This is a genomic window from Paenibacillus canaveralius, from assembly GCF_047238265.1.
In the GTDB taxonomy this organism is placed as follows: Bacteria; Bacillota; Bacilli; order Paenibacillales; family NBRC-103111; genus Paenibacillus_F.
This window is the reverse complement of record NZ_JBDFMM010000001.1, coordinates 546030-1468775: the sequence shown is the minus strand read 5'-3', so window position 1 is coordinate 1468775 and position 922746 is coordinate 546030. Positions and strand designations below refer to the sequence as shown.

General features: G+C 53.5%; 819 protein-coding genes, 19 tRNA genes, 3 rRNA genes, 25 pseudogenes, 5 riboswitches and 3 other annotated features (1 of these 874 cut by a window edge). Of the genes and pseudogenes, 194 read left to right on the top strand and 672 right to left on the bottom strand.

The features are described from left to right. Positions 1-194 precede the first annotated feature (194 nt). Positions 195-986, bottom strand: coding sequence for a phosphotransferase enzyme family protein (locus ABC395_RS06755; RefSeq protein WP_413001742.1), 792 nt, complete (start codon positions 984-986; stop codon positions 195-197). A 54-nt stretch (positions 987-1040) separates the two neighbouring features. Continuing rightward, positions 1041-1600 (bottom strand): annotated as a pseudogene (locus tag ABC395_RS06750) (AAA family ATPase). Positions 1601-1803: 203 nt separating this feature from the next. Here ABC395_RS06750 and ABC395_RS06745 point away from each other — a divergent pair. Continuing rightward, positions 1804-2487 (top strand): SIMPL domain-containing protein, encoded by a 684-nt coding sequence (locus ABC395_RS06745; protein WP_413001740.1) that lies wholly within the window; start codon positions 1804-1806, stop codon positions 2485-2487. Between the two features lie 445 nt (positions 2488-2932). Here ABC395_RS06745 and ABC395_RS06740 read toward each other — a convergent pair whose 3' ends face one another. The 4 genes from ABC395_RS06740 to ABC395_RS06725 form a co-directional block, all read right to left on the bottom strand. Then, complete coding sequence (locus tag ABC395_RS06740; protein ID WP_413001738.1) at positions 2933-3844, bottom strand: TauD/TfdA dioxygenase family protein; 912 nt, start codon at positions 3842-3844, stop codon at positions 2933-2935. 84 nt (positions 3845-3928) lie between these two features. Then, entirely contained in the window at positions 3929-4795 is an 867-nt protein-coding gene (locus tag ABC395_RS06735) for an ABC transporter permease (RefSeq protein ID WP_413001736.1), read from the bottom strand. A gap of 19 nt (positions 4796-4814) precedes the next feature. Next, the gene (locus ABC395_RS06730; RefSeq protein WP_413001734.1) at positions 4815-5831 is read right to left on the bottom strand and encodes an aliphatic sulfonate ABC transporter substrate-binding protein; all 1017 of its coding nucleotides are present in this window, start codon (positions 5829-5831) and stop codon (positions 4815-4817) included. A gap of 349 nt (positions 5832-6180) precedes the next feature. Then, on the bottom strand, positions 6181-6774 hold the full coding sequence (locus ABC395_RS06725; protein WP_413001732.1) for a TetR/AcrR family transcriptional regulator: 594 nt from the start codon (positions 6772-6774) through the stop codon (positions 6181-6183). A gap of 191 nt (positions 6775-6965) precedes the next feature. Here ABC395_RS06725 and ABC395_RS06720 point away from each other — a divergent pair, with 191 nt between their 5' ends. Continuing rightward, complete coding sequence (locus ABC395_RS06720) at positions 6966-8234, top strand: ATP-binding protein (RefSeq protein ID WP_413001730.1); 1269 nt, start codon at positions 6966-6968, stop codon at positions 8232-8234. A 151-nt stretch (positions 8235-8385) separates the two neighbouring features. On the opposite strand, the gene ABC395_RS06715 is transcribed toward ABC395_RS06720, so the two are convergent. The 29 genes from ABC395_RS06715 to ABC395_RS06575 form a co-directional block, all read right to left on the bottom strand. Further along, a complete protein-coding gene (locus ABC395_RS06715) occupies positions 8386-9339 on the bottom strand; it encodes an aminopeptidase (RefSeq protein WP_413001729.1) in 954 nt (317 codons plus the stop codon). Between the two features lie 100 nt (positions 9340-9439). After that, on the bottom strand, positions 9440-10111 hold the full coding sequence (locus ABC395_RS06710; RefSeq protein ID WP_413001727.1) for an AroM family protein: 672 nt from the start codon (positions 10109-10111) through the stop codon (positions 9440-9442). A gap of 280 nt (positions 10112-10391) precedes the next feature. Next, positions 10392-10595, bottom strand: coding sequence for a hypothetical protein (locus tag ABC395_RS06705; RefSeq protein ID WP_413001725.1), 204 nt, complete (start codon positions 10593-10595; stop codon positions 10392-10394). Between the two features lie 56 nt (positions 10596-10651). Beyond that, positions 10652-11584 carry a DUF1177 domain-containing protein gene (locus ABC395_RS06700; protein WP_413001723.1) on the bottom strand — a complete coding sequence of 311 codons (933 nt, stop codon included), beginning with the start codon at positions 11582-11584 and terminating at the stop codon, positions 10652-10654. Between the two features lie 53 nt (positions 11585-11637). Next, positions 11638-12699, bottom strand: coding sequence for an S-methyl thiohydantoin desulfurase family protein (locus ABC395_RS06695; protein ID WP_413001721.1), 1062 nt, complete (start codon positions 12697-12699; stop codon positions 11638-11640). A 10-nt stretch (positions 12700-12709) separates the two neighbouring features. Further along, complete coding sequence (locus tag ABC395_RS06690; RefSeq protein ID WP_413001719.1) at positions 12710-14323, bottom strand: OPT/YSL family transporter; 1614 nt, start codon at positions 14321-14323, stop codon at positions 12710-12712. 288 nt (positions 14324-14611) lie between these two features. Continuing rightward, positions 14612-15535: a DMT family transporter gene (locus ABC395_RS06685; protein ID WP_413001718.1), complete on the bottom strand. Its 924-nt coding sequence runs from the start codon at positions 15533-15535 to the stop codon at positions 14612-14614. A gap of 9 nt (positions 15536-15544) precedes the next feature. Further along, a complete protein-coding gene (locus ABC395_RS06680) occupies positions 15545-16204 on the bottom strand; it encodes an aspartate/glutamate racemase family protein (protein ID WP_413001716.1) in 660 nt (219 codons plus the stop codon). 160 nt (positions 16205-16364) lie between these two features. Further along, on the bottom strand, positions 16365-17915 hold the full coding sequence (locus tag ABC395_RS06675) for a PucR family transcriptional regulator (RefSeq protein ID WP_413001714.1): 1551 nt from the start codon (positions 17913-17915) through the stop codon (positions 16365-16367). A 1053-nt stretch (positions 17916-18968) separates the two neighbouring features. Then, positions 18969-19421 (bottom strand): hypothetical protein, encoded by a 453-nt coding sequence (locus tag ABC395_RS06670; RefSeq protein WP_413001713.1) that lies wholly within the window; start codon positions 19419-19421, stop codon positions 18969-18971. Between the two features lie 48 nt (positions 19422-19469). Next, complete coding sequence (locus ABC395_RS06665; protein WP_413001711.1) at positions 19470-20150, bottom strand: hypothetical protein; 681 nt, start codon at positions 20148-20150, stop codon at positions 19470-19472. Beyond that, positions 20147-20416 (bottom strand): magnesium and cobalt transport protein CorA, encoded by a 270-nt coding sequence (locus ABC395_RS06660; protein ID WP_413001710.1) that lies wholly within the window; start codon positions 20414-20416, stop codon positions 20147-20149. The genes ABC395_RS06665 and ABC395_RS06660 overlap by 4 nt, the downstream gene beginning before the upstream one ends. Before the next feature lie 29 nt (positions 20417-20445). Beyond that, on the bottom strand, positions 20446-20787 hold the full coding sequence (locus ABC395_RS06655) for a hypothetical protein (protein WP_413001708.1): 342 nt from the start codon (positions 20785-20787) through the stop codon (positions 20446-20448). 26 nt (positions 20788-20813) lie between these two features. Continuing rightward, positions 20814-21176: a hypothetical protein gene (locus ABC395_RS06650; RefSeq protein ID WP_413001706.1), complete on the bottom strand. Its 363-nt coding sequence runs from the start codon at positions 21174-21176 to the stop codon at positions 20814-20816. A 445-nt stretch (positions 21177-21621) separates the two neighbouring features. Beyond that, the gene (locus ABC395_RS06645; protein ID WP_413006694.1) at positions 21622-21972 is read right to left on the bottom strand and encodes an Imm8 family immunity protein; all 351 of its coding nucleotides are present in this window, start codon (positions 21970-21972) and stop codon (positions 21622-21624) included. Positions 21973-22026: 54 nt separating this feature from the next. After that, positions 22027-27759, bottom strand: a complete 5733-nt coding sequence (locus ABC395_RS06640) for a polymorphic toxin-type HINT domain-containing protein (RefSeq protein WP_413001705.1) — start codon at positions 27757-27759, stop codon at positions 22027-22029. A gap of 65 nt (positions 27760-27824) precedes the next feature. Beyond that, entirely contained in the window at positions 27825-28580 is a 756-nt protein-coding gene (locus ABC395_RS06635) for a GBS Bsp-like repeat-containing protein (protein WP_413001703.1), read from the bottom strand. A gap of 426 nt (positions 28581-29006) precedes the next feature. Further along, positions 29007-30002 (bottom strand): LamG domain-containing protein, encoded by a 996-nt coding sequence (locus ABC395_RS06630; protein WP_413001701.1) that lies wholly within the window; start codon positions 30000-30002, stop codon positions 29007-29009. A 37-nt stretch (positions 30003-30039) separates the two neighbouring features. Further along, on the bottom strand, positions 30040-31278 hold the full coding sequence (locus tag ABC395_RS06625; RefSeq protein ID WP_413001699.1) for a LamG-like jellyroll fold domain-containing protein: 1239 nt from the start codon (positions 31276-31278) through the stop codon (positions 30040-30042). Positions 31279-31869: 591 nt separating this feature from the next. After that, entirely contained in the window at positions 31870-34182 is a 2313-nt protein-coding gene (locus ABC395_RS06620; protein WP_413001697.1) for a M4 family metallopeptidase, read from the bottom strand. A gap of 370 nt (positions 34183-34552) precedes the next feature. Then, the gene (locus tag ABC395_RS06615) at positions 34553-34819 is read right to left on the bottom strand and encodes a hypothetical protein (RefSeq protein ID WP_413001695.1); all 267 of its coding nucleotides are present in this window, start codon (positions 34817-34819) and stop codon (positions 34553-34555) included. A gap of 59 nt (positions 34820-34878) precedes the next feature. Further along, positions 34879-34983, bottom strand: coding sequence for a hypothetical protein (locus tag ABC395_RS06610; protein ID WP_413001693.1), 105 nt, complete (start codon positions 34981-34983; stop codon positions 34879-34881). Positions 34984-35274: 291 nt separating this feature from the next. Further along, positions 35275-35946, bottom strand: a complete 672-nt coding sequence (locus ABC395_RS06605; RefSeq protein WP_413001691.1) for a P-loop NTPase family protein — start codon at positions 35944-35946, stop codon at positions 35275-35277. 30 nt (positions 35947-35976) lie between these two features. Further along, positions 35977-36516: a hypothetical protein gene (locus ABC395_RS06600; RefSeq protein ID WP_413001689.1), complete on the bottom strand. Its 540-nt coding sequence runs from the start codon at positions 36514-36516 to the stop codon at positions 35977-35979. An 82-nt stretch (positions 36517-36598) separates the two neighbouring features. Beyond that, positions 36599-36889 (bottom strand): immunity 53 family protein, encoded by a 291-nt coding sequence (locus ABC395_RS06595; RefSeq protein WP_413001687.1) that lies wholly within the window; start codon positions 36887-36889, stop codon positions 36599-36601. Between the two features lie 92 nt (positions 36890-36981). Continuing rightward, a complete protein-coding gene (locus tag ABC395_RS06590) occupies positions 36982-37290 on the bottom strand; it encodes a hypothetical protein (RefSeq protein ID WP_413001686.1) in 309 nt (102 codons plus the stop codon). Positions 37291-37464: 174 nt separating this feature from the next. Beyond that, the gene (locus tag ABC395_RS06585; protein WP_413001684.1) at positions 37465-37725 is read right to left on the bottom strand and encodes a hypothetical protein; all 261 of its coding nucleotides are present in this window, start codon (positions 37723-37725) and stop codon (positions 37465-37467) included. A gap of 145 nt (positions 37726-37870) precedes the next feature. After that, the gene (locus ABC395_RS06580; RefSeq protein WP_413001683.1) at positions 37871-38098 is read right to left on the bottom strand and encodes a DUF6199 family natural product biosynthesis protein; all 228 of its coding nucleotides are present in this window, start codon (positions 38096-38098) and stop codon (positions 37871-37873) included. Between the two features lie 151 nt (positions 38099-38249). After that, positions 38250-39488, bottom strand: a complete 1239-nt coding sequence (locus tag ABC395_RS06575; RefSeq protein WP_413001682.1) for a YbfB/YjiJ family MFS transporter — start codon at positions 39486-39488, stop codon at positions 38250-38252. Between the two features lie 116 nt (positions 39489-39604). Here ABC395_RS06575 and ABC395_RS06570 point away from each other — a divergent pair, with 116 nt between their 5' ends. Then, a complete protein-coding gene (locus tag ABC395_RS06570; RefSeq protein ID WP_413001680.1) occupies positions 39605-40483 on the top strand; it encodes a LysR family transcriptional regulator in 879 nt (292 codons plus the stop codon). A 205-nt stretch (positions 40484-40688) separates the two neighbouring features. Here ABC395_RS06570 and ABC395_RS06565 read toward each other — a convergent pair whose 3' ends face one another. The 4 genes from ABC395_RS06565 to ABC395_RS06550 form a co-directional block, all read right to left on the bottom strand. Then, positions 40689-41774, bottom strand: a complete 1086-nt coding sequence (locus ABC395_RS06565; RefSeq protein WP_413001678.1) for a polysaccharide deacetylase family protein — start codon at positions 41772-41774, stop codon at positions 40689-40691. A gap of 150 nt (positions 41775-41924) precedes the next feature. Then, positions 41925-42299 (bottom strand): hypothetical protein, encoded by a 375-nt coding sequence (locus ABC395_RS06560; protein ID WP_413001676.1) that lies wholly within the window; start codon positions 42297-42299, stop codon positions 41925-41927. A gap of 157 nt (positions 42300-42456) precedes the next feature. After that, a complete protein-coding gene (locus ABC395_RS06555; protein ID WP_413001674.1) occupies positions 42457-43167 on the bottom strand; it encodes a hypothetical protein in 711 nt (236 codons plus the stop codon). 499 nt (positions 43168-43666) lie between these two features. Further along, positions 43667-44032, bottom strand: a complete 366-nt coding sequence (locus tag ABC395_RS06550) for a hypothetical protein (protein ID WP_413001672.1) — start codon at positions 44030-44032, stop codon at positions 43667-43669. Between the two features lie 1363 nt (positions 44033-45395). Between ABC395_RS06550 and ABC395_RS06545 the strand changes: the two genes are divergently transcribed. After that, complete coding sequence (locus ABC395_RS06545) at positions 45396-46217, top strand: SDR family NAD(P)-dependent oxidoreductase (protein ID WP_413001670.1); 822 nt, start codon at positions 45396-45398, stop codon at positions 46215-46217. A gap of 46 nt (positions 46218-46263) precedes the next feature. Here the strand turns inward: ABC395_RS06545 and ABC395_RS06540 are convergent, their stop codons facing one another. Further along, complete coding sequence (locus tag ABC395_RS06540; protein WP_413001668.1) at positions 46264-46854, bottom strand: GNAT family N-acetyltransferase; 591 nt, start codon at positions 46852-46854, stop codon at positions 46264-46266. A 131-nt stretch (positions 46855-46985) separates the two neighbouring features. Between ABC395_RS06540 and ABC395_RS06535 the strand changes: the two genes are divergently transcribed. Further along, a complete protein-coding gene (locus ABC395_RS06535; protein WP_413001666.1) occupies positions 46986-48164 on the top strand; it encodes a DUF4272 domain-containing protein in 1179 nt (392 codons plus the stop codon). A 313-nt stretch (positions 48165-48477) separates the two neighbouring features. Here the strand turns inward: ABC395_RS06535 and ABC395_RS06530 are convergent, their stop codons facing one another. The 6 genes from ABC395_RS06530 to ABC395_RS06505 form a co-directional block, all read right to left on the bottom strand. Beyond that, a complete protein-coding gene (locus ABC395_RS06530; RefSeq protein WP_413001665.1) occupies positions 48478-49074 on the bottom strand; it encodes a DinB family protein in 597 nt (198 codons plus the stop codon). 65 nt (positions 49075-49139) lie between these two features. Beyond that, the gene (locus ABC395_RS06525; RefSeq protein ID WP_413001663.1) at positions 49140-50090 is read right to left on the bottom strand and encodes a helix-turn-helix transcriptional regulator; all 951 of its coding nucleotides are present in this window, start codon (positions 50088-50090) and stop codon (positions 49140-49142) included. 581 nt (positions 50091-50671) lie between these two features. Then, entirely contained in the window at positions 50672-51904 is a 1233-nt protein-coding gene (gene lepB, locus ABC395_RS06520) for a signal peptidase I (protein WP_413001661.1), read from the bottom strand. After that, the gene (locus tag ABC395_RS06515) at positions 51870-52457 is read right to left on the bottom strand and encodes an RNA polymerase sigma factor (protein WP_413001660.1); all 588 of its coding nucleotides are present in this window, start codon (positions 52455-52457) and stop codon (positions 51870-51872) included. The genes lepB and ABC395_RS06515 overlap by 35 nt, the downstream gene beginning before the upstream one ends. A gap of 92 nt (positions 52458-52549) precedes the next feature. Then, positions 52550-53617 (bottom strand): type I glyceraldehyde-3-phosphate dehydrogenase, encoded by a 1068-nt coding sequence (gap, locus tag ABC395_RS06510; RefSeq protein WP_413001658.1) that lies wholly within the window; start codon positions 53615-53617, stop codon positions 52550-52552. Positions 53618-53964: 347 nt separating this feature from the next. Further along, a complete protein-coding gene (locus ABC395_RS06505) occupies positions 53965-60042 on the bottom strand; it encodes a cadherin-like beta sandwich domain-containing protein (protein ID WP_413001656.1) in 6078 nt (2025 codons plus the stop codon). Positions 60043-60315: 273 nt separating this feature from the next. Here ABC395_RS06505 and ABC395_RS06500 point away from each other — a divergent pair, with 273 nt between their 5' ends. Genes ABC395_RS06500 through ABC395_RS06485 form a run of 4 tightly spaced genes read left to right on the top strand, consistent with a single transcriptional unit; the run spans position 60316 to position 62391 of the window. After that, positions 60316-60804 (top strand): GNAT family N-acetyltransferase, encoded by a 489-nt coding sequence (locus tag ABC395_RS06500; protein ID WP_413001655.1) that lies wholly within the window; start codon positions 60316-60318, stop codon positions 60802-60804. After that, complete coding sequence (locus ABC395_RS06495; protein WP_413001653.1) at positions 60797-61297, top strand: phage tail protein; 501 nt, start codon at positions 60797-60799, stop codon at positions 61295-61297. The genes ABC395_RS06500 and ABC395_RS06495 overlap by 8 nt, the downstream gene beginning before the upstream one ends. Before the next feature lie 32 nt (positions 61298-61329). Next, positions 61330-61830, top strand: coding sequence for a phage tail protein (locus ABC395_RS06490; protein WP_413001651.1), 501 nt, complete (start codon positions 61330-61332; stop codon positions 61828-61830). A gap of 18 nt (positions 61831-61848) precedes the next feature. After that, positions 61849-62391: a phage tail protein gene (locus ABC395_RS06485; protein ID WP_413001649.1), complete on the top strand. Its 543-nt coding sequence runs from the start codon at positions 61849-61851 to the stop codon at positions 62389-62391. Positions 62392-62834: 443 nt separating this feature from the next. Here the strand turns inward: ABC395_RS06485 and ABC395_RS06480 are convergent, their stop codons facing one another. The 8 genes from ABC395_RS06480 to ABC395_RS06450 all read right to left on the bottom strand — a co-directional run bounded on the left by ABC395_RS06480 (position 62835) and on the right by ABC395_RS06450 (position 68642). After that, complete coding sequence (locus ABC395_RS06480; protein ID WP_413001648.1) at positions 62835-63206, bottom strand: hypothetical protein; 372 nt, start codon at positions 63204-63206, stop codon at positions 62835-62837. A 7-nt stretch (positions 63207-63213) separates the two neighbouring features. Continuing rightward, positions 63214-63672 (bottom strand): hypothetical protein, encoded by a 459-nt coding sequence (locus tag ABC395_RS06475; RefSeq protein WP_413001647.1) that lies wholly within the window; start codon positions 63670-63672, stop codon positions 63214-63216. Between the two features lie 179 nt (positions 63673-63851). Further along, a complete protein-coding gene (locus ABC395_RS27420; protein ID WP_487247442.1) occupies positions 63852-64076 on the bottom strand; it encodes a DUF6199 family natural product biosynthesis protein in 225 nt (74 codons plus the stop codon). Positions 64077-64144: 68 nt separating this feature from the next. Next, positions 64145-64801 (bottom strand): hypothetical protein, encoded by a 657-nt coding sequence (locus tag ABC395_RS06470; RefSeq protein WP_413001645.1) that lies wholly within the window; start codon positions 64799-64801, stop codon positions 64145-64147. 81 nt (positions 64802-64882) lie between these two features. Continuing rightward, complete coding sequence (locus tag ABC395_RS06465) at positions 64883-65398, bottom strand: DUF2247 family protein (RefSeq protein ID WP_413001643.1); 516 nt, start codon at positions 65396-65398, stop codon at positions 64883-64885. A gap of 1179 nt (positions 65399-66577) precedes the next feature. Then, positions 66578-67276, bottom strand: a complete 699-nt coding sequence (locus ABC395_RS06460; protein WP_413001641.1) for a hypothetical protein — start codon at positions 67274-67276, stop codon at positions 66578-66580. Positions 67277-67610: 334 nt separating this feature from the next. Then, on the bottom strand, positions 67611-68150 hold the full coding sequence (locus ABC395_RS06455; protein WP_413001639.1) for a hypothetical protein: 540 nt from the start codon (positions 68148-68150) through the stop codon (positions 67611-67613). 6 nt (positions 68151-68156) lie between these two features. Next, on the bottom strand, positions 68157-68642 hold the full coding sequence (locus ABC395_RS06450) for a polymorphic toxin-type HINT domain-containing protein (RefSeq protein WP_413001637.1): 486 nt from the start codon (positions 68640-68642) through the stop codon (positions 68157-68159). Positions 68643-69219: 577 nt separating this feature from the next. Here ABC395_RS06450 and ABC395_RS06445 point away from each other — a divergent pair. After that, positions 69220-69621: a hypothetical protein gene (locus tag ABC395_RS06445; protein ID WP_413001636.1), complete on the top strand. Its 402-nt coding sequence runs from the start codon at positions 69220-69222 to the stop codon at positions 69619-69621. Between the two features lie 83 nt (positions 69622-69704). Here ABC395_RS06445 and ABC395_RS06440 read toward each other — a convergent pair whose 3' ends face one another. The 8 genes from ABC395_RS06440 to ABC395_RS06405 form a co-directional block, all read right to left on the bottom strand. Continuing rightward, positions 69705-70211 carry a hypothetical protein gene (locus tag ABC395_RS06440; protein ID WP_413001634.1) on the bottom strand — a complete coding sequence of 169 codons (507 nt, stop codon included), beginning with the start codon at positions 70209-70211 and terminating at the stop codon, positions 69705-69707. Positions 70212-70228: 17 nt separating this feature from the next. Beyond that, positions 70229-75409, bottom strand: coding sequence for an RHS repeat-associated core domain-containing protein (locus ABC395_RS06435; protein WP_413001633.1), 5181 nt, complete (start codon positions 75407-75409; stop codon positions 70229-70231). 53 nt (positions 75410-75462) lie between these two features. Next, positions 75463-77916 (bottom strand): hypothetical protein, encoded by a 2454-nt coding sequence (locus ABC395_RS06430; RefSeq protein WP_413001632.1) that lies wholly within the window; start codon positions 77914-77916, stop codon positions 75463-75465. A 253-nt stretch (positions 77917-78169) separates the two neighbouring features. Further along, on the bottom strand, positions 78170-78373 hold the full coding sequence (locus ABC395_RS06425) for a hypothetical protein (protein ID WP_413001630.1): 204 nt from the start codon (positions 78371-78373) through the stop codon (positions 78170-78172). 187 nt (positions 78374-78560) lie between these two features. Next, positions 78561-79472 (bottom strand): UTP--glucose-1-phosphate uridylyltransferase GalU, encoded by a 912-nt coding sequence (galU, locus tag ABC395_RS06420; RefSeq protein ID WP_413001628.1) that lies wholly within the window; start codon positions 79470-79472, stop codon positions 78561-78563. Continuing rightward, the gene (locus ABC395_RS06415; protein ID WP_413001627.1) at positions 79469-79969 is read right to left on the bottom strand and encodes a GtrA family protein; all 501 of its coding nucleotides are present in this window, start codon (positions 79967-79969) and stop codon (positions 79469-79471) included. Before ABC395_RS06415 ends, galU (ABC395_RS06420) begins: the two co-directional genes overlap by 4 nt. Continuing rightward, a complete protein-coding gene (locus tag ABC395_RS06410; RefSeq protein ID WP_413001625.1) occupies positions 79962-80942 on the bottom strand; it encodes a glycosyltransferase family 2 protein in 981 nt (326 codons plus the stop codon). Before ABC395_RS06410 ends, ABC395_RS06415 begins: the two co-directional genes overlap by 8 nt. Further along, on the bottom strand, positions 80939-83359 hold the full coding sequence (locus tag ABC395_RS06405; protein ID WP_413001623.1) for a glycosyltransferase family 39 protein: 2421 nt from the start codon (positions 83357-83359) through the stop codon (positions 80939-80941). Before ABC395_RS06405 ends, ABC395_RS06410 begins: the two co-directional genes overlap by 4 nt. 339 nt (positions 83360-83698) lie before the next feature. Here ABC395_RS06405 and ABC395_RS06400 point away from each other — a divergent pair, with 339 nt between their 5' ends. From ABC395_RS06400 to cydS, 6 genes are all read left to right on the top strand, one after another. Then, the gene (locus ABC395_RS06400) at positions 83699-84385 is read left to right on the top strand and encodes a response regulator transcription factor (protein WP_413001621.1); all 687 of its coding nucleotides are present in this window, start codon (positions 83699-83701) and stop codon (positions 84383-84385) included. Next, the gene (locus ABC395_RS06395; RefSeq protein WP_413001619.1) at positions 84382-85917 is read left to right on the top strand and encodes a sensor histidine kinase; all 1536 of its coding nucleotides are present in this window, start codon (positions 84382-84384) and stop codon (positions 85915-85917) included. Before ABC395_RS06400 ends, ABC395_RS06395 begins: the two co-directional genes overlap by 4 nt. 28 nt (positions 85918-85945) lie before the next feature. Then, positions 85946-86797: a hypothetical protein gene (locus ABC395_RS06390; protein WP_413001617.1), complete on the top strand. Its 852-nt coding sequence runs from the start codon at positions 85946-85948 to the stop codon at positions 86795-86797. A gap of 651 nt (positions 86798-87448) precedes the next feature. Continuing rightward, positions 87449-88804 (top strand): cytochrome ubiquinol oxidase subunit I, encoded by a 1356-nt coding sequence (locus ABC395_RS06385; RefSeq protein ID WP_413001616.1) that lies wholly within the window; start codon positions 87449-87451, stop codon positions 88802-88804. Next, the gene (locus ABC395_RS06380; protein WP_413001614.1) at positions 88801-89826 is read left to right on the top strand and encodes a cytochrome d ubiquinol oxidase subunit II; all 1026 of its coding nucleotides are present in this window, start codon (positions 88801-88803) and stop codon (positions 89824-89826) included. The genes ABC395_RS06385 and ABC395_RS06380 overlap by 4 nt, the downstream gene beginning before the upstream one ends. Before the next feature lie 7 nt (positions 89827-89833). Further along, the gene (gene cydS, locus ABC395_RS06375) at positions 89834-89968 is read left to right on the top strand and encodes a cytochrome bd oxidase small subunit CydS family protein (protein ID WP_413001612.1); all 135 of its coding nucleotides are present in this window, start codon (positions 89834-89836) and stop codon (positions 89966-89968) included. Positions 89969-90518: 550 nt separating this feature from the next. Here cydS and ABC395_RS06370 read toward each other — a convergent pair. Continuing rightward, entirely contained in the window at positions 90519-91613 is a 1095-nt protein-coding gene (locus ABC395_RS06370) for a Gfo/Idh/MocA family protein (RefSeq protein WP_413001610.1), read from the bottom strand. A 207-nt stretch (positions 91614-91820) separates the two neighbouring features. On the opposite strand from ABC395_RS06370, the gene ABC395_RS06365 reads away from it, so the two are divergent. Then, positions 91821-92690: a helix-turn-helix domain-containing protein gene (locus ABC395_RS06365; RefSeq protein ID WP_413001608.1), complete on the top strand. Its 870-nt coding sequence runs from the start codon at positions 91821-91823 to the stop codon at positions 92688-92690. Positions 92691-93148: 458 nt separating this feature from the next. On the opposite strand, the gene ABC395_RS06360 is transcribed toward ABC395_RS06365, so the two are convergent. The 3 genes from ABC395_RS06360 to ABC395_RS06350 form a co-directional block, all read right to left on the bottom strand. Further along, positions 93149-93868 carry a response regulator transcription factor gene (locus ABC395_RS06360; RefSeq protein ID WP_103997704.1) on the bottom strand — a complete coding sequence of 240 codons (720 nt, stop codon included), beginning with the start codon at positions 93866-93868 and terminating at the stop codon, positions 93149-93151. Between the two features lie 127 nt (positions 93869-93995). Continuing rightward, a complete protein-coding gene (gene pnpS / locus ABC395_RS06355; protein ID WP_413001606.1) occupies positions 93996-95795 on the bottom strand; it encodes a two-component system histidine kinase PnpS in 1800 nt (599 codons plus the stop codon). Between the two features lie 447 nt (positions 95796-96242). Next, on the bottom strand, positions 96243-97826 hold the full coding sequence (locus ABC395_RS06350) for a fumarate hydratase (protein WP_413001604.1): 1584 nt from the start codon (positions 97824-97826) through the stop codon (positions 96243-96245). A gap of 151 nt (positions 97827-97977) precedes the next feature. Here ABC395_RS06350 and ABC395_RS06345 point away from each other — a divergent pair, with 151 nt between their 5' ends. Next, entirely contained in the window at positions 97978-99159 is a 1182-nt protein-coding gene (locus ABC395_RS06345; protein WP_413001602.1) for a polysaccharide deacetylase family protein, read from the top strand. Position 99160: 1 nt separating this feature from the next. Continuing rightward, on the top strand, positions 99161-99742 hold the full coding sequence (gene yfbR, locus ABC395_RS06340; RefSeq protein ID WP_103997708.1) for a 5'-deoxynucleotidase: 582 nt from the start codon (positions 99161-99163) through the stop codon (positions 99740-99742). 94 nt (positions 99743-99836) lie between these two features. On the opposite strand, the gene ABC395_RS06335 is transcribed toward yfbR, so the two are convergent. The 4 genes from ABC395_RS06335 to citZ all read right to left on the bottom strand — a co-directional run bounded on the left by ABC395_RS06335 (position 99837) and on the right by citZ (position 104027). Next, complete coding sequence (locus ABC395_RS06335; protein WP_413001600.1) at positions 99837-100250, bottom strand: hypothetical protein; 414 nt, start codon at positions 100248-100250, stop codon at positions 99837-99839. Between the two features lie 112 nt (positions 100251-100362). Next, a complete protein-coding gene (gene mdh, locus ABC395_RS06330; protein ID WP_413001599.1) occupies positions 100363-101307 on the bottom strand; it encodes a malate dehydrogenase in 945 nt (314 codons plus the stop codon). 159 nt (positions 101308-101466) lie between these two features. Next, positions 101467-102765 (bottom strand): NADP-dependent isocitrate dehydrogenase, encoded by a 1299-nt coding sequence (gene icd, locus ABC395_RS06325; RefSeq protein WP_042231152.1) that lies wholly within the window; start codon positions 102763-102765, stop codon positions 101467-101469. A gap of 149 nt (positions 102766-102914) precedes the next feature. Continuing rightward, positions 102915-104027: a citrate synthase gene (gene citZ, locus ABC395_RS06320; protein ID WP_413001596.1), complete on the bottom strand. Its 1113-nt coding sequence runs from the start codon at positions 104025-104027 to the stop codon at positions 102915-102917. Between the two features lie 275 nt (positions 104028-104302). On the opposite strand from citZ, the gene ABC395_RS06315 reads away from it, so the two are divergent. Then, on the top strand, positions 104303-105838 hold the full coding sequence (locus tag ABC395_RS06315) for a Ppx/GppA phosphatase family protein (RefSeq protein ID WP_413001594.1): 1536 nt from the start codon (positions 104303-104305) through the stop codon (positions 105836-105838). On the opposite strand, the pseudogene ppk1 reads toward ABC395_RS06315, so the two are convergent. Further along, positions 105798-107904, bottom strand: a pseudogene (gene ppk1 / locus ABC395_RS06310) (polyphosphate kinase 1). The gene ABC395_RS06315 and the pseudogene ppk1 overlap by 41 nt on opposite strands. Positions 107905-108344: 440 nt before the next feature. On the opposite strand from ppk1, the gene ytvI (ABC395_RS06305) reads away from it, so the two are divergent. Next, positions 108345-109478, top strand: coding sequence for a sporulation integral membrane protein YtvI (gene ytvI, locus ABC395_RS06305; protein WP_413001593.1), 1134 nt, complete (start codon positions 108345-108347; stop codon positions 109476-109478). A gap of 78 nt (positions 109479-109556) precedes the next feature. Here ytvI (ABC395_RS06305) and ABC395_RS06300 read toward each other — a convergent pair whose 3' ends face one another. From ABC395_RS06300 to hisC, 10 genes are all read right to left on the bottom strand, one after another. After that, positions 109557-109952: an FxsA family protein gene (locus ABC395_RS06300; RefSeq protein WP_413001591.1), complete on the bottom strand. Its 396-nt coding sequence runs from the start codon at positions 109950-109952 to the stop codon at positions 109557-109559. A 3-nt stretch (positions 109953-109955) separates the two neighbouring features. Further along, complete coding sequence (locus ABC395_RS06295) at positions 109956-110387, bottom strand: acyl-CoA thioesterase (protein ID WP_413001589.1); 432 nt, start codon at positions 110385-110387, stop codon at positions 109956-109958. Between the two features lie 113 nt (positions 110388-110500). After that, positions 110501-112261, bottom strand: coding sequence for a pyruvate kinase (gene pyk / locus ABC395_RS06290; protein ID WP_413001588.1), 1761 nt, complete (start codon positions 112259-112261; stop codon positions 110501-110503). Further along, complete coding sequence (gene accA, locus ABC395_RS06285) at positions 112254-113228, bottom strand: acetyl-CoA carboxylase carboxyl transferase subunit alpha (RefSeq protein WP_413001586.1); 975 nt, start codon at positions 113226-113228, stop codon at positions 112254-112256. The genes pyk and accA overlap by 8 nt, the downstream gene beginning before the upstream one ends. After that, complete coding sequence (gene accD / locus ABC395_RS06280) at positions 113218-114081, bottom strand: acetyl-CoA carboxylase, carboxyltransferase subunit beta (RefSeq protein ID WP_103997719.1); 864 nt, start codon at positions 114079-114081, stop codon at positions 113218-113220. The genes accA and accD overlap by 11 nt, the downstream gene beginning before the upstream one ends. An 83-nt stretch (positions 114082-114164) precedes the next feature. Beyond that, positions 114165-114353, bottom strand: a complete 189-nt coding sequence (locus ABC395_RS06275) for a hypothetical protein (protein WP_009676703.1) — start codon at positions 114351-114353, stop codon at positions 114165-114167. Between the two features lie 816 nt (positions 114354-115169). Next, entirely contained in the window at positions 115170-115388 is a 219-nt protein-coding gene (locus ABC395_RS06270) for a hypothetical protein (protein WP_413001583.1), read from the bottom strand. Between the two features lie 502 nt (positions 115389-115890). Next, positions 115891-119397 carry a DNA polymerase III subunit alpha gene (locus tag ABC395_RS06265; protein ID WP_413001581.1) on the bottom strand — a complete coding sequence of 1169 codons (3507 nt, stop codon included), beginning with the start codon at positions 119395-119397 and terminating at the stop codon, positions 115891-115893. A 390-nt stretch (positions 119398-119787) separates the two neighbouring features. Further along, entirely contained in the window at positions 119788-120987 is a 1200-nt protein-coding gene (locus tag ABC395_RS06260) for a pyridoxal phosphate-dependent aminotransferase (RefSeq protein ID WP_413001579.1), read from the bottom strand. A gap of 49 nt (positions 120988-121036) precedes the next feature. Beyond that, positions 121037-122131, bottom strand: coding sequence for a histidinol-phosphate transaminase (hisC, locus tag ABC395_RS06255; RefSeq protein ID WP_413001577.1), 1095 nt, complete (start codon positions 122129-122131; stop codon positions 121037-121039). Positions 122132-122356: 225 nt separating this feature from the next. On the opposite strand from hisC, the gene ABC395_RS06250 reads away from it, so the two are divergent. Together ABC395_RS06250 and ABC395_RS06245 are read left to right on the top strand one after the other, a co-directional pair. Continuing rightward, positions 122357-122689, top strand: coding sequence for a YtrH family sporulation protein (locus tag ABC395_RS06250; RefSeq protein WP_413001575.1), 333 nt, complete (start codon positions 122357-122359; stop codon positions 122687-122689). Continuing rightward, positions 122686-123237 carry a sporulation membrane protein YtrI gene (locus tag ABC395_RS06245; protein WP_413001573.1) on the top strand — a complete coding sequence of 184 codons (552 nt, stop codon included), beginning with the start codon at positions 122686-122688 and terminating at the stop codon, positions 123235-123237. Before ABC395_RS06250 ends, ABC395_RS06245 begins: the two co-directional genes overlap by 4 nt. 40 nt (positions 123238-123277) lie before the next feature. Here ABC395_RS06245 and ABC395_RS06240 read toward each other — a convergent pair whose 3' ends face one another. The 3 genes from ABC395_RS06240 to ABC395_RS06230 are packed head-to-tail and all read right to left on the bottom strand — an operon-like array spanning position 123278 to position 127188. Next, the gene (locus ABC395_RS06240) at positions 123278-124216 is read right to left on the bottom strand and encodes a polyprenyl synthetase family protein (protein WP_413001571.1); all 939 of its coding nucleotides are present in this window, start codon (positions 124214-124216) and stop codon (positions 123278-123280) included. Between the two features lie 24 nt (positions 124217-124240). Continuing rightward, a complete protein-coding gene (locus ABC395_RS06235; protein ID WP_103997728.1) occupies positions 124241-124864 on the bottom strand; it encodes a response regulator in 624 nt (207 codons plus the stop codon). Further along, a complete protein-coding gene (locus ABC395_RS06230) occupies positions 124861-127188 on the bottom strand; it encodes a sensor histidine kinase (protein WP_413001569.1) in 2328 nt (775 codons plus the stop codon). The genes ABC395_RS06235 and ABC395_RS06230 overlap by 4 nt, the downstream gene beginning before the upstream one ends. A gap of 602 nt (positions 127189-127790) precedes the next feature. On the opposite strand from ABC395_RS06230, the gene ABC395_RS06225 reads away from it, so the two are divergent. Continuing rightward, complete coding sequence (locus ABC395_RS06225) at positions 127791-127934, top strand: hypothetical protein (protein WP_009674608.1); 144 nt, start codon at positions 127791-127793, stop codon at positions 127932-127934. Positions 127935-128099: 165 nt separating this feature from the next. Beyond that, positions 128100-128396, top strand: a complete 297-nt coding sequence (locus ABC395_RS06220) for a YtpI family protein (protein ID WP_413001567.1) — start codon at positions 128100-128102, stop codon at positions 128394-128396. Here the strand turns inward: ABC395_RS06220 and ABC395_RS06215 are convergent, their stop codons facing one another. From ABC395_RS06215 to ABC395_RS06205, 3 genes are all read right to left on the bottom strand, one after another. Next, positions 128397-129734, bottom strand: coding sequence for a DRTGG domain-containing protein (locus tag ABC395_RS06215; protein WP_413001565.1), 1338 nt, complete (start codon positions 129732-129734; stop codon positions 128397-128399). Positions 129735-130161: 427 nt separating this feature from the next. Beyond that, a complete protein-coding gene (locus ABC395_RS06210) occupies positions 130162-130437 on the bottom strand; it encodes a hypothetical protein (protein ID WP_413001563.1) in 276 nt (91 codons plus the stop codon). A 130-nt stretch (positions 130438-130567) separates the two neighbouring features. Next, positions 130568-130735: a hypothetical protein gene (locus ABC395_RS06205; protein ID WP_413001561.1), complete on the bottom strand. Its 168-nt coding sequence runs from the start codon at positions 130733-130735 to the stop codon at positions 130568-130570. A 129-nt stretch (positions 130736-130864) separates the two neighbouring features. Here ABC395_RS06205 and ABC395_RS06200 point away from each other — a divergent pair, with 129 nt between their 5' ends. Further along, a complete protein-coding gene (locus ABC395_RS06200; RefSeq protein ID WP_413001559.1) occupies positions 130865-132724 on the top strand; it encodes an ABC transporter substrate-binding protein in 1860 nt (619 codons plus the stop codon). Positions 132725-133233: 509 nt separating this feature from the next. On the opposite strand, the gene ABC395_RS06195 is transcribed toward ABC395_RS06200, so the two are convergent. The 6 genes from ABC395_RS06195 to ABC395_RS06170 form a co-directional block, all read right to left on the bottom strand. Then, positions 133234-134229 carry an acrylyl-CoA reductase family protein gene (locus ABC395_RS06195; protein ID WP_413001557.1) on the bottom strand — a complete coding sequence of 332 codons (996 nt, stop codon included), beginning with the start codon at positions 134227-134229 and terminating at the stop codon, positions 133234-133236. A gap of 109 nt (positions 134230-134338) precedes the next feature. Further along, positions 134339-135175: a PRD domain-containing protein gene (locus ABC395_RS06190; protein WP_413001555.1), complete on the bottom strand. Its 837-nt coding sequence runs from the start codon at positions 135173-135175 to the stop codon at positions 134339-134341. Between the two features lie 16 nt (positions 135176-135191). Continuing rightward, positions 135192-136625 carry a PTS transporter subunit EIIC gene (locus tag ABC395_RS06185; protein WP_413001553.1) on the bottom strand — a complete coding sequence of 478 codons (1434 nt, stop codon included), beginning with the start codon at positions 136623-136625 and terminating at the stop codon, positions 135192-135194. 44 nt (positions 136626-136669) lie between these two features. Then, positions 136670-137515 carry a carbohydrate ABC transporter permease gene (locus ABC395_RS06180; RefSeq protein WP_413001551.1) on the bottom strand — a complete coding sequence of 282 codons (846 nt, stop codon included), beginning with the start codon at positions 137513-137515 and terminating at the stop codon, positions 136670-136672. Positions 137516-137528: 13 nt separating this feature from the next. Continuing rightward, positions 137529-138482 (bottom strand): carbohydrate ABC transporter permease, encoded by a 954-nt coding sequence (locus ABC395_RS06175; RefSeq protein WP_413001549.1) that lies wholly within the window; start codon positions 138480-138482, stop codon positions 137529-137531. A gap of 234 nt (positions 138483-138716) precedes the next feature. After that, on the bottom strand, positions 138717-139925 hold the full coding sequence (locus tag ABC395_RS06170; RefSeq protein ID WP_413001547.1) for an ABC transporter substrate-binding protein: 1209 nt from the start codon (positions 139923-139925) through the stop codon (positions 138717-138719). Positions 139926-140451: 526 nt separating this feature from the next. On the opposite strand from ABC395_RS06170, the gene ABC395_RS06165 reads away from it, so the two are divergent. From ABC395_RS06165 to ABC395_RS06150, 4 genes are read left to right on the top strand one after another with little or no spacing between them, the layout of a single operon-like run. Then, positions 140452-141837, top strand: a complete 1386-nt coding sequence (locus tag ABC395_RS06165; RefSeq protein ID WP_413001545.1) for a YheC/YheD family endospore coat-associated protein — start codon at positions 140452-140454, stop codon at positions 141835-141837. A gap of 21 nt (positions 141838-141858) precedes the next feature. Next, positions 141859-143004: a YheC/YheD family endospore coat-associated protein gene (locus tag ABC395_RS06160; protein WP_413001543.1), complete on the top strand. Its 1146-nt coding sequence runs from the start codon at positions 141859-141861 to the stop codon at positions 143002-143004. A gap of 4 nt (positions 143005-143008) precedes the next feature. Continuing rightward, positions 143009-144376 carry a YheC/YheD family endospore coat-associated protein gene (locus tag ABC395_RS06155; RefSeq protein ID WP_413001542.1) on the top strand — a complete coding sequence of 456 codons (1368 nt, stop codon included), beginning with the start codon at positions 143009-143011 and terminating at the stop codon, positions 144374-144376. Then, positions 144376-145500, top strand: a complete 1125-nt coding sequence (locus tag ABC395_RS06150; RefSeq protein ID WP_413001540.1) for a YheC/YheD family endospore coat-associated protein — start codon at positions 144376-144378, stop codon at positions 145498-145500. The genes ABC395_RS06155 and ABC395_RS06150 overlap by 1 nt, the downstream gene beginning before the upstream one ends. 25 nt (positions 145501-145525) lie before the next feature. Here the strand turns inward: ABC395_RS06150 and ABC395_RS06145 are convergent, their stop codons facing one another. Genes ABC395_RS06145 through ABC395_RS06130 form a run of 4 tightly spaced genes read right to left on the bottom strand, consistent with a single transcriptional unit; the run spans position 145526 to position 148291 of the window. After that, positions 145526-146785: an ArnT family glycosyltransferase gene (locus tag ABC395_RS06145; RefSeq protein ID WP_413001538.1), complete on the bottom strand. Its 1260-nt coding sequence runs from the start codon at positions 146783-146785 to the stop codon at positions 145526-145528. Between the two features lie 38 nt (positions 146786-146823). Continuing rightward, a complete protein-coding gene (locus ABC395_RS06140) occupies positions 146824-147195 on the bottom strand; it encodes an EamA family transporter (RefSeq protein ID WP_413001536.1) in 372 nt (123 codons plus the stop codon). After that, positions 147192-147581 carry a DUF2304 domain-containing protein gene (locus ABC395_RS06135; RefSeq protein WP_413001534.1) on the bottom strand — a complete coding sequence of 130 codons (390 nt, stop codon included), beginning with the start codon at positions 147579-147581 and terminating at the stop codon, positions 147192-147194. The genes ABC395_RS06140 and ABC395_RS06135 overlap by 4 nt, the downstream gene beginning before the upstream one ends. A gap of 14 nt (positions 147582-147595) precedes the next feature. Then, positions 147596-148291: a glycosyltransferase family 2 protein gene (locus ABC395_RS06130; RefSeq protein WP_413001532.1), complete on the bottom strand. Its 696-nt coding sequence runs from the start codon at positions 148289-148291 to the stop codon at positions 147596-147598. Between the two features lie 260 nt (positions 148292-148551). Between ABC395_RS06130 and ABC395_RS06125 the strand changes: the two genes are divergently transcribed. Then, entirely contained in the window at positions 148552-149088 is a 537-nt protein-coding gene (locus ABC395_RS06125) for an NfeD family membrane protein (RefSeq protein ID WP_413001531.1), read from the top strand. A 21-nt stretch (positions 149089-149109) separates the two neighbouring features. Further along, a complete protein-coding gene (floT, locus tag ABC395_RS06120; protein WP_413001529.1) occupies positions 149110-150666 on the top strand; it encodes a flotillin lipid rafts scaffold protein FloT in 1557 nt (518 codons plus the stop codon). Positions 150667-150854: 188 nt separating this feature from the next. Here floT and ABC395_RS06115 read toward each other — a convergent pair whose 3' ends face one another. Together ABC395_RS06115 and ABC395_RS06110 are read right to left on the bottom strand one after the other, a co-directional pair. Beyond that, on the bottom strand, positions 150855-152120 hold the full coding sequence (locus tag ABC395_RS06115; protein ID WP_413001528.1) for an ArnT family glycosyltransferase: 1266 nt from the start codon (positions 152118-152120) through the stop codon (positions 150855-150857). A 322-nt stretch (positions 152121-152442) separates the two neighbouring features. Then, positions 152443-153123: an HAD family hydrolase gene (locus ABC395_RS06110; protein WP_413001527.1), complete on the bottom strand. Its 681-nt coding sequence runs from the start codon at positions 153121-153123 to the stop codon at positions 152443-152445. Between the two features lie 217 nt (positions 153124-153340). Here ABC395_RS06110 and ABC395_RS06105 point away from each other — a divergent pair, with 217 nt between their 5' ends. From ABC395_RS06105 to nagA, 3 genes are read left to right on the top strand one after another with little or no spacing between them, the layout of a single operon-like run. Beyond that, complete coding sequence (locus ABC395_RS06105; protein ID WP_413001525.1) at positions 153341-154198, top strand: MurR/RpiR family transcriptional regulator; 858 nt, start codon at positions 153341-153343, stop codon at positions 154196-154198. 3 nt (positions 154199-154201) lie between these two features. Continuing rightward, positions 154202-154930, top strand: a complete 729-nt coding sequence (gene nagB, locus ABC395_RS06100; RefSeq protein ID WP_413001523.1) for a glucosamine-6-phosphate deaminase — start codon at positions 154202-154204, stop codon at positions 154928-154930. Next, a complete protein-coding gene (gene nagA, locus ABC395_RS06095; protein ID WP_413001521.1) occupies positions 154927-156123 on the top strand; it encodes an N-acetylglucosamine-6-phosphate deacetylase in 1197 nt (398 codons plus the stop codon). The genes nagB and nagA overlap by 4 nt, the downstream gene beginning before the upstream one ends. Positions 156124-156201: 78 nt before the next feature. On the opposite strand, the gene ABC395_RS06090 is transcribed toward nagA, so the two are convergent. The 8 genes from ABC395_RS06090 to ABC395_RS06055 all read right to left on the bottom strand — a co-directional run bounded on the left by ABC395_RS06090 (position 156202) and on the right by ABC395_RS06055 (position 164232). Next, complete coding sequence (locus ABC395_RS06090; protein WP_413001519.1) at positions 156202-157338, bottom strand: ROK family transcriptional regulator; 1137 nt, start codon at positions 157336-157338, stop codon at positions 156202-156204. A gap of 140 nt (positions 157339-157478) precedes the next feature. Then, positions 157479-158687, bottom strand: a complete 1209-nt coding sequence (locus ABC395_RS06085) for an MFS transporter (protein ID WP_413001517.1) — start codon at positions 158685-158687, stop codon at positions 157479-157481. Between the two features lie 241 nt (positions 158688-158928). Beyond that, positions 158929-160035 (bottom strand): Gfo/Idh/MocA family protein, encoded by a 1107-nt coding sequence (locus ABC395_RS06080; protein WP_413001515.1) that lies wholly within the window; start codon positions 160033-160035, stop codon positions 158929-158931. A 1-nt stretch (position 160036) separates the two neighbouring features. Continuing rightward, complete coding sequence (locus ABC395_RS06075) at positions 160037-160855, bottom strand: sugar phosphate isomerase/epimerase family protein (protein WP_413001513.1); 819 nt, start codon at positions 160853-160855, stop codon at positions 160037-160039. A 522-nt stretch (positions 160856-161377) separates the two neighbouring features. Beyond that, positions 161378-161707 (bottom strand): hypothetical protein, encoded by a 330-nt coding sequence (locus tag ABC395_RS06070; RefSeq protein WP_413001511.1) that lies wholly within the window; start codon positions 161705-161707, stop codon positions 161378-161380. Positions 161708-161732: 25 nt separating this feature from the next. Continuing rightward, positions 161733-162434 carry a pirin family protein gene (locus ABC395_RS06065; protein ID WP_413001509.1) on the bottom strand — a complete coding sequence of 234 codons (702 nt, stop codon included), beginning with the start codon at positions 162432-162434 and terminating at the stop codon, positions 161733-161735. Between the two features lie 413 nt (positions 162435-162847). Then, positions 162848-163249 (bottom strand): phage holin family protein, encoded by a 402-nt coding sequence (locus ABC395_RS06060; RefSeq protein WP_413001507.1) that lies wholly within the window; start codon positions 163247-163249, stop codon positions 162848-162850. A gap of 128 nt (positions 163250-163377) precedes the next feature. Further along, positions 163378-164232 carry a C40 family peptidase gene (locus ABC395_RS06055; RefSeq protein ID WP_413001505.1) on the bottom strand — a complete coding sequence of 285 codons (855 nt, stop codon included), beginning with the start codon at positions 164230-164232 and terminating at the stop codon, positions 163378-163380. A 2-nt stretch (positions 164233-164234) separates the two neighbouring features. Further along, positions 164235-164375, bottom strand: a riboswitch (cyclic di-AMP (ydaO/yuaA leader). 146 nt (positions 164376-164521) lie between these two features. Here ABC395_RS06055 and ABC395_RS06050 point away from each other — a divergent pair. Then, positions 164522-165562, top strand: a complete 1041-nt coding sequence (locus ABC395_RS06050) for a polysaccharide deacetylase family protein (protein ID WP_413001504.1) — start codon at positions 164522-164524, stop codon at positions 165560-165562. 47 nt (positions 165563-165609) lie between these two features. On the opposite strand, the gene ABC395_RS06045 is transcribed toward ABC395_RS06050, so the two are convergent. The 5 genes from ABC395_RS06045 to ABC395_RS06025 form a co-directional block, all read right to left on the bottom strand. Continuing rightward, on the bottom strand, positions 165610-166563 hold the full coding sequence (locus ABC395_RS06045) for a 3D domain-containing protein (protein ID WP_413001502.1): 954 nt from the start codon (positions 166561-166563) through the stop codon (positions 165610-165612). Between the two features lie 11 nt (positions 166564-166574). Continuing rightward, positions 166575-166765: riboswitch (cyclic di-AMP (ydaO/yuaA leader) on the bottom strand. Between the two features lie 263 nt (positions 166766-167028). Continuing rightward, positions 167029-167250, bottom strand: a complete 222-nt coding sequence (locus tag ABC395_RS06040) for a hypothetical protein (protein WP_103997767.1) — start codon at positions 167248-167250, stop codon at positions 167029-167031. A 377-nt stretch (positions 167251-167627) separates the two neighbouring features. Continuing rightward, on the bottom strand, positions 167628-168197 hold the full coding sequence (locus ABC395_RS06035; RefSeq protein ID WP_413001501.1) for a manganese catalase family protein: 570 nt from the start codon (positions 168195-168197) through the stop codon (positions 167628-167630). 77 nt (positions 168198-168274) lie between these two features. Continuing rightward, the gene (locus ABC395_RS06030; RefSeq protein WP_413001499.1) at positions 168275-168541 is read right to left on the bottom strand and encodes a spore coat protein CotJB; all 267 of its coding nucleotides are present in this window, start codon (positions 168539-168541) and stop codon (positions 168275-168277) included. 36 nt (positions 168542-168577) lie between these two features. Beyond that, complete coding sequence (locus tag ABC395_RS06025) at positions 168578-168763, bottom strand: spore coat associated protein CotJA (protein WP_181024524.1); 186 nt, start codon at positions 168761-168763, stop codon at positions 168578-168580. 229 nt (positions 168764-168992) lie between these two features. On the opposite strand from ABC395_RS06025, the gene ABC395_RS06020 reads away from it, so the two are divergent. Beyond that, positions 168993-171578 carry a glycoside hydrolase family 84 protein gene (locus tag ABC395_RS06020; RefSeq protein WP_413001497.1) on the top strand — a complete coding sequence of 862 codons (2586 nt, stop codon included), beginning with the start codon at positions 168993-168995 and terminating at the stop codon, positions 171576-171578. A gap of 453 nt (positions 171579-172031) precedes the next feature. On the opposite strand, the gene ytvI (ABC395_RS06015) is transcribed toward ABC395_RS06020, so the two are convergent. The 7 genes from ytvI (ABC395_RS06015) to ABC395_RS05985 all read right to left on the bottom strand — a co-directional run bounded on the left by ytvI (ABC395_RS06015) (position 172032) and on the right by ABC395_RS05985 (position 181896). Continuing rightward, complete coding sequence (ytvI, locus tag ABC395_RS06015) at positions 172032-173078, bottom strand: sporulation integral membrane protein YtvI (RefSeq protein ID WP_413001496.1); 1047 nt, start codon at positions 173076-173078, stop codon at positions 172032-172034. 17 nt (positions 173079-173095) lie between these two features. Further along, the gene (locus ABC395_RS06010) at positions 173096-174409 is read right to left on the bottom strand and encodes a hemolysin family protein (RefSeq protein ID WP_413006693.1); all 1314 of its coding nucleotides are present in this window, start codon (positions 174407-174409) and stop codon (positions 173096-173098) included. Positions 174410-174472: 63 nt separating this feature from the next. Continuing rightward, the gene (yfkAB, locus tag ABC395_RS06005) at positions 174473-175603 is read right to left on the bottom strand and encodes a radical SAM/CxCxxxxC motif protein YfkAB (RefSeq protein WP_413001494.1); all 1131 of its coding nucleotides are present in this window, start codon (positions 175601-175603) and stop codon (positions 174473-174475) included. Positions 175604-175726: 123 nt separating this feature from the next. Next, on the bottom strand, positions 175727-177997 hold the full coding sequence (locus ABC395_RS06000; RefSeq protein ID WP_413001492.1) for an MMPL family transporter: 2271 nt from the start codon (positions 177995-177997) through the stop codon (positions 175727-175729). Positions 177998-178220: 223 nt separating this feature from the next. Next, a complete protein-coding gene (locus ABC395_RS05995; protein ID WP_413001490.1) occupies positions 178221-179309 on the bottom strand; it encodes an HD-GYP domain-containing protein in 1089 nt (362 codons plus the stop codon). 190 nt (positions 179310-179499) lie between these two features. Further along, positions 179500-180330, bottom strand: a complete 831-nt coding sequence (locus tag ABC395_RS05990) for an undecaprenyl-diphosphate phosphatase (RefSeq protein WP_413001488.1) — start codon at positions 180328-180330, stop codon at positions 179500-179502. 114 nt (positions 180331-180444) lie between these two features. Beyond that, entirely contained in the window at positions 180445-181896 is a 1452-nt protein-coding gene (locus ABC395_RS05985; RefSeq protein ID WP_413001487.1) for a bifunctional metallophosphatase/5'-nucleotidase, read from the bottom strand. Positions 181897-182052: 156 nt separating this feature from the next. On the opposite strand from ABC395_RS05985, the gene ABC395_RS05980 reads away from it, so the two are divergent. The 4 genes from ABC395_RS05980 to ABC395_RS05965 all read left to right on the top strand — a co-directional run bounded on the left by ABC395_RS05980 (position 182053) and on the right by ABC395_RS05965 (position 186701). Then, positions 182053-182820, top strand: a complete 768-nt coding sequence (locus tag ABC395_RS05980; protein WP_413001485.1) for a molybdenum cofactor biosynthesis protein — start codon at positions 182053-182055, stop codon at positions 182818-182820. An 803-nt stretch (positions 182821-183623) separates the two neighbouring features. Next, the gene (locus tag ABC395_RS05975; protein ID WP_413006692.1) at positions 183624-184652 is read left to right on the top strand and encodes a ThiF family adenylyltransferase; all 1029 of its coding nucleotides are present in this window, start codon (positions 183624-183626) and stop codon (positions 184650-184652) included. A 361-nt stretch (positions 184653-185013) separates the two neighbouring features. Beyond that, positions 185014-186072 (top strand): HD-GYP domain-containing protein, encoded by a 1059-nt coding sequence (locus tag ABC395_RS05970; RefSeq protein ID WP_413001484.1) that lies wholly within the window; start codon positions 185014-185016, stop codon positions 186070-186072. A 197-nt stretch (positions 186073-186269) separates the two neighbouring features. Further along, positions 186270-186701, top strand: a complete 432-nt coding sequence (locus ABC395_RS05965) for a DUF4190 domain-containing protein (protein ID WP_413001482.1) — start codon at positions 186270-186272, stop codon at positions 186699-186701. A 167-nt stretch (positions 186702-186868) separates the two neighbouring features. Here ABC395_RS05965 and ABC395_RS05960 read toward each other — a convergent pair whose 3' ends face one another. The 8 genes and pseudogenes from ABC395_RS05960 to ABC395_RS05925 all read right to left on the bottom strand — a co-directional run bounded on the left by ABC395_RS05960 (position 186869) and on the right by ABC395_RS05925 (position 194260). Beyond that, complete coding sequence (locus tag ABC395_RS05960) at positions 186869-187204, bottom strand: DUF2512 family protein (RefSeq protein ID WP_413001481.1); 336 nt, start codon at positions 187202-187204, stop codon at positions 186869-186871. A 192-nt stretch (positions 187205-187396) separates the two neighbouring features. After that, a complete protein-coding gene (gene sufB / locus ABC395_RS05955; protein ID WP_103994796.1) occupies positions 187397-188794 on the bottom strand; it encodes a Fe-S cluster assembly protein SufB in 1398 nt (465 codons plus the stop codon). A 27-nt stretch (positions 188795-188821) separates the two neighbouring features. Then, positions 188822-189250, bottom strand: coding sequence for a Fe-S cluster assembly sulfur transfer protein SufU (gene sufU / locus ABC395_RS05950; protein ID WP_413001479.1), 429 nt, complete (start codon positions 189248-189250; stop codon positions 188822-188824). Further along, positions 189237-190463 carry a cysteine desulfurase gene (locus ABC395_RS05945; RefSeq protein WP_413006691.1) on the bottom strand — a complete coding sequence of 409 codons (1227 nt, stop codon included), beginning with the start codon at positions 190461-190463 and terminating at the stop codon, positions 189237-189239. The genes sufU and ABC395_RS05945 overlap by 14 nt, the downstream gene beginning before the upstream one ends. A gap of 93 nt (positions 190464-190556) precedes the next feature. Then, positions 190557-191756 (bottom strand): annotated as a pseudogene (gene sufD / locus ABC395_RS05940) (Fe-S cluster assembly protein SufD); the annotation flags it as partial. 32 nt (positions 191757-191788) lie between these two features. Continuing rightward, entirely contained in the window at positions 191789-192625 is an 837-nt protein-coding gene (gene sufC, locus ABC395_RS05935; RefSeq protein ID WP_009671509.1) for a Fe-S cluster assembly ATPase SufC, read from the bottom strand. Between the two features lie 346 nt (positions 192626-192971). Next, positions 192972-193565, bottom strand: a complete 594-nt coding sequence (locus ABC395_RS05930) for a DUF1802 family protein (RefSeq protein WP_413001477.1) — start codon at positions 193563-193565, stop codon at positions 192972-192974. 245 nt (positions 193566-193810) lie between these two features. Further along, positions 193811-194260, bottom strand: coding sequence for a Dps family protein (locus ABC395_RS05925; protein WP_413001475.1), 450 nt, complete (start codon positions 194258-194260; stop codon positions 193811-193813). Between the two features lie 200 nt (positions 194261-194460). Between ABC395_RS05925 and mtnK the strand changes: the two genes are divergently transcribed. Together mtnK and mtnA are read left to right on the top strand one after the other, a co-directional pair. Then, positions 194461-195687, top strand: a complete 1227-nt coding sequence (mtnK, locus tag ABC395_RS05920) for an S-methyl-5-thioribose kinase (protein WP_413001474.1) — start codon at positions 194461-194463, stop codon at positions 195685-195687. Next, entirely contained in the window at positions 195687-196808 is a 1122-nt protein-coding gene (mtnA, locus tag ABC395_RS05915; RefSeq protein WP_413001472.1) for an S-methyl-5-thioribose-1-phosphate isomerase, read from the top strand. Before mtnK ends, mtnA begins: the two co-directional genes overlap by 1 nt. A gap of 173 nt (positions 196809-196981) precedes the next feature. On the opposite strand, the gene ABC395_RS05910 is transcribed toward mtnA, so the two are convergent. Next, positions 196982-197671 carry a TetR/AcrR family transcriptional regulator gene (locus tag ABC395_RS05910; protein ID WP_413006690.1) on the bottom strand — a complete coding sequence of 230 codons (690 nt, stop codon included), beginning with the start codon at positions 197669-197671 and terminating at the stop codon, positions 196982-196984. A gap of 179 nt (positions 197672-197850) precedes the next feature. Between ABC395_RS05910 and ABC395_RS05905 the strand changes: the two genes are divergently transcribed. Continuing rightward, positions 197851-199551, top strand: coding sequence for an MFS transporter (locus tag ABC395_RS05905; RefSeq protein ID WP_413001470.1), 1701 nt, complete (start codon positions 197851-197853; stop codon positions 199549-199551). A gap of 164 nt (positions 199552-199715) precedes the next feature. On the opposite strand, the gene ABC395_RS05900 is transcribed toward ABC395_RS05905, so the two are convergent. Further along, complete coding sequence (locus tag ABC395_RS05900; RefSeq protein ID WP_413001469.1) at positions 199716-200675, bottom strand: aldo/keto reductase family protein; 960 nt, start codon at positions 200673-200675, stop codon at positions 199716-199718. A gap of 196 nt (positions 200676-200871) precedes the next feature. Between ABC395_RS05900 and ABC395_RS05895 the strand changes: the two are divergent. Next, positions 200872-201141: pseudogene (locus tag ABC395_RS05895) on the top strand (winged helix-turn-helix transcriptional regulator); the annotation flags it as partial. A 123-nt stretch (positions 201142-201264) separates the two neighbouring features. Here ABC395_RS05895 and ABC395_RS05890 read toward each other — a convergent pair. From ABC395_RS05890 to ABC395_RS05855, 8 genes are all read right to left on the bottom strand, one after another. Further along, positions 201265-201597 (bottom strand): YolD-like family protein, encoded by a 333-nt coding sequence (locus ABC395_RS05890; protein WP_413001467.1) that lies wholly within the window; start codon positions 201595-201597, stop codon positions 201265-201267. A gap of 13 nt (positions 201598-201610) precedes the next feature. Then, the gene (locus tag ABC395_RS05885) at positions 201611-201865 is read right to left on the bottom strand and encodes a helix-turn-helix domain-containing protein (RefSeq protein WP_413001465.1); all 255 of its coding nucleotides are present in this window, start codon (positions 201863-201865) and stop codon (positions 201611-201613) included. A gap of 94 nt (positions 201866-201959) precedes the next feature. Next, complete coding sequence (locus ABC395_RS05880) at positions 201960-202709, bottom strand: N-acetylmuramoyl-L-alanine amidase (protein ID WP_413001463.1); 750 nt, start codon at positions 202707-202709, stop codon at positions 201960-201962. Then, positions 202710-203312, bottom strand: a complete 603-nt coding sequence (locus ABC395_RS05875; protein ID WP_413001461.1) for a hypothetical protein — start codon at positions 203310-203312, stop codon at positions 202710-202712. A 21-nt stretch (positions 203313-203333) separates the two neighbouring features. Continuing rightward, on the bottom strand, positions 203334-203513 hold the full coding sequence (locus tag ABC395_RS05870; protein WP_413001459.1) for a hypothetical protein: 180 nt from the start codon (positions 203511-203513) through the stop codon (positions 203334-203336). Positions 203514-203562: 49 nt separating this feature from the next. Continuing rightward, positions 203563-207528: an LPD38 domain-containing protein gene (locus ABC395_RS05865; protein WP_413001457.1), complete on the bottom strand. Its 3966-nt coding sequence runs from the start codon at positions 207526-207528 to the stop codon at positions 203563-203565. 5 nt (positions 207529-207533) lie between these two features. Further along, entirely contained in the window at positions 207534-207893 is a 360-nt protein-coding gene (locus tag ABC395_RS05860; RefSeq protein ID WP_413001455.1) for a glucosaminidase domain-containing protein, read from the bottom strand. A 77-nt stretch (positions 207894-207970) separates the two neighbouring features. Beyond that, positions 207971-209248 carry a hypothetical protein gene (locus tag ABC395_RS05855; RefSeq protein WP_413001453.1) on the bottom strand — a complete coding sequence of 426 codons (1278 nt, stop codon included), beginning with the start codon at positions 209246-209248 and terminating at the stop codon, positions 207971-207973. A 43-nt stretch (positions 209249-209291) separates the two neighbouring features. Here ABC395_RS05855 and ABC395_RS05850 point away from each other — a divergent pair, with 43 nt between their 5' ends. Together ABC395_RS05850 and ABC395_RS05845 are read left to right on the top strand one after the other, a co-directional pair. Further along, positions 209292-209480: a hypothetical protein gene (locus tag ABC395_RS05850; protein ID WP_413001452.1), complete on the top strand. Its 189-nt coding sequence runs from the start codon at positions 209292-209294 to the stop codon at positions 209478-209480. 104 nt (positions 209481-209584) lie between these two features. Beyond that, entirely contained in the window at positions 209585-209674 is a 90-nt protein-coding gene (locus ABC395_RS05845; protein ID WP_413001450.1) for a putative holin-like toxin, read from the top strand. Positions 209675-210015: 341 nt separating this feature from the next. Here the strand turns inward: ABC395_RS05845 and ABC395_RS05840 are convergent, their stop codons facing one another. The 4 genes from ABC395_RS05840 to ABC395_RS05825 form a co-directional block, all read right to left on the bottom strand. Next, entirely contained in the window at positions 210016-210156 is a 141-nt protein-coding gene (locus ABC395_RS05840; RefSeq protein WP_413001448.1) for a hypothetical protein, read from the bottom strand. Between the two features lie 69 nt (positions 210157-210225). Further along, a complete protein-coding gene (locus ABC395_RS05835) occupies positions 210226-211035 on the bottom strand; it encodes a hypothetical protein (RefSeq protein WP_413001447.1) in 810 nt (269 codons plus the stop codon). Continuing rightward, positions 211032-211307, bottom strand: coding sequence for a hypothetical protein (locus ABC395_RS05830; protein ID WP_413001445.1), 276 nt, complete (start codon positions 211305-211307; stop codon positions 211032-211034). Before ABC395_RS05830 ends, ABC395_RS05835 begins: the two co-directional genes overlap by 4 nt. A gap of 190 nt (positions 211308-211497) precedes the next feature. Further along, positions 211498-211692: a helix-turn-helix domain-containing protein gene (locus ABC395_RS05825; protein WP_413001443.1), complete on the bottom strand. Its 195-nt coding sequence runs from the start codon at positions 211690-211692 to the stop codon at positions 211498-211500. A gap of 97 nt (positions 211693-211789) precedes the next feature. Between ABC395_RS05825 and ABC395_RS05820 the strand changes: the two genes are divergently transcribed. Then, entirely contained in the window at positions 211790-212155 is a 366-nt protein-coding gene (locus tag ABC395_RS05820) for a helix-turn-helix domain-containing protein (RefSeq protein ID WP_413001441.1), read from the top strand. A gap of 85 nt (positions 212156-212240) precedes the next feature. Here ABC395_RS05820 and ABC395_RS05815 read toward each other — a convergent pair whose 3' ends face one another. The 43 genes from ABC395_RS05815 to ABC395_RS05605 form a co-directional block, all read right to left on the bottom strand. Beyond that, the gene (locus ABC395_RS05815) at positions 212241-212795 is read right to left on the bottom strand and encodes a stalk domain-containing protein (protein WP_413001439.1); all 555 of its coding nucleotides are present in this window, start codon (positions 212793-212795) and stop codon (positions 212241-212243) included. A 53-nt stretch (positions 212796-212848) separates the two neighbouring features. Continuing rightward, positions 212849-213493, bottom strand: coding sequence for a hypothetical protein (locus ABC395_RS05810; protein ID WP_413001437.1), 645 nt, complete (start codon positions 213491-213493; stop codon positions 212849-212851). Positions 213494-213503: 10 nt separating this feature from the next. Further along, positions 213504-214916 (bottom strand): hypothetical protein, encoded by a 1413-nt coding sequence (locus tag ABC395_RS05805; protein ID WP_413001435.1) that lies wholly within the window; start codon positions 214914-214916, stop codon positions 213504-213506. Positions 214917-214924: 8 nt separating this feature from the next. Then, positions 214925-216334, bottom strand: a complete 1410-nt coding sequence (locus ABC395_RS05800; protein WP_413001433.1) for a glycosyl hydrolase family 28-related protein — start codon at positions 216332-216334, stop codon at positions 214925-214927. Then, complete coding sequence (locus ABC395_RS05795; protein ID WP_413001431.1) at positions 216334-216915, bottom strand: phage adaptor protein; 582 nt, start codon at positions 216913-216915, stop codon at positions 216334-216336. The genes ABC395_RS05800 and ABC395_RS05795 overlap by 1 nt, the downstream gene beginning before the upstream one ends. A gap of 54 nt (positions 216916-216969) precedes the next feature. Further along, a complete protein-coding gene (locus ABC395_RS05790; protein ID WP_413001430.1) occupies positions 216970-217275 on the bottom strand; it encodes a hypothetical protein in 306 nt (101 codons plus the stop codon). A 17-nt stretch (positions 217276-217292) separates the two neighbouring features. Then, entirely contained in the window at positions 217293-217760 is a 468-nt protein-coding gene (locus tag ABC395_RS05785) for a N4-gp56 family major capsid protein (RefSeq protein ID WP_413006689.1), read from the bottom strand. Between the two features lie 22 nt (positions 217761-217782). Next, positions 217783-218256, bottom strand: a complete 474-nt coding sequence (locus tag ABC395_RS05780) for a N4-gp56 family major capsid protein (RefSeq protein ID WP_413001428.1) — start codon at positions 218254-218256, stop codon at positions 217783-217785. Positions 218257-218276: 20 nt separating this feature from the next. After that, positions 218277-219065 (bottom strand): hypothetical protein, encoded by a 789-nt coding sequence (locus ABC395_RS05775; protein WP_413001427.1) that lies wholly within the window; start codon positions 219063-219065, stop codon positions 218277-218279. Positions 219066-219143: 78 nt separating this feature from the next. Beyond that, positions 219144-219722, bottom strand: coding sequence for a hypothetical protein (locus ABC395_RS05770; RefSeq protein WP_413001425.1), 579 nt, complete (start codon positions 219720-219722; stop codon positions 219144-219146). Further along, on the bottom strand, positions 219697-220896 hold the full coding sequence (locus tag ABC395_RS05765) for a hypothetical protein (protein WP_413001424.1): 1200 nt from the start codon (positions 220894-220896) through the stop codon (positions 219697-219699). Before ABC395_RS05765 ends, ABC395_RS05770 begins: the two co-directional genes overlap by 26 nt. A gap of 6 nt (positions 220897-220902) precedes the next feature. Beyond that, complete coding sequence (locus ABC395_RS05760) at positions 220903-221151, bottom strand: hypothetical protein (protein ID WP_413001422.1); 249 nt, start codon at positions 221149-221151, stop codon at positions 220903-220905. Further along, positions 221145-222452, bottom strand: a complete 1308-nt coding sequence (locus ABC395_RS05755) for a PBSX family phage terminase large subunit (protein WP_413001420.1) — start codon at positions 222450-222452, stop codon at positions 221145-221147. The genes ABC395_RS05760 and ABC395_RS05755 overlap by 7 nt, the downstream gene beginning before the upstream one ends. Next, positions 222449-222814, bottom strand: a complete 366-nt coding sequence (locus ABC395_RS05750; protein WP_413001419.1) for a terminase small subunit — start codon at positions 222812-222814, stop codon at positions 222449-222451. Before ABC395_RS05750 ends, ABC395_RS05755 begins: the two co-directional genes overlap by 4 nt. A gap of 178 nt (positions 222815-222992) precedes the next feature. After that, entirely contained in the window at positions 222993-223271 is a 279-nt protein-coding gene (locus tag ABC395_RS05745) for a hypothetical protein (protein WP_413001417.1), read from the bottom strand. A gap of 423 nt (positions 223272-223694) precedes the next feature. Further along, complete coding sequence (locus tag ABC395_RS05740; protein WP_413001416.1) at positions 223695-224138, bottom strand: sigma factor-like helix-turn-helix DNA-binding protein; 444 nt, start codon at positions 224136-224138, stop codon at positions 223695-223697. Positions 224139-224625: 487 nt separating this feature from the next. Continuing rightward, positions 224626-225465 (bottom strand): hypothetical protein, encoded by an 840-nt coding sequence (locus ABC395_RS05735; RefSeq protein ID WP_413001414.1) that lies wholly within the window; start codon positions 225463-225465, stop codon positions 224626-224628. Between the two features lie 120 nt (positions 225466-225585). After that, the gene (locus ABC395_RS05730) at positions 225586-225759 is read right to left on the bottom strand and encodes a hypothetical protein (RefSeq protein WP_413001413.1); all 174 of its coding nucleotides are present in this window, start codon (positions 225757-225759) and stop codon (positions 225586-225588) included. A 4-nt stretch (positions 225760-225763) separates the two neighbouring features. Next, positions 225764-226102 (bottom strand): DUF1064 domain-containing protein, encoded by a 339-nt coding sequence (locus ABC395_RS05725; protein ID WP_413001411.1) that lies wholly within the window; start codon positions 226100-226102, stop codon positions 225764-225766. Beyond that, positions 226099-226227, bottom strand: a complete 129-nt coding sequence (locus tag ABC395_RS05720) for a hypothetical protein (RefSeq protein WP_413001410.1) — start codon at positions 226225-226227, stop codon at positions 226099-226101. The genes ABC395_RS05725 and ABC395_RS05720 overlap by 4 nt, the downstream gene beginning before the upstream one ends. Then, the gene (locus ABC395_RS05715; RefSeq protein WP_413001408.1) at positions 226224-226676 is read right to left on the bottom strand and encodes a YopX family protein; all 453 of its coding nucleotides are present in this window, start codon (positions 226674-226676) and stop codon (positions 226224-226226) included. Before ABC395_RS05715 ends, ABC395_RS05720 begins: the two co-directional genes overlap by 4 nt. A gap of 49 nt (positions 226677-226725) precedes the next feature. After that, on the bottom strand, positions 226726-226887 hold the full coding sequence (locus ABC395_RS05710) for a hypothetical protein (RefSeq protein ID WP_413001406.1): 162 nt from the start codon (positions 226885-226887) through the stop codon (positions 226726-226728). Positions 226888-226909: 22 nt separating this feature from the next. Further along, the gene (locus tag ABC395_RS05705) at positions 226910-227236 is read right to left on the bottom strand and encodes a hypothetical protein (RefSeq protein ID WP_413001405.1); all 327 of its coding nucleotides are present in this window, start codon (positions 227234-227236) and stop codon (positions 226910-226912) included. Between the two features lie 26 nt (positions 227237-227262). After that, positions 227263-227385, bottom strand: coding sequence for a hypothetical protein (locus tag ABC395_RS05700; RefSeq protein WP_413006688.1), 123 nt, complete (start codon positions 227383-227385; stop codon positions 227263-227265). A 41-nt stretch (positions 227386-227426) separates the two neighbouring features. After that, entirely contained in the window at positions 227427-228341 is a 915-nt protein-coding gene (locus ABC395_RS05695) for a hypothetical protein (RefSeq protein WP_413001404.1), read from the bottom strand. A gap of 71 nt (positions 228342-228412) precedes the next feature. Further along, positions 228413-228592, bottom strand: a complete 180-nt coding sequence (locus ABC395_RS05690; RefSeq protein ID WP_413001402.1) for a hypothetical protein — start codon at positions 228590-228592, stop codon at positions 228413-228415. A 35-nt stretch (positions 228593-228627) separates the two neighbouring features. After that, positions 228628-228861: a hypothetical protein gene (locus tag ABC395_RS05685; protein WP_413001400.1), complete on the bottom strand. Its 234-nt coding sequence runs from the start codon at positions 228859-228861 to the stop codon at positions 228628-228630. Positions 228862-228864: 3 nt separating this feature from the next. After that, positions 228865-229146, bottom strand: coding sequence for a hypothetical protein (locus ABC395_RS05680; protein WP_413001398.1), 282 nt, complete (start codon positions 229144-229146; stop codon positions 228865-228867). 23 nt (positions 229147-229169) lie between these two features. After that, positions 229170-229373: a hypothetical protein gene (locus ABC395_RS05675; protein WP_413001396.1), complete on the bottom strand. Its 204-nt coding sequence runs from the start codon at positions 229371-229373 to the stop codon at positions 229170-229172. Continuing rightward, positions 229370-229768, bottom strand: a complete 399-nt coding sequence (locus ABC395_RS05670) for a LexA family protein (protein WP_413001395.1) — start codon at positions 229766-229768, stop codon at positions 229370-229372. The genes ABC395_RS05675 and ABC395_RS05670 overlap by 4 nt, the downstream gene beginning before the upstream one ends. Before the next feature lie 13 nt (positions 229769-229781). Then, positions 229782-230735 (bottom strand): DnaD domain-containing protein, encoded by a 954-nt coding sequence (locus ABC395_RS05665; RefSeq protein ID WP_413001394.1) that lies wholly within the window; start codon positions 230733-230735, stop codon positions 229782-229784. A gap of 11 nt (positions 230736-230746) precedes the next feature. Further along, positions 230747-230905 carry a hypothetical protein gene (locus ABC395_RS05660; protein WP_387540496.1) on the bottom strand — a complete coding sequence of 53 codons (159 nt, stop codon included), beginning with the start codon at positions 230903-230905 and terminating at the stop codon, positions 230747-230749. Positions 230906-231318: 413 nt separating this feature from the next. Continuing rightward, positions 231319-231705, bottom strand: a complete 387-nt coding sequence (locus ABC395_RS05655) for a single-stranded DNA-binding protein (RefSeq protein WP_413001393.1) — start codon at positions 231703-231705, stop codon at positions 231319-231321. Positions 231706-231709: 4 nt separating this feature from the next. Further along, positions 231710-232336: an ERF family protein gene (locus ABC395_RS05650; protein ID WP_413001391.1), complete on the bottom strand. Its 627-nt coding sequence runs from the start codon at positions 232334-232336 to the stop codon at positions 231710-231712. Between the two features lie 175 nt (positions 232337-232511). Then, a complete protein-coding gene (locus tag ABC395_RS05645) occupies positions 232512-232790 on the bottom strand; it encodes a hypothetical protein (RefSeq protein WP_413001390.1) in 279 nt (92 codons plus the stop codon). Positions 232791-233103: 313 nt separating this feature from the next. Continuing rightward, positions 233104-233376: a hypothetical protein gene (locus ABC395_RS05640; protein WP_413001388.1), complete on the bottom strand. Its 273-nt coding sequence runs from the start codon at positions 233374-233376 to the stop codon at positions 233104-233106. Positions 233377-233580: 204 nt separating this feature from the next. Continuing rightward, positions 233581-233715: a hypothetical protein gene (locus ABC395_RS05635; protein ID WP_413001386.1), complete on the bottom strand. Its 135-nt coding sequence runs from the start codon at positions 233713-233715 to the stop codon at positions 233581-233583. 12 nt (positions 233716-233727) lie between these two features. After that, positions 233728-233871 carry a hypothetical protein gene (locus ABC395_RS05630; protein WP_413001385.1) on the bottom strand — a complete coding sequence of 48 codons (144 nt, stop codon included), beginning with the start codon at positions 233869-233871 and terminating at the stop codon, positions 233728-233730. 12 nt (positions 233872-233883) lie between these two features. Further along, positions 233884-234204 carry a hypothetical protein gene (locus ABC395_RS05625; protein WP_413001383.1) on the bottom strand — a complete coding sequence of 107 codons (321 nt, stop codon included), beginning with the start codon at positions 234202-234204 and terminating at the stop codon, positions 233884-233886. Positions 234205-234214: 10 nt separating this feature from the next. Continuing rightward, the gene (locus ABC395_RS05620) at positions 234215-234661 is read right to left on the bottom strand and encodes an ORF6C domain-containing protein (protein WP_413001382.1); all 447 of its coding nucleotides are present in this window, start codon (positions 234659-234661) and stop codon (positions 234215-234217) included. Next, positions 234654-235571, bottom strand: coding sequence for a DUF3102 domain-containing protein (locus tag ABC395_RS05615; RefSeq protein ID WP_413001380.1), 918 nt, complete (start codon positions 235569-235571; stop codon positions 234654-234656). Before ABC395_RS05615 ends, ABC395_RS05620 begins: the two co-directional genes overlap by 8 nt. Further along, entirely contained in the window at positions 235568-235798 is a 231-nt protein-coding gene (locus ABC395_RS05610; RefSeq protein WP_413001378.1) for a hypothetical protein, read from the bottom strand. The genes ABC395_RS05615 and ABC395_RS05610 overlap by 4 nt, the downstream gene beginning before the upstream one ends. Before the next feature lie 26 nt (positions 235799-235824). Further along, positions 235825-236010, bottom strand: a complete 186-nt coding sequence (locus ABC395_RS05605; RefSeq protein WP_413001377.1) for a helix-turn-helix transcriptional regulator — start codon at positions 236008-236010, stop codon at positions 235825-235827. 167 nt (positions 236011-236177) lie between these two features. Between ABC395_RS05605 and ABC395_RS05600 the strand changes: the two genes are divergently transcribed. Together ABC395_RS05600 and ABC395_RS05595 are read left to right on the top strand one after the other, a co-directional pair. Next, on the top strand, positions 236178-236603 hold the full coding sequence (locus tag ABC395_RS05600; protein ID WP_413001376.1) for a helix-turn-helix domain-containing protein: 426 nt from the start codon (positions 236178-236180) through the stop codon (positions 236601-236603). Between the two features lie 312 nt (positions 236604-236915). Then, positions 236916-237062, top strand: coding sequence for a transcriptional regulator (locus ABC395_RS05595; RefSeq protein WP_413006687.1), 147 nt, complete (start codon positions 236916-236918; stop codon positions 237060-237062). A gap of 460 nt (positions 237063-237522) precedes the next feature. Here ABC395_RS05595 and ABC395_RS05590 read toward each other — a convergent pair whose 3' ends face one another. Both ABC395_RS05590 and ABC395_RS05585 read right to left on the bottom strand, forming a co-directional pair. After that, complete coding sequence (locus tag ABC395_RS05590; RefSeq protein WP_413001374.1) at positions 237523-238749, bottom strand: ComF family protein; 1227 nt, start codon at positions 238747-238749, stop codon at positions 237523-237525. A gap of 21 nt (positions 238750-238770) precedes the next feature. Next, on the bottom strand, positions 238771-239976 hold the full coding sequence (locus tag ABC395_RS05585; protein ID WP_413001373.1) for a DNA-processing protein DprA: 1206 nt from the start codon (positions 239974-239976) through the stop codon (positions 238771-238773). A gap of 225 nt (positions 239977-240201) precedes the next feature. Between ABC395_RS05585 and ABC395_RS05580 the strand changes: the two genes are divergently transcribed. The 3 genes and pseudogenes from ABC395_RS05580 to ABC395_RS05570 all read left to right on the top strand — a co-directional run bounded on the left by ABC395_RS05580 (position 240202) and on the right by ABC395_RS05570 (position 242378). Next, positions 240202-241689 carry a recombinase family protein gene (locus ABC395_RS05580; protein WP_413001371.1) on the top strand — a complete coding sequence of 496 codons (1488 nt, stop codon included), beginning with the start codon at positions 240202-240204 and terminating at the stop codon, positions 241687-241689. 15 nt (positions 241690-241704) lie between these two features. Further along, positions 241705-241827, top strand: a pseudogene (locus tag ABC395_RS05575) (winged helix-turn-helix transcriptional regulator); the annotation flags it as partial. An 80-nt stretch (positions 241828-241907) separates the two neighbouring features. After that, entirely contained in the window at positions 241908-242378 is a 471-nt protein-coding gene (locus tag ABC395_RS05570; protein ID WP_413001369.1) for an ester cyclase, read from the top strand. 441 nt (positions 242379-242819) lie between these two features. Here the strand turns inward: ABC395_RS05570 and ABC395_RS05565 are convergent, their stop codons facing one another. Next, complete coding sequence (locus ABC395_RS05565) at positions 242820-243815, bottom strand: Gfo/Idh/MocA family protein (RefSeq protein ID WP_413001368.1); 996 nt, start codon at positions 243813-243815, stop codon at positions 242820-242822. 273 nt (positions 243816-244088) lie between these two features. On the opposite strand from ABC395_RS05565, the gene ABC395_RS05560 reads away from it, so the two are divergent. Then, positions 244089-244709 carry a pyridoxamine 5'-phosphate oxidase family protein gene (locus ABC395_RS05560; RefSeq protein WP_413001366.1) on the top strand — a complete coding sequence of 207 codons (621 nt, stop codon included), beginning with the start codon at positions 244089-244091 and terminating at the stop codon, positions 244707-244709. Positions 244710-245420: 711 nt separating this feature from the next. On the opposite strand, the pseudogene ptsP reads toward ABC395_RS05560, so the two are convergent. The 15 genes and pseudogenes from ptsP to ABC395_RS05485 all read right to left on the bottom strand — a co-directional run bounded on the left by ptsP (position 245421) and on the right by ABC395_RS05485 (position 259271). Next, a pseudogene (gene ptsP / locus ABC395_RS05555) lies at positions 245421-247179 on the bottom strand (phosphoenolpyruvate--protein phosphotransferase). Continuing rightward, complete coding sequence (locus ABC395_RS05550; protein WP_103994782.1) at positions 247179-247448, bottom strand: HPr family phosphocarrier protein; 270 nt, start codon at positions 247446-247448, stop codon at positions 247179-247181. The pseudogene ptsP and the gene ABC395_RS05550 overlap by 1 nt, the downstream one beginning before the upstream one ends. A gap of 255 nt (positions 247449-247703) precedes the next feature. Next, complete coding sequence (locus ABC395_RS05545) at positions 247704-248438, bottom strand: SIS domain-containing protein (RefSeq protein ID WP_103994834.1); 735 nt, start codon at positions 248436-248438, stop codon at positions 247704-247706. A gap of 19 nt (positions 248439-248457) precedes the next feature. Continuing rightward, the gene (locus tag ABC395_RS05540; RefSeq protein WP_413001364.1) at positions 248458-249216 is read right to left on the bottom strand and encodes a creatininase family protein; all 759 of its coding nucleotides are present in this window, start codon (positions 249214-249216) and stop codon (positions 248458-248460) included. A 13-nt stretch (positions 249217-249229) separates the two neighbouring features. Continuing rightward, positions 249230-250222 carry a phosphotriesterase family protein gene (locus ABC395_RS05535; RefSeq protein WP_413001362.1) on the bottom strand — a complete coding sequence of 331 codons (993 nt, stop codon included), beginning with the start codon at positions 250220-250222 and terminating at the stop codon, positions 249230-249232. 112 nt (positions 250223-250334) lie between these two features. Beyond that, entirely contained in the window at positions 250335-251630 is a 1296-nt protein-coding gene (ulaA, locus tag ABC395_RS05530; RefSeq protein WP_103994779.1) for a PTS ascorbate transporter subunit IIC, read from the bottom strand. A 20-nt stretch (positions 251631-251650) separates the two neighbouring features. After that, positions 251651-251914, bottom strand: a complete 264-nt coding sequence (locus ABC395_RS05525) for a PTS sugar transporter subunit IIB (protein ID WP_076321610.1) — start codon at positions 251912-251914, stop codon at positions 251651-251653. Then, entirely contained in the window at positions 251911-252354 is a 444-nt protein-coding gene (locus tag ABC395_RS05520; protein WP_103994778.1) for a PTS sugar transporter subunit IIA, read from the bottom strand. Before ABC395_RS05520 ends, ABC395_RS05525 begins: the two co-directional genes overlap by 4 nt. Positions 252355-252380: 26 nt before the next feature. Further along, positions 252381-254501 (bottom strand): BglG family transcription antiterminator, encoded by a 2121-nt coding sequence (locus ABC395_RS05515; protein ID WP_413006686.1) that lies wholly within the window; start codon positions 254499-254501, stop codon positions 252381-252383. A gap of 593 nt (positions 254502-255094) precedes the next feature. Next, on the bottom strand, positions 255095-255952 hold the full coding sequence (locus ABC395_RS05510; RefSeq protein ID WP_413001359.1) for an SDR family oxidoreductase: 858 nt from the start codon (positions 255950-255952) through the stop codon (positions 255095-255097). Positions 255953-256026: 74 nt separating this feature from the next. Then, positions 256027-256824: an inositol monophosphatase family protein gene (locus ABC395_RS05505; protein ID WP_413001357.1), complete on the bottom strand. Its 798-nt coding sequence runs from the start codon at positions 256822-256824 to the stop codon at positions 256027-256029. 75 nt (positions 256825-256899) lie between these two features. Then, positions 256900-257436: a GNAT family N-acetyltransferase gene (locus ABC395_RS05500; protein WP_413001356.1), complete on the bottom strand. Its 537-nt coding sequence runs from the start codon at positions 257434-257436 to the stop codon at positions 256900-256902. 6 nt (positions 257437-257442) lie between these two features. Then, positions 257443-257760 (bottom strand): hypothetical protein, encoded by a 318-nt coding sequence (locus ABC395_RS05495; protein WP_413001354.1) that lies wholly within the window; start codon positions 257758-257760, stop codon positions 257443-257445. Between the two features lie 417 nt (positions 257761-258177). Then, positions 258178-258483 (bottom strand): hypothetical protein, encoded by a 306-nt coding sequence (locus ABC395_RS05490; protein WP_413001352.1) that lies wholly within the window; start codon positions 258481-258483, stop codon positions 258178-258180. 299 nt (positions 258484-258782) lie between these two features. After that, positions 258783-259271 carry a DinB family protein gene (locus ABC395_RS05485; RefSeq protein ID WP_413001350.1) on the bottom strand — a complete coding sequence of 163 codons (489 nt, stop codon included), beginning with the start codon at positions 259269-259271 and terminating at the stop codon, positions 258783-258785. 246 nt (positions 259272-259517) lie between these two features. On the opposite strand from ABC395_RS05485, the gene ABC395_RS05480 reads away from it, so the two are divergent. Next, a complete protein-coding gene (locus ABC395_RS05480) occupies positions 259518-260495 on the top strand; it encodes an aldo/keto reductase (protein ID WP_413001348.1) in 978 nt (325 codons plus the stop codon). A 151-nt stretch (positions 260496-260646) separates the two neighbouring features. Here the strand turns inward: ABC395_RS05480 and ABC395_RS05475 are convergent, their stop codons facing one another. Further along, positions 260647-260877 carry a hypothetical protein gene (locus tag ABC395_RS05475; RefSeq protein WP_413001346.1) on the bottom strand — a complete coding sequence of 77 codons (231 nt, stop codon included), beginning with the start codon at positions 260875-260877 and terminating at the stop codon, positions 260647-260649. Positions 260878-261214: 337 nt separating this feature from the next. Between ABC395_RS05475 and ABC395_RS05470 the strand changes: the two genes are divergently transcribed. Continuing rightward, positions 261215-262885 carry a fibronectin type III domain-containing protein gene (locus ABC395_RS05470; RefSeq protein WP_413001345.1) on the top strand — a complete coding sequence of 557 codons (1671 nt, stop codon included), beginning with the start codon at positions 261215-261217 and terminating at the stop codon, positions 262883-262885. Between the two features lie 197 nt (positions 262886-263082). Here the strand turns inward: ABC395_RS05470 and ABC395_RS05465 are convergent, their stop codons facing one another. The 4 genes from ABC395_RS05465 to ABC395_RS05450 form a co-directional block, all read right to left on the bottom strand. Continuing rightward, positions 263083-263262 carry a hypothetical protein gene (locus tag ABC395_RS05465; RefSeq protein ID WP_413001343.1) on the bottom strand — a complete coding sequence of 60 codons (180 nt, stop codon included), beginning with the start codon at positions 263260-263262 and terminating at the stop codon, positions 263083-263085. 12 nt (positions 263263-263274) lie between these two features. Continuing rightward, positions 263275-263499 (bottom strand): Spo0E family sporulation regulatory protein-aspartic acid phosphatase, encoded by a 225-nt coding sequence (locus ABC395_RS05460; protein ID WP_413001341.1) that lies wholly within the window; start codon positions 263497-263499, stop codon positions 263275-263277. 336 nt (positions 263500-263835) lie between these two features. Continuing rightward, complete coding sequence (locus tag ABC395_RS05455; RefSeq protein ID WP_413006685.1) at positions 263836-265137, bottom strand: transcriptional regulator; 1302 nt, start codon at positions 265135-265137, stop codon at positions 263836-263838. Positions 265138-265513: 376 nt separating this feature from the next. Continuing rightward, positions 265514-265816 carry a YunC family protein gene (locus tag ABC395_RS05450; RefSeq protein ID WP_413001339.1) on the bottom strand — a complete coding sequence of 101 codons (303 nt, stop codon included), beginning with the start codon at positions 265814-265816 and terminating at the stop codon, positions 265514-265516. A 138-nt stretch (positions 265817-265954) separates the two neighbouring features. Between ABC395_RS05450 and ABC395_RS05445 the strand changes: the two genes are divergently transcribed. After that, positions 265955-266488, top strand: a complete 534-nt coding sequence (locus tag ABC395_RS05445; RefSeq protein WP_413001337.1) for a hypothetical protein — start codon at positions 265955-265957, stop codon at positions 266486-266488. A 399-nt stretch (positions 266489-266887) separates the two neighbouring features. On the opposite strand, the gene ABC395_RS05440 is transcribed toward ABC395_RS05445, so the two are convergent. The 24 genes and pseudogenes from ABC395_RS05440 to ABC395_RS05325 all read right to left on the bottom strand — a co-directional run bounded on the left by ABC395_RS05440 (position 266888) and on the right by ABC395_RS05325 (position 288853). Then, on the bottom strand, positions 266888-268786 hold the full coding sequence (locus ABC395_RS05440; protein WP_413001335.1) for a putative bifunctional diguanylate cyclase/phosphodiesterase: 1899 nt from the start codon (positions 268784-268786) through the stop codon (positions 266888-266890). Further along, positions 268783-270273 (bottom strand): PAS domain S-box protein, encoded by a 1491-nt coding sequence (locus ABC395_RS05435; protein WP_413001334.1) that lies wholly within the window; start codon positions 270271-270273, stop codon positions 268783-268785. Before ABC395_RS05435 ends, ABC395_RS05440 begins: the two co-directional genes overlap by 4 nt. Before the next feature lie 214 nt (positions 270274-270487). Continuing rightward, a complete protein-coding gene (locus tag ABC395_RS05430; protein ID WP_413001332.1) occupies positions 270488-270859 on the bottom strand; it encodes a DUF423 domain-containing protein in 372 nt (123 codons plus the stop codon). A gap of 118 nt (positions 270860-270977) precedes the next feature. Next, complete coding sequence (locus ABC395_RS05425; RefSeq protein ID WP_413001330.1) at positions 270978-271283, bottom strand: hypothetical protein; 306 nt, start codon at positions 271281-271283, stop codon at positions 270978-270980. 152 nt (positions 271284-271435) lie between these two features. After that, positions 271436-272947, bottom strand: a complete 1512-nt coding sequence (locus ABC395_RS05420) for a DHA2 family efflux MFS transporter permease subunit (RefSeq protein WP_413001329.1) — start codon at positions 272945-272947, stop codon at positions 271436-271438. Further along, the gene (locus ABC395_RS05415; protein ID WP_413001327.1) at positions 272922-273392 is read right to left on the bottom strand and encodes a MarR family winged helix-turn-helix transcriptional regulator; all 471 of its coding nucleotides are present in this window, start codon (positions 273390-273392) and stop codon (positions 272922-272924) included. Before ABC395_RS05415 ends, ABC395_RS05420 begins: the two co-directional genes overlap by 26 nt. A gap of 278 nt (positions 273393-273670) precedes the next feature. Continuing rightward, positions 273671-274426 (bottom strand): 2-dehydro-3-deoxy-D-gluconate 5-dehydrogenase KduD, encoded by a 756-nt coding sequence (gene kduD, locus ABC395_RS05410; RefSeq protein WP_413001326.1) that lies wholly within the window; start codon positions 274424-274426, stop codon positions 273671-273673. 29 nt (positions 274427-274455) lie between these two features. Beyond that, a complete protein-coding gene (locus ABC395_RS05405) occupies positions 274456-275205 on the bottom strand; it encodes a DeoR/GlpR family DNA-binding transcription regulator (protein WP_103994743.1) in 750 nt (249 codons plus the stop codon). A 38-nt stretch (positions 275206-275243) separates the two neighbouring features. Then, positions 275244-276074: a 5-dehydro-4-deoxy-D-glucuronate isomerase gene (gene kduI, locus ABC395_RS05400; RefSeq protein ID WP_413001324.1), complete on the bottom strand. Its 831-nt coding sequence runs from the start codon at positions 276072-276074 to the stop codon at positions 275244-275246. Positions 276075-276485: 411 nt separating this feature from the next. Continuing rightward, entirely contained in the window at positions 276486-276950 is a 465-nt protein-coding gene (locus ABC395_RS05395) for a phage tail protein (protein WP_413001323.1), read from the bottom strand. An 86-nt stretch (positions 276951-277036) separates the two neighbouring features. Beyond that, the gene (locus tag ABC395_RS05390; protein WP_413001321.1) at positions 277037-277504 is read right to left on the bottom strand and encodes a DoxX family protein; all 468 of its coding nucleotides are present in this window, start codon (positions 277502-277504) and stop codon (positions 277037-277039) included. Positions 277505-277773: 269 nt separating this feature from the next. Then, positions 277774-278238 carry a hypothetical protein gene (locus ABC395_RS05385; RefSeq protein WP_413001319.1) on the bottom strand — a complete coding sequence of 155 codons (465 nt, stop codon included), beginning with the start codon at positions 278236-278238 and terminating at the stop codon, positions 277774-277776. Further along, positions 278174-279190: a hypothetical protein gene (locus tag ABC395_RS05380; protein WP_413001317.1), complete on the bottom strand. Its 1017-nt coding sequence runs from the start codon at positions 279188-279190 to the stop codon at positions 278174-278176. Before ABC395_RS05380 ends, ABC395_RS05385 begins: the two co-directional genes overlap by 65 nt. A 101-nt stretch (positions 279191-279291) precedes the next feature. After that, a complete protein-coding gene (locus ABC395_RS05375; protein WP_413001316.1) occupies positions 279292-279666 on the bottom strand; it encodes a YybH family protein in 375 nt (124 codons plus the stop codon). Between the two features lie 28 nt (positions 279667-279694). Continuing rightward, the gene (locus ABC395_RS05370) at positions 279695-280360 is read right to left on the bottom strand and encodes an HAD family hydrolase (protein WP_413001314.1); all 666 of its coding nucleotides are present in this window, start codon (positions 280358-280360) and stop codon (positions 279695-279697) included. Positions 280361-280397: 37 nt separating this feature from the next. Beyond that, complete coding sequence (locus ABC395_RS05365; protein ID WP_413001312.1) at positions 280398-280817, bottom strand: hypothetical protein; 420 nt, start codon at positions 280815-280817, stop codon at positions 280398-280400. Positions 280818-280849: 32 nt separating this feature from the next. Further along, positions 280850-281029 (bottom strand): DUF6199 family natural product biosynthesis protein, encoded by a 180-nt coding sequence (locus tag ABC395_RS05360; RefSeq protein WP_487247441.1) that lies wholly within the window; start codon positions 281027-281029, stop codon positions 280850-280852. A 121-nt stretch (positions 281030-281150) separates the two neighbouring features. Next, a complete protein-coding gene (locus tag ABC395_RS05355; RefSeq protein WP_413001310.1) occupies positions 281151-283052 on the bottom strand; it encodes a lamin tail domain-containing protein in 1902 nt (633 codons plus the stop codon). Positions 283053-283267: 215 nt separating this feature from the next. Further along, entirely contained in the window at positions 283268-283870 is a 603-nt protein-coding gene (locus ABC395_RS05350) for a glycerol-3-phosphate responsive antiterminator (protein WP_016423882.1), read from the bottom strand. Between the two features lie 145 nt (positions 283871-284015). After that, the gene (locus ABC395_RS05345; RefSeq protein ID WP_413001308.1) at positions 284016-284807 is read right to left on the bottom strand and encodes an HAD-IIA family hydrolase; all 792 of its coding nucleotides are present in this window, start codon (positions 284805-284807) and stop codon (positions 284016-284018) included. 55 nt (positions 284808-284862) lie between these two features. Beyond that, positions 284863-285651: an MBL fold metallo-hydrolase gene (locus ABC395_RS05340; protein WP_413001307.1), complete on the bottom strand. Its 789-nt coding sequence runs from the start codon at positions 285649-285651 to the stop codon at positions 284863-284865. 13 nt (positions 285652-285664) lie between these two features. After that, positions 285665-286477: a carbohydrate ABC transporter permease gene (locus tag ABC395_RS05335; protein WP_103994727.1), complete on the bottom strand. Its 813-nt coding sequence runs from the start codon at positions 286475-286477 to the stop codon at positions 285665-285667. Positions 286478-286498: 21 nt separating this feature from the next. Beyond that, positions 286499-287395, bottom strand: a complete 897-nt coding sequence (locus ABC395_RS05330; protein ID WP_413001305.1) for a carbohydrate ABC transporter permease — start codon at positions 287393-287395, stop codon at positions 286499-286501. A gap of 152 nt (positions 287396-287547) precedes the next feature. Beyond that, positions 287548-288853: pseudogene (locus ABC395_RS05325) on the bottom strand (ABC transporter substrate-binding protein). A 388-nt stretch (positions 288854-289241) separates the two neighbouring features. On the opposite strand from ABC395_RS05325, the gene bluB reads away from it, so the two are divergent. Beyond that, positions 289242-289889, top strand: coding sequence for a 5,6-dimethylbenzimidazole synthase (gene bluB / locus ABC395_RS05320; RefSeq protein WP_413001303.1), 648 nt, complete (start codon positions 289242-289244; stop codon positions 289887-289889). Positions 289890-289992: 103 nt separating this feature from the next. On the opposite strand, the gene ABC395_RS05315 is transcribed toward bluB, so the two are convergent. The 15 genes from ABC395_RS05315 to ABC395_RS05245 all read right to left on the bottom strand — a co-directional run bounded on the left by ABC395_RS05315 (position 289993) and on the right by ABC395_RS05245 (position 308483). Beyond that, complete coding sequence (locus tag ABC395_RS05315) at positions 289993-290790, bottom strand: NUDIX hydrolase N-terminal domain-containing protein (RefSeq protein ID WP_413001301.1); 798 nt, start codon at positions 290788-290790, stop codon at positions 289993-289995. A 14-nt stretch (positions 290791-290804) separates the two neighbouring features. After that, positions 290805-291806, bottom strand: a complete 1002-nt coding sequence (locus tag ABC395_RS05310) for an MBL fold metallo-hydrolase (protein ID WP_413001299.1) — start codon at positions 291804-291806, stop codon at positions 290805-290807. Between the two features lie 40 nt (positions 291807-291846). Beyond that, positions 291847-293292, bottom strand: coding sequence for a CoA-acylating methylmalonate-semialdehyde dehydrogenase (locus ABC395_RS05305; protein ID WP_413001297.1), 1446 nt, complete (start codon positions 293290-293292; stop codon positions 291847-291849). A 9-nt stretch (positions 293293-293301) separates the two neighbouring features. Next, a complete protein-coding gene (locus ABC395_RS05300) occupies positions 293302-295245 on the bottom strand; it encodes a hypothetical protein (RefSeq protein WP_413001296.1) in 1944 nt (647 codons plus the stop codon). Between the two features lie 27 nt (positions 295246-295272). Beyond that, positions 295273-296274, bottom strand: coding sequence for a cysteine peptidase family C39 domain-containing protein (locus ABC395_RS05295; RefSeq protein ID WP_413001294.1), 1002 nt, complete (start codon positions 296272-296274; stop codon positions 295273-295275). 30 nt (positions 296275-296304) lie between these two features. Continuing rightward, positions 296305-297318: a hypothetical protein gene (locus tag ABC395_RS05290; protein WP_413001292.1), complete on the bottom strand. Its 1014-nt coding sequence runs from the start codon at positions 297316-297318 to the stop codon at positions 296305-296307. Positions 297319-297384: 66 nt separating this feature from the next. Continuing rightward, on the bottom strand, positions 297385-298629 hold the full coding sequence (locus tag ABC395_RS05285) for an LL-diaminopimelate aminotransferase (RefSeq protein WP_413001291.1): 1245 nt from the start codon (positions 298627-298629) through the stop codon (positions 297385-297387). A gap of 70 nt (positions 298630-298699) precedes the next feature. Then, entirely contained in the window at positions 298700-301588 is a 2889-nt protein-coding gene (locus tag ABC395_RS05280; RefSeq protein ID WP_413001289.1) for an AMP-binding protein, read from the bottom strand. A 1-nt stretch (position 301589) separates the two neighbouring features. Further along, a complete protein-coding gene (locus tag ABC395_RS05275) occupies positions 301590-302309 on the bottom strand; it encodes a class II aldolase/adducin family protein (protein WP_413001288.1) in 720 nt (239 codons plus the stop codon). A gap of 43 nt (positions 302310-302352) precedes the next feature. After that, on the bottom strand, positions 302353-302610 hold the full coding sequence (locus ABC395_RS05270) for an acyl carrier protein (RefSeq protein WP_009677174.1): 258 nt from the start codon (positions 302608-302610) through the stop codon (positions 302353-302355). Between the two features lie 30 nt (positions 302611-302640). Beyond that, complete coding sequence (locus ABC395_RS05265; protein WP_413001286.1) at positions 302641-303915, bottom strand: cation:proton antiporter; 1275 nt, start codon at positions 303913-303915, stop codon at positions 302641-302643. A 19-nt stretch (positions 303916-303934) separates the two neighbouring features. After that, positions 303935-305632, bottom strand: coding sequence for an NAD(P)/FAD-dependent oxidoreductase (locus ABC395_RS05260; protein ID WP_413001284.1), 1698 nt, complete (start codon positions 305630-305632; stop codon positions 303935-303937). 42 nt (positions 305633-305674) lie between these two features. Then, a complete protein-coding gene (locus ABC395_RS05255; RefSeq protein ID WP_413001282.1) occupies positions 305675-305926 on the bottom strand; it encodes an acyl carrier protein in 252 nt (83 codons plus the stop codon). Between the two features lie 15 nt (positions 305927-305941). Continuing rightward, entirely contained in the window at positions 305942-306901 is a 960-nt protein-coding gene (locus ABC395_RS05250) for a hypothetical protein (protein WP_413001280.1), read from the bottom strand. Between the two features lie 256 nt (positions 306902-307157). Beyond that, positions 307158-308483 carry an MFS transporter gene (locus ABC395_RS05245; protein ID WP_413001278.1) on the bottom strand — a complete coding sequence of 442 codons (1326 nt, stop codon included), beginning with the start codon at positions 308481-308483 and terminating at the stop codon, positions 307158-307160. 142 nt (positions 308484-308625) lie between these two features. On the opposite strand from ABC395_RS05245, the gene ABC395_RS05240 reads away from it, so the two are divergent. The 3 genes and pseudogenes from ABC395_RS05240 to ABC395_RS05230 all read left to right on the top strand — a co-directional run bounded on the left by ABC395_RS05240 (position 308626) and on the right by ABC395_RS05230 (position 311227). Beyond that, complete coding sequence (locus ABC395_RS05240; protein ID WP_413001276.1) at positions 308626-310089, top strand: aminotransferase-like domain-containing protein; 1464 nt, start codon at positions 308626-308628, stop codon at positions 310087-310089. A gap of 99 nt (positions 310090-310188) precedes the next feature. Beyond that, positions 310189-310764, top strand: a pseudogene (locus tag ABC395_RS05235) (metallophosphoesterase family protein); the annotation flags it as partial. Positions 310765-310822: 58 nt separating this feature from the next. Beyond that, positions 310823-311227, top strand: coding sequence for a metallophosphoesterase family protein (locus ABC395_RS05230; RefSeq protein WP_413001274.1), 405 nt, complete (start codon positions 310823-310825; stop codon positions 311225-311227). 580 nt (positions 311228-311807) lie between these two features. On the opposite strand, the gene ABC395_RS05225 is transcribed toward ABC395_RS05230, so the two are convergent. After that, positions 311808-312716, bottom strand: coding sequence for an aldo/keto reductase (locus ABC395_RS05225; protein WP_413001272.1), 909 nt, complete (start codon positions 312714-312716; stop codon positions 311808-311810). A 123-nt stretch (positions 312717-312839) separates the two neighbouring features. Beyond that, positions 312840-313133 carry a Dabb family protein gene (locus ABC395_RS05220; protein WP_413001271.1) on the bottom strand — a complete coding sequence of 98 codons (294 nt, stop codon included), beginning with the start codon at positions 313131-313133 and terminating at the stop codon, positions 312840-312842. Positions 313134-313332: 199 nt separating this feature from the next. Between ABC395_RS05220 and yhbH the strand changes: the two genes are divergently transcribed. From yhbH to ABC395_RS05205, 3 genes are all read left to right on the top strand, one after another. Next, on the top strand, positions 313333-314493 hold the full coding sequence (gene yhbH / locus ABC395_RS05215; protein WP_413001269.1) for a sporulation protein YhbH: 1161 nt from the start codon (positions 313333-313335) through the stop codon (positions 314491-314493). Beyond that, positions 314490-315920: a SpoVR family protein gene (locus tag ABC395_RS05210; protein WP_413001267.1), complete on the top strand. Its 1431-nt coding sequence runs from the start codon at positions 314490-314492 to the stop codon at positions 315918-315920. The genes yhbH and ABC395_RS05210 overlap by 4 nt, the downstream gene beginning before the upstream one ends. Before the next feature lie 211 nt (positions 315921-316131). Continuing rightward, entirely contained in the window at positions 316132-316761 is a 630-nt protein-coding gene (locus ABC395_RS05205; protein WP_413001264.1) for a hypothetical protein, read from the top strand. Positions 316762-316957: 196 nt separating this feature from the next. Here the strand turns inward: ABC395_RS05205 and ABC395_RS05200 are convergent, their stop codons facing one another. The 6 genes and pseudogenes from ABC395_RS05200 to ABC395_RS05175 form a co-directional block, all read right to left on the bottom strand. Then, complete coding sequence (locus ABC395_RS05200) at positions 316958-317779, bottom strand: alkaline phosphatase family protein (protein WP_413001262.1); 822 nt, start codon at positions 317777-317779, stop codon at positions 316958-316960. Positions 317780-317837: 58 nt separating this feature from the next. Further along, entirely contained in the window at positions 317838-318899 is a 1062-nt protein-coding gene (locus ABC395_RS05195; RefSeq protein ID WP_413001260.1) for a glycoside hydrolase family 18 protein, read from the bottom strand. A 15-nt stretch (positions 318900-318914) separates the two neighbouring features. Further along, positions 318915-321380 carry a transglutaminase domain-containing protein gene (locus ABC395_RS05190; protein WP_413001258.1) on the bottom strand — a complete coding sequence of 822 codons (2466 nt, stop codon included), beginning with the start codon at positions 321378-321380 and terminating at the stop codon, positions 318915-318917. 542 nt (positions 321381-321922) lie between these two features. Then, positions 321923-322945 (bottom strand): carbohydrate-binding family 9-like protein, encoded by a 1023-nt coding sequence (locus ABC395_RS05185; protein WP_413001256.1) that lies wholly within the window; start codon positions 322943-322945, stop codon positions 321923-321925. Between the two features lie 37 nt (positions 322946-322982). Further along, positions 322983-323174 carry a hypothetical protein gene (locus ABC395_RS05180; RefSeq protein WP_413006808.1) on the bottom strand — a complete coding sequence of 64 codons (192 nt, stop codon included), beginning with the start codon at positions 323172-323174 and terminating at the stop codon, positions 322983-322985. A gap of 171 nt (positions 323175-323345) precedes the next feature. Then, positions 323346-324240: pseudogene (locus ABC395_RS05175) on the bottom strand (alpha-L-fucosidase); the annotation flags it as partial. A gap of 313 nt (positions 324241-324553) precedes the next feature. Here ABC395_RS05175 and ABC395_RS05170 point away from each other — a divergent pair. After that, positions 324554-326809 (top strand): helix-turn-helix domain-containing protein, encoded by a 2256-nt coding sequence (locus ABC395_RS05170; protein ID WP_413001254.1) that lies wholly within the window; start codon positions 324554-324556, stop codon positions 326807-326809. A 606-nt stretch (positions 326810-327415) separates the two neighbouring features. Here ABC395_RS05170 and ABC395_RS05165 read toward each other — a convergent pair. The 3 genes and pseudogenes from ABC395_RS05165 to ABC395_RS05155 form a co-directional block, all read right to left on the bottom strand. Continuing rightward, a complete protein-coding gene (locus ABC395_RS05165) occupies positions 327416-329026 on the bottom strand; it encodes an extracellular solute-binding protein (protein ID WP_413001252.1) in 1611 nt (536 codons plus the stop codon). A 42-nt stretch (positions 329027-329068) separates the two neighbouring features. Then, a pseudogene (locus tag ABC395_RS05160) lies at positions 329069-329978 on the bottom strand (carbohydrate ABC transporter permease). A 19-nt stretch (positions 329979-329997) separates the two neighbouring features. Beyond that, positions 329998-330966, bottom strand: coding sequence for an ABC transporter permease (locus ABC395_RS05155; RefSeq protein ID WP_413001250.1), 969 nt, complete (start codon positions 330964-330966; stop codon positions 329998-330000). A 344-nt stretch (positions 330967-331310) separates the two neighbouring features. Here ABC395_RS05155 and ABC395_RS05150 point away from each other — a divergent pair, with 344 nt between their 5' ends. Beyond that, a complete protein-coding gene (locus ABC395_RS05150) occupies positions 331311-332600 on the top strand; it encodes an alpha-L-fucosidase (RefSeq protein ID WP_413001249.1) in 1290 nt (429 codons plus the stop codon). Positions 332601-333188: 588 nt separating this feature from the next. On the opposite strand, the gene ABC395_RS05145 is transcribed toward ABC395_RS05150, so the two are convergent. The 6 genes from ABC395_RS05145 to ABC395_RS05120 form a co-directional block, all read right to left on the bottom strand. Then, the gene (locus tag ABC395_RS05145; protein ID WP_413001247.1) at positions 333189-333812 is read right to left on the bottom strand and encodes an HAD-IA family hydrolase; all 624 of its coding nucleotides are present in this window, start codon (positions 333810-333812) and stop codon (positions 333189-333191) included. A 197-nt stretch (positions 333813-334009) separates the two neighbouring features. Further along, positions 334010-335284, bottom strand: a complete 1275-nt coding sequence (locus ABC395_RS05140; protein ID WP_413001245.1) for a Gfo/Idh/MocA family protein — start codon at positions 335282-335284, stop codon at positions 334010-334012. A 13-nt stretch (positions 335285-335297) separates the two neighbouring features. Beyond that, the gene (locus ABC395_RS05135; protein ID WP_413001243.1) at positions 335298-336911 is read right to left on the bottom strand and encodes an extracellular solute-binding protein; all 1614 of its coding nucleotides are present in this window, start codon (positions 336909-336911) and stop codon (positions 335298-335300) included. Positions 336912-336993: 82 nt separating this feature from the next. Beyond that, positions 336994-337875: a carbohydrate ABC transporter permease gene (locus ABC395_RS05130; protein WP_413001241.1), complete on the bottom strand. Its 882-nt coding sequence runs from the start codon at positions 337873-337875 to the stop codon at positions 336994-336996. A 15-nt stretch (positions 337876-337890) separates the two neighbouring features. Next, positions 337891-338862 (bottom strand): ABC transporter permease, encoded by a 972-nt coding sequence (locus ABC395_RS05125; protein WP_413001239.1) that lies wholly within the window; start codon positions 338860-338862, stop codon positions 337891-337893. 352 nt (positions 338863-339214) lie between these two features. Then, entirely contained in the window at positions 339215-340243 is a 1029-nt protein-coding gene (locus tag ABC395_RS05120; RefSeq protein WP_413001238.1) for a LacI family DNA-binding transcriptional regulator, read from the bottom strand. Positions 340244-340448: 205 nt separating this feature from the next. Here ABC395_RS05120 and ABC395_RS05115 point away from each other — a divergent pair, with 205 nt between their 5' ends. From ABC395_RS05115 to ABC395_RS05100, 4 genes and pseudogenes are all read left to right on the top strand, one after another. After that, positions 340449-341003 (top strand): helix-turn-helix domain-containing protein, encoded by a 555-nt coding sequence (locus ABC395_RS05115; protein ID WP_103994828.1) that lies wholly within the window; start codon positions 340449-340451, stop codon positions 341001-341003. Between the two features lie 226 nt (positions 341004-341229). Continuing rightward, positions 341230-342277 (top strand): annotated as a pseudogene (gene tdh, locus ABC395_RS05110) (L-threonine 3-dehydrogenase). A gap of 18 nt (positions 342278-342295) precedes the next feature. Further along, complete coding sequence (locus tag ABC395_RS05105) at positions 342296-343474, top strand: glycine C-acetyltransferase (protein ID WP_413001236.1); 1179 nt, start codon at positions 342296-342298, stop codon at positions 343472-343474. A 202-nt stretch (positions 343475-343676) separates the two neighbouring features. After that, complete coding sequence (locus ABC395_RS05100) at positions 343677-344243, top strand: PH domain-containing protein (RefSeq protein WP_413001234.1); 567 nt, start codon at positions 343677-343679, stop codon at positions 344241-344243. Between the two features lie 159 nt (positions 344244-344402). Here the strand turns inward: ABC395_RS05100 and ABC395_RS05095 are convergent, their stop codons facing one another. The 4 genes from ABC395_RS05095 to ABC395_RS05080 form a co-directional block, all read right to left on the bottom strand. After that, the gene (locus ABC395_RS05095; protein ID WP_413001233.1) at positions 344403-345353 is read right to left on the bottom strand and encodes a helix-turn-helix transcriptional regulator; all 951 of its coding nucleotides are present in this window, start codon (positions 345351-345353) and stop codon (positions 344403-344405) included. A gap of 31 nt (positions 345354-345384) precedes the next feature. Further along, the gene (locus ABC395_RS05090; protein ID WP_413001231.1) at positions 345385-345849 is read right to left on the bottom strand and encodes a hypothetical protein; all 465 of its coding nucleotides are present in this window, start codon (positions 345847-345849) and stop codon (positions 345385-345387) included. Positions 345850-346338: 489 nt separating this feature from the next. Further along, positions 346339-346539 (bottom strand): copper ion binding protein, encoded by a 201-nt coding sequence (locus ABC395_RS05085; RefSeq protein ID WP_042229261.1) that lies wholly within the window; start codon positions 346537-346539, stop codon positions 346339-346341. A gap of 40 nt (positions 346540-346579) precedes the next feature. Then, positions 346580-346972, bottom strand: a complete 393-nt coding sequence (locus tag ABC395_RS05080; RefSeq protein WP_413001229.1) for a metal-sensitive transcriptional regulator — start codon at positions 346970-346972, stop codon at positions 346580-346582. Positions 346973-347264: 292 nt separating this feature from the next. On the opposite strand from ABC395_RS05080, the gene ABC395_RS05075 reads away from it, so the two are divergent. After that, the gene (locus ABC395_RS05075; protein ID WP_413001227.1) at positions 347265-348377 is read left to right on the top strand and encodes a cation diffusion facilitator family transporter; all 1113 of its coding nucleotides are present in this window, start codon (positions 347265-347267) and stop codon (positions 348375-348377) included. A gap of 321 nt (positions 348378-348698) precedes the next feature. On the opposite strand, the gene ABC395_RS05070 is transcribed toward ABC395_RS05075, so the two are convergent. Then, the gene (locus ABC395_RS05070; RefSeq protein ID WP_413001225.1) at positions 348699-348824 is read right to left on the bottom strand and encodes a DUF6254 family protein; all 126 of its coding nucleotides are present in this window, start codon (positions 348822-348824) and stop codon (positions 348699-348701) included. Between the two features lie 298 nt (positions 348825-349122). On the opposite strand from ABC395_RS05070, the gene ABC395_RS05065 reads away from it, so the two are divergent. Beyond that, positions 349123-349914 (top strand): MerR family transcriptional regulator, encoded by a 792-nt coding sequence (locus ABC395_RS05065; RefSeq protein ID WP_413001223.1) that lies wholly within the window; start codon positions 349123-349125, stop codon positions 349912-349914. A gap of 86 nt (positions 349915-350000) precedes the next feature. Then, positions 350001-351089, top strand: a complete 1089-nt coding sequence (locus tag ABC395_RS05060; protein ID WP_413001222.1) for a glycine-rich domain-containing protein — start codon at positions 350001-350003, stop codon at positions 351087-351089. Between the two features lie 135 nt (positions 351090-351224). Here the strand turns inward: ABC395_RS05060 and ABC395_RS05055 are convergent, their stop codons facing one another. The 3 genes from ABC395_RS05055 to ABC395_RS05045 form a co-directional block, all read right to left on the bottom strand. Continuing rightward, positions 351225-351923, bottom strand: coding sequence for a lysoplasmalogenase family protein (locus ABC395_RS05055; RefSeq protein ID WP_413001221.1), 699 nt, complete (start codon positions 351921-351923; stop codon positions 351225-351227). Positions 351924-352179: 256 nt separating this feature from the next. Then, entirely contained in the window at positions 352180-353523 is a 1344-nt protein-coding gene (locus tag ABC395_RS05050) for an MATE family efflux transporter (RefSeq protein WP_413001219.1), read from the bottom strand. A gap of 3 nt (positions 353524-353526) precedes the next feature. After that, positions 353527-354342 (bottom strand): DUF817 domain-containing protein, encoded by an 816-nt coding sequence (locus ABC395_RS05045; RefSeq protein WP_413001218.1) that lies wholly within the window; start codon positions 354340-354342, stop codon positions 353527-353529. Positions 354343-354558: 216 nt separating this feature from the next. On the opposite strand from ABC395_RS05045, the gene ABC395_RS05040 reads away from it, so the two are divergent. Further along, on the top strand, positions 354559-355626 hold the full coding sequence (locus ABC395_RS05040) for a LacI family DNA-binding transcriptional regulator (protein WP_413001216.1): 1068 nt from the start codon (positions 354559-354561) through the stop codon (positions 355624-355626). A gap of 34 nt (positions 355627-355660) precedes the next feature. On the opposite strand, the gene ABC395_RS05035 is transcribed toward ABC395_RS05040, so the two are convergent. From ABC395_RS05035 to ABC395_RS05015, 5 genes are all read right to left on the bottom strand, one after another. Continuing rightward, the gene (locus tag ABC395_RS05035; protein WP_413001214.1) at positions 355661-356437 is read right to left on the bottom strand and encodes a class I SAM-dependent methyltransferase; all 777 of its coding nucleotides are present in this window, start codon (positions 356435-356437) and stop codon (positions 355661-355663) included. 165 nt (positions 356438-356602) lie between these two features. Continuing rightward, positions 356603-356869 (bottom strand): hypothetical protein, encoded by a 267-nt coding sequence (locus ABC395_RS05030; protein WP_413001212.1) that lies wholly within the window; start codon positions 356867-356869, stop codon positions 356603-356605. A 181-nt stretch (positions 356870-357050) separates the two neighbouring features. Further along, complete coding sequence (locus tag ABC395_RS05025) at positions 357051-357386, bottom strand: hypothetical protein (RefSeq protein ID WP_413001210.1); 336 nt, start codon at positions 357384-357386, stop codon at positions 357051-357053. Positions 357387-357569: 183 nt separating this feature from the next. Beyond that, positions 357570-358958: an MATE family efflux transporter gene (locus ABC395_RS05020; RefSeq protein WP_413001208.1), complete on the bottom strand. Its 1389-nt coding sequence runs from the start codon at positions 358956-358958 to the stop codon at positions 357570-357572. 208 nt (positions 358959-359166) lie between these two features. Continuing rightward, positions 359167-361062: a PrkA family serine protein kinase gene (locus tag ABC395_RS05015; RefSeq protein ID WP_413001207.1), complete on the bottom strand. Its 1896-nt coding sequence runs from the start codon at positions 361060-361062 to the stop codon at positions 359167-359169. 256 nt (positions 361063-361318) lie between these two features. Between ABC395_RS05015 and ABC395_RS05010 the strand changes: the two genes are divergently transcribed. Then, positions 361319-362470: a DUF2161 family putative PD-(D/E)XK-type phosphodiesterase gene (locus ABC395_RS05010; protein WP_413001205.1), complete on the top strand. Its 1152-nt coding sequence runs from the start codon at positions 361319-361321 to the stop codon at positions 362468-362470. Positions 362471-362524: 54 nt separating this feature from the next. On the opposite strand, the gene ABC395_RS05005 is transcribed toward ABC395_RS05010, so the two are convergent. From ABC395_RS05005 to ABC395_RS04985, 5 genes are all read right to left on the bottom strand, one after another. After that, entirely contained in the window at positions 362525-362758 is a 234-nt protein-coding gene (locus tag ABC395_RS05005; RefSeq protein ID WP_413001203.1) for a hypothetical protein, read from the bottom strand. Between the two features lie 241 nt (positions 362759-362999). After that, positions 363000-363158, bottom strand: a complete 159-nt coding sequence (locus ABC395_RS05000; RefSeq protein ID WP_413001202.1) for a hypothetical protein — start codon at positions 363156-363158, stop codon at positions 363000-363002. Positions 363159-363367: 209 nt separating this feature from the next. Continuing rightward, positions 363368-364012 (bottom strand): hypothetical protein, encoded by a 645-nt coding sequence (locus tag ABC395_RS04995; protein WP_413001201.1) that lies wholly within the window; start codon positions 364010-364012, stop codon positions 363368-363370. A gap of 305 nt (positions 364013-364317) precedes the next feature. Then, on the bottom strand, positions 364318-365313 hold the full coding sequence (locus tag ABC395_RS04990) for an NAD(P)/FAD-dependent oxidoreductase (RefSeq protein ID WP_413001199.1): 996 nt from the start codon (positions 365311-365313) through the stop codon (positions 364318-364320). 184 nt (positions 365314-365497) lie between these two features. Continuing rightward, positions 365498-366079: a TetR/AcrR family transcriptional regulator gene (locus tag ABC395_RS04985; protein ID WP_413001197.1), complete on the bottom strand. Its 582-nt coding sequence runs from the start codon at positions 366077-366079 to the stop codon at positions 365498-365500. A 274-nt stretch (positions 366080-366353) separates the two neighbouring features. Between ABC395_RS04985 and ABC395_RS04980 the strand changes: the two genes are divergently transcribed. Further along, on the top strand, positions 366354-367838 hold the full coding sequence (locus ABC395_RS04980; RefSeq protein ID WP_413001195.1) for an MFS transporter: 1485 nt from the start codon (positions 366354-366356) through the stop codon (positions 367836-367838). A gap of 531 nt (positions 367839-368369) precedes the next feature. Here ABC395_RS04980 and ABC395_RS04975 read toward each other — a convergent pair. From ABC395_RS04975 to ABC395_RS04965, 3 genes are all read right to left on the bottom strand, one after another. Continuing rightward, complete coding sequence (locus tag ABC395_RS04975) at positions 368370-369671, bottom strand: ABC transporter substrate-binding protein (RefSeq protein ID WP_413001194.1); 1302 nt, start codon at positions 369669-369671, stop codon at positions 368370-368372. A gap of 135 nt (positions 369672-369806) precedes the next feature. Next, positions 369807-370643, bottom strand: coding sequence for a carbohydrate ABC transporter permease (locus ABC395_RS04970; RefSeq protein WP_413001192.1), 837 nt, complete (start codon positions 370641-370643; stop codon positions 369807-369809). Beyond that, on the bottom strand, positions 370644-371522 hold the full coding sequence (locus tag ABC395_RS04965) for a carbohydrate ABC transporter permease (protein WP_413001190.1): 879 nt from the start codon (positions 371520-371522) through the stop codon (positions 370644-370646). Between the two features lie 120 nt (positions 371523-371642). Here ABC395_RS04965 and ABC395_RS04960 point away from each other — a divergent pair, with 120 nt between their 5' ends. From ABC395_RS04960 to ABC395_RS04950, 3 genes are all read left to right on the top strand, one after another. Beyond that, positions 371643-373445 (top strand): cache domain-containing sensor histidine kinase, encoded by a 1803-nt coding sequence (locus ABC395_RS04960; protein WP_413001188.1) that lies wholly within the window; start codon positions 371643-371645, stop codon positions 373443-373445. Next, positions 373442-375073 carry a response regulator gene (locus tag ABC395_RS04955; protein ID WP_413001186.1) on the top strand — a complete coding sequence of 544 codons (1632 nt, stop codon included), beginning with the start codon at positions 373442-373444 and terminating at the stop codon, positions 375071-375073. The genes ABC395_RS04960 and ABC395_RS04955 overlap by 4 nt, the downstream gene beginning before the upstream one ends. Positions 375074-375433: 360 nt before the next feature. Beyond that, a complete protein-coding gene (locus tag ABC395_RS04950; RefSeq protein WP_413001184.1) occupies positions 375434-376462 on the top strand; it encodes a serine hydrolase domain-containing protein in 1029 nt (342 codons plus the stop codon). A 71-nt stretch (positions 376463-376533) separates the two neighbouring features. On the opposite strand, the gene ABC395_RS04945 is transcribed toward ABC395_RS04950, so the two are convergent. Next, positions 376534-376950 carry a DUF2500 domain-containing protein gene (locus tag ABC395_RS04945; RefSeq protein WP_413001183.1) on the bottom strand — a complete coding sequence of 139 codons (417 nt, stop codon included), beginning with the start codon at positions 376948-376950 and terminating at the stop codon, positions 376534-376536. A 174-nt stretch (positions 376951-377124) separates the two neighbouring features. Continuing rightward, positions 377125-377382 carry an AbrB/MazE/SpoVT family DNA-binding domain-containing protein gene (locus tag ABC395_RS04940; protein ID WP_170318711.1) on the bottom strand — a complete coding sequence of 86 codons (258 nt, stop codon included), beginning with the start codon at positions 377380-377382 and terminating at the stop codon, positions 377125-377127. 623 nt (positions 377383-378005) lie between these two features. Between ABC395_RS04940 and ABC395_RS04935 the strand changes: the two genes are divergently transcribed. Beyond that, a complete protein-coding gene (locus tag ABC395_RS04935) occupies positions 378006-379361 on the top strand; it encodes an ArsB/NhaD family transporter (protein ID WP_413001181.1) in 1356 nt (451 codons plus the stop codon). 151 nt (positions 379362-379512) lie between these two features. On the opposite strand, the gene trmL is transcribed toward ABC395_RS04935, so the two are convergent. After that, positions 379513-379977, bottom strand: coding sequence for a tRNA (uridine(34)/cytosine(34)/5-carboxymethylaminomethyluridine(34)-2'-O)-methyltransferase TrmL (trmL, locus tag ABC395_RS04930; protein WP_413001179.1), 465 nt, complete (start codon positions 379975-379977; stop codon positions 379513-379515). Positions 379978-380117: 140 nt separating this feature from the next. Here trmL and ABC395_RS04925 point away from each other — a divergent pair, with 140 nt between their 5' ends. Further along, positions 380118-380831, top strand: coding sequence for a response regulator transcription factor (locus ABC395_RS04925; protein WP_413001178.1), 714 nt, complete (start codon positions 380118-380120; stop codon positions 380829-380831). Positions 380832-381043: 212 nt separating this feature from the next. On the opposite strand, the gene serC is transcribed toward ABC395_RS04925, so the two are convergent. Then, positions 381044-382132: a 3-phosphoserine/phosphohydroxythreonine transaminase gene (serC, locus tag ABC395_RS04920; RefSeq protein WP_413001176.1), complete on the bottom strand. Its 1089-nt coding sequence runs from the start codon at positions 382130-382132 to the stop codon at positions 381044-381046. Positions 382133-382271: 139 nt separating this feature from the next. Between serC and thpR the strand changes: the two genes are divergently transcribed. The 12 genes from thpR to ABC395_RS04860 all read left to right on the top strand — a co-directional run bounded on the left by thpR (position 382272) and on the right by ABC395_RS04860 (position 394789). Then, complete coding sequence (gene thpR, locus ABC395_RS04915; RefSeq protein ID WP_413001174.1) at positions 382272-382844, top strand: RNA 2',3'-cyclic phosphodiesterase; 573 nt, start codon at positions 382272-382274, stop codon at positions 382842-382844. Continuing rightward, positions 382841-383167, top strand: coding sequence for a hypothetical protein (locus ABC395_RS04910; protein WP_413001172.1), 327 nt, complete (start codon positions 382841-382843; stop codon positions 383165-383167). The genes thpR and ABC395_RS04910 overlap by 4 nt, the downstream gene beginning before the upstream one ends. Before the next feature lie 121 nt (positions 383168-383288). Next, positions 383289-384386, top strand: coding sequence for a nitric oxide synthase oxygenase (locus ABC395_RS04905; RefSeq protein ID WP_413001170.1), 1098 nt, complete (start codon positions 383289-383291; stop codon positions 384384-384386). Positions 384387-385176: 790 nt separating this feature from the next. Further along, the gene (locus ABC395_RS04900; protein WP_413001168.1) at positions 385177-385977 is read left to right on the top strand and encodes a hypothetical protein; all 801 of its coding nucleotides are present in this window, start codon (positions 385177-385179) and stop codon (positions 385975-385977) included. Positions 385978-386279: 302 nt separating this feature from the next. Beyond that, positions 386280-387941 (top strand): spore germination protein, encoded by a 1662-nt coding sequence (locus tag ABC395_RS04895; RefSeq protein ID WP_413001166.1) that lies wholly within the window; start codon positions 386280-386282, stop codon positions 387939-387941. Beyond that, positions 387934-389040: a GerAB/ArcD/ProY family transporter gene (locus tag ABC395_RS04890; RefSeq protein ID WP_413001164.1), complete on the top strand. Its 1107-nt coding sequence runs from the start codon at positions 387934-387936 to the stop codon at positions 389038-389040. The genes ABC395_RS04895 and ABC395_RS04890 overlap by 8 nt, the downstream gene beginning before the upstream one ends. Next, positions 389021-390250, top strand: a complete 1230-nt coding sequence (locus tag ABC395_RS04885; protein ID WP_413001162.1) for a Ger(x)C family spore germination protein — start codon at positions 389021-389023, stop codon at positions 390248-390250. Before ABC395_RS04890 ends, ABC395_RS04885 begins: the two co-directional genes overlap by 20 nt. 12 nt (positions 390251-390262) lie before the next feature. Next, the gene (locus tag ABC395_RS04880; protein ID WP_413006683.1) at positions 390263-390466 is read left to right on the top strand and encodes a CLC_0170 family protein; all 204 of its coding nucleotides are present in this window, start codon (positions 390263-390265) and stop codon (positions 390464-390466) included. Between the two features lie 83 nt (positions 390467-390549). Beyond that, positions 390550-391893 carry a YheC/YheD family endospore coat-associated protein gene (locus tag ABC395_RS04875; protein ID WP_413001160.1) on the top strand — a complete coding sequence of 448 codons (1344 nt, stop codon included), beginning with the start codon at positions 390550-390552 and terminating at the stop codon, positions 391891-391893. A gap of 220 nt (positions 391894-392113) precedes the next feature. Further along, positions 392114-392638 (top strand): C40 family peptidase, encoded by a 525-nt coding sequence (locus tag ABC395_RS04870; RefSeq protein WP_413001158.1) that lies wholly within the window; start codon positions 392114-392116, stop codon positions 392636-392638. Positions 392639-392664: 26 nt separating this feature from the next. After that, a complete protein-coding gene (locus ABC395_RS04865; protein ID WP_413001156.1) occupies positions 392665-393417 on the top strand; it encodes a C40 family peptidase in 753 nt (250 codons plus the stop codon). A gap of 277 nt (positions 393418-393694) precedes the next feature. Next, positions 393695-394789 (top strand): YheC/YheD family endospore coat-associated protein, encoded by a 1095-nt coding sequence (locus tag ABC395_RS04860; RefSeq protein ID WP_413001154.1) that lies wholly within the window; start codon positions 393695-393697, stop codon positions 394787-394789. 145 nt (positions 394790-394934) lie between these two features. On the opposite strand, the gene ABC395_RS04855 is transcribed toward ABC395_RS04860, so the two are convergent. Continuing rightward, positions 394935-395741 (bottom strand): YheC/YheD family protein, encoded by an 807-nt coding sequence (locus ABC395_RS04855; protein ID WP_413001152.1) that lies wholly within the window; start codon positions 395739-395741, stop codon positions 394935-394937. A 226-nt stretch (positions 395742-395967) separates the two neighbouring features. On the opposite strand from ABC395_RS04855, the gene ABC395_RS04850 reads away from it, so the two are divergent. Further along, a complete protein-coding gene (locus ABC395_RS04850) occupies positions 395968-396069 on the top strand; it encodes a hypothetical protein (protein ID WP_016423864.1) in 102 nt (33 codons plus the stop codon). A gap of 193 nt (positions 396070-396262) precedes the next feature. On the opposite strand, the gene ABC395_RS04845 is transcribed toward ABC395_RS04850, so the two are convergent. The 14 genes from ABC395_RS04845 to ABC395_RS04780 form a co-directional block, all read right to left on the bottom strand. Beyond that, complete coding sequence (locus ABC395_RS04845; protein WP_413001150.1) at positions 396263-397492, bottom strand: DUF1501 domain-containing protein; 1230 nt, start codon at positions 397490-397492, stop codon at positions 396263-396265. A 16-nt stretch (positions 397493-397508) separates the two neighbouring features. Then, positions 397509-398819 carry a DUF1800 domain-containing protein gene (locus ABC395_RS04840; protein ID WP_413001148.1) on the bottom strand — a complete coding sequence of 437 codons (1311 nt, stop codon included), beginning with the start codon at positions 398817-398819 and terminating at the stop codon, positions 397509-397511. A gap of 165 nt (positions 398820-398984) precedes the next feature. Beyond that, entirely contained in the window at positions 398985-400409 is a 1425-nt protein-coding gene (gene glnA, locus ABC395_RS04835) for a type I glutamate--ammonia ligase (RefSeq protein WP_413001146.1), read from the bottom strand. Between the two features lie 234 nt (positions 400410-400643). Then, complete coding sequence (gene aroF / locus ABC395_RS04830; RefSeq protein WP_413001144.1) at positions 400644-401687, bottom strand: 3-deoxy-7-phosphoheptulonate synthase; 1044 nt, start codon at positions 401685-401687, stop codon at positions 400644-400646. A gap of 272 nt (positions 401688-401959) precedes the next feature. After that, positions 401960-402511: a DUF2062 domain-containing protein gene (locus ABC395_RS04825; protein ID WP_413001142.1), complete on the bottom strand. Its 552-nt coding sequence runs from the start codon at positions 402509-402511 to the stop codon at positions 401960-401962. A gap of 32 nt (positions 402512-402543) precedes the next feature. Beyond that, the gene (locus ABC395_RS04820) at positions 402544-403500 is read right to left on the bottom strand and encodes a 4-hydroxy-3-methylbut-2-enyl diphosphate reductase (protein ID WP_413001140.1); all 957 of its coding nucleotides are present in this window, start codon (positions 403498-403500) and stop codon (positions 402544-402546) included. Positions 403501-403545: 45 nt separating this feature from the next. Beyond that, positions 403546-405066 carry a sensor histidine kinase gene (locus tag ABC395_RS04815; protein ID WP_413001138.1) on the bottom strand — a complete coding sequence of 507 codons (1521 nt, stop codon included), beginning with the start codon at positions 405064-405066 and terminating at the stop codon, positions 403546-403548. Next, positions 405067-405756 carry a response regulator transcription factor gene (locus tag ABC395_RS04810; RefSeq protein WP_413001136.1) on the bottom strand — a complete coding sequence of 230 codons (690 nt, stop codon included), beginning with the start codon at positions 405754-405756 and terminating at the stop codon, positions 405067-405069. A gap of 199 nt (positions 405757-405955) precedes the next feature. Next, complete coding sequence (locus ABC395_RS04805; RefSeq protein ID WP_413001134.1) at positions 405956-407560, bottom strand: S1C family serine protease; 1605 nt, start codon at positions 407558-407560, stop codon at positions 405956-405958. 226 nt (positions 407561-407786) lie between these two features. After that, entirely contained in the window at positions 407787-408200 is a 414-nt protein-coding gene (locus tag ABC395_RS04800; RefSeq protein ID WP_103994626.1) for a YugN family protein, read from the bottom strand. 119 nt (positions 408201-408319) lie between these two features. Beyond that, positions 408320-408982, bottom strand: a complete 663-nt coding sequence (locus ABC395_RS04795; RefSeq protein WP_413001132.1) for a response regulator — start codon at positions 408980-408982, stop codon at positions 408320-408322. Next, positions 408979-410016 carry a HAMP domain-containing sensor histidine kinase gene (locus ABC395_RS04790; RefSeq protein ID WP_413001130.1) on the bottom strand — a complete coding sequence of 346 codons (1038 nt, stop codon included), beginning with the start codon at positions 410014-410016 and terminating at the stop codon, positions 408979-408981. Before ABC395_RS04790 ends, ABC395_RS04795 begins: the two co-directional genes overlap by 4 nt. Positions 410017-410028: 12 nt before the next feature. Then, positions 410029-411072, bottom strand: a complete 1044-nt coding sequence (gene liaF, locus ABC395_RS04785) for a cell wall-active antibiotics response protein LiaF (RefSeq protein ID WP_413001128.1) — start codon at positions 411070-411072, stop codon at positions 410029-410031. Positions 411073-411231: 159 nt separating this feature from the next. Continuing rightward, positions 411232-411933, bottom strand: a complete 702-nt coding sequence (locus ABC395_RS04780) for a 3D domain-containing protein (RefSeq protein WP_413001126.1) — start codon at positions 411931-411933, stop codon at positions 411232-411234. Between the two features lie 214 nt (positions 411934-412147). Here ABC395_RS04780 and ABC395_RS04775 point away from each other — a divergent pair, with 214 nt between their 5' ends. After that, a complete protein-coding gene (locus tag ABC395_RS04775) occupies positions 412148-413644 on the top strand; it encodes a mechanosensitive ion channel (RefSeq protein ID WP_413001124.1) in 1497 nt (498 codons plus the stop codon). A gap of 284 nt (positions 413645-413928) precedes the next feature. Here ABC395_RS04775 and ABC395_RS04770 read toward each other — a convergent pair whose 3' ends face one another. The 4 genes from ABC395_RS04770 to ytxC all read right to left on the bottom strand — a co-directional run bounded on the left by ABC395_RS04770 (position 413929) and on the right by ytxC (position 420656). Further along, positions 413929-415674 carry a methyl-accepting chemotaxis protein gene (locus ABC395_RS04770; RefSeq protein WP_413001122.1) on the bottom strand — a complete coding sequence of 582 codons (1746 nt, stop codon included), beginning with the start codon at positions 415672-415674 and terminating at the stop codon, positions 413929-413931. A gap of 616 nt (positions 415675-416290) precedes the next feature. Then, positions 416291-417151 (bottom strand): VOC family protein, encoded by an 861-nt coding sequence (locus ABC395_RS04765; protein WP_413001120.1) that lies wholly within the window; start codon positions 417149-417151, stop codon positions 416291-416293. A gap of 232 nt (positions 417152-417383) precedes the next feature. Further along, the gene (thrS, locus tag ABC395_RS04760) at positions 417384-419318 is read right to left on the bottom strand and encodes a threonine--tRNA ligase (protein WP_413001118.1); all 1935 of its coding nucleotides are present in this window, start codon (positions 419316-419318) and stop codon (positions 417384-417386) included. A 363-nt stretch (positions 419319-419681) separates the two neighbouring features. After that, positions 419682-420656 (bottom strand): sporulation protein YtxC, encoded by a 975-nt coding sequence (gene ytxC, locus ABC395_RS04755; protein ID WP_413001117.1) that lies wholly within the window; start codon positions 420654-420656, stop codon positions 419682-419684. 346 nt (positions 420657-421002) lie between these two features. Here ytxC and ABC395_RS04750 point away from each other — a divergent pair, with 346 nt between their 5' ends. Continuing rightward, positions 421003-421704 carry a response regulator transcription factor gene (locus ABC395_RS04750; protein ID WP_413001115.1) on the top strand — a complete coding sequence of 234 codons (702 nt, stop codon included), beginning with the start codon at positions 421003-421005 and terminating at the stop codon, positions 421702-421704. Then, positions 421694-423553, top strand: coding sequence for a sensor histidine kinase (locus ABC395_RS04745; protein WP_413001113.1), 1860 nt, complete (start codon positions 421694-421696; stop codon positions 423551-423553). The genes ABC395_RS04750 and ABC395_RS04745 overlap by 11 nt, the downstream gene beginning before the upstream one ends. Positions 423554-423892: 339 nt before the next feature. Here ABC395_RS04745 and mqnC read toward each other — a convergent pair whose 3' ends face one another. The 4 genes and pseudogenes from mqnC to metA form a co-directional block, all read right to left on the bottom strand. Next, positions 423893-425026: a cyclic dehypoxanthinyl futalosine synthase gene (gene mqnC / locus ABC395_RS04740; RefSeq protein ID WP_413001111.1), complete on the bottom strand. Its 1134-nt coding sequence runs from the start codon at positions 425024-425026 to the stop codon at positions 423893-423895. A 410-nt stretch (positions 425027-425436) separates the two neighbouring features. Beyond that, entirely contained in the window at positions 425437-426594 is a 1158-nt protein-coding gene (locus tag ABC395_RS04735; protein WP_413001109.1) for a trans-sulfuration enzyme family protein, read from the bottom strand. After that, positions 426591-427760 (bottom strand): aminotransferase class I/II-fold pyridoxal phosphate-dependent enzyme, encoded by a 1170-nt coding sequence (locus ABC395_RS04730; protein ID WP_413001107.1) that lies wholly within the window; start codon positions 427758-427760, stop codon positions 426591-426593. The genes ABC395_RS04735 and ABC395_RS04730 overlap by 4 nt, the downstream gene beginning before the upstream one ends. 38 nt (positions 427761-427798) lie before the next feature. Continuing rightward, positions 427799-428744, bottom strand: a pseudogene (metA, locus tag ABC395_RS04725) (homoserine O-acetyltransferase MetA). Between the two features lie 85 nt (positions 428745-428829). Beyond that, positions 428830-428959: riboswitch (SAM riboswitch) on the bottom strand. A 512-nt stretch (positions 428960-429471) separates the two neighbouring features. Between metA and corA the strand changes: the two are divergent. Beyond that, positions 429472-430410: a magnesium/cobalt transporter CorA gene (gene corA / locus ABC395_RS04720; RefSeq protein ID WP_103994610.1), complete on the top strand. Its 939-nt coding sequence runs from the start codon at positions 429472-429474 to the stop codon at positions 430408-430410. A 94-nt stretch (positions 430411-430504) separates the two neighbouring features. On the opposite strand, the gene ABC395_RS04715 is transcribed toward corA, so the two are convergent. The 4 genes from ABC395_RS04715 to ABC395_RS04700 all read right to left on the bottom strand — a co-directional run bounded on the left by ABC395_RS04715 (position 430505) and on the right by ABC395_RS04700 (position 434784). After that, on the bottom strand, positions 430505-432508 hold the full coding sequence (locus ABC395_RS04715; RefSeq protein ID WP_413001105.1) for a peptidoglycan D,D-transpeptidase FtsI family protein: 2004 nt from the start codon (positions 432506-432508) through the stop codon (positions 430505-430507). 207 nt (positions 432509-432715) lie between these two features. Further along, entirely contained in the window at positions 432716-432931 is a 216-nt protein-coding gene (locus tag ABC395_RS04710; protein WP_413001103.1) for a hypothetical protein, read from the bottom strand. Continuing rightward, the gene (locus tag ABC395_RS04705) at positions 432868-433743 is read right to left on the bottom strand and encodes an HRDC domain-containing protein (protein ID WP_413001101.1); all 876 of its coding nucleotides are present in this window, start codon (positions 433741-433743) and stop codon (positions 432868-432870) included. Before ABC395_RS04705 ends, ABC395_RS04710 begins: the two co-directional genes overlap by 64 nt. A 141-nt stretch (positions 433744-433884) precedes the next feature. Further along, positions 433885-434784, bottom strand: a complete 900-nt coding sequence (locus ABC395_RS04700; protein ID WP_413001100.1) for a protein phosphatase 2C domain-containing protein — start codon at positions 434782-434784, stop codon at positions 433885-433887. Between the two features lie 601 nt (positions 434785-435385). Between ABC395_RS04700 and ABC395_RS04695 the strand changes: the two genes are divergently transcribed. After that, the gene (locus tag ABC395_RS04695) at positions 435386-435679 is read left to right on the top strand and encodes a DUF3055 domain-containing protein (protein WP_103994606.1); all 294 of its coding nucleotides are present in this window, start codon (positions 435386-435388) and stop codon (positions 435677-435679) included. A 71-nt stretch (positions 435680-435750) separates the two neighbouring features. Next, complete coding sequence (locus ABC395_RS04690) at positions 435751-436014, top strand: hypothetical protein (RefSeq protein WP_042229375.1); 264 nt, start codon at positions 435751-435753, stop codon at positions 436012-436014. A 147-nt stretch (positions 436015-436161) separates the two neighbouring features. On the opposite strand, the gene ABC395_RS04685 is transcribed toward ABC395_RS04690, so the two are convergent. The 36 genes from ABC395_RS04685 to ABC395_RS04510 all read right to left on the bottom strand — a co-directional run bounded on the left by ABC395_RS04685 (position 436162) and on the right by ABC395_RS04510 (position 478921). Then, complete coding sequence (locus tag ABC395_RS04685; protein WP_413001097.1) at positions 436162-437658, bottom strand: RCC1 domain-containing protein; 1497 nt, start codon at positions 437656-437658, stop codon at positions 436162-436164. A 144-nt stretch (positions 437659-437802) separates the two neighbouring features. After that, on the bottom strand, positions 437803-441876 hold the full coding sequence (locus ABC395_RS04680) for an alpha/beta fold hydrolase (RefSeq protein WP_413001095.1): 4074 nt from the start codon (positions 441874-441876) through the stop codon (positions 437803-437805). A gap of 159 nt (positions 441877-442035) precedes the next feature. Beyond that, positions 442036-442425: a DUF350 domain-containing protein gene (locus tag ABC395_RS04675; RefSeq protein ID WP_413001094.1), complete on the bottom strand. Its 390-nt coding sequence runs from the start codon at positions 442423-442425 to the stop codon at positions 442036-442038. Then, entirely contained in the window at positions 442422-443093 is a 672-nt protein-coding gene (locus ABC395_RS04670) for a signal peptide protein (protein WP_413001092.1), read from the bottom strand. Before ABC395_RS04670 ends, ABC395_RS04675 begins: the two co-directional genes overlap by 4 nt. After that, positions 443090-444295, bottom strand: a complete 1206-nt coding sequence (locus tag ABC395_RS04665) for a glutathionylspermidine synthase family protein (protein ID WP_413001090.1) — start codon at positions 444293-444295, stop codon at positions 443090-443092. Before ABC395_RS04665 ends, ABC395_RS04670 begins: the two co-directional genes overlap by 4 nt. Further along, positions 444295-445221, bottom strand: a complete 927-nt coding sequence (locus tag ABC395_RS04660) for a hypothetical protein (protein ID WP_413001089.1) — start codon at positions 445219-445221, stop codon at positions 444295-444297. Before ABC395_RS04660 ends, ABC395_RS04665 begins: the two co-directional genes overlap by 1 nt. A gap of 25 nt (positions 445222-445246) precedes the next feature. Then, the gene (locus tag ABC395_RS04655) at positions 445247-445465 is read right to left on the bottom strand and encodes a hypothetical protein (protein WP_413001087.1); all 219 of its coding nucleotides are present in this window, start codon (positions 445463-445465) and stop codon (positions 445247-445249) included. Positions 445466-445698: 233 nt separating this feature from the next. Then, on the bottom strand, positions 445699-446604 hold the full coding sequence (locus ABC395_RS04650; protein ID WP_413001086.1) for a 5'-3' exonuclease: 906 nt from the start codon (positions 446602-446604) through the stop codon (positions 445699-445701). A gap of 97 nt (positions 446605-446701) precedes the next feature. Next, positions 446702-449974: a glycosyltransferase family 39 protein gene (locus ABC395_RS04645; RefSeq protein WP_413001084.1), complete on the bottom strand. Its 3273-nt coding sequence runs from the start codon at positions 449972-449974 to the stop codon at positions 446702-446704. 233 nt (positions 449975-450207) lie between these two features. Beyond that, positions 450208-451380: a DNA sulfur modification protein DndB gene (locus ABC395_RS04640; protein ID WP_413001083.1), complete on the bottom strand. Its 1173-nt coding sequence runs from the start codon at positions 451378-451380 to the stop codon at positions 450208-450210. Beyond that, positions 451380-452516, bottom strand: a complete 1137-nt coding sequence (locus ABC395_RS04635) for a DNA sulfur modification protein DndB (RefSeq protein WP_413001081.1) — start codon at positions 452514-452516, stop codon at positions 451380-451382. The genes ABC395_RS04640 and ABC395_RS04635 overlap by 1 nt, the downstream gene beginning before the upstream one ends. Before the next feature lie 108 nt (positions 452517-452624). Beyond that, positions 452625-453806 (bottom strand): aminotransferase class I/II-fold pyridoxal phosphate-dependent enzyme, encoded by a 1182-nt coding sequence (locus ABC395_RS04630; RefSeq protein ID WP_413001080.1) that lies wholly within the window; start codon positions 453804-453806, stop codon positions 452625-452627. A gap of 30 nt (positions 453807-453836) precedes the next feature. Then, complete coding sequence (locus ABC395_RS04625) at positions 453837-454910, bottom strand: site-2 protease family protein (protein ID WP_413001078.1); 1074 nt, start codon at positions 454908-454910, stop codon at positions 453837-453839. 48 nt (positions 454911-454958) lie between these two features. Beyond that, a complete protein-coding gene (locus ABC395_RS04620; RefSeq protein WP_413001076.1) occupies positions 454959-455315 on the bottom strand; it encodes an arsenate reductase family protein in 357 nt (118 codons plus the stop codon). A gap of 420 nt (positions 455316-455735) precedes the next feature. Further along, positions 455736-456890 (bottom strand): RluA family pseudouridine synthase, encoded by a 1155-nt coding sequence (locus ABC395_RS04615; protein WP_413001074.1) that lies wholly within the window; start codon positions 456888-456890, stop codon positions 455736-455738. Further along, positions 456887-457456 (bottom strand): cob(I)yrinic acid a,c-diamide adenosyltransferase, encoded by a 570-nt coding sequence (locus ABC395_RS04610; RefSeq protein WP_103994592.1) that lies wholly within the window; start codon positions 457454-457456, stop codon positions 456887-456889. The genes ABC395_RS04615 and ABC395_RS04610 overlap by 4 nt, the downstream gene beginning before the upstream one ends. 182 nt (positions 457457-457638) lie before the next feature. Continuing rightward, positions 457639-459321, bottom strand: a complete 1683-nt coding sequence (locus ABC395_RS04605) for a cobyric acid synthase (RefSeq protein ID WP_413001071.1) — start codon at positions 459319-459321, stop codon at positions 457639-457641. Then, positions 459318-460433 carry a threonine-phosphate decarboxylase CobD gene (gene cobD / locus ABC395_RS04600; protein WP_413001069.1) on the bottom strand — a complete coding sequence of 372 codons (1116 nt, stop codon included), beginning with the start codon at positions 460431-460433 and terminating at the stop codon, positions 459318-459320. The genes ABC395_RS04605 and cobD overlap by 4 nt, the downstream gene beginning before the upstream one ends. A gap of 179 nt (positions 460434-460612) precedes the next feature. After that, on the bottom strand, positions 460613-461470 hold the full coding sequence (gene cobS, locus ABC395_RS04595; RefSeq protein WP_413001068.1) for an adenosylcobinamide-GDP ribazoletransferase: 858 nt from the start codon (positions 461468-461470) through the stop codon (positions 460613-460615). Next, on the bottom strand, positions 461446-462537 hold the full coding sequence (gene cbiB / locus ABC395_RS04590; RefSeq protein ID WP_413001066.1) for an adenosylcobinamide-phosphate synthase CbiB: 1092 nt from the start codon (positions 462535-462537) through the stop codon (positions 461446-461448). The genes cobS and cbiB overlap by 25 nt, the downstream gene beginning before the upstream one ends. A 9-nt stretch (positions 462538-462546) precedes the next feature. Then, positions 462547-463140, bottom strand: coding sequence for a bifunctional adenosylcobinamide kinase/adenosylcobinamide-phosphate guanylyltransferase (gene cobU, locus ABC395_RS04585; RefSeq protein ID WP_413001065.1), 594 nt, complete (start codon positions 463138-463140; stop codon positions 462547-462549). Continuing rightward, entirely contained in the window at positions 463140-464189 is a 1050-nt protein-coding gene (gene cobT / locus ABC395_RS04580) for a nicotinate-nucleotide--dimethylbenzimidazole phosphoribosyltransferase (RefSeq protein WP_413001064.1), read from the bottom strand. Before cobT ends, cobU begins: the two co-directional genes overlap by 1 nt. A 213-nt stretch (positions 464190-464402) precedes the next feature. Continuing rightward, positions 464403-465188 (bottom strand): heme ABC transporter ATP-binding protein, encoded by a 786-nt coding sequence (locus tag ABC395_RS04575; RefSeq protein ID WP_413001062.1) that lies wholly within the window; start codon positions 465186-465188, stop codon positions 464403-464405. Next, positions 465188-466225: a FecCD family ABC transporter permease gene (locus ABC395_RS04570; protein WP_413001061.1), complete on the bottom strand. Its 1038-nt coding sequence runs from the start codon at positions 466223-466225 to the stop codon at positions 465188-465190. Before ABC395_RS04570 ends, ABC395_RS04575 begins: the two co-directional genes overlap by 1 nt. 1 nt (position 466226) lies before the next feature. Next, positions 466227-467234, bottom strand: coding sequence for an ABC transporter substrate-binding protein (locus tag ABC395_RS04565; protein WP_413001060.1), 1008 nt, complete (start codon positions 467232-467234; stop codon positions 466227-466229). Positions 467235-467413: 179 nt separating this feature from the next. Beyond that, a riboswitch (cobalamin riboswitch) is annotated at positions 467414-467619 on the bottom strand. A gap of 131 nt (positions 467620-467750) precedes the next feature. Beyond that, positions 467751-468323 (bottom strand): hypothetical protein, encoded by a 573-nt coding sequence (locus ABC395_RS04560; protein WP_413001058.1) that lies wholly within the window; start codon positions 468321-468323, stop codon positions 467751-467753. 54 nt (positions 468324-468377) lie between these two features. Further along, complete coding sequence (locus ABC395_RS04555; RefSeq protein WP_413001056.1) at positions 468378-468638, bottom strand: aspartyl-phosphate phosphatase Spo0E family protein; 261 nt, start codon at positions 468636-468638, stop codon at positions 468378-468380. A gap of 70 nt (positions 468639-468708) precedes the next feature. Further along, entirely contained in the window at positions 468709-469905 is a 1197-nt protein-coding gene (locus ABC395_RS04550) for an aminotransferase class I/II-fold pyridoxal phosphate-dependent enzyme (RefSeq protein WP_413001055.1), read from the bottom strand. Between the two features lie 12 nt (positions 469906-469917). Next, a complete protein-coding gene (locus tag ABC395_RS04545) occupies positions 469918-470409 on the bottom strand; it encodes an Lrp/AsnC family transcriptional regulator (protein ID WP_413001053.1) in 492 nt (163 codons plus the stop codon). Between the two features lie 373 nt (positions 470410-470782). Continuing rightward, positions 470783-470992 (bottom strand): GNAT family N-acetyltransferase, encoded by a 210-nt coding sequence (locus ABC395_RS04540; RefSeq protein ID WP_413001051.1) that lies wholly within the window; start codon positions 470990-470992, stop codon positions 470783-470785. 842 nt (positions 470993-471834) lie between these two features. Further along, the gene (cysK, locus tag ABC395_RS04535; RefSeq protein ID WP_413001050.1) at positions 471835-472761 is read right to left on the bottom strand and encodes a cysteine synthase A; all 927 of its coding nucleotides are present in this window, start codon (positions 472759-472761) and stop codon (positions 471835-471837) included. 94 nt (positions 472762-472855) lie between these two features. Continuing rightward, on the bottom strand, positions 472856-474190 hold the full coding sequence (locus ABC395_RS04530; RefSeq protein ID WP_413001048.1) for an MFS transporter: 1335 nt from the start codon (positions 474188-474190) through the stop codon (positions 472856-472858). Positions 474191-474573: 383 nt separating this feature from the next. After that, entirely contained in the window at positions 474574-475092 is a 519-nt protein-coding gene (locus ABC395_RS04525) for a hypothetical protein (RefSeq protein ID WP_413001047.1), read from the bottom strand. A gap of 158 nt (positions 475093-475250) precedes the next feature. Beyond that, positions 475251-475670, bottom strand: a complete 420-nt coding sequence (locus tag ABC395_RS04520) for a DUF350 domain-containing protein (RefSeq protein WP_009676216.1) — start codon at positions 475668-475670, stop codon at positions 475251-475253. 95 nt (positions 475671-475765) lie between these two features. Next, positions 475766-476440 carry a PspA/IM30 family protein gene (locus ABC395_RS04515; protein WP_326055073.1) on the bottom strand — a complete coding sequence of 225 codons (675 nt, stop codon included), beginning with the start codon at positions 476438-476440 and terminating at the stop codon, positions 475766-475768. A 120-nt stretch (positions 476441-476560) separates the two neighbouring features. Next, on the bottom strand, positions 476561-478921 hold the full coding sequence (locus tag ABC395_RS04510) for an endonuclease MutS2 (RefSeq protein ID WP_413001045.1): 2361 nt from the start codon (positions 478919-478921) through the stop codon (positions 476561-476563). Between the two features lie 272 nt (positions 478922-479193). On the opposite strand from ABC395_RS04510, the gene ABC395_RS04505 reads away from it, so the two are divergent. Both ABC395_RS04505 and ABC395_RS04500 read left to right on the top strand, forming a co-directional pair. Further along, the gene (locus ABC395_RS04505) at positions 479194-479559 is read left to right on the top strand and encodes a phage holin family protein (RefSeq protein WP_413001043.1); all 366 of its coding nucleotides are present in this window, start codon (positions 479194-479196) and stop codon (positions 479557-479559) included. A gap of 208 nt (positions 479560-479767) precedes the next feature. Then, complete coding sequence (locus tag ABC395_RS04500) at positions 479768-480136, top strand: cupredoxin domain-containing protein (RefSeq protein WP_413001041.1); 369 nt, start codon at positions 479768-479770, stop codon at positions 480134-480136. Positions 480137-480372: 236 nt separating this feature from the next. Here the strand turns inward: ABC395_RS04500 and ABC395_RS04495 are convergent, their stop codons facing one another. From ABC395_RS04495 to ABC395_RS04460, 8 genes are all read right to left on the bottom strand, one after another. Beyond that, the gene (locus ABC395_RS04495; protein ID WP_413001040.1) at positions 480373-480948 is read right to left on the bottom strand and encodes a hypothetical protein; all 576 of its coding nucleotides are present in this window, start codon (positions 480946-480948) and stop codon (positions 480373-480375) included. A gap of 215 nt (positions 480949-481163) precedes the next feature. Next, positions 481164-481712, bottom strand: coding sequence for a CvpA family protein (locus ABC395_RS04490; protein WP_413001038.1), 549 nt, complete (start codon positions 481710-481712; stop codon positions 481164-481166). Continuing rightward, complete coding sequence (locus tag ABC395_RS04485; RefSeq protein ID WP_413001037.1) at positions 481712-486967, bottom strand: hypothetical protein; 5256 nt, start codon at positions 486965-486967, stop codon at positions 481712-481714. The genes ABC395_RS04490 and ABC395_RS04485 overlap by 1 nt, the downstream gene beginning before the upstream one ends. 178 nt (positions 486968-487145) lie before the next feature. Continuing rightward, positions 487146-489596, bottom strand: a complete 2451-nt coding sequence (pheT, locus tag ABC395_RS04480) for a phenylalanine--tRNA ligase subunit beta (protein ID WP_413001035.1) — start codon at positions 489594-489596, stop codon at positions 487146-487148. A gap of 24 nt (positions 489597-489620) precedes the next feature. Further along, complete coding sequence (gene pheS, locus ABC395_RS04475) at positions 489621-490655, bottom strand: phenylalanine--tRNA ligase subunit alpha (RefSeq protein ID WP_413001033.1); 1035 nt, start codon at positions 490653-490655, stop codon at positions 489621-489623. A 507-nt stretch (positions 490656-491162) separates the two neighbouring features. Next, on the bottom strand, positions 491163-491477 hold the full coding sequence (locus ABC395_RS04470; protein ID WP_103994569.1) for a DMT family transporter: 315 nt from the start codon (positions 491475-491477) through the stop codon (positions 491163-491165). Next, the gene (locus ABC395_RS04465; RefSeq protein WP_413001030.1) at positions 491477-491830 is read right to left on the bottom strand and encodes a DMT family transporter; all 354 of its coding nucleotides are present in this window, start codon (positions 491828-491830) and stop codon (positions 491477-491479) included. Before ABC395_RS04465 ends, ABC395_RS04470 begins: the two co-directional genes overlap by 1 nt. Before the next feature lie 43 nt (positions 491831-491873). After that, on the bottom strand, positions 491874-492443 hold the full coding sequence (locus tag ABC395_RS04460; protein ID WP_413001028.1) for a TetR/AcrR family transcriptional regulator: 570 nt from the start codon (positions 492441-492443) through the stop codon (positions 491874-491876). Positions 492444-492610: 167 nt separating this feature from the next. On the opposite strand from ABC395_RS04460, the gene ABC395_RS04455 reads away from it, so the two are divergent. Then, entirely contained in the window at positions 492611-493552 is a 942-nt protein-coding gene (locus ABC395_RS04455) for an aldo/keto reductase (protein ID WP_413001027.1), read from the top strand. A gap of 174 nt (positions 493553-493726) precedes the next feature. Further along, positions 493727-494269 carry a DUF4352 domain-containing protein gene (locus ABC395_RS04450; RefSeq protein WP_413001025.1) on the top strand — a complete coding sequence of 181 codons (543 nt, stop codon included), beginning with the start codon at positions 493727-493729 and terminating at the stop codon, positions 494267-494269. Between the two features lie 236 nt (positions 494270-494505). Here ABC395_RS04450 and ABC395_RS04445 read toward each other — a convergent pair whose 3' ends face one another. From ABC395_RS04445 to ABC395_RS04425, 5 genes are all read right to left on the bottom strand, one after another. Next, the gene (locus tag ABC395_RS04445; RefSeq protein WP_413001024.1) at positions 494506-496464 is read right to left on the bottom strand and encodes an FAD-dependent oxidoreductase; all 1959 of its coding nucleotides are present in this window, start codon (positions 496462-496464) and stop codon (positions 494506-494508) included. A gap of 100 nt (positions 496465-496564) precedes the next feature. Further along, positions 496565-497788, bottom strand: coding sequence for an ArnT family glycosyltransferase (locus tag ABC395_RS04440; protein ID WP_413001023.1), 1224 nt, complete (start codon positions 497786-497788; stop codon positions 496565-496567). 190 nt (positions 497789-497978) lie between these two features. Beyond that, positions 497979-499070 (bottom strand): sensor histidine kinase, encoded by a 1092-nt coding sequence (locus ABC395_RS04435; RefSeq protein WP_413001021.1) that lies wholly within the window; start codon positions 499068-499070, stop codon positions 497979-497981. Between the two features lie 36 nt (positions 499071-499106). Continuing rightward, positions 499107-499799, bottom strand: coding sequence for a response regulator transcription factor (locus tag ABC395_RS04430; protein WP_103994562.1), 693 nt, complete (start codon positions 499797-499799; stop codon positions 499107-499109). A 190-nt stretch (positions 499800-499989) separates the two neighbouring features. Further along, entirely contained in the window at positions 499990-500970 is a 981-nt protein-coding gene (locus tag ABC395_RS04425) for an ABC transporter substrate-binding protein (protein ID WP_413001019.1), read from the bottom strand. A 377-nt stretch (positions 500971-501347) separates the two neighbouring features. Here ABC395_RS04425 and ABC395_RS04420 point away from each other — a divergent pair, with 377 nt between their 5' ends. Further along, on the top strand, positions 501348-502136 hold the full coding sequence (locus ABC395_RS04420) for a lipid II flippase Amj family protein (protein WP_413006682.1): 789 nt from the start codon (positions 501348-501350) through the stop codon (positions 502134-502136). A gap of 198 nt (positions 502137-502334) precedes the next feature. Beyond that, complete coding sequence (locus ABC395_RS04415) at positions 502335-503528, top strand: DUF418 domain-containing protein (RefSeq protein WP_413001018.1); 1194 nt, start codon at positions 502335-502337, stop codon at positions 503526-503528. A 116-nt stretch (positions 503529-503644) separates the two neighbouring features. Here ABC395_RS04415 and ABC395_RS04410 read toward each other — a convergent pair whose 3' ends face one another. The 10 genes from ABC395_RS04410 to ABC395_RS04365 form a co-directional block, all read right to left on the bottom strand. After that, on the bottom strand, positions 503645-505309 hold the full coding sequence (locus ABC395_RS04410) for a copper resistance CopC/CopD family protein (protein WP_413001016.1): 1665 nt from the start codon (positions 505307-505309) through the stop codon (positions 503645-503647). Between the two features lie 48 nt (positions 505310-505357). Then, the gene (locus ABC395_RS04405) at positions 505358-505663 is read right to left on the bottom strand and encodes a DUF2203 domain-containing protein (protein ID WP_413001015.1); all 306 of its coding nucleotides are present in this window, start codon (positions 505661-505663) and stop codon (positions 505358-505360) included. Further along, positions 505647-505769 carry a DUF2203 family protein gene (locus tag ABC395_RS04400; RefSeq protein WP_413001014.1) on the bottom strand — a complete coding sequence of 41 codons (123 nt, stop codon included), beginning with the start codon at positions 505767-505769 and terminating at the stop codon, positions 505647-505649. The genes ABC395_RS04405 and ABC395_RS04400 overlap by 17 nt, the downstream gene beginning before the upstream one ends. A 451-nt stretch (positions 505770-506220) precedes the next feature. Next, on the bottom strand, positions 506221-507954 hold the full coding sequence (locus ABC395_RS04395) for a diguanylate cyclase (protein ID WP_413001012.1): 1734 nt from the start codon (positions 507952-507954) through the stop codon (positions 506221-506223). 38 nt (positions 507955-507992) lie between these two features. After that, positions 507993-508370 carry a response regulator transcription factor gene (locus ABC395_RS04390; RefSeq protein WP_103994554.1) on the bottom strand — a complete coding sequence of 126 codons (378 nt, stop codon included), beginning with the start codon at positions 508368-508370 and terminating at the stop codon, positions 507993-507995. 199 nt (positions 508371-508569) lie between these two features. After that, positions 508570-508866, bottom strand: coding sequence for a CD3324 family protein (locus ABC395_RS04385; RefSeq protein ID WP_103994553.1), 297 nt, complete (start codon positions 508864-508866; stop codon positions 508570-508572). Positions 508867-509643: 777 nt separating this feature from the next. Further along, the gene (locus ABC395_RS04380; protein WP_413001010.1) at positions 509644-510411 is read right to left on the bottom strand and encodes a LamB/YcsF family protein; all 768 of its coding nucleotides are present in this window, start codon (positions 510409-510411) and stop codon (positions 509644-509646) included. A gap of 3 nt (positions 510412-510414) precedes the next feature. Beyond that, positions 510415-511434 carry a 5-oxoprolinase subunit C family protein gene (locus ABC395_RS04375; protein ID WP_413001008.1) on the bottom strand — a complete coding sequence of 340 codons (1020 nt, stop codon included), beginning with the start codon at positions 511432-511434 and terminating at the stop codon, positions 510415-510417. After that, positions 511431-512252: a 5-oxoprolinase subunit PxpB gene (pxpB, locus tag ABC395_RS04370; RefSeq protein WP_413001007.1), complete on the bottom strand. Its 822-nt coding sequence runs from the start codon at positions 512250-512252 to the stop codon at positions 511431-511433. The genes ABC395_RS04375 and pxpB overlap by 4 nt, the downstream gene beginning before the upstream one ends. Before the next feature lie 217 nt (positions 512253-512469). Beyond that, entirely contained in the window at positions 512470-513051 is a 582-nt protein-coding gene (locus ABC395_RS04365; RefSeq protein WP_103994819.1) for a type II toxin-antitoxin system PemK/MazF family toxin, read from the bottom strand. A gap of 246 nt (positions 513052-513297) precedes the next feature. On the opposite strand from ABC395_RS04365, the gene ABC395_RS04360 reads away from it, so the two are divergent. After that, entirely contained in the window at positions 513298-513891 is a 594-nt protein-coding gene (locus tag ABC395_RS04360; RefSeq protein ID WP_413001005.1) for a TVP38/TMEM64 family protein, read from the top strand. A 266-nt stretch (positions 513892-514157) separates the two neighbouring features. On the opposite strand, the gene ABC395_RS04355 is transcribed toward ABC395_RS04360, so the two are convergent. Next, a complete protein-coding gene (locus ABC395_RS04355) occupies positions 514158-515498 on the bottom strand; it encodes a helix-turn-helix domain-containing protein (RefSeq protein ID WP_413001003.1) in 1341 nt (446 codons plus the stop codon). 229 nt (positions 515499-515727) lie between these two features. Here ABC395_RS04355 and ABC395_RS04350 point away from each other — a divergent pair, with 229 nt between their 5' ends. From ABC395_RS04350 to ABC395_RS04335, 4 genes and pseudogenes are all read left to right on the top strand, one after another. Next, the gene (locus tag ABC395_RS04350; RefSeq protein ID WP_413001001.1) at positions 515728-515973 is read left to right on the top strand and encodes a hypothetical protein; all 246 of its coding nucleotides are present in this window, start codon (positions 515728-515730) and stop codon (positions 515971-515973) included. Positions 515974-516198: 225 nt separating this feature from the next. After that, a pseudogene (locus ABC395_RS04345) lies at positions 516199-517036 on the top strand (sensor histidine kinase). Then, positions 516999-517667, top strand: coding sequence for a response regulator (locus ABC395_RS04340; protein ID WP_413000999.1), 669 nt, complete (start codon positions 516999-517001; stop codon positions 517665-517667). The pseudogene ABC395_RS04345 and the gene ABC395_RS04340 overlap by 38 nt, the downstream one beginning before the upstream one ends. Positions 517668-517761: 94 nt before the next feature. After that, positions 517762-518403 (top strand): YcnI family copper-binding membrane protein, encoded by a 642-nt coding sequence (locus ABC395_RS04335; RefSeq protein WP_413000997.1) that lies wholly within the window; start codon positions 517762-517764, stop codon positions 518401-518403. 369 nt (positions 518404-518772) lie between these two features. Here ABC395_RS04335 and ABC395_RS04330 read toward each other — a convergent pair whose 3' ends face one another. From ABC395_RS04330 to ABC395_RS04320, 3 genes are all read right to left on the bottom strand, one after another. After that, positions 518773-519681: a Gfo/Idh/MocA family protein gene (locus ABC395_RS04330; protein ID WP_413000995.1), complete on the bottom strand. Its 909-nt coding sequence runs from the start codon at positions 519679-519681 to the stop codon at positions 518773-518775. Between the two features lie 112 nt (positions 519682-519793). Further along, positions 519794-520189 (bottom strand) — a sequence feature (23S ribosomal RNA rRNA prediction is too short). A gap of 548 nt (positions 520190-520737) precedes the next feature. Beyond that, positions 520738-521532 (bottom strand): thymidylate synthase, encoded by a 795-nt coding sequence (thyA, locus tag ABC395_RS04325; RefSeq protein ID WP_413000993.1) that lies wholly within the window; start codon positions 521530-521532, stop codon positions 520738-520740. Between the two features lie 217 nt (positions 521533-521749). Continuing rightward, a complete protein-coding gene (locus tag ABC395_RS04320) occupies positions 521750-522607 on the bottom strand; it encodes a sugar phosphate isomerase/epimerase family protein (RefSeq protein ID WP_413000992.1) in 858 nt (285 codons plus the stop codon). A gap of 297 nt (positions 522608-522904) precedes the next feature. On the opposite strand from ABC395_RS04320, the gene ABC395_RS04315 reads away from it, so the two are divergent. Then, a complete protein-coding gene (locus tag ABC395_RS04315; protein ID WP_413000990.1) occupies positions 522905-523120 on the top strand; it encodes a hypothetical protein in 216 nt (71 codons plus the stop codon). Between the two features lie 9 nt (positions 523121-523129). Next, complete coding sequence (locus tag ABC395_RS04310; protein ID WP_413000988.1) at positions 523130-523378, top strand: hypothetical protein; 249 nt, start codon at positions 523130-523132, stop codon at positions 523376-523378. 130 nt (positions 523379-523508) lie between these two features. Here the strand turns inward: ABC395_RS04310 and ABC395_RS04305 are convergent, their stop codons facing one another. After that, entirely contained in the window at positions 523509-524582 is a 1074-nt protein-coding gene (locus tag ABC395_RS04305) for a hypothetical protein (protein ID WP_413000986.1), read from the bottom strand. An 813-nt stretch (positions 524583-525395) separates the two neighbouring features. On the opposite strand from ABC395_RS04305, the gene ABC395_RS04300 reads away from it, so the two are divergent. After that, a complete protein-coding gene (locus tag ABC395_RS04300; protein WP_413000984.1) occupies positions 525396-526244 on the top strand; it encodes a M15 family metallopeptidase in 849 nt (282 codons plus the stop codon). 241 nt (positions 526245-526485) lie between these two features. Here the strand turns inward: ABC395_RS04300 and ABC395_RS04295 are convergent, their stop codons facing one another. From ABC395_RS04295 to ABC395_RS04255, 9 genes and pseudogenes are all read right to left on the bottom strand, one after another. Then, the gene (locus ABC395_RS04295; protein WP_413000982.1) at positions 526486-527238 is read right to left on the bottom strand and encodes a LutC/YkgG family protein; all 753 of its coding nucleotides are present in this window, start codon (positions 527236-527238) and stop codon (positions 526486-526488) included. Then, on the bottom strand, positions 527231-528754 hold the full coding sequence (locus ABC395_RS04290) for a LutB/LldF family L-lactate oxidation iron-sulfur protein (RefSeq protein ID WP_413000980.1): 1524 nt from the start codon (positions 528752-528754) through the stop codon (positions 527231-527233). The genes ABC395_RS04295 and ABC395_RS04290 overlap by 8 nt, the downstream gene beginning before the upstream one ends. Next, positions 528741-529485 (bottom strand): annotated as a pseudogene (locus ABC395_RS04285) ((Fe-S)-binding protein). Before ABC395_RS04285 ends, ABC395_RS04290 begins: the two are co-directional and overlap by 14 nt. A gap of 129 nt (positions 529486-529614) precedes the next feature. Further along, a complete protein-coding gene (locus ABC395_RS04280) occupies positions 529615-530376 on the bottom strand; it encodes a DeoR/GlpR family DNA-binding transcription regulator (protein ID WP_413000979.1) in 762 nt (253 codons plus the stop codon). A gap of 612 nt (positions 530377-530988) precedes the next feature. Further along, positions 530989-533058, bottom strand: a complete 2070-nt coding sequence (locus tag ABC395_RS04275) for a bifunctional aldolase/short-chain dehydrogenase (protein ID WP_413000978.1) — start codon at positions 533056-533058, stop codon at positions 530989-530991. A 632-nt stretch (positions 533059-533690) separates the two neighbouring features. Next, positions 533691-534545 carry an RnfABCDGE type electron transport complex subunit D gene (locus tag ABC395_RS04270; protein WP_413000977.1) on the bottom strand — a complete coding sequence of 285 codons (855 nt, stop codon included), beginning with the start codon at positions 534543-534545 and terminating at the stop codon, positions 533691-533693. A gap of 12 nt (positions 534546-534557) precedes the next feature. Next, the gene (locus ABC395_RS04265) at positions 534558-535454 is read right to left on the bottom strand and encodes a YqaJ viral recombinase family nuclease (RefSeq protein WP_413000975.1); all 897 of its coding nucleotides are present in this window, start codon (positions 535452-535454) and stop codon (positions 534558-534560) included. Positions 535455-535565: 111 nt separating this feature from the next. Then, the gene (locus tag ABC395_RS04260) at positions 535566-536504 is read right to left on the bottom strand and encodes a DUF1702 family protein (protein WP_413000973.1); all 939 of its coding nucleotides are present in this window, start codon (positions 536502-536504) and stop codon (positions 535566-535568) included. Between the two features lie 93 nt (positions 536505-536597). After that, a complete protein-coding gene (locus ABC395_RS04255) occupies positions 536598-537245 on the bottom strand; it encodes a helix-turn-helix transcriptional regulator (protein WP_413000971.1) in 648 nt (215 codons plus the stop codon). A gap of 379 nt (positions 537246-537624) precedes the next feature. Between ABC395_RS04255 and lexA the strand changes: the two genes are divergently transcribed. Continuing rightward, on the top strand, positions 537625-538458 hold the full coding sequence (gene lexA, locus ABC395_RS04250) for a transcriptional repressor LexA (protein WP_413000969.1): 834 nt from the start codon (positions 537625-537627) through the stop codon (positions 538456-538458). A 107-nt stretch (positions 538459-538565) separates the two neighbouring features. Then, on the top strand, positions 538566-538766 hold the full coding sequence (locus ABC395_RS04245) for a hypothetical protein (RefSeq protein WP_413000967.1): 201 nt from the start codon (positions 538566-538568) through the stop codon (positions 538764-538766). Between the two features lie 131 nt (positions 538767-538897). On the opposite strand, the gene ABC395_RS04240 is transcribed toward ABC395_RS04245, so the two are convergent. From ABC395_RS04240 to ABC395_RS04060, 37 genes are all read right to left on the bottom strand, one after another. Next, positions 538898-539683 (bottom strand): RnfABCDGE type electron transport complex subunit D, encoded by a 786-nt coding sequence (locus ABC395_RS04240; RefSeq protein ID WP_413000965.1) that lies wholly within the window; start codon positions 539681-539683, stop codon positions 538898-538900. Continuing rightward, a complete protein-coding gene (locus tag ABC395_RS04235; protein WP_413000964.1) occupies positions 539684-541414 on the bottom strand; it encodes a CRTAC1 family protein in 1731 nt (576 codons plus the stop codon). It abuts the gene before it with no gap. 40 nt (positions 541415-541454) lie between these two features. Then, complete coding sequence (locus ABC395_RS04230) at positions 541455-541718, bottom strand: acyl carrier protein (RefSeq protein WP_413000962.1); 264 nt, start codon at positions 541716-541718, stop codon at positions 541455-541457. 14 nt (positions 541719-541732) lie between these two features. Continuing rightward, positions 541733-542482 (bottom strand): SDR family oxidoreductase, encoded by a 750-nt coding sequence (locus tag ABC395_RS04225; RefSeq protein ID WP_413000960.1) that lies wholly within the window; start codon positions 542480-542482, stop codon positions 541733-541735. Positions 542483-542490: 8 nt separating this feature from the next. Then, a complete protein-coding gene (locus ABC395_RS04220) occupies positions 542491-543759 on the bottom strand; it encodes a beta-ketoacyl synthase N-terminal-like domain-containing protein (RefSeq protein ID WP_413000958.1) in 1269 nt (422 codons plus the stop codon). A 36-nt stretch (positions 543760-543795) separates the two neighbouring features. Beyond that, on the bottom strand, positions 543796-544623 hold the full coding sequence (locus tag ABC395_RS04215) for a beta-ketoacyl synthase N-terminal-like domain-containing protein (RefSeq protein WP_413000956.1): 828 nt from the start codon (positions 544621-544623) through the stop codon (positions 543796-543798). A 13-nt stretch (positions 544624-544636) separates the two neighbouring features. Next, a complete protein-coding gene (locus ABC395_RS04210) occupies positions 544637-545884 on the bottom strand; it encodes a beta-ketoacyl-[acyl-carrier-protein] synthase family protein (protein WP_413000954.1) in 1248 nt (415 codons plus the stop codon). Next, a complete protein-coding gene (locus ABC395_RS04205; protein WP_413000953.1) occupies positions 545881-546732 on the bottom strand; it encodes a hypothetical protein in 852 nt (283 codons plus the stop codon). Before ABC395_RS04205 ends, ABC395_RS04210 begins: the two co-directional genes overlap by 4 nt. A gap of 45 nt (positions 546733-546777) precedes the next feature. Next, entirely contained in the window at positions 546778-547467 is a 690-nt protein-coding gene (locus ABC395_RS04200) for a helix-turn-helix transcriptional regulator (protein WP_413000951.1), read from the bottom strand. Positions 547468-547470: 3 nt separating this feature from the next. Then, positions 547471-548562, bottom strand: a complete 1092-nt coding sequence (locus ABC395_RS04195) for a class I SAM-dependent methyltransferase (protein WP_413000949.1) — start codon at positions 548560-548562, stop codon at positions 547471-547473. A gap of 17 nt (positions 548563-548579) precedes the next feature. Beyond that, complete coding sequence (locus ABC395_RS04190) at positions 548580-548942, bottom strand: cupin domain-containing protein (protein ID WP_009677210.1); 363 nt, start codon at positions 548940-548942, stop codon at positions 548580-548582. A 17-nt stretch (positions 548943-548959) separates the two neighbouring features. Continuing rightward, positions 548960-549712: a class I SAM-dependent methyltransferase gene (locus ABC395_RS04185; RefSeq protein WP_413000946.1), complete on the bottom strand. Its 753-nt coding sequence runs from the start codon at positions 549710-549712 to the stop codon at positions 548960-548962. Between the two features lie 5 nt (positions 549713-549717). Continuing rightward, positions 549718-551043, bottom strand: a complete 1326-nt coding sequence (locus ABC395_RS04180) for an aminotransferase family protein (RefSeq protein WP_413000945.1) — start codon at positions 551041-551043, stop codon at positions 549718-549720. A gap of 4 nt (positions 551044-551047) precedes the next feature. Continuing rightward, the gene (locus ABC395_RS04175; protein ID WP_413000943.1) at positions 551048-552487 is read right to left on the bottom strand and encodes a class I adenylate-forming enzyme family protein; all 1440 of its coding nucleotides are present in this window, start codon (positions 552485-552487) and stop codon (positions 551048-551050) included. Positions 552488-552503: 16 nt separating this feature from the next. Further along, positions 552504-553295 carry a phytanoyl-CoA dioxygenase family protein gene (locus ABC395_RS04170; protein WP_413000941.1) on the bottom strand — a complete coding sequence of 264 codons (792 nt, stop codon included), beginning with the start codon at positions 553293-553295 and terminating at the stop codon, positions 552504-552506. A 96-nt stretch (positions 553296-553391) separates the two neighbouring features. Continuing rightward, on the bottom strand, positions 553392-553625 hold the full coding sequence (locus tag ABC395_RS04165; RefSeq protein ID WP_413000940.1) for a phosphopantetheine-binding protein: 234 nt from the start codon (positions 553623-553625) through the stop codon (positions 553392-553394). A gap of 12 nt (positions 553626-553637) precedes the next feature. Next, positions 553638-554798, bottom strand: a complete 1161-nt coding sequence (locus tag ABC395_RS04160; RefSeq protein ID WP_413000938.1) for a glycosyltransferase — start codon at positions 554796-554798, stop codon at positions 553638-553640. A 15-nt stretch (positions 554799-554813) separates the two neighbouring features. Further along, the gene (locus tag ABC395_RS04155) at positions 554814-555911 is read right to left on the bottom strand and encodes an aminopeptidase (protein WP_413000936.1); all 1098 of its coding nucleotides are present in this window, start codon (positions 555909-555911) and stop codon (positions 554814-554816) included. Continuing rightward, positions 555908-556888: a hypothetical protein gene (locus ABC395_RS04150; RefSeq protein WP_413000934.1), complete on the bottom strand. Its 981-nt coding sequence runs from the start codon at positions 556886-556888 to the stop codon at positions 555908-555910. The genes ABC395_RS04155 and ABC395_RS04150 overlap by 4 nt, the downstream gene beginning before the upstream one ends. Further along, a complete protein-coding gene (locus ABC395_RS04145; RefSeq protein ID WP_413000933.1) occupies positions 556888-557754 on the bottom strand; it encodes an alpha/beta hydrolase in 867 nt (288 codons plus the stop codon). The genes ABC395_RS04150 and ABC395_RS04145 overlap by 1 nt, the downstream gene beginning before the upstream one ends. Further along, positions 557703-558563 (bottom strand): alpha/beta hydrolase, encoded by an 861-nt coding sequence (locus tag ABC395_RS04140; RefSeq protein WP_413000931.1) that lies wholly within the window; start codon positions 558561-558563, stop codon positions 557703-557705. The genes ABC395_RS04145 and ABC395_RS04140 overlap by 52 nt, the downstream gene beginning before the upstream one ends. Beyond that, complete coding sequence (locus ABC395_RS04135; RefSeq protein ID WP_413000929.1) at positions 558560-558970, bottom strand: 3-hydroxyacyl-ACP dehydratase FabZ family protein; 411 nt, start codon at positions 558968-558970, stop codon at positions 558560-558562. The genes ABC395_RS04140 and ABC395_RS04135 overlap by 4 nt, the downstream gene beginning before the upstream one ends. Positions 558971-558987: 17 nt before the next feature. Further along, positions 558988-559428, bottom strand: a complete 441-nt coding sequence (locus ABC395_RS04130) for a 3-hydroxyacyl-ACP dehydratase FabZ family protein (RefSeq protein WP_413000927.1) — start codon at positions 559426-559428, stop codon at positions 558988-558990. Then, positions 559425-559664, bottom strand: a complete 240-nt coding sequence (locus tag ABC395_RS04125) for an acyl carrier protein (RefSeq protein ID WP_413000926.1) — start codon at positions 559662-559664, stop codon at positions 559425-559427. Before ABC395_RS04125 ends, ABC395_RS04130 begins: the two co-directional genes overlap by 4 nt. A gap of 85 nt (positions 559665-559749) precedes the next feature. Beyond that, a complete protein-coding gene (locus tag ABC395_RS04120; RefSeq protein ID WP_413000925.1) occupies positions 559750-560598 on the bottom strand; it encodes a phytanoyl-CoA dioxygenase family protein in 849 nt (282 codons plus the stop codon). Between the two features lie 14 nt (positions 560599-560612). Further along, positions 560613-561410: a phytanoyl-CoA dioxygenase family protein gene (locus ABC395_RS04115; RefSeq protein WP_413000923.1), complete on the bottom strand. Its 798-nt coding sequence runs from the start codon at positions 561408-561410 to the stop codon at positions 560613-560615. Further along, the gene (locus ABC395_RS04110) at positions 561407-562231 is read right to left on the bottom strand and encodes a phytanoyl-CoA dioxygenase family protein (RefSeq protein ID WP_413000921.1); all 825 of its coding nucleotides are present in this window, start codon (positions 562229-562231) and stop codon (positions 561407-561409) included. The genes ABC395_RS04115 and ABC395_RS04110 overlap by 4 nt, the downstream gene beginning before the upstream one ends. Position 562232: 1 nt before the next feature. Further along, entirely contained in the window at positions 562233-563084 is an 852-nt protein-coding gene (locus ABC395_RS04105) for a phytanoyl-CoA dioxygenase family protein (protein WP_413000920.1), read from the bottom strand. Between the two features lie 25 nt (positions 563085-563109). Continuing rightward, positions 563110-564165: a PDZ domain-containing protein gene (locus ABC395_RS04100; protein WP_413000918.1), complete on the bottom strand. Its 1056-nt coding sequence runs from the start codon at positions 564163-564165 to the stop codon at positions 563110-563112. Positions 564166-564169: 4 nt separating this feature from the next. Beyond that, on the bottom strand, positions 564170-565336 hold the full coding sequence (locus tag ABC395_RS04095; RefSeq protein WP_413000917.1) for an NAD(P)/FAD-dependent oxidoreductase: 1167 nt from the start codon (positions 565334-565336) through the stop codon (positions 564170-564172). A 78-nt stretch (positions 565337-565414) separates the two neighbouring features. Next, positions 565415-565948 carry a hypothetical protein gene (locus ABC395_RS04090; RefSeq protein WP_103994496.1) on the bottom strand — a complete coding sequence of 178 codons (534 nt, stop codon included), beginning with the start codon at positions 565946-565948 and terminating at the stop codon, positions 565415-565417. Positions 565949-566076: 128 nt separating this feature from the next. After that, entirely contained in the window at positions 566077-566328 is a 252-nt protein-coding gene (locus tag ABC395_RS04085; protein ID WP_103994495.1) for an acyl carrier protein, read from the bottom strand. Positions 566329-566353: 25 nt separating this feature from the next. Next, complete coding sequence (locus ABC395_RS04080) at positions 566354-567376, bottom strand: hypothetical protein (protein WP_413000916.1); 1023 nt, start codon at positions 567374-567376, stop codon at positions 566354-566356. 2 nt (positions 567377-567378) lie between these two features. Beyond that, positions 567379-568683, bottom strand: a complete 1305-nt coding sequence (locus tag ABC395_RS04075) for a class-II aminoacyl-tRNA synthetase family protein (RefSeq protein WP_413000915.1) — start codon at positions 568681-568683, stop codon at positions 567379-567381. A gap of 8 nt (positions 568684-568691) precedes the next feature. After that, positions 568692-569528: a phytanoyl-CoA dioxygenase family protein gene (locus ABC395_RS04070; RefSeq protein ID WP_413000914.1), complete on the bottom strand. Its 837-nt coding sequence runs from the start codon at positions 569526-569528 to the stop codon at positions 568692-568694. Positions 569529-569531: 3 nt separating this feature from the next. Then, positions 569532-570323 (bottom strand): phytanoyl-CoA dioxygenase family protein, encoded by a 792-nt coding sequence (locus ABC395_RS04065; protein ID WP_413000912.1) that lies wholly within the window; start codon positions 570321-570323, stop codon positions 569532-569534. Between the two features lie 28 nt (positions 570324-570351). Next, positions 570352-572328 carry a carbamoyltransferase C-terminal domain-containing protein gene (locus tag ABC395_RS04060; RefSeq protein WP_413000910.1) on the bottom strand — a complete coding sequence of 659 codons (1977 nt, stop codon included), beginning with the start codon at positions 572326-572328 and terminating at the stop codon, positions 570352-570354. Positions 572329-572504: 176 nt separating this feature from the next. On the opposite strand from ABC395_RS04060, the gene ABC395_RS04055 reads away from it, so the two are divergent. Then, on the top strand, positions 572505-573311 hold the full coding sequence (locus ABC395_RS04055; RefSeq protein WP_413000908.1) for a phytanoyl-CoA dioxygenase family protein: 807 nt from the start codon (positions 572505-572507) through the stop codon (positions 573309-573311). A 302-nt stretch (positions 573312-573613) separates the two neighbouring features. Here the strand turns inward: ABC395_RS04055 and ABC395_RS04050 are convergent, their stop codons facing one another. From ABC395_RS04050 to ABC395_RS03900, 31 genes are all read right to left on the bottom strand, one after another. After that, complete coding sequence (locus tag ABC395_RS04050) at positions 573614-574549, bottom strand: NAD-dependent epimerase/dehydratase family protein (protein WP_413000906.1); 936 nt, start codon at positions 574547-574549, stop codon at positions 573614-573616. Beyond that, entirely contained in the window at positions 574546-575649 is a 1104-nt protein-coding gene (locus ABC395_RS04045) for a hypothetical protein (protein ID WP_413000905.1), read from the bottom strand. The genes ABC395_RS04050 and ABC395_RS04045 overlap by 4 nt, the downstream gene beginning before the upstream one ends. Beyond that, positions 575646-577400 (bottom strand): carbamoyltransferase C-terminal domain-containing protein, encoded by a 1755-nt coding sequence (locus ABC395_RS04040; protein WP_413000904.1) that lies wholly within the window; start codon positions 577398-577400, stop codon positions 575646-575648. The genes ABC395_RS04045 and ABC395_RS04040 overlap by 4 nt, the downstream gene beginning before the upstream one ends. A gap of 24 nt (positions 577401-577424) precedes the next feature. Continuing rightward, the gene (locus tag ABC395_RS04035) at positions 577425-579362 is read right to left on the bottom strand and encodes a carbamoyltransferase C-terminal domain-containing protein (protein WP_413000902.1); all 1938 of its coding nucleotides are present in this window, start codon (positions 579360-579362) and stop codon (positions 577425-577427) included. A gap of 1 nt (position 579363) precedes the next feature. Then, complete coding sequence (locus tag ABC395_RS04030) at positions 579364-580050, bottom strand: D-sedoheptulose-7-phosphate isomerase (protein ID WP_413000901.1); 687 nt, start codon at positions 580048-580050, stop codon at positions 579364-579366. Beyond that, positions 579992-581713: a carbamoyltransferase family protein gene (locus tag ABC395_RS04025; protein WP_413000899.1), complete on the bottom strand. Its 1722-nt coding sequence runs from the start codon at positions 581711-581713 to the stop codon at positions 579992-579994. The genes ABC395_RS04030 and ABC395_RS04025 overlap by 59 nt, the downstream gene beginning before the upstream one ends. Further along, a complete protein-coding gene (locus ABC395_RS04020) occupies positions 581710-582195 on the bottom strand; it encodes an adenylyltransferase/cytidyltransferase family protein (protein WP_413000897.1) in 486 nt (161 codons plus the stop codon). Before ABC395_RS04020 ends, ABC395_RS04025 begins: the two co-directional genes overlap by 4 nt. Positions 582196-582210: 15 nt before the next feature. Next, positions 582211-582651 carry a hypothetical protein gene (locus ABC395_RS04015; protein ID WP_413000895.1) on the bottom strand — a complete coding sequence of 147 codons (441 nt, stop codon included), beginning with the start codon at positions 582649-582651 and terminating at the stop codon, positions 582211-582213. After that, positions 582648-584141, bottom strand: coding sequence for a glycosyltransferase family 9 protein (locus ABC395_RS04010; protein WP_413000894.1), 1494 nt, complete (start codon positions 584139-584141; stop codon positions 582648-582650). The genes ABC395_RS04015 and ABC395_RS04010 overlap by 4 nt, the downstream gene beginning before the upstream one ends. Positions 584142-584153: 12 nt before the next feature. Beyond that, positions 584154-585155, bottom strand: a complete 1002-nt coding sequence (locus ABC395_RS04005) for a bifunctional heptose 7-phosphate kinase/heptose 1-phosphate adenyltransferase (RefSeq protein WP_413000892.1) — start codon at positions 585153-585155, stop codon at positions 584154-584156. Between the two features lie 110 nt (positions 585156-585265). Continuing rightward, positions 585266-587035, bottom strand: a complete 1770-nt coding sequence (locus ABC395_RS04000) for an ATP-binding cassette domain-containing protein (protein ID WP_413000891.1) — start codon at positions 587033-587035, stop codon at positions 585266-585268. Beyond that, a complete protein-coding gene (locus tag ABC395_RS03995; protein ID WP_413000889.1) occupies positions 587032-588801 on the bottom strand; it encodes an ABC transporter ATP-binding protein in 1770 nt (589 codons plus the stop codon). The genes ABC395_RS04000 and ABC395_RS03995 overlap by 4 nt, the downstream gene beginning before the upstream one ends. Before the next feature lie 41 nt (positions 588802-588842). Then, positions 588843-590570, bottom strand: coding sequence for an ABC transporter ATP-binding protein (locus ABC395_RS03990; protein ID WP_413000887.1), 1728 nt, complete (start codon positions 590568-590570; stop codon positions 588843-588845). 14 nt (positions 590571-590584) lie between these two features. Then, positions 590585-592333 (bottom strand): ABC transporter ATP-binding protein, encoded by a 1749-nt coding sequence (locus ABC395_RS03985; RefSeq protein ID WP_413000885.1) that lies wholly within the window; start codon positions 592331-592333, stop codon positions 590585-590587. A 6-nt stretch (positions 592334-592339) separates the two neighbouring features. After that, positions 592340-593185: a sugar phosphate isomerase/epimerase family protein gene (locus ABC395_RS03980; RefSeq protein WP_413000884.1), complete on the bottom strand. Its 846-nt coding sequence runs from the start codon at positions 593183-593185 to the stop codon at positions 592340-592342. A 196-nt stretch (positions 593186-593381) separates the two neighbouring features. After that, entirely contained in the window at positions 593382-593759 is a 378-nt protein-coding gene (locus tag ABC395_RS03975) for a VOC family protein (protein ID WP_413000882.1), read from the bottom strand. A 174-nt stretch (positions 593760-593933) separates the two neighbouring features. Next, positions 593934-594311 carry a holo-ACP synthase gene (acpS, locus tag ABC395_RS03970; RefSeq protein ID WP_413000880.1) on the bottom strand — a complete coding sequence of 126 codons (378 nt, stop codon included), beginning with the start codon at positions 594309-594311 and terminating at the stop codon, positions 593934-593936. Continuing rightward, positions 594308-595516: a glycosyltransferase gene (locus ABC395_RS03965; protein WP_413000879.1), complete on the bottom strand. Its 1209-nt coding sequence runs from the start codon at positions 595514-595516 to the stop codon at positions 594308-594310. Before ABC395_RS03965 ends, acpS begins: the two co-directional genes overlap by 4 nt. Beyond that, positions 595513-596256: a glycosyltransferase family 2 protein gene (locus tag ABC395_RS03960; protein WP_413000877.1), complete on the bottom strand. Its 744-nt coding sequence runs from the start codon at positions 596254-596256 to the stop codon at positions 595513-595515. The genes ABC395_RS03965 and ABC395_RS03960 overlap by 4 nt, the downstream gene beginning before the upstream one ends. Continuing rightward, entirely contained in the window at positions 596253-596600 is a 348-nt protein-coding gene (locus ABC395_RS03955; RefSeq protein WP_413000876.1) for a 5' nucleotidase, NT5C type, read from the bottom strand. The genes ABC395_RS03960 and ABC395_RS03955 overlap by 4 nt, the downstream gene beginning before the upstream one ends. A gap of 75 nt (positions 596601-596675) precedes the next feature. Continuing rightward, positions 596676-597710, bottom strand: a complete 1035-nt coding sequence (locus ABC395_RS03950) for a BtrH N-terminal domain-containing protein (protein WP_413000874.1) — start codon at positions 597708-597710, stop codon at positions 596676-596678. 217 nt (positions 597711-597927) lie between these two features. Then, positions 597928-598200: a hypothetical protein gene (locus ABC395_RS03945; protein ID WP_413000873.1), complete on the bottom strand. Its 273-nt coding sequence runs from the start codon at positions 598198-598200 to the stop codon at positions 597928-597930. A 100-nt stretch (positions 598201-598300) separates the two neighbouring features. Continuing rightward, positions 598301-598873, bottom strand: coding sequence for a hypothetical protein (locus ABC395_RS03940; protein WP_413000871.1), 573 nt, complete (start codon positions 598871-598873; stop codon positions 598301-598303). Positions 598874-598955: 82 nt separating this feature from the next. Beyond that, entirely contained in the window at positions 598956-599231 is a 276-nt protein-coding gene (locus tag ABC395_RS03935; RefSeq protein WP_413000869.1) for a hypothetical protein, read from the bottom strand. Positions 599232-599412: 181 nt separating this feature from the next. Beyond that, positions 599413-599691: a hypothetical protein gene (locus ABC395_RS03930; protein ID WP_413000867.1), complete on the bottom strand. Its 279-nt coding sequence runs from the start codon at positions 599689-599691 to the stop codon at positions 599413-599415. A gap of 184 nt (positions 599692-599875) precedes the next feature. Further along, positions 599876-600145, bottom strand: a complete 270-nt coding sequence (locus ABC395_RS03925; protein ID WP_413000865.1) for a hypothetical protein — start codon at positions 600143-600145, stop codon at positions 599876-599878. An 80-nt stretch (positions 600146-600225) separates the two neighbouring features. Further along, the gene (locus ABC395_RS03920; RefSeq protein ID WP_413000864.1) at positions 600226-601167 is read right to left on the bottom strand and encodes a protein kinase family protein; all 942 of its coding nucleotides are present in this window, start codon (positions 601165-601167) and stop codon (positions 600226-600228) included. Positions 601168-601187: 20 nt separating this feature from the next. Further along, positions 601188-601859: a helix-turn-helix transcriptional regulator gene (locus tag ABC395_RS03915; protein ID WP_413000862.1), complete on the bottom strand. Its 672-nt coding sequence runs from the start codon at positions 601857-601859 to the stop codon at positions 601188-601190. 332 nt (positions 601860-602191) lie between these two features. Next, positions 602192-602485, bottom strand: coding sequence for a hypothetical protein (locus ABC395_RS03910; RefSeq protein ID WP_413000860.1), 294 nt, complete (start codon positions 602483-602485; stop codon positions 602192-602194). A 29-nt stretch (positions 602486-602514) separates the two neighbouring features. After that, positions 602515-604101: a M2 family metallopeptidase gene (locus tag ABC395_RS03905; RefSeq protein WP_413000859.1), complete on the bottom strand. Its 1587-nt coding sequence runs from the start codon at positions 604099-604101 to the stop codon at positions 602515-602517. A 26-nt stretch (positions 604102-604127) separates the two neighbouring features. Then, entirely contained in the window at positions 604128-605027 is a 900-nt protein-coding gene (locus tag ABC395_RS03900; RefSeq protein WP_413000857.1) for a glycosyltransferase family 2 protein, read from the bottom strand. A gap of 183 nt (positions 605028-605210) precedes the next feature. Here ABC395_RS03900 and ABC395_RS03895 point away from each other — a divergent pair, with 183 nt between their 5' ends. After that, positions 605211-606083: an SRPBCC domain-containing protein gene (locus tag ABC395_RS03895; protein WP_413000856.1), complete on the top strand. Its 873-nt coding sequence runs from the start codon at positions 605211-605213 to the stop codon at positions 606081-606083. Between the two features lie 192 nt (positions 606084-606275). Beyond that, on the top strand, positions 606276-608534 hold the full coding sequence (locus ABC395_RS03890; protein WP_413000854.1) for an AraC family transcriptional regulator: 2259 nt from the start codon (positions 606276-606278) through the stop codon (positions 608532-608534). A gap of 336 nt (positions 608535-608870) precedes the next feature. Here ABC395_RS03890 and ABC395_RS03885 read toward each other — a convergent pair whose 3' ends face one another. Both ABC395_RS03885 and ABC395_RS03880 read right to left on the bottom strand, forming a co-directional pair. Beyond that, on the bottom strand, positions 608871-609242 hold the full coding sequence (locus ABC395_RS03885; RefSeq protein ID WP_413000853.1) for a hypothetical protein: 372 nt from the start codon (positions 609240-609242) through the stop codon (positions 608871-608873). A gap of 178 nt (positions 609243-609420) precedes the next feature. After that, a complete protein-coding gene (locus ABC395_RS03880) occupies positions 609421-610014 on the bottom strand; it encodes a GbsR/MarR family transcriptional regulator (RefSeq protein ID WP_413000851.1) in 594 nt (197 codons plus the stop codon). Positions 610015-610267: 253 nt separating this feature from the next. Here ABC395_RS03880 and ABC395_RS03875 point away from each other — a divergent pair, with 253 nt between their 5' ends. From ABC395_RS03875 to ABC395_RS03855, 5 genes are all read left to right on the top strand, one after another. Then, positions 610268-611467, top strand: coding sequence for a quaternary amine ABC transporter ATP-binding protein (locus ABC395_RS03875; protein ID WP_413000850.1), 1200 nt, complete (start codon positions 610268-610270; stop codon positions 611465-611467). Further along, positions 611464-612300, top strand: coding sequence for an ABC transporter permease (locus tag ABC395_RS03870; protein WP_413000849.1), 837 nt, complete (start codon positions 611464-611466; stop codon positions 612298-612300). Before ABC395_RS03875 ends, ABC395_RS03870 begins: the two co-directional genes overlap by 4 nt. A 38-nt stretch (positions 612301-612338) precedes the next feature. Then, positions 612339-613184, top strand: a complete 846-nt coding sequence (locus ABC395_RS03865) for a glycine betaine ABC transporter substrate-binding protein (RefSeq protein ID WP_258042402.1) — start codon at positions 612339-612341, stop codon at positions 613182-613184. A gap of 27 nt (positions 613185-613211) precedes the next feature. After that, positions 613212-613646, top strand: a complete 435-nt coding sequence (locus tag ABC395_RS03860) for a TIR domain-containing protein (protein ID WP_413000847.1) — start codon at positions 613212-613214, stop codon at positions 613644-613646. Between the two features lie 374 nt (positions 613647-614020). Next, complete coding sequence (locus ABC395_RS03855; RefSeq protein WP_413000845.1) at positions 614021-614614, top strand: YdeI/OmpD-associated family protein; 594 nt, start codon at positions 614021-614023, stop codon at positions 614612-614614. A 129-nt stretch (positions 614615-614743) separates the two neighbouring features. Here ABC395_RS03855 and ABC395_RS03850 read toward each other — a convergent pair whose 3' ends face one another. From ABC395_RS03850 to ABC395_RS03820, 7 genes and pseudogenes are all read right to left on the bottom strand, one after another. Next, positions 614744-617641, bottom strand: coding sequence for a GAP1-N2 domain-containing protein (locus ABC395_RS03850; RefSeq protein WP_413000843.1), 2898 nt, complete (start codon positions 617639-617641; stop codon positions 614744-614746). After that, complete coding sequence (locus ABC395_RS03845) at positions 617641-618903, bottom strand: TRAFAC clade GTPase domain-containing protein (RefSeq protein WP_413000842.1); 1263 nt, start codon at positions 618901-618903, stop codon at positions 617641-617643. The genes ABC395_RS03850 and ABC395_RS03845 overlap by 1 nt, the downstream gene beginning before the upstream one ends. A gap of 12 nt (positions 618904-618915) precedes the next feature. Beyond that, a complete protein-coding gene (locus tag ABC395_RS03840; protein WP_413000840.1) occupies positions 618916-619551 on the bottom strand; it encodes a hypothetical protein in 636 nt (211 codons plus the stop codon). 192 nt (positions 619552-619743) lie between these two features. Continuing rightward, a complete protein-coding gene (locus ABC395_RS03835; protein WP_413000838.1) occupies positions 619744-621027 on the bottom strand; it encodes a vWA domain-containing protein in 1284 nt (427 codons plus the stop codon). A gap of 78 nt (positions 621028-621105) precedes the next feature. After that, positions 621106-623661 carry a hypothetical protein gene (locus ABC395_RS03830; RefSeq protein WP_413000836.1) on the bottom strand — a complete coding sequence of 852 codons (2556 nt, stop codon included), beginning with the start codon at positions 623659-623661 and terminating at the stop codon, positions 621106-621108. Positions 623662-624124: 463 nt separating this feature from the next. Then, positions 624125-627515 (bottom strand): annotated as a pseudogene (locus ABC395_RS03825) (tubulin-like doman-containing protein). Positions 627516-627577: 62 nt separating this feature from the next. Next, the gene (locus ABC395_RS03820) at positions 627578-629332 is read right to left on the bottom strand and encodes a vWA domain-containing protein (protein WP_413000834.1); all 1755 of its coding nucleotides are present in this window, start codon (positions 629330-629332) and stop codon (positions 627578-627580) included. Between the two features lie 213 nt (positions 629333-629545). On the opposite strand from ABC395_RS03820, the gene ABC395_RS03815 reads away from it, so the two are divergent. Genes ABC395_RS03815 through ABC395_RS03805 form a run of 3 tightly spaced genes read left to right on the top strand, consistent with a single transcriptional unit; the run spans position 629546 to position 632414 of the window. Further along, the gene (locus ABC395_RS03815) at positions 629546-629692 is read left to right on the top strand and encodes a hypothetical protein (RefSeq protein WP_413000833.1); all 147 of its coding nucleotides are present in this window, start codon (positions 629546-629548) and stop codon (positions 629690-629692) included. Further along, the gene (locus tag ABC395_RS03810) at positions 629689-630627 is read left to right on the top strand and encodes a hypothetical protein (RefSeq protein ID WP_413000831.1); all 939 of its coding nucleotides are present in this window, start codon (positions 629689-629691) and stop codon (positions 630625-630627) included. Before ABC395_RS03815 ends, ABC395_RS03810 begins: the two co-directional genes overlap by 4 nt. Beyond that, positions 630624-632414 carry a hypothetical protein gene (locus ABC395_RS03805; RefSeq protein ID WP_413000829.1) on the top strand — a complete coding sequence of 597 codons (1791 nt, stop codon included), beginning with the start codon at positions 630624-630626 and terminating at the stop codon, positions 632412-632414. The genes ABC395_RS03810 and ABC395_RS03805 overlap by 4 nt, the downstream gene beginning before the upstream one ends. Before the next feature lie 168 nt (positions 632415-632582). On the opposite strand, the gene ABC395_RS03800 is transcribed toward ABC395_RS03805, so the two are convergent. The 35 genes and pseudogenes from ABC395_RS03800 to ABC395_RS03630 form a co-directional block, all read right to left on the bottom strand. After that, on the bottom strand, positions 632583-632945 hold the full coding sequence (locus ABC395_RS03800) for a hypothetical protein (protein WP_413000827.1): 363 nt from the start codon (positions 632943-632945) through the stop codon (positions 632583-632585). A 1-nt stretch (position 632946) separates the two neighbouring features. Next, positions 632947-633561 carry an S-layer homology domain-containing protein gene (locus ABC395_RS03795; RefSeq protein ID WP_413006681.1) on the bottom strand — a complete coding sequence of 205 codons (615 nt, stop codon included), beginning with the start codon at positions 633559-633561 and terminating at the stop codon, positions 632947-632949. Positions 633562-633767: 206 nt separating this feature from the next. Then, positions 633768-635027, bottom strand: coding sequence for an ArnT family glycosyltransferase (locus tag ABC395_RS03790; RefSeq protein ID WP_413000825.1), 1260 nt, complete (start codon positions 635025-635027; stop codon positions 633768-633770). Positions 635028-635114: 87 nt separating this feature from the next. Continuing rightward, positions 635115-635810: an ABC transporter permease gene (locus ABC395_RS03785; protein WP_413000823.1), complete on the bottom strand. Its 696-nt coding sequence runs from the start codon at positions 635808-635810 to the stop codon at positions 635115-635117. Next, positions 635803-636726 (bottom strand): ATP-binding cassette domain-containing protein, encoded by a 924-nt coding sequence (locus ABC395_RS03780; protein WP_413000821.1) that lies wholly within the window; start codon positions 636724-636726, stop codon positions 635803-635805. The genes ABC395_RS03785 and ABC395_RS03780 overlap by 8 nt, the downstream gene beginning before the upstream one ends. Positions 636727-636815: 89 nt before the next feature. Then, the gene (locus tag ABC395_RS03775) at positions 636816-637772 is read right to left on the bottom strand and encodes a sensor histidine kinase (protein ID WP_413000819.1); all 957 of its coding nucleotides are present in this window, start codon (positions 637770-637772) and stop codon (positions 636816-636818) included. Next, a complete protein-coding gene (locus tag ABC395_RS03770) occupies positions 637769-638479 on the bottom strand; it encodes a response regulator transcription factor (RefSeq protein WP_413000817.1) in 711 nt (236 codons plus the stop codon). The genes ABC395_RS03775 and ABC395_RS03770 overlap by 4 nt, the downstream gene beginning before the upstream one ends. A 410-nt stretch (positions 638480-638889) precedes the next feature. After that, positions 638890-644993 (bottom strand): annotated as a pseudogene (locus ABC395_RS03765) (phosphodiester glycosidase family protein). 428 nt (positions 644994-645421) lie between these two features. Beyond that, positions 645422-646753: an erythromycin esterase family protein gene (locus ABC395_RS03760; protein ID WP_413000815.1), complete on the bottom strand. Its 1332-nt coding sequence runs from the start codon at positions 646751-646753 to the stop codon at positions 645422-645424. A gap of 375 nt (positions 646754-647128) precedes the next feature. Next, the gene (locus ABC395_RS03755) at positions 647129-649966 is read right to left on the bottom strand and encodes a beta-galactosidase (protein ID WP_413000813.1); all 2838 of its coding nucleotides are present in this window, start codon (positions 649964-649966) and stop codon (positions 647129-647131) included. Between the two features lie 121 nt (positions 649967-650087). Next, positions 650088-652616 carry an alginate lyase family protein gene (locus tag ABC395_RS03750; protein ID WP_413000811.1) on the bottom strand — a complete coding sequence of 843 codons (2529 nt, stop codon included), beginning with the start codon at positions 652614-652616 and terminating at the stop codon, positions 650088-650090. Beyond that, positions 652613-653755: a glycoside hydrolase family 88 protein gene (locus tag ABC395_RS03745; RefSeq protein ID WP_413000810.1), complete on the bottom strand. Its 1143-nt coding sequence runs from the start codon at positions 653753-653755 to the stop codon at positions 652613-652615. The genes ABC395_RS03750 and ABC395_RS03745 overlap by 4 nt, the downstream gene beginning before the upstream one ends. A 359-nt stretch (positions 653756-654114) precedes the next feature. Then, positions 654115-655707, bottom strand: a complete 1593-nt coding sequence (locus ABC395_RS03740) for a response regulator transcription factor (protein ID WP_413000808.1) — start codon at positions 655705-655707, stop codon at positions 654115-654117. Continuing rightward, positions 655700-657439, bottom strand: a complete 1740-nt coding sequence (locus ABC395_RS03735) for a sensor histidine kinase (RefSeq protein ID WP_413000807.1) — start codon at positions 657437-657439, stop codon at positions 655700-655702. Before ABC395_RS03735 ends, ABC395_RS03740 begins: the two co-directional genes overlap by 8 nt. Before the next feature lie 135 nt (positions 657440-657574). Then, on the bottom strand, positions 657575-658909 hold the full coding sequence (locus tag ABC395_RS03730; protein ID WP_413000806.1) for an ABC transporter substrate-binding protein: 1335 nt from the start codon (positions 658907-658909) through the stop codon (positions 657575-657577). Positions 658910-659048: 139 nt separating this feature from the next. After that, positions 659049-659885, bottom strand: a complete 837-nt coding sequence (locus tag ABC395_RS03725; RefSeq protein WP_103994431.1) for a carbohydrate ABC transporter permease — start codon at positions 659883-659885, stop codon at positions 659049-659051. Positions 659886-659897: 12 nt separating this feature from the next. Further along, positions 659898-660845 (bottom strand): carbohydrate ABC transporter permease, encoded by a 948-nt coding sequence (locus tag ABC395_RS03720; protein WP_009672143.1) that lies wholly within the window; start codon positions 660843-660845, stop codon positions 659898-659900. Positions 660846-661318: 473 nt separating this feature from the next. Next, positions 661319-662305 (bottom strand): Gfo/Idh/MocA family protein, encoded by a 987-nt coding sequence (locus ABC395_RS03715; protein WP_413000803.1) that lies wholly within the window; start codon positions 662303-662305, stop codon positions 661319-661321. A 275-nt stretch (positions 662306-662580) separates the two neighbouring features. Next, positions 662581-663345, bottom strand: a complete 765-nt coding sequence (locus tag ABC395_RS03710; protein ID WP_413000801.1) for an ABC transporter permease — start codon at positions 663343-663345, stop codon at positions 662581-662583. Further along, positions 663345-664091: an ABC transporter ATP-binding protein gene (locus tag ABC395_RS03705; RefSeq protein ID WP_413000799.1), complete on the bottom strand. Its 747-nt coding sequence runs from the start codon at positions 664089-664091 to the stop codon at positions 663345-663347. Before ABC395_RS03705 ends, ABC395_RS03710 begins: the two co-directional genes overlap by 1 nt. 468 nt (positions 664092-664559) lie before the next feature. Further along, positions 664560-665171, bottom strand: coding sequence for a flavin reductase family protein (locus ABC395_RS03700; protein WP_413000797.1), 612 nt, complete (start codon positions 665169-665171; stop codon positions 664560-664562). Between the two features lie 171 nt (positions 665172-665342). Then, positions 665343-665954, bottom strand: coding sequence for an alpha/beta hydrolase (locus tag ABC395_RS03695; RefSeq protein ID WP_413006680.1), 612 nt, complete (start codon positions 665952-665954; stop codon positions 665343-665345). Between the two features lie 2 nt (positions 665955-665956). Beyond that, complete coding sequence (locus ABC395_RS03690) at positions 665957-666907, bottom strand: ring-cleaving dioxygenase (RefSeq protein WP_413000795.1); 951 nt, start codon at positions 666905-666907, stop codon at positions 665957-665959. 64 nt (positions 666908-666971) lie between these two features. Continuing rightward, the gene (locus ABC395_RS03685) at positions 666972-667598 is read right to left on the bottom strand and encodes a nitroreductase family protein (RefSeq protein WP_413000793.1); all 627 of its coding nucleotides are present in this window, start codon (positions 667596-667598) and stop codon (positions 666972-666974) included. Positions 667599-667727: 129 nt separating this feature from the next. Next, positions 667728-668459, bottom strand: a complete 732-nt coding sequence (locus ABC395_RS03680) for a pirin family protein (protein ID WP_413000792.1) — start codon at positions 668457-668459, stop codon at positions 667728-667730. A gap of 82 nt (positions 668460-668541) precedes the next feature. Further along, positions 668542-669006 (bottom strand): MarR family winged helix-turn-helix transcriptional regulator, encoded by a 465-nt coding sequence (locus ABC395_RS03675; RefSeq protein ID WP_413000790.1) that lies wholly within the window; start codon positions 669004-669006, stop codon positions 668542-668544. Between the two features lie 140 nt (positions 669007-669146). Next, a complete protein-coding gene (locus tag ABC395_RS03670; protein ID WP_413000788.1) occupies positions 669147-669506 on the bottom strand; it encodes a hypothetical protein in 360 nt (119 codons plus the stop codon). Positions 669507-669749: 243 nt separating this feature from the next. Then, positions 669750-670016, bottom strand: coding sequence for an excalibur calcium-binding domain-containing protein (locus tag ABC395_RS03665; protein WP_413000786.1), 267 nt, complete (start codon positions 670014-670016; stop codon positions 669750-669752). A 108-nt stretch (positions 670017-670124) separates the two neighbouring features. Beyond that, on the bottom strand, positions 670125-670679 hold the full coding sequence (locus tag ABC395_RS03660) for a VanZ family protein (protein ID WP_413000785.1): 555 nt from the start codon (positions 670677-670679) through the stop codon (positions 670125-670127). Positions 670680-670695: 16 nt separating this feature from the next. After that, a complete protein-coding gene (locus ABC395_RS03655; protein ID WP_413000783.1) occupies positions 670696-671193 on the bottom strand; it encodes a DUF3221 domain-containing protein in 498 nt (165 codons plus the stop codon). A gap of 145 nt (positions 671194-671338) precedes the next feature. Beyond that, on the bottom strand, positions 671339-672685 hold the full coding sequence (locus ABC395_RS03650) for a family 8 glycosyl hydrolase (RefSeq protein WP_413000781.1): 1347 nt from the start codon (positions 672683-672685) through the stop codon (positions 671339-671341). 331 nt (positions 672686-673016) lie between these two features. Beyond that, a complete protein-coding gene (locus tag ABC395_RS03645; protein ID WP_413000779.1) occupies positions 673017-673253 on the bottom strand; it encodes a hypothetical protein in 237 nt (78 codons plus the stop codon). A 200-nt stretch (positions 673254-673453) separates the two neighbouring features. Further along, positions 673454-673666 (bottom strand): helix-turn-helix domain-containing protein, encoded by a 213-nt coding sequence (locus ABC395_RS03640; RefSeq protein WP_413000778.1) that lies wholly within the window; start codon positions 673664-673666, stop codon positions 673454-673456. 171 nt (positions 673667-673837) lie between these two features. Next, complete coding sequence (locus tag ABC395_RS03635) at positions 673838-675595, bottom strand: (Fe-S)-binding protein (RefSeq protein WP_413000776.1); 1758 nt, start codon at positions 675593-675595, stop codon at positions 673838-673840. Next, the gene (locus tag ABC395_RS03630; protein ID WP_413000774.1) at positions 675588-677003 is read right to left on the bottom strand and encodes an FAD-linked oxidase C-terminal domain-containing protein; all 1416 of its coding nucleotides are present in this window, start codon (positions 677001-677003) and stop codon (positions 675588-675590) included. The genes ABC395_RS03635 and ABC395_RS03630 overlap by 8 nt, the downstream gene beginning before the upstream one ends. Before the next feature lie 202 nt (positions 677004-677205). Between ABC395_RS03630 and ABC395_RS03625 the strand changes: the two genes are divergently transcribed. Both ABC395_RS03625 and ABC395_RS03620 read left to right on the top strand, forming a co-directional pair. Beyond that, a complete protein-coding gene (locus tag ABC395_RS03625) occupies positions 677206-677937 on the top strand; it encodes a FadR/GntR family transcriptional regulator (protein ID WP_413000772.1) in 732 nt (243 codons plus the stop codon). A 294-nt stretch (positions 677938-678231) separates the two neighbouring features. After that, positions 678232-679327: pseudogene (locus ABC395_RS03620) on the top strand (tetratricopeptide repeat-containing glycosyltransferase family 2 protein). Between the two features lie 213 nt (positions 679328-679540). Here ABC395_RS03620 and ABC395_RS03615 read toward each other — a convergent pair. The 4 genes from ABC395_RS03615 to ABC395_RS03600 all read right to left on the bottom strand — a co-directional run bounded on the left by ABC395_RS03615 (position 679541) and on the right by ABC395_RS03600 (position 683034). Continuing rightward, positions 679541-680989, bottom strand: a complete 1449-nt coding sequence (locus ABC395_RS03615; protein WP_413000771.1) for an amidase family protein — start codon at positions 680987-680989, stop codon at positions 679541-679543. A gap of 178 nt (positions 680990-681167) precedes the next feature. Beyond that, positions 681168-682022, bottom strand: coding sequence for a glycosyltransferase family protein (locus ABC395_RS03610; RefSeq protein WP_413000769.1), 855 nt, complete (start codon positions 682020-682022; stop codon positions 681168-681170). After that, a complete protein-coding gene (locus ABC395_RS03605; protein WP_413000767.1) occupies positions 681982-682677 on the bottom strand; it encodes a glycosyltransferase in 696 nt (231 codons plus the stop codon). Before ABC395_RS03605 ends, ABC395_RS03610 begins: the two co-directional genes overlap by 41 nt. A gap of 135 nt (positions 682678-682812) precedes the next feature. Next, positions 682813-683034, bottom strand: a complete 222-nt coding sequence (locus ABC395_RS03600) for a bacteriocin-type signal sequence (RefSeq protein ID WP_413000766.1) — start codon at positions 683032-683034, stop codon at positions 682813-682815. Between the two features lie 178 nt (positions 683035-683212). Here ABC395_RS03600 and ABC395_RS03595 point away from each other — a divergent pair, with 178 nt between their 5' ends. From ABC395_RS03595 to chrA, 4 genes are all read left to right on the top strand, one after another. Beyond that, positions 683213-685405, top strand: a complete 2193-nt coding sequence (locus ABC395_RS03595) for a peptidase domain-containing ABC transporter (RefSeq protein WP_413000764.1) — start codon at positions 683213-683215, stop codon at positions 685403-685405. Between the two features lie 225 nt (positions 685406-685630). Beyond that, positions 685631-686113 (top strand): chromate efflux transcriptional regulator ChrS, encoded by a 483-nt coding sequence (gene chrS / locus ABC395_RS03590; RefSeq protein ID WP_413000762.1) that lies wholly within the window; start codon positions 685631-685633, stop codon positions 686111-686113. Between the two features lies 1 nt (position 686114). Continuing rightward, positions 686115-686738 (top strand): chromate efflux transporter ChrB, encoded by a 624-nt coding sequence (gene chrB / locus ABC395_RS03585; RefSeq protein ID WP_413000760.1) that lies wholly within the window; start codon positions 686115-686117, stop codon positions 686736-686738. Further along, positions 686738-687283, top strand: coding sequence for a chromate efflux transporter ChrA (gene chrA / locus ABC395_RS03580; protein ID WP_374755396.1), 546 nt, complete (start codon positions 686738-686740; stop codon positions 687281-687283). The genes chrB and chrA overlap by 1 nt, the downstream gene beginning before the upstream one ends. A 228-nt stretch (positions 687284-687511) precedes the next feature. Here the strand turns inward: chrA and ABC395_RS03575 are convergent, their stop codons facing one another. The 4 genes from ABC395_RS03575 to rpoD all read right to left on the bottom strand — a co-directional run bounded on the left by ABC395_RS03575 (position 687512) and on the right by rpoD (position 691134). Continuing rightward, positions 687512-688303: an NAD-dependent epimerase/dehydratase family protein gene (locus tag ABC395_RS03575; RefSeq protein WP_413000758.1), complete on the bottom strand. Its 792-nt coding sequence runs from the start codon at positions 688301-688303 to the stop codon at positions 687512-687514. A gap of 257 nt (positions 688304-688560) precedes the next feature. Further along, positions 688561-689751, bottom strand: a complete 1191-nt coding sequence (locus tag ABC395_RS03570) for a DHH family phosphoesterase (protein ID WP_413000756.1) — start codon at positions 689749-689751, stop codon at positions 688561-688563. Positions 689752-689961: 210 nt separating this feature from the next. Continuing rightward, positions 689962-690201, bottom strand: a complete 240-nt coding sequence (locus ABC395_RS03565; protein ID WP_413000755.1) for a hypothetical protein — start codon at positions 690199-690201, stop codon at positions 689962-689964. 21 nt (positions 690202-690222) lie between these two features. After that, positions 690223-691134, bottom strand: coding sequence for an RNA polymerase sigma factor RpoD (gene rpoD / locus ABC395_RS03560; RefSeq protein ID WP_196809670.1), 912 nt, complete (start codon positions 691132-691134; stop codon positions 690223-690225). 402 nt (positions 691135-691536) lie between these two features. Here rpoD and ABC395_RS03555 point away from each other — a divergent pair, with 402 nt between their 5' ends. Next, positions 691537-693039, top strand: a complete 1503-nt coding sequence (locus ABC395_RS03555; RefSeq protein WP_413000753.1) for a sensor domain-containing diguanylate cyclase — start codon at positions 691537-691539, stop codon at positions 693037-693039. Positions 693040-693227: 188 nt separating this feature from the next. Here ABC395_RS03555 and ABC395_RS03550 read toward each other — a convergent pair whose 3' ends face one another. The 3 genes from ABC395_RS03550 to ABC395_RS03540 all read right to left on the bottom strand — a co-directional run bounded on the left by ABC395_RS03550 (position 693228) and on the right by ABC395_RS03540 (position 697643). Continuing rightward, entirely contained in the window at positions 693228-695813 is a 2586-nt protein-coding gene (locus ABC395_RS03550) for an Ig-like domain-containing protein (protein ID WP_413006679.1), read from the bottom strand. A 399-nt stretch (positions 695814-696212) separates the two neighbouring features. Then, on the bottom strand, positions 696213-697247 hold the full coding sequence (locus ABC395_RS03545; RefSeq protein ID WP_413000751.1) for an S-layer homology domain-containing protein: 1035 nt from the start codon (positions 697245-697247) through the stop codon (positions 696213-696215). Positions 697248-697427: 180 nt separating this feature from the next. Continuing rightward, positions 697428-697643 carry a hypothetical protein gene (locus tag ABC395_RS03540; RefSeq protein WP_413000749.1) on the bottom strand — a complete coding sequence of 72 codons (216 nt, stop codon included), beginning with the start codon at positions 697641-697643 and terminating at the stop codon, positions 697428-697430. A gap of 327 nt (positions 697644-697970) precedes the next feature. Here ABC395_RS03540 and ABC395_RS03535 point away from each other — a divergent pair, with 327 nt between their 5' ends. After that, on the top strand, positions 697971-698570 hold the full coding sequence (locus ABC395_RS03535; protein ID WP_413000747.1) for a general stress protein: 600 nt from the start codon (positions 697971-697973) through the stop codon (positions 698568-698570). A gap of 141 nt (positions 698571-698711) precedes the next feature. Here ABC395_RS03535 and ABC395_RS03530 read toward each other — a convergent pair whose 3' ends face one another. The 5 genes from ABC395_RS03530 to ABC395_RS03510 all read right to left on the bottom strand — a co-directional run bounded on the left by ABC395_RS03530 (position 698712) and on the right by ABC395_RS03510 (position 705262). Beyond that, complete coding sequence (locus ABC395_RS03530; protein WP_413000745.1) at positions 698712-700409, bottom strand: leucyl aminopeptidase; 1698 nt, start codon at positions 700407-700409, stop codon at positions 698712-698714. Between the two features lie 168 nt (positions 700410-700577). Then, positions 700578-701936: an ATP-binding protein gene (locus ABC395_RS03525; protein ID WP_413000743.1), complete on the bottom strand. Its 1359-nt coding sequence runs from the start codon at positions 701934-701936 to the stop codon at positions 700578-700580. 354 nt (positions 701937-702290) lie between these two features. Then, complete coding sequence (locus ABC395_RS03520) at positions 702291-703601, bottom strand: anti-sigma factor domain-containing protein (protein ID WP_413000741.1); 1311 nt, start codon at positions 703599-703601, stop codon at positions 702291-702293. Next, positions 703594-704415: an RNA polymerase sigma factor SigI gene (sigI, locus tag ABC395_RS03515; RefSeq protein ID WP_413000739.1), complete on the bottom strand. Its 822-nt coding sequence runs from the start codon at positions 704413-704415 to the stop codon at positions 703594-703596. Before sigI ends, ABC395_RS03520 begins: the two co-directional genes overlap by 8 nt. Before the next feature lie 421 nt (positions 704416-704836). Then, positions 704837-705262: a hypothetical protein gene (locus ABC395_RS03510; RefSeq protein WP_413000737.1), complete on the bottom strand. Its 426-nt coding sequence runs from the start codon at positions 705260-705262 to the stop codon at positions 704837-704839. Between the two features lie 321 nt (positions 705263-705583). Here ABC395_RS03510 and ABC395_RS03505 point away from each other — a divergent pair, with 321 nt between their 5' ends. The 4 genes from ABC395_RS03505 (at position 705584) to ABC395_RS03490 (ending at position 712003) form a co-directional block, all read left to right on the top strand. Beyond that, a complete protein-coding gene (locus ABC395_RS03505) occupies positions 705584-705799 on the top strand; it encodes a hypothetical protein (protein ID WP_413000735.1) in 216 nt (71 codons plus the stop codon). Positions 705800-706045: 246 nt separating this feature from the next. Continuing rightward, entirely contained in the window at positions 706046-706498 is a 453-nt protein-coding gene (locus ABC395_RS03500) for a DUF4912 domain-containing protein (protein ID WP_413000733.1), read from the top strand. A gap of 2 nt (positions 706499-706500) precedes the next feature. Beyond that, complete coding sequence (locus ABC395_RS03495) at positions 706501-709965, top strand: 1,4-alpha-glucan branching protein domain-containing protein (RefSeq protein WP_413006678.1); 3465 nt, start codon at positions 706501-706503, stop codon at positions 709963-709965. A gap of 73 nt (positions 709966-710038) precedes the next feature. After that, positions 710039-712003, top strand: coding sequence for a glycoside hydrolase family 15 protein (locus ABC395_RS03490; RefSeq protein WP_413000732.1), 1965 nt, complete (start codon positions 710039-710041; stop codon positions 712001-712003). Positions 712004-712077: 74 nt separating this feature from the next. Here the strand turns inward: ABC395_RS03490 and gcvH are convergent, their stop codons facing one another. The 13 genes and pseudogenes from gcvH to ABC395_RS03425 all read right to left on the bottom strand — a co-directional run bounded on the left by gcvH (position 712078) and on the right by ABC395_RS03425 (position 726106). After that, positions 712078-712464, bottom strand: coding sequence for a glycine cleavage system protein GcvH (gene gcvH / locus ABC395_RS03485; protein WP_413000730.1), 387 nt, complete (start codon positions 712462-712464; stop codon positions 712078-712080). Positions 712465-712720: 256 nt separating this feature from the next. Continuing rightward, positions 712721-713269, bottom strand: a complete 549-nt coding sequence (locus ABC395_RS03480) for a peroxiredoxin (protein WP_413000728.1) — start codon at positions 713267-713269, stop codon at positions 712721-712723. Between the two features lie 304 nt (positions 713270-713573). Further along, on the bottom strand, positions 713574-714653 hold the full coding sequence (gene leuB / locus ABC395_RS03475; protein WP_413000726.1) for a 3-isopropylmalate dehydrogenase: 1080 nt from the start codon (positions 714651-714653) through the stop codon (positions 713574-713576). 313 nt (positions 714654-714966) lie between these two features. Next, the gene (locus tag ABC395_RS03470; RefSeq protein WP_413000724.1) at positions 714967-716172 is read right to left on the bottom strand and encodes an aminotransferase-like domain-containing protein; all 1206 of its coding nucleotides are present in this window, start codon (positions 716170-716172) and stop codon (positions 714967-714969) included. Positions 716173-716239: 67 nt separating this feature from the next. Then, the gene (locus ABC395_RS03465) at positions 716240-717787 is read right to left on the bottom strand and encodes a 2-isopropylmalate synthase (RefSeq protein ID WP_413000722.1); all 1548 of its coding nucleotides are present in this window, start codon (positions 717785-717787) and stop codon (positions 716240-716242) included. A gap of 49 nt (positions 717788-717836) precedes the next feature. Then, positions 717837-718829 (bottom strand): ketol-acid reductoisomerase, encoded by a 993-nt coding sequence (gene ilvC, locus ABC395_RS03460; protein ID WP_413000720.1) that lies wholly within the window; start codon positions 718827-718829, stop codon positions 717837-717839. Between the two features lie 222 nt (positions 718830-719051). Beyond that, a complete protein-coding gene (gene ilvN / locus ABC395_RS03455; protein WP_009672217.1) occupies positions 719052-719540 on the bottom strand; it encodes an acetolactate synthase small subunit in 489 nt (162 codons plus the stop codon). 1 nt (position 719541) lies between these two features. Further along, on the bottom strand, positions 719542-721284 hold the full coding sequence (gene ilvB / locus ABC395_RS03450) for a biosynthetic-type acetolactate synthase large subunit (RefSeq protein WP_413000717.1): 1743 nt from the start codon (positions 721282-721284) through the stop codon (positions 719542-719544). Between the two features lie 566 nt (positions 721285-721850). Then, entirely contained in the window at positions 721851-722210 is a 360-nt protein-coding gene (gene rplT, locus ABC395_RS03445) for a 50S ribosomal protein L20 (RefSeq protein WP_103994365.1), read from the bottom strand. A 44-nt stretch (positions 722211-722254) separates the two neighbouring features. Beyond that, on the bottom strand, positions 722255-722455 hold the full coding sequence (gene rpmI / locus ABC395_RS03440; RefSeq protein ID WP_009672104.1) for a 50S ribosomal protein L35: 201 nt from the start codon (positions 722453-722455) through the stop codon (positions 722255-722257). Positions 722456-722515: 60 nt separating this feature from the next. Next, a complete protein-coding gene (gene infC / locus ABC395_RS03435; protein ID WP_103994364.1) occupies positions 722516-723016 on the bottom strand; it encodes a translation initiation factor IF-3 in 501 nt (166 codons plus the stop codon). Between the two features lie 274 nt (positions 723017-723290). Further along, a complete protein-coding gene (locus ABC395_RS03430) occupies positions 723291-724520 on the bottom strand; it encodes a glycosyltransferase family 2 protein (protein WP_413000715.1) in 1230 nt (409 codons plus the stop codon). A 412-nt stretch (positions 724521-724932) separates the two neighbouring features. Continuing rightward, positions 724933-726106, bottom strand: a pseudogene (locus tag ABC395_RS03425) (glycosyltransferase family 4 protein). A gap of 347 nt (positions 726107-726453) precedes the next feature. On the opposite strand from ABC395_RS03425, the gene ABC395_RS03420 reads away from it, so the two are divergent. Together ABC395_RS03420 and ABC395_RS03415 are read left to right on the top strand one after the other, a co-directional pair. Continuing rightward, positions 726454-726981 (top strand): phosphatase PAP2 family protein, encoded by a 528-nt coding sequence (locus tag ABC395_RS03420; protein ID WP_413000714.1) that lies wholly within the window; start codon positions 726454-726456, stop codon positions 726979-726981. A 55-nt stretch (positions 726982-727036) separates the two neighbouring features. After that, complete coding sequence (locus ABC395_RS03415) at positions 727037-728173, top strand: MGDG synthase family glycosyltransferase (RefSeq protein WP_413000712.1); 1137 nt, start codon at positions 727037-727039, stop codon at positions 728171-728173. Here the strand turns inward: ABC395_RS03415 and trmB are convergent. The 3 genes from trmB to ABC395_RS03400 all read right to left on the bottom strand — a co-directional run bounded on the left by trmB (position 728170) and on the right by ABC395_RS03400 (position 729915). Then, entirely contained in the window at positions 728170-728901 is a 732-nt protein-coding gene (gene trmB / locus ABC395_RS03410) for a tRNA (guanosine(46)-N7)-methyltransferase TrmB (RefSeq protein WP_413000710.1), read from the bottom strand. The genes ABC395_RS03415 and trmB overlap by 4 nt on opposite strands. Before the next feature lie 161 nt (positions 728902-729062). Beyond that, positions 729063-729248, bottom strand: coding sequence for a hypothetical protein (locus tag ABC395_RS03405; protein WP_413000708.1), 186 nt, complete (start codon positions 729246-729248; stop codon positions 729063-729065). Between the two features lie 106 nt (positions 729249-729354). Beyond that, positions 729355-729915, bottom strand: a complete 561-nt coding sequence (locus ABC395_RS03400) for a WGxxGxxG family protein (protein WP_413000706.1) — start codon at positions 729913-729915, stop codon at positions 729355-729357. Positions 729916-730074: 159 nt separating this feature from the next. Between ABC395_RS03400 and mnmL the strand changes: the two genes are divergently transcribed. Genes mnmL through ABC395_RS03385 form a run of 3 tightly spaced genes read left to right on the top strand, consistent with a single transcriptional unit; the run spans position 730075 to position 732623 of the window. After that, positions 730075-731043, top strand: coding sequence for a tRNA modification radical SAM protein MnmL/YtqA (gene mnmL, locus ABC395_RS03395; protein WP_413000704.1), 969 nt, complete (start codon positions 730075-730077; stop codon positions 731041-731043). Positions 731044-731055: 12 nt separating this feature from the next. Further along, positions 731056-731661 (top strand): tRNA 5-(aminomethyl)-2-thiouridylate-methyltransferase MnmM, encoded by a 606-nt coding sequence (gene mnmM, locus ABC395_RS03390; protein ID WP_413000702.1) that lies wholly within the window; start codon positions 731056-731058, stop codon positions 731659-731661. Further along, positions 731658-732623, top strand: a complete 966-nt coding sequence (locus tag ABC395_RS03385) for a type I phosphomannose isomerase catalytic subunit (protein ID WP_413000700.1) — start codon at positions 731658-731660, stop codon at positions 732621-732623. Before mnmM ends, ABC395_RS03385 begins: the two co-directional genes overlap by 4 nt. A 168-nt stretch (positions 732624-732791) precedes the next feature. Here the strand turns inward: ABC395_RS03385 and ABC395_RS03380 are convergent, their stop codons facing one another. After that, complete coding sequence (locus tag ABC395_RS03380) at positions 732792-733601, bottom strand: Cof-type HAD-IIB family hydrolase (RefSeq protein ID WP_413000699.1); 810 nt, start codon at positions 733599-733601, stop codon at positions 732792-732794. 235 nt (positions 733602-733836) lie between these two features. Between ABC395_RS03380 and ABC395_RS03375 the strand changes: the two are divergent. Then, positions 733837-734815: pseudogene (locus ABC395_RS03375) on the top strand (LacI family DNA-binding transcriptional regulator). Between the two features lie 320 nt (positions 734816-735135). On the opposite strand, the gene ABC395_RS03370 reads toward ABC395_RS03375, so the two are convergent. Both ABC395_RS03370 and ABC395_RS03365 read right to left on the bottom strand, forming a co-directional pair. Continuing rightward, positions 735136-736917 carry a B12-binding domain-containing radical SAM protein gene (locus ABC395_RS03370; protein ID WP_413000697.1) on the bottom strand — a complete coding sequence of 594 codons (1782 nt, stop codon included), beginning with the start codon at positions 736915-736917 and terminating at the stop codon, positions 735136-735138. Between the two features lie 103 nt (positions 736918-737020). Further along, entirely contained in the window at positions 737021-737281 is a 261-nt protein-coding gene (locus ABC395_RS03365) for a hypothetical protein (protein WP_413000696.1), read from the bottom strand. Between the two features lie 219 nt (positions 737282-737500). Here ABC395_RS03365 and ABC395_RS03360 point away from each other — a divergent pair, with 219 nt between their 5' ends. Continuing rightward, the gene (locus tag ABC395_RS03360; protein WP_413000694.1) at positions 737501-738205 is read left to right on the top strand and encodes a stalk domain-containing protein; all 705 of its coding nucleotides are present in this window, start codon (positions 737501-737503) and stop codon (positions 738203-738205) included. Between the two features lie 99 nt (positions 738206-738304). Here ABC395_RS03360 and ABC395_RS03355 read toward each other — a convergent pair whose 3' ends face one another. Further along, the gene (locus tag ABC395_RS03355) at positions 738305-739405 is read right to left on the bottom strand and encodes an ABC transporter permease (RefSeq protein ID WP_413000692.1); all 1101 of its coding nucleotides are present in this window, start codon (positions 739403-739405) and stop codon (positions 738305-738307) included. Beyond that, a complete protein-coding gene (locus tag ABC395_RS03350) occupies positions 739402-740373 on the bottom strand; it encodes an ABC transporter ATP-binding protein (RefSeq protein ID WP_413000690.1) in 972 nt (323 codons plus the stop codon). Before ABC395_RS03350 ends, ABC395_RS03355 begins: the two co-directional genes overlap by 4 nt. Positions 740374-740578: 205 nt before the next feature. Between ABC395_RS03350 and ABC395_RS03345 the strand changes: the two genes are divergently transcribed. From ABC395_RS03345 to ABC395_RS03320, 6 genes and pseudogenes are all read left to right on the top strand, one after another. Then, positions 740579-741532, top strand: coding sequence for an RluA family pseudouridine synthase (locus tag ABC395_RS03345; protein ID WP_413000688.1), 954 nt, complete (start codon positions 740579-740581; stop codon positions 741530-741532). 11 nt (positions 741533-741543) lie between these two features. Next, entirely contained in the window at positions 741544-741744 is a 201-nt protein-coding gene (locus ABC395_RS03340) for a YwbE family protein (RefSeq protein ID WP_103994345.1), read from the top strand. A 66-nt stretch (positions 741745-741810) separates the two neighbouring features. Next, complete coding sequence (locus ABC395_RS03335) at positions 741811-742044, top strand: hypothetical protein (protein ID WP_413000686.1); 234 nt, start codon at positions 741811-741813, stop codon at positions 742042-742044. A 118-nt stretch (positions 742045-742162) separates the two neighbouring features. After that, positions 742163-742483 carry a YnfA family protein gene (locus tag ABC395_RS03330; protein ID WP_413000684.1) on the top strand — a complete coding sequence of 107 codons (321 nt, stop codon included), beginning with the start codon at positions 742163-742165 and terminating at the stop codon, positions 742481-742483. Between the two features lie 28 nt (positions 742484-742511). Then, positions 742512-742907, top strand: coding sequence for a DnaJ family domain-containing protein (locus ABC395_RS03325; RefSeq protein ID WP_413000683.1), 396 nt, complete (start codon positions 742512-742514; stop codon positions 742905-742907). Positions 742908-742930: 23 nt separating this feature from the next. Beyond that, positions 742931-743283: pseudogene (locus tag ABC395_RS03320) on the top strand (cupin domain-containing protein). 607 nt (positions 743284-743890) lie between these two features. On the opposite strand, the gene ABC395_RS03315 reads toward ABC395_RS03320, so the two are convergent. Continuing rightward, on the bottom strand, positions 743891-744736 hold the full coding sequence (locus ABC395_RS03315; protein WP_413000681.1) for an SDR family oxidoreductase: 846 nt from the start codon (positions 744734-744736) through the stop codon (positions 743891-743893). A 251-nt stretch (positions 744737-744987) separates the two neighbouring features. Next, a riboswitch (PreQ1 riboswitch) is annotated at positions 744988-745031 on the top strand. A gap of 192 nt (positions 745032-745223) precedes the next feature. Here ABC395_RS03315 and queC point away from each other — a divergent pair. The 5 genes from queC to ABC395_RS03290 all read left to right on the top strand — a co-directional run bounded on the left by queC (position 745224) and on the right by ABC395_RS03290 (position 750506). Continuing rightward, positions 745224-745889, top strand: a complete 666-nt coding sequence (queC, locus tag ABC395_RS03310) for a 7-cyano-7-deazaguanine synthase QueC (RefSeq protein WP_413000679.1) — start codon at positions 745224-745226, stop codon at positions 745887-745889. Beyond that, the gene (queD, locus tag ABC395_RS03305) at positions 745886-746374 is read left to right on the top strand and encodes a 6-carboxytetrahydropterin synthase QueD (protein WP_413000678.1); all 489 of its coding nucleotides are present in this window, start codon (positions 745886-745888) and stop codon (positions 746372-746374) included. The genes queC and queD overlap by 4 nt, the downstream gene beginning before the upstream one ends. Continuing rightward, on the top strand, positions 746371-747198 hold the full coding sequence (gene queE / locus ABC395_RS03300; protein ID WP_413000676.1) for a 7-carboxy-7-deazaguanine synthase QueE: 828 nt from the start codon (positions 746371-746373) through the stop codon (positions 747196-747198). Before queD ends, queE begins: the two co-directional genes overlap by 4 nt. Positions 747199-747478: 280 nt before the next feature. Next, on the top strand, positions 747479-747973 hold the full coding sequence (queF, locus tag ABC395_RS03295; RefSeq protein WP_413000674.1) for a preQ(1) synthase: 495 nt from the start codon (positions 747479-747481) through the stop codon (positions 747971-747973). Between the two features lie 340 nt (positions 747974-748313). Continuing rightward, the gene (locus ABC395_RS03290; protein ID WP_413006677.1) at positions 748314-750506 is read left to right on the top strand and encodes a hybrid sensor histidine kinase/response regulator; all 2193 of its coding nucleotides are present in this window, start codon (positions 748314-748316) and stop codon (positions 750504-750506) included. A gap of 302 nt (positions 750507-750808) precedes the next feature. Here ABC395_RS03290 and ABC395_RS03285 read toward each other — a convergent pair whose 3' ends face one another. Further along, entirely contained in the window at positions 750809-752308 is a 1500-nt protein-coding gene (locus tag ABC395_RS03285) for a catalase (protein WP_413000672.1), read from the bottom strand. A gap of 258 nt (positions 752309-752566) precedes the next feature. Between ABC395_RS03285 and ABC395_RS03280 the strand changes: the two genes are divergently transcribed. Next, entirely contained in the window at positions 752567-753583 is a 1017-nt protein-coding gene (locus ABC395_RS03280; RefSeq protein ID WP_413000670.1) for a glycosyltransferase family 2 protein, read from the top strand. A gap of 385 nt (positions 753584-753968) precedes the next feature. Beyond that, a complete protein-coding gene (locus ABC395_RS03275) occupies positions 753969-754259 on the top strand; it encodes an alpha/beta-type small acid-soluble spore protein (protein WP_413000669.1) in 291 nt (96 codons plus the stop codon). 92 nt (positions 754260-754351) lie between these two features. Here ABC395_RS03275 and ABC395_RS03270 read toward each other — a convergent pair whose 3' ends face one another. From ABC395_RS03270 to ABC395_RS03260, 3 genes are all read right to left on the bottom strand, one after another. After that, the gene (locus ABC395_RS03270) at positions 754352-755056 is read right to left on the bottom strand and encodes a hypothetical protein (protein ID WP_413000667.1); all 705 of its coding nucleotides are present in this window, start codon (positions 755054-755056) and stop codon (positions 754352-754354) included. A gap of 153 nt (positions 755057-755209) precedes the next feature. Next, positions 755210-755503, bottom strand: a complete 294-nt coding sequence (locus ABC395_RS03265) for a hypothetical protein (protein WP_413000665.1) — start codon at positions 755501-755503, stop codon at positions 755210-755212. Between the two features lie 238 nt (positions 755504-755741). Then, the gene (locus ABC395_RS03260; protein WP_103994328.1) at positions 755742-755966 is read right to left on the bottom strand and encodes a DUF1128 domain-containing protein; all 225 of its coding nucleotides are present in this window, start codon (positions 755964-755966) and stop codon (positions 755742-755744) included. Between the two features lie 204 nt (positions 755967-756170). Between ABC395_RS03260 and ABC395_RS03255 the strand changes: the two genes are divergently transcribed. Then, entirely contained in the window at positions 756171-756572 is a 402-nt protein-coding gene (locus ABC395_RS03255; RefSeq protein ID WP_413000663.1) for a secondary thiamine-phosphate synthase enzyme YjbQ, read from the top strand. Here ABC395_RS03255 and ABC395_RS03250 read toward each other — a convergent pair. The 3 genes and pseudogenes from ABC395_RS03250 to ABC395_RS03240 form a co-directional block, all read right to left on the bottom strand. Continuing rightward, positions 756553-757194: a TetR/AcrR family transcriptional regulator gene (locus ABC395_RS03250; RefSeq protein ID WP_413000661.1), complete on the bottom strand. Its 642-nt coding sequence runs from the start codon at positions 757192-757194 to the stop codon at positions 756553-756555. The two genes, ABC395_RS03255 and ABC395_RS03250, sit on opposite strands and share 20 nt — an antisense overlap. 34 nt (positions 757195-757228) lie before the next feature. After that, positions 757229-757867, bottom strand: coding sequence for a YigZ family protein (locus tag ABC395_RS03245; protein WP_413000660.1), 639 nt, complete (start codon positions 757865-757867; stop codon positions 757229-757231). Between the two features lie 196 nt (positions 757868-758063). Then, positions 758064-759420, bottom strand: a pseudogene (locus ABC395_RS03240) (glucose-6-phosphate isomerase). Between the two features lie 357 nt (positions 759421-759777). Between ABC395_RS03240 and ABC395_RS03235 the strand changes: the two are divergent. Further along, the gene (locus ABC395_RS03235) at positions 759778-760677 is read left to right on the top strand and encodes an NAD(P)-dependent oxidoreductase (RefSeq protein WP_413000658.1); all 900 of its coding nucleotides are present in this window, start codon (positions 759778-759780) and stop codon (positions 760675-760677) included. Positions 760678-761367: 690 nt separating this feature from the next. Here the strand turns inward: ABC395_RS03235 and ppnP are convergent. Both ppnP and tkt read right to left on the bottom strand, forming a co-directional pair. After that, a complete protein-coding gene (ppnP, locus tag ABC395_RS03230) occupies positions 761368-761685 on the bottom strand; it encodes a pyrimidine/purine nucleoside phosphorylase (RefSeq protein WP_413000657.1) in 318 nt (105 codons plus the stop codon). A gap of 79 nt (positions 761686-761764) precedes the next feature. Continuing rightward, positions 761765-763786 carry a transketolase gene (gene tkt / locus ABC395_RS03225; protein WP_413000656.1) on the bottom strand — a complete coding sequence of 674 codons (2022 nt, stop codon included), beginning with the start codon at positions 763784-763786 and terminating at the stop codon, positions 761765-761767. Positions 763787-763937: 151 nt separating this feature from the next. Here tkt and ABC395_RS03220 point away from each other — a divergent pair, with 151 nt between their 5' ends. Then, positions 763938-764399, top strand: coding sequence for a hypothetical protein (locus tag ABC395_RS03220; RefSeq protein ID WP_413000655.1), 462 nt, complete (start codon positions 763938-763940; stop codon positions 764397-764399). Between the two features lie 120 nt (positions 764400-764519). Here the strand turns inward: ABC395_RS03220 and purU are convergent, their stop codons facing one another. Both purU and ABC395_RS03210 read right to left on the bottom strand, forming a co-directional pair. After that, on the bottom strand, positions 764520-765407 hold the full coding sequence (purU, locus tag ABC395_RS03215; RefSeq protein ID WP_413000653.1) for a formyltetrahydrofolate deformylase: 888 nt from the start codon (positions 765405-765407) through the stop codon (positions 764520-764522). Positions 765408-765488: 81 nt separating this feature from the next. Then, complete coding sequence (locus tag ABC395_RS03210) at positions 765489-766616, bottom strand: deoxyribonuclease IV (RefSeq protein ID WP_413000652.1); 1128 nt, start codon at positions 766614-766616, stop codon at positions 765489-765491. 166 nt (positions 766617-766782) lie between these two features. Here ABC395_RS03210 and ABC395_RS03205 point away from each other — a divergent pair, with 166 nt between their 5' ends. Beyond that, complete coding sequence (locus ABC395_RS03205; RefSeq protein WP_042229966.1) at positions 766783-767196, top strand: DUF2621 domain-containing protein; 414 nt, start codon at positions 766783-766785, stop codon at positions 767194-767196. Between the two features lie 18 nt (positions 767197-767214). Here the strand turns inward: ABC395_RS03205 and ABC395_RS03200 are convergent, their stop codons facing one another. From ABC395_RS03200 to ABC395_RS03100, 21 genes and pseudogenes are all read right to left on the bottom strand, one after another. After that, complete coding sequence (locus ABC395_RS03200; RefSeq protein ID WP_413000651.1) at positions 767215-767442, bottom strand: hypothetical protein; 228 nt, start codon at positions 767440-767442, stop codon at positions 767215-767217. Positions 767443-767531: 89 nt separating this feature from the next. Next, the gene (locus tag ABC395_RS03195) at positions 767532-767750 is read right to left on the bottom strand and encodes a hypothetical protein (RefSeq protein WP_103994317.1); all 219 of its coding nucleotides are present in this window, start codon (positions 767748-767750) and stop codon (positions 767532-767534) included. Between the two features lie 692 nt (positions 767751-768442). Further along, complete coding sequence (locus ABC395_RS03190; protein WP_413000649.1) at positions 768443-768601, bottom strand: hypothetical protein; 159 nt, start codon at positions 768599-768601, stop codon at positions 768443-768445. Positions 768602-768622: 21 nt separating this feature from the next. Continuing rightward, complete coding sequence (locus ABC395_RS03185) at positions 768623-769771, bottom strand: DegT/DnrJ/EryC1/StrS family aminotransferase (protein ID WP_413000648.1); 1149 nt, start codon at positions 769769-769771, stop codon at positions 768623-768625. Between the two features lie 3 nt (positions 769772-769774). Next, positions 769775-770443, bottom strand: coding sequence for an acetyltransferase (locus tag ABC395_RS03180; protein WP_413000646.1), 669 nt, complete (start codon positions 770441-770443; stop codon positions 769775-769777). Beyond that, a complete protein-coding gene (locus tag ABC395_RS03175) occupies positions 770440-771057 on the bottom strand; it encodes a sugar transferase (RefSeq protein WP_413000644.1) in 618 nt (205 codons plus the stop codon). Before ABC395_RS03175 ends, ABC395_RS03180 begins: the two co-directional genes overlap by 4 nt. Positions 771058-771087: 30 nt before the next feature. Then, entirely contained in the window at positions 771088-772425 is a 1338-nt protein-coding gene (gene tuaD, locus ABC395_RS03170) for a UDP-glucose 6-dehydrogenase TuaD (RefSeq protein WP_413000642.1), read from the bottom strand. Between the two features lie 8 nt (positions 772426-772433). Further along, the gene (gene galU / locus ABC395_RS03165; RefSeq protein WP_413000640.1) at positions 772434-773327 is read right to left on the bottom strand and encodes a UTP--glucose-1-phosphate uridylyltransferase GalU; all 894 of its coding nucleotides are present in this window, start codon (positions 773325-773327) and stop codon (positions 772434-772436) included. Between the two features lie 26 nt (positions 773328-773353). Further along, positions 773354-774289, bottom strand: a complete 936-nt coding sequence (locus ABC395_RS03160; protein ID WP_413000638.1) for an NAD-dependent epimerase/dehydratase family protein — start codon at positions 774287-774289, stop codon at positions 773354-773356. Further along, positions 774286-775416 carry a glycosyltransferase family 4 protein gene (locus ABC395_RS03155; RefSeq protein WP_413000637.1) on the bottom strand — a complete coding sequence of 377 codons (1131 nt, stop codon included), beginning with the start codon at positions 775414-775416 and terminating at the stop codon, positions 774286-774288. The genes ABC395_RS03160 and ABC395_RS03155 overlap by 4 nt, the downstream gene beginning before the upstream one ends. A gap of 1 nt (position 775417) precedes the next feature. After that, positions 775418-776443: an NAD-dependent epimerase gene (locus ABC395_RS03150; protein ID WP_413000636.1), complete on the bottom strand. Its 1026-nt coding sequence runs from the start codon at positions 776441-776443 to the stop codon at positions 775418-775420. Positions 776444-776446: 3 nt separating this feature from the next. After that, the gene (locus ABC395_RS03145; RefSeq protein WP_413000635.1) at positions 776447-777637 is read right to left on the bottom strand and encodes a glycosyltransferase family 4 protein; all 1191 of its coding nucleotides are present in this window, start codon (positions 777635-777637) and stop codon (positions 776447-776449) included. After that, positions 777634-778947: a hypothetical protein gene (locus ABC395_RS03140; protein ID WP_413000633.1), complete on the bottom strand. Its 1314-nt coding sequence runs from the start codon at positions 778945-778947 to the stop codon at positions 777634-777636. Before ABC395_RS03140 ends, ABC395_RS03145 begins: the two co-directional genes overlap by 4 nt. A 24-nt stretch (positions 778948-778971) precedes the next feature. Next, a complete protein-coding gene (locus ABC395_RS03135; RefSeq protein WP_413000631.1) occupies positions 778972-780144 on the bottom strand; it encodes a glycosyltransferase family protein in 1173 nt (390 codons plus the stop codon). Positions 780145-780161: 17 nt separating this feature from the next. Then, complete coding sequence (locus ABC395_RS03130) at positions 780162-781451, bottom strand: oligosaccharide flippase family protein (RefSeq protein ID WP_413000629.1); 1290 nt, start codon at positions 781449-781451, stop codon at positions 780162-780164. Positions 781452-781474: 23 nt separating this feature from the next. Then, positions 781475-783344, bottom strand: a pseudogene (locus ABC395_RS03125) (polysaccharide biosynthesis protein). Between the two features lie 348 nt (positions 783345-783692). Continuing rightward, positions 783693-784379 carry a CpsD/CapB family tyrosine-protein kinase gene (locus tag ABC395_RS03120; protein WP_413000627.1) on the bottom strand — a complete coding sequence of 229 codons (687 nt, stop codon included), beginning with the start codon at positions 784377-784379 and terminating at the stop codon, positions 783693-783695. Continuing rightward, positions 784360-785118, bottom strand: a complete 759-nt coding sequence (locus ABC395_RS03115) for a YveK family protein (RefSeq protein ID WP_413000625.1) — start codon at positions 785116-785118, stop codon at positions 784360-784362. Before ABC395_RS03115 ends, ABC395_RS03120 begins: the two co-directional genes overlap by 20 nt. Positions 785119-785251: 133 nt before the next feature. Beyond that, entirely contained in the window at positions 785252-785569 is a 318-nt protein-coding gene (locus tag ABC395_RS03110) for a PqqD family protein (protein ID WP_413000623.1), read from the bottom strand. 12 nt (positions 785570-785581) lie between these two features. Beyond that, entirely contained in the window at positions 785582-786706 is a 1125-nt protein-coding gene (locus ABC395_RS03105) for a nucleotidyltransferase family protein (protein WP_413000621.1), read from the bottom strand. A 265-nt stretch (positions 786707-786971) separates the two neighbouring features. Beyond that, the gene (locus ABC395_RS03100) at positions 786972-787763 is read right to left on the bottom strand and encodes a tyrosine-protein phosphatase (RefSeq protein ID WP_413000619.1); all 792 of its coding nucleotides are present in this window, start codon (positions 787761-787763) and stop codon (positions 786972-786974) included. Positions 787764-788261: 498 nt separating this feature from the next. Here ABC395_RS03100 and ABC395_RS03095 point away from each other — a divergent pair, with 498 nt between their 5' ends. Next, positions 788262-788636, top strand: a complete 375-nt coding sequence (locus ABC395_RS03095; RefSeq protein WP_103994296.1) for a helix-turn-helix domain-containing protein — start codon at positions 788262-788264, stop codon at positions 788634-788636. A gap of 369 nt (positions 788637-789005) precedes the next feature. Here ABC395_RS03095 and ABC395_RS03090 read toward each other — a convergent pair whose 3' ends face one another. From ABC395_RS03090 to ABC395_RS03080, 3 genes are all read right to left on the bottom strand, one after another. Beyond that, positions 789006-789524, bottom strand: coding sequence for a tyrosine-type recombinase/integrase (locus ABC395_RS03090; RefSeq protein WP_413000617.1), 519 nt, complete (start codon positions 789522-789524; stop codon positions 789006-789008). A gap of 198 nt (positions 789525-789722) precedes the next feature. Beyond that, positions 789723-790490 carry an LCP family protein gene (locus tag ABC395_RS03085; protein WP_413000615.1) on the bottom strand — a complete coding sequence of 256 codons (768 nt, stop codon included), beginning with the start codon at positions 790488-790490 and terminating at the stop codon, positions 789723-789725. Between the two features lie 467 nt (positions 790491-790957). Then, complete coding sequence (locus tag ABC395_RS03080; RefSeq protein WP_413000613.1) at positions 790958-791566, bottom strand: pentapeptide repeat-containing protein; 609 nt, start codon at positions 791564-791566, stop codon at positions 790958-790960. Positions 791567-791793: 227 nt separating this feature from the next. On the opposite strand from ABC395_RS03080, the gene ABC395_RS03075 reads away from it, so the two are divergent. Beyond that, positions 791794-792723 carry an ABC transporter ATP-binding protein gene (locus ABC395_RS03075; RefSeq protein WP_413000611.1) on the top strand — a complete coding sequence of 310 codons (930 nt, stop codon included), beginning with the start codon at positions 791794-791796 and terminating at the stop codon, positions 792721-792723. Then, positions 792707-793645, top strand: coding sequence for an ABC transporter permease (locus tag ABC395_RS03070; protein WP_413000609.1), 939 nt, complete (start codon positions 792707-792709; stop codon positions 793643-793645). The genes ABC395_RS03075 and ABC395_RS03070 overlap by 17 nt, the downstream gene beginning before the upstream one ends. A 455-nt stretch (positions 793646-794100) precedes the next feature. Here ABC395_RS03070 and ABC395_RS03065 read toward each other — a convergent pair whose 3' ends face one another. From ABC395_RS03065 to ABC395_RS02885, 37 genes are all read right to left on the bottom strand, one after another. Next, positions 794101-794736 (bottom strand): serine/threonine-protein kinase, encoded by a 636-nt coding sequence (locus ABC395_RS03065; RefSeq protein WP_413000608.1) that lies wholly within the window; start codon positions 794734-794736, stop codon positions 794101-794103. A 133-nt stretch (positions 794737-794869) separates the two neighbouring features. Next, on the bottom strand, positions 794870-796168 hold the full coding sequence (locus tag ABC395_RS03060; protein ID WP_413000606.1) for an MFS transporter: 1299 nt from the start codon (positions 796166-796168) through the stop codon (positions 794870-794872). A 185-nt stretch (positions 796169-796353) separates the two neighbouring features. Then, a complete protein-coding gene (locus ABC395_RS03055; protein ID WP_413000605.1) occupies positions 796354-796806 on the bottom strand; it encodes a GtrA family protein in 453 nt (150 codons plus the stop codon). Between the two features lie 3 nt (positions 796807-796809). Continuing rightward, positions 796810-797577, bottom strand: a complete 768-nt coding sequence (locus ABC395_RS03050) for an alpha/beta fold hydrolase (RefSeq protein ID WP_413000604.1) — start codon at positions 797575-797577, stop codon at positions 796810-796812. Positions 797578-797737: 160 nt separating this feature from the next. Further along, the gene (locus ABC395_RS03045) at positions 797738-798229 is read right to left on the bottom strand and encodes a hypothetical protein (RefSeq protein ID WP_413000602.1); all 492 of its coding nucleotides are present in this window, start codon (positions 798227-798229) and stop codon (positions 797738-797740) included. A 497-nt stretch (positions 798230-798726) separates the two neighbouring features. Then, the gene (locus ABC395_RS03040) at positions 798727-798891 is read right to left on the bottom strand and encodes a hypothetical protein (protein WP_413000600.1); all 165 of its coding nucleotides are present in this window, start codon (positions 798889-798891) and stop codon (positions 798727-798729) included. A gap of 11 nt (positions 798892-798902) precedes the next feature. After that, complete coding sequence (locus tag ABC395_RS03035) at positions 798903-799637, bottom strand: geobacillin-26 family protein (protein WP_413000598.1); 735 nt, start codon at positions 799635-799637, stop codon at positions 798903-798905. A gap of 375 nt (positions 799638-800012) precedes the next feature. Further along, positions 800013-800083, bottom strand: a tRNA-Gly gene (locus tag ABC395_RS03030). A gap of 9 nt (positions 800084-800092) precedes the next feature. Further along, a tRNA-Gly gene (locus ABC395_RS03025) sits at positions 800093-800167 on the bottom strand. A gap of 360 nt (positions 800168-800527) precedes the next feature. Next, a complete protein-coding gene (locus tag ABC395_RS03020; RefSeq protein WP_413000596.1) occupies positions 800528-801199 on the bottom strand; it encodes a bifunctional 2-keto-4-hydroxyglutarate aldolase/2-keto-3-deoxy-6-phosphogluconate aldolase in 672 nt (223 codons plus the stop codon). A 123-nt stretch (positions 801200-801322) separates the two neighbouring features. Next, positions 801323-802297, bottom strand: a complete 975-nt coding sequence (locus ABC395_RS03015) for a sugar kinase (protein WP_413000594.1) — start codon at positions 802295-802297, stop codon at positions 801323-801325. Between the two features lie 375 nt (positions 802298-802672). Beyond that, positions 802673-802756 (bottom strand) — tRNA-Leu (locus ABC395_RS03010). 12 nt (positions 802757-802768) lie between these two features. Next, positions 802769-802853, bottom strand: a tRNA-Leu gene (locus ABC395_RS03005). A gap of 17 nt (positions 802854-802870) precedes the next feature. After that, positions 802871-802943 (bottom strand) — tRNA-Lys (locus ABC395_RS03000). A gap of 8 nt (positions 802944-802951) precedes the next feature. Further along, positions 802952-803037 (bottom strand) — tRNA-Tyr (locus tag ABC395_RS02995). 7 nt (positions 803038-803044) lie between these two features. Then, positions 803045-803120, bottom strand: a tRNA-Thr gene (locus ABC395_RS02990). Between the two features lie 17 nt (positions 803121-803137). Next, positions 803138-803213: transfer RNA gene (locus tag ABC395_RS02985), tRNA-Phe, on the bottom strand. Positions 803214-803276: 63 nt separating this feature from the next. After that, positions 803277-803353: transfer RNA gene (locus ABC395_RS02980), tRNA-Asp, on the bottom strand. A 56-nt stretch (positions 803354-803409) separates the two neighbouring features. Continuing rightward, positions 803410-803485: transfer RNA gene (locus ABC395_RS02975), tRNA-Val, on the bottom strand. A gap of 22 nt (positions 803486-803507) precedes the next feature. Beyond that, positions 803508-803579, bottom strand: a tRNA-Glu gene (locus ABC395_RS02970). A 509-nt stretch (positions 803580-804088) separates the two neighbouring features. Next, on the bottom strand, positions 804089-807484 hold the full coding sequence (locus ABC395_RS02965; RefSeq protein ID WP_413000592.1) for a glycoside hydrolase family 2 TIM barrel-domain containing protein: 3396 nt from the start codon (positions 807482-807484) through the stop codon (positions 804089-804091). Between the two features lie 2 nt (positions 807485-807486). Then, the gene (locus ABC395_RS02960; protein WP_413000590.1) at positions 807487-809205 is read right to left on the bottom strand and encodes an MFS transporter; all 1719 of its coding nucleotides are present in this window, start codon (positions 809203-809205) and stop codon (positions 807487-807489) included. A gap of 117 nt (positions 809206-809322) precedes the next feature. Beyond that, positions 809323-810132, bottom strand: coding sequence for a carbohydrate ABC transporter permease (locus tag ABC395_RS02955; RefSeq protein ID WP_413000588.1), 810 nt, complete (start codon positions 810130-810132; stop codon positions 809323-809325). A gap of 21 nt (positions 810133-810153) precedes the next feature. Then, a complete protein-coding gene (locus tag ABC395_RS02950; RefSeq protein WP_103998160.1) occupies positions 810154-811116 on the bottom strand; it encodes a carbohydrate ABC transporter permease in 963 nt (320 codons plus the stop codon). A gap of 26 nt (positions 811117-811142) precedes the next feature. Continuing rightward, positions 811143-812408 carry an ABC transporter substrate-binding protein gene (locus tag ABC395_RS02945; RefSeq protein ID WP_413000586.1) on the bottom strand — a complete coding sequence of 422 codons (1266 nt, stop codon included), beginning with the start codon at positions 812406-812408 and terminating at the stop codon, positions 811143-811145. A gap of 246 nt (positions 812409-812654) precedes the next feature. After that, the gene (locus tag ABC395_RS02940) at positions 812655-814193 is read right to left on the bottom strand and encodes a response regulator transcription factor (protein WP_413000585.1); all 1539 of its coding nucleotides are present in this window, start codon (positions 814191-814193) and stop codon (positions 812655-812657) included. After that, on the bottom strand, positions 814190-815893 hold the full coding sequence (locus tag ABC395_RS02935; protein ID WP_413000583.1) for a cache domain-containing sensor histidine kinase: 1704 nt from the start codon (positions 815891-815893) through the stop codon (positions 814190-814192). The genes ABC395_RS02940 and ABC395_RS02935 overlap by 4 nt, the downstream gene beginning before the upstream one ends. A 170-nt stretch (positions 815894-816063) precedes the next feature. Further along, positions 816064-817638, bottom strand: coding sequence for an aminomethyl-transferring glycine dehydrogenase subunit GcvPB (gene gcvPB, locus ABC395_RS02930; protein ID WP_413000581.1), 1575 nt, complete (start codon positions 817636-817638; stop codon positions 816064-816066). A gap of 653 nt (positions 817639-818291) precedes the next feature. Then, entirely contained in the window at positions 818292-819689 is a 1398-nt protein-coding gene (gene gcvPA, locus ABC395_RS02925) for an aminomethyl-transferring glycine dehydrogenase subunit GcvPA (RefSeq protein WP_413000579.1), read from the bottom strand. A 409-nt stretch (positions 819690-820098) separates the two neighbouring features. After that, positions 820099-820878 carry an SDR family NAD(P)-dependent oxidoreductase gene (locus ABC395_RS02920; protein WP_413000578.1) on the bottom strand — a complete coding sequence of 260 codons (780 nt, stop codon included), beginning with the start codon at positions 820876-820878 and terminating at the stop codon, positions 820099-820101. Between the two features lie 365 nt (positions 820879-821243). Then, positions 821244-822983, bottom strand: a complete 1740-nt coding sequence (locus ABC395_RS02915) for an amylo-alpha-1,6-glucosidase (protein ID WP_413000576.1) — start codon at positions 822981-822983, stop codon at positions 821244-821246. 538 nt (positions 822984-823521) lie between these two features. Next, positions 823522-823597: transfer RNA gene (locus ABC395_RS02910), tRNA-Asn, on the bottom strand. Positions 823598-823603: 6 nt separating this feature from the next. Next, positions 823604-823679, bottom strand: a tRNA-Ala gene (locus ABC395_RS02905). A gap of 78 nt (positions 823680-823757) precedes the next feature. Further along, positions 823758-823834 (bottom strand) — tRNA-Ile (locus tag ABC395_RS02900). 72 nt (positions 823835-823906) lie between these two features. Continuing rightward, positions 823907-824023: ribosomal RNA gene (rrf, locus tag ABC395_RS02895) — 5S ribosomal RNA — on the bottom strand. Between the two features lie 175 nt (positions 824024-824198). Further along, positions 824199-827115: ribosomal RNA gene (locus tag ABC395_RS02890) — 23S ribosomal RNA — on the bottom strand. A 256-nt stretch (positions 827116-827371) separates the two neighbouring features. Then, positions 827372-828925, bottom strand: a 16S ribosomal RNA gene (locus tag ABC395_RS02885). Together the 16S, 23S and 5S rRNA genes with 3 tRNA genes alongside form the textbook arrangement of a ribosomal RNA operon. Positions 828926-829600: 675 nt before the next feature. Between ABC395_RS02885 and ABC395_RS02880 the strand changes: the two genes are divergently transcribed. From ABC395_RS02880 to ABC395_RS02860, 5 genes are all read left to right on the top strand, one after another. Further along, positions 829601-830122: a DUF2179 domain-containing protein gene (locus tag ABC395_RS02880; protein WP_413000574.1), complete on the top strand. Its 522-nt coding sequence runs from the start codon at positions 829601-829603 to the stop codon at positions 830120-830122. A 97-nt stretch (positions 830123-830219) separates the two neighbouring features. Continuing rightward, the gene (locus ABC395_RS02875) at positions 830220-831443 is read left to right on the top strand and encodes an ABC transporter ATP-binding protein (RefSeq protein ID WP_413000572.1); all 1224 of its coding nucleotides are present in this window, start codon (positions 830220-830222) and stop codon (positions 831441-831443) included. Further along, positions 831444-832112, top strand: a complete 669-nt coding sequence (locus ABC395_RS02870; RefSeq protein ID WP_413000571.1) for an ABC transporter permease — start codon at positions 831444-831446, stop codon at positions 832110-832112. It abuts the gene before it with no gap. Between the two features lie 90 nt (positions 832113-832202). Continuing rightward, positions 832203-833102: a glycine betaine ABC transporter substrate-binding protein gene (locus tag ABC395_RS02865; protein WP_413000569.1), complete on the top strand. Its 900-nt coding sequence runs from the start codon at positions 832203-832205 to the stop codon at positions 833100-833102. Positions 833103-833134: 32 nt separating this feature from the next. Beyond that, positions 833135-833764, top strand: a complete 630-nt coding sequence (locus ABC395_RS02860) for an ABC transporter permease (protein ID WP_009675182.1) — start codon at positions 833135-833137, stop codon at positions 833762-833764. A 288-nt stretch (positions 833765-834052) separates the two neighbouring features. Here ABC395_RS02860 and ABC395_RS02855 read toward each other — a convergent pair whose 3' ends face one another. From ABC395_RS02855 to ABC395_RS02820, 8 genes are all read right to left on the bottom strand, one after another. Further along, positions 834053-834472 carry a pyridoxamine 5'-phosphate oxidase family protein gene (locus ABC395_RS02855; RefSeq protein WP_413000567.1) on the bottom strand — a complete coding sequence of 140 codons (420 nt, stop codon included), beginning with the start codon at positions 834470-834472 and terminating at the stop codon, positions 834053-834055. 103 nt (positions 834473-834575) lie between these two features. Continuing rightward, on the bottom strand, positions 834576-836186 hold the full coding sequence (locus tag ABC395_RS02850; RefSeq protein WP_413000565.1) for an esterase/lipase family protein: 1611 nt from the start codon (positions 836184-836186) through the stop codon (positions 834576-834578). 424 nt (positions 836187-836610) lie between these two features. Next, positions 836611-836692, bottom strand: a tRNA-Leu gene (locus ABC395_RS02845). 17 nt (positions 836693-836709) lie between these two features. Then, positions 836710-836782, bottom strand: a tRNA-Lys gene (locus ABC395_RS02840). A gap of 3 nt (positions 836783-836785) precedes the next feature. Then, positions 836786-836860 (bottom strand) — tRNA-Glu (locus ABC395_RS02835). A 194-nt stretch (positions 836861-837054) separates the two neighbouring features. After that, positions 837055-837145 (bottom strand) — tRNA-Ser (locus tag ABC395_RS02830). Between the two features lie 5 nt (positions 837146-837150). Further along, positions 837151-837226: transfer RNA gene (locus ABC395_RS02825), tRNA-Asn, on the bottom strand. Positions 837227-837244: 18 nt separating this feature from the next. Next, entirely contained in the window at positions 837245-837718 is a 474-nt protein-coding gene (locus tag ABC395_RS02820) for a SprT family protein (RefSeq protein WP_413000563.1), read from the bottom strand. 142 nt (positions 837719-837860) lie between these two features. Between ABC395_RS02820 and ABC395_RS02815 the strand changes: the two genes are divergently transcribed. Both ABC395_RS02815 and cmpA read left to right on the top strand, forming a co-directional pair. Then, on the top strand, positions 837861-838226 hold the full coding sequence (locus ABC395_RS02815) for a hydrolase/acyltransferase (protein WP_413000561.1): 366 nt from the start codon (positions 837861-837863) through the stop codon (positions 838224-838226). 96 nt (positions 838227-838322) lie between these two features. Continuing rightward, entirely contained in the window at positions 838323-838469 is a 147-nt protein-coding gene (gene cmpA, locus ABC395_RS02810) for a cortex morphogenetic protein CmpA (RefSeq protein WP_085981306.1), read from the top strand. A 48-nt stretch (positions 838470-838517) separates the two neighbouring features. Here the strand turns inward: cmpA and nagZ are convergent, their stop codons facing one another. The 7 genes from nagZ to ABC395_RS02775 all read right to left on the bottom strand — a co-directional run bounded on the left by nagZ (position 838518) and on the right by ABC395_RS02775 (position 847314). Beyond that, complete coding sequence (nagZ, locus tag ABC395_RS02805) at positions 838518-839777, bottom strand: beta-N-acetylhexosaminidase (protein WP_413000559.1); 1260 nt, start codon at positions 839775-839777, stop codon at positions 838518-838520. A 201-nt stretch (positions 839778-839978) separates the two neighbouring features. Further along, a complete protein-coding gene (locus ABC395_RS02800) occupies positions 839979-842210 on the bottom strand; it encodes a Tex family protein (RefSeq protein WP_413000557.1) in 2232 nt (743 codons plus the stop codon). Between the two features lie 179 nt (positions 842211-842389). Next, positions 842390-842740: a type II toxin-antitoxin system PemK/MazF family toxin gene (locus ABC395_RS02795; RefSeq protein ID WP_009675190.1), complete on the bottom strand. Its 351-nt coding sequence runs from the start codon at positions 842738-842740 to the stop codon at positions 842390-842392. A 4-nt stretch (positions 842741-842744) separates the two neighbouring features. Then, complete coding sequence (locus ABC395_RS02790; protein WP_036740450.1) at positions 842745-843026, bottom strand: CopG family ribbon-helix-helix protein; 282 nt, start codon at positions 843024-843026, stop codon at positions 842745-842747. A 215-nt stretch (positions 843027-843241) separates the two neighbouring features. Next, positions 843242-844441, bottom strand: coding sequence for an alanine racemase (alr, locus tag ABC395_RS02785; RefSeq protein WP_413000555.1), 1200 nt, complete (start codon positions 844439-844441; stop codon positions 843242-843244). Positions 844442-844623: 182 nt separating this feature from the next. Further along, positions 844624-846054 carry a DUF4367 domain-containing protein gene (locus tag ABC395_RS02780; protein WP_413000554.1) on the bottom strand — a complete coding sequence of 477 codons (1431 nt, stop codon included), beginning with the start codon at positions 846052-846054 and terminating at the stop codon, positions 844624-844626. A gap of 255 nt (positions 846055-846309) precedes the next feature. Continuing rightward, positions 846310-847314 carry a serine hydrolase domain-containing protein gene (locus tag ABC395_RS02775; RefSeq protein ID WP_413000553.1) on the bottom strand — a complete coding sequence of 335 codons (1005 nt, stop codon included), beginning with the start codon at positions 847312-847314 and terminating at the stop codon, positions 846310-846312. Between the two features lie 256 nt (positions 847315-847570). Between ABC395_RS02775 and ABC395_RS02770 the strand changes: the two genes are divergently transcribed. After that, on the top strand, positions 847571-848032 hold the full coding sequence (locus ABC395_RS02770) for a MarR family winged helix-turn-helix transcriptional regulator (protein WP_413000551.1): 462 nt from the start codon (positions 847571-847573) through the stop codon (positions 848030-848032). 54 nt (positions 848033-848086) lie between these two features. On the opposite strand, the gene ABC395_RS02765 is transcribed toward ABC395_RS02770, so the two are convergent. After that, positions 848087-848707: a TetR/AcrR family transcriptional regulator gene (locus ABC395_RS02765; RefSeq protein ID WP_413000549.1), complete on the bottom strand. Its 621-nt coding sequence runs from the start codon at positions 848705-848707 to the stop codon at positions 848087-848089. A gap of 230 nt (positions 848708-848937) precedes the next feature. Between ABC395_RS02765 and ABC395_RS02760 the strand changes: the two genes are divergently transcribed. Continuing rightward, positions 848938-849687 carry a glucose 1-dehydrogenase gene (locus ABC395_RS02760; protein ID WP_413000548.1) on the top strand — a complete coding sequence of 250 codons (750 nt, stop codon included), beginning with the start codon at positions 848938-848940 and terminating at the stop codon, positions 849685-849687. Positions 849688-849869: 182 nt separating this feature from the next. Here ABC395_RS02760 and ABC395_RS02755 read toward each other — a convergent pair whose 3' ends face one another. From ABC395_RS02755 to ABC395_RS02685, 15 genes are all read right to left on the bottom strand, one after another. Continuing rightward, complete coding sequence (locus tag ABC395_RS02755) at positions 849870-849998, bottom strand: hypothetical protein (RefSeq protein ID WP_009675220.1); 129 nt, start codon at positions 849996-849998, stop codon at positions 849870-849872. A gap of 62 nt (positions 849999-850060) precedes the next feature. Continuing rightward, the gene (locus ABC395_RS02750; protein ID WP_413000546.1) at positions 850061-851476 is read right to left on the bottom strand and encodes an undecaprenyl-phosphate glucose phosphotransferase; all 1416 of its coding nucleotides are present in this window, start codon (positions 851474-851476) and stop codon (positions 850061-850063) included. Between the two features lie 138 nt (positions 851477-851614). Further along, positions 851615-852511 carry a glycosyltransferase family 2 protein gene (locus ABC395_RS02745; RefSeq protein ID WP_413000544.1) on the bottom strand — a complete coding sequence of 299 codons (897 nt, stop codon included), beginning with the start codon at positions 852509-852511 and terminating at the stop codon, positions 851615-851617. A 107-nt stretch (positions 852512-852618) separates the two neighbouring features. Then, positions 852619-853551, bottom strand: coding sequence for a glycosyltransferase family 2 protein (locus tag ABC395_RS02740; protein ID WP_413000542.1), 933 nt, complete (start codon positions 853549-853551; stop codon positions 852619-852621). Continuing rightward, positions 853541-854392: a dTDP-4-dehydrorhamnose reductase gene (rfbD, locus tag ABC395_RS02735; RefSeq protein ID WP_413000540.1), complete on the bottom strand. Its 852-nt coding sequence runs from the start codon at positions 854390-854392 to the stop codon at positions 853541-853543. Before rfbD ends, ABC395_RS02740 begins: the two co-directional genes overlap by 11 nt. 17 nt (positions 854393-854409) lie before the next feature. After that, positions 854410-855414 carry a dTDP-glucose 4,6-dehydratase gene (rfbB, locus tag ABC395_RS02730; protein WP_413000539.1) on the bottom strand — a complete coding sequence of 335 codons (1005 nt, stop codon included), beginning with the start codon at positions 855412-855414 and terminating at the stop codon, positions 854410-854412. Further along, entirely contained in the window at positions 855411-855974 is a 564-nt protein-coding gene (gene rfbC, locus ABC395_RS02725; protein WP_413000537.1) for a dTDP-4-dehydrorhamnose 3,5-epimerase, read from the bottom strand. The genes rfbB and rfbC overlap by 4 nt, the downstream gene beginning before the upstream one ends. A gap of 16 nt (positions 855975-855990) precedes the next feature. After that, positions 855991-856734 carry a sugar phosphate nucleotidyltransferase gene (locus ABC395_RS02720; protein ID WP_413000536.1) on the bottom strand — a complete coding sequence of 248 codons (744 nt, stop codon included), beginning with the start codon at positions 856732-856734 and terminating at the stop codon, positions 855991-855993. A gap of 6 nt (positions 856735-856740) precedes the next feature. After that, entirely contained in the window at positions 856741-857880 is a 1140-nt protein-coding gene (locus ABC395_RS02715) for a DegT/DnrJ/EryC1/StrS family aminotransferase (RefSeq protein WP_413000535.1), read from the bottom strand. Further along, the gene (locus ABC395_RS02710) at positions 857867-858565 is read right to left on the bottom strand and encodes an LbetaH domain-containing protein (RefSeq protein ID WP_413000533.1); all 699 of its coding nucleotides are present in this window, start codon (positions 858563-858565) and stop codon (positions 857867-857869) included. The genes ABC395_RS02715 and ABC395_RS02710 overlap by 14 nt, the downstream gene beginning before the upstream one ends. Positions 858566-858585: 20 nt before the next feature. Next, complete coding sequence (locus ABC395_RS02705; RefSeq protein WP_413000531.1) at positions 858586-859707, bottom strand: glycosyltransferase; 1122 nt, start codon at positions 859705-859707, stop codon at positions 858586-858588. Positions 859708-859727: 20 nt separating this feature from the next. Continuing rightward, entirely contained in the window at positions 859728-860651 is a 924-nt protein-coding gene (locus ABC395_RS02700; protein WP_413000530.1) for a glycosyltransferase, read from the bottom strand. A gap of 9 nt (positions 860652-860660) precedes the next feature. Beyond that, positions 860661-862265 carry a class I SAM-dependent methyltransferase gene (locus tag ABC395_RS02695; protein WP_413000529.1) on the bottom strand — a complete coding sequence of 535 codons (1605 nt, stop codon included), beginning with the start codon at positions 862263-862265 and terminating at the stop codon, positions 860661-860663. 2 nt (positions 862266-862267) lie between these two features. Beyond that, complete coding sequence (locus tag ABC395_RS02690; protein ID WP_413000527.1) at positions 862268-863590, bottom strand: ABC transporter ATP-binding protein; 1323 nt, start codon at positions 863588-863590, stop codon at positions 862268-862270. Positions 863591-863605: 15 nt separating this feature from the next. After that, on the bottom strand, positions 863606-864397 hold the full coding sequence (locus tag ABC395_RS02685) for an ABC transporter permease (protein ID WP_413000525.1): 792 nt from the start codon (positions 864395-864397) through the stop codon (positions 863606-863608). Positions 864398-864778: 381 nt separating this feature from the next. On the opposite strand from ABC395_RS02685, the gene ABC395_RS02680 reads away from it, so the two are divergent. The 4 genes from ABC395_RS02680 to ABC395_RS02665 all read left to right on the top strand — a co-directional run bounded on the left by ABC395_RS02680 (position 864779) and on the right by ABC395_RS02665 (position 868933). Then, positions 864779-865333, top strand: coding sequence for a hypothetical protein (locus tag ABC395_RS02680; protein WP_413000524.1), 555 nt, complete (start codon positions 864779-864781; stop codon positions 865331-865333). Beyond that, the gene (locus ABC395_RS02675) at positions 865254-866717 is read left to right on the top strand and encodes an O-antigen ligase family protein (RefSeq protein ID WP_413000522.1); all 1464 of its coding nucleotides are present in this window, start codon (positions 865254-865256) and stop codon (positions 866715-866717) included. Before ABC395_RS02680 ends, ABC395_RS02675 begins: the two co-directional genes overlap by 80 nt. A gap of 40 nt (positions 866718-866757) precedes the next feature. Then, the gene (locus ABC395_RS02670) at positions 866758-866982 is read left to right on the top strand and encodes a hypothetical protein (RefSeq protein ID WP_413000521.1); all 225 of its coding nucleotides are present in this window, start codon (positions 866758-866760) and stop codon (positions 866980-866982) included. Between the two features lie 259 nt (positions 866983-867241). Continuing rightward, positions 867242-868933: an S-layer homology domain-containing protein gene (locus tag ABC395_RS02665; protein ID WP_413000519.1), complete on the top strand. Its 1692-nt coding sequence runs from the start codon at positions 867242-867244 to the stop codon at positions 868931-868933. A gap of 52 nt (positions 868934-868985) precedes the next feature. Here the strand turns inward: ABC395_RS02665 and ABC395_RS02660 are convergent. The 7 genes and pseudogenes from ABC395_RS02660 to ABC395_RS02630 form a co-directional block, all read right to left on the bottom strand. Next, positions 868986-869109, bottom strand: a pseudogene (locus ABC395_RS02660) (DUF4352 domain-containing protein); the annotation flags it as partial. A gap of 61 nt (positions 869110-869170) precedes the next feature. Beyond that, entirely contained in the window at positions 869171-869302 is a 132-nt protein-coding gene (locus ABC395_RS02655) for a hypothetical protein (RefSeq protein WP_413000517.1), read from the bottom strand. Between the two features lie 386 nt (positions 869303-869688). Then, the gene (locus tag ABC395_RS02650) at positions 869689-870882 is read right to left on the bottom strand and encodes a metal-dependent hydrolase family protein (protein ID WP_413000515.1); all 1194 of its coding nucleotides are present in this window, start codon (positions 870880-870882) and stop codon (positions 869689-869691) included. A gap of 1 nt (position 870883) precedes the next feature. After that, on the bottom strand, positions 870884-872365 hold the full coding sequence (locus ABC395_RS02645) for a sodium:solute symporter family protein (RefSeq protein ID WP_413000513.1): 1482 nt from the start codon (positions 872363-872365) through the stop codon (positions 870884-870886). Beyond that, positions 872362-872574 carry a DUF3311 domain-containing protein gene (locus tag ABC395_RS02640; protein WP_413000511.1) on the bottom strand — a complete coding sequence of 71 codons (213 nt, stop codon included), beginning with the start codon at positions 872572-872574 and terminating at the stop codon, positions 872362-872364. The genes ABC395_RS02645 and ABC395_RS02640 overlap by 4 nt, the downstream gene beginning before the upstream one ends. A 38-nt stretch (positions 872575-872612) precedes the next feature. After that, positions 872613-873854, bottom strand: a complete 1242-nt coding sequence (locus ABC395_RS02635; RefSeq protein WP_413000509.1) for a metal-dependent hydrolase family protein — start codon at positions 873852-873854, stop codon at positions 872613-872615. Between the two features lie 132 nt (positions 873855-873986). Continuing rightward, the gene (locus ABC395_RS02630; RefSeq protein WP_413000508.1) at positions 873987-875120 is read right to left on the bottom strand and encodes an aminotransferase class V-fold PLP-dependent enzyme; all 1134 of its coding nucleotides are present in this window, start codon (positions 875118-875120) and stop codon (positions 873987-873989) included. 41 nt (positions 875121-875161) lie between these two features. On the opposite strand from ABC395_RS02630, the gene ABC395_RS02625 reads away from it, so the two are divergent. Continuing rightward, positions 875162-875860 (top strand): Crp/Fnr family transcriptional regulator, encoded by a 699-nt coding sequence (locus ABC395_RS02625; protein ID WP_413000506.1) that lies wholly within the window; start codon positions 875162-875164, stop codon positions 875858-875860. Positions 875861-876063: 203 nt separating this feature from the next. Here the strand turns inward: ABC395_RS02625 and ABC395_RS02620 are convergent, their stop codons facing one another. The 10 genes and pseudogenes from ABC395_RS02620 to ABC395_RS02575 form a co-directional block, all read right to left on the bottom strand. After that, the gene (locus ABC395_RS02620; protein WP_413000504.1) at positions 876064-876960 is read right to left on the bottom strand and encodes a hypothetical protein; all 897 of its coding nucleotides are present in this window, start codon (positions 876958-876960) and stop codon (positions 876064-876066) included. A 90-nt stretch (positions 876961-877050) separates the two neighbouring features. Then, the gene (locus ABC395_RS02615; protein ID WP_413000502.1) at positions 877051-877659 is read right to left on the bottom strand and encodes a suppressor of fused domain protein; all 609 of its coding nucleotides are present in this window, start codon (positions 877657-877659) and stop codon (positions 877051-877053) included. Positions 877660-878034: 375 nt separating this feature from the next. Continuing rightward, positions 878035-879663, bottom strand: coding sequence for a chaperonin GroEL (gene groL, locus ABC395_RS02610; protein WP_103997446.1), 1629 nt, complete (start codon positions 879661-879663; stop codon positions 878035-878037). A 152-nt stretch (positions 879664-879815) separates the two neighbouring features. Next, positions 879816-880097, bottom strand: a complete 282-nt coding sequence (gene groES, locus ABC395_RS02605) for a co-chaperone GroES (protein WP_009675186.1) — start codon at positions 880095-880097, stop codon at positions 879816-879818. 411 nt (positions 880098-880508) lie between these two features. Further along, positions 880509-881264 (bottom strand): twin-arginine translocase subunit TatC, encoded by a 756-nt coding sequence (tatC, locus tag ABC395_RS02600; RefSeq protein ID WP_413000500.1) that lies wholly within the window; start codon positions 881262-881264, stop codon positions 880509-880511. A gap of 43 nt (positions 881265-881307) precedes the next feature. Beyond that, positions 881308-881610, bottom strand: coding sequence for a twin-arginine translocase TatA/TatE family subunit (locus ABC395_RS02595; protein ID WP_413000498.1), 303 nt, complete (start codon positions 881608-881610; stop codon positions 881308-881310). A 30-nt stretch (positions 881611-881640) separates the two neighbouring features. Then, positions 881641-882825 (bottom strand): molybdopterin-binding protein, encoded by a 1185-nt coding sequence (locus ABC395_RS02590; protein WP_413006676.1) that lies wholly within the window; start codon positions 882823-882825, stop codon positions 881641-881643. After that, entirely contained in the window at positions 882815-883315 is a 501-nt protein-coding gene (mog, locus tag ABC395_RS02585) for a molybdopterin adenylyltransferase (protein ID WP_009675197.1), read from the bottom strand. Before mog ends, ABC395_RS02590 begins: the two co-directional genes overlap by 11 nt. 36 nt (positions 883316-883351) lie before the next feature. After that, positions 883352-883846, bottom strand: coding sequence for a cyclic pyranopterin monophosphate synthase MoaC (moaC, locus tag ABC395_RS02580; protein WP_413006675.1), 495 nt, complete (start codon positions 883844-883846; stop codon positions 883352-883354). A gap of 114 nt (positions 883847-883960) precedes the next feature. Then, positions 883961-884653: pseudogene (locus ABC395_RS02575) on the bottom strand (5-formyltetrahydrofolate cyclo-ligase); the annotation flags it as partial. Positions 884654-884985: 332 nt separating this feature from the next. Between ABC395_RS02575 and ABC395_RS02570 the strand changes: the two are divergent. After that, positions 884986-886941, top strand: a complete 1956-nt coding sequence (locus ABC395_RS02570) for an ABC-F family ATP-binding cassette domain-containing protein (RefSeq protein ID WP_413000496.1) — start codon at positions 884986-884988, stop codon at positions 886939-886941. Between the two features lie 332 nt (positions 886942-887273). On the opposite strand, the gene ABC395_RS02565 is transcribed toward ABC395_RS02570, so the two are convergent. From ABC395_RS02565 to ABC395_RS02555, 3 genes are all read right to left on the bottom strand, one after another. Beyond that, positions 887274-889025, bottom strand: coding sequence for a methyl-accepting chemotaxis protein (locus tag ABC395_RS02565; protein ID WP_413000494.1), 1752 nt, complete (start codon positions 889023-889025; stop codon positions 887274-887276). Between the two features lie 46 nt (positions 889026-889071). Then, a complete protein-coding gene (locus tag ABC395_RS02560; protein WP_413000492.1) occupies positions 889072-890823 on the bottom strand; it encodes an alpha-glycosidase in 1752 nt (583 codons plus the stop codon). A gap of 305 nt (positions 890824-891128) precedes the next feature. Next, positions 891129-892679, bottom strand: coding sequence for a 2-isopropylmalate synthase (locus ABC395_RS02555; RefSeq protein WP_413000490.1), 1551 nt, complete (start codon positions 892677-892679; stop codon positions 891129-891131). A 112-nt stretch (positions 892680-892791) separates the two neighbouring features. After that, positions 892792-893078 (bottom strand) — a binding site (T-box leader). Positions 893079-893316: 238 nt separating this feature from the next. Continuing rightward, positions 893317-893666: a binding site (T-box leader), on the bottom strand. Between the two features lie 341 nt (positions 893667-894007). Here ABC395_RS02555 and ABC395_RS02550 point away from each other — a divergent pair. After that, on the top strand, positions 894008-894964 hold the full coding sequence (locus ABC395_RS02550; protein ID WP_413000488.1) for a macrolide 2'-phosphotransferase: 957 nt from the start codon (positions 894008-894010) through the stop codon (positions 894962-894964). A gap of 179 nt (positions 894965-895143) precedes the next feature. Here the strand turns inward: ABC395_RS02550 and tsaD are convergent, their stop codons facing one another. From tsaD to ABC395_RS02520, 6 genes are all read right to left on the bottom strand, one after another. After that, entirely contained in the window at positions 895144-896175 is a 1032-nt protein-coding gene (gene tsaD / locus ABC395_RS02545; protein ID WP_413000486.1) for a tRNA (adenosine(37)-N6)-threonylcarbamoyltransferase complex transferase subunit TsaD, read from the bottom strand. A gap of 50 nt (positions 896176-896225) precedes the next feature. Continuing rightward, a complete protein-coding gene (gene rimI, locus ABC395_RS02540; protein ID WP_258042570.1) occupies positions 896226-896669 on the bottom strand; it encodes a ribosomal protein S18-alanine N-acetyltransferase in 444 nt (147 codons plus the stop codon). Positions 896670-896739: 70 nt separating this feature from the next. After that, positions 896740-897738: a tRNA (adenosine(37)-N6)-threonylcarbamoyltransferase complex dimerization subunit type 1 TsaB gene (gene tsaB, locus ABC395_RS02535; RefSeq protein WP_413000484.1), complete on the bottom strand. Its 999-nt coding sequence runs from the start codon at positions 897736-897738 to the stop codon at positions 896740-896742. Then, entirely contained in the window at positions 897735-898208 is a 474-nt protein-coding gene (gene tsaE / locus ABC395_RS02530; RefSeq protein ID WP_413000482.1) for a tRNA (adenosine(37)-N6)-threonylcarbamoyltransferase complex ATPase subunit type 1 TsaE, read from the bottom strand. The genes tsaB and tsaE overlap by 4 nt, the downstream gene beginning before the upstream one ends. A 15-nt stretch (positions 898209-898223) precedes the next feature. Then, a complete protein-coding gene (gene thiL, locus ABC395_RS02525; protein WP_413000480.1) occupies positions 898224-899255 on the bottom strand; it encodes a thiamine-phosphate kinase in 1032 nt (343 codons plus the stop codon). A gap of 164 nt (positions 899256-899419) precedes the next feature. Then, entirely contained in the window at positions 899420-899617 is a 198-nt protein-coding gene (locus tag ABC395_RS02520) for a hypothetical protein (RefSeq protein ID WP_413000478.1), read from the bottom strand. Between the two features lie 201 nt (positions 899618-899818). Here ABC395_RS02520 and ku point away from each other — a divergent pair, with 201 nt between their 5' ends. Continuing rightward, positions 899819-900682 (top strand): non-homologous end joining protein Ku, encoded by an 864-nt coding sequence (gene ku, locus ABC395_RS02515; protein ID WP_413000476.1) that lies wholly within the window; start codon positions 899819-899821, stop codon positions 900680-900682. 231 nt (positions 900683-900913) lie between these two features. Here the strand turns inward: ku and ABC395_RS02510 are convergent, their stop codons facing one another. Then, entirely contained in the window at positions 900914-901864 is a 951-nt protein-coding gene (locus ABC395_RS02510; protein ID WP_413000474.1) for an ATP-dependent DNA ligase, read from the bottom strand. Between the two features lie 324 nt (positions 901865-902188). Here ABC395_RS02510 and ABC395_RS02505 point away from each other — a divergent pair, with 324 nt between their 5' ends. The 4 genes from ABC395_RS02505 to ABC395_RS02490 all read left to right on the top strand — a co-directional run bounded on the left by ABC395_RS02505 (position 902189) and on the right by ABC395_RS02490 (position 907606). Beyond that, complete coding sequence (locus tag ABC395_RS02505) at positions 902189-903295, top strand: uracil/xanthine transporter (protein ID WP_413000472.1); 1107 nt, start codon at positions 902189-902191, stop codon at positions 903293-903295. Positions 903296-903576: 281 nt separating this feature from the next. Continuing rightward, complete coding sequence (gene ggt, locus ABC395_RS02500) at positions 903577-905208, top strand: gamma-glutamyltransferase (RefSeq protein ID WP_413000471.1); 1632 nt, start codon at positions 903577-903579, stop codon at positions 905206-905208. A 94-nt stretch (positions 905209-905302) separates the two neighbouring features. Next, complete coding sequence (locus ABC395_RS02495; protein ID WP_413006674.1) at positions 905303-906472, top strand: oxalate decarboxylase family bicupin; 1170 nt, start codon at positions 905303-905305, stop codon at positions 906470-906472. 240 nt (positions 906473-906712) lie between these two features. Next, entirely contained in the window at positions 906713-907606 is an 894-nt protein-coding gene (locus ABC395_RS02490) for a DNA polymerase domain-containing protein (RefSeq protein WP_413000469.1), read from the top strand. A 162-nt stretch (positions 907607-907768) separates the two neighbouring features. Here ABC395_RS02490 and cls read toward each other — a convergent pair whose 3' ends face one another. Then, on the bottom strand, positions 907769-909199 hold the full coding sequence (gene cls / locus ABC395_RS02485; protein ID WP_413000467.1) for a cardiolipin synthase: 1431 nt from the start codon (positions 909197-909199) through the stop codon (positions 907769-907771). 199 nt (positions 909200-909398) lie between these two features. Between cls and ABC395_RS02480 the strand changes: the two genes are divergently transcribed. Further along, positions 909399-910145 carry an HAD family hydrolase gene (locus ABC395_RS02480; protein ID WP_413000465.1) on the top strand — a complete coding sequence of 249 codons (747 nt, stop codon included), beginning with the start codon at positions 909399-909401 and terminating at the stop codon, positions 910143-910145. A 39-nt stretch (positions 910146-910184) separates the two neighbouring features. Here ABC395_RS02480 and ABC395_RS02475 read toward each other — a convergent pair whose 3' ends face one another. The 3 genes and pseudogenes from ABC395_RS02475 to ABC395_RS02465 all read right to left on the bottom strand — a co-directional run bounded on the left by ABC395_RS02475 (position 910185) and on the right by ABC395_RS02465 (position 917316). Beyond that, the gene (locus ABC395_RS02475; protein ID WP_103997417.1) at positions 910185-911669 is read right to left on the bottom strand and encodes a glutamate synthase subunit beta; all 1485 of its coding nucleotides are present in this window, start codon (positions 911667-911669) and stop codon (positions 910185-910187) included. Positions 911670-911712: 43 nt separating this feature from the next. Next, positions 911713-916303 (bottom strand): annotated as a pseudogene (gene gltB / locus ABC395_RS02470) (glutamate synthase large subunit). Positions 916304-916686: 383 nt separating this feature from the next. Continuing rightward, positions 916687-917316 carry a YdcF family protein gene (locus ABC395_RS02465; RefSeq protein WP_413000463.1) on the bottom strand — a complete coding sequence of 210 codons (630 nt, stop codon included), beginning with the start codon at positions 917314-917316 and terminating at the stop codon, positions 916687-916689. 252 nt (positions 917317-917568) lie between these two features. Between ABC395_RS02465 and ABC395_RS02460 the strand changes: the two genes are divergently transcribed. From ABC395_RS02460 to ABC395_RS02435, 6 genes are all read left to right on the top strand, one after another. Continuing rightward, the gene (locus ABC395_RS02460; protein ID WP_413000461.1) at positions 917569-918147 is read left to right on the top strand and encodes a thymidine kinase; all 579 of its coding nucleotides are present in this window, start codon (positions 917569-917571) and stop codon (positions 918145-918147) included. A gap of 106 nt (positions 918148-918253) precedes the next feature. After that, positions 918254-919354 (top strand): MGDG synthase family glycosyltransferase, encoded by a 1101-nt coding sequence (locus ABC395_RS02455; RefSeq protein ID WP_413000459.1) that lies wholly within the window; start codon positions 918254-918256, stop codon positions 919352-919354. A gap of 249 nt (positions 919355-919603) precedes the next feature. Further along, the gene (locus ABC395_RS02450; protein ID WP_413000456.1) at positions 919604-920587 is read left to right on the top strand and encodes a peptidoglycan DD-metalloendopeptidase family protein; all 984 of its coding nucleotides are present in this window, start codon (positions 919604-919606) and stop codon (positions 920585-920587) included. Between the two features lies 1 nt (position 920588). Next, positions 920589-921029 carry a bactofilin family protein gene (locus ABC395_RS02445; RefSeq protein WP_413000454.1) on the top strand — a complete coding sequence of 147 codons (441 nt, stop codon included), beginning with the start codon at positions 920589-920591 and terminating at the stop codon, positions 921027-921029. Between the two features lie 106 nt (positions 921030-921135). After that, on the top strand, positions 921136-922014 hold the full coding sequence (locus ABC395_RS02440) for a DUF2935 domain-containing protein (RefSeq protein ID WP_413000452.1): 879 nt from the start codon (positions 921136-921138) through the stop codon (positions 922012-922014). An 83-nt stretch (positions 922015-922097) separates the two neighbouring features. After that, positions 922098-922746, top strand: the 5' end (the start) of a protein-coding gene (locus ABC395_RS02435; protein ID WP_413000450.1) for a hydroxysqualene dehydroxylase. It continues 701 nt past the right edge of the window; the window shows 649 of its 1350 coding nt (coding positions 1-649); the start codon lies at positions 922098-922100; its stop codon lies beyond the right edge, outside the window.

The window sequence follows — 922746 nt, the reverse complement described above, 5'->3', positions numbered from 1 at the left end:
AGCCAGAGAGGTCACTAGAAGCGACTTCTCCGGCTGTCCGGTCGATACTCGACAATTCAAAGCGGAATACTAAGTTTTTAATAATGTACCACTAAAGCGAGACGTTATCAACCATTTTTTGCAGGCGCAAAAAGAAAAACCGCTGACGGTTGTCAGCGGCCGGGCCTTAAAGCTCTTTTAAACGTAAAAATGATTTAAGTCCAGTCCTTCTTATGTTCAGAGATGAATTCAATGTCTTTCCGATAATGTTCAAGATGACCGGCATCTATCATTTTTTGAAAAGCAGGGTCACCTTCTCCCGCTCTTCTTAGTATCGTTTTACATAACCCTTCCAATCGCAGCAGGACCATGTCTATATAAGTTTCCGCAAAACTTTCCCCGTAAGAATCAAAAAACAACTTCACTCTGTTTTTAATGCGGGAAGCATCCATGACTCCATCATAATAAACGACTTCTCCCGTTTCAGTCAGATACAATCGGCTTAACGGCACGCAAGTGTAAAGCGTATAAGCTATGTCCCAAAGCCGAGGACCCGGTCCGGCCGCATCAAAATCAATAATCCCAATCGGTCTTTCCTGCTGAAAAATCATGTTGTATACGGCAAAATCGTTATGGCATATTACTTCGAGCGGTTGTGGAGTACCGTCTAACGGCTGCCAGCCGTCATCAACTGAAAAGCCGCTTGCGGCATCATGATAGAGACGAAGCATTTTCGCGATTTCCTGTAAGACATCATCCGAGCGCATATATTTTTTTAACGGATAATTACCGGCCTCCCCTTCGATAAAGGTTAAAATTTCTCTTCCTTTTTCATCGATACCGAGGTATTTAGGGGCATAATCGTAGCCTTTACCGGCAAGATGGTTTAGCAGCGCATGAATTTTTCGGCTGTTCGGCTTTAATTCTCTTCTGACCGTATGGCCTGACCGGTATACTTTCGAGACGTTGCCGCCTGCTAACAATTGTTCATTGGAATGATTGGACATGTAGGCACCTCCTATTTTTATTAAAAGAGTACAGGCGGCAGAGCCGGACGTTTCCTAATCCCGGATATCCGGAGCCCGGACTATTCCTTCCTCCCATACGCGTTCCAGAATCGCATCCACGGTTTCTTCCGGCGTCATACCGGTCGAATCCAGCCACAGGCCGACCCGCGGAGTTTCCGCCTGCAGCACGCCGTTCAGCGCGGATACGGTCCATATGCCGTATCCTTTCTTGGACCGGGCCGCTTCTCTGCGCGCGACTTCCTCCTCGCCGGGGCACAGCACGATCACGTACAGGGGCCGGTCTTCGAGCAGCGCGAGGAAGTCGTTCAGCACCCGGCCTACGACGACATCCTGCATGATGACGGTAAAACCCGCGGAATAGTAGGTATCCGCGGCTTGAGCCGTCAGCCTGTACCGCAGCAGAAGCTGCTCCAATTGGTACGCTTCCGCTTCCGGACGGACTTCTTTGCGTCGTTGACGATCATTTTGCGGAAATGATCTCCCCGGAGATGGACCGATTTCTCGAAACGCTCCGCCAGCAGCTGCGCGACCGTCGATTTGCCGCTTGCCATAATACCCGTCACCAAAAACATGGCATGAATATCCCGAATCATGTTGATTTCCTCCTCTTGCCGACGATTTCTTATGTTCCCATTGTAGCCAATCGCCGGCAAAGTCTCGTAAGGAGAGTTTCGTTATAGTCAAACCTGCCGCCGGTCCGCGGACCGGCGTTTCGGTATCCGCTTCCTGCATGCGGAAGCCCCGGGTTCCATACACTAAGATATACCACCTCTTGCATCGAGAAAGGAGACCGGCTATGTACGGTTTTGCACCCCCGCCGCCGCTTCCTCCATCGCCCGGATACCGGGCAGGCAAACCCGCTTCCCCCGCTTCCATTGAAGTGACAGGCGACGGAATCGTCTCGGTCGTACCCGACCGGGCCGTGATCGTGCTGGGAGCCGTTACGGAGGGAGAATCCCTCGCCCCTTTGCAGGCCGAGAACGCCCGGATCATTTCGGCCGTGATCGACTCTCTGCTGCAGCTCGGAATTCCCCGGGACAGCATCCAGACGGACGAATTCCGCATCGATCCCCAGTACGACTTCCAGGACGGCAAACAAATTTTCCGCGGCTACCGGGTCACTCATCTGCTGAAAATTACGACGGAACGGGTCGGAGAAACCGGGACGATCGTCGATACCGCCGTCTCCAAAGGGGCCAACTCCGTTTTGGGAATTTCTTTCCGGACGTCCCAGCCGCAGAAATACGGCAAGGAAGCGCTGGCCCTCGCCGTCCGGAACGCACGGGAGAAGGCGCTGACGATAGCGGCGTCTCTCGGGGTCACCCTGGCGGCGGTTCCGGAGTCCGTCCAGGAGCTCAGCCGCCCGAACGAGCCCGTGCCGTACAAGGCCACCATGCTGGCTGCCAGTCCGGCCACGCCGATTCAGCCGGGTGAGCTGCAGGTGTATGCGGCCGTGAGCGTCCGGTACACCTTCAGCTAGGCCCGGCCGGGCGCACCGAAAAGAGCGTATCCCCTATGCCGGGGATACGCTCTTTTATGGATTGGGGCCGGGCCTCGGAAGGTGCGTGACCGGCCCCGTGCAGTGCCGGAACGCATACACGGGTGCGCGGGCACGGCGCTTGTCTACAGCGTCACGGCGGGGTCCGCTCTGAAATGACGGGCCGAGTCGGGCATATGCCAAGATGCGCGTTGTGGCCGCTCCGTCCCGGCCCCGGCTGCGCTTTCTACCGGCCTTCGCTTGACTGTGCGCTTCCTACGGGCCCCCTCTTGACTTTGCCCCTCTACGGCACTGCCCCCTTTCGGTTCCCGCTTGGCTTTACTCGTCTACGGCTGCTCTCTGCCTTGGCACCGCCTGCGCTCCATTCGGCGTTCCGGCCCCCGCCCGGGCCGGAACTGCGCAGGGCCCGGCGGCCGGCACGACCCGCTTACGACGCGCTCGCCGCAGCCGCGGGCTCCGAGACGATGCGCGTCACGCTCTTGCGGCCGTCCACGCCGACCGGAACTTCGCCGGTAATCGTGACCCGGCGGACGACCCGGTGCTGATCGCCGTAGTCGTTCACGGCGTAATGCTGCGTGGCGCGGTTGTCCCAGACCGCCACGTCGCCTTCGGCCCAGCGCCAGCGCACGGTATTTTCCAGGCTTGTGATATGTTCCTGGAACAAGGCGATAATCTTCTGGGAATCGGCGACGGAGAAGCCTTGAATTTTTTTGGCGAAGCCGCCCAAAACAAGTGTCTTCTCACCAGTCTCCGGGTGAACGCGGACGAGCGGATGCTCCGTTTCGTATACCGTCGAGGCAAAACTCTCCCGGTATTTGCGCGCCGCTTCGCTGCCCAGGGCGTTCACCGTTCTGACCGTGGACGCATAATCGAATTCATTGGTGTGCAGCACCCGCAGCTTGTCGGCCAGCTCGCGAAGCTCCGCGGGAAGCTGCTCGTAAGCGGCTGCCGTATTCGCCCACACCGTATCCCCGCCCGCTTCGGGGATAACAATCCCGCGGAGAATGGATGCGGCCGGATAAGCGTCGACAAACGTCACATCCGTGTGCCATACGTTGGCGCGTCCCCCGTGAGTCGAATCCAGCTCCAGCACGTAATCCGTGCCGTCCTTGGGTTTGATCGTCGGATGAGCGATCGGGGTGCCGAGCAGCTTTGTAAACTCTTCTTGTCCGGCATTGTCCAAATGATTCTGACCCCGGAAGAAAATAACCTTATGCTTGAGCAATTTTTCGCGGATAAAACCTACCGTACTTTCGTCAAGACTGCCGGACAATGAAATTCCTTCAATAATAGCACCAATGTTTCCTGAAACCGGGATGACCTTCACTTGTTCACTCATTTCTTCTTCCTCCTTTAAAATAGTTGATTTGATGTATCGTCAGCGGCAAACCCCGGCCGGCAGTCAGGCTGCCCTTGCCCGGGACTATCCCTTGTAATTGTCGCGCCACTTCAGCAGCCGTTCTTCAAGCAGCCGCACGACGGAATCCACAAGCTTGCCGACAACAGCGAAAATAAGAATGCCCACAAACACGGCGGTCGTTCTGGAAAACTGTCTGGCATCCTGAATCATATATCCGATGCCTTCGCTGGATCCCATCAGCTCCGCTACGACGAGTCCCAGCCAGGCCACGCCCAGCGACAGCCTGAGTCCAAGCAGAACATTCGGCAGCGCCGAGGGGAGCACCAGCTTCGTAATTTGCCGGATGCGGTTGAACTCAAGCACCTTGGCGACGTCGAACAGTTTGGAATCCACGTTCCGGACTCCCAGGAATGTATTGACATACAGTGGGAAGAAAGCTCCCAGCGCGATCAGCAAAATTTTGGACAGCTCGTCGAACCCGAACCAGAGTATAAAAAGCGGCGTAATCGCAAGATGAGGAACGGTGCGGAGCATTTGTAAAGTAGGATCGAGCATGTACTCCGCTCTTTTTCTTAATCCGACCAGCATACCGGTCAGAAGACCGAGCGAACCGCCGAGCAAAAAACCGTAGGCGGCCCGCTGCACGCTCACCTTCAAATGGTGGAACAGCTCGCCCGACTGAAGCATCCCCGCAAACTCCTCCGCGATGCTGAGGGGCGAAGGAAATAACGTCGGAGAAACCAGCCTCAGTCCGCTTGCCGTCTGCCACAGGACAAGCGCCGCCAGCGGGAGCACGAGCCCGAGCAGGGCGATTTTCAGTCTGCTTCCGCGTCTGGCGGATGCCCTGCCGGCTGCGGCTTGTCTCCCTTCCCTCTCATCCAGGCCCTTCGCGGCCGGAGAAGACGGGTTTAATTGTCCCAAAGCTGACACGGTCTTCGCCTCCTTCTCCTTATTTAGCCGGTTTCACGGCTTCAATGGCTTTGCTGTCCGTGTTTCGCGTCACGTCGATTTTCTTCTTGATAAAGCCCGCTTCCAGAAGGATATCCGCCGAAGCCTGCTGGATGCCGAAGATTTCTTTTGTAATCGGGACATTCGAATAGTCGGTATTTTGGACCACCAGTTCGATCGTCGCACGGTCCGCCTTCTTGGCGTTCGCTATGTACTCCACGACCTCTTCCCGGTGTTCCTTCTGAAACTCGATCGCCTTCTGGAACCCTTTCAGGAAAGCTTCCGCCGCTTCCGGGTGTTCTTTGATAAAATCGGTCCGGCCGATCGTCAACACCGGCGCCTTGATGTTCAAGGCTTCCCCGCTCGTCAGGACGCGGGCGCCGTTTTTGGCGATCTGGATGCTCGTATACGGGTCCAGGCCGACCCAGGCATCCACCGCCCCCGATTCGAAAGCGGCGACAGACTCTTCCGCCTGAAGCTGGATAAGCTGGAAGTCGGATTCTTTCAGCCCCGCCTGCTTAATCGCTTTGATGAAAAAAACATGAAGCGTGGTTCCCTTGGCGATGGCGATCTTTTTTCCTTTCAGATCCGCAAGGCTTTTGGCCGTGCTGTTCGCCGGGACGATCACGATGTTAAGTCCCTTTACCCCTTCGGAGAGCAGAGACAGCGTCGTGACCGGCAGGTTGTTTGCCTGAGCGGATATGGCCGCCCCGTCGCCTAGCCAGGAGAAATCGACGCGCCCCGCGGCCAGCGCTTCCAGAAGAGTCGGACCGCTGGGAAACTCGGACCATTTGACGTCCCCGCCGACTTTCGCGAATTCCTCCTCGAACCAGCCTTTCTCCTTCGCCAGGAGAAGAAGACCTCCGCCCCCGTTGTTCGCGAGATTAACGGTATATTTGCCCTTGGGCGCATCCGTATCGGAGCCCGTTGTCGCGGCCCGTCCGGCACCGCATCCCGTAAGTCCGGCCAAGCTTATGACGAGTGCCGCAGCCGCTAACGATACTTGAAGTTTGTTCATCCGCCGTGCCCCTTTACACACAAATTTTGAGTATAAAAAAAGACACCCGACAGCGCGCGTTAAGCGGGCCGTGCAAGGTGCCACCAGTGGACCGGTAGGATACCAGAGTTATGGATTCACTCCAAAAACAATTAAACCTAATATTCAGATGAAAATAGTCGGTTTTAAAAGTGTACTAACTGACTAGTCAGTCAGTGCTTGTTGGAATGATTCTATCAGCCCCTTTTTGGGAAGTCAATACTTTTTTAACAAAAGTTGAAAACAAAGCGGCAATCCGTTTCTCCGAACGCCTCGTTCCCCTGCTGCTCCGTAAAGCGGAGCTGGACGAGTCGCTCACCCATCAGCCGGCTTATTTGCAAAGCAACCCGACCACCTGCTCCTCATCCGGACTCGCTACCGCGTCCAATCCCCGGCGACGGGCCCCGCTGACTCCGTTAAGCAGAGCGAAATAAAGCACCGCCAAATCTTCGGGTTTTCCTTCCCGGAACGCTCCCTCTTCTTGTCCCTGCTTCACGATCGCGATAATCGGCTGAAGGTTCTCGACCGCCCTGCGCGGTATTTCCCGCTTCTCCTCCGGAGAGATGCTCGCTATCGTCTCCGCATGCAGAACGACATGCATGCCGTTCAAAGCATTTTCGTCCTCCCCGATTTTACGGGCATGCCAAAGAAGCTTGTCGCGCGCGCTTCCTTCCCGGCGGCGGGCCTCCTCGCAGACCCGGCCGTATCTTTCTTGAAGCATCTTGACCAGGCTGACGAACAGCTCTTCTTTGGAGGAATAATAGTTGTACACGTGGCCGTGGGAAATGCCCGCCGCTTCCGCAATATCCGATATTTTGGCTGCCGCAAGGCCCTTTTTCGCGAAAATTCCGATAGACGCATGAAGGATCTGCGACCTGCGCTCTTCTCTCTGCTGCGTCACTTTTTCCGGGTTGTTCACAGACATAACGGGTCCCCTTTCTCTGCTACCGTGGATTATAACACATTTAAGTAATCAGAAAACTAGGGTTTCTGCAGTCACAAAAATCTTTTGCAGCCGCTCTCCGTCCATTCATTTTGAGCCCCAGGAATTTGCTCTTTCATGCCGAATAGTGTAGGGGTCCGATGAATATAACCACGTCCGGAGGGTGAGCGATATTGGCACTGATCAAAGATCTTTTACTTCAGCTCTTCTTTGCCCTTATGCCTTTCGTACTGTACAGCTTTTATTACCGGGACAAAGACACCAATTACTCCAGAAAGTTTATTCTGATTACCTCCATGATCTGCCTGTTTCTTTCCATGACATTCGCCTCCAGCGTCGAAAAAGGCATCCAGTTCGATGTACGTTACGTCATTCTTTTTTTCTCGCTTGTGTTCGGCGGGTTTCGGATCGGCCTACTGATTTTGCTGGAGTTTATTCTGTACCGGCTTTATTTGGGCGGGCCGGGGATCTATTCGGCTATGGTCCTTCTGCTCGTTACATTCCCTTTGTCGGTCTTGCTGTGCAAGGCTTACCACAGGACCAGGGAGAAATATCTCGTGGCCCTTATGGCCGGACTCTGTTATTCTTTCTTTCCTCTTCTCTTTCTGTATATCGACCGGCCCGATTATATTCTGACTCATCTGACTTACCATATTCTGATCATACCCGTTCACAATTCGGTCGGAGTGCTGCTCCTGTTTTACCTGTTTGAGAAATCCGCCACGGATAAGGACCTGTACCTGAAGTACCTGCAAAGTGAGAAAATCGAGGCCGTCGGCCAGGTCGCCGCTTCCCTGGTGCATGAAGTGCGCAATCCGCTCACAACCGTGCTCGGTTTTTTGAAATTGATCCGTCAAGATCAAGCCATGCCCGCGGAAAAACTTCACCGCTTTATCGACACCTGCATCGAGGAAGTGAAGCGGACGGAGGCGATTCTGTCCGAATATTTGTCCATGTCCAAGCCTTTAACGCAAAAGCGTGAAGAAATCGATCTCACCCGCGAGATTGAAGCTGTCGTCGAGGTTATGACTCCGTATGCCACGATGAATAATGTTTCGCTGGCCCTGCATGTTCCCTCCGAACCTGTGCGGATAACCGCCAACGGCGCCGAAATGAAACAGCTTCTGGTCAATTTCGTAAAAAATGCCGTCGAGGCCTGTTCATCCGTACAAAAAGGAAACGTCTCGCTGCGGATGCATACGGATGGCCCGCTCGTGAAGGTGCATATCCGGGACAACGGGATCGGAATGAATAAAGAGCAGCTGAGGCGCCTCGGCTCCATCTATTATTCCACCAAAAACACGGGCACCGGCCTGGGCCTCACCTATTCCTACCAGCTGATCCGTTCCATGAACGGCACGATCTCGGTATTCAGCCAGCCGCATGGGGGAACGGAATTCACGCTCTCGCTGCCCCTTGCCGCCATAACTTCACATGGATAAAAAAACGCCGGTCCCGCCACGCTCTTGCAGAGCATGAACAGGACCGGCGTTTTTTGTTGCAGCGCGATCTCAATTGCGCTTGGAGAGGCTTCATTCCCTCATTTCGTCACAGCGGCGTTTCGAATCGCGGTTGAAGAAACTCCACCCGCAATTACTCCTGAAAAGCCAGCTTTCCTTTCTCCATCAGCAGCTTGTCGTCCAGATACACGGTCGGCTCCTTAACCAGACCGTCAATATGGACGCCGGCGGCGATCGTGCCTCCGAACGTATTGTTGCTGCCGAACGCGACGTGTATCGTGCCGTATACCTTCTCGTCTTCCAGAATGACGCCGGTGATTCTCGCTTTATCGTTCGTACCGACTCCGAATTCGCAGAGAAGTCTGCCGTCTTTGTCGCCGAGCATGCGGAGGAGCTGCGGACCGGCTTCGCCTTCGGCCCGGACGATCCGGCCCTTCTCGATCGTGAGCAGCAGGGGTTCGCTCAGCTTGCCGATTCCGGCAATGGACCCGTCGATCAGGATTTGCCCTTCCGCCGTTCCTTCCAGCGGGGCGATATACGCTTCCCCCGAGGGAAGATTCCCTGACTCGCCGGGATTCAGATACAGGCCGGTGCTCGGCACGCCGTTTCTTCCCTCTACGGGAAAGGTCAGCGTATAACCCTCCTTCTCGATGCGCACCTCACGGGCTCCGGTCAAGAGCTTCGTCACCCGTTCCGTCAGCCGCTTAACTTCGGCATAATCGGCCGAGATAGCGCCGTGGAGGAACATATCCTCCGTAATGCCCGGCATCGTGGCCAGCCTTGCTCCGGCGGCAGCCGCATTTTTGCGGGCCTGCGTATGCGTGAGAGACTGCTTGGTGATGCACACGACCACATTCGAGGTGATCATGGCGGCGGCGACCGCGGCGGGAGGCTCTTCACCGGGTCTGTGCCGGTCTTTCATGACCATAAGCACAGCTTCCGCGCCAAGCGCTTTTCCCGCTTCGTAAAGCGGCTCCGCCAGATGCCTCTTATCTTCGTCCGAGACGACAAGGAATGTTTGCCGTGCCTGCAGTCCCAGACAGCTTTGCAGCACGTGCTTGCCGACTTCGATGAGCGATTCGTTCATAATCTTCATCCTTTCTGATTCTGGAATAGAGCGGAGAGGGGCTGACGTCCGATTGCATCCCCGCATCAGCCGGCCCCAGCCGTCTCCAACATGATTTCTTCTATATCATTTCCGATACAAGCTTGCCCATCAGGGCGTTGGACAGGATGACCGGCTTGCCCGATGCCTCCGCCATAAGCTGCCGCGCTTCCTCCGTATACCCCATACAATCGAGCACGATGATATCGCTCTTCTCTTTCAGCTCAACGGCAGCCTGCCGGAACTCAGCTTCATCGGGTTTGTACGGCGACGCGACGGCGAAAACCGGACTCAAGCCGTAAGGCTCGTATTTCCGTGCGAGTGTCGCGCACTGCTCCGCCAGCGGAACGAGCACGCCGATCCTGCGGCCCCCGGCCATCGCCTTGACGGCGGGAGGGATCAGACGGTCGGGCTCGATCAGGTACGACCGTTCGGTCCGGAGTCCGGGGAATACGCCTGTGCACAGCAGCAAAATGTGCCGGATTCCGGCCTCTTCGAACTCGCTAATCCGCTTCTGCAGCAGAGGCTGCAGCTTCTCGCGCGACATCACGACGGATTCTCCGGACGTCAAACGCGAAGTCAGAACGTACTGCCCTTCTTCGGGGCAAAGCTCCCTCTCGATGTCCGCTTTGCTAAGCCCGTCCAAGGCGCCGCCTTGAACAAGTTCGGCGCGCCCTTCCAGGCAGCGCTCCACAATCGGCGCCACATCGGTCCGCGGCGCTTGGCCGATCGTAATCATTCCCAATTTCTCCATGCCCTCCACCCCCATCTGAGATCCGCCGAAGCGGCTGAAAAAAAAGGACAGGGGGAACTCCCCTGTCTATTCCGCTGCTCAGCCGGTAGAGCAGCGGACTTAAATACTCGTACCGGCGGTTCGCTTCCGGCCCTGGTCACCATTGGACCCGGCCGGAAGCCGAGTGACTCCCCCGCCGGTTTACTGCCGACCAAGGCACGGCGTACGGCCGCTAGTTTACTACCCGGCCAAGGCATGGAGTACGGCCGCCGGTTCGGACAGCGGACGCCTGCTTAGTCCTTCAGCCTGCGGTAAAGCTGCGTCCGCTGCGGCGGGCCGCAGCCGTCTGCAGACTATGCGACATAAGGAAAGCGGAGCGGAATCCGATCCGTTCCCGGGCGCCATGCCGTACGCGCGCGGGCTTGCTCCGATTCAGACTGCTTCCTCCGGCACGGCGGACCGCAGCCGTCTGCACACTGTGCCGGAGCAAGGGAAGGCAAGGCATATCGTTCCGCTTACGAGCGCCAATCTGAACGCGGAACGGACTTGCTCATTCTCCGCTTACTTGCCGGCGGTCTGCAAAATCTTCATGGACCCGTACAGCTTCGTGATCAGCTCGAATTCTTCCGGGTCGTAGAAAGCGCACGTTCCGGCCGTCGTTTCTTTGGCCGTTTCAATGGCGAAGCGCGCCGCCGCCGCGATGTCCGTCTCGTGGCTCGCGCCCGTTCCGCAGCCCGGAACGACGGACTGCGCCGTCACGGCGACACCGACGACAGGAGCATCCGTCGCTACGGCCGGCTGCAGGATGGAGTTGATGTGATACAGGTCGTTGCCGTACGGCGTAATGTCCTGCATCGTAACCGGGAACGTCACCGCATGCCGGCCGGTCGTCATCTCCATAATGCGGAGCAGATCGTCGCTGACGCGGAGGATGTATCCTTCCTTAACGGTCGGCGAAATCGCGATGCCTTTGTGATTGATCACACGGTTGCCCTTCGTCGTGTCGATGGACAGAATCGCGTCCATTTCGGGCACGACTTCCTCCCGGTTCATCGTCAGGATATCGACCGGCGAATCCATAAAATCAACCGGTTCATGCGGGCGGGTCGGCGCGTCCGGGCAGATGTGAGTCGTGACGATCACATCGCCTTTCAAGGCGTCGCCCTTCGTCTGCATATCCGCCAGCTTCAATGCGGCTGCGACCGCCGCAACCGCTCCGTCGGCATCGGAGACGAGGCCGATGCGGCCGGGGCGCGCCCCGATGCCGCCGAGACGGCCGATGATGCCGAAAGTCGGCACGCTGCCGCCTTTGCTTTTGCCGTCCGTGCCGGGGATGACGATTTTAACGAAATCCGTGCTTCCTTTTTCTCCGCTGACCTTTGAAACGGTCACCGATACGCCGGGATAAGCGTCGAACAATTCTTTTACTTTCGCTCCGCTTGCATACAGGGTGTCGAGTGTATCGAGAACGATCATCGTTTGTTTAAGGGTCATGTTAACTTCCTCCGTATGAATTCACTTTGATGTCGGAATGAATGAGTCCGGATTTAATCCAGGTAAGAAAGAACCGGCTTCTTGATAATATCTTCCACCGCCTGCAGCAGCTTGCGGTTTCTCATCGTCGTGCTGAGCAGCAGCTTCTCGGCGGGCACCGCTATGACGGCAATTTGCTGTCCTTTCGCGATAGCGGCCGATACGACCGGCTTCGCTGTTTTGGCATCCAGCGTCATGATCAGATCCGGGAAGGTGGCAAAGCGCTCCCCGTCTTTCTCCAGCGTCATGTACTCGTTCCAGAACGTCATCTCGTACGCGTCGTCGATCCGGACCGTTCCGGCATCGAAGCCGCCGGACGTTTCGAGCGAAAAGTCCGTCACCGTTCCGGACGCCGCGACTTTGCCTCCGAGCCGGGCGACCACGGCCTCGATGGCGGCCTCCCCCTTCGCGGAAAGCAGCGCCCGGCCGACTTCGATCGCCTGCGTGATGGCTCCGGCCGCGCCGTTGGCTCTCGCGTAAGCCGCCGTCACCGGGTTCCGCGCCACGGCCACGAGGCCGCCCGCTTCGATGGAAGCCTTGCGGATCATCGTCGACGCCTTGTCCAGCGATCCGGAGATGCTCAGCTCGATGTAGCGCTCTCCCCGGCCGCCTGCCGCCGCCTGATGGGACACGTAGTCCGCCACCTCGGACAAGTTCATCGAGCCCATGGAACCGGTCGGGTGGGCCCGGCCGTTGCAGGCGAAATCGACGAGCGGCACGCCGGTGATGGCCGACTGGAACCAGCCGTTGACCGTCGTTCCGGCCCCGTTCTCGTTCGTGTGGAGCCCCTGGATGGGCCGCCCGATTTTGGCCGCGAGCATCTCAAGCGCCTTCGCATAGTGAACGGGCTTCACGAACTGTTCTTTGGCCGCGGGAGCGCCGACCATGGAGACGGTGACCAGCAGGTCGTCGTCCCCGATTTCGTCGAGAGAGATCAGCTCGGGCTCGCCGACTTCCAGCGCCAGGCGTCCGAGCTTCAGCCCCTCTTCGATCCAGCCGCCGCCACCGCCGCCCAGAACGGCGCCGCCGTATACGGCCTGCTCTACCATTTCTTCGTTCAGCTTAAGTCTCGTCATGGGAGTCACCTCATTTTTTCAGTTTGAATACGGAGCTAAAGAAGCTGTACAGGGCATCCCCCGCGATAAATCCGGCGGCGAGAATGCTCATCGGTGTTTCGGCTTCCTTCTTGAAAATCTTCAGCACGACGATCCGGATCAGAATACCGGCGAGAACCGCCCAGCACGCATTCGGCGAAACGATCAGAAGCCCCGTGGCGAAAAGCACGCCGATCTGACGGGAAGGGCCCCCGATCAACTGGACAATCGCGCCCGGAATCGCCCAAAGCAGCAGTTGGCGGGCAATATCGGCCGAAGCTCCGGCCTCGATCGTGGACACGTACACTTTGTCGATCGGCGGAACGAGATTTTGCGCAAAATAGCCTTTGTACGACAGCAGCACGGTCAGCAGCGCAACGCCGAACGCGATCATCGCCGTGATGTACTGCTGCTTTCTCCCGTGAAGCTCCAGCTCGGGATCTTTGCCGTTGCCCCGGAGAATGTACCCGGCTTTCAGATCGTAGCCCATATCCGCGAACGCCGGGCCCGTCGCCGCGCTGAAGCCGGCCAGAAGCGCGAGCGCTACCGGCGGAAACCCGATCAGCATGCCGAACAGCAGCGTAATAAAAGCGACGGCAAACGCCGGGAACCAGCCGGAATGCATCGCGGCGATCCCTACGATAATCTCGTGCACAAAGGCGGCGAAAGCGGCGAAAATGATGAAGCCGATCAGCATGCCGAGCGACATTTTCGTAAGAATGCCGCCGATGACGGCGATAAGCAGCGCGATGACCAGATAAGCGAGAAAGCCGAGGCTGAGGGCGCGGCGGGCTTCTTTATCCGTCCGGGTAAGCCTGCTGTCCGTGACTTCTTCCTCACGTCCCGCTTCGGAGTCCGCCGGTTTCGGGCGCTTGAAAATAAGCATCCCCGCCTGGATGAGCGCGACGATACCCGCGCCGATCATGACGCCGTGGGCGATGTACAGCTGATTGACGTCGATATCGAACCACGGCACGGAGTACTGCCGGATCATCAAACCGATGCCGAACATGGTCAAGGCCCAGATGTTCCCGATAAACGCGACGCCGAAAGCGGACATCGAGATTTTAAAATACGAGCCGATGAGCCCGATCACGGTACCGACGCCGAGCAGCAGCGCACGCTTGCCGCCTTTGTCCCCCGCCAGGATCGATTCCGCGGTCGCCACGCCGGGCGCCCAGGTTCCTTTTGCCGGGAAGAGTTTGGAGTCGTAAAGCTTGTACAGCAGCGTGGCGTCGACGAACATCGCCAATGCGGCTCCGATCAGCATCGGTACGATCAGTTCCGTCGCCCCCATCGCAAACGGTATCCCGATCGGGATGAGCAGGCTGTTCGCCGCTCCGAACGTGGCCGAGGAAATGGACGTCTGAACCAGGTTCTGACGGTGGATCGATTTGTATTTACGGAAAATCATCACCGGAATCCGTGCGATCAGCATCGCGACGAGCGCGCCGATAATCGCGGTATTCGGGGTTACCCCCAGCGTCGTAACCAGCTGCATCCCGATAATGGCCCCGATTACACTTGTAATAATGTTCAAAATCAGTGCGAACGGCTCGAAAATACTCGGGTGCTTCTTTTCTTCCTGTACCTCTTTCTCTTCCATGGACAATCCCCCTAATCACTTGATGTAGTACCGTTTTCCCGTCTTTTGTTTCCTTCAGGAAACTGTTTTTCTGTCGCGGGAATGAAGCCGAAGGCAGAGATGCGGAACTTTTTATACATGTAGTATGTGCAAAGATGGAATATTCCGACAAACGAAAGTGCAGGGCGTTACAATCGCCTTGTAATAAACATTCCATTCCATCTCGCCCATACCGCTTTAAAGCTTTACTAGAATATAGCCCGTAGGTATGACAAAACCGGCTCGCAGGCGCTTTCCTTCCGAAAGGAGTTACTTTCGGGCCGTATCCGGCAAAACCTCCGGTAACGCCCGTTTCTTTTTCAAGGAAACTATACGCAGTTGAACCGTCCCGAGGAGAACCCCGGTAAAAACAAGCGCAGCTCCGAAAAGCTGCGGAGCCGTAACGGCGCGGCCGAAAAGGAGAAATTCAAGCAGCATCGTCATCAGCGGCTGCAAATTCAGCACGATGGCCGCTTTCGCCGCGCCGAGCGTCTGCATTCCTTTGTTCCACAAGACGCCCGTAAGCCCCTGCGCCACGATTACCGTTACGATAAGGAGCGCCCACATCCCCGCCGGATGTATCCAGGCGGCCTCCCCGGCCGCCAGAACGAACGGATCGAAGACCACCGCGCTGAGCGCGAAGCTGTAAACCGTCACGATAAAAGGCGACAGCCGCCTCGTCAAAATGCGGACAAAAATCAGGTTGCACGAAAAGGTAAACGTCGCGCCCGCCATAATCCAGTCCCCCGCATTAAACTGCAGGCCCCGGACATTCAAGGCGAAAGCCAGTCCCGAAATGGCTATCAGACTGCCCGCCACCATGCGCCAGGTTACCCGTTCTTTCAGGAAAAGAGCGGCCAGGCCGGCCGTAAACAACGGCGACAATGTAAAAATAAGCGAAGCGTTCGTGGCCGTCGTGAGCTGGAGGCCCCGGAACAGCAAGATCTGGTTCGCAATGAGGCCGATTCCGGCCGAGCAGCAGAGCCAGAGCGCGTCTTTTCCCGTTATTTTCACAAAAGAACGCGTTCCCCACGCCCACAGCAGGAAAGTGCCGGACACGATCGTCAGGCTGAGCGCCGAGAGGAACAAGGGAGGAAACTCCCGCAGCAGCACTTGGCGGACCATGTAGTTCAGCGCCCAGACGAAAACGCAGAAGATCAGAAGCAGATACGACCGGGCCGATGTCCAAGTCACAAGCTTGTCTTAATCCGGCTCGCGGACATTGCCGAGCTGCTTGTAGTAATGGGAGGCGAACAAGCCTTCCGCTTCGACGGCGTCAACCACCGGAACATGCAGTTCGCTCCGGAGGACGGCGGCCAGGCCGATGGTCGAGAAGCCCGTGCAGGCGAACACGATGACCTTCGTCCCCGCATCCAGCAAGGAGCGGGCGGCTTCAACCGCTTTCTCGCGTCCGGCCGGCGTCAACAGATCCGTCGTGTTGGTGACGCCTTCGGGCCGCGCGTAGCGGACGAGCTTGCCGCCGAGCAAATCGCGGATGACCGCGGGCGCTTCCTCCGTGATGCCCAGCACGCCGACGGGCCGGCCCATGGACAATGCCGCGTACGCCGCGGCGCTTCCCGCTCCGATGACCGGCACCGAGACGCTTTCGCGCAGAGACTCGATCGCCGGGTCCGCCGCGCAGGAGATAACGAGCACCGTGCAGCCTTCCCGCTCCATCCGCTTGCCGAGCTCGACAATTTTCGGAACGGCGACGGCTTCCGTCTTTTCGTCATAAATGCCGAGGGGCTGATCCGGAATGCATGCGCTCACAACCGGCAGTCCGTACGTCTGCTTCAGTATGTTTCCGTGTTCTTCAAGAACCTCCGTATCTTCCGTCGTTAATACGCGGATTACTCCGATCATGGCTCCCATCCTTCCTCGTATTCGTTTGCTTTTGTAAACTTCGTGTGGCTTGTTAATGTTGGATTGGTAATATTGTATTCGTTTCCAAAGGGGCGGACCATGTTCCCGGCTGCCAAAAATAACGAAGGCCCTTTGTGCTCGGAGCACAAAAGGCCGATTTTCATTCCAAATTTTTCAATAAATAAAACGACGTGCACAAATAATACATCAGCCGTTTCGACGTATCTTCCATGTCTATGTCAGCTATGTCTTTGATACGGTCCAGCCGGTATTTCACGGAGTTCCTGTGAATGTACAGCTTGTTCGCCGCTTCGATCAGACTGCCCCCGGCCGCCAGGTAGGCATGGAAGGTGGGCACAAGATCAGTCCCGTTGTCCCGGTCATACTTGGAGAGCTTGCCGATCTTCTTCTCCGTGAACGCATCGAAGCCCACATAGGCCGACGATTCCAGCAGCAGATCGAACATTTCGATCTCGTCGTAGCGGAACGTGCGGCGTTCCTTGTCCAGCCGGGAACCGATGGTCATCGCTTTTCTGGCCATCACGTAGCTGCGGTACACTTCCCAGAGCGGAGTTTTGCCGCCGAAGCCGGTCCGTATCTGGCTGTGGGCGTCCAGCAGCGGAGCCAGAACATCGGCCCAACCGGCCGTTCGGCCCGGGACCGGCTGCTTCTGCTTTGTGCCTGGCTCCGCCGCCCCGGGAGAAGCGAGCAGAAGGACGAGCCGGTCCCCCTGCCGGATCAGATGGGACTTCACCTTGCGGGCGGCCGACTCGCTTTCCGTCAGCTCGCCCAGGGCGGCCGGCAGGGAGGCGTGCTCCTCGAACAGATGCGGCTCGCCTTCGACGATGCAGACTTCCCAGCACCAGTCCGGCTGGAGGCCAAGCTGCCTCCCCTTGTTCTCCGCATCCTGCCTGGACAGGGGAAGGCCCATCAGCAGCTCCTCGAAGAAGCTGCCCTGCAGCCGCTGCTCCGTGTCGTAGGCGATCTTGCGGCGCATCAGCTCCAGCGAGAACACAAGCCGCGCATGCTCGATGCAGACCAGCTCCAGCTCGTCGAGCTGCTCTTTCCCGATGATGAGGCGGCCGGCGAACTGCTTGTCCACCGACACGTCCCAGCTCTTCGTCCGGCCGGCGGGCGGATCCCCCGCATCAGCCGGCGACGAAACGATGACCCGGCCGTGCTTGTGGATCACCCAGATGGGCGCCTGGACCAGCTCGGCCACGCTGTCCGCCACCACCTGGATGCCTTTGTTATGCAGCACAAGACCGGTCAGCGTCTTGTTCACTTCCTCGGATCTGCGCAGCAGGGCCGCCTGCGTATTCAGAATCTGCTCCATCACCGTATGCGTAATATCGATATACGGAATTCCCGGCGGAATCTGGATCACCGGAATCCGGTACCGGTTGCTCAGCTCCACCATTTCGGCGGGAATGCCGCCCATGAACCGCTCCGGCTTGATCGCAAGCGCCGCGGCATCCGCTCTTCTCAGCTCTTCCATCAGCTCCAGCACCAGGCCCGGATCGTTGCGCATGGAGTAGCCCGTAGTCAGAATGAGCTCGCCTTCGCGCAGCCAGCCCTTGATGTCCGGGACCTCCATGATGTCGATATAGCGCACGACGCGGTCCAGCCCTTCTTCTCCGCTGATCAGCGACGCGTCTTTCAATATCGGAAGCTGGAGCAGCTCCCGGACCGTCATCCCTTTGAGATTCATCGTGTTCACCCGATTTCAGACAGTTTGTGCGTTTCTTGGTGCGTGGGGCAGGTAAAAAACTTCTGCGTCTATTGTATCATTTCTTTGTTTTTTTGCGGGAGGAGTAGCGGGAAAGGGAAAAGAAGGATGCCTATTGGTAGGCTCCTTCTTTTTGGGGGAGTGGCTTGGGTTTAATTTGGACCAGAAAAGGGGCGATGATTGCAATCACCTTATCCTGTTGTAATATTTTTTTTGAAACTAATCATAAAATTCCCTCGATATTTAATTCTGCCTTTATCATGTTCTTGCAATGCATTAAAAGTTTGCCGGTCCAATACTCGCAACTCAATAATTTTATCCTCACATAAGATTACAATGTTATAGATATGGACCATCTTCCCATTCATCCCTGCAAACTTTTCGGACTTCTTCTCCAAAATCTTGCAGTCGCAATAGTGAGCAGGATTCTTTTTAATCCAATAATGAATCAGTTGAATAACTACACCAATGAAGAGAAGTAATAATAAAACATTAAGCAAAGTTTGATTCATGTTGATTTACCAATAAGAGCTTTTTCAAATGCGTTACGCTTTCTCATTTTGTCCGACTCTCCTACTTAAATCGAATACAATCACGCTCTTCCCTTTATTATAGGAGGTAAAAGTTCAGAATGGCTGTTTTTCATGATCAAACCATCCCGAAGGATGCCTTTTAGGACGCTTCTTTTTGGGGGAGTGGCTTGGGTTTTATTGGAACCAGAAAAGGGGCGATGATTGCAATCAGCCAGTACCAGATCATATAGGTTGTGGTTAGAGGGAGCTTACCTATTTGAATAAAGTCTCCGCTCTTAACGTAAACAATCAGATTCGCAAATACGGGTGCTAAACTTACGAAGAAAAAGATACATTTACTGAACAAACCGACTTCAACTTTATCCATACAGTGAGCGCAGGTTACTTTCTTATTCCTATGTAAAGCTGCGAAGATTTTACTCCATTTCAGATAACCGTTACAACTCCTACATCGCTTTCTCATGAAATTTTGTACTCCCTTAGTTGAGTTATAGAAACCAGCTTATTCCCCGCTATCCATTGGTGGTCGAAGCTTGCAGGAGCTCTGGATCATAACCAAATCATCCAAAATCGTTATTTCATGCAAAGCCGATTCATGCTGTAAAGAGGAACTTTCGGCATCTCCACGAAAATGACTCACTTCCTCATGCTCAGGCAAACATACAAAAACAGCACGGCGAACTGACAACGAGTCGTTCAGCATTTCCTCTATTTCCATGAGAGACAGCCGGAGAAAACCTTCCTCTTCGAATTTTTGGTTCATCGTAAGCGAAACCCTCTGTGGCGGTTCGACTTTCCCGCTTGGGTGATAATCGCCCAAATAAAGAGGAACCAGCTCCAGATCACCTATCAGCCAGGATACATTCGGCTGTAATTCTGTATAAAATTGCAGCACTCCCAATATTTCATCGCTGTTATTATTGGGATCTTTTGATTCATAAGTAAACGAATGCATGAGCGTCCTCCGGCGAACAATATTTTTCTTTTCCTCTTATCGGCTCATCTAAAGATCACTGTTTTCGATTTCTTTTTCTATGGATAATCTACGTTCATATTCCGCGAACCAATCAGACCTGTGCGCTTTAATCAAAGAGAGGGCTTCATGTAAAGCGGCCCCTTTCAAGAGCAGCAACTGATCGTAATTAATTTCCGTTTTTCTTAACCAGATATATGCTAACGATTCGCCACAGCTTGAGGCAACCATTTCACCTATACCGTCTTGATTAGATACCCTCAGCAGCACATCAATCGTCTCTTCATCTTCAAAATGTTCCCCCAGATCTATCGCCGCGTCATCTTTTTCAGCTTCGGTTGAATAAGGATCCAGTAAAGTGTCGATTTGCGCTTTTTTCAAAATAAAAGATTCTTGCCCCCGAGGGACAAAAGTCCATTTAATAGGCTCTTTATTAGCATTTTCATGAATCGGTTTGGGTTTTAAAGTAGGATCGTTTTTCCTAGACCACCATCGAGAATCATGTCCATAATAAATAATATAGGCCCAGTCATCGGGAGCTTCATGATACCGGATATCGTCTTCATCCAAAAAATCCATATCCGACCATTGAAGATTTACCCGGCAGACAGCTTCGTTTTCATCTATCGTAAACTCTCTCATCATGAACTCTACGATTTCATAACATAGGGCATAAGATTCTTCGTTTGTTTTAAAAGAAAAATGAATCATCCAACATTCCCCTCTACTACAAGCTCTACATCCTCCGTCGTAAAGTAAACCCCCGGGTATTTTTGGTGATCTTCTTCAAATGGAGAGAACCTCGCCGCTACTTCAGCTATTTCTTTAAAAAGAACTCGTTCCGTATCAGTTAATTCCTCGTCAAGATCATGATTGTATGTTAAATGAAATTCATCGCAGAATACTTCGGCCTCTATTTCTTTATCCTTGTAAAGTCTTAGCAGCCAATACAGGCGCTCTTTGGGTGTCCGTTCCATGTGAGATCCCCCATTTTTCCTTACGTCACTTAACTCAAATCAATCGTAGTCCAACCGCCCGAGACAATTTCGCTTTTCCATCGAGATAACTCGGTTTGCAGATCCTTTTTGTCTGCGGAAATAGTAAACTCTATTCTAGTAAAGGGTTTTGTAAAAAACTCAATATAAGGAGGGTTAGCCGTAAAATCTCTTTGTCCGATGCGGGTATCCGTTTTTCGGATTTCGGCTGCCATCTCTTCCGTCAAATTCTCGGTTCTCTTCCGGTATTGGATCCAGTTTTCATGACATTGTTTAAAATCTATTCTATTGCTTTTATCATTTTCGTCTTTGTAGACAAGTCCATCAACTGATAGGTTTTCAATGATTTTCATGCGCTGCCTCCTATAGACTTTTATAATCATTCTGTTTGTTTATCCGCTACGGCCAAGATACTAATAACAATAGCAAATACCAGAAAGATCATGCTCATAACCAACGGTTCCGTTATTTCAAACTTATTTTCACCATAAAGAAGAAGAGCATCCACGATAAAAACAGTTAAAGTAAATAAAAAGAAAACAAGGAAACGCCCCGGCTTTGATGGCATTGGTTCCGAGCGAACGTACTTTACGATGCCCCAAATCATATACGCACCGAAAATGTAAAGTATATGATCAAACAGAAGGTTCTCATTAACCAATCTTCGATAGATGAGAATAAAAATAATTAAGACAGCAAGAACACCCGCATATTTTAAAAAGGTCAAAAATCTAATTTGCATAATCAATTCTCCATACGATGTTTGATTGTCCTTTTTTCCATCCCAATGAAATCCCAAATCACACCTTCCATTCTATTAACATTGGAACCTGAGTTAAATCTCTGCACAAAATTTCAAATACAAGTTCTTCTTTATTTAATTCTTTGGTTGTTAAAGGCTTGTTTACGAGCATTTTCAGATCAAAAATAGGACCACGCCCTTTTTTAATATTCAATAAAATAAGCTTGTATATTTACCTATTGTCTACTTTATTACTAACATATCCAATGATCTTCGCAAAATGAAGTGCTTTTTCTGTAATATAATTCAATATTTCTTACCGTTAAAGAGCCACGTGTCTACAAAGCAAAAAGCAGCATCTGATGGGCCAAGGTAGCGGTTCATGTTCGAAAGTAAGTAGGGTAGAAAAGAAAGACCATGAAAGATATCTTCATGGTCTTAAAAATCACTTTTTCTTATTTAGTCTTTCCATAGCTTCTTCAAGTGTTTCGTATTGGATATTGTCATATTCCCAATCTAGATGACGATTGATAGCTTTTGCAACCTCATCCCAAGTTGGACGAATGCAGTCTTTCAAAATTGTTTTAATTTCCTTTTCTACTAAACTCAAGTTGAAATCTTTTACAATAAAAATTGCCCTTCCATCCATAATTTTATCTTCATTTAGAATAGAGAGCATCCTTTTCGGGGTCATTATTCTAAAATAGAAATAATCGACTCCGTCTACATCGCTAGGACCAATATCTGCAATGGCAGGAACAACAAAGTCATCATCAGATTGCGGTTCACTGCTTATTAAAATCCTTTTCAGTCTGGGGTATAACCAAATCCAATTCCTCCTTAAATTGTTCTACTCAACTTCAACATGAAAATTAGTCTGGACCTTTCCATTTTTGTCCAAAGTCTCGAAATTTGCCTCATAAGATCCTTTTGATTTTTGTCCCGTCCTTACTCTTTTCAAACCATCTTTGCTAACGTACCACATTCCCCCATCAATTTTTTGGATTTTTGCTCCTTTACCAACAAAATCAATGGCTGAATCGTATATCAAATCGGCTGAAACTTTTGCTCCTTGTAAACCATCAATCTTTTTTGAGTTTCTAGCCATATCTGCTAATTCAGAAGCTGAGCCACAGAACTTATTGATGTTGTGAACCCAAATACCTAAGTCACTCACAAAATAAGTATGAAAGTCTGCAACAGTAAAATTGTACACCTTAACCATTTCATCATGCTTAACAATCTTGACGTTGTCAATTGTCAAAGTACTTCCGTTGCTCTGCTGCAGTTTATCCTTCACCTGCAGGTCTGCCGCTAGCACCCAACCTTTACCTTCAACCCAGAACGGATGATTGTCTGTCGTTTCAATAACTTGATTTCCTACAGTCAGTTCATAAATGATTTCTTTTTTATTTCGATATAAATGCGTGACTTCCTTGTAATCTATCTTGCCAGTCTCTTCATCCTTCGAGAGAACCTTATCTCCGACTTCAATGTCTTCGATATTTTTCTCCCCTTCGTCTGTAAGCACTTTGGTTCCAGCACTAAAGCAATTACACATAAACTTTAAGTTTCGTGCCATTCCTCTAGTAGCAAAAGATGCTATAACCTCAACAGTAATGTTTCTTTTGTAAGCATCCCAGATTCCTAATAACTCCTCGCCGGCCCATACGGCATTATCAAGATTATTCAATTCTTTGTATGGACTTTGCATAGATGCTACATCAAATAAATATTTAAATTGGTTATTATTTTGATCCCTTATTATATCTCTGTATATTGTTCCTAAACTACTTCTTAACGCCCAATACCTTGCGCCGCCATTGTCACTCCTAGCTTCAACAATGAGGCTTTGCATTCTTTCATTGGACATATTGAAGTCAAAATTAAAAATTTTAAAATGCCCACTCGGATCTCTATACTTTAGCGGATTATTCTCTACATACGTATACAAATTCAAACTCAGCGGATTATCGAGCTGTCCTTCATACGTATCCTCGTTAATAAACCGTCCCATGCTCGGATCGTACCAGCGGGCGCGGAGGTACTGTAGTTCCACACTTTCATCCCAGTACTCCCCGCTATACAAGAATGGATTGTCTACCCCTTTGAGTACTGTTGTTGGATTGCCCCATAAGTCATAAGCGTACTGATTGATTACATTACCATTTGCATCCCTCAGCTCCACAACATCTCCATGTCCGTTATGGACATAGTACGCTTTACTGCCATTTGCATCAACACGTGCTACCAATTGATTACCACGCAGATAACTGGCTTTATGAGCGGCCACCCCATTTGTGACTGTACCTTCGGCAATCATCTGATCGCCGTCATAATAGTAACGGGTCGTGATTCCGTTCTCTGTCCGTTCTATAAGCAGGTTATCCCCATTGTACTTGTAATTTACATGACTTGATTCATCCAGCTGTACGGCATTCAGCCTGTTCCGATTGTCATACGTGTAGCTGGTATCTACGGGATTTATAGGCTTGTCGCTTTGCAAGGTAAGTCTATTGCCCCGATTATCATAGCTGTAATTTTCGTTGTAGTCCGACGAAGTAGCAATCCGGTTTAAAGCATCATACGAAAAGGATTGGGTAGCTCCATTCTCCACTTTACTTGTTTGGTTAGCATGAAGGTCATAGCCATAAGAGAAGGACTGAACCGCTGCTCCTGATTTAGCTTGAGTTAGCGCAGTCAGGTTTACACCTTCATAGGTAAATGCAGCATGGACTCCGTTCTTCGCTTGAGTTGCAGCCAGCAATCCATTCTTCTTGTATTGATAAGTAACATCCCACTCGGCCGGTTCCGTACCGACTGCGGTTATCTGGTTCTGTGCATCATATTCATAATTTGTGACGACACCGAACGGGTCTGTCATCTTCGTGCGTTTTCCTTGCTGGTCATATGCATATTGCAGTGTTCGTTGATCCGGATATTTGACCTGCGTCAACCAACCTGTTGAAGGTTCGTAGGTATACCCCGTTGTACCGATTCCATCCTGCATAGACAAGCGGCGGCCTGCAGCATCATAACTGAAGGATATTTTTTCATCCGTTGTCTCACTTGCCGTGAGCAAATTGACTGCATTGTACGTGAAGGTATGAATATTTCCCTTTCTATCGATACTTTTCGTTAAATTGCTGTTTGTATCATAGAAGTAAGTTTCAATCTGACCCAGTGGATCTGTTTCTTGAATAACTCTTCCCATCTGATCGTAGCTCTTCAACTTTTTATTATGATCGGGATACTCAATTTGGATCAAATTGCTCGCTTTACTATACGTGTAGCGTGTCGTATTGGCTTCCGCATCCGTTACAGATGCCAGCCTGCCCATAGCATCATAACTGTACTGTGTGGTTTGTACATCCCCTGAATTACTTCCTGCCCCATCACTCTTTGTGAGTACTTTGCCTGCAGCGTCATAAGTAAACTTGACAGAACCGATCAAAGCTCCGGTGGCACTAGAAATATCCCGTTGAGTGGCCCGTCCAAGCAAATCATAGTTCTCTTCGGTTCTATTGTTCTCGCCATCTTTGCTTATCACCTTACGGTTAATATCGTCATAAGAGACGGTCGCTTTAGCCTGTTCCACTCCAGGATATGTGGTCGCAATAAGCCGATCCCATTTGTCATACTCATAAGACGTACGGTTACCAGCCCCATCCTGGCTCCAAGTCTGACGGCCATACACATCGTAGCCAAACTCTTGTGAGGCTTTTCCGCTAATGCCGGACTTGATTTTCCATCCGAGCGGATTCCATTTCGTAATCTGTGTGACTCCTGTTGGATCTACGGTGGTGACTTCATTTGCTGCATCGTTATAGGTATACGTATATGTACTTGAATCAGGCTGGATAACCTTGGTGGCTCGGCCTAATAGATCATATTCGTACTTAGTCATAAGGCCTTTGCCGTCTGTAAACTTCGTCATAGCACCAGTTGACGGGTTATACTCAAACCGCTGAGTCACCGTCATGTTTTGTTTGGCTGCATCCGTAACTTGTACGGATTGTTCAGTCGGAAACGCAGAGTGGTATTGAGTGCCGTACCCATTGTTCACAACAATATCCTGCGCGTCGTCTTTAATGGTAATGCTTATCGGATTCCCGTGAGCATCATACGTATAACTTGATTGGGCTTTCAGGGCTCCTGCCGAATTATTCTCCTTCACCCGTACTTCCTTAATTCCATTCGTCCCAGGGTAACGCTCCAGTTCCATGTAGCTGTTTAGCCCATTAGTAGCCGGTGCTGTTACACTGCTGAGCAAATGAGTGGTTGCATCATACTGATACGTGCTCACCGTGTTGGCAGGATCAGTCTCTGTTAACACATTGCCGTATTCATCATACGTACGCTGGCTCACTTGTTCCGTCGAGCTGGAAGAACCCTGCACCGTCTTCGTGGTGGTTTTCGTTGGGGACGGCCAACGGTTTGTCCGGTTATATTCCATTTCCGCCGTGGTTTGGATCACCCCATCGTCTTGCTTGATCCGGGTGTTGTAAAAGACTTCCGGTGTATTATCGTCGATATATACTTTGTCGTAATTGTAGGTCGTTTGAGTTCTACCATTGTTGATGGTAGTGGCGAAGGATGTATTCGCCTTTTGAACCGATCCCCCATCACCTTGATAGGTGTAATCGATATGATTAGATTTGCTTACACTGGCATCGGTGTATGTGATAACATCTTCGCGCGATTTTACGCGGTAAATCGTTTCCGTAGCAGTGGTGCCTAAACTGCGGTTATAGGAATCATAACTAAAATCAGTCCGCGCGTTTGTCGGATGGAACACCTGTTTCAACAGAGCTACGTAATTATCTTTTTTCTTGTGACCGACAAGATCAAACGGGGCCGAAGCTACCTCGTACACATATTGCGTCTTACGGCCAGCAGGATCAGTTACTTGAGAAAGCAGCTCTTTATTTCCTTGCGGATCTTTTGTTTTAGCATATTTTACTATGCGATCTCCTTGACTAAGAGTTACTTCCGAACTTGTATATTGAATTGTAATTTCATTTTGTAACGCGTCTTTAATTTTGGTTAAAACTGTTCCATAAAGTGAAACGTAAGAATATTCGAATTGAATGTTGTTTTGATATGAATCTGATATTTGCAGCAGCCTGCCGTCTGAACTGAAGTACTGCTTTTGACCATTCACATTAGTAAGAACATAGGAGGAAGTTGTACCGTTTACGGTGACTGTACCATCATAGGTTAACTTCAGATCTTTCCAAGGGTAGCCTTTTAGTTGGAGTCCGTCTAACTCATACGTCGAACCTCCGAATAAAGTAATGTATTTTTTGCTATCACTCTTAGTCTCAATATAGGGAATATCCCAACTCCACCCCTTACCGATCGGGAATCTTTTCTCTTGACTCATCTCGCTGACTTTATTGCCGTAGGCTCTTTTAAAATCTGCACAATTCCCATAACCATCAATATAATAGCAAACCGGCTTCCTACTATTCGGATATTCTTCTACCTTTCCTGTAGTGTAAGCTTTAGCCATAAGAGGGGTACCGCTAAGATATAGATCCTCTTTTATCATGAATAGCGAAGCCTCCGGGTTCGCTGGATCAAATTTGTACGTACGTTCAAGTTCTTCACGGAATTCATTATTAAAATCTTCTATAGGTGTTCGGTTCAGAGGATATTCCCAGTAGGTATATTGGCCGTTAAATTGTACAAAGGAATGGTACAACCATGAAAAATAGTACGGCTCAAAGTAAAAATCAGACGCATTTCCATATTTATCTATAGGTTCACCAGAATATTTATAAAAGAGTTTTGAAGTCAGTTTTGGATAATATATCACCTCAAAAACGTTATCATGGATAACTTCTTTATTGTAATAGATTGCATCCGAACTATTGTAGTTACGGTTGAGAGCAAAAGACATCCCATTGCGACCCGGCAACGACATATCTGTCGATTGCAGTTGTAGAGTGCCATTAATAGTAGATACGTTATCGTTAATCGATCCCGCATAAGGAGCACGGTCAGCATTCATGTTCAAACGCTTTACAGCTAATTCATCATAACTCTGAGGAAATTTGTCCGAAGAAAGAGCCCGGGAACTCCGCAAACCGTATGTAGAATCTATTACAGTCGGCACATCAGGAGGATTTAGCAATGACGGATGTACAAATGTTGTCTTTCCACTATCCTCGACAAACTCTCCATACGTTTGAGAGGTCACGGTTGGAACCTGGTTTGTCTTGTCATCTTCCTTCTCTTTGAAGCGCTCAACCGAATAATCCATCTGTTCCAGTTTTTCTTCAACTTTCGGATTGAGTTGCTTGAGAATCTCTCCCAAAGATCGGCCAGCATCTTGTTGCTGCAAAGCTGTATGAACTTCAAGAAGGGTGTATCCCTTTGTTAATTCAGCTAGAATTTGTGTCTCTGGTATGTCATACGCTTTACTTAGGGATTCCACCGTAAGTAAATCCTGATTAGAGTTAGAGTTTATAGTGAAAGTAGGTAGTTGCTCCGTTTTCGTAGCATTTATAACATTTAAGGGAGCCAATATTTGAATAAGCAGACAACCCAATACCAAATAATTCACTTTCTTTTTCATTTAAAAACTTCACCATTCCTTATAATAGTTAAATTGCAAACATTTCGAGAAGAGCTCTAAGAAGTTTACTTATATTCCTTCCAAGTAAACTGTTTTCGTATCAAATTACCATTGGCATCATAGATATATTTGATATAGGACACCATTCCAGTTACCTCTGTTACTCCCCCGCCAACGAATTTCTGCTCATCTTTATCGTTGTACTTATAAATATGAGTAATATATTTCCCCGCCTCACTATTGTGCTTCACAAACGGTATTACAACTTTCCATTTCCCTTCCCCCATAGGTATACCTTTATGCCAAATTATGTCGTCTTGATCGTCTGATTCTGTCCATGTAGGAAACGTAACTTTCGACGCAAACACATTGGATACATATATTTCGTAGTATCCTTTTGAGATATCTAGAGTTGTTGGATATTCAATAACGGGTTCAGGATCTTCAGCTATAGTTACTACCTTTTCAACTAATATTTTTTCTTTTCCTGTAGAGTCTGTTAAGTATATATGGGTTACATAGCTCCCGGTTTCATTATTGTGATCGGATAGCGGGATTTTAACTCTCCAATTGTTACCTTCCATCTTCTCGCCTTCATACCATATTAAATCATCATGTCCATCTTCAAGCGTCCAAGTTGGAAACCGCACTCTCGTTGCATTAGAATTCAATACTTTAATTTCATAACTTCCATTGAACAAATAAGCGCTGCTTGGTGCTTCAACGATATTTTTTGCTTGAGCAGAAGTATTACTAGGCATAACCATCAATAAAAGAATAGCCCCGCAGATCGTACTCAATATTTTAAATATTTTGGTCACTTGTCCCTCTCCTCATCCTAATACCATTTTTTTAATAAGCTTTGAATTTTAAGCCGTTATCGTTTTAGCGTTTGTTAAGTTTGAAAGTTTGTCCGTATGATCTTCAATCACTCAGATCTTTAAAGTTGAATCTTAGAACCTCCAATTCAGAATTAATTTTTACGTTTTTTTCCAATAAAAATCACTACTTTCGCTTTATTATCAGATACTAGGTTATTATAGACGATTAGTTCCTTAAAATATTTAGATATTTGTGTCGTAATTTGTCACTTAATGACATAATCAATAAAGATAATTTAATAATTCAATAAAGTTCATCTTAGTTAGGTTCCCATATAAAAGGCACTCCAAAAGGAATGCCTCTTAACTTCACTCGTTTAAGTACTACTCTCCTAGTTCAACTGGAACTAACATCACTTGTTCCGCTCACTCCGCAAGTCTCCAATTTCCAACCAATCCTGATTCATCATTCATTAGAGCCCTGTACATATTGCTTTGAATCTCTGAACTTGTTATGGCTCGATTCCATACGTGTACATCCGCTAACTTACCTTTGAATTTATAGTTAGCTTTATCCACTCCAAAGCCTGATACGTATGCAGTAGGGGTAACTGTCACACTAGCTGTCGTAACATTCTGCACCTGCGAAATACTTTGTTTCACTCCGTTGATATACAATTCACTATTGGTTGCATCAGGCACACCATTATAAAAGACTGCGGCTACATGCACCCACTTGTTCTTTAATTCTGCTGACGGTATTCCATATATGTCTGCATTTCCCGTATTAAAACCAAAGTAACCGTTATTGAACCATAAATCATAACTTCCGTTCCAGCCGAATGGCATTACATTTTCAGTTCCGTCCCAATTCATCCAAAACTCTACGGTGTTCTTCGCTCCGCTTGCTGTATTCACCGCAACATTGGTATATTCCAATTGTTTTGTTCCGTCAAAGCTTGATGCTTTTAAGGTTGGGTCAGACACTCTCCAATTCCCAACTAATCCCGGTTCATTTACATTTAACGTTCTATACATATTGCTTTGGATCTGCGAACCCGTTAAGGCCCGATTCCATACATGTACGTCCGCTATTTTTCCTTTGAACTTATAGTTTTTATCCACTCCATAACCTGACACGTATAACGTCGGAGTCGCTGTCACACTGGAAGAAGTTATACTTTGGACCTGCGAAATGTTCTGTTTCACTCCGTTGATATACAGCTCACTATTGGTTGCATCCGGCACACCATTATAAAAAACTGCGGCTACATGTACCCACTTGTTTTTTAATCCTGCCGAAGAGATTCCGTATAGATCTGCATTTCCGGTATTAAATCCAAAATGACCGTTATCAAACCATAAATCATAACCGCCGTTCCAACTGAATGGCATTACATTTTCAGTTCCATCCCAGTTCATCCAGAATTCTACGGTATTCTTCGCTCCATCTGCTGTGTTAACAGCAACGTTTGTATATTCGAGACTGCCTTGTTCCATCGAAGCTTAAAGATGTTAAAGCCGGATCTGTCAGCTTCCAATTTCCGACTAATCCCGGTTCATTTCCATTTGGTACTCCATACATATTTTTCTGAATCTCCGAACCTGTTAGAGCCCGGTTCCACATGTGTACATCGGCTATTCTGCCAGTGAATTTATATTTACTCTTATCCGCTCCGGAACCTGACACGTAAACCGTCGGGGTCGCCGTCACGTTAGAAGCCGTTATACCTTGTACCTGTGAAATATTTTGTTTCACTCCATTTATGTACAATTCGGAGTTTGCCGCATTCGGCACACCATTATAAAAAATTGCGGCTACATGTACCCACTTGTTTTTTAATTGTGCTGACGGTATCCCGTATATATCTGCGTTTCCGGTATTAAAACCAAAGTATCCATTATCAAACCACAAATTATAACCGCCATTCCAGCCAAACGGCATCACATTTTCAGTTCCGTCCCAGTTCATCCAGAATTCTATGGTATTCTTGCCTCCGCTATCTGTATTGACCGAAACATCCGTAAATTCCAATTGTTTTGTCCCATCAAAAGATAGTGACTCCCCTTTAAACTCTGAATTCGGTATCTCTGCCGAATCTTTTTGAACCTGGAACCATCCAGTCGATTTATTGCTCCATTGTTCTCCGTCTGTTACCCTTACTTCAACCCGATACTTTTGCCCGGCTTCCAAGTCTTTATCGAGCTTCCAAAATCCGCTGCTTGTTCTTCCGTAGTAATCAGCAACTGGTTTTGAAGAATGAAGAGAATATACTTTTACATGGAAGGCATCAAAAACATTTTTATCGTCTGTCTGCGTCCAAGTGATTGTTGGTCTCGTTGAATATACCAGAGCCGGCGCTGCTTCTTCCCCATTGGGGTTATTTAAAGTTATTTGAGGAGATTCCGAATTGGCCAAAGGAGTAAACGTCTTCTTCAATAGATTTCCGGATAAATCATATTGATAATTAACCGTTCTCCCTGACGGCAATATATTAGACTCTAACCTCCCGCTTTTATCATATACATATCCATAATCAGTTGATGTCCCAGCCGTTTCTGCGCTAACTTGTCCTCCAATAAACATAGTGAATAACAAAAAACAAATCCAAACCCTTGAAGACCGTTGCAAAACTCTTTTTAAATCATCAATATCGAATCTTAATCTTGATTTGTTTCTACTGCATACGTAAGCCATATAATGACTCCTTTTCTGTTTTTATGACCAATAAAATTCAATATAACCCATGAATGTTCTTTTACTCATTAGCATTAAATATCGAAATAAGTCGAAATTAATAAAAATTTAATAAATATTATAAATAATAACTTATCTAGCAGATTAGAAACTGGAATTCCATTGTTACATGTTTATACACATACAAAACAGAAAAACTTAGACCTCATCCAGGTCCAATATGTACCCTAATTTATAAAGTCTTCTTTGCAAAACAAAGAGGCGGTGTCGCGCTCCCGCCTTGACTAGTCTGACAGCTACTGCTGAATTATTAAGATGGGATTTTAGCTAGTTCGTTGTCTGTAGCGTTTATACAATAAAAATCTAAATAACGGGACCAGAAAGGAGCACACAAAAAAGGCGACCACTTCCCCGGTTATATTCCGAGAAGAGGCCGCCTCTTAACAAATTGTATTTTTTTATGGTGCGTGAAGAATCTAGACCAAGCTAAATTCCTTTTAACCTCAACGAACAATTTTCTTAAGCCCGACTACGCGATGCGCGTTATTCAAACTTAGGAAGATAACGTATCCTAGTTCACAGAAAACCGTCTTAACTAACTACCGCCCACAGAGCCGGAACGAGAGCAGGTTCCCAGCCTGGCATAGCCGTGTGAGCCTGGAGAGCTCTGTAAGTTTTTCCTTGATAGGTGACGAGATCGTTCACCTGGTAGTTGGTGTACGCGGCCCAGGCTGCAGCGCCGGAGCCTGTATCCGTCGTAACGGTCACCGCGTTGCTGGCCGGCGATACGTTGCCTGCGGCATCTCTCGCTTTGACGGTGAAGGTGTAGGACGTTCCGCCCTGCAGACCGCTGACAGTCGCGCTCGTGCCTGTTACTTGCGCGGCAAGCGTCGAGCCGTTGTACACATCATAGCCGGCTACGCCCGTGTTGTCTGTGGATGCGCTCCACGACAAGGTTACGCTGCTGGCCGTTTTGCCTCCCGCTACCAGGTTGCCCGGAGCCGTAGGCGGCTGCGTGTCCGTCGGGTCGGTCGACGAGCTGGTCGTTACCGACACCGCGCTGCTCGCAGGAGATACGTTGCCGGCCGCGTCCTTCGCTTTCACCGTGAAGGTGTAAGCCGTAGCCGGGGTCAGACCGCTGACAGTCGCGCTTGTGCCGGTGACGGATGCTGCCAGTACGGAGCCTCTGTACACGTCATAGCCGGTCACGCCCACATTATCCGTCGAAGCGCTCCAGGACAAGGTTACGCTGTTCGAAGTCTTGCCTGTGGAAACCAGATTCCCCGGTGCCGAAGGCGCTTGGGTATCTTGAGCAGGCGGCAGACTTCCGATACCGACCGCGGCATAGGCCGCTTTTACCGAATAAACTTGTGACGAGCTGGCACCGAAAAGATCGGTGGCCGAGCTAATGGCCGCTTCACGCATGGCCGCAAAATTGGATGTGCTCGTCAAGTAGTAAGTAAGCGCTTTATACACAATCTTGGCTGCGTCGCTGCGGCCGATACCGGGAACGCTGACGCCGCGGTGCGTGCCGCCCTGGGCCAGCAGGTAGAACGCTTTGTTGGGAATACCGCTGTTTGTATGCACGCCGCCGTTATCTTCAGACCCCCGGTAAATGTTGCTGTAATGGTCCGGCTGGTTGAACGCGGTCGGATTTTCCATCGAACGCAGCGCATCGCCCGGCGTGTATGGCGTATAGATATCATCCCCGATCAGCCAGTTCTTTCCTTGAATGGTGTTGCCGAAAACGTCCGAAATCGACTCGTTAAGCGCTCCGGACTCTCCTTGATAAATAAGCCCGGCCGTTTTCTCGGTAATCCCGTGGGTCAGCTCGTGGCCGATGACGTCGAGATCGCCGGAGAAAGCACGGAATTGTGAACCGTCGCCGTCACCGTATGCGATTTGTGTTCCGTTCCAGAAGGCGTTGTTATAACGGCTGCCGTAGTGTACCGTCGACCGGATGGCCATGCCTCTGCCGTCCAGGCTGTCGCGGTTGAAATTATTTTTAAAATAATCATAAACGATTCCCGCATAAGCATGCGCATCGACAGCCGCCGGATCCGTCCAGACGTTGTCCGTATCCCTCATCAGCGTGCCCGGAAGCGATTGGCTATTACCGGCCGTATAAGTAACGATACCTCCGCCGCGCGTCGTATCCTGCATCACGTATTGGGTGCCGCTTTGTGTCGTTGTAAACGTTTTCGTATCCCCGAGCACGCCTACGCCCGTACCCGTCGCATGATCCAGCATGGCGTACTGGTTAACGATTTTGCCCGTTGCCGCATCAATAAAATACGTTTCGCGCTGCGGAGAAGGCTCGAGCACGTTTACTTCCGTGACGTACACCAGCACATTCTGCCCTTTGACCGGGTAGAAGTTCAGCTCCGCCTGCTGCTCCCGCTGCTGGGCGCCCAGCTTGCCGATCCGCTTCTCCATATCCCGGTTCGCGATCTCGATCGCTTTCGCCGCACTGATCTTCGGCTTGACAGCGGTGAGAGACTGCTGCGCGTTATCGGCAACCGTACTGCCCAGGTAGGCCGAAACATTGCCCTGCTTGTCAAAATGCAGCGTCTGATCCGTGCCGAACACCGGGATTCCCTGGATGTACTGCTTCAAGCGCACGTGCTGGGTTCCTGTCTCGGCGTCCGTCTCCTGCTCCGTAATCCGGATGCTCTGCTCCGCATCTCCCGTCAGATTCAAAATCCCTTTCTTGGCGTTCAGGTAGCCCCACACCTTCGCTTCCAGCGACGCTCCCTGCGGCGCAACCCACTTCTCCCCGATAAAACGCGGAGCGGCCAAATCAGACAGAGAACCTGACGCGGAATTACCGGAGGCTGCACCTACCGGAATTGCGGATAATGCCATCATCGTGCTCAATACGATTACAGTTAATTTCTTTTTCACTAATTATTCATCTCCCATCATTTTTTTACTTGCAAGGTTCTTCAACCCTTGATATGATAACGCTTACAAAACACCCCCTTTCAAAATCTCTCACTAGCTTTAAGCTCTATGTTAGTTAAACCGGATGCACACATGAAATAGCGCAAAAAAACAGCCTCTTCAAATCGTTAGTTAATCTCGGCTGTAATTTCATTGGTAAATATGTAATTATTATGTTATTTTCACAATTTCATCATACTATCGGTTTTGCGAGTTGTCAATTGACCGCAGGTTAATTTTTGTGAAAAAAATTTTGAAGTGAAGGGGAATATTTTGAAAAGAGAGCCGCTCTTCGAGGCTGTAGAACCTGTCGGTTCTAGTGAATCTGCGGTTAGTTGGCCTGCAAACATGCATCCATGATCTTTTTCGCGACTTCGAGTGTATGATCGCTTTGTGTATAGTAACCCTCAAATGTTTTGCAAAATACCTCGTTTATTTTATCTTTTAATGCAAGGAGGTTCAGGTCCGTTTTCTGTTCGTTAATAAATTCTTTAATAGTTTTGATTTCTAACGAGTATTCATCATCCAGTAAGGGTTCAATCTCAATGGGGTTCGATTCATTAATGATCTCTCGGATTTTGTAAAAGTTTGCGGACAATACTTTTCCTCCTTGGAAGTTGGGAGATTGGGGGGAGTATTTTTTTCGATGAGTGACGTCTATTTGTTGTACATATCAAGCCTGCCTCTATCGAGATGCGGTAAAGAAGATTCGCTCATCGCACCAAATTCCAAAAAATTATTCCGGGCTTGTGTAAGAGTCATGTGATTCGGTGAACTATATGAAGTGTGATCTGTAGTCCCGTCATCACATCTCTCTGAGGCTCGTCAAAATGGAGGATTTCCGACCGTAGTGTTTCCGGCAGTTTATGGAATTCGGGATCTTTCTGGTCTATTCTCCACCAGTTTATTAAGATGTTCATTCTTGCATCCTTAGACAAAACCTTAAGGGTCGATTTTACCAATATGTTTATGGCTTCATCCCGGTTCATATGTTGGCACCCGCTTAACTATGTAAGATCGTTTAAATCTTTTTGCGCTAGATCGATTAGTTGTTCAATTAAGTTTCTCCTCTTCAAGATAAATATCAACACAATAATCGGCGAGTTGATTTAATGCCTCTCTCTTAGCGGTAGGGATTATGATGATAGCCCCCTGATCTTTTGATATTCTAACACTTGCTGCAATACGACTTCTCAAAGAATGAATCCACGCTGTATTCAACCAGGGAAAACAAAAGATGGTTTTGCCATGCGCGAGTCCAATGGCTATGGACGCGTTCCACCTTTCGTTGCTGATATGTTCTAATTTTCGATCTAAACGGGAGGACGACAATTCAAACCATTCCACCAGCTCGTTCAGGGTGAACGCGTTGTTTTGTTTTAAACCCTCTTCAATTTGCTGCCGAACTGTCCTGCCTCCAAATAGGTTTCTTGAACTAACACCTTCACCAACATAACACCCATATCCAGCTAGTACGGACGAGTCTGCCGCAAGAACGTTATTCAGGAATAAGGTCCCGCCCTGTTCTTTTTCCCTTCCCGTTAAATAATAGGATAGCACCCAGCCTCCCGAACCGCATTCGCCGATAATTCCATATACATGCCCGCTTCTAAATTCATAGGAAAATTTTTCACAACAATCCCGCATCTGTCCATAATTCGCCAACCTAGGATCGCCCAAAACCGTTAAATCTTTTACTCGAACCGTGTCTATGGGTTGTACCATTTGGTTTAGAGCCTGCCTCCTTGTGGTTTTTCATTTTTTAATTTTAGAAAGTAAAGCAAGTAGACTCTCTGTACTTTGACTCTTTAAAAAGAGCTTATTAATTTCTAAAAGTTCTTCAATAAAATCATTCGCTCTTTGAATAACTATACTTTTGAACTCCTCCTTGGGTATTGAAATATCCTTCCATTCGGGATAAGACGCATTAGAGAATGGCTCTAAAATAATAAACTCACTAGGAGAGGAATTTGAGTTCATTATACTTACAGATATGTAGTCTCCTTTAGGGATAAATTCAATCCAAGTATCAAATGTTTCAATATCTTTAAGCGCTATATACTTAGAAGTATCCAAGTACAAACATACCTTCATTAAATTGTGGAACCAAATGGATAGAAGATCGAAACCTTCTTCACCCTGTCCCAGATCTCTATTATGATAATATCCGTATTCATTGTTGTTTAATACTAATTGGAAAAATCCTTCTATCTCTCCTTCCTTATCAATTTGTTCTAAGCTCAAACCTCCCCAATAGTCAACATCAGTAATCATACGATAGTTAATCTCAAACATATAAAACCTCTTTCTCCACCACAAGTTTAAAAGATTTAATCTAAATAATCCTCCAATATCGTTGTAAATTCACTTTAAAAATTTAATCCTTACTTGCCCAGCGATAAAAAATCTTTAAAATCTCCTCAAGATTTCCTGGACCTCCAGCGCCCGCAAAACTACCTTCTTCTATTTTACAGTGAACCCAATCGTCATCCGTTCGTTCAATCTGCACCATTTCTACCTGTTTGCTCTCCAATTCTGTCTCACTTAGATTTATGGAAACATACCATCCGGGATTATCCAGGGTAGTTATTCGAATACCACTTGTATGTTCCCAATCTCCATTACAGTGTGATGTATACCACTCTTGTAACCATCTCAAAATCTCCATCTGTCTACACTCCTATATTTACTCCATATCCCAAGGTACTGCTTCTGTCTCCCCGTTTTTCGCGTCCCCCTACCTCTTCCATCAAGAAATTTTCACAACAAATCTTTATTTAATTCCTTCAGCCATTCTGATAACTGAATAACATTGGCTTCTAATTCACTGTAGGTAAAACATTCTTTTCTTAGGACCGGTTCATCCCAGTTTAAATCCCGCACAATAAAAATCAAAAAACTTTGAGTTCCCAAATACCAACCTACATCTAATGCATAGTTATTCGGATATATCACAAAAAACATATCTTCCTGTAGATCGTCATTATCGCTATCCAATAGAGTATTGCCATCGATCTTATACTCGTTATATTCAACTGATCCAGGGTAAAAATTTATGTTTTCAAACATGAATTCACCTCATACTGCTTTGAAAATGGGTTCGCATAATTTTTTTTGCTTCCCGATCCAATTTGCACCCGAAGCAGTAAAAAAATCCTTATAAAGCATCATCCGATTGCGTTTCACTACTTATTAAAATCCTTTTTTAGCTGAGGTATGACCAAATTAAGTTTCTACCTTAGCCTATTTAAATTTAACACTTGCATCCATTATTTTCTTTGCAATATTTATTGATTCATTACTCTTTGTAAAAAAACGTTCGAATTCATTTATGAATATCTCGTTTATCTTGTCTTTTAAAGCTGGAATTTTTAGCTCATTTTGTTGTTCGTTTATAAACTTACTAATTAACTTAATTTCAAACGAGTATTCGTCATCGACTAAGGGTTCAATCTCAATTGGATTCCACTCATTAATTATTTCTTGAATATAGTGTTCGTCCACAACTTTTCCTCCATTCCTCCATAAGAGCTGTATGCATTCTGTAACTTGCAGCCTAGCTTGTTCTTGGTATAACAGGAACTGATGTTCAGTTTGTTGCAATCACGATAATAGCTCTTTCTTCAGGAAAACATAAAGTTTCCTCCTCTCAAAATCCCAATTGATTAGAAAAAAGCATATAAAGTATATAAGCACAAAATACTATGGATATAACGCCGGATATTCTAAGATTAATCAGGTATAGGTTAAGTGGTTTTTCTTCTCTTTTGGTACTGCCTTTGGTGTATTTAAAAGAAAATGCGGGATTAATAATAGTGATAATGCCCCAAATTATTACCGGAAGAACGAATAGTGCAAATAATAGTTTGTCACCCATCTCAACCTCCTAATCGGCAATATTGGTGGCAATATTTTAATAACGCAATACTGCCCCCTTGGAATACCCTTCCTATAATCCAAATATAAAACATTGTCCAACCCGATTCCATCTTAATCGTAAGGTGACAACTATTCCTCCCTAATTATTTTTAGCCGCTGATAGGCAGATCACGGTTCTCCAGCTTCCGCTGCTGTTTTCCATACAAACAGGCCGACGCAGCGGCAATCGCCATAAAAATCGCGCTGGATGCCACGCCGAATTGCAGGCCGTATCGTTCGACTACCACGCCCCCAACAATGGGACCGATAATTTGTCCGGAAGCAAAAAAGGCAGTGGCTATGCTAAGACATGCCGCATAAGCGTGGTGAGGGACGTGACGACGAAGAAGCGCGGTTGTCATCAGCGGCGGAGTAATAAAGGAAACCAGCCCAATCACGGTAGCTCCGAGTACGGTAAATACCATATGATTGGTGGTTACCCCGCATACACCGATCGTCCCCAAAGCTAACCCAAGCGCAAGCGTATACCCGCTCGGCCATCGGTCAATGGCTTTGCCTCCGATCCATCCGTTAAACAGACCCGCAAACCCGATCCCGGACCATATCAACCCGGCATAGAGAGAGGGAACACCTTTGCTCACCAGGTAGGGGATCAAATATGTAAAATAGATGATGTATCCCCAGCCGAAGAAAAAATAAGAAGCGATTAGGAACAAGAGTTTCTTCGGATTCAGCAGGAGCCGATATACATGTTCGCTTTCTTTGTCCCGTGGCTTCGATTCGGTCTGCAAGGGTATTTCTTCGGCTCTCCTTTTTCTGGTGACGTACTCAAAGCCGAACGCCGCGATTACCCCGAATACACCCATGAACCCCCAAGCATACCGCCACCCTTGCAAGTGTGAAGGGTCTATGGTGAAGGGTGCGAATAAACCGGTCACTAGTATGCCGGCAGATCCGCCCAGCCATATCAGACCCGATGCCACTCCTCGTTCCGCCGGTCGAACGGCATCCATTGCGATGGACAGGACTAACACTGTAGCCAGCGCCGACAACAAACCAATTGCGAACCGCCAAAACCCAAGCTGTATGAAATGTTCACTAAATGCCGAGCCGATCATAGTCAAGCCGAGCAATAAGCACGTCATCCGGTTCATGACATGTTTGCGGTCCGGAAACCGTGAGATCAGGGGAGAAAGACACAAGGTCCCGGCCAAATAACCGATAAAATTAACGGTGCCGAGCATACCCAACTGTCCGTAGCTCCCCCCGATCACCCTCTGTATCCCGGGCAAAAACATGCCGTAGGAAAGCCGGGAAAAACCGAGTATGACGACAAACAAAAGCGATGCCCATAAAGTAATCCAATTCCATGCGGATTTTGTACCCATAAGCCCATCTTCCCCCAAAATAATAAGTTGACCCTATTGTAAAATCCCGGTAATGTTTTGTAAAATTGAATAATATGAATAAATAATTCGACTAACTCAAAACAAAGGTGATAACAATGGATCTTCGAGCTTTAAAAACCTTCGAGGCTTGCGTGCGTCATGGGCACTTTTTGAAAGCCGCCGAGGAACTCCAATATGCTCCCTCTACGGTAACCCTTCAAATTCAGCGTCTCGAAGCGGATTTGGGTGTTTCTTTATTCGTGCGGGACGGAAAACGCGTGATCGTGACCGAAGCCGGCCGCTGGCTCCAACATGAGGCCTCGGTTTTACTGAAGTCGATCGGAGCCATGAGGCAGACTGTCTCGGATATTGCCGCGGGAGATAACGGTACGGTGCGTTTTGCCGCTATCGAGCCCGTTGCGAGCCAGCAGCTCGCGGGCGTTATAGCTCATTTTTGCAAGACTCGGCCGAAAGTGGAATTAACCATGGAAGTAGGCGGCAGCAGATCGATTGCGGAGAGGGTTCGGGCCGGCGAACTGGAATTCGGTGTTTGCTCGGCTCCGCTTTCGAAGCTGATGCTGGAGTTTGAGCCGCTGATCGAGGAAAGATTAGGGGTCCTATTAAACATAAATCACCCGTTAGCCGATCGGGATAGTATTACGTCGAGTGACCTGGCGGGGTTAACCGTTTTAGTCAAAGAACCGACTTGTATCTACCGGGAGCTCTGGGAAACGGCGATTGATCCGGCCGGGCAAAACCAGTTCTCTTGTATGGAGGTTGGCAGTTTCTTTGTCATTCAGCAAATGGTTAAAGCGGAGTTCGGCATCGGGATCGTTCCGATATACAGCGGTCTGGAACAGGAAGGCTCCTTGGTCATAAGACCTTTAGCCGATTTGAATCCTGTCATTACGATAGGCATCGCTTATAAAGATAAAAACTTCCTGGGCAAGGCGGCATTACTGCTAATGGAGGCGATTAGGGCATCCGTCAATTAATTCGGACAGCCGGATATAAACGTTTACCCATCCATTTAGCTAAAAGCGACCTGCCGGGAATGAGATAAGGTTCTTGTCAGAACGGGGAAAGCGTTACGTTCGTGTCATCTGGCTTTAGTTTTTAAAACAATTTTATCCAACTAAACAAATTCCGAGAACAAAAAAGCCGCGATTTCCGCGGACTTTTAACAAGATAGTATGATTATCACCCGGCTTGCAAAACAATCTCCGCTTCGAAGCCCAATTGTTCACACAACTTGTGAATACGGCGCATGTCCATTGCGCTGGTAATCCACTCGCAGCCCAAAGCTGCTGCCTCGTGAGCCGCCCATTGCAGGATATAGACCAAGGCATCCGCATGGGCTTCCTTCGCGGCGAAATCCTCCAGCAACAGCGTGCCGCCACGGACCGAAGCATGCACGTAGGCCCAGTGCTGGTCGGCAAAGCTGCGGGCGACAAAACGCGTTTCGCCATCAGACCGGACCCGCATGGAGAGCGCTTCCAGCCATTTACCATAGGCACCGGGCCCTGTCGGGGCTTTCGGGTTCCCCCATTCAAGGGAATCGGCGGCCAGCTTCCGCAATTCATCTTCCCCGGCTATGCTCTTCCACTGCTCACTAAGGAAAGAACCTTGTAGAGTCGGTTTGAAGCGGACTTGCCAGCTGCGTTCGCCAGCCTGGATGCCGTCAGCATGAAGCAGTTCGGATACGGTTACCATGGCAAGACCTTTGGCGTCAGCTTGCTGTACAAGCGATTTAACGGCCTGCGGCGTCTCTTTCGCGATTTCATTCGCATGAAACATAAAAATGATCCCATTAGCCAGCTTAGGTATCAGCCGCTCCACAAGCTGCGCGCTTGGCGGTCCCGACCAGTCGACCGTATCCTCTCCCTCGACGACCAGGTAGTTCCACTCCCGGAGCCATTCCAGATTCTCCTCCCGATAAGAAGCATACGGAAAACGCAAGTAAGCTGGAACGGGCCTCCCCGTTGCTTCTTGATAAGCAAGCTCTGCCAGTTTCAGCTCTTCGAAGAATACCGTTTTCGTCAAATCCGCCATTCTGCGGTGATGATACGTATGCGTTGTGAGCTCATGGCCCCTGGCCAGCATTTCTCTTGCTTTCGCCGGGTACCGGTCGAACCATTCCCCCGTCAAGAAAAACGTCCCGCACGCGCCTCCCTGCTCCAAGGCTTCCAGCCATGCGTCAATAGGAATCCGCATCGGGCCGTCATCGAACGTAAAAGCACAATGTGCAACCGCCGGATTGCCGCGACTAATTACCAAGTTTGTCATCCTGAATCTCCCTTCTGTGATATCCTTCCTCCCTGACACCACTTGATCTTATTGTAAAATCCCAGGATTATTTTGTAAAATTGAATAATTCGAATGAATGATTCGATTTGCTTAAACAAAGGTGAAAAGAATTAAAGATATAGCTTAAAATTATTTCAATTGGGATTGGAATATCCATTTTTCCTCAAACCCACCTTCAAGTGAAGCCGGGTTCTTTCCGTGAATATTATTTAGAACGTTTATCCCTCTATACCAGGCTAGAAGTTCGGAATCAACATTGTTTTTATAGATGATTCGGTAAATAACATTACTCCTGTTAAAATCATTTTTAAATGCACTAGTTTCTGGCTCTACACGCTCAATCTTTAATACAATACCGCCCTTTTTAGAAATAACCGCCTTTATTTCTTCTTCATGCTGCTTTTCTAAAGCATTTAAACCAATAACTAATACCACCGCAACTATGCCTAAAAGGGATACGATAATAATTGCCATCCACCTGGTTAATTTACTTTTAAAGATCATAAAACAAGGTCCTCCATCTTTGTGTTGAAACCACCATCTACCCCGACTCCTTATTTTATAACAGCACAATGAATCAACTAATTCTTATTCTATTAATCACTTATATCTGTCGTTATTTACTGAGCACAAATGTGTTGACCCACGATCATCATAAGGTCTAGTCGGAGAGCGACCTTTCAAAATTCACGATATCGTCCTTACTATTCACCTTATCAAGTGAATTAAATTCGAAAGATTTTCCAGACGGTGAATTTTTATTTTCTTCTTTAAAACTGAATAAAATTCGTTCAAACGTGTGCCCTTCCGCTTGGATAAATTGGACAATTTTATAAATCCTATCATATTCAGTTTCCGCGAGCTCTTTTTTAAAAGAGCGGTCTATTTGTATATAAATAATGGAATCTTTAAACTCCTGTTTAACGTCTTGATATCCCGGTACCTCTCCATATGGAATTGTCGTGTACTTCTCTTCTGCAGATCTGGTATTGCCTAATTTAATTCTGGCTGTTCCCTGCTGGGAATATATCTGTTTCACAAATGATTCCAGTTCTTTGTCAGCCTCGGTACTCCATGATGCTCTCAAGTAATCATCCCATAAACCTTGATCATTCCACGACCGGGATATTTGAAAAGAAAGTTCTTGATTGTTTTCGGGATGAGCAAAGGCCCAGTAAATTCCATTCTCAAAACTGAACTTAATATTTTCGATCAAGATGTTTTGCGAAAATCTTTGCTGAATGTAACCCTGTAATTCTTTTTTGAATTTGTACCTTTCTATTGGTGAACCCTCGGTGACATAATAAACCGGGCTGCATAAAACAAAAGTGACCAGGACCCCTAGGAGAGCAATCTTTTTATTTCTTCTCACTTCGATCCCCTTTTCAATTTCTGTTTTTTGTCCTTAAAAAAACCTCTGGTCAGCAACAAACCATCATAGCCGACGTCTTTTTCCATTGCTAGACCTTGAGAGTATTCGTTACTAAATTCTTTATGTCCATACATTATAATTATAAATGGGAAATTTTTAAAAGAAATATGGGCAGGAGTACATACTATAAATAAAAAATAAAATTACTTGCTTGAATGGTTCTTCCATACTTATAACGTATCTCCTTCATACGCTTTCCACCTTTCATAACCACTAATAATTTTTGTGAGTTCGGTTTGTATTTTGGATTTTGTAGTCATCCAGCACATGTGATATCGCTGTTCATAATTTTTTTGAAGAAAGCGGCCGTAACGCAAAAAGCAAAGGAGTTAAAAGCACTTAACTCCTTTGCTCTATAAAAAAATCTTCTTCATAAGGTCAGCCACGACTAAGAATCATTTATTTTTACTCTTAAAACAATGGTCATTAATAACAAAGATTATTTATATTTATAATTATTTGCAATAAATTCATAGCATCCGTAATCCTCGAAAAAAATACAATAATGGTTGTAGTCAAAATCCTTTAACCCTCGATAATTATTTTTTACTACCTGAAGCCAGTCAGAATTTTTTACTACACATATTTTATCATAAGCTGCTATTGCTTCGGCTGGAGTACATTCTAACGAACAACATTTGTACCCGATTGTATTTAAAAATATGATTTCTGCTTTTTTATATTCTCCCGATTCTGATTCATAATCAAATTCAAGCTTGACGTTGTTGTTCTCCCTTAGAATTTGTGGTGGACATAAAAACTCTTGAGAAGGGTAATCAATTTCACATAATTTTTTTAGTTCCATATAGTTATCTTCCTTTCATTGTAGATTGCTAGCTTTACTACCATTTCCAGTAGTTCTGATAACGTCTATGCCTGCATTACCCAACCCATTTTTACTTAATCTTTCATTATAAGGATTTTAAAAAATCATTTCCTGAGCAAACCCGGATACTGCAGCGGGCCTCTCATTACCATTAAAAGTTTTAATGTACGTACTAATTATATATTGATTACTACCACCGTATATACCGTGGAGTCATCCTTGTACCCATGTCTTAAATAATTCGGCATTCAAGCCTTCAAGCTTTCTGAGCATTTGAAATCCTCCCTGCTTGATATAAATATCCATTAGTTTACCACCTCCATTAAGTTCTTGATGCGTACGTTAGTGCTTAATGTCAAATGCTCACTCACTGGGCTTGGGAATTAGCTGAAGTTTGAATTAAGATACCCACAAACGAAAAATCTTCGCTTGTGGGTATCCTTTATAAATTGTGCGGTTGGTCTGAAAGCAATCTGTGAATACCCCGACCTATTCCTAAACAACTTATTAATCCTTTTAGATTTATTCGGCAATGGTTGGAAAGATAAGAAAAGCCTTGAATGAAGGAGGGTCATGGATTTTTGTCTATAGTCTCTTCCTTAATTGTGCAGCAGGATTCCAATTTTCTGGGGATTTCCTACCTTCCGAAAACCACATACAGCCATTTCCTATCCAATCCTCTCTCCACTTTCGATAGGAAGCCTCATTATTGCAAAAACTATCATCATCAAATCCATATTGAAATCCGCAGCAAGGACATATTTCGTCAGAGGGCACACCTTTATGGTCATAAGGTGCTTCATATAAGTTCTGATAGTTGCACACTAAACAAGTATGTTCCATAAATTCCTCCAATCAAATTACGTTCAGTCTGCATGGATCTCCTCTACTTTTCCAATTTGTACTGATACAACAAGCTTACGCCCTTGAATACATAAATTCGCGCACATTCGGGACACCGCCATACGTCATATTTGGGCTCGACATCATAGATATCTGCGCCCTCGTGCACTTTCTCTTGTATGGAATCCCATTCGTAATCCGTAAAAACAATCAATTGGATGTCGTTAGGACATCTCGAATTGGATAAACCTTTACCGCAATCGCATCTAAATACAGCCATATGCTTCTCCCCTTTTCTAAAACGTCTGCTCTCCTCAGCTTCAAGTTTCTTCCACCCAGTATAGCATCCCTGTCACAAAACCGTTTCCTTTCGTACATATTTCTGCTAATATTCCCCTCTTAAGTTGTGAGCGTTCTCATGGAATAATGTAGGTAACAGCATGATGACCGATCCGCTTCCGAACTGTCCTTGTTCACATTTCACGGGAGGTGTTGGCTTATGCACAATCCGCTTAAAACAGCCATCGTAACGGGAGGGGCTTCCGGAATCGGGCGCGCCCTGTGCAAGCAGTTAGCCGCGAAAAACGTGTTCGTGGTCATTACCGACATTCATATCGCACAAGGAGAAGCCCTGGCGAAAGAAATCGCCGGTGAGGGAGGTCAGGCACGGTTTGTTCCGCTGGATGTAACGGATGCTTCCCAGGTCCAGAGCGTTATCCAGGCAACGGCCGATGAGTTCGGACGGCTGGATTATTTATTCAACAACGCGGGAATTTCGATGTACGGGGAATTCCAGGATATGAGTCTGGAGGACTGGAATAAAATTGTGGCGGTCAATTTCTGGGGGGTCCTTTACGGCACTCATGTGGCGTATCCCATTATGCGAAAGCAGGGCTTCGGTCATATCGTCAATACGGCATCGGCCGCCGGCCTCGGTCCGACTCCGATGGTGTCTGCCTACACCGCTACCAAGCACGCGGTTGTCGGCTTTTCGACCTCGCTGCACTACGAAGCGGAGCTGTACGGCATTAAGGTCACGGCACTCTGCCCCGGACATGTCAATACGGCCATTTACGAGAACGGCTATGCCATTAATCTCGACAAAGAACAGATCAACGCATCGGTAAAGCAGCGCAAAATGATGAGTCCGGACCAATTCGCCTCGCTGGCGTTAAAAGGAATCGGGAAGAACAAAGTTCTCATCTGCCCGGTCCCGCTCCGCATCACGACGAAAGTGCTTTTCCACCTCTTCCCCGCCATGGAAAGAAAGCTGATGCGACTGGTTTGCAGAGTGATGAGAGAAGCAAAGCCGGCGAACTAAACGAATCGAAAAGCTTTTCCATCTAACCCCGGGTTAATGGAAGAAGCTACAGCCCGTGAAGCTCCCGGTACTCGTGTTCGAGGATCGCCATCAGAATCGAATCGTGGTACTTATGATTATAATAGAGGGCTTCTTTTTGCACGCCTTCTTTTTTGAAGCCGATCTTCTCGTATACGTGCAGGGCACGCTCGTTAAAGGCAAATACGTTCAGTTCGATCCGGTGCAGGTTCACGATTCCGAATCCGTAATCCAGCATAAGGTTGAGCGCTTCCGTACCGCAGCCTTTGCCCTGATTTTTGCTGCTGTCGATGGAGATGCGGATATTGGCGCTCCGGTTGTAGCTGTCGATATCCTGCAGGGCGATGTCCCCGATTACCTCGTCGGTTTCAGTCAAGGCGATCAGCAGCAGAATGCTGGACGTGTCCTGCGCTTTTCCCTCGATATATCGCTCGATTTGGCTTCTTGTAAAATGTTTCTGCGTACCGGTCCATTTACGGGTCTGCGGCTGAAACAGCTGCTGAAAATACGTCTCCGTATCCCCGGTATCGATAGGACGCAAATAGACTTTTTTCCCTTCCAAAAAACGCACGGGGACCGGAGTTCCCGCTTTGTCCGGACAGTCGCTTTTCTCATTCATAACGTTTCTATCCTCCATGGGCATAAATCCTTTCTGTCTCTTCAGGTTACTGTTAGAATACCACATTTTACAACTTTACCGTTTTTTCGGTATGATGATGGTGGTTAAGACATGAGGAGAGGAAGTGCAGCATGAATCAGTGTACGCTTTATATCTCGATAAAAGGGTACGAAAAAATAACGGAGGCCATCCGCACCGCCTTCGGGGACAAGCAGGTTCAAACATCGCCGGACGGCGGCCAGATTACGGTTGTGGATAAAAAGCTCTTCGGCAAAACGACCGTCACGTTTTCCCTGATGACGCTGGAGAGCAATCCGGATGAATTCCAGCCGATGATCCGGGGGATGTACGGCTTTTTCAGCCAGATCGAGACGCCGCACGAGCATATTCAAGACAAAGTGCTCCGGCAGATCACCGGACTTAACGCGGCTGTCGGAATTGTCTCTTCGAAGGAGATCGACACGGACACGATGAACCGGATTTTGGATGCGGCGTCTCGCGTGCATGCCGTTCTGTTCCTGCCGACCGGCCAACTGCTGGACCCGGAGGGCAAGGTGATTTTAAGCGCCCAGGGAGAATCCGAAGTAGAAGACTTTACCGTTACCGTCAGCACGGATCTGATCGACGCTCATATCCAGTCGTCGCCGTCCGCCGAAGCGCGGAAAGAACGGAATATGCTTCTGCTGAAGGAACAGGGCGTTCCCGTTATCGAGCATTTACCTGTCATCGACGGCGATGAATTCGCCGTTATCCGGACGAAGGAAGAGATTGCCGCCCGCGCTGCCGCTCTGTGCATGATCGCCATGTACGGCGCGGATGTTGCCGAAGGTTCAGACATTAAAGAAGCGAAAGAATATATCGAGGACGTTATCGAGCTGTACGGCGTCTCTCCTTTTTTAACGGAAAAAGAACGGGCTTTCCTCGAAAGCGGCACGCCCGATCCGACGGATGCCATCCAGTTCGCCTGGATGTACGAATGCTACTGGGTTCTGCTCTGGTCTCTCGGATATGTCGAAGAACTCGGCTATCCCGGCTCCGTCTGCGATGTTCAGGAGGCAGTGGACGCTTTGCGGCTGGCCGGGGATTTCGACACGTTTTACGAGCAGGCCAACGTCCGCCCGAAAGAAGACATTCTCGAGGAAGCGGACCGGATTTACCGCTATGACTGGGCCTGCGTGGATGCCCGGATCAACGGACGCCCCGCTCCTGCCGGACTGGACGGCGGTGTCGTTGTGGAAAGGCATCGCGCCCTGAACTGGCTGGTCCGTTATATGGATGCGGAGTGGGATGACGTAAGCATGGATACATAAGCAGGGTATGAAGCCCTGCCCTACATAGTTGATCCATCACGCCGTCCTATGCAAAAAGGAGCAGCTCATTTATGAGCCTGCTCCTTTTTGGGCTGCCTGTGCTGCCGGCAGACGCTTTGGGTTTAATCGTCCTTCGGTCACCTTCGGTTTTTTGTATGGGCATGCGGCCGTCGTTTATGCGGCCCCGGGTTCCGCACTATTAGCATCGGTTATCTGGAGGATTTGGATTATCTCGCGCTGCATTCGATCAGCAAACTGCCGTTACATTTTATTAACCGGTTGAAGAAGCTGAAGCACCTTCAGTTGGCGGATATCAGGCTCCCGAAGCTTCCTTGGTCTCCTGCAGGAAAGCGTCCAAGCGCTCCTTCTGGAGAAGGTGATGGCGGTAATGCATCTCCACCAGCGCAAACCATTCCACCGCGTTCAATCCGCCGAAGCCGGGGTGCGCCACTGTATTGGCGGCCGGAATATCGGCCAGCACCGGCTGGATGACACGCATGGCGCGGATGACCTCGCGAAGGCCGTCGGCGAGCTGCTCTTTGCTTTCCGGCTGAAGCGGCGTGTATTCTTTGGACGGCGGTACTTGAATCCGGATCGGCGGGTAACTGCCCCGGGCGTAAGCTTCAACGCCTCTCTCCGTTTTCTCGGCCGCCTCTTCTGTAACGGACGATGTCCGGCAGGCTTCCATATTCGGCAGATGCCGGTATAAAGCCGAATTGATCAAATGCACATACATTTGTCCCAGCGACCATTGATCTTCTTCGGGTTTACGGGTCAGCTCTTCCAGACTGTAATTGTCCAGTTCCTGAATATAGGTCTCGGCCAGTTGCTCGAAGCGGTTTAGTGTGTCGAGCGTGTTGATGTTCCGGCTCGGGTTTTGACTCTCGTTCTGGTTCTGATTCGTTTGCATGGGTCATTCTCTCCTTTAAAGTGAAGTTGTACCCAGTATAAAAGAGCACTGCTGACAACAGTATGTCAGTAGCGTTTTGCCATGTCCCGAATTTCTTCACGCAGCCGGATGCGCAGCGATTCGGGCGCCAGCACTTCAACACCCGCCCCCCAGCTCAATACCCAATGGAGGACTTCCTCCGGCGTTCTTACCTTAAGTTTGACGAACAGACCCTGTTCCACATGTTGCGTTTCTTCTATATAAAAGTAGTTCATTTCCCGGACCCGGTTTGCAAGCTCCTTGCGAAAAAGCAGACGGACCTCCCCGTGCCGGTCATCCGCCGGCTTGTACGACCGGAGGTCGAACTCTTCCGGCTTCACGAAAGTAGTCTCCAGGAGCGCAAGCCCGCTGATCCGGGACAGGCGGAAATGCCGGATTTCCTGCCGCAGTCTACAGAAGGCGATCAGCATCCACGAGCCGTTCACGTAGACCAGCCCGTAAGGATCGGCTTCGCGTACCGTGAGCCGCTCCCCTCCCGGCAGTGCCGCATCCTTCGCCGCGTATGCGAAGCGCACCGTGCGCTCCTGCAGCACCGCGCCGCGCAGCAGTGCCAGCGCCGCCGCCCCGTTCCCGGCGGCGCCGTTTCCCAAGCCCGCGAGGAGCTTCATGCTCTCGCGGTGTTTCTGTGACTCCCGGCGCACCCGCTCCGGGAGCACGGCCTCAAGCTTCGCCCGCGCGGCATCCGCCTGGGCACGGGAAGCCTCGTCGAACTGCTGCTCGACAAATTCGATGCCGAACAGCAGGGTGACGGCTTCTTCCGCCGTGAAGCTGACCGGCGGCAGGAAGTAGCCTTCGACGAGCGAGTACCCTTGTCCCGGTGCCCCGATGACCGGGACTCCCGCTTCGCAGAGCGCCTGCATGTCGCGGTAGATCGTGCGCACGCTCGTCTCGAAGGCTGCGGCGAGATCTTCCGCGCGCTGCGTGCCCTTGCGCTGAAGCCGCAAAATGATGGCCAGCAGGCGGTCGGTCTTGTTCATGGCGTGAAGCCCTCCTTGTCGCCAACTTCTTGGATAGTTACTCCTATCGTAACCCCGGCGGCGGGAGTGTGCCAGTTTTTCTTGCGGCCGATGCAAAGAAAGAAAAAAAGGAGCCGGGGCTTCTTGCGCCTCCGTCTCCTTCTAGTATTTGCTGCCCGTACTTAAGAATAACAAGTCTAGTTCGCAAGAATGATAGCGGCAGACCGTTTAAACATGCCGTTTACCGTTTGCGGTTTCACCATCTTTAAAGCTCATGCTCAAATGTTCTCTCATCCAACATGGACTGTCTATCAGCTAAACAGTTGTTTAGCTTTTTAGCTTAATAGCTGTTCCACCGTATGGGTGAGTAAAGCTCCGAAGAAAATCACAATCGCTCCTCCGATAAAGAATGTCTTGGCGGAGAGCCCACGGTAAATCATGCCAAGCATGTAATGGCCCAGACCGGGAATGAAGGATGCTAGGATCCCCCCCTGTCTCCACTACTTTCTGCGGGGCAACGATTTCAGAACCCCCGCTTAACCCAGTCAGCGCCACTCCTTTCTGCTCCTTCCCGCGTTTCCTTCACTTGCCCTTGTTATCCGCTACTCCGCGTTTACAAACATACTTGCGAAAAATTTCCCGCCCAAATAAAAATCAAGGCGCCATTGTCCGCTTTCGTCCAATTTAATCCCTGTGGGCTGGGTTGCATCCGCCCCGTTGACCGGACCGTAGGTCGGTCCCCACTTATATTCCCATACGATGCTGTCGTCTTCACTGACCAGCACCGGTTTTTTAACGCCGTCACTCGTATGAATGCCTTCGATCCGCAATTTTTTCCCTTCGAACTCTTCCCTCGACCCCCAGAAATGCCAGACGATTTTGCTAAAATGCGAGGTAAGAATTTGACCTTTCACGATGCCGATCTTACCCGGAATTCCGGTAAACCACAAATTTCCGGAGGCGAAGATCTGGCTCGGACTTCGGGCTCCCGCTTCGTCGTATCCGAGCACTTTTCCCTGAATATTCCCCTGCGCCAAGGCCCCGAACTCCCGGCTGTCATGGCTCTGCGCCCAGAAATCTCCCAGAACGAAGAGAGCTCCCGCGGGCACCTCCATCTCCGCCATACTCGTATTGAAATAGGCTTCGGTGTCTTTCACACAGTCCGGAGGACAGGCATCCTTTCTGCCCGATACTTTCATGTTCTTGAAATATGCGGCTTCGTCCAGCCCGAAACTCTTCGCTTGACCATAGAACGTATCCAGCTTCTTCCCGTTTACGTAAACCCGGCCTTTCTCAATCTTAATCTTCTCCCCGGGCAGCCCGATCACACGGGCCGTTTGAGAATCCGATCCGCTGATGTCGGGATTGGGCGTAAACCCCGAAATGGAGGGAAGCCGGTAATACAGCACATCTCCCCGGCGAAATTGCTCTGCCGTTCTGATTTTGGGATCTACGACTAATCTCCCGAACCCTCCGCTGTAGTATTCCATTTTCTGACCGGCCATGCTCATCGAATAATCATCTACCAGCATCAAGCCTTCTTTCGCTTCTACACGCTGTGGATACAGAGGGGTCGTTACATCCCGGATCGTTCCATTCGTATTTTCCGAGAGAGGGCCCATGAACAGAACGGCACAGAAAATGATCAAGGTCGTCAAAGCCGTTCCCGCCATATAGAGGCGGCGCCTATTTACGGGCTTGCGTACTCCCCGGCCGCTCCCGCTCTCCCACACCCTCCGTTCCACGGCATCCATCGACTCCGCTTCGAACATCGGCTTGTTAAACGGCCTGCCCGAAAGCTCAAACCGATCCGTCTCGATTTCCGTTCTCTTCATACCGGAACCCTCCTTTCGCTAGCTGCGCCGCTTTCCGGCGCGCCCTGTGGATGCGGGACTTCACCGTTCCTTCCGAAATTTCCAGGGCGGCCGCTATTTCCGTCACCGACATCCCGTGCATGGATTGCAGCACCAGCACCTCCCTGTAGTGGGCGGGAAACTCCAGCACGATTTTCCAAGCCTCGTCGGCCACATGGCGTTCCAGAAATTCGCTTTCGGCAGACGGGCTTTCTCCCCGGACATAATCGGCCAGGATCACCCGCCGGAAAAAAGCTTTTCTCCGGTACGAATACGCGGTATTCCGGGTGATTTTCAGCAGCCAGGTCTTCACGCTGCATTCGCCCCGGAAGGAAACGACACTGCGGAACGCTTTTACAAACACATCCTGCGCGATATCGTCGGCAAGATCCCTTTTTTTCGTCAAAAAATACGCATAGTTCCATACGTCTTCCCCGTGCTGTTCCATCAAAGCTCTTAAACCCGACGGATGAAGTTCGGACACGTACTTCAAATAATCGTCGTCCACGCGCTCCCCCCTTTCTTTTCTGAACAAACAGACTCCCTGCAAAAGAAAAAGTTCCCGGTTTTGGGAACTTAGGTCATTTTATTTTCTGTTTTTTAGTATACCATACAGAGCCAGTGCAGTTAGGCTAGCATGCCGCTAACCTCCGCATCACGGGACGGCAGAGCATTGGTCTTCTCCTGCATAAGCCCCGCCAATTCCACGACACGACAGGCATAAGCCCATTCGTTGTCGTACCACGCCAGCACTTTGATCTGATCGCCCATCGCCATCAGGGAGAGACCGTCCACGACGGCCGAGTTCGGGCAGCCCACATAATCGACGGACACGAGCGGCTCATCGGAGTAAGCGACATACGGGGACATGGAGCCTTCAGCCGCTTTGCGGAAAGCGGCCTTTACGTCTTCCAGAGAAGCCGTACGGGACACCTTCACAGTTAAATCCACCAGTGAAACGTCCTGGGTCGGCACGCGGAGCGAAACGCCTTGAACATGCGCCGCCAAGTGGGGCAGAACATCTGTAAGCGCTTTACCGACGCCCGTCGTTGTAGGAACGATCGATTCCGTGCACGCCCGCGCTCTGCGCAGATCGTTGTGCGGATTGTCCAGGTGCTTCTGATCCGACGTATAGGAGTGCACCGTGCTCATCCATCCGCTCTGTACGCCGAACGCCTGATCCAGAATATGAAGAACGGGAGCTACGCAGTTCGTCGTGCAGGAAGCGGCGGATACGAGGGTATGCCGCGCGGGATCATAGAGGTGATCGTTGACGCCCATCACCACGGTAAAATCCATCTGCTTGCCGGGCGCGGTAATGAGAACACGGGAGGCTCCGGCTGCCAGATGCCGCTGCGAACCTGTACGGTCGTTGAATTTACCGGTAGCGTCAATGACGAGATCGATTCCCATCTGCCCCCACATAATGTTCTCCGGCTCCCTTTCGTACGTCAGCCGGATAGACTGCCCGTTAATAACGAGGCACCCGTCGGCAATGGTGACATCCGCGTTCCATCTTCCGTGGACCGAATCGTATTTTAAAAGGTGAGCCAGCGTCTCCGCCGGATAAATGGTATTGATCGCCTTGAGCGGAGAAGTCTGCCCTTTATCCGAAAACATTTTCCGGACGACAAGACGTCCGATTCTTCCCATTCCGCTGATCCCGATTCCTCTAATTCCTGCAGCCTGTGACAAACTAACTCCTCCTCTTAAGGTGAAATATAAAATACTTCGTTTTGTCGGTTAATTAGTACATCACAATTATAATTTATGACGTCATAAAAGACAATAGTATGTTTGAATTGTTTATATATGAGTATTATACATTGGTCAATTACTATTTCATTCCTTCACACGGATAAAAAAAGAGAAGTGCTCTTGAGAGCACTTCTTTTTAAATCAGGAAAGTTTTATTCCCGCCGGCCTAGTCGGCTCGGACAGGAGTATGCGTGACCGCTTCTTCAGCGGGGGCCTTCCGGCTTCCTTCCCGCTTTTTGTGGCTGTCTTCCAGCTGTTTTCATCCGTTCTGTCTTCCGGGCTGTCTATTTCCAGACTTCCCGGCCGTTCATTTGCTTGTATGCATGGTCAACGGAAGCTTCCGTCACGTCCTTATATCCCCAGAAGCTTGCGGGAACATCGGACCATGCCTGCGGAATGCCAGCAGGAACGCTTTCCGCCTGACGGCCGAGCAGTTTGTTGAAAATAACGACCGCCTGCGCTCGGGTCAGCGCCTGGTCCGGTCTGAAAGTACCGTCCTCGAATCCGGTGAGAAGTCCGGCTTTCTCGGCTTTGCGGATATTTTCGGCGGCCCAGTGGCCTTGCAGATCAGTGAAGGCGGATGCCCCCTGCACGCCCGGAAGCTGTCTCAGCTTCACGAGAATCGTGGCCATTTCGGCGCGCGTCAGGATGCGTTCCGGATTAAACTTGCCGTCCGGGTATCCGTCCATGAGCTTGCCTCCGAACACGGCCGCCACATACCGGGAAGCCCAGTGAGAAGCCGGAACATCGGCAAACGGATTTTGTGCGGCGGCGGAAGTTTCATTTGCGAAAAGTCTGGCCAGGATGGCCGCCAGCTCCGCCCGCGAAATTCCCTTGTTCGGACGGAACGTTCCGTCCGGGTAGCCTTCCATGTAAGGCTTGTGTTCGTGGTACGTCCCCGCAGGTTTCAGAGCGATATCGAGTTTTAACGAAGTATAATCTTTCGCAACGATTCCGCTGCCCCGGTCGCTTCTGCTGTCGTAGGTCTCGTACCCGTCTTTTTCCGCGATCAGATAGTAGGCCCCGTCCGGATACACAAGCCAGCCGTAACGGCCGTCTCCGGAAGTGGTTTGGGCATTCTTGTTCTGTCCCGGCAGCATTTTCGCAAGCTCCGGCAAAGGAACCGGCGTTCCCGCGATTCTTCCGGCGGAACGATTTTTTTCCGTATCGGCCCAGTACAAGTTCACTTTGACTCCGGCAAGAGCCGTACCTGTGACCGAATCGCGGATCGTTCCGAACGGGTTGATTTCAGGTGTCCGGAACACGGCCGTGTCGGAACTTACGGTGAGCGTTCCTGCCGTGCCGGCGAGCTTTTCCCCGTTCGGAGCAATGATGGAAAGAACCATCTTATAAGATCCGGCGGAAAGCGAGTACAGCGTAAATTGTCCCGAAGTATTGATGCTCACGTTTTGCTTGAACAGAGTAGCGCCTTCAGTGCTGTAAATGTCCGCAAGCAGCGTCACGTTATCGCCTATGAGCTTGGTGACGGATTGGTTAAGCACCTCCCCGGAAGAGGAAACGACCTCGATACGTCCGTTTATCGTCTGCTCGGGTGTACCTCCGCCACCGCCACCGCCGCCGCTGCTTTCGCGTGTAAACGTAACGGTGTATGTTTTGGCGGTTCCGTTCTGTGCGGTAACGACGATCGTTACCGGATTGGCTCCTACGCTGAGCGTAATCTGACGGCCGCTTCCGGCCGGAACGACCGTTCCGTTCACCGATACGGAAGCTGTAGAATCCGCAGCCGTCGGTGTTACCGTGACTTCCGCCACGGCATTTTTCACGGCAGCCGCGTACGCCGTCACTGCCGGTGCGAAGACCGGAGTCAGCGTTCCCGCGCTTACGCTTAATCCGCTGAGGTCCGCGTTGCCGGACGGAGGAACGGCCCGGTTTACAAGGATCACGTAGCTGTTTTTAGTTCCGTCTTGCGCCGTTACCTCAACGGTAATGGTGTTGGTTCCCGCTGTGAGCGGAACGATTTCAGAGCTTCCTGCTGTCACGACGTGTCCGTTCACCGATACGGATGCCGTGCTGTCGGCCGCCACCGGTGTTACCGTAACTTCGGATATATCGTGGGTAACATCCGCGGTATAGCTGGTCTGGGTTCCGGCAAAAATCGGACTAAGCGTGCCGGAGCTGATCGTCAGCCCGCTTAGCAGCGCATTGCTGGAAGGAGGCGCCGCCCGGTTGATCGTGACCGTGTAGGTCTTCGTTGTTCCGTCATGTGCGGTCACCAAAATCGTTACCGGATTGGCTCCCGTGTTCAACGTGATATTTACGGTCTGCCCGCTTGAAGCGGGATTTCCGCCGATAGTCATCGTCGCGGTAAGGTCCGCAAGCTGTGCGGTAAGATCCAGGTCATACACGTCCGATGCCACGGTAGCCGTGTACAATTTCGTTCCGGCGGCGAAGGCAGGCGTCAGCGTCCCCTTGCTCAGCGTCAGAGCGCTGAGATCCGCATTGCTTGAAGCCGCGCGGTTTACTGTCACGGTGTACGTTTTAACCGTGTTGTCCGCCGCTTTGACGACAATCGTGACCGGGTTTGCGCCCACATTCAGCGTAATCGCTTTAGGGGTTCCGCTGGCGACGGCATCCCCGTTCACGGTCAATGAAGCGGTCCCATCCGCAGTCACGGCCGTAATGTCGATTCCCGCCGAAGCGTTCGGTACAGCCGCCGTGTAGGTAAGCTCTGCCGGATCAAAAACCGGCGTCAACGTTCCCTCACTAAGCGAAAGACCGCTTAAGTCCGCGTTACCGGATGCGGCACGGGTGATCGTCACCGTATAGGTTTTGACGGTCCCGTCCTGCGCCGTCACTTGGACTTTCACCGTATTGGAACCTACGTTCAACGTTACGGCAGAAGCGGTTCCGCTCGTTACCGGTGTTCCGTTTACCTCGATGGAAGCCGTGCTGTCCGCCGCCGCAGGTGTGACGTCAAGCGTGTTCACCGCGTTGGCCACATTTGCCGTGTAGGCCGTGGTGCCCGCCGCAAAAAGGGGATTGAGCGTACCGGAGCTGATCGTCAGCAAGCTTAAATCCGCATTGCCCGACAGCGGAGCGGCACGCTTCACCGTCACCGTGTACGTTTCGCTTGTCGTTCCGTCCTGCGCCGTTACTTTAACGGTGACGGTGTTGTCGCCGACGTTAAGTGTCACCGGAGCCGCCGTGCCGCTTGGCACCGATTGACCGTTCACGGTCAAGGCTGCCGTGCCGTCCGCGAGTACCGGCGTTACATCAATGCTCGATACGCCGGCTGCCACTTCCGCCGTATAGCTTGTAGTGCCTGAAGCGAAAACCGGAGTTAACGTGCCCGCACTCAGCGTCAAGTTGTTCAAAAGCGCATTGCTGGAAGGCGCGCGTGTAATCGTCAGCGTATACGTTTTGGGCGTACCGTCTTGCGCGGTGACGAGCAGCGTAACCGTATTCGCCCCCACGTTCAAGGAGACGGGAACCGGAGTGCCGCTTGTTACTGCCGCGCCGTTGACTTCGAGCGTCGCCGTGCTGTCCGCCACCGTCGGCGTTACGTCTAAACCGAAAACGCTGTTCGGAACGTTCACCGTATAAATCGTAGTCCCCGCTGCAAAAACGGGGCTTAAACCTGCGCCTCCGCTTAGCGAGATTCCGCTCAGATCGGCGTTATTGGAGCCCGCCGCCCTGGTTACCGTGACCGTATAAGTCTTCGTCGTTCCATTCTCTGCCGTAACGAGAACCGTAACCGTATTACTTCCCACGTTCAGCGATACGGAAGATGCGCTTCCGCTCGCAGCGGCATTCCCGTTGACTTTAACGGAAGCATGGCTATCCGCCACTGTAGGCGTTACGTCAAGAGCAGTGACTCCATAAGCCACGCTGGACGTGTACGTAACCGTACCGGATGCAAATCCGGGATTTAAGGCGGCTCCGCTCAAGACCAGGTTACTTAAATCGGCATTGCCGGATAACGGTACCGCCCGGGTAACCGTGACCGTGTACGTCTTCTGTGTCGTCCCATCCTGTGCCGTCACGAGAACAGTGATGGTGTTGGCGCCCACATTCAGCGGTACGGATGACGGACTGCCGCTGGCCACCGTGCTGCCGTTCACCTTGAGAGTCGCCGTGCCGTCCGCCACTGTCGGCGTTACGTCGATGTTTGCTACGTTGTCCGCCACACCGGCCGTGTAGCTCGTGGTGCCTGACGCGAAGTTGGGGCTAAGCGTTCCCGCGCTTAACGTTAAGTTGTTCAAGTTGGCATTAGTAGATGCCGCACGTGTTACCGTGATCGTGTAGCTCTTCTGTGTCGTCCCATCCTGCGCCGTTACCAGCACGGTAACGGTGTTGGCGCCCACATTCAGCGATACGGGAGCCGGGCTGCCGCTGGCTACCGTGCCGCCGTTCACTTTGACCGTCGCCGTACTGTCCGCAACGGTCGGCGTTACGTCAACGCTTGTCACGTTGTGGGCCACATCGGCCGTGTAGCTCGTTGTACCGGATGCGAAGGACGGGCTGAGCGTTCCCGCGCTTAACGTTAAATTGCTCAAATTCGCATTAGCGGATGCCGCTCTCGTTACGGTGACCGTGTAGCTCTTCTGTGTCGTTCCATCCTGCGCCGTTACCAGCACGGTAACGATGTTTGAGCCCACATTCAGCGATACGGGAGCCGGACTGCCGCTGGCTACCGTGCCGCCGTTCACTTTGACCGTCGCCGTACTGTCCGAAACGGTCGGCGTTACGTCGATGCTCGTCACGTTGTTGGCCACACCTGCCGTGTAGCTCGTCGTGCCGGATGCGAAGGACGGGCTGAGCGTTCCCGCGCTCAACGTTAAGCCGTTCAAATTCGCATTGGCGGACAGAGGTGCCGCTCTCGTTATCGTTATCGTGTAGGTTCTCTGTGTGGTCCCATCCTGCGCCGTTACGAGTACGGTAACGGTGTTCGAGCCCACATTCAGCGATACGGATGACGGGCTGCCGCTGGCAACCGTGCCGCCGTTCACTTTAACCGTCGCCGTACCGTCTGCAACGGTCGGCGTTACGTCAACGCTCGTCACATTGTTAGCCACACCGGCCGTGTAGCTCGTCGTACCCGTGGCAAAAGGTGGATTGAGGGGTCCCGTACTCAGCGTCAAATTACTCAAGTCCGCGTTGCTCGAAGCTGCTGCACGGGTAACTGACACGGTATAGGTTTTCTTCGTCGTGCCGTCCTGTGCGGTGACTTCGACAGTGACCGTATTCGCGCCCACATTCAGCGAAACAGACGACGGGCTGCCGCTGGCAACCGTGCTGCCGTTCACTTTAACCGTCGCCGTACCGTCGGCAAGAGTCGGAGTCACATTAATACTTGCCGTGCCGTATGACACATCGGCCGTATAGCCGGTTGTCCCGGATGAAAATCCAGGGTTGAGCGTTCCGGCACTTAACGCTAAATTGCTCAGGTTGGCGTTTGTAGATAATGTGTTATACTGCGTCAGCAAAATGCCGGCTTCTCCAACGGTGACAAACCTTCCGTTAGCGAAACCCACATGATTCAAATACCCGCCGATCCCCGTTTTCTCCGTACTCCATGTAATGCCGTCGGGAGAGGAGGCTATCACTCCGGGGCCTGTATCGCCTACGGCCACAAACTTGTTCGCGCCATATGCAATACCGTATACGTTCATACCGGCCACAGAGATCGTTCTGGGCGTCCAGGTGATTCCGTCGGAGGAAGTAAGCACCCTCTGATTTAACCCGCCGGCAACGAATTGGCCGGCTCCGTAATGAACGCCCATCAAGTCTTCCGGGCTGCCCGAACGCGTGGTCCAGGTGATTCCGTCGGAAGAAGTTCGTATCGTGCCGGCACCGCCAACCGCAGCGAATAAGCCGCCTCCATACGTAACGCTGTAAAAATTGGCCGCAGTTCCCGAAGCCCTAGGGGTCCAAGTGATACCGTCCGGAGAACTTAGTATCACTCCGCTATACCCCGCGATCACCCATACGGCGCCGTTATAGGCAGCCGCACTTAGATTGGCGGATGCTCCCGTCGAGCGGACTGTCCAGGTTACGGCGTCGGGCGAGGTCGCGATTTTACCGCTCGCTCCCGTAATAATCCACTGGCTTCCGGCATAGGTTACCCCTACCGCAGACGAAAGAGCAATGGTTGTTTTGCTCCAGTTCAGCCCATCGGACGAGGTCATAATCGTACCCAAGTTACCGACGGCCACCCATTTTCCGTTTCCGTAAGCAACCTGGTTCAGATCCGTTCCCGCATTGTTAGGAACATTATCCCATGTACCTGCCGCCTCCGCTCTCCCCCAGTTCCCCGCACCGCCTGTACCGGCAACAAGCAGGAATACCAGGGCTATCCGCAGAAAGCGGCCCCAAAATCCCGTTTTACCCAGCTCCCTCATGTGAACCTCCCATTTCGATTTATAATGGTATGACTGAATCTATGTCGTCTAGCTGTTTAAATGCAAAATTAATTTCCATCCCCCCATAAGACCACCGGAATACAAGCCTTTATTTTGCGACTTAATTACATTTTAATTGAAAAGGAAGAAAAACTCACCAAAAAAATAAAGACAAACAGCCTATTGCATGTCACAAAATGTATATATTTTGTAGAATCCTTGTGTTATTCTGAAATGGAAAATAGTTCTTACTCCTTAAGAGGGAGGTCACCCGTGTTAAAAAAATTGTCCGAGCCGGAAGACCAGCCGTTTCTGTTCGAGCTTTATTGCAGCTCCAGGATGGCGGAAGTGCGGGCTTGGGGCTGGGACGAAACTACCCTGCGTTCTTTTCTTCACATGCAGTTCAACGCCCAGACCGGCTCTTATCGGCAGCAGTATCCCGAAGCGGAGTCGTACATCGTCTGCCAGGACGGTCAACGGGCCGGAAGAATTCTGATCCACAGGACGCCCCGCTGCATAAGAATTGTGGATATTACCCTCCTCCCGCACTTCCAGAATCAAGGACTCGGTACAAAGCTGCTTGGAATCTTTATGGAAGAATCCCGCGAAAAAAACCTCCCGCTCCGGCTTTCCGTACTCAGAACCGGCAGAGCGCTGGCCCTGTATGGACGTCTGGGCTTTCAAATCACGGGAGAAAGCGACATGTACCTGGCTATGGAATGGAATCACGAAACTTGTAAAGAGGTGACCGCTCATGAGTGAATCTTATTTAGGCGAAATACGGATGTTCGGAGGCAATTATCCGCCGCAAGGATGGGCGCTGTGCAACGGCCAGATTTTGAGCATTGCGGAGAACGAAGCTCTTTTTGCTCTGCTTGGCACGACCTATGGAGGAGACGGCCAAACCACTTTCGGGCTGCCCGATTTGCAGGGCCGCATCCCGGTTCATCCGGCTCAGGGGTACATCCGGGGATCGAAGAGCGGCACGGAAACCGTGACGCTAACCCAGCCACAGCTGCCTCAACACAACCATATTTCTTATGCGACTTCAACCCCCGCTACGGCAAACTCTCCGGCCAATAACACTTGGGCAACCGCCGTCACCCAGAACTATGCGACTACCGGCACGACAACACCCATGAGTTCGCAGGCCATTTCCGCCGTCGGCGGCAATCAGCCGCACAACAATGTGATGCCATCGGCTGTCATTACATTCATCATCTCTCTTTACGGGGTTTTCCCGCCGCAACCTTAAACCACAGTTGATCATATAAGGAGGAACTAACTATGTCCGAACCATTTGTGGGGGAAATCCGGTTGTTTGCCAACAACTATGCTCCGCGCGGCTGGGCTTTTTGCGAGGGACAAACCTTGCCCATTAACACAAACCAGGCTCTTTACGCTCTGATTGGCAACGTTTACGGAGGCGACGGAAGAACAAACTTTAAGCTTCCCGATCTTCGCGGCCGTGTCCCGATTCACGTAGGCCCCACCAATCCTTTGGGCCAGTCCGCGGGTGAGGCGGCTCATACGCTTACTGTCAATGAGATACCTGCTCATACACATCAAGTGTCCGCATCGGGGAATCCAGGTTCCGCCACGACTCCGGCGTCGAACGTTTGGGCAGATGAATCGGCCCTGTACGAGCCGCTATCGACTCCTGCCGTTGCAATGAACGCAGGCACTATATCCATCGCCGGAGGAAGTCAGCCGCACAGCAACATGCAGCCGTATCTGGTCGCTAATTACGCCATCGCCCTGGTCGGCATTTTTCCTACGAGGAACTAAAGAGAGGAGCACTATTTTATGGCTGACGCTTACCTAGGAGAAATCCGCATATTTGCAGGTAATTTTGCACCATACGGCTGGGCGCTTTGCAACGGGCAGCTCATGTCGATTTCCCAAAACACCGCTCTTTTCGCTATTTTGGGTGTCCAATACGGCGGAGACGGCAAAACCACATTCGCCCTGCCGAATTTAATAGGCAAAGCTCCCATGCACCAAGGCTCCGGGCAGGGACTAACTCCGCGAGTTATCGGTCAGTCGTTCGGCTCGCCTGCCGTAACTCTGCTTACGACGGAAATCCCTGCGCATAATCACACTCCCCAATCGGTAAATGCCATTGGCAGCGATACAAACCCGACTAACAATTTCTGGGCGCAATCTCCGGCAGAAGGCCGTCCCGGCCGGGAAAAACAGCGGAATCTTTACGATCCAACTCCCACCGTACAAATGAGTCCTGTCAACCTTTCCGTTACCGGCGGCAGCCAGCCGCATAACAACATGCAGCCTTACCTTGCAATGAATTTTATTATTTGTTTATCCGGGGAATTTCCGCCCAAACAGTAAGCGGGTGTTAAAAAAGCCTGTCCGTCCTCTAAAAGGGCGGAAGGCTTTTTTTGTTGTGTAAGTATGTTCACAGACAGGATTATAAAACGAATGCTCAAGCTGTAATACATGGGTGAGTCCGAATGCTTCGCATGGCCGCATTACTCAAAACTCTGAATTTTTATCTTGATATCGCCATATCGACAATGATCAATAGAACTCCAAGCGGAAAGGTCACGTAGCCGCCTTGTTTAATTTGCTTCAAACTTTTAATACCTAGAGGCCTTAATCTGTATAAGGCGCCCGGAAAAAAAATTTGGATCGCCCCGATAACGGCCGAGATTGTACCTAAAACGGACAGTGGTCCCATTCGTCCACCCGCATCTTTCTTTTAAAATAGGTTCATATCACAAAACCTTCGATAAGCATCTTTGTAAAAATCATCCGGAAATTCATTAAGCCTCTTATTCTCTTTCATTTCCCTTTTCTAAGGCAAGACCCGATACTCTCAAATACTCTTCGTAGGCTTCTTGAATCTTTTTGCGGCATATGTCTTCCCATGCGTTTTTAAGTTCCGTGACTCTAGAATCATCCGCGTCTACCGGAATCATGTCACCGCCAAATCCAATCCATGCATCCGAATCGGGGACCTCCCCGTACTCGTGCGCATACGCGATTTCATGAGGAGCGTAAGTAAAGGTATGGTGCTTGCACTGATACTCAAGACAGTGATAGCCCGGCTTTCCGTAGCCGTACTTGCAGAACGGAGGTTTTTCAATCATTCCCTCATCGGCGTAATTGGGCAAGCAGTACAATTCCAGTAACAAATGTTTCAATATCGAATCACTCCGTTATTTCTAAATTATGCGGCTCATGCCTTTTAATTCTTTTAAATAACGACACTAATAATGGAATCTCTTCTTGATCTATCCTAATATCCGGATCTCCGCCGTGAGTTAGAGAAATTACGAGAATAATCGACTGTTCAAAGACATTTATTAATATAAACCCCTGTCTTTTGAGTGACGGCCCATTTACTTTTATCAAATCGACCTCGTACCTTTCTCCATGGGAGATCCCGCTTAGAATGATGTCATTTGCTTTCTCTAATGCTTTCGACACTCTTTCGTATTCTTCAAAAGTTACTTCTATTTCCGCATCCATTCCATGATCATGAGTCTGAGAAATATAGAGTGACACACAACCCGTCTCGTTTATCGATAATGTTATCACTCCACAATCTTCTTCACGAACGGAATGAATGGTTAAGGAGCCTGCTTCTTTGAACGATTTCTTGGCCACTGAACACCTCTGTCCTGGTTAGTCCGGTTATTTTCTTCCTTTTCCAACCACATCTTTGCACAATTCTTTGATGATCTCAAGGTCCTCAATTTGTTCTTTTGTTAAGCTTAGCCCCTGCTTCAACTCCTTTATCAAGGACTAAAATGAATGAATGTTTTCGTTTCTCATTCGTTATGCCGCTACCCCAATCCTCCTGTCAAAACTGAATATAAGAGATAAATTCCTATAAGAATTGAGACTATACCAGATATTTTCGTGTTAGTCAGAAGGTATCGACTAGGTTTTACATTTCGAAATAAATTACCGAGCGTATACTTTAATGCAAGCTCTGGTCTGATCATGCTTAGTACACCCCAGACTATAATTGGTAGGATAAAAATCGAAAAGATGATTCTATCACTCATTTTTTTATCCCTCCCTTAGGGATTCTTTTAAATATCAGGATATTACGCTATTTCATCCTTTATTGCGTTCAGTATAAGTTTTTGGACAGTTTAGACGCCTTATTATATAACATAGTTTTTATTTTCTTGTTTTTGTCTCCTTTATCAGGGAGTTTAAAGATTGATAGTGCCCCGCATTCAATTAATGATTGATCTAATGCTTTTTCAATAATTTTATATTTTTCATATTCGGCTAGTTTTAATAGTACGTTTTCATTCAATTTTATACCTTTTTCAAGATTTACTCTTACTCTATAAGAATAAATCTCCTTCTCAATAATTTTACTATCAAAACAGCTTTGTATTGGTTCAAATTGATTCAATTTTATTCGATCCTCTTTCAACGCCTTTACTATAAGACTTTCAAGTGCTAAAAAACGTGTTTTCGTGTAATCATTAATAATTTGTTGTACCAAGCTGTCCTCCAATACTTCATTCTCTTTCTCTTCAATTTTTATGACATAATATTTGTACGCGATATGTTCTTTAGCTTCATTTGTTGTTCTCAAATCATCCAATACTTGGTATATGCCAGAAATAGCCTCATTTGATAAGTCCCCATATATTCCAATAGCCTCTATAGCTGATAAATTCGAAAATATGTCTTGAATCTTTTGAAAATCTCTTTTTTCGAACGCACCTGTAAACAAACCATTAATTGTGTTTACCGTCTTCTGGTAGCCCAATAATTTTTCCTCCAATGGCTATTACTATCAAGATATGTTCTGTTTCCTATTGTGCAAGCTTTAATTGTTCACTGAACTTGATTAATTTATTTTCACATTCGAGTATTTGGCACTTTGTTCTTTTAAATATTGTTCCCACTTTTTATACATGCGTTCTCTATTTAATGGTAGTGATGGACCAACTGGTTCAGTGGTCGGCATATAACGAATAAATCCAGTAATCCTTTCCGGATAATCAAAATCCCCGTAGATACCTTCAACTATTTCAAAAGGATCCGAGTAGGATTCCTTATGTTCATAGACCCAATTTAATAATACATAAAGAAATTTATCATACTGCTCTTTCTTATTTTTATTAGGCCTCTCATTTTTCAATCTTTCGATATACGGATAGGTTAAATCGCCCCTATTTAAGCAAGCTATATCAATAACAATTTGAGCTGGTTCCTGCGCCGAGTTAAGAAGATGAATCGCGTAATCAATAAGTGATTCTTCAGCCATAAAACCCTGTTCAATGGCAAAAATAAGATCCTGCCAATCTATACGTATCAATTTTGAAACATAGTCATAAGAAAATAGGATATTAAAAGTATTCATACACTGACCCCTTTAAGCCTGGTTGGCCCATATAGTCGAGATTTTTGCTCAGCCCACCTTTAACTTTTCCAGTGTTGGCTGACGAATTGATGTGCAATTAGAAAACCTTGAGGGACCAGTTTCTGGCGCTGCATGCTCAATTTTAGTACAATACCACCCTTTTTAGAAATAACCGCCTTAATTTCTTCTTCACGTTGCTTTTTTTGTGTATTTAGAGACTAATACTATCGCAACTACTCCTAAAGGAATCAGAATATAAGACCTATCCAAAACATTAAATATGTTAACCATCCCATAAGGGTTATGTTCTTTTGAACGTAGCCCGCCGATTCATTTGGCATTGGAGTGTAAGAAAAACCTTGAGGATTGAAACCTCAAAGCCAGACACGACTGAATTAATTTTATAAGTGTTCTTCAAAAGAATATGATTCGAGAACTTGTTCAAACAGAGGTAGTAACTTTGACAAATACCAATTCACATCAGTCAATTTTAATATTTCGAGAAGAATCAATAGTTTTCGTATTGATATTAAGACTTACGGTAATGTTACCACTCTCTTTTAGTAAAAAGAGTCCACCAATATTAGTCTTCTTCCAAGTCATTGCTGCTCCAATTAATTCACTTCGATGAACCTTTTCCGACAATATAGCAAATAACTCTTCTATGTGATAAACATATACTAAGAGTTGCTGAAACTGAAATAGCAATCACCCTTTCTCATATTAATCTACCCATTCCTTGCATCCTATCCCTTTTGGTGAGCCGATCTTTGCCTTCCACCATCTCTTACACGTACTTCCATCAAAATCTCGACCACCCATTGAGAAGCTTCCATTTCCGCTCATACGTTCCGTCAAGTAATCCTCATACTGTTTCCCAATCATCGTTCATTTGATACGCAAGTTGCGATAAAGACCAATCAAGAAACAGTTCCTTTAGTTCAAAAACTGCTGTACAGCCAATGCTGGCTGTCGATGCTCTTGACATCCACGCATCTGATTATTCGGTTAAGTGAACATTCAAGCGTTTAAGTAAGTACAGGCATATTAGAGGAATATCGTACGGGGCTGATGAAGATTAAGTTCTTTTGGGTCGTGCCAACCGATTCATTCGGCACTGGGTGGGGATAAAAGAAAGACCTTAAGAGACATCCTCTTAAGGTCAAAACACCAATATAATTAGCTTAAATGAATTAATTTTTCAAATACAGGCCTGTACTCCTCACTTTTAAAACTTCGGAAGTCATCCACCTCGGAGTAACGAAAATATATCCCAATAGGATCACATTCTTTAAAAAAGTGAGCACTACTAATGATTTCTAACAACTTTGTCTTATCGTTAATACAAGAGTTGTTAAAAAATACCTTATCTAAAGGTAGAGTAACTCCCCCAGTAGATATATCTTTTAACCCAACTACACTACTCTCAATGCCTAACATTCCATAAATCGGATTTAGACTCTCGAATAAAGTCAGCGCAAGTCGTTCAAGAAAATCGCATTTTCTTTTTTTCTGTGAACAATCAATTTCTTCTTCTATAAGTTCTGAATAATTTAATGATAACGAAACTTCATACGATTCTTCATCCAAAAACATAATATTCAATCTAGCAGGTATCTCTTTTAAAAAGATCATATCTACGGATGAAAGTACGTTAACACTGACTAAATCGTATGAGAACCCTGCTGTAAAATCCTCCACCCCTTCCCAAACCTCATTAAAACTCACGGTGCTAGGTGATGTTTTTAGATAACATGTTTCATCAAAATCTACTGAAAAGGACATTAAGTTAGTTATTAGTTTCTTGATTTTTTCTAAATCATACGGACTTTTTAAGCATGAACTTATTATTACATATTCTCCGCTCCCTAAATCCATAGCGCACCTCAATTAAGACCAAATTTTACCATTTGTTGGTTATTCAATTTTACAACTGTTGCAACTTGACCGGCATTAGGACCAACCTTATAAAGATAAACTGCCATATTATATCCATTTGAATCAATACTATAATAACCCTTTACTGCATCCTTACCAAGCATGTTATCAAATGACTTTCTTGAATTGGAAAGCAACCCACTTACATAATTTCCAAATTGCTGAGCTACTTGCTTATTCCAATTACTAGTCCATCCAAAGTCTTTGCCGTGCTTATGGGGATAGGGGTAAAAGAAAGACCTTGAAGGCGTTTCCCCTCAAGGTCTATAAATATCTATTGGCTTACTTTATCGAGCATTGACTCTAATTGAACTATTCTTTGGCTTAAAATTATGAAAGGGTTTATTTGGGCTAAGTCTGAAATAAATTTCTTCGTATTATTGATTACCTCTTCGATAAACTCCTCCCTTTTGACTTTAATGTCTCTCCATTCGGGATAAACTCGATTACTTAAAGGCTTGGTAATAACATACTCACTAATGAAGCTATCCGACTGAATCACGCTCACAAGCAAGTCATTATCAGCAGAAATAAATTCAAGCCATGTATTGTAAGATTCTGTGTCCTTTATCGCTACATACTTCATATCATCTATTAGCAGACATACTTCTAATAAATTTGATAACCAAGTTGAAATAATGTCAAAACCCTCTTCCCCCTCTGCCAGTTCCCTGTCATGGTAATAACCATACTCAACTGAATGTAGGTTTAACTGAAAGAAGCTCTCAATCCCCCCTTCCTTTTCAATTTGTTCTAGATTCATGGTTTTCCAGTAACTCTCATCAATAATAATACGGTATTTTATCTCAAACAAATTTGACTACCTCCCGAAATAAGCCGGAGTTAACTTATGTTGACCAAATGCTGTATCGAACTTTCCCTTAGCGAAGTAAATCCGAATGGTTTCACCCTTGTAAGAATAATTGTAATAACCGTCTTGGAACCCTTTAACAAGTGCTTCATTTACTCCATTTTGAACACCAGTTATAATGTCTTTTTTTGACCATTTCGGGTTAAAGAACGAATTTTTATTTAACTTGGCTTTCAATGCAGCATCAGATAGGTAGTTTACTTGGTTAGAAAAATTATCTGCAAGATGCTTTCCGATGTGTTTAATATCATTGCTACTAAGAGTAAACCCATCATCACCAATGTTATGAACCCAAATACCCAGGTCACTTACAAAGTAAGTATGAAAATCAGCAACAGTAAAGTTGTATACCTTAACTTTCTCATCGTGTTTAACAAACTTAATGTTATGGATCTTCAAGGTATTCCCGTTACTCTGCTGTAACTCCCCCCACATGCCTCACAACCAGAAAGTCTACGACTTTCCCCGCAGCTTTCATTGTTTTTAATACAGTTTTATCCGCCGCGTCTGTTACAGGATTTGTATCTACTTTGAAAAGAGAACCTAATTTCTTTCCCGGTTTCCGAATCAATATGTTGAGACCGAATCGACTCAAACTGATCCGTTACAGTAAAATAGATTTTGTTGGATAGACAATTGCTCCGATTTTTTTAGTTCTTTGTTGAATATTGGCTCCGGGATTTAAGGAAATATCTTTTTTTAGTCCTGGATACGAGCAGCAGGAATATCCTTGTTTTTAAATCACATAGAAATAATGGCTCGATTAAATGTCCCTTCTCAATCCATTCCTACAAAAATATGACGCTCTGGGTAATAAATCTGCTTATTCATTCCTAAAGAACTTCTCGCCACAATAAAGTTGATTAAAGTCTATTTGTTAATAATAATTGCAGATACTAACTATGTTTTTCTAATACAAAAAATATTGTATTAACAAGGACCTATCAGCTAAAATATTACCTGTACACGTAATATTTTCCGCCTATACTATTTTAAAACGAGGTTAGCTCTCATGAAATTAAAATACAAATCCATTGGCTTAGGTATATTACTATATCTTATTAATATAAATGTTTTTCCATTACTAATAGCATACTTAACAGTAGCGCTTTTTCAGATAGATGATCATATTCTAAGAAACACAGAGAATATCGTAGAATATATAGTTTGGTATCTATCCGTAACTCTTTCTAGTTATATTAGTGCCTACTTTTCTAGATCCAGTACTTTAACAAATACATTTGTTATAGGTTTATTTATTCTTATATATAGCATTGTTGGAACTATTGCTGATCTTTCTGTATCCAGTAATTACGAATCACTTGTTAATATATTGAGTGATTTTTTGGTAATTCCTTTTGCTTTATTAGGTGGTAAGTTAGGTTTAATACAAAACAGAAAAAATATCAGGTAATTTTTTATTATATGAGTTTTCTACTAGTATTGTTCTACATAATAAGAACAGTAAACCAATATGGTTTACTGTTCTTTATTATGTTATCCTTTATCCTCAAACCTTTCTAAATAAGCGTAATTAAAGTTATCTTTACTTATGTGGGTTCCAATTGAACCATAATTATTTGTCAAATGTGTTAATAACTCATTATAGTTTTTTCCTTCTATTACAAAATCAGTAGATTGTGTATACTCAGATGTATAAATAGGGAATCCAAAAACGGGAGACAAACTAAAACACAACTGCCGCAGCCATAACCGCATGGGTTCACATTCTATAAATTCTTTCCACCGAGTATTATGAGATACCTCAATTAGTTGTAAACCAAAAGTTATATCAATATCACATGGGCCTATCATTGTTACGCAACCAAATACATTCATTTCATTATTAACTTCATCTTCTTCGCACATCCACTTCCAATCCTTGCAACAAGTTAGCTCTCTTAAACTATAGAACTCGTTTGATGTTTTTATCGTTTCTGGCAAACTAAAAAAATCATTAGTATTTTTTTTATTTTCAAAGATAGCTGTAAAGTTATCTCCCATCCTAACCCTCCTGTATCTTAAATTGCATTACCTACATCACCAACATTTAACTTATATATACCTTTGACTGTCCAAATTTGAAGCTCAGTATTGTCCCATAGAGAACCGTTTCTTTGCAAGTCTTTTATTGGATGAAAAAACATCCTAAAAATATCTAAAGCATTATAATTATTATACTTCCGTATATCAAGTATAGCTGTCTCAGCAGATTGTTTACGTATAGCATCTGTAATTCGTTTTCTACCAGTCTCCCATTTTAATTCTTCTGAAGTTAAAGTCTTAAGTTCAGTTTTGATACCATCCACTAAAAAGTCGGGAGTTTTAATACCGCTCTCTCCTAAATCGTTTCTTCTTACAAGATGAACAACATTTTTTCCCATCAAGCTTAGTGAACCTGCAACACTTACTTCTTCAGGACCAGGTTCGGCTTTATCCTCATAAGTAATGCTGCCAGTACCTTTTCCCCTTGTTGCATCCTCCCAAGTAATATGTTCAATTCCGAAGGCACCTAGAAACTCTTGATCGGTTATCTCATATTCCCACCATGCTTCAACTAATTCTGTCGTACCCCAATCTCTAAATTCCATTAGAAAGGTAGCAAAAGAAAAATCCACTCCCTTTTTCTTGTGCCCACTAGGATCTCTATACTTCAATGGATTATTGCCTACATACGTATACAAATTCAAACTCAGAGTATTATTCAGCTCTCCTTCATACGTATCCTCGTTAATAAACCGGCCCATATTCGGATCGTACCAGCGGGCACGAAGATACTGGAGCTTGGTCGTGTTGTCCCAGAATTCGCCCGAGTACCGGAACGGATTCGGCACCGTCTCGTTCTCGGTTACCGGGTTGCCCCAGATATCGTAGCTGTACGCGTTCAGCAGTTTCCCATCGCTGTCATACAGCCCCACCACATCTCCGTGTCCGTTCAGCGTGTAATACTGAAGCTTGCCTCCGCCGCTCAGCGATTTGCGTGCCTGGATCGCTCCCGTAGAGCTGTATACATACTGATACTGCGGCTTTACCTGTCCGCCTTCCACACTGCTTTCCCGGATCAACAGCCCCGCATCGTCATAATAATAGCGCGTGGTCGTTCCCTTCTCCGAGCGCTCATACAGCAGGCCATCTCCGTTATACCGGTAGGTCGTGACCGTCCCGTCGGCCCCCGTTACTTTTTTCAGCCGGTCCCGCTCGTCGTATTCATAAACGCCTCCGCTGTCCTGGGGCACCCGGTCGCTGGACAAAGAAGCGCGGTTGCCGCGATCGTCATAGCCGTACAGTTCATTAAACTGGCTGGATGTGGCGATCCGGTTCTGCTTGTCATACGTAAACGTAAAGCTCGCTCCCGGCTCTGTCTTCTGGGTAATGTTCCGGTTCACATCGTACGTATACCCGTAGGTTCCCGCGGTTGCGCCTTTGTTCGTTTGATTCAACCCGGTCATGTTTAATCCGTCATACGTGTAAACGCTCCGCAGCCCGGTTCCACTGCCCGTTTCCTCGACAAATCCGTTCTTTTTGTACTGGTATTGAAGCGTACCCAGCGTCGCGTCCGTTCCTGACACGCGGTCCTTGATGGTGATCCCGGTCACCCGGTTGCGTTCATTATACGCGTACCCAATCTCTCCGATCGTCTCGGTCCGCTGACCTTGGATATCATACGCGTAATCGACCGTGTAGCCATCGGGGTATTGCATGGAAACCAGCTCTCCCGTCGGTCCGTACCGGTACACTGTCGTTCCCGTGTTGTCCGCCATGGAGGCCCGTCTTCCCATCAAATCATACGTGTACGCGATGCTTTCCTCTGGGGTGCTGTCTTTCACCAGCCGGTTCAGGTTGTTGTATTCATAGTGATGGGCGATTCCTTTGCGGTCGACTTTCTTGATCAGGTTGCTGTTTAGATCGTACGTGTACGTTTCCTGCTCGCCCTGGGGCCGGATTTTTTGAATAAGGCGTCCCATCTCGTCGTATTTCTTGCGCTGCACGTTTCCATCCGCATACTGCAGCTCGGTCAAGTTCCCCGCCAAGCTATACGTATACCGGGTCGTTTTGCCGTCCGGGTCCGTTACTGAAAGCAGCCGGCCCAAGCTGTCGTAGCCATATCCCGTGCGGTTTCCTTTGCCGTCGATCTTTTCGGTGGCATGTCCGGCCAGGTCGTATGTGACCGTTCCGAGGCTCTGGCTGACGCCCGCTTTCAGCTCCTCCGTTTGAATGACTCGTCCGAGGCTGTCATAGCGTTCCCGCAGCGTATTGCCTTCCTCATCGATCGCCGTTTTGGTCCGGCCGATAGAGTCGTAACTTGTTTTCGCACTGCTTCCGTCCGCATACGTCGTCTGACTCAGCCGGCTCCAGTTGTCGTACGCATAGTTCGTCGGATTTTGCTTCGCGTCCTTGCTCCATACCAGGCGTCCGTAGGTGTCATACCCGTAGGTGGCAAATCCCGTGCCCACGGTTTCCCGTACTTTCTCGCCCAGCGGGTTATACTCGCCGACAAGAGTCCGGCCGGTGGCATCGGTCATCGTCACTTTGTTGCCGGCATCATCATAAGCGATGCTCGTTTCACTTCCATCCGCGTTCGTCTCTTTAATCACACGGCCCAATTTGTCGTACTGATAGCTCGTCGCGTATCCTTTGGCGTCCGTATGCTTGATTAACGCGCCGGTGTCTTTGCGGTATTCGGCCTGTTGCGTCACGGTGGAGACTTGTCCGGCCGCATCGGTTACGTTCACCGACTGCCGGGTCACAAATGCACTACCGTACTTCGGATCATATTCCTGGGTAATTGTGCTGGAGCGGTCCGTGTCTTTCATCGTCAGCTGGGTGACATTGCCGTAGCTGTCATACCCGTAGTTGACCTGCTGTTTTAAAGCGCCCCCCGACCCGTTGTCTTTGACCGTCAGCTGGGTGACACTGCCTTGCGCATTACGCTGGAGCTCCGTATAGCTCGACAAGCCAGCGTTTACCGGCTGGGTCGCGGTTACCAGCAAATGAGAGACGGGATCGTACGTGTTGGTGGTCGTGACCTGCATCGGATTGGTTTCGGTAAGCACATTGCCGTACTCATCGTAAGTTCTTTTGGTGGTCAGTGTCGATCCGCTTCCCGAAGCGTTTGAGACGGTGGTGCTGATTTCGTTTGGCACCGGTAGTTTCCGTGTTTCGTCGAAAACCTGCTTTGTGACCTCCTTCTCCGCTCCCGCCTGAGTGCTGACTTCCGTCGCATAGTACGCCGACGGTGTTTTTTCATCGATATACTGCTTCTTGTACGAATATACCGTCCGGGTCAGCCCGTTGTCCGCGGTCGTCTGAAACGTCGTCGAGGTGCCGTACGAAGTATCGCCGCCGCTGAAGCTAATCTTGTTTTTGCGCTCTTGGGTTCCGTTCACGTAATAAATGGCGTCTTCCCGTGTTTGAACGCGGTAAAACTCTTCGGATTCCCCCTGCTTTCCGAGGACGCGGGACATTTTCGTGTAGCCGTACTCCGTTTTGGCGCCCGTAGGGTGTTCGATGCCTTTAAGCAGCGCATAATAGTTATTTTCCGGCTCTGAGTAATTGGGCAGCAGGTTGAAACTGCCCGCAGCCACGTCGTAGGAATAGCGGCTTGTCCGGCCCGCTTCGTCCGTCGCCGCCGTTAACAGCTCCTTCGCCGAATTCGGCGCCTGCTGCTTCTGGTAGCGAATGGTTTTATCCCCCGTCGTGACGAGCACTTCCGTAGACGTATAGGACAGATTCGCTTCGTTGCCGATCGCGTCGATCACCTTGGTAAGGACTTCGCCGTAAGGGGACACGTTTGTGTAATAGAGCTGTGTGGTGTTGCCGTAGGCATCAACCGAGGCAATCAGCTTGCCGTCGGAGGCGAAGTACTGCTTCAGCCCGCCGGTGGATGTTAGCACCCGGGAAGAGCGTTTGCCATTTACGACTACATTGGAATCCGAAGCCAGCGTCAAATCTTTCCACGGATAGCCGATCAGCTTGCTGTCCGAACCGATTTCATACGAACTGCCGCCCTGCAGGCGCAGATAAGTCGTATTACGCTTGGTTTCGATGGCCGGAATATCCCAGCTCCAGCCTTTGCCGAGCGGCGATTGCGGAAGATTGTCTCGCGCCGCGTTTCGCACCGTCTGCCCCACTACACTGGCGTTGCGAAGAAAGACCTCGCCCGTTGGGAAAAATTTTCCCATAAAATTCACTTTGACCCCGGTTTGATAGGTAATCAAGGAAAACAGATGGGTCTGAAACGGCTGTTCCGTCTGCGGGTCCCGGTACTTGTATGTTCCGGTTTCCAGCTTCTTTTTCTCCAGTTCCATTACACCCTGCGCGTAGCTGGGATAAAAGCGGTAGTACCACTCATAGTCATCCGGATAGCTTTGACCCACATTGCGGACAACCCGGTTGCCGACGTAGTTAAAATCGAACTGATCGATCATGTAAAAATCGCCGCCGGTCACGATTGTGTTTCCATAGGGATGGAAGAACACATTGACGCGAAACTTCGGTAGAAAGGTCATGTTATAGACCGGCAGCACATCCACATCTTTATCAAAATACTGGGACTGCGAGCTGTCATACTGCCGGGTGAGGGCAAACCCGTGACCATTGCGTCCTGGAAGCACCAGGTCGGTGGAGCGGAGCGATAAATCGCCGGTCACGTTGGAGACGGATTCCTGGTTGCTGGAAATACTGAACGGAGCTTGGTCCGTCTTGACTTCGAGCCGTTTTAACACCGCCTCGTCATAGGTCGAAGGCCGCTCGCTGAGCGCACGCAGCCCTTGCTGAGTCGGCCCGTAGGTTTCCTCGGTCACCGTAGGGAAATAAGTATCGCCGGTCACCGTATCGGTTCCATACACATCGGAGGACACAGTGGACTGGTATTTGACCGTTTCGTCGACCATGCGGGCCAGTTCGTCCTGCTTGGCTTGGACGGCCGGATTAAGCTGCCGGACGATCTCGTCGTAAGTGGCCCCGGTCCGTTTGGCCTGATCAAGCGCCCGGTAGATTTCCGGGAGCGTGTACCCTTTGTTGAGTTCCGTCTGAATCCATTCGCCAGTGACACCATACTGCCGGCTAAGCCACTCCGAATTCAGGATGACCGCTTCGGCTTCCGTCCCTTCGTTTCTCGCTTGCTGCGCATAAATGGCGGGTGAGGGACTTAGAGTCAGTAGTAAGGAAAGTAAAAGGATGTAAACCGTAATTTTTTTCAAAAAAAATTCCTCCCGTAAAGTATTACGCAATGCAAAATGAAATCATTTTCTACTCACTGGTAAACCTTTTTTACTAAATTCCCATTGCCATCATATTGATAGTCGATAACTTGACCTCCGGGCTTTCTAATGTAATCTAATTTCCCGTTTGCATCATAAACGTAGACGAGAGGCAGTGAAATATTCAAAACGAAAGGGGGGCTGGAGTTTGAAATATTTCCGGCATTATCCTTGGCTTTGACTGAAAAAGTATTGGATTCGGATAAGGTTAGCAAATCAAGCACTTGATAGTTTAGCGTGGAGCGTCCCATTAATTTGGTTCCGTTGTATAACTCATATTCTTTTACACCATTGAAATCAAAGGATGATTCCCAAGTGAGAGTCACGGTTTTGCTGTTTTTATCGGTTGCTTTAAGATTAGCCGGAGCCGTCGGGGATGTTTTATCGATAAAAACTTGAATGGAAGAGACAGCACTTGATTTGCCGATTTTATTCACGGAACGGGCTTCTATCCTTGTCACGTGTTCTGTGGAAATAGTTAGAGCCGACAAGTAGTTAGTCCACTGTCCATTGTCAATTTTATATTGCAAAACTTCATCCTTATTAGCGGTTGACAGAGATACACTTACATTTTGATTCGTCCAAGCGGTTTCACTTGACACGATGACAGGTGCCGAAGAGATAGGGATGTTATAATTTAGCGCACTACTCATAGCGGAAAAATTTCCAGCTGCATCGCGCGCTTGGATTGTAAATGAATTATTTTCGTTCAAATCAATAAGATTGACAAAAGCGTAATTACTTAGTCCACTTTGTATCATAATACCGTTTAAATATAAGGCATAACTGACTTTGGAGTTTAGTTCAGTTGATTCGTCCCACTTTAGAGTAATCCTACTATCAGTCTTTTCAGTTATTTTTATATTTACGGGAATAGAAGGGGCCGTCTTATCAATACGAACTAAAGAAGTTGAAATTGGACTAACATATCCATTCATATCTGTAGATTGTGCTTCTATCAAATAACTTCCTTCATTTGTGAAGTTTAAGGGAGAATAATATGTCTGCCAATTTCCTGCTATGTCTGTAGCTTTATCAGTTAATCTATATTTTTTTTCTTTAGCAGCAGAGGGATAAGAAATACTTACGCTGACAGGTTGGTTGGTCCAATTCTCATTGGATGAATTAATAACCGGGATATCCTGTACTCCATACGTAACGCTTGCGGCAAAGGAAGATACAAAACCTGTAATTTCCTTGTTATCTTTAAAATAATCCGATATTACCGCATATGTCGCATTTATTGACCATGCTCCTGGTTTTATTCTTCTAATTGTATCTCCGCTTATTTTCACTGTATGATCACCGTTGTATGTAAAGCCGCTAAAAACATTTAATTTCCCCGATTCTCCAAATCCATAGTTAATCATACCTCCTTCTGCTTTCGGCCAATCCATCCAATAACCGGGCTGCCTGACCATGTAAGAACTGCGTGAAGTAAAGGATGCCTCGATCACTTGCAACGAACTAATGTTAGGCATATTTACTGATAGTCCTATGGTTGGCCCCGTCGCGGTTGCTTGCTTCGTCTCCGTAGTCGGATCAATCACCAACGGATACACCAGACCTTTGTCATCCAGTATAATCTCTATAACCTGGCCATCTTTTGCAGGTACAAGAGTAACTTTTACACGATCATAACGAAGTTCCTCACTAGAGCTGTCTCTTACCCACATGCGGGGAATCGAGAATTTAGTTTCGTCCTTGCTGTCTACAAAATCGATAGAACCGTCTTCATTGAGCTTACTTTGTACATTGCCTGTGTTAAGGTGAAAACTGAATTTCTTAGGAGCGTTTTCATCCTTTAAGGACAGAAACATTTTTAAATCAGCCGCATTGACTGTGTAAATCAGATCCGTACCCGTCCAAGCGTCGGGATAAGTGATGGTATTGTCACTTAATGAAGCGTTCACATTAACCGTATTCATGGGCTGGTAAGTCACAAAAGCGCCGTCATATGAAAACTTAATGGGCTGCTGTGCCTTTTTATTGAACTTAACTTGGAAGTTGTTATCCTTGACGCCAAAGTCATAACCTTTATCCGCCGTATCCGCTTGTATTGTTGTCTTTATTTCTTTCCAGGCGTTGTTTTCCTTATAATGCAAAGGTTGATTGGCCGTCACGGTAGTTCGGGTACTATCCGTGTTAAGATAAGTTTTACTCGTTAGAGTACGCTCTTTATCCAGCTCTTTTACCCGTTTCTTGTCGGACTTTTCTTTTTTGACGAATTCCTGCACGACTGCTTGTTCTTCCAATATTTCATTCATCATTTTTTGATTCGGCTTAAATTTTTCTATTTTCTTGTTAGGCCCTTCTGTCGATAATTGCTTCTCTGCGAGACTTTCATTGGAGGCAGCAGCATGAACGCTATTGAATAGTGCAAAACCAAATAAGAACGGTAGCAGCAGGAAAATTACTAATCTTTTGGTAAACCGTGTTTTTCGCATCTTTACTCTCCTTTTATTTTTATTAAGTTGATTAGTGAACTCCTCCCCCTATTTTTTGGACACATAATCCAATAAATCCTTATTGTTACAACCAGTATTATCATTCTTTTTTCCGACATCTTTCAATAAGAAAAAAGCACGTATTTTGTTGGTTTATGTTGAATCGGATTCGTTTTGTCTAAATTTAAACGAAAACAAAAAAAGACCGGCTGTCCCGAAGGTTTCCCTTCCGGATTTCCGCTCTCTTGTCCGTTCACACCGCTTTCGGTTTGGACAGCGTCGTTCCGCTGCCCTCGTGCTTCCTCCTTCTGCCCCGTTTTTCCGCGTAATACGTTACGGTGACGAATACGCCCATCCTAGCCGAGTACACGGCGATGAATCCAAGCGGATTCGGGCTCCCGCCTCCTCTACCTTCGCCGGTAAGATCCGTCCAGTCACCTGAATGACCCACTGCCAATGCAGGCCCACGTGGACGCCGACCAGAACCATCACCAGGTAAGAGATATCGAGCGCTAATTTAATATACGTTATCTTTTTCATGATCTCTAACTCCCTTACCCGGTACTTTTCTAAACTATTTCATTGCCGTCTATCTCTATTGATTGTCGTCAAATAATCGTTAAACGTCGCCCTGCCGGCTCTTCCTACGCCCTCCGCCGCTCCCGCTGGAGCTTCCATGCCTCGGCTTCCTGCTGGTATACGAGATTTTTCAGATAAGGCAAAAGCTGCGAGGCCAGCTCCTCCCGCTGTAGTCCGATTTCCAGCACGGCCTTGAGATAGCCGAGCTTATCCCCGATGTCGTAGCGGTTTCCGCTCAGCTCCAGGGCAAGCAGCTCCTCCCGTTTCGCGATTTCGTGCAGCGCGTCTGTCAGTTGGTATTCGCCGCCGGCTCCTTTTTCGATATGTTCCAGTATGGGGAAAATAGTCGGCTCCAGAATATACCGGCCCATAACGGCCACATTGGAAGGGGCGCTGCCGAGAGACGGCTTCTCCACCAGTCCCGCGACGCGGTGAATCAGGTTCCTTCCTCCGGAAGAGTCGATGATGCCGTACTTGTCCACCTCGGAATCCGGTACGGGCTTGACCCCGATCACCTGCCGCCCCGTTTCCTTGTGCAGGTGAATCATCTGCCGGAGCGCGGGCGGATCGGAGACCATGATGTCGTCCCCGAGCAGGACGGCGAAAGGCTCATCGCCGATAAACTGCTTCGCGCAAAGAATGGCGTGCCCGAGTCCGAGCGGCTCCTTTTGCCGGATAAAATGAATCTTGGCCATGTCGCTGATCGCCTGCACTTCCTTCAGCAGCTTCAGCTTGCCTTTCTCGCTTAACGTCTGCTCAAGTTCAACCGAGCGGTCGAAGTGATCCTCGATAGATTTCTTATTCCGCCCGGTAACGATAATAATGCTTTCGATGCCCGATTGGACCGCTTCTTCCACGATATATTGTATGGCCGGTTTATCGACAATAGGCAGCATCTCCTTGGGCTGCGCTTTGGTAGCGGGCAGAAAACGCGTACCGAGCCCCGCTGCCGGAATGACGGCTTTTTTGATCGTCATGACTTTTCACTCCCCGTATAAGTTGAAGTTGGTAAGCGGAAAACCCAGTACCGGCTCCCCGCGTAATTGATCCACGAGCTGGCGAATGTTGCGGCCAGTTTGCCGGTGACGAGCGGCCAGCCCAGCCCGCTGTATGCCCACTGGAGCAGAACCGCCGATACGGCAAGCGAAATCAGATTGATCAGGAAAAATTTTGCGATCTCCCGGGCACTTCCTCCCTTTCGGCTGCGGAAAGTCCAGCTCCGGTTGAGCACATAGCTGTTCAGCACTCCGAGCAGGTATGCGATAATCTGTGCCGTCAAATAGGGGACGCCCGCTGCCGTCAAGAGCAGGAAGGCCGCGAAATCGACACCGGTGTTCAGCAGGCCGACCAGCCCGAATTTCATAAGCGGGAGGAGACGGTTACTTCGGCTGCCCAGCCGGCCCGCGCTGCTCGGACCGCTTTTCCCCAGGTTACTCAAGCTAATCGGATTCCCCAGATTCCTCCTGTTACTCATAACCGGCCAGTCTCTTAGGCATCGGCCCTTCATCCTTCTGAAGACCGTAACATTCCCGCACGATATACAGCGGTCTGCCTTTCGTCTCATCATAGATGCGGCCGATATATTCGCCCAGAATGCCCAGCATAAGCAGCACAAATCCGTTAAAAATGAGCATGATGCCGACGACCGACGGCCAGCCCTTCAAAGTCGCGTCCGTAAATAAAGCGAGGTATACGACATAGAGAAGGTAGACAAATCCCGTACCTGAAAGCAGAACCCCGAGATATCCGGCCAGCTTCAACGGCTTGTAAGAGAAAGACGTAATGCCGTCCAGGCTGAGCTTAATCATCCTTTTGAGCGGATACTTGGTCTCACCCGCCAGGCGTTCGTCCCGCTCATATTCGATCGCCGTCTGACGGAACCCTACCCAACTGACCAGCCCGCGGACAAAGCGGTTGTTTTCGGGAAGCTTCTTCATCTCGTCGCAAACTTTGCGGTCCATGAGCCGGAAATCTCCCGTATCCACGGGTATATGAATGTCCGTCGACGCCCGGAGCACGCGGTAGAACAGACTGGCTGACCATTTTTTGAATAAGGTTTCCCCGCTCCGCTTCACCCGTTTCGCATAGATGACTTCATAGCCTTCTTTCCATTTCCCGATCATTTGCAAAATAAGCTCCGGCGGGTCCTGCAAATCGGCGTCGATAATGATAACCGCTTCCCCGGAGGCGTAATCCATCCCGGCCGTAATCGCGATCTGGTGGCCGAAATTGCGGGAGAAATCGATAAGCTTCACTGTTTCGTCCCAGGTGCCGTATTCCTTGATGATTTCAGCGCTCCGGTCTCTGCTCCCGTCATTGATAAAAATCAGCTCGTACGTTTCGGAGGTTTCACTCATCACGACTTTCAGGCGCCTATACGTTTCCTGAATGACCGCTTCCTCGTTATACATCGGAATGATTATGGAATACTTCACCTTCTGCGTCATGACGCGTCCCCTCCGTCTTCTATCGTCACTTCATACAGAGCCATGCTTCCCATGCGGCCTCCGCCTATCCCGGCTGCCGCTTCGAATCCGGTTTGAGTCTGACCCGACCCGGTTTGCCATTCGGCGGACGAAATTTTCTTACCATGCTGAGCGAGCCACTGGGTAAGCTCCGCATTGCCTCCGCGGCCTCCTCCGCCTTCGGAGATGAGGAAATATTTTAATTGCCCGCTTTTCACCATGTCTTCCAGTTCGGCGGTCGTATAGACCGGGTCATTGCCCGAGAATCCTCCGAGCGTGATCACTTTTTCCCCTTTGTCGATGATGTAAGGTGCCGCTGTATTGTAATCGGATGTCGCGAATAAATACGTCGTGCCGCCGATGTGAGCTTTCATGTAAGCGAGCAGCGCTTCGTCCACGCTTCTGCCGCCCATGCCGCCCATTGCGCTGGGAGTTCCCCGGTCTCCGGTAGTCCGGACCGTTTCTCTGTCTGTGCCGGTGCCGGTACCGTCCGCCGAGGCGTCAGGGTCATTTCCGCTTCCGCTTCCGTTTCCGGTTCCGGCTTCCAAAGCCCCGCCGGCATCCGAAGTGCCCTGTCCCGCGCCGTCTCCGTTCTGCGGACCGGTGTCCGCTCCGAAACGGCCGCCGTCGCCGGGCATCATGCCGCCGCCCGGTCCCTGGCCCATCGGGCCGCGGTCATTGCCGCCCGACGGACCCGCTTGCGGGATCATGCTGTTGAGTCCGTAAGTAATCGGAGTCGCCGCCCAATACGCCGGACCGATGAGCAGGACGAGAAGTCCCGCGACGGCTGCCGCGTAGGAGAAGCGCGTTGTCTTGAATCTCAGCGCGATAAGCAGGATGGCCGCCGCCCCTCCGGCAATTCCGACGCCATAGGTCCAGCCGCTGCCGATGGTTTCGTTGTAAGGCGCCATAATGAAGACTTGAAAAGCTGCCGTCACCGCCACGGCCGCCGGAAGCAGCCAGGAAAGCCAGCCCGATCTGCCGCGGTATGCGCTCCACAGCTCGGACCAGCCCGCGCCTGCCAGCGCGGCGACCGGAGGCGCCAGCATGATCAGATAATAGTGGTGGAAGAAGCCCGCCACACTGAAGAAAGCCATACCCGGAAGAAGCCAGGCGAGCCAGAACAGGCTCTCTTTGTGCTTCCGGGTGAAGCGGTTCCGGCGCAGGCCGGCGAGCAGGGCAACGGATGCCAGGGCCGCGAACGGGATCATCCAGCTCGCCTGGCCGGACAGCGCCGACTGGAACAGGCGCAGCGGGCCCTTCTCACCCGTGCCGAACATGCCGCCGCTGCCCCCGCCCGTGCCTCCGCCGCCGAATCCCGGCGGCTGGCCTTGGCCGTCTGCGCCCGGTGCGCCAGGCGTTCCGCTGCCGTCGGCTCCGGGCGGCGCAGCCGCACTGCCACCGTTGGCGCCGCTGTCGTCCGGCAGAGCGCCGTTGTCTCCGCCGCCGCTCCCAGCGGCACTCCGGCCGCCGGATGTTTCCGCGCTGCCGGCGCCCGTACCGGCCGCTCCCGGAGCCGTGCCCGCGGCATCGCCGGTCTGGCCGTCCGCCGCGCGGCGCTCGCCGCCGGGCATTCCGCCGCGGTCGCCCCCGCCGGGACCGCCGCCCTGATTGCCCGTCAAGCGCGAAACGCCGTTATAACCGAAAGCCAGCTCCAGGACGGAATTAGTTTCGCTGCTGCCGATGTAAGGCCGCTCGCTTGCCGGAATGGAATCGACGATAACCGCCCAAGAGACGGAGATGAGAAGCATAAGAGCAAGTGCGCCGGACAGTACGCCGGCTTTCTTTTTCCAGGTGCTTTTAAACGCGAATAAATAGAAGAGAACAAAAGCAGGCACAATCATATACGCCTGAAGCATTTTCATGTTAAAACCGAGCCCGATAAGCGCAAACGCGCCGAGCAGATTGGGGACGCTGTTTCGTTTAACGGCTCTGAACAAAAACCAGGTGCCGAGAAGAAGGGTAAAAACAAGCATACTATCGATGTTGTTGGTCCGGCTAACCGCCACCGCAACCGGTGTGCATGCCATAACGAGGGCCGCTATTCTGGCCGCCGCCGTTCCGAAGGAAGGTTTAACGAGCAGGTAGATCAGCAGGATCGATCCGACGCCCGCAAGAGCCTGGGGCAGAATGACGCTCCAGCCGTGAAGGCCGAACAGGTAAGCGCTCGCCGTTTGAATCCAGAACGTTACCGGCGGTTTGTCGACGGTTACGGAACCCGCGGAATCGAGGGAACCGAAGAAAAAATTGTGGAAGTTCTGCAGCATGCTCGCTACGGCGGTCGTGTAATACGTGTTAGCGTACGAATCGAGCCAGATGTTATAGGTGTTCAGAAAGACGCCGAGCAGCAAAATAAAAACCAGCGGAAGATCGACCCGGAATCGTTTGGTGCTTATCATGGTTTTCCACTCCTTAATTGTCTATTGGTACATTGAAATTTACATCCCCGGGCAAAACCGTTACCATCGAGAAAGAAATAAAGGCGCCGCCGTTGTCCGCCCGCTCCGATGATCGGCCAAAAGTCTCTTTTACGACGCTTCCGCCTCGTCACCGGGTATGCTTGTATTGTGCAGGCCGTGCCTGAACCCTTCTTGAAGGCCGGCTGAATGTTTGCTGAAAGCCCGGGCGGGCGTACCATCATTAAGCGGAGGCTCAGGCTTCATTCAGATTCCATTCAGTTTCTTGACGGATAATCCGTGTATAGATATTAGAAAGAAGACCCCGAGAGGTGATCCCGCATGAAAAATGTAAAAGATATCCGCATCCTGCTCGTCGATGACGAGCCGCACATTCTGCAGTTTCTCGAATTCGGCCTTGTGAATGAAGGCTTTGCTATTAAAACGGCTCCGGACGGCATGAGCGCCGTTAACCTGGTCCGGGAATTTCAGCCCCATGTCGTTATCCTTGACGTCATGATGCCCGGCATGGACGGCTTCGAGGTTTGCCGCCTTCTGAAGAAGAACGGCAGCAATATCGCCGTCATCATGCTCACCGCCAAAGACGAGGTCGAAGACCGCGTCAAGGGACTGACCATCGGCGCGGACGACTATCTCGTGAAGCCGTTCAGCTTTGAAGAGCTGCTTGCCCGGATCGAAGCCAGGCTGCGCAACCAGTTTCCCGGCGTTTTCCGGGAAATCGCCATCGGCCCTTTCCGGATCGACGACCCGAGAAAGGAAATTGTTTTCGGAGAGAGCGCCCTCGAACTTTCGCCGACCGAGTATGAGCTGCTCAAATTTCTCGTCGTCAACCATGGCATTGTGCTCAGCAAAACGAAGATTCTGGAAAAGGTATGGGGCTATGACTTCGGCGGGGAAGAAAACATCGTGGAAGTGTATATCCGCTCACTGAGGGACAAGCTGGGAGACAAGGAGCACCGGTTGATCCGTACGCTCCGGGGCGCCGGCTACCGGCTGGACTGGTCATGAAACGCGGCCGCCCTCTAACCCGCGCCGCCCGCCTGCTGGCCCCCCGCTCCCTGCAGTTCCAGCTGCTGTCGCGGTCGCTCTATATTCTGGCCGCGCTGCTGATTCTGGTCGGAGCCCTTCAATCGGTATGGATGAAAAATTTCCTGTACCGCAACCGGGCCGAAACGATGTCCATTCAGCTCAGCGGATTTCCCCGCGACCTGTTCGACCACTCTTCCCCGCTTCCCGACAAGCGCGGTAAAAGCAAAGAGGAGGAAGAGATCCAGCCCGGTGGGGAGCGTCCGCGCGGTCCGGTGCTGTTCCTTCCCGACACATCGCTCGCGCTTATCGCTCCCGACGGAGCCTTTACGGATTTGACGAAGGAAAACGGGATGATCTCTCCGCAGCTTCCAGCAGAGGAGTACACCGCCATCCGTAAGGAGATGGCTCCACGGCGGCCCGCTTCGTATAAAATCGTGAGGGATGCCCAAGGAACCGAGCAGCTCGTCGTTTTCCGGCCGGCGGAACGGTCCGGCAGCTTCGGCGGCCTCATCCAGATGGGGACGGGCACGGCCCAGCTGCAGGCCGTCGTGATTCAGCAGCTCTGGATTTACGGGGCACTCGTCGTGCTTGCCCTCGCGGGCGGCCTCGCGCTGAACATTCCCGTGATGCGCCGTACGCTCCAGCCGCTGAACAAAATGGTCGAGGCCGTCGAACAGACCGACGCCGGCAACCTGAACGAACGATTTCCCGAGACGCAGGGTCAACTCGAGATCGACTCCCTCGCGAAATCGTTCAACGGCATGCTCCAGCGCCTGGAGACTTCTTTCATCGCGGAGCGCGATGCGAAAGAACAGATGCGGCGCTTCATCGCCGACGCCTCCCACGAGCTGCGCACACCGCTGACTTCGATCCACGGTTTTCTCGAGGTGCTGCTCCGCGGGGCGGCGGACAACCCGAAGCAGCTCTATGCCGCTTTGACGAGCATGCACGGCGAATCGACCCGCATCAAAAAGCTGGTCGAGGATCTGCTTACGCTGGCCAAGCTCGACCGGGCTCCCCAGCTTGGGCTGACGGACACGCGGCTGGACCGGCTTCTTCTGGAGATGGAACCCCATCTCCGGATGCTGGCGGGCACCCGGACGGTTCATATCGACCTGACGGCAGGCGTTCGGGGCACCTTCGATCCCGACAAAATGAAACAGGTGGTCCTGAACCTGTTTCATAACGCGGTCCAGCATACCGATCCGGAGACCGGCGTCATCACGGTCATTTTATCCGCCGACAAGGACGGGATCTCGCTGAAGGTGAAAGATAACGGTCCGGGAATTCCCGAAGAGCACGCGGCTCATGTATTTGAGCGCTTTTACCGCAGCGACTCCTCCAGAACCCGCAAGCACGGCGGAGCCGGACTCGGGCTGTCGATCACGAAATCGATCGTCGAAGCCCACGGCGGTGCGATCTCCGTCCGGAGCCGGGAAGGCGCCGGCTCGACGTTCATTCTCGCCTTCCCCGAAACCGGTGAAAACAACGGCGCAAACATGGTAAAATAAACGGGACAAACAGAAAGGCGGAGAAGCGATGGTATACGCGTTTACGATTCAGCCCGGCATTTACCACGCCTTCGAAGACGAGGCGGAGCAGATTGAACAGTGCAGGGAATGGGGCCTGCTGTCCGGTAAGGCAACCAAGACCAAGGCCTTTTTTTATAAGGGAAACGGCTTGAACGTTCCCTGCACCATCGTCGGATACACCGACAAGATGACGGCTGTCATCGAATTTGACAACAAGCAGCAGCACTGCATCCATCCTTCCTACCTGAAGGAAATGCAGGCGGCGAATTACGGGCAGCGGCAGTGGTCCGCAGGCGAAGCCCCTCCCGAAGCCGGTGCTCCGGAAGGAAGCGGGCCGTCCGGGAGCGTAGAGCCCCCAGCCGAAACTGCGGCGGACGTGGCCTTCGGGACTCCGGCAGATGCCGTGCAGGAAGCCCGGCCGGCCGCAGACGAGGCACCGGCGCCAGGGACGGAGTCCGTATCGGGGCAGACCGAACCGGCCGAGCCGGACAAACCCGCTAGTGCAACCGCGGCCGCCGATGCGCCTAAAGCGAAGGCGAAGAAAGAAAAAGCGCCTAAGCTTCAGCTTCCCGAAGGAAAAGTGAAGATGACCGCCACGGTACAGGATTTCACGACGGTTCCCAATCATTTTTCCGATAACGACGATGAGGTTATCATTTACGAGAATGTGGCCATTGCGGAACCGGAAACGGAAATCGGCACCGCCTGGTCCAGCCACAGCGCAACGCTGAAAAAGCTGGAGCTCGAAGTCGGTGATACGATCACGTTCGAGGCCAAAATCGTGGCCAAGAAGCTGACCCGTTATCCCGTGCCGTACAAAATCAACAATCCCGCTAAAATCCAGAAAGAGCAGGATTAGCGGACCACCCGATTGTTATGGGTGAGGTTACCGTTACGGTTTTCGGTTTTCGGTTTTCGGTTTTCGGTTTTCGGTTTTCGGTTTTCGGTTTTCGGTTTTCGGTTTTCGGTCACGGCCTGTTCCGAGTTTCGGTTTGTTCCTCCAGATTCAAATGGCGGGTTGGCCCACATCTCTAACACTTTGTTCGGAGTTCCAACAGCCTTGCAAGATGAACCGGGCAGTTTCCTGTTCCCGGGTTTCCGCCTCTAACGACTCTTGTAACCGAAGGCCGCATAAAGATCCATGTACACAAAAAAGCTCCGTCCGGAAGCACCATTCGTGCTTCCGGGCGGAGCTTCTTTTATAAGATGCCCGTCAACATTTCGTCAACCTTTCTTCACCGTTTACTCACAGGTATTGTGAAAATAATCACAGCTAAATATGTAAGATAAACATATAAGGTTTTAGGTTAAGTAATCTAGGGTCTCGTTTTATATTTAATTCCCGGGGCGGTGAAAGCATGAATCCGTTTAAACGGCAGGAGAAACGGCTGATGATCCTTATGTTCGTCGTAGCCGCCGTTATGCTGCTCTCCTTTCTGCGCAGATTGCTTGCATAACCTTGCCTTACGTTTAGCGAGAACAAGAATATCCCAGGGGGAGTTGGTGCATCGTGTTTCATTATGATCCTGTGCTGTACAGCCGTATACTCACCGAAGTGACACTCGCGTTTCACATTATTTTCGCGACTATCGGTGTCGGTGTTCCGGTGATGATCGCTCTGGCCGAATGGACGGGCATCCGCAAGAACGACCGGTACTACACACTGCTGGCCCGCCGCTGGGCGCGCGGCTTCGTCATCACGGTCGCCATCGGCGTTGTGACCGGAACGGCCATCGGCCTCCAGCTCAGCCTGCTTTGGCCGAGCTTTATGGAAATCGCCGGCCAGGCCATCGCGCTGCCGTTGTTTATGGAGACGTTCGCTTTCTTCGTCGAAGCGATTTTCCTCGGCATTTATTTGTATACCTGGGACCGGTTCAAACCGAAACGGCATCTCATGCTGCTCATCCCGGTTGCAATCGGCTCTTCCGCTTCGGCTTTTTTCATTACGACCGTCAATGCGTTTATGAACACGCCGCAGGGCTTTACGCTTGAAAACGGCAAAATCACGAACGTGGACCCCATCGCGGCCATGTTCAATCCGGCGACGCCCACGAAAGTCTCCCACGTCCTCGCTTCGGCTTACATGACATGCGCGTTCATTCTCGCGGCCATAGCGGCCTTCTCGCTGCTGCGTCGCAAAGGAGACCGGCTTTACGCCAAGAAGGCGCTCAAGCTCACGATAACCGCAGGTCTTGTGTTCGCGCTGGCAACGGCCGCGATCGGCGACCTCTCGGGGAAATTCCTGGCGGCGTATCAGCCCGAAAAACTGGCGGCCGCCGAATGGCATTTCGAGACACAGACCAAAGCTCCTCTTGTATACGGCGGTATATTAACGGAAGACAAGGAAATCAAATACGGGCTGAAAATCCCGTTCGCCCTGAGCATTCTCGCCGGCAGCAATCCCGATTTTGAAGTCAAAGGGCTGGATCAGATTCCCGACGAGCTGGAGCCTCCGCTCTACGTTCATTACTTCTTCGACGGCATGGTTACCATCGGCATGTTCACCATCGTGATCGCGGCTCTCTACCTGTGGCTCAGCCGCAGCAAACGCGCCTCGAAGCCCGCTCCGCGCTGGCTGCTCCGGGTGATCGTCGCCTGCGGACCGCTCTCCATGATCGGCATCTGGCTCGGCTGGTTCTACGCCGAAGTAGGCCGGCAGCCGTGGATTCTCCGCGGCTATATGAAAGTGGCCGAAGCCGCCACAACGTCGGCCCACGTCGACACGATGCTGCTCCTGTTCTGTCTGCTCTATCTCGTCTTGGGGCTTACCGCGATTAAAGTGCTGTCCAAGCTGTTCAAAAACAACGACGTTGCGGATGAATTGATCGCATTCGGCGTTTTCGAGAAAAGGGGGCCGCTGGAATGAATCTGGAGCTGCTCGGCATCACCGTTCTGTGGGTGTTTCTGTTCGGGTACCTGATCGTGGCTTCCATCGATTTCGGAGCCGGTTTTTTCAGCTACTATTCCGTCATTACAGGCAGTAAAAATATTACGCACCGCATCATCGAGCGCTATCTTTCTCCCGTTTGGGAAGTTACCAACGTATTTCTTATTTTCTTCTATATCGGCCTGGTCGGATTTTTCCCCGAAACAGCCCGTTATTATGGCACGGCGCTGCTCGTCCCCGGCTCTTTGGCGCTGATTCTTCTCGCTTTGCGGGGTTCCTACTACGCATTCAGCACGTACGGGTCCAAAGACAACCAGTGGTACATGCTCATCTACGGAGCTACCGGGCTGCTGATTCCCGCCGCGTTATCGACCGTGCTGGCCATTTCGGAAGGCGGCCTGATCGTGGAGACGGACGGCGCCATCACACTGGACTGGAGCGCTCTCCTGGGCAGCGTCTACACCTGGTCGGTCGTGCTGCTCGCTATCGTCAGCGTGCTGTACATCTCCGCCATGTTCCTCGCCTACTATGCGCATAAAGCGAAGGACAAGGCCGCTTTTGAAATCGTACGCGGGTATGCGCTTTTCTGGAGCGCTCCGACCATTCTGGCCAGCGTGCTCGTCTTTTTCGCGATCTCCCGGCACAATCCCGAACATTTCACCAAAATGCTCGATCTCGCCTGGATGTTCGTCATCTCGTTTCTCTGCTTTCTGATAGCCGTCTACGCCGTCTGGAAAAAAAGACATCTGGGACTCGGCTTCACCTTCGTCCTGCTTCAGTTCGCGTTTGCCTTTTTCGGGTACGGGGCCTCCCATCTGCCTTACATTCTGTATCCGTACATTACGATTCATGAAAATTTCACCAATCCCGCCATGGGCACGGCGCTTATTGTCGCTTTTATCGCCGGTCTGCTGATCCTCATACCTTCGCTTGTTCTGCTTATGAGACTGTTCCTGTTCGATGCCAGCTATGTTCAAGGAAACCGGGATAAGAAAGGATGAAGCCACCTTGGAACACTTTATGATCATGTATGCTCCTCCGATTGTCGTTGCGATCTCGCTGCTCTTCCTGTTTTTATGGGCGCCCCGCACCAAAGATGTCACGGACGAGCCGGAAAGTGAGCAAGGGCGGCGGATGCGCTGAACCTCCCTGTCTAACCCGTATCGATCCGCCGTTCCCTTCTTTATAATCAGCCAAAAAATAATCAGCAAAAAAGGTGATTCCCGCAGAGAATCGCCTTTTTTATTTTACCTGCCGCTTACATGGTGATAATTTGCAGAAAACGATCATAAACTAGTATGTAAGAATACATGACCGAAGGAGGTGCCGCCCCATGTATTACGAAGAAGATCGCGAACCGTTCGAAGACGATGCCGTAGACGACGAGAAGGAAGAATAGGCATTTCTTGTGCCGCCCTGCGAATGTATCGCCCCGTTTCTTCTTTCCACGCTCCCCCGTTTGATGGTGCAACATCGCACTTCTGTACCGATACCCGCGTGTCCCCAAATCATTTAGTCTGACGGGAATCATTCTCCCGCGGATGACTCGACAATCCCTTCTTCCCGCATTCTTCCACACGGCAAAAAAGCCCGTTCTCCGCAAACGGAAACGAGCTTATTTTTGTTAATTGTTTAACGAAAAAATCCGCCCCGTAACCGAGGCGGACTTTTTATGGTAAGCGGACTTTGCCTGCTATTCTTTGTCTCCGTTCAGGTAAACCGCTTTGCCGGTTTTCGCGGATTCGTAGATCGCTTCAAGAATCTCCGACACGACAAGCGCCTGTTCCGGTGTAACTACCGGCTCTGTATCGTTCTGGATCGCGTCGATCCACATACGCATTTCAAGATCGGGAGCATTCTCGGACGCGCCTTCGTAGAAAGCGACGCCGCCGCTCGAAAGCTCGATATTCTGCGTGTACAGGCGGCTGTTTTTCTCGCCGTTGATGCGCAGGCCGTCCTTCATGTCGGCTCCACCCTCGGTGCCGCTCAGCGTACATTTCGCTTCGTCGACTTCCAGGGTGTTCAGCGCCCAGCTGGATTCGAGCATAATCGTCGCGCCGTTCTCCATCGTGACCATGCCGAAAGCGGAATCTTCCACCGTGAACTTCGCCGGGTCCCAAGGTCCCCATGCGTTCGCTGCGTTAGCCCGGTGAGAGAGTTTATGGTACGAAGTACCGAGCACAACCTTCGGCTTGTAGTTGTCCATCATCCATAGCGTAAGGTCGAGCGCGTGAGTTCCGATATCGATAAGCGGGCCTCCGCCCTGCTTTTCTTCATCCAGAAATACGCCCCAAGTCGGAACCGCACGGCGGCGGATAGCGTGGGCTTTGGCGAAGTAAACTTCCCCGAGCTCGCCGTCTTCGCAGAGCTTTTTCAAATATTGGGAATCGGAACGGAAACGGTTGTTATAACCGATCGTCAGCTTCTTGCCGGTCCGTTTGGCGGCATCCACCATGCGGCGGGCGTCCACGGACGTTTTAGCCATCGGCTTTTCACACATTACGTGCTTGCCCGCTTCCAGTGAATCGATGGTAATGTCCGCGTGTGAATCGTTCGGTGTGCAGACATGAACTATATCAAGGGAGGAATCTTTTAGCAGTTCACGGTAATCCTGGTAAACGCAAGCATCGCCGGCACCGTATTGTTCTTTGGCTTTTTCCGCCCGCTCGATGACAATATCGCAGAATGCGACAAGCTCAACGTTAGGCAGCTTCGCCAGACTCGGCAGATGTTTGCCGTTTGCAATCCCTCCGCATCCGATAATTCCGATCCGGTACTTTTGTGACATTGCAGTTCCTCCTTCAAATGGGTCAACATGGGTATGTAAAATAGCAATCAGACAGGTTGGCGGCAAAATGTACGCGCGTTCTAAAATTTAGCGGCTTCCCCTGCCTGCTCGATCGTACTACAATAAAGTATAGAAGATACCTCGCCAAAATAAAATCACAGATCTGGCGATACTTATATGCGATTTTGTCATTCGGGGGCAGTGCTGGTGGAAATCTATAATGAACAGATAAATTATGAAAACCCTTTTTTGTCCATGCGTGTCTTTCAGGCCCGCCGTGACGATGAGCGGATGAGTCCGTGGCATTACCACAAGGAAGTCGAAATGCTCGCCATTGTCGAAGGGGAACTCGACGTTTACCTTGAAAATGAAAGAGTAAGCCTGAAAGCCGGGGACGTCGTCCTCATCGGTTCCTCGGAGCTCCACCGGGACCGTTCGTCGGCAGACTCCACTCTCGTCTACTATGTGTTCCAGTTTGACCTGGAGCATTATTTCGACGAAAGCGGGATAGCGTATTTGCGCTATTTTTCGGAGACCCAGTCGGCGCTCAGCAAGCTGAATTACATTTTCCGGGAGAACACCGCTATCCGCGACGAAGTATTTGCCTGCATCCGCAACATTTATACCGAATATGCGGGCAAAAGAGTCGGGTATGAGATTGCCATCTCCATCCTCGTGAAACAGATCGTGCTGTCTTTGCTCCGCAGCGACGAGAAACGCCTGCTCGATTACGGCAACAGTGCCGATCTGATCCGCCTGAAGCCGGTTTTCGAGTACATCGACCGGAATATCGACGGCAAAGTTTACGTGGATGAAGCGAGCAAGGCTGCCAACATTTCCTACTACTATTTTGTGAAATATTTCAAAAAAGTACTCGGCATTTCTTTCCTCGATTACGTGAATTTCAAAAAAATCAAAAAAGCCGAAAAAATTCTTCTGACTCAGGACATAAGCGTGGCCCAGGTCGGCGAACAAATCGGCATGCCGAATATGGCTCATTTCTACAAAACATTCAAAAAGATCAATCACTGCTCGCCCCATGAGTTCCGCAAAAAAATGCTGGAGTGGAACCGATAAGGCGGATTGTTTTTTTGCCGTGAGAGTCTTACGTACTGCTTCACGGGCGGTTGCCTGGCTGCCGCTTCTCGGCTGCGTACGCGGCAGCGGCCCTGCTCACCGGGCCCGGGTGGGTGTGCGCCTGGCTGCCGCTTCTCGGCTGCGTACGCCAGGCGGGCACGCACTCCCGGGCGGCAGCGGCCCTGCTATCCATGCCCGGGCGAGGGCGCGCCTGGCTGCCGCTTCTCGGCCGCGTTCGCCAGGCGGGCACGCACCCATCCCCGCCGCGCCCGTCCCGCCGCAGACAAACCGAATAAAAGGCAGGTCCCTTTGCGGACCTGCCTTTTATTCCTGCTGCGCCGCCACGCGGAAAAGCCCCGGCCACAGCACAGGGCTTTCCGCATAGGGCGCGCCATCGCATCGCGCCACTCGCGCGGCGCGGTCTCAAGACCGGCGGCACGGAGCCTCGCCGGTCAGGTCTACACCTTGCGGCCCTGGTGGGCGACGAGCTTGTACCCTACGCCACGGATGGATTCGATCTGAACCGACTGCTGGTTCATCTCCAGCTTTTTGCGCAGCGAGCTTACGTGAACATCCACCGTCCGCTGGCCTCCGATATAATCGAAGCCCCAGACGATGTTCATCAGGTCATCCCGCGTAATCACGACTCCCGGCCGCTGCACGAGATACAGCAGCACCTCGAACTCTTTCGGGCGCAGCGGGATCGATTCTTCCCCGAGATATACTTCGTACTTCTCCGGGAAGATTTGCAGATCGCCGACCGCGATCACCTTGTCGGTCGACTTCTTGCCGTCGCCGCCGGGCTCGTCCGCCTGCGTGCGGCGCAAAACCGCCGCCACCCGCGCCAGCAGCTCCGCGACGCCGAACGGCTTCGTAATGTAGTCGTCCGCGCCGTGCTTTAGCCCCTGCACGACTTCTTCCTCCGCATTACGGGCCGTCAAAATCACCACGGGCGTCGCATTGCCTTTCTGCCTCAGCTTGGACAGCACCTCGAATCCGTTCAGCCCCGGAAGCATAATGTCCAGAATGATCAGATCGTACGGCTGCTGCATCGCGGCCTGAAGGCCGTCTCCCCCGTGATCGACGACCTTCGTTTCGTAGCCTTCCTGCGTCAAATTATAAGAGAGCAGCCTCGCTAACGTAGGCTCGTCTTCAATTACCAGAATTTTTTGTGACATCGTGTCCCCCACGCTTGAACGTCTTATACTACTATCTTAAGTTTATCATAGCAGTGGAATGTAAATCGAATGTAAATAAAATATTAACGCCGCGTAAACTTGTCCAAAAACCGAAACTCCGCCGCCGTTACGGGTGAATGACCGGAAGCTCGATAATAAATTCCGTTCCGTAGCCGACCTCGCTCTCGACCCGGATCGTTCCGTGATGCATCTCAACCAGATGCTTCACAATCGACAGCCCGAGTCCGGTTCCGCCTGAACTTCGGGAACGCGCTTTGTCCACCCGGTAAAATCTTTCGAAAATCCGCGGAAGGTCCTTTTTCGGAATCCCGATCCCCGTATCTTTGATGGAAATCCGGATCCGCTCATCCTCACCTTCGGAGCCCGATCCCACGAGTTCTGCCGCGACCGATACCCGGCCGCCTTCCGGCGTGTAGTTGATCCCGTTCGCCATCAGATTAATTAGAATCTGCCTCAGCCGGTCCTCATCCGCTTCCAGAAACAGCGCTTCATCCACATTCATGCTGAGCGCGATTTTCTTCTTCTCCGCCTCCGCTTCCATCATATGAAGTGATTTTTGAATGATGCTCTGGAGATGAGTCGGTGACAACTGCAGCGGAATACGCTTGGATTCGATTTTGGACAGCTCCAGAATATCGCCGACCAGACGGTTCAGCCGCTCGCTCTCATCGAAAATAATTTGCAGGAACGACCTTGCCGTTTCCTTGTCGTCCAGCGCTCCCGCCAGCAAGGTCTCGGAAAATCCCTTGACGGCGGCAATCGGCGTTTTCAGCTCATGGGACACGTTCGCCACAAACTCGCTGCGCATCCGCTCCAGCCGCCGCATCGCCGTAATATCATGCAGGACGACGAGCACACCCGACCATTCGCCGTCTGCCTGCGAGATCGGACTCAGATTGATTTCCAGAATCCGTTCCGACGGATAGTAGAAAATAATTTCCTCACGGATATGCTCGTTCGTCTCGATGCATTCCTGAATGAGCCGCGTCAGCTCGAACTGCTGCTTCGCTTCATCGTATTTTTTTCCGTACAATTCATTGGAAGAAAAACCGAGAATATCCTCGGCCGAACGGTTAACGAGCACGATCCGCTGATCGCGGTCAACCATCAGAATCCCGCTTCCCATATTCTCCAGGACACCTTTGAGACGGCCCTCATTCTCGAGAATGCGGTTCATCTGCATATGCAGACTGTCTGCCATCCGGTTGATGGCCTGTCCGAGCTGGCCTACTTCATCCAGGCTTTTCGTTTCCACACGCGCTTTATAATTGCGGTTTGTAATCTGTTTCGCCACATTCGTTATATTCTCGATCGGCCGGGTCAGCCCGCTGGCAATCCGATAGCTGGTCGCACCCGCGATAAGGAACAGGATGCCCAGACCTATAAGCAGGAAAAGCCATAAATGGCGGATCGTGTTCTCCACCTGCTCGAGACTCATGGCCATACGAAGATAGCCGGATTTCTCCCCGCCCGCCGTCTGCACCGGAATCGCCGCATAGAGCATATTGCGCTTCAGCGTGTCGCTGTACCGGATCGCGTATCCGACGCCGTCCCGTTTTGCCTGCTGAATCTCGCTCCGGCCCGCATGGTTGTCCATCTCTTCGGGATTTTCGTCCGAATCTCCCATCACCTTGCCGTCTTCCCTTACATAAGTCACCCGCGCATCCGTAAACTCCTTCAGCCGCTTCGTCTGCGACGTATAATACGGCACAAGAAAAGCCGAATCACCGGCCTTGTTCCAGTCGCCGGTCATTTCGATCACGCGGAGCTCGCGCACCAGATTGGACTCCAATTCCTTGATATGTGAATCCTCCAGCAGCTTCGCCATAAAAACACCGGCGATCAGCATGGATATACCGATCATCAGCATGAGGATCAGCGTCAAACGGGCTCTGAATTTGAGCATAAGTTTACCTTCACTCCAAACATGAGGTCATCTTGACGGGTTTCTTCAGAAGATCAATCCTTAGTGTACGCTTCCCCGGCACGTAAAAAAAGTAAAGATTATGTAAAGGTGTATGCGGGAAACTCGTTAAAAAAGCATGTAAAAAAACCGGAGGCTTTCCGCCTCCGGCCCGGCGGGCATAAGGCTTCCACCCGCGATATAAGTCCGTTTATGATTTTCTAAAAACCGTTTGAACAAATCGCTCTATCCCGGATACAACCGGCACACAAGCCCTGTTTTCACGAGTGACATGCCTTTATTGACCCTCTATCATGAACGACCTGTCTTAGTGCCCGAGTCTGCCCGAGTCCATCCGTATACCGGGGAACGGCCCGCCCTTCTACGGAATGGCCAGCCTAATCGCCTGTCCAGGCGAACAACCGCCCTATCGCCCGGCCCTAAGTAAACTTAGGCGAAAACGGGCTCCTTGAACTGTTCCAGCTTCTGCAGCGAATTTTTCTCTACGTCCGCATGGAGACTATTTCCGTGAGAATCCATCGTTACGATGGCCGCGAAGCCTTCGGTCTGCAGGTGCCACATGGCTTCCGGAATCCCGAATTCAATAAAGTCCACGCCTTCGACTTTCTTGAAGCATCTCGCATAGTACTGCGCGGCCCCGCCGATCGCATTCAAATAAACACCGCCGTGCTCCTGCAGGGCAGCCAGCGTTTTGGGACCCATACCGCCTTTGCCGATGACGGCGCGGATGCCGAATTTTTTAATAATATCGCCTTGGTAAGGCTCCTCGCGGATACTCGTGGTAGGGCCTGCCGCTCTCACTTTCCAGTTGCCCTCTTGATCTTTACTCATAACCGGACCACAGTGGTAAATGGCCGCACCGTTCAGGTCGACCGGCGAGTCATGATCCATCAAATATTTATGAAGCGCGTCGCGTCCGGTATGCATCGTTCCGTTGATGATAACCACGTCGCCCACTTTCAGCTGGCGGATCTGTTCTTCGCTGATCGGTGTTTGCAGAACGATCTCACGACGCTCGTCAGATTCGTCTGCATCGGGTGCCGCAGCTACGGCTCCAGGCTGCGAAGCTTCTGCCGCATCCACCGCCTGAGCCGCCTCGTTCATCGGCTCGTCGGAACCACGCTCATATACCCAATCCTCGATTTCACCGGTTTGGGCGTTCAGGACAACCCCTTGGCGGCGGTAGGCCCAGCAGTTATACGCGACCGAAACGAAAAAGCTTGCGGGAAGACGGTTCATCACGCCGACCTTGCAGCCGAGAAGCGTAACCTGGCCCCCGAAGCCCATCGTGCCGATCCCCAGCTTATTGGCGTTCTCCAGCACGTAGTCTTCCAGCTTGCGGAGATCTTCGATCGGATTCACATCGTCCAGGGAACGGAACAGCTGATGCTTGGCCAGCTCGTAGCCGGTCGTGCGGTCGCCGCCGATGCCGACTCCGATTACACCCGCGCTGCACCCCTGGCCCTGCGCTTGATAGACCGAATGCATCACGCATTTGCGGATTCCGTCCAGATCGCGTCCCGCTTTACCCAAGCCGGGAATTTCCGCCGGGAGGCTGTACTGGATGTTTTTGTTCTCGCAGCCGCCGCCCTTCAGAATGAGCTTTACTTCGATATCGTCGCGTTCCCACTGTTCAAAATGAATAACCGGGGTTCCGGGGCCCAGATTGTCGCCCGTATTGGCGCCTGTCAGAGAATCGACCGAATTGGTACGCAATTTGCTGTCTTTCGTCGCTTGGGCGACGGCTTCACGAATTTGCCGCTTCATCGTGATTTGGTCAGCTCCGACCGGACAGTGTATAATAAACGTAGGCATTCCCGTATCCTGGCAAATCGGAGATACGTTCGCTTCCGCCATTTCGATGTTTTGGGCAATGGTGCTTAACGAAAGCGCCGCACGAGTGCCCGCATCCTCCCGGGATTGGGCATTGCGGATCGCCCGGCGGACGTCTGCCGGAAGGTTTGTGGACGTTTCCACAATCAAATCGTAAACACTTTGTAGAAAATGCTGCATGGTGTTATTCTCCTCTCCTCTTGTCACTGCAAAACAACCGTAAGACCGTGATTTCTGTGGTAGTCATCGTTATTCTTACTATGCTTTAATTATAACACACCGTTGACGCCGCTTGTTACCACGGAAATATGATACAAGGAGCATGGCATTCATGTACAAAAGACTTCTGAGCGCGCTGCTGCTCGCCGTCTTCGGGCTTAGCGCGCTGCTCATACCGACCGGTGCGGACCGGTACAAATTATGGTACAGAGATCAGGTGGCCGTCCTGATGTACCACCACATCCACGATCAGGACACCAGCACCAGCACCATTACAAGCAAGCTGTTCCGCGATCAGATGAACTTTTTGCTTGCCAAAGGCTATCATTTTATTTCGCTGCAGGAATTCAAACAATATCTGGCGGGCGCGAGCGTCCCGGACAATGCCGTTCTCGTCACTTTCGACGATGGTTACGAGAGCGTGTATTCGCACGCCTATCCCGTACTGAAGGAGCTTAAAATTCCCGCCGTCAACTTCATCATTACCGAGACGCTGGCCGATCCCAAAGCGACCATGATTCCTTCGATGTCCAAGGAAGAACTGATCCGGATGTCGCACGAGACGAATTTTATCGAAAATCAGTGCCACACCAACGCTTCCCACCGCAAGCTGGATAGCGGAGAAGCCGCCCTCGTCGGACGCGAAACGGTGAACGGCGATCCGGAAACGGACGAGCAGTACCGCAGCCGGATTTATAACGATGCCGCCGCCTGTGCGTCTAACCTGTCTCCGCTGCAAGAGCTTCCCGTCGATACGGTTGCCTACCCATACGGCATTATTGCCGACGAAGGCGCGGAGATGTACGGCAAAGCCGGTTTCCGCTACGGCTTTACGATCATCCCGCAGATGGCTACACGTGACGCCGACCGGATGCACATTCCGCGGATCAATGCGGGAAGCCCGTGGATTACGCCGGAACGGCTGCATACCACGCTCAAACGGCGGGCGGTCGCCCGGCCGCAGATGTCCGATACCGTGCGTCTGTCCGATGCCGTCGACCGTCTCGGAGGTACCGTTACCGACGACGGGCAGTCGGTGACGATCCGCTCGGACGACCGCCTCTTATCGGGTACGGTGGGCAGCCGCCGGTTCAAATCCGCCGACTCGGCCGTCGATCTGTCCGAACCCGTGCGCCGCGAGCACGGCGAGCTGATCATCGGCCTGTCCGATCTCCAGCGGCTGCTCGGGCGCGAAGTGACTTACAACCGGTCCACCGGCCAAATTTACTGGCGGCAGGTACCCCGGATCCTGGCGGCCCAGGACAGTAAGAGCCAACAGGGAGGAACGCCGTAAGATGGAACATCACTTTTTCGCCTACTTATACCGGATGCGCTACATAGAAAGATGGAGCCTGATGCGGAGCACCGTGCGGGAGAACGTGGCCGAACATTCCTTCCACGTCTCGCTTCTCACCCACGTGCTCTGCACCATCGGCAACGAAGTGTTCGGCCGAAGCTGGCCGACCGACCGCGTCGTATCCATGGCTTTGTTCCATGATGCGACGGAAGTCATCACTGGCGATATCCCTACGCCGGTGAAGCATCACAACCCGCACATTCTGCGGAATTTCCGCGAGCTGGAGCAGCTGGCGGCCGACAAGCTCGTCCAGATGATCCCGGACGAGCTCCGGCATGCTTACGAGCCGCTTATACTCGGCCCGGCCGATCCCGAGCTTGCGCGGATTGTCAAAGCCGCGGATCTGCTTGACGCCTACCTCAAATGCACCGCCGAGCTTTCGGCGGGCAATCGGGAGTTCGGCACCGCCAAGAAGCAGATCGAGCAGTCCATCACGGAGCTGAACATGCCGGAAGTGGAATACTTCCTGACGCGTCTCGCTCCGAGCCTGGAGAAAACCCTAGACGAGCTGTCCGATTAAGATCCGGAAAGCTCGTTTTTGTTTGCCCGGCGCCGGGGGATACGGCGGCCTGCTGGCGGAGCCATGGCTTACCGCCGCTTAACTGACCTCCGCCTCACAATATCTGCGGAAACTTCTTAAGCACCAGAAGCAGCACAAAAGCCAGCCCAGCGGCCGCGCTGTACCAGAAAGCCCCTCGCATCGCTTCGGTCCGCCCGCTGATGACGCGGCGGAGGGCTACTCCGAGCATGCCGCCGGCGGCTCCGACCACAGTGAACAGCGTGATGACCGCCGTTATCCAAGCGGCCGAGTAGGTTCCTAGGCTGAGCAGGTAACCGCCCGTTGCAAGCTGGGCCAGTAAAACCCACTGGCCGATCCGGTTCAGATGCCGGATCAGCTTGAGCTGCCCCAGCCGGGCATCCTCGGGCTGCTTAAGGCTGCTCTGCAGCAGAAGCGGAAGCAGCAAATAGAAGCCCAGCGTGATAGCACCCGTTACGTGCAAAAACAACAGGGTTTGCATGAAAAGCATAATAAGTCCCATCCTTCCGGAATTCAGCCGGTTAAAAATCCGGGCAGAAGAAAAGAGCCGGAGCGGCTCTTTTCTCATCTGTCGGGCTCTATATGCGGTAACCGGGCGTCCGTTAAGCGCCCGTTACGACTTTAATGACATTGCGAACGGAGTCCGCCGATTTATCCAGCGCCGCCTTCTCTTCGCTTGTAAGCTCCAGCTCGAACACTTTCTCGATGCCGCCCGCGCCCAGCAGGGTCGGTACGCCCATGAACAAGTTGTCGTAGCCGTATTCGCCTTGGAGGAGAGCGATAGCCGGAATGATGCGTTTTTTGTCCTTCAAAATAGCTTCGGCCATCTGAACCAGGGAAGCGGCCGGAGCGTAGTATGCGCTGCCGTTGCCGAGAAGGTTCACGATTTCGCCGCCGCCTGTGCGTGTACGCTGAACGATCGCCTCGATGCGCTCGGAAGGGATCAGCTTCTCGATCGGAATACCGCCTACGTTGGAGTAACGGACGAGCGGAACCATATCGTCGCCGTGGCCGCCAAGCACGAAGCCGCGAACGTCTTCTACGGATACGTTCAGTTCTTGCGCGATAAACGTGCAGTAGCGGGCCGTATCCAGCACGCCGGATTGGCCGATGACGCGGTTTTTCTCAAAGCCGAGTGCTTCGTAAGCCACGTATGTCATGGCGTCAACCGGGTTGCTCAAGATGATAACGATGGAATCCGGGCAGTGTGTTTTTACGTTTTCGCACACGGATCTTACGATTCCCGCATTGGTATTCACGAGGTCGTCACGGCTCATTCCCGGTTTGCGGGCGATGCCTGCCGTAATGATGACAATATCGGAGCCCGCGGCGTCTTCGTAAGAAGAAGTGCCTACGATGTTGCTGTCAAACCCTTGGACCGGGCTCGCCTCCATCATGTCCAGCGCTTTACCTTTTGTCGGATTCTCCAGCTGCGGAATATCAACGAGGACAACGTCGCCCAATTCTTTTTGAGCCAGCATCAACGCCGTTGTCGCTCCTGTGAAACCTGCACCTACAACCGTAATTTTATTGCGACGGATAGCCATTTTTAGTTACCTCCTGGTTATTGTTGCACGCTTCGGACAAGCGGGCATGTTTTTAGGAAAATGTAAAAACAGCCTTACCTGCTGCTCCGCGATAAGCGGAAAGGGAATAAGAAGGAATAGCCGGGCAAGCCCGGCCGGTCCTTCTTATTCGTAAAACGATTAGCCCATGTGCTTGATGATTTCGTCGCCGAACTCGGAGCACTTGATTTTAGTCGCGCCGTCCATCAGACGTGCGAAGTCGTAAGTAACGGTTTTAGCGTCGATTGCGGACTCGATGCCTTTATAGATCAGATCAGCCGCTTCCTGCCAGCCCAGGTGCTCAAGCATCATAACGCCGGACAGAATTACGGAACCCGGGTTAACGACGTCAAGACCGGCATACTTCGGAGCCGTACCGTGAGTAGCTTCGAAAATAGCGTGACCTGTCATGTAGTTAATGTTCGCTCCCGGTGCGATACCGATACCGCCTACTTGTGCCGCCAGAGCGTCGGACAGGTAGTCGCCGTTCAGGTTCAGGGTTGCGATAACTTCAAAGTCGGTCGGACGAGTCAGGACTTGCTGCAAGGCGATGTCGGCAATCGCGTCTTTCACGACGATTTTGCCGGCTTCTTCGGCTTCTTTTTGAGCCTGGTTAGCAGCGTCGGTGCCTTTCTCTTCTTTGATTCTGTCGTATTCCGTCCATGTGAATACTTTATCGCCGAACTCTTTCTCGGCAAGGGCATAACCCCAGTTTTTGAAAGCACCTTCGGTGAATTTCATGATGTTGCCTTTGTGAACGAGGGTAACGCTCTTACGGCCGTGTTTAATTGCATATTCGATAGCCGCGCGGATCAGACGCTCGGAACCTTCTTTGGAAACCGGCTTGATGCCGATACCGGAAGTTTCCGGGAAACGGATTTTGTTCGCGCCCATTTCGTTTTGAAGGAACTCGATTACTTTCTTCACTTCAGGGGAACCTTCTTGATACTCGATACCTGCATAGATATCTTCCGTGTTCTCGCGGAAAATAACCATGTCAACGAGCTCAGGGTGTTTTACCGGGGAAGGCACACCGTTGAAGTAGCGTACAGGACGCAGGCAAGTGTACAGATCCAGTTCTTGACGAAGAGCTACGTTCAGGGAGCGGATACCGCCGCCTACCGGTGTAGTCAGAGGTCCTTTGATGGCTACGATATACTCGCGAATAGCTTCGAGCGTATCGTTCGGCAGCCAGCTGTTGTAGGTGTTGAATGCTTTTTCGCCGGCGAATACTTCGTACCAAGCGATTTTCTTCTCGCCTTTGTAGGCTTTCTCTACAGCCGCGTCAAGAACGCGCTGGGAAGCCGCCCAGATGTCGGGACCGGTTCCGTCACCTTCGATGAACGGGATGATCGGGTTGTTCGGTACGTTCAGCTTACCGTTTTCAATCGTAATCGCTTGTCCTTCGGTAGGCAGTGCATAATTTTCAAATTTCGGCATGTTAAAATCCTCCTAATCGATTATAAGATCATAGTCGCGCACCCGGTTTAAAACGCGGGCGCACGCAAAGAGAAAGCCGGATTGTTCGGGCGGGGGACGGCTCAGCCGTTGCTCCCGTTGCCGCCCGTCTTCATTGCCGGCCTGCTTAATTAACGTTCTTCGATCGGAATGTACTTCTGATTCGTAGGACCTGTGTACTCGGCACGAGGACGGATCAGACGGTTGTTGTCGTATTGCTCCAAGATATGAGCGGTCCAGCCGGATGTACGGCTGATGGCGAAAATCGGCGTGAACAGGTCACGAGGGATTTTCAGGGACGTGTAAACGGAAGCCGAATAGAAATCAACGTTCGGCTTCAAACCTTTGAGGCTCGTTACCAGCTCGTCGATCTGAATGGACATTTGGTACCACTTGCCAAGGCCCGTCGATTCCGTCAGCTGCTGGGACATCTTCTGCAGATGCTTCGCGCGCGGATCGCCGTTCTTGTATACACGGTGTCCGAAGCCCATGATCTTCTCTTTGTTCTCAAGCATCTTGTTGATGTAAGGAACAACGTTATCCACTTCGCCGATATCCTCGAGCATCGCCATAACGGCTTCGTTCGCGCCGCCGTGCAGAGGCCCTTTGAGGGTACCGATAGCGGAAGTGATGCCGGAGTAAATGTCCGTCAGCGTCGCCACGGTTACGCGTGCCGCGAAGGTGGAAGCGTTGAGCTCATGATCGGCATGAAGCACGAGCGCTTTATCCAAAGCGGTGATAGCGGTTTCATCCGGCTCTTCTCCGGTAAGCATATAGAGGAAGTTCGCAGCCAGGGACGGGTATCCTTTGGAAGCGAGAGGCTCTTTGCCCTCACGGATGCGGGCGAAAGCCGCGATAATCGTCGGAATTTGAGCTTGAAGCTTGATCGCCTTGCGAACGTTGGATTCGCGGCTCATGTCGTTAGCTTCTTTATCATACAAAGCAAGAGCGGATACAGCCGTACGGAGCGCTGCCATCGCGTTTGTATCGGAAGGATACAATTTAATTTGTTCAAGAACCTGATCCGGAATGGAAGAACTCGCATTTAAATCGCTGCGGAGCTGGTCCAACTCGGCCTGGTTGGGCAATTTGCCGAACCAGAGCAGGTAAATGACTTCTTCAAAGGAGGCATTCTCAGCCAAATCATCGATATCTAATCCGCGATAAGTTAACACACCGTCCACGATGGAACTGATCGACGATGTTGTCGCAACAATACCTTCCAAGCCTTTGGTAGCTGTCATGGAAACCTCTCCTTATTTCACTGGATTGACAAAAACTGCGGTAGCTTTCTTACTAATAATAAAGGATTTTGACCATTATGTGAAACAAAAGCCCATAAAACTTCATTATCAGTACAATAAATAAACTTTCTTGCACGTTTCGCGTACATTCGCCCGGTTTGTGGTCTATACTCGGTATTGGTACAATAGGAACCAGAGCAGTAAGCAAAATCGGCCATTCATTCATCATACCATATTTTTCACAAACTTTCCCGTTTATAGGAGCCCGAACGCATATGAACAGCAGCCGCTACGCTATTATCGACATCGGATCGAACTCGGTCCGTCTGGTCATTTACGAGGTAACGCCCCAGGGCGCCTACCGGATTTTGCATGAAACGAAAGAAACGGCACGCCTGGCCGAGCGCATAGGCGATGACGGGGCGATGACGCACGAAGGCATCTTGTCCGTCGTGCCGCTGCTGCGCCGTTTCAAACGGATCTGCGCCGCCTACTCCGTCGATTCGGTGAAAGCCGCCGCGACGGCCGCCATCCGCAACGCCGCCAACGCCGATGACATCGCGCGGGAGCTTGCGGAGCGTTCCGGCATCGTCATCGACATCCTCTCCGGCGAAGAAGAAGCGCGCCTCGGATTTCAAGGCGTAGTCAGCACGCTCGACGTCCGGGACGGCTTCATCGTGGACATCGGAGGCGGGAGCACCGAGATCACCCTTTTCCTCGACCGGAAGCGGGTAAACAGCGTCTCTTTCCCGTTCGGAGCCGTGACGGCCGCCCGCGAGTACACCCCGGGCGGATTGGTCCGTCCGGAACGGATCGAGGCGCTTAAGGCGCTCGTCCGTGATACGGTCGATCTCCACCCCTGGATCCGGGAACACGCGGGCCTTCCCCTGGTCAGCCTGGGCGGAGCCGGACGGGCGCTGGCGAAGCTCAATCAGAAGCGCGTCGATTACCCGCTCCCTGTGATGCATAACTACGAGCTGGAGGAAGGCGATCTCCAGAGCTACATGGACCTGCTTCCGTCCCTTCCCGTGGAGAAGCGCAAAAAACTCGACGGCCTGTCCAAAGGCCGCGCCGATATTATTGTTGCCGGAGTCGTCCTCCTTCACTCCGTATTCCGGCAGACATCCGCTTCGCGTATTATCGTGAGCAGCGCGGGACTGCGCGACGGCCTGTTCTTCGAAACGGCCCTGCCCGGAAGACTGCCCGTCACCGATGTGCTCGAATTCAGCGTGGAGAACATGCTGAAGCTGCACACGCCTTTGCCGCACGATCATCTCCGCCGGGCGGCCGCGCACGCCGAGGCTCTCTATGACGCGCTGGCGGAGAACGAGCCCGGGCTGCAGCCCCGCCACCGCTCGCTTCTTCACGCCGCAGCGCTGCTGCAGCGGATCGGCTACACGGTTAGCAGCTACCAGCACTGGCGCCATACGTTCCACCTCATCTCGGAATCCCGCATCGACGGGCTTACCCACCGGGAGCTCGTGCTGTGCGCCCTGATCGCCACGTTCAAAAATAAAAACAGGACCCGTCAGCAGGCGCTTCCTTACGCAAGCGTGCTGGACAGGTCCGATGAAGACATTGCGGCCAAGCTCGGCTCTCTTCTCCGTCTGGCCACCTCCCTCGATTACGGGGAGAACGGAAACATCGCCGAATTGGACGTGCGTTCCGTTCCGGGCGAGCTGCATCTGCATCTGCTCTGCAAAGAGCAGGACCCGTCCGAAATCGGAACGATCGAAGAAACCGCCGAGGAAACCGGCAAATACTGGTCATTTACCGCGTATATTCACGCTTCCGTACTTTCCACCGGCTGATCGTCATGGCATCGAACTGGCTTCTCACCTTCGGCCCGTTTTCGGCCGCCCGGATATAGTTTCCTCCGGGCTGCAGGAAGCGGGCTTTTACATTGTCTCGCAGACACAATTCAAGCAGATTGATCACACTTTGCTGCAGACTCCTCATTTCTGACGGGGCACATCAGTTCAATCCGCCGCGTCAGGTTGCGGGTCATCCAGTCGGCGCTCGACAAATAGACGTCGGGATTGCCTCCGTTTTCGAACCAGTACAGTCTCGAATGCTCCAGAAAACGGTCAACGATACTCCTCACGGTGATATTTTCGCTCAGATCGGCCACGCCGGGACGCAGGACGCAGACTCCTCTCACGATGAGATCGATCTTCACGCCAGCCTGCGAAGCTTCATACAGCGCATCCACCACTTCCTGGTTCGAGAGCGAGTTCATCTTGGCCACGATACGGGCCGGCTTGCCCGCAAGCGCGTGGCGTCCTTCCCGCTCGATAAGCTCGATAAGACGGGTCTTCATGTCTGCGGGAGCGACGATAAACGCCTGCCAGTCATGAGGCGACGAATAGCCGGTCATTTCGTTGAACAAGGCCGAGGCGTCCTCCCCGATCACCTGATGGCTTGTGAACAAGCCCACATCCGTATACAGCTTGGCCGTGTTGTCATTGTAATTGCCGGTGCCGACATGAACATATCTGCGGAGACTATCCTGCTCCTGCCGGACGACCAGCGTGATTTTCGCGTGAGTTTTGAGGCCGACCAGACCGTACACGACGTGGCACCCCGCCTTTTCCAGCTTTCTGGCCCAGGCGATATTCCGCTCTTCGTCGAACCGGGCTTTAAGCTCGACGACGACCGTCACCTGCTTGCCCGATTCGGCCGCTCTGGCCAGCGCTCCGATCAGCGGAGAATTGCCGCTGACGCGGTACAAGGTCATTTTGATGGCAAGCACATAAGGATCGTCGGACGCCTGCAAAATAAAATCAGCCACCGTATCGAAGCATTCGTACGGATGATAAAGCAGCACATCCCTCTCCCGGATGACTTCGAAAAAGTCGTCCGTATGCTCAAACTCTTCCGCGTAAACCTGCTCCAATGCGGGATAGTACAAATGAGCGCGCCCGCCGACCATCTGAGGCAGCTTGATCAGATAGGTCAAATCGATCGGGCCGTCGATCTCGAAACAGCCTTCTCCGATTTCAAATTCATCCCGCAGCAGCTCCAGGGCGTAAGGGTGGATCCCTTTCTCCACCTCCAGCCGGACAGGAGCTCCCCATCTGCGCTGCTTGAGCTCTTTCTCGATCTCTTCCAGAAGATCCTCCGCGCCTTCCTCGTTCAGAGTCAGGTCCGCATTGCGTGTAAGCCGGAAGCCGTTGACGGCGATCGGTTTATATCCGCTGAAGAGAGACTCGATATGATGCTTGATCAGCTCCTCCATCCGGATAAATTCCAGCTTCTTGCTGTTGGTACGCACAGGTACCCGGACAAGCCTGCCCAGATTATGCGGAACTCTCACAATCGCGAAATAAGTACGGAGGTCGGTCGGCACGCAGCTTTCGAGAACGACGGCCAAATAGTTGGACTGCGTATGCACCAGCGGAAAAGGCCGGCTCTGATCCACAGCCATCGGCGTCAGCACGGGAAACACGATTTCATGAAAATAGGTGTCCATTTCCTTCTGCTGCGTGCTGTTCAGCTCGTCGTAGGAAGGAAAAAAAATTCCCTCGCGGGCCAGCTGGCGGGTCAAATCGCGAAAAGCTTTATACTGGTCGGCTACCATGCGGTTCGCTCTCTTAAGCAGGCGTTTGAGCAGACCGGACGGCGTATAGCCGGTAAAATCTTTTTTATGATAGCCGGCCTTCATCTGATCGAGAATTCCCGCTACCCTCACACTCATAAATTCATCCAGATTGCTGGACACGATGGACAAAAATTTGGCTCTTTCCAGCAGCGGAGCCGTCGGGTCCTGCGCTTCTTCCAGTACGCGGCGGTTAAACTCGATCCAGCTCAAATCACGGTTTACATACTTATAGCAATCGTTGCTTTTAGCGCCTTCCGGCTTGTGATTGTTTTCCACGGAACCCCAGCTCCCATTTTTTCTGCAATTCTATATCTCTATTGTACAAGGGTTATTCAGGGGGCATGTTTGCGCTGTATTTTTGCTTTGTTAATTTTGTGTAAAAGTTTCGCGGAATGTTTTCCCCGTATTAAATCTTCCCGTTTCGGCGGTCAGGCAAGGATTTGAGCCGGCAGCGGCGAAAAGAACGAGCTAGAGCCTTTACGGTCTTTTCCCGGCCAATAAGACGACAAGAAAGGAGCCGCCCTTATGGAGCAAGCGCACGGTACATCCGCAGCCGCCAGATTCAGCAGAGCCTGATTGCGGGTATTGTTTCTCAGAACTTAAGACAGGCACGGCCTATAAACGGTGGAGTTCGGAGAAACACTAGACATGCTCCCCGTGATCCGGGATTCAACCCGTGCTGTGATAACTCATTTCGAGTGAGAAAGAGGAAGCCTATGAGAGTGTTCAATCCGTACCTGCTGCACAAAATTTTCCGGGGGGCCCTCGTCCTGCTGTTCCTTGTAGCGGGCTGGCTGCTGCTGCGGTACGTATCCCCGCTGATTTATCCCTTCATTATCGGATGGCTGCTGGCCTATGTATTGAATCCGATCGTCAACATGCTGCAGCGGAAAGCCAGAATGCCGCGCTGGCTGTCTGCCACGGTGGTAATCCTTCTGCTGATCGCCATCACGGTTACGGCCATGACCCTGCTGGTGACCAAAGTAATTGTGGAACTGGGTACGCTGGCCGAAAATTTACAAAGTATGATCAACGGCTGGAAAGACCAGGCGACCGGATTTTTGAATTCGGCCTGGTTTCAGGGGATTGTGGGGCAGCTTAACGATTTCATGCGCTCCAATAATCTCGATCTCAGCAGCAACCTCAGCTCCGTTACGGGAACGGTTGCCGATTTCAGCTCCAACGCCTTGAAATATATCGTCAACTCGCTGATTCATATCATCCAGTCCCTGCCGAACATCGCGACCGTATCCATCATTGTTCTGATGGCGACCTTCTTTATCAGCAAAGACTGGTACCGTCTCGTCATGCGCTACACCGTGCTGGTACCGGAAACCGTCCGCAAAGCGACCCGGCTCATCTCCAGCGATTTGCAGAAGGCGCTGTTCGGCTTTATGCGCGCCCAGCTTATTCTCATTTCCCTGACGACGGTCGCCGTCATTATCGGGCTGCTCATCCTGCAAGTGGACTTCGCCATTACCATCGGCCTTCTGATCGGCTTATGCGATCTCATGCCTTATCTCGGCACCGGCGCCGTTCTCGTTCCGTGGATCATTTACTGCTTTTTCAAAGGCAACCTTTTCCTCGGAATCGGCTTGTCCGTCCTCTACGGCCTGATCGTCGTAGTGCGGCAGATTATGGAGCCCAAAGTGCTTGCCTCAAGTGTGGGACTGGATCCGCTCGCCGCCTTGATCGCCCTGTTCGTAGGGCTCAAACTGTTCGGCGTTGTAGGACTTATCCTCGGCCCCGTGCTCATGGTAGTCCTGACGGCGGTATATAAAGCAAACGTCTTCCACGACATTGCCCGTTACATAAAAAATGGCCCGGCCGCGAACACGGAGGTTCGCTGACCGGGCTTTTCTCCGACCTGCTTCACCGGAAACGAGGGAACCGCACAAGCTGCCGTTTCGCCGTTTCCGTTTTTTATTTTACCTGCGATTAATGAACATAAACCGCCCGTTCCTCATCAGCTTCTGCAGCAGAACCAGAATTCCCATCTTAAACAGGGAACGTGTAAAAGGGACTACCAGCAGCAAACCCGCCAGATCGGTAAGGAATCCCGGCACGATCAGCAGCAGGCCTCCGACAAAGACGCAGACGCTGTCCAGCACGGAATTCGTCGGGTTGTGACCCATAGCCAGCTGATTGCGGGCATAGGGCAGAAAGCGGGACGCTTCCTTCCTCACGAGAAGAGCTCCCGCGGCACCCGTCAGCAGAATCAGCCCGAACGTCATCCAGCCCCCTATCAAATGAGCCATCCCGATAATACAAGCGATCTCAAGGACCGGTACGATAATAAAGACAGCAAGCGCAATACGCAACACCGGCTATCCCTCCCTTTGCAGCCATTCGTATAATTCAGGCGCTTCCTTATCTATACGTACAGGCCTCCAGGAAGGATTCACCCAGGCGTGTCTCGTCATGCCCGTAACAAGAAGTTCTTCTCCCCGCCGCACTTCGTATTCAAACTCCAGCTTCACCGTCGTGTAGCTTGTGACGCGGGCAAGAATCGTAATTTCGTCATCATAACGGGCCGGGCGCACATACTTCAGTTCTGCACCGACGACCGGCAGCAGCAGCCCCAGTTCCTCCACCCGCTTGTACGGAAAACCTCTGTCCCGGATATATTCCGTGCGTGCGATTTCCAGCCAGGTCAAATAATTGGCATGGTATACGACTCCCATCTGGTCGGTTTCCTGATACCTGACCCGGATGCCGTACGGAAACCACTCGCGCTCCTTCGTAACTTCGTTCGGCAAGGTCCTTCCTCCTGTCTTTTGGTTGTCCTGTTGGGGAGACTCTTTATCCTAAGGTTTGAAAAAAAGAGTGAACCCGCTGTCAGGCGGACTCACTCCTTACTTATCCGAGTCGGTTACAGGACGCGTGCACGTCCCGAGTATACGATCCCCACTTCAGGGAACAGTGTGATTTCCATGTCGTCCTTGATCAGGTCAAGGGCACGTTCAACACCGACGATAACCGGGATGCCCAGGCTGAGAGCTACCACCGCGGCGTGGGAAGTAATCCCGCCCACGTCCGTGATCAGGCCCGCCGCACGCTCGATAGCCGGCATATAGTCCTTGTCGGTCGTGTTGGTGACCAGGATGGCGCCGTCCTTCATTTTGCTGACGGCTTCCTCGGCTGTTTCCGCCGTTACGACGATGCCTTTCGCGTGCTGGGTACCGATACCGGTTCCTTTGGCGATCATTTCGCCGACCTGGTGAACCTTCATCAGGTTCGTTGTACCGGAGCTGCCGATCGGCACGCCGGCCGTGATCACGACGATATCGCCGAGATCCACATAGCCTTCGCGGATGCTTCCATCGACCGCTTGTTCAAACAGCTCGTCCGTCGTCTGTGCATCTCCGTGAAGAAGTACGGGCTGTACGCCCCATACGAGGTTCAGACGGCGCATCACCTGCGGGTTGCGTGTTACGGCAACGATCGGCGCTTTCGGACGGTACTTGGATACCATTCTGGCGGTATATCCGCTTTCCGTAGCGGTTACGATCGCTTTGGCATCAAGCTCCAGAGCGGCATTGGCGACGGATTGGGAAATGGATTCCGTTACCGTCGTTTGCAGCGCGTGCGCTTGACGCAGGAAAATTTCGCGGTATTCCAGAGCCGCTTCCGCACGCTGTGCGATGCGGGACATGGTTTCTACCGCTTCAACCGGATATTTCCCGGCAGCCGTTTCGCCGGACAGCATGACCGCGTCGGAGCCGTCGAACACGGCATTCGCCACGTCACTCGCTTCGGCACGGGTCGGGCGCGGGTTGCGCTGCATGGAGTCAAGCATCATCGTAGCGGTAATAACCGGTTTGCCGACCAGGTTACACTTCTTGATCATTTGCTTCTGTACTACCGGCACGTCTTCCGGCGGAATTTCTACGCCAAGGTCGCCGCGGGCAACCATCAGGCCGTCGGAAACTTCCAGAATTTCATCGAGGTTGTCCACGCCTTCCTGGTTCTCGATCTTCGAGATGATCTGGATGTGCGAAGCGTTGTGGCGCTCAAGCAGCTCGCGGATTTCAAGCACGTCGCTTGCTTTACGGACGAAAGAAGCGGCGATGAAATCGATGCCCTGCTCGATACCGAATATAATATCGTTAGCGTCTTTTTCCGTAATACCCGGCAGCGAGATGCTGACGCCCGGAACGTTCACGCCTTTTTTGCTCTTAATCGGACCGCTGTTCACGATGCGGCATTTGATATCCGTTCCTTGAACGGCTTCAACCGTCAGACCGATCAGACCGTCGTCGATCAGAATCGTGTCGCCGGGCTTAACGTCTTCCGCCAGACCTTCGTAGGTTACGGACACGCGTTCACGATCTCCGAGAATTTCTTCGGTCGTCAGGGTAATCATCTCGCCCGCCGCCAATTCGATCGGCTCTTCTTTCAGCTTGCCGAGACGGATCTCGGGGCCCTTCGTATCCAGCAAAATGGATACGTTGCGGCCTCCGAGCTCTTCGCAGGCAGCGCGGAGATTTTTAATCCGGCCGCCGTGCTCTTCAAAATCGCCGTGAGAGAAGTTCAGTCTCATCACGTTCATTCCTGCCGTTACGAGCTTCTTGAGGTTTTCTTTGGACTCGCTTGCCGGTCCGATGGTACATACAATTTTTGTCTTACGCATGGTTACCCTCCTGAGTAAATGTATATCTGCCGATTTGTCTGAATTTGAGGTATCTGTCTTCTTTAAGCTCCTCTTCCGACATCGCTAACAGCGGCTGCATGTGCTCCAGAACGGCCGCCTTAATATTCGCCGACTGGAGCTCCAGATCACGGTGGGCGCCACCCTGTGGCTCAGAGACGATGCCGTCGATAACGCCCAGTTCCGCAATATCCTTGGCGGTGATTTTCATCGCTTCCGCGGCGTGCAGCGATTTGGATGCATCATTGTACAAAATGGAAGCCGCTCCTTCGGGACTGATGACCGAGTAGATGGCATTCTCGAGCATAATCACACGATTGCCGACGCCAAGCGCGAGCGCTCCGCCGCTGCCTCCTTCGCCGATCACGACGCAGATCACAGGCACGCGAAGACCGGCCATGATAAGCAGATTGCGCGCAATCGCTTCCCCTTGGCCCCTCTCTTCGGCGGCGTTGCCCGGAAATGCCCCTTTCGTATCGATGAACGTGATGACGGGACGGCCGAACTTGTCCGCCTGCTTCATGAGACGAAGCGCTTTACGGAAGCCTTCCGGATGCGGGCAGCCGAAATTGCGGGCGATATTGTCCTTCGTGTCCTTGCCCTTCTGGTGACCCACGACCGTAACGGGAAGCCCGTCCAGCTTGGCGACGCCGCCGATAATGGCCAGGTCGTCCCCGTACAGGCGGTCACCGTGAAGCTCCACGAAGTCCGTAAAGATTCTCTCTATGTAATCGATAGTCGTCGGGCGCTGCGGATGCCGGGCCAGCTGCATTTTCTCCGATGCGGACATCGTGGAATACAACTCCTGCTGCAGCTCGGCATACCGTTCCTCCAGACGACGGATTTCATCCGTAAAATCGATTTTTTTCTCTTCACCGAAACGCTTCAGTTCGTCAATTTTGCTGCGAAGCTCAGTCAGTGGCTGCTCAAATGACAATTCACCCGCCATAATTCGCATCCCCTTTCACGTGCATATCAAGCAGTTTGATCAGCGTCGTCCGCATGTCTTTGCGTGCCACAACCTTGTCCACCTGTCCGCGCAAAAGGTTGAATTCCGCGGTTTGGAAGTTGTCGGGCAGTTTCTGCTTGATCGTCTGCTCGATGACACGGCGGCCGGTAAAGCCGAACGATGCTGCCGGTTCCGCGATAATAATATCGCCGAGCATGGCAAAGCTTGCCGAAACCCCTCCGAAAGTCGGATCGGTAATGACGGAAACGAACAAGCCGCCTTTTTCGTCCAGCTTCTGGATAGCCGCGCTTGTTTTAGCCATTTGCATGAGACTGAGAATGCTCTCCTGCATACGGGCGCCGCCCGAAGTCGAGAACAGAATGAGCGGATACTTCTTCTGGATGGCGCTCTCGATGGCACGCGTCAGCTTCTCGCCTACAACGGAGCCCAGGGAGCCGCCCATAAAGTCAAAGCTCATCGCGCCAAAGACGACCGGATATCCCCCGATCGTGCCTTCACCGGTAACGATCGCATCCTTCAGACCGGTCTTGTCCTTCGCTTTGGTAATCTTATTCTCGTAATCCGGAAACCCGAGCGGATCTTCCGAAATCATATTCTCATCATACTCAAACAGACGCCCTTCATCGAGGGTCATCGTCATACGTTCCATCGCATTTAATTTGTAATGATAATTGCAGGACGTACAGACTTTTAAGTTTTTCTCAAGCTCTTTACTGTATTGAATAGTTCCGCAGCGCGGACATTTATTCATCAGCCCTTCGGGTATGTCGCGTTTCGCTTTCTCGGAAGGGATAGTTGCATATTTGCGTTTTTGAAAAAGATCCTTTAGCACATTTGCACCTCTCTGGCTTACAATTTCCGCTCCAGCCATCTGCTGCGGAGGTTTCATAAAACACGCCTTCGCAACCGCTGCGGTCAGCGATGTAAAATGGTGTTGAGTACTTCTTGAACCTCTTCCACTTCACCCTCGGGAACCACGATTTCAAATTGGTTCTTGGTCATGGAGATTGCTCGAATTTGGACCAGAAACCCCTCCTCCGACAGGCGTTGCTTTATACGCTCCGCAATTTTGGCGGTGGGGGCAATATAAATCACGGTCCACATGGGGATATACCTCCTCAACAGTACCCGGGTAAAATGGATAGCGCCAAAACGAAAATGACGCAGCAGCGTATCTCTAGCCTTCACTTTCCGTTCTCTCAAGTCTATACAATGGAATAATGATAACACAACCTCTAATTTTACCGCAAGGAAGGGTTGTCTTCCCATGAGGCGCCCGCTGCATCGGCATCTGAGATTACAGTTGGAAAAAGAAGGATAAAAATGCGCTCCTCCGCTGTTCACAGCCCGGATACCAAAGGGTTTTCTCCTTCAAAAAACGTTCCCGGCATAGGCCCGACAAAAAAAACTTCCCGGCCCTCGGGCCGGTGAAGTTTTTGTTAATCATCATGCGGACGCTGCCCCTGCGGACCCGGCCATTCGCCAAACGGGACACGCCCGTTTGAGGGCTTGCCTCGGAAGAGGAAAAAGAGCTAGGCAGGCTCCTTTATATCCCGGGTTTCGCGGCTCCGCAAAATTCCTCGAAATACGTCGGAAAGGGTATATTCCGACGGGTGATTCTGGCGGAGGCCGCCGCAGTCAGCCGGCCGGCCGAAAGATCGCCGAGAAACACGTGAATTTCCCGTTCATGATAGATGAGTTCGCGGATAATGCGTATTACTGCTTCCGGATAACGGAAACTCTTCAGCCCCGATCATACCATAAACATGCACATTTCCCAAAGCCGGCGTCCCGTCCATTCCGTACAGGGGCTCGCCCGCTTCCAAATGCTTTGCGGCGGTTCGGGAAAAAGCTTGCGTTCCCCGGATCATCCAGCGCCATGCCGGTTATCCGGGTGTATTGCATACGGAAAAAGGAGGATTACTTCACCTTTACACAATCTTTTCCCATCAACTGTTCGATCGAACGGAACAACTCCGGGGAAGGCTTGACGCGGTACTGGCCGCTCAGAGCCAGCAGCCGCTGGGTGCGCTCGTAGAACAGCGCGACCTCCAGCGGTCCCGCGTGAAGCTGCAGCAGTTCCTGCAGCTTCACGAGGTTATGCGGCTCTTCCAGGTGAGCCGCGATCTTGACGTACACCCGCTGCCGGGACGCCCCGGCGGGTGTGCCCTGCGCGGCGGAGCGCCGTGCCTCATCCGCGGATCGGTCGGCGGATGAGCGCTGCGGGACCGCGCTGCCGCGGTCCGCGGCACGGCCGGGCGAGCCGGCAAGGTCGGCGCCTGCGCCGTCGGGACGCGGGCCGCCTCGCGGTTCAGCGCCGCCGCCCGCTGCCGGGCCCCCGCCGGGCCGTACGCCGCCGGCGCCAAGGCCGCGGTCTTCGGCGGCATAGCCACCGGCTCCGCGGCGCGTCTCGCGCACGACGCTGGAGCCGCGTGCTGAGCCTGCGCCGGATGCCGTCGCGGCTCCCGCCGGGCCCGCTTGGCCGCCGCCGTCTCCGGCAGGACGCGGGCCGCCTTGGCCGGCTTTCGCGACGCTGCCCGCTCCTCCGGCGGAACGCTCGCCTGTGCCGGCATTCACGCCGCCGCCCGCTGCCGGGCCCCCGCCGGGACGCTCACCTGCGCCCGACTGAGCGCCGCGGGCGTTACCGGCGGCAGAGCCACGCTCTCCCGGGCGTCCCCCCTGCGGCGATGCTCCGGCTCCCCGTGGCGCACCGCCGCCGGAGGCGGACTGGCCGCCCGGGCGCAGCGGACGGCGCTGCCAGCGGCGGACAGCCGGATCGTCCGGTGCGGCCACGGCCTCCGCCAACAGTTTCGGCGGGTCTTCGTCCTGCAGACTGAAGCTTGGCTTTGACAAGGACGACGCTGCCTTTCTGTACGAGCGGAGCGTGTTTTTTCCACGCTTCGGGGAATAAAACGACTTCAACCCGCGCAATCCGGTCTTCCAGATCCACAAAAGCCATAGGCTGGCCTTTTTTCGTGACAATCGTTTTGCTGGAAACAACCATACCCGCCACAATCACTTCACTGTTATCGGCGTAATCCTGTAAATAATGGAGCGGGTCCGCTTCCAGCTCACGGAGAAGCGCTTCATGATCATCAAGCGGATGGCCCGATATATAAAGCCCGAGCAGTTCACGTTCATACTCAAGCTGCTGCGTACGGGAAAGCCGGGCCACTTCCGGAACCTCCACTTCCCAATTCGGTTCTTCAACGAAGCCGAACAAGTGAAGCTGCAGGTCATCCCGTTCTTTCCGCCATTTCACCGCCGCCTCAACCGTGTCGTCCAGCATGGCGACAAACTGCGCACGGTGGCCGGGAAAGCCGTCAAGCGCCCCTCCCTGAATGAGCGATTCGATCACGCGTTTGTTGCAGACGCGCAGATCCACTCTCCGGCAGAAGTCGAGCAGGCTCTCGAAAGGTTTCTCCCGCCGTTCCTTGAGGATCGCTTCGATGGCGTTGGTGCCGACATTTTTGATCGCCGCCAGGCCGAAGCGGATGGCTCCCTTACTGCCGGCAGGAACTCCGGAACTGCCGGCGGCGGATTCTCCGGACTCCTCGCCCGCCGCATATTCTCCCCCGGCATGAGCGTGTCCCGCCGTCTCTGCGGGCTGTCCGGCCGCGCCTCCGTGATCCGTGTCCGGTTGTCCTTCTGCATCCTCCGCAGCCTGCAGGGATACTTTGGGAGCGACTGGCGTAAAATTTACGCCGCTCTCGTTCACATCCGGCGGCAGCACTTCAAGCTTCATCCGTCTGCATTCGTCGACATACTCGGCCGTTTTCCGGTGATTACCGACGACGGCCGTCAGCATGGAAGCCATAAAATGCCGCGGATAATGTGCCTTCAAGTACGCTGTCTGGAAAGCCAGCACGCCATAAGCGGTTGCATGCGCACGCGGGAACCCGTAATCCGCGAACCGGACGATCATGTCGTAGACGCCGTTCGCCTCTTCCTCCTTATAGCCTAACCGGGCGCTGCCTTCCACGAAGTGTGCGCGCTGCTCGTCCAACACTTCGCGCTTCTTCTTGGAAACGGCACGCCGGAGCAGGTCCGCTTCGCCGAGCGAAAATCCCGCCATGACCGAAGCGATCTGCATGATCTGCTCCTGATAGACGATAATGCCGTACGTATCCTTAAGGATCGGCACCAGCGCTTCATGCGGAATCTGCGGCTGCGTCAGCCCGTGCTTGCATTCGATATACCGGGGGATAAACTCCATCGGACCCGGACGGTACAAGGCGTTCACGGAAATGATATCTTCAAATCCCGACGGCTTCAAATCCCGAAGCACCTTGCGTATTCCCGGAGACTCCAGTTGGAAAATACCGGTTGTCTCCCCTTTCCCGAGAAGTTCGTAAGTCAAAGGATCATTATCCATGTCCAGCTTCGCCAGATCCAGCCGGATGTCTTCCTGCTCCTCAATGGATTTTAGGGTCCGTTCGATGATGGATAAAGTCCTTAGACCGAGAAAATCCATCTTAAGCAGGCCTATGGCTTCGAGATGCTCCATCGAATATTGGGTCAGCGGAGTCTGTCCGTTCCCTTCCTGCAAAGGGACATAGTGAGTCAGCGGCTCGCGCGAAATGACAACCCCAGCGGCATGTGTCGAAGCGTGTCGCGGCATTCCTTCGACACGTTTCGCCATGTTCAGCAGTTCCGCGGTTTTAGGGTGCTTCGCGGCCAGATCTTTCAGATCCGGATTCACCTTCAAGGCCGCTTCCAGCGTCATGCCGAGCTGTCCGGGAATCATCTTCGCGGCGCGGTCCACTTCGTTGTACGGAACGTTCAGCACCCGGCCGACGTCCCGTACTGCCGCCTTGGCGGCCATCGTACCGAAGGTGATAATCTGGGCGACGTGCTCCTGCCCGTATTTCGCGACGACGTAATCGATAACCTCGTCCCGCCGCTCGTCGTTAAAGTCGATATCGATATCCGGCATCGTGATCCGCTCGGGATTCAGAAAACGTTCGAAGAGCAGTTTATACCGGATAGGGTCCACATCGGTAATCCGGAGCACGTACGCAACGAGACTTCCTGCGGAAGACCCCCTTCCGGGTCCCGTCATAATACCATGCTCGTGCGAGAAGCGGATGAAGTCCCAGACAATAAGAAAATAATCCGAAAAGCCCATGCTTTCGATGACGCCGAGCTCGTACGAAAGCCGTGCGTCCAGCGTCTGCCGGTATTCCCCCTGCGGATCGTTCCAGCCCGGCTGGTTTTCATAGCGGCGCGCCAGCCCTTCGGTGCACAGCTCCTTGAGGTATTCGCCGGCGGAGAGCCCCTCTGGGATCGGTTTGAATTTCGGCAGGATAGACTGATCGAAATTCAAAACCAGTTCGCATTTCTCCGCCACAAGCTGCGTATTGTCGAGCGCCTCGGGCACGTGCGCGAACAGTTTACGCATTTCGTCCTCGCTTTTCAGATAAAGCTGGCTTGTCTCGAACTTGAGTCGCTGGGGATCGTCCACCGTCTTGCCGGTTCCGATACACAGCAGCACGTCCTGCACCGCATGGTCCTGTTCCCTGACGTAATGTACATCATTAGTGGCGACAAGCGGGATGCCCGTTTCGCGGCTCAGCTCGATCATGCCCTGCATGACTTTTTTCTGCTCGATGGACCCGTGATCCTGAATTTCAAGATAAAAATCTTCGCCAAAAATAGAGCGGTACCTCTCGGCGGCCGCTTTGGCCTGCTCTTTGCGGTCGTGAAGCAGATGCTGGGACACTTCGCCGCCCAGGCACGCACTCAGACAAACAAGCCCTTCCGAATAACGGGCGAGATGGTCGTGATCAATGCGCGGTTTATAGTGGAACCCTTCCAGGTGGCCGACCGAGCACAGCTTCATCAGGTTCTGGTAGCCCTGCATATTTTTGGCCAGCAGAATAAGATGATAGATCGGCTGGTCCTGCCGTGTGCCTTTGGTCCGGATCGTCCCTTCCGTAAAATAAGCTTCGCAGCCCAAAATAGGCTTGATGCCCTTGGCCCGGCATGCCTTATAAAACGGTACCGCTCCGTACATGACGCCATGATCCGTCAGCGCAAGTGACTTCATGCCCAGCTGCGAGGCGGTCTCCACGAGGTCCTGGATGCGGGCGGCGCCGTCAAGCAGGCTGTATTCACTGTGAACATGCAGATGTATAAACGAATTCATGGCCATTACTCCTCCGAAACTTCCTTTCTTCTATTCTATCACAATTTTCAAAAAGGCGAAAATGCGTTCGCCCCGGAAAAATTTTCCCTCCAGCCGGTTTTGTCTATAAAAAAAGCCGTCTGCACCCGTAGGGACAGACGGCTTCTAATCGCCGCTGCTGCCATGTAGCCGCAGCGGCTTATTTTTGTTTGAGGCAGGCCGCACGGCAATCCGTACCGGAATGCATGAATACGCATCGCCGGCCGTCTTTCACACATAGCCGTAGGCTCCGGGCGTTCGGGGGCTTGGCGTTCAACCACAGTGATCAACCGGCAACCGGCACAAATCTCTAATTCGCAAAAAGCCTTTACTTCCCCGCTTTCTATGCGCTGTGTCCGTCTGCTTGGTTGGCTACCGGTAAGAATCCAGAAGCGCCTTGAACACTTTGCCGGAACGCTCGATCTGCTTGACCGGCACGCTGTAGGACAGCCGGAAATGACCGCCGCGCCCGAAGCCGCTTCCCGGCACGATCAGAAGGCGATGCTCCTGTACCGCTTTCAGGCAGAACTCGACGTCGTCGGCAATCGGCGTCTTCGGGAAAATGAAGAAGCCTCCCTGCGGCACGGTGAATTCATAGCCCGCCTCCTGCAAGACGCCGACCATAAGATCGCGGCGTTTGCGGTATTCCTGCTGCTCGACGGCGAGTGTATCCATGCGCGTAATGACACGCTGCATCATAACCGGCGCGTTGACGAATCCGAGCGTCCGGTTGCTGAAAACGAAGGCCTGTGCAAGCAGCTGCGCATCGTCCGCCGAAGCGTCCACCGCGACATAACCGAGCCGCTCTCCGGCGATGCCGAGGTCTTTACTGAACGAGCTGACGAGAATCGTGCGCCCGTATGCGGCAAACGGATTCGGCGGAACCGCGTCGTACACCAGCTGGCTGTACGGGTCGTCGTACACCATGTAGATCAGACCGCCGTGTTTTTTCTCGCCCTCTGCGAGTACTTTTCCCAGTTCGTTTAAATTGTCCTGCGTAAGAAGCGTACCGGTCGGATTGCCCGGTGTGTTGATAATGATCGCGCGCGTTCTCTCCGTGATCGCCTGGGCGACACGCTGCGTATCGACGCTGAAATCGTCTGCGAGCGGAACATGAACCGCGACGCCGCCGTGATTGTCGGCATAGTAGTCATATTCCACGAAGTAAGGCGTCAGCAGAATCACTTCATCGCCGGGATTCAGGATGCTTTTCAGGACCACGTTCAGTCCTCCGCCCGCACCGACCGTCATGACGATATGTTCGGGCTTGACACTGCCTCCGTAACGGCCGTTGAGATAGTCCGCCACTTTCTGTCTTGCCGAGGGCAGCCCCTGATTCGGAATGTACTGATGCTTGCCCAGCTCGCCGCTGTTCACCGTATCGGCGAGTGCTTTCAGGAAAGTCTCGGGCGGCTCGACCACCGGATTTCCGAGGGAGAAATCATACACTTCGTCGGCTCCGTAAATGTCGATCAGCCGCTTCCCTTCGTCGAAGAGCTTGCGGATCCAGGAGCCTTTTTCAAGCTGGCCTGCGAGTTTTTCGGAAATTGCGCCTTTCGCTGGAGATGTCATAGCGTTGCTCCTTTAGTACATTTTTTATTTTTGTAAACAAAAACGGGGTTTAATCTCCCGATGAAACCGTCTCGTTCTCCGGCCGGCTAACCAGTTCTTCAAGAAGCGTCAGCAGCTTCCGGTTCTCTTCTTCCGTTCCTATGCTGATCCGGATTTTGTCCTCCAGCAGCGGGGAATCGAAATGCCGGATGTACACGTGCCGCTCCGCAAGCCACCCGGTAATCCCCCGTGCGGATAGTCCTTGGCCCGCCGGAGGCGTGCAGAGCAGGAAGTTCGTCTCCGATTCGGGAACGGTAAACCCGAGGCTGCGAAGACTGCCGCCCAAGCTGCTTCTGGAGGCCCGGATACGGCGGACGGTTTCGTCGAAATAGGCCCGGTCCCTCAGCGCGGCGGCCGCGATCGTTTGCGTGAGCATGCTCACGTTGTAGGAATCTTTGCATTTATCGAGCGCCTCGATCAAAGCCTCGTCCGCAAACGCATAGCCGAAGCGGATGCCGCAAAGCGAATACGATTTCGATAACGTGCGCAGAACGAGCAGGTTCGGGCAGCGGCCGATAAGCCTCAAGGCGCTCGCATCTCCGTCGGCAAAGTCGATATAGGCTTCGTCGACGATCAGTAGCCCTTCGTACCGGTCCGCAAGTTCCTCGATCGCCTCCACAGACACCAGTAATCCCGTAGGGGCATTGGGATTTACGAGAATGATAGCCTGGGAAGGCACGGCGAGCAGAGCTTCCGTGTCGATGCTGAAGTCCTCCCGGGTCGGTACGAATTCGCAGTGTACCCGGTGTATATCCGCCGCGGTCCGGTAGAGCGAATAGGTCGGATAAGGCAGGGCGATGGTGCTTCCCTCTTCCAGAAACGCTTTGAACAGAAGGGAGATGATCTCATCGGAACCGTTGCCGCAAAATACCTGGCCGCGGTTCACACCGTAGATGTCCGCCAGCACCTCCCTTACGGGCTCGGCCGTAGCGTTGGGATAACGCCTCAGCAAGGCGTAATCAAAACCCGCAAGCGCCAACCTCACATCCGGTGAAGGCGGGTAAGGATTTTCGTTGGAATTAAGCTTGACGACCTGCTGCTCCGCTTCCGGCTGAAAACCGGGTATGTAGGGGGCCATGCTGCGAATATGGGCTTTGGCGTACAAGAAATCCGCCTCCTCTGCTCTTATAAATCTCCGGTGAAAATTCTTTTTAATCAGTATAACGCAAATTTCTGAAGATTCTAGCAAAAAATAGAGACCGGCCCGTTCTGCAAGAATCGCGGACTTTCTCTCTTTTCTCTATCATAAACGCTCGCGGAGCTTCATAGACTATACCAAAGGGACCCAACAAAACCGCACAGTAGTCCAATAAAGAAAGAAGGGAATCAGGTGACGGCCTTTGTCACTTCCGCGATACTCAATTTCTTCGTAGCGTTCGGCGTCGTCATGGGAGGCAGCATGCTTGCGGGAATCGGCTCGGTTCTGTCGCTTCAGCCCCCGACTTACAAGATGCTGCTTATCGCCGAGAATATTAAAATTTGGGCGATGGTCGCCGCAATCGGAGGCACGATCGATCCCATCCGGATGATCCAGGACAACTTCCAGGACGGGCAGTTCTCCCCCGCCTTCAAACAAATTCTGCTGATTATCAGCGCCTATATCGGGGCGCATATGGGCACATCGCTCATCCAGTTGATCTGCAAGGGGGGCGGGCAGTCTTGAAAATCCCCAGCTTCGACCGTTATCCCCGCTTCCTTGCGGGTGTCGGACTCTTTTTGGCGGGGGGAATTGTCGGCAGCGCCGTATTTCTAAGCCTGTACCATCATACCTACAACGTGCTCGTAATTGAAAACTGGAATCTGAAAAAAGAAAACAACGGGCTTCAGCTGGATATCGAATCTCTGAATAAATTTAAAAACAAACAAGGACTGATCACGCGTGTGACCGTCCATTTGTACAATGATATTCAGCATCCGCTGGAAAGCCATGTTCAGAAAGCGCTGGAAGACCGGGTCAAGAGGGATCTGAAAATCGTCGAGGGACAGAAGCTGGGGGTAATACGGGATTCGCCCCAATTGTACGAGCGCCTCATCGCGAATAAAACGTATTATGGCGTAATCGATAAAGATTACATCGTCAACGTCAAAGCGATGGCGCTCGTACAGTCGGAGCTTACCGTGTGGATTACGGCGGACGAGCCCAAGAAACAGGCTCTCCCCGATAAAGGGACGATCGTGCCGGACCATGACGCTTTTAACGGTTCTTACTAGCCTTTCCTATTAAATAAGCGGCAAAGGCTGAATAGGGGCGTTACAGCTCGAAACGGGCCAGCGCGATTTCCCGGAAAGCTTCCTTGTTCGCGGAAGCGGCCGGAATTTCGGCAAACAACTCGTCCGCATGGTGCAGATACAAGTTCTGAATCGTACGCGTGTATTCGATACAGCCCGAGTCCACGACATACTGGACGCATTGCGGCTTATGCTTTAAAAATTGGGGCTGGTCGATTTCACCCTTGTAATACTGCTGGATGACCGGGAATTCCGTATCTTCCTCGTCCAGAAGGAACAGGACCGGGATGGTTTTCTTTTTCTGCACGAGATCGTTCTTGTAATCGAAACGGAGCAGGTCGCTCAAATCGTTGTCGAGCTGGGCCATCAGTCCCATATAAACGGCCAGGCGGTTCAGCTTGCCGACGGTATCCTCATCGGCGTTCGCGTCCGTGCAGGCGTAACCCATATACAGAGCCAGTTGAACCAGCGTGCCGGACTTGCGCTGTACCATTCCGACATAGTCCTCTTCCGTCTGCACGGCATTCGTCACGTCCAAATGCTGGCCGTTAATCGCCTCCGTAATAAATTCGCATACTTTGGCGGGATCGGGCAGAGGAGCGACCGGATATTGGCGGCGCAAAGCCCCCAGTTCGGAGACGGAAGCCGTCACGAGTCCCGTGTATACGTTCAGCGCCTGCTCCTGGGGCACGGTCATCCACGGCTTCTCCGTATTGTCCTGATCCTGGATATCGTCCATAATATCCAGCGCGAGCAGCATAAGCTCGGTCAATGCGGCGGTCCGGTGAATGGCCGGATTGCTTCCGCCCAGCAGATCGTGAACGCTCCAGGTGAGCTCTCCCCAGATGGAATGCTCTTCTTTCTTGTCCGCTACGCTTTTTAACAGCAGTTCTTTCAAGGAAGGTACGGTAAAATACGATTCAATAAGATCCTGAATATCGCTCCAAACTTCAGCCTTCATGCTGCACCGCCTTTTCGGGATTGGTCAACGCTTGATTTGTAAAAATTTCTCGATAGCCTGAGCCCGGGATTTCACCCCGAACTTGTCGTAGATTTTGCGCACGTAGTTGTCCACCGAGCGTTTGCTCATATGAATCTCATCGGCAATCTGCTCATTGGTGGCGCCTTTGACGATCTGGTTCATGATGTTGATTTCCTCGTCGGTCAGGCTCGACAAATCATCGTCCGGATGGCTGAGCCTCATCTGGTGCAGCAGGGAGATCGGAATGACGGACTGGCCCTCTTTCAGCGCCCGCATCATGTTGCGGATCTGGTCTTCGCTCGAATCTTTGGACATAATGCCGCAAACGCCGAGCTCAAGAAGGTTGTTCAGAATCGGCATATAATCGATGCCCGTGAAAATCACGATCTGAACGTCCTTGTTCAATTCCTTCATTTTGACGGCGACTTCCATGCCCGTTAAATCGGGAAGGTGAAAATCGAGAAAGATGATGGACGGATTCAGCTTCACCATCATTTCCACGCCCATTTCCCCGGTCGTCGCGACGCCGACCACTTGAATATTCTCCTCCTGCTCCAGAATAAACTTCGTGCCGTATGCCATGGCGGGGTGGTCATCAACTATTAGGATATGTTGTATTTTATTCATGTCGGTATGCCTTCCTTTATAGGGATCTGAATTCTCACTTCAACGCCTTTACCCGTCATGGACTCCATCGTAAACTGCCCGTTTAAATGCAGGACCCGGCCTTTCATCTGCTCCAGGCCCATACCGGAACGGCCGACTGTCTTGCCCGACGACGAATTGGGTTTAAAGCCGATTCCATCGTCCTCGTAGTGAATGCTAACCTCGCTTCCGCTTGCGACAAGCCGGATGAAAAGCCTGCTGGCCTGCGAATGTTTTTTCGCATTTGTAATCAATTCCTGAATGACGCGGAAAATATGGCGTTTCGCCTCATAATCGAGATTCTCCATCGCCGTCGTCTTTCCTTCCGTCACGAACTGAATTTCGTAATCGCCGAGACTCGATTCGGTATCCACGAGGTTCTGCAGGGCACGGACCAGCCCGATATTTTTAAGCAGATAAGGATTCAGCTCGAAGCAGCACTGCCGCAAATTCATATTGATCAGTTCCAGGTGGTTCAAAATATCTTTGAGCTGCCGGTGGTCGTCGGGATTAAGCAGCTGCTTCTGAAGATTTTTCAATTTCCGTTGGACGAAGAAAATGTCCTGCATGGTCGTATCGTGCAAATCGGTCGCGATCCGTGTCCGCTCCTTCTCCTGCAGGTCGAACATGGTCTTGCGGAACCAGACGTATTCCTCGCTGCCTTCCTGGTTGGGAAGCTCCGAAGCCAGTTCCAGAAGTTTCATGTTCAGCTTGCGGATCAGATACAGGTTCTCCAGGCTGACCGACAGGTACGAAATAATAAGACTGAGCCACTGGGTTTCTTCCCGGTTCATAAACGTATTGGTCTTCTTTTTGGCCATGACCAGATAGCTCACGTATTCCTCGTGCCCTTTGATCAGCGTTCGCGTATATTCGGAATCGAACCAGTCGCCGGTAAGGAACCGCCTTTTCACATCCTGCTCGTCGATATTCCCCTCACTGATGATTTCGAGAGTTCCGGACGCATACTGAATAACGATGGCCCCTCCGTAGACTTGCAAAATATCCACGATATCCACCAGCACGATATCTCTGAGCTCGCGAAAATTCGTAATGCTGCCGAGGGCGCCGGCGATTTTTTTGAGTGCCTGCTGGAGGTAATATTTCCTGGGAAACATAATCTTCTCCAGCCGGGTCGCGAAATATTCCAGAGAGTAGGTGACGAACGTCAGCACGACCATCGTGGTCGTAAAACTGATCACCATATGCTTCAGTGTCGCGTCTTTCTGGAAAATAAAATAATTGACGGCTACGAGCACGGCGCTAGGCAGTACGGAAATCACAGCCGTATAGAAAACCCGCCGCAAAATGATGTCCAGGTCGTAAAGCTGCTTGGACATAATGAGATAGCCGAAGGTGACGGGGAAGAAAAGAATGAACCAGCCGCTGTAATAAGAAAATGCCAGTTCCGTCTGGAACAAAATCCTCGGGATAAAGTTCAGGAACGCCAGCGGGCAGAAAGACAGCCCTAAGCAAAATATAATCGTTTTAATAATGGTAAATAAATAATCGTTGGATTTTCGATATTTCTTGTATAAATGGCCCAGAAGATAAATATTCATAATAAAGCCGGCTATGAAGAAACTCATCGTCCCGTAATAAATGATTTTGTAGAACTTGAAGTTCGCCTCCGGGAAAAACATGCTGAGCTGCAGCAGAGAAGAAAATCCGATGGCGGCATAGACGTATTTCATGTAACGCGTCGAGAAAGTGAAATTGGATCGTTCCCGGAAAAACATAATCAGAAACTGCAGGAACAGAAAAGGCAGGCACGCTACCAGACTCGTCGTCATTCCCTTGGCCAGAATATCAGTCCGGGTCGAAGCGCCCAGACACATAAAGATCAGCCCGATATTCAGAAATACGGCGGACAGCATAAGGGCCGACCGGGATTTGGAAAGCCGGCTGTAAATCAGAAACGCGAAAACAAAAGCAATGATCTCGCCCAGAAGGGACAAAATATCGACTGTCATGGACGTGGCATGATCTCTCGTCGTAAAGGTCAGTTCTTTGTCTCCGCGAAGCACGGTAATGACGTCCGCCTGCTCGATACTGTAATATTTTTTGACCGTCAGATGCTCCTCAGGCCTTTTTCCGTCTACGCTTACGATCTTGTCGTCCGGCTTGAAGCCGATCTTGGAACCGATGCTGACCCGCTCCAGCTGGGTGATGACCCATTCCTGCTTGGGGTTCTGATCCACGATAATACCCAGATACGGATACCGGTAAGCTACCCTTAAACACCAGAATTGAAGGAAGATGATGCCTATAAAAAACAATATCATCCATTTTTTTTTGGAATTCATAAAATCCACCTTTTCGAGTGCAAGTTTTTAAGGTAATATAGGAAATAAGTTTTATATTAATTTCAAAGTGAGGTGTCTGTCATGCAAACGGCAGTACTATGGTCCCGTGAACTGAAGCAAGCTGTTAAAGAAGCTGTAAGTTCCAAAGCGGCTCCCGTATCCTCCGCATCTTTGTCTAAACTTGAAGTAGAATCACTGCAAAAAGCGGTTTCCAGCGAGAAACCGGAAGTTAGATATATGATGTGGTAAACCTATCCACATCATAGCAAAAAACAAAAAGATTGCATATCAGCCCACTGCTGATATGCAATCTTTTTTTATGGTTCATCTGCACTAGACTGCACAACTGCGCAAACCCGTTTGCGCAGTTGTTCACGGAAGAACATAGAGCCGTCATAGCAGAATTTATTTAAAGACATAAGTTCCTATATGCGTCTTTAAATCAGGCTATATTTCTTCCATTATTATCCTTCTTTAGTTGCGCATCAGTGAAAATAATTTTGCATCCTTGCGAAACAAAATTGCGCTGATAATGTAAGGTTTTAAAGATAATATAAAAGTATACATTTTTATCCATAGACCAGAACTTAGGAGTGTTATTTATGACCCAGTACCAATTCGATAACTTTTTTGAAGATCTTCTCAAAGATACGCTGATCGAAAAGTTCGAAACTGTGGAAGTACCACGGCTGCAGCTGGAATCCTCCTGGGAGAAACTGCAGCAGAAATTAGAGATAAGCAACTGACCCGTTCTGCGCCCTCAGGCTAAATTAAACCTTGTATTCGACAGAAAGAATCGAACTCCTTCTTTACCCATGACAGCCGGTTGCCCCAGAGGCCCCGGCTTCGTTGCTTTTTCCGGGGAAAATCGGTACAGTTAAAACAAAACATCTGTAGGGGGCTTTCCGTACATGTTAGAAACGGTTCAAATCGTACTATCCGCGCTTATTTTCATTACCCTGCTGTTCTCGGTCGTCTTCAGCTTCCGCTCCCGCCGGAAAACCGATCCCAAACAAAGAGGCACCAACGCCGCGCTGATGAATATCTGCATGGGGCTGATGCTTATTCTTATTGCCGTGACGCAGCTGTTCTTCCTCTCGGATACGCCGGTGCGCCGTATTTTCGGGACCGTCTGCCTGCTGCTCGGGCTGTTTAACCTTTTTGCGGGAATCCGCAATTATTCGTACTTCTCCCGCATGTCCCGCTGATTAGACGCCGTCGATAAACTGGGCCGTCAGCATCGCCCGGCATACCAGCGTGCCCGCATGGTAGATCTGCACGTCGATTTTGCCGAATTTACGGCTCACTTCCAGAATGTTGGGCCGGATCTGGATCTCGCTTTCGATCTGCACGGGTTTGATAAAGTACGTCGACATGTTATCCATCACAAGGTCCCCCTTCTTGACGGTCTGTACGACGCGGTACGCCGCTTCCGTCATGAGAGTAGTCAGGACCCCTTCCGAAACCGTCCCCAGATGATTCGTCATCTGGGGCGTTATCGTTCCGCGGAATACCACGTTCCCTTGTTCGTCCCGGAACTCCTCGAATCTCCCCCAGATAAGATCCTCGAACGTCTCCCCGTTCTGCGGCTGCTTCTGGATATACTGCATCGCCTTGAGCACATCGTTGCGGTTGATCACGCCGAGCATTTTGCGGTTTCCGTCCACCACCGGCAGCAGCTCGATCCCTTCCCACACCATCATATGGGCGGCGGAAGCGACGGAAGTCTGCGGACTGGCCGTCAGCGGATTACGCGTCATCAGGCGGTCGACAGTCTGGCCGGCATCGGCGCCCAGCATATCTTTCGGGGCCACAAGCCCGATAACGCGGTTCCACTCATCCGTGACGGGAAACCGGCTGTGGCCCGTCTCTTCGACCAGCGCGCGCCATTCCTTGACCGTGCTGTTCGCTTTCAAAGCGAAGACATGCGGATTCGTCGTCAAAATATCCTCGACAAGAAGAATTTTTTTCTTGATGAGACGGTCATAGATGGCACGGTTAATCATCGAAGCCACCGTGAAGGAATCGTAACTGCTCGATATGATGGGAAGCTCCAGCTTATCCGCCAGCTTCGTCATCTCCGGACTCGTGTGGAAGCCGCCCGTTATGAGGACCCCGGACCCCTGCTCCAGAGCCAGTCTGTGCACTTCCTCACGGTTGCCCACGATAAGCAGCGAACCCGCCTCCACGTAGCGCATCATCGCGTCGAGTTCCATCGCTCCGATCACGAATTTGTGCAGCGTCTTCTCCAGTCCGTTCATTCCGCCGAGCACTTCGCCGTCCACGATGTTCACGACTTCTTCGAAGGTCAGCTTATCGATATTGCGGCGTTCCCGCTTGCCGACCCTGACCGTGCCGACCCGTTCCTTCGTGGATACGAGGCCCTGGTTCTCCGCTTCTTTGATCGCCCGGTAGGCGGTGCCTTCGCTCACTTCAAGCTGATCCGCGATTTTGCGGACGCTGATCTTGCTTCCGATCTTCAAGCTCTCGATATAGCGGAGAATCTGTTCGTGCTTCGTTAACGATTCTGTTCCCGTTTCATCCAACTGTACTACCCCCGTCCGATTCGCTGTATTAGTCTGTTAAGTTTATTATAGACGAAGAAAAACCAAACGAAAAGCGCGGAAGGCGCTGGCCGTCTGGTTTTTCTTCCTATATTTCGGCATGTTCGCGAGGACCTGTGTCGTTCGCGATGCCGATGGCGCTCACGATGCGTGCGCGGTGTCCCAGGTTCCTGCGTCACCCGTGATGTGTGGTGTACTTGCACGGTGGCCGCGATATCCAGGGAGACTCGGGACGTGCAGCGCACTTGCGACGTTCGCGATATCCCGGGTGCTCGCGATGTGCGGCCCACTTGCGACGTTCACGATATCCCAGGTGCTCAAGATATATGCAACACTTGCGACATTCGCGGCGCCCTCGCGTCTTGCGGTGGCTGTGGGCCCCTGCATCTGCCGTGCTCCTCCGGATGGTTTACTTGCGCAGGCCCAGCATTTTCTTGCCCTGCAGCCGCTGCTCCATCCGCCAGCGTTTCACCCGCTTGATGCGGACGATTTCCTGCCGGGTCTCCTCGTCGACACCGAGCAGCTCGTGCAAATGCGCCGCGATGATCAGCAGGGCGAAACAGATCCAAAGCGCGCCGAACACCGTCGGCAGGGTAAAGCCTCCCCCAATATCAAGCTGCGGTACGGAATACAGCAGCATACCAAGCGCGAGGCTCATAAAAATCACGTTCTTGAAACCTTTCACGGCTGTTCACGCTCCCCCTGAAGTGACGGCATTCAGACATCCCGCCTTATAACCGCTGCCCGCGGGCAGCTTCGGGACATGCCGCCTGTACTACATCCTATGACAGGCTCAGGGTCTTTATGATTACGTTTTATACGGCGGATTTGGCGGTTGTACTGGCGTTCTTCGTTCCGTGTTTGCTGCCGATGAGCTTCGAGCAGAGAAAACGTCCGAATTTGGTATAGTCCCGGAGTCTGCGATCCAGGTCCCGGTTGTGCTGTTCCATTTCTTTTTCCAGATAATACGGTTGTGGATACATGCGTCAAACCCCTTTCTTTGTGTTAAGCGGCCGGCTACCTTTGATTATAGATGGAATAAGGGGAACAAAAAGAGTATAATTACCTTTAATATTTTCCCCTTTTTTACAGCTAAAAGGAGACCGGACTTTATGCAGCTTTACGATTATTATCTGCAGCTGCGCCTCAGCCAGCCGCAAGCGAACGAAGGCGAGCCCGTTCCGATCACGCTGGATCTGCTGGCCGGCCATTGGTTCTGCACCGTACGGAACGTGAAGCTGCTGCTTAAGAAGATGGCTCAACTGGACTGGATCCTGTGGCAGCCGGGCTGCGGACGCGGCCGTTCTTCGCTGCTTACTTTCGTGATTCCGGCTCCGGAGCTTATTTCCCGGACGGCGATGGACTTGACCCGGAAAGGCGACTTCAAAGCCGCCGTCGAGCTTATCCACACCTATGGGCGCACCTATGCCCTTAAGGACAGTTTCCTCGAATGGATGTCCGGGTATTTCGGCTTCAACTCCGCAGCCTCCGGGGGAGCCGGCGTGGATACCCTGCGCCTCCCCTTGTTCCGGCCCCCGGTTTCGCTTGATCCCGCTCACGCCATCTATGCCGTAGACTGTCATCTCATTAGTCATGTGTTCTCTACGCTGCTGGAACTCGATCCCGCGACGGGAAATCTTCTGCCCCAGCTTTCCTATTACTGGGAGAGCAATGCGGACGGAACGGAGTGGACTTTTTATCTGCGCAAAAAAGTTTTCTTCCATCATGGCCGGGAAATGGATGCGGAGGACGTGAAGTATTCACTGGAGCGGCTTGTCGATTCCGCTACGGACTCAAGCTGGTCGTGGCTAATGCGGGACGTGGTGTTCCTGCTTCCCGTAACCCCGCACATACTGCGGATCGGACTTAAGCGGCCGAACCATCTGCTGCCCTTCTTCCTGACGTTCCCGGCGGCTTCCATCGTGCCGGAAGATATCGCCCGGGATAATCCTTCCCTCTTTGGACGCTCCCCTATAGGTACGGGACCTTTCCGGATGGAGTTTTATGACAAATACATCTGCCGGCTTCATGCCTTTGACGGGTATTACGGCATTCGTCCGCATCTGGATGTGATCGAGATGTGGATTTTGCCCGAACATCTTGCCGCTTACTGCCCTAAAGGGGAGGATAAGCTCATCATTTCCCACGGGGATGTACCCATGCCCGAGGACGAATATGAACAGCAGGGCTTTCAAACCAAAGAGGAGCATGTATTCGACGGAAGCACCGTGCTCACATTCAACACCAGACGGGGCCCATGCCGGAGCCTGCCGCTCCGTCAGGCTGTCGACCGGCTGATCGACCGGAAGGCCATGGTCCGGGAGCTCGGAAATAACCGGGTCGCCCCCTCGCGGGGCATCACACGGGACTTTCTGCTTCGTCACGGTTCCCGCCGTCATGAACATTTTGACCGGGATGCAAGTAGTCACGGGTCTTCTTTGACCGCGGACGAGCTGATCCGGGCTTCGGGTTACGCCGGCGAGACACTGCGGCTGGTCGCGTACGCCCAGCATGGCGAAGACGCCCGATGGATAGCCGGGAAACTCGCGGAAGCCGGCCTTAACGTGGAAGTGGAGACGATGCAGCCCGCCGCTTTTACCGACCGGGAGTATGTTCATCAGGCCGATCTCTGCTTGTTCATGCCCCTTTCCGACTCTCCGCTCGGTTTTCTGGGGCATCTTATTCAAACGTCCAGCTTTATTTACAGGCATATGAGCTCCGAGCTGCAAAGCCGCATACAGAGCGCAGTGGGACAGATTCAGCGCGAAGCTTCCTTAGAACGGCAGGCGGAGGAACTCCTGAATATTGAGGAAATGCTTCTGGCAGACACGGCCTTGCTTTTTTTATTGAAAAAAACGTTCCGGGTCGCGGTTCATTCCTCGATCGGAGGCGTCCGCATAGACCGTCAGGGCTGGGTCGATTACCGCCATCTTTTCGTAAGAGAGCGATCCGCTTCGGAAACACTTGATTGATGGAGAGCAATGTTCCGCTGACGGAAGACGCAGAAAGTCCATGACGAAAGGCAACAAAAAAGACGCCCGGCTCTAAAAGAGCGGCGGCGCCTACAATGAAAGTGAGTTTCACGTTAAGGAACTAGTCATTACGTTTGGGGAACGGAGCTTATAAGCGCACCGGACAGAGCGGGGCGGTATCGTACTGGACAAAAAGCCGTCAGCCGCGGGTATCCGCGTTTGACGGCTTTTAATGGTGCCGGCCGGACGCGATGCTTATCAAGCGCGGCCGATTCGCGGAGCGTCTAGGCGTGCGTCTGCCGGCTAATTTTATGCAAGCAGGCTGCGCCATGCGAAAATTGGCGGGACGCACGAGCCGAGCCGTGCCGACGCGGCGTTCCGGAGCGGGAGAAGCGATGTACGGCGGTTCGTGCACCGGGAAGCAGCCCCGGCCGGCGGACCAAATGCCTTCGCCGGATAGGCGCCGCGTTTAGCTGTGCGGCCGAGAAAGCACCGCCGGCCCCCAGGCGCTACAAGCGCACGACGACGCGGCCGCGCATGCGGCCCGCCAGGATGTCCTCCAGCGCCGCAGGCACCTCCTCCAGCGTGATCTCCCGCTGGATCATGTCCCCCAGGCTGCGCGGTTTGAGATCGCCCGCAAGCCGCTCCCACAGCTTCCTGCGCAAACCTTCCGGGCAGTAGACGGAGTCTATGCCCAGAAGGTTCACGCCGCGCAGGATGAACGGGTACACGGTGGCGGGGAACGTCCCGCCTCCGGTGAGCCCGCTGAGGGCGACGGAGCCGCCGTACCTTACCGTGCCGAGCACGAACGGAAGCGACGCGCCGCCCACAGGGTCTACCGCCGCGCTCCACTGCTCGCGGCGGAGCGGCTTGCCGTCTTCTGCCGCAAGCGCCTCGCGCGGCAGCACTTCGCTTGCTCCGAGTCCGCGCAGGTACGCGTGCTCGGAGCTTTTGCCTGTGCTGGCGGCTACCTCGTAACCGAGACCCGCCAGCATGGAAACGGCGGTGCTGCCCACACCGCCGGTTGCTCCCGTGACAAGCACGGGACCTTGGCCCGGGCGCAGGCCGTTGTCTTCCAGCCGCTGGATGGAAAGAGCGGCCGTGAAGCCGGCTGTGCCGAGTGCCATAACGTCCCTCATCGTCAGGCCGTCCGGTACGGGCACCGCCCAATCCGCCGGAACCCGGGCCAATTCGCTGTATCCGCCGAAATGGCCGGTACCGAGCGCGTAGCCGGTGACGAGAATTTCGTCCCCTTCCTTGTACCGCGGATCGGCCGACGAGACGACGGTACCGGCCAAGTCGATGCCGAGTACCATCGGATAAGAACGGACGGTCTTGCTCTCCGGCGTGGAGGCAAGCCCGTCCTTAAAGTTGACGCCGGAGTAGGCAACCTTTACCAGCAGCTCACCTTCGGGCAGCTCCTCCGTCGTCATTTCACGTATCCCCAGCGAAAAGCCCTGCCCGGTCTTATCGACCCGCAAAGCACGGAATGTGGAATCTGTCATGATACATCCCTCCTCATTCCGATCTTATCACGATTGCTGCCGTCGAGAAAATGCGGGGTGCCGCTTCCGGCCGGAGCCCGCCGCTTTCCCTACGGCAGCAGAGAACCGTTTAGTCCATCCCCGAGCGCTGCATCTGCCGTTCAAGGTGAAGAGCCAGAAATCCGATCTCGTCCATCGGGATCGGTTTTTGCAGATTCGCTTTGAGCAGCTCCGCCAAAAGGACCGCTTTTTGAAACGCCAGGGGATATTCCTCGCAAATTTTACCCAGCAGGGGATTCCGTATCGTTTTTTGTTCCGTAATCCGGTCGATAAGCGCTTTTAAGTGAGAAATAAAACGGACGGTTGAGAAGGAATTATCGAAATCCAGGCCGAACTCCTTCGCTCTCTCGATTACCTGGGCTACCAGTCTGACCACCGCAAGCGCCGTGCCTTTTTCCATCTTGGTCCGGGCGGTATGGAAATGCATCGCCAGAAACGCGATTTCATCGTCCGGCAGCTTTACATCCAGATGCTGATTCAGAAAATCGATCGCCTTGCTGGCTATCCGGTATTCTTCTTCATACAAATGCTTGATCTCGTAAGCGAACGGATTGAGAATATGAACCCCCCGCTTGCAGCGTTCCACGGCAAAGTTAATATGATCGACGAGCGCGGCGTGGATCGTTTCGGAAAATTCCCCTTCCAGATGCCCCTGCGCGTAAGCGATCACTTCTTCCGTAATCCCGATAATTTTGACGTCGACGGCGTGAAGAATATGCTCGTAATGCTCCAGAACTTCCGAAGTATGCAGAAGAAATTCCTGCGAAATGTCGGCGTCCTGTATAATCATGCCCGGGACCTTTTTGAATCCGATTCCTTTGCCGAACGCAATTGAATTTTTGCCGGTCGAAAGCTTCGTCATGACTACATTATGGGAAAGCACGTGAATGATTTTTCTTTGAATCATAAAGGTTCTCCTCCATCTATGCAGCTAAGCGTTTGGCAATGGATTCCTTAATCAGTTCCGAGTCCGTACCGAAAATAACGTGCACGTGTCCCTTTCCCATGTTCATAATTCCGAATGCACCCAGTTCCTTCAATTTTTCTTCTTCCACTTGCTCGGCCTCTTTAAGCCACAGCCTCAGCCGGGTAATGCAGGAATCCACTTTGACGATATTGTCGATGCCGCCTACGCTGTTCACGATTGCCGTAATCCGTTCTTCCCCCGGAGGCGGAGCCGAAGATACGATCGCCGAAGCCAAACCGGGAAATTCTTCTTCCCTGCCGGGGGTTTTCAGTTTAAAGGCTTTAATCAGAAACAGGAACAACGCGTAATAGACGACAAAATAGATCGCTCCGATGATCAGAAACATAAAAGGAAATTCCTTTAATTTCCAATTCAACAATAAATCGATAATTCCTCCTGAAAAACTGAAACCGAGCTTAATATTAAACAGATGCATGAGCAGCATCGCCAGACCGTTCAGTACCGCATGGACTCCGTAAAGGAGCGGTGCGGCGAACATAAATGAAAATTCAAGCGGTTCCGTCACCCCGGTGAGCATCGAGGTGAGGGCGGCGCTGTAGAGCAGGGCCGCCACTTTCTTCCGCTTCTCCGGTAGCGCGCATTTGATCATGGCCAAGGCGGCCGCCGGCAGACCGAACATCATTGTCGGAAAAAAGCCGCTCATAAACATGCCCGCGCTCGGATCGCCCGCGTTGTAGCGGGTCATATCGCCATGAACATAGGTTCCGGGGGCCGTCATGAATTCCCCCACCTGAAACCACACGATACTGTTCAGAATATGATGAAGACCCGTAACGAGGAGAAGCCGGTTCAGAAAGCCGTACATGAATACGCCGATTCCCCCCGCATCTACGATCCAAAGCCCCGCCTCCCGGATTACTTCCTGAACCGGAGGCCAGATCAGTCCCATAATTCCGCCCATCACGACCATAACGAGCGAGGTAATGATCGGCACAAAGCGCCGGCCTCCGAAAAACATGAGATAATCCGGCAGCTTGATGTTATGAAACCGGTTGAACAGCATCACGGTGATAAGGCCCGTCATCATTCCTCCGAGCACGCCCATATCCAGATGGGCTCCGGGCGTCGTCTGCTCCACGGGTACGCTTTCAAAAGTCGCAAGCGCTCTCATAAAAACGACGTATCCCACTGTAGCCGCGAGCGCCGCGACTCCTTGACCGGACGTCATGCCGATCGCGATGCCGATCGCAAACAGCAGGGGAAGGTTATCCACAATGGCTTGGCCGCCGGCGCTGAATATTTTCGAGATGAAGATCAGAAACGGATCCTGGAAAGTAAAAGCGCCGAGCCGCTGCAAAATTGCGGCGGCCGGCAGGACGGCAATCGGTATCATCAGAGACCGGCCGATTTTTTGAAGCGTATGCAGCATGTTTGCTCACCTTTTTTCATGTTGCGGAGAAAAGCGGCGGGCCGTTATTTGACCGCACCCGCTGTAATTCCGCTGGCAATTTGGCGCTGAAAAATGAGATAGAAAATCATGACCGGCACCATGGAAATGAGAAGCGCCGCAAACAGCGGACCCCATTCCGTCCGGTACTGCATCTCCCCCTGCATAACGGCAATGCCCACAGGAAGAGTGTATTTGGAAGGTTCACTATTGAGTACGACACCGAGAATGTATTCATTCCACGTGTTCAGCACGTTGATAATGCTGACGGAAATGAGTCCCGGCTTGGCGAGAGGCATCATAATGCGGAAGAAAATGCCGTAGTAAGAGGCGCCGTCCATCATGGCCGCTTCCTCGATTTCGGACGGCAGCGTTTTGAAGAATCCGACCAGGACGAACACGCTGAACGGAATGGTAGAAACTGTGTATACGATGATAAGCCCAAGAAGGGAATTGGTCAATCCCATATCGCTCATCAGGAAGAACAGGGGAATCATCCCGAGGAACATAGGAATCATCATCGAAGCGATATACACGTAATAGAGGACGCCGCTTCCCTTGAAGGCAAACCGGGCCAGAATGTACGCCGTCATCGCAGAAAGCACGAGACCGGCCAAGACACTGACAACCGTAACGATGATCGAGTTCATAAAATAACCGCCGAACTGGTATTTATCCCAAACGTAACTGAAGTTGGAAAACAACAGCGGAAATTGGGGAAGATCCCACGGTTTGCCCTGGAAAAACTGCTGGTTATCCTTCAGGGAACCGAGGACGGTCCAGACGAGCGGGTAAAGCACCATGATCGCCCACACGATTAAAAGCAGGTTGACGACTATGCGCCAAAACGGGTTTTTCAATCCATCACTCATGCATATAACCCCTCTACGAAATTTCTAACGGTTCTCTTTTCATAATCCGCTGCAAGGCAACCGTCGTTACCAGAGAAACAATGAGCGTTAATACGCCTATTGCGGCCGCATAGCTCAGGTGATACTGCCTGAAGCCCTGCTGGTACAAGTAGGAGCCCAGTACCTGGGTCGCATTGTCCGGCCCGCCCTCTGTCATAATCGAGACGATGATAAAGGAGCCGTTGAGCGTAGTCATTACGATCCAGATGACGGAAGTTTGAATCTGCTCCCATGTCAGCGGAAGCGTAATGTGCCAGAACTGCTGCCACTGAGTGGCGCCGTCAAGCCCTGCGGCTTCGTACAGCGAGTCCGGGATGCTCAAAATTCCCGCGATGAGAAGAAGGGTACAGAAACCGACGCCGGCCCAAATCGATGGCGGAAGGAGCGCCCACATCGCCGTTGCCGCGTCTCCCAGCCAAGGGAATATGAACTCCTCCTTTTTGATCGCGCCGATCAGGGAGTTCAAAAAGCCCAGATTCGGGTTGTATACGTAGCGCCACAGCACGCCGACGACTACGACGGAGATTACGTTCGGAAGGAAGAAGATCGCCCGGTAAAACCCGGAACCCTTGATTTTGAGACGGGTAAGCGAGACTGCAAAAAACAGGGCGAGCACCATAAAGCCGATCACTTTGCCCGCAACCAGGAAATAATCGTTAAGCAGGGCCTTCGGAATAATGGGGTCTTTGAACATCTCTTTGAAATTGTCCAGCCCGATAAAATTGTAATCCATGGATCCGCCGGACCAGTCGAACAAGCTGAGATAGATGCCTTTCAGCATCGGGTATACGGTGAATACGAGATAGAGCAGCAGAGTCGGAAGGATAAAAGAAGCGATAAAGATATTGCGTCTTACCTTGGAGCGTCCGCTCTTCGGCTTTTTCGCCACGATGGCTCCGGCCGGATTAGTGACAGGTGTTCCTTTCATGCGTGAACCTCCGCTTTCCTGGGAACGACAATAAGGGAATTCGCATTCCCTTATTATCACTCCGGAGATATGGGTGCTTATTTTTTCAATTTGGCGCGCTGCTTGGCTGCTTCGTCTTCCATACGTTTCGCCCACTCTTCTTTGGTGATCGTGCCTTGAGTCAGAGCCAGCGTGGAATCGTTACGCACTTTTTTGAGGTCTTCCGGAATAACCGGCTCCGGAGCTACCACGGTTTCAGGGGAGACTGTAGGATTTGATGGCCGTTTTTGCCAGGCTGCTTGCGGACGTGTTGTCGAGGTTCGTTTTCACGTTAAGCAGAGCGCCTGTCGCTTCCGCCCATTTACCCGCTTGTTTTTCGGTAAAGATGAACTGGATGAACGCTTTTGCCGCTTCCGGGTTTTTCGCTTTTTTGGCGATACCCATCGTGGCCGTAGTCGGAATCGCTACGTTTTTGCCGCCTTTTTCCTGGGTAACGGACGGAATGAATCCGAATTCGAAGCCTTGCGGAACGTCTTTCTTCATTTCGTTTTCTACCCAGAGTCCGTTCGGGATAAAGGCCGCTTTATGCTGCAGGAACTGTGTTTGGGAATCCGTATGGTTCAAAGCGACGGAGCCCTTGTCGATGAAGCCCTTATCACGCATTTGAATGATTTTATCAAGCGCTTTCATAACCGGTTCGCTTTTGAATACGCCTTCTTCCATGTTATTGATTTTCTTGATGATGGACGTATCGTAATTGTTGGCCGCAACGGTTGCGGAATCCAGGAATGCGCCGTTAATGTAGTACGGGTACACGCCGGTGTGAATGTAGACGCTCATCTTGCCGGAAGCTTTGATCTTGTCGCCTACAGCCAGGAAGCTTTCCCAGTCCTTCGGCTCTTCCCAGTTGTTTTTCTTGAATTCGGCGCGGTCCCAGAACGTTCCCCAAGAACCGAATACGAGCGGAACATCGTAGTATTTGCCTGCTTCGTACTCTTCCGGCTTGGAAATGAACAGGTCCATAATGTTTTTGCCGTCCGTGTTCTTGGCGGTTTTCAGCCAGTCAGTGATGTCCATAAGCTGGCCGTCCTGGTACATCGTTCTCGCGTTGGCGCCTGCTCCGTCGATATAAACCACGTCCGGCGGATTGCCTTGAATCCAGCGGGGTTTCATCTGATCGTTGATTTTGGCTCCCGCAGACTGCTTGATTTTAAGATCCGGGTTAGCCTTCTGGAACTCGTCGATGGCTGCTTTCCACCAGGTGTCTCCGTATCCGCCGACAAAATACTGGATCTCGAACTCGCCGGTCAGTTTCTTGCCGCTCGCATCTCCCGAACTCGCGTTCGAGGACGCGCCCGGTGAAGCCGGCGGTGTAGTCGTTGTGCTCGTCTTGCTGCATCCTGCCGCGATTGCGGATACCATCATCAAAGAAAGTCCCATGTTGAGCCATTTGTTTCTTTTCATGTGTACAAACACTCCTTAAAGGTTCTTTTGTAATCGGTTACAAACTGAAGCGGTCCCCCTGATGCTTTGTCGATCAACGCCTTCTTACCGGGAGTTTCTCACCTCCTTAGCGGCCCCGAGAGAACAAAAAAAGGACATAGTCAAAGAAGCAAAATCACTTCTTTAACTAATGCCCTTTCGGTAACATGTTAAAGTTGGGTATGTAGTTGTCGGGGTGAAGCTAATTTGAAATTACTTACATCTTACAAGGACTTTAGTCTCCCGTCAATCCTTTTGTTTACACTTTGTCCATATTTGTCATCCTGTGCCGATTCTCCTTCTTGACGCCGGCAGGGACGCTTCGCTCCTCCTTGTAAAGCTTTTTCGCTGAGGACATCCCCTAACACTTCCTGCCCAAGTCATCCGAAAGCAGCCCGAAACCTGACATTCGCCCTTGCACCAAGGGATATATGTCCTCATATGATGGAGTAATTCTTTAGTTTCAGCCGCCGGTACCGCCGGTACCGCGAAGCGAAGGAGCTTTTCAATGACCCGCATCGTCCATGTCCGCAGCCTTGATCCCGCCCTCTACGAAGACGAGCGGACCGTACTGCTGAGCGCGGGGATGATCCGGGCGTGCCGGTTGGCCGCGGACATCGCCATCAAGTTCCGCTTCGGTTCCGCGGCCTGCGAAGGGCTGGTCCGGACGGCTGCGGCGCCGGCCGCAAGTCCCCACGAAGAGCTTGGCCTGCATCCGGAGCTGGCGCGCCGGCTCGGCATCCGCGGCGGATGCAGGCTCTCGCTCGTGTATCAGCCTTCCGCCGCCACGCTTTACGCGGGTCCGCTCGTCGGTGTTCTGCTCAGCCGGTTATACCCGTCACAGGAAATGCCGTTCGGTTCCATGACGGCTTTTTGCCGGGAGCTGAGCAAAGCGGGCGAAGAAGCCGGGGTCAGCCTGTTCTTTTTCTCTCCCGAAGAAATGCACACCTTTCCCGATCTGGGGGGTCTGTATTTCGACGAAGAATGGCGAAAAGGAATATTTCCCGTCCCGCACGTCATATACAACCGGCTGACTTCACGAAAATACGAAAACAAACCCGAAGTCCAGCATTTTCTCAAAGCCGTTCAACTGCGTCACCAGACGCGCATTTTCAACGATAAATACCTGGATAAGAACGCCGTATTCTCCGCTCTGGGCGGTGAAGCCGCTCTTCGGGACTGTCTGCCGGAGTCTCACCCGTTCTCCAACTATCACATGCTGAGGGCCATGTCAGGCCGGCATCCCGTCCTTTTTATAAAACCGGCCTCCGGCAGTCTCGGCAAAGGAATTTTCCGGCTGCACGTCCAGGAGGACGGCAGCTGCGAAGTCCGGTTCTCCGCACTCAGCGGAACCGTTACGCTCCGTTATCCCGATCTTTTCGAAGCCTACTCCCATATGGCGGGGAAAATCCGGACACAAGCTTATCAAATCCAGGAAGGTCTGGATCTGCTGACGATCGGCGGCCGCCCCGTCGATTTCCGCGCCCTCGTACAAAGAGGCGGCGATGGAGAATGGGTGCTGAGCTCCATCGTGGCCCGGATCGCGGCCGAGCAGCACTTCGTCTCCAACCTTGCGAGAGGCGGAACGATGACGGCCGTCCAGGAAGCGCTGGCAGGATCTTCTTTAGCCTCACGCAAAGGGAGCATCCAGCGTACGTTAAAAAGTACGGCGCTGACAATCGCTCAAGCTATCGGCAGCAACGTCAAGGGAACCTTCGGGGAACTCGGCGTGGACCTCGCTCTGGACGCGGCCGGCCGTGTAAAACTGCTGGAAGTGAACTCAAAACCTTCCCGCGAGGAATTCACTCTTCCCTCCGCGGCCGACGAAGCGCTTGTGCGGCCCTCCGTCAGGCGTCTCCTTGAATATGCCGTTTATTTGGCCGGCTTTATGTAAACCAGGAAGGCGGTGGGTCGTGTGGATCATACAGCGAATCGGTGTCTCGGCGTTCTTACCTCACCGGGCAGGGAAGCGCCCGCCGGAGATTCCGAGCCCTTTTTCCGGAGGCTGAGCCTGCATGGGGCGGCCGAAGGAATCGAGGTCATCGTGTTCCCTCCGGACGGAATCTCTTTCGAGTACGAGACGGTGGACGGCTTCCTGTACAATCCGGCGGAATCCGCCTGGAGAGAAGGCACCTTCCCTCTTCCCGCCGTCCTTTACGACCGCTGCTTTTGCTCGAGTGCCGCGGAGCAGCGGCTTTACCGCCGGCAGCTGAACCGGCTTCACGGGCTGCCCGGCATCCGGTTTCTGGGCGGAGGTCTCCGCGGCAAATGGGACGTCCAGCGCCTGCTGGCCGCCGATCCGGCTCTCGCCCCGCATTTGCCGCTAACCCGCCGCCTGACTGTGATGCACCGGCTTGAACAGTGGCTGGAGCTGTATGAGGCCGCTTTTCTAAAGCCCGAAGGGGGCATGCACGGCAAAGGGGCGCTGCATGTTTACCGAAGTCCCGGCTCGGATTTTCCCTGGAGCGTACGCGGCCGCGACCGGGCGAACCGTCCGGTGCGGCATGATTTCGGCACGGCGCGGGAGATGCTGAGCTGGGTCCGCGGTTTCATAGGGAAGCGCCGCTACTTGCTCCAGCAGTATTTGCCGCTGACTGCAGCGGACGGTACGGCTTACGATATCCGTTCTCTTATGCAAAAAGACGGACGCGGCCTGTGGAAGCTGACCGGGATGGTTGTTCGCTCAGGCGGTCCGGGGAGCGTCACGTCGAACCTCCACGGCGGCGGCACCGCCCGCGAGGCCGAAGCTTTTCTGAAGGAACAGTTTCCAGCCCGGGCGTCCGGCAGGCTGATGAAGACTCTGTCCGTTTTATCCCATCGAATTGCGCTTATTCTGGAATCGTCGCATGGGCGTCTGGCCGAGCTGGGCATCGATTTCGGCGTTTGCCGGGATGGACGCATCCACATTCTGGAGGTTAATTCCAAGCCCGGCAGAGCAGCCTTCCAGAGCATTGACGGCGGGGAAACCGCCCGCTCAGCCGCCTCTAATCCGGTCCGGTACGCCGCCTATTTGCTGAGAACGCAGCGGGAACCGGCAGGGGCAACAAGTTTAGGAGGGTAACCCAATGAGTTTGACGACGTGCACGGTTCACGTAAATTCCAAACAGGAAAAAAGCATTTTGGTATCCGGTGAACTGGCCAAAGCGCTGCGCTTGTCGAAAAGCAAGTCGCTGCAGCTCCAGGTCGGCTCCAAATCCGTTACACTGCCGGCGCGGTATATCAAAAAAAGCGGACTCCACCTTTATCTGCCCCAGTCCGTCATTACTTCCGTGAAACTTCCGCGGATCGGTCCGTGTTTGGCAGCTAGCGGAAGCGGCAAAGATATCCGGCTGGGTCCCGTTATCGGGATACTGACGAATGTGGCCAGCTCCGCTTCCGGTCCTTTCGGAACGCGAACCCCGTTTATCCGCTCGCTGATGCAGCCGGGGGAACGCAAATCGTTCCACATCGCCTTTTCGCCCAAAGATGTGAACTGGCAGCAGGGAACCGTAAACGGCTATATGCTTCAGCCTCAAGGAGGATGGGTCCGTAAAACCGTTCCGCTTCCGGATGTGGTTTACAACCGGCTTCCGAGCCGCAAGGCGGAGAAATTAATCTCCATGGAGGACTTCAAGCAGCGCTTCGTGAAACGGAATATCCCCCTGTTCAACTGGGCTTTCTTTGACAAATGGGATGTGTACCGGCTGCTTGAAGACGATCCGGCTTTTAAATACGTGCCGGAATCGGTTCTGGGCCCTTCCGCGGAGCAGTTGAAGGACCTTCTCACCCGCCACAAATTTATTTATCTCAAACCGACGGCCGGAAGCCTCGGCATCGGTATTTACCGCATTACGTATTCGACGGACCGCGGATATTTCGTGCGCTACCGCCGCAACGGCAAAAATGTGCTGCTGCGCTTCAACAAATACGAAGGTCTCGTGAAAATGCTCGGCATCAACCGCGGAAAGCTGACCAGCTATGTGACCCAGCAGGGAATCCGGCTGATCGAGATCGACGGCTGCCCCATCGACTTCCGCTTCCATCTGACCAAGAACGGCAGCAACCAATGGGTCGTCGCCGCCATCGGCGCCAAGAAAGCGGGCAAAGGAAGCGTCACGACCCATCTGCGCAACGGCGGCCAGTTAATGACGGCGGAGCAGGCGCTGAGGCAGGTGTACGGCAGCAGAAGCGATGCCGTTTTATCCCGGATGAAAGAGACGTCCATCGAGCTTGCTGAAGCGATCGAAAAAAATTACAATCACCGTCTCGGCGAGCTCGGCTTTGACCTCGGTATCGATCAGAACGAAAAGACGTGGATGTTCGAAGCTAACGCGAAGCCCGGACGTTCCATCTTCAAGCACCCCGGTTTGAAAGCCCAGGATAAAGCCTCCCTTAACTATATCTATGAGCACTGCGTCTTTTTAAGCCGCTTTCGTGCGAGGAGGGATAGTTAGTGGACGGTAGCGCCCATAAAAAGCAGCAGCCTTTGTGCATCGGAATTTTGACAACACCGGATTCAAAGCGCCGATTTTCGGGAAATCGCGAAAACTTTATTGATTTGATCAAAGCCGGCTACGAACAGGGTGCTCTCGTTTATGTCGTCACTACATCCGATTTGAAACTGAGCGGCAAACAGGTTCAGTCTTACTGCTACCAGCTGGCTACGAAGAAATGGAACAAACAGCTGATGCCTCTTCCCGACGTCATTTATAACCGGATTCCGACTCGCCGGCTCGAAATTCAAAGCGACGTGCAGCGGACCATCCAAGCCTGCATCCGAAGCAAACAGGTGCACTTGTTCAACCCGTTTTTTTTCGACAAATGGACGCTCTTCGAATGGCTCGATCAGTCTCCCGAAACCCGCAAATACGTGCCCGTAACGAAGCAGCTGAACAATCAGTCCGTTCTGGAGACGATGCTCAAACGGTTCCCTTTCATCTACCTCAAACCCGTGGAAGGAAAGGCCGGCAAGGGAATCATGCGCCTGGAGCGGATCACGAAAAAAAGCGGAGTCCAGACCTACAAGCTGACCATGCAAGAAAATATGAACTCCCACTATGAACTCTTTACGAACTTGACCGATGTGTGGAACCGTATTGCGGAGAACAAAAAGGACGAAAGCTACATCATCCAGCAGGGAATCCGGCTGTCCAGCTTTAACAAACGTCCCTTCGATCTGCGCGCGCTTCTTCAGAAAACGTCGAAAGGCACGTGGAGCGTAACCGGAATCGGAGCGAGAGTGGCCGGCAGGCGGAGTATTACGACCCATGTGCCGCGGGGAGGCTCCATCGACGATCCGGCACGTCTGCTGGAAAAATCGTTTGGCCCGACCAAAGCCAAAGGTATTCTCCAGCGTACCCGGAGCGCCGCTCTCCTAATGGCGAGCAGCGTGGAACAAACTTCGAAGCAGAAGCTCGGGGAGATGTCGATGGATCTGGGCGTCGATCTCGACGGACGCATCTGGTTTTTCGAAGCGAATTCCAAACCGATGAAATTCGACGAACCCCACATCCGCAAAAAATCGCTGGCCCGCATTATCGGCTACAGCCTGCATCTGGCTAACAAAAAGAGCAAATGAACCTATAAAAAAACCATCCCCCGATTTACGGAAGGGATGGTTTTTGATGTTTGCGGTTGCCGCCCGTTCCCGCTTTCCCCCTGGAATTCCAAGCCTGGAGAATCGCATATCCGGCAAAAAGAGCCATAAACGGCATGAGCGGAGCCGAATACCGCGAATGCGCCAAATAAATCATATGCAGCAGGGACATATAGGCGAACATTACCGTCAGCAAGTAAGTCAGCCGCTTCTTTCTCGCCAGCCAGATTCCACGGATTCCGAACCCGAGGATCGTATAGTGAATCCCTACGGGCAGAATGAGGCTCACCCAATTCGCGGCGTTCCAATAATAAACGTCCCCCCAGAACGTCGCGAACTTCCCGATCGTATACCACTGGAGGTAGTACAGCGGCTGCTCCGAAAAACCCGTCCGGATCCGTTCCTTGGCCCACTGCGTATCGAACGCGTCGTTGACCCACAGATCGCTTGACGCGTGCCACGTCCGCTGTTCGGCCAAGGGCGGAGGCCCGTAGGGGAACGTGCCGAGAAGCAGCGGGTTGCCGCTCGATTTCGTCAACGGAATAAACTGCCCTCCGGATACTTCATAATTGCGGACCCACCACGGCATGAGGCAGAGGACAAATACCACGGCCGAAACCGTCAGGCAAACGGCCAGCCTTTTCCACGGGATCGTGCGCCAGTAAATGAGCAGCAGCAGAAAAAATCCCGGCCAAAGCGCGATCGTAGGCCTGACGTAAACCGCAAACGCCCACATCAGTCCGAACCAGACGGCATTCCCCGCGTTCGGCTTGTCCATCGCTCTCAAGGCGCCGTGCACCAGAAGCATCAAAGCAAGCACAAACAGGGCTTCCGTCAAAATATAAAAAGAGATGTTCCACATCGGCGGATAAGCGGCCGTCAACACGACGGCGATAAGCGCGGTTTTCTCGTCAAAAAGCCGCCTTCCGATGTTGAACAAAAGAATCATCGAAAAAGAAACCATCACGACCTGAACCGCCCGGATCGTCTGCTCCAGCACGTGCCCGGTTCCGATTCCGCTCATAAACAGGGCGATAAATGCCGGAAGCGCGGGAGTGATAAATACCGTCGGCTTTGCCGGGTCATTGTAGGTAAACATTCCTGTTTCCAGCCAGATCCGTGCGGTTTCCAGATAAGACTGGTCGTCCGATCCCAAGTTGTAGGAGGAACCGTATGTGAATACCACCACCAGCTTCAGCAGTGTCGTGAGCAGCACAACGATCCAGAGCCAGCCCCGGACCGGTAAAGATCGAAGCCTGTGCGGCATGATACATTCCTCGCCTTCCCCAAAAAAATAAAAGCGCGTTACGAATAACGCGCCGATAGACCGATCATTCCCACGCCGATCAGAATCACGACACAACCGGCGATTTTAAGGACCGACAATTGTTCGTTGAACATATAATACGCGCCGATGACGGTAATCAGATACGCAATGCTCTGCATCGGGTAGGCGATGCTTATATCCACTTTGTTCAAGATAAACAGCCACAATACTGTCGCAAGCCCGTAAATGAAAAGCCCCCCCAGAATAAACGGGGAAAACATAAGATGAATGATGCTCTGCAAGCTTTCGAAAGGGTCCGCTTTGCGCGAGAGCCCATATTTCCACAAAAATTGACCGCTTACGAGCATAAGCGTGTTCAGTAAAATCAGTCCGATATGTAACGGATTCATGGCGCTTCCTGTCTCCCCGCTCCTGTGTAGCTATCTTGGTTTCGGCTTTGTTCCTTAAGCCGCATGACTTCATTCTCCAGATACGCGTGCTCCTGAGCAAGCGTCTTGATCTGCTCCTGCTGCTTGGACAGCAGGATCGTCTGGTGGACGAGCAGGCTCAGCGTAACGACGATCACGATCAGGAAGATCAGCGACGGCATATACGACACGCCGATCCAGAGAGCGAAACGGTTGAGCAGCGGGATACAAATGCCCGTGACAAGTCCCGCCAGCGCGATCATAATCCAGGTGAACGCATGGCGGTCCCTTAACTTGTGCTTGCTGGTGTAAAAAAGAATCTGAAACAAGAAAATGACCGTAATTCCGATCGTAATAGCCTGAATCAAAATAAGTGCCCTCCCTAGAAGCTTCTCCGGATGATCGAAAACATGGTTACTTTCAGCATGTAATACACCGACCGGACGGGATTAATGGACGAAACACCGCCCTGCCGTTTTTTCATCTCCACGCTGATTTCTTTGATCCGGTATTTGCTGCGGGCCATGGAGACAAGAATTTCCACTTCCGGATAATCAACCGGATAATAGGTCGCAAACTCTCCGATGATCTTGCTGTTGACGATCCGGTATCCCGAAGTCGGATCGAAGATCCGGTTTCCCGTAAGAAGGCGGATCAGCATGTAGAAATAATAGATGCCTATCCGTCTGGGCAGGCTGCTTTTGTAGGAACTCTTCTCGACAAAGCGGGAACCGATCACCATATCGGCGCCGGACTCCCGGATTTCCCTCACCAGCTTATCGATGTCCCGGGCGTCATGCTGGCCGTCCGCATCGAGCTGGATCGCATATTTATAGCCGTGTCTCGCGGCATAGCGATAGCCGGTCTGCATGGCTCCGCCGATTCCGAGATTGACGGGCAGTCGCACTCCGTTATAGCCCCGCTCGCGGATAATCGCGGCCGTGCGGTCTTTGGAGCCGTCATCCACGATCAGATAATCGTACTCAACGTGTTTCCGCAAATGATCGACGGTCTGTTCGATGGCGTCTTCTTCATTATAAGCCGGAATAATAATGAGTACATCACTTTGTCTGGACATTACTTCGTCCTTCCTCCCTCATTGCTTTTCAATCACCTTGTCCGGTTGCTAACTCACATTTATGCAGTCGGTTAAATTGAAATCACATCGTTTAGAAATCCCGTTCAAAATCAGCCTTATTCAGTATAAAGGATATCCCTCCCGCTGGAAAGGACAACTCCCGAATCATTAACCCCGTTCATTCCGTGCCGAAACCCTTCCCCGCCTTGCCCGTATAGTATCCCATACCGATATCCAGTATTTGATAAGGGAGGGACCACATGGAAGTCTGGTATTGGGGCCTTTTTACAGCAGGCATTCTTTTCGCCCTGGCTACCCTCATTTTCGGCGAAATTCTCGGCCATCTCTCGGGTATGCTTGACTCCGCTTACGGACATCATCTGCCATTCCTGCAGCCGGCTGTGCTCGTCGGGGGAATCACCACCTTCGGCGGAGCCGGAATTCTGCTCTCCAGGTATACGGAACTGACTGACTGGCAGAGCGGAGGGCTCTCACTGCTGATCGCCGCCCTATTATCCGTCCTCGTGTATCTCGTTTACGTGAAGCCGATGGAGAACAGCGAAAACTCGGTCGCTTTCTCGCTTCAGGAGTTGGTCGGCAAAATCGGTGAAGTCACCGTGCCCGTGCCCGCTTCGGGATTCGGCGAAGTCATGGTGCGGACCGGCGGAGGAGTGACCAACCAGATCGCGGAAAGCTTCGACGGACGGAGCATTCCATGCCACCTTCGTGTTGTTGTCGTGGAGGTAAAGAACAGCGTGCTGCTCGTCTCCCCGCTGGATTCCGATCCCCTTAACTAACCAAGCAAAGGAGTTTTGCCCATGTTAAACCCAGATGTACTTCTCATCCCCGGTATCGTAGTCGGCGTTATTCTCATTCTCGGTATCGCCTTCTGGGCCCGCTACAAAACGGTCAGCCCCGATGAGGCCATGATCGTTACAGGCTCTTTCCTGGGAAACAAAAACGTCAGCATCGACGATTCCGGACGTAAAATGAAAATCGTGCGCGGCGGCGGCGCGTTTATCCTGCCGATTTTCCAGCAGTCCCAGTTCCTTTCCCTGCTTTCCCACAAGCTGGACGTCATGACGCCGGAAGTGTACACGGAACAAGGGGTTCCGGTTATGACCGATGCCGTTGCCATCATTAAAATCGGCGGCTCCGTCGAAGATGTGGCGACCGCGGCCGAGCAATTTCTCGGCAAGCCGACCGAAGCGCTGAAAAGCGAAGCCCAGGAAGTTCTCGAAGGACACCTGAGGGCCATTCTCGGCTCCATGACCGTCGAGGAAGTGTACCGCAACCGGGACCGGTTTGCCCAGGAAGTTCAAGGCGTCGCGGCGCGTGACCTCAAAAAAATGGGCCTGCAGATCGTCTCCTTCACGATCAAAGACGTCCGCGACAAGCACGGCTACCTCGATGCGCTCGGCAAACCGAGAATCGCGGCCGTGAAGCGCGATGCGGATATCGCCGAAGCGGAGGCCGTGCGGGACGCCCGTATCCAGAAGGCGAAAGCCGAGGAAGAAGGGCAGAAAGCCGAGCTTCTGCGGGATACGAACATCGCCGAGGCCAGCAAAGAGAAGGAATTGAAGGTCGCGGCCTTCAAGAAAGACCAGGATATGGCCAAAGCCGAAGCCGACCAGGCTTATCACATCCAGGAAGCGCGCTCCAAGCAAAGCGTAGTCGAGGAGCAGATGCGCGTGGAACTCGTCCGGAAAGAGCGCGAAATCGACCTCGAATCCAAAGAAATTTTGCGCCGCGAGAAACAGTATGACGCCGAGGTGAAGAAGAAAGCCGACGCGGACCGGTATTCGGTCGTGCAGGCCGCCGAAGCCGAGAAGTCGCGCAAAATGCTTGAAGCGGAAGCGCTCCAGTTCCGCATCGAAGCGGAAGCCAAGGCGATGGCCGAGCAGAAGCGGCTTGACGGTCTGGCTCTTGCCGATGCCGAGCGGGCCCGCGGTACGGCCGAAGCCGATGTCATCCGGCTGCGCGGTCTCGCCGAGGCCGAGGCGAAGCAGCGGCTCGCCGAAGCGTTCGAGAAGTTCGGCGAAGCGGCCGTGCTGGACATCATCGTCAAGATGCTTCCGGAACTGGCCGGCAAGGTAGCCGAGCCGATCAAAGGCATCGACAAGCTGACGGTTGTCGATACGGGCCACGGCGAAGGCGCCGCACGCATCAGCAACTACGTTACCTCGCTGATGGCCACTGCGCCGGAGATGCTCAAGAACGTCTCCGGAATCGACGTCGAGGGGCTTATCAAAGGCTTGACGAACAGAGGCGCCAAGCCTGCAGCGAAGCCGGCTCCCCTTACCGCGGAGCTGGAACCCGCATCGGCGGCCGGTGCCATCGCCGCCGCCAAGGAAGACGAACCCGGGACCGCCTGATTGCCTCAATCGGTTGACCGGCCGCAAGCAATCCGGAGGGAGGAACACGGCTCCCTCCCAGGGAAAGAAAAAGCACTCCAAGCGGGTGCTTTTTCTTTTTTCAGGCAGACGATGCGTGCGGTAATGTCCCTGAGACCGCACACCGGCCTTTTTTTCGCAAGACGAAGCAGGGCCTGAAGCGGCAAGGTTTAGACGGCCTTGCTTCCTTGGGATTCCGGACGGATTTCTGTCCGGGCCCCGCTTTCCATACCGTTACGGCTGCGGACCAGCCCCGCCGCGTAGGTAACCGCCTGAACCAGCAGCGCGGAGATAATCAGCATAAGAAACGGCATCATACCGATCGTATACCTCGCCTCTGGAATAAACAGAAGCTGCGTCCCCAGCAGAATTAGAAATACGGTAATCAGGTACCGGTAGCTTTTATGGAAAAAGAAGGCGATCAGGGATCCCCCCATTCCCGCATAAACGAGAAGCTTGTGAAACCTTGGAATCCAGGGTGCATACCAGGCAGGCACCGAGGTGCCGTAATCTCCTATGTACAGCTTGTTCAGAAACATTTCTTTCATTTTGCCCACCGTAAACCAGCGAATCCAGAGGGCCGGGTCGGTCTGCAGTCCTTCTTTTATACGTTTAACCGCCTCTCCCTGCTGGTTGCTGAAATCGACTTTGCTCCAGTCCAGCGTTCCCCGGTAATAAGGATCGGTTCCGCCAAGCAGCGGATTTCCCGCTCCCCCTTTGGAAATGAAGATCAATTCGTGAAAGGTAATCGCATTGCGTATCCACCAGGGAAGCATCCCCAGCGCAAAAGCAAGGACCCCGAAGCCGATTTCTTTAAAGTAAGGTTTTTTGTGCTGGATCCACAGAAAGATATAAGGAACCGGCGCGACTACCAGCGTATTCGGCCGGATCAGAACGGCCAAGGCAAGCAGAAGACCGGCAATGAGATGATCCTTGACCCGGTTTTCCTGCACAATTTTGACCTGGTAATAAATAAGCGCCATAAACGAGGTGAGAAAAATGACCTCCGTCAAGATCAGGGAATTGATCACAATGAAGGTTCCGTAAATCGATGCGAAAAAGGCCGCGATCAGCCCGGTCGTCCGGTTGAAAAGCCTCATCCCGATCCGGTAGATATACCAGATGGCGCCGAGCGATATAAAAACCTGGAGCACCCGAACAACCATAAACGTACGCTCTATATCCGCGTATCCGAATACGGCCAGTACCGCCGCCAGAAATACCGGAAAACCCGGGGTTACTAACGTATTCGATTTGGCCTCGTTATAGCCGTATATCCCTTTTTCAAGCATTTGTATCGCCATGGTCGTATAGTTCTTCTGATCGTGTTCCACAGGCTCGTATTGTTCTCCCAGCACATAGACAAGCCGCAGGACAAGCGCTAAAGCCAGGATGAGCACGATCAGCATTTTTTTCCACAACCGGGATGCAGCCACGCTCTTCTCTCCCTTCTTTTCCCTTATTCTTCCTGCCCCTTTAACGCGGATGAGATTCAAAAGGTTTCATTTCTTAAGTAATCATAAGAATTGCGCTTAAAGCGCCGCTGCGCTCCCCGCCGTACAAGCATACCCGGGAAACGTCAACGGCCATGCGGCATCCCGTCAATTGTACGTAAAAAATCATAGCGTGCCGGCGCACGGTCTACCCTATATATACCGATTAAATTCCGCCTAGAAACAAAAATCCCCGGCGGGTGGTTGAAAACTTGTCCCGCCGGGGATTTCCTTTATTCGATTGCGTATCAAGTACTGCGTACGATCAGTTTTCCTCTCCGGGAAGAAGGCCCAGCAGCTCCGGAAAAGCCGTTATCCGGACATCGGCTTCGTCGAGTTCGTGCTCGGTACGGAACCCCGCATAATCGCAGCCGATCACCTTAAGCCCGTTCCGGTGTCCCGCTTCCACATCGGAAGAACGGTCACCGACCATCCAGGCGCTTTGTAAACCGTGCTGCTCCAGGAGCAGTTTCACAAGATCCACTTTAGACTTCGTTGCGTATTCGCCCGCGCTGTACAGCCCCGTAAAGAGAGGCGCCAGCCCCTTCATCCGAATCACTTCGCGGACATAATCCTCCAGACCGTTGCTCGCGACGAATAGGCGGATTCCGCGCGCATGAAGCGCCTGCAGCGTCTCCTCGACGCCGTCGTATAGCATGCCTTCTCCCTGAAGAAGCCGGTCCATCTGCTCGCCGAGCAGAAGCTTGTCCGCACGGCTGCGAACCGCGGCCGGGACATCGGGCAGAACCCGTTCCCAGATCTCTTCAAGAAGCATGCCGAGTCCTCCGAGTATACGTTCGTCCGGCGGCGTCGGACCTTCGTAGACTCCTTCCCGGCGAAGAGCGTCGAAAGCCGCGTGATAGGCCGGCAGAAGAAGCGTTTCCGTTTTGAAGAGCGTTCCATCCAAATCAAAAAGCATCGCTTGCGGTATACGGGACTGATTCATAGCTGGACTCCACATCCTAATGGTTTTCTTTTAAGAATGGCAAACCGTACCCGGCTTGTCAACTTGGCCCGCGGAATATTTTACCTTGGCCCGTCCGCTTTTCCGAAGGACTTCCTATTGATGTTAAGGACGAAATATTTTAGAATGAATATGAAAATGTTTTTCTTGTTAAACTACTATTTCGCTAAAATTTTTTTCAAAAAAGGTGCGGATTCTTATGTCCAGCATTCTTCGGGCCATTGAAGAACGGAAGCACGGGCTGAACCGCCAGGAACAGGTTCTCGCCATTTATATTCTCGAGCATTCCAGTCAAGTGGTGCGCATGGGAATTACGGAATTGGCGGAACAGTCGAAGACGAGTCCCGCTACGATTTCCCGCTTTTGCAAGACGTTTCATTTCCAGGGATACACCGATTTCAAATTCCAGCTCGGCGCGGAGCTCGCTACACAGCCAGCCGGCCAGTCCTATCAGGACATCGTCGCCGGTAATCCGCTGGAGAAAATCGTATCCGCCATGGAAGCCAATCATACGCGCTCCATCGCGGATACGACGCGTCTGCTGGATCTTAAGCAGGTACAGGCCGCGGTCGACGCGCTCCAAAGCGCCAGGCAGATCGATCTCTACGGCGTCGCCACTTCCGGAGTCGTAGCACTCGATTTTCACCAGAAGCTGGTGCGGATCGGAAGGTATGCGACCGCATGGTCGGATCCCCATATGCAGATTACGTCCGCTTCCAACCTGCAGCCGGATGACGTTGCCTTCGCGATTTCCTATTCCGGCGATACGCCTGAAACGATTCAGGCTCTGCTTTGCGCCAAGGAACGGGGAGCCACGACGATCAGCCTTACCAAATACGGCTCCAACCCCCTGGCGGATCTTTCGGACATCAAGCTGTTCGCCTCTACGCTGGAGGAAGGCATGCGCCGCGGAGACATGGCGTCCCGGATCGCACAGCTTCATGTGATAGACATTTTGTTTACGAGCCTGGTCAGCGACCGGTTCGACGAGCATGTCACCCGTTTGGAACGGACCTATCAGATGGTCCGCAAATACCGAAGCAAAGGGAGAGAGTAAACGATGATTATTCACAAGTTTGACAATCAGCAGGAATTAAACGAGGCGGGCGCAGGGATTATTACCGCGCTTGTACAGACGAAACCCGACGCGGTTCTCGGTCTGGCAACGGGAAGCACGCCGATCGGCATTTACGAAGAAATCGTAAAGGCGTACAACAAAGGGCGCGTGAGCTTTAAAAACGTGCGCACGTACAATCTTGACGAGTATGTGGGACTTCCTGACGGACATGCCGAAAGCTACCGCACTTACATGAACGAGCACCTGTTCCGTCATATTGATGTGCAATCGGAGAGCACCCGCATTCCGGACGGCAACGCGGCCGACCTTCAGGAAGAATGCGTACGCTATAATCGCGAGCTGGAGGAGATCAAGCAAGTCGATCTGCAAATTCTCGGTCTCGGCCATAACGGTCACATCGGCTTCAACGAGCCGGCGGACGAGCTTCACAGCGGCACTCACCTTGTCGAGCTCGACCACAAAACGCGTGAAGCCAACGCGCGCTTCTTCCCTTCCATTAATGACGTTCCGACACATGCCCTGACAATGGGCGTAGGAACGATTCTTAAAGCAAAAACGATTCTTCTCGTCGTCCGCGGCGCCGATAAAGCGGATATCGTACACCGTGCCCTGACCGGACCGATTACGACCCAATGTCCGGCAAGCCTGCTGCAGACGCATCCGCATCTGATCGTTCTTCTCGATTCCGAAGCAGGGAGGAACTTCGTATGAGTACCTCCGCTTCCGCGCAGGAGCGCATTTTAATCGTTAACGCCAAGATCGTGACGGAAAATACGATCGTCGAAAACGGCGCGCTGCTTGCCGTGGACGGCCGCATCGAACGCATTTACAAGGCTCACGAACTCGGGGAGCTTGATTTGACCGGAGCCGTGGATGCGCAGGGCAGCTGGCTGCTGCCGGGTTTTATCGACGTTCACGTGCACGGGGGCTTCGGCGCCGACTTCATGGACGCTTCCGCCGATTCTCTGGAGACGATCACCCGTTTCCACAGCACCAAAGGCACCACGGCCATGCTGGCTACGTCCGTTACGGCGTCCCGCGAAGCGCTGGATGCGGTTATCACCGCGACAGACGCTTACATCCGCGGCGGAATGCCGTATGCCCAACTGATCGGGGTGCATCTGGAAGGCCCGTTCATCTCTCCGAAATGGAGCGGTGCCCAGAATCCCGAATTCATCTCCCTGCCGACATCCGAATGGCTTGAAGACTGGCATGCCCGCTTCCCCGGCCTGGTCAAAATGATGACTCTCGCGCCGGAACGGGAAGGCGCGATGGAGGTCATCCAGTGGCTCAGTGATCATGGAATCGTCGCGGCCGCAGGGCATACGGATGCCGACTACGAGACGATCGAACGCGCGGTCGAACACGGGTTAAGTCATGCCGTTCATACGTTTAACGCCATGACTCCCCTGCATCACCGGAATCCCGGCACGGTCGGCGCGGTACTTACCGATCCGCGGATTCATGCCGAAATCATCGCCGACGGCGTACATGTGCATCCGGCCGGCGTCCAGCTTCTGACGCAGACGAAGAAGCAGCACAACCTGATCATGATCACCGATGCGATTTCCGCCGCGGGTCTGGAAGACGGCGATTATAAGCTGGGCGGACTCGACGTGATCATGAAGGACGGAATCTGCCGCCTGAAAGAAGGTGGAAGTCTCGCCGGAAGCACGCTGACCATGATCGACGCCTTCAAATTCATGGTCAACAAGATCGGCGTCAGCGTGCAGCAGGCCAGCGAATACGCCAGCGGCAACCCCGCACGGCAGATGGGCGTTGCGGACCGGATGGGGTCCCTCGCACGCGGCAAGCAGGCGGACTTCCTGCTCGTCAGCCCATCGCTGGATCTCGAACGCGCCTGGGTGCTCGGACGCGAGCTTTCCCTCGTGACGGAAGCCTAGACCTTCCGTCCTCAAACGCAAAAAACCTCGTGCCAGAACGTTTCCGTTCTGCACGAGGTTTTTTTATGCCCGTCGCGGTCAGCTCATGGTCCGCGATTTGAACATCCGGTGGAGGCCGATCGTAGCGGCGCCGATCGAGGCGCCGTACTCCTTCCACCGGGGCGAATGGACCGGCGTCGGCACGATCGCCTGTTCGCGGCTTTGGATGCGCTCCGCAAGCCGCGCGAAGAACGGCTCGCTCTCGCCTATCCAGCCGCCCAGAATAAGCTGCTCGGGACTGAGCAGCTGCAGGACATGCCCGCAGTAAGAGGCAATCGTCTCGATGATCTCCTCCAGCTCTCCCGCGAAGGGCTCCGCTCCCTGCATGCCCAGGTCCACGAAACGGCGGACGACGAGCGGTTCTTCTTCTTTCACATCGCCGAAAGTGTCTGGATACGTCTCCAGCAGACGCTTCGACAGATTCGCCGTGCTGAACCGGCTGAATTCGCGGATACGTCCCGCACGGTCATGGCGGCCGCGGTAGATCTGGTTGTTCAGCACAAGGCCCGCTCCGATTCCGTAATCGATGAGAATGTAGACGATCGTCTGGAGTCCTTTGGCCGTTCCGTTAAAACGCTCCGCGAAGCCCGCGGCATCCAGATCGTTCACCAGATGCATCGGGATGTTGAACTCCTCGTAAAGCTGCGTTCTCAGCGGAAAGTTTTCCAGGCCCAGCACGGTCGAATTGACGACGTTCTCGCGCTTCTCGTCAATCCGTCCCGGAATCGATACGCCCATCCACCGGATGGTGGAAAGCGGCGTCTCCTGCTCCTCCAGGAAGGCCCGGATGAGCTGGGGAAGCTCGCTGCGCATCGCTATCGGCCCGAAGAGGGGCTGTGCGGGCTGCAGAGGCTGCGAAGCTAGCAAATTGCCCCGCAGGTCGAGCAGAACGCAGCGGGCCGGGGCGTTGGACAGGTCTACGCCAAGCACGCAGCCGCCGGCCGCGTTGATGTCCAGAAGCGTCATGCGCCTGCCGACACCCGAGCCGGCCGTGCCCGTTTCGCGCACCAGCCCTTCCCGGATCGCTTCTTCCATCAGAACGGAAACCGTCGTGGGGCTTAGTCTTGTTTTCCGGGCCAAATCCACTCTCGAAATCGGACCCTGCTCGTAAATATTGTTCAGCAGCAGAGATTTGTTAATCTCCCGCAGCATTTGTTGATTTCCAATCTGATTCATATTCCTCTACTCCCTGCAAGCCTTATTTCATCCACTATCATTGTGCCACGGGCATCAGATTTCCCGCAATGCCGGAGCCTTGCCGTTCCTCTTCAAGAATGCCGGTCAGGCTCGCTCATGTCAAAATGCTTCCGGATCTGTCAAACGCCTGCAGCCGAATCTTTTCCACGCTCAGCCGCCGTTTGCCGCATTCCGCGCCAGATCAGCAGAAATCCCACCATTCCGACCAAGGAAACCCCTGCTCCGATGCCGTACATTTTGGCGGCTCCGAGCGTATCGTACATCCAGCCTCCCGCGAATCCCGCGAAAATACCGGATACCCCGCCCCACGTAAGAGCGAATGCCGCTTGGCCGGACGCCCGCATCCGGGCCGGAATCAAATGACCCGTCAGATTTGTTCCGATGTAATAGTAACCTCCATACGTGATGCAGTGCAGAAGCTGAATAAAGATCAGCTGCATGGGGCTGTCCACCAGCATCATAAGCAGCCAGCGGATGCTGAACAGCAGGCTGACGAGAGCCAGACAAACAAACATCGTTCTGGAGTCCCGCTTCAGATAGCGGTCCAGCAGAAGAAACACGGGCGCTTCGAACACGGAAGAAAGAAAAGCGGCCCAGCCGATCCACGTCGCGGATCCCCCCATATCCGTGAGGTAAATGGACACGAAGGTCGAGTTAATGGAATTCGGGACCGAAATCAGGACACCCAGCAATAGCAGCATCACAAACGGGCGGCTGCCCAGAAGCTGCTTGAATCCCCCTCCCGGCAGCGCATCGGCCGCCGCAGCGGGTTTGGGCTGGGGAATACTGAACACGAACAAAAGCGAGATCATCAGAATACCGCTGTACAGCCACCAAAGCTGTTCTATGCCAACCGCAGTCAGTACGGGTCCCGCCGCAACGGCGGCTATAGCCCAGCCGAGCGAACCCCAAAGACGGAACGTGCCGAACTTGTAAGGAGTATTTTCAATTGTGCTGAGAATGAGGCTGTTGCTCTGGGAAAAGGTAGGACTTTGAAAGAAAAAGTAAAGCAGCAGAACGAGGTAAAGCCAGGTGAACGAATGCAGATGAAAAACAGGCTGAACCACGATAAGGTTGCAAATGACCAAAATAATCAAGGTACGCCGCACATTCTGCATCCGGTCGCTCCAATAGCCCCAGAACGGGTTGGCCAGAATGGAGACGAAAGGTCCTCCGGCCATGAGCATGCCGATCTGAAAACGGGTTAAGCCGTGTTCCAGAAACAGGAGCGGCACATAGGTGAACAACAGCGAAAAAGCGCCGTACAAAAAAAGAATATACAGCTTAAACATCGTAAATGAGCGCCGTTCGGCGGCTCCGGTTGTCATGATGGGCTAACTCCTTTGCGATTCGGCTCAAGGCGAGCAGGCTGGCCTCCGCCGGGCGGCAGATAACGGCGATACGCAGGAAGCTCGGCTGCTTTCCTATCGCTACCGCCGTATCCCCTCCCCCGCCAGTATCGGCTTTCCGTGCGCGGAAGCGGCGTCCGCCGGTTTTCCGCCGGCGCCGTTCTATTGCGACCGGCCGGGCCGTTATGTACCCGGCCGGAAAGTATGCTTCCCGCTTCGCTTAAGCTTTCAGCCCTTTCTCCACTTCCTCTGCGGAAACTTCGCGGCCCAGGGCGTCGGAGAGATACATGCCTTCGCTGATCAGCATGGTCTGCAAAGCGATTTCCGCCGTCGGAAGCAGGTTGACTCTGCCCTGAAGAGCGGCGATCCAGTGATGCTGGGAAGAGTCGTAGGCTTCTTCGTCGGCGCGCAGGCGGCGCCAGCGCAAATCCGCCGCATCCAGGTCGATTGTCGTGTCCATATCCATGTCGCATCTTGTCGAGTAATGGGTCAGCTTATTGCCGTCCGGCCCGCCAACCGGCAGACGCAACCCTCCTTTGGACCCCAGAACGGAGCTTCCTTCGAACGGATTCATATGCACGGCCCAGGATTCGATGATATCCATCGTGATGCCTTTCTCGAAACGCACCAGCCCGATCGCCAGCTCTTCCACGTCGAAACCGCTGGATTCTCGGCGGCCCGGGTCCATGTCTGTCTCCTGGTAAAGCTTCCCGGAAATCCGCTCGACTTTAGGCAAATCCAGCAGGTACAGCATCTGCGAGATGTGATACACGCCCATATCGAAAAGCGCGCCGCCCGCAGCGGTCTCTTTACGCGTGAAAGCCGGAGTGCCGTAGCCGTCCACGAAGGGGCGGTTCCGTCTGCGGTAGCCGGTGGAGCGCGCGTGGAACACACGGCCCAGCTCGCCGCCTTCGATCAGCGCTTTCGCCGCTTTGGTTTCCTTGCGGTACAAAGTACCAAGCTGGATGTGCAGCAGTTTTCCGAACTCGCGGGAAGCGTCTACCATCGCTTTGCCGTCCGCGTAAGTGCCCGCGATCGGTTTCTCACAGTACACGTGCTTGCCCGCCTTCATCGCGGCGATCGAAATTGGGGCATGGAAGTTGTTATGCAGGCAGACATCCACCGCATCCAAGTCATCACGCTTCAGCAGTTCGTTGTAGTCCGTGTATACGTCGGGAATACCATAGATCTCCGCCACACGGCGCGCTTCCGCCTCGTTCACGTCACAGACGGCGACGATTTCCGCGTCGGAAATTAATTTATATTGATCGAGATGAATTTTGCCGATTTGTCCGACTCCGATAATGCCGATCCGAATTGGGTTCATGTTAAGCCTGTTCCTCCCCGTTGTTGTCGTCTTCGCTCATAAGCAGCAGGTGCTTGACCGTGGTCAGAAGCCATTCGACTTCCAGATAAGGCTGTTTGTGAGCGTGATGTTCAACGCCCCAGTAGCCGTCGTAACCGCTCTTTTTGAGCATGCGGATAGTTTCAACCGCATCGTCCGCCTCGGCCGTCTTAGGGTCGAAATGGGTGTGTACGGTCCACGGGGCCACAATAGCGTCCCCCTGCTCCCGGTCTTGATCCCAGCGGTGCATATGAAGCAGAAACCCGTAGGAAGGGTGATTGACGGCTTCTGCTAGGCGTTTCATTTCACCCGGCACGAGAGACGGACCCATATGGTTCTCGGGACCTATCGTGAATCCGTTTTCCTGCGCGATTTGACAATATTCGCGGTAGCGTCCCGCCACATAATCCAGCTCCTCCTCGGAGAAAACCGATTGACCCCGGCCGCCCGTATCGATCCGGACAGTTTTCGCGCCCAGCAGGATGGAGGCGTCCAGATATTCCAGCGCATTTTTGTGAAGCGCTTCCCTTTTATCGGCATCGGGGTCCCACAAATGAGCTCCGTCAATGGCAATATTCACGAGCGTCATTTCTTTCTCATCCATCGCCTGGCGGATTTTCTTTAAATAGTCCCGTTCCGGCAGCTTAAGCAGCGGATGCGAGCGGTCCGCAAATTGTCCGTTCCATAAGTCGACTGTGGCAAGCCCGTAACGGTACCGTACCGTTTCCAGATAGCCGAATACATCCATCGTTCCGTTCAGAAAAGCCTGATTGAAAGAAAATCCGCCTACTGATACTTTCATGAGTAAGTCCTCCTGAGTATTAATTATTCCAGCGGAAAAACTAATTAAACAAACAAAAAAGTGAATTTGTATTCACTTTGATTTAAATGTTAAACCGTCTCTTTTACGATGTCAACCATAAAGTAAAGGATTGCCCGGCGTTTTTTTTCTGCGGGGATAAAACTCAGGTCTGTTTAAAGCTTCTTCCTCGGGCTGCGGAACCCAAGCCAGAATATGGGCGCTTCGAAAAAAACGGAGAGCCTGCTGCGAGTAACAATAAGCTTTGACCTTATCGCCGGATATGGCTAGCGGCCGAATGTCGCGTTGGCTGATCGCTCCCTTCCGGTCCATATAAATAATTTCTATTTTCCTTCCCAGGTATCGCTCCAACGTGGACATTAACGGCCAGCCTCCTTCTGAGTAATCGTACATTTCCGAACAGAAATAAGAACGTTTGTTCTTATTATAATTCCCGCAAAGCTAAATTGCAATCACCCTTCTTTTGCCAATCCCGAAAAATTTACAGCAAAAAACCGGACGTCCTCAGACGTGCCGGTTGCTGTAAGACTTTCGCGTATCCACGGTAATATGAAGAACCCTGCCGTTGGCCTCGTATTCGATCTCCGGAGTTGTTTGCCCGTAATACCACCACTTTTGGCGCTCTTCCCCTTCGCCTTCCTCCAGGTAAAAGAGGTTAAGCTCCTCCCGGAAATCCGCGATTTCACGTGCCGCGTCCAGACCGACTCCGCTAATCTCAAAACGCCAGCCTCCCGGTACTTCGGACAGATGCAGAAATCCGTCAAGTTCCTTCGTATCCAGCAGCATCCTGCTGCCAACTGCGTGTTTCACGTATAAACGGTGAGCTTCACTCATCGGTATTCCCCCTCTTTGCCGCGTATCAAGACAGATCAATCAGCATAAAGCGCGCGCCTGCCGCGCTGCTGATCGTGAGCGACGGAGTTTCCGTAATCCGTGCCGAATCTCTTTTACCCAAAATCGTCCCGCTGTTAAGCGCAGCCTCACCGTCCAGGACCATAATGAAAATCCGTCTGCCCTCCGGTTGTTCGAACGTGACCGTTTTCCCTTCGTCCAATTCGGATAAGTAGATACTCATATCTTGATGAATGCCGGCGACACCGGGACCCGCCTTCGATTTGGAAACCACCGGCAGCAGGTTATTTCTCAGCGCTTCCACCCGGAACTCGGTCGTTTCATAGGAGGGTTCCAGACCCCGCTCTTCAGGATCGAACCACATCTGCAAAAGCGTCACATCGTCTTGTCCCGGATTCATTTCCGAATGAATAATGCCGGTACCCGCGGTCATCCGCTGAACGCCTCCGTAGGTCGTGACGGCCCGGTGGCCGGAGCTGTCTTCATGCTGAAGCCGCCCTTCCAGAACGATAGTCACAATTTCCATCTCACGGTGAGGATGCGCCCCGAATCCCCGTCCGCCCTGCACCGTGTCGTCATTAAGCACTCTCATGGGACCGAAACGGGTATTGTCCGGATCATAATAATCCGCGAACGAAAAGCTGAAGTGGCTGACCAGCCAGCCGTGATCCGTGGAATAACGGGATGATGCGGGATAAACTTTTATCATGATCAACACAACCTTTCAAAATGGCAGCTGAACCCGGCTTCAAGATTTCCGAGCCTTCGGAATATTTCTTTTGGGATTCCGGTTCGGAAATTCCTATTTCGCCCGATTGCAAAACCCTGATCTTATTCTTGCATGCACTTTTATATTCAATCTTGTATCCTATCTTCTGCTCTATATGTATCATATACGAATAACTTACTAAGTTCAAGTTACTATACATTTCGTAAAAATTACAAATGTTTCATTTTGTCATCAATTTGTTACCCTTCTTTCTTCACGAACGCATACAATGGGAATTAGGACCAAGTCATAAAAAAACTCCCGCCTGAGCGAGAGCCTTGTCCGATTAAATGGTATAAAATAAACGGAAACTTTTTCTAATGGAAGAGTTTCACAGCTCCGTAGAGCGGGTATTAATTCTTATCTTGCTTCGAATTTTTCAGTTGGGCGATAACTTCCTTGATTTTATCGGGAAGGGGAAGACCGAGCCGGCCATAATTTTCCGTAATGGAAATTAACTCATTGACTAGATAGAAATAAATAGCGGCGTTCATCACTACGCTGCCGCCAATGAGCATGTCCATCCGGTGACCCAACAAAATGATGAGCAGCATAAGCCCTTTCTTGGCGAGGCCCCAGAAGCCGATATTGCTGTTCAACCCGGACTTTTCTTTCAAAGAGGCCGCAACGCCGGTTACATAATCGATTGCTACAGCCACGAGGAAGAAACCCAGCAATTCAGACCACCCTCCAAACGCATAGGTAAGGAATGAGGCGCCGAAAGCCGCCAAGCTGCCTAGAATCGTTTGGTTCATCTTAATCCCTCCTTTCTCTACCATTCTATGAAACCGGCAGTAGAAAGGAACGACACTTGGCTAGTGCTTACGAAAAAATAAAAACCGCCCGGTGGCACCCGGACGGCATAAAATTTACATTTGTATGATTACATGACGCGTTTGGCTCCAACATAACGAGAGCCCCAGTAAGCACTGCCCAAGCTGTCCACTTTCACTCCATCATCTGTCGCGGAAATGAATTTGTCAGCCCCTACGTAAATACCCACATGCTGCATTTTGGAATTGCTTGCGAAGAATACAAGATCGCCCGGCTGCGGGTTAGCTACTTTAACCCCTGCGCTGGCATACATACTTGCAGAAGATCTAGGCAGGTCTACCCCGTTCTTATCGTACACATATTGCACAAATCCGGAGCAGTCAAATCCAGATGGCGTAGTACCGCCATACACGTAACGAACGCCTTTATATTTGTTGGCCGTGGCTACAATCGTATTTTCCTTCTGTGATTTCTGAGGCACGGTTGCATACCAAGCCGGGGAATGATACTGTCCGTCGGCATCGAAAATTGCAATCGTATTCACATTATCCCATTGTACGCGGATAGCCAGTGAATCTGCCAGAAATCTCATCGGAACATAGACCGTATTGTTCAAAAACTGTGCTTTGCTTGGCAAGTCGATCTTCTTGCCGTCCACGAGAGCCTGATTCTCCCCCGTAGTAAACGTAATCTTGTGGCCGTTCCCGGTCACCGAGATACTCATTTGAGCCCCGGCACGTTCCCATCCGATTTCTGTTCCCAATTTCTCTGCAACTGGACGTAGCGGAATCATCAGGTTATTGCTGGAATCGATAAAAGGTGCGGTACCTTCGGTATTCACCAGTTGATCGTTGACCTGCACTTTAGCGGAACGAGCGGCATTGGCATGAGCATCAGAAGCCGCGAATAAACCGGCCGTCAGTACGGCGCATGAAACGACAACGCTTTGTACCCAAATCTTCAAAACGATTTTCCTCCTTGGGCCTCCGAGGTTAGTTGACGGGTTCGGGAAAGAGGTTCCCTAGCTTGCAAAATGACAGGCATTCACCCCAGAAATAAGTCCCCCGTACAGGTGCTTTGATTCACCGGATTCGGCTTTTGTATAAATTGTGTCAAAGACACTCCTAGAAAGGTTAACATAATTTACATAATCGGACAACCCTTTTTGTTGTGTCTATTTTGTAACAAATCCCGGATAAAATTCCTCCCTCTAAACAAAACTATTCAAAACGCCATTAGAGGAGGGGTTCCCCATGAAACGTGCAGCCTTGGCTGCCTCAGCCGCCATTTTGCTGGCCTTCGTCTCCGCATGCTCTCCGGCAAAGGTGCCGGGCGAGGGCTCCGTCTCTTCACGGCTGGACGAGAACCGTTTTATCCCGCACTCTCTAAGCGAAGAACCGGCGGCGTCATCTGTACCCGCGCCTGCTAAAAAACCGTCCGTTAAAACTCCGGCGATAAAGGAAAAAAAATCTGCCGCTCCACAGGCATTACCTGCGGTGCCGCTCCTTTTACCTTCTTTACCGGCTAAAAAAGTTAAAAAAACAGCCGCTCCCACACCGGAGCCGAAAAAGAAAGACGTCCCCGTCCAAAAACATCATCAGACGGGTACTCTCCGGAAATCGGAGCAGCGCAAGCTGAGTTTAGCCGAGATTCATCATAAATACCCGACGGTTTTCCGGATGAGAGGAACTTCCCAAGGAAAAAAAATCGCGCTCACGTTCGATGACGGGCCCGATCTCAAATACACGCCGCAAGTGCTGGATATTTTGAAAAAGAATCAAGTAAAAGCTACTTTCTTTGTAATCGGGAGCCGTGCTCGGGCACACCCCGAGATGATCGGCCGGATGGTACGGGAAGGACATGTTGTGGGAAACCACTCGTACAGTCATCCTTTTATGCCCAAACTGACCGCCTCGGAGTTTTCTTCGCAAATTATGCGCACCCAAGACATTATCAAACAGTTGGCCGGCTATACGCCGCGGCTGGTGCGGCCTCCTTACGGAGCCATCAATGAAGAGCAGGTTCGCTGGATGTCTGACCACCGCCTGCTGGTAATAAACTGGGACGTGGATTCCCTGGACTGGAAGGGATTGTCGGGCAAGCAGGTGTATCATAACATCGTGGATAATGCCCGGGCCGGTTCGATCATTCTGCAGCACAGCGCGGGAGGAAACGACAAGCACGATCTCAGCGGTACGGTTTCGGCCCTCCCCGATCTGATCCGTTCCTTGAAATCGAGCGGCTATAAACTGGTCACGGTTCCGGATCTGATGGGAATATCGAAAGATCTTTAACGCGCAAAAAGACGGGAGCATCCGCTCCCGCCTTCTTTTCGGCTCTGTTATTTAAGAATGTATACTTTCACACTTTGGTAGCCAAAGTTATTTACTTTCTCTTTGGAACCCGGAACAAAAATATCGATCCGGCTGCCTTTGATCGCGCCGCCGATATCCGTCGCTTTGGCGATCATCCCCTTGGCCGGAAGACCCGGGAAAGCGTAACCCGTCACATAGACGGTGGAGCCCAGAGGAATCACTTTCGGATCAACCGCGATCGTACCGACGGTCAGTTTGTTGCCGTAGTAATCGATTCCGGCATATCCGCCGTTCTCGCTCGGGTCCGCGGAATAAGCGGATGCCTTGATGTTCAGCACTTTTTTGTATTGTACCTGCTTGCCCGCAGCCGTTGTCAGCGTCTGGCCTGATTTTGCGGCAGCCGATGCGGCTTTGGCGGCCGGCTTCTTAACGGCTTTCTTCTCTGTAGATTTCTTTGGCTCGGAAGCCTGCGGCTTGCCGTTCTTTTGGAGTGCCTCCGAAGGTTTTATGGCGTCCGTCCGGCTTGGCACGGCTGATGCAAGCTGAGCTTGCGGCGGTTTTTTTACCGTCGCATTTAAAGCTTTTAGCTGTTCGGGGGCGGCTTCACCCGCAATTTTGAGCTCGCTTCCTGCCGGCAGATTCAGCGGATCCGCCTCAGGATTCAACGATAAAAGATCAAGAACGTCCATACTCATTTGGGAAGCGAAATTCCACATGGAATTCGGTTCGGATAATACTAGAATTTGATTTTCCGGTGTCAGGAAGGGTTGGGGAAGTTCCGAATCGGCTGCTTGTCCGCCGGTATCGGTAAGACCGACTGCAAGTTCCTGATAAGATTTGGCCAGTTTCCAATACAACAGGCCGTCGTTTTTAGCCGCTTCCGTTTCAGCCGCCTGGGACTGGAATGCGGAAGAGACCGCCACCACTGCACCCAGCAGCAGAGTAGCGCAAGTTTTTTTCCAATGATGCTTTAAAGCCATAGTTGATGTACGCTCCTTCTCGGTATTGCCTACGAGGTTAGTTGTCGGGTTCGGACTGAGAAGTCGCCCACGCTGCTGCCAGCGATTCACCCCTATCGGACGCCGCGTCATACAAGTACGGTTCCGAAATGAATCATCCCCCGCACCTCATCCCCCTCCTGGAAAATCCGGGAAAAGGAAGAAGTTTCGGCTCTCTACACAAGCTATCACATACATCTTTAGAAACAAACACACACAAATTGGCAAAAAACACATTTTTCATTTTTTTAATCCGCCGATTAATCCGGAGCAATAAGCTGTTCCAACAAGCCTATCGATACCTTTCTTGCCTTTAACACTTGCAATAACGCAGAGCGCAAAATTAACGCCTTACTCATCATACCCTTATGTAATTCTCATCAGTTTCTCAGAAAAGACGCCGTTTATTCACCTTTCCGGCAGGTAATTCATCCCACCAGAGGAAATTTATTTGGCGATTCGTTTGTTCTCTCTCGGTTTTTCTTCTATTTTTATGACTGCTTTGCTTTGTGCCGATTCCACAGTCGGACTCCTTTTCCCTTCGTAAATATCATCGAAAGGACGAAACGGCACGTTATCGGACCGGTCGAATTCTTTCGGTTTTCGCAGTCCTAATGATGCCGCTAATAGAACTAGCATGCCGATCAGCAGACTTAAAGTGATCCCCATAATAGCAGCCTCCTCATACTTCCAAAATCTAGGTTTGATTCCTAATTACTAAATAACTTATTCCAGTTTATCATACTTATAGGTAAAATGTGGTATTTTATTCCGGAAAACAGACGAATTTTTTACGATTTTTCGTAGGTGCGACATAATTCTTGCCTATTTTCTTCTTCTAATAACCGGCTCTGAGACAGTATCATCGTTTAAAAAGATCGGTTTATATGTCACTTATATATAAGTAAGACACCTTCAGCAGGGGAAATGTTCCGGTAAATTTAGTAATCTTATTCAATTTTTCCATATCACTCGAAAATCCGCGTACCAAACTCCCGTAAAATTCCTGAAAAAAGACGGGTTTCCCCGTCTTTTTGCCCGGTCCGCTAGAAAATTTTCTGGGCGGCCCTTTCGTCTTTAAGTATTTCCACCGCTTCGCGGAATCGCATCGAGTGGACGACTTCCCGTTCGCGCAGAAATTTCAGGCCATCCTGAAGATCGACGTCATCCGTCAGATCAATGAGCCACTGATAGGTGGCGCGGGCCTTTTCTTCCGCCGCGATATCTTCATACAGGTCGGCGATCGGATCGCCCTTCGCTTGAATGTAAGACGCCGTCCACGGCACACCCGACGCGTTTTGGTAATACAAAGCGGAATCGTGATTGACGTAATACTCGCCCAATCCCGCCGCTTTAAGCTGTTCGGGAGTCGCATCTTTCGTCAGCTTGTAGATCATCGTGGCAATCATTTCAAGGTGAGCGAATTCTTCGGTCCCGATATCATTCAGTACCCCGATCACTTTGCCCGGAATGGTGTAACGCTGGTTCAAGTAGCGCAGCGCGGCAGACAGCTCCCCGTCCGCACCCCCGTACTGCTCCATCAGAAGTTTGGCCATGTGCGGATCGCATTTGCTTACACGAACCGGATACTGCAGTTTTTTCTCGTAAATCCACATTGGAATCCCTCATCTCCTTGAGCACATCCGTGCTAAATCTTCCGGCCAGGCCATACCTGCAGTTCCCTCCGCACACGTTACACCTGCCACGGCCAGGGAGCTTCGGCCCATTCCCAGGTTTGCTGCGGCAGGGCATTTTGCCCGTACTGAAGAAGCGGTCCATACAGACGCTCGTATTCCAGCGCGATTTGTTTCCGTTTTTGGGAAAATTCATTGAACTGCTGCAAAGCGTTCCTATCTTCGGGATGGGTATCCAAGTACAAGGTCAGTTCGACCAGTACGAAATCGGCCGCTTGCAGATCGTGCAGAAGCCGGTAATAATTGTCATCCAGCTGTTTTTGCATAGTGTTCGCTCCCCTCTTTTTCGCTTTCCGGCCGGCTTAGCACTTGGGTTCGTAGTTGCTGTAAAGCTCCGGCCAAAGGGTACCGAGCTTCAAAGCTTCATAAGGACTGAACTGCGGCAGGCACATAGGCTGGAACTGGATAAACAGGTTCGGCGGTGTTACGTACGTTTTGACAAGTTTCGGCGGACAGGGATCAAACGGCCCCACGAAGGGGTGGTACATGCGGACTTCAGGATACAATGCGCTTCCTCCTTGTAACCGGTAATGGTGTCGCTCTGCAATACCATATGGCATTCGCCCAGTCGGGGTATGGGCGGGCGCCCAGATTCATGAAATAAAAGCGGAATAATCCGCAAGGTTGTCATCTCTACCGTCTCTATGAATATCTTATGATAGAAAGAGAGACGATCCGGGGAAAGCTTTTTCCCTTTCAAAAAAGGAGTGAGATGGCATGACACATCATCCGAAAACTCCCCTTCCGTCCCCGCCCCCTCAGCAGATGGAATACAGCGGGTATACGGTTCCGTTGTATTCCGCCGCCGGAATCCTGGCGGGCGCGGATACGTCCCCCGAAGCTCTGCTGGAACTGCGGAGTCTTCTTACCCGCTCCGGCGTCAAGCGCGTCGTTCCCTGCAAAGACTGGCATTCCGCCGCCAAAATGCCTTTGGCCGTCTATATCGGCAAGCTGCCGGCCGATCCCGCCGTGCAACGGGAATTCCGCAGCCGTCGCAGCGGCGATCCACTCGGAATTCCCGAGGAGGGCTACACCCTTGCGGCACGCCGCGGCAAACGCGGCGGCAGCATGATCGTGCTGGCGGGCGCGGATCATACGGGCACGCTTTATGCCGTCCGTACGCTCAAGCAGCTCATCCGTAAAGGCCCGATGATGGCCGCGGTGCCGGCCGTCACGATCCGGGACTTCCCCGCGTACCCCGTCAGGGGCGTTGTGGAAGGCTTCTACGGCGGCCCGTGGTCCCCCGACGACCGGGTAAATCTTATCGCCTTCCTTGGCGATCATAAAATGAACACGTACCTGTACGCTCCGAAAGATGATCCGTACCTTCGCGACCGCTGGCGGGAGCCGTACCCCGAAGAAGAGCTGCGCCATATCCGCAGGTATGTGGACGCTGCCGAAAAAGCCGGCGTCCGCTTCGTTTACGCGCTCTCGCCCGGGCTCGACATCTGTTTCTCATCGAACGAGGAATTTCAAAAGCTGACTGCCAAAGCCAGCCAGATGTGGACGCTCGGAGTCCGCCATTTTTCTCTGCTGATGGACGATATTTTCCAGAATCCCAACTGTGCGGACGATGTGCGGAAGTTCGGCGGGGACGAAAGCCCCGCTGCCGCTGCGCAGGCTTATCTGCTGAACCGCTTCAACCGCGAGTTCGTGGGGGCGCATCCCGGAGCTTCGAGGCTCATTACCGCGCCGACGGAATATTACCAGGACGGCAGCAGCCCTTACCGGAAACGCTTCGCCGAATTGGTAGACCCCGGCATACTCGTCTGCTGGACGGGAATCGGGATCGCTCCGGCCGTTGTCACTTCCGAAGAATCCGAACGGATCCGCGCGGTGTTCAACCATGACATGCTCTTGTGGGATAACTATCCGGTGACGGATTATGTCCGTGAAAAGCTTTTTCTCGGACCTCTGGAGGGCCGGGCCGCCGATTTGCACAAGCACGGCCAGTTCGGTTATTTATCCAATCCGATGGAGCATCTGCAGGCCTCTTTGCTTGCTTTGTTTACTTCAGCCGAATATGCCTGGAAGCCCGAAGCTTATCAGCCCTGGGAATCCTGGGAAAGATCGCTTAAGGAATTCGGAGGACCTCTTTATAAGGAACTGCGGATTTTTGCGGAAAATCATCTGTCCTCCGCCGTTCATACCGGCGAATCTCCGAAGCTCACAGCTCTTCTTGCGGATTTCTGGGAAAATTTCGAGAAAGGCGTACCGGAGAAAGCCGCCGCACGTTTGGCCGCATATTTCGGCTCTATGCGCAGGGCAGCGGTACGTTTGAGTCAATTGCCCAATCCCGATTTCGTAAGGGAAACGTCGGACTGGCTGAAAAAGACCGGCTTTTACGGAAAAGCCGGAGAATCCGCCGTCTCCCTGCTGCTGGCGATGATGCGGGGCAGCGATGAAGAAGCCGACGCCCGGTACTCCGCCTACGCCGCCGTCCTCACGCAGGATACCGTCGACATCGAGGTCGCGGAGCCGAGAACAGGCTCGCGCCGTATCGACGGCGAGAATCGCGAGCGGGGTGAATCCGAGCTTATCCGGTATACAGCGGAATTTGGGGCAACAACCGGGACGAACGAGTGGGGTTACGAGGTGACGGTCGTGAACGGACGCATCGTCCGGGAAGGCGGCAACAACTCGGTCATCCCCGCCGACGGCTATGTACTCAGCCTTCACTCGGGCCAAGACAGAGAATGGCTGAAAAACATGACGATAGTAGGCGCGAAAGCGGACATCCGAGACGGGAGCGTAACCATCTCGGTCGACAAGGGAATCTACCCGGTCCCCAACAAAAAAGTTTCGGCCGACGGAGTCATGGAGCCGTTCCTGCAGCGGGTCTCGGCGGCCTACGAGATGTATGTCCGGTGGCGTGAGAACCGCGGGTTCACCGATCCGATCAGCACACTTCCCGCCTGGGAGGGCAACGTGCCCGCGAACATGACCGACGGCAGAGCGGACACGTATTTCTGGAGCGGCAGAGCTCCGCAATCCGGAGATTACGTGGGCGTGAATCTGGGGCAGACGGCGGAGGTACGACAGATCCGCATCAGTCTGGGCCACCCGGACCCCGCCGCTCCGCAGGCAGGCGACCTCATCCGCAGCGCTTCTCTGGAAGCTTCGCTGAATGGCCTCAGCTGGACGAAACTGGCGGAGTTCTCTGAGCAGCGGGAGATTGAATACATTCCCGCAGCCCCCTTACGCGCTCACTTTATCCGGCTGAAAAGCAGGGCGCCACAGACCGAGTGGGTCATGGTCCGCGAGTTCTCGGTCACGGCGGACCGTGACCAGGCGGCGAACTGATCAAGGGCGAAATGCGGGCGTGGACTCCCTTGCAGGTTTAACGAGACTCAGTAGTTTTAAGGGGAGTTTGTGTTCTGTCTTGTCCTGTCGTGGTTTGTGGGGGTTTGATTCGTGGTTTGTGGGGGTTTGATTCGTGGTTTGTGTTTGTTCGTGGTTTGTGTTTGATTCGTAGTTTGTGGGGATCGATTCGTGGTTTGTTTGGATCGATTTGTCGTTGACGGCGCATTCTGGCGGATTCACGATCCGTATGCGGTCGATTCGTGTTTGATCCGTGGCTCCTCCGTCCTTTCATCAAAGCTTCACCAAAAATACCTTAGACAAGTTAGACGGTTCGTTGTGCGGATTATTTGGCGGCTGCTTGATTTCAAAGCGGTCCCGCATCTTATAAAAAGCCTGTCATCCCGGAACATAAGCTCTCCGGGCGACAGGCTCTTTTTACATGGAACAAACCTTCTAATCCAGGTTAATCTTGAACTGCAGAAGTCCGACCTGCCGCATTGTTTGAAAAAGAATGACAAGCAGCGGCCCCAAAAACATGCCGGCCACGCCCATCAGCTCGAATCCGATGTATAAGGAAATCATGGCCGCAAGCGCGCTGATTCCGACTGAATTGCTTAAAATTTTCGGTTCGATAACCCGGCGGGCCAGCGTAATTACGATAAACAACAGCATGATCTGCATAGCCATGCCCGGGTCGCCCAGCAGCATCCTGTAAACCGCCCACGGAAGAAAAACAAGTCCCGTTCCGATTACCGGCACGAATTCCATAAACATGACGAGCAGGGCAATCGCAAGCGGATAGTCGGTGCGGATAAACAAAAGGCCGATCAGGGTCAGCACATAGGTAAGCATCGACATCATAACTTGGGCGTACATAAATCCGAATAACGCCTGACGAAGGGACAGGATCAAGCTTTCGACTTTTTCACGGGAACGGTCATCGAACATATTCAGGAAGGATTGCTTCAATGCGGGCAGCGAGTAGGAGAATAAATAGAGGGAGAATAAGTAGACGATGAACAAAATAAGAAGGTTTGGGATAGCCGCGGCCGCTCCCAGAAACGAATCGGACAAAAGCAGGATAAAACGCTCCAACGCCTGGGCGGCGGAAGCCAGTCCGTTTTGCAGCCAGACTTGCATTTGAGAGTTATCGCCGGGGAAAAGGGATTCATACATGAATCTCGCCCTTGCCGCCGCATCCTCCACATAAATGCCGGTTTCCTCCAGATAAACGGGGATTTTGCCCCAAAAGTTCATGAATTCCGTCACGACTTTGACGCCGATCATGGAGAATAGTCCCAGGGTAAGCAGCGTAAACAGCGTGCTGACAAGAGAAACGGCCGCCAACCTGCGCAGTTTAAGCAGCCGCATTCCCATAGTCACCACAGGCTCCAGCAGCATCGCGGTCACGATCGCCAGCAGAAACGGCATTCCCACTGTGAACAAACCGTACAGCAGCAGAAGCCCGAAAGCCAGTATAAGCAGGGTTTTCCACGACACGTGAAAGAATTCCCCCTTTATTCCTCCAGTCCGGCTGCAGGATCTTTAGGCGTTTCGCTTTCGTTCTTCGTGATGTTGACGCGGGTGATCCGAAGCCGGTCCACCTCCGCGACTTCAAACGTATGTCCGCCGAAGACGACTTTCCTTCCCTTGATCGGGGACCCTTCAAGCGTCTTGAACACCCAGCCGCCGATCGTATCGACTTCCTCATCCTCGATTTCGAGATGAAGCAGCACGTTCAAATCTTCGATCAGGGTACGTCCTTCGACGGACGTCATGTTGCCTTTGACTTCGATGCTCGGTCTCTCATCCTCGTCGAATTCGTCATGAAGCTCGCCGACGATTTCTTCCATGATGTCTTCGAGCGCCAGCATCCCCGCCGTACCGCCATACTCGTCCACGACGATGGCAAGCTGGGAATGCTTCTTTTGCATAAGCTTAAGCACCTGGCTGATCTCCATGGATTCCGGCACGCTGAGAATCGGCCGCACGAACTGCTGCAGCTCGACCCCCGCCGTGGCGTCCGCCGTCAGCAGATCGGTAATGTGGACAAAGCCGATAATCTGGTCCTTGTCCCCCAGAGCCACAGGGTAGCGCGTATGCTTCGTCTCGTAAATGTGCTGCAAAATTTCGTCGTAAGGCTGGTCGATAAACAAGCAGTCCATGTCCGTGCGGGGCAGCATCACCTCGCGGGCAATACGGTCGGAGAATTCGAAAATATTATCGAACAGGAGCATTTCGTCGCGGTCGATGTGTCCGCTTCTGGCGCTCTGATTCATCAATATGCGGATTTCTTCCTCCGTATGCGCGGCATCGTGCTCATTGGCCGGCTGAACGCCGAACATTTTAAGAAGCAGGCGTGCCGCTCCGTTGAGAACCCAGATTGCGGGAAGAAAAATTTTATAGAAATACATCAGCGGGGCCGAAGTCCACAAAGAAACCGCATCGGGTTTCTGGATCGCCAGTGATTTGGGCGCAAGTTCCCCCAGCACGATGTGAAGAAACGTCACAATGGAGAAGGACAAGACCAGCGAGATCGTTCCGGAAAGGAACGTCGAATGCCAGTTAAGCGCATGGAAAAGCGGTTCGATAATGAGTTCCGCGATCGCGCTCTCCCCGACCCAGCCGAGTCCGAGGGACGCAAGCGTAATCCCGAGCTGGGTAGCGGACAAGTAAGCGTCCAGTTTCTTGGTGACGGTAAAAGCGAATTTCGCTTTCTTGTTCCCTTCATTCACGAGCTGCTGAAGTTTCGATTGACGCACTTTCACGAGCGCGAACTCGGCGGCGACGAAGAACCCGTTGAGCAGTACCAGTAATAAGACCAGTGCCATGTTCAGAAAAATTTTATCCCATTCAAAACTCCCCAATGGTTCTCAGTCTCCTTTGCTGCTAAATTACGTCAGAATGGCCTGACGCCGTGTGAAATCCTCGCCGGAGTAATAAGAATTCGCCACCAGCAGGTTGGGACCGCAGCAGGAAACGGCCGGACAATGGCAATCGACCGTGCGGCTCAGCGGATGGTTCAGCCACCGCTCGAATACGGTCTCCAGCTTATCCTCGCGCAGATTGCCCAAAGCCGGGACGTCGGCAAAATCGGTTACGTAAACGTCGCCCGTAAACATGTTGACGTTGAGACGGTTGCGCCCGTCGGGATCGTTGCGGACCGTCAGATTCGGTTCGCCGCGCAGCCTGCTCAGCAGTTTCCGGTCTTCCTCCGCGCCGTTGCAGGCGTAGAAAGGAAGCGTTCCGAGCAGCATCCACATCTCCGGATTGCGCCCGTCCAGCAGGCGGTGAATCGTGTCTCTCAGCTGATCAAGGGTGAGAATCGGCAGATTGGATGCAAAAGAACTCGGATACATGGGATGAACCTCATGCCTTTGGCATCCGATTTCTTCAATGATTTTATGTATAGGAACAATTTTTTCGCTTGTACGGGTGTTTAGCATGGATTCCGCCGAAATAAACATCCCGCCCTTGCTGAGTGCTACGGAATTATCCAACATGCGGTCGTACATTTTGGAAGCGGCTTTCATTCCGACAGGCCGTCCCGAACGGACAAAACCTACCTCGTGAAAATCTTCCGCGCACGTGTAATTAAATGAAATGTGCATCACATCCAAATAAGGAGCGATCCACTCATACCTTTCCAGCTCCATCGTGAGATTGGAGTTGATCTGCGAGCGGACTCCTCTCTCGCGTGCGTATCGCAGCAGAGGGACAATATATTCCTTTACGGTTTTCTCGGAGAACATGGGCTCTCCGCCCGTAATGCTGATCGTTTCCAGGTGCCGGGTTTCTTCCAGCCTGCGGAGCGCATGATTCAGGGCAAGCTTCGGCCCTTCTTTCATGACAAGCGTATCGCCCACCGCACAATGCTCGCAGCGCATGTTGCACAGATTCGAGAGCGTGAATTCCACACTGGTTAACGTGTGACGGCCATACTGCTGGAGCGAACGTATCGGATCCCACGGGTCGTAGGAGGGCGAAAGTTTCGTTAAAGCCTGGACAGCTGTTCGTTCATTCATTTCTTCTTCACATCCGGTACCAAAATTGGGGTGATTTCCGAATCCCCCTGGAATATACGCCGCTTTACGCAAACGTATGCCCTCTATTGTACCCGATGCCGGTGAAAAATGAAATAAACTCCGTTACAGTACAGGGCCGTCTTCCTTCCTCGGCCCGTGGGGACGCAGCCAGTCCGGCGCCCACCAGTTCAGCCTGCCGAACAGCTTCATCAAGGCCGGTACGAGCAGTACGCGGACGACGGTCGCATCGATGAGGACGGCAAGCGCAAGGCCGAGGCCCAGCGCCTTCATTATCTCGATATCGGTAAAAATAAACGTGCCGACCACGACGATAAGGATAAAAGCCGCGCTCGTGATGAGCGAGCCGGTTTTCATCAGCCCCTCGGCCGTACTGCGCTCGTTGTCCCCCGTGCGGTCGTATTCTTCCGCTATCCGCGAAATGAGAAACACCTCATAGTCCATCGAAATGCCGAAGACGACGCAGAAAATAACGATCGGCACCGTGGCGCTCACATAACCGGTCGAGGTCACCCTCATCAGATCGGCCAGAAAACCGTGCTGGAAAACAAGCACGACCGCACCGATACTCGCCCCCAAGCTTAATACGTTCATCAGGACCGCTTTAAGCGGGAGAAGCAGCGAGCGGAACGCCAGCAGCAGGACGATAAACGTCACTCCCAAGACAAACATAATTACCACCGGCAGCTTGTCTTGAATCCGGTCCAGCATATCCAGACGGTACGCCGGACCGCCCGTCATATGGACGTCCAGCTGCCGCCGGTCGAGCCCGCGGAGACTCCGCACCAGAGCGTCGGTCGCCCGGTCGTCGGGATCGCTTTCCGGGACGACGCGGATCAGCGTGCTGTCGCGTGCGTCCCCTTTCTTCCCCGTACCCGGAGAAGAAAGGGAAGGCTCGCTCAGCAGCGCGGCCGCCTGCCCGTCGCTGAGGCCCGGGAAGCCGTCCAGCACGCTGCGCACGGCCCTGACTCCGGGAGCCGCCTTCAGCGAGGCGGTGTATTCCCGCAGGCGGCAGGCGGCGGCCGCATCCCACTTGCCCCCGGGAGCCGTGACCAGGACCTGCAGCGGGCTTAGCTCCCGCGGGTCGAAAGCGAGGGCGGCCAGGTCGCCGGCTTGCCGTGCGCCGTACTGCGGCGGCAGGACATCTCCGCTCGGCGTGCTGAGCTGTATGCCGCGTATGGGCAGCATCATGGCCGCCAGCGCTCCCGTCAGCACGAGGGCCAGAACGACCGGGTGGCGCATGACGAAGTAAGCCGTCCTCTCCCAGAAGCGCCGTGTCGTTCCTCGCTCCGGCCAGGCTTTCGGCAGGACGCGTAAGGAATTCACGTGTCCGCCCAGCATTCCCAGCAGCGCCGGCAGAAGAGTGTTGGCGGCCAGAACGGAGATCGTTACGACGAGCATCCCTCCGAGACAGAGCGAGCGGAAGAAAGACAGATCCACGAACAGCATGCCGCACAGCCCGATGAGTACGGCGATTCCGGAGAAGAAGATGCTCCGCCCCGCCATCCCGCAGGTCACCGCAACGGCATCCGGAACCTCCCTGCCGGCCTTCAGCTCTTCCCGGAACCGGCTGACCATGAACAAGGCATAGTCAATTCCGACCGCTAACCCGAGCATGGTTACCATGTTCGGCAGAAAATTGGACAAGGCGGCATGGCGGGCGATAAAGTACGTGATCCCAAGCGTCGCGGTCAGGCTGGCTAGTCCGACGATCAGCGGCAGTAAAGCCGCGGGCAGCGTGCCGAAAATGATCAGGAGCACAATCAGCGCGATCGGCAGCCCGATCATCTCCGCTTTGGCGATATCGTTCTTGCTTGCTTTCTGCATATCGGCAAGCAGCGCCGGCGCCCCGCCCATATACACTTTCGTCCCCGCAGGCGGAATCAAACGAGCCTGAATTTCGCCGTATTTTTCCAGCACCTTCTCCACTTCAAGCTTAAGCGCTACGTTCACCGCCTGGATCTCGGCCGACCGGGCCGATTCTTTTCTAGGGCTTTCGACAAACGCCCATGAATCCACATAGGGCAGAGACTTTAAAGGCTCCAGCGATTCGGCAATAGACGCTTTCGCTTTGTCCGTCGTCAAATCTTTGCCGTCACCGTCATACACGAGCTGCAGGGACGAAGGCGGAACCCCCAGCTTCTCCCGCATCAGGTGAAACCCGGTATCGGATTCACTGCCTTTCGGCGTAAATCCGTCGTCCTTCAAAAGCGCCGGCACTTGCCCCGCCAAAATCGCGGCTCCCGCAAACAAAACGACCCATATCGTCAACACCCGTTTGCGGTACCGGTACATGGCGCAGCCCCACTTTATGAAAAATCCCGTCTTTTCGCCAGGCTTCAATCCATTTTCGTTCCTATCGTTCATTCCGCTCATCCCAATTCCTCCCGGCCCCTCTTGCACCTCACCTGAATCCTCCCGTCTAAGCGGGATTTCCGTAATCGCTTCCTTTAGTATGGTTCGGGGATTTCCATTTTATATGTGCCGTGTCGGAAGAAATGCAAAAAAAGCCAAACGGGACCCTCCGTCGGCTTTCGGCTTATTACGGGTTATTTCAGAAACAATCGTGCCCTATACCGTACTCACTTGACGCCACGGCTTACAGGGGATGAACTTCCGTGATCATGATCGTCAGTTTTTTGGATAAATCGATCTCATAGGGGGCGGATATCAATTCACGCGCTTCGTTCTTGACCACACGGACTACGGGCCGTTGGGGAGCCGAAGCGTTGAGATCGACCACTACGGCGATTTCGCCGGTATTGAGCGCAACGGTGACGCCGAGGGGATATATGGCCACCTTATCCCGGAACAGATTCAGCATCTCCGTATCGTAGAGGGTCCCGGCTCCGCCCATAATGACTTCCAGCGCCTCGTGGGGAAGCATCGCCTTGCGGTAAACTCTTTGAGTCGTCATCGCGTCATAGGAATCGACCATCGCGATCCATTTGGCGTAAGGATGAATCTCTTCGTCTTTGATTCCTCTGGGATACCCGCTGCCGTTGATCCGTTCATGATGCTGAAACGCGCAGTGGGCGGAAAGTAGAGGGATGTTCGCTTCGTTCTTGAGCATTTGATAGCCGTATACCGTATGTCTCTCCATTTCGGACCATTCCGGTTCGGACAGCTTGGAGGGCTTCGAGAGAATTTCTTCCGAGATTTGCGTTTTGCCGATATCGTGAAGTAGAGCCCCGAGGCCCAGCGTCATCAACTCATCCCTTTCGTATCCATGGCTCAGACCGAGCATGGTGGTATACAGACAGACGTTAAGCGAGTGCTGATATAAGTAGTGGTCTTTAATCTGAATATCGCCCAGCATAATCATGGCGTCTTTATGACGGGATAAATCATCGATCACGTGGTCCATCTGCTGTCTGAACGACTTGCCGAAATGCTGGTAATTAGCCAGTGTTCTCCGTCCCGGTTCGTTCATCAGCTTGCGGAAGGTGGTGCGGATTTCCGTGAACAGCCTGCGCTTGGTCTCCTCCGAGACCAGATCGTCCGGAACGATATCATCCGTCAGCGCATCCTGGATATATAAATAGTCTATTCCGTATTTTTCCAACCGCCCCAGCAGCGATTGTGTTAATTCGACATTTTCCGCAAGCAGTACCGCTCCCTGCTCATTGTAAATATGTCTGCCCAGTCTCATGCCCGGTTGGCATTGGCTGATGGGTAAAAGCCGCATATTCTCCAAACCCCGCGATCTGTATATTCCTCTCTTTATACCCTTACTGTATAAGATATTTTTGGAAAGAGCAATACAAAAACCGCGTTTTTTCGACGCGGTTCTCGAAGGTTCTTTTTCATGTTCCATCCATTTTTGTAAAAACTATCTCTCCTGTTGTCCATAGGGACGCGCTAAAACCCGGAAAAACTTAAACGGCCCACAGATAAACGATAAAAATAGCGGCCAGTATAAAGCGGTAATAAGAGAAATAAGTCAGTTTCATGCGCTGTACGAAACGGATAAAAGTCACAATCGCAAGCAGGGCGACGACAAAGGAAACGATAAAGCCGACTGCGAAAAACAGGATGTCGTCCGACGTGAAGTTCTTGTAGCTCTTGAGCAGGGAATATCCGCTGGCGGCAAACATGATCGGAACCGCCATAATGAACGTAAAATCGGCACCCGCTTTGCGGGTCACACCGTGCAGCATGCCGCCGGCCATCGTCGCACCGGAGCGTGAGAATCCCGGGATCAGAACGGACAAGCACTGGTAAAGGCCGATGATAAAAGCCTGACGGTACGAAATACCGTCCATGTCTTCTACGACCGGTCCTCTTGTCCGGTCCATTTTCTTCTCGGCGACGATCATCAGAATACCGCCCAGGATCAGGGACACGACAACGGTTTTTGGGGAAAACAGATACGTTTCGATCAAATCGTCGAACAGAAAAGCGATTCCCATCGCCGGGACGATCCCCAGCAGAATGTGAAGGACATTTAACCGGGATGCTCCCGCTTTAACCGCTACCGGCTCCCGGTTGATTCCGAGAATACGCAGGATTCGTTTCCAATACACGATCACGACGGCAAGAATGGCGCCGAGCTGGATCACGATCGTGAACGTCTTCATGAGCGGTTCTTCGTCGCTGATTCCCAGCAGAGACTGCGTCAGAATCATGTGTCCGGTTGAAGAAACCGGCAGAAACTCGGTCAATCCTTCGACAATCCCGATAATCACGGCAATCCACAAACTGTACATGGTCTCTCTCCTAATAATAACAGCTGGGGACCTGTGCCGGGCATGGACAGATCCCCGCAACTATACATTTTACCCGGATCATAGGGTCAAGACAAGTTACCCCCCGGGCATCGTTCAAATGCCTGCAGGCTCCCAGCGGGGCTTCAAAGCCTCTTGGAAACGCTCGGGATGCTGAAGCTCTTCGCCCAGAATATCCCTCAGCAGCTCGGGAAGCAGGTACTCCACATCCGTTCCTTCGCGCAGGGATAAGTAGCCGACTCCGAACGTAAACATGTCGATCATGCCGACCGTATACGTCCGGTCTTTCTCCAGCACCGTTCCGTTGACAAGCACCTCGCGGATTTTGTGCAGCGGCTTCTCCTCGGGATCGTAGCGGACGCTCAATCCGTCCAGACACAGGATGCCGAGCACTTCTCCGCGGAAGCCGAAGCCCCGGATCGGCTTGCTCTGGAACTCCGGCAGGAGGGACTCCTCCAGCGCCTGAAGCAGGCGGGCGCCTGTCAGCTTGACCCGGCAAGGATTGATGGGGCCGGGGCAGATAGCCAACAGGCGGCCCAGCGTGACAGGCCCTCTCGCAAGTCCGCGCAGCAGTTGTCCGGCGTTGACGAGTCCGATCTCCGCTTTCATCCACCGGCGCAAACCCGAGGCGAGCAGGTTCCCGAGCTGTGACTCGCCGTACCAGTCAAGCTCCAGCGGGTCCGCCAGCTCCGTTACCGGAATATCCAAGGCGCGCTGCCCCAGCTCCGCGTTGCGGGCGATAATGTCCGTGATACCGGCGTCATCATCCCAGGCGGACACAGCGTGAACCCGGCCTGCAAGGCGCTCGATACGCCGTTCCCGCACGTTGTAGACGATCTCCACCTCACCCGCATACTGCCCGTATTTGCCTGCGGCGCAGACGAGCGTATCCCGGATGTGCAGCGGTTTTTCCAGCAGATGGTGGGTATGGGAGCCGAGGATGACGTCGATGCCTTCGACCTCCGCCGCCATCCGTTCATCGTAGCGGAGTCCCAGGTGGGACAGGACGACCACGATGTTGACCTGCGGCCGCAGCTTTTCCACCCAGTAGGCCGCAGCTTGAACGGGCTCTAGGACATCCCAGCCGAGCAGCTCGTAATAGTCCGTAAAAGCCGCCGTCAAGCCGATTAACCCTACGGTGATATCTCCTTTGCGTACGATATGATACGGAACCATCCAGGCCGGTACTTTCCCCGTCTCCGCATCAAGAATGTTGCTTCCGATGACGGGAAATTCCGCCTTCGTTTCAAAAAGGCTCCGAAGCGCATCCGGAGCATAGGTCAAGCCTTCGTTATTTCCCGGCACCATCGCCTCATAGCCCGTTGCGTTCATGATTTCGATATTGGCGGCACCGCCCGTCCCTTCGGTTTCGAGCCTCATCCGGTCCAGATGATCGCCGATATCCAGCGTCAGGATCTCATCCCCTTCATGGCGGCGTCTAAGCTCTTTGAAGCAGGTCGCGATTTTGGGCATTTGTTCGAAATGACTGTGCAGGTCATTCGTATGAAGGATCACTAACGTCTGATGCTTCTGCTGCTTTTCGGGCATGATTTCACCTCCGCTGTAAAGCCTGTCTCTATTACGTATGCGATACTTTGCTTCATTATGTAAGAAGCCCGGCTGCCCGGACAGCCTCATTATATCCTTTTCGTTTTAGGATATGATATGCTAGTTGAAAACGCAACTATCAGGAGAGTAGCCCCCATGACGTTTCATATCCGACTTTTTGCGGGCTTGGCCGACGAGCTTGGCCGCCCTTCCATTGATATAACACTGACCCTGGACCCCGGTGAAAAATCCGTAACCGTTCAGGATCTCTTGGACGAAATGGGCAGACAATTCCCCGGCGCCCGTTCTCTTCTCGCCCACTGCTTTCTGGCCAAAAATCACGCTTACGCCGCTCCCGGTGAGCTTGTAGCCGAGACTGACGAACTGGCTCTTATTCCTCCCGTATCGGGAGGAAGCGGCGAAGAGCCGCAGCAGGAAGACGAAGTTCCGGAAGTCTCCCGCTACGTACTTACGCGGAATCCGATTGAGCCCGCAGAGGTCCTACGTAAGGTTACCCATTCCGACTGCGGAGCGACACTCGCGTTTATCGGTACTACCCGCGAACATACTCACGGAGTGCGTACCGTTCTGCTTGAGTATGAAGCGTACGAGCCGATGGCCGTCTCCGTGATGGAATCCATCGGCGCCGAGATGCAAATCCGCTGGCCCGGATGCCGCTGCGCGATGACGCACAGGCTGGGTCCCGTCGGAATCGGCGAAAGCAGTCTGGTCATCGCCGTCTCCACGCCGCACCGCGCGGACTGTTACGAGGCCAGCCGATACGCCATTGAACGGGTGAAGCAGATTCTGCCCGTCTGGAAAAAGGAAATCGGCGAAGACGGCTCCGAATGGAAAGGCTACGTTTCGCCGTCGGGGACGCGGGAGTGGAATCCGCTCCTCCTTCCGGATGACGGGGAGCGGTAAGCATACAGCGGCGGGAAATCATTCATCAACCGCAGCCGGTCCGAAATTGTTACGAGATTCCTAAGCTCCAAGGCCAGGAACGAGGCCGTTTGGACCTGATACGAGTTCTAGGGCGAAGGGCGGCACGGCGCCGCCGAAATCGTGAGGCCGAAAAGCCGGTTTTCGGGGCTTCGTGATTCCGGAACATCAGGTTCCCGAGGTTCGGATCTTCTTGATCCGGGGCTTCGGGTTTAGGCCTTCGGATCTTCTTGCTTTAAGGGCTTTGGTTCCGGGGTCTCGGGCCTCATGCTTGAGATCTTCGGGTTTCAAGCTCCCCGATTCCCCCAAGTTTAGGAGCCGCCATATTTCCGGCATACCTTCTGCGAGAACGATTTAACCTGTTACATGCAGGTTTTCGTATGTACCTAACTAGCCCGATAACCGTTAAAAATGCGGCGAATTATTTTACTAACCGCAAGTTACTCTACAAAAACAAGCCCGGAAGGAGCAATCCAATGAGCAGCCTTCACCCATATCCGCCGGCGGACGAGTTCCCGTCCGCAGCTGCATCCCCTTCCTCCGGAACGGGAGCAGCTCCGGCCGCGGAGCCGTCGGCGGTGCCCGATGCGGCGGCGCGGTCCGGCGCTTCACAAGCGGGAGCGGCGCCGTCCTCCGGCGAAGCGCCCGTACAGGAACCGGCCGTGCGGCAGTCCGCAGCCGCCCAAGCGGCGCAGGTCACGGACGAGTCCGCCGCGCAGTCTGCCGCCGGTCAGGCGCCGCAGACAAGCACAGCCGCCGGCGTGCAAATCGCCGGCGAAGCCGAAGTGTCGGCCCGCTATTCCCGGCACGTGCTTTTCAAGCCCGTCGGCGAGAACGGCCAGCGGGCGCTGGGCCGCGCGCGGGTCGCCATCGTCGGCCTCGGCGCGCTCGGCACCGTCCTGGCGAACCACATGGTTCGCGCCGGTGTCGGCTTCGTGCGCCTGATCGACCGCGACTTCGTCGAAGAGAGCAATCTGCAGAGGCAGATGCTCTATGACGAAGAAGACGCCCGCCAGGCGCAGCCCAAAGCTTCAGCCGCCGCCGCGAAGCTGCGGCTGGTGAATTCCCTCGTCGGCATCGAGGCCCATGTCGCCGACTTGAATCCCTTGAATGCCGAAGAACTGCTGACCGGCGTTGATCTCATTCTGGACGGAACGGATAACTTTTCCGTCCGGTTCCTGATCAACGATGTCAGCGTCAAGCACGGCATTCCCTGGCTGTACGGCGGCGCCGTCGCTTCACGCGGCGTTTCGCTCGCTATTGTGCCCGGCGAGACGCCTTGTCTGCGCTGCCTGTTCGGCTCCGCGCCGGCGCACGGCACTGCCGACACGTGCGACACCGCCGGCGTCATCGGCCCGATCATTCATATGGTCGCCTCCTATCAGGCAACCGAGGCGATGAAAATCCTGATCGGGGATACACGGCACCTCAACCGCCGGATGCAGCAGTGGGATCTGTGGTACAACCACTATACGTCCGTGGATGTCGCGGGAGCGCGCAAGGCGGACTGCCCCGCCTGCGCCCGTCATACGTTCGAGTATCTCGATGCGGATATCGAAGGGGAAACGATCCAGACGTTGTGCGGAAGAGATTCCGTACAAATTCATCCCGTCCAGCCTGCCGAATTATCTCTGGAGCAGTGGGAACGGCGTCTTGCCCCTCTCGGTCACGTAAGCCGCAACAAATTTTTGCTCCGCTTCCGTCCTTCGGATGAGATTACCATCGTCCTGTTTCCCGACGGCCGCGTGCTGGTACAAGGCGTTTCCGACCCAACTGCCGCCAAAACTTTATACAGCCGGTACATCGGCATGTAATCCGCATTTGATACCGCTGCGGGCCTTATCCTGGATAAGGTCCGTTTTTTGTTCCCTTTCCGGGATTTCGCTTCTGAATTTCATTGAAACGAATACCCGTGACCGGATACGTAACTAGTCGCTTTTTATGGAAACTATCTTCTTTTCTAAGTTTTTTGGACATAAATTCTTCTTTTATCTGCCTGATTTGCCTATCTTTCAGCAGCTTGACCGGACCTTTATTTTCTTTATAAATAATTGATCAAATCTGACACCGTTATTCCGGAAAATGGAAAATGTTTCATTGCAACCCGGTTTCTCCTCCTGCTAAGATTAAGGTGGTTGAGAAAAAAATGGAAATGGGAAAAGGTGAATGAATTCAATGAGAATTCATATAACAGACTTGCAAGTGGGTGACCGTCTGACCCGCGATACGTTCAATTCTATCGGATTGAACATTTTATCGGCTGATACGAAAGTGGACGAGTTCGATATTTTGAAACTGAACAAACACCGGATCGAATACGTGGACATCGAGGAGCGTCCTCAGCCCGGCAGCGAAGCTCATTTGCAGACCGCTGTATCCTCGGAGCTTTTGCATCAGGAGGAATCTTTCCACTCCGCTATCGGCGGGATCAAAGACTTATTTGAAAGCGCGGTACGGACCGGCAAGCTATCCGACTCCACCGTCGAGCAGTATTACAGTCCCCTCATCTCCAGTGTGCGGGAAGAAAAAGACGTCGTGAACCTGCTGCTCTGCCTGGACAGCCGCGACGACTATACATACCAGCACAGCGTACAGGTCGGCCTTATTTCTTATTTTATTGCGAGCTGGCTGGGAAAAACGGAAGAGGAAGCCAAGGAAATCGGCAAAGCCGGCTATCTTCACGATATCGGAAAATGCCGGATCAGTTTTGATGTGCTGCAAAAACCGGGCAAGCTTACGGAAGAAGAGTATGCCGAGATGAGAAAGCATACCGTTTACGGCTATGAGATTATCCGCAATTCCATTCATGACGACCTGGCGGCGCTCGTCGCCCTGCAGCATCATGAACGGCTTAACGGTTCCGGATACCCGCTGGGCAAAACTTCTGAATCGATTCATCCCGCCGCCAAAATCGTTGCCGTAGCCGACGTATACAGCGCCATGATCAATAACCGGTCATACCAGACCAAACGGGACCTGCTGTACGTCCTGAAAGAGCTTCACAAAATGAGCTTCGGTGAGCTTGATCCCCAGGCGGTTCATGTTTTTATCGCCAACATGGTCCCGAATTTTATCGGCAAGAAAGCCACCTTATCGAACGGTCTGTCCGGCACTATCGTCATGACTTTTCCGAACGATTATTTCCGCCCCTTAATCCAGATTGACGATGCCATAGATACGTTCGTCGATCTTACACAGCGGACCGATCTGGAGATTCAATCGATCACGGTCTAGTAAGCGCTTTATTTCTATTCTGTAAAAAGCAACAGCCGCCTCTCCTTTGGGATTGTGCGGCTGTTTTGTGCTACAATGGCCGTATCGGCACACACGATCCGCCTATCCGTGGTTCGGCGATTCATCTTAACCGGGTACGTCAAATCCGCCGGTGGTAAATACCGCACCCCAACCTTCCTCAAGGAGGCGCATAAATCTTGAACGACGACAAAGACAAAGAACAGCCATTTGTAACGATAAATCATCCGCCTGATCCCAAGTGGGAAGGCACATCCGCCAGCACCGGCAATGAAAAGAGCGAACCCTTGCGGGATCCCGGGCTCTCCTCATCGTTTTCTTCCGTTTACACTCCGCCTCCCGTAAAACAGAGAAAGACTTCGGCTGTCCTTGCGATGCTTTGCGGCATTTTGGCGCTCCTTTTTAACCTGCTGGTCGTGACGCTTCCCCTGGGCATTATTCTCGGGATTACCGCCTTCTGCTCCGGCCTTGTCGCCAGACGCTCTCACCGGCGTTCCGCCGGGCTTGTTCTCTCCCTTTTCTCGTTTCTGATCGCCATGGTTTGGCTTGCCAGCGCCTTGGTCCCGCTTGCGGTCGATCCCACGATAAGAGCCGGCCTGCGGCTGCCTTAACCGGTGGTCGGGGCTTTTGGGCTTGACCTGCTTAGCGGGGAAAGGACATGCCGGTCCGGCTGCAAGCTTCATCTGCCGAAAATTAAAAGACCGAGCCTCGGGGATCGTGAACAAAACCTGGTCGGATTTTAAATTACATCGCCGATCTTTCCAGGGCTGCATTTCTCCTACCTGGCCGGCAGTTCCCGTAACATCCGGTGATACATAGCCTCGATCACGCCAAGCACAAGCACAATGGTCAACAGCTCGCCTGTGGAAAGCGACCAGTCCGCAGTATAAGCCGCCAGCCGTAAAAAAACAAAAGCCAGTGCGGCGTCACAAATCGTCGCAATCGTGTTATTGGAAACCCTCAAAATCAGCTGATCCCCGATTACAAAAGCCACGAGCGACAACAAAACCGCCGTAATAAGCGCCGACGTAAAACTCGCTTCCGTAAAAGTCAACAGCAAAGGTACGACAATAATCCCGTTCAGGATCAGTTTAATAATCAATTTGCTCGTCACTTGATTTCCTCCTTGAGGTACTTAGGTTGTTTCGGTATTGCCGCAGCTCACCCAACATTTTTCTTCGGCCTAAGATTCGGAACAAACACCGGGAAGCAGCATTAGGTTGTAACCGTATTTGTTTTTTTATGCAAAAAAAACGTGCCCGAATAAATTAAATTCGGACACGTCTGTTTGTTTAGGTGACAAGGATTAACCGATGGAACCTTCCATCTCGAACTTGATGAGACGGTTCATTTCGACCGCGTACTCCATCGGAAGTTCTTTCGTGAACGGCTCGATAAAGCCCATTACGATCATCTGCGTCGCTTCGCCTTCCGAAAGACCGCGGCTCATCAGGTAGAAGAGCTGATCTTCGGATACTTTCGAAACGGTCGCTTCGTGCTCCAGCGTGATGTTGTCGTTCATGATTTCGTTGTACGGAATCGTGTCGGACGTGGATTGTTTATCCATAATCAGCGTGTCGCACTTGATGTTGGATTTCGCGCCTCCGGAGTTGCGGCCGAAAGAAGCGAGTCCGCGGTAGGTTACTTTACCGCCATGCTTGGAGATCGACTTCGAAATGATCGTCGAAGTGGTGTCCGGAGCAAGGTGGATCATTTTGGCACCGGCATCCTGATGCTGGCCTTTACCCGCAACGGCAATGGACAGAACGGAGCCTTTGGCGCCGCGGCCTTTAAGCACGACGGCCGGATATTTCATCGTCAGCTTGGAGCCGATGTTGCCATCCACCCATTCCATGTTCGCGCCTTCTTCGGCGACGGCACGCTTGGTAACGAGGTTGTAGATGTTCGGCGCCCAGTTCTGGATGGTCGTGTAACGGGCACGGGAGTTTTTGCGGCATACGATTTCAACGACCGCGCTGTGAAGCGAGTTCGTGCTGTATACCGGAGCGGTACAGCCTTCTACATAGTGAACGAAGCTGTCTTCGTCCGTAATGATCAGGGTACGCTCGAACTGCCCCATATTTTCCGAGTTGATACGGAAATACGCTTGAAGCGGAACTTCGCATTTTACGCCTTTCGGTACGTAAATGAAGCTTCCGCCGGACCATACGGCGCTGTTCAACGCGGCAAACTTATTGTCGGTCGGAGGAATAACGGTTCCGAAATATTCGCGGAACAGTTCCGGGTATTCACGCAGCGCGCTGTCGGTGTCCATGAAGATCACGCCTTGATCTTCAAGTTCTTTCTGCATGCTGTGGTAAACGACCTCGGACTCGTACTGAGCCGATACGCCGGCAAGGAACTTCTGCTCCGCTTCCGGAATACCGAGCTTGTCGAACGTTTCCTTAATCTCGGTCGGAACCTCTTCCCATGTCTTGCCCTGCTTCTCGGACGGCTTGACATAATACTGGATGTCGTTGAAATCAAGATCATCCAGGTTACCGCCCCAACGCGGCATCGGCATGCTGAAAAATTGTTCCAGCGATTTCAGACGGAACTCGAGCATCCACTCGGGCTCGCCTTTCATTCTGGAAATTTCGGTGACGATCTCGGCGTTCAGGCCTTTTCCCGATTGGAAAATAGACTTGTGCTCGTCCCGAAAGCCGTATTTGTACTCTTCCATTTCTGGCATTTGCTTAGCCATCGTACCAACCTCCTTTAATTGTTGTTCTTACGGCTGCTTCGTCTGTTCAATCCCTTTGCGGAGCGCGTTCCATGCGAGTGTGGCGCATTTGATACGGGCCGGGAATTTATTCACACCGGACAAAGCCTCTATATCTTCATATTCGAATTCAACGTCTTCGCCCTTCATCAGCTTGGAGAAATTCTCTGCCATCTCGAGCGCTTCTTCGAGCGTTTTGCCTTTGACGGCATCCGTCATCATCGAAGCGGAGGACATCGAAATGGAGCATCCCTCGCCGACATACTTGGCGGCTTTGACCTTTCCGTCTTCCACCTGCATCTGCAAAGTGATCCGGTCCCCGCATGTCGGGTTATTCAAGTTGATTGAAACCGCTTCGCTGTCGTCGAACGACCCGCGGTTTCTAGGTGTTTTATAATGATCCATGATGACTCTGCGGTATAAATCATCCAATTGCATGACCGAAATACTCCTTTGTTTTTAGTAAGCCCTGGACGAGTCGGTCGATGTCATCTTCTGTATTGTATAAATAAAAGCTGGCGCGCGCCGTAGCCGATTGTTCCAGCCAGCGCATCAGCGGCTGGCAGCAGTGATGACCGGCACGGATGGCGATGCCTTCGGCATCCAGCACTGTGGCCACGTCGTGCGGATGAACGTCACCCAGGTTAAAGGTGACAAGCCCGACGCGGTTGTTTCTCGGACCGTAAACATTCAGACCTTCAATCTCAAGCATACGCTCCATCGCATAGGCAGTCAACCCGGCATCGTGGTCGGCGATGGCGTCTAGGCCGATCTCCTCCAGGAAGTCGATAGCAGCTCCGAGACCGATGGCACCGGCGATGATCGGCGTTCCCCCCTCGAATTTCCAGGGAAGCTCCTTCCACGTGGAATCGTACAGATCCACATGGTCGATCATTTCGCCGCCGAATTCGATCGGCTCCATCGCTTCAAGCAACTCCTTCTTCCCATACAATACCCCGATTCCGGTAGGTCCACACATTTTGTGGCCGGAGAAGGCGAAGAAGTCGCAATCCAGATCCTGCACATCCACTTTCAGGTGAGGAGCGCTCTGTGCGCCGTCCACCATCATCTTCGCGCCGTGGCGGTGAGCGATCTCGGCGATGGCTTTCACCGGGTTCAAGACACCCAGAACGTTGGAAAGATGAACGACCGAAACGAATTTCGTGCGGTCCGTAATCGTTTTCTCCACATCTTCAATGGCGATGGAGCCGTCCGGTTGAAGCGGGATATATTTGAGCGTGGCGCCGGTCGCTTTCGCGACCTGCTGCCATGGAATGAGATTGCTGTGGTGTTCCATCGGGGTGATGACGATTTCGTCGCCTTCCCCGCAGATGGAGCGGGCATACGAGCTGGCAACCAGGTTGATCGCCGTCGTCGTGCCGCGGGTGAAAATGATTTCCTGCTCGGAGCGGGCGTTGATAAAACGGACAACCTTCGCACGCGCTCCTTCGTAAGCGTCTGTGGCACGGGACCCCAGGGTGTGGACGCCTCGGTGTACGTTCGAATTGTCCCATTCGTAATACTTTTTCAGGGCCTCGATGACTTGGACCGGCTTCTGGGAAGTCGCGGAGCTATCCAGATAAACGAGCGGATGCCCGTTCACTTCCTGATTCAAAATGGGAAACAGTTCGCGTATCTCCGAAGGTTTCATTGCCCCAGCTTCCTCTCTACCATAGTTTGCAGTCTGCTCTTCCAGCTTGGCGATCGGAATCTCCGATACGACCGGAGCCAGGAAGCCGTAAATCAGGAGACGAGTGGCTTCCTCACGGGAAATCCCGCGGGACATCATGTAGTAAACCTGGTCCTGGTTTACTTGACCCACACTCGCCGCATGGCCGGCTTTAACGTCATCTTCGTCGATCAGAAGGATCGGATTGGCGTCGCCGCGGGCTTTCGGGCTGAGCATGAGCACACGCTCCGTCTGCTGACCGTTGGCGCCCGTCGCGCCTTTCTCGATCTTCGTGATTCCGTTAATGATGGCGGTAGCCTGGTCTCTCATAACCGCACGCGTAATCATGTCGCTGTTGGAGCTCAGACCGAAGTGAACCGCGCGAGTCGTCAGGTTCAGCTTCTGATCGTTCGTTCCCACGCAGATCACTTTCGCATCCGAGTAAGAGCCGTTGCCCTTCAGGATCGAAGTCGTGTCGGACATGGAATTGCCCTGGTTCATCTCACCGACGATCCAGTTCACGCGTCCGTCGTTCTCTACGACGGCACGGCGGTAAGTCAAATCCGTAACGCCTTCCGTAAGGTTGTGAACGGAAGCAAAGTGAACGTTCGCGCCCGGTTTTACAAATACTTCGGTTACCCCGTTTTGTACGAGCGAAGCACCGGTACCGATCGAAGTAAAGTTCTCCACGTACGTGACGGAGCTGTTCGTATCCGCTACGATCAGGATGTGCGGCGAGAAGCTCGCTGCCGAATCATCGGACAGGAACAAGGCCTGCAGCGGGATTTCCACGTTGACGTTCTTCGGAACGTAAACGAATACGCCGCCGCTCCACGTTGCCGCATGCACGGCCGTCAGCAGGTTTTCGCCCGCTTCGACCGCTTTGCCGAGGTAAGGGCGGACCAGATCGGCGTGCTCGCGTACCGCGGTTTCCAGATCCGTAAAGATCACGCCGAGGGAAGCAAGTTCTTCGGACAGAGCGCGGTATACGGCTCCGGAGTTCCGCTGAACGATAATATTCGTATCTCCGACGAGTGTTTTAACCTGCTCCGGCAGCTCGCTGACGGAAGCGAGGGCTTGAGGCTCGCGGTACGTGCCGAAAGAGCTCAGGTCCCAGCGGTCCAATCTCGTTTTTTCCAATTTAGGCAGTTCCAAAGATCCCGCCAGATTTGCCGCCTGCACGCGCAGATCGGTCAACCACTCCGGCTCCTGTCTGGCTTTCGACGCTTGGGCGACGGCTTGGGAATCAACGGGAAGAATGGTTTGTGTCGTCATATCTATTTCCTCCTAATATATAGCCCAGGCCATTAGTTATATTTCGGTGCGGTTGTGTTCATAGGAACTTGGAATTCTTGCTCGTCGTCATTGCCGACCGTCTCGTCGACGATGCCCAGCTCTTCTTTGATCCAGTCGTAGCCGTCTTTCTCCAGACGCTGTGCCAGCTCAGGGCCGCCGGATTTAACGATTCTGCCCTGCATCATCACGTGGACGAAGTCAGGCGTTACATAATCCAGCAGGCGCTGGTAGTGGGTGATGATCAGGAAGCCGCGGTCTTCGCTGCGCATCGCGTTAACGCCTGTCGCGACGATGCGAAGGGCGTCGATATCGAGACCGGAGTCGATTTCGTCAAGAATGACGATGCGCGGATCGAGCATCAGCATTTGCAGAATTTCATTCCGCTTCTTCTCGCCGCCGGAGAAACCTTCATTGAGGTAACGGTGCATAAATTCCGGGTTCATTTCGAGTTCCTTCATTTTGCTTTCCATCTGGCGGATAAACTTGATCAGGGAAATTTCGCTGCCTTCTTCACGGCGCGCGTTGATCGCGCTGCGGAGGAAGTCGGCATTCGTTACGCCGGCGATTTCGCTCGGGTACTGCATCGCCAGGAACAGGCCTGCGCGTGCTCTCTCGTCGACGGCCATTTCCAGCACATCTTCGCCGTCCAGGCTGATGGAGCCTTCGGTTACTTCATATTTAGGGTGGCCCATGATCGTGGAAGCCAGCGTACTTTTACCGGTACCGTTAGGTCCCATGATGGCGTGGATTTCTCCGCCTTTAACTTCAAGGCTTAAGCCTTTCAGGATCTCTTTGCCTTCGATTTGTGCCTTAAGACCCTCTATTGTGAATACGGGTGCGTTTGCCATAGTGATTTAACCCTCCAACTTTTCAATGAATTTCACTTTATAATCATTCTAATATGATTATCAATGATTCTCAATAGCTTCATCATAGTCTATGCCGCCAGCTTAAATCAAGAAAGGGCATTTTCCCCCGTCTATCGTGTTTAAACGCCGTCATATGAGCTTTTTCATTGCACGGCGAATAAAACTATGTAATTCTTTCCAGAATGCCCGGCCTGCCGCAAAAGAATTCCGGTTGAACAATGCTTGTTCACTCGTGTTCCGACTTCTTCGTCTGCTGCGACGCCGCCAGCCTGCCTAACCCGCGTCAGCGGGCGGCCGGCCGGCGGTATGACACAGGGCCCCTGGATCAGGACCCGCTGACCGGCGCTCCGTCCGTCAGTGCTTTCTCGATCTTGTCCACAGCCGCCTGAAAAGCTTCGTCGCCAATCACCGGAGTCCTGCCCGCGGATTCCAGTTCTCCGTGGAGCTCGATCCAGGATCTGCAGCCTTCATAGGAAGGATCGACGTTCAGGATCACCGGCTTGTCCAGCTTATACACCCGGAGAAGCATGACATGAAGAGGCTGCTTGCGCTTCCACTTCAGCCTTTCCTCCGCAAAGGTCTCGGTCCAGATATGAAAAGGCTGCAGCCTCTCCAGCGTCTCCGCGTCGCTGACTTCAATGTCGCGGACCAGTTCGGCCCAGGAAGAAATCTTCACCTGCCTGTCGTCCGGATTCCAGCCGTCCAGCGTCTCTTGAAGCCTCGGCTGAGCGGAATCTTTAATGAGATGCGGCTTCTGGTGCTCGTAGGTCGGATACAGGTAAAAGGCATCGGAAACGACCCGGAAATCTCTCGTTTCTTCGCGGATGCCGCCTTTGCGCATGATGAGAATCTGCTCGCCCTGCTCCAGAGCCTGTACGGCCGAAGCCCATTCTTTCAACGCCATTTGGGAATGTGTCACCGTTTACACCTCTCTTGCCCGTTATTCGGCTCACTCCCTCTTATTATAGTGGGCGCTTTCCCAAAAAGCCAAACCCGTCCCGCAAAAATTGCGGAAAATCGGCGGTAAATTTTTCGTGAAGGCAGCCAAAAAACCGGCGGACCTCCTGAGAGGCCGCCGGTCGGCATCCGTAACCGGGGGTTATTCCCGCACCGCAGGGTCCGCCGCCGGTTTGGGGCTGCAACTCAAATTAACCGCGGGCGCCGTCAGCCGTTCAGGAAAGAACCAAGCATCCAGCGGTGCTTCTCCAGGGACTGGGTAATGCCCAGCAGCATATCGGACGTCCCTTCGTCTCCCGCTTCCTCGGCTTCTTTCATGCCCGTTTTGCATTCGTTTATGACGGTTTCGAAATCGGCCAGCAGGGCGCGGACCATCGCATCCGGCTTCTCGCTCCCAGCGGCTTCCGCGATATCGCTCAATTCCAGGCACTCTTTGAGTGTGGCGACGGGCTTGCCGCCGACGGCAAGCAGACGCTCCGCCAGCTCGTCGACGTAGCCTGCCGCTTCGTTGTACAATTCTTCAAACTTCACGTGAAGGGTGAAGAATTGATCTCCTTTTACATACCAATGATAATTGTGGAGCTTGACGTAAAGCACGGTCCAGTTGGCTACCTGCTTGTTCAGTACTTTGTGGGCGGAACGGATCGCAATCGACATGACGTACCTCCTGATGTGGGATATCTTCCGGTAGTGTAGGCCGAACGGAGCCGTTTTATGTAAGCCGTGTCCAGGGACCGGAGCCCTAAAAATTGTGTTTCATGCAGGGATATTTTCCTTTATACTAGTATTTAAGTCGGAATTAACGGACAACCCGGTACAAGCCGCCACTTATTAATCTTTCTCAGGAGGAACGCACAATGACTACGACGTACCACGCGCTGACGGAAGCGGAAGCGATTGCATATGCCAAAGGACTGCCGAACATTTTCGCGCCCGACGCGGTGCTGACAAGCCGTGAAATCGGGGACGGCAATCTTAATCTTGTTTTTCACATCTCGGATGAAAAGTCCGGACGCAGCCTGATTCTGAAGCAGGCGCTGCCTTACGCGAAAGTCGTAGGAGAATCGTGGCCGCTTACGCTGGACCGCGCACGGATCGAAAGCGAAGCCCTCCAGCTTCAAGGCTCCCTGTGCCCGGATCTCGTTCCTCACGTTTTCGCGTATGAGAAAGAGCTTGCGCTGACTGTGATGGAAGACTTGAGCGATCATGTCATCATGCGCAAGGGCTTGATCGAGAAAAACAAATACCCGCTCTTCGCGAAGCATATCGGCCGCTTTATGGCCCGCACGCTGTTCTTCTCGTCGGATCTCGGAATGAACCAGCAGGAGAAGAAGCTGCAGGTCGGCCGGTTCATCAATCCCGAGCTGTGCAAAATCACGGAGGATCTTATTTTCGACGATCCCTACCGCGATTCGGAAAACAACAGCATCGAAGATCATCTGAAAGATGCCGTGCAGGCGATCTGGCAGGACCGCGAGCTTCATCTGGAAGTCGCCATTCTGCGCAATACGTTCCTTACGCGGGCCGAAGCCCTGCTTCACGGCGATCTCCATACGGGCAGTATTTTTATCAAAGAAGATTCCACGAAAGTCATCGATCCCGAATTCGCCTATTACGGTCCGATGGGTTTCGATATCGGTGCCGTGCTCGCTAATCTGCTGCTCAATTACGCGGGCCAGGAAGGCTGGAGCGCGGATGAAGCCGAGCGGTCGGAATACCGGGAGTACCTGCTGGAAACCGTCAAAGAAGTGTGGACGGTATTCGAGCGTGAATTCCGTGCCCTGTGGGACAACGAAACGGTCGATCCGATGTCCGAAACGCCCGCCTATCAGGACTGGTACCTGAACCGCGTTCTTCAGGAAACCGTCGGCTTCGCCGGCTGCAAAATGGTCCGCCGTATTTACGGCCTCTCGCACGTAGCGGACATCGACACAATCGAAGACGCCGCGGCGCGCGAACGGGCGCAAAGGCTCGCGCTGGCGATCGGCACGGCCCTGATTAAACGGGGCCGCCAGACAAGCTCCATCGATGAACTGATTGCGGCCGCCCGCGAGGCAACCGCCGTGAAGGAGGGTATCCGCTAATGACTGCACACGGAAACGACGTACAAAACGACGTACAAAGCGAAGGCCAGCGCGGCTGGGTCCAGTCCGTCCGTTGGAATGGAGAGCGGCTTGATCTGCTGGATCAGCGGCTGCTTCCCGAAGAAATCGTCTACCTGCCGCTGGAAACGCCCCACGAGGTGTGGGAAGCCATCCGCCACCTGAAGGTCCGCGGAGCGCCAGCGATCGGCATCGCCGCGGCTTACGGGGTCTTCCTCGGCATCCGCGACGCCGAAGAAGACGAGGCGATCTCGCGCGAAGCGAACCGGCGCCGGCTGGCGGGCGAAGTCGCCAAGCAGGCGGACTATCTCGCCACCTCGCGTCCGACCGCCGTCAATCTGTTCTGGGCGCTCGACCGTCTCAAGCGGCTTACGCAGAAGCTTGTCGAGATGGACATTTCCCACGGCGAAATGAAGCAGGCGGTTCTCACCGAGGCCATCCTGATCCAGGCCGAGGATGAAGAAACGAACCGCCGCATCGGCGAATTCGCCCTGGAGCTGTTCGAGGACGGAATGGGTGTCCTCACCCACTGCAACGCCGGCGGACTCGCGACGGCGAAGTACGGCACCGCGCTGGCGCCGTTCTACCTCGCGCAGGAGAAGGGAGTCGCGCTGAAGGTGTACGCCGACGAGACGCGTCCCGTCCTGCAGGGCGCGCGCCTGACGGCATTCGAACTTCAGCAGGCGGGCGTCGACGTGACGCTGATCTGCGACAACATGGCCGGCGCCGTCATGAAGAAGGACTGGGTGCAGGCCGTCATCGTCGGCACCGACCGCGTGGCCGCCAACGGCGACGTGGCCAACAAGATCGGCACGTACAGCGTGGCCGTGCTGGCCAAAGCGCACGGCATCCCGTTCTACGTGGCGTGCCCGATGTCCACGATAGACCTCAGCACGCCGACAGGGGAAGATATTCCGATCGAGGAGCGCGGGGAGGAAGAAATTACGCAGGGCTTCGGCAAGCGTACCGCCCCGCAGGGCGTCAAGGTGTACAATCCCGCTTTCGACGTGACGCCGAATGAATACGTGACGGCGATCATTACGGAGAAAGGGATTGTCCGCGCGCCTTTTGCGGAGAATCTCGCCAAGTTGTTCGAGGAATAATCCGCCGGTAATCTGCGCAAATAAAATGCCAACAACAAAGCCAGCCCCTCCATTTACGGGCTGGCTTTTTTTGTGCTGCGTATCGCATGGCATTTTGCTTACGGCGAGCAAGTTCAGGTTATTTCGTTGTTCATGCGTTTATATTGAGTGTGATTAGGGTGATAAGCCGCTTTTCAAGACCGGGACCTTGGACTTCTTTCCCGCGACACTTTCTCGGCTTCGAGCGCCTTCCGGATAATGTCCGGCATGTCCGGCAGCTCCTTCCAGATATCTAGCGAATCTTTCTCCGCTCCGAGCAGTTTTTCCAAAATTTCACCGATGGCTTGAAGTTTCGTCACTACTTCTTCCACCGTCCAGGCGAAAATACCGGGGTCATAGAGGAAAAACAGGCCGACCATAAAAAACTCGACCACTTCCCGGGGGTGGCTCGTATGGAAGCTCCCCTCCCGGATGCCCTGCTCGATAATAGCCGTAATGTAGGGCGTGTAAGCCTTGACGGACTCCACCAGCATTTTTTGATGAAGAAGCGCGTTGCTCTCATGGTGCATATAATCCAGATTGTCCAGATTTTCTCCCCGCTTCACGAAATCTTCCTTCAAGATCTTGACAATCTTCTCCCGGCCGGACAACCCGGGGTCTTCCGCAATCGATGAAACAAGCCCCATATGGTCGTCCAGCATACGCCGGATCATCGCATCGGCCAGCTCATCCTTCGACTTGAAATAATAATAAAAGGTCCCCTGGGCGACCCCGACCTGTTTAACGATATCGCTAACCGCCGTCCGTTCGTATCCTTTTATACGGAACAGCGAATCCGCAGCGGACAAAAGCTCCTGTTTGCGTTCTTCCGGACTTTTCGTCACACGTGCCAACTTTTCCACCGCCTTTATGCCTGCCTGTCCGATTTCCCGTTCAAAACTTAAATGCGGAAGGAGGTTCTTACTTTTAAATTTAACTATTGACTGTCAGTCAGTCAATGTTATATAGTCTTTTTATCGACTGATTGACAGTCAGTCAATTATATCTTTGGAGGATTCCACTCATGCAAAAAACACGCAAGATCCCCGCTATCATTACCCTTCTGCTCGGTTTTTTTATGGCGATTCTGGACACGAGCATCGTCAACGTGGCGCTTCCCCGGATGAGTGAATTTTACGCCGCGGACACCGCAAGCATTTCCTGGGTCGTGAACGGCTACAGCCTCTCGTTCGCCGTTTTTCTGCTCGCCGCTTCCCGCCTCGCCGACCAGTTCGGCCGTAAAAAAGCGTTTATGGCCGGCTTGTTCCTCTTCACTTTAAGCTCCCTGCTGTGCGGTCTTGCGGGCTCGATCACGTCCCTCATTCTATTCCGTGTCATTCAGGGAATCGGCGCGGCATTGATTACCCCTCTTGTCGCCCCCCTGATGCTGGCGCTGTTCCCTCCCGAAAAGAAAGCCGTCATGATGGGCATTACCGGCGCTTTGGCCGGCCTTGCGGCCGCAAGCGGACCCGCCCTGGGCGGCGTGCTCTCGTACCAGCTCGACTGGCAGTGGATTTTCTACATCAATATCCCGTTCGGCGTTCTGGCCCTCGTTCTTGCCGCTTCTTCCCTGGCGGAATCTTACGATCCGACGGCCACGCGAAAACTCGACTGGGGCGGCATGCTGACGGTATCGGCCTCCTCTCTGGCCTTGACCCTCGCTTTTATGCAGGCGAACGATAAAGGCTGGGACTCCCCCTATATCTTGTCGCTCTTCGCGGCGGCTCTCGTCTCGCTTCTTCTCTTCCTGCTGATCGAATCCCGCGTAAAAGAACCGATGCTTCCGCTGTCTCTTTTCAAAATCAAACGGTTTCCGTCCGGCAATCTCGGACTGTTCCTGCTTGGAATCGGCATGACCGGCCCGACCTTCATCCTCGCGTTTTTCCTTACGCAGGTGATCGGCATGACAGAACTGCGCGCGGGACTCATTATAAGCGTCCTGGCCGTCGCGTCCATGATCTGCTCCGTGCTTGCCGCCAAAGGCGCCGCCAAGCTGGGCCCGCGGATATTCTCGGTCACCGGAATGATCCTGATGGCCCTCGGAACTTACCTGCTGGCGGGGCTCACGGCGGAATCCTCGACGATGGATTACATCTGGCGCCTGGTGATCGCGGGAATGGGAACCGGCATGGCGATCGCGAACTTGACGGCAACCACCGTCCTGCTTCCCCCGCCGGATAAAACGACCATCGCCATGGGCATCGGCACCATGGCCAGAACGATCGGAAGCGCGCTCGGCATCGCCGTTCTCGTCGCTCTGTTGTCCCATTCCATGCAAACCGAGATGGCTTCCGCCCAAACAGAGCTTACGGAGCGGATTGCAGGCAGCTCGCTGTCCGCGGAGAGCAAAGCGGTACTTGCTGAAGCTGTGCAGCGGAAAGCCGTAAGCCGCGGGGCTGCTGCCGGAGGCGCTACAGGAGCGATGGAGGGGCTGCTTGACCAGTGGGACCGCAAGGAGCGGGAACAGCTTCAAGCCGCGTCCCCCGATGCGGCCGGGCGGGTGAAGGAAGCTTTCGCCAAAGACAAAGCGGAGCTGCAGGTTCTTCTTCCCCGGCTTCAGGCGGTGGTGAACACCCGCACGACGGCCGCGTTCGGCCTCGTGTTTAAAATCAGCTGCCTGGCTCTGCTTCTCGGTGCCGTCTGCGCCTTCGTTAACGGACGAAAGGCCGAGGAACCCGCACGGGAAGCGGAGCGGACGGAAAACGCCGTCCGTTCCCCGCAGTAGGCGGAAATGCACGGCACAAAAACACCGGTTCCAAGGAAACCGGTGTTTTTGCTCGCTTGTCCGATGTGTGGACCTGCCGGACACATAGGCACTGCTTCAGGGAAGGGATAACGGATGCGGGATGAAGGAATGCGGGGATGCGAGATGCCTCCGTCCCTCACCTGTTACTTCCCGGCTGCCGCGTTCCCCGAGAGAACGGCCTCGATCCGCTCCAGCACGTCCGCCGCCAGCTTCACGCCATTGGCCTTTACGTTCTGCTCCACCTGCTCCGGACGGCTTGCGCCTACGAGGGCGCTCGCTACGTTCGGCTGGCGCAAAATCCAGGCGAGGGCCAGCTGTCCCACGGTAAGCTCCAGCTCCGAGGCGATGCCCTCAAGCTGCTTCACCTTCGCGATGTTCTCCGCCGTGACGGCCCCGCGCATCGTCTCCACTTTGGCGGCGCGGCTGTCGGCCGGGATGTCGTCCGCCGACTTGTATTTGCCGGTCAGGAGTCCCTGCGCCAGCGGCGAGAATACGACCTGACCGATTCCTTTTTCCTCGCCCAGCGGGATGATGTCTTTCTCGATATAGCGGTTGAACATGTTGTAAACCGGCTGGTTGACGACGATTTTATCCAGCAGGTATCTCTCGGCCAGACCGAGCGCATCCGCCATTTGAGCGGCTGTCCATTCGCTTACCCCTATGTACAGCACTTTCCCCTGGGTAACGAGATCGTCAAGCGCCCGGAGCGTTTCCTCCAAAGGCGTCTCCGGATCGTACCGGTGGCAGTAATAAATGTCGACGTAGTCGGTTCCGAGTCTTTTCAGACTGGCATGCGCCTGCTCCATAATATGCTTGCGGGAAAGGCCCCTGTCATTCGGTCCTTCGCCCATCGGCCAGAAAGCTTTCGTCGCCAGCACATACGACTCGCGCGGATATTCCTTCAAAGTGTCGCCGACCACCTTCTCGGCTTCCCCCTGCTTGTAAACGTTTGCGGTATCAAAAAAGTTAACGCCCAAATCGTAAGCTTTACGGATCGATTGAACCGCATTGTCACGTTCGACGTAGCCTCCATAAGTAAGCCAGCTTCCGAGGCTAATCTCACTGACCTTCAAGCCCGACCGTCCGAGTCTGCGATAGTGCATGTTCCATAAACCTCCCCAATCTGTTTTCACGAAGCGGACAAGCCGCCTCCCATTGCCATCATAAAATACTTTCTATATGATGAACAGTAGTGATCTTTTTTTGATCATACCCATAAAAATGTTGCTGCTACACTTTTGTTTAGCAGGGTTACGGCCCCTTGCGGCCGACTCATTTTCGAAAGGGGGAAGCGCCTTCATGACAGCTCAATCCGATAAAATACCGGCGGAATCTGCGGCAAGCAGTCATATTCCGAAGGAGCCCGGCATTATTGAATGCTCCATAGAAAAGACGCTTGATGTCATCGGCGGAAAATGGGCGTTTCTTGTGATCCGGGAGCTTTTCGACGGGACGAGACGCTTCGGGGAGCTTCAGCGCAGCATCGCTTCAATCAGCCCTACCGCGCTGACGAATATTTTGCGCCATCTGGAGAAGCAGGGCGTGCTGGAACGGAAACTGTATAATACCAAATGCACTTCATTTTGATATACGAAAATAAATATTAGACTCATTCGGGATAGTGTGGTAAATTAAATATATCCGAAAGCATCGGCAAACAAAAAGGCCAAGGGAAAGCATCCCTGGCCTTTTTTATGTATATACACTTACGATGTCATCCCATTTGATCCAATCCCAATCGTCGTCATAGTCAAGTCTGACGCGGCGCAGTTGCATATCGAACTTGGTGACTTTCCCGCGCAGCTCCTTGTCCTCGAATGGTTCAAATATCACCAACGTAATTTCTTTACCTGCAGACCGCGCATCGACAATCTCCAGGAGCATCATTTCCCACGCCTGTTCATCCAAGATCGGCTTAGTACGTCTGTTTAGGTCCCTGAGTTGCCGCTGTATCGCCTCTTTATGCTCCGGTAAGATCATCCGGCTGGATTCGTACAGGCCATTACCTTCAAGCTTCTTTCCCATGCTGTCTGCCTCCTTAGTCCATATAAGGGCTTATGTACGTTTTCTTCTCTTCCTTTTTCTCTCTAGGCCATCCTTCAATAATCTTAACTTCCGATAGTTTATTCCCAATGATATAGCCCTGTTCTCGCAAGGTGTTCAGAGCCTGCTTGATATTTTCCTGGTTGTACCCAGATTTAGTCTCCAATTCGGACAAATCGGGCATACAGTGATGGATATTCGAAAAATTGTAAAGGATGCGCAGTACCTTCCGTTCGGTATCACTTAGCACATCATATTCCTCCTCATAAAAGAACGTATGTTCTTATTATAATCGGATTTAGGACAGAGTAAACAAAAAAATCCCCGCCATTTATAGGCAGGGACTAATTTATTTCGCTATTCGGTTCATGAGAGTAAACATCAACCAGGGTAAATCCTTCTGAATCTCTCCGGACTGCAGACTCCTTCTTCCACATTTCCGCATCGCTCAGAATGCCCTTGGCGGCCAATTCGTCCATCGCCTTCAGTGCCATATCCATCTTCCACGATTCCAATTTCGTCGCCTCCTGTTTTTGATTTGGCTGTAATCCGTAATGCTTAACGATCGCATTAACAATTGCACCGGCACACGTCTTGCGGTATGAATCTTGCTTCAGCAGCTCGGCTTCCGCGTGATTGGACATAAAGCCACACTCGACCAGGATGGACGTCATATACGTCTCCCGCAGGACGTGCAGGTCGCCAAGCTTTACGCCGCGGTCACGAAGCCCGGTCGCCATGACCATCTGCTGCTGCACGACTTCGGCAATTGCGCGAGAATCCTTTGGGTTGGAGGTGTAGATAAACGTCTCAATTCCACTTGCATCACTCCAGCCGGATCCACCGGCAGAGTTTGCGTGGATGGAGACAAACAGGTCGGCGCCCCATCTATTAGCTTGGTCTGTACGCTCTTTTAACGGCACGTCGCGGGCGTCTGAGTGCGTAAATTGCACTTCCACACCTTTATATTCCCGGAGCATCGGAGCCGCGTAATTAGCCACAGCGCGGTTAAAGAAGTACTCTCTGAGGGTGCCGTCGGGCGTACGTTTACCGGGCGTATTCTCGCCATGTCCGGCGTCTAAAACAATCTTCATCTATCTCACCTCTCTATCGATCGGTTTCATATCACTCAATATTTTATCAACCATCACATACCGGCGCGCGGCTTCTTCAGACTGTACTTCATTCCCGTTCTCAAGCAAACTGTAATATTCGCTAATTTCATCGTGGACGTTCTTCACTCGCTTATAAATCTCGTTATGCGTCATGGCTGCCACATCGTCGTGTGTGATGTGTGAGGCTTCTTGGATGACATCTCCTTCAGCTTGAATATCTGCAGCCTTCTTTTTCTCGTTAGCAACATCCTTGACTGCCTTAGCCGTGATGTACGTGGCAACCAGACCGGTCAGCAGGAACACTTCTTCTTCATTAATAGGTATGCCGAGGTATTCGGAAAATCCAAGTATGAGGCACGAAATGACTACCGTTACAAACTTCGTACTATTGAAGGTGATCTTCTCACCATTCTTGATTTTTTGAATATCAACGACCACCTGAGCAACAAGGAAGTTGCCAACGATTACGATGGCCGCAACAAGCTTATCGGTCGATACCTGCCAACCAAAATTTTTATTGATGAAGACGGCTATTAACGAAGCGATTACCGTCACAAACTTCGGATCCACCCATTTATTCATTAATTACACTCCTTCCCGGGGCTACACCGCCGGTGATGATGGTAAGGATTTCTTTAAGCTCGTCGCTTCCACACAACATTTCTCGATATCTCCATGTTCGTACAGTAGCTTCTCCGCCACTTGCCGGCCATGCAGCGTCTGGATGATCCGGTACGTTTCTTCGTCTACTGCAAGCTCCATCGGCTCCATCTCGATTGACAATGGTAATCCACTCCTTTGCATGCAAAAAGACCGATCGTTTGACCGGTCCTCATCTATTTTCCATTGGTACGCCTGCTTTTCTGAGTTTCGAATTTACATCAAGGTAAATATTATTGATCTGCTCTTGGATCGTGCGAAGCTTCTGGGCCTTGGATTCAGCCGAAAGAGTCTTATCCCCGTTGATGTCTCGCTTCTGATTGTTTAGGTCGGTCAGGAGCTTAGATGGTGACCCTTTCGCTTGCGAGGACACGAGCTTATAAGCTTCTTCCGTATACCATGATGGCAACGCGGCCCCAACGTCTTTATTATCCTTGTTGGCGTTTGTGAGCTTATCCTTTGCGCCGAAGTAGTCATTCGACAGATTGTTGGTGAACACTGGGTCCACGATAAAGTTTTTAAGCAACGTGTTCCGTGGCGTGCCAGCACCCATATCGGAGGTAAGTGGAAGCAGCAACCGTGCTGGATCACCGCCATATGCGCGAATGAGGTAATCGACTTTCAAAGGCGCCATGCCCAATTTCTCTCCGATGAACTTAGCCGGCCAAGTCGTCTTTTCGTCATATTGATACTGCGGCGATCTATCTTCCAGACGCTTCGGCACGATCGGCGCACCGGTAAAGCTCTGATTAGAAATTAAAGCACTGAAAGGTGCGGTTGATAAGGAATTTGCAAATCCACCTAAGCTCTTTTCGATCCCTCCCCCTTGCGTAACGCCTTGCATTACTCCGTTTAACAACGGTGGCAATATTGCATTTGAAATGGCATCCGATGTTCCCTTAAAAGCTTGTGAATCGTTATCTCTAAATTTACTTAAGAGGTCTACCATTAAGGCCCCTAGCCATAGGTATTCCTGTGCCATAGGAACTTTAGAAAAAGTACCATCAGCATTCTTATTTACAATTACATTTCGGTATAATTCTCTGGCCGGGATGTTTTGATAATCCGGATCATCATGGTATTTCGTGTATTCAAGAAATTTAGGAAGAAGAATGACACCACCCACCATGGCTGTAGTTTTTACAGGGTTATCTTTAAACGCCTTAGCTAAACGATAGACCCCTTGGACCGCGGCATTTTGATACGGGATAAATTTTTCAATCGTTTGGCTTTGAGAACCACGACGACTAAAATTAGTCGTAATTTCGCGCGATTCTTGTAATGCATTACGTATGGTTTCAGGTGATCGAACTCCCCCTTGACTACGCAAAGACCCTTTATATGCCGCCATACGGTTTGCATTTTCCGTAATATCTGCTACTCCCTCAAGAACTTTAAAAGGCATTAATGCTGTCTTTCCGGCTGCACGAGTGATTCCTTTAGGCGACAAGATCGCGTTTCGATCAAGGCTTCCCACTCTTTTGTTTAACTGACGATCTCCTTTTAGAGCTGCTGAATATTCGCCTCCCACTCTTCGAAAATCTTGAGCTAGAGCACGAATGTTTTCAAGACCCGGTGTTCCTTTAGGAGTCCTGTCAGCAACCGAGCTAATCATTGCATGCATAAGATCCCATACATGCCAGACAGGGGCTTTTGACTGAATTAAGGCTTGTCCTACATCAGTAGTAAGACCTTTGACTGCAAACATTGGTGCTAGAGCCCCTGTTGCGCCGCGCTTGGTAGCATTACTAAATTTACCGAAGATATCTAAAATCAAATTAGATTGCTCGTATCCTAGACCAACCAATGCTTTGAAAGCCTCCGGATCATGAATCTTGATCTTTACAGGATTTCCGTCCACCATTGCTTGAACAATGTTCTCTGTTCCACCCTTCTGTGCTGCTTTCTTAAATAGCACATCAAAATCCCCATTTAACTTTTCGAGCAAGCCTTCCACGCCATCAGACTTAATAACGTCATTAATTTCTTTGAGTGACTTTTGAGTAGCCTCAGTTGTTTCAGGAACAATTTCAGCGAGTGCCCGCATTTCCTCGGGATTGGTGCGAATCTTATCAACCACTCCTTGCATGACGCGGTTCCGCATAGCTGCGTTAACCCACGCGCCTGTGGCTTCTATTATAGATCGCCGGGGGTCTACTATATTCCGTACAGAACCAGTTGGGCTAATCTGTTTAATTGGTGCTTTTTGCCCGCTAAACGCAGGCTTTGCACCCATAGTAAATGCGCTTGAAAACTTCTCTGAGCGAGTAAATTCCCTTCGCATAGGAGTGTAATTTGGGTTTTGCTCGCGGAGATAATTAAATGCTTCCCGAGAGATGAGGCCCTCATCTACACCGTATGTCTTGAGCATGTTCTCATTAAATTTGTCCCATGCCATTCCGTTATTGGCAAAGTCCGGGTTGCGTTTTTCAAGCTCTGCAAGGCGTTGTTGTGCCTTTTCAGGAGTCATCCCTAGACTATCTGCATATACCCTTTCGCCGCGTTCCATACGCGTTTTAGCGTGTCTGAGAACAAGGTAATCCAGGAAATCTTTTGTTTTACCTCGTGCCACGCGATCAAAAATTTCTTTTAGGCCATCCCCCAACACTTCACCCTGAGGGTTAACAAATTTGTCGTGTACTATCGTATTTGCAATGTTATTAGCGCGACTCGCGTCAATGGATTTATCATAAACGTCTTGGCTAATCTTTTTCAGGGGCCGCAAGTAATCAACAAAGTTATGTACTGCAGCCCTACCTGTATCTTTTAACTTTGCGGCGATTCCTTCGATGTCATTCCGAATTGGCTTGCTCACGATCTGACCGGCCGTTGTCAGTGGGTCCTTGCTGATCTGCTTAGTACTGCCGAAAGGCGTGATACCAAGCCCTTGCTGGCCGAAGAGATCCGTAAACATATCTTGCTTGGCAGGCTGGGCCTCAGGCACATCATCCATTAACTTAAGTGGTGTTAATTCGCCTTGTGACTTAGTGGACTCACCTAATTCCTCGGCTTCTATACGTTTAGAGAAGTCGGAGAACGATGGCAGTTCTTTCTTTTCCTTGATAGGGTTGTTGAACCAATCGTCTATGGTTGGAGTTGGACGTTCTGACGTAACCGCGGCCGGTCTGGGCTCTGGTAGTGCTAACATTGGTTGTTGAGAAGGAGATGGACTTATCCGTCTGCCAAGAGCTTTGATTCCTGCCCCAAGACCACCAAGTACGGCGCCGCCAGCAGCCCCATATGCGCCTGCATAGGCCATTCTTTCCGGTATATCGCTAAACTCTCCACCAGTCATTAATGTACGCGGCGCTTCGTACGCAGCTGCTCCTAGAGCCTCCTGAGCCATTAAACGAGGCACACCTGTTAATGTCGGTATTCGGGTCGAAACCGGAGTCTTATTTAAAAAATAATTTCCTAGGTCAGTCGTTTTGTTGACCGCATATCCCAATCTCGGGCCACTGAAAAAAAGTGCTGGCACGTTTTGCTCAAGCTGAGCAGGGTTAACAGCGAAACCACCTATGACTCCAGCTATTTGCGAAGCAATATCCCCCACTTTACTGCCTGTAGATTGAGCGGGATATGGCATAGGCGCCCCCATTGTTGCGGAAGCGCCTTGGTTAAAGTTTTGCACCACTTTACCCGGGACTGTGTCATAAAGGAAACTATCTCCTACCTTCCCTAAAACATCGACCGTATTGTGCTTTATAGCCTTTAAAATAGAATTCTCAGGGTCCAGTTCAGCTCGTCTAGCTTCATTGACGTATTTAGGATTCGGCACGATGTCCTTAACAAGCTCTCGGGCTTTAAATACCGAGTTTCGACCGGCTTCCGCCGCCTGAGCTTGCGATAGTTCTTTCAATCCAAGTTGATCCGCGATTAACCCTGCACCACTTACTACATCTTGAAGCTTAGACACGGAATCTTTAACCGCACCAACCGATTTACTCATTACTGTCGGTGGGTTCATTTGGTTATAAACTTGCTTGTACATTTCCAGGAAGGAACCTTCTTGCTTCTTCTGGGGCAAGACGCCCGTCTCTTGATAGTCGTCTACAATCTTGGCGTAATCCTTAAGCGATTTTTTACCCTTACCTTGTGATTGATTACGAGAAAAGTAATCGCGCAACGACTGCGACATTCAATTCACCTCCTGAGTGCGTTATAGTATTTCGTGACTCCGTTTACCCAATTCTTATTTAACGAGGTGGGGTCGTTTGCTGCGCCGATTGGGGCGTATTTCTTTTGAATAGCTTCGATAGAGGTAAGTCCCTTGTCAAAATAGTTCCTTTTAAGGTTGGAAACCATCGCGTCAATTCCTGCCTCTATGCTATCGAAGCTCATAAGACCATCTTTGCTCATCATCCCGCCTACGTTGTTTTTACTTTTTACTGCATTGCTTGTTCCATTTCCCGTTTCGTGCATAATAATTGCAGCCACTAATGTAGGGTCCACACCCCGTTTACTGCTTGATTTTTCTATGGCGCCACCATAATTTTTTAGCACACCGCCGAGCTGCGTGTTTAATTTCTGGGCGTTCGCACTGGACCCTCTAAGGGACTGCCCGGATCCCGAAGAGGTTATCAGTTTGGGTCCAGCCCAAGAGATGAAGCAATCAAAATTTTGTCCTCAATTGAGGCGTCAGCTTGATCAATAAGCTCTAGAAGCTTCTTCTGCTTAGCAGAATCTTTAGGAGCTATCTTCTTACCTTTTGCATCTACATCCATAAATGAAGATCCTTCGGCAATGCTCTTTAACTGACTAGCACTAACTGTGGGTTTATGAGTAGTTCCTTGGTCCATTTGGAAACCAAGCCTTGATTTATCGAGCGCCAGACTGCCCTGTTTATAATCATAATCTTGTTGTTGACCAAGTTTTTGCATATCAGAAGTAATACCAAACTGTCTTATAGTTTCAGCTAATCTTTCCCTCTCAAGTGTAGGCAAGTTATTAAAGTAACCCGTCAGTCCAGATTCGGTAACGGCTTTATTCAAGTCCTGAGTTTGTCCTTGCAGCGTTCTAGGCCCCTTATCTTGGAACCCATAATTTAACCAATCATCAACCGGCGTGCCCATGTATCCCGTACGATCGGCCCAATTGAACATCATATCCATGTTCTTAACCCTAGTGTCCATGGTGTTGTTGCCGTTAAACTTGCCTGTCAATGGAGCTTGAGATATTTCGTTTTGAAGTTCTTGCTGACCCAGATTGTTATAAGTCGAGAGTACACTAGCCAAAGCACTTTTATAGTCGTTATCTCGGTTATAGTTTTCTTTGTTGATATCAAAGTTCCACTTGTTATCCGTCTGGTATCGGTTATACGCTTGATCAATCATCTGCGGCAGGAGTTGCGTATCTACGCGCTCCATTTGCTTATTCGCTATCTGGTGGGCGAGCGTTTCTGACAGCGAGGAATTTCCCTGACCGCTGCCGCGAAGCTTCGCCATCGTATTGTTTTGTTCAGTCCCGATGTTTGCCCGGGCTTGTCTTAATGCATTCTGGTAATAGGGGTCGGTGTTCTGATCATAAACAAACGGCTTAGGCGCCTCAACTTGCGCCGGTCTCTGACTTGCTGATTCAGCCCACTTTTGCAGGAAGCTGTCCCTTTTAGTCGTAAACTCGTCCCTCTTTAAAACACTGTCCGGCTGAGAGGCGTAACCGCCGGTTGCCGTGTTTACCTGGTTGGCCCAATTTTTAGCCGATGTAGCACCTGCTGTATCTCCCAGAGAGTTCTTGGCGTTGAAAACCTCCATGGCTCGCTGAAATTCAGTTTTACCGGCGTTTTTATCTTGGGAATAGTTGACCAACCTCTGCTCCCATGGAACATCGTCATCTACAGGTTTGCGGTACGTATAGGCCATGTCCATCCTCCTCATTTGATGGTAAAATATAGGCGGTGATGATATGGATCTGTTCAAATTAATTCAATACATATATTTTCTTGGCGTTGGTTTACTTGTCTCAGGCGTCTACCTTATTGTGTTGTACATCATACTCGGAGAGACTGAACGCGCTATGAAGGAGGCAAGTTTAACAGCCATTCAACTGGTGGCGACTATCTTTTTGCGCGATCGGTTTAATTTGAAGCCATAAGAAAAAGAGCCCGGCATATGCTGGACTCTATCATTTATGGTATAATCTTCCTTGTACAACAGAACGGTTGATAGGCGGTCGGCTAACCTCTCGGAAGGGAGGTGATGCCTGTGGAGGTCAAAGATGCGATCACTCTGATGTTCCTTTTCGGAATGTTCATTCTGAAGCTGCTTACCTACCTCAAAGAGAAATAGACCGCCTGTGAGAAGGTTACGGTCTATTTCTTTGACTTAGTTCACTTTTCCGCAGCCGACCGCTCTTCAATGCGGCTGTTGTACAACCTAGGGGGACCAAAGATGTTAGCGCATCTAAGGTCTCCCTTCTTACTTTCCACCGCAAATAGGTTAGCCGCCTATAGTGGGTTTTCTCTGCGCATTGCTTGAGGAACTCGCTGCTGTTCAACCTCTTGTTGCCGACGGGCTAGCACCCCGTCTTACTTTAATTTTCACCTGTTGACTTTATTTTATCACATGTAAATTATTTTTTACAATATCTAGAATGGATTGCATAATAAAAGCCCACCATATGGTGAATTTCATTGCATTTTCGAAGTGTCAAAATCTTTAATGAAATCAACGGTTTGCTGATATAAGATCTGCGTTTTATTTTCGATTCGTTCTATTTTTTCCTCGATTCGATTAAGCAACACAATAATCTGTTCAAGCTTTTCTTCCACCTAACAACACCTCCTTTCAATGTAAAAAGGGACGAGTCACAAGGACCATCCCTTTCACTTATCCCATCACTATGCTTGTTTCTGGCTGACTAACTCAATGAGCTTCTTTCTTCCAGCTTCGTTGTATCTGAAACTCGGTACTTGCTTGTCTGAGCTGCGTGACTTATCCAAGACAGTAATTCCATACTCGGCTGTCTTGAGATTGTGCTCATTGGCTAGGCGACCAATCTTGTTGCTCGATAGTCCAAGCTCATTACCAATCTCCGTAGCCGTGTAAGTCTTGTCCACTTCTGGTGGAGGCAACATCACTCGATCAGTGAGCACGTTTGCCGCAAAGCTATAGAGCTGCACCAAAGATTCTTGAGACACTCCGAGCATAGACACCTTCTCAGCTATCTTGAGTGCTGTGTTGCTTTGTCTGACTTTAGCATTCAGGAGTTTGACTTCGATATTCTTGCGCTTAAGTTCGAGGTCGTTATTCTTTGGCCGGGTTCCCCCTTCTACCTCAAGAAGATAGTCGCGAATTTTCTGGGCTACTGCACTATCACGAAGTAGCATACCAATCCTCAGTAATGCTCTCCGAGGAATGATAGTAAAGGATACAGTATTTTTTCCAGTTACACCCAGGTCCTTCAAGGACCTCAGTTCATCTCCTGCCAGAACCCTTAGTCCATCACTCTCAAGTTCCAACCTGTGATCTTTAATGCAAGACTTTAACGCTTCTTTTTTCACTTCGAAATACTCTAAAGCCATATCAATACTAGAATGAAGATCATCCGGCAACATTATCAATTTTTTTACCTTTTCCAAGACCTCTACACGATCGGCAACCGTTTCCCTCAGAACCTTGCTTTCAATCAGCGCATCACTTTTCTTCATGCTACGAATCCTCCTCTAAATAATTTTTGAACATTCAATCCATCATTGAGACCTTTCCTATACGCCAAGTCTTCACTAAGTAAGCACAAGTGACTCATTAACACTTCAAGATCAAGAACAAAGTCTTGCAGGTCGTTCGGGAGTTTACTCACTAAATGGACTAACTTGTCGTTAAACTCATCTAAGTATTCTCCGATGATTGGGTGATGAATGTTCTCGTTAGAGACTTCTTCGATACGTAGCATGATGCTCTCTTCGGGTATATGACTCACTCAAATCTTCCTCCTCAAGATGAAGGAAGGTAAGTGTTCTTGACTACTAGTCATCACTAGAAGTAAAGATGTAAAGAAGTAAACACTTTTATTTACATCAACATCTGGTTATAATAGTCGTGAAGGAACACTTACTTCCTTTTTAGATGAACACCTTCTGTCCGCCAAGACATGGGAAGGTGTTTTCGTTTTAAGATGCATGTAATAATTCATCAATAGTTCCACATCCATACGTATTAGCTATTTTTCTTAGAAGCTTCAAGCTAGGTGTCTTCCTGCCGATTTCTAGTGATCTTAAGTAATCAATAGAAATCCCTAACTTGATGGCAGTTTCCATTTGAGACCATCCTTTTTCTTTTCTGAGTTGTTTTAATTTTTCGTTCATGCTACACCTCCTCCTCGAACAATAATGTACTATCTGTACATGTTCAAATTGTACATGTACAGATAGTACATGTCAACATATAACTGGAGTTGATTCAATGTCTATCGGAAGTCGTATAAAAGAACAAAGAATAAAATTGAGACTCAACCAAACTGATTTCGCAAAAAAGATTGATATTTCTTTAGATTACCTAAGGAGTCTCGAAACAAATAGACGTACCCCTAGTATCGATCTGTTAATTAAATTAAGCGAAGAGTGTGATTGTTCAGTAGATTATATATTAGGCCTGGATCAACCCGCCTCATGGGAAAAAATCACCTTGGCTGGAGGATATGAAATTGCCAATGAACTTTCAAGAACTGCCACAACAGACTTACAACGGTTAAAAGCAGCCAAATTATTGAAGGATTTAGATCGCATTCGCGACGAGCTCATTCAAACTTATGGCCCTGAGGCAGAATAACTATAAACTTATAAAGTAGTCGTAAACTTTACGGTCAGTGCATTGCATTAATAGAGCCCCCACCACCTGGTGAGAGCTCTTTTTGTTATTGAAGTAGGTTTTCGAGTCTGGAGAGTTCTTCTTTGAAATTCTCCAGAGCTTTTTTATACTTATCAAGTTCAACAGTTCCTACGGATGGATTCTCAGAAATGTAAATCTCTTCTCTTTTAATAGCCCTTTCCATTAATCCAATATCCATCTTCTTTTCATTTATCTGACGTTCGATTGTTTCTCTGTCCAAGGTTGGTTGAACAGGCTCTTGCGGTGCCGTGGTAGGTTGTGGCGTTTGAGAAGGCACAGGTTTTACCTCCTTGTCGTTATTAGGTACAGTGACTGACTGATCTACTATATCAATGGTGCTTGTTTTTTCATTCCAAACGGCTTCTTTACCAACAAGACGAGCCGTTTCCTTAACGGGTAGGTAAGATGATCCTTCATAAATAAGGACCGGATTCTTTAAATTGGCATCTTTCCCGTCAACCTTAACCGGAAAATCCGGCCTTAGGTATGCAGTCACCTGATTTATAACGTCGTCAGCGAATGCAGTAGCAGATATAGTAAGCCCAACACCCAGAATAAAACCCAATAGAACTTTTTTCATGTCCATCCTCCAGCCATATGTTTTGTGTACATTCTACCATATGGTGGAAGCAATTAGGTAGATGGAGGAGGGTAATACGGTCGAGATTCTAAAGCAGAAATTCTTGCCGACAAAGAGTCGAGTTCGTTCTGCAATGTCCTACCATTGCTACTCATCAGTTTACTCCAGTTAGCCACTCTAACATATCCGGTGGATGCTGTTAAATATAAATCACCCAATGATGATCCAATTTGAATATCACCAGATTCAGCGTTAATAAGAAATCTATTCTGATATATACCCATAGATACCCTGCTGCCCGGATATGACCACTCTAGTGACGGACTCTGATAAAAAGCTGGATCAATTTTCATAAAGTTGTTTGCAGTAGTAGAAGCCTTAAGCAACGTGCCTGCCGAACTGAACTCGATCCTCGGGAATGTATTCTCCGAAGTCGCAATGTACGACCCAATAATTGTACTACCAACCATCTTAATCGCCTCGATCAGTCCCGCGGTAATGTGCCCCAGGTCTGCAGATATTGCGGATAGTTTATTTACATCGATCCGTTCGGCTTGAATTGACTTCACCCGAATGTTCTCGTTGCCTAACATACCGTCCATCAGGTAATTCAGTTCCTTAATCACGCGGCCAACGATTTGTCCAAGCTGCTCCACCGTCATTCCTTGTTCAACGCGGGGAAGGTTTAAATCTGCCACAGTATCCCTCCTATCTCAATGGTAAATAATCCTCTTCTCTTGCAATTTCATGGATCGTGACCGGTCCTGTACACTCGATCTTAAGCCGTATGTATCGCGCATTTACGGCCACATTTGACCGGATGTAGATCGGTCGGCTGCTGATGACTGTCGTCGCTGGAATGGACTGTACGATCGTCCAATCATCGTCACCTGTCACTTGCTTGCTCATGTACACGTTCATTGAGCTTCCCGCGGGTATAGTTGCCGTTATCCAGGCTTTCAGCCATCGGATCGTCTGAGACATTGACTGAGCAGTAAACGCCTTAGAAACCCATACAGAGGTCACAGGAGAGTTACCGTCTGTCGCTCCACCAAGTTTCCATATACGTCCATTGTTATCGCCGAAATACAGGTCATTGCCTACACTGGCAAAACAATTGGGCTGAATGTCCTTCCATGTATACCATGTTCCCTTTGATGGGTCATACTCCAAGATGACATTGGGAAGTAAGCTGTTTCCGATCGGCAAGGACACATAAAGCTTCTGACCATTCGTCCCAACTGAACACTTGTCCCGCGTTTCTGGATTTATATTATCCACGTACCACTGTACTGGTATGGAGAACTGCTTACTCGGCACAGCGCCACCCATGTACTCGTAGATGCCATTTCGGTCCAGAATGTACATGATGCCTCCAATGGTGACCACGCAACGGTTATTGATGGCGCCAATGTCGTATGTGACCGGCTGCACGCGGAACGTGGAGACCATCGCGCCAAACATCTCGTGCATGCTGGATTGTTTAAAGATCGTCACGTGACCGATACCTGCCTTTACAGCGGTGATTGTTTCGCCGTCCGGTGTATCAATGCCAATGAAGTAGGAATCCTCGTCGTCCCCGTTGAACGTCTGCCACTTATCCGCGCTTCCTCCGGCCGTAGCATGCAGCGTATTGTTTACCGCGGCCCATAAACGATCGTAATACTGCTCGATCAAATTTAAGCCAGCCACCGGGTTTCCGATACTGGTTACTGTGGATCCGTTATAGGCTCGTACACCATCTTTACCGTTTGTTCCGACGAGGTTAATATCTGAGAGATTTGCTTTAACGTTGGTAAATGACCAAGTGGCCGATGTGTCTAACCCAGATGTGAGCTTAGTCCACGCACCATCTCGATATCTCCACCAAGTTCCATCCCCGAATACCGCATGGAGTTCTTTGTCCTTCCATACCCCAAGGCCGAGAACCCTTGAACTGCTAGGACTGTGCAAATCTGAAAACCCCGGACGCACCGACAAGGCCGGATATGCTGCCGAGGTAAAATTTTTCGTCTCCGTGGCGAATGCCGGAGCAATCGAGAGAGCGTCCAACCGGCTCTCCCCTTTAAATTCACGTTGAATAATGGCCGGCTTATTACGTACAGGAGGTAATGGTCTCATATGTCACCTCAAGGCTGGGTCAATTGAGGTACCGCCTCAACCGCATCCATAAACATATTTCCGGCGAAAAAGCGATTTGAGCTGGACATTGGCAACCCATCAAAGTAGATATAGGTTCTCGATGCGTCGGCCGTATAACCGTTAAAGCGTTTAAAGCCGCAACCAATCACATTCAACATTTGTTGTCCGCCATTCGCTGCAAAATGCGCCCAAATATTATGCGATACAAAGTTTGTGGAGCTGATTCGACTAAAAGAGCAGCCTTGTATGAGATAAGTACAAGAATTCAATGGGTTAATAGCTGACGTACTTGTAAAAATAAATACATCAGCAATTCCTTTGTTTTGCTCAAAGTAGACGCCGGTAAGAATGCAGCCGACCCCACCTTGGTAACCAGAGTCTTCAAAGCGTAGTCCGTGGTTGACACCGGTTGTCCCAGTGATTCCGTTGGCTTCAATGGATCCACCACTAAAATTGACTGTAGTCGGGCCAATAAACCAACCGCCATATTCGGCGTTTGAGCCAATGTGGCAGCTTGCAAATGATATGTTGTTGGGATACGTGCTAACGGGGTAAAATGCCGGATTCTGTCGCGCAAAGATGCCCTTCTGGTTGAATCGTAAGCTCACATTCTCAAAACGGGAATGCTCGATGTCATCACAATAGATGCCATAATCAAAGCCCGATATCCGGATGTCTTGCGAGTGCAGGAAAGCTGTATTTTGCGAATACATACCTGTTGTGCCTGCCACGTTGTTTCCCACCAAAAAGAATCCCGAAACATTCTGGTAGGAATGGTGACCTTCGCCGCTTGTTCCTCCCTTGATGTGGAATGCTGGGCCAGACAACCCAAGAAATACAATTCGAGTTTGTGCCGATCCCTCGCCTTTGATATTTGGCCGGCGCCTGTCATTCGAGTCCACCAAGGACGTTTGGTCAAACAGAATAGTTTTCGTGATTTTATAAACCCCTCCCGGAAAGTACACCGATCCGCTATGAGCATAAGCTGCATTCACGCAATTTTGGATAGCCGTACTGTCATCGGCGATCCCGTCACCTACAGCGCCGAAGTCCCTAACGTTGAAGAATAGTTCGTTACGCCGGAGATAGTCTTTTGAGTAATCGCCCAGTTGCTGAATGACACCGGTGTAACCTCCAATGAATGAGGCATTGTCACCGATAAAGGAAACTTTGTCAGCGTTAACGAGGGAGGTGACGTAATACTGTCCATGCGGGAAAAAGATTGCTTTCCTGTCTTCTGCGATCGCTTTGTTTATAAGCGCTTGAAGCTTCTGAGTTACGTCTTTTCCCGGATAGATTCCCTCAGTTGCCACGTTATACATAACAGCGTCCCAGACCTTACGGTTTACTGCTGCATTTACATACTGTTCCGCCTTTAACTCACTTACCTGGGCCATTACAACAACCCCCCATACACCATTTCAATTATTGGATAGTCCGGAACACGTTTGGCTTGATTGAATTCTTGTAAGAGCCCATTGTATTTGGCTGTAAAAGCGTTAGCGAAGTCGATATCACGCATGCCCTCCGCAATCTCCACACAAGCTCCATAGATCAAGAGTTTGTGAAAGTCCTTGTCAAAGTCAGGAGATAGCGCTAGGTTGTCCGTAGTGAGCTGTGTTGGCTCGATGTAATGAAACACCATAAGTCCTCCGGCTTGGTCCTTATCGGGCACAGGGTAAAGTTCAATGGCGTTATCCGCCGTGAACGTGTAGAAGCATCCCGAACCAATTCCCTTGCCGTCAAGGTACGGATATTCCACGCCATTGACCACCACGTCTACTACCTTTGAAGTGCTGTATTCTAGCGGATAAAACGGAAGGTCGGCGATAATATCGAACGCGGTTACCGATGTTTGCGTGTAATACGTCCGGTACAACCGGTTCTGGATGTCATTCACTTTGCGGATTACGCTGTCTTGAGTGAGCGCATGCGGATAAAGTTCCATGATTTCGCTTAAAATCTCTTGCAGTGTCATACCACCACCTCCGAATTTTAAAATGAAAAAAGGTGAACCGAAGTTCACCCTTGTTTACATGATTTTGATTTCTGTTTGCGTGCTTTGTTGAATACGTTTGTTTACTTGTTTCGTATTTTCGTGACTTTCTCTCCAAATATCATAAATGACATCTGGCACTTCAAACTTTTTACCCCGAGGAATCGCATAGATAATTCCATTCCATCCTACAGGGACGACGTCATCAGGATTGTTTGGATCTTCGGGTATTTCAATACTTACCTTCGGTCTTTCATCCAGGAGTTGTTTAAGTGTTTTTTCTTCCCTTGCAATCTGTGCCTCAAGATTTTTTTCATTGTTTTCTTCATTTTTAGTCGCCATTATAACCACTCCTTAAATTATACTGTAGCTCCAGATTCGTATCTAATAATGCACAACTCATTTAATCGAACGGTGTCAAACGCACACTTCCATGCCACCGTGTTAAATTGGTTCAGCGGATCTGCTGCCCCCGCGGAACCCGCTGTATGAACAATAATTTCCGGTTTTGAAGATCCCTCGATGTCAGGAATACCGTAAGCACCTTCTCCGATAAATAACGTACCATATACGTCAGCGCCTGAGGCACCCAATCCTGCAAATTTAACTCCATTATCTACCTCAATAAAGTAAATACCATACAGTTTACCAATCACACCATCCGCGAAATTCTTGGTGTTATTTTCATTGTTAGCTTTAATCCATTCAGGTGTTTGCATCAGATCCATCGCGACATCGGTGTGAATAAATGCAATCCACCCTTTTCCGCCGCCTGGCAAAGAAACTGGCTTAACTTTGCTCCGTTTGAACCCTCTGCGAACACGCAGGATATCTAGTGCATTAATTTTATCAGTCTGCAGTCAACAAGTTTCTGGTCGCTTTAGTATTTGCATAAACGACATTTGTTCCAGCTGCAACATTATCACGCACCAAGGTATCCATAGATTCACCTGCATGTTCACCAAAAAGTTCAGATGTTTCAGTCATCATAGGATCAAGTCCTACGGTGTTAATCCAATCTGAAATTTTGGCCCATGCCCCATACTGTTTCACTGTAGATAAGATTTTAGTAATTACAAGGTCGATTCCATCAGGTGTTACACCCTCTGTGATCTGTGTGGTAGATACAGCAAGAGAGTTTAAACGTCTCCAGCTTGTAGTCGCCCCTTTGTGCTTCGGAATATTCTGCTTCTTACCATATTTCATATAGACCAGGTCTGGAAGCAGACGCTCAAGCATCGCGTCCTGATAAAATTCCGCTTGCTCCGCTGTCAGGGCGTTAACCCCTGCTGTTGCGTTATAACCTTGTACGTTAGTTGCCATTTAATATCTCTCCTTAGTGGTCATAGATCAACGGCCTCGCCACGCTTCACTCGTTCCCTCAGTTTCCGTTTTTCATCACGAGACATGTTGGAGTATCCAAACTTCTCTTCCGAGCCTTCCTGGCCGAGTGCGCCGGTGGACGATGCGTTGTTTTGTTGGATGTTTTTGATCGTTTCCTGCTGCGCTTGCTTGGTTGCAGCAGCGATGCGTTGCTCGTACGTAGCGAGCTTATAGGCTTGTTCAAGCGACTTTACTTCGCCGTTAATCACCATCTGGAATATTTCATTCTCATGTTGTTCGAAATCAGAGTACTTCGACTTTAAATGGTTCGTCTCAGCCTCAATTTGCCGCATAGCTTCTTGCTGACGGAGTTGTTGCAATTCCTTCTCATAGTTCTGGAGCTTCTCGTTTACTGGCGCTAGGTGCTGACGATAAAGCTCTTCATCCATGCCCAATTTTTGAGCACCTTCACGAATGACGCGCTCCTGTTCGGCCTGTTCCATTGCTGCGGAGAATTCCTCGAAGTCATCAAACCCATGAAACTTCATCAGCCTCTCGGCCATCTGAGCCTGTGTTTCATACTGCTGAACGCGTTCCTGTATCTTGTCGTAGTTGAGACCCTTCTGAATCCAACTCGGCGCCTCATCATCCGGCACGAAGCGTTCTTCCTTGTTGTACTTGACCGTGTAACCTTTCGGCTGTTCCTGCATGGTGGCAGTATCGGGAGCCGAAGTTTCCGGCGTAGTATCAACGTTCATTTCTGGTGCTGCTGTTTCAACTGCTTCGCTATGGTTGGCGAATTCTTCCATGGTAAATCCCCTTTCGCGCTATGGTAGGCGCTGTTTTTGCATGAAAATAGGCCACTGGATTCTCACCAATGGCCCGATCTATGTTAACCCTGCACCCATAGGGACAGGAGCTTGTATTGGAGGTGCTTGTTGGAGCTGAGCAAGCATCTGCTGCTGTTGCTCTGGAGGCAGGGCATCAAACGCTGCTCTATCCTCTGGTGTGAGGCTGGCGAGTGCTTGTTCCTGCATCATCTGCGCTTCCATCTCGCGTTGTTCGATCCGTTTTAACAACCGGTCCTTAAATGGGATTACATTGCCTGGTGCAAAATCTAAGTAGTCCGTCAGCGTGATGTGCCCTCCATCAAATAACTTATCAAGCGATGCCATCATCAACTCTTCCGAGTAACTTGAGCTTGGACCAATATCAATTTTGAGGTTTAATTCAACATCTCGGTAATTTGAGCCAGTAAAGTCCATTGGAACCGGATTCCCATCGTCGTCTTCAACAGTCACACGGCGCTCCATATTGTACTTAACCTTCCAAAACTCTTCCCATATACGTCCAACGTCCTCCATCGCTCGATAAAATCGCTTTTTAATGCTTTCGATAGGGACGCCGGCGGCTTTCTGCAGGAGCATGATAGCTGAGGCGTTAAGTCTGACCTCTTGATACATCACCTGTAGCTGCATCCTGTGCGGATGAGAGCGTTTTGGTGTAGTCGATAAACGAATCAACCAGATTCATTGCCATCGTGTTGGTACTTGCTGGCGCAAGGTACTTTACTCCATCACCAGTTCCCGGAGGCGACTTGTCTTCAATCATTTCCCCAGGAGTGTTGGTCACCTTGTTTGGATCAATCGCGTTCGTCTTATAGATCAGTTTCGGCCAGCCGGTTAGCTGTGTGCTCAAAATTTGCATCGCCATCATGACGTTAATTGCCTTTTGGTTCGGAATGAGCCCCTCTGTATCACCAATACCATAGGCCGATTTGCGCCGACGTTCCCATTGCATCCAGGCGATCGGATAAAGCTTCATTCCAGTCGACGTTTTACGCTTGATAGGCACTCCGCAACTGTATTTCGCGAAGTAAATCAGTCCGTTTTCACGCCAATACTTGGTTAATACCGTCACCTTATTGCTGGAAGTTAACTCAACCTGCGCCCTGTCGTACCCTTCACTACGCGTCTCGTTGTCTGACTTGATTAATTCAATGAGGTGAGGAGGTATTTCGTTGGCTTTAGCTTCTTTCCTGACTGTGTCAACCATTTCACGGCTACTGATAAGAATGTACGGCTGCTTCTGGATGTTCCGTTTCTGTGGGTTACCAAGGAATACGTTAATGGGATCAAGGACCTCACCCTCCATATCTCCAACATAAGGTGATATGCTTCCGCCTTGCTTATCAGTGTTCCAAAAATAATGCCATATACCGGTGCCAACGTTCGACGCAACCTCAAGAGCCTCTTCGTTCAGCTCATCTTGCTTGATGTTCTCCCAAGTCGTATCACTGTATCTCGTAAAGCTGTCAGCGGCTTTCTCAGCCACTTCCGCTTTCATCCGGTCTTCTGGGGTATCAAACTCCAACGACATCTCCTGAGCCCGGTAAAGCATCCTCACGTTCTCATTCATTACAGAAGAGACCTTATGGTTTTCGATATACTTGATAATGTTAAACACCGGTCGAGGCAAGTTCTGCGTCCTCTTGGTAGGCGCCGGCCACTGATCGCTAGCCTTGAAACGTTCATACTCCGGCCACTTAGTCGCAAATCCCATTCGGGTATGATACTGCTTGCCCTCGCTGTACTCTTGCTCCACCTTACTGCCTTCTGCTAACAGATCGTCACCCTTCACGGCTCGTCACCTCCTCTCTTCTTTGGGTCCATTCAGCCATTCGTCCATGACTTCTGGTGTCATCTCAACAGGCGTTTGCTTGGACTCAAACGGCTTTGGCACCTCGACCTTTACCGGCTCCATCGTCGGCTCCTTGCCTTCCTTGACCTCAACCTGCCAGCGGAGACCTAACTGAACAGCTTTGAGTACAAAAAATCCCATCACCAATGCGGTAACGGGAATGCAGATGCTTACTATAACCAACGCTACTACCATGTCATATACTCTCCTCCACTTGGTTCTTCTGTCCGGAATGGGAATGGTACCTCCGGCGCCTTCCTCGCTTTCATGCGCTCCATGAAGTCCCACATATCGTCTTCCATCGCATAACGTACTGAGTCGATGGAGTGGTTGTTTTTGTCCGGGAACTTGGCTTTAAAATTGCCATGTACATCCTTATCAAGCTCATATGTGAGGAATTCACGCGCAGTCTCTGGGCATCGCTTGTCATCGATGATGATCGCCTCCAGACTCTGCAAGAACTTAATGCCGAACTCAACCGAATCCGGTCCTTTTTTGACTGGATGCACAAATAAGCCGTACTGCATTAACTCGTTGATGCTCTTAGGCTCAGCCGAGTCTGCTTTTACGACTTCGTTACGTTTATTCTCGCTTGCTATATGGAGGTAAGCAGCGTAGTTGGACATTGCCGTCTTAAACAACTCATGGAAGATATAAAGTCGCTTATGCTTGCGATCGTAGTTCATGACCGTGTACGATAACGGGTCGATCGCGTATCCAAAGTCTAAGCCGCGGCGAAGGTTGTAGAAGTCTTCAATCTCTTCGTCACTGATACGCCTGATCTGAACGTTATCAAACACCTCTCCACCTGTACCGGTTACCTCGCCTAAATATTCATGCTTGTAGGACTGTAATTTGGTCTCTTTAAGGTGTTCTGCCTCGACAATGAACTGTTCCCCTAACCATTCTCGCGGAACCGTTAAATAGGTGCTGTGGTGCGTCCTACGATCATCACGAGTCATCTTCACTTCAGTATTAACCCAGTTATTCGCGCTCTTCGGTGGGTTGTAGGAGTAAAACACGGTGAACTTCGGTCCGCCCCTCATAAGGGACTGGTTAATCATCCGAACCTCTTCCATCCCGGTAAACTCGTCTACTTCCTCGTACCAAATGAACTTCGTGTATCCACGGCTGAACTTCATGGACTTGATCTTCTTGGGCTTGTCCGCACCTCTGAACCTTATCTCTTGTCCTGTCGGTTTATAGGTGATAACTAGCTTAGCCTCTGGGATATGCCAATAGTCTTCCACTCCAAGGGCTTCAATTGCCCATGTAAGTTGCTCAAATACGGATTCTTTCAGTGTATCCTTGACCTTCCGCAGCACAACTGCATTCGCGTTCGGGTCGGACATGATACCAAGTATGATTTCTATCGCGACAAAGGATGATTTGGTACTTCCCCGTCCTCCGCCTAACCAGTAATGCGTATGACCTCCATCCTTGATATCTTTATGGACTTCATGAAAGGAAGGCGCAATCACCTCTGATAGTCTCATTTGATATCATCTACGATCGTAACGCCCAGGCTTCCACTATGCTCGATTCGTTCTTTAAACATGCCCAAATGTTTAGCCACACTATCAAGGGCTCCACGGGCCGTATTAGGCTCAGTCTGCTTCGTATTGAGTATTATGTCCTTGTACTGTTGCAGAACCCATTCTACGGTCATTTGAGACTTCTCAGCGTGTTTCTGCTGCCTCTTTGCTATCTCATCGGCTATCTGAGGTTTCCTGAGGTTTTCATACCCCGTCTCTGATGCAGTATTTGCACTGTATCCCGCCCTAATCGCCGCCTGAGTGGCATTGAGGTCAATGAGGTATTCATTGATAAATTTCTTCTGCTTATCCGTCAATGCCATCTTCATCCCTCCCATCATCGTTATAATAATCCTCCGTGTACCATATCGCCTTTAGCCCATACATACAGGCCAGGGCTATCATACAGAGTGGATCTAAAAAGTCATATGCGGGATTTGAGAGTAATTGATCCATTGTTGCCCACATATGACCACCTCGGTTAAATAAAAAAGCCACTCATTAGAGTGACAGTTTTTTAAAATCCTCTTTTATTTTCCAACACATTTCCATCATCTGATAATCAATATAGTCATATGGATTTACCATATCTTCGATAGGTTCCAATAGCTTATAGATCGAGTAGCCTCCATGTTCCATGTTGGTATAAATGGTTATCCGAACTTTTAATACTTTATCACCCATTACATCCTCGCGAGACAACCTAATATCACGATGACTTTCTCCTTGTTGTTTAGGTAAGTATTCGTCTAACTTATCCAATAGCTCAAAAATGTCCACGACTTCCCCTCCTTTGTTCCGATCGTATCACGAATCGAAAAAGAGCGCTATCTACGTCCGGCTCCCGGAGTGGATGCGCCCTATCGTGGGTACGTTGGCATGCCTTTTAACTTTCCCATGGTATAACTATAGCAGGTTCTTCCGGTAATTTGGCGGTAAAAAAACGGTAAATTTCCGGTCATTATCTATATCAGTTCTATTAACTCACCCAGATTACCATGCAGCGTCTTTAGAAGAACGCGTTTCCGTTCTTTAACTTTATCCGTTTCTTTCCTAGACTTCCACGACAGAACGTCGAGTTCCTTCATCACAGATAAGCAGTTTTGAGCTGCTTCTTCTAAGGGTCTTGCCATAACTAATCACCCTTTACCTATATGATTTTATTCTAATTATATAAAAATCCTTTTAATACGAATAGCCCTATTATTTAAATCCTACAACCTCATCAAGATTTATGATCTCCGGCGTATCCACAAATCTTAGGGCAACGGTCAGTTTATTTAAGGCGCGCTTATGGATATTCCTCACCGTTTTTTCACACGGACCTTTTTTCTCAGCAATTAAAGCCAACGTCAGTGTGTTTCGTTCCATGTACTTGAGCTCGATTACATTACGTTCTTCATCATCGAGTACATCCCTCACAGCTCCATCAATCAGTGTCACCGCCAGCTTATAGCGTTGATAGTCCATCAGACTACTCAGAATCGTTCCTCTGCCTCCAAATCCTGCCGGAGGTCTGCTTCCATACCCACCACCTAATGGCATGCCTGTGGTGTCGTCTGATTGGTGAGAGGCTACTCCGTTAGATATAGCGTATCGGTAGCTACGGTAGTTCTTAAGAAGCTCGGTTACTTTGTTCTGGTCCATGCCCTTACCCCCTTGTAAAAGATAGCCTCGCTATGTTATATAACGAGGCTTTGTATTCGGCCCCCGCTTACGCTGGGTTATTCGGTCGATTCGATGGCCTTCGGCCGTTTTACTTTTGTATCAGTTTAAACTCGAATCGTCCCTCCGGTCTCAATACACTGACCAACTTAGCACCCAACATCATCTTCCAAGATATGTATTGGATGCCCCTGGCCACGTCCTCTACGCGGTCATATTGCTCGTATTCGCAGATGACTTCGATGTTTATGCCGTTGTCTGTGATCTTCACGCTACGTGCCCTTTTACAAGGCCGTGCTCGGCGGCGAATTGTTGGAGCCTTTCTTCAAGTTCCGCTCTTGTAAACGGAGTGTCTTCTGTCTGTACTTCTCGGTGTTGCTCTCCATCAGCCACTTCAAATTGTACGGTTGGTAACGCGGGGACTTGAAAAGTTACCTCCTTGTCTGGAGCACCGGTATCGCCCAATGTACTATTCGCATGAGCAAGTTGGGCCTCTTCGCGAAATCGCTGCACCTCTTGTTGATCTTCGATGACGTTGTACTTCCCTTGCTCTAGGTAGTCTGAATTCAATCTCTTCGTCCGAATCAATCAGTTTCGCCTTGAACCGGGATTGTTTGATGTCCAGCGGCTGCATATCATAAATTTTCGGCCGTTCTGCCTTAATCTTCATCAGTGCTTCTTTGTACTGCCGTTGCTGCTCTTCCGTGTCGATTACCTTATACGCATTTTGAGCGCCTACAGCCATTTCCTTGCGCAGATCATCTACATGTCCATTCAACCGTTCAATCTCTTTCTTGGCCTCTTCTAGCGCCATAGAAGCGTTGTCACGTTTGGCCTGCATGTCCGCGAGTTCCAGTTTAGCGGAGTTGAGCTGTTCCAATGTGAGTTTGTGCTCATTCTGCAGGGAGTCGAACTGCCTTTGCAGTTGAAGTTCACGTTCTTCGCTTGCGCGGAGCTTTTCCGCATGTGCTTTCTGCAGCTCGCCAATCTCTTCGCTAAAGCGTGCAGCCTGGTCGGCATATCGACGCTGTACTTCAATTCGGAGAATTTGGTAATGCGGCTCGCTTAGGCACATGTCACGCATACTCATGCCGTCTGCTTTAATCGTATCGAGCAGGTAGGAGATTTCTTCTTCTGCTGTTTCAACACGTTGCTCATGCTCTGCCTTCTGAATCTGGTCCATCAGTTCATTTTCACGTTGCTCCAACGCGTGAATCTTCCCCGTATCCGCCAATGCCCCGCGTTGCCGTTCGCTCGCCAAGTCCGATTGTACCTTTTCCAGTTCCGCCTGCAGGCTCGTTTTATCCATGTTACGCCTCCGTTATCAATAATTGATCATATGATCATATTTATAGGTATATTATACCACATAATTAGTCCGAAAACACAACATAAAGCATGTTTTTCTTCAATTTACTCCAAATTACTACTACATATTGTGTTTGACTTTTCCTGGTGAGCATTTCACCTTTGGTTCCGGCTTTTCTTCCTCGGTCTCAACATATCCTGGCGGCCTTTTGGTGTTATAGTAGACATCTTTTCCGGTCTTTTCGTCCTTTCCGATGTACATCGTCACATTTTCTTTTCTCCACTTGATCGACATAGGCTCACCCCACTTTGATTTCTTTTATCGTTAGGTTCATGTACACTCGCTCAAACCATTTGCGCTTGATGCCGTATACCTCTGTCCGTTTTCCCTTCACATCGATGATCTCTTCCGTGCCGTCTTTCCAGGTAACGCGGAAGTCGGCTACGTAGGTAATGGGCCGGTATTTCTTGCCGTTCTTTTTAAAGCCCTCCTGTAACACAAACACTGGCTGTAATTCGATCGATATGATATTACCCCTCTCTTTCTCGCTCTTGAGAAGAAGGTAGTAGTGCGCCTCTGCCTTACTGTCGAACCTTATGCCGTCTACCATTGTGGGTTTAGCTCTGTATTTGCTCATTTACCTTCCTCCTTTTGCTCAGCCGGCTTCTGCTCTTCTTTCTTCTCCTTTGGTTCTTGCTCAAGCTGCCTAACCAGCGCGGCTAGTCCTGGTAAGCTTCCGTGTGCATATGATCCTTTGCTCATTCTGCTGCACTCTCCTTTTGCTCCAGTAAGTGAGGGTGTTCGTGTATGTTGCCGATGACTTCGGCCTGATCGATTTCTTCCCAAAATTCTTCAAGACCGATGGCCTCGCGATTTGTCACATCGAATTTTGCTTCCTCGTCGTACCAATCAATTACACCTACACTTAGCGTCTCTTCCCAGTCGTAGCCGCTTTCTGAAGACCTATCATAAGCATCCGGGTACCGCACTATATCCCCCTCGTAAATCTCTTGCCCCTCGGGATATTCTTCGGTCCTCTTCGAATCCCGCAGGCCGGTGTACTGGCCTACTGTTTCGGGATTAACATCATAACGCGGAAAATTTGCCAGGCTATCTACAATACAATGCCGAGTTGCGCCTTTAACATAATATCCGTACACCCACTCGCCGTTATCTATTCGCTTGCCCCGGAACTTAATCGGTCTGCTCATATCTGTTTATTCCTCCTATATGGGGAGGGATTTCCTCCCCTAGTTGACTTTAGTTTTCTTCTGACCACCAGAAGTCTTCTCCAATCATTTCCCATACCCATTCTTTAAACTTTTCCTTTATTTTCTCTTCACTTGTACCATCCTCGAACTCGACCTCCTGCTGCACCGTGTTCCCGGGTCCGCGATACCAGTTAAAAACGATTTTCCGCATGTTTATTCCTCCCCTAGTTGATTTAATCCTGATCGGTACTTTTAACGGCTTCTTGCAGGCTGGCCCACGGCTCCATTAAAAAGTTCCGTCTTTCCATTTCCGCGATTGAGAGCGCATCGTGTACGACTGCCTCCAAATCCAAAATCCGTTCATCTAGCCGTTCAATTTCTGCGAAAAGTTCGTCGATGACAGAGTCATAGCTTATGACAACATCTTTAATCCCATAGACAATGCGATAAAGTTTTTCCGATGATCCACCGACAAGTGCGCCTTTAACATTGTTCAGAAACAATTCGAGCTGCGGCTTCGACTGTATATGCAAATCTTTCAGTTCTTCAATTCGGTTCATCTAGAACCCTCCCATGTATTTCTGTGTTAAAGCCGTCTTCCTAGCGCCTGAAGCTCCGCGCCTACTTTGCAATTTTTATTACAATGTCCATCCTGTAAAGCAAATCTACCTGGATATTTCTTTGCCATATCTCGACGAGTAGGACACATTTTGCACCCGTATAGCAGCGTATCAATCCGATATAAAATGCTCACTCTCGACATGTCGATATATTCCCCTTGTCCATACGATTAATCAGGTTGTGCATTTGCCACTTCGCACGTTTTATCTTAGCCTCGCGCGTTGTGCCCTTTATGTGAGACGGTTGACCATTCTGGGCCAGCATGATCCATGTCGAGCTGTCGCAGCTACGCAGATTACATTTGCCTACGATCTTCGGTGAACTCGACCCGAGCAAATGAAAATCAATATCCGGGTACTTTATGCAAAGCAATTGCACCCAATCAGCAACCTTTTGTTTATCAGATATTGGCACAGTGCCACCAAGTGCAATGTATGTTTCCCCGCGCTCGATATAGCGAACTAGATGGCTTTCATCTTCGCCATAATGATAAACCGGAACAGGATTTAACCCTTTTTGCTTCATGATTACGTAGTAGAGATAGGAAAATTCGCTATCTCCAATTACATCCAAGGAAATGTAATAGTCGATATATGTGCTGTTATCTTGGATATAAGCCATATAATCCAATAACGCTATGTTTTTACCTTGAGTAAAAGCTGAATATGCTCCCGAATCGAGTATTATTTTTGGCTTATACCCGATGCGATCTACAAAGTCTTTTAATGGCTTGTTTTTGAAATAGTGATATGATACCAGTACTTGGGGTGGCCGAACATCTGATATAACCTCGTACTCTGCCGAGCTTTTACCGGTTACGACGAAGTAGAAATCAAAAGTGCGTGCTTTACCATCACATCGTATATGATCCGCAATTTTCGAATATAGAGTTCCATATTTCGGGTTCTTCCGAAGTTGAAGGTGAGCATTTTCCGTTGTTCCAAGGCTTTTGATGGTCCGCTGTTTAACTTTATTTCCATCCCTAAATGACTCAACAATCGACCAGTACAATCGTCCCTGGACCAAGGTTTTTTTAAGGTACATTTACCACTACACCGCCCTCTTTTTTACCACTACAATCTTTCGCCTTCTTAACCCTCCCATGTATTTCTGTGTTAGTTTGTTGAGCTAGCCAAAAGAGTCTTGGTAAACTGCAAAACTTCTTTTTTTCGATGCTTTCGCCTATGAATCGTAAACCAGCCCTTTTCATAAGATATTTCTGGAGGTTCCTTTTCATTTGCCTTACGATAGGCTTCCCGCCATTCGTTTTTTATTGTTTCGATTTCATTGTTCACCACGTACACCGTCCTTTAGATGCCCTATAGGGGGATTAATCTGTGACTTCACCTTTAGCCATCAGTGTCAAGCTTGCAAGTGATAACGTACCCACATGATCTGTTAAGGGCCCGCACGTGAATTTAATAACCACTCCATCATTTCTTTTTCTTCCCGTTGATAAGTCGACCATCTCGACATAAGTTTCAAGCACCTTCCAAGCCCTATAACGACCTTCTTCTTTACCGTTGTGGTAGGTCTTGCCTACCTCTATTTCATGTGGTGACATTGTTTATCCCTCCATGTGGGTATCGTCAATTTCAAGCGCCGGCGGCCGTGGGCAGTAATAATCCGTAAGTACCGATTTACCGCCGCGCGGGACGGCGACGATATAACGGGTGTAAACAGTCCAGTAGGTATCAAATTTACGCTGTGACGGCTTCATTTCTCTGGGCAGGTAGCTCATCGCGTTTTCGTTCGGCTTAATCACCGCGTGCACCGTGCCGCGCTTTTCCTTTGTTACTCCGTAGGACTGGCTGGTCCACTTTACCTTATCTCCGACTTTAAAGTTCATCTATATTCCCTCCATGTGGGTGTTTAGGCTCCTTTGTGCCTTGTGTTTTGATTAATCGTCCGTCTCAACGGAAGCCCTAAATTATCCGTCTCAGGCTTTAAATTACGGTAACGCTCCAATTCCTCATCCGAGAGCTCATAAGACGTTACAGGACCGTTTACGGGCGTTAAACGCGATGTCTTGGATATAGGGTCGTTGGCAAAGCGTCCAGGGTATCCTTTCTTCATGCCAGCTCCTCCTTGCTGTTAAATCCGTTTTCAATTGCCCATTGGTTAAGTGTAAATTTCGGGATTTTAAATTGCTTTGCCAGTTTTGATCTGGGCGTTGTTTTATACTTCTTTTCAAGCTCTCGATGTAAATCCGGACTAATCGTCCCCTCTCTTAACTTTAGAGGCTCCCCGCAGACGCCCATATTTGCCTTGTAGACGGCTTTTGTATGGTCATTGACTGTGAAGGTTTGTCCGTCGTCATGACGCCTTATAAGGCCCTTTATTTCAAGCTTGGCGAGTGATTGTGATACACCACTGGATGAAAGTTTGTGCTTCGACTTAATTTCCGCTCGGGTCATGCCATCTTGGATAGTGCGATATACGATCATTTGACGTTCGCTAAGTTTGATCATGGGATTCTTCTCCTTATCCGTTTACTGGTTTAGGGGTATTGAACATTTCATCAAGCTTCCGTGCCTTTTTGAGCATTTCCTCGAGCTCGGCCTCTGTGACTTTGGAAGCCGGCGGTTTAGCCGCTGTACTGGGCACAGCTCGTATTTGAGGCTTGCCTCTATTGGTAAGGGTATAATTCCGGTTTTGTGGCGCGCTTTGCTGTTTTGGCTTCTCGAGCTTCCAGGGCTCGTCCACGCCTGATGTTTTCCAAGTTTCTAAAATCCTGCTTACGTACGGGAGACTTCTTTTGCTGTGGTAAGACGCTTCCTTCAAGGCTTCTGAAGTCCATCTTTCTCCGTAGGTGTCTATAAAGTCTCCGAGTCTTTCGGCATTCACTGGGCTTAGCATTCCAAATCCTTCATTTTCATAAATTCCGAAAACGTTCGTCTCGTTAGTAGTAGTAGATGTTTTATATTCTTTTTTCTCTTTATTACTTTCTTTACTTTCTTCTTTTGTGGTTGGCTGCTGGTTGCTTGCTGGTTGGCTGCTGGTTGATCGCTGGTTGATGACATGGTTATCATGCTGGTTGACATGAGCCTCAACCTCTTGGTATTGCTGGGGATTCTGCTGGTTAACTTGCTGGTTGCTCTGCTGGTTGAAATTTCGGTAGTTTTCAAAAACTTTAACCCGATAAAGTGAAAATCGTGGCAGCTTTTCTACGAGCTCGATCATTTCTTCCTTTTGGAGCTTCCGGAGAAGCGTCCGAAGACGCTGCTCACTGATGCCCAAACGGTCGCTCCAACTAATCCGCCCAAAGACAAATTCAGCGTATCCAATAGTAATTAGTTGCCCGTCAATCAATTCTTGCGATGGTTGTTTTGAGTACCGGGCACGAAAAATCATTTCAAGCCAGACTTTAAGATATTCGGCGTCCTTGTAGATCCAATGGTCCATTATATTTCGAGGTATGCCGATCCACCCTTCCACCGAACTACCTCCTAACCGGCCATAAGCCGTTGTAACTCTGCTTCACATTCTTGTTTCTTCTTCGTCCAGGCGCGCCGGCTGTTGTCGTCGTACGACCGTACAATCTGTGTGGAGTACATCATGATAAGTGCCTTCAACAGGTGTTCCCTGCTTACATCTGCGATAGCCATTTGGCGACCCTCCCAGGGATGTAGTGACGTACGTACCATACCAGTGCATCAGCGTTCTTTTTCATTGTTCATCAGCCTTTCGCGGTATCTTGCTGCCCATTCTCTTCCCGCCTTGGTGTAATCCACTTTCCAGTGACACGTGCCGGTGTTTACGCTTGGCCCGCATAACAGAGCGATGTCATTCGCGGTTGTTTCATCTAGCTTCCAACGCCGGACCAGATGTGCCCTCTGTAAGCCCCATACTTGGCTTCTATGGGCTCCGCACCACTCACAACAGTAATTCGCTCGTTCCTTTACTTCCCGGTCCACAGAAGGGCTTATATCGCCCCTCTGCTTCGCGGTCTTCTTGATGCGCTTACGGCTAACCTGCTGCTCTTTCGTATATGGCCTATATGCAAACATGGCTTGTCCTCCTAAAATGGAAGGTCATTTTCGCTTAAGTCCGTTTGCGGCTTGTAATCCGGTTCCTGTCGTTCAAGATTCTGACCGCCGCTGGCCGACTCGAGGAACCGGACGTTATCCGCGATTACCTCAGTCACGTAGATTTTGCGGCCTTCGCCGTTGTCATAGTTCCGTATCTGCAGACGCCCCTCAACCGCGGTAAGCCGTCCTTTGCGGAGATAGTTGGCGCACGATTCAGCAAGCTGCCGCCATGTCACAATCTGAATAAAGTCAACTTCTCCTTTTGGGTATTGCCGATCTACTGCCAGTGTGAAAGTTGAAGTCGCTATGCCCTGAGGCGTGTACCTTAGTTCAGGATCCTTGGTGAGTCTTCCGATCAGAATAATGCGATTTAACATTGTATTAGGCCCCTTTCTTGGTCCGTTCCATCAATATTTCAGTGAGGACTTTTTCCGTTTCTGCCCCATTATTTCTCAGGAATTCCTCTAATCCATCTAGACTGCCGTTATGAATGATCTTGTATTTCGCTTTTATAGTCGGAGTAGCATTTACACCTGCCGAATCTTTCGGCGCCTCTGGAGGCTTCGTAGGCGGTTTAGGTGTCTGTTTTTCTCTGTGGTCTAGCTCCGCGCTGCTGATCTTGTCCGGATCTTCGCCGGTCGGGATAGCAAAAGTCCGAAGCAATAGATACTTGTAGCTGTATGTCATGGCCTTGCCTACGCCCTTGTCCTGGGTGTCAGCGCCGGTTCCGGATGATACGATGAATTCGAACTCACCGGTGTCAATGTCGATGATCTTGTATTTCACGTCAACGGTCGTTAAGCTGCCGTCTTTCTTGTGGTCCTGCTCGCAGGGAATGATAATAAGTCCATGATTTACAAGGGCTTCACGCACGGTTGACGTGACTTTTTCTTCCGATATGGCCTTATAGTTCGTGTTACCAAATGAGACCTTATCGTCTTTCTGGAGGTATCCAACATCTTGCATCACGGCGTGAATTTTCTTATAAAGCGACGCTTTGTTGTTCATGCTTGTCCTCCTTTTGTGGTACAATGACGAAAGAATAGATTTTCACGGGTCGCCAATTCTGTTGCAGCAGAAGGGCGCCTTTTTTATATGCGTTAATCAGTAGATTCCGGTTCTGCATCTTGTTGTGGGGCCTTTGACTCGCTAACCAGCGGTACATTTCCATCGACTGAGCCCCCTATTTAATTTCCTCTTGCTTCGGCATCTTCGGCCTACGACCATACTCAATAATTACCGCAAAGCCTTCTTCGTCGGAATCACTCGGCACCAACTGAACTTTCTTAACCTCTCGTACTTCATGTGATGTGGAACTAGTCTTAGTAGTTTCGTGGTACACATTCACATTCAATGGCATATCAAGTAATTTTTGAATAAGTTCTCGCACTTTCAAGATTCTTCGCTCCTCATGTTCCTTTTTGGTGTAATGCTCGATTATGTCTTCAATGGTTTGAAACATGCTGACTCCTTATGTCTTTTTAGTGCAATCCTTGTTAAAGCAGAACCAGTAACCGATAAGTCCGTTTTTCTTGTCTGTTCCTTTAAATGCCATAGGCTCATTACAAAATCCGCAATTCACCATCCTTCAACCTCCTATTCCGTCTGTAATGCTATCGAAAAGCCGACCATAACAATTCCCATCAAGAAGATTAAAAAGCCAGTTAAGTACTCTTTCCTCGCGGCCAACCCCTTAATTAAGAGAGCCAGTCCCACAATGGACATGGATAATCCAAACCACATAAACGCCAGTGTGAGGAATCCGGTCCAACTGATCATCCCACCGCACCTTGCTCTATCTCCCTGTTATGACGCCAGTTCCATTCACGCACTTTCTCCTGGTGTTCCAGCTCATTCGAGAAATCTCGCCATCCCAGCACCTTCTGGATTGTCCCAACGTGGAACAGCGCGACCCGCGGGATGCCAGCGAAGCTTGTGAAGATTTCGATGTTATTCCCCTCTAACTCCCGGTACGCAGTTACCTCTTCGGGTCCGTGATCCTCAACAACGATGTACTCGTTACCGTCATGCCGGACTGTCTTAGCCATGGTTAATCACCTCCACTCCTTCGTCCTCCGCACATTCCAGGCACCGCAGTTCGCCGTTGATCTTAAATCGGGCCCGACATCCGCAATCACACTTTGGAACCTCAATGTACGTATTCAAAGTCCGGTTGTAGTACGGAAGTACCATAGGATTTTCGATAATTTGACTCATTGTTTTCGCTCCTTTGTGATATATTGGGATGGAATTTACTTATTAACTGCTTGTTTTTGCGATTCTTGAGCAAGCTTGTCCATGTATTTGTTCTTACATATCTGCCCGACTGCGGCAAAGGTTTTACGAATTACATATGGGTCAGTTGGTTTGTGGAAGATAACCTGCATGCGGATGGCCTCCTATGCACCTTTTTTGATTGCTTCCTGTTCAGCTCGTTTCGCGGCTTCCCGGCGCTCAATCTCAGGCGTCACGCGGGCTATAAACTCATGGAGCTGATCCCACGCCTTAGCGCTCATTCCGGGGTTGTGTGGTTGCTTTTGCATGGTTTGGCCTCCTTATTTGATACGAATAAGTCCAGGATGATTAGGGTCGACCTCAGGTCTTAAGGTGAGGTAAGCTTCCTCTATTACGGTCATTATCAGGGCGTATAGGGTTCGGTCGAGTTCCGCGGCGTCCGTGATTACTTGAGCAGCTATTGGTGCAATGTACTCACCTGCGAAGTGACAATCTGCTTCGCGCCATCTCAGGAACATCTCTCGGATGTCTTTGGCATAGAGGGCTCCACTGCCGCCGGCTTCATGCGCATACTCTCTGAATGGGATTTCTTGGCCTTCGGAGATGATTTTTATTGGTTTAAGCTTTTTTATCTGGGGCATGTTATCACCATTAAATGTATTTTTCTGGCTTATATGCTTTTACAAATTCCAAGGCTTCTTGAAAGTCGATTCTGCGAACATAAATGTATTTGTGCACATTAAATTTCTGCTTTAGCTTTTTCCAGATGAGATTTCTGTTTTTGCCGACCAATTTTAGAAAATCATCTCCGGGTTCAAATCTTTCCTTTGTTAATTGGACAGATTTTTTCCCTACTGCTGACTGTAGATCCGCACATTCAGAGTTGGACAAAGTTACGCTGTCTCTCACTTCTTGGACCAGGATGTTCATTTCTACAAAACGTTCATTGACTTCCGTTTTCATATCGAAAACATTGTCATGGAGCATTTTCATATGCTCAAGGACTGCTTCCATCGCGGCATCCTGTTGCTTGGATTTTTCGAGGGCCTTTTCCAAGAAAGAAAATACTTGTTTTTGCTCAACCAATTGTTTACTCATTTATAATTCCTCCTAATTTTCGCCCGTTTAAGGCAGCTTTGATTTGGGAAACATATGATTCAAGCATTTCAACACTTTGACTTAACTGCTTCTTTTCAAGGTCATTGGAATGAGCAATCGCACCCTGCATGAAGGTTCCAATTGCGGCCTTCTCTAAAAACTGCTTGATATGAATTCTTAAATGGATAGTTGTTAGGTCAGCTTCGTGCATCAACTTTTTTCTTTGGAGAGCAGCCTGCTCCTCATCGAAGTCAACGGTTTCTCTAAGCTCATATTCTTTGAGCTTTTGAGCAGCCTCCTGATAGCCAGCTTGAAGGTTTTTAATTTTAAACCGTGATTCCTCAATTTCTTTTTTCAGTTCTTCCGGGATAATCTCGACAGTCAACTTTTCGACTCGCGGTGGAGCGTTTAGGGCATTAGAAGCTTGCGTCTTCCAGTATTCTGCTGCTGTCTTGGTGGATTCTAAAAGCTCTTCCGTTTCTTTGGCACGGCGCTCTGCCTCTACCAGTGATTTTTTAACTTCTCGAAGTTCTCGCGTTGTCATTTCATCTACAGTTTTTGATTCACCAGTAGAAGGAATTGTATGTGTCTGTTTGATAAATTCAGTTCGATCAATATTGGGCGGCAATGAAAGTACCTGCTGAATTTTCGTCCATTCAAGATCGTCGAAATCGGAAATCGATTTCCGATTTTGATCATGAAATTTCATAAACTCTCTAGCATATCGATCAGTAAATTCAAAATTTTGGACTACCCATTCAGCAAATTTTCCATGAGGCAGCAGTTCTTTGGCCTCATTAAGACGCTTGCCGATTTCCCAGGCATGTTTTGCAATTGATTCTTTCAGTGATCTCTCGTAAACCTTTATCTCGGCGGTTAGTGTTTCAATGCTACAGATTGATTTGTTCAACCATAAACACCATCCTTAACTGATAACATCAACTCAACTGCTTGTTGTGGAGATATCCCAAACATCGGAGCTACGTGATTCGCGATTTGCTTAATATTTGCCGATGGACCCAATGTCCTGATTCCAATTTCAAAAATAGACCGACCAGCAATCTTTTTTAAGGAATGAATTTCATCTGTAATTACTTCAAGATTGTCAGAAAGCTTGTCATCTTTAATTTGGAACACCACCCTTGTACTATTAATAGAACAAGCTATGCACAAAAAACATCGTTTACTGGTTTTTTAAAGTAAGCCGAAATCTTTAGCATCAGAATAGCGGATGGAGTTTTTCCTTCAAGCAGACGGTATATAGTTGTCCTTGAAACGTTCAACTCCTTTGCCAACATTGAAACCGTCACATTTCTTGATTCCATCAGAAACTGAAGATTGTTTTTCACTTCGTTCTTCTCCTTTCGTTTGTCCTATTTGTTGTACAAGTGAATCGTACTACATGTAGGAATAAACTGTCAACTATGTAGAACAAGAAAATTAGAGATTTTTTTTGTTTTCATGTATTACACTTGTGTTTGATGTGTAGAACATTTAATTAGGTGGTGAGTATCTTTTGTCTAACATACATGAATTTCTAACGGAGTTGCGCAAAAATAGAGGACTGACACTTAGAGAAGTGTCAAAAAAGAGCGGCTTGAGCCATTCTTATATATCTTCATTAGAAAAAGGTGTGCACCCAAGGACAAAAGCACCTATAAACCCTTCTCCTGATAGTTTGAAGCGATTAGCTGCAGCTTATAATTTTCCCTACAAAGAGTTAATGGATGCCGCTGGTTATTGGGATGCCAAAGAAAGTACCGATTCAATTAAAATTGAAAAAGAGAGCGAATATTCGCTCTCTGAAAATAAAATTAATCACATCATTAGAGATGTAGAGGAAGAGTACAAAGTCAATTTATCAGATGATCCAGTTGTGCAGGAGACGATAAGAACAATAATCGAGTCTCTAGCAAAAAAAATGAGTCAGGATAAAAAATAAACCTCTTCTATGTATTTTTCTATGGACTTAAGAAATTCAGCAGGCGTTACGTTCAAACCTTTCGTTTTAATAATAAACGCAGCTAATTCTTCCAACTTTTCGTCCACAATACCAGTCCCTTCATCTTAGTTGCGTCCTCGATTGGTAAAATAATTCTACCATCACTACGTCATTTTGGGAACGTTTGTTCTGTTTTTGGGTAAAAAAATTATTGGGAGGCTGCCATGCCCTACGAACCGGGCCGGTTCTTGCTCCCCGATATTTTATCTTCCAAGGGAATCGAACAACAACAATTAGCAGCTTAGAGTCGGAATTTCTCCTCAAAGAATATCTGACTACTGCAACAATCGTTTTGTTATGAGGTTAGCGGCCGCGAAAACGATTGCTTCTGAGCTAAAAGTTGAGATCGATGACCTATATGAATGGAAACGCACTGATAAATATCGAGGAAAAAGGTGAGAGTAGATTTCTCTACTCCCCCGGCCCAGCTTTACTACTCATTAATGCGTAGTCGTAGGATACACCCATCATACACCAGAAAATAACATCTGTTCCAGAGACAAAAAAATCCATTTACATAAATTTTACAAATATCCTATCCGGAAGACAGCACAAATAACTTAGGGGCCTACTCAAGTTTGAGGACACCCCCTGATGTAAGTTGAACTTACTCCATCTCACCTATATAATCCATAATACAAAGTATAAAAAAAGACCCTACATGTGATGAGGGTCTTTTACGTTTAGTTCAATTTCTTTAAAAATTTCATGATCCGGTCTTTAAAAGCTGCAAACAACCCGAGTCCAATCGCTAATAGAACTGGGTATAAACTCGGCAAGTAGTCAGCAAGCGTTAGATTACTGGGTAACAATTGAATTTCTATCAATCCTCACTCCTCCTTTCTAAAGGTCTTATTATCTAGAACCAATCTTCTTCCTCCTCTTCTTCAACATCAGTTACAAGTTGGTTAAGTTCATTTTTTTTTCTGCAGCCTTGTTTGAAATGATATGTTGGTTTTTTGCATTTTGCGAAATTTATACACCCCCAGAAAGGGACATCATTGTCTTTTCTTATGAATATTTTCATTGAACCTCCACAATTATTCTGACACAGAAATTGAGGACGTTCTGTAAAATCTCCAGGAAATTGATTTACTGCAAGGACGAGTATACTTACCTCTTTAGCCCCGGCATTTAGAAGTGTCTGGGCACACTCGAAAAGAGTTGAACCGGTCGTTAACAAGTCGTCAAATAAAAAAATATGCTTATCTTTTACGTCAGATGTCGCTCTAAATTTCCCTTTGACGTTTTCTGTCCTGTTGTGTCCTTTTTTTTGTGTTTTTTGCTTTGGATAATTTTCAATACATGAAAAGGCCGATGTTAAATTTTCAACTTCTGCCTCTTGACAAACCGAACTAACAAGAGTGGAGAACCGATTGTTCTCCCCTGGTTGTGGAGGCACAGCTACTAAAGCATCAGGTTTTAAATCTTTGATAAATGGGAAAATTATTTTTGCGAAAATCGCAACTTGCTTGGGATCTGTCTTGCTTTTCAAGATTCTCTGGGTAAGTATGTGTGAGGGGCTCTTATGATGTTGGGGAGAGAAGTATCTGCCGAGTGCGTAAACATTTAGTCCTTCTGAGTTCTGAGAATTAATTATCATCCTACTAGTGGATTCATGAGGAAAGAGGCTATTAATCTCAGCAAAAAAACCAGTGTTATTCTTGTCTATAATATCCTCTAGTTCACTTGGATATCTAATTATGAAGTCGGGCAAAAAACCAATTTGCTGTTGAGTTAAAATTTGTGATTGGATTAGTATGGTTCCAATTGGCTCATATAAAACATTTTTTAACGTAAAAAAGCTCTGCGATACAAAAGCGACTTCGTAGGGTTGAACTTGTAATTCTTGAAGTGCAGGAATAATATTTTTTTCATACACTCCATGGTGAAATCGTTTCTTCACCATAACAATGGATTCTGGGTTAACTTCCAATTCAAGGTCAATTATTAGCTCTTCTCTGTTGACCAAAAAACAACATGGAATTTTATATGAGATAGCTTTACACATCTCGAGCATGTCTGTATCATTATTGTCTCCTAAATCAATGATCAAAGCCTTCAAATCATTGACCTCAACGAACATAAAATCGACCCACTTCTTTTTTTAAATAGAATCAAACAAAATCTGTTGTTCTGACCTATCTTCAGTCTTTATTGCTATCTTCGACTCAATGATATTTGATTTTTCGAGGTTCTGGATTAGTTCATCAATTTTCGAAAACTTTTCTGCACCTGCCCTTAGGATATATTTTTTGGGCCATTTCAATTTTTCGTTATCTAGGGCACTTTGCGGTATAAAGACAATACGTTCTTGTTTTAAAGCATAATCAGCTTGTTTCAATGCTCCACTAGTTTCTCCAGCCTCAATAATTGCTGTTGCTAATGAAATTCCACTCATGACAGCATTGCGCATTGGGAAATGCCATCTTTGAACGGGTGCAGATGGAGGGAACTGTGAAATCACCAATCCTCTTTCTGAAATCTCCTGTTGAAGCTTTTCATTCTCTTTGGGATAAGCTTTAGTTATTGGGGTTCCTATTACAGCTATAGTTGGTTTGTTCGCATCTAAAGCGCTTCTATGCGCCGCTGTATCAATCCCCATTGCTAAACCTGAAGAAACAACTATTTTATGCTGTCCTAATAGCTTTGCAAGTCTAGCAGCTCGTTTTTTTCCATCTTCTGAAGGATGTCGAGTCCCCACCACTGCAACAGCGGAGTAATTTGTTAAATTGGGATTTCCTCTCATAAAAAGATACGGAGGCGCTTCTTGTGTTAATTCCAATAACTTAGGGTATAAACCAGTTCCTCTTTTTACAATAAGATCATCTTCTGAAAGTCGCTCAAAGCTTCTTTGCACAGCCACAAAAGCAGATTTCAGCTCAGCACTTGGAATCATTAAACACTTTGATATATCATCTAAATTATTTAACAGAGATTCATTCATATCTATACTACTACATAATCTTGCAAATTGTGGTTCTGTTTTTTTATCAGAGTAATTAAAAAAGGTTTGAATCGTAAAATAATTGAGCGCTTCTTGTAGTACCGTATCATTTGGTGTCATAATCATTTTAGTCTCACTTTTTATTGATATTCCGATACTGTTAGCTTCATTTTTTCTTTCATCTAAGTCTGATTTTAAAAACAAAGATGCTCCTCTAGTTGCTTTGATTGGTTGTAATTTACCTGAATGTACGAGTTGATTAAGCCTTTGTGTTGAAACCTCTAGGTAAGATGCAGCTTCACTTGAGAATAACAACTCATTAGATAGAAATTCCTTTAATTCATCTACAGTTCCGAACGTTCTCATCGGAATCACTCCGTTTTGTTATTGTATATTTATACTAACATAAGGGTTGATAACCATCAATAGTTATATCCGAAACTAAAAAAAATATTCAAAATTTCTTGTTTTGTCTCAAATTGTCCCTCTTTTGTTTATAAAAATCCCCTCTTTACGAGGGGATTTTTCATCTGCACAAATAAGAACACTCTTTTGCTATAATAACCCTACGACCACCAGGGAGGACATGCCATGAGAGTAGTTTTATACATCCGTGTATCGACTGATGATCAAGCGCGCGACGGTTTTTCCATCGAGGCTCAGAAAAGGAAGCTAATTTCCTACTGCGACTCCCAAGATTGGACTGTAACAGACGTTTACATTGATGAAGGGTTCTCGGCCAAGGATCTAAACAGGCCTGAAATGAAACGCATGTTAGAGGATTTAGAGGACAATAAGTTCGATATGGTATTGGTTTATAAGTTGGATCGCCTTACTCGCTCTACGGCCGACTGTGATAAGCTGCTTAAGCTGTTTGAATCTCACAAGGTCATGTTCCAGTCCAGCACGGAATCTTTCGAGACACGTACTGCAACCGGCCGTTTGTTTATTCGCCTAATTTCCGACCTAGCTCAATGGGAGCGTGAAAACATTGCAGAACGCGTGCGTTTTGGTATGGAACAAATGGTAACAGAGGGCAGAAGGCCAGGAGGAAGATATCCATATGGATATACAAAAGAAGGCGTTCTGATTCCAGAAGAAGCCGCGGTAATACGTAGAATACGCGACATGTACATGAAAGATAATTTAAGCTTAAAGAAAATCGCTGTTACCCTCGTCCAAGAGGGTGTAACTCGACGTGGGTATGATTGGACAAAATCCTCGGTCTCATTGACATTGGAAAACATATATTATGCCGGTATTATTCGATTCGGCAGTAAGATGGCAAATGGAAAATACGTCAACCGTAAAAAGGAACTACGCACTGAAATTTTAGATTCCGTAGGTTCACATGAACCGGTTTGGACTTTAGATGAATTTAATGAACATTTAGAAATATTACGCGCTCGTTCAAATAGTGGATATAGCCGACTAGGAGATTATTGGTTTACTGGTCTACTGAAATGCGGTAAATGTGGATCGGGTATGTTCGGACGACTAACTAATGAAAGAATTCGTAAGGATGGAAGTAGAGCTAGAGTAGTCTATTATATGTGTAGAAGAAAATGGGCAAACAAATCATGCACAATGCCTATAATTAGACAAAAACATGTCGAACATTTGTTATTTGAATTTATTGAGAGCATTATAATTGACCCGAACATCACAGAAGAAAAAATGAAAAAAGTTAAATCTGAAAGAAAAAACAAAGAAAAAGAAATACAAAAGCATAAAAGAAACATTGAAGAAACTCAAGAACGCATGAAAAAATGGCAGTATATGTTTGTTAATGATCTTATTAGTGCAGATGACCTTCGTGAACGTCTAAATGAAGAACGGGTAAAAGAATCAGAATTAAAATCAGAACTCGAAAAAATAAATGTTAACAACCAGGAAACCGACTATATCATATCCCAATTAAAAGAAATGAAGGAATTATGGCCATTATTTGATGACAAAGAAAAAGCTGAAATCTCCAAAATTATATTTAAGGAGATCACTCTTTACACTGACTTAGAAAATGTTAAGGGAGTAAAAAACAAATTCTTCGAGGCGTCACTATCGGCAAAATATCGTTAAAATGAACCACATTTGGTATTATACGCTAAAGCTTTTGCGACCGTGCCCGTAACCGTGGAATATACCCTGACGCCGAAAGGCCGGGATTTACACAAAATTTTAAAAGAAATGAAACTTTGGGCGGCAAAATGGACCTGACTGACGCAGGAAGGAATTGTTCGTTCGAGGGCGGCGGATATAACAAGCCGATACATAGACAAGAGAGCGGGGAAAAAATCATGACAGCTTTAAAACCCGAAGAAGTGGTAAAACGTTTTTTCGATGAAGTGCGGTCGGGAAAAAATCTGGCGGCCGCTCCCGAGCTGATGGCCGGAAAAGTATTTGCCCACCAAGTCCAGTCGGAGCAGGAAGTCACGGTAGAACGCACGCCCGGGGTTTATGCGGAGCACGTGCGGGAAATGCTCGATGCCTACGGCCCTTTCACTCTGGAAGTACAGGAGCTCCTGGGCTCCGGCGACCGGGTGTATGTACGCTGGAAGCAGACGGGAACGCACATCGGCGAAGTCGACGGCTATGCGCCGACCGGCCTGCCCGTTATCGAGCTGGCAAGCGCGGTGTACCGGGTCGAGAGCGGCAAAATCGCCGAGTACTGGATCCAGATCGACCGGGCCGGGATTGAGCGTCAGCTGAAGCGAAATGCGGCGGACGGTGCGGCGGTGACAGCCAAGGCGGACGGTGCGGCGGACTAGCGGGCCGGTGCAGGCAATCACCGGGCCGGAGAAACCAGGAGCGGCCTTGATAACGGTGCTTTCTGTTGGCGGACGAGCATAGGTATGCGGTACGTGGTATGCGGTATGAAATGTAAGGTGCGAGATATGAGGTACGCTTTCACATATGACAGCTGAATCTCACGGAAAGCGAAACAAAAAAGAAGCCGGCTAACCGGCTTCTTTTTTGTTTTTTTCCAGCATGATGTCTGAAGAAAATGACTAGGCAACGGGAAAGGCACGGAAAATGCCCGCGAGTTCTGCCGCAGGCACGGGCTCGTTCTGCCCAACGCCCGTCGCATGCTTCGCTCTAGTTATAGCGCCACAGGCAGTTCCCGGCATGGCGGCCGGCCTCTCCGGGCCGTTTCCGAAGCGGGCATGACGCCGCATGACGCCGGCCCTCATTCCCCCTCAACTTACAGCTTACAGCTTAACGGCACAGCCGCTCGCCGCCGAAGCGTTGGACGCTTCCATCAGGCGGGTGAGGTCCGCTGCAAGCAGCAGATTTTCCTCCGCCCGGGTACCGGACTCGATATGCGCCACCCACTGCTCGAAAGCGGAAGGCTCTGCCTGCGGAAGATCCGTGACCGTCCGCCACTCCTCCCCTTCCTGTGACCGTGTACGAAGCAGAAGCTTGTCGTCATGCTGGGAATACAGCAGCGTGCCCTGCGTGCCGTGAATCTCGATCACGAACGGGGAATGGCTGTTCACAAAGCCCGCTTCCACGATGCCCAGCGCGCCGTCCGGATAACGCAGTACGCTTACCGCGTTATCTTCAGCGGAGCGTCCCGTGACGCTGCCGTAATTCGCCGTCAGGCTTTCCGGCATGCCGAGGAACAAGCGGGTCAGGTACATCAAATGGCAGCCGAGATCGATCATCGCGCCGCCCTGCGCAGCGGATTGATCGAAGAATCGCTCGGGAAGCCAGCCGCCCCCTTCTTCACGGCTCAATCCGCCGTTATGGGACAGTCTTACGCGGACCAGCGTCGGTTTTCCGAGGACTCCCTGTCCGAGAATGTTCTGAATCGCCAGCGTATACGGGGCGTTCAATCTCGGCAGCGAAACCGTCATAACCACGCCCGCTTCGCGCACCGCGTCCATAATCTCGCCGCATTCCCGCTTCGTGGCGGCGACGACTTTTTCCGTGAAAATATGTTTACCGGCCTTGGCCGCCGCCACCATAACGTCCCGGTGAAGCCGGGTCGGGGTCGTCACGATAATGCCGTCGATTTCATCATCGGCAAGCAGTTCATCCAGGTTTTCGTAGAACGTAATTCCACGGGTATCCGCTTCTTTGCGGCCTCTGGCCGTGTCTTCATCCCAGATCGCGGTCACTTGTGTGCCGGGATGCTCATTGGCGTCTTTCTCGTAATCCAGGGCATGAACGTGCCAGAAACTGAGCAGAGCGACTTTTAACATAGGAAAACGACCTCCATTTTGTCTGGTTGGTGTGAGCATGCCGGAAGGGCGAAACCTTTTGCCGGCGAATGCCTTTTGTACGGAAGTGCTTGTGGATGTTAACTGGTTTAGAAAATATGTACATGTTGAACGCGCGTACATCGATCTGCAAAAAACATGACCGGCTGCAACTGGTCCACTAAAAATAGCGTAAAGTGGCTCTTCAGAAAAGTCAACCGTCCCGCTAAGATGGGAAAAACGGCCGCAACCAGGCAAATTACAGGGGTGGAGACTTTGAGAAGAAAAGAATTCGGTATAGAAGACTGGCAGGAAGTCGAGCAGTTTATGAGCGAAATGACATTCGGAATTCTGGGGACGACGGGTGAAGATGGGTACCCGAATTTAAAAGCTCTTAATTTTGTATATGCGGACGGCGCGATTTATGCCCACGGCAGCAAAGTCGGGGAAAAAATTTCGGACCTGGGCCGAAATCCTCTCGTCACTTTCGCCATAGCGAAGGAATACGCGCTCATTCCATCGTATTTTACGGAGCCCGTGTACGCCTGTCCGGCGACAGCCTTTTTCAAGTCCGTCGTGATAAAAGGCAAAGCGGTCCTCGTGGAAGATTTGGAGGAAAAAGCGAAAGCGCTCGGCGTCTTTATGGAAAAGCTTCAGCCTGAGGGAGGTTACGAGCCCTTCTCCCTGGAAAATCAGGGCTACGTCAGCCAAATCCGCGGCGTCGCCGTAATCCGGATCGACGTGGACGACGTGTCCGCCAAATTCAAGTTTGGCCAGAACATGAAGGGCGCCAAGCGCAAGGCCGTTGTGAGCGGGCTCGAAAACCGTGGAAATGAGCTGGACGAGGAAACCGTCCGTCTGATGAAGCTGTATTGTCCGGCGCATAGGGAGGGCTGACAGGCGGCCTGGACGCGCAGCGGGTTACTTGTCGGCGGACCGGCTCCATGTGACGCCTGACGCACACAGACGGGCTGTAAGCGCGGAGGTGCAAGCATGTGTCGCATGGCGACAGGCTTCCCCGTTCGTTTATTGAACAGCCATGTTGGAAAGGACGCGCAGCGGGTTACTGTTATCGGCGATCGGCTCCGTGTGACGCCTGACGCACACAGAGGGGCTGCAAGCGCGGTATCGCAAGGTGACGGCTTGCCTGTTCGTTTATTGAACAGCCGTGTTGGAAAGGACGCTCAGCGAGTTACTGTTATCGGCGGACCGCCTACTTTTGACAGGGGCCGCACGCGCGGAGGTGCAAACATGTGTCGCATGGCGACAGGCTTCCCGCTTATCGGACGACGCTCTACGGGTTTACCCCTGTCCGCGACCGGCTCCATGCGAAGCCTGACGCAGGAGGCTTCCCCTTGCTGGATGGCAAAACCGAAAAACCCGGTTCCGCTCTATACGGAACCGGGTTGTTTTGTTTGCCGATCTCTGTCGGGGAGTGCCTGCGTCCGAATCTTGATCGGAGGCTTCATTCGAAACCTCCGGAGCGAAAATGCCGCCTCACAGGGACGCGGGCGGGCAGCCGCTCCGCTTCAACCGCTATGCGCGCCATCGGCTTCACAACCTTCGCATCAGCATCCATTTCAGGTCACTCGACTCCGTCAGCGGGATTTAAAACGCTTTAGCCGCACGGAACTCTTCAAGCGCCTGACGGACCGCCTGAGGCGTATCCAGAAGCAGCACCCGTTCCGCGAGCTCGCGGCACTCCTGACGGTCCAGCCCGGCGAGCACTTCTTTCAGCGGGCTGAGACGGCCCGCTTCCATGCTCCACTCGTCCAGTCCAAGTCCGAGCAGAAGCGGCGCGGCCAGCGGATCGCCCGCCATACCGCCGCACATGCCGGTCCATTTGCCGTTGGTGTGCGAAGCTTCGATCACGGTGCGGATAAGCTGGAGGACGGCCGGATGGAAATAGTCGTACAAGTACGCCACGTGTTCGTTCATGCGGTCCACGGCCAGCGTGTACTGGACCAGATCGTTCGTCCCGATGCTGAAGAAGTCCACTTCCCGGGCGAACTGGCCCGCCATCACGGCCGTGGAAGGAATCTCGACCATGATCCCGACTTCCATGTTTTCGTCGAACGGGATGCCTTCCCCTCTCAGCTCCGCCTGCGCTTGCGCCAGGATTTTTTTGGCCTGCCGCCATTCCTGCAGGCCGGAAATCATCGGGAACATCACCTTCAGCTTGCCCGATGCGCTGGCCCGCAAAACCGCCCGCAGTCTGCGTAAGCAGCAGCTCCTTGCGGCTCAGACCGATCCGTATCGCCCGGTAGCCGAGGAAGGGGTTCACTTCCTTCGGCAGCTGTAGATACGGAAGCTCCTTATCTCCGCCGATGTCCATCGTGCGGATGATTACGGGGCGGCCCTCCATCAGCCGGGCCGCTTCCGCGTAAGCACGGACCTGTTCTTCCTCCCCCGGCATAGACGGGGAATTCATGAACAGGAACTCCGTGCGGTACAGCCCCACGCCGTCCGCTCCCTGTTCGGCGGCGGCCCCGGCTTCCGCGGCGGTCCCGATGTTCGCCGCGAGTTCCACGCGCGTGCCGTCCGCGGTTACCGCGGGACGGGCCGCGTACGCCTCGAGCGATTTGCGGCGCTCGAGATCCTGCCCCATGCGGATCCGGTACCGATCCGCTTCGGCTTCGTCCGGCCGGGCGATACACAGCCCGGCGGCTCCGTCGACGACGAGAGTATCCCCGTCGTCAATGCCGTCCACGGCATCGCCCGCGCCGACGATGGCGGCGATGCCCAGCGACCGCGCCAGAATGGCGGTGTGGGACGTTGCCCCGCCCGTGCGGGTGATAAAGCCGACAACCTTGGACGGATCGAGCTGCACCGTGTCGGACGGCGTAAGATCGTCGGCCACGAGAATCACCTCACCGGTGATTCCCCCAAGCCCGGCTCTCTCTTCCGGCGACAGGCAGGCCAAGAGACGGTTTCCGATATCGCGGATATCGGCGGCACGCTCTTTCATGTAGTCGTTGGTCATCCCCTCGAACCAGGAAGCGACCTGGCTTACGATTTCGGATACGGCCTGCGGAGCCGGTTCCAGCTTTTCCCGGATACGGGCTTCCATCTTCGGATAGAAGGCCGGATCGTCCAGCAGCTTCCGCTGGCCTGCCAAAATACCGGCCTGCTCTTCTCCGACGGTTTCTTTCGCCTTCTCCGTCAACTGTTCCAGCTCGCCCGCGCAGCGGGCTTTCGCGTCTCTAAGCGCGGCAATCTCGGCCTCCACAGCCGCCCCGTCGTCTGCGATAGGCTTCCATTCGGCAGCAGCTCCGCCTGCGCTCTCCTGAGCCGGACGGTAAACGAATGCCGGAGCGATACGGATTCCTTCCGAAACGCCGATTCCCTGAATATGCAGCCCCTTCATCAGGCTTCACCGAACTTGCTTTCGACAAGCTTGGTCAGCGCTTCAACGACTTCTTTCTCACCGTCGCCGCTGGCTTCGATCGTCACGACTGCCCCTTTTTCAATGCCGAGCGTCATCAGCTCCAGCATGCTTTTGCAATCCGCCGTGCGTCCTTCTCCGGTCTTCAGGTGTACCTCTGCTCCAAACTGTCCCGCCGTTTCAGCAAAAAGCTGAGCCGGACGGACATGAAAGCCCTGCTCGTTACCAATCGTTACTGTTTGTGCGAACATGTCGTTCCTCCTCACCCGTTGTACCGCCGGATCAAGACCGCAAAATAAGGATAGGGTTGTATGGTTTCTCCCGACAGCTATCCGGTTCTGTTTTGCAAGGCGTCCTTCGGCGTTTTTTCCGGTTCATGTTTAGATAATGGTAAAATCCCGCTCTCTGGTCTGCTTCTATCTCTCTGTAACTCCACACGTTTACCGACTCTTGGCCGGATACAACCTTCTGGTTTGGTTTACGGTTGTTTTTTTCATGAAGCAAGGTTACGCCAGCAGGGCGATCCGTTCTTTGTACTTCTGGATCAGCGCTTGATTGTGCGCGTCGGAACCGTCGATGTTGCCGCTCAGGAACACCGGCGGGTTAAAGCCGTTTTCGATCATGATTTCAATGGATTCGGCAAAAACGGCGTTCAGGATCGCGGCTCCGATCACGGTCGAACTCGGCGTGAAAGGCACCTGCATACCCGGATGGTTCAGCACGGCGTCTCCTTTGACCGAGAAGTTGTCGATCACGAGATCCACCGCATCGGCCAGATGCTTGCCGCTGGTATGCCGCGACGGCTGGCTCATGGAATATTCCAGGGAAGTGATTCCGACGGTAACGCCGCCCTTCTCCTTCGCCATCAGAGCGACATCGACGGGAACCGGATTGCGGCCCGAAGTGGACAGGACAAACACGACTTCGCCCGGACGGATATCCTGCTCCTTCATGAAATCGACCGCCAGATCGTTCTGTCTCTCCAGCTCCGAAGAGCGTACGGCACCCTCGTGCAGCATCAGTTTCTCGACGAAGATCGGACGAATCGGGACAAGCCCTCCGGCCCGGTAAAAAACTTCCTCCGTCAAAATATGCGAATGGCCGCAGCCGAACAAATGAATAATGCCGCCATCCTGAATGCAGGCCGCCACTTTCTCGGCCGCTTCGCGGATCGGGCCGGCCTGCTCGGTCCGGACTTTGTTCAACAGCTCGCCGATCACATCAAAATACGTATTCATCATCATAGCTCTCACCCCGTTGTCAGTCTGTTGAATCCTGGTGCTCCCCGTCTTGCAAGGCCCGTTTGACCCGCAATAGCATCTCGGCCATCACGTCCAGGCTCCGTTCGATAATCTTCTCGCCCTTCTCCCGGGTAGCCAGCGTGGCGTCCCCAAGCACGGCGGAGGATGTGATTTCCTCCCACGGCGTCGGCGTGCAATCCGCTTCCGCGCTTATGTGCGGGGCGCCGTCTATGGCTTTGCTCATGTCCACATATTCGCCGGCGAGATAGAGCATGTAAGACGTCTCGATTTCGTCGGCATGCATATAGGTGCCGTGGGCCGCAGAGGATTCCCGCACCTGGGCCGTAATTTCTTTCGTGCCCGGGTAGAAGAAGTAGAACACTTTCAGCTCCGGTACCCGCTCGTATAAAATCCGTGCGGCTTCTTTAAGCGCCACCGCATTTCCCAGATGCCCGTTGACCATGGCGAAAATACGGAAGCCCTGCTGGTACAGGCTCTCTCCGATATCGGCCAGCAGCCGGATCAGCGCCTCGTTGGAGACGTTGATGCTGCCCGGGAAATTGCGCAGGCTCCATACCTGGCCGTAAGGCAGGACCGGAAGCACGAAGCTGTCCGTCCGGGCCGCCAGTTTGTCCGCCAGCCGTTCGGCAAGCAGATTATCGGTACCGAGCGGCAGGTGGGGGCCGTGTGCTTCGACGGCTCCGATTGGCAGGATCGCCGCCCGGAATTGTCGGATTTTATCCTGCACCTCGTACGAGTTTTCGTGCTCGAATTTCATCGTGCGCGCCTCCTTACTTTTTGAATGAGAAGCAGTTGGCCGGGTTCTTCACGAAAAATTTCTCGATCAGCTTCTGCCCGTCGAACCCGTTGCGGTTCGCTTCGTCGACAAAGCGCGGCACCCACTTCGCGATAATGTACTCCAGTCCGAGACCTTGATCGTAATGCTTGTAGTAGGTTTTGCGGGCGGTATCTCCGCTGATCAGAATCTGATCCTCGTAGCCCTTGCTCACGAGATTGAGAATGAGCGCGATCCGCGTGCTTTCGGGAGCGTACTTGATTTTGCCGATGCCGTCAAAGCTCATGTAAGCGCCGGTTGCCGCGATCTGCTCGTGGTAGTAAGGGTCCGGATTGCGGTCCATATGGCCCAGGCTGAGATACGACAGGTTCACGCCCTCGCTTTTCAGAAGCTCGATCTGCTCCAGCGCCATGGTGCCCACTTCCGTATGGGAGTGCACGGGTGCTTTCGTCTCGTGATGCGCACGCGCTACCGCGCGGAGCGTTTTCTCTTCGAGGGGCGTGATGCGGTTGTAGCCCGTCCCAAATTTAACCTGACCGGCTTTGAACGGAGTTCCTTCAAGGCCCTCTTCCACTTCGCGGATAACGAAATCGGCCAGTTCGTTGATGCTTTTCGCTTCGATCCATTGGGTATACGTTTCGTAATCGCCGGTGAGCGGCTTCAGCTCTTCCTTGATTTTGGCGTCCCACAGAAAGCTTTTGTTAAAACCGGCCGTGCCCACGATCTTAATGCCCGTTTCGAGAGCGATTTCCTGAACCGCCTGAACGTCCCGGCCGTAGTCGACCGCCGTCGCGTCCACGATCGCCTGTCCTCCGTGCTTTTTGAAATCCAGAACGTCCAGCTTGGACTTCTCTTTGTCATCCAGCAGCAGATCGTCCTCTCCCCGTTCCTGCCAGAAGGCCGGACGGCATACAATATGTTCGTGGGAATACGTAAAGCCCAGATCCTCTTTGGCAATGTCTCCATGTAAGGTACGGATATAGCTCATGACGTGTCTCCTCCACTCTTTTTTCTGAAAAGGAAGACGGCGGAGCTTAGCGCTGTCACCGTCTTGTTGCCGCGGGCTTGGGCCCGCCACTGTTTTAGTTAAAACGCTTTAGTTAAAAGAACAATTTGGCCAGGAAGTTCAAAATCGGACCGATGATGAACATATCGGAATCCGCCGCCCACATAGCCGTATCCGGCACCGTGGAGCTGATGAAGAAGCGGACCATGAGGAATTGTCCCCAGGCTACGATCGTGGAAGTGATGAATCCGCCGATCACGGCCCCGCGGACACCGCCCGTCGAGTTCCCGAACACGCCGGCCGTAGCCCCGTGGAAGAACAGAACGATCATCGTCGGAACGAAGATGTAGGAAACGGTGTTACCGAGCACGAGCAGCCAGATAATGGCGCCCGCGAAGGCTCCCAGGAAGCCGAGTACGACCGCGTTCGGCGCGTACGGATACACAACCGGCGCGTCCAGTGCAGGCTTGGCTCCGGGTACGAGTTTTGTAGCGATCCCGTTGAAGGCCGGAACCAGTTCGCCGACAAACATCCGGACCCCCATCAGAACGATGGCGATACCGCCCGCGAACGTAAACGATTGGATGATGGAATAAATGATAAAGTTCTGGTCGCCCGATTTCGCCATCAGTTCGGCGGCCGCAGGCGTTCCTTTCGTCGAAAGGATAACGGCTCCGATCAGGAACAGAATCCCCATGCTGAGTGCGGTAATGACGTTGGAATCCCGCAGGAACTCAAAGCCTTTCGGCACTTTGATTTTCTCGGAATCGTTGTTTTTGTTGCCGAACAATTTACCGAACAGGGCTGCCAGCAGGGCAACCGAAGCGGACGTGTGACCGAGGGCGATGTTATCGTTGCCCGTTATTTTGCGCAGGAACGGCTGAACGAGAGCCGGCTGGAAGGTCCAGTACAGACCGAGCACGACGGCAACCATCAGCACGAGCTTCCAGATCGCGATACCGCCTGCGGCATGCACGATAACACCCGCGAAAATCGTTGAAGTCCAGAACATCATGTGTCCGGTCAGGTAAATAAATTTGAACCGGGTAAAACGGGCCAGCGCCACGTTGATCAGGAAGCCGACGAGCATCGCCAGCGTGACGGCGCTTCCGTACTTGCCGTTAAACGCGTCCTGCCCCATAAACGTACCGAGCGAGCCGGCCTCCAGTCCGAAGACCTCTTTCCACATCGGCTCGAATACGTTCAGCGCTTTGACGATAACGTCGGAACCGGCGCCGATGACGAGGAAACCGATAATCGCTTTAAAGGTACCGCTGACGAGCTGGCTCGTCGATTTCTTCTGGAGCAGAAGGCCAACCAGAACGATGAACCCGAGCAGAATGGCCGGTGTTCCGAAAATATTGGTCGCGATCCAAAAAAGCACGTCCATAAAGACCCCTCCTTAATGGGTTACAGCACTTCTTCCAGTTTTTGTTTGATTTCGTTGTTGTCAAAATAGTTATTGACGATTACGATTTTGGCGGCATGGCCTTGAAGGCTCTGCGCCAGCTCATTGCTTGTGATGATGTAATCAGCCGCCGTACCGGATGCCGTGGATACGTCGGTGTGTTCCACATCGGCGTTAACGCCCATGCCGCTCAGCACGTTCTCCACGTTCATTCTCAAAATCAGGCTGGTTCCTTGTCCAAGACCGCATACGCATAAAATTTTCATTGTTCGTTCCCCCTAATAAGTTGTTGGATAGTATCTACATCGGCTGCCTGCTTGAACGCTTCCACATTGTCCGGGTTGCTCAGCAAAATCGTCAGCTTGCGCAGCATGGCGATATGCTCGGAGCTTGTGGACCCGCCCAGTGCGAATACGAGCTGAACGGGATCGTTGGCCGCGTGGCCGAATACGACCGGTTTCTTCAGCCGGAGCAGCGAGACGGACGCTTCTTTCACGCCGTCTTCCGCACGGGCGTGCGGCAGAGCGATATGCGGCGCCAGTACGAAGTACGGGCCTTTGTCCCGGTAGGAATCCACCATGGCTTCGGCATAGCGCGCTTCCGCGGCTCCCGCGTCGGCCAGGAGTCCTCCCGCCAGGCGGATCGCTTCTTCCGCCGTCTCGGCTTCGACATCAAGTGCAATCAAGGACGGTTCTAAAAATTTCATCTCTCATCTCTCCCAAATCCGGTAGTCTAACTGCGGGGACCTTCTTCTATCTGCTGCAATATCTGTTCTTTGGTCCCGGCGTCCTTCAGCCGGGTCAGGCTGTCTTGTTCTCTGAGCAGGAGCGTCAGCTCCGACAATGCTTTGAGATGCGATTCTCCGTCGATCGCCGCCAGCACCAGGATCACCTGAACCTGATGGCGGGCTTCTTCGGAGAAGGCTACGGGCTTCGCAAGCCGCAGCAGGCTGATTCCCAGCCGCTTCACTCCGTCCTGCGGCTTGCCGTGCGCGATGGCGATGCCCGGCGCCACGACGATGTAGGGGCCGAGCGCCTCCACCTTGGCGATCATCGCCCCGATGTAAGCTTCTTCGATGCGCCCGTCCTCGAGAAGAGGCAGGGCCGCCTCGCGGATGGCGGAGCACCAGTCCGCGGCTTCCTCCTCCACCCGGATCATCGGTCCGGTGAGCAGGTCGGCCAGCGACGGCTTGCGGGCTTCGCTCAGCCACGTTTTCCCTACGGACATGTAGCGGTTCAATTCCTCCGCAAGCCCCGTTTCATCCGTCACCTTCGCGTATTTGCGGACAATATCGAGCAGGGCTTGAACCGAGCTGGCCTGGGCACGCGACTTGCGGCCGACGACCGTGTTGATCTGGTTCAGCAGATGCTCCTTGTCCTTGTCGCTGAGGATCGGATTCACGACGAACACGGGGACGCCGCTGTCCGGGAGAGGAACCGTCGAGAAAATAAAATCGACGCTCTCCTCTTCAAACGTTTCGTAATCCCGCAGCGAGAGAACCGCCGAAATGTCCACCGCCGAAAATAAATGTTCGAGCTGGGATTTCAGCATTCGCGAAGCGGAAATGCCGTTGACGCAGACGATGGCGGCCCGGCGCCTCTCTACCGGCTGCGTGTTTTCCCTGCGCAGCCAGCCGCCGAAGTGCATGGCGAGGTAGCCGATCTCGTTATCGTCCAGCTTTCGTCCGACAAGCTGTTCGAACGGTGCCGCGGAACGCCGCGTCAGCTCGAACACTTCCCCGTACTTGGAACGGATGTTGCCGAGGAGCGGGTTATCGAGCTCCAGCCCGTACAGGATCCGGTAATACGCCGGCTTCAGGTGGACGAGCAGATTCTCTTCCATCGCTTCTCTGTTCGGCAGAAACACGCAGGCGTGACGCTGGAAGGCGTCGGTCATTCCCCTGGCCGCTTCGCGGAGCTTGTCGTTCACTTCCTCAGAGCCGGTCAGCTGTTCCATGCGGTTAACGCGCGCGCCGAGCAGGTGCATCGTAAAATACGCGATTTCCTCCTCGGGTATGGCGGTGTCGAACAAACCGCCGAGACCTTCCGCTATGCGGGCCGCCGCCTCATACTCCGGCATGCGCCCCAGCACGCTGCGCTCGTCTTCGTCGATCGCAATGAGCTGCTTGTTCTGAATCCGGCGTGTATAGAGCAGGAAGCGGGTGGTCAGGTTAAACACCATCTCGTCCGTCAGTTCCACGCCGAGTGTGCGTTCGCTGTCGGCGATGAGCCGGTAAACCCGTTTCAGGTGATCCGGCTTCATCGGCGGGAACAAGTCCAGCACCCGGTCAAGACTGCCGGGGTCTTCACTCCGGCTGAGCGCCTGCTCCCAGCCCACGCTTCCGAAAATCTGACCGAAGTAGTACGTGAGCGCCTTCCGCTTGTCGCTCTCTTCCCCCTGTACCCGGTAGCCGTGCTTTCGGTCGTAAGCGACCTTAAGCTTCAGGGACTCCAGTTCGGGCCGGATGATGTTTAAGTCCTTCAGCACGGTTCCCCGGCTGACTTGCAGAAGATCGGTCAAGTGATGGACAAAAAGCGATCCGTCCGCCGGGGACAGAAGATGAACGGCCAGCCAGGCCAGCCTCTCCCGCGGAGACAAGTAGTACTGCTGGACCGGAAGCTGTCCGGCCATCTGCGGAATGCCCTTGCGGCTTTCATCCGGCAAATAGTAACCGGCTGCCCGGACATATTCGACCGGCGGAAGATGAATCGTTTTCAGCCAGTCGTTGATTTTTTCCATATCGTAATAAACGGTTCGTCTGGAGATGCCGAGCTTCTGCATCAGTTCTTCCAGAGATACATAATCGGCTGCCTGCTGCAGCAGCGTCATTATCCGGGTACTGCGTTCGTCCAGAATACGGCATCAACTCCTTTGCCGTTTAGTGTGGTTCTTTGTTCGATTTGATTATACCCAGGGACAAGAAACGAAAGACAGTTCAATTCGTGGAGGCTCTTTTGTGCAAAAATGAATTCTACCGGAATAACCTCCCGAAAACGGATTCCCCCTCCGGCTTCCGGCCACGCAAAAAAACGGCTCCGGAAGCATCCGCTCCTGGCCGCTTTATGGAGCCGGTTCGATTACACCGGCCTATGTCCTGCACGAACATGTACTCAACTCTACTGTCATGTACCGCGGTACGATTATGTATTCTCCATTTACCGTCATGTACGACCGGCAGTGTCATGTGCACTATTTGCATTCTGCTTACATATTACTTATATCTTGCTACATCTTGCTTATGTCTTACTTATATCTTGCTACATCTTGCTTATGTCTTACTTATGTCTTACTTATATCTTGCTTATGTCTTACTTACATCTTGCTTACATCTTGCTTACATCTTCCTTATGTCTTGCTTGCTTCTTACTTGCATCCTGCTTGTACCCTAGCGGCATAAGCGCTTGCACCTTGTTTGCTCTACCGGCGTTACCACGCGCCCGCCCGCGTCACTCCGTTTCTTCAGGATGCAGCCCCGTCTCTCTCTCGCTCCAGTCCCAGAACTTCGCGGCGAGCTCCTTGTCTTTGGCCCGTGCGGATACCGGAGCGATCTTCTTCCTGTAAAAATATTCGCCGGTTGCACACTCCACGTTATCGCTCGTAGCCAGGTAAACCGCCGTTTCCGCCCCCTGTGCGGGCGTTAGGAAAAAAGGCCGCAGCATAGCGAGCACCGATTTGCCGAAGCCCGTGTTCCGGTCCACGCCGATCTGGGTGCCGACGGCTCCGGGATGCAGGGCGTTCACCGTGACGGAGGTTCCCTTGAGCCGGGCGGCGAGCTCCCTGGTGAACAAAATGTTCGCCAGCTTGGACTGCGCATACCCCGTCCACACCGTATACCCCTTCGTCAGATACGGGTCTTCCCAGCGGATCTTGCCGATTTTGTGCGCGCCGGAGGAGACGACGACGATCCGGCCCTGCTCCGCCCGCTTCAGAGGGCCCAGGAGCAGGTTCGTCAGCAGAAAATGGCCCAGATGGTTGACGCCCATCATGACTTCGAATCCGTCGGAAGTGGTCTCTCTCTTGAGCGATACGACGCCCGCATTATTGATCAGCACGTCCAAATGATCGTAGCGGCTCTTGAAATCCGCGGCAAAATTCCGGATGCTCCGGAGCGAACCGAGGTCGCACTGCATGAGCTCGATGTCAGCAGAACCGCTGGCCTCCATCGCTTCCCGGAGAGCGCTGCGCCCCCGTTCTTCGCTGCGGCAGACCATAATGACTTTCGCTCCCTGCCGGGCCAAGGCGACCGTCGTGGCAAGGCCCATGCCGGAATTGGCTCCGGTGACCATCATGATTTTTTGCTTCATCTGCAGCCCGCCTTCGTTTGGATTTTGGGGAAAATCGTGTGCAGCCCGATGGCCGATACCGGATGCTTAACCGGTCAGACCAGACCTTCGGCCACCGTTGTCAAAAAATGCTCCTTATGCGCCGGATGGCAGGCGATGAGATAAGGCTCAGAGCTCATTCCGCCGAAAGGCCTGCCCTCAAAATCCATGACAAGTCCGCCCGCCTCCTGCACCATCAGAATGCCTGAATACAGATCGGTTCCCTCGGAATTGTACAGGACGATGCCGTCCAAGTCTCCCTTGGCGAGCATGCACCACTGGAGAGTCGGGGCCCATACCCTCATCATCCGCTTGAAGCGGACATCCAAATGGTGGCGGAGCTTAACGGCGCGCGCCTCGTTCTGGACCTTGTGCCCCTGTATCCAGCCGATCGTGCCGCGCTGAATGGACGGGCACGGTTTGGCCTGAATGCGGATATTGTTGCAGAAGGCCCCTCTGTCCGCCGCGCTGAGGAACAGCCTGTCCACCATCGGTTCGTAAATGACGCCCAGTACGGGTCTGCTTTGATGCATGAGCGTGATGGACGTAGCGAAGAGCGGAAGACCGATCGCGTAATTGTTCGTCCCGTCAAGCGGGTCCACGATCCACATCCAGTCGCTCTGCCTTCCGTTGTGCCCGATTTCCTCGCTGTCCACGCAGTGATCAGGAAAACTTTTCGCGATATGGGTCAAAATAATTTCTTCCGCGAGGTGATCCACCTCCGTTACGACATCGCCGAAGTCGTCCTTTTCCAGAATGCTGTTGATATTCTCAAACCGGTTCTTCGCTTCTTGTCCGGCTTGCAAAGCGGCTTGGATCGCCACCTTCTTCGCTGCGCGCAGAATGTCTTCCACGGTCTTCTCCCCCTCCGCTCTGTCTGTCCGCCTATCCGACTAGGCTTTTTTTACCGTGCCTGCGTTCCTATGGTTTTACCGGCCGCGTTCCTGCCATTCGTTCTCCAAAATACCCATTTCGATTAAATTCCAGTATGCGTCTCCCATTCTTCTCGCGTCCCGGATAAACCCTTCTTTAACGAAGCCTTCCTTCTCGTAACAGCGGATGGCCGCTTCGTTAAAATCAAAAACGCCTAGCGTCATTTTATGAAGCCGGAGCTCCCCGAACCCGATCCGGAGCGCCTCGCGGATCATTGCCTGTCCTGTCCCGCGTCCCCTGCTGGCCGTATGGCCCACCAGCACTTTGCCGATTCTTGCGGAGCGGTTATGGCGGTCGATATTTCCGATCGAAATATGTCCTACCGGCAGGTCGTTTTCTGAATCGATGACTTTATAGATAAGCCGTTCGGATCGTTCGGGATCGTTCGCCCCTTCCATATAAGCATCCAGCTGCAAGGCGGTTAGAGGGTACTTAAACTGGGGTCCCGCCCATTGAAGCAGAAAAGCCTCGTCTCCGCTCCACTCGATAAGCTGGTTATAATCCTCTTTTCCGAAATACGCAAAGCGAATCATGTCAGATCACATTCCTTCCCATCTGATTAAAATCAAATATAAACCGGCGGTAAGAAGAGCGCACGGCACAATAAGCAGGTGCTGTCTGTTCTGCAGGCAGGTCAGCAGGCCGAAAACGAAGGTAAATACCGCCAGCAGCACGCTCAAAGCAAGCAGCGCCGTCATGACGAGGTAACCCGTAAGCTCATCCGTAAAGAGCATTCTCCCCAGGCGGAAAGCCGCAATTTCAAGCCCTGCGGTAAGCAGCAGAAATAAGGCATAATAGCGCCACGAAAGCTGCCGGTTCCCGCCGCGTGCGGATTTCGTCCCCTTGTCGTTTGGCATGGCGAGCCTTGCCTCCCATCATTTGTAAGTTGATCCTTCTGTTAGAGTAGCATCCCTGGTCTCATTTGAAAATGCTTTTTGGAAAAGAAAAGTTCCGTTAAAAGAAGGTAAACAACAGAAATTCCTTGCCTTTTCCTTCCCATTTCACAGCTGCACGAACGGCTGCATAAAGACCCGATCGGCGTAAATACGCAAAAAAGCGCATGCAAGTTATGCACACGCTGTCTCATTTTACATCCGTCCCTCACTCGTTACACCTGTCCCTCACTCGCTTGCGGTTTGCAATCACTTAAAAGTGTTCCATACTTAAGAAAAACAGACGACCGTTCCCGGTACAATACCGGAAAACGGCCGCAGCTTACTGGACGTGTCTTTTTGTTTATGTTTTGCACGGCTTGGCTAGACCGGAATTAAGTACTACGGTTCTCCGAATCCTATAAAAGTCATACTCAAAAATGCGGCTATGAATCCTGCCACCATAAGAAAAACGATTAACAGCCCGGTAAATTTCAAGAATCCTCTCTCACCGGTGACAATTCCTATAACACCTAAAAGAATGCCGATAACTAAAGAACCCAGTGCTGAAAAAAACAAGGATTTTATTAGCATCACTTCACCGGGAGCAGGGTTAGCTGAAACCGAGTAACTCATAATAAGCAGCAATGCCCCCGCAAGACTTACTATCGTTGACAACGCTCCGAAAGTCCTCTTTTTAGAAGTCAATATTTCGCTCCTTAATCAGATGTTATCCGATGGTTTATATTTATCAACATACCTTCCAGTCCCCATTTCAAAGATATTCATTATGTTCCCGGTAAAAAAAGAAAACACCAAGCGAAACTCACTTGATGTTCTCATATGCAAGCTATGTACTATGGCTCCCCCGGCAAAGCTTTGTAAGATCCTGTTCACGGCCTCTTCCGGGCCTCTTCGGGCCTTCTTCAGGCTTGCTGTGAACTTGCACGGGGCTTCCGGGGGAGTTCTTCAAGTTTGCTCCGGGCTTCCAGGCTTGCTCAAGCCGATTACTTGCCGATCTGCTCGCGTTCTTCCTTGCTCGGGCCGTAAATGCCCGGAACGATCAAGCCCGCTTGGCGCATTAGAACCGTCATTTGTCCACGGTGATGTGCCTGGTGCTGAATAACGAAGCGCATGATGCCATGAATCGTGGTTTCCCGGCCGAACACGGTAATGCTTTGCTTCAGCGTTTCGTCCGTCCACTGTTCGCCCGCCGCCCGAAGCAGGTTCGAGCTTGTCTGCTCGTAGACATCGGCGATTTCTTTGGCGGACTCGGGAACCCCAGCGCTTCGCTCAGGTCCCTCGAACTTCAGGCCTGCCGCCGAAAAAAGGCCGTACATGGCTTGAGACAGATGCCATCCAAGCTCTCCGAGGGAGAAGTGGTCCAGAGCGACGCTCTGGTCGAGCGACTCGTCCGTTAAGGTATTCAGAATTTTCCGGGTCAGCGAAGCCTCATGCTTCCATTCCTGTTGAAATTCATTCAGACTTGCAAACATACTAGTCAGCCTCCTTCAATGAACTCATCTCTTTAACAGTATAATACAAAGAGGTCCTCCTTCACCAACGACGGCGCCCCATAAGATGGAGAGCTGCGCGGAACATGAAGGGAGAGGCCCCCTCCGGTTAACTCCGGTTAATTTCCGGAACGTTCCCTGTTCTTTTTTGGAACTCTCCTCCGCATTCGGTATAATGAACAACGTACATACATCTGCCGCATATTGCCTACAACAGGAGGAATAACGATGAACCTACTGCCGTTAAAAAAACGCGGCCTGAACGCCAGCCGTCTCGTACTGGGCTGTATGCCTTTCGGCGGAGGCTGGAACTCCGATCCGGTCACCAAAGAAGACGAAGCCCAGGCGCAGAAAGCCGTCGAAGCCGCTCTTTCCATCGGCATTACCATGTTCGACCACGCCGATATTTACACAAGGGGCAAGGCGGAAGAAACCTTCGGCCGCATCCTCAGAAACAAACCGGGCCTGCGCGAGGAGATGGTGATCCAATCCAAATGCGGCATCCGCTTCGCCGAAGGGGACATTCCCGGGCGTTACGACTTCTCCAAAGCCTACATCGGAGAAGCCGTCGACGGGATTCTGCGCCGTCTCGGCACCGACTACCTCGACGTTCTTCTGCTGCACAGACCCGATCCGCTGATGGAACCGGAAGAAGTCGCGGAAGCGTTCGGGCGTCTAAAAGCCGCGGGGAAAGTACGTTACTTCGGGGTGTCCAACATGAGCGCCGCCCAGATCCGCTTCCTCCAGCGCGCTCTGCCCGATCAACTGGCCGTCAACCAGCTGGAAATGAGTCTGGCTCGCCACGACTGGCTCGACCAAGGGGTTCATGTGAACCAGAAGGCCGGCACTTCGGTGAATTTCTCCGAGGGGCTGCTGGAATACTGCCGGATGGAGGACATCCAGATCCAGGCGTGGGGCCCGCTGGCCCAGGGTAAATTCTCCGGCAACCTCGGAGACTCGGAGCCGGAGCACATCCGCAAGACGGCGGAGCTCGTCGGCAGGCTTGCGGATGAGAAAGAGACCACGCGCGAGGCCATCGTACTCGGGTGGCTCATGCGTCATCCGGCCATGATCCAGCCGGTGATCGGCACGGCCAACGCGGAGCGCATCGCCGCCTGCCGGGACGCGGAGCGCCAGGCGGAGCTCATGACCCGCGAAGAATGGTATTCGCTTTACGTCAGCGCAAGAGGAAGCTTTCTTCCTTAAGCGCTTCAATAACCTCCGGGGCTGCCGAGGCAGACCGGGGTTTTTTTTATGCCAAAAAAGGGGCCGGCAGCGCAGGTTCCAGGTCAAACAAAACAAAACAAAACAAAACGAAAAACACCTTTGATCAACGTTACCCCTGAAGGCTTATCGGCTAGAACTTGCCCCTTTTCTTGAGATAAGTCTGCAATCCCTGAAGAATGCCGATCGCCGCGCACACGAGTACACATACGATCAGAATAATCCACACAACCTGCGCAGCCTGCCAATCCGAAAGGCCCACGGACCGCACCAGATAAACGCTGATATATACTCTTACCAAATAGATCACACCCGCCATAAAGAGAAGCTCCACCGCCCGGTATAACCACTTACCGCCGCTCATATTATCCGCTCCTCTCTCTCCGGATTGCGGCGCAATCCTCCCCTGTTTTCACCGCATTAACAAGTAACCGGCGACTTTACGCCCCACCGCCTTGGGAATATTTTACCGCTAAAAAGAATTTGTCGAAATTCCCCCCTCCATAATAGGTTTTTATCCTTAATCGGGCCAGGCCTCCATGGGATAATAAAATTACGCATTGCAACCGTTTACATTTGAGGAGGGGTATCGTCTGCACACGATGTTTCAAAACTCTCGTCCGTTTGGAAAGGAGGCCTAACCAGCCCGCTTATCTGCTGCATCCCGCACGTATTTTAATTAAAAAGGAGCGTACCGATTGATGACTTCTTACACAATTCCCCGCAAAAAAATGATTCACCTCGCCCTCGCCTTCACGCTTGGCCTCGGTGCCGTGCCTGTTCTGGCTTCCAGTCAAGCCAGCGCGGCCGGTACGGCGGCGGTATGCCAGGATCCCGCCTGGAGCTCTACGACCGCCTACACGGCCGGCAAAAGAGTGTCCTATTCGGGCAAAACGTTCGAAGCCAAATGGTGGACGCAGGGAGAGCAGCCCAACGCGGCGAACAGTTGGGGCGCCTGGAAGTATGTAAGCGACTGCAGCTCCGGCGGCGGAACGACGGACACGCAGGCGCCTTCCGTTCCTTCGGGGCTGAAGGCAAGCGCCTCCACGAGCACAAGCGTCTCCCTGTCATGGACGGCTTCGACGGACAATGTCGGCGTGGCGGGCTACGACGTGTATCAGGGGACGGCTCTTGCCGCCAGCGTGACGGGAACGACGGCTCTCGTCACCGGCCTGACCGCCTCGACGGCCTACAGCTTCACCGTGAAGGCGAAGGACGCGGCCGGCAACGTTTCGGCCGCAAGCGCTCCGGTAAGCGTGACGACGCCGGCAGGAGGAACGACGCCTTCCCCGGACCGCAGGTACGTCGCCTATGCCAGTACCTGGAACACCAGCGTCTACGATTTGAAGCTGGAAAACATCCCGAATTACATCACGGATATCAACCTGTCTTTCGCCAGACCCGACACGAAGTATGTGAAAGGGTCCTATGCCTTCGACCAGGAAGTTGCGGGCTTTGAATTCGTGGAGGGCGCCACTACGGGCCGCGGCCAGCTGAAGTTTACGCCGCAGCAAGCCCAGGATCTGCGCAGCAATATCGCCGCACTCGACGCGCGAGGAACGGATACGTGGCTCTCCGTCGGCGGGTGGTCTTACAGCCAAGGCAGCCAGTGGGCGAACTTCAACGCGCCGCATGTCGTCGACCTTGCGCTGGATCTCGGCGCTTCCGGCGTCGATATCGACTGGGAGTCGAGCGGCAGCAACTGCAACAAAGCCGCGGATGCATCGTTCAGCTGCTCCAAAGACGCCGAAATCGCCGGCATCATCAACAGCCTGTACAACGAAATCAAGGCGCGGGGCGCGAAGCTGAAAATCTCCATCGCCGGCTGGTCCACGGGAGCCTACTACGTGAAAGGCACGCCTTTCGAGGAAGGCAAAGTGCAGTACGGCTCGCCGTTCGGCGGCACGATGTACCGCATCGTGAAAGATCACGGAAGCAAAATCGACATGATCAACCTCATGTCCTACGACGGCGGCGTTTATTACGATCCGCGCGAAGGCTACGAATCGTACCGCGCCATCTACGGCGGAACGATTAATATGGGCCTGCAGATTGCTCCCGAAGGCTCCGGCGGGGCCGTATTGAAGCTGAATGCGGCGCCGGGAACCGTTTATGACGCCGAGATGCTGAACGGCCAGAACAACGTCGCTTCCGCTTACTACAATGTGGAGACGCTCGTCAAATACGTCAAGAACAAAGGCAAATCGACCGACGGCTTCATGCTCTGGCAGCTGTGGAAGCAGCGCGTTCATCAGCCGGCCCCTTCGGACGGCGCCACCGAGAACAGCGCAGGCCAGTATGTTTGCCGCAACCTGCCTCTGGCGGGCGACTGCAACCAGACGATTCCTACCCTGCCGAAGCTGACTCCGTAACACGGAAACGGCCTAACGGCACTTTGCAGGCAGCGGTTACTTCTGCGTCTTTTCGCGCAGGGTAACCGCTTTTCGCTTTTTTTGGCGTCCAACACAAATAAACGCCCGGAGAAAATCGGAGCGCAAAGAGAGAGCGGCCTATTTATCCGCAGGTATTCCGGAATCGGTATGCTTTTAGAAAAGCCGCCCGGCTGTTTTCAAAGATGCTTATGTTCAGGCGGCTCTTCTTGCTTCCGGTCCGCATCATCACGTTTACGTTTGCTTTTTTTACCGTCGAGATGAAAAACCATAAACATGGCGCTTATGAGTACCCACATCAAAAACACCACAATGATGAGCTGATCGGAATGCAGCAAGTCAATGATCGAAGCCGGCATACGGATATTCTCCTAATTCATAAATTCGGCGGAGCTCGTTACAGAAGAGAGTTTCAGACGAATCCTACCCGGATAACTTTGCTCTTTGGTTTGGTGTTTCTCCCGCTGATAGTTATTCAACACCCGGTCTAATTCCTGTGATTTGCGTAATACCCTGGAGTCGGAGAATCCGTGTTCCCCGGCCAGCCGCATCATTTCTCTGCGGATTTCCTCAATATGTTGATGAATGGTATCCATCTTCATACTCTCCTATTGGTCATATGTAAAAACTGACTTCAACACTCTTCTTGTCATATTTTACATCCTTCTGTTAAATTATAGGATTTCTTCCGAATGACATTACTCTTTCTTTTCTTTGTAAGTCCCTTCTGCCATAAAAAAGGACACTCCCGGAAATCCGGGAATGTCCTTACTGCCGCTATTCTTTTCATTTGCCGGGTTAGTTCCCCCAGCCATGCCCCAATTGTACGATCTTATGTACTTGCGTCTGCGGTTGAGCTGAAAATCCCGTACTTGGAGCCAGAACAGCGATTGCCACACTAGACAGCACGAGCAAAACCGATAGTTTTCTTTTCATCCTAATCGCACCTCATTCACTAAATGTTTGAATTCGTTCTTTTCTTCGACAATTGCCAGATGCCTAAATCTTTCAAAAAGCGCCATAGATTGAATAATATTTCTCTCACTATTTATTCTAACAGAAAATTCCAATCCGTGCAGTACAAACTTTATCCCTTCTCTACGATTTCTAGTCAAGTGATAGGCCGCCAAATCGCTCAAAAACCGGGCGTACCGCTCTTTCATAACGGGTTTGTTATATTCGCCAAATTCGGATTGATAGGTTTGATAAGGAAGATGAGAAGAAAAACGCTGCAGAATGCCGTCGATATCATACCCGTAACGATTGGCGGTTTGTACGATTTTACACAGTGCCGTGAAAATATCGTCCTTGCGGGACGCGATGCAGTTTATGTATTCGGGCAGAACCTTGAGATCTCCCGACATGATTCGATACAAGTAGGTGTTCGCCACCGCCCATCCCCTGAACTGCTCGACAATGCGTTTTTCCTCATCCGATTGATTCCGGACCCAGTCCGGTGCCGCGTACAACGAAACGTAATGCAGCGCTTGATCGAACCGGCCCCGCTCCTCGCATACCACGGAACGGATCAAGAGGGCCTGCAGAATGTAATAGCAAAGCGGGCGTTGAGGCCGTTTCATGTGCTCCCCGCCGCGCTCCGAGGACAGTTCCAGCCGATACTGAATGGCGGCAATCCGGTGCATTTCTTTAGCCAGCTCATCGACCTTCTCCCATTCGTAAAGCGTACCGAATACATAGGCCAATTGATTAAGCGCATCCAGCTGGTCCGCCACATCCAGCCGGGCCACATAGCTTTCAAACAAGGTGGCCGCCCGTAAATTAGCCCGCAAATCGTCTCCGAGCGCAAGCGTAAACAACCGGTACTGGCAAAGCGCCAGTCTTTCGGAATGCTGGTATTTCTCGCTCTCGGCGATACACTCGTACAAAAGCACGGCCGCCTCTCTCCTGCCTTCCGCATGAAATTGCTCGGCTGTCTCGAATAACAAAGGAAGATAAGAGAGGTTTTCCAGCATCAGCCGTACGACCCGCAGAAGGCAGTCGAGTTTGCCCAGCTCCGCACAGCGGTGGATAAGCGGCCCCAATCGGCGCCAATCCGGATTGGAGTGAAAAAAACATTCTTCAATGTATAAGTCATAGAAATGGCCTTCGTCAAGCCCCATTCCGGCCGTCATCCGGTCCAGCTGCTGCATGGCGATCGGACGGTTCCCGTGCAGAATAATGCTTAACGTACCGGAGTTGATGCCGGATATTTCCGCAAACTGGTTAATGGTCATCTGCCGGCGATCCAGATAGCTCTTCAATTGACTGCGAATTGACATTGTTTTTGTCCCCAAACCATCACCGCTTCCTGAAAACCACAAATTCCGTACTTGTCCAATTCACGACTCCAAGCTATTAAAATTAAGACACAGGTCAATAAAACAGTAGAAGAACTCACATGAGAGATGTCCGCTGCAAACAGGCAACCGGTTCGCAGGCCTGGTGTGCATTTACAAACTGTTCATTTTTTCCATTACATGGGAATTATACCTCAAATCTTGTGTGGGGACAATTACATGAACGCCGTTTCATAGACCTATTTTTACGCGCAAAAAAAGATGCGGGCACTTGCGCAGCGGCAGTACCCGCACCCGGAGACTTTCCGGTTTCCTACATCATTTTAAGTATGGCGTCACGGCCGGTCATGCCCGCGTAGATCCCCATTTCCTCGGCCGTATGCGTAACGGATTCCAGCGGTGCTTCGAGCAGCTCGCCGATTGTTTTCACACCTGTCGCACGGGCGGCGATAATCTGCCGGTCGCTCAGCCGTTCGTTCAGCAGGGCGACATCAAGTGCTCCGCACATGATATAGCCTTTGTCCGTCGTCACTACGAGCAGCGTCGTTTTGGGCAGCTTTACTTCTATTGCAATGGCCGTATTTCCGTCCAGTTCAACGGGTTCCACTTTCATCATGATCGACACATCTCCTCGCTTCAAAATCATAGGCAGTATATGCCCGGAAAGAAGTTTTGGTGCCGGAAAAACGGTGTGTATCTAAAGACCCATTTCATGCTATAGTAAGAGGACCAGATTCAGCGAGACGGAGGTCTTATGACTACTAACAAGAACCAAACATCCAAACAAGGCCATTTGTTTACCGTTAAAATTTTGATGGAAGAAGAGACGAATGGGCTTGCGCTTCAAAAGCTGCTGCAGGTCTTGAATGACGCGAATTTCAAAGATTTTTCGATCGAGCAGGGGATTGAGCTCGGCAAGCTGATTGAGTTAAACACCGCTCCGATCGCTTCATCTTCCCCACCGTCCGCAGGGGCATCCGCATCGGGGGCTGCGGCGGTATCCGGGAAACAGGCGTCTTCCGCATCCAAAAGCGGCTCGTCCGCGCCTTCCGATGCATCCGCTTCCACTCAGCACCGGCCTCAGGTTCAGGATCAGCTCCGGAAGATGATCAAGGACAATACCCTGATCCGGCTTTCCATCGTTAAAGGGGCCGGCATCCGTCTCAGCCTTCCCTGCCGGGTTCTGAATTTCGACGAGGAATCGGGCAATGTCACCGTCTACCATGTGGATGAGAAGAAGGTTTACCTGTTTAAGCTCAACGAGATCGACAATATGTCTTTACACTAAAAAAGGCCCGGCGCTTACGCGCTCGGGCTTTTCTTCTTTCTGCAGGCGGCGGCGGGACAGCCCCGCGTAAAACGGGTGCCCCTATCGGGCGCCGTGAGCCGCTGTCCCGCATGCGGTTTCTTTCGATCGCGGGGTTGTAGGGTTGGCAGACAACCGGGTCCGGGAATGTTCCGGAACCTTTTCAAGACTTTCCCGGGTCCATTTGTCTGACCGACTGACCGGCTGCTCAGCCGTCTTTCTGATGATAGGCCCGCCCCGTTTCACTCTCGATTCCCGGAGCTGCTGCGGCCAATCTCACCGTTTCCTTACTATGCTTACGAAAGCTTTACCGCTTTAACTTTCATGGCTGCTTCTCCATGTCCGCCGCCTCATCGGCTGCTCCGCACCGTTTCAGCCGGCCTACGCCTCCTTGAGTCTCCCTGCGCTGCAGGTGATCCGGCGCAGCATGGAGCCCATCTTGTCCGGCGTAAGCGGCGGGCTGAACCAGTAGCCCTGAACCTCATGGCACTGATTGCGGTGCAGGAAGGAAAGCTGCTCCTCCGTCTCCACGCCCTCGGCAATCACTTTCAAGTTCAGATGCCGCGTCATGGAAATAATCGTGGCGACGATGGCGGCGTCGCTCGGATCCTCCATGATGTCCCGGACAAAAGAACGGTCGATCTTCAACCGGTCGACCGGAAATCTTTTCAGATACGACAGGGAACTGTAGCCCGTGCCGAAATCGTCGATGCTCACCTGGACGCCGAGCTGCTTCAGCTCCAGAAGCGAAGCGATGGCATGCTCCACGTCCATGGTCATGCTTTCCGTAATCTCCAGCTCCAGAAAGTGGGGCGCCAGCCCCGTATGCTGCAGCACCTGGTCGACCTTCGTCTTCAGGTTGTGCTGGAGAAACTGCCGGGAGGACAAGTTGACGGATACCGGGACTTTCGGAAGGCCGGCATCCTGCCAGGCCTGGTTCTGCTGGCACGCTTCGTGCAGCACCCACTCCGAGATGGGCACGATAAGTCCCGACTGCTCCGCAAACGGGATAAATTCCCCCGGCGGAATAAAACCTTTCTGGGGATGGTTCCAGCGGATAAGGGCCTCCATCCCGATGATCTGACCGCTTTCGATTTCGACCTGAGGCTGATAGTGCAGCACGAATTCGTTGTTTGTAATGGCACGCCTCAAGTCGTTTTCCAATTGAAGCTTTTGGAGCGAGACGGATCTCATTTCGGAGTTGAAGATCTGGATATCGCTTTTTCCGTTCTCCTTGGCCCGGGTCACGGCCATATTCGCATGCTTCATCAGCGTATCCGCATCCTCGCGCTCGCGCGACAGCAGCGATATGCCGATGCTTGCCGTGACATGCAGCTCATACTGCTCCAGCATGAAAGGCTCCTCAAGCACGGTCAGCAGACGGGCGCCGAGCTGCAGAGCCTGCTCGCGCCCTTGAATGCCCGTGTAGAAGAAGGCGAATTCATCGCCTTCCGTCCGGGCGATAAAGTCGTTATCCGAGACGCAGCGGGTGAACCGCTCCGCCACCTGAAGCAGCAGCATATCGCCGTAGTCGTAGCCGAAACAGTCGTTGAACAGCTTAAAGCCGTCGATGTCGACATACATGACCGCGACCCGCTGATGATGGCTCTCCGCCAGATGCAGCGCCTCGGTAAGCTGTTCTTTGTACAGCCGCCGGTTCGGCAAGCCCGTCATATCGTCATAATAGGCCATATGCCGGAACTGCTCGTCGGCTCTCCGCCGCTCCGTAATGTCCTGGAACATGAACAGGAACCGTCTGCTTGCCCCCTGCGTCTCGAGCGGAACGCCCGTAGCGGACAAGTCGATCCGGTAGCCGCTCCGGTGAAGCACCGGGATATCGAACAGCTGCGGCGCGCCTGTCCGTAAATCTCCGTAGCGCTGCCTGAGCGTACCTTGGTGCTCGTCGGACACGTAGGCTCCGAAAGAATGCCCGACCAGTTGCTCGTTCGTCGCCCCGAGAAGCCTCTCCATGGTCCGGCTTACCCGGGTTAATTTGCCTTGCTCATCCGTTACGCTTATCGCGTTCGGGCTGTAATCGAATAAAGTGTCCAGCAATCGGGAGGATTCATCCGCAACCGTCGGAACCACCGGCGGCTTGTTGTCCGATGCCGTAAGTCCTTCCTGCCGGAAAGAAGCGGGGTTGCCGCGCTTGTTAACGGCGTACAGCGCCCCCGCCAGTATGGCAGAAGCCCCCAGGCAGATCCAGACTGCGTAGGCTCTCAGCAGCACACTTCCGATCACGATAACTGCCGCATACCCGCCTAAGAGAACCGGTATCATTTCCGCTTTTCCTCCATTTCGCTGCTTTCTCTGTTTATGGGCAGCCGAACGTACACTGTCGTCCCTTCCCCCGTTACGCTTTCAATCTGAAGGGTACCTTTGTGCTCCTCCACTATTTTGCGGCTGACCATCATGCCCAGCCCGCTGCCCTGATCTTTGGTCGTATAGAAGGGCACTCCGATTTGGTCGATGAGATCCTGCGGTATCCCGCTTCCCTGATCCGCAATGACGAAACAAATCATCTCCTCCGCCTGCTCCTGGAGCCGGATCGTGATAAGTCCTCCGTCCGGCATGGCCTCGATCGCGTTTTTCAATAAATTCACGAACAACTGCTTCAGCTGATTCTCGGCACCCATCATGCTTGACAGGCCGCCGTCCACCTCAGTCACGAATTCGACGTTCTTGAGAATGGCCTGCGCTTCAAGGAGCGCCAGTACATGCCGGATCACAAGCTCCGGGTTCAACCAGGCGAATTCGGACGCTTTCGGCTTGGCGAGCAGGAGCAGTTCCGAAAGGATGAGATCGATCCGGTTCAGCTCGGACATCATGATCTCGTAGTATTCCTGCTTCCCCTCCGCTCCGGACTGCAGAAACTGGGTAAACCCTTTCAGAGCCGTCAGCGGATTCCGGATTTCATGGGCGACACCGGCGGCAAGCTGGCCTACGGCGGACAGCTTCTCGGACGTTCTCAGCCGTTCTTCCGTTTCCCTGCGCCTCGTGACGTCCTTGGCGATCGCGTAAATTCCTTCGACGCGGCTGCCTACCTGAATCGGAAGCGTATTGACCTCCACGGTAATCCAGCTTCCGTCCTTGCGCGAGACGTTGAATTCGCCTGTCCGTGAACTGCCGCTTCTGGCCGCTTTGAATAGCTCGGCCGCCGTGTCCAGATCTCCCGGAAAAATAAACCTCTCGCAGGAATGCCCCGCCAGTTCGCCCGTCTCGTATCCCGTAACCTGCCTCAGCGTGGAATTAATGTTGACAATATGTCCCTTCATATCCAGAATGCAGACGATGTCGGGATTATACTCGAAAAGCGGCCCAAGCTCCTGGCGGCTCCGCTCCAGCTTTTCCTCCATAGCCTTCCGGCCCGTCAAATCCTGCAGCTGCACATAATAGACGAAGGAACCGTCCGTATCGGGAAGAAGAGACACGTTCAGCATCGCCCAGACCCAGTGCCCGTCTTTGTGCCGGAACCGCTTCTCCATCTGCAGTCTTTTGGCTGCGGCCAGCTCCCTCCACCGGCTTACCCAGTCTTCCGTGCCGACCGCCGCGTATACGATATCGTCCTTGTTCATCCCGAGTAGCTCCCGGCGCGTATAGCCCAGCATCCGGCTGAGCACTTCGTTCACTTCGAGAATATCTCCCTGCTGATTCACCACCGCCATCCCGACCAGGGCCTCTTTGAACGCGTAAGCAAACACGGGAATCATAGCAGGTGCGATAAAGCCCGATTCATTATCCTCATCTGGACTGAATGACTTATACATCCGGTGTTCCTTTCAACCAAAAGGATTTGGGTTGCTGACCGGGACGGGAAAATGCTCCTGTTAATCCGCCCTCAATCGACATTTTCGTCTTCCGTCAAGCACTTTATCGACAGGCAAACGTGCAAATGGTAACAACTTCTACGCACTAGGTAAATTTTCCTGCTATTATTTAAGTCCCTTACAAAAAAGAAAAGAGCCGGAATAAATCCGGCCCTTATTTCATAGCGGCAATCGCGAGCAAAACCCAGCCTGTCAGGAAGGCAACCCCGCCAAACGGCGTAATGGCCCCTAACACTTTGATTCCGGACAAACTCATCACATAGAGGCTTCCGGAAAACAAAATAATTCCGATCACGATCGCCCAGCCCGAGGCATTGACCAGGGACTGGTTCTGCGTCAGATGATTCGCGGCAAGACCGATCACGATAAGACCGACCGCATGAATCATATGATACTGCACGCCGGTCTGGTAGACGGCAAGCATATCCGCACTGATTTTCGTTTTCAGCATATGAGCGCCGAAAGCACCCAGCGCCACCGCTAAAAACATATTGATACTTCCCAGCATCATGAATAAACGCATCATGTCTCCATTCTCCTTTGTAAGCAAAGTCGTCTCTCCCATGATAGCCGATTATCCGCTGAGAATCCAATCAGAATACGGTTTTCAGCCGCTGTGCCGGCTCTGCCCGAAGCCTCGCCGGTTACTCCGTTTCACCCACATCGTGCTGACCGATGATGAGCACCTGGGGCTCCAGGTAGGCACGGGTCGTAAACGGATGCTGAAGCATGTCCACTTCGATGTCGACCACTTTAAAGCGAGCCGATTCGATGCCTTCCCTCTTGTCGTACACGACTTCGAATTTCTTCAGTCCGAGCGAATGCGTAACGACCGAAGCGCCTACCGTCAGCGCGGCCCCTTCGATTTCCCCGTGTACAAAAAGCTGCTCCGTCAGCGCTTCGTTGTTCATATCGACGATTTTAACCATTTGACAAATGCTGCATTTCATTTAAAAAAATCCCCTCTCTCTGCAAAGCCTGCATGGTTCCAAAATTCGACAACATTCAGGAAGATTCCTTCCTGGAGCATGCCGTTGCAAAGTAAAAAAAATCGCCCCGAAGCAGCCATGCGGGCGGCATCCGGGACGATATCCGTCTTCTCTTATTTTGACGAAACCGTGACGGCTTCGGCATCTTTATTATCGATCACGACACTCTCGTGCTTGATCTCGACATGCGGCTTCACCTTACGGATAAAGAAGGCCATGATGAGAGCGGCCACCGTCATCCACGTCGCCACGACGAAGGAATAGTTGATGCCGTAGATCGCGGACTGCTGGGCGATTTCCGCCATTTTGACCTTGTCGGCGGGATTAATGCCGCCCGCGGCTAGGAGCTCCGCTCCGTGGGATTTGGACGCATTGGTCATAATGGACACAAGCAGAGCGGTTCCGATGGCGCCGGCCACGTTCCGGAGCGTCTGCGACATAGCGGAGCCGTGCGCGTTCAGACGCTGCGGCAGCTGGTTCATCCCCGCCGTCTGGATCGGCATCATCAGCATCGACATGCCGAAGCTGCGGATCGTGTAGAGCACAATAAGCGTGGTATACGTCGTCTCGATGGTAAGCTTGCTGAATTCGTAAGTCGTTACGGCCGTAATCAGCAGGCCGACGACCGAAAGCCAGCGGGCTCCGACTTTATCGAAGATAATCCCCGTAATCGGAGACATGATACCCATCAGGATCGCGCCCGGGAGAAGCAGAAGTCCGGATTCGAAAGGCGTAAATCCGCGGATATTTTGCAGATAAAGCGGGAGAAGAATCATCCCGGAAAACATCGCCATCGTAATAATGACGTTAATGACGGTGGTAAGGGAATACATATTGAATTTGAAAACACGGAATTCCAGAATCGGCTTCTCGGTCACCAGCTCGCGCCAGATGAACAGGATCAGGGAAACGGCTCCGACAGCCAGGCAGATCACGACAATCGTGCTGTCCCATCCGTCTTTACCGGCGTCGCTGAAGCCGTACAAGAGTCCGCCGAAACCGAGGGTCGAAAGAATGACGCCGAGAACGTCAAGACGCGGCTTGGATGTGCGCGTGACGTTTTTAAGCGATACGGCACCGAAGATCAGAGCGAACAGGGAAAGCGGGATAATGATGTAGAACAGGGCGCGCCAGCTGTAATGTTCCATAATCCAGCCGGACAGCGTCGGGCCGATCGCCGGGGCGAAAATCATCGCGACACCCATCATGCCCATCGCTTTGCCGCGCTCCTCTACGGGGAAGATCGTCAGGAAGACGATCGACATCAGCGGCATAAGCACGCCGGCGCCCGCCGCCTGGACAAGTCGGCCGGTCAGCAGCAGCTCGAACCCGGGGGCGAATCCGCTTATGACCGTGCCCAGCGTAAACAAGCCGACCGCGGCGATAAACAGCTTTCGCGTCGTAAACCGTTCGATCAGAAAGGCACTGATCGGGACGAGAACACCGCTGACCAGCATATAACCGTTGGACAGCCACTGGATGGTGTTCTCGTTTACTTTAAGATCCTTCATCATGCCCGGCAGAGCGACGTTGAGGAAGGTCTGGCTGAGGAGCGCGACGAACGCTCCGATCAGCAGGGAGGCCACAATGGGGCCCCGCTTAAATTTGGGTGCTTCTGTGCTCATGGGTTTCTTCATCTCTCACTTTCTGTAAAATGTCTAAGATTTGTGTATTGATACGCTCCAGCTGCCGCTGATCCTCTTCGGATACCGAAGCGAGAATATACAATCGGTCCATGTGGTCCCGTTCGACCAGGTTCCACTGTTCCAGCCCTTTCTCCGTCAGCTTGAGCGTCACGGACCGGCGGTCCGTCTCCGAACGCTCCCGGGAAACGAGCCCCGCTTTGACCAGACGGTCCACAATCCCGCTCGTCGTGCTGGTCCCCAGCAAAATATGCTCGCTCAGTTCCCCCAATCCGATACGGGGATGCTCCTTCAAATTTTTCAGGGTGAGCAGTTGGACCGGCGTCAAGCCATACAGCTGGGCCGCTTTCATCAAGACTTGGAAAAAAGCATGATTAACTTCCCGGTACGATTGAAATATCCGGTGACTGCGTTCCTGTTTTTCCAATGCGGATTCCTTCCCTTCTTTACTATTCGCCTCCAAATATTTTGCATACGAAATATTATAGGGTTTAAAAAGTTTCTAGTCAATCATATTCCTATAAACTTCACAAGTCTTTTAGGAGTCCTTTTTTCCCTGTGCTGATTAAATTTGCCTGCTCAACGCAAAAAAACCCTTGCCGGATTACACGAGAAGGATGTTCTCATTGTAACCCGGAAGGGCTTTGCTTTATGCAGGAGAGTTCGGTCCTGTCCGATGAAGCGGAAATAACGGGCGGGACGGCATTAACGGACCATCCAGCCCCCGTCGACGCACAGAACGTGTCCGTTCATGTAATCCGAGGCACGGGAGGCGAGCAGCACGGCCGGTCCCATCAGATCCTCGGACGTGCCCCAGCGCGCAGCCGGAATCCGTTCGAGAATCTGCTTGCTGCGGACCGGATCGTCGCGCAGCGCTTCGGTGTTGTCCGTGCTCATGTAGCCTGGAGCGATGGCGTTGACCTGGATGCCCTTGGAGGCCCACTCGTTCGCCAGAGCTTTGGTCAGGCCGGCAACGGCATGTTTGCTGGATGTGTAGCCGGGCACGTTGATGCCCCCCTGAAACGACAGCATGGAAGCCACGTTGATGATTTTGCCGGAACCTTGGGCAATCATATGGCGGCCGGCAAGCTGGCAGAGCATGAACACGGAGTTCAGGTTCACGTCCAGCACATCCTGCCAGTCCTGGTAGTCATGCTCGGCGGCCGGCTTGCGCCGGATGATGCCCGCGTTGTTGACCAGAATGTCGAGTCCGCCCAAGCCTTCGAGGGCTTGGCCGATCACGCCGGGCAGCAGGCTGCGGTCGGACACATCCGCCTGGATGGTGACCGCGCGGCGGCCGAAGCTCTCCACCCGGGCCTTGACGTCGTCCGCGGGCGTCCGGTTCGTCACCAGCGCCACGTCCGCTCCCGCCTCGGCGAGGCCGATCGCGATAGCGGCCCCGAGACCGCGTCCCGCCCCGGTTACGACGGCTTTTTTGCCGGACAAATCAAATAAGTTCATTCTGTACACCTTCCTTAGCCTAACGGTTATTAGAGGGGTGCCTGCAAAATGTTGACGGCTTCCCCGTATTTGCTCAGCGTTTCGGAACCGATGCCGCTGTCCGTGATCACATAGTCGATCTCGTCAAGTCCGGCAAACGTAATCAAGGCGCCTTTGCCGAATTTCTTGTGATCGGCGACGCAGTAAATCGTTTTCGCGCATTCCATGTAGACACGCTTGAGCCTTGTCAGTTCTTCCGTAAAAATGGTCAGCCCGTAATCCGGATGAATGCCGGTGGCGGACAGAAACAGCTTATGCACGTTGAGCTTCTTCACCCAATCCGGATCGGTGCCGACGAGCAGGTTATGATGCCGGTATCCGCCCGGAACGACAAGCCGGATCTGATCCTTGGCCGTCAGCTCGCGGATAATGAGCAGATCGTTGGTCAGAACCGTGAGCGGCATGTTCTTCACTTTGCGGGCGATCTCCAGTGTCGTACTCCCGGCGTCGAGCGCGATAATGTCGTGCGGTTCGATGAAAGTCAGCGCGTACTCGGCGATGGCGGACTTTTCACGGACGTGCTTGATATTCGGAATCTGCGGCAGCAGGCTCTCTTCGTCCGGCAAGGGGACGGCGCCCCCGTGGGTCCGCTTCAGAAGCCCTTTCTCCTCCAGCTTTTCGAGATCCTCGCGGATCGTCTTTTCCGTCACCTGAAATTTATCGCTAAGCTCGGAAACCTTGACGCTTTTCCGGCTTTCCAGTTCTTCCAGAATGGTACGATGGCGCTCAGCAGCCAGCATGAATAATTCCTCCTTGCCTGTAAAACAGGTTCATGCTTCTACTTTAACTCGTTCATAGGCACCATATCCATATCTTTAAAGGTATAATTTTCACCGGCCATAGCCCAGATGAACGAATAGTTGCTTGTTCCCGCTCCGGAATGGATGGACCAGCTCGGCGAAATGACGCCCTGTTCATTGGAAACGACGAGGTGACGCGTCTCCGAAGGTTCGCCCATCATATGGAATACGCGCGCGTCTTCCTTCAGATCGAAGTAGAGGTAAGCTTCCATTCTGCGGTCATGAATATGAGCCGGCATCGTGTTCCAGACGCTTCCCGTTTTGAGCTGGGTAACGCCCATCATCAGCTGGCAGCTTTGAATGCCGTCGGCATGAATGTACTGGTTCAGAATCCGCTCGTTGGACGTTTCCAGGGAACCGAGGTGGTTCGGATTCGCTTCCTTGATCGAAATTTTTCTCGTCGGAATTTCCGCATGAGCGAGAGCCGAACAGAAATAAACGCGTGCCGGATTCGCAGCATCCTTACTGGCGATCGTCACTTTCTTGTTCCCTTTGCCCACATACAGCGCGTCCAGACGGCCCAGCTCAAAGCTTTCTCCGTCCGCCGTGATGACCGCGTCTCCGCCGATGTTCAGGAAACCGACTTCGCGGCGCTCCAGGAAGTATTCTGTTTTAAGCGTGTCGGCCGCTTCAAGTTCCAGCGTTTCCTTGACGGGAACCGCGCCTCCGATGACCATGCGGTCATAATGGGTGTAGACCATCGAAATGCGTTCTTCCTGAAACAGGTTTTCGATCAAAAAGTCTTTTCTCATGCGTTCGGTCGTAAAGGTTTTAAAATCAGCCGGGTTTGTCGTGTGACGAATTTCCATATGGGTCAACCTCCTATAAGGTACGTTTATGTTCATTTATGTTCGTTTTTAGCTTATCACAACGGTAGTGAACATAAAAGAACTTTTTTATTAGGGATTCCAGATTCTTTTTCATAGATTCGGGCGGCCGCCGCCATCTTTCTATTAATCTCGCATATAGTGATCTCAGAAAGGAGGAATGAGTTCCCAACCCGCACAACGGACCCCGCCGGCCCTGCCCCTCCTCTTCAAATAAAAAAAGCGGCCGCCTTCCGAAAGATGAAGGCGGCCGCTTTTCCTATGGCTGGGAACGGGAGTCCGGTTCAGTCCCGAACAGACCCGAACCCCGGAATCGTTCCAATTTTTTCGATGGGCAGCGTGCAGGCTTCGTCGTGTTCGGGCAACGATTCCTCCACTTGCATTTTGCTTCCCTTAATATTCCCCTTTGATTACAAAAAACGAGCCCCGAATCGTTCCGGCCAATGCGGACTTTTGTCTGGCAAACTTAAACTTCCCTTCTAACTCCTGCGGTACCTCCATCCCCTCCGAAAGCTTAAATCCGACGGCCCGTTTCTTGGGGTTATCGACCGTATACATAACATTGAGCGCAAGTCCGTCTTCATAAAAGACATAAGTAAATTGAATATTTTCCACTTGAAAACGCGACGTTTCCAAAGGTTTGGCCGCAAACTCGATATCACGTTCTTCCTTCAAAATACGGTTCACATAATCCAGGTTCTCCTGACTTTCGCCGGCGGGTACAACCGTAAACTCATGCTTGTATTTGTTCATAAAATAACGGGCTTCATTCGCACGTAATCCGGCAAGCGCTTCCGCAACAGGTGAAGACTCTAGACCGGCCGTGGACACATTTTTAAAATCAACGATAGACGACATTTTCATCTCTCCTCTTATCTTTTGGTTTCCTTAAAATGAGGGCACCGAACGCAGCCTCTCCAATTCATTCGTTTTGCAGCCGTATCCTACTGGTTGTACGATGGGGCAGCCGATAATTTTACCGCTCCCCTGTACATTTTACGGCTATCCGGACGCAATGCCCAGGAGGCAATAGTCAGTGCGGCATAAAAAAGCGGAAGAATAAGATTAAACCCGCTATCCCCATAATCGCCGGCAAACGCATGTGATAAAGCCGCGCTCGTCATTAGGAAGAAAATGCCGGCGTAAGCCCATTCTTTAAGCCGGGGAAAACCCGGCACGATAATAGCGATGACTCCGAGTAACTTCCAAGTCCCGAGAATGTGCGTAACGTATAGCGGGAATCCGATACCGGTCACCAAGTCTGCATTACCTCCCAATCGCATTAGCTGCCCGATACCGCTTAACGTAATGGATATTGCGAGCAGTAAGGTCACGGTCCAATAAGCGATCGTATTTCCGCGGGGCCGGGTTTCTGCTTTCGCAGTTATTTCCGTACGGATGATCGTGCTCATTTTGTTTCCTCCTTATACGTGTTATAAGCGAAACATATTCAAGTTTCAATCTTGTTATTGACTGGCTTTTAATTAGACACCGTTTGGTGTCACTTTGAATTATAGGACACCATTCGGTGTCGTGTCAACCGTATTTTTAAGTCTGCATGAAAACTGCCGACCGGCTATGTGCGGTAATACTTTATGCCTCTGCGGCTCTTCGAATTAATGCAAAAAAGCTCCGGCACGATAATGCCGAAGTTTTTTTGCGATCTGAGCTAGAGCCTTTTTTACAATTCATCTTCAGTGTCAGCACTCTCCGTTATTTCCCGGGATATGAACTGCATGAACTTCGTGAAATACCTTTCGGATGCTTCCCACCGTGTGGGGTTTAAATAAGAAATGTTCTCGCGGCCGTACTGGTCAGGAGGCTGATAATGCCGGGAAACATATTGTTCACTGCCTAAAGTATAAAAATAGAAGGCTCCGTCCGGAGTCTGAATTTCAACTCGGGCATCCAGTTTGTCCCCATCCTCGTCCGTATGCGCCTGCCGAAAACGATAATACTTGGAGCCATCCCAGAAGCCGTCGTTTTCCTCTCCTGCCGGGTCCAATGCCTGAATCGCAGGATGCTGCAAAATTCCCTCCAAGTAACGCCTGTCAACGCCCGGCAAATACAACTCGGCTGCATTAACGCAGGTTAGCAGCATGATCCAGTAGTCGATAATATCCGACAACTGCTCCTGCGGGCTCATCGGTAATGTCCTCCCACTCCGCTCCTTCATCCGCCGTTTTTCTTTGCAGACTGACGGCATGGTCTTCTTCAAGATAAATAAAATAGTGGTTATCTTCATCCCTTATGTAAATACCAGGGTTCAGTTTGTCGTTCTCCGCATCCACATATTCCCGGTTAACTCTAAAGTAGACATCTTGTTCCTCAAAATCAAAATAGTGCTTGTCATCCGGCATCAAAACTGACCGGGTCAGTTTCATGATGTTGTCTTCATTGAGCGTGTTATCGGTAACGTATAGCTGAACAGGTTTTTTTCTCTGAAGAGCCTCATTCAAACTTTTTAGCGCGGAACGGCCTTCTTTAAGAACAGAAATAAGCATGCCGAAAGAAAAACCTATCTCATCGTCATCTTCATCCTCTATATCCAGAAAAATATCGTCGACGAGCACTTCCCGAATGTCCACGGGAAGCTCCTGACAAACGCCCTCTCCGTTCCAGGCGTTTACTGTACATGCGGCCCATTGTTGTCCGCCCGTCTTGAACCGGTATTCGTCATCTTCGATTAACACCGTTGCATGCAGATTACCTTTAACAATAGTTTCTCCATGATTGTAGGAGCCGCACAAAATTTCTTCGACTGCCAGATTTCCCTCGATATAGATTTCCTGACCGCCCACCGCCATATTTTTGGCTGTCACATCCCCTATCACCATAAGCCCTATAGCGCCATCCGTATCTTCATTGTAAAGGTTGCCCACGGTAAGATTGCCTTCAATGAAAATAAGAATCGTTTCTTGCTGCTGCGGAAACGGCTTCTCCCAATCCAGGTCGAGAGAAGACAAGGTTAGATCCCCGTTATGATAAGCCGCAATATGATCTTCGTTAAAATCTTGATGGTGTCTTGCCCACCAGGAGTTCTCGGGAAACTTGTCTTTTAGTTGACTAAGGGGTACGAATTGAAATGAGCTGCTCATCGTTTCTCTCCTTCGGATTCCAATCCCTATATTGTAAGCATAACCCTGGTTACTCGCGTTGCGGACCGCCTCCAGTAAACTCAGCCTTGATCCGTCTCCCGTTAAACCTGAACGCTCCCGCTCAGATGCTCATGCACAAGCTTCCACTCGCCCTCGACGTCCTTGACGAACACATTCGTACCGCGTCCGCTGCCCGAAACGAATTTCCCTTTGTGATAGCCTTCCCAAACATACGTGTAAATGCAGGCAGCCGACTGCGGCCCTTCCGCAATCCACTGCACATCACGGACCGCATACACCTCTTCGCGAATGAGGTCCCATGCGTTCTCGAAGTACGCACGGATCTGCTCCGGCGTGGTGCAGCTCCTGTCCGTGAACCAGTAGACGGCCTGCGGATGAAGAAGTTTTCCGACTTCTAGGAAGTCGTGCATGTTCGTAGCGGCTATGTAAGCTTCCAGTGCTTTTTGACAGGTCATGATGATTTTTCCCTTCTATATATGTTTCTTAGCGCTCTGCGGTTGTTCCGGCTTGCTTCACAAGCTCCGCAAGTTCCTGGACATTCCTCAACACATCGTCGGGCTCCGGAGAAAACCGCGCCGTTTGAACGGTCTCGAACCAATGAGCTCCGATCGTCGTCAATCCGGCCGACTTCCCGGCCTTAATATCCGCGCTGCTGTCTCCGACGAAGATCGCGTCCTCCTTGGATATCCCCAGCTTTTTCAGCGCCGCAAAAATCCCCTCGGGGTCCGGTTTAGGCCGTTCCACCTCGTCACCCGATACGGTGAAGCAGAAATACCTCTCAATGCCCAGCTTGTTCAAGCTTACATCGAGGGATCTTCTACTTTTGCCCGTTATGATGACCATCCGGACTCCTTGCCCGCTTAAATCCTCCAGCATGTGGACGATATCCCCGGGCATGCTTACTCTTTCATGAAAATGATTTTCATAAAAAGCATAGTAATCCGCTATGGCCGCTTCCGCTTTGGATGTGTCCGAGACATTCCGCCGGATGATGTCATCCTCGGTCGGCCCGAACTTGGCCGTAATCTGTTCGTCGGACAGCGTTTCGTTTTCGTACGTTTCAAAAACGGCCCGGAAAGCGTCGAAAGAAAGCGGCAGCGTATCCGCCAGCGTGCCGTCGAAATCGAAAAGTACCGCCTGAATCGGCATAGGTGGGTCCTCCTTTTTTATACAACAACAGAGTAGGTCAAGAATTCAGCATATGCCTGCTGTGCAGCATCAGGTTGGTCAAGCCTCCGAGAAGTGTGCCGAGCACAACGCTCACAAGATTGATCCCCGTCGTAATGAACCAAAGTATTCCGGCTCCCAAGTCACCTTCCGCGGTCGAAAAAAACAGTCTTCCGATGAAAAGAAACAACAAGGAGCCCAGCGGGCTAAGCACAAGAAGAAAAGCCAACGCGGCCCAATATTTCGTCCGGAACCATGCAAGAACCGGAAGCGCGTACACAATCGTCAGGACAGCCACGGCGAGATCTGGGCTCGCAACTACCGCAGAGTACTTATAGGCACTCACAAAAAGCAGCTCTCCGCCCGCTCCGTGAAGGACACTCAAAAGCAGGGTCAACAAGAGCGTACCGAAAAACGTGCTGTTCCACTTTTTTATCATGATCTCATCCCTCGTTTAAACGAATTCACCGCTCACAGCAGACTGACTGCAATACCGGCTATTCCAATAAGCAGAAAAATTCCTCCGCCGATCCTTGTGGAGAACAGATACAGATCCGACGGCTCCGTTCCGTCGTTCGATTTCCAGCTTTCCTTGACGGCCCAGACGGCCCCCGGCGCGAGCAGCATCAAGAGACCGACCGCAATCAGCACGATATAGATGAAGATAGCGTTCTCACCCTTCCCACCTCATTTCCTTTATCTTACATCCCTCCGCCTTTTCCCGCAAAATAAAAAAACCGCCCGCTTCCCGAGAAGCGGACGGTCCGGCTATTTACATCTGGTCCCACTGGTTCCAGTTGATTTTGAGAACGCGGTCCATGATGTACGTCGTCGTGTACCGGTATTTGTTCGCGCCGGATTCGAACAGGACGAACAGGTCGCCGCCCACCGGCACGATGCCCTCGGTCATCGGTACGGCGGTCAGCTTGCTGTTCGTGGCCTTGGCGGACTGCCCGTCGAGGAACCAGACGGGCACGCTTGTCCCGCCCACGGTTCCCGTGGCGTGGGCCGGCTCCTGCAGCGGGTTGTTGTAGCGGTACAGCGTGCTGTCGTTGCCGCGTCCGTAGGATTGGCTGAGCACGACGGAGTTCTGCATAAACGCGATGCCCTGGATCTTCTCCGTTATGGATAAGAGATAGTCCGGCACGGCCGGGGTACCGGCGCTGCCGTTCCACTTGTCCGAACGGATCGTATCCGTGACCGGGTCGAGCCGGTATCCCGCGGTCCAGGCGTAATGCTGCACGCCGTCGCGGTTCACGAGCTTGTGGCTCGGATCGGTCGGGTAGCTCTTCGCTTCGTAGAACTCGCCCACCCAAAGAACGCCGTCGGCGAACGTGTTGAACGCCGCGTCCACAGGTACCGGCACGGAGCCGATGAAGGAGACTTCGCCGTTGTTCTGGGCGCCGGTCACATCGCTCAGACGGAGCTGGTGCAGCGCGCCTTCGGAGGCGATCCACACGTGATCCCGGCTGACCGCCACGCCTCCGGCATGCCCGGTGTACGGAGTGCCGTCACTGTTGTACAGCACGATGGACTTGACGTACTGGTTCGTCGAAGCGTCCGTGACAGTCAAAGTCGCGGGGCGGCCGTCTTCCAGATACGCCACGGTGAGCAGCCAGTTGTTGGCCTGGTAATACGCCATCCCCTGCGGGACGAGATCCTGTTTCAGTCCCGGAACGACCGGACCGTCGGAGCTGATGTTCCACAGGCTCTGGTACTTGGCGTCCTTCGGATTGACGGCTCTTTCTTCCTGCGTGATCAGCTGGTGGGAAGGCGTAACCGTTACGGACGTTTTGGCCGACTCGTTCTCGGACAGATCGACGGCACTGATCTGGAACGTATACGGCTTGTTTCCGATCAGGGAGAACGCCGTGAACTCACGCTGGGAAGCGGGAACCGTATAGAGCAGCGCTCCGTTCTGGTAGATGTTGTACTGGAACACGTCTCCCTCCGGGTTCGCCGACCACGCGAGCTTCGCGCTGCCGCCGCCCGCCGCAGCCGTAACCCCGGCCGGTGCCTGGGGAGCCTGATTGTCCTGCTTCGGACGGGCCGGGGCTTGTCCGGCGAGAAGTCTGCCCGGCGTCGGTGCCTGCAGACCGGCGATCTTCTGCATCGCCGTACCGCCTGCCGCCGGGTAGCGGTAGGTGATCGTCTTGCCTTCGGCCACATCGTCGGCCGTGTACGAAGCCTTGACCGCTTCCGCGCCCGCCGGGTCCAGAATCGTGACGGTCTGCGTACCGCTGTTCGTCAGGCCGCCGACATTTTCAATGATGTGAAGCTTGCTGTCCGGCACATACTTGCTTGCGTAGGAAAGGGAATAATAGCTGTTGAACGCCTCTTTGCCAAGCGGAGCGATTTCGGCTCTCCGTGTCCAGACCACGCCGGTCTCCCAAGGTCCCAGCTTGTAGGACTGGGCGATTTGAGCGTTCCAGCTTCCCGCCTTGAACCGGTAGCCCTGCAGGTCGACCTGTACGGCGCTGTTGTTGTACACCTCGATGTACTCGAAAGCGTCGTAGCTCGCGAAATTGGTCGTGTCCGGCACCAATTCCGTAATGAGCAGCTTCGGAACGGCCGCAGCCTGAACGGACTGAGCCGGCGAAACCGGAAGAAACGGAGCCGCCGCCAGGGCCAGAGTCAAGACACCGGCCATCTTGTTGCGTAAACTTTTGCGCATTCTTCATCCTCCTAGGCATATCGTTTATATGAAAAACGGCCGAATAAAAGCGGATCGTGTTATCAAAGCCATCCACAAGTATTCAACCGTTATTTCCCAAAGGAGACGCATCGTTCCTAATACGCGGAAACCATACCAAAACATCTATAGAAATCCCTTGAATATCCTAACGCATCCGGCGCCGCACATCTAATGAAGAAATTGTTAAGACGGGCCTAGCGGTTTTCATCCTGCCAGCGCCACAATTCCTTGCTGGAGGTCGAAATACCGATAACCCCGCTGCCGAGAGCGGCATTAAAGTCTTCCAGATCGGTCATCAGACCGCCGGCAATGACCGGCACATCCACTTCGGCCCGGATCCGTTTCATAATCCGCGAGCAGACCATTCCCGGAAGAACCTCGATCGCGTCAGGCTGGGAGCTTTTAGTCATTTTAATGCCGTTATCCAGCGATACCGAGTCGAATACGAACAGCCGCTGTACGGTAATCAGGCCGTATTTCTTCCCTTCGGCGATAATGTTGTTCTTCGTCGTGACAATCCCGTCGATGCCGATTTTCTCCGCCATATAGGCGACTCCCGCCTTGTCTTTGCCGATTCCTTCAATCAGGTCGAAATGGACGAAAGACAGTTTCCCGGCTTCGCGGATTTTTTCCACAATGCCTTCGATCATAAAAATGTCCGATTTCAATATAAAAACGATATTGGAGGAGGTCTGCAAAATGCCCGGCAGCTCCTCCGCATTCATCAGGCTTGTAATCACGGGTTTCTTTTTCAGGCAATAAGCCACTCTCTGTGCACGTTCTGTCGTCTCTTTCATCCTCATCACCTCATCGTTGATTAAACATTCTCCAGGTCTCCGGTCCAATCAAACGTTCAGTCCCATCAATCCCTTGGTGCAAGTAACCATGCCGTATTTCCCGGCGCCTCAAAGCCGCACTTGTGTTTGTGTATCCAGCGGTTTGCTACTGGGAAGAACAGCCTTGTTTCATAATGGCGTGAACGGAAGGCAGCACGTAGGTCGGCTTAAACTCGGCCGATGCGACGTCTTCTTCGCTCGTAATGCCCGTGAGGACAAGCGCGGTGCTCATTCCCGCCTCGGCTCCCATCCGGATGTCCGTCTCCAGACGGTCTCCGGTCATCAGGCAGTCCTTCGCTTCCACCTGCAAAATATCGAGCGCGGTCAGTGCCGTCATGACGGAAGGCTTGCCCATAATCAGGGTGACCTTTTTGCCGGTGGTGCCTTCGATGGCCCCGATCATCCCTCCGCAGTCGGGAACGTCTCCGCCCGGCATCGGGCACGTTCTGTCAGGATGGGTAGCGATGGCTTCCGCACCATGCTTGATCGCCTGGTAAGCGAAGTCCAGGTGGTTGTAGTGAAAATCGCGGTCCCAGGAAATGACGACCACACCGGTCTCCTCCGGCGTGTCCGCGAACCGGATGCCGTTTTCCAGAAATTCTTCTTTTAGAATCGGCTCACCGATGACGTATACCTTCTGGCCCGGATAGTGATTCTGCAAATAATGGATCGTGACGAGCGCGGGATTCAGCATCTGTTCCATGCCGATTTTCACGCCGAATTTGTCCAGCTTTTTAACGTAATTTTCACGGGATTCGATTGTCTTGTTTGTCAAAAACAGAAGCTTCTTTCCTCTGGACTGCAGATGATGGATCGTTTCCACCGCTCCTTCGATCGCATGATCGCCCAGGTAAATCGTTCCGTCCAAATCAAATATATAGCCCGCATAATGATCCACCTCTTCACTCCCTTTCTCTCACATAGGCTCTCACGTAACCTGCCGAAACGCCCTGTTACTCGGGTGCTTCACTTTTTCCATTTAAAATTGCGCCGGTTAAAGGGATTCTTTCCAGCTCCCGGCCCAACGATATTTTGGAAGAAACCTCCGCCGGAATTTCCTTCAACAGTTCTTCGTAAGGTTCGTCGTCGGTCAGGTGCACGAGTATGCCCCGGCCGATTTTGCCCCAGTCATAGTAACCGGCAATTTCGCGCAAGGTGCTGTGCATTGCCAGACTTCTCTCCGCCGTCGTCGATTCATGGACAAGCAGATCGATCCGGACCATATCCCGAATGAGCGGGTTTGGCGTCGTATCCGTCGAATAAACGAATACCGTTCCGCTGTGCTCCACCTTGATCCCGACGGCGGCAACGCCATGCCTGCTCGGAAAAACCGTCAGGGCTGTCTCGTTTTCTTGCCATAAAAGCGCAGGCTTCTCCCACTGGAACGTCCGGACCGAAATCTCGAAAGCCACGGGCCATTTCGTCAGCCTCATCAGCTCCAGCCAGTTTTGGAGCCATTCTTTCTCCGACTCGTCGCAGTAAATTTCCAGCGGATCTTCACGGCCGTCGATCCACATCCCCCAGAGCAGGGAAGGCAGACCGTAAATATGATCGATATGAACATGTGTAAAGACGACCCGCTTGATTTCGTGCGTTGTAAGCCCGAGTGTTTTCAGCTTCCCGAGCGGGTTGCCCCCGATATCTATGAGGGTGCTCCCGCCCGTATCGCGCAAAAGCAGATACGTATTGTCTCTGTCTCTGCCCGAGGAGGCGCACGCCGTTCCCATTAAAATCAGTTCCATGTCTGCGCGCCCCCTACTTGATGCCGGAATGCATAAAGCTGTCGACGAATTGTCTCTGGAACACGAAGAACGCGATAAGCAGAGGCAGGATAACCATCAGCGTCGCCGCCGTGACCGTTCCCCACTGGGCACCGGTTTCGAACGACTGGGCGAAAATCGCAATCCCCACGGTAAGCGGACGGGATTCGACGGAGTTCGTAACGACGAGCGGCCACATGAAGTTGCTCCAGTGGGTGCTCACGGAAATAAGGCCGAACGCAATGTAAGTCGGTTTGGCGGCGGGCAGGTACACGTACCAGAGCGTCTGCCACCATTTGCAGCCGTCCATGCGTGCCGCTTCGTCCAGATCGAGCGGAATCTGCTTGAACGTCTGGCGCAGCTGGAACACTCCGAACGAGGAAGCCCAGTACGGCAGCATGATCGCCAGCTTCGTGTCGACAAGGTTCAGCTCTTTCATGATCGTATAGTTCGGATAGATCAGAATGTCCGGCGGAATCATGATCTGCGTCAGGAAGATGATGAACAGAATACCCGAGCCGACAAAATTCAACCGGGCAAACGCATAGGCAGCCAAAGTGACCGTAAAGAGCTGAACGGCCAGGATGCCGACGACAATGACGATCGTATTCCAGTAATACTGGAGGAACGGAATCGTTTTCCACGCGTTGATGTAGTTTATAAAGGTCGGATTTTCAATCGCAAACGGATTGGCACGCGTAATGATTTCTTCCGAAGGCGTGAAGGAAGTGAACACCGTCCATACCAGCGGGATCAGGAAGGCGATGGCAAGCAGTATAACAATCGTCCGGTTGATGACTTGATGCATAAAGGGTGCCTCTCCTTTCTCCTAGTAATGGATTTTTTTATCGAGGTAAGCGTAGTTGAAAATGGATACGGCAAGCAGAATGACGAGCAGGATGACCGTCAGCACGGAAGCTTTGCCCATGTCCCAGAAGCTGAACGCCGTTTCGTAAATGTGATAGAGCAGCAGGTTGCTCCCGTTGTCCGGGCCGCCCTTGGTCATAATGTACAGATGGTCCACCAGTTTGAAGGAATTCGTCACCGCGATGATAAAAACGAACGTCGTGGTAGGCATCAGCAGCGGAAACGTAATTTTGCGGAACACCTGAAAAGGACTCGCGCCTTCCATCTTGGCGGCTTCATACACTTCCTTAGGCAGACTTTGCAGCCCCGCCAGGTAAAAAATCATGAAGTACCCGGCTTCCTTCCAGATGACCATAAACATCATGGCGTACATAACCCACTCGGGACTGCCGAGCCAGTTGGGACTGTCGATGCCGAATACACCGAGGAATTTGTCCAGAAGCCCGTAATCCGGCGTATAGATGAACAGCCAGACGTTGGCGATGGCAATCATCGGAATGATAGTCGGGTAGAAAAAGGCGGCACGGAGTAGCCCGTTGCCCTTCAGCTTGTTATTCACCCAGATGGCCATGTAGATGGCGAGAAAAATACTCGTCGGAACCGTGCCGACCGCCAGCAGAATGTTGTTCTTAATGACTTTGCGGAACACTTCATCCTGCAGGACGGATTTATACTGATCGAGCCCGACAAACGTGCTGCTTTCGAAGCTGGAGCTGTAGAAACTGAGATAGATCGACTTGAGCGTCGGGTAAAACGTGAACAAGGCCAGGAAAATCAGAGAAGGCAGAAGGAGCGCATACGCAAACGCATTCTCTTTCCAGTTGAATTTGCTCTTGATGGTTGCTGTTCGTTGAGCCAATCAAATCACCCGTTTCTTCACATGGAGAGGTTGGTCGAAAACGACAGGAAGCCGCAGGTCGCATCAGGCGATCCCGCAGAGAAAGAAGGATTCCTTAACGCAACTGCGGCTTCTCATCGTCTCTAGCCGAACATGTTTTAAGTTAGGTACTGCTATTTAAAATTTTTCAGAATGCCGTCGGCCGCTTCCTGCGATTTCTGCAGGGCTTCTTTCGCCGTCATCTTGCCGAGCAGCGCCGCCTGAATATTGTCGTTGAACAGCTTCGTTATCTGTCCGTTCTGGTAGGTCGAAAGTTCGCTGTCCGCGTGTTCCAGCTGATCTCTGGCTACTTTGGCCTGCGGGAACGATTCGATGTACTTTTTCAGCTGATCGGTTTCGTAAGCGGCTTTCGTCGTGCCGACATATCCGGTGTCGATCGACCACTGGGCCACACGCTCCGGCTTCGTCAGGAATTCGATGAATTTGACGGCCGCTTTTTTGCGCTCTTCCGGGATATTTTTGAACACGTACAGGTTGCCGCCTCCGGTCGGAGAACCGAACTGCTTGTTGGCCGGCAGGAAAGCGACGCCGAAGTTGAATTTCGCATCGGTTTTGACTTTCGTCAGGTTGCCGGTCGTATGGAACATCATGGCCGTTTTGCCGCTGATGAAATCGGAAGGCACGGTCGCCCACTCGATCGCCCCGTTAGGCATCACTTTATCCTTCTGCCCGAGATCCATATAGAATTGAAGGGCTTCTTCGACGTGCGGCTTGTTGAAAAATACCTGTTTGCCGTCGTTCGACATTATGTTGTCGCCGGACTGCAATGAGAGCGCTTGCAGCATCCAGTATTGATAGCCGGTGCTCGGGATTTCGATCCCCCACTGGGATACTTTGCCGGAAGCGTCTTTTTTGGTCAGCTTGGCCGCAGCCTCGCGGAGTCTCGGTCCAGTTTGCAGGTGCTTTTTCCGGGTCCAGCCCCGCTTCCTTGAACATATCCTTGTTGTAGTAAAGCACGATCGTGCTGCGCTGGAACGGAACGCTCCAAACAGTATCGCCGGATTTGGTATTACCGAGGAACGCTTCATAGAAGTCTCCGAAGTATTCCTTCGGGAAGCGTGGTGTCAGGTCCTCGATGGCTTTCATCGAAAGCAGCGTGTACAGATCCGTCGAAAGCAGAACGGCCATATCCGGGGAGTTATTTCCCTGCACCGCCGTAGCGACCTTAGTCATCGTATCCTGGTAACTGCCGCCGTAAACCGGCTTGATTTTGATCGTCGGATTTTCTTTCTCGAAATCCTGGGCAAGCCCGTCGATAATTTTGGTAATCGGTCCGCCTACGGCAACCGGGAAGTAGAATTGAAGCTCGACGGGTTTGCCGCTGTCGCCCCCGGCACCTTTGTTGTCCGTGGACGCCGTGCTTCCGCCGCCTCCTCCGCAAGCTGAAAGGAGCATCGTGAGCGCGATCATAAGAACCATTAGTTTTTTCAAGAACGTTCCCCCCTGAAATTCGTAAAGTGTGTAAGTCTGTGCTGGTTGTGTGCTCTTTCCCTTTTCATGAAAACGCATTCATTTGTTTGCGGTATCCCGGGTGTGATCGCTCCTTTCTATAAATAGGCATAAGAAAAAGAAGCCTCCAGCATAAAAACACCTCCGAAAAGGAGTATGCGTGAAGGCTTCTCATCATCTCTAGCCATCGTTGGATCAGGTGTGATATTTGTCTCCATCTTACACGGAAGCGGTTCCATTGGCAAGAGATTTTTGTCAAAAAAAATTCATAATAGGAAGGAGATTTGCACTCCTTCTCCATTTTAGCCAAACCCGTACGTCCCAAAAAAGCATATAATGGAAAAGGAGGTGAGCAGACATGTTTAGTAAGGAAGAAAAAGAAGCGCTCTATAAAATCATGTATACCCGGCGTGACGTCCGCACATTCCGCAGCGATCCGATTTCGGATGAAACCGTTATCAGGCTGCTGGAAGCCGCCCATCATGCCCCTTCCGTAGGGTTTATGCAGCCTTGGAATTTTATCCTGGTGACGTCGGATGAAATCAAGGAACGGCTCGCCTGGGCGGCCGACAAAGAAAGAAGGGCACTGGCCATTCATTACGAAGGGGAGCGCCAGGACCGATTTCTGAATCTGAAAATCGAAGGACTGAAGCAGGCGCCTCTGACCGTGTGCATTACCTGTGATCCGACGCGCGGAGGTTCTCATGTTCTCGGACGCAACTCCATTCCCGAGACGGACATGATGTCCGTCGCGTGCGCCATCCAGAACCTGTGGCTTGCCGCTTGCGCGGAAGGACTCGCGGCCGGCTGGGTCAGCTTCTACAAGAAGAATGATATCCGCGATATTCTGGGAATTCCGCCCCATATCGATCCGCTCGCTTTAATCTCCGTCGGTTACACGGATCACTATCCCGCCCAGCCGATTCTCGAAACGGCAAACTGGGAAAAGCGCCGGGCCTTGGACGGCCTGATCTACCGCGAAACGTGGGGACAGCACGAAAATTAAACAAGGGAGTATTCCGTCCGGAATGCTCCCTTGTTTTTTTGTAGCGTCGCGCTATGCGGTTGTAAGGCATGCGGGTGCTGCAGCCGCAGTACTCGGCCGTGTGTTACCGGGCCGTTCCCGCCGCCGTATGCCCCTGTTCATTCCGGCTCTTTTCCAGGTAGTCCGCGGCAAAATGAAATCCGTGCCCGAGCAGCAGAGGAATGACTTTCTCTAACGTACGAACAGTTTCTTCCCGGGTTCCTCCACCGTCATGAAGCAGAATCATGCTGCCGGATTCCGTCTTTTCCTCGATAAGACGAACCATGTTGTCCACCCCGGGGAAAGACCAATCATACATTTCGAGAGCCTCGGACCACATCATAATTTCATTACCACGAGCACGGAGCAAATCGATAGTCCCCTGATTCAGCAAACCGTACGGAGGGCGGAAAAGAACGGGCGCAAAACCGACGGCATCCCGTATGGCTTCATCCGTCAGGGACAGCTCCTCGTTCAACTCTTTCTCATTAAGGAGGATCATGAAAGGATGGGTGTAGGTATGGTTGCCGATCGCATGCCCTTCATCCACTATCCGCTTAACGATGTGCGGGTGCTGCCGTACCCTTTCTCCCATTAGAAAGAACGTGCCGGTGATGCCGTATTTTTTTAAAAGATCCAGGATTTGCGGGGTATAAACCGGATCAGGGCCGTCGTCAAACGTTAAATAAATTTTGTTTTCCCCGTTCGGAACTCTGCGAGGGAGATCCTCATGCGGCTCTGTGTAAAGAGAAAGCATCTCTTCCGCCACTCCCTTAATAACGGCGTATCTTTTCAGATCACAGCTGTCCGAGGCATAAGTAAGGCCCGCTTTTGCAGTTACGAAGATATAATGTGCCCAGTCCACTATTTTATTTGCTTCCAATGGTCCTCATCCTTTCATGGGTTCCGATTAGCATGTGCGGGTGCACGCCTGTAATAAAGCCGCCCGTCCGCTCCCGCTTCCGCCGGTTCAATCAAATTGAGACTCTGCAAATAATTCAGGCTGGCCAGCATTTCAAACAGCTTAAAGCGGAGCTGCTCCGCGTTTACCGGCACAAAGAACACGAGACAGCACAATTCAAAGGCGGTCATCGGCTTGTCCAGGCGGGCCAGTATGTCGTCGATGCGCTGCCGGTACTGGGCCGCAATGTCGGCCGCACGGGCGTTGTATTTACGGAAAGGAATCATATGCCCCGGATAAGCCTTCCGGACAGGCAGCTTGGCATGTTCCTCCAGCGAACTGAAATAGGAGCCAAGCGGATTCTCGTCAAACCCGAGCGTGAAATTAAGGTTCGGCAGCATTTTCGGAATCACATGATCCCCGCAGAAAACGAGCTGCTCTTGTTTGTCGTACAGACAGAGATGTCCTTCCGCGTGGCCGGACACCAGCTCGGCTTCGAAGATCGACTTACCGAGCGCAAGTTTATCGCCTGCCCGTATAAATTCCGCATCCGGATGGACATTCACAGACTTCACGTAATGTTTCAGCTCCGGTGCGGTAACTTCCAGCAGATGCCGTGGAGCTCCGTGCCGGGCGAAAAGTTCCAATACCTCTTCATCGTAAACGGAATCCGCCGACCAAATCCGTGAGGCCTGAAGGAAACAGGATTCCGGCATCCGGACCGGGGCCCCCGTCACTTCCTGTAGTCTCGCGGCCAATCCGTAATGATCCACATGATGATGACTGATAATAATGGAGGTGATATCTCGCGGAGAAATCCCCAGATGTCTCCAGGCCTGCTGCCACAAGCCGAATGTTTCTTCATCGGGCATTCCCGCATCAAGCAGCGTGTAGCCGTCTTCCCCGCGGATGAGATAAGCGTTCAGCCACTGCAGGACACTGCCGACAGGCAGCTTTACACTGACAATCTCCTCGGTTTCCCGCTTAAGCAGCTCCATTCGTCACGCTCCTTTCCATCTGCGCCGCTTCTGGCTGTACTCAGGCTTTCACGGTCATTACCTTCTTGCGCGTATAAAATTCAAGTCCGTCTTTTCCGTTCACATGCAGATCGCCGTAAAAAGAGTTTTTGTAGCCGGAGAAAGGGAAAAGCGCCGTCGGAGCAGGTACGCCGATGTTCACTCCCAGCATTCCAGCGTCTATTTCCTCGCGGAACCGTCGGACGGCAGCGAGCTGTCCGGTGTAAATGCAGGCCCCGTTGGCAAAAGAGGAGCGGTTGGCAAGCGCAATCGCTTCTTCCAGATTGTCCGCCTGCATAATGGACAGCACGGGCGCGAAAATTTCATCCTGCCAAATCTTCATGGCCGGCGTAACTTCATCGAAGACCGTCGGTCCGAGAAAATAGCCTGCGCCCGAAGCGGCCCCGTCTTTCCGGCCGTCCCGCAGCAGAACGGCGCCTTCCTGTTCGCCTGAGCTGAGATATTCCAGCGTCCTGTCCTTGTGGCTTTGGCGGATAAGGGGACCCAGTTCCGTCTCCTTCTCCTCACCGTTGCCGATCTGCAGCCGGTCCGCCGCGGCAAGCAGTTTTTGCTTCAGTCCTTCGCGGTCTCCACCGACCAGAACGACGACGGAGCAAGCCATGCACCGTTCACCGGCAGATCCGAAAGCCGACTCGATAATGCTTTTGACCGCCAGATCTTCGTCCGCATCCGGCATAACGATGGAATGATTTTTGGCTCCCGCAAGAGCCTGAACTCTTTTGCCGTGATGTGCCGCCGTTTTGTACACGTATTCCGCAACCGGCTGCGAGCCGACGAAGGAGACGGCTTTAATCTCGGGATGCTCCAGAATGCCGTTCACCACTTCGCGCGCGCCGTGCACGATATTGAACACGCCGTCGGGAAGCCCCGCCTCCGTGAACAGCTCGGCCAGCCGGTTGGCAAGCAGAGGCGTACGTTCGGACGGCTTCAAAATGAACGTATTGCCGCAGGCAATCGCCATGGGAAACATCCAGCAGGGAACCATCATGGGGAAATTAAACGGGGTAATGCCTCCCACTACCCCAATCGGGTAACGCAGCATAGTGGTTTCTACACCGGTTGCCACATCCGGAGTGATCTGTCCCATCATCAGGGACGGAATACCCGCCGCGAATTCCACGCATTCGACGCCGCGCTGAACCTCCATGTACGCATCCTGCTGGGATTTCCCGTTCTCCCGCGTGATCAAAGCGGCAAGCTCGTCCCAGGCTTCAACGAGAAGCTGCTGGTATTTAAAAAGAATTCTCGCCCTTTTCTGAACGGGTGTGTTTTTCCACGGCAGGAAGGCGGCCTTCGCCGCTTGAACAGCCTCATCCAGATCTTTACGGGTTGACAGAGGAACTTGGGCGATAACCCCGTCGTCAGCCGGATTATAGACCGTTTCCGTCACGGATGAAGAAGATTCCTGCCAGCTGCCGGATATATAGTTTTTCAATAAAGTGGTCACAGAAGCATCTTATCTCCTTTCGGCTTGCACATGATTTGATAAGCGCGAGCTTTGAATCTTCACGTAGCGGATACAGTAAGAGGACGGAAGGAGCGGCTCGTCCGGGATGCTCAAATCCCCTCCGTCCAGAGGCGTATCCAGCGTTACCCGGAACGGCCTGTCGCCTACTTTGAATGCGACGGTTTTCACCTGCGCTGTACGATACTCAAAAGGCTTTTCTGCCGCCGTTCCGTTTATGGAAAGGCGTAAGGTTCCGTTATCCGGATCAATGGACAGCGCGCAGTCATACTCGGCGCCCTCTTCATAGGTTTGTAAAAATACGCGGCTTTCTTCTTGCAGCACTGAAATACGTCCGTCCGTACTCCACTCGAGTCCGATGGCCGCTTCTCCCCTGCCGTCGGTCAGCTCGATCGTAAGCGGTACCGTTCCGATGGCAAGGGGCCGGATACCGATTGTCACATCCGTTTGAAGATCGGCCCGGAAGACGAGGGCTTTCTCGACTTTGACGTAGTCATAAGGGTCACGGCCGCTCAAGATAAGCCCGGAGTCTTCCTGCAAGCGGATCTCCGACCATTTCGGCTGATATACGCTCCAACGGTCGAAATCCTCCAGTCCTGAGCCTGGACGATCCGGTATTTCTCGGCTCTCTTCTGTCCCATGAGATAACCGTTTGTCCGTTACATGATCCCGTTCGGATTGTGAATCGGCCAAGTTATGCCCGGACGAGGCATATCCATGAAGCGAACCATTCGCATCCGCACCAGGCTCAGCGGCCGATCCGGCCTCTTCTTGGGGCTCAGTCTCCAAGGGCACCGGTATGCGGGCCACCCAGATGTCCTCTTTGTTCATGCTGTAAGTGACCCAGATTGCATCCTGTTCAGGCGTGCCGTTTCCGGGCGATATTCCGCGGACATAATTCATCCCGTAAAATTTATAAAATCCCGTATAGCGGCGGGGAGGAGCTTCGCCTCCGATTAACCGGAGCTTGTCGAAGTGAAGCCCGTCCTCACTTACGGCTGCGGCCAGCGGCCAGCGGTATGCGTTGTTCGGGTTGGGATTGTACAGCAGCGCATATTTGCCGTCCGGCGTTTGCTGGCCCCACAGCTTGCTGCCCGCTGTAACCAGACCGTCGATCTCACCGGTCTCTGTCCAGCTTTCCCCGTTGTCGGGGCTGAGCGCGTATTTGCCGTTTTTACCGATTCCGGCCACCTTGTTGCCCGGTAAGGGATAGCAGCTCAGCGCTTTATAACCCGTAAGCGGATAGAAGCCGTCCTCGCTCTGATCTTCTTCCCACCACTGAGCCGTCACCAGCTTATCCTGCAATAATAGACGGCATGCCTCGACGAACTCTTCATCCGGCGATTCCGTGTACAAAGGATATCCGGTGTTTTCGGTATTCCATCCCGCATGAACATTCAGCCGGATGAAATAGATCGGCCCCATGGACCCGTCCGGGTAAATCTCGCGTACGACCCGGCCGATTCCTCTGCCGTCATTAGGCATCACGGAAAGTTCCGGACTGATACCGTAAAAGCCCAGTGTCAGAAGTCTTCCGTCCACTGTAGTATAGAACCCCATACGCTGATGCATGACGGAAAGGCTGCCTTTCGGCAGATCGGTCCCGTCGGGTCCGATGTACACACCGGCCGGTATTTCATAGGAAGGGAACGCAATCGCAGGCTCGGTCCATTCTCTGCCGTCGGCCGAACTGGTGATCATCGTCCGGGCGGGAGGATGATTCTCTTCCACGGGACATGTAATGTACTGCAAATAAAACCGCTGTCTCCAGAATGCCAACATTGGCGCGTTATGAAAGGTCCAGCCGGGACCTCCCTCCAAGTCAGGCATAAGCCTGCAAGCCCGCACCGCCTGGTAATGCCGGACACCGGGTACAGGCCGGAGCCGGCCGTGATGCTGCGATACCTCTACTTGTTCCGTACCGGTATATTTCATCTTTTGGCCGTCCTCCTTAGCTTCTTCTTAAGATTCCTTAGAGAGAGCTGCGGCGCCGGTAGTTTCGAGAAGCGCCGACCAGTAATTCCTCTCCCGGTAAAGAAGCGGAACCGCTAAGGTCATGAGCTGCTCCCTGTTAAATCTTCTCTTCAATGAGAATTTCGCCTTGATAAACACATTTTTCGCCTTGAACCAGCCCAGGGCCAACTCCTCAAGCTCCCGGTCAAGCGTCTGAAAATCAGCTTCTTTTATAAAACCCGAATCGAATAAATAGCGCAGCATAAGCCGGTTACCCGCCTGCCTGCTTTCGATAATATTGACGCCGACCAGACCGTTGGTCATGCTCTCTTCGAACTTATCCGCTTCCGGTGTACCTTCCCACAGATGCTCTGTCTGCAGGCTGTCCAGCTCTCCGATCAGCCTCTCCGCGTGGCGGCTCAAATCGGAAAGCTTGAATTCGTAAGGCGGAATCTCTTCCTTCAGCCGGATCAGAGAACAAGGGGGCTCCTGATAAGCCGGATTATTTTCCGTTTGCGAACTGAGAAAAGCCTCCTGCAGACGCTCGGGCGGAACTTCAAAATCCCGGAAACCGTTGATATCGTCATCCAGTACCCGGTATACCGAACGCTCCGCATCGTAACCCGTGATTAGCGAGTAATGGTACCAGTGGTACTGTTTCCATGCGAGTGAGTTCGGAATCCAATGAAATAAATCCACATGGACGACCGGAAGTTGACCGCTGTCCAGCAATTCGCAGATTTCTTCCCCGATTTCCTGAGAATTCCGAAAAATGTATGGCTCCCATTCTCGGATAAACGAATTAAAAACCTCATTCTGATACTCAAGCGGATGATCCATCGTTAAATAAGTGAATGCAGGATCAGCTGCTACCTGATACGTATAGTGATTCAGATAAGCCGCCGTCCGGTAGCTGGAATCGTTAGAAACGGCAATGGAATACACCGTATTCGACACGCAGTTCATCCAGAAGTCGTTAAACGGGTGGAGAGATTGGTTAGACGTCAACACAGCGCGCTCCCTTCTTGATCAAGATGAAAATCATCCCGGTATCATAGCCAGTCTTTCCAGCCAAAGCTCCAGAACCTGTTTTTCTTTCAGCGCCATCGCATCGAGACTTTGTATGATCTGTTCGATCAGACGCGCGCTTTGAGTGAGCTCGTATTTGAGCAGCTTGTTTCTTAAGTTGAACAATTCCTGTTCCATTAGCCCGTATGCTTCCTGTACGATGTCCAGTCCCGAATGTACGGCAATCCCGTGATCCTGCATGTACTGCAGCCGGACCCCCATAACTTTCTTGTGCTCCCAAAGGATATGAAGGTAAGCGATATTCGTTACGACAGCACCTTCTCTGTCCAGAATGCACCTCAGAGACTCCACAGCGCTTTTGTAAACATCAAGTCCGAACACCAGCCTGGAACGTTCGGGAAGTGCGGCTCCGGTATGCTTGTCCGCCGAGTCCACGTACTGGGTCAGAAGCGGTATCACCTTGTCCAGCTGGAATTCCGGTTTGAAATCTTCTCTCGGCTTTAACAGGAAAACATCCGTAACGGGAGAATGGATAATCCCTTTGGCAATATCGGCGAAAGGGACAATTGAAGAAGCGAAAAGTCTGCTTTTGTTAAAACCAAGAATCTGAAAAGTTTGCTCTTCCAGATCGTAGCCATAGATGAGCGCTTCCTGGACCACGTGTTTCTTTCCGTAAAAAGGATTGTCCGCCACAAAATATTTATCTACATAGGCATACACGTATTGGCCCCGGTCAATGGCTTCCACCGCCTGCCGGTGAATGTCCTGCTCTTTTCCCGCCGCTTCCGGCACTATGGTCAGCACTTCACTGAAACAGCTGGGCTCATCCGCGTTATAGAAACGGATTTCCGCCGCTTGTTCTTCCCGGGTCCTGGTCAACGAATAAGCCTGCAGCTGTATAAAATTGTTGAGCATCCACGGCATATAAGAATCGGCCGGACCGAGTATACTCAACGGAAACGCGTAATACATGCGTCCATGGATCGGAGGTATCTCCACAGGCAGCATTTTAGATCCGGTTTTCACGCGTCTTCACTCCTTCTTCGAATTGAGGGCAGCCTTCTGTCATCCCCATACCGCCTCTGCGCGGGATTACCAGATGTACCGGAGTCCGTGCAGCCTCGATTTAAGCTCGTCGATCAATGCTCTTTCTTCCTCTTCGCCTTCCGCTTCGAATGTAACGGAGAAACGTACATAGGCGCCCGCATCGTCCCAAGGCACGGTGGAGATCAGCTTTTCCGTAATCAGATATTGGGAAAAATCCTCCGCACTATCGAAATGCGGCCCATCTTCTATGCCCTTGGGAGCTTGCGCATATAAATAGAAGGTCGCTTTGGGCTTCCGTACTTTAAAGCCGACCGAGCCTAAAGCTTCAGCCAGAAGGCCGTGCCGTCTGGAATATTTGGCTGCGGTAGCTTCCGTAATTTCCGGATGGTTCAGGCAGTAAATGCCCGCTTTCTGAATCGCCAGAAATTGTCCGGAGTCATGATTGTCTTTCGCGTAAGAAAATGCTTTCAGAACAAGTTCGTTGCCGGCCACGAAACCCAGCCGCCAGCCTGTCATGTTGAACGCCTTCGACAAGGACTGAATGGCAACGCCAACATCCTTGGCTCCCGGAACGGACAGGAACGACAGCGGCGGTTCACCGTCGAACGTCAATGCGGCGTAGGCCTCATCGGATACGACGATAATTTCGTTTTCTCTGGCAAAGCGGACGACTTCTTCGTAGAATGCCCGGGTAGCCACGGCGCCGGTCGGATTGTTCGGGTAATTGAGATAGAGCAACTTCGCTCTTTTCTTCACCTCGTCGGATAAAGCATTCAGATCGGGCAGATAGCCGTTCTCTTCCAGAAGCGGCATTTTGACCACTTCCCCGCCCAGCCACTGGGTGTGGGTGCCTATAACTGGATAACCCGGCACGGTCATCAGTGTAATGTCTCCCGGGTTGATGAATACGGCCGGAATCTGGGCGAGAGCAGGCTTGGAGCCGATACAGTGGTTGATTTCGGTCGCAGGATTAAGTCCCTCTACACCATAGACCCGTTCCATGTATGCGGCTGCCGCTTCCTTGAAGTCAACCGACCCGTTATCCGAGTAAAACCGGTTTTCACGTTTGGCCGCTTCTGCGGAGAGAACGTTAACGACCTCCTTGTCGGCCATCCAGTCGGGCTCCCCTAATCCCATGTCAATGATAGGAATACCCGGTTTCTCCTTCAAAGCTTGAGCCTTCGCCCGCTTAATTTTCTCGAATTTGTAGACCTCGTTACCTTTGCCGAACTTATCCCCGCCGACGCGGTCCGCAAAGGACTTTTGAATGTAATCTTGAAGAACGAGCATGATTATCCCTCATTTGTGTGGTTTTATGGAGAACCGGCGGTCTGCCCGCCGGTGCCGAGCTTGCTTTTGCTTATGACAGTGAGTCCGCCAATTCCTTGCGTTTGATTTTGCCGACTCCGCTGCGCGGAATGCTGTCTACCGTAACAAACTTTTGCGGCAGCTTGAAAGGTGCCAGATACTGCTGGCAGTGCGCGATAAGATCGTCGATCGTCACACCGGAATCGATAACGACGAAAGCTACCGGATATTCGGTCGTTTTCCGCTCGTTCATGACACCGACAACGGCGACATCCTGGACGCCGGTCAGCTTAAGCAGGACATTCTCAACTTCGAGAGGGTCCATCTTCTTACCGGCGACGTTGATCATGTCGGAGGAACGGCCGTTAATGTACAGGTGGTTGTTTTCTATAAACCCTCTGTCCGTGGTCTGATAATAACCGTCCGGCGAAATGACGAACGGGAAGGAAGCTTTATAATAGCCTTTGGCCATGGAGGAGGAACGGACTTGAATAATGCCCGATTCGCCGTCCGTAACGGCAAAGCCCTCTTCATTGACGATCCGGATATCGACACCGGGAACCGGCGTACCCAGCGAAGCTTCTTTGCTGCCGTTATTGAACGTGCAAGGACCCGCCTCGACGATCCCGTAATAATCGCAGATTTCCATGCCGGTTTTATCCAAAAACGCCTGCTTTACGGCATGGTGGAGCGGAGCCGCAGAGGACAAGCACAAGCGGAGATTGTGTCCCGGTTTGCAATATTTCGAGTTGTTCAGCAGATCATAGACGACCGGGAAGGCGACCAGAATCGTGATGTTTTCCTTCGATACCGTTTCCCAGATCGACTTCGGTGTAATCTGCTTCGCGATAAACAGGCAGGCGCCCGATACGAATACGGCAAGCAGGGAAGTATTGAATGCGAGTCCGTTATGGAACAGCGCGGTTACCTGAACGTTGTCAGAGGAACTGATCCCGGAAGCCTTCGCCCAGTTCACTCCGGCATTGATCACGGCATCGTGGGTGAACATCAGGCATTTGGGACGGCCTGTCGTACCGGAAGAGAACCGGCAGGTCGCCACATTCGCAAATTCGTCCTCATCGAACGAATCGAAACTCTCTTCCCGCAGCTGCACCTGAATGCGGCCTTCGCCGTCAAGAGTCAGAAGGGAACCGATGTTGTAGTAAGAGCAGAGGTTGTCCACCTCATCCTGGGTAAAAGTGTGATCGATAAGCATCGGGATGTAGCCTTCCAGAAGAAGACCATAGTAGGCGAACAAATAGTTCGGGCAGTTCTTCATGGAAATACCGACGGGATACTGCTTCGGAATCTGCTGTTTGATCCATGCGCCCGTCTTCTCCACCTGGTTCCAGAACTGGTGGTACGTGTAGCTTTCATCCGCGTATCGGATCGCTTCTTTCGTTCCGTATTTCTGTACCGCTTCATACAGCTTGTCGATGATGCGCTCGTTTTGAGCGGGCGAATCACCCTTTACCACTTCGCTGTCTTTCGGTTTGTTGAGATAGTAGCGGTCCATTTTAACCTTGAAGGCGGAGTTCACGTCATCTTTGCCCAGCGTACCCGAGTAAAGCAGGTCCATGTTTTCCCCGAGATTAAACAATTCTTTCGCTTCTTCGTCGTAATAACCGCCGATGGCGGAATAACCCAGCTTCAGTTCTCCCGACTTCAGATAGATCATTTGAGCCAGAATTCCCATATCCACCAGTCTTTGCTGATACGTATAAAAGTTTTTGTCATTCACCTGGGACTTATCGATCGCAAAGAAGAACAGGACCGAAGAATCGTGCACGAATTCCTGATCGAAGCAAAGCTGAGTCGAACGGGCTCTGAAATCGCCGGCCTTAATCATTTTCAGTTCGCTTCCGTTGAATTCGTAGGTGCCCGGGATCATTCCCTCCACGGCATGGACGACGCAGAATATGCGGATCGGCATACCGAGGCTGTTTACAAATTCAAGCAGACGGATAAAATCGTGACGCGGAATCTCAACCGGCAAATAGGAAGAACTGGAGCGGCGCTCGATGATCAGGCGCAGCATCTCATTGTAATCGTTCCATTCCGCCGGGATGTGGTGGCGTACCGTCCAGTCCTCAGACGGCTGCTGATTCTGGAGAGACTGACGCACCTTTTCCTGGTACAACCGGATCGGCTCCCAGTCAAAAGCGGACAAACCGCTGTCGAACGTAGTGATGCACCGGCTTTCATAGTTTCCGCGATAGGCCTGCTGCACGGCCCTTGGTTTGGTTTCATGCTGCTTGACGGCGATAATGCCGACCGGTTCCTCGTGGCTGTCCAGATGAAGCAGCGTTTTGATATGCTGATCTTTGCATGCGGTATACGTGGTAAAGTCTACGCCGAGCGAATGAAAGATCGTTTGAAAATTCGCCAGAACATGGCCGGCGTCGATGAAACTGAAACGATAACCGCGATGGGAGTATTTCCAGCAGCTGCGCCAAGGGACGGCCGAAACCATGATGTAATAATCCGCGTCCTGGTCCTGTGGAAGAATCGCCTCATCCAGCAGGAAAAGAGAATCGGCGCAGGCGATTTTATGAAGGGAAGTATTAAGAGGCGAGTAATAGTAAATGCCCGGCTCCACACCGTCCAGCGAACGGACGATCACGTACACGTCGACAGGGTAGCAGCCTCCGGCAGACGGGAACGACCATAGCATTTCGGACTGGTAGCCGTAAAATTTAACCGACGTGACACTGAAAGAGCTGAGCAGCACCTGCTCCAGAATGCTCAATCCCGTTTTGGGCAGCATATCTTCATTGGTTTTGTTAAAAACGGATGTTTTCAGCCGGGTATAAGGACCTTCGAAGTTTTTATGTCTCTCGGGGCGGGGAGACTTGGAGAATTTGCTTCCAACGTATTCCCGGCCTTTTAAATTGTAGAAAATGGACAGGGCGTCCTCTTGAGTTAACAGTTGATTGGTCATGTTATACTCCTACCAAGTGGTTTTTGGAATGGGGATTAAAGTGCCGGTCCGCTTTCCTGCACCAGTAGGCCCAGTACTCCCGGATCGCTGTCGCGCCGAAGATGATTTTGCTTTTCATTTTGATCTCGTGGCCTTCCGTCCATGTATAAGGAACACCTGTGGATTCGGCGATAAGCTGCAGCTTGCACGCGTTCTCCAGAACGGCTGCCCAGCAGACCGTTTCCGGAATCGTTTTACCGGCTGCGACAAGACCGTGGTTTTTGAGCAGCAAGGTGTTGCTTTTTCCGAGCGACTCGGCTACCTGCGCCGCAATATTCGGATTTGTTACCGTATTTGTAGTCAGCGTAAAACGCTGCGTGTTCATAATCGGGGTAGCATCGTGCGTAACCGGACGAAGATCCAGATCCGTGGCGCTGAAGATCATGGAATACGGAGGATGCGAGTGAATAATGCAGTTCACGTCCGCCCTCGCTTTGTAGGTTTCCGTGTGGAGCGGCCATTCCGAAGGAATATGCCCCTCGCCCTTCAAACGGTTGCCTTCGGCATCGATGAGGATAAAATCGTCCGGCGTCGTTTCTTCCCAGCCGAGAAATCCTTTCCGGATCCAGATGTTTCCCGTTTCGGGGTCACGGTATGAAATTTGCCCGTTGTTAATGTCGTTATGTCCCTCCAGGTACAAAATTTGAGAGGCATACACCATCTCTTCAATAAACTGGCTCACTGATTTTAGTCCCCTTCCGGTTGAAAATAATTAACGTACATAGTTATACAGAAATTTTCTGTACTTCCTGTTCAATGAACTCCGCCAGACGGGAGATAGAGTTGAGCACTTCCGGACTGATTTCTTCCACTTCAGTCTCAATATCGTAAGCTTCTTCCAATAGAACGACGATTTTGATCTTCGCCAGAGAATCCAGTCCCAGTCTTCCGATATCGTCGCCTACTCTTTCCAGATCCTCAGGCGTCACATTGCCGTCCGAGGCCTCCATAATAAATTGTTTGATTTTGTCTTGAATATTCATCGTTTTCCCACCTTCTTCAGATTGATGTTCCTATCCTCCGTCCTCTGTACGGTACTGGACTTTTGGAGGGAATACCGTCGAAGCCGAACGGGACTTGGTCCCCATGGATAAGGAATAGATCGGCATTGCGAGAGCGGTAGTCACTAGCGCCATCAGTACGAGCATGGCGTAAAGCTTGGGCGTGATGATTCCGTAAGTCATCCCGATATTGATGACGACCAGCTCCATCAGTCCTCTGGCATTCATCAACCCGCCGACTGCGGAAGCTTCCCTCCAGCTGAATCCGATCTTTCTCATATAAAGCGTACATCCGCCGTATTTGCCCAGAATGGAGCAAAGGAGCAGGATAAGGAACGGAACCAGCATATCGGCGCTGAACAGATCCAGCAGGTTCGTCTTCATACCCGAATAGGCAAAATAAAGCGGGAGAAAAAAGACGACGGTAATGTCCCTGATTTTGAAGTTCATTTCGCTGAGAAACACTTCGCTGCGCGGCATGGCCAGTCCCAGAATAAAACAGCCGAAGACGGCATAAATGCCGATGTATTCCGTGACAAAGCTGGCTCCCAGAGTCAGCAGCAAAACGGTGGCCAATCCCCCGTGCGATAAGAAGCCGGCCTTCTGGACCTTTGCGCCGAAACGTGCCATGAGCGGTTTGACGACGAACAGGACGATCAGAACGAACAAAATGGTGTACAACAGAGTCGACACTCCGGTGAACATACTCTTGGCTTGTACCATGACGATCACGACAGCCAAAATACACCACGATATGACGTCGTCTATGCTTCCCGCCAGCATAGTAAGCGAGGCGAAACGGGTCTGAAGCAGCCCCTGTTCTTCCAGAATTCTCGCCAGCATGGGTATAGAGGTAATGGATAAGGCTACGCCCATGTACAGAAAAAATTCGAGCTGGGTGATCTGCTGCTGCGCAAGGGACGCGTACAGGAAGAGGGAGATTCCTCCCCCAAGCAGAAAGGGAGGAATAATTCCCGATGAAGCGAGCATACCGGCCTGCCGGAACGATTTCCGGTCGATGCCTTTCATCTCCATACCGACAAGCAGCATGTACAGGCACAGGCCGAAATTGCTTAAAATGTAGATTACATTTCCGACATCCGCATTAAATACCGATTTGCCGATCTCGGGAAAGAAATACATGAAGCAGGTCGGTCCGAGAAGAATCCCCGCTACCATCTCCCCGATTACGGAAGGAAATCCCAGCAGGACCGCCACTCTCGCCATAATCCTCGCAGACGTAAGAATGAGAATAAGAGCGATCATTACATTGAGAAGTAGATGCATGATTTACGGCCCCCCGACGCTATACCGTCGCAACGGGAACCTCATTGGAAGCGGGCTCCTTCGTTCCCTTCAGGAAAGATTCGTCGATATCGAAATACAGTTTCCGGATCGTTTCCGGCGCCTGCTGCGCTCCCCACATAACCACTTCATAAAGGGAAAGCATGTCCATCTTCGAAATGAAACGCCGGTCCGGGTTCAAAAATTCATACTGATCCGGAATAAAGCTCTGCACTTCTTCGTAATAGCCGTAAATCCGCTTAGTCGCTTCTTCCGTAGAAAGCCCGTGATCGCGGACCGCTTCCACCGTCGAGGCCACCTTTTCAAACAGAGGCTGGAACTCCGCAAAATCCACGCATAAAGAGCCGATGAAAGGAGCCTTCTCGATATCCAGCAAAATTTGCATGTCTCTTTCTTTGTAAAATTTGGAGAGAACCTGAGTCAGGCGAAGAGAGGTAAAAGCTTGTCCAAGCGCCCATACGCGGTACCAGGCGTTCCAGAGATTAAAGTCACGGAAAGCGGTGTACGAGCAGGAAACGAGGCGGTCGTTGGTGTCATAAGATTGCTGGATGATCCGGGAAACCGGTTCAAAGCGCTCTTCATTGAAGTCGTCTTCCCTTACGGCGTCGATTAAGCGCTGGGCAAGCGAGTTGATCGTTTCCGTCGTGATGGCAAGACCCCTGGAGAACAGCGGATCGATAAAGGCGGAAGCATGTGCCAGCAAGCAGAAACGTTTGCCGATAACTTTGCTTGCGGAATATTGAAGCCGGCCGCCGCTTGAGATCCACTCTCTTACCGGTTTGGCGTTTTCGAATTGTTTTTTGACATCGGGGTAAGCTTCGAGGAAGTCGGCAAATTCTTCTTCAGGCTTTTTGCTCGGAACGTTGTCCGGATTGCGATTCAGGTCGTATTGAAGACCGACGCTGCATAGGATACTCGTGGATTTCGCGTTGTTGTCAAACGGGATGACCCACAGCCAGCCGCCGTCAAAGATATGATGCAGCGTACCGTTATGAATCCGGTTGGGGAGCTTGTGCTCATCTTTATTTGTAATTTCGTCGAACGGTTTCACGCCGACCATGTGTGTGAACAGGGACCGGGAGTTCGTTTTCATCCGGGACGGCTCTTCACGGAGGCCAAGCCGCTTCGCCAATACGGAGTTGAAACCGCTGGCATCCACGATATACTTGGCGCTGAACTCTTCGTTCGCCGTCGTTTTGATATTAACGCCATCCTCGTGAAAATCGATATCGGTGATCATCGTCTTCTGCTTTACTTTGGCGCCGTATTTAATGGCTACCGCCATCATGTAAGCATCGGTGTCCTGTCTGAACAAGTGAGCTTCGGGCCCGTACGGGATATTAGGAACCGGCAGCTGCGTGCTTTCTTTCGGATTCTGGGCTTGTCCCTCACGGTGATAAAAGAACGAGAAATTGCGTTTTGTTCCGGAATTCGATGTGATATGATTTTGAACAAACGGAAGTGTGCTGCAGTGCATGATTTCAGGCACATCGTAGCGCTCGGCCATAATCCGCATCATAAAAGACGTAGCGGGAATCATGGATTCCCCGATAACGAAACGCGGATGAGTCGCCGCATCGATAACCAATACGCTGATCTGCTGTCTGGCCAGGATTGCGGATAGAATCGTTCCCGCGATTCCTGCCCCGATTACGATAACATCATAGTTTTTTGCTGTTCCTGTTGCTTTGTTTTCCATTAAAATGAATGCCCCTTCCTTATTTAAAATCCCGTTTTTTGGCTAAGCGTTGGCTTTCTCGGCCACATTCGCGGACACGAAGTCCACCATGTTCTGAATCGTTTTAATGTTGTAAAATTCCACGCTTTCCTCGTCGATTTCGAGATCGTAAAACTTAATGATCTCCAGCATCGATTTAATCAGGGTTAACGAGTTTAGCCCCATCGTTGTCATATCGTCATTGCTTCCGATCTGGTCGACGGCGATGTCCGACTGTGTAAGAATTTCTCTGATTTTCTGCTCAATTGGATTCATAAAAATTGATTCCTCCTATATTTTCTGTGCCAGCAGTTTCTCTTTAAGGGTCTGGATCATTTGAGTTTCAATTTCGTAGAGTCTGCCGCATGCTTCTGTAATTTTGGGAACACTGATTTTCCCGAGAATTTTGTAATTGGTAATCAGCTTGCGGATTCTGTCGGTCAATTGGATGCTTTCATTTAAAGAGTCGCGGATGGAGGTTTCAATGTTCATGGCATCGAGGAATCGGCTGAACAGCAGCCGGGAGCTGTAAAGGAAGAAAAACGCATTCTGGTACGCCTCCAGTTCTTCTTCTGCCTTGGAGAAGTCTTCACGGTTGGCTTCCAGAAAATCGACAGCCTGCTGGTAAATTTTAAAATCGTCGCGGCATTCGTGAACCCACAGCTCGAATTTCGCTTTGATTTGGTCCAGTTCGGGATTGGCCGCTCGTTCGCGGTCGATGTCGAAAATCATGATTTCTTTGACAAATTGTTCTACGGGATTATCGTCATAAGCTTTTTCAACCGTTTCATGGGGGTAATAGTCGAAGAAATCCGGCTGGGCATGGTCCTGGATGAACCATTTCTTTCCGCCCTCGTGGCTGAGTTGGGAGATCATCATGCAGTGGGCTTCATGCTTTTGGAGATAAGTAAAGGTGCGGTGTTTGAAGTAGTACCCGTCGATGAAGAAAAATACGATTTTCCCCTCATCCAGCGCTTCGATAATTTTCGGCTCCGCTTCTTGAAACGTTTCGATTCTCTCCTGGCGTAATGTCAGGCCGAAATGATGAATATCGTCTAAAACGTGTTTTTTGTCGTGAAATAGCCAGCGGTTGTCCCTTTTTTCGATAAAATGATCGTAGACGTTACTGGTATCTTCCAAAGCGCCGTAAAACATATATTCAACCGGAATGCCTTCTGCTTTCCAATAGCTGACGTAATGACTCTCCACACAGTTAAAAAAATCCTCATCGTACCTTGGTATTATTTTCATATTTTAATATCAACTCCTTGGTTTTCTATTAATATCCATTTTGTGCTTAAAAAAAAGGGCTGCCTATGTCGACACCTCGCTTTCTTCACCTTCTCATGCTGCGTCATAGACTATATATCTCCAGCGCACATCATAGAAAACGACGGCACAGAAATATCCAAGCAGGATCTCTTACGAAATGTAATCGTAAAGCCGGACTTAAACCGCCTGTCAAGCGGAAGCGGGGCCTTTCCCCGCCTCTCTTGAAAGTTACTGGTCAGGCGCCGACCTCGCCGGTAAGAACAGGAGTTTTCTTCGCCCCGATTCCTTTGCGGTAAAGGACGAAATATCCCGCGGCGGCGATTAAGCTGAAAACGGCGTTGGCAGCAATCAGGAATTGATAGTTATCCGCAAGGTCGAAGTTGAATCCCCCGGCAATTGCCGCGATAACTCCGCCAAGCTGATGAATGAGCAGGAGAATCCCCGTCTGAAGTCCGATTTGTTTCTTTCCTTCATTCAATGCTTCTCCGGCAACGAGAATACCTCCGGGCACAGCGCCGAGATAGGTCGCTCCGAAAATCAGCGAAAAGAGAATAGGAGAATAATCGAAGTGGAAGAACAGGATCGCGAAAGCGGCAATACGGAAGAAATATAAGTAAGCAAGTGCTTTTACACGCGGCATGTAGTCCAGAAGAATGGAGAACGTGACGCCCCCAACCAGTTCCAGAAGTCCCAGCAGGCTCAGGGACGAAGACATCATCACATCCGGCACGTGAGCCAGCTGATGAATGGCCATCAGGTTCATTTCGACGGTACCCATGCTGATACCGCAGGTAAGCAGGGCGAACATAATGACCAGCATAACCGGGCGGGTCAGGTAAAGCAGGAAAGCCTTGAAGCCTTCCGACATTTTCTTCAGGGAAAAGACAGGTTCTGCGGGAGCCGGCGGCTGTTCTTCACCGGGTTCCTTATTTGTAGGAGACGATGTGTCCTGTACGGATGCTGCCGGCGCCTCTTCTTCGGCTGCCTCTTTGTTGGAACGGACAATCAATAAAATCAAGGGGATAAACGCGAGCGAAATAATAAACAGCACGGTGTATACCGTTGTCCAGCTCAGCCAGCTTTTGTTGCTGACAAGGACTGGAGTGAGCACCGCCAATCCGAGAGAGCCGGCACTGCCAATGATCATTAACGCTTTGGCGCGGTGATGTTTAAACCAGTTTGCGACCAGCACATAGCTGGCCGAGGCCCCTATACCCGCTATGCCTGTAATCAATCCGAACCCGAGGAAATAACCGATTGGATTGCGGAAAAGCAGAACGATAGCCAGGGAAAGCAGGTTGGCGATCGCGCTATAAATCATCACTTTCTTGTAGCCGATTTTGTCGATCAGCCAGCCCCCGAGCGGAGCGCTGATTGCGCCGATAAAAATGGCCGTGGACCAGGTGGCCCCTAGAAAGCTTCGTCCTACGCCCAGCGTTTCCGAAATGTCCTTCTGGTAATACGCCATGACGAACCTGCCCAAAGATCCGACAAAACCGAACACCCATAAGAATGCCAGAAGAAACCAGGCATATTTTTGCTCTTTGAACAGCAATCGCATCTAACTCCTTTCACCCTTGTCATGTAGTAGCAAGTAAGTTCAGTATATCGCCTAAATTATGTAGACACACCAGCCAATCCCAGTTTTTTTCCCCATCCAATCCCCTCATGGGGTATAATAAACGAAACAAGGAGGGTTAGCCATGAATATGAGCTGGAAACCGCGGCCTTATGACCACACCCCTATATTTCGTCAAATTTGTACGTATTTCAAGGAACAGATCTTAAAAGGAGAGCTCTCGCCAGGCACCCGGCTTCCGACAGAAAGAGAGCTTGCGCTCCAATTGTCCGTCAACCGGAGCACCGTATCGGCCGCATATGAAGAACTCCGGGCTACGGGTCTGGTTTACTCGGTGCAGGGGAGCGGAACCCGGGTCAGCGAAAGCCTCTGGGAAACTACCGTCCAGACCGCGCCGAATTGGGATCATTATCTGGGACGGCGGTTCTTCAATCCCAATGCGGCCATAACCGACAAAATCGGCGAAGCCGCCTCCATACCCGGCATCGTGAACATGATCAAGGGGGAGCTGGCCCCCGATTTGATGCCGCTTGAGCTCCTCGGCGAACTCGCGTCTCAAATCGACTACACGCAGGCGTACAGCTACTTCTCGGATAACCGCGGGGAACCGGCCTTGCGGGCCGCCCTGTCCGATTTTATGAAAACCCGGTCCGGCATCTCAGCCTCTCCCGAAAGCATCCTGGTCACGGCAGGAGTGAAGCATTCGCTCCAGCTCATCTCCAACACCCTTCTCCAGCCCGGAGACGCAGTCGCTCTCGAAGGACCTTCCTATATCTATGCCATGCAGGTTTTCTCATCATCCGGTATCCGCATGTTTCCGCTTCCCGTGGACGAACACGGCCTGATTCCGGACGAACTTCCGCGTCTGGTCCACAAGCACAATATCCGCATGGTTTTTACGAATCCCACCTATCAAAATCCGACAGGCACGACGCTCAGCCCGGCACGGCGCGCCAAGCTCATCGATCTGTGCGAGCAGCTTCGCCTTCCGCTCGTGGAAGACGATCCGTACGGCCTGCTTCATTTGTCAGGCTCGCCGCCCGTCCCGCCTTTAAAGTCATTGCCCGAAGGGGACAAGATTGTCATCTACCTCGGAACGCTGTCCAAAATCTCGACGCCCGGCATGCGTACCGGCTGGATTGTGGCTCCCCCGCCGGTAATCGCCAAACTCGCGGAAACCAAAAACCGCATGGGCTACAGCTCCAGTCACGCCGGAGAACGGCTCGCTCAGCTGTATGTAACCTCTCCTTCGTCCGTTCCATCCCTGATCTCCATCCGCGAAGCTTTGACGGCAAGAAGAAATACTATGCTGAACGCGCTGCAGCGCGAGCTTTCTCCGTATGCATCCGTTTTTGGCGGAAATCAGAACGCACCGGGGGGATATTACGTCTGGCTCAAGCTAAATTTGCCTTTGGAAGACAAACAATTGGTCGACCTGGCTGTAAAAGAAGGCGTCATGCTGTGGCCCGGAAGCATTTACGGCATGAAAAAAGGCTTTTTCAGACTCACCTACGCCTCAATAGGAGAGCACGAAATCGTCGAAGGGATACGCAGAATACGGCGCGCTTTTGAAAAGGCGGTCCTATAGCCGCTTTTCCTCACCGCAGGTGTAACCGATCCGCCCGTAATCCGTATGAGTAGGGAGACTCCGTGCTCCGGCACAACTATCTCCGAACGGAAGTGAGACATGAACAGACGGCAATTTCTCCGCTCCCTTGCGGGTGCTTTTGCGGCGGCCTCTCTCGGTGCCGCCGCTTTCTACTCCTTTTTTACCCGCGGTGCGTCCAAGGAACTGGGCTTCGGGCTGACACCGCCATCCACCGGACCGTCCGCCGCTCCCGATCCGACCCCAGCAGGCCCCGGAAAGATGCTCGCGTCCTTCTGGCTGCTGAGCGATCTGCATGTCACCCCTTACGATTCCGGGACGTCCGAGAAGCTGAAAAAAGCGCTGGCCGATCTCATAAAAGCGGAGCATCCCGGGGATGCGCTAATTTTGGGAGGAGATCTGACCGAGTACGGTTCGGATAACGACTACAAACAGCTCAAAAGCGTACTCGGCGGCTTCAAACTCCCCCCTTTATACGCGAACATGGGCAATCACGATTATTATGACATCTGGATTGACGGCAAAGGAAGCTTTGCCACGGAAACACAGCCCAACGGTAAAACCGATGCCCAGTCGAGGCAGCGTTTCCAGACTTTTATGAAAACCGATCGTCCTTACGGCAAGTTTGAAGCCGGCGGGATTCCGGTATTTCTGCTGTCCCAGGAAGCTTATGTACAGGAAAAACCCGAAGTCGGCGAAGGAGCCTGGTACTCGGATGCCCAGTCTGGCCTGGCTGAAAGCCGAGCTGGCGAAACGGGAGAAGCATCTTCCCGTTCTCGTCATGATTCACCAGCCTCTTCCGCAGGAAGGCTCCGACGGAGGCACCCACCGGGTAATCCGGGCCAACGAGCTCCGCGCCATTCTTGCCCCTTATCCCAACGTATTCGTCTTCTCAGGCCATACGCACCGCGATTTTACGGCCAATCATTACAACCGGCACGCGACCTTTCACTGGTTCAGCAACTCGACCGTAGGGCGCAGCCGCTCCAAAATCCTGTCTCAAGGCATGTATATCCAGGTTTACGAGCATGAGGTTCGCGTACGCGGCCGGGAGTTCAGCAATGCAAGCTGGATCGGCGCCGCAGACTGGACCGTTCCGCTCCAAAAAAAGGCGGACTGAGCCGCCTGCTGACACAATAACCGCAGCGCAGCGAGAAGGCTTGCCGCCAACAACAAGCGTCTTCCCGTCCCGGACGGACATGCCTGCTGCAGAAACAGAAGGCCAGAGGCGGCATGAATCTTCGCGTCCACTTCTGACACAGCCCTACTAAAACTCCCCTCGCACTAAGTTTCCGGCCAAACAAAAAACCGGTCAGGAAATAAATTTCCGACCGGCTTCCGCCGGGTCCCTTGTGCGCAGGGGACTTTTTTATGGAGCGAAATCAAAACGTGCTATACGTCCGGCACTCGTCGGCCGCCGGCTTGTACAAACAGGGAAGCTTGTAACGTCCGACAAAAGACGGATTACACCAAGGCGGACAGTCGCCCGGCGGTCTGAAATACCATAGGCTGGACTTGCCTCGCCAGGATCGTTCGCCGTTGATGCCCGGCGCGCCAGGTGCTTGTCCCGCTCCCCCGGCTTTCCTGCAAAATACCGCGCCGGACCGACAGCCACTCCCATTCACCTCATTTTGTCGTCTCTCCAGATAGAATATCTGGCTGAGCGCAATGAATGAATGGAAACTTCGGCACGTATTTTTCTAGCGGTGCTGCTCGTAGCGGGACGCCTTGGAGATCCGCCGGATCTCCTCCAGTTCCTCCGCGGACAGAGGAGCCGCCGCTCCCGCTTCCGCGTTGTGCACGAGCTGCTCCGGGGAACTGGCTCCCGGGATGACGGCGGCTACCGCCGGGTGGGCAAGCGCGTAGCGGATGGCCATATGGCCGGGGTCCCTGTCGGCACCGGCCCGTTCAAGCAGCAGTCGGCGCACCTCCGGCAGTTCTTCCGCGCTGTAATCGAGATAGCCCCGCGCGGCCTTTTCTTCACCGCTTGCGGTGAGAATACCCCGGGCTACCGGACCGCGGGCGATCAGGCTGATGCCTTTGTCCTCAAGCAGAGGCAGCACCTCTTCTTCCGGCCGCCGGTCCAGGATGCTGTATTGGCTCATCACGCTGACGATGCCCGAGCGCTTCACATATTCGCGGATGACGTTCGGACGGATCGACGAGATTCCGTAATGGCGGATGAGCCCTTCCTCCTTGAGCTCCTCGAAGGCCTCGATCGTCTCGTCGATGGGGTCCTCCAGCGTTCCGCCGTGAAGCTGGTACAAATCGATATAATCGGTCTGCAGCCTCTTCAGACTGTCTTTTACCGCCGATTTGATATACGCTTTGGACGGATCCCACGTCCATCCCTCTTGTCCCGGAATCCGCCGGTTTCCGACTTTCGTCGCCAGCACAACCTCGGATCTGCGTCCCCGGAGGGCTATGCCCACGAGCTCTTCATTGCGTCCTTCGTCGTACAAATCGGCCGTATCGAGGAACGTCACGCCCAGATCCAGAGCTTTATGGACGAGCCCGACCGCTTTCTTCTCCTCTGTCCCCAGAGACATGCAGCCGAGCCCCACTTCACTTATAAACAGCTCGGTTTGCCCCAGACGATTCTTTTTCATAGACGGATCCTTCCTTCCTCTGCTCGTATTTAAATGGCCTTCCCCGGTTATAAAAGGAAGCCGGTACCCATCCGGCACACGGCTTCTCGTATGTACGTTTATGTCTTCGGTTCCGCTCTTCGGTCAGATACGGATGTCCACCACAATGCTGTCCAAACGTCCGACTTCGCGGATATAAGCGGCAACCGCCTGATGCTCCGGATGAGGCCCGTAAGCTTCCAGCGCTTCCTGGTTCTCGAAACGGACGGAAAGGACCAGCTGGTACCCCTGGCTGTTGGGGGAGAAATTCAAACCCGCCTGCAGGTCAATGACGCCGGACAGATGGTTTTTCAACGCTTTAAATCTGGAGATGACGTCCTGAAGCTGCTCCTCCGTCGTGGATTCGCCGAATTTTACAAGCACGATATGATCGATCAATGGATTCCCTCTTTTCCAATCGTAATGCTTTCAGTATACCATATCGTTTTTTTATTGCTAACCCGGCGTGTCGTCAGGCGTATTTCCCGTTTCCTCACATTTTATCTCGTTCCCGATCACATATCGTCCCTTCCCGTGAATATACTTACTTAACAACAGGCCAAACTGTGCCCCATATTCCACAAGGAAGGTGCCCATCATGACAGACTCTTCGTTTATCGTCTCCCGAGAGGACTGGTCACTTCACCGCAAAGGCTACCAGGACCAGACGAGACACCAGGAAAAAGTCCGCGATGCGATCAAACAGAATCTGCCCGACATCGTGTCCGATGAGAGCATCATTCTGTCCAACGGCAAGCAGGTTGTCAAAGTTCCGATACGCTCCCTCGACGAGTACCGGTTCCGATATAACTATCAGAAAAGCAAACACGTCGGGCAGGGCGACGGCGACAGCCAGGTCGGCGACGTTCTCGGCGTAGACCCCCAGCCTTCCTCCAAAGGCGGCAAGGGCGAAGGAGCCGGCGACAAGCCGGGCGAGGATTATTACGAAGCCGAGGTTTCGTTCGAGGAGCTGCAGGCGCTGCTATTCGAGGAACTGGAACTGCCGTTCCTGCAGCGCAAAGATAAGAAAAATTTCTCGGTGAAGGAAGTGCTTTTCAACGACATCCGCAAGAAAGGCATCATGTCCAACATCGACAAGAAGAAGACGATTCTCGAAAATTTAAGGCGCAACGCCACGCAGGGCGATCCCGGCATTCACGGCATTTCGCCGGACGATCTGCGTTTCAAAACGTGGAACGAAGTGGAAAAGCCCCATTCCAACGCCCTCATTATCGCCATGATGGATACGTCAGGGAGCATGGGATCTTTTGAAAAGTTTATCGCCCGGAGCTTTTTCTTCTGGATGACGCGTTTTTTAAGGACGAAGTATGAGCATGTCGAAATCGTGTTCATCGCCCACCATACGGAAGCGAAGGAAGTAACGGAGGAGGAGTTTTTTACAAAAGGCGAAAGCGGCGGCACCATTTGTTCTTCCGCTTATCAGACCGCGCTGGACATCATCGACTCCCGGTATCCGCCGGAGCAGTATAACATTTATCCGTTTCATTTCTCGGACGGCGACAACCTCACCTCGGACAACGAGCGCTGCGTGAAGCTGATCGGACAGTTGATGGAGCGTTCCAACATGTTCGGCTACGGCGAAGTCAACCAATATAACCGCAGTTCCACGCTCATGTCCGCTTACCGCAATATTCATCATCCGAAATTCATGCATTACATCATCCGGGAAAAATCCGAAGTGTACAAGGCGCTCCGATCTTTCTTCACACCCCGAACCGAGGGAGGCGAACTCATTTGACACCGGACGAAATCCGTCAGCTTGAACATGCGATAGCGGAAATTACGGAAGTCGCCGAAGGATTCGGCCTCGACTTTTATCCGATGCGCTATGAAATATGCCCCGCCGATATCATTTATACGTTCGGGGCTTACGGAATGCCGACCCGTTTCTCGCACTGGAGCTTCGGCAAAACGTTTCACAAGATGAAAACCCAATACGATTTCGGGCTCAGCAAAATTTACGAGCTGGTCATCAATTCCGATCCCTGCTATGCTTTCCTGCTCGACGGCAACTCGCTTATCCAGAACAAGCTGATCGTTGCGCACGTCCTCGCCCACTGCGATTTTTTCAAAAACAACGCGCGCTTCTCCCGCACCAACCGCAATATGGTGGAAAGCATGTCGGCTACGGCCGAACGGGTGCGCCAATACGAGATCGAGTACGGAACCCGGCGGGTCGAGGAGTTTCTGGACTGCGTGCTGGCCGTGCAGGAGCACGTCGATCCGAGCTTGACGAAGCCTGGGCGCAGGAAACCGGACGAACAGGACGACAAGGAAAGCGATAAGATGGGCCGCAACGGCAGACCGAAAACCGGCTACGAAGACCTGTGGGATCTGGAAGGGCATGACACCGAATCCGATGAGGATGAAAGCCCGCCGGTACGTTTTCCGCCGAAGCCGGAGAAGGACGTTCTTCTGTTTATTGAAGAAAACGCACCCCATCTGGAGGACTGGCAGCGGGATATTATGACGATGATGCGCGACGAGATGCTCTACTTCTGGCCGCAGATGGAAACCAAAATCATGAACGAGGGCTGGGCTTCTTACTGGCATCAGCGTATTCTGCGCGAACTGGATTTGACCGAGGAGGAGACGATCGAATACTCCAAGCTGAATTCGGGTGTAGTCCAGCCGTCCAGGCATACGCTTAACCCCTACTACCTCGGGCTCAAAATTTTCGAGGATATCGAGAAGCGCTGGGACAAACCGAAAGACGAAGAACGGGAAAAGTACGGACGGCGGGGCGGCGAAGGCCGCAGTAAAATTTTCGAGGTCCGCGAATTCGATTCGGACACGTCTTTTATCCGCAATTACATGACCAAGGAGCTGGTCGAAGACCTGGATCTGTACGTGTTTGAGAAAAAGGGGCCGGAATGGAAGATCACCGACAAGACCTGGAAAAATATCCGGGACCAGCTCGTCTATTCCCGCGTGAACGGCGGCTTTCCTTATCTGGAAGTCTACGACGGAGATTATCAGCGCAACGGCGAGCTGTACTTGCGGCACTCGTACGAAGGCGTCGAGCTTGACTTGAAATACGTGGAAAAAACGCTGCCCTACCTGTACCGGCTGTGGGGCAAACCCGTCTACCTGCAAAGCGTGGTGGAAGACAAAGCGGTGTTGTTTTCGTACGACGGGAAGAAGAGCCACCGGAAGTTTATGTAGAAGAGATTGGACGGCGAGGAAACAGTCATTGTCCAGTCAACAAAATCCTGTCTGACCAACGGCATAGAGGCCTCGGTCAGGCAGTTTTTTTACTGCGGTTCTCATCCGAACAATTAAGACCCATTAAAAATAGAACTACTATCCTCCAAATACATAGGTTACGATGAAATGACTAACATTCCTACGATAGTTAATAGAGGCGGCTGTACTTATGAAGAAATTCACTTCCGTTTTTTTAATTGTACTGGGTATAATGATAATTTTGGCTGCAAGCAAACCTTTATATTTCATGTACAAAGAGAAAGAAATTCAACACTTGTTAAACGAGACTTTTACAATCACTCAACAAGATGTTACTAAAAATGCTTTGGAAATAAACAACAATACTGTAGAGGTTATTGATACACCCAAGGGCGATCTTATACGGCTGGAGATACTGTTAAACGGGGAAAAACTCTCGGGCTCGGCAGATGTTGCACCTGCAAAAGACGGGAATTATACTCGCGGTGTTTGGGTAAACGTCTTCAATATCCATAAAAATCATATAAATGATCGGGCGGCAATTGTGCAAACCATAGAGGAACAAGCCAGTTGGAATATATATTATATCGATAATCAACAAAAAATGACCGTCAAACATGTGACTGACGAGAACCGTTCGGCCGATCCTTTAGATACTTATTTGATTAAAAATAGCGGTACCCCCATGATAGGGTATTACTCGGATATCAATTATGCTTCCGGCAACCCTTTTGCGACAATGATTCCAATAGCGATCGCGATTTTCGGAGGCATTTTATTATTAATTGGATGGCTCATTTTCCCACGCACAAAAAAATAAATGATAGTAAACCAGCAGAATACGGCATATGAGCCGAGTTTAGCATTCGTGGTGGAGCTTACATCTACAGGTTTCGAGCCTGTAAATCGCGTCTGATTCTGGACCAACCATAAACAAAAACCCTGCCCGTTCCGGTTATGAGCCGGACAGGCAGGGTTTTGTTTGCGGCGCCGATGTGCGGAAAAATCCCTTCCCGCTACTTGCGGAAGCCCTTCACCGGTATGTCCGACATATGGGCGGACACCGGAATATCGAGCAGAGAGCAGATCAAAGGAGCGACCGCCAGCTGCGGCAGGTAACTGTCCGTGTACACGCCGGGTGTGAAACGGTCTCCGATGGCGATGAGACCTACATCCCGCTCCGCCTCTCCCGTTCCCCCGTGATGCCCGTCTTCGTTCATGCCGTGGTCAGATGTGATAAGAATCTGATAGCCCCGTTCCATCCACACGGGCAGGAGAACGGCGAGCAGTCCGTCCATATGCAGAGCCTGGCCCCGGTAGCGGGCGGAATCGGACGTGAACTTGTGGCCCGCATCGTCTATATTCATCGGATGAATATAGAGGAAGTCCGGGTCATGCGTCCGGCGCAAATACTCGGCATCCCCGATCAGATGGGAGTCCGGATAACTATCCTCATAGTAGAACATGCCGTGCTGAATCGGCTTGCTCTCGTCGTGTTGGATACGGTCGGATACATAATCGAACGGCGCCGAATTGTACAGCTCGCTCACCCAGTGATACGCCGCCGCGGCTGTCGTCAAGCCCTGCTGTCTGGCCAGATGAAACACGCTCGGAAAACGGGACAGCCTGACGACATGGTTGGCCGTAATCCCGTTTATGTAGCTGGGCGTCCCTGTCAGAAGCACCTCGTAAAGCGGCCTGGAGAGGCTCGGAAGCTCCGATTTCACCTTGTACAGAGCGGCCTGCGATTTTTCCACCAGATGATTCAAATAGCCCATGGATGAGAGCATGACGTCGTAACGCAGTCCGTCCAATACGAGGACAATCGTTTTTGCCATACGTGCGCCACCTGCTTTTGTGTGGTTTTATGTGAATTTACGTTGTTTGTTATTGATTTTAAAAGGAGTTTGAAGCGCTGTCAACCGTTTTATGCAAGCCTTGATGCAGGCTGTCCAGCAGACGGCGGGTTTTATCGCATCCGTACTCCCAGAACATGATGCCGGCCAGGCTTTGTTCCTCGACATACCGGCACTTATGACGCAGCGATTCCTCGTCGTCGTAGGTGATAAACGTGCTGCTGTTAAAGAGGTAAGGCGCTTTCGCTTCCTCGTCCCAATGGCGGACATAGCCGTTTTTGTCAATATAATCGTTTGCAAGCGTCGTAAAATCCGGCCCGTAGCCGCCCGAGCCTCCGGCGATCTGGTGAAGCCCGTTTGCCGCATCCGGCACCTTCTCCCACTGGCGGGAATAAAAAGCGGCGCCGACCACGATTTTATCGCGCGGCACGCCTGCGCCGAGGTACAGGTTAATCGACGTCTCCGTGCTGATTCGGAACAAGTCTCCCGTCGAATTGTAAAGATTCGTATGATGTCCCGTGAGAACCTGGAAGCCGCCCCGCATGTCGTATGTCATCACCTGAAGAAAATCGAGATAACGGTGCACCTGATCCATCTCCGTACCGTCCAGATAATACTGGTCGGCCCCCACTGCGATCGTAAGCAGGTAACGGCGTCCGTCCTTGCGTCCCTGTTCGTCTAACGCTTCACGGATCGTCTGCAGAAGCAGCGTGAAATTCCTTTTGTCGTCAGGGCTTGACTGGATGCCTGCGGCGGAATAACAGGGATATTCCCAGTCCAGGTCAACTCCGTCGAACGGGTGCGCCTGCAGGATATCCACGGCGGATTGCGCCATCCGTCTCCGCCCTTCTTCGGTTGAGGCGGCTTCGGAAAATCCGCCGGCCCCCCATCCGCCGACCGACAGGAGCAGAACGAGCTCCGGATTGACGGTTTTAAAACGCGTCAGCTGGTCGAGATGCGCAAGATGGCCGATGCTGATCGCATCCTCCCGGACGTGGCCGAAAGCCACATTCAAATGGGTAAGTTTGCGGAGATCTTCCCCGGTTACGTCCGGGAGTCCGGCATCGACGACATAGCCTGCTACTACATAAGGTTTGCTCATTGCGGCGTTTTCCTCCTAATCGTTCTCACACAAATTTCCGAAAATTTTCAAAGCTTCCCTGGCGGACCCCACTTTGTACCCGGACTGGGTGTAGCGGATCTGTCCCTTCCGGTCTACAACGAAAACGTGCGGGAAACCCGCGTCAGGCAGCGGACGTCTCGCGGCAAACTCATCCAGGGAGGCATAACCGTCGTCCCGGACAAAACGAGTTCCCGCAGGCAGACCGCCGTAACGTGCGGGATCGAATGAAACCGCTCTCTCGCCGCCTACCACCATTATAACGGCTGCATCCGCTTTCGCAAACGAATCCGAAAGCTCTGTAAGCTCACGGATCAGGTGCTTGGAAGGCTCCCTTTCCGGTTCGATCCAAGCCGCCAGAACGGCGCGTCCGTCCGCAAGCTCTTCAAGCGTACGGGCTCTTCCTTCCGCCTCCAGGCTGGCGAAAAGGGTACGACCGTCCACGGATCCCAATACGGGAACAGCCGACGGAGCCGTGCGGAAATCCGGCGCAAGCTCCGTCTGCCGGCCGGGGTTCACGGCGAAATAGCGGAAGCGGACCCATGCCGTCCCGTCCTTGAGCCGCGTACCCGTCGTCATCCGGTAGCTTCCGGCCTCCAGTTCAAGAGGCTCCCCGTATAGATCGTTCTTGCCGTAGGGGAAGACGATTGTCCGGTAAAGACCGTCCTCCAGCCGGGCCAGGGTCAGATTCTGGAAGTAGGCAGCCTCCGGAGCGGGTGCTGCGGAAGAATCTCCAGTCGTCCCCGGGACTGAATGCGCACCAGGCTCTTCCGGCACAGCTGTATCCGGCTGAACGTCAGCCCCGCCGTGCACGGTTTCGTTCGGCCGCCCGGCTGTCTCACCCGCTGCGCCGAGTTCACCGGCAGGCTGATCCGCTTCGCCTGACCGCCCGTCAGGCCGGTTCGCAAGCCGCACGGCTTGGCCTTCCGGCCCTTCCGGCTCTGCTGTCCCTTCGGCTGTCTCTCCAGGTCCGAGCGGCCGGGAAAGCAGCAGGAGCGTCCCTTTCTGCGCAGCGTTCTCTTCACGCCGGCCGGCGTTGATCCATTCGCCGCTGCGCATATACTCCGGCTTCTGATTATTCGGATGAAGCCGGGCCGGTATGCCGAGGCTGCGGCAAACGGCGACCAGCAGAATATCGAGGGATAGGCGGTCGCCTTTCTTCAGCTTGAAACTGCCTGCGGCGGAAGCCCTGCCCGGAAGATTCGTCAAGTCATCCCGCACCTCGAATTCGGCGTCGAAACGGCGAACAAGTTCCGCGGGGTCCTCCCGGTATGCGGCAGCCTCCTCTTCCGTGAAGGCTTCTTCGAAGAGACGCCGGTACGGTCCAATCATTTCGAAGTGCACCCGCGGGCATAAAATGTACGGGACGAACACGTCCTCCTCGCAGGAATCCGCCCATTTCAAGGCATGCAGAAGATGATCGTCCAAAGTCGGCCGGAACGTGTCCAGCATGTCTTTGTCCCTCATGCTTTCCAACAGCCGGAGAGGCCACAATCCGTAGGCGGCTGTCCGCTCCCGGAGAAAATCGCGGATTTCCCGGCTGTTTCCCCGGGCCTTGCGCAGCACGCTCCACACCCGCTCGGAGGGAAGTCCGAGCTCCCCGGCCAGCTTCGCGGCGTCCTCTTCCCCGAGGAACGTGTCCTCGAAGCTTTTGCGGGCCGCGGTTCCCTCCTGCTCCCTTTCCCGGTGCAGCTTCAGCATCTCCCCGGAAACATCGGTCCGGGCTTCTCCTTCCCGCTCGGGAGGCGGCACCATGTCTACATCCTGTGTCCCTTCCGGCACCGGAGCGTTCCGGATAGTCAGCACATGATTGGAACTGCCCGCCGCGGAGAGCTTTTCTTCTCCCCACAGGCCGTCTTTGACGGCACGGACAAGCAGGTCACCCCAACCCGTTCTGAACGCGGCAAGCCCTTCGGAATCGGTCTCAAGAATGGCGATCGGGTACATTTCCGCCATGTTATAAACCTGGAAAAGAACACGTGCGCCCTCAACCGGCCGGTCTTCCTCATCCTTCACGGCAACGGTTACCGTCCGCACGGGCGCATACGTTTCCAGCAGGTTTATTTCCGTCAGCCACTCCTCGGCCAGCGTAACCGGTTCCGGTCCCGGATAGTTGGCGTGCACCCGGGTGTTGACCAGCATGGCGCGCCGTGCTGGAGCGTCGAACCAGCCCCGGTCAAGTACAGGCTCCGGCTCGCAGGCGCCGATAAAATGCCACTGCCCGTCGGCCCATGCCTCCACCCAGGCATGATTGTCGTCGCAGTGGGCCCAGCGGGGCGTGTAGCACTGCCGGGCGGGAATACCGATGCTCCGCAGCGCCGACACCGCCAGCGTCGACTCTTCCCCGCAGCGTCCCTGCGCGCTTCTCAGCATCGTCAGCGGCGAGATCGTCCGCAGATCGCTTCCGACGTAAGTGGCCTTCTCGTGGCACCAGTAGTTGGTTTCCAGGATCGCCTTTTCCATCGTTAAATGCCTCGTCCGCTCCGCCAGCTCCCCCGTAAAGAACGCCCCGGCAGTCTTCCAGATTCTCGCTGTTCACCCGGAGAGGCAGCACGAAATGAAGAAACAGATGATCCGGCACCCGCCTGCCCCAAGGTATTTTGGCGCGGATGTCGAGCGTCGTGCGGACATGGCTGAGGAACAAAGCGCCGTCATAATCCGCCAAATCGTTAAGAGGCATATACGCGATAAGAAATTTGAGCGCCCACGCCTCTTCTTCGTTCAGCTCCTGCCGGAATACGCCGAAAAGCTCCTCTTCCTTAGCCCCGGCAAGCTCCCGTTTGATGTTAAATTTTCTCTGTACTTCCGCCAGCGTTTCGGCATCCAGAGAAAAAACCGCTTTATGAGAGACGGGGGCCGTCTGCTCCCTTCCTTCCCTATTCAGCCTGACATCCGGACGGTCAGCCCCGCCCTCATTCCGGTTCTCATCCTCATCCCGGCGCTCTTCCATATTCCGCTTCTCCAACGGCTTTATGTTCCGATTCGTATTCGCGTTCATCTGCTCTTCACTCCTTCCACAGTTTCCCGTCCTCGCGGATCACATAGACAGCTTTGCCGTCGGCGGAGGCGGCGCAAATCTGAAAGCTTCTGGCCGTCGTCTCCACCTGCGGAATAAGGCTCCAAGGCTCAGATCCTAGAAGTTCCTTCACATCGCTTATAAAAACACCCGATTGTTCGAAATGATTCCGCTGCCGGTAATACAGCTTCCGCAGCTCCCACTTTACGCGTTCATCGTCCGGCAGCGTAAAGCTTTCCGGACCCTCCCCGTCCGCAAAGACGACATAGCCCCAAAGCTCGGGATAATGCATGTTGACGATGCCCATCGGAGACCAGACCCAGTTGTCTTCGGGATAAGGCTTGCCGCTTGTGGGATCGAGCATTTTCCGGTAAGAGCCGTCTGCAATCTCCGTCCGCCACTGCACCCGCGAGAAATTCACGCGCCAGAATTCTCCCCGGACCGGCGGGCGGTTTTCCGGAGCGCACTCCCGCAAAGCGGACCAGGGCATCGCCACCTCCAGCGTCCATTTCCGGTTGTCCGCGCCCGGGTTGTTCAGCTCCCCGTCTATATGGACGGCCGTTTTCAGCCCGCGAATATCCCAGCCGTTTACGGGCGGCCCGCCGTCCCGGTAAGGTTTGACGAGCAGCAAATCCCAAACCGTATTGAGCGCATTCATTTCGAATTCATAATACTGGTGGGTATCCCCGTCGGGGTCGATAAAAATCTCAAAATCATTGTCGTGAAAAATGACGGAATCCCGCTCCGTAAGCGTCGCCCAAATCTGGTCCTCCATCAGCTCCGCCGCAAAATAGAAATACCGGTCGTCCCAGAGCATCTTGACCCGGGTCCGTTTGGACGGCTGCGGCTTGGCGTCTCCTTCGATATCCGTAAAATCTTCCGTCCATTCGGCCGCTTCCCAGAACGGTTTGTCGACCCGCCCGTCCAGCTCCAGCGGACCGGAGGCTCGCCTGCACAAGTAATGCTTGGGCGCAAAAGCGATGCGCGGTTCCGGCACTCCGCTTAATGTCATATGATCTGCCCCTTTCTTACAGCGGATAAGTTTTTTCTCAAGCAGGACCGCCCTGCTTCCCGGACAGCCGGAACACGATGGCCTCGGGTGCTTCCTTCACCAGGACAGACTCCGGGAGACGAAGCGCAAGGCCTCCTTCGGTCAGCCGGCAATCGAGCGGAACGTCCCCGTCCAGCAGCTCCACCCGGGCAAAAGAGTCGCGGAGAGGAATATACATTTCAGCTTCCACCGGCTCCCCCTCCCGTTCGACCAGACAAATGGCGTAGACGGTCTCGCCCTTCCGCGTGAACCGCCAGCTGCCTTCGGAATGAGGCTCGCAGATGCGTGTTCCGTAAATGGCTTCGCCGTTTACTTTCAGCCACGCCCCGAGTCCTTTCATCCGGGCCACGGCCGTCTCCGGAAGCCTTCCGTCCGGCTGCGGCCCGACGTTGAGGGCGAGGTTGCCGCCCTTCGCCACGATCTCGACGAGCAGATGGACGAGCTTGGCGGACCGTTTTATACGTGTCCTCATAACGGAACGAGAACGACGTCCCCATCGTGATGCAGCTCTCCCACGGAACGAGCAGGGGGCGCTCCGGCAGCGTTTGCTCGGGAGTGATCAAGTTCTCGTACGGCCCCCCCACGGTCCGGTCCGCGCAAAGCAGCCAAGGCTGGAGTTCGCGGGCCTTCTCCACGGCTTCGCTGAGACGAATGTCCTGTTTGTTGGCCGCGTTCACCCAGCCGGCATCCAGCCAGAGCATGTCGATGCGCCCGTAGCGGGTCATGAGCTCCGCGATCTGTTCGTGCGTGAACTTCACGAACTGTTCCCAAAGCCAGGGATATTCCTTCGTGTCGTAGGAAGTCCCCCGCGACGTGCGGCCGCCCCGCTCCATTCCCGGAGCCCAGTAATAGGGCGAGCTCCAGTCCGCTTTGGAGAAGTACGCGGATATCGCCAGCCCCTCCGCCCGGAAAGCGTCGAACAGCCTGCCGCAAATATCCGCATGCCGGTGGGCATGGAACGGGCAGTCGGGGTGCGTCACACGGTAATCCGTCGTGCGGGTATCCCACATACAGAAGCCGTCATGATGCTTCGTCGTAAAGTTCAGGTACTTGAAGCCGCTGTCAGCGGCAAGTCCGGCCCAAAGCTCGGGTTGAAAGCGAAGAGGGTTAAACGTGCGGTTCAGCCCGAAATATTCGCGTTTAAGCTCTTCCGCGCTCACGTCCCAGTCGATCCCGTCCCGGGACCAGTCCGCATCCGTGTCGCTCAGCGCCCATGATTCCACGACACCGAGCTGGGAATACGGCCCCCAGTGCATCATGAGCCCAAGCTTCTGGTCTTGGAACCATTCCAGCCGCTCCAGCAGCACGGGGTCTTCCGGTTTAACCCAATCTTCCTCCCGGCTGTAATTGTGCACGCCTTCCACGACGGCCGGCGCAGCCCCTTCTTGTGTTTCCACTTTTATCTCACTCATCACATGACCTCCAGGCAGGCGATTCTTTTTTTGTAATCCCTTTCAAAAATGCTACGAACTGCCCTATGAATCTCCTGTTTTTTTGGTATGATTATGGATATTCCTTTCAAAACACCGATTAGAAGCTGAATCATTCCGAAACGGGAGGGAACTGCAAATGAAATCCGATTACTTTAAATCGAAACTTTTTATGCGATATATTTGGTCGTATTTGTTCATCCTGCTAATTCCGCTGGCGTTCGCGACTATTTTCATTTACCGCAGCGCCGTAAGCAATCTTCAGTCCGAAATCGAGCAGTCCCACCTTAACCAGCTCAACCAGACGAAAACCATTATCGACGGCCGGGTCAAAGAATTGACCGAAGTCGCGTCCCGGATTTCTTACGATGAACGGCTGACGCTGTACAAGGTTCATGATCCCTATTACAGCCGGGAAGCGATCAGCGCATTGAACAACTACAAAGCGACCAGCTCCATAATCGGGGATTTGTTCCTGTACTATCACGACGACGATAAAATTTACTCGTCCTTCGGCATGTCCGGGCTGGACGTGTTTTCGGACAAATACAGCTTTCACAACTGGACCGAGGAAGAGCTGCGGCAGGATTTGAATACGCTTAAATTTGCGAAAATGCGGCCGGCGGACCTCGTCAGCCAGCCGACATCGCTGCAGCAGTCGATTCTCGCTTACCTCGTGCCGATTACGCCCAACAGTCCGGCCCCTCACGGGACCGTCATGTATTTTATCCCGGAGTCGGAACTCACCGGTCTGATCGATTCCATTCTCGGCAGTTACCGCGGTCTGACGTACATTTTCGACAACAACGGGCAGGTCCTGACGAACAACGGAAACGAAGAGTCCCTGACGGCAGGAGACCTCGGAGCCTTGTTCAACCTCCCTCCGGGCATCCACAATCAGACGCTAAACGGGCAGTCCCACTCGGTCGTATCCGTGAAATCCGATAAAAACGGCTGGACTTACGTGACGCTGATGCCGAGCGCCCAGTTTTTCAGCAGTGTTCTGCATGTGCGCAGCTTCATTATTCTGCTGGTCTCCATCGTCGTGATCGTCGGTGTCGCCCTGGCGCTGCTGCTGGCCCGGATGCAGTATCTGCCTATTTCGAACCTGGTCAATTTCGCCAGCTCCAAATCGAGAAGCGGCCGGACTGGGGGCAACGAACTCGAACGGATCCGGATCTCCCTGCAGGAACACAGCGCCCGCGCGGATCTTCAGGAGCCCTACGCCCGCAATCACGCCCTGCTCATGCTGCTTAAATACGGTCAGACCAAAAGCCTGTCGGCCGATCTTCTCGAAGCATTCGATCTGAAATTCGATCATGACCGTCACTTTGCGATGGTCATCGGTTTTGACAAGCGCTCCCGTCTGCACGACAGCAAGGATGACTGGCAGACGATGATTCAGCTTTTCGCCGAAGTCGATTTTCCCGGGCTTGCCGCCAGAGCTTACAGCGTGGAGCTTCCCCAGCCGAATCAGCTTGCCCTGGTCGTCGGATTCGATCCGGCCGGTCAGGCGGCGGCATTCGGTCAGATGCAGCAGATCGTCGAAGGCATCCGGACCCATTTGCTGGAGCTGTTCGATGCCGCGCCGGTGATCGGAGTCGGAACGGCTTATACGAGCCACGAGCACTTGAACCAGTCGTACATCGAAGCGTGTTCCGCGTTTGAATCGAACATTTTGACCGTTCATGGAAGCGTTACCTTTTTTGAAAAGCTGTCCAGTACGCCGGAGCGCAGCACCTTCTGGATTCCGGGCAACGTGCTTTTGAAGCTGTCCCAGAGTCTCAAACAGGGCAGCTATGACGTATCGGAGCAGACCCTCCGGGAAGCGCTGAAAGATTTGCCGGCGGCCGGGCTGAGCGCCCCGCATCTGCGGCTGATCCATTACGACATTCTGACGACCCTGCTGAAAACCGCGTCCGAGCTCGGTATTCACGGCTTGACGCAGGATGTGCTGTCCAAGCTTAACTTCAATTCGTCCGGCGAGTTCGAAGCCATCTGCCTGGACCTCGCCGGGCGGATCTGCTCGCAGGTCGAACGGGACCGGACGAAGGAAGAGCACTCCCTCATGGACCGGATCGTCGGGTATATCGACAAGCATTTCATGGAGCACACGCTCAGTCTGGAAGTCGTATCCGCCGAATACGGCATCTCGCCTTCTTATCTCAGCCGGACGTTCAAGGAGAAAACCGGCATCAATTTCATCCAATATATCTGGCAAAAAAGGATGAACGAAGTTATGCATCAGCTGAAAACGACGAACGATCCGCTCAAAGAGATCATCGTCCGCGTCGGCTATCTGGATACCCCCAATTTCATCCGCAAGTTCAAAAAGGAAACCGGCTATACGCCGGGCCAGTACCGGACGCTGAACACGTCAGGCGAGCACGCTTAACCCGAAGAGATTCAGCGGTTCGGCCGCGCGGTGATTGGCACACATGACGGGTCAACCGCATGGCACGTCCGCTTCGGCCAACCGCTGTACATGGCCCGGAGCACAAGGCGGCAGATTCCCGAAAGTGGTTCCGTAGTGCTGCAAGAGTTCAAGCATGCGTAACTGCGTTTAGCCGAAATGGGATGGAACGATCATGACCCGACAAATTGAATGTGCGGCAGGATGATAGGTTCACAGTCAGACGGCCGATGTGTCCGCAGTCAAACAGTCCGATATATTCGCGAGCAGGTGGACCCATGTATTCGCAGTCAGGCAGGCCATGTGTTCGCGCTAGGCGGACCGATGTGTCAGCAGTCAGGCAGGCGGTCTAGCCGCACCCCTCAGCAGGTGGCAGCCTGATCCCGATGCCATCCTCCCCTATGGGTGACTCCGGCCGCTCCTGCCGCCTTGCCCGCAGGCCCGCTCCCGCTTAGACGGGGGCGGGCCTGTTTTTTTACAGCGCATGGACGGCGGACGAAAGGGCGGCTGTCCTTCCGGCGAAGAAAGCGCTCGGGAACGGCTGCCCGCCCGGCAGGAAGCAGCTTCCGTCCGGACGACAGGCAGGCTCTACTTCTTCTCGCTGCCCTGATTCCAGCGGTCGTACGCCGCCTGATAGATGCTTACGATCTTGTCGCTGCCCATTTTCTTGAGCTGGCCCGCATAAGCGTCCCAGTTCGCCAGCGGTTCCTGACCGGTTACGAACTTCGCTTCCATCTGCTTGACGTACGTATCCAGATCGGACTTAAGCCGGGTCACTTCGGCCTGTTCTTCTTCCGTCAGGAAGACGCTCGGGAACGGGATTTTGGCAATCGGCGTCAGCTTCTCTTCGTTTTCTTTGTCGATCCATTTATCGAAATCGGTCTTCAGTCCTTTGGACAACTCGCTGCTGGCGGCACCCGGCACAAGAATGCCGTAGTTCGGAGTCAGCGTGCCTCTGTATTCTTCGCGGTCGCCGCCGCCCGGAACGGGCTTCCATTCTTTGACGTGCTTTTCTTTGTCCGTGTACTTCCAGAGCACATCCTCAGGACCCTGTGCGAACAGCGTGCCGCCTTCATACCCGTACATATAATCGACCCAGCGCATGGCCGCTTCCGGACTCGGGTTGCTCTTCGTGATCGCGAACGTTCCGTTGGAGGAAATACCCGGATGTTTGCCGTAGACGGGCGAATCCGGCACTTCGCTTTTGACCGGCTTCATCATCGGGTTGCTGTCGTCCGGCTCCGTGCCCAGCGTGAAGTAAGGGTAGTAATCGCTGAACAGCGCGACACGGTTGTTTTTCCCTTTCGCCTTCTTCTGTTCGTCGGTTTGGGAGAAGGTCTCATGATCGAGCAGATTGTCTTTCCACAAACGGTTCAGGAACGTCAAGTATCCTTTGTAGCCTTCCTCCTGAGGGGTGTAGTGGACTTTGCCCGCTTTGTCGGCGTAAATAACTTCATCGTAGATGCCCCAGAAGCCGAGGAAAAACATCCGCAGATCGTCGAGTTTGACGGAGGTCAGCGGCACCTCGTCCTTCTTGCCGTTGCCGTTCGCATCTTCGTCCTGCACGCGTTTAAGATACGTGTAAAGCTCCTCCGTCGTCTCCGGCAGCTTCGTCATGCCCAGCGCCTTCAGGAATTTGCCGTTGTACCACATCGGACCGCGGTACCAGACCGCCGACAGGTCGATCGTGCGAAGCGCGTAAATATGCCCCGACGGAGTCGTCATGTTTTTGCGGATTTCCGGATGCTCGTCAAGAATTTTCTTCAAGTTCGGCGCGTAGTTATCGATCAGATTTTCAAGGGGAAGAAGCACGCCCTGGCTGCCGTACGTCACCTGCTCCGCCGGTTTGATGTCCGCCCCGAAAAACACGTCCGGCAGGCTGTCGCTGGCGAACACGAGGTTTTTCTTCGAATCGAAACTGTCGATCGGCGCGTTCTGGTACTGCATCTTGATGCCCGTCAGTTTCTCCATTTCCTGCATCACCTGCATTTTGTTCCAGTCCTGCACGCCTACATCGGGCGCCATCAGAGTCATCGTCATCGGTTTATCGACGATCGGGAACCCGTCTTTTTTCACTTCGGAGGCGTTTTTACCGGTTCCCGTGTCCCCGGCTTTATCGGCGGATCCGCAGGCGGACAGACCCGCAACCACAAGCGTAAGTCCGAGCATGAGCGAGCTTGTTTTCAGAACCTTTTTCATAAATAAAATCCTCCCCTTGTACTTGTATGGTGTATGGCAAGATCAGCCCTTGACGGAACCGATCATGACGCCTTGCACAAAATAGCGCTGCAGAAACGGATAGATCGCAATAATCGGCAGCGTGGACACGATAATGACGGCATATTTGACGAGTGCCGCAATCTCGGCTTTGTTGTTGAGCGCGGAAGCCGTGGAAGCGTCCAGCGAGCCGCCGGCCTGGGCCGACATCTCCTGAAGCACGAGAATCTGGCGCAAAATCAGTCTGAAGCGGATACTTGGATTCCTCATGCAGATAAATCAGAGCCGAGAAGTAGCTGTTCCAGTTGCCGACACCGTAGAAAAGCGCCATGACGGCCACGATGGGCATCGAGAGCGGAAGGATGATTTTCAGAAACAACCGCATATTCGTGCAGCCGTCGATCTGGGCCGCTTCCTGCAGCTCCTTCGGTATGGACGTCTGAAAAAACGTCCGCGATACGATGATGTTCCAGATGGACGCCGCTGAAGGCAAAATGATCGCCCACATGCTGTTCATGAGCCCGAGCCCCTTGACGAGCAGGTACGTGGGTACAAGCCCGCCTCCGAAAAACATCGTCACCATAAACATGCCCATAAAAAAGTTGCGGCCTACAAAATCTTTGCGGCTGAGCGCATACGCCGCCGGAATCGTCACAAGCAGGTTAACGGCCGTCCCGGCTATCGTATACAAAATCGTATTGGCATACCCCATCCAGATTTTCATGTTGGCAAAAACGATCTGGTATCCTTCGAACGTAATCCCTTTCGGAAACAGCCACATCTCCCCCGAACCGACATACTTCGGATTGCTGATCGAAGCGCTCAAAATATAAATCAGGGGATAAGCCACAAGTATGAGGGCAATCGTCACATAGACGTACGTGCTGATCAGGAACAGTTTATCCTGCGCCGTATCTTTAACGGTCGAGCTCATCCGGTTCCCTCCTTCCTGTTTACCATAAGCTGTTCTCGCTGGTACGGCGGACAATCTGGTTTACGGTCACCAGCAGTATAGCGCTTACAACGGAGTTGAACAAACCGACCGCCGCCGAGAAGCTGTACTGGGCGTTAACCAGACCCGAACGGTAGACGAAGGTGGAAATGACATCCGACGCCTCCATGTTAAGCGGATTTTGCAGCAGCAGGATTTTCTCGAACCCGACACCGAACAGACTGCCCATATTCAGAATGAGCAAAATGGTCATCGTCGGCACGATCGTCGGGATATTGATATGGCGGATACGCTGGAATCTCGAAGCGCCGTCGATAATGGCCGCCTCGTGCAGCTGCGGGTCTACGCCCGACAAAGCCGCCAGGTAAATAATCGTTCCCCAGCCGGCGCTCTGCCACACTCCCGAGAACACGTACATCGTTTTGAACCAGTTCGGGTCCGTCAAAACCTGCGGAGCCTCGAAGCCGAGCTTTTCGATCAGATGCACCAGAATTCCCGTGGACGGCGACAGGAACGTGATGATCATCCCGGCCATGACGACAACGGATATAAAATGAGGGGCATACGTCACGGTCTGCACCATCCGTTTGAAAAATCCGTCCCGCACTTCGTTGAATGCGAGAGCGAGAAGGATCGGAATCGGGAACCCGACGGCAAGATCGTACAAGCTGATGCTCAGCGTGTTCCAGAGCAGATCCCAGAAATAATACGATTCGAAGAAGTGGACGAAATGATCGAAACCGACCCAGGGACTCCCCCATATTCCTTTGGTAGGGATAAAATTTTTGAAGGCGATCAGGATGCCGTACATGGGACCGTAATGAAAAATAAGAAAGTAAAGAAACGCCGGGGCGATAAACACGTACAATTCCCAGTTTAAAACCATCCGTTTCCAGACCGGCTTCTTTTCACTGCCCGCTTCCGGGCGCCCGGCCGTGCCTGCCGTAGGGATGCTTGCTTTTGCCTGCATCGTATCACTCCTTTCCGTTTGGTTTTGATAGCGTTTTCAAAAGTGTATCCCCCGGAGCGGGAGTCCGTAAATATGTCATTTTCCATCCCTACATCATTCGTACCGTCCTGCTCCGTTAGGGAGTAAATCCGCATTTTCCGGCATTCCGATAACAAAAAAAACATATTCTTGGCGGGAATCATCCGCCTCGTTCTGCCCCGGCGCAAAGATAACCAATCCCCCGGAAAAGACCGGATGGTTATTCTTGTTCTCCGCAAACGGACGACAAAAACCACATCAATCCATCGCCAACGGATTGTGAGATACTGCTAATGAACCGTTACACGAAAAGGAGAGGATAACAGATGGTACAGCAGTGGTTTGAGGACGCGAAGCTGGGGATTTTCATTCATTACGGAATTTATGCGGTTAACGGAATCGCCGAGTCATGGTCTTTCTACAACGGGCGCATTTCGTACGAGGACTATATGAAGCAGCTCGGCGGCTTTACCGCCCGCAACTTTGATGCGGACAAATGGGCGGAGCTGATCGAGAAATCCGGCGCGAAGTATGCCGTGCTCACAACGAAGCATCACGACGGCGTCGCTTTGTGGGATACGCGGACCAGTGATCTCAATGTGGTCCAACAGACGCCGGCACGCAGGGACATCATCCGGGAGTATGCCGATGCGGTGACCCGCAGAGGAATCCGGTTGGGCCTCTACTTCTCCCTGATCGACTGGTCTCATCCCGACTACCCCAGCGTCTATGAAGGCGGCAAAGTTCCCGAAGACCCGGCCCAGGCCAACCCTTTCTCCAGTCCGGCGGACGGCATTCAAGACGAAGAGAAATGGCAGCGCTTTCTGAAGTTTAACGATGAACAATTGCGGGAGCTTCTGACGAATTACGGAAAAGTGGATCTGCTCTGGTTCGACGGAGACTGGGAGCGGAGCGCCGAGCAGTGGAACCTTCCCGCTTTTAAAAATTATCTGCACTCCTTCAATCCCGAGATCATGATCAATTCCCGTCTGCAGGGACACGGGGACTACAAAACCCCCGAACAGGGGCTGCCGATTACGAGACCCGAGGGCCCCTGGGAGTTTTGCACGACGATCAACGGCTCCTGGGGCTACGTTCCGGACGACAACCATTATAAATCTCTGCACCAGATCATCCGGATGTTCTGCGACTGCATCTCCATGGGCGGAAATATGCTGCTCGATATCGGGCCCAAGGAAGACGGTACCGTCGATCCCAGGCAGGAACAGATTTTGCTGGGACTCGGAAGCTGGATCCGCACTCATGAGGAAGCCGTTTACGGAACGCGGGAAGGCATTCTCACCCGCTATTATCTCGGAGGCAGCACGCTGTCTAAAGATAAAAAAACGCTGTATCTGTTCGTTTACGACGACCCGAAAGAATCGGTCTGTCTCAAGGGACTTTCCAGCAAAATCCGCACGATCACCGTTCTGCATTCGGGCAAAGAGCTCACGTACAACATCCATGGAGGCGTGCCTTGGTTCCAGATACCGGGAACCACCTGGATTCATCTGACGGCGGAAGATACCCACGACTATGTAACCGTGCTGAAAATCGAACTGGAGGACGAGCTGGACATGTACGGCGGTTCCGGAGCCGTGGTTACGCATAACTAGGCCGTGGCAGCGGGAACGGAAGCGGCACCTTCGATGGCGGCAGCACTCTTCGGCGGCGGCGGTGGTGGCGCCTCCTGGTGCGATAACCATCGGAAGTCATAGCCCGTTCGGCCGGGATTCGATAGCCCTTCGATAGCGGCAGCACCCGGCTGCGTAGCGGTGGACCCTTCGGCAGCGACCAACCCTCCGGTAGCGGCAGCCTCCCCGGCAACGGAGAGCATTCCGTCAGTTGGTGCCACCTCCGGCCGCGATAACCACCCGCGATAGCCACAGCCCACTCCGCCGGGATAATCCCATCGCAGGGCAAAATAAAAACGCCTGATCCGCCGATTCCGGCAGATCAGGCGTTTTGATTCGGTCGTGCGCATGGAGTCTCGCGTTAATCCCGGGCTCATCCGCTTCATGCGGGCTCTGGCTGCATTGCGCTCTCGCTGCGCGGCTCCCTGCACCCCCGTCCGCTGCCGCCTCAGTCCGCCGCTGCCACCGCTGATGCGGCGGAAGCACCCTCCCCTGCGTATATCGCCGCCCCGGTGCGGGACCGCGCCTTCGCAGGGCGTGGCTCTCCTTCTTCTCCGGTATGCTCCTGCCTTACCGCAATACCGCCGCCAACTGCTTCGCCGTACGGCACACAGAGTCGGGGCCCGCTCCGGCCAGCAGCTCTTCGGAATCGAAGCCCCAGGTGACGGCAGCCATTCCGATTCCCGCTCTCCGGCATGCCTCGACGTCCCTCAGCTCGTCCCCCACGTAGATGACTCCGTCTGCGGGAAGCGAATGAGCGCGGAGCAGGCCGCGGATCGCCTTGTCCTTGCCGAACAGATTCGTTGCCGAATGAACGAAATCGAACACATCCAGCCCGTGCAGATCAAGGAAATGCCGGATGTTGCCGGCCGTATTCGAAGACAGGATGCCCATCGTACGGCCCTCTTCCTTCAGCGCCAGAAGCAGTTCCTTCATGCCCTCTGCCGGCTCCAGGCTTACCGCCGCTTGTTTGTAGTTTCGTTTGGCTTCCAGCAGAAGAGCCGGAAGTTTAAAAAGCGGCACGTTCAGCGCCTTCAGACGGTCCGGTACGGACAAACCCGAAAGTCTGCCGATTTCGGCCTCTTCGATTCGCCTGCCCCCGAATTTGACCGCCATTTCATTAAAAAGCCGCACCGCCAGCTCTTTGGAGTCCGCAATCGTTCCGTCAAAATCAAAAATGAGAACCGGTTTCACGCCATGACACCCGCTTTCCGTTCCGGGAATTTTCTTGCTCGTACGGCAAAAAAGCGCCACAGCCGCCTGAGCAGTTGTGGCGCTTATGTTCTTTTACCAGCATACATGTCTTACATGCCCGAGCGCAATGCCGCCTGGCAGGAAAACATCGCGCCGGAACGCAAAGCCGAACGGCTCCAAAAGCAGCGGGCCGCGGCTTAACCGCTCAGCCCGCCCGCATTTTGCGCAAGCGCACGGGCGTATTCCGTCAATTCGATCGGCGCTCCGCCGTTCAGGCGGGACTCTTCGGCGGCGAAAGCCATGAGATGGCTCCGGACGGAAGCGGCCGCGGAGGTCAGGCTTTCCTGGCCGCTGTAGCCCCGCACTTCCTGGAGGAAGCTGCGGACGATGCCGCTGTCCCCGCCTCCGTGTCCGGCCGTCTGGACGGGAATCGTAATCTCCGTTTTCTGATGCGTCAGGAAATCGTAGACGATAATCGAATCGCCCTCCGCCCGCAGTTCTCCCCTCGTGCCCATGATCTGAATGCGCCGCTCCTGTTCGAACGTAAAGCCGCACATGCTGAACATGGCCGTGGCGCCTCCCTCGAACTCCATGTTCACCACCTGGTGATCGACGACGTTATTGTCGCTGCGGTACACGCAGCGTCCGTAATCCGTCTCCCGCAGCCCTTTTACGATGCTCTCCTTGGACAGGTCGCTCGTGAAGTGCCCGGCCCAGCCTCTGAATTCTGGGCTGAGATAGAACCGCGTGGCGGAGTACGGGCACGTCGGCTCCACCGCGCAGTCGAGGCAGCGGTCCGCGGAGCCTTCGGGCGCGTGCGCCCCGTTGAAGTGCATGAGCGAGCCGAACGAGCTTACCCGGCTGCACGGCTTATCCATCAGCCATGACAGGACGTCCATGTCGTGGCACGATTTGGCCAGGATCATCGGACTGGCCTTGTGCGAGTTGTTCCAGTTCCCCCTCACGAAGCTGTGGGCGATGTGCCAGTAGCCCACGTTCTCGTTGAGCTGGATGGACACCACCTCGCCGATTCTCCCCTCCGTGATGGCTGTCTTGACCGCCGTCCAGAACGGCGTGTAGCGCAGCACGTGGCAGATCGTGAGCAGCCGGTCGTTGTCCCGGGCGGCCTGCTCCATGTCGAGGCACTCGCGCGGGTCCGGGGACATCGGTTTTTCGAGCAGCACGTGGTACTTGGCGGCAAGCGCCCGCATCGTCGGCTCGTAGTGCATCCGGTCCTGGGTGCAGATGACGGCGATGTCCGCCATTTTGGGCAGATTCAGCAGTTCTTCCCACGTATCGTAGCGGCGCTCCGCCGGAATGCCGTGCTTCTCCGCCATTTTCTCCCTGCGTCCGGCATCGGTCTCCGCCACGGCCACAAACTGCAGCTCATGCGGATAATCCAGGGCATAAGGGGCGTAGCCGCCCGCTCCCCGGGCGCCCGCGCCGATTAATATTGCGGTCAATTCGCTCATTTCTCTCTCTCCCTTAACTGCTCTTGGAGTAGCGGTCCAGCGCAGCCTGATAAATTTGCTTGTAGCGGTCCAGTCCCATTTTGTTCAGGGTCGCCACATAGTCGTCCCACTGGGACATAGGCGCATCTCCGACGATAAACTTGTCTCTCATTTCCGTGACGTACGTTTCGATGTCGTTGGCCAGCGTGGTCAATTCCTGCTGCTCTTCCGTCGTGAAATTGAAGGCCGGCCAGATTTCCTCCGGCTTAAGCACGTACGGATCGGCTTTCTTCGAATTCTCTACGGAGGTAGGAAGCCCTTCGGCTCCTTTGAAATACGCCTGCTTGACGAAGCCCGGGTAATATCCGCCCGGCCAGATCAAGTATTGGCTGACCGCCTGGTCGAGACTGAGACCGTCCTTGTTGTTTTTGATGGCGTCCACATAATCGACCGTTCCGTCGCTCTCTTCCTTGTACGTGTCGTCTTTCCAGCCCATGAAGAACATCTTGATGCCTTCCTCGCCGTAAAAATAATCCATCCACCGGACCATAGCGGCCGGATTTTTCGCTTTATCGGTCAAAATAAACATCCCGATGTTGCCCAGCGGCGAGCCGATATACGTATAAAGCTGGTCGCCGTGCGGCCCTTTCAGTACCGGCAGGCCCGCGTATCCCTTCTGATTGTAGATCGCGGCAGGGTCGACGTTGTCCACGATGCCCAGCAGACCGGCGGTTCCCTTCGCGTCGACTTCCTCGCTTTTCACGGAGGCGATATCCTGCTCCAGCAGGCCGTCTTTATACAGCTTGTGGATGTATTCCAGCATTTCTTTGTAGCGCGGATCGGCGGGGACGAAGCGGATTTTGCCCGAACCCGGTTCCGTATCGACATACAGGTTGGCATTGCCGTGATTGCCGAGGCCGAAGGAACCTCTCAAATAACCGACAATTCCCGTCGTCCCGACCCCGCCCCACGCGATTTCGTCCGGTTTGCCGTTCCCGTTCGGATCTCCCTGCTTGAACGCCTTCAGCATCGCCGCGAATTCGTCGAGATTCGTCGGTTCCTTCAGCCCCAGTTTGGTCAGCCATTCCGTTTTGACCCAAGGAGTGTTGAAGAAAACGGAGCGGAATTCGGGGTCATACAAAGTCGGCAGGCTGTAAATTTTGCCGTCCGGCATAGTGATGCCTTTTTTAATGACCGGGTATTTTTCCATCAGAGCCTTGAGGTTCGGGGCATATTGCTCGATATAATCGTTCAGGGGCAGGAACACCCCCTGCTTGCCGTATTTAAACAAGTCGGATTTCGAGAAAGCGGACGCGTAAAACAGGTCGGGATAGCCGCTGCTCGCCATAAGCAGATTCCGTTTTTCTTTCAGGGCGTCCTTCTGAACGGTTTCCCAGTTGATGTGAATGTTAGTCTTCTTCTCGTATTCCTGCCACAGCTTCAATTTGTTCCAGTCGGCATTCGCGAAAAATTTGGCGGCAAAAGCGTTGACCGTAACCGGCTCCTGAACGATCGGAAATCCCGTCGCGTTTACGCCTTTCGCCTCCGCCGTTTCCCCAGCGCCTTTCTCACCGCTGCTGCAGCCGGACAGCACCGCCGTCGTCAGCGCGCAAGCCAATACGAGTTTCATCGCTCTCTTTCTCTTCATCTCGTTAACCTCCCTTGTTTAATCGTTCGATCCTGAATCGCGTAATCGTGTGAACTGCGTGAATCGTGTATAGGATGAACGATCAGCCCTTGATGGCGCCGATCATGATTCCTTTGACGAAGTACCGCTGAAGGAACGGATAGAGCAGAAACATCGGGAGATTGGCCAGGACGAGAACGGCATATTTGATGCCTTCCACCGCCCGCTGCTGCTTGATCGCCGATTCCGTCGACATTTTGACCATGCTGTCCGTCTGCCCTTGAATGAGTATTTCGCGCAGGACGAGCTGAAGCGGGAACTTGTTCTTGTCGGACAGGTAGAGCAGGGCGTTGAAGAACGAATTCCAGTGCCCGACCGCGTAGAACAGGATGGTGACGGCGATGATCGGCATGGACAGCGGCAGGATAACCCTCGTCAGAATCTGCATATTGGAGCAGCCGTCGATTGTCGCCGCCTCTTCAAGCTCCCCGGGAATCGTCTGCTGGAAAAAGGTCCGCATGATGATGATGTTCCAGATGGACACGGCACCGGGCAGGATCATGACCCAGAAGGAGTTCAGCAGGCCGAGATTTTTGATCAGAATGTAGGTCGGAATGAGCCCGCCGCTGAAAAACATCGTGAACACGAACAGGCCCATGAACAGGTTGCGGCCCACGAAATCTTTGCGGGAAAGGGGATAAGCCGCGAGAATCGTCATGATCACGTTCAGGCACGTCCCCGTTGTCGTGTACAGAAGCGTGTTGCCGAAGCCCCGCAGAATTTGGTTGTCCTCAAAAATTTTGGCGTATGAATCAAGCGTCAGCCCCTTGGGCCAGAGCAGCACCTCTCCGTTCATGATGTACTGGGGTTCGCTGAACGAAGCGCTGAGCACAAATACCAGCGGGTACAGGACGATCAGCAGCACCAGCCCGAGAACCAGGTAAATGACGGTGTTGAACAAACGGTCTTCACGGGTATTTTCCATCTCTTCTCCCTCTCCCTACCATAGGCTCGATTCGCTGAAGCGTTTGGAGATCCAGTTCACGCTGATCAGCAGAACAAAGTTGATTACCGTACTGAACAGGCCGACGGCGGCGGAAAAACTGTAATCCGCGTCGAGAATCCCGCTGCGGTATACGTAGGTATCGATAATGTCGGAACTTTGCATGTTGAGGGTATTCTGCATCAGGAGCACTTTTTCGAAGCCGATAGACATGACGCTCCCCAGATTCAGAATAAGCAGGATGACAATCGTCGGGCGGATGCCGGGAAGGTTAATGTGCCAGATGCGCTGGAGCCGGGTCGCCCCGTCCACGCGCGCCGCCTCGTGAAGCTGATTGTCTACGCCGGCGAGAGCCGCCAAATAAATAATGGAGCTCCACCCCATCGTCTGCCACACATCGGAAAGCACATAGAGCGTTTTGAACCAGGAAGGATCGGCCAGAAAATTGACCGGTTTGACGCCGAACATCCCCAGAAAAGTGTTGACGAGGCCGTATCTGGGATTCAGGAACATCATCATCATGCCTACAACGACGACCGTAGAAAGAAAATGGGGCGCGTAGGTGACGGTTTGAACGAACTTCTTAAACTTCTGGGACTGGACTTCGTTCATGAGGAGGGCGAGAATAATCGGGATCGGGAATCCGAGCGCCAAGGTGTAAAGACCGAGACCGATCGTATTCGTAATGAGCCGCTGAAAAAAGTAACTGTTGAAAAACCGCTGGAAATGGTCGAATCCGACCCAGGCGCTTCCCCAGATCCCTTTGTTCGCCACAAAATCCTTGAAAGCGATCTGCAGACCGTACATCGGCACATAGTGGAACACGATGTAATACAGCACGACGGGCGAAATGAGCAGATAAAGCTGCCAATTGCGGAGAATCCGTCTGCCCAGCGTCACTTTGCGCGGAACCGCACGGGAATGCGTCCCCGTTTCCGGGCCGCCGCTTTTTAGAATAGTTTCAGCCACGTTAAATTCTCCTTCCGGAATTGAAAATTCGTTCGATTTGTTTTCGGTCCCTGTGTTAGTTTGGCAGCCTAAACGCGTATCCAAATTTCGTTTTAATTTTGGATATTTTTTGGAGTCAATTTCATCGGAAATCGGGTTGAATCATTGATTTTGTAGGACAGTCAGGTTGATATCCTTTTTAGAAAACGCTTACAAGAAACTTGTTGACCCTAATTTACCAAATCGTTCTGAGGAATGCAACAACTTTTTGGCTAAATTAACTCCAAATTTTTTGGATAAAACCGCAGCTAAAAAAAGCCTGACATCATTGTGTCAGACTTTTGCTTTGGGCTTACGTGTCTATGCTCCCCGTCTAAGGCCGGATATCGTGAACCGACGATTCCCGGACGATCAGGGAGCAGGGCAGCAAAATCCGCGGAGGAATCCGGTAGTCTTCTTCTACGTAGTCGCAGAGGAATTTGGCGGCCAGCTTGCCGATTTCCTGCCGCGGCACGTCGATCGAGGTGAGCGGCGGGCTCGTGTACTGCGAGAACCCGATATTGTCCATCCCGACGAAGGCGATGTCTTCGGGGATGCGGCACTGCTGTTCGAGCGCCGCTCTCATCGCCGGTATCGCCAGCATGTCGCTGGCGCAGAACATGGCGGTAGGCCAGTCCGCCCGGGGCAGCTCCCGCAGCATGCCGGTCACGAGCCGGTAGCTCAGGTCCACGTCCCAGTTCGTATTGACGATCCACTCTTTGCGGATCGGCAGGCTGCCCTGGAGCATCGCGAACTGGAACCCGATGAACCGTTCGTCGTTCTCCAGTTTTCTGTTAAAGGCGGGGCCGCCCACATACCCGATTTTCGTATGCCCCTGATCGAGCAGATGCCTTACCGCCATCCGGGCGGCCGATACCCGGTCGCAGTCTACGATGGGCATTCTCAAGGAATCGTCGTTCAGGCTGACGCCGAGAATGGGAATGCCCTGTTTGTCCAGCAGCTCGTGAAGCTCCTTGTCGTACCAGCCCAGGGCGAGCACTCCCCGTGCTCCCGACTCCGTCAGCATTGCCTGGAAACGTTCCGCATCGTTCACTTCTTCGAAGGTCCGGACGATGGCGGCGGGCTGCCCCATCTCGGCCATCTTCCCGTGAAATCCCTGGAGCACCTCCGAGAAATACGGGTGATTGCCCAGCAGCTTGCCGGGAATGACGCAGGCGATCTGAGTCCGGTTCAAGGCCGCTCCCGGAGCATCGTCCAGCGGATAACCGAGCTTCAGGGCGGCTTCCCTTATTTTCCGTTTCGTTTCTTCACTCACCGGTCGGCTCGTATCGTTGCTGATCGCCCTCGACACGGTCGAGATGGAGACGCCGATCACATCCGCAATATCTTTAAGCCTCGTCAAAGATTGTCCGCTCCTTCCTGTTCCTTCTCATCCCTCCCATCTTATCATACACCTGCCTCCGGGGGGCAACCGTTATAGGCAATTGTGCCCAGACGACCCGGGTGCCCGGCTTAAACCGCTTAAACGGCTTAACCGGTTTTCCGCAGGGGCCGGGAATGGTATGATGGAGGGAAAGCGCAGAACGTTGCATAACGGAGGTACACAGATGGATAACATGGTTGAACGGGTGGCGGGCAATCTCAAAAAAATCCGCCGTTCGCGCGGGCTCAGCCTGGATAAGCTCGCGGAGCTGACGGGCGTCAGCAAAACGATGCTGGCCCAGATCGAACGGGCGGAATCGAATCCCACCATCACGATCTTGTGGAAAATCGCCCACGGCCTGCATATCTCGGTTTCGGCGCTCATCGAGGATGAGAAGCCGTCGGTTACGCTGGTGAAGAAATCCGAGCTGTTTCCGATGTCGTCGGAAGAGGGAAAATATACGGCTTATCCGCTCTTTCCTTACGACGGAAGCTCCCGCTTCGAGATTTATTCGGTGGAGCTGCAGCCCGGCTGTGAATACGAATCGGATCCCCATCATGAGGGAGTGGAGGAGTACGTGTCGGTCACCCGCGGCACTTTGGAGATGCAGATCGGCGGTCAGGTGATTGTCGCGGAAAACGGCGACGCCATCCGCTTTCACGCCGACCAGAACCATATTTACCGGAACAGCACCGACGAAGTGGTTCATATTCAGAGCGTTATTTTATATCCGTTTTAAGCCGGTTTACGTTCTAGAGCGGCTTCGTACTAGTTCCGTTCCATACCGGCACCGCTTCGGTCCGATGCTTCCGGTTTTATACTTTCCCGCAGGAATGTTTTGGGTCCTGCGGGAATTTTTTTATTTACAGGCCAATCTCGTTTGGGTTACTATAGCAGCATCCAGATACTTTATAGCGCACATAAGTACTTTATAACGATCATTTCTCAAAAGGAGAATGCCGGTCATGACCCAAACGATGGTTGGACTTGTCAAAGCGCACCGCAGAGCCGGAGCCGTTCTGATGGAGGTGCCCGTTCCCGAATGCGGGCCGGATGAAGTGGTGATCCGCGTCAAAGCGAGCTCGATCTGCGGCACGGATATGCATATTTATCAGTGGGACGACTGGGCCGAACAGCACGTCGTGACCCCGAACGTGTTCGGCCACGAGTTTGCGGGCGTCGTGCATGAGGTGGGTTCGCACGTGAGCCGCGTCCGCGTCGGGGATTATGTGTCCGCCGAAGGCCATATCGTCTGCGGGATGTGCAAGCAGTGCCGTTCGGGCAACGCTCATGTCTGCCCTCATACGCGAAGCTTCGGCATTACCGCGCCGGGCTGCTTTGCCGACTATGCGGTGACCAAGGCGGTCAACATCATCCCGAACGACAGGTCGCTGCCCTTTGAGCTGGCCTGCCTTCAGGACCCGCTGGGCAATGCCGTCCAGTCCGTGCTGTCCGGAGATATCGTGGGCAAGTCCGTCGTCGTGATGGGCGTGGGCCCCATCGGCCTTATGGCCGTCCAGGTCGCGAAGGCTGCGGGCGCGGGCAAAATCATCGCCGTCGACCTTAATACGTACCGGCTGGACCTGGCCCGGGAGACTGGGCGCCGACGCGATCATCCAGTCGTCTCCCGCGGTCTCGGCCCCGGAGCTGATCCGTGAGATGACGGGCGGCGAAGGAGCCGAAGTCGGCCTCGAAATGTCCGGCAATGCCCGCGCCATCAACGATCTGCTGGAAGCCATTTCTCCCGGAGGCCGCGTCTCTCTTCTGGGTATTCCGGCTCATGCGGTGCCGATCGATCTGTCCCGGCACGTGATTTTCAAGGGCCTTCAGGTCCACGGCATAACCGGACGGCGCATGTACAACACCTGGCACCAGATCAAGGGGCTGCTGGACCAAAACCGCATCGACCTTCAGCCCCTCGTCCGGCATACGTTTACGCTTGACCGGTACGAGGAAGCTTTTGACCTGATGGCTTCGGGCCAGTGTGCCAAGGTCGTCTTTACTCATGCTTAAAAAACGGAGGGTGAACCTATGAGCGGATTGGATTATTTGGCGGAAGAACTGGAGCAGCTCAAACGGGAGGGCCGGTACCGGCTTCCCGCCGTGTGGGAAAGCGCCTCGGACGTCTGGATGGAACTGGACGGCCGGCGGGTGCTTCAGCTTTCCTCGAACAATTATCTCGGATTTGCCAATCATCCCGACCTCAAGCGGGCCGCCGCGGATGCGGTGTACCGCTATGGCGCCGGCAGCGGTTCCGTCCGTACGATTGCCGGCACGCTGAAGATTCACGACGAGCTGGAACGGGAGCTTGCCGCGTTCAAAGGAACGGAAGCCGCGCTCGTCTTCCAGTCCGGCTTTACGACGAACCTCGGCGTGTTCTCCACGCTGCTGCAGGATGGCGACGTCGTAATCAGCGACGAGCTGAATCATGCGAGCATAATCGACGGTATCCGGCTGTCGAAAGCGGCGCGTAAGATCTACCGGCACAAGGACATGAACGCGCTCGAAGACGTACTCCGCGCCAGCCGCCAGTACCGGAAGCGCTTCATCGTGACCGACGGCGTGTTCAGCATGGACGGGGACATCGCGCCCCTGCCGGCCATCGTCGAACTGGCCGAACGCTACGACGCCATCGTCTGCGTCGACGATGCCCATGCCAGCGGTGTGCTCGGCCGCAGCGGCAAAGGCTCCACCGACCACTTCAACCTGCACGGACGGGTGCATATCCAGATCGGCACCCTGTCCAAAGCGATCGGCGTGGTCGGCGGTTACGCGGCCGGAAGCCAGGCGCTGAAGGAGGTGCTGATCCACAAGGCGAGGCCGTTTCTGTTCAGCACCTCCCATCCGCCTTCCGTCGCGGCCGCCTGCCTGGAAGCCATCCGCGTGCTCCGCGGCAGCTCGGAGCTGGTTGAGCGGATGTGGGCTCAGGCCCACGGATTCCGCAAGGCGCTGATTCAAGCCGGTTTCGATACCGGGGCCAGCGAGACGCCGATTATCCCCCTTATTATCGGGGAAGCCGCGGCAACGATGCATTTCTCCAACCGTCTGCTGGAGGAAGGGGTATTCGCCCAGGGGATCGTCTTCCCTACCGTCGCCGCCGACAAAGGCCGCATCCGGATGATCATTACGGCCGCCCACTCGCAGGACGATCTGGACTTCGCCCTGGAGGCGCTCAAAAAAGTGGGCCGCGAAACCGGTCTTATTTCCTAAAACGAAAACCTGCTCCGCTGTTCGGCAATAGGCCGCGGGGCAGGTTTTTATGTTAGGACGGAGGGTAACATCAACAATTATCATAAACAAATACAATCCTATTTTAATCTTCACCCAAAAATATTTGTTAATATTTAGGCCATATATAGTACAATAGAACTAACTTAGTTGAAATTAGCTAACATCTACCAGGGGTGACAAAGTGAATTACAAAAGCGAGAACTTAAAACGTATGGAAACAAAAATGGCCATGTTAGATCCCGTTCTTTACAAGACCTGTGAATGTATGCACAAATTAGCACTCGAAGAATTCTCAAATTTAATTGATGATGACGAAGAAGTAATGTTCTTCAGTGCCGGTTCACTTGAAAAGGCGGATCTCATAACCGGTTTAATATTTGTAACGAATAAACGGTTTGCTTTATGTGTAAAAGCACTTTCTACGACCCTCGAACAGTTTTATTATGATCAGATCACTTCTATCGATTACAAAAAAACTTGGTATGGGCAAGGAATCATAGAAATTAACTCCTACAGCGAAAAAATTCACTTTTTTTACAACGATCCCGGTAGTTTAATAAGTGTAATTAAGTATGTCAGAGAAAAAATGTATGAATCGCACCAACCAAAAATCATGCAACAGTCTATATATTCTCAACAAGTTGACGTAGTAGATCAGCTTGAGAAACTAGCTAGGCTTAAAAATCAAGGAATACTTTCTCAAGAAGAATTTGATGAGCAAAAAACGAAGTTATTAAGCAGGTTATGATCTATTTCGTGGCTAAAAAGAAAGCAATACCGTTGAAGGTATTGCTTTCTTTTTAGCTTCTTATACAAATATTTTCATTAAACAAACTTCCCCATTTGTCATTCCCAAGCGCATGAGTCGATGCCGAGTTAACTGTTTTTTTAGAAGCATCGGCTTCCTTCACCTATACAGCTCCACCCATTGGTGCAGCTGCTTTTTCAGCTTCTCGCGGACCGCTTTCGGCTCCAAAATTTCCGCCGCCGGACCATACTGCATTACCCAATTGAGAAACTCGCGCTCATTATTGACCGTCACTTCGAAAATAAGGCTCCCGTCCTTCCGGTCGCGCATACGCGGATGAACGAACAACTCTTCTTCTTTGATATATCGCGCCACCTCGGCGTTGAACTTCACCTTAAACGTCATGTTTTTGTCCCCGCGCTCGATGGACCAGGTATTCTTGAGATACTGCCGGATGTTGAAATCCCCTTTCTCAAAATCCTGTCCGGTCACCTCCACCTGCTGAAAACGGCTCATGCGGAACGTGCGGATCTCTCCCTTCAAATGACAATACCCGATGAGGTAAAAGCGCTGTTCGCGTGGAACGAGATAATACGGATCGATCTGCCTCTCCGTCGTTTTATTGCGGGACATCGTATGATAAACGGTCGAAATGGTTTTCTGATCCAGAACGGCCCGGATAATAATCTCCAAAAAATTCGGATGCTCCTGCCGGTAAGCGGGCGCTCCCATCTGGATAATGTTCGTAATGTTTTGCACGATATCGCGGTGATGGCTCTTCTCCTTGCCGTGAGTCGCCATTACCTTATGATAAGCCTGGTCGAACCCGGGCGGCAGCTTTTCCGTATTAAGGACAGAGGGAAGCATGGAGAAAACGAGCGCCTCCTGCTCCGTAAAGTTCAGCGGATAGAGGAAAAATTTCCCCATAAACCGGTACCCGGTTCCCCGCCCGTCGTTGGTGATCGGCGATATCAGACTCAACGTATCGAGATCCCGGTAAACCGTCCGGAGATTGATTCCGCATTTACGCGCAATGTCCGAAGCCGAGATGCCGGGATTGGCCTGAATGGCCATAATAATATGAAACAATCGGATGACTTTGTCCATCATAAGGGCCTAGTGTCACTCCATTCCATTAGGTCTATGTGCCTATGGAAGTTAATTCGACACCGACCCCGGACCTTCCTACTCCTTCCATAAAATCGGAAAATCGGTAGTGACTTCCCCGAGGCAGAAATAAGCTCTTTTTTCCGGTCTTGGCCGAATAAATTCCTTGAACCTGGTCCGGGTACAGTCCCTGTCCCTCGTCCTGTCTCTGGTCTTGTCCCTGCTCTTGGTCATTCTCTTGGTTCTTGGCTTGGTTCTTGGCTTGGTTCTTGGCTTGGTTCTTGGCTTGGTTCTGCCCCTGCTCCTGATTATGCTTCTTTTCCTTATCCGCATCCTTTCTATTATTATCTACAGCATCTTCTTCCTTTTTCCCGGTTTCTCTTATCCCCGGTTTGGTACCTCCGCCTTTCTTCACGACTATCTCTATATAATCCATGTCAACTCCCAGCTCTTCGCAAATCTTGCCGACATCCAATATAAGCTTCCTCTCCGTATCCATCTCTCTGCATAATCTCCTTCCCCAAATCATGAAATGAATTCCATTATTTAGGTTATCACTTCGATGCGACACCTGTTTGTCTCGAATGGATGTTTGCTTTTTTTTACTTTTTGCCGAAAAGACCCTAAATGAAGCGAATTCTCTCCCTATCCATTCCTATTAAGCAAGCCTCATATTCACAGGTACTTTAATAGAAGGAACGTATTCGGAAACAGCGGCAGCCGCGTCATGACGAAACTGCTTTCGGGGAGTTTGCTCTAAAAACGCAGCATGGAGACCGGCAGGCCGATAACCCTGGGCAAAACAGCCCATCTGCATCGATCCGCCGCACTCCTCGCGGTCATTTCGTCCGGCCTGTGCCCGCCCGTAAAACACAAAAAACCACCCGGAATACATATTCCGGATGGTTTTGTTCTGGTACTGCCCGCGGATAGCTCCGCTGCCGTTTGCAGGCCAGCCGCAGCTAACCTTTCAGAGCGTTTGGTCCGCTTATACGACGTCGTAGCCCTGCTCTTCGATCGCTTCTTTGATCTGTTCGGGTTTTACGGCTCCCGCCTCGTATTCCACTTCAACACGGCCCTCTGCCAAATGTACCTGAGCCTTCGCTCCCAGCTCTCCGACGGCTTTTTCGACCGAATTTACACAATGCTGGCAGGACATGCCCTCCACTTTCAACGTCAGTTTTTCCATTTTTCCTTACCCCTTTCTTCCGGTTTCCGGTTAGGTTGGTTTATTTCATAAGCTTATTGACGGTAACGAGCAGCTCGTCGATCACATCCGTATCGCCTTCTTGAATCCGTTCGATCACACAGCTTTTCATATGACCTTCCAGCAGCAGCTTGCCCACGCTGTTCAAGGCCGACTGCACGGCGGCAATCTGGTTCAGCACATCGTCGCAGTACGTATCTTTATCGATCATACCTTTAACGCCGCGGATCTGACCTTCAATCCGGTTCAATCTGGAAATCAGGTTGTTCTTCACCTTGTCGCTGTGATGGCTTCGTCTTTCCTCATCTTCGTTGTGCGTATGTGTATGGCAGGAAGTCCCGGCATCCGCCGAAGCAAGCGGAGCATTCTCCGTTTCACCCGCAGTGCCGTTATCCTTTTCGGAATGGAGTACCATCTTGTTCAACCTCCCTCACAAACAGCATAACATACCCCATGGGGGTATTTCAACACTGTTTTTTATATACCTGTATTCTCTTCGCCGAACCCGATAAATTTGGGGCTTGTTAAAATCTTCTGGATTGGGTAATATAAAAATAACATATGAATACTTGCTCATATATTATGATATTCGATTGGCAGTTGATCTCGATTTTCTACTTATTTAAGAAACGATGAGCTGCGGAAAAAAATGGATAGACTGCATTCAAAAATCTTAACGGGCTTTTGGAACAAGGAGGAACAGGCGTATGAATGATTCAAAAAAACAAAAACCAGCAGGTGCCCCCAAAGAGCCGGAACACCGGCTCGAACACGGACAGTCTCCGGAACCGGGACAAGTCCGTCAGTCTGATTTCAATCAAAATGACGGTCACTTTCATTCGAATGATCATACTCACGCCCATTCGCACGATGATTCGCATGGTCATTCACAGAAGCATTCTCACGGTCATTCGCACGATCACGAGCACGGCGGGATCGGGCATCATCACGGACCGAGCAGCAAAAAAGGACTGTTCATCGCGTTTCTCATCACAGCCGGCATTATGGTACTGGAATTCGCCGGCGGGCTGCTCACAAACAGTCTGGCCCTGCTGTCGGATTCCGGGCATATGCTGAGTGACGCGGCGTCCCTGCTGCTCAGTCTGCTCGCCATGTGGTTTGCGGCCCGCCCCGCTTCTCCCAAAAGAACATACGGCTTCTACCGGGTGGAGATTTTAACGGCCATGCTCAACGGCGTCACCCTCGTTGTCCTCTCCATTCTGATTATCCGGGAGGCCGTCGAGCGTTTTGCCCACCCGCCTGCAATCGCGAGCGGCACAATGACGCTCATCGCCGTCGTCGGTCTGGTCGCCAACCTCGTCAGCGCCTGGTTTCTCACCCGGATGGGCGGCGCGAAAGACAACCTCAACGTCAGAAGCGCTTATCTGCACGTTCTCGGAGACGCGCTCGGTTCCGTCGGAGCCATAATCGCCGGTCTGCTGATGCAGGCGTTCCAGTGGTATAAGGCGGACCCGATCATCTCGATTCTGGTCTCGCTTCTAATCCTGCGCAGCGCCTGGGGCGTACTGAAATCCGCCACGCACATTTTGCTCGAAGGCGTTCCGTCGCGCCTCGACTCCGTTGATGTCCGCAGCGCTCTGCTCGGTATTCCCGGCGTCCGCGACGTCCATGATCTTCACATCTGGACGATCACGTCCGGCATGGATTCGTTCAGCTGTCACCTGCTCATCGACGATGATGCCGACAGCCAGACGGTTTTACAGCAGGCCGTCACCTGTGTGGAGAACAAGTATAAGATCCGCCATGCCACAATCCAGGTAGAAACCCGGCATCTGAAGCATGCGGAGTTTAGTATATGACGTAGAAAGTGCTGCCTTACAAGCCCGGTCTGGAAGAGGCCGTAGTCTATACAAGTCCCGGCATGACCAACTCTTCGCTGCACGCGAAGAAGAAACCGAGCAGACCCGCCTTGCCGATGCCGCGACAGCCAAGCCGGCAGCCCGTTTTACGCCTATGCTGACCCGGCATAGCCCTGCGGAAATACCTTCATTCCGCGGTCCGTTTGACGCATGACGAACTAAACAAAAAGCCCGCGGCACAAGCGCGGGCTTTTCGCTTTGCCGCCGTGAGGCCGGATTGCCCGGGAAATGCCCCGCATAACCGGGCGGTGCCCCCTGCCTCTACTCTTCTATTCCTTGGTGAGTTTCGGCGGCAATTTCTTTCAGCGAGCGGATTTTACCGTGAGGATTTTGTCTCTGCTTGCGGCTTTTGGCCAAGCTTTCCTTCCGGCTTTTCGATTGGGTCATGAAACGACACTCCTTTTTGTGAAGGGTACGGTTCGTCGCCGAGTCGATTCTCCGCTCAGCCTCCCTAGTTTTCACCCGGGGAAGGCCCCTCTATACGGCCGCTTTATTTTCTCATCCTTTTCCTGGTCAGACCCGCTTGCCGGCCGTTTTCATTGATGGGATCGGTTATCTTGCCCGGTTTTCCCATTCGGGACCCTGGTCCCCCTTTAAAAAACAACTTGAAGCCCATACTGGAACGATTTAGGATAGAAGATAGAAGAAAAAGGAAAGAACCGTCACGAAAGGAAACTCCGAAGACATGTACTCCGTTGGCGAACTTGCACGTAAAGCGAACATCACGGTGCGCACCCTGCACCATTATGATCAGATCGGGCTTCTAAAGCCCTCCGGCTCCACCGAAGGCGGCCACCGGCTGTACTCCGATGAGGACGTCATGCGGCTGGAACAGATTGCGATTCTCAAAAAAATGGGACTCGGGTTGAAAGCCGTCCAAGAAATGCTGGACAGCTACGGAACCGATTGGCTCTCCTGCCTGGAGGATCAGCTTCAGATGGTCCGGCGCGAGAAGGAAAAGCTCGAAGAGCTGGAAAGCATGCTCCGCGTTACGATTCATTCCGTCCAAATGGAAGGCACGCTGAACTGGAACACGATGTTTCAAATGATCCGGCTTAGTCAAAAAGATCCGGCGGCCAAGCAGCGCTTCATCCGCGAACATTTCACCCCCGAAGAGCGTAAGCGGCTCAACAAGCTGCCCAATCTGGGCAAGGATGATCCCCTTACGCTTCGTTGGACGGAAGAAGTTTCGCGGGCAAGGTCCGTCATGCACGAAGATCCGGCTTCTCCGGCCGCGCAGGAAGTCGCTGCCCGCATCACCGCGCTGGCCTTGGATGCTTTTGACGGCGATCAGAATCTGATGAACAAGCTGTGGGAGCTGCACGGTGCGGAAGATAATCCTATGCTCCTGTATCCGTTCGAACCCGAACTGCTGGAGTTTCTAAATGAGGCGTTCGATTATTACGACCGCAACCAGACGGTGCATGAGGCCGCACCGGCCCTGAAGCCCCCGAAGGCAGGAATACGCCAAAAGTAAGGAACGTGAGAACGGCCCAAATCGCGTACAAACAAATAACCGAACAACGAACTAAACAGGTATCGGCCTGATGATGGAGGTTTCGCGTGTCTTTTTTTAAATGGTTTATTAATAGTATGAAGTCGCAGCCTATGCAAAAGCAGCCAAAAGCTCCGCCCGTCCAATTGTTTTCCTCTTTTGCCCCGTATGGACTCGGTGTTCTGGAGAACGACAGCCTCAAACCGGTAGAAGCCCGCTTCGACGAGGTTTTCGGGAAACACGCCAAGTATTGGGAGCACGTAAAAGCACGCGTGCTGAAGGAGCACCCGGACATTTCGGAAACCGAGTATTCGTGGCTCTTGCTGGAATTCAAGCGATTCCTGGCACTCAATATTTATTTAAACAACGTGGGCATGTACAGCACGTCCGTGGATGCCATCTGGCACGAAGCCCTGATGTTCACCCGCGATTATCAGGAATTTTGCAGAGACCTTCTGGGGGAAATGATTCACCATTCCCCGCATCTCGGTGATACTCCGCAGCCGGGCGAGCATGAAAGAGCCCTTTTCGAGCTGGTCTACTCTCTCGTTTTCCGTTTCTACCCGGAAAACGAGCAGCTGCTCGGAAAATTCGGACAGCGCAGGCTTCACCCCGAATTCGTCGCCTATGCCCGCGATTTTGACTGGAACCATATCCGGCGGGATTATTTCAAGCCGAATACGATCCCCGTCTATGAAGAAGCCGTTCAGGAACTCGTTCTCCAACTTTTTAACGGCATCCAGAATGCCCCGCCGGCCGCTGCGGCCCGGGCGGGAACTTCCCGCGGGATGTCTTCGCCCGGAAGGCCGTCGGCTTCTTCTTTTAACGCCGGTGACATGTCCGGTGCAGGATACGGCGCCCTTAGCGCTCTGCTTTTCTACTCCATCCTGAACGGGGACGACGACCGTGAAGGCAGCGGGGGCAGCGGCTCCGGCGGTTCGGATTGCAGCAGCTCTTCCTGCAGCTCGTCGGACTGCGGCGGCTCGTCGGACAACAGCTCGTCCGGCAGCGATTCTTCATGCAGCAGTTCGTCCTGCAGCGGTTCGTCCGACAGCGGCTCCTCGTGCAGCAGCTCATCGTCCTGCAGTTCTTCTTCCTGCAGCAGCTCGTCTTGCAGCAGTTCTTCCTGCAGTTCATCATCCTGCAGCAGTTCTTGACCTGGCAGGACGGGCTGCTTTTGTACGGCTCGCAACAGCAGCGGCAACGGCCGGGCCGTCAAACAACAAATCGACCGCACCACCGCTTTTGTGCGGTTCGTGCGGTCGATCTTTTGAATCCGTGGACAGTTTTTTTCACAGGGTAAACGCGTAAACGATGCACATCTGGGCCGCCACGTATGTCAGCCAGACCCAATATCCTTGGTGCCGGAAAGACCGGCCCCCGATGGCTGAGGCTCCGATGATCGTGTCCGATACGACGAAGAGCAGCCCGCCGGCAGCCGTCAGCCAGAGCGCCCCGCCGAGGGACCAGGCCATTGCGGCCGCAGCAGACGCCATGGCCCCGATCCACAATCCGTAGACGAGCGAGCCGGTGTTGAACAGGCGCGGAGCGTCGGGATTGCGGATCAGGAGCAGCCAGGCGGCGATCAGCACCAGGCCGTAGAACACGGCGGCGACAGCCAGTCCCGCGTTCATCAGGTCGAGGCCCTTGCGGTGCATGGCGGCCGCGAACGCCGCGATGTAGAACACGTGCGCCACGGCAAACGTCAGCATTCCGCCGATCATCGGATGCCTCCAGGGGATGATGCCGGCCATGGACAAGTCGCCGATGAACGACCAGGCCATTCCCCAGAAGATCCACTCTTTGGAGGTGGAGGCCGGATCGTCCCGCCACAAGGCAAATGCCGCTGCCGTAAGCGTCAGGCTGATCAGCATCCTCACCCACAAAGGAAGCCGGACTTCCGTGCTTTTACGCCGGGCGTCCGAAATTCCGAGACCGGTACCGGCGGCAAACAAGATCACTTGTACGGCCCAAAGCCATCCCATCATCATTCTCCCCCTTCTCCCGTGCGGCGCGTGCGTGCCTTTGCCGTTATCTATTCTTACCCCGCGTGTTCCGCGGACAATCCGGCTCTTTTGAACCCGCACATAAATTTATTCGCCTAACCTGCCGGGTTTCATAGAGAACCGGCCAAGTCCGCATCTTTTTACACGTAATATGTGCTCTCCGTCTCCTATCCTTCCTTTTAATCTGTTCCTTGCCAAACTTGTACTATAGAAAAAAGACGGCCGGAGTCCGGCCGTCCTTTCAGCGGCCGTCGGCCTCTTTGATCCGCACCGCGGCCCAGTCCGTCCGGTAAAACCGGTACATGACGGCAAGGCCGAAGGCGGCAATAAACGCATACAGCGAAATCCACGCGCCGGCCGAACCGAATCCCCACACAAACGTGAGCAAATACGCGAGCGGCACGAAAAAGACCCAGCTGAGCACAAGGGAAGTTCCCAGCAGATAGGTCGTATCCCCGATTCCCCGCAAACCGCCCGCGTAGAAATTCAGGAGCCCGTCAAACAGCTGCAAAAACGCGGAAATCCGGATAAGATCGGCGGCAAGCACGTAAACCTGCGGGTCCTGGGAATACAGCTTCGCGATCGGAACCGCGAAAACGAATTCCACCGCTCCCAGAACAAGCAGGCAGATGCTGCCGAGCACCGCCGTATCCGTTCCGTACCGCCGGGCCAGATCGGGCCGGTGCTTCCCGACCTCCCTCCCGACGAGAATCGTCGCCGTGGAGGCGAAGGCGAAAGCCGGCATGAAGCCAAGCGCCATCACGTTGAGGGCAATCTCGTTGGCGGCCAGAGCCTCGGTCCCCAGACGGGTCACGAACATCGTGAAGACGAACATCGCCAGGCTCATCGCGAATTCCTGCATGCCGAGCTTGCCGCTTTCACCGGCGATCAGACGCGCTTCCCGGCGGTCAAGCTTCACGCGGGTGCGGGTCCGGTATTTGTCATGCAGCCGGAAAAACACGATGTACACGGAGCCGATGCTGCAAATGGCTTCCCCGATCACAACGGCAAGCCCCGCGCCCGGAAGCCCCAGCTCGGGAAATCCGAGATGGCCGTACGTCAAACCGTAGGTGAACACGATCATCGCCGCGTTTCCCAGAATCGTAAGAGCCATAGGGGTCCGGGTATCTCCGATTCCTCTCAGGAATCCGAAAAGAACAAAATTCAGTACGGAAAACGCCATCGCATAAAACCGCAGCTCCAAATATCCCTTTCCTGCGGCAACCAGCTCTCCGGAGCTTCCCATCAGCCGTAAAATCCCTTCGCTTCCGAACCATCCCGCCGCAATAATCACGGCAATGAGAGCCAGACAAAGATAAAGCGCGATATACGTGCGCTCCACGCCTTTCTTCATATCCCCCGCCCCGAAATTTTGAGCGACCAGATAATTGACCGTGTGGCCGATCCCCGAGCAGGCGGCCCAGGCGTTGTACATAATAATGTTGCAGATTCCTACCGCAGCGATAACGAGAGCGCCCATCGGGCCTACCATTATCAAATTAATCGTACCGGTCAGCGTCGCCGCCGCGAACGATACGATCGACGGAACCGCAAGCCGCAAGATCATTCCCCAGTTTGTAAACATCGCTTATTCCTCAGGTACCGCAGCCGGTACCATCCTCCCGTCAGGCTTCTGTTCCGCTTGTTTGACCTTCTTAAGCTGCGCGACAATCAGGAAGCTCACGATGACAAGCAGGAACCACGAGCTCATTTTGCCGAAAGAGACAAGCTGCCAGCTTTCCCTCTGGTTCGGATACTGCCAGGCCCCCAGAAAGGTTGCGATATTTTCCGCCAGCCAAATAAAAAAGCCGATAAGAAAAAAGGACAAGACAAGCGGCATGCGGTACGTTTTTGGGCCGACCGTAAACAGGACCGCAGTCCGGAAAAACAGCACGAACAGCAGCACGGTCAGTACCCAGCGCAAATCCCATATATAATGGTGGGTCATAAAATTCAAATAGATCGCCGCTCCAAGCGGCACCGTAAACCACGGCGAAGGCCAACTGGTCAGCTCCACATGCATTCTCCGCCAGGCCTGGCACAAATAACTCGCCACGCTCGCGTACATAAACCCGCTGTAAAGCGGTACGCCCCATACTTTCGTCCAGGCTTCCTCCGGATACGACCAGGAGCCCATATTTACCTTATAAATCTCCAGCGCCAGCCCGATCAGATGGAACAGGCAGATCACTTTCAGTTCATCCTTCGTTTCAAGCCCCGTACGGACCATCGCCCATTGAATCAGCAGACAAATGACCAGCATAAGGTCATACATATGGGGCACATCGGCCGCCTTCAACACAGCCAGGCTGATAAAAATAAGAACGGGAAACAGACACGAAAGAGCTTCCAGCCAGCCGAAAAGCAGCAGCTGCCGAATCCCGTGACGTACGGATCGAATCATGGGAAACCCTCCCTTCAGCTTTCGGAAGTTCCAGGCGTCACGTATGCCCGGAATCCATTCCTCTGCTAGTTTAGCACAAGTTTTCCAAGCAGGGATCAAATAAAACCCGAAAAAATCCCGCATTTATTTGATGCGCGGGTATTGACAGAATCTTTTTTTGAAGGAAAAATGGGGGTGCGGAGCTGTCAAACCGAACACACTCAAAGGCGGTGCACGATGAGTAAACACGTCTCCATGCAAAACATTGCCGACCGGCTTGGCATTTCAAAATACACCGTTTCACAAGCGCTTTCAGGAAAAGACGGGGTCAGCGAAGAAACGCGGCTGAAAATCATGGAAACCGCAAGGACCATGGGTTACCGGAAAAAAATAAACAAAAGCCCGGCCGCGGCCGGACTTTTTCGGGACAGGGAGGAAGGCAGAAGACTAACCGCACCTTCCTCCGCCGATCCTTATATACTGGTCTGGATACACAGCGCCAAGCAGCAGGACCCGTTCTTCTGGCCGAAGGTCATCGACGGCCTTGCTCAAACGTGCCGCGACCTCCAGGCGGACTACATGCTGATATCCGTCCCGCCGCACCGCGAAAACGAGCTGAGTATGCCCGGATTTCCGGATCCCGCACGGTGCATGGGCCATATTCTGCTCGGCACCTTCTCGACGCGCGCGGTCATCTCCCTGCAGCAGACCGGACTTCCTCTCGTGCTTGTGGACCATGAGGAGCCCCTCGTCAACGTGGACTGCGTCGTCAACAGCAACGTTGATGCCGCCGTGGCCGCGACCAAGCAGCTTTTGCGGGAAGGCTGCGACTCGCTTGTTTTCGTGGGGAACGACTCTTTCTCCGTCAGCTTCAGGGAACGCGGGCTGGGCTGCCGGATGGCAGCCGAGGAAGCCGCCGAAACGGGCCGCCCCGTCTGCCTGGGCAAGTGGAACGTGCCTTACCTGAGTCCGACGTGGCCCCATGATCTGGCGGTCCGAGTGGGCGCCGTCTCCACGAGCGAGCTGCCGGACGGCTTCATCTGCGCGAACGATCACATCGCGCTGCGGCTTATGGCTCTGCTCAAGCAGAGGGGATTCGATATCCCCGGCCAGTGCCGCGTAATCGGGTTTGACAATATCGAAGCGGCAGCCGCCGCTTCGCCACCGCTCAGCACGGTCGAGCTGAGCAAGGAGCTTCTCGGCATCCGGGCGGTAGAGACGCTCCTGTACCGCAAGCGCCATCCCGGCCGCGCTCACGAGAAGATCGTCCTCGCGCCGGAGTTTATCGCGCGGGCGTCGGGCTAGCGCAGGTGCAGGCCGTGAGAGGGAGCGGCGGAAGTCAGCCCTGCGGCTTCCAGGCGAGCACCCGGATCCGGCAATAATCGCCGGTCCAGGTGCCGTCGCGGAACAGCTCGGGCCGCAGGCGCTCCTCCACGCTCCGCGTTATGCGCTCCCGCGCCGCCGCATCCGTGCCGGCGAAGAAGCTGCCGGCAAACGCGTGGAGCCAGTGCCGGACGGCCTGTTCGCCTCCGGGCAGCGGCGTCGGCCGGTCAAAGCGCTCCGCATAACGGACATCGAGCCCGGCCCTCTCCAGCACGCCCGTGTATTCCCCGATAGTCGGGAAATACCAGGGATTGCGCGGCTCAGGGTCGATCCCCTCTTCGCGCACGGCTTCGTGAATCGCCCGCTCGATCCGGGCCACGTTGCCGAAGCCTCCGAATTCGGCCGCGAACCTCCCGCCCGGGCGCAGCGCTTCCGCTACTGTCCGCGCGGCTTCATCGGCCTGCGGGACCCAGTGCAGCGCGGCATTGGAGAATACCGCGTCGAACGTCCGGCCGCTCCGGTATGTCCTAGCGTCCCCCACCTCAAAACGGAGCTCCGGATACTTCTGCCTCGCCTCTTCTATCATGGTCTCCGAGAAATCCACCCCGGTCACTTCCGCTCCGAGAAGGGCCATTTGCCCTGCCAGGCTGCCCGTCCCGCAGCCCAGATCCAGCACTGATTCTCCCTCTACCGGACCCAGAAGATCCACCACTCCTTTGCCTAACTTGGACACGAAATGCATCTGTTTGTCATAATGCCCCGCGTCCCACTTTTCTTGTTCCGCTTCTTTCATTCCGAACGCCTCCCGTTCCCGTCTGTGCGGGTAGTACATTCAGTATGAAGAGAATGGCTTATAATGTCTAATATACAAAAACTACGTCCTTTATAGGTTTTATCTATAGAAGAATTACCGCCCAAGCGCATCACTACGCTTGCGGAATTGTTTTAAACGGTCTTTTTATACATACCGCTCCAGATAGGATAGTACGACCGACAGCAAAGCAAATACGAGCGCCGTCAGCGTAATTTTGGAACGAATGAATCCTGCCATGCCTTTGTTCTGCTTTTCGAGCTGCTTCTGTTTGTTGGGAACCTCGATTTGACTGGGATCGTTGTCTTTCCTTCTCATTGTAAAGGCCTGGAAACCGATGCCGCTCACGATTGCCGAAACGATGAGAAGAATTAAGGCGAGTAAAAATAACGTATCCGAAATTGATCTAAGCACAGGCGACCATCCTTATCTTGTCCATTACGGGTTATTTTTTTATTATACTTCATTTATTCGCATACTTCATTTACTCATCCGAGAAACTCTCTTCCGATCCCCTGCTTGCCGTCCCCCATAAGGAAGGCTGCCCGCTTCTGCGGACAGCCTGCTGCGGCTTTAAGCCGGAGTTTCCTGTTCGTTATCTTTTATAGGGATACGGATAGTTGTAGTAAGGCGGGTAGTTGTAGTAAGGCGGATAGTACGGGTAGTATGGCTGCGGGTAGTACGGATAGGGATAGTATGGATAATAAGGATAGCCGCCGTGGTAACCGCCGTGATAGCCGCCTTGGCCGCCATGGTACCCTCCGGGGTAACCGCCCTGACCTCCGTGGTAGCCTCCGGGACCGCCGAAGCCTCCCTGTTTACGGGCTTCTTCGTCTGCCTCCGTACCGATCCATTCGCTTTGGCTCCATTCCTGCTGGAGACCGTATGTGTCCTGGCCGTATGAGCCTTGACCCTGCGCTTCAAATGTCATTGGAATCCCTCACCCTCCGTATGTTGTGCCCAAAGGCGTTTTGCATCTAACACATCGTATGTACAGATGCCCAGAAGGTGAGAAAAGCGCCAAAATTGGGCGCCTGCCCAGACAAAGCCGGGAAAACGATACATCGATAAGGCATGGAGAAGCCGGGTTAAAAGCCCATTCGCGCCGCGGTCGCTACGCTTTTTGAACGCCGCCGCCCAGCATGCTCGCCTTTTTCCAATTGCCCCAGAAATAGTAGGCGACCGAAAGCAGGGAACCCAGCGTGAAGCCGATCGGGAAGCTCCACCATACGGCATCCAGACCGTAGGAACCTGCCAGATAATACGAGAGCGGGATGCGCACGCACCAAAGCGCCAGGAACGTGATCAGAAGCGGAAACATGACGGCACCTGTCGAACGCACTACACCCGAAACCACGAAGGTAATGCCAAAAATAATAAAACTCCAAAGCGTAAGCAGGTTGATCCGCATGCCGATTTCGATGGCTTGGCCTTCGGGAAGGAACAGGCTCAGGGCGCTGCGGTTGAACAAATAGATCAGACAGACGAGAATGCCTGTCATCAGAACGTTGTACATGACCCCGACGCCGGTTACGCGATGCACCCGGTCCCATCTGCCCGCGCCCACATTCTGGGCCGCAAACGACGAAACGGCTCCGCCGATCGCCATAGCCGGCATTTGAACGTAGGAGGACAGCTGGATCGCGGCCCCGTAGGCCGCCGTCGCCTCCGAACCGAACCGGTTAACAAGGTTGATCATGGCCAGCGAGCTCGTCGAGACGACGATCATCTGCAGCCCCATGGGAACGCCCTTTTTCACCAGCGATCCGATAATCGCCCCGTCGAAGCGCAGCAGGTGCCTGTCTTCGCGGGTAATGCGGAGAAAGTATTTTTTACGATACAGCGACCAGAGTATGGCGACGAGGGCAACCAGCTGCGAGATGCCCGTAGCGAGTGCGGAGCCCGAAATGCCGAGAGCGGGGATGGGACCCCAGCCGAAAATAAGCAGCGGGTTCAGCGCGATATCCAGAATGATGGACAGCACGAGAAACCGGAAGGGCGTTTTGGAATCCCCCGCGCCGCGCAGAATCGTCATAATCATGTTATAGCAGAACATACAAGGCATGCTCATAAAAATAATTCTCAGATAAGCGTTGGCCATGTCCATCGCATCCGGGGGAGTATGCATCCACTGCAAAATCTGCGGGGACAAAAGCACGCCTAAAATTCCCACGGCCAGGGAAAGGGTGAAGAAGAACAGGGCGCTTGCCCCCACTACCCGCTTCGCCTGGGCGGTATCGCCCGCTCCGATGCTCTGTCCGATCATAATCGTGGATGCCATTCCTATGCCGAAGATGGAGCTGAGCATAAGAAACATGACATTATTCGCATTGGACGTAGCCGCAAAAGCGCTTTCTCCCAAAAATTTTCCGACCCAGATGCTGTTTACCGTCCCGTTCAGTGACTGCAGCACATTCCCGTAAAGCACGGGCAGGGAAAAAAGAAGAAGTTTTCTTGCAATCGGACCTTGAGTCAAATCCATTTGTGCTTCGTTTTTCGCCATGGCGGGGTGTTTCCTCCTGATAAAATAAGCCGCGTCTGTATAAGGTTCCCTCTCGGGAACGGAACCAACCGCGGCAAGCCGATATCCTTATGTTACCATAGCGTAAACCCGGTTAGCGAAGTTCCTGTGCGGACAACAGAAACCGCCTACCTCGTCAATTCACGTCGGTTAGGCGGTATTCTTCGGTTATCTTGGTTTAAGAAAAAAATTACCGGTTTAGTAGACTGCCGACATACCGCAGCAGCTCGTTCGCGCAAACCGGGCAGTAGCCGTGTCCGTCAATCAGCTGCCGGGTCACTTCGTTGATCTTCTTCAACTGTCTTTCGTCCGGCGTCTTGGTCGACGTCGTAATTTTGACGATATCCTTCAGATCGGCGAACAGCTTCTTCTCGATCGCTTCGCGCAGCCGTTCATGCGTGCTGTAATCGAACCGCTTCCCTTTGCGGGAATAGGACGAAATCCGGATCTGGATTTCTTCGCGGAACGCCTTCTTCGCATTTTCGGAAATGCCGATCTGCTCTTCGATCGAACGCATGAGACGCTCGTCGGGGTCCATCTCCTCTCCGGTAAGAGGGTCTTTGATTTTGCCCCAGTTGGAATACGCTTCGATATTGTCGAGGTAGTTATCGAACAGCGTTTTGGCCGACTCGTCGAACGAGTAAACGAACGCTTTCTGCACTTCCTTTTTCGCGATATCGTCGTATTCCTTGCGGGCAACCGAAATAAAATTGAGATACCGCTCCCGTTCGTCCCGGGTGATGGACGGATGCTGGTCCAGCCCTTCCTTCAAAGCCCGCAGCACATCAAGTCCGTTAATGCACTGTAGATCATGCCGGATGAGCGCGCTGGAAATACGGTTGATGACGTAGCGGGGATCGATGCCGCTCATCCCTTCTTCCAGATATTCGTTCTGCATCTCTTTCAGATCCGCATCCTTATATCCTTCCACGGCTTCGCCGTCGTACATCCGCATTTTTTTCACGAGATCCATGCCCTGTTTCTTCGTTTCCTTGAGACGGGTCAAAATCGAGAAAATAGCGGCGGCCCGCAGCGCATGCGGCGCAATATGAACGTGCGACATATCGCTCTGCTTAATAAGCTTCGTGTAAATTTTCTCCTCATCCGTCACTTTCAGATTATAAGGAATCGGCATGACAATCATACGCGACTGGAGCGCCTCGTTCTTTTTGTTCGCGATAAAAGCTTTATACTCCGATTCGTTCGTATGCGCCACGATCAGCTCATCCGCCGAAATAAGCGCGAAGCGGCCCGCTTTGAAATTGCCTTCCTGCGTCAGAGACAGCAGATTCCACAGAAATTTCTCGTCACATTTCAGCATTTCCTGAAACTCCATTAATCCGCGGTTCGCCTTGTTCAGCTCCCCGTCGAAACGGTAGGCGCGCGGGTCCGATTCGGAGCCGTACTCCGTGATCGTGGAAAAATCGATGCTGCCGGTCAAGTCCGCGATATCCTGGGATTTCGGATCGGACGGACTGAACGTGCCTATCCCCACCCGGTCGTCCTCGGAAATGAGCACCCGCTCGACCAGCACGTTCTCGATGTTGCCGCCGTATTCGGTTTTCAGCCTGAGCTGGCAGGACGGGCACAAGTTTCCTTCGATGCGGATACCCAGCTCGGCCTCTATTTCCGGCCTCAATTCACTTGGAATGAGGTGAAACGGATCTTCGTGCATCGGGCAGCCTTTAATCGCATAGACGGCTCCCTTGTCTGTCCTTGAAAACTGCTCCAAACCCCTTTTCAGCAGCGTGACGATCGTCGATTTTCCTCCACTTACCGGCCCCATCAGCAGCAAAATACGTTTGCGTACATCCAGACGCCGTGCGGCGGAGTGGAAATATTCCTCCACCAGCTTTTCGACCGCGCGGTCGAGCCCAAAGATTTCCTGGTCGAAAAAGTTGTACCGGGTGTGCCCGTCGTTCTGTTCAATGCCGTGAGAAGCGATCATCTCATACACACGCGCATGGGCTGTCATCGCTAGACCCGGATTTTGCCGCACGAGCTCGAAATATTCCCGGAGCGTGCCCGACCATGCAAGCTGCTCCTTCTCGGTCCGGTGCTCCGTGATGCGTTTGAAAATATCCATGGGTACCTCCTCTCACTGCCATTGCCTCAAAAGAGCGGATAGCTCGTGATAGTGATTTTAGGGTACTACAATCCTATGCGGTCCAAGGACAATTCTTGCCACTAAATTTGTACAGGAACAAAGGAAAAACAAGCCTCACAACCGGTGGGAGATCGGTGGAAGTCTTTGCCGCCGGGACCCGTCCCGCACGTCTTTTTCATGCTATAATCAAGAAACCGGAAAATCGTTTTTAGAAGGAAGGGGGCGCACAAAAAGAATGGCGATTCGGAGCGAAACGGAGCTTTACGGCCCGGTAAAAGCCTACTGGGAGAAGCTCGGCTACGATGTCCGGGGAGAAGTCAGGCACTGCGATCTCGTTGCCGTCCTGGAAGGCGAGCCGCCGGTCGTCGTCGAACTCAAACGAAGCCTGACCGTGCCCCTGCTGATCCAGGGACTCCGGCGGCAGGATGTGACGCAGCGCGTCTATATCGCGATCGAACTTCCCGCCAAGGGACGTGTCCCCCACCGGATGACCTGGGCGGATATCCGCAAGCTGTGCGGCCGGCTCGGTCTCGGTCTCATCACGGTGCAGTTCTACAAAACGCGGAAGCCCGCCGTCGAGGTCGTGTGCGAACCGCCGGACCCCGGCGGCGAAGCCCCCGTGCGGAAGACGACCGTGCGCAAACGCGCTGCGGAGCGCGTGCTCGGCGAGTTCCGCGAGCGCAGCGCCGACTACAACGTCGGCGGCAGCCGGGGGCTCAAGCTCGTCACGGCTTACCGCGAGAAGGCGCTGCACTGCGCCCTGCTCCTCCGCGAGCAGGGACCGCTCTCTCCGCGCAGCCTGCGCGAGCTTACCGGCAACGCCAAGACGGCGGCTCTGCTCCAGCGCAACGTGTACGGCTGGTTCACGCGCGTCAAGCGCGGCCTGTACGGGCTGACGCGCCCGGGCGAAGAGGCCTTGGACACGTTCGCGCATGTGGTCGCCCGCTTCGGGCCCCGCGTAGGAGGCCCCGGCGTCCTTACCGGGCCGGGGACGGAAGCGGCCGCGCAAGCCGGGCTGCCGGAAGCGGGCGGTACGGGAGATGCACGGCCGGAGGGGGCAACCGGCGCGGGCGCCGTGGACGGGCGGGAAGCGGCTGCCCCGGCGAGGAGGGCCAAGCGCGTGCGGTTGCCGGAGCCGTCCGGGACGGCACATGCGCGGCCGGAGGCGGGAGCCGCCAAGACTGAGCTGTCCGATGCGTCGGAGCCTATGGACGTACGTGTCGCACAGAGCGTGCCCGAGCCGCCTGACTCGCCGGACTTGCTAGACGTATTGAGTCAGCAGAACATTACCGTTCAAGCGGACAAGCCGGAGGCATCCGGTTTGCAGCAAGCCCCGTCCATGCGGAAAAGGAGACCAACCAAAGCAAAGAAAGGAGGCTCGAAGTGAGCCTCCTTTCTTATTCAGGCGGGCAGTTTTTAACAAATCAGAATCGGCCTATTCCTAAAATGAATCGGCTAACAACAGAAACACGGCGACAAGTGCAATAACACCCCCGCCTGCGTAAACAGGCACTCTTTTCTTTGAAAGACCGATTTTGTCCATTATATAATCCAACGCTGTCATAACTATAGCAATGATTGCAATCTGCAAGACAAATCCGGAAGGTACAAAACGGGTAACCATCAAAATTACACATACAAATAAGACAAAGTTTAGCGGGTAGCGGACACTCAATTTATCACCCTCCTTTAATGGTAATTATATACCAAATAACTCTGATAAACCCATGCGAAATCAGTGAGCCTTCATTATTGTATCTCCCATTTAGAAATCATGTAGTCCGTTACTTATCCAATACTATGTTAATTTTCCGGTCAAGTTCGAGCAAAAGTTGTTGCTGTTCATGGAAAAGCGCTTCTTTTTGTCCAGAGGCCATAAAGATTACATAAAAAAAGGCCTCTCACCGAGAAGCCTTTCATCCCTTTACATTCATTCCATAAATACCCACAAGCCACAAACCCACATAAAGCGCAATACCGGCGATAACCAGTATCAGCAAAATATTTAGCAGCCGGATCGTCAGGCTCCACGGGTTTTTGTCCGGCTTCGCGTTACGGTTCGGTAGTTCCGTCAAAACATTCACCTCGTTAAATAATCATTATCTAGAAATATCATACATCCTTTCCAGATATTTATCACGTTCGAATTTAAAATTTCCCTGGACGGATGTCTATATAGACCGCAGCATCTTTTCATATAAACAGCGCCTGGCACACTCAAGCTCAAGTTCTCCCGCGGAAAAAAAGCCTTCCCCCGTACATCCGGAGAAGGCTTTCTTTGGGTTTAACGCTTAAGCGAAGCGATCAACTGACCGGTGGACACGACCTTGGCGTAATCGGCCGGCGTGCCCGTATGCGTATAACCGTCCGGCCAGAACGTGGTGGAAGACGGCGGGGTCGAGTTCGCGGAGGACATGATCGTCCAGGCGCCGGCGGTGTTCCGGAAGCTGATGCCGCTGCATACGACCTGATTGTGGAGGGTATTCCAATTCGGCAGGGGATTCGGAATGGTCGCAAACGACCGGTCGCAGGCCGCTACTACCAGCCGCGCACTCGTAAGCGAACCGAAAGAGCCCGTCGCGCCCGAAAAAGTTTTCACCACGGTGCCGTTAACTTTGAATTCCAGCTTGTTCGAACTGTTGACGGACAGCTCGATGGGCACGGTGCTTCCGGCCGCAAGATTGAAGGCTCCGCCATCGTTGGCGGCTCCCGTGTTCCAGAACCAGTGCCACTTGCCGTTTTTCGCTTCCGTATAGTTGGTGGACAGGCCGCACTCGTAATTCGTATTGGACCCGTAAACGCCCAAATAAAAATTAATAAACCCGCCCGTCGTTCCGACCGATGCGCCGGAAGGCAGCTGGATATTCGTTTTCAGCCCGTAAACCGCATCGCTCTTGGTCCACCGTAAAATTTTCGCATACTCTGCCATAGATTTGTTCCTCCTGAGGTTCAGTCTAAAGGTAGGAGCTAACCCGGGCGTCGCCCGCCGGACAGCCGAGCCTTGAAAAAAGGCGCGGCTTTGCTCCTTCACTTAATAAGGCGAACGGAGTCCGGCTTTTACAACCTTCTTTTGAAATTTTTTTATTTAAAAAGAAACCGGCAGAATTGTCCCCCTCCTCACGCCGCGCCAAGCTCTCACGCAAGCTCGGCCTTCCAGGCGCAGGCATTAAAAAAGACGGAGGGATCGGCCTCCTGTCTGACAGGTGCCGTCCTCCGCCTTTATCAGGCATGCGGTCAGTTGTTCTTCTTGCGGATCGCTTTATTCATCCAGATAGCCGCCATGGCGCCTTCGCCCATCGCGACGGTAAGCTGCTCCGCATGTACGCCGATATCTCCGGCCACGTAAACACCCGGAATGTTCGTTTCCTTGCTGCGCGGATCGGCCAGCAGATGGCCGTTCTCCATCCGCTCCACGCCGAGCTGCGCGGCCAGGCCGGAATGGACGGCATTGCCGCCGAAGCCGAGAAACCCTCTCTCGGCGGACAGCGTCCCGCCGCCGGCCAGCTCCACGCCGCCGATCCTGCCGCCATCCTCCAGGATGGCGGCAATCGGTCCGGCGACGATGTCGATGCCGGCGCGCTCCAGCTTTTCCTGCAGATCCGCGTTAACGGGGCTCCGTTCGTGATTCACGAACGTGAGCTTGTCCGTCCGCGGACGCAGGGTCAGTGCCATGCCGGCGCCGGGATTGCCCGCGCCCAGCACGAGCGTGCGGCGGCCCGCCACCTCGTGGCCGTCGCAGTCCGGACATACATACACCGTATGTCCGAGGCATTCCCGCAGCCCCGGCAGCTCCGGGAAGCGGTCCATCACACCGGTAGCCAGCAGCAGCGTGGCACCGGTGTATTCAGTGTCCGGCTCCGCACCGGACTCGCCGGGCAGCCCCAGCCCGCCGGGCTCGTGCGCCGCAAGCGGGTGCCGGGCTCCCCGTTCGTCAGGCCGGAGCTTCCTCATGCCGACGCGGAAGCCGGACTCCAGCGAGCCCGCCAGCCGTACGGCCAGTCCTTCGGCGAATTCGACGCCGAGCGACTCGGCCTGCCCCCTGCCCGTGCGGCGCAGCTCTTCGCCGGATATCCCGTCCGGGTAGCCGAGCACGTTATGGTATTTGGCGCACAGGGTAGAGCGGCCGTATCCGGCGTCAATAACCAAGACGCGATGGCCGTAACGTCCGAGCTGGATCGCCGCCTGAAGCCCCGCAATGCCTCCGCCGACAATAATCGAATCGTATGTCATAAGTCACCTTCTTTATTAGTAGAAAGACAAGTTTCAACGGCGTTAAACCTTCTCTTTACTATACCCTTCGCTTACAAAATGTAATCGGTTCGATTACACTCCTGTCGGGTTCAGGCGGCCTTCTTTCGACGACACGTTCCATGCCGGGAGGCGCATTAGGTTTGAGGCTGCCGTTTTTCCGGCGTCAATGAAGCAGAGTAAGCAGCATCTCTACCGTATTATCGGCAAACTGCCTGTCCGGACGGGACTTCATCATAACGGTAAGCCCGATCAGTGACACCAGCAGAGCCTGGGCCGTGCCCCTTGCTTGAAGTGCAGTATCCAGTTCGCCCGAGCGAATTCCCCGTTCGATCGTTTCCTGGAAAATAACCGAAAGGTACAATTGGTGCTCTCTCGTAAGAATTTCGAATTTCTCGTCGTGGGGCGCCAGCTCCACCATCGTGTTAATGCTGAAGCATCCCCGGTTCAGGCTTCTGTCGTATTCATCCGCCACGATGTCCTCGAACAAAGCGCGGAAAGCCTCTTTGACGGAGGCGTGATTGTGCAGTTTAGCCCGTATTCGGGCGGCGTGAGCCTGTGTATATTTGCGCAGAGCGGCCTCGAACAGCTCCTGCTTGCTGCCGAAAGCGGCATACATGCTTGGCCGCTGTATGCCCATTCGGGCCGTCAATTCGGTTAACGAAGCGGCCTCGTATCCTTTTTCCCAGAACAGCTGCATTGCGGCATCCAAAGCCGTGTCTTCATCGAATTCCCTCTGACGGACCATAAGAACCCCCCTCTTATTTATATCGGTCGGTATATTTAATTTTAGATTTCAAACGCTCTCTTGTCAATAAATTAAAAGTTCTTTGTAACATAAATCCAGAGTCCTTACGGATTAACTTTATCCTTTTTTAACACATGTCTTTATTGGCGGATTTAAATTCCATGCTTCAGTCAGTTATCCTTGACAGTTCCCTCAATTGCTGGTAATTTAACAATCATTATGTACCACTCGGTATATTATAAATTCTAATATCCTAAAAGGAGTGAAACGAACTATGGTAACTCCCCGCAAAATCAGCCTCCCCGCCGGACAAGAAGCCGGAACTTCAGATTCGAAAGAAACGTCCGCCATTCCGAACGGAGAAGCTTCCATCCCGGTCACGGCTGAGACTGAGACGCTTGCCCGGGTTGAGGCACCGTCTCCGACACCGCCACCCGTATCGGGCTTGTCGACGACTCTAAAACCGGCGCCGAATGCGGCCTTGCCAGCGGCTTTGAAACCCGCATCGTCATCGCCATCGGGCTCATCGGCGGAAGGAGATTTTCCCTCGGGTTCTGTTTTAGCCTCACACCCCGAACCGGCGGCTCCGCCGTCTTCCTTGTCCCGGGCGAAGGCGCTGCTTTTTTCCGCCGCTTGCGGACTCGCCGTAGCCAACATTTACTACGCCCAGCCTCTCCTTGACGCTCTTGCCGCTGAGTTCCGGGTAGCTCCCGCCGCTATCGGCCTTGTCGTTACCGTAACTCAGCTTTGTTACGCCCTAGGCCTGCTGCTGCTCGTTCCGCTCGGGGATCTGCTGAACCGCCGGCGGCTCATCGCCGTTCAAATGCTGCTTTCGGCCGGCGCTCTTCTCATCGTCGGCACCGCCCCGTCCGCACCGGTACTGCTGGCCGGAATGGCCGCGGTCGGGCTGCTCGCCGTCGTGACTCAGGTGCTTGTCGCCTATGCTTCCACTCTTGCCTCCCCCGGGGAAAGGGGACGCCTCGTAGGCGTCGTGCAGAGCGGTATCGTAATCGGCATCCTTCTCGCACGGACCTTTGCCGGCACCCTGACGGATCTGGCCGGCTGGAGATCGGTTTATCTCACCTCGGGACTGCTGATGTTCGTTACGGGAGCCGTTCTGTACCGGGTGTTACCGGATGTTCCTCATAAGAAGACGGCGCTCTCTTATCTCCGCCTTCTCCGGTCCGTGTTCACTTTGTTTAAGGAAGAACGCCTGCTGCGGGTACGTGCCGTCCTGGCTTTTCTGATCTTTACCGCGTTCAGCACCTTGTGGACCGCCCTGGTTCTGCCTCTCAGCGCGCCTCCTCTTTCGCTTTCCCACACGGCCGTCGGGGCGTTCGGTCTTGCCGGAGCAGCCGGGGCATTAGCCGCCGCAGGAGCGGGCAGACTGGCGGACCGCGGCTTGGGACAGCGGACCACCGGCACGGCGCTCGTTCTGCTGTTGGTGTCCTGGGGTTTTATCGGCTTCACCCCCCATTCTCTGACGGCCGCAGTCGTTGGCGTCATCCTGCTGGACCTTGCCGTACAGGCCGTCCATGTGACAAACCAAAGCCTGATCTTCACCGTACGTCCCGAAGCACGGAGCCGGCTGACAGCAGGTTACATGGTGTTTTACTCGCTGGGCAGCGCGACGGGAGCGATTGCATCGACAGGCTTATACGCTGTCAGCGGCTGGAACGGAGTATGCTTTTTCGGCGCAGCCGTAAGCGGGCTGGCCCTTCTCTTTTGGGCAGTCACTCGCGGACGCGGCCCCGAATAACCAAAAGCGGTTCCCTTAGGATAGGGGACCGCTTTTACTCCGTTACCGCTTCCTGCTTCATCCTTACTTTATTCTTGTATCGATCTTGCCTTGTTCTTGCTTCATCCTTGCTGCGTTCTTGCTTTGCTCTTGCTTTGATTTTACCTTGTTCTTGCCTTGTTCTTGCCTTGTTCTTGCCTTGTTCTTGCCTTGTTCTTGCCTTGTTCTTGCCTTGTTCTTGCCTTGTTCCTGCTTCGTTCTTGCTTCGTTCTTGCTTCGTTCTCGCTTTTAACTCCCTCTCCCTTCGTTCTTCATCCTCAATCTCTTAGGCTCTTCCTCCAATGCTTCGCAATTTTTACGGCTGCCTTCTCGTTCCCTACTTCGCTTGACCACCTACTTCACCCTGCATCATTCTAACCTGCGCATTTCAGTATGTTTACGGGGTTAGCTGGAATTTCACCGGAAGTCCCTTTCCCGGAATACTTTTCGGTCTTTGCACCTCATACAAAAAAAACGCCTGCGATTCACATCGCAAGCGTTTCTTAAGCTACCTTACTGCGCGGTTTTACCTTTAAGGTTATCCCACGTTTTCTGGAAGTCGTCGAACATTTGATCTTTCGTTTTCTTACCGGCTACATAAGCCTGCATGGTAGCACCGAATTCCTGCATAGCGCCTTCCGGATACTTGGAGGAGTTCCAGCCCAGAACTTTGTTCTCTTTGCTGTACGTCATAATATCCGCGGCGAGGTCGCCGAGATCTTCCGCTTTCGCTTCGATGTTCGTGAAGGCCGGAATGAACTTGAAGTCATGCGTGATAAAAGCTTTACCGGCATCGGAGGTTGCGAGCCAGTTCAAAAACTCTTTGGCTTCGGCTTTGACCTTGGAGTTCTTGTTGACGACCCAGTTGTTCGGAACGCCCACGTAAAGCTTGTCCGTCTGTGCCGCATCGTCGCCGATCGGCATCGGAAGAATGCCGATGTTCAGGTCCTTGTTGATTCCGTCAATTTGGACCTGCGTCCAGTTGCCCTGCTGCATCATAGCCGCTTGACCGTTAGCGAACATTGTAACCTGGGTGTTGTAATCGGTCGTCAGCGGATTTTTGTTGCTGTATTTCAGTGTCAGATCTACCATTCTGGTCCACTGTTCGAAGACGGGATTGCCCTTGAATTTCTCGGTTCCGGCGTTCAGGCCGGCGATAAATTTGTTGGAATCCGGCTGGTTGGCAAACGCGACGTTAAGCGTATGGTTGCCCAGCACCCACCATTCCTGGTAGCCGTTCGCGAACGGCGTGATGCCCGCCGCCTGAAGTTTTTTCGACGCTTCGTCGAGCTGAGTCAGCGTTTTCGGCAGTTCGGTAATGCCGGCTTTCTTGAACAAGTCTTTGTTGTAAATGAAGCCGTAGCCTTCCAGACCCATCGGCTGTCCATAGATTTTGCCGTCCTTGGTCATCGGTTCTTTCGCGACCGGAACCAGATCTTTTACCCAAGGCTGGTCGGAGAGATCTTCGAGATGTTCCATCCATGTGTTCATTTCCTGGAAGCCGCCGTTGTTGAAAATGTCCGGCGTATCGCCGCCCGCGAATTTCGCTTTGAGCGCCGCGCCGTAATCCGCGCCTCCGCCTACGGTCTGGATGTCCAGCTTGACGCCCGGATGCGTTTTTTCATACTCCGCTTTAACTTTATTCAACGCTTCGGCGATTTCGACTTTAAATTGAAAGATTTTAATGGTTTTCGTTCCGCCTTCGGCCGCATTGCCGCCTTCCGCGGTTTTACCGGAATCACCGCTTCCGCAGCCTGCGAGCACGGTGGACATCGCGAATACGGAAACGAGTGCGAGTGTAGAAAGCTTTTTCATGGTGAAACCTCCCTTTATAGTCTTGCTTCTTGCCGGATCTTCTTCATTATAAAGACAGGAACGGACCGCCGACACCGAGGCTGTTGACCTGTTGAGTGGAACAAATTGACCTTACGGGCTTTGTCAGATCCGTACTCAGCCTTTGACGGAACCTGCCGTAATACCTTCGATAATATAACGCTGCATGGCCAGGAAGAAAATGATGATCGGCGTAATTCCGAGCACGAGCGCCGGCAGAGCCAGATCCCACTGCTTCATGTACTGGCCGAAGAAGGAGAAGGTAGCCAGCGGGATGGTCCGCAGAGATTGGTCTTGCAGGACGAGCGACGGCAGCAGATAGTCGTTCCACGTCCAGAGGGCGTTCAGGATGATGACGGTTACGATCATCGGCTTGAGCAGCGGCAGCACGATGCGCCAGAACACGCCGTACGGGGATGTCCCGTCCACGACGGCCGACTCCTCAATCTCCAGAGGAATCGATTTCACGAATCCGTGGAAAAGAAAGATTGCCATCGGTGCCCCGAATCCCAGGTAACAGACGATCAGGCCCCACAGGCTGTCCATCAGGCCTACGCCGGAGAGGACTTTTACGAGCGGGATCATGATCGACTGGAACGGGATAACCATCGCGGCCACGAACAGGCCGAACAGGACTTGGTTGACGCGGCTTTTATACCGCACAAGCCGGTAAGCCGCCATAGCGCTGATCAGTGCGATGCCGATGTTGCTGATCACGGTCACGATCAGGGAGTTCCAGAACACGGCCGGGAATTTGGTAATGGTCCAGGCCCGCTTGTAGTTCTCGAAGTGAAACGATTCGGGCCAGCTGGCGGCATTGGAAAGCAGGTCGCCGAAGCTTTTCACGGAGTTCACGAGAAGGAAGTAAAACGGGACAAGAAACAACAGAGCGATGATAAACGTTACGGCTTCGGCGGCAAACACGCGCCCGGAGTAACGGTTTTGTGCTTCCATTTACGCTTCGACCTCCTTGCTTTTCGTGAAACGGACCTGCAGCCAGGTAATGACCGCGACGACGATGAAGAACACAAGCGCCTTGGCCGTACCGAGGCCGTACCGGTTGTTCTGGAACGCTTCGCTGTAAATGTTCATCGCAACGGATTCGGTCGAGCGGAAAGGTCCGCCCTTCGTCAGCGACAAGTTGAGATCGAACATTTTGAACGTCCATGAAATGGCAAGGAACAGGCAGACGGTAACGGCCGACATGATGAGCGGAATCATAATGGAACGCAGCACTTGTCCCTGCGTAGCTCCGTCGATCTGCGCCGCTTCGATGACGTCTTTGGGCACATTGCTGAAAGCCGCGATGTAAATAACCATCAGATACCCGGCTGTCTGCCAGACGAACACGATCACGATGCCCCAGAAGGCGGTCATGGAATCCCCCAGCCACGGAAGGTTAAAAAAGCCGATTCCCGTCATTTGGCCGATAGCGGAAAATCCTTTTACAAAAATAAACTGCCAGATAAAACCGAGAAGAAGCCCGCCGATTACGTTCGGCATAAAGAAAATCGTTCTCAGGAAATTCCGGGTCTTCAAAGGTCTCGTCAGCAGGTATGCCAGAACGAATCCGACCAGATTGGACAGCACGACGCCCACGATCGTAAACCGGACGGTAAACCAGAAGGCGCTCCAGAAATCTTGATCCCCGGTGAAGATTCTTTTAAAATTATCAAAGCCTACCCAGCTGACCTCGCCGGATACTCCGTTCCAGTTCGTGAACGAGTAGTACATGCCGAGCAGGAAAGGGATGATAATAATCAGGGTAAAGAACAGGACCGCGGGTCCGAGAAAAAATAATTGCTGAGCCCACTGCGATGAACGCTTATGCATCTGTCTTCCTCCTTTTTTCTGCGGAAGGTTGTGTATTAAGTATAGGACGCGCCCCACGTTCCCCACTACCGCACGAGGTGAACCGTTAGGTGGAATATATTGATCTGAGGAGTCTGCCCGATGAACAAAAGCAGCATTCGTACACGCCTCATCCTGCTCATGCTGATCGCGACCGTCATTCCGATCGTAATCTCGATGATCGTCACATATTTTTACACGACCCGTTCGGTCGGAACGAAGCTGATCCGGGAGAACGCCAATCTCATCTACCAGGGCAAAACGAACGTACAAGCGTACATGGATACGCTGAACCGCAACTCGCTGTCGCTCTATAACGATCCGGGCGTGCTTCTGATGCTCCGGAGGAATGTGCATGATTACACGAACGAGGCCCAAACCTATACTCTGCTGCAAAATCTGACTCACTCCGTGGACGGCATTTACCAGATTTATTTCTATATGGCAAAAGCCCGCAGGTCTACGCTGCTTATCGGGGACATCCCGAAGCGCGGCTATGATACGGATAATTTCAGCGAGCCTTATACGACCGATAATCCCTCTTCCGTCGTGGAGCCTACGCACATGAGTTCCATCTACGGACTGGGACAAAGTCCGCCTTATTATGACCCCCGCCCCGTCATAACATTACACCGGGCCATCTACAACGTCCCGACGACGGAATGGCTGGGGACGTTATCGATCGATATCAAGCTGGAGGCGATTCAGGACATTGCCGACCAGCTTTTCAACAAACAGCACGAACGTCTTTACCTGCTCGATCAGTCGGGCATGGTCGTTTATTCCGGGGACAGCACCCTGGTCGGAAAGCCCCTCTCCGATGACTGGACGGGGCGGGTTCTGGAGTCCAAAGAAACACGCGGGCAGCTGGAAATGAACAAGTCCGTTTATTTGTACGAAAAAATGGACACCCCCTACATGAAGTGGACGCTCGTGAAGGAAATCCCGCACAGCTATCTGTACGAGGGGGTTCGGAGCCTGACCCAGATCAATATCATCATCGCGGCGGTCTCCCTGCTGCTCGTCATTGCGGCCACCTTGCTCGTGACGATCCGCATCACCGCCCCGATCAAAAAATTGATCGGAACGATCAACCAGATTCAGGCCGGTAATCTGACCGCTCGTGTAGACGGGGAAGGCCAGGACGAAATCGGTATTCTGGTCCGCCGGTTCCGGACGATGATGGAGACGATCAATAACCTCATTCTGCGGGAATACAGGCTCGACATCGCCAATAAAACGAACCAGTTAAAAGCGCTGCAGGCCCAGATCAACCCGCATTTCATGAACAACGCGCTGCAGTCCATCGGTACGCTGGCTCTCCAGCATAACGTTCCGCGCATCTACTCGCTGATCAACTCGCTGGCGAAAATGATGCGCTACAGCATGAACACGAATCAGGAAGCCGTGCCGCTTTCGATGGAAATCAGTCATGTGAAGGCGTATCTGGAGTTGCAGAAAGAGCGGTTCGAAGGCAAATTCGGTACGCACTACGAACTGGACGAAGCCGCTCTTGGCATCATGGTTCCGAAGATGATCGTTCAACCGCTGGCCGAAAATTATTTCAAGCACGGCTTCGATCCGAAACTCGGTCCCGGCCGTCTGATTGTACGGGCCCGGCTCGAACCCGGCGTCGGGAATCCCGCACAGCCTGTCCTCATCGTGGAAGTCGAGGACAACGGACGCGGCATCCCGGAGGACAAGCTGGCGGAACTGGAAGCCGGACTCGCCATGATGCGCGAGGAGACCGGGATAGAGGAAGAAGGCGGAATCGGGATCGGCAACGTAAGGAGCAGACTGCGCCTTTACTTCGATCCGCGGGCTTCGCTGACACTTGAGAACACGGACCCGCACGGCGTCCGGATTACGATGCGCATTCCGCTCGGGGAGGATACCACAACATGATCGCATTACTCGTAGACGATGAGAAACACGTCCGCAATGCCCTGCGGATGCTGATCACATGGGAAGACCACGGCATTACGCAAGTGTTCGAGGCGGAAAACGGGGAAGAAGCCATTGAAGTAATCGGGCGCGAAAAGCCCCAGATCATCATCACCGATATGATGATGCCGGTCAGGGGCGGCGTGGAGCTGCTCCAATGGCTGCAGGCCAACGAGCCCTCCGCCAAATCGATCGTGATCAGCGGCCACGATGACTTTTCCCTTGTCCGCCATACGATCCAATACGGCGGAACCGACTATATCCTGAAGCCGATCGATCCGGATCAGGTCAACGAGGCGCTGGCCAAAGCGGTGGCCAGTTGGAAGAAAGAAGAGCACGAACGGTCCCGGAGCGTGGAGCGGAACATTGAGATGAACCGCATCAAGCCGGTCTACTGGGACCGGCAGTTGTCCGGACTGCTCGACGGGCCCGGGCAAAATCCGGACGCCGTCCGGGATCTCCGGACCGACTGGGGTCTTCCCGCGGGAACGGTCTCGTGCCGCATCGCCATCCTCAGCATGGTCACGATGGAGACGAAGCTGAAGAACAAATTCGGCCGCAACACGGACCTGCTCTTCTTCTCGCTGATCAACATCTGCAACGAGTTCCTTCACCGCCGCAGCCGCGGAGCCGCCTTCCGTTACTGGAGCTCCAACGAGATCGTGCTCCTGGTCTGGGGCGAGCCGGACAAAGTCCCCGCTCTGCTCGGGGACATTAACGAGGGCATCCGGACCGCCCTGCACAGCCGGCTCGATTTCGGGCTCAGCGGCGTGCACGCTTTCCCGGAAGGCCTCCCGGCCGCTTACCGTGAAGCCCGTAACGCGCTGCGCCAGCGCAACCTGCTCAGCCGCGGCGGCTGGATTCACGAGGCTGTCCGGCCCGAAGGGCTTCAGCCCCGGCGGCTGCGCTTCAGCGACTTCGAGGAAGCGATCCGGACGGCGATCCGCAGCGGCAGCGCCGAAGAGATCACCTCCGCCGTGCAGGCGTGGTTCGACGGCGTGCGGAGCCTGAGCGCCATCACGCTCGAGCAGATCGAGCAGTGGCGCGGCGAAGCGGACACCATGCGGGGCCGCTGGATCGAGGACTTCTTCCCGGACGGTCCCGAAGAGCTGCTCGCGGAGCTGCGCTCGGAAACCGGCAGCGGACAGACCATCGTCCCGCTGAACGAGCAGGGCACGCTCTCGCTTGCCGACTGGCAGCAGGAGCTGACGCATTCGTTCATCCAGCTCTCGAAGCATCTGCTCAAAAGGCAGCACCGGGAGAAGAACGTCATCTACGACATCGCGAAATATTTGCAGACGCACTATCACGAAGAGATTTCGCTGCAGGATATCGCCGGACGTTTCTTCCTCTCCCGCGAATATATTTCGCGCAAGTTCAAGCAGGAGTTCGGGACGAATTTGTCCGACTATCTGGGTTCTATCCGCATCGACAAAGCAAAACTGCTCATGATGAATCCCAACCTGCGGATTTCCCAGGTCAGCGAAATGGTCGGCTACGGCGACGAGAAATATTTCAGCAAAGTTTTCAAAAAAGTCACCGGGTTCTCGCCAAATGAATACCGGAAAGCCAACCAGCCGATCATGTAAAGGCGTATGAAGGCTTGTTCACATTTTTGTCATTTTCTTTTGATGGACGATTGGGTATAATTAGGCTAACGTATGTTTACTTGGAGGTGCGCTTGGATGTCTCATGCTTTCTGGATCATTATTGCAGTGCTTACCATGTTTATCGTGGCCATCTTCACATCTTCGTACAACGAGGATAAAACCAAAGGCCTGTAAGTTTCGCCCGTCATGCGGACAAACGAAAGCCCTGGATATGAAATGATCCCCACCCTGCGAGCAGAATGAATCTCTTGTTCTGTCCGTCTGCGGCGGGGATTTTTTTTATAGCAAAAAAGAGCACGGGAAAGATACCGTTCCATGCGGAAGAATGGAGGAAACGGCATGAAAGAAATGATAAGCGGGTCTATGCGGACTCTTAAAGAGGCGACCGGGTTTTCCGGCACGGCCCTTGCTAAGAACAAGGAAGAAATCTTCGCCGCCTTCAGCGGCGGCTATGCCAATCGCTCCGAAGGCATCCTTAACCGGGCGGATACCCGTTTCGGAATAGCATCCGGGTGCAAGCTGTTTACGGCTGCAGCAATCTGCCAGCTAGTGGAGAAAGGTCAACTCTCTTACGATTCCAAGCTGCGGGATTGTCTCCCGCTGAAGCTTGAACATTTTGATCAAGATATCACGATTCATCAGTTGTTAACACATACTTCCGGGATACCTGATTATTTCGACGAAGACATCATGGATCATTTCGAAGATTTATGGACGGATTATCCCATGTACCGTGTCCGGCGTCCTCAGGACTTCCTTCCCTTGTTTGCCGAAAAAAAGATGAAGCACGAGACCGGCCGTGTTTTTCATTACAATAACGGAGGCTATATCGTTCTGGGGCTCGTTGTCGAACATGTCAGCGGGCTCCCTTTCAGCGATTATGTGGAGCAATTTATTTTTGCCAAGGCGGGCATGAAGGATTCCGGATACTTTGAAGCGGATAGTTTGCCCGAACGTACGGCGGCCGGTTATATCGACCGAGAAGACGGAGGCTGGAAAACCAACGTATTCTCGCTTCCCGCCAAAGGCGGCCCGGACGGCGGCGCTTATGTGACGGCACCGGATATGATGAAATTTTGGGAAAGTTTAATGAGATTTGAATTGTTGAGCGAGGAAACGACCTCTATGCTGCTGCGGCCCCATGTGCATATAGCTAACGACATTTATTACGGATATGGACTCCGTATGAAGCTCCGGCAGCATGAGGGTCATGAGGATGTAGAGAAGTATATTTTAATGGGGTATGACCCGGGCGTGAACTTCAGGTCTGTCTATTACCCCCAAGAGAGGCTTTCTATCGTGGTTTGCTCCAACAAATCCGGCGGAGCGTTCGAAATCATTTCCGGTATCGAAAAAGAAATGATTTAGCAAAAAGAGGCTGAAAAACCAGCCTCTTTACTTATTCGTTCTTCCGCGGAGTCCGCTGCACCCGGCAAGGCTTACGGATAACTGACCACCCGATGCCGCGCAAAACCGAGATACCGCGTCCCCTGAAAATTCAGCTTTCCCATGTCCCCTTCCACAAGCTGGCCGTACTCCGACCCGCTTATCCGGAACTCGATCCGGTCACCGCTCTCCACCTCGAACGTGACGAAGTAGGACGTGTCCGTGGAATGACTGTGCATGGATTCGTTCGAAGCCGAATGATGATGGGACACCTGCGTGCGCTTCGTGGCGACCCGCGCTTCTACCGTAAGCACCGGCTGCCTGTTGTTGTGGTTCCACTGCAGGATGCTTCTCACCAGAGTAAAAGCGATAAACGCCAGAATGGCGATGAAAACGAGCGGAAACAGCGCCGATATAAGCCCGAACATCCCCGGCCCGTCTCCGAACCCTATCCCGTTTATGTTTATCACGGCTCTCTCTCCTTTCCGTTCCGCTTCCGAAAGCTCTGCCCTGATTTTACCATATCACCTTGGTTTTAGGTGGTAAAAAAAGGAACATTCGCGAAAAAACGCCGTCTCCCGAAGGAAACGGCGCTTTTTCATCTCATGTGTTCGATCGTCTCGTCAAAACGTAGGAAATAAGCCCTAAACTCTCGGCTGTTTCATCGCGTTCATTTCACCCAGACAATTGGAACAGATGTGACGTTCTTTAAATTCGTTAACATGATCCATTTCACCGCAGAATACGCATTTCGGGCGGTATCTCTCTAGGATGATATGGTCCCCTTGTACTAAAATTTCGACCGGATCACCTTCGTTCATTTGATATCTTTTGCGCAGCGACTTAGGTAATACGATACGTCCAAGCTGATCCACTTTACGGACAACTCCAGCTGGTTTCATCATTGTGCCACTCACCTCATTTCACCGAAGTATAATCGGCTTAGCAATCTTTACCCATTTTTATTCGCCAAATTTCTGCTAATTCCTTCTAACTTCGTTATATTCTTTTTATTCGGGGATACAAATCGGCAAAGATTACAAGATTCCTAAGCACCAGAGTGAAAGAATCGTTGTCCGGCTTGCAAACTAGCCCCGGATACGTCTATACGCCTAGAAGATTTCAGGCAAAAGCCGCCCGATCTCCCGTTCCGTATACACCGGACTCCTGCTTTAGGCTCATGCCGGCAGGCACCGAATCCCGGCTCCCGGGTGTTCTCAAATCCGAAATGAACCTTCCGGCTCATGCCCGTCCGTCCCGAAATCCCGTCTGATCCGGGTCGGGAAGCATCCGGCCTTTCAACTGTCACGACAAGCCGTCTGCCCCTGCAAATCGTTTGTCAAGGAGAGGGAATCGTTGAAACTGGCGAAATTAGGAGAAAGCTTGGTTCCTGCCATCTTCCATAAACATATCATACATTACAACTAAATATAGCAGACAAGTATAAAGGAGGGAAAAAACTAGGGAAGCTAGTTTCCTTTTACAAGGTCCTTCTTTTTCGGAAAGAAGGGAGGTGAAATCAGAAATGGATGAGTTCCTTATCCCGATAACCGTTCTTACATTTCTCGGCACTCTCTTGTTTATTTTCTGGCGTCCGGACATCAATGAAGCCTTTCCCGCATCGGTGGGGGCGCTGATTATCCTGCTGAGCGGCAGCGTTTCTTTGACGGATCTGGGCAGCATTACCGAAACGATCGGCGGAGCCGCCGTTACGATTATGGCCACCATCGTGATGGCCATCGTTCTTGAAAGCTTCGGTTTTTTTCAATGGGCGGCGGAGAAATTATCGGCGAAAGCGCGAGGCTCCGGCATCCGGCTGTTCTGGTACACGAATCTGTTCTGCTTTCTGATGACGCTCTTCGTCAATAACGACGGCAGCATCCTCATTACGACTCCGATTCTGCTTATGCTGCTCCGCAACCTCAAACTCAAAAATCATCAGAAAATTCCCTATCTGCTGTCCGGGGCGTTAATCGCAACGGCTTCCAGCGCGCCTATCGGGGTCAGCAATATCGTCAATCTTATCGCGTTAAAAATGGTCGATATGGACCTCTACATGCACACGGCCATGATGTTCATTCCCGCCTCTCTCGGTCTCGCCCTGCTGGCGCTGCTGCTGTTCCTCAACTTCTACAAGACGCTGCCCAAAACCATTCCCGTCCTGAGACCCGGCTCCTGGAAATATACATCCCCCGGCATCGGCAACCACCCGCTCAAAAACAGTTCTTCAGACTTGGATGATGAACAGCGGACACGGTTTATGCGGAACATTCTCCTTTTCGTATTCGGCGTACGACTGAGCTTGTTCGCCGCTTCTTACGTCCACTTTCCCGTACCCGCCATGGCCGTCATCGGTTCCGTTCTCCTGCTTGCCTGGCGCTGGTACCGGCTGAACATTTCTCCGGCCGACATGATCCGCAAAACGCCGTGGAACATTCTTCTGTTCGCTTTCAGTATGTATGTCATCATCTACGGGCTGCACAATATCGGCCTTACGAACCTGCTGATCCGGCTGCTGGAGCCCCTCGTCAGCGGAAGCCTGCTTCATGCCAGCGTGCTGATGGGCATCCTCCTGAGCCTGCTCTCCAATATTTTCAACAATCATCCCGCTCTTATGATCGGAACACTTACGTTGACGCATATGGGACTCGATCCGCTGACGCTCAAAATCTCTTACCTGGCAAGCGTCGTCGGCAGCGATATCGGTTCTCTTCTTCTTCCTATAGGAACGCTCGCCACCCTCATGTGGATGCATATTCTGAAAAAAGGCAAGGTTGGCCTGACCTGGAGCCAGTATTTGAAAGTGACCATCACCGTCATTCCCGTCACCCTGCTCTTCACACTGGTTTTTCTCGCTTACTGGATCTCCTGGATTTACTAAAAAAAACGATCTTCGAATAAATCGAAGACCGTTCATGTAAAAGAAATGCTTACCGTAATTTATGTCAAAAAAAGCGTTTGAGTTCGGGTGTATTCAGGAGGACCCTGAGAAGAGGGCTGATTCCCTTCTCCTTAGGGTTTTTTTGTCCTGTTTACCGGAGACCCGGAAAATCGTTCTGGCGGAGCGCTTCGAACAGGACGATAGCCGCCGAATTCGATAAGTTCAGCGAGCGGACCGCATCCGACATCGGCATTCTCATGGTCTGGCCGGGATGAGCCTCCAGAATTTCGGGCGGGAGTCCTTTCGTCTCTCGGCCGAAAACGAAAAAATCGCCGTCGCGGAACTCGAAATCCGTATACCGCTTATCCGTTTTCGTGGTGGCAAAAAAGAACCGGCTTCCGGCATATTTTTGTTTAACCTCTTCAAAAGAATCGTGATATTCCAGTTTGACGGAATGCCAGTAGTCGAGTCCGGCCCGTTTGAGTGTTTTGTCGTCCGTTGAAAATCCGAGCGGCCGCACCAGATGCAGGTAAGTCCCCGTCGCTGCGCACGTCCGGGAAATATTGCCCGTATTCGCCGGGATTTCGGGTTCAACCAATACGATGTGAAAAGCCATGCTGCACGTTCACCTCTTTCCTCTGCTAGTATACACTTTCTTCTCGGCAATTTTAACACTCGTTTTACGTGTTCTTAATATGACCGTGATACATAGGCGCGATAATAGAGTTAATAACCGAATCCAAAGGAGACCGATTCATGAAGAAAAAAGTGCTAGTCGTAGACGACGAACCTTCGATCTCCATGCTCATCGAGTTCAATCTGAAGCTCGTAGGCTTCGAAGTCCAGTGTGTATATGACGGTGAGGCCGTATTCGACGTCATCGGCCAGTTCCGTCCCGACATTATCGTTCTCGATCTGATGCTGCCCAAAATGGACGGCCTGCAGGTCTGCCGCAAGCTGCGCAGCCAGAACAATCTCGTTCCCATCATTATGCTCACCGCCATGCAGGATTTATCGGATAAAATCGCGGGGCTGGACAACGGCGCCGACGATTATATGACCAAGCCATTCAGTCCGCAGGAGCTGATTTCCCGCATTCAGGCGATCATCCGCCGCATCCAGACCCTCCCGGCTTCGGGCGAAGAAGCCCCGATCACGATCGGCCAGCTCAGCATCCGTCCCGATCAGCGCGAGGTGACCTGTGCGGGCAAGCCGGTCGATCTGACCCCCAAAGAATTCGAGCTGCTTGTGTTCCTCTGCAAGCACAGAGGCAAAGTACTGAGCCGCCAGCAGCTGCTGCACGGCGTATGGGATTATCATTTCCTCGGCGATACCCGTATCGTCGATGTCCACATCTCTCATCTCCGGGATAAAATCGAGGTCAATGCCCGGACACCCGAATATATCATGACCATCCGCAACGTCGGCTACAAATTGACCGAACCCGCCATTAAAGAAAGTTTTGCCTGAGAGCCGTCCGGCTACACGGGCATACACAGAGCGTTTTAGTAAAAGGTAGGGCGAATCATTCGCCATACCTTTTTTTACGGGTTTATGGCGGCAGGTCTCAGTGCCGCCCGGCGAACATCCTATCCGCGCAGCAAAAACGGGACCCTGTGAAGGGCCCCGTTTTCCGATAAGAAGGGAAAAATACCTGTCCGTACACCGTGTAACGGAGGTGTTTATCCGTTGCGCTTGCTGAAATCGTTCATGAACTGGGCCAGAGCCTGACACGATTCGTAAGGAACCGCATTGTAAGTCGAAGCTCTAAGACCGCCGACGCTGCGGTGTCCTTTCAGACCGACAAACCCGTTCGCCTGGGACTCCTTCACGAACAGCTTCTCCAGCTCTTCCGATTGCAGACGGAACGTGATGTTCATTCTCGAACGGCTGTCCGTGTCTACACAGCCTTGATAGAAGCCGCCGCTGGAATCGATGGCGTTGTAGATCAGGTCGGTTTTGTCGCGGTTGATTTTCTCCAGCGCCGCAAGTCCGCCCTGGCGTTTGATCCAGTGCAGAACCAGATTGATCATGTACACCGAATAGGAAGGCGGCGTATTGTAAAGCGAATCGTTCTTCACGTGGGTGTCGTAGCGGAACATGGTCGGAAGGTTCGCATTCGCGCGCTCCAGCATGTCTTCCCGCAAAATAACGACCGTTACGCCCGAAGGACCGAGATTTTTCTGCGCGCCCGCGTAAATCAGGCTGAACTTCGAGACGTCGACCGGCCGGCTGAGAATGTCGCTGGACATATCCGCGATAAGCGGAATGCTGCCTGTGTCCGGATAGCTTTGAAGCTGGGAGCCTTCGATGGTTTCGTTCGACGTGACATGCAGGTAAGCCGTCTGATCCGGCAGGTTAAGCCCGCCGAGGTCCGGCATGCGCATGAACTTCTGATCTTTCGAGCTCGCCGCAACCGCGGTTTCCCCGAAAAGCTTCGCTTCCTTGATCGCTTTGTCCGCCCACGCGCCGCTTTGAACATAGGCCGCGGTTTGTCCGGCTTGCAGAAAATTCATGGGAATCATGGTGAATTGTGTGCTTGCTCCGCCTTGGAGGAAAAGCACTTTGTAGCCGTCCGGAATGCTGAACAATTCTTTAAGCAGGCTTTGCGTTTCGTTGTTCACCGCTTCGTACTCTGCGCTGCGGTGCGAAATTTCCATAATCGACATGCCGATGCCGCGGAAGTCGACAAATTCCTTCTGCGCCTGCTCCAGTACTTCCAGCGGCAGAGCCGCCGGACCGGCGTTAAAATTGTAAGCACGGTTTCCCATTTTTCTCTCCACACCCTCTGCTTCATTTGATTTATCGCTATGATAGCAGTATTCGCCAGCACCATCAAGAGAAAGTTGTATGGATACGGGCCTTTCCGTCAAAATTAAAAGAAGCTTACTCAAAAGGAGAGAATCCGACATGACCGATCCGTTAGAGCGCCTGTTCGTCGCCGTTCCTCTGTCCGGGCCTGTCCGGGAAAATCTGAAGAGCTGGACCGGGAGGCTGAGAGATTCGGGAACCTCCTTCCACAAATGGGTCCATCCTGAAGATTTCCATATCACGCTGAAGTTTATCGGCGATACGCCTCTGTCGACGCTGCCCGCCCTCTCTCCCCTGCTTGAGCAAGCGGCAGGGGCTCATTCTCCGCTGGAGCTTGCCGCGGCGGGAGCGGGAACTTTCGGCCCTAAGGATGCTCCGCGGATCCTTTGGGCCGGGCTGCAGGGCGATCTGGACGCCCTGCAGAGGCTCCAGCGTGATGTGGAGGCGGCCTGCTCGTCCCTCGGCTTCGAGCCGGAGGACCGGCCTTACCGGCCCCACATCACGCTCGCCCGCCGCTATACAGGCGGGCGCAAATGGGCGCGTGAACTGCTGGACGCGCCGGGCGAGCCTCCTTCCGCCTCCTGGACGGCGGAAGAGATCGTGGTGTACCGGACCCATATGGGCCGGTCACCCATGTATGAACGCGCAGGGGCTTTTGCCCTGCGCGGGTGAAAGCAGGCCGCCGGGAACGTTACGGCGGCCTTTTGGCGGCGGCGCTCGGCCGCAGAGCCGACAGCTCCCGCTGGCGCATCCGGCTCGGCCGTAGAGCCGGCAGCTCCCGCTGGCGCATCCGGCGCTCGGCTGCAGAGCCGGCAGCTTCCGCTGGCGCATCCGGCGCTTGGCTGCAGAGCCGGCAGCTTCCGCTGGCGCATCCGGCGCTCGGCCGCAGAGCCGGCAGCTTCCGCTGGCGCATCCGGCGCTCGGCCTGCCCGCTCCACATGACCCAGCCGCCCCTTTTTCTCCCGTATGAAAACCGTCGCCGGGTGACATTCTGACAGGGCGGCTTCGCGTTCCCAAAACTGTCGAATTTGCGCCTCCGAATTTATGTTACGCTCATACATAGCAAGGACTAACGGACTACACCGTGCCGATCCTTGAACCAAGGAGGCATTTCGAATGAACCCAACTGACGACATCGCGGCGAAAGCCCGCGCCTTCCTCTATACCTGTTACAGCGAATGGGGCCGCAGCGAACAAGAAGCCGAGAAACGCTGGCTCGACGTCTGCGCCCAAATCAAAGAAACCGGCACTTACGTACACAGGCCCGAAGAAGTGGAGTACGGCGCCAAGTTAGCCTGGCGCAACAGCAACCGCTGCATCGGCCGTTTGTTCTGGAACACGCTGAGCGTGTTCGACGGCCGGCATATCCGTACCTTCGAAGAAGTGCGCGACGCTCTGCTTACGCATATCCGGTTTGCCACGAACGACGGAAAAATCCGTCCCGCCATCACCGTTCTCCCTCCGGCCGGGAAGGACGGCATCAGTCCCGTACGCATCTGGAATCACCAGCTGATCCGTTACGCCGGCTACGAGACAGACAGCGGCCTCGTAGGCGATCCCAACTCCATCCCGTTCACGCGGGTTTGCCGGGAGCTTGGCTGGGAAGGCGAAGGCACGCACTTCGACCTGCTTCCGCTGGTTATCCAGGTCGGCGACGACGCTCCCCGGTGGTTCGAGATTCCCCGCGACCTTGTGCTGGAGGTTCCTCTCCGTCATCCCGAGCTGCCGGGGTTTGACGATTTGCGGCTGAAATGGTACGCCGTTCCCATTATCGCCGACATGCGCCTGGAAATCGGCGGTATCTCTTATTGCGCCGCGCCTTTTAACGGCTGGTATATGGAAACCGAAATCGGGGCCCGCAATCTGGCCGACGAGAACAGATACAACCTGCTTCCCCGGACGGCTTCGCTTATGGGGCTGGATACAAGCTCGAACGCGACCTTCTGGAAGGATCGGGCACTGATTGAGCTGAATGCAGCCGTGTACCATTCCTACCGGGGCGCAGGTGTCTCCATCGTCGATCATCATACGGCAGCCCAGCAGTTTCAGCTGTTCGAGCAGCAGGAAGTCCAGGCAGGGCGTGAAGTAACCGGAGACTGGACATGGCTGATTCCTCCGGTATCCCCGGCGACTACGCCTATTTTTCACAGCAAGTATGACAACACCTGGAAAACCCCCAATTTTTATTACCAGGACAAGCCTTACGAGAAATAAACTCCGGAGAACCGGCCTGTATATATATCATGAAGCCTGAAGCCTCGTTGACACTCGCAAGAAGTTCGTAAACATCCGGATATCTTTAAAACTGCCGGTTCCAAATCTTTTACGCAAAAGCCCGCGCCCCATGCGCAGGCTTTTTTTGCATGTTCCGGCCGCTCGGATTTTTTCTGCTTTTCATCTATTAAACTGTGTTTATTCCGAGAATAACCCATATGGAAATAACAGGTATTTAAGGTAATTACATTGCATTTTTTGGTAATTTAATGACTTCAATCGAGCGGCATATTGTACTGGAAATATTTTCAATTTAATATACGAATGTATAAACGTTCAAAAAGAGGAAGGAGTAGTCAGCAGCTCAAAAACGTGCTCACGGGTTCCACTGCCATTTCAATCAGATAGCCAAATAACCGATACGGTTGGGAGTGTAAATATGAGAAAAAGATTTATAAACACAGCCCGTTTATTATTAATGATTTGTACGGCTTTATTACTCCCCAGTAACGCCTTCGCCGCATACAGCCCCGGTACGGAAACCCCTTTTCCCGCTTCATCGGTTAAGGAACCTTATACGTCCGGCGATGTTACTTTTTCCAAAACCGGACATCCCGTATTCGTTTCAAATGCGCCCGAATCCATCTATGATCATCAAGCGAACAAGACGTTATACCGGGACACCATGAACGGTACGTTCAGATTTTGGTCTTCCCACAGAAGTATGGCGTCCGGAAACCTGTCGTTCTTTTTGTATATTAAAAATCCGTCTGCCACAGACTCGGTTAACTTGTACGTAATAAAGGATGGGTACGGAGATTCCAACGCGGGCGGGGATGTGACGAAAGCCGCTTCTACAGCCACAACAAGCTTTATGAACAAGAGTGCCGGCGGCGGAACCTATCTGGCAACTATCGCGCCGGGTCAAGGGTATGCCTATGAATATTCGGCGGCGGCGGGAATCGCAAATCAGAAAGCGATCGTGTATATGGCGGATTTCAGAGCGGCGGATGTGACAACCGGCAGTGACGCCCTTGTACAAATCTCGGATATTTCAACAAATACGGGAACCACGAATTTAGCGGCCTATGCGGATACTTCAACCATTGCACGGACCAATTACAATACGAAGACAAATGACGATTACCGGGGTCTGCTGCAGCACTCGGGAAGAACGGCGAATGTCAATCTCACCTTGACGAGCGCCTCGCCTGCCAAGACGATTACGCAAAGCGACGACGGCGGGTATATGAACGAACAGGAAACACTCATGTCCAGATGGGATATCGATGGAAACCCGCAAAACCAGACTCCCGTATCCTTCAACGGAAAAATCAGGGTCGCTTATTGGTGTACGGACTACACCTACCACATCAACATTACCAATTCCAGCGGCCTTCCGAATGTTTACACCCTGTATGGAAGCAGAACCAGCGGCGCATTTATTAATTATAAAATCAGTACGGTAACGAACCGCCATGTAGATAAAGGGAACGGTATCGTTATTAACGACGCACCGGCTTATACGCTTCATACGATGGTCCAGCCTTCCAACAATCTGCCTTTATCCTTGGACTTTGCAGCTCAATAATCATAAACGAGACCTAAAAAAGCGGGAATTTCCCGCTTTTTTTTATTTTTCCGGGTAAAGCTTGGCAAATTAAGACGTTCATCCTCCCGGTCTAAAAGAACCGCTGCGGGCGCTCACGCTTTTTCCGCCGCCGGCCTTTCAGATAAAACACGGGCTTAGTTGAGCTTCTTACAACCCGCCTATGAATGAAAGCGCCTGGAATGATCAATATTAAGCCCCATATACAAGTGAATTTTCCTTGTTGAGGAACGAACGCCCGTCCGGTACATTCCCCTGACCCGCAAGAAAGGAGAAGAACGAAGATGTGGAACTGGATGAAAAACCGCAAAACCGGCAGCCCGTTGTCCGGAATTCCGGTGTCCGAACCGCAAATGGCGGTACCGAGCCTTTATATAGAAGATATTTTGAGCGGCCAGACACTTTCCGCAGATATAGAGGAAAATCTGAAGCTTCTTCAAGATGTTCTACAGTACAACGATGATTTGACCGTCCGCCGGTTTCAGCTGTTCGAGGGAACTTCCGCCGCTCTTGTATTCTTCTCCTCTTTTGCGGACCAGGAAATGATCCGCTCATATTTGATTAAGCCCCTTATGACTCATACGGAGCAGGAAGAATGGATAGTCGACTCCGAATCGCTGGCCGCTTACTTGACGGATAAGGTTATTCAAGTGAGCCGGATCACGGAGGAAAAAGTCTCCGCCCGGATTATCGACGAATTGACCATGGGGGAAACGGTCCTGCTTGTGGACGGAATCGCGGCGGCCTTTCTGGCGGATACACGAAAAATCGAGAAACGCTCGATCGAGCAGCCGCAGACGGAGCAGGTGATCCGCGGTCCCCGCGAAGGCTTTATCGAGCATTTGCAGACCAATCTCGCCCTTATAAGGTACCGGCTGCAAACCGCGGACTTCCGGGTACATACGATGCATATCGGGCGGGTGACGAAGTCAAAGGTGGCGCTCTGCTACATTCAGGGAATTACCCAGCCGGCTCTGATTCATGAAGCCAAGAAGCGCTTGTCTTCCATCGATACGGATTCCATTCTGGATGCCGGGTACATCGAACAGTTCATCGAGGATCACCCGCTCTCCCCTTTTCCGCAGATTCAGAATACGGAGCGCCCCGACAAAACGGTCGCCGCGCTGCTGGAAGGCAAGTTCGTCATTATGGTCGACGGCTCTCCGTTTGCGCTCATTGCGCCGACTGTGTTCAGCCAGTTTTACCAGACTGTAGACGATTACACGGAGCGGTTCCTGATCGGCAGTATGATCCGGTTAATCCGGCTCGTCGCGCTGCTGTTTTCGCTGGTGTTTCCTTCGCTGTACGTGGCGGTCATTTCTTTCAACCCGGAAGTGATCCCCACGGATTTTGCCGTTGCCGTCGCCGGTTCCAGAGCGGGAGTGCCTTACCCGGCCATGGTGGAAGTGCTCCTGATGGAAATTTCCATGGAGGTGCTGCGCGAGGCCACCATCCGTCTGCCTCAATTGATCGGCGGGGCGCTTTCCATCGTGGGTGTCTTAGTCATCGGCCAGGCTGCCGTATCCGCCGGTTTTTCCAGCCCCATTACGGTCGTCATCATCGCCCTGACCACAGTCGGTTCTTTCGCCACGCCCGCTTACAACGCGGCCATCGCCCTGCGGATGCTCCGGTTTCCGCTTATCGTGCTTGCCGGCTGCTTCGGACTGTACGGCATCATGTTCGGTATGATTCTCATCATCAATCATCTGCTCAGCATTCGGTCGTTCGGCGTTCCCTATATGAGCCCGATCACCCCTTTTAACGCCCGGGAATGGAAAGACACGCTCCTGCGCGGACCGATCTGGTGGATGACCGACAGGCCGGGGCATTTAAAGTCACTTCAGGCCAAAAGACGCTGGCACATCGACCGGTATTACCGGTCGCCGTCTTATTCCTGGGACAAGATTCCCGAGGATCCGGATAAAGGAGGCGAGCCCCATGAATGACCGGCGGTTAACGAACTGGCAGGCCATGTGCATCCTGATCAGCACGATAGCCGGCATCGGCATACTCCCCCTTCCGAGGCTGGCCGTAACCGCAGGAGAGACGGCCGCACCGCTCGTTACAGCCGCGGGCATCCTGCTGGGAGCCCTGCTTGTGATGCTCTGGTCTCTGCTCGGAATGCGGTTTCCGGGCCTGTCGCCCGTAGCTTACAGCAGGCTGATCCTCGGCAAGTGGGCATCCGGTGCGCTGTTAGGGGTCATCGCGCTGTTTTATCTCGTCGCGACGGCTTTTTCTTTCCGGGAATTCAGCGAGGTAACCGGCACTTTCGTTCTGCGGAGAACGCCGCTTGAAGTGATCCTGTTTATGATGCTGCTGCTCGTCGTGGTATCCGCCCGCAAGGACATGTACTCGTTTACGCTCATCCACGCTTTTTATACCCCCTTCGTGGTGGGGCCCGCCTTGTTTATCATGATGCTTTCGTTCAGCGAAGTGGAACTGCTGAATTTGCAGCCTTTTACGGTCAATCCCGATTTTACGTTCTGGATCGGCTCTCTGGGTATTACCACTCTGTTCCGGAACGTGGTGATCTACAGTTTTATCGTACCGCGTATGAAAAACCCGCAGAAAGCGCTCAAGGTCGGGTTAATCGGAACGGGGATTTCGGGGGGACTTTATTTGTTGATCGTAATCACTACGGTCGGCGTATTCGGGGCGGAGGAGATCAGACGGCTCGTCTGGCCCACTTTAGAGCTTGGACGGGCGACGATCGTGCCGGGAGAATTTCTTGAAAGAATGGATGCCATCTTCCTGGTCGTCTGGATTATTTCGGTCTTCAATTCCCTCCTGAGCGGATATTATCTGATTCTCCTGATTATAAAAGAAGAACTGGGACTCAAGGATCACCGGATGCTGGCGACTTTCCTGATGCCGTTTATGTTTCTGGCGGCCATGATGCCGCAGAACGTCATCCAGTTGTACAGGATTAGTACCCGTCTTCTCCCGTGGGGGCTGATCGCCATGATCGTCATTCCGGCCGCTCTGCTCCTCATAGCGGGCATACGCGGCAAAGGAGGCGCCATCCATGCACCCGACAAGGGCTAGGCTGCCGCTTCTGCTGCTGACCGTACCCCTGCTGTCTCTGCTCCTGGCCGGATGCTGGGATCAGCAGGAGGTCGAAGACCGTGCCCTCATCCTAGGCATGGCGATAGACCGGGCGGTTGATCCGGCCGCCATTGAGAGCAAGGACCGGGTCAATCATCTCGAGTCCAATCCGATTCCGGCAGACAAAATGATCCGCGTGACCGCTTCTATCGCCGTGCCCGGCCGCATTCCGCTCGGCCCCGGAGAGGGGGGCGGCGGGAGCGGGCAGGGAACAACCAAACCCGTCTGGGTCGTTACCGTGTTCGGCCATACGGTTAACGACGCCCTGAACAATCTGCAGCAGCAGATTGCCGATCCCAAATTCCTGATTCACCTGCGGGTAATCGTCGTCAGCGAGGAAGTAGCCTATGATACCCTCGAACACATCAACGATTATTTCCGCCGCGATTCCGAGGTGCGCAGAAGAACATGGCTGCTTATTTCCAAGGGAGAGGCGGCCCGCTTCCTTAACGTCGCTCCTCCCCTGGAAAGGGTTCCGACGCTCTACGTGCTGGCCATGCTCGATAAATCGGTCAAACTAGGCAAGTTTCCCCGGGACTATATCGGTACCTTCTGGAGCACCCAGTCCAAGCAGGGACAGGAAGGTTATCTTCCGTATGTCGATATCCGCCAGAACGAGAACATCCTGATCGGGGGAATGGCTCTTTTTCGCAACAATAAAATGGTAGGAACCTCCGAGCCGCTGGAAATCGGAGCCTTCATGTCCGTCAAGCAAATGAATCCCGGCGGCTACTCGCCCCTTGTGAATGTGCCGGGAATCGGCCCCGTAATGGCGTCTACTACTTTGAGGAAATCGAAAATTGATCTGGAGATGAAGAACGGTTCCCCCCGCTTCAAAGTGATGATTTACCTGGAGCAGGATCTGGAGGAAAAGTATTTTGAAGACACCGTCATCGACGAAAAAGCCATCTCCAAAATCGAAGAAGCGACAAGTAAAGAAGTGAATAAAATCATCATCAGCTTTATCCGGAAAACGCAGAGGATGAAATCGGATATTTTCGGCTTCGGGGAGTACATCCGGGCGAAAGAACACGAATACTGGACGGCTCGCATCGGTTCGAAGGAAAAATGGGAAGACGAATACGCCGATCTGCCCATCGAAGTTCAGAGTACGGTCCGCATCAACCGGACCGGCATGCAGTACAGATAGGAGACGGTTTCCATCCTTAAAATCGGTTTTTTACATTATCTCGGAGGCTATTTTACGGTGTCGGGGCTGATGCTCCTCTGGATCGACAAGCGTATTTATGCCGTAAGCGGCTGGCACAAGGAAAAGACGATCACACTGTGGCTGGGCGTCGTGCAGTTGGCGCTTGGCCTCCTGTCACTGGCGGCTCATTATTTTCTCCGGTATATCGTCTGGTAAATCCGCGGCAGCGTACAGGCACAACAACCCTTTCCTTCTAATAAACTGCTTGCAGGAGATTCGTTTGGAGAAGGGGATTGTATATGGCCAAACTGGTTCCGTCCCGCAAAGCGCGGCAGGCATCTAAACTTCCGGCGGGACTGCTCCGGGTGGATCCGCGATCCTCCGAGAGCAAGACCCCGTCCGTCGGCGGTTCAACGGGACCGGAGGAAGCACTCTCCGTCCCGGACGCCGGCAGTCCGGACCCCCGCTCCACGGAGAGCGGCCTTACCGGGGGACTGATCGAAGAAGATCTTCTTGAGGCACAAATCCATGCCAATGCAGGCCGTTCCAACCTGCTGCTCGGCGTGCTCGTCAAAACGCTTCAGCCCTCCTCCCCCAACTTGTTCGGGGGGATCACGACTTTTTGCAAAGAGCTGGACGAAGCGAGCAAGGAGCAGGGAGTCCGCGTTTTCTTCTTCTCCGTTGACGGCATCAAGCCGGGAAGCTCACAAATTAACGGCTGGCATTATGCCTCCGGAGGCTGGAAGAAGGGTACTTTCCCGATGCCTTCCGTTATTTATAACCGGCTCACCTCGCGCATTCTGGAAAACCGGCCGAAGGTCCAGCAATTTTTCCGGGACGCCAAAGCAAGCTACGGCGCCAAAGTGTTTAACGAGAAATATTTGAACAAAACGGAAGTTTTTCAGGCGTTAAAAGACGATGGGGCATGCAAAACCTTTCTTCCCGAGTCGTATCTCTTCAAAAATTATGCGATGCTTCAATCGATGTGCAAAAAGCACGCCACCGTCTTCCTCAAGCCTGTGCTGGGAAGCCTCGGCAAAGGCATCCTGCGCATCACTTCCCTCGGCGGCGGATCCTACAGCTGCGAAATCCCGACGCTCAACGGCACGAGCCGGAAAGTGTATCCGAGCCTGCTGAAACTGTTCAACGCCCAGGCCGGAAAACTGAAAACGAGCCGATACCAGATCCAGCAGGGCCTTCAGCTCGTGCAGGCCGGGGGCCGCCCCGTCGATTTCCGCGCTCTGGTCCAGAAGGATCAGCGGGGAGAATGGGCCATTACGTCCGTCGTCGCCCGGATCGCGGGAGCCAATCACTTCGTCTCCAACCTGGCCCGCGGCGGCTCGCTCAGCACGGTCATGGAGGCGCTCGCCCGCACTTCTCTGCCGTCCGCGGAGCACAAGAAAATCTCGGCGCAGATCCGCAAAGCGGCCCTCGCCGTAGCGGAAGGCATCCAGACGCATATTCCCGCCCTGTTCGGCGAGCTCGGGGTCGATCTGGCTGTCGATACCGGCGGGCGGGTATGGCTGCTCGAAGTCAATTCGAAGCCGTCCAAGAACGACAATACCCCGCTGGACGGGGGCAGTAAGATCAGGCCGTCCGTCCGCAGGGTCATCCGCTATTCCAAGTATTTGGCGAATCATTAATGAGAAGACGAGTAAAAACGAGATAAGCGGAGAATAGCCGAGAAAAAGCAGAATGAAAGGCTTCTCATTGGACCATTAGATCCTTTCCGGCTATTTCTAATAGTTTTCTAATCAAACGGCGCAAACCCAGACGAGGTCTGGGTTTGCGCTTTTTTATCCAATTAACCCCATCTTTGTGTGTGCTATACTGAGACACATCACGAGATGGAGGTACAAGACATTGAAAACACAACTAGGAAAGAAACTCATCATCGCAAGTCTGAGCGCCGCAATCGCCCTCTCGGGAGGACTTACTGCTCTTCCTCAGCAAACGCACGCCGCCGTATCTTCTACCGCTTTTAAAGCGAAAGCCGACAAGATTCTGACACTCGGCAAGAAATATCTCGGCAGACCTTACAAATTAGGAGCCAAGACAGGCAACACAAGCTCCTTCGACTGCTCTTCTTTCGTACAATATGTATATCAGAAAAACGGCATTAAACTTGCCCGCGGCGCACGCGATCAGTCCAAAAACGGGAAAAAGATCAAACGCAGCGAACTGAAACCCGGAGATCTCGTTTTCTTCTCTACCAGAGCGACAATGAAATACTCCGCCAGCTCCGTTAAACGAATCGGTCACGTCGGGATTTATGCCGGCAATAATAAAGTCCTGCACACTTACGGAGAAGGAGGCGTCAAATACAGCAACATGGGTTCCGGCTGGTGGGACGACCATTACGTGACCGCAGTAAGAGTGATTAAATAATCTTTTACCAGCGGAGGAGTCAAACTATGAAAAAAATAGCCAAGCTTGTGCTGGGACTAAGTCTTCTTGCAGGAAGCAGTCTTAGCGCCAGCGCCGCCTTTGCAGAGACGGCACCGGCAATATCTACATCATCTACTATTATTACCACAGGCAATCCATATCTGAAACAACTTCCTTATACCAGCCAAGGAAAAATTTATGGAACTGTGCCTAAAGGCACCAAATTGACTGTGCTTGAAAATACAAATAAGTACTACGTCAAGGTGAACTATAACGGTCAAACCGGTTATATTTCCACCTTATACTTAAAGGCGGTCAGCGGCGGAACTTCTACGTCTCCGTCCAAGCCTTCGGATTCCGGAGCTTCTTGGAGCAAGCAGGCGGACAGCATCCTCTCGTACGCCAAGTCTCTTCAGGGCAAGGTGCAGTACGGTTACGCCAAGAACGACACGAATAAGCTTATTTTCGACTGCTCTTCGTTTACGAAGTATGTGTTTAACAAAGAAGGCGTCAATCTGCCGTGGGGCGCAAGAGCTCAGTATAAGCTGGGCACGCCCGTCAGCAAGAGCGAGCTTCGCAAAGGCGATCTCGTCTTCTTCTCCACGACCGCTACGGCCAAAAACAAAGACACCGTCAACAAAATCGGCCATGTGGGCATCTACATCGGCGACAACAAATTCATCCACAACGTGAATACGAAGGATGACGTCGTCATCGGCGATCTCAACAACACTTGGCAGAAAAATCACTACGTCGCATCGGCCCGCATTCTCAAATAATGCGTTACGGCCTTCAAAACCGGGAGCTTGCCTCCCGGTTTATTTGCGTATCGCGGAAATCTCGTACGCACCCGCCCGGTTCCGTACGCGGTATTTCGCTGCATAACGGATGCCGGCCGGCCGCATTCCCTACTCGTACATTCATTGTATGACAAAGGGTTGCGGACCGTGCCTCGGCCGGGGAAGGATAGGCGCCGCGCCCCCCCTTTCCAACTCACAAACCGCTCCCGCCGGCCATATGATAATACAGTTTAACAAGAAGGGACTGGGAATCGTTATGGCAAAGCCCGTAATCGGCATCCTCACCTGGCGGGAGGGGCACTCCTTCAAGGAACCCGGTTATTTTCGCTCGCTGGTTAGGGAAGGCCAGAAATTAGGAGCCACCGTATTTATTTTCTCTCACAAAGATGCGTTCCCGGATAAGAAACAGGTCCGCGGCTATGTACCCGACGGCAGCACAGGCTGGACCAGCCGTATCTTCCCTTGGCCGGACGTCGTGATCGACCGCTGCCGGACGGCACAGGAAGGATACAGCGAATTCCGCAAGCAGAAGCATTTTGTGTACGCCAATCATACGTTTACGAACAAAATGAGCGCAACCCGGCTCTTCTCGAACGATGAAGAACTCAAGAAATGGATTCCGGCTACCGTCGATTACAATGCCGATAATCTCATCCGCATGTTCAAGAAACACCGGATTCTATACATCAAACCCGGTAACGGAACCGGCGGTAAAAGCATTGTGAAGATTTCACGGGTAAAAGAAGGCTACAGGCTGCTGGGGCGCACCAAAGAATACGCAAAACGAAATGTCCTCTTCCGCAACCTTACCTCGCTCACGAACTGGCTCAACCAGTGGATCCGCCAGGAGAGGATACGTAAAGGAAACTTCATGATTCAGCAGGGATTGGACTTGGAGCTTCTGCCGGGACACGTATCCGATATGCGCCTGCTTATTCAGAAGAATGACAAGGGCAGATGGGAAGTGACCGGCGAAGGCATGCGCATAGGCGGCGTCAACAATCCCACTTCGAACCTTCACGGGGGCGGCCGCGCGTCCTCTACGGAAGCCGTTCTTCATAAACGTTTTACGCCCGAGAGGACAAACGAGATTATCGCCGAATGCCACGATCTGGCCCACGGGGTTGTCGCCGTTATCGAGAAGCATTTCGGCAGAATGCTGGAGTACGGACTCGATATCGGTATAGACACGCGGGGCAGCGTGTGGCTGATCGAAGTCAATCCGAAGCCGGGGCGTGAACTGTTCAAGAAAATGGGCCGCAAGGATCTTTATCAGAAGTCAATCCGCCGGCCGCTTCAGTATGCGCTCTATTTGAGCGAACAAGAGCAAAAACCGGCGCAGGATAAATAACCGCAGGACCGCTTCGATCACCGGATAGCAAACCGACGATCGAGGCGGTCTTTTTTTCATAAGCCGTCTTGAAGCTATAACGTAAAAGGGTGCAGGAATTTATCCTGCACCCTTTCTCTGCGCTTTCCCGCCGCTCCATCCCGATTCAGACTCTGGTAAGAGGCTGGGATTTGGCGATTCTGTCGTCGCTTTTTCTGCGGATAACGATCCGGTTCGCTTTTTTGTACTTCCATATTTTGCGGTAGACGCTCTTGTCGTCCAATTTTTTGAAAATAGAGGCGTCCGGCTTGGTATTCACCTCGAGTATCCAGGGTTTCAGCTCTTCATCCAGCGCGATATCCACGCCGATCGCCGTTACTTTGGGATACCCGGTCTCCATATATTCGGCAATTTCATGGCCGAGCCGGTTCAGCTTCGATACGTAATCCGTCACATGCTCTTTTTTCAGATACTCCTTCAAAAGCTTCGTAATTTCCGTCGGCGTTCCGCCCCGGTGATAATTGGTCACGATTTTATCCGGGTGGGCCACACGGCCGATAATGCCGGTATTTTCCCAATCTCCCCGCAAATTTTTCTGCACCATGATCCGGATGTCGAAAGGCCGGCCCCTGCTCGTGAGAAGATGAATGCCGCGCTGAACGAGATGTTTCGTGTCCCCGAAACGCTTGGACATGGTGCGGTACAGCTCATCGTACGTGTCGAATTTCTTTTTCGTCTCATTGATCTGATACCGGTACCGGCCCTTCGGGCTGTACTCCACTTTAAAAATCCCCCGGCCGCCCGTACCGTTGTTCGGCTTGACATACACCATCCGGTACCGTTTAAGAAAGTCGTACAGATGATCTTTCGTTGCCGGCGCCGTGTCCGGCTGATACTTTTTCAGCTCCGAGTGCCGATTCAGAAATTGGGTTTTACCCAGTTTGGTATTGGGCAGAACGTTTTGCGAATCCATGGCCAGCCTCCCGTATTCTCCATATGCAAATTGGCGTGTAAGCGAAAACCGGCAAGTAAACCGGCGGTTTGGTTAGATTTATTCATCTGATTTCTATCATACGGCCGCAGAAGGCAAAACGTGCGAATTCCGGGCCCCCTGCATACTTGGGCGGTGCCCACCCAGACCGTGCGGGAACACGGCGCATACGATATCACGTACTTCATCACGAAGGAGGTCATGCGAAATGTCAGGAGTAGGCGGATACGGCGGAGGTTTCACAAGCACAGGTGCCATTCTGGTTCTGTTCATTCTGCTGGTTATCATCAGCAGATCGTTCCTTTACTAATTCAGCTCTAACCGGCTGACATCTTGAACAAAAAAAGACCGTCCCTCTTGAGGGTACGGTCTTTCTTGATATGGCGGGGCAGCCGGCTCCAGCCGAAGCTCCAGCCGAAAGCCGGAAGCCGGATAAATTCATCCCTATCCGTGCAGTCTCATGCCTTCGGACTATCTCTAAGGCAGCGGGCAGGGCCTGCAGCCTATACGAACGAGAGCTTCTCGTACAAGCGTCCGACCGCACTGCGGGCGTCCCCGTTCAGCCAGTTCTCGACGACGGTATAATACACCGATCTGAAGTCGAGTTCCGCCTTCAAATCTCCCTTATCCAGCTTCGTGAGGCTCGGATAAGCCCCGTAAAGACCACCGCTCACGCCGCCTCCCAGCAGAAAAACAGGCCCGGCGGTACCGTGATCCGTCCCGCCGCTGCCGTTCTCCTTCATCCGCCGCCCGAATTCGGAGAACGCCATGACCATGACCTGATCCTGAAGGCCGTGGGCTTCCAGGTCCCGGTAGAACGCGCCGAGTCCTCCGTCCAGTGTGGACAGCATGGCGGCATGATGCGCCTTCTCGTTGGCATGGTCGTCGAACGGCCCCAGCTGGGTGTAGAACACCCGGGTGCCGGAACCGGACGCCATGAGCTGCGCGGCAAGCTGCAAATCCTTGGCGAATGAAGAGTCCGGATACGGGGCTCCCGCCGTATAACCCGGCTTCAGAGACCCGATCGCCTCCACGCTCCGGTAAGCCTCGATTCCGCTTGAACAGGTCACCCGCAGGGGAGCTCCCTGCTTGTTCAGGTTGTACATATCCAGGAAAGCCTTGTTGAGACGGCCACGGTCGGGATCGGGGGGCTTGCTGGTAAAGATCTTGTAGGAATCCAGCGCCGACACGACGGGAAGCGAAATGGAGTCGTGGCGGAGAGCCCTCGTCTCCGTCTTCCCGAGCTGGACGGCCCGGAGCGGATTCGCCGTATCCAGGGATGAGAAAGCGTAGCGTCCCAGCCAACCGTCGCTGATCCGCTTCTCCGGCTCCCCGGTATGCCAGATTTCCATGGAACGGAAATGAGAATGGTCGGGCTTCGGGTAGCCTACCCCCTGTACAATCGCCACTTTCCCCCGCTGATACAGGCCGTGAAGCTGGGACAAGCTCGGGTGCAGGCCGATCTGTCCGTTGATGTCCAGCACCTCGTGCTGCTGGAGACGAAGGCGCGGCCTGGCATCGTGATACGCTCCGATTCCGTACGGAATCAGCGTATTGAGGCCGTCGTTCCCGCCGGAAAGCTGGACGACCACGAGGACCCGGTCTTTCGGTCCGGCCGGCGGACCCGGCTTGAGTATATTTTTGCTGTCCGCATAAAGCAAGGGACCTCCGATGCCGATCGCCGCTATCAGCGCCGTCCCCTTGATCAGAAAGTCTCTTCTCGTCAAATTCATATCCGTAGTCCCCCGCTCACTTCATCTGTGCTTCCGGGCTGATGAGCAGAAGCTGCAGCAGGCTCCGTTTGCCCCCGGCCGGTTTTTTTGAGTTCACGATTGTCTCCGCCGCATACTGCGTCAGTACATTCATCGTGTTCTTGCCGAGCGGCGCCATCCCTATGCCGCGCCTCCAGCCCTCCACATACGCTTCGGGACCGGTTGGCGCTGCTTGCGGGACCAAAGACTGGAGCTGGTCTTCCGTGACGCGTTTGGCTACCTTCTCGGCAAACTGGTAGCGTGCGATCAGGCGGCTTGTCGCCAGCCAGGAAGCCCCTCCCTTCCAGCCGGAGACATCCGGCGGCGCGTACAATTCCATGCCCATAAGTCCCATACTCGCACGGAAAGCCGCCGTTAAGGGAAGTCCCAGCGTCCTCATGGTGCCCGCCACGTACTCCGCCGGATTTTTAATAAGAGACAGCCGGTAGGCTTCCTCATAAAATTCGTCGGAAACAAACAAATCGTACAGGACGTCCCCGATCGTCGGCATTTTCGAAATATTGCGGGCGACCCGGTCGATCCAGGCATCGGGCGGGTTTTCGGCCGCAAAATACTGGAGCAGCTTCGTCGCCAGAAACTTCGGGAGCGCCGCCTGTTTGAAAACGACACGCACCACATCCGCGGAATCGAAATATCCCGCTTCGCCCAGGAAGACCTTATGCCCGGCATCGTGCCGCGCTTCCTGGTACTGGACGATATCGGTTTTCCGGTTATAGTTCCATCCCGTCAAGGACCTTGCCGCTTCCTTCACATCCTGTTCGGTGTAGTTGCCGATCCCGAGTGTGAACAGCTCCATCATCTCGCGGGCATAATTCTCGTTGGGGCTCCCCTTCTGATTTGTATAAGAATCCAGATACAGCATCATGGCCGGGTCTTGGCCGATTTCTTCGGTCAGCTTGCGGAAGCTGCCCAGAGCATGCTGCCGGAACAGGTCGTTCTGCCGCACCATGAGCTTGATGTCGCTCACCTTATACTGGGACGAAGCGAAATGTCCGTGCCAGAACAGAGTCATTTTCTCCACCAGCGGAGCCGGTGACGCGATCATCCGGTACAGCCAGTACGTTTGCTGGTCGCCCACTCCCGTCACGATCAGCGGCTTGTCGTCCGCTTTTACCTCCGAGAATACGAGGGCGGAGGCGGCTCCGTCGGCCAGAGGCCGGCCCGAGGTGAGTCTGCGGACTGTTTCTTCCCGGCCTAACTTCAGACATCTATCCACTTCTCCCGGCGTAGCGGAAAAAGAAGCTCTCCCCAGAAGATGGAGCACTTCCTTTTCGGTCCAGGGTTTCATGCTGCACACCACCTAATTCTTTTACTTCTTATCTACTATACAACCAAAATATGACATCGGATTTAGGAACATGCTAAGAGAATGTTAGGAAAACAAAAACTCCCGAAACATTTGGAAAATGTCCGGGAGTTTTGCCTGCTTTAAGTGAGGAGAAAAGAGAGGTAATTAGCAGCCGAAGTACAGGGAGTACTCATGCGGGTGGATACGGATCGCAACATCTTTCGCTTCGCCGCGTTTGATGTCGACATAGTTGTTGATGAAATCTTGCGTGAACACGTCGCCTTCCAGGAGGAACTCGTGATCGGCTTGCAGAGCGTCGAGCGCTTCATCCAGTGTGCCCGGTACGCTGCGGATTTCGGACTTGTCTTCGTCGGACAGCTCGTAGATATTTTTATCCAGCGGACCGTAGCCAAGCTCGCGCGGGTCGATTTTCTTCTTGATGCCGTCCAGACCGGCCATCAGCATGGCCGCGAATGCCAGGTAAGGGTTAGCCGTGGAATCCGGCGTACGGAACTCGATGCGGCAGCCTTTCGGCGTTACGGCCGCTACCGGAATACGGACCGCCGCGGAACGGTTTCCTTTGGAGAACACCAGGTTAACCGGTGCTTCGTAACCCGGAACGAGACGTTTGAAAGAGTTCGTGGACGGATTCGTCAGCGCGAGCAGAGCCGGAGCGTGGTACAGAATACCGCCGATGTAGTGCAGAGCCATTTCGCTCAGGTTGGCGTAGCCGTTTTTGTCATAGAACAGAGGCGTGTCGCCGTCAAAAATACTTTGGTGAACGTGCATCCCCGATCCGTTGTCGCCAAAGAGCGGCTTCGGCATGAACGTTGCAACCTTTCCGTACTGTCTCGCCGTGTTGTGGATGATATATTTGTATTTCATAAGATTGTCGGCCGTTTTGGTCAGCGTATCGAAACGGAAGTTGATTTCCGCTTGACCGGCTGTCGCCACTTCGTGGTGATGACGCTCGATGCGAAGGCCCGCTTCTTGAAGCAGACGGCACATTTCGCTGCGGATGTCCTGCTGGGTATCGACCGGTTGAACCGGCACGTAGCCGCCTTTAACGCCGATTTTGAAGCCCAGGTTGCCGCCTTCTTCTTTGCGGCCCGTGTTCCATGCGCCTTCTTCGGAATCAACGGAGTAGTAGGAGGTATTCATGCCGCTTTCGTAACGGACATCGTCGAAAATGAAAAACTCGGACTCGGGAGCAAAGTTCGCCGTCGTGCCTACGCCGGCTGTTTGCAGGAATTCTTCCGCCTTCTGTGCGATGCTGCGCGGATCGCGCTCATAACGCTCGCCGTCCGGCGTGTGGATGTTACACATAACGATCAGCGTCGGGTGAGCCGTGAAAGGATCGACATAAACCGACTCCGTATCAGGCATCATGACCATATCCGACTCTTCAATGCCGCGGAAACCATGAATGGAGGAACCGTCAAAGGCAACTCCGTTCTCGAAAGTTTCTTCCTCGACTTCGCAAGCCGGGAGAGAAATGTGGTGCGCCTTACCTAGAAGATCCACAAAACGAAAATCGATCCACTCAATGTTTTTTTCCTTGATGATGTTCAAAACGTCCTGTACTGACATGTGTAAACCCTCCTAATTCCGTACATTCACACTGTTTCTCCTGTGTAATGTTCCAGTTTTCATTCGATCTTTTTTCATATTATATAGCGGCCGAAGAAATATCGTCAATACTCATGTCAGGTATTTTTTTAAACGATGTCAGGTAATATTACATGAAAAATAAAAAAACCGGATTTCTCCGGTTTTTAGGCTGTTTTTGAGGGAATTTCGGGGATTTGGGGACAACCTGTCGAATCAGACAAGCACGGGGGTTTTGGCGGTATCGAATCTTTTGCCGCAAAGCGGAGCCAGTTTCTCCAGGTCCTGAAGCAGCTTGGCGAACTGGTCCGGGAACAGGGACTGCACGCCGTCTCCGGTCATCGAATTGTCCGGATCCGTATGCATTTCGATGATCAGGCCGTTCGCGCCGGCGGCCACGGAAGCCTTCGTCATCGGTTCGACCAGCTCGCGGCGTCCCGTTCCGTGACTCGGATCGGAGATGACCGGCAGATGGCTCAAGCTCTGAAGCACCGGAATCGCTGACAGATCGAGCGTGTTACGGGTGTAAGTCTCGAATGTTCGGATTCCGCGTTCGCAGAGCATCACATTCGGGTTGCCTCCCGCCAGGATGTATTCCGCCGCATTGAGGAATTCGTCGTACGTCGAGCTGAAGCCGCGCTTGAGCAGCACCGGCGTCCGGATCGAGCCCAGCTTGCGCAGCAGATCGAAGTTCTGCATGTTGCGGGTGCCCACCTGCAGAATATCGGCGTATTCCGCGCAGACATCCACGTATTCCGGCGTCATAACTTCCGTAATCGTGAGAAGACCGTGCTTGCGGCCCGCTTCCGCCATCATGACGAGCCCTTCCACGCCGACGCCTTGGAAGCTGTAAGGGCCTGTGCGCGGCTTGAAGGCGCCGCCCCGCAGCACTTGACCGCCCGCGGCTTTGACCAGGCGGGCAATCTCGTCGATCTGTTCGGGAGTCTCGACGGCGCAAGGGCCGCCCATGACCACGAGCTGATCGCCGCCGATCTCTACATCCTTGATGCGGATGACCGTATCCGCCGGGTGGAAGTCGCGGCTCGCCAGTTTGTAAGATTTCGAGATTTTGACAACCTGCTCGACTCCTTTCAACTGGCGAAGCTGCTCGGCCAATACCGGATCGGCCTGCCCGATAATGCCGATAACCGTACGGTCTTCTCCGTGCGATACGTGTGCTTTTACTTCATGCTTCTCGATAATGTGTACGATTTCCTGAATCCGTGCTTCTTCAACCTTATTTGAAAGAATTGCGATCATTCCGTTCACGCTCCTGATTGTTGGGGTTAATTTTACCTTGATGCTTCAACGCTTGTTTGCTTTTAAGCTTTTATGCTTTTATCCATTAAAGTATTGCGATAAAATAATAATAACAGGCTTAACGATTATCCGTCAAGCCTGCTTTTGTTTGTTTTCCCATTAAGGCCGAAGCCTTGTTCAAGAAGTGAATAAACATAATCCTTCCACACCATGATCCGCAACTTCACCCCGCTCCAGCTCCGTGTCCCTGTATACGAGAGTCCTTGCGTAAGTTAATCCGTGTCGCCGGGAAGCCCTGACGCCATGGCGTGCTGGTGTTCTTTGCGCAGTCTGCGCTTGTCCCGGCGGCGGTTGGTATGAAGCCTCAGCAGAAGCATGATCGGGAAATACATGATCAGGCCGAGAATCCCCCCCACGATCATCCCGCCGACGATCAGTTCAAGGCTTCCTTTCAGAACGTTCGCCAGAAAGGCGGGAACGTGGTGAATCAGATACTCCTTGAAGCCCGGAGGAACGACAAGCGAACCTACCGGTTTATTAAACAGGATCGCCATCGGGACATAAATAATTTTACCGAACACGAACCCGATCAGCGCACCCGCGAAATTACCCCGCAGCAGCCAAACGAGAGGAAAAATAAGAAAAAAAGCCAGTCCGACCGTAGGAAGGGTGAACATTTCAACGGCCAGTCCGATTGAGAATCCGGTGGCGACCATGGAAGGCCCGCCTTTGGCGCGAAGCAGCAGAAGATATTTGTATTTAAACCAGCGCCCCATCTGTTTAAGATCCAACTTTTTCCGGAGTACCCCTTCACTAACCTGCATGGTGCCTCATCCTATCCTGTAAATTAGGCCGGTTACTCGGCGGCGGCAGCCTTTGTTTTGGCCATCGGGATCAATTTCTTCATATTCACGGTCCGTGTAATGTCCCATGTAGCCGGGTCGGCCGGATCGAACTGCTCCAGATACGCGATAGCTTCCTTCGTAATCGGAGTCGGCGTGGAAGCGCCGGAAGTGACCCCGACCGTACGGACGCCCATCAGCCAGCTCTTGTCGATTTCGGACACGTCCGAAACCCGGTATGCTTTAACGCCCGAGATTTCTTCCGACACCTGGGCCAGCCGGTTCGAATTGTTGCTTTTGGGATCGCCGACCACGATGACGAGATCCGTCTCCTTGGCCTGCTCCGCGACCGCTTCCTGGCGGACCTGCGTCGCCAGACAAATCTCGTTGTGTATTTCAGCCGTCGGGAAGCTCTCCAGCAGCTTCTTCATAATATGCTTGATGTCCCACTGGCTCATCGTCGTCTGATTGGTGATCAGAATTTTGGATGAAGCGATATTCAGCTCCTCCGCGTCCGCCAGCGTCTCGATCAGATAAACATGGTCGGGAGCGATGCCGACGGCGCCTTCCGGCTCGGGATGGCCTTTCTTGCCGATATAAATAATCTCGTATCCTTCCGCCGTTTTCTCGCGGATCAGATCGTGTGTTTTCGTCACATCCGGACAAGTTGCGTCAACTACCGTCAAGCCTTTCTCGCGTGCCTTGCGGCGGACTTCCGGCGAAACGCCGTGTGCCGTAAAAATAACGGTACCGCCCGTCACCTGCTCCAGAATTTCGAGCCGGTTGGGACCGTCCAGCGTGATCACCCCTTCGTCTTCGAAGAAACGGGTTACGTGCGAGTTATGAACAATCATACCGAGTATATAAATCGGCCGCGGCAGATCCAGATTCTTGGCGGTTTGCATTGCAAGCGCCATTGCATCCACCACGCCGTAACAATAGCCCCTTGGGGAAATTTTGACGACTTTCAACGAATGCACCACCTTTTTTGTCTTTCCTACCTTCATTATAGCCGATCAGGAGACGGGAAGAAAGACGACGGGCAGCCAAATGATAAAGGTCGAGCCCTCTCCCTGGCGGGTTTTCACCTCAATGGAGCCCTTATGCTCGTCGATAATCCATTTCGCGATCGACAAGCCGAGCCCGGTGCCCGCCGTCCTTCCCCTGGATACGTCCGCCCGGTAAAACCTGTCGAAAATGTGCGGCACCTCTTCCTTGTCCATCCCGATTCCCGTGTCCGCAATACGCAGACCGATCTGATCTCCGGAGCGGAGCGCATCCAGACGGACGCTGCCCTGCTCGGTGTATTTGAAGGCATTTTCGATAAAAATGAACAAAAGCTGCTGGACATAGTCTTTGTTGCCGACCACAACCACATCCGTCAGCGGGTCAAGGTCTCCCACTTCCCACTGCACCTGGCGCGGCAGAAACTGGGCGCGCCGGGCGACTTCCTCGACGAGCGGCCTCAGCTCAAGCGGCTGCCGCTCCATCTCGAAACCGGCATCCGCGCGGGCCAGCGACAGCATGTCATTGACGAGCCGGCTCATCCGGTGAGCTTCTCCGGCGATATCCTGCATCGCCTCGATGGACATCTCCATCTGCTCTTTGTCCTGGCCGCCGGCCTGTCCGGTTGTCAGTGTGCGGCTCCACATCTTCTCGAGCAGCTCCACATTGCCGCGAATAGTCGTCAGCGGCGTTCTCAGCTCGTGGGAGGCGTCCGAGACAAAACGGCGCTGGGCGCGGTACGCCTCTTCCAGCTCGCTGTATACGAGCTGAAGCCGCCCGAGCATGCTGTTGATCGTGACGGTAAGCCGCCCGATCTCGTCTTCGGGCCCGTCGTACAGAATCCGCTTGTCGAGGTCCGTGCCCTTCTCGATCTGCTGCGTAGCCACGATCACCTGCTCGATCGGGCGCAAGGCCTTTCTCGCGAGGAACCAGCCGAGCGTGCCGGCGATCAGTACCGTCAGCATGGCTAGAATCGCCAGCGTATACTGGAGCAGGTTGAAGAAGTTCTCGTAGTAGTTGATCGTCGCTCCGACCTGAAGCACGCCCCGGGTCAGCTTATTTCCGGTGACCGGGTCGGTAATGTCGAACCCCCGGCTGACCAGAATGATCGGGTACGACTTATCCGTCACCTTCAGGTTCAGCCGCTCCACGACAAGCGAATCTTTGCCCCGCAGCTTCTGCGCCGCATTGTTTGTAATGGGCAGCGTCAGCTCCAGATTTTTGAGCACGGAAGACCGGTCGTGAATAACGGGGCCTTCCTTATCGTTCAGGCTGGCAAGCTGAAGGAGCGTGTTTTCCGAGAACATATCCACATTATCGAGCTCCAGCTTGATCGGAACCCTTCCCCGTATGGAAGGGGCGGCAAGCGGCTTGATCCGCTCGTACGTCTCCGTCCAGGTGCGGTCCAGCTGCTTTTCCAGATCGTTATAAATATAAAAGGAGAGAAATAAATAAAGGCCGAAGCCGAACAACAGCAGCGTGACCGACAAAATGCCGGAATACCACAGCGTCAGCCGGAGGCGGATAGACATCTAGTTCTCTCCTCTCAGCACATAACCGGCCCCGCGAACGGTTTGAATAATGCGCTTGTGGCCGTACTCCTCCGTTTTCTGCCGGAGCAGGGCAATGTACACTTCCAGCACATTCGATTCCCCGCTGTAATCGTAGCCCCAAATTTTTTCCATAATGATGTCCCTGGAAAGCACCCGTTTCGGGTTCTGCATAAACAGGTGCAGCAGATCAAACTCCTTCGTCGTGAGCTCGATCAGCTGGCTCTCGCGGAACACTTCCCGCGTATCCAGATCCAGCGTGATGTTGTCGTAATGGAGCCGGTTCGTCGGCTGTTCGTTGCGTTCGTTCCGTCTGCGCAGCAGCACCCGGACGCGGGCCAGCAGTTCTTCCAGCGCGAACGGCTTGATGAGGTAGTCGTCCGCACCGAGATCAAGCCCCTTCACCCGGTCGTTGACTTCATCTTTTGCCGTCAGCATGAGAATCGGCACGCTGCTTCCGCCTTCGCGGATGCGCCGGCAAACCTCCCACCCGTCGACGACAGGCATCATCACATCCAGGATGACCAAGTGAGGCTCCTGCTCCAGCATTTTTTTCAAGCCGTCATTGCCGTTGTTGGCCGTTACGATCGTGTAGCCCTCGAAAGCAAGGCTGCGCCGCAGCATGGACGTAATTTTTTCGTCGTCATCTATAACCAGTATCGTTTCGCGCATGAATGTTTTCACCCTTCTGTAGATGGATTGGGGCTGCAGGCAGCCTTGCGGGTCGCTTTTACCCTCTATTGTATCAAATTCGGCGTTGGAGCAAAATCTCAGACGTTTTCCGCCCCGGAAGCCGGCCGTGCTGCCGAAAAAAAGAGCAGAGCGCGGCATGGCTGCCGTTCTCTGCTCCGCATGTGCGGCAGTCCGACCGTTACTTCTTCTCGGTCGTATCCGCTGCGTTCTTGTCTCCGACGGTGACGCTGATTTCAACCCGTTTGCCGTCACGCATGACGCCGATTTTGGCTTTGTCCCCGACTTTCAGGGCTTGAATCTTGGTCGTCACGTCCTGCGAATTCGTCACTTTCTGATCGTTCACGTCGACGATAACGTCATATGGGCGCATTCCCGCCTGGAAAGCCGGACTCTTGCGTGTAACTTCGGCCACGATCGCACCTTCGGTGTTCTGCAGCTTCAGCTCGCTTACCCATTCCTTATCCACGTTCTGGAGGCTCACGCCAATGTACGGAGCTTTCTCCTTCGGAATCGTCACGTTGTTTTTCAGGTTATCCAGCACGGTCGAGAAGGTGCTTTCCGAAATGGCGAACCCGATCCCCTGCGCCTGCGAACTTACGGCCGTGTTGATTCCGATCACTTCACCGTTCATGTTCAGCAGCGGGCCGCCGGAGTTGCCCGGGTTAATGGAAGCGTCCGTTTGCAGCAGGTGCTTGTAGTTGCGTGTGCCCTGCTCATCCTGAATCGTGATCGGACGCTCTTTGGCGCTGAGCACGCCTACGGTTACCGTGTGGTCGAATCCGTAAGGGTTCCCGATCGCGACAACCCAGTCGCCTACGTTCAGGCTATCCGCTTTACCGATCGGCAGAATCGGGAAATCCTTGTCGCCTTCGATTTTCATCGCGGCCAGGTCAAGATCGAAGCTGTTGCCGAGAAGCTTGGCGACGAACGGTTTTTCATAACCCTGAACGGTTACACGGATTTCGTCGGCTCCCTCGATGACGTGTTCATTCGTCAAAATGTAGCCGCTCTTCTCGAAAATAAACCCGGTTCCGCTGCCTGCCAGCTGAAGGGCGCCTTGGCTGCCCGAACCGCTGTCCTGCTTGGAATCTCCCTGGTCGCCGAAGAAGAACCGGTAGAAAGGATCGTTCATCTGGCTTCGCTGGGAGCTGCTTTTCGACTTTACATAAGATTCGATCTTAACGGTTGCCGGACTTGCCTGGGCGAAAATCTGGGCGATATTGTCCGGACGGGCCGAATCCAGCGAAACTTTGTTTGCGCTGCCCGCCGCTACCGTCTGAGAAGAATTCGGCTGCGCGCCCGGCAGCGTCATCGGCTGTTTGCCGGTGAACAGGTTCGTTTTGTCGGCCGCGAACATCAGCGTGCTAACGACGACCGCACCGGCCAGGAAAGCCGCGAATCCGCTGCGGAGGGACGAACGCTTCTTGGCGGGTCCGCTGCCGTTCCAGCCTCCGCCCGGCGTTGATGCGCCGTCTCGGCTGAAGGAGAACGATCTTACCGGCTTCGGAGGCGTCACTTCCACGGGTTCCGATCCTTCACGGTTCGAATAGGCTGTCGTGTCCGACTCGGTTCTTTGCGCTTCCTCGCTCATACCCGTCTTGTGCGGGCCGTAAGAGTAGTAGTAAGAAGGCTTCTCCTGCGCCGCCGCTTCTTCGCGGCCGGAGTCGTATCCCGTTTCCCGGCCGGCCTCCCGTCTTTCCAGTTCGCGCTCGCGATCACGGTCGCGGTTTAAATCCGAATCGTTGTTGGGGCCTGGGCCGAAATCTTTTTTATAGTCATCCATGGCAATTCCTCCATTTATAAAAGTTAGGAAAAAGGAAAAAAACGAAGGACGGTTGGCATGATGGTTTTTTTGTAATCCGTGTTGTTTACCGTCTCTGTATTTTTATAATGGACTTCCTTCCTTAAGCAAACCTTAAAATTCAATAAAATGGAGGTAAAAAAGCCGGCTCTCCGGCCGGCATCGTGTCGATCTGGGTCCATTTAACTAAAAAAACGGGGCAAAAATGTCAGTGAAGCCACTTTTGTTCGACATCCCTCAGAAGTTTCTCGGCTTTGCCGATCCACTCGCTTTCGATCTCGGCGTCCGGATCGAGCGGAGTCTGAAACTGGTTCACCAGCGCAGAAACCGTCATCATATGGGCTTCGGGATCATTGCCTTCATTGTAGACGTGCTTTAGCACGTAAGGCGTCCCGATCTTGACCATCGCGTCCGTTTCGTCCGTATCGCCGTCCAGAGTCCCTTCCGTCACTTCGAAAGGGATGCGCAGCCACACTTTGTGCGCCTCATCCAGATAACGGTCGAACGAACCGTGATCGTATTCCCAGTTCCCGCCTAATGTAAACTCGAACGTGTGCAAATAGTCCCGGACATTGTCGAACGCTTCTACCGTTTCCTGGAGTGAGGAATTCAAAGCTTTCACAAGGCAACCTCCTCTTCATCGCGCCGCTGAATGAACACGCGCAGCCATAGGTTGCGTATCTGTGCCTTTTTTTATGAGCGGCTGGAAAAAGGGCGGCCGGGTGATACGAAGGTCCGGCGTTATGCCCCGGTGCCGGCCCAACCCTTGCGGTGGGCATAAATAGCCAGCTGCGTGCGGTCGTCCAGCTCGCACTTCATGAGCAGGTTGCTCACGTGCGTCTTCACCGTCTTGATGCTGATGTGCAGCGCCTCGGCGATTTCCTTGTTCGATTTTCCGTCGGAAATGAGGGAAAGCACTTCACGCTCGCGCGCCGTCAGCCCCTCGTCTTCCGTCTGCGCCGACCGCTGACGGAGTCCGCGGGTCAGCGCCAGCGAGACTTCCGGGTTTAAGACCGGCATGCCTGCCGCCGCCCCCTTGATCGCCTGGGCAAGCTGCTCCGAGGAGATCGTTTTGAGCACATAAGAAATCGCGCCCGCTTCTACTGCCTGAACGACCTTGTCTTCTTCCAGAAAGCTGGTCAGCATGATGATTTTAATAGAAGGAAAGCGCTGGGTAATTTCCCGGGTCGCTTCGATCCCGTTCATAACCGGCATGGTCAGATCCATTAGCATCACATCCGGAATAGCAGCGGCCTCCAGAGCCCCGAGCTTGCGCAGGGCTTCCTCCCCATTCGCCGCTTCCTCCACGACGGTAAGTTCCTCATCGAGCATAATATACGTGCGCAGACCGACCCTCACCATATCATGGTCGTCCACGATCATTACTTTTACTTGTTCTTTCACAGCGAAGCTTCCCCTTTCGGCTCTTTCACAAATTTGGGTATCCGTACACGGACTGTCGTGCCGCTCCCCGATCCGCTGAGGACCTCGGCATCTCCGCCCAGCTTCTGCGCGCGCTCGCGCATCGTGGACAAGCCGTGGGAGGCGGACGAAATCGCGCTCCGCTCGAAGCCTTTGCCGTTGTCCGCAAGCTGCAGCACGTACTGGCGCCCCGAATCGTGCAGCTTCAGCTCGATTTCCGTTGCGGAAGCGTGCTTGACGACGTTGGCCATCCCTTCCTGGATGATCAGGAACAGTTGATGCTCGATCGCCTCGGAAATCGGCTGCCCGGTCTCTACATCGAGCCGGCCCTGAAGCTCGTGAGCCCGGCAGTATTCCGGGAACCATTTCTCCAGCGCCTGCTCCAGCGTACTTCCGTCCAGCTCGATCGGACGCAGCTGGGAAATAAGCCCCCGCATCTGCTTCTGGGCGTGATGCGACATCTGGATCAGCTGCTCCATCAGTTGGGCGGCGACGTCGGGATTATGCCCGATCACCTTCGGCAGAGAGGAAGCGGACATGTGAATCGCGAAGAGTTCCTGGCTGACGGTATCATGGAGATCCCGGGCCAGCCTTCTGCGTTCCTCGACCACCGCCGTCTCGACGGAGCCGCGCTCCATCACGGAGCGCTCTTCGCCCATTTCCTGCAGCAGACGCGTCCGCTCTTCAAGTGCCCCCGCCATCTCGTTGAACGATTTGTAAACGGGATGGAACGAATCGATGGGATCGATCCGGATCCGATCCTTCAAGTTGCCTTTCGCCAGCTGAAGCATGGCGATATGCAGCACATCCACCTTGCGCTGGAAGGCGCGGGAGGCCACGAAACCGACCGCCTGCCCCAGCAGCACGGCAAAAACGGCCAGGCTGAATTTCCACCCGCCGCCTGCCGTTTCCCAAGGCATATAGAGCTGCGCAAAGCCCAGAATGCCGAGGGTCAGAAGGCTGGAGGCCAGAAAGTATAGCATAAGCTGCCATTTCATGCTCCACAGCTTTACCATGCGCCCGGCCTCCTAACCCATCTTCTTCACGACGATATCCCCGATGAACATCGATACGTGAAGATTGATTTTTTTGGCGCCTTCCTGGTAGTAAGGCGTCCGGTAATTCATCGAGCGCATAATTCCGTCCTCGCGCCGCTCCAGTACATTCATGTCGCCGATAAAAGAAGACGTCGTCACGCTGATCTCCACGTCGAGATCGCTCGGGATGAACACCTTCACATCCCCGATAAACGCCGAGATATTGATCCGCGTTTCCCCCATCGGAATGCTCGCTTTTGTCAGATCGAGTGAGGTGTCGCCGATAAAGTGCGAGATGTTAAGCGGCGTGAGCTCCCAGTAATCCTGCCCCATATACACGTCGCCGATAAAACCCGACTTGTTCTGGGGAGGGGCATAGGAATTCACATAATGGTAGTCCGGCCCGCGCTCATAAGAACTTCCCCCCGGTGGCGGTGGCGGTGGAGGAGGCGGTGCATAGCCTGCACTTACGCCGGGCTCACCGGCTTCCGGGTATACGCCGCCGTTTTTCCAGTCGGCTTTCCTGCCGCGTCTTGCCTCGCGCCTGGAGATTTTCTCCTGCCATTTACGCGCTTTTTCTTCCCATTTATCCTCCAGTTTACGTTCCCAATCGCTTCCCCAATGCCCGTTTCCGTGCCCGTGTCCGTGCCCGTGACTGTCCCGGCTTCCGCCGTATTCCGAATCATGACGGCGGGAGCTTCTCCGGCCGAAAATCATTTTGATTCCGAAAAGGATCAGGACGACCGGAATAAGAAATTGGAACATTTCCCCGAGCGAGTACGGAGTCCATCCGAGGTTCCGGGCCTGGAAAATACCGCCGATCAAAATGAGGATAAGCCCCCAGGCTCCGTCCTGCCTCCCCTTGTTGACAAGCACGTTCATCAGTCCCGCATAGATCAGAAAGAGCGGCCAAAAGGTGGAAACCATCTCCCTGAAACTCAAGGAGATAAAGCCGAGCTGCTTCAGAAAAAACAGCAGGCCGAGCGCAATCAGGAGAAAGCCCCCCGCCAATCTTCCCCACATAGAACCGTTCATGTCTAATTCCCCCGTTGAATTTCGTTTTCATGAATTAAGTGTACCTCTGTCCATCTTTTCTGAAAAGAGACAAAGGGTTGATTCCTCACTCGGTCCCGAGACCGAGAAAAAGCGCCTGCGGAAATCGCAGACGCTTCTTGTGCGGTATATGTGAAAAGTTTAGGCTTCAGGCGTATCGACAGGATTGTTTTTGAAAATTTCCTGGACGAGCTGGTTCCAGATCATCTGGGTCACTTTGCCTGTACCTTCTTTGACGACAAAGACATTCACTGTTTTCTTGCCCCATTCTTTGTAGATCTGGTCTTTCGTTTCATAATAAAGGTCAATTTTCTTGCCTTTGATGGCGCCGCCCGTATCGGCTACGATGCCGTATCCGTAACCCGGTATATACAGGACCGTTCCGATCGGGAACACTTTCGGGTCCGCCGCGATCGTCGACAGGGAATGCTCGTCCCGTCTGACCTTAATGCCGGATTTGGTAATGCCGTAATCCGGGTGCCCCGGATTTTTGCCCGTCGATTCGATTCCCGAGTAATAGCCGGTCGCTACCACCTCTACCGCCTTATACTGGGACAAATCTTGACTGGAATCGGGCATCAGCTTGTAGCTGACCTTGCGTGACTGGCTGGAAGCGGCTTGGACCTCGCCGGTTCCGTTTTGTGACTGGACGGGCTGCTCGGAAGTTTCGGGTTTCTGGCGGGATACTAATCCCGAAATCGCCGGAGCGATTTTTTTCTCGAGTGCCGCTGTATCTGTTAATCCTGTCAGACTTGTTTGATCTTGACCGCACAAGACAAGAGCGATGTTCAACATCATAACCATACTGAACCATTTGGTCGGATTGCTTGAATCAGGCAACATTTGTTCGATACCTCCCCCTACTATAAGAGTTTGTCCAATTTTAAAAGAGTTTAAACATCCGCCAATCTTTGCAAAGTAAGGTTTTCCTTGGAATACGGATTTTATGCACGCTTTAATTCCTAGTTATTTACAGTGTTTAACTTGCGGAAGGCCGGGTAAATAGGGTGGGATATGAACTCCCATCAAAAACATACAAGGAAAGGCGGATGATCGAATGGATGTAAGAAATTGGGGCGAGTGGAACTTCCTCATGATGAACGGAAATTCCATTTGGAGGCTCATAGGGGCCGTTCTTGTTCTGATCATTGGTTTATGGATAGCAGGCGCCGCTTCGAAAGCCGTCTATAAAGGACTTTTAAAAGCGAACGTGGATGCCCGCGGAAGAAAGTTTTTCCCGCCGGACAGCTCCATCAGCCGGATTGTGTCCAAGGTAGTCAAATATTTCATTATTCTCGTCACGCTGCTCGTTGTGTTAGAACTTCTTAATTTCACGAATGTGCTGAATCCGTTCGTCGGTTTCATCGCCATTATCACTTCTTACATACCACATCTGCTGGCTGCGGCACTGCTTGCGGCGGTCGCTCATATTCTCGGTTCCATGCTGAAAAGCGTCGTGTCCGGCTTCTTCGGCTCCCACACGATCAAAAGCAAAATGCCAAGTCTGGTTCATTACCGGGAAGTGGCCGGCAATATCGCCTACGCCATTGTAATCCTGCTCTTCGCACCGAGCATTCTGGCTTCGCTGCAGATTCCGGCCATTTCCGTACCGATCAGCGCGGTTATCAATATGGTCATCAGCTATCTGCCTCTGCTCGCGGGTGCCATCCTGCTTATCGTACTCGGCCATTATGTGGCCAAGTTCGTGGCCAAGCTCGCCTCTACCCTCACATCCTCGCTGAATCTGCAGCGCTGGATCGGGGCCGGCATGAACGTGTCCCAATTCGTTTACAGCATCGTGTATTTCCTGATTCTGTTCCCGATTGCGGTACAAGCGCTTAACCTCCTGCAAATCGAATCCATCCGGGTACCGGCTCAAGGCATCCTGAATCTCGTTATGGCCTGGATTCCGAAAATTCTCATTGCGGCGTTCCTGCTCTACATCGGCTACATCCTGGCCAAAATCGTCCGCAATCTCATCATTACGCTGCTTTCGCCGATGGATATCGACAGCAAGCTGAACAGCCTGATGCCGATGTTCCGCCGCAAGGCTTCCGATGCCGGAGCCGAAATGGGCGTACCGGGCAGTGTAAATCCGGCCGCATCCGTTTCCGCTCTGCCTATCACGAAGTGGATCGCGACTCTGATCGCCGTCTTCGTATTCGGCTTCTTCCTCGTCGAATCCACGAACGTGCTGGATCTTGAATTCATTTCCGCCACATTCGCCGCTCTGATGGTGATGCTGCCGAAATTTATTCTGATCGTCATCATCGTGCTGATCGGCATTATCCTTGCCGGCTTCGCGGAGCGCATGATTCGTCCGGGCAACCCGCTCAAAGGGTTTGTCCAGCCGGTTATCATCGTTCTGGCCGTTGTGATCGGTCTGACGGAAATCGGACTGGGTTCGGTCATCATCACGTCCGGTTATATGGTCGTCATGGTCGCTCTCGGCGCCGCCTTTATCATCTCCGTCGGTATCGGCAGCATTCCGGCCGTCAAGCGCTTCTGGGATAAGAAGCAGAACAGCAAGGACCACGATAACATCTCGATGTAAGGCGTACGGCAAAAAGCACCCTCCGAACGATTCGGAGGGTGCTTTTTTTGCTGCTGCGGGACGGCAGCCCGGTTTCTGACGATGTGTGTGCGGCGGCTGACGGGCAAATTTTCAAAAATAAATCGGGGAGCTGCACGCCGGATAATCATGATTCCCGGCCATAAGAGAAATGTGGATGGATCAGACATTAATGATGAAGGCCATCCTTCAATCAAGCAGATTCATCTTCTGTCGGGACAGCCTCCTTTTATCGGGTCCATCCAAAAAGCTTATCAAGCCTCCCGTTACAACTTAAACTGTGTTATTTTCTCTTGGAGCTCTTCCGCCATGCTGGATAGCACGTTTGCGGAAGATGTAATCTCTTCCATAGAAGCTAACTGCTGCTCCGTTGAGGCGGCAATATTCTGCGTTCCGCCGACCACCTCGTTGGTGACTTCCAAAATTCGGTTCATCGAGGACAGAACCTCGGAAACACGAGCCGTCATTTCTTCTTGAGCAGTGGAAACAACCTGGATATTCAGCGACACTTCATCAACCGCACCGCGAATTTCATTAAACGACGATCCCGCCTGGTTCACCAGATGGAGTCCTTCATTGACCTCTCTTGTACCCTGCTCCATGGATTGGACAGCGTTTTGAATTCCTTCCCGGATACTCTCCACATAGGACGTAATCTGCTGGGCCGAGTTGGATGACTGTTCAGCTAACTTTCTTACTTCACCTGCCACCACGGCAAATCCGCGTCCATGTTCTCCGGCGCGTGCAGCTTCTATAGAAGCATTTAAAGCGAGCATATTCGTTTGATTAGCGATTGTATTAATGACTTCTACAATTCTTCCAATGTGAAGGGCATTATCTACTAAATACTTCATGGACTCAGCGGATTGGTTCACGGTAAAACTGATAGAATTCATCTGTTTAATCACCACATCAATCGCTTGATTCCCTTCTGTGGCAAGGTTTGTCGCAATAAATACTTTATCCATAACGACCCGGGAATTGGATTCGATTTGTTCGACTTTTTCCGATATATCGTTTATGGCACGATTCGTTTGATCAATATTTCCCGCCTGTATTTCCGTGCCGGTCGCCAGCTCTTGGACGACAGCGGCTGTTTGCGTAGACGATTTTGTTGATTCTTCGGCGCTGACTGATAATTGTTCCGAGGAACTGGCCACATGTTCGACAGTGACTTGAACTTGCTCCAGGATACTGTGTAACGATTGAGCCATTTCGTTGAAACTTTCGGATAGCTGCCCCAGTTCATCATTTGAGTGGACAACCACTTTCTGTGTAAGGTCGCCTTTGCTGATCTTTTCAACACCGCTCATTAATTCTTTGATAGGATGTAATAATTTTTTCAGCCCGAAAATCTGCAGGATAATCCCGATAGCCAAAAACAACAATGAAGCGATCACTAGAGACCCAATCAATTTGTCCTGCTGCTCTGAAATTACGGATGCGTTCACGTCAATCCCAAAGACGGCGACGAGCTGCTGCTGTTCGTCGAGGACCGGAACTAATACGGTAAGCCATGATCCGATATCATCTTCGTAAATAGGCGGAATGACCGGTGCTTTCGTTTGTTTCACGGTTTGGAATGCCTTCACCATCTCAGGCGGCTGATCAAATAACACTCCGGGTTTAAGTCCAGCTTCCAATAAGTGAGTAGGGTTAGAGATGACTCTCGTTTTTGCACCCTCCACGATGTCCGGCTCGAATATGAACCCTTGCGCGACATTAGCATTACCGACTGACAATTCATCCAGTAACGACACAAGTTTTTTCTGAACGGCTGAATCTAGAGCAGGACTTGTCTTCCCTGTTTTCAAGTCTTCTACTTCAAATCTGTTCTTCCATAATGTTGCGATTCCTTTTGCCTGCTGCTCCAAACTGCCGGTAAGCGCGCGGCTCATAATAACGTAACTAATCACCGACATGATCATACACGCTATCACTATTCCCGAAATAGAAAATATCAAGTTTTTCGAAAAAAAAGTTAACGCGTATTTTTTCTTTTGTTCCCCCATAATCTCGGCTCCCTTTCTTAATGCTGGTAATGGTTTTACCAAACAAAGGGTATATTCTCGAACCTGACATAAGATTCCTTTATTCGACAACCTTCATCTTCATAAGTCCGGATTTTATGGTTCCGATTACTTATTTACTTCTTTCATGAATACTGTAAAAGATCCATCCACCCGCATATCACGGGTCTACCCTCCCCATATACTACCGGCCACTATAGCCATGCCCTGCCGCTTTCCGTCCCTTAAAACAAAAAACACACCTGATTTCGTTATAAGCGCAGACTGCTTTCGGGCAGCGGCTTTAGAAACCTTTCTGCAGTTCATTATCCGAATCAAATTAGTGTCATTTTTCTGCCTAAAGCAAATGGATTAACCCGTAAACCTATAGTTCACGACAGGCAGACACCCCCTGTAAAATACAACTCAAAAAGGACAGCCACGGCCATTGTTCAATTCCACAATTAGCCGCGGCTATCCTTATTTTTTAATGACGATGCTTCATTTCACCCTTCTGCTTAATGAACGCCGTCTCAAAGAACCTTATCCCAACGGTTCAGTCGGGATCTGCCGCCGGCTGCGCACTCTCAGACAGGATCAGGCGCACGTTGGGGCAGGGCTACTCGCGCACCGTCAGCAGCACGCCGATTCCCGAAGGATCGGTCACGAGCCATCCGTCTTCCCGGGCCGCGGCGTCCACGTTTCCTGCCCGGAGGCGGGCCAGAATCCGTTCCAGCTCCCCGTTATCGGGCAGCTCAACGGCAAACCAGCGGATGCCGGCGGCATGGGCGGGTGCGGGCGGCGCACCAGCGCCTGCCCATGTGTTCAGCCCGATGTGGTGGTGATAGCCGCCGGCCGCCACGAAGAGAGCCGCCGGACCGAAACGGAGCGTGATCTCAAACCCGAGCAGGCCGCAGTAGAAGGCTTCCGCCGCCCGCAAATCCGTCACATGGAAATGTACGTGACCGATTTTCGTCCCCGCGGCCATTCCGCTCCACGGCTCCTCCCCGGCAAGCTCCAGCAGGCTTTCCCAGTCCACCGGATCGGTCGCCATCACGTAATGGCCGTTCGCATCCTTCCGCCACGTCTCGCGGGGACGGTCGGCATAAATTTCAATGCCGTTGCCGTCCGGATCGTCCAGATAGAGGGCTTCGCTCACGAGATGATCCCCCTGGCCGACCTCGATGCCGCCGCGGATCAGGCTGCGCAGCGCGAATCCCAGCTCTTTACGGCCGGGTACAAGAATCGCGAAGTGATACAGACCGGCATACCCGCGTTTCGGTGCTTTAGCGGCACCCGGTAACTCTTCCAGAATAACAAGCGGCTTCTTGCCGTCCGCCGTCAGTTCGGCGAAAGCTCCGCTGCGTTTCAGCAGTTTAAGTCCGATCACGTCCTGATAAAACGGAAGAGACCGTTCCAGGCTGCCGACCTTAATATGCACATAACCGATTTCGGTTCGGGGGTCGATAACAGACGTCATAAGAGTCACCCTCATTTCAACATTAGTTAGTAAACCGCAAAGAACGAGTCAAAATATATTTAGTTACTTTTTGTAAGTAATTATAGTTTAATTACTCCTTAATGTCCAATAACAAAAAAACAGGGAGAGCCTCTATTGAGGTTCCCCCTGTTTTAACGGTTCTATAAATGCTTTGTTCAGAAAACCGGCGCTCCGGTCGTTCGCCTCTACGGCGCATATGGCAGCCGCCTGCTTATCTGGACTTGTTAGCGACATCCTCTTGGATGAGGCCCACAACGTGCGCCAGGCTGTGAACGCCCAGGTCGCCTTCGCCGCGCTTGCGGACGGACAAGGTGCCGGAGTTCATTTCGTTCTCGCCCACAACGAGCATGTACGGCGTCTTCTCCAGCTGTGCCTCGCGGATCTTGTAACCGAGCTTCTCGTTGCGGTTGTCCGATTCCGCGCGGATTCCGGCCGCGAGCAGCTTCTCCGTCACATCGTTGGCATACGCCTCGTAAGACGGCGATACCGGAATGACTTTGGCCTGTACCGGCATCAGCCAGGTCGGCAGAGCTCCGGCGTAGTTTTCCAGCAGGAACGCCGTCATCCGTTCCATCGTGGAAATAATACCGCGGTGGATAACGACCGGACGGTGCTTCTGGCCGTCTTCGCCGATATATTCAAGCTCGAAACGCTCCGGCAGCAGGAAGTCCAGCTGAACGGTGGACAGCGTTTCTTCTTTCTTCAGCGCCGTGCGGATCTGTACGTCCAGCTTCGGACCGTAGAAAGCCGCTTCCCCTTCCGCTTCGTAGAACGGCAGGTTCATTTCTTCCACAACCTCGCGGAGCATGCGCTGGGACATTTCCCACATTTCGTCGTTCGGGAAATATTTCTCCGTATCCTTCGGATCGCGGTAGGACAGACGGAAACGGTAATCCTTGATGCCGAAATCTTCGTACACATGACGGATCAGGTTGATGACGCGGGCGAATTCTTCCTTGATCTGATCGGGACGGCAGAAAATATGCGCGTCGTTCAGCGTCATCGCGCGTACGCGGTGCAGGCCGGTCAGAGCGCCGGACATCTCGTAGCGGTGCATGGTGCCGAGCTCCGCAATACGGACCGGCAGCTCGCGATAGCTGCGCATGTCGCTCTTGTACACCATCATGTGATGCGGGCAGTTCATCGGACGGAGGACGAGCTCCTCGTTGTCCATGACCATTTTCGGGAACATGTCTTCATGGTAGTGATCCCAGTGGCCGCTTGTTTTGTACAGCTCCACGTTAGCCAGGACAGGCGTGTACACGTGCTGGTAACCCAGGCGCTCTTCGAGATCGACGATATAGCGCTCCATAACGCGGCGTACTTTAGCGCCGGCAGGAAGCCAGATCGGCAGACCCTGGCCGACTTCCTTGGAGAACGTAAACATTTTCAGCTCGCGTCCCAGCTTGCGGTGGTCGCGCTTCTTTGCTTCTTCAAGCAGATGCAGATGCTCGTCCAGCTCCGCTTTCTTCGGGAATGCGGTGCCGTAAATACGCTGGAGCATCTTGTTTTTGGAATCCCCGCGCCAGTATGCGCCGGCAACGCTCAGCAGCTTGAATGCTTTGATTTTGCCCGTGGAAGGCAGGTGAGGACCGCGGCAGAGGTCAAAAAACTCGCCCTGATCGTAAATGGTCAGCACGGAGTCTTCCGGCAGATCGCGAATCAGCTCCAGCTTCAGCGGATCGCCAAGCTCCTCGAAAATCGCGATCGCTTCTTCACGGCTCACGACACGGCGGACGATCGGCAGGTTTTCCTGTACGATCTTCGCCATTTCCTTCTCGATCTTCGTCAGATCTTCCGGTGTCAGCGGATTTTCGATATCGATGTCGTAGTAGAATCCGTCTTCGATGACCGGTCCGATCCCCAGCTTCACGGCCTTATCGCCATACAGGCGTTTGATCGCCTGGGCCATCAGGTGGGCGGTGCTGTGGCGCAGCACCTCGACTCCCTCTTCGGAGTCCATCGTTACGATTTTAAGTTCGGCATCCTCTTCGATCGGGGAGTTCAGATCAACCTGGCGGCCGTTTACGACGCCGATTACCGCGTTCTTTTTGAGCCCGGTGGAAATGGATTCCGCTACCTGCTCGACCGTTGTACCCGGTGCATATTCTCTCACGGAACCGTCCGGAAAAGTTAGTTTAATCATGATTTGTCAGCTCCTCAGCTCTATAAATTTCATAAAAAGAGCGCAAAAAAGCACACACATCCCGAAAGGGACGAGTGCGCTCGACTCGTGGTTCCACCCTCATTCGATTCATCGCTTAAGATTAAGCGGACGAATCCTCATTCAGCATCCGGTAACGGGGATGAATCGGCCAAGCTTACTTCCGGTCCGGACATCCTGCGTCCGCTCTTGTTCGGTTTCCGCTTTGCGGCTCTCGAAGGGGTAAACATACCGTAAATCTGCAGGGGATTTCAGCCGGGTCCCCATTCTCTGGCGGCAGTGTTACAAGCTGTCCGTGTCTTCGGTCAAAGCCTTTGATTCCCTAATTATAAGCCTGCCGCGGAATCAGGTCAAGGGGGACGGAGACCCGCTGTCCGAGTTTCCCGCCAGCTTCGTGCGGCATATGCCGCAGTAGGAGCAGATAGTCGCGCGGGACTCGAAAATCTGCATAATCGTCCGGATAACGGGCAATTCCGGCTCACGCGTGTGAATATAAATCGTCGCGGGAGATACCGAAATAAGCGTGGAGACGATCATATCCTCGAAGCTGATATCTTTCTCGATCATTTCCAATGTAAAAGACGCTTCCATCTTACTGGTGTCGATCGGCTGCATGTTCTCATCCAGAATCGTAAATTCGGCGCCTTCCTTATGTATCAAATGAGCTGCTGCCGTCTTCGTTTCCTGGATATAGACGAAATACTGGAGCAGAGAAATAAATTCCTGATACTGCTGGTCCATCACGTATTCGTCGATGGCGTATTCGACGACCTCTTTCAGCTCCTCCATATATTCCTGAAGCCGGAACGTGATAAAGCCCGGCAGGTTCACCGGCTGCCCTTCCAGCAGCAGAGCTTTCAAGGGCTCGCTGATTTTGCCCGCCCGGAGCTTCATGCCGTCGATAGGTCCCCAGTCCAGATAATCGTCAAGGCCGTATTCGGCGGCGGCAGCCTCGCCCTCTTCCTCCCCGTTCAGGAATTGGCGGCAGTAGCGGCCGATTTTCGCCGCTTCTTCAGGCTCTTTATAATGAAAGGTATTTACCAGCAGCTTACGAATCAGCCTCTCCTCTTCACCCTCCACGATCTGCTCGGCGGCTGCCTCGGCAGCGGCTTCGATAACGGCATCGGGCCTTGCCTGCTGCTTTTTGCCGCCTGCCGCTCCCTCTATCCGAAGTATCGTGCAGTGTTCCAAATCGTCGCGGACGACCCGGGCCGGGTTTCCTTCCTGATTCAGAAGCGCTAGGCGGCTTTCGATCCGGCTTTGCAGCGCAGAAATATCAAACACGGCGGAATTGTTGAATACAAACTGTACGAAAGACATGGGCTCACTCCTTCCTGACGCTGAATTCCTTCTAAAAGTATATGGTCGGCCGGAGGCGGATATACAACCAACTCTTGACATGTCCGAAGGCCGGGCAATTCAGGAAATCAAAGCCGATCTTAAACATTCCTTAAGAAATTCGGCGCGGTTTTGTTAAGAACAACCTTCTATAATAATCTCTATAAAAAGCTTGATGATGGAGGTGCCGCTCCTTTGCGAACGGAATTGCCAACCCCGTCTTCCTGTGCTAACGTCACAATAGCCCGTTTTCATAATGGAATATAAGGGAACGCAGGCCCGTTACGTAACGGCTTCCGTTTTCCGTCATACAAAGGAGCGCATGGTTATGGGAAAAGAAACGATTCTGATCGTGGACAATGAAAAAGAGATCGTGGAGCTCATCCGTATTTATTTAACCAACGAGGGGTATGAAACGGTTTCGGCCGGAGACGGCCTGGAAGCCTTGGATGTGCTGAAAAGCAGGGAGGTCGATCTGATTATCCTTGACATCATGATGCCCCGTATGGACGGCGTCCAGGCGTGTCTGGAAATCCGCAGGGAGAAAAACATGCCTATCCTGATGCTCTCCGCAAAAAGCGAGGATATGGACAAAATTCTCGGATTAACCGCCGGGGCGGACGATTATTTGACGAAACCGTTTAATCCGCTCGAGCTGATGGCACGGGTGAAATCCCAACTGCGCCGGTATAAAAGATTAAACGCCCCCATGCCATCCGAAACGCCTGCACACCGTATCGAGCTGGACGATCTCGTCATTGATACGGCTACGCATGAAGTTCATGTGGAGGGACGGCCGGTCAAGCTGACTCCCCGGGAATTTTCCATTCTGGAGCTTCTTGGCCGCAACCGCGGAATCGTTTTCAGTACGGAACGGATTTATGAAACGGTTTGGAATACCCCGTACTTCGAATCAGACAACACCGTCATGGTACACATCCGCAAAATCCGGGAAAAAGTGGAGAGCAATCCGAGGCAGCCGAAATATATCAAAACCGTTTGGGGGGTAGGCTACAAAATTGAAACCTAATCGAAAAAGGAGATTCGGAAAGCTGTGGGGGCTGCTGGTGCGCGGCATCGTGCGTCCCGTTATATTGTGCAAGCAAAAAGTGATGCGCAGCCTGCGAATGCAGCTTATTCTCGCATTCGCTCTGTGCATAGGCGTTGCGGCTGCCGCCGGGGGCCTGGTAGCCGAGGTTACCGAATCGGCGCGCACGGGAGCGACCGTCTCTTATATTCAAGATAAAGAAATTACGGCAAACCAGGTTTACCGTCTTGCGGAACGTCTTGAACGGATTCAACAGTACGGCGGCGATGCCGGCAGGTATCCCTCCGTAAAAGACGAACCGGACCGGAAAGACTTGCCGAGCTCCGAACGGGAGGTTCAAGATCCCAAGGAGCCCGACAGTATCGGCACCGGCACCGGCACTGGCACCGATACCGGCTCCGGAACGGACCCGCAAGCGGGCCCGGGAAGCTCCTCCGTTTCCGCCGCGCCGAAATCGGACGCCCCGTCCCGGGCGCCGGAATCCGCCGTCCCGGACGGATCGGGTCCCAGCGGCAAAGCGGCTGCGGAGCCCCCCCGCCCGGGCGCCGCGGGAACGGACGGCACAAAAACTCCGGCAGCGGACAATCCCGCCGGTCAGCCGGCGCCCTCCTTTTTCCCGGTAAATCCGGCGGATATTCAGTCTCTTCTGGACGAGGAAACCGACAGACCCGGAAGAAAGTCGCTCTATATTATCGACACATCCGGTAAGGTGCTTTACAGAACAAAAGGAAGCGGAGAAAGCCGGTTCGATATCCCGCAGCTCATCGGCAGCGCCATGGAAACGGAAGGAACGTACCCGGATAATAAGGAAGGCCGCGAATTCACGTTTATGTACCCGGTTACCTTGAACGGATCCCAGTCGTATCTGGTCGCCAAGGCGATTCCGGAAGCTCAGATTTCTTATTACGAGCAGGATACTTCTCTGCCTGTGATCGCCGGAATCGCTACCTTCCTGGGACTCTTCTACTGGATTACCCGGCGGAAAATGCAGATTATCGAAGAAATGGCACAGGGTCTTGTCCAGATGTCTCAAGGCAATCTTGCTCACCGGGTTCCCGAAAGAAGCCGTGACGAACTCGGCGTGCTCGCCGGGCATATGAACTCCATGGCTTTCGATCTTGAGCATTCTCTGGAAGAAGAACGTAAGTCCCAGCGTTTGAAGAATGAATTGATCACCAATGTTTCTCACGACCTCCGCACGCCGCTCACGCTCATTATCGGCTATCTCCGGCTCTTGAAGGATAAGGAGTATAAAGACGAGGAGCAGGCATCGAACTATATGCAAATCGCTTACGGGCGTGCGGAAAAACTTAAAATTCTCATCGACGATCTGTTCGAATTCAGCCGGATGACGAACGAAGGCGTGCCGCTTGCCAAAAAGTCGGTTTGCGTAAACGATCTGATCTATCAGCTTTCGGAAGAATACATTACGATCGCGGAGCAGAACGGCCTCTCTCTACGCCTCGTACTCCCGCCTATGCGGCTGTTCGTCTCCATGGATCCCGACCAGATGATTCGCGTCTTCGAAAACCTGCTTACGAATGCGGTTAAATACAGCTCCAAACCCGGCACCATCGAGGTAATCGTCCGGGAAGAGGACCAGGATGTCAAAGTGACGGTGATCAATGAAAGTACCGTTTTGGAGACGGCGGAGCTGGACCGCCTGTTTGACCGGTTTTATCGGATGGATACCGCCCGTTCTTCCGATACAGGCGGTTCCGGGCTGGGACTTGCCATCGCCCGCAGCATCGTGGAGGCACATGGCGGCCGCATCTGGGCGGAGAGCCGAGGCAGCTCGATTATGTTCCATGTGAAACTTCAGAGGTATTGAGTCGGCAGCAGGCGGCGGTCAGATGTTTGAGAATCGCGGCAAAATGGAAGACACCGAAGCCAGTTCCGCGAGAACGTACACGTTGTGACGGCATCCGGTAACTCCTATGGAGGGACTCGTCAGGCCAAGAGCTTAATTGGAAGCTGCACACCGGAGACGCAATCCGCCTCCGCCTCCCAGCATATCCGGCAAACAAGCGGCTGCCATTATGGTTTCGTTTTCTGGAATGCGATGCCCGCCGTGCTGCTGTAAGCAAAACAAAGAAACCCGGAAGCCGTTCAGAACGGTTTTCCGGGTTTCTCTTTGTTTTTTGCAAAAAAACTTCTATGTTCGAATCGATTAATTCTGCATGATGAAATCTTTTTCAACGACCGTATCCTCGTCGTATACGCGAAGGATCTCATACTTCGTATTGCGCTGAGCAGGAATCTTGCCTGCGGCACGGATCAATTCCAGCGTGGAGGAAATGTTCACTTTATGTGTAGTGCCCGCGGCCGAAACGACATTCTCTTCGATCATCGTGCTTCCGAAGTCATTGCAGCCGTAATGCAGCGACTGGCGGCCGATTTCAGGCCCCATTGTAACCCAGGAAGACTGGAAGTTCGGAATGTTGTCGAGCATGATTCGGGAAATGGCCAGCATTTTCAGGTATTCTTCCGGCTTCGTTTTCTCTACGCGCAGATTCGTGTTGTCCGGCTGTACCGGCCACAGGATGAAGGCCAGAAAGCCCAGCGAATCATAGCCGTTCTGGATGCATTTGTCCTGCGCTTCTCTTACGCGGAGCAGGTGCATCGCGCGCTCTTCCATCGTCTCGCCGAAACCGTAAACCATCGTAGCCGATGTATTCATGCCCAGACGGTGAGCCGTTTCCATGGCATCCATCCAGTCGCGCCAGGAGCCTTTTTTCTTGGAAATTTTCATCCGGATGCGGTCGTCCAAAATTTCCGCGCCTCCGCCGGGCAGAGAATCCAGCCCCGCGTCACGCAGCTGACGGATGACTTCTTCAAGCGAAAGGCCGTCCGACACATCTTTCATTTTCCAGATCTCCGCCGGAGAGAAAGAGTGCATCGTAATATCGAAGCGCTGCTTGATTTCGCGCAGCAGATCCGTATAGTAGCTGAACGGCAGATCCGGGTTCGTGCCGCCCTGCATCAGAATCTCGGTTCCGCCCACATCGAGCGTCTCCTGGATTTTGCGGAAAATATCCTCGTTCCGAAGTACGTATCCTTCCGTAGAACCGGGAGCTCTATAGAATGCACAAAATCTGCAATAAACGTCACAAACGTTCGTGTAGTTGATGTTGCGGCCCACTACAAACGTGGTGATCGGTTCAGGATGGTGCCTCAGCATAATTTGGTTAGCGACATGACCCATTTTCTCGATCTGGTCGGATTCGAGCAGTGTGACACACTCTTCCAGATCAATTCGTCCGCCTGCAAGGGATTTATCCAAAATGCGGTCGATCGGATTCATGGCATTCACTCCTTTCTGACTTCCGCACACGAATTTAGGTATGAATTCGCGGCTCACGATATACTATGTGAAAAAAGTTACATGTACAAAAAAACATTATCACCATTGTAACATAACGCCCCAAATCCGGCTACGGGAAAAATAGGCCTTTCGCCTGTCTTTCAGACTTGTCTGCCTCTAAAATGTCCGGTTCGATCAGAACTCTGCGCAGGCATCCGTCAAACGACTCCCTGCTGCTTGACCGTTTTATATGGACGCATGGAAGCCAGGTTTTTCTGTTCCCGTTATTTTCGCGGATGCCGCCATCCCTTCCGGCCTTCCCAATAAAAAAACAAGTGAAGAGGCGCCCGTCCGTTGAGAACCGACAGGCCTTCTTTCACTTGCTTCCCTCGGACTCTCAGACAGCCGCTCTATCCCTGCAGATGAGATAAAGCCGCGTCCAGGTCCGCTATAATATCGTCGATGTCTTCCAACCCGACGGAATAACGCACGAGCCCGTCCGTAATTCCCCGCTCCAGCCGCACCTCGCGCGACATCGCGGCATGGGACATCATCGCCGGATAGGACAGGATGCTCTCGACAGCACCCAGTGAAACGGCGACCAGCGGGATCTTGACCTCGCTCAGCAGCTTCCTGGCGCGCTCGCCCCCGTTCACGTCGAACGAGACGACGGCGCCGTAGCCGCTCGACTGCTTCTCGTGAATCTCGCGGCCCGGATGGCCTTTCAGGCCCGGATAGTACACGGCCTCGACGGCCGGATGACTGTCCAGCCATTCGGCGAGACGGCGCGCGTTCTGCTCGGAGCCTTCCATGCGCACTTTCAGCGTCTTCATGCCGCGCATAAGCAGCCAGCTGTCCTGCGGGCCGAGTACGTTGCCGAGGCCGTTCTGGATCTGCTTCATGCGGCGGCCGAGGCTGTCGTTGGCTACAACGGCCAAGCCCGCCAGCACGTCGCTGTGGCCGCTCAGGAACTTCGTGGCGCTGTGCAGCACGATATCGACCCCCTGCTCGATCGGACGCTGGTGGTAAGGCGTCATGAACGAATTGTCGAGCATCGTCAGCAGCCCGTTTTCTTTCGCCCATGCGCAGATGACCGAGACATCCGTAATCTTGAGCGTCGGATTGGACGGCGTCTCCAGGAAGACGGCCTTCGTGTTCGGCTTCAGCGCCGCCTTGACTTTCTCCGGATCCGTCATATCGACGAACGTCGTCTCGATATTCATCCGTGTCAGAATCGCGGTGAGCAGCCTGTATGTTCCCCCGTATACATCTTCCGTACAAATCACATGGTCGCCGCTCGACAGCAGGAAGAAGGCCGATGAGATGGCCGCCATTCCCGAAGCGAACGCGAATCCCCGCGCTCCGCCTTCCAGCAGGGCGATATAGTCTTCCAGCGCCTGACGGGTCGGGTTTCCCGAACGGGAATAGTCGAATTCGGGAGGATTATCCAGCGAGAAATGATGAAAGGTAGATGCCTGATAAATCGGAACGCTGGAAGCGCCCGTCGTTTTATCGATTTCCCCGCCGAAATGAATGATTTTCGTGCCTAGCTTTTTATCGGTACTCACGCCTGATTGTCTCCTTCCACCTCTGCCTGTGCCTGTTCCAACGCCTGCGCCAGGTCGGTAATAAGATCGTCCACATGCTCGATGCCGACCGAAAAACGCAGCAGCCGGTCGTCGACGCCCACTTTTTCCCGGATTTCCAGCGGAATATCGGCGTGCGTCTGAACGGCCGGGTACGTCATAAGCGACTCCACTCCGCCCAGGCTTTCCGCGAATGCAATAAGCTTAACGTGCCTCAGAATCGGTTCCACTAAACGCGCATCGGTCACTTTAAAGGAGAAAATACCCGTGTTTCCGGACGACTGTCTGTTCTGGATCGCATAACCCGGATGGGACTCCAGCGCCGGATAATACACATCGGTTACAAGCGGATGCCACTGCAGATAACGGGCGATCGTCGTCGCGTTATGCTCGTGCCGCTCCATGCGCAGGGCGAGTGTTTTCATCCCTCTCATGAGCAGCCAGCTGTCCTGCGGACCGAGCACGGCGCCGATGGAATTATGCAGGAACGCCATTTTCTCGGAAAGCTCCTGCCCTTTGGTCACGATCAGACCGGCCAGCACATCATTGTGTCCGCCTAAATATTTACTCGCGCTGTGAATGACGATATCCGCGCCAAGCTCAATGGGACGCTGGAGATAAGGAGTAAGCAGCGTGTTGTCCACGATGGAGAGAATATCCTTGCTCTTGGCCCAGCCGCAGACGAGCTTCAAGTCCGTCACCATCATGAGCGGATTGGTCGGCGTTTCGATCAGAATCGCTTTCGTGTTCGGGCGGTAAGCCTCTTCCAGCGCTTCGACGTCGTTCGTGTCCACATAGGAAGCGCTCACGCCGAAGCGGGACATGATCTGCTCCAGCAGACGGTATGTACCGCCGTAAAGATCCAAAGACACGATCAGATGATCACCCTGGCAGAACAGCGTGAAAACGGTCTGGAGTGCCGCCATGCCCGAGGAACAGGCAAAGCCGGCGTCTCCGGATTCCAGATCGGCAATCGCGTCCTCCAGCACACTGCGGGTCGGGCTTTTCGTGCGGGCATAATCGAATCCGGTGCTTTCTCCCAGACGCGGGTGGCGGAACGCCGTTGACTGGTATACGGGGAAGCTCACCGCTCCGGTCACAGGTTCGGAAACCGAACCGATTTGGGCCAATCGACTTTCGATGTTCATGCGTGGAATCTCTCCTTTAAGGTATCATTCGTTCTATACTATAGACAGGCACTAAGCGCGCTGAGTTCACGTCCCGCATTAAGATCATACGGTGTTTCCTGGTAAACGTAATAGTTCAGCCAGTTGGAGAAAAGAAGATTCGCATGCGCTCTCCACGTGATCATCGGCTTCTTGCTCGGATCATCGCTCGGATAATAATTTTTCGGAATTTCCACGTCCATGCCTTTATTGACGTCACGGTCGTATTCCCATTTCAATGTCAGCGGATCGTATTCGGAGTGCCCCGTCACGAAAATTTGCTTGCCGTCTCTCGTCGCCACGATGTAGATACCGGCTTCTTCCGATTCCGACAAAATAACGAGCCGCTCATCCTTTTCGATATCTTCGCGGCGCACTTCCGTATGCCTCGACTGGGGAACGAAGAAAAATTCGTCGAACCCGCGGAGCAGCTTCACGTTCTCTTCCGAGATCGTATGCGGGAAAACACCGAACACTTTTTTGTCCACCGTGTACTTCGGCACGTCGAAATGATGATAAAGTCCGGCCTGCGAGGCCCAGCATATATGAAGCGTCGATGTTACGTTGTCTACGCTCCAGTCCATGATGTTCTTCAGCTCATCCCAGTAATGAACATCCTCAAACTCCATTTGCTCAACGGGTGCCCCGGTAATGATCATTCCGTCGAATCTTTCGTCTTTGATATCTTCAAACGTTTTATAAAACATCTCCAGGTGCTCGGGAGAAGTGTTTTTGGAAGTATGGGTTTTAGGGTGCAGCAGGACAAATTCGACCTGAAGAGCCGTATTGGACAGAAGACGCAGCAGCTCGAGTTTCCGTCGTTTCCTTCGTCGGCATCAGATTCAGAATCGCAATCCGCAGCGGGCGGATATCTTGATGGTAGGCAACCGTCTCATCCATCGCAAAAATATTCTCTTGGTTCAGCACTTCTTTGGCCGGAAGATTATCGGGTATTTTAATCGGCATCGGTCATTCCTCCTCGAAAGAAATTAAAACAGGCCTCTCTCAAAAAGTTGAGAAAGGCCTGTTCATCCCTATGCAACATGCTCCTCTCTCATCTCCCAGAAGCCGTTATTCATACGGCTCCCGCAAGAATTAGCACCGTGCATTGCCCCTCGGGGGTTACAATGTCGGTTGCCGGGTATCATCGGGCCAGTCCCTCCACCTACTCTTGATAAGAAAGTTTATTCAGTTATCTCCTATCTTAAAGGTTACCGGGCAAATGTCAAGTGCTTTTTGAAAAGTTGCACATAATAAATTTACTAAGGAAAAAGTTATGCCTTTTATGCGTTTGCCCCTTCCGGCCCCCTCGCGGCGCCGCAACACGGTGTTCTCTCTGGCGTAGTCCGTATCGCGGATGAACCATCCAGGCTGTTTTTCCCATCATTTGCCCGCACCTCAAACCCTTCCTCCGCATAGGATAAAAAATCCCCGGCCCGCGGGGATTAGCAGGAGAAAAGTACCAGAGTTTGATGCTTGAATCGTGGAAAATGTAGGTATATACTAGACAAGTATTCGACACGGAATGATAAAGGGGGGAACATACGGATGGACGGGGACCGACCGAGAAGTAGACGCTTTACCCGGTACGATCAAAATCGAATAGCAGCGAACCGGGGCCGGCACTCCAGCGTCCGTAGTTTCCCTATGGACCGGAGTGCTGTGCGCCGTTTCGCATAAAGAGGTGAAACGGATGAAAACACGCCTGGTACACAAGGGCGCTTTTACGCTGGTTGAAGATATTCACGAAGCGCTGACACCACCCGAATCCGGCTTTTATTGGATCGATGCGGATGTGGACGATCTGGAGCAATTGCAGCCGCTCTTCCATCTTCACGATCTGGCCGTAGAGGATTGTCTCAGCGAAGAAGAACAGCGGCCCAAAATTGAAATTTACGACACGCACTATTTTATTGTCATTAACAGCATCCGGTTTGATGATGAAGAAATCTTTCTTCGCGCACTCAATATTTTTCTGGGCAGGCATTTCATCATTACCGTTACGAGACAGAAAATCCAGGAGCTCCGAGCCATCAAGCCCTTTCTCTGGGATGAAGAGGTTAACAGTCCCGACCGCTTCCTGTACCATCTGGTTGACCTTGTCGTTGACAACTACGTCATTGTCGGGGACCGGATCGAGGACAAAATCGAGAAGCTTGAAGAAGATATCCTGATGCACACGAAAAAATCCCATCTGAACGAGATCATCGGTCTCCGCGGGGAAATTTTGTGGCTGAAAAAGATGCTTGTGCCGCAGCGTGACGTCGTTGCGACGCTTAACCGCAAAGAATTGAAGCTGATCGATAACCAGCTGCAAAAATATTTCGGCGACATTCACGAAAATGCCGTCAAAATCGTCGATACCTTCGATACGCTCCGCGATCTCATGGGCAACTTACGAGAAGCTTACCAGTCCAGCGTAGCGAACCGTGCGAACGAAATCATGCGTATTTTTACCGCATTGACCACGATTTTCATGCCTCTGACCTTCATCACCGGTATTTTCGGAATGAACTTTAACGACATTCTCGGTCTGCTGACCGTACCTTACGCGGATTTATTCATTTTCGGATTTATGGGTGTGCTCGGGTTATGTATGTTCCTACTCTTCCGTAAAAAAGGGTGGATTTGACTATGCAGAATGACGACGTTGACCTAACAAAGCATCGGCTTCCATGTTCTTGAACAAGAACGAAATGGAAGCCGATGCTATTTTTGTGCCGTTTTTATTTTTTAGGGGTGCTGAGTCCGCCGATATGCTGGTCGTAAGCCTCAAAAATCTTAGCCGCAATGGGAGCTGCACCGTAACGGCCGTAACCGCCTTCCGGCACGACAACAGCCACCGCCAGTTTAGGATTTTGAACGGGCGCAAAGGAAATGAGCACCGCATTATCGACCGTCCCGCCCGAAACCTGCTGCGTCGAGGTACCCGTTTTACGCGCCACGGGGAACGGCAGTTTGTCGATGCCCTCCGCTCCGCTTTTCATCCCGTTAATGACGGTATCCCAATAGACTTTGGGAAGATCGACTTTATTCAGAATCTCAGGTTCATAACCTTTGACGGCCTTGCCGTCGGCAGGGTCAAGGATCTCTTCGACGAACTGCGGTTTTATCCGCTTACCGCGGCTTCCGAGAGTAGCTGCAAGCTGGGTAAGCTGAAGCGTGGTATACTTGCCGTTTTGACCCCATGATGCAAAAACCATCGCCGATTGATAACTGCTCGTTTTTGCGGCCGCATCGATTTCCGACATACCGTCATATTCCCACGGGAGGCCGCTTCCTGTTGTGACCCCGAGTCCAAATTCAGCCACCTGCTTTTCCCAGGCTTCGCCCGATTTGCGCTGATATTTATTATAAAACGGAATTCCAATTTTAGCAGACATGTAAGTGTTCGACGAAACTTCTATCGCTCTTGTAGGAGAAATCATACCTGTATAGTGATTATCCGAGTTACGCACCGTACTGTTATCCTTCCCGTAAACAAAAGGAGCGTTATCATTGTAATAACTTCCCGGGGTGATTAGCCCTTCCTTTAAACCTATCAAAATACTGAGCGGCTTAATGGTCGACCCCAAATAAAGAATTGAAGAAGGGTGGCGCTTCTGCTGGTCATCCGGAAAGTTCGGCGGTGAGTTGCGGATAGTACCGTTGTTGACGAATTGTTTAACTTGCGGATAAATTTTCGGATCCATCCCACCCGTCCACAAATTCGTATCATAGTCCGGCATGGATGCCATAGCGACAACCTTGCCCGTCTCGACTTCCATCGCTACCGCGTAACCAGAACGGGCATAAGGGGCGGCAAACCTTGCATATGCGGATGGAGGGTTATGCAGCCATTTCAGCTGGTCTATGATCGCCTGCTGGGCGGCAAGCTGCACGTTGGTATCGATCGTCAGCCGGAGATTCTTCCCTTTCTCGGGCTTTTCCAACGTCCCGTTGCCGACAATTTTACCGGCCGCGTTTACCGGATAACTTTTCTTACCGGGCTTTCCGCGGAGTTCATCCTGATACATCATCTCCAGCCCGTCAAAGCCTACCGTCTCCCGAAGCAGATAACCGTCCTCCACCCGGCTCTTATAAAAATTAAGATTTGCGGTATCGTCGTATTTTTTCAGATAGCCTACAAGCTGGGCGGCGATCCTCCGCTGATCGTAGACCCGGATGCTCTCTTCGACAACCTCGACGCCGTGAAGTTCGTCCCGGTGGGATAGAAGATAAGCAACCTCTTCCTTGTTTAAGTTGGCCTTTATTCTTCTGGGCTCTTTATAAGGCGTTTTGGGCTTGAGCTTTTGTTTGTTGATGTCGAAGTCCAGATCCATAGCTTTCATGATATCTTCCATAGTCATTTTCGGTAGATTTTTGTCGCCAAGCTCACCCAGAATCTTCTCGAGCTTTTTGGCTGTCTCAATGATCGGATCCTGATTTTTGGTACCGCCCTCGACACGGAAATACAGCGATTCCGTGGAATTGGAAGTCGCAATCGGTACGCCGTCTCTACTCAATATATTGCCGCGTATGGGAGGAATGGCAGTATCCGTATTCATCCCGTTCGTTTTTGCGATCTGAAGTTCGGGTCCTTTAACGAATTGAAGGTAGGAAAGTTTAACGATAAGCACACAAAACAGGGCGAAAGTAGCGAAGAAAAAAATATTGATCCGGAGCGTAAAATGAATGCGTTTGTCCGCTTCTCTTTTGGCGGGGTCCTGCTCGGTATAAGGCGATTTCATAAGCCAGCCCTCTCTCACAATCTATACGTTCAAGTGTAGCAAAACCATCCTTTATTTACAATTGAACGGAGCCTTCGGGCTGGTTACAAAAAGGTTAAGATTTAAGGTGAGGGCCGGGGGACCGCGAGCCGGTATCGGCTGTCTATCTGCCCATACACCGGACAGTCCCTGGTAAAGGCCAAAGTTGCCCGTTTGCCGTTTTTCCGGCTAGCCCGCTTTTTGCTCCCCGTCCCGCTCTTTCGCCGCTTCTTCTTTCTGCTTGCGGATTTTGAATCTAAGCAGCCGCAGCCACTCATACACGCCATCGGCCGTCTGGGAGTCAGGCAGTTGTTCCCCGTATAAGCCTTGGAGAATCGGCTTCAGGTAGCGGTCCCCCATTTCCGCGAACAGCCGCTCGGCTTCGGCCAGCTGCTCGGACGGCACCTTGGCCAGTTCGCTCTCGATTCCCGCAAGCACATCGTAACCATCCCGCTCCAGTTCTTCCAGCAAGGCAACCAGTTCCCGGGATGTAAAAGAGAGCTCGGTCCGCAGCTGTGCCAGACTGCCGCCGTCCGCCATCGCTTCCAGAAGTCTGCGCTTGCCCGACTGGCGTGCAGCTTCTTCTGCACCCGCCGTTCCAGCTGCCGGCTCATCCAGGCTTCGAACTGTGCACGATCCGTTGCGGCCGCAACCCAGCCCAGCGGAAAATCCGTATGCCGCTGCTTGTCTCTTGTGATCCGCAGGACATCGCCTCCGTATTTGGATGCCCGGTTCTGTCCGAAGCCCGGAATGTGAAGCAATTCCTCCAACGATTGCGGACAAAAGGCCGCGATCATCTGCAGCATCCGGTTGGAAGCCAAAATAAACGGCGAGCGGCCTTCTTTAAAAGATTGTTCGCGCCTCCACGCTCTCAGCTCTTCATAGACAGACTCATCGGCGTGAAGCTCACCGTAGTATTGAAGAAGCTGTGTCATTTCCGCCTTCGCGGACAATCCCGCCTGCTCTTCCCCGACTCCCCGGAGCATAGGCTTAAATCCTTCCGCCAGCTTTAGCTGGAGTCCTCTTTTGATAGCGCCGACAAGCTCTTCCCAAGAGATTCCTTCATACCAGATCTCCTGGACCGGTTTACCGTTGTCGTTTACTTCATTCCACATCGCCTGCCAGATCCCCGTCTTCTCCCCCGCATAAAATTGAGCCTGTTTCACTTTCCCTTCTTCCACTTGTTTCTCCAAAGTCGTTAAATAAATGACGTTCATACATGTCCTCCTCTGTTTCGTTGATAAATAAGGCTCCGAAACGCAAAAAGCACCTCTCCTGCCTTGTGCGTAATAAAACGCAGGCGGAGAGGTGCTTCCTCTGTGTACTGAGCTATACGTGAAATTCTATCATACTCCAATTTATTTTACAACAATTTCCTTTCGCGGCATCGAACCGATTTCCTTCTCGCTTTCTCTTTGAAAAGAAAGTATAATCCCGGTCTTGTCATCCGAGCGCTTAAAGCGCTGCACGATGCGGCATTCCGGATCATCCTGTTCGAACGCTTCCAGAGCGTCTACGCAGCTGTCCAGTCCTCCGTCGATTACCGCATGCACCCAGTCCGCCGGGCTGCCCCGGTGCTCTTCCCGCCACGGATAAATCCCGTCCGTGACGAGCAGCAGGTGCACCAGCCCCGAGCGGGCGATATACCCGCTCTCCAGGTGCCGGGCCAGCGCGTCATCGCCGTTGATGACGCTGTAGCCGCCGGGCCGGTTGGCGCGCCTGCGGTTCGCCCGCAGCGCCTCCGTCACTTCCGGCGGCTGCACCCGGCGCTCCCATTCGCCGGGATATTCCCGGCGCCAGAGCGCCAGTGCGCGCTCGTCATGGGACTCCACCGAGTCCCGTGTCACCGCGCGCACCACGCCGTCTTCGTAGACGGCGTAAACCATGCAGTCGCCGGATTGCACCCAGGCGACACGGTCCTCGTCCACGCGTATCACGGCGTGGACGGCGCCCCACCGGCTGCCGGTGTCTTCGGAGCGCCCCTGGAGGCGCTCCATTTCCCCGTGCAGCCGCGCATTCGCCTCGAGCGTCGTACGCTCGAGGTCGGCTCCGCCGGCGTCCGCGAAGCAGGACGCCACAAGCTCCGACGCGATACGGCCCGCGGTGCGGCCTTGCGCGTCCTTATACGGCGTCAGGCCCGAGACGCCGTCAATTACGCCGAACACGCCTGCTTCCGGCGCCAAAAGCAGCGCATCTTCGTTGCACGCTCCCTGTCCCTGCCGGATAACACTTTCCACTTTGTATGAATACGGCAGCATCCTGTTCTCCCCTTTTCAAACAAACTTTAAGATCGGTTCACTCCTCGAGGCCTGGACTTTTGTCGGGGTCCCGCCTCGTACCGGGGTCCGTTACGCCGGACTGTTGTCCGATGTACAATAGGTTTATAAACAACATCGTACAAACGATTCACTCTCTTACTCGAAAAGGAGGCAGCCCGCCATGACCAAACCCGCACAAGACCGCCCTGTTCAAAAAAGCGTACGCATCGTTCTTTCCATCCTGCTCCTGGGCTCCAAATCCGCCCATTTTCCCGAGAAATTATAGATAACGGACCTGCGTTTTAAATACCCTTGCCATTTATATATAAATACCAATAATGTCAGGCGCGGCTGCATACTGTGGCTTACGATGGCCGATTTCGGCCACCTTGCGTCTGCCCGGCGGCCCCCTCTCGCTTTTGCGAAACCCCTGCTGCTCGGCCTTATCATACCTTATAACGCTCCAACCGGGCAAAAGTATTCCATTATCACCGACAAAAACGAATTCATCTTTTTTTCGCCGTTTCCGTGACCGTTCTTGGACGCCGCGCCCCGCTTCCTATATAATCGGGAGTATTAACCGGTAAATGGAGTGAACGTGATGTCCGAATTCGATTTTTTATATGACCATACCGAAGATACTTCTACCCGCTTTGTCAGCTTTGTAGGCACATCTCTGCACCGCTTCGATCTGGCGGTAACGAACACCAACCGCTTTTACGGCAAACAAATGATCACCGATCTGCAGTCCGGCAAAACCGCTATCATCGGTCCCGATGATTTAAATGAAGAAGGCTATCTCGAACACGTGTACAAAATTTCGGAGGAAGAAGCCGAGGAGCTTCGCTCTTTTCTTTTCCAGATCGTGGGAAGCGTGAATTTTACGGATATTTGACGCTCCAAGGGGAGAAAATGGGAAAAGACCATAACCGCGCCTTAACCGGCCGTTTGATCAGGAGGTTTCCCATGGGTGATGAATTTTTGAAAGAAGAAAGCCGGGGCGCCGACCTGTCTACCGTCGAGTCCCAGCGGAACGATACGATCCCCGAAGAGTTCCCGGAAGGTCCTTACGGCTCGTCCGTCCTGAGCGAATCGCTCGGTAAAAGCACTCCGTGGCGGGACGACCAGCGTCCTACGAACCGGTTCCGCTACGAAAACCGTGAGCTTCATTACGGGATCGAACGGGATTATCCCGGAGACGACCAGTCGGAAGAGACGCCCGGCCCTTAAACGCCCGCAACCCATAAGCCGTAAGCCGCCGCCCGGTGAAACTTGGCATGCCCGCCGTTTGGCGACCATGCTCTCTTCAACGCAGCAATCCCCGCTCCGAGCCTCGATGGCTTCCGGTTGGCGGGGATTGTTCATTGCTAAGTCAGTTTACTCAATCTTCAAAATACACCTTACACCTGCTTTTTGGAATCCCGATACTTCAATAGTATAACGCGTGTTGGCTGTAACATTTAATAATATACTTGAATAGGTAGAGTTATTGTAATCATCATTCGTTTCTAGAAGAGTTCCGTTGCTGTCGTAAACATTCAAAATCGTGTCAGCTTTCATGTCAAGAAAACCTGTTGAAATTGTCACAGTCCCATCCTTAGGTGAAACAAAAGTATAGCTTTTTGTTGTGCCGTTCGGAATATCCAGTTGGACTGTTTGTCCTAATTGCAACTGATCATTGGAAATTAGCTGTAGTCCCGTACTAGTAGGATAAGGTTTTTTTCCTCCAATGGTGCCTTCACCTATTTGCCCGGAACTATTATTTCCCCAAGCCCAAACAGTTCCATCATTACGAATAGCCAAAACGTGATTATCGTTTGCTTCTATAGACATTACTTTATCAAAAGGATCCATATTGGGAAATACCGGAGTCTGTGGAGTATAAAAGATATCTCTAGTACCAATGGTTCCTACTCCTAACTGACCGGAATGATTATATCCCCAGGTTCGAAGTGTGCCGTCCTTACGAAGAGCAATAGCAACATTACCCCCTACCACAATATCGTTTAATTCATTAACATTCGGGACCTGGGTGGGAACTCTTATATCAACAGCTTTACAAGTCGATTTAAAACCACTAATATCACATCTTCCCCAATTCCAAAGAGACCCGTCATTTTTTACGGCCATGGAGCCATCTCCTATAGAAATAGCTTTTACCGATTCCAAATTTTTAACTTTTACTGGTGATATACGTTTTTCTGTAGAACCATCTCCTACTAGCCCATTCAGATTTAAGCCCCATCCCCATACAGTTCCATCACTGCTTAGAGCAAGAGAGTTAGTTGGACCTGTGTCAACAGCAATTATGTTGGATAACTCTTTTATTTTAATGGGTGTAGGTCTTTTATCATTTCTAATATCTACACCGATTCCCAAATTCGCATTACTATTTTCCCCCCAGGCATAAACGGAACCATCACTTTTAACGGCAAAGACTGAATTAAAATGTGCCGCAATATCCACTACCCCGTTTAAATTAGGTACTTGTACTGGGTTTAATTTCTTGACCAATGTACCGTCGCCCAGTTCCCCATCGTTATTTTTCCCCCATGACCAAACCGTACCATCGCTCTTAACAGCATAACTAGACCCATACCCTGCAGCAATTTTCACGACGGAATTTAAGTTAGGGACTTGAATTGGGATTGGAGAATCCTTTGTAGTTCCATTTCCCAGTCCACCAAAGTCATTATTCCCCCATGCCCATACCGTGCCATCGTCCTTTAAAGCTAATGAATGAAAAGATCCTGCAGCTACACTCGGTGCTATCGACGTAGCTGCTCTTGCTTGTGAAACATCGTAGTTGAAACTAGATGCCCCAAGTATAGACAATAAAGCTAACTTACCAAAAATACTAACTTTCTTTCCCATCTCAGTACTCCCTTTCACATAGAGGTTAATTTTTATGACTAGTTGAATATAGCACCTATAGAAAAATTTTTTTGCCAAATCTTGTCGAATAAATAAATATAAACATAAAAAAGGCGAAAATATGAATTTTCGCCTTTTTATTAGTTAATTTGTTGTTATTTTTATAACGGACCCACTAGACACATTTCCGGCACCGTCTCTCGCTTTTATGAATATAGTATAATTCTGATTTGAAGAAAGACCGGTGAGTGAATAATTTTCAGAGGCTGTATACCCTACTTGCACACCGTTATTATAAATTTCATATCCCTTTACATAACTAATATCAGTAGAAGGTGACCACTTAATAGTAGCTGAAGTAGACGTTTTACTTATAACCGTTAAATTACCCGGATTTGTAGGAGGAGTGCGGTCAATTTTTACGTGCCCGACTGCTTCCTCACTTGAAACTCCAGTTGGATTTAATGATCTGGCATATACAGGTGTAATGCCCTCTGAATTAATTGGAATTTCAGTGGTGTAATCCGTCCATGTGCCTTGGTTTCCTATTTTGTATTGTAATTTAAACAGGTCCGGTGGTGAAACGGAGGGAATAATGGCCACTAATACCTTACTTGATGTCCAATCCGTATTGCTCAACTTAACTGTGGGTTTGGCAGGTCTTGATGATTTGATTGTAAAGCTAAGAGTGGTTTCTTTACTAATATTTCCAGCTACATCTAGGGTCCTTGCAGATACAATATAATCGCCTTCATCTTTTAGAAGTAACTGACCTTGAAAATCTGTCCAATTTGAATTTCCTATTTTGTACTGACTTTTTAAAACGCCGCTTCCCGAGTCTCTTCCATGAATTAGATTTATTTCGGCACCTTTTTCTGATTGATAATTGTTTATAACAGGAGGTTCCGGAGATGTTTTATCAATCTTGATCTCTCTTGAAAGAAAGTCGGATTTATTAGTATTTCTATCTATGGCAACAGATCTTAAATTATAAATTCCATCTCGTTGCAGTTTCAAAATTGAAGTGTACTGGACCGGTTCCGAGTCATCAAAACTATACAGAATCTTACTGATGCCTGAATTTTTATCCGATGCGCTTAAATCGATTGCCACATCCGATTTGTACCATGAATTACTGCCTAGATCTCCTTGCAGCTTCATGTCTATTAGCGGTGGTTCTTGGTCTGTTGATTGAACGTCATCCAAAATTGCCGAAGGTGCAATTATGGTATCGGCTATCCCGTCTCCCTCATTATCTACCTTAAGCACGATTTGGTCGTCAAGATTGGTATTCGAGGTGATCTTTGTCGATGGATGTATAGCAACATTCTCAAATCGGATTGTCTTAACTAGCTTATCTGCCTCGTCCCATTCCTGCAGGGTATATGTCATTTCTCCTTCTCCGGTTCCCTTGAGCTCAATGTTGTAATTATCTTTATTCAGAAATGCAATTTTCATATCATCTGATTCAAAATAACTGCCAGACTCAATGTCTTCTGCATATTCCTCACCTTTTGTTCTACCCATATGATTTCCCAGGCTATCATAAACGTGCAGATCAACAGGGCATTCGATTTTTAGTTTATATTTTCTGGAGCTTTTCGAAATACGCGGCAATTGGATAGAATCCTTTTTGTTTAACAGAATATTTTTTACCGCGTTTCTTGCCGAATAGTTTGAAGGTATATTACTGTGTTCCGCCTTTACATAATAGGCGTTCTTGTTTAAAAGATTTCCTATATTGGCGCTAATAATAGGTACTGTACCATCACCATTGACCGGATTAATATCAACTTTCCCGGATTGGACATAAAGACCGTTTTTCTTTTGATAACTGGTTATAATTTCTCCGATAGTGGACTTATTCTCCCCAATAATTTGATAAGAATCTACAGAATTTAAGCTCTTGACCAGTTCAAACGAATAATGATAATTTTCCGCGATATTTAATAGTCCTTTTTTGAAACCGGCAACACTATCCGCTAAAAAATACTTGGTATCCTGATACGTTTTCTGCGGGGCGATAACATCTTTTTCGTACCAGTTATTAAAATACTTAGCCTTTAAATAATGCGTGTGATTGTAAAGAAAATAACTTTCATTTGGGATTAACTGATAAATCGATTGCATATTTAAAGCCAAGGGTTTTAAATACTTTTTTAATACTAAATCACGAAAATCATCCAAAAACCTTCCTGTCTGCAACGTATACACACTCTTGGGGGAGCCCAAAAATGGTGTACCGAGTGTAATTAGCTTGTCCACTTTACTTGAGTTTCCGTTCGCAATATACTTTGTGGCGACCAATCCGCCCATACTGTGTGCTACGATGCTTACTTTAACGATACCTTTTGAGGAAAGCACTTCATTTATCCGTTCTTCTAATTGCTTTGCGGTAATTGAATTATCCAAACGAAAATCATAACCAAAATAAATTACATCAAATCCGCTTCTCATCAAATCATCTTTTAATGTTCCGTAATATTCACGTAGCGGTTCATCAATAAATACAGAGTGTTTTGGAATTCCATTATCATTCAGGGCTATTTGTTCAAAATCATAAGCTAATGACTTTACATTCGGTTTCCATACAAATGAAGCCGAGTCTTTGTTCTCTTTTATCCCTGTCGCAGCAATGCCTGGAACTATAATCACTGTTTTATTTCGTATCTCGACCAGTACACTTACTTCTTCAAAATAATCGGGTGAATCAATAGGAGTAATTCGGATTTTATAATCTCCGGGTTTATCGGCAGTGAAGTCCCAAAATCCCTCTTGAACATCAAACAAAACGGCAGCTTTAGGTTTAACATTAACGCCATTCAAATAAATATCTATTTTTGTATCGTGCGGTTTATCATCATAACGGAAATATATACGCGATGTCTCTCCGACATCTATCGGTGAGGCGCTAGCATAGGCATGTGTACTTAAGATTTCTATCTTATCTCCGGTCCCATATACGGAATCAGTTACTTCACCGTCCGAAGTAATTTTAACCTTTCTCTTAAAATTACTTCGTATTGCATCCGCAGGATTCACTATTCCAAAACCAGAAGATTCAAAGTTTATACTGTCGGCTGAATTTAGAAGCGCTGAACGCACATCATCAGCGCTCCATTCTTTATGATAACTCCAAACCAAAGCAGCAGCTGCCGTTACGAAGGCTGCCGAGACCGAAGTACCTGACGCATGCGTGTAGGTGCTTTTTAAATCTGTGGTCAAAATATTTGCACCCGGTGAAACTAAATCTACCTTGCCGAAATTTGAAAATGATGAAAAATTTAATTGTTTATCAATAGATGCAACTGAAAGGACAATCGGATAATTTGCCGGGAATACTGCCCCCTTCGATCCATTATTACCTGCAGCACTTATAAGCAGTATATTATGCGATCTCGCTCTATTTAGAGCTTCATTCAAAGCATAGCTTGGACGTGCGGTACCGAAACTCATATTTAAAATTTGAATATTATTTTCGATAGCCCAATCAATAGCAGAAACAGCACTGCTAACAGTCCCTTTACCCACAGAATCCATAATTTTAGCGGAATATATTTCTGCAGAAGGTGAGAGTCCCTTTAAACCGTAACCATTAACTTGACTATTAATAATGCCCGTTACCTTTGTTCCATGTCCGTTTTCATCATGGTTACTTTGATCCGTAAAATTAATAGAACCTGATATATTTAAATCTTCATGATTTGCATCTATACCCGTATCCAAAATTGCAATCTTAATTTTCTTTTGATTCTCAGTCGGAACTATTTCATTGATATTAAGTAAATCATAACCCCAACTAGTTTGTTCCGGCTTGTTTGCCTCATAAGTCGATTTGAATACAGAAGCTGATTCAAGTAAAGAGATTTCTTGGTCCTCTTCTATGTATTCAACACTTTCATTGTTCTTAATCTCTTTATATTCATTTTCATTTAGCTCTACAACGGAATACAGGCTATTTTCCAGTGTATTCCTACTCTTTTTTTCTGTCATTAAACTTTTAATTGTTCCCTGATGTGCATTTCCAGATTTACGTTTAATCAAGTATTTCTTTTTTTCAGTTCTAGATTCAGCATTTCTTTGTTCGTTATAAGCTTTAAAATGTACGCTACCTTCATTTGGATTGTATGCAGAGGCTGCTGGGACAAATAGCTGATGTAAGATAAAAACGGAGCAAAAAATTTTTGTATACCATTTTAGATGAAATCCACGAAACATATTTTATCTCCTTTGTTTATATTTTCTATTACATGTTATCATAAATATTTATAATAAAACTAGTTATTTCCTTTTATTGTTGTCAAAATAAAAAATCCTTTCGCGTTAATTGGAATAAGCCAACTAACACAAAAGGATTAATTTTTAAATAAATGAAGCTTAAATAATCAAACTGCTCATGGAAAACGCAACTCCGACATAGATCGCGAACAGCATAATACCTACCGCCACGTTGCCTTCCTTAAGCTGCTCTGACAGTTTAATGCCCGGCGTCAGCAAGTCGAAAACGAAGTAGGTCAAAAGCAGGCAGACGTACCCTATCGCAAACCACATGGCCATATGAAAGATCGAGGAGTTCGTGTAAGCCGCAACGCCCAGAATAATGGCCGTTCCGAAAAACTTCCCGCCCAGGGCCAGGCCCACCGCCTTATTGCCTTTGCGGAGTTCCTCCATGTCGTTAAACGGCGTAATCCAGTTAAAAATGACCATGCCGATAATCTGTAAAGCCACAATCACGATAAAACTGACTAAAATATTCAAGGCGATCATTCCGCCCACCCCCTGAACTTGGACATGGCCAAATCATAATTCGAGAAGTCGTGCACTTCTTCAAGGACGATCTTCACGCGTTTCTTGTCTTTAATCGCCGCATACCGCTCATCGGAAATCGGCTGTTTCACCTTGTGCCCCGATGGCATGGAAACGACGGCAAAGTCCCGGTGTTTATCGCCGTACTGCGTCTTGTAGACGCCGACGAGATCGACCTCGGTCTGAATTTCCGTCTTGAGCTGGCTCATGTCGGTTTTTGCCGCGCTTTCGGTTTTAAACGTTTTAAGCGGTGTCCATCCCGAAAGCTTCACATCGTTCTTCCCGTCGGCTCCGGTTTTCATTTCCGCGGTCATAAAGCTCAGTACCCAAACCTGATCTCCCGTAGCAAAATTGCCGTCGTTCGGAAGCATATCGTTGTTCGGCAGGAGCGTCATATCGCCTCCGATAAGATCTCCTACTTTGGCCTGCTCGACTTTATAATCCCACGGAACTACGCTGGATTCGGCCGATCCGCCTGATCCGGTCGATCCGCCGGTGTTCTTCTTATCGGAACATGCGCCGATTAATCCGAAAACCAGTAGAAGGACGAGCGCCGAGAAAACCCCGATCATGACCCTGCTCCGCTTCTTCCCTGATCCGTATCTGCCGTTCATCGCAGGTCTGCTCATTTCTGTTCAACTCCTATCGCCACAAAATGACTCGCATTGCCGGTAATCAAACCTCCCGCACGGCCCAGCAGGCCGCATGGCTGTCCGTTGATGACAAACATCCCGGTGAGCAGCCTGTGTTCTCCGTTGGCCAGTAAAATCCGCGGTAAATCGGCCCGTGCCTGGTACACGTTCGTAAAAAGCGTGCTGGTATCGAAGCCGTCTTCGTCCTGGATATCCATTTGGCCCGAAGCGCCGTACATGCGCACGGAGCCTCCTTCGCGGCCGAACATCGACTTGGACACGTAGCTGCTTTCAAAAACCGGCTGGTTGTAAGTCGGCAGCATATAACGCTCAATGGCCCGGTGTTCTTCCGGCGTAAACAAAGGGGCCATCATTTCATGGAGGCCCCAAATCACGGCCTGCAGCCCTTTGGATTGCAAAATAATCGCGTGAAGAGGATTAAACAGCCGCAAATGGCCGTTCTCAATGGAGTACGCGAGAGCTTCTCCTCCGTCGTCCACGCCCATCCACTCTTTCGGGTAGAGGGCGAACATGCTCCCGATTTCCCGGTTCTTCCCGTCTTTGAGAATGCCTTCGTCCACCCACAGTTCCAGACAATCTACCGGTCGGACTTCACGTCCGCTGTGACGGATCAGCATATCGACGGTGCCCGAATCTTCCAGATGTTTGCCGTAATCTATGCATGCGGCAGCCTCCGGCATCTCCTCCGACCAGGCTTGGCGGACGAGATCCGGCATTGCCGTATTGGGGCTGTGACCGCCGTACCGGCCGCACATCCACGGAGTGACAACGGAAGCTTCCACATAGCCGGTCGGCGTATCCGCATTCAGCTCCAGCAGCTTGATATCCCCTTCTTGGGATATGCTGAAATCAAAGCGCGCATACCGGCTGAGGAGTCCCTTCGGACCCAGCTCCAGTCCGTCCAAACCGTCCCAAAGCACTTCCGGGATGCTCAGCATATCGTACAAATCCCGCCGCCCGATAACAAACCGGGCCCCTTTATCGAAAATGTTCCACAGGAGACTCGACGCCCGGTTCAGCTCTTCATAAACATCACGGTCCATGAGCACGAGCTGGTCGATCCAGTACTGTTCTTGCTCCAGATCCGCCCATGTAAAACCCATCCGGCCCAGCTCGGCCACATAAGCCTCGCGGTCCTCATGCGGCTGCCCGGTTACCCTGAATGTCCGTCTGTCCATCAGCTGCCGCTGGAAGAGCTGCCGGACGAGCTGAATCCGCCGGATTTGCCGCCGATGCTGCCGGACGACGAGGACGAGGATTTACTGGATGAACCGGATGAAACGGAACCCGAAGAACTGGACGTTCCGGATTTCGCGCCGGTGGAACCGCTGCTTGTCGAGCTCTTGCTTGAGTTGTTCCGCGAATTAATCGTCGATTTGCTGTTAAAAGCTCCCGTTGTTTTCGAAGTTTTCGGTTTGACCGTCGAATTCGCCGTAGGTTTGTTCTGAAACTTCGTCGAATCGTACGTCGGCACCGAGTAAGGCTTCTTCGTACGGTAATCGTAAGACGGACGCGAGCTGGACCAGCCGCTCGACGAATAAGAGCCGCCGCTGTTGAAGATCAGGTGATACAGCATCAGGTCGGTCCAGTCGAGACCGTTGTTGTACACGATCGGAGCGGCTGAGCCTACTCCCGCTCCCGTCCCGCCCGTGCCTACGCCCGCGGAAGGCGTGGGAGTCGGAGTCGCTCCCGGTTTATCCAACTGATCCGGGAGAGGGATGTTCCAGTCCGCGCTCGGATCGAAATAGGTTTTGACATCTTCGTTCGACCATTCGATGATTTTCGGTTCTCCCGCTTTGCTCTCGGCGTAAACCGCCGGAAGCAGCAGCAAGTTGGCCGCCAGCACGACACCTAGCGACGTGTTCAGCACACGAAGCGGCTTCGGGGTACGCGTCGTCGTCCTGCGTGCGGCACGCGCCTCCGCCGATTTTTCCGCGGCAGCCGCACGTTCAGCCAGCACCGCTTCGGGAGAGCTCTTTTCGGGCGCTCCGGCGTTATCCGCTGCAACCGCTTCCGCACTGTTCTTGCCCGCCGCAGCTTCGAGGGCTGCAGCCGATTCCTTATCGTTAAGCCCGCCTGCGTTGTTGTTCAGATTGTCGTTCATTGCAAGTCCCTCCAATTCTGACTTCTTACTCACTCGCTTGCTTGTTAATGGGCAGTACCAGCACTTCCAGCCTCTGATTCTCTACATCGAGCCTTCCTTCGATCATTTCGTACTCTTTGCCGCCGACTAACAGAAAATTGGCATGCTCCATCAACGATAACATCGCGGCATTCCAATTACGCTCATCAATCGTCTTCAATTCGCCGTTTTCCAATTTTTCGATAATCAACACGTTAGCTTCCATCTTTATCATCCTTTCAAAAATGCGTTAGGAAATTATCATGCTATTTCTAACGTTTGAGCGGCGGTTTTGTTTCATTTTTTTCCGAAATGCTGTAAACAGCTCATTCCCTAACATACCAAAAACAAGAAATGGTGGGAACCCTTTTGTGACATTTTAATAAGAAGTTGGGGTGTAAAAGGAGAATGTAAAAAGCGATCCGCCGGCCTGAACCGCACGAATCGCCCTTCGTTTCCCTACAAAAAAGCCGGCTGGCCGACCAGCTTGGCCAATCCCTTAAACTCCAGCTCCTCGAACTTCGTGAGCACCCGTTCGTGATCGATGGCCCAGCAGCACTCCTCCAGCGCGCAGGCGACCGGGACCTTGAGGAAGATCGTCGCCAGCTCCCGGGACATGTAAAGCATATCGAGCTGCGCTTCGATCTTCGCCCGCACTCCTTTCGGAAGTTCGGCCAGATTCTCGAGAATCCCTTCGATCGTGCCGTACTGCTGAATAAGCTTCAGCGCCGTTTTCTCTCCGATGCCTTTTACACCCGGATAGTTATCGCTGGTGTCGCCCATAAGCCCTTTCAAATCAATGATCTGGGCCGCGGTCAGATTCCGCTCCTCCAGGAGCAGGTCCGGCGTGTACACGGCATAGTTGCCGTGGCCTTTTTTCATAATAATGACGCTTACGCTGTCGTCCACGAGCTGAAGCAGGTCGTGGTCTCCGGTCAGGATAAACACATCCGCGGAATCTTTGTACGCATGGGCCAGCGTTCCGATGCAGTCGTCCGCTTCGTAGCCGCTCATTCCCACGTTAGGTACCCCGAAGCAGTCCACTACTTCTTTGACAAGGTCGAACTGGGGAATAAGGTCTTCGGGCGCTGCGGCCCGGTTAGCCTTGTAATCCGTGAACTGCTCGGAACGGAACGTTTTGGAGCCCATATCCCAGCATACGATAACGTGTGAGGGCGAAAAGGTCTGGACGGCGTCCCAGAAATACCGCACGAAGCCGTATACGGCATTCGTCGGCACCCCCGCGCTCGTCCGTTTAATATATCCGGTCACAGCCGATGCGTAGTAAGCCCGGAACAGCAGGGCCATCCCGTCCACCAGCAGGACTGAAGGTCTGGTTTGTGTCACAAATATCTCTCCCATCATGGGCCGAACCCTGATTCTACCCCTCTATTATACCACACGGGGGCAAGCCTTCCTTTGCAAGAAACGGTTGATAGAGTGAACAATTGTTTCCATGCCCTCAGAAAAAGTTCCAGCCCGGCAGCCAGTGGAGCCAACCGGTGTACGAATCATCCACGACCAGACCCGAAAGCAGCGGATAAAAGACCGCAAACAGCACGGCTGCGCCGGCCAGATATACATAAATCCACCGTTTCAGCTTCGGCCTGGTTTCGATAAGATGCCGGAGGAAGAAGACGATCATCAGGATCATAAACGGTACCATGGCGAAATAATGGTAAATAAATGTCAGCCTCGGCACAAGCATCCACGGCAAATATTGCGAGGCATACGCAATCAGCAGGAAGCGGAGCGGCTTGTTTTTCGTTTTAACGGCGGCCCACAGGGCAAGCAGCACGCAGAGCAGCCCCGGCCACCAAACGAGCGGATTTCCGAACGATACGATGCTCGACATACTGCCCGGCGGAACGAATTCGCCTTTGTAGTACCAGATCGGTCTGAGCATCAGCGGCCATTCCCACCAGCTTGAAGAGAACGGATGGGTCGCGACCAGCCCGCTGTGATAACTGTACATATGCTGCTGGTACGTGACCACATCGGCCAGTCCGTGGCCCGGACCCGGCACCAGCATAAACGGAATATAGGAGGCCGCATAAATGACGGCCGGAATAAGTACATAGAAAACCACGCAGAAGAGCAGGGTGTACACCGTATTCCGCGGAAACTTACGGACGATATGCCGCCATCGTTCCCGGTCCTCGTCGGTGCTCTCCGCGGTATGGAAACGCTCGAATACCCCTGGGATACGCGGCTGTCCGGCTTCGCCGGAAACGGCGGATATGCCTGACGCCCCGGCTGCTTCCGCCGGTCTGTCCCCGGTCCGTACCCGGTCCGGTCCCTCCGCCGTGGATGCCTCCCGGCTCCACTCGGCAAGACCGCGCCGTGCCTGCCTGTATTCGCCGAACCGCTCCCAGAGCGACAAGGCGAGCAGCACGGCAAGACCCGCCCCTCCGTAGATCACGATCCACTTGGAGGCGGCGCCGATACCGAACGTGATTCCCGCAAGCCCGAGCGGAAGCAGCGTTTTGCGGAGCGGTACGTCATAGAAGCTCAGCGTCGTATACCGGTACATAAAGGCAAACATCAGCATGATAAAAAATACGCCGTACACGTCGATGGTAGAAATCCGTGTCTGGGCAAAGTGCATAAAATCGACGGCGAACAGAAACGCCGCCATCGCCGCATACTCCGTCCGGCCGAACAAGCGCTTCGCCATCACATACATGAGCGGCAGCATCGCGACGCCGAACAGCGTGCCGACAATGCGCCAGCCGAACGGGTTCATTCCGAACAGGGTGATACCCGCCGAGATCAGAATTTTGCCCAGAGGGGGATGTGTGCTCTCATAAGGCTCGATCCGGTACAGGTGCTCGTAAGCCGTCCGGGCGTGATAGATCTCGTCGAAATAAGTGCCGTCTTTGTAGCCGGGATTAGCCGGTACGATCGCCTGTTCGTCGAATACCTTCCGGTGGTCCCCGGAAGTCTCTGTATCTTCACCCGGAAGTACGCTCACGGGCAGAGGCGTGTCGGACGTTCCGTCGAAGAAGGCCGCCTCATGCAGGGCGAATCCGGCGGCAAGCGGCGTGATCTTCACATACCGGGCATCCCGTTCCGTTTTTACGACATTCCAGGTAAATACCTTGGTATAATCCGATTTCACGTCGATCGGCTCATTCCAGGTAACCCCGTCCACGGAGAATTCGTACCGGAACTCCCCTTCTCCGGCGCCGGCAAAATCATGGATGCGCGTCAGATGCTTCGTCGCGCCGAGATCGGCGACGACGGTATCCGTCTGACCGGCCGGCTTCCAGAACGTCTGGGGCGCGTCGAACGACCCCAGGTTGACCAGCGCGATCACCGCGTAAACCGCGGTGATTCCGCCCATCAGCCAGCCGTCCTTCTTCGTCAGAAGCGGCTGTCGGGCCGCCACGGCTCCGTCCCGGTCCCATACGACGGAGCCCCGGTTCATAACGCCGGCGAGAAGCCCCTTCCCAACGGAGGTTCCGCCTTGAAGCCGGGCATCCGCACCGGCGGCTTTTTGCGCCCATGTGCGCGCAGCCTGCCACGCCATCACGAAGAGAAGCACGTTCAGCAAGGACACCAGGATAAGAACGGGATCGTGCTTGGGGATGTGGAACAACCCCTTCGTGCTTTTCCAGAGCACATACCCCACATTCGCGAAATGCGTCACCGAAAAGCCGGCGAACAGCACCAGCAGCCTCCTGTCCTTCGTCCGCAAATAAGCGGCCAGCAGCAGGAGCAGTCCGTAGAACAAATACCGTTCGTGCATTTTGGTCATCAGCATAAACGCGCTTGCGGCAAACAGGAACCCGGCGTACAGCCCCGCTCCCTTCCTGTTCATGTTTTTAGCGAAGAATGCCAGAGCGAACAGGAGCGACAGCACAAACAACAGCGTGCCCCAAGCCCCGTACGTGAGCGAGAAGAGGCGGCCGTCGGCCGGCTCGAAATTGCCCCCCAGCAGGGCCAGAAGGTTAAAAGCGTTCAGCGAGGCGTACGGATACGAAGCCAGCGTGCCGAAATACAAGTCCGGCAGCCAGAGCGGCCCCATTTTCCAGGCAAAAGGCAGAGCCGGCAGCAGAAAGGCTGCGGCCCCTGCGGCTGCGCTGACCGCAAGCTCACGTCCGAATCCCTTGTTCCGGAAGCGCCAGAACAGCGCCAGCAGGAAGAACGGGCCGAAAAGCAGACCCTGCGGTTTAAGCAGAACCGCCAGTCCCAGGTAAACCGCCGCAGCCGGGAACTTTCTGTCCTCCACGCGCAGCAGGGACAGAAGGACGAACAGCATAAACAAAGAATCTACCTGGCCCCAGGCCGCCGAATTGATCCATACGGCCGGATTCAGCATATACAGCGAAGCCAGCACGGCAGCCTGCCGCACGTTCACGTGACGCAGAGCCAGCCGGTACAAAAGAACCGAAGCCAGCAGATCCGCCAGCATGGGAGGCGTTTTCAGCAGCACCAGTGAAAGTCCCGTTCCCCATTCGATCCCGAACAGATGGTGGGCTGCGCCGATAAGATACAAGATATACATGTACCCCGGCGGGTAATCCAGAAAATAGCCCGGGTCGGTGTAAAGATTTCCGAATCCGACCGTAAACGCCCGATCCGCCCACGCCATAAACGTGCGCACATCGGCTACGTAGCCAAAAACGTTTGGAGCCACGAGAAAGCGGATGAGAACGGCTGCCGCCAGCGCCAGAGCGAACAAAGCGTGCCGAACATTCGCCTCCTTGGGCATCGTTTCCCCGATTTGCATGCGTTCACTCCTTTACAGCTTTGTAAAATCCAGCGTATTTCTTCCTATTATGGAGGAACCGTCCCTCGGTTGGCAAACACATTTACCTCCGGCGCCTCCGTGCAACCTTCGTGCCCCCTGACGATTAGCGCACTCTCATACCCTCACCCGTCCGCAAGCATACAAAAAAACCGGATCTTGGAACATCGCCCCGTTCGGGCAAACGTCTTCCAATCCGGTTGTTCATTGTCCGCTTAAGCCAGCTCAGCCGATTCTAACCCGTCCGGCTCGATGCCTTCCAGGAAAAAGCTTACGAGCTTGCCGTGCTTGCGCAGAGATTTTTCATGAATGAGATTTAACTTGCCGTTATCGAGCGAGCCGAAAATATACACCAGCTCCTCATTGTCGTGCGACCAGTCGAAGCCTTCGAGAATCCGCAGGCATGACGTCCACTCGGGATTGTATGCCCCGTTTTGGAACAGGAACTGGTTGGCATACAGCGCAATACTCTCCTGCATAACCCGGTTGGCGGAGGTTACCTGGACAAGCCCGGGCTGCTCCGGCATCATCGGCAAAATCGTGTTATAGAACTGGTGCAAAATCTCCACATACGTGGCCGTTTCCTTGCGGATTTTGCGCTGCAGCTCGTAGGACGACTGCATTTTGCCCGAAAAGAGCATGACCGCCGTCGAATACATCCACGACAAGCACGTGAAATTCCGGTTGAAGGCCGTCAAATTGCTGCGCTTCTCCACGCCGGCTTCCTTGAGCAGCATGTTGTGATCGACCACCTGCTGGATCACGAGATTGAGCGGATCGACGGAGTCGAACGAATGCCCGAGCTCCTTGCTCACGAGCTGCACCTTCGAGTTGATATCCCCGAAAAGCTGCTGCTCCTCGACCTCGTTAAGCCCGATGTAGATTTGTACCGCCAGTTCGCTTTCCATCAGCCCCAGCCGCCGGGCCTCCATCTGCTCCAGCAGACCGCTTACCTGAGCGATTTCGTCGGCCAGCTCCCCATTCTCCGTTTCTTTGCGGTGGCGCACTCGCAGGGAAGCCAGCTTCCGCTCGGTGCGCTTCACTTCCTTCTGCATCTGTTCATTGACAAACCCCAGCGCCAGAATCCGGTGCTGCCCGTCGATAATGCTGAGCTTGGAACCGTGCCTCAGATACAGCTCCTCGCTCGTGCGGGTAAGCTGGCTCACATCGCGCAGCGACAGCGTCACCGGGCCGAAGAAAACCTGATCCAGCTCGCGCTCCTGGAGATAATTCGAGATTTTGCGGCGCTGCATCTTGCTCAGCTTACGCTGCACGATCGCATCGATCATCGTGTAGTTGAGAAGATCCTGAACCTTAAGGGCCACAGTCGCGAGACCGAAACGCTCGCAGAACGGGTGAATCGTCATTCGCAGGCATAATCCGTCCATCAGCCGACATCCTCCTTATCGCTGATCAGGAACAGGTGCTGCTCCTGATAGAATGAGCGGATATATTGATAAGCCTTCATTATCCGCGAACGGCGCGGAAGCCGGTCTTTCTCGTCTCCGCTGAAAATCGCGTTCCAGTCGATATGAGGCAGGATTTTCGTCGCATATTCCAGCGCATAGCGGTTGAACTTCGCGCTTTTGGTCGCTTCCTCGTGGAAGAAGAGCGCAAGCGCGATTTGTATGTTCTCCGACCAGGCGGGCTCGCCCTTAACCGGCTCCGGCAAATATTTGAGCAGCTGTTGAAAGTAGAAGGAGCTGAGCGACAAGTGATCCGCCACTTCTTCTTCTTCATAGTGATAGCCGTTGTTGCGGGCGCCGGACTTCATGCGTCCTTCAAACAAGGCAACCAGAATTTCGATCAGAAGATGATACGTGAACAGAAATTCCGGCGCTTTTCCGCGTTCGGAAAACATATCGACCGGAATGTGCTGCATCACCGGCGCTTTCTCTACAAGCTGCGAGGCGGTTACGTGATAGAAACGGCGCTGATCCCGGAGAACTGCCAGATTTCCGCCGATTTTGCGCGGAAGCTTGTTAATATCCGAGAACAACTGGCGTTCCTGACGCGCGTCTATGTCGAGATAGATCATCGTCGAGACCGGGAATGCGTACAGGCGGCTCAGTTTTTCCGTGATTTCTTCCATCCGGTCGTATTCCCTGCGGTCTTTGGCGCGCGCCATCTGGCTTTGAAGCGTTTCCATCAAACGCTGGAAGGCCGCCAGCCTGTGCTGCCCGTCGACGACATACAATTTCTCAATCGGCTGCAGCTGGAATACGTGCTGCTCGGAGTCGTAGCTGCCGGCCCCTCTAGCCGAGAAAATAACACCCGGGAAATAAATCGGCTGATGATTATCGAGATAAAGCGAAACATAATCCATCAGCTTGCTGAGATTGCGCGGAATGATAGCACGCTGAACTTCCAGATCCACCTCGTAAATAGAAAAGAGCTTGCTAATAGGCAAAGTTGTCGATAGCGTCGCTTGTCCAAAAGTTTGGCCGAGCACACCCGGAATTTCCACAAGGGAAGAAGGCTTCTGTTGGGACAGCAGCTCGGACAGCGAAAAGATAGAATCCATAATTAACTCCTTTCAACCCTGTTTCATAGAAGAATCTCTATTACTTTACTCATTCTTGGCATTTTTTCCTTCTTTAAAACGGGTTGTTTGGAAATTTTATGTAGTTTTCTATCTTTCGCTAATTGATCGCCATATTTCGCCGATTCTAGACACGGCTTCCCGAAGGCGTTCTTCCGGCTGGACAAGCGCTATCCGCACATAGCCCTCTCCCTCTGCCCCGAAGGCGTCCCCGGGGATCATCGCTACCCCCGCGCGCTCTAATATTTCCCGAGAAATATGTCGGGAAGTCCACCCTTGCGGGATTTTGGCCCAGACAAACATCGTCGCTTTAGGCCGGGGTACCTGCCAGCCGATCCGGTGAAGACCGTCCACGAGCACATCCCGTCTTCGTTCATACACCGCCGAAATGGAAGCCGGAAACGACGTTTCCTCCTCCAGAGCCACAACAGCTGCCTGCTGGACTGGCAGGAAGACGCCGTAGTCGATGTTGGCCTTCAACCGGCGCAAAGCGTCGACCGCTTCGGCATTACCGGCCATAAAGGCGATCCGGCAGCCTGCCATGTTGAAGCTTTTGGACAGGGAATGAAATTCCACCGCCCTCTTCTCCGCGCCTTCCAGTTCCAGAATACTCATCGGTTTGTAACCGTCGAAGGCCAGCTCCGAATAAGCCAGATCGTGTACGATCAGAAGATCGTAACGCTCGGCGAAGGCAAGCGCTTTTTCGTAAAAAGCCCGGTCCGCCGCCTCGGGAATCGGATTGCCGGGATAGCTCAGCAGCAGGAAGGAGGCTTTCTCCGCCGTTTCCGGCGGGATGTCCTCCAGCTGCGGAAGAAACCCGTTCGATTCCCTCAGGGGCATCCGAACGGGTTCAACGCCGGCCAGAACGAGACTGGCGGCATAAATGGGATAGCCGGGATCGGGCACGAGCGCCGTATCCCCGGGATTGCACAGGGCCATGGCCAGATGGGCCAGTCCGTCCTGCGAGCCCATCAAGGCCAGCACCTCGCGCTGCGGGTCAAGCGTGACCCCGAACCGCCGGTGCATCCAGGCCGCGGCCGCCCTGCGGAATTCGGGCGTTCCTTCCGAGCCCGGATAGCCGTAGGCCTGCGGATTCTTCACGGCTTCCGCCAGGGCCTCGATGACACGCGGAGAAGGCGGAAGGTCGGGACTGCCGATTCCTAGGTCGATGACATCGACGCCGCGCTCTTCCGCCTCCCTTCTCCACTGGGCAACCTCGGCGAAAATAGCCGATCCCAGACTGTCCAATCTTGTCGAGCCGTATGTTTTCATCCGCTTCGTTTCCCCCTTGAATCGTCTTGTTTAATAAGCGGCCGCGGGCAGCACCCTGTGCACCCAGTTCATCATAGCCAGCAGGTAGACGGCGAGGGCGAAGTAAGCCGCTCCGAACTTCCAGCGTGAAGCCGTGGGAACCTCGTAATAAGCGTTGTTTTCGAACGGCTCCAATTCGACGTCGAAGTGCAGAACCAGATGCAGGCCGTCTTCGCGCGTAACCCGTTCGATTTTTACCACCTGGACACGGTGAACCACTGCCTGCCGGGGCAGGGCGAATTTTGTTTCGAATTCGATCGCGTCCCAGGAGGTGTGGATCATCTGCACGCCTGCCTCATCCCCGCTCAGCTCGGAGTAGGTCGTAAAAGCAAGATCGCGGCGGTGATCTTCTCCCGGAATCATATACCCGTGCGCCAGCAAATGGTGGGCCGTCATGTCAAAACGCGGCTGAAAATGCATAAGCTGAGGCTTGTCGCGGAATTTGACGAATTTTTTGTATAAATCCCAGGCGAATAAAGCCCAGATGAAAAGGAACAGGAAGCTTCGCAAATAAATGATAACAGCCAGTCCGCCGATCAGACCGACCAGCCACAGCCAGCGGGTCACGGCGGTCGAGATACGTCCTCCGTCCAGCGGATGGATCGGAAGAAGGTTGATCAGGTTCAGAAAAAATCCGGTATACGCGATTGAAATGAGCAGGTTGGAGTCGGCGTACACACCCAGGGCATAAGTGGCCGTAGCCCCGATCGTTCCGAGCAGCGGCCCGCCGTAAGCGATATACGCTTCCGTTACGGCATCCCTCGGATTTCGTTTCATGCTGATCAGCGCACCCAGAAACGGAATGAATAGAGGTGCCGTGACCGGAAGCCCTTTTTTCTTGGCCGCGAGGACATGACCGATTTCATGGATAAAAATCATCGCTACCAGACCGATAGCGAACGGCAGCGGAGCAATAATCGCATAACTGGCGATCGTAATGGCGATTGAAATGATCGTCGCTCCGAATTTTCCGAACTTTCCGAATTTTAGAAGAAAAGCGCCTATGGCACCAAAAACCCAGAGCGGATTTTTTTTAGTGGATTTGGACGATTGATTTTCCGGCAATTCCTTCACCCCTTTCGGGAAACGGACGACCCCCTCGGGATGCCTCCGTTACCCCCATGCCTTCTCAAAGTCGGCTTCCTTAAAACCCACGGTAACCTTGCTGCCGTCCGTTACGATCGGCCTTTTGAGCAATTTGCCGTTGGATGCGAGCAGGGCCAGCTGTTCGTCCTCCGTCATACTTCCCAGCTTGTCCTTGAGACCGAGCTCTTTGTACACCTCACCACTCGTATTAAAAAACTTTTTGAGCTCAAGGCCGCTGTTGCGGACAAGAACGCGGATTTCTTCTGCGGTCGGAGGCTTTTCCACAATCGGAACGGTTACCGGATCGAGCCCTTTGGCGCGCAGCCATTTCAGAGCATTGCGGCATGTGCTGCATTTGCTGTATTCATAAATCGTTACGGACATAAGATGAGACTTCCTTTCATGGGACATTTGGTGGTTGATCTGATTGCTTTCCAACGCCTACAAATCCCCGGCGATCGTTGAGGCTCTGCGTGACGGCCGGTCGAACCCCGGTCTGTCTGCGATTCACGTATTCGAAAAAACCTCCTGCCGAGGCGGCGGGGAGGCTGGTTTTAAAAATCTCGGCCTGGCTTGCCGCATGCTTTTATACGCAGGGCGGCCGGAAAAGTTCCACAAGTCCGCCGTGCCCGGCGGGAGCTTGCGGTTAAAGAGCGGGCAAAGCGCGCGCGGACAAGCTGCGGAGTGCCTGCTTCTGCCTGCCGCTTGCCGGAAGTATAGCCCATGCGCCGGCCAGCGGCAGGGTACCAGCGGACTGTGGCATGAGATCACAGCAGGCCGCAGAGACGGCTTGCCGCGGATAGGCTACTCGCAGGCGTCGAGAACCGCCTGCATGTCCGCCGGCAGCGGCGCGGTGAACTCCACCCGCTCCCGCGTGCCCGGGTGGATAAAGCCGAGCCGGTACGCGTGCAGCGCCTGCCGGGCGAGCTCCGGGGCGGACTGCGCCGGCGTTCCGGCGAAAACTGCCCGGGCGTTCTCGTGCATGGCTTCACCGGCTGCACGCTCTGCCCGGGCGTTCTCGTGCGCAGCTTTACCGGCTGCACACTCCGCTCCGGCGTCATCGTGCGCGGCTTCACCGACTGCACGTCCCGCTCCCGCGTCCTCGGCGGCAACGCGCGTGCCTTCCGCTTCAGCGGTCGCGGCCTCTCCCGACACACTGCCGTCTCCCGTACGCCCCTGGGCATCCGCCTCGGGGCCGTACATCTTGTCACCGAGGAGCGGGTGGCCGAGGTGCTTCATATGGACGCGGATTTGATGCGTCCGCCCGGTTTCCAGCATCAGCCGCACCAGAGTGATGCCGTCATAACGGCGCACCACCTCGTAGTGAGTGACGGCCCGGTAACCGGACGGCGTCACGATGCGAACGTGCGGCTGTTCCGGGTCGCGGTCGATCGGAGCGTCGATCGTACCCCGTTCCTCCGCTACCGTGCCATATACGATAGCCAGATACTCCTTCGTTATGCTGTGAGCGATCATCTGCTCCGAAATCTGCTGGTGTACATACGGATTTTTGGCAATCGCAAGCACGCCCGAGGTTTCCTGATCGAGCCGGTGAACCGGCCGGAAACGGACGTTCTCTCCACGCTCCTTCCAGTGATGCACGGCGGCGTTGGCCACCGTGTTCAAATAATGCCCGTGCGTCGGATGCACGATCATTCCGGATTGTTTATTCACAATGAGCAGATGCTCGTCTTCGAACAAAATTTCAAGGGGAAGATCCTGAGGCAAAATATCCTCCGACTCTTCCTCCTGCATCCGGATTTCGACCACATCCCCGCTCTTCACTTTGATGCTGATGTATTCACGGTTGCCGTTGACGGTGATCCCCTGTTCCGTCAGTTTGAGTCTGGAAAGCAGTTTACGCGAGAGGCCCATCCGGTTTTGCAAAATCGTTTTCAGATAAAAGCCCTCCTCGTCGGGAGGGACCACATACGTTAGAGGACTGTAATAATTCATCATTTTTTCCGTCGGAACACCTCGGCGCTGCGGACGTATTCCACGTCCGTCTGACCTTCCCTGAAGTTGGCCGTACGGGCAATCGTGAAGAAAAGATCCGACAGGCGGTTGAGGTAACGGCGTACCTCCACATTGATTTCCTGGGTGCGGGCCAGCGTCACGACGCGCCTTTCGGCACGGCGGCATACGGTCCGGCAGATGTGAAGCGCAGCTGAGCTCCGGCTGCCCCCCGGCAGAATGAACCGTGTAATATCGGGCGTCTCGGCATCGTATTTATCGATCCACGTCTCCAGATTGTCGACCATTTCAGCCGTCACTTTAAAAGGCCGCAATTCCGTTTTAAGCAGAGCTAAATCCGATCCGCAGTCAAACAGCTCATGCTGGACCGTAAGCAAATCTTCCAGCAGATCGGCAAACTTCTCGGGGTCCATGAAGCTCATGGCCTGCCCCAGATAACAGTTCAGCTCGTCCACTGTTCCATAGGCTTCCACCCGTTCGTCGTCTTTATCGACACGTCCGCCGATGACACCCGTTTTGCCGGCGTCTCCAGTTCTCGTATAAATTTTCACCTGTATTCCTCCGCTCACGCCAAATTTATTCCTTAATTTATGCCGGTTAAAAAAAATCAACCCCGCCCGTCCGCTTCATAGCTCCGAAAGGCTCTTTTTCTTATCATAGCTTTACCGGACAGGCAGTGCAAATGGATCCCGTGAGATCATCATCGCTTTTCCCGAAACCCGACCGGACGCTTTTATTCACGAGTTAAACCCGCGATCTCGTACAAAAGATCCATGTCGATATGACTGCGGACGTGATCCGCGAGCCGGTCGAACGCTTCTTCCCGTTTTTCCCGGAAGCGAAGTTCGGCGGGAAGGGCATCCCACCCCTTGCATTGGCGGGCCTCGTTCAGCCAGCATCTGCGGAAGTCGTCGTTATGCAGAATGCCGTGAAGATACGTTCCCCAGACCCGTCCTTCGAAAGCCGAAGCTCCCTCGGGATGCAAGCCGTCCGCCGAACCGCCTTCATCCCCGGAACCCGTCAGGGAAGCACGCAGGCGAAAAGGCCGCTCCGACGACTCGTCCGTCATCCTCGTTACGCCCATATGAATTTCGTAGCCGTCTACAGGCAGGTCAGGCTTTTGACGAAAGAGTCCGCAGCTTCCTTCGGCACGGACCGTCTTTTTCTCCGGCGTAAATTCAGTCGCCACCGGCAGAAGGCCCAGCCCCTCCCGGTCTCCCTTGAAATCGGATTCCGTTCCGAGCGGGTCCGAAAGTGCGGCACCCAGCATCTGGTATCCTCCGCATATCCCGGCAACCCGGCCTCCGCTGGCCGCATGGCGGACGATTTGATCCGCCAGACCGCTTTCCCGCAGAAAAAGAAGATCGCTCATCGTATTTTTGCTTCCCGGCACAACGACGATATCCGGATTCCCCCATTCGCCGGCGCTGCCGACATAACGCACGGACACGTCCGGCTCTTCGTGCAGCGGATCGATATCCGTGAAGTTGGAAATCCGGGGCAGCCGGACGACCGCGATATCCAGCACATCCGGCCGCTGCTCCTCCTGCCGGCCCGCCGGAGCCGGGGCCAGCCTTCTTTTGGAATCCAGTGAAGCGGAGTCCTCGTCTTCAATCCCCAGCTTCGGATAATAAGGAACCACGCCGAGAACGGGCTTTCCCGTCCTCTCTTCCAACCAGTCCAGCCCCGGCTTCAGCAGACTGACGTCGCCACGGAATTTGTTGATGACAAATCCCTTTACCCGGTCCCGCTCCTCCGGCTCCAGCAGCTCCAGCGTGCCGACGATGGACGCGAACACCCCGCCCCGGTCGATATCCGCCACAAGGATCACGGGAGCTTCGGCCCACTTGGCCATCCGCATATTTACGATATCCCGGTCTTTCAGGTTGATTTCCGCCGGGCTGCCCGCTCCTTCGAGCACAACGAGGTCAACCGTCCCTCGGAGCCGTGCCAGCGCGTCCCTTACGACCTTCTCAGCCAGAGGCAGATACGATTCGCGGTAGGCTCGCGCGTCCATGTCTTGATAAGGCTTGCCGTGCACCACCACCTGGGAGCGCATATCCTGGGACGGCTTCAGCAAAATCGGATTCATATCCGTCGTGGCCGGTATACGGCATGCATCGGCTTGTACTCCCTGGGCCCGCCCGATTTCTTTGCCGTCCGGCGTCACATAGGAGTTCAGCGACATGTTCTGCGACTTGAAAGGCGCCACGCGGAGGCCGTCCTGCACGAAAATACGGCACAAAGCAGCCGTTAAAATGCTTTTGCCGACATCTGAAGCCGTCCCCTGTACCATAAGGGTTCTGGCCGGCATCCCGGCCGTATTTTCCAGTCCGTGCGCCGGCGGATTCTCGCTGCGGCGAGCCGGAGCCGTACCGCCGGGGCCTTTTACAGATGTAGAATTCCGCCTGTTCATCGGCTGCCCCCTTCCTGTGAGATTTCACCCGACCGGGCCGCCTTCAATACTTCGGACAAGGCTCCAAGCAGACGCTCGTTATCGCCCCGCAGCTTGACCGCCGTACGGAAATACCGCGTGGTTAGCCCTTCGAAAAGTGAAGCGTCCCGGATGAGAACCCCGCGCCTGCCCATCTCTTCCTGAAGAACGCGGACGTTTATGGAACCGCTCTCCGGAAGGGCGCACAGCATATAATTCGTGTCGTTCGGCGTCACCTCAAGCCCAAGGCCCTCAAGTCCGGCCCTAAGCCACGGACTTTCTTCCTGCAGCCAGGAGACGGTCTTCACATGAAAAGCTTCGTCGTCCAGGACGGCGCATCCGATAAGCTGGGCGAAATAATTCACGCTCCACGGCACTTGCAGGCGGGACATACGGCTGATCACATCCGGATGAGCGACAATAAAGCCGAGCCGTGCTCCCGGGATTGCGTAAAACTTCGTCATGGACCGGATAACGGCGACATGCCTGGATTCGGCCGCAAGCCGCAAAAGCGTCACGTTTTTTTCGTCGGGTATGAAATCCAGAAATGCCTCATCCAGAATGAGCGGATGTCCGCTGCCGGCCAAGTCGTTCAGCAGTTCCCGGGGAATAAGCCTCCCCGTCGGATTGTTCGGCTGCCCTAGAAAAAGCAGATCCGACCGCTTAAGCGCTTCTTCGGCATCCGCCTTTTGCAGCCGGAAGCCATGCTCCGCACGCAGTGGAATATTGTGGATGCGGCCTCCCGTTTTAAGCACCGCATCCTCGTATTCGCTGAAAGAAGGACGCGCAAGCGCCGTCACTTCCGGCCGAAGAACGCGCACGGCAAGATCGATCAATTCGGCGGCTCCGTTGCCCACCAGCACGGATTCCGCGGGAACTCCGTATTTGGCCGCAATTTTTCCTCTAAGCTCCCTGACGGCCGGGTCGGGATAGCGCACGATCTGTTTCCAGCTTGAGCGCAGCACTTCCTCTACCGCCGCAGGCGGGCCGAACGGATTCATATTCGAGCTGAAATCGAGAAACTGTTCCCGGCCGCGCCCGTACTTCTCCTCCGCCGTCCATACATCCCCGCCGTGTCCGTATCGCTCCAGCATAGTGATCCCCCTTTTTTTTTATCAATTCCTGTCCGTTTATATGCAAAAAGGCCGGGAGTCCGATCAACGATTCCGTCCCGCCTTTTGATAAATTCACGCTGCAAGTCCTTGCTCTGCCGTCCGCTCCTTGCGGCCTTTCGGGGGCAGCAGGGCTTTTTCAAACAATCATTCCGCGTATTTTAAGCTGAATTCAATACGAATGCGACGGCAAGAAGCAGCAGTACCTCCAGCAGTTCATTTAAAGCACCGTAGGTGTCCCCCGTCAGTCCGCCGAGCTTTTTGGCCATCCAGGCCGCCAGTATGCCACCCAGCGCGAAGGTGACCGCGAGCAGCATAAACCCCCACAATAAAGGCCCCGCCCCTTCGAGAGCATGCAAAGAAGGCTTAAGAGGAAGTTCCCCGCCCGAAGCACGGAAATAAGCGCCCGCTACCGCGCTCAGAAGAAAAGCGATACCCGTCCCCAGAAGGGCGAAGGGCTTTTTTTCCCCTTCAAAAAAACCGCCCAAACCGCCGCCGCTCCGCGCATACGGCCATAAAGCCACGGCCGCGGCCATAAAAGTCCGGCTCCACACCGGAACAAGCACCAGAACCCAGCTCCCGGAAAGAACGCCGCCTGTCAGAAGCGGCACCATCACGCTCCACTTGAGAAGCACGACCGCGGCACATACAATAACACCCATGGCTCCGACTCGGCTATCCTTCATAATTTCCAGCATCCGCTCCCGGGAGCGGTGGCTGAGCAGACCGTCCGCCGTATCCATCAGTCCGTCCAGATGCAGCGCTCCCGTCAGCCCGATCCACAGGCACAGCAGAAGCGCCGCCGCCGGCATAGGGGGGAGCGCCTTCTCCAGCATCCATCCGGAACCGGCAAGAATTAATCCCAAGATCAGCCCGACCACCGGGTAAAAAGCAAGGCTGCGCCGCAGAACGGCCGGTGTCCATTCGATCCGTACCGGAAGCGGCAGCCGGGTAAGAAACTGGATCGCCGTGACCAGCCCGAGCAGCCACAGCTTTAATTCAGCAGCCAGATTGCGCATAATATCCCTCCTGCCAGCCAGCCCGCCGCACCGTACAGCAGCCGGACTGTTCCGTCGATGTCACCGCGGCTCCGCGGTCTCAGCGGCCAGCCCATGCGTGCGCGTTCGCTGACCACGGTTCCGTATGTATTGCGCCCGCCGAGCTCGATGCCTAGCGCCCCCGCGACGGCCGACTCCGGAATCCCGCTGTTGGGACTCGGATGGAGCCGGGCAAAGCGGCCTATCGAGCGGGCCGCCCGGGGAGCGCTCATCCGCGGCTGTACGGCCGCGGCCAGAATCAGCAGGATTCCGGTCAGTCTGGCCGGAATCCAGTTCATCACGTCGTCCCACCGTGCGGAGGCCCAGCCGAAATGTATGTACCGGTCGTTCTTGTAGCCGACCATAGAATCCAGCGTATTCGCCGCCCGGTACAGCATCGCCAGAGGCGCTCCGCCGATGAGAGCGTAGAACAGCGGCGAAACGACTCCGTCGACGGTGTTCTCGGCGACTGTTTCCACGACGGCGCGCGTCAGTTCGCCTTCGTCGAGGTGTTTCGTGTCACGGCCGACGATATAGCCGGTATATTTGCGAGCGGCGGCCATATCTCCGGCGGCGAGAGGCACCGCCACCAGCCGCGCAGCGTCTTTTAAGCCTTTGACGGCTATCGTCGTCGAAATGAACCACGTCGTCACCGCGTATCCCAGCCACGGGTGAATCGCCGCGGCTGCGGCCGTTACGGCAAGCATGGCGGCAAATGCGGCCAACATGACGGCCGCCGCCAGCCCAACCCCCCGCAGCTTTAAGGAGCGCGGAGACAGTACGGCGGCTTGTCCGCCTGCCTTGTCCTTCGCGCCGGCGTCAGTCATGCCGCCGTCCGCCCCCGCTGCGGCCTCGCTCGTGTTTTCCGCATCTCCGGCCGCTTTCTCACGCGACTCGGACTCTCTTCTCAGCTTCCTTTCCAAAAAGCTGATCAGACTCCCGATGCGGATTACCGGATGCGTCGGCCACTTCGGATCGCCGATCACCAAGTCGACCGCAATGGCCGCCAGCATCATCCACAAAATTTCCTTCAGCGAATAAAAAATCATGAGTTCCCTCTATTCAAACCGGTAAGCCCGGCTTTTCAGCTCGACCGGTATCCCGGCAGTCACCAGAAACACTTGTCCGCAAACTTGTGCCAGCCGCTGATTCATCCGGCCGGCCAGATCCCGGTACAGACGCCCGAGAGGATATTCGGGCACAATGCCGCTGCCCACTTCGTTCGTGACGAGAACGAGCGGTCCCTCATAAGCTTCAACCGTCCGGACAAGCTCATCCACGGCGGCATTCACCTGTTCCGCCGCGTCCGGCGAAGACTCTACCTGCAGAAGGCGATTGGAAAGCCACAGCGTCAGGCAGTCCACCAGGACGACGCCAGGCCCCCTGCTGCCGCTGCACGTCTTCAGCACCGCGGAAAGCTCCATCGGCTCTTCCGCCGTAATCCAGGGGAAGCCGGACTGCTCGCGCTGCGTGCGGTGAAGAGCGATCCGCTGACGCATCTCCTCGTCCCAGATCCGGGCCGTAGCGAGATAAGTGCCGTGTGCGGCAAGCCGTGAAGACAGCTGCTCGGCAAACGAGCTTTTGCCGCTCCTGGCGCCGCCGGTAACGAGAACGGCTCCCGATCCCGGTGTATGTTCATGCGTCGGATTCATCAGGCCCGCGACACTCCGGCGCTTTCGAAAGAAGCCATCTCGCGCATGATCTTGCCCGCCGCATCCATGAGCGTGAAACACAGCGCAGCCCCGGTCCCTTCTCCCAGTCTCATATCCATATGCAGCATGGGGCTGAGCCCTACCGCTTCCAGCATCCGTGCGTGCCCCTGCTCGTGCGACTGGTGCGAGGCGATCATATACGGCTGGGACTCCGGAGCCAGCCGGGAAGCAACCAGCGCGGCGGCCGAGGAGATGAACCCGTCGATCACGACCGGACAGGCGTTCTTCGCCGCACCGAGGATGACACCGGTCAGGCCCGCGATTTCGAGGCCCCCGATCTTGGCGAGGACATCAAGCGCATCGTCCGCATCCGGCTTGTTGATCTCGATGGCCTTGCGGACGACTTCCTGCTTGTGCAGCCAGCGTGCATCATCGATGCCGGTTCCGCGTCCTACCGCGTCCCGGATGTCGATGCCTCCGAGCACGCTCAGCAGGGCGGAACTGGCCGTCGTGTTGCCGATTCCCATCTCTCCGGTCGCCAGAACCCGCACGCCTTGACCGGCCAGCATGTCAGCGACCTCGACTCCGGCGCGGATGGCCTGCAGAGCCTCTTCCCGGGACATGGCGGCCTCACGGGCCATATTGGCCGTGCCTTTCCGGACTTTGCGGGAGAGAAGATACGGATGCTCCAGCTCGGCGTTGACGCCGATATCGACGCATACGACTTCCGCTCCGGCATGCCGGGCCAGCACATTGACGGCCGCGCCGCCCTGCAGGAAGTTCATCACCATCTGGCGGGTCACTTCCTGCGGAAACGCGCTGACGCCTTCTTCGCAGACGCCGTGATCGGCGGCCATGACGACGATTGCCTTGCGGCTCGTGTCGGGCGTAACCTCTCCGGTAATTCCCGCAAGCTGGCGTGCCATATCCTCCAGCTTGCCGAGGCTGCCCGGCGGTTTGGTCAGATTATCGAGACGGACGGACGCCGCATCCATCGCTTCTTGACGGAGCGGGCGTATGGCGCCGGTTACATCCTGAAGTTCGTTCATGTTAGTTCCTCCTCGGTATCTCGTTGCGACTTGCTCCAACTTGCTACAACCTACTACAAGCTGCTACGATCTGCTACGATCTGCTCCAATCTGCTACAACCTGCTGCTGATAATTTGTATAGTAAGATTCATGCAGGGTCCGCATGCCTTATTGACCGTCCCTATGCCGGCCGATATGTAAAGCGCCGTGTGGGCGCACAGAACTCACGCGGGTTAATCCCCCCGGCGCAGCAGGATTTGAGGAATGCCGTGCTCCGGATGCTCCAGAACGATCGGTTCCGTCCCGTAGACGTCCCGGATCAGCTCGCTTCTCATAATCTCCTCGGGCGTGCCGATCGATACGCCTTCTCCCTCATGAACGACAAGAAGCCGTTCGCAGTAAAGGGCGGCCAGGTTTAAATCGTGAAGAACGGCGACTACCGTCAGTCCCTCTTCACGCTGCCACTGCCGCACGTAATCCATCAACTGCATCTGGTAGCCGATATCCAAATAAGTCGTAGGCTCATCGAGCAGCAGAAGACGGGGCTCCTGGGCCATCACCTTGGCCAGCGCCACACGCTGTTTCTGGCCGCCGCTCAAGTTCTCCACCGTCCGGTCGGCCAGCGCCTCCAAATCGAGTCGCCGCATAATCCGGTCGACGAGAGCGGCGGCGTCCTCCCGGTCTTCCCCGAGCCAGTTCTGGAAAGGGAACCGGCCCATTTCGACCACCTCGCGGACGGTGAAACCGAGCGGAGGCAATGCATCCTGCTGAAGCACGGCAAGCCAGCGTGCAAGCTCCTTGCGGGAATAGCCCGCGACTTCCTTCCCCTGCAGCAGAATACGGCCCTCCGTAAGCGGATCAACGCCGGAGACAAGTCTTAGCAGAGTCGATTTCCCGCTCCCGTTGGGCCCGATGATGCCGAAAAATTCGCCGGGCCTCACTTCGAAACGGATATCTTGGAGCACGCGGGTTCCGCCGAAACTTTTTCCCGCCCCCTGCACTTCGATAATCGGTTCCATCAGCTTCTCCCCCATTTCCTCTGTTTGCGCAGCAGATAAGCGAAGAACGGCGCGCCCAGAAACGCGGTGATGACGCCGAGAGGAATCTCCGTCGGGCTCAGAAGCGTCCGGGCCAGCGTGTCGGCCCACAGGACGTAAATGGCTCCGCCAACCGCGGACAGCGGTACGATCAGCCGGTAATCCGGACCGGCAATCAAACGGATCAGATGAGGCACAATCAGTCCGACAAATCCGATTACACCGGATACGGAAACGGCCGCAGCCGTCACCAGTGTGGCGGTAATCAGGACGATCAGCTTCGTCCGTTCGACATGAATGCCGAGATGGGCGGCCTGCCGTTCCCCGAGCGCCAGCAGGTTAAGTGTCCGCGCATAGCTGTACAGCACAACAAAAGTTACGATGAAATACGGCAGGAGAACGGTAGTGTACGACCAGCCTTTCATGGCCAGGCTTCCCATCAGCCAAAAAACGATTTCGTTAACGACCTGCTTGGACATCGACACGAGAAAAGAAACCACCGAACCGAGAAACGCCTGCATCACGACACCGGAAAGCAGCAGCGTCTCCATACGGATTTTGCCGTCGGTCTGGGCCAGGCGCAGTACGATCCAGAGCGAAACCGCTCCTGTCACAAAACCGACGACCGGTATCGTCCACGCACCGAAAAACGTCGTCTGCAAACCGAAGTAGATAACGAACGCCGCGCCTACGCTCGTTCCGCTGCTGACTCCAAGTGTATACGGGTCCGCAAGCGGATTGCGCAGGACGCCTTGAAAAGCGGCTCCCGCTACCGAAAGGGAGGCTCCCACCAGGATGGCCAGCATCACGCGCGGCAGCCTTACCTTCATAATAATCTGCTCCGAGGAAACGGGCCAGTCCGGCGTGATTTTGTCTCCGATCCAAGGCAGCTTGCTCCCCAGAATCGAAGCGATCTGACTCACCGGCAGATGGGCCGAGCCCAGCGAAAGACTCAGCACAATAGAAAGAAGAAGGAGTAAAACTCCTACTCCTCCCCAAAGTCCCCATTTAGGTTTCATTTTATTTCACCAAGTCCGGATAGATAGCTTTAGCCATTTGCAGAAGCCCCTCTGTCAGACGCGGTCCCGGGCGGGTCAGCGTATTCTGGTCGAGACCGATCACCTGGTTGTTTTTAACGGCATTAATTTCGTTCCATCCGCTGCGTCCGCGAATAAGCTCTTCGAGACTCTTTTTCGTTTTGTCGTCCACCACGTCTTTGGCGAATAAAATAACGTCCGGGTTCTGCTGGATGATTTTCTCCTCGCTGATCTGCTTCCAGCCCGTAATGTCGGAAGCGACGTTGATACCGCCTGCCAGGGTGATGAGCTCATCCATAAACTCACCCTTGCCGACTGTCCAGCCCGGAGAGAATTCGATATAGACTTTTTTCTTCTTGTCCGCTGCCACGGTTTTTACAGCATCCGTGACTTTCTGACGGTCTTCTTTCATTTTTGCGGTGACTTTTTCCGCCTGCTCCTGATGGTCCGTAATCTGACCGTAAAGCTGAATATTTTTCATGACGTCGTCAAGCGTCTTAGGCTCTACCTTAAATACATTAATGCCCATGGCACGCAATTTCTCGACCGATTCTTTTTTCATCGAAACGCCTGTGAAAACAATGTCGGCTCCCGAAGCGATAACCGATTCCTGGTTAGGCTGCGTAATTCCGCCCATTTTCGGCTTCGTTTTCGCTTCCGCAGGATAATCGTCAAAATCGGACACGCCGACGATTTTATCGCCCAGACCGATCGCGAAAAGAGCTTCCGTCTCCGCCGGCGATACCGAAACGATTTTCTCGGGCGCTTTCTCGAATGTAAATTCCTTGCCTGTCGCGTCGGTTACTTTCAAAGGATACTGCGTTTTCTTCGCGTTCGTTTGCGGAGCCGTGCTGGCCGCCGGAGAGGCCGTTCCCGCCGTTCCGTTATCCGCGCTTTTCTGGCCGCAGGCCGTCAGCCCGATAGCCAGTGTCAAAACAAGCATCAGCAGGGCGTATTTGAAACCCCTGGCGGTTCTTCGTTCGTTGTTCATGTTCTCTACTCCCTTACCGGTTTAGTTTGACTTGAGGTTTGTCCCACGATGTTTGCGCATATCAACAAAAAATCCCCTCTATCCGGAGATAGAGGGGATAACTTTCAGAATCACGAGGTGAAACGGCCGTCAGTCGGACGTCCTTTCCGGTTTCGCGCGATCCTCTCCTCGAAGGATATTGTGCTGCAAACCGGCAGGCAGGTCTCCTGACTTACGGATAGTCGACCGTCTTGCCTTCCCATCCGCTTGCGGACAGTGGCATCGTAAGACGATCTCCGTATTACAGTGGCGGGACCGTGCCGGATTTGCACCGGCTTCCCTTTTCACCCTGGGCTTTATCTCCGCTGAGAGACGCCGCTTCGGGACCTGACGGTAAACGTATGAGGTTGGGCCTTCAAGTTCATCCCTCATTATAGGCCAAGCGGCGCCGGAAAGACAAGGACTTTAGTCACCGTAACTAACCCGGCAGGGGACGCGGCTCATATTAGAGTCACGACGGCTACAGCAGTCGCGTCATCATTTGGCGGCGATCTTCTTGAGCACCTCGAACGACAGCTCGGGATTGCGGCTGTTCACCGCCATGAAAGCGACGAGCCCTTTGCCTTCAACGCCGTTGTCCTTCATCCACTTGGAATACTGGAGCGGAATGCCGTACAGATGCGTCTCCTTCTTGGGCGCTTCGGGCGGATCTTTCTTCTTACCGGCAGGTTCAATCGTCGCCTCAAGCACGCCCTCCGGATAGTCTTCCTGCTTGAAATGCTCATCCAGCGGCAAAAACGCCCCTTCGGCCGCATAAATCTTAAATTGTTCTTCCGGGATGATCAGGATACCGTGATTCCCGTACCCCATTTCGACAATCATCTTCTCATTGGAAAAAAGCGGAGACGTGTTCAGGTAGATCGACGGCTTGTCCCCCACAAGCGCTTTCAACGAGTTTTCAAGCTTAAAAGCGGCTTCGACCGATATGCCGTCGCGGGCCATCATAAAGATGGAAACATCCGCTTTGGGCTGGGCCTTCCCGCACCCGGAAACCAAGACGGTGAATAATAGAAGCAGTACAGCAGCCGGTAACCAGCGTTTCTGTGTCATCGTAACCCCTCCGTAGCCTGATAGCCTGTGCAAACGCTGCAAAAAAGCCGGCATTTACCGGCTCTTCTGAACTAGATTCATATATTCGTTAATCTTATGATCAAGAAGCATACTCATTTCAATTACGGACTCGGAAGTCATAGCCTCACCGGACTGGACCATCTGCTCCAGTCTGTTCCGCATAAACTGAATTTCTTCTTCCAGGTGAAAGAGGGAGGCTAATTTGGCAGGTCGTTTGGATAACCAGCGTTGATCGGAAACGTCATGGCTGAACCAACCCGAATTGTCGGCCAGACGATATTCTAAATAAGCCATACATATCCCTCCTTTACCCTAAAGATATCAGTTTTTTCCGATTCTGAAAACTATTTTTTGGGACAAGTCTTTACAAATTTTTCACAAAAGACCCAATACGGTCCAAAGCTTCGTTCAGCTGTGAAACGGAAGTCGCATACGAGCAACGGACGAAGCCTTCTCCCCCGTTCCCGAACACCTGCCCCGGCACAGCCGCCACCTTCGCTTCAGTCAGGAGTCTCTGAGCGAACTCTTCGGAGCTGAGACCCGTCGAAGCGATGGAAGGGAACGCGTAAAACGCGCCCTGCGGCTCGTGGCAGTCGAGACCGATCTGCCGGAAGCCTTGTACCACCAGGCGCCGGCGCTGATTATAAGACTCCATCATCCGGTCTTTCTCTTCCAGGCCGTTGCGCAGCGCCTCGAGAGCGGCGATCTGGCCCATGATCGGGGCACACATTACCGTGTACTGGTGGATCTTCAGCATGGCCGAGATCAGGTCCGGATGTCCGCACATATATCCGACTCTCCATCCCGTCATGGCAAAAGCTTTCGCGAAGCCGCTGACGAGAATCGTACGGTCACGCATGCCCGGCAGCGAAGCGAAGCTTACGTGCCTGCTTCCGTATGTGAGCTCCGCGTAGATTTCGTCGGCGATAACGATCAGATCGTTCTCTTCCACGATTCGGGCGATCGGCTCCCAATCCTCGTACGTCATGATGCCGCCGGTCGGATTGCTCGGATAGCTCAGCACGAGCACCTTGGATTTCGGCGTCAGACTTGCGCGGAGAGCTTCGGGCTTCAGTTTGAAGCTGTCCTTCGCGAAGGTCTCGATGCCGACCGGGACTCCCCCGCCGATCGTGACGATCGGGCTGTATGCGATGTAGCAGGGCTCCGGAACGAGAATTTCATCGCCCGGCGTAATCAGCGCGCGCAGCGCAAGGTCAATCGCCTCGCTGCCGCCGACCGTAACGACGACTTCGTTCGAGGGCTCGTATTTTACGGCAAAACTCGTATACAAGTACTCGGCGATCGCTTCGCGAAGCTCAGGAAGGCCCGCATTCGGCGTATAATTCGTCCGGCCTCTTTCCAGAGAATACACGCATGCCTCGCGGACATGCCAAGGCGTCACAAAATCCGGCTCCCCGACGCCGAGAGAAATAATATCCTTGCTTCCGCTTACCAAATCAAAAAAACGCCGGATGCCCGAAGGAGGAATATCCCGGACCAGCGGTGACAAATAGCCCTGCATGGATTTCGGTTTACGTCCGATTTCTTCCTGGTTTATCATCGTCATCGTCCTTTATGGTGAGACCAGCATCCGATGATCATCCTCACGGTCATCAAAAATGATCCCATCCTGTTTGTATTTTTTCAGAATAAAATGAGTTTTCGTTGACAATACCCGGTCCAGTGTCGACAGCTTGCTGGAAACGAAAGAAGACACTTCCCTAAGCGTGCGGCCCTCGATCTCCACAAGCAGATCGTAAGCTCCCGACATCAGGTAGACCGACTTCACTTCCGGATATAAATAAATGCGTTCCGCAATCGCGTCGAATCCCGTTCCCCGTTCAGGCGTGATCTGCACTTCGATCAGCGCGTTTACCTTGTCGCTGTCCACTTTGCTCCAGTTGAGCACGGTGGCGTATTTCACGATGATGTGTTCGTCTTCCATCTGGCGGATGGCGGCCGACGCCTCTTCTTCGGTAATTCCCAGCATCGTCGCGATAAGCGCCGGAGAGCGGCGGGAATCCTCTTTCAGAATATCCAGAATCTTGTGCTTCAAATCGTCCATCGTCAAGCCTCCCACTAAGAATCATCATGAATAAGGTCCAATGAAATCAAGCATCGGATAGGGAAAATCGTTATCTTCCATATTACACGCAGCCCCCGCCGAATTCAATAAAAAACGGAAGCGCGAAAAAGCCGCAAGCACGCGCTTTGCAGCTTCCTCTACTTGCCCGCGCACAGTGCGGCATCGCCCGGCGGCGGAAAGCCGCCAGGTTAATCCAAGACCGGACGCGGCTCTTCTTCCCGCCGGAATTCTGCTCGGAGAGCCTTTTCCCGTGCAGGCAATCTCCTTTGCCGGTCTTCCGGGGAGGCCGGGCGCTCCCTTGTCGGTCTTAGTACACCCAGGACGGGTCTCCATCCTGCCGGTACTTTCCGCTTTAGCCTACCGTGCGGCTGTAGGCAGACTGTTTGCCGCGAAGCAGACGCAGCATCGCCGATTCGATCCCGCTCTTGCGGTAGGACGGGAGAACAAGGACCGATAGTGAAACTTCGTTCTCCCACTCCACGTCCCCGGTACAAAACGCGATTCCGACCAGCTTCTGATCTTCGTACGCGGAAATAAAACGGCCGTTTCCGATCCCTTTCAAACTTTTGCGATCGACCTTCTGGGAAGTTAATTCTGTATAGGATTGTATAAAGGGGTTTAGGACCCATGGTTTAGGCATTTCACCGGACAAGGAAATCATTTATGCAAGCCACCTTTCTACGAACAAGTGAAGTTATCATAATTATACATGATATTGTATTTTTATTCAATCACTTACTCTCATATTCCACTCTTTCACTAAAAATTGTTCGCCTACCGAGCACCGACCGTAAATAGGCGCAGGACAAAAACACAGGAGCCGGCCTTTTTCGGTGTGGCGTTCTTTGTAAACAGCGGTTCGTAACTCTCCGTTCTTTATATATGTGCCTTCCCCGGTATCGGTGAGGCATTCGCATAAGCCGGGCTGCATAAGCCGGGCTGCATAAGCCGGGCTGCATAAGCCGGGCTGCATAAGCCGGGCTGCATAAGCCGGGCTGCATAAGCCGGGCTGCATAAGCCGGGCTGCATAAGCCGGGCTGCATAAGCCGGGCTGCATAAGCCGGGCTGCATAAGCCGGGCTGCATAAGCCGGGCTGCATAAGCCGGGCTGCATAAGCCGGGCTGCATAAGCCGGGCTGCATAAGCCGGGCTGCATAAGCCGGGCTGCATAAGCCGGGCTGCATAAAAAAGAGCTTTCCCCGAATTTCAGGGAAAGCTCTTTTTTATGCAGGCCGATTAAGCAGCCTCTGCGGCATGTGCCCTATGCGAGCGCCACCGGTTCGTCTGCTGACATTGGCGCGACGCGTCCGTCCTCGCTCAGCCTGAACGAGCTTCGTGCATGGAAATCCATCCCCGCGGAATGCCGCTGTGAGGGATGCGGCCGCATGCGTCGCCATCCCGCGCTTTATTCGCCGAAAATGTCCATGCTGAGGTACCGCTCGCCCGTATCGGGCGCAATGCACAGAACGCGCTTGCCGGGCCCCAGCTTGCGGGCCACCTGGATGGCCGTCCACACGGTCGCGCCCGCGGACGGACCGACGAGGATGCCCTCCTTGGCCGCGAGCTCCCGGGTCGTACGCAGCGCATCCTCGTCCTCCACACGGACGATCTCGTCATAGACGTCCGTGTTCAAAATCTTCGGCACGAAGCCGGGCGACGTGCCGACCAGCTTGTGCGGGCCGGGCTCTCCGCCCGACAGCACCGGCGATCCGGCGGGCTCGACGACGTAGATCCCGATGCCGGGGATCCGCTCGCGCAGCACCTCGCCCGTGCCCGTGATCGTTCCGCCCGTACCGGACGAAGCGACGAACGCGTCGAGCCTCCCGCCCGTCTGCTCGATAATCTCCAAGGCGGTCGTCACCCGGTGAATGTCCGGGTTCGCCTTGTTCTCGAACTGCTGCGGGATAAAACTGCCGGGAATGCCGCGCTGAAGCTCCAGCGCTTTGGCAATGGCACCCGGCATACGTTCCGCCGCAGGCGTCAGCACCACATCCGCTCCATAGGCCTTGAGCAGATTGATCCGCTCCTTGGTCATGTTATCCGGCATAACCAGAATCGCTTTATACCCCTTCGCGGCCGCGTTCATCGCCAGTCCGATCCCGGTGTTGCCGCTTGTCGGCTCGATGATCGTCGCGCCGGGCTGAAGCAGGCCGTCTTTCTCGGCCTGTATGATCAAATTATAAGCCGCGCGGTCTTTTACGCTCCCGCTCGGATTGAAATATTCCAGCTTAACATAGACTTCCGCATGCTCTTCGCTTGTCAGGCGGTTAAGCCGTACGGCAGGCGTGTCCCCAATCAGTTCCGCGATGCTGTTTACCAGTTTCCCGCTCATTTCCGGTCTCCTCCCCGAAGCACGATTGTTCCTCTTTCCAACACATTGGGTTCCAAACATATACCCACTATTTTTATAGGAATGGACAGCTCTGTCAAGAGTTTTCTGGATGCAGCACTTTCCTCATAAAGAGCCAGCTCAGGAAAGGCGCGCTTCCGATCACAAGCAGCAGAGTATTAATCACCATCGGAGAGGTGCTCTGGGAGACGACGGCAATAAACAACAGCGTGCCCAGTATCCGCCCCGCGTTCAGTGCCAGCTCCCTCAAAATGACGAGCTCCTCCCGGTGTTTAACGCTCTCCTCGTCTCTCCCGATCAAATCAAACACGGACGATGTCATGGGAATCGTAAACAGCGGCAGAAAAAGTGACGTACCGATCCCGAACACGAGAAGCGTCATGAAATTCACCTTCCAAAAAAACGGCAGAATCGCCGCGATCACCATCAGGACCCCGACGAGCATCCCCCTGCTTCTGTATTTGGGTTTTAGGACACGGCCGACCAGCCAGAAACTGACGAAGGAAACTCCCGAAGTAACCAAGGCATAGCTTCCGAGCTTCTGCTCGCTCGTCGTCGCGATATACACCAGCAGCGAAATCATAAACCCGAATACGCCTTCGCGGAAACCCTGCGCCATCAAGGCCGCGCAAACCGGACGCCACGGAGTATTCCCCTGCCGCAAATGACGGAAACCGTACGTCCAGCCGTAGGTGCCTTCGATCTTTCTTTTTTTCAGAAAAAAACTCACCGCCACGCCGAGAACAAAAATACCCAGCGATATCGAGAAAATAACCCGGTAACCGGCCGTACCCGCCATATGAACGATAATGAGTCCGGAAATCCAGGGTGCCAGCATGCCGACGCCCGCTCCAAGCAGACCCGCCCAGCCGTTAAATTTATCCCGTGTCTCCCGGCTCGTAACTTCGAAATAGACTATGTTAAACGCCAGCCAGAAAAAGCCCGAAGCCATCCCCTGAACCGCTCCGAGCAGGAAAATGTAATTCACGCTGGACAGGCCGAGCATGAGAACGAGCAGGTAAAAAACCGCCGACATAACGACGCCCGCACGGAGACAGTTCATTTTGTTGTGCTCTTTCACCCACTTGCCCGCTGCCCAGAACGTAAGCGCCATCGCAAGCTGATGTGTGAGAGTAAACCAGCCGATCATGGCAAAATCACTCTTGGCTTTCCACAGATAAATACTGACGAATGTGCCGGACAAGGCGTTGGCGGCCGCGAAAAGCATATTTTCTATAAGCAGCAGGGCGGACTGGGCATCCAGTTTTCCAATGGTAAGTTTCTTTTTCTTCCCCGCGTAAGCGACGGCATCCGTGGCATCCTGTTCCCAAGACTCCGCCGCCGGTGTTTCCTTGCCCGTTCCGAGCCAGCCTGCCAGCCGGGAGCGTCCCCGGTATTTGTCCTGCTGCATCCTCAAATCCCTTCCTTTCGAAGCCTGATCTTCCTTATCCTGTCCAAAAGAAGGCCTCTTCAAAGAAGCAAATAAATTCCGTTTTTTCCCTGCCGGTTTGTTTGCCGGTTTGTCTGCCGCTCCATCTGCCTGCCTGTCCGCCGGAAGCCCCTGCGCCGCCTTCTTGCGGTCAGCAGCCGAGCCGCGCCTAGCTCAGGCTCACGCGCCCGGACCCGCTCGCGTTGACTCCTGGCCGGAACGGAACGGCTGACCGCGTTCATGTGCCCTTAATACCGAGCCCGGAGTCATGTGCGGCGGCAAGACCGAATCCCGGAGTATCTCGCGACGCAAAAAAACCGCCGCCGTCAACAGACGGCAGCGGCAGCGGTTTTAAACGGCTCTATTCAGTTATCCGATCCCTCTTTGGACGGATTAAGCACGGCCAGGAGCTTTTCCCGGTCTTCTTCCGCCAAAAAAGTCTCGACCTTAAAACAGGACGGACACACAAATACATTCAGTTTGTAGCCTGGATTCAGGAAAGCTTTGCCGACCGGTCCAGGTACGACGGAAGTATACCCCGCAGCCGCGGTTACCTGCGTACCCCCGTGGAGCATAAGTTCCCGGCATGCTGAACACTCCGGCGCTTCCTCCTGGGTATCCAGCACATTCCGGATAGCTTCGGCGTACTCGTCGGTATAGCTGTCCTCTTCTTCCCAGTCCAAAAAATCGTCGGGAGAGGCCGCCGGTTCCTCATCGTCCGCCTGCTCGTCCGGCTCTTCTTCATCCGCCCCGAGCCGGATACTGCGGTAATCGCTCAGTTCATTATAGCAGTGCGGGCATTCTTCTTCGGGCCCGATCTCCGGATCCCAAACGATTTCCGTCTGGCACCACGGACATACGGTTTTCAGTTCTTCTTCGTTCACGTCAGTTCACCTCCGACAGGTCAATGATTCATTAGATACCAGACGCCCAGCCCCATAAACAGTACGGCCAGCGCGAATAAAATTCCCCATAAATATTTCATCGTTCGCGTTCCTTTCCGCCATCGCCAAGCGGCCGAAGAGCCGGATCCGGGCGCCCTCTAAGGCACACATGCTCCGACGACATACGAAATGGAGACGGATATCATCAGTGACAGCAGTCCCACCGCGCGGTTGTCTTTCTGGATTTCTTCGTCGATTTTAAAATACGGCGTCAAAAATTCAAAAATAAAATAAGCGGCCATCAATAAAAGGAAGCCATACCCGGCCCAAATGAGCGAGCGGATAAGCGAATCGTTGTTTTCGATAGCAAACCGGAACAGATTGCAGATTCCGAATATTTTACCGCCCGTAGCCATAGCCACGGAGACGTTCCCGCGCTTGATCTCTTCCCAGTCGTTATACTTCGTTACAATCTCGAAAATGGTAAGAAATACGATAACGGCCACGACCGCCACAGAGAAGTACGCTAACGCTCCAAGGTAAGGATTGCTGACCAACTGATTCACCTCTTCGTACAAATGTATGCCTCCTCCGTCGCAAGGAATGGTAAACAAGGGAAGAGACTGAGAAAATTCTCAGTCTCCGCGTTAGGCATACCGCCATTATATCATGCTTATTGTTTTTTTTCAGCCAGCTTCGCTTTCATGGCCGCAAGCTCGTCGTCGATGCCGTCGTTCTTGCCGAGCTGGTCCAGTTCGTCGTCCAGGCTCTTGCCTTTGGAGCGGAGTTCGCCGCTCGCTTGCGCTTCAGCTTCAAGCTGCAGGACCTTCTCGGACATGCGGTCGAAGCCTTTCGCCGCGTTGTCGGTTCCGAAACCGGACATCGCCTGGTTGATGTGCTTCTGGGCTTTCGCCGCTTCGGCACGGGCGATCAGAAGGTCTTTCTTGTTTTTCATTTTCGAAAATTCGTCTTTCATTTCGGCCAGCTGATTGCGGAGCTGATCGGCATTCGTTTTGGCGATGTCGTACTGGCGCTTCATTTCGTCGAAACGGGTCTGATGCTCTTTCTTGTCTTCCAGCGCGCGGCGGGCGAGGTCTTCGTTGCCCTGCTCCAGAGCTTTCATGGCCTGTTCCGTACGCTTGCCGACCATTTCTTCCGCTTCTTCATACTGCTGCTTGAATTTCTTCTCGATCGCGATCTGCTTGGCTACCGCCACTTCCGCTTCCTGAATGTCCTGCTCCATGTCTCTCAGGAACTGGTTAAGCATTTTTACCGGATCTTCCGCTTTATCGAGTAAATCGTTCATCGAAGCCATCGTCAAGTCTCTAAGTCTTTTAAAAATTCCCATTTGGAATTCCCTCCCGCTTTCGTTTGAATTGTGCTTTTATAACTTTCATACTTTTTCATACGGGGGACCTGCAAGAACGTTTCAATCATTTCCAAATATTTTTATGGAACTTCCGTTCCGTTATTTCAATTCAACCACCGTCACGCCGTTGCCGCCCTCGTTATAAGCCCCGATCCGGAAGCTTTTGACATGCTTATGTCTGCGCAGATAGTCCTGGATGCCCGTCCGCAGCACACCCGTTCCTTTGCCGTGGATAACGTATACCTGGGCGAAATTGTTCAGGAACGATTCGTCGAGGAACCGGTCGAGCTCCATGATGCCTTCTTCGACGTTGGTTCCGCGAAGGTCGACCTCCATACGGATATTGTCGTCCCGGGTTCTTTTAACCGTGGCGGCCACCTGCTGAACCGGTTTTTTCTGAGGCGAAGCTTTGATCACTTCCAGGTCGGTCTTGTTTACCTTCATCTTCATGATGCCCAGCTGCACGGTCACTTCAGACGAATTCACGATTTCCACGACGTGACCTTTCTGGCCGAGGCTCACCACGCGCACCTCGTCACCGGGCTCGACCTCCGCCTTGCTCCGTTCGGGACGCTTCGCTCCGGACTTGCGGAGCTTCGGCTCGGCCTCGTCCAGGCGGCGGCGCGCCGCGATCAGCTTGTGATCCTTGATCGCGCCGGCCTCCTCCTTCGCTAGACGACGCAGGTCGGCGATGATCTCTTCCGCTTCGCGGCGGGCCTTGGCGATCGCGTCCTGCGCTTCGCGCTCGGCTTTGAGCAGCACCTTGTCGCGCTGCTCCTCAAGCTTGGCGCGGTCCGCGGAGAGCGCCGCCCGCAGCTCTTCGTTCTCGCGGCGGATCTGTTCGGCGCTGTGACGCTCCGCTTCGGCGGTCAGCCGGTTCTCCTCCAGCGAGGCGATCATCGTCTCGACGCGCTGGTCCTCGTCGCTGACCTGTCCGCGCGCTTTGTCGATAATCGCGCGCGGAAGACCGAGACGCTCCGCGATCGCGAACGCGTTGCTCCGGCCGGGAACCCCGACTAGCAGGCGGTAGGTCGGGCTCAGCGTCTGCACGTCGAACTCCATGCTGGCGTTGATCACGCCGCGGCGCTCGTAGGCGTACGCCTTCAGCTCGCTGTAGTGGGTCGTCGCGATCATGCGGCAGCCCATCCGGTGGATGTTCTCCAGCAGCGAGATCGCGAGCGCGGACCCTTCCGCCGGGTCGGTTCCCGCTCCCAGCTCATCGAGCAGGACGAGACTCTTCGGCGTCATATCCCGGAGGATGCCGATAATGTTCGTCATGTGGCTGGAGAAGGTACTCAGGCTCTGCTCGATGCTCTGCTCGTCCCCGATATCTGCGAAGATGCCGTCGAAGACGCACAGCTCGCTGCCTTCCTCCGCGGGGACGAAAAGTCCGGACATCGCCATCAGACTGAGCAGGCCGACGGTTTTCAGAGACACCGTCTTACCCCCAGTGTTCGGCCCCGTCACGATAATCGTCGTGACGCTCCCGCCGAGTTCCAGATCAATCGGAACGACTTTATCGAGCGGGATCAGCGGATGACGGGCTTTTTTCAGTTTAAGAAAGCCCCGGTCGTTCAGCTTCGGCAGCGTCGCTTTCATTTCACGGGCAAGCCCCGCCTTGGCGAACGTAAAGTCCAGCTGCGCGAGCAGCTCGACGTCCGAGAGAAGATCTTCCTCGATTTCGGCAACCTGCGCTGTCAGCATGCGGAGAATTTTCTCCACTTCGGCTTCTTCCTTGAATTTCAGCTCGCGGAGCCGGTTATTCAGCGTGACGACCGCTTCCGGTTCGATAAACAGGGTAGCTCCCGAAGCGGACTGATCATGAATCATGCCGCCGAACGAGGAACGGTATTCCTGTTTGACGGGAATGACATAGCGGTCTCCCCGCATAGTGACCAGCGCATCCTGCAGCATTTTCTGCACGGAAGGATTGCGGATCATCTGCTCCAGCTTCTCGCGCACCCGCGCTTCGCCCGTACCCAGCTCGCTGCGCACGCGGGAAAGCTCGCTGCTCGCGCTGTCCATCACCGCCGCGTTGTCATCGATGCAGCTTTTGATCCGGTCCTCGGTCTCCTTGTTGTCGCTCAGCAGCTCGGCCCAGCTCAGCAGCATGGGAATCGGATGCTGTTCGTCCATCGTCTCCAGAAATTTGCGGAGCCGGCGGCCTCCATAGATCGTAGTCGCGATGTCCAGAAGCTCGCTCGGGTTAAGCATTCCGCCCACTCTGGCCCGGTGCACAGCCGCACGGATATCGCGGATTCCCCCGAAAGGCGCCCCGCCTTTAAGACGATCGACCGCGAAGGCCTCATCCGTCGCCTGCAGGCGCAACTTCACTTCCTCGAAATCTCCGGTAGGCTTAACCTCCGCCGCTTTTGCCGTTCCCAGCGAAGTGGCCGCGTGGCTGCTCAGTTTATGTGTGATTTTATGAAATTCCATTGTGTTAAACGTTTTGGTATTCAAAGCATTCTCCCTCATCACATCTAGTATGATCTCTTTATTATATCCAATCCGGGACGACGAAGCTATGGAGAGTTCTTTTATAACCTGCGGTTCATGCAAAAGCTCGAAAACGGGCATGCTAAAAACGCGCATCCTGCCATGACTCGGCGGTCGTACGTTTACGTGTCCGGTCCCCGTACCCAAAAAAGATGGAGCCCGATTCAAGCGTGAAATGGAGCGCAGGCCGCAGCCTCGCGCCGTTTTCGTCAACAAATCAAGGAGGTGCCTTTCCGATGCGATTTCTTGGTCATGTGATCAGATTTATCGTTTCCGCACTGGTTTTGATGGTTGTCAGCTGGATCGTTCCCGGTTTTTCAGTGGGCGGATTCGTAAGCGCCCTGCTGCTGGCCGTCGTTATCGCGGTGCTGGCCTGGATTATCGAAAGCATCTTCGGCAGGCAGATTACGCCGTTCGGACGGGGAATCGTGGGCTTCCTGACAAGCGCGCTTGTCATCTGGCTGTCCCAGTTCATCGTTACGGGCGTACGCGCCTCTATCATCGGTGCGATCCTTGCCGCGCTTGTCGTCGGAATTGTCGATCTGTTTATTCCGGTCTCTCCGTTTGACAGAAAAGACAGCCGGCACAAAAGCACACACTGACGGCGGGATGACGCGGCCGGATTCAGCTCTTCCGAGCGGGGTCCGGTCTTTTTCATCTGCCTCCTGTCTTTCGGACGTTTCCCTCCGCACCGGACATTTTTCACATCTTATTCGATGATTTGTCATAAAGGGTTCACTTGTTAGCCGCTGACTTCCCCGCCTTCCGGGTGTATGATGAGGGTGTATGAAACAAAGGGGAGGGAATTTTATGAAAAAAACAGCAGCACTGCTGATGGCTCTGGTCCTTGTATTCGCGCTGGCCGCCTGCGGCAAAAAAACGGATACGGCGGCAACGGACGCTAACGCGACGGCAAGCCAGGAAATCACGCTTCAAGCTACCAACTGGAAATTCGATCAGCCTGAATATAAAGTCAAAAAAGGCGAGCCTCTGAAAATCAACCTGGACATCAAAGAAGGCGTTCACGGCGTATCGATTCCCGATTTGAAGGTCAGTCTCGACAACAACAGCAAGAGCAAAGTCGTTACTCCCGAAAAAGCCGGCACTTACAACATTCTGTGCAGCATTCCTTGCGGTAGCGGCCACTCCACAATGACGGCCAAGCTCGTTGTAGAATAAAATAAACCCGCCGGCTGTTTCCGGCGAGTCTAAAAAAAGGCTTGCGGTTACGTATCGTAGATACGTCCGCAAGCCTTTTTGATTTGCCCTAAGCGGGTGCAGATGCAGACGATTCATCAGGGAGCATCATGCGGGTGGACCGTCGTCGTGAGGCTCCGCAGCCCATGTACGGCTTGTTCCGCAAAGGAGCGCTTTGTCACCCATCGTCCCTTATGCCAAAGGACAGGGACTTCCGCCTACGCGCCGGGATCGTTTTTTCTCTTTCTCCGCAGCAGGGTAAAAATACCGAACGCGGCCAGAGGCGGCAGGATCGACACGTAATACAGCCCGCTTTCGTTCAGTTCTACCGAGGTGAGATGCCATTCTCTGGCGGCCAGATAGCCGATGGCAAAAGTCAGCATGGTCAGACTGAGCTGCAGCGGCACGAGCGGCATCCCGATTTTTTGGCGGAATTCCCCCAGCCCCTTCAAAGCTCCCGTCCGCAACAGCAGCCTAACCGGAATGCTCAGCAGCGTCTGGGCGAAAATCAGCAGCAGAGCCAGGCTGAGCAAATCTTCCGACTGCTGGAACCAGACACTGTCGGGCAGGAATGTCCCCGCACTGAGAAGAGCCGCATAGACGCACACGAACATAATCAGCAGCGGCAGCAGGAAAAAGAACGTCACGGCCAGAGCCGTTATGACCGACTGCAAAAGGGCGGCACCCTCCGCTTTTTGTTTTCTACGAATCCATACATAAAACCAACCCAGACATGCTGCAGCCATGATACAAGCTGTGGTCACAACGCTGCCGGCGGCTAACGTCTGTTCCATACGGTTTCTCCCTCCCTTGCTCCACAATCGCATCGTCGTCGCTCGCCGTGACGGAAGCAGGCTTAGGCGGGAGTGCCGCGCGCATCTGCGTAGTCTTGCTTTTACGAGGAGTACCGGTGCAAATTCCAGCAGCCGCGCTTCACGCCGACCGGATCGCTGGAGAGCCGATTAAAATGAATAAAAAACCTCCCTTACGGGAGGAAGTATCCTTGAACTTACAAGCTCCGCTGCCACAATTTCCGGGCCCATTCCATAACGTCATTCAGGATATAAGGAGCAAACCGGGACTGGCCGAGCCTGTCTTGAACATAGTCGGACGGCAAAATCGTCATGATATGAACCGCAACCGCGGCAATCACGAAAGCTTCTATAGCCCCAAGCAGCGCTCCCGTCACCCGGTTAACGGTGTGCAAACCAGGCAGCCGGGCAATCAGGTTGAGCATTCTCCCCCCGATTCCGAGGGCAAGCTTGACCAGAAAGAACAGCAGGGCAAAAGAGAGGGCATTGGCGATATAACGCTCCAAATTCAACCCTTTTACCAAAAACTCATATTTATCATAACCGGAAAAAGAAGAAAGGGAAAGCCATTGCAGTAAATACGTGGCAACGGGCTCGTAAAAACGGACGGCGACGTACAGGGCGATAAACAATCCGGCAATTGAAACCAGCTGGGAAATCAATCCCCGTGCATAGCCGACGACAAGTCCTCCGACGATAAGCACGAGGATAGACCAATCCAGTACATTCCAGGAAGGAAGAGTCATTATCCTTTCGGTTCTTCCATTACAAGCTGAATCCATTCGTTATACTCCGTTTGAAGCTTCGAATACTCGTCCTGGAGCTTGCGGTGTTCTTCCTGCAGCTCGTCCCAGCGTCCCTTCGTCTGTTCATGCAGACGGCTCATTTCTTTGAGGCCCTGCTCCGCTTGAAGGTGAGACTGCTCCAACTCCTCCAGCTGGTGCCGGAGAAGTCCGCTCCGCTTAGCTTCCGTTTCCAGCTCTTCCGTAATCCGGGCAACTTCCTGTCGGAGCTGCTCGGTCTCTCCGCGCAGACCTCCAAGCTCTCCGAGACTGGCGCGTTCCTGATCGGCCTGCTCGTCCATAAGCTGGCGGTATGCGTCCAGCTCTTCCTGCAGAGACCGGCGCTCCCGCATCGAGCTCTCCAGTTCGCGGCGGATGGCCTGCTCCTGTATTACCTGCTCGTGAGCCATCTGCTGGGTCGCCGCCACTTCGCGCAGGGCTGCCGTCAGCTCGCCGTTGAGCGCCTCGCCGGACGCTTTCACACGGTTCAGCTCATCACGCAGCTTCGCCTCCCTGGCGGACGCTTCTTCCCGGCCCGAGAGCGCCTCATGCAGCTGTTCGGCAAGCTCTTCCGCTCTGCGCCGCTCTTCGGTGGACTTGTCGCGCTCGGCGGCCAGCTCGCGTACCGCAGCTTCGCGGGCGGCCTCCAATACGGCGGCGGTCTCCTGCAGCTTGGCCGCTGCCGCGCCCTGGCCCTTCTCCAAATCTTCGAGAAGCGCTTCGGCGTCCTGACGTGCCTGGATCAGCTCCGCACGGATCGTTTCTTCACGTTTAAGGGCCGCTTCCAGCTGAGCGGCAAGTTCCGCAGCCGCGAGCCGCTCTTGAGCGGAACGGCCGCGTTCGGACGCAAGCTCCTTGTCGGCCTTCTCCCGGGCGGCGGCTACCTGGTTCAGCATGAGTTCACCCTGCTTGAGCGTTTCGGTCAGCTCTTCCTTAAGGGAAGCTTCCAGCTTGGCGCGGTCCTCACGGGCACGTTCCACTTCCGCACGCGCTTCCTCCAGCGCCTTCTCCGCTTCACGCAGCCGCCCGTCCGCGGCGCTTTGACCCTGCTCCAGATCCTCGAGCAGCGCCTCGGCGTCCTGGCGCGCCTGCCCGAGCTCCGCGCGCAGCGCTTCTTCGCGCTCTTCGGACGCTTGAAGCCGGGCCGCCATTTCCTCCCGCAGGGAGGCTGCGCGGGCTTCCGCTTCCCGCTCCGCGGCTTTCGCGGCGCCGGCGGCATTCACGGCGGCGGCCGCTTCCTCCTGCGCGGCGCGCAGGGCTTCGGTCACTTTCCGCAGCTCCTCGTCCGCAGCGGATTTGTCCTGCTCGAGGTCTTCGAGCAGCGCTTCGGCATCCTGACGCGCCTCCGTCAGCTCCGCACGGAGCGTTTCGACAAGCTTCGCGGCCGATTCGCGCGTCTGCAGCGCTTCCTGCCGGGACGCTTCAAGCGCTTCGGAAGTTTCGCGCAGCTTGGCCTCCACAGCGGCCTTCTCCATCTCGGCCGCTTCACGCGCCGCTCTGTCCCGCTCCGCGGCTCCCGCCGTCTCACGCAGCTCCCGCTCGGCGCGTTCGCGTTCCGCGGCAAGCTCTCGCCGGTGGGCCGCTTCTGCTTCCCGCTGTGCGGAAGCCAGCTTCTCGGCCGCCTCCCGCTGAGCTTCCTCCAGCTTCTCCGCCGCCTGCAACTCGGCAAACTCGAGCTGTTCGGCGAAATCTCTGCGGGCGGCCGCCAATTCCTCCGCCGCTTCGCCGCGGGAAGCCGCCAGCTCCCCGGCTTCTTTCCGGACGGCCGCAAGCTCCTGCTCTTTCTCGCGCAGACGTGCTTCCGCGGCTTCTTTCTCGCGTTGAACAGCCAGACGCAACTCGGTTTCCCGCTCGGCCGCTTCCATCGCTTCCAGCAAATCCTGCTCCGCTTTCTCGCGCTCTTCGGCTAACTCCCGGCGGAGAGCTTCCTGGGCGGCTTCCGCTTCGCGGCGTACCGTTTCCAACCGGACGACCGTCTCTTCGCGAGCGGCTTCCAGCTCCTCCGTCCTGCGCACCGCCGCTTGAAGCTTCTCAGCAGCCGCGCTCTCCGCGGCCTCCCGCTCAGCTTCCGCTTCCTTGCGCAGGGCTTCCAGGCGCTCTTCCGCCTCCATTTCGGCCAACTCCGCTCTCTCGCGCTCTTCCGCCAGCTCCCGGCGGAGTGCTTCCTGAGCGGCCTCTGCCTCGCGGCGTGCCGCTTCCAGCTTGTCCGCCGTCTCCTTGCGGGCGGCTTCCAGCTCCTGTGCCCGGCGTTCCGCGGCCAATAGCTTCTCCGCCGCAGCGTTTTCAGCCGCTTTCAGTTCAGCCGCCGCTTCTTTGCGCAGGGCCTCCAGGCGCTCATCCGCCTCCATTTGAGCCAGTTCCAGCTCATCCGCGCTTTCGCGCTTCAAAGCTTCCAGCTGTGCCGCGGCGGCTTGCTTCTCCGCCTCCAGCTTGGACGCTTTACGCTCTGCGGCTTGCAGAGCTTCGGACGCTTCACTCAGCTTGGCTTCGACGGCGTCTTTCTCGCGCTGGACCGCCGCACGCGCTTCGGTTTCCCGCTCGGCGGCTTCCATCGCGTCCAGCAGTTCCCTGTCGGCCTTCTCGCGCTCGGCCGCCAATTCCTGCCGGAACGCTTCACGCGCGGCCTCCGCCTCACGCTGCGCTTCCTCCAGCTTGTCCGCCGCTTCCTTGCGGGCCGCCTCCAGCTCCTGCGCTTCATGTACGGCGGCTTGAAGCTTCACGCCGGCTTCACGCCGCGCTTCCTCCAGCTCTGCTGCCGCCTCACGTCTTGCGGCGTCGAGCTGTTCTACCGCTTCAAGCTGAGACAGCTCCAAGTCTTCGGCTCCTTGGCGCTTCAAAGCTTCGAACCGCTCGGCGTTTTCTCGTTCCAGCGCTTCCAGACGTGCGGCCGCTTCCTGCTTCTCCGCTTCCAGACGCGCGGCAGTTTCTTGTTTCTCCGCTTCCAGTCCGGACGCTTTCAGTTCCAATGTCTGAAGGGCCTCTGCCGCTTCACGCAGCTGCGCTTCGGCCGCCTCTTGGCGACGCTGAGCCTCCTTGCGCGCCTCGCTTTCTTGTTCCGCCGCTTCCATCGCTTCAAGAAGCTCTTGCTCGGCCCGCTCACGCGCCGCCTCCAGCTCCTGCCGGAAAGCTTCGCGCGCAGCTGCGGCTTCACGCTGTGCTTCTTCGAGCTTGGCTGCCGCTTCCTTGCGGGCGGCCTCTATCTCTTCAGCCTCGCGCACGGCCGCCATAAGCTTGGCCGCCGCTTCATTCTCGGCTTCCGTCAGCCGGGCAGCCGCTTCACGCCGTGCGGCCTCCAGCTTTTCTTCGGCTTCCATCTGAGCCAGCTCCAGCTCTTCGGCGCTTTGCCGTTTCAGTGCTTCGAGCTGCGCGTCAGCCGCTTTCCGGGCGGCTTCCAGTTCGGCCGCTTCCCTGCGCAGAGCTTGGAGCTGCTCTTCAGCTTCAAGCTGCGCCAGTTCCAGCCGCTCGGCAGACTCTTTCTGCAGAGCCTCAAGCTTTTCCGCCGCTTCCAGACGGGCCGCGGCCAGGCTTTCCTCCGCTTCCTGCCGGGCCGTTACCAGCGCTTCTTCGGCATTCCGCAGCCTCGTTTCGGCTGCCGCTTTCTCGTTCTCCGCCGCTTCCCGCACCGCTTTGGATTCAAGGCGTGCCGCTTTAAGAGCTTCCGTTGATTCGCGGAGCTCTTCTTCCGCCGAAGCTTTGTTCGCCTCCAATTCTTCCAGCAGCGCCTCCGCATCTTTACGGGTTTTTTCCAGCTCTTCGCGGATTTCTTCCAGCTGATCCTCCGCTTCCCTCAAACTTTGCTCACGCTGTGCGGCTTGCTCTTTGCCTTCGGCCAGCTCTCGCTGCATTTGCTCTCCGCGCTGTTTCATCAGCGCAAGTTCGGTGCGCTGCGTCTGCTCACGCTCCCCGGCTTCACGGAGCTGCTCCTTCAAGCTTTCCGCCGCCGCTTTTTCCCGCTCGGCTTCCTCCAGAAGCGCTTCGGCGTCTCTCTGGGCCTGCTGAAGCTCGCTGCGCAGCATTTCCTCGCGCTCGGCGGCCTGCTGGGCGTCGGCATTCAGCCGTTCTTCCCTTTCGCGGCTTTCGTCGACTTCCAGTTTGGCCAGCTCAAGCTCGTCCTTCAACAGGCGGACCTGTTCTTCCGTATTCTTCTGCTCACGGACAAGCTTCTCAAGCTCGGCTGCGGCCTGCTGTCCCTTCTCCTCGGCTGCGGCTTTTTCAAGCTCAAGCTCTTCCAGCAGGGCTTCGGCATCCCGTTTCGCCTGATCCGCTTCTTTCCGGACCGCGGCTTCTCTTCCGGCGGCTTCCGCCAGTTCCTGCCGCAGCTGCTCCATCTGCCGGTTCTGCTGCTGCTCGCGCTCTTTGGACGCCTGCAAATCGCGCTGGACTTGCTCGCCGCGCTGTTTGACCAGCTGCAGTTCGGCCCGCAGGGTCTGCTCCTTCTCTGCGGCTTCCTGGATTTGCAGAAGCGCGGCCGCCGATTCTTCTCTCGCCTGGCCGGCCGCCGTTTTTTCCTGCTCCAACTGCTCCAGCAGCGATTCGGCATCGCTTTCCGCCTGTCCGATTTTGCTCTCCAGGGTCTTGATTTGCCCCGCCGCCTGCTCCAGCTCTTTTCTCAGCTGATCCGCCTGACGGGCGTCTTTTTCCATCTGCTGCTTGAGAGAAACCTGCTCCCGCTGGAGCTTCTCCGTGTTTTGTCTGGCCTGCTGAAGCTCGGCTTTGAGCTGTTCTTCCCGCTTGGCTCCCTGCTGGGCCTTCTCCTTGGACGCGTTCAACTCCCGCAGATTCTGTTCCGCGCGCTGCTTCGTCTGCTCCAGGGATGCCGTAAGCTCCTGCTGGCGCTTGGCGGCCTTCGCTCCCTGCTCCCGGGCTTCCGCCAGTTCGGCTTTACGCAACTGCTCTTCCTGCTGGGCTCTTTCGAGCTGCCCCCGGGCCGTCTCCACCGCGGCGTCGGCTTTGGAAAGCGCACGCTGCAAATCGTTCAGCCGGCTTTCGGTCTCGCTGAATCTCTGCTCGACTTTAGCTTTCTCATCCGTCAGATTAACGGCCGCCAGCACGGCGATTTTGTAGGTGTCGAGTCTCGGATAGCTTTCTGCGATCTGCACCATCTGGTCATTGACTTCCGCCGCCACTTTACGCACGTACCCGGGGCTGTTATTGGCTTTCAGCTTGTATTCATTTCCATATATATCAACGATGATTTTCGTTTTTTCTTCCGAATTCATGAGATATCCTCCTTCGGTTTAAACACTCGAATCCGGCCGCCTGCATGGCGGTTCCGGTTGAAGACATCGGACTTTTCCATTTGTTTCCTTGTTTTATAGAAAAAAGCCGGTCCATCGAAAAAGAATTCGATGCGACCGGCCCTATTTCCTTCCGTAGCCTTGATATTTCAGCGAAAGATCACTTGCGGAGCTCGGCTCCGAAAGCCGATTCCAATGCCGCCACGACACGCGCATGCGTTTCCGTGACTTCTTCGTCCTGAAGCGTGCGTTCGGGATGACGGTATAAAAGCGCCAGAGCGACGCTCTTTTTGCCTTCGCCCAGACGTTCTCCCGTATAAACATCGAAAACGCGGATGGTTTCCAGCAGCTCGGACGCCGTTTCCGCCGCCAGGCGTTCCAGATCGCCTACCGGTACGGCCGCATCCACGACGAGCGCCATATCGCGCCCTACCGACGGATAGCGGGGAAGCGTGCGGTAGTCCACTTCGAAATCGACATGCTGAAGGAGCGGATCAAGCTCGGCTTCTAACACATACGTGTCTTCGAGGTCCCGCTTCTTCTGAAGCGTCGGGTGTAGCTGCCCCATGTAACCGATGGACCGGCGCTCTCCTTCCGGAGTGAGCAGGAACAATTCGGCCGTACGTCCCGGGTGGAAGCCTTCTTTCTGTGCGGACCTGAATTCGATCGTTACGCCCAGGTAAGACAGCACCCTTTCCAAAACGCCTTTCAAATCGTAGAAATCGGCTTTGCGGGCTTTCTGCCCCCAGTGAGCGCCGCTCCAGTTCCCGGTCATCGCGATGCTCAGCAGACGCTTTTCCTGCGGCTGTGCGGTCAAAGCGGACTCCTTGGACAGGAACACCGTGCCCGTTTCGAAAATCGCGACATCATCGTTGTTCCGGTTTCGGTTATAGCTCACAACCTCGAGCAGATGAGAAACAAGGGATGTGCGCAGTGCGCTGCGGTCCTCGCTCATCGGCATCGCAAGCGGAATCGGCGTGTATTCCGGATAGAGCCCCGGATAATCGGCCGCGTTTTCCCGCTGTCCCAGCGTGTAGGTAATCACTTCGTGCAGACCGCTGCCCGTCAGCAAACGACGGATCGTCCGGCGGAGGGACTGCTCGCGCGTCAGGGATCCGGGGGTCGTTACGCCGGTCATCAGCGTCGTCGGGATGTTATCGTACCCGTACAGACGCGCAACCTCTTCAATGAGGTCAACGTCCCGGGTGATATCTCCCCGACGGCCAGGCACGTGAACGATGAGAGAATCTTCTTCGAGCAATCCGTATTCGAGACCGAGACGGTCGAAAATTGCTTTGACCTGCTGCAGCGAAAGATCCGTACCGAGGTACGTGTTCACCCGGTCCAGCTTCAATGGAATTTTGACGCCGGAGTAGGCTTGAACGGTCTCCTGCACGATTCCTTGAGCGACCTGGCCTCCCGCGCAAAGCACGAGAAGAGCCGCCGCACGGTCAAGCGCGGGAATGACCGCTTCCGGATTGACTTCCTTCTCGAAACGGAGGCTGGCCTCCGAACGCAGACCGAGCTGACGGGACGTTTTGCGGACGGAAGGACCGGCAAACCGCGCAGACTCCAGCAAAATCGAAGTGGTGCTTTCCGTCACTTCGGAATTGGCTCCGCCCATAACGCCCGCGATCGCGATAGGTTTGAAGGCATCGGTTATGAGCAGCATGTGCGGCTCCAGCGTGCGCTCCACGTCGTCCAGGGTAACCAGCTTCTCCCCTTCCTTCGCAAGGCGGACCTCGATTTTGCCGCCGGCTACCTGTGCCGCGTCAAACGCGTGCAGAGGCTGGCCGTATTCCAGCATCACGTAGTTCGTCACGTCCACGATGTTGTTGATAGGGCGGATACCCGCCGCCATCAGACGGTTCTGGAGCCACAGCGGAGACGTGCCTACACGGACGCCTTCAATGAGGCGCGCCGCATAATGCGAACACTGCTCGGGAGCGGCGATCGAAACGGAAATTTTTTCTTCGGCTTTAACGGTGCTGAAATCCACGTTGACGTTGCGTCCCTCTTCCGGCAGCTTTACCGGACGTCCGAGAATGGCGCCGATTTCGTAAGCCGTGCCGATCATGCTGAGGCAGTCCGAACGGTTCGGGGTCAGCTCAAGCTCCAGAACTTGATCGCTCAAGCCGAGCACGTCCGTGGCCGGTTTCCCGATTTCGGTATTTTCCGGAAGAACGAGAATGCCTTCCTGAATTTCCTTCGGCAGCAGTTTATCGTTCATGCCCAGCTCTTTGGCGGAGCAGATCATGCCTTGGGATTCCACGCCGCGAAGCTTGGCGCGCTTGATTTTGAAATCTCCGGGAAGTACGGCGCCGATTACGGCAACCGGAACCTTTTGTCCGGCATCTACATTTTTGGCTCCGCAGACGATCTGCAGGTCCTCACCCGTTCCGACATCGACCGTACAAACGTTGAGTTTGTCCGCATCGGGATGTTTCGTCTTCGATTTGACATAGCCGACGACAACACCCGACACGCCTTTGTTCAGCGATTCGACAATGTCGACTTCGATACCGCTCCGTGTCAATTTATCTGCAAGGTCTTCAGCCGTGAAGCCCTGTACGTCTACATATTCCGACAGCCATTGATAAGATACTTTCATCGTCTTCTCCTCCTTCTCTCCGGTTTATAGGTGGACGAACTGCTTCAGGAAGCGCAGGTCGTTTGTATAGAAATTACGGATATCCTCTACTCCGTATTTAAGCATCGCGACACGCTCGGGCCCCATGCCGAAAGCGAACCCGCTGTATTCGTTCGGATCGTATCCGGACATTTCGAGCACTTTCGGATGAACCATGCCGGAGCCCAGAATTTCGATCCAGCCGGTCTGTTTGCAGGTCCGGCAGCCTTGGCCGCCGCACATCATGCAGGACACGTCGACTTCCGCGCTCGGCTCGGTGAACGGGAAGAAGCTCGGGCGCAGGCGGATTTGCGTCTGCGGGCCGTACAGCTCGCGCACGAACTGGAGCAGCGTCCCTTTCAGATCGCTCATTCGAATGTTCTTGTCGATGACAAGCCCCTCGATTTGCGTGAACTGGTGGGAGTGGGTCGCGTCGTCGTCATCGCGCCGGTACACTTTACCCGGAGAAATGATTTTGACCGGCACGGCTCCTTTACGGCCTTCCATCGTCCGGACCTGGACAGGGGACGTATGCGTGCGGAGCAGGAGCTCCTCGGTGATGTAGAACGAATCCTGCATATCGCGGGCCGGGTGGTCCTTCGGCAGATTCAGCGCTTCGAAGTTATAGTAATCGCGCTCCACTTCGGGTCCTTCCACGACTGTGAATCCCATTCCGATGAAAATGTCCTCGATCTCTTCGACGATCTTGTTCAGCGGATGAACGGCTCCCTGTACGGACGGACGGCCCGGCAGGGATACGTCGATCGTTTCGGCGCGGAGGCGGTTTTCCGTCTCCTGGCGGTCGTATTCTTCCTGCTTCACCGCGATTACTTCTTCAATCGCACCGCGGACATCGTTGGCCACCTGGCCGATAACGGGACGTTCCTCCGCGCTTAACGCGCCCATGCCGCGCAAAATTTCGGTAAGCGGCCCTTTTTTGCCCAAATACTTGACTCTGAGATCATTCAGCTCCTGCTGGCTGCCGACGGCGGCCAATTCCTGCAGCGCTTGTACTTTTAACGCTTCCAAACGTTCTCTCATGTGTAATCCCTCCTTTAGATCTGGCAACCCTTGACGGTTTCCGGACAACAAAAAAAGCTTCTCCGCCCGGTAAGGGACGAAAAAGCCGTGGTACCACCCTTGTTAGACCGCCTGCTGCGCAAAATGCCTTCCTGGAAGGTCATCCGCCTCCGGCGTGTCTCACTCTTCGAAATAACGGTTCGTAGCCGGTGCTCTCTACTGACCGGCCTTGGGGCCGCTGTTCAAGAGACTGCTCGGGAGCGAATTTCGGCAGCCTGGTTCCACGGGGACGCTCTCAATCTCCGGCGTCTCCTCCCTGTCAGGAAGCACTGCGTACTTATCTCCTTCATTGCATTTGATATGGAATTTATTATCGCGTTTAACTATGCCACCTATTATATGAAAATCGGCGCGGCGTTGCAAGCCCGTTCAGCACCCGCTTTCTTCTTTGCAAAAATGACTTGTACCGCGCGAATCTCCCAGCGCGCGGTGCTCGGCGTCACTTGACGGCGGGCAACATTGCGAAGATTACGTAAGAAGCTTGAGCCCTACCGCCGCCGAAATAATCATGGCGATAAACACAATGCGGCGCCAGTCTTTGGACTCGCCGAACATAAACATGCCCAGCAGTGTGCCCCCGCACGTGCCGATTCCCGTCCACACGGCGTAAGCCGTGCCCATCGGAATGGATTCCATCGCATATGAGAGCAGCGAAAAACTGAGGCCGAAGCCGAGGAAAAGCAGCGCGTAAGCCCAAATCGTCTTTTTCTGCGCGATTTTGTTCATGGCGAGCACGCCGAAAATTTCCGAACATCCCGCCAGTATCAGTGCGGCCCATGCCATCAGGAATTCACTCCTTTCGCCGGTTCTTCCGGTCCGGGGTCTTTCGTTGTGATTTTAAGCCCGATCACGCCGCCGAGCAGAATCAGGATAAAGACAATTTTCAGCCAGCTGATCGGCTCCCCGAACACGATCGTTTCCGCGAGGACCGTCCCCGCCGTGCCGATCCCCGTAAATACCGCGTACACCGTTCCGACGGGCAGTCGGCTTGTCGCCATCAGCAGAACCCAGAAGCTGAGCAGGATAGCGGCTCCGGTCAAGATCCAGGTAAACGCGTCATGCGCATGTTTCAGACCCGAAACCCAGCCGATTTCCAGCAATCCCGCCGCCAATACATATAACCAGTTCCGATTCATAATCGAATTGTGCCTCCTTCTTTTCCCATATGCTCATGAAGGCTCATGAATGGGAGATTCCCCGCCAGTAGACGTCCCACGAAGCCTCCAGCCTTCTGTCGTAGCTTTCGGCCGTTCCGTACAGCAGTTCCACAATGACCCCGTCCATCAGACAAAGAAAAGCCGCGGCGGCTTTGTCCGGGTCCACGCCGATTGCCGAGCGGTCGGCCTTGAATACGGAGGTCAGCTTCTCCTCCATCCGGGACAAGTACGTATAAGAAAGGTCGATCGTTTCCCGGTACATCGAGGCCGGCGGAAAGTACATCATCCGTATCCAGAATTTCGTCGAACCGTTATGCTCGTACTTGCCGCGCGTATGAGACAGAAGCTTATACAGCTTGCGGTCCAGCGCCTCTCCGCCTTTCTCCAGATGGGAAGCGGCAAATTCCAGTTCGCCGCGCGACGCGTCCTGCAGCAGAATGAGAAACAATTCCTCTTTGCCTTTAAAGTGTGCGTAGATGGAAGGCGTTTTTATCCCTACGGCTTCCGCGATATTCGCCATGGAGGTGCCTTCGTAGCCTTGGGCGGCAAACAAATCGAGCGCGGCCGCTTTGATCCGTTCAGGGGTATTCATGAGCCTCATTCTCCTAACTAACATTAGTTAGGCATAGTATGTCACATTTCCGCTCTAGGATCAAGCGCATTTTGACTTTGCCCTCGTTTTCCCGTTAAATGAAAGAGAATATACCGTACGGATTCCGGGTCCGGCACGGTCAAATACGTACGCGGGAGGCTGAAACGATGAAATACCGCACACTCGGCAAAACGGGATTGAAAGTGTCCGTGATCGGCGTCGGCACATGGCAGTTCGGCGGCGAATGGGGACAAGATTTTACGCAGGATGAAGTGGACGCTGTCCTCGACAAGGCAAAAGAACTCGGGATCAACCTCATCGATACGGCGGAATGCTACGGCGATCATTTGTCGGAAACGTTTATCGGCAATTATTTGAGCCGCCGGGGCCGTGAAGGCTGGGTCGTGGCGACCAAGTTCGGCCACCATTATCATGACCGGTTTAAACGGGACGAGCGTTTTTCGGCAGAAGATATGATCGGGCAGCTCGACGCCTCTTTGAAAGCGTTGGGAGTGGACTACGTCGACCTGTACCAGTTCCATTCGGGAACGGATTCCGCGTTCGACAACGACGCGCTCTGGACGGCGCTGGACAAACAGAAGCAGGCGGGCAAAATCCTGCATATCGGCACTTCCATCGCGAAGAACGACAACCTGCATCAGGTGGCCGCCTCTACGCAGGTCGGTTCGGAAGCAATTCAGGTCGTGTACAACCGGCTCGACCGCGCTCCCGAAGAGAGCGTGTTCCAGTCGTGCCTGCAGCAGAACCTCGGCGTGCTTGCCCGCGTTCCTCTCGCCAGCGGCTATCTCAGCGGCAAGTACAAGCCGGGCGCCACTTTCGCGGCCACCGATACGCGCCACCGCCACGATCCCGCCGAGACGCAGCGCAAGCTTGAGGAGGTCCAGCGCATCCGTGAGCACGAAGTGCCGGAAGCGATGGACATGGCGACGTGGGCCCTCGCGTGGTGCTTGAAGCATGACGCGGTCAGCGCCGTCATCCCGGGCTGCAAAAACGTCGCTCAAGTCGAAAGCAACGCGAAAGCGGCGCAGTATCTGAGCGACAACCACCCGCAAGCATGGACGGAAGAAGCGGAAGCTTCCGGCGCATGATTGCGCACGCAAAAAGCCTATCCGGTTTACCGGATAGGCTTTTTGCGCTGCCGTGCGGCAGGGGCTGATCAGGCCGCCTGGAAGAACACAATTGTTTGCGCAGGAATTGTTTACCGGGTTTCGTTTGCGGGTTATAAGTCTTAACGAAGAACATTCAGATTGGGGGAGAGTCTCTTGAGAACAAAACTCGGCCTGCTTGCCGCCGTTTCGTGTCTGGCCTTGTCCGCATGCGGCGACTATAAGGAGCAAGCATCCCCGCTTATACAGGGCGCTGCCGCGGACCGGTTTTCCAATACCAAAGCGCCGCTTCATGCCGCGCCCCTCGCTCAGGAATACTCCAAAGAAGATACCGTTCAAATCGGCGATGCCAAAATAAAAGTAAGCAAAGTGGAAAAGTTTACGGAGCAAGGTCCCGAAACGCCCAATCTGCCGGACGGCGAATTTGTCGTGGTGACGCTGAATATCGAAAATTCGGGCACCAAAGAGCTCTCGTACAATCCGTACAGCTTCGAGATGGCCAACAGCCGCGGGATGACCAGCGACAAGGTTCTCGCTTCCTTCTCCGGTGAGACCGGTCTCAAGTACGGCGAGCTGGCACCGGGCGCCAAAGTTTCGGGCACTCTGGTGTTTGAGCAGCCCAAGGGCGATCCCAAGCTCCAGCTTCTTCACAAAGAAGACGCGGGGCCGGATAAGGCGGTAAAAATCAATCTGCAATAAACGCAAACGTCCGATAAATAGCCCGAAAAAGAAAATGCCCTGTTCCGGCGCCGGAACAGGGCATTTTCTTTTTTTAGGGCCGGCTGCATCTTGAGTCTGCTCGCCGTGCTCGCCTGCACTGACTTAGCATCACCTTGCGGGTGTTACGGGTCTTCTCCGGGCAGCCATTCCGGCCTTCAAAGAAACGGCCGGTTCCTCCCCGCAAGGGTCCCCCTGTACAGGCTTCAAGCTTCGCCTTAAAACTTCGCTCCGGCCTGCTTTTCCACCGCGTCTTTGAGCATCATGTACACATCGCCGTCGCTTAATTTCTCTTTATTGGCGATGATGCCGAGGGTCGCTTTACTGAGCAGCCCGCCGCTTTCCAGCGCGGCCTGGGCTTCCGCGGCCTCCACCTTCAGCCCCGCGGCCAATGCGATCGTGTAGCTCGCCTGCTGCAGAGTCAGCGTTTTCTTTGCAGGCTCCTCCATTCCTTTCACGGCGGCGGAAGGATCTCCTTGGAAAGAAGCGGCAAACATCCGTTTCACGCTGTTCATCTGGTTCACCATCCGCTGTGCGTTCGACGCATTATCCAGTTCCTTAAAGCCGACGTTCGCATAAGAGCCGTAAGCGATGCCCATGGATACCGCCGCTTTAAGTCCCGGATACGCTTTATGCTTCATGAAAGGCGCATCGTCCAGCTTGTAAGGCTTGAGGTCCATCCCCTGGCCGTTCAGCCGCTTCTGCAGCTCTGCGATCAGGGGCTCCGATTCCGCCATGGCGCGGAAGGTCGTCCCCTTCTCCGCGGCCAGCTTGGCCGCAGCCCCGGCCGCTTCGCCCTCGGCCATGCCGACGGGGATGACGCGGGCGCTGCCGTGAGCCAGCGTGTCGTAGCTGGCGCTCCGGCCGACGACGAGAAGGCCGTCGACGTTCTGCGGCACGATACTGCGGAACGGAACCGCGTACTTCGTCGGATGAACGACGACCGCGCCGTTATCGTTAGGCGACGTTCTTTGGATATCCGCCGGATAGGAACCGAAGGCGATCCGGTCCCACTGATCGCGGTTTTCCAGCAGATCCACGACGCTGAGCCTGTACAGCCCCTCCATGTGCCGGGTCTCGCGCACATACAGCTCGGGAGCGATGCTGTCCAGCTCGACGTTTTTGAATTCATCGAACGTCTTCAAATACTTGACGACATTCGGAATTTCCTTGGCGGCGATCTCCAGCCCCTCCTGCTGGGATTTCGGATTCAAGCCGTCGATATTGAAAATATGCAGCGCATTGATCAGCACCGTACCGTCAAGCTGTCTGCCGATATTGAGTCCGCGCATCTTCATCCGCTCTTTATTCAGCGGCACATATCCCGCCATCTCTTTGCCGTAGCCCCAGGCGGACATTTTGTCGAGGCCCGTATCCTTATCATTGTCGCCGTTCAGTCTTTTGGCCACCTTGGCCCACACGTCGTCGGTGACATTTTTCAGCCGGAATACGGCCGTGACGGCCATCCGGGCTTTTTTATCCCCGATATCTTCCCGTCCGATCGTAAAAGGCACTCCCGCGGCCGCGGCAAAATCCGCATCCTGGGTTGCGTCGATTACGGTTTTGGTGCCGATGGTCCGCTTCGTCCCATCCGGTTTGGTGACGGTGATGCCGGTTACGGACGAGGCATTTCCTTCTTGCTTGAGAACCGGCTCCACGCCGTAGCCGTCCATGGAGACATCGATATTTTTCTCATCCTGCACCAGTTTGTTGAACGCGTTGGCCGCTGTCGTAACGTCAAAGGAATGGCCTTCGATTTTCTCGTACCATTCTTTGAAAATGCCCTGATTGAAATACGCAGGCTCTTTGCCGGGAAGGGTCGAGACGGTTTTATCCCAGTTCATATCGATGCTGTTCAGCCAGCCTTCCGTCATAAGACCGCCCAGAACCGTACGCTTGCGGGGTTCGATCAGAAGGGTCTTCAACCCGCTGCGGGACGCGGATACGGCCGCGCTGACGCCCTCGGGGTCCGTGCCGACGACCACAACGTCATAGCTGTCCTGCAGCTTTTCGGCCGATGCGACTTTCGTCAGCTCCTGCTTGGGAGGAAGCGGCCCGGAAGCGGCGGCGTTCCATTTGGAGGAGTAATAATACCAGCCTCCCCCGGCACCTGCCAGAAGGACTATGACAAGAACGAGTAAAATACTTTTTTTGCCTGTAAAAAAGGAACGGAACATAGTGCACCTCGTAACTTTCATTTTCGTTTTCTTGTTTTCATTTCATTGTTACATTCGTTATCGTTCATTTTCCCTGACATCGTTACTATGCTTCATTTCTTTATTCGGCTGATTTCGGAACTGATGCCCTCTCTGTTCGCCTGTTTTTCCACCACATAACCGCACGCACGCCCACGATGCAATCCAGGATGATAATCAGAGGCATCATCGTGACGTTATAACGATAGTCCGCCACAAAGCCTAGGCGAATCAGGCTCATCGTGACGATCACTAGAGCCAGCAGCGCAGCGGTTTCCCTCCAGCGCCTCAGTGCAGCCAGAACGGCAATGCCGCCGGACAGCACGAGCGTGCGGTGAAGCAGATTCGCGTTGAACGGGAGCACCGGATAGTACGGCTGATGACCGCCTCCGCGGTAGACGCTCTGGTAAACGTACTGCATTTTCCCGATCGTATACCATTTGATAAACAATCCGGGCTGCGTCGAGAAACCCGCTTTCAAGCGGGCTACCGCCAGCTCTTTTTCCGTTTTGCCCGCAGGATCGACGAGACTCTCGTCGTTAAACGTATTGTACGGATACGTTCCCGCCCTGAACGGATTTTCCTGGGCCGCCGTCGCGACCCATTGATGCAGCGTAACCGCATTGCGGATCCACCAGGGTGCAAGCAGCAGCACAACGGCCGCGGCGGAGCAGGCAAACAGCCGGATCGTCCGTTTCCTCGCTTCCTTGTCCCGGAACCATTGGAACGCGAAAGCCAGCGCTATCAGCGGCAGAAACTCCGGACGTACCAGCACGGTCAGACCGAGCCAGATTCCCGCGGCCGCCGCCCGCCCGTAAGTCGGCGTTTCAAACACCCGGATCTGGGCAAGCAGGTATCCCATCAGGAGGAATATCGCCAGCACTTCGGTCAGAACGGCCCCGTTGGCCCAGACGAGCGGCGGATATACGGCCGCGATCAGAAGGGCGGCGAGCGCCGTCCGTTCACCGGAGAACCTTCTCGTAATGCGGTAGAGAAACCCCAGCGTAATCAGACTCAGCAGCGCCTGTATGTACCGCACCAAGGGAAGCGGGTTGTTCTCCTTATAATCCGCCAGCTCATACACCGCCGCCAAAAAAAGCGGATAACCGGGCGTCACGAGCGCGTTCGGGGTCTCGCTGTTATAAGCGTACACTCCCGTGTCCAGCAGTTGTCTGACCATCGTATCGTAATTCAGCGAGTCATGAGGCATCACATGATCGGCCGAACGGAGAAAATCGATTCGCAGATATGCCGCCAGCAGAAAAATTACCGCCATTGCGGCCCAAACCCGTTTTTTACGATTCATGATGCGGCTCCTTTCGGCCCTTCATGTTTTCCAGTATACAAAAGAGATTTTAAGAGGCGGTTTAGGAGCGCTTACCGTCCGCTTAAAGCATTCTTAAGAAAACTTAAGGATTCTGCCCGCCCGATACGACACGGTACAAAAAAAAGAAGGCCCCGGTTATCGGCCTTCCTTAGCTGTCTGTTCCAGGCTGTCATGAAGGCTGCAGGGGGAGCCGCGTTTCGAAAACCGTCTGCTTCCGCTGGCTGCGCGCCGCTATCCTCCCGCCGTGCATCTCGATGATACTCTTGGCGATCGCCAGCCCAAGGCCGGTTCCGCCGGTCCGGGCCGATCTGGATTTCTCCGCCCGGTAAAACCGCTCAAAAATATACGGCAGGTCCGATTCCGGAATGGGCGCGCCGTAATTGATAATTTCCACGACGGCCTCCTGACCGCTGCGGCTGATTTTGATATCGACGGTCTTGCCTTCGCTGCCGTACCGGACCGCGTTGGAGATCAGGTTCTCGTAAGCCCGGACCAGTTGGCTGCCGTCCGCATGGATATAGAGCGTGTCGTCCTCCGCGGTCACCCGGCACGTCATGCCCGCTTTCGTTAAAATCGGGACGAATTCCTCCGCCAGCTGTTTCAGAAAGCCGTAAATGTTCACCCGCTTCATTTGAAGCTCGATGCCTTCGCCGGGCAGCGACGTATATTCGAACAAGTAGTCGATGAGCTTGTTCAAATTTTTCGTTTTCTCATAAGCGATGCGCGTATAATACCGGAGTTCGACCTCATCCTTGTACCGGTCCGTCTCAATCAGCTCCAGATAGCCCAAAATCGACGTAAGAGGGGTCCGGAGATCGTGCGAGACGCCCGTGATCAGTTCGTTTTTCGTCCGTTCGGCTTTTCTTTCCTCTTCGATGGACTTTTTGAGCTTCCGGGTCATGACGTTGATCGTTTCCGCCACCTCGCCCAGCTCATCGGAAGAACGGGCCGCGATTTCATAATCGAGATTGCCCTTCGCGATTTCCTGTACGCCTTGTGTGATCTCTTCCAAATACCCGATAATCTTGCGGCTGAACATAAAAAAATAAACAAGAAACAATCCGCCCCCGACCACGACCATTACGGGCGTAGAACCGATGTTGTTGACGATCCAGCGCAGAGGTCCTGTGTAATAGCTGAGACCGATAACCGATTTCACTATCCGGTAAGCGAGAAGTACGGTTCCCGCCGCAAACACGATGCTGAGAATAAAAACGAAAATAAACTGCCAGCGCACGGTGTGGATAAATTTGTTTTTCAAGTTCGTTCACTCCAGTCTTGCCGCTTCGGGCCGGACTTATTCGATCGTGTATCCGATTCCCCAGACCGTTTTGATAATTTGCGGGCGGCTCGGGTCTTTTTCGATTTTTTCGCGGATTTTGCGGATATGAACCATTACGGTATTGTTCGATTCAAAAAAAGGCTCATCCCATACGGCTTCGTAAATTTGCTCCATGCTCAGCACCTGTCCCCTGTTTCGTGCCAGCACCTGAAGGATGGCAAACTCTCTGGGCGTCAGTCTGACCTCGCTGCCTTCCACATATACTTTATGGGTGCCCAGATTAATGAGCAGGTCCTCAATAAGAATTTCATTCTCGTTTTTGACGAGATGGCTGTTGAGCTGCCGGTATCGGCGGAGCTGCGATTTGACCCGTGCCAGCATCTCCAGCGGGCTGAACGGTTTGATTACATAATCGTCCGCTCCGATGCTCAGTCCCGTGATTTTGTCGATCTCCTGGCTTTTGGCCGACAGCATAATGATCGGCATATGCTTTTCTTCCCGTATTTTCATGCAGGCCTCGATTCCGTCCATCCGGGGCATCATGACGTCGAGAATAATGAGATCGACTTCATTTTCGCTCAAAAGCTCCAGGGCTTCGGCACCGTCGGATGCTTTTAACAGCCGGTAGCCTTCGTTTTTCAAGTAAATCTCCAGAAGATTGGTAATTTCGGTTTCGTCGTCGACTAGCAGGATCGTTCCCCCGTACATAGCTGTACCTCCAACACGGCCGCATTCTGAACAGCCGCCCGTTTTCTGTCTTTGTCCCTAATGATACCATATCCTGTTTTAGGGGATTTCTTAAACTATTTTAAGATAAGCTTCCGCAGTAAAAAAAAACTCCGCCCGGAGGACGGAGTTCTTCGCTTGGCGCTGCCGGAGCCCGCCATTCTTATTTACTTTACTTGATGTCGTAGAACTTATACAGATCGTCGAGAAGCAGATTAGCCGCTTTAACGCCGCCCGCGGTGTTCCACGTTACGTCGTTGACCTTCTGGGCTTTGCCGTTCTTCACCACGTTCAGGTTCTGCCAGAGCGGATCCTTGATGATCGCTTCTTCCTGTTTCGTACCGTTGCCGTCGCCCGTTTCATACGTGAAGTAGAACAGACGGTCGGAATCCACTTCCGGCACGCGCTCTTTCGTAATTTCCTCCACGAACGTATCCTTCGCTTTTACAGGCGTACGGGCAATCCCGATCTGCTTGAAAATAATGCCGGTAAACGTATCGTCGAGATAGATACGGGTTTTGCCGGCCATAAAACGCACGACGGACACTTTCTCTTTAAGCTTGTCGCCCGCTTTGGATTTGAAGTCTTCGATGCGCTTGTCGAAATCGGCGATGATTTTCTCGCCGTCCGCTTTTTTGTTTACCGCTTCGGCGTAAAGACTGAAGTTGTTCTTCCACTCGCCGCGCAGTGTTTCGGAGAATACGGTCGGCGCAATCGCGCTCAGTTGAGTGTACACTTTCTCCTGGCGCATTTTGTTGCCGATGATCAGATCCGGTTTCAGGCTGATAATCGTTTCCAGGCTCGGCTGGTGCTCGTCGCCTACGACGGTCACGCCTTCCATATCGGCTTTGATATGATCGTACCAAGGGTTGCCGGTAAACGATTTAACCGCTCCGACCGGCTTGATGCCCAGAGCCAGTAATGCTTCCGTTCCTTCATTCGTCAGAATGACGACGCGTTTCGGCGCAGCCGGCACCTCGGTCTCGCCCATGGCATGTTTAACCTTGATCGTCTGTTTCGCTGTATCTCCGGGCGCGGGCGACGCCGCTCCCCCATCCGAAGCCTGATTGCCTTTGCCGCAGCCTGCCAGAGCAAGCGCCATCGCAAGGACAAGCAGACAGAATACGTAAGATTTGCGTGCTGCTGATTTCATCTGTTCTATTCTCCCCTGTCCGTTCTTGGTGATAATGATTATCATTCACAAAGGAATGATACCTTTTTACAGATAAGTTGTCAACCTGACACCGCTTGATTTTCTCCTTAAAAAAACCGGTCGCGCCCTGTTAAATTCTTCCTTGGAAGACCGTGTTCTCTCGCTTAAAGGCCGGGATCCTTGTATAATTCCACTAGAAAGACCGGACGGCTTGTCAAACACACCGGCCAAAACGCAAACTCAAACGGGCGAAGCGCAGTAAACGCGGAATATCGTACTGACTTCCCTTTAACCCTTGCCCAAGTTCGAACTTCATACAAACCCGGGCCGACGGCGCCATTCCATTTCTTCAAAAGGAGAGTCGATATCTCTTGACCATGCTTCTCCTCGCCTGTCTGTTCACCCTGATTATTCACGCGGCCGAAACGTCCGCCTACGCCTTCCGGCTGGCCGGAATCCGGACCGCCAAACTGGCTGTCGCCCTGTCGCTGGCGGGAATGATCGTCCTGATCTCGCGGACCTCGAACATGGTGCAGGGCCTGATGATTTCCGGCATCGCGGATCAGGCGGGGCGGACCGATCCCCATCTGGCCCTGGCCCCGTTCCGCTTCGTTCTGATGTCGGCATCGGTCGGAACCGCCATAGCGATCGTGCTGTTTCCGACGCTTGTCTCCTTGTCCGCGCGGATGATCGCCCATTTCGAGGTGACCGGCTCCATTCCGCTTCTGCTGAAGGCCACGGCCAACGTGCACGGCATCAAACAGGCCCGCAAGCATCTGCGCCCGCCGCGCCTGCAGATGCTCTCCCGCCTGCGGATCGGCGGGGTGCCCAAACGCCTCGTCGTGCTCAATGTCGCCGTTACGGCCATCTATACGGTCGGCGTCCTGTCGGCCCTGTACGCGTCGGCCTTCAGCCCCGACAACAAGTCGCAGGCCACTATGTCTTCCGCTCTCATCAACGGCATCGCCACCATCATTATGACGCTGATGATCGACCCGAAGGTCGGGCTGCTGACGGACCGGGCGATGCACGGCAAAGCCAGCCGGGAGGCCGTGAATAAAATGTTCGGCCTCCTCATGCTGTCCCGATTGGCCGGAACCATTCTGGCCCAAGTGCTGCTCGTACCCGCCACCTCGTTCATTCTGTGGGCGCTCACGCTGTTCTAAGCGGAGGGGGACGGCCGCAAGCGGACGGCTGCCCTCAATCGAACCGGGCTGCCGGAGGACGGCCTGCTTTCAGGCTCCCCCGTGCTGTTTGCCTGCAAGCTGTCTCCCGTTCAAGCCTCCGATTTGCTACCGGGGGCTCTTTCACGTATGATGAGGAAAAAATCGCCTATCAGGCTACGACGGGACGGTGTACCTTCTATGATCGGCCCCTCCGCAGGGACTGAACGCATCATCGCACTCGATATTATCCGCGGTTTCGCTCTGCTCGGAATTTTCCTGGTCAATATGCCGACCTTCAGCGGAAGTGAATTTGCGGTCTACCACGGCGCGGACAGATGGCTCCGGCTGCTGTTCGATCTGTTCGTCCAGGGAAAATTTTATCTGATTTTTTCCTTTCTGTTCGGGCTAGGCTTCTATATCTTCCTGTCACGCGCGGAGCAGAAAGGATACGGCCCCGGCCTGTTCCGAAGGCGCCTGCTCGCGCTGCTGCTGATCGGCTTCCTGCATCTGGCGCTTTTCTGGAGAGGAGACATTCTGACTCTCTACGCGATTACAGGCTTTCTGCTCCCCTTCTTTTACCGGATGAGGACGGAAACGATCCGCACGTGGGGACTCCTTCTCGTGCTCGGCTACCTGCTGCTGATTCTCGGCCTGCCCGCCCTCATCGTGGCACTGATCGCCTATGCCAGAGGCGGAATCGATCCGTCATTGGGCGGTCCCTTGTACACGCAAGCCGAAGCCGCCGCGAGCCTCCATGCTTTCCGGACGCTCTCCTGGCCCGACTGGCTGGCCTGGCACTGGCGCAGCGAAGTATGGGACTCGCTGTCCAGCCAGCTTTCCATGCTGCCCATCGTCCTCGGCATGTTCCTGTTGGGGCTGGCCGCCGGCAAGAGCGGCCTGCTCCATGACGTAAGCGCCCACCGGGACCGGTGGCGCAAGATCCGCAGCCGCTGTCTGGCGGCCAGCATCCCGCTTCTGGCAGCCATCGCCGCCATTTACGCCGCCGGGGCGGAAACCGGACTCAGCCTCGTGACGTTCTTCCTTGTCTACATGAGCGGGTTCACGCTGGCGTTTGTCTATATCGCCTCCCTCGCTCTGCTGCTCGTAGATCCGGTCTGGCAGCGGCGGCTCCGGTTTCTCCAGCCCTATGGCCGGATGGCGCTGACCAATTATTTGACGCAGACGGTCCTCTGCGTCGTTCTGTTCCTCGGCTTCCGCTTATACGGTCAAGTCGGCCTGTGGCAGGGCACCCTGCTCTGCCTCGTCATTTACCCGCTGCAGATCGCCTTCTCGGCATTCTGGCTGAAACGGTTCCGTTACGGGCCTGCCGAGTGGGTCTGGAGAAAATGGACCTACGGCCGCCTGTCGCCGGAAGGAAAGCAAAGCCGGTAAGTGAAATGTTCCGGCTCGCTCGCTCCCTGCGCAGATGCAGAACGTAGAATGCAGAATGCCGGATGCAAATAAAAGAGCCCCTTATGCTTCTCTGCATAAGGGGCTCTTTTTGCCGTTTAATATAGCCTGAATTCTTTCTTGTAAACCGCCTCGTCGTCGTTGGAGTCCATAATCCGGACTTCCAGCGTGCATTTGCCGGGAAGCGGCAGGTAAGGTCCCTGGGTGTAATAGGTGTACATATTGTACCCCTCCAGCCAGTTCTTTTCCTGATTCTCCTGAAGCTCCAGCGGAATCTGGATGGGAGCCAGCGTGGCCTCCTCTCCTTCTTTCGGCTCGTACTGGGCGTTCATCTGCACATGCTTGGGCGGCCCCAGCGTATCCAGCACCCAGACCGTCACTTTGAACGTGTTGGTGCCCGGCGCTTTCGGCGACACTTCGGCCGTCATATGCACGCTTTTGCCCATCTCGTGCCAGTTCAACGGCTCATTGGGAGGAGCCGGGGACAAGTATGTCAGAACGCCGACCACGGCCAGTATGATCAGCATAAAGCTGAAATCGGCCTTGTAGAGCTTCGCCGTCGCTCTCTCCCGCTTGTTCTTCAGCGTATAGCGGAGGAAGGCGGCCGTCGCTACGACAAGCACGACAACACCGACCTTTATGAGCAAAAGAATCCCCCACTGGGTATATACGATCATATCCAGGCTCGGCAGGAACAACAGCGTCAGCACGACACCGCTCACGGTAAGCGCGATAATCGACCAGAGCGCCGCTCCGGAAAAAAGTCCCAGGAAGGAAGTAAACTCCTCCCGCCGGTTCCGGTACACCGCGGCGGCTGCCGCCAAACCGCCTACCCAGACGGCCGCCGCCGCCAGATGGATAAAATCGGCGGCTACGCTCGCCCAGACGGGCGGGAACGTTACCGCATGACCTGACATGGCTTTGACCGCCAGCAGCAATACTGCCCAGGCGTAATCCAGCCAGGCCGCCTTTCCGAGCAGCAAGAAGCCCGCCAGAGATAAGCCCAGCGAAACGAGCCAGGAAATGCCGATTCCCGTGCCCGTCAGCAGACTGCCGAGCTGGGAAAGACCTCCGTCGCCGAGGAGGGCCTCCACATGTGTAAGAATTACAAAAAGCAGGGCGACCAGGTAAAAGCGCTGCAAATTCAGCGTCCATTTCGCGGAAACGTCCTCCGGAAGCTTGCGGCCGGATGCGGAGCGCCTCCAGAGCAGCCAGCCGGTCAGCCCGAGCATCGCGGCATACCATAGGCCGCGCGCCGCATATTGGATCATCCCGTCTACGCCGGAGCTGCCGAGATTATGATTGTGCCCTGTGGACGTACCGCCCGTGCCGTCCGTACCGCCGCTTCCGGCAGCGGGCGCCGCTTTACCGACCGTGAGCGGATAACTGCCGCCCACCGGATGGCCGTCGCCGGAGATGACGTGGTAAGACACCACGTAAAGCCCGTCGTCCAGCTTCGGCAGCTTCAGAACGATCCCCGTCCGGTCTTTCGTCATCTCGGCCGCATTATCCGTAACCTTCGCCCCGGACTGATCCAGAACGCGTATGTAGTAGACGCCTTCTTCCAGCGGCTCGTTAAAGGTCAGCTTGATCTGTTCCGGCGGCTGCGCGAGCGTGCTGTTCGGAGCGGGGTCCGTTCCCGTCAGAATCGCGTGCGCCAATGCCTCCCGGGGAAACAGTCCTCCCAGGATGACGAGCAGGCACAGCAGGCCTGCCGTTACAAAGGCCAGCCGGCCGGCCGGCCTCACTACCTTTTCCTTCATGTTCAGTCCATTCGCCTCCCGCAATTTTGTAAGACAAGCTTCCCGGATCTAACTGTCTTCGGGAAGCGGCTTGCGGCCCGTGTATCCGTCATGCCGGCTGTGATAATAACCGATGCGCTCCTCTCCGCTGCGCCAGCAGAGAAGAACTTCCTCGCCCTCCAGAATGGACGGAAAATCCACAAGGCCGGAATCAATGTCCTTAAGCTCGATTCCCTGATGATAAAAGTGCTGAATGATTCCGCGGGCTTCGATCTGCAGAAATTCCAGATCGCATTCCAGCTCGAACAGCGGATCGTAAATGTCTTTCCCGCCGAGCTTGCGGACGGCTTGTCTTTTTTCACGCAGACTCCGCATACTTGTCCTCAAACTTCTTCTTGATTTTCTTCAGACCGGAGATCTGGTCCCGTACCGCAGGAAGCAGGGCGTTGGCTTCCTCTATCGTAAAATACCGTTTGGCCATGTACTCCACCCCCTAAGATGAGTGTACCAGAAACAGGTGCCCCGAATCGAATGTCTCATGCCGCCGGCCCCCTCCAGTATACGTGATGAAAAAGGCGGAAAAAGAAAGCTCACATGACAATTCCATGAAAAAAGGGAAAAGTCCTGCTTCGGTTTCCGGGCTCTGGGCTCTGCCTGGATCGTCCGGCATCTGTACAGGCACGATGCACAAGAGATTACCCTGAAAGTTCCCGCCGGAAACATTCCCGTTACCTTCGGCAGCGGCGGCTTGCTCTGGATGAAGCGGCTGCGGCCTTCCTTCGGAAGCCGCTTTTCCGCTTCCGCCGCCGCAGCGGTAATCGGACTGGAAACGGAGGAAATCGACGAACGTTACTCACCTCTCAAAACAAAAAACATTTCGGCCTGCCGCAGGCTGAAATGTTTTTTGTTAACTAACGCAGGCAGAAAGCCGCTCAATCCAGCAGCCGTTTCACATTCATCTCCAGCTCGACCATCGAGAAGGGCTTCGTCATGTACTCGTAAACGCCGAGCTTGTGCAGCGTGTCCATGCTATCTTCCTTTTTACGGCCGGAAAGCATGAGTACCTTGCACATGGAGCCCGTCACGGGAGGCTCGGCTTTAAGACGCTCCAGCAGCTCGATTCCGCTCATTTTGGGCATGATGCCGTCCAAAATGCACAAATCTATGCCGCCTTCGCGGAGACGCTCGTAGGCGGCTTCTCCGTCGGCCGCTTCTTCGATATCAAGAGGCAGGTGCTGAAGGCCCGAAACGACGATGGCGCGCAAAATTTTATCGTCGTCGACGACAAGCAGCTTCGGACGCCGCCGGATGTTCCCTTCGGAACCGGCCGGAGCGGTTTCCGCTTCTTCCTCGACGTAAATCCGGTCTTTGCCGTCCTGCTTCGCCCGGTACATCGCCCGGTCGGCTCTCAGAATCCACTCGTCGATGGACAGATCCGCGCTCCAGGACGACACGCCCGCCGAGAACGTAATCCAGTAGTCCTGTCCTTCGTCGGACACGATCGGCTGAAGATGCGCCATCCGGAGCAGCGCGCGCAGCGAATCCGCCGCCGCTTCCGCTCCCGTTCCCGGCATGACCACGACGAATTCTTCTCCTCCGAAGCGGAAAACAAGGTCCGTCGAGCGCATCCGGGTCTGCAGCAGGTGGGCCAGACCTTGAAGAACCAAGTCCCCCGTGTGATGGCCGTGCTTATCGTTGATCCCTTTGAAATTATCGATATCGATAAAGGCGAGCGAGATAGCGGACGGGTAACGCTGCACCCTATCCAGCTCCAGCTTGATCTGGTGATCGAAGTACCTCCGGTTGAACACCGCCGTTAACGGATCGCGGAAGGCCATCTCTTCGAAATTTTTGGTTCTTTTCACAATGCCGTAAATGCGTGCGGCCAGCTCCTCATATTGAAAGGGCTTCGTTACATAATCATCCGCACCCAGATGAAAACAGCGCACTTTATCCGTTAAATCGTCACGGCCGGACAGCACGATCAGAGGGACCCATTTCAAAGTCGGGTCTTCTTTGAGAAAATCGAAAAGCTCATAGCCGGACTGCGGGTACATCATAAGATCCAGCGTAATCAAATCGTAGGACTGCTGCCGCAGCAAGAGCTTGGCGGACGAAACGTCGCTCGCTTCGTCCACGATATAGCCGTCCAGCTCAAGACGCCGCACCAGATACACGCGCAGCACATCGTCATCGTCTATGATTAACAGGCGCCTTTTGCCGCCCAAATTGTGTACGATCCCGTTTTCCTTCTGTTCGTCCACCTCGAGCTCGATCACCGAAACATCGTGTTCCATCAGCAGATGACGGATATATTCGCTCGTATGCGTGACGCTTTCATTGACCAGAGGGGTGAAATCCGCCGTCAGCGCCGCAGAAGGATGAAGGGACTGCGTCCATTCCCATACGCGGACGAGTTCTTCGGCGATTTTGCCGATCCTCCCGAATTGGAACATGGGGGCGCTTCCTTTCAGCATGTGAACGATCCGGTACATGTCCTGAAGATCCTTCACCTCGGGAGAGGAAGCTATGATGACCAGCAGGTTATCCATCTGTGCGATCTGATGGGCCAATTCCTTCATGAACAGCCTGCGCCCCTGCTTCAGCAGCCGTTCGTCTCTTCCCTTGGCATCTGCGCCATGCCCCCGGGAGTTCGGTTGATTCATGGTTGAGATTCACTCCGTTCGTATTCGCGTAATCGCTGTCATGCGCCGCCTATAAGAGCCTCCACGGTATCGACCAGTTGAAGGGGGCTAAACGGCTTGACAATATAAGTGCTGACACCGGCCGCCGTCGCTTTCTCGCGGTCCTTCTCCAGGGCTTTGGCTGTCAGCAGAATAACGGGCACTTCGCGGTTGATTCCGCCTTCCGAGCGCAGCCATTCGCACACCTCGACTCCGGTTTTCTCCGGCATCATGTAATCGAGAATGACCAGATCATAGCGCTCCTTCACGAGCTCGGCAATGGCTTCTTTGCCGTCCATAACCTCCGTGATGGCGTATCCTTCGTCCGAAAGCGTCTCTGTCAATAGAAAACGGAGTGCGGCTTCGTCGTCTGCAAGCAAAATACGGTAAGGATTCAAGCCCATTCCTCCTGTTCGTCTGCGGTCCTTTCTCTACACCGATAGGGTTCGATTAAAATTTCCGAAATCCTTCCATAAATCATCCACCGCAACTTTTTATCTATGATAGCACATGGGCCCGACCCGGGTAAAAAAAATTCCAGCCTCTGGGGACAGGGCGGGAAGACATAGAAAAACGGCGGCCTTAGAGGTCGCCGTTTTATGGTGTCGCGGCAGCTTCTTTCAGCCGCTCGCGTGTTTTTCCAATGATTTTGCGTATGCTGTCTTCCGAAAGATGAAACGCCTGAATCAGCTCCAGCACGGTTGAGCCGTTTTGGTATAACCGGAATATTTCGCGGTTGCGCCGTTCGATAATGAGGCGGGTTCCGTTATTTTCTCCCCAGCCTGCGCGTTTCTTCTCTTTCTTCGGAACGTAAATGATCTCTCCCTGGATGTAATTCTGCAGCTCTTTAAGCAAGCTGGCCGGAAGAATATCCTTGCCGTTCTTATAACTCATCGGATGAAAACCTCCTCGAATTGGTCGTGTATGATCCGTACCGCATCGTCAAACCGTAGAGGGTCTTCATCTTCCGCACCTGCTATCATTCATAAGGAAAGATATACACGATAGGTATCGTGCCGCAGCTTGTATGTATATACAAACAGGTGAACGGTACTTCCATGATGATAGCAGTTAGAAAATGAGCACCTCTACGGTGACTTTCACTCTTACTGTTTGAACAAACTTCATGGAAAACATCTCCTTTCACCTAGTTTTTTTGGGTTTACTATTTCCAATTATATGGAGTCGGCCCGTTTTTGTCACGCATATTCCAAATATCTTTCAGGAAAATAAAAACCGGGGGCGCTGCCGCCCCCGGTTCGACACGGGCTTCCGCTTACGCAGAAGCCACCTCCATTGTCGTGTTCATTGTTCCGAATCACTCCTTTCCTGATAGAGTGGAGCCGGCCGGCTGCATCTCTATTAACGCATACCTGCGGCGCCGTTCTCAAGGGGGAGATTCGTTATAGTCGTTCTTTCCAAAAATTCCTTGCTCGTTTCCAGCTCCGGCAGGGACGGCATCGGACCCGCAGAGGGACTCAGAACTCCCGGAAAATCCCGATCGTTCCCATCCTCTCTAGCAGATTGCCGAAACACGCACTTCGCTGCTGAGCCTAAACCGGCGGGGCACCAGACCGCGTGCGCCGTTCAATCGTAACAGAACCGGCCCTCGGACCGGGCTCAGGCGGTTTCGCAATCCCTACGCGAGCTGCCAACTCGCGGAGGCTCCTCTTACGCTCCCCACGGCGGACGAACCGCTACGCCGGCCTCGTCCAGCGCCGCCCGGACCGAGCGGGCGATTGCTGCCGCGTGCGGGCCGTCCCCGTGGACGCAGACCGTCTCCGCGGTCAGCGGCACGATCTCGCCGCTCGCGCCGGTCACGGCGCCCTCGCGAACGAGGCGAAGCACCTGCGCGGCCGCCTGCGCCGGATCGCTCAGCAGCGCTCCGGGCTCCGTGCGGGGCGTCAAGGAGCCGTCCGGCCGGTACGTCCGGTCGGCGAAAGCCTCGGCCGCCGTGCGCAGCCCGTGCGCCTGCCCCGCGCGGAGCAGTTCGCTGCCCGGAGGTCCGAGCAGCACGAGGGCGCCGCCGCTTGCGCGCAGCGCCGCCCGGGCGACCGCATCGGCCAGATCGCCGCGTGCGGACGCCATGTGGTACAGCGCGCCATGGGGCTTCACATGGCGGAGAGTGCCGCCTTCAGCCTGCACGAAGGCATGAAGGGCCCCCAGCTGATACAAGGTCAGCTCGTAGACTTCTTCGGCTTCGACCGCCATCTCCCGGCGGCCGAAGCCGGCCAGGTCCGGCAGCCCGGGGTGAGCGCCTATGGCAACGCCTTTCTCCAGACAGAGAGCCACGGTCCGGCGCATAACACCGGGGTCGCCCGCATGAAATCCGCAGGCGATGTTCGCCGATGACACGCTTTCCAGCAGCTCCTCGTCCCGGCCGAACCGGTAAGCCCCGTAGCTTTCCCCCATGTCGCAGTTCAAATCGATCGTAAGCATCCGTTATCTCCCCATCCTTGCGCGGACTCCCGTACGGAGCAGCCTAAGATTCATTTCCTGGCGCATCAGCTCCGCCTGCGCCTCGTGCAGCGTCACTTCCGCGAACCGTACGGGCGCGCCCGGAGCGAGCTGGCCCAGAACGGGCAGATCCGAGCTGATGACATGCCCGATCCGCGGATAGCCCCCGGTCGTCTGGCTGTCTGCGGCCAGCACGATCGGCTGTCCGTCCGGCGGAACCTGAATTGTTCCGGGTGCGGTGCTTTCCGATATCAGCTCGCCCGGAACGGACCGCTCAAGCGAGGGGCCCTCCAGCCGGCAGCCCATCCGGTCCGATTGGGGCCGCACGCGGTAAACGTGCCCGGTCAACGCGTCCAGACCGTCCCTGAACCGCTCCGTCTCACTGGCTCGAACGACTCGCAGAACCGCGGGATGACCCGGCATTCCGCCTGGTCTTACGGCCCAGGAAGCCTCCCACGCGGCAGCGCGGACAGCGTTTCCACCGGCGTCAGCTTGAAGCCTGAGCTCCGCCATCAACCGTTCCGCCGCGGGAGAGGGCCTTCCCGTTTGAAGCTCATCGCCGGTTTGAAGGGGACGTCCCTCCAGTCCGCCCAGTCCCGCGCGGGTGTAAGTGCTGCGGCTGCCGAGCGCAAGCGGGACGTCAACGCCTCCCGCCAGGGCAAGATAGCCCCGGCAGCCCCTGCGCATACTGCCGCCCAGCGAGAGCACCGTTCCCGCGCGGATATAGAAGGGCCGCCAGCCGGGAACGGGTTCTCCTCCGGCATAGACTTCAAGCTCCGGGCCGCACCATGCCGCCAGCATGTCTTGTCGCAGCAGCAGCTTCGGGCCCTGCAGCGTCCATTCGAGCACAGCCGCATGACGGGCATTGCCCGCGAGGATGTTGGCCGCCTGCATCGACAGGGCGTCCATCGCCCCGCCGGCGACAAATCCGAAGCGGCGGAGACCGTAGCGTCCCTTATCCTGCACGGTCGTGTACAGCCCCGGCTTTTCGACAAACAGGCTCATCCCCGGTTCCCCTCCTCGGACATCTCCGTTTCTTCACGGCTGAGCCGCTTGTATTCCGCTTCCTCTACAGGTACAAAGCGGACCGTATCCCCCGCCTGCAGCAGCACGGGAGGATGTTCCCGCGGCCGCAGCAAATCAAGCGGCGTACGGCCGATAATATGCCAGCCTCCCGGCGAAGACAGCGGATAAATTCCCGTCTGACTGCCTCCGATCCCTACTGAACCGGCCGGAATGGAGGGTCTGGGATTAGACCGCCGGGCAAGAGCCAGCGAAGAAGGTAATCCGCCCAAATATGGAAATCCGGGAACAAAGCCGATCATATACACCCGGTATGAGCCGCCGCTGTGCAGCCGGACCACTTCTTCGGGACTCATGGAAAGAGCCTTTGCGGCGTCATCCAGATCCGGACCGAAGGAGCCTCCATAACATACCGGAATAAAAATTTCCCGCGGCGGAGATGCTTGAAGAACCGGACGCTCCGCGGCACCGGTTTCCAGAACGCGTTCAAGATGCCGCCGGATCCAGGTGTAAACGACAGGCTCCCCGCCTGCCAGCATGGCCTCGGTTTCTTCCAGCTTCGAAGGGGAGAAATGTCTGCCGGCGGCCTCGGCCGCCTCTACGACGGAATACCAGACCGTGACCGTTGTATAGGTAGGTGCGATTTCGACCAGTCCCGGAAAAGGGCTGCGGCCGATCGCCTCCGCGGCCTCCAGAACGCGCCGGTGAACATCCCCGGATATAACGTCACCCATACGAAGCACGACGGCCTGGTCTCCAAGCGGCTCGAAAACGATTGCAGAACTGCATTTAGGCTCCACTTTTTGCGTCTCCCCGTTTCAAAATATCCCCTGCCGTGTATTATTTAGTAGACATGAAAAAAAGACCTCTGGCGGGAGATCTTTTTTCGAAAGACGAAGGAATCAACGGACTCCTTATATTTGATATTGTAATGGACCTTGTGGGATACGATTCGATCAACCGATCAAACATATTTGTAAGTCGCTAAGACAATTAAACCATACCAAATAAGCTTTGTCAACCATGTATTTCCGAGGCGCTGTCGGGACGCTCATACAAATCCAGTTTTTCTTTGAGCGCATAATTTTCCTGCAGCAGGCGTTTAATAAACGCTTTGTCCCTCTCTTTTTTGTCGAGAAGATCTTTATATTTTTTGAACATGCCGAGAGATACCATCACTTTTTCTTCAATCTCGTCCATCTCACCGCGGATGTTCGCCAGGCAGCTCCCCGTAATGCGCGACTTGCTGACAGTCATAATATTGGCCAGCAGTACGTAACCGGTAAGCTGCTTTTCTTTGCCCGCTTCCAGATAGGTATAGTTGCCCTTGAGTTCTACGGATACGCTTGGAATGCCGGCCGTGTGCGTAATAGGCGCGATAATCGTGTTCCCGGAATGTTTGTTGCCGACGTCATTTTGTAAAACGATGCAAGGACGCTCTTTTTCTTCTTCGCTTCCGATTCCTTTTCCCAAATTGCATTTGTAGACTTCGCCGCGGCGCAGGGCACGCGTTTTCGCTTTATCGGACAGGGAGTCCAGGTAAATTTTCGTTTTGAGCCACTCCAAGTAATCCTGAATGCGGGTAAGATCCGTTTTCAAAGGGCCACCTCCGTTGTGATTGCGGTTTGCCATGAACAAAATTCCCCTTTCGTGCTGTGTAAGAAATATTCTGTTTTAAGGTAAACTGGGTAACGAATTGAATTACCGGGTACCGGCTGACGCTTTGCGCCCGAGAAACCATTCCGGATTTCATTCGTTATACTAATGTACAAACCCTTTTTAACAAAACATTAAAACAGACCAGTTGATCTTTCACTACCCGAAAAAGGAGCGCTTGAAACCGCCGTGACATGGGAATCTATAAAAAATGTGCTGACCGAAGAAAATATTGCGCAGTTTTTGTCTCATTATAACTCTCTCGGTCCTTTGCCCGGTATTTTGCTGACCTTTATCGAAGCATTCATTCCTGTTCTTCCGCTGTTCGTGATAGTTATGGGAAACGCCGCGTCCTACGGGCTCGGATTCGGATTTCTGTACTCCTGGCTCGGCACGAGTCTGGGCGCCATCTGCCTGTTCCTGCTGTTCCGCAGACTGTCCAATACGGCGTTTATGCAAAAGCTGACCCGCTCGCCCAAACTGCGCAACGGGATGAACTGGATTCATAACCACGGATTCGGCACGATCTTCCTGCTGAGCTGCTTCCCGTTCACGCCTTCCTCGCTGGTCGTGGTGGCCGCAGCGCTGTCCCGGGTCGAGAAAATGGTTTTTCTGCCCGCTATCGTGGCCGGGAAAGCGGTTATGGTGTTTACGATGGCATTCGTCGGATTCGACATTATGTCTTTTATCCGCCAGCCCTGGAAGTTCCTGATCGTCCTCGTCGTGATCGGCCTGCTTTGGCTGCTCGGCAAAAAATTCGAAACCCGTATGCACCGGGCCTGAAAATGTCCGCCGATTGAGAAAAAGTACCGTACCGCAGCCGCTTGTTTATGAAAGCCCCTTGCCGAGGGGCTTTTTTTAGTGTACCCCATAGCGGACGGACAGGGATGCCAAAAAGTGCGAGGCGGGTTGGAAACCGGCGGGCATGCAGTAAATCATTGACAGTTTGCTCCGCCCGTCCGGTCTTTATTCGCCGATGCCGCAGAGGAGCGTTTCCTTCTCCGCGATGCTTGCGTTTTCCGGGGCGCCCCTCCCGGTCACGTCCGCCGTTACGAGCGGATTCGCTCCTGAAGGAAGCCTAGGCGGAATATCTGCTTCGGGCGTCCTTTGGAAACGCCGCGTTCTTCGCCGATGACGTCGACAAGCCCGGCATCCTGCCAGGCCAGCAGGAACCGGTGGGTGCTGCGCACCGTCACGTCCAATATGGCGGACAACTCCTGCGCCGTATAATCGAGCTTGCCGAAGCGGGTCACGTAGGCGACCAGCCGGCTCAGATAGGCGGGCGTCATGCCCGCTCTGCCCGCTTCCTTGATCAGCTCGGCGTCAAGCAGAGACAGATCGAAGCGGTTGGGCTCCGTCATCTCCAGCGGACCGATGACGCTGCGGTCTTCGCGCACGATGAACGTGATGTTGCCCCCCGCATCTTTGGAGCGCCGCAGGGCGAGACGCGCATGCGTGCCCGCTTCGTTGGCGGAACGGCCGAAGCCGATGCCGATGCTCAGCGTGAGATCGTGCATGAGCGACAAATCTTTGGCCAGCGGAATCGATTTGTAGCCGCCCGTCTCCCGCTCGAATATCCCTCTCGTCGTCATAAACAGAAACTCGTCTCCGCCGAGCGTGTTCAGATACCCGTCGAGATGTTCGACATAATCCAGCACGATCCGGTGAAGATCCAGCTTCATCCGCTGCACTTCGTGCTCGGAGCCCGACCTGGCGGCCAGCCGTTCGAATCCGTCGATGTTGATAAACCCGATGACGATCTGGCCTTCCTTGCTCCGCCGGGTTTCCGTGGACAGCAGCGCGCGCTGGAGCGAAATCGTCATGTCGTGCCCGGTCGGCGCGATCCATTCGCTCCGCAGCCCCTCCTTCGTCAGAGCCTCCGCAACGGCCTTCATTCCCGTCAGGGCGACGGTGTCTTCGGACGCTCCCGCCCGGTGGAAGTGAAGCAGTTCCTGCAGAGTGCCTTCACCCTGGCCGCCGTAGCAGATCACGTCCATGCCGTTTTCTCCGAGCTCCCTCAGTGCCTTGGCTACGACCGGCTCCGTCAGTCCGTCCACGGTCAATTTCCCGGGAGATCCGGTACGCCCCGCCAGGTAGAGTGCCCGGTACAAGCCGGTGCCCGTCAGAGGCACATAATGCGCCGGAATCCGGAACGTCACGCTCTGTCTGGCGACGCGGAATGTGTCCGGGTCCGTAAAAAGCAGCACCTCGGCCTGCTCGCCGAGACGCTGGACGTCCGGAAGGCCGTTCGGCTCTCCTTCCCATTTTAAAGACAAAGGATGAAAAGAAGGAAACGCCTTGATCGTCTCCTCCGCCTTCTCCAGAAGCTCTTCCGGACCGATGAGTCCGATCACGATTTCGTCCCGGCTGGGGGGGCGATTTATTTCCACGGTGTACATCCTCCTTGTCCCTGGCCGGATTTCCGCTGCGATAAGCACGTACTTCGGCAATTGTGTATTGTAGGCGTTTACATTCTTTCTCTATTTTAACGAAAGACTTCATTTAAAGACAAATCTTTAAATTGTCTTTAATTAAATTTAATGTGCTTACTTTTTTAAAAATGGTGTGACGAATATCACAGAAGACTTGTCATATCTTAATAGAGAGGTGAGTTTATTTATGTTTGATATACTCATATACCAGAAGCAGAAAGTTAAAGTCAGCTGCGGCAATGATACCATTACCGGTGTCATTTCCAATCATTACGAACAGTTCGGTCTCATTAAGATGAATAACGTACTTCTTCCGATCGAACACATTCTCATGATTGAAGTTGTGGAGGAAGAGAGCGATCCGTTCTGTTACGCGGCCCTGCCCTCTCAAACGATTAATAAAGGAGCTTCCTTACGGGAAATGCTCTATTGACTGACCCGCAGCCGGCCCTTTGACCCGAGGGGCCGGTTTTGCTTTGCCCGCAGGCAGATTTTCCGGCGGGAAAAGGGCGCTAAACTTATTAGACGAAAGTTTCTCCGAAAAGTCGCGGACTGTGAAGAGGAAAATTTCTCTCGCCTTGTTGCTCCGGACACGTTACGGTATATTGGGTACATCCGTTAGGACAAGAACCATTATTTATGCAAAGGACGGGCTGTTATGTCGCTTAAAACCCTCAAATGGCTGGCCGCTTTGACCCCTGCCCTGTTTATCGGAGGATTCGAGTTTATCCGGCATGAATTCATGCTGAGCTATATGTCCATGGAAACCGGAAACTGGTACATTACGTTCCTTACTCTCCTCGTCTCCTACGTGTTCGCCACCTGGATGTTCCGCAGCATTGAGCGTACCAATAACCGCCTGGCCCGCGAAACGTCCAAACGCGCCGTCTATGAAGAACGCGAACGGCTCGCAAGGGGGACTGCACGACAATCTCGCCCAGACGCTGTTTTTTATCAACGTGAAGCTGAAGCAGGGAAAGACGGAGGAAGCCAAGGCCGCCGTCTCCGAAATCGACCATCATCTCCGGCAGGCGATTTTCAATCTCCGGACCCTGCCCGAGGAAGGGACCTCCTTCTCTCTGCGTATCGGCAAGTGGCTCCAGGACTGGGAAGTGCTGACCGGTATTGAAACCGTACAAAATTTGCGGGCGGCCGACAAAGTTCTTACGGCTGCCGAAGAAGTGCAGATTTTCGCCATCATCCAGGAAGCTTTCACCAACATCCGCAAGCATTCGCGCGCGACCCAGGCTTCTATCGACCTGGAAACGAACGGCCCGGACTGGTCGCTCAAAATCGCCGACAACGGAGTCGGATTCGCGGAAGAAGAATCCCAGCGGCACCGTTACGGCCTGACCATGATGCGCAAGCGGGCCGCCGAGCTCGGAGCCTCATGGGAACTTCAGTCTTCGCCCGAAAACGGAACGGAGCTGTCCGTCACTTCAGCAAGGAGGAAACCTCATGTCAGAGACCTGCTATCGCGTTCTCATCGCGGATGATCACCCGCTAGCCCGCCAAGCTATCCAGAGCCTGCTGGAAGACGATTCTTCATTCACCGTCGTCGGTGAAGCCTATAACGGCGAGGAAGCGATCGCCCTCTGCGGCAACCTGCAGCCGGATGTGGTGCTCATGGATATCCATATGAGCCCCGTGAACGGCCTGGAGGCGACCCGCCAGATCAAACAGCGCTATCCCCACATCCGCATCGTTATCCTGACGGTGTCGGACGATGTGGCCGATCTGTTCACGGCCGTCCAGTTCGGGGCACAAGGCTATCTGCTCAAAAATATGGACCCCGACGAGTGGCTCAGCTACCTGCACGCCCTGCTCGACGACAATTCCCAGGTGGCCCGCCAGATGGCGGACCGTCTCATGCGGCGCTTCCGCCCGTCGGGGACACCCGCCGCCTCCGGCCAGCCTCTGCCGCAGCTTACCGCCCGCGAGCATGAAATCGTCCTCTACGTCGCCGAAGGCTACAACAACCGGCAAATCGCGGAAAAGCTGCTCATTTCGGAGAACACCGTGAAGAACCACATGAAAAATATTTTTGAAAAACTCGGTATGGATAACCGCGTCCAGCTTACCGCCTACGCCGTCAAACACGGCATGTCACGAAAAGATCATAACTAACGGGCAAAAATAGCCCAGTTGAGTCATACTTTCTCCCGCCCGCTTTGGGTACAGTAGAAGTACTACAAGATTGCGAGAGAAGGGGAGTCTAATTATGAACAAGCTAAAAATACAAGCGGCTGCCGTCGTAGCCGGCTTGATGCTCTTTGCCGGTGTGGCCAGCGCCCACGTTACCGTTAATCCTGCCGAAGCGACGGCGGGTTCCTATCAGAAATTTACGGTTCGCGTCCCGACGGAAAAAGACGTGCCGACTACCAAAATCGAAGTGAAATTTCCGGTCGATGCTGTGTCCGTCTCGCGTTTCGAGCCAAAACCGGGCTGGAAATATGAAATTGCCAAAGACGGAGCCGATAAAATCACGGGCGTAACCTGGACTGCGGAAAACGGCGGTCTGACCAAAACCGAATTCGGCGAATTCAACATGCAGGGCAAGGTTGCCGACAACGCCACTTCCATCGTCTGGAAGGCTTACCAGACTTACCAGGACGGCAGCGTAGTCGAGTGGACCGGCGCCGAAGGCTCGGACAAACCCGCTTCCGTAACGAAGGTTGCCGCTAAACCGGCCGGCGGAAGCACGGACAGCCACGGCAACACAAGCGCGGCGGGCGGCGCCACGGCAGCTCCGGCCCAGCAGGCGGGCGCTTCGGCGAGCAATACGCCGCTGTATCTGTCGATTGCCGCTGTGGTACTGAGCGCGGCTTCCCTGCTGCTCAGCCTGTTCAGAAAGCGCGCCTAAGCGAGAACAGCCGGGCGGAAACAGAAAAAGCTGCGGGAATGTTGATTCCGCAGCTTTTTTAATTGAACTTTAAAAGACCGGAACCCCTGTATTGGCGGTTCCGGTCTTTTTTTGCGACGCGTCTCGCGGACCGGCGAAGGCTGGGCGGCGGCCAGGGCTGCCTCAGGCTAAGCGGGACGCTTCGGGACGTCGGAGACGGCCAGGGCTGCCTCAGGCTAAGCGAGACGCTTCGGGGCGCTGGAGACGGCCTGTGCTGCCTGCGGCTAAGCGAGACGTCCCAGGACGCTGGAAATGGCCAGTGCTGCCTCAGGACGATGGGGAGCGGCAGGGCGCCGCACAAGACGCAGCGCCTTAGAGGCGAGTCTCCGCCTACAGCAGGACCCGCTGCCCCGTCTCGCGGCTCTCGTTCGCCGCTTCGATGAAGCGGATCACCTCGAGCGTCTCCCGCCTGTCGACTGCCGGCTGGCCGCCGCGGAATAGCTCCATGACGCGCTCAAGCAGGCTCGCGTAGAACGGCTTCGCGTCCGCGGAAATATCAACCGCGCGGCTCCCCCGCTCGCGGTGTACCACCGCGCCGAACGCGGGACTGCCCCGGCGGCTGCCGCGCACGGTCCCGATGCGTCCGTCGGACCAGACGCCGACGACGACCTCGTGCGACTCCCCCGCTGCCGCCGTGACGTGCACGCAGCCCGGGCCAAGAGCGGCGTACAGCATCTCCACCATGTGGATGCCGTACCAGAACAGGCCGGGCTGCGTCGGTTCCAGCGCCAGCGGGCCGAAGCAGTCGGCCCCGGTGACCGCTCCCATCTCCTGAGCACGCAGCGCTTCCGTCAAGCCTTCGGCGAAGCGGAGGGACGAGCTGCTCAGGAGCGCGGCGCCGTGCCGCTCGGCCAGGTCAGCGATTTCGCGGGCATCCCGCAAGCTGACGGCCAGCGGCTTGTCGACGAACACCGGCTTGCTGTAAGGAGCGATCTGCCGGAACTGCTCGGCGTGTACCCGGCCGTCCGCCGATTCGAGCAGAATGGCGTCGCAAGCCGCCGCAACGGCCGCGGGAGAATCGGCGATTTCCACGCCGAACTCATCCCGGAGCTTCGCGGTGAACCCCTCCACGCGGGAACGGCTCAGCTCGAAATCTTCGGAGCCGCCCGGATAGGCGACCACGACCCGGCCCCCCGGCACATGCCAGGAATGCCCCGGATCGTTGAGCAGTTTCGTAAATTCGACGGCATGGGAAGTATCCAGTCCGATCATGCCGATCCGTAAACTCGGTTGCCCCACTCTTAACTCCCCCGTTCAGCTTTCCCGGCTTATGTAAGCTGCCGGGACGGTTGTGTTGCGGTTTGTGGAAGGAACTCCGGCAAGAATCCCCGGCAGCACCAGACACATGAATTACCGGCCTGCGACTCCCCTGCTTACCGGCCCGCGTATTCCCTGGTTACCGGCCTGCAGAACGCCCACTCTTGGAACCTGCTTCCGCCCCAGGATGTGATGAGCCGGCATTGAGGTACGAAACCTCCCCGTCGATGTGGACTCTTGGGGAAATAAGCCTGTTATCCCCAAGGTTGCTTTCATCCGTTGGCGACGGCCTTTCCGTGCGGTATCGGCGGATCACTAAGCCTCACAGCCGGACCTCCCCTGTTACCGCGCCGGACGCCCACTGCTTTTTTTGTGCATCGGCTTCGGCATCCCGCATCCGGATTTCATCCGATTCCGGCACGGGCGGTTTCGGCTGTTACTTCGCCTTCGCCCGGTCGTACACCCGGAACGTATAGTCATACGGATTCTTCTCGTCCCGGATACCGGGCTCGTCGGAAACAAGCGTCCATTCGCCGGGATCGATCTCCGGAAAGAATGTATCGGCTTCGAAGGTATCGTCGATAAACGTCACGTACAATTTGTCGACGTGAGGCCAGAACAGCAGGAACACTTCCGTTCCGCCGATTACGAAAACCTCCCCTTCCGTGTAACGTTCCAGCACTTCTTCCACGCTATGCACGACCGTGCAGCCTTCGGCTTCAAAGCCGCTTTGCCGGGTCAGAACAATATTTTCACGATTCGGCAGCGGGCGACCGATTGAATCGTACGTCTTCCGTCCCATCAGAATCGGATGACCGGTCGTCATTTTTTTAAAATATTTCAAATCCGCGGGCAGATGCCACGGCAGTCTGTTGTCGATCCCGATCGCGTTGTTGCGGTCCATCGCAAAAATAAAGGAAATACTCACTTGCTCAACACCTCTTCTGGCAATCCGGGAGGGCCTAGCGGCCGTTCCGGAATCACCCTATTTTCCGTTCGTAACCGGTCCGAAACTTGCTCCGCGGACATGCCTCCCAATCAAATCGCGATCGGAGCCTTAATGCCGGGATGCGACTGGTAGCCGACAAATTCGAAATCTTCATACGCGTAATCGAAAATAGAATCCGGCTTGCGCTTGATTTCAAGCTTCGGCAACGGAAACGGCTCTCTCGCAAACTGCTTCTCCACCTGCTCCAGGTGGTTCAAATAAATATGCACATCCCCGCCGGTCCATACAAGGTCCCCCACTTCAAGATCGCACTGCTGCGCGACCATATGCGTAAGCAGGGCGTAGGAGGCCAGATTGAACGGCAATCCGAGGAACGTATCTACCGAACGCATCTGGAACATGCACGACAGCTTGCCGTCCGCCACATAGAACTGGAAAGCGTAGTGGCAGGGCGGAAGGGCCATCTGATTGACCTCCGCGACGTTCCAGGCACTGACGAGATGCCTGCGGGAATCCGGATTGGTCTTAATCTGATCGATCACTTGCGTAATCTGGTCGATAGTCCGGCCGTCCGGCGCCTGCCAAGTGCGCCACTGGGCGCCGTATACACGGCCCAGATTGCCGTCCTCGTCGGCCCATTCGTCCCATATGGTGACGCCATTGTCGTGTAAATACTGAATGTTCGTTTCACCTTTCAGAAACCACAACAGCTCGTGGATAATCGAGCGCATATGAAGTTTTTTAGTCGTTAAAAGCGGAAAGCCTTCCGCCAAATTCATCCGCATCTGACGCCCGAACACGGAAATCGTGCCGGTCCCCGTGCGATCTTCTTTGCGGGTTCCGTTTTCCTTAATATCTTTAAGCAGTTCCAAATACTTATTCATTTCCAAGCGCACCTCAAATCATCGGTTTTCCTTACTATCCGGACAAACTCTGTCCTTAGTATAGCAGTTTCCTCCTCCCCGGAAAATGAAAAAGAACTTCTCCTTATTCAGAAAAAGTTCCCTGTTCCCTTCCGGCAAACCGCATAGAAGCGTCCCCTTCAAACGAGGAGAGCGCTTCTTCTATAGTCTCTGCAAGGCTCTGTAGAGGAAGCAGCGCCTAGACTTCCGCCCAGATCCGTTTCACGTTATCCATGGCGATTTTGGAGCCTTGTTTGCATTCCTCCATGCCTTCGAATTCGATGGACAGATAGCCGTCGAAACCGGAACGCTTCACGAGACGGAGCACTTCCCACATGTCGATATCGCCCTGTCCGGCAATGGCACCCCGGAGGTAGTTGCCTGCCGTAGTCTTAAACCAGCCTTCTCCCGGATTCCGGTACGAAGGGCGGAGATAGAAATCTTTGATATGTACAATGGAAGCAAACGGCAGATTTTTCTGCACGGAAGCGACGGGATTTTCATCCGCACACATAAAGTTGCCGATGTCCAGCGTTGTCTTGAAGTTCGGGCGGTCCACGCCTTGGACGACGGTAAGCACCCGGTCGCTCGCCTGCACCAGATAGCCGTGATTTTCGATACTGGTCGTAATCCCGTACTGCGCGGCATAGTCCGCAATCGTCCGGCACGCTTCGATCATGCGGTCCAGATTGGCGTTGAACGTGCGGATGGAAACGTCTTCATGGCGGGCCACATCATGGCGCATCAGCTTGACGCCCAGCTCGGCCGCTACATCGACTTCCCGTTTTACGCGGGAAATTTCTTCCTCGTAAGCGCCGTCATTCTCGGTCAGGAAGTTGGCTCCGATCGCATAATTGGAAAGCTCGATGCCCAGAGCCTGCGCTTTTTCCTTGATGCTTTTGACAAGCTGAGGTTCTTTCGTAAAATCGATTTCAAGCGGAACGACTTCCATATGTTCTCCGCCGTTAGCCGCGATCCAATCCAACGCACTGACGTAGTCCAACTCCCCGGCTTTGATGGCACGGTACAAACTGTAAGAGCTCAATCCGATTTTCAAAATGGCCCGCCTCGTTTCTCTGTAAGGGTTATAAGTACACCTGTATCATAGAAAACCGCTCCGCAAGAAGCAAGCTCTCTCCTTCTTCATATACGAGCGTAAACGCCGCCCAGACCCCCTTTTTCGTAAAAATAGCTCCATATAATCCTTCTTGCTCCCAAAAACGTCCTCCCGCCCGGACTTTGTGACCGATATCGCTGTTTCCTTTAAAAGGACCGGAGGTAATACAGGGTACGGTAAAAAAGTCGTCCGGACTTTCCATACGAAACGGACCGCCAGGCGAAGGAGGTAGACACGATGAAGCACGCACCGAAAAAAGAACATGACCTGTGCCGCCTGGCCGGATACATCTTTTTGCTGCACGGATTAATCTTGTGCCTCTACGGCCTGTTCAGCCGCGAACCGGAATTGTGGAACCCGTTTGTCTGGTGGGGGACTCTCATGCTGCTTTTCGGTCTCCCTTTTCAGTTCTGGTCCGGTTTCGAACGGCAGGTTGAGGATGAGACGTTATGAGGGCCTCATATGATGTTTGACTGGTCCTCCATTTCCCGGACGGTCGGCTTTTACCGGAGGCATCAGGTCATTCCGTCGATTGAGGAAATCGAAGATACCTGGCGGAGAGCCCAGGAAGGCAGCCGTGAAGCCGCCATCCGTTTCCTGGATTGGAGGCGTCACTGCCTATTGGCCAAAACGGACGAGCAGCGGGCCGCCATGGTCCTGATTATGGATTATTCGTACAAGCTGTTTAACGACGGTTCCGCTTCCCGGTAAAAAAACGGCCGGCTCGGGCGCCCCTTCCCGTACAGCCGGTTTTTCCCATGCCGTGCCGGTAACGGCGGAAACGCAAAAATCCCCGGATTCCTTGGAGGAATCCGGGGATTTTTCTTGCCTATCCGTGCGATTACTGCATACCGGAAGCTTGCATTTTTTGCGAGAATTGTTCGATCGTCAATGTATCGGTAGGAAGAGGCTGCAGGTTAGCCTTCTGGTTGATGTTGCTGTACTCGGTTTTGATTTTCGTACCGACTTTGATCGTACCCTGCTTTTCATCTGTGATGTCCAGGTTCGCGTTAATTTCCTGATAAGCCGGGAATTTATCTTTATTGATGGCCGTCAAAATGTTGAAATCGTTGATTTTCAGCACTTTTTTCAGCTCATCGATCGCCTTCTGGGTATCTTCCTTACTCGAACCGGCGGCAAGTTCTTTCTTCGCCTTCTCGATTTCGGCCGGATCGACTTGAAGCATGTCTTTATACTTGTCGCTGGATACGAGATCCAGAAGCTGTGGAGCTACCTTCTCGACAATCGTCTTGATGGCAGGTTCCAGGTTCTCGTTGGTGATCTGGAATTTCACGACCTGCTTCGCGTCTACGTTCTCGGGAAGTCCCGCGTTTTTCTTGTCGACATCGACAAAGTACGTTTTTTCGTCAAAGTTGGTCGTAAAGATTTTCATCGCGTCTTGACCGAACTCCTGTTGTTTCTTCACGTCGATGGCATTCACGTTCACTTTGCCTTCCGTCGTCTGGTTCAGCTCGTTGACATCCACCACGATGTATTTACCTACGGCGTCTTTCGGAATAGGCAGAATCGGAATGTTCGGAACCTTCACATACATCTTGTCTTTGGTCATGACCATAGGCAGAGAAATCTTCATCGGCATATCGCCTTTGAGGTTAGCCTCCAGCGTCATTTCCATCTGCATAGGATCGGCCTGGTAAACGCCTTTAGCCGTAAGATCCAGGTTTTTCAGTAAATTGGCTCCCATCGCCAGATTCGGATCCGCATTAAGCGCGGATTCCGGGAAATCCAGGTTCAAGGTCATATTCATGTTGAAATCCGCACTGTTCATGGATGAAGCAGTGGTAAAGGATTCCTCCAAAGCCGTTTTTGGTGATTCTTTCTTGCCACACCCCGCCAATACGACAGTAAAAGTCAAAAGCAATACGAGTACAGACATCCAAAATTTGTTCTTCACACGATTTCTCCTCTCTCTCTCCACCTCGTTAATAACAAACATGAACGATTATAATACAGCTTTCAAAGGAAGCAAAGACAAAAATTTGTATAAAGGAGGAAATTGAAGAAATCCTGCCCTATTTGGAGTTAACCCGAAACGGAGAGATGTGAAACGCCAGAAACGGTTTATATTGGAAAATGGCAACCTATACGGAGGCTGGAACCGGATGAATATACCGGTCAGTGGGTTTTCGTGTTAGATGTACTTCTTCTGTCTTTAAGTATACGGAACCTTTCGAGCGAAAAGAGCGAATATAAGCATAACCCTTTATGGAGGAGATGAAAGCGATGGTTGGAAAGCGGAAAAATTGAAAGAGCAAAGAAGGCGTCCGCTCCGTCACATCCGGCTTATCCCCGGCAACTGCTGCTGGCCTTCTCTCTCTTTTACGGGTAGCGCATGAAACGAAAAGCCCTTGCCCCGGACGGCAGAGCCGGTCTTCGTGCGGGAACTCCGGATACGCCGGGATTCAATCCTCGTCGGGGTTTTCCCATTTCCTGGAGTACGCCTTGTTGGTGATCCAAATCGTTGCCCATAAAATCAGGCCCGCCAAAGCCAGGCCGATAATCAGAGATGCGACCATCATAGCTGCTGCCCCCCTTCTTGTTACCCCCATTGTAGCGAATGAAATGAGAAGATGATAGTGTTTTCACCGCTTAGTCACAATTGCCCGCGTTGGGTTTTTCAATCCGCTTAAGGTATAATAAAACGTGTTGTATTCCGGGCCCGTCCCGCATAAGGATGCGCCCTTTTTTAATTCAAGGAGGAACTACCATGACCCCGAAAAAAAGAATCACCCGGCTTCTGATCCTGGCTTCCGCCGTCGCGCTTTTCGCAGGCTGCGAGAACAGCAAGGAAACGGGCGGGGCTTCCCCGTCCGCCACCTCGACTCCGGGTACGTCAGCGGTAACTTCGCCTTCCGCAAGTCCGTCCGCAGCACCGGAAAACACGAGCAAGCCGACGACTTCGCCGACACCGTCTTCCACCCCCAAAGGGACCGGAACGGGCAAAGGAACGGGTGGCGCGGAGCAGGTTGCCGCTAAGCCGGAAAGCATGACCGTGCTGGTTAACAAACAATTCAAACTTCCGGACACGTACAAACCTTCCGATCTGGTATACCCGAGTGTGAATTTTGTATTCGCCGAAAAAATCGAAAAGCGCATGATGCGCAAAGAAGCGGCCGGCGCGCTGGAGAATATGTTCGACGCGGCCAAGAAAGCCGGAACGCCGCTGGCCGGCGTGTCCGCTTACCGTTCCCACTCCACGCAGACAACCCTCTTCAACCGTTACGTACAAAAGGACGGCGAGGACGCGGCCAAGAAATACAGCGCCGTTCCGGGACACAGCGAGCATGAAACGGGACTGGCCATAGACGTGGCGGGCAGCACGGGCAAATGTGCGGCCGAAGACTGTTTCGGCGGAACGCCCGAAGCCAAGTGGCTGGAAGATCATGCCCACGAATACGGGTTTATCATCCGCTATCCGAAAGGCAAAGAATCCGTCACCGGCTATCAGTACGAGCCGTGGCACCTGCGTTATGTAGGCATCCAGATGGCCAAAGACATCAAGGCGAAGAACACGACGATGGAAGAATATCTGAACGCCGTTCCGGTGGCGAAATAACGCCGGATGCGAAAAATACCGTCCCTTTTTGAGGGGCGGCATTTTTTTGCGCTCAGGCGTCACTGCAGACTGACGACGCAGGGATCTATGCGGCAAAATGAAACGTTTCCGGTCTCTAGCTCGCAGCGGCAGCAAAAGAGAAACGGTATAGGCACTGCCGCAACCAGCGGCAGTTGATTTACACGGCGTTGTCGTCCGTTGGGCAATCAGGCTGCAACCCGTTCCGGCAGGACGAAAGACACTAGCAGTCTTCCACCACAAGCGCATAGACGATACCCGGACCGTGCACGCCGATGGTCAGGTCGTTCTCAATATCCGCGGAGCGGCTCGGACCCGACACGAAGTGGATTCCGGCCGGCCGTTCCGCAGCCGCCAGCCCGTCAAGCGGACGAAGCACCTCGCCGAGGCGCATTTTCACCCGGCTGGCCGGGATCACCGCCACCAGGACGGCCGGCAGCAGGCTGACGCTTCTGCCTTTGCGGGGAGAGGACATCAGCACGACCGTGCCGGTATGAGCCGCGGCGCAGTCGGCGGCCACAAGCCCGATATCGGCCCCGGCCGCGTCTGCCAGCCACGTCTCCTTCTCCTCGTCCGAGGCATGCTCCGTATTCCAGACCGTCACGCGGTGCAGCCCCTCCGCAGTTTCCAATCCCGCCGCTATCGCATCCAGCTCCCGCTGATCCTGGAGAATGACCCGCCTAGCCTCCAGGTCACGGATCAACCTCCGCACGAAAGCGCACGCCTCCTCCATGGAGGACAGCTTCTCGGCATGGCCGCCCGCCTTGCGCCAGTTGTCCATAAAGAGGCGGATGCGCGCCTCTTCACCGGGATCTACGGCGTTCCAGAAATCGGGCGCCCCCTGGAACGGTCTGGCCGGGCGCTCCGTTATCCGGGGACGTCCGAGCCGGGACGCTATTCCGCCGAAGAATGCCTCCTGCTTCCGCCTGGACTCGGCTTCCAGCCTGTTCAGGAAATCGGCGTCCGATTTACTCATGACGGCCGCCTCCTTTCCGGCGGGCGTCCAGAATCCGCTCCATGCGGCTCTTCACGCCCGGGTCCATCTCCGGCAGGCTTCCGGCGGCTTCTTCGGCGAGGCTTTTCCAGTCCTCCCGGAATGTCTTCGGCGGAAGCGCCGGGGCATAGCGGTGCGTGGTCCAGCCCTTGAGCGGACCGATTCTCGCTTTGATCACGCCGCCGCGGGCGACGAACCGCTGGCCGAACCTGCCCAGCGCCGCAATCCGCCGCAGGCGCCTCGCATCGGACATGATATAGCCGAAAGCGGACATGCCCGCCTTCTCCGCCGCATCCCCATGGCCCTTCTCCACTTTGCGGCTGCGCAAATAAACGAGCATGTCGTGCAGCGGAATTTTGACCGGGCAAGCCTCATAGCAGGCGCCGCACAAGGTGGATGCGCTCGCGATGTCGTCCCACTCGGCCGTGTTCTGGTTGAGCGCCGGGGTCAGGACGGCCCCGATCGGGCCGCTGTAAGTGCCGCCGTACGCATGCCCGCCGATGTGCCGGTAGACCGGGCAGGCGTTCAGACAGGCGCCGCAGCGGATGCAGTTCAGCAGCTCCTGGAAATCCGGGTCACCGAGCTGAAGCGAGCGCCCGTTGTCCAGGATGATGACATGCATCTCCTCCGGCCCGTCCCCGTCCGGCTCTCTTCTCGGTCCCGTGATGACCGACATGTACACGGTCAGCTTCTGGCCGGTGGCCGAGCGCGGCAGCAGCGTCGCCATGACCTCCAGATCGTCCAGCGTCGGAACGATGCGCTCCATTCCCATGAAGGTGATCTGCGTCTTGGGGACGGTGCTGACCATCCGGCCGTTGCCTTCGTTCTCGAAGAGAACGATGGAGCCGGTCTCGGCGACGGCGAAATTGCAGCCGGTCATGCCGATGTCCGCCTCCAGAAACTTCTCCCGCAGCTTGCGGCGCACGAAGCCCGCGAGCACGGCCGTATCGGGCGGCAGCGTTTCGCCTGCCTCTTCCGACAGCAGTTCCGCGATCTGGTAGCGGTTTTTGTGAATCGCGGGAATGATGATATGCGACGGCGCTTCGCCCGCAAGCTGGATAATATACTCGCCGAGGTCCGTCTCTACGGCTTCAATGCCGAGCTCTTCAAGTGCCCGGTTGATGTGAATTTCTTCGGACACCATGGATTTGGACTTTACGACGCTCTTCGCTTTTTTGTGCCTGGCGATTTCCATCGTAATCGACACCGCCTCCTCCGCCGTGTCCGCAAAATGCACGTGAACACCCTGTGCCCTCGCATTTTCCACAAAAGCGCCGAGGTAATAATCGAGATGGGCGATCGTATGCAGACGGATCTGGCGCCCGCGTTCCCGCCATTCTTCCCAGTTGCCCTGCTCGGCGGCCGCGGTCAATTTGCCGGTTTTCAGACGCTCGGTCGTGAACTTGACGGCTTTCCGCAGGAAATCATTGTTTAGCGCGATTTTCGCACGGTCTTTCACACTTCCCCCCGCACTGCTTCCACTGTTAGATACGCTCATCGGCCCGTCTCACTCCCTCCTCCAAAAGTTCCGCCAGATGCATCACCTTAACCGGTTTGCCTCTATGCAGCAGACTGCCGGATATGTTCATGAGGCAGCCCATGTCGAGACCGACGAGCACCTCCGCTTCCGTTTCCAAAACATGATCGGATTTCTCCGTGACCATCGCGCCCGATATGTCGCTCATTTTGACGGCAAACGTGCCACCGAATCCGCAGCAGTCCTCCGCATGGGGCAGCGGAATAAGCTCAAGGCCCCGCACATGTTCCAGGAGAGAGGCCGGTTCATCTTTGATGCCAAGCAGCCGTGAACCGTGGCAGGACGGATGGTACGTTACCTTGCGGGGAAATACCGCCCCGAGATCCGTAACGCCCAGCACGCCGACGAGAAATTGCGTAAACTCGTACGTTTTTTCTCCCAGGGCTTCCGCCTTGGCAAGCAGTCTCCGGATCGTCCTGAAACAGCTTCGGATAATAGTGCCGAACCATGCCCGTGCACGACCCGGAAGGCGACAGGACAAAGTCGCTGTCGTCAAACGCTTCCAGCAAAGTCCGGGCAGACTTCCGCGCATCGTCCCAGTAGCCGCTGTTAAAAGCCGGCTGTCCGCAGCAGGTCTGCACGTCCGGGAAATGAACCTCTATGCCGTGCCTGGCGAGCAGACGCACCATCGCCTGCCCGACCCGCGGATACACGAGATCGCTCAGACAAGTGATGAATAAGGAAACCTTCATGATGAATCGCCTCTTTTCGAATGAAAGCGTTCTCTTATAATAGTAGAAACACGTCTCAGCGGGTTAAAAAAAGCCCGTTCCGGTCCCGCGACAAGTAGGAGGAACGGGCAGAAAGACTCACACGGGAGCTCAGGACAGCCGGGTAACCTTTACGCCTTTCTCGCGAAGGGTTTCCAAGCTTGCCGCATCCGTCGACGAATCGGTAATGACATGACCAATCCCCTCCCATGAAGCGACGTGGGCAAACGACTGCAGGCCGAACTTGCTGTGGTCCGCCAGCAAAAAGACTTCGTCGGAGATGGCGATCATCTTGGCTTTGACCAGTGCCTGCAGCTCGCTCGATTCGGAGATGCCCCGCGCCGCGTGCACGCCTTTGCACGACAGGAACGCTTTATCGACGTGGTACGTATCCAGGGAGCGTTCGGCCAGCGGACCCGCGTAAGAGAGCGACTGCGGAAGAAGACGACCTCCCGTGGAAACGACCTGAATTTTCTCCTTGGAGCTGAGTTCCAGGGCCACCTGGATCGAGTTGGTCAGCACCGTCAGCGGTTCGTCGGGCAAAATTTGCGCCATGTACCAAGCCGTCGTGCTCGCATCGAGAATAATCCGGTCGTTCTCCCGGATATACCGGACGGCTTCTCTGGCGATGCTCCGCTTGAGGTCCGCGTGCACCGTCTCCCGTTCCTTGAACGGGATCTCGGGCTGGGACTCGCCCACGCGAACCGCTCCGCCGTGGCTGCGCATCAGCCGGCCTTCGCTCTCCAGCTTGTCGAGATCGCGGCGGATCGTCTCCTCGGTGACTCCGCAGAACTCGCTGAGTTCCGTCACCCGTATGCTGCCTCTTTCATTGACCAGCGCGGTAATTTTCTGCCATCTTTCCGCTACAAGCATCGTGCATCCTCATTTCATCGTTCCATTCTTGCGGAGGCGGGTCCGCCGTGTTCTGCTGCGGTAAGAAATAAAGCAGCCGGGGTCCGGTCCCGCCTCTGTTTCTTTTATTGTACAATATCGCGCGATCGCGCGGAAAGGGACTAGACAAACGGCATGGGACGGCCCTTGGCGCAGGCAGGCCCGGACGGGCGGCCTTATGGACGGGGCGGCAGCATTAATTCGTGCGGCGTCCCGTTCATATACGGCGAGCTGCGCCAGCCTGTACGGTGCCCGTCCGCATACGGCGAGCTGCGTCAGCCTGTGCGACGTCCCGTCGCATGCGACGAGTTGCGTCAGCCGGTACGGTGCCCGTCCGTATGCGACGAGCTGCGTCAGTCTGTGCGACGTCCCGTCCGCATACGGCGAGTTGCGTCAACCGGTACGGCGTCCCGTCGCATGCGACGAGCTGCGTCAACCGGTACGGCGCCCGTCCGCATACGGCGAGTTGCGCCAGCCTGTACGGTGCCCGTCCGCATAAGGCGAGTTGCGTCAGCCTGTGCGGCGTCCCGTCCGCATGCGACGAGCTGCGTCACGGTATGCCGCCCGAATGCGGCGAGCCGCCCCTTCCTCCGGCTATCGCGTGAACGCCGCCGGAACGCCGCCGTCCACGGTGAGCATGCAGCCGGTCGTCTTCTCCGATTTCGACGAAGCGAAGTAGGCGATCGCTTCCGCGATATCGTGCGGATAAACGTTCACGAGCAGCGTCGTCCGCTTCCGGTAATACTCCTCCAGCTGGTCCGGCTCGATGCCGTAAGCGGCGGCGCGTTCGCTGCGCCAGCCGGAATTCCAGATGGCGGAGCCTTGAAGCACGGCGTCCGGCAGCACCGAATTGACGCGGATGCCGTAGGCGCCTCCTTCGGCGGCAATGCAGCGGGCCAAGTGGATTTCGGCGGCTTTGGCCGTGCTGTAGGCGGATGCGTTCTTGCCCGCATATACGGAATTTTTGGAGCCGACGAATACCATGCTGCCGCCGGTTGCCTGTGCCTTCATGATCTTGAACGCTTCCCTCGCCACGAGAAAATAGCCCGTTCCCAGCACGCTCATGTTCAGGTTCCATTCTTTAAGGGTTGTATCTTCAAAAGGACTCGATGTCGCCAGGCCGGCATTGTTCACGATGATATCCACCCCGCCGAAGGCAAGGATGGTCTCCTTATACGCTTCCGCGACCTGTTCTTCCCGCGTAACGTCCATTGCGGCGGCTATCACGCGTCCTTGCCCGTACTGTCCGTTAAGCTCCGCCGCCAGCGTCTGCGCTCCCTCCAGATTCAGGTCGGCCAGCACGACGTGGGCGCCGCCCTTCAGCAGTTCGCGGGCAGCCGCGCCGCCGATGCCTCCGGCTCCGCCGGTGATGAACGCCACTTTCCGGGAAAATTCGGCTTCCGCGGGAGCGAGAGTCAGTTTGTACAGCTCCAGCGGCCAGTATTCCACGTTATAGGATTCGTTTTCACTCAGCGAAACGAAGTTTCCGAGAGCCGTCGCGCCTTTCATCACGGCGATGGCACGGTGGTAAAGGGCTCCGCTGACTTGGGCCATCGCCCCACTTTTGCCCGTATTCACCATCCCGAGTCCGGGAATCAGAATTACTCTCGGCGCCGCCTCGAACATCACGTCTCCTTCATTCTTGTTCCGTTCGAAGTAAGCCTCGTACTCTTCCTTGTAGGCGGCGATGCCGGTCTTCAGCGCTTCGATAAGGGCCGAAACATCCGCATCGGCGGGGTTCCAATCCACGTAGAGCGGCTTCATTTTCGTATGAACGAGATGGTCCGGACAGGCCGCCCCTACCTGGGAGAGCACCTGCGCATCCCGGCTGTTCACGAAAGCCAGCACGTCTTCTCCGGCATCGGCCGTCAACAGCATTTGCTTTTCTCCGCCGACAGCTCCGCGGATGACAGGCAGTACCTGCGCCAGAACTTCCCGGCGCGCGGTTTCCGTCAGCGCTTCATACTTCGCGCCGCCAAACATCACAGCGCGGTTCGCACGCGCTTCGATGAAGTTTTCCGCCTCCGAGATAATCTCGATCGTCTTCTTGTAGCAGGCCGCCGACGTTTCTCCCCAGGTGACCAGGCCGTGCTTCTCCATCAGGACAAGCTCGGCATCCGGGTTGCCGCGTACGCCTTCGGCGATCATTTTCGACAAGGTAAAACCGGGACGCACATACGGCACCCAGACAAAACGGTCTCCGTAAATTTCGCGCGCCAGCTCTTTGCCGTTATCCGCGCAGCAGAGGGCGATGATGGCATCGGGATGCGTATGATCGACATGTTTAAAAGGAAGAAACGCATGCAGCAGCGTTTCGATCGAAGCCCGCGGGTGCCGGCTGTCCACCATGCAGTGACCCAGATAGGCGACCATTTCTTCGTCGCTCATTTCTTTCCGCTCTATCAGCGGACGAATATCGTCCAAGCGCAGACCCGTGAAATTTTCCGCTTTCATGGACGCAAGGTCCGAGCCGCTGCCTTTTACCCACATCACCTCGATTTCCCGCCCGCGAAAATCCGTGATTGTCGTCTTGGCCGAAGTGTTGCCGCCGCCCCAGTTGGCGACCGTACGGTCAAACCCGAGCAGATTCGAACGATATACCAGTTCGTCCAAGCCTTTCTTAACGCCTACCGCGATTTCCGCATCCCATAAATTTGCCGTCATATTGTGCTCCTCCTCAGGAATTGAACGAGTATTGGTTTGCTTTGTTTAGTTTTGTTTTCTTTTATTATATAGTATCATATCTTTATTTATTTTTGAATAGTTATTTTTATGTTTGTTTTTCTTTGAATAAATAAAAAAAGACAAAAACGGAGGAGCTTGTCCCGTCCATGTCTTTTTCGTATAGGTGGTCTGACTATCTACCCGGTTTGATCCGCCCTTTAACGGAAATGGTCCCAAAAGTCCCAGTACTTAAAATATCCCGTGCGCAGAAAGTATCTCGACGGTAAATGATCGGCCGGCAGACGGCCGCTTTTCTCCGGATTCCCTTCGCCCCTTCGTTCCCTAATCTCCGGCTGATCTTCCGTACGGCTTGGCGTCATCCGGTTTCGCTGCTCTTCAACGTGACCGGTTGTCCCTTTTACCCGTTTATCACTCGTACATTCCGTTCCTTCATTAGAAAAGGCTTCCGCTTGGAGGTTGGCGCAGTGTCTGCCGCAGCCTGTCCCCTCTTTGCCGTTAAAAGCCCTCCCGCATGTCCCGTTCAGGCACATGGAGCTCACCTCTTTTGTAGAATTAACTGCCAGGTCGTCTTTTTCCGTCTTCCCTCTTCTATATAAGGGTTTGTCGTCCGATTAAGAGTTTGCCGTCAGACCCGGTCCCGACCCCGGCTCCGTTTTGCGGGCAGCCCACAGCCGGTATGGAATGATGAGGACCAGGCACACGAGGAACAGGGCGTAAAACTGCGGATTCGGGATCCGGTTGATCCGGAAAATAGCATCCAGCAGAGCCACTAAGAAAGCAAACCCGATGCGGGCGCTCCTTGTCGCAGGCGTGGATTTGGGATCCGTGATCATAAAGAAGGCAAAAAGCTGAAGGGAAGCGCCCATAAGAGGCCCCAGTGCCGCAAACAAAGGCGCTCCGAAGAAGAAATGCCGCACGAACGCAAACAGCGTAAAGCTCCCCAGAAAAGCAAGCACCGCGTCGAACCGGTTGGCAATGTAGCATACCACGATGCCCAGGGACAAGATCACAATCATGACGCCGATGCCGTTCGTCCACTGCTTAGGGGTACTCACCGCATATTGGGGCAGGGAGTAAAGCATGATGACCATCGCCACGTTGTTGGGATTGAAAATATGCCCGCCTTTGAACCGGATGGCATATTTCAGCGCGATCGCGATAACGGCTGTAAGCGCGTAAGCCCACAGCTGATTGGAGCTGAGCAGAAGAGAGACACCGATTCCCGTGATCAGGGCGCTGAGCGGAAATATCCACGTTTTATTTCTCAGCCGGTTCAAAATGACTTCCGTTCCCATGGTACAAAAAACGGACACAAGAACCGCATCCCACTTCTGGAAAAAGCCCAGATACACCTGCCCGGCTATCGCAAAGCTGCTCAGGAACGCCAGAATGAAGTATCTCGGATCGATCCGGTAATCCCGCCAGGATACGACCGAACGCAGATGCGTGTTTAATTCGTTGCGCATATAATTCCTCCGTTACTTCGAAATGGTTGAAATCTGAAACCGCCTGTAAGGAGCGGACCGGGCCGATTTCCGGTTAATGCTTTTCCATTCCACTTTGTAGTTCCCTACCGTGCCCTGCTCGTGTTCACCCAGAAGTCCCTTGAGCTTATTTTCCGCCTCGGTTTTGCGCAGCGCAGCCGCCCTTTCCTCTTCCGCTCCCTGCCGGTACTGCCCGATCCAGCGTTCCGCTTCTTCCGTCAGGGGCACGGAAGAGCTCCGGCTCGCCACCGGCGGATACAGCCGGTTCAGCAGATCGGACGATGCGTCCGTTCCGTCGAAGGCCGGCGGTCTTTTTTTCAGAACATGCCCGTTCCAAAATACGGTTTCCTTTTCGATAAGCTCCTTGATCCTTTCCTCGCTGCGCTCCAGACGGACCGTACGGAATTTGTTGCCGCCGATCAGAACGGCTACCCACCAGTGGTCCGCGCCCGTAACGGCCATATAGTGCTGGCACTGAAAATCGATTCTCGCGGGAACCCGGCCGTCCTCCCATTCCTCTTTGCTGAATTCGCCGGCGGATTTGCATAAAAGACCCGCTTGAGAGCCAATCACCCAGCGATCCAGGCCGGCCAGCATAAAAGAGTGCTCCGGGTGCTGAAAGATCGAGTTTCTTCGCATCACCCTGTGTCCGGTCCGGTCCGTAAATTCCCGCGCGATAAAATCTTTGAGCTTCCTGCCGAGCCTCATCGCTTCCTTCTCTTCCGCAGGAGGCAGTTCTCCGGTTTTATCCAGGTAAACTTCCAGAGCGGATTTCCATTTGTCCGCTCCGCACACGGCTGCCGCATCGCTGCCGCCGATTCCTTGTCTCCGCCAGGCCAGCCATTCCCCGTAAGAAAGGTCCCGGGTATTCACGAGCTTTTTCGTACGCATGCCATCTCTCCTTTTGCACCGGCAGCTCCCGCTGCGGTTACGGGCTATTCTTCCTTAAGCAGGTTCCGCACGGTATCCATCCATCTCAAGTAATAATCCGCTTCCGTATCGTCATGCCCCATCAGTCTGCACGGCCTCGTGGACGCGGTCCACAAATCCGGTGACGGTAAGAATGACAGGAAAGGTGTGTTTCTCCAATTGTTCATCCCAGTAGACGGGGTCCTGCAGGCGGCGCGCTTCCCAGCCGAAGGCAAGCCCCTGCCGGAAAGCGGGCCGGTATTGTACGGGAATTTGTTTATCCGTTCGGGCGGCGAACGCAATCTCGTCAAAAAAGCTGTAGGCGGCCGCCAGCCCTACTCCACTATATGCATCGTTTCTGAATTCAGCAGGCAAATTTTCCAGTTCGGCAGCCGTTTTTTGTAAATCGAATTCCGTCAAAAACCATAAACACCTGCCTAACCCCTGATAACAGACGCGCTGGCAGGAGAACGGAAAATGTCGAAATTTCTGAATTATCTGTTTATTTTTCTTATAATGAAATAAGGCCGTTTTAAATCCGACTCCGTCGAACACAATGGGCGCGTATCTTGGATGGAGCTGCCTCATCCAGCGCTTGTATGCCCGGTACCGGAAGCCGTGGCGGATCGTGAGATACCATCCGAGTCCCACATAGTACTGGTACAAATATCCCGGCGAAAGCTGATGAATGTAGGCTTCGAAACGTTTTCCGCTCGACGGGAATAAAGCCGATTTTACGCCAAGTCCCATGCCGGTCCCTTCGTAAGCGAATCCTTTGTAGAACGGCTCGAAACTCGATTCCAATCTGTAGCGCAGCCTGAGCGTTCCCGGTACCGGTTTTAAAGCCCAGTTGCTCCCGGACAAAAAAGCCCTTAGAATCTGCGGAAATTTGCGGTCGTAATGGACATTGTGCGTGATCGGAAATTTGGCGACCATCTTCGGGATGCTGCGGTGAAAAGCTTTCAGATAAACGAAGGGAGCAAGCACCGCTAGGAATGCCCCTATGCCGGATATGGCGGCAACAACTTGCATGGACCCATCTCCTCCGCTTTTCGTATGGCTGAAACGGTTAACGCGTTTGTCAATAACGACTTGCCTGCTTTCGTCATTTCCCTCCCTTTAGTTCTATTGTGAAGCGGCTTTGCTCAATCTGTAGACGGACGGGTTCACCCCCACCTTTCTCTTGAAAATTCTGCCGAAGTGAGTCAAATCGTTATAGCCTACCGAAAAACAAACATCGGTGACGGGCTCTCCCCTTTGCAGCAAAAGCTTCGCCTTCTGGATCCGTTTATTCATCACATATTCTTTGAAGCCCGTTCCCACATACTTCTGGAACATCCGGGAATAGTGGCACCGGCTTACATAAATTTGCGAAGCGACTTTTTCGAGATTCAGATCGTTCTCGCATATGTTTTCGTCAATGTAGGCCAATGATTCCGCGAAAAGCCGGTTATCATGGGAAACTTCTTCATTCTGGGCCACCATATCAATCAAAGATATTAAGGAAGACAAGCTGATTTTATCCGCTCCGGCCAATGCGAGCAGTGGGCTGTTGATTCGCAGCTCGTTTACGTTCCAGGCTTTCGGAAAAGCCGACTCGAATGTAAGAAATACGATCAGTTTGTAGCGCGCCTTCTTGACCAGCTGGAGAGCGGAGTTAAAATCGACAAACTCGGTCAACTTCACTTTTTTGGAAAGAAGCAGCAAATCCGCAAGGTAATCTTTACATTTCTCGGCTTTATGTACAAAGACCAGCAAATCCACTTCGTTCATCCCCCTCTTGATAGTCGGTGAATTTTTTATAAATTACATAAAATCTATAAAATGGTTGATTACGTCCTTCTAAAATAAATTTTACCAATAAAATTTTGTCGATGATCTGCTTGGATTGTCACCTATCCGTCTTTTTTTGTCATGAAGTTTCACATCCTTAGAAAAAGGCAGATATAAATATTCAAATTTGTTGGAGGAATCTGGTAAAACAAATTATAAACGCTTATGCGTATGAAAACAAGGTTAAATTCGTATATGCGTATTTTTAACTATTTGTAAGAAAGGAATAAATAGCTATTTTCTAGAACTAATGTTTGATATACTATTAGAACATATGTTTGTTGGTTGTTCTGGATTATGCCGAATTGGGGGCTTGAGAATGAATGAAATTAATCATCGCATCAAGGAGCTGCGGTTAAAGCACAACTTGACCATGGCCAAGATGGCCGATATGATCGGAGTTTCTCCGGGAAACATCAGTGATTGGGAAAATGGCAAAAAAAAATCGACCCCTACTGCTAGAGCATTGATCTCCATTTCCAAACAATTCAACGTTTCCCTCGACTGGCTGATGACAGGCACGATTCCCGATTTTCCTGCGAACTTCATACCTTTTCCACCTACCGTGAAAAGCCATCCCCATATAGATGCCTTGTATGATGTCGCCGAACAGCTTGATGAGGAAGATCTGGTGCTCCTCCAGACGATGGCCGCTCATCTCGCAAGCAAGAACCGGGCTCAGACGACGGGAGATCTGTACCGGTCCGGCAAGGTGAAGGCGGCTTCCATCCAGCCGGGCGGCGAACTCCGTGAAGCTTCGCTCTCCGCGGAGTATTACGTCCGGCTTCCCCTGATCGGTAAAGTTACGGCGGGCAGTCCGATTCTGGCTGCGGAGAATATCGAAGAGTATTTCAGCGTCCCCAAAAATCTGGTGGGCCAGGGAAAACATTTCATCCTGCGGATTCAAGGGGAAAGCATGATCAATAAAGGAATCGAGAACGGCGATCTGGTGCTTGTCCGTCAACAGTCGTCGGCGGACAACGGGGAAGTGATCGTCGCTTTGATCGACGGCGAAGAAGCGACAGTGAAAACCTTCTTCAAGGAGTCCAACCGGGTCAGGCTTCAGCCGGCGAACGATCGCTTCCAGCCGCTCTATCCGGTTAACGTCAGCATATTGGGCAAAGTCGTGAGCGTGCTGCGGGACGCCGAATAAACTCGCCCGAAGATCAACAAACGCCGTACAGCCGGCAACAAACGAGGAGTCCCGCCGACCTCCGCCATCGTATCCTAGTTTCATAACGGATGAATGGAGGGCTTGTCTTGCCGTCGCTGGATCGATTTGTTGTCGGGCTGCCGGACCGTCAGGCAGAGGAACCGAGTCAAGTTTCGGAGTGTGCATTCGACAGATGCCGGAACCCGATTTACGCGGGGGAGAAGAATTGGGACTTCGACCGGGACTGGTTCTGCAGCGCAGCCTGCATCGCCAGGCACTTGGGCGCCGAGAAACGCTATGTCGAATAACCGCCCAAACAAAAGTCCGGGGAACGGAAGCTCCAAACGGAGCCGTCTCCCCGGACTTTTTGGCGTCTAAACAGCCGGCATAACAGCGGCTTCTCCTCATCGGAGGAAGTCCTCCGCCCTGCCGTCCGGTTTCAAACGGGAATACCCGTTTTCCCCGTTTTTTTGGCCAGCAGCCTGTATGGCACTCCGAGCAGGAGCGTGACCAGAAAGGAGGCGTAAAATTGTGAATTCGTTATTTGATTCACACGCAGCCAGGCATCCGTAAACGCGATAAGAAAGGCGAACAGGATTCTCGCTCTCCGGGTGGGCGGCGTCGTTTTGGGATCCGTGATCATAAAGAAGGAAAAAAGCTGAAAGGATGCCCCCATCATCGGTCCGAAAGCGTAAAGGGCCGGTTCCCCGAACACCCCGACTCTTACCAAAGCGAAGAAGGAAAAACCCCCGATAAAAGCCAGGACCGAATCCAGCCGTTTCGCTTTATAGGCCGCAAAGAGACCGAGAACCATAATGAGGCCCATGACCTCGATCCCGTTGGTCCATTGCTTGGGCGTGCTCACCGCGTAGGCGGGCAGAGCGATCAGCATGATCACCATCGCGACATTGTTCGGGTTGAAAATGTGGGCGCCCCGCAGCCTGACGAACTGCTTGATCGTGACGGCAAGAGCGGCCGTCAGAATATAGGGCCATAGGGCATAGGAGCTTAGCAGCAAACTGATGCCGATGCCCGTAATCAGGGCGCTCAAAGGGAACGCCCACTTTTTCTTTAACCAGCCGGCCAGAATAAACTCAAGAGCGACCGCCGTTAGAACGGAAGCGAAGAATGAGTCCCATCTCTGAAAAAAACCGAGAAACAACTGGCCTGCGGCAACAAAGGACAACAAAAACGCCAAAATGTACAGTCTCGGATCTTTGCTCATCTAGTCCTTCTTTTCGGTCAGCCGCAAAATCTGGTTTTTGGGAACGTCCCGGAACTGTTCCACTCTTCCGCTGGGCCAGCGCACCGTGATCTTGTCCGCTTTGTCCGCCTTGCCGAGACCGAAATGCAGACGCGGATCGCTCTGGCCGCCGAAGCTGTTGGCGCCGTCTTTTTCCATGACCGTTTCCACTCCGTTCACTTCAAAAGTCACTCTCGCCCCTATCGCATCCCGGCTGCTCGGCGCCGTACCCGTCAGATCCAGCTTGATCCAGTTGTGCTGGTCGGTGACGGTATTCTCGTAAACCCGGGCCGGCCCGCCCTGATTGGCGAACACAAGGTCAAGCTTGCCTTGGTTGCGGATGTCGACCGCCGAAACCCCGCGCCCGTCTTCCACGAAGTCGAGCCCGACCTGTGCGGCAATATCCGTAAATTTATTTCCCTGCGGGTAGAAAAGAAATTTGTTCTCGTAGCCGGAAAGACTCTTGTCTGCGAAAGCCGGCCAGTTTTTCGTATCCTCGACGATATTGCCCGGTGTCGTTGCGAGCGTCCCCAAATCAAACCAGTAGTCTTTCTTCTTGCTGGCGGATACAAACCCCGTTTGCACGACGAGACTCGAATTTCCGCTGTTGTCCAGGTCCATAAAACGGGCTCCCCAGGAGAAGCCGGCCAAATTGACCCCCATTTCCTTCCCGCGGTCGATAAACCGGCCGTCTTGCCCGTGCCACAGCTGATTGCCTTCCAGAATATATTGGGATTTGCTGACGTTGCTGACGTACATGGCAGGCTTGCCGTCATGGAAAATATCCGCGAAGTCGACGTTCATTCCTTTGAAGGTATCATCTCCGATTCCCCTCGGTTGAACGACGGCCGTAAATTTCTCGCCCTTCTCGTTCAAATACAGGGTATCCGGTCCGAAATCGTTGGCGTTGTAAATGTCCGGCCAGCCGTCGTTGTTCACGTCCCAGGTTCCCGAGGCGAGAGTCCAGCCCGTATCGCCCACCCCGAGCTCTGCGGTAACGTCCGTGAAAGTGCCGTCCCCGTTATTCCGGTACAGCACGTTCCGTCCGCCGTTGCGCGCCCGCTCGAAATCGTTATGCATAATCTTCGTCGTCGTCAAATTCCACAGGTCGTTCTTTTCATGAAAATAACAAGACAAATACAGATCCAGATTGCCGTCTTTGTTATAATCGAGGACGATCGCCTTGTTGACGTAGCCTTTGTATCCGACGCCCGCCTGGTCCGTGACTTCCGTAAAAGTCCCGTTCCCGTTATTGTGAAACAGGCGGCTTTTGCCCCAGGAACCGACGAACAGGCTCGGATATCCACTGTTATCGTAGTCGAACCAGACGGCCGCCTCCGAGATGCCGTCCTTGTTAACATCCGCAATTCCGGCGGACTCCGCCGTTTCGGTAAAGGTGCCGTCCCCGTTGTTGCGGAAGAGGGCGTTCTTGGAGCCTTTGGCGGAATTGACGAAATAAAGGTCCATAAATCCGTCACCGTCGTAGTCGGCCGTAAACACGCCCGCTCCCGTCGAAGCCATCCAAGGCATAATGTTCGCCACTTTGGAGTCGAACGTCGGCTTGCTGTGGGTGAATTTTACACCGGAAGCCTGTGTGGTCTCCTTCAACGAAAAGCCGAAATCCGTCCGGCTCTGCCCGGGGCCGCAGCCGGTGGCCGTTAAAAGCAGCGCCGACACGGCGAGCAGCATTTTGCTCAAAGGTTTAACCTGCATATACTCTCCATCTCCTCATCCGTTCTTAATGAGATCCGGCTCAGCTTTGTCCCGCTCTGCTTGTGATAAAGGTCAGAATATCCTCCAGTGTCGCGATGCCGCCGAGATCGTCCTCACTCATTCTCACGCCGAATTCTCTTTCCAGGGTCACCACGAGTTCCAGGACAGCCAGAGAATCAATTCCGATTTCGGGCAGGGGTTTGCGCAGGAAAGCGTCGGCGTCGAGTTCTTCCACCGGCTCCGTGGAATCGAGAAGACTCACCGTTACTTCGATAATGCGGGATTTCACAGTTTTAACATTCATGACAGTTCTCCTTTTCAAAGTAATCCTCCGTCCACAACCAGTACGGCACCGTTCACATAAGAAGCCGCATCCGAGAGAAGGAAAAGGACGGCGGAAGCCGCCTCCTCGGGCGTTCCCAGTCTTCTCAGCGGGATATCCTTTTCCAGGTTCCGCTTGCGGCGGACGGGAACGGATTCCAGCATATCGGTGCCGATAAACCCGGGGGCTACGGCGTTTACCCGTATGCCCAGCGGTCCCGCCTCCTTGGCAAGCGCCTTGGTCAGACCGATAACGCCAGCTTTGGAGGCGGCATAATTGGTTTGTCCGGCCGCTCCGGCAAGTCCGGTCACGGAGGAGAGGTTCACTACGCTCCCGCCGGCAGCGGCAAGGGGACGGATGAGGGCTTTCAGAATAACGTACAGCGAGCTAAGGTTCACCTGAAGGACCGTGTCCCACTGCTCGTCGGTCATCCGGTACAGGGGCGTATCCTGTAAAATGCCCGCGTTGTTGACGACACCGTCTATGGGGCCCTCTTCAAGCAGTTTTCCGACCATCCCGACGACGGCAGGCTTGTCCGTAAAATCCGCCTGCACGCAGGAGACCCGCGATAAGTCCCTCCCCGTCTCATCCAGAAGCGACTCGGCCGCCTGCCGGTCCTTGGAGTAGGTGAAGACGACGCGGGCGCCTGCCGAAGCCAGCTGTTTAACGACGGCTCTGCCGATCCCCCGCGATCCTCCGGTCACCAAAATCGTTTTTCCTGCAAAACTGTAAGTCGTCGTTGCCATAGTCCCTCCTAGTCCGGCTTGTCGAACAAGACAGCCGCGTGGAATCCGCCGTAAGCGGGTACCGATTTTAAGGCGGACGCCGTTTTTTTGTGCACGGTTTGCGTCTGAACGGGAAGCTGCACCCTCGGATCGGCTTGTTCGTAATTCAGCGTGCGAAGCAGAAGTTCTCTCTTCATGCAGTGCAGAAGAAGCACGGTTTCGATCATGGCACTCGCCCCCAGCAAATGCCCGAAATACCCTTTGAAGGAGGTTACGGCCGGAACCGGCCGGTTCAGACCGCCGAAGGCACGATGGATTTCGTTCGCCTCGTACCGGTCCCACAGGGTGCTGCCCGAACCGTGCGGAACGATAACGTCAATTTCCGGGATCGTTCCGCGCCCGGCTGCTTCCGTGATGACCGACGCATAGGAGTGCCTCGAAACATCCGGGAGCGTCATATGCCAGTGTTCCTGGATGAATGCTCCTCCGCGGTAAACCGCCATGGGCTCCGCCGATCTTCGCGCGGCATGCTCGGCCGATTCGAGAATGAGCGTACCCGCTCCGTCCCCGAGAATGGAACCGTCTCTATGAAGATCAAACGGCCTGATTTTCATCTGCCTGGAAACAAACCCTTTCTCCCGGAGCCACAAATACTCCGATGCGTGCGCGTAGTCCGAACAGGCGACGATAACGAGATCCGCACCCCCGCTTGCTATGAGCATCCTCCCCAGTTCCAGGGCGTACAAACCCGAGGCGCAGGCATTGTTTACGACATAGCCCGGCCCGTTTACCCCCAGCAGCTGGGCCAGATAGAACAGGTAGGGAAACGTCTGGATATTAAAAAACTCGCGGCGGAACTCGTTGAAAAGCGGCGCTTGATCCCCTTGATTGTTCGGAGGGGCCCCATTCTGATAACCGATAAATTTATCGGTCAGCTTCACGGCACCCAGATTCTCGTGACCGATAACGAGCCCGATTCTGCTGTCTCCGGTTATCCGGAAAGAGGCGTCATCGAGCGCCTGCCGGATGGACAGGAGCAGCATGCAGAAGTCCCGGTCGTCCAGCAGATGATTTTCCGCAAGCCACCGCACGCTCTTCTCTTCCAGGCAATCGGCCAGTTCGAAATCCGGGAGAGAGAAGACCGGATATTCCAGACGGGTGCCGTCCGGGAAAGGATAGGAGCGCAGGGACGGCTCCGGGACCTTACCGGACAGCGCGGCTTCCCACACCTCTTGATTGCTTATGCCCAGGGAACACAACATGTTCGTTCCCGTAACCAGAACGCTAGTATTCTTCACGGTTATCTCCTCTTAACGACGCGGATTTGCACCGATTTAACACTCGACGGCAAGCAGGCCCTCCGGACCGGCATCCGCATAAATTACGGACGTGCCGGACGGGAGGCCGCTTCCGAGCTTGACAGCCAGCGCAGCGGGAAGCTGCTCGTCCGTCATGCGGATACCTGCCGCATCCGGCAGATCCGCTGCGCTTGTCATGCGCAGCTTGAGGCTGTTCTCCCCCGAAGGCTGCCGGGAGAGCACCAAAGCGACGACGGACTCCCGGGCGGTCACGTACCGGATGCTTCCCTCGAAGACGGCGGGCGGCAGCAGCCTTACGATGCAGACCGCCACATGGGAAGCGCTGCCCGACTCCAGCATGTCGGCCGCATACTGAAGCGACTTCACCGCCGAGAAGTCTCCGCCCGATATGGTGACATTGGGGCCGCCAAGCCCGAAATAAATGGATGCCTGGCCGGCAGTCACATTCAGCACGGTTTCCGGAAACAGACCCGGGTTCGTGTTGTTCACCCCGTACGTTTCCGCCTCCTGCTGCAGCCGGTCGATGGCCTCCAGATTCGCGTCGTTGGTCCCGACAACCACGCCGATGTCGTTTCTTTTCCCGTCGGCAGGGTCCACGGGAATCGAGGCCATCCGCAGCGCCCCGCGAATAGCCAGACTGGCCAGCCGTACGGCTCTGGAGTGTCTTTTCAGCCCCTTAAGTCCCTGTGACGCCTCCTCCGGTTCGTCCTCAATCCGTGAAGACAAAGCCTCGCTTCCCGAATCCTCAGCCGACGGCGGCCGGCCTTCCGGACGTTCTACAATCGCCGCAAAGCTGGGAGCCATATAATAACCGCACCCGTTTAAATAGATGAACTGCGGCACTGTGCCACCCCCTTTAACCCAAGTTTTCCCGCCCCTGCCCATGAACGGCGGACAGAACAATCGAGGAGTTCACCCCTCCGAACGCGTACGAGTTCGACAAAACGGTACGGTAACGGCCGGGCGCGGGCTCCTTCATCAGAACCGGGATCGGGCATGCCGGATCGGGCCGCTCCAGATTCAGCGTTGGCGGAGCCAGCCCTTCCTCCAGGCATTTCACGCTCATCACCGCTTCGATCGCGCTTGCCGCCCCCAGCGTATGGCCGATGTGGCCTTTGATCGAGCTTGCGGCCGGAAGCCGCGTCTCCTTGAAGACCGCCGACAAGGCGGCCGCCTCCATCTTGTCGTTCGCCTGGGTGCCCGTTCCGTGCAGGCTCACGTAATCGACGGCGGACGCCGGAACCGCGGCCATCTTCAATGCGGCGCGCATGGCCCGCACGGCGCCTTCCCCCTGCGGGTCCGGCTGGGTAATGTGATGAGCGTCGCAGCTCATCCCGTACCCGAGCAGCCCGGCCCGCGGACGTATGCCGCGTGCCTGCGCATGAGCCTGCGACTCGATGACGAGCACGCCCGCGCCTTCACCGAGGATGAGTCCTTTCCGGCGGACGTCGAAGGGCATGCAGCGGTCGGGCGCCATGGCGCGCAGGCTGCTGAATCCCGTAAAAGCGACCCAGGACAGCGAATCGGCTCCGCAGGCGATCATCACATCCGCTCTGCCCGACGCAATCTCGTCCATGGCTCTGGCGATGGCGAAGTTTCCGGCTGCGCAGGCGTTGGTGAACGTCCATACGGGCCCCTTCAATTCAAGCAGCCGTCCGATCCCGTCGCTTATGACGTGCGGCCCTCCGAAGGCTCCGCTGCGCTTTCCCTGAATGGCGCCTTCAAGCGGGTCGATGTCTCCCATCGTGGTGCCTACGCAAAGCCCGACCCGATAGCGGGAAAGCTCAGGCTTCCCGATTCCCGCATTCCGCAGAGCCTGCTCGATGGCGGGCATCAGAATCCGGGTCGCTCTTCCCGATTTCCGGAGGGCGTCCGGAGCGTAGACGGAGAGAGGAATATCGTCGATCTGGCAGCCCATCCGGTTCGTGTGCTTCTCCACGTCAAACACCGTGATCGGTTTGACGCCGGTCTCTCCCCGCAGCAGATTTCTCCAGAAGGTTTCCTCGTCCGTGCCGATCGAAGTTACGACACCCAGGCCCGTAACCACTGCCGCCCGTTCCTCTCGGCGGGTTCGTTCACCGGATGCAAAGCCCTCCCGGTTCATTCGCCCCGCCCTTCTTTCGAAGGATTCCAGATGGGGCTGAGATCGCTGATTTCCGGGTCCGGCCGCTGAAACTGATCCATGCCCCGCTCACGCACGACGATCTCGACCGCTTCTTCCTTGGATGCTTCCGCCCGTTCCTTCAGAGACGGATCATCGGGATGGGCCGCATACCCTTCTTTCCAGATCTTCATGCCGTCGCCGACCTCGCCTTTTTTAACCAATGCATCCCCCAATGCCGTGTACGCCAGAGACCACATGTAGAAAGGATGGTCTCCTTCGAATTTCTTCGTGACGGCCAGACAGAAGGAGAGGTCCTGAATGGACTTGTCAATCCGCTGCAGACCCACCGGCCAGTAAAGGTTGTTGATTCCGCGGGCATAATGAGCCAGCCAGTCGTACGGGTCCTTCTCCAGCACCTCATTCATCAATTCAATGGAGTGAACGGATATTTGGCCGAGAGAGGCGGTTCCCAGAGATTCGTTCTGCATCTGGTCCACGTAAGCCAGTGCCAGTTGAAGCTTGGCCCTTGCCGGGGGCTGCTCCAGCGACTTCATAAACGCGACGAAGGCGTCGATCCGGCCCTCTTTGCCCATCGTGATCCGGAGCGCATTGCCGTAGGCGAGGTTGTCCGGCTCGGCGGCAACCTTTTTTTGCAATTCGTCCGCACTTCCCTGCACCTGTCCGCCGGCCGCGGCTTTCTCCTTCTCGAACGCAAGATTGTACTGCGCAAGCTGCATGCCGTCGGATATCGGGGGAAGCTTGTAGGGCCGGTTCCAGTAATAGTAAAATTCCGTTAATAGTGCTGCCACAATCAGAACGGCTAGCAAGAACTGCCATCTTTTTCTCATACGGTTACCCCTCGCTTTGACTTGTTTGGGATCTCCCTCGGACGTTCATAAAATAAACTGGCTGTAATAATGCTTCCGGTAATCGGAAGGACTCACACCGACCTTCTTGCGGAAGATTCTTCCGAAATGGGTCATATCCCCGTATCCCACGGCGTAACAGGCATCCGTAACGGAGTGTCCTTTTACGAGAAGCTTCTTGGCCTCCCCGATCCGCTGTTCGATCAGATAGTCGCGGAAGGTGATGCCGAATTGTTTTTTAAACCCTTTCGAAAACTGCCATTTGCATACGTAGCATTCTTTGGCCGCACTCTCCAGAGAGAGCTCGCCCGTCCCCAGGTTATCCCGGATATACTTAAGCACCCGCTCCCAATCCATCTCGTTATCCGGACCGGTACCCGCCGCCGTCTTCCCCCGGAAGACATGACTCTGAATGGACGCCATATAGTGAAAAAGGAGCTGGATCACAAACCGCGACTGCTTGTCCGCCTTCGTAAAAACATACACGGGTACGGAGGCGTCCGCGGGTAATTCGTCTTCGTCCAACCGCTCGTTCTCCGTAAGGACGACAAGCGCCTCGCAGTTTCCGCTCACAGCCTGCCTGCGGGCGTCTTCCGACGTACCGACGTGCAGGATCAGACCGTCGGCCACATAGGCGGCAGCGGTTGTATCACGGGGATCGGGCCGGCCGCTGTCCGCCGAATCCATCCCGGCTCCGTGGTCCCAGAATACGATCATAGGCTAATCCTCCCGGCTTCCGGTTATAATCGCGCCGCGGACCGGCCCCTCGTTCACTTTGACGCAGATGTCCCGGTAGCCCGCGGCCTGCATGACATCCCGCCAGTCTTCCGGCCGGAGAAATCCGAAACAGGACACGTCATCGTCCGCTCCCCCGACCGGCTTAAAATCGGGCAGCAGCGAGAAAATAAATTCCTGATGCAACCTGGACCGGTAATGCTCCCTTACACATTCGGACAGCACGATCGTTCCTCCCGGTTTCAGCAGCCGGCGCAGCGCGTCCAGTGAAAGAGCGAGATCCTCCGCACAGTGCATCACATTGACGGCGTAAATAAAATCGTACGTCTCCCCGCCGCTCTTCACCTCATTGATATCCAGCGTCACCTGACGAAGCTTATGCGGAGGAAGCTCTCCTTCGAGCATCCTGCCGGCTTTCGCGGCGAGAAGTCTGCTGACGTCCGACACCGTATACTCCTCAACGGACTTCGACCGGAGACGGATTTCCGTCAGCAGAGCGCGTGTTGCCGAGCCGAAACCGGTACCTAGCTCCAGGATGGTGCAGGACTGCGCGGAAAGCAGATCCGCCAGCTCTTCGGCCGCCCACTGGTTGTGCACCGCATACAAGTCATGCGCATTGTGGAAATATATTTCCCACAAGGCGACGCCTTCGCGGTTAAACAGCCTGTGCCGAGGCTGAATTTCTCCCCGGACGGCATCGAGCCAGAACGTCCCCGCGTATTCGATAAGTTTCAGCGAAGGGGCCACGTGCACGGCCGGGAAAGGATTTCCCGGATTGGTCCAGTCCCGGCCTTTGGGAGTCAGCTCCAGCTCCGCCGTCCCCTCAGGTCCGGTTGTCCTGCGGACGAACTCCTGCTGCTCCAAAAAATGAAAGGCCCAGTTCAACAGCGGCCTGTTTTTCTCCTCACAAGCGATCCGATCATACAGCACGCTTTCCTGCACCGGTCCGTTCAGATCGATGCCCCCCGCCTTCAGGGCCCCCAATAGGATAAAGGCCGTAAAGTCCGAGACATATTCATAGGCCGCATGATAAGTTTCGTTAAACAAAGCCGTCTTAACGGTCGTAACATCCCTCACCCTTGTTCCTCCCAGCCTTACGATGTGGTCTCGATCTCAACGATCCTTTGACGGATCACATGATAATCGATAAAGACGTACAACAAGGCCCCGTTCTCGGTGCGGACGTCATGGGATTCCGCCAGACCCGCCGTAAGAAAATCGCCTTCCTTCATCACTTCATTCTCATTCAAAATAAGATCGCCTTTGATGAGATAGGCGAATTCTCTTCTCGGGTGATCGTGCATCGGAATGAAGCTTCCGGGATGGAGTTTAACAAGAAAGCACAACCGGCCCTGTTCGTCTTCATACAGGTAGCTCATTTCGGTATTTTCGTAGATGCCCGGCTCCCAGTTCATTTCTTCCCATTTAATGAGCTTGTGTTTATTTTCGGTTTCCATCTGGAACCCTCCCTGGCTTAATCCGTTTTTTTCTCCAAATGAAGCAGCATCCGGGGACTTGAGGTCGTAAGCGGAGACAGATCGAAACCTCCGTAAACCCCTTTGACGCCGAGTCCCGCGTTTCCGTGCAGCTGCAGCAGCTCGGCAGCCGTGTACAGACGCAGGTTCAGCCGGGACGACTTGAGTCTGCCGTTGTCAAACCAGCTCATCTCTTCGTTCCATCTGCCGGTTACGCTGTCGAACTCCCGCTGCGACCATACGGGACAGCCGTTCATCATGTCCCACGTCTTTTTCGCGCTGTACAGAAGCTTGAAATCCCGGTTTTCCGTTTCCTGAATCACTTGCCCGCCCGGTTTCAGAGCGCGGTAGACACGATGCAGAATATCCTGGTTCTCTTCTTCGTTTTCCAGATAGCCGAATGCCGTGCCGAGATTAAGAACCGCATCGAATGTCTCCGCGAAATGGAGCTCTCTCATATCCAGAGACTTGAATTGCGCTTCGGCTCCGGATGCCCGGGCCCGCCGCCGCGCTTCATCCAGCAGCGTATCCGACGCGTCGATGCCGGTCACTTTGTACCCCCGCAGTGCGAGAGGGACACTGATCCGGCCCTGCCCGCAGCCCAAGTCGAGAATGGACGCGCCTTCCGGCAGATTCAGCAGGGACAGAAGCTGCCCGGTTTCGAAGCGGGTACGCTCTTCATTCAGAATCACTTCGGAGAATAGAAGATAATCTTTCCCGAAAAAGTCGTGCCAGTGCTCTTTTGCCGCCATTATCCTCACCTCATTCGTCTTAATGCTCTCGTCACGCCATGCACGAGAAAGTCGCATTCTTCCCCGCTGACATTCAGGGGAGGATACATCAGAAGAATCCCGTTGAAATAATTGCCCAGTATGCCTTCGTCATGGAGATGCCCGGATAACCGGCGCCCCCATTCGAAATCGACCGGCTCTTTGGTCGCCTTGTCCTTCACAAATTCAATCGCAAGCATCAGGCCCATTCCCCGGATATCGCCCACATTCGGATGGCCGGCCAGCGCGTCCGCAAAGTCACCCAGAAGTCCCCGGCCGCGTACGGCCGCGTGGTCCAGCAAGCCTTCCTGCTCGATAATTTCCAGCACCTGCATGGCCGCCGCGCAGCCGACCGGATGTCCGCACTGCGTCGACCCGTGGAGCAGGATGCCTCCGTTTCCGAATAAACTTTCATCCAGTTCGCCTGACATCAGCACGGCCCCCATCGGAAAATATCCGCCGGTCAACCCTTTGGATACGGCAAGAATATCCGGCTCCAGCCCGTATTTCTCGCTTAAGGACCAGTGCCCGGTTCTGCCAAGCCCCGTTGTCACTTCATCCGAGATCACCGCAATGCCGTATTGCCGCGTCAAATCCCTGACCTGTGAAAAAAACGTCTCCGGCATAAGAACCACTCCGTTTACCGCCTGAATCGGCTCCACAAGCACGGCGGCGATCGTCTCGGGTCCCGCCTCCACGATCAGGCGTTCCAGCTCCTTCAGGCAGAAATCCGCCGCACTTTCGGGAGTGGAAGCAGCGGCAGGAGGCCGGTACAAATTAGGCGACGGAGCGCACAAGCAATCGTCCAGGCCCCTGCCGAACATCTCGCGGATGCCCAGATGAGTAACCGAACCGGAGCCGTAGGTGGTTCCGTGAAAACTTCCGTCAAACGAAACAAACTTGTCCCGCTTCGCCTCCCCGCGGGAGATGAAATGCTGCCGGATGAGACGCATAGCCGTTTCCACGGCCCCCGACCCGTCGTTCGTAAAAAACACCTTGGCATACCGGCTGCCGCAGAGGCGGAGCAGTTTGTCCGCCAGAGGCTCGACAAGATCGTGTGTCTGGGCGCAGGTCGACGCGAAGCTTAATCGCTCCATCTGTTCCTTCATCGCCTGGATGACCCGCCAGTTGGAAAGCCCCACCGTGGGAACCGCCGTAGTGGTGTACAGATAAGCTTTGCCCTGCGTGTCGTACACCCAGGAACCGTCCCCCCGCTCCAGACAAGTTACCTGCCCGAGCCAGGTGTCTGTCGTAAGCGTGCCGCTGGGAGGCATCCATGTGAACGGATGGACGACCGGATAGCTTTTTTCCATGAACTCACCTCAAAGATTGGATTGGACGGATCAGCTTGCCGCTGGCCGTCTTCGGAAGCTCTTCCTTCAGTTCGATCACGTCCGGCCAGAGGCGGGAATCTTTGATCTCGTGAATAATCGTCGAGCGGATTTGTTTCATCGGAATCCCTTGTTCACAAGTGATCCAGGCATGAACTCGCGTCCGCCCTTCGGAACTGTCCGCAAAAACGAGCGCTTCCTTGATTCCCCCGAGCTTCATGAGCTCGCTTTCGATCTCGCTCGGGTCCATATTGACTCCCCCGCGGATGATCAGGGAATCGGCTCTGCCGAGAACGTAAATCTCGCCTTTGCGGATCACGGCGCGGTCGCCCGTCCTCAGCCAGCCGCCCCTGATTTTGGAAGAGGTCGCTGCCGGGTCGCCGTAATAGCCCTTCATGACATTAGGCCCCCGCACGTACAGGACGCCTTCCTCGCCGTCCGCGGCCGTCCTTCCCTCCGCTTCTTCCACCCGTACCTCTACCTCGACGCCTGCGAGAGGTTTGCCGACGCAGCCCCTCCGCTCCAGAAAGGCTCCCGTTTCGGTCAGGCAGCTGATCCGGGGCGAAGCCTCGGTAAGCCCGTAAGCGTTCCAGACGACCGCGTCCGGGAAAGCCCCGGCAATGAGCTCCGCCTGCCTGAGGGTCAGGCATTCCCCGCTCAGCATGAGGCAGCGCAGGCTTCCGAAATCGTACCGTTTGCGAAAACGGGCGAACGTGGCGGCAACCGTCGGCGTCGTGCCGAGAATAGTAATGCCGTCCTGCCGGATGCTCTTCATTGTGCTCAGCGGGTTCGTATCCGGGGGCCGGAAATAGACGGCCGCTCCCCGGAATAAAGACGGCAGCAGCTCGCCCGTAAGAGCCGAAGCGTACGTAAGCGGCCGGAACAAATACAGCCTGTCCTCCCGGTCCGGCTTGAAGTAGCCCAGAATGCTGCCGACGTTCGACCAGATGTTGTCGTAGGTCAGCATGACGCCTTTGGGCCGTCCGGTCGTTCCCGACGTGTACAGGACGAACGCGACGTCCCGCAGCTCTTCCCTGGGCGCGGGCGCTGCCGCTGCCGGCTGAAGCCCGGAGTGAAGTACGCCGTCTTCGTCTACATGCGCCGGTGTGATGTAGGAGTCCGGCTCGATCCAGCCGAGCACTTTATCGGTCAAGCCGGGGTTTTTGGCGGGATCGACCGGAACGAGGGTTACTTTCTGCCGGAGCGCCGCCAGGAAGAGCGGGATCGCTCTCCAGCCGATCGAAATATCGACCGCGACGGTCCGCTGTCCCCGGGTTGGATCGGCTCCAAGGCCGGCTTTTTCCAGCATCTCCGCATGAATCTGCGCAAGCTCCGTTATCCGGCTGTAGGAGACTTCATGTGTTCCATCCACTGCGCATAGGCCACAATGGTCAGATAGCTGACGGAAAAATAACTTTGCATCCATCCCCGCTCCTCCCGTTTTAGTTGGAATCCTTGTTCAGAAATAACCTTTTCACGCTGTGAGACTTGTTGACGGGTCTGAATATTTTATCGCCGGCCGAATTGAGAAGCTCCCTGTTCTGCACGAAAAGACTTCTGACGCTTTCGCCGACGAAATGCATAACGAGTGAATTCCTGAACCCGTACCGGGTCCGGTTCGCGTGGGAGCCGTGGACGGTGTGGCCGTTAAAGACCACCACGTCTCCGGGCTTTGTCGTAAGATCGACCTCCGCGTGACGCTCGGGGACCGGAACCGACTGCCCGTACGTGGAACGGCTGCCCGGAAGCCGCGGTCTAAGCAGTCCCAGGCGATGGCTGCCCGGAACCATCCGAAGCCCGCCGTTTTCGGGTGACGTCTCGTCGAGGGACACCCAGAACGCGCAGCCCGGAGCCGGCTCGGCCCCGATATCGTAATTGTCCTGGTGCAGAGGCAGCTGCTTGGCCCCCGGACATTTATAAAACCCCGTCGTTCCGACAAGCAGCGCATTCTCCCCGAGCAGCCGGGCAGCGGTGCCGAAGGCTCTCGGATCGAGCGAGCACCGTTTCAGCGCCTCATGGCTCTGATGCACATTCCTGAGAGGCGGGAATAAGCTTTCCAGCGGAAATACGAGGCTTTGCAAAATCATGCGGCTGCGGATGCTCCGCGTCCATACTTGTTTCAAGGCTCCTTTGATCTCTTCCGCCTCGGCCGGTGAAAATACGCCGGGAATGACCGCAAATCCCTTTTCCCTGTAGTGCTCCATCATTTCGTCCGTCATGATTTCCTTCCTCAATGTGTCCCTCCTCCCGTTAATCGGGGTACGTTCCCTTCTCTTCTCTAGCATAGAGGGCCGTAAGGGAAGTTACTCGGCTTTATTGGCGGCTCTGCGCTACTTGGCGATAATTCCGTTTATATAGTCCTGAATGCGTTTGGGAGTCGACAGTTCATCCAGGTTCAGCTGATCGTCCAGAACGTCGATATTAAACATCATTTCGAACTCAATCAGAATTTCAACGACCTTAACGGAATCTATTCCTTTTTCCAAAAAATTGGTATTCATCTCCACGTTATCAAGCCCGCCGATTTTTTGAATCACTTCCAGTGCCGCTTCTCCGGTCAACATGCGCTTCATCCTTTACGAATTATTTTGCAGAACTTGTTCGATGGCGCGGACGGCCGCTTCGTTAGGGTTGTCCCGCCTCATAATCGCCGCCAGTTCCTTGGCCCGCGGCGTGTACGGGTTTCCGTCCGCCAGCAGTCTTCGCAGGGCCGGACCGATCCGTCCGCGCCCCGCTTCCTCCGGATCGACTGTCAGGGCGATTCCCAGGCGCTCGCAGGTCCGGGCCAGAAGATGCTGGTCGGACGCGAGGGGAATCACAACCATAGGGACGCCGTGCCTCATGACGGACTGTACGGTGCCGCAGCCCCCGTGCGTAATGACGGCGTCCGCAAGGGGCAGCAGGTGGCCGTGGTTGGGATACGCCGTTATCCAGCGGACATGAGGAGGCAGCGGCCGCTCCCCTGCGTACGGCTTATGTTCCGCAACGAGCAGATTAAAAGAATGCTCCTCCGACAGACTCACGGCCGCCCGGATGTAGCGGTTCATGACTTCCCTCGAATCATGCCGTCCGGTGGAAGAAGCGCAGACGAGAACAGTGGGCCGTCCCGGAGGCAGCTCGGACTCTACCCGCGCCGCCGCGGTATCGCGGTTCTCCGGCTCCAGCGTGCAGCTTCCGGTAAACACGGACTGCTCCGGAATACCGCCTTCCTCGGGGTACAGCAAGGCATGGACGTTGACCAGATGAAGCCGGGGAGAAAGCCCCGCGAGGTCTCCCCGCGTTCTCCTGTCATCGGCAAGCGGCGGCAGTCCAAGTCTCAGCCTGACGCCGTTCAGTTCCCTGCCGTAGCTTTTCTTCATGCGGCTAAAAACGGTTTGGCTCCCCGGAAGCGATTCTTCGGGATAAGGAACCGTCGTTTGCAGGCTGATCCAGGGGATTCCTCTTCTCTCCGCCGCATAAGCGGGGGCCGCCTGGGAAGAATCACAAATCATCCAGTCGATTTTCCTCCCGGAGAGCAGCGCGTCTATTTCCAGCACCTGCTCATAGATAAACTTCTCCGGGAATTTCCCCCATTCCGCCGGCAGGAAGGAGAGTCCCGCACGCACAGCCAGCTCCTCATTGGCCGGATGTGTAACCAGTGTGACCTCATGCCCCTTCTTCTTGAGCTGCTGTCCGATGGCCAAGGCCGGGATTACATGGCCCAGAACCCTCTGGACCGCGATAAACAGGTGCGCCATCCGTTTCCCTCCCGTTCATGGATTTAACGGTTCCAGTTCAGGCACAACGAAATACCCGTTTTTACGGATCAATACATCGTCAAAATAAAGCTCGCCGCCTCCATAGGCTTCCAACTGGCATAAAACAAGGTCCCAGTGCAAAACCGATGTATTCCCGTTATCGGCCATCTCATACGCTTGTCCCAAGGCAAGATGGATGCTTCCCGCCATCTTCTCGTCGAACAGCAGATTCCGCATAGGCCGGCGGATATGGGGATTCAGCCCGATGCCGAATTCGCCCGGACGCGAAGCTCCCTCATCCGTTTTCAGAATGGCGCTCAGCGCTTCGGGATCGTCCGCCGACCATTCGGTCACTCTGCCCTGCCGGAACGTGAGCGCCACGGAATCGAACGTTTTGCCCATACAGCTTGTCGGCACGTTGAACGTGATCCGGCCCTCTGCCGAGCCGGTCACCGGCGCCGTAAACAGCTCCCCGTCGGGAAGGTTGTAGCGGCCGTCGCACAGGAAAGAGGGGATGTCTTTCACGGAGAAAGACAAGTCCGTTCCGGGTGAGACGATACGGATGCGGCCGGTCCGTTCGAGCAGCTTCCGCAGCGGTTCCGCCTTTTCCCTGAGCCCCTTGTAATCCATCAGGCAGGACGAGGCGTAAATTTGCCGGAGCTTCGATGTTCCGATGCCCGCCTGCTGGGCCATTCCCCGGGTGGGATAGCGCAGCAGCACCCATTTGGGCTTGGCCGCCATGGTCATCGTCAACGGCTGGAGGTAATGCTGCACGTAATGGCCGTAGCGCGTCTCATCCGCATCTTCCATTTCGAAGCTGTTTTCTTCCGAGTGAATCCCGATGTACGCGTCCATCGCTTCGATAAGGCCGAGGTCATGCTTCGCCCACAGGCGGATCTGCTCCTCGGAAGCTCCCGCCAGCAGCCATTTAAGCTCCTCCACATTCGTTGTCTGCAGAAAAGGCACCGCTCCGGCCTCATAAATGCGCGCGATCAGGATTTCGGTCAACTCGGCCGCATCTCCCCGGACCTTGACGGCTACTTTTTCCCCCGGACGAAGCCTGAGAGAATGGCTGACAACCGTGTCGGCAATCTTTTTAAACCCTTCTTTCATGATTCACCTCTTACCAGATGTCGTAGCTCCCGGTAAAACCCTTTCTCGCTTTCAAGGGCCTGCCCGAGGTAATCGGCAAGCTTGGCCGAATAGTCTCTGTCCGGCTGCCTTTTCCACTTGGCCAGAACTCCCATAACGAGCGACCATGATTTACAGACGTAAACGAGCTCCTCCACCCAGCCGGGGGCTTTGTACCGGTCCGGTACGGTCCCGTTCTCCACGGCCGCTTTCCACAGCTCCCTCAACCGGCGGAAATAGTGGACGTCGAACTCCAGCGTTTCCAGCACGGGAATCAAAACTTCCGGCGGACTTTCCGCAACCGCCTTTACGAAGTTCTCCAGATTCTTAAGTCCCTGCCGATCGACCATGTTGTGTACCGAAGCCCCAACCAGCGAGAGGAATTCTTCCTCCCAAGTCTTCGCATACCCCGGCCGGCGTCCAAGTATCGCGACACCGGCTTTCTCCGATTCCGCATGAGCGCTCATCAGCGTTTCCCAGGGAATTTTCCCGATATACCCGTTAAAAAAAGCCGGAGCCCCTTCGTCATCGACCAGGGTCACCCCCGCCTCGTCATAATCAACCAGCAGCGACCAATGAACGATATCGTGCTTCCCGAAATACGAGGAAAAAGCGGCCGCCTTCGCGTTGTAAAACAGCAGACAATAACCTTCGTGATCGAAGACGGAATCAATCAGAGGGTACAGCCCCTCCGTATTCAAAGGGGAATATTTCGTCAGCCTCCAGCCTCTCCCCGGCTCGGGTTCGCTGCGCCTCAGCAGGAGTCCGTTCGACTCACAGTCGAACGCGTTCAGGAAAACGGGCGTCAGCTGCCGCTCGCCTTTCCATTTAAGCACCTCCATCATGCAAAGCTGCCTGCAGTCAAGCGTGCGCTGGGATAATCCTTCTCCGTCCGGGAACCGCCAGTCGTTTCTTTGGGACAGAATGGTCTGCGCAATTGTTTTCCGGATTTCTTCCATTAAAGACTCTCCCTCTCCCCGTTATCGCCCCGTACAATGGAGGCCGCACGGATTATCCATTGATCCATCGCCGCAGGATGCTGATAAAAATACCGGTACCCCCGCATCCCGTGCAGAACGACGGTGTCCGTTTCCTCCGCTATCGCCTTGGCGTCGTCGTCTTCACTGCCGCACATGATGTGCAGAGGCCCGCCATATTCTTTGACAAGACGGGCCGTATCCAGTTCAAGAAGCTCGTCCAGCATGTCCGCGGAAATACACTGCCCGTGCAAATAAAGCATATGAGCTCCCCACGCCATAAAAAAATCGTACGGCTCCCGGTTAAAGTCGCTCAGCGTGTAATAATCGAAGCCCGGCACCAGAAGCTGGGCGTCGAGCTTTCCTTCAAGGCGGAGAGCCTGAAGCGTCTCCACGCCGAACAATACTTCCTTTCCGGGGAATGTCCGGAAGGGAGGCGCCAGCAGTACAGGGATGCAGACGGGAGCGCCTTCCCCCTTCTTCTGCAGCGCGGCTGCCGTTTGGAGAGCTATGATCCCGCCCAGAGCGTTTCCGATCAGGAATACTCTCTCCGCGGGACGCTCTGCAAGCACCTCGGCAAGCACTTCAAGCGCATCCCGTTTCATGCCGGACACCGTCGTGTCCCCGAGTTCCCCGAAGCTGTCCCCGTGGCCGCGATAGTCGAATTGAACGACTCTGGTGCCGCTCCGGGCCAAATATTTGCGCAGGTTAGAGAAAAAGTAATTTTTTTCGCTCATCGCCTGGCCCAGTCCCGCGAACATCAGCACAAGATCGCCCCCGGCGCCCTCAGGTTCGTTCACGAGTCCGTAGATGGCGCTGTCGTGTCCGAATCGTCTCTGCTTCCACATGAGTTACCCTCCTCCCTGACCAGACGCTCCGTACGGAGCCAGGAAGTCGTATGCTCCATCAGCGTTTCTTCCAGCGGCCTTGATGTAAACAGATGACCCGCTTCCGGAACCTTGACCACCCGATTCTGCGGAGATGGTCTGTAAATCGCCGACCGGCGGGATTCCGACAGCTCCATTTCCTCCAGGATAAGAGGATCGTTGTCTCCGTAGATGAGGACGGAAGAACCCGAATAAGATTGAAGGGCGCCTTCGGTATCCATATGCTGCAAATCCCGGTAAAAATCCATCCCCACCCACAAGCCGGCCCACGGCATAACCAGCTTGCCCGCTTCCGGATGCCGGATAAACCGGGGATGCTTACCGCTCGGATAGTTCCCGCCGAATTCAAAAAACAGCGGGCTCCACAGGACCAGCCTTTCTATCCCGCTGCCCTGCGCGGCCATCAAGGCGATCCTGGCTCCGTCGCTGAATCCCAGGAAGACGGTCTCCCGCTCCCGCAGATCCGGATGGCCGCAGACAAACTCATAGGCTTTCAGCACATTTGAGATTTTGCCCGAGGTCGTCATGTCGAAATAATACCCGTCGCTCAGACCGATGCCGTAATAATCGAAACGCAGAAAGGCGATCCCCTGCTGCGCCAATCTCCGGGCAAACTTCACGGCAAGCCGGTGCACCTCGTACCTTTCGCCGTTTTTGCCCGGACAGTAGACGATCACCGGACAAGGTCTGAGGTGTTCGGGAGGCAGGTGCAGCACGCCCGCCAGCTTGCCTTGGTCGTAAAGCTCTACCAGCCTTTCGTCTCCGTTCATCCTTGCTCCCCTTCCTCCGGCAACAGCTTCATTTTGCAGTGAATCACCGTGCGGCCGCCGACCTTGCCGACAGCCGCCAGCTCGCTTCCTCCGGCCGTGAAGCCGACGTCAAACCTCACGGAATCGCCCGGAACGACCGGACTGAGGAAACGCGAAGCGACCTCGCCGAACAGGCAGGACTCCGGCCTCCCGGGGAATTGACGCTTCAGGAGAAGCTCCGCCGACTGAAGGATGCATTCCACCATCAGCATACCGGGATACACACTATATGAAGGGAAATGACCAATTAAGTAGAAGTCACTGCTGGAAATATTCTTCAAAGTTGAGATGGCCCGATCGCTTTCTCCGATAATCCGGTCCACCATGATCCAAGGTTTTGCATACTGCAAATAAGCCTCTGCCGGCATACGATGGTCCCCGCCTATTATGAATTTGATGTCGCGGCAACAGCTACGCTTAGTTCGGCCGATACCGCCGTTGTCCCGTCCGACCGGTACAAAGTGCCGGTAAAAATCGCTTTTTTGCTTAAAATGCGGACGGGTTCTACCTTGTAAAGAATGGATTCCTGCCAGGATACGGGATTCAGCAGCTTGGCCTTGATCGCTCCCAGCAGGGGAACTTCATCTTCCGCGAGCGGGGCCGTCTCCAGTTGGGTCAGAATGACGCACGCCTGGGCAAGCCCCTCGATCAGCAGGGTGGGCGGGATGGTGTCCGTGCCCCCGAAGTAGATCTTCAGCGGCTCCGGGCTGCATCCGGCTATCAGAAATTTACCGGGCGAATAGTCTTTCACCTCATCCAGAACCCGGAGGGGAAACTGATGAGGCAGCATCGCCAGCAAGTGGCGGTAGTCCGGGGCGCGGCTCATAAACAGCCTTCAAGCGCCTGGACGATGTCCCTGACCCGCGTGCTCCCGCTGATCTCCAGCGCTTCGTCGGGCCACTGGATTCCGAAATGCTCCTCGATAAGCACGACAAGCTCCATAAACCTCAGCGAATCGAATCCCATTTCAAAAAGCCGCTTTTCTTCGCCGATCTCTTCGACCGGCAGCATCCCGCAACCCTGATCGCTTAAAAACAGACGAATTTGTTCTTTCGCAGACATTGCTTCCCCTCCAAACTTTCCGTTGTTTTCATTGTAAAGGTCCCGTCCCCGCTTCTCTCAGCTTCGGTTGCACACAATTCTGGCTTTATTGAGCGGGGAATCCGGCCGGCGGGCGGGCATTCTCATCCCTCCTGTACAAAACGGGATTAAGCGGACTGTCCGCACGCTCTCCCGGCTTCCGCCCAGGAAAGTACGTCTCCAGATGTTTCCAGCGCGCCTCGTTATCCTCCGGGTCGGCTATAAGCGCGTCCTCCGCTATATACGTAATCGTCAGGACCTCCCGCATGGAATGCGTCGGATTCGCCAGCGCGCTGTGAGGCGTCCATCCCGAATGAAATGTCGCATGTCCCGCCTTCATTCCCTTGTATCCGGTCTCCGGCAGCCCTCTGCGGACCGCATCCAGCAGAATGTTGCCCGAATTTTTTATCCGCTCGATCTCATGCGCACCGGAAATGAACCGCAGCGAGCCCATTTCGTCCGGGATATCGGTCAGCGGCAGCCAGAGGGTAATGAGCTTGTCGGGCTTGAAGCGGAGCATATACGCGCCGTCCTGATGCCAAGGCGTAGGTCCGCCTCCCGGTTCCTTGTAGAAAGTCTGATCCAGGTACAGCCGCACTCCGTCCGTTTCCATCAGATCGGCGGCCATCCGGGCGAATTTGCGGGCAAAGACGAATTTCTTCACCCTCTCGTCTCTCTGCCATAAGTTAATCAGCTGGAGAAAAGCTCTGCCGAAATCGTCACGCTCCTCCAGCGGCCGCTCCTCCTTCACGCAGGTCCGTACCAGCTCCCTCACCAGAGGACGCAGAACCGCCACGTCTTCATCCGAAGCGACCCGTCCGGCATAAACATGCCCCTTGCTGCGGTATTCTTCCAGTTGTCCGGGAGACAGCGCCATTTCCTCGTGCAAATTTGCCGTGTATAGAGAATCTTCCACCTGTTTTCCTCCTTTTAAAAAGGACTCCGGTAAAGCAGAGGCGTCAGCGGCCCTTCGGCCTGCCGTCCCGCCCCGGTTCCGGCGAAGAGGCGCTTGAGGTGCGGGGCTCTGCCGGACTTGTCCCCGGGGTCCAGGATTCTCGCGCCGTCCGCAAAGTACGTCACCGTCATCACCTCGCGAGTGAAAGCCCCTTCGTTTCCCGGTGCGCTGTGCAGCAGACGCCCCGCGTGAAACGTGACGTCTCCGGTTCTCAGCGGGCCGTAGTTTTCTTCCGGGAGTCCCGCTCTTTTCGCTTCCAGCAGCGGATTTTTGGATGCTCCCCCCGGTAGGAGATGCGAGCCGGACATGTAGGTCACGGGCCCGCCGGGCTCCGGCAGATCTACCAAGGGCATCCACATGGTGATAATCTGCGCGGGATCAAGCTCAAGCATGTAAGCCTCGGTCTGGTGCCAAGGCGTAATGCTCGCCCCCGGCTCGATGAAGTTCGCCTGATCCAGGTACAGCCGGACTCCCGTGACGCCCATGAGATCCGCCGCCAGCTTGGCGAACCGGCGGGCAAATACGAACTGCCGGACACGCGAGTCCTCCTCCCAGAGGTTCATATAGAGCTGCTTATGCGGCCGAACGCTCCGGTCTCCCGTGTACCCCTCCACTGCGGAGATGATATGGGGACGGTAGGCGCTGATTTCATGGATAAAGGCCGCCTGCCTGATGCAGACGTGCCCTTTCTCCCGGAACTGCGCGATCAGGCCCTCCGGCAGTGCGTAGCTGTCGCTCAGGGGCGGTAAATCACTGTGAACGGGCCCGTTCATTCCACATCCTCCTCCGCTCCATGAACCAGCTTGACCACATCCCGGTAAGGCCGGTAAAACAGCAGCGGAAGCCGCCGTCCCTGCGCCTTGCCGCCCGGCTCCACTCCCCGGAAAAGGCTTTGGAGCTGCGGGTTCCTGCCGGCACTGTCCCCGGGGTCCTTAATCCGGGCGTCTTCGGCAAACCAGGTAATAATGAGCATCTCCCTCGTTGTTTCCGTATCGTTGCCGTAAGCCCCGTGAAGTGTCCAGCCGGTATGGAAGGAAGCATCCCCCGCTTGCATCGGGCCGCACGGCTTCTCCGAGAGTCCCAGTCTCATGGCCGCAAGGAGAGGATTCGGGGCGCTTCTAAGCTTCTCGTGAAGATGCGAACCCGCCACATAGGAGAGCGGCCCCCTTTCTCCCGGAACATCGGTCAGCGGCATCCACATGGAGAGGACGGAATCAGGGTCCAGCTCAAGCATGAACCGGTTGGCCTGGTGCAGAGGCATTGCGCCCGCTCCCGGTTTTTTGAAGAAAACCTGGTCGAAATACAGCCTTACTCCGTCCACACCGAGAAGATCCGCCGCAATCCGGGAAAATTTCCTGGCGAAGACAAACGCCTTCACGGCGGCATCCTTCTCCCACACGTTCATCACCTGCAGTCTGAGCCCGTCGTCCAGTCGTGCGACCTCGCGCCGGCACGCCTCCCGGATCCGGCCGATATCCTCCTCCGAAGCAAGCTGTCTCAGGAGCAGGTGTCCGTCTCTGCGGAACCCGGCGATGTCCTCCCGAGTCAGGCTGATTTCCTGATCCAGCGCATCAAAACCGTGCGTGTTCTCCATCTTATCCCTTCCTTTCCGTGAAGCTGCCGGATTCTGCAAACCGGTCGAACACGAGCGGCGTCCAAGGGCTGACGGCTGTATCCCCTGGCTTCATTCCCGGAAAAATCCGTCTCAGGTGATAGGCCCTCGCTTCGGTATCCGGTTCAACGATTCGCAGATTATCCGCTACGTAAATAATCGTGGCGACCTCCCTTACGATGGGAGTCCTGTTGGCCGCTGCGTAATGCAGGGTCAAGCCCGAATGGAAAGTCGCGTCTCCGGCGGGCATCGCCCCGTAATGAACCTCGGCCAGCCCCTTCCGGTAAGCCTGCAGAAGCAGATTCGTCCCCTTGTCCGAAGGCAGCTCGTGCGAGCCCGACATAAAGCGCATCGATCCGAGTTCCGCCGGAAGATCGACAAGCGGCATCCACATGGTCATCGTCATGTCCGGGTCCATCTGCAGCATGTAGGGACTATCCTGGTGCCAGGGGATCGCTCCTCCTCCCGGTTCCAGAAAAATCGCCGAATCGTGGTACAGACGCAGCCTGTCCACGCCCATCAAGTCGGCGGCGATCCGGGCAAAACGGCGGGCAAAGGTGAATGCTCTCACCTTGGAGCTTCTCTCCCACATGTTCATCACGGTCGGAAAGGCCCTCTCCACTCCGTAAAACTCCCGTTCGTCCGGCGGATAGGAATCGGCCGTGAAGGAAGAGTAAATTTCCGTAACCGCCCGGCGGTAAGCTTTTACTTCTTCCGCCGAGCAAACTTTTTCCAGGTAGGCATGCCCGTCCCTGCGGTAACGGCTAATCTGCTCGTCCGTAAGGATATACTCGCTGTTCAGCCCGGCAGGCGTACACCAGTCTTCCCCGGTCATGTCGATCCACGCTCCTTTCGTTCGTTTAGCTGCATTGCCCGGTGTCTCCGATTTTCCCGGTATCTCTGGTGTCTCCGCTGTCTCCGGTGTTTCGGGTTTCCGTGGCTTCTCCAGTGTCTTTGATGTCTCCGCTTTCTCCTCTGGTTTCTTGGTTGTCCCCGCTGTCTCCGGCTTCTCCGAACTCCCCTGTTTCCCGGCTCTCCGGTCCGGACCAGATCGCTCCGGAAGCCGACCGGCTTTTCGCGATAAGCTCGCGCCTGTTTTTAATTTCCTCCAGGGTGAGGCTCTCCTTATTCAGGCCGGTAAACTGCTCTTCGACAGAGAGCCGGACGGTCGTTTCATGCTGTCTGCCATTGCGGCTGAATCTGACCGATACGGGCCCCTTTTTACCGGAATAAGACGAAATGACACGGACAAAATCGCCGTAAGTCGCCGTTGCCCGTCCCCCGATGCCGAGGATGACGTCGTCTGCACGGAGCCCCGCTTTCTGTGCGGGACTGTTCGGAAACACTTCCAGCAAATAATTTCCGCCCCCCGCGGAAACTCCCGTTTCCCGGCTCTGTTCCTTGTTCACCGTGCAGTTCGTTACGCCGAGCCGGGGATAACTGAATAATTCCGTCCGCAGATCCAGGCCCAATTCGAGTACCGATTTCAAATTCATCAGAGACCGCCGCCAGCCCATTTCCAGACACTCACGCAGCCACTGCCCGTACGTGTCATCGGCGAATCCCTGCACCTGCAGACTCAATTTGACAAATCCTCCCGACGGCTCAAGCACAAAGGACGTGTTCACGTAGAACGTCTCCGCTTTTCCGTCGGGTGCCAGGGATTGATAAGCGTCCGACAGGACGAAACGGCGGTTAGGCACGCTTTCCACAACGACAGACTGGTTCTCGATGTCGCCGTAATTGAGCGTATAAACATCCCCCGCCTTCGGCAGGGAGGGATCGCCTGTCGTGGAGGAAGAGTAGGTCAGATACGTATTCGTCCCTTCCGGCGTGGCGACCGACCACCATACTTGCTCCAAACCCGCTTCCAGATAAGTGACATTTCGTGTACGGTCCGTTGGACATTCAATCATGATTTTAGCCTCCAGATAAAAATGAAATGACGGCTTCCGCCCGCATGCCGGTTTTCTTGACCAGACTCGGGAAAGTCGCCAGCATTTTCAAAGCGCCGGCCGACGTTTCCGTAAAGGGCTCGCCCGCCATTTCCAGCGTGGCCAGCGAGTGCCGGTACTGCGGATAAACCCGGTCGTTGCGCTGCTCCTCATAGCTCCGCATCGCTTCTTCCCATTCTTTCGCGCCCGTAAAAAAAGCATGAAGCTCTTCCGCCAGGGTTTCGGCCGTACATACGGCGTTGTCGATCCCGACGCCGGCTACCGGGTGCAGAAAAGCCCCGGCGTCCCCCGCCAATGCCCATCCGTTTCCGTAAGCTTTACGGATAAAGCTTTTACCCGGGGGGATTCCTCTGACGCTTCCTTCCATTCCGCTCTCGGCCAGCCTCGGCGCCAGAGTACGGATTTCCCGCAGCTTTCCCAGAAATTCCCCTTGTCCCAGGCGGGTCATGGACTCCTGTTCCTCGGGGGGATACATGATGGCTGCGCAGTGCATTAACCCGTCGATCGGATTGCACAGGACGACGGACGAACCTTTCCAGTACCACTCGACCGCCGGAACGGGCAGCCCCTGCACGCCGGACAAATACGCGTAAGCAACCCCGTGCAGCGGCCGCTCCGTTTCGGTCTCCAGAGGGGCCCGCACCCCCTTGGCCACCGCCGAATACCGGCCGTCCGCACCGATTACGACCTTTCCGGAGAAACGCTGAAGCCGCCCGTCCTTCCTCCGGCATTCGATGCCGGCGGCTCGTCCGTTCTCCAGTAAAATCTTCGTCACTCTGGTGTTCAGCCGCACTTCAACGTGCCGGTGCCGGGCCGCGCTTTGCAGAAGCAGAGGGTCCAGCAGCTCTCTGCGGAGTCCCAGGGCCCTTTTCGTTACCGTAATATCGGATTCGAAAACGGTTCCTTCCAAATCGACCCGCATCCGTGTCAGAAGAGGCGCTCCGGCAGACTCCATTTTTCCGAGAATGCCGAGCCTCTCGTAAACGTCGCTCTCGCCCAGAATGTGGGTGGACGTCGTCCCGTTCGGATACGGAAATTGATCGACCAGCAGAACCGCGTGACCGAGCCGTCCCAGAAAGGCGGCGAGCGAAGCCCCGGCGCATCTTGCGCCCACGATAATCACGTCGTACATCGCATTCTCCTTCTCGCACGGCATTTTTCAAGTAAGAAAGAGGGGCCCGTGTTAATGACCCCTCCATTGACCGTTGAATTAGTTGGATTGCAGGCAGCCGTACACGGTTCCCACTTGATTGTCTTCGCTGTCAAACAGCGGAGTGACACTGTCCGAATAGAACGTGGCGTTTTTCGGAGGCAGACCTTTCAAGGTGCCTTTCATGTGAATCGCCTGCTTGTTGTGGAATTCGCCTTCCGGAGTTTCGATAACCCAGTACAGCCAGGACTCGCCTTGAACGCCGTCCGTCATTTTTTTGTTGAACGGAATTGTGGCTTGGGCTTTCATGGCTGCGCCTTGACCGTGCAGACCACCGCGGACGCGGATGGTTTGTCCCGGCCAGATCACGCTCGAAGTCGCGACAAGATCGACGTTTTTAATGCCCAGTTCCACATTGATGCCGGATTTCAGGCTGAATTCGGAATCGTTGACGGTGAACTCGGTCGGTGCTACCTGAGTGAATTGAAGCTCTTCGGAACGTCCGTCCAGCAGCTCCAGATAAGTTTTGCTGTTGGAGTTTTCCAGTGTCATAGTGACTTGCTTGGCATTCTTTTTGGACGATGCGGTTTTCATGGTTTTGCCTCCTTGAGTGGCTGTTTTTTGTTTCCCCGGGGTACTTTTACTATCTCATATCCCCCAGCCGGTTACTCTGCTTTTGACCATGACCTGTTCGTCTTCTGTTGGCGTGCGTTCCGCCCGGTTCACCCTTTGCCGTCCAGGCATTTCTGAATCAGGTTCCGGATCGTCTCCACACTGGTAAAATTCTCAAGAAGGATCTCCTCGTCTTCGATCACGATGTTAAAAGCTTCCTCCAGCAGCACCACAAGCCGGATAAAACTCATGGAGTCGATTCCCGTTTCGAGAAGCTTGGTGGTCGGCTCAATCTCGATCTGCTGGGGTAAAATCTGTTTCACATGTTCAATAATCACGGCTTCCATGGCGGTTTGGTTCATGCGTACACCTCGGCGATTCAGATTTTCATTTCAGATGGGACAGCGTGAGAAATTCCATCAGCATGGCGGAAGCCCTTTTTTCAAGCTCGTATAAGGTTTGAAAATGATCCGCAAGCTGATGCAGATAGACGGATGCTTTCGTCCGCTGATATTTGATGCTCGTCCACTTGACCCGGTCCATCTCCGTTTTGGCCTTAATATACAAATTTTTCAGCAGGTCCAACTGACCGGAATCCGCTGTGTTTTGAAGATAAATAATTCTTTGCAGCATCAGACTTTTGTGGAGAATCATTTTATGAACGATGATGTTCCAGTAAATGAATTCCTTGGCCTGAAGGGGTCTTCCCTCCGCAAGCTGCCGGAAATAGACGGACAAATACTCGTTGACGTAATGACCCATCGCAAACGCCTCATCCTGCGAACCGTTCCCCCGGACCCTGCCCCTCTCCAGGGCAAAATACATGTTCCGGGTATCGGGACGGGACGCCGGGTCTTTGAGCCGGATAACCGAGGCGGGGAACCCGTAGAAAGCAAACCAGCGCTGGGCATGCAAATCTTCATCCGCCAATCTTGTCATTTCCCGGCCGAATAAGCCGTAGGAGACTTCCGAGCTGCCGTATCCTTTGCCGTTCACGTCGAAAGCGAGAAAGTGGAAAACAGCGCGATCGTCGTCGAAGCCGTACACCAGCGCTTCATGAAACATATCCTGCTTGTTGTAATAGCGGGAGCACGGAATATTTCTCCAGTTAAAATACACGATCATATAGCGGCCTTCGCCGAGCGTATTCCGTGCCGTCTCCACCCAGTCCTCGCATCGGACCAGAGGCGTCTCCTCAAGAACTTCCGAGTAGACGTCGAGATGCTCTTCAAAGCGGATGACGGGGAACAGGTCGGCCCCCGTCGATTTGAGAGTCAGGTTCATAAAATGGCTGTGATACCAGGGCAGCGACCCGGCATGCGCAAGCAGAAGGCTGAGCCGGATATTGTGGTAGCATTCGGTCTCAAAACCAGGAGACTCCACGACAGGAAGCAGGTGTCTCGTATCCATCCCTACAGATGCTCCCTGATAAGCTGCGGCCAGCTTCCGGCTTCGTAACCGTGCGTTTCGGCCAAGGCCCGGGCCCAGCGGTCCACTCCGTAGGCCGTACAGCCCGAATGAAGGGGAGCGCCTTTGCCGGTTTGGCCGGTCTCGCCGTCCTCACCCGCTTCACCGGAGTCCCGGTATTCTTCCGCTTCTCCGGTTATCCCGAACGCTTTGCACAGCACGTCGCCGCATACATTGAAAGACGTTACCGCATAATCGCTCGCGCTCTCTCCGCCCGGTGCAAATCTCAGCTCGAATTTCGACTCCGCAGCGAGCTGGAACAGCCGGCGGTCCGTGTCCTCCGGCAGGAAGAAAGGGTCCGAAGCCGTCTCCACGTAACCCTCCAGCCCCAGCTGCCCGAAGAGGCGCCACGTGTCGTCCAGCAGCTTCATCCGCATATCCCTTACCTCCTGCGCTCCGCCGATGTACACGATCTCGAACATCCCGAACTCACGCAGCCGGGAATCGTCTATCCGGCTGGCGTGCTCGTGCCTGAAGCACAGTCCGTAAGCGGAGTAGAGCGTGAGCTTCGGCCCGGACGAAACCGCCCCTTCCGTTTCCGTTTCCGCTTTCGTATCAGTTCCCGCCGCCAGCCGACCGCTTCCGCTCCCCGCAGAAGGGCCGCTTCTTTTCCCGCTCCGTTCCTCGTACACGTGGTAGCAGACGCAGGGCTGCAGATACATGCCGCTCGGCTGCAAAAGATTATGCAGCGGCACGTCCGCCCGGAGGCGGGAACGGACCTCCTGCATCGTGTCGAACTGATGCCGGAACTCCCCTACGGCATAAACATTCTGCGGGAAATTCCGGATATATCCGCTCTTCCGCAGCACGGATTCCGGCATCATCGCCGGATAGCTGCGGAGAGCCGCCCCGTGCGCCCGGGCCCGGCTCCGCAGAAGCTTCACAAGCGCCTGCTCCAGCAGAACGAGAGCCTCCTTGGCTTTTTCGCTATCCCGCTCCCGGAAGGATGACGCCCCGGCCCCCGCTTTCGCGCGGCCGGCCGCTCCTCCCTCCCTGCGGTTATCTCTCAGCTTCCGGTAGGGAAGCTTCCGGCGGCCGGACAGGGACGCGCACAAGTCGTCCAGCCGGCCGGCCATCTCTTCCCCGTCCATTCCGTCATACTCGACCGTCAAACCCCGTTCATCCCGGCTGACGTTCGTAATGCGATCGGAGAGATAATAAATTTTTTCCATGAGCTGAATCAGATCTCCGGCCGGTTCCGCCTTTTCGAGCGGTATCCGAATGAGCATCCCGTCACCCGCTTTCTCCACGCCTCTTTCTACCTCCATCCGGCAAAATAATCGGCTTCCTGAATGGAAAACACCGATTCCTGGCCTTCGGTAATTTTCGTGTCCGTATTCAGTCTCCTGCGCACTCTGGCGCCCGTTTTATCCATCAGATTGTTAAAATTAAGCGCAAGCTTCTCCACGCTCACCCCGGTAAAATGAATGAGCAGCGACCTGCGGAAACGGTGACCGGACAAGTTGTCGGAAGAGCCGTGGACAATGTTCCCGTTGAAAAAAATAACATCTCCCGGATTCGTGGCAACCTTCACGGTCTCCGCCGTTTCGTAATCTTTCAGCCACTGGCCTTCGTCGGAAAAATACCGGCGGACGTCGGATGTATCGCCTTCGGGCACCTGCAGGTCCAGCGAGTGGGTACCCGGCACGAAAGTCATGCCCCCGTTGCCTTCGTCGGAACTGTCCAGCGATATCCAAGCGGCATAAGTCGTTCCCGGCGATACGCCGAACGCGTAATTATCCTGGTGCAGGGGAAGACCTCTCGTGGAAGGGGATTTGAAATAGTAGCTGGTTGAAATGATAAGCGCTTCTTCCCCGATAAGCTGCTCCAGATAGGCGAACAACTGCGGTTTGAGAGCTAACCGCTTAATGATTTCATTTTTCCGGTGATAATCCCGGAGGCGGGGATACAAACTTTCGAGCGGACGGCTGCCGTTCTGGATAATCTGTCCGGAAGCCGTAAGCTGTACCCAATGCCCGTCAAACTGACGGATTAACTCGCTGACTTCCTCCGGTGTATACACGTTGTCCAGAACGAGATAACCTTCGCTTGCAAACGTTTTAAGCTTGTCGTCTTGAAGCTTCCTGTCACTCACAGGTCACTCCCCCTTTCTGCCCAAGTTAGCGCCCGCGTTCATCCGCTTGCGTACCCGGCGGCCTTCTTTGTCCATCAAATAATTGAAATTAAGCGTCGTCTTCTCGGCACCCGTCCCGGCGAAATGGCTGATAATCGAATGACGGAAAAGAACCTCGCTCGCGTTATCGGCCGAATCGTGAATCAGATTGCCGTGATAAATCACGACATCCCCCGGCTCTGTCCGGAGCTCGATAATTTCATGCCCTTCGGGAACGGCCAAAGTCTGAACGTAGCCGCCGAAGGTATCCTCGGCCGTTGTGTACACTTTCTCCGGAACTCCGAGGTCCAGCGTATGAGTCTTCCGCACAATCCGCATGCCGCCGTTGGACACATCCGCCGGATCAAGGCCCGTCCATATCGCGTAACAGGTACCCGGAAGAACGCCGATTCCATAGTTATCCTGGTGATACGGCATGCCCGCCGAACCCGGAGGCTTGAAATAATAGTTTGTCGATACCAGAAGGGCTTCTTCCCCCGTCAATTGTTCCAAGGCGGCTATCGCCTCTTCTTTAAAAACAAATTCGCGCACAAGAGCATGCTCTTTGTGCAGATCCTTCATGCGCGGAAACAGGCTCGTTAACGGCTTCTCCGGATCTTGTACGATTTTCTTGTCCTGGATCGAATCCAGCCAGGCCCTGTGGTATTCCTCCTTCAACCCTTCCACTTCTTCCGGGGAATACACGCCTTTAAGCACCAAATAACCTTCCTCGGCAAAAAATTGTTTCTGCTGCACGCTTAATGAGTACGCCGTCATAAACTGCCTCCTTCGAATGGATAAAATGCTAGGCTTCCGGGCCGCGATCGCTTCTTTCTTCCCGCCTCGCCCGGTGCAGTTGAACTTCCCGGATGAGCCGGCGGGCCTGCTGCGGATCGGTGATGTCATACCGGGAAATTCCGCCTCTTTCGATCCGTTCCATATAAAATTTGAGGATTTCCCCGGGAATCCGGTGAGGATTGTACCGCAGCATTGCAGCCTCTTCCTCATCGGGATTCATCGGGCTGAAATCGATTTGCCGCGGAAAAGCGGCGGTTCCCGCCCGGGCCCGATAGCTGTCATGGTTGACCAGCCCAACGCGTCTGCCGTTGATATACGCCACTTCGATGCCCTTCACCAGAGCGAAATGCAGCGCCTCCCCGATATCCTGGATGATCGGCTCTCCTTTGCCGTTCAGGGACGTGTTGCCCAGGACGGGAACGCCGGTCGCTTCCTTGAAAGCCCGGAGCAGCTTGTACAGATTCCGGGTAGGGGGCGCGTCTTCCACCGTCTGTACCCTTGCCGTGCCGTCGAGATGAATGACCGCCGGAATCAGCTCACGCTTTTCCGCTTTTACTCGGAAAGTGTGAAGCATGTAGGGGGACGGGCCGCCATCCTCGAACCACTCCCCCGCTTCCCCGGCAAGAATAACGGGCGCGACCGGGCGCCACCATTCCCGCTGCTTGACGGCATTCAGCGCATCCTTCGCTGCCGGCGTCCTCGGGTCTCCGAGAAGCGAACGGGCGCCGAGCGCCCGGGGGCCTATCTCCGCCGGTCCGTCGAACCAGATGACCGGCGCACGGCACAGGTCCTGCACCGCACGGCTTTCTTCCAGCGGGGTCACTTCGCCGATGCAGCCGGCGAAGGTGTCGGATCGCAGGACTTCCTCCAGCGGGGCTCCTTCTGCGCCGTAGTAAGCATGACCGAGCTCGAAGCGGATACGCGCCGGAGACATTTTGCGGTAAAACGCATAGAGGCCCATTCCGAGCGACAGGCCCGAATCGTTCACGCAGGGCGGCGCGACCAACCCTTTAAAGCCGTACTTGCGCATGAGGTGGCTGTTCGTCGGGCAATTGAGCGCGTACCCGCCGGCCAGAGCGAGATAGGTCTCTTCGGGATTGACGCCGGATGAGCCGAGAATCGTCTCCACATTCCGCTCCATCATGGCGATCGATATCGCCTGCACCTGCTTCATCACGGCGGAAATTTGGTTCTCCCTTTCCGTGAAGCGGGGGTCGTAGCCCGTAAAAGCCGAAGCTTCCTGCGTCCCCCTCTCGCAAAGCTTGTCCGCAGCTTCGATGAGAGGCCGTAAATAATCGTGCTCCCAGATGTTGAAATTCCGATCAAAGGCCGGCGGAAGCTCAAGAGGGACCGGATTCACGGCGCTTTCGGTAGCATAAGCCAGCGCCATCAGCGTGCCTTCCCTCAGGTTGTAATACGTGCTGGACCAATCCCAGAGCGGGCCGGGAGACTGGACCGGGAACAGCTCCAGCGCTCCCCTGCGCACCAGACAGCCGGCAAAAAACGGTTTGCTCCCCGCCTCCCTGTCCACCACGTCATCCGGAATGCCGTCGACGGCCAGCCCGAGTATGTTCCCTTCGTAGAACAGCCCGCTGTCCGCCATTACGGCCGAGAACAGATGGGAGATGCTGTGATAGGACAAGTCCGGGTAATCGTCCAGGGAATGGTAGTCCGGACACGTAGCCAGACCGGGCGTTCCCCATACTTCCGTCATGTCTTCCAAGGACAGGCCGAGCGCGCCGAGCAATTCGTTGACGACGCCTTCGGCATGCTCACGGCTGTAGAAAGACTGCCTGTGCTGCTTACGCCCCGTAAATCTCTCCAGCTCCCAATAGCGGATCAGCCGGATATCGCGGCCCTCCTTGCGGAACAAGGCCATATTGGGGTCGTGCCGGATACAGGTCCCCGTCAAATAATCGAGGGGGCCGATATGAAAATAGGTGGAAAGATAGTAACCGTCCTGCATGCTTTCACCTCGCCACATGAACTTAGTTCCATTCTAACAACGCCGTGGAACGGACAATCTGAACTTCTTGCTCGATAATCGGACAATCTTTCCCGTTTCGTTTTTACGGCGTCAACCGGACAAGAAAACCTGAGGCCCGGAACGGACCGGATTTTATAATAGAAAAAAATAAACGCGCCCAAGGAGGTATTCAGTTGGAATCCGAATCCGCAAGCAAGGTTCTGCCGGATTTATCGTCCGGCTATACGCTGACCCCGGAGCAGATCCGTTATTTCAGAGACAACGGACATATCTATTTGAAGCAGGTTCTCACCCCCGGGGAAATATCGGCTTATCGTCCCCGCATTCTGGAAGCCATACGCGATTACATGACCAATACGATCCCCTCATCCGGTCCCGACGATTCCGGCACAGTCAATTTACGTCTCCGCCATCCGGACGTCGGGCGATTCACCGCTTCCCGCAGGCTTGCCAAGATCGCCGCCGACCTGATGGGCGTGGATGGCGTCCGGATTTACCGGGACTCCGCCTTCTTCAAACAGCCCGGTGCGGCCGCAACGCCCATGCACCAGGATAACAACTACATGCTGCTCGACACGGACCGGTCCGTTACAGCCTGGATTCCTCTCCGGAAGGTTACCGCTTCCATGGGTTCGCTTCATTTTATTTCGCGGTCCCATACGCTCGATAACCGGGGAAAAAGCGCCAAGCAGAATTTGAAATCGGCGTACAGGCTCGGATTGGAGGAGATGACTTACGGTGAAATCGAGCTGGGAGACGTGACCTTTCACGCGGGCTGGACGCTCCATAATGCCCCGCCCAACGAAACGCAGCATACCCGTGAAGCCATGACGATGATGTATTACGAAGACGGGGCTTCTATCGTCAACCCTTTCGAGACCGATCCTGCCGGGCACCTTAACCAATACTTCGGGGGACAAAAGACGGGCGAGAAGGCGGACACCCCTTTCAACCCTCTCGTGTATAAAAAGGACAACTGAGAAGCGACCTCACAGTCGTACTGTGGTTATTCTCAGCGGACGCATTGACCAGATCATGCACCTAAAAGAAGCTTCCCGGCCCGCTGCGCGATGCGGGCTTGGAAGCTTCTTTGTTTCGGCTGTTTATGCCCGATTGTTTGTGGCGGCTGTTTGTGGCGTTTTTTTGTTCGGGTTTATTAGTTCTGGCATCGGTGGTTCGGTTTCGATGTTCGGGTTTCGGTGTAAGAGGTTCGATGTTTCGAGACCTCCCCATCGGGATTGCCTCACCGTAAAAAGTCCCGCGACGGAGGAGAACCGCCGTTTCAGACGATTCCCCGGACTAGTTTTCCGTACAGCTCTTCAATCCCTTCTTCCAGGGAAGAGGATGCTTTCCAGCCCAGTATCCCGCTGATTTTATCCCCATTGATCCGGTAGGACCTCGAATCGGCAGGTCCCTCCCGTCTGATCTCGACGGAAATAGGCAGAACGGCGGCAACAAGCTCGGCCAGATCCCGTATCCGGATATTCTGTTCCGAAGAGCCGATGTTGAATGTCTGGCCGGATACCTTTTCCGCCGGGGCTTCCAGCAGACGGCAGACGGCCTCAACGGCATCCCTCACATGGACGAACGGCCTCCACTGACCGCCCCCGCCCCAGAGAGTGATCGTTCCGGTCTGCCATGCCGCCTTGACCATCGCGTTAACGGCGAGATCGAATCTCATTGCCGGGGAGTACCCGTAAAGGATAGCGGGACGCGCCACGCTGACGGCAAACTCTTCCCCGCCGAGAAGAAGAATATCCCGCTCCGATTGGCAGGCCGCTCTGGCGTAAGTGGTAAGCGGATTCGGAACCGCCTGCTCATCGGCTCCGGCCGGATCGTCCCGGAATCCGTACACGCCGCAGGTGGACATGAAAATGTACCGCCCCGCTCCCGCTTCCCTGGACTTCTTCGCGGTGCGGTAGCGCGCAAACTGGTTGATGTCCAGCGTTTCATGCGGCGTCATTTCCCCCCGGATGTCATGGGAGACGGCGGCCAAATCGACTACCGCGTCTACGCCTTCAAGTCCTTCGCCGCTCCATGTTCTCGTGTCCGCATAAATCCGGGTTACGCCGGAATGAATAAAATGCCTTTCCTGACCCCGGGCATACTTGTCCAGAGCCTGCACTTCATAGCCCCGCTTGGCCAGCTCGGGTACTAGGCTGGACCCGATATACCCGCCCGCTCCGGTGACAAGGACCTTGCGCACGGCTTTTCTCATCGGCAGCTCCCGCAGATGCGTTCGGCCGCTTTTAGGCTCATTCCCTGGCCGGTCAGCTTTTGTACGGCTTCTTCCCTCACTTGTTGGGGAGATAGGCCCAGCCGCTTGATATCACGTTCCAGCATCCGGCGATAAACGGAGTAAGATTTAGGCAGGCGCCGCTCGAATTGACTGACTATCGTATGGTCGAGCAGCAGAACTCTTTCATAGATTTCATTGTATCTGGCCCGCTCTTCGCCGTTGACTACTTCATAGCCCGGATCCGCAAAAGAACGGTAATAAGAAACGGAACCGATATGCACGATTTCGTCCGTCAAAGCCGTTTCGTCTTCATCCAGGCTCCTCACGCGATGAATGGGATGTCCCAAAGAATGTGCGAGAAGCTGGTAAAGGACCAGGGTATCCAGATGACGGCTGACAAATCCGTCTTTCTTAATCGTCTGGGCCGGAAATACCGGCATCCCGTCGCCGCTTTTCGGAAGGATACCGGCCAGCGTACGTTTATGCGCTTCTTCAAGCACCTCGAACGTATCGTATCTTTTAAAAGAAGACGAGACCGGAGCCGCATCAAGAAGAAACGGACGAGGCGACCACGGCAGACTCCCCTCGTCCAGTTCGCGGATGACATCCCGGTTTATGAACAGAAAGAACGTCCGAAGAACGCGAAAATCAAAACGCGCCTGAGGAACCGTTCTTTTCCCGTACTCATACGACCACACGCAGTTCATGGAAGCCGAGCGCGGTACGCGGGCCATTTCACCGAAAAGCTCGTCGTTCAAAACGAAACAGTCGATATCCAGCCACCCGAAGTCTTCCCTGTTTACGGCCGTCAGGTAATGCCAGACAATCCCTTCGTCCACTTTCTCCTCGAAATGAAAAAAAGGGCGGCGGAGCTCCTGCCGGACCCAATTCCGCTCTTCTTCGGTCAACCCCGACCCGATTAAAACGACCAGAACCCGGGCCGGAACGAATTCGAGCGACTTGGCCGCCCAGTGGAGAAGCCCCGTCGTGAAGAACAAATAATAGACGCCTTTCTTAACGGGAATACTTTCGTAAAAGCGACGGAACTCTTGCAGCAGCTTATCGTCCAAATGCTTCACGTCTTTACCTCCTTTTCCGTTTTTCGCTTGTACAGCTTGTTTCCCATCAGGAGGATGTCCAGCTCCGCTTGCAGGAAGCAGCGGACAGCCTCCGCCGGAGTTTCCACCATCGGCTCCCCATCGAGATTGAACGAGGTGTTAAGGAGCAGGGAGCAGCCGGTCAGGTGCTTGTAGCTTTCGAGAAGTGCGGCCATTTCCGCATTTGATTCGGAAGTGACGGCATGCATCTGTACCGCCCTCGCCGTCAGGCTTGGCAGGTTAGCCTTGTCGGCAGGGGTTTCCAGGTTTGCCGGGTTTGCCGGGTTTGCCGGGCTTTCCAGACTTGCCGAGCCCATCGGGTTTGGCGCACTTGCCAGAATTGACGAGCCCGCGCGGTCATTCTCCGGCCGGCAAAGCATCCCGGACACTGACGTTGCGGCCGCATGTGCATGTAACCTGCCTTCTCCCTGCAGCGGGTTCACCTCGCTCGCATCCTTCTCCAGCAAAATGTAACCGAAGGGACGGAAAGCTTCCCGCTTTTTGGCCGTGTTCAGCCGCATGATGCTCCCGGAAAAACGGGGAGCCGCAAGGATGCTCCTGTTTCCCAGCGCCTTCGGCCCGAACTCCGCGCCTCCCCGGAAAACGGCGACGAGGCTTCCTTCGGAAAGCAGTCTGGCCGCCTGTGCGTTGACATTCTCCGCCTTCACTTCCTCCAGGAAATCTCCGGCCTTGCGAACGGCCTCTTCCATGGCTTCCGCCGGATACGGCTTCCCCAAATAGGATGAGGCCGGGGGAGACGCTTGTCTCCGGTGCCCGCCCAGCACATAATGCCCGTACAGCGCGCTGCCCGCAGCCGCTCCTGCATCGCCCGCGGCCGGCGGCACATACAGCCGCTTGAAGGGGGTCTCCCGCAGCAGCCTGTTTACGGCCGCATGATTCAGAAACACGCTGCCCGCCAGGCACAGGTTGTCCGAGCCCGTCCGCTTATGCAAATACCGGCAGGCGTGGATGAGTATCCGCTCCAGATGAACCTGCACGGCATAAGCCGCATCGGCCTTCGCCCGGAACAGCGCGCTGCCGGTTTCCGCACGGCCGAGCTCCGTACGGATCAGATTCCGAAGCTCGCTCATCTGCCCGAGAGTCTGGCTGAAACCGCCCTCGTCGTCCAGCGAGTAGAAGGCTTGGAACGCGTCCACCAGGCGGGCGGTGCCATAAGCGGACACGGCCAGCGTCTTCTCGTCGAACATCGGCCCGAAACCGATCTCCTCCGTCACCGCCAAGTAAAACAAACCTGCGGAGTTGGATACGTCGCGGAAGTCGTCGCTCTCCCGGCCCGTCATCTTTTGGATCTCCCGGATTTCCGTGCCTTCGGCCGCATAGTAAGTAACGGTCTCCACGATCTTGTTCCCCCGGTCCAGATAACTGCCCCGGCCATCGGCCACAAGTATCGCCGCCTCGGAGTATGGCGACGGATAAAACGCGCTCGCCGCATGAGCGAGATGATGGTTCATCAGCTTGATTCCCGGCACATACCGGGCATAATACCGGCTTTCGATATTGTCCGCGCCGATGATAAGATCCACTTCTTTTTCGGTCACGCCCGCATAATCCAGACAGTACCGGGCCGCTTTGCAGCGGAAGGTCGAGGCATCGACGAAGGCCTGCTTGGAGCGGGACAGCCTCTCTTCCTCAATCGCGCATACGAATTTCCCGTTATGCAGCAGACATGCGGAAAAATCATGGATGGAGCCTCCCAATCCCAGTATGAGCATCGCTATTCACGCCTTTACGCCAGTTTAGATCGTACGGAATAATTTCTTGTGCCGCTGCACAAGCCGGACCTCCCTGCACAGCCGCTCGGCATCTTCCCTGCTGCGGATGTCGTAAAAACCCGCCGGCTCCTGCTCGTTGGGATCCCGGTAATGATAAAGCACGTCCCGGGGAATGTCCCACGGGTTCAGCTCCCTCCACGCCGCCTCCTCTTCCCGGTCGCTCAGAGCGTTCATTCTGATCCGGCGGGGATACGGGCCTTCATGAGCCTGGGCATAATCACCATGATTCCGCAGCACGATGCGCATCCCGTTGATATAGGCCACCGGTATGCCCTTGCGGAGGGCGAAATTGAGCGCCTCGTGAATCGTGTTGACGATCGGCTCTCCCCGGTCGTTCAGCGACGTGTTGCAAATGACGGGAACGCCGGTCTGCTTCCGGAACTCGTCGATGACCCCGTACAGCCGGGGATTCTCCAGACGCCCGATGCTCTGCACACGGGCGCTGCCGTCCAGATGCAGCACGCCCGGAATCCGGGAAGCCTTGTCCGGCCTCGCCTTGAACGTATGCAGCATGAACCTCGACGGATAGTCCGTTTCGAACCATTCCGCCGTCTCTTCCTCCAGAATGATCGGCGCTACCGGTCTCCACCACTCCCGCTGCTTGACCTCGTTCACCCTCCGCTTGGACTCTTCCGTCCGCGGATCGCCCAGGAGAGAGCGGTGGCCAAGCGCCCGTGGCCCGATCTCCGACTCGCCGTCGAACCACAGAACGAGGCCCTGCCGAATATCCCGCGCCGCCTGTTCGCCGGTCATCGGTTCGGCACGCTCGATAAACGGGGCATAGGCTTCGCTCCTCAGAATATCCGGGAGGGAAAAGTCGGGCTCCCCGAAATAAGCGTGAGCGAGTTTAAAATCGAACGCTTCTCCCCGGAGCTTTTTGTGGAACGCATAAAGTCCCATCCCGAGCGAAAGCCCGGAATCTCCGACGCAGGGAGGCGCGATAAATCCGGCAAACCCGTATTTATTCATCAGATGCCTGTTCGTTGGACAGTTCAGCGCAAAACCGCCCGCCATCGCCAGATAAGTTTCCGACGGATCGATGGAGTACGTCTGGAGGCTGCGGTCGATATTGGCGTCCATAACTTCCATCGAGACTTGCTGGACGATTTTCATAATCATGCTGATCTTATTCTCTCGCAGGGAGAAACGGGGATCGAATCCGTTGAACAGCCGCCCGGCGTCCTCGTCGGTCAACCGCTCGACCCGATTGACGAGGTCGCGGATGCAGTCCGACTCCCACATGTCGTGCCGCCCGTCCAGCACGGGAAAGCCGGCCGTCCTCTCCCCGTAGATTTCGCTCGTGCTTGCCGAAGCGAGCGCCATGAGCGTGCCCTCGCGCATCCGGAAATAAAACTTGGCCCAGCCCCAGAGCATACCCGGCGACTCCGCCGGAAACAGGTTAACCCGGCCTTCGTTCACATAGCCGCCGGTAAAGTAATATTTTTCCGTCCGCTCCCTCGTGTCCACAACCCCATCCGGACCGCCGTCGACGGCAAAACCGAGAACGCGCTTGTTATAAAACAAATCCGAATCCGCCATAACCGCAGAAAACAGATGGGAAATACTGTGATAAGAAAGTTGCCGGTATTCCCGGATACTGTGATAATCGTCCGTCGTCTGCAGGCCGGGGGTCCCCCATATTTCCACCATGTCCCCGAGGGACAAGCCGAGCGGCCGCAGAAGTTCGTCGAGTACGTGCCGTGCCTGCTCCGCACTATAGAAGGAAACGTAATGCTCCTTAATTCCCGTCACCCGCTCCAGCTCCCACAGCCGGATGAGCCTCACCGTCCTGCCGCTCTTCTGAAACAAAGCCGCGTTCTGATCGTGACGGATAATGGTGCCCAGCAAATGATCCAGGGGATCGATATGCAAATAAGCGGATAAATAATAGCCGTCCCGCATGCTATCCCTCCGTTTCCGATTCCGGTCCGAAAAATTCCTCTTCCAGCATGAGGCAGAGGGTATGATACATCTTCACGTGATCCTCCTGGACTTCATCCGTCGCATAAGACGGGGAGGCAAGCACCACATCGCTCCAGACGCGTATCCGGCCCTCGCCCGCTCCCGTCAGCGCAACGGTCGCGAGTCCCAGCGTCCGGGCGACTTCCATGGCCCGCGCTACGTTGGCCGCTCCTCCGGAAGTGCTGATGCCCAGGAGCACATCGCCCGGCTTCCCGTAGCCCAGAACCTGCTGGGCGAAGACGGCATCCGCCGCCAAATCGTTCAGGACGGCTGTCATGAGAGCCGTCTGGCTGACAAGCGAGATGGCGGGCAGCCCGAGCTGAAGCCGGTCCAGGCAGGCCGGCACCGGCCCGCCCGGGAAGCCCGCCGTATCCGGCAGCCTTCCTTTCAGCCGCCTCAGGGCCCCGGCTTCCGGCTGGCGCTCCAGCCGGAAGCCCTTCATCAGCTCGCCGACAATGTGCTCGGCATCCGAGGCGCTGCCCCCGTTGCCGCATACGAGCAGCTTGCCTCCCCGCCGGAAACTGCCTTCCATTACGGCAAATGCCTGCTCCAGCGCGGGCCGGCTGCCTTCAAGACGGCCATGCTTCCGAACCAGCGCGTCCAGATGGCGTTTGACTGCTTGTTTCACGGACGGCACCTCCTTCCTCACGCTTTTTGTAGATCGTCCCGTTCAGGACCAGATAATCCAGATCAATCCGCAGGAAGCAGGAGACGGCGTCGTGCGGCGTCTCGACGATCGGCTCTCCGTTATCGTTGAACGAAGTGTTTAACAGAACGGGAGTGCCCGTCACGTTCTCAAAATGAACGAGAAGCTCATGGAAGCGGGGATTCAGCCTGCGTGAAACGGTTTGAACCCGGCCTGTCCGGTCTTCATGGCATACCGCCGCCGTTTCCTCGCCTTTACCCGGCAGGAAGGGCGGAACCAGCAGCATATAATAGGAAGGACAGCCGAGGTCAAAAAAGTCGGCCTGTCTCTCTTCCAGAACGGCCGGTGCGAACGGGCGGAAATGCTCCCGGTGCTTGATGCGGGCATTGATCGTATCCTTCATGGCCGCCTGCCGGGGATCGGCCAAAATGCTGCGGTTGCCGAGCGCTCTCGGACCGATTTCCGAGCGGCCCTGAAACCAGCCGACAATACTTCCTTCCGCAAGGAGCTCGGCGGTCTTCACGAAAACGTCGGCGGCTTCCACCCGCTCGATGCGGTCCGCGAACGCCTCCGCCGCTTCCACGCACTCGTCCGGTTCGTAGTTTTTGCCCTGATAAGGCGAGAAAGGGATGTTTACTGCCGTGCGCGGCCGGACGCCGAGTACATGGAAGCCGTACAGCGCGCTCCCGACAGCGGTACCCGCATCCCCTGCCGCCGGCTGGACGAAAATACGCTGAAACGGCGTCTGCCGCAATATTTCGTAGTTGGCCACACTGTTGAGAAACACCCCACCGGCCAGACACAGATTCCGGCTGCCCGTCGCGTTGTACAGATACCGGCAGGCTTTCACCAGGATATGTTCCATATGATGCTGGACCGCATAAGCCAAATCCGCCTTGGCCTGAAACTTCTCCGGGCCTTCCGCGGCTTCCAGAGTCCGCCGGATATAAGTCCGGAGCTCTTTTACCTGATCCAGAGTCTGGCGGAAATTACCCTCATCGTCCATGGAATAAAAACTTCCGAAAGCATCGGCATGCCGTGCCGTGCCGTAGGGCGACAGCCCCATCGTTTTGCCTTCCTGCAGCAGTCCGAAACCGATCTCCGTCGTGACCCGTTCGTAAAAACCCCCGATCGAGTTGGACATGTCCGCATCCGTCAAATCGGTTTCGGAATCGTGGGCCGCTTGGAAATCCAGCGTGTCCGTCCCCGTTACTTTCTTAATCTCGCTAAGTCCCGCGCCGTTTCCGAAATAATAGCTCACCGTCTCCCGCTCGGCCGGAGAACCCGTGAAGCTGCCTCTTCCGTCCGCTACAAGCACGGCCGCGCTTTCGTACGAAGACGGATAAAACCCGCTTGCCGCATGGGCCAGATGATGATTGATCAATTGAATGCTATCCGTATACTTCATATAGTAGACGGGGTCGATCAGATCGTTCCCTACAATGAGATCGAGCGATCCGGCATCCAGTCCCTCCGCCTGCAGACAGTAATCGGCCGCTCTGCACCGGAACACTTTTCCCCCGAGACCCAGACAATGCTTCACCCGCGCCAGCCGTTCTTCTTCGATCATGAAGCGGACTTCGCCATCGCGGACCAGACAGGCCGAATAATCGTGAATAGAGCCGCCCAAGCCCAATATGTTCATAAAAACCACCTCCCGTCCCGCAAAAAAGTGCGCAACCGGGAGGAGGAAGCTTTTTTATCCTCGCCGGCAATCTTGATTTCACAGCCGATTTCCCGGGCGGCCGCCATTTCGGGAAACGTTTTGTCCTTATAATCCCAGCCTTTGACAAAATAATCGGGACGGATGGCCCTTATCGCTTCGCAGCAGTCGTCCTCCCCGAAAATAAACACATAATCCACGACCTCAAGCGCGGCTACGATGCCTGCCCTATGGCCCTCTTCGAAAACCGGCGTACGGTTTTTGATTCTGCGAACGGAAGCGTCCGAATTGACGGCTGCGACGAGAATATCGCCCATGCCGCGGGCGATCTGTAAATAATCCAGATGCCCGATATGAAAAATATCAAAACAGCCCCCGGCCATGACGATGGTTTTAGTCTTCTCTCCGGTTTTTCCGGCCCTTGCCCGATCAAGCTCCGTTATCAATTGCGTCAAATCCGCCATCTTGTTTCTCACTGTTCATCGTACCTTTCTGCCGGATTTATGTATCCAATACGATACGAGCCGATGACAGGACAATGAGCGGGACGGAACATGAACCGGACACATCGGAGAATAGGAAAAGCCCGTAAACCGGTGGGCAAACCGGCGAAGCTCTCCGAGCAGCACGATTCCCCCGACGTCGAAAGGTGTCTCCCAGATTTCCTCCGCGCTCCGGTAACAAACCGAATCGGACAAAACGTCCTCATCGTCGGTAACGATCAGGACCGATTTATTTTCCGTGTTCCCCGCCTCCGTCTCCCGCTCGGTCAGCAGCAGAAAATCAGCGGCTCCTTCGTCGTCCGAAGCTGTCGAAACGGAATAGCCGTACGCCTCGATCGTCCGGGTCAGCTCCGCACGCAAACCTTCAAGGTCCGTCCCGCTCCTCGTCCGGTCCCACATATACACGATTCTGCTCATCGTCCGGTCACCCACTCTATCCCCCGTCCTTCCAGGGTATCCTCCGCCGTATGAAGCTCCTTGCCCAGTTGAAGTCTCCCCTCCAAAATATCCGTGAGCCTGGCGAAAGCCAGCTCCGCCGGAATATCCGCGATGTCCGCGCTCCGGGGAACGAGGCTGTAGTTGGCTCTCAGCGTCCGGAAACTGACGTGGGACTCGTCGGGCGTGAAAGGAAACTGCAGATGGGGAAAACTTCTGCCCCACAGCGTGATATGAGGCACGCCGAGAAAGCCCGCGATGTGCCCGCAGACACTGTCGATACCGACTACCGCGTCGAATTCTCCGATTGCGGCAAACAACCGCTCCACCGGCAGCCCGCTCCAGTCGAGGCACCCTTCCGCCGGATAAGGAAGCGGCGTCAAATTGACCGGCGCGAGCCCATGTTCCCGGCACAGACCGATAAACCGCTCGGCTCTGTCCCGGGGCCAGGATCGCTTCGCGTCCCCGGTGTGGAACTGGATGCCCACAACCTTGCGGCCCGCCGCCCGCAGCTCCGCCAGCTCTTCAGCCTGCCCCGCCGGCAGAGGCGGGTAGAAGGCGGGAACCGGGTCCGGTAGCTCGTAAGGCCGGTCAAAGCCGAGCGCCGCACCGAACAGCCCGCTTATGTGCCGCAAAGGCGGCGAAGAAACGGAAACCGGCAGAAGAACGGATTTCCTGTACAGGGACGAGCGCAGGACCGCCTCGTAAACAGCCGGGCTTTCCGGACTCCGGAAAATACGGCAGCCTTGCAGAAAGACCCCGAAGAACGAAGCCAGCTTTTCTTTGGCTATGAGATGAACCTCATGCCCGAGGCAGGCTTCCCTGGCTATGAACTTCCGCAGCAGCGGAAGCAGAATAACGCCGTCCCCGTATCCGAGAAACCAGTCGGCTATTACGGCCTTCGGTTTGGGTTTGCCGGCAAATCCGCCGCTCATGTCCAGCTTCCCGGCCGGTTCGGCCGCCCGGAAGTAGAACGGGAAGCAGGCCCGGTCCTTGTAGACGTAGAGCTCCGCAGGTTCATACCGCTTGGGAATGTCCCCGGTCAGCCGGGCGTAATCCGCTTCCGCTCCGGCCTCCGCTCCATTTTTCGCGCCGGTTCCGTCTCCGTTTTCCGGCCTCGGCTCATGAAAAACGAAAGCCGTCACGATCCCGCCGTCGTCCGCCTCACCGGAAAGATTTGCGCCGGAATCGGTCCCGCTCTCCGCGCCGCCGCGCTCCCCTCGCAAAAACCGAGCCAGAGCCTCCAGTCCGCTGCAGTCACTGACGGACAGGACCGTAAATCCTCCCGCACGGAACAAGGGAAGATCCGGCATACAGAGACGGATAACCGCCAAATCGTTCGTTTTCTCCGCCAGGAGCGTTATGACGTCTTCCTCTCGTTCGGCGTCTGTCCAGACGAGAATTTTGGCGCGGGACGTCCGTAGAGCGCTCCTTCTATTTTTCACCTGCTGCAGAAAAACTTCGTCCGCCATACCTCCGCCTCCTTACGGGCATCTTCCGTCCCTTTGGTTCTTTTGTCCGATAAATGCGGTCAATTCCCGGGTACTCACTGTCGACGTGTACGGCTTGGAAACGGAGACGGCAGCGGACGCGTTGCTCAGCATAAAGCTGTCCGCCAAGGGCAGGCCATAGGCGATTCCGACCGCAAAGGTGGCCAGAAATGAATCACCGGCTCCCACCTCGCAAACCGGTTCTTTGCAATAGGCGGGAACATGACGGATTTCTCCGGCGGTAATCAGAAAGCTGCCCGCCTCCGCCGCTTTCAGGACGAGGGCGCCGATCTCCCAATCGCCCAGCTTTCCTTGGGCGTAACGCGCCGCCTCGGCCGGATTGTCATAACTGCACGAGGTCAGCTTGTTGAACTCGGCTAGGTTCGGGAACAGCACGGAAGCGTGCGCGTAGCGCCCGATGTTCTCCCCCGCCGGATCGACGAGTACCGGGACGCCTTTATCCGCCGCCAAGCGGATATAACCGGCGATCAGGGAATCCGGCAGCACGCCTTTGCCCAGATCGGACAGGACGGCGCAGCCGACGGCGGTCAAGCTGTCCGCATGCTTCAGCAGAAGCTCCGCAGCCCGAGCGGACAACGGCGTGTTGTCCTCCCTGTCCACGCGGAACTGCAGCCCGTTTCCGTCCGACAGCCGGGTTTTCAGCGTCGTTAGTCTGCCGTGCTCGGCGATCAGACCGCCGGAATCAATCCGGTCCCCCGCCAGGCTGCGCAGCCTTTCCGCTTCCGTGTCGGTGCCCAGCACGCCGTGAACAGCCGCTTTCCCGCCCAATGCGGCGATGTTCAAGGCGACGTTCAGGGCATTTCCCGGAAAGTAAAGACCGGGGCCTTTACGCAGGACGGCACAACGTTCATTGGCGGAATAGTCTCCCGTGCAGGCCGTGTATTCATCGAGCAGGATATCGCCGAGAACGATCGCGGTCCCCGGCGGCCTGTGTTTCAGGCAGTCCAGCAGCTTTTTTTTGGTGCTCGGTTCCAATCCATCACCTTCTCTTCCGTTGGAAAAACCCGTTTCTCGCAGCCGTTAGGCCGGAACCGGTCCTTCTATACGTCCAGTGTAAAAAGTACGGAGGCGCAGCACTCGGCTTTTTAAGGACGATTGTCCGGTAAAGTGCCGGTTTCATCCAATAGCGCCCTGAATTCCTCCGAAGCGAGGGTCAATTCCTTGAAGGTACCTTGGGCCTCAATCTCCCCGTCCTTCATAACGATGATATGGTCCGCCCGCCTGAGAGCCGCACTCCTGTGAGAAACGACAAGACAGGTCGTATCCAAGCGGCTGTTCAGACGCTCCCATAGTCTGCTCTCCGTCTCGGCATCCAGGGCGCTCGACATGTCGTCGACGACAAGAACCTCGCTGCGGCGGATAAACATCCGGGCGGCGGCGGTGCGCTGGATCTGACCGTTCGACAGCTTCACGCCCCGGACACCGACCGCCGTATCCGGCCCTTTTTCCAGAAGACGTACGTCTTCTTCCAGCACAGCGTCATAAATGGCCTGTTCCAATCCATCCTCAGGCAGGCCGAGCAAAATATTCTCTTTCAGCGTCTCGTTGTACAGCTTGGGAACTTGTGGCGTATAAGCGGTGCGCGGAGGAATAAAAAATTCGCCGGGATTCGCAATCCGCCGGTTATTCCAGCGGATCTCTCCGGCCGAGGCCGGCAGCAGACCCAGGATCGTTCGGAGCAGGGTCGTTTTTCCCGAGCCGATCCGGCCTACGATGACGACAAAAGAGCCGCGGGAGATTTGAAGATCGATCCGCTTGATTCCTTTGGAGGTGCCGGGATAATAATAGGTCAGAGATTTCGTCTGGAGCTGTTTGAACTGCCTGGATTCCGAAACGGCCGGCGGCGCGGCAGCCGGTGAAGTTTCCGCCAGATCCAGAGGCTTTAAGTCGATCATCCTGTCCAGGGACGATCCCTGAAGCAGCCAGGTCAGGCGTCTTAAATACCCTTTCACCTGTTTGATCTGCGTGATGCTGATTCCGCTGTACTCAATAAACTTGCTCATATGCAGCAGCAGATGAACGAAGAGGGCGTAATCTCCGACGGTAAACTCTCCCGGCCCGAGCAGGCGCGCTCCGGCCAGCAAAAGGATGCCCGATCCGATCTGGACCAGATTCGGCAGCAGCGCATACATAAGCTGGCTCATGACTCTATCGCGGGACACCTGCTTCCGCCGGTCATCCGAAAGACGGGAGAATTCTTCCACTACATTGTCCTCGGCTCCCGCCACTTTGACCGCCAGCACCGCCTGGAAAACCTCGCTCATAAAGCCCGACAGCTCCCGCCGCCCGCTGCCCTTCGGCCGGAGCCGGGTGTTCATCCGGATGATACGGATCTGCACAAGAGCAAATACGGCGACCAGCGGAAGAATGACGCCCGCCGTTACCGGGACGTTTACCGCGAATAAAACGGCAAGTGCCGCAAGGAAGGAAACCGTTTTGACCACGAGAAGGTTCACGTTCCTTATCGTATCGGTCAGTTGATCCACATCGTCCCGGAACTGGCTGACGGCCTCGCCGGGGGACCCGGGAATGGCTCTCGCTCCAGGTTGGCCGAGTATGTGACTCAGCAGATTTTGTCGGATAAGTCCTTTGACGCGGAAATTCAGGGCGGTTTCGGTGCGGGACGCATACCGGATCGATCCCAGCGTCGCGGCCGCATTGACAGCCAGCAGGGCTACGACGAACCAGGTGATATCGGCTGAGTCCGAATGACCCGTAAGCTGATCGAAAAACATTTTCATCAGAAGGCCCGCGGCAACCGGAGCAAGGTTAAAAGGAAGCCATTGCAGAATGCCTTTCCAAAACAATCCGGGATGGTAAGCGGCCATCTTCCATAAAAATTGCCTCGTGTTCATATAGTCTCCTTTCCGGATGCTTGTCTTAACAACCGGGAATAGCGGGAACCCGGGCGATCCGCCAACGCTTGGCGGCTCCCCTGCTCCGCGATCCTGCCCCCGTCCATCACAAGAATACGGTCTACCCCGCGCAGCGTGTTCAGCCGGTGCGCGATGATAATGACCGTTCTGCCTTGCAGGAGCCGGTCTGTGGCCTGCTGTACTTTTTCCTCGGTAGAAGGGTCCAGTCTGGAAGAAGCTTCATCGAGAATGACCAGGGAGGGATTCCGCAAAAAGATACGGGCAAGCGCAAGAAGCTGGGCTTCGCCTGCGGATAATCCTTCTCCCTGCGCCCGTAACACGGTATCGAGTCCCGAAGGCAGCGTACGATACCATTCTCCGAGCCCCAGCTCATCCAAGACGCGCACAATCCGTTCGTCGGGAATGTCCGGGGCGAAGAAAGTCACGTTATCCCGGACGCTTCCGCTTAAAATCCGCACCTCCTGCGTCACAAGACCGACGCGCTCCCGAAGCTGCGCCAGCCGTACCCGGCGTATGTCCGTTCCCCCGAGCAGAACGGTGCCCTCTGCGGGGTCATACAGCCGCAGGAGCAGGCGGATCACGGAGGTTTTGCCGCTGCCCGTTCTGCCGACGATGCCGAGCGACTGGCCCGCTTGCAGGCTGAAGGTCAGGTCCGAAAGGACGCTGCCGGATTCGCCGCCGTAATGAAAACTCACGCCCCGGAAGTCCACGGAAACCGGGCCCTCCCCCAGCGGCGCTTCCTCCTCCGGCGCAGGGTCCCGGATAACCGGTGCCTCGGCCAGCAGTCCGCCGATTCTTTCCAGATGGGCCTCGGCCCGCTGTAAATTTGCGATCAGATCCCTGATCCCATCCAGCGGTCCCGCAAGAAGGCCCATATAAAACAGCATCATGTACAGAGCCCCCGCTGTAATCAGGCCGCCGGTCCATAAATAAGTGCCCAGCGTCAGAACGAGTACCGTTCCCAACCCCAGAATCACAGTGGAAGCCGCCCACATCAGGGAAAAACCGAATCCGGCCCGCATATGCCTCGGGAACCACTGCCGGAGCATCTGCCGGAACTTGTGCATGGCATAAGCTTCGGCTCCGCTGGAACGCGTATCTTCGGTATGGGCCAGCTGTTCTCCGAGGTAGGCGTAGAAATCCGCTCCCGCTTCCCCCATCCGCACCCAGAACGGGAGCGTCCATTCTCTGATCCGGCCGAACGTAAGCAGAGCGGCCGCGACAAATAACGTCATAACGGCTCCCATCCAGCCGTTTTCGTAATAAAGGACAACCAGAACGCCAACGATAAGACCGATATTGCCGCACAAGGACACCGTCAGCATAGCGAAAAAACCGGACAATCCCCGCACGTCGCCGTCTATGCGCTCGATCAGCTCACCCGCCGGATGCGCCTGAAAAAATGAACCGTCCTGCCTCAAACAGTGCTCCAGCAGATCCGCCCTGAGCCGGTTCGCCGCCGTCCAGCCGATCCGTTCCCCCGCATAATCGGCGCCGATCGTGGCAAGCAGCTGGAACACAGCCAGCCCGGCAAACAAGGCGGCCAACCCGGCCGCGCCCCCGGCGGAAGACGGTCCCGTATCGATCAGTACGCGCAGCACTTGAGGATTGATCAGCTGCAGGCCGATATTGAGGGCCACCAGTGCGCAGAGGGCCAGAACGGGCCCGCGCAGCGCATTCAGATACGTTCTGAGCAGCCTGTAATAACGGAGCACGGGAACCTTGGGTAACGATAATAAGGCCACTCGGCTCTTCCCCCTTGAAAGTATTGCATTTCACCGCAGGTTTACGGCCGCTCCCATAAGCGCCGCATTTCTTCCGAAGACCGCAGAAGTTCGTCCAGGGTGCCCTGTCCCTCAACCCTGCCGTCCTTCAGAACGACGATATGATCCGCTCTCTCGAAAGCGGCCCTACGGTGGGAAACGACCAGGAAGGTTGTTTCCCGGAGCTGGTCCAGCCGCTTCCACAGCTCGTTTTCCGTCCGGGCGTCCAGGGCGCTGGACAAGTCATCCAGAACGAGAAGGCTGCTCTCCCGGACAAACATCCGGGCCGCCGCCGTCCGTTGAATCTGGCCGCCGGACAGTTTCACTCCCTTCACGCCGACGACAGTATCGAGGCCGTTTTCCAGCTGGCAGACGTCCTTTTCCAGCACGGCCCGATAAACCGCCTCCCCAAGCCGTTCTTCGGCCAGTCCAAGCAGAATATTTTCCTTCAGGGAACCGTTGAAAAGACCCGGCACCTGCGGGGTATAAGCGGCCCGCGGCGGCGTGAAAAACCGGTCCGGCTCCTCCACTTTCTCCAGGTTCCAGCGTATTTCCCCGGCGTCCGCCGGCAACAGGCCGAGCAGCGTCCGCAGCAGGGTCGTTTTACCGGAACCGTTCCGTCCCGTAACGACCACAAACGATCCTCCCGGAATGTGGAGGTCTATGTCCCGGATTCCCCTGTCCGTACCGCTGTGACGGTAAGTCAGCCCTCCGGTTTCCAGCAGCCGCAGCTTCTCCGGACAAGCGGGAAGGCCGGGCGACGGCCGTGAAGCTTCTTCCTCCGGGTCCGGTGTCCTCCGGGCGAGCAGCGAACCGGGCGGGGCTCCCTGCAGAAGATGGAGAAGCCTGTCTACTGACACTCGCGCCTGCCTGTAGGTTTTCAAGAGATGACCCGCGTACTGGACAAACCCGGTCATAACACCGATATAAGCGACGAACAGGGCGAAGTTCCCCACGGTCAGCGCACCTGTCCCCGAAAGAAAAGCGGCTGCCAGCAGAATGAACCCCGTTCCGGTCTGCAAGGTGTTCGTAAAAACGGCCGAGACGGTCCCGTCCAGCAGCCTTTCCCGCAGAACGGCCCTCATGCGCGTCTCTCCGAGAGACCGGAAGCGGCGGGTTACGAACGTTTCTGCATTCTGGAGCCGGATTGCCTGGGCAGCGCCGCATACTTCCCCGATAAAGCCCGATATTCCGCTCTCGGCTTTCCGGGAAGCTTCCCGTCTTTTTTGCAGAGAAGCCGCAGCCCATTGACCGAGACCCAGAATAAACACAAGCGGTAAAAAAACGAGCAGGGTTATGCCGGGAGAAGCCGACCATAAAATGACGCCGGCCGCAGCCGCAAGCAGAGCTTTGACAGGCAGCAGGTTGTACAAACGCAGCAGATTCGCCAGCTCCTCCACATCGTCCCGGAACGTCGAGACGGCTTCGCCCGTCGTGTAAGGGATGGACCGGGCGCCGGGCCGCTTAAGAATATGCTCCAGCAGATTTTGCCGGATCAGGCTCTTAACGCGGAAGTTCAGCTCCGTCTCCGTCCGGGTCCCCCACATGATGGCCCCTGCCGAGACAAGCGCGTTCACGGCCAGCAGCGCGATGACGAACCACACCCCGCCCGCCTCCTCCCCAGTGCCTGCCAGCTTGTCGAAAACCAGCTTGACCAGCAGCCCGGCGATGAGGGGAGACAGATTGAACGGCAGCCAGATGGCGGCCCCTCTCCAGAAAAGTCCGGGATGGCTCGCCGACAACCTCCACATCAGCCGAAGCGGGCTCATACCGTCCGGTTGCGCAGGCTTTGGCGCAGCAGCCGGGAATAGCGCGAATCGGGATCTTCCAGCAGGTTCCCCTGGAGACCGTTCTCCGCAATCCGCCCGCCGTCCATCACCATGATCCGGTCTACATGCCGGAGCGTACTCAGCCGGTGGGCGATCAGGATAGCCGTTCTTCCCCGGAGCAGCTTCCTGACGGCAAGGTCGAGCTTGTCTTCCGTTGCCGGATCGAGACGGGAAGAAGCTTCATCCAGAATGATGAGCCCCGGGTCTTTGAGAAAAACACGCGCGAATGCCAGCAGCTGGGCCTCGCCTGCGGACAGTCCGCCTCCTCCGGCTTCCAGCTGCGTATCCAAGCCTTGCGGGAGCGCCCGGTACCAGCCGTCCAGGCTTAAGTCGGTAAGCAAGCTGACAATTTTCCCGTCCGGGATGCTTGAGTTAAAGAAAGCCAAATTATCCCGGACCGTGCCTTTAAAAATCTGCACGTCCTGTGTGACGATGCCTACTCGCTCCCTCAACGCAGACAGCTTGACGCGCCTTATGTCGGTGCCGCCCAGAGATACTGCTCCCGACTGGGGATCGTAAAGGCGCAGAAGCAGCCTGGCGATCGAAGTTTTGCCGCTTCCCGTTCGGCCTACTATGCCGAGCGTTTCGCCCGCCTCCAGCTTGAACCCGATTCCTTGCAGCACCGGTTCGCCGGAAGTATAGCCGAATGTAACGCCGCTGAATTCGACGGACAGCGCTCCTTCTTCGAGGGCGTCCGCCTCCTCCGCGGGATCGCCCACCTTCGGCCGGACTTCGAACAACTGCCGGATCCGTTCGATATTGGCCGAAGCCCGCTGCAGGGCGCCCAGCTCCAGCCGGATAGTATCGATAGGTCCGACCAGCATAACCGTGTACATCATAATCATGTAGAGAGTTCCGGGGCTTGCCGCACCGGTGTGCCACAGCCAAGAGCTTACGCCGAATGTGAGAATGGTGCTTATACCGAGCAGCAGCATGGAACTCATCCACATGACGGTGAAAGCGCCGCCGGCTTCCATATGAAGAGGCAGCCATTGATTGAGAAGCGCTTTAAACTTTCGCATCACATACCCCGACGCACCGCTTGAGCGGGTATCTTCCGTATTCGTCAGCTGTTCGCCGATAAATCCGAAGAAAGCGGAGGACGTCTCGCCGACACGGACCCAATAAGGAAGCGCGTAATCCCGAAGGAGGTAATATACAAGCGCCGCACCGGCCACAAACAAGGTCATAACGGCCCCGACGACCCAGTGGACGTTGTAAAGAACGATAAGGGTAACGGCCAGAAGCACCAGATTATTCGTAAAGCGGACCACAAATTTATAAAAAAACTCAGCCAGCCCGTTGACCGCTCCGTCCACGCGATCCAGCAGTTCTCCCGGGCCGTATTGATGGAAGAAAGCAATATCCTGCCCCAGACAATGCCGCATCAGCCGGCTGCGTAAGTTGTTGGCGGCCGACCAGCCGACATGCTCTCCGATATAGTCGGAAGCCAGCGAAAGAATCTGATAACACACGCCCAGCAGGATGAACAGAACAATGAATGTTTCCTCGGGCTCTGGTGAATCCAGGGAATCAAAGTACTTCATTAACAGCCAGGGAATGGTAAGCTGTACGGCAATATTGGCGGCCAGCAGCAGCGCCAACAGTGCGAAGCTGCTTTTGTGCCGTTTCAGATAGGGGCCGACCAGGCGAAAATAAGGGAGGATCGGTAACTTTGTCCACATATCCGTCTATTTTCTTCCTTTCTTGACTGAATTTCGTTTTTCATTCTTCAGAAACTCCAGAGAAAGACGTATAGCTTCACCCGGCGGACAAGAAACCTCGTCCATTTCCAGGGTCAGAAACCCCCGGAAGTCATGCACGGTCAGGTCCTGCAGAAGAGAAGGAAGATCAAGCATCCCTCCTCCCAGCTCCGTAAAAAGGGATTTACGGTTGCCCGGCCGGCCGTTCCTTGAGCCGCCTTCTGCAGGACGGGCATCTTTCACGTGCAGGGCCGTTATTTTCGGGCCGTACCGCTCCAGCAGGTGCCGCATCTCGATACCGGCTTCGTGAAGATGCCCCACATCGGGGACCAGCCCGAGACCGCCGGGTGCCCGCTCCATGACGTAATCGATTTCCTCCCGCGTATAAATGCAGTGCGAAATGTGCGGATGAATAGCTGCGGCTATCCCGTAAAAGCTGTACCGCTTGTGAATTTCGGCCACCATGGCCACCATCCGGAGCCGGTCTTCCCCGGTCCAGCCCTTTTTCAGCCGGATGCCGGGACCCAGAATCACCCGGCCGATGCCGGCCGACTCCAATACTCTCGCCAGCCGGTCATGGTGAAAATAGATTTCCCGGCGCCGGTTCCAGCCGGCGAAATGCCCGAATTCGAATACACCGGACACGCTGTGGCCCGTTTCGTTCAGCAGCTCCCGCCACCGGTTGATTTCCCGCTCAAAAGGCATAAGCAGCCGGCTGCCGATTTCTATATAGGCCACATCCAGCGCGGCCAGCTCTTTAAGGCCGTTCCGGTAGGCCTCTCCCCATGGAGTGAGCTGGCACGAAACTTTTGAGCGATGAAAAACTTGTGTCATTTTCCCGCACCTTCAATGTCTTTGATAAGCTTCGCCGGATAGTCCGCTGCCCGGGTTCGCCGTATAGGTTTATTGTAGGTTTCCGCCGTCCGTTCTTCTCGGGTTTCCATGCGTAATGCTGCGGGTTTAAGCTGTACGTCTGCCGGAAAACGCAAAAAAACCGGCCCCTTCCGGGTACCGGTCGCTTGACTCGCTTTTAAGCCTCCGCCAGCTGTAAAACGCCGATGAAGTTATCGTTAATGTCGTAAAATTTCAGAAACTTGGCGAAGCCGCCGTCATCGAAGCTGACGATTCTGACCTGCTCTTCTTCCAGCCTGCGGGCAAGGAGATCAATCTCATTGGTCCGGAAAAAAATGACCGGCATGGTCTCCCCGTCTTTGTCAAAATGTGCGGATGAATAGTCGTTAGACTGCCACAGCATTAAATTGGGGCCGTTCTCCAGTTTCAGCATCGCACATTCCCCGTAGTTGTCGAGCAGGGTACAGCCGAACATTTTCCCATACCACTCGATAGACTGCTCCAAGTTTGAAACAGGCAGTTGAACATGATCTATTCCGGTCAAAGTTTGGGTCACGGGATCAGCTCCTTGACGTATTTAGGAACACGCTTCCATAATTGGATGTAACATATTTACATCTTACCGTCCGGACTGTGCGAGCGTCAAGCGATCATGAACCCGAGACTCCACGGCAAAAAAGCCTGTCGGCTGCCTCCGGCGGAGACAATTCAACAGACTGCGCAACTTGGTTTATGCCTTGCAGAGAATCACCTGACCGAGCGCATATTCCCCCGAATGGGAGATGCTTATGTAGACATGAAGTCCGAGCCGTTCTCGTTCTTCCTCCGCCATCCCGTGCAGGATAAGTTCAGGCTGACCGGAGGATCGGTTAACCACTTCGAGATCTTTAAATAAGTACCTCCCGCCCAGTCCGGAACCCATCGCTTTCATAAACGCTTCTTTGACGGCCCACCTTGCCGCAAGATGCCGGGCGGGACAGGCATGCCTGCTGCAATAAGCCCGCTCGCGGTCCGTAAACACTTTCCGGAGGAAGTTCTCCCCCTGTCTCTCCATCGCCTGTTCAAGCTGGGCGATCGTTTGCAAATCCACGCCGATACCGTAAATCATAGCTCCTCCAGGGCCAGCGCCCGCCGTTCCATAAGCGACATGCACCGCTTGTAGATTTCCCTTGCTCCCCCGTAATTACGGCTCCGGATCAGCGAGGCAAGTTCCCCGGCCCGTTCTTTGTAGCCGTCCTCGCTCACATACATGGAAAGCTTATATAAATGATCGGCCGTAAACGTTCCCGGCAGCATATACTCTCCCGCTCCCATTTCCTGCACCTTGCGGGCGTTAAACTCCCGCTCCGTGTGAGTGGGCAGGATAAGCGAGGGAATCCCCCTCATGATGGCCGACAGACAGCTCCCGTGCCCCCCGTGGTGGATAAACAACCGGCAGTTCTTCAGCATAGCCGAATTAAAATAGGGGATGATCCTGATGTTCCGGGGTAGCCCCGTCTTCAGACTCTCCGGGAGCCCGTCGCCGCCGGCTATCAGAACCGGCTCCTTTTTTCCCCCGAATGCCTCCACGACATGGTTCAGCAGCCCCAATCCCGTAGCGCCCGCGGTATCCTGGAGCCTGCCCGGATAGACGAGGACAAACGGGTCTTCCGGAAGACGGGCGGCGGCAGGACCGGCAGCCGGATACTCGATGGGGCCCACATAACGAACCCCGTTCGTGCGGACAGGGTCCATCTCCGGAATTCCCGGAATAAAGTTGAGCGTCCCCGCGTTAAGCTGTTCCATGACGCGGATGTCCGGCAGGCCCAGCCTGCCCAGTATCCGGTTGACGACCGGCGTCACTCTCGGCAGATTACGGGGAGGCCGTCCCCAGTAATGCATGGGCTGACCGTCCGGATGGAAACAGGACTGGGTGATCGAGGCAACCGGGATACCCAGATAGCGGGCCGCGATTGCCGTATGGGGACTCATGTCGGTAATAACCAGATCGGGGTTGAATTTCTCCAGCATCCGGATCCGGTGCTGAATCCAGGCCCCGGTGAAATCCGGGTCGAGCAGGCCCGCTCCCGCATAATAATGGTCCAGATTATAGAAGACCGGGCCCCCGGTTATCATTTTCCCGGGAGACGGAACGGCCGGGTCGTCATCCGGCAGATGTTTGAAGCCTCTGCTTTCAATAAAAGCCGCACTGCTTTCCCCGTATATGCTGAAAGCGGCAGTGTGCCCGGAACGCCGGAAGTGCTCGGCCACCGGCAGACACCGGAGCACGGGGCCAAGCCCGCCGCTTAAACCGAAAAAGATCCGTTTCGTCATGTCCCATCACTCTCCCGCTTTCTGTAGTTTCTTGTGAAATGAGCAATCTCGTCCGGTGTTCCCAGCGGAAAGCACCGGTCCGCCTGATCCGCAACGACGGTCAGCCCCCGCCCGATCAGCCGATTGTACAGCGGAGCCACGTAGACTTCGCACTCCTCCGTTCCCTGGCGTACGGCTTCCTCCGCCGACTCCAGAAACAGCCCGGCTTTCCGGAAATAGTAGAGTCCCGTCGTCGCGCGGTTTGAAATCACCCGCTTTTCCCTGACCTCCGTAACCCGGTCATGCCCGTCTGTCCGCACGTAGCTGTAGGCGGGGTTCGCGGAAGCAAACACCGAGATAATCCCGTCCGCCTCGTTTCCCCTGGCGCGGATCGTTCCGCCTATGGAAGATTCCGTATACGTATCGCAGTTGTAGATGAGAAGGGGCCGGTCGGGATCAAGACACGCTTCCGCGCTTAACACCGTCTCCGCCTGTCCTCCCGTAACTTCGGGCAGAGAGAGGATATCGGCATTCCCGCAGCAGCTTGCGATGACCTCCTCCAGTTCTCCCTGCTCCAGATGATCTTCCAGACAGACGAACAAAATTTTATTCCCCGGAAAATGCGGCATTAAACTTTCCAGCGCCCACTGCAGCATCGGCTTCCCCGCGACGGGGATAAGCATCTTCGGAACGGATATGCCCGCATTGCGGAAGCGCTGTCCTCGTCCCGCCATCGGAATTACAATCTGGACAGGCTTCATCCGATCTTCAGCCGTTTCAGAACCTCGTCCCAGCTCCGGTAAGTCAGGGCCAGGTCATCCACGTACACGTCGCCGTAAGGCTTGCCGAAAACAATCTCGTCGTAGGGGATCTCATACCGTTCCAGCCAGTCCAGTGTCAGGCCGCCGACCCGGGCAAGAACTTCCCCGACATTTCCTTGGCACGTTTTCATATGACGGGCCGTGTGGATGATGATCTGATGCCCTTCTTCTTTCAGCCTGTGCAGTGCTTCGACGGAACCCGGTAAAGGCGTAACATCCGCATACGACTCCCCTTCTTTTTTCAAGGTGCAAATAGTTCCGTCCAAATCCAGTACGATCCGCATCGTACACCTCCATTCTTTGCCTACAATAATCGTACCAGAGAGGACCTGACAAGAATCAGACTCCTTTGCGGGATATTAGGCGGTTGTTGATTTATCCTTGCGGATGTGAACTGCCGGACCGGTCTCCCTCCGGTGCAGCCACTGCTGCAGCAGGGCGGTATTTTCGGCTTCCTTCTGTTTCACCCGCTCCATCCGGCTCAATATCCGTTCTTCGAAAGCCTGGAACTGATTTACCGTCGCGGCACGCATAAGCAAATTAGCCGCCACCATCCAGCTTTGGTCGGCCTCCAGATACGATTCGGCGAGGGCGTCCTCTCCGATAGCTTTCAGTAAATTGTGGTGATGATAGCGGGAATTGGCGATCTCCCTGAAGCCATCGTACAAATAACTGGCCGCCTTAAACTTGACGGAGTCTTCTTCGATCGTTTTCAGGCTTTTTATTTTCCCGCAAATAGGTTCGAAAGCGGCGAGTCCCGGATAGCTGCCGGGCGGACAATCGTAGGTGACGGCTCCCTGCATATTCGCCTGATTGTCTTTAATCACGCTTTCGCAAAAGGCGGGCGTAATTTCTCCGGGAGCGGCTCCGTCCGTTTTTTTCAGAGACCAGACATACAACCGTTTATAAAACACGCTGTCCAGCGAAGCGTCGAAAATGGCCTGAAGTTCGGACTCATCGAGAAAGCCGTGATATTCGTAATAATGATCGCAGATCTCGAACTTGCCTTCTTTATGACCGATAACCTCCAAAGCGTGCGGAAAATGGGTTCTTTTATAAAAGCCGCTGTACGGTAAATAAAAAATATCGGACTCGATGATAGCGCTCCTTCCGCCGGCAAGAGCCTCTTTCAAAGTCCGCATATACTCGCTTCCCGCAGAAGATCCTTTCTTATGCAGCCGCGCTCCGAACAGCCCGTACACAAAATCGTCCAACTGCCGGTAATACGGGCTGATTTGAAACTCATCCTCGTCCTCCGTATCGCAGTAAAATAAGCCCGCCTGATTGAACAAATAAACCAGATGGGCATCTTCAACGGGAAGCCGCTTCAACAGAGCGGCGATATTGACGTAGAAACAATTCAACCGGAATTCTTTATATAAGGTAAACGTCATCCGTCTTTCCACCTCCGTTAAGCTGTAATAAGACCGGTTTCCATCGCTTCGCACATGAGAGAAAGAGATAAGCCCGGTTAAGGCTTATCTCTTCCGGTCATCGGAGCCTGCTGCCACGCTCCCTTAACATTTCAGAACAAAGCCTGCGCAAACCGGTTTTCACCTAAAAACGGGAGACTGCCCGTGCGGGATCGTCTCACCCGGTTTGTCCAGGCACCTAGGACAAGCATTTCGCGCACATCGGCGATACGCCCGAAACCGTATATTCTCCCGGTTCCCGCAAGCTCGGATCGGACGCTTTCTTCGCTGTCTGCAAGCTTGAATACGTGTCTTCGGACGCGGATACCGTCCGGTTCTGCTGAACGTCCGCAAATGCCGTTTGCGCCTGGATTAACGCGGGCTGCCCGGCGCTGACGTCCAGGGCCGTCCCTATGGCGGGAGACACCAGCACAGCGGTCGCAATAAGAAACTTAGCGGTCGTTTCCTTCATTTCATCCATCCTCCTTTCTTCTGGACTGCCGGCTCTCCTTCAGTATAAGAGGTATGCCGGTGGAGTCCTCGGCGGTATCCCTCCCATGATTAGGAAAAAATTACCTTTCCCCCGGTGTCGAAATACTTTCAAGCGTCATGCCGAACACATGCATGCAGGGATTGTCCTCAAACGTAATTCGGTTGATCTCCACCGGGCGGTCTAAGGTAATCCCGTCATACCAGAGCTTGGGGGATCTGTGAGTAAGAGGGCCATCCAACGTATGTAGGCAGGACGCTTGGATTACACATTCGTTGCGAGGGAAAGGAACCTCCGAAATAAAATGGGATAACAGGACCTTCTCCTTCGAGACCTCCTTCTCATCCAGCATCAAATACACATAGTCCGCCATATTGGCGTCGCTTGAGGTGCCGAGAAGATGAATCCGGGTCACCTGCTGCCGGGGGAACTGGATAGACTGACCCTCCGTGACGATATTATCGAAAGAATGCCTTTTGAAGAGAACGAACGGTATTTCTTTAAATTCGAAGGGGTCGTCAAATTGAAAAGCTTCTTCCGGAAAGGAAGCCCTGGCGGAGCTTAAATAACCTTCATGATAGTTATGGCTGCCTGTCGTTCCGCAGTTATTCAAGCAGGATCTCAGATCCAGACAAGTAAACATCCGTTGATTCATGTACTCCCTCCAATCTTCATCGCGTGCAAAAGCGGGAAAAGAGATAAGCTTCTTCCCGCTTATCTCTCTCCATCAGGTCCGCTTATCTTTTCATAGCCAGATTAAACACAAAAGATGGTGCCGCCCCGGCGAATTCTTCCACGCCGGCGACAGCGGCCGAATGAGTCGGGGACGCTGTATCCGCAGCGGCAGGTTCGAACTCTTGGGAAGCCGCCACAGGCGTGCTTGCGCTTTCAGCGTTTATCGAAGGCTGACTCGCGGCCGCCGCAGCGTGCGCGCTCACGTTCACAGCGGTTCCGGCGGCGGGTGCCATAAGAATAGCGGTGGCGATTATAAATCTGGACGTCTTCTCTTTCATCCGTTTCACCTCCTTTACCCCGGTAACTACCTCTTAAGTATAGAAAAATAAAGCCCCGTCCTCTCGGCTTTACCGGCTGACTTGGGCCTGCTAAAATTTCGTAACCCACGGTTCTCTCCGGTCTTAACGGAATGCTGAAAACGCAAAAGAGATAAGCGTCGGACGCTTATCTCTTTGCCGTTTACAGAGGAGTTTTCTTCAGAACGGCCGGGGATACAAAATTGTTGCCTCCGCCGAACTCCAGCAGCGCTTCCCGGGACTGGACGGCGCCGGTTTGTGTTAATGTGCCGGATGGTGCCGCCTGTACAGCCTGTACAGCCTGCACACCCTCGACGGCCGGTTGAACCGCCGTTTGGGACTGAACCGCCACGGTCTGGGCGCTTGCCTCCAGGGCAGTGCCTGCCGCGGGTGCCGCCAGAATAGCGGTAGCGATTATAAATTTAGACGTCATCTCTTTCATTCGTTTCACCTCCCTTTGCCTGGATAACTACCTCTTAAGTATAAAAAAGTAATGCCCCGCCCTCTCGGCTTTACCGGCTGACTTCAACCTGCTAAAATTTCGTAACCCACGGTTCCCTCCGGTCTTAACCAAATGCTGAAAAAGCAAAAGAGATAAGCGCCGGGCGCTTATCTCTTTTGACGGGTCATGCTGGAGTTTTGCCTATAACGGACGGGGTAAAATAGTTCGATCCGCCGAACTCCTGCAGTTTATCCCCGGAATCCGTCTTCACGCCGGAAATTCCGGCTTGGGACAACGTGCCGGACGGTGCCGCCTGTACAGCCACGCCGGACGGTTGAACCGCCTGCTGTGCCGAAGCCGCAACGGTTTGAGCGCTTGCCTCCAGAGCTGTTCCTGCCGCCGGTGACACGAGAATCGCTGTCGCGATCACAAATTTTGCTGCTGTCTGATTCATTCTTATCACTCTCCTTTTCTGTGGGTTCCTTTTCAGTATAGAAAAATACGCGCCGGAATCCTCGGCTTAACAAGGGGCCTCTAATCGGCGAAAATTTCATACAGCAGACGGGTTGCGACGGCGTACAAAGCAAGCTGTCGCTCGGGGCTCTCCCTGTGGAGAGGCAGCATCGAAAGGAACAGCAGCGCCTCAATCTTGGCGACATCGGGAAGACGCCCGCCCAGATACCGGTCCCAGTCGCGGAGCAGCCCCATCTGCCCGTCCGTAAAGGGGATTTCCAGCCGGATGTCATTGCCCTCCGTTTGCAGGGAATAACGGCCGTGAACGATCTGCTCGTACCCGTTCAGGCTGTGTCTGATCTTCGCCAGGTCGTACCGCCCGTCGCCGTAAATCCCCGGTCTGCCGAAGCTGCCCCGGGGATCTATCAGCTTCACGGTCTGTTTATCCGGTTCATACAGCACATTGGAGAAACAGAGATCGCCATGCAGGACCGCACCGGACGGATGATCGAGCAGGGAGAGGAAATCTCCCAGGTGGCTCTCGAAAATCCGGAAAGGGCAGAGCACCATCTCTCCGTTCAGCCGGTAATAACCCTGGTTGTAAAACCGTCTGGCCCTCTCGCTGCCGTTCAAAAAAGCCGCCATACGGGTGCGGGTCTTCCCGATATACATCTCGTACAAACTCGCCGGGTCCGGCTCGGCGGGGAAGCCGGCAAACCGGCTGAAGAGCTGATCCAGCCGGGCTAAGACACCCGGCCAGTCCTCCCGGTCCAGTCTCCCGCTCATGTACGATTCCGATAAAGTCGGAGCCTGAATATATTCAAGACGCAGATACACGGGATCCTGCAGCGAGTAGTCTTGAATAACGGGGGCGTACGTTTGTAATTCTTCCGGCAGGTTCAGATACCAGTTGATCTCGTCGCGGAGTTTCTTGTCATGGCGGCTCGTTTTGCAGACCGACTGTCCGTCCGGCCCCATCGTGAGCCGGTTGAAATAACGGGTGCGCAGCGGCTCCGTTCCCATAAAACTCCCCCTCCTTTCCGCTATCCGCAGGACGGCGCATCCCGCCTTTGTCCCCGGTAAACCGAAGGGTTCGTCCCGACCAGCCTTTTGAAAACCCGGCCGAAATGCGTTAAATCCCCATAGCCGACGGCGTAGCACACATCTGTAACCGGCACTCCTTTTTGCAGCATGGCCTTTGCCTTCTGGATGCGTTTGTTCATCACATATTCCTTAAAACCGAAGCCGAAATATTCTTTAAACATCCTGGAGTAATGACACCGGCTGACGAATATACTCGATGCCACTTTCTCCAAGGACAGATCGTTTTCGCATAGATTTTGCTCGATAAATTCGAGAGACTGATACAGCAGCGGCGAAATTTCTTGTTTGCCCGCTGAAGCGGCGGACGGCTTGGATAACAGTCCGACGGAATCAAGAAACGAATAGAACACGAACAGATCGCGTTTGTTCACTTTAAGCAGCACCATAATCGGGCTTTGCAGCCGGAGCTCCTCGATCTTCCATTCCTCGGGAAGCGATTCGTCGAAGGACAGGAAAACGAACAGCTTGTGAGCTTTTTCCTGCCGGCGTATCGAGCTTGCGACCGCATTAAAATCCGATTCGGCAATGATGGACATATGGGAAAACAACCTCTGTACCCGTTCAAACTCGTCTTCCTTAAGCTGATGGCTGATAATAAGTAGCACGTCCACTGGCACCCATTCCCCCTACACGTAATGGTTTCGGTGCCGTCATGGTATCAAACCGCAAGAAAGAAAGATCAGGTTCCCTTGCAGGACATTAGGATTTTTTTGACTATTTTAGAATTATATGAAAATTATTTCTTTCACTCTAAGCGGAGTGACAATCGTTCAAAATATCGTATATCTCGTAGAGCCCGTGACGAAGAAAGCCCGCTATCGCGGGCAAAGACCGGTCTTCTTCCCGCATGCGGCGGAAGTGGCGAAGTACCCGCTGATTATACGGAAACGGCAAACGGGAGGCGTTTCTGCACGCCTCCGGCACCTCAAAATGAAACCATTCGTCAAGCTCCTCCAGCTTCTCCGGCGTGATCGTTCCCCTCAGTACCTCCGACAAGCGGTCCAGCTGCCGGTTCAGGTTTTCGGCTGGCGTCCCCATCTCCGTCCCTCCGTTCCATGGCCATCACTTTAAGTCCGGGCTTGAACGCCTTGTCCGCGGCGGACAAGGGCAGCCGGCGGTAATAGTCCAGCTCCTCGGGCGTTAGCGTATAGGTCTTGACCTGGCTGTTAACCGGTTCGGAAGAATCCCGTTCCATACGGGAGACGACCGTCCTTTTCTGAATATGAATCGTAGCCATTAGCGTCATCCTCCTTAAGATACGTAAAATTAACCCCGCAGCTGACGGATCAGGAAAAGCGGGTTCAGGTCCTGCGAGGTTCCCGCCGCCAACAACTCCCGCCAGCTTGCCGAAGCTCCCGGACGGAACACTTCCTTCCGCAGATGCGCCAGCGCTTCTTTACCGTGCCATACCTTGAAACGGTCCTGAAGCGCTTGCTGAAACTGCGAGGCGGCCGCCTCGCCGAGCAGGTAATTGTAGTAATAGACCGGCAGCGTGGACAGATGCGCCTTGGCCGCCCAGTACGGATAATCCCATTCGGACGGCCGGGGTATCCCCTGCACGTCTTCCACAAGATCCCACCATAAGCCGTTCAAAGGCTGATCGGGATTTGCGTATAATTGTTTCTCGAACTCCACCAAAGTCAGCGTCCAATACAGCCTGACCAGCGTTTCTTTGCGCAGCCGCTCTTGTCCGGACCCGGCATCGCCACCCGCACCCGGCCCCGGCTCCCCGCCGAAAAGCTCCCGCTTCCATTCCTCATCCCACGCCAGCCTTTCCATCAGCAGAGCGGCGCCTTCACTCAGGAAAGGATGGGCCGGCTGGCGCAGCAGAAACGGAAGCGAAGGATCCAGCTCCTTCTCGAACAGGGCATGCCCCGTTTCGTGGAGCAGCACCGCAAGTCCCTTCGTGTCGGGAGACAGGTTGCAGGACATGCGGATATCCCCGCCCCGGTCCAGATTCAGGCAGCAGTTCGCCTGGCTTTTGCCCGGACGCTCCGCCAGATCCGCTCTGCGGAAAACGGCGCTCAGATCGAATCCGCGTTCCCGCAGCCACCCGGACACCTTGTCCGCCATTTCATCCGTACCCGCCGCAAGCGGCTCCTCCATCGCAAAGTGCGTCTGGAAAAACGGATGCGCGTAATGCCAGGAACGGACCTCGCTCCTCGCGATGTGAAACCGGTCGGCCAATTCCAGGTCGATCCCGCACTTCACCTCCCGGTAGGCGGAATCGAGGCCGCCCCGGATTTGCCGGATCAGCTCCGTCAGCGTATCGGGCCCGATTCCGGCGTTCTCCAGCTTCATCGCGAAGTAATCGTCATAGCCGAGCCGCCTGGCCGCCCGGTTGCGGAGCCTGACCAGCTCCAGCAGCTTGGGGGCGGTGAGCCCGCCCAGCCGCATGCCCGCCTGCCAGATCCCCTTACGCTGCCGGCTGTCGCTCAGCCTGCGCATCAGAACATGCGCCGCATGCTCCGACAGCAGGACGCCGCCCGCTTCCGCTCGGAACGTGCCGATCGTGTAGTGCAGATCGTTCCACAACGAAGCGGCGGTCTGCCTCTCGTCCGCCTCCATCCGGTATTCCGCCAGCTCAGCCTTCAATACTTGTAGCTGGCGCTCCTGCTCTGCGGACAGCCCCCGACGGTTCAGCCAATATTCCGCCTGCCCGCCCAGAACCGGAGAGGCAAGCGCCTCCTGATAAGCCTTCTCATCTTGTTCGCACTGCTTGACGTAGCGGAATTCGCCTGTCGTGATCACTTTCCAGAGCGAATTCATCATCGGGACGTATAAGCCGGCCAGCTCGCGGTTCGCTTTGTCAAGAAAAGAACCGGCTCCGGTCTGCAAATGTTTTTGAGACAATCGTCCTTCCCCCGTTTCGGTTTGGTTCATGACTTGAAATTGAGAATCCGGACGTATTCGTCGGAAGCGTTTTTCCCCGCACTGCCGAGCATGCCCGTAGAAGCCAGGTTTTCGAGCTGGATGCGGCTGATTCTGCCCATCATAAAATCATAGAAAGCCCCTACGACCGGGTGAGGATGCTTGCGGAAAAACGTGTCATGGCTCTGCCGGATAAAATCCGCATAGGAGGTTCCTTTCCGCGGGTGCGCCAGATGCACGTTCACCGCTTCCCTGCAGTAAGCGAAGGGAACCTGCCGGCGGTGTGCCCGGTAGCCAAGCTCCAGGTGCTCGAAGCCCCATTCCCGGAACGAATCGTCGAACCCCCCCAGATCCCGGAACAGCTCCAGGGGAAGGGACATATTCCCGCTCAAGGCGGCTATCCACGGAACGGGCGAAAGGGTCGTCCCGCTGTCGTTAAACAGCCGGTAGACGAGCCGGCAGTACTGCGGGATGCGGTCATATTTCTGCTCCCCGTAGCGCGCCAGCACCAGCTCCCGGTTCCGCTCCGCATCCGGAACGTAGAGCTCACGGACCTGCCCGACCACGAAGTGGCTGCCGTGTTTCCGGCGGGCTTGCGCATGCGCTTCGATGAATCCCGGCCTCGGTATCCGGTCGGCATCGCAGAACAGGACGCATCCTTCGTCCAGCAGCCTCGCTCCGGCATTACGGGCGGCCGCCCTGCCGCTGCGGGGGATGCGCACGTAAGTGAGATTCAGCCGCTCCCTGTAAGCTTCCGCAACCGCATGGACCGGCTCTTCGGACCCGTCGTCCACGATGATAACCGGACTGCGGTTATAAGGGGCCGCCTGCAGGGTTAACCCGTGCAGAGTCAGGGATAAGGCGTAGGCTTGATTGTAAACCGGAATAACCACATTCATTTTCGTCATAAAACACCACCTCCGGACCTGTCGGCCCAATTGAAACAAGCGCTTTGCCGCATTATAAAACGCTTTCGCTGCCGGCCGCTCGGCTTTTTATTCAGGTGGAATGCCGATAAAAACCGATCATTTGTTCGCAATTCAAGCTAGAATAAGGGTATCAGTTACAGCCGGAGGAGGACTGCTTTCGGGATGAATGAGGACAGGAACAAAACCGTCAATTCGGTTTATATCGACGCTTCTGCGGAAGAGATCTGGTGGTATGTGGCGACGGCGGAAGGCTGGAAACATTTTTTGAGCGACATCGCGACCTATTCGGGGGCACAGCCTGAAATCGCCCCGGGGGACGAGCTAACCCTCGTAATCGGAGAATTAACGAACCGTGCCGTTTGCGCCGAATGCGTGAAACCGGACCTCATCCGGTTCGACGAGCATTACACGTCCATTTTTCCGGACGGTTCCCGCTGGGAATACAGCTTAAAGACTTCGTTCGCTTTCGAGCCAATCGGCAGCGGTCCTTGTACCAAGGTCACGGTTACTGTGGAGGGCTACACGGAAGATGAAATGCTGCAGTGGGTCAGGGAATGCGGGGAAACAGGCTGGAGACAATCTCTTTTTCATCTGAAAAATACAATCGAGCTCGGTCTGGATCTGCGCAACTCGATTTTTAATTATCCCCGCCTGGGGGTCATGAATTATACGGCCACCCCCGCACAGCTGGAAGAGCAGGGGCTTGCCGGGGCCGGCATAAGGGGAAACTTCATCGGGACCGTGTACCCGAACAGTCCCGCCCACCGGGCCGGTTTACGAAGCGGGATCATCGTGACGAGCCTCGGAGGAATGCCGGTTCCGGCGTATAGCGATTTTGTCAAAGCACTCTCCCGCTTTTACGGAACCGACAAGCCCGCCGACATCGTTTTCTACGAACGCGGGGAACAGTGTGCGGTGACGGTGGATTTAACCTACGAAGACCGGTTTACCGGCATGATCGATCCCAACGAAGTTTCACTGGACGAGATCAGCATACGGCGGCGGGAGCTTTCTGCCGTTAAGGAGCGGGAATAAGCAAAGGGCAGCATACGGCGGAAGCCGTGTACTGCTCTTTTTTTTGCGGGAAGGGCTCCTATTATGACTCCGGACTAAGGCTGCAAGGGTACGGCAAATTGTTCCGCGCGTATACACTCCCCTAACATTCGGCCCTTACAATAGAAAGAGACCAGCCGCTTCTCCACCAAACGAGTAAGGAGTTCCCACACGATGCCGTTCAACAAAAGAAAACCAACCTCCCTGTTCCTTGCGACGCTGATCAGTTTTCTCGTCCTTATAGGATTGTTTGCCGCGTTCGATCTGGCGGCCTTCGCTTATTTCAAAACCAAATATCACGGCGAAATTATCGCTCACAACCAGTCCATGCTTAAAAATACGGCCGAAAAATACAGCACCCATTTTTCCCGGATCAAAACGCTTCTTTTCAACACCTATAACGATCCCGGCGTGGTCGCTTTCAACCGGCATCTGCAGGGCGCGACGGAAGAAGAACTCCGTTATCTGGAGGCGAAAAGCATCGTTTCCCGGCTCCGCTCGGATACCGCGAATCCGCATTTGTTTCTCGACAATCTCGTGGTGTATTTCCTGCCCCACGGCGTCACGCTCGATAAGGACGGCAGCAGCGGTGCCCAAGACCAGTTCAACCGCTTGTACAAAAGCGGCGCTTATCCGCTCGGCTTCTGGGAAAACCGCCTGAAATCGGCGGATTCGTTCTCTCTGCTGCCCGCGGCCGATTTCAAGACCGTCTGGAACTCGCCTGCCGAGAAGAAGCTGCTGCCCGTCAGTTTTCATCTGAGCGGCGGCAGCTACCTCGTAACGGCTTATCTCGACGTGGATAAAACGCGGCGCGATTTTCTCGGCGAAGGCGGAGACGGGCGCCTCTTTTATGTGCTGAACGGCGATGGAAGCGTTCTTTTCGGCACAGGCGAAGAGGGTAAGCCGCCCGCGCTTCCCGCATTTGAAGACAGCCGCGGAACCGCCGAGGCGGACGGGGTGGTTTATTTCCGCCACAGAGGGGACGACGGGCTGACTTACATCACCGGCGTGCCCAATGCCAGCATGGCCTCCCAGCTCCGGAAGCTGAACGGGACGCTGCTGGCGATTTTCCTCCTGTCGCTCGGCATCGCCCTTGCCGTCTCCCTGCTGAGCAGCCGCCGAATCAACCGGCCCGTGAAACAGCTGGTTTCCGCATTTATGAGCGGGAGCGGCGGCGGGGAGCCCAGCGCGATCCGGGAATTCGCGTTCATTCAGGAGAAAATCGCCGATCTTCTCAAGGAAAAGACCGAAATCCGCAGCGAGCTCCGCAGCCGGCAGTCGCTTCTTACGAAATACAGCTATATTAACAAGCTGAGAAGCATTCATACGGATATTCACGAGTGGCAGGATTTTATCGCCAGCGACGAAAGCTTCCAGATTATCGTCTATGAACTCCGGTTCCGCCAGGCCAAACCGGCAGAGGAACCCGTCCCGCACGAGCGGCTTGCTTCCTATTACCGCGAGCATCTCGATGTGCTTCTGAGAGAACACTGCCCCGGTTCGCATACGTTCCAGATGGAGAAGAACCAGATCCTGACGGTCATCAGCGGCGCAGTCCCGCCTGATACGCTTCAGGCCATGCTCGGGGACATCCGTCATTTGTTCGATTCCGATAAGGAGCAGTGCCTGGCGGCCGTGGCGGTCAGCTCGCGGTTCGAGCACGCTTCCCAGTTCAACGATGCCTACCGGCAGGCGCTGGAAAGAGCGGGCCAGGCTACCCTTGCGGAGGAAACGCAGGTCATCCTGGAAACGCGCTCCGGCCTGCAGGCTTGCGCGCTGAGCCCCGCCCGGGAGCAGGAGCTGAACGCCTGCCTTCAGGCCGGGGACGACAAGGGCGCCCTGGAGCTGATCGCCCGCCAGCTTGCCGAAATGCGCGAGTCCGGGGCCGGGGTCGTCCAGTACAGGCAGCTTGCGGAGTCCATCGCGGCCAAGGTCTGGAAGCTGATGGACATCTACAAAATCGCGCAGGATGCCGCCTGGCCCGTCAAACCGCTTATGCGGCGGCTCAAGGAGTGCTGCACCTTCGAAGACTATATCGAAGGCTACCGGGAGCTGTTCTTCTCCGCGGCCTCGCTCATCTACGAGAAGAAAGATACGGAAGATCCCGTGATCTCCTTCGTTATGGACACGCTCCGGGACGGCTACGGGGACGAGCTCTCCCTCGAAAATCTTGCGGACCGCCTCCGGATGTCGAGCGCTTATTTATCGGTCTACATCAAAGAAAAAACAGGCGCGAATTTCAGCGACCATCTGAACGCCATCCGGGTTTCCAAAGCGCAGGAACTGCTGAGCGGAACTCAGCTTAACATAGTGGAAGTCGGTCTGCGCATCGGCTACCGGAACATCACGTCGTTCAACCGCATGTTCAAAAAGTGGACGGGGCAGACGCCGGGTGAATACCGCAGAGCCGCCAAGCTGAACGCCGCGGAATAAAAAAAGCGCCCCTTGGAGGCGCTTTTTGCGTATCTGATTCGATTGCGGCTTGCCGCTGCGACTGCGTTCGGCTTTTGCGATTGCCATGGTGACTTGCGATTACGTTGGGGTTTGCCGGCACAATTGCGCTTACGTTCGTGACGGTGAATACGCTCTTGCCTTGCCATCGCGAGGTGAGTTAGTCCCTTGCGATGACGCGCTTGCCATCGCGAGCTGCGTTCGTCCCTTGCGGTTACACGCTTGCCATCGCAAGCCGCGTTCGTCCCCTTGCGGTTGCACGCTTGCCATCGCGAGGTGCGTTCACCCCTGCGATGGCGTTCATCACACGCGTTCCGATCAATATCCCTCAATCTGGAGGGCTTCCGTCAATTTCTCCGCCGCTTCACGCGTGCGTTCGAAAGCCTCTGTCGCTTCATGATCCGCCGCGTTGGCCGCTTTGATCGCTTCCAGAGCCTTCAGCGTAGCTTCCGCGGCTCTCGATGCGGCCTCGCGGCTTGCATGGATCAGCTTTGACAAGGAGCCGGATTCCGTGTTCTCTCTCACGATTTCCGCCATCAGAGCGGCATGTTCAGCCGCGGCGGTAGCTTCGAAGCCTATCCGAACCGCTGTTTGCCGGAGTTCGTAGGCCCGGCCGTTTGCCCTGTTCGAAATTTCCCTGGCTTCATTCATCAATTCGACAAAGGCGGCAATCTTTTCATTTAAGGTCATCCGGTCCCACTCCTAAGGGTGAAGTACAAGCTATACTCCTTCTATAATAAGCTATTTAGAGACGGGTTCAAACTCCGGGCCTGCCGCGGTTACTCTCCTCTCGCTTATTCCGCTTTCTCCCGGACTGCGGCATCCTCTCCAAATCAAAAAAAGGACAAGCCCGGGCTTGCCCTTTTTTTTATTCTTTTCCGCCTTGCTCTTTCCCGCCGGGTTCCCGGGGCTCTTTCGGAATCAGCTCGAAGATTTTACCGGTTTCCATCGCCTCGATCAGCCTCAGCAGCCACTTGTAATAGTCCATGGCGTGAGCGATTTTGGCTTCGTCCGCTTCCAGCACGGCCTGGAGTTCCGGGCTCTCTTCGTATTCTTCCTTCATATGCCGCAGTTCGACGAGCGATTTGTTGAGGGCGTTCATATTCCCCTCCACCGCTTTACGCCATTTAATGGAGAAAAAATCGCTGAAATTCTGGTACCAGTCCGGTTCCACCTCGTACAGGTCTTTGCGTGTGCCTTTTCCCCATACCTTATCGATCATTTTCAAATCCATCAGCGTCCGGACGCCGGTGCTCATGGAAGTCTTGCTCATCCCCATCGTTTTGCTCAGTTCATCCAGTGTGACGGGGCCGTTATTGAAATACATATAACCATATAAGTGCCCGATCGACAAGGTGATGCCGTATAAATCCATATTTTTGCCGATGGAATCAATAACCCGTTCACGGTTTTTTTGAATTTTCTGGCTCTGCTCTGCCGTAAAGCCGCTGAGATCGTTCATGGTTTCCCTCCTGAGGAACAAGCTGCTGCTTCCAAGCCTCTAATTTGTATTGTAATCAAAGTCCCCTTGATAAGTAAAGAAAACACGAAAGAAGGAATACGGCGTTATACGGAGTATACTTAACGTATTGTACGTAAAGTTAAAACTGTACAAACATTTATAAGCTTATACGGACTTTGACGGTCAAAAAAGAATGCCGTTACACTGAAACAAGTCAGCAAGCCAGTCAAAAGACCCAGGAAAGGAGGTCCACATGCCTATCATTGAGGTAAAACAACTTACCAAAGTATTCGGATCGGACCCCAAGAGAGCTTTGACCCTGCTGGATCAAGGCCGCACCAAAGAACAGATTTTGAAAGAACACAGACTGACCGTGGGGGTCAATAAGGCGGAATTTTCGATTGAGCAAGGAGAAATTTTCGTCATTATGGGACTGTCGGGAAGCGGCAAATCGACGCTTGTCCGTCTGTTAAACCGGCTCATCGAGCCGACGGGAGGCCAGGTTCTTTTTAACGGAACCGATGTGCTTAAAATGAACCCCGAGCAGCTCCGTCAATTCAGACGGAAAAATATCGGGATGGTGTTTCAGAAATTCGCTCTTTTCCCGCACCGGACCGTACTTGAAAATGCGGAATACGGACTTGAAATTCAGGGTGTCGATCGTAAAAAGAGAACCGAAATGGCACGCGCCGCTCTGAAGTCGGTCGGACTCGAAGGCTGGGAAGACAGCCGTCCGGACCAGCTCAGCGGCGGTATGCAGCAGCGCGTCGGGCTCGCCCGCGTACTGGCCAACGACCCCGAGATCCTGCTTATGGATGAAGCGTTCAGCGCGCTGGACCCGCTTATCCGCAAGGACATGCAGCTCGAACTGCTGGAGCTCCAGTCCAAATTGAAGAAAACGATCGTCTTCATTACACATGATCTGGACGAAGCGCTGCGCATCGGCGACCGGATCGCGCTCATGAAAGACGGCACCATCGTCCAGATCGGCACGCCGGAGGAAATTCTGATTCAGCCGGCCAACAAATATGTGGAACGCTTCGTCGAAGACGTGGATTTGTCCAAAGTTCTTACGGCGGCCCATGTGATGAAAAAGCCGGAAACGATCTCCCTCGAAAGAGGACCGCGGGTAGCCCTTCAGCTTATGCGCGACAGCGGCGTATCCAGCTTGTACCTGACGAGCAAAGGGATGAAGCTGCTAGGAATCGTGACCGCGGAAGACGCCCTCCAGGCTCTCAAGGAGGGCAAGTCGCTGGAGCAGGTCATGCAGCGCTCTATTCCGACTGTTTCACCCGGAACACTTCTGAACGACCTGTTCGAAATGATGTCCGAAACCCGGCTTCCCGTTGCGGTCGTGGACGAGGAAGACCGTCTTAAAGGCATCGTTATTAAAGGAGCGGTACTTTCGGCCTTGGCCGGAAATGCGGAACCGGAAGCGGGTGTTGCGCGATGAACCTTCCTAAACTTCCGCTCGGCAGTTGGATCGAATTCCTCGAAAGCTGGCTCACCGATCATTTCGGGCCGCTCTTCGGCGCCATCAAAGCGGTTATCGCCGCTATGGTCGGCTCCATCGAGACCGCTCTGACCGCGCTTCCCGCGCTCGTTCTGATCCTTCTGATCACGGCGCTCGCCTACTGGATCGGCCGCTGGCGGATCGCGCTTTTCGCGTTTATCGGCCTGCTGCTGATCGACAACCTGGGCTTCTGGGAGCTGTCCATGCAGTCGCTTGCGCTCGTCCTGACGGCATCCATCCTGTCCATCCTGATCGGAGTGCCGATCGGTATTCTCTGCGCGCGGCATACGCTGCTGCAAAATATCGTGACGCCGGTGCTCGACTTCATGCAGACGATGCCCGCCTTCGTCTACCTGCTTCCCGCCGTGTCGTTCTTCTCTCTCGGCGTCGTGCCGGGCGTAATCGCTTCGATCATTTTCGCGATTCCGCCTACGATCCGACTGACCAACCTCGGCATCCGGCAAGTGCCGGAAGAGCTCGTAGAGGCGGCCGACGCCTTCGGCTCGACACCGGCCCAGAAGCTGGTCAAGCTGCAGCTTCCGATCGCGATGCCGACAATTATGGCCGGCGTGAACCAGACCATCATGCTGTCCCTGTCCATGGTCGTCATCTCGTCGATGATCGGCGCACAGGGTGTCGGCGCTTATGTCTATCGTGCCGTCACGCAGGCCAAGACAGGCGTCGGCTTCGAAGCCGGTATCGCCATCGTCATTATGGCTATCCTGCTGGACCGTTTGACCCAGAATGTGTTTAAAAAGAAAAAATCGAAATAAGGGGTGTTCTCGTTATTTTTAAAAAATGGAGTTTGTTGTTGTCCGTCGTTCTCGCCGTTGCTCTCGTCGCCGGTTGTTCCACCGGAGGCGCCAAAGGCAAATCCGTCAAGCTCGCGTACGTAGCCTGGGATTCGGAGATTGCCAGCACGAACGTCGTCAAGTACGTCCTGGAGAGCAAACTGGGCTACAAAGTCGAAATGCTTCAGGTTGACGCCGGGCCGATGTGGGCCGGTATCGCCGACGGAAGCGCGGATGCCATGGTAGCCGCCTGGCTGCCCGGCACTCACGCCTCCTACCTGGAGAAATACAAATCCAGCGTGGAGGATCTCGGCGCGAATCTGAAAGGCACGAAGACGGGACTCGCCGTTCCCGCTTATATGAAGATCGACTCGATCGAGGATCTCAAGAAAGCCGATGTCAGCGCGTCGCTGAACAACCAGATCATCGGGATCGAACCCGGAGCGGGCATTATGATGTCCACGGAAAAAGCGGTCGCCGACTACGGCCTCTCCGGCTACAAGCTGGTTGAAAGCTCTTCGGCCGCCATGGCTCAGGAGTTGCAGAAGGCGTATAAAGAGCAGAAGCCGGTCGTCGTTACCGGCTGGACGCCGCACTGGATGTTCGCCAAGATGGAGCTGAAATATTTAGCCGATCCCAAAGGCGTTTACGGCGGTGAAGAAGAGATCCGCACCCTGGCCCGCAAAGGGTTGAAAGAAGATCAGCCGAACGCCTACAAGTTCCTCGATCAGTTCGAATGGACCCCGGACGACATGGCCAAGGTAATGGTCGCCATCCAGGAAGGCAAATCGCCGGAAGATGCGGCCAAGGAATGGGCCGACGCGAACGCCGACAAAGTGAACGCCTGGATCAAGGGCATCGAATAAAACCGCGTTTCCAAGGAGGCGATCTATGTGCGGCCCCCCGCAAAGCCTTATAAAACCAGCCTGTATCTGAGCTGTGCCTGGAATGACAGGTCGGCCTACCGTGGGCTGGCCGCGCTGCTGCAAACCTGCCGCGGCCGCGGTTTACGCTTCGATACGTTTCTGCTGCCGGAAGATCATCCGGCGGCGGACTCGGATAACGAAAGATCCCTCTACGAGGCTGTACGCGGCAAGATGAAGTACTGCCAAGCCGTGCTCATTCCGGCCGACGCGCCTGCCGCTTACAGCAGATGGATCAACAAAGAGATCATCGCGGCCACAAGCGAAATGAACAAGCCGCTTATAGCCGTCCGGCCCCCGGATTCGGGGGAGCCTTCCCTGATCGTGAAGCAGAATGCCGACCGGATTGTCGGCTGGGACGCGGAAGCGATCGTGCAGGCGATCCTGGAGCTAACAGGGCAATAAGCGCGCACGCCGAACACCACTGCCTTCCCGGCAGTGGTGTTTTTTTGTCATTTTTTCGGGCAAAGTGCGTGTAGCCGGAGAGGGGAAAAATATGGGCGGGTAGCCGTCAGACCGTATTTATCAAGCCCGTTTTCCGTCCTTTACCCGATACGTTTTCTCTGATCGGCTTTGTGGCATGCTGACTATAGGGTGGCGGCAGGCTTTTCCGAAAAGTAGCACGGGTTACCCGGTTCTGTGGCTCCCTCACCTGCATTGTCCCGCTTGCAAATCGGCAGAGCACAGCCAGGCTAGGCATGAATTCGCTGCCTTGACGGCAAGGAGTACCGGAGCACAGCGTCGAATACAAAGAAAAAAATGAACAGGGGTGTTCCAAAATGACAAACCAGACATTAAATCCTAAAGTCGATGCATTTTTAAACAAGTCCAGTAAGTGGAAAGAAGAATATGAGAAGCTGAGAAGCATCGTTCTTGACTGCGGACTCCAGGAAGATTTTAAGTGGATGCACCCTTGTTACACGTTTCAAAATAAAAACATCGTGCTTATACATGGATTTAAAGAATACTGTGCGCTTCTGTTTCACAAAGGCTCCTTGTTAAAAAATCCCCATGGTATTCTCATCCAACAAACCGAGAATGTACAGGCGGGGCGCCAGATCCGGTTCACCAATGTGCAGGAAATCACCGGGATGGAACCCGTTTTAAAAGCCTATATTCTTGAAGCCGTCGAGGTCGAAAAAGCCGGTTTGGAAGTGAATTTTAAAAAGACGGACGAATACGTCATCCCCGAAGAACTTCAAACTGCATTCGATGAAACCCCCGCCTTGAAAACCGCTTTTGAAGCCTTGACGCCGGGACGTCAAAGAGCCTACATCTTTTATTTTTCCCAGCCCAAACAATCCAAAACCCGCGTGTCGAGAATCGGGAAATACAGGCAGCAAATACTCGATGGAAAAGGATTAGACGATTAGTGCCGGTTCCCTATAGCTTACATAAAAAAAGCGGCCCTCCGAACCGGATGAGGCCGCCTTTTGGCGATAGAAGCTTGCTCGTTTTTTTATTCGTATCCGTTAAAAAGACCTGCCCGCCCCACCGGACCGCTATCTCGTTCCGGCAGGAGGACCCACGGGCACAGCGTTCGATTTCACGGTATAGCGGACGGGCTCGCTCAGACGGCCCAGCTTGTTTTTCGCCGTAATCTCAATCGGATTGTCGCCCGGAATCAGCTGAACCTGCTGGGAAACGCTGCCGGTGCCGGCGAGCTGCCCATTAATATAAATTTCCGGGCTCGGATCGTTGCCGTCCTCCGCTTTAGCCGTCACGGTGACTTTGGCCGCTTTTACCGCCAATGGCGGCTGCTCCGCTTTCAGCAGCGGCCGAGGTACAAGAGTCACCTTTTTGCTCACGGTTTCGGAATTTTTGCCCGACTTGCTTACCGCCTTGAAAACAAGGGGATTCTCCCCTTCGTTCAATTTCAGCTCGATGCTCCCGTTCTCGATGACCTTGTCGTTGACATACAACTTTGTATGTTTATCGGGCTCCTTGAGCGAGGCTTTGACCGTCACCGTTTCGCTGCCGGTTTTCTCCTGAAGATCTCCTACGATAACGACCGGAGTCGGAGCCATCCAGACCGATACCGGCTTCCACAGCGCGGCGATTACGACGATGAACAGAACGAGAAAAATGGAGCCTCTAAGCACGATTTTCCGTTTATTTTTCGCCCAGATCCGGGCCCATTTGCCGGACTGCCGCAGTTTCACGGCTTCGAACAAGGCCGCGAATGAAGGATTGCCGGTCTCCAGCAGCTTCCGGGATAGAGCCTTATTGCGGAAAGCGTGCGGAGCATGAGCATCGAACGCGCGGCTGAGTGCCGCCTTGTAATACGGATGAATGGCGTCCTTCCCGTCCTGGAAACGGATATCCTCCGCGGACCAGGCGGCGAAATCCGTAAACGTGTCCGTTCCCTGCCCGGCCGAGGCCACAAAGTTCAGCAGCCGCTCGTAATCGTAGCCGGGCTGCTGATCCGGACTTCCGCCGGTTCCCGGCTTATGGAAAGCCGACACCAGCTGCCCGAAGCGGGCGGGTGTGACCTCGTTTTGCATCAGCTTCTGAAGAAGGAGCTGCGCCCGGTCCAAATCGACGGGGTCCAGACGGGCCATCACGTCTTCCGCTTCGGATTGTTTCTTCCCGTCCAGCGTAAGCACCTTATACGCCGCTTGCAAGACGCGGAGAACCCCCTCCTGATCGCGCGACGCCTGACCTTTCAGGTCCGGATTGATCGGATCGAGCAGAAACCCAAGCCCTTGGATATCTTCGATGCCCAGGCCGCTCGGCTTCAAATCGTCCACCAGCTCCAGATGCACGGCAAGTTTCATCCACCGGCTGAACTGCCTCACACCGTGGCGCTTCTCTCCGGCCGAATTTTGTCTCAACTGTTCAAAATATTCGGTTAACGTCCGGGCCAGAGCGACTTTCTTCCTGAGATCCGTCCGCATAAGCTTGCGCAGCGGATCGTAAGCTTCCCGGGAGAACAGTTCTTCTCCCATCAGCTCTTCGCTGTGCGACTGCCAGAAGCCGACTTCGCCGGTAAAAGCCTGAACCGACTTGATCCGCTTCATCCGGTAACGGATGTAGCCTTCGCCTAAGGCGGGACTGCTTTTCATCAGCCCGCCGAATACAGCGGCGAAGACGGCCGGGTGGACGGCCAGCAGATCCAGCAGCGGGGCGGCACTCTCAACTCCGTCGCCGGCGGACGTATCGGCGGCGCGGGAAACGAAGATGCCGAGGCAGCGTACGATCAGGGCCTTCACCTGCGGCTCGGCAAATTTCTCGTAGCCCAGCACGGCTTCCACGTAATCCGCCCCGGCTGTACGTTCCCGGTCCGACGCCTCGCGGGTGAGAAGACCGACGAACAGCTCCTTCAGGCGCGGCTTGCGCGGGGACGATTCGGTCGTAAGGAACGACAGAATCCCGTTCATGGCGGCGGCCCGGTCCCGTTCGTACAGCTCCGTGCGGCCTTGTGCGATCTCATACAGGACGCACAGCCGGGAATAGGCTGCGGCGCTCAGTACGGTCTGGTTATCCAACCCGGCGGCCGCTTCGTCGCAGAAGTCGAAATACTTCCCGAGCTCCGCCGGATCGTTGCGGTGAGTCCACACGTAATCCAGATACGCGTGGTCTTCGGCGGGCAGCTCCGTGTTCAGAAAACGCCCGCCGGCGAAATCGAAAATGTAATCTTTCTCGATCTTGCGGTCGGGCAGGCGGATGCTCCCCTTCTCCGTGAACACGACGTGCAGATGCTGCTTCGCTTCCGGCTCGCTGTTGAAGGTCATGAAGCCGAGCTGGCGGCGTACCGCGTAAGGAAGACTGCGGTACACGATTTCCAGCAGGCGCTTGGCGTAAATGGCGCTTTCGGAGATATCCGTGTTCAGGGAAATGAACACTTTCTTCTTATTCGCCACGGACGAAAGCACCGCGAAGACGAGCTGACGGAACAGCTCCCGGTCGATTCCGAGCGTCCCCAGCAGTTTGTCTCCTTCGCCGGCGCGCACTTCCTCCTCGAACGGAATATCCTCCAGCTCGGGGATTTCCTTGCCGGACCGGATGTCGTAGCGGCTCTGGAAGCCGCGGATGCCGAAAATGCGGCGCGGTTCGCGGATGAACGCCTCTTTGCGCTCCTTCGGAATCACATACTGGTGCGTGAAGGAAGCGCTGCGCTGTCCCGTGAAGTCCGTCGCCACGTAGATGCTGCGGCCGATCACGAAATCCCCGTTCTCCGCATGGTAAGCGACGACCGACTCCGGATACAGCCCGGAGTTCTCTTCTCCGCGTTCCAGAAGCTCCTGCGGCGCCTTATAGACGCAGTAAGGATGCAGCGCGGATTTGATAAAGGAATTGTCCAGCCCCGGGGACTTGGCAACCGTATCGAATCCTTCGCTTGTGCGGAAGACCCCCTCGCGGTCCCGCGTAAACAGCTGCTGTTGAATGTTTTTCCGCATCACGCATCTCTCCTCGCGATATAGCCCAGCTTGTGCAGCAGCCAGATGAACGGCTCGTCGACCCGGGTCGGATTAATGACGCCGGAGATCTGCTTGTTCACGGGATTGGTGCCCAGTGCGGAAACCGCGAAGTAAGCCGTATTCGAAAAATACACATCGACCGCGTCCTTGAACGGACGGTCTACCTTTTCTATAAAGCGGCCGATTTCGCCGTTAATATTCTCAAACTCGGACGCGTCGAGATAGCCCTGGTGGACGACATTGCGGAATACATTGCTGTTCGGCTGGATGTACTCGCTGTCTTCTTCTTTCAAATACTGGAGCATATCGCTCTTCGTCAGGACGATCGCCGTCGGAATGTCTGTTTTGGAATTACTTTGATGGGCGATAAAATTCTCGAACAGCGAAATAACCACTTCACGCGGTTCATCGTACCGGTTGGCGAATTCGCCCTGCTCTCCGCCGACATTGATCTGGATTTTGTCCCGGATGCTCCGGATTTGCAGAGGGTCGACCAGAAACAGAATCCCCGACGAATTTTTGATATGAGACGCATAGATATCGAGATATTCCCTTTGAACCATACCCTCGCCCGCCACGTCGAAAAAGACGATCGTCAGCGGAGCCTCGCGCTCATCCTTGAATACGAACTGGAATATAAAAGGCTCCTGCTGCTCGTTCGGGTTGGTCGATTGCAGCATGCTGCCTCTTTCGAAGATCGGTTCGTGATAGTGCTGCCGGAATTTACGGGAAATTTCCGCGCTCAGCGGCATGCAGGCCGCGTTAAAATTCGAAGCCGTCGTATGCTGGAGCGTATGAATCAGCGAAGTCATATAAACGGACTTGCCGACCTGCGAAGCGCCCACGATCGAAATAATATTGCTCGGCACTTTACCGGCCGAAATCGGCAGCTCGTTGTGACAGTAAGGGCACAAGCGCCGCCGGGTCGTCTCCCCGTAACGGTCCGTTACGGCGACAAGCACATTCTGCACGTACGTCTTGTATGAGTCTGGAATCGTCGAAGGAAGAATAACCGCCTCCATATCCACCTCGGACAGGTTGAACTTGCGCCTCCAACTGTTCAGACGCGGGTCCTCCTGGAGCATGAAATCATCATCGTTGTCCTTGATATGACTGGCCCGGAACACAACGTCGTCAGGCTCGAATTTATTGAAGCAATACGGGCAGACGATGCTGTAATAAGGCGGCCGCTCTTTCTCGGGCGGCTTTTTTTCGAAAAGACTTTTCAGATACCCTAGCATGTGCGCCTCTCCTCATTCCTGGATTAGTTCATAAACATCCCCGTAACGGGAATCGGTAAAAAAAAGCCGGAGAAAATCGTGCTTGCCGATTTCGATCTCCGGGAGCGTCTGCGTACCCGCCTCGAAATCCCGGCGGAAAGGATAGGCGGTGCCGTCCTGCCGTCCCGCCGGATGGCCGCCTTCCTTTTTCACGTAACAGAGCGCTTCCTGCGGTACCGGAATTTCGCAAAACAGCTGAATTTTCGCGGACTTGTATTTGCCGAACAACCGGCCTCCGTATTTAACCGAATACCGGATTCTGGCTTTGCCCGCGCTGACCCGGATAGCGTTGTCCGTGCCGGTCTGGCGGTAAGGAGTTACGCGGCCTTCCTTCATGCCGCACGGGAAAATGCGGTACCCCCGCATGCCGATATACTCCATGCGCTCGCGGTACCCGCCGGCCGCCTTGTACTCTTCCCGCGTATACAGCTTTAGCTGATGCGGAGCCAGCTGCTCGGGCGGCTGTTCGCTTCCGCTTTCGAAGCCGTACACATAGACCGCACCGATTTCTTTCGGCCACTGCCACGTCAGCAGGCACTCGCCTTCACGGGCCGGCTGGGAAGCCAGCTTCGTGATCCGGTTCTCTTCGTTGATTTCTTCCCATTGCATGCCAATCGCCTCACTTGATCACTAGCCTACTTGTTAAACCTCGTTGCGCCGGCGCTGTGGACTCCCTGTTTTTCCGCACCGCGCGAAGCTCCCAGCGCGCGGTGCTTGGCGTCACATGACGGTGGTCAACCGCATGCCTCAGGAGCCCCGAACGCCGATTTGCGCTTCTCTCCTGCTTGCAGGCAGCCCTGTTCAGCGGAACTTCCTGCCGGCCGGTGCGCTGTTTTTTCTGCCGTAGCTTCCCTCTTCGAGCCGGGCCCGCTGATAATTTTTGCGCAGACCCGTATGAGAATCGTTCGTGCCGACCGGGATGATCAGAGCCCCCAGCGACAAGACGAAGGCAAGCACGATGTCCGCCACCGCCCGGTAAAAGAACGGAATATTCGTTCCAGGCATCCCGGTTTCCAGCACAAGTCCGGCCAGTAGGCCCGCAAGCGTCCCCCCGATGGCGAAGCTGAGCGCGAGATGGCGGTTGTCAAAGATGATGCCCAGCGCAAGGCCGATCAGCGTACCGATCAGCACAATAAAGGCCACCCGAAGAAACGCGTGGAACCCGTCGGAAGCGGCGGCACCGAGACGTTCGCCCGCCAGATGCCACGGCTGCTGGGCCGTATAGATCTGCTCGAACGCGTCCGTGATGCGGTCCGCGCTCTTCACGTCGTGGAAGGAGCCGCCCGTCTCTTCAGCGACGCGCCGGAGCAGTTGAATGCCCTCCGTCTGGGAATCGTCGATACCGACCGTATGGACGCCGATCCCCGCCTTAACGAACGGAGACAGCACCTCGGCCGTATTCACATCGCTGTAGCCGTCCGAGATCAGGATAACGGAAGAGGAGCTGTCGGCCGCCCCGTCCTTCTTCAACTCCTCCATGACGGTCGTCAAAGCCCGGCCGATATCCGTCTGGCCCGTCGGCTCCCCGATCTTGTCCAGCCTCCCGCGGACTTCTTCCCGGCCGGAACCGGTAAGCTTCGTAAGCGGCACGATAAGCTGTGTTTCCTCATTAAACGTAAACACCGCCGCGCTGTTTTTGGCGTCCATCCGGCCGATCAGAGACTTGGCCGCCTGAAGGCTCTGCTTCTGCGGATCTTTCTGCGACATGCTGTCCGATTTATCGATGACCAGCACATAGTTTTGCGGCGCTTTCTTCGTGCCGAGCACCTGAAAGCCGTACAAAACCTGGAACAGCGCTCCCGCTATAAACAGCATCACGAGCGTGGCCGGGACGAGAAACTTCCAGCCGTCGCCCGCGTAACGCAGACGCCAGTTTTTTCCGTTGAGCTGCGGCGAGATCATTTCCGCCACGAGGCAGAACAGGCCCACAAACAAGGCCAGCTGCCCGAAATAGACCCCCATCAGCACCGTTTCATGCCAAATTCCTTCCCAGCGGCTCAAAATAAATTCGCCGACGATAAATCCGACGAATCCTCCGATTACGCTGAATAAGGTCAGCAGCGGATTCCATTTTCTCTGTTTCACAGGTCTCCCCCTCTTTTCTTTATTGCCCTATGACGATCGTCTTTTTCGACCGAGCAGAGTGCCGTCAACTAGCCGGCCTTATGAAAGTTTCGTGCTGTCCGTTCCCGTTTCGGGCAGTTCCATGCTGTGAAAACGACAGCCGTTCTCGGTGTACGTCTCGTAATAGCGTTTGCCGTTCCGGTATACCATAAGATCCTCCAGCCTGAAGCCGCCCATGAGCCGGAGCTTTTCAATCCCGCCCGGTTTCTTCTCATGCACGCAGCCGAGCTTGTACGTCCGGCTTCCGCCGTCTACCGCAAACGCATATTGGATAAATTCACTGCGCGAATCGCCGAAAAAGTATTTTTCTTCATGACGGTTGCGGTGGGTGGAATGATACACGTCGATCCGGACGGCGGCTTCGTTTTCAAGCGTCGTATACAGATCTCGGAAAAGGTCTTCCTTCGAAAGCACATCCCGGTTATCGTAGCTGGCGGCCACGTTGGCCCGCTCCAGGAGCTCCGCCTCGAACGTCTGGTGGAAAAGGGGATGAACGAGCACGTCCCGGCGGGCCGCGGCCATCAGCTTCCGCAGCCACTGACCGGCATCCCGGTCGATTTCAACGGAAACGTTCCCCAGGAATCGTTCGTCGAAATAAAACCGGCTCTCTCTCCGCCCTTCCATCTCCGTCAAAATCTGCTTCACCACGTGCTCGTAATACTCGTTGATATTGCGGCCCAGATAGTCGCTTGCCGCCGTAATGCCGCTGCGGCTCGTATCACGCAGCAGCTTCTCCAGGCTGTCCATCTGCCGGACCGCGGCGGCCGCCCGCTCTCTCAGCTCCCCGAGCTTGTCGAGGTAAGCCGCCATCAGCTTTTGCTTCAATTCCAGAACAAGCAGGTCGCGCCTTAATCCGTACGCTTCATCCAGCAGGTGACGGATCAGGTTCTTTACCGAAGCTTTGTCGGATTTCCAGCCGAACAGCGAGCCTTTGCCTATCGGCTGCCGGTCCACCCGCTCGCCGTAAAAGCTCTCCAGCTCGCCGCGAAGCTGCTCGGCCCGGTTTCCCGCGTCCCTCAGCTGCTGCCTCAGCTCGCCCGGCAGGCTGCGGTTTACGGCGCCGCCCTCCTCCGCAAGCCAGCCGTGCAGAGCGTAGTACCCGTAAGCGGGATCGTCTACGACGCGCTCCTTCAGAGTGCGCTCCAGCCTCTTGGCGAAGCCGCGTTCCGTGAAGGCCGCTTCCGCCCTCTGCCGGACGTTCATGTCGAAAAACCGGCGGGCGCTGTCCTGGAACAGCGCAAGCTCCGCTTCTTTCAAAGACATGGACTTCAGCTCCCCGTAAGAAACCGGGTCGTGCATGAGCCCATACATCTCCTCCACGGCCTGCTCCCGTCCGGGTACGACCGATTCGATTTCGCGGTCCCACAACTGGGGCTCCATCGAGATCAGATCGGGCAGGAGGCGGGCGCCTCCCTGGACGTTCTCTTCCATCTTCTCCCGCACATGACGGAAAAGATGATAGAGGACGGTCAGGGCGATCGCCGAATTCGGACGGCTGACTCTGGAGTACCCGGCCGATACGTAACCGGCGCCTTCTTCTCCGGGCGGCGCTATATTTTGCTTGAAATGCTGATGGTTGTATGTGCCCTGCTTGGAGGAGTCACCTTCGTTCTCCGCTTTGATATGCCTGTATTTCAGCAAATTCAGCGAACTGATCGTTTCGTAGCTGCCTTTCATCCCGCTTTCGGTAAAAATGCCCCGCTCATCCTTGTCACTCAAGAGATAGACGGTGTCGAAAAGCGGAGAAGGGCCGTGCTGAGCGGGGAGGGTAATGCCTTCGCCCGTCACTTGTAGCGGGCTTGAGAAGGTATAGTCTCTGCTCTGCAGCACGTCCAGCTCCCGGAGGAAGCTGAAGCTCATCGAAGCGCGGAGAGCGAATTCCTCCCCGACCTGCTTCTCTTCGAGGAGCCCGTACAGGTCGACGATGACGGAGCGGAAGTGCTCGCCGAAGATCGTCTCCATCAGGGCGGTCAGCTCCGGCAGCAGCACGTTGCACGGGTCGTCGAGTCTGGTGACGACCGCAATGTTCAGCCTCTGGAGATTCGAATACAACCTGCCGAATTCGGAGATCCGGCTGTTCATTCTGCGCAGCAGCACGTTCAGCTCCAGCAGCTTTTCCCGGTCGGACCGGAAGCTGTCGTGGAGGTCCGGCCTTGCCGTGCGCGGGTTATTTCCCGGGACAGGCAGCGTCCAGGTGTAGATATTGCCGGCTTCGGGGCCGCCGGAATCGTCCCGGTTCGGCCTCCCGCTGCTGGGCCGGTCCCCGTAATCCGGGGCGGCCTGCCCGGAACGCTCCGTCCCCGGCGGATCGGCCTGCGGCCAGTCCTCACGGGCCACGGCCTCATGTTCCGCATGCCGGCTGCCCGATACTTCCCGGGTCCGCTCCGTTCCGACATGGAGATAAACAACCCCCCTGCTGTTGTTCCACCTGCGGTTGTTGATTTCCGCCATGGTTTGCAAGGCTTCCGCCGACATATCGCCCAGGAACAGAAAAACGAGCGGATGGTGAATGCTGCGCTGCTCATCTCCGTCCAAACCCGTGCTGTCCGTTTCCGCGGCATATTCGCTTGCGAACGCCACCAATTTCTCCCGCATGGTTTCCTCACTCCTATCCTTAGGGCGTCAGGGCAGAGAAGGACGGTTCGTGTGAACACGCCGTCCCGCCTGCATCCTTTTGTCCGCGCAGTAACCACGCCGTACCGCGTGATTTCTGCGTGATTTCTTCGTGATTTCTGCGTGATTTCTGCGTATTTCTTACGGTACTTCATAGTTCTTCGCAGTTCTTACGTAGTTCTTCGCAGTTCTTCGCAATTCTTCGCAGTTCTTCGTAGCTCTTCGTAGCTCTTCGTAGCTCTTCGTAGTTCTTCGCAATTCTTCGCAGTTCTTCACCGCACTTCGCGGCATCTCACGATACTTCACAGTATTTCGCGGCAATTCCACGAAACACCACGAAACTCCTTTGTGTTTCCCGCTACGTTCACTGCTGCTTTTCACGTGATGGTTTCGGCTAAAGATTCCATTGCTTTGTCTCTGCTTCGTTCTAGTTATCTTCTCTGCGCTATTTCAAGCTTTTCACCATATCGTTTACTTTCCCGGCCACCAGCTTGTAGAACTGGTACATATCTTCCCCGGCCGCATATTCGGCACGGTCGTAATCGAGCGCCGATTTGGCTTCCTGATAAGAGGCCGCCATAGCGCGCAGCGTTTCCACCAGCCCCGAGATATCTTCGGAAGCGATCATCTCCTGGCTGCGTCTGGATGATTTGCGCTGCAGCAGGCCGAGACGCTTGGCGTCGAGAGCGCGCATTTTGCTGTAAATCTCGTATTCGACGAACTTATTCGTCTGCATGAGATTTACGAACGGCTCCCAAGGATCTTCGTCCGCATCGTGGTCATAGACGTACAGGGCGCCCTTCTTGGCGATCGTGGACGTGTACATCGCTTCTATATACTGCGCGACGAATTTCTCCTCGTCCCTGTGGGCGCTGAGGGCCTGCTCCAGCTCACCGATTTTGCGGACGATGCTATCGTACTTGCGCACCTCTTCCCTTACCTGCTTGAGCAGTTCGGGGGAGCGAATGAGGTTTTCTTTCGCCAGTTCCTCGTTGACACTGCCGAAGATGTCCTTGCTCCGGTCCGCCTCCAAGCCGTTCTGAAGAAGGGCTTTCAGATCGTTGACGCAGCGCTGAAGCTCACCGAAATTCGGACGCTGCGAATTCAACTGGAGATTATAAGCGGAGATAAACGCTTCGACATCGAACGGCTTCGTCAGCATGCACTCGTAGCGGTTGATCGTGCCGCTGTCTTCGCCTTTCAGGCGGACGGTACGGTACTCCGCGGCCCGGTCGAACAAGCTGCGGACGCTCGCGTTATAAGACTTGACGCGTCCGTTCTCGTACGTCTCTCCCCATGACTTCTCGGGAATCGGCGACGGCAGATACGTCCAGTTGACGCGGTCCGTCTGCACGAGATGGCGCCCGATGCCTTCCGGCTCCAGAATGGTTCTCTCATAGCTTTCCTCGTACACTTTAAGCGGCGTATACAGGAAGAGCGGAATTCCGTTCTGGGTATTGAGCCAGAAAATCCGGTTCTTCACTTCGCTTTCTTTAATCGTAAAGCGCGAATTCGCGATCGCGTTGTCCTGGAAGTTCCGGATGCCCTTGAAAATGTTCGGGGCCTGGACCGGAACCGAGACGAATCCCCAGGACGGGAAGTTGAAATGGCCCGAGCTGTTCGTCAGATGGAACACCGGCTTCGCCTCTTCGTACAAACGGCCGGCGATGCGGCCTTCCACCAGCTTCTCGATGGAATCTTCGTGGCCGTATTTGATAACGAGACAATCTTCCATCGATTTCGTAATCAGCTCGCCGAAATGATCCGTCAAGAACTCAGAAACGGAGCCGATGACATCAACCTCCTGCTCCTTGATCCACTGGTTGGACTTCTCCAGCAGCTCGTTCGTGAAATCGCGGATCAGCTCGTCCGCGTTGCGGTCCTCCGTCACCTGGCCGATCAGCTTCGCGATGTCGGGAACGCTGACTACGTTCCAGTAATACGTGCGGTTGCCTTTGTGGTCGATTTCCTCGTCGCCTCTGGTGAGGATGTCGCCGTTTTTCTCGAAAATTTTGTTGAGCTCGGAAAGAAGTCTCCGTAAACACGAGATAGATACGGGAGTTTTCCTGATTGATCAGATTGTACAAATCCTCGTAAAACTCGATCATCTGCTCCATCCGCTCGCGGTCGGCGTGCAGCAGGTATTCCTGGATTTTCGCTTCGATATAAGCGTCTTTCTTCCGGTCCTTGGAAATGAACGCGCTGCGCGCTTCGGTCATTTTCTGCTCGGAATTTTCCTCGGCCGCCTGGATGTCCCGCGGAATGCGGTACAAGCTTTCCTTAAGCGATTCGATATAAGAAGAGATGAGCTTTAACAGGCAGAAGCCTTTGTCCTGCAAAATGATCCGGGACACGTAAAACGGCCCCTGTTCCGGATTGCGGAATATTTTCGTCACCTGCTCGGAGAAAGCTTCCTTCACTTGTCCCGGCAGCTGCTTGCGGGATTTGATATATTCCTCGCGCGCCCGCGACAAGAAGCTCTGCTCCAGCTCGGTGTCGATGTTGACGACCTGCTGCTTGATCACGTTCGAATAGCTGAGCCGCTCGCTGTTCTGGTAGCCCGGAATCGGCTCCGGAACCCTTTTGTCGAACTCGCGGTGAAGCGAATCGGGATCGAGGCCCAGCTTGTGCGCGAGCTTCTCGACTTCTTCCTGCGACGGGCCGGCGTCGAACATTTTTTCCATCCGCTTGAAGACTTTGTACGCCAGGTAGGTGGTCATTTCCTCGCTCGGCAGCACCGCCGAAGAAGCTCCCAGAATGTTGTACTGATAGTTGGCGGCGTACGCTTTCGGCATCTGGTTGATGTTCGTGCGGATGTTGCTGATATAGTCATGAATGGCAAATTCTTCGCCGGACTGCTTGTCCTCGCTTGCCATGAAGTTCGTGATATTCTCGGCCGTTACGTTCATGCAGTAGTCGTACGCGTTTTCCAGCAGCTTGCCTTCCAGATTGGTCGCCGAAATGAGATGCGCCAGGTTGAAAGGCGGCATCGGCGAATTGACCGTCAAAATATTCGCGTACTGCTGCTTGAAGCGTTCCGTACGCTCGTCGACGTTCATCCAGTAGTCGAGCTCCTTGAGCGCCGCATAGCCGTTCTTCTTGATATACTCGCGCGAATGCTCGGTCAGGCTCTTGTTCGCCAGGTTCACGTCCGGCGTGAACAGATAGCCGAGCAGACTGACCTTATCCACACCCGCGGAGCCGTAATCGCGCTCCAGGATGCCCCGGACAATGTACGAAATGTCGAGGAAGCAGCCGCTTCCCGTACCGCCGGACAAGCCGGTCAGAATGAACACCATCAGCTTCTTGTTCGTGCCGATGGACAAGGTTTTGATCTTGCGCTCCAGTGTCTGGACGACCTGCACGATCTTCGTAAACAGCAGCAGCCGGCCCGCCTGGCGGACGCCCGAAGCGCCGTTGATGCCGTCGGTGATCGTCAGTTCAGGCGACAGCCATTCCTTGATATAGGGCTCCAGGATGCTGCGGTTCTGCAGTACGCTGCCGATCTCGGCATTGGACAGAAGCACGAATTCCGTAAGCGGGTCCAGTCCGATGCCCTTATATTTCTTGTTGCGGTCATGCTCGTTCGTTTCGATCGCGAGAAATTCGACGTTGTTCGGCTTTTCTTTCTTTTTCTTCGTAAAAGGATCTTCCGGCAGCTTGAATCTCCGGTTGATCTGGTATTTCAGGCGCAGCAGCGCATCGATTCCCGTTCCGCCGAGACCGATGACGAGCATCGGGTTGTCGATCGTATCGACGCGGATTTTATCGCTGATAATTCCGCCGCCGAGAGAGACGTCGAGCTGCTGGATATGTTCCCTGACTGTAGCTTTCATAGCAAAAGGCCCCCCATGAGTGCATGTTTTTATTGGTTTTAAGCATGGTTTAAGTGCCGGATTTATTTCAGATATTCCAGTGAAACGGACTTCTGGATGTTCGGAACCGTTACGCGGATGCGGTCGTTTTTCTTAATCTCTTTGCCTTTAGAGGCGTCGAAGACCCGACCGCCTTTCTCGATGGTGCAGGCGGACTCGTTAAACAGAAGAAGGGTGTCGTTCGGACCCGGCTTGAAGACGATGCCTTTGGTTTCCGCAAATTCCGGCGCAAGTGAAAGCAGCTGGTGGAGCTGAACCTTGCCTTTGAAGCCGCTGAGCTTCTTGTACTGCGGGTTGGTCCGCTCCCCGGTCTCTTCGTCCTTGATCTCCACGACCAGCTGTCCGAAAAAGCCCTTGTTCGCTTTCTTCCAGAAAGCGAGTCCGAACAGGGCGGCCGCCAGCAGGACAACCAGCCCGGCGATCCACGAGCCGGTTTTCACCCAATTGACGCCTTTATCGCCGGACGCCTCTCCCGGAGCTGCGGCCCCGCCGCTTTTGGCGGAAACGGAGGCGGGGGCGGATTCGCGGGTGAAGTTGGCGCTTTCCACCTTCACCTTCACCTCGTAAGCGTGGGAATCCGCGACTTTCCAACTGCCTTCGATGCCTTTGTCCGTGAGCTTCAAAGGCGCTTCGGACACCTGCTTCGTATCCAGGTCGGTGACGACAAGCGAAGCCTTGGCGTTCTTGTACAGCTCGGCGTCGGCCGCCTTCTGGCCTCCGGACTCCAGGTGAGCCTTGACGGCGATGCTGTCGCCGGCTTTGGCCGTTTTGGGAAGCTGCGCGTCGAGCACGACCTGCACATCATAGTTGTATACGAGATTGATGTCGATTTTTTCCTGCGGAACCCCTTTTATCTTCAGTGTCCAGTCGCCCTGCACGGGGTTCAATATTTTGATCAGCGAATAGGCGTTTGACGAAGTATAGACGATTTTGTCGGACGGAATGTTTTGTTCCTTGCCCTTGGGATCGAGCAGCTTAGCTTCCACCGGCTTGCCGGACATAATGGAGATGTTCGCTTCCAGGACGCTTCCGTTCGGAATCGTCACTTTCACGTCCTGAAACTGGCCGTTTGCCGTAAAGCCGTTCAGCGGAACGACCTTCAGTTTCAGATGGCTGGCGTAAATTTCGCTCAAAATTTTCGGCAGATCTTCCGCCGAGTTGGTGACGAACAGCTTGCCGCCCGTTTCCTTGGAAACCGACTCCAGCTTGTCCTTGTTCAGCTTGCCGTCCGCGTTCAGCCCGATGGTGTAAACCGGGATGCCTTTGTCCTTGGCTTTCTGCACGGCCTCGCCGAGCACTTTATCCGAATCCGCCTGCGATTTGCCGGGATTCAGAGAGTTGTTGCCGTCCGTCAGCAGCACAATGAGAGGCACATGGCCCTGTTCCGCGCCGGATTCCAGCACCTTGACCGCTTCGCTCAGCCCCACCGCGACGTCTGTATAGGGCCCGCGTGTCAACTGGTCGATAAAGGTTTTCAAATCTTGCTTGTCGCCGGCGTTATTGATCTTGAGCAGCGCCTTCTCTCTCAAAATCTGGTCCGTGTAAGCGACCACGCCGATCTTGTCTCCCTGTACGGAAGCCATGTCCACAAACATTTTCATCGCTTCGTAGCTGACTTTATTGACGTCGCTTTCGTTCATAGAAGTGCTGACGTCCGCGGCGAGAACGGCGTCGATCTTCGTATCGGTAGCGGCATCCGCCGCGAAGACTCCGCCCGGCACCGCCATGACAAGCAGCAGCAGTGCCAGAGCCATATGAGCGTATCGTTGTAATTTCATCACGGGATGGTTTCCTCCAAAGCTTTAAATTTCCGCACGGCGGCAGGGGTTAATCCCCGGCCGTGCTTCTTTTGTAGTAAAATGTAAAAGGTGGTAGAATGTTTGAACATCTCATTCACATCTTAACTTTTTCAACAAGCTAATTCCACTTTTACGGGGGTCCGGTTCCTAAAAATCCGGCAAATTTATGAAATTGTCCGATAGGAGAATATTATGCTGACGATGATTGTTCTTGCCCTCCTCGTCCTCTTCGTCCTGATTCGCTGGCTGACGTGGAACTCCGCACAACGCGCGGCCCTGACTACGGAGAGCATCGACCGGGAATTTATGACCGAGCTGAACGAAGGTGATCCCTCATGAGCGGCAGAATTCCGGTAGAGCTCCGCAAAGTCCGTCAAACCGTACATACGTATGAACGATTGAAACAGTGCACGCGTTGCGGCACTTACTCCGTTCTCTGGCACGATAACTGCCTCTCATGCGGAGCAGAGCGGAAGTTCCTGTCCATCGGGGACATCGTCTCTTCCGTGCTCAGACGCAATATCCAGCGGGACGCCCTCATACTGGCCGCAATCGCCTGCGCCGCTTTCTATCTCGCCCGCTCTTTCGAGGAGATGGCCCTGGCGGCCGGAGCTGGAGTTGTGCTCATCGCCGTCTACGCTTTATTGCACAGAAGATACGCCGAAGCGCTTATGAACGCCACGCTGCGCAAACTGCTGCTCGGCGAAAACCGGGCGATCCGCAAAGGCATCCTCCTGGACGTCGACGACGCCGCTTCCGACATGGAGGACGGGGATTTCAAGTCCGCCTACGAGAAGCTTAGAGAAATCGGAGCCCTCATTACCGGCAGCCATATCCGCAACCTCAAGGTGTACTGCCTGAACCGGTTTATTCTGCGCAGCGATATGGAGCTGGAACTGGGCACGCTCATTCCCGATGAGTTCGAACCCGGCTTCATTACTTATCTGTACGAGGCGGCCAAAGTCAACCCCGGCCTGGTGCAGCGCGACACGCTCGATTATGTGCAGAAATACCGCGTCCAGATCGGCGGGATGCTGGAAGGGCGGGCGACGCTCGCCCTGGTTGCCGCAGCGGCGCTGCGCGTGAAGGAATACGCATTCGAATACGCTTCCCTCCTTTACGATTTCGTGGACGAACTGCCCCGCGAGCGGCTGCTCCGGCTGTGCCGTCTGATGAAGGAAAACCCCGACCGGGCTCCCGAACTGCGGCAGAAAGCCCTGGAAACGGCCGCCCGGAAATACGGGAACGATCCCGAGTTCGAGGGCTGCCTATGAAAGGACTGCACGTTATGCTAGGTTCTACGTACCACCGGTCCATCCGTTACAGAAACGGAGCCATTCTTTTACTGGCCCTTATGCTGGGCCTGGCGGGATATAAAGGGTACAGCGTCTGGCACAAGACCGACCTGTATGCCCGGGCGGCCGCCGAACAAGCCGCAGGCCGCGATATCGAAGCGGAGGATCTCTACATGCAGGCGCTGGGAATCTCTGCTTTTGATTACAAAAACGCCGAAATCGGAGCCGCCCTGTACGCCCTCCGGCCCGTTACCGAGCTGAAGCGGATGTTCGCGGAGCTGGCTTCCGAAATCGCCGTTACAAACGGGGGCACCCGGGAACAGGCCCGCCTGCTGCAGGCTTACGAGACCTATCAGGCCAAGAAAAAAGAAATCGGCACCGCCGACGAATCCGCCAAAAAGCGCTTCGGCGAGCTGACGGACGCCTACAAACTGGACGAGCAGTTTACCGCTGCCCTCGCGGGAGCGAGAAAGTCGCTTACGGCCTCGCTTCAGGAAGCCGGCTCCCCGGCGCAGGACGGCGAAACCGTCATGTCCCTGCTGCTTCAACTGCCGGCTTCCGTCTATAAAGACGAGAAAACCAAGCGAAAAGATTTGAACACCCTTTTCCAGAAATATGATACGGCCAGGCTCCAGACCGTTTTTAATCAGAAATCTTTCGAAGAAGCGCTCGGAGAAATCGTCCGGATTCGGGAATTCTACTCGGAACGCAAGGTGGAGGCAGCCTGGGTGCTCCCGAAAGCGGAAGCCTATGTGCAAAGTACGCTGACCCGGCTGCTGGACGCGAATGACGTTCCCGGATTTCTGGCGCATGCGAAAACGTTCCAGAACCGCAAAGAGCTTTCCGGCTCTTCCGCCAAAGTGAACGCTTTTATTCAATCGTCCTGGCGCAAGCAGACGTCCAAAGCGGAGCAGCTTGCCTCCGCAGGCAAGTTCGCGGACGCGATCGCGCTGTACAAAGTGCTCGGGGACTATAAGGATACGGGCAAAGAAATCCGCCAGACCGAGATCCGGTGGATGGCGGCCGAGCCCGGCGTCCTTCTGGCGAAGGCCAAGGACAACGTCCGGTTCGTGCAGACCGCCGGAGCCAAGGGGCTCTGGGGCTCGGAAGCGTTCGCCGCCGGCGTAACCGACCGCGGGACGCTGGTGACCGCACGCCTGCAGGCCGACGGTTCGGTCGTCTCGACGGAAGGCGGCATCGGCGAAGGGCTGGCCGTCAAGGCCGTCTCCTTAGCGGACGGGCTGGGCGCGGGCAAGCTCCCGGTCGTGATGCTGGAGAGCCAGTCCCGCACCCGCAAAGCCCGGTATACCGCTTACGAAGTGGATGCCTCCAGCCTGAACGTGCTGCTCGACGTGGAGGCCGACGGCTACAAGCTGCAGAGCGCGGGCGTTCTGCTCGTCCGCAATCCCGCCGGAGCGGGCGGAGGCGCTGAAGCGGTCTACAAGCTTCAGGGAAGGCAGTACGCCTTGGCGGAAGTTCCGCAGCAGAAGCCTGACGCTCCCCTCGAAGCGAAAGACATCCAGCCGTCCGAGCTGCCGCAGCAGCAGGCGGAAACCGTGGTCCGCCTGCCTCTGTCGATTACCCGGACCGGCAGCGGAACGGCCTTGGTGGAGATAGACGGCCTGTACGTCCTGCTGACCGGCAATTTCTCCTGGAAGCCCGGCAATGCGGTCGTTACGGGTACTTATGCCGGCGAGACGAAAATTCTTCAGGGAGACCGCTCCGTGCCGGCTTACAAAATCAATGTGAGTCATATCGAACAGTGATTCCGAGCGTATGCCGATAACATGACGGCTCGGAACCGACCGGATCTAGAGCAGTTGGACTTCTTTATTAATGTTAAAACAACGGCAAAGGACATTCCCCCGTCTAAAGGCGGGGAAATGTCCTTTTGTTAGTTTATTGGGGTTGACAGCACCGGAGTCTGCCCCTTCCTACTTCCATTGGAAGGTCGGCTTCAAGCTCTTGATCCCGTCGGACAGATTATGATACTCCGCGCCCGACTTGGCGTCTTCCGGACTGTACTGCACATCGGACGGATAGCAGAGGTAGACGTGGCGATCCCCTTTCGCGCCCAGATAGACGGTGCGGATCAGTTCGCTGGTCTGCTTATAATCCTCTTGGGAGCCCGCATTTACCGAAAAGAGCAAGCCGCCCGCGGATTTGCTCGCCCGATGAATGAACCGGACGGCATCCCCGTCCTCTTCGATGTCGAATTTGCCTTCCCATTCTGCCGGAAGACGGAACGAAAATCCATAGGCCTTATTGGCATAAGCGACCGTATTCAGCTTGCTCACATCATAAACCTCCAGACTGCCCGGGCTGGGCCGCAGACGGCTTTCGTTCATCTTCAGACCGCTGCACGAACGTAACGGCCTCGGCCCTATTCAGCGTGCCGTCTTTGCCGAAGCCTTCCGGGCTCCGCCCCTCCTTGCCTTCGGCCAGCCCCACATCCAGCAGATACCGGATGGAGTCGTCCACGCTGTAATGCCGGCCCGATGCGCTTGCGAGAAGCTGCGCCGCCCTTCCTCTCGTCAGCGCTTTCCGTGCGGAAGCGTTCCGGTCGATGACGGAGGTTTGAACGACCGGCCACCCCAGCCGGCTTGCGTAATCCACGTAAGGCGAAGCCCAGTCGGAACTGTCCGGGGCCGGCTTGAAATCTCCCGGCCGGTAAGCCCGGATCATCATGGCCAGAAACTCGTTCTGCACCACCGCCTGGGCAGGCTTAAAGGTCCCGTCGGGATATCCGTCGACGAGTTCATTATCGACCGCCCATTCGATGACATCCCTGCCCCAGAAATCGCCTGGAACGTCTTGAAATACATTCCCTTCTCCGTAAGATGCGGAAGGATACATCCCCGATAAACTGAAAGCCACTAGCACGGCAACTGCCGTTTTAACCCCTTTTGTCATCACAACGGTCACTCTCCAGTCCCATTCATATGTAAATATAAAAAGACCGGACTCCTTTTCAGAAGTCCGGCCGCAATCGCCTGATTGGATGAAATGGAAGACTATTCCATGCTATCAAATCCAGGCGCGCTTTTAAAGTTACAACATTCTCCGCTTTCGTAACCATTTGCGGATATCGTTTCAGCCACGAGAGGCCGCAAGCATAATTACGGATAGTGCCGGGCAGCAGAAGAAGACCTCCGGGACGGCAGCGATCCGAAAGGCACCGCGATCAGGTAGGCGGCAAAGATCGTAAAGATAAATACGATCGGATACATGTATCTCGAAAACTGGACGAACGGAATATGAACCGCGATCACATACGCCACCGTCAGCGCCGCCACGAGGATATCTCCCCTGCGCTTGATCAAAGCCGCTATAAAACCCGCGACGCCCAGCACGCACAAAATAATATGGAGAGCCAAAACGAAATTGTAAGGCATTCCCCAGAAGTCCAGCCAGTAGAACGTCTGCTCAAAGGCCAGAATCGTTTTATCGAACAAATACCATTTGATCGTTTCAAACGGCTTCGTTTTCAGGCTGTATGAAATAATATAGCCGACTTTCTCCGTGGAATCGTCATAGACGTCCGGAGAGTATTGAGGATACTCTTTGAAGAAACCCGGAGAAGGCTCACCCGGAAGCACGCCCATCAGCATCGGATTGCCCGACGAATCCGTAAACGGAATAAACTTGCCGAAATGGACATAGTTCCGGACCCACCAGGGACTTAACAGCAGGCAGGCGGTCAGCACGATCGTCGCCGTGTACACAACCATCTTTTTGAACGGGACCCGGCGGATCAGCCAAGTGACGCCGATTATGAGCGGAAACAAAATGAATTGAGGCTTAAAATAAGCGCACAGGGCCAAAAGAACCCCGATTCCTATGTATTTGCCGATAGACGGCTTCTGAAGCGCGTACAGAGTCATACATACGAGCAGCAGGAAAATGATCTGGAAAATCCCCTCCGACAAAATTACGCCGCTGGTATAATAATTCGGCGGATACAGGGCGGCGATGGTACAGGCGATCAGCGCAACCCGGGAATTGAACATATGCCTGGCGATAACGAACAGCAGATACACGGAAGCCGCCTGCAGAACACATTGAAACATCCTGACGGCGATCGCCGTATTTTCGTAATCCCCGAATATCCACATAAAGAAAGACAGCATCAGGGGAAAGCCAGGCATAATGAATAAAGTCGGGTTCGGGTAGCTTTTATAGACGAGTGTCCCTTCCTCCACAAGCACCTTGGCCGCATACATATATTTGACGTCGTCATTGTCCATCTTCTCATAGGTGCCCAGTAAAAAATCGTCTCCGTAATAAAGCGCCGTAAAAGCGGAAACCGCCAGCACAATGGCCATGAGCGCATATAAAATGCGTTTTGTTCTCAGGCTTTCTTCTCTCAAAGTAAACATTTACCTGTTCTCCCCTCCTCAAAGGATCATCATACAACATCTTTGAGGAAGGGTTCAATCCTTTCCTTACTTTCCAGTCCGTTCCACTTAGAGGACGTCGGACGTTTCTATTTTACGGATGGACCAGAACGCGATCAGTACACCGACCGCCGCAAAAACAAGCGGAAGGATATATCCGGCACTCAGCGAGAACCCCATGTTATTCGAATCGGTGATGGTTACCAGGATGACGGCGGAAACAATCATCGCGGGAACCGATTTCTTCATCATGCCGAACAGAAGCGGAATCAAGCAAAGCCCTGCCGCCGACACGGCGCTCAGCAGCAGACGCAGAATGTGATCCACGATCATCGGGGCGGTTAACGTTTCGGGCACCATATTCAGAGAAGCGTCCGCCAGCAGAAAAGCGCCGGTTACAAACAGGCCCGAGAAGAACACCGTAACGAAGGTCCAGAGACTGACCAGCAGCAGCTTGGCTGCCATGATCTTTTTCCGGCGGACCGGGTAGGTGAACAGAATGTTGACCGTTTTGGCGTTATACTCCCCGATCACAAGCTTGGCCAGAATGACGGAGGCAAAAATAACGAAGGTGATCTTGACGAGCCCGATGATGACACTGAACACCATCTTATAATCCTGATACGCATCCATGAAGTTGTCTATCTTTTCCGCCATATGAATACCGCCGACAAGCAGCAGAATCACGAAGTTGGCGATCAGAATACCCGGCAGGTATCTGCCGATTTTATATTTTTTAAGCTCAAGTTTCATCAATTTAAGCATGGACGCCGCCTCCGTGAATAGATTGCAGGAAATAGTCTTCGAGCGAGCTCACCTTCTTGTTCAATGCCTCGATTTCAACTCCGTTCAGAAGTAAACCTTTGGAAATTTCCGCCTGTGAAACTCCCCGTTCGTAAATGCGCAGCATGGTATCGCCGACGACTTTGTAATTGCGCATACCCAGTTTGCTTTCCAGCACATAGACCGCTTTGTTGAGGTCCGGCGTAACCACCTCGATATATTCGGTATGTCTGCCTCTTACCTCGTCCATCGGCACCTGCTCGATCAGCCTGCCTTCACTGATGACGCCGACCGTGTCGGCGATTTGTTCGATTTCGCCCAGAATGTGACTGGAGATCAGCAGGGTAATGCCGTATTCCTTGCTCAGCATCTTGAAAAGGCTTCTCAGTTCCTTGATGCCGACGGGATCGAGTCCGTTAATCGGCTCATCGAGCAGCAGCAGTTCCGGACGGGTCGTGATGGCCCGTGCGATACCGAGCCGCTGCCTCATGCCCAGCGAGAAGTCTTTGACCGGCTTGCGGTCGATATTTTTTAGCTGAACCAGGTCCAGCGCCTCCCCGATGGCAGCTTTATTATGGAAGCCCATGTATTCGCAATGGAGCTCCAGATTTTCCAGTGCGGTCAGCCTGTCGTAAAACACCGGGTACTCGATAATGCTGCCCATCCGTTTCAGAATCTCGTAAGAGTTTTCCGTTAATTTTTCACCGAAAATTTCAATTTCACCGTCAGTCGGTTTAATCAGGTTCGTCATCATTTTCATCACGGTCGTTTTGCCGGCTCCGTTCAATCCGAGAAACCCGTAGATTTCCCCCTGCCGTATCGTCATGTCAACGTCCGAAATCACTTCTTTGCCTTCAAACACTTTTGTCAGCCGCGTCGTTTTTAGCAGTGTGCCCATTCCCTTGGCCCCTTTCGTATCTCCTCTTTCTTGATTCTTAGTTTAGCTTCCGGTTTTCTCTTTTTTATTACTCGATTCTTACAAAAATCTTACGTCCTTCCGTAAGCCGGTTTTTTAAGCTTCACGGTGAACGTTGTTTTCACGTAAGGCTTGCTCGTCAGCGTAATGACGCCGCCGAGCTTCTCAACCAGCCGTTTCGTGATCGTAAGCCCGAGGCCGCTTCCCTGATAAAGAGGGTTACGGGAATCCTCCAGCGTATACATGCGCTCGAAGACCCGGTCCTGATGAAACTCGCTGATCCCCTTGCCCCGGTCCCATACTTCGACATACGCATACTCTCCGTCCTCGCGCAGAGTGAGGCCCAGCATATTCCCGTCGCTGCCGTATTGGGAGGCGTTGGAGATCAGGTTGTTCAAAATGCGCACCAGCGCCTCTTCGTTCCCCATCACGTAAACCGGTGTCTCCGGCATCGCGATTACAACCTCCACACCCTTGGAGGTCAGCGGTTCGTAGAAAGCGAGGATCGTCTGCGAGCACACTTCGTTGAGAAGGATCCGGTCCAGAGGGATATCCCGGTCCCCGGACTCCAGCCGCGCCAGATCAAAAAACCGATTGATCAGGGAGAGCACTTCCCCGGCCTTCGTATGGACTTTCCCCAGCAGCCTTTGCCGTTCTTCGTCAGGCGTGGACGGGTTTTGAAGGAGCGTTTCCATATAACCGAGCACGACGGTCAGGGGCGTTTTGAGATCGTGGGAAATGTTGGCGAGCATTTTGCGCATCGAATCTTCGGTTTTGTTGTAGGTGGCCGTTAATCGCTGATTGATCTCCACAAGCCCGTTCAGTCCGTTCAGCAGAGCGATCAGCCGCTTGTCGTCCGTCAGGTGCAGCAGTTTCCCCCGGGCGGCGCCACCGTTTAACAGCTCGTACAGCCGTTCCGTTATGTAGGCGAGGCTTTCGTCCCGCTTCTTCTTGCTTCTGTACTGCGCGAAGTGAAGAAGGAGAGAGACGGCAAGCAGAGCGAGCAGCAATCCTGTCCAGCCGTTCATCCGCCGAATTCTCCCAGCTTATACCCGATTCCCCAGAGCGTCTTGATATAAACCGGATTCGACGGATCGTCTTCAATCTTTTCCCTTAGCCGGCGCATATGGACGTTGATGACATTTTCATCCCCGAAATAGTCGTCTTCCCATACCGAACTGTAAATTTGCGCTTTCGTAAAAACCCGTTTCGGGTGAACGGCAAACAGTTTCAACAGATGAAACTCCTTGGCCGTAAGCTTCAGCTCCGTTCCTTTTTTGCTTACCGAAAAATTATCGAGGTCGATGACCAGCTCGTGAACGCGCAGTAATCCGGCCGAAGCCGGTGTCTGTTCCACGGGTGCCGCATACTGCGTCGCCCTGCGGATCGCCGCTTTGATCCGGGCGGCCAGCTCGATCATGGAGAACGGCTTGGCGATATAATCGTCCGCGCCGAAGCCGAGGCCGAGCGCCTTATCGACGTCGCCGTCCTTGGCGGACGTAATCAGAACGGGAACGAGGCTTCTCTGCCGTATCTGCTGAAGAAAGTCCATGCCGCTTAGTTTCGGCAGCATCAGATCCAGCAAAACCAGATCGAACGGCTGACCGGCAAACTTGCGGACCGCTTCTTCCCCGTCGTAGGCGCGCACGACTACGAACCCTTCCTTCGTCAAATAATCGCTTACCATATCGCTGATTTCCGTATCGTCTTCCACAAGCAGCAGTGTATTTTGCATCTTCATCCCGTCCATTTCTGCAATCTGTTTCGGTTGAATCATATCATGTTTCAGAAAAGCCCGGTAGAAAGTTTGGTGTTTTTACGGCAAAATAAAAGCCTGCCTCGTCGTCCTCAGACGACGGGCAGGCTGTTAAAGCAAAGCTTTGTTCTCAGGGGAACCGCTCCCTCAGTCCTCCGCTCCGGCAAGTGCGGAATGCGGGACATGAGGGCCGATCCTAAATCCGCAAAGAGAGCGGGGCTTCTCCCATTATCCCATTTCCGCCCCTTATAAAACTCCCTGAGTCAGGAAGGATTCCTGGTGTAACCTGTGTGACTTGTGTGACCCGTGTTATCTGTGTTATCTGTGTTATCTGTGTTACCTGTGTTATCTGTGAGTGTTAACCGTTCACCGTTATCCGCCTTTCCGCGTTAACGGACGGCAGCCTCCAGCTTATTCAGCAGGTTGGCGATCACCTGGGCGCTTTCGGCACGCGTGGCGGAGCCTTCCGGCACGAATCCGTCGTCCGTGCGCCCGTTCACCAGCCCGAGGCGCGAGGCGGCACCGACGGCTTCCCGCACCCAGCCGGGGGAAGCTTTCACGTCGGCGAAACGACCGGCGTCATCACCGGATGCTTCCGCTCCGGTTGCGGATTCGTACGCCCGCACGATCATCGCCGCCATTTCCTGGCGCTTGATGACCGCTTCCGGCGCGAATTTGCCCGCACCGACGCCGCTTACGAGTCCGGCTTTGGAAGCTGCGGCAACGGCGCCCGCATACCAGTCCTCTCCGGACACGTCGGCGAAGGCCGGAACCCCCTCCGCCTTGAGATTCAGCAGACGGACAAGCATGGCGGTAAACTCGGCCCGCGTCACTTCCCGTTCGGGAGCAAACGTATGGTCGGTCATTCCGTCAATCAGGTGCCGGGCCGTCAGTTCCCCGATGACTCCGGCAGCCCAGTGGCCTGCGGGCACATCGGCATAGGCTTTGCCGTATTCCAGCACGGCGTACGCGCCGAAATGGCTCACATCTGCCGAGAGCTTGCCCGGACGCCAAGTACCACCGGCGTATTCCAGAGCGCCGCTGCCGGCGATATGATAGACGCCCGCGAGCCTTGCGTTCACGTTCTCACCGACCGGGAGCTCAATCGCGACCGGCTTCGCAAACGTCGTCAGCTCGCTAGTCTTGCCGTCTTTCGTCGTGACGGTCAGGTGCAGCTCCAGCACATCGCTTCCCGCCGCAAGCCGTGCGCCGGAAGCCGCCGATGCGCTGCCGAGAAGCCTGCGGGCTTCTTCGCCGGAGAGCCGGACCGCGCTCAGCTTCAGCGTGCTGCCCTGCCGCTCGGCGGCAGGGACCAGCTCGCCCAGCTCGCGCAGGACGGCTGCCGGAAGCGTCACCGCCACGTTGCCCGCTTCGACGCGGACGGCGGTGCCGTCCAGCAGCGCGCCGGCATTCCCCGGCAGCGCCAGCTCTTCAAACGGCGCGGACGTCGTGAACGTGACCGCGCCCCGGTCTTTCATCGCCGCCAGCTCTGCTGCGGTGGCGGCAAGCTTCCCGGCGGATCCGGGCTGCGGCTTCACGGGCGGCTCTACCGGCGGCATGGTCGGACTTCCGCCGCCGCTGCCGCCGCCGGAGCCTCCTCCGCTGCCTCCGTCACTGCCACCGCTGCCGGAAGCTTTCACCGTCAGCTCGTACTGCGCGGTGAACCCGCCGTAGACGGCGGAGAGGACGGTCGTCCCTTCCGTCAGGGCCTTCACCGCACCATGCGGATCGATCTGCGCCACGGCCGGACGGCTGCTGCTGTAAGTCACACCGTCCAGCAGTTCGAACCGACTGTTGTCCGTGTATACCGCCCGGGTTACCGTCTGATCGGTCTCCCCGACTTTAAGCGAACCTTTGCCGGACAGCTCAATCGAGGCAAGCCCTCCCGACGGAAGCCGGTCCACCGTCACGGTCGTGTCTCCGTACACATCGGGCGACATGGCGCTCGTTGCCCGGATTACCGCCGTACCGAGACCGGCCGCTTTCACCAAACCATCGGCCGTAACGGTCACGGCGCCAGCCGGACTCGAGCTGTATACGGCCCATGTCACGCTCTTGTCCGTCGCCTCAACCGGTTTCACGGCGGCGGTGAGCTTGACATTTTCCCCCACGGCGAGCTTAAGATCTTGCTGTTCAATTTCCACGGATGCCGGAGGCACCGATTTTTTATTCAGGCTGAATTCGTCCACGACCCGGCCGCCGACCGTTTTCGTCACGAATTTCAGCTCGTCGCCGTTAATCTCGACGGAAGCATACATTTGCGTCTGCTCCTCGTCGATTACCCGCTGCCAGTCCCGTTTGGTGACCGGATAAAATTTCGGGCCGCTGGAGCCGGCGACCACATAGGTCGTTCCCTGTCCGTCCGCCACGATTTTGTTATTTTTCATGGGGAAGGTTCTCAAATAAATATGATCGTGCCCGTTCAGCACAAGATCCACCTTGTTTTCTTCAAGGACAGGAGCCCATAAATTCCGGATTTCGGCGGTATCGTAGATGCTTCCGTAAGGACCCCGGTGGAAAATGGCCACCTTCCACTTCTTGTTCGTCTGGGCCAGATCCCGCTTCAGCCATTCTTTCTGCTCTTCGTACTGGTATTCGCTGTTCAGAACTACGAAATGAACGTCCTTATAGTCATAAGAAAAGCTGCTGCCCTTCAAGCTGTCCAGTCCGGTGCCCGGCTGGTTGAAGTGTGCCAGGAAATCGCTGTTTTCTCTCGTTCCCATCACTTCATGGTTGCCGATCGTACCCACCAGCGTCGTGTTCAAAAACGCCTCCTGGGCCGCCCCGAACCACATGTTCCACTCTTTTTCGTTAAAGCCTTTGTCGACCATATCCCCGGCATGAACCATAAATTCCGCATCGGGATTGTCGGCGACGGCCTTTTTCACCGTATTGCCCCATAAATTAAAACCGGCCTGATCGCCTGCCTGGGAATCCGCGAAATACAGGAATTTCGTAGGGCCGCCCGCAGATTCCGCCGTCTTGAACGTACCCTGCCTGCTCGTATGGCCTTTACCGTCCCCTACGCGGTATACGTATGAGGTTCCCGGCTCCAGACCGTCCGCTGCCGCTTTATGAATACGAATCGTTCCGATATCCAGCGTACTGTACAGGCTGCTGTCACCTGTAATCCGTTTGACGCCGCCGCCCTGAAAATCCGTAAACTCCGACTGTTTGACGAGTTCGACCACGGTCGGTTCGGTCCCGGGATTCGTATGCCAGATAAACGCGCGGGACGTGGCCGGGTCGGAGCCCATGTTCACGGCGATGTTATACGGCGTCTCGCTTCCTCCGAGAGGAGAGACCGCGAAGACGGCGACTCCGCTGTAGGCGTTCCCTTTAGCCGCCTGGAGCTTGTAGCTTTTGACGGCGGCCGTCAGCGAACCGGTCCGGAGCTTGCCCTGCGCGTCCGTTGTTCCGATGGAGGAACCGTCAGCTAGCACCGTGGCGCCTTCGACAGCGGCTCCGCGCTCGTCTTTCACGACGAACTCCGTCTCGTAGCCCTGCACGTGGCCGTATTCGTTCCATTCCAGCTTCAGCTGATTCTTAATCTCCGAAGACAGAGGCAGGCCGAAGAAGGAAAAGCTCGTATCTCCCGTATTCGCAAACGAAACGGAGCCCGATTTAAAGGCGATGGAATTCGCTCCGGCCGCATCCTTGCGGATGTCGTACTGAATTTGGCCGATGATATCCCGATCCGTCAGGGAAGCCGTCTGGAGCTCTTTCATCTTCAGGCTTACGAGGCCCGATGCGCCGTCAATGTCGGCCGTCAGACTGCGTGTCGCTTAGCTTCAGACCGCGGACAAGGCGGATGTTTTCCACTTTTCCGGGATCGAAGGCAAAATCGATATGCCCGTTTTTGATGCTTGCGGCTTTAACTCCTTTGACATCAATGGAGTACGTTCCGCCCGCATACACTTCTTTAGGCGTGTCATACACGATTTTGGCCGAGCCCGTGTCTACGTTGAACGTCCATTCCTTGGCCGTCTGGTTGCCCGACAGGTCGCGGACCGACACCTTCGCCTGGTGAATTCCGTCCGCCAGAGGCGTACCCGGCGTGTAATAGATCCGGCCTTCCGGCGGATACAGCGTATGCGGGACCAAAGCCCCGTCGAGATAAAACCGGATTTTATCCGGATCGATCAAAGTCGTGCCGGGATGTTTGGCAGGATCGTAGCCGTAGTCTTCCCCGTACACTTTGATCGTGGGCAGATTCGTTTTGATCGTTTCGCCTTCGGCGGGCGAGAAATTTTTCAGGACAGGCGGGTCCATATCGTCCTTCGCAGGCCCGTAAAGCGCCCGGATCTGGTCGACGTAGATCGCTCCGGCATCCTTCTTGGCCGAAGAGGTTTCCATATAGCGGACCGGCATATCCATCGTCAGCGGAAGCGTTCTTCCTTTGGGCACGACGGCCTCCAGGTACTTCCATCCTTTGAAATCGACCCCTACCGTCTGGTCGACAAAATCAAGCGCCACGGCTCCTTTGCCGTCACGCATTTGCGCGCGCAGCCAGTGCTTGTTCCCATCCCCGTATACCCACATGCTGATCTTCTCGGGATATCCCGGAATCTGGATCGGCTGGGCGCCGGTTTTTACTTGCAGATAGGCACCCGAGGTTCCCGGCATCCCGGTAAAATCATAGGCCAGTTTCAGCGAGTTTTTACCGAAACGTACGAATTCCTCATCCGTTTCGATGCTCACCTTGGTGCTCTTGAACTGGGCGCCCGCACTCGGATTGTAGCGGTCCAGCCCGTTCTCGAAGTCTTCCAGAATAACCGGAGGAACACCTATATGCACATCCAGCGATGTTTCTACATTCTTGTATGTGGCATAAATCTTCCCGGTTTTCTCGGTTTCGGCCGTGGCGGTGAACACTCCGGCGGCGTCGATCGAACCGATCGGCCCCTCGGTACGCCATTGAATCCGGCTGTTATCCGCCTGAACGACCTGTCCGTCCCGCAGGGCCGTTATTTTCAGCGTCTCCGAGCTTCCGGACGAGAACGTCTTGACGGCATCGGCAAATTTGAGCTCGGTCAAATCTTCCACCACTTCCACCTTTCCGGTTCCCGTCAGCCCGCCAGAGGCCGCGGTGATGACGGCTTCGCCCGCCTTGCCTCCGGCCGTAAACGTACCGTCCGGGGCAAACGTTCCGACTGCCGGATCGATGCTCCACTGGGGAGTCCCGTTAAAAGTCGCGGGATGCAAATTGGCATCCACGGCAGCCGCTTTGAACGCAGCGGACGAGCCGGTCAGCACACGCTCCGTCTGCGGCTGAACGACCAGTTTGTCCGCAGTGCCTTCCGGAGCTTTGTTGACAAGCAGGAGGCCGTTGGCGGTTTTGCGTTCTCCTCCGTCGGAGGGCGTGTTCAGAATTTTGCGCGTTTTCTCGCCGGGCATCCGCGCCACGAAGGTGGAGGATCCGCCCCCGTCGAGGTTCAGCGCATGGACGGCGCCGAGGTCCTTCATCAGCCGGCCCAGCTCCGTCAAGTCCACGCCTTCGCTGAAGCCCGGCTGACGGCCGTCGATTTCCAGCAGGATCACAGAGCCGTCCGCTTTCGTGCCGACGGCGGTTCTCGGATGCGCCGCAGGATCGCTGTGCGGCTGGGCAACCCCGTTCTTGACGAGCAGCCCCGAACCGCCTATCGCTACCCGGACGTCCTTCCACTGCCCTTCCAGCTCAAAGCTGGCCGTGACGTCATCGCCGGGTTTCAAAGCGGCCAGCGTATCACGGAACTTGCCCGAAGCCGACAGCACCACCTGGCCCGCGGTCAACGGGCTGTTTCCTTTGTTTTTATGAACTTCGGACACTTTCATCGCCAGGGTCTGGCCGCTTTTCACGGCACCGCCGGTCACATCGAGCACAACTTCGTCCCCGAGGTCGTTGGTCATCGTCGACGTATGAAACTCGGGTGTGTAAAGAACGAGCGATTCCGTTCCCCTGAGCCGGTTAATGTCCGTCAGGGAGCTGCTCTGCCCGCCTAACCTAAGGGTCCGGGTCAGCTTCGGACTCAGCCCGTAAAGGCTCGTACCGTCGGCTTTTAAGCCGAAAGCGTCACGCCCCTCAGGCGGACTCGTCAAAATTTCCCCGTCGCCCATAAACAGACCAAGGGGAATCCCCGTAGACATATCGTAAAAATCCCCGTTAACGGCCGCAATAACCCGGTTGCCCGCCCGGTCCGCATCGGCAGCCATCTGGCTGACGCCCTGCATGCCGTAAACCTTGCCTCCGGTTTTGCCCGCCTGCAGACTCCAAAGCCGCGTTTTTGGGATCGAACTCCACAAAATGGAGCTTTTCCGGTCCCCGGTCCAGCTTCATATCCATCCATTGGTACGTGGCGCCGGGTCCGATTTCCACCGTCCGCTTGTCCACGATTGGTCCTGCCGAAGCTGTCGCTCCGGGCACCGCCGCCAATCCCTGTCCTGCCGGCAGCAGGAGGGAACACAGCATCATTCCGCTGAGAAAAGATGCCAGTCTCCGTCTGTTTTTTGCCATTGTCGTCACATACCTCCCAAGCTGGTTCAAAGTTTGTCGTCATTTCCGCATTCCGGCTGTTAAGCAGTGGCCGTGTCAGGAAAGTATACGGTCGCCTTGTAAACTCCACCCCCTATCTTTATAAAGATTTTATGAACTCGGCGGACTTTCATTCATGATTTAGAAAGGCCGCCATCTTTTTCTATTATCAGGGAAAGAAAGCGCTTTTTGAAGTATTATTTTATTGTTTAATTTAAATATGGCAAAAAATTTTGTTCATTTTCTCTTTTTTGAGCATGAAAAAAGGCACCGAAACCGTCCTCGCGGAACGATTTCGACGCCTTTCCTTTTGTTGCTTCCGGAAAAATTTTTTTGCATTTCCGCCCTCTTAAGGGGCCCGCCGGACACAACCTCATTCCTGCAGTTCGCTGAGCCGCATTCTTACAAATTTATCGACGAAGTTGAGACGGACTCACTTTTTGAATTTGAACAAGTATATCAAACGTTTTGCCTAACGGTATATCAAACGTTTTCGGTCTATCCGGGGCTTCCTTGATTACTCCAAGGTAAATCGGATGTTTTTCATTTAACCAAGTTTTTGCCGCTTCGTCTGCCTTACGTAAATCAACAAAAAATTGATCTTTTTTGACTTGTCCGAAAACGTGGTTATAACTGTTCGGATCATCTAAATTCAAGGTTCCGTAGGGGCCGAATTCATCGTTACTGTTGTATACATTATATTGTCCTTCATAAACGGATGTTCCGATAGACACATACCGTTCGCCATAATATTCCGCCAGATGCTCCCCGGCTACTTTAGGGTATACAAAAGGAATCATATTTGTTTTCGAAATGTGTCCGTTATGTGCCCATACGATAGTTTTTCCTGCATGTTCTTCGGTCCACCTCGCATTTTCATACATGCCGATATCATGTTTCAGATAAAATTCCGACGGATTATCAGGAGGGGATGCCAACATTCCAGTAAACTGTTCAATAATACGGGCACTTTGTTTTATCCATGCGAACTCTTTGGACTCTCCATTCAGATCACTTTTGTTTTCTTCCAATAGAGCACTGATCCGTTTCGCATCCGAGACATACTTGTCTTTCTCTTCTTGCGTGAGGCTGCTAAAAGTTTCCAAATCCTTTGTTACGGGAATAAGGCCTTTTATCTTCTCTTCCAGAGCAGGCACAAGCTCGGAATGGTTTCGTTTTACATAGTCCAATATTTTTTTGTAAACATTTTCTTTTACTGATTGCATATCCATCCCGATGACACGCACTTTGGTTTTATGTTTCGGATCAGCATTATAGTCCCGAATCCAGTCAAGCAGATTTACTATCTCTTGCGTGTTAAACGGGGTTGTCAGATGTTCGCTCGGGTTTCCCTCACCGGTCAGAACATAGCGATCAAGTTCCAAAGCTCTGTCCCATCCCTCTTCCAACACTAAGTTGGTAAAACCCTTTTCAGATACCAAATAATTAACAATCCGCTGTTTCATTGTAAAAACTTCATGAGCCCCGTGCGTAGCTTCGCCTAAACCTACAATGGAAGCCGAGCCTACCATATCGTTAAGCGGTTTTAAATCGTCGAAAGCTGCGGCCGGATCCGTTGATTTTAAAGACTTTGCATTCGCTTCTAACCATTGCGCTACCTGATTTGCAGGGCTTGCAGCCGTAACCGGAACTTCTGTTTTCGGATTTGCCTGAGTACAACCTACTAAATTAGTCATTATTATAGCGGAAGCACCCAATACCATAATCAATTTCTTTTTCATAAAAACCTCCCGAAATCCTTGTTTATTCATTTTTTGACACCCAGGGGACTTACGTTTTAACCGTTTATTCGCTTGTTACGGTTAAGATAAATTTATTCTAGTTGCTAAAACTCACTTATTTCTTACTCGGTTCTTACAAAATCCTTAATTCACTCCTGCCCGGGGAAAAGCGAATAACTCCCTTCAAAAATAAAGGGAGCGGGTTATCGGGTTATTCATTTCGCAAGCTTAATGCTCAAGTCATTCGTTTTTCAAACGGTTACTTTTATAAAAAAAAGACGTCATCCTTTCTAATCAAAATAGATTAGAAAGAATGACGTTTTGGGGGTCCTTATTTGGGTGCTTAAGAGGAATGGAATCTCATAGCTGATGCGGTTAGTGCCCGCCCACCAGCTCCAGTCTGACGCCGTCAGGATGGCAGCCCTCTTCGTCGTACAGAAGGACTTCGTTGCGTTTCTTCAGCAGACTGACCGGAATCTTGTAGGATTCCTGGGGTCCGATCTGCCAGTAGCGGCCCAGGCAAAATCCGTTGACCCACAAAATCCCTTTGCTGAGTCCGTCGAGCGTGATCTTCAGCTTGACTCCGTCCGGCGCACCGGTCTCAACCGTATCGCCGGCGCCGCCTGTGTGCTCTAATTCGGTGCCGCCGCTTTCTTGCGGCCAATCGAACGAAGCTTTAAACCAGCGGGGAAGCTTGTCCCGGCCGGGGACCGTGTCCCCTGACGGCATTGCCGCCGCGTTCGGTCCCGTCTCCGGTTTCGCCTCCAGTGGGGACCAGTCCGTCACACCGGCAGGATCGGCCGCGCCTGACGTCACCCAGCCCGAAATTCGCGATGCGGAGGCGTACAAGTAGAGCTTCATCTTCGGAATGTGAGTGATCCCCTGCGCATCGAACTCCAGCTCATTGCTGCCTTCCCGGAGCAGACTCCCGATGTCCGCCACCCCGTACGGAGCCTCGATACGGTTCCAAGCCGTCTCGTTGTAGAGCTGGGGAACGACCTGCCGCCCGTTTACGCGCAGCCTGGACAATCCGTACCCCACGATGACACCGCTGTCGAACGGCCCTCCGGTGTGCAGCGTCCTGTATAGGCCGATCCGTCCTTCGATTTCCGGCAGAGCACGCAGCGAATGGACGCGTCCGGCGCCGTCAACCTGCCAGCCTTCCGTCAAATCGGCGGTAACTCCGTCCAAGCTCGGCATCGCGCTGAGCCCTTTCGGCTCGGCAAGCGTCTGGGTAAAGTTGTAGCGGCCCATATTCTGCACGAGAATCCGCAGCCGGTTGGTTCCCTGCCGAAGCGGAATATCCAGCGCCGCCGCTCCGATCTCGGTCGTCTGTCCGGCGTACCGGCCGTTTACGTAAACCCTCGCCGGGTCCTCGATACGAGGCAGCGTGAGCGTACGGAGGGCCTCCTCTGCGGATTCGACCTCGGCCTCGTAGGCCAGGTATCCGCTGAACCGGCCGAAAGACGTAAAGTCGAGCGGAGCTTCGGCTTCGCGGGAATCCCCCTTCGCGGCATCCTGCTCGGCAGACTGCTGCCAGTCCGTCAGAAGGGGAGCCGTTCCCCGGGCGGCCGGGACAGAGACCGCCTCCGCTTCGACTGCCGCACGGTTCGTCACGGTAATGCGGGCGAGTTCCGTCCCGCCGTGCCGGACCGTGATCGTCTGCGGCCGTTTCCCGTGGAACAGCGTAAAGACGAGGCGGCCTTCTTCGTCCGTATGAACGCGCTGCGGCTGCGGGCAGTCCGCTTCCAGTCCGCGGAGTCCGCCCGCGGAAAGAACGAGCGCGGACTGCTGGCCCGCTTCGTGGTACACGGTGCCTGTGCCGCGGTCGAAGCCGGTCGTAAAGCCGGTCATCGCCTCCAGAGTGACCGGCACGCCGGACCCGGTGCTTCCGATTTCCACGCCGCATACGACCGGCAGGATGGCTCCCGCTTCCACCGTGTAAGGGAGCGGGGAGATCGGCTTCGCGGCCTGGGCTTGGCCGGAAACCGGAACGGATGAAGCTCCGGCATCGGCGGAAAGCCGCTGTCCGGCTGCGTGCGGCACCTCAGTTTGCAAGGAATCAGTGTCTCCCGGAGGAGGACATCCGATGCCGAACTTTTGCAGATCGAGCATCCCGTTCAGACGCTCCGTATCGTCATTGTGAATAAAGAGGATCGTCCCCTGCGGGCCGGATTTCTTTTTGGCGGCCGAATGTTTGCCCAGCGGAACAAAGGCTGTGCCGTCGGCGTTTTCAGTGAGGAGAGGCTCCATCCAGCGCACGAAATCATGGACGAGCTTCAGCGCTTTGTATTTGGCCGTGGGTCTCAAATATTCGTCGAGCGCCGCATCGTAATCGTAGGAGGTCGTCATAAACGTGTGCTCCCCGATCGTCCTGCCGCCCCAATGCCCGAAGTTCGTGCCGCCGAAAAACATGTAATAGTTAATCGCCGTAAATCCTTCGCGGATCAGCTCGTATGTTTTGCGTTCCACCTGGGACGCCGTTTTCTGGTCGGCCCGCGGTCCGCCCCACTGCTCGAACCAGCCGATCCAGAATTCCAGGACGCCTTTGGGCTGGCCGGCGAAGCGTTCTTCCAGCGTGCGAGCGTGTTCTTCGGCATGGGACCAGAAATTGCGGAATTCGACCGCTCCGTCCACAGCCCCGTAGCAGGTAACCAGCGGAACGTCGATTCCCCGTTCTTTCAGCCCGTCCCGCAAATATTCCATATACGCTTTATCCGGCTTGCCAAGCGCCTGGAACTCATTTTCCACCTGAACCATAATAACGGTGCCCGATTTCGAAAAAAGACGGGGAAGAACGATTGGCACAAGGCGGTCCCAATACAGGTCCACGTACCGCAGGAATTCCCGGTTGAACGTCCGGTACTGCATGTCCGGCTTCCGTTCCAGCCAATAAGGCAGTCCGCCCATATCCCACTCCGCGCAAATATACGGTCCCGGCCGCACGATGACGTAAAGATCTCGCTCGGCGCACAGGTCGAGGAACGCTCCCAGATCCTTGTCCCCGCTGAAGTCCCACCGGCCTTCCTCTTCTTCGTGCCAGTTCCAGGGGACATACGTTTCGATGCAGTTGCAGCCGGCCGCCTTGGACTTGTCGAGCACTTCGGCCCACTCCGCTCTAGGCAGGCGGAAATAATGGACAGCCGCGGATAAAATAAACAGCCGTTTGCCGTCGATGATCCAGCTGTTGCGGTCATATTGTACACGGGTCATGCGCACGTAACCTCCTTAAGGAAAATGTCTCCTTCCAGGAGACATTTTCAACTCAATCTGTAGATTTTTTCTTCATTTATATTTATTTGAAGGTAGAGAATTACACCTTACTGTTTTACGCCTACCTTACCTTGATTGTTTCGATGCCTTGCGGCGTTTTTTTAAGCAGGACAACTTCACCGAAGACCTGCGTACCTTCGACGATGTAGGACATGATGCTCGTCGAAGGCGTCTGGTGACAGATCACCACAATGTGCTGCTCACCCGAACTCTTCCAGATCAGACGGCAGGCTTCTGCGGCGGAATCGGGCACCTTGGCCCCGTTATAGGTATAAACGTCCACCTGCTCCACTTCGGGAACCTCCGTCACTCCGGAACGAACCGGATAAAGCACCTGGAGCATGGAAGCGGAGCCCGCCGAGGCGCAGGAGAAGGTTACCGCCGGAGCCGGCGTCATCTCGTTGTAGCGGTAGGATACGAAGGCATCCTCCGCCCGTACGAGCAGCGGTCCGCGACCGGCTGCACCGGTGTCCGCCGGAGCCGCTCCCTCTCCTGGAGTAGGCACAGAGAGGGAGGCCGGGACGGGGCCGTCCGTCTCGGGGTGCGGCGATGCGGCGGAGGCTCGGGCCGTGTGCGGGAGCCCGCTGTTCCCGGCGCCTGTATCCGCCTGTGCGGTAGCACCGGTGCCGTTGGGTCCGCCGGGCTCTTCGCCCGGTGCGTTCGCGGCCAGACCGGCCATGCGTGCCGCCTCCGCGCCGTCCGACAAGGCGGCACGTGCGGCCGCTTGATCGCCGCATCCGATGCCCTGCCCGTCTGCCGCCTCACCTGCCGAACCACCGGCGCCGTCTCCGCCGCTCCCCGGCTCCGTACCCGCCCGAAGAGGCGTCCGCGTAACCGGCAGCACATGCAGGCCTGCCGTTCCGTCCTCCGTCGTAAAGACGACTCCCCGCTCCCCGATACTCACCTGTCCGGGCGCGAAGTGAAACCGCTGCTCGAAACGGTGCGCGTCTTTGCAGCGGAAGCTGTCGGCCAGCAGCCAATAGCCCGGCTTGACGAAGATCAGCCGCCGCTTGGGAATGACGGGATCGGCCAGATGCAGATAGCCGTCGTGGCTGCCTTCCGCATAGTCGGCCGCCGGCCCCGATGACCATCGCGTTCCCAGCGGAGCGGCAATTCGCCCGTAATCCCACGTATCGAGGTATTCCGTGAATTCTTTGCCGTCCACCAGCGTCGTGTTGTGGGCGGCTCCCTGCTTGAAATACCGGCGGAACTCATCTCCGCCGGAGTACGTGTAGCGGCCGGGGTCCATCAGCAAATCCCGGCCGTACGCGCAGAGGTCGACATGCAGCAGATCCGCATGGCCGTGACCGCCCCCCATCGGCCCGCAGTTCATGCTGGCGAAAAGGGCGTCCGGCTCCCAGCCCGAACGCATGACATACTGCCCGGCTTCCTCAAACGCGCGGGAAGCCGCTTCCGGCCGTACCGGCGTCAAGCGCTCGTATGCTTCCGCCTTGGACAGGCCGTACAGCCACAGATTCGCCAAGTCCACGCGGTCATGGCCGGCGTATTTCAGCTCTCCGTCGCCGAACTGGATCGCGCCCGCAGTCAGAGCGTCGCGCATGTCGTTGTCGTCGCTGTCGCCTTTCATCAACTGCCTGCCGCCCGGCTTCACGGAATACAGATTCGCCTCTGCCATGCGTCTCACGGCCGATATCCACTCGGGATACAAGCTGATGCCGTTATTTTCAGCAAGGTGCAGCACGTGCATATATTGGAAGAAAACTTCGTTATGGTAGAGCGGAGACTGCTCCCAGTGCATGCCGTCCCGGCCGATCTGAAGGGCGGCCGTCTGCCGCAGCCGGTCGGCGCTCATTTCCAGCCAGAACGCCGCGTTGCGGAATTCGGGCATGAATACGCCGAGAGCGAAGAGGCCCGCGTTCTCAAGCACGCCCCAGTTGCTGAGGCGTCTCCACGGATCGAAAGCTCCGGCAATGTACTCGCCGTGCTCATGCAGCGAGACCAGCATCCGGCCGAACAGCTCCGCCGTGAATCCCGGATAATCCCGGAAACACTCGTACGCCCGGATCCAGTTGATGCAGCGGAGTCCCGCCTCGATCGTCCGCCACGCCAGAGTGGCGGACGCCTCCGCGGAACCGGCGGGTACGGGATTGCGGCGCAGCCAGTCGTCCAGCTGCATACAGAACGCTTCCGCGTATTTGCTCTCTCCGGTGACGAGGTATGCCTGCCCCAGATCGACCCAATACGCATGCCGGTTCAGCATGTATGCCCACTCCACATCGCCTGCGGGCACATGCTGCCAGTCGATGTCCTCCGCGAAGGTGACCGGAACGCAGGTCGGCTCCATGTCCCATTCCCCGCGGAAGAGGAAAGTTTTTGCGGCTACGCGTTCGGCCGAAGCCATCACTTCGCGCATGTCTTCTCCGTAATGGCGGCGGACATGGTCCACAAGCCGCTCCCGTTCTTCCTTGCGGATAAACAGCACCGGAGAGGTGCGCGTTTCGTAATGCTTTTTCAGCGTATCGCAAGCTTCGTTCCGTTTCTCACCGTCCGGCTCCAGCAGCATGGCGGCAGCGGCGGCGATTTCCTGCCGTCCTGCATTCGATCCTTCCAATGTCCGGCCGTTGTTCATCCCAAGCTCCGCTCTTTGCGGTCGTACCAGTAACCGGGAATATTCCGTTCCATGCGCATCAGGGCTTCCAGATAGTAGTAGTCGCCCCACACCATGTAATCGTCCAGGCCGAGATTTCCCCGTACGTGGTAGGACCCGTGCTTAAGCAGCCCTTCCGCTTCGGGCTCGCCGGCCGTCGAATAATTGGTCACGAGAGAAGCAAGCGAGCGTTCCAGCAAATCCGCAAACTCCGCCCGGTCCGGGTCATCCGGCTCCAGGAGTCCGATCAGCTCGTGCAGCCCCGCCGCAACGATGGCGGATGCCGAGCTGTCCCGCGGCGTCTCCGGCGTTACCTCCGCATAGAAATCCCAGTATGCCACGGAATCTCCCGGCAGTTGGGAAGCGAAGTAGCGTGCCATCCGCTTGGACGTTTCCAGGTACGCCCTGTTACCGGTATACCGGTACGATAAAGCAAACCCGTACACGCCCCAAGCCTGGCCGCGGCTCCATGTGGAACCGTTCGTAAAGCCCTGATGTGTCGCGCCTCCGATCGGCTCCCCCGTAACCGGCTCGAAAAAGAACGTATGGTAGGAGCTGTCGTCCCCGCGCACGAGAAACCGTCTGCTTTTATCCGCCTGAATAACGGCGGTATCGCGGTATTTTGCATCTCCCGTATGCTCGTAGGCCCAATATAGAAGCGGCAGATTAAGCAGACAATCGATGATGATCCGTCCGCCCTCCGTCTTATCTCCCATCGGCCCCCAGGCCTGGATAAACTGCCCCTCGCCGTTCCAGCGTTCGAGCAGCTTGTCGGCCGCCTCCAGCGTCAGATTTTTGGCGTCCTCGTCCCCCAGTATGATCCACTCCGCTTTGGAGGAAAGCGAGTACAAGAATCCGATATCGTGATGGGCGAGCACCTTGTTCTCTTCCATCCGCTTTTTCATGCCTCGCACGGTGCTTCTAGCCGCTTCCAGAAACACTTCGTCCTTTGTATATTCGTAACAAAGCCAGAGCATCCCCGGCCAAAATCCGCATGTCCATTCGTCGTTATCCCGAAGCTCGTAGCTGCCTCCGTCACTCACGTGCGGGAACTTGTCTCCGAACTTTCCGATATTCCGGCGCGTTTTGAGCACCGCATCCTCAATTGCCGCCTTCCACATGGCCAATCCCCTTTCCCGTCTGAAAACCTGTCCTTCAGCAATCTTAGCTTGATGCGTCCATTGTAACGGGAGCCGCCCTTCCGACACAGGTGTGATTTTGGCAGGGATGTGCACTATTTTGACCTGAGGTCCGGCAGACCCCGGTGCCGCTGTAATCCCGGGCACATCCCACAGTCCATAGCCCCGTTGCGATACCGCTGCGTGACTGCAAACCATGCTCCGCGGATCGTTCGAAACGCCGCCTGTTGCGGATCATGCTCTGCGGGCCCGTTACGAACCCCTGCCGGTTCAGGGACGTTCTCCGCGGATCGGTTCCAATCCGGAGCCTGCCTTTTTTCAACAAAAAAAAGAGCACCGGGTTATCTCTCCCGATACTCTCGCGGCGTCCGGCCGGTGTACTTTTTAAACACTTTGGAAAAATAAGTCCGGTCCGAATAGCCGAGTTTGGCGGCAATCAGCTCCACCGGGTCTTCCGACATCTGAAGCGCCTTGCAGGCGATTTTGACTTTGTACCGGTGCGCATAATCGGTGAAGCTCTCTCCCGTCAGGCGTTTGAAATACCGGGAAAAATAGCTCGGGTTCATGAACAAGTGCTCCGCCACGTCGATGGAGCTCACGTTCTCACCCAGGTGCCGGTAAATGTAATCGTCGATCACCTGCAGCTTCGGCTCTTTCACGGCAGGGGCGGACCCCGTATCCGCTCCGATCATCAGGCGCTGAATCATCCAGCCGAAGACGGCGAGCGCATCGTCGACGTGCAGGGCCGTCTGCAGATACGGAATCCATTCGTCTTCCTCATTATCCGTGCCCGGCCGGGCCTGCTGGATGTACAGCTGCCGGACCTTCCGGACGCACAGCCGGTTAAGCTCCTCGGGGTCGGCAAGCTTGCCGCACGCGGTGCGGCGTATGCGGTCCATCGCCCCTTCCAGCAGCGCATGGTCGCGGTGGGCCGCCGCCGCTCCGATGTCCTCAAGCTCCTGCCCGAACAAACCCTCCGCGGGCAAATAGTAGCCCTCCGACCCGTCGTCGAATTTCGGCGGCGCATATCCCGAGTCCGCGTAATAGAAGCGGTACCGGTTCTTGACCATGCTCCGGAAGGTAGGGCCTGCCGAGGACAGTTCCAGCCTCGCCGGGCTGGACATAAACCGCAGGCCCACATGCAGGAAGCGGTCGCACTTGTCCCGCAGATCGCTCGTGTAATCGTGCAGGTACTGCTTTTCGTTGAACGTCAGCCCCGGACGGTAATTGAGCAGAATGACGAGAAAATCGCCCGAGTTGAACACCGTGACGCCCTCGTATGTCTGGGCCACCTCGCATGCGATGTTGTATACGCCGTAGCGCAAAAGCGGCATATCGCGGCTCGCGTATTTCTCGGGAAGCCCGGCGAGAGACAAGTGGCCCAGCAGCAGCGCGTAAGCCGGATGCTTCCATTCCACTCCGAGACGCTCGGCATATCCGAGCAGGCCGTCCGCCTCCGTTCCTTTGATCAGCCGCTGAAACAGCGATTCCTTCAGCAAGTCCCGGTTGCGGTTCACGTCCTCCCGGTAAGACACCTGCTCCAGACTGACGACGGACTGCTGAATGCGGCCCATGGACTGTTTCAGGCTTCGGAGCAGCTGGTCTTCCGTCAGCTCGTCCTTGATGAGATAATCGTCCGCGTTAAGAAGGAGCGCTTGCTTCGCATAGTGAAAATCCTCGTGGCAGGTCAGAAAAATAATCCGTACCCCCGGCTTGATGCCGGAGAACTGGGCGGCAAGCTCCAACCCGTTCATCTGCGGCAGGCCGATATCGGTAACGACAATATCGGGCAGCAGCTCCTTGAACATTTGCAGCGCCCGCACGCTGGAGTAGGTTTCTCCCGCTACGTGCAGGCCGCACGCTTCCCAGTCGATCAGCTTGCGCAAATATTTCAGCATCGGCACATCGTCGTCGATCAGCATGACATTATACATGGCTCTCCCCCTCCGAAAGTTGAATCGGGAATGACAGCCGTACTGTCACGCCCCCGCTCTCGCTGCGCTCCATTTCCATCTTCGCCGACATGCCGTAAGTCAGCCGCATGCGCTGCAGCACGTTCAGCAGGCCGACCCGGCGGTACGAGGACTGCTGGTCCGGGTCCCGGCTCAGCAAGGCTTGAAGCTCTCCGAGCTGACCCTCCGTCATTCCTCTTCCGTTATCCGAGATGCGGATCACGATCCGGTCCTGCGCGCGTTCCGCCGTGAGCGAGATGGAGCCGCCCTCCTCCTTGTCGACGAAGCCGTGCACCACCGCGTTCTCGACGATCGGCTGGAGCAGCAGCATCGGCATCGGCTGTTTCTCAAGCTCGGCCGGAATCCCGACGGCAAGCTCCAGCGCGAGATCATTACGCATGTTCATGATCTCCAGGTAATGCTTTAGAAGCACGCTCTCGCTGAGCAGCGTGGACGGCTCGTTCACTCTCATGTACGCCCGGAGCAGACTGCTCAGCGAATCGATCATCCGCCCGTGCAGCCTGTCGTCGGACACATACAGGCTGCATTTGATCGAGTTCAGCGTATTGAGCAGAAAATGCGGCCGGATCTGGGCGAACAGCGCCTGAAGCTCCAGCACGCGCTTCTGCTCCTGCTCCGTCTCGATGCCGGCTATAAGCCCGTTGATCTCGTCGAGCATCGAGTTAAAGGAGCGGCCCAGATCGCTGATTTCGTCCCTGCCTTTATCCGGAAAGCGGATGCTCCGGTTCCCTTCGCCGAACTGGTGCGCGATCCGCTGAAGCTTGCGGATCGGGCGGTGAAGGCTGCGCGCCAGGAAGAACGACAGCATCAGGAACATGATGATAAACACCGCAACGGCCATGGCGCTGACAAAGAACGTTTGCGTAATTTGTCCCGTGGCCGTTTTTTCCGGCGTCTCGTACACCAGCTTCCAGTTGCCCTGGGCAATAACCGCTTCGCTGCGGATATTCCGCTCTCCCTGTTTTCTCGGAAGCTCCGGTTCCGTAAAAGCGATGGAGGCATTGCCCGCGATGCGCTGCCCGTTTTTCTCGAAAAGCGTAAATTGGCCGGAAGTCGACGACGAGAAATACGGATCGAAATACGTGCTGGAAATGCCGATCATCAGCGTTCCCAGCAGGCCTCCGGTGTCGGAATCGCGGATGACCCGCGACAGGTAGTAGTACGTGTCCTTGTCCGGCCCCGATCCCGCGACCGTTCCGAGCCATTGGATGCTGGTCGGGTTGTCCAGTACAATCCTCGGCTTTACCGTCTTCCAGTCGCTCTCCATCTGCGGCAGCGTCTGCCCGCTCCCCACATCCATATAAGGCACGATAAATCCCGTATCGTTAACCAGGAACAGACGCACATATTTATTAAGGGCGTTAATCGACACCTGGTCGTAGCTGTTGCGGATTTTGGTGTACTTGTTGAAATCGTCAAAGGTATGAATCCCGTTCATTCCCTGGATTTCCCGGAGGTTTTCCCGGATCTCCACATTCTGCACATAGAAATGCGAAGCGAAAGAAATATCGTCCAGCAGTTTCTCGACATCCTTGGTCATAAGCTGCAAAATCGACTGGTTGGCCGCTTCCATTTTATCCATGGTGGTCCGTTTGATCGTGATGTAAGCGAGCGAGGATACGGTCACGATCGGCAGCAGGATGAAGATCAGGAACGAGAATTGTATTTTGCGGTAAAACGAACTCTGCAGCATGACGCTCCTCCTCTGTCCGGACCTTCGCAAGCGCTTTCGAACCGGTTGTTTTCTCACTATACCAAGAATGGCCGAAAACGAGCTACGGCAAAAACCCCCAGTTCAGGAGGCCTTTGCCGCAGAATCGTCCTTGACTTACTTTTTATTTTTCTCGATGACCTTGTTCGCTTCGTCTACCATCCATTTCTGAACCTCTTCCACTTTCTTGTTGTCCAGAATGAACATGCTGAATCCGTCGGTCAGGATCTTGTCCAGAGCAGCCGCGTAAGAGATGCTGTTCTTGGATGGCGGCAGGGCCTTAATGCCTGCATCGAATAGCGTGTACATCAGGGAATCCACATCGTACAGGTTCTTGTTCTGGCCGATCAGACGTTCCACAAGCGGCTTGGCATCGCCTTTCTTCCAGCCCGGAAGCTCGGCGCGAGCGTCCGTCAGGTTCGTGGACATGAAGCGCATGAACTGGTAAGCTTCCTGTTTATGCTCGGAGCTTGCGCCTACGGACATGTAGTTGCCCCCCATGAACATATCGGTCGGATCGCCTTTCTTTTGAACCGGTACCGGCGCGATCGCCGTTTTGAACGTATGCGGGAATTTTTGCGTATCCCCGATTTCGCTGATCATCCAGGAACCGGACAGCAGCATAGCCGCTTTCTGGTTAAAGAATTCCGCGCGGTAGTTCAGCTTCGCGCCGATGACGTCAGCGTAAGGCTTCGCCGTCTTGTCTTCTTTCTCCATCGCGCGGCGGAGATTGAAGAAATACGTGTAGGTCGGGCTGTCGAAGTTCGTTTTGCCTTCTTCCGTCAGGAACGGATGCTGCATGTAAATTTGCGCGTCCGGGTTAGCGTACATCGGCCAGTTGTGGAAGTAAGCGCCGTAACGCTTTTCCGTGCCTTCGCCTTTGTTCAGCTTCTTGGCGTATTCACGGAATTCGTCCCATGTCCAGCCCAGCTTCGGAACCGGCAGACCCGCTTCGTCCAGAGCGTCTTTATTCAGCAGCACGAAGTTGGTCGTGATGTTGTTTTGGATGCCGTAATATTTGCCTTCAAACTTCGGATTGACGAAGTATTCTTCTTCCGGCTTCACGTTGTCTTTGGCGTAAAACTCATCCAGCGGAGCCAGCACTTTGTTGGCTACACGCGTATCCAGTTCGCTGATGCTCGGGAACATGACGACGTCGACTTTCTCGCCGGATGTCAGCAGGACATCGAGTTTTTTGAGAGACTCCAGCGAGTTCCCCGGTACCAGAGAGATATGCTGAACCTTGATGTTCGGATATTTCTCCTGGAATTGATCGATATATTTCTTGGTCGATTGCGCCTGGGTTTCGTTATCCCAGTTGTAATACTTGATGGTGACCGGTTTGCCGGAGCTGTCTTTGCCTGCGGAGCCTTCTTCGGACTTGCCGCAGCCGCTGAGAACCGTAACGGCCAACATGATGCAGATCAGTACCCATGCCGTCGCCTTTTTCATTGTGTCGTTCCCCCTCAACCTGTGTGTTATTTCCTCTACAATCGGTATTATAGACCCCGTGCCGGGCAAAAGTTGTGCAACAATTTGACTACTTCTGTGAACAATTTTGACTCTGTGCACGATTTTGCACGCGCCTGGATTACCCTTTCACACCGCCGAGGGCGATGCCTTTAATCACTTGTTTTTGCAGGGCGATAAAAATAACCAGCAGCGGGATAATGGCGGATAAAGAAGCCATCATAAGCACCGCGAAGTTGTCGGCATAGTCGTCCTTGAAGAGCTGGATACCGAGCGTGATCGGATAAAGTTCCTTGTCCAGCAGGAAAATAAGCGGCATCTGGTAATCGTTCCACGTCCAGATGAATTTGATGATCGCGACCGTCGCGAGAATCGGTTTGCAGAGCGGCAGCATGATCTGCCAGTAGATGCGGAAGTAACCCGCGCCGTCGATCTTGGCGGCTTCGATGAAGTCGCTGTGTATGCTCATCATAAACTGCCGCAGCAAGAATGTGAAATAGATCGAGAACATCATCATCAGAATCAGCGCCGCATGCGTATCGTACAGGCCGAGCCAGCGGATCAGCAGGAAGCGGGGAATGAGCGTCGCCTGCTCCGGCACGATCATAAACGTCAGAAGCAGTGTGAACGCGATATTGCGTCCCCGGAAATTCAGCTTCGTGAAGGCGAACGCGGCCATCGAGGAGATGATCAGCGTCAAGGCCGTCACGATGACCGCCAATTTGATGGAGTTAAAATAAAACAGGTGAAACGGGACATTGCCTGCCCAGACGGCTTTGAAGTTCCCCACCGCGTTCCACGCCTGCGGAATCCACTGGATCGGGAAGACCATGACGTCCTTCTCGTATTTCATGGCCGCCGAGGTCATCCACAGGAGCGGAATGAGGAAGCACAAGGAGAACAGGCCGATGATCACGGTGTTAAACAGTTTCCAGAAATCGAATTTGCGCAAACTCATACGTGCTTCCTCCTATCCGTAGTGAACCTGGCGCTTCTGAATCTGCCAGGAAATCAGAGTGATAATGCCGACAATGGCGAACAGCAGCCACGAAATCGAAGAAGCGTAGCCCATCCGGAAGTTGCGGAAGCCTTCTTCGTAAATCCGGTAAACCAGTACCGTGGAAGCGTTATTGGGTCCGCCGCTCGTCAGGAAGGCGATCAGATCGAATACCTTGAACGAGCCCATCAGCAGCGTGATAAAAAGAAACGTATTCGTCGGGCCGAGCATCGGCATCGTGATTTTGTAAAACTTCTGCAGGGAGCTGGCTCCGTCGATGCTGGCGGCTTCGTACATATCGTCCGGGATGCCGGACAAGCCCGCCATATAAATAATGATCTGGTAGCCCAGTCCCGCCCAAATGGCGATAATCGCGATGGACAACAGGGCATACTTCGGATCGGCCAGCCACATCGGCGGATTGTCGATCCCCATGCTTTTCAGAAAGCCGTTAATCGGCCCCAGCGAAGGGTGGTACAGCGCGCTCCAGACGGCGCCGACCGCGATAATCGAAGAAATGTAAGGAATAAAAAACGCCACTTTAAAATAGCTCTGCGCGTACACTTTCGTGTGAATCAGCACCGCGAGCACCAGCGACAGCGCCATGCCGACCGGTACCGTGAGAACGGTGTAGATCAGGTTGTTTTTGATTGCGGCAAGAACCTTGTCGTCTTGAAACATTTCCACATAGTTTTGCAGACCGACGAATTTGACGGAAGACATTCCGCCCAGCAGGTTCCAGTCGCACAAGCTCATATAAAGGGAAAATAAGACCGGGAATAAATACAGCAGCACAATGCCGATCAGCTCCGGGGACAGAAACAGCCAGCCTATCGTCGCCTCTTTCCTCCGGTGGTTCCAAAACGGCTTCTTGGGAGCCGATGCGGCCGCCCTGCTCACATTCGAGCTGTCCAGTTTCATACTCAAGCACCTCTCTACCTTGATGGTACCTTCACTATACGATGACCGGACGGACGGGACCGATTCGGATTCTGACCTAAATGTGCATTATTTTGACTTTGCTTCGGGGGGAGCAGGGCCGGTTATCCCGATGCGACATCGCGGCTTTATACTTCCGGACCGGGAGGAAAATACGGCGAAAAAAAGCCTGAAGCCCCTTCCGGATTCGGAAAGGAGCCGCAGGCTCGCCCGCGGTCGAAGACCGCGTTTTTTTGTGCCGCTTTTAACCGCAGCGGCGGAAGCGAAGGAAGGAACGGCACGTACGAAGCCATAAGGCCGGCCATCGTCATGTGACGCCCGACACCGCGCGGCGAAAGCCTCGCGCGGTGCGGAAAGGCATCGCCCTTTTCGGGGAATCGGGCTTACGGCCTTTCCGGGTTCTCCGCTCGCCGCCGTTTGTCTAGTGGTCCAGGGGTCCAACCCCCATAGTCGGGTTACTTCTTGTCCGCGGGGTATACAAGCCCGATTTGCCTGCGGGCTTCGTCCATGATTTCCATGGCGGTCAGCGAAACCTCATGGGAATTAACAGCCGATTCCGTCCTGCCGTCCCGGATCAGGTCGATAAATTCCTGGACTTCGTAATACATATTCCGCGCGATTTGAGGCTGTGTAAGATCCTCCACAGAGCCGTCCCTGTAGCGGATTTCGACTTTTTCCGGCTGGCTGATCTTGTCGATCACGATCGTGCCGTTCTCGCCCTGAATCTCCGAGGACTGATAGGAATGCGTAATCTTCGAGTGCATGATAACGGCGTCCATCTCCCCGTACTTGAGCAGCACGCTGCCCTCCCCGTCCACACCCGATTCCAGCAGCATGCCTCCCGCCTTAACGGCGTCCGGTTTGCCGAACAGCTGAACGGCCGGATGCACGCAGTATACCCCGAGATCCATCATGGACCCGTTGGAATAAACGGGATTGAAAGCGTTCAGGACCGTGCCCTGCTTGTACGCGTCATAACGCGAAGAATACTGGCAGTAGCTGCCGAAATACCGGCGCACCGGACCGATTTTGTGAAGATTGTCCCGGATGGCCTTGAAGTTCGGAAGCAGTGTGGATTTCAGAGCTTCCATCAGAAGCACGTTGTTCTCTTTCGCCGCCCCGATCATCGCGCGGAGTTCTTCCGTATTTGAAGCGATAGGCTTCTCGCACAGCACATGCTTGCCGCCCTTCATCAGCGCGATGGCTTGTTCGGCGTGAAAAGAATTGGGGCTGGCGATATAAACCGCGTCGAATTCGCGGCTTTGCGCCATAGCTTCCAAGTCCGTATATATATGCGGGATATCGAATTTGTCCGCAAATTGCCGGGCGCGCTCCGCCGTGCGGGAATAAACCCCGGTGAGCCCGAAATCATCCGATTCCCGGCCGGCATGAATAAGTTCTTCCGTAATCCAGTTCGTTCCTACGACTGCAAATCTGATCATCCTCGTCTTCCTTTCCATCCACCTTTATGTACATGTTCTAGTTTATCACGCCCGGTACTATCGGCAAAATAGCGCCAGGCTCGGCAGCTTGGTTACTACAATTGGTCTGCCGTAAGCGGAACGGACTGTATGCAGCCGGAGCCCTCGTGAGTCTTCACGCCCGCATAATCAACCGGCTCAGCCGCCCGTTTCAAGAAGAACGGTTCCGGCCGACTTCGCGTTAAGCGAAGCAAGGGCAGAGCACGAAGCAGCGGAGGAAAGGGCGTGCGCTCCCTCTACAGCTTCTTCGCCTCCGGCACCCTCAGCCGCTCGTCTGCCGTAAACCACAGCGGCGCGCTAAGCAGACCGAGCAGCATGGCGGTCAGCGCCGCGGCCGAAGACAGCACGAACATGATCAGAATCTGATAGCGCACCGCCTCCACCGGGTCGGCTCCGGCCGCAATCATGCCGGTCATCATGCCCGGAAGCTGGACGAGCCCCGTCGTTTTCATCCCGTCGAGTGTCGGAATCATACCGGAGCGGACCGACCGCTTGATCGGCGCGTGTATCGCCTGCTTCGCGGAGGCGCCCAAGGCAAGCAGAGCTTCGATCTCTCCGCGGGCGGCTTCCATTTCCCTTTTCATCGCATTGAGAAAAAGACCCGCCACGATCATCGAGCTGCCTATAGTAATTCCGCTGATCGGGATAATAAACTGCGGAATCGCTTCGATGATGCCGAACCCGAGCAGCAGCGCCATCGTCACGGCTTCGGTGCAGGCCAGAGCCAGAGCGATCCGGGTCTTGATGCCTGGAATCTCCTTGGCCCGTTTGCCGACGTTCCAGGTGGCGACCGCAATCATCGCCGCAATAATCAGGATTATGAAGACCGGATGCCGCGCATCGAATACGAAGTGCAGCACATACCCGACGAACAGAAGCTGCAGGGCCGAGCGGACCGTGCCGACGATGATCTCTTTCTCCAGCCCCAGCTTCTGCCTCATGGACAGCAAAATCGTCACGATCACGAACACCAGCGTGCTGGCCTGCGCAAGATTGGACATCAGTCTCCCTCCCCTTCCCGGTCCGGACGGGAGATAAACCGGCGCGCCTGTTCAGTCGACGGCTCCCGGAAAAATTCCCCGGTCCGCGCCGACTCCATCAGCCGTCCTTCGTCCATGAACCATACCGCATCGCTTATCTGGGCCGCCTGTTCCAGATCATGTGTGATCCAGACGAGCGACGTGCCCGCGCTCCGCGACCAGTCGGTAAGCAGGCGCTCTGCCGCCCTCTTGCTGCCGGGATCGAGCGAAGCCGTCACCTCGTCGAGCAGCATCACTTCCGGCTGAAGGAGCATGGCCCGCACGAGAGCCGTCCGCTGCTTTTCGCCGCCGGACAAATCTCCGCCCTGCTTCGCCCAGTCCAGCTCGGCCAAACCGAGCTCGGCCATGTACCGCTTCGCAAGCTCCCGCTCGAACGTGGTTCCGTGCAACCTGCTGACCGTCTGCAAGTTCTCCTCGACGCTGCCGGGCAGCATAACCGGCTGCTGGGCCACGTAGCATATTTTTTTGCGCCACTCCTGCGGTTTCCATTCGTCCGCGTTTTTACCGTGGAGCCGGAGCTCCCCCTCGTCCGGGCAGTCGAGACGGGCCAGGATGCGCAGCAGCGTCGTTTTGCCCTGCCCCGACGTTCCGATCACCGCAACGCGCTCGCCTTCCCCCACCTCGGCCGAAATGTCCCGGAACAAGTAATCAGAGGGACGGTCGTGCCTTTTTTTTGAAAGTTCGTGCAAAATCAGCCTCGTACCCACTATGTAACACTCCCTGCCGCAAACGCCTCAAGCATCCGCTAGTCGTTCCTCCCATTATAGCCCGGGACGGACCTCACGAGAATACAGGATGAGTACGGAATCGTTTCATTGAACATGCCGGTGCCGGACTTCGGGCTCCCTCTCTTTTTTAAGGATAGACGAGAAAAGCCAGGACGGCGCTTGGCAGGCAATCAGCTCAGCTTTATCCGCACGCGACCTGATTATTCTCCTCAATAAAAAATGCCCTAAATAATGAAACCCATCAACTGACTTTGGCCAAAAAAACCGGTGCCGGATGTTCCTTTTGCACGAAAGGATACGTACTTCAGCTAATCCCGAACATAACAAAAAGCTGCGGATCTTTCCGGTATTCCCGGCGGAGATCGCAGCTTTGCTCTTTTCTGATCCTATTTTCGGAGCCGTAACGCCGGCTGCCTCACTGCATCCGTCTGCCGGCACAACCCCCGCTCACTCCGGCCGCTCCAGCGAGAAAATCTCGCCGAGCTTGCTGTAGCCGCTGCCGGCGAGCCGGCTGACCGGACGGAGCGCGGCCGGATCGATGCGCCCTCCGCTGTACAGCTCGTCGGCGATGTGGAAGCGGACCACGCGGCCGATCAGCAGATCGCACGCCGGCGCCGAATCGATGCCGCCGAGCGGAATCGACCGCTCCAGCACGCACTCCATGCGGATCTTCGCTTCGGATACGCCGGGCACGGCGATTTTGCCGCTTTCGACGAGCGTCAGACCCGCGAGTTCGATCTCGCTCTCATCCGGCGGCAGCGCTGCCGCGGTCGCGTTGATCGCTTCGATGTACGATTCGTCGCTGATATGGACAACGAACGCGCCCAGGTCCCGTGCGTTGCGCGCCGTATCCTTCGGCTCTCCGTCCTTACGCTGAACGGAGACGGAAATCAGCGGCGGGTTTGCCGTCACGATGTTGAAGTAACTGAACGGCGCCGCGTTGACGACGCCTTCCTTGGACAGCGTCGTCACGAACGCGACCGGCCGGGGAATGATGCTCCCGATGAGCAGCTTGTACGTCTCGCGCTCGCTCTGGCTTTCCGGATCGATCTCAATCATACTCGCTCTCTCCTTTCCTTCCCGCCTCCGCTTCTGCGAGGGCAGGGTGCTGTGATGCCTATGAGGCTGTCAGACGGGATAATGTGACGCCGGCGAGCCAGCTCCATTAGGCGGCGCTTCCTGCCCTGCAGGGTTACGCCGCGGTCCTAATTCCGCGCCTCGCACGCAGCTTCAGCCTTTAAAACGATCCGCAAACCAGCGGGCCGCGGCGTTTACTTCCGAATCCGTCAGCTGATGGCCGTAATTCTCCCAGTGAATCTCCACTTCGGCGCCCGCCGCTTCCAGCAGATTCTTGAGCTCCTCCGTCTCCTCCGGGGTGCAGAGCGGATCGTTCTTGCCCGCTCCGATAAAGACGGGCAGACCCGTGGAATCCGGCAGCTCGATCCCTCTGCGGGGCACCATCGGATGATGAAGGATCGCCCCTTTCAAAGCCTGCTTGTAATGGAAAAGCAGGCTTCCCGCAATGTTCGCCCCGTTGGAGTAGCCTACGGCAACAAGATTGCCCCGGTCGAATCCGTACTGCTCCGCCGCCTCGTTCAGAAACCCGTAAAGCTCCTCCGTGCGGAATACGAGATCTTTCTCGTCAAATATCCCCTCCGCCAGTCTGCGGAAAAAGCGCGGCATTCCGTTTTCAAGAACATTACCCCGGACGCTCAGCACGGAGGATTCGGGCGAGATGCGCTCGGCCAGCGGGAACAGATCTTGCTCGGTTCCTCCCGTTCCGTGGAAAAGGACCAGGACAGGCGCCGCCGGATTGCTTCCTTCACGGTATACATGTTTCATCGTCATTGTTTATCCGCCTCCAATACACGGACTTCGATAGGAGGAAGTCCTTTCTGGATAGCCGCCCGGTGAGGTTCATACCATTCCGGCAGCACAAGCTCTTCGCCCAGCGCTTCGAACGGCTCGTCGCGCGTGAAGCCCGGAGGATCCGTCGCGATCTCGAACAAGATCCCGCCCGCCTCGCGGAAGTAAATCGCGTTAAAATATTGGCGGTCGATAACCGGCGTCGGCTGGAACCCGTTCATCTGGACATAGTCTCTCCAGTCTTCGTGGTCTTCGAAGTCTTTGGCCCGCCATGCGATATGATGGACCGTGCCCGCACCGCCCGAGCCTTGGGGCACCTCGTCTTTTCTGATATCCACCACGTTGCCGATGTCCCCTTCCGATACGAAACGGACCAGGCCGTCTTCCTCGGCGGTTCTTGTCAGCCCCATTACATGCTCGACGGTGTGCATCGTGCTTTCCGGATTCAGACTGTAAAGCACCGCGCCGCCGAAGCCTTTGATCGCTTTATCGGCAGGGACGCCGCCGAACGACCATTTGCTGTCCGCTCCTTCCGCCCGTTCCACCAGCTCAAGCTCCAGACCGTCCTTATCCTGGAACTGGATATACGTTTCCGAGAAACGCTCCGTCTCCCGGAACGGAATTTCCAGCTTCTGCAGCCGCTCTTTCCAGAAAGGCAGCGCACCCTGCGGAACCGCGAAGGTCACGATGCCGACCTGGCCGCCGCCGATACGGCCTTTGCGCGACGTTGCCCAAGGAAAGAACGTAATGGCCGTGCCGGGGCTTCCCGCTTCATTTCCGAAATACAGATGATACACTTCCGGCGCGTCGAAGTTGATCGTTTTTTTCACGAGTCTCAAACCGAGCACACCGGCGTAAAAATCAACGTTCGCCTGCGCGTCTTTTACAAAAGCGGTAATATGATGAATGCCTGCTGTTTTTTTCGTCATGATTGAGCACCTCTTCGATTTTAATATAGGTTGGCTTTACAGGAGAAAATTAGCCGGAAGTGTTTCAGAAAGAGTCCCTGCTTACGAATTCGCCGACCGGCTTGCGGTAGCCCCGCGGCCTTTGGCCGGAAACGTCTTCCTTGCCTATGGTAATGAGCAGGGCCGGCACATACCGGTCGGGGATATTCAGCGCTTCGCGCATCGCATCCGGGTCGAAGCCGATCATCGGACAGGTGTCCCATCCTCTGTCTTTGGCGGCCAGCATGAAGGTCATCGCGGACAAGCTCGCGTTGCGGACCGCTTCTTCGCGTTTGAACGCTTCGCCTCTGTCCTCATAAAACGCCGTGATCGCTTCGATCGTCTGGTCATATTCCTGCTTGTTGATCACGCCCAGATTCAGCAGCCCTTCGTTGATCTTACCGGCATCGTGATGGGCGTCCATATGACCGAGCACCAGAATGGCGGCCGACGCCATTTTAACCTTGTACTGCTTGTTAGCCGCCTCATATACCCGCTCCTTTACCGCGGGATCTTTCACGACCACGTAATGAGCATGCTGCAAATTAAAAGCCGACGGCGTATATTTGACCAGGCTGAAAATCGCATCCAGTTCCGGATCCGGCAGCTCGACACCCTTCACGAATTTGGTAGCCGATCTGCGTTCTTTTAATACCGTTTCGAAATCGTTCATGATGATCTCTCCTCTATTTCGGGCAGTGGTAGGGTATGCGTTTATATCATCCGTCAAGCGTAAGCCCGCGGGGAAAAAGTATTCCGGCCGTGCGGCCTTGTCCGGGCACGTTGCCGGTCAAAAGTCCGCTTACGGCAGGTCGATCAGCATGAGCCGGGCTCCCGTCTCGGTGTGCAGGTCAAGCCTTTCCTGCTCCGTAATACGCGCCGCGTCCCTGCGGGACAGCTTGTATGCGCCGTCCGCCGTTACGGAGCCTTCGATAACGAAGACGTACATCCGTCTTCCCGGCTTCTGGCTGAACTCAAGCACGCGTCCCGGCTCCAGCTCCGCGAGGTAGAGCGTCATATCCTGATGGATGCGGGCCGGCTTCATCCCGTCATCGCCTTCATCGGCGGCGGCTTCCCGCGGCCGTCCCGTTACGACGGGAACCCATTCGTTTTTGCGGGCATCCAGGTCGTAGGAAGCCTGCTCGTAGGAAGGGGTAAGCCCTTCCTCATCCGGCGTAAACCAGAGCTGGAGCAGCTCCACTTCTTCCGTAGCCGAAGGATTTGTCTCGGCATGCTCAATGCCGGTGCCCGCGGTCATCCGCTGAACCTCTCCGGCACGCGTGACCGTTTTGTTGCCCAGCGTGTCCTCGTGCTGCAGCTCGCCCCGGAGGACCACTGTCACGATCTCCATTTCCTCGTGCTTGTGGAAATCGAACCCTTTTAAAGGCTGCACCCGGTCATCGTTGAACACCCTCAGCGGTCCGAATTCCGTATTTCCCGGATCGAAATAACCCCCGAATGAAAAACTGTGGCTCGTGTACAGCCAGCCGAAATTCCTTGTAATGCGCGTCAGCGCCTCGTGAATTTTGATCATGATAACCGCTCCCTCGTCCGGAACGAACCGGAAATCTTAAATTTGATTATCTTAATTTTAAGATATTTGCCAAAAAAAAATTTTATCCCTGCTTTTGAGCCGCCGTACCCAGCTTTTTGATCAGCCCGATCGCCAGCTTCTTCTCTTCCGCCGTCAATCCGCTCATACTTGCTTTCACAACCTCGGCATGCTCGGGAAAAATATCGTTAAACAGCTCCGTGCCCTGCTCCGTAATCTCCGCATAAGTCACGCGGCGGTCACTCGCACACGAGATGCGTCTCAGAAGCTTTTTCTTCTCCAGCTTGTCAATGTTGTAGGTGATGCTTCCGCTGGTGACGAGAATCTTGTCTCCGATCTGCTGAAGCGGAAACTTTCCTTTATGGTACAGAAGCTCCAGTATGGCGAACTCCGAAGGAGACAAGCCGTGTCTTTTCATATCCTTGACCGAGCGGTCCATAATGACCTTCTGGGCTTTCGAAAGAACCACAAACAATTTAAGCGATAAGTCGATGTCTTCATTCACTAAGGTGTTGTCCTGCTCTTTCATGCGGTTCACCACCGTTCTGTCGATATCTCAAATTTAAATATCTTTAATTTAAGATAAATATACACCCCTTTTGGAGAGGTGTCAAGCGAATCCGGAATAGTTGCCGGGAATTTTTTTCCGGCGAACAAATACGCAAGCGGCTACTCCGGCGTAGGCCCCAGCGGGATGCGGTACTGCGAGCATTCTTCCACGATATGCTCCCCTTGCGAATAAATCCAGCGGAAGCGAAACTGACTGCCGCCGTAGCCGGTTTTCTCCCGGATATCGGGCACGACCACCGTCTCCATATTGTCCAGCAGCGTCCGCTGCATATCCGTCAGCCTCTGCTCGTTTGCTTTCCGGCGCTCCTCCGCTTCCTCTTCGGATGCCGAAGTCTGGAGGTAATACTCGCGGCCGACCTCATCGGCGCTCCAATCCTGCGGCAGAGGCGCTCCCGAACCGCGGAATATTTCCTTCACCGTTTCAATCCAATCGTTATAAAGATCCATTTCTACTTTCAAAATCGGGTCCTCCGTTCTTCCGGCTAACCGGTTGTCTCTCTGATTTTACCCTATTTCGGGGCATTTTGGACAGAGAGCGGGACGCAGCCTTCAACTAGCATACGGTTAAGCCATCCGGCAAAGCAAACCGTGAACCGAGCGCGCAGCCTGCTGCGAAAAGATTGCAGATTTTAACCCGCAATCATTCCAACCGCCTTGTATCCAACAAAAAAGAACCCTTCCGGGCGGAAAGGTTCCGCATTATCAGCGCTCGCAGGCAATCTTATCTTTGTCCCCGTCGAGCTTCTTGTTCGCCTCGTAAAGCTCTTTGGAAGCATACGGCTTGTACTTGGTTTTGCCGCCTTTGTTCTTGGTCGAATCCGAAAGGGCGACACCGCCTTTATAGTCTTTGTTGAGTTCCGTGCAATTTTTGTAAGTCTTGGCCGCTTTCGCCGCCGCGTGTTCGCTCAGTCCCAGAGGCAGGGCCACAAACAAAGCTGCCGCAAGTACCGCCGCTAATTTTTTCTTCATCCTCGTTATCCCCTTATGAACGAATTTCCCGTTACAAACCTATCATAAAGGGTAAGGTTAGGTTTTCCAATACGTTTTGAGCCTTGTTAACTTAAAGTTTCATAAAGTTTATACGGCGGTATCAAGCAGAGACGAAAGCCCTCTCTTCTTACCGGGACGGATTCCGCGGACCAGGGCCGCAAACAACCGGTAACCTCCGTACCCGAGCAGAACGCCGGTAAAATTCAGCAGCACATCGTTCACGTCTACAGTCCGGTATCCGGCACGGATAAGCAGGGAAAGCAGCAGCTGGGCACTCTCGATTGCCACGCCGAACATGACTCCAGCCCGAAGCATACGTTTAAAACTCACCTTCCGGAGAAAAGGCAGCCCGAATCCGAACGGGACCGAAAGCAAAATATTGTTGTAAATTTGGGCCGCTTGCCAATGAACGAAGTTAGTCGGATCAAGGTCGTAGGAAAGTCGGAACACATCATACTCCGTGACAAATAAGGGTATCGGAAACAAGGTGTATCGGAGCACGTTTACCATGTAGATATAAAAAACGGCATATAGAGACACATATAAATAGCTCCGGTTATGCTTGATTTTCAGCCGAACGAGCAACACGATCAACACAAGGAGAGCCAGCAGCACAGTCGAAGCGTCAAAATCCCAAAGCATCCAAACGTCCTCCAAACTATTCCCGATCTTCGATCACAATTTCGACATCCTTATGAAGGCTATTGTCGTGCAGAGTGACATTCCAAACTTTCTTTTCGTTGTCCAGAGAGACTTTCTTCACGGTTGGGATACGGGCCTTTTCCTGATGAAATGCCCTTTGCAGGACTTCTGCGGGCTCAAGTACAGCTCCCTGGGGCTTCACCGGATTTTCGTTAGAAAGGAAGGTTCCGCTTGTTTGTCCCGGATAGGACGTCATGATCACCCCTATAGTCTCAACCGTAACTTTTTCCCCGACGTTAACTTGATCCGCAATTCCGGATATCCATTCCGCATCATAAATTTTTTCGTCACCCATTAAGCCGCTTTCCGTATCGCTCACAAGCAGCGCCCGATTCGCCTTCGTGTCCTTTTGCACCACATATCCGGTAAAAGTGCCTTTTGACTGTTCCGGACTATTTGCGCATCCCGGCAGGCAGACGAGCAAGAAAACAACTAGAAGGATATTTCGGATCATAAACGCCACCTCCCCATCCATTTATTCCCACACCTTTACAGACTCCGTTTCCCCACAAAAAGTTTCTTTTCCGCCGGCTATTCTTCTATGCCCAAAAAAACGGACAAAAAAAGATGCCCGGGATCGGGCATCTTACTTGAATCGATTACGGCGTCCACCAGTTGCCGGACACCATAATCATGCTGAGCACGCGGATGCTGTTGTCGTAATAATAGCTATCGGAGGTCGGCGAGTTGACGATATCGCTCCACACCTTGTTCAGCCACGTCTGGTTGGATGAATCTACCATCGCGCTGACGGCAAAAGGCGCGGTGAACGCGATCGCGTGACCCGTTTCGAGCACCTTTCCGTTAAGCTCGTAACCCGAGGCGATCTTGGCCGGGTTGCCCCCGGTTGCGGACTGGATCCAGCTGTTCATTTTGCGGACCTGGTTCAAAGCCCGGGTATCCCCGCTTATGAGGTAATCCGTTGCGATCCGCCAAGGTGTCCGGCAGGAATTCCAGCTGTAGTCGTTGTCGGTCGTTTCCTCCAGGTAACCTTCCGGTGCCGGCGCGTAAGTGCCGTTCGATTTGCGCACGATGAAATCCGGAAGCAGCCCCGTATTCGGGGAGTTGTTTTGGAACACCGTATTGATTACGTTGTAAGTCGTGTCCGTCACTTTATCCCAGTTCGCATTGCCGGTGGCGGCCTTGAACGTCTTGAGATGATTCAGCATAAAATCGGACGCGCGTGTGCCCGGACCGTATTCGGGATCGCTGTCCGAAGCCCAGTCGCCCATCTTCAGATGGAAATATTTCGCGTGCACTTCACGCTTCATGATGGCGTTGATGATCTTCACGGCTTCACTCTTGTAGTTCACCGTTCCCGAGCTGCCCCACTGCTTGTCGGCAAGCAGCAGCGCATACGCGATATCCATATCGCCGTCCGTAGCCGCATCGCTGCCCGAAGTGTCCACGATATTGCCCGACGAATCCTTCGCCTGCTGCCATGCCATCAGAGCGGGATCGATCGAACTCGGATGAGCTTTATAGAAGCGGTACAAGCCGTCGAAATACGTCTGGGCGTCGGCATCGTGACCCGCCATATACGCGGTGATCAGCATGCCGTACCCGTGGCCTTCCGAGCAGGAAACGACGTCCTTCGGTTTCGTGACGATTTTTTCTTTATTATAAAACACGTAGTACTGGTTTGAAATTTTCGGATGCTTGACGAGGTATCTTGATTTCCATTCGTCATATTTCGTTTTGACCTGCTGATCGAGCTGGGCCTGGGTATAATTGTTCGGTTTGATCGTGCCGGACGTATACGAGACATGCTGAGGGAACGGTTTCATGGCGGCAGCCGCGGCCGTGTTAACAGCCTGACTTTGTACCAGGGTATCTCCTGAAGCCGATGCGGCCGGTACACCTTGAGCGCCCGCCAATACCGGAGCGGCTACCAGGCTGCATAGCAAACAAGCGGATGCGGTGAATCCCAGTAATGTTTTTTTCATCGTTCATTCTCCTCTCTGATTTGCACTGCGTATGAATGGACCAGCAAAATCTCCGCCCTTGTCGCGCGGGCCACCACCTCCCGGAACGCATCGGCCGACCACACTCCACAGTCCGGTACACAAAGTTAAAACGCTTTAACTTTTGGCCGTAAAAAAACAGCTGTCCTTACCTGACCCAACAAATTCGTGAACGAAATTGCGTTTTTCAGAGTAAATCGGCAGCTGCTGCGTTTTGATCCTAAGTAAAACTATAAGCGCTTTCAATTTCCTTGTCAACCATAAATTGGGATACCTTTTATGATTCTTTTTTTAAAATATAATGGTTAACCTATTAACTTTCCTTATTTTCCGGGCAAGCTTCGGCGGCGGTTACGGCTTCGATCACATCCGTAAAGGAGATACCCAAACAACTCCGGACGATATAAGCGGATTCATTAAACGCCTCCGCTTTATGAGCGTACCTTTTGGCCTGTCCTTTATGTCCCAGGGAATCGTAAAGTTTCGCCGTTAACTGATATTCATTAGCTTGATTAAAAAGCAGGACACACACTTGAAATGCTTTCTCCAATTCTTTCAAGCCTCCAGTTTTCCATTCTATTTTGGTCCTATCAAAGGTCCGGCCGTAATGTCTTCATAACAAATAAAAGATAAAACGAAGCCTTAATTTAGCCGGGCACCTTACAATAAATGGGATTCACAATACTTTGATCATACACGATTTGTATAGTTATGTCTATACATAATAACCGGAGAAGAGCCGACATAGGCTCATCCTTCATGGAATTCATAAAGCTCCTCCATATGGCAGTCAAGAGTGAAAGCGACTGTGGCGGCCGCATCGAAAGACATCTTCTCCCGATCGTTGACCCAATTGGAGACCTGATGCCTCGAATAGCCCGTCCTCCGTGCCAATTCAGCCTGTTTCATCCCGGCCTTTTGAAGCAGCAGCCTAAGTCGGCAGTTCCCGCGGGTGTATGCCAACCTTTATTTCTCCCCTCAGTAATTCATGATGTTGGGTTCATTGTATCATTCACGTCATTAATAAGTAAGCGTGCCCGCGGCATTTCGGCAAAGATCACAAGCAACCAATCGCGGCAGAAAAAAAGAAAAACCCTTCTTTATAAGCGAAGGGTTTAAAAATTACAGACGGCCTTATCTGTCCCCGAGCAGCCGCTCATGGAGAAAATCGACGACATGCATGACCTTCATACTGCCGTCCCCGTGACGTTCGTTGCCCAGCTTCATTTGAAGCAGGCAGCCGGGATTGCTCGTCAGCAGATACCGGGCGTCCGTGGCATTGGCGTGGACCATTTTGTGATCCAGTATCTGATTGGCCATATCCGGCTGGGTCAGATTATAGATTCCCGCCGAACCGCAGCAGCGGTCGGCTTCGAACATCTCCACATACTCAACGCCCGCGACCTGACGCATAAGCTTGCGCGGAGCGTCGGAAGAGCGCATCACATTGCGCAGATGGCAGGAATCCTGGTACGTGATGCGCACGGAAGGCGCGGCCGCCGAGGCGGCAGTGGACGACCCGGCTGTGCATGCGGCAGACGGCTGCGCATGCGTATCCCGCAGCGCTGCTCCGCCTGCCGCTGCAGCCGCGGTTCCGGCGCAGGCCGCCGCCGTTTCGGCCTGCGCGGACGCGTCGTCGATGGCCGCAAGCTCGGCGCCGATGTCCGCCGGAGCGGCAGATGTGCCTCCGCAGGCTGCTGCAGGGCGGCCCGATGCGGACGCGGCAGCACCCGGTGCGGCGGCCGAGCCTGCGGACGTGCGCGCTGCGGTGGCGTCAGCAGCCGTCAGCCCCGCAGGGGCCGGTGCCTGCGGGGCAAGGACCCCGGCCTGCGCCGCAACTGCTCCGCTGCCCCCGGCAGCCGTGCAGGCACCAGTCGCGGACGCACCCTGTCCGCCTGCCGCAGGAGCCCAGCCCTGCTCGGCGAATTTCGGCACACGGCCGAAGTTGACGAGCAGGTCGCTGACGTCCTTGACGCGGGCGGCAAACCACGCCGCGTCCTCCTTCCACTGCGCGTCCTCGTGCAGCAGATGGTCGTACTCCGCCAGGATGGCTCCGCAGCCCCCCGCGTTGGAGACGATATAATCCACGCCGGCTTCCCGGAAGGCGCGGATGTTCCCGCGGGCAAGCGAACGCGCCCCGTCCGCCTCTCCGCTGTGCGCGTGAAGCGCGCCGCAGCAGTTCTGCGTCTCGGGGATGACCACTTCGAAGCCCGCTTGCGTAAGCAGCTCAACCGTGTGAACGTTCGTGTCGGTGAACATAACGTCCATCAGGCAGCCTCGGAAAAGCCCCACGGTCGCGATCTTGGCTCCCACAGCCGGATGAGAGCTCCCGATCCGCTCGATCACGCCGCGCGAAGATGCTTCGGGCAAAATCTGCTCCATTTCCCTCATATGATCCGGGAAGAGTTTCATGATGCCGGTGCCCCGCGCGATTTTCTGCAGTCCCGAGCGCTGGTACAATCCAAGCGCTCCGCCGAGCAGCTTCATCCGGTTCTGCTTCGGAAATACCGCCTTGAACGCCGTGCGGCGGGCAAGCTTGACCCAGCCGCGGTGGCTGTCCGTGTGATCTTCAATCGCATCGCGCGCCTGCTCGATAAGCTGCCCGTACTTCACGTCGGCCGGGCAGGCCGGCTCACAGGCCCGGCAGCCCAGGCAGTGGTTCATCTGCTCTTCGAATGCGGCGTCCGGAGCCATAATCCCGTCGGCGACCGCCTTCATAAGCGCGATACGGCCGCGCGGGGATTCCGCCTCGATACCCGTTTCGCGGAACGTCGGGCAGGCCGGCAGGCAGAAGCCGCAGCGCATGCAGTTGGTCAGTTGATCTTCGTCCAGGCGGAGCTTCAGCTTCTGTGCCAGCGGATTGCTCGTGGTGCATGCCGTTTTCTCAGCCACGGTCGATCACCACCCTTTTACGCGATTCTTTGGCGAAAACTTTACCGGGATTGAGCAGGTTAAGCGGATCGAACGCCTGCTTGATCCCCTTCATAACCTCTATGCCCGCCGCGCCTACTTTCCACTCCAGGAAAGGGGCTTTGACCAGGCCGACTCCGTGTTCCCCGGTAATCGTGCCCCCGAGCTTGATCGCCGCTTCAAAAATTTCCTCGAAAGCGGCCTCCACCCGGTGGACCTCCTCCGGATCGCGCGCATCGGTCGTCGCCGTCGGATGAAGGTTTCCGTCACCCGCATGGCCGAACGTACAGATGGTGACGTTATGCTTCTTCGCGATCCGGTTGATCTCCATCACCATGTCGGCGATTTTGGAACGGGGCACCGTCGCATCTTCCAGTATCGTCGTCGGACGCAGCCTTGCAAGCGCAGTGAATGCGCTGCGTCTTGCCGTCAGCAGCTTCAACGCTTCCTCTTCGTCCGCCGCGACGGCGATGCGGGCCGCGTTTTCGCTCCGGCATATGTTCTCGATCAGCGCGATATCCCGCTCCACCGTGGCGGGGTCGCCATCCTGCTCGATCAGCAGAATCGCTTCCATATCGAGCGGCAGCCCCAGCTTGGCGAAATCATCGACTACCCGGATCGTGGGATTGTCGAGAAATTCAAGCGTGGCCGGAATGATCCGGTTCTCGATAATTTTCGAAACGGTGCGCGCCGCCCCGTACAAATCTTTGTACATCGCCAGCATCGTCTTTTTCGCCTTCGGCGGAGGAATCAGCTTCAAAGTCGCTTCCGTAATAACGGCCAGCGTCCCTTCCGATCCGACGAGCAGCTTCGTGAGGTCATAGCCCGCCACGTCTTTCATCAGCTTGCCGCCTGTGCGGATAATTTCCCCGTTCGGTAGAACCGCTTCAAGGCCGATGACGTAATCTTTCGTCGTGCCGTATTTCAAACCGCGCAGCCCGCCCGAGCATTCGGCAATGTTGCCGCCGATCGTGGAGATGGACATGGAACTCGGGTCCGGCGGGTAAAAAAGCCCCAAAGACTCCACATGGGTAATAAACTGCTTCGTATTCAAGCCCGGCTGCACCACAGCCGTCAAATTTTCCAGATCCACCTCCAGAATGCGGTTCATCCGGTGCATCACCATGACGACTCCGCCCTGCACAGGCACGGTTCCCCCGCACAAATTCGTACCCGAACCGCGGCTGATAAGCGGCACCCGGTGTTCGTTCAGCACTTTCATAATTTCCGACACCTGAGCGGTATCGGCCGGATAAATCACGCCGTCCGGCAGCGACTGGAGCATCGGCGTCCCGTCGTAGGAATGGGTCACGAGCGACTGGGGATCGTCTTTGAACCCTTCCTCGCCCGCAATGGCGATCAACTTTTGTCTGACTTGTTCATTCAGCAAATTCAGCACCCCTTTTACAAAATCGGCCCGCTCTTGAAACCGTCCTCATTTCCAGGCGGGTCGCCTGAAAGATATCGTTTAAATAAACTAAAATTCCGGATAATAGATCAGGTCATCTGATGACTTTATTTACAATTAAGTATACACTAAAATTAATCGACCGGAAGACGGAAAATAAATTTTTTCTATGGGGGCTTAACATATGGATATACATACAAACGGACGGCCGCTTAAAAGTCACGAATGGGTATTGAACGATCTCCGGAAACAGCTTGAGGAAGGGAAGCTTGCAGTCGGCGACCGCCTCTCTTCCGTAGTGGACCTTGCCGCGCAATACGGTGTGGGCCGCTCCACGATCCGTGAAGCGCTCAGCGTTCTGAAAGCTATGGGCCTGCTCGATATCCGGCAGGGCGGCGGCACCTTCGTCAAGGCACTTCCCACCGAGCCCCCGCACCCGGGTCTGCTGCACCCCGAATGGGTCGGCCGGGCCGAATCGCTGCGGCACATCCTGGAAGTCCGGCGGGTGCTGGAGACCGGCTGCGCTTCTCTTGCCGCCGTCAGCCGGACGGAGGACGATCTCGCCGCGCTCGCGGACACCCTGCGCAGCATGGAGGAGCATCTCGGCGACGAAGCTCTGAGCGAGCAGGCGGATGTCCGCTTCCATGAGCAGATCGCGGCCGCTACGCACAATCCCGTGCTGGCCGATCTGATGGCGTCGCTTTCGCAGAAGCTGCACGACAGCATGAAAGACACGCGGGCGCTCTGGTTTTACGCCGAGCGCTCGTCGGCGGAACGTCTGCTGCGCGAGCACCAGGCCATTTTCGACGCTATATGCTCCCGGCAGCCCCAGGATGCTTCGGCACGGATGGAGCAGCACATCACCAAGGTAGAGCAGGTGCTCGGCGAAAAAGGCGCCCAGGCTCCGTCCCGGTAAGCCTGTTTATCGGATTGCGGTTTGGTTCGGGGTCGGGTTCGTTGCGCGGTTCTGTTTGATTCGGGGTCCGGTTTGGTTTGGGTTCCTGTTGGGTTCGAGTTCGAATTCCCGGTTCGGTTGGGGGGCCGCTCCCCTTGCACTGATCTAAACCCGAACCGCCGGGTCCAGCGGCTCTTTTATCTCCCGCGTCCCTTTTCCCGCGAACGCCGTCATCTGCCCCGGCAGGCGGACAGCCCGTCACCCCTTCCTCCAAGCTGAATAGGATGCTGTAAGCAACCTTCGGGAGGGATTGTTTTGCCTACCATCAGCCTTTGCATGATCGTGAAGAACGAGGAAGACCACATCGGGCGCTGCCTTCAATCCGTGGCGGATCTCGCCGACGAGATCATCATCGTAGATACGGGCTCCACAGACAGGACAGTCTCCATCGTACGGGAATATACGGACCGCATCTATCATTTCCGGTGGATCGACGACTTCGCCGCCGCCCGCAATTATTCGTTCAGTTTAGCTAAAAATGAGTATATCCTCTGGCTGGACGCGGACGATGTATTGGAAGAACCGGACCGGATCAAGTTCGCCGCGCTCAAAAGAACCCTCGATTCCTCCGTGGACGCGGTGAATATGAATTATAACCTCGCTTTTGACGAATTCGGCCAAGTTTCCGCCAGCATAAGGCGGAACAGGCTCGTCAAGAGAAGCCGCGGCTTTCTCTGGCACGGGCCCGTACATGAATATCTGGAGGTACGCGGGAACGTCCGGACGTCAGATATCGCCGTAACCCACAGGGCCCTGCACCACGAGAGCGGCCGCAACCTGCGCATCTATGAAAACCGGCTGGCCCAGGGGGAAACCTTCTCTCCGCGGGATTTGTTTTATTTCGCGAATGAATTGAAAGACCACCGGCTATACAACCGGGCCATCCATTATTACGAAGAGTTTCTTGGCACCGGAAACGGCTGGATCGAGGACAACATCTCCGCATGCGGCAGGCTGGCGGACTGTTTTCACGCACTCGGAGACGAGAAGCGGGAGCTGGACAGCGTGTTTCGCTCGTTCCTCTACGCAAGCCCGCGCGCGGAATTTTGCTGCCGGCTGGGCTACGTCTTCTTACGAAAAGGGGACTACCGCACCGCCGCTTACTGGTATGAGGCCGCTTTGCAGGCCGGGAAGCACACGGATTCGTGGGCGCTGACTCATGTCGCCTGCTCGACCTGGCTCCCGCATCTGCAGACTGTGCGTCTGTTATGACCGGCTGGGCGAGCATGAGCTGGCGCACCGGCACAACGAGACTGTGCTGGAGTACCGCCCCGGCGATCGCCAGGCTCTGGCCAACAAAGCCTATCTGGAAGGCGTGCTGTCCCAAAAAATAGAAACCCCCGCGGATTAACGCGGGGGTTTTGTTTGTTTGCGGTGTGTGAAGCAAGCGCCGGATTAGTATGCCTAAGGGCGGAAGCCTCCCGCCGTTTGTATAAAGCGATAAGCCAGCCCCACGGATAATCCGGCGGTTGACCACCGTCATGTAACGCTGAGCACCCGCACGCGTCCGGAGCTTCGTACAGCCCGGAGAGTCCGGCGGCTCGGGCAGTTTCCTGCGTGAGCGCTACTCCAGAACCGGAGGCTTGCGCCTTGGGCGAAGCTGCTCGAAGGCGTAAGCCAGCTTGATGAGCACCGGCTCCGCAAAAGCTCCTCCCGTGAACATCACGCCGAAAGGCATCCCGCTCTTTAAGTAGCCTCCCGGCACGGCGATGGAAGGATAGCCGGCTTTGGCCGCGATATCGTCGCCCGCCGTGTTCGGGAACAGAAGCGCATCGAGCTGATGCGTCTGCATCGCGAAGTCGATCCCTTCTGTACGAGACAGCCGGAGATCGGCCAGCCGGTGCAGCAGATACTCGGGTTCGGTCAGCCTGCCCGATGTGGCTTCCGAACGGATCAGCACCCCCTGGCCGTACTTCAGCGCTTCGTCCGCGTGTGCCTCGTTAAAGGCGATAAGCTCCTGCAGCGTGTGCACCGGCAATCCTTCCGGAAGCCTCGCCAGATACGCATTGATGTCCGCCTTAAACTCGTAAAAAAGCACCTCCGAGCGGTGCCCGGACAGCTCCTCCAGCGAAGGGATCTCCACCGGATCGACGATGACCGCTCCCGCCTCCCGGATTTCCCCCAGGAGGCTTTCGAAAAGCTCCCGCTCTTCATCGGTGAGCGGGTCCAGGTGCTCGCTGCGCGGAACGCCGATCCGCGCGCCTTTCAAACCGTCCTTATCCAGATGAACGGTAAAGTCCGGCTCTTCCAGACCGGCCGCGCTGCCCGTCACCGCATCCCGCGGGTCGTACCCGCAGAGCACGCCCAGCAGCGCGGCGGCGTCCGCCACCGTCCGGGCCATCGGTCCGGCGGTGTCCTGGCTGTGCGCGAGCGGGATGATCCCGCTGCGCGAAATGCGGCCCAGCGTCGGCTTGATGCCGACGACGGAGTTGTGGATCGCCGGGCTGAGAATGGAGCCCGACGTCTCGGTTCCGACGGCCGCGGTTGTCACGTCGATGGCGACGGCAGCGCCGCTCCCCGTGCTCGATCCTCCGGCGAACAGGTCCGCCCCGTAAGGATTGAGCACCTGGCCCCCGCGGGAGCTGTAGCCCGAAACCATGTCATCGGCCATGAAATTGGCCCACTCCGTCATGTTCGCTTTGCCGAGGATAATCGCCCCGGCTTCTCTCAGCTTTTTGACAAGGAAAGCGTCTTCCCGGGCGTAATGATCCTTGAGCGCGATGGAACCCGCGCTTGTGTGCATGTTATCCGCCGTCTGAATATTGTCCTTGAGCAGAACGGGAATGCCGTGAAGCGGACCCCGGACTTGACCGAGCCGCCTTTGGGCGTCTGCCGCTTCCGCCAGATGCAGGGCGTCCGGATTCAGCTCCAGAACGGAATTAATGCCGGGCCCCTGCCGGTCGAATGCCGCAATCCGTTCCATATAATACCCGACCAGCTCGAAGGACGTGCATTCCCCCTGCTCCATAGCATGCTGCAGCTCCGTAATGGTCGCTTCCGTAAATAAACTCATGATGGCTCTCCCTCTCTTGTTCATCCTGAATACAAGCCCGCCTGTTCCGCGGTACTCCACATAATTCCATTATCCCAGAGGGGAGAGCCTGCCTACAAGAGTAAGATTCGTTATACAAAAAAAGGCCCCGTGCCGCCAGCCGGGCCGCGGCGCAGAAACCTTTTGCGGAGACGCCCCGTCATCCTTCCAGAAAAGCGGCTATTTCGTCCTGCAGGCCGCCCAGTCTTTTCCGGAGATTTTGGAGAATTCTTTCGTCAGAGATCGTGGAGTAAAGATGGAAGGCGCGCTTGTACTGTCCGGCCGCCATAAACATCTCCCCGAGCAGTTGGATGACATGATCGCTCCTCGGATGCAGCAGGGAATACGGATTCTCCAGCAGCTTCAGCCGGTTCAGCCCCGACTCGGCCCGGGTCACCAGATTCCCCATCCCGTCCGTATACTCATGCAGCAGCAGATAATACAGTCCGTCGGTGCATTCGGGATAAAGCGCGTTGATTTCTTCCGCCAAGGCATTCAGCGGCTCGTTATATTGAGGCCGGCTGTCCAGGATACCGGCAAGCAGCAGCAGACTGCGCAGATGAAAATGATCCGGCTCCGTACGCGTTCCCCGAAGCTGGAGTCCGGTGCGGATTCCCTCCACGATTTCGTGATCGGGGTACCCCGCTTCCTGCTTCTCCCGTGCAAGAAAGTAGTGCCACCGGATGTTGTCCGGCTCTCTCGCCACCATTTGCTCTTCCAGGCGGATATTGCGCTCGTGCTTGTTCTTCGCCTTCACCACCTGAGGCTCGTACCCGTCATGCGACAGAGTGAATTCCGTCATTAGATGCCGCAGATCCCCGCCTCTTTCGTCCATCTCCTTACGCAGGTCTTCATGAATGACCCCGTAATAGCGAAGCCCGTCTTCACGGCGGAAAATTCGGCGGGTCAGCGTCAATTCCCCGCCGTCATGGTTGATGATTTTGGGCGAAACGACAAGCGCTTCGGCCGGACAATCATCGAACAGACTGCAGAAAAGCTCTAAGCTCCGCTCCATCGCCGATCAGTGCCTCATCCGCATCCAACTGGAAGATCCAGTCTCCGGCCGCCAGATCGTTCAGCCGGTTGCGGATTCCGGCAAAATCGTCCTGCCATTCCGCAAATTCGATCCGGACATGCGGGTAATCGCCGCGGATCAAATCGACAGTGCCGTCGGTCGAGCCCGTATCCAGGACGATGATCTCGTCGGCCAGCCCCCGGATACTGTCCAGGCACCGCGTGATGCACCGCTCTTCATTCAAGACGGGAATGACGACCGATATTGTCGCCCGGCCCGGCCGAAGCAGAGTTTCCGTCAAATTCCCGTACCCGGATTCGCCCAGGGCGGCCAGCTCTTCCCGCATGCCCGGAGGCTCTTCACCGATGAGCGGAACGAGATCATCCGAGCATTCCCTCACCTTATCCAGCAGGGCAATGCGCTCTTCTATCCGGCGGAGCAGGTTGTCCGTGTGCGGGTTAAGCATCCGTTCAGGGCGGGCCGTCCCGGAGGGTACGGTCTCAGCTCCCGGATGGCCGTCCCCCTCCCCAGGTGCGTCCTCGCCAGCCGGGTTCCGGGACATTCCCGCCGCATTCTGCAGCTCTTTATGTAAATGTTCAAAAAACGGAAGATTATACCTGTACCCTTCAAGCCGGTCCCTTTCCTCGTTAGCCATCCTCCCGCTCCTCTCTGCCTTATCGCTCTTCCTCTCGGGTTCATTACCCGGCATGACGAAATGAAAACAGGGCCGGTTAACCCGGCCCGCTCTTTTTCCTGATTATTTCCAGATTGTTTCCTGATTATATCCTAATTAGCAGTTGCTGTTCTTGGCCGGATAAGGCGAGCAGCTTTTGGACGGTTTGCTGTTGCCTCCAGTTACATCGCCGAGTCCGCAGCCGAGGGGATTGGAGAAGAGGCCCCGTACGAAGTCAGCCGCCCAGCGCGCATGGTCTCTCCAATCGCCGCCGTTAACGTCCATCATTTCGGTTTCATCCAGCTTGGTGAAAGAGTGGTTACTTTTGAGTGTTTTCATGGTAAGTGCTCCTTTCCGAAGTAGGTTGAATAACCTCACCCTTATTTAAACCCCTGCCTCTAAAATTAATCGTAAATTGGACATATTATCCATTTATTCTTCGTTTTTTACTATTAAAAACTGTTATTAATCTTGCTGTTACGGGTTATTTAAAGATAAGAACCTGCTGTAGGAAGGCGTGATTGTATTGAGCTTAAGCCGAAAACCGGTTTGTATCCGGCAGCACGACCGGAGGGATTGTGCTCCCGCCTGCCTGGCTGCCGTTGCCCGTTATTACGGTCTGAAAATGCCGCTCTCCCTGGTGCGCGAAGCTTGTGGTACGGATCATACGGGGACGAATGCCTGCGGCATCGTGCAGGGGGCCGAAAAACTCGGCTTCATCGCCGAAGCGGTAAAAGGAGACGCTCAGGCTCTGTTCGCGGGATTTGAACTTCCGGCTATCGCGCATGTGGTCGACAAGGAAGTCCAGCATTATGTCGTAATCTACAAGATTACGGGGAATAAGGTCCTCGCTGCCGATCCCGCCGAAGGAATGCGGACTTACAAAACGGAGGAATTTCTGAATTTGTGGACAGGCGTGCTAATTCTGCTGACGCCCGGCGAGCGCTTCAAACCCGGCAGCCGGGTGACGGGCGCCGTAAAGCGTTTCTTCCCCCTGCTCCGCAGCAACCGGAAGCTTCTCGCGCCGATTCTTGCCGCCTCGCTTCTCGTTACGGCGATCGGCATGGCCGGCGCTTTTTATTTTCAAATTCTGATCGATACGATTATGGCCGAAAAGCTGCAAGGCACGCTCACGCTCGTCTCGGTCGGCGTTATTGTCCTGTATGCGGTCCGGACCCTGCTCGATTTCGTGAGAAATCATCTGTTCCTGTATCTCGCTCAGCGAATCGACCGCGGTCTTGTGCTGGAATATTACAATCACGTCATTTCGCTGCCGATGAGCTTCTTCAGTTCGCGCAAAACCGGCGAAATCACTTCCAGGCTGACCGACGCCTCCAACGTGCGGGATGCGCTTTCCGAAGCCTCTCTTTATATCGCGGTCGATTCTCTGACGCTTTTGATAGCGGCCGCCGTCCTTTATAACCAGAATCCGCTTCTCTTCGGCCTTACGCTGCTGCTCGTACCGGTTTATGTGCTGATTATGGCGGGGTTCAGGGGATTTTTTGACCGGTATAACCGGAAGATGATGAACGAAAATGCCGAGCTGACTTCTTATGTCATCGAATCCATTAAAGGGATTGAAACCGTCAAAGCCTCCACTGCGCAAAAAGAGGTTAAAGAAACCGCACGGGCGAAATACGAGGCGTTTCTGGCTACGGCATTCAAGTACGGCCTGATGAACAACGTCCAGTCGGCCCTGAAGACGGCCCTCCAGCTTATGAGCGGAGTCGCCCTGCTGTGGATCGGCGCCAGGCAGGTGCTGGACGGGCAGATCACGGCCGGCCAGCTTATTACGTTCAACGTGCTCCTGGCTTATTTTCTGAGCCCTCTGCAGCGGCTGATCGACCTCCAGCCCGTGCTCCAGTCGGCCTATGTCGCCGCTTCCAGACTCGGTGAGTACATGGATCTGACGCCCGAAAAAGAGCTTTCACCGGATGAAACCGCCGTCTCCAAAGAAGATCTTGATCTGCGGGGGGATGTTCTGATCCGTCATCTTTTCTATCGGTACGGGAGCAGACCCCTCACTTTAAATGATGTAAGTCTGACGATCCGCCAAGGTTCCTCGATCGCGCTGGTCGGACCTAGCGGCTCCGGCAAAACGAGCCTGCTGAAGCTGCTGATGAAATTTTTCGAAGCCGAGCAGGGAAGCATTGTGATTGCCGGCCGCGATCTGCGGGAAATCCCCGCCGGTGTCCTTCGCAGCCGGATCGCGTATGTGCCGCAGGAAACGTTTTTCTATCACGGCACGGTGTACGACAACTTGTGTCTGGGACTCGATCCCAAGCCTTCTCTGGAAGAAGTCGCGCAAGTGTGCAAGCAGGCGCAAATTCACGACTTTATCGCCTCGCTCCCCCGGCATTACGAAACGGTGCTGGAGGAGAACGGCTCCAACCTGTCGGGAGGCCAGCGCCAGCGTCTTTCGGTAGCGAGGGCGCTTATGAAGAAGCCTCACCTCCTTCTGATGGACGAAGCGACGAGCAGCCTGGACGCCGTTACCGAGAAGGCCGTTACCTCGCTGGTTGCCGGCCTCGGCATCACGACGGTGATGATCTCCCACCGGCTGAGCGGGGTCCGGCACTGTGACCGGATCTGCGTCATGGACGGGGGACGTATCGTCGAGACCGGGAGCCATGACGAGCTTATGCGGCGGGGCGGCGCTTACAGCGCCTTGTGGAACAGCCAGTTTGCGGAAGTGCAGGCCGCTTTGTAAGAGACGGGGCGGGAGAGCCGGTTTTGCCGCCGGGTCTTTCCGGCCCGCTCTTTCATGCGGCGGCCTCTTTCCGGTCAAACTAAACGGATGCCGGCGGAATGGATGCGGCCCTTCATGAATAATTGAAAACGAAAGAAAATATATGTATATTGTTACATAACGAAATAATTTCATTTATTTTACTGACACTTTGTATTCAAAACAAAAGAAAGGCAGGCGATCCGAATGAACATCCAAGAGCTTCCGGAAACCAAATCAGCGGGGATTGACGAAACCGACCGCAAAATTATCCGGGCCCTGAACCTCAACGGCCGCATTTCCTATACCGATCTGGCCAAAGACATCGGACTGTCGCGTGTGGCCGTGCAGGGACGTATACAAGCTTTGATGGAAACGGGAGTGATCGAACGATTCACCGCGGTTATCAATCCCGAGAAAATCGGAATCGGAGTCTCCGCCTTTTTTAACGTGGAGGTAGAGCCCAAGTTTCTGCACCAAGTGGCCGACGAGCTGGCGGAAGAGCCTTCGGTGACGAGCCTCTATCATATGACGGGTCCCAGCAAACTTCATATGCACGGGCTTTTTACGAACCACCATGAGATGGAGCTGTTCCTGAGAGAAAAGCTGTACCCCCTGCCGGGCATTACGAGTGTGGACTGCCAGGTGCTGATCACCCGGTTCAAGAGCCGCATGGGAATGAGGTTGTAACATGCAGCAGGCTTCCCGCGGGCGAAAGCCTTACTACGAACTGACCTCGGCAATGGTCAAAACCGGCATTCTCGGCTACGGCGGAGGCCCCTCCGTCATCCCTCTGATCCGCTATGAGGCCGTCAATCATTACGGCTGGATGGAGGACGAAGAGTTCGGCGAAATTCTGGCGCTCGCCAACGCCCTTCCCGGTCCGATCGCGACGAAAATCGCCGCCTACCTCGGCTACCGGCAGAAAGGCACCCCCGGCGCGATCGTCGCCGTCATCGCGCATATTCTGCCTTCGTCACTGGCGATGATCGCGCTGCTTTCCGTGGTCGGCTACTTGAGCAGCTCGACCGTCGTGCAGGGGATGATCGCCGCCGTCGTCCCGGTTGTGGCCGTGATGATCGGCCTGATGGCCTACGAGTTCGCCGAACGGGCCGTCAAAGGGCTAGGCAAGCTCGCGGGCTTCGGATTTTTCGCGCTGTCGCTGGTGATGCTTGAGGTCATCCATATCCACGCGGCGATTGTCATCATCGCCTTCCTGGCCTACGGCGCGTTTCATTACAAGGTCGTCCGCCGGCTGCGGAGCGGGCCGGGCAAACGCGGCACACCGGATGACGGAAAAGAGGACCGTTCATGATGGAAGAGTGGCTGAACCTGTTCATCGGTTTTTTCGTCGCCAACGTTCTCGGTTACGGAGGAGGCCCGTCCTCCATCCCCCTCGTGTACCAGGAGGTGGTGACGCATTATCACTGGGCGGACGACCGCCAGTTTTCGAACATCCTCGCGCTGGGCAACACGCTGCCCGGACCGATCGCGACGAAGTTCGCCGCCTATGTCGGCTACGACGCCGCCGGCTGGATCGGACTGACCGTCGCCATAGCCGCCACCGTCGTCCCTTCGGCGGCCGCCCTGATCGTGCTTCTGAAGCTGCTTCAGAAGCACCGGCAGTCCTCCGTCGTGAAAGGCATGACCCTGCTCGTCCAGCCCGTCATCGCCGTCATGATGGTCGTGCTGACCTGGCAGATGGCGGAAGGCTCCGTCCGGTCCATCGGCATCTGGCAGTCGCTCGGCATTGCCGCCGTCGCGTATTGGGCCATGCAAAGGCGCAAAATTCATCCGGCGTTCGTGATCATTGCCGCGTTTGTATACGGCGGCGTGGTGATCGGGCATTTCGGGATCTGAGGAACGGGTCGTTCCCTTTAAACAATTGTCCGTCCGTAACCACGGTCCGATTCCATACGAGAGTGAACCGCATGTAAGTCCCTGCACATGCTTCAATGCAGCGCAAAACCCCCGGCATGCTTCATACCGGGGGTTACGTTGTTGACTGCAATGCCTTCAGCGCCTAGAGCCGCGTCCGGCTCCGGACACAGCTAGATGTACACGCAGCATGCACCTTCCTCCCTATTCCTAGGAAGGCTTCTTATCCACGAAACTTCCCCCCTGAAAAGGGGTTTCGTCTTCCTTGATGGGCTCGCTTCGCTGCCGGGCTTCCTCCATCAGAACGGCGGAATCGTCCTGCGGAACGTAGCCGATCAACTCTTTTAAATAGCCGATATCGTAATAATTCCCCGTATTCGCCGACGTTCCGTAAAGAACGAGGTATTTCATCGACACGTCCGCTTCAATACAGCGCTCGGCAAGCTGCACCATATCCCGGGAAGAAATCCAGATGTGAGCCGAACGCTCGGAATGAGGGCGGTCATCGCCGGGAAAGTTGCCGATCCGCATGTTGAAGGAGGAAATACCGTACTTATCCGCGTACAGGCGCCCGAGCAGTTCGATATAACATTTGCTGAGTCCGTAAAAGCTGTCCGGCCGGTAAGGGTCCGTAACCTCCACATCGTCCCCGACCTTGTAAAACCCCGTCGCATGATTGGAGCTGGCGAAAATGACCCGCTTCACTCCGTTTCTGCGGGCGGCTTCATAGACATGGTAAGCGCCTGTCACGTTGACTGGCAGCACTTTTCCGAGGAAATCCTCGTCGTCTTTGGCCCAGGCGATATGCAGAATCGTATCCACGCCTTGCGTCAGCTTCTCCAGACGGCCGGCATCCGTCACATCGAGCGGAACAACTCCGGCCGCTTCATCGGCCTCCAGATCGGCCGCCGTGATGTCGTAGCGATCCAGGCTGCCCAGCCCTTCCAGCAGAGCGCTGCCGATTCTTCCCGACGCTCCCGTGATGAGAATTTTTCTTCTCACAGCCTTCTCCCCTTTCCAAAAAAGTTTACGGACGGCCCAGCAGTAAAGCCCAATCACGAAGTTTTCCCGTCCGTTTGTGTACCTCTTACCCCCGATGTTTGCACCGTAATCCCTTTAAAGCCGTTTACCTTTAACGGCGGCGGTATTTCGCCGCATGGACGATTCACGGCATCCGTCTTTTTTTCACGCAAAAAAAGACATACCTCCGGAGGTATGCCCTTTGTCGCCTGCAGCGGCCTTCTGCCCGGCCGCACGGCTCAAACTTGCTTCCTGAAATGCTTCATCAGAAATTTCACGAACACTTCATCGCGGACCAGCCACGCGGCGTAATGCCGTTTAATAAAACGCTCGGCTTCCTCGTATGTTTCATACGAAGCGTCGACTTCTTCGCCGTTAATTTCCATCTTCCACTTTCCGTCAAAGGGATAGAGGAAAAACCGCGTGTCGCTGCGCCCTTCGTACAGCGTTCCGAAGCTGCTGTTTTTGACGTTGTAGTAGTTGCGGAACGCGTCCGTACGGATCGGCTCGACGGAGAACGGCTCGGCCACATAGGCCGGATATACCTCGTCGGTCAACGAGCAGCCGGAAGCCTTCGCATGTCCGCCGCCGCCGTAGCGCCCCGCCACCTGGGAAACATCCACGTGATCGTGGATGGTCCGGAAGCTGACGCGCTTGCCGCCCATATTCAAAATCGCGATATAGTCCAGATGCGGGTATTCCTTGCCCAGCTCGTTGCCCAGCTCGGAATGGTACGATTCCGCGTGAACGATGCCTACGCAGTAATCGTGAATAAAGGTCTGGACGATTTCCCGGCGTTTTCTCCGGATATAGCGCTCTATCTTACTCTCTTCCATATCGAGAATTTTTTCTTCGAAATCGTCGAAAGCGAACGGCTCGCTCCCCAGGAGGCGGGGCACCATCTTTTCCTCGAATTCGTCGATGGACACGAGGTAGAACAAATCGTTCAGCCGCTTGGCCTGCCCGTTGCCGTTCGCCTCCCATTCCCAGGTGTCGTACTGGCGGACGAGCTCGACGAATTCATCCAGCGCCGGGGTCGCTTTCAAAAACCCGTTGCGCAGCAGATGCTCGTAAAAGAGCGACGTGGCGGAAGCAAGCCTGCCGTCGGGGTACGCCACCGTAACCGCCGCCCACGGGTATGCATTGAAGTGCAGCGCCGTCTTATGGTGGTCGATCATGCTGATTTTGCCGCCGGCCTGCGCGTATTCGCTCAGCTCCTGCTCATTCTGCTCATTAACCGACAAATCCGTTATGTAGAGGTACTCGTTCTTGATTTTTCCCTGCCGGGCAAGCTCCAGAAACTTCTGAACCTGCACGTTCAGCCCTTCCACGGAATTGTACCGGACCTCGGCTTCTTCACCGAACGCACATTTGGCCAGAATGCCGCAGCCTACTCCGTCCAGGTCGTTATGTGTATACAAATGAATCATCGGGCTCTGACTCCTTGCCGTTAATTTCCCGCCCGCGCCGGGCGGGTTGAATCCCTGCTAATTTTTCCACAGAACGGCCGGACTATGCAACCCTCTTTCTTGCGCTCCATCAAAAAAGGCATCTCCGCCGGGTGAATACCGCGCTTCGCGCGAGTACCCAACCGGGGGAAATGCCCTGCCGGAACGGCTCTGTTCAATCGTTGTTTTGCTTCAGTTGGCCGGCTCCTTGCCGGATAAATCCCGCCACTTCACGACGAACTCGCTGTGAAACGCTTCGCCCTTGTATTCGCTGTGCTCCTCGAGAGCGTTCCCGCATTCGCAGGAAATTTGATCGGCTCCGTAATTGTCCGTACCGAACACGATGCGCTCATCCCGGAAAGCACGCTGGCCGGGCACCACTTTATGTTCTTCCCCGCAGTTCAGACAGCGGATGACAAACCCTGCAGTCATGCCTTTTCATCTCCCATGCTCTTATGATTCGTCCAGAAAATCCTTCAATCGTTTGCTGCGGCTCGGATGTCTTAGCTTACGCAGGGCTTTCGCCTCGATCTGGCGGATTCTTTCGCGGGTGACGCCGAATACCTGGCCGACTTCTTCCAGCGTGCGGGTACGCCCGTCGTCGAGTCCGAAACGCAGGCGCAGCACGTTCTCTTCCCGCTCGCTCAGCGTATCGAGCACGTCCTCCAGCTGCACCTTCAGCAGCTCGAACGCGGCGGCGTCGGCCGGAGCCATCGCGTCCTGATCCTCGATGAAATCTCCCAGATTCGTGTCGCTTTCTTCGCCGACAGGGGTCTCAAGCGAAACCGGCTCCTGGGCGATCTTCATAATTTCGCGCACCTTCTCCACGCTGAGCTCCATCTCTTTGGCGATCTCCTCCGGAGCGGGCTCCCGCCCGAGATCCTGGAGAAGCTCCCGGGACACGCGGCTCAGCTTGTTGATCGTTTCCACCATATGAACGGGAATACGGATCGTCCGCGCCTGGTCGGCGATAGAGCGGGTGATGGCCTGACGGATCCACCAGGTCGCATACGTACTGAATTTATATCCCTTGGTATAGTCGAATTTCTCGACGGCCTTCATCAATCCCATATTGCCTTCCTGGATCAGATCGAGGAACAGCATGCCGCGTCCCGCATATCTTCTCGCAATGCTGACGACCAGACGCAAATTCGCTTCCGCCAGAATCCGCTTCGCTTCCTCGTCTCCCTGTTCGATCCTCTTGGCGATATTGACTTCCTCCTCAGCCGAAAGAAGCCCGACACGTCCGATTTCTTTCAGATACATACGTACGGGATCATCCATGCGGATACCATGCGGCAAAGACAGGTCATCCTGCTGCCCGCCCTGCTCCGCTTCCCGGGAGTCGTCTTTTCCCGGTTTCATAAACGGATCTAGTACCGGTTGGAATTGTTGTCCTGCCTCTGTTCCTGTTTGTTGATCTTTTGTCATATGCTCAGCCCCCTGCTTCCCGAAACCGGAATCACGTCCAGTGCATTGTCGTTCTCTTCGTCTGCACCCGCCAAAGCCCCGGGTAATGACCGCAACTGCAATCGCTATAATTATGAGTATTGACACCAAGATGAAATTATGATATATTGTAAATATCTAACTTAAAAATAAGTACTTGTGATTTTATCACAACTTTCCTTTAAATTCAAGCCCTTTTTCACTTTCCGTGGAAAAGGGCTTTTCTATTTTTTTCTTCTCGTAAATCCGCCGAAAAAAGAATCGGCCTTTCCGCATTTTGTGATAAAATGATTCATATTGTATAGCAGATAAAGAAGGATGAGTACTTTGCGAGAATTGATCTTTCCCTCCAAACAGACCGGTGATTCGCTGCTTTTCGCCCAGTCCCATCACGGACACTTGCTTCACCGGATCAAACTGGTTTCCATACTGCTTATTGCCGTCTATCCGTATTACTTCTACGCGGATTTCTTTCTATACCGGGACGTTCCCGACGAGGCTTACAGGTACGGCTCTATCGGCATTCACCTGCTGAGTATGCTGATCTCGGTCCTGTTCCTCGTTCTCTACCGCCTGCATCGGAATCAGGCTGCCGCTTCGCGGACATTACGGCCGCCCCTCCTTGTTACTACTTATACGGCCCTCTATCTATTTATCGGCATGCTATCTGCGATCAACAGCCAAAGCCTGACCGGAAACGTAGACGCCTATATCATCATTCTGCTGAGCGCGGCCATTATCCTTCCCATTCACCCCAAGAATTTTTTGGTTATTCTATTAATTAACCATCCGGTGTTCCTAGTCCTTCTTTCTATGGCAAACAAAGACAAGTACTCTCTGCTTACGAAGGAAATCAATACGACCGCTACGGCGGGGATCGCTTTTTTTGTCGCCTTGACCTTGTATAATCTGAGAAAAAAAGATTTCACCAACACCCGTAAGCTTCAAGAGAACGAAATCCATTTCCGGAAGCTGTTCTCCGTCAATCCGTATCCGCTCGTTCTTTCCCGGATCCGGGACAATACCATCGTACAGCTAAACGCGGAAGCCGCAGAGTTTTTTCAAATCCCGCTGGACAGCGGCACGCCCGCCGATGCCTCCATCCTGTATCCCGGTACCCTGGAGAAAGATGAGATCATCCATGAGCTTCTGCAGAAAGACAGCATCAAGAACCTGATCTGCCAGCTGTCCGTATCGCCTCATTCCGAGAAATGGGTCATGATGAACTACGAGCTTATCGTATACGACAACGAGACATGCGTGCTCGCGGGAATTACGGACATTACGGAGCTGAAAAAAGCCGAGGCCGAGCTGGCGCGCTACGCGACTCTCGACGCCCTGACCGGTGTGCTGAACAGAGGTCATGGAATGACGCTTCTCCAGCAGGAGCTCGTCCAGTGCAGAGAACAGGGCCGCGAGCTGGCCGTCTGCTTCGTCGACATCAACAATTTGAAGGAAGTCAACGACCGTTACGGCCACGCCGAAGGAGATTCGCTCATTAACAAGGCGTGCGAAGTACTTCAGCGAAATCTGGAGCCGGAAGATTATCTATTCCGCTATGGAGGAGACGAATTCGTACTGGTCTTTCATACTCCGCCGGACGCCGCCAACCTCATCTGGAGCCGCATCCGCGAAGATCTGCTTACGCTTAGCCGGGAACCGGACAGTCCTTTTCCCGTTTCCGTCAGCCACGGTTTCTTTCATATAGGGCCGGACACGGACATGTCCGCCGCCGAAGTGATCGAAGCCGCAGATAAAGAAATGTATATTGAGAAACACTCGTACAAAAAAAATCTGTCCCCGCTCCCGGATAGATTGTAACCGCCTCCCTTCTTTGATTTTGTTTCCGATCTTGTTTCCGATCTTGTTTCCGATCTTGTTTCCGATCTGTCTCCGTTCGGCCTTGTCCGGCTTTTTCCCGCCGGCTGAGAACGGGGATTTTTTATTTAAGCTCCACCCTTCGCGGGACAAAAAAAGGACCTGCGTCCGCAGATCCTTTTTTCCGATGCTTAGTTGACCGTTACGTAAACCTTGGTCGATTTTTTGGCATATGTCACGGTAATCGTGGCTTTGCCTTTGCCGGTTGCCCGGATAACGCCGTCTTTCACGTCCGCTACGCGGATGTTGGAAGATTTCCACAACGCCTGGACGGATGCGTCCTGCTCGGACAGATCCTCAAACGTTGCCGTAGCCTTCACTTTCGCCGTAGCTCCCGCTTTCAGCTCCAAGGTAACCTTGTCGGTTTGCAAATATTTCAATTTGTCCACATCGACAGGAATCGAAATGCTTTTGCCGCCGAACGTTGCGGAGACTGTCGTGGTTCCCGCGCTGACGCCCGTTATTTTGCCTGCGTTCACGTCCGCGATTTTGTAGTTGCTGGACTTCCAGAGAACGCTCGAAGTGACGTCTTTCTTGCTGCCGTCCGACAGGGTAGCCGTCACCTTAATCTGGACGCTCGAGCCGGATTTGGTGGACACGAAGCGCTTGTCCACTTCAAGGGAAGAAACGACGCCGATTTCGACCGGAATCGTAACCGTCTTGCCGCCGTACTTCGCGGTGATCGTCGCTTTGCCGCGGGAAACCGGAGTCACGAGACCGTTATCTACCGTAGCGACTGCCGCGCTGCTGGACGTCCATTCAGCTTCTTTCGTCACGTCTTTAGGCGTACCGCTGCCATCCGTGCTCGTAAGAGTGATCAGCTTGTTCTCGCCGAGATCGAAATTCAGGAACGACGGGTTCGCCGTCAGCTTGTCCGCCATATCGACTTGAATTTTGAACGTAACCGTCTTGTTATTGAAAGTGGCCGTAACGGTCGTTTCGCCGGAAGCGACAGCCGTTACCAGACCGGCATCTACGGTCGCCGCTTTCTCATTGGAACTCGTCCAGGCCGCTTCTTTCGTCACATCTTCTTTCGTGCCGTCCGTATACGTCGCCGTCAGGTCCAGCACTTGAGTACCGGCTTTTTTCAATGAAATAGTAGTCTTGCTGCCCGTAGTCAACGTTTTCAGAACCCCTACGGATACTTGAACGACAGCCGTTCTCGTCCCGTATTTCGCCGTCACCGTCGCGGCACCTGTGCCTACGCCGGTAATTACGCCTTTACGTACTTCCGCGATGTCCGCGGCGCTGGAAGTCCAGTCGGCTTTATCCGTTACATCTTCCACCTTGCCGTCGCTGTAAATGGCGTTCAGCGTTACCTTCTCGTAGCTGCCTACTTGGAAGTTAACGGTCTTCGTGCTTGCTTTGATCGTGTTCGGAATATCGACCGACACTTTAACGGTGACGGTTTTGCCGCCGTAAGTCGCGGTTACGTTAGCTTCTCCGGCTTTACGTGCGGTTACTTTGCCGTCCGTCACGCTGACAACCGCTTCGTTGTCGACCGACCATTTGGCTTCGTCCGCCACGTCTTCCTTCGTATCGTCGGCATAGGTCGCCCAGAGGACGATCTGCTCCTCTTTGCCGGTTTGCAGGAACAGAGGCTCCTTCTCGGCTTCCAGACGCTTCGGAACATCCACGTCTACGACGACCGATACGGTTTTCGTGCCGTATTTGGCCGTAACCGTCACTTCGCCCGTAGCATTCGCGAAGAGCTTGCCTTTGACGACGCTGACGATATTCTCGTTACTGGAAGTCCAGTCCGCGCGTGCCGTAATATCATCGGAGCTTCCGTCGGCATAAGTCGCTTTCAGAGTCAGCTGCTCCGAGCCGTTTTTCTTCAGCAGAACCGTTTCCTTGCCCAGATCCAGCTTAATGGCGTTGTCCACGTCTACCTTGATAACAGCGGACTTCGTGCCGTAGCTTGCCTTGATCACGGCTTTACCCGGTCCGTATCCGGTTACTTTGCCTTTCAGGACATCCGCCACATCCGGGTTGTCGGATTCCCACTCGGCGATGTCCGAAACATCCTCGGAAGTGCCGTCGGGATAAGTCGCGATCAGAGTGATCGCTTCCGAATCTTTCAGAAGCATGGAAATCTGCGATTTATCGGGATCTACCCGTTTCGCGATTTCGATGCTGACCGGAACGGAAACGGTCTGGTTGTTATATTTTGCGGATACGATCGCAGTACCCGAGCTTTGACCCGTAACGAGACCGTTGACTACCGTAGCCACGGAACCGTTGTCGATGTTCCATTCGGCCTTCTTCGTTACGTCTTCGTTCGTACCGTCGTCGTAATAGGCGGTAAGTTTGATTTGTTCGGATTTGCCTTTGCGCAAATCAATCGTTTGTACGTCTTTAATGAGAGAACGGACATGCTTGCTTACCGTCACGTTGACGATAACCGTTTTCCCTTTATGAGTGGCCGTAATGACGGCTTTGCCTTCTTTCTTCGCCGTAACCGATCCCGCATACACGGATGCGATATCCGGAGAACCCGAGGTCCAGTCGGTTTTAACCGTAACATTCTCGGTTGCGCCGCTGTCGTAAACCGCGGTTGCCGTAAGGGAAGCGGTGCCGCCTACCTCCAGCGAAAGTTCGTTTTTGTTCAGCACCAGGCTGGTCACTTCCAAGGCCATCGCGCTCATCGCGCCGAAGCTGCCCGTTACCAGAGTCAAGGTAAGGAATAAAGCCAAAATCCTCATTGCCCGCATCATTTCATCTCCTAGTCTTTGTTCTTGTTGGACAGCCATCCGGAAACCTGCTTACAAAGCCGTCCTTCCTCAGCTGTTCAAAAAGCTGACCTTCTTTTCGTGCCGAACCCGAACTTAATTTCGACGTCCTTGTCGGTACCTGGAAAATATGATCCCCCTTTTAGGTCAATGGCGTTCGCCCGGCAGAAACGGTAACTTCCGATCAAGCGTTCATTAACGCTCGGCTGGCGATTTACCCATTTGTTGGAATCACCTCTTCTAATATCGACAAAAGGCAGCCAAATGTTTAGCCTCTATCTCCATAAACTATCGATCGTGCAGAAAATTTCCGTCCCTTCCCCAGCCCGGGCAAATAAAAAAGAGATTCATGAAATGAATCTCTCTTCGGGTAACGTTCCGCTCTTATTTGTTTTTGTGCTTTTCGAACAAATCATGCAGCTTGCCCGCCGCCTCGTTATACGGCTGGATGCCTCCGTTATCGACGTGGAAATAAAAATTTCCGTCCGCGAATCCCAGATAAGTGTTCTGATCTTTCACCATCAGGATTTGCTCCGATTGCTCCAAATAATAGTAAGTAGTGTCAAAGCCTTTGAAAACGGCCGCACCCGCCAGCTCGACATCGCCGGACCGGAGCTTTTCATCTATCGCTTTATACATGATTTTGGATGTCTTGCCTTCATAGTACGTGATGTAAAAGTTCTTATATTCATCCCCGATATCCCCGTCCAGCTCATCGCGCCCTTGCAGGAAGGGAGTTCCGAGTATGGCGGATACATCCTCCGTCTTCTGTTTGAGACGCAGTCCGTTCAGTACGAAAGCACCGGCCTCCACTCCGACAACCGGTTCGTCGAACCGCTTGCCGTACTTGCCCGTTTTCTCCATGACACGGTCGATCAGCACGGCCGCTTCCGCACGGGTAACCGGAGCTTCCAAGGCCAGATCGCCTTCGGCACGGCCCTGCAGGATGCCTTCCTTAACGCTAAGCGCCACGGCATCTTTATCCGGAACCGATTTAAATCTCCATTCCGGCTCAATGAGCTTGCTCACCATGCGCACGATTTCAAGGCGGGATGCGGGATTGAGCATCGTCTTCTCGAAAGCTTCGTCCACAAGGCCCAACTTCGTCTTCGCTTGATCCAAATAAGCCCCGTACCAGGCTGAGTAGCCGGCGAGATCCGGTTTATAAGACGGATCATTGGCCATCACGGCCATCTTGACGAACTGAACGCCCGTTACCTTCGCGCCCGGATCGAAAATTTTATCGGACACCCCGTCGATCACGTGCATCTGGGACGTGCTGATTAAACTGTCCTGCGCCCAGGGAACGCCGTCAATATCCTCGTAAAGCCAGTGAGCGGCCGCAGGCGATGCAGCCATCACAAGCATGAAGGCGGTTCCGGCGGACAATGCGCCTTTTTTCCAAAAAGACCGTTTCATCCTTATATTCCTCCTCGGTACTGATATGCAGCATCCCGCATAGGGTATGCAGTACTTTTCGCTGCAGAAGAGAAAGAATCCTCCCCTCAGCAAGAACGCAAAAAAGAAACTTTCGGACCCGAGTGGGTTCGTCCTCTCTTCCGGTTTCCCCCGAAGGATTACGGCCACCCCTTTCAATCCTTACCGCATCTTCCGCCCGTACACCACACGGGACCATAAAAACACCGCATTGCCTATAAGCAGAATCGTAAACTCCCAGCCTGTCTTCCCCGTGCTGATAAAATTATAGAGCCCCCAGGCAAGCAGAGCCGCCGTATAAAATACAAAGGCAATCTTCGCCGACTTGTCCGTCTGGTAGCGTTCCATTTCATCCGCTTTGCGCATTTTAAATTTCATAATCTTCTCCTCCCAGTGCATGCATGGCTGCCGATCTCCCCTAATCTTACCTTTAAAATGTCAAATACTTTTTACATCTATCATTATAAAAGAAGGGGCCGTAATGTCAAATCTTTTTTACATTTCAACATATGCTTCCGTAACAGAAAACGCCGCGTGCACTGCCTCCTCCGCTATCCAAAATTGAAGCGTTAATATATGGAAACGTCCGTAAGTTATCCTCAACCCGTTTACGGACGGCATCTGCGGGGTAAGGATATGCTGTAACCGGAACAAAGCTTAAGCGAAATGAAGAAACAGGCACTAAACCTGAGGAGGTAGTTCAAAATGGATAAGAAAATTGTTGGTGTTTTCGATACAGAAAGAGAAGCTATTCAAGCGATCGATGGTCTTAAACAGCAAGGTTTCCATGCCGATGACATCTCCGTAATTGCCAAAGATAAACAAGATTCAGCCGATATTTTAAATGAAACCGGCACGAAAGCGCCGGAAGGCGTCGCAACGGGCGCAGCTACGGGAGGCGTGCTCGGCGGTGTGACCGGCCTGCTAGCCGGTATCGGCGCACTCGCCATTCCTGGCGTCGGCCCCTTCATCGCGGCGGGACCGATTGCCGCTACATTGACGGGCGCCGCTGTCGGAGCGGGCGCGGGCGGTCTTGTGGGCGGCCTGGTAGGCATGGGCATCCCCGAGGATGAAGCCCAGCAGTATGACAACTATGTCAACGACGGCAAAATCCTCGTCCTCGTCGATTCCGATGCAGAACGCGACGCTCATGTTTACGATACGTTCCGCACGAACCGTTCCCTGAACGCGTCCTCTTACGACGATCAAGTATTCCGCGATACGGATACTCCGGCGTATGACGTCAATTCCGGCCTGCCTTACAACGGGACGGCTGACGATATCGACCGTTCCCGCCGTCTGTAAGAACGGGATGCCGGATAACTGCACCTTCCTTTATAAAATAAATGCAAAGACCCGATCCTTCTTAGGATCGGGTCTTTTATTTTAAAGGATTAGCCCGGGTAGACCGCTCATACTTGTCCGTCCTATCCTTGAATCAGCTCTTCAAAGGCCCCGGCATATGTATTCGGCCAGCGTACGCACCATAGCTCCTGTGCCGCCCTTCGGATCGACTCCGCGCTCCCCCCAAAGCCATGCCGTACCGCCCGTATCCAAATGGATCCACGGCTTGTTTTCGGTGAACGCCTCGATAAACGAGCCGCCCATGATCGCTCCCGCCCATTTATGGGCGGCGGCGTTTTTAATATCGGCGACCGAGCTGCGCAGCATTTCCCGGTATTCGGGGAAGTTCGGCAGCTGCCACACCTTTTCACCCGCTTGTATGGAAGCTTGAAGAACGGAAGCGAGGAAGGCGTCGTCGTTCGTCTGGGCACCGGTAGCGACATCGGCGAACGAGACGAGAACCGCGCCCGTCAGCGTAGCGATGTCGATCAGACGGGTCGCCCCTTTCTCAATGGCGTACGTGACACCGTCCGCAAGGATAAGACGCCCCTCCGCGTCCGTGTTCAGCACTTCGACTGTCCGGCCGCTTAACGTCGTAATAACATCGCCCGGACGCATCGCCGTTCCGGAAGGCATATTCTCGGCGGCCGGTATGACAATTCGCAGATTGATTCGCGGTTTAAGACGGCCCACCACAATCAGCAGCCCGAGCAGCACCGCGGCTCCGCCCATGTCGCTGATCATCTCTTCCATGCCGCCCGCAGGCTTGATGGAAATACCGCCGGTGTCAAAGGTGACGCCTTTGCCGACAAGACCCAGCACCTCGTCCGACGACGGATCACCGTCATAGCTCAGCGTGATCATGCGCGGCGGATTCGCGCTGCCGAGGCCCACGGCCGCGAGCGCTCCCATGCCGCGCTCCACAATCGCCTGCTCATCCAGCACCTCGCAGGCGATTCCGAACTGCCCGGCCAGCTTCTCCGCTTCCTCCGCAAGGTCGGAAGGAAGCAGCAAATTGCCGGGCAGGTTCGTCAGGTCGCGCGCATAGTTCGTCGCGACAGCATACGCTTCGGCGGCGCCGACCGCCGCCTGCAGCTCTTCCGCGTTCAGCATGTCCCGCTGAACGAACAATTGCGCCGCGGCCAGTTCCTGCCGCGGCTTCGCCTCCCGCGCGTACGTCGCGATGCGGTACGCGCCGAGCAGCAGCCCTTCCGCGACGGTGAACACCGCCGAGGCGGAAGACGCCGCGCCGTTGCCCCGCGGTGCTGGCTCGCGGCCTGCCGCCGTCCGCGCATCCGCTCCGCTCGTGCTCTGCTGCTCCGCGTGGACGCCGTCAACGCTAGCGGCCTTCACCGCCGCAGCGCCGGCGCCGCCTTCCGCCTGAGCCGCAAGCGGAGCGGCATACGTCCCGCCGCGCGGAGGCTCGGCCGGGAAGGCCCCCTCCGGCAGCAGCACGGCCAGGCGGCCCAACCCGAGCCGCTGCGCCTCCCGGGCCGCTTGTACGGCGGCCAGCCGCAGCGTGTCGCGTCCCGCCGGCGCCGCACCGAGACCGGCTGCGATCACATACGGCGCAGCCAGGCGGCCGTAGGCCGGAAGCACGGTGACTTCCCCGGCGCTTCCTTGGAAGCGTCCGGCCCGCTTCAGCCGTTCAAGCTCGGCCAGGAGCTCCTGCGGCAAGTCCGGCAGGCTCCCCGTTTCTCCCTCAGTCGTGAAAAACAGCAGGGCATCCGCATCCGCCGAGGCCCATCCGCCGTTTTCCGCGATCGTAATTTTCGTAGTTGTCGTATAGTCCGCTCTCATCAAAAATTCAGCTCCTCTCATGCCTCCCGAGGCAATTGTTTCCCATCGGGCCGCGTTTGCAGTATTCCCGTTCTAAATAGGCAAAACTCCCTCAGGCCGGCGGGTTTACCTGCACATCGTCAGCGGGGAGCATAGGGTTATTCTTTTCTATTGTAATACACGGGGGCATCAGTTTAAAGGGAGCTGGATCCGGAAGCTAGTCCCCTCTCCCACCTCGCTTTCCACATGAATGACGCCGCCGTGGTTTTTGATGATACGGTAGCAGACGGAGAGGCCGAGGCCGGTTCCGTCTTCCTTTGTCGTGAAGAAGGGATCGAATAACTTTGAAAGCGTTTTCTGATCCATTCCTCTTCCGTTGTCCTCTATGTAAATCCATACCTGATGATCCACTTTGATGGTCCGGATGCGAATAAGCCCATGCTCTTTCTGTCCGTCGGACATCACTTCTATGGCATTTTTAACAATGTTGAGCAGTACCTGCTTGATCTGCTTCACATCTACCCATACGTACAAATTCGGGTCCGATTCGCTCAACTGGATATCGCAGCCTTTTAACAGAGCCTCGCTCTCGAACAGCAGCACGACTTCCTTGATAAGCGAAGCGATCTGAATCTTCTGCTTCACCGGAGCCGTCGGCTTGGACGAATTTAAAAATTCAAAAATGATATCGTTGGCCCGGTCGATTTCACTTAAAATAATATCCGCGTAATCCTGTTTGCCCAAGCGGAGCAGCTCCGGCTGCAAAAGCTGAATAAACCCGCGGATTGAAGTAAGCGGATTGCGGATTTCGTGAGCGATGGAAGCCGCGATTTTGCCCAGCATAGCCAGCTTGTCGTTATAATAGACGGATTGCTCGATCCGCTTGAAGTCGGTCACGTCCTTGACGGAAATGAGAATGTCCCCGTCCAGCTCTTCATCATACTTGGCCGTCACCAGAAAATGCTGGCCCTTCTCGTCAATCACTTCCTGAAAGGGCAGCCTGTACACGAACATCTCCCGGTGAAGCTTGATCAGAAGCTTACGCATCCCTCTCGACAGCTTCCGCAGGCGGACCAGCTCGTAGAACGTCCGTCCGATCATGCTTTTGCGGGGCAGACCCAGAAACTGGCCCAGCTTTACGTTGGCAAACGAAAGAAAGCCCTCCTGATCGAACAACGCTATTCCGCTGTCCATATGCTGGAGCACGTTCTCATACTTGCTGTTGGCCGACTGGAACGAAGAGTCCTGCATCAATTTGCCGGTAAAGCCTCTTGACGAATCTTTAACGGCCTGCCCGTGCTGCGGCGTACAAAAGGAGATCACTTCACTAAGAATTTGGAACGATTGCTGATAATACAGCACAGCATCTTCAGGTCCGGCAGGGAGGATTAACTCCCGCATGCATCTATCATGCAGAAGAGTTACCTCTTCCGGCAGCATAGTGGAGATAAACGGCTTGAGGGTGCTGGAATAAGAGCGGGCTTCCTCCGGTCCGCTTTGCATCAATACTTGCAAAACTTGCAGATACATCGTTCGGATATCCGGCATGTGACTCCTCCTAGATTATGCGTGGGGTTGTGTACCCGGCACGACGACACTTTTCGTCAAAAATCAAGGTTTTTTCGTCATTATCTTACATTTCCTCGCGATTTTGTTAATTATCGGAATCTCACTCATTGTAACATAGGAAGTTTAAAATTACGATACGATTTGGAGCGTAAAGAGAGGAAAATGTAAGATCCCGCCTTAAACACGGCAGCGTCCGCCGTCGGCCGTTTTTTGCTGCCTGTCCGGATGCAAGAGCCAAATAACCCCGCGGGCAGCGGGGTTATCTTTTCCTATCGGGCCTATTTCAGTCCGCCTGTGTGTTGTTCGTTCAGGCAATGAAAAACGGACATGCGCTCAGCCGATTTTATAATAAGCCTGCCCGTCTTTGAACGGAATCCGGAAAGAGTGTCCGTTCTTCCAGGAATCGCGGTCATCCCTGTCGTCGTCTTTCTCGTGATCCTTCTCTTTCTTTTCTCTTTCTTTCTGCTTCTCGCGTTCTTTCTCCCGCGCTTTTCTTTCTTTTTCTTCCTTTTCCTTCTGTTCCGCCTGTTTCCTCTTCATCTCTTCCTGAGCCCGCTTATATTCCCGTTCCACCTTTTGACGAAGCCATTCTTCCCGCGCGTTATCCGCATTGCCGCTGCCCGTATAGGTATTCTCCTTCTTCGGGGTCGGAGTAGGTACGGGCGTCTTCTGGGTTCCGGGGGATTTGCCGCCCGTATTCGCCGTGTTTCCTGCAGAATTGTTCGGAGGCGTGGGTGTCGGCGTAGGAACCGGTGTGTCGGAAGGAACCGGCTGATTCTTCTCTTCTTCGCCGGGAAGAGCCACGTTATCCTTGTTCCAGGAGCCTTCCTTTTCCATGGCCAGCCAATTTGTAAGGTTATCTTTATTAATAGGCTGGGTGCGGTTGTACAGCTTACCCATTCCGCCCATCTGCTTCGCCAGGGTGTAAATGGACATTTCGCGCAGCTGATCCAGGCTGATCTCGGTTCCCATACTTTTGGCGTTCAAATAAATGGCGTACTTGCCCGTGGACAGCTGATGCGTGCTCGCTTCCTTGCGCAGTTCCGGAGGCGCGGCGAAAGCCGCTACCGCATATTTGCTCATATCGGCATGTTTGGCGACCAGGTGGTCCGTTACCTGTTTCTCCATTTTGTCGGCCAGCAGAACGTCGCTCACCTTGCGTTCGTTGCCTACAACCGTACTCGATATGATAATATCCCCTTCGCCTTTAGCGAGCGGGCCCTGATCGAGCCAATCCAGTATGACGGATGCCGCCTGGGTAAGAGGCTTGCCCTCCACGTGAAGCGCCTTAGCCATCTGGGCGCCGTCCTGATTGAGCCCTCTGACTTCGCGTACGATTTCCGCATCGTCGAGCGCAAGCTCTACGCTCGGGTTGACGTCCATCGTCACGTAAGCCGCCACTTTTACCTGGGTGCCCATGTTTAATAAGCCGCCGATGAAGACAAAACAAATAATCGCGGCAGCCGCAAGCCCGGATGTCAGAACCAGGATCTGAGAACGTCCGAATCCCCCTGCCGATTTGTAACGGATTTCTTGTCCGACTTGGCAGTTGCGCCCTTTCTTGGAAATGCGCTCGAAACGCCCCTCCTCCGTCATGACAATGATGCTGTTTCCCTTCAGCTCCATGACGATGCCTTTACTCATATGCCTCTCTTCTTTCCTGGAAAGTTTGCTTTGATTGCTCTTTAAGTTGCAGATATTCTTTGAGATATGGATAGGAGCCGGTGTGTATGAGCGCTATGGCAATCAAATACTTTCGGTTACGTTCCAGCGTTTTGCGGGAGACGCTAACCTTACCCAGAAGTTCCTTGATAGGAAGCTGCTTTTTGCTAAGCAGAAGACGCATCAGTTCAGGGTCTTCGGAGAGGAGCTTACCGATCCCGAATAGCATGATACGAGAGTCTTCGTGCTTGGGAGAGGCATCGACCAAATCGGTAAATTGAATGGAGAAAACGGCAAGATTGCGGTTAAATTCCATAATTTCTCCGCGGCGTTCTTCTATGCCCTTCTGTTTCTCATACTGTTCCAGCGCTTGATGAATCTCAATGGGATTTACGTAATGATCTTCTTCGTCCTCCTGGTCAAACGCACTGTACGGAATCTGTCCCTTAAACCGCTGCTCCTTCCTCAAATAATCGATCAGTCTGCGGCGCATCACCGTCTCGGCAAAACCGAGAAACGAACGCCCCATGTCATGGGAGAACTGATTAATGGCTTCGTTAAACGCGGCTAAAGCAATACTAAATTCATCGTCTCTGGCAGGATCAATATATCTTTTGCAAAAGCGGCTTGCCACCTTGATGACAAACGGCTGGTAATCCGAGATAAACTGATTGCGCAGACGCAGGTCTCCCTGCTGTATTTTCTTCACAACCTCTTCAGGCTGCGGTGCGTTTTTTTGGTGGTGGCTGGACTGACGTTTGCTGCCGAATAACTTCTTAAACAGTACCAGAATCACTGTTCCACCTCACTTATACAATTCGATTTCCAGCAATTTCTTCGGGGGGTCAATCTTTGCTATTATAGCACAAGCTTTAATATCGGCGAAAAAGTTAAGTAATTTCACAGGAGTTTCTCAGAAAACAGAGCCGAATACCCCTCATCTTCTCAAAAAAAGCCGAAAATGCATAATTATATCCCAGCATAAGGCAACTAATGGTAGTATCAGGCAGAAAGGAGTGAAGCAAATGTTTCACAAAAAAGGGCTCGTTTCCGCCGCTGCCGTGAGTCTGCTTGTTTCGGGGAACTGTATAACTTGTTTGCACCCCGTTCTTCCAAAGCTTTTGCACAAAACAAAAAAGCCGGTCAGAGCCCTTCTCTGACCGGCTTTTTTCATATAAGACTATCATCTATATAAGTGCATTTACTTACTTCACGGCTTACGGGCTTTGAGGCGTACGGCCTTTCACAAGTTTGCTCCGGCGGCGGCTGAGCACCTGAAGGCGTTTTTTGAGCTGTTCCTCCCATGCGCCGTCTCCCAGAGACTTGGCGACCGAAAGCAAATCCAGTCCCATATCGATCTGATTCTGAACAATTTCCATCGGTTCCTCATCTTCGTGGTTCACGCAGTTCTCATAAATAGCCGGACCCTGCTTGCCTTCCACATAATCGATGAAATCAACCTCGGCGGCACCGTCTCCGTGCGCGTATTCGGCCAGCAGCTCATACTCGTTTTCTATCAAATGATGAACCTCAATCCGGTGGCAGACCGGACAGAAAAGAATCGGGACATTGTGAATGCTTGTTCGTATATGTTTAAGGGTCCCTTTCGACCCGATCATACTTGCACCGCAGCAAAAACTCATAATACTTCCCTCCCAAGGATCGTCCTGCAGACCTTCCCGGCCTGCGGAAGTGAATTTACGCATGTCGTTTGCATGTGATGCTTTATTTTACAACATTCCTATTCACCGGCACAAAGGAAAATTCCTCTTTTTCTAGTAAATTAGGCCTCGCACCATTCCGTTATTACAGGCGAAACCGAGAGCTTTCCTCTCTCGAAGACCAAGCCCGGCCGTGCTTCTAACACTAACAAAGCCCGCATAAAATCAGAGGAACAGGACTTCCCGGAACTGCTTTTAAGCAAACCGGAGTCCCTTTTACAACCAGATCGGAGGGACTGTGCAATGACGATTATTCCCATCATTTCTCGGCAGATCGCTTTTGCGAAATTCGAGAGCCGGACCGGTGATTTCTCGGTCTATTACCACACGGGAAAGGTGGAGAACTATACGGGTTTCGACCTGGAAGACATTCAAGCCCTGTGGGAATCCGCAAACCGTTACGATACACTGATGCGCCTGACGGAATCGCGCCGGCTTCCCCAGACCACCCCTAACTGAAAAAGACAGACCGGAGGTGAAATAACCGGCAGTGACCCGACATCGGGAAGCACGGGGCCTCATGCGCCGCCTGTATTCTCCGGCTGCCTCCCCTCAAAGATTGGGGGCTTCCTTCCGCTGTGCTACAATAGAACCAATCCAAACGACACGGCCTATGTCCGGCAAGGAAGAGAGGTATTTACTCTGCACGGTCCCCGTCCATTCCAATCCCCGCTGCTGCGGCCCAAACTCGGCAGTGTGCATCTTATGATTCAGCAGCAGACGGTTTTGTTTATTTACTGGTCGGCTTCACCCCGGCTGGCTTCCATAATCGCCGAGTACGGAACGGGAGCCGGTGAATGTCTGATAAGCGTCCGCTTAAGCGGATATTGCGAAGGCTCCGGCGAGGCAGTCGTTTATGAGGTCCGGACCTTTCCGCCGGCGGAAAATACCGGTTCCGCCTATATCCGCACAGAGAGCCGGAAGGGCTTTTGGCAGGCAGAGCTGGGCATGCTGAATGCGAACCGCGGCTTTCTCCCTTTCGTGAGGTCCGTTCCCGTATGTACGGGCGGCGGTCCCGCCGAAAATCCGTTTCCGGACGTGGAAAGACGACAAGCGGGGCATAAACAGGGCCCGTTTCCTCTTCTGCCGCTTGATTACGGCCTCTATTCTACTTACACGATCTATCCGCCGCCCAAACAGGAAGGAGAAAAGCCGTGAGCATGTCCCAGCCCGTTTCCGCTCTGCTCGTTCTTCACGCGCATCTGCCTTACGTGTACCAGCCCGACGGCGGCCTCACTCTGGAAGAATATTGGTTCCATGAAGCGATGTGCGACGTCTATCTTCCTTTCGTGGAATGCATGGACCGTCTGCTGACCGATAACATTCAGTCCCCCGTGACCTTGTCCGTAAGCCCCGTGCTTCTGTCTATGTGGGAGAATCCCGATCTGTTGGAACGTACACGGGAAATATTGAAACGGCGCGTCGAGCTGGGATCCAAAGAAACAGAACGGCTTGCAGACAAGCCCGGACCGGCCTCCCTTGCTTCCCGTTATGCCGGAAGGTATGCGGATATGCTTGCTCTATTCGACGAGATGGACGGCCAAATGATCCCCCGGTTGCGTCTTTACGCCGAGCGGAGCCTGATCCAGCTTATTCCCTCCGCCGCCGCTCACCCTTTCCTCCCTTTGTTCAAAACGGAGGAAGCCGCGTACGCGCAGCTTTATACCGCCGTGACAGAGTTCCGGCGGCATTTCGGCTTCGCCCCGTCCGGGATCTGGCTGCCCGAATGCGGCTATGCGTCCTGGCTGGAGCCTATTTTGGGAAAGCTGGGGCTGCGCTTTACGATCCTGGAGGCCTCCCCGGACGACAATGCGGCAGGCACGGTACGCGGGCCTGCCGCTCCATACGTCACACCGGGCGGCCTGCATGTTTTCACCCGGGATGCCGCAGCCTCGGCTCTTGTGTGGAGCCGGGAAAGCGGTTATCCCGGCCATCCCGATTATCGCGAATATTACCGCGATATCGGGTACGAGCTCGGCCGGGGCACTCCGGCCGAGCAGGCTTACATCCGGCCGTACGTGCTGCCGGACGGTACTCCCGCCGCGACAGGCTACAAGTACTGTCGCGTAACGGGCTTTGCCGGTGGCGAAATCGGAGCCGGAGGCAAAGCCCGTTACGACGCCGACCGCGCGTCGGAGCTGGCCGCCGTGCATGCGAGGCATTTTCTCGCATCACTCGGCGCAGCGGCGCATCCGGACAGCGAAGCGGCAGCGGGCGGAGCGGCCCTTGCGGCCGCTGACTCCGCAGCCGATCCGGACGCTGCAGCGACGACCGCTCCGGCGGCTGCCGGGGCCTGCTCCTCCGCCGCTGCCGCCGATCGTCAGCCTGTGGAGGCTCTCACGGCTGCGGACACTGCGGCGGACGCAGCACGGCAAACGCACGCAGCACCGGAAGCCGAGCCTCTCCGCTTCTCCGGCAGCTATGCTGAAGAGAGCGGGTCCCGCCCGCAAGGCGTTCCCGCTTCGGAGGCGCGCCTGCTGCCGCCCCGGCCGTTTTCCGTCTGCGCCTTCGACCTGGAGCTGTTCGGACACTGGTGGCACGAAGGCCCTCTCTGGCTGGAAACCCTGCTGCGGGAAGGTGACCGTGAGCAGCGGCAGCGGAATTCCGCCCATGGTTCGCGCAGCGGCTCTTTACTCCGCCATTCGGAGCGGCAGCCTGTTTTTCTTACGCCCTCACTATATAAGGAGCGTTACGCTTTCGAAAGCGGCACGGCCCCCGTTCTAACCAGTTGGGGGCGGGGAAGCGACGCCAGGGTCTGGCTGAACCCGGCTACTGACTGGATGTATCCGCTTCTGCATGACGCGGAAGAAGCCATGACACTGGCCGCCGCAAGAGCTGCCCGGATCCCCGATACGGCTCGGAAGCCTTATTCCCGCGAAATCCCCGCTCCCGGTCCGGGCCCGCAAGAAAACGAAAATCCTTCACTCCCTGCTCTCATCGACAGGATATTACGCCAGGCCGCGCGGGAGCTTATGCTCGCACAAAGCAGCGATTGGGCGTTTATGATCGAATCGGGAGAAATGGCGGACTTTGCCGCCGGAAGATTTCGGGAACATCTGAATAACTTCTATCAATTAATACCGATAATGGATGATATAGATGCGAGACAGCCCCCGGCTTTTACAACCGGAGAGCTAGAATTGCTTCATAGAATGGAAAAATATGCTCCGCTCTTTCCCGGTGCGGATTGGAGAGCCTACCTTCCCGGGCAGATTGCCGAAGCTCCGCCGGGCACGTCGCCTGACGAAGTTTCGTCTCCAGTCCTCTCCGTTCCAACGGCTGAAGGCCCGGCGGCCTCCTCTAAAGCTGTAAGCGAGAAGCCGCGCACCGGAAATCCGCAGACGAAGCCGCCTGCCATGAACAGTTCTGCCGTCAATTCGGACAACGAAATAAAACCCGCCCTTCACGTTCTCGTGCTGGCCTGGGAATTTCCGCCGCATCTTATTGGAGGACTTGGGCGTTCCGTGGGAGACCTGACGGCACAATTAACCCGTGACGGGCATAAAGTGCATGTGATCACATGCCGACGAAATAATGAAGCCCCGGACAGTCTTTGGAACGGCGTGCACGTTCATCGCGTGGAAGTGCCGCCAAGCTCCCAATCCCCGGCGTTTCTCGACTGGGTGTTCGGGCTAAATATCGCTATGATTTTGCGGGTGGAACGTCTGATGGAGGAACACCGGGAGCTTCGGTTTGATATCCTTCACGCGCACGACTGGCTGGTTTATTACGCCGCCCGCGACTGCAAACAGACTCTCGGCCTGCCGCTTGTCGCTACCCTGCACGCAACCGAATACGGCCGCAAGCTGGGCCGCCTGGACGATCCCGTCTCCCGTAATATTCACGCTGTGGAAACCAGTCTCGTGGAGCTCGCGGATAAACTGATCGTATGCAGCGATTCCATGGCGGAGGAAGTGACGTCGCTTTTCAATCGCACAAAAAACGGCCTGACGGTCATTCCGAACGGACTTCCTATTCCACCCGGGGCGGATACCAGCCGGAAGCCGCTTGGGATTCCCGCGTTTGCCGCTAATTCCGGAGATTCGCAAGGATCGCCGTATGCAAAACGCCGGATTTTATACCTCGGGCGCCTCGTGCCCGAGAAGAACGTTCCGCTGCTTCTGGCAGCGCTCCCTTATATCCTGCATCGGTTCCCCGGGACGGAGCTGGTTATCGCCGGAACGGGACCCGAGGCGGCTCCCCTCAGCAGGCTGGCCTCTCCCTTCGGGGACCGCGTACGGTTTACCGGCTACGCCGACGAAGCCGCCAAAGCCCCGCTTTTAGCGGAAGCCGACGTCTGCGCCGTTCCAAGCCTATACGAGCCCTTCGGGATCGTGGCACTTGAAGCGATGCGAGCGGGCGTCCCTCTCGTCGTCGCGGATACTGGCGGGCTCGCCGGACTTGTCGAAGACGGCATTGACGGCTTCCGTCTTCCTCCGGCGGATCCCCGGGCCTGGGCCCGGAAGATTTGCCTTCTGCTGGACGATCCGGAGCTTGCGGCTCTTTTTACAAAACGCGCCTCTGCTAAATTACGCACATGTTTTAATATGAAGGAAATCGGAGCCGCCACAACGAACGTTTACCAAAGCGCCATAAATTGCCAAAGATCGACAAAAACTTGTTGACCTCTTCTTCTGAAAACGGTAACCTTATGGCGAATAACCTGGCTTTACCAGTAACCAGTAAGGAAGTGATTTTTTGCCCAGACATTTCGTTGTCGGTAACGGGAAGTTTCTCATCAATCTGGATGAACACTCTTACATGCGGGATTTGTATTATCCTTATGTAGGGCAGCTGAATCATATCGGCGGGTATCATTGTCGTGTCGGAATTTGGGTGGACGGTGCTTTTTCGTGGTTGGACGCGCCTGAATGGCAGTTTCAGCGTGCTTATGTGGAAGACTCCTTAGTGACCGACGTGAACGCGACGCATCCCGGCCTCGGGATTTCGCTTCGCATTCAAGACGGCGTGCATCAGCGGGAGGATATTTTTCTGAAGCGGATTCAAATCACCAACCATCACTCGGCGGTGAAGGAAGTTCGGGTATTTTTCAACCAGGATCTCGTTATCAACGAGACGGAAGTCGGCGACACAGCCGCCTACTACCCGGCCAATCACACCGTTTTCCACTATAAAAAAGACAAGTACTTCATGTTCAACGGAAGCACGGGAACGGACGGCATTTTTCAGTATACGACAGGAGTCAAGCGCTTTTACAATGCCGAAGGGACATGGCGCGACGCCGAGGACGGCCACCTGATGGGCAATCCTATCTCGCAGGGCTCGGTCGACAGCACCATTTCGTTCCGGATGTATGTGCCGCCTTCTGGCGATCATACCCTGTACTACTGGCTGAGCGCGGGCCATACGCTTGAAGACGTGAAAAAGCTCGACAAGTATGTCAAGGAAAGCCATCCCGGCAAACTTCTTGACCGCGTCCAAATTTACTGGCAGCGCTGGGTCAACAAGACAGAGCGGTCATTCGGTGATCTGAACGGCGAAGTGATCTCCCTGTTCAAGCAAAGCCTGCTCATCGTACGCACCCAGACCGACGTAAACGGCGCGATTATCGCCGCCAACGATTCGGACATCATGCAGAGCAACCGCGACCATTACAGCTACATGTGGCCGCGTGACGGGGCTCTGGTTGCTTACTCCATGTCCATGGCAGGCCATCAGGCGATGATGGAGCCGTTCTACCGTTTCTGCGCCAACGTCATTTCTCCCGAAGGGTATTTGCATCACAAATACAACCCGGACGGAACCGTCGGATCGAGCTGGCACCCGTATGTGCATAACGGCGGCGAGCAACTGCCGATCCAGGAAGACGAGACGGCGCTCGTGCTGTTCGCTCTCTGGCAAGACTATAAGAAACACGGCAATCTGGAGCTGGTACAGTCCCTCTACCGCGATCTCATCCGTAAAGCCGCACGTTTCATGTCTACCTACATCGACCAGGAGCTGAGCCTGCCGAAGCCGAGCTACGATCTGTGGGAGGAACGGTACGGCATCTACACGTTCACCGCTTCCGCGGTATACGGGGGACTGATCGCCGCGGCCAATTTCTGCAACCTGTTCGGGGATGAGGAACGCAGCAGCCGCTACCGCCATACGGCCGAGAAAATCAAAAACGGCATTCTCACTCATCTCTGGGACGAGAAAGAAGGCCGTTTCGCCCGGGGCTTGCATCAGAAGGACGGAACCTGGGTCCGTGATATGACACTGGAAAGCTCGGTGTACGGTATATTCGAGTTCGGCGTTCTGCCGGCGGATGACGACCGCGTGGTACGCACGATGCAGGCCAACAAAAACGGCCTGTCCATCAAGACCCCTGTCGGCGGCGTAGCCCGCTATCATCACGATTATTATTTCCAGCGATCGCAGGATGTGAATCAGGTGCCGGGCAATCCCTGGATCATATGCACGCTGTGGATCGCCGAATGGGAAATCGAATGCGCCAAGACGCTTGCGGACCTGGAAACACCGCGGCAGACGCTGGAATGGGTCGTGAACCATCAGATGGAGAGCGGAATACTTCCCGAACAGCTCGATCCGTATAACGGCGACCCGGTATCCGTGGCTCCCCTCACTTGGTCGCACGCCACCTTCGTTCTCGCCATCGTCAAATATTTGAGCAAATACGAGCAGCTTGCGGGAAAATAGCCCCGCTTGCTCCTCATAAAAAAACCGCAAGCCGTCGTAATTGACCGGCCTGCGGTTTTTTCCGTCTTCTGAGGCTACAGCCGCTCTTCAAACACATCGGCATATTTCTCCGCGCTCCACAGCGCCTCCAGTTCTTCCGGCTTGTTCATCTCAATCTGAATGAGCCAGCCCGAACCGTAGGGAAAACGGTTAATATAGTGGGGATTTTTACCGAGCACCCGGTTAATGGACACAACAGTCCCGGACAACGGCATAAATACATCCGTCTCCGCCGTAACGGACTCCATCGTACCGAGCAGATCGCCGGCCTGCAGCTCGTCCCCTTCTTCCGGAAGCTCTGCAAACACGACCAGTCCCATTTCCATTTGAACGTAATCCGTCATTCCGATCGTAGCCCGGCTTCCGTCTATCCGGACCCACTCGTGATTGGGGGTATACAGCAATTCCTGCGGAATATCCATCCAGCTCCTCCTTTCTTGCCCGAAAGTTCAAGACTTTCTCACTAGCATACACCAATCCGCGCGGGAATCGTACTGCTTCACGTCAGTCGTACGGCCTCCCCTGCTTTTCCCCCTGTCTGAAAAACGAACTTCCTGGAGGCTTCCTCCGTTCACCTGCTGCATCCGCCGCTCTTCCAAAGTTCTTCTATGTAACAAAAGCTCCCCGCCTGCCGCCGTTAAGCGGAAAGTGGGGAGCTTCTATAATCCGTCCGTTAACTTATTTTACGGACAGGTTTTTGTCGCCAGGCTTCCAGTTCATCGGGCACAGGCCGCCGGACTGAAGAGCTTGCAGGACGCGAAGAGTTTCTTCTACGCTGCGACCTACGTCGTTGTGGTTAACGACTTGGTATTTCAGTTCGCCTTCCGGATCGATGATGAACAGGCCGCGCAGAGCTACGCCTTCTTCTTCGATCAGGACGCCGTAGTCGCGAGCTACGGATTTCGTCAGGTCAGCTGCCAGCGGGAAGTTCAACTTGCCCAGGCCGTTGTCCTCACGAGCGGTATTGATCCATGCACGGTGAGAGTGCTTGCTGTCCACGGAAACACCGAGGATTTCGGTTTTCAGATCCTTGAAAGTGGAAGCAACTTCACTAAGTGCCGTAATTTCAGTCGGGCATACGAAAGTGAAATCCAGAGGATAGAAGAAAAGTACCAACCATTTGCCTTTGTAATCGGAAAGAGAAGCCGTACCGAAATCAGTGCCGTCTCCAAGTGCGGTTTCCATCGTGAAATCAGGAGCCGGTCTTCCTACCAAACGTTCTGCCATGTCAAAAATTCCTCCTTTAATCTATTCCTTATCGAATAATAAAATGGTATCATCCGCCCAAAAGAAAGTCAAGATTATAGACTCTATTAAATAATAATTATTATAAATCTATGACCAAAGTGCGAACATTCGCTTCCGTTCCAGTCTTCTTTTTTTGCATCCTCATCCGCTCATTCCATACTTTTGGAACGAATCTCTACCTATTATAATAGTGTGCATTTTGATTGCTTCGGACCTCATTTTTTCTTACAAAAGAAAACACGCAGAATGTATTGCTCTTCTGCGTGTCGGTGTGAGGCATTCATTATTTACGGATGGCCGCGACGATCAGGTCGCCCATTTCTTTGGTGCCGATCGCTTTCGACTTATCGACTGCGATATCGCCCGTGCGGTGGCCCGCATCAAGCACTTCTTTCACGGCGCGCTCGATCGCATCCGCCGCTTCATGGTAATTAAACGTCAGGCGGAACATCAGCGCCACCGAAAGGATCGTCGCGATCGGGTTGGAGATCCCTTGACCGGCGATGTCCGGTGCGGAGCCGTGTACCGGCTCGTACAGGCCGAAGCTGCCTTCGCCCAGCGAAGCGGACGACAGCATGCCGATCGATCCGGTCAGCATCGCCGCTTCGTCGCTCAGAATGTCTCCGAACATGTTCTCGGTGACGATGACGTCGAAGCTGGAAGGACGGCGCAGAAGCTGCATCGCGCAGTTGTCGACGAGCACGTGCTCAAGCTCGACATCCGGGTAATCCGCGGAAATGCGGATTACCGTCTCTCTCCACAAGCGGGAAGTCTCCAGCACATTCGCCTTGTCGACCGAAGCCAGCTTCTTGCTGCGCGTGCGGGCGATTTCGAACGCCTGGCGGGCGATGCGTTCCACTTCGCTTACGTTGTAAGCACAGGTGTCTACCGCTTCTTGTCCGTTCTCTGTCTCGCGGCGGAATTTCTCGCCGAAGTAAATGCCTCCCGTCAGCTCGCGGACCACGATCAGATCCGTACCGTCAAGCACTTCCGGCTTGAGCGTGGACGCGTCTTTCAGGCAGTCGAACACGACAGCCGGGCGGATGTTCGAGAACAAGCCGAGCGCTTTGCGGATACCGAGGAGCCCTGTTTCCGGACGAAGCTCCTTCGGATTGTTGTCCCACTTCGGACCGCCTACGGCTCCGAGCAGTACCGCGTCGGCGCGCTGACACAGTTCCAGCGTTTCCTGCGGCAGCGGCGTGCCTTTCTCGTCGATGGCGATTCCGCCGAACAAGCCGTGCTCCGTTTCAAAACGGTGACCGAAAAGCTCCTCCGTTTTCTTGAGAACTTTCTCCGCTTCCGCAACGACTTCCGGGCCGATTCCATCCCCCGCGATGACGGCGATTTTTTTCACGTCTGACATGTTCGTTCACTCCTTTGGATTGTCCGTAGCTGACAGGGCCGTGCTAATCCGATCCCTACTGCATCTCTACTTTCAGTTTTAACACATTTGGTAACGGATGACTAAGATATAAAAGCTATCAGTTTCATAGGAAAAACCTATAAACGAAATCAGAGCATGCCTTTCTCCCTTACCTGACTCGAAATGCCTACGTCTCTTTCACCTTACCTACCGGCCGGCTTTAACCTTAACGAAAAAAAGACCCCGCACCGGGCATATCTGATTCTCACATTCAGACATAACCCGGCAGGATCTTTTATAACTCTTCAAAAAATTATGCTTTCGGAGCCGCCGCCAGCAAAGGCTGCAGAACGGCGTCGAGGCGCTCCAGGCCCAGCCTGATTTCCGCTTCACCCGCGTGCGTGTAATTCAGGCGCATCGTGTTGCGCTGCGGCTCGCCCGCGAAGAACGAAACGCCGGGCACAAACGCGACTCCCTGCAGGACGGCCGCGGCCAGCAGCGCCTCCGTGTCGATGTGCGCCGGAAACTCCAGCCACAGGAACATGCCGCCCTGCGGATCGTTCCAGTGAACGCCCGGCCAGTTCTTCTCCTGAAGCACCTGAACCATGGTGCGCATCCGCTTTTCGTATTCGACGGAGATCAGCTTGATATGGGCATCCATGTCGAACTGCTCCATAAGCTGGTACAGCGTCATCTGGTCGAGAGTACTGGAGTGCAGATCCGCCGCCTGCTTGGCCTGGGCCATGTTGCGGATAACGGAACGGTCGCCCATGACCCAGCCGGTGCGAAGTGCGGGTGCCACGATTTTGGAGAACGTGCTCGTGTACACGACACAGCTTCCTTCGGGATGCTCATCGAGCGAGAAAATGGACGGCATGATTTCGGTCGTGCCGAATTTCAGCTCGCCGTAAGGATCATCTTCAAGGATGAGCACATCGTTCTGTCGGCAGGCCGCCAGAAGGCCCTTGCGGCGCTCCAGACTCCACACGCGGCCCGCCGGGTTGGAGAAGCTCGGATTCACATACACCATTTTCGGGCGGTGCTGCTTGATTTGGAGCTGAAGGTCCTCCAGATCCATTCCGTGACGGTCGCTCCGAACCGACACGATTTTGGCGCCGCGGGCCTGAAATACTTGAATGGCCGCGAGATAAGTCGGCCGCTCCACGAGAATAACGTCGCCCTCGTCAATGTAGACGCGGGTAAGCAGATCAATCGACTGCTGGGAGCCTGTCGTCAGCAGCATGTCGTCCGGCGTAACCTTCATGCCCTTCGTTGCCATGCGGTTGCAGATGCTCTGACGCAGCGGAGTGTAGCCTTCCGTCAGTCCGTACTGCAAGGCTGACTTGCCGCCCTCCATGACTCTTCCGATCGCTTCTTTGACGGCTTCTACCGGAAAAAATTCCTCAGCCGGAAGGCCCCCTGCAAAAGAAATGATGGATTTGCCCTGCGTAAGCTTGAGAATTTCGCGTACAGCGGAGGAGGAAAAGGCCTCCAAAGTTTTTGAGAACCGATAGTTCATGGTGCCGCCCCTTTCGTGTTAACAAAACACCTCACTTCCGCGCCTGGCGGGAGTGAGGTGCTGCGTATTAAATCAACGTGACATTGCTGCGCTTGGCAGTCGGTGTTTTGCGCTTTTCGATCAAACGGTTCAAGGCATCGATATAGGCTTTGGCACTTGCCTCCAGAATATCCGTGGAAATTCCGCGGCCCTGTACGGAGACGCCTTTTTGACCCATAATGACATGAACTTCACCGAGAGCGTCTTTACCGTAGGAAACCGATTTGATCGTGTAATCCTCCAGCTCCACTTCCTCACCGGTCGTTTTATCGATTGCGTTGTAGATGGCATCTACGGAACCGTTGCCGTCCGCCGATTCTTCCAGCACTTGGCCGTCTTCGGCATGGATACGCACCGTAGCGTTCGGAACAGCCTGGTTGCTGTAGGAAACCTGCAGGGCATCCAGCACATAAACTTCCGGCGTGCTGACAAGCTTCTCTTCAAGAAGCGCACGGATGTCGTCATCCAGCACGTTCTTCTTCTTGTCGGCCAGATCCTTGAATTTAGCGAACGCCGCATTTACTTGTTCGTCATTGAGATCGTACCCCATGTCCACAAGCTTCTCGCGGAACGCGTGGCGGCCGGAATGCTTGCCGAGTACGAGCTTGCTCTCTTTGAGACCGATCGTCTCCGGAGACATGATCTCGTACGTCGTCTTCTCCTTCAGCATACCGTCCTGGTGGATACCCGATTCATGTGCGAAGGCATTGGCGCCGACGATCGCTTTGTTGCCCGGCACATCCATTCCCGTCAGCTTGCTGACCAGGCGGCTTGTGCGGTAAATTTCGGAAAGCACGAGGGATGTCTTCGCCTGGAAAAACTCCTGGCGGGTTTCCAGCGCCATGGCGACTTCCTCGATCGACGTATTGCCGGCACGCTCGCCGATTCCGTTGATGGTGCCTTCGATTTGATCGGCACCGTTCAGAATCGCAGCCAGCGCATTGGCCGTGGCCATGCCGAGGTCATCGTGGCAGTGGGCGCTGAGCTGGATTTTCTCGATGCCCGGCACGTTTTCTTTCAGCGTTTTGAAAATGTTCCCGAACTCGCTCGGATTCAAGAATCCGACCGTATCCGGAATATTCACCACGGTAGCGCCTGCGCGGATCGCCATCTCGGTTACTTCGCAGAGGAAGTCGAGTTCGGTCCGTCCGGCATCTTCCGGCGAAAATTCGATTTTGTCGAAATATTTCTTCGCATAACGGATAGCGGCTTCGGCCGTCTCCAGCACTTGCTGCTTCTCCATCCGCAGTTTATGCTTGCGGTGAATCGGCGAAGTGGCCAGGAACAGATGCAGGCAAGGATCCTGAGCATGCCTCAGCGCTTCCCGCGCCGCATCGATATCCTGTTCCCGCGAGCGGGAAAGTCCGATAATCGTCGCGTTTCTCACCGCACGGGCTACGGAAGCGACGCCTTCCAGATCCCCCGGAGAAGCGGCCGGAAACCCGGCCTCAATCCGGTCAACGCCCAGCTTCTCAAGCTGAAGCGCAATTTCGACCTTCTCCTGCATGTTGAGATTGACCCCCGGTGACTGTTCTCCGTCACGGAGCGTCGTATCAAACACATAGATTTTTCTCACTTGCGTTCACCTCCTGAAGCTTGAGTTTGGATTGTTTATTCGGATTTGCTTACTTCTTAATCCAGTGCATCAGTTCACGCAGTTGGGAACCGACTTGCTCCAGCGGGTGCTCGGCTTCGTTTCTGCGTGTCGCGTTCATGAACGCGTTGTTGGATTGGTTCTCCAGGATGAAGTCGCGTGCGAATTTACCTTGTTGGATATCCGTCAGCACGTCTTTCATCGCTTTTTTCGTTTCAGCCGTGATGATGCGAGGGCCCGTTACATAGTCGCCGTACTCCGCCGTGTTGGAGATGGAGCTGCGCATGGAACTCAGACCGCCTTCGTACATCATGTCAACGATCAGCTTCAGTTCGTGCAGACACTCGAAGTAAGCCATTTCAGGCGCATAGCCTGCTTCTACCAATGTTTCAAAACCGGCTTTAACGAGCTCGCTTGCACCGCCGCAAAGAACGGCTTGCTCACCGAACAGATCCGTTTCGGTTTCTTCTTTAAAAGTTGTTTCGATAACTCCCGCGCGCGTACAGCCGATCCCTTTCGCATAAGCGAGACCGATTTGCTTAGCGTTGCCGGTTGCATCCTGCTCGATCGCGATCAGGCCGGGAACGCCGAAACCTTCCACATACGTACGGCGGACCATGTGGCCCGGGGATTTTGGCGCTACGAGGAATACGTCTGCGTCGGCAGGCGCTTTAATTTGTCCGAAGTGAATGTTGAAGCCGTGGGAGAACATGAGCGCTACGCCTTTTTTCATGTTCGGCTCGATCGCTTCTTTGTAAACGCGTGCTTGCGTTTCGTCCGGCATAAGGATTTGGATCACGTCCGCGCGTGCCGCAGCTTCTTCAACCGTGAACACTTCAAATCCGTCGTTTTGTGCGGTGTTCCAGGATTTACCCGGACGAAGACCGATGATTACATTCAGTCCGCTGTCGCGAAGGTTTTGCGCTTGAGCGTGACCTTGGGAACCGTAACCTACGATTGCGATTGTTTTACCTTGAAGGGATGCGAAGTCTGCGTCTTTTTCATAGTACATAGTAGCTGCCATTGGATAATATCCTCCTTAAAATGAATAACCGTGTATGATTTCCCCATTGAATGGGCCTTTCAGCTTTCAACCGTCAATGAATTACTGGTTTGCAGCAGCAAAGAGTTAAGGGCTGAAAGTCCCATTCAAGGGGACTTAGCCGAACGAATCGGCCTTTCTGATTTCCGTAAAGAACGAAGAATGAAGGGATAAGGTTAAAAAGTCCGGCGGTATGCGGCCGCTCTACTTGATAGCGCCGCGGATCATCGCCGTAACGCCTGTTCTGGAAAGCTCGCGGATTCCGTAAGGACGGAGCAGTTCAATCATCGCGTCGATTTTCTCGGAATCACCGATTGTCTGGACGATCAGGGAGCTTGGACCGATATCGACTACAGCGGCCCGGAACGTGTCTACGATGCCGAGAATCTCAGGGCGCTGGGCGGGCTCCGAATTGACCTTGATCAATGCTAGCTCCCGGGCGACCATCGGATTTTTACTGAGATCGATCACTTTGATCACATCGATCAATTTGTACAGCTGCTTCGAAATCTGCTCCAGCGTGTTGTCGTCGCCTTCGGTGACGATCACCATCCGGGAGAGTCCGGCTTCTTCGGACTCTCCCACGGTGATGCTTTCGATGTTGTATCCTCTGCGGCCGAACAAGCCGGATACCCGCTGGAGGACGCCGGGCTGATTGTTAACCAGAATGGAAATGGTATGCTTCGTGATCATATTAGTCGTCCTCCCCCATCAACATCTCGCTGATCGTGCTGCCTTGCGTTACCATCGGGAACACATTCTCGTGCTTGGCAACCACGAAATCGATTAGTACCGGTCCCGGCGTATCCAAAGCTTCCTGCCAGGCCCGCTGAGCTTCCTCTTTGTTCGTGGCCCGCAGACCCTTAACGCCGTAAGCTTCCGCCAGCTTGACAAAGTCCGGGCTTCCCGCCAGGTCGATGTGACTGTAACGGTTGTCGTAAATAATCTCCTGCCACTGCCGGACCATCCCGAGCACCTGGTTGTTGATGACAACGATTTTGACCGGAATGTTGTTGATGGCGCAGATGGCAAGTTCCTGGGAACACATCTGCATGCCGCCGTCCCCGTTGATCGAAACGACCAGCTTATCCGGGTTGCCCATCTGCGCCCCGATGGCGGAAGGGAAACCGAAGCCCATCGTGCCCAGGCCGCCCGAGGAAATCCAGGAGCGCGGATGCTGGAATTTATAATACTGGGCTACCCACATTTGGTGCTGGCCCACATCCGTCGTCACGATCGCTTCGCCTTTGGTCGTTTCGTTGATCATCTCGATCACGTACTGCGGCTTCAACACCGTGTCGGAGTCTTTATACTTCAGCGGGAAGTTCCGCTTGTTCTCCTGAAGCCGTGCGATCCAGTTTTCCGATTTGGCCGGCTTCGCTTTCGTGTTGGCGTACTCCAGTACGGAGCGGATATCGCCGACAACCGGAATGTCCGTCTTCACGTTCTTGCCTATCTCGGCGGGATCGATGTCGATGTGGGCGATTTTTTTCGCTTTCGGCGCGAAGCCGTCCAGCTTCATCGTCACCCGGTCGTCGAAACGGGAGCCGATCGAGATCAGCAGATCCGCATTCTGGATCGCCTGGTTCGCCGTGTACGTGCCGTGCATGCCCGGCATCCCCACCCACAGTTCGTGAGCGCTCGGGAATCCGCCAAGGCCGAGAAGCGTCGTCGTGACCGGAATCCGCGTCTTGTTGATAAACTCCAGCAGTTCGTTGGAAGCGTTGGAGTAAACGACTCCGCCGCCGGCGATGATAAGCGGCTGCTCCGCTTCTTCGATCGCCTTGATCAGCTTCTCTACCTGCAGCTTGTTCGGATGAACCGTCGGGTTATACCCGCGGATGTTAACTTCGCTAACCGGGTGGAACATGGCCGTCTGTGCCGATACGTCCTTCGGAATATCGATCAGTACCGGGCCTTTGCGTCCCGTATTTGCAATGAAGAAGGCCTCGTGAATGATCCGCGGCAGGTCGTTCACATCGCGTACTAGGTAGCTGTGCTTCGTAATCGGCATCGTGATTCCCGTGATATCCGCTTCCTGGAAAGCATCCGTACCAATTGCCGTCGTCGCTACGTTGCCTGTGATCACGACCAGCGGTACGGAGTCCATGAACGCCGTAGCGATTCCGGTTACCAGGTTGGTCGCCCCCGGGCCCGACGTCGCGATGCAAACCCCCACGTTGCCAGTCGATCTCGCATAACCGTCCGCCGCGTGAATCGCGCCTTGCTCGTGCCGCGTCAGCAGGTGGTTAAAATCGGAGAATCCATGCATAGCGTCGTAAATATAAAGTACCGAGCCTCCGGGATAACCGAAGACGCATTCCACACCTTCGAGCACCAGGCTCCGCAGCAAGATTTCCGAACCGTTAATCAGTTCCGGCTTGCGCATCGCTTCCATCAATTCCTCTTTAGACCTTTTGGCTGTCCCCACATTCATGAGAATCCTCCTCTCGTTTCGTTTCCATTTTTTAGTTATTCAATGCATGGCAGCATGCAAAAAACCCCAATCCTCCCGGCGCCGGAAATCCGGCGTCATACGGGACGAAAGGGGTTTGAATTCTTCCGTGGTACCACCCTAGTTTGTCGTGCGCCTCGCGGCACAGGACCTTAACAGGTTACATTATGTCAGACATAATGCACACTTGGCACGGTAACGTGTGCCGATCCGATTCTCCCTAATCACCAAGCGTTAAGGCTTAACCAGCCCGCTTGCTTTTCAGGAAAACAGCTCCGAGGTGAGCTCGTACAAAGGGATTATGGCGATGGTTTCAGCGTTTCCGATCGCTCTCTGAGCATAAGGGCCCTTATAACTTCGTCCTCTTCATAGCCGATTTCTGATGAGTCTTACAATTTAGAATATTGATTTAGAGATAATTATATGCACGCCGCTCTCTATAGTCAACAACTTTTCTTTAAAATAATTGTAAGCCCGGTTTACAAGCTCTGACAAAAAAAGAATCGCCATGCGCGGTTATCACACATGACGATTCGGAAAACGCCGGTTTAGGCGTTCACTTTTTGTTTTGCAGCCGTTGCCAGATCAGCGAAGCCTTTAGCATCGTTGACAGCCAGTTCAGCCAGGATTTTACGGTTAACTTCGATACCGGCCAGTTTCAGACCATGCATCAGTTTGCTGTAGCTAAGGCCGTTTACGCGTGCAGCCGCGTTAATACGCACGATCCACAGTCTGCGGAAATCGCGTTTTTTCGTGCGACGGTCACGGTATGCGTAAAGCAGGGATTTCATTACCTGCTCATTAGCTGTTTTAAAAAGACGGTGTTTGGAACCGAAATAACCTTTTGCGAGTTTCAGAACTTTTTTATGACGACGACGGGATGTAAATCCGCCCTTGACTCTTGCCATAATGATGACCTCCTAAACGATTTTGGGTAATGAAAACGAAGTGATTACTTAATTTGTGCAAGACCTTGCTTCAGGCGTCTAACGTCGCCAGGAGCCATAACCGGGTTTGTAGCGAGTACACGCTTTTGACGGCCGGATTTGCCGCTGAGCAGGTGGTTTCTGTAAGCTTTGTATCTTTTCACTTTACCGGTACCGGTAATTTTAAAACGGCCTTTCAAGCTGCTGTGGGTTTTCATCTTAGGCATCTGGAAGTCCTCCTCAAATAAAATTCATAGGCAGGGCGCGTGCAAGACGCGCCCAGAAATTTAGGTTGTTGCTTTCGGTGTCAAGATCATGATCATGCTGCGGCCTTCAAGCTTAGGAGCGCGCTCCATGCTGGAGATCTCCTCGGTTTCGGTCGCAAGACGCAACAGGACTTTTCTGCCGTTCTCGGCGTGAGCGATCTCACGGCCGCGGAAACGGACGGAAGCCTTCACTTTGTCACCGTCATTCAAAAATTTAACCGCATTGCGCAGCTTCGTTTGGAAATCATGTTCGTCGATCGTAGCGCTCAGGCGAATTTCTTTGATGTCCACGATTTTCTGGTTCTTGCGGGCTTCTTTTTCTTTCTTCTGCATCTCGTAACGGTATTTCCCATAGTCCATGATGCGGCATACCGGCGGTTTGGCCGTTGGCGCTACGTTCACCAGATCCAAGTTGGCGTCAACCGCCATTTGGAGCGCTTCACGAATCGGTTTAATGCCGAGCTGTTCGCTGTCGGGCCCGATCAAACGGACTTCTTTCGCGCGAATCTCATCGTTAACCATGTGATCTTTACTAATATTCTCCACCTCCAACCATTGTTTCCAAGCTTGTTGCAAGGATATAAAAAAGGGATGCAGGCTAACAGCCCACATCCCCACGGTTCGTTTACACAAAAACAAACGTTGACGTTATTTCATCGTAACCAGCCGACGGAATCGGTCAGGTGAGAAGCGGGCGCCTCTTCTTCAAAAATATGCAGTTATGCAATCACTCGTACTACTTTATCATACCGGAGAAGACAAGTCAACCCGATTCTATTGAACTTTCCGGTAAAAGTCAGCTGACCTGCTTGCTCTGCACTTCTTCCAAGCGGATAACACGCGTATGCTTCGTATGGCTCCACTGCTTGTTGTTCTGCGTGAAGAACGCGTATACGGTAATCGGCCACCAGGACAGCATGAAGATCGGATACGCGATAAGGTACTTGTACGTTTTGCCGGACGCCTTCTCGATAAACAGCGAGATCGGCAGCATCACATAAATCGAGATGGCCAGTACGTTGACGATCGGAGCCAATTCGTACAGGTTCATGTCCGTTCCGCCCGGTACGATGGCTTTGATCCAGATCGCCACGCTAAGGATGGAACCGAAGAAATAGTTATATACGTTAGCCGAATAGAAAGCGGCGTCGATTTTGGTCCAGCTGCGCTCCTTGAGTCCCTGCCACAGAAGCGGGAACAGGTAGCGGCGGCAGACGTCGAAGTGTCCCTGCATCCAGCGCAGGCGCTGTTTGACGGACGCTCTGAACGTCAGCGGCTTCTCGTCGTAAACTTTCGCGTAATAGTTCATCGTCGGCTTGATGCCGAGCTTGACGCAGCGCATCGAAAACTCAAGGTCTTCGACGAGGCTCGTCGCGCCCCAGCCGATCTGCTTCAGCAGGTTCGACTCAAAGCACATGCCTGTACCGCCAAGATAGTTGGCGAGGCCCAGATTCGTACGCGGAACCTGCCAGAAGCGGTTCGCGAAATAATACGAAATGGCGTAGGAAGCCGTAACCCAGGAATCGTTCGGGTTTTTGGTGTCCAGATACGCCTGGATGACTTTGGAGCCGCTGCACAGGTCGTCGTTCATGTGACGCAGGTAATCGTGGCCGACGAGGTTGTCGGCGTCGAACATCACGACGGCGTCATACTGGCGCGGACGATTCCAGAGTTCTTTGAGCATCCATTCGATGGCGTATCCTTTGCCGCGCAGATTCGGGTTGTTGCGCTCGCACGCATACAGTCCGTGGCTGCGGACAATATCGGCCGTGCTGTCCGTACAGTTGTCGCAAATGACGAAAACATCGTACAGCTCTTTCGGATAATCCAGCTGCTTTAAGTTCTCAAGCAAGGCCCCTACTACTTCTTCTTCGTTATGCGCCGCTACCAGAACTGCGAATGATTTCTGCGGCGGATGCTGCGTTTTCTTTTTCGGACGCTTCCAGCCAAAGAATGTTAGAAACAACTGATAAGCTCCGAATAACACCAATACAATTTGCAAGACCAGCAAAATTGTATCCAGCATCTTAAACCCCCCTTTTAATGTTCACAACAAAGTCTGTTTTTATATTTATCGCTTTGTATGTAACCCATTTTGTTCCACTTGAAGCCAATGTAATCATTTTTTTGTAGAAGCCAATACAATCGTTCTTGATTGTGACGGGTTTCCATGCTTTTGTCAAAACCCTATTAATGGACTATTTGGTCGGTTCGAACATTTTAGCGCGAAAAGACCCCAGTAAAGTAATCGGCGCTCGTTCTCGTGTGCGATTGCGGCTTCTTCCCCCGGTTTTCTACTCTTTTGTGACTTTGGCCTCTATAAAACCTCAAATTTGCGCACCCGTTTTTGTTTTTATTTTCCGGTGTGCGGGCCGTCTGCTCCATTATAATCGAGCCGCAGGAGCAAAACAACTTGGACGGACTGTCCCGGCGGGGCGCTATTTCACGATGCCTGCCGCCCTGCGGGCTCCCCCGCCTGCATCTCCCGCCGCCTCTCTATAACTTTCGTAGAGTGTTTCGAAAATTGAGTCCCAACTCCTGGTAAGCGCGTGCGACCGGCCCTCGAACGCCAGTTTTCGACGGAGTTCGGGGGCTTCGTATAGTTGTTGCACCGCCGCGGACAAGGCGGACGCGTCGTCGGGCGGACAAAGCAGGCCGGTATACCCATGCCTGACGTTATCGGCCACTCCGCCCGCGTTCACTCCGACGACGGCCGTTCCCGATGCCATTGCTTCAAGCACCACGTTGCCGAACGTTTCCGAAGCGGACGGGAACACGAATACGTCGGCTGCCGCGTAAAGCTCCGCCAGTCTCTTTGCCCTCCACGAAGCCGCAAAAGCGGACGTCCGGGTACGGGGCCAGCCGCTTCTCCAGCTCCGCGCGCATGGGGCCGTCTCCCGCAAGAATCAGCGCGCACTGCGCGCGCAAAGCTTCCGGAAGATTCGCGAAGGCGCGGACCAGCGTATCCAAACCTTTTTCGGGCGCGAGGCGTCCTACATAAAGTAATACGAATTTGCCGGGCAAAAGGTTGTGCTTGTGCAAAACTTTTCGCCTATCCGTATGAGGGCGGAACTGGACCGTATCGATGCCCCGCCCCCATAATTCGATACCTGTCAGCCCTTTTGTATGAAGTAAGTTACCGGTTGAGGGAGAGGGTACATATATCTTTACACAGTTTTGGTGAAACCAAAGCAGATATTTCCAGAGCATCGGCTCCATCCATTGGAGGCGGTAATGCGCCAAATACTGGTCGAAATGCGTGTGGTAGGAGGCGACTAGGGGGATCCGGTGTTTTTTGCCGTAATGGAGACCGGTCAGGCCCAGGTTAAACGGCGTCGCCAGATGGATGAGGGTCGGCCGGAATTCCTTGAGCATCCTGCGGACCAGCAGGGGATTGGGTATCGCCATTCTGCAATCCGGATACAATGAGAACGGAATACTGTAAAATCGTTCCACACTCCGGATGCCCGGGACGCCCCCTTCCCCGGACTCGGGCGCAAACACGCGGCACGCCGCCCCGCGCGATTCCAGGTAACGGACCCAGCGCCCCAGCGTTTTGGCGGCACCGTTCACATCGGGAAGAAACGTATCCGTAAACAACGCGACTCTCATCAGACAGCCCTCCGTTTTCACAGCTCGGATGAATTCCCCCGGAAGCCGCAGGACACTGCGCTCCGGAGGAGTTTCTCATCTCGATTGTATAGGGCGATTGTTAACGAGAAAGCTTTGAAAAATCATAACCCGGTTAATAACTTGTAAATATCCGGCAGCACCTCCGTTGATACTGCGCTAACAAAATACTTTTATACTGAAGGTGCCCGGGGGAATTCCTCGTCATAATAAGAAATGAATAAATTCCATGAAAAATTAAACCTTTCTTAAGAATTAGCACTCGTTCTCGTTAAGAAATAACAGGTACACTACCGCTAACGTTAACTATCAGGGAAGGAGGCATCATCATGAGCAAAGTCGTTCATTGGATGCACCGGCACGAAACACGCATGTTTCTTTACGTCAACCAGCGGTTTCGGCACACTATACTGGACGGAATCCTCGGTACGCTTACTCATCTCGGCGGAGCCACGGCGACTATTGCGATCACGCTGCTTCTGTCCCTGTTCGGAAAAGGAATCTGGCAGATTGCCGGCATTCAGGCGCTCGCCGCCCTTGCGGTCAGCCACATTCCGGTAGCCGTCGTCAAAAGACTGTATCCCCGCAGACGTCCGTATCTGGTTGTGCCCAATACGAGAACCGGCCGAAATCCGCTGCAGGACCACAGTTTTCCGTCCGGCCATACGACCGCCATCTTCTCTGTCATCGTCCCGTTCGTGGCCCATATGCCCGCTCTCGGTTTCGTCCTTATTCCGCTTGCCCTGCTCATCGCCCTGTCGCGCATGTATCTCGGACTTCATTATCCGAGCGACTGTCTGGCCGGAGCGGTGATCGGCTCTGGAGCGGCTGCTGCCTCCGTTGCGCTGTGGCCTTAAATTGAGTATGGTAAGGATATGGAAATTAATGGATGAGAAGGAAAGGTGAAAAGACTTGCGCAAAAAAAGAGTACTGCTGTTATCTGAAGGCTTCGGTGCCGGACATACCCAGGCCGCTTACGCCCTTTCCGAAAATATGCGGCAACTGTATCCAGGCATCCAGACGCGCGTTCTGGAACTGGGCGCTTTCCTTCACCCGACGCTAGCCAGATGGATTTTTTCCGCCTATCGCAAAACGCTCCACTCCCAGCCGAAATTATACGGAAAGCTTTACCGCTTCCAATACAAAAAATCGCTGAATCCACTTACACAAATGGCGCTTCACCGGATCTTTTACGCCCAGACCGCCCAGATCATCACCCAGCTCCGTCCCGACGCCATCGTCTGTACGCATCCGTTCCCGAGCATCGTCGTTTCCCGACTGAAGAGAGCCGGGCTGTCTGTGCCTTTATGCACGGTCATAACGGACTATGACGTTCACGGCACCTGGATTTCGCCGGAAGTCAACAAATATCTCGTATCATCCGATAAAGTCAAAACCAAGCTGCTCCACCGCGGAGTCGAGAGCGGCAAGATCGAGATCACCGGCATTCCGGTGCATCCCGGTTTCCGCCAGCCTCACGACAAGGCGGAAATCCGCCGCCGGTTCGGGCTCGCTTCTATCCCGACGGTACTTGTCATGGGGGGCGGCTGGGGACTCATCGGGGGTGACGCCGTTCTTGACGAAATGCTCCGCTGGCGCGACCGGGTGCAGCTTATTTTCTGCTTCGGCAGCAATCAGAAGGCTTTGGCGAAATGTCAGGAAGACCCGCGCTTCCTTCATCCTCACGTCAAACTTCTCGGCTTTACGAACGAAGTCGACAAGCTGATGGAAGTTTCGGATCTGCTTGTGACCAAACCCGGCGGCATGACCTGCACGGAAGGGCTGGCCAAAGGCATTCCGATGCTTTTCCACAAGCCTATACCGGGACAGGAAGAAGAAAACCTGCTCTTTTTTACGGAAAACGGCTTCGGGGAATCCATTTTGTCGGAAGAAACGATCCGCTTATGGTTCAAAGGATTATCGGAACGAGGCGGCGAAATGCGGCGGATGCGGGAAGATATCCGGGAAAGCTGCCGCAATATGTTCCAAACGGACTATTCTCAAGTCATCATGACGCTTATACACAAAGAAGAACAGCAGTCCGTTTAGGACTGCTGTTCTTCTTTCAGGCGCTCCACGTGATCTGCGAGTGCCCGGGACCCGAGCACCACTTCTACGCGGTGGATGTTCATTCCCTGTTTGGCAAACTTGGTTTCGTATTCCGTCATCACGTGATCCGGATTGAATCCTTCCTCGAAGCCGCCGTGCAGATCAAGGGAGATATTCCGCATTCTCAAGTCCATGTCCGCAAAAGAATTCAGAGAGAATTCGAACAAGGATCTGGAATCGGTTTTGAAATGAATTTCGCCGCGCTCGTTAAGCGCGTGTTTGTATTTATGAACGAAGCCCGAATGGGTCAGGCGGCGTCTGGCATGTTTCTTCTTGGGCCACGGATCGCTGAAGTTCAGATAAATCCGCTCCAGCTCGTTCTCGTCGAACACTTCTTCCAGCCGCTCGATGTTGAACAGCGCCAGCCGGATATTGTCCAGCGACACATCCACGGCGGACTCGTCAATGCCGTGAGCGATCCGGACTTTCTCGCTGGCTCTGCGGATCAGCTCATCGTACATGTCCACTCCGATGAAATTGATACCGGGATTGCGCCGGCTCATTTCACTGATGAACTGGCCTTTGCCCATCCCGAGTTCCACATGAATCGGATTGCCGTTCCCGAACACTTCCGCCCATTTTCCTTTATATAAAGCCGGTTCCAGAACAATGAGATCACGCTGCTTCTCGATTGCTTCCCGGATGCCTTTTCTTCCTCTTAAACGCATTGCTTACCTCCCCTAATCCTTATCCGGTCCCCTCGGTAATCCCTGCGGGCTCACGGAAACATGCTTCAAATAATAGACGATTCCCCAAGAAAATGCAAAGGAAAATAAGCATCCGGCAAGCGTCGGAAATGTTAAAAATTAATTCTGTCCCGCCGGAAACGTCAGCGGTCAAATATAACCGCCTCCAGTTCACGGCGTACCTTGCGGCGCGCTTCGGAGGCGGCCCGGGTGTCGTAAGCAAACTTTGCGGTTCCGGCCAGGATCATGGCTTCTTTCGGCGTAAGCTTCAGCGTGATTTCTGCCGTTTCCTGTTTCACTAGGGTTCCTCTGCGGTTCAGAGTCATCATCTCTTCTCACCTCCCGGTCAATGAATGAAAACTCTCATATCGGACTGCCGGGATGCCGGCAGACAGAGGGAAAGGACATCTCCGAAGAGATGCCCTTCTGCTTCCATTAACGGTTGCGGATTTCGTTTTCCTTTTTGTTGCGGCCGCCAAGACCGGCCAGACCGACCAGGCCGAGAAGACCGAGCCATCCCCAGTCCATATCGTTGCGGGTCGTTCCGTACGTGCGGTATGTGGATGTGTCATAAGCACCGCGGTTGTTGGTCCCTGTTGTGCTCATACGATCCATCATGCGGTTGCCGTTGGTACCTGTCGTGCCGGTCGTGCCGTAGGTACCCGTATTGCCATTGTTGCCTGTGCCGTAGGCGTTCACGCCGTTGGCCGCACCGTTGGCGGCACCGCTGACAGCTCCGCCCACACCGCCGGTTACGGCGCCGGCTGCACCGGATACTACACCGCGGCCGGTGTTGTAAGCCTGGTTAAGCTGGTTGCCGATCGTACCGTTCGTGTTGGTACCGTTCATGGTTGTCCCCGGAGTCGTCGTGCCCGTTGCCGTCGTGTTGGTCGTTCCTGTCGTCGAGCCTGTACCCGTCGTATGGGCGTGCGCGGCACCCACCGTAAGCATAGAAGTCAGGGCAACAGCAAGCGTAGCATAGCGAAGCTTTTTCATGGACAGTCCCCTTTCAAAGCAGTTGTTTTATTGCTCCCTTAGGATGTCCGGCCCGGGATGCTTTAAACGGGGTACATACTGGCAGAGGAAGGGGTGCATTCCCTTTTGTTTTGGGCTACAATAGGAAAAGTCAGATTTGAAAAAGGAGTACTAAACCTCATGAACGCAATTACAACCGAGCCTCTCCTGTGGGGAGATAAACGGTTTCATACATGGAATTACGAAATGCGCCGCCAGTTCGGCGAGAAGGTATTCAAGGTCATGCTGGACGCGGGTTTCACCTGCCCGAACAGGGACGGCAAAATCGCTACCGGAGGCTGCACGTTCTGCAGCGCCAGAGGATCAGGCGACTTTGCCGGAAGACGCCGCGACGACCTGGTGACGCAGTTTAACACGATCCGGGACCGTCAGCACCAGAAATGGCCGGACGCCAAGTACATCGGCTATTTTCAAGCCTATACCAACACTTACGCGCCCGTTGATGAACTGCGGGAGTATTATGAAGTCATTCTTCAGCAGCCCGGCGTTGTAGGGCTCTCTATCGCCACGCGGCCGGACTGTCTGCCCGACGATGTCGTGGAGTATTTGGCCGAACTCAATGAGCGCACCTACCTTTGGGTCGAAATGGGCCTTCAGACTATTCACGAAAGCACGTCTGCTCTCATTAACCGGGCCCATGATACGCAGTGCTACACGGAAGCTGTCGCGAAGCTGAGAAAACACAACATCCGGACGTGCGCGCATATTATTTACGGACTGCCGCAGGAAACGGATGAGATGATGATCGAGACCGGAAAAGCCGTCGCCGCCATGGACGTACAGGGCATCAAAATCCATCTGCTCCACCTGATGCGCAAAACGCCGATGGTGAAACAGTACGAAGCGGGTCTGCTGCGCTTTCTGGAACAGGATGAGTACATCAAGCTCATCGTCGATACGCTCGAATTACTCCCCCCGGAAATGACCGTGCACCGGCTGACCGGCGACGCGCCGCGCGACCTGCTGATCGGGCCCATGTGGAGCCTGAAGAAATGGGAAGTGCTGAATGCAATTGACGCCGAGCTGAAGCGCCGGGATACTTGGCAGGGAAAGCTGTGGACGCCCGCAACCCCCGCCGGACAGGTTTAAGCGGAGGCCGCCATGGGATTTCTCTCCATACTGAGCTGCGCGCATAAATGGATCGAGGAACGTGTCCGCCCAGGCGATACGGTGATTGACGCCACCGTAGGCAACGGGGTAGACACCCTCTTCCTCGCCAGGCTCGTCGGCGGCCGCGGCCGTGTGTACGGCTTCGACATCCAGCCTCAGGCGCTGGAAACCGCCCGTACGCGGCTGGAACGCGAGCTTGCCGATGCCGGCGGCGCGCAGCAGGTCTCGCTCCTGCTGCGCAGCCACGCCGAAATGGCGGCCGCCGTCCCGGACGACTGTACGGGACGGACGGCCGCCGTCATGTTCAACCTCGGGTATCTGCCCGGCGCAGATCCCGGGGTTATTACCGTGCCGGCTTCCACGCTGCCCGCGCTGGAAGCCGCGCTCCTTCTTCTGCGCGAAGGAGGCGTCCTCACCATCGCCCTGTATCCGGGGCACGATGGCGGCGCTTCCGAGGCGCAGGCGGTCGAAAGCTGGGCCGCCGGGCTTCCCCAGGAGAAGTGGAGCGTGCTCTGCTATCGGTTTATCAACAGTGCGGCACGGTCGCCTTACCTGATTGGTATAGAGAAAAAGAAACCGAGAGGAGTACTGAAATGAAACCTTACCCGATTCATTTTCAACCCGATTTTAAACACCGTGTATGGGGCGGCCGCGCCCTGGAGGAATTCGGCTACGAGATTCCCGAAGGCCATGTGGGCGAAGGCTGGATGATCGCGGATCATGCCAACGGCACCTCTACCGTTACGAATGGAGAATTGAAAGGGCTCGGCCTGGACGAAGTCCGGGAAAAGCTGGGCGCCGAATGGTTCGGCACGAAAGGCGCTTCCGCCGGAAACGGTCGATTCCCTCTGCTCGTCAAGCTGCTTGACTGCAACGACGACTTGTCGGTGCAGGTTCATCCCGGCAATGACTACGAGAACCTCGCGCAGGGCGAGCTCGGAAAAACCGAGATGTGGTACGTGCTGGACGCCAAACCCGGAGCGAAGATCATCTACGGCCTGAAGGAAGGAATCACGCGCTCCGAATTCGAAGCCGCCGTCCAAGAGGACCGCATTCTGGACACTATGATGTCCGTGGAAGCCGAGAAGGGCGACAGCTTCTATATTCCTTCGGGCACGGTCCATGCGCTGGGCTCCGGCGTTCTGGTGGCGGAAATCCAGCAAAACTCGGACACGACTTACCGCCTGTACGACTATAACCGCCCCGGACTCGACGGCAAGCCGCGGGAGCTTCATATCGAAGACTCACTGAATGTCATCGGCTTCGGGAAGGCCGGCGCCACTTTCATGAAAACGATGGACGCCGCGCCAAACGAATGGCTGGAGCTGGCCGCTTCGCCATATTTTGTGGTGGAAAAGGGCGTAGTTACCGCCCCTTGGAACCTGTCCACGACGCCGGAAAGCTTCACGCTGCTGATCGCCTGCGAAGGAAGCGGCTCGCTGGAATGGGCCGACGGCTCTCTCGCGATGAAGCCGGGCGATTGCTTCCTGCTGCCGGCCACGCTCGGCGGCTACACGCTCAGCGGCAGCCAGACGGTGCTGCGTTCCTACCTGCCTTAAGCTAAGAGCCGTGCGTTAGGCTCCCAGCCTGCCGGCAAGCCCGGGCTTTGCATAAAAAAGCCTTCTTCCTCCGTGCCGATAGCACGTCTGGGAAGAAGGCTTTTTAACGTTGGAGAATAGTATAGCAATACCCTCCCGGAGTTGGCTTGGCCTGTCCCGGTTCGGAACTTAGCGGACATGCTCACCCAAATCCTCAAGAGCCTCCTCGGGAAGGAGCCCTACCCGGACAAGTCCCTTCAGAATACCGTCTTCGGAACACGAGTCCGTGACCAAATCGGCCGCGGCTTTCGCTTCCGGCGCCGCGTTGCCCATCGCGATTCCCGTTCCCACGCTGGTGAGCATCTGAATATCATTCAGCCCGTCACCGAAGGCGTAACAATTCTCGTTGGGAATTCCGACGGCTTGGAGCATTTCCTGAATGCCGATCGCCTTGGAGCTTCCGGCAGGCAGAACGTCAAGAGCATGCTCGTGCCAGCGGATGAACTGAAAATGGGGATATCGCTCCGCATATAATTTCTCGGCCTCGGCGTCGCAGAATAAATGTCCCTGAAATACCGCAGAATGTTTGTAAAACTCCGGATCGGCTTCCGGACAAGGAAGCTTCAGATTATCGTAGCTTTCCTTCACATGCGGATGTGAACTGCTTACGCGTGTCTCGGGGTGGCCGCAGTACGCCAAGGGATGGCCCTGCTCGTCAGCCGCCCGGACCAGCTCCTCAAGCTTAGCGGGATCCATCGGATTCGTATAAATTTCCCGGCCTTCGAAAAGGACATATTGTCCGTTAATGGATACGTAGGACGAAATGCCGAGCTCTTCTCTCACGTCCTTGAACATGGACGGTACGCGGCCGGTCGCTATGGCCGTATATACGCCCCGTTCCTGCAGCATTTTGACGGCTTTGCGGGTGGATGCGGGAATCTCTTTATTTTCATCCAGCAATGTTCCGTCGATATCAAAAAATACGATAGCTCTCTCCATCTCTCTGTACCCCTTCCGGTATAAATTCGTTAGAATGTGCCGAGGTAACAAGTTCTTGATCGTAAGCCCTTCCGCCTCGTCCGTAACGCCCCGGAGGTTACGCCGGACGGAGACGGGAAGGCTTCCGGATTAAGCGTAAAGTATGAAATGCTTTTCACGTCAAGTCACTCTTTCTAAATTTTTGACGGGGACGATCGGGCTGCATTAAACTGAGGACAGAAAGGAGGCCGGACCTATGGCCAACATCAAGGACATTGCCAGACTGGCCGGAGTCTCCGTAACGACCGTTTCCCGCGTGCTTAACGATCATCCTTACGTCAGCGAAGCCAAACGCGCGGCTGTACAGGAAGTCGTACACCGCCTTAATTATTCCCGCAACGTGAATGCGGTTCATCTCATCACTGGCAAAACGAACATGGTCGGGGTCGTCATCCCCTATCTTAATCTTCCCTATTTCAACAGCATTATGGAAGGCATCGCACAGGAGGCTCTTGAAGCCAATGTGCATCTCCTCGTCAGTCAGACCAACTATGCGGCGGATAAAGAAACCGAGACTGCTGAACATGCTGAAAATCAAACAAATCGACGGCCTGCTGATCTGTTCCCGTTCCCTGGGGTGGGAAGTCATCGAGACTTACTCCCAGTTCGGGCCGATCATTGCCTGCGAATATATCGAGAGCGACCGGATCTCGTCCGTACATATCGACCATTACGGCAGCTTCCGGCTGGCCATGCAGCTTCTTCTGGAAAAAGGGCATACCCGCATCGGCTACTGCCTGGGGCGGGGACACAGCTTTAACAGCCGGAACCGCCGGCGCGCTTTTTCGGACGCCCTCTCTGCGGCTGGTGTTCCCGTCCGGGAGGAGTGGATGTTCTACCAGATCTACTCCATTGAGGACGGAGCGGAGGTAGTCCGCGGCATCCTGGACATGGAGGAGCGTCCGACCGCTCTGCTCGTGGCGGGGGACCAGGTTGCCGCCGGCATCATAAGCGAGGCGGTCAAGAACGGTCTCCGCGTACCGGAGGATCTGGCGATTGTCTCCTTCGACAACCATCCGATTTCGCAGCTGTTCGATATCACCACCATCGATAACCGGCTCGTCGAAATCGGGCGGACGGCCTTCTCCCTGCTGCTGAAGCGGCTGCAGGACCCGGCCAGCCCCGTGGAACACCGCGAGCTGCCTTTCCGCCTCATCGAACGCGCGACCGTATAGCCGCTTGGTGAGTTGGCGCGGAGCCGCAGGCCTTTAGCGGACGCTTAGCGGCCCTTGTGCCCGGCGTGAGCCCCGGCAGCGCGGCACGCTGCGTCAAGGCGCCCCGGGCGAAGCTGCCGCGCATCATGCGGCTTTGCATCGCGCAGCTTGGCCGCCGTCCTGTGAAGCCGCCGCAGTCCGGCCGTTTGAGGCTCCTGACATCGAAGACGTGAGAATTCGATGTCAGGAACCCGGAGCGCCGTCTGGCGAGCACTGGCGAGCACTGGCGAGCACTGGCGAGCACAAAAAAAGGGGCGGGAGCCTTTTTGCCGCGCATGCGCTCAGCTTCGTGCGGACGCGGGCGCCGCCGACGCATGGCCGAGCGGCATCGCGTACACGGACGGACGCCCGCCCGCTTCCGGCCGGTAAACGGCCAGCAGCAGCGATTCCGCCGACGTGTCGAGCGAGCCGTCCTGCAGGTAGCGCTGCAGGTCGAACGGGAGCACTTCGATGACGGCATGCTTGTGCAGTTCCTTTTCGCCCATGCGCAGCTCACTGAAGTTGCCGGAAACTTCTTCCGGACGATCCGCGGCTCTTTTTAGATAATCGCTTTGGCCGGCTTTGTCCAGCTTGAAATCCCACCAGATTTTACGCGGCTTGTATTTGTGATTCAGGAAATAATCGAGCTTCATCAGCCCTTCGATGACATCCATTCCCTTCGTGCCCCGACAGGTCAGGAAAGCATGCAGCCGGGTAAACAAATCTTCCAGCTGGTGGCCGATTTTCTGCCAGCCTCTTTCCTCCCAATAATCGCCGAACTCCTGGAAGAAATCGAAAGCCGACGGAAATTCGGAGGCAATCAGGTAGTTCACGGTATGATCGGTACGGTGGGCGTTCCAGTATTTCTCCAGCACGTCTTCCACCCGCTTGATCCGGATCAGATCGGTAAAAGGCAAAATATCATTGCCCAATATCTCATAGGGCGCCTGATCCATAAAAATGTAGCCGTACTTGGCCGCATCCAGGCGCAGACCGGTTCCCCGGAGCATTTTCAGAAACCCGAGCTGAAGCTCCTCGGGACCCAGCGCGAACACGTCGTTGAACGTTTTGCGGAAGGAGTCGTAGTTTTCCTCGGGAAGTCCGGCGATCAGATCCAGATGCTGATCGATTTTGCCGCTTTCTTTCACCTTCGTCACCGTGCGGGTAAGCTTGGCGAAATTTTGGCGGCGCTTCACGAGATTGTTCGTCTCGTCGTTAGTGGACTGAACGCCGATCTCGAAACGGAAAATTCCCGGAGGCGCGTTTTCGGCAAGGAAGTCCAACACTTCGGGCCGCATAATATCGGCCGTGATCTCGAACTGGAACACGCAGCCCTGATGATTGTCAATCAGGAACTGGAAAATTTCCAGCGCATAATCCCGCTTGATGTTAAACGTCCGGTCGACAAACTTAATGAGCTTGGCCCCGTTCGCGATGAGATACAGAATTTCGGACTTCGTCCGCTCCATATCGAAATATCTTACCCCTACCTCGATCGAGGACAGGCAAAACTGGCACGAAAACGGGCAGCCTCGGCTCGTTTCGAAGTACACGACCCGGTTGCCGAGGTCCTTCAGGTCTTCCTCGAACCGGTGTGGAGTAGGAATCGCATTCAGGTCCAGCTTCGGACGGCCCGGGGTCAAAATAATTTCTTCCCCTTTGCGGTACGCGATACCGTACACGAAATGAAACTTCCGGGTGGTGGAAAGCTCCTGGAGGAAATGTTTGAACGTTTCCTCTCCTTCGCCCATGACGACAAAATCCACCTCCGGAACGGTGCGCATCCATTCCTCCGTATCGTAGGAAACTTCCGGCCCTCCGAGTACGATCGTCAGATCGGGACGGATTTTTTTGATCATGCGGATGACGCGGAGCGTTTCTTCAATGTTCCAGATGTAGCAAGAAAAGCCGAGCACGTCGGGATTTTTGCCGTATAGGTCCGAAACGATGTTCATCGCCGGATCTTTGATCGTGTATTCCGCGATTTCAATCGGAAATTCGGGCTCGCTGAATGCCTTCAGGTACCGCAGAGCCAGCGAAGTATGAATGTATTTGGCGTTCAATGTGGCAAGAACGATATTCATGGTCGTTTACAACCTCTTTTATCAATAAAATCAAGGATCGTTCTTATTCTACACGAACCCCGCCGAGTTGACAAAGCGGACGGAACCGCCGTCGCGCTCCTTTTCAGCGCAGGGAATCGAATTCCGGCTCCGCGCCCTCCCGTTCGGTCCCCGTCCCGGAAGACCAGGAAGGAAACTGATCGGCCGCAGGCAGAGCAGGCACATCGGCATATACGTTCCTCCACCGCTCGGCCTGTTCCATCAACTGACGCTCCACCTGTTCCTTGCGAAGCATAAGCTCGCCGGGATCCCCCGCCTCCTGCTGAATCGCCTTGCGGATGCTGGTATGCTCCTGGAGCCATTGGGTAAGCTGGTACAAAATCATGGGCGTCCCTCCTTTTTAGAGCGCTGTCATTTAGTTATCAGGTTGCCCGTTTAGGCGTCGGGTCATACCGTTTGGGGCGGGTGGAACACACTCTCTTACATATTTTTCTTTTCTTGAAACATTTACCCTGAACAGGCAGTCTATAAATTCAAAGCGGCCGGATCCAGTTCAAACACCTGTTATATCAGGCGGACCGAAAAATTCAGGAGGGATGCAATCATGAAAAGCAAAAAGCCGGTTCTTTATTTAACGGGGGGCATTCTCATCGGAAGTTTCGCCACCCAAACGGACGTATGGGCCAAGCCTGTAATCGACTATCTTCTGAAGGCGGCGACCTATCCGGTAACCGTCGACGGACAAACATACGAGTCTGCCGAGCTTCCGGTGCTTAATTACGAGGGAAGCACTTATGTCCCCCTCAAAGCATTAGGAGATTTGTTCGGTACTTCTACAACCTGGAACGATACGCTCAAACAGGTGGAAATTGTTAAAAACAGACCGAAAGGTGATCTCTCCGTCGCGACCAAAGATTATTATGGCGCCGTGGAGCGGTGGACGTTCCATACGCTGTATCAGCCGAATAAAGGGACTCTGGACGAGAAAGGACGCGCGGAACTGCTGAAACAGCTCGAAAGCGTCTACAGCCCGGTTCTGGCCGCACGGTTTTTCGACTACGCCTATATGAAAGAAAGCGACGGCAGTTATCTGTCGCGTCCCGGAGACCACTTCCCTCTGTGGAAGCTGAACCGCAACGTCACGGCAACCCATGAAATCGCAGGCGGGAAAACTATCGTCACCATTAAGGGAGAAGTCGAATATACGCTGGACGGAAAGACGTTCGCTGACACTTACAAGCAGCAGTATACAGTCGATCCTCTTACGTTAAAAATTATCGATATCGCTTATCTGACTCTTCCGATCTGAATGTTAAGGTTCTTTTTATCCAAACCATAAAAGAACCGTTTCCTGTTACGGAAACGGTTCTTTGTTCTATGTTCATGGGGTTTCTTTATAACATCCGCCTTACTCCCATTTGAAGGTAAAGCTTGCAATCGCGAAGGCGACGACCATCCAGCCGCTGAGGATAAGGGCCTGCGGCCACAACACCGTTAAATCCGCTCCCACGTTCATCACCTGCCGCATGGCTGTCGACAGATGCGTGATCGGGATGAGGTTCACGACCGGCTGCAGGAAAGACGGGATGCTGTCCGCGGAGAAGAAGACGCCTCCCAGAAACAGCATCGGGAAGGAGATAAATCCCGCGATCGGCCCGGCGCTCTCCGGTGTCTTCGCCAGTGAAGCGACGATGAACCCGACCGACATAAACGCCAGCGTGCCGAGAATAACGAACAGCAGAAGCAGTCCCCACGAGCCGTTCACTTTCGTTCCGAAGATAACGGACGCGATGAGCAGAACGATCACCGCCTGCAGGCCGTTCAACAAAAGTCTGGCCGTGATCTGCGAAGCGATGAACGTCGACGATTTCAGCGTGGTGCTCTGCATCCTGCGCAAAATGCCCCTCTCCCTCCAGGAGGCGATCTGTCCCGCCACGCCGTTGAGGTTGTTGGACATAATCATCATGGACACGATGCCGGGAACGAGAAAGTCGATATACGACAGCTTCAGCGCCTGAACGCCCTCCGCCTTCACCGTTATCGCCGGCTTGTAGGCCGTCTTCTCTTTGGAGATGCCGTCCGCCACCTGGGCCACGACGGTTTTGCCGAGCTCGGCCGTCATCATGTTCGTCTGGTCATAATAAACGTTGACGGACGAAGCGTCTCCTCCTCTGAGGGCGGCGTCGAGTTTGTTGCCGTATCCGGCGGGGATGACGACCACCATCTGAAGATCGCCGTCCTTCAGCTTCTGGAGCCCCGGCGCCGAATGCTCCTCCTGCTTGAGCTTCATGGCGGGTGTCTTCATCAGGGCGCCGACCAATTGAGCCGACTGGGCCGACCGGTCCTGATCGATGACGACCCCGTTGATGGACATGCTGCCGCCTCCGCCGAAAAACGTTCCGAACATGACCATGAAGAAGACGGGGAACAGAAAAGACCAGAGGAGCACCTGTTTGTTCCGGATAAAAATCCGGAGCTGCGCGAGCGTCAATTGAAGGTACGCTTTCATTCTTCCCTCAGGCTCCTTCCTGTCATGTGAATGAACACGTCTTCCAGCGTGGCGGTCCGTGTCAGCAGATCCGTCAGCTTCCATCCGCGCAGCTCCGCCTCCCGGATCAGGCCGGTGAGCGACTGCTGGAGATGGTCGGTGTACAGCACGAGGGTGTCGCGGGCCAGGTCGACCTGTTTCACGCCCTGGAGCCTGCGCAGCGTGTCCGTCAGCTCCGTCCGCTCCCGCGGGGAAGCCGACTCCGCCTGAGGCAGCCGGAATTCAATCGCATTCTCCGATTGAAGGCTGCGCACCAGGTTGGCTGGCGTATCCAGCGCGACGACCTGCCCCTTGTCGATCAGGCAGATCCGGTCGCACAGCACGTGAGCCTCGTCCATGTAGTGCGTGGACAGGACGATGGTCTTGCCCCTCTCCTTCAGGCGCAGGATAATGTCCCAGAGCGTGCGCCGCGCCTGCGGATCGAGTCCCGTGGTAGGCTCGTCCAGGAACAATACCTGCGGGTCGTTAACCAGCGCGATCGCGATGGCGAGCCGCTGCTTCTGTCCGCCGGACAGATGCTTCACGCGGTCCCCCGCCTTCTCTTCCAGCGTCATATCCGCGAGCAGGGGGGCGACAGGCACCGACTTCGGATAGAAGCTGGCGTACATCTCCACGATCTCGCGCACTTTAAGCAGATCGAACAGAGAGGTCGACTGGAGCTGGACGCCGATCACTTCCTTCACCTTGCGGAGTTCCCGGATGGTGTCGTAACCGGCGATACGCGCCGTTCCCCCGTCGGGCTTGCGCAGCCCTTCCATCATTTCCATGGTCGTGGTCTTGCCCGCGCCGTTAGGACCGAGCAGCCCGAACACCTCTCCCTTGCGCACCTGGAAGCGCACGCCGTTTACGGCCGTGAAGCTTCCGTACGTTTTGACCAGTCCGTCCACATCAATAAGAATTTCGTCTGATAATCCGTCCGTCTGCGGCATTCTCAGCCTCCTTTTTCAATGTTTATGTACGTTATATTCCGCATTTTCCCAAAACCAAGGAAGTGTTCCGCGTTCATTTTCCTAAAAGGATTCCAGCTTTTCCATTATATCACTCGTTCCGGTACTTATCACGAGCCCGGCCGGGATGAAATTAAATCCCCAATGCGCTATAGTAAATGGATAGAAGATCCGAAGGAGCCAACCCATGCGAAAACAGCGTCCCCCTTTTAACCCCAAAACGAAAACAGCCAGGCCGTCCGCCTCGAAAACGGACAAAGAACCGACTCACTTCGAAATCGGAGAGCCGGCCGAGCTGATGAAATTTTTGCTTGAAAAACTTGCAAGTAAAGGAAGAAACACCGTCAAGGGCATTCTGTCCAGAGGCCAGGTATCCGTGAACGGCAAAAAAACGACCCGCCACGATCATCCTCTCCAGCCCGGCGACCGCGTTACGGTCCAGTGGAGTGTCGTAACCGAAGAGGAAAAGCCGATCGGACTGCACATCCTGCATGAAGACGAGGATCTTCTGGTTATCAATAAAGAAGCGGGCCTTCTTTCGATCTCCGGGGGAGACGAGAAGGAATTGACCGCCTATTGGCAGTTGACCGAGCATGTCCGCAGAAAAGATCCGAAAGCTCGTATTTTCGTCGTTCACCGGCTGGACCGGGATACGTCGGGCGTCATGCTTTTCGCCAAGAACGAGAAAACCCAGCAGGCGCTGCAAACGGCCTGGCAGGAGGCCGTGCACGAACGCTCCTATGTAGCCCTCGTCGAACGCAAGGTCAAGAAGCTCGAAGGCACAATCGTCTCCTGGCTGAAAGAAAGCAAAACGCTGCTCATGTATTCCAGTCCCGTGGATAACGGCGGACAGAAGGCGGTCACGCATTATAAAGTGCTGCAGGCTTCCTCCGATTACTCCCTGCTTGAGGTGCACCTCGAAACGGGCCGCAAAAACCAGATCCGTGTCCATATGCAGGACATCGGCCACCCGGTTGTCGGCGACAAGAAGTACGGCTCCGTGAAAAACACGATCGGCCGGCTCGGTTTACATGCCCGGGTCATCGCTTTCGAACATCCTTCGACGGGACAACCGATGCGTTTCGAGACCCAGATTCCGGGCAAGTTTCAGCGTGTTTTCGCCGCCAAACCCACTTCGTAAAGGAGAATCCCATGAACGGACAATCGAGAAATAATATCCGGGCCGGACTGACCGTCGACATTGTGCTCAAGCAGGATCAGCGCACCGGCAAACGGACGCGAGGAGTCGTGAAAGATATTTTAACGAATTCACCCAATCATCCTCACGGCATCAAAGTCAGACTGACGGACGGCCAGGTCGGACGGGTGCAGGAAATTGTACAAGAGCCCTGAAACCCTATTGTAAAGCGTCCTGAAAACCAATAAACTAAAAGTAATGAATGCAGTGAGGTGATACGAATGTCAGAGAATCAGCAGACACCGGAATCCGTGGAAGCTCAAGCTCAACCGGCCGAAGCGGCCGAACCGCGCAAAGTTTCGCTCGCGGAAGCCATGAAACAGAAACTGGCCCAGAAGAAAGCGGCGCAAGCCCAGGCCAACTCCCAGCAGAAGCACCAGGTAACCGGCAATCAGATGATGAAAAGCCAGCAGACCAAGAAACAAAACAATCAAAGAAGACGTATGGGCGTCTAGACTTTGAACGTCATAAGCAGTAGACCAAGACATGAGGGATCCGCTTCATGTCTTTATTTTTATACGAACGGGCAAGCGGCCCCAGCTGCTTAAACACCTATCCGCCGGAGGTCTCCCAATGTCCATGCTTTTATTTGTAATCGCCGGGCTCGCGGAAATCGGAGGCGGCTACCTCGTCTGGCTGTGGCTCCGCGAGGGCAAGCCTGCCGGCTACGGAATCACGGGAAGCCTTGTGCTTGTCTTGTACGGCATTATCCCGACTCTCCAGGCGTTTCCTTCTTTCGGCCGGGTTTACGCCGCATACGGGGGCATTTTTATCGTACTCGCCGTAGTATGGGGATGGCTTGTGGACAAGAAAACGCCCGACTTCTACGATTGGCTCGGCGCAGCCGTCTGCATCGCCGGCGTGTCCATTATTTTGTGGGCGCCCAGAACCTGATCTAACGTCTTGAAGGAGGAATTAACCTATGAGCTTTCTAGACAGTCTGGTCGAACAGCGCATCCAAGAAGCGATTCGCAACGGTGATTTCGACAATTTGCCCGGCAAAGGCAAGCCGCTCGTTCTCGAGGACTGGTCCGCCGTTCCGGAAGACCTGCGCTTGTCGTATAAAATTTTGAAAAATTCGGGATTCCTCCCCGAAGAGATGCAGCTTCGCAAAGACATGCTTACGCTGGAGGATCTCCTTGCATGCTGTCATGACGAAGAGGAGCGCCGCAAGCTGAAGAAAACACTCAACGTCAAGAAGCTCCGATTTAACATGCTGATGGAAGAGCGCAGCATGAATCTTTCTCCGGCGCTTGCCCGGTACCGGGACCGCATCGAAACGAAATTTTCCGCGGAGCCGGAGAAACCGTCCGAATAGGACGAGAAACAGGAGAAACCGACATGAACCCGACTCCTCAAAATTTGCTTGAACTAACCCGGAACATTCAAGAGCGGCATGTCAACTTTGCCGTATCGGACGTAAACTCGCATGTGCTCCGCATCGCGGTCATGACCGGCAACTACCGCTGGCATTTCCATCCCGATTCGGATGAATTGTTTATGGTGCTTGAAGGCGAACTTTTTATAGACTTCGAGGACGGTACGACCGCCTCGCTGAAAGCGAACGACACGCTTACGGTTCCGGCGGGCACAGTCCACCGGAGAGAGCGGATGAGCGCACCGTCAATCTCTGCTTCGAAGCCAAAGAAGCGGAAACGGTTTTCGTGGACGGGCCCGCGGGGCGGGACAAATAAAACGAGCTCTGCAGAACGGTCTGCAGAGCTCGTTTTATTTCTTCATCCAGTTTGGCCTTGGGCGGCGATTCGGGGGCTGTCCGGTTCAGGTGGGCCCAGTAAAGAACCAGAACGTTCCGCTGTTCGTAAGGCAGCGGAGTGAGAAACTCCTCTCCCTTTAAGCTTTGTTCCAGCGTGTTAAACTCCGTCATCGCTTTTTGGCGTTCCAGACTTGATTCATAGACGTAAATCGACACGAATTCCTTGTAGGCGGCTTTCTCGGTCGGACGACCCGCGGAATAACGCACGGCCCCCTTCCCGTTAAGCGTCCAATCGTTAGGCTCCGTCTCTTCGAATATCTCTATGCCTTCAGCCTTGAATGCTTCTTTTACCTGTTCCAGCGTTATTGTCTTCACGATTGTTCGCTCTTGGGTGCATCCCGTAAGCGCGAGAAGAATGGCTGCCAGCAAGCAGGCTAAAAAAATCCTTTTCATTAAAAAATCCCCTTTCGCACCGTGCGAAGCTCTCAGCCCGTATTGCTCGTCTTCACATGCCGGTGCTCAACCACAATTTCCTTGACGGATCGTCCCAAGGGAATGTTGCGCGGCCGCGAAACGCCGAACAATGTTTACTTGAGCCGGAAACCGCCTTCCGAATGAAGAATCTGGCCCGTGATCCATTCCGCCTCTTCGCCCGCGAGAAACGCGATAAGTCTGGCGGCGTCTTCCGGTCTGCCGATTCGTCCGGACGGGAACTGGCCTGCAAGTTCGTGCCGAAGCTCCTCCGTCATCCACCCGGTATCGGTCGGACCGGGATTGACCGCGTTGACCGTAATCCCTTTGGGAGCCAGTTCCGCAGCCAAAGTCACGGTCATCGCTTCGACAGCCGCCTTCGTAGCCGCGTAGGCGATCTCTCCCCGCATCGGACCCAAAGACTGGCCGGATGTCAGGTTGATAATCCTGCCGCCCGATCCCCGGCTGAACCGGCGGCCGAATTCCACGCTGAGTAGGGCCGTCCCCCTCATGTTTACGGCATAGTGGGCATCAAGCACGGCCGCATCAAGCTTCTCGTACCCGTCGTTGACGGAGTAAGCCGCATTGTTGACGAGAACATCCGGAAACCCGAGCCGCTTCTCCGTTTCGTCAATAATGCGCTTAGCCGCCTCCGGATCGGACTGGTCGATCTCCAGTCGTTCGCAGCGTATTCCCGACCGGGTCAACTCCCGCTGGATCGCGTCCGGCCCCTCTTCATCCGCTCCCCAAGGCATGGCTTTGTCGAAAGCGGACCAGGACGTGAACATCACATCCATGCCTTTGGCCGCCAGCGCCCGGCAGACGGCGGCGCCGATGCCGATCCTGCGGGAGACTCCCGTAACGATGGCAACAGGGGAGCGGTCTTCTTTGCCGCGTTCGGCAGCCCCGTTTGCCGAAGCCGGTGTATTTCCCGGCCTATTTCCAGCGCTATTTACGTTCATGGTCTCCTCTTTCCGCCTCCCCTTAACGTTCATAAGGAAGGAAAGTCATTTTGTTACTTCCAGTATAAAACGGCATCACGATCCTCTGCACAGATTGTTCGATTATAAAGGAAATTTCCTCCGCTCCCTTACATGGACGGATCAAATGCGTTATAATGAGACGGTTCCGTGGCGCCTCGGCACCGCTTGGAATGCGGTCATGGAAGTGCCGGACTCAAAACCCCATAAGAAAATCCATATGCTCCGCGCATATGGGAGAGGTTCGCGAACTCCCTCTATAAAAAACTAAGGAAAAACAATATCCCTGGATATTCGGGCACAGCTGCTTAAAAGCGGCCGTTAAGTGTGCGTTTTTTTGACGTTCATTTTCCGGTTCGCTTATGAATGGCCGCGTCCTTCCTTGAGGCATTGTTTTTGTTTTGTTTAAAATGACGGATCAAGAACTCTCTCCATCACCTATTTTTTATTTAAAGGAGACGGAAGAGCGATGAAACATGAAAAAGCAGTTGTCGTATTCAGCGGCGGACAAGACAGCACGACGTGCCTGTTCTGGGCCCTGAAGCATTTTGGCGAGGTGGAGACGCTAACGTTCGATTACGGGCAGCGGCATAAACTCGAAATCGAGTGCGCCGCACGGATTGCGCGCGAGCTTGGCGTAAAAAACACCGTACTGGACATGAGCCTGCTGAACCAGCTCGCACCCAATGCGCTGACGCGCAGCGATATCGAGATTGAAGAAAAAGAAGGCGAGCCCCCTACCACGTTCGTGGACGGACGCAACCTGCTCTTCCTTTCGTTTGCAGGCGTATACGCCAAAGGGGCCGGAGCCAGACACCTCATCACCGGCGTTTGCGAAACGGACTTCAGCGGCTACCCGGACTGCCGGGACGCTTTCGTAAAATCTCTTAATGTAACCCTGAACTTATCGATGGACTATCCATTCGTGATCCATACGCCCCTAATGTGGCTGAATAAAGCGGAGACGTGGAAGCTTTCCGACGAGCTGGGAGCTTTCGATTTCGTACGCACCAAGACGCTTACCTGCTATAACGGCATCGTCGGAGACGGCTGCGGCGAGTGCCCGGCATGCAAGCTGCGTTCGGCCGGCCTTCAGAACTACCTTCTGGAGCGCGAAGGAGCCGGTGCCCGATGAAGACGCCAGGCGAATTCCGCATCGTAGAGAACCTTCAGCAGTACGGCCAGGATATCCGGCACGAACAGCTCCGTTATCATACCAAACGCGTTCTCGTTTCCAAAGAATTTACGTTCGACGCGGCGCATCATCTGCACGCCTACGAGGGGAAGTGCAAAAACCTTCACGGCCATACGTACAAAGCCGTTTACGGAATCAGCGGCCATGTCAACGAGATTGGCCTGACGCTTGATTTCGGCGAGATCAAAGACATCTGGAAATCCCGGATCGAGCCTTATCTCGATCACCGTTACCTGAATGAGACGCTCCCGCCCATGAACACCACCGCCGAGAATATGGTCGTCTGGCTGTACGAACAGATGGAGACGGCTTTGCAGTCGGATGAGGTGCAGGCGAAAGCCCGGGGCGGCAGGGTCGAATTTGTCCGCCTGTACGAGACGCCGACCAGCTATGCCGAAGCGAGACGGGAGTGGATGTCCGAATGAGCGCAAGCCAAACAAATGCTGCGGTCCCATCCCCTCCGCGGATCTTGCCCGCAACGGGCGAAACGACGGCCGTTTCTACGGCCCCTTCGGGTAAAACGGCCCCGGCCGAAGCCGCTATCCCCGTGCTCGAGATCTTCGGCCCGACTGTCCAGGGCGAAGGCATGGTCATCGGGCGCAAGACGATGTTCGTCCGTACCGCCGGCTGCGATTACCGCTGCTCCTGGTGCGATTCCGCGTTTACGTGGGACGGATCGGGCGCAGGCGATATCCGTCCGCTCACCGCGGAAGCCGTCTGGGAGGAGCTTGTCCGCACAGGCGGCAGCCGCTTCTCCCACGTGACCTTGTCGGGCGGCAATCCGGCCCTCCTGCGCAGCCTCGGCCCCCTCGTGAAGCTGCTGCGGGCCAAAGGCATCCGCACCGCCGTCGAAACGCAGGGCTCCCGCTGGCAGGACTGGCTGACCGAGATCGACGAGGTCACGCTCTCTCCCAAGCCGCCAAGCTCAGGCATGGAGACGGACTTCGCCAAGCTGGACGACATCGTCCGGCGGTTGAACCCCGACGGCATCAGCCTCAAGGTGGTCGTGTTCGACGAACGCGATTTCGCGTTCGCCCGGGAAGTCCACCGCCGCTACCCTGCCGTCCCGTTCTATCTGCAGGCGGGCAACGAGGACGTCCGTCTCGCGGACGACGACCTGCTTCGCGGGCAGCTGCTCCGCAAATACGAGTGGCTCGTCGACTTGACGATGGCGTCCGAGGATTTGAACGACGTGCGCGTGCTGCCACAGCTTCACGCCCTGCTGTGGGGCAACAAGCGGGGCGTCTGATCTTCGCGGACGACAGACGACAGACAGACGGACGACAGCGGGCCACAGGGCCGGAACCCCCGCAACAGTTCACGGCGGTCTGACCGCCCGGATCAGAACGGAAGCCCGTCTCCCGGCAGCCCTGCTTACGTTCTGCCTATCGGCAGCCTGGCCGCTGCTTTCATTCAACAGCCCTGCTTACGTTCTACCTAGCGGCAGCCTAACCGCCGCCTTCATTCAACCTTGCCTGCTATGCGGTTACCCGCTGTCCATATAAACTTTAAAACCGGAGGTGCCTTTTATGGCCGGAAGAAATCAGGAAGAGCTTGATCTCACCCTGCTGGGCAATCAGCAGACACAATATCCGTTTAACTATGCGCCGCAGGTGCTCGAATCCTTTGACAACAAACATCCTTACCGCGATTATTTCGTCAAATTCAACTGTCCCGAGTTTACGAGCCTTTGCCCGATTACGGGACAGCCCGATTTTGCCACCATTTATATCAGCTATATGCCCGGCGACAAAATGGTTGAAAGCAAGTCGCTCAAACTGTATCTGTTCAGCTTCCGCAATCACGGCGATTTCCATGAGGACTGCATGAACATCATTATGAACGACCTGATCAAACTCATGGACCCGAAATACATCGAGGTCTGGGGCAAATTCACTCCGCGGGGCGGGATCTCCATCGATCCTTACTGCAACTGCGGGCGTCCCGGCACCAAGTACGAACAGATGGCGGAACACCGCCTGATGAACCACGACCTTTACCCGGAAAAAGTCGATAACCGCTGAGTATGACGGCTTGTTGCGGGTCCGCTTGCCGGCACAGCGGAGGTCCGGACGAACCCGCTCTATATGAAGCGGGGGCATCCGCTTGTCGTTACCGAGGCCGCATGATCGTAACCCTGGATCTGCTGATCCCGCGATATGTAAACGGTCCTTGGCGCATCCCTTTACAGCACCTGCCCGCACAAACCGTTTCAGCTATTTTAACGCATCGTATGCTATACGCCCGAAAGACCCCAAGGGGTCTTTTTTTGTGCCGATGGGATGCCGATAATTTTGGTATACTAGGAAAGAACCTCTAAATGGAGCTGGGTTGCAGAGCTTTTGGATGGAGAAAGGAAAAGAAATGGTCAATTTCGGAGATTATTTCAAAGCGTTTTTTGCCAATATAAGCACCTTGCTCACATTTACCTATTTAGGCAGTCTGGCCTATAAATATATTTTATACAGGGTCCCCGTCAACTGGATGAAAATGCTCTACATCCTGCTCTCGATAGCGGCGGGCTGGCTCTCGATGATGTACGGAGCCTGGCTGAGCGCCACGGTTATCTTCGATCTCAGATTCGTGCCCATCCTGATCGCCCCCCTCTTCCTGTCGCGTCCTTTCCCTATCATACTGATCGGGCTCGGGATCGGGCTGGCACGCTTGTCGTTCGGCCTGAATCATGCCGCTTGGGCGGGCTTCGGCAATATGGTCATCCTCGGCATCGTAACGGCACTGACCAGCGAACTGCTCAAACGCACCTCTCTGCGGCAGACGACCCGGATCTTGCTGCTTATTCTCATCGTGAACCTGTTCAATGTGGCGGATATCGCGATTCTGGGTGTGTATCCGGCCGCTACGTATCTGATCGAGCTTGCTCCGCTGTCCGGCACGGCAGGACTGTTTTTCAGCTTTTTCTTCACCTTCATCCTGCACGATTTCAAAGCGGATTTTCTCCGGCGTGAAGCGCTGAACAAAAGCAACAAGGAACTGGCCGAACAGTTCCGGCTGGCCGAGGAACGAACCGCAGAGCTTCAGCGCATTCACGACGAGCTGGAAATGAAAAACGAGGAGCTGATAGCCTCTTCCCGCTACAAGTCCGAATTTCTCGCGAACATGTCCCACGAACTTCGGACCCCGCTGAACAGCATGCTCATCCTGTCGCAGTTCCTTGCCGAAAATCAGAACGGGGCGCTCACGGAAGAAGAGATTGAATTCGCCGGGATTATCCACACCTCCGGTCAAGATCTGCTTACGCTCATTAACGATATACTGGATCTGTCCAAAATCGAAGCGGGACACATGGCCATCACACTGGGAGAAGTGAACGTCAGCGAAGTCGTCGAAGCAATGACCCGGATGTTCGAACCCGTTGCCGCCCAGAAAGGCCTGTATTTCCACATCCGTTCAACCGGCGTTCCCGATATCATTCATACGGATGAACAGCGGCTTCAGCAGATTTTGAAAAATTTGTTGTCCAATGCGTTCAAGTTTACACAGCGGGGCGGCGTCATTCTTACCTTTTACGTCGAAATGGACGCCCAGGGCGTTCAGCATCCCGCCGCCGCCATCCGGGATACTGGCATCGGCATCCGGGCGGACAAGCGGGAACAAATCTTCGAAGCCTTCTACCAGGCGGACGGCACGACCAGCCGCAAATTCGGCGGGACCGGACTGGGCCTCTCCATTTCACGCCAGTTTGCCCGGCTGCTGGGCGGAGAGATCCGGCTGGTTAGTGAAGAGGGTGCCGGGAGCACGTTCACCCTCCTCCTTCCTTCCAGCAGCTTGAGCGGCCAGGAGCATGAGCTTCGGCAGCTGGCGGACGACGCCAAGCTTCCACGGCTTACGCCGCTCTCCTCTCCGCTACCGGAGGAAAGCTCCGACCGTTCCGGAGGCTCCTTCGCCGAAAACGGCGGTGCCTCCGCAGACTCCGCGAAAGGCGCTGATGGCGACGCGGTTATACCCGGCTCCGGCGCTGCGGCGGACAGTATCTCCGCAGGCCGGGAATCCGCGGAAGAGGGCACGGCAGACGCCGCCTCCGCGCAAGGAGCTGCGGTGGGTGCGGACGGGCCTGCGGACCGGATAGCGAATGCGGCCGCAGGCAACGATACGCCGCAGACGGTTCCCGCCCCCGCAGCAGGCGCCGGTACGTCTGCCGAAGCGGTCCAGCAGCTCCTGCGGAAGGTCACGGTGCTCGTCGTCGATGACGACGACGCCAACGTGCGCAGCCTGTCCGCTCTGCTGAAATCCCGCGGAGCCGAAGTGCTCGAAGCGGGCAGCGGCCGGGAATGCCTGCGCCTGCTTGCCCTCCATCCCGGGATCAGCCTGATCCTCATGGATATGATGATGCCGGAGATGGACGGCAGAACCGCGATCCGGCACATCCGCAAGGACGGTGCTTACCGGGACCTGCCGATCATCGCTCTGACCGCCCGGGCCCTTCCCGGCGACCGGGAAGCCTGCATCGAAGCCGGAGCTTCGGACTATATCACGAAGCCGGTCGATAACCGGGCGCTCATGATGCTTGTGAAACGGTGGAGCCTCAATCCCGTCTGAATTCAGCGAAAAAAGCCTTCTTTCCTTGTCGGAAAGAAGGCTTTTTAGTTCCGGCCATTGCAAGACACGGCAGACAAGAGTATCCGTCTATTGCCGCGGAAACACAGGGCCATCTATTTTAAAAACTTCGCGCCGGAAACGTACCGGCATCCGTACACTTCAACCATCCTTGTGAAGCGGGCACCACATGGCGGCATGCCGGAAGGGGGGAAATTCCTCCTGCATGCCGGCGGGCCGCTTAACCCGGCGGCGAACAAAACCGTCCTCCGGCGTTTCCCGTGCTCTTACCCGTGCCCAACGAATTAACGGAGGGGCATTTGTCCGGATCCGGTGCCCGCTCCCTGCGGAATAAACCCGCTGAGATCGATTCCGAGCCCTTCCGCAAGCCTTGTTCCGAATTCCACATCGGCACGGAAAAAATTGCAGACGGCGCGAAGCTGGATTTGCATGTCCGTTTGTTTGAGGTCGTTCACGAGGTTATCGATCAGATTAGCGCGTTCTTCCGGTGTAATCCCCCGGTAACGCTCACCTGCCTGCGTGAAATCGTCCGTTTTCTCGATTTTGCGGCGTGTAGTAGGGCCCGTCAGCGGCTGCTCGCTTTCCGCATACGCGTTTCCGGCTTCCTTCGGCGCATGGTCATAGGAATTCGGCTCGTAATTGATCGGCGAGTGATCCTGGCGAACCGCCATTTGACCGTCCCGCTGATAATTCCGGACCGGCGCGTAAGGGCAGTTTACCGGGATCTGCATGTAGTTCGGTCCCAGCCGGTGGCGCTGCGTATCCGGGTAGGAGAACAGACGGCCCTGCAGAAGTTTGTCTTCGGAAGGTTCGATTCCCGGCACAAGCACGCTGGGCGCAAAAGCGGACTGCTCGACTTCGGCGAAGAAATTTTTAGGATTTTCGTTCAAGGTCATCCGTCCTACTTTGACGAACGGAACGAGATCTTCCGGCCAATCCTTAGTCGGATCGAGGGGATCGAAGCTGAACTGGTCCAAACGTTCCGGTTCCAGCATCTGCACATTCAGCTCCCATTCCGGATAATTGCCGGCCTCGATAGCGTCATACAAATCGCGCGTCGCGTGATTGTGATCGCGTCCTCCCTGCTCTTCCGCTTCTTTGCGGCTTAAGGAACGCACACCCTGCAGCGATTTCCAGGTGTATTTGACGTAAACGACTTTACCATCCGCGTTCACCCATTTGAAAGCGTGCACCCCGAACCCGTCCATTTCCCGGTAGTTGGCGGGAGTTCCGCGGTCGGAGAATACCCAGGTCAGCATGTGTGTCGATTCGGGAGAAAGCGACATGAAATCCCACAAGTGATTAGGCGTTTGAACATTTGTATGCGGTGCAGGCTTCAGCGAGTGAACCATGTCCGGGAATTTCAGCGCATCGCGGATAAAGAATACGGGCAAATTGTTGCCCACCAGATCATAATTTCCTTCAGTCGTGTAGAACTTAACGGCAAAGCCGCGCGGATCACGAAGCGTCTCCGGCGAACCGCTCGGGTGAATAACCGTCGAGAAGCGGACAAGCACTCTCGTTTCAATAGACGCGTCCTGCAAAAAAGCGGCTTTCGTATACTCGCTCATACTGGCATAAGGCCGGAATACTCCGAACGCCCCCGCACCCCGCGCGTGCACGACACGCTCCGGAATGCGCTCACGGTCAAAATGAGCCAGTTTCTCCAAAAGGTGATAATCTTCGAGCAGCGTCGGGCCGTGAGTACCGGCTGTCTTCGAATTCTGGTTGTCGGCAACGGGCGCGCCTTGATTCGTAGTGAGATAAGGACGATGTGGATTCATTCTGCACCTCTTTATAATTATTATTATTTGAAAATGATTATCAATGTCATGACGGTAGTATATCATCGTCGTCTTCTCTCAGTCAATAGAATGACTATAAAATTATAATCATTTTAATCTATAGGTTAATTCCGCCTAAATTCTACACATTCCGACGAGCAGGCAATTGCTTTAACTGGCTTTGCTTGTTTACAATAAGAATAATCCGGTGGGAAGCAGCAATGTCCAGTCCAGGATAAGAAAGGAAGATTTTACGGGATGTCGAGCCCTATTTTAACAATCGTGGTACCCTGCTATAACGAAGAAGAAGTTCTTCCCGAAACGGTAAGCCGTTTAAGCGCGGTTCTGGACCGCCTCGTTCAGGAAAAACTCGTAGCCGGCGAAAGTGTGATGCTGCTCGTCGATGACGGCAGCAAAGACCGGACCTGGGAGCTCATCGACCAATACAGCCGTTCCCATGACTATGTAACAGGCGTTAAGCTCGCAAGGAATGCGGGACATCAGAACGCCCTGCTTGCGGGTTTAATGACGGCAAGACATACATCCGACATCGTGATTTCCATCGATGCGGACCTGCAGGACGATACGGACGCGATACGCGAATTTGTACGGAAGTATCTGGAGGGAGCCGAGATCGTCTATGGAATCCGCAGCGACCGGACGACCGATACCTGGTTCAAAAAGACGACTGCAGAATCCTTTTATAAATTAATGCTACGTCTGGGCGTCCAAATTAAGAACAATCATGCGGATTACCGGCTTATGAGCAAGCGCGCGCTGGATTATTTGTCCCGTTATAAAGAAGTCAACGTGTTTTTGAGAGGGATTGTCCCGCTTTTGGGACTGCGTACCGCCGAGGTCATGTACGAGAGGAAAGAACGTTTTGCCGGGGAATCGAAGTATCCGCTGCGCAAAATGCTGTCTTTTGCACTCGACGGCATTACTTCCTTCAGTGTCAAACCGATCCGGATGGTCACGGTCACCGGATTTTTGCTCTCCATCATCAGCGTGTTCGCCGGCGCTTATGCCATCATTTCTAAATTATGGGGGACAACGGCGTCCGGTTGGACTTCTCTGATTTTATCCGTCTGGTTTATCGGCGGGGTGCAGCTTCTGGCCCTGGGACTGATCGGAGAGTACATCGGCAAAATTTACCGGGAGGTTAAACACCGTCCCTTGTATCTCATCGAAAAAACAATCCCGGCTCAGCAGGATGATGAAGCTGCCGTATACTCGGACCGGATTCCCGTAGCAGCCGAACGGACGGGCCGTTAATTTCCGGGACGGACGGAAGAGGTTAGTGCGCGGAGGACGATGCGAAAGAGCCTTCCACATACAGCGGAAAATCTCTTGTCTGAAGCCCCTGCCTGGCCAAGGCCGGAAAAGCTCGTCGGCCTTCTACTTTCGCGAAAGGAAGCCGGGGGCCGCACCTGAGCCATTTTGACGGAAAATGCCGCATACCCCGAACACTACCGGCCCCCTCCTGATAGGGGCGGGAGCTTTCCGCACCGTGCGCAGTATAGCGCACGGTGTTTTTGGCATGCGGCGGATCGCCCGGGCTCTCCGGCATCGGACACTCTTCACAGAAGCCGCACAGCGCCCGGCCGCTTCGTGATACTCCGGGAACTCCTGGGCAACCTATCCTCAGGGAGGTGATAGCATGGCAAGAAGACGAAGCCGCAGAGCAGCCGTTCCCGGAAGCGAACGCAGCCTGGACCGGTTTAAGGGCCAGGTCATGCGGGACGCGGGCTACAACGTATCCGCCGATCAGCCGAACCTGGTCAAATACGAAGTCGCCCGTACCCTGGGAGTCCCCCTGGAGCCGGGCAACAACGGCCGGCTCCGCACGGAGGATGCCGGTAAAATCGGCGGCGAAATCGGCGGCCGCATGGTGCGGGAGCTGGTCCGCCTGGCGCAGAAGCAGCTCGCGGAGCGCAGCGGGCCGAAGTAATCCCGCGCGCTGTATGCCCGACGGACCGCCGCCCGCAAGGCGTTATGCCACGCCGCTCCGCGCGGCGGAGCATAATGCCGCGGCTGTCCCCGTCACCGGCGGGCCAAATCGGCCCGGATGACCAGGGAACCGTCTTCGCTGGTCATCCGGCACGAACCCGGCCGGATCGGCCTGAACAGGCGGATGGCCTGTTTCCCTCCGATCCGGACGCCCTTAAGGCGGATACTCGACCTGTCCGCCGCCAGTTCAATCTCTCCGGGGCGTATTCCCTGAGGCTGGTGCACGATAACCATAAGCCGGCCTCCGGCCTCGGTTATCGAATAGGAGAAAGCTTCCGCCTCTTTGACCTTGGCGGTTTGCCGCTTTTTGCTTCCGGCGACAAGGCCCCTGACAGGCTTTCCGCCGGAGAAGGGGATGACCGCGGGAGGCCCCGAGGCGGCAGGCCGGGCGGCATCGGGTTTCCACCCGGTCTCCCGGCGTTTCTCCCCGCTGCGCTGCGGAGTGGCGCTCGCTTGCGTGCTCTGTCCGCCGGAATTTCCGTCCGGCTCGTTTTCCCAGCCGTTTCCCATCCACTCCGGAATCCGGTAGCCCGGCATAGCCTGCCGCAAAAGTTTATCCAGCCATTGGTCCAGCCAGGCCGTGTTCTCCGGGTCCTCTGAAATCCGCTTGGACAGCTCAGTAAACAAAGTTTCCCCGCCTCCGAAAATGGAGGAAAACGAAGGAATCTCTCCGGAACGGAACCCGAATTTCCGTTCCCACTCTTTTTCATAGTCGGACTCGCTCTTTCCTGCGCTCATTTTTTCCCCCACTCCGCCTGTTCCGGGTTACGGAACCCGCCCTTTTCTCCACACCAGCCTATTCCGCAGCAGGGCCGATGGTGTTTATTCAAGCCCGGACGCAAATAAAAAAATCAGGTCCCGTAACCGGAACCTGACAGCCCTCTTTCCCTTTTACCAGAAGAAACCGGGTCCTCCGAAACCGCCGCCAAATCCGCCGCCGTAACCGAAGCCTCCGCCATAACCATAAGGTCCGTAAGCATACGGAGCCGTTCCGATGGCCAGCAAATCGAACAATACGAGAGGAATGAACGCTTTTGTCTGAGCGGTCCCCTCTTCGGGCTCAAGAATCAGCTCGTTGCCTTGAATACGCACCAGCTTGCCTCTGACCCTGGAACCGTCTTTACGGACGGCCACGATGTTTTGACCGACCAGTTTGGCCGCTTCGTTGCGATGTATAGAGCTCATACCGTCTACCTCCCTTATTCAGCGAATCATGCATGCTACCCTATACCATATGCGGACGGTTAGCGGCCCGATTGGATAGCTGTCCCTTCTTCCTGTTTTATTTGGCCAAGACATCTGTTTCATAAGCGTTTCGTGAATTCCCGCGGGAGAGACGTCTTTTTTTCCATATAAAAAAAGCCTCCCGCCCCGGAGGTAAATCTCCGTGCGGAAGGGCTTTTCACAAAAAGGCAAGCAGGCTTCAGGCCTTGCGGAGCTTGCCCAGCTCCGTCGTAATCGCGTCAATTTCGCTAATGCTGAAATTGGGCTTGCTCATAACGAGATCGTACAGATCTTTAAGATCTTCATATTGTTCCTGGCTGAAGTTGGACGCTTTAATCGATCCGCCTGTCGCCATTCTCAGTTTCGTTTTGATTTCATTGAACATATAATCCACGTTCTGTTCCGACCATGCCGACAAATCCAATGCGTTTCATCCTTTCGTTATCCGGTTATGCTTTCATTGTAACACGTTTTGACACCGGAAATCGCGTCCGTTACGATAGAATCGGAACTAGAGCGCGGGTTTGGACCATGAAGCGCATGGGGAGATACGAAGCTTGTTCGGGCTTATAAACTCCCATCCTTCCTTACCCCGCCGGTCACAAACCTTCAAGGAGGAAATCCGCTTATGCTGCATACCTGCGATCTTGTCACCCGCAAACGGGACGAAATGGTTGAAATTACGGATATCGTGGCAGGGCTGGTTGGGGAAAACCGCATTCAAGACGGCACCGTCATCGTTTACTGCCCTCATACGACGGCGGGAGTGACGATCAACGAAAATGCCGATCCCGATGTAAAAAGGGATACGCTCATGCGCCTGGACGAAGTGTTTCCCTGGGAGCATCCGCGCGACCGTCATGCGGAAGGCAATACGGCCGCTCATCTGAAAGCCATGACCATGGGCGCCTCGCAAACCGTATTTATCCGCGGAGGCCGCCTTGAGCTGGGCCGCTGGCAGGGAATCTACTTCTGCGAATTTGACGGGCCCCGCAGCCGTACGTTTACCGTTAAGCTGATTCGTGATTAACCAGACTGACCTTGGAAGAATCGGATCGGGCCGCCGTGGAGACCATGTTGCTGCACAGCAGTTGTACATGCTCTTCGGCGAGCTGTTCTACCAGCTCAAACGTCTGCCCGTAATGAATGGAATGCGAGATGAATCCGTGCATGGACATAAACAAATTCCAAGGAAGCCGGTATTCCTGATCTTCCTTGTCCGGCATTCCCGAAATGACCTGGCGCACAACCGTGGCAAACAGATCGAAACATTTCGCCTGCTCGGTCCGCGAGTACTGACGCAGCTCCTCGTCCCGGATCATAAACATGATTTCGTAATGATGCGGGTTCTCCAGTCCGAACCGGATAAACTCCATCATCAGCTTCTGCAGCAGGGGAACCCCGAGAACAGCGGATTCGACGATAATTTGCCGCTGCCGCTGCAGGAGTATGCCGAAATCTTCCAGTATGAGTGCATTGAACAGCTCTGCTTTTTCTCTAAAATGATAGTATAACGCGCCATGGCTGTAACCCATTGCTTTAGCGATGCTTCGCATCGTTAAAGCGCGATAACCGCGAGTTACGAATAACTCCCTGGCCTCTTCAAGAATCCGCTCTCTGCTAAGTTCCTGAGCGACTGCCTTCCTCGCCATAAGAATCCCTCCGCTTCGGTGGTGTATGAAATTGTTAGGGTAGCTCGCTATGTTCGATATATGTATGTTCGCCGCGTATGATGTTTCCTTGACCTTGGGTCAAATCGGTAAACCAGTCGGCAAAAGAATCCGCCTCGGCAGATAAGGGATAGCACCGGAGGATAACCTTATCGGTAAATTCCGTATCGCCCATCCGCATGTTGCGGTTCCGCAGCTCATTCTCCACTTTACCCAGCCAAGTATAATCGATTTCAGCGAGCAGTTCCTGATGACTTACTTTGTAAACGGGCACCGCGGCCTGAATTCCCGCGACTGCGCCATCCGTGTAGGCTCTGATCAGTCCGCCGGCTCCCAGCATAATACCGCCGAAATACCGGGTGACGACTACGGCCACGTTCTTGAGATCCATATTCCGGATCACTTCGAGAATCGGTTTGCCGGCTGTGCCGCTCGGCTCCCCGTCATCCGACTGTTTCTGAATCTCGTTGCGTTCTCCGATCATGTAAGCGGAACAGTTGTGGGTCGCCATCGAGTGTTCCTTCTTCACGCCGGCTATAAAAGCAAGCGCTTCCTCTTCGGACGAAACCGGCAACGCCTGACCGATAAACCGGGAACGTTTGATGACAATTTCATCGGCTCCATGCTTCTGTACCGTTCTGTAGGATGCTATCATGTCGCTTCTTCATTCCATTTCCTAACTAATGCGCCTTCTGTTTCATATCATTTTACACAAATCAGAATATTAGTACAATAGTTAATTTAGTTCTAACATTATTTCCAATAAAAAACAGACCTAATCCCGGAGGAAAAGGCCTGTTTTCGTTGAAAATGCCCTTACAGAGCCCTATACGGGTTCTGTCTGGACGAAACTAGTCGTTCAAGCGAGCTTCGAGTTTCGCTTTATCTTCTTCGTAACCGGGTTTGCCGAGGAGCGCAAACATGTTTTTCTTGTACGCCTCCACACCCGGCTGGTCGAACGGATTTACTCCAAGAAGGTAGCCGCTGATGCCGCATGCTTTTTCGAAGAAGTAAACCATATAGCCGAACGTGTGAGCCGAAGTGTCCGGCAGTGTCACGATCAGGTTAGGTACGCCGCCGTCCGTATGAGCCAGCATAGTGCCCTGGAACGCCTTTTTGTTCACGAAATCCATCGTTTTGCCGCTCAAGAAGTTAAGCCCGTCCAGGTTCTCTTCATCGGTTCCGATGACGATCTCCTCTGCGGACTGGTCTACAAACAGTACCGTTTCAAACAGGTTGCGGTTGCCTTCCTGAATGAATTGGCCCATGGAGTGAAGATCGGTCGTGAAATCGACGGCAGCCGGGAAAATCCCCTTGTTGTCTTTGCCTTCGCTCTCGCCGTAAAGCTGCTTCCACCACTCCGATACATAATGCAGAGAAGGCTCGTAATTCACGAGAATCTCGGTAGTTTTGCCTTTGCGGTAGAGCGCGTTGCGGACAGCCGCGTACTGGTAGCTCGCGTTCTCGCTCAGCTCGGGGCTGGAGAAAGCTTCGCGCGCGTCGGCCGCGCCCTGCATCATTTCTTCGATGTTAATGCCGGCCACGGCGATCGGAAGCAGACCTACGGCCGTCAGTACGGAGTAACGTCCGCCTACATCGTCCGGGATAACGAAGGACTCGTAGCCTTCGCCGTTGGCAAGCTGCTTAAGAGCGCCCTTCTCGCGGTCCGTCGTGGCGTAGATGCGCTTGCGCGCGGCTTCTTTGCCGTATTTTTTCTCCAGCAGCTCGCGGAAAATACGGAAGGCGATAGCCGGCTCCGTCGTCGTTCCGGATTTGGAAATGACGTTGACGGAGAAGTCTTTGCCTTCCAGCAGTCTGCAGGAGGTGCGTTACGTATGTAGAACTGATATTCTGGCCGACGAAGTATACGGCCGGAGTTTTACGCTTGTCTTTATCAAGCAGGTTATAGAAAGAGTGGGACAGCATTTCAATCGCCGCGCGGGCCCCCAGGTAGGAGCCGCCGATGCCGATTACGACCAGCGCATCGGAGTCGGATTGAATCTGTTTCGCCGCCTTCTGGATTCTGCCGAACTCTTCTTTGTCGTAAGCGACCGGAAGATCGATCCACCCTAAATAATCACTACCGGCTCCGGTTCCGTTATGCAGTTGGTCATGTGCGGTACGGATCGGCCCGGCCAGGTAATCAATTTCGTGCTGGGCAACGAAGTCAAGCGCCTTGCTGTAATCAAATTGCAGCTTCTGGGTCAACTTTCTCTCCTCCTCGGTTCTTTTACTTGGTTCTTTCCTATAGCATACCGCTTCTGTGCCGCGGTCCGCAAGTCGCGCCCCAGGCGTGCTCCCTCTCCGTCAAACGTGCTACAATAGGAAAAACGCCTGGTGCTTTCTCCTTCGCCCGAGCGCTTGCAGGGACGGATTCGCAATACGGACAGGTGCAGGCGGAACTTGCCGGACCTCCGGATAGTATTGCCGGAACGGCCGATATATTCTCCGAAAACCCCCGGCGCATCGGCTTCGCATGCATTGATTCCTTACTATAAAAGCTTTCCGTACAAACTGCAAGTGAAATTATCGTGTCTGGCGTGACTCTAAACGAGGTGATTAGTGATGAAACAAATCGGATTTATCGGGTTAGGCACCATGGGCTCCCCGATGGCCCTCAATCTGCTCCGCAAAGGCTATGCGGTCACCGTATATAACCGCAGTGCCGATAAAGCGGCCGAGCTTGTCGGGGCGGGTGCCTCTCTGGCCGCGACCCCTGCGGAAGCTGTCTCCGGGGCCGAGGTTCTGTTCACGATGCTGAGCAACGACTCCGCCGTCGAAAGCGTCTTCTACGGCGAAAACGGCGTGCTGGAGAAGGCTGGAGAAGGCCTTACCGTGATCGATTCGAGCACGATCTCTCCGGCCCTCAGCCAGCGTCTTCACGCCGATCTGGGCCGGCGCGGCGCTCAGTTCCTGGACGCGCCCGTAACCGGAAGCAAGCCCGCTGCCGAGGCGGCGACGCTCGTGTTCATGGTCGGCGGAGACCGCCCCGTGTTCGACGCCCAGCACGCGCTGCTGAGCGATCTCGGCAGCAAAGTGCTTTACATGGGGCCGTCCGGTTCCGGCTCCTATGCGAAACTGGCCCACAATACGATTGTGGGCATTAATGCGATCGGCCTGATGGAGGGCCTCTCCATAGCGACGAAAGCGGGCCTTGCGCCCGAGCAGTTCCTGCAGATTGTGCAGGCGGGGTCCGCGGGCAGCAAGCAGGCCGAGCTTAAAGGCCCGAAGATTCTCGACCGTGATTTCAGCAACCAGTTCTCGCTGAAGCTGATGCTGAAGGATCTGCTGCTGGCGTCCGAGCTGACGGGCAAGTTCCAGCTTCCGGCCCCTGTACTGCATGCCGCGACTACCGTCTTCCAGATGGGCCTGAGCAAAGGCCTCGGCGAGGAAGACCTGGCAGCGGCCATCCAGTGCTATGAGGAATGGATGAACGAGAAGGTCGAAAAAAAAGACGGGCAGTGAAATGAGACTTGAATCCGGCGAATCCTGACATAACGGCAGACGGTGTCGGCAACTACATCCCGCCAGTTCTCGAATTACCCGCCTTAGGGAAACTCGTAAACGTTTATATGTGTCACCCGTCCGTTGTTTACAGCATGTTCAAACGCACTCCGTTTTATCGGCGTTTTTCGCGTTATGCTGCCTTAACTCGTAGACGGGCAGGCACAGCGGCAGTAACCGGCAACAACCGCCGCTGCGCCGGATATCACGGCCTCGTGCCCCGGACTGCGCACGTGCTCTGAAACGCGGCTCCGTTTGACCGCCGTCATGCGCTGCGTAACACCGCAGGGGTGAACTCCTCCGCAAGGCAAGAAAGGCCCTTCCGAACGTTTCGTTCGGAAGGGCCTTTTGTATTGCCTGCGGCTTGGTGCTGCATGATGCACGCCGTTTGTTGCTGCATGATACACGCGGTTTGGTGCTGCATGATGCACGCCGTTGCGTACTGCGTAATGCCCGCGGTTTCGTGCTGCATGATGCACGCCGTTTCGTGCTGCATAATGTCCGCGGTTTCGTGCTGCCTGCGCTGCGTAACCTGCTGTCGCATATACCTGCTTACGATACTTGCAATCGCGTATTCCCCGCACTGCAAATACCCGCTGTTGCGCATCACGCAGACATACCGGCCCGCACGGCAGCCCGTAACCGGAAAGCCTATTCCGCGATGTAAGAGCAGCAGTAATCCGTGACGGTCCGGACTTTCAGCTTGAATTTGGCGTTAGCCGGAACGGTAAACTCCCCTTCACCCTGAATGTCCGTCCACTCGGATTCGCCCGGAAGGAGGACGCTCAGGTCGCCGGCCAGGATTTCCATGATCTCTTTGGAGTCCGTACCGAATTCATGCTCTCCGGGAAGCATGATTCCCAGCGTTTTCTTCGTGCCATCTGCGAACAGAACGGCGCGGCTGGTCACTTTTCCCTCAAAATAAACGTTCGCTTTCTTGACTACGGTAACTCCTTCGAAATTCGACAACCCCTTCTCCCCCTCGTAATTGGCGGCTGCACATAAGGACGACCCTGTGGAAGCGGTCGTCCGGATGGCATTCCCGTATTTATTTAAGCAGTTCTTTGACGCGCTTGGCGACATTCTCTGCCGTAAATCCGAATTCCTTGATGAGCAGGTCGCCCGGAGCGGAAGCGCCGAACGTGCTGATTCCGAGGATAGAACCCTCGTCGCCCACATAACGCTCCCAACCGAGAGGATAAGCCATTTCTACGCCGAGACGTTTTTTGACGTCCGGAAGCAGAACGGAATCCTTGTATTCCCGGGACTGCTTCTCGAACAGCTCCCAGCTCGGCATGCTGACGACGCGCACTTGGATGCCTTCTTCGGCGAGCAGCTTTTGAGCGGCCACACCGTGCTGAACCTCCGAGCCTGTCGCAAGGATGAGCGCGTCCGGCTTGCCGTTAGGCGCGTCGGATACGACGTAAGCGCCTTTGGAGAAGTTCTCGCGCGCATATTTGGCGGAACCTTCGAGCTGCGGCAGGTTTTGGCGGGTCAGAATGAGCGCGTACGGTCCGTCGTTATGCTCCATGACGTAACGCCAAGCTTCGCTCGTTTCGTTGCCGTCCGCAGGACGCAGAACGGTCATGCCCGGAATGACGCGGAGAGCCGCAAGCTGTTCAACCGGCTCGTGAGTCGGACCGTCTTCGCCTACGCCGATGCTGTCATGCGTGAAGACGTAGATCACCGGCTGCTTCATCAGAGCGGCCAGACGGATCGACGGACGCAGGTAGTCGGAGAACACGAAGAACGTGCCGCCGTACACGCGGAGACCGCCGTGCAGGGAAATACCGTTCAGGGCTGCGCCCATTCCGAATTCGCGTACGCCGAACCAGATGTTGCGGCCCGCGTAATTTTCCGCGTTGAAGATCGGAGCGTTCTTGATCTCCGTATTGTTGGAGCTTGCCAGGTCGGCGGAACCCCCGAAGAAGAACGGAACGTTCTTCGCTACGGCGTTCAGCGCGTTACCGGAAGCGGCGCGCGTAGCCAGAGCTTTGTCTTCCGGCGTATAAACCGGGAGATCGCGGTCCCAGCCTTCCGGCAGCTTGCCGCTTTCGCCCAGTTCAAACTGCTCGGCGAGTTCCGGATAGGCTTTGCGGTACTCGTCGAACAGGTTGTTCCATTTCTGCTCGGCTTGGATGCCTTTTTCTTTGACCGCCGCATAATGCTCGCGTACTTCTTCAGGAACATAGAAATCTTCTTCGTAGTTCCACTTGTAGAATTCCTTCGTCAGCTTGGCTTCTTCCAGACCGAGCGGGGAACCGTGCGGTCCGGCATGTCCGCCTTTGCCGCCTTTGTTCGGGCTGCCGTAGCCGATCGTCGTTTTCACTTCGATCAGTGTAGGACGGGTGGTGTCGGCTTTCGCCTCTTCAACCGCACGATTGAGAGCTTCCAGGTCGTTCTGCTCTTCTACGCGGAGCACCTGCCAGCCGTATGCTTCGAAACGTTGTTGAACGTTTTCGGTAAAGGAAACGTGCAGATCGCCATCCAGCGAAATGTCGTTGGAATCGTACATCATGATCAGCTTGCCCAGCTTAAGGGTAGCGGCCAGAGAAACGGCTTCGGACGATACACCTTCCATCATGTCACCGTCTCCGCAGATGGCATATGTATAGTGATCGATAACCGGGTAGCCTTCACGGTTGTACAGGCCGGCCAGATGGGCTTCGGCCATCGCCATACCTACGGCCATGCCGATACCTTGTCCGAGCGGGCCGGTAGTCGCGTCAACGCCCGCCGTGTGGCCGAACTCGGGATGTCCCGGAGTCAGGCTGCCCCATTGGCGGAAGTTTTTGATTTCTTCCATCGGAAGATCGTAGCCCGTCAAGTGCAGAATCGCGTAAAGCAGCATGGAGCCGTGGCCTGCGGACAGGACAAAGCGGTCGCGATTGATCCATGTCGGGTTGGCCGGATTATGGGTCATTTGGTGCGCAAACAGCGTATAAGCCATAGGCGCGGCTCCCATAACGATGCCGGGATGGCCGGATTTGGCTTTCTCGATAGCGTCGATTCCGAGTGTACGGATCGTGTGAACGGCTAGTTGCTGAATAGGCGTATTGCTTGCAGACATGGTGTATCCTCCTATGAATGGTCTCGTGTTATACTGTTGTTATTCTCACCAATAATGAAGCTTTAGTTCCATTATAAAGCTAAAATCCGAAACCGCAATGTCAGGCCCTTGGCATTAGCGTCCGTATTCGGACAAGGAGAGTGAAAAGCGGGTGGGCCGCACTTTTTTTGAAAACGGAATCATGCTTGTCCTGCGGGGCTTCGCTTTCGGGCTGGTACCCGGAATCGTTCTCGCCCTGCTTTTTAAAGCGGTGGAATACTTGGCAGGTCCCCGTGTCTATACGCTGCTGCTCAATGTCGACTTTATTCCGGGACTCGGGGGTAATCTGCCGGAATGGTTCGAGCTGACCCTGCACTTGGCCGTTTCGGTCCTCATCGGATTCCTTTACGCGTTTCTGCTCGGACGTCTTGGAAAACCGTGGCTGCCGGGGCTTCTGCTCGGTATCGCTCCCATCCCCTTATTCATACCCCTTACCCAGTTGGCCGTATCGGCGAAAACACCCGGCCTTTCGGACGTAAATGCCATGATCTGGTGGATCGCGGGGCACCTTCTTTACGGAATGATACTTGCCCTTTTAGGCAGAAAAGCCCTGCAAACCCGCCCTAAAGAATGAACCGCTTTAAAGCGGCATAGTCCCGGGGAATGCTTTTTTAATAAAATCCGAAGCGGCAGAGAGGCCCTTCGGATTCTTTTTAATGATCAGCCTTGGGCAGTATCACCCTACGCTGCGGTTCTAGCTGAATACGACCGTTTTATTCTGATGAACGAGAATACGGTCTTCCGTATGCCAGGAAACGGCCCTTGCCAGAACGATACGCTCGATATGGCGGCCGATGCGCTTCAAATCGTCGACATTGTCACGGTGGCTGACACGCTGCACGTCCTGCTCGATGATCGGACCTCCGTCCAGCTCCTCCGTCACGTAATGCGCGGTCGCCCCGATCAGCTTGACTCCCCGTCCGTGAGCCTGCGCATAAGGCTTGCCTCCGACGAAAGCCGGGAGGAAGGAATGATGAATATTAATGATCCGGTTCTGGTAATGCTTGATAAAAGAAGCCGGAATAATCTGCATGTACCGGGCCAGGATGATCAGATCCACTTTGCCCTCAAGCAGCTCCAGGTGGCGCTTCTCCACTTCCGTCTTCGTATCCGGAGTTACCGGGATATGGTGGTACGGAATGCCGAACGGCTCCACAAGGGACGCCATATCCGGGTGGTTGCTCACGACCATCGCGATGTCCGCGTCGAGATCTCCGGCGCGCCAGTGCCACAGCAGTTCGAGGAGACAGTGATCTTCCTTGGACACGAAGATCGCCAGGCGTTTTCTCTGGCTGGCCAGCGACAGGCTCCAGTCCATCGAGAATTCGGCGGCCACTTCGCCGAAATCGGCCTCAAGCTGCGGCTTGCGCTGCTCCAGATCGGTTAAGTCAAATTCGATCCGGATAAAAAACATGCCGCCTTCCGGATCCATGGTGTACTGGTCCGACTGGACGATATTCGCTCCGTATTCGGACAAAAACCGGGATACCGCGGCCACGATTCCAGGACGGTCCGGGCAGGAAATGAGCATTCTGCCGCGGTTTTGTTTGCCGGCTGCGCCGGACGTTTTTGCTGCTGCCATCTCTACTGGATTCTCCTTTGTACTTACATGATAATAATTGCCCCGGCCTGAGCCGGGGACAAAAATGCGTGAGCCGTTACCTTACAAAGACTTCAGAAATTCCTTACCGGCAAACCATGCGGTCAGACGCTGATTGATCTGCTCTTCGGACAGTTCCGGGAACAGGCGCTCTTCCGCGATCATGTCGTACAAGCGCTCCATCGGTTCGCGGCCGTCCGCTTTCTTGGCTTTCGCGTCGGTTTTGAGCAGCTCCCAGGTTTGCAGGACGAAGCCGCGGGAATCGACCTCTTTCTTCTCGAAAAAGGAAGCCAGCCGCTCCACATCCTCCGCGAAAGATTCCCCGAACCGTTCCAGGACGGTTCCGCTGAGCAGCGCGATTTCCGCTTCGTACATCGGACGCTGGGTTTTCGGGTCCTTCCCGATCCACGGAGTCTCCAGAATCATCGGCAGGCCGATCAGTTTCTCGTGATGGACGACGCGGTTCATCGCTTCGAAGCCGATCCAGCCCGCTCCGACCGGAGCATGGCGGTCTTTGGACGCGCCGCGCGGATTCTTGCTGTCGTTGAGGTGGATGACCCCGATGCGGTCCAGACCGACCACGCGGTCGAACTGGTCCAGTACGCCGTCCAGGTCGCCTACCACGTCATACCCCGCATCGTGGATATGGCAGGTGTCCAGACAGACCGTCAGACGGCCGTTGTCTTCGACCTTGTCGATAATACGGGCCAACTCCTCGAAGCTGCGTCCCATCTCGGTGCCTTTGCCCGCCATGGTTTCCAGGGCGATATGCACGCCCGTGTCCTTCACGCCGGCAAGGACTTCGTTCAGCCCTTCCGAAATGCGGGCCAAGCCGTACTCGGCATCCTTGTCCGTAAACGCGCCGGGGTGAAGCACGATATTTTTCACGCCCAGATAGTCCGTGCGGCGAATTTCATCCTGCAGAAATTGAACCGCCAGCTCGTACGTGTTTTCTTTGTAGGAACCGAGGTTGATAATGTAAGGGGCGTGAACGACGATTTCGCCGATCCCGTGCTCCTGCATGACTTCCCGGCCCTCTTCGATATATTGCGTTTCAATAGGCTTACGCCGTGTATTCTGAGGTGCACCCGTATAGATCATGAATGTGCCGGAGCCGTACGAAACAGCTTCCCGGGCCGCATTCAGCAAACCTTTGTCGGAAAATGAAACGTGTGAACCGATTTTAATCATAGGAATAGGCTCCTTGCTTTGTAAAATCTTTTCCCCCTATTTTACAGGCAATGTCGCAAGAAAGCCAGAAATAAGGTATAATTTCAAGAGAGATCCAGTGCTTAAACCTGGCCCCGTACGGGAATAACAGATTCCGAGGTGACGAGTTTTGAACAACTCCCTGTTTATGTGGTTTATTACTTTCTGGCCCCTTGTCCTCATTGGTCTGATGGCGATCGGCGGCTATTTTATGTTCCGCAAATTCCTGAAGGTGCTCCCGAAGGCCGACGGAAAGTCCAAGCTCGACTGGCAGAACTATTACGTGGAGAAATCCCGTCATATGTGGACGGACGACTCCAAAGCTTTTCTTAACAAACTTGTCGCCCCCGTACCCGGCCCGTTCCGTGACATCGCCAAACACTCCATCGCGGCCAAAATCGGGCAGATCGCCTTGGAAGAGGAAGCCGCTGAAGTTACGCGCGAGCACTGCATCAAAGGCTATATCATCGCCACTCCCAAGCGGGATTACCGGAGCCTGATGAACTTCCTCGAACGCGAGAAAATCGACTACACACCTTACAAGCACCTGATCAACTCCTGATTTTTCTACTTGTTTCTTCTATTTGAATAGGAACTGTTCAGGACTTGCTTCCAAAATCAACGTCAAAAAACCGCTCGGCCCATCGAGGACACGAGCGGTCATTTTTTTACGGCAAAGATGCAGCGGTGCACAACACACGGCGGGACCGGTCAAAGCGGCTAAAGCAGCCATAGGCCCAGCGTTAGCGAAACGATCCCCAGAAGCAAATAAAGCAAGCTGATCAGCCAGCGGAGCCAAGGCTTCCATGCTTTATCCCCCTCAACAACCATTCTTCTCATCCTACTTTCCCTGACCTGAACGTTACCGACTTGGGGAGCATGTAACCCGGTTCTGCTTTACGCCATCAACGGAAGACGAGTCTCATACTCGTTCAAACGTCCATGATGCGGCAGATCGTGACTGCTCGTGGTGTTCGAATTCGGGGCCGCACAGCTTTTGCAGCTAGCCAGCGGTATCGACACCCGGTAAAATCCGGTTTTGAAAATATGATCCGCCTGCGTCCGGGACACAATCGAACCGCAGTGAATGCAGTAGACCAAATCCAAAGCTTTCATTCTCACACACCTCTTCATTTGCTTCTTGTTGTCGCAACTTGTTACATTCTGTATTCGTAAATTATTATAAGATACGTTTTGTAACAAATCAAGAAGTTTTTGGGTGATTTGGTGCGTTTTTACGAGTTTTTTGTAGAATTTTTAGAAAAAAATAATGCATCTCCGTACCCAGAAGAGACCGCAAGTGTCCAGATAACGTCTTCTGCCATAGAAGTCCTTTGATACGTAAATTTCTGATGCCATTCGTCCCTGCCGTGAAAAGGACACAGACCGCCGGCATGATGCCCGTCCGCTTGTGCCCGTTCATCTAACGGAAGCTTCCAAGCCGTAACCGAACCGGCAAACAGAGCAAGGATTTCGACCACGGCATGGGCCGTTTAGCGTATGAAACATTCGACATAGCCGCAGGACCCCAGTCTCTTCACACTTACCACGGATCTGCCGTACTGAAACGACCCGGCGGGAGCCGCTTTTTAAACTGCTGTTCCGGGATATTGTTCACGCAGCAGCGGCTTTCAAGCTTGTTTCCAAATCCACACCAGCATCAGCGCCAGGCGGATCGCTTTATGGCGGCCGAGAGCTTTCATAAGCGCCTTCACCTGTTCCCGGACCAAACTTTACCCCGTCAACAAAATAAAGCCCTCCAATATCGCGCATCCGATATTAGAGGGCTTTTGATCGTATCTTTTTTCTTATTTATAAGTAGTAAGCAAGGACATTTCCGTCTGATTCACATGCTTAAGCATAATTTGCTTTAAATCGTCCACGTAGGGCTTGACGGTGCGCACCGGTTCACTCTGCTCTTCCACCCTATGTACAAATTGCTCCAACTCCAGCAGCAGCTGACGCATGTCCGTGTTCTGCATAGCTGTCTACCGGACAGTATGCTTTACAACAGAGAGGATACTGTCAATAACCCGGTTTTGCTCCGCTTCCTGAAGGTTAGAGCCTGACGGAATACATAAACCATTTTCAAATAATCGCTCCGATACGCTATTATTCTCTTCGTGAGCATAGTATGAGCAGCCTCTAAACAATGGTTGCATATGCAGGGGCTTCCATACCGGCCGAGCCTCGATATTTTGGACTGTCAGCTCGTTTATAATTTTGGGGGGCCCGATGCCCGTTGCGGCTTGATCAACGGTTAAGGCCGTTAACCACCTGGTCGATCGGCCAAAAGATGCTTCCGGCATAAAAGTAAAGCCTTCAACCTCACTTAAAGCTTTTTTATAACGCTCAAACACTTGTCTGCGCGCATCCACACGTTTATCCAGGACTTGAAGTTGTCCTCTCCCGACTCCGGCCAGTATGTTGCTCAATCTATAATTATAACCAAGATCGCTATGCTGATAGTGAAGAGCCTTGTCTCTTGCTTGTGTAGCCCAGAAGCGGGCTTTTTCCAAAGCCTCCAAATCATCCGATACCAGCATGCCTCCACCGGATGTGGTGATAATTTTGTTTCCATTGAAAGAAAATATTCCGAATTTGCCAAACGTCCCGCTTGATTTACCTCGATAAGTTGCCCCTAGAGACTCTGCCGCATCTTCAATTACGGGTACTTTATAGCGTTCACAAACGGACAAAATTTTATCGTAATCCGAGCTTTGGCCATACAAATTCACCACGATAACCGCTTTGGGAAGCTCACCTGATTTCAGAGCATCCACAAACGCTCTTTCCAATGCGCCTGGTGACATGTTCCAACTTTCGGGCTCGGAATCAATAAAAACGGGAACGGCTCCCTCGTATAAAATAGGATTCGCACTAGCTACAAACGTTAGCGTGGAACAGAATACTTTATCGCCCGGTTTAACTCCCACAAGCTTCAAAGCAAGATGAAGAGCGGCTGTTCCTGAACTTAAAGCAACTGCTCCTCCGGAACCGGTATACTCAGCAACTTCCTTCTCGAAAGCGTCAACGTTGGGACCGAGAGGTGCGATCCAATTCGTATCAAAGGCCTCTTGGACAAAGCTTTGCTCTCTATCCCCGATATGGGGAGGAGAAAGATAAATCCGTTTCACTTCTCAGCACCTACAATTCTTCTCATGAATTTTTATGACTTTCGCAGGCACGCCGACAGCTGTGCTCCTCGCCGGAAGTGGGGCAGTTACAACAGCTCCCGCCCCTACTATCGTTTCCTCCCCGACATTGATGCCGGGAAGTACGACTGCCCCCGATCCTATACTACTTCCTTTTCCAAGATGGACACTGCCCGATATTCTGGCTCCCGGTAAAACGGTAACCTCGCCCTCAAGGAGACTATCGTGGCCGATACTTGAACAGTAATTCACAATAACATGCCGGCCAATGACGATATCGGTAGTAATGACACAGTGCGCACAAATCATGGTTCCTTCACCTATTCGTACCCGTTCGCCTACTACAGCTGTAGGATGAATCAAAGTTGCGTACTTATAAGATGAATGAATCGCATCGATCTTGGTAATAATGTGCCGTCTAATTCGGGAATCACCTATAGCACAAATCAGATGCGCATGGGTGAGTAACGGATCGGCAAGCCGGCTGATCGTCCCTATTACATCGATTCCGTTTACTTGTTTTCCTTGAAGTTCCGCTCGGTCATCTATGAAACCAAGCAATTTCCAAGCCGGCTGGTTTTCGTTAATGTCCTTTATCAGTTGAGCGGTTTCCCTTCCGTGTCCACCCGCACCGATTATAATAATGTCTTTCATAGAGGCGCGTTTCTGCCTTTATCTTCGAGCCCCATAAAAACCGGCATCGTCACATGGCCCGTTTGATTGATCCCTTCGGATTTAAATACCTTTTTAACAGTTAAAAACAGAATTTTGATATCCAGCCAGAAAGATTGATGATCGACATACCAAACATCCAGTTCGAACTTTTCTTCCCACTTAAGGGCGTTTCGCCCGTTGACCTGAGCCCATCCGGTTATTCCCGGCTTTACAAGATGCCTTCTTGCCTGCTCCGGGGTATAGCGGGATAAATAATCCATCAGCAAGGGCCTGGGGCCTACCAGACTAAGATCTCCTTTTAGCACATTGACAAGCTGAGGAAGCTCATCCAAGCTTAATTTTCTGAGAAATTTGCCAAAGGGTGTTAACCGGATATGATCTGGGAGAAGTACACCATTTTCGTCCTTTTCATTGGTCATGGTCCTGAATTTGTATACATAAAAAGGTTTCCCGTACAATCCAGGACGTTGCTGCTTAAATAATACCGGGCTTCCCAGCTTAGTCCGGATCAGAAAAGCCAACAACAAAATAAAGGGCAGAAGCAATAAAAGACCCGTCACGGATACGAAAAGATCAAAACATCTTTTTAGCATGGTCTCACCACTCATATAAGATTGATTAGTTTATACCGATAACGCGGCTTCGATATCTGCAAAAACAACCGCTCTTCCGACGGAGTAATAGTGCAATTTGTTTTGACGCATGTCAGAAAGATCAAAGCAGTTACGACCATCAATTACGACAGGTTGACGGAGCGAATCGGACAGACGCTTTAGGTCCATACTCTTGATCTCTTTCCATTCCGTTAAAATTATGCAAGCATCTGCTCCTCGAACACACTCATATAAATCTTCCACATATCTAACTGCTGAGGGAAGATATTTAGACGCTTCATGAACAGCTATTGGATCGTAAGCTTGAACTTCGGCTCCCATACTTAACAGGATAGGAATAAGAGATAAAGAAGGTGCCTCCCTTACATCATCCGTATCCGGTTTAAAGGCAAGGCCCAATACAGCTAATTTCTTCCCTTGAAGGGTTCCCAGTGCTTGGTTTAACTTATCGATAATAACCAGGCGCTGGTTTTCATTCGTTTCAATTACAGCTTCGAGAAGTTTGAATTCATAACCGGCTTCATAAGCAATATGCTTGAGCGCATACGTGTCTTTGGGAAAACAGGAACCTCCGTATCCTATACCGGCTTGAAGAAATTTGTTGCCAATTCTGCTGTCCAATCCCATACCTAAGGCGACTTCCGTTACATCCGCGCCCACTTTCTCACAAATATTAGCTACCGCATTAATAAAAGAAATTTTAGTGGCCAGAAAAGTGTTTGCCGCATATTTAATCATTTCGGCACTTTCTAAGCTGGTTTTAAAAACGGTAGTACGAAAGGGAGCGTGAATTTCAGCTATCACTTCTGCAGCATGTTCACTCGTCGCCCCTATAACCGCCCTTTCCATATTCATGCAATCCTGAATGGCAGAGCCTTCCTTTAAGAACTCGGGGTTAGAGACAACATCAAACGTTAACCCTTTATCGGACAAATTTTCCCGGATCATGGATTCAATCAATCGTCCTGTGCCTACCGGTACAGTACTTTTGGTAACTATAATTTTATATCCATCAAGATGGCTGCCAATAGTTCGGGCTACGTCTTTCACATAGCTTAGGTCCGCTTCTCCTGTTGCCGACATCGGAGTACCTACCGCAATAAAGATAATGTTCGCCTCTTTAATAACCCCCGCTATGTCGGAAGAAAAGGAAAGCCTCCCTTCCTGGACATTCTTAATCACCAATTCTTCCAGACCCGGCTCATAAATAGGAATTTTATAGGCCCTCAGCTGTTCGATTTTCATTTCGTCGATATCACAGCAAATAACGTGATGACCCACGTCAGCAAAACAAGTTCCAGAGACTAAACCGACATAACCGGTTCCGATTACTCCAATTTTGTTCATCCTAAGTTTCATCCCCTCTGGCCGATAAGTTCCTTTTCAAAAATTTCTCTTAAGTACTGACGGACATCCGCTTTTAGATCTTCCCTTTGGAGAGCGAAATCAATAGTAGCTTTAATAAAACCAAAGCGGTCTCCCACATCGTAGCGAACACCCTCAAATTGAAACGCCAAAATATCTTGTATCTCGTTTAATTTGCAAATAGCGTCTGTCAGTTGAATTTCTCCACCCGCTCCCGCCTCTTGTGTTTCCAAAATAGTGAAAATTTCCGGACGCAAGATGTAGCGCCCCATGATTGCAAAATTCGAAGGAGCGGCTTCAATAGGGGGTTTTTCAATTAATGAACGAACATAAACTAAGTTAGGCTCTGCCGCATCCCCAGTGGAATCTACAATTCCATACTTATGTACATCCTGATCAGGGACCCACTGAACCCCCACTACGGAAGATTCGTAGCGTTCATAAACATCAATTAATTGTCTGGTACATGGCCTGCTCGATTGGACTATGTCATCACCCAAGAGAACGGCAAACGGTTCATTACCAATAAAGGTTTTGGCACAGTGGATCGCATGCCCCAAACCTTTAGGTTCTCTTTGCCGGATATAATGGATATTTGCCATATTGGAAATATTCCTGATTTGTTCCAAGTCTTTGAACTTTTCCTTTTTCTCTAAATTCTCTTCTAATTCAAAAGACTTATCAAAATGATCCTCGATTGCCCGCTTGCCTCTGCCGCTTATGATAAGAATGTCTTCAATACCGGATTCAATTGCTTCTTCTATGATGTACTGAATGGTAGGCTTATCGACAATGGGAAGCATCTCTTTAGGCTGTGCCTTTGTTGCCGGTAAAAATCTTGTTCCTAAACCAGCAGCAGGAATAATTGCTTTCTTCACCTTCATATTTTCCCCTCCGCCTCTCTATCTGTTTACAAAAGTACTTTTGTTTTATGCTTGTTTCGATAGTATTCGAAGGTTTCATGAAGCCCTGTATCAATAGTCGTTTGAGGTACCCATCCCAAATGATGCTGAGCTTTGGCATTATCTAAAAAACTGTGCACTATGTCACCGTCTCTGGCGGGAGCATATTGCGGAAGAATTCCACTTTGATTGATTTCGGCAGCTATTTTGTAAAGCTCATTAATCGAAGTCGGTGAACCGGTACTAATATTAAGTACTTCCCGGCTTCCGTTTTTAAGAGCCAGCACATTTGCTCGGGCCACATCCGTGACATATACAAAGTCACGAGTTTGCGTGCCGTCACCGAAAATTACGGGTTGATCGTCTTTCATAAGCTTATCGATAAAAATAGAGACAACGCCTCCCTCACCCTTCGAAATCTGACGAGGTCCGTAGACATTGGCATATCTTAAAATGGTATAGTCCAAATGATACAACTCCGAGTACATCTGGATATATTTTTCAGGTGTATATTTGGAAATCCCGTAAGAGGACAAAGGTTGTATCGGATGATTCTCGTCTACGGCCAAGTAATTGGGAGTCCCATAAACCGCTGCAGATGATGAATAAATAATTTTATTTGTCTTATAATTTCTGCAAAGTTCAAGTAATCGAATGGAGCCAAGAATATTTATCGAAGCGTCCTGCTGAGGATACTGGAGAGAATTCTGCACATCAATCTGAGCAGCCAAATGAAGAACAGCTTCCGGCCGCTCGGTCTGGAAAATAGAATCCATCTCTTCGGATTCAATAGTATGTTTATAGAATTTAACATGAGGGGGAATATAGTCCGAATTACCTGTACTTAAATCATCTACAATTATCACCTCATGCTCTTGTTCAAGTAGTTCATCCACTACATGAGAGCCGATAAATCCTGCACCGCCAGTAACTAGTATTTTCATATTCCCAGCTCCTTGTATACAACTTCCATATTCGAAATAATTTCCGGAAGGGCAAACTCTTTTTGTACACGCTGTCTGGCATTCGAGCCGAATAACCTTCTGTGCTCTCCATTGAAAAGTAAGGCTGTCATTTTTTGAGCCAGAATTTCGGGGTTTTTCACCGGAACCAAATATCCTGTTTCACCATGAACAACAAGGTCTCTATTTCCCCTGATTGCCGTAGCAATCACGGGAATCCCCATAGACATCATCTCCATAACCGACCTCGGCAGACCTTCTCTTAACGAGACTAAAAGACCGACATCCGTAATGCTGAGAATCTCAGAAATATCGCTGCGATAGCCCAGACACCGGATACGGTCTTCTAAATTTTTTTCTCTGACTACTTGCTTAATAACTTCAAAATTGATCCCGTTCCCGACAAACAAAACAATAAATTTGTCTATCCCGGATTGCTTTAATATTTCCACAGCATGGATGACATCCATTTGGCGTTTATTAGCATTCATTTCCGCAATGTGTGTAAAAACCACTTGGCCTACTTCAATATTTAGCTGATTTTTAAAATTTTCCTTAACAAGATTATCGTTTAAAGGGCTGTATAAGTCCGTATCTACACCAACACCTTTGATATATGCGATCTTCCGCTGGGGTACGATTTTAGCTGCAGCTACTTGATCGTCTGTATTAATTACGATCAATTTATCCGTTCGGAGTCCTGCCAACTTCTCGGCCCATTTAAACAGAAAATTTCCAAGGCGGCTTCCGTTCTCACTAAAATGAAATCCGTGTGCCGTATATAAAACTTTAGATTTTGTAAACATACTCGCTAACCTTGTGACGAAGGAAGCTATAGGTGTATGCACATGAATAAGATCATAATTTTTAATTCGCAACAGTTTTAGAACAGAAAAAAAAGCCCGCAAATTACCCGGACTCTTTAGACTTCTATGGAAAGGTATGGGGTGAACCTTAACTCCCGGGATATTATGCCGGGCCCATTCTTGGTTGACAATACCTGTAGCGATTTCCACCTCAAATCCCCGTTCCAAGAAATATTGAATATGAGGAATCAGAAAAGCTCTTACCGTTGTATCAACAGTAGTGACAAACAATATTTTTTTCATGTTAGTTCGGCCCTACTCTCTTGGTGCCGGTAACAGAGTCAGTTAATTTGTAATAGGCGAGATACCAATCAACAAAATTCTTCAGTCCGGTTTCAAGCGGGGTTGCTGGAGAAAAGCCCGTATCGGATTGCAATTCCTTTATATCGGCATAAGTTTCCTTAACGTCGCCCGGCTGCATCGGAAGCAGTTCCTTAACAGCTTTTATCCCGAGATGCTGCTCCAATATACCTACAAATTGCATTAATTCCACCGGTTGATTATTCCCGATATTATATACTTTGTAAGGGGCCGTTGAACTGCTTGCAGAGTCTTCTTCCTTATTTTTCGGTGGATAATTCAACAATCTTATAATTCCTTCGACAATGTCATCAATGTAAGTAAAGTCTCTTCTCATTTGACCGTGATTAAAAATTTGGATAGGTTTTCCCTCCAGAATTTTTTGTGTAAAGGAGAAATAAGCCATATCCGGGCGCCCCCACGGTCCGTAAACCGTAAAAAAACGAAGTCCGGTTGTGGGAAGGCCAAACAAGTGGCTGTAGGTATGCGCCATAAGTTCATTGGATTTCTTTGTAGCCGCATATAGACTGACTGGATGATCAACATTATCTTTTACCGAGAACGGAATACTTTTGTTTGCCCCGTAAACGGAACTGGATGAGGCATAAATCAAGTGATCTACCTTATGATGACGACAAGCCTCCAAAATGTTAGTAAATCCGACTATATTGGATGTGACATAGGCGGAAGGATTTTCCAAACTGTACCTTACTCCCGCTTGCGCCGCTAAATTTATGACGATTTTAGGATTGTATTTTTCGAACACGGACCTTACCTGATCAGCTTCTTCCAAATTAATTCGTTGAAAAATAAAATGCGTATCATCAAACCATTTGAGCCGATCCTGTTTGAGCTGAACATCGTAATAATCATTCAAATTATCTATGCCAACGACATTATGCCCGGTTTCAACGAGTCTTTTGGAAAGATGAGCCCCGATAAATCCGGCCGCACCAGTAACAAGTATCATGACTTACATCACCTTTTTATAAGTTTTCGAATAATCGCGGAATGCTGTCCAAAATTCTGTTCTCTTTGCATTTAAAATAAAGTTAGTATATTGACTCGCAGTTTGATTATTCTTTTCAGCTTCCTTGATTTGCCAATCTTTATCTTGGGCCAGCTGAATAATTTTTTGAGATAGGGCAACTGCATCTCCAGCTTCGAATATACATTCTCCTGAAAGAAGCTCGGGAATCCCTCCAACATTTGATCCGATTGCCGGTAGACTCCGGCTCATGGCCTCAATTAAAGCTCTCGGCAAGCCTTCCTGAAAGCTTGGCTGTATATAGATATCTAACTTATCCAACCATTCGAAAACTTTTTGTCCGCTTGGTACTGGTTTATAAAACTCAATCCTATCCGAAATTCCTAAGGATTCGCTCAATTGAATTAACGGAGAAGGGTCTCCCTCACCCAACACCTTGAACCGGAAACCCAAATCGCCTTTTATTAGGGAGAGCGATTTTAAAGCAACATCGATTCCTTTATATTTGGAAGCCATGGATCCTATTAAACCGATCTTTACCGGAACCGTGCTCTCCCTTATTCGATTTAATTTATTCGATAGACTGTCTTCCGCCATCATGGGAAGTTCAACATTGGAGCAGTCGATCTGCTTCCCCATAGTCGGGTAATGTTTCTGTAAAAACTTTTTTGTTACATATAACACATAAGGGGCTTTCTTCACCAATGCCTTTGTTTTATAAGTCATGATTGGCGCATAAATCTTTCCTTTTATGCTCCCGTAATTCCAAAGGGCGTCCCATGCATGACCCACTACTTCCGCTGCCCAAGGCAAGTTCAATTCTTCCGCCGCTTCTACAGCTAAAGCGCCTATCTCACTGGGTAGTCTTACTATCAAAGCATCGCATTGCTGCAGGGAAGATTTAATCTTATTGTAGGCTTCTTTGCGTTTGGTTATCATAGATATCGGGTCGCTTATAGATGGAATCTCATTAAAGCTTACCCCTGAACCGCTTGAAATTTTTTTATTCTTTAATTCATGTTTATTACCGACCTCTGCCATCCTGGAGATAATTTTAAGTTCAGAGAATACATTCAAATATCTGCTCCAAACAGTATAATCAAAATAATTATGATAATATTCATCGGTACCTTTAAGCTGTTCAATGGTGACATCATATGCAAAAGCTAATCTCACATTCTCACTACCTTCACCAGATTATTCTTCATTGCAATATTCTCATTTTCAGCTTTAGGTTGCCGTCTTCGGCTCAAAAGAATTAAACCGATCCATATGGCGAAAATGGGAAAAAAACTGTTTAACGGCAGAACAAGCAGGAGGCTTCCAATAAGCACAGTTAAGACTCTTATAATATTATTATGACTCTTATCCCCCGTTCTACATATCACTCCAATACCTAACGGCCCCAGCAGCATACCAAACCAACCGAAATTGGCAATCGCTTCTTCTAGCCAACTAGTAGTAACTGTCCAGCCTAAATATTGAACAGAAAACGCATTTTTAAAAAGTGCAGTAGTTACGTATACAGGATAAGGCCACGGCTTGCTTTCCCACATACTTCTGGGAACATACATGGTGAGATAAAACAATAAACTTTGGCCCCGATATTCCAGGATCTGTTTTTCATCTTTATTTAATTCAGAATATATGGCGAGTTTGGTTACACTATCTCTTCCGAAATCGATTCTTGAATTTGTATAACTTACTTGCGGGCTTTCATTTACATGACTTGCTCTTACGTTTTCCTGATAAAAGGAGGAGAATAACACCAAAATTAATGCCGATACAATGCCGAATAGCGGGATTTTCCATCCCTTTAAAAGACCTTTTTGAATAGCCGTTAATCCCAGCATTAATATAAATATGGCCACAATAGCTCTTTTACCCTGAAGCCACATAGCTAAGACCACCCAAGGCATTAATACATAAATCAAATACATCATGTTATGTTTTCGGTTCATTAAGAACAATAAAACAGACGAGATGATGCTTAAAATACTGAACAAATGAATTTTCACATGATAATCGCTTGATTCTTCGTTGAAAAGCTCAGTAACTACTGCCCCGTACTTCCAATAAACGCCTGGATCCGGCGACAAAAGAACAAGAAACAAGGGGGCAATCAACAGAAGATAAAGAACGGGTTTAAATTTCTCAAATTTAAAAAAGTCCAGTTTGGTAGATTCTAACTTATCCGTTGATTTCAGTTTGAAGAATACAAACCAAATGATTGGAACAACACTCGTATATACGGCGTAAAGAACCGAAGTCGTCTCACTTCTGCTAGCTAATTGAAGGCCGATTTTTTCCTTATACTCCGGCTTTCCATACAGCAGGTCTTGGATAAGGGGAAAGGTAAAAAACAAATAAAACGTTAAATACACATAAAGGATCGAATTTTTTTTACCTTTTGATATTTGAATAAAAACAAATATTAACCAAATCGTTTGCCATAGGATGGCCAATCCGTTCATTGTCTCTTCCATAGGATCTCCGTTTAAAATTTATTCTTAACTTAGACAAGCATGAATCGAGTTCAAATAATCGCCGATATGTCTCTCCTTGTATTGTTGAATAAATCTCAACGAATTTTGTTCGAACTCCCGTTTTGTTATGCCTGTTCGATTGCTGAATAATTTCCTTAGCTTTTCTTCCGATAGCGGGTTTTCTATATCCAAGTTTGCATAGGGAAAAACGATGCCTAGTTGCTGCTGAGGTAATATCTTCGAATAATCTCCCACATATTCAGTGAAAATCGGTGTAACCCCTTGGGAAATGTATTCTAATACCTTAGTTGGTGAAGCTACTTTATTTATTTGAGAAGGACCTCTGAGTACAAAACCATAATCACAAACATTTAAATAATCAGGCACTTCATTATGGGAAACTCTTAAAACAGTCCAATTCTTCAACTTATATTTACTGGCATATTCCTTAAATGTGTCTATATCCTTAGATAACACTATTAAGTGACTTTTCACTAATGCTTGTTCAATGTCTTTATATAACCGTATTGTCGCTTCGGGCATCTGATAGTGCTGCGCCTGCCCCAAATAACAAAATACAACGGAATCATCCTGAATCCCCAAACTTTTTTTGGTTATCTTATTCAAACTTCCCTCCCTTTTTAGAAACAAATTGGAAGGTAACATAGGCAGTACGATAGTGCCCTTTTTATGCTTTAATGTTTCTCTGAAATTTTCAGAAACTGTAACTAGTGTTGAGGTTCTTCTGAGCGTCACGTTCTCAATGTATTTGTAGATGCCCTCTTTGATTAATCCCTTTACATTTTTGCTTGCCTCTCTTGCTTCAATGGGAACAACGCCATGATAATCAAAAAATAAGGGGATATTTGTTTTCTGAGAGAAGGAAGATAGCAGATAGGCGGACACCAAATTTTGACCATAAATAATTTTCGGTTTTCCTATATCTTTCATCAGATCATATAAATGCTGCTCGATGACAAATCTGTTTCGCAAGGCAGGCCTTTTAAAGGGAATTTTCCTGCCGATACACAAATCCTCAAATTCTTCCGGCAAAGTAGTGCTTTCCGGGTAGATCAATATAATCTTTCCATATCTTTGCGATAGTAATTCCAATTCAAACAAGACACGCCTTGAATAACCAGACCCGCTTCCAATATCTTGGCCGACAAGCATCCAAATTGAATAATTTGTTTTCATTTGATTAGCCCCTAAAGTCAATTGATTTCCACGTTAGATAAGCGTTTTGCTTTTGAACGCTTGAACAAAAGGAATAAGAAGATAGCGATGCTCGCGCAAATAAACACCTGTGAAATAATGGCCGAAAGTGCGGCGCCTTTCCAAGAAAGCAAAGGAATCAGAATCACATTTAAACCAACATTAAGTACGACAGCAGCCACTTGTATATAACTTCGGTAAGACTGGTACCCGGCACCGGTCAGCACGTCACTTAGCGGATAGTATATGGACTGGAGAAACGGGATTAAAGACAAGTAATACAAAACCTCCACTGTACTCGCATAGCCTTGCCCCAGTACTAAAGGTACCAGGGGAGCGCAAATCCAGATTAAAATCGCTATGCTTAAGCCATACAAAGCCGTAATCCTTGTGATTCTTTTGCCAAAATGATATGTATTTGCAATGTCTTTGGAACCATATCTGAAGAATCTTGCATAGGTTGCAGTCAAAAGAGCTTGAATTGGTGTAAATGTCAGATTGATTATCTTGGAAGCTGCTGAGTATATCCCTGTAATTTCTGCGCTCACAAAACCGTTTAGCATCACTTTATCCAATTCACTGTAAATAGTTTTAGAAGTAGTACCTACGGCAAAATGCATGCCATCTTTGATGTCGTCTTTTAAATGAACCAGATTAAGTTGAGGACGGCCCAATTTCTTCAAAACAAGAAAATAACCTGTAACCGCAACAATTAAATTAGTGGATAAATAATACCAGGAAAATATTTCTAAAGTAACTTGTCCGTTAAAAATAAGGATAACTAAGATTGAGAGAACTTTTAAAAAACTTACCAGGACATTAATAAAGGCCGTAAAACTCAACAGTTCAAACGCTTGAAAACATTTACCTATAATCTCAATAAACTTACCTATTATTAATTCACCCAATGTCAAAAGAATAATAATGAGTAAGGTGGTGTGATACAAATACGAGCTGATTAAGACGGTTAAACTCCCAAGAATAAGGCTTCCTGTAAGCAAAGAAAATAAGGTACTCCCGAAATAAACTGAAAATTGTTCCGGTTTTCGAGCTACTTTCATAATCAACACATTGCTTTCGCCTATATCTATAAAAGGGATGATCATAGTAAACAAGGCGATAATGGCCATAAAAGAACCGAAATCTTGAGGCCCCAGCATTTTAGCAAGGAGTATAACGTACAACGCCTGGAATAATGTTCTGCCTCCTATTGCTATAAACATCCAAACGGTATTCCTTCCGACCTTGCTTGAGAGCAATCGTTCTTTCAGACTTGTTAGTAGTCGCATATAGATATTTCACTCCTGTTTGGTCAAACAAACGACAACTCTTTTTCTTGCTCGGGTTTTTCCTCCCCGTTTACCTGCTCGCTTCTAAAGGTCGGCACAATATCTTGAAGCACTCCGCAAATCACTTCCGCTTCTTCCTTTAGCACGCCTTCCAGCTTTTTAATTTCAAATTCAAGTAAGGACCGCTGCAGACTGGACGGCTTTCCAATAAAAATGCGGTTATGCTTCGTGGAACTGATTCCTTCCTCATCCGTGAGCAGCTCCTCGAATAATTTTTCCCCCGGCCGGATCCCCGAATACTCTATTCTTATATCCACCTCGGGTTCAAAACCTGAAAGACGGATTAGATCTCTGGCAAGATCGTAAATTTTAACCGGTGCCCCCATGTCAAGGATAAAAACTTCCCCTCCCTTGGCCAACGCCCCGGCTTGAATGACCAGCTGCACAGCTTCCGGAATGGTCATGAAGTAGCGGATCATTTCCGGATGAGTAACGGTTACAGGCCCTCCGTTTTTAATCTGCTGCTTAAATCGGGGTATAACACTCCCACGACTCCCCAGCACATTACCAAACCGTACCGCAGCAAAAAGAGTATTGCTATTTGTGTTCAAGCTCTGAACGAGCATTTCCGCAATCCGTTTGGTTGTTCCCATTACGCTGGTCGGGTTAACGGCCTTATCCGTCGAAATAAGAACAAACCTCTCCGCTCCATAGCGGTCCGCGCATTCGGCTACATTTTTAGTTCCGAACACATTGTTTTTAATGGCTTCGGAAGGGTTTCTTTCCATCAGAGGGACATGTTTATGGGCCGCAGCATGAAACACAACTTGTGGGCCGTATCGTTGAAAAATAAGATCTATCCGTTCCCGGTCCTGGACATCGGCAATCAGCGTCTCGATGGGAAGTTCAGGGAACTTGGATCTCAGCTCCATCTCAATGGTATAAATACTGTTTTCGCCGTGTCCCAACAGCAATAGTTTGGAAGGATGAAAGGGAGCGATTTGTCTGCAAAGCTCCGATCCTATAGAACCGCCCGCTCCAGTGATGAGCACCGTTTTTTGTTCGACATAATTAGCGATGTCTTTCAAATCGGTTTTTATAGGTTCCCTTCCCAGCAGATCCTCAACCTCTACGTCTCTGATTTCTTTTATGCTTACTTTGCCGCTTATAAGATCATTTAGAATCGGAATGATTTTCAAATTCGCTTTGGTTGCCTTACAGATTTCAATGATTGCGGATAATTCTTTTTTTGACGCTGAAGGGATGGCAATAATTATGTCATGAATTTCATATTTGTTTACTGTATCTATAATGCTCTGTCGATTCCCTACAACAGGGATTCCGTAAATTTGTGACTTTTGTTTGCGCGGATCATCATCGATAAACGCTACAGGAGTCATGATCGATGCCTGATTTTGTTTTAATTCTTTGGCTATAATACTTCCGCAGTCCCCTGCCCCGATAATTAAAGCTTTGTTCTGATGTTCTTTCTTGCGTTGATAGTGATCGGTAAACATTCTCCATGCGAATCTTACTCCGCCGGTCAAAAATAAATTAGATTGGATCGCGCCGATAAACACGGAGATCGGTATGGTTTTTCCGGTTACGATGTAAACAAAAAGGTAGGAAATCGCACCAGCCACTAAGGACGCTCTAATCAGGGAGTACAGTCTCTCCCACGCTCGCGTATTGCCATATCCGGTTATACAGCTTAAAAAAGTGGAAACTGGCCGCGAAAATAAACAGTGACGACGCGATATAAATCCCAATCTGATTTTGATACAAATCGGGTACATGCCCATCAAAACGTATAAGATAAGAACAAAAAATGGTTGCCGCTACAATGATCATATCCGTTGCGACGAGTATCAATTTCCTTTTTTCCAAAACCATTAGGGTACCCTCCACTTTTTTCAGCAAACTTTTAGTGAACCCAACCGATCAAATTCCCGCAATCATTTCCGTCAACAGGAAGTGCAGGCTTTTTCTTGTTCTCGAACGGCGTTCTTCATTTGCTTTCCTCCATCTGATTCATAATCTAATAAAAGAACGAGCTATATTGTTTTTGGAGCAAAACAACATAGCTCGAATTTTTAATAGAAAACCGGGGCATCGAACCCCTCCTCACATCATCCCCTCGACGATAAACGTCTAAGGCGCATTTGCGCCCACAGAATGACCGAGTGCCTACAGTGATAAAGGTGCAGTAGACATAACCTGAACCGGACAACAGACCGTTTATTAGGCTTTCTCGCCGTAATAGTAGTAATAGGAAGATTCTTTTTTGGAATAGGCTTTGTTGTTAAGCACCACACCAAGAACACGCGCTTTCACATATTGAAGCTGCGACAATGCTTTCTGTGCCCGATCGCGTTTAACTTTGCCATGATTGAGGACAAGAACGACTCCGTCCGCTTTAGCCGCCAAAATTTGCGAATCCGTTACAGCCAGCAGCGGGGGTGAGTCGATAATGACCATGTCATACCAGTCGCCGACCTCTTCAAGCAGGGTGACCATACGATTGGAGCCCAGCAATTCAGCCGGATTCGGCGGAACCGGACCCGACGGAAGTAGGGTCAGATTAGGAATTCCGGCGTCGGCTAGCGCATCCTCGAATTGATCCTGGTTTACAAGCACATGAGTGAGTCCGGAACGGTTAGAAACGTTAAATACCTTGTGCAAGGTCGGTTTTCTTAGATCCGCATCGATTAACAAGACTTTCTTGTTCTCCTGAGCGTAAGCTACGGCAAGATTGGCGGCCGTTGTCGACTTCCCTTCTTCAGGTTGTGCAGAGGTAACGAGAACGCTCCGGATTTCCTGATCGATAGAAGAGAATTGTATGTTCGTACGCAAAGTTCGATAGGCTTCGGCAATATTCGACTTAGGATTGACATGCGTAATTAAGCGGTTATTGGTTAACGCCGGCATAGACCGATTCACCTACAACTTTCTGTTCCGGTTTGGATGGAGCATTACTCTGTGCATCCGATGCTTTAATCCGGCTGATTACCGTTAATGTGGGAAGTCCGAGATACTGTTCAATTTCTTTTTCCGACTTGAGCGTGTCGTCCAGATACTCCAACAGGAATGCCAAACCGACTCCGATTAACGCCGATAAGATCAAGGCGATCGCGATATTTATTTTGGGGTTCGGCTTAACCGGGAAAGGTGCTTCTTGCAGTTTGGCCTGATTTAGCAGCGTGACGTTGTCGACCTTCATAATTTGGGGAATATCCGTTTTGAAGACATTCGAGATCGCATTCACGAGTTTTACGGCCGTATCGTGACTATAGTCGGTGACCGTAATGGTCAACACCTGCGTTTCATTAACGGCACTGACTTTTACCATCGAAATGATCTCGTCGGCTGTCAATTGAAGTTCAGGCAGTTGGGCCGACACTTTATCCATAATGGCCGGCGTCTGAATAATCTCTTTGTAGGTGTTCACCAGCATGAGGCTCGCGCTGACTTCGCCGTAATCGATTCTGGAAACTCCCTCCGCTTGATAAGAGGAATTCACAATTAATTTTGTACTGGCCGCATACTGTGGTTTTATATAGAAATAGCTGACTAAACCTGTCACCAGACATGAAAGGACTACGATCGCAGCGATCAGCCAAATCCGTTTTCGAATAATATGCAGGTACTCTTTCAAGTCGAGTTCCATAATGATTCTGACCTCCAGTGGAGTGGAATGCCTTACCTTTATCAAATTCGTACCATTTTCACGCGTGTTTGATACGAAATGTATCATTACATGTGCAACAAGATCCTTTTTTCAAGTGCGATTAAATGCTAGTTTACGTAAATGCCGAACGATACGGTAACGGGGTTGATTCTTTCTCTACGGCTTCTATAATTTCAACCAGGTCGTATTCTTCAAGCTGCCGCAAAAACAGATGAATGTCGTTTTCCGCCGTTTCATAAGTCGTCTCATAATGATCTTGCAAACACAACACAAGTTCATGCACGGTTCTGGCCTCGGCAAGCAGTGACCAAATCATACCGCCTACTTCGTTAACTTTCGTGATGCTTTGCCTGTTCATTTGCATAATCACGTATTCCCCGTCCAAAAGCATAACTTCCGTATCCTGATGGCGCCTGAATTTTTTGTTCATCCAGCGAATCTCCTAAACATATTTTTTCATTTTCACGTGACGAGACAAGCGTTTCCACCTTTCAGCATAAACTGATTTAACATGCTTCCAGCGGGAAATGCTCCTCACTCCTTCCAGTCCCAGCAAAGCGGGGTGGACATAGGGGAAAAGATAATTGCAGAACCAGGCTCCCGAATGTAAAGGCCTGTCGTACACCTGTGTCAGGTGATAAATTATAATATAAACCGCGTTCGCAACTCCCTTACGTCCGTGCTGGACTCTGCGAATAAGTGAGTAGGACCACATGGGCGGAACGGACGGTTTAACGGATACTATAGCCCGAAGCCCCGGGAAGAGATAAGCGACGGCTCCGAGAACAGCTTTCATTCTTTTAAGGGTGCGTTCCCGGACGGCCCGCTGGACTACTCCCTTCCTGTAAGATTCAATATCCGCTTGCAGCAGCAAATGAACAACGTCCAAGAAGTAACGCAGAGAATTCATTCTGTGTTGGGAACCGTGTAAACATATACTGTAAAATGTATCCGAGTCGTTCATTCTCCGGATATGCGCATAGTCCTTCAAGGGAAGGGATTGGCTCCAAAATGACTCGTAATCGATGGATGCCGTACGAAACTCCACAAGTCCCCAATGAATTTCAACCGTTATAGGAAGGCGGCCTGAGGCTCCTTCTCTGGTAAATACAACGTGATGGCTTGCATCCGATTCGTCAAATCGTTCGAATCCTAAAGTTTCAACAATAGCAGCCGCTTCGGAAAGGTTTTCCGGCCGGACAAAAACGTCAATATCTGTCGTCCCTCTTACTCCAAAACCGCCGTAATACCGTTCGCTGAAATAAACCCCTTTAAGCAGCAGGACCTGAAGTCCCGCTTCCTCAAACAACCGGAGCAGCCGGTCGGTTTCGGTCTTGAGAAGCAAGTTCTGGAACAGCGTCGCCTCCGCCTTGCGTTTCAGATGATCCTGGAGAAAGAGGGGGAGCTCACCGAGTCTCCCTTTCTCTTTCAGCATGTGGTACACCTGAGCCGTGATGGAGAATAAGTCCAAGTCTTCCGCGATCTGCCCGTATTCTTCCTCAGTGAAGGAGAATGCACCGTGATCCACATACAGGTCGTTCAAAAATCGGACGAGGGGCTGGGTCATCTACATGTCGGACTGCCTGTGTGACCGCCGTTATCGCACGGATGCGGCTTGGACGGCTTGGTCTCGAAAACGATCTGCTGGTGTTTTAAAACAGTCGGTGCGATATACGTCTTCTTCACTAGCTTCACTCCTTGCGGATAATTATTTATGAAAGGGGACTCTGCTACAGCGAGTATCCGTTTCACACCAAACCGATACATTTCGTATCTACAACTTTAACTTTATGATACGATATGTATCTTGTCAAGCGAAAAATGACCAATTCCTACCCTTTAACTCGAATATTGAAAGGCCAGGGCCATAAGGCCCGTGATAGCGACACGTTACGAGCCGGAGCAGCCGGCACAATAACCTCGTCGCGCGCGACATACTCCGCGTTAGCCCGGTAGGCCGCGACCTGTTCCGGCCCCACCTTCCGGGCCGCGAGCGCGTACGCGTCCGCGAGGTGCCATTTCCTGACGACGACGTCATGCGCGTCGGAGGCCAGGAAATGGACCGCGCCCGCGCGGCAGAGGCTCAGCGCGAAGGCCTGCATCCGGCGGCCGTACTCCCCGGTGAGGGCTCCCGCCGTCACCTGGAGCAGCAGGCCGCCGTCCAGCCACTCGCGCAGCAGCTCCGGGCTGCGCTGGATCTCGCTGCTCCGCTCGGGGTGCGCGAGGATCGGGACGAGCCCGCGCACCCCGAGCTCGTGGAGCAGCTCGGCGAAGCCCCCCGGCACGCGGCCGCCCGGGAGCTCCAGCAGCAGATAGCGGGAGCCGCCGAGGGTGCAGAGCCTGCCGTCCAGCAGGTCATCGAGAAGCCGGTCGTAGACGCGGATCTCGTGACCGGGCAGGACGGTCAGGGCGATGCCCCGGCGGTCCAGCGCCTGCTGCAGGAGCTCCGCCGCCTCCCGCACGGCCGGGGCTTCGTTGTCGTAGGCGCCGCCGTGATGAGGCGTCGCCACGACGGTGCCGATGCCCGATGCGGCGGCGTGTTCCGCCATCGTCAGCGCGGCTTCCAGATCCGGGGCGCCGTCGTCCAGCCCGGGAAGAATGTGGCAGTGCAGATCCGTATACATGGGGGCGCCTCCTTCAACGGGTTTCGGTTTCGGTTTCGGTTTCGGTCCGCTCCGGGCCCGGGACAAGTTTGCGTGCTTTTCATGAAATTTTCATGAAAGCCGCCCTTCATTTTTTCATGAGTGGACAGAAGAAACCCGGGCTTGGGACGATCGGATGATAGTTAGCGTATGCTTTCCATCTCAAATTATGATACAATCCCAAACATTACATAACCGGTTAAAGACCGAATATAATGTATAAAGTTCTTTAAATTAAGGTAAAAACGGGATAAAAAAAGGATTTATTAAGGCCTGCGGAGAAACATTTTATCGACAAATAGTTGCATTTTGTATCAAAAAATTTATAATTTCAGTATATCGACCTTTCAATGTAATCTCTGACGGGTAACCGATTGAGCCCTATTCAAGCGAGCGGTTGTTAGGTGATACCGGTTTAAACGATTGGCCGACGTGGTTATACTGGTTATTACTTTCTAGTGGAATGAGAGGAATTCTAAGATGAATAAACATGGGGATCGCATTGCTCAACTGCGAGAAAAGCATGCTTTGACTCAGGAAGAGCTGGCCAACAAACTCGGCATATCACGCGCAGCATTATCGCATTACGAGACGAGCCGGCGCGAGCCGGATTTCGAAACGATGAACAAAATCGCGACCTTCTTCAAGGTGTCCGCCGACTATCTGCTCGGAAGAACGACCAATCCGCATACGGTGCTGGACGAGGATGTAAGAGATTTCGTGAACAGTCTGGAGCTTTCCGACGATAAGATTCTGGAGAAATTCGCGCTGTCCATTGACGGCCGCAAGCTGACTGCCGAAGAAGCCAAGCGATTTATCGCTTTCGTGAGGGCGGAACGTTCGATGTCGGAGTAGGCGGAGCGGTTCCGTCTCCCGGACCTTTCGTCTGAAACAGACTTAGAATAGCCGGATTCAAGTTTAGCTGGTCCACTAGTTTATGCAGATCGATAACAGTTTCATCCGTCATTTTTATGGCACCCTCACCGGTTTTGAGATAGAAATCTTACCCAAACGTTTTGCTCATGAACTTAATTTATGATACAACTTGTATCCATGTCAAGCACATTTTGTATCCTTTTTCAAACCTTTCGACTCCTCCATCCCGGGTGTCGATTCTTTGTTTATCCGGGATCTTCCTTGAAAACGCATACATTATGAGCTCAACAGCCGTCGACTGCGGTTCGGACACTTTTCGGAGTTCTTCCGGTAATGAAAAGTAAACGCTCAGCCGCTGTTTCTTTTCTCGATACCGATGTATTTAAACGTTACGGAAGGAGCCGAATGGTTAAACAAATCACGAAGGACGGAGATATTCTTCGTACGTTGATAATAATGGTACCCGAATGTCTTCCGCAGCGTGTGAGTGCCGATGTCCTGAAGTCCCACTCGTTTGGCGGCTTCGTTTAATATCCGGTAGACGCGGATGCGCTTGATCGGCTTGCCCGTTTTTTGCGAAGGAAACATATAATCCTCATCGTCCATATATTGAATATATTCCCCGATATAAGCCTTCAGGGCGTCATCGATCCGGAAGGATTTGCTTTTGCCGGTTTTCTCTTCCGTGATGATAATTTCATAGCGGTCCTTCACGTCTTTCACGCGGAGCTTTAAGATGTCGTTAAGATGCAGCCCCGAATTAATGCCGATTGTAAAAAGAAGCCAGTCCCGCATCGAGTGATTCTTCAGGACGTCCTGAAGTTCTGTAATCTTTTCGGGGTCACGGATAGGTTGGGCCACTTGCATGTAAGAAATCCCTCCATTAAATTAGTTAACCCATGGTATGATACATTTTGTATCAAGGGCATTATAGCACACCACATTTCGTATGCCTAGTCCCTTTGGCGATCTTTATCATTACTTAATCCTCATGTCCGCCTGCGGGAATGAATCTTTGTATCTAGGTCTAAAGACTTTCTTTTGGTACGAATTGTATCATAGTATCTAAAATAAATCTTCTTTTATTTTTTTCACAGCCTCGGAGTCGGGAATCCAGTAGTATAAATTGGAACCGACAAGCGGGTCTTCTTCACGTCCGCTGCGCCCCGGAAGCTGAGTGTAACGGAAGTTGTCATGACCGACTCCCTTGAAAAGCCAGGCCATGCTGATCAGATCGGAATCCGAGAAATTCGTATCGAGAATGTCTTTGCGCAAGGAGGGCAGAAGCGTCGCCAACTGCGGGATTTTATCCGGTTTTAGCAGCTCGATGGCAATGGACCGGAGAACTTTGGACTGCTCTTCCTGCCGGCCGAATTCTCCCCCTTCCGCTCCGTACCGCTCACGTACGACTTTCAGGGCCATGTCTCCGTCAAAATGCTGCTGGCCTTTGAGAATCGTCGTATTCTGCCATTTCAGATGCAGATCTTTCTCCAGGGTGAGGTCCACGCCCCCCACTTTGTCGACAATCCGCTTGAATCCTTCGAAATTCGTTTTCGCGTAATAGTTGATCGGCACACCCAGAAAATCGCTGACCGTCTGTGTGGCCGTAAGCGTTCCCTGCTGGTTGCCTCCCTTCGACTCCCCTACGATGTGCGCGTGATTCAGCTTCGTCATGCCGACTCCCTTAACAGGTACGCGCGTATCCCGGGGCAGAGACAGGATATTGACTTTGCGCTCGGACGGTACGACATGAACCGCCATCATAACATCGCTGCGGGAAGGCTCCCCGCCGCGTGAATCGACACCGAGAATCAGGATGTTAAACGACTTCATGTCCGGTTTAGGCGGTTCCTGAACCGGTTCGGGCGTTGCCGCTTCGGCAGTTTGCGGCTGCGCCAGTACGGGGATATCCTGATTCTCGAAATGCCTGGATGGGTCAAGGCTCCAGTAAGCCCAGACCGCCGGCCGAAACCCCGATTACAAGTACACTGAGCGCAGCGATTTTCCATTTGGTTTTTTTCTTCAAGAAAGGTCCTCCCTTACTCTCGTCATACGATACAAATTGTATCATTAAATGTTTTGGAAAACAACTGCCTTAGGTTCCGTTATTTGCTAAAGTATAGGACCTAGGATCGCAATTCTCCGCAAAATATCCTCTGTTTACACTCCGGGTCCCCATTTCTCAAAAAAATCCATCCCGTGATGATACGGAATGGATTCTTCGGACGGCCTCGCACCTCCGGTCTATCAATACACGTTATCTGACTGTCCGGCGGGTGCTTACCCCCGCCTCTTCATGTTTAGTCGTCCACTTTGGCTCCGTAAGCGCGCAGGAAAGCGGCTCCCTGCCCCGCGTCCATACGGGCTCCTTTTATATCGAGCGACATAAAATCGACCCCGTCCATCAAAGCGCCGCGCAGGTCCGTCCCCTGCATCCGGGATTTGCCCATTCTCGCCCGGGTAAGATCGGCGTCCCTCAGATCGGCTTTTTCCAGATTGCAGGAATATAAATCGGCCTCTACGAGCCGGATTCCCCTCATCGACTGCTTCGATAAATTCGCAAACCGCAAATTCGTGTAGGACCAGTCTCCCCCGGTGATTGTAATCCCGTCCAGAGCCGCCTCGTTAAAATCGGAACCGATCATTTTGCATTCCTCGAATTTAGCGACAAAAAAATTGGCTCCCCGGAACCGGCAGTTGGTAAAAGCACTCCGCTTGTGCGAAGAGGCGTTAAACTGAGCTCCCGAAAAATTGCAGTCGATAAATTGGCAGCCCTCGGTCCAGGCTTCTTCCAGGCGAGCCCCGATAAAACGGCAGCGTTCGAACGTGCAATTCCGCAGCTCTCCGTCTCCCAGATCGCGTCCGCTGAAATCCGTGCCGGTGTATGTTTCTTCTATATAAGAAAACATGAGTCATCTTCCGTTCTATGAATGGGTATTTTGACAGACTGATAGGATTATTATAGCAAAAAATTCTCCATTGAGGTGTTCGGGGCCGGGAGCTTTCTACCAAGGTCGGGCAGCAAACCTAGACCTGAGTCGGTGTGACCGGATAGGAACAATCTATATAATGAGAAGCCGAGAGCACTGCACAAGCGATAACGGATTACGGATTACGGATTTTTGGAGGTAAAAAAATGAACAATCAACCCGTATTGGAAATACGCGGCGTCAGCAAGACGATACGCGGCAAAAAGATTATCCAGGACCTGTCTTTCGAAGTGTATCCCGGAGAAGTTTTCGGCTTCCTGGGACCGAACGGGGCCGGCAAAACAACCCTGATCCGGATGATCGTCGGCCTGATGAAAATGAACAAAGGCGACATCGTGATCCACGGACAGTCGATTCAGAACCGCTTCGAGGACGCCATCAAGCACGTGGGCGCCATCGTGGAAAATCCCGAGATGTACAAATTCCTCTCGGGGCAGAACAATCTCGTACACTATGCCCGCATGTTTCCGGGCGGCATCCCGCAGTCCAGAATGGACGAAGTCGTGGAACTGGTCGGGCTCAAAAACCGGATCAAAGAGAAGGTCAAAACCTACTCGCTCGGCATGCGCCAGCGGCTGGGCGTCGCTCAGGCCCTGCTGCACCGGCCGTCCCTGCTCATTCTCGATGAGCCGACCAACGGCCTCGACCCGGCAGGCATCCGGGAGCTGCGCGACTACCTTCGCCGGCTGGCCCGCGAAGAAGGCATCGCCATCGTCGTCTCCAGTCACCTGCTGTCAGAGATGGAGCTGATGTGCGACCGCGTCGCCATCATCCAGCAGGGCAAGCTCGTCGACGTGCAGGATCTGCGCGGGGAAGGCGCCGCACCGAAAGAGACGTCCTACTTCTTCGAGGTCAACGATCCGGCGACGGCGCAGGCTGTGGTGCAGGAAATCGATCCTCACCTGCACGTGACTCCGCATCCGAACGGCATCGAGCTCACGATCGGACGCGAAAGAGCCGCCGATATCGGCGCCCTGCTCATTCAGGCGGGTCTTCGCCTGTACGCGATGAAGCCGCTCACGCAATCGCTCGAAGACAAATTCTTGCAGATAACGGGAAGTGATCAAATTGCTTAATCTCATTCGTAATGAAAACATGAAAATTTACCGCCGGCTGACGACCTGGATTATGGTTATCCTGCTTGTCGGGCTGGTGGGGCTGATTTCGTTCCTGATCCACTACGATTCCAGAGGCATGAACAACGCGGACTGGCGCCAGGCGCAGACTCAGCGGATCGAGCAATTGGAGAAGACCAAATCGGAGTTCCCGGACAATACGGCCGACTTGGATCAGCAGATCAAGCTGGCCCAGGAATATCTGAACCGGGATATGTCTCCGAACCAGGCTGCCGTATGGGAGGCCGTCGGCTCCATGTCCAGCCTTATTGCGGTCATTACCGTCTTCACCGTGGTCGTTGCCGCCGATGCCATGTCCGGCGAGTTCTCAAGCGGGACGATCAAGCTGCTGCTGATCCGCCCCGTCTCCAGATCGAAAATCGTGTTCGCCAAGTATGCGGCGGGCTTCCAGTTCTCGATCTTTATGCTCCTCCTGCTGTTTACCTCGGCCCTGGTCATTAATCTGGTCCTGTACGGCGGTGCGGGAACAAGCTCGACCGTTCTGGAGCTGAACAACGCGGGAGCCATCGTCGAGAAGAACGTCATCACCGACATGCTGAGCACCTACGGCTTCAAATGCGTGGAGCTGATCATGATCGTCACGCTCGCCTTCATGATCTCCACCCTGTTCCGCAGCAACTCGCTGGCGATCGGAATCTCGCTCTGCATCATGTTCCTGGGCAACACGGTCAGCATGATTCTGAGCCGGTACGACTGGAGCAAATACCTGTTGTTCTCCAACATGGATTTGACCCGCTACCTGCACGGCCAGCCCTTGGTCCCAGGCATGACAATGACTTTCTCGATCCTTGTGCTCGCCGCTTACTTCATCGTCTTTAACGTATTGACCTGGACGGTGTTCCGCCGCCGGGACGTTATGTAGTCTTCTATTCTTCCATGGAAAAAAAACCGCGCGCAGCCTTAAGCAGCCTTCGCTGCCGGCCGCAGGCGCGGAACCGGTCCTCCGTCACGGAGCCAAAAAGCCGCACCCGTTTGCTGAAGTGCACTCCTTAGAATGGTCATCGGAATAACCCGCGGGTTATCCGATGACCATTCTAGGGGAGCACTTCATTGCAGCGGGTGCGGCTTTTTCTTATGCCGGGCGTCCGGCGGTCTGCTTCGCGGCGCAGGGAGCGCTTAGCGCCGGGCATTGTTACCGGCCGGTTGCAGCGGGATGGGGCCGGCGTCCGAAAGCGGCGGCGCCAGACGGCAATCAGCCGCGTGCCGGAGCATTTCCCCGCTACGACGCGCGCCTAATCCCAAACGCCCCCACCGCCTGGCTCCGGCAGGGCTATTTCCCCCGCGCAATATAAACCGGCGCAGGCGTATCCGCTTGCCCTAAGAGGAGTTGCGGCGGAGCCAGCGGTAGCTCTTGCGTACGCCGTTCAGCAGCGTGTCCGGCATCGGGATAGGGCGCTTGGACAACAGCGGCACATACAGACGGTAGTAGGCTTTTTTCATATCCTCCCACATCGTATCCGGCGTGTCATCCAGAAAATCGGAAACGTCCAGCACTTTTCCCCGGCCGTCTTCCATCATGACATTTTTGGCATGCAGATCCTGCGGCACCAGACCCAGCCTGCGCGCATATTCACACGCTTCTTCGATATCGAGAATAACACGTTCGGGAATCCGTATTCCCGACCGGATGCAATCGTACAGCGTCTTCCCGTTCATCCGTTTCAGGATGAGATAAGGCTTTTTCGCATAGTGGCAGCGGGAATACGCGGGGTGCTCGCCCAGCTTCCGGTACACTTCGACCTCGTCTTCCCAGCCGTCCCTGCCGGGGGCGTATACTTTAACGACCAGCCCGGGCATGTCCGGATGCGAGACGACGGCCGCGTAATTGCCCGCACCGACTAACTGCCAGGGAGCGGGAAGTTTATGTACCACGACGGGGTCATGGGGCCTTTCGCTTTCAAAGTCGAGGCCGGGCAGAAGCTCCCGTTCGATCTTTTGTATCCATGCTTCCATTTTAGTCTCCCAACGAGTTCTTATGCTCTTATTGTAGAGGGTTCCGGGTGCCGGCACAATGGACCTTCCCTTTCCTGAACAAAAAAAGAGCACGGCGCACCGTACTCTTCCCCTTCCAGGCTGTATTCCCGGGCTAAACCGGCCTGCTTTGATCCGGCGTCCCCGTCTTTGTCCTGCCGCTCTGCCGCTCCAGCAGCACTTTACGCCCCAGCGTCAGTGCCAGGATAAGCATGACCGCTCCCGTTCCCGCGGCAATCCCGTATTGCTGAACCCAATGCGGCAGCTCCTCCGCCTTTTCGTACAGCACGCCCCCGAGCAGAGGGCCCAGGAAAGCCGCAAGTCCCGTCAAGGTGTTGTACATGGCGATAAACATCGGCCTCTCGCCCCTCGGCGTATCCCCGATAATGAAATTAAAAGCCAGCTGGTTGAATCCCCCGGTTCCCGCTCCAAGCAGAATGTGAACCGCAATCAGCACCGGAAGAGCCGGAATCCAGGCCAGCATCCCCCAGAGCAGGCATGACATCGACAGAAGCGGGAGCGTCCAGAACAGCAGCCGCCGGTTGCTCCACCGCGCGTTAAGGTTTCCCCAGACGTAGAAAGAAATCATCATCACGGCCGTCTGCAGCACTGTCAGAACGGATATCGTTTCGTAACTCACCTGCAGCAGCTTTAGCATCACATACGAGAAGAGCGGCACCGCAATCCCCTGCAAAAAAAGCCAGAATGACAGGAAGGTCGTCGCCCTGATATACGAAGTGTCTTTCAGGGGACGCGTAAGCATGGGCAGAAGCCCGCTTTCCGCCGAAGGTTCGAATGGCGGATTCGGATAAAACAGGTAAGCGATTACATTGAGCACGGCAGCCGTCCCGATCACCAGGTGAAGAACTTCAAACCCCGCCTCGTTACCGAGCTTGTCCAGTATTTGCCCGCCCACAAACAGGCACAGCGCTCCCAGCGCGTTCAGAATCATGTTGCGGATGCCGAAATAACGGGCTCTCACCGAAGGCGGCACCATATCGGCCATCAGTGTCGACCAGACCACACCTCCGAAGGCGTTCGAGAGAAACGCCGACGTGTACAAAGCGATATAAGCGGGAATCCAGAACTCGCGATCCAGCACAAGGGGGATTAATCCCGTAGCCGCCCATAAAATACGGTGAAGCCCTCCGAAAACGAGAATCTGCAGCTTCCGGTTTTTCCATCTCTGCATAAAAAAAGCCATCAGAATCTGCCCGGCATTCACGATTGTCGTCATGGCAAGCACGAGTCCGATCTGTGCGGACGTTGCGCCGAGATAAAGCAAATAACCCGTCAGGAACGGACCGTTGAGAAGGGTTTGAACCACCGTGGCCGGAGCCCCTTCGAGAGTCGCGATCCAAAGATGTTTACGGGTCGGGGTGAAACGGTTCCAGGAGCGGGTCTTGGCCTGCACGTCGGTAGCTCTCCTTTGAGCCGGTGCTGTTTTCCGGCTTCGTCAGCAAAATGTTTGCGCTTACGCGATAGATATAAGAAGACGGACAAAAGAAGACACCTTTTATCCGTTACAGAAGTTCAGGTACATTATACTGCAAAAATCCTCCGCCGTCTGTCTGAAATCCGGCGAATTTTCTGTCCTTATCAAGGCTCCAATGTTTCGCCTTCTTTGCGCTTTTCACCCGCGGCGAAAACCCACCATTTGCTGGCCGCGTAATTGACCAGAAGCAGCAGTACCGTTACCGTCAGCTTACTCAGCAGCATGTTCCAGCCCAGCACATCGCTGCATACATAGAGCAGCGCATAGGACAGCCCCAGACACAACCCGTTGACCAGCAGGAACTTCAATGCCTCCGATACCCGCACCGGCTCTTGGCTGGCAAACGTCCATTTCCGGTTCCAGAGATAGCTGTTCAACGTTCCGCACAAGTACGAAACCGTCTGAGCCGCACCGTAGTGAAACTGCAGGCCCGAGAACAGCAGCCAGAACACGGCCCAGTCCACCGCCGTATTGCCGACCCCCACCGCCCCGAAACGGAGCAGACGGAGCATTTCCGGGTTAAGCCGCTTCTTTCGCCCGTTATTGTTATTGTTCACGTGTCAGTTCTTCTCCTTCTCCCCGATTCCGGCCATCCAGTCTGTAATCGCTTCGGCCGTCCGCCGCGTCTGCTCCTCCGGGGAAATCGCGGCCGCATGGTCGCCCTTCTGGGGACCGTAACTGCCGAATTGACCGTGGTTGCCTCCCGGCAGAGTCATAAGCTTGGCGTCCTCCGGCAAGTTCTTCTTGCTCTTCTCGAATCTGTCGCGGTTCAACACGCCGTCCTCCGAGCCGGTCACAGAGAGAACCGGAAGCCCTTTGTCCCGGAGGCTTCCTTTATCATCGGCGTACGACGCCAGGAAAAACACGCCCCGCAGCCCTTCCGGATGCTCCGCCGCATAGCGGGCCGCCATCACGCCGCCAAGCGAGTGCCCTCCGATGACGAAGGTCTCCCCGGGACGGGCCGCCAGCACCTCCGAGGCACGGCCGCCTCCCAATACCGCCAGATTCAGCGGCATTTTGACGACGACCGTACGGTGCCCGAGACGAGCCAGCTCCCCGGCCAGAGGCGCGTAGCTCTCCGGCTTCACCAGACCGCCCGGGTAGAAGATCACGCCGGGCTCTTTCGGCTCCGCTCCTTCGTAGACTGTTACATCCTTGCCGTCCGTAACGGTTATACCATCGCCGCTTCGCATAGCCTCTACCGCCGCGCGGTCCGGGCCGTACGGCCGCAAATATATCGCCGCCGCTATTCCCGCGGCAAGTATAAAGATCACCAGCGCCAGAAGCCATTTCCTGCCGCGTGATCGTTTTTTTGCCCCTTCAGCCATTCTCTCTCCTCCGTCTCCTTGGAACTCTTCAGGAATTCCGTTCCACCTCTGCTGCGGGCTGCGTTATCTGCCTGCCGGAACCAAGGGGAAACACCTGTCCTTCTCCTGTCATTGATGTCTTCAACGCCTATCGTATCACAGCTGCGCTTTCCGGCGCACATTATCCTCCGGGGAAGTTTTCTGCTGTCTCGGCAGCAGTCTTTTTGAGGACGTCCAGGCTCTCTCCGCTTACTTCATACACCGCTCCGCCCAATTCCATCCGGGGTGAATCTCCTTTGCCTTGAAACGGCACGTAAAGCCTGCGGACGTCATCGACCGCCGTGGCGACCGGCAGTTCCTTCCGGATGCGGACCGACTGTCCGGACGGCAGCATAAGAAGCAGCCCGGGCTTGTCCGGCACATCTCCGGCCAGCTCGGCCGTACACTTGCAGGGCCCCTTTGCGGTAGATTCTATCACTTTCTCGGCATCGTCCACCAGCCGTTGATACCGGGAATCCGTCTGCGGCACCTCGATAACGCGGCCGTTCCAGTTGAGCACCACTTTCTCCGGGGTAAGCTCAGCTGAAGGCAGCCATAGCGAATCCGCTCCGGCCGCTGCCATAGTTAAGATAACGAGGCCGCCGGACAACCTTATCCACTTGTTGCGCCGCATAAGACACCTCCTGTAACGTACTTACCCAGTTAAACGACGCCGGGAGAGAAATGTTGCGTAATCCGTAGAAGGATGGAAGGCAGTTAAAAAAAACGAGCTTCATGACTCGCTTTAAGGAGCTAAGATTCTCACTGCGCTGGAACAGATTCTAACTGAAGCCTTCAAGGTATAGTCGGAATGAATGGTTCTTCTTTCTTTACTCAGAAAAAGGCAGACGGAAGCCGTTTAAGAGCGGTGGCTAAGCTAAGCCAATTGGGCGATAAGTAGGGAGTCCGTTGCTGAATTATTCGAAATCATGAGAGTTGATAAAGTGTTCTTTTAAAAGTGACATCTTCACCTGGGTAGCAGAAAACGTTAATGCATTGATTTCTTCCGCTATTGGAAACTTAAACTAAAAAACCCGCCTAAAAGGCGGTTTCTTTCGATGAAGATCAACATTAAAATATAATATAGCCAATCAAAAAGAAACCTCTCCTTAAAAAAGATTCTTTTTGTTGTTATATGCTTAAAACTGTGTTAGCCCAAAGAACCCCTAAAACTCCTGCTGCAACAACTCCACCGCCTATAACCCTAACCAATATGTTTGTTTTATTTTTCAAAAAAATATATAGTCCCCCTGCCGCAAGAAACAAACATACGACTGTAGTTAAAGCAGTAAACATTTCATTCCCTCCTACACCTGGAAGTAAAGATAATAAGCGTCATTACACCTTCTATCGAGTTTTAAAGCTGTATCCAGCATCTTTCCTGTTAATCCAAGTGCTACTATCATAGTTCCTGCTCCTGTACCTGCAGAAATACCCGTCACAATCACACCTATAATTGTAGTTAGCACTGATGCACTGGCATAACCGATGACTTGATATTCCAACATATTGATATCATCCACAGCCGTCTTAAATTCTTTTAAAGTACCTTGATTTCCAGTCGTCTGTGTGACTTTTTTATAATACCTCATAGTTACAGGAGATTGGGGATCAGGACGTCTTAATTCCCAAATAGAAGGGCTTACCATATTAATATCATACTCAAAGTTCGACCATGTATTCTGTCCAAGCGATGCTTGAGGCGAAATAACGTTGTTATTTGAATTTGTACTTTTAGAAATTGCGTTCAAATCTAAGAGTATCGGTTCTTGGTTTTCTACCTCTAGTTTAAGTGTATTCTTTTCTTTATCAAAAGTTGCCACCGTATTGATCCCGTTCTCGACAGCGGTAACAGTACGAGTATCTTTTTCATCTTTAATTGATTTAATTTCGAGACCAGATGAGAACTTTTGGTTTTGATATATTAATTGAGTTTCATCACTTTGGCTAGTTTCAGCAAACACCCCTGTTGCTGCAAACGAGCCTAGCAGCATTGAGATAACAATTGTAGAGCTGATTGTCTTATTATTTAATATTTTCAAGGTTTATTCTCCTTCAATACTCGTATTTTATATAACATGTGGCATCGCATTATTTACAATAACAACTAAGAATATATTGAGAGTAACAAAACACCACTTTTCTTTATGGTAACTTTTAATTTGTTTTCCATATTTTGTACTCTATACAAACAAAAAAGTTTCTCTCTAAATTGACATAGAGTAGTTAATTTCCATGAAAATATAAAGAGTCAAGACATTAGATTCTAGAGTTATCGTCTATAAGCGAATCATTAAACTAAAACTATTAGAAGTGAGGTTACCAATTAGTCAGAAGATCTATTCTTCATTGTTATGGTTTATAAATAAACAAAAACCCCTTGCTAGGCAAGGGGTTTTTGTTTTAGGTTTTTTGTAAGCGGGTGATGGGAATCGAACCCACGCTACCAGCTTGGAAGGCTGGAGTTCTACCATTGAACTACACCCGCAAAGGTGTTTGGAGCGGAAGACGGGAATCGAACCCGCGACCCTCGCCTTGGCAAGGCGATGCTCTACCGCTGAGCCACTTCCGCAAAACTTTTCGTCCGAATCATTTCCGAATCGACAAGAGATATCATAACAAATAATTCATAAAAACTCAATCCTTTTTCCACCCAAATTTCAATCCAATTTTTTACACCTTTAATAAACAGGGAAAAACCCTTCATTTCCGCACATAAAAAAGGACCGGAGGCTTCTCCGATCCTTCTTCTTCGCCTGAATGGCACGACTAGCCTGCTCTATCGGTGCTTACGTCACATGACGATGGTCAACACATCGCGCAAAAGCTCCCAATCTGCTCTCTTCATACCATGCAAAGCTCCGGACGCGCTGGATAGAGGCACATGAACACGCCGTTCAACCGGCTCCGCACATCCTACACGCCGGTTGCCTTAAGAAAGAGCCGCTTTCGCTTCTTTGAAAGCCTGCGTGTACTGGGCCGCTTTCTTCGCGATCAGGCTGAAATCGCCGGTTTTGGACGCTTCCGTCGTCAGGTCCGAACCGATTCCGACGGCGACCGCTCCCGCTTTGATCCAATCGGCAAGATTGTCGAGGGACACGCCCCCGGTCGGCATGATGTTAGCCTGCGGCAGTGGCCCTTTGATCGCCTTGATCACGGACGGCTCGTACAAGTTCCCCGGGAACAGCTTCACGATGTCTACGCCCAGCTCCAGCGCTTCCTGGATCTCCTTGACGGTCATCGTGCCCGGCATTACCGGCACGCGGTACCGGTTGCAGAGCGCCACGGTCGCCGGATTCAGGGAAGGCCCTACCACGAACTCCGAGCCGCTTAGAATGGCTGCTCTCGCCGTTTCCGGGTCCAGAACGGTACCTACACCGATAATCGCGAATTTGGACGCGTCCTGCGTCGTACTGCTGTAGGTCTTGGCGAGTTTTTCAATGGCCTGGAGCGCGAACGGCACCGTCATCGTCACTTCGATGACTTTAATGCCGCCTTCGATGGCCTGCTCGGCGGCTTCGACGACTTCGTCCGGCGTTTTGCCTCTCAGAACGGCGACTACGCCTTGTTCCGTAATTTTTTTAATCAGCTGTATTTTTTTCATGGGGTCAGTTCATCCTCTCTCTATCGGTAAAATCAGTTTCCGCAATTCAGTCACTGCGGATTCGCCTCTATCTTGGCTGGCGTCCGCCCCTATACTCGGCGGCTGCAAGCGCCGCGGCCGTCTTCAGCGCTCGATATGACGACTTCCCTGAAGCACGGCATCGACTTCCTCACGCGTCGGCAGGCCCTCCCAGTCTCCCGGAGCCTGAACGACCAGCGAGCCGAGCAGACTGCCCAGTTCCACCGCCTCCAGGTGGCTTCTGCCCTGCAGAATGCCGGACAGGAAACCGGCACAGAAACCGTCTCCGGCTCCGATCGTGTCAACGACCCGCTCCGCTTTAACAAAAGGAACGGAGGCCACCCGGCCGCCCTCGATCAGGAACGTTTCGTTGTCGCCGCCTTTAAGCACGGTCACGGCACGAAGCTTGCTCAGCCTCCCGACAATCCCGTCAAAATCTTCCGTCTCGTAAAGGAGCTGAAGCTCATCCAGACCGGGTAGAAAATAATCGGCCTCCTCCGCGAGGGCAAGCAAAGTCTCTCTGGCTTCTCCGATTCCCCACAGCTTAAGCCGCAGGTTCGGATCGAAGCAGACTTTCACCCCGTGCCGTTTGGCCGTGCGGACAGCGGCGATGACCGCTTCTTTGCAGCTTTCGCTCAGCGCGGGCGTGATGCCGGTTATATGCAAAATTTTGGCTCGAGCTATATAATCCTCATCGAGATCGTCCGCCTTCATGAGGCTCATGGCCGAATTTTTACGGTAATAGTAGACGGAGGCTTTACCCGATACCGCTTCACGAAGCATCAGCCCCGTCGGCGCCTCGGACGAAAGCACGGCTCTGGAGACGTCCACGCCTTCGCCGCGTATTTTTTTGACCACCATCCGGCCGAAGGGATCTTTCCCCAAGCGTCCGAACCATCCGACACGATGCCCGAGCCGTGCAAGACCGATCGCCACGTTGCTTTCGGCCCCCCCGAACGAAGCGGTGAGCTGCGGTGAATATTCAATTCCTTTTCCTGAATCGGGCATCAGTAGAGCCATCGACTCCCCGAAAGTCACCACATCCGGATAAATAGGGGACTGCTCCTTGCCTTGCTCCATCGTTCATCCACCTCGCCGTTAGATTCTTGCAGGCTCAGGCATTATCCACAGGCGGCACCCGGCCATGCTTGTTTATTTGCTTCCCGAAAAAGACCTCGTTCGCACACGGATGCGCAGCAGAATCCTTAGGGGAGGAATGCAAAGGTTTGTATCTCATCTTAGAGTCCTTACCGGAAAATGACCCGCTTACGAACTTTTATAATAAGAAGGCTTCTTCCTCTTTACATTATAACAGAAAGCACTTCCCTTTAGGTATGAAAATGTTCATTCGAACGAAAACAAACAAAACAAACCTCTTTATCCTATTCCTGCCGTTTAAAGAAAAAACAAAAAAAGCCTTGATTGCTCAAGGCTTTCTTCGTTGTTGATGCGTGATGCGGACAAGAGGACTCGAACCTCCACGGCTGTTACACCACTAGAACCTGAATCTAGCGCGTCTGCCAATTCCGCCATGTCCGCATGAGGATTTGATGGTGCGGTCGGAGGGATTTGAACCCTCACGCCCATTGGGCACTACCCCCTCAAGATAGCGTGTCTGCCGTTCCACCACGACCGCATAAGACACTTGAAAAGTGAGCCATGAAGGACTCGAACCTTCGACACCCTGATTAAAAGTCAGGTGCTCTACCAACTGAGCTAATGGCTCTTAAAAACTGGTGGAGGCTGATGGATTCGAACCACCGAACTCGTCAGAGAACAGATTTACAGTCTGCTGCGTTTGGCCACTTCGCTAAGCCTCCATGAAACTGGTGCCGTCGAGAGGACTTGAACCCCCAACCTACTGATTACAAGTCAGTTGCTCTACCAATTGAGCTACAACGGCATATAAGGTTGTCTAAATGGTGGCTCGGGACGGAATCGAACCGCCGACACGAGGATTTTCAGTCCTCTGCTCTACCGACTGAGCTACCGAGCCTTGCATGGTTTGCACCAACCCAATCGGAATATGCGGGATCGATGAACGGTTGTAAAACTTAAATGGCGGAGCTGACGGGATTCGAACCCGCGGTCTCCTGCGTGACAGGCAGGCATGTTAGGCCTCTACACCACAGCTCCAAGTAGTATTCCCTCATCCCAGGAAAATTATGATGGTCGGACTCATAAAATCTGGATGGTGGACGCTGACGGGATCGAACCGCCGACCCTCTGCTTGTAAGGCAGATGCTCTCCCAGCTGAGCTAAGCGTCCATCTTTTGTAGTAGGAATAGAATGACCCGTAGGGGATTCGAACCCCTGTTACCTCCGTGAAAGGGAGGTGTCTTAACCCCTTGACCAACGGGCCATGATGTTTGTCTTTTTTGGCGACAAGGATTATTGTATCAGAAATTTAAAAGATTACAAGCTTTTTCTTCTATCCAAAATATCCTAGAAATTTCCGCTATATGGGCATGCTTTTTCTGACGATTAAAACCGCGTTTTTCCCCGAAAAATCAAGGATTTCGGTGTTCATGCTTAAAAAGCTGAGGCCGTATCCGGATCACTAGATTCATGTCTATGAACATGATACAGGAACATAAATTCGCTTTCGTGGGCAAGACTTTCATAGTGGTTGTGTTAAGCCGCGTCTTGTAATGACGTGAACCGCGAGCTGCCTCAAATTCACGATGGGTACATGACCTTAATTTTCCGACATCGCGCAAATCACAGGCACGTGTTACGGCAATGCGCGACAGCCTGCCGAGACCCTCTTATCCAAAGTAAACGCAGGCAGCACATTAATGGTTATGGACGAAAAAAACACGCCCTTGCTCACAGGAGCATAGGACGTGTTTGGTATGAAAGGGGGCTTGCTCAGCTTAAGCCGCCGGAGCGAAGATCCTCAGCTGTCTGTTCAGGATGCGCATCGCCGGCTAGCGGCTTAAGCCTTACCGCAAACTGAAAAGCCTGCGGTTCCAGCACATGCGGCGGAAGCTGCTTCGGTCCGCAGCTGTTGCTGCCCAGCCCGTTTTGCTTGTAATCCAGGTGAAGCGTCACAAAATCCCGCGGAATCAGATCGCATTCGTACGGGGCCGCTTCTAGGTCCTCCGGCGTGTAGCGGCTGGCTCCGAAGTCAAAGGCCGGCCGGCCGGCCGCCATAAGCCCGGAGCCCTGCACGCCGCGCAGGTATGCCCAGCGCACGTCGGAACGGTTGCCGCTTTCCTGCGGCTTGACGTACGGGAAGCGCAGGTCGTCGACCGCCGAGTCGTACAAGCCCATCCGCGCCGCTTGTCTGCTGTCCGGGTAAGATTCTCCCGGACCGAGCCCGTACCAGGTCACGCGGTCGGTGCTGCCGGGCAGCTCCATCCGCAGGCCGATGCGGGGGAGCATCTCAGGCGGCGTGCCGTCCGGTTCGCCCTGCACGGACAGGTCCACCGTTCCATCGGCGCGAACGGTGTAGACCCACGTGCAGGCGAAGCCCCAGGCGTACACCGGCGGTGCCGTGCGGATGGAAACGGTCACGCGGACGGAGCCGTCCGTGAGGCGCTCCCAGCCGCTTCCGCGCACATCGTCGGCCGCCATATGCACGCACGCCTTGCGCCAGTCGGCGACAACGTACATGTCGTTGTCGATCGGGGCGCGCCACAGGGCGAGCCGCGGTCCGCTGCCTTCGGCGATCACCGGGTTGCCCGCATGCCGCCAGGAGGCGATGCGTCCCCGGCGGCGGTCGAAGACGAGCGTGAAATCCGCTCCCGTCAAGGTGAGCTCGCGGTCCGCTTCTTCGACCCGGATGGCGTCAGCGGCGGCGGTCCGGGCAGCATCATGCTGCCCAAGCGCCTCCTGCGGAGCGGCTGCCGCCATGCCGGACGCCGCAGCCCCGCTTAAAGCCGCCGGTTCGGCTGCGTTCCCGCGGGCACCTGCGGATGTCCCCACAGATCCGGCTTGAGAGTCTGCATGATTTGCAGAGGCTCCCGTGGAAGAAGCGACGGCGGAGTTTAGCACCGCCCCGGTCGCATCACGCTCCGGCTCCCCGGACGCTCTTAGGTCCCCCGTCATCTTCTCGGAGACGGCATGAAGCGGGAACTGCGCCCACGCAATCTCGTGGCCTTCCTCCGCCCAGGCTGCCGGTGAGGCCAGCACGATGCGCACGGTCAGCCAGTATTCGGCGGAGCCTTCTTCGTCTGCAGGCAGCACGGGAAGAACGATGCGAAGAGTACCTTCTTCTCCGGCAGCCAGGTCCGGCAGCTCGGCCTGGCCTCCGCAGACGAGGCGGCCGTCCGCCTCCAGCTTCCACGTGCAGCGGAAATTTTGCAGGGAAATAAAATCGTAATGGTTCCGGATAACCAGATCGGCGCTGCCTTGGTTTTTGCCCGGTTCCCATCCGGAGATCTCAACAGATATCGGTTCGATCGTTTTCTTGTACTCCAAAAGACCCGGAGACGGCGTGCGGTCAGGTGTGACAAGTCCGTCGATACAAAAGTTGCCGTTGTTCGGCTGATCGCCGTAATCCCCGCCGTAAGCGAAATATTCGCGGCCATCCGCTTTTTTCCGCCGCAGTCCGTGATCGATCCACTCCCAAACGAATCCGCCCTGGAGCCTCGGATATGTTCTGAACAGTTCCTCATAGTGTTCGAGCCCGCCGGGACCGTTCCCCATGGCATGGGCGTACTCGCACAAGATATGCGGTTTGTCCAGCTCCTTCATTTCCCCGAACCCGCGCATTTTCTCGGGAGACGAGTACATCGTGCTGAACACATCGCAGGCTTTTCCTTCACGGTCTCCTTCGTAGTGAACGAGCCTCGTGGAATCGTAAGAGCGGCACCATTTGTACATCGCCTCGTGATTGCAGCCGAAGCCGGATTCATTGCCGAGTGACCACATGATAATCGAAGGATGATTTTCGTCCCGCAGGACCATTCTCCGCATCCGGTCCACATAAGCATGTTCCCAGGCGGGATCGCCGCTGAGCCGGTTAGCGTCCCCGATCAGCTCGAAGCCGTGCGTCTCCAAATCGGTTTCGTCCATGACATACAGGCCGTACCGGTCGCACAAGTCGTAAAAGCGCGGATCGTTCGGATAGTGGGCCGTCCGCACCGCATTGATGTTGTGCTGTTTCATCATGCGGATATCCTGCTCCATCGTCTCCGGTGTAACGGTTCTGCCCGTATCGGGATGATGATCGTGACGGTTCACGCCGCGCAGACGAATCGCTTTCCCGTTTACGAGCATGAGACCGCCTTTGACCTCGATGCGGCGGAAACCGGTTTTCAGCGCTGTCGTTTCAAGTACTTTCCCTTCTTCGTCCAGCAGAGTGACGATCAGGTCGTATAAATAAGGCGTTTCCGCGGACCATTGGCGGGGTTCCTTGATTTCCGCTTCAATCGCAAGTGACCGCTCTTTCCCGTTTTCGGCGGCGCCGTCACTTTCCCCGTTGTTTGCGGTCCCGCTTTCTTCCCCCGAGACGATGAGGCTGCCTTCACGGTCCCGGAGTTTCCAGACCAGAGTGAACGAACGGGAAGCCGTATCCGCGGCATTCGCTACCGCCACCTTCACGCTGAGAAGTCCGTTTCTGCATGCTTCATCCAACCCGGCGTGTACCCGGACATTTTGCAGATGCAGCTTCGGCCGGGCCACAAGAACGACATCGCGGAATATGCCGCTGAGCCACCACATATCCTGGTCTTCCAGGTAACTTCCTGCCGACCACTGATACACCTGCACGGCAAGAACATTCCGGCCGCCGCGTATAAAAGGCGATAAATCAAATTCCGCCGTCAGCCTGCTTCCTTCGCTGTATCCGACGTACTCCCCGTTCAGCCAGACGTTGCAGGCGCTGTCTACTCCGTGAAACCGGATGACCACGTCCTTGTCCGTCCAACCTGCAGGCAGGGTAAACTCTCTCCGGTAGCTGCCCGTAGGATTAGCCGCGGGAACACGCGGAGGATCGACCGGGAACGGATAATACAAATCCGTGTAATGGGGGGCTCCGTATCCGTGAAGCTGCCAGCAGCTCGGCACGGGAAGGCGGTCCCAGGCGGCCGCGTCGAACTCCGGCTCATAAAATCCCGCCGGCGCTTCCTCGGGCGAATTCGTGTAACGGAAAGCCCACGTGCCGTTTAGAAGCAGCGTCCGGTCCGAACGTTCTTCGGCGTAAGTAAGAGCTTTTTTTTCTTCTCCGTAGGGAATAAAACTGGCCCGGGCCGGCAGGCGGTCCCGCTCAAGCACGTCGAGATTTTCCCAATCCCGCCGCTGCAAATGTAGTTCCTTCATGTCTATGCTCCTCCTGCTTGGGGCTCACCCCTTAGATTGTCGTCGCGTTTGGTGATCAAAGGCAGCACTCGGCTGCGGAAATAGATATAATTCACGATCAGCAGCACGCCCGCAATAAGAAACGGAGTGTGATAATCGCCTGCATTCATAAAAAAACCCGCCGTCATCGTCGACAGAGACGAACCGACACAGCGGAAAACGGCCCGCATCCCCGCATACAAATTGCGGTCCTCTTCGCGCAGCGAGGACATGGTTTCACTGTCGACGAGATTGCCGAGCAGCGAGAAGCTGCCGCTGCGGAGAACGAGCAGGGCCGCGAAGACCGGCGCCGGCTGCGCAATCAGAAGCAGTAAAGCCAGTCCCGCGTTGCCGAGGAACGCGCCTGTAAAGGCGGCTTTGGCTCCCCAGCGCTCCATGATTTTGGGAGCGGCCAGCGACGCGGCAAACAGGACGAGCCCGTTGACCGTGTACACGTATGAAATCAGATCGTCTCCCCAAGCCGCCCGGAATTTCAGATACACGTTCATAAACGGGCCGATGAACGAGAAGACGAATCCGATCAGGCAGGCGTTGGAGGCGAGCAGCCAGAGCGAGCGGTTGCGGAGCAGCCTGCGGATTGCCTGAGGCATAAGCGGCAGGGATTCCAAGGGCCGCTTTCCGCGTGACAGGGGCGGCTTCTCCGGACTCTTGTGAGACGTATGCCGCTCCTCGGCGTCGCTGTTTCCGGGTATAGGCGTATTCGCCAGGTCTTTGCGGAGCGCGTGTCTCTCCCCTTCGCCGCTGTTTCCGGCTGCCGCATCAGCGCTGACACGGTTACGGTTGGCATCCTTTGCTTCGGACGCGCTCCCGTTTACCGCGTCCCTGTCGGCCGGTGCGTATGTGCCGCTTTCGGCTGTCTTCGCTGCTGACGCCGGTACCGGAAGTTCACCGTCTCCGGGACCTTTATTCGTGATGTCACGGCCCCTGCTGCCCGCTTCCGCTGCATCGTAGTCACCGTTTGCGGCTCCCGCAGCGGCTTGGGCTCCGGGACGCAGTCCGCTACCGGATACCGCCGGTGCCGAAAGGTCATCGACCCCGGGACCGCCTGCCGCCGGCGAAGCCTCTCCGCCATCGCTGCCGCTTTCCGCCGCCCGTTCCGCCGGCAGAAGCCGCAGGCGGAGCAGAGACAGCACCGCGATGCATACCGCGGAAGCATAGAGCGACGGGGCATGGCCTGCTGCCGAAGCGTCCGCCCGGGAGAGTATGCCCCCGAGCAGATTGCCGAGACCCGTAAACGCGGTAAACACGGCGAACATCCCGTGAAAAGCCCGGCTCTCCTCTCGGCGGGAACGGCAGTACCGGAACAAGAGTTGGATTTCCGTCGTCTCGATACACATAAATCCGGCTGACGCGACCGCCTGGGCCGCATACCAGACCGGCAGGCTGCGTCCGGCAGCGAACAGGGCCGCTCCCGCGGCCACGAGCATCGAGCCCGCCAACAGCATGGGCTTGCGGCCGATTTTTCCCGCAAGCATCCCGGCGGGCAGCGCACCGATCCCCATGATCAGAATACCCACGGCGGAAATGCTTGCGATCTGGCCTCCGCTTGCACCAAGCGACAGCAGGTGAAGATTCAGGGCCAGTGAATACAGCCCGATTCCGATTCCGTACAGCGCTTCCGTCGCCAGAAACCGCCGGACTCCGGTTGTCATGCTTGTAGTGCTGCTGCGAAAACTAAACACATCTGTCCAATCTCCTTGCTGTCCGAAACTTGCGGGTTAACTTCCCTGCTTGCCGTTTTGAATTTGATAGCTTTTAGCCTTGTTATCGTTCATTCCGGCTTCAAAGGAACATCGGCCTTACTTGATGCCTGTCATCGAAATCCCTTCCACGATATACCGCTGAGCAAGGAAGAACACTGCAAGCGGAGGCAGACAGATGATCGTCGTTACGGCCATAACCGAGGTCATATCGACGCCAAACATTCCTTTAAATTGCGCCAGACCCAGCGTCAGCGTATACATGCTCGCATCGTTCAGGAAAATGAGCGGTCCGAGATAATCGTTCCACGTGTCCAGCATATTGAAGACGCTGACAAGCACGAGCGCCGGGAACATCAGGGGAATGATGATTTTCGTAAAAATTTTCAGATCCCCCGCCCCGTCGATTTTCGCCGCCTCTTCAAGCTCCGTCGGAATGGTCATAATAAACTGCCTCAGCAGGAAAATATAAAACGCCGAGCCGAACCAGGACGGGACGATCAAAGGTTTCAGCGTATTGATCCAGCCCAGGAAATTAAACTCCATGTAAAGCGGGATCATCGTAACGTCCCACGGGATCATCATCGTGGCGAGCACGACCATGAACAGGGTATCCCTGCCCTTGAACCGGAACCGCGCGAATCCGTAAGCGACCAGCGAGGACGAGATCAACTGGCCGATGTTGCACAGCACCGTAACGGTCAGTGAATTTTTCAGAAACACATTAAAAGGCTGGATGGTCCACGCTTTAGCGAAATTTTCCCAGTGAAGCTCGGAAGGAATCCATTTGGGCGGATACATGTAAACCTCTTCCGGGCTTTTCAGAGCCGTCGTAACGAGCCAGAAGAACGGCATCAGGAACAGCAGCGAGAAAAACAGCAGCAGGGCATATGTGAGTACTTTCTTCATGTCTTCACCTCGCAATCGTCTTTACAGCGCTTTGCGCTTCGTTTTCCGGGCTTTGTTCTTCTTCAGTTCACCCTCGTAATAGACGAACATGGAGGTAGAGCGGAAGACCATCATCGTCAGCGCCAGCACGATCACGAACATCACCCAGGCGTTGGCTGCGGAATAACCCATTTTGAAATATTTAAAAGCGTTCTCGTACACATACATCGCGTAAAAATAAGTCGAATTCAGCGGCCCTCCGCCCGTGAGCGTCAAAGCGAGCGTAAGCTGCTGGAAAGCGGCGATGATCGATGTAATCAGGTTGAAAAGCAGAGTCGGTCCCAGCATGGGAAGCGTGATGCGGATAAACCGTTTAAGCGCTCCCGCGCCGTCCAGTTCGGCGGCTTCGTACAGATCACCGGGGATATTTTTCAATCCCGCCAGGAAGATCAGCATCATGGAACCCTGCGCCCACAAGCTTGCGGCGACCATCGCGATCATCGACCAGTTCGGCTCACGCAGCCAATCCGGTCCGGTAATTCCGACCAGGGACAGGAAGTAATTGAGAATCCCGTATTCCCCGCTGTACACCCAGGCCCAGATCATCGCCAGAGCAACACCCGAAATGACGGAAGGCAGGTAGAACACGGTGCGGAAAATACCGCTTCCCCGGACGTTCTGATTGAGCAGAACAGCCAGCAGAAGAGCGATAGCGAGATTGAGCGGTACGAAGATAGCGGCAAACCGGATCGTTACGCCAAGGGAGTGCCAGAACAACGGATCATTTGTGAACATATTCACATAGTTTTGGAAGCCGACAAAGGTCCGTTCGCCGACAATGGGCCAATCGAAAAAGGAAATGACGAGCGAAAACAGGAGGGGTCCGAGCGTAAAAGCCACGAACCCGATCATCCAGGGAAGAATGAAGAGGTAGGGGGTTAGCCTGCCTCTTCTCCAGATGCTGCGCCGCACGCCTTTTTGAATCTGCAAGGTGTTCGGTTGCATGGGCTCACTTCCGTTTCCCTAACGGGTTATTTGAAAAACTTTTGCGAATCGCGTACGGCCGTATCCATCGATTCCTGGGCGTTTTGTCCCAGCATAATGGCGTTGATGGCCGACGTTAAATTGCGGTTGACTTCGTTCCATTTCGGGCTGAGCAGGAAAGCCGGGGTGTTGTCGCTTGCTTCAAGCATCGTGTAGAACGACTTATACATCGGATCCTGGTCGAGCTTGTTGGCTTCCACGACGCTTTTGCGCACCGGCAGATCGCTCGTCCGCAGCTTGATCGCTTCCTCGGAAGCGTAATATTTGATGAACTCCCACGCTTCTTCCTTGTGCTTGGAGTTTTTGGACATCGAGACCGCGGATTCGGCGATTACGCCTTTCACCGGCTTGCCCGGGAAGACAGGCATGGATACCGTGCCGAAATCGACCTTCGCTTCCTTGAAGCCGTCCAGCGGCCAGATACCGCTTTCCCACATGGCGATTTTGCCCGCTTTGAAGATGTCGTCTCCCGACTGCTGGTTCTTGCCGCCTACAATCACGGCCGTCTTCGCTTTGACGAGATCGCCGATCATGCCGACCGCCTCGACCGCCGGCTTGCCGTTCATATAGCCTTCGATCGTTTTGCCGTCATCCGAGATAAAGCTGCCGCCGTTACTCCAGACGATTCCCTGAAGATCGTACGGATCGTTCTCCGCACGGACTCCGAAGCCGTACTGCTTTTTGGCCGGATTCGTCAGCTTCTGGGCGGCGCTTTTGAATTCGTCCCATGTCCAGCCTTCTTTAGGTTGAGGGACGCCCGCTTCGTCAAACAGCTTTTTGTTGTAGTACATCACTCTTGTCGTGAACCCTGCCGGTATGCCGTAAGCGGTTCCATCGATCTTGACGTAATTGAACAGTCCCGGGTAAAAATCGTCCTGCTTCAATGTCGCATCGCTTTTCATCCGCTCATCCAGAGGTTCGAGGTTTTTGTAATACGTCGGAAAATCCCACATGTACATAATATCCGGCGCATTGTTGGCTCCGATGGAGGCGGCCAGCTTCTGATCGAATCCGTCCCCGTATGCCTCGACCTGCACTTTGACGTTCGGATGCTTGGCTTCGAAGTTTTTGGCGATCGTTTCCTGGATTTTGAGCAAATCCCCGGTATCCCAGGTCGCGAAGCGCAGCGTCACTTTGCCGCCGGCACCGGCGTCTCCTCCCCCTTGGGCTTCTCCCTGTTTGGAGCTGCAGCCCGAGAGGGCAAGAGCGGTAACCATGGATCCGGTAAGCGCGAGAACGAGCGTCTTTTTCATAAAGTTCCCCCCATAAACATCTTAGGTGTGATGAGATGAATGCGTTGAATTGACTTCAGTTTACGGCAAATAAAGCGTTTTCAAAACGGAAGAATGTCCGAAAAAAAGTGCCGCTTTGCCCGCTCTCCGGGCCGCTTCCGGGGAAGGTGCCAATACGTCCGGCGCGAGGGGGTGTTTTTATCCGGCGCTCCGTCACCGGGGCAAAAAAGAAGGTTTCCCTTCCGGGAAACCGCGCCGGCACAACGGCTAGCGAGCGTCCGTCATCCGCCGCTCCGTGCGGTAATGACTAGGGGTTTGACCCGTGCAGCGCTTGAACCATTTGCTGAAATATTTCGCATCCGGCATACCGACCCGGTCCGCGATATCCTGTACCGTCAGCTTCGAGGTGGCGAGCAGCTCCGAAGCGATTCCGAGCTTCGTACGGCAGGTGAACGCCACGAAGCTTTCGCCCACCACGCGCTTGAACAGCGTGCTGAAATGGCTCCGGCTCAGGCCGACCTCATGGGCCGCTTCCGCGACGGAGAGCTGCGAATCCGCCTGCTCGACGATCAGGCGCACCGCCGCCGCAATCGGCTCGGGCCATTCGCCGATGCGCACGCGGTGGCGTGTCTCCAGCTCGATGCGGCCGTGCAGGCGGCGTACCTCCGCCAGCCAGCCGGACGCGCCGGCGAACGCCGCGCCCTCCGTCCAGCGAAGCTGCGGGTCCGCCGCTTTGCGCGCGCACAAGCGGGCGTTCCACGCCTGCCGCTCGCCCTCGGGGACGAGCAGCAGCACATGCTGCCCGCTGAGGGCGGCAGCCGCGCAGAGGCCCGCGGAGGCCAGCCCGGAGGCCAAGCGCGCGGCGCAGGTTGCCGGGCCGGGTGCGGCCGTGGCGCCGGGCGCCTCCGGCGACGCCGATGCGGGTGCCCCGCAAGCGCCGGCGCCGGAGGCCTGCTCGGCGCCAGCTCCTGCGCGCGTGCCTTCGCCGCTGCCGGCGGCGGGGCGGGAGCTCTGGCCGCCGAGGCTGCCTGCTGCCGAGGTGCTTGCCGCTCCCTGGCCCGCCCCAGCGTCCGAGCGAGACGCATCGGCGGCGGCCCGCTGTACTCCGCCGAGCGCGCCGCTTCCACCGCCTGGACCTGCTCCTCCGGGACTGTGTGCGCCAGCGGGACTGGTGACTGCCCCGGCTTCAACCTGAGCGCTTCCTTGGCCGCTGCCGCTCTCGCCGCAGCCGATCAGGTAAGGCACCGTCGGCTCGCGCATCCACCGCCACTCGCCTTCGAGCAGCTTCTCCAGCTCGGCGGGAAAGCGGTCCCGGATGCCGTGCAGCCATTCACGGAGCGCTCCCTCCACGCCCGCGGACTGGTCCGCGGCGGATGCCTCGGCTCCGCCGGACTGTACGGGCGCCTGCCGACCTGGCCTGCGGAGCTCGCTGCGGAAGCCTTCCAGATAGTCTCCCAGCTCCTCGTCGCTGAAGTCGGTTTTGAGCAGATAGCCGGACGCGCCGTATTTGATTCCCTGCTGGGCGTATTCGAAATCCCGGTGACAGCTGAGCAAGAGCGCTTTGGTCCGGGGCTCGTATTCCTTGATCTTGCGGATCAGCTCGATTCCCGTCATTCCCGGCATCACGATGTCCGTAATGACCACTTCCGGCTCATGCTCCAGGAATGCCTCCCAGGCCCGGGTCCCGTTCGGGGCATCCGCCACAACTTCCATCCCGTATCGTTCCCAGGGCACCGTGCTGATCAGCCCCCTGCGGATAATCACTTCATCGTCGGCAATCAGTACGCGTATAGTCGTATCGCTCATTCCGTTTCCTCCTCCTTCGGAAGCATAATCCCGATGCATGTTCCTTTTCCCGGCTCCGACTCTACATCCAGCCCGTATTTATCGCCGAAATGCAGCTTGATACGCTGATCCACATTATAGATGCCGATGCTGCGTTTCTTGCTGCCGACCGCTTCTCCGGGACCCGCCAGAAGCTGCCGGGCCGTCTCCGGTTCCATTCCCTTGCCGTCGTCGCAAACACTCAGCCGGATCGCATTTCCCTGCTCACGCACTTTGATTTCAATCATCCCCGCCCCGTCCTCGAATGCATGGAAAAAAATATTTTCCACCAAAGGCTGCAGCGTCATCCGCGGGATACGGACCTGATCCAGCTCAAGCTCTCCCGTATCGATACGGTAGGTAAATACATGGCCGAACCGGTACTCCTGGAGATTCATATAATGATGAATGACATCCAGTTCCTCCTTCAAGCTGACCAATTCGCGCGTATAATTCAGGTTGCCGTCGAGCACCTTGGTCAAGTGCAGAATCATCTGCTGCACCTCGGAGTTGCCCGCTATCCGCGCTTTCCACTGGATGGAAGCGAGCGTATTGATCAGCAGATGGGGATTGATCTGGTGGTGGAGCGCCCGGAGCTCCGCTTCTTTTTTCTGCCGCTCCACCCGTTTGACCTCTCCGAACAAATCCTGCAGCTGGACAACCATGTGATTGAAGCTCCGGCCCAGACGACCGATTTCATCTTCCGAATCGACGACGATCCGCGTTTCCAGACGGCCGAGCGAAACGTCCCGGATGGAATCTTTCATTTTTTTAATCCGGCTGAGAAAACGCAGCGAACTGAAGTATGCCAGAACGAAAGCCAGCAAGATGGACAAGCTGACGGCCGTAAACGTAAACGTCCGGATCAGCAGAGACGACTGATAAAAGTGCTGGTAAGGCGTCCGTACTTCGATCTTCCAATCGGTCTCCTCCGACTGTTTCGTCCAGATGACATCGTCGTCACGTTTTGTGTAGGGCTTCGCCGTCTGATACAGAATGCGCCCTTCATCCGATATGGTCAGGAAAGCTCCCGTATCCCGTTCATACTCGTGGAACGTATCCAGCAGCTTGTCGGCTTTTACTTCTATCAGCACCCTCGCATCCTCCAGCGCCCCGACCTGGTTATGAATCTGAAAAAGCAGGCCGATCACTTTTTCACCCGGAACGTTCGAAGTGCCGCTGTACTGCTTGGGTTCGTAAATGCTGAACCGGTACCCCGTGCGCTCCTCGCCGAACCAGGGGCTTTCCTCCACGAGATCCGTATTGGCGATACGCTCGCCGTAATAGTAGCCGGACTTCGTCAGAATGAAAATACCTTTCGTATCCAGCGTTTTATGGGCTTTTATATACTGTTCGAGCTGCTGTTCTTCTTTAAAGCCCAAATAGGTCGTCGGAATCTCTTCATGCAGAACCGTAAAGTTAGGATCCAGCAGATAAGACAAAATATCCCCGACCGTATATTTCATTTGAGCCAGCGTCGAATCGATCTGCACCTGCAGCTGGGATACCGTGTTTTCCCCGTAGCGCCCGAACTGCTCGTTTATCGTTTGCGAAGACTTGGTATACAGCACATAACCCAGTGACAACAGAGGAATAATGGCGACCAGCAAAATAAGCAGCACCAGCTTTCCCTGAAGGCTCCGGCGTAAACGAATCGGCAGTAGGCCCAGGTGTCTAAACAACGTAATCTCCCCCGCATGCAGTAAAGTAAGCGCTTCCGTAAAATGATTATAGCACGGGAAGGCTGTGTGCACATGCCTCCCCGCGCTCTATGGAATTTGAAATATAACCCAGCGGGGTCCGAAGCCTGAACGCGGTCAGTACGGTGCCCCGCTTCCGTGCGCGAGACCCCTTAGCGGGCGGCCCCTGCCGGAGCGGTTTTTTTGAGATAAGACCGCCATGTGATGCACCACTCCTTGGGATCATCGAAGCTGGATTCGTCGATCCGGTGAACGGTGCTGTTGTGAGGAGCGGTTTTTACGATTTCCGGATTTTCGTACGCTTCCTGCGAAATATGGCGCAGCGCATCCAGGTACTCGTCGAGATCTTCTTTGGAATACGATTCCGTCGGCTCCAGTGTGAACGGCTGCGGAACGATGTACGGATGGTGACTGGTCCAGTAATGCAGTCCGAAATCGCACATTCTGCGCTGGACATCCTCGGTCGTCACGCCCGTCTCCTTCGTCAGCTGTTCCCAGCTGTAGCGTACCTGCTCCAGACGTCCGCCTTCCACATACGGGGCGCTGGCGCCTCTGATTTTCAAAATGTTCGCATACAAATAGTTATTGTTGAGCACGGCTGTTTTAGCCACGTCCAGCAGTCCTTCGGGCCCCAGCGCGCGAATCCAGGCGTACGAGCGGAGCACCGTTTGGGCCACGCCGTGGAACATCCGCACTTTGCCGATGCTTTCCTGAGTTTCCCCGCTCAAGCTGTAACGGCTGCCGTCGTATTCCACGACGGGACCCGGCAGGAACGGCGCCAGCTGTGCCGTCACGCCCAGTGCACCGGTTGCGGGACCACCGCACATGTGAGGCGCCGCGAACGTCTTGTGCAGGTTGAAGAAGCACATATCGAAACCCGCTTCTTTCGCCCGCGCAATGCCGAGAAGCCCGTTCGCGTTGGCCTGGTCGTAGAAGCAGATTCCGCCCGCCTCGTGCACGACGTCCGTAAATTCGCGGATCCGGGGGTTGAAGATTCCGGTATCCTCCGGGTTCGCCACGACAAAACCCGCCGTCCTCTCGGACACCGCGTTTTTCAGCGCTTCCAGATCCGGGAAGCCGTCCTTGTCCGGGTACAAGGTGATGATTTTGTACCCTTTTACCGCGGCGGTTGCGGCCTGGGACGGATGAGAGAAGATCGTCGTGATAATCTCGTCGCGCTTCTCTCCTTCCCCGTTCGCATCATGATAAGCCCGGACAATAGACGCCATGGCGAAAAGCGCCTGCGTACCGCTGCTCGGCTGGAAAGAGAACCGGTCCAAGCCCGAGATTTCCCTCATCGCCAAGTCGAGGCCGTGGTAGATTTCCAGCATGCCCTGCACAGTGTCCGGATCTTGCAGCGGATGGAGGTCCATCATTTTGGGGCTGCGGATAAGCATCTCGTTGATCCGTGGAATGTACTTCATGGTGCAGGTACCCTGCCCGATTTCAACGTTGAAATCGGACCCCAGCGTTTCCTGCGACAAGCGCAGATAGTGCCGCAGCACTTTGGCCTGGCCGATCTCGGGAAGGGCCGGTGCCGTTTCTCTGCGCATGGATGCCGGCAGGGAGGACAGGCCGTCGCCCACCTCGGCTTCCACCTCCGGCTCCGCCGCCGGTACCAGAATCCCCCGCTCGCCCGGACGATGCAGTTCGAATATGACAGGCTCATCCCATTTTGCCTGATGGAACTTGCGGACCTTGCTTTTTCGTTCGATTCGTTTGATCATGGTGCCGATATCCCCTCTCATCGGTGGTTGATTCTATGGGTTGGTTCTATGGTGGTTCTTTTGCTTCGTTCTTTTGCTTCGTTCTTTTGCTTCGTTCTTTTGCTTCGTTCTTTTGCTTGGTTTTATCGCTTGTATTATCCCTTGATTCTATCGTTTGGTTTATCGTTTGGTTTTATCGCTTGGTTTTGATAGTTAACTCAATTGCTTTGTTTCGTTGCCGGTTCTGATCAGCTTGGTTTTATTGCCTGGCTTTGATAGTTAACTCAATCGCTTCGTTTCGTTACCGGTTTTGATCAGCTTGGTTTTATTGCTGGCTTTGATAGTTAACTCAATCGCTTCGTTCCATTACCGGTTTGATCAGCTTGTTCCATTACCTGCCTCGATAGTTTGGTTCCACTAACCGCTTTCGTTAATTCGTTCTATCGACCGGTACGTACTATTGATTGGTCTTATATCTGGTCTATATCTGGTCTTATACCTGGTGTTATATCTGGTCTTATATCTGCCTTATATCTGGTCCTTACAACTAAGTTTTATATCCGATCCTATATCCCGCTTTATAACCGTTACTTGTCCGGATCGTTTGCCGCGCACGCGTCTCATTCCTCCGGCATCTTCCCCGCTCCCTGACAGAGGGTTCGCATAAGGGGGCGTCAAGCACGGCCAAGCACTTTTTTCAACGCCTCCGTGAGGGTATCGATATCCTGCTTGGTGTGGATTTCCGTTACGCAGTAGAGCGCGCACTGTCCCCATTCAGCAAATTCGGCCGACAAGTCCTTGCCTCCGAAAATATTCTGCTCCAGCAGAAGCTTGTTGATCTCCGCCACGCTTTTGCCGGTCGAATTGAAATCAATGACAAATTCTTTAAATGTGGATGCGCTGAATTTTATGCTGACTCCTTCGATTTCGGACAGCCGCTTCTTGGCGTATTCCGCCTGCTGGACGATCGTCTGGCCGACTTCAAGCATTCCCTGAGGTCCCATCAGTGCCAGATAGACGCCTGCCGTGATTCCCCACAACGCGGTCTGCGTGCCGACGGATTCCTTCCCTTTTTCCCGCTTCGCAAAAGAAGTCCGCTCATACGCCACGTCACCGAAGCCATACTCGCCTTCCACAGAAGTCGGCGCGATTCCGAACAGCCGGGACGGGTATTCCATCACGTAAGCTTCTTCGTCGCGCGAAGCGATAAAACCGGCCTGGCCTCCGCCGTAGTTCATCCGGATGCCGAGGGGCTGAAGATCGCCGCAGACAAGGTCCGCCCCATAGCGGGAAGGCGGCTTAAGAACGCCCAGCGAGATCGGATCCACGCCGACCACAAACACGGCGCCCGCCTCCTTCGCGAGCTTGCCGATCGCTTCCCCTTGAATCTCGATATGACCGAGATAGGAAGGGTTCTCGATATAGACGGCCGCGGTATCCTGGCTCAGCTTGCTCTGCAGATCGTCCAGATCCAGCAGTCCCGTCGCGGGATCACAGCCGACGAGGATGCAGCGGATTTGCGGCGACAGGTAGTTGCGGATGATAAGCAGCCGGTCCGGATGAGTCGTCGCCGGCAGCAGCACCTCGCTGCGTCCGTTCATCCGTGCCGCCATGCGCAGGGCAGTGGAAGCGGCCTGGGCCCAATCGAATGTCGGCACGTTGACGACGTCCATGTCGACCAGCTCGGCCAGAAGGCTCTGATACTCGAACAGCGCCTGAAAACGTCCATGGTCCTCGTAAGGCTCTCCCGCATACGCGGTCACGAACTCCGAGCGCTGGCTGATTTCGTCGCATACCGCAGGCACGTAGTGCTGCCAGCAGCCCGCCCCGAGGAAGTTAAGCCGCTCCCGGGCATGTAGATTGCGGTTCAGCAAAGTTTCGATGTGGCGCTGGAGCTCATACTCGTTCAAGGCCGGACCGATTTGCAGCTCGCTGCGGTAACGCAAAGATTCCGGTACCATGCGGTACAGCTCTTCGATACTAGCCGCTCCAATCACTTGGAGCATGTCCTTTTGTACGTCGGATACCGTGTTCGGTATATATGGATGGGATGAAGACTGCCTGGTTGCCATCGGAAAACCTCCCTGTATCTGCTTAAAGATGGAATGTTAGTATCCTTGATCCTGGTGAAAAAATAAAAAGTACCATGACGGTTAAAATCGTTCCTGTGTGATGTCAAGTCGAAAGAGCTTCTCCTGTGCCCGTGACACAGATTTATTGATCCGTCGGTGCCTCAGGCGGCCCCACAGGCCGCCGTGCAGTCCCTAAAGCGCGCTTAGGATTCGCAAGCGTTAGAAATCTGCCCGTGCTGCAGGCTTACCTGTTATCGCCTTCCCCGATCGCCCGTGCCGCAGCCTTACCCGTTTATCGCCTTCCCGGATCGCCCGTGCCGTAACCTTACCGGCTCTTTACATGAACAGGCAATTGCCCTTCGTCCAGGCTTTCAAAAATCAAACGGCATGATCTCCGGCCGCTAAAAGCTTACGCCAGGCCGCCGCCGTCCACGACGAGAACCGAGCCTGTAACCCAGGCGGACATTCCGCTTGCCAGGAACAGCACCGCGTTAGCGATGTCCTGAGGCGTTCCCAGCCTGTTCAGCGGGCGCTCCGCGGAAGCTACGAGGAAGCTTGCCTCGTCCCGGCTCAGTTGCTTGGCTTCGTCACGCAGAAGCGGTGTATCTGTATCCCCCGGACAGACGCAGTTTACGCGGATTCCGACAGGGCCATGGTCAATCGCCATTCCGCGGGTCAAGTTCACTACGCCGGCTTTTGCCGCGCAGTAAGCGGCCGCTTGGTCGCCGCCTTTAAGCCCCCAGCCCGAGCCCGTGTTGATAATGCTTCCGCCGCCGTTTTTTTCCATGACGGGGATCGCATATTTGGACAGAAGGAAAGTCCCTTTCAAGGAAACGTCGATCACGAGATCCCACTGCTCTTCCGTCAGCTCCACAACCGATTTACGCCGGATTACTCCCGCATTGTTGAAAACGATATCGATCCGACCCGTTTCGCGGACCGCCGCTTCGACCGCGGCTTGGCAGTCTTCCGCCCGAGTAACGTTGCAAGGGACATATCGGGCGAAATGGCCCTGCGCCGTAAGGAGACGCTCGGCCTCGCGTCCGCCCTCTTCGTTCATATCCAGCAGCATAACCTTCGCCCCGTTGGCTGCCAGTGTTTGAGCGGCTGCAAGACCGATTCCCGAAGCGGCTCCGGTGACCAGAGCCGTTTTGCCGGTTAAATCCAGCGGAGAAGTGTTCGTTGTCATCTGATGTACCCCCTTGGTTTGCTTCGTGCTTGGTATGTTTTCATACTGGGCTGCTTTCGGCTTGCCTTGCATTTGCGCTTGCATCACTCTCGTACTTGCATCGCATTTGTGCTTGCATTACTTCGTAGTTGCATCACTTTCGAACTTGCTTCGCTCTCGTACTTGCATTACTTCGTACTTGCATCACTTTCGAACTTGCTTTGCTCTCGTGCTTGCATCGCTTTTGAACTTGCTTTGCTCTCGTGCTTGCATCGCTTTTGAACTTGCTTCGTTCTCGTGCTTGCATCGCTTTCGTGCTTGTATAACTTTCCGTTCCCGTTTTAATTATCACTAAGGCCCGATACAGCCGTCTTCCTGCTCCCGAATCAGTGGATGCCGCCCTCGTAACCGTCTCTTATCCCCTGCAGACTGCCGGCCAGCATAAGAAAAACGCTCGACGTCCACGTGAACGCCCGGTCCCGCAGTCCCTCGCCGGTTACGGCGTCAAAGTTCTCCGCCATACCCGACCCCGCCGCCATGCGGCAGAACTTGCGGGCAAGCTCCGAGGCAAACGCTTCGTCGCCCGCGCCGCGGAGTCCTTCCACGATCAGCATCGTGGAAGGCGCCCAGATCGGGCCGCGCCAGTAGCCGTCCGCCGCATAGTACGGGCTCGACGTGCTTTCCGTCGCCAGCCCGTTGCCGGTCAGGAAGCGGTCCGGCTGCTTTAAATCCGCGATCACCTTCTCGCGGATAGGGCCGGGGAGCCGGCTTCCCAGCACGATCGGGACGAACGTCAGCAGGCTGTCTCCGGCCGAACGCTCGTGGGAACCTGAACGCATAGCCGTGAAGCGGCCTTCCGCCTCATCCCAGAAGTGTGCGATGAGCTTCTGGAGCAGCTCCCGTGCCCTCGCCGACCAGCGCTCGGACTCTTCCTCCAAGCCGAGTCTCTGCGCTGCGGTTGCCAGTACTTCCATCTGAATGACGAGAAACGCCGAGAGATCCGGGCTTTCCACGGGAATATCCGTCAAGAACGCCGTGCTGTTGTCCCACCCGCTGTCATTGCCGTGGTTGTACTGCGGTATTCCGTCTCCATCGTCATCGCGGTACCGGAACCACCACGTCGTCCATTTGCCGAGCGGCTCGTAAATTTCCCGAAGCCGTTCATCCGTAACCGCCGACGAATGTTCCATCATCCAGTTTAGTGTCCAGCCGTGAATAGGAGGTTTGCAGCAGTTCCAGAGCGCATATTTATCGTTTAAAAAGTCAGGCAGCATTCCGCTCTCATCCTGCTTGTCAAAAAATATCGCAAACTGATCCCAGGCGAGGTCCGGATTCGTTCCGGCCAGTGCCATCGCATTGAAGCAGTGATCCCAGCTCCAGATATTCGTCATCCAATTCTTGGACATGTACATGGCGGGACGGGATAAATAGCCGTCCGCGCGTACGACGCAGGACCACGTAATATAGGCAGCCAGCGTCCGTGCCTCTTCCCAGTCCTCCGGCGTTTTTATCGTGCGGGCTAGCCACTGTTCCCATTCTTGGCCCGCCATTGCCTCGGCCTCTTCGTACGAATACTTGTCGCGCTGTCCGGGGACCGTCCGGTATTCTTCGAGGGACAGATCGAACGACTGGTTTTCCCCTCCGGGAACGATCCCGAACGAGATATGTTTGGCACGGAGACCGCCCCAGACTACATCCGGTTCGAAATGACCGAGCAGCGGCGAGAGCAGAATCCGGACCTCACGCGAGAAGCTGTTAAGCTCCCAGCCTCTTTCCTGATAAGGGAGCGCGTAATCGTACGCGCTTAGCTCCGCCGTCAGCTTCAGTCCGATTCCTTCCCCTCTGACACGGATGCAGTCCGGCTCCGGAATGCACCATTCCATCCAGCCCGTTCCGCTTTCCAAGCGAACCTTGACGGGGGAAGCCTCTACCCTATATTCGGTCAGCGCTTCCCTGCTCTTCGGATCAATGGGCGTGATACCGAAAAGGACACCGGCCTGCTCGTCGCCCCCGCGGATCATTCGTACGTAAAGCCCTTCGCTGCGTTTATCGCTTTGCGGCAGTCTCGATAGGGCGAAATAGGAACCAAAGCGGCTGAATGGCACCACAGACAGATCAAAATTCATAGTTGCAGCCCCCCGTTGCTCCTCAGATTCGATGTTGCTGCTCGTGAAGAGAGCGTTTACATAAAATTGTACCGGAAAGAACAGAATCTCCACACCGACGCTTGTTGGTATCTTCGTGTCATTTTGCACCTGCTGCGCCCAAGTTTTTAACCGAATGTAATCAAGGTGCCATTTTGTATGCGGAGATTCGTCTTTTTGTTTAATCTCTCTTTTCCGAATAACAAAAAAAACCGCTCCGAGACCATTCACTCTCGTACGGTTATCCATTTAAAACATGAACCCATTTTGGCATACTCTTCCTATTGCAACATTTTGCAGCTGTCCTCCGTCCTTTCGCTGCCCCTGAAAACCGCTTCCCTTTGAGATATAACTTTGGGACAGAATATACAGAATGACGCACGAAATGGCGTGCAGGACCCAAACGCCCCCCAATTTACGGTAATTCGCCATCCCGAATATAGTATCATACAGCTTCGCGACTGCTCGGTTCGCTTTAGACGGCATCAAAAAAAGAGCCTCTCGGCTCTTATTATATGTATGGCTCCCCGAACAGGACTCGAACCTGTGACAACTCGATTAACAGTCGAGTGCTCTACCAACTGAGCTATCAGGGAATAGGATGGTGGAGCCAAGGGGGATCGAACCCCTGACCTCATCGCTGCCAGCGATGCGCTCTCCCAGCTGAGCTATGGCCCCATTTTGGTGCTGCAGAAAAAATTTTAACTTGTCTTGAGAAATTCGTCAAGCGTTTTTTTAGAACGACAGATCGGTAAGTGGTGGGCCCTAGTGGACTCGAACCACCGACCTCACCCTTATCAGGGGTGCGCTCTAACCAGCTGAGCTAAGGGCCCATATGTATACCTATATAATAGGTAGAAACTTGTTAAAGAGGATAAGAAAAGCCCACCGTTAAGTGGGCTCTTGCTTGGCAACGTCCTACTCTCCCAGGACCCTTCGGTCCAAGTACCATCGGCGCTGGAAGGCTTAACGGTCGTGTTCGGGATGGGTACGCGTGGTTCCCTTCCGCCATCGTCACCAAACAGGTGTCTTGTCAGACACATCAGGGTTGCTCCCTGAAAACTAGCAGCGAAACAAGCAGTCGATCCATCCAAAGATCTTATGGTGCATACGCTAGGTATGCTTCTGATGCGGCTTTTACTGTCGTAAGTGCCTAAGCATATGCTTTCGAAGTAACCTGTACTCCGCACATGTTTGGTGGTCAAGCCCTCGACCGATTAGTATTGGTCAGCTCCACACATTGCTGTGCTTCCACCTCCAACCTATCTACCTCGTCGTCTTCAAGGGGTCTTACATACTGGGAAATCTCATCTTGAGGGGGGCTTCACGCTTAGATGCTTTCAGCGCTTATCCCTTCCGTACATAGCTACCCAGCGATGCCTCTGGCGAGACAACTGGTACACCAGCGGTACGTCCATCCCGGTCCTCTCGTACTAAGGACAGCTCCTCTCAAATTTCCTGCGCCCGCGACAGATAGGGACCGAACTGTCTCACGACGTTCTGAACCCAGCTCGCGTACCGCTTTAATGGGCGAACAGCCCAACCCTTGGGACCTACTTCAGCCCCAGGATGCGATGAGCCGACATCGAGGTGCCAAACCTCCCCGTCGATGTGGACTCTTGGGGGAGATAAGCCTGTTATCCCCAGGGTAGCTTTTATCCGTTGAGCGATGGCCCTTCCATGCGGTACCACCGGATCACTAAGCCCGACTTTCGTCCCTGCTCGACCTGTATGTCTCGCAGTCAAGCTCCCTTATGCCTTTGCACTCTTCGAATGATTTCCAACCATTCTGAGGGAACCTTGGGGCGCCTCCGTTACTCTTTAGGAGGCGACCGCCCCAGTCAAACTGCCCACCTGACACGGTCCCTCTACCGGATTACGGTAGTAGGTTAGAACTCCGATACGATCAGGGTGGTATCCCAACGGCGCCTCCACCCAAGCTGGCGCTCAGGCTTCAAAGGCTCCCACCTATCCTGTACAGATCGTACCAAAGTCCAATATCAAGCTGCAGTAAAGCTCCATGGGGTCTTTCCGTCTTGTCGCGGGTAACCTGCATCTTCACAGGTATTAAAATTTCACCGGATCTCTCGTTGAGACAGCGCCCAAGTCGTTACGCCATTCGTGCGGGTCAGAATTTACCTGACAAGGAATTTCGCTACCTTAGGACCGTTATAGTTACGGCCGCCGTTTACTGGGGCTTCGGTTCACAGCTTCGGGTTACCCCTAACCGCTCCCCTTAACCTTCCAGCACCGGGCAGGCGTCAGCCCATATACTTCGCCTTGCGGCTTCGCATAGACCTGTGTTTTTGCTAAACAGTCGCTTGGGCCTTTTCACTGCGGCCCCCTCGTGCTATTCACACTACCGGGGCACCCCTTCTCCCGAAGTTACGGGGTCATTTTGCCGAGTTCCTTAACGAGAGTTCTTCCGCGCGCCTTAGAATTCTCTTCTCGCCCACCTGTGTCGGTTTGCGGTACGGGCACCTTCGCCTGGCTAGAAGCTTTTCTCGGCAGTGTGAGATCAAGACCTTCGCTACTGTAATTTTCGCTCCCCATCACAGCCCAGCCTTATGATGTGCGGATTTGCCTACACATCAGCCTCACTGCTTGGACGGACATCCATCAGTCCGCGTCCCTACCCTGCTGCGTCACTCCATTGCTCGTAACGGCTTACGGTGGTACAGGAATTTCAACCTGTTGTCCTTCGACTACGCCTTTCGGCCTCGCCTTAGGTCCCGACTTACCCTGAGCGGACGAACCTTCCTCAGGAACCCTTAGGCTTTCGGCGGATCAGATTCTCACTGATCTTTTCGTTACTCATACCGGCATTCTCACTTCTGTACAGTCCAGCAGTCCTCACGATCTACCTTCACTCCGTACAGAACGCTCCCCTACCCATGCACACAAGGTGCAAGTCATAGCTTCGGTGGTGTGTTTAGCCCCGTTACATTTTCGGCGCAGAGTCACTCGACCAGTGAGCTATTACGCACTCTTTAAATGGTGGCTGCTTCTAAGCCAACATCCTGGTTGTCTGTGCAACTCCACATCCTTTCCCACTTAACACACACTTGGGGACCTTAGCTGATGATCTGGGCTGTTTCCCTCTTGACAATGGATCTTAGCACTCACTGTCTGACTCCCGGGGTAATGTCTGTGGCATTCAGAGTTTGACTGGACTTGGTAACCCTTGGCGGGCCCCGCACCCAATCAGTGCTTTACCTCCACGACACATCCCCCGAGGCTAGCCCTAAAGCTATTTCGGGGAGAACCAGCTATCTCCGAGTTCGATTGGAATTTCTCCGCTACCCCCACCTCATCCCCGAATTTTTCAACATTCGTGGGTTCGGGCCTCCAGTGCGTGTTACCGCACCTTCACCCTGGACAGGGGTAGATCACACGGTTTCGGGTCTACGCCTGCATACTATAGTCGCCCTATTCAGACTCGCTTTCGCTGCGGCTCCGCCTTTTCAGCTTAACCTCGCATGCAAACGTAACTCGCCGGTTCATTCTACAAAAGGCACGCCATCACCCGTTAACGGGCTCTGACTTCTTGTAGGCACACGGTTTCAGGTTCTTTTTCACTCCCCTCCCGGGGTGCTTTTCACCTTTCCCTCACGGTACTGCTTCACTATCGGTCGCTAGGGAGTATTTAGCCTTGGCAGATGGTCCTGCCGGATTCCGACGGGGTTTCACGTGTCCCGCCGTACTCAGGATCCGTCTAGGCATACGTTCACTTTCGGCTACAGGGCTGTTACCTTTTGCAGCGGACCTTTCCAGATCACTTCACCTAATGAACTTTTGCCATGTTGACGTCCTACAACCCCAAGGAGCAAGCTCCTTGGTTTGGGCTAATCCGCGTTCGCTCGCCGCTACTGACGGAATCACTATTGTTTTCTTTTCCTCCAGGTACTTAGATGTTTCAGTTCCCTGGGTGTGCCTCCAATGCAGCTATGTATTCACTGCATGGTAACTGCGCATTACCACAGCTGGGTTCCCCCATTCGGACATCCCCGGATCAAAGCCTGCTTACGGCTCCCCGAGGCATTTCGTCGTTCGCCACGTCCTTCTTCGGCTCCTAGCGCCTAGGCATCCTCCGTGTGCCCTTATTAGCTTGACCAGTCGCTCCGTTATATCCTGACTCGTGCTAGTAAGCTGCGCTTACAAAATCACTTTTTAGCATATAACCTCGCTTTACATCGATCAAAACCAACAAGGTTTTGGATGATTCTAGTTACATGTTTCGCTATCTAGTTTTCAAGGATCAACGGTTGAAAAGAGAAGCAAATTCTCCTTTCAAAACTGACAACGAGTGATTGAAGGTTGAAGGCACTGCCTTCTTGACTGGGTCCGTTGCAGGACCCGAGTCTCCATAGAAAGGAGGTGATCCAGCCGCACCTTCCGATACGGCTACCTTGTTACGACTTCACCCCAATCATCTACCCCACCTTCGGCGGCTGGCCCCTTGCGGTTACCTCACCGACTTCGGGTGTTGTAAACTCTCGTGGTGTGACGGGCGGTGTGTACAAGACCCGGGAACGTATTCACCGCGGCATGCTGATCCGCGATTACTAGCAATTCCGACTTCATGCAGGCGAGTTGCAGCCTGCAATCCGAACTGAGACCGGCTTTTCTAGGATTGGCTCCAGATCGCTCCTTCGCTTCCCGTTGTACCGGCCATTGTAGTACGTGTGTAGCCCAGGTCATAAGGGGCATGATGATTTGACGTCATCCCCGCCTTCCTCCGGTTTGTCACCGGCAGTCAACTTAGAGTGCCCAGCTCTACCTGCTGGCAACTAAGTTCAAGGGTTGCGCTCGTTGCGGGACTTAACCCAACATCTCACGACACGAGCTGACGACAACCATGCACCACCTGTCACCTCTGTCCCGAAGGAAAGGCTTATCTCTAAGCCGGTCAGAGGGATGTCAAGACCTGGTAAGGTTCTTCGCGTTGCTTCGAATTAAACCACATACTCCACTGCTTGTGCGGGTCCCCGTCAATTCCTTTGAGTTTCACTCTTGCGAGCGTACTCCCCAGGCGGCATGCTTACTGTGTTAACTTCGGCACCAAGGGTATCGAAACCCCTAACACCTAGCATGCATCGTTTACGGCGTGGACTACCAGGGTATCTAATCCTGTTTGCTCCCCACGCTTTCGCGCCTCAGCGTCAGTTACAGGCCAGAAAGTCGCCTTCGCCACTGGTGTTCCTCCACATCTCTACGCATTTCACCGCTACACGTGGAATTCCACTTTCCTCTCCTGCACTCCAGTCTCCCAGTTTCCGGTGCGAACCGAGGTTGAGCCTCGGGATTAAACACCAGACTTAAAAAACCGCCTGCGCGCGCTTTACGCCCAATAATTCCGGACAACGCTTGCCCCCTACGTATTACCGCGGCTGCTGGCACGTAGTTAGCCGGGGCTTTCTTCTCAGGTACCGTCACCCAAAGAGCAGTTACTCTCCTTGGCGTTCTTCCCTGGCAACAGAGCTTTACGATCCGAAAACCTTCATCACTCACGCGGCGTTGCTCCGTCAGACTTTCGTCCATTGCGGAAGATTCCCTACTGCTGCCTCCCGTAGGAGTCTGGGCCGTGTCTCAGTCCCAGTGTGGCCGTTCACCCTCTCAGGTCGGCTACGCATCGTCGCCTTGGTGAGCCGTTACCCCACCAACTAGCTAATGCGCCGCAGGCCCATCCGTAAGCCACAGATTGCTCCGTGTTTCACAGTCTCTCCATGCGGAGATACCGGTTATCCGGTCTTAGCTACCGTTTCCGGTAGTTATCCCGATCTTACAGGCAGGTTGCCTACGTGTTACTCACCCGTCCGCCGCTAACCATCCGAGAAGCAAGCTTCTCTTCAAGTCCGCTCGACTTGCATGTATTAGGCACGCCGCCAGCGTTCGTCCTGAGCCAGGATCAAACTCTCCGATAAAGTTGTGCTAGCCCTAAGGCCAGCGGTTTATCTCAAGCTGATTAAGCTCAAACATTCGTTGCTGACGAGAATTTCTTCTCATTTAATGTCTCATTACTGAGACGCTTCAATCACTCGTTGTTCAGTTTTCAAAGGACAATCTTGTTTCGCCTTACTCGTTTGTACCAGTCGTTCTCGCGACCGGAATTTCATTCTACCACATTCATCTTTACGATGCAAGTGTTATTTTTAACACTCTGTAGCAGGTTATCTAACATGACTCTCACATTCAACCGCGTTTCTTGCGGCCGAGTTATAATATATCACATTAGCTGTTAGCTTGCAACATCTTTTTTTTAATCCTTTCCGACTGCCTCTCAGTGGCCGGAAGAACAATATACCATGGCTGCGAAGAAAGATTCAACAGGTATATTTTTACATGTATGAACGATTAACTTCCTATATAAGCAGCCCTGTATAGTTTAGTCTTCATTCAGCAATCTTAAACGTAAAGCCAAAGCTAAGCTTGAAACAACTTCAGCCGACATCCGGGTTAATGAATAGCGCTCTTATACCTGCCGGGTTGCAGACATTCCTTTTCCCTTCTTTCCCCCGTTCCTGTTCGGCCGCGGCGATTGTGGGTAATACCTTTCCATAAGTTGAAAGCGCCAGACTCACATCGAAAGGAGCATCAGCATGATAAGCGCCCAAACCATTGTAACCATTATCGTTATTAATATCGCTTATGTCTCACTCTCCACGATCCGTATGATTTTGGTGATGAAGGCAAGAAGATTGCTCGCCGCAAGTATAAGCACGGTGGAGATCTTCATTTATTTAATGGGCCTCAATATTGTACTCAAGAACATCGACGATCCTGTCAATATTATCGCGTACTGCTTAGGATGGGGAGCCGGCGTCTGGCTGGGGATTCGTATAGAAGGCTGGCTTGCGCTGGGATATACCACTCTGCAAATCGTCGTCGATTATACGGAAACGACTCTGCCGGATACGCTGCGGAATAAGGGTTACGGTGTCACTCACTGGGTGGCGGAAGGTCGTGACGGCCCTCGTCTGGTCATGCAAGTGCTCGCCAAACGCTCCCTGGAGAAAAAGCTTCTGAACACGCTTCACGAACTCGCTCCGAAAGCTTTTGTGATCTCTTACGAACCGCGTTTTTTCCGCGGGGGCTTTTGGACAAGGAGATTGAATCCTTAGGGGGCGGGTGATTCATTTTGCTTCCTTTTGTTTATATAAAAGGTTACATAAGTGAACTTCACAGCTGTTACTTAGAGAAAAAGGGGTGCTGCATAGAATGATTCGCCTGGAAGGTGTTATCAAAAGATACGACGATGGATTCGTCGCATTGAAAGATCTTAATTTGGAGTTTGCCGAAGGCCAGCTCCACGTACTTATCGGACCAAGCGGTTGCGGTAAATCTACCACGATGAAGCTGATCAACCGCTTGATCAATCCCTCCGAAGGGAAAGTCACCATTAAAGGGAAAGATATTTCCCAAATGGACCCCGTCGAGCTGAGACGCAATATCGGCTACGTGATACAAAATATCGGCCTGTTTCCTCATATGACGATCGCCAAAAACGTAGCGGTTGTTCCCAAGCTTCTGAAATGGGACCAGCAGCGGATCGATACGCGGGTTGATGAACTGCTTCGCCTGGTTTCTCTTGACCCCGACACGTTCCGCAACCGTTATCCTTCCGAACTGAGCGGAGGACAGCAGCAGCGGATCGGTGTTATCCGCGCTTTGGCTGCGGAGCCCGACATTATTTTGATGGATGAGCCGTTCAGCGCTCTTGACCCCATCTCCCGGGAACAGCTGCAGGACGAGCTGATCCGGCTTCAGCAGGATTTGAAAAAGACGATTATTTTCGTTACCCATGACATGGACGAAGCCGTGAAAATCGCGGACAATATCGTGCTTATGAAGGACGGCGTGATCGTTCAGCACGGCAGTCCGGAGCATATCCTCCGTTATCCGGCCAATGAGTTTGTGAAATCCTTCGTCGGTAAAAAGCGTCTTCAGGCGGATACCGGATTCGAGGAAATCCCGACGGTCGATGAAGTTATGGCCGAACATCCGATCACAGCCTACCCTACACGCGGACTGGCCGAAGCCATTAAAATCATGGAGAAAAACCGGGTCGATTCCCTCCTGATCGTAGACAGACAAAACCGCCTGACCGGTACCACGTCCATCTTCCAGGTGCTCGACAAGTATAAGCAGGAAAATATCACACTCGCCGATATCGCCAAACCTTTTCATCATACGGTCGAAACCGGCACGTCTTTATCCGTGGCAATCCAGCTTATGAACGAGCACAACCTTCCTTATATTCCGGTTGTCCGCGAGAACAACACGTTCGCCGGGCTCGTCACCAAAGGAAGTGTGGTCCGTCATATCGCGGATGTATATACGCCGGCCGAGTCCGACGAATCTGCCGAAACGGCCGAAGCGGCACTCCAAACTTCCGCGGAAGACGGGATGCAAGTACCGGCCGGCGGCAGCGGAGGTGCTTAAATGGACTTCCTGAACAGCTACGGTCAATTTCTTAGCGACCGCTTGCCGGATATTCTGGTCGCTTTCCGGGAACATCTTATTATTTCGTTCCTGTCTATTCTTTTCGGCTGTATTGTCGCCATCCCTATAGGCGTATATTTAGCCGGAAACCGGATTAAATGGATCAATTCGCTTGTTTTCGCTTTATCGAATCTGCTCCAGACCATTCCCAGCCTCGCCCTGCTTGCCATCCTGATCCCGCTGATCGGGGTCGGTATGAAGCCGGCCATCATCGCCCTGTTCCTGTATTCCCTGATGCCTATCATGCGGAATACATTCACGGGCTTCCAGGCGGTTAATCCGCATCTGATCGAGGCCGCAAGAGGTATGGGCTACAGCTCTATCCAGCGGCTGGTGCGCATTCAGCTTCCGCTGGCCCTTCCCTACATTATGTCCGGCGTCCGCGTTACCACGGTCTATATTATCAGTTGGGCTACACTGGCGACCCTTATCGGAGCCGGCGGTCTGGGCCAGCTGATTGTGGCGGGCATGGGCGTGAACAAGAAGGAGCTTATTTTCACCGGCGCCATTCTGGCCGTCATCCTGGCTCTGATCGCCGATTTCGTGCTGGGAGCTTTGGAAAAATGGCTCACTTCACGCACCAAGACATCAGGCGCCAAAGCGGCTTAATTTTTTTGAAAACGATCATTAACGAGCTGAATAAAAGCTTACATTATAAAAAACGGCCGTGCTCTTAAGGCCGTCTAAAGGGGATATCGAATGAAACGTGTGAGAAGACGCTTATTGGCGGCAGGCCTTCTCGCTGCGGTGGTTGTGTCAGCAAGCGGCTGCGGACGGGGAGATACCATTCTGATCGGTACGCAAACTTATTCGGAGCCGAAAATTTTGGCTCAAATGTACAAGCTGCTGATCGAGGACCGCACCGACCTGAAGGTGGATGTCCTCCCGGACCTTGCGTCAAGCGGAGTGATCATCGATGCCATGAAGAAGGGCGACATCCAGATGTCCACCCTTTATTCCGGCGAACTGCTCAATAAGCATTTCCCGATTGAAGATAAGAAAAGAAACCGCGAAGAAATACTTGCGGAAGCGCAGGCCGGTTTCGATAAACATTTTAACTTTAAATGGTTTAATCCTTACGGATTCGAAAATACGTATGCCTTTACGGTACGCAAGGAACTGGCGGACGAGAAGGGCTGGAAGAAGATCTCGGACATTATTCCGGATGCCGGCTCCATTAAACTCGGGGTAGATACGACCTGGCTGGAAAGAGAAAGCGACGGATACAAGGCATTCGCCAAACATTACGGGCTTCAATTCGGAGATACGCTTCCTATGGAAGTCGCACTCGTTTACAGCGCCGTAGCCAGTAAAAAAGTGGATATCGTTCTGGCTTACTCCACGGACGCCCGCTTAAAAGAATACAATCTGGTGACACTGGAGGACGACAAACAGTTCTTCCCTCCTTACGATGCTTCTCCGGTAGTGAAAAAAGAGCTGCTGGCCGCTTATCCGGAGCTGAACGACATCATCGGGCTGCTTATCGGGAAAATCGACGCCAAAACCATGATTGACTTGAACTATGAAGTGGACGTAAAAAAACGCAATGAGAAGAAAGTCGCGGAAGACTATTTAAAACAAATCGGACTGCTGAAATAAAGGTCCTGCAGGCCTTCTAAGGGGACATGAATATGGAGCTTTTCTTTCAATATGTTAGTGAAAACTGGCTGGATTTACTGGGACTGACGTACGATCATATCGTAATGGTACTGCTTGCCATTCTCATGGCGCTGATCGTCGGGGTGCCGCTGGGTATTCTGGCCGCGCGTTACCGCCGTCTCGGTTCCGTCATTCTTACAGCCGCGAACATCATCCAGGTATTTCCGAGTCTCGCGCTGCTAGTGCTGCTGATGATCGTATTCGGGCTCGGCTTCAAGACAGTGGTCATCGGCCTCTTCCTCTATTCCCTGATGCCGATCATCCGCAACACCTTCGTCGGACTCACCCAGGTCAACCCGGCGATAACGGAAGCCGGACGGGGCGTGGGCATGAGCCAGCTTCAGCTGATGTGGAAGGTGCAGCTTCCGCTGTCGCTGCCTTTCATCGCGACAGGCGTCCGGGTGGCCGCAGTCATCGCCATTGGCGTGGCCACCATCGCTCCGCTGATCGGAGGCGGCGGTCTGGGCCGGGAGATTTATTCCGGCATCAACATGGACAATTCCGCCCGTCTGTATGCGGGAGCTATCCCGGCCGCGCTTCTCGCGCTGCTGACGGATTTTGTCCTCGGCCAAGTGCAGAAGCGCATGCACATCAGCCGGTAGGTTATAACAAAAGAACGCGGAGAAACTGCCCGTGCAGCCTCCGCGTTCTTTTTGATATTCCGGCAGTGCGGCAACGCCGCGGAAGTGGAACATACCCCCATAAGGCGTTACCGCACTGCCGGCCGTTGTGCTGTGCCGGCACCTTCCTGACGAACCGGTCCTCTTGTTCGATCTAACCCTTGCGGGAGAAATTCCGGAGCTGATCACCCGTTGTCCGGTGGATTTAATAAAAAAAGCCGAAAGGGTCCAAACCGGACTCCTTTCGGCTTTGTGCTTTTACTAGCGGCGTTATGGTGCCTGCCATACCTGAGGCTCGGATTTACCGCTGTAATACTCGATACGGCTGGGAACAATCTTCAGGATGACGTACTCAGGATCGTGCGGGCCGTCGAACCATTCCTTGAAGTCGTCGCGCCATACTTTTTCACGCAAGCTTTCATCGGTACTTACGCTGCCTGTCGCTTCGATTTGAAGAATATCGGAAGAAGGTTTGCCGTCAAAGCCCACAAGAATATGTACATGGGGATTATCCTGCAGCTCTTCCACTTTATCGGTTTTGCGGCTGGTCGCCAAGTAAATGGTCAGTTCCTCGTGAAATAAAGCCATATAGCGCACACGCGGTTTCTCATTCTCCACAGTTCCGAACGAGCAGATTTCGTTTTTATCCAAAACGCTTACGATTTGCTGTTCCAAAGACGGATTCGACATGCTCTCTCCAGCTCCTTTCGAGTAAACACGTTTCTCTTTCTCTTTTTAGATTACCCGAAACGGGGGAGCTCCAAACGAAGAGAGAGCCGTTTTGCAAGCCGTTTTATTCGACTTTGCCCGCCTCGTTCGTCACGGCGAAATTGTAATTCACGGAACGTGTAAAAGGCTCCTGCCGTTCGTTCACTCCGTTGATGTCGAATGATATGTTATAAACCCCGGGCTCCGTCGGCACTTTGAAGTCCAAGAGCACTTCGTTCTTGGCGGTTTGCAGGTTGACTTCATCCGCTTGCTGCAGGCTCTTCGCTTTGCCTTTCCCTCCGGAACGAGTCAACTTCGCTTTTTTCGCTTTGGCGTCTTCCAGCTTGCCCGCTCCGTCGAACGAAACGGCAATTTGCGCGTTCTCGCCTTGTTTGTATTGCTTGCGCGCGTTTTTGATTTGGCCCTTCACACGGCCTTCCGGACGGGCCAGCATAAAGTACGCGTCCCCTTCACCCGACAGTTCCAGGGTCCAGTTCCCCTTCTCCGGATTATTGAGCGTCAGCGTATGATGAACAGCATCGGAGAACAGAACCGCTTCGTCTTTCTCCGCGCTTGGGGACGGGTTCAGCGGGATCTTTTTGCCGGACGGGCTGGTCAATGTGACTTGCGTCGTTTCTTTGGCTGTGAGCACATCCAGCGAGATCGAGCCGATACCGCTTTCCAGCGGGAATCCTTCTTTAGCGGCTCCCTTCGCGAGACTGCCTCCTTTCATAATAAAAGAAGAATTTTCGGAAACAGCAGGCGCCGCTTGAGCGGTGAATAGATTCTCTCCTTGAAGCGGCGCCGCTGCGGCTGCCGTTTTACCGAGTGCCAGCTTGGGCTGTACCAGGCTCCAGGTCTGGGAGGCCGTCGTCATCGCGCTGTGGGAGATGTCCTTTGTAAAGCTTTTAATGCCATAAGGCAGACCGAGCGCGGAAGCCACGCTGACAGCACCGTCATCTTCACCCGGCAGAACGGCATGAGCGAACCAGTAGGCAGTGAACCAGCCGTCGTCGCCTTCCCCGCCGGACATGTAAGTCTTGGTCGCGGAAACTCCCGGCTTGCCGTCTGTCTGCGTCCGGAAATTAGCCATGTAGGAGGTTTGAAGCGAATAGACCGCATCATCCTTCTTGCCAAGGATCTCGGCCAGCCAGCTTGTCCAGTCGCTGTAAGCCATATCGGCCAGCTCGGAGCCTCTATTCGGCGTAGAAAGCTGGTGAACGACGTTCACGTAAGGCGCGGCACCGTAGTGAAGGAGAGCCGCCTGCGTGTCGAGTCCGCCCTTGGAGTGGGCGATAATGTTAATTTGAGAGACACCGTAATGACCGGCGACCTTTTTAATGACCTCGGCCAGCTTCGCGCCGTTGGTCCACATGTCCCCGCCCGATCCGTCCGCATCTTTCAGCTGCACAAAAGCCGTGCGGTACCCGGCTTTATAAGCCGCTTCGTAATATCCGTCCGTTTTGAGCCAGGTATTGTAGTTCGAGTGGAGCCCCTGAACGAAAAGAATGACGGGCTTGTCTTTCGAAGCCTGCGGAGGCACCGCTCCCGTGTACCAGTCCCCGAAATGGCCAGACGGATTCTCGTCATGTAAAACCGGAGCCGGCGGCAAAGCGGCTTGGACCACCGAAGAACACGCAAGAACGGCGGAAAGGCCTAACAACGGGATCATACGGGCACGAACTTTTTGAATCATTTAATTCCCTCCTCTGAATGGATAATAGCTTACTCCACCATTATATGGAAGAAATTACAATTCAGCATTAGCTGGATGTTAATTTTAGGAAAATAAAAAAACCCGGAATCCATTCCGGGTTAACATACGTGAATAGGTATCGATTTGAATGCCCGCTCTGCGTTTTTAAGAATTCATTGCGTTCAGCAAAGAGATTTCGTATCGAAATGGCCTCGCAATTCTTCTCGGCCAATTGTCGGGTATCGTTGTCTTCATTGGACGTTTTCGGCTTTTCGACATACAGCTTATACATTTGATTATTTGTCGATGAATCATGTGGCACAAATAGACACCCGTCTCACCGTTCGATATTTCTCGGGAAATATTTCTAAAAAAAAATAAAAGACCCCGCTGCATTCAGCAAGGTCTCTTATTTAATGAGGTATGCGGTCGGAGGGATTTGAACCCTCACGCCCATTGGGCACTACCCCCTCAAGATAGCGTGTCTGCCGTTCCACCACGACCGCATGTGAGGTAAAGAATGTGAGCCATGAAGGACTCGAACCTTCGACACCCTGATTAAAAGTCAGGTGCTCTACCAACTGAGCTAATGGCTCTCATGGTGACCCGTAGGGGATTCGAACCCCTGTTACCTCCGTGAAAGGGAGGTGTCTTAACCCCTTGACCAACGGGCCATGTCAACTCTTAGAACATGATGTCGTTTTTGACGACAAGTGTTATTATAGCTTAACCTTTTCAAAATGACAAGCCTAATTTGCAATGAATTTTCTGGCATAAAATCGTTTCGGCCCGAATCCGCGCCGCCTGCACAAAGGCCCTTAAAAAGCAAAAAAGCCGCTGTATCAAGCGACTTCCTTCACAATACTTATGGCGGAGAGAGAGGGATTCGAACCCTCGCACCACTTACGCAGTCTAACCCCTTAGCAGAGGGTCCCCTTGAGCCACTTGGGTATCTCTCCAGATATGGCTCCCCGAACAGGACTCGAACCTGTGACAACTCGATTAACAGTCGAGTGCTCTACCAACTGAGCTATCAGGGAAAGACAATAATTAATTTATCATGAACGTTTGGGAAAGTCAAGCGTGTAAAGCCGCAGCTTTCCCCGGCATTTTCCGCACGAGTATTTACGCACATCCATCTTTCTTTTCCGGTAGTATTCGGTACCGCACGTCACGCACTGGAGCTTGTACTTGTATGGCGCCGGTTCCTTGCGCTGAGGCAGAGCCCGGCAAAATCGCGTCCCGCCCACTTGCTTGAGCAGCAGCTTGAAATCCGCATCCCGGTGCTGGTACCCTCTTTTCTGCAAATGAAGATGATAGTGGCACAGCTCGTGCTTAATGATTTTTTCGACATCGTCTCTGCCGTAAGTCTCCCATTGATGCCAGCTGATCTCAATATCGTGGGACTTCGTAAAATAACGCCCGCCCGTGGCACGAAGCCTGCGGTTAAACCGCGCACGGTGGCGAAACGGCCATCCGAACGCCTGCAAAGAAATCTGTTCCACCCACTCCTGAAGCTGCGCGTCGTCCATAGCGAGCCGCTCCTTTCCCCGCTTGGAAACGGGGTTTCCCCTCTGTTCCCGCGGATAAGTCTCTCTTGAATTTGTACCTAATGAAGGGCTATACTGTCAAGTAGAAAACGAGAACGTGATGCATGAGAGGAGCACCGCCGCTATGCCGACCAGCGTTATGAAATATGCGATCCTGAAACTGAAGGACCAGCTTGAATTTGTCGAAATGCCCGCGACGCACATGTACCAGCTTACGGCCCTGAACGGCCGGCTGCACAAAGAAATCGAGAAACTGACCGCACACAATGTGCCTGAATTGCCCGTCGTTATCGCCGAATGCGACAACCTGGAACCGGTGGGAACCGCTTATCCGGTAACCGGAGGTCTCGACTATATCAACAAACTCGAAGCTTCTTTCGCTTCCATTCAGGAGTCCGCCTACCCCCTCGTATCGCTCCTCACCGAAATCCGCGCACTGCAGGCTCAACTGGAGCAATGGTACGAGGAGTATGAGGAAGAAAGACAGTAAATCTCCGCTTTTCCGATAAAAAAAGCTGCAGGACCTGCACGCCGAGCGCTTCTTCCCCATATGCTGTAAGTAGTCAGTCAGGAAGGGGATGGCGTTATGCCGCAGTGGCTCTGCAATCAGCTGATGCGAGCGTTCCAGAACAAAAACCCTCGCCAGATTCGTTTGCTTAACGACAGTTGGTTTTTTTACCGGACACGGAGATCGCCCGACGAGTTGTCGGGATCCTTTGAAAAAAGCAGGTAGCTCCGCAACAGCGGAATTACCTGCTTTTTTTGTCACCTACCAAGGCTTCTATGGAAGACGGGCGTCCAGAACACGGCCGATCTGCTCGTTAATCTTGCCTACGTCCGGCTGCGGTGCCGGGTGATCGGCTAACGTGTACTTGTATTTCAGCTTCAGAATCCGGTAGACGCTCTCATCGATTCTGCGCTCCGATAGAACGCCGGTTTCGGCTGCCTGCTTCAGCGCTTTTACGACACGGACCGTATTGTCGAATTCATGACAGACAAGGGCCACGTCCGTACCGGCCTTCACTGCTTGAACGGCCGCTTCGCCGATTCCGTAGCTCTTGACGATGGCGCCCATGGTCAGATCGTCCGTGAACACGACACCGCCGAAATTCAGCTCTTTGCGCAGCAAATCGGTAATGACCGCCGGAGACAGGGAAGCCGGGTACGTGGCATCCAGCTTCGGAAGCAGGATGTGCGCGACCATGACCGCGTCCGCCCCGCTCTGAAAAGCTTTGACGAACGGGACGAGCTCAAAGGAACGCAGACGGCTCGCGTCGTGCTCCACGACAGGCAGCCCGATATGCGAATCGACGGCGGTATCGCCATGTCCCGGGAAATGTTTCACGACGGGGATCACTTTCTGCGCGGCCATGGCTTTCATCATCTCGACGCCGAGACTGCCGACAAGCTCGGGCTTCGACCCGAAAGAACGATCGCCGATCACCGGATTCTTCGGATTGCTGTTGATATCGAGCACCGGAGCGAAATTCGTGTTAAATCCGAGGGAAGCCGCTTCCCGGGCGAGAATATCCCCGATCTCCGCGGCGAAGCGCAGGTTCTTCGTATTGCCGATTACACGGCCCGCGGGTACGTCCGTGTATTCGTCCGGCATGCGGCTGACGCGTCCGCCTTCCTCGTCCACGCTCAACATAAGCGGTATTTTACTGCCTGTACGGGCATTCTCTTCTTTGAGCGCATTCAGAAGGGTCACCGTCTGGCCCGCGCTTTTTACGTTCGGCTTAAATAAAATAAAGCCGCCGACCTTATACGTATCGATCAGCTGCCGCGCATGCTCGTCCATGACCAGACCGTCGACGCCGCTGATGACCATCTGTCCGATTTTCTGATCCAGCGTCATCCTCGCGATCTGATCCTTCAGCGGATCTTCGAGCGTGGGTGTCGGGCTGGGCTGACCTTCCTTGCCGCCGTTCTGATTATTACCCGGACCCGCCTGCGGTCCCGCCGTGCCGCATCCGGCCGAAATAAACAGCAGAACGGCAAGCGCCAGCGTTCCTCCCTTGCGTAACCATGTGTGAAGCATGGACCTTCCCTCCGCTCTGATTGGCTGCCGGATTCCAGCGGCAGCTATCTTTTCTGTTTTTGCCCATTCGGACAAGAGTTATTCCCGCTCTGCCTTATCGAGATGACAAGACGCACCGAGGTAATTGAGGCAATGAGTTCTCATTAAAAAAGAAAACCTCAAGCTCTTTGGGATCTTGAGGTTCTTTAGGACAGTTTCTGCTTACTGCGGCTGTTTCATCGTCAGGCCGACACGGCCTTTCTTCACGTCTACATTCAATACCCAGACCGTTACGTTGTCACCGACGGACACCACGTCCATCGGATGCTTCACGAACTTGTCGCTGAGCTGGGAAATATGGACGAGACCGTCGCTTTTGATCCCGATATCGACAAATGCGCCGAAATCGATCACGTTGCGCACGGTACCCTGAAGCTCCATACCCGGCTTCAGATCTTCGATCTGCAGGACGTCGGTCCGGAAGATCGGGGTGCCCAGCTCTTCGCGGGGATCGCGGCCCGGACGCTGCAGGCTGTCCAGAATGTCGCGCAGCGTGGGCACGCCGATACCGAGCTTGGGCGCGAGCTCTTCGGGCTCCTGGCGCTGAAGCAGCTCCTTGAGCTGCTGGGAGCCGATCCCGGCAAGCTCGACTCTCAGCTCGGCCAGCAGCTTATCCACCACACCGTAAGTCTCGGGGTGGATCGGGGTGTTGTCGAGCGGGTTGCCGCTTCCGGGTACCCGGAGGAAGCCGATGCACTGCTCGAACGTTTTCGCGCCGAGGCGGGGCACCTTCTGCAGCTCTTTGCGGCTGCCGAATTTCCCGTTCTCCTCGCGGAACTTCACGATATTCTTCGCGATCGTGCTGTTGATTCCGGAGACGTAGGAAAGCAGCGACGGCGATGCCGTGTTCACGTCGACACCGACATGGTTAACCGCGGATTCGACAACCGCTTTGAGGCTCTCGTCGAGATGCTTCTGCGAGACGTCATGCTGGTACTGGCCGACGCCGATCGCCTTCGGCTCGATTTTGACAAGCTCCGCGAGCGGGTCCTGCAGGCGGCGGGCGATCGAGATCGCGCTGCGCTCCGCGACGTCGAGGTCCGGGAACTCCGTCTGCGCCAGCTTCGAGGCGGAATACACGCTTGCGCCGGCCTCGTTCACGATCAGGTACTGGAGCTTGCGCGATTTGAGCTCGGCGATCAGATCCGCCACGAACTGCTCCGTTTCGCGCGAAGCTGTACCGTTGCCGATGACGATGAGGCCGACATCGTACGTGTCTATCAGGCGCTTGAAAGCGGCCTTCGCTTCGGCGACTTTGTTGTTAGGCGGCGTCGGATACGTCACCGTGACCTCCAGCATTTTGCCCGTCTCATCCACGACGGCCAGCTTGCAGCCGGTCCGGTAAGCCGGGTCGACGCCGAGCACGGTCTGCCCCTTAACGGGCGCCTGGAGCAGCAGATTCCGCAGATTGCCGGCGAAAATCTGGATCGCGTGCGTTTCCGCCCGTTCCGTCAGCTCTCCGCGGACTTCCCGCTCGATGGACGGCGCGATCAGACGCTTGTAGGCGTCTTCCACGGCCGATTGCAGCGCGTCGCGGGTTACGGACGGCCCCTGGATAACCTGGCGGCCGATAAATTCGTGGATCCGCTCCACGGGAACGTCGAGCGCCACTTTCAGCACGTCCTCGCGCTCTCCGCGGTTAATCGCCAGCGTACGGTGCGGCGGCATTTTTTTCAGCGGTTCCTGGTAGCTGTAGTACATCTCGTACACGGACTCTTCTTCCTGTTTCTTCGCTTCCGTGCGCAGAATCCCGTTATCGTGCGTAAACTTGCGGACCCAGGCCCGGATCTTCGCATCGTCCGCGAGCTGCTCGGCGACAATATCCTGCGCGCCTTGAAGAGCTTCCTCGGCGGTGGCGACGCCTTTGTCTTCGCGAACATACTTCGCGGCTTCTTCCTGAAGCGAGCCTTTCTGAGGCTGTTTCAGTATAAACTTCGCCAGCGGCTCCAGCCCTTTTTCCTTCGCGACGCTCGCGCGTGTTTTGCGCTTCTGGCGGTAAGGGCGGTACAAATCCTCCAGCTCCTGGAGCTTTACCGCTTTTTCAATGGAAGCCTGGAGTTCACCGGTAAGCTTGTCCTGCTCGTCGATAAGACGCAGCACTTCCAGCTTGCGGTCTTCCAGGTTGCGGAGATAATTCAGCCGCTCCTCGATGTCCCGCAGGAAATTCTCGTCGAGTTCCCCCGTCATTTCTTTCCGGTACCGCGCGATAAACGGGATGGTGTTGCCTTCATCCAGCAGATTTACGGTCGTTTGAACCTGCGAAGCCTTAAGCTGAAGCTCGCCGGCGATTTGTTTGACGATCCGGGCCGCCGTAGCCGCCGTTTTTTCCTCGGTCCGTTCATAGCTCTTAGGTGCTTGCTGCTTGTCTGCGTGCTGGACATCCGTGTTTGCCATCGTTATTCCCCCATGCGTTTTGTAGCTTTCATCCGGGCAGACATGTACTCGGCCCGATCTTGTCGCCGAAAACTTCTGATCCCGCCGCACTGGCGCGGCTGATCCCGTTTTCGTATCCACCTTTGTAAAAGAAACGAAAAAACGAGGGCTGTTAGGGCCCCTCGCTCCTCATTTCATCGCTAGAAATCAATCAGTCCCACGCTGACCTGCAGCGCTTCGTCCACCTTGCGCATTGATTCTTCATCCAGATGCGTAATTTTGTCGGTCAGCCGCTGTTTGTCGATCGTACGGATCTGTTCCAGCAAAATGACGGAGTCCCGGTCAAAACCGTGCGTTTCCGCATCGATTTCCACGTGCGTCGGTAGCTTCGCTTTCTGAATCTGCGCCGTAATTGCGGCGACGATGACCGTCGGGCTGAAGCGATTGCCGATGTCGTTCTGGATAATCAGCACCGGACGGACGCCGCCCTGTTCGGAACCGACAACCGGTGAAAGATCTGCGAAGTACACATCGCCACGTTTTACAATCAAATTATTACACCCCGCTTACTAAGCGTACCAGCGTATTGTCCGCCTCTTCCTCCGCTTGAAAAGCTTCGTCCGCTATCGTTAGGTTAATTTTGGCCATCTCCATGTAGCCTTTCTGCATGGATTCGCGAAGACTGCGTTTTTTGCGTTCAAGCAAATACAGCTTCATGGCCTGGCGAATAAACTCGCTTCGGTTGGAGTTCTCTTTCTCCACAATGCCGTCGACCTCCTGTAATAGGTTGTCTGGCAAACTGATCATGATCCTCTTCGTGTTATGAGCATTATTCACCGATTTCGCACCCCCAAGAAACATCCGAAAACACTTTACTACCATTATGTCGATGCAGTAGTAAATTTATACTACTCCAGTATATATGCGTGTGGTATATCATTTATGCCATACGCATCGTCAAGCTCCCTTGTAATCTATTCGAGGGCATACCCTGAAATCCTGTTTTTCCTTCGGGAAAAATTGTGGAATTTTGATTAAGTCCTGTCGATCCGTTAAAAAAGATGTCTGAACAGGGAGTTGACCGCCTTCACTCTGCGGCCGCCGCTTACATAAACGCGGGGAACCCGGTGAGAGATCATGCAGGTTACTTCGTAATTGATCGTGCCCAGCTTGGCGGCGATTTCCTCCGCGGTTATTCGCTCATCGCCCTGCTCGCCGAGCAGGACAACCTCGTCCCCGAACGCAGCCTCCGGAATATCGCTTGTATTCAGCATACATTGATCCATGCAGATCCGGCCTACGACCGGAGCTCTTCTGCCGCGGACCAGCCCTTCGGCCTTCCCTGTCAGCAGACGCGAGAAGCCGTCGGCATAGCCGATCGGCAGTGTGGCGATCCGCTCATCGCCCTGGGTGTGATAAATCGTGCCGTAACTGACTCCCGATCCGGGCGGAAGAGTTTTCAGGTGGACGATTCCCGTTTTGAGGCTCAATACGGGTTTCAGCCTGATCTGTTCCCGGTTCACCTCTTCCGACGGATACAGGCCGTACATCGCGATGCCCAGACGCACCATATTGTAAGTAAGTTCGGGCAAATCAATGGCCGTCGCACTGTTGCCGGCGTGAACAAAAGGAAAACGCGCCCCCGGCAGCTCACCGGCCTTCCGGACGATTCCGGAGAATTTCGCGTGCTGTTCGTACGTATACGTTTTGTCGGTTTCATCCGCATTGGCATAGTGGGTAAAAAGTCCCTCGACCCGGATTCCCGGCGTCTGCAGCGCTTTCGCGATAAACGCGACGGCTTCGTCCTCGTCGTGCAGGCCGATCCGGCCCATGCCGCTGTCGATTTTAATATGAATGTTTAACGGCGGTTTGTTCCCGCCCGCTGCGGCGTCACGCTGCGCATAACCGGAAGCCGCTTCAAGAAGCTCTTCCGTATAGACGCTCAGCGTAATATCATGTTCCAGCGCAAGTCCGATCCCTTCCGGCGGCGTGTAGCCCAGAACGAGGATCGGCGCCGTGATGCCGGCGTTCCTCAGCTCCATCGCTTCGTCGAGAAAAGCTACGGCCAGGTAGGTTGCGCCGCATTCCATGGCCACTTTCGAAACCTCTACGGCACCATGTCCGTAGGCATCGGCTTTCAGAACCGCCATCATGTGTACGCTCCCCGGCAGCACGCGCCTGAAAGTCTCCAGGTTGCTGCGGAGCGCATCCAATGAAATTTCCACGTAAGTCGGACGGTAAAAAGCATCCACGTCAAAGTTCACCTTCTTCAAGACTGTACACGGGACAAGGGAGATCCCGAATAAACAGGGTCTCCCTTCCCTAATTGGCCGGCACTTCCGCCGTCCTCCGTTACACCCATGTTAAAGGCTCCGCCGGATGAAGTCAATGAATTGTTCCGGGCAAAATTCCCCAATCCATGGGGCTTTGCGGGTTATTTGCCCGCTTCTGCGGCAACGGACTGGGCGATTTTGACAAGCTCGTCGTGCGGCAGATCGGCGGTCGCCAGCCGGAATTCGATGCCGTCGTACGTCCACGTCAGCGTCTTCTTCTCGTCGCCGGTAACCACACCGAGCGTGTAGCCCAGGTCGACGATATCGCCGGGCAGGACCGATACGGTCTGCGTCTGCGGCGCTAACTCCAGCAGCGTGTAGTTGTAGGTCCCCTGGTAGCGGACCATGATGCCCGTGTTCTCGCCGAGCTTTACATCCCGGATGTCCTGCTGCGCGACACCCTTGGGCATGTAGGACGGCTCGATGAGGCCGAAGCCCGCGCTGCTGTTGGCCGCGGCGTTCTTGTCCGCGCCGGCCGCGCCTGCTGCGGGAGTGCCCGCCGCATCGGCAGCCGGCTGCTTGGCGCCGGTGCCGCCGGCGGAGGCTGTGCCGCCCGCGGCAGGGACGCCTGACGCAGCGGGCGTCTTGTCCGCGTCAGCAGGCGTGCTGCCGGAGCCCGCCGCCGTGGCCGGGGTCTTCGCGGAGCCGTTTGCGGCTTTGCCGGCAGCGGCCGCGTCTTGGCCCGGCGACACGGCCGGGGCCTTGCCGCCGCCGGCGGACGCTCCGGCGCCCGCGCCGTCCGCGGAGGCAGCCGCGTCCTTGCCGGCGGCGCCACTCTGGGCGGATGCCGGGGTATCCTTGCCGGCGGCCGCTTTGCCGTCCGGAGACGCCGCACCGGCGGCCGGACCTTTGAGCGCGCCGGAGACAGGCGCGTCCTTATCCAGCGATTTCAGATCCCAGCTGGTCATGTTGCGCTGCATGTCGAAGCTGTCTTTTTCCAGCTTCTTGCCAAATTCGAACTGCGTGAAATCAAGCTTGACGAGTACGTTCGAGCTGCTGTCGGATACTTCCACTTTTTGTGGGGCCAGGCTTTTCTGATCCAGCCATATTTTTTGTCTCGCCATTTGTCCGCTGTTGGCATAATTCGCCGCCACGTCGAAGACGAACGAATTGCCGTCTTTCGTAAACTGGCGCTCCGTGTCCAGCAGAATGCTCTGGGCCAGAGACTGGAACAGGTAGACCTGACCCTGATTCTCCGGCCAGTCGCTCTGGAACCGGAAGCTTTTATGCAGATGCGGCGTCAAAACAAACACCCCGTCATCGTTTCGCAGCACAACCTGCGTGATGTCTTTTTTCTCATTGGTCAAGGAGATACGGTAGTAGTGCGGCTGCTGGTACCACACCTCCACCTGGTATTCCTGCGGCTCCTGCCCGGTTTGAAGAACCATGCGTCCCGTGCCCTGATAGCTTTCGAGCTTGCCGATCACATGATCCAAATCTTTTACTACCGATCCTGCATCCTTTTTTCCACAACCGGCCAGAAGCAATGCTGCACTCATCACGATGGCGAGTATCCATGTGACCCGACGCATGTCATCATCCCCTCATCCTTAAGTAAATGTACTGATACATGTCTATGAAAGGACTTGGCCGATTATGCGGACTAGTTTGACAAGCCATGGTTTTGTCCCTCGTCCGTATATTCTGCCGGGGACCGGATTGTGTCTGTGCCGGACGGCCGAAAAGCCGCATGTGAAAAAAGGAGGCCTTCTATAGTAAGAAGGCCTCCTTTGCGCCGCACGGCTGCGTCCGGCCCTATGTTTCAGGCGGAGCGTGCCGTAAACCGGCTAACGGGACCCGCCGGCCCCGGCGGCAAGTTTGTGAAGCTGGCCGGACAGGACGGAAGGAGTCGCGGACGCGGTATTGCTGAGCACGATAACCGTAATTCCCCGCTTCAAGTCGCGGACGAATGACGACGTGAATCCGTTAATTCCGCCGTGATGATACACGGTGCCGTCCGGCTCCGATTGATTGAACCAGCCGTATCCGTATCCGGCCGGGTTGTGCAGCTGGTACATATCGGACTGGATATCCTCCGGCAGAAGCCGGTTTTCACGCAGCGCCTTATCCCACTGGTGCAGGTCGGCTGCCGTGGAGTACAAACCGCCTGCCGCAAACGCGTTCGACATGTCGATATGGGAAGCGTTGCACCGCATTCCGGAGGCATCGAATTCGTAACCGGAGGCACGGTTTTTGAGCAGACTCCGATTATCGTCGAGACCCGAGGCGGACATGCCCGCAGGTTCAAACACATTCTCCTTCATATAGGAGGAGTAAGTGTGCCCGCTTGCCGCTTCAATCACTTTCCCCAGCAGAATATAGCCGGAATTGGAGTACTTGAACCGGGAACCCGGTTCGAATTCGAGCGTCTTTCCGCGGAATAAAGCGATAAGCTCATCCACGTTCCGGCGTGTCTTCGCCTGCTCCGCAAAAGAGGGCTGCTCCGTGAGATTCGGGATTCCCGAAGTGTGCATCAGAAGGTGCCGCAGCGTGATCCGGTCCCCCGACGGGAATCCGGGCACATATTCCGCCACAGGATCGCAGATACGGAGCGCCTCTTCTGCCGCAAGCCGCATAACGGCCGCTGCGGTCAGAGGCTTCGTAACGGAACCGATCCGGTACACCGTGTCCGTTCTGCTGGCCGCCTCCAGTTCACGATTGGCCCAGCCGTAAGCTTCGTGCAGCGCGATATCGCCGTTTACGGCCACAAGGACCGTTCCGTCAAAGCTTTCTTCACCTGCGGACGCGAGTACTTTTTCATCCAATAAACGGTTTAAAATAGTTCTTTTCATCCCAGCCACCTCTTATCTTTGATTTCAGCAGATAAAAGGCATACGATTAGGTTGGGTTTCTATCATAAATCATTCACCGCCTAATTAGTAAATAATTATGTACTATTAGACGAAAGTAACATACCCGTTTTAGTCTGTCAAACGAGCGCAGGCGATGTGACTTGCAGACCGCACTCACCGCTTTGCGCTTTTGCGCTCTGCAACGGCAATGCTGATCAGCACCGGCGCATCCGGTAAAGGAGGTTCACACGAGCTTATGAACGACAATCGGCAGGACCGGCAAAAACTCACAGACGAAATGATCGCCACTTGGGCTTTACTGATGCCTCTGCTGGAGAAAAAAATGATGAGGCTGTTTGAACAGCAGGTAAAACAGACGCTCGGTCCCCAGCAGTTTTACGCCCTCGTTATGATCGATGAAAAAAAGACGCTCCGCATGTCCGGACTGGCCGCCGAACTGGGCGTTTCCAAACAGCAGCTGACGCCTATCGTGGACAAGCTTCTTCAATTGGATTATATCGAACGTGCACCTGATCCGCAGGACAGACGGGCGTCTCTTCTCCACGCGACGGCGGATGGTAAAGCTTTTATCGGCGCATACAAACGGGAAATCGGAAACCTGCTGCGTGTTAAAGCGGGCTCTTTCAGCCCTGAACAGCTTGTGCGGTTCAATGCGGCCTTGAAGGATCTCCTTGAAGTCCTGGGCGCTATGGATTAAACCGGCTCAGCACGTCTGTTGAGGCCGGTTAGCCCCTTCTGCCGGGGAGCCGGCTTATTCTTTTGCCCCGGTAAAAGGATCGTCCACGTAAGGACCGCGGGTCGCCAGGCGCATTAACTTCTCCGCCATATAGGAAGCCGTGTACGGCATGCCGCTTTGCAGCCACCACAGGATTACGCCGAGGAAAGCCGAAACCACATAGCTCACGAGCATCTCCCTGGGCACCGCAAGCTGCCTCTCTTCGGGAGCTACCGTTCCGAGCCCTTTCGTCACAAACCCGGTAATCACGTCCGTTAATCCCCGGGTAAAATAAGGCATCCGCTGTTCTCCCAGAACTACTTGATAAAACTGCGCATGCCTGGCAATCTCCTCGAACAGCCAGACAAAGGTAGGATGCGGCTTTCCGGCGTCAAAACGAAACTCCGACGCATCTTCGAACAGAGGCTGGAGTCCGTCCACCAGCTCCTTTAATGTATCATCCATGCTCTGTTCCATGAGATCCTGTTTGTCCCGGTAATGAAGGTAAAAAGTCGCCCGGTTCAGCGAGGCGCGGCCGGCGATGTCCCGGACCGTAATTTTCTCGTACCCTTGTTCCCCGATCAAAGCGATCAGCGCATCCCGCAGCATCAGGCGGGTCCGGACGACCCGCGGGTCCAAGTTATTTTTAATCGACATAAATGCTCTCCTTGTATAAGATCTTTCCCTTTGGCAACATAACGCGGGTCATTGTCCATTAAGCGACAATTCCGGGAAAGCTGTTGGTTGAGCGTTCCTTACGGGCTCGGTATTATTATAATTAACAGGATGTCAATTAAACAACATCTTGTCGATAAAAATTCGCTGGCACGGAAGCCTATCGTGATGAATGCGCTTCCAAATTTTAGCCGGAAGGATGGTTATGCAAAATGGGACGCTTACAAGATAAAGTCGTCATTATAACGGGAGCCGCTATGGGCCAAGGGGAAACGGAAGCCAAGTTGTTCGCGGCCGAAGGTGCGAAAGTAGTCGCAACCGATCTGCAGGAAGAACAGTTGAACCGGGTGGTGGAAGAAATCCGCGCCGCGGGCGGACAAGCTCTCGGCCTTAAGCATAACGTGGCTTCGGAAGACGACTGGAAGCGGGTTGTCGAGAAAGCAGTGGAGCAGTTCGGCAAGGTCGATGTTCTCGTCAATAATGCGGGCATCAGTACGGACAGCACGCTTGATACGTTCACCATGGAGAACTGGGATAAAGTCATGTCGATTAACTTGACGGGCTGTGTCATCGGAATGAAATACGTCGTACCCGAAATGCGGAAAGCCGGCGGAGGCTCCATCGTCAACATTTCCTCGATCGCGGGCATTGTCGCCCTCAACTTCACCAACGGTTATACCGCGGCAAAAGGGGCTCTCCGCTCCCTATCGAAAGCATCCGCTGTCGAGCTGGCCCCGGACAAAATCCGCGTGAACTCCGTTCACCCGGGCATCATCGTGACGCCGATGATTCAGGAAGCTCTCGATCAGGGCGCGGGACACATGTTCGAAGCGGGTACTCCGCTGCCACGCCTGGGCAAGCCTGAAGACATCGCGTACGGAGTCCTCTATCTCGCTTCGGACGAGTCCTCGTTCGTGACCGGCACGGAGCTGATCATCGACGGCGGCTGGACGGCGAGATAAGTCTTTGATGCCGTCAGGCCGACGACGCGGCGCCCGACGCTTCGGTTTAAATCGGCCGTTTCAATGCCGCTGAGGCGATTAGGCCGATTAAGCGGAGCGGCCGGGCCGCTTGCATCCTGCATCAAACGGAAAGACGCCAAACCCGGAAAAACGGGTATGGCGTCTTATTATTTTTCCCCTCATTAGTTCACCAGGTAAAGAAACCCGCCGATAATGACCGCCCACATGACGGCTCCCATCAGCACTCCGATGATCAGACCGCGCCCCATTGGCATTTGATCGTCCCGGTAAGCGTCTTCATGATCGATCATAAAAAAACCTCCCCGTTACCAAGATATGATCCTAGTATCGGGAAGATGCGGACGGAATATACTTAATAGGCATTTTTGTTTATAAAGCCGTTCACGATCGTTTTCCAAATAATCTTGATGTCAAAGAGGAACGACCAATTCTCGATATAGAAAATATCGTGCTGAATCCGGTCCGAAATCGAGGTGTCCCCCCGGAGGCCGTTGCTCTGCGCCCAGCCTGTAATACCGGGCCGTATATGATGCTTCACCATATATTTCGGAATCTCTTCTTTAAACTGCTCCACGAAAAACGGCCGTTCCGGCCGCGGCCCGACCACACTCATATGCCCGAAAAGCACATTGAAAAACTGCGGCAGCTCATCCAGGCTCGTTTTGCGGAGAAAGGCGCCCAGCTTCGTTTTACGGGGATCGTCGGCCGTCGTCCAGCCCGTGTCGGACGTATTCGCCGTATCCTGGCGCATGGAGCGGAATTTGTACATGTAAAACTTCCGCCGGTTTAACCCCACCCGCTCCTGCTTGAAAATGATCGGCCCGGGTGACGTCAGTTTGATTGCCGCGGCAATCACGATCATCACCGGCAGCGTGATCAGTATAGCCGTAAGCGAAAACGCCAGATCGAAGGTCCGTTTGATCATCCGGTTGCTGATCATATCGAGCGGAATATCGCGCACATTGATCAGAGGCATTCCCGCAAAGTTATCGAAAAACGGCCGTGCCGGCAAATAGTCGAAGAAGTCGGGAATAATCAGCGTCCGCACGCCCGCCTTCTCGCAAGCCGCAATGAGACGCGGGAATTTGTGATGAACGTCCAGCGGCAGCGCGATAATGACTTCGTCGATCAATTTGTCCTGCAAAATTTCTTCCAAATCATCGAGTGTACCGATAACGGGCTTATAGGGAGCGGCCGGAAGGTCCTTGTGCTCCGAATGTTCGCCGTGATCATCAAGAAATCCGATAATTTCATAGCCGAGCTCCGGATGCTGCAGCAGTTTGTCGTGAAAGCGCCGGCCGAGCGTACCCGCTCCCAGAATGAGCACAAACTGCTTGTTGTACCCTTTCTCGCGAAGACGCTTGAGGCTTTCCTTCAAAGCGTAGCGGTATACCGTGATGAGCACGATATCCAGCACAATATACATCCCGAGGAATTCACGCGAAATGTGCACTTCTTTGAAGAAGAAGAGCAAGCTGAGCTGAATGAACAAGCTGATCAGATGCGTCTGTACGATTTTGATCAGCGCATCGGCAAACCGTTTCTTGCGGTTCGGCCCGTACAGCCCTACGAAAAAGCCGACCGCCACGGCCACCGCCCCGTAGACCGCGCTCCAAGCGGCATACACGGAGATGGGGATCGGCTGGTTGGCATCCAGCCACCCGCTCTCGAATTTAACCCACCAGGCGATCAGGAAGGCGGTCTGAATCACGGCGAAATCAAAAATCGCATAGACCTGGGTTAGAAATTGTTGATTTCTGCGAAGCATGGAAGATTCACCTCAAAAATCGTTGGTAGGAAACAAGCTAAGCGTTGTCGCATCATAATACAATCGAATAAATCCCTGCAGGGCAAGGGTTATATTTGCAAGCCCCTAAACGCCTGCGCTGTATGGCCTTCTTGTACGTTACGCTCCGACATCCGTTTGGTTCAAAGACTTCCTGACCGGCAGCGCCTTATTTTTCAGCAGCGCAAGCCCGAACTTGACCGCCACTCCCATATAAACGGCGGCATTCGTCACGAACGAGTAATTGCGCTTGTAATGTTTACGGTGAAACAAGATCATGGCCCTGTGAAATTCATAGATGATTTTATACGGCTTGCGCCTGCTGCTGGCGCCTTTATAATGGATGATCTTGGTGCGCGGGTAATAATAAATTTTCCAGCCCGCTTCCTTGATCCGGTAGCACCAGTCCACGTCTTCTCCGTACATAAAAAACTCTTCGTCAAGCATTCCGACTTCCTCGATCGTTTTCCGGCGCACCATCATAAACGCTCCGACCAAGCAATCGACTTCATACTCCTCGTCGGGATTCAAATACCCCAGCTGGTACTGGTTAAACCGGGGACGATCCGGAAACAGCTTCGAAAACCCGAACGCATAGTAAAAAGACGCCGACGGCGTCGGAAAACCGCGTTTGCACGCTTTATCGAGAGAACCGTCAGGCAGCACCACTTTGCAGCCCGCTGCGCCGACTTCCGGATGCCCGTTCATATAATCCAGCATAATTTGAAACGTATCCGGCTCCACAATCGTGTCCGAGTTCAACAATAAAATATATTGGCCCTGCGCCAGTCTTATGCCCTGATTGTTCGCCCGGGAAAAGCCGACGTTGTCCTGGTTCGCAATCAACTTTACCTGCGGAAACTCGCTTTTTATAAAAGAAACGGAATCGTCCGAAGAGTTGTTATCGATCAAAAGTACTTCATATGTATATCCCGTTACGGAAGCATATACGGAATGCAGACAATCCAGCGTCAGCCGGCGGGTATTATAATTAACGATGATAATGCTTAAGTCCATCTGAATCTCCATCCGAATTTACTAGATATTCCTAGTATACCATGCAGAATTGTGAATAGGCTAAAACCGTTTTAAATAAAAAAGACCTTTGGTAAATTCAAGGTCTTTTAAGACTTCCAATTGAGAAACAATCCCAAATTTCGCGCAATGCCTATTTTCAAAAAGCCGTTCTTAAGGAGAGCCGTCCTGCCTCTTAGAAAAGGACTCTTTTCCAGCTTGATAAACTCCTTTAAGTACTCGCTGCTTACTTCCGGGAGAGCCTCGGAAAACTGTTTTTCAAATGCCCTCGCTTGGCGTATATTTTTGTCCAGATACACCGGTTCCAACAGCTTTTTCTTGATGTAAGCTATCCCGAACCGCTTAGCCCCTACGCTGTTTTCACCATGCTGCCGGTATAAAATCGTCGGCTCCGTCACATAACCGATCCTGCCGAACGCACTGGCTGCGAGACCGATCCACCAATCATGCATAATCGCGTCCGGATGTACGGGAAGGCTGACCTCGGCCAACCGGCGGTTTATCATCATCGTGCAGCCCGTAATGACATTCTGCATGAGCAGGCGCGGAAACGAATCTTTGGCGGGATTCAGCTTTTGATAGTTCCAGAAAGACGGGTTAAGCTCCCTCTGCCGCTCATCGACCACTTTTAAATCCGTGTGAATCAATAAGGGCTGCCGCCCGCAAGTGTTTTCCAGCTGCTTCATTCTGGCCAAAGTCTTTTCGATTTTGTCCGGAAGCCAGACATCATCCTGGTCCGCGAACATAAAATAATCCGCCTTTGTTCCTGATAGACCTTCCTGAAGCAACCGGCCGAAGCTTAATTTCGGCCCTTTGTTATCGTCTTGCGGCATCAAGCGGACATTATCATATTGCTTTTCAAAGTGCTTTAGAATAAACAAAGTCGTATCGCTGGACCCGTCATCTCTCACCAGGATGCTCGTATTTGAATGGGTCTGGGCCAGTATTGAATTCAGCTGGCTTTCGAGATAGTTAGCTCCGTTATACGTAGATAAAAGAACAACGACCGGGTCATTCCCCATTCCGGTACTCCTTAAGAAAGTCCCTTAACCCTTCCTTCCAGCCTCTTAAATCCTGAAAACCGTTGGAGCGGATTCCCATATGATCCATGACGGAATACTTTGGCCGCTCCGCGGGACGCGGAAATTCATCCGTCGTGCAAGGGTTCACGGCGACTTTCATATCCGATTCCTCGAATACAGCCTTCGCGAACTCGTACCATGTACACGTCCCGCTGTTGGAAGCATGGTAAATTCCGTACTTTTCCGTTTGTACAAGTTCCATCAGAAAGGAAGCCAGATCCACCGCATAAGTCGGGGAGCCCGTTTGATCGTGGACTACATTCAAGGAAGTTTTCTCTCCGCCCAGCTTGAGCATAGTCTTTACAAAATTGTGCCCTGTCCGGCCGTACACCCACGATGTCCTCACAATAAAATACCGGCTGCTTAATGTCTGGGTAAGGATTTCTCCGGCTCTTTTGGATTTTCCATAGACCGTCCGGGGGTTCGTGTTGTCATACTCGTTGTAAGGAGCATTTCCGCTGCCGTCGAATACGTAATCCGTACTGACATAACAAAACTTCGCGTTATGTTTCTCCGCTTCCACAGCCAAATTACGTGTCCCGCTTGCATTCACCCGGTATGCCTCGTCGGGTTCGCTTTCCGCTTTGTCTACGGCCGTATAGGCGCCGCAATGAATAAGCACGTCCGGCTTGATTTCCCGAACGATACGGCCGCATGCTGCCTGATCCGTGAAATCCAGATTTTCACGACCGAACCCGCAGACTTCATGCCCCTCTGCTTCAAACAGCCTGCAAACTTCGCTTCCAAGCTGTCCTTTTGCTCCGGTAACTAAAATTTTCATAGGAACCTCCGCGTTTCTTAAGAACCATACTGCTGTTCATAATAGGATTGGTAAGCTCCCGAACGTATGCGTTCCCACCATTCTTTATTGTCCAGATACCATTGTATGGTCTCCTGGATTCCCGACTCGAAGTTATGTTTAGGCTTCCAACCCAACTCCGTCGTTATTTTATTTGCATCGATCCCATATCTGCGGTCATGACCCGGACGATCCTGAATAAACGTAATTAAATCTTCGGATTTGCCAAGTGCTGCAAGAATCGTTTGGATGATGACCAGGTTGGTACGCTCGTTGTTTCCTCCGATATTGTACACTTCCCCATTCCGCCCGCTGTGCAGTACGAGATCTATTGCCGAACAATGATCTTCCACGTAAAGCCAGTCCCGGATGTTAAGGCCGTCTCCGTAAACGGGAAGAGATTTCCCGTCCAGGGCATTGGCAATCATAAGCGGAATAAGCTTCTCCGGAAACTGATACGGTCCGTAATTGTTGGAACAGCGCGTAATATTAACCGGCAGCCCGAATGTTTCGTGATAAGCGCGAACGAGCAAGTCTCCCCCTGCCTTACTAGCCGAATAAGGACTGTTAGGAGCAAGCGGCGTCGTTTCCGAAAATAGTCCGGTTTCCCCAAGAGAGCCGTACACTTCATCTGTAGAAACTTGTACAAATTTAGTAATCCCATGGGCTTTGGCGGCATCCAGCAGCACCTGAGTCCCCATAACATTGGCTTGAACAAAAATGCCCGGATCCAGAATACTGCGATCCACGTGAGACTCGGCCGCAAAGTTTACGACCACGTCAACGCCAAGCTCAAAAGCCTGTTGAACCGCGTTCCGGTCGGAAATATCCCCTTTTACGAACCGGTAGTTGGGATGGTTTTCGACCGATTTTAAGTTCTCCAAATTTCCGGCATAAGTCAAGGCATCCAAATTGATGATTTGGTAATCCGGGTATTTCTTAAGCATGTATAGAACGAAGTTGCTTCCGATAAAACCCGCTCCGCCTGTTACGAGAAGCCTCATGATTGAACCTCCTCTTCAAAGTTGTTATCCGCGTCCGCCAAGCTCGGGTGTTTTTCATCTTTTGCCGAAAGGATAGGACTGGATGTGGGCCAATCGATAGCAAGTGCGGGATCATTCCACATGATCCCTCTATCATTTTCCGGAGAGTAATACTCGTCTACCTTATACAATACTTCCGTGCCGGGTACCAGCGTACAAAAACCGTGAGCAAAACCTTTCGGTACCAGAAGCTGGCGCTTATTCTCCGAGCTGAGTATAAATCCCTGCCATTGGCCGTACGTCGGTGATTTTTTGCGAATGTCTACGATAACGTCGTAAATGGCACCGGCAAGGACACGGATAAGCTTGGTTTGCGCTTTGGGATTGAGCTGATAGTGAAGTCCCCGAAGAACGCCGGTTTCGGCAGACAGCGAGTGGTTATCTTGAATAAACTGATAGGTGATTCCCAGTTTTTCAAATACCTTTTGGTTATAGCTTTCCATGAAAAATCCACGGCTGTCGCCATGGACTGCAGGTTCGATAAGGAACGCTTCAGAAAACTTGGTTTCGGTTAATTTCATTGTCCAAGCTCCTTTATTACAATTTTAATTTCCCGAACTCGTCACCATAAATGATTTCTTTTGCCAATTCGTTTGCTTTAGCTAAAGACGTATGGGTTCCTGCATCGGTCCACCATCCGCTTAAAATATCATAAGTAAGGTCTCCATTTTCAATATAAGCATTGTTAACATCTGTAATTTCCAACTCACCCCTTCTGGATGGTTTGAGAGTTTTTACAATTTTAAAGACCGAACTATCAAACATGTATATTCCAGTAACTGCATAATTGCTTTTGGGAAGCTCAGGTTTTTCAACGATTGATATAATTTTTTCTCCCTGTAACTCAGGAACTCCGTATCGTTGTGGATCTGGAACTTCTTGAATGAGAATCTTAGCGCCGCTTTTATGTTGTTCAAATTTTTTTACAAACGGCCTTATACTATCTTCAAATACATTATCTCCTAAAATAACGACCATTTTATCTTCACCGATAAATTGTTCTGCCAAGTCTAACGCTTGAGCAATCCCACCTGCTTCATCCTGTACTCGATAAGTGAAACTTACTCCAAATTCTCTTCCACTGCCCAGGAGATTAACAACATCCCCCATATGATCCTTTCCGGTTACAATTAAAATATCATTTATTTCGGCTTCCTTAAGCTTGGCAACTGAGTGAAAAATCATTGGGTATTTACCAACTGGGAGCAGGTGTTTGTTGGTTACTTTTGTAAGTGGATATAATCGTGATCCTGTACCACCTGCGAGAATAATACCTTTCATTCGATTCTAACATCCTTCCCCTATTAAAGAGATATTGTGGCATATCTTTCTTATATAATCCGTTTCAAGTGATGTGTATATAGGCAGTGTTAGCACAGATGAAGCTATTTTTTTTGCGACTGGTAAATCATTATTTAAACCCAGATTTTGAATAGCTTGAATTTCAGTAGTTAGTGGATAAAAATATTTTCTTGTGAAAACGTTACACTTTCTCAATTCATCGTGTAAAAAATCTCGATCTTTACCATACTGTTCTTTATCAACAATAATAGGGAAATAAGAATAATTATGTTTCACTTGGCTGATATCATCTAAGTACCGAATACCTTTTATATTTTTTAGCAGTTCCCTGTATATCTGGGTCAATTGTTTTCTTTGCTCGATTTCCTGCTCAATATACCGAAGATTAACAAGCCCCATTGCTGCTTGAAATTCATTCATTTTCGCATTTATTCCCCGTGTTTCAAGACTTTCTGGACCACTTATTCCGAAGTTTTTAAAAAGATCAAAGCGCTTCTTATAATTATGATTAGAGGTGCTTAAAATGCCGCCTTCAATTGAATGGAAAACTTTTGTCGCATGCATGCTAAACATTGACACATCTCCAAAGTTGCCGATAGGTGTCCCTTTAGTTTCAACTCCAAAAGCATGTGCTGCATCATAAATTACTTTCAAGTTATATTTTGATGCGATACTTTCTATTTTATCAACGTCGCAAGGATTACCGAAAACATGTACAGGTACAATGGCAGAAGTGTTTTCAGTGATTAAGGTTTCGATTTTGTTGGCATCCATGTTGAATGTCACTTCTTCAATATCACAAAAAACAGGTGTTAATCCGCTATTTAAAATAGCATGGGTTGTTGACGCAAAAGTAAAAGGTGTAGTAATAACTTCTCCTTTAAGTCCCAAATTTTTCAAGGCCGTTTCTAAAGCCAAATGGCCATTTGTAAATAAAGATATATTGGGAACTCCAAGGTATTCCTTGAGTTTTTTTTCAAAATCGGAATGTATAATTCCATTGTTGGTTAACCAATGACTGCTCCATATTCTCTCGATTTCCCCAATGTATTCTTCTATAGGAGGCAAAAAAGATTTAGTAACCAAAATGGATTCCGGTAATACATGTAACTCACGACTGTTCATTATTCACCCTCCTTGCCTCTGCCGCTTTACACATATATATTTGGTTTTCTTCTACATTTTTTACTATAATGGCACCTAGTCCAACAATTGAACCTTCACCAATTTGCAGGTTTTCTTTAATCGACGATCCTGCACCTATTAGACTTAATGAATCAACCTTTACATTTCCCGAAACAACAGCTAGCGGATTAATTGTACAGTAATCTCCGATAAATGAATCATGCCCTACTGCACAATTCCGATTTAAAAGCACAAAGTTTCCAAGAGTTATATTAGTTGTTATACTTACTCCTGAACATATGACGTTTCCATATCCAAAATTGTTATTCACGTGAGTAGGTACATAAGAATTCGGGTGAATTAAATTAGGAAAAACAATATTGTTAATATTTTGAAGAAAAGAGGTATATATTTTATACTTAGCTGAAGGATCTCCAAGCCCTATGCAAACTCCTAAGAGAGGATACTGTTTTGAGAACTCAATAAAGTTGTAGTTAGACGCCACTACCTCGTAACCGTCTACCTTTTTCCCAATATCCTCCGTATTATTCGATACATACCCTAGAAAGTTAAAAACTTTAGTTTTGTTATGTTGATTTATTTCCTCAATTAAAAGTTTTATTTCCTTTGCACAACCACCGATTCCAAATATGATGATAGGCAGGCCTTCCCACATCTTCTCCATGCTTCACCTCTTACTTAACCTTATCTAAACATTTTATGATAAATCTTTCTTGCCATCTTAAAGAAAAACTGATTTTTCCTTAACCCACTTTTGGCACTTTTTATTACGGTGTTAACAACCGGATGTTCACCATAATCAAACAACGAGAAAGAGCCTGTTATTTCAAAAAATTCTTTGTCCGAAAAACTATAACTTTCCTTCAAGACCTTATTTAATGTTGGATTGGTCATCAAATCGTTAATTTTTTTTATACCAATTAATTTATAAATATGAGCTATTTCATTTGGTATATTAAAATACATAAACGCTCTTTCACATAGTAATTCTTCTTGTGACAACAACCCGCTTTTTCTAAAATGCTTTTGAAATCCCTTTATAAAGATTTCATCTGAAACATTATCAAAGAAATCATGCATTATAAAGTATAATTCATTTCTATTCCTTGTACGATTTATAGAAGTATCTGCACTGGTGTTTCTATCCTGAGACAAAATCCTAAAACGCACGAACGGCTCTTCTAATACTCTAATATTAGTGTATTTAAACAAGTTTACCCACTTGCTAAAATCCGGTAATTGTCTTAAACCTGGATTATATAAACCGTGTCTGGAATAAAGTTCTTTTCTAATAAGCATACTTGGGTGACAAATACAATTTAATTCGAAGAAAAACTTTTCTAACCATTCTCCACTCTCTCTATTCGGTTGAAGGAATACATCCGCCCATGGGTAATCTTTCTTACTAAGAATCTGGTTGTTCTCATCAACAAATGAAGCATTTGTAAAAACTATTCCTATTTGGGGATCTTCATCTAATATTTTGACCTGTGTACTGAGCTTTCCTTTTTCCCAGCTATCATCAGAATTTAGTAGTGCAATATAATTTCCCCTAGACAGCTTAATACCATAATTAAGAGTTTCAACGGCTCCTTTATTCTCAATAAACTTATGAAATTTTATTCTTGGATCATGAAAAGTCGAAATTACCTCCACCGATTGGTCAGAGGAAGCATCATCAACTATGATTAGTTCAAAGTCCGTAAAATCTTGAACCAAAACACTTTCGATAGCTTCTTTAATGTAGTCTCCATGATTGTAAGAAGGAATAATTACACTTACTTTAGGATTTTGAATATTATTCAAACTAATTTACTCCTTTTCGACTAGCCTCTTTTGAAATAATTAAAAACGATAGGTGGTAAAACCCATTTCATGATTTGAATTACTATAGGAGGTGTTATTGATTTAATTCTGTATTTCAGCAATTGCCTGCCGGTAAGTTTTGTTGGTTCCTCTATTATATAAAGCTGAGTAGTTAATTTGCTCTTGTGTTCCCCAAACTCGTCCGTGTATTTATTTTCCAGGTAATTATCATATATATCTATTAACCTAATGGTATCTTTCAATTTTTCTTCCTGTTTTTTATTACTCCAAGTTCCCGAACTATGTAGTCTGTAAACAGACATTACTTCTCCTAGATATCCTATTAATCCATACTGAGCCATTACAATGTTTAACATCCAGTCATAGACAGTAAAATCAAAAAGCGAATCGTCGATTTTTTTAATTACATCCGCTCTATACACACAAGTCGAGAAGTTGCCTATGAAATTTTCCCGAATTAAATCGGTTATAGTGATATATTGAAAGTCTGAAGCAAGAGGCCAAGGCTGTATATTATGTCGCCCCTTATTGGTATCATAGACAACATAACGATTAAAACTTAATACGCATTCTCTATTCTTATCCAAAAAATCAATATGCATAGATAATTTATTAGGGCTAGACCAATAGTCATCTCCCTCAAGAACAGCAATATACTCTCCTCTACATGCTTTAAATCCTCGCTGGTAATTTTTTGTTATCCCTAAGTTTTGCGGCGAATTCATAAAAACGAACCGATCAGGATATCTTGCTGCGTACTCTTTAATAATTTCTAAAGTAGAATCTGTTGAACGATCATCTGCAACTACAATTTCATAATCTTCAAAAGCTTGCATTAATATGCTATCCAATGCTTCACGTATATAAAGCTCATGGTTATAGGTAACAAGTAGTACGCTTACTTTAATATTTGTCGTATTCATTTAATAGCCTCATTTTGTGAATGTTTTTTTTAGTTTCCAAAACCAATTGTTCTCCATTGTGTCTATTTTTTTCTGTTTTTCTGAGAGCATAGCGTCTAGGTGGACTAATTCAGAGTTAATTTTTTCGATATTTTCTTCCAATAATTCGATATTTTCTTTCAATAAAATGATTTCATTCTCTCGTTCCATTATTAAGGTTAATTTTTCCGCTAACAAACCATCTTTATTTAGGAGATCAGCATTTAATCTATTGACTTCATTATTCTTTTGATCTGTTGCTTTTATCATTGCTTCAGCTTTTAACTCGCTTTCTAGCAACTTCTCCTTAATGGATTTATTTTCTGTTTTCTCTTCTGTGATTATGTTAGCAATTTCATTTGAAATACCGAAATCAAAACTTTTATATAATATATCCAATGTAATAGATAGAATGGTTTTTTCAGGCGATGCGATTACAATTTGCGGATCATTGTTTATGTATATAAACTCGTTGTTATATTTAAATTCGGCATTCGTTTCATAATTTTTTATCGTGTATTCGTTTCCTTGTTTATCTGTCATTCTTATATTAATTATCTGCAAACACGAACTTGTATTAATCGGATCTATTCTAATCGAATGAATTTCTTCACTCTTGTTCAGCTCAAAACTAAAGGACTGATACTGGTATTTATCTTTTAACACTAAAACTTTAGTTTCACTATTTTCTTCCTTAAAGCCCTCTCCAAAATCCAGAAACATTTGTGCGAAGTATAAATTGGAAATAGCTGCTTCTGACGGAATTTGAGATTGTAAGGAGAAATTCAAGTTTGTAAGACTTTGTAAGAAAAAATCAATTTGATTATTATGCTTTTCGGTTAAATCTTGCTTCCATTCGCTCAAACTATCAGTCAATATATTTGCGCCTTTTTTTTCTGATATTCCGACAAAAAACGTTCTAACGCTTTGGTCTGCAAAGTCTCTTAAGAAGAGAACATTATTGTAGTATTCATTTATACTATGCCAGTATGGAATCATTTTCTCATTCAATCCAGACATAAATTCCATCTGTATGAATTTTTCCCATATTTCTATATTACCATGATCAATCGGCACAATTTCTTTCTTGCTGCTGGCAATTAAATAATCAAAAACTTCCTTTTTATTAGGTAACCCCTGCTCTCTATGTTCTTCATTCCAGAGCAGATTTGAATCATAGAGTGCTTGGTAATAGTTCGATATCCTAATTTCCGCCTGCTCTATTCCGCTGTTTTCAAACGGGGCAGATATTATAAAGCCTAACTTAGAAACTCTATCAATTTCTTTTAAAAAAAGCTCTCTTCTATCTTTAGGGATGTGCTCTATAACATCTAAAGCGACCACAATATCAAAACTGGAGTCAGCGAATTTTAAATCAGTAGCGTCTCCTTCAACAAAAGAAGGATCTCTTTTTAATTCTTCCGATAATTTGATATCCAGATATAAAATATCGTCTTTTAAAAACAACTCTAAATTTTTATGTTCGTTAGCCCCTACTTCCAATATAGAAAATGTCCTTCCATTTCGAAAAGCGTCAATAATCAATTCGACCATCTTATAACGCTGAAATTGATGAAAAGGTATATGAGTATTCATGTTCATCCCTCTTCCGAAATTCTATAAATATCTACTGAGTTCTCGATATAAACTTTATTCCAAATTTTTGCTTCCTCATTCTCGGCTACTTGAAATATATACGCATTTTCTGTGTAGTCAGCAAAAACAGCAGTTCTATTATGAACAGTAGTTGTTGAAATAACTGTGGAGACGTTATATATCCCTTCTACAAGCGGGACTCTCGTTTTAAACTCAACAATTACTTTGTCACCTGCTAAACCATTTAATTCACCAATTTGTTCTATCAATGTGTTGCTTCCTATTATCTCTATGTTTTTATTATCTCGGATATGGTAACCCACCGATACCCTCGCGCTTTTCAAGAATTTAACATGCATTCTTATCTTTATTTCCTCATTAAATTTTGCGATTTGTACATCACTTTCATTACAAAGAACCTCCAGATTTACCAGCTGAACATCCCCAGTACCTTGTCTGTAGTAAGATACCTTTTGTACAAACTCAGGAGATTCCTTAAAACTTAAACTATTTGTCTGTTTCATGGCTGTGATATTAAAAACCTTGCCTACCTCAGCTGTTTGTGCAAGTTTATAATTCTCTTTTATCATTCGTTCTCTCGTTTTTTTAGCATATAAATCTACTACTTCATCAGAAGGTCCATACGCAATCATTTTGCCATCTTCAAGGTATAACGTTTTCTTACATAAGGCTTTAACTGAATTAATATCGTGTGATACGAATAAGACTGTCACGCCGCTCTGGAATAGTTCTTTCATCTTCGTGATGCATTTTGCTTGAAAGTATAAGTCTCCTACGCTCAATGCTTCGTCTACAATTAATATATCCGGTTCAACATTAATAGCAACTGCAAACGCTAATCTAGCAAACATTCCGCTGCTATATGATTTCACAGGTTGGTGGATAAAATCCCTTAACTCTGAAAATTCAATTATCTCCTCAATTTTCTCTTGGATTTCCTCTTTTGAAAATCCCATCATCATACCATTCAGAAAAATATTCTCAATTCCTGTGTATTCAGGATTAAATCCGGCTCCTAATTCTAACAAGGCTGAAACTTTTCCATTCACAGCTAATTGACCCGATGATGATTTCAACACGCCTGTTATGATTTTTAACAGTGTAGATTTGCCGGAGCCATTCTTCCCTACTATTCCTACTGTCTCCCCTCTTTCTATTAGGAAATTAATATCTCTCAAAGCATAATGGTCAGTGTGATATTTTTTAGAAGAAGGAAGCAAAGCTTCCTTTAATCTATCCGTTTTTTTATTATACAGCTTATAAATTTTAGATAGATTCTTAACCTCAATAGCTATTTCATTCATTTCGTATCCTCCATACTAAAGTACATCGGAAAAATGTGGTTTCATTTTTTTAAAAACTACTGTGCCTATTAACAACAGAATTATAGTTACTAGCCAAAAATACAAGGTTTGGTTATAGCGGTGAAAAAACCAAACATGATTAATGAAGGAATCTCGATAACCTTCAACAATATAATATAAAGGATTTAATTTAAAAATTAGCGCTAGTTTATCTGGAATAATTGACGTTGACCAAACAATAGGAGTAAGCCACATACCAAATTGAAGTACAATTGATACAACTTGTGTCATGTCTCTAAAGAAAGGTGTTATGGCAGATGTCAACCAAGAAATACCAATTAGTAATATAATTAAACAGAATGAATAATAAAAAGCCTGAAGGTTATATATACTAAACGGGTATCCATAAAATATATAAAAAAGGAAGATAAGAATAACAAAGAAGACATGGATAAAAAGTGAAGATAATATTTTTACTAACGGAAGTAAGCTGACCTTAAATACAACCTTTTTCACTAAAAAGTTGTATTCAAGGAGGCTGTTTGTAGAGCTATTTAACGTGTCTGAGAAAAAAAACCATGGTATCATCCCGGGTAAGAACCATAAAATAAAAGGTATATTTTCATCAGGAGCACTTACTTTTAGTCCTTGTTCAAATACAAACCAATATACCATTATAGTCATAAATGGACTTATAAAAGCCCATAAAAGTCCAAAGTAAGAGCCTACGTACCTAGCTTTAAAATCGTTTCTTGCAAGGGAAAACACTACTTTTCTTAGCTTATAAATATCTTTAATAAAATTCATTGGTTATCTCCTGTTTAATTAATCATATGTACTATACGTTATCTAACTGTACCCCATCCAATCACAAATTGGAATATTTTCTCCGCTATGATAAAATATTGTCGAGATTTATCGGAGAGGGAGACTGTGATGTACGCGTATAAAAAGCCAAAGCTAGACGAAAGAGAACAGGCTGAAAAGAGTTCTATCATCTTTTGGCTGCTGATCGGGTTCGTAACCCTGTTTTTGTTCTGGGCCCCGTTTCAGAAGGCCTTGTTTAACGGAAATTCGCTGAACTTTGAAAGACCCATTTATTCCGCCGTGATATGGGCCTCCATTTTTCTGTTCCTGACGGGAATCTACTTCTTCTATTTCTGGAAGCTGCGGGAGCGCAAAGATCTTTTGAGTTTGTTTATCTTCTTAATTCCGCTCAGTTACCTGATTTCCTTGCTGCCGGCCGCTTCCAAATATTCGGCGGTAAACCTTCTGCTTATTCAGATCGTGCTCGTTACGTTGTTCCTGATCGGAGCCTATCTGACCAAAACGGCATTGGGAAATAAAATTATTCATATCGGGCTTCTGACCAGCGGTTATGTAATTGTTGTCTTTGGTATCATGAACTGGCTTGGAAACGGCAAGCTCGCCGGAACGCTGGTAAGCTGGTTTACCGCCATCGATGCTACCGGCATTTACAAAGACGCGGTCATGACGGATTCCAACGGGCTGCGGTCTGACGTCCGTGTTCCAGTACGCCAATACGTATGCGGGCTTCTTGATCGCCCTATGGGGCACAGGTCTATTCCTGGTATCGAAGAACCGCGGCTGGTCCAAAATTTTGGTGCACGCCCTATTCATCGTACCGGTCCTGGTGTCCTTTATGCTGACCCTATCACGCGGTGCGATTGTCTTTCTGCCTATTATTTTCTTCCTTATTCTAATCTTTCAGAAGCCGTCTAGGCAAATCCTCCTACTGATTCACGCGGTATTGTCAACACTGGCTTCCTTTGCCGTTTTAAGCAAGATTACAACGATAGGCATTGATGTGAACAAGGAGTTCTCCGCCTCTCTTTCGGGCAAGGGCTGGATGCTGCTTATCGGCGCGAGTGTCATTTACGGCATTCTTGCCTTACTGGTGCAGCGTTTTCTCGCTCCGGCATTGGAGAGCAAGCTGGAGAAATTCTCCTCCAGAAAGTGGTCGTTTTTCGCTATTCCTGCGGGTTCCATTGTCCTGGGTCTCTTGGGGTTCTTTGTGGTAATGGCTACTCCGCTTAAAAACCTGCTTCCCGAAAATGTACGAATCCGGCTGGAAACGATCAATTTCGGCCAACACAGCGTACTGGAGAGAATAACCTTCTACAAAGACGCTTCCAAGCTGTTCGCGGACTATCCGTTGTTCGGCGCAGGCGGCGGCGCTTGGTCGAGTTTGTACGAGCAATATCAGAACAACCCGTATACGAGCCGCCAGGCACATAACTTCTTCATGCAGTATCTCGTTGAAGTCGGGGCTGTCGGCATCCTGATCCTGGCCGTACTGCTGATTGCCATTTTCGCGATTTACATTCGTAACTATATCCGCAGCACGGAACAAGAACGTGACAAACATTTCGTTTATTTTATCTTTGTCCTTGCTATCCTGGGACACAGCGTACTCGACTTTGATATGAGCTACGTGTACATTGGAGCCATTGTATTCCTTTGCCTGGGAGCTATGATTGCCGACGTTAAAACAAAGGAATTCGTCAAACAAGTTCCATCGGTAAAATACGTATTCCCATCTTTTATCCTTGTTTTGTCAATCGTTACTCTATTCATTTCCGCCCGTTATCTGAGTGCAAACGGTTCTTACAATAAAGCGCTGGAAGTGGCGAAAACTTCGCAAAATTATACGGAAATTGTAACGCCATTAGACAATGCATTGAGTTTACGGGCAGATCATCCTGAATATGTCTTGCTGAAAGTGGATCTTTTGGCACAAATCTATAAACAGACGCAAGATGAAAAATATATAAATGAAGAGATCGCGTTAATCAATACCGCACGAGCTAAAGAACCCTACAATAAATCTCTTCTGGACCGTGAACTAAACATCCTTCAGATTAAAGGGCAACAAGAGCAAGTTGAGAAGCTTATCCAAAATGGGCTTAGCTATTATCCATGGGACATCAGCTTCTACGAGAGAAGTATTCAATATCATGTTACGGCCGGTTTTGAAGGATATGCCGCCAAAGATAAGACAACGGCAGATAAGGAGTGGAATCAGGCTCTCCAAGTTTACCAACAAGTTCTCGATCGCGTGAAGGAACTCGCTAAACTTCCTGAAGGGCAGTCTGCAGGGCCGTGAATTTAACGTAACGGAACCCATCAGACTGTATCTGGGTCAAATGTACTTTGCTCAAGGCAAGTATGCCGATGCGGAAGCCTTATTGAAACCTTTCACATCCGGAGAACTTAAAGACGAAAATGCCCAGACGGGTGCCCGTTATTATCTGGCAGCTCTCAAGAAGCAAAACAAAACCGATCAACCGGCTATGGATAAGATAAAAGCCTTAACTCCGGCTGTCGAGCAAGAGATCGATCAAATTATCGCAAACACACCTCCGCTGTAAAATAAAAGATAAAAGCCTGCTCTCCCGTCGTCGTGGAGAACAGGCTTTTTATTTTAGAATCCATTAGGACAAATGGAAAGTCCAGGAATCAAATTGTCCTTATTTTCCACCATTCGATACAAAAAGTCCCAGCCAGTAAATAGTCTTCTGGTGCTTTTAGCACATTTTTTTGTTTCATATTTCCAATGTTCGGATAATTATTCTTGTTAAATACTTACATGGATGAACTATCATCGCGAAGGAGGTGAATCGACAAAAGATGAAACTTAAGATCAAGATTACAGACAAAAAACAAAAGAGAGAATGGAGCGTTGCCCCGATGAATCAATGGTTCACCAAAACAGCCCAAATGCTGTGCTTGACGCTGATGCTTTCAGCTCTAATGCCGATTCTTGCTTCTGCACAAACAAGTTATTCCGGTGTCTCCTTCAACAACGGGACGGTTAAGGGTTCCGTATACTTAGACCACAAAAACGGTGATGAAACAGAGCTGCGCCTCTATGGCCCGAACGGTCAATATGTAGGTGTAGTCAAAGCTACTTACGCGAATTATTTCGATGAAGCAAGACAGCAGTATAAATACGATTTCCAAACAGTTGTCGACTCCGCTTACCGTTATGTTAAATTGTATTCGGTAGTGGATTCCGTATACCAAACTGTTAACAATGAAGTCTATAACAACGACAACGACAATGACTCCGATAACGGTTCCACTACTCCCGGCGGAAGCACCGGCGGCGGTAACGGGAATGGTGGAGGAGTGACTACTCCTGGTGACGGAAGCACAGCCGTGAATTCCATTAAAGCCGGCGCTGACGGTTCTCTGGACGCGCAAGCGTTGAAGGATGCCCTTGCCAAAGGGGATACGCTGGAGATTGTCCTGAACGGTGATATGGTAAATATCCCGGCGTGGGTGCTGAAAGAGAACAGCGACAACAAGCAAATTACAGTCAGAAACGGCAGTGCCGTTTACTATGTTCCTCTTGCGGCAATAAATTACGACTCCCTTGCCTCCTCTCTAAGTGTCGGAACAAATGACCTTTACATCCGTGTTACCGTGAAGTTCGTTTCCGAAAGCATGCGCAGCACGATGCAAACAGAAGCGGCAGCTATGGGCGGCAAAATCATCGGTACTCCGGCTGATTTCCACCTGGAAGCAGCTACTTCCGCCGGCAAGACATCCATGATCAACACCGGTAATGTATACGTGCCTCGCAGCCTGAACTTCGATACCGTGCTGAATCAGGCAAAAACGACGGCTTTCTTGTATAACGAGACAACCAAAACCATGACGTTCGTTCCCGCTTTCTACACGTTTAGCGACGGCAAAACAGACGTAATGGTAAAACGTCAAGGCAACAGCATTTACGGTGTGCTTGAGCTTAACAAAACTTTCTCGGACATCAAAGGACACTGGGCAGAATCGAACATTACGATGCTGGCGAACAAGCTTGTTATCGACGGGGTAACTAACACCACCTTCCAGCCGGACCGCAGCGTAACTCGCGCTGAATTCGCAGCTATGCTCGTTCGTTCGCTGGGTATTCAGAACACGGGCGCATCCTCCACGTTCAAAGACGTAGTTTCCAACCAGTGGTATGCGGATGTGGTAGCGACGGCAACCAAGCTGAAGCTGGTAGACGGCTATGAAGACGGTACGTTCCGTCCGAACAATCAGATTACTCGTGAAGAGCTTTCTGCCATGGTCGTTCGTGCTCTTAGCTACGCCGGTGTAAACACCAGCACGGAAATCACTAAGGGACAAGCCATGCTGACTAAATTCAACGATTCCCATAAAATCGTGTGGGCCAAAGATGAGATTGCTGCGGCGCTGAGCCTCGGTATCATCGACGGCATGACTTCTACTACGATCGAGCCTCTCCAGCAGGCTACACGCGCACAAAGCGCAACGATGCTGAAGCGCTTCCTGACAGCGGCTAAATTTATTTAAACAACCAAAAAGACAGTTCCTGAAAAGGAACTGTCTTTTATTTTTTGTACGACTATTCTACTTTTAGCTTAATCTTCTTGCCGGTAAATCCGCCGCTTGCTTCTCGAACAAAACCTTTCGCGTCTGCAGGTACGTCAAATACTACAACCGGTAGCGGATAGACCCAGATTCAGCTTTTATCAGAAAGAAAGTTTAGGTCTATAGACATAAAAAAAGACCGCCTCGTTATCCGGCAGTCTAATTCGTATTATCTTCCCGCTGAGGTACTTTCCAATCGGTCTTGTCAATCTTCTTCTGTAAAAAGAAATTGCCTACGGCCAGCAGCAGATTGCTGATCAAGGGAATAATTCCTTTGATGATTTCCGTCATCCTTAAGCGCCTCCTTTGGTCCTTACCCTTATATTATACCAGAAAAAACCAGATGGGATTCAATAAAACCTAACACGCCGGCCGACCATCTTCTATACCATACGCGAGATCTCCCATTATCGTTTCACGTTTTGCAGCGGAGATCGTACTCCTCCTGGGTTATGACTCCGTCATAAGCAGGTTGAAATGGCATCCCCCGCTCAAGGGGGACGCGTACCTGGTAGAAAGGCTCTATACCACTTGCCTGTCACATGACTTCTTCCATTAACTTACCAAGCCCTTGGGCCACAGGGAAAGGGCATCCAGTCAAATGAAGCCATGCTTCGTCAAGTGTCCAACCGGTATCACCGCGGTCAAATGCTGCCAAAGTGTGATCTCCTCTTTGATTAAACTTCCAAAGCAAGCCCAAGCATGCTTACCCCGCTTTTGAAGACATGGGTGACTCGGCGAAAAGCGGAGAAATCTGCTTCGGGATCACCATCGAGGAGAATGACATCCGCCCATTTTCCGATCTCTAAGCTGCCGGTCTCCCCTTCGATGCCGAGCGCTTCGGCGGCCATGTAGGTAGCGGCATGTATGACTTCTTGCAGGGACATGCCTTCTTCTTTCATGAGCTCAAGCTCCGTCGCAAAATCTCCATGGAGGTTAAACGGGGTGCCCGCGTCCGTACCGGCGGCAATTTTCACGTTCTCTTTATGTGCCTTGCGAAAGCTCTCACGATGGGGAATCATGGCTTCCTCATTTTTTCTTACCGCAAACTCCGGTATGCCCGCAGCCGTTCCATTCTTTACAATCTGATAAGGGGCTGCGAGTGTCGGGACGAGATACGTGTTACGTTCTTTCATTAGCCGGATCGCTTCATCGTCCAGCTCGACTCCGTGCTCAATCGTTGTCACGCCTGCACGAATCGCGTTTTTGATCCCCTCGTTGCCTTGGGCATGGGCGGCTGTCCGTTTTCCGGCCTCTTTGGCAACTTGGCAAGCGACGGCCAGCTCTTCTTCGGTTAGTTGGGAAGCTCCCGCCTTTACCCCGGGTGTTAATCCGCCGCCTGTTGCCATGAGCTTAAGAAAGTCGGCCCCTTCCTTTATCTTACTTCTCGCTGCTTTTCGAACTTCCTCAATGCCATCTGCCTCAGTACCGAACATATGACAGTGGCCGCCTGTCATCGTAATCGGTTGACCGCAGGCAAAAATCCTCGGGCCTTTTACAATCCCTTCCGCAATTGCTTTACGCAGCTCCATATCCATATCGTACTTCGAACCGCAATTTCTGACGGTGACTACGCCCGATTGAATTTGTTTCACAGCACTAACAAGTGCCCGATAGGCGGCAGCACCAACAGAATCGCCTATTGCTTTGCCCATGGAGTCGGGACTGCCATCCATCGTCAAATGAACATGCAAATCAATGAGACCGGGCAGTGCGGTTAATCCTGTGCCATCAATGACCCGATCTGCTTGACTTGATAGATCATGGCTGCCTAATCCAAGAATTCCGGTTTCATCAAAAAGGAGATTGGCACCTTCTGTTTTGCTGCCTCGTCCGTTATATAAAGTGACATTCCGAATGTAGGTTTTCATGTTAAGCTCCCTTCTCTAATCCCGCGTTATTCGTATGAATGGCTTGTTTGCGCGTAAACATACTGACGAGGATTAGCGCTGCAGTATTTAGAAGTACGGCGATGAACCCGATATTTAATTCTTGAACGGCTTGCGGCAGACCTGGGAATAGCTGAGCTATCGTAAGGTCGTTCAGTGTAATAAGAATGACAGTGAGAACACCGACGAGCATTCCGGCCGCAGCGCCCTGCTTGGTGAAGAATTTCTTATTGACCAGAGAAGCGAGCAAGGGCGGAAACAACTGGGTCACAAAATTATAGCCCATCAGAAGCAGGGTCATGATCGTGCTGCTGTTGAAAATGGCGTAAAACATGCAAACGAGCGCGATAACCGGAACGATCAGCTTGGCAACCCTGCTAAGCCCCGCATCCGTGGTAGCAGGAAAGATGACTTGGTAGATGTTTTTCGCGACAGCTGTAGAAGCGGCCATGAGCAGCAAGGAACCGGGAACAATTCCTGTCAATAATCCTGCAGCTCCGATAAATCCGACGAACCAAGGATCGAAAGTTTGGATCGATATTTTTAACAGCGCCAAATCCCCATTGGCACCGGTTAATCCGGGGACCTGTAAGATAGCGGTGAATCCGACGATTAATACGAATGGCAGCATCAGCGTATAAAGGGGCATGATGATCGTATTTTTCTTAAATACGTTCGTGCTTTTCGCGGAAAAATAGGCGGCGAAAGTATGGGGCCACATGCTGAAGCCGATCACAGTGAGCAAGGTTGTCGAAATGAACCAGGAGAAGGATAACCCCGTTTCGGGAACGAGCAAAAAGTTCGGTTTTGCTTCATTGACGGCCTCGAACATCGGTTGAATACCGCCATAATAATGGTAAGGGAGATAAATACCTAAAAAGAGAACGATTATAAAGATTAATATATCTTTCATGACGGCCGTCCAAGCCGATCCGTGAATACCGGAAACGCTTACATAAACCGTGATGACGACGGTAGAAATAACAATGGCAAGAGAGGGTGAGATCGAACCGTATGAAGCTGCGGATACGATAATCCCCAACCCTTTAAATTGCAAGATCAGATACGGTATAAGTGCCAAGACACCTACAATCGCTACCAATACACCTAAACCTTTGCTTTTGTATTTGATCGCAAAGAAATCGGATTGTGAAACGAGTTTATGCTCTTTTGCATATCTCCAAATCGGCGGCAGCAGCCAATATCCGAGTAAATAGCTTAAGGAAGAGGTACATAGAATATAAAATGCGGGTCCCCCTTTGGAGTAGGACCATCCGCTTGTCCCAAGAAAAGTAGAAGTGGTGTAAATCTCCCCGGCGAGCAGCAGAAAAACGAATGCGGTGCCAAATCCTCGCCCGCCTACTGCCCACTGTTCCATATTCATATCTTTTCCTCTTCTAGCCATTAGCCCGAGAAGGAGAGACAGCAGAAGAAACCCCAGCATAATGATCAGAGCCGCATTCATACCCCATCGCCCTCCTTATCGAGCAATCCGTTTGATTTATCCAACTGATAAATAACCAGCATCGTAAGCGAAGAGAGAACGATCCACAGCAAAATCCAAAAGAGCAGGAAAGGCAATCCTAATACGTATGGAGTCACTTGATTAAAGACAACGGCACCTCCGAGCATTCCGATAAACGGAATGATAACCAGCCAATAATAATTTCTCATTCCAGTTAACCCCCTTCAAGCTTTTTCCATGATCTCAATCAGCATTCCGCAGAATGGGTATGAACGAGCTGTCCTCCTTTAAAAACTCGCTTGATTCTCGTTTTATCTTGAAGAATTTTGATATCCTGCAGCGGATTCCCTTCGATGACAATCATATCCGCGATTTTCCCCGCCTCGATGACACCCAGCTCCGTTAACTGAAGTGCTTCCGCGGCTGCTTGCGTGGCGCTTTTAATCGCATCCATTTCAGACAAGCCGTTTCTCACGAGACATTCCAGTTCATACGCATTCTCCCCGTGATAATTAAAAGGAGTTCCCGCATCCGTCCCGGCGACGATTTTGACGCCTGCCGCAATCGCCTTTTGCAAATTGGCTTCGTGGGCCGTTTGATAGTATTCCACTTTCTTAATATGATGTTCAGGGACGCCGCCCGCTCGGCCGTATTTAATCGTTTTGAAAGCAGACAGGGTCGGAACGAGATAAGCGCCTTTCTCCAAAAAGAGTTCAATTCCCCGATCGTCTAGGAATGTTCCATGCTCAATGGTTCGAACACCGGCTTTCAAAGCGTTATGAATTCCCTCTACGCCAATGGCATGGGCGGCTGTGACTTTTTCGAATTTCACCGCTTCTTCTACGGCAGCTTTCATTTCCTCTATCGTTAATTGGGCGATTGTTCCCGGACCGGGTGACATTCCCCCGCCTGTAGCCATCATTTTAATATTGTCGGCACCCAGCTTTAGCTGCTCTCGGGCAGCTCTTCTCGCCTGGTCAACACCGTCCAAGACGATGCCGATTCCATCTATATTGACGCCCTCAGGAAACATATCTCCGTGTCCGCCCGTTATGGTCAAAGCTTTTCCGCTGGCAAAGATGGTTGGTCCGACGATAATTCCTTGTTCGACTGCTTTTTTAATGGCGATATCAATATGCCCTTTTTCGCCCATGGTGCGAAGTGTCGTAAACCCTGCTTGGAGGGAGCGTTTGGCCCTTTCTACACCTTTAATGGCAGCGAACGCCGGTGTATCCATGACCATATCGGTGAAGGTGCTCGGCTCACCTGCCATACACAGATGAACGTGTGCATCAATCATTCCCGGCATCAAAGTCATGCCTTTTAGATCGAACAGCTCCGCATCGCCGGCTTGCCGCACGACGGTTTCATCGCAGCGGCCGACATACGTGATTCTCTCGTTTTCCACAATGACTAGAGCTTCTTTTTGGCCTGTGTGACTTTTTCCATCTATAAGCAAAGCGTTCTTGAAAATTTTCTTGTTAGCCATCCAGTAATTCTCCCCTATTCTTCATAATCTCCGTCAAAAGTAAGCGCATACATTTGGTGACTGATTCACTCTTCAGAACGTGGTCAACCAACCAGACCAATATTCGCTCCACCGGTTTGAGCCGCCTGTAGCTTAAGATTTCAGTTCACATAACATATCAATGGCAAGGGCCACTTCTTCTTTTTTATTGTAAAAATGGGGTGCCATCCGGATGACATCATTGCGCGCCGACACAATAACTCCTCTTTCTCTCATTTTCATTTCGATCAGGGATGCGTTCGGGCAATAAAACGCGGTGTTAGCCGCTTTTCGCTTGAGATCCAGCGGGCTGGCGATGGTTAACCCCTTTTCTTGTCCATAAGAAATGGCAAAATGCGATAATTCCATAAGATAGGCCTCGATTCGATTAACACCTATCTGATTGATCAGTTCCAACGCGGCATTAGCGGCGTAAGCGTTGATCATTGGGGGAGTCCCCGTATCAAAACGCCTCGTTCCTTCCGCATAATCCAGTGATTTAACATCAAACGAAAAAGGATCTATCCGGCCGAACCAGCCGGTAATGGATGGCTGCAGCTCTTCGGCAAGTTCTTTCTTCACATATAGGAAGGCGATTCCCGGTATCCCCAGCAAATACTTCTGGGCCCCTGCCGCGAGAAAGTCTACGTCCATCTCCTTCACGTCTATTGAAACGCAACCCGCCGACTGATAGGCATCTACAAATAACCGTGCTCCTTTATCGTGCACAATCGAGGAAATCTGTTTTAAATCTTGTTTAAGTCCATTATAATAAGCAGCATGCGACATGGAGACGATCAAAGTTCGTTCATCCACACATTGATCATAAAATTCAATCGGAATCTCGTTGTTTTCACTCGGAACGAAGGCGATTTCGGCCCCCCGGGATTGTTGAGCCAGCCAGACGTGCCCGATGGAAGGGAAATCCATTTCGGTGGTCACGACTTTATTCCTGGGTGCTGTAAATTGCAGCGCCGATGCGACTGCCGCCGCCGCTAATGAAACGGACGGAAGCACCGCAATTTCATCCGATGACGCATTAATTAGGGCGGCAAAAGCTTGTTTAGCCATCTCTACCCGACGCATCCAGCCCGTCCAGTCCATACCTTCCGCTAACCAGCCGTCGGTATACTCTTTCATGGCCGCTTCCACTTGCAGACTCATCGCACTTTGCGAACAACTGGAAAGCTGAATCTTATTTTTCAATATCGGAAAATATTGTCTTTCCTTATCAAAAGGATATTCCACAAAAATCGCCCGCTTTCAATTTATATTTGAGGAGAATGACTATGACCAAGATAGAAAGCGCTATCAATTCTTCGGTAACATCTTGGCTGGACAGCTTGGCTTTTCATTGGCATCCGCTCCCTCAACTTGGACAAAAACTGGTTTTACAAAAGCATGCTTTTATCTTTCTGGAAAATCAGCCTAACGATTTTGTCTATCTGGTTCTGAACGGACGTATCCGATTATATGTGACCTCCCTTAATGGTGTCGAAAAAACGATCGCAATCATTGGAAAAAACGGGATGATCGGTGAAAACGGCATTTTTGACAATGCCGCATCGTACAACCATAGCGCTATTGCCGCCAGTAAAGCCACTGTAATTAAAATTGACCGCAAAAAATTCGAAGAAACGTTGAAAGGCGATTTCGAGCTTACGCGGCAGGTTTTGGTTTTGGTAAACTTAAAAATGAGAATCATGTCGTCCCAATTGCTGCAACTAAGCTCTTATTCCGCTATCCAGCGAATTTGTCACACGCTCTTGCAGTTGGTGGATACGTATGGGATAAAAAACGGCGACAAAGAGTTCATTGGAATCCGCTTCACCCACCAGGAATTGGCCAATCTGGTGAGCACATCGAGGGTGACAGCGGCAAACACCCTTAAAAAACTGGAACTAACCGGCGTCATATCCAAACAAAACGGCAAGTATGTGATTGAAGACAAGGCGCGCCTGATTTCGTTGGGAACCCATCACAACTAATTGGATATGCATTCATTGTATTAAGTACGTCCTAAATATTCTGTAAAGTAGTTTACAATCTATAAAATTTCTCACATCTGATAAAGATTTTTTAAAACCCTATCGCATAAAAAGTGAAAAAGACGCAAAAAGGCCTCTCAGAGTTTATATCTGAGAGGCCTTATTAACAGATCCCTTCAAACGGTCTTCCCCTCACGGGAACCTTAATTCATAAGGATTTGGAGCATTATATTTGGGGTATATCGAGACATAATCGCAGACCGGCTAACTGACCAGGCATATTTTTTACAGGTACTTGCAGTCTCGGTCAATAGCATGGCCCATTGCGAAGGGTGTTGAAACGGGTAAAATCCGGCAGCGCCTCCACGAACTATTATTTCATCGCTCGCTCCTCCAATGCGGGTGAATGCCGCAATGGCGAGACCTGCTATGCCAAACATATTGGAAGCTGCATGATTGAGCCTGCTATCGCCAAATTGTGTCAGGCAGATGTCTTCGGATAAATCTCGTGATGGAACTTCTTCTCCACAAATGAATAAATTATTGTTGAACTCCTTGGAGACATACTCCCACTCGAAGTCCCATGGCATTCTATAGCCGGTTTTTTCCAAAAAAGACTTTGCTTCTTGTAAGTTAACATAGCCGGGGAATGGACCATCATCGCTATAAAAGTCAGGCCGTTCTTCATCATTTGACAGATTAATATTCTCCTCTAATACCCACTCGTAAACAGGGAAACGGCTCATAAGGAATGGGTTTATACGAGTATTTTCATTATCCTCAGATTGATGGATAAGTTGAGAAATCATGGACCAATCGTCAGGTGTGCATATATCTTTGATGCTCTCAATATGTTGAGAGGATGCACCATAAATAAAGGCTCCTCCTAATATTAAATTTAAATGTGTTTCGTAAAGCTCATCATAAAAACAGGGGATTTCTATTTCTTTACCATTTTGAGTATTTTTTATTATATAGGGTTTAGCGAGTTTGGATCTTCCCGGTAATTTATTGATTATCGAATTGCAAATATCTTCGCGGCGTTCACGTGAAGCATTTTGCCAATTTTCCAGGCTATTGATTTCCGTAATGTTGGTCATTGGGTGCACCAGCCCCTTCAGCTTATTTTCCTCCGCTCCGTATCGCCGTTCACTGGCGCTGGAGACCGAAATATATGGAACTGCCTACTACTAAGGACGAGTGGGATCTATTATTGAATACGGAGACTTTTCTATGTACATATCAAAAGCATCTATACCTTCTTGTAAAATTATATGGGCTTCTTTATGAGTAATCGGTACAACCCACAAGACACTAATTGTTTCTTCACCTATTTTTATTTCTTCCAAATCCTCACTCTCTCCTCTTAGTTCATCAATCAAAAGGGCTTTTGTAGTCCAGTTCTCTGGTGCGAGTGCGCTTTCCGTCATTACTCGTGGTGCTTCCGAAGATTTCATATGTTCAATATTATGGGCAATCAGGTCGCAGAAATAGGAGATTATACGATCCATACTTTCTTGTCCCAAATCGGGCTCCAAAGCTAGCATCCATTCAGTCTCAGTAGGTTTTCCGGTGTTTCGAATGGAATTAGATAGGCCGACTGTTGCGAATCTAGCAGGAGTTTTATCATTCATTGACGGGAAATAATAGATCTCAATATATACGCCAATCTCCGGTTTTGTCATGATGACTCTATATTCTGGCATAGACCATTCATTAATATATAAATTAAGAATGATTGTTCTTCTGATGTCGAAGTTCAGCATTTTTTCTTTGCTTGACTCTCTCTTGTTCTGCACATCCATCACCTCTTAAGGACAAGATCATCCACACCGGAAAACTGACGCTCCACAGATGCTAGCGCCTTCAATAATAAAAAGCTAAGATTTTATCACCAAATCATAATTCCGTTTCGGCGAAAATTTCGATGTCTTCGAGTTTTCTATATTTTTTATTATGGATGTTATCAGGAACTATTTTCCAGTAGTTTTATATCTTGAGACCACTATACACGACTTCCTTTTTCAAACACAAGGTGTTCAAATTAAAACTTTAAAAATCAAACTCTAAATAGCCCCCTTTGCAAGAAGAGTGATTTTATTGTGATTGATAAAAAAACAGGCCCCTTGTAGGAGCCTGTTTTTACTGGTATTACAGGGTTTTTAAGACCCTTCTTACATCATGCCGCCCATACCGCCCATGCCGCCCATGTCAGGCATAGCAGGTTTGTCTTTCTCAGGCTTGTCGGCGATAACCGCTTCGGTTGTCAGGAACATAGCCGCAACGGATGCCGCGTTTTGCAGAGCGGAACGCGTTACTTTCGCCGGGTCAACGATACCGGCTTCGATCATGTTCACCCACTCGCCAGTAGCGGCGTTGTAGCCGATACCGGTTGTTTCTTTCTTCAGACGCTCAACGATTACGGAGCCCTCTTGACCGGCGTTCGCGGCAATCGTGCGAACCGGCTCTTCCAGAGCGCGCAGAACGATGTTTACGCCTGTTTTCTCGTCGCCGTCGGAACCTACAGCGGCAACAGCGTTGTACACGCTCACGAGAGCTGTACCGCCGCCTGCCACGATACCTTCTTCAACCGCGGCACGAGTAGCGTTCAGTGCGTCTTCGATACGCAGTTTGCGCTCTTTCAGCTCGGTTTCGGTAGCGGCGCCGACTTTGATAACGGCTACGCCGCCTGCAAGTTTAGCCAGACGCTCTTGCAGTTTTTCTTTATCGAACTCGGAAGTGGTTTCTTCGAGCTGCGCTTTGATTTGGGAAACACGCGCATCGATGTCTTCTTTAGCGCCGGCGCCATCGACAACGATCGTGTTTTCTTTCGTTACACGGATTTGACGAGCCGTACCCAGCTGTTGTACCGTAGCGGATTTCAGCTCAAGGCCGAGTTCCTCGGTGATTACTTGGCCGCCTGTCAGGGCAGCGATGTCCTGCAGCATAGCTTTGCGGCGGTCGCCGAAGCCAGGAGCTTTGACAGCCACGCAAGTGAACGTACCGCGCAGACGGTTAACGACCAGCGTAGCCAGTGCTTCGCCTTCTACGTCTTCAGCGATGATCAGGAGCTGTTTGCCTTGTTGAACGACTTTTTCAAGAACCGGAAGGATTTCCTGGATGTTCGTGATCTTCTTGTCAGTGATCAGAACGTAAGGGTTCTCCAGAACGGCTTCCATTTTGTCCGTGTCGGTGATCATGTACGGGGAGATGTATCCGCGGTCGAACTGCATGCCTTCAACCACTTCAAGCTCAGTCGCGAATCCTTTGGATTCCTCAACGGTGATAACGCCGTCTTTGCCGACTTTCTCCATCGCTTCGGCGATCAGTTCGCCGACTTCGTCGTCAGCAGCGGAGATAGCCGCTACTTGAGCGATGCTTTGCTTGCCTTCGATAGGCTTCGCAATGCTTGCAAGCTCTTCGACAGCCGCACGAACGGCTTTGTCGATGCCTTTGCGGATAACCATCGGGTTAGCGCCCGCGGTTACGTTTTTCAGACCTTCGCGAATCATCGCTTGAGCCAGAACCGTAGCCGTAGTCGTACCGTCACCGGCAACGTCGTTTGTTTTGGTCGCGACTTCTTTTACAAGCTGTGCGCCCATGTTCTCGAAAGCGTCTTCGAGTTCGATTTCTTTCGCGATCGTCACGCCGTCATTGGTAATGAGCGGGCTTCCGAATTTTTTCTCAAGTACTACGTTGCGGCCTTTAGGACCGAGTGTTACTTTAACTGCGTTCGCCAGTGCGTCCACACCACGAAGCATTGCGCGGCGCGCGTCTTCACTAAACATAATGTCTTTTGCCATCGTTAAAACCCTCCCTGAAATGTTCATTCTGCTTGCATCTTCAAATCTGCGTGCTCACGGTTGCATCTATATCGTTCCGATAACCGGCCTTCGGCCGCAGCGTCAGGCGGTAAGTATTCAAATGAGTGGCTTAAGTATGTGAATCCGCTAAATTAGGCTAAGATAGCGAGGATATCGCTCTCACGCATAATCAACAGCTCGCGGCCCTCGTATTTCACTTCAGTCCCTGCGTATTTGGAGAAAATAACGCGGTCGCCTTCTTTAACTTCCAGCTCAACGCGCTCGCCGTCTTTCAGCGTGCCGCTTCCAACTGCTACAACTTTGCCTTCCTGCGGCTTTTCTTTAGCTGTGTCCGGAAGCACGATGCCACTAGCAGTCGTCTCCTCTTTCGCAATGGCTTCAATGATAACGCGATCACCCAACGGTTTGATCATGGATAAATAGCCTCCTTCAGTTTAGTTTGTAGTCAATGGATTTTTAGATTTTTAGCACTCAAACATCTTAAGTGCTAACAACACTTTTAATGATAATGATTTTGCCATCGTTTTGCAAGTGGGTTTTGTTAAATTTTATTGTTTTTGCCGCAAAAAGCAGAATGGAAGCCATTGCCAAGTAAACGCCTCACCCATTGTTCCCCGGCCGCCGGATTTTCATTCATCTTGTAAACGCGATTTGCCGGACCAGGGCGAAAAAACGGTTACAACTTCGTATCCTATGCGGTGCAGACTCTTTTAAGACGAAGCGTACGCATAATCCGGCAGCAGATAGACGGCCTTTCAAGAAAGCCGCCTCAACCGGCCATCACTTCCCGATCCAAAAAAAAGGGACTGTCTTCCGACAGCCCGTTACTTTTGTTCCCCGTATTCCGCTTCCCAGGCCGCATCCTGGACAAGCTGTTTGCGATAAATAAAGCCCGAAAGCAGCACGCTGAACTCATACAGCACGATCATCGGCAGCGCTACAAGAATAGCGGAGATCGCATCCGGCGGCGTGATGACGGTCGAGAGAATGACCAGAACCATGTAAGCGTACCGGCGCATTTTGGCCAGCCGTTTGGGGTTCAGAATGCGCAGTTTAGTCAGAAACATGACCACGATCGGCAGTTCGAAAAGAACCGAAAGCGGCAAAATAATGTTAAACATGAACGAAAAATATTGGGCCGCCCCGTAGAGCTCGGTAATTCCCATGGAGCGGCTGATCGCCGTCGTAAAGTAAAAAGCCATCGGAAACACGACAAAATAGCCGAAAGCCAGACCCGCCAGGAACAGGACAACCGCTCCCGGAATGTAGAGAATCGACGCTTTCTGCTCGCTCTCCCGGAGCCCCGGACTTACAAACGCCCAGATGTGGTATAGGATCACCGGCAGTGTAATAAGCAGAGCCACGACAAAACCGAAGTTCATGTATAAACGAAGGGCATCCCACGGAGAAAATACATGCCACGCGATCTTATCGGCGGGAGGCACGGATTTCAGAAAGAGGATGACGTTCTTGGCGAAAATAAGGCCGATGACGAGGCCGATGATCAGGACTCCCAGCACCCAGAAGATCCGCTTGCGCAGCTCCGCCAGATGCTCGACCAAAGGTTGTTCTTTATCCATGCAGCACCAACCTATCTACGTATAGCTTCACTGAACCGGAACCTTAGTCCGGAAGGCGGCGGGGATTGTCCGAAACCGCCCGTTCACTGCCCGACGGGGCGGGAGCGGCTTGCGTTAAAGAGGCCGGAGCCGGCACTTCTTCGGGCGCTGCGGCGACGGATTTGACCTCGGCCGCTTTCTTGTCCGCCTGGTCATGCTCGGACATCATATCGCGCGCGCCCTTCTTGAACTCGCTTAAGGTGCGGCCGAAAGCTCTTCCGAGCTCGGGAAGCTTGTTCGGTCCGAACAACAGCAGGCACACGACGGCAACCAGCAATATTTCGGTAAAACCTATATTTTGAAACATCCGGAATGTTTCCTCCTTCAAAATGTGTAATCAGCAGCCCAGCAGGCCGCCGTAGCCCATCTCCGTAATGTCTTCGCGGAAAATCTCTTCCCCGGCGCATATCCGGGGAAGAAGCACGTCGAAGGACGTGTACGGGTCGTGCATCACGCAGCCCGGCAACCCCATTACGGGGACGCTGCCGATATAAGCCATCATCAGCATCGAGCCGGGCAGCATCGGCGTCCCGTAGCTGACGATGCGAGCACCCGCCCGGGATATCGCCCCGGGCGTACGGTCGTCGGGATCGACCGACATGCCGCCGGTGACCAGGATGAGATCCGCGCCGAGTCCGAGGAAATGCCGGATCTCGCTCACGATCGCATCCATGTCGTCCGGCGTGAACCGCTGGTCGATCACCCGCGAGCCAAGCGCTTCGACTTTGGCTCGCACGGCAGGGCCGAATTTATCTTGGATTCGGCCCTTGAACACCTCGCTGCCGGTGGTGATCAGCCCCACCCGCAGGCTGCGGAACGGCTTCACGGCGACAAGCCCCGCCGCGGTCGCCGGAGCCTCTTCACGCCGGACCGCAGCGGCATCAGCCGCGCTCTTGTCCGGCGGAACCGGCGCCGGAGCGGGCGAGCCGGCCTCCGCCGGCAGCTGCGTCTCCGCCGCATCAACGGCCGATCCGCCGCTCTGCGGCTCCGGGCTCCCGGCGGCCGCATTCAAGGCGCCGCCGCTGCTTCGCAGCGCAGCCAGCCGCTCCACGCGGGCGACGGGCTCTTCCTCGATGACGAGCGGAATGACCCGGGTGCCTGCCAGGGCTTGCCCGGGTTGTACGACCGTATTCGTGCGGATGGTCGACATCACGATACGGCCCATGCCGTTGACCTGATCGACGAACGCTTTGTCGATCTTGGCCAGGCCGTGAATCGCCGATTTCAGGGTGACCTTGCCTTCATGCGGTTCCGTCTTGTCCGTATTCGCTCCCTGCACGGCATTCGCCAGACGGAGAGCCGCCTCATCCTCGTGAAGGTAGCCTTCGGCAAGCTCCAGCACGTAAATGTGCTCCTTGCCGATGCTCAGCAAATCGGGAATATCCTCTTCCGCAATCTGGTGGCCTTTGCGGAACAAGCGGCCCTTGAACTCTCCCGGGATAATCCGGGTCAAGTCGTGAGCGAGGACCAGACCGATCGCATCCTCTACTTTTACCTCACGAAGCATGGAGTCAGCTTTCATCCGCATGCTCCTGCTCCCGGCCCGTCAAGATGGACAAGGCATGAGGAAGCACGTCAATAATGGCCATGAGACTTTCATGGACACCCTTAGGGCTTCCCGGCAGGTTGATGATCAGCGTAGAGCCCCGGATTCCGGTCACAGCCCGGGAAAGCATGGCCCGGGGAGACTTCTCGATCGATTTCATCCGCATGGCTTCGGCAAAGCCGGGCGCCGAACGGTCGATGACGCTCAAGGTCGCTTCCGGGGTAACGTCCCGGGCGGCAAGGCCCGTTCCGCCTGTCGTCAAGATGAGATCCGCCTGAAAGTAGTCGGTCATTTCTATAAGAGCCGCCATAATTTCGTCCATTTCATCCGGTACGACGCGGTATTCAATGATATCTCCTTGAATCTCTTCCTCTACCAGCTCGCGGATGACTTGGGCGCTCGTATCTTCCCGTTCTCCTCTGGATCCGCGGTCACTGGCAGTTAGAATCGCAACTTTCCAGCGCATTCCTCTCACCTCTTCCTCTACTGTAACAAAATTTGATTAAGAATGGGTATCAAATCTGTGAAAATCTCCATTTTTACCGCCGGTTTTGGTTACGAGCATCGTAGGCCCGATCACCATGTCCTTCTGGAGGGCTTTGCACATATCATACACGGTCAGGGCCGCGGCGGATACGGCCGTCAGCGCCTCCATCTCCACGCCCGTAGGCCCGGTTGTGCGCACTTCGGCTTCGATGCCGAGCTCCGTCCCGCTTTCGTAATTAAAGCGGATGTCCACTCCGGACAGCGCAAGCGGATGACACATCGGAATCCAGTCGGCGGTCTTCTTCGCCGCCATGATGCCGGCTACCTGAGCTACGGCGAGCACATCGCCTTTGGCAAGACGGCCCTCCCGGATACGCAGCAGCGTATCCGGCAGCATCGTGACGCTGGTGCGGGCAACGGCCGTCCGCCTGGTCTCTTTCTTTTCGCTGATATCGACCATTCTGGCCCGGCCTTGTTCATTAAAATGAGTCAGTTTGTCCGGATGCTCCATCCGATCCTCTCCCCTCTTCCGGTCCGCTGCCGGATCCCGGGTATATGCGGCGCTCTCCGTAATCAGCACGTCCAGACGGATATCGTGCGGTTCTATGGGAAGGTGCTCCACAAGCTGCACGTCAAAGGCCGCGGCCGCAAAAAAAGGCGCTGCCCTCCCTTCCTCCCGGGCGGCTTTCAGCAGCTTTTGGAGAAAGCGGTCATAGTAGCCGCCCCCATAGCCCAGCCTCCCGCAAGCGGTATCAAAAGCAAGCCCCGGCACGAGAACGGCTGAAGCGGCAAGGGGATTCTCCAAAGCCGGGCTGAGAGGGTCCGGCTCCATGATGCCGTGCATCCCTTCCTGCAGATCTTCCCATTGCCTTATTTCGTGAAAAAGCAGCTCTCTCGTCGCATGCAGCGAACGAGGCGCGTAAACGCGGATGCCCGCTTCCCAGCAGGCTTCGACGGTTTCATGAATTCCGCATTCCGTGCGAAAGGGGACGTATGCCAGAACAAACGGGGTATCCGGAGCCCCGGATGTACCGAAGCTTTCCGTTAATTCCCGGTTCGCAGGCAATCGTATGCCGGAATCCCCGTCTCCCGGGCATGCTTCTTCCAAGCGGGACCTGTCTTCCGGCTGTTTAACCCGCGCAGGCGCCGCGCCGGCGAATGCACCGGGTGAAAGGTGCCGGCCGGCGATTACGCCTTTCAGCCAGGCGGTCAATCTTTCGTTGATCCGGCGCTCCCGGCTCGCTCTCTCTTCAGGCGTTAATTCCGAGCGGAGCCGTTCGATATGGCGGCGGAGTTCTTTTTTGTCGGTATTATTCATGTATATAGCTGCAACCTCTTTCCGGCTGGGGCTGTTAATTTGGACTGATTGGCGGGATTTCGCAGATGGTTGTCTGCCTGCGGGGCAAAGGTCCTTCTTTATATAGAAGACACGTGCAGACAGTAGTTTACATTATTTTATCACATTGCCGGGAAGTTTGAAAAAAATGTGTTCAGTTTTCCTGGAGGCGTTTTTCCTGTACACTAAAAAGGGCCTTTCTTTTCCGCGGCAGAACCCGCTTGAAGATATTCCGCCGGGTTATTCGCCCGGACCTTTACTAAGCAGCCGTATTAATGAAGAAAATTGTGCAATCATGGAGGTAATAACGAAAGATGCTTCTCCAAGTGAACGGAATCGGTAAAAGCTACGGGACCTCGTCCGTGCTTTCTAACATATCCCTGCAAATTGAAGACCGCGAAAGAATCGGACTCGTCGGAGTGAACGGGGCCGGCAAGTCGACTCTCCTGCAAATTATCGCGGGCGACCTTTCTTACGATGAAGGGGACATTTTTAAAGCCAAAGAAACCCGGATCGGGTATCTCCGCCAGAACGGCGGCCTGCAGACGGACAAAACGATTATCGAAGAAATGCGCACGGTCTTTACGGCGCTCTATGCCGTCGAAAGAGAACTGCGCGAGCTGGAACAGCAGATGGCGGATCCGAAGCTGATCGATAACGCCAAGGCGTACGAGGACACGATGAACCGGTACTCTGCCAGATCCGAGTGGTTCCGCGAGCAGGGCGGATACGAGATCGAAGCCAGAATACGCGGAATTCTGCACGGCATGGGATTCGGAGAATTTCCGCCCGATACGCTGATCCAGACGCTGAGCGGCGGTCAGAAAACCCGTCTCGCGCTCGCCAAAATGCTTCTGGAAGAGCCGGACCTGCTTCTTCTCGACGAGCCGACCAACCATCTGGACATCCGCACGCTGACGTGGCTGGAGTCTTATCTGCGCGGGTATCCCGGCGCTATTCTGGTCGTATCCCACGACCGCTACTTCCTCGACTCGCTCGTAACGGCGATTTACGAAATCGAGCGGACGTCCTCCAAGCGCTACACGGGCAACTATTCCCGCTTCGTCGAGCTGAAGGAAGCGGATTACGAAATCCGCATGAAGCAGTTTGAGAAGCAGCAGGAAGAGATTGCCCGCATGGAGGACTTCGTGCAGAAAAATATCGTCCGCGCCACCACCACCAAACGCGCGCAGAGCCGGCGCAAAGCGCTGGAGCGGATGGAACGGATCGACAAGCCGCTCGGCGATCTCAAGCGCGCCAGCTTCTCCTTCCAGATCGATCAGACATCCGGCAAGGAAGTTTTGCAGGTGAGGGATCTGGCCCTGTCCGTGGGCGAAGGCAAACGCCTTCTCGATTCCGTCTCGTTCGAGCTGCGGCGCGGCGAAACGGCGGCCCTGATCGGCCCCAACGGAATCGGCAAAACGACCCTGCTCAAAACCTTGATCGGTAAGCTGTCCCCCGATACCGGCACGATCCGCTGGGGAACCAATGTCAAGATCGGTTATTACGATCAGGAACAGACGACGCTGAATCCGCAGAAAACGATCCTGGAAGAGGTCTGGGATACGTTTCCTACTATTGAAGAAGCGCGCATCCGCTCCGTGCTGGGCAACTTTCTTTTCAGCGGTGAGGACGTGTTCAAAAAAATCTCGTCCCTAAGCGGCGGCGAGAAAGCGCGCGTGGCGCTGGCCAAGCTTATGCTGCTGAACGCGAACATGCTCATCCTCGATGAGCCGACCAACCATCTGGACTTGTACAGCAAGGAAGTGCTCGAATCGGCTCTGCTCGATTACGAAGGCACCCTGCTCTTCATTTCCCATGACCGTTATTTCCTGAACAAAATGGCGGAAAGCATGCTGGAGTTGGAACGCCACGGCGTGAAGCATTACCTGGGCAACTACGACGATTATCTTGAGAAAAAAGCGGAGCTTGCCGAAATGGAGGCCGAGCGTATCCGCGAGCAGGCGGCCCGCGACAGCAAGGCCAAGGCATCCGCGGCGTCTTTCGCAGCGCAGCAGGCGGAGAAACCTTCGTCTTACGAAGCGGACAAGCAGGCCAAGCGGGAAGAGCGCAACCGCCAGCGGCGGGTCGAGCAGCTCGAGCAGGATATCGCCCGGCTGGAGGAGGAAGTGACCGCTCTTGAGGAGGAACTGGCGGACCCGGCCGTTTATAACGACTATGTGCTTGTCCAGGAGAAGAATACCCTCATCGAGCAGAAAAAAGGAAGCCTGCAGGCGTGCTACGAAGAGTGGGAAACTCTTGTGGGTTAGACTCTTGCGGACTTGACCGGCCGCTTCGGAAACAAAAACATACAAAAAAGAGGCCTCGCGGGCCTCTTTTTTTTGTAAACATGCTATGCTTTTCCGATTCTGATCGAGGTACTTAAGCTTCCTATGCGTTCGCTCCATCACGCATTCCGCGCCCCGCGTCCGACATCCGGCATTCGGCGTTCGCATCCAGCATTCGGTATTGGTATCCGACACCGACACCGACACCGACACCGACACCGACACCGACACCGACACCGACACCGACACCGACACCGACACCGGTGGAATGCTGCCATACTGCGGGTCCCCCGTCAACCTTTCGGCCCGGCTCCTTACAGCTTAAACCGGCTGATGCTCTGCTTAAGCTCCCGGGACATATCGCTCAGCGCACCCGCCGAGGCTGAAATATCCTCCATGGAAGCGAGCTGCTCTTCCGAAGAAGCCGCGACGGTCTGGGAGCTTTCCACAGTCTGCTGGTTCATGTGAGACAGCTCCGAGATGGACGCGGCCACTTCTTCCGTTCCGGCGGACATCTGCTGCGAGGACGAGGAAACCTCCAGAATTTGCTTCGCCAGCTCGTCCATATGATTAACGATGCGCTGGAAGGCCTCCCCGCTCTCGGACACGAGCTTGGTCATCTCCGTCACTTCTTCGGCCGTGTGGTTCATCGCGCCCACAGCCTGCCCCGTACCGGTGCGGATCGTGACGACGAGCCCGGCGATTTTATCCGAAGACTGCTTGGACTGCTCGGCAAGCTTGCGGATTTCATCGGATACGACCGAGAAGCCGCGTCCGTGTTCCCCGGCGCGTGCAGCCTCGATCGCCGCGTTCAGCGCGAGCAGGTTCGTCTGATTCGCGATATCCGAGATCAGCGCCGTAATGCCGCCGATTTCCTCGGAAAGCTGTGCAAGCTGGTTCATGGACTCTACGGAACGCTGAACCGTTTCGTTCATTTGGCTCATCTGCTTCACGTTGTGCTGAATCATGCCGTTGCCTCGCGCCGCCTCTTCCGAAGCGGATTCCGATGACTGCGCGGCGTAGCCTGCGGATTCGGCAATCCGCTGAATGCCCGTCGCCATCTCTTCCATGGCGTTCGAGCTTTCCTGCGTGCTCTGCAGCTGGCGCTCCGCTCCCGACGCTACCTGCTCGATCGCCGTGGCGATCTGATGCGTGGCCTGCGTCGTCTGCTTCGCGTTGGTATCCAGCACCTCCGCGGCATGGCTAACCTGGTCGGAAGACTCCCGGATGCCCAGGATCAGACTGTGGATGCTTGCGGTCATCGCGTTGAAGTTCCGGGCGAGAATGCCGAACTCGTCTTCGCTGCGGACCGGAATCGAAACCGTAAGGTCGCCTTCCGACACTTCCAGCGACAAGCGGGAAAGCTCCCCGATCGGCTTAAGAATTTTGCGGGTGAACAGACCCAGAAGAAAGGCGAACAGCAGAGCAATACCTACATAAAAGGCCAGACTCATGAGCAGCCTTTTGGTTAAATCCCAGGAAACCGTGCCGTAATCGAAATCCGCGCCGACGTAAGCGACCGTTTTACCCGCCTCATCCTTCACCGGACTCAGAATGGTAACCCATTCCCCCGCCTGATCCGTATAAACGGGCGAACGTCCCTGGCCGCCGGTTTTTTTAACCTCCTCGAAGGCTTTCGTGTACTGATCGGTGAAGGCATAATCCGACAAAGGCTTCAGCCCCGCCTTATCCAGCGTCTCGTTCGCGGCGATAACCGTAAGAGCCGGTTTACCGTCCGCCGTTTTTTCCTCCGGGTAGTATAAAGCGACGTTCGCCATATCCCCGTCTTTTACGTAATGCTCCAACATCGTGCGGATCGCTTGAAGCTCGGTGGCCGCAGCGTCGGGTTTTCCCGCGCTTTTCATTTGATCCATCGCTTTTGTAAGGAGAGGGAGCTGCTGCTCCCATCCAAGTTCCACGACCCGCTCAATCGATTTGAGCCGGGCAAAGTAATCGCTTCTTTGCGATAAATACGTCAAGGTCATGATCAAGATACAAAGGACCACCACCAATGCCGCCATCATCGCGATCAATTTCGTCGTCACGCTTCGTTTTAAGTATTTCATAGTTCCCCCCAAATAGTTAGATAGGAACTATATCGACAGCGTTCGACTATTTTTTTAACGTTCTATATAAAATTCTATACCCAAGCTCCTCCAGCTCGATATGCATCACGCCGTCCACCGGTTTGACCTCTTCCTGCGACAGCGCATCCCGCCAATCTTCGGCCACCATCGGATGCTGCAGCGTAATCCGTTCCTCGGTATTGTTCATCCAGATCGTGAAATGCGTATAGGCGTCGATCCGCTCGTAAATGATGCAGGGATCGCCGTGATCCGCTTTCAGAAACCGGAAGCTGCCTTCCCGGAGCGCCCGGTTTTCCTTCCGCAGATGGATCAGCAGCTTGTAGAAGTCCAGCAGCTCGCGGTCCTGCATATCGGGATGCCATTCCATGCACTGGCGGCAATCCGGATCGCCTTCTCCCTGAATTCCCACTTCATCCCCGTAAAAAATACACGGCGTCCCCATGTACGTCATCAGGAAGACTACGCACAGCTTCAGTCTTCTTTTGTCGCCGCCTACTCTCGTCAGAACACGCGGAGTGTCGTGGCTGCACAGCAGATTGAAGACGACCTCGTTGGCCTGTTTCGGATACCGCATCAGCAGGAAGCCCATGCTGCTCGCGAAGGAGTGCCCGTCCATGCCCGGACCCGAGAAGAATTCCAGTACTTTGTCCGAGAACGGATAGTTCATGACGGAGTCGAACTGATCGCCCAGCAGCCACATCAGGGAATCGTTCCAAACCTCCCCGACGATGTAAGCTTCCGGATTGGCCGCCTTAACCACCTGCCTGAATTCCCTCCAGAAACGGTGGTCGATTTCATCGGCGACATCCAGCCGCCAGCCGTCGATACCGATCTCCTCGATCCAGTACTTGGCAACGTCGAGCAGATATTTTTTCACTTCGGGGTTGGCGGTATTGAACTTCGGCATGCCTTCGAAAAAACCGAACGTGTCGTAAGTCGGAATCCCTTCTTTTACGGCGACCGGATATTCATTGATATGGAACCAGTCGGCAAAAGCGGACTCCTCCCCTTTCTCCTTCACATCCTGAAAAGCGGGAAACTCAAGCGCGCTATGGTTGAAAACCGCATCCAGCATGACCCGGATTCCGCGCTCATGACAGGTCTCGACCACCTTCTTCAGCAGGGCGTTGTCGCCGAAATGCGGGTCCACCTGCGTGTAATCCAGCGTATCGTATTTGTGATTCGTGGGAGACTTGAACACCGGCGTGAAATAGATCGCATTGATGCCAAGATCCACGAGATAATCGAGATGATCGAGCACACCCTGCAGATCTCCGCCGAAAAAGTTCTCCCGCTCGGGCTTTCCGCCCCACGGCTGCACGCCTTCCGGGTCGTTTCCGGGGTCTCCGTTGGCGAAACGCTCCGGGAAAATTTGATAAAAGATCGCATCCTTGGCCCAGGCAGGAGGACTGAACAGGTCGATTTCATGAATATACGGGAACGCGTAATAGCCTCCGGGCGGATAGGGCTGTTCGGAGTGAATTCCGGTTTCCGTCATCCACAGCTGCTCGTCTCCGGCACTCAGCCTGAAGCAGTAGGACAACCGTTTGTAACTCGGCACCACTTCCGCCTCCCAATAATCGAACAGGGAATCCGAAGCGGTTTTAATCATAGAGATTTCCTGATAAAAGGTGTCCCAGTCGTATTTGTCGCTGGCGATCACCGTCACATTTTCCACATCGTCCCTTTGTGTACGGACTCTCAAGTGAATCGTTTTGTTGTCATACGCATAAGCCCAGTTGCTTCTCGTCCCGTGATAAAAGGCTTCTCTATTCATTCAGGCTCACTCCCTGCGGATAAGTTTTGCCTTTTATATACACTTTTTGCTCCCCTGACGAACCATGTTTTTTATCCACACCTTCATCCACAAAAAAAATTAAAAAAAGCGCCGGATTTTCGGCGCTTTAAGCACTTATGAACAGGTTTATCCACATTATCCACAGTTTTCACTGAAAATGTTATCCGACAGTTATACGGAAAAGGAGGAAAAAGCGGAAGCCTGAAAAATACGGATTTTTTAGAGTTATACACATTATCCACAGGGGGTGTGAATAAGTTCTTCACACCCATCCTGTTAATAATTTAAGCCATTAAGGATACACCTTGTGAAGCATTCGGATTGGCCCGTACCGCCTGGTTGCAGGCCGAGAGGAACGCTTTGGCGGCCGCAAACAGGATATCCACATCCAAGCCGGAGCTTTTGTAAGTCTGTGTGCCGCAGGAGACCGTCACGGTCGCTTCGCCCGTCGCTTTTTCGCTGGCCGATAAAGAGTACAGCTCCAGATCGGCAAACGTCACATCCATCGGCACCGCCTGGCGGATGCAGTTGACGATCGCTTCGATCGGTCCGTCGCCGGTACCCGACCAGGTGGCCTCCGCGCCGCTCTCGTTATCGCGGATGGTGGCCGATGCCACGCGGCTGCGGTCGCTGGAGCTGACGACTTGAAGCTGTACCAGCGAGAAGCGCTCCGCTGCGAAGGCACCCGCGTCGCCGACCAGGCTCAGCAGCTCGTCGTCCGTGACGTGTTTCTGCTCGTCGGCCATGTCCTTGAAGCGGGCGTACACGTCCTCCAAGGCTTGAGCGTCCAAGTCGACCCCGTACTGGCCGATCCGGTGCTTAAGGGCGTGACGTCCGGAATGCTTGCCCAGAATGATCATCGAACGCGGAATTCCCAGCTTCTCAGGTTCCATGATTTCGTATGTGTTCCGGTTCTTCAGCAATCCGTCCTGATGGATGCCCGACTCGTGCTGGAAAGCGTTGCGGCCGACGACCGGCTTGTTGAACGCGATCGGCATGTTCATCATCCGGCTGACCATCGTCGACGTATTATAAATTTCCTCCAGCGCAATGCCGGTTTCCATGTTCAGCGTGTCTTTGTGCGTCTCGATCGCCATGACGATCTCTTCCAGGGAACAGTTGCCCGCCCGCTCTCCGATGCCGTTGACGGATACTTCCACATAGTTCGCTCCGTTGCGGATGGCCGCCAGGCTGTTCGCAACCGCAAGGCCCAGGTCGTTGTGGCAGTGGGTGCTGAATTCCACCTTGTCGGCGCCTCTCGCATGCTTGCGCACGTCGGAGAACATTTTGCCGTAATCTTCCGGCATCGCGTAACCGACGGTATCCGGCAGGTTAATGATCGTCGCGCCCTCGGCGATGACCGCTTCCACCATCTCGTACAAATACTCCCGGCCCGTACGGCTCGAATCCATCGCCGTAAATTCGATCCGCTCGCAGAACTGCTTCGCGTAGGCAACCATCCGGCGCGCCTCTTCCAGCACCTGCTCGCGTGATTTACGCAGTTGGAAGGCCAGGTGAATATCCGACGAGGAGATAAACATGTGGATACGCCGTAAAGCGGCGTCCTGAGTCGCCTTCACCGCCGCGTCGATGTCGATCTTGACCGCACGCGCGAAGCCGCAAATTTCCACCCCCTGCAGTTCGCGGGAAATTTGCTGCACCGCGGCGAAATCGCCCGGACTTGAGATCGGGAAACCGGGCTCGATCGTATCCACGCCCATTTTCACGAGCTGACGCGCGATGCGGACCTTTTCCTCCGGATATAAGGAACACCCCGGTGCTTGCTCGCCGTCTCTCAAAGTCGTGTCAAAAATTTTAATTTGCCGTTTAGTCATTTTTGTTATCCTCCTGATTACCCGTTTCGGGTTTATTAAAAACTCCGGACCGGAGTTTTTGTGACATGTCCGCCTCAGCCGCCCTGAGCACGCAAAAAAGCCGCCGTCTCCGAAAAGAGACGACGGCTGTGCCGGCGCGGTACCACTCTTGTTGACCTTCCCCACGGGAAAGTCCGCTTACGGCAGCAAATGCGAACGGCTTATCACCCTGCACTGCTGCGCGCCCGTTAACGGAGGCCAACCGTGGACAGCTTAGGTGACGACCGCCGCACATGCGGCATTCGTAACGTTCGGCTTCCGGCTCCCAAGCGAGTTCCCATCCCTTACGGACTGCGTCGCACCTACCCGCAGCTCTCTGTACCGTTACCGGATCGTACTACTCTTGTTCATTGCCTTTATGGATATACAAGTTTCGTTGTTTCTCCGGACACCCGCTCCTGCCTGGATGTCCGCTCGGTAAGCTTGGGATGATCACGGTGTGTCCGCAATTTTCTTGCTTTGCGTGTTCCATCGATGATCACCCGTTGTTCGGGGCCTTGCCCGGTTATGTCTATTTATCTCACTGTCGGTTATCTATGCTGTCTGCACATCGGCTCGGCTTCTGCCAAGGATGCAAAAAAGACCTGCCGTCTCTATTACAAGAGACGACAGGCCGTTACCCTTCCGCGTTACCACTCTCATTGATCCGCCGCAAGACGGATCCACTCGATGCGATTGAAGCCGGGTCGGCCGGTATCCGGATACCGGGGACGTTCCAATCGCTGCCCGATCACGGGGGCCAGCCGTTAAAACTTACTTCGCCGCATGCTTCGAAGACTTCTGACCCGAACGGTAGACATTGTCTGCCGAGATTCAGGACGGGCTTTGCCGGCGTTGTTCAGTTTTACCGCTCCCGGGCGAGTTCAGGGTTCATCCCGCTGCGTTGCACCAACCCGCAGCTCTCTGTGCGACATGAATGACCTTACTTTTCCCGTTCGTTGCGTGTACGTTTTGAACTTGTTGTGATTATAATATGCGCGAAAACGCAAAGTCAATACAAAATGTCTAAATGTTCGAAATTTTAAGAGAAGCGGAATAAATTTTTTAAGAAAAACCCGCCCGTTGCCGGTGTTTCTTCCCCATGATAAAGTTGAAACGGGGTTTCCCTAATTTCGTCAGGAGGGCGTTTAACATGGTTATCCACTTCATGCGGATCAGGTAATGCACGCGGACGGACACATTGTACCTGTTCTTTTTGAAAAAAGAGAGTTCAGGCTTATTAGTGCTGCCCCGAAGGATGCTTTCATAAGATTCGATTACTTGATTAAAGATGAAGAGGAGCTATCCCTATGAACGATTCCATAAAAAAATCGACACCGTTAACGAAGCAAGAGCAACTCAACCAATTCCGTGTGCTCGCGGCAAAATACAATCTTGAACTGGACCTGTCTCAGCCTGTGGAACTGAATGATTCCGGGCTGGACTTTCTGGCGGCGGCCGCCCGCTCCACAGACGGCACGTCCTGGATACTCCGTATTCCGAGGAGGCCCGACGTCATACAATCAGCCGCCTACGAAGCTAAGGTGCTGCAGCTTGTAGGCCGTTCGCTGCCCGTAGCCGTTCCCGCCTGGCATATCAACCGGCCTGACCTCATTGCCTACCGCAGGCTGTCCGGAACGCCAGCAGCCACCGTGGATGCCGCTTCCAAAGCCTATAAGTGGCACATAGATCCCGGGGCGCTCTCCCCCGAATTCGTCCGATCCCTTGCGGAAGCGATGGCCGCCCTGCACCGGATAGACGGCCGTACCGCCGGAGTGGCGGGCCTTATGGCCGTTGAAGCCGTTGACCTGAGAGCAGTCACTGCGGCACGTATGGAAGTCGTCCGGCAGGCCTACGGCGTTTCGGACGAGCTTTGGCAGCGTTGGCAGGCTTGGCTTGCGGACGCTTCCTATTGGCCGCAGCACACCTCGCTGATCCACGGCGACCTGCATCCCGGCCACATTCTTGTCGACGATAACCAGCGGGTTTGCGGACTGCTGGACTGGACGGAAGCGGAGTGCGGAGACCCCGCCACGGACTTTGCCCTGTATTCCGCCGTTTTCGGGGAGGAAGCCCTGTCCCGTCTGCTGGAAGAATACGAAAAAGCAGGCGGACGCATCTGGCCGAGAATGAAGGAGCACATCGCCGAAGTGCTCGGTTCCTATGCCGTCACCATCGGCTTGTTCGCCCTTAAATCCGGGCTGGAGGAATACGCAGATATGGCACGCGAGGCCTTGGGAGTCCCTGTGCATAAGTCGGCGGATTAATTCTTTAACAGTCCGCGGAATACTGTCTCTGCCGGTTGTGAATAACTACTTAACTTGATGCAGACGCCCGGCAAAAGGACCGATTAATGAACAAAGACAGCCCCGGAGGCTGTCTTTGTTTTTTATTGTGTCAGTCCGGCCAAACAAAACCGGTTGGTTTTAACTATCCGTAATAAGCTTTAAGCTCTGTATCCCCACTTCTCCAGGCTCAGCACCGGCTCCGCCTTAAATTCCGGCCCCGTGATATCCCCGCGGTTCCATTTGAGGAAAGCGGCGGCGCCGATCATGGCGGCATTGTCGGAGCAGAGGTCCATAGGCGGCAGCAGCAGAGGCACGCCAAGCTCCGCACAGCGCTTTGTCAGCCCTTCGCGGAGTCCGCGGTTAGCCGCCACTCCTCCCGCCAGCAGAAGCTGCTTGGCGCCGTATTCCCGCACGGCCCGTGCGGCCTTCTCCACCAGCACGTCCACAACGGAGGACTGGAAGCCTTTGGCGACATGGGCCGCCACGGGCTCTTCTCCGCGCATACGCGACTGGTTAAGGACGTTAAGGACCGCCGATTTCAAGCCGCTGAAGCTGAAATCGTACGAATCGTCCAGCCAGGCACGGGGCATCGGAATTTCCCCGTCCGCTTCCTGGGCAAGGCGGTCAATGTGGGGACCGCCCGGATAAGGCAGCTTCAAGGCGCGCGCCACTTTGTCGTAAGCCTCGCCGGCCGCGTCGTCACGCGTCTGTCCGATGATCTTGAAGCTTCCTTCGCTCTCCATATACACAAGCTCGGTGTGGCCGCCCGATACGACGAGTGAAATCAGCGGATATTCCAGCTTGTGGACAAGCTGATTCGCATAAATATGCCCGGCGATATGATGCACGCCGATCAGAGGCAGACCGAGCGAGAAAGCCAGCGTTTTAGCCGCCACTACGCCGACAAGCAGAGAGCCGACCAGACCGGGCCCTTGGGTGACCGCAATAGCGGACATGTCTTTCATCGCAAGCCCCGCCTGATCGATCGCTTCCTGCAAAATCCAGGTAATGCTCTCGACATGCTGGCGGGATGCGATTTCGGGCACGACGCCGCCGAAGCGCCGGTGGGTTTCGATCTGGCTTGAAACCACGTTGGACCGGATAACGGTCCCGTTCTCTATCACGGCAGCGGACGTCTCGTCGCAGCTTGTTTCAATGGCCAGTATGTACACAGGCTTTGTAGTGTTCATGACGTTTTTTCATTCCCTTTTATCGAATGCGAACAGGACGCTTCCGCCGCTCAGGCGGGTTGATTCGTGTCGGGCAAATCCGCCCACATAATGATCGCGTCTTCGTTATTGTCGGTATAATAGCCTTTGCGGACGCCCACGTACCGGAAGCCCATTTTATCGTAGAGGCGCTGAGCCACGTAATTCGACGCGCGGACTTCCAGCGTCATGCGGACCGCTCCCAGCGACCTTGCCTTGGCTTGAAGCTGGTGAACGAGCGAAACGCCCAGCTTGCGGCCGCGGAACCGGCTCGATATCGCGATGTTGGTCACATGAGCCTCATCCATAATGAGCCACATGCCCCCGTACCCCGCAATAACGCCGTCTACCATCATCACCGTATAATGGGCAAAATGATTGCTCGTCAGCTCGTTGTGAAAAGCTCCCGCCGACCAGGGGGTCGTAAAGGCTTCCTGCTCAATTTCGCAAATGTGCGGGATGTCATCCAGCCTCATCACACGGAAAATCGGGGTTGATACAGGCTGCTCCCATCTTCGTTCGTCCAAAGAGCCCCTCCCCTTTCCGTCAGGATTTGGCCTTAGCCATCAGATTCACTTCAGCTTCCGTAAGCTGGGTATAATTCGGAACGAACGTATACTTGTCGATCGTTTCCCCGCGTTTTAACCGGTCCAGGCCAAGCAGACCCACCTCGGCCGCCGTCATATCATAGGGATGTACACGCACAGGGATGTTCAGTTCCGCCGCTGCCTGCCCGATCGTCTCTTCGAACAAGGAAGTTTCTCCAACGAAAACGATCTCCTGGGGTTTCGCAAATCCGGAAGGCACGATAAAAGCACCCGCATCACCCGCGGATTGCACCCCGGTCGTCCCGGAGACTTCGACTCCGCCCGCAGCGATCCCGATGTGCCTTGCAAAATCCGCCACGAGGCGGATGCCGTCCGGCTGCAGCCGGGCCCATCTGCCACCCGTTTCCGAGCGGCCGTTCGACCCTTCCAAGCCCAAAAGCCCGGCGGCCGGTTCATTCCCGACTGAGGCATAAACCGCGGTAAAGGCCTGCCCGCGCCGGGCATTCATCAGGGGCACGAACCAGCGCACGACATCATCCGCACCGCTTCCGGCCGCGTCGGCGAGCAAAGCCGTCCGCCCGCCAAACGCCAGCGCCTCCAGACTGGAAACGGCCGCCGCCGGAATGCCCAGCGACCAGGCGAACGTTTTCGCCGCGGTTACCGCGATCCGTACGCCGGTATAAGATCCCGGCCCCTGGCCTGCCACGACTGCGGCAAGATCTTTCGGCTGTATGCCGCGGGACGCAAGCAGCTCCTGCAAATGAGGCATGAGGTGAATGGAATGATTGCGCTCCACGATGGTGTGCTTTTCGCCGGCCAAACAGCCGTCCCGAAGCAGGGCGACGGCCAGCGAAGCCGTGGACGTATCCAGCGCAAGCACATACCCTTTCCCGTCATATACGGACCCGCTGCCGTCCCGCTCCTCACTGTCTCCGGCCTGCGGAGAATCCGCCGCCTTTTCCCGCTCCCGCGTCCTGTTCCCGCTTTCGCTGCTCATACCAACCATCCGTTCTCTTTCAAATTTGCGCACCAGCTCTCGTAAGGCTGCCCGGCCGGTTTCAAGCGGAACACCCGCTCGTCGCCTCCGCTGTGCTCGATATAAATTTCAAGCCGGTTCGGCGGCAAAAGCTCTTCCACCAGACTGGCCCATTCAATTAAAGTCAGGCCTTCCCCGTAGAAATAGTCGTCCAGCCCCAAATCTTCGGCTTCTTCCAAAGAAATCCGGTAAACATCCATATGATAGAGAGGGAACTCTCGTCCCTCGTATTCTTTAATCAGTGTAAAAGTCGGGGAATTCACAACGCCCTGCACCCCGATCGATTTAGCCACCGCCTGCGAAAAACGCGTTTTGCCCGCGCCAAGATCGCCGTCCAGCGCGATTACGGCGCCGGGACCCGCAAGCGATGCAAGCTGGGCTGCCAAAGCTTCCGTGTCCCGTTCGTCTGCGGCTTTATATTGGTAAGCCATTTCCGTCGCTTCCTCTCATTTCGCAGCAAAGTGATTGTAGCCCCGCTTCGGCAGCGGCCGCACCGACCCGTCCGGGCGCTGCAACCGCACTCCTTCATCGGCCCCCGTCACACGTCCGATGACGTGCAGAGGCAAGCCCTCGCCCGCGAAAGCGTCGCGCAGGGCCGCCAGATCCGCTTCCGCGGCCGTGCCGAGAAGCTGGTAGTCCTCGCCGCCGTACAGCACCCACTCCAGCGGGTCGGCGGCAAGCTTCTCCGCGCAGGCGCGAAGCCCTTCCTCCAGCGGCAGCTTCTCTTCCGCGATGAGGAGCCCGACTCCCGAAGCCTCGGCGATTTCGCCGGCTTCGCTCGCGAGCCCGTCGCTGATGTCGTTCAGCGCGCGGCACAAGCCCGTGCGCTGAAGCAGCTCTCCGGCCGCAGCCTGCGGCAGAGGCCGGGTGTGGGCGCGGACGAGCCCGGCCGCTTCGGCGGGCAGCTCGCCCCATTGCGCCGCGTCTATGCCGCGGTGCAGGAGGTAGTTCAGCCCCGCGGCCGAGCCGCCGAGCGGCCCCGTCACGAAGACGGCGTCGCCCGGCTTTGCGCCGCTGCGCAGCAGGGCCCGGCCCGCGGGGACTTCGCCCAGAATCGTGACGGTCAGCACGATTCCGCCGCGCGTGGACGTCGTGTCCCCGCCGATGACGGCTACGCCGAACAAGTCCGCGCACTCGTATAATCCCGCGTAGATACGCCGGATCTGCTCGGTGTCGGCGTCCTTCGGCAGGGACAGAGCGACAAGCGCATAACGCGCCTTCGCTCCCATCGCGGCCATGTCGCTGATGTTCGAAGCCATCGCCTTGAAGCCGATGTCCTCGTCGCGCATCGTCACGGGCAGAAAATGAATCCCTTCGGTCATCGTGTCGCAGGAGGCGACAAGCTGCATACCGGGAGACAAGGCGGCTACGGCCGCATCGTCACCGATGCCGACGACCACTCCCTGCGAACGCAACCCGTCCCGCTGCTGTCTGCCCCCCGTCAGCAGGCGGATCAGGCCGAATTCATCATGCTGCATAGGTGCCGCTCCTCCGGTTTGGTTTGCCTCCTATTATAGCCCTCTATCCTTCCTCTAGCAACCGCGATATCCGGGTTCCGGCAAGGCACGGGCGCTCTTACGTCTCCTTCTCCGCGCCGCAAAAAAAGCGCCTGCATGTACATTTCTTCATGCAGGCGCCGTCCTTACTCTTCCCCTTGATCCGTTACGGATTCGGGATAGCCCATCGTATCGGTGGTGGTTTCCTCGATCAGACCGTTATGAACCGTAACCTGGCCGCCGCCGAGCCCTTCATTGATCATCCGGTCAATGTCCATGTAGTAATCGTCCCGGCCCTGATGGGTGCTGTCTTTGAGTTCTTTCTCACGCTTGTCGTCTCCCATTTCATCACCTCCACTTCCCGGATTAAACCTGGCTCCGGTTAGCGTGGCACAAAACCGCCTAAAGCATTCATATCCGGCGAATTTTTTGGACATACTGATCCTAAAAGAAGTCAGGCCGCAAAGCGTCCGGCGTCCGGTCCCGGTCCTGCGGATCTGACCAAATAAGCCCGCCCACGCGGGCGCCCTAGGAGGTTTCCCCTCATGCATACGCTCTGGAAAGGCGCCATCAGCTTCGGTCTGGTGCACGTTCCCGTTAAAATGTTCTCGGCTACGGAAGAGAAAGACATCTCCATGCGTTACATTCATAAACGCTGTACAACCCCTCTTTCTTATGTGAGAAAATGCACCACCTGCGACACGGAAGTGGAGTGGGGAGAAATTACGAAAGGCTACGAATACGAGCCCGGCCGCTTCGTCCTTTTTGAGAAGGAAGAATTGGAGAAAATCTCCGGTGAAGCGACTAAAGAAATTAAAATTTTGGATTTTGTCAATTTGACAGACATAGACCCAATTTATTTTCAGAAAACTTACTATCTCTCTCCCGGTGATACAGGCGCCAACGCTTACAATCTGCTGCTCGAATCGATCAAGCAGACCGGTAAAATCGGGATCGCCACCATTTCCATCCGTTCCAAAAGCAGTCTCGCCGCCGTCCGGGTTATCGATAACTGCATCGCTCTGGAAACGATTTTCTACCCGGACGAGATCCGCGCGATCAGCCAAGTACCCAATCTTCCGGAAGCTTCGAATGTGAACGACAAGGAGCTCACGATGGCTAAAATGCTGATCGAGCAGTTGTCTACACCGTTCGAGCCCGAGAAATACCAGGACGAATACCGCAGCGCGCTGATGGAAGCGATCCAGCACAAAGTCGCCGGCGAAGAAGTCCAGGTCGCTCCGGAGCAGAAACGTACCAACGTGATCGACCTCATGTCCGCGCTTCAAGCGAGCCTCGAAGCGGTCAAGCCCGTTGCGGCCGACAAGTCGGACGCCAAGGCCAAAGCGAAGCCGAAAGCGGCCAAACCTCGCAAGACGAAAGAGAAGGCGAAGGAAACGGTATCCTAAACCGGTGCCATACCCGATGGTTCCGGCTGTCTCCGGTTTCGCTTCGGCACCTCGCCCGCTTTGATACGGGCCGGATATGGACGCAAACGAGCCTCGATTCGATTCGGGGCTCGTTTTTATTGTGCAGGCTTGCTTTTCCCCGCAGGAACGCACCTTCATTTGAAGCGGGTGGAAAGAAGCGCCTGGATATTCGGCTGCCTCGGTTTTAGACCATACGGTACATTTATTTTGTTATTGTAGCTGAGAAAGCGTACAGTTTTGGGGGGAGACATCCACAATAGCTTGAATGCTGGGATGTCTCATTGTTTTCGCAGGGGTAAATTCCAAAAACTCAACCTTAACAGTAAGCGCCGGACGTATCCATACGGCATCCTTTTGACGTAAAGGTACATTTACAAAGGGTCTATTCTCTACAGCTGATTCATTCACTAAAGCAGTTATATCCATCCAGTCTTTCCGCGTTAATTTGCCTGTCCCCGCATGGCCGATATAGGTCAGTTCTTTCCCTTCGTCATCGTACAAGCCCAGCAGTAACGAATTCACAACCCGATCGCGAAAAGTGACCCCGCCGACAACCGCATAAAGGTCCACAAATATTTTATGTTTCCTCCAGCGGCCGTCCTTTCCGTTTAAACTATACGTGCTCTGAAGATCTTTATAAACGACTCCCTCCATTTGATGCTGTTTCATAACTTCAAAAAGTGCATGACCGTCTGTGAAATTTGGAACGATTTGTACATGGTCGTTTGGAACAAGCACATTATGGAGCAGTTTTTGACGATCTCGCAGGCTGCGGTCGGTGACCCACTCCCCATTGAAATAAAGAATGTCAAACACCATATAACTTACAGGAATCTGATTTACGGCAAGTTGTATTTTGGCGCGTTGCTTCAAGCTTTCTCTTCTCATCACTTCATGAAAGGACGGCTTGTTATTATCCAAACAAATGATTTCGCCGTCAAGGATCACGGAATCGGCACGGCAAAACTTTTGCGTATCCAACAGTTCGGGATATTGCAGCGTACGCTCATTCATCTTGCGGTTGAACAACCGGGTTTCGGTTCCATCGAAGTAATGCAGCATACGTATGCCGTCCCATTTAATTTGGGTTATCCAATTTTCGCCTTCGGGCATCTTGCTTGAACTTATCGGTTCAAAGGGGATTACGGGTGTCAGTTTCATTACGCGCCTTCTTCCGCAAAGGTTGGTTACCCGACATTATTCCCATTATCCGGCTGTTTTTTCACGGCCTGTTCGAGTCGTCATGAACTAACTGGATAAATATTCAATTTATATAAATAAACATCTATTCTTATAAAGTTATCTTTACATACAATTTAAATATGAGCTTATTTTCCCAAAATACCTATATTTATTTTTGTTTATGGGTAAACATTTTAAAGCCGTCAGGCAGCTTCTTGTTCATTGCTTTATAACGCTGCTTTGCCTGCGGTCTAACTACAGCACAGAGGAAAGGAGGTTAGGAAAAATGAAAGGAAAGATTTAATGAAGACGGACAACTGGATAGCCGGGATGCAGTGGTTATTTTTTATCTTTGCCAACAGTGTCATTGTTCCGCTGACTATCGGCCAGGCATTCCAGCTATCCGAGGATCGGATCATGTCGACCCTGCAGCTCACTTTTATCGTCACGGGAAGTGCTTGCATCTGCCAGGCTTTTCTCGGACACCGGCGGGCCGTCCTGGAGGGGCAATCCGGCTTATGGTGGGGTATGATCCTGACCACCGTAAGCATCGCCTCCGCCCAGAACACTTCATTAGATGAATTGGGCGGGAGTCTTACTGTGGGAATCCTTATTTCTGCCGTTGTGACGTTAACGGTCGGTATTTTCGGCTGGGGGGCCGCCTTGGCTAACTTATTTAAACCGGGGGTCATGGGTGTTTTCATGCTGTTGTTCGGCTTTCAATTAATTCAGATTTTCCTCAAGGGCATGCTGGGTATCCCTATGGGCAATCCACCGGATGATGCCACAGTTAATCTCGGTATTTCGTTTTTATCGCTAGTTATGATGCTTTTGATTGTTGTCGTGAATATTACACTGCCGAACAAATTCAGCAAATATTCGCTGTTGGCGGGAATCGTTGTGGGCTGGGCGGCTTTTGAACTGTTTCTGGGCGAGGAAGAGACGGTTCCGGCTGCCGCTTCCTTTAAGTTTGAATTTTTTATGCTGGGCAAACCGGATTTAAACCTAGGGATTATTATGGTGGCCGTGCTTACGGGTATTCTCAACCTGGCGAATACATTCGGGGCTTTAAAGGGAAGCGAGGAGTTATACGACAGCACAACACAAAAAAAACAATTCGATGCCAGCTTGATCGTTTCCGGTATTTTCACGGGGATCAGCGGTTTATTCGGATTGGTTCCTTATGCCCCTTTTGTCTCGTCCATCGGATTTTTGAAGCAGTCCGGGATCATTAATCGACTGCCGTTTATTATTGGCGGCTCGTTATTTCTGATCATGGGCGTCATTCCGCCCGTCGCTCATTTCTTTTCCAACATCCCCCTGAGTGTAGGCAGCACGGTGCTGTTCGTTGCCTATTTGCAGACTGCTGCTGTCCTCCCTGGAATTTTTCAAGAAGATAAAGCTGAATAAACGGAATGTATACCGCTCATCTGTACCGGTATTCATAGCGGTAGTCCTAATGATAGTTCCGAAATCGTATTTTTCAGAATTCCCGGCCTTCATACAACCTTTTATCAACAATGGGTTACTTGTGGGAATTACACTGGCGCTAATACTGGAAAACACAATTAACTGGGATAAAATAGAAGAAATTAAATGAAAATTTAAGTTTAATCCTATAAATATTGGTTAAATAGTGAACTAGTGCTTCTTACTAGTGAGAAGCAACTTTACATTAGGAAGGTGAGCAAATGAATATGAATTCGTACAAGATTGGAAGGGACATCGATCCCCGCTACGGCAGATCTTGTATAGCCAGGAAGTCGGCGGTTGCTACACCGAGCAACTTGGCCTCTATGGCCGCCAATCGTATTCTTAATGAGGGTGGAAGTGCCGTGGATGCCATGGTTGCCGCTAACAGTGTACTAAGCGTTGTTTTTCCTCATATGACAGGTGCCGGCGGAGATGCTTTCTGGCTGATCTATGATGCGAAAACAGGAAAAAGGCATTCGTTGAACGCCACCGGGAGATCGGGCTCGAAAGTTTCCATGTCTAACTATTCACGGAAAGACGGAATCGATGTCCGGGGGCCAAAAGCGGTTAACACCGTGCCCGGTGCGGTAAGCGGCTGGCTTGAAGCTCATCGGAAGTTCGGAAAATTGCCCCTTTCCCGCTGTCTGGAACCGGCCATTGATTATGCACAAAACGGATTTCCGGTAGGTGACTCCGTAGCAAGATTCTCGGAATTTGCCATCGATCTGCTAAGGACCTACCCCACTACAGCCAAAACGTTTCTGAAAGATGGGGTTGCTCCCTATATGGCCAGCGATATTATGAGGAATCCGAATCTGGCCAAAACGCTTGAAAAGATAGCCGAAGGCGGATTTGACGCTTTTTATAAAGGAGAAATCGCCAGGCAAGTGTGTGATTTTCTTCAGGATAACGGAGGCTTTCTCACCACGGAGGACTTTGCGAATCATCGCGCCGACTGGTACGACCCTATAGAGATCGAATACCGGGACCGGAAAGTTTTGGCTCCGCCGCCGAACTCTGCAGGCTTTGTAACCTTGCAAATTCTAGGCATGATGGAGCACAAGGATGTCGGCGCGATGAAGCACGAGGAAAGTGAATTTATCGATGCTTTTACGAGGGCAACCGCCTTCTCTTTTAAAGACCGGGACACTTACCTGGATGATCCGGATTTTAATCATATCCCGCTTGAAACTTTGTTAAGCAAAGAATATTTCCGGGATCGCGTCAAAAAATTGCATGATCCCAGCTTGGGGCCGCCTGAAAAAGGATTGGGTCAAAAAGGAGATACGACGTTCTGCTGTGCGGTGGACGAAGAGGGGAACGTTGCGGGCGTCATTCAGAGTCTTTATTGGGAATGGGGCTCGGGTTTAGTAGCAGGCGATACCGGCATGCTTCTGCAAAACAGAGGCACGCATTTCTCACTGGACCCCAAATCGCGCGACAGGCTGGAGCCGAATAAACGTCCGGCACATACGCTCACCTGCTCGATGGTCATGAAAGACGATAAACCGGAAATGGTGATCGGGGCCATGGGCGGTGACGGAGAGCCTCAAACGCAAGCATTGATCATTATGCGGGTATTGGATCAAGGATATTCCGTACAAGAAGCCATTGATGCTCCGCGCTGGCTCCTGGGAAGGACATGGGGGGACCACGTCAGAGGCTTGAGACTTGAAGGAAGATACGATCCGGAAATTGCGGACAAGCTGCGTGAGCTGGGACATGAAAATGTCGAGATTCTCGAAAATTTCAGTGACCTGATGGGCCATGCCCAAGCGATCCGGATATGGCCGGAGCATTTGGAAGCCGGAGCCGATCCCCGGGCGGACGGTTTGGCGATTGGAGACTAAGTACGGAAAGATCGGGAGAAATATTTCATTAACATTTTATAAAAGAAAGGTGATATCCATGAAAAATTACGAGAACAATAAGGCTAACACTAACATGAACAATACCATGAACAACTGCTCGAATCATAACGTTCCCCAACCTAGAAAAGAAGACAAGGGCGGAGACATCTGGGGTGCCCGCAACATAGCCAGAGATCTGCAAAACCCCGATATTCTGGTGCCCCCGGATACCGACCACGGAACGATGCCCAACTTAAAATTCTCCTATGCCGATTCCCATATGCGTGTGGAGCATGGAGGCTGGTCTCGGGAAGTCACAATCCGGGAAATGCCGGCCGCGACAGAAATGGCCGGCGTTAATATGCACTTGGAGCCGGGCGGCGTCCGTGAGCTTCATTGGCACAAGGAAGCGGAATGGTCGTTTATCATCAAAGGCAGCGCTCGGATTACGGCGATTAACCCCGACGGCAGTTATTTCGTTGACGATGTGAAAGAAGGCGATCTGTGGTATTTCCCTTCCGGCATTCCGCACTCCATCAAAGGTCTGAGCGAGGGCGTCGAATTTATCCTTGTCTTCGACGACGGCAGTTTCTCGGAGAACAGCACATTCTCCATTACCGATTGGTTTGCCCATACGCCTAAAGATGTTCTGGCGGCAAACTTCGGTGTTTGCGAGCATACTTTTGACCAGATACCTAAACAAGAAGTTTACATGTATCAAGGAGAGGTGCCGGGACCGATTATTCAGGAGCTGCCCAAGGATCTCAATGAGCCGGTCAAAGAATCGTTCAGTTATAAACTGACGGAGCATACGCCTATCGAAACCAACGGAGGCAAAGTATGGATTGCCGATTCGAACAATTTCCCCATCTCCAAAACCGTGGCAGCCGCATTAGTGGAAGTCGAGCCCGGCGGCATCCGGGAACTGCATTGGCATCCGAATACGGATGAGTGGCAGTATTACCTCGAGGGCCAAGGCCGGATGACCGTATTCGCTTCAGGCGGGAAGGCCCGCACATACGATTACCGGGCAGGGGATGTGGGCTACGTGCCGTTCGCCATGGGACACTATATTCAAAATACCGGGGACAAGCCCCTAAAGTTCCTGGAAATGTTTAGAAGCGACCATTTTGCGGATCTTTCTCTCACCCAATGGATGTCTCAAACTCCGCCTCACCTGCTGAAAGAACACTTGAATCTGGAAGACTCGTTTATAGAAAAGCTCCCCAAAGAGAAGAGACCTAATGTAAAATATAAAGAATAGGTAAGGAAGTTAAAGTAAGATACAGCCTTGATTCCGGATTTCGTGGGGATCAGGGCTTTTTACATGTTATTTTAGACATCCGGCCTACTTCCTGAAACAATGAGTTGACCCCTCCGGAATCCGCCTTCCTCCCTTGTTCTTTTGTCTAATCGGAAAACCGACGCGCTTGCAAAGAATAGGCGGTCTCTTTTTCGTCCACAATGTGTATAAATGCTCGTACGTCCGGGAGGAGTGCACAGGATGCCCACAGGGTACAAAAAAACACAAGGCACCATCACGGTAGAAGGACAGGAACTGACGATCACCAATCCCGAAAAGCCGCTTTGGCCCGAGGCGGGAATTACGAAGCTCGATTTCCTTCAAAAGCTGATAGAGCTGTCCCCCTATTTGCTGCGCTACTGCAGGGACCGGCATCTGACGACGATCCGTTTCCCGCACGGCATTCACGACAAATCGTTTTATCAGAAAAATACCCCGGAGCCCGTTCCGGATTTCGTGAATCTCGCTCCGCTGGACGGCATCCGGTATGTGAATCTGGATTCGCTTCCGACACTGATCTGGCTCGGCAACCTCGCCTGCCTGGAATTTCATCCTTCGTTTCACCATATCGGAGAGACGCTGCCGGCCGAGTGGCTCATTGATATCGACCCCAGCCTGGAAGTCGAGCCGCGGATTATGGAAGCCGCCCACTTGATCGGAGAGGTGCTGGATTCCCTTCATATCCAATCCGTGCCCAAAACGTCCGGGGCGACCGGCGTACAAATCTACGTGCCGATTCAGCACGGGTATACCTTCGAGCAGCTTCGCAAAATCGGCTATTTTATCGGCTCCTTCGTCGTCAAGAAATACCCGAAGCTGTTTACGATCGAGCGTCTGAAAAAGAACCGCGGCGATCTCATCTACTTCGATTATCTTCAGCACTGGTACGGCAAAACGCTTTCCGCTCCCTACACGCCGAGGGCGAAAATGCCCGGGACCGTCTCTACCCCGCTTCTGTGGAAAGAAGTCGAGGAGCGCTGTGATCCGAGGGATTTTACGCTGCACGTTATCGTGGATCGGATCAAGCGGATGGGAGATTTAATCGAGAAGGTGCCTCCGCAAAATCTCGATGCCGTTCTTTCTCATTTGGAATAGGCCGTCCGCCGACGGCGCCTGCAAGACCTCCGGCTTCTGTGCGAAGCCCGGCCTCCGCGCTGTGCCGCGCTCCTCCTGATACCTACACCGCTGAATCCTGAACAAACTGAAAAAGCCCGGCTTCACTTGAAAAGTGAAGCCGGGCTTTTTCAGCCGCTTTTTTTAGAACAAAGGCGACAGCAGTCTTCCCAGCACTTCTTTGCCGCGCTGGAAGCGGGACCGCTTTTCAAACTCCGACAGGATGATGCGTTTGCTGTTTTTCAGGTCCTCCAGGAAATCATGCTCCAGGCGCTGGATCGATTCCCCGTCGTACAATATCGCGTTCAGCTCGAAATTACTGTAAAAGCTGCGCATATCCATGTTGGCGGTTCCTACGGTGGCGAACAAATCGTCGATGATGGTCACCTTCGCATGCACGAAGCCGGGCTGATACTGATAAAACCTGACCCCCGTCAGCATAAGCTCCTGAATAAACGACAGGGACGCATAATGGACGATCCAGGAATCAGGAATCTGCGGGAAGATGATTTTGACGTCGACGCCGCTTATGGCCGCCGTTTTAAGCCCCATCATCAGACTGGCATCGGGGATAAAGTAAGGAGTCGTGATATAGATCCGCTTCTTTGCGGTCGTAATCCCGCCGAAATACGATTCGAGAATGGAGTCCCAATGGGCATCGGGACCACTGGCCACGATTTGAACGGGTTTTTTGCCTACACACGTATGCTCCGGGAAAAAATTCGTATCCACCAGCTTCTGGCGGCAAACAAATTCCCAATCGGATAAGAAGGTGCTCTGCAAATAATAGACCGAATCGCCTACCAGCTTTAGATGGGTGTCCCGCCAAAACCCCAGAACCGGGTGTTTCCCCAAATACTCGTCACCTATGTTAATGCCGCCCACAAACCCGACGGTTCCATCCACCACAATAATTTTCCGGTGGTTCCGATAATTCATCCGCTTATCGAAGAAAGCGATAAAAGCCGGAAGAAAACAATACGTTTCGACCCCCGCTTCAATCAATTCGCGTATGTAAGAAGAAGCTAGCTTGTAACTGCCGATTCCGTCATAAATGACGCGGACCTTCACACCTTCGCGCGCCTTCCGGATCAGAAGCTCCTGAAATTTCTTGCCGGTATCATCGTGCCGTAAAATGTAGAACTCAAAGTGGATGTGATGTGTGGCCTTCTCCATGGCATCGAACATGGCCCGGTAAGCCGCTTCACCGTTGGTCAATACCTCCACTTCATTGTTACGGGTAATCGGTGAACTGGGGATGTTGCTAAGTAAACCGAAAAGCCGGGGTTCCTTGACGATTTTGGGTATGGGATAATCCTCGCCTTTTTTGGTTTTCTCCAGCTCCCGGCGCAGCTCTCTTTGCATTTCGCCGAGTACCCGCCGGGTTTTACGTTTGACGTTGCGCCGCTGCGAGTATTCTTTCGCCAGAAAATAGTACATAATAAATCCGATGACCGGCAGGATAAACAAAATCATCAGCCAGGCTACCGTTTTGGTCGGATTCTTGAACTCCACCATAACAATCGTGACGATTTGAAAAATAAACAACAGCAGCGCAATGACAAGCCACAGCATCGGCCGGTTCCCCCTTCTCTATTCCGTAACCGGCCCTTGCCGGCCGGGATTGCCGCATCTTTAGGTTTTACGTACTCTTAATCCACTATTCGGATCCTATAAACATAAGCCGACCACGTTGTCTTGTAAAGCTGGGTTATCTAAACCGGACATGGTATAATAATCGTTAAACCTATCTAGAGACCAGGAGAGAAAGCACATGAGACAAACCATTTTGTTCGATCTGGACGACACCCTCATTCACTGCAACAAATATTTTAATGTCGTGATTCAGCAGTTCGTGGATACGATGCTGACCTGGTTCGCGGGCCATGGCCTCACGGATGAAGACATTAAACACAAACAGCTTGAAATAGATTTGGCGGGTGTGGAGATCCACGGATTCAAAGCGGAGCGTTTTCCGCAGTCATTTATCGAAACTTATCATTTTTATTCCGAGTTTTACGGCAGGACGTCCCGGAAAGAAGACGAGCAGTGGCTTTATCAGCTCGGCAACAGCGTATACGAGCATTCGATCGAGCCGTATCCGATGATGGACACGACTCTTCAATCCCTGACGGACCAGGGGCACGAGCTGTACCTGTACACAGGCGGGGATGCCACGATCCAGATGCGTAAAATCCAGGAAGCCGGCCTTCACCGCTATTTCGGTGAACGGATTTTCGTCGCGCTGCACAAAACCCGCGAATTTATGGAAACTCTTATTCATACCCAGCAGTTCGAGCGCGCCCGCACGTGGATGATCGGCAACTCGGTACGGACCGACGTCCTTCCCGCCATCGAATCGGGAATCAATGCCATTCATATTCCGGCCCAGCTGGAATGGAAATACAATATCGTCGATATTACCGCAACTCCAAAAGGCGCCTTCTTCACGCTGCCTTCCCTGACTGAAGTTCCGAAGGTGATATCCGACTACAGCGGCAAACAGGCCGTTAACCTGTAAAATAAAAAAGGAGCCATTCGGCTCCTTTTTTATTTTACCTTACGGAAGGTTCGAACTGCCCATCAGGAAACGGTCCACTTCGCGTGCCGCTTCCCGTCCTTCGTTGATGGCCCAGACGACAAGGCTCTGTCCGCGGCGTACGTCGCCTGCGGCGAAGATGCCTTCCACGTTCGTTTTGTACTTGCCGTACTGTGCTTTCGCGTTGGAACGCACATCTCTTTCAATGCCCAGCTGGTCAAGCAGGTTCTGCTCGGGACCCGCGAAGCCCATGGCTAGGAATACAAGCTGTGCCGGGTAGACCTTCTCGCTGCCTTCCACCTCTTCAGGCACGAGGCGGCCCTGGTCGTCGCTTTTCCAGCTGACCTTAACGGTTTTGAGCCCCGTCAGGTTGCCGTTATCATCGCCGACAAAGTTTTCGCTGAGCGTCAGGTATTCACGCGGATCTTTGCCGTGGACGGCTTTCGCTTCCTCGTGACCGTACTCCAGCTTGTAAACCTTCGGCCATTCCGGCCAAGGGTTGCTTACCGCACGGGTTTCCGGCGGCTTCTCGCGGTACTGGAACTGGACGACGCTCTTCGCTTTGTGGCGCACGGCGGTCGCAACGCAGTCGGTACCGGTATCGCCGCCGCCGATGACGATGACATCTTTGCCTTCGGCATTGATGTACTCGCCGTCGGCCAGGTTCGAATCGAGCAGGCTCTTGGTATTCTTGTGCAGGAACTCCATTGCCGGGTAAATCCCTTTAAGCTCGCGGCCTTTAATATCCAGTTCACGCGGACGCGTGGCGCCGATCGCCAGAATGACGGCATCGAACTCGTCCTTCAACTGATCAACCGGCACATTTTTGCCGATTTCCGCATTGGTAACGAAGTTAACGCCTTCCGCCGCCAGCAGGTCAACCCGGCGCTGCACGAGATGCTTCTCGAGCTTCATGTTCGGAATGCCGTAGGTCAGCAGTCCGCCGATCCGGTCGTCACGCTCGTAAACGGTCACCGTATGACCCGCTTTGTTGAGCTGTGCCGCCGCCGCCAGTCCGGTCGGACCGGAACCGATGACGGCGACTTTCTTGCCCGTACGCGTCTTCGGCGGTTCAGGCACGATCCAGCCTTCCGCGAAACCGCGGTCAACGATCGCTTTCTCGATGTCCTTGATCGTAACCGGAGAATCGATCAGCCCCACCGTACAGGAGCCTTCGCATGGAGCGGGACAGACCCGGCCGGTGAATTCCGGGAAGTTGTTCGTCTTGTGGAGCCGGTCAAGGGCTTCGCGCCATTGACCGCGGTAGACGAGGTCATTCCATTCCGGAATAAGGTTGTTTACCGGACAACCAGTCGTTGATCCGGCAATAATTTTGCCTGTATGACAATACGGTATGCCGCAATCCATACAGCGTGCTCCCTGAACCTGCAGTTTCTCTTCGGAATTTTTATTGTAAAATTCCTTCCAGTCCTGAATCCGCTGCAGAGGGGCGCGCTCGGTGGGCAGCTCGCGTTGAAACTCGATAAATCCGGTAGGTTTTCCCATTGCGCTTCCTCCATCGTTTAGAATCTGTCCTGCTCGTTATGAATTAGTTGCCGCCGACACGGGCCAGATCGCGCGTGTTTTCTTCGAACGCCTTCATAACGGCATCCTGCTGGCTCAGTCCGGATCTCTTCATCCGTTCGATAGCATCGAACATCCGTTTATAGTCCTTCGGAATGACTTTCACGAATTTCCAGATATATTCATCCCAACGGCCCAGCACGCGGTGCGCGATCGAGCTGTCGGTAAAGGTTGCGTGATGCTGAATCATCAGCTTGAGTTCGTTGATCTCGTAGCTTTCTTCCACCTGCTCCAGCGACACCATTTCGGTGTTGCAGCGGCTCGCCATCGTGCCGTCCTCGTCGAGAACGTAAGCCACGCCGCCCGACATGCCCGCCGCGAAGTTGCGGCCGGTCTTGCCGAGGATGACGACGCGTCCGCCCGTCATATACTCGCAGCCGTGGTCGCCCACGCCTTCGACAACGACGCGCACGCCGGAGTTGCGGACAGCGAAGCGTTCGCCCGCGATACCGCGGATGTAAGCTTCCCCGTCGGTAGCGCCGTAGAAGCCCACGTTGCCGATGACGATGTTGTCTTCCGGCACGAACGTCGATTCGCTCGGCGGGAAGATGACGATTTTACCGCCGGACAATCCTTTGCCGACGTAATCGTTGGCGTCGCCTTCCAGCGACAGCGTCACGCCCTTCGGCACGAACGCGCCGAAACTTTGACCGGCGGAGCCGTTGAAGTGCAGGCGGATCGTGTCGTGCGGAAGCCCCTTCGCGCCGTAACGGCGGGTCACTTCGCTGCCGAGAATCGTGCCGACAACACGGTTGGTGTTGTTGATCGGCAGCTCGATGCGGACGTGATCCTGGTACTCCAGCGCCGGCTTGCAGAGCGGAAGGATTTCGCGCATGTCGAGCGATTTATCCAGCCCGTGATCCTGCTGCATCTGGTTGTAGCGGCCGACATCTTCCGGCATTTCCGGCTGGTGAAGCAGAGGGCTGAGATCCAGGCCTTCGAGCTTCCAGTGACCCGCTTCTTCTTCCTGGGCCAGGAATTCGGTACGGCCGATCATCTCTTCGAGCGTACGGAAGCCGAGCTCCGCCATCGTTTCGCGGACATCCTGAGCGATGAAGTGCATGAAGTTCACGACATGCTCCGGCTCGCCCATAAAATGTTTGCGAAGCTCCGGATTCTGCGTCGCTACGCCGACCGGACACGTGTCGAGGTGACACACGCGCATCATGATGCAGCCCAGCGAGATGAGCGGTGCCGTGGAGAAGCCGTATTCCTCGGCTCCCAGCAGCGCTGCGACGATCACGTCGCGGCCGGTCATCATTTTGCCGTCGGATTCCAGTACGACGCGGCTTCTCAGGTTGTTCAGGATGAGCGTCTGGTGAGCTTCGGCCAGGCCAAGCTCCCAAGGAAGCCCCGCATGACGGATACTCGTCTGAGGTGAAGCGCCCGTACCGCCGTCGTATCCGCTGATCAGGATGACGTCCGCCTTGCCTTTGGCCACGCCGGCCGCGATCGTGCCGACCCCGACTTCGGAGACGAGCTTCACGCTGATGCGGGCCTGGGGATTCGCGTTCTTGAGATCGTGGATCAGTTCCGCCAGATCCTCGATCGAATAGATGTCATGGTGCGGAGGCGGGGAGATCAGGCCGACGCCGGCCGTCGTACCGCGTACTTCCGCTACCCAAGGATAGACTTTCTTGCCCGGCAGTTGACCGCCTTCTCCGGGCTTGGCGCCTTGGGCCATCTTGATCTGAATCTCGTCGGCATTGACGAGATAATTGCTCGTTACGCCGAACCGGCCGGAAGCTACCTGCTTGATGGAGCTTCTGCGCAGATCGCCGTTCTCGTCCGGCGTGAAGCGGTTCGGGTGCTCCCCGCCTTCTCCGGTATTGCTGCGTCCGCCGATACGGTTCATGGCGATGGCAAGCGCTTCGTGCGCTTCCTTGCTGATGGAACCGAACGACATCGCGCCGGTCTTAAACCGCTTGAAGATCGCTTCAATCGGCTCGACTTCCGCCACCGGAACCGGCGAGCGGTCCGATTTCAGCTTAAGCAGGCCGCGCAGCGATGCCGCTTTCTTCGACTGGCGGTTGATGAGCTCGGCGAACTTTTTGTACATGGAATAGTCATTGTTGCGCACCGCGGTCTGCAGCGAGTGGATCGTCTCCGGCGTGAACACGTGATCCTCGCCGTCCTGACGCCACTGCAGCTCGCCGCCGGCATCCAGAACGGGATCGCGTCCGTCGCGCGGAGAATACGCCCGCTGATGACGCTGCAGCGTCTCCTGCGCCACTCCGTCGAGGCCGATGCCTTCGACAGGCGTGTAGGTCCAGGTGAAGTAACGGTCAACGAATTCCTGGCTGAGGCCGACCGCTTCGAAAATCTGCGCTCCGCGGTAACTCTGAATGGTTGAAATCCCCATTTTCGCAAGGACTTTGACGACCCCTTTGGTCGATGCCTTGATGTAGTTGTAGGAAGCTTTCTCTTCCGTGATATCTCTTATTTGACCGTTGCCGATCATATCTTTAAGCGTCTCGAAAGCGAGATACGGGTTGATCGCGCCCGCTCCGTAACCGAGCAGCAGGGCAAAATGGTGCACTTCGCGCGGTTCGCCGGACTCGACGATCAGGCTCGCCTTGGTTCTCGTTCCCTGGCGGATCAGATGATGGTGCAGGCCGGCAACCGCCAACAGAGCCGGAATGGCCGCCTGTTCCCCGTCCATGCCTCTATCGGAGAGGATCAGGAAAGTAGCTCCGTCTGCAATCGCTTCATCCGCGGCGGTATAGAGCTCTTCCATCGCCTGCTCAAGCCCCCGGCTTCCCGACGATGCCTGGAAGATAGTCTGCAAAGTGACGGATTTAAAGCCTTCACGCTTGATATAACGCAGCTTCGCCAATTCCTCGTTGGAAATGATCGGAGTCGGAATGCGGATTTGACGACAGCTTTCCGCTTCCGGACGGATCAGGTTGCGCTCCGGTCCGATCGTCGTTTCCTGCGCCGTGACGATTTCCTCGAAGTTGGAGTCGATCGGCGGGTTCGTTACTTGGGCGAACAGCTGCTTGAAATAGCTGTAAAGAAGCTGCGGGCGTTCCGACAGAACGGCCAGAGGCGCGTCGTAGCCCATGGAACCGATCGGGTCGACGCCGGTTTTGGCCATCGGCTCAAGGAATTTGCGAAGATACTCAAAGGTATAGCCGAATGCCTGCTGGCGCTGAACGAGCAGATCGTGAGCCGGCTGCGGCTCGGAAGCGGCTTCCGGCAGTTCCCCGATGGAAACGAGATGCTTCTTGAGCCATTCCTGGTAAGGCTGCTCGTTAATGATCTGTCCTTTGATCTCTTCATCGGTCAGAATGCGTCCCGCTACCGTATCGACGACGAGCATGCGTCCCGGCTGCAGACGTTCTTTGCGGGCAATGCGTTCCGGCTCGATGCTGAGCACGCCGACTTCGGACGACAGGACGATGAGATCGTCATGCGTAACGTAGTAACGTGCCGGGCGAAGACCGTTACGGTCAAGCAGGGCGCCGATAATGCGTCCGTCCGTGAACGAAATCGCGGCAGGTCCGTCCCACGGCTCCATCAATGTGCTGTGGTATTCGTAGAAAGCGCGTTTTGCCGGATCCATCGTTTCGTGCTTGGACCACGGCTCCGGGACCATCATCATGGCCGCGTGCGGCAGAGAGCGTCCGGAAAGCGTAAGGAATTCGAGTGTGTTATCGAGAATTTGGGAATCGGAACCGTCGGTATCGACGATCGGGAGCAGACTTTGGAAATTTTCACCGAACAAATCGGTTTGGATCATGGCTTGGCGGGCGTGCATCCAGTTAACGTTGCCCCGCAGGGTATTGATTTCACCGTTGTGGATGACGTAGCGGTAAGGGTGGGCGCGTTCCCAGCTTGGAAAAGTGTTGGTACTGAAACGGGAGTGAACGAGGGCCATTGCCGTCTCGAAGGACGGATCTTGCAGTTCCGTGTAATAAGCGTCTACCTGCTCGGGAGTGAGCATGCCTTTGTATACGATGGTACGGCTGGATAAGCTGGGGAAGTAGATCTGTGCGTTATCCAGAGCGCGGGTTTCATTCTCGATCCGTTTGCGGATCACATACAGTTTGCGTTCGAAGTTCAGTTCGTCCTGAATATCTCCGCTGCGGGCGATGAACAGTCTGACGCACGAAAGGTTCGGAAGCTTTGGCCGATTCGCCGAGGGTGGCATTGTCGGTAGGCACCGTTCTCCAGCCCAGGAACTGCTGGCCTTCTTCCTTGATAATCCGCTCCGCGATGCGCTCGCATTGCTGCCTGGCTTCCAGCCCCTGGGGGAGGAAGGCCATGCCGACTCCGTAAGTTCCGGCTTCCGGCAGAGAAATATTATCTTCGGCGCATACCTTGCTCAGAAATCCGTGCGGAATCTGCAGCAGGATACCCGCGCCGTCACCCGTATTGGCTTCGCTGCCCTGGCCACCCCGGTGGTCCAGATTGCAAAGCACATTCAACGCCTGCCCGACGATTTCGTGGGAAGGCCTGCCTTTCATATTCGCAACAAATCCAATCCCGCAGGCATCATGCTCGAACCGCGGATCGTACAAACCTTGTTTGGAAGGGGAAGCGTTTCTGTTCATGATTGTGCAACCTTTCCTCTTGTTTATTTGGGTACAGCATCGTTTCCATGCCTGCATTAAAGGGGTGAAGTCCGGAAATACGCGCGTAAGTTGCCAAATTCGCCTGTATTTGCCCAAAAACCGAATCTTTTAGCGATTCGCCTCGATATTTTTCTATTATATTAACATTAGACTTTCTAGAGTGCAATTTAAAAAAAGGTTATGGGTTGAAAAAAAATTTTAATGGGAAACACTGGACAGGGCTTGAAACTCAGAGATTCCGCGGAAAAAATTCGCTTTTTATGAATCTACAAATCTTCCATTTAATGTTAGTTTACAAAATTTTCAAATCCGAAAGTTAACATGGACTTCCCCTTGAAATGTTTGTGTTTGGACAAGGAGGTTTAGCCGATTCCGATTGTTTTTAGAAGGCGTTCGCCCATAAAATAGGTAATTCCGGCGCATTCGCGAAGCGTATAATAGTAGATCGCCACCGGTTTGATCCGGACCGGTTCAGCCGTTACGTTCATGTTTAGACTCCTTGCCATAAGCAGGGAACGGTACGTATGAAAGCCGTGCGTAACAATAACCGCCGTCTCCCACTTCTCCCTCTCCATGATCTTGCGGCTGTTGTCCAGATTCTCTATCGTGGAGGTAGATTCATCCTCCAGAAAGACCGCCGTCTCCGGAATGCCTTTGCCGACAAGGTAGGTCCGCATCACACTGGCTTCCGTCGGCTCGCTTGTCGTCGTTCCGCCCGTTGCGATAATATTCTTGGCCAGCCCGCCGCGGAACGCCTCGACCGCGATATCGAGCCGCTCCCTCATCGCGTTGCTGGGTTTTCCGTTCCAGACGGCCGCACCCAGAACGATGATCGCGTCACTCCGGCTGCCGCGGGAGTTCTCACCCACATAATAAATCCATCCGCTCATCCCTACTATATATAATAGGATAGCTCCCATGCAGGACAAGACGACATACAGCCTTCTTGTCCACCGTTTATTCTTCCGTCTGCCTTCCCGTACGGCCTTCATCCCGCTTTCATCCTGCCTTTCTTCCCCGATACCGCTCCGCCTGACGGAAGTCCGTCCCGAGCGGCATTCTCTTTATTCTTTTATCATAACTTGCCGTGAGGAAGTTAGCTATACAAACGGACCGCTTTTTCCACTTTCCGCCAGGGTTTGGTTCCGGCTTCCATCGATGCCCTTTTTTCCAAAGCATAAAACATGCTATGATAGCATATACCTGATGATTTATTGTTATTGGTAACAGAGAGGACGACACCTGTGGCTAAATTATATTTCCGGTATGGAACCATGAACAGCGGCAAATCGATTGAAGTGCTGCGCACTGTTCACAACTACGAAGAACAGGGTAAGAAAGTATTGCTGTTCACCCCTTCGGTGGATGACCGCAGCGGAGTCGGCATCGTTGCCTCCCGCATCGGTATGCAGAAGAGCGCCATCGTCATTCAGGACGGGGTTAACATGAAAGAACTGGCGGCCAAAGAACGGCCGAATTGTATTCTGATCGACGAAGCCCAGTTTCTGAACGCCGGGCAAATCCAGCAGCTTGCCGAAATCGCGGACGACCTTAATATTCCGGTTATCGCCTACGGGCTGCGGGCGGACTTTATGGGTCAGCTTTTCGAAGGAAGCGCCAGCTTGTTCGCCATCGCCGATAAAATCGAAGAAATCAAAACCGTGTGTTGGTATTGCGATAAAAAAGCTACGATGAACATGCGCTGCAAGGACGGCGAGCCTATTTTTCACGGGGAGCAAATCCAGATCGGCGGCAACGAGAGCTACATTCCCGTCTGCCGGAAATGTTACACAGACAAGAAAAGAAAGGCGGAGCAGCACTGACCGCCGAACACAGAATGCCCGATCCGGCGCCAGACCTCCATTCAGAATTCAGAGCCTGCACGCGCGCTTCCCGGCTATTTTGTCGATTAAGGAAAGGTGAGGTTTCTTGAGAAAAAAACGAATTCTGCTCCTTTCGGAGGGATTCGGATCCGGACATACCCAGGCGGCTCACGCTCTGGCGTCCGCTCTGCGCAGGACGAATCCCGGGCTGATCATCCGCGTGCTGGAACTCGGTGCTTTTCTGCATCCGACGATAGCACCCTGGATCTTTACAGCTTATCGTAAAACTGTCGTTTCCCAGCCGAAGCTGTACGGGAAGCTTTACCGCTCCCAGTCGAAAAAGCCGCTGAACGGTTTTTTACAGCATGCCCTGCACCGGATTTTTTACCGGAAGGCAGAAGCCGTGATCGAGCAGCTGCGGCCGGACATTATCATCTGTACCCACCCTTTTCCGAATCTGATTGTATCGCGCCTGAAAAAGCAGCACGGGCTCCATGTCCCGCTCTGTACGCTGCTGACGGACTATGATGCCCACGGGTCGTGGATCAACGAAGAAGTGGACAGGTATTTCGTCTCGGCCCCCGATGTGAAACGAAGACTCGTGGAGAAAGGCGTATCCTCACGCAGAATCAAAGTGACGGGCCTGCCCGTTCACCCGAGCATCAGCGAGCAGTATTCGGTCGATGAGATTTACCTGGAGTTCGGACTCCGGGATATGCCGACCGTGATGCTGATGGGCGGCGGCTGGGGGCTGCTCGACGAAAAGCTGCTGAAGCGCATCGTCCAGTGGCGCGACCGCGTTCAGCTCCTCTTCTGCCTCGGCACGAACGAGAAGGCGCGCCAGCAGCTTCAGTCGAACGATCTGTACCGGCATCCGAACATTCATTTGTTCGGGTATACGAGGGAGATCGGCAAGCTCATGCAGGTGTCCGATCTCCTGATCACCAAGCCGGGCGGCATGACCTGCACGGAGGCCATGATCAAAGGCGTGCCTATGCTCTTCTACAACCCGATTCCGGGTCAGGAGGAAGAGAACTGCCAATATTTCACGGAGCACGGCTACGGGGAGGAATTGACTTCCCTGAATGAGCTGGACGGATATTTTACCCGTTTTATGGAAAAAAGGCGCGATAAAAACACCCGCAAAGAGAGCGGCCGGCGTCTTTCCAGCCTGTTTGCCAAAAGCGTTATGCAAATGCTTCGCTGACGTGCTTGTACCCCGGACTTCACACTATACTCACACTATATGGAAGAGCTATGACCTCTCCTTCAATAAGGGGAAGTCAGGGCTCTTTTTCGTTTATCCCCACTTTTTTTCAGCTTCTGTTTTTAGCGTAAGAACAGGCATTTCAGCCTCTTTGCCCGTTATTTGTCCGAATTTATGCGGCATGTACGCCAAAAGTCCTGAATACAATTCGTTAGGGGTTCGGTTTCGCGCGAAAGGAAGGTTCATCGCATGAAGACCAAAGAGGGCAAGAAAGAACTGACGCTCATGTTCATTCCCGGCGCCGACAAGCGGGTCCGTCGTTTCAGGGTCCCCCGCATCAGCCTGTATGCCGTTCCATCCGCCGCCGCCCTTGTCATCCTCGGCTTCTCTCTGACCATCTACGTCCAGAACACCAGCCACCGGAGCACAACGGAGCAGCTTACCGAAACGTTTAACGGTCAGGAAAAGCAGCTTACCGAACAGTTGATGCTGAAAGATTCGGAGCTTGAAAAGCTCCAGATCGAACTGATCGATTTATCGAAGCAGGCCGAACAGTTCAAAAGCAAGCTGGAGGAAATCCGCAAGCTGGAGAACAAGATAAGTCCGGGGGCCGCGGTTTCTTTTGGAAAAAGCACCGCTCCCCCGTCTCCCGGCGTTTCCGATGTCGGCGGTGCGGAAACGCCGGCCGGCACTCACGAAATGAACGAACTGGCGGCGCAGACAAAATCCAGCCTCTCCGGGATGATCGGCGACATCGACGGTCTGCTTGTCCAGCTGACGGAGAGCGAGCGCAAACTCCAGGAAGCGCGCCGGCTGAAACGAATCACCCCTACCATCTGGCCGTCGGATTCCCGCACGGTCACCTCGGGTTTCGGGGTGAGGCAGGATCCTTTTACCGGAAGGCCGAACGTGCATACCGGCCTCGACATCGACGGCGAGCTGAACGATCCCGTCTACGCCGTTGCCGACGGTACGGTCACTGCGGCCGGTTACGATTCCCAGCACGGGAATCACATCCGCATCGACCACACGAGAGGTATCGAGACCGAGTACCTGCACCTGAACAAAATGGAAGTACAGCCGGGCAGCACGGTCCGCAAGGGCCAAATTATCGGACGCGTCGGAACGACCGGGCGAAGCACAGGAACTCATCTGCATTACGAAGTCCACAAAAACGGCACGAAAATCAACCCCTCTCCTTACCTCATTTCCGATCGAAAGGATGATAACTGACATGGTATTCGATAAAAAACGGAATACGGACAACAAAACGACCGACACGATCATCGGAGAAAGCACGGTCTGCGAAGGAAAGATTCTTTCGGAAGCCAGTCTTCGTATCGAAGGACAGGTGCTTGGCGACATCGAATGCGCGGGCGATATCGTTATCGGGGAAAATGCCGTCGTTCATTCGTCCATCCAGGCAAGGGACGTCACGATAGCGGGCAAAGTCAAAGGTAACGTGGCGACCAAAGGCAAGCTGACCGTGATGAGCACCGGGGAGCTGATCGGAAACATTCAGGTCCGGGCTTTCATCGTTCAGGAAGGCGGCGTATTCCAGGGAACGAGCGCCATGTCGGCTGCCGGACAGGACGACAAAGCGCCCAGCCCGATCTCCAGCGCTCCTTCTGCCAAAAACCGCAAAGAAGAACAGTCACTGGTCAACGCCAATTAAACGCCGGCTATTAATAGAAGGAAAGCATCTGCAGACGCTTCGGCGTACGCTCGTTATACAAGCACAGTTCAGGCGTTCAGGCATATAAAAGAACGGAGGTTTTACGGTGGCCCAAACACCCAAGCTCAGCGTATGGACGGAGCACCGTTTCTGGCTAGGCATTCTTTATGATCATGCGACCTTCGTATGGCAGGCCCTCGCACCGAGCGAGCAGCCTCTTATTCAGGCGGCGAACGGTTTCCGCCAGACTTTCGCCGGCCTTATCAAACAGGTCGAGCTGACTCCTCAGGATCTTCCGGTATCTTCACCGGTGATGATTAAGCTGGCCCAGGATGTTCTTCCGGCCGCAAGCGGCTACTACCAGTTCGAAGGACACATCCAAAGCCTGCGGATAAGCAATAAAATCGTACTGGAGCTGACTCCCTCTTACTTTAACGGAACGTTAATCGAGAACGAGGAATATCTCCGGCTGCTGTCTTTCTGGACCCGGGGAGTCGAGGCGGAAGAATTGACGCTGTACGGGCTGCTGGATATGTGGCTGGAAGATCAGCTCGGCCATGCCGTTCTGCTCTGGGACCATCTCGATCCCGTAGAAATCGAATTGTCGGAACAGGCCCGCCGGTATTCCAACACCTTCCAGGCTTATATGGTCAAAAACCGCGCCATGGGAGGCTACCTCCGCTTTACTCCTCCGGGATTCCCGGCTCAGCGCCGTTTCGCTGCCGATGTGGCCGTAGCCATCGTTAATTTTTATGATTTTGTCGTCAAAGTCATTGACCTGTATGTAGATGAAGAAGTTCTCAGCCGTCTGACATTGCGGTTCCTGGACCACCACTTGCCGGAAAGCTGCTATTTCCTCAATAAATTGGCCGTATACGAGCCCAATCTTACAATCCCCGGAAACTGTTTTCTATATAAGCCGATAGCGCCCAACGAAAACATCCCCTACCCCGAACTCACGCCTCCGCAGCCCAGAGAGGATTAAGCCCCTCTTTCCCTGGGTAAAGGGGTATAGATGCGGGTAAGGCAGTGTCCCCCGCTTACTTACAGAAAGAGGCGGTGGAGATTGTGAACGATACGCAATTCGATACGATTATTGTCGGTTCAGGCCTGGCAGGCCTCAGCTGCGCGTTTGAACTCGCCGAACAAGGACAGCGCGTACATATTATAGAAGCGGCGCCTTTCGCCGGAGGCCGCACATCGAACTGGGCGGATGCCGGTATGGAAGTCGAGTCGGGTTTCCATAAATTTATCGGGTTTTATGAAGCCCTTCCGAATCTGCTGAAAAGGGCAAGAATTAAGCCGAACAGCATGCTGACCTGGGAAAAAACGTTCGAAATCCGGCTGCCCGACGGGGAAACGGCCGGAGAGTTCGGGATCGCTCCCTTAAAGTCACCCATTAAAACGATCGCGGGGGCTTTCACTAACAACGATATTATTTCTCCGGCCGACAAAGCTTCCCTGATGCCATTTGTGGCGGAGGGTCTCAAGCTGCTGTCGGAGAACCGGATGGAGCTGGATACGTACAGCGTAGCCGAATTCGCCCGCAAGCACGGCGTCAAAGACGAGGCGCTCCAGCATGTGCTGGGGCCGCTTACGTCCGGCGTGCTGTTCCTCCCGCCGGAAAAGTATTCCGCGCTCGTTTTCTTCGGGCTGTTCGCGCCGGGGGTGCCGAAGTTTTACAAGATGCAGATCGGCGGATTCAACGGCGGCATGA

Coding starts and splice junctions, on each gene's coding strand:
- ABC395_RS27420 (WP_487247442.1), bottom strand. CDS start 64,076: ATGAGTGATAGAATCATCTTTTCGATTTTTATCCTACCAATTATAGTC.
- ABC395_RS05240 (WP_413001276.1), top strand. CDS start 308,626: ATGAATATGAGCTGGAAACCGCGGCCTTATGACCACACCCCTATATTT.
- aroF (WP_413001144.1), bottom strand. CDS start 401,687: ATGATCGCAATTCTTTCAAATAAGGTTGAAGAAGCACGGATTCAGGAA.
- ABC395_RS05045 (WP_413001218.1), bottom strand. CDS start 354,342: ATGATTCGATCCGTACGTCACGGGATTCGGCAGCTGCTGCTTTTCGGC.
- ABC395_RS04655 (WP_413001087.1), bottom strand. CDS start 445,465: ATGGAAGCTAACGTGTTGATTATCGAAAAATTGGAAAACGGCGAATTG.
- ABC395_RS04555 (WP_413001056.1), bottom strand. CDS start 468,638: ATGGCTTATTTAGAATATCGTCTGGCCGACAATTCGGGTTGGTTCAGC.
- ABC395_RS04225 (WP_413000960.1), bottom strand. CDS start 542,482: ATGGCAACGACGACTTACAGTTTTGCAGGAAAAACGATTTTGGTGACC.
- ABC395_RS05985 (WP_413001487.1), bottom strand. CDS start 181,896: ATGCCCGAAAAGCAGCAGAAGCATCAGACGTTAGTGATCCTTCATACG.
- ABC395_RS05905 (WP_413001470.1), top strand. CDS start 197,851: ATGCAAAAAACACGCAAGATCCCCGCTATCATTACCCTTCTGCTCGGT.
- ABC395_RS04470 (WP_103994569.1), bottom strand. CDS start 491,477: ATGGCATGGGCCGCACTGATACTGGCGGGATGTTCGGAAATTTTCGGC.
- ABC395_RS06275 (WP_009676703.1), bottom strand. CDS start 114,353: ATGTGGACCGTGATTTATATTGCCCCCACCGCCAAAATTGCGGAGCGT.
- ABC395_RS04955 (WP_413001186.1), top strand. CDS start 373,442: ATGATCGCATTACTCGTAGACGATGAGAAACACGTCCGCAATGCCCTG.
- ABC395_RS03885 (WP_413000853.1), bottom strand. CDS start 609,242: ATGACCTTAAATGAAAAGATTGCCGCCTTTGTCGAATTGATGAATGAA.
- ABC395_RS02675 (WP_413000522.1), top strand. CDS start 865,254: ATGCTGACCCTATCACGCGGTGCGATTGTCTTTCTGCCTATTATTTTC.
- ABC395_RS04145 (WP_413000933.1), bottom strand. CDS start 557,754: ATGTGGAAGCAGAGACGATTCGGACACGACAGCGCCATCTACGGACTC.
- ABC395_RS04100 (WP_413000918.1), bottom strand. CDS start 564,165: ATGATTGAATGTCCAACGGACCGTACACGAAATGTCACTTATCTGGAA.
- ABC395_RS02765 (WP_413000549.1), bottom strand. CDS start 848,707: ATGTCGATTAAAAATAACTTGGACCCGCGGGTCGTCCGGACCCGCCTG.
- ABC395_RS03045 (WP_413000602.1), bottom strand. CDS start 798,229: ATGCGGCGCAACAAGTGGATAAGGTTGTCCGGCGGCCTCGTTATCTTA.
- ABC395_RS04490 (WP_413001038.1), bottom strand. CDS start 481,712: ATGACTCTTCCTTCCTGGAATGTACTGGATTGGTCTATCCTCGTGCTT.
- ABC395_RS04335 (WP_413000997.1), top strand. CDS start 517,762: ATGAACAAGCTAAAAATACAAGCGGCTGCCGTCGTAGCCGGCTTGATG.
- ABC395_RS03385 (WP_413000700.1), top strand. CDS start 731,658: ATGAAACCTTACCCGATTCATTTTCAACCCGATTTTAAACACCGTGTA.
- ABC395_RS04495 (WP_413001040.1), bottom strand. CDS start 480,948: ATGGAACAGACGTTAGCCGCCGGCAGCGTTGTGACCACAGCTTGTATC.
- ABC395_RS04925 (WP_413001178.1), top strand. CDS start 380,118: ATGAAGAAAAAAGTGCTAGTCGTAGACGACGAACCTTCGATCTCCATG.
- ABC395_RS05165 (WP_413001252.1), bottom strand. CDS start 329,026: ATGAAAAAGGTTCTGAAAACAAGCTCGCTCATGCTCGGACTTACGCTT.
- ABC395_RS03545 (WP_413000751.1), bottom strand. CDS start 697,247: ATGAAACGGTCTTTTTGGAAAAAAGGCGCATTGTCCGCCGGAACCGCC.
- ABC395_RS04425 (WP_413001019.1), bottom strand. CDS start 500,970: ATGAAATCAGCAGCACGCAAATCTTACGTATTCTGTCTGCTTGTCCTT.
- ABC395_RS02685 (WP_413000525.1), bottom strand. CDS start 864,397: ATGAATTTTATTAAAGATATTTATAAGCTAAGAAAAGTAGTGTTTTCC.
- sufB (WP_103994796.1), bottom strand. CDS start 188,794: ATGGCTAAGCAAATGCCAGAAATGGAAGAGTACAAATACGGCTTTCGG.
- ABC395_RS04400 (WP_413001014.1), bottom strand. CDS start 505,769: ATGGCCAAACGGTATTTTACGATAGAGGAAGCCAACGCCCTGCTTCCT.
- ABC395_RS04160 (WP_413000938.1), bottom strand. CDS start 554,798: ATGGCGCACCTGTTTATCGCGGTCCAGAGGGTTCTGGGCCATGTAATC.
- ABC395_RS06445 (WP_413001636.1), top strand. CDS start 69,220: ATGAAATTAAAATACAAATCCATTGGCTTAGGTATATTACTATATCTT.
- ABC395_RS05850 (WP_413001452.1), top strand. CDS start 209,292: ATGGATCTGTTCAAATTAATTCAATACATATATTTTCTTGGCGTTGGT.
- ABC395_RS04035 (WP_413000902.1), bottom strand. CDS start 579,362: ATGCGGGACGGCTATTATTTATCCGCTTATTTGCATATCGATCCCCTG.
- ABC395_RS04700 (WP_413001100.1), bottom strand. CDS start 434,784: ATGCTGCCGTATTCATACAAAGTGGAAAGTGTTATCCGGCAGGGACAG.
- ABC395_RS05250 (WP_413001280.1), bottom strand. CDS start 306,901: ATGAAAATAATACCAAGGTACGATGAGGATTTTTTTAACTGTGTGGAG.
- ABC395_RS04500 (WP_413001041.1), top strand. CDS start 479,768: ATGAAAAAAACAGCAGCACTGCTGATGGCTCTGGTCCTTGTATTCGCG.
- ABC395_RS03605 (WP_413000767.1), bottom strand. CDS start 682,677: ATGGCTAACGAGGAAAGGGACCGGCTTGAAGGGTACAGGTATAATCTT.
- ABC395_RS02965 (WP_413000592.1), bottom strand. CDS start 807,484: ATGAAGGAACTACATTTGCAGCGGCGGGATTGGGAAAATCTCGACGTG.
- ABC395_RS06070 (WP_413001511.1), bottom strand. CDS start 161,707: ATGAGTGAAGCTCACCGTTTATACGTGAAACACGCAGTTGGCAGCAGG.
- rpmI (WP_009672104.1), bottom strand. CDS start 722,455: ATGCCTAAGATGAAAACCCACAGCAGCTTGAAAGGCCGTTTTAAAATT.
- ABC395_RS06345 (WP_413001602.1), top strand. CDS start 97,978: ATGTACAAAAGACTTCTGAGCGCGCTGCTGCTCGCCGTCTTCGGGCTT.
- ABC395_RS03175 (WP_413000644.1), bottom strand. CDS start 771,057: ATGCTAAAAAGATGTTTTGATCTTTTCGTATCCGTGACGGGTCTTTTA.
- yfbR (WP_103997708.1), top strand. CDS start 99,161: ATGGAACATCACTTTTTCGCCTACTTATACCGGATGCGCTACATAGAA.
- ABC395_RS03380 (WP_413000699.1), bottom strand. CDS start 733,601: ATGGAGAGAGCTATCGTATTTTTTGATATCGACGGAACATTGCTGGAT.
- ABC395_RS03130 (WP_413000629.1), bottom strand. CDS start 781,451: ATGCGACTACTAACAAGTCTGAAAGAACGATTGCTCTCAAGCAAGGTC.
- ABC395_RS03090 (WP_413000617.1), bottom strand. CDS start 789,524: ATGCAAGTGGCCCAACCTATCCGTGACCCCGAAAAGATTACAGAACTT.
- ABC395_RS03135 (WP_413000631.1), bottom strand. CDS start 780,144: ATGAAAACAAATTATTCAATTTGGATGCTTGTCGGCCAAGATATTGGA.
- ABC395_RS05035 (WP_413001214.1), bottom strand. CDS start 356,437: ATGAAAGAAGCGGAACAAGAAAAGTGGGACGCGGGGCATTATGACAAA.
- ABC395_RS03945 (WP_413000873.1), bottom strand. CDS start 598,200: ATGAAGGAAACGACCGCTAAGTTTCTTATTGCGACCGCTGTGCTGGTG.
- ABC395_RS03075 (WP_413000611.1), top strand. CDS start 791,794: ATGAACAATCAACCCGTATTGGAAATACGCGGCGTCAGCAAGACGATA.
- ABC395_RS05750 (WP_413001419.1), bottom strand. CDS start 222,814: ATGGCATTGACGGATAAGCAGAAGAAATTTATCAATGAATACCTCATT.
- galU (WP_413000640.1), bottom strand. CDS start 773,327: ATGAAGGTGAAGAAAGCAATTATTCCTGCTGCTGGTTTAGGAACAAGA.
- ABC395_RS04780 (WP_413001126.1), bottom strand. CDS start 411,933: ATGTTGCCTGATTCAAGCAATCCGACCAAATGGTTCAGTATGGTTATG.
- ABC395_RS04860 (WP_413001154.1), top strand. CDS start 393,695: ATGGCAAAGCCCGTAATCGGCATCCTCACCTGGCGGGAGGGGCACTCC.
- ABC395_RS03870 (WP_413000849.1), top strand. CDS start 611,464: ATGAACCTTCCTAAACTTCCGCTCGGCAGTTGGATCGAATTCCTCGAA.
- chrA (WP_374755396.1), top strand. CDS start 686,738: ATGGAAGAGTGGCTGAACCTGTTCATCGGTTTTTTCGTCGCCAACGTT.
- ABC395_RS04815 (WP_413001138.1), bottom strand. CDS start 405,066: ATGTCTATCCGCCTCCGGCTGACGCTGTGGTATTCCGGCATTTTGTCG.
- mtnA (WP_413001472.1), top strand. CDS start 195,687: ATGACTGCACACGGAAACGACGTACAAAACGACGTACAAAGCGAAGGC.
- ABC395_RS06220 (WP_413001567.1), top strand. CDS start 128,100: ATGTTAGAAACGGTTCAAATCGTACTATCCGCGCTTATTTTCATTACC.
- ABC395_RS03610 (WP_413000769.1), bottom strand. CDS start 682,022: ATGGAGCGGAGCTTAGAGCTTTTCTGCAGTCTGTTCGATGATTGTCCG.
- ABC395_RS06495 (WP_413001653.1), top strand. CDS start 60,797: ATGAGTGAATCTTATTTAGGCGAAATACGGATGTTCGGAGGCAATTAT.
- ABC395_RS03745 (WP_413000810.1), bottom strand. CDS start 653,755: ATGTGGAAGGCGGCAATTGAGGATGCGGTGCTCAAAACGCGCCGGAAT.
- ABC395_RS06040 (WP_103997767.1), bottom strand. CDS start 167,250: ATGGGGATCACTTTAAGTCTGCTGATCGGCATGCTAGTTCTATTAGCG.
- ABC395_RS05230 (WP_413001274.1), top strand. CDS start 310,823: ATGCCCAGTCTGGCCTGGCTGAAAGCCGAGCTGGCGAAACGGGAGAAG.
- ABC395_RS05545 (WP_103994834.1), bottom strand. CDS start 248,438: ATGATGAATACGTATTTTGATGTGATCGGCGAGCTGTTGAACAAAGTC.
- ABC395_RS06665 (WP_413001711.1), bottom strand. CDS start 20,150: ATGATTCATTTTTCTTTTAAAACAAACGAAGAATCTTATGCCCTATGT.
- ABC395_RS05470 (WP_413001345.1), top strand. CDS start 261,215: ATGACTTCTTACACAATTCCCCGCAAAAAAATGATTCACCTCGCCCTC.
- trmL (WP_413001179.1), bottom strand. CDS start 379,977: ATGGCTTTTCACATCGTATTGGTTGAACCCGAAATCCCGGCGAATACG.
- ABC395_RS03565 (WP_413000755.1), bottom strand. CDS start 690,201: ATGACTGCAGGGTTTGTCATCCGCTGTCTGAACTGCGGGGAAGAACAT.
- kduI (WP_413001324.1), bottom strand. CDS start 276,074: ATGGAAATTCGTCACACGACAAACCCGGCTGATTTTAAAACCTTTACG.
- ABC395_RS04715 (WP_413001105.1), bottom strand. CDS start 432,508: ATGAAATCGCCTTATACCGAGCAGGACCCCGCCAAAAGAGAAGCGGAC.
- ABC395_RS04415 (WP_413001018.1), top strand. CDS start 502,335: ATGATCGGCCCCTCCGCAGGGACTGAACGCATCATCGCACTCGATATT.
- ABC395_RS05835 (WP_413001447.1), bottom strand. CDS start 211,035: ATGAAGAAAAGTGATGCGCTGATTGAAAGCAAGGTTCTGAGGGAAACG.
- chrB (WP_413000760.1), top strand. CDS start 686,115: ATGCAGCAGGCTTCCCGCGGGCGAAAGCCTTACTACGAACTGACCTCG.
- ABC395_RS03355 (WP_413000692.1), bottom strand. CDS start 739,405: ATGAAAGCGTACCTTCAATTGACGCTCGCGCAGCTCCGGATTTTTATC.
- ABC395_RS04640 (WP_413001083.1), bottom strand. CDS start 451,380: ATGGACGGATTATGCCTGCGAATGACGATTCACCCGTTCTGCGAGCGT.
- ABC395_RS05995 (WP_413001490.1), bottom strand. CDS start 179,309: ATGCGGCTTTTACCCATCAGCCAATGCCAACCGGGCATGAGACTGGGC.
- ABC395_RS06145 (WP_413001538.1), bottom strand. CDS start 146,785: ATGCCGCACAGGCTTCGATCTTTACCGGTCCGGGGCTGGCTCTGGATC.
- ABC395_RS04270 (WP_413000977.1), bottom strand. CDS start 534,545: ATGCGCAACGAATTAAACACGCATCTGCGTTCGGTCGTATCCTGGCGG.
- ABC395_RS06745 (WP_413001740.1), top strand. CDS start 1,804: ATGTACGGTTTTGCACCCCCGCCGCCGCTTCCTCCATCGCCCGGATAC.
- ABC395_RS05715 (WP_413001408.1), bottom strand. CDS start 226,676: ATGAGCAGACCGATTAAGTTCCGGGGCAAGCGAATAGATAACGGCGAG.
- ABC395_RS04670 (WP_413001092.1), bottom strand. CDS start 443,093: ATGAGCAGACCTGCGATGAACGGCAGATACGGATCAGGGAAGAAGCGG.
- ABC395_RS05225 (WP_413001272.1), bottom strand. CDS start 312,716: ATGAAAAAGAATCGTCTGGGGCAAACCGAGCTGTTTATAAGTGAAGTG.
- ABC395_RS03935 (WP_413000869.1), bottom strand. CDS start 599,231: ATGAAAGAGAAGACGTCCAGATTTATAATCGCCACCGCTATTCTTATG.
- ABC395_RS04620 (WP_413001076.1), bottom strand. CDS start 455,315: ATGTCCGTAACGATTTATGAATACAGCAAATGCAGCACATGCCGCAAT.
- ABC395_RS04810 (WP_413001136.1), bottom strand. CDS start 405,756: ATGCGCGAAACGATACTGGTTATAGATGACGACGAAAAAATTACGTCC.
- ABC395_RS04875 (WP_413001160.1), top strand. CDS start 390,550: ATGGCCAAACTGGTTCCGTCCCGCAAAGCGCGGCAGGCATCTAAACTT.
- ABC395_RS05285 (WP_413001291.1), bottom strand. CDS start 298,629: ATGCTCGTTCTTCAAGATTACATTCAAAAGTCCTTTGCGGACCGCGTC.
- ABC395_RS04530 (WP_413001048.1), bottom strand. CDS start 474,190: ATGCAGCAGGACAAATACCGGGGACGCTCCCGGCTGGCAGGCTGGCTC.
- ABC395_RS03960 (WP_413000877.1), bottom strand. CDS start 596,256: ATGAAGCCTGTCCAGATTGTAATTCCGATGGCGGGACGAGGACAGCGC.
- tsaD (WP_413000486.1), bottom strand. CDS start 896,175: ATGAACACTACAAAGCCTGTGTACATACTGGCCATTGAAACAAGCTGC.
- ABC395_RS03680 (WP_413000792.1), bottom strand. CDS start 668,459: ATGATCAAAATTCACGAGGCGCTGACGCGCATTACAAGGAATTTCGGC.
- ABC395_RS04665 (WP_413001090.1), bottom strand. CDS start 444,295: ATGGACAGACGGACATTCAGGGTAACCGGGCAGCCGCATGAGGACCGC.
- ABC395_RS04040 (WP_413000904.1), bottom strand. CDS start 577,400: ATGCTCATACTGGGATTGGGAGGCTCCATCCATGATTTTTCCGCATGT.
- queD (WP_413000678.1), top strand. CDS start 745,886: ATGAAGACGCCAGGCGAATTCCGCATCGTAGAGAACCTTCAGCAGTAC.
- ABC395_RS03660 (WP_413000785.1), bottom strand. CDS start 670,679: ATGCTTTGGGATTTTGACGCTTCGACTGTGCTGCTGGCTCTCCTTGTG.
- ABC395_RS03180 (WP_413000646.1), bottom strand. CDS start 770,443: ATGAAAGACATTATTATAATCGGTGCGGGTGGACACGGAAGGGAAACC.
- ABC395_RS04180 (WP_413000945.1), bottom strand. CDS start 551,043: ATGGAAAAAAGCTATCCGGTCGTCCATCCGTTCACATGGATGCCTCCC.
- ABC395_RS05990 (WP_413001488.1), bottom strand. CDS start 180,330: ATGTACAGTTTGTGGATTGCCGTGATTATCGGGATTGTCGAAGGATTG.
- nagA (WP_413001521.1), top strand. CDS start 154,927: ATGAGTACCTCCGCTTCCGCGCAGGAGCGCATTTTAATCGTTAACGCC.
- ABC395_RS04940 (WP_170318711.1), bottom strand. CDS start 377,382: ATGAAACCAGCTGGAGTTGTCCGTAAAGTGGATCAGCTTGGACGTATC.
- ABC395_RS04645 (WP_413001084.1), bottom strand. CDS start 449,974: ATGCAAATCGGGGAAACGATGCCCAAGGAGGCGAATGTTCGGCACGCT.
- ABC395_RS06170 (WP_413001547.1), bottom strand. CDS start 139,925: ATGAAAAGAAACAAATGGCTCAACATGGGACTTTCTTTGATGATGGTA.
- ABC395_RS03780 (WP_413000821.1), bottom strand. CDS start 636,726: ATGGGCACACTGCTAAAAACGACGCGGCTGACAAAAGTGTTTGAAGGC.
- ABC395_RS02555 (WP_413000490.1), bottom strand. CDS start 892,679: ATGACTAAACGGCAAATTAAAATTTTTGACACGACTTTGAGAGACGGC.
- ABC395_RS04125 (WP_413000926.1), bottom strand. CDS start 559,664: ATGTCTGCGAAAGAACAAATTCGTCTGTTTTTAAGCGATCAGGGTTGC.
- ABC395_RS04970 (WP_413001192.1), bottom strand. CDS start 370,643: ATGGAAGCACAAAACCGTTACTCCGGGCGCGTGTTTGCCGCCGAAGCC.
- ABC395_RS06460 (WP_413001641.1), bottom strand. CDS start 67,276: ATGGATTTAGGGAGCGGAGAATATGTAATAATAAGTTCATGCTTAAAA.
- ABC395_RS02760 (WP_413000548.1), top strand. CDS start 848,938: ATGGGACGCTTACAAGATAAAGTCGTCATTATAACGGGAGCCGCTATG.
- ABC395_RS02505 (WP_413000472.1), top strand. CDS start 902,189: ATGAAGACGGACAACTGGATAGCCGGGATGCAGTGGTTATTTTTTATC.
- ABC395_RS05375 (WP_413001316.1), bottom strand. CDS start 279,666: ATGACCTGTCAAAAAGCACTGGAAGCTTACATAGCCGCTACGAACATG.
- ABC395_RS06410 (WP_413001625.1), bottom strand. CDS start 80,942: ATGACGCAGAAGGTGAAGTATTCCATAATCATTCCGATGTATAACGAG.
- ABC395_RS03275 (WP_413000669.1), top strand. CDS start 753,969: ATGGCAAGAAGACGAAGCCGCAGAGCAGCCGTTCCCGGAAGCGAACGC.
- ABC395_RS05580 (WP_413001371.1), top strand. CDS start 240,202: ATGAGAGTAGTTTTATACATCCGTGTATCGACTGATGATCAAGCGCGC.
- ABC395_RS02570 (WP_413000496.1), top strand. CDS start 884,986: ATGCTTCTCCAAGTGAACGGAATCGGTAAAAGCTACGGGACCTCGTCC.
- ABC395_RS06240 (WP_413001571.1), bottom strand. CDS start 124,216: ATGAAGGCTGAAGTTTGGAGCGATATTCAGGATCTTATTGAATCGTAT.
- gcvH (WP_413000730.1), bottom strand. CDS start 712,464: ATGGATATTCCGCAGGAATTGCTGTATACCCCCAATCACGAGTGGGTC.
- ABC395_RS03855 (WP_413000845.1), top strand. CDS start 614,021: ATGACAAACCAGACATTAAATCCTAAAGTCGATGCATTTTTAAACAAG.
- ABC395_RS05260 (WP_413001284.1), bottom strand. CDS start 305,632: ATGGAAAACAAAGCAACAGGAACAGCAAAAAACTATGATGTTATCGTA.
- ABC395_RS03205 (WP_042229966.1), top strand. CDS start 766,783: ATGTGGTTTATTACTTTCTGGCCCCTTGTCCTCATTGGTCTGATGGCG.
- ABC395_RS06695 (WP_413001721.1), bottom strand. CDS start 12,699: ATGACGAGACTTAAGCTGAACGAAGAAATGGTAGAGCAGGCCGTATAC.
- ABC395_RS03155 (WP_413000637.1), bottom strand. CDS start 775,416: ATGAAAAAAATATTGTTTGTCACTACTGTTGATACAACGGTAAGAGCT.
- ABC395_RS06020 (WP_413001497.1), top strand. CDS start 168,993: ATGACACATCATCCGAAAACTCCCCTTCCGTCCCCGCCCCCTCAGCAG.
- ABC395_RS06335 (WP_413001600.1), bottom strand. CDS start 100,250: ATGCTTTTCATGCAAACCCTGTTGTTTTTGCACGTAACGGGTGCTATC.
- thyA (WP_413000993.1), bottom strand. CDS start 521,532: ATGAATAAGTATTTGGAACTGCTTAAAGATATTAAGGAAAACGGAACC.
- ABC395_RS05800 (WP_413001433.1), bottom strand. CDS start 216,334: ATGGCCCAGGTAAGTGAGTTAAAGGCGGAACAGTATGTAAATGCAGCA.
- ABC395_RS05070 (WP_413001225.1), bottom strand. CDS start 348,824: ATGACCCAATCGAAAAGCCGGAAGGAAAGCTTGGCCAAAAGCCGCAAG.
- bluB (WP_413001303.1), top strand. CDS start 289,242: ATGTTTAGTAAGGAAGAAAAAGAAGCGCTCTATAAAATCATGTATACC.
- ABC395_RS05245 (WP_413001278.1), bottom strand. CDS start 308,483: ATGCGATTGCTGTTCAAAGAGCAAAAATATGCCTGGTTTCTTCTGGCA.
- serC (WP_413001176.1), bottom strand. CDS start 382,132: ATGGGAAACCGTGCTTACAATTTTAACGCCGGTCCGGCGGCTCTGCCG.
- ABC395_RS05535 (WP_413001362.1), bottom strand. CDS start 250,222: ATGAGCTATATCCGTACCTTACATGGAGACATTGCCAAAGAGGATCTG.
- ABC395_RS06075 (WP_413001513.1), bottom strand. CDS start 160,855: ATGAAAGTATCAGTAGGCGGATTTTCTTTCAATCAGGCTTTTCTGAAC.
- ABC395_RS03040 (WP_413000600.1), bottom strand. CDS start 798,891: ATGTTTACTGCTTTAACTACAGTCGTATGTTTGTTTCTTGCGGCAGGG.
- ilvC (WP_413000720.1), bottom strand. CDS start 718,829: ATGGCAGCTACTATGTACTATGAAAAAGACGCAGACTTCGCATCCCTT.
- ABC395_RS06550 (WP_413001672.1), bottom strand. CDS start 44,032: ATGGAACTAAAAAAATTATGTGAAATTGATTACCCTTCTCAAGAGTTT.
- mog (WP_009675197.1), bottom strand. CDS start 883,315: ATGCGCTGGAAAGTTGCGATTCTAACTGCCAGTGACCGCGGATCCAGA.
- gcvPA (WP_413000579.1), bottom strand. CDS start 819,689: ATGGCAACCAGGCAGTCTTCATCCCATCCATATATACCGAACACGGTA.
- leuB (WP_413000726.1), bottom strand. CDS start 714,653: ATGTCAGACGTGAAAAAAATCGCCGTCATCGCGGGGGATGGAATCGGC.
- ABC395_RS02710 (WP_413000533.1), bottom strand. CDS start 858,565: ATGGAGAAGATGTGGGAAGGCCTGCCTATCATCATATTTGGAATCGGT.
- ytvI (WP_413001593.1), top strand. CDS start 108,345: ATGAGAGTGTTCAATCCGTACCTGCTGCACAAAATTTTCCGGGGGGCC.
- ABC395_RS06190 (WP_413001555.1), bottom strand. CDS start 135,175: ATGATTCAAAGAAAAATCATTCACGTGCTTTCCCATAATGTAGTCATG.
- ABC395_RS05550 (WP_103994782.1), bottom strand. CDS start 247,448: ATGTTCGCACAAACAGTAACGATTGGTAACGAGCAGGGCTTTCATGTC.
- ABC395_RS03700 (WP_413000797.1), bottom strand. CDS start 665,171: ATGATTGAGATCGATCCGGAAAGCCAGAGCGAGCGCGAGACGTACAAG.
- ABC395_RS05710 (WP_413001406.1), bottom strand. CDS start 226,887: ATGCGGAAAATCGTTTTTAACTGGTATCGCGGACCCGGGAACACGGTG.
- rplT (WP_103994365.1), bottom strand. CDS start 722,210: ATGGCAAGAGTCAAGGGCGGATTTACATCCCGTCGTCGTCATAAAAAA.
- ABC395_RS04560 (WP_413001058.1), bottom strand. CDS start 468,323: ATGACACAGAAACGCTGGTTACCGGCTGCTGTACTGCTTCTATTATTC.
- ABC395_RS03890 (WP_413000854.1), top strand. CDS start 606,276: ATGCCGTTCAACAAAAGAAAACCAACCTCCCTGTTCCTTGCGACGCTG.
- ABC395_RS05435 (WP_413001334.1), bottom strand. CDS start 270,273: ATGTATAAGTCATTCAGTCCAGATGAGGATAATGAATCGGGCTTTATC.
- ABC395_RS06000 (WP_413001492.1), bottom strand. CDS start 177,997: ATGAGCGGAATGAACGATAGGAACGAAAATGGATTGAAGCCTGGCGAA.
- ABC395_RS04165 (WP_413000940.1), bottom strand. CDS start 553,625: ATGTTGACCGGAGAAGCGGCACTGGAAGTGATTCAAAAAATCGGCGGG.
- ABC395_RS03930 (WP_413000867.1), bottom strand. CDS start 599,691: ATGAAAGAGATGACGTCTAAATTTATAATCGCTACCGCTATTCTGGCG.
- cls (WP_413000467.1), bottom strand. CDS start 909,199: ATGCTGTGGCTTGTCATTGCGCTGCTGTTGTTTATTTTTCAAATCGTC.
- ABC395_RS05495 (WP_413001354.1), bottom strand. CDS start 257,760: ATGCCAAACGACAAGGGGACGAAATCCGCACGCGGCGGGAACCGGCAG.
- ABC395_RS03100 (WP_413000619.1), bottom strand. CDS start 787,763: ATGTATACGGATCTGCACTGCCACATTCTTCCCGGGCTGGACGACGGC.
- ABC395_RS03540 (WP_413000749.1), bottom strand. CDS start 697,643: ATGAAATTTAAAATGCGCAAAGCGGATGAAATGGAACGCTACCAGACG.
- ABC395_RS03665 (WP_413000786.1), bottom strand. CDS start 670,016: ATGAAGAAAAAATTAGCGGCGGTACTTGCGGCAGCTTTGTTTGTGGCC.
- yhbH (WP_413001269.1), top strand. CDS start 313,333: ATGACAGACTCTTCGTTTATCGTCTCCCGAGAGGACTGGTCACTTCAC.
- ABC395_RS03955 (WP_413000876.1), bottom strand. CDS start 596,600: ATGCGGATCGTACTGGATTTGGACGGAACTATTTGCACCTTGAAAAAA.
- ABC395_RS03365 (WP_413000696.1), bottom strand. CDS start 737,281: ATGATTTTGTACCAGCTTACCCAATGGCTCCAGGAGCATACCAGCATC.
- ABC395_RS06610 (WP_413001693.1), bottom strand. CDS start 34,983: ATGACTCTTACACAAGCCCGGAATAATTTTTTGGAATTTGGTGCGATG.
- glnA (WP_413001146.1), bottom strand. CDS start 400,409: ATGTCAGTACAGGACGTTTTGAACATCATCAAGGAAAAAAACATTGAG.
- ABC395_RS02870 (WP_413000571.1), top strand. CDS start 831,444: ATGGACTTCCTGAACAGCTACGGTCAATTTCTTAGCGACCGCTTGCCG.
- ABC395_RS06450 (WP_413001637.1), bottom strand. CDS start 68,642: ATGTGGGGGGAGTTACAGCAGAGTAACGGGAATACCTTGAAGATCCAT.
- ABC395_RS03115 (WP_413000625.1), bottom strand. CDS start 785,118: ATGGAACTCGACTTGAAAGAGTACCTGCATATTATTCGAAAACGGATT.
- ABC395_RS02655 (WP_413000517.1), bottom strand. CDS start 869,302: ATGACGGAAATCATCAAAGGAATTATTCCCTTGATCAGCAATCTGCTG.
- ABC395_RS02775 (WP_413000553.1), bottom strand. CDS start 847,314: ATGAAAAGAACTATTTTAAACCGTTTATTGGATGAAAAAGTACTCGCG.
- ABC395_RS04680 (WP_413001095.1), bottom strand. CDS start 441,876: ATGTTTCGTGGATTTCATCTAAAATGGTATACAAAAATTTTTTGCTCC.
- galU (WP_413001628.1), bottom strand. CDS start 79,472: ATGACGATCAAAAAAGCCGTCATTCCGGCAGCGGGGCTCGGTACGCGT.
- ABC395_RS03270 (WP_413000667.1), bottom strand. CDS start 755,056: ATGAGCGCAGGAAAGAGCGAGTCCGACTATGAAAAAGAGTGGGAACGG.
- ABC395_RS04130 (WP_413000927.1), bottom strand. CDS start 559,428: ATGAGCCGCGCCCCGGACTACCGCCACTTGCTGGCGATGCTGCCTCAT.
- ABC395_RS06225 (WP_009674608.1), top strand. CDS start 127,791: ATGACCCAGTACCAATTCGATAACTTTTTTGAAGATCTTCTCAAAGAT.
- ABC395_RS05335 (WP_103994727.1), bottom strand. CDS start 286,477: ATGCATCAAGTCATCAACCGGACGATTGTTATACTGCTTGCCATCGCC.
- queE (WP_413000676.1), top strand. CDS start 746,371: ATGAGCGCAAGCCAAACAAATGCTGCGGTCCCATCCCCTCCGCGGATC.
- ABC395_RS04095 (WP_413000917.1), bottom strand. CDS start 565,336: ATGTACGACGTGATTATCGTGGGCGCAAGATGCGCCGGGGCTTCGCTC.
- cobS (WP_413001068.1), bottom strand. CDS start 461,470: ATGCGCAATCTGGCTGCTGAATTAAAGCTGTGGCTGCTCGGGCTGGTC.
- ABC395_RS03990 (WP_413000887.1), bottom strand. CDS start 590,570: ATGTGGAGGTTGTCGGCGAGCCATCCCGGACTTTTCTGGAGAGGGGCC.
- ABC395_RS03335 (WP_413000686.1), top strand. CDS start 741,811: ATGTCAGAGAATCAGCAGACACCGGAATCCGTGGAAGCTCAAGCTCAA.
- ABC395_RS05720 (WP_413001410.1), bottom strand. CDS start 226,227: ATGAGCAAAGGATCATATGCACACGGAAGCTTACCAGGACTAGCCGCG.
- ABC395_RS04185 (WP_413000946.1), bottom strand. CDS start 549,712: ATGGCGGCAAAAGAGCACTGGCACGACTTTTTCGGGAAAGATTATCTT.
- ABC395_RS03850 (WP_413000843.1), bottom strand. CDS start 617,641: ATGCGGAAAAACATTCAACAGCAGCTGTTTACGCGGGACCGCGAGGGG.
- ABC395_RS06575 (WP_413001682.1), bottom strand. CDS start 39,488: ATGGGTACAAAATCCGCATGGAATTGGATTACTTTATGGGCATCGCTT.
- ABC395_RS03480 (WP_413000728.1), bottom strand. CDS start 713,269: ATGGCAGAACGTTTGGTAGGAAGACCGGCTCCTGATTTCACGATGGAA.
- ABC395_RS03675 (WP_413000790.1), bottom strand. CDS start 669,006: ATGAAAGAGCAGGACAACACCTTAGTGAATGAAGACATCGACTTATCG.
- ABC395_RS06525 (WP_413001663.1), bottom strand. CDS start 50,090: ATGAACAAGACCGACCGCCTGCTGGCCATCATTTTGCGGCTTCAGCGC.
- sufU (WP_413001479.1), bottom strand. CDS start 189,250: ATGCAATTGGATGATTTATACCGCAGAGTCATCATGGATCATTATAAA.
- purU (WP_413000653.1), bottom strand. CDS start 765,407: ATGGCAGCAGCAAAAACGTCCGGCGCAGCCGGCAAACAAAACCGCGGC.
- ABC395_RS06195 (WP_413001557.1), bottom strand. CDS start 134,229: ATGACAGATTCCACATTCCGTGCTTTGCGGGTCGATAAGACCGGGCAG.
- thrS (WP_413001118.1), bottom strand. CDS start 419,318: ATGATTAAACTAACTTTTCCGGACGGTTCCGTGAGAGAATATGCACCG.
- ABC395_RS03735 (WP_413000807.1), bottom strand. CDS start 657,439: ATGCTGCAGAGTTCGTTTTACCGCAAAATACAATTCTCGTTCCTGATC.
- ABC395_RS03570 (WP_413000756.1), bottom strand. CDS start 689,751: ATGATTCATTTGTATACACATAACGACCTGGACGGAGTAGGCTGCGGC.
- ABC395_RS06025 (WP_181024524.1), bottom strand. CDS start 168,763: ATGTACCACCCCTTCGTGGGGCCGTTTGATCCCTGTCCGCCGAAACTT.
- ABC395_RS06710 (WP_413001727.1), bottom strand. CDS start 10,111: ATGGAGAAATTGGGAATGATTACGATCGGCCAAGCGCCGCGGACCGAT.
- ABC395_RS04240 (WP_413000965.1), bottom strand. CDS start 539,683: ATGAGCAAAGATCCGAGACTGTACATTTTGGCGTTTTTGTTGTCCTTT.
- ABC395_RS04695 (WP_103994606.1), top strand. CDS start 435,386: ATGTCCGAATTCGATTTTTTATATGACCATACCGAAGATACTTCTACC.
- tuaD (WP_413000642.1), bottom strand. CDS start 772,425: ATGAACAAAATTGGAGTAATCGGAACCGGTTATGTCGGTTTAGTCTCT.
- ABC395_RS03965 (WP_413000879.1), bottom strand. CDS start 595,516: ATGACGAAACGGATCTTTTTCGGTTTAAGCGGCGGGCTTGGCCCCGTG.
- ABC395_RS03505 (WP_413000735.1), top strand. CDS start 705,584: ATGACGATTATTCCCATCATTTCTCGGCAGATCGCTTTTGCGAAATTC.
- ABC395_RS06130 (WP_413001532.1), bottom strand. CDS start 148,291: ATGTCCAGACAAAGTGATGTACTCATTATTATTCCGGCTTATAATGAA.
- tsaE (WP_413000482.1), bottom strand. CDS start 898,208: ATGGCTTACCAATATAAAGCCGCAGACGAACGGGACACGGAAGCTTTG.
- ABC395_RS06050 (WP_413001504.1), top strand. CDS start 164,522: ATGAAACGTGCAGCCTTGGCTGCCTCAGCCGCCATTTTGCTGGCCTTC.
- ABC395_RS06690 (WP_413001719.1), bottom strand. CDS start 14,323: ATGGAAGAGAAAGAGGTACAGGAAGAAAAGAAGCACCCGAGTATTTTC.
- ABC395_RS05460 (WP_413001341.1), bottom strand. CDS start 263,499: ATGGATACCATTCATCAACATATTGAGGAAATCCGCAGAGAAATGATG.
- ABC395_RS05430 (WP_413001332.1), bottom strand. CDS start 270,859: ATGATGCGTTTATTCATGATGCTGGGAAGTATCAATATGTTTTTAGCG.
- ABC395_RS03280 (WP_413000670.1), top strand. CDS start 752,567: ATGTCGAGCCCTATTTTAACAATCGTGGTACCCTGCTATAACGAAGAA.
- ABC395_RS06580 (WP_413001683.1), bottom strand. CDS start 38,098: ATGGGTGACAAACTATTATTTGCACTATTCGTTCTTCCGGTAATAATT.
- ABC395_RS05015 (WP_413001207.1), bottom strand. CDS start 361,062: ATGGATATTTTCAAACGCATCACGGAGCACCGGACCGAGAAGGAGCAG.
- ABC395_RS06755 (WP_413001742.1), bottom strand. CDS start 986: ATGTCCAATCATTCCAATGAACAATTGTTAGCAGGCGGCAACGTCTCG.
- ABC395_RS06185 (WP_413001553.1), bottom strand. CDS start 136,625: ATGCTGCATACGCTTCAAAAAATCGGCCGGTCTCTGATGATACCGATT.
- ABC395_RS05825 (WP_413001443.1), bottom strand. CDS start 211,692: ATGAACGAAAAATTAAAACAACTCAGAAAAGAAAAAGGATGGTCTCAA.
- ABC395_RS06035 (WP_413001501.1), bottom strand. CDS start 168,197: ATGTGGATTTACGAGAAAAAACTGCAGTATCCGGTTCGTGTAAGCAAA.
- mnmL (WP_413000704.1), top strand. CDS start 730,075: ATGAACGCAATTACAACCGAGCCTCTCCTGTGGGGAGATAAACGGTTT.
- ABC395_RS03805 (WP_413000829.1), top strand. CDS start 630,624: ATGAAAGGACTGCACGTTATGCTAGGTTCTACGTACCACCGGTCCATC.
- ABC395_RS05090 (WP_413001231.1), bottom strand. CDS start 345,849: ATGGATACGGAGAGGAAGCTTATATTGGATGTCGGCAAGATTTGCGAA.
- ABC395_RS05880 (WP_413001463.1), bottom strand. CDS start 202,709: ATGAAGATTGTTTTAGACGCCGGACATGGCGAGAATACGCCCGGTAAA.
- ABC395_RS05735 (WP_413001414.1), bottom strand. CDS start 225,465: ATGGATAAAACGAGCCTGCAGGCGGAACTGGAAAAGGTACAATCGGAC.
- pheS (WP_413001033.1), bottom strand. CDS start 490,655: ATGAGAGAACGTTTGGAAGCGTTAAAAGTACAAGCGCTGCAGGAATTG.
- ABC395_RS06430 (WP_413001632.1), bottom strand. CDS start 77,916: ATGCGAAAAACACGGTTTACCAAAAGATTAGTAATTTTCCTGCTGCTA.
- ggt (WP_413000471.1), top strand. CDS start 903,577: ATGAATATGAATTCGTACAAGATTGGAAGGGACATCGATCCCCGCTAC.
- ABC395_RS04615 (WP_413001074.1), bottom strand. CDS start 456,890: ATGATGAATTATTACAGTCCTCTAACGTATGTGGTCCCTCCCGACGAG.
- ABC395_RS03900 (WP_413000857.1), bottom strand. CDS start 605,027: ATGACGAAAATGAATGTGGTTATTCCGGTTTACAATCAAGCCTACGCC.
- infC (WP_103994364.1), bottom strand. CDS start 723,016: ATGGTTAACGATGAGATTCGCGCGAAAGAAGTCCGTTTGATCGGGCCC.
- ABC395_RS06315 (WP_413001594.1), top strand. CDS start 104,303: ATGAACAGCAGCCGCTACGCTATTATCGACATCGGATCGAACTCGGTC.
- trmB (WP_413000710.1), bottom strand. CDS start 728,901: ATGCGTTTAAGAGGAAGAAAAGGCATCCGGGAAGCAATCGAGAAGCAG.
- ABC395_RS03200 (WP_413000651.1), bottom strand. CDS start 767,442: ATGGAAGCCTTGGCTCCGCTGGCTGATCAGCTTGCTTTATTTGCTTCT.
- ABC395_RS04280 (WP_413000979.1), bottom strand. CDS start 530,376: ATGCTTGTAGCGGAAAGATGGCAGAAAATTACCGCGCTGGTCAATGAA.
- ABC395_RS04385 (WP_103994553.1), bottom strand. CDS start 508,866: ATGAGTTATAAGAACGGCAAGGATATTCTTCCGGCCAGCTTGCTTAAA.
- ABC395_RS03400 (WP_413000706.1), bottom strand. CDS start 729,915: ATGAAAAAGCTTCGCTATGCTACGCTTGCTGTTGCCCTGACTTCTATG.
- ABC395_RS02480 (WP_413000465.1), top strand. CDS start 909,399: ATGAGACAAACCATTTTGTTCGATCTGGACGACACCCTCATTCACTGC.
- ABC395_RS06230 (WP_413001569.1), bottom strand. CDS start 127,188: ATGAATTCCAAAAAAAAATGGATGATATTGTTTTTTATAGGCATCATC.
- ABC395_RS03760 (WP_413000815.1), bottom strand. CDS start 646,753: ATGAAAAAGAAATTGATTATGGTATTGGGTGCTTCCGCTATAATAATG.
- ABC395_RS03495 (WP_413006678.1), top strand. CDS start 706,501: ATGTCCCAGCCCGTTTCCGCTCTGCTCGTTCTTCACGCGCATCTGCCT.
- ABC395_RS05685 (WP_413001400.1), bottom strand. CDS start 228,861: ATGTCACCACATGAAATAGAGGTAGGCAAGACCTACCACAACGGTAAA.
- ABC395_RS05150 (WP_413001249.1), top strand. CDS start 331,311: ATGGTACAGCAGTGGTTTGAGGACGCGAAGCTGGGGATTTTCATTCAT.
- ABC395_RS06730 (WP_413001734.1), bottom strand. CDS start 5,831: ATGAACAAACTTCAAGTATCGTTAGCGGCTGCGGCACTCGTCATAAGC.
- ABC395_RS04505 (WP_413001043.1), top strand. CDS start 479,194: ATGCGATTTCTTGGTCATGTGATCAGATTTATCGTTTCCGCACTGGTT.
- ABC395_RS03710 (WP_413000801.1), bottom strand. CDS start 663,345: ATGTCCAATCTTGCGCAGGCCAGCACGCTGGTGTTCGTGATCGTGACG.
- ABC395_RS04855 (WP_413001152.1), bottom strand. CDS start 395,741: ATGGATTCGCAAAACGTTCTGCCCAATACCAAACTGGGTAAAACCCAA.
- ABC395_RS06235 (WP_103997728.1), bottom strand. CDS start 124,864: ATGAATAAAATACAACATATCCTAATAGTTGATGACCACCCCGCCATG.
- ABC395_RS06010 (WP_413006693.1), bottom strand. CDS start 174,409: ATGGCACTGGTCTTATTACTGGTACTGCTCAACGGGTTCTTCGTCGCC.
- ABC395_RS04550 (WP_413001055.1), bottom strand. CDS start 469,905: ATGATAAACCAGGAAGAAATCGGACGTAAACCGAAATCCATGCAGGGC.
- ABC395_RS03160 (WP_413000638.1), bottom strand. CDS start 774,289: ATGAAAATACTAGTTACTGGCGGTGCAGGATTTATCGGCTCTCATGTA.
- ABC395_RS05700 (WP_413006688.1), bottom strand. CDS start 227,385: ATGTGTCCTACTCGTCGAGATATGGCAAAGAAATATCCAGGTAGATTT.
- ABC395_RS02645 (WP_413000513.1), bottom strand. CDS start 872,365: ATGAATGCGGCTCTGATCATTATGCTGGGGTTTCTTCTGCTGTCTCTC.
- ABC395_RS06660 (WP_413001710.1), bottom strand. CDS start 20,416: ATGGAACGGACACCCAAAGAGCGCCTGTATTGGCTGCTAAGACTTTAC.
- ABC395_RS02920 (WP_413000578.1), bottom strand. CDS start 820,878: ATGACAACGAACACTTCTCCGCTGGATTTAACCGGCAAAACGGCTCTG.
- ABC395_RS06065 (WP_413001509.1), bottom strand. CDS start 162,434: ATGATAAAAGTTTATCCCGCATCATCCCGTTATTCCACGGATCACGGC.
- ABC395_RS05185 (WP_413001256.1), bottom strand. CDS start 322,945: ATGACATTAAGCGGAGTGCCGGAACCGCGCATCGCTTTTGCGCCCAAG.
- ABC395_RS04290 (WP_413000980.1), bottom strand. CDS start 528,754: ATGAGCGTATCTAACAGTGGAAGCAGTGCGGGGGGAAGTGTGAAAGAC.
- ABC395_RS04020 (WP_413000897.1), bottom strand. CDS start 582,195: ATGGCGGATTTGACGCAATTGATAACGGAGCTTGATCGGGCAAGGGCC.
- ABC395_RS04890 (WP_413001164.1), top strand. CDS start 387,934: ATGAATGACCGGCGGTTAACGAACTGGCAGGCCATGTGCATCCTGATC.
- ABC395_RS06155 (WP_413001542.1), top strand. CDS start 143,009: ATGAGTTTGACGACGTGCACGGTTCACGTAAATTCCAAACAGGAAAAA.
- ABC395_RS03755 (WP_413000813.1), bottom strand. CDS start 649,966: ATGACCCGTGTACAATATGACCGCAACAGCTGGATCATCGACGGCAAA.
- ABC395_RS02450 (WP_413000456.1), top strand. CDS start 919,604: ATGAAGACCAAAGAGGGCAAGAAAGAACTGACGCTCATGTTCATTCCC.
- ABC395_RS06060 (WP_413001507.1), bottom strand. CDS start 163,249: ATGAACCAAACGATTCTAGGCAGCTTGGCGGCTTTCGGCGCCTCATTC.
- ku (WP_413000476.1), top strand. CDS start 899,819: ATGCATACGCTCTGGAAAGGCGCCATCAGCTTCGGTCTGGTGCACGTT.
- ilvB (WP_413000717.1), bottom strand. CDS start 721,284: ATGAATGTGGGGACAGCCAAAAGGTCTAAAGAGGAATTGATGGAAGCG.
- ABC395_RS05640 (WP_413001388.1), bottom strand. CDS start 233,376: ATGGCTAAGACAGTCCGGCATGACGGTAACGAGTACATCGTTGTTGAG.
- ABC395_RS06090 (WP_413001519.1), bottom strand. CDS start 157,338: ATGAATCAGATTGGAAATCAACAAATGCTGCGGGAGATTAACAAATCT.
- ABC395_RS04685 (WP_413001097.1), bottom strand. CDS start 437,658: ATGGGAAAGAAAGTTAGTATTTTTGGTAAGTTAGCTTTATTGTCTATA.
- ABC395_RS04295 (WP_413000982.1), bottom strand. CDS start 527,238: ATGAGTAAATCGGACGCCGATTTCCTGAACAGGCTGGAAGCCGAGTCC.
- ABC395_RS06045 (WP_413001502.1), bottom strand. CDS start 166,563: ATGGCTTTAAAGCATCATTGGAAAAAAACTTGCGCTACTCTGCTGCTG.
- ABC395_RS03615 (WP_413000771.1), bottom strand. CDS start 680,989: ATGAGTTTATTTACGGAAGCGACCATTACGGAGCTGCAGCATGCTATG.
- ABC395_RS04730 (WP_413001107.1), bottom strand. CDS start 427,760: ATGAACATCGAAAGTCGATTGGCCCAAATCGGTTCGGTTTCCGAACCT.
- ABC395_RS04405 (WP_413001015.1), bottom strand. CDS start 505,663: ATGCGGAGTCTGCGTGAAAAAAGACAAGCCGTCCGCAAGCTCGGCGGG.
- ABC395_RS03815 (WP_413000833.1), top strand. CDS start 629,546: ATGCTGACGATGATTGTTCTTGCCCTCCTCGTCCTCTTCGTCCTGATT.
- ABC395_RS05140 (WP_413001245.1), bottom strand. CDS start 335,284: ATGAGCGAATTGACCGCAATATTAATCGGCGCGGGCGCCCGGGGAGCG.
- pyk (WP_413001588.1), bottom strand. CDS start 112,261: ATGCGTAAGACAAAAATTGTATGTACCATCGGACCGGCAAGCGAGTCC.
- ABC395_RS02770 (WP_413000551.1), top strand. CDS start 847,571: ATGAACGACAATCGGCAGGACCGGCAAAAACTCACAGACGAAATGATC.
- groL (WP_103997446.1), bottom strand. CDS start 879,663: ATGGCAAAAGACATTATGTTTAGTGAAGACGCGCGCCGCGCAATGCTT.
- ABC395_RS04990 (WP_413001199.1), bottom strand. CDS start 365,313: ATGACATACGATTCGATTATTGTCGGCGGAGGCATTGCGGGGCTTCAG.
- ABC395_RS02715 (WP_413000535.1), bottom strand. CDS start 857,880: ATGAACAGTCGTGAGTTACATGTATTACCGGAATCCATTTTGGTTACT.
- ABC395_RS05020 (WP_413001208.1), bottom strand. CDS start 358,958: ATGGCGAAAAACGAAGCACAAATGGATTTGACTCAAGGTCCGATTGCA.
- ABC395_RS05130 (WP_413001241.1), bottom strand. CDS start 337,875: ATGGAAAATACCCGTGAAGACCGTTTGTTCAACACCGTCATTTACCTG.
- ABC395_RS04840 (WP_413001148.1), bottom strand. CDS start 398,819: ATGAAACCCTGGACCGAAAAGGAAGTGCTCCATCTTCTGGGGAGAGCT.
- ABC395_RS03315 (WP_413000681.1), bottom strand. CDS start 744,736: ATGAACGTAAATAGCGCTGGAAATAGGCCGGGAAATACACCGGCTTCG.
- ABC395_RS05790 (WP_413001430.1), bottom strand. CDS start 217,275: ATGGCGACTAAAAATGAAGAAAACAATGAAAAAAATCTTGAGGCACAG.
- ABC395_RS03810 (WP_413000831.1), top strand. CDS start 629,689: ATGAGCGGCAGAATTCCGGTAGAGCTCCGCAAAGTCCGTCAAACCGTA.
- ABC395_RS03350 (WP_413000690.1), bottom strand. CDS start 740,373: ATGCCGCAGACGGACGGATTATCAGACGAAATTCTTATTGATGTGGAC.
- ABC395_RS05510 (WP_413001359.1), bottom strand. CDS start 255,952: ATGAAGCAAAAAATCATGATGGTCACCGGAGCCAATTCCGGCATGGGC.
- ABC395_RS05520 (WP_103994778.1), bottom strand. CDS start 252,354: ATGAAATTTTTAGAACCGTCCTTGATTGCACTTGATGTCGAAGCCGAG.
- ABC395_RS04675 (WP_413001094.1), bottom strand. CDS start 442,425: ATGATCGCCTTGAATATTTTAGTCAGTTTTATCGTGATTGTGGCTTTA.
- ABC395_RS05310 (WP_413001299.1), bottom strand. CDS start 291,806: ATGGAGCTGCTTAAGCGGGAAACCGAGGAGATTGTCAGTGTAAAGCTG.
- ABC395_RS06140 (WP_413001536.1), bottom strand. CDS start 147,195: ATGAATCCGTTACATATCGGACTGATTTTACTGAACACGCTTATGCTC.
- ABC395_RS04650 (WP_413001086.1), bottom strand. CDS start 446,604: ATGATGGGAGAGATATTTGTGACACAAACCAGACCTTCAGTCCTGCTG.
- ABC395_RS05695 (WP_413001404.1), bottom strand. CDS start 228,341: ATGTACCTTAAAAAAACCTTGGTCCAGGGACGATTGTACTGGTCGATT.
- ABC395_RS04090 (WP_103994496.1), bottom strand. CDS start 565,948: ATGAAAACCGCATCGTCCAAAAAGAATGCCAAGCAAGTCACTATGACA.
- ABC395_RS03940 (WP_413000871.1), bottom strand. CDS start 598,873: ATGAATCAACGGATGTTTACTTGTCTGGATCTGAGATCCTGCTTGAAT.
- ABC395_RS04275 (WP_413000978.1), bottom strand. CDS start 533,058: ATGACGGCAAATTTATGGGATGCGGAAATCGCGGTAGGCGTTAAGAAA.
- ABC395_RS02700 (WP_413000530.1), bottom strand. CDS start 860,651: ATGAATACGACAAATATTAAAGTAAGCGTACTACTTGTTACCTATAAC.
- ABC395_RS06260 (WP_413001579.1), bottom strand. CDS start 120,987: ATGACATCTCCAGCGAAAGGCGCAATTTCCGAAAAACTCGCAGGCCAG.
- ABC395_RS03210 (WP_413000652.1), bottom strand. CDS start 766,616: ATGATTAAAATCGGTTCACACGTTTCATTTTCCGACAAAGGTTTGCTG.
- ABC395_RS04205 (WP_413000953.1), bottom strand. CDS start 546,732: ATGAGAAAAAGATGGCAGTTCTTGCTAGCCGTTCTGATTGTGGCAGCA.
- mqnC (WP_413001111.1), bottom strand. CDS start 425,026: ATGAATCCGATCGACCGCATTTTGGATAAATCCCTTGCAGGCGGACGA.
- ABC395_RS04445 (WP_413001024.1), bottom strand. CDS start 496,464: ATGTTCCGTTCCTTTTTTACAGGCAAAAAAAGTATTTTACTCGTTCTT.
- ABC395_RS02625 (WP_413000506.1), top strand. CDS start 875,162: ATGACCAAGATAGAAAGCGCTATCAATTCTTCGGTAACATCTTGGCTG.
- ABC395_RS02780 (WP_413000554.1), bottom strand. CDS start 846,054: ATGCGTCGGGTCACATGGATACTCGCCATCGTGATGAGTGCAGCATTG.
- ABC395_RS05380 (WP_413001317.1), bottom strand. CDS start 279,190: ATGAGCAGCTCATTTCAATTCGTACCCCTTAGTCAACTAAAAGACAAG.
- ABC395_RS03910 (WP_413000860.1), bottom strand. CDS start 602,485: ATGGCTACGATTCATATTCAGAAAAGGACGGTCGTCTCCCGTATGGAA.
- ABC395_RS06650 (WP_413001706.1), bottom strand. CDS start 21,176: ATGCAAATTAGATTTTTGACCTTTTTAAAATATGCGGGTGTTCTTGCT.
- ABC395_RS05075 (WP_413001227.1), top strand. CDS start 347,265: ATGAATGATTCAAAAAAACAAAAACCAGCAGGTGCCCCCAAAGAGCCG.
- ABC395_RS02445 (WP_413000454.1), top strand. CDS start 920,589: ATGGTATTCGATAAAAAACGGAATACGGACAACAAAACGACCGACACG.
- ulaA (WP_103994779.1), bottom strand. CDS start 251,630: ATGGACGTGCTTTTTTGGATCGCGACCAATATTTTCGGAACACCGGCC.
- ABC395_RS03405 (WP_413000708.1), bottom strand. CDS start 729,248: ATGATGACTCTGAACCGCAGAGGAACCCTAGTGAAACAGGAAACGGCA.
- ABC395_RS04235 (WP_413000964.1), bottom strand. CDS start 541,414: ATGCAGGTTAAACCTTTGAGCAAAATGCTGCTCGCCGTGTCGGCGCTG.
- ABC395_RS03520 (WP_413000741.1), bottom strand. CDS start 703,601: ATGAGTAAAGGCATCGTCATGGAGCTGAAGGGAAACAGCATCATTGTC.
- ABC395_RS06175 (WP_413001549.1), bottom strand. CDS start 138,482: ATGAAAGGAACACCTGTCACTAATCCGGCCGGAGCCATCGTGGCGAAA.
- ABC395_RS04705 (WP_413001101.1), bottom strand. CDS start 433,743: ATGAACGTCATTTATTTAACGACTTTGGAGAAACAAGTGGAAGAAGGG.
- ABC395_RS03255 (WP_413000663.1), top strand. CDS start 756,171: ATGCTGCATACCTGCGATCTTGTCACCCGCAAACGGGACGAAATGGTT.
- ABC395_RS05025 (WP_413001210.1), bottom strand. CDS start 357,386: ATGACATTTGAAGCGCAGGGTCAAGGCTCATACGGCCAGGACACATAC.
- ABC395_RS05095 (WP_413001233.1), bottom strand. CDS start 345,353: ATGATGGACAAAGTCATCCGATTGTTTCATATTATTATGGCCATTCAG.
- ABC395_RS05855 (WP_413001453.1), bottom strand. CDS start 209,248: ATGGCCTATACGTACCGCAAACCTGTAGATGACGATGTTCCATGGGAG.
- ABC395_RS05440 (WP_413001335.1), bottom strand. CDS start 268,786: ATGATACCGGTTCTCTTAGGCGGGTATGCGGCAGTTATCGTGATCGGA.
- ABC395_RS02860 (WP_009675182.1), top strand. CDS start 833,135: ATGGAGCTTTTCTTTCAATATGTTAGTGAAAACTGGCTGGATTTACTG.
- tkt (WP_413000656.1), bottom strand. CDS start 763,786: ATGTCTGCAAGCAATACGCCTATTCAGCAACTAGCCGTTCACACGATC.
- ABC395_RS03290 (WP_413006677.1), top strand. CDS start 748,314: ATGGTCAATTTCGGAGATTATTTCAAAGCGTTTTTTGCCAATATAAGC.
- ABC395_RS04430 (WP_103994562.1), bottom strand. CDS start 499,799: ATGTACGGGGGAACGATCCTGCTAGTCGACGACGAAACCGAAATTACC.
- mdh (WP_413001599.1), bottom strand. CDS start 101,307: ATGGCTATCCGTCGCAATAAAATTACGGTTGTAGGTGCAGGTTTCACA.
- ABC395_RS05085 (WP_042229261.1), bottom strand. CDS start 346,539: ATGGAAAAACTGACGTTGAAAGTGGAGGGCATGTCCTGCCAGCATTGT.
- ABC395_RS06680 (WP_413001716.1), bottom strand. CDS start 16,204: ATGATCGGAGTAATCCGCGTATTAACGACGGAAGATACGGAGGTTCTT.
- ABC395_RS03725 (WP_103994431.1), bottom strand. CDS start 659,885: ATGAGTTTGCGCAAATTCGATTTCTGGAAACTGTTTAACACCGTGATC.
- ABC395_RS04200 (WP_413000951.1), bottom strand. CDS start 547,467: ATGATCGTATTCTGGGACCACGGAGCCGGGATGGATTCGGCGGACAGC.
- ABC395_RS04690 (WP_042229375.1), top strand. CDS start 435,751: ATGGGTGATGAATTTTTGAAAGAAGAAAGCCGGGGCGCCGACCTGTCT.
- ABC395_RS05980 (WP_413001485.1), top strand. CDS start 182,053: ATGACGTTTCATATCCGACTTTTTGCGGGCTTGGCCGACGAGCTTGGC.
- ABC395_RS02495 (WP_413006674.1), top strand. CDS start 905,303: ATGAACAATACCATGAACAACTGCTCGAATCATAACGTTCCCCAACCT.
- ABC395_RS05155 (WP_413001250.1), bottom strand. CDS start 330,966: ATGCAGGCAAAAGCAAGCATCCCTACGGCAGGCACGGCCGGGCGCCCG.
- tsaB (WP_413000484.1), bottom strand. CDS start 897,738: ATGAGCAGCGAAAGCGGGAACAGGACGCGGGAGCGGGAAAAGGCGGCG.
- ABC395_RS03790 (WP_413000825.1), bottom strand. CDS start 635,027: ATGTTTACTTTGAGAGAAGAAAGCCTGAGAACAAAACGCATTTTATAT.
- ABC395_RS04805 (WP_413001134.1), bottom strand. CDS start 407,560: ATGGATGACTATAAAAAAGATTTCGGCCCAGGCCCCAACAACGATTCG.
- ABC395_RS04895 (WP_413001166.1), top strand. CDS start 386,280: ATGTGGAACTGGATGAAAAACCGCAAAACCGGCAGCCCGTTGTCCGGA.
- ABC395_RS03245 (WP_413000660.1), bottom strand. CDS start 757,867: ATGATAGCATCCTACAGAACGGTACAGAAGCATGGAGCCGATGAAATT.
- ABC395_RS03895 (WP_413000856.1), top strand. CDS start 605,211: ATGAATGAGGACAGGAACAAAACCGTCAATTCGGTTTATATCGACGCT.
- ABC395_RS02940 (WP_413000585.1), bottom strand. CDS start 814,193: ATGAGCGATACGACTATACGCGTACTGATTGCCGACGATGAAGTGATT.
- rpoD (WP_196809670.1), bottom strand. CDS start 691,134: ATGAAACCGGGAAAAGACGACTCCCGGGAAGCGGAGCAGGGCGGGCAG.
- ABC395_RS04960 (WP_413001188.1), top strand. CDS start 371,643: ATGAACAAAAGCAGCATTCGTACACGCCTCATCCTGCTCATGCTGATC.
- ABC395_RS04230 (WP_413000962.1), bottom strand. CDS start 541,718: ATGAATGTTAAAACTGTGAAATCCCGCATTATCGAAGTAACGGTGAGT.
- ABC395_RS05485 (WP_413001350.1), bottom strand. CDS start 259,271: ATGTTTGCAAGTCTGAATGAATTTCAACAGGAATGGAAGCATGAGGCT.
- ABC395_RS06180 (WP_413001551.1), bottom strand. CDS start 137,515: ATGAGTGATGGATTGAAAAACCCGTTTTGGCGCATAGTCGTCAACCTG.
- ABC395_RS05890 (WP_413001467.1), bottom strand. CDS start 201,597: ATGGGAAAGAAGCTTGAAGGTAATGGCCTGTACGAATCCAGCCGGATG.
- ABC395_RS03950 (WP_413000874.1), bottom strand. CDS start 597,710: ATGACGTTTACCTTATATAAAGAATTCCGGTTGAATTGTTTCTACGTC.
- ABC395_RS06655 (WP_413001708.1), bottom strand. CDS start 20,787: ATGAAAATCATTGAAAACCTATCAGTTGATGGACTTGTCTACAAAGAC.
- ABC395_RS02670 (WP_413000521.1), top strand. CDS start 866,758: ATGTACTTTGCTCAAGGCAAGTATGCCGATGCGGAAGCCTTATTGAAA.
- ABC395_RS04770 (WP_413001122.1), bottom strand. CDS start 415,674: ATGGGGGAACAAAAGAAAAAATACGCGTTAACTTTTTTTTCGAAAAAC.
- ABC395_RS03530 (WP_413000745.1), bottom strand. CDS start 700,409: ATGAGAGCGGACTATACGACAACTACGAAAATTACGATCGCGGAAAAC.
- ABC395_RS03690 (WP_413000795.1), bottom strand. CDS start 666,907: ATGACGAAAAAAACAGCAGGCATTCATCATATTACCGCTTTTGTAAAA.
- ABC395_RS04375 (WP_413001008.1), bottom strand. CDS start 511,434: ATGAGCCTGTTTGTCGAAAAGCCGGGGCTGTACACGACCGTGCAGGAT.
- ABC395_RS03535 (WP_413000747.1), top strand. CDS start 697,971: ATGGATAAGAAAATTGTTGGTGTTTTCGATACAGAAAGAGAAGCTATT.
- ABC395_RS04060 (WP_413000910.1), bottom strand. CDS start 572,328: ATGTGGCGAGGTGAAAGCATGCAGGACGGTTACTATCTTTCCACCTAT.
- ABC395_RS05865 (WP_413001457.1), bottom strand. CDS start 207,528: ATGTCGCAGTCGTTGCGCGATTACTTTTCTCGTAATCAATCACAAGGT.
- tatC (WP_413000500.1), bottom strand. CDS start 881,264: ATGGATAAAGAACAACCTTTGGTCGAGCATCTGGCGGAGCTGCGCAAG.
- ABC395_RS04110 (WP_413000921.1), bottom strand. CDS start 562,231: ATGGAGAACACGCACGGTTTTGATGCGCTGGATCAGGAAATCAGCCTG.
- gcvPB (WP_413000581.1), bottom strand. CDS start 817,638: ATGATCAAACGAATCGAACGAAAAAGCAAGGTCCGCAAGTTCCATCAG.
- ABC395_RS02755 (WP_009675220.1), bottom strand. CDS start 849,998: ATGATCGATCATGAAGACGCTTACCGGGACGATCAAATGCCAATGGGG.
- ABC395_RS06350 (WP_413001604.1), bottom strand. CDS start 97,826: ATGCAGCATTTTCTACAAAGTGTTTACGATTTGATTGTGGAAACGTCC.
- ABC395_RS06600 (WP_413001689.1), bottom strand. CDS start 36,516: ATGTTTGAGATTAACTATCGTATGATTACTGATGTTGACTATTGGGGA.
- ABC395_RS02650 (WP_413000515.1), bottom strand. CDS start 870,882: ATGAAAACCTACATTCGGAATGTCACTTTATATAACGGACGAGGCAGC.
- chrS (WP_413000762.1), top strand. CDS start 685,631: ATGAACATCCAAGAGCTTCCGGAAACCAAATCAGCGGGGATTGACGAA.
- ABC395_RS06390 (WP_413001617.1), top strand. CDS start 85,946: ATGGTATACGCGTTTACGATTCAGCCCGGCATTTACCACGCCTTCGAA.
- ABC395_RS06590 (WP_413001686.1), bottom strand. CDS start 37,290: ATGTTTGAAAACATAAATTTTTACCCTGGATCAGTTGAATATAACGAG.
- ABC395_RS04545 (WP_413001053.1), bottom strand. CDS start 470,409: ATGGACGATTTGAAGCACAAGATTCTGGATATTCTGAAAGAGGATTCC.
- ABC395_RS05875 (WP_413001461.1), bottom strand. CDS start 203,312: ATGAATAAATGGGTGGATCCGAAGTTTGTGACGGTAATCGCTTCGTTA.
- icd (WP_042231152.1), bottom strand. CDS start 102,765: ATGCCGAAATTTGAAAATTATGCACTGCCTACCGAAGGACAAGCGATT.
- ABC395_RS03150 (WP_413000636.1), bottom strand. CDS start 776,443: ATGATACTTGTTACTGGTGCGGCCGGATTTATCGGGGCTCATCTTTCC.
- ABC395_RS03420 (WP_413000714.1), top strand. CDS start 726,454: ATGAGCAAAGTCGTTCATTGGATGCACCGGCACGAAACACGCATGTTT.
- ABC395_RS05755 (WP_413001420.1), bottom strand. CDS start 222,452: ATGAGACTATCAGAGGTGATTGCGCCTTCCTTTCATGAAGTCCATAAA.
- ABC395_RS03845 (WP_413000842.1), bottom strand. CDS start 618,903: ATGCTAGGGTATCTGAAAAGTCTTTTCGAAAAAAAGCCGCCCGAGAAA.
- ABC395_RS03655 (WP_413000783.1), bottom strand. CDS start 671,193: ATGATCCGAAATATCCTTCTAGTTGTTTTCTTGCTCGTCTGCCTGCCG.
- pnpS (WP_413001606.1), bottom strand. CDS start 95,795: ATGCTCAAATTCAGAGCCCGTTTGACGCTGATCCTCATGCTGATGATC.
- ABC395_RS02955 (WP_413000588.1), bottom strand. CDS start 810,132: ATGAAGAAAGTACTCACATATGCCCTGCTGCTGTTTTTCTCGCTGCTG.
- ytxC (WP_413001117.1), bottom strand. CDS start 420,656: ATGTCTTTCGTACAGTTTGTATTCAACAATTCCGCCGTGTTTGATATT.
- ABC395_RS06440 (WP_413001634.1), bottom strand. CDS start 70,211: ATGGGAGATAACTTTACAGCTATCTTTGAAAATAAAAAAAATACTAAT.
- thpR (WP_413001174.1), top strand. CDS start 382,272: ATGACCGATCCGTTAGAGCGCCTGTTCGTCGCCGTTCCTCTGTCCGGG.
- ABC395_RS04660 (WP_413001089.1), bottom strand. CDS start 445,221: ATGAACGACAATCTGAACAACAACGCAGGCGGGCTTAACGATAAGGAA.
- ABC395_RS05475 (WP_413001346.1), bottom strand. CDS start 260,877: ATGAGCGGCGGTAAGTGGTTATACCGGGCGGTGGAGCTTCTCTTTATG.
- ABC395_RS05900 (WP_413001469.1), bottom strand. CDS start 200,675: ATGCACTATCGCAGACTCGGACGGTCGGGCTTGAAGGTCAGTGAGATT.
- ABC395_RS02745 (WP_413000544.1), bottom strand. CDS start 852,511: ATGGACTTAAGCATTATCATCGTTAATTATAATACCCGCCGGCTGACG.
- ABC395_RS05065 (WP_413001223.1), top strand. CDS start 349,123: ATGTACTCCGTTGGCGAACTTGCACGTAAAGCGAACATCACGGTGCGC.
- cobD (WP_413001069.1), bottom strand. CDS start 460,433: ATGCTGGAGCGATACGGACACGGCGGGGATGTATGGACGGCGGAGGAG.
- cobT (WP_413001064.1), bottom strand. CDS start 464,189: ATGAACGAACTTCAGGATGTAACCGGCGCCATACGCCCGCTCCGTCAA.
- ABC395_RS03430 (WP_413000715.1), bottom strand. CDS start 724,520: ATGCTGGATACAATTTTGCTGGTCTTGCAAATTGTATTGGTGTTATTC.
- ABC395_RS05190 (WP_413001258.1), bottom strand. CDS start 321,380: ATGGAAAAGGCGATCCTGGAAACCAACTACTGGTGCCACGAGAAGGCC.
- nagB (WP_413001523.1), top strand. CDS start 154,202: ATGATTATTCACAAGTTTGACAATCAGCAGGAATTAAACGAGGCGGGC.
- ABC395_RS06640 (WP_413001705.1), bottom strand. CDS start 27,759: ATGAAAAAGAAAGTGAATTATTTGGTATTGGGTTGTCTGCTTATTCAA.
- mtnK (WP_413001474.1), top strand. CDS start 194,461: ATGACTACGACGTACCACGCGCTGACGGAAGCGGAAGCGATTGCATAT.
- ABC395_RS02915 (WP_413000576.1), bottom strand. CDS start 822,983: ATGAATTTTGATCTGTCTGTGGTGCCATTCAGCCGCTTTGGTTCCTAT.
- ABC395_RS05625 (WP_413001383.1), bottom strand. CDS start 234,204: ATGCCCCAGATAAAAAAGCTTAAACCAATAAAAATCATCTCCGAAGGC.
- ABC395_RS05775 (WP_413001427.1), bottom strand. CDS start 219,065: ATGGAAGAATTCGCCAACCATAGCGAAGCAGTTGAAACAGCAGCACCA.
- ABC395_RS03695 (WP_413006680.1), bottom strand. CDS start 665,954: ATGAAACATGTATACCGTGAAGGAAGCAATCCGGCGGCGCCTGTCCTG.
- ABC395_RS04980 (WP_413001195.1), top strand. CDS start 366,354: ATGGTAACTCCCCGCAAAATCAGCCTCCCCGCCGGACAAGAAGCCGGA.
- ABC395_RS05500 (WP_413001356.1), bottom strand. CDS start 257,436: ATGATTCGCTTTGCGTATTTCGGAAAAGAGGATTATAACCAGCTTATC.
- thiL (WP_413000480.1), bottom strand. CDS start 899,255: ATGCAGCATGATGAATTCGGCCTGATCCGCCTGCTGACGGGGGGCAGA.
- ABC395_RS04420 (WP_413006682.1), top strand. CDS start 501,348: ATGCTTCTCCTCGCCTGTCTGTTCACCCTGATTATTCACGCGGCCGAA.
- ABC395_RS05455 (WP_413006685.1), bottom strand. CDS start 265,137: ATGACCATTAACCAGTTTGCGGAAATATCCGGCATCAACTCCGGTACG.
- ABC395_RS05255 (WP_413001282.1), bottom strand. CDS start 305,926: ATGAATCCAATTGAGCAGAAAATCAGAGAAATTCTTACACAGTCGGAC.
- ABC395_RS02945 (WP_413000586.1), bottom strand. CDS start 812,408: ATGAAAAAGACGCTCGTTCTCGCGCTTACCGGATCCATGGTTACCGCT.
- ABC395_RS06200 (WP_413001559.1), top strand. CDS start 130,865: ATGCAGCTTTACGATTATTATCTGCAGCTGCGCCTCAGCCAGCCGCAA.
- ABC395_RS05450 (WP_413001339.1), bottom strand. CDS start 265,816: ATGATGAAAGTGGAACCCGTTGAACTGGACGGAAATACGGCCATTGCA.
- sufC (WP_009671509.1), bottom strand. CDS start 192,625: ATGGCAAACGCACCCGTATTCACAATAGAGGGTCTTAAGGCACAAATC.
- ABC395_RS04260 (WP_413000973.1), bottom strand. CDS start 536,504: ATGCAAGTTGTTGCCGCCATATCCGGCATAGGGGCATTCCTAGCGGTG.
- ABC395_RS06465 (WP_413001643.1), bottom strand. CDS start 65,398: ATGAATACTTTTAATATCCTATTTTCTTATGACTATGTTTCAAAATTG.
- ABC395_RS05205 (WP_413001264.1), top strand. CDS start 316,132: ATGAAGAAATTCACTTCCGTTTTTTTAATTGTACTGGGTATAATGATA.
- ABC395_RS03330 (WP_413000684.1), top strand. CDS start 742,163: ATGTCCATGCTTTTATTTGTAATCGCCGGGCTCGCGGAAATCGGAGGC.
- ABC395_RS04565 (WP_413001060.1), bottom strand. CDS start 467,234: ATGAACAACGAACGAAGAACCGCCAGGGGTTTCAAATACGCCCTGCTG.
- ABC395_RS06715 (WP_413001729.1), bottom strand. CDS start 9,339: ATGAACGAATCGCTCATCGAAGTCGGCAAGCACGTGCTGCAAAGCTGT.
- ABC395_RS04015 (WP_413000895.1), bottom strand. CDS start 582,651: ATGAGCAGAATCGTGTATATGTGGGACCGGACGAGGAGCGGGACGGAC.
- ABC395_RS06505 (WP_413001656.1), bottom strand. CDS start 60,042: ATGAGGGAGCTGGGTAAAACGGGATTTTGGGGCCGCTTTCTGCGGATA.
- ABC395_RS04155 (WP_413000936.1), bottom strand. CDS start 555,911: ATGAAAGAAGGGTTTAAAAAGATTGCCGACACGGTTGTCAGCCATTCT.
- ABC395_RS03110 (WP_413000623.1), bottom strand. CDS start 785,569: ATGAACAAAAAATTCAGGCGCCATCAGGATACGGAAGTTATGCTTTTG.
- moaC (WP_413006675.1), bottom strand. CDS start 883,846: ATGGAGCATCCGGACAAACTGACTCATTTTAATGAACAAGGCCGGGCC.
- ABC395_RS05365 (WP_413001312.1), bottom strand. CDS start 280,817: ATGATAAAAAAGTGGAACAGCACGTTTTTCGGTACGCTCTTGTTGACC.
- ABC395_RS05300 (WP_413001296.1), bottom strand. CDS start 295,245: ATGAAATATACCGGTACGGAACAAGTAGAGGTATCGCAGCATCACGGC.
- ABC395_RS03625 (WP_413000772.1), top strand. CDS start 677,206: ATGGATATACATACAAACGGACGGCCGCTTAAAAGTCACGAATGGGTA.
- ABC395_RS04105 (WP_413000920.1), bottom strand. CDS start 563,084: ATGACCGGGGAAGACTGGTGTACGCCTGCCGGGCTGAACAGCGAGTAT.
- ABC395_RS05740 (WP_413001416.1), bottom strand. CDS start 224,138: ATGGACCAGAACAAAGTAACCGAGCTTCTTAAGAACTACCGTAGCTAC.
- ABC395_RS05805 (WP_413001435.1), bottom strand. CDS start 214,916: ATGAGACCATTACCTCCTGTACGTAATAAGCCGGCCATTATTCAACGT.
- ABC395_RS03195 (WP_103994317.1), bottom strand. CDS start 767,750: ATGAAAGCTTTGGATTTGGTCTACTGCATTCACTGCGGTTCGATTGTG.
- ABC395_RS06540 (WP_413001668.1), bottom strand. CDS start 46,854: ATGAATGAGAAAAGCGACTGTCCGGACAAAGCGGGAACTCCGGTCCCC.
- ABC395_RS03775 (WP_413000819.1), bottom strand. CDS start 637,772: ATGAACGGCTGGACAGGATTGCTGCTCGCTCTGCTTGCCGTCTCTCTC.
- ABC395_RS04150 (WP_413000934.1), bottom strand. CDS start 556,888: ATGGAAGAAATCCGGAAAACAATTGCGCAGACCATTCTGTCCCAAAGA.
- ABC395_RS06595 (WP_413001687.1), bottom strand. CDS start 36,889: ATGGAGATTTTGAGATGGTTACAAGAGTGGTATACATCACACTGTAAT.
- ABC395_RS03720 (WP_009672143.1), bottom strand. CDS start 660,845: ATGAAACTGGACAGCTCGAATGTGAGCAGGGCGGCCGCATCGGCTCCC.
- ABC395_RS02815 (WP_413000561.1), top strand. CDS start 837,861: ATGCCGACCAGCGTTATGAAATATGCGATCCTGAAACTGAAGGACCAG.
- ABC395_RS02640 (WP_413000511.1), bottom strand. CDS start 872,574: ATGAGAAATTATTATTGGCTGGTTATCATTCCGTTTATCGGAATGCTC.
- ABC395_RS04605 (WP_413001071.1), bottom strand. CDS start 459,321: ATGAACAGGCGGAATTCTACATCTGTAAAAGGCCCCGGCGGTACGGCT.
- ABC395_RS04465 (WP_413001030.1), bottom strand. CDS start 491,830: ATGAATCGGAACTGGTTATATGTATTGGCGGCGGGATTGCTGGAAATC.
- ABC395_RS03065 (WP_413000608.1), bottom strand. CDS start 794,736: ATGGAAGCATGGATACAAAAGATCGAACGGGAGCTTCTGCCCGGCCTC.
- ABC395_RS06625 (WP_413001699.1), bottom strand. CDS start 31,278: ATGGCTTACGTATGCAGTAGAAACAAATCAAGATTAAGATTCGATATT.
- ABC395_RS06725 (WP_413001732.1), bottom strand. CDS start 6,774: ATGTCTGTGAACAACCCGGAAAAAGTGACGCAGCAGAGAGAAGAGCGC.
- ABC395_RS05570 (WP_413001369.1), top strand. CDS start 241,908: ATGACAGCTTTAAAACCCGAAGAAGTGGTAAAACGTTTTTTCGATGAA.
- ABC395_RS05200 (WP_413001262.1), bottom strand. CDS start 317,779: ATGGCAAAAACGATTGTCCTCGTATTGGACGGACTGCGTTACGACGTC.
- ABC395_RS03360 (WP_413000694.1), top strand. CDS start 737,501: ATGAAAAGCAAAAAGCCGGTTCTTTATTTAACGGGGGGCATTCTCATC.
- ABC395_RS05795 (WP_413001431.1), bottom strand. CDS start 216,915: ATGACACTGCAAGAGATTTTAAGCGAAATCATGGAACTTTATCCGCAT.
- ABC395_RS05135 (WP_413001243.1), bottom strand. CDS start 336,911: ATGAAGAGAAAGAGAGCGATGAAACTCGTATTGGCTTGCGCGCTGACG.
- ABC395_RS03840 (WP_413000840.1), bottom strand. CDS start 619,551: ATGCAATGGGAAGAAATCAACGAAGAGAACCGGATCACGAAGCTGGCT.
- ABC395_RS04350 (WP_413001001.1), top strand. CDS start 515,728: ATGTTTGATATACTCATATACCAGAAGCAGAAAGTTAAAGTCAGCTGC.
- ABC395_RS05815 (WP_413001439.1), bottom strand. CDS start 212,795: ATGAAAAAAGTTCTATTGGGTTTTATTCTGGGTGTTGGGCTTACTATA.
- rfbB (WP_413000539.1), bottom strand. CDS start 855,414: ATGAGGCTTCTCGTAACAGGCGGAGCGGGTTTTATCGGAAGCAACTTC.
- ABC395_RS05420 (WP_413001329.1), bottom strand. CDS start 272,947: ATGAGCACAGAAGCACCCAAATTTAAGCGGGGCCCCATTGTGGCCTCC.
- ABC395_RS04210 (WP_413000954.1), bottom strand. CDS start 545,884: ATGAACCGGGAGGGCTTTGCATCCGGTGAACGAACCCGCCGAGAGGAA.
- ABC395_RS04140 (WP_413000931.1), bottom strand. CDS start 558,563: ATGAACGGAGACGAAAGGCTGGTAGAGCTTTACGACCAAGGCAAGCTG.
- ABC395_RS03370 (WP_413000697.1), bottom strand. CDS start 736,917: ATGAATATCGTTCTTGCCACATTGAACGCCAAATACATTCATACTTCG.
- ABC395_RS04750 (WP_413001115.1), top strand. CDS start 421,003: ATGGGAAAAGAAACGATTCTGATCGTGGACAATGAAAAAGAGATCGTG.
- ABC395_RS06400 (WP_413001621.1), top strand. CDS start 83,699: ATGAAAAATGTAAAAGATATCCGCATCCTGCTCGTCGATGACGAGCCG.
- ABC395_RS02855 (WP_413000567.1), bottom strand. CDS start 834,472: ATGTCGAATCCGTCTTTGGAACAGCAAATCGTAAGCGTTTTGGATAAA.
- ABC395_RS03120 (WP_413000627.1), bottom strand. CDS start 784,379: ATGCCGGCGTTAACCAATAACCGCTTAATTACGCATGTCAATCCTAAG.
- ABC395_RS06545 (WP_413001670.1), top strand. CDS start 45,396: ATGCACAATCCGCTTAAAACAGCCATCGTAACGGGAGGGGCTTCCGGA.
- ABC395_RS04000 (WP_413000891.1), bottom strand. CDS start 587,035: ATGAACACGAGGCAATTTTTATGGAAGATGGCCGCTTACCATCCCGGA.
- ABC395_RS05680 (WP_413001398.1), bottom strand. CDS start 229,146: ATGAACTTTAAAGTCGGAGATAAGGTAAAGTGGACCAGCCAGTCCTAC.
- ABC395_RS04315 (WP_413000990.1), top strand. CDS start 522,905: ATGAAGCACGCACCGAAAAAAGAACATGACCTGTGCCGCCTGGCCGGA.
- ABC395_RS05010 (WP_413001205.1), top strand. CDS start 361,319: ATGGCGATTCGGAGCGAAACGGAGCTTTACGGCCCGGTAAAAGCCTAC.
- ABC395_RS06560 (WP_413001676.1), bottom strand. CDS start 42,299: ATGATCTTTAAAAGTAAATTAACCAGGTGGATGGCAATTATTATCGTA.
- ABC395_RS02590 (WP_413006676.1), bottom strand. CDS start 882,825: ATGAAAGCTGACTCCATGCTTCGTGAGGTAAAAGTAGAGGATGCGATC.
- ABC395_RS06570 (WP_413001680.1), top strand. CDS start 39,605: ATGGATCTTCGAGCTTTAAAAACCTTCGAGGCTTGCGTGCGTCATGGG.
- ABC395_RS05645 (WP_413001390.1), bottom strand. CDS start 232,790: ATGTTTCAAACCATTGAAGACATAATCGAGCATTACACCAAAAAGGAA.
- ABC395_RS04340 (WP_413000999.1), top strand. CDS start 516,999: ATGTCAGAGACCTGCTATCGCGTTCTCATCGCGGATGATCACCCGCTA.
- ABC395_RS03325 (WP_413000683.1), top strand. CDS start 742,512: ATGAGCTTTCTAGACAGTCTGGTCGAACAGCGCATCCAAGAAGCGATT.
- ABC395_RS05970 (WP_413001484.1), top strand. CDS start 185,014: ATGAGAATTCATATAACAGACTTGCAAGTGGGTGACCGTCTGACCCGC.
- ABC395_RS05675 (WP_413001396.1), bottom strand. CDS start 229,373: ATGAAGAAAGGATACCCTGGACGCTTTGCCAACGACCCTATATCCAAG.
- rfbC (WP_413000537.1), bottom strand. CDS start 855,974: ATGAAATTAACCGAAACCAAGTTTTCTGAAGCGTTCCTTATCGAACCT.
- ABC395_RS05660 (WP_387540496.1), bottom strand. CDS start 230,905: ATGGCTATCGCAGATGTAAGCAGGGAACACCTGTTGAAGGCACTTATC.
- ABC395_RS06125 (WP_413001531.1), top strand. CDS start 148,552: ATGGAAGTCTGGTATTGGGGCCTTTTTACAGCAGGCATTCTTTTCGCC.
- ABC395_RS04455 (WP_413001027.1), top strand. CDS start 492,611: ATGAAATACCGCACACTCGGCAAAACGGGATTGAAAGTGTCCGTGATC.
- nagZ (WP_413000559.1), bottom strand. CDS start 839,777: ATGCTTCACACATGGTTACGCAAGGGAGGAACGCTGGCGCTTGCCGTT.
- ABC395_RS04515 (WP_326055073.1), bottom strand. CDS start 476,440: ATGGGAATTTTTAAAAGACTTAGAGACTTGACGATGGCTTCGATGAAC.
- ABC395_RS05105 (WP_413001236.1), top strand. CDS start 342,296: ATGAGCGGATTGGATTATTTGGCGGAAGAACTGGAGCAGCTCAAACGG.
- ABC395_RS06085 (WP_413001517.1), bottom strand. CDS start 158,687: ATGACAACCGGAGCCGCCGAACGGCGCTCATTTACGATGTTTAAGCTG.
- ABC395_RS05540 (WP_413001364.1), bottom strand. CDS start 249,216: ATGAAATTCGAGCACGAAAACTCGTACGAGGTGCAGGATAAAATCCGA.
- ABC395_RS03555 (WP_413000753.1), top strand. CDS start 691,537: ATGAGTACTTTGCGAGAATTGATCTTTCCCTCCAAACAGACCGGTGAT.
- ABC395_RS04965 (WP_413001190.1), bottom strand. CDS start 371,522: ATGCATAAGCGTTCATCGCAGTGGGCTCAGCAATTATTTTTTCTCGGA.
- ABC395_RS03265 (WP_413000665.1), bottom strand. CDS start 755,503: ATGAGCTCTATACATCGCAACGAAGCGGCCAAACTGGTCGGTCAAAAC.
- cbiB (WP_413001066.1), bottom strand. CDS start 462,537: ATGATTTTTTATTCGCTGAAGGAAATTTTGTGGATGATGCTGGCGGCC.
- ABC395_RS03050 (WP_413000604.1), bottom strand. CDS start 797,577: ATGGCTGAAGGGGCAAAAAAACGATCACGCGGCAGGAAATGGCTTCTG.
- ABC395_RS06490 (WP_413001651.1), top strand. CDS start 61,330: ATGTCCGAACCATTTGTGGGGGAAATCCGGTTGTTTGCCAACAACTAT.
- ABC395_RS03830 (WP_413000836.1), bottom strand. CDS start 623,661: ATGCGGGAGAAATTGGTGGCGTTCGCAAGCGAATATGCCGCGGAAACG.
- ABC395_RS03345 (WP_413000688.1), top strand. CDS start 740,579: ATGCGAAAACAGCGTCCCCCTTTTAACCCCAAAACGAAAACAGCCAGG.
- ABC395_RS05635 (WP_413001386.1), bottom strand. CDS start 233,715: ATGCAGGTTATCTTCCACAAACCAACTGACCCATATGTAATTCGTAAA.
- ABC395_RS04905 (WP_413001170.1), top strand. CDS start 383,289: ATGAACCCAACTGACGACATCGCGGCGAAAGCCCGCGCCTTCCTCTAT.
- ABC395_RS05080 (WP_413001229.1), bottom strand. CDS start 346,972: ATGGTACTCCATTCCGAAAAGGATAACGGCACTGCGGGTGAAACGGAG.
- ABC395_RS04790 (WP_413001130.1), bottom strand. CDS start 410,016: ATGGTAAAGCTGTGGAGCATGAAATGGCAGCTTATGCTATACTTTCTG.
- ABC395_RS04380 (WP_413001010.1), bottom strand. CDS start 510,411: ATGCTTACGATCGATTTGAACTGCGACATGGGGGAAAGCTACGGGGCT.
- ABC395_RS02595 (WP_413000498.1), bottom strand. CDS start 881,610: ATGTTTCAAAATATAGGTTTTACCGAAATATTGCTGGTTGCCGTCGTG.
- ABC395_RS03550 (WP_413006679.1), bottom strand. CDS start 695,813: ATGATGCGGGCAATGAGGATTTTGGCTTTATTCCTTACCTTGACTCTG.
- ABC395_RS06565 (WP_413001678.1), bottom strand. CDS start 41,774: ATGACAAACTTGGTAATTAGTCGCGGCAATCCGGCGGTTGCACATTGT.
- ABC395_RS06370 (WP_413001610.1), bottom strand. CDS start 91,613: ATGTCACAAAAGTACCGGATCGGAATTATCGGATGCGGAGGGATTGCA.
- ABC395_RS06675 (WP_413001714.1), bottom strand. CDS start 17,915: ATGAATCTCAAAGGGATGACGGTCCGGGAGCTGCTCCAGCTTCCGATA.
- ABC395_RS03190 (WP_413000649.1), bottom strand. CDS start 768,601: ATGCGTCAGCTGCTGCTGGAGTTGGAGCAATTTGTACATAGGGTGGAA.
- ABC395_RS04985 (WP_413001197.1), bottom strand. CDS start 366,079: ATGGTCCGTCAGAGGGAATTCGATGAAGACACGGCTTTGGATGCCGCA.
- ABC395_RS03500 (WP_413000733.1), top strand. CDS start 706,046: ATGATTCAGCAGCAGACGGTTTTGTTTATTTACTGGTCGGCTTCACCC.
- ABC395_RS04885 (WP_413001162.1), top strand. CDS start 389,021: ATGCACCCGACAAGGGCTAGGCTGCCGCTTCTGCTGCTGACCGTACCC.
- ABC395_RS06165 (WP_413001545.1), top strand. CDS start 140,452: ATGACCCGCATCGTCCATGTCCGCAGCCTTGATCCCGCCCTCTACGAA.
- ABC395_RS02875 (WP_413000572.1), top strand. CDS start 830,220: ATGATTCGCCTGGAAGGTGTTATCAAAAGATACGACGATGGATTCGTC.
- ABC395_RS05620 (WP_413001382.1), bottom strand. CDS start 234,661: ATGAGTAAACAATTGGTTGAGCAAAAACAAGTATTTTCTTTCTTGGAA.
- lexA (WP_413000969.1), top strand. CDS start 537,625: ATGAATGAAATTAATCATCGCATCAAGGAGCTGCGGTTAAAGCACAAC.
- ABC395_RS05760 (WP_413001422.1), bottom strand. CDS start 221,151: ATGGTAGTAGCGTTGGTTATAGTAAGCATCTGCATTCCCGTTACCGCA.
- ABC395_RS02750 (WP_413000546.1), bottom strand. CDS start 851,476: ATGCTTCGCAGAAATCAACAATTTCTAACCCAGGTCTATGCGATTTTT.
- citZ (WP_413001596.1), bottom strand. CDS start 104,027: ATGACAGCTACCAAAGGCTTGGAAGGTATTGTTGCGACAACATCGTCG.
- ABC395_RS02475 (WP_103997417.1), bottom strand. CDS start 911,669: ATGGGAAAACCTACCGGATTTATCGAGTTTCAACGCGAGCTGCCCACC.
- ABC395_RS04775 (WP_413001124.1), top strand. CDS start 412,148: ATGGATGTAAGAAATTGGGGCGAGTGGAACTTCCTCATGATGAACGGA.
- ABC395_RS04115 (WP_413000923.1), bottom strand. CDS start 561,410: ATGAACGGGCCCGTTCACAGTGATTTACCGCCCCTGAGCGACAGCTAC.
- yfkAB (WP_413001494.1), bottom strand. CDS start 175,603: ATGAATGAACGAACAGCTGTCCAGGCTTTAACGAAACTTTCGCCCTCC.
- acpS (WP_413000880.1), bottom strand. CDS start 594,311: ATGATTTACGGTATCGGCGTGGATTTGCAAACGATCGCCCAGCTTGAA.
- ABC395_RS04995 (WP_413001201.1), bottom strand. CDS start 364,012: ATGGCAGAGTATGCGAAAATTTTACGGTGGACCAAGAGCGATGCGGTT.
- ABC395_RS05055 (WP_413001221.1), bottom strand. CDS start 351,923: ATGATGATGGGATGGCTTTGGGCCGTACAAGTGATCTTGTTTGCCGCC.
- floT (WP_413001529.1), top strand. CDS start 149,110: ATGTTAAACCCAGATGTACTTCTCATCCCCGGTATCGTAGTCGGCGTT.
- ABC395_RS02820 (WP_413000563.1), bottom strand. CDS start 837,718: ATGGACGACGCGCAGCTTCAGGAGTGGGTGGAACAGATTTCTTTGCAG.
- ABC395_RS05565 (WP_413001368.1), bottom strand. CDS start 243,815: ATGTTAAAAGTCGCTCTGCTCAGTTTCTGGCACGTTCATGCCCTGGAT.
- ABC395_RS04570 (WP_413001061.1), bottom strand. CDS start 466,225: ATGAAACCTAAATGGGGACTTTGGGGAGGAGTAGGAGTTTTACTCCTT.
- ABC395_RS03140 (WP_413000633.1), bottom strand. CDS start 778,947: ATGGAAGAGACAATGAACGGATTGGCCATCCTATGGCAAACGATTTGG.
- cobU (WP_413001065.1), bottom strand. CDS start 463,140: ATGAATCCGACGCATGAACATACACCGGGATCGGGAGCCGTTCTCGTT.
- ABC395_RS05395 (WP_413001323.1), bottom strand. CDS start 276,950: ATGTCGTCTATCGTTGATTTTAAAAATGTGTCCACGGCCGGTCTAGAG.
- ABC395_RS04635 (WP_413001081.1), bottom strand. CDS start 452,516: ATGGATTCTATCTTTTCGCTGTCCGAGCTGCTGTCCCAACAGAAGCCT.
- ABC395_RS06415 (WP_413001627.1), bottom strand. CDS start 79,969: ATGAGTAACAGGAGGAATCTGGGGAATCCGATTAGCTTGAGTAACCTG.
- ABC395_RS04630 (WP_413001080.1), bottom strand. CDS start 453,806: ATGAAAACATACGGCTCGACAAGATTGGACAGTCTGGGATCGGCTATT.
- ABC395_RS02850 (WP_413000565.1), bottom strand. CDS start 836,186: ATGATTCAAAAAGTTCGTGCCCGTATGATCCCGTTGTTAGGCCTTTCC.
- ABC395_RS05655 (WP_413001393.1), bottom strand. CDS start 231,705: ATGTTAAATCGCATTATTCTGATCGGAAGACTCACCAAGGATCCTGAA.
- ABC395_RS03685 (WP_413000793.1), bottom strand. CDS start 667,598: ATGAACGATTTCGAAACGGTATTAAAAGAACGCAGATCGGCTACCAAA.
- ABC395_RS05705 (WP_413001405.1), bottom strand. CDS start 227,236: ATGAACCGAATTGAAGAACTGAAAGATTTGCATATACAGTCGAAGCCG.
- ABC395_RS04175 (WP_413000943.1), bottom strand. CDS start 552,487: ATGGATGCAAAGTTATTTTTCCGTCAGCTATCTGACCATTGTGGCCTA.
- ABC395_RS06630 (WP_413001701.1), bottom strand. CDS start 30,002: ATGAACTGGGATGGAACTGAAAATGTAATGCCATTCAGTTGGAACGGC.
- ABC395_RS04080 (WP_413000916.1), bottom strand. CDS start 567,376: ATGGATACGAGACACCTGCTTCCTGTCGTGGAGTCTCCTGGTTTTGAG.
- ABC395_RS04825 (WP_413001142.1), bottom strand. CDS start 402,511: ATGCAGGTTAGTGAAGGGGTACTCCGGAAAAAGTTGGATCTTAAACAG.
- ABC395_RS05725 (WP_413001411.1), bottom strand. CDS start 226,102: ATGAGCAAATACAGAGCTAAACCCACAATGGTAGACGGCATAAGGTTC.
- corA (WP_103994610.1), top strand. CDS start 429,472: ATGAAAACACGCCTGGTACACAAGGGCGCTTTTACGCTGGTTGAAGAT.
- ABC395_RS05265 (WP_413001286.1), bottom strand. CDS start 303,915: ATGCATCTACTTCTCAATGTAATGATCGCTCTTATTCTCATTCTTACG.
- ABC395_RS02565 (WP_413000494.1), bottom strand. CDS start 889,025: ATGAAATACTTAAAACGAAGCGTGACGACGAAATTGATCGCGATGATG.
- kduD (WP_413001326.1), bottom strand. CDS start 274,426: ATGAACTTATTTGATTTGTCCGGCAAAAAAGCCGTCGTAACCGGGGCG.
- ABC395_RS05845 (WP_413001450.1), top strand. CDS start 209,585: ATGCCTGTGGAGGTCAAAGATGCGATCACTCTGATGTTCCTTTTCGGA.
- ABC395_RS03770 (WP_413000817.1), bottom strand. CDS start 638,479: ATGCAAAATACACTGCTGCTTGTGGAAGACGATACGGAAATCAGCGAT.
- ABC395_RS05465 (WP_413001343.1), bottom strand. CDS start 263,262: ATGCCGGCTTCGATCATTGACTTGCTGCATTCCGATCAGCTCATCATT.
- mnmM (WP_413000702.1), top strand. CDS start 731,056: ATGGGATTTCTCTCCATACTGAGCTGCGCGCATAAATGGATCGAGGAA.
- ABC395_RS05270 (WP_009677174.1), bottom strand. CDS start 302,610: ATGAATATTCAAGACAAAATCAAACAATTTATTATGGAGGCCTCGGAC.
- ABC395_RS06380 (WP_413001614.1), top strand. CDS start 88,801: ATGAATCTGGAGCTGCTCGGCATCACCGTTCTGTGGGTGTTTCTGTTC.
- ABC395_RS03740 (WP_413000808.1), bottom strand. CDS start 655,707: ATGTATAATGTCATGCTGATCGACGACGATGTGCCGATGCTGAAATAT.
- ABC395_RS03235 (WP_413000658.1), top strand. CDS start 759,778: ATGAAACAAATCGGATTTATCGGGTTAGGCACCATGGGCTCCCCGATG.
- ABC395_RS05945 (WP_413006691.1), bottom strand. CDS start 190,463: ATGAAACCTTCGGAGATACGCGAACTGTTTCCCATTTTGAATCAGGAA.
- ABC395_RS02665 (WP_413000519.1), top strand. CDS start 867,242: ATGAAACTTAAGATCAAGATTACAGACAAAAAACAAAAGAGAGAATGG.
- ABC395_RS03785 (WP_413000823.1), bottom strand. CDS start 635,810: ATGCTTAAATTGATGAAACTTGAGCTTAAAAAATATAAAATCGGCAGA.
- ABC395_RS06485 (WP_413001649.1), top strand. CDS start 61,849: ATGGCTGACGCTTACCTAGGAGAAATCCGCATATTTGCAGGTAATTTT.
- ABC395_RS05650 (WP_413001391.1), bottom strand. CDS start 232,336: ATGAACAACAAAGCGTCGCTTTATAAGAAAATTCACGCCGTGATGCAA.
- ABC395_RS05340 (WP_413001307.1), bottom strand. CDS start 285,651: ATGGAACTGATTTTAATGGGAACGGCGTGCGCCTCCTCGGGCAGAGAC.
- liaF (WP_413001128.1), bottom strand. CDS start 411,072: ATGAACGGTTCTATGTGGGGAAGATTGGCGGGGGGCTTTCTCCTGATT.
- ABC395_RS05780 (WP_413001428.1), bottom strand. CDS start 218,256: ATGGCAACTAACGTACAAGGTTATAACGCAACAGCAGGGGTTAACGCC.
- ABC395_RS03285 (WP_413000672.1), bottom strand. CDS start 752,308: ATGAATCCACATCGTCCTTATCTCACTACGAATCAAGGCGCGCCCGTT.
- ABC395_RS02690 (WP_413000527.1), bottom strand. CDS start 863,590: ATGAATGAAATAGCTATTGAGGTTAAGAATCTATCTAAAATTTATAAG.
- ABC395_RS03920 (WP_413000864.1), bottom strand. CDS start 601,167: ATGGGAACGGAGCCGCTGCGCACCCGTTATTTCAACCGGCTCACGATG.
- ABC395_RS03080 (WP_413000613.1), bottom strand. CDS start 791,566: ATGTTTTCTTATATAGAAGAAACATACACCGGCACGGATTTCAGCGGA.
- ABC395_RS05195 (WP_413001260.1), bottom strand. CDS start 318,899: ATGAGCAAACCTTATGTAGTAGCAGGCTATGTCGTCGATGCCGGACTC.
- ABC395_RS05390 (WP_413001321.1), bottom strand. CDS start 277,504: ATGAGCACGATCATCCGTACGGAAATAACTGCGAAAGCAGAAACCCGG.
- ABC395_RS06405 (WP_413001623.1), bottom strand. CDS start 83,359: ATGATAAGCACCAAACGATTCCGGGTCGATCTTCCGCTGGTTTTTATT.
- ABC395_RS04975 (WP_413001194.1), bottom strand. CDS start 369,671: ATGAAAAAGCTTTCTACACTCGCACTCGTTTCCGTATTCGCGATGTCC.
- ABC395_RS05050 (WP_413001219.1), bottom strand. CDS start 353,523: ATGTTTACAAACTGGGGAATGATCTTGCGGCTTGCGGTTCCGTCGATC.
- ABC395_RS05040 (WP_413001216.1), top strand. CDS start 354,559: ATGAGTAAACACGTCTCCATGCAAAACATTGCCGACCGGCTTGGCATT.
- rfbD (WP_413000540.1), bottom strand. CDS start 854,392: ATGAAAATTTTAGTTACCGGAGCAAAAGGACAGCTTGGAAGCGAAGTT.
- ABC395_RS02800 (WP_413000557.1), bottom strand. CDS start 842,210: ATGGCAAACACGGATGTCCAGCACGCAGACAAGCAGCAAGCACCTAAG.
- ABC395_RS04065 (WP_413000912.1), bottom strand. CDS start 570,323: ATGACGGCGTACTCATTAAGCGTGCAGCAGAAACAATTTTTTGCCGAG.
- ABC395_RS04010 (WP_413000894.1), bottom strand. CDS start 584,141: ATGGCGGACGAAGTTTTTCTGCAGCAGGTGAAAAATAGAAGGAGCGCT.
- ABC395_RS02620 (WP_413000504.1), bottom strand. CDS start 876,960: ATGACCAACATTACGGAAATCAATAGCCTGGAAAATTGGCAAAATGCT.
- ABC395_RS04765 (WP_413001120.1), bottom strand. CDS start 417,151: ATGACGTCTGTTATCGACCCCCGAACCGAAATCGGTTATGTGCATATT.
- ABC395_RS03095 (WP_103994296.1), top strand. CDS start 788,262: ATGAATAAACATGGGGATCGCATTGCTCAACTGCGAGAAAAGCATGCT.
- ABC395_RS06080 (WP_413001515.1), bottom strand. CDS start 160,035: ATGAACCCAATTCGGATCGGCATTATCGGAGTCGGACAAATCGGCAAA.
- cmpA (WP_085981306.1), top strand. CDS start 838,323: ATGCCGCAGTGGCTCTGCAATCAGCTGATGCGAGCGTTCCAGAACAAA.
- ABC395_RS06030 (WP_413001499.1), bottom strand. CDS start 168,541: ATGCAAAAACAGCTGGATGACAATTATTACCGGCTTCTGCACGATCTG.
- ABC395_RS06535 (WP_413001666.1), top strand. CDS start 46,986: ATGAATCAGTGTACGCTTTATATCTCGATAAAAGGGTACGAAAAAATA.
- ABC395_RS05445 (WP_413001337.1), top strand. CDS start 265,955: ATGACTACTAACAAGAACCAAACATCCAAACAAGGCCATTTGTTTACC.
- ABC395_RS02880 (WP_413000574.1), top strand. CDS start 829,601: ATGATAAGCGCCCAAACCATTGTAACCATTATCGTTATTAATATCGCT.
- ABC395_RS04460 (WP_413001028.1), bottom strand. CDS start 492,443: ATGAATACCCCTGAACGGATCAAAGCGGCCGCGCTCGATTTGTTTGCC.
- ABC395_RS04255 (WP_413000971.1), bottom strand. CDS start 537,245: ATGAACGAAGTGGATTTGCTGGTCTTTGTACATAAAGCCGAGAAATGT.
- ABC395_RS05585 (WP_413001373.1), bottom strand. CDS start 239,976: ATGAGAACGTTCGGAACTGTAGATGAATTAAAGGAATTTCTATCTAAT.
- ABC395_RS03340 (WP_103994345.1), top strand. CDS start 741,544: ATGAACGGACAATCGAGAAATAATATCCGGGCCGGACTGACCGTCGAC.
- ABC395_RS03980 (WP_413000884.1), bottom strand. CDS start 593,185: ATGACACAAGTTTTTCATCGCTCAAAAGTTTCGTGCCAGCTCACTCCA.
- ABC395_RS05630 (WP_413001385.1), bottom strand. CDS start 233,871: ATGCAAAAGCAACCACACAACCCCGGAATGAGCGCTAAGGCGTGGGAT.
- ABC395_RS04410 (WP_413001016.1), bottom strand. CDS start 505,309: ATGAAGGAAAAGGTAGTGAGGCCGGCCGGCCGGCTGGCCTTTGTAACG.
- groES (WP_009675186.1), bottom strand. CDS start 880,097: ATGATCAAACCGTTGGGTGATCGCGTTATCATTGAAGCCATTGCGAAA.
- ABC395_RS03470 (WP_413000724.1), bottom strand. CDS start 716,172: ATGAACTATCGGTTCTCAAAAACTTTGGAGGCCTTTTCCTCCTCCGCT.
- ABC395_RS02865 (WP_413000569.1), top strand. CDS start 832,203: ATGAAACGTGTGAGAAGACGCTTATTGGCGGCAGGCCTTCTCGCTGCG.
- ABC395_RS02520 (WP_413000478.1), bottom strand. CDS start 899,617: ATGGGAGACGACAAGCGTGAGAAAGAACTCAAAGACAGCACCCATCAG.
- ABC395_RS05425 (WP_413001330.1), bottom strand. CDS start 271,283: ATGAAATGCAGCATTTGTCAAATGGTTAAAATCGTCGATATGAACAAC.
- ABC395_RS03795 (WP_413006681.1), bottom strand. CDS start 633,561: ATGACAAAAGGGGTTAAAACGGCAGTTGCCGTGCTAGTGGCTTTCAGT.
- ABC395_RS02740 (WP_413000542.1), bottom strand. CDS start 853,551: ATGGGGAATGACCCGGTCGTTGTTCTTTTATCTACGTATAACGGAGCT.
- accA (WP_413001586.1), bottom strand. CDS start 113,228: ATGGCGGGTGAATTGTCATTTGAGCAGCCACTGACTGAGCTTCGCAGC.
- ABC395_RS04050 (WP_413000906.1), bottom strand. CDS start 574,549: ATGAGAAAAGCCGTGCGCAAGGTCCTTGTCACCGGAGCGGGCGGGTAT.
- rimI (WP_258042570.1), bottom strand. CDS start 896,669: ATGAGGCTGGATGACATCCCGCACATTTGCGAAATTGAGCAGGAAGCC.
- ABC395_RS05355 (WP_413001310.1), bottom strand. CDS start 283,052: ATGCGCAAAAGTTTACGCAACAAGATGGCCGGTGTCTTGACTCTGGCC.
- ABC395_RS03925 (WP_413000865.1), bottom strand. CDS start 600,145: ATGAATCAGACAGCAGCAAAATTTGTGATCGCGACAGCGATTCTCGTG.
- ABC395_RS04950 (WP_413001184.1), top strand. CDS start 375,434: ATGAAAGAAATGATAAGCGGGTCTATGCGGACTCTTAAAGAGGCGACC.
- ABC395_RS03085 (WP_413000615.1), bottom strand. CDS start 790,490: ATGAAGTCGTTTAACATCCTGATTCTCGGTGTCGATTCACGCGGCGGG.
- queF (WP_413000674.1), top strand. CDS start 747,479: ATGGCCGGAAGAAATCAGGAAGAGCTTGATCTCACCCTGCTGGGCAAT.
- ABC395_RS03715 (WP_413000803.1), bottom strand. CDS start 662,305: ATGATCAGATTTGCAGTCGTAGGAACGAACTGGATTACGGAAGAACTT.
- ABC395_RS03250 (WP_413000661.1), bottom strand. CDS start 757,194: ATGGCGAGGAAGGCAGTCGCTCAGGAACTTAGCAGAGAGCGGATTCTT.
- ABC395_RS03985 (WP_413000885.1), bottom strand. CDS start 592,333: ATGTGGACAAAGTTACCGATCCTCCCTTATTTTCGCCTGGTCGGCCCC.
- ABC395_RS05405 (WP_103994743.1), bottom strand. CDS start 275,205: ATGCTGGCTGCTGAGCGCCATCGTACCATTCTGGAAGAACTGGAAAGC.
- ABC395_RS03750 (WP_413000811.1), bottom strand. CDS start 652,616: ATGAACAACGGCCGGACATTGGAAGGATCGAATGCAGGACGGCAGGAA.
- ABC395_RS06700 (WP_413001723.1), bottom strand. CDS start 11,584: ATGACCCTTAAACAAACGATGATCGTTCTCGATACACTCGACACCCTG.
- ABC395_RS04085 (WP_103994495.1), bottom strand. CDS start 566,328: ATGAACCAAACCGCCATGGAAGCCGTGATTATTGAACATGTGAAACAG.
- ABC395_RS03105 (WP_413000621.1), bottom strand. CDS start 786,706: ATGACCCAGCCCCTCGTCCGATTTTTGAACGACCTGTATGTGGATCAC.
- ABC395_RS02510 (WP_413000474.1), bottom strand. CDS start 901,864: ATGAAACTGACACCCGTAATCCCCTTTGAACCGATAAGTTCAAGCAAG.
- ABC395_RS03020 (WP_413000596.1), bottom strand. CDS start 801,199: ATGAAAAAAATACAGCTGATTAAAAAAATTACGGAACAAGGCGTAGTC.
- ABC395_RS05280 (WP_413001289.1), bottom strand. CDS start 301,588: ATGACCAATCAACTGTTAACTCAAGAGGACGCCCTGTCCATTTTCTAC.
- ABC395_RS04190 (WP_009677210.1), bottom strand. CDS start 548,942: ATGGAAACCGAAAATAAACACAAGCTCATTAAATGGGAAGAAATGAAC.
- ABC395_RS03525 (WP_413000743.1), bottom strand. CDS start 701,936: ATGCCGGATATCCGAACGATGTATCTGCAAGTTTTGCAAGTATTGATG.
- ABC395_RS05370 (WP_413001314.1), bottom strand. CDS start 280,360: ATGCCGATTCAGGCGGTACTTTTCGATTTCGACGGCACGCTGGCGGAT.
- ABC395_RS06265 (WP_413001581.1), bottom strand. CDS start 119,397: ATGAATTCGTTTATACATCTGCATGTTCACAGTGAATACAGCCTGCTT.
- ABC395_RS04440 (WP_413001023.1), bottom strand. CDS start 497,788: ATGAATCGTAAAAAACGGGTTTGGGCCGCAATGGCGGTAATTTTTCTG.
- ABC395_RS06360 (WP_103997704.1), bottom strand. CDS start 93,868: ATGTCACAAAAAATTCTGGTAATTGAAGACGAGCCTACGTTAGCGAGG.
- ABC395_RS03730 (WP_413000806.1), bottom strand. CDS start 658,909: ATGAAAAAGGCGACGGCATGGGTACTGATCTGCATCATGTTGGCCGTT.
- ABC395_RS02695 (WP_413000529.1), bottom strand. CDS start 862,265: ATGAATACTCATATACCTTTTCATCAATTTCAGCGTTATAAGATGGTC.
- ABC395_RS05525 (WP_076321610.1), bottom strand. CDS start 251,914: ATGAAAATTTTATGCGTATGCGGTCTTGGACAAGGAACCAGCCTGATT.
- ABC395_RS06105 (WP_413001525.1), top strand. CDS start 153,341: ATGTCCAGCATTCTTCGGGCCATTGAAGAACGGAAGCACGGGCTGAAC.
- ABC395_RS05170 (WP_413001254.1), top strand. CDS start 324,554: ATGAAATCCGATTACTTTAAATCGAAACTTTTTATGCGATATATTTGG.
- cysK (WP_413001050.1), bottom strand. CDS start 472,761: ATGAGCGGGAAACTGGTAAACAGCATCGCGGAACTGATTGGGGACACG.
- ABC395_RS05730 (WP_413001413.1), bottom strand. CDS start 225,759: ATGTCGATCAAGTGGAGAAAAGAAAATGTGACGATGTACATCGGAAAG.
- ABC395_RS02550 (WP_413000488.1), top strand. CDS start 894,008: ATGAACGATTCCATAAAAAAATCGACACCGTTAACGAAGCAAGAGCAA.
- ABC395_RS04300 (WP_413000984.1), top strand. CDS start 525,396: ATGACCCCGAAAAAAAGAATCACCCGGCTTCTGATCCTGGCTTCCGCC.
- ABC395_RS02720 (WP_413000536.1), bottom strand. CDS start 856,734: ATGAAAGGTATTATTCTCGCAGGTGGTACAGGATCACGATTATATCCA.
- ABC395_RS03015 (WP_413000594.1), bottom strand. CDS start 802,297: ATGGAGCAAGGCAAGGAGCAGTCCCCTATTTATCCGGATGTGGTGACT.
- ABC395_RS03875 (WP_413000850.1), top strand. CDS start 610,268: ATGCCTATCATTGAGGTAAAACAACTTACCAAAGTATTCGGATCGGAC.
- ABC395_RS04850 (WP_016423864.1), top strand. CDS start 395,968: ATGTCAGGAGTAGGCGGATACGGCGGAGGTTTCACAAGCACAGGTGCC.
- ABC395_RS02950 (WP_103998160.1), bottom strand. CDS start 811,116: ATGCAACCGAACACCTTGCAGATTCAAAAAGGCGTGCGGCGCAGCATC.
- ABC395_RS03650 (WP_413000781.1), bottom strand. CDS start 672,685: ATGAAAAAAACATTACTGGGATTCACCGCATCCGCTTGTTTGCTATGC.
- ABC395_RS06395 (WP_413001619.1), top strand. CDS start 84,382: ATGAAACGCGGCCGCCCTCTAACCCGCGCCGCCCGCCTGCTGGCCCCC.
- ABC395_RS06705 (WP_413001725.1), bottom strand. CDS start 10,595: ATGCCTTGCCTTCCCTTGCTCCGGCACAGTGTGCAGACGGCTGCGGTC.
- ABC395_RS05820 (WP_413001441.1), top strand. CDS start 211,790: ATGTCTATCGGAAGTCGTATAAAAGAACAAAGAATAAAATTGAGACTC.
- ABC395_RS06530 (WP_413001665.1), bottom strand. CDS start 49,074: ATGCAAACGAATCAGAACCAGAACGAGAGTCAAAACCCGAGCCGGAAC.
- ABC395_RS05670 (WP_413001395.1), bottom strand. CDS start 229,768: ATGATCAAACTTAGCGAACGTCAAATGATCGTATATCGCACTATCCAA.
- ABC395_RS04395 (WP_413001012.1), bottom strand. CDS start 507,954: ATGAATCAACCGAACTCCCGGGGGCATGGCGCAGATGCCAAGGGAAGA.
- ABC395_RS02490 (WP_413000469.1), top strand. CDS start 906,713: ATGCCCACAGGGTACAAAAAAACACAAGGCACCATCACGGTAGAAGGA.
- ABC395_RS06110 (WP_413001527.1), bottom strand. CDS start 153,123: ATGAATCAGTCCCGTATACCGCAAGCGATGCTTTTTGATTTGGATGGA.
- ABC395_RS05590 (WP_413001374.1), bottom strand. CDS start 238,749: ATGTTCGTTGAGGTCAATGATTTGAAGGCTTTGATCATTGATTTAGGA.
- ABC395_RS03600 (WP_413000766.1), bottom strand. CDS start 683,034: ATGAAAACACTCAAAAGTAACCACTCTTTCACCAAGCTGGATGAAACC.
- ABC395_RS06205 (WP_413001561.1), bottom strand. CDS start 130,735: ATGTATCCACAACCGTATTATCTGGAAAAAGAAATGGAACAGCACAAC.
- ABC395_RS05115 (WP_103994828.1), top strand. CDS start 340,449: ATGGATAACATGGTTGAACGGGTGGCGGGCAATCTCAAAAAAATCCGC.
- ABC395_RS04485 (WP_413001037.1), bottom strand. CDS start 486,967: ATGAATTCGGAAGAAAAAACGAAAATCATCGTTGATATATATGGAAAT.
- ABC395_RS06740 (WP_413001738.1), bottom strand. CDS start 3,844: ATGAGTGAACAAGTGAAGGTCATCCCGGTTTCAGGAAACATTGGTGCT.
- ABC395_RS05385 (WP_413001319.1), bottom strand. CDS start 278,238: ATGAGCCCGCAGGAGCAGTTGTCGGATATTATCGACTACTGGATCATG.
- ABC395_RS06605 (WP_413001691.1), bottom strand. CDS start 35,946: ATGGTACAACCCATAGACACGGTTCGAGTAAAAGATTTAACGGTTTTG.
- lepB (WP_413001661.1), bottom strand. CDS start 51,904: ATGAAGAGAACGGAAATCGAGACGGATCGGTTTGAGCTTTCGGGCAGG.
- ABC395_RS04575 (WP_413001062.1), bottom strand. CDS start 465,188: ATGGAACCGATTATCGAAGTGCAGGGGGCGGGAAAAAGTTTCGGCGGA.
- ABC395_RS02635 (WP_413000509.1), bottom strand. CDS start 873,854: ATGGCTAACAAGAAAATTTTCAAGAACGCTTTGCTTATAGATGGAAAA.
- ABC395_RS06670 (WP_413001713.1), bottom strand. CDS start 19,421: ATGCATTCGTTTACTTATGAATCAAAAGATCCCAATAATAACAGCGAT.
- ABC395_RS04845 (WP_413001150.1), bottom strand. CDS start 397,492: ATGAATTTGACGAGAAGAGACTTTCTGATCAAGGGGACGGCGCTGATA.
- ABC395_RS04135 (WP_413000929.1), bottom strand. CDS start 558,970: ATGCCGGCAGAGGCTTATTTGCAGTATGCAAAACCTTGGATCATGGTG.
- ABC395_RS04025 (WP_413000899.1), bottom strand. CDS start 581,713: ATGAACATATTGGGCTTGGGCGGCTCTATTCACGATTATTCGGCCTGT.
- ABC395_RS05925 (WP_413001475.1), bottom strand. CDS start 194,260: ATGTCGATTGCGATCCGTTCCGCCCACAAAGTACTGAACAAGCAGGTA.
- ABC395_RS04935 (WP_413001181.1), top strand. CDS start 378,006: ATGGATGAGTTCCTTATCCCGATAACCGTTCTTACATTTCTCGGCACT.
- ABC395_RS04310 (WP_413000988.1), top strand. CDS start 523,130: ATGATGTTTGACTGGTCCTCCATTTCCCGGACGGTCGGCTTTTACCGG.
- queC (WP_413000679.1), top strand. CDS start 745,224: ATGAAACATGAAAAAGCAGTTGTCGTATTCAGCGGCGGACAAGACAGC.
- ABC395_RS03820 (WP_413000834.1), bottom strand. CDS start 629,332: ATGAAATTACAACGATACGCTCATATGGCTCTGGCACTGCTGCTGCTT.
- ABC395_RS03880 (WP_413000851.1), bottom strand. CDS start 610,014: ATGAACGATCTCAGCGGCTTTACGGCAGAGCAGAGCCAGAAAATTCAA.
- ABC395_RS05350 (WP_016423882.1), bottom strand. CDS start 283,870: ATGAAAGAGACGACAGAACGTGCACAGAGAGTGGCTTATTGCCTGAAA.
- ABC395_RS04865 (WP_413001156.1), top strand. CDS start 392,665: ATGAAAAAAATAGCCAAGCTTGTGCTGGGACTAAGTCTTCTTGCAGGA.
- ABC395_RS03510 (WP_413000737.1), bottom strand. CDS start 705,262: ATGAGTTTTTGCTGCGGTGCAAGTATGATCGGGTCGAAAGGGACCCTT.
- ABC395_RS02465 (WP_413000463.1), bottom strand. CDS start 917,316: ATGAAGGCCGTACGGGAAGGCAGACGGAAGAATAAACGGTGGACAAGA.
- ABC395_RS04265 (WP_413000975.1), bottom strand. CDS start 535,454: ATGCGTACGAAAAAGCTCGTGAATACCCGGGACCTTTCTTACGGGGAA.
- ilvN (WP_009672217.1), bottom strand. CDS start 719,540: ATGATCACGAAGCATACCATTTCCATTCTGGTTAACAATCAGCCCGGC.
- ABC395_RS05480 (WP_413001348.1), top strand. CDS start 259,518: ATGAACCTACTGCCGTTAAAAAAACGCGGCCTGAACGCCAGCCGTCTC.
- ABC395_RS02560 (WP_413000492.1), bottom strand. CDS start 890,823: ATGAATAGAGAAGCCTTTTATCACGGGACGAGAAGCAACTGGGCTTAT.
- pheT (WP_413001035.1), bottom strand. CDS start 489,596: ATGAAAGTATCTTATCAATGGCTGTCGGAATATGTAGACGTACAGGGC.